The 922,746-nt window shown below is 30.4% G+C and carries 826 protein-coding genes, 6 tRNA genes, 1 other RNA gene, 1 pseudogene and 1 riboswitch (1 of these 835 only partly in view); of the genes and pseudogenes, 451 read left to right on the top strand and 383 right to left on the bottom strand.

The genetic code is table 11. The annotated features are described in order from the left end of the window. The 3 genes in view from rpoB to BT151_RS10725 are tightly spaced (at most 51 nt apart) and all read left to right on the top strand, a layout consistent with a single transcriptional unit that may run on beyond the window. Positions 1-965 carry the 3' portion of a DNA-directed RNA polymerase subunit beta gene (gene rpoB, locus BT151_RS10735; RefSeq protein WP_072402016.1) on the top strand. 2,848 nt of this gene lie to the left of the window's left edge, so 965 of the gene's 3,813 nt are visible here — the last part of the coding sequence; its start codon lies beyond the left edge, outside the window; the stop codon is at positions 963-965. A 32-nt stretch (positions 966-997) separates the two neighbouring features. Continuing rightward, positions 998-5,299 carry a DNA-directed RNA polymerase subunit beta' gene (rpoC, locus tag BT151_RS10730; RefSeq protein ID WP_072402014.1) on the top strand — a complete coding sequence of 1,434 codons (4,302 nt, stop codon included), beginning with the start codon at positions 998-1,000 and terminating at the stop codon, positions 5,297-5,299. A gap of 51 nt (positions 5,300-5,350) precedes the next feature. After that, positions 5,351-5,668, top strand: a complete 318-nt coding sequence (locus BT151_RS10725) for a DUF3467 domain-containing protein (RefSeq protein WP_072402012.1) — start codon at positions 5,351-5,353, stop codon at positions 5,666-5,668. A 39-nt stretch (positions 5,669-5,707) separates the two neighbouring features. Here BT151_RS10725 and BT151_RS10720 read toward each other — a convergent pair whose 3' ends face one another. Together BT151_RS10720 and BT151_RS10715 are read right to left on the bottom strand one after the other, a co-directional pair. Then, complete coding sequence (locus BT151_RS10720) at positions 5,708-5,935, bottom strand: (4Fe-4S)-binding protein (RefSeq protein ID WP_072402010.1); 228 nt, start codon at positions 5,933-5,935, stop codon at positions 5,708-5,710. Positions 5,936-6,066: 131 nt separating this feature from the next. Next, positions 6,067-7,656: a peptide chain release factor 3 gene (locus BT151_RS10715; RefSeq protein WP_072402008.1), complete on the bottom strand. Its 1,590-nt coding sequence runs from the start codon at positions 7,654-7,656 to the stop codon at positions 6,067-6,069. Positions 7,657-7,785: 129 nt separating this feature from the next. Between BT151_RS10715 and idi the strand changes: the two genes are divergently transcribed. The 5 genes from idi (at position 7,786) to BT151_RS10690 (ending at position 10,142) form a co-directional block, all read left to right on the top strand. Further along, positions 7,786-8,313 carry an isopentenyl-diphosphate Delta-isomerase gene (gene idi / locus BT151_RS10710; RefSeq protein WP_072402006.1) on the top strand — a complete coding sequence of 176 codons (528 nt, stop codon included), beginning with the start codon at positions 7,786-7,788 and terminating at the stop codon, positions 8,311-8,313. Next, entirely contained in the window at positions 8,310-8,720 is a 411-nt protein-coding gene (locus tag BT151_RS10705) for a 6-pyruvoyl trahydropterin synthase family protein (RefSeq protein WP_072402004.1), read from the top strand. The genes idi and BT151_RS10705 overlap by 4 nt, the downstream gene beginning before the upstream one ends. An 18-nt stretch (positions 8,721-8,738) precedes the next feature. Further along, entirely contained in the window at positions 8,739-9,710 is a 972-nt protein-coding gene (locus BT151_RS10700; protein ID WP_072402002.1) for a type I phosphomannose isomerase catalytic subunit, read from the top strand. Between the two features lie 27 nt (positions 9,711-9,737). Next, complete coding sequence (locus BT151_RS10695; protein WP_072402000.1) at positions 9,738-10,007, top strand: hypothetical protein; 270 nt, start codon at positions 9,738-9,740, stop codon at positions 10,005-10,007. Positions 10,008-10,068: 61 nt separating this feature from the next. Continuing rightward, positions 10,069-10,142 (top strand) — tRNA-Thr (locus BT151_RS10690). Positions 10,143-10,296: 154 nt separating this feature from the next. On the opposite strand, the gene BT151_RS10685 is transcribed toward BT151_RS10690, so the two are convergent. After that, a complete protein-coding gene (locus BT151_RS10685; protein WP_072401999.1) occupies positions 10,297-10,998 on the bottom strand; it encodes a DUF4369 domain-containing protein in 702 nt (233 codons plus the stop codon). A gap of 575 nt (positions 10,999-11,573) precedes the next feature. Then, positions 11,574-12,167: an alpha-ketoglutarate-dependent dioxygenase AlkB family protein gene (locus tag BT151_RS10680; protein WP_072401997.1), complete on the bottom strand. Its 594-nt coding sequence runs from the start codon at positions 12,165-12,167 to the stop codon at positions 11,574-11,576. Positions 12,168-12,206: 39 nt separating this feature from the next. Between BT151_RS10680 and BT151_RS10675 the strand changes: the two genes are divergently transcribed. Then, positions 12,207-12,872: a M15 family metallopeptidase gene (locus tag BT151_RS10675; protein WP_084647924.1), complete on the top strand. Its 666-nt coding sequence runs from the start codon at positions 12,207-12,209 to the stop codon at positions 12,870-12,872. A 61-nt stretch (positions 12,873-12,933) separates the two neighbouring features. Here BT151_RS10675 and BT151_RS10670 read toward each other — a convergent pair whose 3' ends face one another. Beyond that, a complete protein-coding gene (locus BT151_RS10670; protein WP_072401995.1) occupies positions 12,934-13,278 on the bottom strand; it encodes a DUF6249 domain-containing protein in 345 nt (114 codons plus the stop codon). A gap of 143 nt (positions 13,279-13,421) precedes the next feature. Here BT151_RS10670 and BT151_RS10665 point away from each other — a divergent pair, with 143 nt between their 5' ends. Together BT151_RS10665 and BT151_RS10660 are read left to right on the top strand one after the other, a co-directional pair. Next, the gene (locus tag BT151_RS10665; protein ID WP_072401993.1) at positions 13,422-14,009 is read left to right on the top strand and encodes an RNA polymerase sigma factor; all 588 of its coding nucleotides are present in this window, start codon (positions 13,422-13,424) and stop codon (positions 14,007-14,009) included. Continuing rightward, a complete protein-coding gene (locus tag BT151_RS10660) occupies positions 13,990-14,391 on the top strand; it encodes a hypothetical protein (protein ID WP_072401991.1) in 402 nt (133 codons plus the stop codon). The genes BT151_RS10665 and BT151_RS10660 overlap by 20 nt, the downstream gene beginning before the upstream one ends. 57 nt (positions 14,392-14,448) lie before the next feature. Here the strand turns inward: BT151_RS10660 and BT151_RS10655 are convergent, their stop codons facing one another. The 3 genes from BT151_RS10655 to BT151_RS10645 all read right to left on the bottom strand — a co-directional run bounded on the left by BT151_RS10655 (position 14,449) and on the right by BT151_RS10645 (position 18,127). Next, positions 14,449-16,080, bottom strand: a complete 1,632-nt coding sequence (locus BT151_RS10655) for a serine hydrolase (protein ID WP_072401989.1) — start codon at positions 16,078-16,080, stop codon at positions 14,449-14,451. Positions 16,081-16,204: 124 nt separating this feature from the next. Next, the gene (locus BT151_RS10650; protein ID WP_072401987.1) at positions 16,205-17,446 is read right to left on the bottom strand and encodes a DEAD/DEAH box helicase; all 1,242 of its coding nucleotides are present in this window, start codon (positions 17,444-17,446) and stop codon (positions 16,205-16,207) included. Between the two features lie 42 nt (positions 17,447-17,488). After that, positions 17,489-18,127 carry an MOSC domain-containing protein gene (locus BT151_RS10645; protein ID WP_072401985.1) on the bottom strand — a complete coding sequence of 213 codons (639 nt, stop codon included), beginning with the start codon at positions 18,125-18,127 and terminating at the stop codon, positions 17,489-17,491. Positions 18,128-18,367: 240 nt separating this feature from the next. Between BT151_RS10645 and BT151_RS10640 the strand changes: the two genes are divergently transcribed. From BT151_RS10640 to BT151_RS10605, 8 genes are all read left to right on the top strand, one after another. Continuing rightward, entirely contained in the window at positions 18,368-18,844 is a 477-nt protein-coding gene (locus BT151_RS10640; protein WP_072402640.1) for an Hsp20/alpha crystallin family protein, read from the top strand. Positions 18,845-19,030: 186 nt separating this feature from the next. After that, positions 19,031-19,762, top strand: coding sequence for an energy transducer TonB (locus BT151_RS10635; RefSeq protein WP_072401983.1), 732 nt, complete (start codon positions 19,031-19,033; stop codon positions 19,760-19,762). Positions 19,763-19,944: 182 nt separating this feature from the next. Next, positions 19,945-20,568, top strand: coding sequence for a tetratricopeptide repeat protein (locus tag BT151_RS10630; protein ID WP_072401981.1), 624 nt, complete (start codon positions 19,945-19,947; stop codon positions 20,566-20,568). Between the two features lie 5 nt (positions 20,569-20,573). Next, a complete protein-coding gene (locus BT151_RS10625) occupies positions 20,574-21,896 on the top strand; it encodes a 2TM domain-containing protein (protein ID WP_072401979.1) in 1,323 nt (440 codons plus the stop codon). A gap of 2 nt (positions 21,897-21,898) precedes the next feature. Continuing rightward, entirely contained in the window at positions 21,899-22,204 is a 306-nt protein-coding gene (locus BT151_RS10620; protein WP_072401977.1) for a 2TM domain-containing protein, read from the top strand. Between the two features lie 4 nt (positions 22,205-22,208). Next, positions 22,209-22,523 carry a 2TM domain-containing protein gene (locus tag BT151_RS10615; RefSeq protein WP_072401975.1) on the top strand — a complete coding sequence of 105 codons (315 nt, stop codon included), beginning with the start codon at positions 22,209-22,211 and terminating at the stop codon, positions 22,521-22,523. Continuing rightward, positions 22,504-22,809 carry a 2TM domain-containing protein gene (locus BT151_RS10610; RefSeq protein WP_072401973.1) on the top strand — a complete coding sequence of 102 codons (306 nt, stop codon included), beginning with the start codon at positions 22,504-22,506 and terminating at the stop codon, positions 22,807-22,809. Before BT151_RS10615 ends, BT151_RS10610 begins: the two co-directional genes overlap by 20 nt. Before the next feature lie 206 nt (positions 22,810-23,015). Beyond that, positions 23,016-23,771 carry a LytR/AlgR family response regulator transcription factor gene (locus BT151_RS10605; protein ID WP_072401971.1) on the top strand — a complete coding sequence of 252 codons (756 nt, stop codon included), beginning with the start codon at positions 23,016-23,018 and terminating at the stop codon, positions 23,769-23,771. A 27-nt stretch (positions 23,772-23,798) separates the two neighbouring features. Here BT151_RS10605 and BT151_RS10600 read toward each other — a convergent pair whose 3' ends face one another. The 3 genes from BT151_RS10600 to BT151_RS10590 form a co-directional block, all read right to left on the bottom strand. Then, positions 23,799-24,140 (bottom strand): hypothetical protein, encoded by a 342-nt coding sequence (locus BT151_RS10600; protein WP_072401969.1) that lies wholly within the window; start codon positions 24,138-24,140, stop codon positions 23,799-23,801. A 421-nt stretch (positions 24,141-24,561) separates the two neighbouring features. Further along, entirely contained in the window at positions 24,562-24,813 is a 252-nt protein-coding gene (locus tag BT151_RS10595) for a hypothetical protein (protein WP_072401967.1), read from the bottom strand. Positions 24,814-25,244: 431 nt separating this feature from the next. Further along, positions 25,245-25,952, bottom strand: coding sequence for a class I SAM-dependent methyltransferase (locus BT151_RS10590; protein WP_072401965.1), 708 nt, complete (start codon positions 25,950-25,952; stop codon positions 25,245-25,247). A gap of 97 nt (positions 25,953-26,049) precedes the next feature. Here BT151_RS10590 and BT151_RS10585 point away from each other — a divergent pair, with 97 nt between their 5' ends. Continuing rightward, the gene (locus BT151_RS10585; protein ID WP_072401963.1) at positions 26,050-26,919 is read left to right on the top strand and encodes a LysR family transcriptional regulator; all 870 of its coding nucleotides are present in this window, start codon (positions 26,050-26,052) and stop codon (positions 26,917-26,919) included. A gap of 96 nt (positions 26,920-27,015) precedes the next feature. Here the strand turns inward: BT151_RS10585 and lpxD (BT151_RS10580) are convergent, their stop codons facing one another. Both lpxD (BT151_RS10580) and BT151_RS10575 read right to left on the bottom strand, forming a co-directional pair. Next, entirely contained in the window at positions 27,016-28,008 is a 993-nt protein-coding gene (gene lpxD, locus BT151_RS10580; RefSeq protein WP_072401961.1) for a UDP-3-O-(3-hydroxymyristoyl)glucosamine N-acyltransferase, read from the bottom strand. 64 nt (positions 28,009-28,072) lie between these two features. Beyond that, positions 28,073-29,248 (bottom strand): LETM1-related biofilm-associated protein, encoded by a 1,176-nt coding sequence (locus tag BT151_RS10575; RefSeq protein WP_072401959.1) that lies wholly within the window; start codon positions 29,246-29,248, stop codon positions 28,073-28,075. A gap of 159 nt (positions 29,249-29,407) precedes the next feature. Here BT151_RS10575 and BT151_RS18905 point away from each other — a divergent pair, with 159 nt between their 5' ends. From BT151_RS18905 to BT151_RS10555, 4 genes are all read left to right on the top strand, one after another. Continuing rightward, a complete protein-coding gene (locus BT151_RS18905; RefSeq protein WP_072401957.1) occupies positions 29,408-30,058 on the top strand; it encodes a DUF4331 family protein in 651 nt (216 codons plus the stop codon). 23 nt (positions 30,059-30,081) lie between these two features. Continuing rightward, positions 30,082-30,633 (top strand): DUF4331 family protein, encoded by a 552-nt coding sequence (locus BT151_RS18900; protein ID WP_072401955.1) that lies wholly within the window; start codon positions 30,082-30,084, stop codon positions 30,631-30,633. Positions 30,634-30,726: 93 nt separating this feature from the next. After that, positions 30,727-32,019, top strand: a complete 1,293-nt coding sequence (locus tag BT151_RS10560; protein ID WP_072401953.1) for a tetratricopeptide repeat protein — start codon at positions 30,727-30,729, stop codon at positions 32,017-32,019. Between the two features lie 12 nt (positions 32,020-32,031). Next, the gene (locus BT151_RS10555) at positions 32,032-34,266 is read left to right on the top strand and encodes a TonB-dependent receptor (protein WP_084647923.1); all 2,235 of its coding nucleotides are present in this window, start codon (positions 32,032-32,034) and stop codon (positions 34,264-34,266) included. Between the two features lie 203 nt (positions 34,267-34,469). Here the strand turns inward: BT151_RS10555 and BT151_RS10550 are convergent, their stop codons facing one another. From BT151_RS10550 to BT151_RS10515, 8 genes are all read right to left on the bottom strand, one after another. Then, complete coding sequence (locus BT151_RS10550) at positions 34,470-34,835, bottom strand: DUF2200 domain-containing protein (protein ID WP_072401951.1); 366 nt, start codon at positions 34,833-34,835, stop codon at positions 34,470-34,472. Between the two features lie 37 nt (positions 34,836-34,872). After that, the gene (locus tag BT151_RS10545; protein ID WP_072401949.1) at positions 34,873-35,403 is read right to left on the bottom strand and encodes a GNAT family N-acetyltransferase; all 531 of its coding nucleotides are present in this window, start codon (positions 35,401-35,403) and stop codon (positions 34,873-34,875) included. A 77-nt stretch (positions 35,404-35,480) separates the two neighbouring features. After that, positions 35,481-35,864, bottom strand: coding sequence for a hypothetical protein (locus tag BT151_RS10540; protein WP_245794792.1), 384 nt, complete (start codon positions 35,862-35,864; stop codon positions 35,481-35,483). Positions 35,865-36,040: 176 nt separating this feature from the next. Beyond that, a complete protein-coding gene (locus BT151_RS10535; RefSeq protein WP_072401947.1) occupies positions 36,041-36,553 on the bottom strand; it encodes a hypothetical protein in 513 nt (170 codons plus the stop codon). A 161-nt stretch (positions 36,554-36,714) separates the two neighbouring features. Then, positions 36,715-37,257: a tetratricopeptide repeat protein gene (locus BT151_RS10530; protein WP_072401945.1), complete on the bottom strand. Its 543-nt coding sequence runs from the start codon at positions 37,255-37,257 to the stop codon at positions 36,715-36,717. 160 nt (positions 37,258-37,417) lie between these two features. Continuing rightward, entirely contained in the window at positions 37,418-38,224 is an 807-nt protein-coding gene (locus tag BT151_RS10525; RefSeq protein ID WP_072401943.1) for an anti-sigma factor, read from the bottom strand. Then, complete coding sequence (locus BT151_RS10520; RefSeq protein ID WP_072401941.1) at positions 38,225-38,755, bottom strand: RNA polymerase sigma factor; 531 nt, start codon at positions 38,753-38,755, stop codon at positions 38,225-38,227. A 93-nt stretch (positions 38,756-38,848) separates the two neighbouring features. Further along, entirely contained in the window at positions 38,849-39,418 is a 570-nt protein-coding gene (locus BT151_RS10515) for a superoxide dismutase family protein (protein ID WP_072401939.1), read from the bottom strand. A gap of 125 nt (positions 39,419-39,543) precedes the next feature. Between BT151_RS10515 and hemN the strand changes: the two genes are divergently transcribed. Together hemN and BT151_RS10505 are read left to right on the top strand one after the other, a co-directional pair. Further along, positions 39,544-40,908, top strand: coding sequence for an oxygen-independent coproporphyrinogen III oxidase (gene hemN, locus BT151_RS10510; protein WP_072402638.1), 1,365 nt, complete (start codon positions 39,544-39,546; stop codon positions 40,906-40,908). 62 nt (positions 40,909-40,970) lie between these two features. Further along, positions 40,971-41,804, top strand: coding sequence for a universal stress protein (locus tag BT151_RS10505; protein ID WP_072401937.1), 834 nt, complete (start codon positions 40,971-40,973; stop codon positions 41,802-41,804). Positions 41,805-41,862: 58 nt separating this feature from the next. On the opposite strand, the gene BT151_RS10500 is transcribed toward BT151_RS10505, so the two are convergent. The 8 genes from BT151_RS10500 to BT151_RS10465 form a co-directional block, all read right to left on the bottom strand. Further along, a complete protein-coding gene (locus BT151_RS10500; RefSeq protein ID WP_072401935.1) occupies positions 41,863-42,564 on the bottom strand; it encodes a sulfite exporter TauE/SafE family protein in 702 nt (233 codons plus the stop codon). Between the two features lies 1 nt (position 42,565). Continuing rightward, the gene (locus BT151_RS10495; RefSeq protein ID WP_072401933.1) at positions 42,566-43,012 is read right to left on the bottom strand and encodes a FixH family protein; all 447 of its coding nucleotides are present in this window, start codon (positions 43,010-43,012) and stop codon (positions 42,566-42,568) included. A gap of 248 nt (positions 43,013-43,260) precedes the next feature. Next, entirely contained in the window at positions 43,261-44,685 is a 1,425-nt protein-coding gene (gene ccoG / locus BT151_RS10490) for a cytochrome c oxidase accessory protein CcoG (protein ID WP_072401931.1), read from the bottom strand. 66 nt (positions 44,686-44,751) lie between these two features. Continuing rightward, positions 44,752-45,687, bottom strand: coding sequence for a cbb3-type cytochrome c oxidase N-terminal domain-containing protein (locus BT151_RS10485; protein WP_072401929.1), 936 nt, complete (start codon positions 45,685-45,687; stop codon positions 44,752-44,754). After that, on the bottom strand, positions 45,684-45,869 hold the full coding sequence (locus tag BT151_RS18815) for a cytochrome C oxidase subunit IV (RefSeq protein ID WP_072401927.1): 186 nt from the start codon (positions 45,867-45,869) through the stop codon (positions 45,684-45,686). Before BT151_RS18815 ends, BT151_RS10485 begins: the two co-directional genes overlap by 4 nt. A gap of 5 nt (positions 45,870-45,874) precedes the next feature. Beyond that, complete coding sequence (gene ccoN, locus BT151_RS10475; RefSeq protein ID WP_072401924.1) at positions 45,875-48,058, bottom strand: cytochrome-c oxidase, cbb3-type subunit I; 2,184 nt, start codon at positions 48,056-48,058, stop codon at positions 45,875-45,877. Positions 48,059-48,068: 10 nt separating this feature from the next. Further along, a complete protein-coding gene (gene ccoS, locus BT151_RS10470) occupies positions 48,069-48,254 on the bottom strand; it encodes a cbb3-type cytochrome oxidase assembly protein CcoS (RefSeq protein WP_072401922.1) in 186 nt (61 codons plus the stop codon). Positions 48,255-48,327: 73 nt separating this feature from the next. After that, positions 48,328-50,700 carry a heavy metal translocating P-type ATPase gene (locus BT151_RS10465; protein ID WP_072401920.1) on the bottom strand — a complete coding sequence of 791 codons (2,373 nt, stop codon included), beginning with the start codon at positions 50,698-50,700 and terminating at the stop codon, positions 48,328-48,330. 107 nt (positions 50,701-50,807) lie between these two features. Between BT151_RS10465 and BT151_RS10460 the strand changes: the two genes are divergently transcribed. From BT151_RS10460 to BT151_RS10440, 5 genes are all read left to right on the top strand, one after another. Continuing rightward, positions 50,808-51,485, top strand: coding sequence for a Crp/Fnr family transcriptional regulator (locus BT151_RS10460; RefSeq protein ID WP_072401918.1), 678 nt, complete (start codon positions 50,808-50,810; stop codon positions 51,483-51,485). A gap of 87 nt (positions 51,486-51,572) precedes the next feature. After that, a complete protein-coding gene (locus BT151_RS10455; protein ID WP_072401916.1) occupies positions 51,573-52,700 on the top strand; it encodes a vWA domain-containing protein in 1,128 nt (375 codons plus the stop codon). A 2-nt stretch (positions 52,701-52,702) separates the two neighbouring features. Continuing rightward, entirely contained in the window at positions 52,703-54,169 is a 1,467-nt protein-coding gene (locus BT151_RS10450) for a magnesium chelatase (protein ID WP_072401914.1), read from the top strand. Positions 54,170-54,463: 294 nt separating this feature from the next. Continuing rightward, positions 54,464-56,551 (top strand): HAD-IIB family hydrolase, encoded by a 2,088-nt coding sequence (locus tag BT151_RS10445; RefSeq protein ID WP_072401912.1) that lies wholly within the window; start codon positions 54,464-54,466, stop codon positions 56,549-56,551. Between the two features lie 15 nt (positions 56,552-56,566). Then, positions 56,567-57,847: a glycosyltransferase gene (locus BT151_RS10440; RefSeq protein ID WP_072401910.1), complete on the top strand. Its 1,281-nt coding sequence runs from the start codon at positions 56,567-56,569 to the stop codon at positions 57,845-57,847. Positions 57,848-57,871: 24 nt separating this feature from the next. Here the strand turns inward: BT151_RS10440 and BT151_RS10435 are convergent, their stop codons facing one another. From BT151_RS10435 to BT151_RS10400, 8 genes are all read right to left on the bottom strand, one after another. Beyond that, the gene (locus tag BT151_RS10435) at positions 57,872-58,444 is read right to left on the bottom strand and encodes a YdeI/OmpD-associated family protein (protein WP_072401908.1); all 573 of its coding nucleotides are present in this window, start codon (positions 58,442-58,444) and stop codon (positions 57,872-57,874) included. Positions 58,445-58,449: 5 nt separating this feature from the next. Next, entirely contained in the window at positions 58,450-60,096 is a 1,647-nt protein-coding gene (locus tag BT151_RS10430) for a M1 family metallopeptidase (protein ID WP_072401906.1), read from the bottom strand. A 56-nt stretch (positions 60,097-60,152) separates the two neighbouring features. Further along, positions 60,153-61,487 carry a M28 family peptidase gene (locus tag BT151_RS10425; protein WP_072401904.1) on the bottom strand — a complete coding sequence of 445 codons (1,335 nt, stop codon included), beginning with the start codon at positions 61,485-61,487 and terminating at the stop codon, positions 60,153-60,155. A 107-nt stretch (positions 61,488-61,594) separates the two neighbouring features. Further along, positions 61,595-63,403 carry an acyl-CoA dehydrogenase family protein gene (locus BT151_RS10420; protein WP_072401902.1) on the bottom strand — a complete coding sequence of 603 codons (1,809 nt, stop codon included), beginning with the start codon at positions 63,401-63,403 and terminating at the stop codon, positions 61,595-61,597. Between the two features lie 22 nt (positions 63,404-63,425). Then, the gene (locus tag BT151_RS10415; protein ID WP_072401900.1) at positions 63,426-64,616 is read right to left on the bottom strand and encodes an acetyl-CoA C-acyltransferase; all 1,191 of its coding nucleotides are present in this window, start codon (positions 64,614-64,616) and stop codon (positions 63,426-63,428) included. Positions 64,617-64,620: 4 nt separating this feature from the next. Further along, positions 64,621-67,029, bottom strand: a complete 2,409-nt coding sequence (locus tag BT151_RS10410) for a 3-hydroxyacyl-CoA dehydrogenase/enoyl-CoA hydratase family protein (protein WP_072401898.1) — start codon at positions 67,027-67,029, stop codon at positions 64,621-64,623. Positions 67,030-67,039: 10 nt separating this feature from the next. After that, positions 67,040-67,486 (bottom strand): MarR family winged helix-turn-helix transcriptional regulator, encoded by a 447-nt coding sequence (locus BT151_RS10405; protein ID WP_072401896.1) that lies wholly within the window; start codon positions 67,484-67,486, stop codon positions 67,040-67,042. A 122-nt stretch (positions 67,487-67,608) separates the two neighbouring features. Then, complete coding sequence (locus tag BT151_RS10400) at positions 67,609-69,381, bottom strand: AMP-dependent synthetase/ligase (protein WP_072401894.1); 1,773 nt, start codon at positions 69,379-69,381, stop codon at positions 67,609-67,611. 219 nt (positions 69,382-69,600) lie between these two features. Between BT151_RS10400 and ppdK the strand changes: the two genes are divergently transcribed. Continuing rightward, the gene (ppdK, locus tag BT151_RS10395) at positions 69,601-72,330 is read left to right on the top strand and encodes a pyruvate, phosphate dikinase (protein WP_072402637.1); all 2,730 of its coding nucleotides are present in this window, start codon (positions 69,601-69,603) and stop codon (positions 72,328-72,330) included. A gap of 90 nt (positions 72,331-72,420) precedes the next feature. On the opposite strand, the gene purL is transcribed toward ppdK, so the two are convergent. The 3 genes from purL to BT151_RS10380 form a co-directional block, all read right to left on the bottom strand. Beyond that, complete coding sequence (gene purL / locus BT151_RS10390; RefSeq protein ID WP_072401892.1) at positions 72,421-76,101, bottom strand: phosphoribosylformylglycinamidine synthase; 3,681 nt, start codon at positions 76,099-76,101, stop codon at positions 72,421-72,423. Positions 76,102-76,259: 158 nt separating this feature from the next. Continuing rightward, the gene (locus tag BT151_RS10385) at positions 76,260-78,452 is read right to left on the bottom strand and encodes an endonuclease (RefSeq protein ID WP_084647922.1); all 2,193 of its coding nucleotides are present in this window, start codon (positions 78,450-78,452) and stop codon (positions 76,260-76,262) included. Positions 78,453-78,458: 6 nt separating this feature from the next. Further along, positions 78,459-79,670 (bottom strand): RsmB/NOP family class I SAM-dependent RNA methyltransferase, encoded by a 1,212-nt coding sequence (locus BT151_RS10380; protein WP_072401888.1) that lies wholly within the window; start codon positions 79,668-79,670, stop codon positions 78,459-78,461. A 170-nt stretch (positions 79,671-79,840) separates the two neighbouring features. On the opposite strand from BT151_RS10380, the gene BT151_RS10375 reads away from it, so the two are divergent. Beyond that, entirely contained in the window at positions 79,841-80,791 is a 951-nt protein-coding gene (locus BT151_RS10375; protein ID WP_245794790.1) for a WD40/YVTN/BNR-like repeat-containing protein, read from the top strand. Between the two features lie 30 nt (positions 80,792-80,821). On the opposite strand, the gene BT151_RS10370 is transcribed toward BT151_RS10375, so the two are convergent. The 7 genes from BT151_RS10370 to BT151_RS10340 all read right to left on the bottom strand — a co-directional run bounded on the left by BT151_RS10370 (position 80,822) and on the right by BT151_RS10340 (position 87,810). Then, positions 80,822-81,268 (bottom strand): hypothetical protein, encoded by a 447-nt coding sequence (locus tag BT151_RS10370; RefSeq protein WP_072401885.1) that lies wholly within the window; start codon positions 81,266-81,268, stop codon positions 80,822-80,824. 9 nt (positions 81,269-81,277) lie between these two features. Beyond that, positions 81,278-81,772 (bottom strand): hypothetical protein, encoded by a 495-nt coding sequence (locus tag BT151_RS10365; RefSeq protein WP_072401883.1) that lies wholly within the window; start codon positions 81,770-81,772, stop codon positions 81,278-81,280. 33 nt (positions 81,773-81,805) lie between these two features. Continuing rightward, positions 81,806-82,348, bottom strand: coding sequence for an RNA polymerase sigma factor (locus BT151_RS10360; protein ID WP_072401881.1), 543 nt, complete (start codon positions 82,346-82,348; stop codon positions 81,806-81,808). A gap of 293 nt (positions 82,349-82,641) precedes the next feature. Continuing rightward, positions 82,642-84,468 carry an ABC transporter ATP-binding protein gene (locus BT151_RS10355; protein ID WP_072401879.1) on the bottom strand — a complete coding sequence of 609 codons (1,827 nt, stop codon included), beginning with the start codon at positions 84,466-84,468 and terminating at the stop codon, positions 82,642-82,644. Next, on the bottom strand, positions 84,468-86,198 hold the full coding sequence (locus tag BT151_RS10350) for a phospho-sugar mutase (RefSeq protein WP_171946627.1): 1,731 nt from the start codon (positions 86,196-86,198) through the stop codon (positions 84,468-84,470). Before BT151_RS10350 ends, BT151_RS10355 begins: the two co-directional genes overlap by 1 nt. Before the next feature lie 90 nt (positions 86,199-86,288). After that, positions 86,289-87,239 (bottom strand): glycosyltransferase family 2 protein, encoded by a 951-nt coding sequence (locus BT151_RS10345; RefSeq protein ID WP_072401877.1) that lies wholly within the window; start codon positions 87,237-87,239, stop codon positions 86,289-86,291. Positions 87,240-87,279: 40 nt separating this feature from the next. Next, complete coding sequence (locus BT151_RS10340; protein WP_072401875.1) at positions 87,280-87,810, bottom strand: DUF4199 domain-containing protein; 531 nt, start codon at positions 87,808-87,810, stop codon at positions 87,280-87,282. A gap of 159 nt (positions 87,811-87,969) precedes the next feature. Between BT151_RS10340 and BT151_RS10335 the strand changes: the two genes are divergently transcribed. The 3 genes from BT151_RS10335 to BT151_RS10325 all read left to right on the top strand — a co-directional run bounded on the left by BT151_RS10335 (position 87,970) and on the right by BT151_RS10325 (position 90,377). Further along, positions 87,970-88,221 carry a type B 50S ribosomal protein L31 gene (locus tag BT151_RS10335; protein ID WP_072401873.1) on the top strand — a complete coding sequence of 84 codons (252 nt, stop codon included), beginning with the start codon at positions 87,970-87,972 and terminating at the stop codon, positions 88,219-88,221. Positions 88,222-88,353: 132 nt separating this feature from the next. Then, on the top strand, positions 88,354-89,529 hold the full coding sequence (locus BT151_RS10330; protein ID WP_072401871.1) for a GlmU family protein: 1,176 nt from the start codon (positions 88,354-88,356) through the stop codon (positions 89,527-89,529). Between the two features lie 119 nt (positions 89,530-89,648). Then, entirely contained in the window at positions 89,649-90,377 is a 729-nt protein-coding gene (locus BT151_RS10325) for a lysoplasmalogenase family protein (RefSeq protein ID WP_072401869.1), read from the top strand. Here BT151_RS10325 and BT151_RS10320 read toward each other — a convergent pair. Continuing rightward, entirely contained in the window at positions 90,364-91,983 is a 1,620-nt protein-coding gene (locus BT151_RS10320; RefSeq protein WP_072401867.1) for an ABC transporter substrate-binding protein, read from the bottom strand. The genes BT151_RS10325 and BT151_RS10320 overlap by 14 nt on opposite strands. Positions 91,984-92,071: 88 nt before the next feature. Between BT151_RS10320 and mtaB the strand changes: the two genes are divergently transcribed. Beyond that, complete coding sequence (mtaB, locus tag BT151_RS10315; RefSeq protein ID WP_072401865.1) at positions 92,072-93,403, top strand: tRNA (N(6)-L-threonylcarbamoyladenosine(37)-C(2))-methylthiotransferase MtaB; 1,332 nt, start codon at positions 92,072-92,074, stop codon at positions 93,401-93,403. Positions 93,404-93,989: 586 nt separating this feature from the next. Here mtaB and BT151_RS10310 read toward each other — a convergent pair. Further along, positions 93,990-94,286 carry an N-acetyltransferase gene (locus BT151_RS10310; RefSeq protein ID WP_072401863.1) on the bottom strand — a complete coding sequence of 99 codons (297 nt, stop codon included), beginning with the start codon at positions 94,284-94,286 and terminating at the stop codon, positions 93,990-93,992. Between the two features lie 184 nt (positions 94,287-94,470). Between BT151_RS10310 and BT151_RS10305 the strand changes: the two genes are divergently transcribed. Genes BT151_RS10305 through cls form a run of 3 tightly spaced genes read left to right on the top strand, consistent with a single transcriptional unit; the run spans position 94,471 to position 97,574 of the window. Then, a complete protein-coding gene (locus tag BT151_RS10305; RefSeq protein WP_072401861.1) occupies positions 94,471-95,136 on the top strand; it encodes an alpha/beta hydrolase family protein in 666 nt (221 codons plus the stop codon). Between the two features lie 51 nt (positions 95,137-95,187). After that, positions 95,188-96,108, top strand: coding sequence for a lytic transglycosylase domain-containing protein (locus BT151_RS10300; protein ID WP_072401860.1), 921 nt, complete (start codon positions 95,188-95,190; stop codon positions 96,106-96,108). A gap of 8 nt (positions 96,109-96,116) precedes the next feature. Further along, complete coding sequence (cls, locus tag BT151_RS10295) at positions 96,117-97,574, top strand: cardiolipin synthase (protein WP_072401858.1); 1,458 nt, start codon at positions 96,117-96,119, stop codon at positions 97,572-97,574. Here the strand turns inward: cls and BT151_RS10290 are convergent. Beyond that, positions 97,571-98,146: a tetratricopeptide repeat protein gene (locus BT151_RS10290; protein ID WP_072401856.1), complete on the bottom strand. Its 576-nt coding sequence runs from the start codon at positions 98,144-98,146 to the stop codon at positions 97,571-97,573. The two genes, cls and BT151_RS10290, sit on opposite strands and share 4 nt — an antisense overlap. A gap of 298 nt (positions 98,147-98,444) precedes the next feature. Between BT151_RS10290 and rpmH the strand changes: the two genes are divergently transcribed. Next, positions 98,445-98,606 carry a 50S ribosomal protein L34 gene (gene rpmH / locus BT151_RS10285; protein ID WP_042495769.1) on the top strand — a complete coding sequence of 54 codons (162 nt, stop codon included), beginning with the start codon at positions 98,445-98,447 and terminating at the stop codon, positions 98,604-98,606. A gap of 112 nt (positions 98,607-98,718) precedes the next feature. Beyond that, positions 98,719-101,571 carry a carbamoyl-phosphate synthase large subunit gene (carB, locus tag BT151_RS10280; protein WP_072401854.1) on the top strand — a complete coding sequence of 951 codons (2,853 nt, stop codon included), beginning with the start codon at positions 98,719-98,721 and terminating at the stop codon, positions 101,569-101,571. Between the two features lie 30 nt (positions 101,572-101,601). Here the strand turns inward: carB and BT151_RS10275 are convergent, their stop codons facing one another. The 6 genes from BT151_RS10275 to BT151_RS10250 all read right to left on the bottom strand — a co-directional run bounded on the left by BT151_RS10275 (position 101,602) and on the right by BT151_RS10250 (position 106,958). Next, a complete protein-coding gene (locus tag BT151_RS10275; protein ID WP_072401852.1) occupies positions 101,602-102,141 on the bottom strand; it encodes an acyl-CoA thioesterase in 540 nt (179 codons plus the stop codon). 14 nt (positions 102,142-102,155) lie between these two features. Continuing rightward, positions 102,156-102,503 (bottom strand): 6-phosphogluconate dehydrogenase, encoded by a 348-nt coding sequence (locus BT151_RS10270; protein ID WP_072401851.1) that lies wholly within the window; start codon positions 102,501-102,503, stop codon positions 102,156-102,158. A 15-nt stretch (positions 102,504-102,518) separates the two neighbouring features. Then, positions 102,519-103,904: a DNA recombination protein RmuC gene (gene rmuC, locus BT151_RS10265; RefSeq protein ID WP_072401849.1), complete on the bottom strand. Its 1,386-nt coding sequence runs from the start codon at positions 103,902-103,904 to the stop codon at positions 102,519-102,521. 81 nt (positions 103,905-103,985) lie between these two features. Further along, positions 103,986-104,780, bottom strand: a complete 795-nt coding sequence (locus BT151_RS10260; RefSeq protein ID WP_072402635.1) for an ABC transporter ATP-binding protein — start codon at positions 104,778-104,780, stop codon at positions 103,986-103,988. Beyond that, positions 104,780-105,814 carry a FecCD family ABC transporter permease gene (locus BT151_RS10255; RefSeq protein WP_072401847.1) on the bottom strand — a complete coding sequence of 345 codons (1,035 nt, stop codon included), beginning with the start codon at positions 105,812-105,814 and terminating at the stop codon, positions 104,780-104,782. The genes BT151_RS10260 and BT151_RS10255 overlap by 1 nt, the downstream gene beginning before the upstream one ends. A gap of 1 nt (position 105,815) precedes the next feature. Then, positions 105,816-106,958: an ABC transporter substrate-binding protein gene (locus BT151_RS10250; protein WP_245794786.1), complete on the bottom strand. Its 1,143-nt coding sequence runs from the start codon at positions 106,956-106,958 to the stop codon at positions 105,816-105,818. A 70-nt stretch (positions 106,959-107,028) separates the two neighbouring features. Further along, positions 107,029-107,223: riboswitch (cobalamin riboswitch) on the top strand. Positions 107,224-107,291: 68 nt separating this feature from the next. Here BT151_RS10250 and BT151_RS10245 point away from each other — a divergent pair. After that, entirely contained in the window at positions 107,292-109,160 is a 1,869-nt protein-coding gene (locus tag BT151_RS10245) for a TonB-dependent receptor plug domain-containing protein (protein WP_072401845.1), read from the top strand. A 73-nt stretch (positions 109,161-109,233) separates the two neighbouring features. Here the strand turns inward: BT151_RS10245 and BT151_RS10240 are convergent, their stop codons facing one another. Continuing rightward, positions 109,234-110,694, bottom strand: a complete 1,461-nt coding sequence (locus BT151_RS10240) for a S41 family peptidase (protein WP_072401843.1) — start codon at positions 110,692-110,694, stop codon at positions 109,234-109,236. A 160-nt stretch (positions 110,695-110,854) separates the two neighbouring features. Here BT151_RS10240 and BT151_RS10235 point away from each other — a divergent pair, with 160 nt between their 5' ends. Genes BT151_RS10235 through BT151_RS10220 form a run of 4 tightly spaced genes read left to right on the top strand, consistent with a single transcriptional unit; the run spans position 110,855 to position 112,993 of the window. After that, positions 110,855-111,364: an RNA polymerase sigma factor gene (locus BT151_RS10235; RefSeq protein WP_072401841.1), complete on the top strand. Its 510-nt coding sequence runs from the start codon at positions 110,855-110,857 to the stop codon at positions 111,362-111,364. After that, the gene (locus BT151_RS10230) at positions 111,351-111,836 is read left to right on the top strand and encodes a hypothetical protein (protein ID WP_072401839.1); all 486 of its coding nucleotides are present in this window, start codon (positions 111,351-111,353) and stop codon (positions 111,834-111,836) included. The genes BT151_RS10235 and BT151_RS10230 overlap by 14 nt, the downstream gene beginning before the upstream one ends. 40 nt (positions 111,837-111,876) lie before the next feature. Continuing rightward, a complete protein-coding gene (locus BT151_RS10225) occupies positions 111,877-112,437 on the top strand; it encodes a DUF4252 domain-containing protein (RefSeq protein ID WP_072401837.1) in 561 nt (186 codons plus the stop codon). Positions 112,438-112,450: 13 nt separating this feature from the next. After that, on the top strand, positions 112,451-112,993 hold the full coding sequence (locus tag BT151_RS10220; RefSeq protein ID WP_072401835.1) for a DUF4252 domain-containing protein: 543 nt from the start codon (positions 112,451-112,453) through the stop codon (positions 112,991-112,993). Positions 112,994-113,040: 47 nt separating this feature from the next. Here the strand turns inward: BT151_RS10220 and BT151_RS10215 are convergent, their stop codons facing one another. The 3 genes from BT151_RS10215 to BT151_RS10205 all read right to left on the bottom strand — a co-directional run bounded on the left by BT151_RS10215 (position 113,041) and on the right by BT151_RS10205 (position 115,232). After that, positions 113,041-113,238: a hypothetical protein gene (locus BT151_RS10215; protein ID WP_072401833.1), complete on the bottom strand. Its 198-nt coding sequence runs from the start codon at positions 113,236-113,238 to the stop codon at positions 113,041-113,043. Positions 113,239-113,249: 11 nt separating this feature from the next. Continuing rightward, positions 113,250-114,593 carry an adenylosuccinate lyase gene (gene purB, locus BT151_RS10210; protein ID WP_072401831.1) on the bottom strand — a complete coding sequence of 448 codons (1,344 nt, stop codon included), beginning with the start codon at positions 114,591-114,593 and terminating at the stop codon, positions 113,250-113,252. Positions 114,594-114,659: 66 nt separating this feature from the next. After that, entirely contained in the window at positions 114,660-115,232 is a 573-nt protein-coding gene (locus tag BT151_RS10205; protein ID WP_072401829.1) for an adenylosuccinate lyase, read from the bottom strand. Between the two features lie 44 nt (positions 115,233-115,276). Between BT151_RS10205 and BT151_RS10200 the strand changes: the two genes are divergently transcribed. Together BT151_RS10200 and BT151_RS10195 are read left to right on the top strand one after the other, a co-directional pair. Further along, positions 115,277-115,750, top strand: a complete 474-nt coding sequence (locus BT151_RS10200) for a heme-binding domain-containing protein (protein ID WP_072401827.1) — start codon at positions 115,277-115,279, stop codon at positions 115,748-115,750. Positions 115,751-115,842: 92 nt separating this feature from the next. After that, a complete protein-coding gene (locus BT151_RS10195; protein WP_072401825.1) occupies positions 115,843-117,081 on the top strand; it encodes a glycosyltransferase in 1,239 nt (412 codons plus the stop codon). A gap of 13 nt (positions 117,082-117,094) precedes the next feature. Here the strand turns inward: BT151_RS10195 and BT151_RS10190 are convergent, their stop codons facing one another. After that, positions 117,095-117,883 carry a transglutaminase domain-containing protein gene (locus BT151_RS10190; RefSeq protein WP_072401823.1) on the bottom strand — a complete coding sequence of 263 codons (789 nt, stop codon included), beginning with the start codon at positions 117,881-117,883 and terminating at the stop codon, positions 117,095-117,097. Between the two features lie 144 nt (positions 117,884-118,027). Then, the gene (locus BT151_RS10185; protein WP_072401821.1) at positions 118,028-118,708 is read right to left on the bottom strand and encodes an SIR2 family NAD-dependent protein deacylase; all 681 of its coding nucleotides are present in this window, start codon (positions 118,706-118,708) and stop codon (positions 118,028-118,030) included. Positions 118,709-118,844: 136 nt separating this feature from the next. Here BT151_RS10185 and BT151_RS10180 point away from each other — a divergent pair, with 136 nt between their 5' ends. After that, the gene (locus BT151_RS10180; RefSeq protein WP_072401819.1) at positions 118,845-119,501 is read left to right on the top strand and encodes a TrmH family RNA methyltransferase; all 657 of its coding nucleotides are present in this window, start codon (positions 118,845-118,847) and stop codon (positions 119,499-119,501) included. Positions 119,502-119,507: 6 nt separating this feature from the next. Here BT151_RS10180 and BT151_RS10175 read toward each other — a convergent pair whose 3' ends face one another. The 5 genes from BT151_RS10175 to BT151_RS10155 form a co-directional block, all read right to left on the bottom strand. Next, positions 119,508-120,266, bottom strand: coding sequence for a carboxypeptidase-like regulatory domain-containing protein (locus BT151_RS10175; protein ID WP_072401817.1), 759 nt, complete (start codon positions 120,264-120,266; stop codon positions 119,508-119,510). A 192-nt stretch (positions 120,267-120,458) separates the two neighbouring features. Continuing rightward, entirely contained in the window at positions 120,459-121,235 is a 777-nt protein-coding gene (locus tag BT151_RS10170) for a carboxypeptidase-like regulatory domain-containing protein (RefSeq protein WP_072401816.1), read from the bottom strand. Positions 121,236-121,340: 105 nt separating this feature from the next. Next, complete coding sequence (locus BT151_RS10165; RefSeq protein WP_072401814.1) at positions 121,341-123,188, bottom strand: DEAD/DEAH box helicase; 1,848 nt, start codon at positions 123,186-123,188, stop codon at positions 121,341-121,343. Between the two features lie 404 nt (positions 123,189-123,592). After that, positions 123,593-124,825, bottom strand: a complete 1,233-nt coding sequence (locus BT151_RS10160) for a M48 family metallopeptidase (RefSeq protein WP_072401811.1) — start codon at positions 124,823-124,825, stop codon at positions 123,593-123,595. Positions 124,826-124,938: 113 nt separating this feature from the next. Then, complete coding sequence (locus BT151_RS10155; RefSeq protein ID WP_072401809.1) at positions 124,939-125,733, bottom strand: TrmH family RNA methyltransferase; 795 nt, start codon at positions 125,731-125,733, stop codon at positions 124,939-124,941. An 85-nt stretch (positions 125,734-125,818) separates the two neighbouring features. On the opposite strand from BT151_RS10155, the gene BT151_RS10150 reads away from it, so the two are divergent. Beyond that, positions 125,819-126,604: a DUF6503 family protein gene (locus BT151_RS10150; RefSeq protein ID WP_072401807.1), complete on the top strand. Its 786-nt coding sequence runs from the start codon at positions 125,819-125,821 to the stop codon at positions 126,602-126,604. A 34-nt stretch (positions 126,605-126,638) separates the two neighbouring features. Here BT151_RS10150 and BT151_RS10145 read toward each other — a convergent pair whose 3' ends face one another. The 3 genes from BT151_RS10145 to BT151_RS10135 all read right to left on the bottom strand — a co-directional run bounded on the left by BT151_RS10145 (position 126,639) and on the right by BT151_RS10135 (position 132,069). Continuing rightward, positions 126,639-127,937 (bottom strand): amidohydrolase family protein, encoded by a 1,299-nt coding sequence (locus tag BT151_RS10145; RefSeq protein WP_072401806.1) that lies wholly within the window; start codon positions 127,935-127,937, stop codon positions 126,639-126,641. 11 nt (positions 127,938-127,948) lie between these two features. Further along, positions 127,949-130,927, bottom strand: a complete 2,979-nt coding sequence (locus BT151_RS10140; protein ID WP_072401805.1) for an amidohydrolase family protein — start codon at positions 130,925-130,927, stop codon at positions 127,949-127,951. A 74-nt stretch (positions 130,928-131,001) separates the two neighbouring features. Then, entirely contained in the window at positions 131,002-132,069 is a 1,068-nt protein-coding gene (locus tag BT151_RS10135; RefSeq protein ID WP_072401803.1) for a DUF3810 domain-containing protein, read from the bottom strand. A gap of 72 nt (positions 132,070-132,141) precedes the next feature. Between BT151_RS10135 and BT151_RS10130 the strand changes: the two genes are divergently transcribed. Together BT151_RS10130 and BT151_RS10125 are read left to right on the top strand one after the other, a co-directional pair. Next, positions 132,142-133,602, top strand: a complete 1,461-nt coding sequence (locus BT151_RS10130; protein ID WP_072401801.1) for an aminoacyl-histidine dipeptidase — start codon at positions 132,142-132,144, stop codon at positions 133,600-133,602. 13 nt (positions 133,603-133,615) lie between these two features. Further along, on the top strand, positions 133,616-134,017 hold the full coding sequence (locus BT151_RS10125) for an ACT domain-containing protein (RefSeq protein WP_072401799.1): 402 nt from the start codon (positions 133,616-133,618) through the stop codon (positions 134,015-134,017). On the opposite strand, the gene yidD is transcribed toward BT151_RS10125, so the two are convergent. From yidD to BT151_RS10100, 5 genes are all read right to left on the bottom strand, one after another. Then, positions 134,014-134,235: a membrane protein insertion efficiency factor YidD gene (yidD, locus tag BT151_RS10120; protein WP_072401797.1), complete on the bottom strand. Its 222-nt coding sequence runs from the start codon at positions 134,233-134,235 to the stop codon at positions 134,014-134,016. The two genes, BT151_RS10125 and yidD, sit on opposite strands and share 4 nt — an antisense overlap. A gap of 105 nt (positions 134,236-134,340) precedes the next feature. Next, positions 134,341-135,822, bottom strand: a complete 1,482-nt coding sequence (cysS, locus tag BT151_RS10115; protein WP_072401795.1) for a cysteine--tRNA ligase — start codon at positions 135,820-135,822, stop codon at positions 134,341-134,343. Between the two features lie 27 nt (positions 135,823-135,849). Next, a complete protein-coding gene (folE, locus tag BT151_RS10110; RefSeq protein ID WP_072401793.1) occupies positions 135,850-136,527 on the bottom strand; it encodes a GTP cyclohydrolase I FolE in 678 nt (225 codons plus the stop codon). A gap of 266 nt (positions 136,528-136,793) precedes the next feature. Further along, entirely contained in the window at positions 136,794-138,317 is a 1,524-nt protein-coding gene (locus BT151_RS10105; protein WP_072401791.1) for an OmpP1/FadL family transporter, read from the bottom strand. A 27-nt stretch (positions 138,318-138,344) separates the two neighbouring features. Beyond that, a complete protein-coding gene (locus BT151_RS10100) occupies positions 138,345-139,427 on the bottom strand; it encodes a hypothetical protein (protein ID WP_072401788.1) in 1,083 nt (360 codons plus the stop codon). Positions 139,428-139,526: 99 nt separating this feature from the next. On the opposite strand from BT151_RS10100, the gene proS reads away from it, so the two are divergent. From proS to BT151_RS10065, 7 genes are all read left to right on the top strand, one after another. Continuing rightward, a complete protein-coding gene (gene proS, locus BT151_RS10095) occupies positions 139,527-141,005 on the top strand; it encodes a proline--tRNA ligase (RefSeq protein WP_072401786.1) in 1,479 nt (492 codons plus the stop codon). A gap of 147 nt (positions 141,006-141,152) precedes the next feature. Beyond that, a tRNA-Glu gene (locus tag BT151_RS10090) sits at positions 141,153-141,224 on the top strand. A 28-nt stretch (positions 141,225-141,252) separates the two neighbouring features. Then, positions 141,253-141,504 carry a 30S ribosomal protein S20 gene (gene rpsT, locus BT151_RS10085; protein ID WP_072401785.1) on the top strand — a complete coding sequence of 84 codons (252 nt, stop codon included), beginning with the start codon at positions 141,253-141,255 and terminating at the stop codon, positions 141,502-141,504. Between the two features lie 206 nt (positions 141,505-141,710). Further along, entirely contained in the window at positions 141,711-142,076 is a 366-nt protein-coding gene (locus tag BT151_RS10080; RefSeq protein WP_072401783.1) for a hypothetical protein, read from the top strand. Between the two features lie 223 nt (positions 142,077-142,299). Beyond that, complete coding sequence (locus BT151_RS10075) at positions 142,300-142,848, top strand: YceI family protein (protein WP_245794784.1); 549 nt, start codon at positions 142,300-142,302, stop codon at positions 142,846-142,848. A gap of 33 nt (positions 142,849-142,881) precedes the next feature. After that, the gene (locus tag BT151_RS10070) at positions 142,882-144,255 is read left to right on the top strand and encodes a hypothetical protein (RefSeq protein WP_072401779.1); all 1,374 of its coding nucleotides are present in this window, start codon (positions 142,882-142,884) and stop codon (positions 144,253-144,255) included. A 92-nt stretch (positions 144,256-144,347) separates the two neighbouring features. Next, on the top strand, positions 144,348-144,926 hold the full coding sequence (locus tag BT151_RS10065) for a YceI family protein (protein ID WP_072401777.1): 579 nt from the start codon (positions 144,348-144,350) through the stop codon (positions 144,924-144,926). A 93-nt stretch (positions 144,927-145,019) separates the two neighbouring features. On the opposite strand, the gene rho is transcribed toward BT151_RS10065, so the two are convergent. Continuing rightward, entirely contained in the window at positions 145,020-146,669 is a 1,650-nt protein-coding gene (gene rho, locus BT151_RS10060) for a transcription termination factor Rho (RefSeq protein ID WP_072401775.1), read from the bottom strand. Positions 146,670-146,851: 182 nt separating this feature from the next. Between rho and BT151_RS10055 the strand changes: the two genes are divergently transcribed. Continuing rightward, positions 146,852-147,262 (top strand): DUF4293 domain-containing protein, encoded by a 411-nt coding sequence (locus BT151_RS10055; RefSeq protein ID WP_072401774.1) that lies wholly within the window; start codon positions 146,852-146,854, stop codon positions 147,260-147,262. A gap of 133 nt (positions 147,263-147,395) precedes the next feature. Here BT151_RS10055 and BT151_RS10050 read toward each other — a convergent pair whose 3' ends face one another. The 3 genes from BT151_RS10050 to BT151_RS10040 form a co-directional block, all read right to left on the bottom strand. Continuing rightward, a complete protein-coding gene (locus BT151_RS10050; RefSeq protein ID WP_072401772.1) occupies positions 147,396-147,824 on the bottom strand; it encodes an FKBP-type peptidyl-prolyl cis-trans isomerase in 429 nt (142 codons plus the stop codon). A gap of 353 nt (positions 147,825-148,177) precedes the next feature. After that, positions 148,178-148,678, bottom strand: coding sequence for a metallophosphoesterase family protein (locus tag BT151_RS10045; RefSeq protein WP_072401770.1), 501 nt, complete (start codon positions 148,676-148,678; stop codon positions 148,178-148,180). A gap of 147 nt (positions 148,679-148,825) precedes the next feature. Then, complete coding sequence (locus BT151_RS10040; RefSeq protein ID WP_072401768.1) at positions 148,826-149,293, bottom strand: nuclear transport factor 2 family protein; 468 nt, start codon at positions 149,291-149,293, stop codon at positions 148,826-148,828. Positions 149,294-149,525: 232 nt separating this feature from the next. On the opposite strand from BT151_RS10040, the gene BT151_RS10035 reads away from it, so the two are divergent. The 4 genes from BT151_RS10035 to BT151_RS10020 all read left to right on the top strand — a co-directional run bounded on the left by BT151_RS10035 (position 149,526) and on the right by BT151_RS10020 (position 154,123). After that, positions 149,526-150,407, top strand: a complete 882-nt coding sequence (locus tag BT151_RS10035) for a hypothetical protein (RefSeq protein WP_072401763.1) — start codon at positions 149,526-149,528, stop codon at positions 150,405-150,407. A gap of 150 nt (positions 150,408-150,557) precedes the next feature. Further along, positions 150,558-151,250, top strand: a complete 693-nt coding sequence (locus BT151_RS10030) for a hypothetical protein (RefSeq protein ID WP_072401761.1) — start codon at positions 150,558-150,560, stop codon at positions 151,248-151,250. A 362-nt stretch (positions 151,251-151,612) separates the two neighbouring features. Beyond that, positions 151,613-152,356: a tRNA pseudouridine(38-40) synthase TruA gene (gene truA / locus BT151_RS10025; protein ID WP_072401759.1), complete on the top strand. Its 744-nt coding sequence runs from the start codon at positions 151,613-151,615 to the stop codon at positions 152,354-152,356. Then, complete coding sequence (locus BT151_RS10020; protein WP_072401757.1) at positions 152,357-154,123, top strand: ABC transporter ATP-binding protein; 1,767 nt, start codon at positions 152,357-152,359, stop codon at positions 154,121-154,123. Between the two features lie 26 nt (positions 154,124-154,149). Here BT151_RS10020 and BT151_RS10015 read toward each other — a convergent pair whose 3' ends face one another. From BT151_RS10015 to folP, 4 genes are read right to left on the bottom strand one after another with little or no spacing between them, the layout of a single operon-like run. Further along, positions 154,150-154,944 (bottom strand): DUF3667 domain-containing protein, encoded by a 795-nt coding sequence (locus BT151_RS10015; RefSeq protein ID WP_072401755.1) that lies wholly within the window; start codon positions 154,942-154,944, stop codon positions 154,150-154,152. After that, positions 154,944-155,729 (bottom strand): diadenylate cyclase, encoded by a 786-nt coding sequence (locus BT151_RS10010; RefSeq protein ID WP_072401753.1) that lies wholly within the window; start codon positions 155,727-155,729, stop codon positions 154,944-154,946. Before BT151_RS10010 ends, BT151_RS10015 begins: the two co-directional genes overlap by 1 nt. A gap of 35 nt (positions 155,730-155,764) precedes the next feature. Further along, positions 155,765-156,451, bottom strand: coding sequence for a hypothetical protein (locus BT151_RS10005; RefSeq protein WP_072401751.1), 687 nt, complete (start codon positions 156,449-156,451; stop codon positions 155,765-155,767). A gap of 1 nt (position 156,452) precedes the next feature. Beyond that, positions 156,453-157,277: a dihydropteroate synthase gene (folP, locus tag BT151_RS10000; RefSeq protein WP_072401749.1), complete on the bottom strand. Its 825-nt coding sequence runs from the start codon at positions 157,275-157,277 to the stop codon at positions 156,453-156,455. A 104-nt stretch (positions 157,278-157,381) separates the two neighbouring features. Between folP and BT151_RS09995 the strand changes: the two genes are divergently transcribed. The 7 genes from BT151_RS09995 to BT151_RS09965 all read left to right on the top strand — a co-directional run bounded on the left by BT151_RS09995 (position 157,382) and on the right by BT151_RS09965 (position 162,867). Beyond that, on the top strand, positions 157,382-157,918 hold the full coding sequence (locus tag BT151_RS09995) for a DUF1599 domain-containing protein (protein WP_072401747.1): 537 nt from the start codon (positions 157,382-157,384) through the stop codon (positions 157,916-157,918). A gap of 1 nt (position 157,919) precedes the next feature. After that, entirely contained in the window at positions 157,920-159,233 is a 1,314-nt protein-coding gene (locus BT151_RS09990) for a BT_3928 family protein (protein WP_072401745.1), read from the top strand. Further along, positions 159,230-160,306, top strand: a complete 1,077-nt coding sequence (locus tag BT151_RS09985) for an ABC transporter permease (protein ID WP_072401743.1) — start codon at positions 159,230-159,232, stop codon at positions 160,304-160,306. The genes BT151_RS09990 and BT151_RS09985 overlap by 4 nt, the downstream gene beginning before the upstream one ends. A gap of 14 nt (positions 160,307-160,320) precedes the next feature. Further along, entirely contained in the window at positions 160,321-160,797 is a 477-nt protein-coding gene (locus tag BT151_RS09980; RefSeq protein WP_072402633.1) for a TlpA family protein disulfide reductase, read from the top strand. A 41-nt stretch (positions 160,798-160,838) separates the two neighbouring features. After that, entirely contained in the window at positions 160,839-161,588 is a 750-nt protein-coding gene (gene tpiA / locus BT151_RS09975) for a triose-phosphate isomerase (protein ID WP_072401741.1), read from the top strand. 134 nt (positions 161,589-161,722) lie between these two features. Beyond that, positions 161,723-162,559: a 50S ribosomal protein L11 methyltransferase gene (prmA, locus tag BT151_RS09970; protein WP_072401739.1), complete on the top strand. Its 837-nt coding sequence runs from the start codon at positions 161,723-161,725 to the stop codon at positions 162,557-162,559. 32 nt (positions 162,560-162,591) lie between these two features. Further along, positions 162,592-162,867 carry an ATP-dependent Clp protease adaptor ClpS gene (locus BT151_RS09965; protein ID WP_072401737.1) on the top strand — a complete coding sequence of 92 codons (276 nt, stop codon included), beginning with the start codon at positions 162,592-162,594 and terminating at the stop codon, positions 162,865-162,867. Between the two features lie 5 nt (positions 162,868-162,872). Here BT151_RS09965 and BT151_RS09960 read toward each other — a convergent pair whose 3' ends face one another. From BT151_RS09960 to BT151_RS09935, 6 genes are all read right to left on the bottom strand, one after another. After that, positions 162,873-163,142, bottom strand: a complete 270-nt coding sequence (locus tag BT151_RS09960; protein WP_072401735.1) for a heavy-metal-associated domain-containing protein — start codon at positions 163,140-163,142, stop codon at positions 162,873-162,875. Between the two features lie 10 nt (positions 163,143-163,152). Beyond that, the gene (locus tag BT151_RS09955) at positions 163,153-164,565 is read right to left on the bottom strand and encodes an MBL fold metallo-hydrolase (RefSeq protein ID WP_072401733.1); all 1,413 of its coding nucleotides are present in this window, start codon (positions 164,563-164,565) and stop codon (positions 163,153-163,155) included. 68 nt (positions 164,566-164,633) lie between these two features. Further along, positions 164,634-165,425, bottom strand: a complete 792-nt coding sequence (locus BT151_RS09950; protein ID WP_072401731.1) for a sulfite exporter TauE/SafE family protein — start codon at positions 165,423-165,425, stop codon at positions 164,634-164,636. Position 165,426: 1 nt separating this feature from the next. Next, positions 165,427-165,840 carry a DUF6691 family protein gene (locus tag BT151_RS09945; protein WP_072401729.1) on the bottom strand — a complete coding sequence of 138 codons (414 nt, stop codon included), beginning with the start codon at positions 165,838-165,840 and terminating at the stop codon, positions 165,427-165,429. A gap of 2 nt (positions 165,841-165,842) precedes the next feature. Continuing rightward, positions 165,843-166,400 carry a YeeE/YedE family protein gene (locus BT151_RS09940; RefSeq protein WP_072401727.1) on the bottom strand — a complete coding sequence of 186 codons (558 nt, stop codon included), beginning with the start codon at positions 166,398-166,400 and terminating at the stop codon, positions 165,843-165,845. Positions 166,401-166,468: 68 nt separating this feature from the next. Next, the gene (locus tag BT151_RS09935; RefSeq protein WP_245794781.1) at positions 166,469-167,086 is read right to left on the bottom strand and encodes a Crp/Fnr family transcriptional regulator; all 618 of its coding nucleotides are present in this window, start codon (positions 167,084-167,086) and stop codon (positions 166,469-166,471) included. Between the two features lie 93 nt (positions 167,087-167,179). Here BT151_RS09935 and BT151_RS09930 point away from each other — a divergent pair. Beyond that, a tRNA-Arg gene (locus tag BT151_RS09930) sits at positions 167,180-167,253 on the top strand. 163 nt (positions 167,254-167,416) lie between these two features. Here BT151_RS09930 and BT151_RS09925 read toward each other — a convergent pair. Genes BT151_RS09925 through BT151_RS09915 form a run of 3 tightly spaced genes read right to left on the bottom strand, consistent with a single transcriptional unit; the run spans position 167,417 to position 170,612 of the window. After that, positions 167,417-168,436 (bottom strand): UDP-glucose--hexose-1-phosphate uridylyltransferase, encoded by a 1,020-nt coding sequence (locus BT151_RS09925; protein WP_072401725.1) that lies wholly within the window; start codon positions 168,434-168,436, stop codon positions 167,417-167,419. A 16-nt stretch (positions 168,437-168,452) separates the two neighbouring features. Then, positions 168,453-169,601, bottom strand: a complete 1,149-nt coding sequence (gene galK / locus BT151_RS09920; RefSeq protein ID WP_072401723.1) for a galactokinase — start codon at positions 169,599-169,601, stop codon at positions 168,453-168,455. 18 nt (positions 169,602-169,619) lie between these two features. Next, entirely contained in the window at positions 169,620-170,612 is a 993-nt protein-coding gene (locus tag BT151_RS09915) for a GntR family transcriptional regulator (protein WP_317041229.1), read from the bottom strand. A 132-nt stretch (positions 170,613-170,744) separates the two neighbouring features. Between BT151_RS09915 and BT151_RS09910 the strand changes: the two genes are divergently transcribed. Together BT151_RS09910 and galE are read left to right on the top strand one after the other, a co-directional pair. Next, positions 170,745-172,391, top strand: a complete 1,647-nt coding sequence (locus BT151_RS09910) for a sodium/sugar symporter (protein WP_072401720.1) — start codon at positions 170,745-170,747, stop codon at positions 172,389-172,391. A gap of 25 nt (positions 172,392-172,416) precedes the next feature. Beyond that, positions 172,417-173,436, top strand: a complete 1,020-nt coding sequence (galE, locus tag BT151_RS09905) for a UDP-glucose 4-epimerase GalE (RefSeq protein WP_072401718.1) — start codon at positions 172,417-172,419, stop codon at positions 173,434-173,436. A gap of 174 nt (positions 173,437-173,610) precedes the next feature. Here the strand turns inward: galE and BT151_RS09900 are convergent, their stop codons facing one another. Beyond that, complete coding sequence (locus BT151_RS09900) at positions 173,611-174,096, bottom strand: YciE/YciF ferroxidase family protein (protein ID WP_072401716.1); 486 nt, start codon at positions 174,094-174,096, stop codon at positions 173,611-173,613. 318 nt (positions 174,097-174,414) lie between these two features. On the opposite strand from BT151_RS09900, the gene BT151_RS09895 reads away from it, so the two are divergent. Continuing rightward, on the top strand, positions 174,415-175,779 hold the full coding sequence (locus tag BT151_RS09895; RefSeq protein WP_072401714.1) for an NAD-dependent succinate-semialdehyde dehydrogenase: 1,365 nt from the start codon (positions 174,415-174,417) through the stop codon (positions 175,777-175,779). A gap of 3 nt (positions 175,780-175,782) precedes the next feature. On the opposite strand, the gene BT151_RS09890 is transcribed toward BT151_RS09895, so the two are convergent. Beyond that, positions 175,783-176,151, bottom strand: coding sequence for a pyridoxamine 5'-phosphate oxidase family protein (locus BT151_RS09890; protein WP_072401712.1), 369 nt, complete (start codon positions 176,149-176,151; stop codon positions 175,783-175,785). Positions 176,152-176,684: 533 nt separating this feature from the next. Continuing rightward, positions 176,685-177,242, bottom strand: a complete 558-nt coding sequence (locus tag BT151_RS09880) for a type 1 glutamine amidotransferase domain-containing protein (RefSeq protein ID WP_072401708.1) — start codon at positions 177,240-177,242, stop codon at positions 176,685-176,687. Positions 177,243-177,539: 297 nt separating this feature from the next. On the opposite strand from BT151_RS09880, the gene BT151_RS09875 reads away from it, so the two are divergent. Further along, a complete protein-coding gene (locus BT151_RS09875; RefSeq protein ID WP_072401706.1) occupies positions 177,540-177,992 on the top strand; it encodes an arsenate reductase family protein in 453 nt (150 codons plus the stop codon). Positions 177,993-178,151: 159 nt separating this feature from the next. Here the strand turns inward: BT151_RS09875 and BT151_RS09870 are convergent, their stop codons facing one another. The 9 genes from BT151_RS09870 to BT151_RS09830 all read right to left on the bottom strand — a co-directional run bounded on the left by BT151_RS09870 (position 178,152) and on the right by BT151_RS09830 (position 186,553). Beyond that, a complete protein-coding gene (locus BT151_RS09870) occupies positions 178,152-179,174 on the bottom strand; it encodes a helix-turn-helix domain-containing protein (RefSeq protein WP_072401704.1) in 1,023 nt (340 codons plus the stop codon). 394 nt (positions 179,175-179,568) lie between these two features. Next, positions 179,569-182,163: an ATP-binding protein gene (locus BT151_RS09865; RefSeq protein ID WP_072401702.1), complete on the bottom strand. Its 2,595-nt coding sequence runs from the start codon at positions 182,161-182,163 to the stop codon at positions 179,569-179,571. 6 nt (positions 182,164-182,169) lie between these two features. After that, the gene (locus BT151_RS09860; RefSeq protein ID WP_072401700.1) at positions 182,170-182,616 is read right to left on the bottom strand and encodes a response regulator; all 447 of its coding nucleotides are present in this window, start codon (positions 182,614-182,616) and stop codon (positions 182,170-182,172) included. 14 nt (positions 182,617-182,630) lie between these two features. Next, positions 182,631-183,158: a helix-turn-helix domain-containing protein gene (locus BT151_RS09855; protein ID WP_245794779.1), complete on the bottom strand. Its 528-nt coding sequence runs from the start codon at positions 183,156-183,158 to the stop codon at positions 182,631-182,633. Between the two features lie 253 nt (positions 183,159-183,411). Next, positions 183,412-183,753, bottom strand: a complete 342-nt coding sequence (locus BT151_RS09850) for a hypothetical protein (protein WP_072401696.1) — start codon at positions 183,751-183,753, stop codon at positions 183,412-183,414. An 80-nt stretch (positions 183,754-183,833) separates the two neighbouring features. After that, positions 183,834-184,475, bottom strand: coding sequence for an NADPH-dependent F420 reductase (locus BT151_RS09845; RefSeq protein ID WP_072401694.1), 642 nt, complete (start codon positions 184,473-184,475; stop codon positions 183,834-183,836). Continuing rightward, complete coding sequence (locus BT151_RS09840; protein ID WP_072401692.1) at positions 184,472-185,092, bottom strand: nitroreductase family protein; 621 nt, start codon at positions 185,090-185,092, stop codon at positions 184,472-184,474. Before BT151_RS09840 ends, BT151_RS09845 begins: the two co-directional genes overlap by 4 nt. Before the next feature lie 174 nt (positions 185,093-185,266). After that, positions 185,267-186,283, bottom strand: coding sequence for an AI-2E family transporter (locus tag BT151_RS09835; protein WP_072401690.1), 1,017 nt, complete (start codon positions 186,281-186,283; stop codon positions 185,267-185,269). Positions 186,284-186,313: 30 nt separating this feature from the next. Continuing rightward, positions 186,314-186,553 (bottom strand): DUF7218 family protein, encoded by a 240-nt coding sequence (locus BT151_RS09830; protein ID WP_072402631.1) that lies wholly within the window; start codon positions 186,551-186,553, stop codon positions 186,314-186,316. 220 nt (positions 186,554-186,773) lie between these two features. Here BT151_RS09830 and BT151_RS09825 point away from each other — a divergent pair, with 220 nt between their 5' ends. After that, positions 186,774-186,959, top strand: coding sequence for a CsbD family protein (locus BT151_RS09825; RefSeq protein ID WP_072401688.1), 186 nt, complete (start codon positions 186,774-186,776; stop codon positions 186,957-186,959). Positions 186,960-187,124: 165 nt separating this feature from the next. Here BT151_RS09825 and BT151_RS09820 read toward each other — a convergent pair whose 3' ends face one another. The 11 genes from BT151_RS09820 to BT151_RS09770 form a co-directional block, all read right to left on the bottom strand. Further along, entirely contained in the window at positions 187,125-187,658 is a 534-nt protein-coding gene (locus BT151_RS09820) for a lipid-binding SYLF domain-containing protein (protein WP_072401686.1), read from the bottom strand. Positions 187,659-187,914: 256 nt separating this feature from the next. Continuing rightward, entirely contained in the window at positions 187,915-188,745 is an 831-nt protein-coding gene (locus BT151_RS09815) for a universal stress protein (protein ID WP_072401684.1), read from the bottom strand. A 396-nt stretch (positions 188,746-189,141) separates the two neighbouring features. Then, positions 189,142-189,744, bottom strand: coding sequence for a CDP-alcohol phosphatidyltransferase family protein (locus tag BT151_RS09810; RefSeq protein ID WP_072401682.1), 603 nt, complete (start codon positions 189,742-189,744; stop codon positions 189,142-189,144). 99 nt (positions 189,745-189,843) lie between these two features. Continuing rightward, positions 189,844-190,032 carry a YgaP family membrane protein gene (locus tag BT151_RS09805; protein ID WP_072402630.1) on the bottom strand — a complete coding sequence of 63 codons (189 nt, stop codon included), beginning with the start codon at positions 190,030-190,032 and terminating at the stop codon, positions 189,844-189,846. Positions 190,033-190,043: 11 nt separating this feature from the next. Further along, positions 190,044-190,349, bottom strand: coding sequence for a hypothetical protein (locus tag BT151_RS09800; protein WP_072401680.1), 306 nt, complete (start codon positions 190,347-190,349; stop codon positions 190,044-190,046). Next, complete coding sequence (locus tag BT151_RS09795; protein ID WP_072401678.1) at positions 190,349-193,543, bottom strand: efflux RND transporter permease subunit; 3,195 nt, start codon at positions 193,541-193,543, stop codon at positions 190,349-190,351. The genes BT151_RS09800 and BT151_RS09795 overlap by 1 nt, the downstream gene beginning before the upstream one ends. Positions 193,544-193,559: 16 nt before the next feature. Further along, positions 193,560-194,642, bottom strand: a complete 1,083-nt coding sequence (locus BT151_RS09790) for an efflux RND transporter periplasmic adaptor subunit (protein WP_072401675.1) — start codon at positions 194,640-194,642, stop codon at positions 193,560-193,562. 8 nt (positions 194,643-194,650) lie between these two features. Beyond that, on the bottom strand, positions 194,651-195,958 hold the full coding sequence (locus BT151_RS09785) for a TolC family protein (protein ID WP_072401673.1): 1,308 nt from the start codon (positions 195,956-195,958) through the stop codon (positions 194,651-194,653). Between the two features lie 314 nt (positions 195,959-196,272). Beyond that, positions 196,273-197,730, bottom strand: coding sequence for an NAD(P)/FAD-dependent oxidoreductase (locus BT151_RS09780; RefSeq protein WP_072401672.1), 1,458 nt, complete (start codon positions 197,728-197,730; stop codon positions 196,273-196,275). Between the two features lie 190 nt (positions 197,731-197,920). Then, on the bottom strand, positions 197,921-198,997 hold the full coding sequence (gene cydB / locus BT151_RS09775) for a cytochrome d ubiquinol oxidase subunit II (protein ID WP_072401671.1): 1,077 nt from the start codon (positions 198,995-198,997) through the stop codon (positions 197,921-197,923). Positions 198,998-198,999: 2 nt separating this feature from the next. After that, positions 199,000-200,331 (bottom strand): cytochrome ubiquinol oxidase subunit I, encoded by a 1,332-nt coding sequence (locus BT151_RS09770; RefSeq protein WP_072401669.1) that lies wholly within the window; start codon positions 200,329-200,331, stop codon positions 199,000-199,002. Between the two features lie 148 nt (positions 200,332-200,479). Here BT151_RS09770 and BT151_RS09765 point away from each other — a divergent pair, with 148 nt between their 5' ends. Next, a complete protein-coding gene (locus BT151_RS09765; protein ID WP_072401667.1) occupies positions 200,480-200,854 on the top strand; it encodes a hypothetical protein in 375 nt (124 codons plus the stop codon). Between the two features lie 77 nt (positions 200,855-200,931). Beyond that, positions 200,932-203,022 (top strand): TonB-dependent receptor, encoded by a 2,091-nt coding sequence (locus tag BT151_RS09760; RefSeq protein ID WP_072401665.1) that lies wholly within the window; start codon positions 200,932-200,934, stop codon positions 203,020-203,022. Positions 203,023-203,081: 59 nt separating this feature from the next. Here BT151_RS09760 and BT151_RS09755 read toward each other — a convergent pair whose 3' ends face one another. The 10 genes from BT151_RS09755 to BT151_RS09705 form a co-directional block, all read right to left on the bottom strand. After that, complete coding sequence (locus BT151_RS09755; RefSeq protein WP_072401663.1) at positions 203,082-203,801, bottom strand: peroxiredoxin; 720 nt, start codon at positions 203,799-203,801, stop codon at positions 203,082-203,084. A gap of 150 nt (positions 203,802-203,951) precedes the next feature. Continuing rightward, a complete protein-coding gene (locus BT151_RS09750) occupies positions 203,952-204,170 on the bottom strand; it encodes a heavy metal transporter (protein WP_072401661.1) in 219 nt (72 codons plus the stop codon). Positions 204,171-204,342: 172 nt separating this feature from the next. Further along, on the bottom strand, positions 204,343-205,260 hold the full coding sequence (locus tag BT151_RS09745; protein WP_072401659.1) for a mechanosensitive ion channel family protein: 918 nt from the start codon (positions 205,258-205,260) through the stop codon (positions 204,343-204,345). Between the two features lie 9 nt (positions 205,261-205,269). Continuing rightward, positions 205,270-205,566: a chaperone modulator CbpM gene (locus BT151_RS09740; RefSeq protein ID WP_084647919.1), complete on the bottom strand. Its 297-nt coding sequence runs from the start codon at positions 205,564-205,566 to the stop codon at positions 205,270-205,272. A gap of 2 nt (positions 205,567-205,568) precedes the next feature. After that, the gene (locus BT151_RS09735; RefSeq protein WP_072401655.1) at positions 205,569-206,453 is read right to left on the bottom strand and encodes a DnaJ C-terminal domain-containing protein; all 885 of its coding nucleotides are present in this window, start codon (positions 206,451-206,453) and stop codon (positions 205,569-205,571) included. Further along, on the bottom strand, positions 206,454-206,666 hold the full coding sequence (locus BT151_RS09730) for a hypothetical protein (protein ID WP_072401653.1): 213 nt from the start codon (positions 206,664-206,666) through the stop codon (positions 206,454-206,456). 348 nt (positions 206,667-207,014) lie between these two features. Further along, complete coding sequence (locus BT151_RS09720) at positions 207,015-208,100, bottom strand: site-2 protease family protein (RefSeq protein ID WP_072402629.1); 1,086 nt, start codon at positions 208,098-208,100, stop codon at positions 207,015-207,017. Next, positions 208,097-208,699 (bottom strand): WG repeat-containing protein, encoded by a 603-nt coding sequence (locus tag BT151_RS09715; protein WP_072401651.1) that lies wholly within the window; start codon positions 208,697-208,699, stop codon positions 208,097-208,099. Before BT151_RS09715 ends, BT151_RS09720 begins: the two co-directional genes overlap by 4 nt. Positions 208,700-208,778: 79 nt before the next feature. After that, positions 208,779-209,078, bottom strand: a complete 300-nt coding sequence (trxA, locus tag BT151_RS09710; RefSeq protein WP_072401649.1) for a thioredoxin — start codon at positions 209,076-209,078, stop codon at positions 208,779-208,781. Beyond that, the gene (locus tag BT151_RS09705) at positions 209,068-209,484 is read right to left on the bottom strand and encodes a hypothetical protein (protein ID WP_072401647.1); all 417 of its coding nucleotides are present in this window, start codon (positions 209,482-209,484) and stop codon (positions 209,068-209,070) included. The genes trxA and BT151_RS09705 overlap by 11 nt, the downstream gene beginning before the upstream one ends. 138 nt (positions 209,485-209,622) lie before the next feature. Between BT151_RS09705 and BT151_RS09700 the strand changes: the two genes are divergently transcribed. From BT151_RS09700 to BT151_RS09630, 14 genes are all read left to right on the top strand, one after another. After that, positions 209,623-210,867, top strand: a complete 1,245-nt coding sequence (locus tag BT151_RS09700) for a PAS domain-containing sensor histidine kinase (protein WP_072401645.1) — start codon at positions 209,623-209,625, stop codon at positions 210,865-210,867. 14 nt (positions 210,868-210,881) lie between these two features. Beyond that, on the top strand, positions 210,882-211,937 hold the full coding sequence (locus BT151_RS09695; RefSeq protein ID WP_072401643.1) for a response regulator: 1,056 nt from the start codon (positions 210,882-210,884) through the stop codon (positions 211,935-211,937). 86 nt (positions 211,938-212,023) lie between these two features. Then, complete coding sequence (locus BT151_RS09690; protein WP_072401641.1) at positions 212,024-212,863, top strand: universal stress protein; 840 nt, start codon at positions 212,024-212,026, stop codon at positions 212,861-212,863. A gap of 1,101 nt (positions 212,864-213,964) precedes the next feature. After that, entirely contained in the window at positions 213,965-214,819 is an 855-nt protein-coding gene (locus BT151_RS09680; RefSeq protein ID WP_072401640.1) for a universal stress protein, read from the top strand. A gap of 16 nt (positions 214,820-214,835) precedes the next feature. Next, positions 214,836-215,684, top strand: a complete 849-nt coding sequence (locus tag BT151_RS09675) for a universal stress protein (protein WP_072402628.1) — start codon at positions 214,836-214,838, stop codon at positions 215,682-215,684. A 6-nt stretch (positions 215,685-215,690) separates the two neighbouring features. Further along, positions 215,691-216,521, top strand: coding sequence for a universal stress protein (locus BT151_RS09670; RefSeq protein ID WP_072401638.1), 831 nt, complete (start codon positions 215,691-215,693; stop codon positions 216,519-216,521). A 70-nt stretch (positions 216,522-216,591) separates the two neighbouring features. After that, a complete protein-coding gene (locus tag BT151_RS09665; RefSeq protein WP_072401637.1) occupies positions 216,592-217,446 on the top strand; it encodes a universal stress protein in 855 nt (284 codons plus the stop codon). Positions 217,447-217,467: 21 nt separating this feature from the next. Then, positions 217,468-218,310: a restriction endonuclease gene (locus BT151_RS09660; protein WP_072401635.1), complete on the top strand. Its 843-nt coding sequence runs from the start codon at positions 217,468-217,470 to the stop codon at positions 218,308-218,310. A gap of 11 nt (positions 218,311-218,321) precedes the next feature. Further along, complete coding sequence (locus BT151_RS09655; RefSeq protein WP_072401633.1) at positions 218,322-219,695, top strand: MBL fold metallo-hydrolase RNA specificity domain-containing protein; 1,374 nt, start codon at positions 218,322-218,324, stop codon at positions 219,693-219,695. A gap of 18 nt (positions 219,696-219,713) precedes the next feature. Then, entirely contained in the window at positions 219,714-220,130 is a 417-nt protein-coding gene (locus BT151_RS09650) for a hypothetical protein (protein ID WP_072401631.1), read from the top strand. 108 nt (positions 220,131-220,238) lie between these two features. Continuing rightward, the gene (locus BT151_RS09645; RefSeq protein WP_245794777.1) at positions 220,239-220,769 is read left to right on the top strand and encodes an Hsp20/alpha crystallin family protein; all 531 of its coding nucleotides are present in this window, start codon (positions 220,239-220,241) and stop codon (positions 220,767-220,769) included. Between the two features lie 72 nt (positions 220,770-220,841). Beyond that, positions 220,842-221,285 carry a hypothetical protein gene (locus BT151_RS09640; RefSeq protein ID WP_072401630.1) on the top strand — a complete coding sequence of 148 codons (444 nt, stop codon included), beginning with the start codon at positions 220,842-220,844 and terminating at the stop codon, positions 221,283-221,285. Positions 221,286-221,297: 12 nt separating this feature from the next. Beyond that, the gene (locus BT151_RS09635; protein WP_072401629.1) at positions 221,298-221,966 is read left to right on the top strand and encodes a hypothetical protein; all 669 of its coding nucleotides are present in this window, start codon (positions 221,298-221,300) and stop codon (positions 221,964-221,966) included. 28 nt (positions 221,967-221,994) lie between these two features. Next, on the top strand, positions 221,995-222,723 hold the full coding sequence (locus tag BT151_RS09630) for a sulfite exporter TauE/SafE family protein (protein WP_072401628.1): 729 nt from the start codon (positions 221,995-221,997) through the stop codon (positions 222,721-222,723). 19 nt (positions 222,724-222,742) lie between these two features. Here the strand turns inward: BT151_RS09630 and BT151_RS09625 are convergent, their stop codons facing one another. The 6 genes from BT151_RS09625 to BT151_RS09600 all read right to left on the bottom strand — a co-directional run bounded on the left by BT151_RS09625 (position 222,743) and on the right by BT151_RS09600 (position 233,881). Beyond that, positions 222,743-222,895 (bottom strand): SsrA-binding protein, encoded by a 153-nt coding sequence (locus BT151_RS09625; protein WP_072401626.1) that lies wholly within the window; start codon positions 222,893-222,895, stop codon positions 222,743-222,745. An 864-nt stretch (positions 222,896-223,759) separates the two neighbouring features. After that, the gene (locus BT151_RS09620; RefSeq protein WP_072402626.1) at positions 223,760-225,946 is read right to left on the bottom strand and encodes an endo-1,4-beta-xylanase; all 2,187 of its coding nucleotides are present in this window, start codon (positions 225,944-225,946) and stop codon (positions 223,760-223,762) included. A 51-nt stretch (positions 225,947-225,997) separates the two neighbouring features. Continuing rightward, entirely contained in the window at positions 225,998-227,362 is a 1,365-nt protein-coding gene (locus tag BT151_RS09615; RefSeq protein ID WP_072401624.1) for a glycan-binding surface protein, read from the bottom strand. 34 nt (positions 227,363-227,396) lie between these two features. After that, on the bottom strand, positions 227,397-229,031 hold the full coding sequence (locus BT151_RS09610; RefSeq protein WP_072401622.1) for a RagB/SusD family nutrient uptake outer membrane protein: 1,635 nt from the start codon (positions 229,029-229,031) through the stop codon (positions 227,397-227,399). A gap of 12 nt (positions 229,032-229,043) precedes the next feature. Beyond that, a complete protein-coding gene (locus tag BT151_RS09605; RefSeq protein ID WP_245794775.1) occupies positions 229,044-232,544 on the bottom strand; it encodes a SusC/RagA family TonB-linked outer membrane protein in 3,501 nt (1,166 codons plus the stop codon). Between the two features lie 188 nt (positions 232,545-232,732). Beyond that, positions 232,733-233,881, bottom strand: coding sequence for a FecR family protein (locus BT151_RS09600; RefSeq protein ID WP_072401620.1), 1,149 nt, complete (start codon positions 233,879-233,881; stop codon positions 232,733-232,735). 104 nt (positions 233,882-233,985) lie between these two features. Here BT151_RS09600 and BT151_RS09595 point away from each other — a divergent pair, with 104 nt between their 5' ends. Next, on the top strand, positions 233,986-234,573 hold the full coding sequence (locus tag BT151_RS09595; protein ID WP_072401618.1) for an RNA polymerase sigma factor: 588 nt from the start codon (positions 233,986-233,988) through the stop codon (positions 234,571-234,573). A gap of 80 nt (positions 234,574-234,653) precedes the next feature. Here the strand turns inward: BT151_RS09595 and BT151_RS09590 are convergent, their stop codons facing one another. Further along, complete coding sequence (locus tag BT151_RS09590) at positions 234,654-236,456, bottom strand: M56 family metallopeptidase (RefSeq protein WP_072401616.1); 1,803 nt, start codon at positions 236,454-236,456, stop codon at positions 234,654-234,656. Between the two features lies 1 nt (position 236,457). Then, on the bottom strand, positions 236,458-236,817 hold the full coding sequence (locus BT151_RS09585; protein WP_072401614.1) for a BlaI/MecI/CopY family transcriptional regulator: 360 nt from the start codon (positions 236,815-236,817) through the stop codon (positions 236,458-236,460). Positions 236,818-236,983: 166 nt separating this feature from the next. Here BT151_RS09585 and BT151_RS09580 point away from each other — a divergent pair, with 166 nt between their 5' ends. After that, positions 236,984-237,934: a calcium/sodium antiporter gene (locus BT151_RS09580; protein WP_072401612.1), complete on the top strand. Its 951-nt coding sequence runs from the start codon at positions 236,984-236,986 to the stop codon at positions 237,932-237,934. 100 nt (positions 237,935-238,034) lie between these two features. Here BT151_RS09580 and BT151_RS09575 read toward each other — a convergent pair whose 3' ends face one another. Beyond that, on the bottom strand, positions 238,035-239,057 hold the full coding sequence (locus BT151_RS09575; RefSeq protein ID WP_072401610.1) for a glutamine synthetase beta-grasp domain-containing protein: 1,023 nt from the start codon (positions 239,055-239,057) through the stop codon (positions 238,035-238,037). A 250-nt stretch (positions 239,058-239,307) separates the two neighbouring features. Here BT151_RS09575 and BT151_RS09570 point away from each other — a divergent pair, with 250 nt between their 5' ends. From BT151_RS09570 to BT151_RS09560, 3 genes are all read left to right on the top strand, one after another. After that, on the top strand, positions 239,308-241,494 hold the full coding sequence (locus BT151_RS09570; protein WP_072401609.1) for a glutamine synthetase III family protein: 2,187 nt from the start codon (positions 239,308-239,310) through the stop codon (positions 241,492-241,494). A gap of 82 nt (positions 241,495-241,576) precedes the next feature. Next, positions 241,577-242,755 carry an AIR synthase related protein gene (locus BT151_RS09565; RefSeq protein ID WP_072401607.1) on the top strand — a complete coding sequence of 393 codons (1,179 nt, stop codon included), beginning with the start codon at positions 241,577-241,579 and terminating at the stop codon, positions 242,753-242,755. A gap of 74 nt (positions 242,756-242,829) precedes the next feature. After that, positions 242,830-243,792, top strand: coding sequence for a DUF3078 domain-containing protein (locus BT151_RS09560; protein ID WP_072401605.1), 963 nt, complete (start codon positions 242,830-242,832; stop codon positions 243,790-243,792). Here BT151_RS09560 and BT151_RS09555 read toward each other — a convergent pair. Then, positions 243,789-244,451 (bottom strand): ATP-binding cassette domain-containing protein, encoded by a 663-nt coding sequence (locus BT151_RS09555; RefSeq protein ID WP_072401603.1) that lies wholly within the window; start codon positions 244,449-244,451, stop codon positions 243,789-243,791. The genes BT151_RS09560 and BT151_RS09555 overlap by 4 nt on opposite strands. Before the next feature lie 403 nt (positions 244,452-244,854). On the opposite strand from BT151_RS09555, the gene prfA reads away from it, so the two are divergent. Together prfA and pyrF are read left to right on the top strand one after the other, a co-directional pair. Next, positions 244,855-245,931 (top strand): peptide chain release factor 1, encoded by a 1,077-nt coding sequence (gene prfA, locus BT151_RS09545; protein ID WP_072401599.1) that lies wholly within the window; start codon positions 244,855-244,857, stop codon positions 245,929-245,931. Between the two features lie 33 nt (positions 245,932-245,964). Next, complete coding sequence (gene pyrF, locus BT151_RS09540) at positions 245,965-246,777, top strand: orotidine-5'-phosphate decarboxylase (protein WP_072401597.1); 813 nt, start codon at positions 245,965-245,967, stop codon at positions 246,775-246,777. Here the strand turns inward: pyrF and BT151_RS18600 are convergent. From BT151_RS18600 to purU, 4 genes are all read right to left on the bottom strand, one after another. Further along, complete coding sequence (locus BT151_RS18600; RefSeq protein ID WP_171946626.1) at positions 246,774-246,923, bottom strand: hypothetical protein; 150 nt, start codon at positions 246,921-246,923, stop codon at positions 246,774-246,776. The two genes, pyrF and BT151_RS18600, sit on opposite strands and share 4 nt — an antisense overlap. Positions 246,924-247,001: 78 nt before the next feature. Next, a complete protein-coding gene (locus BT151_RS09535; protein WP_072401595.1) occupies positions 247,002-247,202 on the bottom strand; it encodes a Lacal_2735 family protein in 201 nt (66 codons plus the stop codon). Positions 247,203-247,324: 122 nt separating this feature from the next. Further along, complete coding sequence (locus BT151_RS09530; protein ID WP_072401593.1) at positions 247,325-248,029, bottom strand: DUF4197 domain-containing protein; 705 nt, start codon at positions 248,027-248,029, stop codon at positions 247,325-247,327. Between the two features lie 91 nt (positions 248,030-248,120). Then, positions 248,121-248,975, bottom strand: coding sequence for a formyltetrahydrofolate deformylase (gene purU, locus BT151_RS09525; protein ID WP_072401591.1), 855 nt, complete (start codon positions 248,973-248,975; stop codon positions 248,121-248,123). A 146-nt stretch (positions 248,976-249,121) separates the two neighbouring features. On the opposite strand from purU, the gene BT151_RS09520 reads away from it, so the two are divergent. Further along, on the top strand, positions 249,122-252,559 hold the full coding sequence (locus tag BT151_RS09520; RefSeq protein ID WP_072401589.1) for a methylmalonyl-CoA mutase family protein: 3,438 nt from the start codon (positions 249,122-249,124) through the stop codon (positions 252,557-252,559). Between the two features lie 181 nt (positions 252,560-252,740). Beyond that, the gene (locus BT151_RS09515; protein ID WP_072401587.1) at positions 252,741-254,531 is read left to right on the top strand and encodes a tetratricopeptide repeat protein; all 1,791 of its coding nucleotides are present in this window, start codon (positions 252,741-252,743) and stop codon (positions 254,529-254,531) included. Between the two features lie 10 nt (positions 254,532-254,541). Here the strand turns inward: BT151_RS09515 and BT151_RS09510 are convergent, their stop codons facing one another. After that, on the bottom strand, positions 254,542-254,937 hold the full coding sequence (locus BT151_RS09510; protein WP_072402624.1) for a hypothetical protein: 396 nt from the start codon (positions 254,935-254,937) through the stop codon (positions 254,542-254,544). 124 nt (positions 254,938-255,061) lie between these two features. Here BT151_RS09510 and BT151_RS09505 point away from each other — a divergent pair, with 124 nt between their 5' ends. The 7 genes from BT151_RS09505 to BT151_RS09475 all read left to right on the top strand — a co-directional run bounded on the left by BT151_RS09505 (position 255,062) and on the right by BT151_RS09475 (position 261,173). Next, positions 255,062-255,505, top strand: a complete 444-nt coding sequence (locus BT151_RS09505; RefSeq protein ID WP_072401585.1) for an Lrp/AsnC family transcriptional regulator — start codon at positions 255,062-255,064, stop codon at positions 255,503-255,505. Between the two features lie 157 nt (positions 255,506-255,662). Next, the gene (locus BT151_RS09500) at positions 255,663-256,673 is read left to right on the top strand and encodes a sensor histidine kinase (protein WP_072401583.1); all 1,011 of its coding nucleotides are present in this window, start codon (positions 255,663-255,665) and stop codon (positions 256,671-256,673) included. Positions 256,674-256,678: 5 nt separating this feature from the next. Continuing rightward, a complete protein-coding gene (locus BT151_RS09495; protein WP_072401581.1) occupies positions 256,679-257,443 on the top strand; it encodes a sterol desaturase family protein in 765 nt (254 codons plus the stop codon). Between the two features lie 5 nt (positions 257,444-257,448). Next, on the top strand, positions 257,449-258,219 hold the full coding sequence (locus BT151_RS09490) for a LytR/AlgR family response regulator transcription factor (RefSeq protein WP_216231098.1): 771 nt from the start codon (positions 257,449-257,451) through the stop codon (positions 258,217-258,219). 111 nt (positions 258,220-258,330) lie between these two features. Further along, positions 258,331-259,092, top strand: coding sequence for a hypothetical protein (locus BT151_RS09485; protein WP_072401579.1), 762 nt, complete (start codon positions 258,331-258,333; stop codon positions 259,090-259,092). A 12-nt stretch (positions 259,093-259,104) separates the two neighbouring features. After that, on the top strand, positions 259,105-259,476 hold the full coding sequence (locus BT151_RS09480) for a hypothetical protein (protein ID WP_072401577.1): 372 nt from the start codon (positions 259,105-259,107) through the stop codon (positions 259,474-259,476). Positions 259,477-259,601: 125 nt separating this feature from the next. Beyond that, positions 259,602-261,173, top strand: a complete 1,572-nt coding sequence (locus BT151_RS09475; protein ID WP_072401575.1) for a T9SS type A sorting domain-containing protein — start codon at positions 259,602-259,604, stop codon at positions 261,171-261,173. A 3-nt stretch (positions 261,174-261,176) separates the two neighbouring features. On the opposite strand, the gene BT151_RS09470 is transcribed toward BT151_RS09475, so the two are convergent. Further along, on the bottom strand, positions 261,177-262,145 hold the full coding sequence (locus BT151_RS09470) for a YpdA family putative bacillithiol disulfide reductase (protein ID WP_072401573.1): 969 nt from the start codon (positions 262,143-262,145) through the stop codon (positions 261,177-261,179). Continuing rightward, positions 262,121-263,356: an MFS transporter gene (locus BT151_RS09465; RefSeq protein WP_072401571.1), complete on the bottom strand. Its 1,236-nt coding sequence runs from the start codon at positions 263,354-263,356 to the stop codon at positions 262,121-262,123. Before BT151_RS09465 ends, BT151_RS09470 begins: the two co-directional genes overlap by 25 nt. Positions 263,357-263,623: 267 nt before the next feature. Between BT151_RS09465 and BT151_RS09460 the strand changes: the two genes are divergently transcribed. Together BT151_RS09460 and BT151_RS09455 are read left to right on the top strand one after the other, a co-directional pair. After that, positions 263,624-264,151, top strand: a complete 528-nt coding sequence (locus BT151_RS09460; RefSeq protein ID WP_072401569.1) for a DUF4252 domain-containing protein — start codon at positions 263,624-263,626, stop codon at positions 264,149-264,151. Next, positions 264,151-264,753 (top strand): DUF1684 domain-containing protein, encoded by a 603-nt coding sequence (locus BT151_RS09455; protein WP_072401567.1) that lies wholly within the window; start codon positions 264,151-264,153, stop codon positions 264,751-264,753. Before BT151_RS09460 ends, BT151_RS09455 begins: the two co-directional genes overlap by 1 nt. A gap of 839 nt (positions 264,754-265,592) precedes the next feature. Here BT151_RS09455 and BT151_RS09445 read toward each other — a convergent pair. From BT151_RS09445 to BT151_RS09435, 3 genes are all read right to left on the bottom strand, one after another. Then, positions 265,593-266,219, bottom strand: coding sequence for a tRNA (guanine-N1)-methyltransferase (locus BT151_RS09445; RefSeq protein ID WP_072401563.1), 627 nt, complete (start codon positions 266,217-266,219; stop codon positions 265,593-265,595). Positions 266,220-266,350: 131 nt separating this feature from the next. Continuing rightward, positions 266,351-267,799: a glyceraldehyde-3-phosphate dehydrogenase gene (locus BT151_RS09440; protein WP_072401561.1), complete on the bottom strand. Its 1,449-nt coding sequence runs from the start codon at positions 267,797-267,799 to the stop codon at positions 266,351-266,353. Between the two features lie 141 nt (positions 267,800-267,940). Then, positions 267,941-269,350 (bottom strand): trypsin-like peptidase domain-containing protein, encoded by a 1,410-nt coding sequence (locus BT151_RS09435; protein WP_072401559.1) that lies wholly within the window; start codon positions 269,348-269,350, stop codon positions 267,941-267,943. Positions 269,351-269,499: 149 nt separating this feature from the next. Between BT151_RS09435 and dapF the strand changes: the two genes are divergently transcribed. The 5 genes from dapF (at position 269,500) to BT151_RS09410 (ending at position 273,523) form a co-directional block, all read left to right on the top strand. Beyond that, positions 269,500-270,273, top strand: coding sequence for a diaminopimelate epimerase (dapF, locus tag BT151_RS09430; RefSeq protein WP_072401558.1), 774 nt, complete (start codon positions 269,500-269,502; stop codon positions 270,271-270,273). Further along, positions 270,270-270,794 (top strand): GNAT family N-acetyltransferase, encoded by a 525-nt coding sequence (locus BT151_RS09425; RefSeq protein ID WP_072401556.1) that lies wholly within the window; start codon positions 270,270-270,272, stop codon positions 270,792-270,794. Before dapF ends, BT151_RS09425 begins: the two co-directional genes overlap by 4 nt. After that, on the top strand, positions 270,795-271,838 hold the full coding sequence (mltG, locus tag BT151_RS09420) for an endolytic transglycosylase MltG (protein ID WP_072401554.1): 1,044 nt from the start codon (positions 270,795-270,797) through the stop codon (positions 271,836-271,838). Beyond that, on the top strand, positions 271,838-272,749 hold the full coding sequence (locus BT151_RS09415; RefSeq protein WP_072401552.1) for a DUF2279 domain-containing protein: 912 nt from the start codon (positions 271,838-271,840) through the stop codon (positions 272,747-272,749). Before mltG ends, BT151_RS09415 begins: the two co-directional genes overlap by 1 nt. Before the next feature lie 111 nt (positions 272,750-272,860). Continuing rightward, entirely contained in the window at positions 272,861-273,523 is a 663-nt protein-coding gene (locus tag BT151_RS09410) for a peptidoglycan-binding protein LysM (RefSeq protein ID WP_072401550.1), read from the top strand. A 6-nt stretch (positions 273,524-273,529) separates the two neighbouring features. Here BT151_RS09410 and BT151_RS09405 read toward each other — a convergent pair whose 3' ends face one another. Genes BT151_RS09405 through dnaA form a run of 4 tightly spaced genes read right to left on the bottom strand, consistent with a single transcriptional unit; the run spans position 273,530 to position 277,587 of the window. After that, positions 273,530-274,246 (bottom strand): SAM-dependent methyltransferase, encoded by a 717-nt coding sequence (locus BT151_RS09405; RefSeq protein WP_072401548.1) that lies wholly within the window; start codon positions 274,244-274,246, stop codon positions 273,530-273,532. Continuing rightward, positions 274,247-275,638: a PQQ-dependent sugar dehydrogenase gene (locus BT151_RS09400; RefSeq protein WP_072401546.1), complete on the bottom strand. Its 1,392-nt coding sequence runs from the start codon at positions 275,636-275,638 to the stop codon at positions 274,247-274,249. It abuts the gene before it with no gap. A gap of 53 nt (positions 275,639-275,691) precedes the next feature. Next, on the bottom strand, positions 275,692-276,147 hold the full coding sequence (locus BT151_RS09395) for a low molecular weight protein-tyrosine-phosphatase (RefSeq protein WP_072401544.1): 456 nt from the start codon (positions 276,145-276,147) through the stop codon (positions 275,692-275,694). 12 nt (positions 276,148-276,159) lie between these two features. After that, the gene (gene dnaA / locus BT151_RS09390; RefSeq protein WP_072401541.1) at positions 276,160-277,587 is read right to left on the bottom strand and encodes a chromosomal replication initiator protein DnaA; all 1,428 of its coding nucleotides are present in this window, start codon (positions 277,585-277,587) and stop codon (positions 276,160-276,162) included. A 194-nt stretch (positions 277,588-277,781) separates the two neighbouring features. On the opposite strand from dnaA, the gene BT151_RS09385 reads away from it, so the two are divergent. Continuing rightward, positions 277,782-278,180, top strand: coding sequence for an acyl-CoA thioesterase (locus tag BT151_RS09385; protein WP_072401538.1), 399 nt, complete (start codon positions 277,782-277,784; stop codon positions 278,178-278,180). 1 nt (position 278,181) lies between these two features. Here BT151_RS09385 and BT151_RS09380 read toward each other — a convergent pair whose 3' ends face one another. Genes BT151_RS09380 through BT151_RS09365 form a run of 4 tightly spaced genes read right to left on the bottom strand, consistent with a single transcriptional unit; the run spans position 278,182 to position 280,852 of the window. Then, the gene (locus BT151_RS09380) at positions 278,182-278,790 is read right to left on the bottom strand and encodes an IMPACT family protein (RefSeq protein ID WP_072401536.1); all 609 of its coding nucleotides are present in this window, start codon (positions 278,788-278,790) and stop codon (positions 278,182-278,184) included. Beyond that, on the bottom strand, positions 278,783-279,397 hold the full coding sequence (locus BT151_RS09375; RefSeq protein WP_072401534.1) for an HAD family hydrolase: 615 nt from the start codon (positions 279,395-279,397) through the stop codon (positions 278,783-278,785). Before BT151_RS09375 ends, BT151_RS09380 begins: the two co-directional genes overlap by 8 nt. After that, positions 279,390-280,394 (bottom strand): bifunctional diaminohydroxyphosphoribosylaminopyrimidine deaminase/5-amino-6-(5-phosphoribosylamino)uracil reductase RibD, encoded by a 1,005-nt coding sequence (gene ribD / locus BT151_RS09370; RefSeq protein ID WP_072401532.1) that lies wholly within the window; start codon positions 280,392-280,394, stop codon positions 279,390-279,392. Before ribD ends, BT151_RS09375 begins: the two co-directional genes overlap by 8 nt. A 2-nt stretch (positions 280,395-280,396) precedes the next feature. Next, the gene (locus BT151_RS09365; protein WP_072401531.1) at positions 280,397-280,852 is read right to left on the bottom strand and encodes an LEA type 2 family protein; all 456 of its coding nucleotides are present in this window, start codon (positions 280,850-280,852) and stop codon (positions 280,397-280,399) included. A gap of 52 nt (positions 280,853-280,904) precedes the next feature. Between BT151_RS09365 and BT151_RS09360 the strand changes: the two genes are divergently transcribed. The 4 genes from BT151_RS09360 (at position 280,905) to BT151_RS09345 (ending at position 285,051) form a co-directional block, all read left to right on the top strand. Then, complete coding sequence (locus tag BT151_RS09360; protein ID WP_072401530.1) at positions 280,905-281,402, top strand: GNAT family N-acetyltransferase; 498 nt, start codon at positions 280,905-280,907, stop codon at positions 281,400-281,402. Beyond that, positions 281,393-282,229 carry a peptide chain release factor N(5)-glutamine methyltransferase gene (gene prmC / locus BT151_RS09355; protein ID WP_072402622.1) on the top strand — a complete coding sequence of 279 codons (837 nt, stop codon included), beginning with the start codon at positions 281,393-281,395 and terminating at the stop codon, positions 282,227-282,229. The genes BT151_RS09360 and prmC overlap by 10 nt, the downstream gene beginning before the upstream one ends. Continuing rightward, positions 282,229-284,232, top strand: coding sequence for an NAD-dependent DNA ligase LigA (ligA, locus tag BT151_RS09350; protein ID WP_072401529.1), 2,004 nt, complete (start codon positions 282,229-282,231; stop codon positions 284,230-284,232). Before prmC ends, ligA begins: the two co-directional genes overlap by 1 nt. 81 nt (positions 284,233-284,313) lie before the next feature. Continuing rightward, complete coding sequence (locus tag BT151_RS09345) at positions 284,314-285,051, top strand: hypothetical protein (RefSeq protein WP_072401527.1); 738 nt, start codon at positions 284,314-284,316, stop codon at positions 285,049-285,051. Here the strand turns inward: BT151_RS09345 and BT151_RS09340 are convergent. Then, positions 285,048-285,437, bottom strand: coding sequence for a DoxX family membrane protein (locus BT151_RS09340; RefSeq protein ID WP_072401525.1), 390 nt, complete (start codon positions 285,435-285,437; stop codon positions 285,048-285,050). The genes BT151_RS09345 and BT151_RS09340 overlap by 4 nt on opposite strands. A 230-nt stretch (positions 285,438-285,667) precedes the next feature. Between BT151_RS09340 and BT151_RS09335 the strand changes: the two genes are divergently transcribed. Continuing rightward, positions 285,668-286,363, top strand: a complete 696-nt coding sequence (locus BT151_RS09335; RefSeq protein ID WP_143144281.1) for a hypothetical protein — start codon at positions 285,668-285,670, stop codon at positions 286,361-286,363. Here the strand turns inward: BT151_RS09335 and BT151_RS09330 are convergent. Together BT151_RS09330 and BT151_RS09325 are read right to left on the bottom strand one after the other, a co-directional pair. Next, positions 286,360-287,277, bottom strand: a complete 918-nt coding sequence (locus BT151_RS09330) for a bifunctional metallophosphatase/5'-nucleotidase (protein ID WP_072401521.1) — start codon at positions 287,275-287,277, stop codon at positions 286,360-286,362. The genes BT151_RS09335 and BT151_RS09330 overlap by 4 nt on opposite strands. A gap of 10 nt (positions 287,278-287,287) precedes the next feature. After that, positions 287,288-287,974: a 5'-nucleotidase C-terminal domain-containing protein gene (locus tag BT151_RS09325; protein WP_317041227.1), complete on the bottom strand. Its 687-nt coding sequence runs from the start codon at positions 287,972-287,974 to the stop codon at positions 287,288-287,290. Between the two features lie 130 nt (positions 287,975-288,104). Between BT151_RS09325 and BT151_RS09320 the strand changes: the two genes are divergently transcribed. The 13 genes from BT151_RS09320 to BT151_RS09260 all read left to right on the top strand — a co-directional run bounded on the left by BT151_RS09320 (position 288,105) and on the right by BT151_RS09260 (position 300,497). After that, positions 288,105-288,626, top strand: coding sequence for a DUF6913 domain-containing protein (locus BT151_RS09320; protein WP_072401519.1), 522 nt, complete (start codon positions 288,105-288,107; stop codon positions 288,624-288,626). Positions 288,627-288,632: 6 nt separating this feature from the next. Continuing rightward, positions 288,633-289,511: a 4-hydroxy-tetrahydrodipicolinate synthase gene (gene dapA, locus BT151_RS09315; RefSeq protein ID WP_072401518.1), complete on the top strand. Its 879-nt coding sequence runs from the start codon at positions 288,633-288,635 to the stop codon at positions 289,509-289,511. A gap of 118 nt (positions 289,512-289,629) precedes the next feature. Next, a complete protein-coding gene (locus BT151_RS09310) occupies positions 289,630-290,475 on the top strand; it encodes an outer membrane protein assembly factor BamD (protein WP_072401517.1) in 846 nt (281 codons plus the stop codon). Positions 290,476-290,487: 12 nt separating this feature from the next. Beyond that, a complete protein-coding gene (locus tag BT151_RS09305; RefSeq protein WP_072401516.1) occupies positions 290,488-290,817 on the top strand; it encodes a DNA-directed RNA polymerase subunit omega in 330 nt (109 codons plus the stop codon). 6 nt (positions 290,818-290,823) lie between these two features. Beyond that, positions 290,824-292,035 (top strand): bifunctional phosphopantothenoylcysteine decarboxylase/phosphopantothenate--cysteine ligase CoaBC, encoded by a 1,212-nt coding sequence (gene coaBC / locus BT151_RS09300; protein ID WP_072401515.1) that lies wholly within the window; start codon positions 290,824-290,826, stop codon positions 292,033-292,035. Then, positions 292,028-292,915: a type IX secretion system protein PorD gene (gene porD, locus BT151_RS09295; protein ID WP_072401514.1), complete on the top strand. Its 888-nt coding sequence runs from the start codon at positions 292,028-292,030 to the stop codon at positions 292,913-292,915. Before coaBC ends, porD begins: the two co-directional genes overlap by 8 nt. A 65-nt stretch (positions 292,916-292,980) precedes the next feature. Next, the gene (gene recN, locus BT151_RS09290) at positions 292,981-294,633 is read left to right on the top strand and encodes a DNA repair protein RecN (RefSeq protein ID WP_072401513.1); all 1,653 of its coding nucleotides are present in this window, start codon (positions 292,981-292,983) and stop codon (positions 294,631-294,633) included. 85 nt (positions 294,634-294,718) lie between these two features. Continuing rightward, on the top strand, positions 294,719-295,537 hold the full coding sequence (locus BT151_RS09285) for an enoyl-ACP reductase FabI (RefSeq protein WP_072401512.1): 819 nt from the start codon (positions 294,719-294,721) through the stop codon (positions 295,535-295,537). A 64-nt stretch (positions 295,538-295,601) separates the two neighbouring features. Further along, positions 295,602-296,606, top strand: coding sequence for a glycosyltransferase family 2 protein (locus tag BT151_RS09280; RefSeq protein WP_072401511.1), 1,005 nt, complete (start codon positions 295,602-295,604; stop codon positions 296,604-296,606). Continuing rightward, complete coding sequence (locus BT151_RS09275; protein ID WP_245794772.1) at positions 296,603-297,562, top strand: CdaR family protein; 960 nt, start codon at positions 296,603-296,605, stop codon at positions 297,560-297,562. Before BT151_RS09280 ends, BT151_RS09275 begins: the two co-directional genes overlap by 4 nt. Then, entirely contained in the window at positions 297,559-298,143 is a 585-nt protein-coding gene (gene coaE / locus BT151_RS09270) for a dephospho-CoA kinase (protein WP_072401510.1), read from the top strand. Before BT151_RS09275 ends, coaE begins: the two co-directional genes overlap by 4 nt. A 114-nt stretch (positions 298,144-298,257) precedes the next feature. Next, the gene (locus BT151_RS09265) at positions 298,258-299,790 is read left to right on the top strand and encodes a sensor histidine kinase (RefSeq protein WP_084647916.1); all 1,533 of its coding nucleotides are present in this window, start codon (positions 298,258-298,260) and stop codon (positions 299,788-299,790) included. A 2-nt stretch (positions 299,791-299,792) separates the two neighbouring features. Then, positions 299,793-300,497 (top strand): response regulator transcription factor, encoded by a 705-nt coding sequence (locus BT151_RS09260; RefSeq protein ID WP_072401508.1) that lies wholly within the window; start codon positions 299,793-299,795, stop codon positions 300,495-300,497. A gap of 105 nt (positions 300,498-300,602) precedes the next feature. Here BT151_RS09260 and BT151_RS09255 read toward each other — a convergent pair whose 3' ends face one another. From BT151_RS09255 to BT151_RS09235, 5 genes are read right to left on the bottom strand one after another with little or no spacing between them, the layout of a single operon-like run. Then, positions 300,603-301,262 carry an alpha/beta hydrolase gene (locus BT151_RS09255; protein ID WP_072401507.1) on the bottom strand — a complete coding sequence of 220 codons (660 nt, stop codon included), beginning with the start codon at positions 301,260-301,262 and terminating at the stop codon, positions 300,603-300,605. After that, complete coding sequence (locus tag BT151_RS09250) at positions 301,263-301,604, bottom strand: hypothetical protein (RefSeq protein WP_072401506.1); 342 nt, start codon at positions 301,602-301,604, stop codon at positions 301,263-301,265. Beyond that, on the bottom strand, positions 301,605-302,861 hold the full coding sequence (locus BT151_RS09245) for a dihydroorotase (protein ID WP_072401505.1): 1,257 nt from the start codon (positions 302,859-302,861) through the stop codon (positions 301,605-301,607). Beyond that, complete coding sequence (locus tag BT151_RS09240; protein ID WP_072401504.1) at positions 302,858-304,783, bottom strand: BatA domain-containing protein; 1,926 nt, start codon at positions 304,781-304,783, stop codon at positions 302,858-302,860. The genes BT151_RS09245 and BT151_RS09240 overlap by 4 nt, the downstream gene beginning before the upstream one ends. 38 nt (positions 304,784-304,821) lie before the next feature. After that, positions 304,822-305,829: a glycosyltransferase family 2 protein gene (locus BT151_RS09235; RefSeq protein ID WP_072401503.1), complete on the bottom strand. Its 1,008-nt coding sequence runs from the start codon at positions 305,827-305,829 to the stop codon at positions 304,822-304,824. 102 nt (positions 305,830-305,931) lie between these two features. On the opposite strand from BT151_RS09235, the gene BT151_RS09230 reads away from it, so the two are divergent. Beyond that, the gene (locus BT151_RS09230) at positions 305,932-307,827 is read left to right on the top strand and encodes a M61 family metallopeptidase (protein ID WP_072401502.1); all 1,896 of its coding nucleotides are present in this window, start codon (positions 305,932-305,934) and stop codon (positions 307,825-307,827) included. 89 nt (positions 307,828-307,916) lie between these two features. On the opposite strand, the gene BT151_RS09225 is transcribed toward BT151_RS09230, so the two are convergent. From BT151_RS09225 to BT151_RS09200, 6 genes are all read right to left on the bottom strand, one after another. After that, on the bottom strand, positions 307,917-309,413 hold the full coding sequence (locus tag BT151_RS09225; RefSeq protein WP_072401501.1) for a S10 family peptidase: 1,497 nt from the start codon (positions 309,411-309,413) through the stop codon (positions 307,917-307,919). Positions 309,414-309,497: 84 nt separating this feature from the next. After that, the gene (locus tag BT151_RS09220) at positions 309,498-310,694 is read right to left on the bottom strand and encodes a sensor histidine kinase (protein ID WP_072401500.1); all 1,197 of its coding nucleotides are present in this window, start codon (positions 310,692-310,694) and stop codon (positions 309,498-309,500) included. 64 nt (positions 310,695-310,758) lie between these two features. Then, positions 310,759-311,535 carry a TIGR02757 family protein gene (locus BT151_RS09215; protein ID WP_072401499.1) on the bottom strand — a complete coding sequence of 259 codons (777 nt, stop codon included), beginning with the start codon at positions 311,533-311,535 and terminating at the stop codon, positions 310,759-310,761. 62 nt (positions 311,536-311,597) lie between these two features. Then, the gene (locus BT151_RS09210) at positions 311,598-312,065 is read right to left on the bottom strand and encodes a hypothetical protein (protein ID WP_084647915.1); all 468 of its coding nucleotides are present in this window, start codon (positions 312,063-312,065) and stop codon (positions 311,598-311,600) included. A 124-nt stretch (positions 312,066-312,189) separates the two neighbouring features. Continuing rightward, positions 312,190-312,852 carry an ABC transporter ATP-binding protein gene (locus tag BT151_RS09205; protein ID WP_072401498.1) on the bottom strand — a complete coding sequence of 221 codons (663 nt, stop codon included), beginning with the start codon at positions 312,850-312,852 and terminating at the stop codon, positions 312,190-312,192. A 50-nt stretch (positions 312,853-312,902) separates the two neighbouring features. After that, positions 312,903-315,395, bottom strand: coding sequence for a DUF5916 domain-containing protein (locus BT151_RS09200; RefSeq protein ID WP_072402619.1), 2,493 nt, complete (start codon positions 315,393-315,395; stop codon positions 312,903-312,905). A 211-nt stretch (positions 315,396-315,606) separates the two neighbouring features. On the opposite strand from BT151_RS09200, the gene folE (BT151_RS09195) reads away from it, so the two are divergent. Together folE (BT151_RS09195) and BT151_RS09190 are read left to right on the top strand one after the other, a co-directional pair. Then, a complete protein-coding gene (gene folE, locus BT151_RS09195; RefSeq protein ID WP_072401497.1) occupies positions 315,607-316,194 on the top strand; it encodes a GTP cyclohydrolase I FolE in 588 nt (195 codons plus the stop codon). A gap of 56 nt (positions 316,195-316,250) precedes the next feature. Continuing rightward, the gene (locus BT151_RS09190; protein ID WP_072401496.1) at positions 316,251-316,517 is read left to right on the top strand and encodes a hypothetical protein; all 267 of its coding nucleotides are present in this window, start codon (positions 316,251-316,253) and stop codon (positions 316,515-316,517) included. 2 nt (positions 316,518-316,519) lie between these two features. Here BT151_RS09190 and BT151_RS09185 read toward each other — a convergent pair whose 3' ends face one another. Next, complete coding sequence (locus BT151_RS09185; RefSeq protein ID WP_072401495.1) at positions 316,520-316,756, bottom strand: hypothetical protein; 237 nt, start codon at positions 316,754-316,756, stop codon at positions 316,520-316,522. A 159-nt stretch (positions 316,757-316,915) separates the two neighbouring features. Between BT151_RS09185 and BT151_RS09180 the strand changes: the two genes are divergently transcribed. The 7 genes from BT151_RS09180 (at position 316,916) to BT151_RS09150 (ending at position 328,955) form a co-directional block, all read left to right on the top strand. Then, on the top strand, positions 316,916-318,868 hold the full coding sequence (locus BT151_RS09180; protein WP_072401494.1) for a peptidylprolyl isomerase: 1,953 nt from the start codon (positions 316,916-316,918) through the stop codon (positions 318,866-318,868). Between the two features lie 57 nt (positions 318,869-318,925). Beyond that, a complete protein-coding gene (locus BT151_RS09175; RefSeq protein ID WP_072401493.1) occupies positions 318,926-319,723 on the top strand; it encodes a peptidylprolyl isomerase in 798 nt (265 codons plus the stop codon). After that, positions 319,686-321,140, top strand: a complete 1,455-nt coding sequence (locus BT151_RS09170; RefSeq protein ID WP_072401492.1) for a peptidylprolyl isomerase — start codon at positions 319,686-319,688, stop codon at positions 321,138-321,140. Before BT151_RS09175 ends, BT151_RS09170 begins: the two co-directional genes overlap by 38 nt. 4 nt (positions 321,141-321,144) lie before the next feature. Further along, positions 321,145-322,098 (top strand): AAA family ATPase, encoded by a 954-nt coding sequence (locus BT151_RS09165; protein WP_072401491.1) that lies wholly within the window; start codon positions 321,145-321,147, stop codon positions 322,096-322,098. Between the two features lie 198 nt (positions 322,099-322,296). Beyond that, positions 322,297-324,567 carry an aconitate hydratase gene (locus BT151_RS09160; RefSeq protein ID WP_072401490.1) on the top strand — a complete coding sequence of 757 codons (2,271 nt, stop codon included), beginning with the start codon at positions 322,297-322,299 and terminating at the stop codon, positions 324,565-324,567. Between the two features lie 106 nt (positions 324,568-324,673). Next, the gene (gene mazG, locus BT151_RS09155) at positions 324,674-325,453 is read left to right on the top strand and encodes a nucleoside triphosphate pyrophosphohydrolase (protein ID WP_072401489.1); all 780 of its coding nucleotides are present in this window, start codon (positions 324,674-324,676) and stop codon (positions 325,451-325,453) included. A gap of 214 nt (positions 325,454-325,667) precedes the next feature. Beyond that, on the top strand, positions 325,668-328,955 hold the full coding sequence (locus BT151_RS09150) for an Ig-like domain-containing protein (RefSeq protein WP_072401488.1): 3,288 nt from the start codon (positions 325,668-325,670) through the stop codon (positions 328,953-328,955). A 62-nt stretch (positions 328,956-329,017) separates the two neighbouring features. On the opposite strand, the gene BT151_RS09145 is transcribed toward BT151_RS09150, so the two are convergent. From BT151_RS09145 to BT151_RS09095, 11 genes are all read right to left on the bottom strand, one after another. Next, positions 329,018-330,943: a DUF349 domain-containing protein gene (locus BT151_RS09145; RefSeq protein WP_072401487.1), complete on the bottom strand. Its 1,926-nt coding sequence runs from the start codon at positions 330,941-330,943 to the stop codon at positions 329,018-329,020. A gap of 109 nt (positions 330,944-331,052) precedes the next feature. Next, the gene (locus tag BT151_RS09140) at positions 331,053-331,790 is read right to left on the bottom strand and encodes a shikimate dehydrogenase family protein (RefSeq protein WP_072401486.1); all 738 of its coding nucleotides are present in this window, start codon (positions 331,788-331,790) and stop codon (positions 331,053-331,055) included. Continuing rightward, the gene (locus tag BT151_RS09135) at positions 331,787-332,803 is read right to left on the bottom strand and encodes a DUF368 domain-containing protein (protein WP_072401485.1); all 1,017 of its coding nucleotides are present in this window, start codon (positions 332,801-332,803) and stop codon (positions 331,787-331,789) included. Before BT151_RS09135 ends, BT151_RS09140 begins: the two co-directional genes overlap by 4 nt. 2 nt (positions 332,804-332,805) lie before the next feature. Continuing rightward, a complete protein-coding gene (locus tag BT151_RS09130) occupies positions 332,806-333,723 on the bottom strand; it encodes a polyprenyl-phosphate transporter (protein ID WP_072401484.1) in 918 nt (305 codons plus the stop codon). A gap of 51 nt (positions 333,724-333,774) precedes the next feature. Beyond that, positions 333,775-335,163 carry a tetratricopeptide repeat protein gene (locus tag BT151_RS09125; protein ID WP_072401483.1) on the bottom strand — a complete coding sequence of 463 codons (1,389 nt, stop codon included), beginning with the start codon at positions 335,161-335,163 and terminating at the stop codon, positions 333,775-333,777. A 157-nt stretch (positions 335,164-335,320) separates the two neighbouring features. Continuing rightward, positions 335,321-336,505 (bottom strand): aspartate aminotransferase family protein, encoded by a 1,185-nt coding sequence (locus BT151_RS09120; RefSeq protein WP_072401482.1) that lies wholly within the window; start codon positions 336,503-336,505, stop codon positions 335,321-335,323. Positions 336,506-336,513: 8 nt separating this feature from the next. Then, positions 336,514-338,652 carry an OstA-like protein gene (locus BT151_RS09115; protein ID WP_072401481.1) on the bottom strand — a complete coding sequence of 713 codons (2,139 nt, stop codon included), beginning with the start codon at positions 338,650-338,652 and terminating at the stop codon, positions 336,514-336,516. Between the two features lie 115 nt (positions 338,653-338,767). After that, complete coding sequence (locus BT151_RS09110; protein WP_072401480.1) at positions 338,768-340,051, bottom strand: adenylosuccinate synthase; 1,284 nt, start codon at positions 340,049-340,051, stop codon at positions 338,768-338,770. An 8-nt stretch (positions 340,052-340,059) separates the two neighbouring features. Beyond that, a complete protein-coding gene (locus BT151_RS09105) occupies positions 340,060-340,521 on the bottom strand; it encodes a Fur family transcriptional regulator (RefSeq protein ID WP_072401479.1) in 462 nt (153 codons plus the stop codon). A gap of 26 nt (positions 340,522-340,547) precedes the next feature. Continuing rightward, positions 340,548-342,773, bottom strand: coding sequence for a RelA/SpoT family protein (locus BT151_RS09100; RefSeq protein WP_072401478.1), 2,226 nt, complete (start codon positions 342,771-342,773; stop codon positions 340,548-340,550). 71 nt (positions 342,774-342,844) lie between these two features. Then, positions 342,845-343,417 carry a non-canonical purine NTP diphosphatase gene (locus BT151_RS09095; protein ID WP_072401477.1) on the bottom strand — a complete coding sequence of 191 codons (573 nt, stop codon included), beginning with the start codon at positions 343,415-343,417 and terminating at the stop codon, positions 342,845-342,847. 276 nt (positions 343,418-343,693) lie between these two features. Here BT151_RS09095 and BT151_RS09090 point away from each other — a divergent pair, with 276 nt between their 5' ends. The 3 genes from BT151_RS09090 to hpf all read left to right on the top strand — a co-directional run bounded on the left by BT151_RS09090 (position 343,694) and on the right by hpf (position 348,054). Beyond that, positions 343,694-347,050, top strand: a complete 3,357-nt coding sequence (locus tag BT151_RS09090; RefSeq protein ID WP_072401476.1) for a PAS domain-containing sensor histidine kinase — start codon at positions 343,694-343,696, stop codon at positions 347,048-347,050. A 9-nt stretch (positions 347,051-347,059) separates the two neighbouring features. Further along, positions 347,060-347,473 (top strand): response regulator, encoded by a 414-nt coding sequence (locus BT151_RS09085; RefSeq protein ID WP_072401475.1) that lies wholly within the window; start codon positions 347,060-347,062, stop codon positions 347,471-347,473. 281 nt (positions 347,474-347,754) lie between these two features. After that, a complete protein-coding gene (gene hpf, locus BT151_RS09080; RefSeq protein WP_072401474.1) occupies positions 347,755-348,054 on the top strand; it encodes a ribosome hibernation-promoting factor, HPF/YfiA family in 300 nt (99 codons plus the stop codon). On the opposite strand, the gene rlmH is transcribed toward hpf, so the two are convergent. After that, the gene (rlmH, locus tag BT151_RS09075) at positions 348,051-348,524 is read right to left on the bottom strand and encodes a 23S rRNA (pseudouridine(1915)-N(3))-methyltransferase RlmH (RefSeq protein WP_072401473.1); all 474 of its coding nucleotides are present in this window, start codon (positions 348,522-348,524) and stop codon (positions 348,051-348,053) included. The two genes, hpf and rlmH, sit on opposite strands and share 4 nt — an antisense overlap. 132 nt (positions 348,525-348,656) lie before the next feature. Here rlmH and nadC point away from each other — a divergent pair, with 132 nt between their 5' ends. The 3 genes from nadC (at position 348,657) to priA (ending at position 353,046) form a co-directional block, all read left to right on the top strand. Then, the gene (gene nadC / locus BT151_RS09070) at positions 348,657-349,517 is read left to right on the top strand and encodes a carboxylating nicotinate-nucleotide diphosphorylase (RefSeq protein ID WP_072401472.1); all 861 of its coding nucleotides are present in this window, start codon (positions 348,657-348,659) and stop codon (positions 349,515-349,517) included. A 92-nt stretch (positions 349,518-349,609) separates the two neighbouring features. Beyond that, the gene (locus BT151_RS09065; RefSeq protein ID WP_072401471.1) at positions 349,610-350,563 is read left to right on the top strand and encodes a YihY/virulence factor BrkB family protein; all 954 of its coding nucleotides are present in this window, start codon (positions 349,610-349,612) and stop codon (positions 350,561-350,563) included. A gap of 29 nt (positions 350,564-350,592) precedes the next feature. Continuing rightward, positions 350,593-353,046, top strand: a complete 2,454-nt coding sequence (gene priA, locus BT151_RS09060) for a replication restart helicase PriA (protein ID WP_072401470.1) — start codon at positions 350,593-350,595, stop codon at positions 353,044-353,046. Between the two features lie 18 nt (positions 353,047-353,064). Here the strand turns inward: priA and BT151_RS09055 are convergent, their stop codons facing one another. Beyond that, on the bottom strand, positions 353,065-353,760 hold the full coding sequence (locus BT151_RS09055; protein ID WP_072401469.1) for a LytR/AlgR family response regulator transcription factor: 696 nt from the start codon (positions 353,758-353,760) through the stop codon (positions 353,065-353,067). 208 nt (positions 353,761-353,968) lie between these two features. Here BT151_RS09055 and rpsF point away from each other — a divergent pair, with 208 nt between their 5' ends. The 6 genes from rpsF to hisS all read left to right on the top strand — a co-directional run bounded on the left by rpsF (position 353,969) and on the right by hisS (position 360,495). Then, a complete protein-coding gene (gene rpsF / locus BT151_RS09050; protein WP_072401468.1) occupies positions 353,969-354,307 on the top strand; it encodes a 30S ribosomal protein S6 in 339 nt (112 codons plus the stop codon). A 2-nt stretch (positions 354,308-354,309) separates the two neighbouring features. Beyond that, positions 354,310-354,609, top strand: a complete 300-nt coding sequence (rpsR, locus tag BT151_RS09045; protein ID WP_072401467.1) for a 30S ribosomal protein S18 — start codon at positions 354,310-354,312, stop codon at positions 354,607-354,609. Positions 354,610-354,622: 13 nt separating this feature from the next. Next, the gene (gene rplI, locus BT151_RS09040) at positions 354,623-355,084 is read left to right on the top strand and encodes a 50S ribosomal protein L9 (protein WP_072401466.1); all 462 of its coding nucleotides are present in this window, start codon (positions 354,623-354,625) and stop codon (positions 355,082-355,084) included. Between the two features lie 133 nt (positions 355,085-355,217). Further along, entirely contained in the window at positions 355,218-358,361 is a 3,144-nt protein-coding gene (locus BT151_RS09035; RefSeq protein WP_072401465.1) for a TonB-dependent receptor, read from the top strand. A 158-nt stretch (positions 358,362-358,519) separates the two neighbouring features. Beyond that, the gene (locus BT151_RS09030) at positions 358,520-358,987 is read left to right on the top strand and encodes a DUF6495 family protein (RefSeq protein ID WP_072401464.1); all 468 of its coding nucleotides are present in this window, start codon (positions 358,520-358,522) and stop codon (positions 358,985-358,987) included. Positions 358,988-359,124: 137 nt separating this feature from the next. Beyond that, positions 359,125-360,495: a histidine--tRNA ligase gene (gene hisS / locus BT151_RS09025; protein WP_072401463.1), complete on the top strand. Its 1,371-nt coding sequence runs from the start codon at positions 359,125-359,127 to the stop codon at positions 360,493-360,495. Between the two features lie 304 nt (positions 360,496-360,799). On the opposite strand, the gene BT151_RS09020 is transcribed toward hisS, so the two are convergent. Continuing rightward, positions 360,800-365,512: a LamG-like jellyroll fold domain-containing protein gene (locus BT151_RS09020; RefSeq protein ID WP_072401462.1), complete on the bottom strand. Its 4,713-nt coding sequence runs from the start codon at positions 365,510-365,512 to the stop codon at positions 360,800-360,802. A gap of 522 nt (positions 365,513-366,034) precedes the next feature. Between BT151_RS09020 and BT151_RS09015 the strand changes: the two genes are divergently transcribed. The 4 genes from BT151_RS09015 to BT151_RS08995 all read left to right on the top strand — a co-directional run bounded on the left by BT151_RS09015 (position 366,035) and on the right by BT151_RS08995 (position 376,109). After that, positions 366,035-369,109, top strand: coding sequence for a SusC/RagA family TonB-linked outer membrane protein (locus BT151_RS09015; protein ID WP_072401461.1), 3,075 nt, complete (start codon positions 366,035-366,037; stop codon positions 369,107-369,109). Positions 369,110-369,124: 15 nt separating this feature from the next. Then, positions 369,125-370,723, top strand: a complete 1,599-nt coding sequence (locus BT151_RS09010) for a RagB/SusD family nutrient uptake outer membrane protein (protein WP_072401460.1) — start codon at positions 369,125-369,127, stop codon at positions 370,721-370,723. 20 nt (positions 370,724-370,743) lie between these two features. Further along, complete coding sequence (locus BT151_RS09000; protein WP_084647914.1) at positions 370,744-372,699, top strand: carbohydrate binding domain-containing protein; 1,956 nt, start codon at positions 370,744-370,746, stop codon at positions 372,697-372,699. Between the two features lie 128 nt (positions 372,700-372,827). Continuing rightward, the gene (locus BT151_RS08995) at positions 372,828-376,109 is read left to right on the top strand and encodes a VCBS repeat-containing protein (RefSeq protein WP_072401459.1); all 3,282 of its coding nucleotides are present in this window, start codon (positions 372,828-372,830) and stop codon (positions 376,107-376,109) included. Between the two features lie 12 nt (positions 376,110-376,121). Here the strand turns inward: BT151_RS08995 and BT151_RS08990 are convergent, their stop codons facing one another. From BT151_RS08990 to BT151_RS08970, 5 genes are all read right to left on the bottom strand, one after another. Then, the gene (locus BT151_RS08990; RefSeq protein ID WP_143144280.1) at positions 376,122-376,691 is read right to left on the bottom strand and encodes a hypothetical protein; all 570 of its coding nucleotides are present in this window, start codon (positions 376,689-376,691) and stop codon (positions 376,122-376,124) included. 72 nt (positions 376,692-376,763) lie between these two features. After that, complete coding sequence (locus BT151_RS08985) at positions 376,764-377,909, bottom strand: endo-1,4-beta-xylanase (RefSeq protein WP_072401457.1); 1,146 nt, start codon at positions 377,907-377,909, stop codon at positions 376,764-376,766. A gap of 3 nt (positions 377,910-377,912) precedes the next feature. After that, entirely contained in the window at positions 377,913-379,085 is a 1,173-nt protein-coding gene (uxuA, locus tag BT151_RS08980) for a mannonate dehydratase (RefSeq protein WP_072401456.1), read from the bottom strand. Positions 379,086-379,095: 10 nt separating this feature from the next. Next, positions 379,096-379,830, bottom strand: a complete 735-nt coding sequence (locus BT151_RS08975) for an SDR family NAD(P)-dependent oxidoreductase (RefSeq protein WP_072401455.1) — start codon at positions 379,828-379,830, stop codon at positions 379,096-379,098. 11 nt (positions 379,831-379,841) lie between these two features. Continuing rightward, positions 379,842-382,010: an alpha-glucuronidase family glycosyl hydrolase gene (locus BT151_RS08970; protein WP_072401454.1), complete on the bottom strand. Its 2,169-nt coding sequence runs from the start codon at positions 382,008-382,010 to the stop codon at positions 379,842-379,844. Positions 382,011-382,205: 195 nt separating this feature from the next. Here BT151_RS08970 and BT151_RS08965 point away from each other — a divergent pair, with 195 nt between their 5' ends. The 3 genes from BT151_RS08965 (at position 382,206) to BT151_RS08955 (ending at position 387,699) form a co-directional block, all read left to right on the top strand. Beyond that, on the top strand, positions 382,206-384,485 hold the full coding sequence (locus tag BT151_RS08965) for a glycoside hydrolase family 3 N-terminal domain-containing protein (RefSeq protein WP_084647913.1): 2,280 nt from the start codon (positions 382,206-382,208) through the stop codon (positions 384,483-384,485). Between the two features lie 20 nt (positions 384,486-384,505). After that, entirely contained in the window at positions 384,506-385,951 is a 1,446-nt protein-coding gene (uxaC, locus tag BT151_RS08960) for a glucuronate isomerase (protein WP_072401453.1), read from the top strand. A 68-nt stretch (positions 385,952-386,019) separates the two neighbouring features. Continuing rightward, positions 386,020-387,699 (top strand): GH35 family beta-galactosidase, encoded by a 1,680-nt coding sequence (locus BT151_RS08955; RefSeq protein WP_084647912.1) that lies wholly within the window; start codon positions 386,020-386,022, stop codon positions 387,697-387,699. 17 nt (positions 387,700-387,716) lie between these two features. Here the strand turns inward: BT151_RS08955 and BT151_RS08950 are convergent, their stop codons facing one another. After that, a complete protein-coding gene (locus BT151_RS08950) occupies positions 387,717-388,745 on the bottom strand; it encodes a LacI family DNA-binding transcriptional regulator (RefSeq protein ID WP_072401452.1) in 1,029 nt (342 codons plus the stop codon). Between the two features lie 159 nt (positions 388,746-388,904). Between BT151_RS08950 and BT151_RS08945 the strand changes: the two genes are divergently transcribed. The 6 genes from BT151_RS08945 to BT151_RS08920 are packed head-to-tail and all read left to right on the top strand — an operon-like array spanning position 388,905 to position 396,831. Continuing rightward, a complete protein-coding gene (locus tag BT151_RS08945) occupies positions 388,905-390,080 on the top strand; it encodes an endo-1,4-beta-xylanase (protein WP_084647911.1) in 1,176 nt (391 codons plus the stop codon). After that, positions 390,073-391,794 (top strand): IlvD/Edd family dehydratase, encoded by a 1,722-nt coding sequence (locus BT151_RS08940; protein WP_072401451.1) that lies wholly within the window; start codon positions 390,073-390,075, stop codon positions 391,792-391,794. Before BT151_RS08945 ends, BT151_RS08940 begins: the two co-directional genes overlap by 8 nt. Positions 391,795-391,799: 5 nt before the next feature. Then, positions 391,800-393,149 (top strand): GntP family permease, encoded by a 1,350-nt coding sequence (locus BT151_RS08935; protein ID WP_072401450.1) that lies wholly within the window; start codon positions 391,800-391,802, stop codon positions 393,147-393,149. Next, positions 393,149-393,982 (top strand): fumarylacetoacetate hydrolase family protein, encoded by an 834-nt coding sequence (locus BT151_RS08930; protein WP_072401449.1) that lies wholly within the window; start codon positions 393,149-393,151, stop codon positions 393,980-393,982. The genes BT151_RS08935 and BT151_RS08930 overlap by 1 nt, the downstream gene beginning before the upstream one ends. Further along, complete coding sequence (locus tag BT151_RS08925; protein WP_245794770.1) at positions 393,972-395,555, top strand: aldehyde dehydrogenase (NADP(+)); 1,584 nt, start codon at positions 393,972-393,974, stop codon at positions 395,553-395,555. Before BT151_RS08930 ends, BT151_RS08925 begins: the two co-directional genes overlap by 11 nt. 4 nt (positions 395,556-395,559) lie before the next feature. Continuing rightward, complete coding sequence (locus BT151_RS08920; RefSeq protein WP_072401448.1) at positions 395,560-396,831, top strand: glycoside hydrolase; 1,272 nt, start codon at positions 395,560-395,562, stop codon at positions 396,829-396,831. 9 nt (positions 396,832-396,840) lie between these two features. Here the strand turns inward: BT151_RS08920 and BT151_RS08915 are convergent, their stop codons facing one another. Further along, a complete protein-coding gene (locus BT151_RS08915; RefSeq protein ID WP_072401447.1) occupies positions 396,841-397,827 on the bottom strand; it encodes an aldo/keto reductase in 987 nt (328 codons plus the stop codon). A gap of 184 nt (positions 397,828-398,011) precedes the next feature. Between BT151_RS08915 and BT151_RS08910 the strand changes: the two genes are divergently transcribed. The 12 genes from BT151_RS08910 to BT151_RS08855 all read left to right on the top strand — a co-directional run bounded on the left by BT151_RS08910 (position 398,012) and on the right by BT151_RS08855 (position 416,701). Next, positions 398,012-399,145, top strand: coding sequence for an endo-1,4-beta-xylanase (locus BT151_RS08910; protein WP_245794768.1), 1,134 nt, complete (start codon positions 398,012-398,014; stop codon positions 399,143-399,145). Continuing rightward, positions 399,142-401,082, top strand: a complete 1,941-nt coding sequence (locus BT151_RS08905) for a sialate O-acetylesterase (RefSeq protein WP_084647910.1) — start codon at positions 399,142-399,144, stop codon at positions 401,080-401,082. The genes BT151_RS08910 and BT151_RS08905 overlap by 4 nt, the downstream gene beginning before the upstream one ends. A gap of 17 nt (positions 401,083-401,099) precedes the next feature. Continuing rightward, positions 401,100-403,730, top strand: coding sequence for a glycosyl hydrolase 115 family protein (locus BT151_RS08900; RefSeq protein ID WP_072402612.1), 2,631 nt, complete (start codon positions 401,100-401,102; stop codon positions 403,728-403,730). A gap of 34 nt (positions 403,731-403,764) precedes the next feature. Further along, complete coding sequence (locus tag BT151_RS18480) at positions 403,765-405,198, top strand: MFS transporter (protein WP_072401445.1); 1,434 nt, start codon at positions 403,765-403,767, stop codon at positions 405,196-405,198. A gap of 27 nt (positions 405,199-405,225) precedes the next feature. Continuing rightward, positions 405,226-406,263, top strand: a complete 1,038-nt coding sequence (locus BT151_RS18475) for a glycoside hydrolase family 43 protein (RefSeq protein ID WP_072401444.1) — start codon at positions 405,226-405,228, stop codon at positions 406,261-406,263. A 6-nt stretch (positions 406,264-406,269) separates the two neighbouring features. After that, positions 406,270-408,039: a glycoside hydrolase family 43 protein gene (locus BT151_RS08885; RefSeq protein ID WP_072401443.1), complete on the top strand. Its 1,770-nt coding sequence runs from the start codon at positions 406,270-406,272 to the stop codon at positions 408,037-408,039. Positions 408,040-408,140: 101 nt separating this feature from the next. Next, positions 408,141-409,142 carry a GntR family transcriptional regulator gene (locus BT151_RS08880; protein WP_072401442.1) on the top strand — a complete coding sequence of 334 codons (1,002 nt, stop codon included), beginning with the start codon at positions 408,141-408,143 and terminating at the stop codon, positions 409,140-409,142. Between the two features lie 4 nt (positions 409,143-409,146). Beyond that, a complete protein-coding gene (locus tag BT151_RS08875; protein ID WP_072401441.1) occupies positions 409,147-410,631 on the top strand; it encodes a xylulokinase in 1,485 nt (494 codons plus the stop codon). A gap of 15 nt (positions 410,632-410,646) precedes the next feature. Next, positions 410,647-411,972, top strand: a complete 1,326-nt coding sequence (gene xylA / locus BT151_RS08870; RefSeq protein WP_072401440.1) for a xylose isomerase — start codon at positions 410,647-410,649, stop codon at positions 411,970-411,972. A 47-nt stretch (positions 411,973-412,019) separates the two neighbouring features. Beyond that, positions 412,020-413,672: a sodium:solute symporter gene (locus tag BT151_RS08865; protein WP_072401439.1), complete on the top strand. Its 1,653-nt coding sequence runs from the start codon at positions 412,020-412,022 to the stop codon at positions 413,670-413,672. A 292-nt stretch (positions 413,673-413,964) separates the two neighbouring features. Beyond that, positions 413,965-415,518 carry an alpha-N-arabinofuranosidase gene (locus BT151_RS08860; protein ID WP_072401438.1) on the top strand — a complete coding sequence of 518 codons (1,554 nt, stop codon included), beginning with the start codon at positions 413,965-413,967 and terminating at the stop codon, positions 415,516-415,518. An 88-nt stretch (positions 415,519-415,606) separates the two neighbouring features. Continuing rightward, positions 415,607-416,701: an aldose epimerase family protein gene (locus BT151_RS08855; protein WP_317041226.1), complete on the top strand. Its 1,095-nt coding sequence runs from the start codon at positions 415,607-415,609 to the stop codon at positions 416,699-416,701. Between the two features lie 92 nt (positions 416,702-416,793). On the opposite strand, the gene BT151_RS08850 is transcribed toward BT151_RS08855, so the two are convergent. The 10 genes from BT151_RS08850 to BT151_RS08810 form a co-directional block, all read right to left on the bottom strand. Further along, positions 416,794-417,264: a hypothetical protein gene (locus BT151_RS08850; RefSeq protein WP_072401437.1), complete on the bottom strand. Its 471-nt coding sequence runs from the start codon at positions 417,262-417,264 to the stop codon at positions 416,794-416,796. Further along, positions 417,265-417,528 carry a DUF202 domain-containing protein gene (locus BT151_RS08845; RefSeq protein WP_072401436.1) on the bottom strand — a complete coding sequence of 88 codons (264 nt, stop codon included), beginning with the start codon at positions 417,526-417,528 and terminating at the stop codon, positions 417,265-417,267. 76 nt (positions 417,529-417,604) lie between these two features. Next, the gene (locus BT151_RS08840; RefSeq protein ID WP_072401435.1) at positions 417,605-420,016 is read right to left on the bottom strand and encodes an alpha-ketoacid dehydrogenase subunit alpha/beta; all 2,412 of its coding nucleotides are present in this window, start codon (positions 420,014-420,016) and stop codon (positions 417,605-417,607) included. A gap of 167 nt (positions 420,017-420,183) precedes the next feature. Beyond that, positions 420,184-423,015 (bottom strand): gluzincin family metallopeptidase, encoded by a 2,832-nt coding sequence (locus BT151_RS08835; RefSeq protein WP_072401434.1) that lies wholly within the window; start codon positions 423,013-423,015, stop codon positions 420,184-420,186. Positions 423,016-423,147: 132 nt separating this feature from the next. Further along, entirely contained in the window at positions 423,148-423,837 is a 690-nt protein-coding gene (locus tag BT151_RS08830; RefSeq protein WP_072401433.1) for an LOG family protein, read from the bottom strand. 163 nt (positions 423,838-424,000) lie between these two features. Continuing rightward, positions 424,001-424,168, bottom strand: a complete 168-nt coding sequence (locus BT151_RS18470) for a lmo0937 family membrane protein (protein WP_143144279.1) — start codon at positions 424,166-424,168, stop codon at positions 424,001-424,003. A 135-nt stretch (positions 424,169-424,303) separates the two neighbouring features. Next, positions 424,304-427,132: an excinuclease ABC subunit UvrA gene (uvrA, locus tag BT151_RS08825; RefSeq protein WP_072401432.1), complete on the bottom strand. Its 2,829-nt coding sequence runs from the start codon at positions 427,130-427,132 to the stop codon at positions 424,304-424,306. Positions 427,133-427,215: 83 nt separating this feature from the next. After that, the gene (locus BT151_RS08820; protein ID WP_072401431.1) at positions 427,216-427,938 is read right to left on the bottom strand and encodes a hypothetical protein; all 723 of its coding nucleotides are present in this window, start codon (positions 427,936-427,938) and stop codon (positions 427,216-427,218) included. A gap of 71 nt (positions 427,939-428,009) precedes the next feature. Then, positions 428,010-429,692, bottom strand: a complete 1,683-nt coding sequence (gene ggt / locus BT151_RS08815) for a gamma-glutamyltransferase (RefSeq protein ID WP_072401430.1) — start codon at positions 429,690-429,692, stop codon at positions 428,010-428,012. Continuing rightward, complete coding sequence (locus BT151_RS08810; protein WP_072401429.1) at positions 429,689-430,288, bottom strand: acyl carrier protein phosphodiesterase; 600 nt, start codon at positions 430,286-430,288, stop codon at positions 429,689-429,691. Before BT151_RS08810 ends, ggt begins: the two co-directional genes overlap by 4 nt. A gap of 79 nt (positions 430,289-430,367) precedes the next feature. On the opposite strand from BT151_RS08810, the gene glmM reads away from it, so the two are divergent. Then, complete coding sequence (glmM, locus tag BT151_RS08805; RefSeq protein WP_072401428.1) at positions 430,368-431,756, top strand: phosphoglucosamine mutase; 1,389 nt, start codon at positions 430,368-430,370, stop codon at positions 431,754-431,756. 53 nt (positions 431,757-431,809) lie between these two features. Here the strand turns inward: glmM and BT151_RS08800 are convergent, their stop codons facing one another. After that, positions 431,810-432,688, bottom strand: a complete 879-nt coding sequence (locus tag BT151_RS08800) for a lysophospholipid acyltransferase family protein (protein WP_072401427.1) — start codon at positions 432,686-432,688, stop codon at positions 431,810-431,812. Between the two features lie 62 nt (positions 432,689-432,750). On the opposite strand from BT151_RS08800, the gene BT151_RS08795 reads away from it, so the two are divergent. The 4 genes from BT151_RS08795 to cmk all read left to right on the top strand — a co-directional run bounded on the left by BT151_RS08795 (position 432,751) and on the right by cmk (position 437,864). Continuing rightward, a complete protein-coding gene (locus tag BT151_RS08795) occupies positions 432,751-433,386 on the top strand; it encodes a rhomboid family intramembrane serine protease (protein WP_072401426.1) in 636 nt (211 codons plus the stop codon). A 173-nt stretch (positions 433,387-433,559) separates the two neighbouring features. After that, positions 433,560-436,010 carry an endopeptidase La gene (gene lon, locus BT151_RS08790; protein WP_072401425.1) on the top strand — a complete coding sequence of 817 codons (2,451 nt, stop codon included), beginning with the start codon at positions 433,560-433,562 and terminating at the stop codon, positions 436,008-436,010. Between the two features lie 108 nt (positions 436,011-436,118). Continuing rightward, positions 436,119-437,138: a type IX secretion system protein PorQ gene (gene porQ, locus BT151_RS08785; protein WP_072401424.1), complete on the top strand. Its 1,020-nt coding sequence runs from the start codon at positions 436,119-436,121 to the stop codon at positions 437,136-437,138. A gap of 30 nt (positions 437,139-437,168) precedes the next feature. Continuing rightward, positions 437,169-437,864 carry a (d)CMP kinase gene (gene cmk / locus BT151_RS08780; RefSeq protein WP_072401423.1) on the top strand — a complete coding sequence of 232 codons (696 nt, stop codon included), beginning with the start codon at positions 437,169-437,171 and terminating at the stop codon, positions 437,862-437,864. Between the two features lie 146 nt (positions 437,865-438,010). On the opposite strand, the gene BT151_RS08775 is transcribed toward cmk, so the two are convergent. Beyond that, a complete protein-coding gene (locus BT151_RS08775) occupies positions 438,011-438,388 on the bottom strand; it encodes a LysM peptidoglycan-binding domain-containing protein (protein WP_072401422.1) in 378 nt (125 codons plus the stop codon). 345 nt (positions 438,389-438,733) lie between these two features. Here BT151_RS08775 and rpsA point away from each other — a divergent pair, with 345 nt between their 5' ends. The 6 genes from rpsA (at position 438,734) to BT151_RS08745 (ending at position 444,109) form a co-directional block, all read left to right on the top strand. Further along, a complete protein-coding gene (gene rpsA / locus BT151_RS08770) occupies positions 438,734-440,581 on the top strand; it encodes a 30S ribosomal protein S1 (protein ID WP_072401421.1) in 1,848 nt (615 codons plus the stop codon). A 329-nt stretch (positions 440,582-440,910) separates the two neighbouring features. Next, positions 440,911-441,450: a bifunctional pyr operon transcriptional regulator/uracil phosphoribosyltransferase PyrR gene (pyrR, locus tag BT151_RS08765; RefSeq protein WP_072401420.1), complete on the top strand. Its 540-nt coding sequence runs from the start codon at positions 440,911-440,913 to the stop codon at positions 441,448-441,450. An 8-nt stretch (positions 441,451-441,458) separates the two neighbouring features. Then, positions 441,459-442,388: an aspartate carbamoyltransferase catalytic subunit gene (locus BT151_RS08760; RefSeq protein ID WP_072401419.1), complete on the top strand. Its 930-nt coding sequence runs from the start codon at positions 441,459-441,461 to the stop codon at positions 442,386-442,388. Positions 442,389-442,391: 3 nt separating this feature from the next. Beyond that, on the top strand, positions 442,392-442,724 hold the full coding sequence (locus BT151_RS08755) for a ribonuclease Z (protein WP_072401418.1): 333 nt from the start codon (positions 442,392-442,394) through the stop codon (positions 442,722-442,724). 1 nt (position 442,725) lies between these two features. After that, a complete protein-coding gene (locus BT151_RS08750; protein ID WP_072401417.1) occupies positions 442,726-443,199 on the top strand; it encodes a DUF3291 domain-containing protein in 474 nt (157 codons plus the stop codon). Between the two features lies 1 nt (position 443,200). Beyond that, positions 443,201-444,109 (top strand): ribonuclease Z, encoded by a 909-nt coding sequence (locus BT151_RS08745; RefSeq protein WP_072401416.1) that lies wholly within the window; start codon positions 443,201-443,203, stop codon positions 444,107-444,109. Here the strand turns inward: BT151_RS08745 and BT151_RS08740 are convergent. Beyond that, positions 444,102-444,515: a hypothetical protein gene (locus tag BT151_RS08740; RefSeq protein WP_072401415.1), complete on the bottom strand. Its 414-nt coding sequence runs from the start codon at positions 444,513-444,515 to the stop codon at positions 444,102-444,104. The genes BT151_RS08745 and BT151_RS08740 overlap by 8 nt on opposite strands. A 94-nt stretch (positions 444,516-444,609) precedes the next feature. Continuing rightward, a complete protein-coding gene (locus BT151_RS08735) occupies positions 444,610-445,038 on the bottom strand; it encodes a hypothetical protein (protein ID WP_072402611.1) in 429 nt (142 codons plus the stop codon). 88 nt (positions 445,039-445,126) lie between these two features. Between BT151_RS08735 and pdxH the strand changes: the two genes are divergently transcribed. Next, entirely contained in the window at positions 445,127-445,774 is a 648-nt protein-coding gene (gene pdxH, locus BT151_RS08730) for a pyridoxamine 5'-phosphate oxidase (RefSeq protein WP_072401414.1), read from the top strand. Positions 445,775-445,942: 168 nt separating this feature from the next. Further along, positions 445,943-446,440, top strand: coding sequence for a CAP domain-containing protein (locus BT151_RS08725; RefSeq protein WP_072401413.1), 498 nt, complete (start codon positions 445,943-445,945; stop codon positions 446,438-446,440). A gap of 211 nt (positions 446,441-446,651) precedes the next feature. Here BT151_RS08725 and BT151_RS08720 read toward each other — a convergent pair whose 3' ends face one another. After that, positions 446,652-447,740, bottom strand: a complete 1,089-nt coding sequence (locus BT151_RS08720; RefSeq protein ID WP_072401412.1) for a heparan-alpha-glucosaminide N-acetyltransferase domain-containing protein — start codon at positions 447,738-447,740, stop codon at positions 446,652-446,654. A 100-nt stretch (positions 447,741-447,840) separates the two neighbouring features. Here BT151_RS08720 and BT151_RS08715 point away from each other — a divergent pair, with 100 nt between their 5' ends. Continuing rightward, entirely contained in the window at positions 447,841-449,202 is a 1,362-nt protein-coding gene (locus tag BT151_RS08715) for an alanine/glycine:cation symporter family protein (protein WP_072401411.1), read from the top strand. 10 nt (positions 449,203-449,212) lie between these two features. Here the strand turns inward: BT151_RS08715 and BT151_RS08710 are convergent, their stop codons facing one another. Continuing rightward, positions 449,213-450,112, bottom strand: a complete 900-nt coding sequence (locus BT151_RS08710) for an AraC family transcriptional regulator (RefSeq protein ID WP_072401410.1) — start codon at positions 450,110-450,112, stop codon at positions 449,213-449,215. A 201-nt stretch (positions 450,113-450,313) separates the two neighbouring features. On the opposite strand from BT151_RS08710, the gene BT151_RS08705 reads away from it, so the two are divergent. Both BT151_RS08705 and BT151_RS08700 read left to right on the top strand, forming a co-directional pair. Then, the gene (locus BT151_RS08705) at positions 450,314-450,571 is read left to right on the top strand and encodes a DUF4212 domain-containing protein (RefSeq protein WP_072401409.1); all 258 of its coding nucleotides are present in this window, start codon (positions 450,314-450,316) and stop codon (positions 450,569-450,571) included. Then, the gene (locus BT151_RS08700; protein WP_394333406.1) at positions 450,564-452,285 is read left to right on the top strand and encodes a sodium:solute symporter family protein; all 1,722 of its coding nucleotides are present in this window, start codon (positions 450,564-450,566) and stop codon (positions 452,283-452,285) included. The genes BT151_RS08705 and BT151_RS08700 overlap by 8 nt, the downstream gene beginning before the upstream one ends. On the opposite strand, the gene BT151_RS08695 is transcribed toward BT151_RS08700, so the two are convergent. Beyond that, positions 452,286-453,203, bottom strand: a complete 918-nt coding sequence (locus tag BT151_RS08695; protein ID WP_072401408.1) for an AraC family transcriptional regulator — start codon at positions 453,201-453,203, stop codon at positions 452,286-452,288. It lies immediately after the preceding gene. A gap of 172 nt (positions 453,204-453,375) precedes the next feature. On the opposite strand from BT151_RS08695, the gene BT151_RS08690 reads away from it, so the two are divergent. From BT151_RS08690 to acs, 3 genes are all read left to right on the top strand, one after another. Continuing rightward, positions 453,376-454,875, top strand: a complete 1,500-nt coding sequence (locus BT151_RS08690) for an aldehyde dehydrogenase family protein (protein WP_072401407.1) — start codon at positions 453,376-453,378, stop codon at positions 454,873-454,875. Positions 454,876-454,942: 67 nt separating this feature from the next. Beyond that, entirely contained in the window at positions 454,943-455,299 is a 357-nt protein-coding gene (locus BT151_RS08685; protein ID WP_072401406.1) for a DUF779 domain-containing protein, read from the top strand. A 36-nt stretch (positions 455,300-455,335) separates the two neighbouring features. After that, positions 455,336-457,243 (top strand): acetate--CoA ligase, encoded by a 1,908-nt coding sequence (acs, locus tag BT151_RS08680; RefSeq protein ID WP_072401405.1) that lies wholly within the window; start codon positions 455,336-455,338, stop codon positions 457,241-457,243. A 266-nt stretch (positions 457,244-457,509) separates the two neighbouring features. Here acs and BT151_RS08675 read toward each other — a convergent pair whose 3' ends face one another. Genes BT151_RS08675 through BT151_RS08665 form a run of 3 tightly spaced genes read right to left on the bottom strand, consistent with a single transcriptional unit; the run spans position 457,510 to position 460,711 of the window. Beyond that, on the bottom strand, positions 457,510-458,178 hold the full coding sequence (locus BT151_RS08675) for a 3'-5' exonuclease (RefSeq protein WP_072401404.1): 669 nt from the start codon (positions 458,176-458,178) through the stop codon (positions 457,510-457,512). Between the two features lie 2 nt (positions 458,179-458,180). Next, complete coding sequence (locus BT151_RS08670; protein ID WP_072401403.1) at positions 458,181-460,097, bottom strand: DUF294 nucleotidyltransferase-like domain-containing protein; 1,917 nt, start codon at positions 460,095-460,097, stop codon at positions 458,181-458,183. After that, positions 460,097-460,711 (bottom strand): fumarylacetoacetate hydrolase family protein, encoded by a 615-nt coding sequence (locus BT151_RS08665; RefSeq protein WP_072401402.1) that lies wholly within the window; start codon positions 460,709-460,711, stop codon positions 460,097-460,099. The genes BT151_RS08670 and BT151_RS08665 overlap by 1 nt, the downstream gene beginning before the upstream one ends. Positions 460,712-461,079: 368 nt before the next feature. Here BT151_RS08665 and BT151_RS08660 point away from each other — a divergent pair, with 368 nt between their 5' ends. Next, positions 461,080-462,852, top strand: a complete 1,773-nt coding sequence (locus BT151_RS08660) for an ABC transporter ATP-binding protein (protein ID WP_072401401.1) — start codon at positions 461,080-461,082, stop codon at positions 462,850-462,852. A gap of 5 nt (positions 462,853-462,857) precedes the next feature. Then, on the top strand, positions 462,858-463,376 hold the full coding sequence (locus BT151_RS08655) for a DinB family protein (protein WP_072401400.1): 519 nt from the start codon (positions 462,858-462,860) through the stop codon (positions 463,374-463,376). Between the two features lie 7 nt (positions 463,377-463,383). Here the strand turns inward: BT151_RS08655 and BT151_RS08650 are convergent, their stop codons facing one another. After that, positions 463,384-464,589 carry a multidrug effflux MFS transporter gene (locus tag BT151_RS08650; RefSeq protein ID WP_072401399.1) on the bottom strand — a complete coding sequence of 402 codons (1,206 nt, stop codon included), beginning with the start codon at positions 464,587-464,589 and terminating at the stop codon, positions 463,384-463,386. A gap of 99 nt (positions 464,590-464,688) precedes the next feature. Here BT151_RS08650 and BT151_RS08645 point away from each other — a divergent pair, with 99 nt between their 5' ends. The 3 genes from BT151_RS08645 to BT151_RS08635 all read left to right on the top strand — a co-directional run bounded on the left by BT151_RS08645 (position 464,689) and on the right by BT151_RS08635 (position 467,088). After that, positions 464,689-465,279: a Crp/Fnr family transcriptional regulator gene (locus BT151_RS08645; protein WP_072401398.1), complete on the top strand. Its 591-nt coding sequence runs from the start codon at positions 464,689-464,691 to the stop codon at positions 465,277-465,279. 100 nt (positions 465,280-465,379) lie between these two features. After that, positions 465,380-465,958: a YceI family protein gene (locus BT151_RS08640; protein WP_072401397.1), complete on the top strand. Its 579-nt coding sequence runs from the start codon at positions 465,380-465,382 to the stop codon at positions 465,956-465,958. A 101-nt stretch (positions 465,959-466,059) separates the two neighbouring features. Beyond that, a complete protein-coding gene (locus BT151_RS08635; RefSeq protein WP_072401396.1) occupies positions 466,060-467,088 on the top strand; it encodes a zinc-binding metallopeptidase family protein in 1,029 nt (342 codons plus the stop codon). Here BT151_RS08635 and BT151_RS08630 read toward each other — a convergent pair. Continuing rightward, positions 467,083-467,583, bottom strand: a complete 501-nt coding sequence (locus BT151_RS08630) for a pyridoxamine 5'-phosphate oxidase family protein (protein ID WP_072401395.1) — start codon at positions 467,581-467,583, stop codon at positions 467,083-467,085. The two genes, BT151_RS08635 and BT151_RS08630, sit on opposite strands and share 6 nt — an antisense overlap. A 292-nt stretch (positions 467,584-467,875) precedes the next feature. Here BT151_RS08630 and BT151_RS18595 point away from each other — a divergent pair, with 292 nt between their 5' ends. The 3 genes from BT151_RS18595 (at position 467,876) to BT151_RS08620 (ending at position 469,853) form a co-directional block, all read left to right on the top strand. Continuing rightward, the gene (locus tag BT151_RS18595) at positions 467,876-468,013 is read left to right on the top strand and encodes a hypothetical protein (protein ID WP_171946624.1); all 138 of its coding nucleotides are present in this window, start codon (positions 467,876-467,878) and stop codon (positions 468,011-468,013) included. A 57-nt stretch (positions 468,014-468,070) separates the two neighbouring features. Then, on the top strand, positions 468,071-468,679 hold the full coding sequence (locus BT151_RS08625) for a DEAD/DEAH box helicase (RefSeq protein ID WP_072401394.1): 609 nt from the start codon (positions 468,071-468,073) through the stop codon (positions 468,677-468,679). An 82-nt stretch (positions 468,680-468,761) separates the two neighbouring features. Then, complete coding sequence (locus BT151_RS08620; RefSeq protein WP_072401393.1) at positions 468,762-469,853, top strand: amidohydrolase family protein; 1,092 nt, start codon at positions 468,762-468,764, stop codon at positions 469,851-469,853. Here BT151_RS08620 and BT151_RS08615 read toward each other — a convergent pair. Then, complete coding sequence (locus tag BT151_RS08615) at positions 469,850-471,202, bottom strand: AGE family epimerase/isomerase (RefSeq protein ID WP_072401392.1); 1,353 nt, start codon at positions 471,200-471,202, stop codon at positions 469,850-469,852. The two genes, BT151_RS08620 and BT151_RS08615, sit on opposite strands and share 4 nt — an antisense overlap. Positions 471,203-471,341: 139 nt before the next feature. Here BT151_RS08615 and BT151_RS08610 point away from each other — a divergent pair, with 139 nt between their 5' ends. From BT151_RS08610 to BT151_RS08585, 6 genes are all read left to right on the top strand, one after another. Continuing rightward, positions 471,342-473,840 carry a glycoside hydrolase family 9 protein gene (locus tag BT151_RS08610; RefSeq protein WP_072401391.1) on the top strand — a complete coding sequence of 833 codons (2,499 nt, stop codon included), beginning with the start codon at positions 471,342-471,344 and terminating at the stop codon, positions 473,838-473,840. Next, positions 473,827-474,849: a glycosyl hydrolase gene (locus BT151_RS08605; protein ID WP_084647908.1), complete on the top strand. Its 1,023-nt coding sequence runs from the start codon at positions 473,827-473,829 to the stop codon at positions 474,847-474,849. Before BT151_RS08610 ends, BT151_RS08605 begins: the two co-directional genes overlap by 14 nt. Then, a complete protein-coding gene (locus BT151_RS08600; RefSeq protein ID WP_072401390.1) occupies positions 474,827-476,779 on the top strand; it encodes a hypothetical protein in 1,953 nt (650 codons plus the stop codon). The genes BT151_RS08605 and BT151_RS08600 overlap by 23 nt, the downstream gene beginning before the upstream one ends. 85 nt (positions 476,780-476,864) lie before the next feature. Beyond that, the gene (locus BT151_RS08595; protein WP_072401389.1) at positions 476,865-479,765 is read left to right on the top strand and encodes a PEP/pyruvate-binding domain-containing protein; all 2,901 of its coding nucleotides are present in this window, start codon (positions 476,865-476,867) and stop codon (positions 479,763-479,765) included. Between the two features lie 6 nt (positions 479,766-479,771). Continuing rightward, the gene (locus BT151_RS08590) at positions 479,772-481,031 is read left to right on the top strand and encodes a serine hydrolase (protein WP_072401388.1); all 1,260 of its coding nucleotides are present in this window, start codon (positions 479,772-479,774) and stop codon (positions 481,029-481,031) included. Position 481,032: 1 nt separating this feature from the next. Then, positions 481,033-481,983 (top strand): TerC/Alx family metal homeostasis membrane protein, encoded by a 951-nt coding sequence (locus tag BT151_RS08585; protein WP_072402608.1) that lies wholly within the window; start codon positions 481,033-481,035, stop codon positions 481,981-481,983. Here BT151_RS08585 and BT151_RS08580 read toward each other — a convergent pair. The 8 genes from BT151_RS08580 to BT151_RS08545 form a co-directional block, all read right to left on the bottom strand. Then, positions 481,970-484,798 (bottom strand): Npt1/Npt2 family nucleotide transporter, encoded by a 2,829-nt coding sequence (locus BT151_RS08580; RefSeq protein ID WP_072401387.1) that lies wholly within the window; start codon positions 484,796-484,798, stop codon positions 481,970-481,972. The genes BT151_RS08585 and BT151_RS08580 overlap by 14 nt on opposite strands. A gap of 135 nt (positions 484,799-484,933) precedes the next feature. After that, positions 484,934-485,860, bottom strand: a complete 927-nt coding sequence (locus BT151_RS08575) for a serine hydrolase (RefSeq protein WP_072401386.1) — start codon at positions 485,858-485,860, stop codon at positions 484,934-484,936. A gap of 172 nt (positions 485,861-486,032) precedes the next feature. Further along, a complete protein-coding gene (locus tag BT151_RS08570; protein ID WP_072401385.1) occupies positions 486,033-487,583 on the bottom strand; it encodes an acyl-CoA carboxylase subunit beta in 1,551 nt (516 codons plus the stop codon). An 8-nt stretch (positions 487,584-487,591) separates the two neighbouring features. Further along, positions 487,592-489,031 carry an acetyl-CoA carboxylase biotin carboxylase subunit gene (accC, locus tag BT151_RS08565; protein WP_072401384.1) on the bottom strand — a complete coding sequence of 480 codons (1,440 nt, stop codon included), beginning with the start codon at positions 489,029-489,031 and terminating at the stop codon, positions 487,592-487,594. Between the two features lie 31 nt (positions 489,032-489,062). Continuing rightward, entirely contained in the window at positions 489,063-489,548 is a 486-nt protein-coding gene (locus BT151_RS08560) for an acyl-CoA carboxylase biotin carboxyl carrier protein subunit (protein WP_072401383.1), read from the bottom strand. A 146-nt stretch (positions 489,549-489,694) separates the two neighbouring features. Beyond that, complete coding sequence (locus tag BT151_RS08555) at positions 489,695-490,369, bottom strand: PrsW family intramembrane metalloprotease (RefSeq protein ID WP_072401382.1); 675 nt, start codon at positions 490,367-490,369, stop codon at positions 489,695-489,697. Beyond that, complete coding sequence (locus tag BT151_RS08550) at positions 490,370-490,924, bottom strand: NUDIX hydrolase (protein ID WP_072401381.1); 555 nt, start codon at positions 490,922-490,924, stop codon at positions 490,370-490,372. It abuts the gene before it with no gap. Between the two features lie 145 nt (positions 490,925-491,069). Further along, the gene (locus BT151_RS08545; protein ID WP_072401380.1) at positions 491,070-492,158 is read right to left on the bottom strand and encodes a M42 family metallopeptidase; all 1,089 of its coding nucleotides are present in this window, start codon (positions 492,156-492,158) and stop codon (positions 491,070-491,072) included. A 102-nt stretch (positions 492,159-492,260) separates the two neighbouring features. On the opposite strand from BT151_RS08545, the gene BT151_RS08540 reads away from it, so the two are divergent. The 4 genes from BT151_RS08540 to BT151_RS08525 all read left to right on the top strand — a co-directional run bounded on the left by BT151_RS08540 (position 492,261) and on the right by BT151_RS08525 (position 496,212). Further along, the gene (locus tag BT151_RS08540) at positions 492,261-492,944 is read left to right on the top strand and encodes a DUF4294 domain-containing protein (RefSeq protein ID WP_072401379.1); all 684 of its coding nucleotides are present in this window, start codon (positions 492,261-492,263) and stop codon (positions 492,942-492,944) included. Then, the gene (gene trhA, locus BT151_RS08535; RefSeq protein WP_072401378.1) at positions 492,944-493,570 is read left to right on the top strand and encodes a PAQR family membrane homeostasis protein TrhA; all 627 of its coding nucleotides are present in this window, start codon (positions 492,944-492,946) and stop codon (positions 493,568-493,570) included. The genes BT151_RS08540 and trhA overlap by 1 nt, the downstream gene beginning before the upstream one ends. 155 nt (positions 493,571-493,725) lie before the next feature. After that, complete coding sequence (locus tag BT151_RS08530) at positions 493,726-495,660, top strand: S9 family peptidase (protein WP_072401377.1); 1,935 nt, start codon at positions 493,726-493,728, stop codon at positions 495,658-495,660. Between the two features lie 60 nt (positions 495,661-495,720). Next, positions 495,721-496,212, top strand: coding sequence for a GNAT family N-acetyltransferase (locus BT151_RS08525; RefSeq protein WP_072401376.1), 492 nt, complete (start codon positions 495,721-495,723; stop codon positions 496,210-496,212). Between the two features lie 89 nt (positions 496,213-496,301). On the opposite strand, the gene BT151_RS08520 is transcribed toward BT151_RS08525, so the two are convergent. The 4 genes from BT151_RS08520 to BT151_RS08505 form a co-directional block, all read right to left on the bottom strand. After that, entirely contained in the window at positions 496,302-496,730 is a 429-nt protein-coding gene (locus BT151_RS08520; RefSeq protein WP_072401375.1) for a DUF4268 domain-containing protein, read from the bottom strand. Positions 496,731-496,832: 102 nt separating this feature from the next. Further along, a complete protein-coding gene (locus tag BT151_RS08515) occupies positions 496,833-497,036 on the bottom strand; it encodes a GIY-YIG nuclease family protein (RefSeq protein ID WP_084647907.1) in 204 nt (67 codons plus the stop codon). Between the two features lie 69 nt (positions 497,037-497,105). Then, the gene (locus BT151_RS08510) at positions 497,106-497,780 is read right to left on the bottom strand and encodes a ZIP family metal transporter (RefSeq protein WP_072401374.1); all 675 of its coding nucleotides are present in this window, start codon (positions 497,778-497,780) and stop codon (positions 497,106-497,108) included. Positions 497,781-497,915: 135 nt separating this feature from the next. Then, entirely contained in the window at positions 497,916-498,647 is a 732-nt protein-coding gene (locus BT151_RS08505) for a class I SAM-dependent methyltransferase (RefSeq protein WP_072401373.1), read from the bottom strand. 172 nt (positions 498,648-498,819) lie between these two features. On the opposite strand from BT151_RS08505, the gene BT151_RS08500 reads away from it, so the two are divergent. The 3 genes from BT151_RS08500 (at position 498,820) to BT151_RS08490 (ending at position 501,529) form a co-directional block, all read left to right on the top strand. Beyond that, the gene (locus BT151_RS08500; protein ID WP_072401372.1) at positions 498,820-499,977 is read left to right on the top strand and encodes a THUMP domain-containing class I SAM-dependent RNA methyltransferase; all 1,158 of its coding nucleotides are present in this window, start codon (positions 498,820-498,822) and stop codon (positions 499,975-499,977) included. Positions 499,978-500,046: 69 nt separating this feature from the next. Then, positions 500,047-500,574 (top strand): sigma-70 family RNA polymerase sigma factor, encoded by a 528-nt coding sequence (locus BT151_RS08495; protein WP_072401371.1) that lies wholly within the window; start codon positions 500,047-500,049, stop codon positions 500,572-500,574. Between the two features lie 67 nt (positions 500,575-500,641). Continuing rightward, on the top strand, positions 500,642-501,529 hold the full coding sequence (locus BT151_RS08490; protein WP_072401370.1) for a PhzF family phenazine biosynthesis protein: 888 nt from the start codon (positions 500,642-500,644) through the stop codon (positions 501,527-501,529). 30 nt (positions 501,530-501,559) lie between these two features. Here the strand turns inward: BT151_RS08490 and BT151_RS08485 are convergent, their stop codons facing one another. From BT151_RS08485 to BT151_RS08460, 6 genes are all read right to left on the bottom strand, one after another. Then, the gene (locus BT151_RS08485; protein WP_072401369.1) at positions 501,560-502,477 is read right to left on the bottom strand and encodes a hypothetical protein; all 918 of its coding nucleotides are present in this window, start codon (positions 502,475-502,477) and stop codon (positions 501,560-501,562) included. Position 502,478: 1 nt separating this feature from the next. Continuing rightward, positions 502,479-503,642, bottom strand: a complete 1,164-nt coding sequence (locus BT151_RS08480) for a serine hydrolase domain-containing protein (RefSeq protein WP_072401368.1) — start codon at positions 503,640-503,642, stop codon at positions 502,479-502,481. Positions 503,643-503,849: 207 nt separating this feature from the next. Beyond that, entirely contained in the window at positions 503,850-504,758 is a 909-nt protein-coding gene (locus BT151_RS08475; protein ID WP_072401367.1) for a 3-keto-disaccharide hydrolase, read from the bottom strand. A gap of 125 nt (positions 504,759-504,883) precedes the next feature. Next, positions 504,884-506,092, bottom strand: coding sequence for a hypothetical protein (locus BT151_RS08470; protein WP_072401366.1), 1,209 nt, complete (start codon positions 506,090-506,092; stop codon positions 504,884-504,886). 104 nt (positions 506,093-506,196) lie between these two features. Then, positions 506,197-507,441 carry an SGNH/GDSL hydrolase family protein gene (locus tag BT151_RS08465; protein ID WP_072401365.1) on the bottom strand — a complete coding sequence of 415 codons (1,245 nt, stop codon included), beginning with the start codon at positions 507,439-507,441 and terminating at the stop codon, positions 506,197-506,199. Between the two features lie 61 nt (positions 507,442-507,502). Further along, on the bottom strand, positions 507,503-509,068 hold the full coding sequence (locus BT151_RS08460) for a hypothetical protein (RefSeq protein ID WP_072401364.1): 1,566 nt from the start codon (positions 509,066-509,068) through the stop codon (positions 507,503-507,505). Positions 509,069-509,196: 128 nt separating this feature from the next. Here BT151_RS08460 and BT151_RS08455 point away from each other — a divergent pair, with 128 nt between their 5' ends. Further along, on the top strand, positions 509,197-510,846 hold the full coding sequence (locus BT151_RS08455) for a solute:sodium symporter family transporter (protein WP_072401363.1): 1,650 nt from the start codon (positions 509,197-509,199) through the stop codon (positions 510,844-510,846). A gap of 90 nt (positions 510,847-510,936) precedes the next feature. Here the strand turns inward: BT151_RS08455 and BT151_RS08450 are convergent, their stop codons facing one another. From BT151_RS08450 to BT151_RS08420, 7 genes are all read right to left on the bottom strand, one after another. Continuing rightward, the gene (locus tag BT151_RS08450) at positions 510,937-511,701 is read right to left on the bottom strand and encodes a glycoside hydrolase family 16 protein (protein WP_072401362.1); all 765 of its coding nucleotides are present in this window, start codon (positions 511,699-511,701) and stop codon (positions 510,937-510,939) included. Next, positions 511,701-513,995, bottom strand: a complete 2,295-nt coding sequence (gene bglX / locus BT151_RS08445; RefSeq protein ID WP_072401361.1) for a beta-glucosidase BglX — start codon at positions 513,993-513,995, stop codon at positions 511,701-511,703. Before bglX ends, BT151_RS08450 begins: the two co-directional genes overlap by 1 nt. Before the next feature lie 4 nt (positions 513,996-513,999). After that, positions 514,000-515,616: a glycoside hydrolase family 16 protein gene (locus BT151_RS08440; RefSeq protein ID WP_072402607.1), complete on the bottom strand. Its 1,617-nt coding sequence runs from the start codon at positions 515,614-515,616 to the stop codon at positions 514,000-514,002. Positions 515,617-515,626: 10 nt separating this feature from the next. Continuing rightward, complete coding sequence (locus BT151_RS08435) at positions 515,627-517,768, bottom strand: hypothetical protein (protein WP_072401360.1); 2,142 nt, start codon at positions 517,766-517,768, stop codon at positions 515,627-515,629. Between the two features lie 16 nt (positions 517,769-517,784). After that, the gene (locus BT151_RS08430; protein WP_072401359.1) at positions 517,785-519,317 is read right to left on the bottom strand and encodes a RagB/SusD family nutrient uptake outer membrane protein; all 1,533 of its coding nucleotides are present in this window, start codon (positions 519,315-519,317) and stop codon (positions 517,785-517,787) included. A 10-nt stretch (positions 519,318-519,327) separates the two neighbouring features. Beyond that, the gene (locus BT151_RS08425; RefSeq protein ID WP_072401358.1) at positions 519,328-522,345 is read right to left on the bottom strand and encodes a SusC/RagA family TonB-linked outer membrane protein; all 3,018 of its coding nucleotides are present in this window, start codon (positions 522,343-522,345) and stop codon (positions 519,328-519,330) included. A 229-nt stretch (positions 522,346-522,574) separates the two neighbouring features. Continuing rightward, positions 522,575-525,334: a helix-turn-helix and ligand-binding sensor domain-containing protein gene (locus BT151_RS08420; RefSeq protein ID WP_245794763.1), complete on the bottom strand. Its 2,760-nt coding sequence runs from the start codon at positions 525,332-525,334 to the stop codon at positions 522,575-522,577. 296 nt (positions 525,335-525,630) lie between these two features. Between BT151_RS08420 and BT151_RS08415 the strand changes: the two genes are divergently transcribed. Continuing rightward, a tRNA-Arg gene (locus BT151_RS08415) sits at positions 525,631-525,704 on the top strand. Between the two features lie 59 nt (positions 525,705-525,763). On the opposite strand, the gene BT151_RS08410 is transcribed toward BT151_RS08415, so the two are convergent. The 9 genes from BT151_RS08410 to tsaD form a co-directional block, all read right to left on the bottom strand. Next, a complete protein-coding gene (locus BT151_RS08410; protein ID WP_072401356.1) occupies positions 525,764-527,047 on the bottom strand; it encodes a hypothetical protein in 1,284 nt (427 codons plus the stop codon). Positions 527,048-527,122: 75 nt separating this feature from the next. Next, positions 527,123-528,301 (bottom strand): THUMP-like domain-containing protein, encoded by a 1,179-nt coding sequence (locus tag BT151_RS08405; protein WP_072401355.1) that lies wholly within the window; start codon positions 528,299-528,301, stop codon positions 527,123-527,125. An 8-nt stretch (positions 528,302-528,309) separates the two neighbouring features. Then, positions 528,310-529,398, bottom strand: coding sequence for an AI-2E family transporter (locus tag BT151_RS08400; RefSeq protein ID WP_072401354.1), 1,089 nt, complete (start codon positions 529,396-529,398; stop codon positions 528,310-528,312). 105 nt (positions 529,399-529,503) lie between these two features. Then, positions 529,504-530,001, bottom strand: a complete 498-nt coding sequence (locus BT151_RS08395; protein ID WP_072401353.1) for a TrmH family RNA methyltransferase — start codon at positions 529,999-530,001, stop codon at positions 529,504-529,506. 185 nt (positions 530,002-530,186) lie between these two features. Further along, positions 530,187-530,516, bottom strand: a complete 330-nt coding sequence (locus BT151_RS08390) for a hypothetical protein (RefSeq protein WP_072401352.1) — start codon at positions 530,514-530,516, stop codon at positions 530,187-530,189. A 5-nt stretch (positions 530,517-530,521) separates the two neighbouring features. Beyond that, on the bottom strand, positions 530,522-531,163 hold the full coding sequence (locus BT151_RS08385) for a DUF4159 domain-containing protein (protein ID WP_072401351.1): 642 nt from the start codon (positions 531,161-531,163) through the stop codon (positions 530,522-530,524). A gap of 5 nt (positions 531,164-531,168) precedes the next feature. Next, positions 531,169-531,873, bottom strand: a complete 705-nt coding sequence (locus BT151_RS08380; protein ID WP_072401350.1) for a 16S rRNA (uracil(1498)-N(3))-methyltransferase — start codon at positions 531,871-531,873, stop codon at positions 531,169-531,171. Then, positions 531,873-532,511 (bottom strand): peptidylprolyl isomerase, encoded by a 639-nt coding sequence (locus tag BT151_RS08375; RefSeq protein WP_072401349.1) that lies wholly within the window; start codon positions 532,509-532,511, stop codon positions 531,873-531,875. Before BT151_RS08375 ends, BT151_RS08380 begins: the two co-directional genes overlap by 1 nt. 545 nt (positions 532,512-533,056) lie before the next feature. Next, positions 533,057-534,079: a tRNA (adenosine(37)-N6)-threonylcarbamoyltransferase complex transferase subunit TsaD gene (gene tsaD, locus BT151_RS08370; protein ID WP_072401348.1), complete on the bottom strand. Its 1,023-nt coding sequence runs from the start codon at positions 534,077-534,079 to the stop codon at positions 533,057-533,059. A 165-nt stretch (positions 534,080-534,244) separates the two neighbouring features. Here tsaD and BT151_RS08365 point away from each other — a divergent pair, with 165 nt between their 5' ends. The 5 genes from BT151_RS08365 (at position 534,245) to BT151_RS08345 (ending at position 542,963) form a co-directional block, all read left to right on the top strand. Next, positions 534,245-538,633 (top strand): translocation/assembly module TamB domain-containing protein, encoded by a 4,389-nt coding sequence (locus BT151_RS08365; RefSeq protein ID WP_072401347.1) that lies wholly within the window; start codon positions 534,245-534,247, stop codon positions 538,631-538,633. Between the two features lie 142 nt (positions 538,634-538,775). Beyond that, entirely contained in the window at positions 538,776-539,762 is a 987-nt protein-coding gene (gene pfkA, locus BT151_RS08360; protein ID WP_072401346.1) for a 6-phosphofructokinase, read from the top strand. 17 nt (positions 539,763-539,779) lie between these two features. Further along, the gene (gene gap, locus BT151_RS08355) at positions 539,780-540,781 is read left to right on the top strand and encodes a type I glyceraldehyde-3-phosphate dehydrogenase (RefSeq protein WP_072401345.1); all 1,002 of its coding nucleotides are present in this window, start codon (positions 539,780-539,782) and stop codon (positions 540,779-540,781) included. A gap of 68 nt (positions 540,782-540,849) precedes the next feature. Further along, the gene (locus BT151_RS08350; protein WP_072401344.1) at positions 540,850-541,710 is read left to right on the top strand and encodes an N-acetylglucosamine kinase; all 861 of its coding nucleotides are present in this window, start codon (positions 540,850-540,852) and stop codon (positions 541,708-541,710) included. 26 nt (positions 541,711-541,736) lie between these two features. Beyond that, positions 541,737-542,963 carry an ATP-binding cassette domain-containing protein gene (locus BT151_RS08345; protein WP_072401343.1) on the top strand — a complete coding sequence of 409 codons (1,227 nt, stop codon included), beginning with the start codon at positions 541,737-541,739 and terminating at the stop codon, positions 542,961-542,963. Position 542,964: 1 nt separating this feature from the next. Here BT151_RS08345 and BT151_RS08340 read toward each other — a convergent pair whose 3' ends face one another. Continuing rightward, on the bottom strand, positions 542,965-543,888 hold the full coding sequence (locus BT151_RS08340; protein WP_072401342.1) for a LysR family transcriptional regulator: 924 nt from the start codon (positions 543,886-543,888) through the stop codon (positions 542,965-542,967). 91 nt (positions 543,889-543,979) lie between these two features. Here BT151_RS08340 and BT151_RS08335 point away from each other — a divergent pair, with 91 nt between their 5' ends. Together BT151_RS08335 and BT151_RS08330 are read left to right on the top strand one after the other, a co-directional pair. Further along, on the top strand, positions 543,980-544,579 hold the full coding sequence (locus BT151_RS08335) for an NAD(P)H-dependent oxidoreductase (protein ID WP_072401341.1): 600 nt from the start codon (positions 543,980-543,982) through the stop codon (positions 544,577-544,579). 217 nt (positions 544,580-544,796) lie between these two features. Then, complete coding sequence (locus BT151_RS08330; RefSeq protein WP_072401340.1) at positions 544,797-545,984, top strand: T9SS type B sorting domain-containing protein; 1,188 nt, start codon at positions 544,797-544,799, stop codon at positions 545,982-545,984. Between the two features lie 29 nt (positions 545,985-546,013). Here BT151_RS08330 and BT151_RS08325 read toward each other — a convergent pair whose 3' ends face one another. The 5 genes from BT151_RS08325 to BT151_RS08305 form a co-directional block, all read right to left on the bottom strand. Beyond that, the gene (locus BT151_RS08325; protein WP_072401339.1) at positions 546,014-547,171 is read right to left on the bottom strand and encodes an autotransporter outer membrane beta-barrel domain-containing protein; all 1,158 of its coding nucleotides are present in this window, start codon (positions 547,169-547,171) and stop codon (positions 546,014-546,016) included. 227 nt (positions 547,172-547,398) lie between these two features. Beyond that, complete coding sequence (locus BT151_RS08320) at positions 547,399-548,289, bottom strand: transglutaminase family protein (RefSeq protein ID WP_072401338.1); 891 nt, start codon at positions 548,287-548,289, stop codon at positions 547,399-547,401. A 3-nt stretch (positions 548,290-548,292) separates the two neighbouring features. Beyond that, positions 548,293-550,851, bottom strand: a complete 2,559-nt coding sequence (locus BT151_RS08315; RefSeq protein WP_072401337.1) for a circularly permuted type 2 ATP-grasp protein — start codon at positions 550,849-550,851, stop codon at positions 548,293-548,295. 6 nt (positions 550,852-550,857) lie between these two features. Next, entirely contained in the window at positions 550,858-554,187 is a 3,330-nt protein-coding gene (locus BT151_RS08310; RefSeq protein WP_072401336.1) for a transglutaminase family protein, read from the bottom strand. A 216-nt stretch (positions 554,188-554,403) separates the two neighbouring features. After that, positions 554,404-555,444, bottom strand: coding sequence for a GMP reductase (locus BT151_RS08305; protein WP_072401335.1), 1,041 nt, complete (start codon positions 555,442-555,444; stop codon positions 554,404-554,406). A 145-nt stretch (positions 555,445-555,589) separates the two neighbouring features. On the opposite strand from BT151_RS08305, the gene BT151_RS08300 reads away from it, so the two are divergent. Further along, complete coding sequence (locus BT151_RS08300; protein WP_072401334.1) at positions 555,590-557,005, top strand: response regulator; 1,416 nt, start codon at positions 555,590-555,592, stop codon at positions 557,003-557,005. Positions 557,006-557,008: 3 nt separating this feature from the next. Here the strand turns inward: BT151_RS08300 and BT151_RS08295 are convergent, their stop codons facing one another. Both BT151_RS08295 and BT151_RS08290 read right to left on the bottom strand, forming a co-directional pair. After that, positions 557,009-557,389: a RidA family protein gene (locus BT151_RS08295; RefSeq protein ID WP_072401333.1), complete on the bottom strand. Its 381-nt coding sequence runs from the start codon at positions 557,387-557,389 to the stop codon at positions 557,009-557,011. 31 nt (positions 557,390-557,420) lie between these two features. Continuing rightward, positions 557,421-560,177, bottom strand: coding sequence for a putative LPS assembly protein LptD (locus BT151_RS08290; protein WP_072401332.1), 2,757 nt, complete (start codon positions 560,175-560,177; stop codon positions 557,421-557,423). Positions 560,178-560,375: 198 nt separating this feature from the next. On the opposite strand from BT151_RS08290, the gene BT151_RS08285 reads away from it, so the two are divergent. From BT151_RS08285 to bshA, 13 genes are all read left to right on the top strand, one after another. Continuing rightward, positions 560,376-561,497, top strand: coding sequence for an N-acetylmuramoyl-L-alanine amidase family protein (locus BT151_RS08285; RefSeq protein ID WP_072402606.1), 1,122 nt, complete (start codon positions 560,376-560,378; stop codon positions 561,495-561,497). A 50-nt stretch (positions 561,498-561,547) separates the two neighbouring features. Further along, the gene (locus BT151_RS08280) at positions 561,548-562,495 is read left to right on the top strand and encodes an MlaD family protein (RefSeq protein WP_072401331.1); all 948 of its coding nucleotides are present in this window, start codon (positions 561,548-561,550) and stop codon (positions 562,493-562,495) included. Between the two features lie 18 nt (positions 562,496-562,513). Beyond that, complete coding sequence (locus BT151_RS08275) at positions 562,514-563,827, top strand: 4Fe-4S dicluster domain-containing protein (protein WP_072401330.1); 1,314 nt, start codon at positions 562,514-562,516, stop codon at positions 563,825-563,827. Between the two features lie 46 nt (positions 563,828-563,873). Next, positions 563,874-564,665, top strand: coding sequence for a (Fe-S)-binding protein (locus tag BT151_RS08270; RefSeq protein WP_072401329.1), 792 nt, complete (start codon positions 563,874-563,876; stop codon positions 564,663-564,665). 68 nt (positions 564,666-564,733) lie between these two features. Further along, on the top strand, positions 564,734-565,324 hold the full coding sequence (locus BT151_RS08265; RefSeq protein ID WP_072401328.1) for a hypothetical protein: 591 nt from the start codon (positions 564,734-564,736) through the stop codon (positions 565,322-565,324). Further along, on the top strand, positions 565,324-565,809 hold the full coding sequence (locus tag BT151_RS08260) for an ABC transporter ATPase (protein ID WP_072401327.1): 486 nt from the start codon (positions 565,324-565,326) through the stop codon (positions 565,807-565,809). Before BT151_RS08265 ends, BT151_RS08260 begins: the two co-directional genes overlap by 1 nt. A 94-nt stretch (positions 565,810-565,903) precedes the next feature. Beyond that, positions 565,904-567,127 (top strand): phosphoserine phosphatase SerB, encoded by a 1,224-nt coding sequence (gene serB / locus BT151_RS08255; RefSeq protein ID WP_072401326.1) that lies wholly within the window; start codon positions 565,904-565,906, stop codon positions 567,125-567,127. Positions 567,128-567,265: 138 nt separating this feature from the next. Next, complete coding sequence (locus BT151_RS08250; RefSeq protein WP_072401325.1) at positions 567,266-567,706, top strand: thioredoxin family protein; 441 nt, start codon at positions 567,266-567,268, stop codon at positions 567,704-567,706. Then, positions 567,696-568,694 carry an FAD:protein FMN transferase gene (locus BT151_RS08245; protein WP_245794761.1) on the top strand — a complete coding sequence of 333 codons (999 nt, stop codon included), beginning with the start codon at positions 567,696-567,698 and terminating at the stop codon, positions 568,692-568,694. Before BT151_RS08250 ends, BT151_RS08245 begins: the two co-directional genes overlap by 11 nt. After that, a complete protein-coding gene (locus tag BT151_RS08240; protein WP_072401323.1) occupies positions 568,691-568,900 on the top strand; it encodes a DUF4266 domain-containing protein in 210 nt (69 codons plus the stop codon). The genes BT151_RS08245 and BT151_RS08240 overlap by 4 nt, the downstream gene beginning before the upstream one ends. A 33-nt stretch (positions 568,901-568,933) precedes the next feature. Continuing rightward, positions 568,934-570,358: a DUF3570 domain-containing protein gene (locus BT151_RS08235; RefSeq protein ID WP_072401322.1), complete on the top strand. Its 1,425-nt coding sequence runs from the start codon at positions 568,934-568,936 to the stop codon at positions 570,356-570,358. A 125-nt stretch (positions 570,359-570,483) separates the two neighbouring features. Further along, positions 570,484-573,399, top strand: a complete 2,916-nt coding sequence (locus BT151_RS08230) for a serine hydrolase domain-containing protein (protein ID WP_072401321.1) — start codon at positions 570,484-570,486, stop codon at positions 573,397-573,399. A 17-nt stretch (positions 573,400-573,416) separates the two neighbouring features. Further along, positions 573,417-574,556 (top strand): N-acetyl-alpha-D-glucosaminyl L-malate synthase BshA, encoded by a 1,140-nt coding sequence (bshA, locus tag BT151_RS08225; RefSeq protein ID WP_072401320.1) that lies wholly within the window; start codon positions 573,417-573,419, stop codon positions 574,554-574,556. 251 nt (positions 574,557-574,807) lie between these two features. Here bshA and BT151_RS08220 read toward each other — a convergent pair whose 3' ends face one another. The 4 genes from BT151_RS08220 to BT151_RS08205 form a co-directional block, all read right to left on the bottom strand. Beyond that, positions 574,808-575,161: a hypothetical protein gene (locus tag BT151_RS08220; RefSeq protein ID WP_072401319.1), complete on the bottom strand. Its 354-nt coding sequence runs from the start codon at positions 575,159-575,161 to the stop codon at positions 574,808-574,810. Positions 575,162-575,409: 248 nt separating this feature from the next. After that, positions 575,410-575,787 (bottom strand): hypothetical protein, encoded by a 378-nt coding sequence (locus BT151_RS08215; RefSeq protein WP_072401318.1) that lies wholly within the window; start codon positions 575,785-575,787, stop codon positions 575,410-575,412. A gap of 20 nt (positions 575,788-575,807) precedes the next feature. After that, entirely contained in the window at positions 575,808-576,116 is a 309-nt protein-coding gene (locus tag BT151_RS08210; RefSeq protein WP_072401317.1) for a hypothetical protein, read from the bottom strand. 109 nt (positions 576,117-576,225) lie between these two features. Then, the gene (locus BT151_RS08205; RefSeq protein ID WP_072401316.1) at positions 576,226-577,419 is read right to left on the bottom strand and encodes an MFS transporter; all 1,194 of its coding nucleotides are present in this window, start codon (positions 577,417-577,419) and stop codon (positions 576,226-576,228) included. 276 nt (positions 577,420-577,695) lie between these two features. Here BT151_RS08205 and BT151_RS08200 point away from each other — a divergent pair, with 276 nt between their 5' ends. Then, a complete protein-coding gene (locus BT151_RS08200) occupies positions 577,696-579,222 on the top strand; it encodes a GH3 family acyl-acid amido synthetase (protein WP_072401315.1) in 1,527 nt (508 codons plus the stop codon). On the opposite strand, the gene BT151_RS08195 is transcribed toward BT151_RS08200, so the two are convergent. Together BT151_RS08195 and BT151_RS08190 are read right to left on the bottom strand one after the other, a co-directional pair. Next, positions 579,219-579,827, bottom strand: coding sequence for a hypothetical protein (locus BT151_RS08195; protein WP_072401314.1), 609 nt, complete (start codon positions 579,825-579,827; stop codon positions 579,219-579,221). The two genes, BT151_RS08200 and BT151_RS08195, sit on opposite strands and share 4 nt — an antisense overlap. Positions 579,828-579,944: 117 nt before the next feature. Further along, positions 579,945-580,436, bottom strand: coding sequence for a hypothetical protein (locus BT151_RS08190; RefSeq protein WP_072401313.1), 492 nt, complete (start codon positions 580,434-580,436; stop codon positions 579,945-579,947). Between the two features lie 138 nt (positions 580,437-580,574). On the opposite strand from BT151_RS08190, the gene BT151_RS08185 reads away from it, so the two are divergent. Further along, a complete protein-coding gene (locus tag BT151_RS08185) occupies positions 580,575-583,484 on the top strand; it encodes an FAD-binding and (Fe-S)-binding domain-containing protein (protein ID WP_072401312.1) in 2,910 nt (969 codons plus the stop codon). On the opposite strand, the gene BT151_RS08180 is transcribed toward BT151_RS08185, so the two are convergent. Then, complete coding sequence (locus tag BT151_RS08180) at positions 583,481-584,293, bottom strand: NIPSNAP family protein (protein ID WP_072401311.1); 813 nt, start codon at positions 584,291-584,293, stop codon at positions 583,481-583,483. The genes BT151_RS08185 and BT151_RS08180 overlap by 4 nt on opposite strands. Before the next feature lie 93 nt (positions 584,294-584,386). Beyond that, positions 584,387-585,247 (bottom strand): UDP-2,3-diacylglucosamine diphosphatase, encoded by an 861-nt coding sequence (locus BT151_RS08175; RefSeq protein WP_394333401.1) that lies wholly within the window; start codon positions 585,245-585,247, stop codon positions 584,387-584,389. A 403-nt stretch (positions 585,248-585,650) separates the two neighbouring features. On the opposite strand from BT151_RS08175, the gene aroC reads away from it, so the two are divergent. The 7 genes from aroC to BT151_RS08140 all read left to right on the top strand — a co-directional run bounded on the left by aroC (position 585,651) and on the right by BT151_RS08140 (position 593,605). Continuing rightward, positions 585,651-586,709 carry a chorismate synthase gene (gene aroC / locus BT151_RS08170; protein ID WP_072401309.1) on the top strand — a complete coding sequence of 353 codons (1,059 nt, stop codon included), beginning with the start codon at positions 585,651-585,653 and terminating at the stop codon, positions 586,707-586,709. A 184-nt stretch (positions 586,710-586,893) separates the two neighbouring features. Next, positions 586,894-587,832, top strand: coding sequence for a family 43 glycosylhydrolase (locus tag BT151_RS08165; protein ID WP_245794759.1), 939 nt, complete (start codon positions 586,894-586,896; stop codon positions 587,830-587,832). Positions 587,833-587,898: 66 nt separating this feature from the next. Beyond that, complete coding sequence (locus tag BT151_RS08160; RefSeq protein ID WP_072401308.1) at positions 587,899-589,224, top strand: dicarboxylate/amino acid:cation symporter; 1,326 nt, start codon at positions 587,899-587,901, stop codon at positions 589,222-589,224. Positions 589,225-589,368: 144 nt separating this feature from the next. Further along, positions 589,369-590,406, top strand: coding sequence for a glutathione synthase (gene gshB / locus BT151_RS08155; protein ID WP_072401307.1), 1,038 nt, complete (start codon positions 589,369-589,371; stop codon positions 590,404-590,406). 46 nt (positions 590,407-590,452) lie between these two features. Continuing rightward, positions 590,453-591,607 (top strand): sulfurtransferase, encoded by a 1,155-nt coding sequence (locus BT151_RS08150; RefSeq protein ID WP_072401306.1) that lies wholly within the window; start codon positions 590,453-590,455, stop codon positions 591,605-591,607. Between the two features lies 1 nt (position 591,608). Then, the gene (locus BT151_RS08145) at positions 591,609-592,439 is read left to right on the top strand and encodes an N-formylglutamate amidohydrolase (RefSeq protein WP_072401305.1); all 831 of its coding nucleotides are present in this window, start codon (positions 591,609-591,611) and stop codon (positions 592,437-592,439) included. Between the two features lie 5 nt (positions 592,440-592,444). Then, positions 592,445-593,605 (top strand): peptidase MATCAP family protein, encoded by a 1,161-nt coding sequence (locus BT151_RS08140; protein WP_072401304.1) that lies wholly within the window; start codon positions 592,445-592,447, stop codon positions 593,603-593,605. A gap of 117 nt (positions 593,606-593,722) precedes the next feature. On the opposite strand, the gene BT151_RS08135 is transcribed toward BT151_RS08140, so the two are convergent. The 8 genes from BT151_RS08135 to recG all read right to left on the bottom strand — a co-directional run bounded on the left by BT151_RS08135 (position 593,723) and on the right by recG (position 605,302). Further along, a complete protein-coding gene (locus BT151_RS08135; RefSeq protein ID WP_072401303.1) occupies positions 593,723-594,640 on the bottom strand; it encodes a helix-turn-helix domain-containing protein in 918 nt (305 codons plus the stop codon). Positions 594,641-594,655: 15 nt separating this feature from the next. Continuing rightward, entirely contained in the window at positions 594,656-595,519 is an 864-nt protein-coding gene (locus tag BT151_RS08130) for an SDR family oxidoreductase (RefSeq protein WP_072401302.1), read from the bottom strand. A 230-nt stretch (positions 595,520-595,749) separates the two neighbouring features. After that, on the bottom strand, positions 595,750-597,039 hold the full coding sequence (locus BT151_RS08125; protein WP_072401301.1) for an alkaline phosphatase family protein: 1,290 nt from the start codon (positions 597,037-597,039) through the stop codon (positions 595,750-595,752). A gap of 191 nt (positions 597,040-597,230) precedes the next feature. Then, the gene (locus tag BT151_RS08120) at positions 597,231-597,647 is read right to left on the bottom strand and encodes a thiol-disulfide oxidoreductase DCC family protein (protein ID WP_072401300.1); all 417 of its coding nucleotides are present in this window, start codon (positions 597,645-597,647) and stop codon (positions 597,231-597,233) included. 68 nt (positions 597,648-597,715) lie between these two features. Beyond that, the gene (locus BT151_RS08115; RefSeq protein ID WP_072401299.1) at positions 597,716-599,884 is read right to left on the bottom strand and encodes an endonuclease MutS2; all 2,169 of its coding nucleotides are present in this window, start codon (positions 599,882-599,884) and stop codon (positions 597,716-597,718) included. Positions 599,885-600,120: 236 nt separating this feature from the next. Further along, positions 600,121-600,702 (bottom strand): MiaE family protein, encoded by a 582-nt coding sequence (gene miaE, locus BT151_RS08110; RefSeq protein WP_072401298.1) that lies wholly within the window; start codon positions 600,700-600,702, stop codon positions 600,121-600,123. 293 nt (positions 600,703-600,995) lie between these two features. Beyond that, positions 600,996-603,074: a DUF5060 domain-containing protein gene (locus tag BT151_RS08105; protein ID WP_072401297.1), complete on the bottom strand. Its 2,079-nt coding sequence runs from the start codon at positions 603,072-603,074 to the stop codon at positions 600,996-600,998. Between the two features lie 125 nt (positions 603,075-603,199). Beyond that, positions 603,200-605,302: an ATP-dependent DNA helicase RecG gene (gene recG, locus BT151_RS08100; protein ID WP_072401296.1), complete on the bottom strand. Its 2,103-nt coding sequence runs from the start codon at positions 605,300-605,302 to the stop codon at positions 603,200-603,202. Positions 605,303-605,374: 72 nt separating this feature from the next. Here recG and BT151_RS08095 point away from each other — a divergent pair, with 72 nt between their 5' ends. From BT151_RS08095 to BT151_RS08085, 3 genes are all read left to right on the top strand, one after another. Next, positions 605,375-607,342, top strand: coding sequence for a M1 family metallopeptidase (locus BT151_RS08095; RefSeq protein WP_072401295.1), 1,968 nt, complete (start codon positions 605,375-605,377; stop codon positions 607,340-607,342). Then, positions 607,339-608,241, top strand: coding sequence for a patatin-like phospholipase family protein (locus BT151_RS08090; protein WP_072401294.1), 903 nt, complete (start codon positions 607,339-607,341; stop codon positions 608,239-608,241). Before BT151_RS08095 ends, BT151_RS08090 begins: the two co-directional genes overlap by 4 nt. 85 nt (positions 608,242-608,326) lie before the next feature. Further along, on the top strand, positions 608,327-609,238 hold the full coding sequence (locus BT151_RS08085) for a patatin-like phospholipase family protein (RefSeq protein WP_072401293.1): 912 nt from the start codon (positions 608,327-608,329) through the stop codon (positions 609,236-609,238). A 1-nt stretch (position 609,239) separates the two neighbouring features. Here the strand turns inward: BT151_RS08085 and BT151_RS08080 are convergent, their stop codons facing one another. From BT151_RS08080 to BT151_RS08070, 3 genes are all read right to left on the bottom strand, one after another. After that, positions 609,240-609,761, bottom strand: coding sequence for a DUF7935 family protein (locus BT151_RS08080; RefSeq protein ID WP_072401292.1), 522 nt, complete (start codon positions 609,759-609,761; stop codon positions 609,240-609,242). A gap of 201 nt (positions 609,762-609,962) precedes the next feature. After that, entirely contained in the window at positions 609,963-611,567 is a 1,605-nt protein-coding gene (locus BT151_RS08075; RefSeq protein WP_072401291.1) for an FMN-binding glutamate synthase family protein, read from the bottom strand. Position 611,568: 1 nt separating this feature from the next. Next, positions 611,569-612,840: a M20 family metallopeptidase gene (locus BT151_RS08070; protein WP_072401290.1), complete on the bottom strand. Its 1,272-nt coding sequence runs from the start codon at positions 612,838-612,840 to the stop codon at positions 611,569-611,571. A 77-nt stretch (positions 612,841-612,917) separates the two neighbouring features. Between BT151_RS08070 and BT151_RS08065 the strand changes: the two genes are divergently transcribed. Both BT151_RS08065 and BT151_RS08060 read left to right on the top strand, forming a co-directional pair. Further along, positions 612,918-614,489 carry a hypothetical protein gene (locus tag BT151_RS08065; protein WP_072401289.1) on the top strand — a complete coding sequence of 524 codons (1,572 nt, stop codon included), beginning with the start codon at positions 612,918-612,920 and terminating at the stop codon, positions 614,487-614,489. A gap of 89 nt (positions 614,490-614,578) precedes the next feature. Continuing rightward, on the top strand, positions 614,579-616,912 hold the full coding sequence (locus BT151_RS08060) for an ATP-dependent helicase (protein ID WP_072401288.1): 2,334 nt from the start codon (positions 614,579-614,581) through the stop codon (positions 616,910-616,912). Here BT151_RS08060 and BT151_RS08055 read toward each other — a convergent pair whose 3' ends face one another. Both BT151_RS08055 and BT151_RS08050 read right to left on the bottom strand, forming a co-directional pair. Beyond that, the gene (locus tag BT151_RS08055; protein WP_072401287.1) at positions 616,913-617,881 is read right to left on the bottom strand and encodes a glycogen-binding domain-containing protein; all 969 of its coding nucleotides are present in this window, start codon (positions 617,879-617,881) and stop codon (positions 616,913-616,915) included. After that, positions 617,878-618,846, bottom strand: a complete 969-nt coding sequence (locus BT151_RS08050; protein WP_072401286.1) for an aspartyl protease family protein — start codon at positions 618,844-618,846, stop codon at positions 617,878-617,880. The genes BT151_RS08055 and BT151_RS08050 overlap by 4 nt, the downstream gene beginning before the upstream one ends. A 143-nt stretch (positions 618,847-618,989) precedes the next feature. Between BT151_RS08050 and BT151_RS08045 the strand changes: the two genes are divergently transcribed. Together BT151_RS08045 and BT151_RS08040 are read left to right on the top strand one after the other, a co-directional pair. Further along, positions 618,990-619,610 carry an L-threonylcarbamoyladenylate synthase gene (locus tag BT151_RS08045; protein ID WP_072401285.1) on the top strand — a complete coding sequence of 207 codons (621 nt, stop codon included), beginning with the start codon at positions 618,990-618,992 and terminating at the stop codon, positions 619,608-619,610. Positions 619,611-619,617: 7 nt separating this feature from the next. Next, positions 619,618-619,959: a VOC family protein gene (locus tag BT151_RS08040; RefSeq protein ID WP_143144276.1), complete on the top strand. Its 342-nt coding sequence runs from the start codon at positions 619,618-619,620 to the stop codon at positions 619,957-619,959. A gap of 49 nt (positions 619,960-620,008) precedes the next feature. Here the strand turns inward: BT151_RS08040 and BT151_RS08035 are convergent, their stop codons facing one another. From BT151_RS08035 to BT151_RS08025, 3 genes are all read right to left on the bottom strand, one after another. Next, positions 620,009-620,848 carry an OmpA family protein gene (locus BT151_RS08035; RefSeq protein ID WP_072401284.1) on the bottom strand — a complete coding sequence of 280 codons (840 nt, stop codon included), beginning with the start codon at positions 620,846-620,848 and terminating at the stop codon, positions 620,009-620,011. Between the two features lie 92 nt (positions 620,849-620,940). Next, complete coding sequence (locus BT151_RS08030; protein ID WP_072401283.1) at positions 620,941-621,930, bottom strand: glycosyltransferase family 2 protein; 990 nt, start codon at positions 621,928-621,930, stop codon at positions 620,941-620,943. Beyond that, the gene (locus BT151_RS08025) at positions 621,927-622,373 is read right to left on the bottom strand and encodes a type I restriction enzyme HsdR N-terminal domain-containing protein (RefSeq protein ID WP_072401282.1); all 447 of its coding nucleotides are present in this window, start codon (positions 622,371-622,373) and stop codon (positions 621,927-621,929) included. Before BT151_RS08025 ends, BT151_RS08030 begins: the two co-directional genes overlap by 4 nt. Positions 622,374-622,399: 26 nt before the next feature. Between BT151_RS08025 and holA the strand changes: the two genes are divergently transcribed. The 10 genes from holA (at position 622,400) to BT151_RS07970 (ending at position 635,449) form a co-directional block, all read left to right on the top strand. Further along, a complete protein-coding gene (gene holA / locus BT151_RS08020) occupies positions 622,400-623,404 on the top strand; it encodes a DNA polymerase III subunit delta (RefSeq protein ID WP_072401281.1) in 1,005 nt (334 codons plus the stop codon). A gap of 7 nt (positions 623,405-623,411) precedes the next feature. Beyond that, positions 623,412-624,071, top strand: a complete 660-nt coding sequence (locus tag BT151_RS08015) for a uracil-DNA glycosylase (protein ID WP_072401280.1) — start codon at positions 623,412-623,414, stop codon at positions 624,069-624,071. A gap of 637 nt (positions 624,072-624,708) precedes the next feature. Beyond that, complete coding sequence (locus tag BT151_RS08005) at positions 624,709-625,548, top strand: 1,4-dihydroxy-2-naphthoyl-CoA synthase (RefSeq protein WP_072401278.1); 840 nt, start codon at positions 624,709-624,711, stop codon at positions 625,546-625,548. Next, positions 625,545-626,450 carry a 1,4-dihydroxy-2-naphthoate octaprenyltransferase gene (gene menA / locus BT151_RS08000; protein ID WP_394333398.1) on the top strand — a complete coding sequence of 302 codons (906 nt, stop codon included), beginning with the start codon at positions 625,545-625,547 and terminating at the stop codon, positions 626,448-626,450. Before BT151_RS08005 ends, menA begins: the two co-directional genes overlap by 4 nt. A 12-nt stretch (positions 626,451-626,462) precedes the next feature. Next, a complete protein-coding gene (locus BT151_RS07995) occupies positions 626,463-627,140 on the top strand; it encodes a metal-dependent hydrolase (protein WP_072401276.1) in 678 nt (225 codons plus the stop codon). Beyond that, the gene (locus tag BT151_RS07990; RefSeq protein ID WP_072401275.1) at positions 627,141-628,178 is read left to right on the top strand and encodes an o-succinylbenzoate synthase; all 1,038 of its coding nucleotides are present in this window, start codon (positions 627,141-627,143) and stop codon (positions 628,176-628,178) included. It begins immediately after the preceding gene. A gap of 1 nt (position 628,179) precedes the next feature. Continuing rightward, positions 628,180-629,112 (top strand): CPBP family intramembrane glutamic endopeptidase, encoded by a 933-nt coding sequence (locus BT151_RS07985; RefSeq protein WP_072401274.1) that lies wholly within the window; start codon positions 628,180-628,182, stop codon positions 629,110-629,112. Positions 629,113-629,117: 5 nt separating this feature from the next. Next, positions 629,118-630,188 (top strand): AMP-binding protein, encoded by a 1,071-nt coding sequence (locus tag BT151_RS07980; RefSeq protein WP_072401273.1) that lies wholly within the window; start codon positions 629,118-629,120, stop codon positions 630,186-630,188. Between the two features lie 43 nt (positions 630,189-630,231). Beyond that, positions 630,232-631,995 carry a signal peptide peptidase SppA gene (sppA, locus tag BT151_RS07975; RefSeq protein ID WP_072401272.1) on the top strand — a complete coding sequence of 588 codons (1,764 nt, stop codon included), beginning with the start codon at positions 630,232-630,234 and terminating at the stop codon, positions 631,993-631,995. Between the two features lie 145 nt (positions 631,996-632,140). Beyond that, positions 632,141-635,449 carry a VIT domain-containing protein gene (locus tag BT151_RS07970; protein WP_072401271.1) on the top strand — a complete coding sequence of 1,103 codons (3,309 nt, stop codon included), beginning with the start codon at positions 632,141-632,143 and terminating at the stop codon, positions 635,447-635,449. 31 nt (positions 635,450-635,480) lie between these two features. Here the strand turns inward: BT151_RS07970 and BT151_RS07965 are convergent, their stop codons facing one another. Beyond that, a complete protein-coding gene (locus tag BT151_RS07965; protein WP_072401270.1) occupies positions 635,481-637,109 on the bottom strand; it encodes an acyl-CoA carboxylase subunit beta in 1,629 nt (542 codons plus the stop codon). 146 nt (positions 637,110-637,255) lie between these two features. Between BT151_RS07965 and BT151_RS07960 the strand changes: the two genes are divergently transcribed. The 6 genes from BT151_RS07960 (at position 637,256) to ettA (ending at position 642,360) form a co-directional block, all read left to right on the top strand. Next, positions 637,256-637,786, top strand: coding sequence for an NADPH-dependent FMN reductase (locus tag BT151_RS07960; protein ID WP_072401269.1), 531 nt, complete (start codon positions 637,256-637,258; stop codon positions 637,784-637,786). Between the two features lie 10 nt (positions 637,787-637,796). Further along, on the top strand, positions 637,797-638,234 hold the full coding sequence (locus BT151_RS07955) for a MarR family winged helix-turn-helix transcriptional regulator (protein WP_072401268.1): 438 nt from the start codon (positions 637,797-637,799) through the stop codon (positions 638,232-638,234). A 12-nt stretch (positions 638,235-638,246) separates the two neighbouring features. Beyond that, positions 638,247-638,966: a pirin family protein gene (locus BT151_RS07950; protein WP_072401267.1), complete on the top strand. Its 720-nt coding sequence runs from the start codon at positions 638,247-638,249 to the stop codon at positions 638,964-638,966. Positions 638,967-639,143: 177 nt separating this feature from the next. Continuing rightward, the gene (locus BT151_RS07945; RefSeq protein ID WP_072401266.1) at positions 639,144-640,325 is read left to right on the top strand and encodes an OmpA family protein; all 1,182 of its coding nucleotides are present in this window, start codon (positions 639,144-639,146) and stop codon (positions 640,323-640,325) included. 160 nt (positions 640,326-640,485) lie between these two features. Then, complete coding sequence (locus BT151_RS07940; RefSeq protein ID WP_072401265.1) at positions 640,486-640,668, top strand: CAL67264 family membrane protein; 183 nt, start codon at positions 640,486-640,488, stop codon at positions 640,666-640,668. Beyond that, positions 640,669-642,360, top strand: a complete 1,692-nt coding sequence (gene ettA, locus BT151_RS07935; protein WP_072401264.1) for an energy-dependent translational throttle protein EttA — start codon at positions 640,669-640,671, stop codon at positions 642,358-642,360. A 130-nt stretch (positions 642,361-642,490) separates the two neighbouring features. On the opposite strand, the gene BT151_RS07930 is transcribed toward ettA, so the two are convergent. Together BT151_RS07930 and BT151_RS07925 are read right to left on the bottom strand one after the other, a co-directional pair. After that, positions 642,491-642,697, bottom strand: coding sequence for a hypothetical protein (locus BT151_RS07930; RefSeq protein WP_072401263.1), 207 nt, complete (start codon positions 642,695-642,697; stop codon positions 642,491-642,493). Next, a complete protein-coding gene (locus tag BT151_RS07925; protein WP_072401262.1) occupies positions 642,697-642,948 on the bottom strand; it encodes a hypothetical protein in 252 nt (83 codons plus the stop codon). The genes BT151_RS07930 and BT151_RS07925 overlap by 1 nt, the downstream gene beginning before the upstream one ends. 408 nt (positions 642,949-643,356) lie before the next feature. Between BT151_RS07925 and BT151_RS07920 the strand changes: the two genes are divergently transcribed. The 9 genes from BT151_RS07920 to BT151_RS07880 all read left to right on the top strand — a co-directional run bounded on the left by BT151_RS07920 (position 643,357) and on the right by BT151_RS07880 (position 654,811). Further along, the gene (locus BT151_RS07920; protein WP_072401261.1) at positions 643,357-644,703 is read left to right on the top strand and encodes a microtubule-binding protein; all 1,347 of its coding nucleotides are present in this window, start codon (positions 643,357-643,359) and stop codon (positions 644,701-644,703) included. A gap of 192 nt (positions 644,704-644,895) precedes the next feature. Continuing rightward, entirely contained in the window at positions 644,896-645,945 is a 1,050-nt protein-coding gene (locus tag BT151_RS07915) for a hypothetical protein (protein WP_072401260.1), read from the top strand. A 163-nt stretch (positions 645,946-646,108) separates the two neighbouring features. Further along, positions 646,109-646,357 carry a four helix bundle protein gene (locus BT151_RS07910; RefSeq protein ID WP_449401673.1) on the top strand — a complete coding sequence of 83 codons (249 nt, stop codon included), beginning with the start codon at positions 646,109-646,111 and terminating at the stop codon, positions 646,355-646,357. Between the two features lie 75 nt (positions 646,358-646,432). After that, positions 646,433-648,397, top strand: coding sequence for an AAA family ATPase (locus BT151_RS07905; RefSeq protein ID WP_072401259.1), 1,965 nt, complete (start codon positions 646,433-646,435; stop codon positions 648,395-648,397). Continuing rightward, positions 648,387-648,971: an NUDIX domain-containing protein gene (locus tag BT151_RS07900; protein ID WP_072401258.1), complete on the top strand. Its 585-nt coding sequence runs from the start codon at positions 648,387-648,389 to the stop codon at positions 648,969-648,971. The genes BT151_RS07905 and BT151_RS07900 overlap by 11 nt, the downstream gene beginning before the upstream one ends. A gap of 1 nt (position 648,972) precedes the next feature. After that, positions 648,973-650,208: a DUF6638 family protein gene (locus BT151_RS07895; RefSeq protein ID WP_072401257.1), complete on the top strand. Its 1,236-nt coding sequence runs from the start codon at positions 648,973-648,975 to the stop codon at positions 650,206-650,208. Between the two features lie 45 nt (positions 650,209-650,253). Then, on the top strand, positions 650,254-650,772 hold the full coding sequence (locus BT151_RS07890; protein ID WP_072401256.1) for a hypothetical protein: 519 nt from the start codon (positions 650,254-650,256) through the stop codon (positions 650,770-650,772). A gap of 108 nt (positions 650,773-650,880) precedes the next feature. Beyond that, positions 650,881-652,575 (top strand): UbiA prenyltransferase family protein, encoded by a 1,695-nt coding sequence (locus BT151_RS07885; RefSeq protein ID WP_072401255.1) that lies wholly within the window; start codon positions 650,881-650,883, stop codon positions 652,573-652,575. Positions 652,576-652,645: 70 nt separating this feature from the next. After that, complete coding sequence (locus BT151_RS07880; protein WP_072401254.1) at positions 652,646-654,811, top strand: S9 family peptidase; 2,166 nt, start codon at positions 652,646-652,648, stop codon at positions 654,809-654,811. A gap of 66 nt (positions 654,812-654,877) precedes the next feature. On the opposite strand, the gene BT151_RS18925 is transcribed toward BT151_RS07880, so the two are convergent. Further along, entirely contained in the window at positions 654,878-655,831 is a 954-nt protein-coding gene (locus tag BT151_RS18925; RefSeq protein WP_084647906.1) for a bifunctional helix-turn-helix transcriptional regulator/GNAT family N-acetyltransferase, read from the bottom strand. Between the two features lie 65 nt (positions 655,832-655,896). Beyond that, the gene (locus BT151_RS07865; protein WP_072401253.1) at positions 655,897-656,907 is read right to left on the bottom strand and encodes a formimidoylglutamase; all 1,011 of its coding nucleotides are present in this window, start codon (positions 656,905-656,907) and stop codon (positions 655,897-655,899) included. Between the two features lie 103 nt (positions 656,908-657,010). Here BT151_RS07865 and BT151_RS07860 point away from each other — a divergent pair, with 103 nt between their 5' ends. From BT151_RS07860 to BT151_RS07850, 3 genes are all read left to right on the top strand, one after another. Then, positions 657,011-657,895 (top strand): chromosome partitioning protein ParA, encoded by an 885-nt coding sequence (locus BT151_RS07860; RefSeq protein WP_072401252.1) that lies wholly within the window; start codon positions 657,011-657,013, stop codon positions 657,893-657,895. Positions 657,896-658,013: 118 nt separating this feature from the next. Then, the gene (locus BT151_RS07855) at positions 658,014-658,706 is read left to right on the top strand and encodes an aspartate/glutamate racemase family protein (protein WP_072401251.1); all 693 of its coding nucleotides are present in this window, start codon (positions 658,014-658,016) and stop codon (positions 658,704-658,706) included. Between the two features lie 6 nt (positions 658,707-658,712). After that, positions 658,713-659,294 carry a Crp/Fnr family transcriptional regulator gene (locus tag BT151_RS07850; RefSeq protein WP_072401250.1) on the top strand — a complete coding sequence of 194 codons (582 nt, stop codon included), beginning with the start codon at positions 658,713-658,715 and terminating at the stop codon, positions 659,292-659,294. A 144-nt stretch (positions 659,295-659,438) separates the two neighbouring features. Here the strand turns inward: BT151_RS07850 and fumC are convergent, their stop codons facing one another. Beyond that, positions 659,439-660,836 carry a class II fumarate hydratase gene (fumC, locus tag BT151_RS07845; protein ID WP_072401249.1) on the bottom strand — a complete coding sequence of 466 codons (1,398 nt, stop codon included), beginning with the start codon at positions 660,834-660,836 and terminating at the stop codon, positions 659,439-659,441. A gap of 174 nt (positions 660,837-661,010) precedes the next feature. On the opposite strand from fumC, the gene BT151_RS07840 reads away from it, so the two are divergent. Beyond that, a complete protein-coding gene (locus BT151_RS07840; protein WP_072401248.1) occupies positions 661,011-661,652 on the top strand; it encodes a peroxiredoxin in 642 nt (213 codons plus the stop codon). 92 nt (positions 661,653-661,744) lie between these two features. Then, positions 661,745-661,921 carry a hypothetical protein gene (locus tag BT151_RS18590; protein ID WP_171946623.1) on the top strand — a complete coding sequence of 59 codons (177 nt, stop codon included), beginning with the start codon at positions 661,745-661,747 and terminating at the stop codon, positions 661,919-661,921. 77 nt (positions 661,922-661,998) lie between these two features. On the opposite strand, the gene BT151_RS07835 is transcribed toward BT151_RS18590, so the two are convergent. The 7 genes from BT151_RS07835 to BT151_RS07805 form a co-directional block, all read right to left on the bottom strand. Beyond that, positions 661,999-664,569: a TonB-dependent receptor gene (locus tag BT151_RS07835; RefSeq protein ID WP_084647905.1), complete on the bottom strand. Its 2,571-nt coding sequence runs from the start codon at positions 664,567-664,569 to the stop codon at positions 661,999-662,001. Between the two features lie 78 nt (positions 664,570-664,647). After that, positions 664,648-664,989, bottom strand: a complete 342-nt coding sequence (gene arsC, locus BT151_RS07830) for an arsenate reductase (glutaredoxin) (RefSeq protein WP_072401247.1) — start codon at positions 664,987-664,989, stop codon at positions 664,648-664,650. Further along, positions 664,989-665,606: an HAD family hydrolase gene (locus tag BT151_RS07825; protein WP_072401246.1), complete on the bottom strand. Its 618-nt coding sequence runs from the start codon at positions 665,604-665,606 to the stop codon at positions 664,989-664,991. The genes arsC and BT151_RS07825 overlap by 1 nt, the downstream gene beginning before the upstream one ends. Then, positions 665,603-666,713 (bottom strand): peptide chain release factor 2 gene (prfB, locus tag BT151_RS07820; RefSeq protein ID WP_143144275.1). Its coding sequence is split into 2 segments (ribosomal slippage): positions 665,603-666,649 and positions 666,651-666,713, totalling 1,110 coding nucleotides; the frame shifts between segments, so codons are not numbered across the junction. The genes BT151_RS07825 and prfB overlap by 4 nt, the downstream gene beginning before the upstream one ends. A 62-nt stretch (positions 666,714-666,775) precedes the next feature. Beyond that, entirely contained in the window at positions 666,776-667,627 is an 852-nt protein-coding gene (locus BT151_RS07815; protein WP_072401245.1) for a transglutaminase-like domain-containing protein, read from the bottom strand. A 52-nt stretch (positions 667,628-667,679) separates the two neighbouring features. Then, positions 667,680-668,624: an alpha-E domain-containing protein gene (locus tag BT151_RS07810; protein ID WP_072401244.1), complete on the bottom strand. Its 945-nt coding sequence runs from the start codon at positions 668,622-668,624 to the stop codon at positions 667,680-667,682. A gap of 6 nt (positions 668,625-668,630) precedes the next feature. Continuing rightward, positions 668,631-670,097 (bottom strand): circularly permuted type 2 ATP-grasp protein, encoded by a 1,467-nt coding sequence (locus tag BT151_RS07805; protein ID WP_072401243.1) that lies wholly within the window; start codon positions 670,095-670,097, stop codon positions 668,631-668,633. A 211-nt stretch (positions 670,098-670,308) separates the two neighbouring features. On the opposite strand from BT151_RS07805, the gene BT151_RS07800 reads away from it, so the two are divergent. After that, entirely contained in the window at positions 670,309-671,331 is a 1,023-nt protein-coding gene (locus BT151_RS07800; RefSeq protein WP_072401242.1) for a threonine aldolase family protein, read from the top strand. 62 nt (positions 671,332-671,393) lie between these two features. On the opposite strand, the gene BT151_RS07795 is transcribed toward BT151_RS07800, so the two are convergent. Then, positions 671,394-671,717: a YbaB/EbfC family nucleoid-associated protein gene (locus BT151_RS07795; RefSeq protein ID WP_072401241.1), complete on the bottom strand. Its 324-nt coding sequence runs from the start codon at positions 671,715-671,717 to the stop codon at positions 671,394-671,396. Between the two features lie 90 nt (positions 671,718-671,807). On the opposite strand from BT151_RS07795, the gene BT151_RS07790 reads away from it, so the two are divergent. The 3 genes from BT151_RS07790 (at position 671,808) to BT151_RS07780 (ending at position 676,496) form a co-directional block, all read left to right on the top strand. After that, entirely contained in the window at positions 671,808-673,868 is a 2,061-nt protein-coding gene (locus BT151_RS07790) for a S9 family peptidase (RefSeq protein ID WP_072401240.1), read from the top strand. A gap of 78 nt (positions 673,869-673,946) precedes the next feature. Then, a complete protein-coding gene (locus BT151_RS07785; protein ID WP_072401239.1) occupies positions 673,947-674,987 on the top strand; it encodes a cysteate synthase in 1,041 nt (346 codons plus the stop codon). Between the two features lie 249 nt (positions 674,988-675,236). Beyond that, positions 675,237-676,496, top strand: a complete 1,260-nt coding sequence (locus BT151_RS07780) for a cysteate-C-fatty acyltransferase (RefSeq protein ID WP_072401238.1) — start codon at positions 675,237-675,239, stop codon at positions 676,494-676,496. Positions 676,497-676,545: 49 nt separating this feature from the next. Here BT151_RS07780 and BT151_RS07775 read toward each other — a convergent pair whose 3' ends face one another. Further along, positions 676,546-677,667 (bottom strand): GTP cyclohydrolase, encoded by a 1,122-nt coding sequence (locus BT151_RS07775; protein ID WP_072401237.1) that lies wholly within the window; start codon positions 677,665-677,667, stop codon positions 676,546-676,548. Positions 677,668-677,688: 21 nt separating this feature from the next. Then, positions 677,689-678,702 carry a transporter gene (locus tag BT151_RS07770; protein ID WP_072401236.1) on the bottom strand — a complete coding sequence of 338 codons (1,014 nt, stop codon included), beginning with the start codon at positions 678,700-678,702 and terminating at the stop codon, positions 677,689-677,691. Between the two features lie 134 nt (positions 678,703-678,836). Here BT151_RS07770 and BT151_RS07765 point away from each other — a divergent pair, with 134 nt between their 5' ends. The 4 genes from BT151_RS07765 to BT151_RS07750 are packed head-to-tail and all read left to right on the top strand — an operon-like array spanning position 678,837 to position 684,309. Continuing rightward, positions 678,837-679,121 carry a DUF4834 family protein gene (locus BT151_RS07765; protein WP_072401235.1) on the top strand — a complete coding sequence of 95 codons (285 nt, stop codon included), beginning with the start codon at positions 678,837-678,839 and terminating at the stop codon, positions 679,119-679,121. Positions 679,122-679,152: 31 nt separating this feature from the next. After that, positions 679,153-681,582: a YfhO family protein gene (locus BT151_RS07760; RefSeq protein WP_072401234.1), complete on the top strand. Its 2,430-nt coding sequence runs from the start codon at positions 679,153-679,155 to the stop codon at positions 681,580-681,582. Then, entirely contained in the window at positions 681,554-682,852 is a 1,299-nt protein-coding gene (locus BT151_RS07755; protein WP_072401233.1) for a glycosyltransferase family 4 protein, read from the top strand. The genes BT151_RS07760 and BT151_RS07755 overlap by 29 nt, the downstream gene beginning before the upstream one ends. Continuing rightward, positions 682,852-684,309: an oligosaccharide flippase family protein gene (locus BT151_RS07750; RefSeq protein WP_072401232.1), complete on the top strand. Its 1,458-nt coding sequence runs from the start codon at positions 682,852-682,854 to the stop codon at positions 684,307-684,309. Before BT151_RS07755 ends, BT151_RS07750 begins: the two co-directional genes overlap by 1 nt. A 106-nt stretch (positions 684,310-684,415) precedes the next feature. Here the strand turns inward: BT151_RS07750 and BT151_RS07745 are convergent, their stop codons facing one another. Beyond that, the gene (locus tag BT151_RS07745) at positions 684,416-685,630 is read right to left on the bottom strand and encodes a hypothetical protein (RefSeq protein WP_072401231.1); all 1,215 of its coding nucleotides are present in this window, start codon (positions 685,628-685,630) and stop codon (positions 684,416-684,418) included. Positions 685,631-685,836: 206 nt separating this feature from the next. On the opposite strand from BT151_RS07745, the gene BT151_RS07740 reads away from it, so the two are divergent. Both BT151_RS07740 and BT151_RS18895 read left to right on the top strand, forming a co-directional pair. Further along, complete coding sequence (locus BT151_RS07740; protein WP_072401230.1) at positions 685,837-686,820, top strand: DUF3800 domain-containing protein; 984 nt, start codon at positions 685,837-685,839, stop codon at positions 686,818-686,820. 51 nt (positions 686,821-686,871) lie between these two features. Continuing rightward, positions 686,872-686,997, top strand: coding sequence for a hypothetical protein (locus tag BT151_RS18895; protein WP_262494245.1), 126 nt, complete (start codon positions 686,872-686,874; stop codon positions 686,995-686,997). A 97-nt stretch (positions 686,998-687,094) separates the two neighbouring features. On the opposite strand, the gene BT151_RS07735 is transcribed toward BT151_RS18895, so the two are convergent. Continuing rightward, positions 687,095-687,784, bottom strand: coding sequence for a hypothetical protein (locus BT151_RS07735; RefSeq protein WP_072401229.1), 690 nt, complete (start codon positions 687,782-687,784; stop codon positions 687,095-687,097). Positions 687,785-687,861: 77 nt separating this feature from the next. Continuing rightward, positions 687,862-688,308, bottom strand: coding sequence for a hypothetical protein (locus tag BT151_RS07730; protein WP_072401228.1), 447 nt, complete (start codon positions 688,306-688,308; stop codon positions 687,862-687,864). 431 nt (positions 688,309-688,739) lie between these two features. On the opposite strand from BT151_RS07730, the gene BT151_RS07725 reads away from it, so the two are divergent. Next, positions 688,740-689,840, top strand: coding sequence for a DUF3667 domain-containing protein (locus tag BT151_RS07725; protein ID WP_072401227.1), 1,101 nt, complete (start codon positions 688,740-688,742; stop codon positions 689,838-689,840). A 14-nt stretch (positions 689,841-689,854) separates the two neighbouring features. Here BT151_RS07725 and uvrA (BT151_RS07720) read toward each other — a convergent pair whose 3' ends face one another. Continuing rightward, positions 689,855-692,650, bottom strand: a complete 2,796-nt coding sequence (gene uvrA, locus BT151_RS07720) for an excinuclease ABC subunit UvrA (RefSeq protein ID WP_072401226.1) — start codon at positions 692,648-692,650, stop codon at positions 689,855-689,857. A gap of 237 nt (positions 692,651-692,887) precedes the next feature. Between uvrA (BT151_RS07720) and BT151_RS07715 the strand changes: the two genes are divergently transcribed. Further along, complete coding sequence (locus BT151_RS07715) at positions 692,888-693,472, top strand: RNA polymerase sigma factor (protein WP_072401225.1); 585 nt, start codon at positions 692,888-692,890, stop codon at positions 693,470-693,472. A gap of 238 nt (positions 693,473-693,710) precedes the next feature. On the opposite strand, the gene BT151_RS07710 is transcribed toward BT151_RS07715, so the two are convergent. Next, positions 693,711-694,370: an endonuclease III domain-containing protein gene (locus BT151_RS07710; RefSeq protein WP_072401224.1), complete on the bottom strand. Its 660-nt coding sequence runs from the start codon at positions 694,368-694,370 to the stop codon at positions 693,711-693,713. Positions 694,371-694,405: 35 nt separating this feature from the next. On the opposite strand from BT151_RS07710, the gene bcp reads away from it, so the two are divergent. After that, positions 694,406-694,855, top strand: a complete 450-nt coding sequence (gene bcp, locus BT151_RS07705) for a thioredoxin-dependent thiol peroxidase (RefSeq protein ID WP_072401223.1) — start codon at positions 694,406-694,408, stop codon at positions 694,853-694,855. Positions 694,856-694,888: 33 nt separating this feature from the next. Here the strand turns inward: bcp and BT151_RS07700 are convergent, their stop codons facing one another. Beyond that, complete coding sequence (locus BT151_RS07700) at positions 694,889-696,364, bottom strand: nicotinate-nucleotide adenylyltransferase (RefSeq protein WP_072401222.1); 1,476 nt, start codon at positions 696,362-696,364, stop codon at positions 694,889-694,891. 95 nt (positions 696,365-696,459) lie between these two features. Between BT151_RS07700 and BT151_RS07695 the strand changes: the two genes are divergently transcribed. Continuing rightward, positions 696,460-697,221, top strand: coding sequence for an MBL fold metallo-hydrolase (locus BT151_RS07695; RefSeq protein WP_072401221.1), 762 nt, complete (start codon positions 696,460-696,462; stop codon positions 697,219-697,221). Between the two features lie 12 nt (positions 697,222-697,233). Beyond that, entirely contained in the window at positions 697,234-697,734 is a 501-nt protein-coding gene (locus BT151_RS07690) for a hydrolase (RefSeq protein ID WP_072401220.1), read from the top strand. Between the two features lie 3 nt (positions 697,735-697,737). Here the strand turns inward: BT151_RS07690 and BT151_RS07685 are convergent, their stop codons facing one another. After that, a complete protein-coding gene (locus tag BT151_RS07685; RefSeq protein ID WP_072401219.1) occupies positions 697,738-698,106 on the bottom strand; it encodes a DNA topoisomerase IV in 369 nt (122 codons plus the stop codon). 38 nt (positions 698,107-698,144) lie between these two features. Continuing rightward, entirely contained in the window at positions 698,145-698,513 is a 369-nt protein-coding gene (locus tag BT151_RS07680; RefSeq protein WP_072401218.1) for a helix-turn-helix domain-containing protein, read from the bottom strand. A gap of 291 nt (positions 698,514-698,804) precedes the next feature. Here BT151_RS07680 and BT151_RS07675 point away from each other — a divergent pair, with 291 nt between their 5' ends. Then, the gene (locus BT151_RS07675; protein WP_072401217.1) at positions 698,805-699,950 is read left to right on the top strand and encodes a M14 family metallopeptidase; all 1,146 of its coding nucleotides are present in this window, start codon (positions 698,805-698,807) and stop codon (positions 699,948-699,950) included. A gap of 70 nt (positions 699,951-700,020) precedes the next feature. Then, positions 700,021-700,500 carry an Lrp/AsnC family transcriptional regulator gene (locus tag BT151_RS07670; protein WP_072401216.1) on the top strand — a complete coding sequence of 160 codons (480 nt, stop codon included), beginning with the start codon at positions 700,021-700,023 and terminating at the stop codon, positions 700,498-700,500. Between the two features lie 92 nt (positions 700,501-700,592). Here BT151_RS07670 and BT151_RS07665 read toward each other — a convergent pair whose 3' ends face one another. After that, positions 700,593-701,876 carry a nucleotide sugar dehydrogenase gene (locus BT151_RS07665; protein WP_072401215.1) on the bottom strand — a complete coding sequence of 428 codons (1,284 nt, stop codon included), beginning with the start codon at positions 701,874-701,876 and terminating at the stop codon, positions 700,593-700,595. A gap of 16 nt (positions 701,877-701,892) precedes the next feature. Next, positions 701,893-702,891 carry an SDR family oxidoreductase gene (locus BT151_RS07660; RefSeq protein WP_072401214.1) on the bottom strand — a complete coding sequence of 333 codons (999 nt, stop codon included), beginning with the start codon at positions 702,889-702,891 and terminating at the stop codon, positions 701,893-701,895. 423 nt (positions 702,892-703,314) lie between these two features. On the opposite strand from BT151_RS07660, the gene BT151_RS07655 reads away from it, so the two are divergent. Then, a complete protein-coding gene (locus BT151_RS07655; RefSeq protein ID WP_245794758.1) occupies positions 703,315-704,031 on the top strand; it encodes a polysaccharide biosynthesis/export family protein in 717 nt (238 codons plus the stop codon). A gap of 62 nt (positions 704,032-704,093) precedes the next feature. Here the strand turns inward: BT151_RS07655 and aroB are convergent, their stop codons facing one another. Further along, complete coding sequence (gene aroB / locus BT151_RS07650; protein WP_072401212.1) at positions 704,094-705,161, bottom strand: 3-dehydroquinate synthase; 1,068 nt, start codon at positions 705,159-705,161, stop codon at positions 704,094-704,096. A gap of 92 nt (positions 705,162-705,253) precedes the next feature. Here aroB and BT151_RS07645 point away from each other — a divergent pair, with 92 nt between their 5' ends. Then, on the top strand, positions 705,254-706,429 hold the full coding sequence (locus BT151_RS07645) for a proline dehydrogenase family protein (protein WP_072401211.1): 1,176 nt from the start codon (positions 705,254-705,256) through the stop codon (positions 706,427-706,429). A gap of 15 nt (positions 706,430-706,444) precedes the next feature. Here the strand turns inward: BT151_RS07645 and BT151_RS07640 are convergent, their stop codons facing one another. Both BT151_RS07640 and BT151_RS07635 read right to left on the bottom strand, forming a co-directional pair. Further along, positions 706,445-706,816: a hypothetical protein gene (locus tag BT151_RS07640; protein WP_072401210.1), complete on the bottom strand. Its 372-nt coding sequence runs from the start codon at positions 706,814-706,816 to the stop codon at positions 706,445-706,447. Between the two features lie 37 nt (positions 706,817-706,853). After that, positions 706,854-708,053: an alanine dehydrogenase gene (locus BT151_RS07635; protein WP_072401209.1), complete on the bottom strand. Its 1,200-nt coding sequence runs from the start codon at positions 708,051-708,053 to the stop codon at positions 706,854-706,856. A 132-nt stretch (positions 708,054-708,185) separates the two neighbouring features. On the opposite strand from BT151_RS07635, the gene BT151_RS07630 reads away from it, so the two are divergent. Then, entirely contained in the window at positions 708,186-710,606 is a 2,421-nt protein-coding gene (locus BT151_RS07630; protein ID WP_072401208.1) for an outer membrane beta-barrel protein, read from the top strand. Here BT151_RS07630 and BT151_RS07625 read toward each other — a convergent pair. The 4 genes from BT151_RS07625 to porX form a co-directional block, all read right to left on the bottom strand. Further along, on the bottom strand, positions 710,603-711,133 hold the full coding sequence (locus BT151_RS07625) for a hypothetical protein (RefSeq protein ID WP_072401207.1): 531 nt from the start codon (positions 711,131-711,133) through the stop codon (positions 710,603-710,605). The two genes, BT151_RS07630 and BT151_RS07625, sit on opposite strands and share 4 nt — an antisense overlap. Beyond that, positions 711,096-711,239 (bottom strand): hypothetical protein, encoded by a 144-nt coding sequence (locus tag BT151_RS18585; protein WP_171946622.1) that lies wholly within the window; start codon positions 711,237-711,239, stop codon positions 711,096-711,098. The genes BT151_RS07625 and BT151_RS18585 overlap by 38 nt, the downstream gene beginning before the upstream one ends. Before the next feature lie 185 nt (positions 711,240-711,424). Next, positions 711,425-711,829 carry a tRNA (adenosine(37)-N6)-threonylcarbamoyltransferase complex ATPase subunit type 1 TsaE gene (tsaE, locus tag BT151_RS07620; protein WP_072401206.1) on the bottom strand — a complete coding sequence of 135 codons (405 nt, stop codon included), beginning with the start codon at positions 711,827-711,829 and terminating at the stop codon, positions 711,425-711,427. A gap of 93 nt (positions 711,830-711,922) precedes the next feature. After that, positions 711,923-713,476 (bottom strand): T9SS response regulator signal transducer PorX, encoded by a 1,554-nt coding sequence (gene porX, locus BT151_RS07615; protein ID WP_072401205.1) that lies wholly within the window; start codon positions 713,474-713,476, stop codon positions 711,923-711,925. Between the two features lie 40 nt (positions 713,477-713,516). Here porX and BT151_RS07610 point away from each other — a divergent pair, with 40 nt between their 5' ends. The 18 genes from BT151_RS07610 (at position 713,517) to hisIE (ending at position 731,592) form a co-directional block, all read left to right on the top strand. After that, positions 713,517-714,737, top strand: a complete 1,221-nt coding sequence (locus BT151_RS07610) for an HD domain-containing protein (protein WP_072401204.1) — start codon at positions 713,517-713,519, stop codon at positions 714,735-714,737. Positions 714,738-714,790: 53 nt separating this feature from the next. Continuing rightward, positions 714,791-715,813: a UDP-3-O-(3-hydroxymyristoyl)glucosamine N-acyltransferase gene (gene lpxD / locus BT151_RS07605; protein ID WP_072401203.1), complete on the top strand. Its 1,023-nt coding sequence runs from the start codon at positions 714,791-714,793 to the stop codon at positions 715,811-715,813. Next, complete coding sequence (locus BT151_RS07600) at positions 715,804-717,210, top strand: bifunctional UDP-3-O-[3-hydroxymyristoyl] N-acetylglucosamine deacetylase/3-hydroxyacyl-ACP dehydratase (protein WP_072401202.1); 1,407 nt, start codon at positions 715,804-715,806, stop codon at positions 717,208-717,210. The genes lpxD (BT151_RS07605) and BT151_RS07600 overlap by 10 nt, the downstream gene beginning before the upstream one ends. Positions 717,211-717,214: 4 nt before the next feature. Beyond that, a complete protein-coding gene (lpxA, locus tag BT151_RS07595) occupies positions 717,215-718,000 on the top strand; it encodes an acyl-ACP--UDP-N-acetylglucosamine O-acyltransferase (protein WP_072401201.1) in 786 nt (261 codons plus the stop codon). Between the two features lie 4 nt (positions 718,001-718,004). Further along, positions 718,005-718,571 (top strand): elongation factor P, encoded by a 567-nt coding sequence (efp, locus tag BT151_RS07590; RefSeq protein ID WP_072401200.1) that lies wholly within the window; start codon positions 718,005-718,007, stop codon positions 718,569-718,571. Between the two features lie 3 nt (positions 718,572-718,574). After that, the gene (locus tag BT151_RS07585) at positions 718,575-719,507 is read left to right on the top strand and encodes a UDP-3-O-(3-hydroxymyristoyl)glucosamine N-acyltransferase (protein ID WP_072401199.1); all 933 of its coding nucleotides are present in this window, start codon (positions 718,575-718,577) and stop codon (positions 719,505-719,507) included. Positions 719,508-719,618: 111 nt separating this feature from the next. Further along, complete coding sequence (gene sucD, locus BT151_RS07580; protein WP_072401198.1) at positions 719,619-720,491, top strand: succinate--CoA ligase subunit alpha; 873 nt, start codon at positions 719,619-719,621, stop codon at positions 720,489-720,491. Between the two features lie 116 nt (positions 720,492-720,607). After that, on the top strand, positions 720,608-721,354 hold the full coding sequence (fabG, locus tag BT151_RS07575; protein ID WP_072401197.1) for a 3-oxoacyl-[acyl-carrier-protein] reductase: 747 nt from the start codon (positions 720,608-720,610) through the stop codon (positions 721,352-721,354). A gap of 112 nt (positions 721,355-721,466) precedes the next feature. Continuing rightward, entirely contained in the window at positions 721,467-723,410 is a 1,944-nt protein-coding gene (locus tag BT151_RS07570) for a vWA domain-containing protein (protein ID WP_245794757.1), read from the top strand. Between the two features lie 13 nt (positions 723,411-723,423). Further along, positions 723,424-724,239, top strand: coding sequence for a prohibitin family protein (locus BT151_RS07565; RefSeq protein WP_072401195.1), 816 nt, complete (start codon positions 723,424-723,426; stop codon positions 724,237-724,239). A gap of 320 nt (positions 724,240-724,559) precedes the next feature. Then, positions 724,560-725,417, top strand: a complete 858-nt coding sequence (gene hisG, locus BT151_RS07560; protein ID WP_072401194.1) for an ATP phosphoribosyltransferase — start codon at positions 724,560-724,562, stop codon at positions 725,415-725,417. A 10-nt stretch (positions 725,418-725,427) separates the two neighbouring features. Next, positions 725,428-726,711, top strand: coding sequence for a histidinol dehydrogenase (gene hisD / locus BT151_RS07555; RefSeq protein ID WP_072401193.1), 1,284 nt, complete (start codon positions 725,428-725,430; stop codon positions 726,709-726,711). After that, entirely contained in the window at positions 726,711-727,745 is a 1,035-nt protein-coding gene (hisC, locus tag BT151_RS07550; protein WP_072401192.1) for a histidinol-phosphate transaminase, read from the top strand. Before hisD ends, hisC begins: the two co-directional genes overlap by 1 nt. After that, positions 727,745-728,878, top strand: coding sequence for a bifunctional histidinol-phosphatase/imidazoleglycerol-phosphate dehydratase HisB (gene hisB, locus BT151_RS07545; protein ID WP_072401191.1), 1,134 nt, complete (start codon positions 727,745-727,747; stop codon positions 728,876-728,878). The genes hisC and hisB overlap by 1 nt, the downstream gene beginning before the upstream one ends. Next, positions 728,878-729,459 (top strand): imidazole glycerol phosphate synthase subunit HisH, encoded by a 582-nt coding sequence (gene hisH, locus BT151_RS07540; protein ID WP_072401190.1) that lies wholly within the window; start codon positions 728,878-728,880, stop codon positions 729,457-729,459. The genes hisB and hisH overlap by 1 nt, the downstream gene beginning before the upstream one ends. Position 729,460: 1 nt before the next feature. Next, positions 729,461-730,195: a 1-(5-phosphoribosyl)-5-[(5-phosphoribosylamino)methylideneamino]imidazole-4-carboxamide isomerase gene (hisA, locus tag BT151_RS07535; RefSeq protein WP_072401189.1), complete on the top strand. Its 735-nt coding sequence runs from the start codon at positions 729,461-729,463 to the stop codon at positions 730,193-730,195. Beyond that, complete coding sequence (hisF, locus tag BT151_RS07530) at positions 730,196-730,951, top strand: imidazole glycerol phosphate synthase subunit HisF (RefSeq protein ID WP_072401188.1); 756 nt, start codon at positions 730,196-730,198, stop codon at positions 730,949-730,951. Between the two features lie 41 nt (positions 730,952-730,992). Further along, complete coding sequence (gene hisIE / locus BT151_RS07525; protein WP_317041236.1) at positions 730,993-731,592, top strand: bifunctional phosphoribosyl-AMP cyclohydrolase/phosphoribosyl-ATP diphosphatase HisIE; 600 nt, start codon at positions 730,993-730,995, stop codon at positions 731,590-731,592. Positions 731,593-731,600: 8 nt separating this feature from the next. Here hisIE and BT151_RS07520 read toward each other — a convergent pair whose 3' ends face one another. Further along, positions 731,601-732,104 carry a hypothetical protein gene (locus BT151_RS07520; protein WP_072401186.1) on the bottom strand — a complete coding sequence of 168 codons (504 nt, stop codon included), beginning with the start codon at positions 732,102-732,104 and terminating at the stop codon, positions 731,601-731,603. Positions 732,105-732,560: 456 nt separating this feature from the next. Between BT151_RS07520 and BT151_RS07515 the strand changes: the two genes are divergently transcribed. Continuing rightward, positions 732,561-733,514 (top strand): DUF6807 domain-containing protein, encoded by a 954-nt coding sequence (locus BT151_RS07515; protein ID WP_317041235.1) that lies wholly within the window; start codon positions 732,561-732,563, stop codon positions 733,512-733,514. A gap of 1 nt (position 733,515) precedes the next feature. Next, a complete protein-coding gene (locus BT151_RS07510) occupies positions 733,516-734,292 on the top strand; it encodes a cupin domain-containing protein (RefSeq protein WP_084647902.1) in 777 nt (258 codons plus the stop codon). 46 nt (positions 734,293-734,338) lie between these two features. Here BT151_RS07510 and BT151_RS07505 read toward each other — a convergent pair whose 3' ends face one another. Continuing rightward, entirely contained in the window at positions 734,339-734,758 is a 420-nt protein-coding gene (locus BT151_RS07505) for a hypothetical protein (protein WP_072401183.1), read from the bottom strand. A 94-nt stretch (positions 734,759-734,852) separates the two neighbouring features. Here BT151_RS07505 and BT151_RS07500 point away from each other — a divergent pair, with 94 nt between their 5' ends. From BT151_RS07500 to BT151_RS07485, 4 genes are all read left to right on the top strand, one after another. After that, positions 734,853-735,629 (top strand): tRNA pseudouridine synthase A, encoded by a 777-nt coding sequence (locus tag BT151_RS07500; RefSeq protein WP_072401182.1) that lies wholly within the window; start codon positions 734,853-734,855, stop codon positions 735,627-735,629. A gap of 165 nt (positions 735,630-735,794) precedes the next feature. Beyond that, entirely contained in the window at positions 735,795-736,031 is a 237-nt protein-coding gene (locus BT151_RS07495) for a YtxH domain-containing protein (protein WP_072401181.1), read from the top strand. Positions 736,032-736,081: 50 nt separating this feature from the next. Next, positions 736,082-736,645 (top strand): hypothetical protein, encoded by a 564-nt coding sequence (locus BT151_RS07490; RefSeq protein WP_072401180.1) that lies wholly within the window; start codon positions 736,082-736,084, stop codon positions 736,643-736,645. A gap of 76 nt (positions 736,646-736,721) precedes the next feature. Beyond that, positions 736,722-737,399, top strand: coding sequence for a DUF2461 domain-containing protein (locus tag BT151_RS07485; RefSeq protein WP_072401179.1), 678 nt, complete (start codon positions 736,722-736,724; stop codon positions 737,397-737,399). 2 nt (positions 737,400-737,401) lie between these two features. On the opposite strand, the gene BT151_RS07480 is transcribed toward BT151_RS07485, so the two are convergent. Next, on the bottom strand, positions 737,402-737,818 hold the full coding sequence (locus tag BT151_RS07480) for a glyoxalase (protein WP_072401178.1): 417 nt from the start codon (positions 737,816-737,818) through the stop codon (positions 737,402-737,404). A gap of 118 nt (positions 737,819-737,936) precedes the next feature. Here BT151_RS07480 and BT151_RS07475 point away from each other — a divergent pair, with 118 nt between their 5' ends. The 8 genes and pseudogenes from BT151_RS07475 to BT151_RS07440 all read left to right on the top strand — a co-directional run bounded on the left by BT151_RS07475 (position 737,937) and on the right by BT151_RS07440 (position 747,452). Beyond that, entirely contained in the window at positions 737,937-738,824 is an 888-nt protein-coding gene (locus BT151_RS07475) for a DUF72 domain-containing protein (RefSeq protein ID WP_072401177.1), read from the top strand. A 12-nt stretch (positions 738,825-738,836) separates the two neighbouring features. Continuing rightward, entirely contained in the window at positions 738,837-739,223 is a 387-nt protein-coding gene (locus tag BT151_RS07470; RefSeq protein WP_072401176.1) for an acyl-CoA thioesterase, read from the top strand. A gap of 197 nt (positions 739,224-739,420) precedes the next feature. Next, complete coding sequence (gene leuC / locus BT151_RS07465; protein ID WP_072401175.1) at positions 739,421-740,815, top strand: 3-isopropylmalate dehydratase large subunit; 1,395 nt, start codon at positions 739,421-739,423, stop codon at positions 740,813-740,815. A gap of 159 nt (positions 740,816-740,974) precedes the next feature. After that, positions 740,975-741,571 (top strand): 3-isopropylmalate dehydratase small subunit, encoded by a 597-nt coding sequence (gene leuD / locus BT151_RS07460; RefSeq protein WP_072401174.1) that lies wholly within the window; start codon positions 740,975-740,977, stop codon positions 741,569-741,571. Then, positions 741,572-743,095 (top strand): alpha-isopropylmalate synthase regulatory domain-containing protein, encoded by a 1,524-nt coding sequence (locus BT151_RS07455; RefSeq protein ID WP_072401173.1) that lies wholly within the window; start codon positions 741,572-741,574, stop codon positions 743,093-743,095. A 9-nt stretch (positions 743,096-743,104) separates the two neighbouring features. Continuing rightward, the gene (gene leuB, locus BT151_RS07450; RefSeq protein ID WP_072401172.1) at positions 743,105-744,163 is read left to right on the top strand and encodes a 3-isopropylmalate dehydrogenase; all 1,059 of its coding nucleotides are present in this window, start codon (positions 743,105-743,107) and stop codon (positions 744,161-744,163) included. A gap of 78 nt (positions 744,164-744,241) precedes the next feature. After that, positions 744,242-744,844 (top strand): DUF3575 domain-containing protein, encoded by a 603-nt coding sequence (locus BT151_RS07445; RefSeq protein ID WP_084647901.1) that lies wholly within the window; start codon positions 744,242-744,244, stop codon positions 744,842-744,844. 135 nt (positions 744,845-744,979) lie between these two features. Then, positions 744,980-747,452 (top strand): annotated as a pseudogene (locus tag BT151_RS07440) (zinc-dependent metalloprotease). 10 nt (positions 747,453-747,462) lie between these two features. On the opposite strand, the gene BT151_RS07435 reads toward BT151_RS07440, so the two are convergent. From BT151_RS07435 to BT151_RS07405, 7 genes are all read right to left on the bottom strand, one after another. After that, positions 747,463-748,704: a mechanosensitive ion channel family protein gene (locus BT151_RS07435; RefSeq protein ID WP_072401171.1), complete on the bottom strand. Its 1,242-nt coding sequence runs from the start codon at positions 748,702-748,704 to the stop codon at positions 747,463-747,465. A 1-nt stretch (position 748,705) separates the two neighbouring features. Beyond that, entirely contained in the window at positions 748,706-748,999 is a 294-nt protein-coding gene (locus BT151_RS07430) for a DUF3817 domain-containing protein (RefSeq protein WP_072401170.1), read from the bottom strand. A gap of 98 nt (positions 749,000-749,097) precedes the next feature. Beyond that, positions 749,098-749,511, bottom strand: coding sequence for a TonB-dependent receptor plug domain-containing protein (locus BT151_RS07425; protein ID WP_072401169.1), 414 nt, complete (start codon positions 749,509-749,511; stop codon positions 749,098-749,100). Between the two features lie 50 nt (positions 749,512-749,561). Further along, the gene (locus BT151_RS07420) at positions 749,562-750,173 is read right to left on the bottom strand and encodes a YqaA family protein (RefSeq protein WP_072401168.1); all 612 of its coding nucleotides are present in this window, start codon (positions 750,171-750,173) and stop codon (positions 749,562-749,564) included. A gap of 237 nt (positions 750,174-750,410) precedes the next feature. Then, the gene (locus BT151_RS07415; protein ID WP_072401167.1) at positions 750,411-750,701 is read right to left on the bottom strand and encodes a type II toxin-antitoxin system RelE/ParE family toxin; all 291 of its coding nucleotides are present in this window, start codon (positions 750,699-750,701) and stop codon (positions 750,411-750,413) included. Beyond that, a complete protein-coding gene (locus BT151_RS07410) occupies positions 750,688-750,945 on the bottom strand; it encodes a type II toxin-antitoxin system ParD family antitoxin (protein ID WP_072402600.1) in 258 nt (85 codons plus the stop codon). Before BT151_RS07410 ends, BT151_RS07415 begins: the two co-directional genes overlap by 14 nt. Before the next feature lie 310 nt (positions 750,946-751,255). Further along, positions 751,256-752,440: an acyl-CoA dehydrogenase family protein gene (locus tag BT151_RS07405; protein WP_072401166.1), complete on the bottom strand. Its 1,185-nt coding sequence runs from the start codon at positions 752,438-752,440 to the stop codon at positions 751,256-751,258. Between the two features lie 195 nt (positions 752,441-752,635). Here BT151_RS07405 and BT151_RS07400 point away from each other — a divergent pair, with 195 nt between their 5' ends. Next, the gene (locus tag BT151_RS07400; protein ID WP_072401165.1) at positions 752,636-753,280 is read left to right on the top strand and encodes a thiamine phosphate synthase; all 645 of its coding nucleotides are present in this window, start codon (positions 752,636-752,638) and stop codon (positions 753,278-753,280) included. A 140-nt stretch (positions 753,281-753,420) separates the two neighbouring features. Here the strand turns inward: BT151_RS07400 and BT151_RS07395 are convergent, their stop codons facing one another. Both BT151_RS07395 and BT151_RS07390 read right to left on the bottom strand, forming a co-directional pair. Continuing rightward, complete coding sequence (locus BT151_RS07395; RefSeq protein ID WP_072401164.1) at positions 753,421-753,927, bottom strand: YybH family protein; 507 nt, start codon at positions 753,925-753,927, stop codon at positions 753,421-753,423. Positions 753,928-754,059: 132 nt separating this feature from the next. After that, positions 754,060-755,148 (bottom strand): nickel-binding protein, encoded by a 1,089-nt coding sequence (locus tag BT151_RS07390; RefSeq protein ID WP_072402599.1) that lies wholly within the window; start codon positions 755,146-755,148, stop codon positions 754,060-754,062. A 228-nt stretch (positions 755,149-755,376) separates the two neighbouring features. Between BT151_RS07390 and BT151_RS07385 the strand changes: the two genes are divergently transcribed. From BT151_RS07385 to BT151_RS07370, 4 genes are read left to right on the top strand one after another with little or no spacing between them, the layout of a single operon-like run. Next, positions 755,377-755,961 (top strand): TetR/AcrR family transcriptional regulator, encoded by a 585-nt coding sequence (locus BT151_RS07385; RefSeq protein ID WP_072401163.1) that lies wholly within the window; start codon positions 755,377-755,379, stop codon positions 755,959-755,961. Position 755,962: 1 nt separating this feature from the next. Then, positions 755,963-756,628 carry a Rossmann-fold NAD(P)-binding domain-containing protein gene (locus BT151_RS07380; RefSeq protein WP_072401162.1) on the top strand — a complete coding sequence of 222 codons (666 nt, stop codon included), beginning with the start codon at positions 755,963-755,965 and terminating at the stop codon, positions 756,626-756,628. Positions 756,629-756,643: 15 nt separating this feature from the next. Next, complete coding sequence (locus BT151_RS07375; protein WP_072401161.1) at positions 756,644-757,276, top strand: NAD(P)H-dependent oxidoreductase; 633 nt, start codon at positions 756,644-756,646, stop codon at positions 757,274-757,276. Between the two features lie 46 nt (positions 757,277-757,322). Next, positions 757,323-758,483, top strand: coding sequence for an iron-containing alcohol dehydrogenase (locus BT151_RS07370; RefSeq protein ID WP_072401160.1), 1,161 nt, complete (start codon positions 757,323-757,325; stop codon positions 758,481-758,483). A gap of 213 nt (positions 758,484-758,696) precedes the next feature. On the opposite strand, the gene BT151_RS07365 is transcribed toward BT151_RS07370, so the two are convergent. From BT151_RS07365 to BT151_RS07350, 4 genes are all read right to left on the bottom strand, one after another. Further along, entirely contained in the window at positions 758,697-759,137 is a 441-nt protein-coding gene (locus tag BT151_RS07365) for a KTSC domain-containing protein (protein ID WP_072401159.1), read from the bottom strand. Between the two features lie 93 nt (positions 759,138-759,230). After that, positions 759,231-760,544, bottom strand: a complete 1,314-nt coding sequence (locus BT151_RS07360; protein WP_072401158.1) for a DEAD/DEAH box helicase — start codon at positions 760,542-760,544, stop codon at positions 759,231-759,233. Between the two features lie 12 nt (positions 760,545-760,556). Further along, on the bottom strand, positions 760,557-761,897 hold the full coding sequence (locus BT151_RS07355; RefSeq protein WP_072401157.1) for a DEAD/DEAH box helicase: 1,341 nt from the start codon (positions 761,895-761,897) through the stop codon (positions 760,557-760,559). A 158-nt stretch (positions 761,898-762,055) separates the two neighbouring features. Beyond that, positions 762,056-763,060, bottom strand: a complete 1,005-nt coding sequence (locus BT151_RS07350; RefSeq protein ID WP_072401156.1) for an LLM class flavin-dependent oxidoreductase — start codon at positions 763,058-763,060, stop codon at positions 762,056-762,058. Positions 763,061-763,628: 568 nt separating this feature from the next. On the opposite strand from BT151_RS07350, the gene BT151_RS07345 reads away from it, so the two are divergent. Both BT151_RS07345 and BT151_RS07340 read left to right on the top strand, forming a co-directional pair. Continuing rightward, positions 763,629-765,500 carry a DUF5060 domain-containing protein gene (locus BT151_RS07345; protein WP_216231095.1) on the top strand — a complete coding sequence of 624 codons (1,872 nt, stop codon included), beginning with the start codon at positions 763,629-763,631 and terminating at the stop codon, positions 765,498-765,500. Positions 765,501-765,511: 11 nt separating this feature from the next. Next, positions 765,512-766,699, top strand: coding sequence for a carbohydrate binding domain-containing protein (locus BT151_RS07340; RefSeq protein WP_072401154.1), 1,188 nt, complete (start codon positions 765,512-765,514; stop codon positions 766,697-766,699). A 108-nt stretch (positions 766,700-766,807) separates the two neighbouring features. Here BT151_RS07340 and BT151_RS07335 read toward each other — a convergent pair whose 3' ends face one another. Further along, entirely contained in the window at positions 766,808-766,999 is a 192-nt protein-coding gene (locus BT151_RS07335; RefSeq protein ID WP_072401153.1) for a cold-shock protein, read from the bottom strand. A 215-nt stretch (positions 767,000-767,214) separates the two neighbouring features. Here BT151_RS07335 and BT151_RS07330 point away from each other — a divergent pair, with 215 nt between their 5' ends. Next, positions 767,215-767,784 (top strand): Crp/Fnr family transcriptional regulator, encoded by a 570-nt coding sequence (locus BT151_RS07330; RefSeq protein ID WP_072402598.1) that lies wholly within the window; start codon positions 767,215-767,217, stop codon positions 767,782-767,784. Between the two features lie 68 nt (positions 767,785-767,852). Beyond that, positions 767,853-768,593, top strand: a complete 741-nt coding sequence (locus BT151_RS07325) for an acyl-CoA desaturase (RefSeq protein ID WP_072401152.1) — start codon at positions 767,853-767,855, stop codon at positions 768,591-768,593. Between the two features lie 193 nt (positions 768,594-768,786). On the opposite strand, the gene BT151_RS07320 is transcribed toward BT151_RS07325, so the two are convergent. Then, entirely contained in the window at positions 768,787-769,161 is a 375-nt protein-coding gene (locus BT151_RS07320; RefSeq protein WP_072401151.1) for a hypothetical protein, read from the bottom strand. Between the two features lie 274 nt (positions 769,162-769,435). On the opposite strand from BT151_RS07320, the gene BT151_RS07315 reads away from it, so the two are divergent. Both BT151_RS07315 and BT151_RS07310 read left to right on the top strand, forming a co-directional pair. Then, entirely contained in the window at positions 769,436-770,746 is a 1,311-nt protein-coding gene (locus BT151_RS07315) for an MFS transporter (protein WP_072401150.1), read from the top strand. Between the two features lie 242 nt (positions 770,747-770,988). Beyond that, entirely contained in the window at positions 770,989-773,313 is a 2,325-nt protein-coding gene (locus tag BT151_RS07310) for a patatin-like phospholipase family protein (protein WP_084647900.1), read from the top strand. A gap of 41 nt (positions 773,314-773,354) precedes the next feature. Here the strand turns inward: BT151_RS07310 and BT151_RS07305 are convergent, their stop codons facing one another. The 4 genes from BT151_RS07305 to BT151_RS07290 form a co-directional block, all read right to left on the bottom strand. Then, on the bottom strand, positions 773,355-774,383 hold the full coding sequence (locus BT151_RS07305) for an agmatine deiminase family protein (protein ID WP_072401149.1): 1,029 nt from the start codon (positions 774,381-774,383) through the stop codon (positions 773,355-773,357). Continuing rightward, positions 774,383-775,264, bottom strand: a complete 882-nt coding sequence (locus BT151_RS07300; protein ID WP_072401148.1) for a carbon-nitrogen hydrolase — start codon at positions 775,262-775,264, stop codon at positions 774,383-774,385. Before BT151_RS07300 ends, BT151_RS07305 begins: the two co-directional genes overlap by 1 nt. 182 nt (positions 775,265-775,446) lie before the next feature. Beyond that, positions 775,447-775,962 carry a hypothetical protein gene (locus tag BT151_RS07295; protein WP_072401147.1) on the bottom strand — a complete coding sequence of 172 codons (516 nt, stop codon included), beginning with the start codon at positions 775,960-775,962 and terminating at the stop codon, positions 775,447-775,449. A gap of 250 nt (positions 775,963-776,212) precedes the next feature. Then, positions 776,213-777,976 carry a transcriptional regulator gene (locus BT151_RS07290; protein WP_072401146.1) on the bottom strand — a complete coding sequence of 588 codons (1,764 nt, stop codon included), beginning with the start codon at positions 777,974-777,976 and terminating at the stop codon, positions 776,213-776,215. A 264-nt stretch (positions 777,977-778,240) separates the two neighbouring features. Between BT151_RS07290 and BT151_RS07285 the strand changes: the two genes are divergently transcribed. Then, positions 778,241-779,971: an APC family permease gene (locus BT151_RS07285; protein WP_072401145.1), complete on the top strand. Its 1,731-nt coding sequence runs from the start codon at positions 778,241-778,243 to the stop codon at positions 779,969-779,971. 58 nt (positions 779,972-780,029) lie between these two features. Here the strand turns inward: BT151_RS07285 and BT151_RS07280 are convergent, their stop codons facing one another. Then, a complete protein-coding gene (locus BT151_RS07280; RefSeq protein WP_072401144.1) occupies positions 780,030-780,656 on the bottom strand; it encodes a dioxygenase family protein in 627 nt (208 codons plus the stop codon). Positions 780,657-780,946: 290 nt separating this feature from the next. On the opposite strand from BT151_RS07280, the gene BT151_RS07275 reads away from it, so the two are divergent. Next, a complete protein-coding gene (locus BT151_RS07275; protein ID WP_072401143.1) occupies positions 780,947-782,140 on the top strand; it encodes a pyridoxal phosphate-dependent aminotransferase in 1,194 nt (397 codons plus the stop codon). Between the two features lie 3 nt (positions 782,141-782,143). After that, entirely contained in the window at positions 782,144-783,292 is a 1,149-nt protein-coding gene (locus tag BT151_RS07270; protein WP_216231093.1) for an AEC family transporter, read from the top strand. Between the two features lie 55 nt (positions 783,293-783,347). On the opposite strand, the gene BT151_RS07265 is transcribed toward BT151_RS07270, so the two are convergent. From BT151_RS07265 to BT151_RS07220, 10 genes are all read right to left on the bottom strand, one after another. After that, positions 783,348-783,893: a 2'-5' RNA ligase family protein gene (locus tag BT151_RS07265; RefSeq protein WP_072401142.1), complete on the bottom strand. Its 546-nt coding sequence runs from the start codon at positions 783,891-783,893 to the stop codon at positions 783,348-783,350. Between the two features lie 97 nt (positions 783,894-783,990). Continuing rightward, positions 783,991-784,416, bottom strand: a complete 426-nt coding sequence (locus BT151_RS07260) for an OsmC family protein (RefSeq protein WP_072401141.1) — start codon at positions 784,414-784,416, stop codon at positions 783,991-783,993. Positions 784,417-784,421: 5 nt separating this feature from the next. Beyond that, entirely contained in the window at positions 784,422-785,270 is an 849-nt protein-coding gene (locus BT151_RS07255) for a dienelactone hydrolase family protein (protein WP_072401140.1), read from the bottom strand. Positions 785,271-785,285: 15 nt separating this feature from the next. Continuing rightward, positions 785,286-786,395: an alkene reductase gene (locus BT151_RS07250; protein WP_072401139.1), complete on the bottom strand. Its 1,110-nt coding sequence runs from the start codon at positions 786,393-786,395 to the stop codon at positions 785,286-785,288. 91 nt (positions 786,396-786,486) lie between these two features. After that, positions 786,487-787,062 (bottom strand): Crp/Fnr family transcriptional regulator, encoded by a 576-nt coding sequence (locus BT151_RS07245; RefSeq protein WP_072401138.1) that lies wholly within the window; start codon positions 787,060-787,062, stop codon positions 786,487-786,489. 78 nt (positions 787,063-787,140) lie between these two features. Next, positions 787,141-788,187 carry a glycosyltransferase family 9 protein gene (locus BT151_RS07240; RefSeq protein WP_245794756.1) on the bottom strand — a complete coding sequence of 349 codons (1,047 nt, stop codon included), beginning with the start codon at positions 788,185-788,187 and terminating at the stop codon, positions 787,141-787,143. A gap of 6 nt (positions 788,188-788,193) precedes the next feature. Beyond that, positions 788,194-789,045 (bottom strand): DMT family transporter, encoded by an 852-nt coding sequence (locus tag BT151_RS07235; RefSeq protein ID WP_262494244.1) that lies wholly within the window; start codon positions 789,043-789,045, stop codon positions 788,194-788,196. Beyond that, positions 789,035-789,949, bottom strand: a complete 915-nt coding sequence (locus BT151_RS07230; protein WP_072401137.1) for an EamA family transporter — start codon at positions 789,947-789,949, stop codon at positions 789,035-789,037. The genes BT151_RS07235 and BT151_RS07230 overlap by 11 nt, the downstream gene beginning before the upstream one ends. 31 nt (positions 789,950-789,980) lie before the next feature. Next, positions 789,981-790,433, bottom strand: coding sequence for a cold-shock protein (locus BT151_RS07225; protein WP_072401136.1), 453 nt, complete (start codon positions 790,431-790,433; stop codon positions 789,981-789,983). Between the two features lie 96 nt (positions 790,434-790,529). Next, positions 790,530-792,083: a DEAD/DEAH box helicase gene (locus BT151_RS07220; RefSeq protein ID WP_072401135.1), complete on the bottom strand. Its 1,554-nt coding sequence runs from the start codon at positions 792,081-792,083 to the stop codon at positions 790,530-790,532. 274 nt (positions 792,084-792,357) lie between these two features. Here BT151_RS07220 and BT151_RS07215 point away from each other — a divergent pair, with 274 nt between their 5' ends. Together BT151_RS07215 and mgrA are read left to right on the top strand one after the other, a co-directional pair. Then, positions 792,358-794,664 (top strand): S9 family peptidase, encoded by a 2,307-nt coding sequence (locus BT151_RS07215; RefSeq protein ID WP_084647899.1) that lies wholly within the window; start codon positions 792,358-792,360, stop codon positions 794,662-794,664. A gap of 112 nt (positions 794,665-794,776) precedes the next feature. Continuing rightward, a complete protein-coding gene (mgrA, locus tag BT151_RS07210; RefSeq protein ID WP_072401134.1) occupies positions 794,777-795,790 on the top strand; it encodes an L-glyceraldehyde 3-phosphate reductase in 1,014 nt (337 codons plus the stop codon). Positions 795,791-796,083: 293 nt separating this feature from the next. Here mgrA and BT151_RS07205 read toward each other — a convergent pair whose 3' ends face one another. After that, a complete protein-coding gene (locus BT151_RS07205; protein WP_072401133.1) occupies positions 796,084-796,758 on the bottom strand; it encodes a hypothetical protein in 675 nt (224 codons plus the stop codon). Between the two features lie 566 nt (positions 796,759-797,324). Between BT151_RS07205 and BT151_RS18890 the strand changes: the two genes are divergently transcribed. Together BT151_RS18890 and BT151_RS07200 are read left to right on the top strand one after the other, a co-directional pair. Further along, positions 797,325-797,459, top strand: a complete 135-nt coding sequence (locus BT151_RS18890; protein WP_262494243.1) for a hypothetical protein — start codon at positions 797,325-797,327, stop codon at positions 797,457-797,459. A 68-nt stretch (positions 797,460-797,527) separates the two neighbouring features. Next, a complete protein-coding gene (locus BT151_RS07200; RefSeq protein ID WP_072401132.1) occupies positions 797,528-798,082 on the top strand; it encodes an ExbD/TolR family protein in 555 nt (184 codons plus the stop codon). A 1-nt stretch (position 798,083) separates the two neighbouring features. On the opposite strand, the gene BT151_RS07195 is transcribed toward BT151_RS07200, so the two are convergent. Continuing rightward, positions 798,084-798,491 carry a 3D domain-containing protein gene (locus BT151_RS07195; protein WP_072401131.1) on the bottom strand — a complete coding sequence of 136 codons (408 nt, stop codon included), beginning with the start codon at positions 798,489-798,491 and terminating at the stop codon, positions 798,084-798,086. A 43-nt stretch (positions 798,492-798,534) separates the two neighbouring features. Further along, positions 798,535-800,511: an alpha-ketoacid dehydrogenase subunit alpha/beta gene (locus BT151_RS07190; protein ID WP_072402592.1), complete on the bottom strand. Its 1,977-nt coding sequence runs from the start codon at positions 800,509-800,511 to the stop codon at positions 798,535-798,537. A 146-nt stretch (positions 800,512-800,657) separates the two neighbouring features. On the opposite strand from BT151_RS07190, the gene BT151_RS07185 reads away from it, so the two are divergent. The 6 genes from BT151_RS07185 to BT151_RS07160 all read left to right on the top strand — a co-directional run bounded on the left by BT151_RS07185 (position 800,658) and on the right by BT151_RS07160 (position 805,727). Then, positions 800,658-801,608 (top strand): isopenicillin N synthase family dioxygenase, encoded by a 951-nt coding sequence (locus BT151_RS07185; RefSeq protein WP_072401130.1) that lies wholly within the window; start codon positions 800,658-800,660, stop codon positions 801,606-801,608. A 7-nt stretch (positions 801,609-801,615) separates the two neighbouring features. Then, positions 801,616-801,939 carry a translation initiation factor gene (locus tag BT151_RS07180; protein WP_072402591.1) on the top strand — a complete coding sequence of 108 codons (324 nt, stop codon included), beginning with the start codon at positions 801,616-801,618 and terminating at the stop codon, positions 801,937-801,939. A 2-nt stretch (positions 801,940-801,941) separates the two neighbouring features. Next, positions 801,942-802,883: a DUF1835 domain-containing protein gene (locus tag BT151_RS07175; RefSeq protein ID WP_072401129.1), complete on the top strand. Its 942-nt coding sequence runs from the start codon at positions 801,942-801,944 to the stop codon at positions 802,881-802,883. Beyond that, positions 802,873-803,751: a nucleoside phosphorylase gene (locus BT151_RS07170; RefSeq protein WP_072401128.1), complete on the top strand. Its 879-nt coding sequence runs from the start codon at positions 802,873-802,875 to the stop codon at positions 803,749-803,751. Before BT151_RS07175 ends, BT151_RS07170 begins: the two co-directional genes overlap by 11 nt. A 4-nt stretch (positions 803,752-803,755) precedes the next feature. Beyond that, positions 803,756-804,610 carry a substrate-binding domain-containing protein gene (locus BT151_RS07165; protein WP_072402590.1) on the top strand — a complete coding sequence of 285 codons (855 nt, stop codon included), beginning with the start codon at positions 803,756-803,758 and terminating at the stop codon, positions 804,608-804,610. An 82-nt stretch (positions 804,611-804,692) separates the two neighbouring features. Beyond that, positions 804,693-805,727: a TlpA family protein disulfide reductase gene (locus BT151_RS07160; protein WP_072401127.1), complete on the top strand. Its 1,035-nt coding sequence runs from the start codon at positions 804,693-804,695 to the stop codon at positions 805,725-805,727. A 43-nt stretch (positions 805,728-805,770) separates the two neighbouring features. On the opposite strand, the gene BT151_RS07155 is transcribed toward BT151_RS07160, so the two are convergent. Next, positions 805,771-807,330, bottom strand: a complete 1,560-nt coding sequence (locus BT151_RS07155) for a bifunctional ADP-dependent NAD(P)H-hydrate dehydratase/NAD(P)H-hydrate epimerase (RefSeq protein ID WP_072401126.1) — start codon at positions 807,328-807,330, stop codon at positions 805,771-805,773. A 341-nt stretch (positions 807,331-807,671) separates the two neighbouring features. Here BT151_RS07155 and thrA point away from each other — a divergent pair, with 341 nt between their 5' ends. The 12 genes from thrA (at position 807,672) to BT151_RS07095 (ending at position 820,429) form a co-directional block, all read left to right on the top strand. After that, positions 807,672-810,116 carry a bifunctional aspartate kinase/homoserine dehydrogenase I gene (thrA, locus tag BT151_RS07150; RefSeq protein ID WP_072401125.1) on the top strand — a complete coding sequence of 815 codons (2,445 nt, stop codon included), beginning with the start codon at positions 807,672-807,674 and terminating at the stop codon, positions 810,114-810,116. Between the two features lie 3 nt (positions 810,117-810,119). After that, the gene (locus BT151_RS07145) at positions 810,120-811,040 is read left to right on the top strand and encodes a homoserine kinase (protein WP_072401124.1); all 921 of its coding nucleotides are present in this window, start codon (positions 810,120-810,122) and stop codon (positions 811,038-811,040) included. A gap of 6 nt (positions 811,041-811,046) precedes the next feature. After that, the gene (gene thrC, locus BT151_RS07140; protein WP_072401123.1) at positions 811,047-812,339 is read left to right on the top strand and encodes a threonine synthase; all 1,293 of its coding nucleotides are present in this window, start codon (positions 811,047-811,049) and stop codon (positions 812,337-812,339) included. A 47-nt stretch (positions 812,340-812,386) separates the two neighbouring features. Then, entirely contained in the window at positions 812,387-813,448 is a 1,062-nt protein-coding gene (locus BT151_RS07135; RefSeq protein WP_072401122.1) for a glycoside hydrolase family 5 protein, read from the top strand. Between the two features lie 18 nt (positions 813,449-813,466). Further along, positions 813,467-813,700 (top strand): CBU_0592 family membrane protein, encoded by a 234-nt coding sequence (locus tag BT151_RS07130; protein WP_072401121.1) that lies wholly within the window; start codon positions 813,467-813,469, stop codon positions 813,698-813,700. Positions 813,701-814,141: 441 nt separating this feature from the next. Further along, the gene (locus BT151_RS07125; protein ID WP_072401120.1) at positions 814,142-814,699 is read left to right on the top strand and encodes an AAA family ATPase; all 558 of its coding nucleotides are present in this window, start codon (positions 814,142-814,144) and stop codon (positions 814,697-814,699) included. A gap of 112 nt (positions 814,700-814,811) precedes the next feature. Then, the gene (locus BT151_RS07120; protein WP_072401119.1) at positions 814,812-816,062 is read left to right on the top strand and encodes an alpha/beta hydrolase family protein; all 1,251 of its coding nucleotides are present in this window, start codon (positions 814,812-814,814) and stop codon (positions 816,060-816,062) included. A 339-nt stretch (positions 816,063-816,401) separates the two neighbouring features. Then, a complete protein-coding gene (gcvT, locus tag BT151_RS07115; protein ID WP_072401118.1) occupies positions 816,402-817,481 on the top strand; it encodes a glycine cleavage system aminomethyltransferase GcvT in 1,080 nt (359 codons plus the stop codon). Positions 817,482-817,485: 4 nt separating this feature from the next. Next, positions 817,486-818,400 (top strand): glutaminase, encoded by a 915-nt coding sequence (locus BT151_RS07110; protein WP_072401117.1) that lies wholly within the window; start codon positions 817,486-817,488, stop codon positions 818,398-818,400. Positions 818,401-818,424: 24 nt separating this feature from the next. Next, positions 818,425-819,258 carry a sugar nucleotide-binding protein gene (locus BT151_RS07105; protein WP_072401116.1) on the top strand — a complete coding sequence of 278 codons (834 nt, stop codon included), beginning with the start codon at positions 818,425-818,427 and terminating at the stop codon, positions 819,256-819,258. 61 nt (positions 819,259-819,319) lie between these two features. Next, a complete protein-coding gene (locus BT151_RS07100) occupies positions 819,320-819,613 on the top strand; it encodes a 4a-hydroxytetrahydrobiopterin dehydratase (RefSeq protein ID WP_072401115.1) in 294 nt (97 codons plus the stop codon). Between the two features lie 96 nt (positions 819,614-819,709). Beyond that, positions 819,710-820,429: a YebC/PmpR family DNA-binding transcriptional regulator gene (locus BT151_RS07095; protein ID WP_072401114.1), complete on the top strand. Its 720-nt coding sequence runs from the start codon at positions 819,710-819,712 to the stop codon at positions 820,427-820,429. 97 nt (positions 820,430-820,526) lie between these two features. Here the strand turns inward: BT151_RS07095 and BT151_RS07090 are convergent, their stop codons facing one another. After that, positions 820,527-821,558, bottom strand: coding sequence for a hypothetical protein (locus BT151_RS07090; protein WP_072401113.1), 1,032 nt, complete (start codon positions 821,556-821,558; stop codon positions 820,527-820,529). A gap of 133 nt (positions 821,559-821,691) precedes the next feature. Between BT151_RS07090 and BT151_RS07085 the strand changes: the two genes are divergently transcribed. Continuing rightward, entirely contained in the window at positions 821,692-822,678 is a 987-nt protein-coding gene (locus BT151_RS07085; protein ID WP_072401112.1) for a Gfo/Idh/MocA family protein, read from the top strand. A 35-nt stretch (positions 822,679-822,713) separates the two neighbouring features. Here the strand turns inward: BT151_RS07085 and BT151_RS07080 are convergent, their stop codons facing one another. After that, a complete protein-coding gene (locus tag BT151_RS07080; RefSeq protein ID WP_072401111.1) occupies positions 822,714-823,448 on the bottom strand; it encodes an NYN domain-containing protein in 735 nt (244 codons plus the stop codon). 159 nt (positions 823,449-823,607) lie between these two features. Between BT151_RS07080 and BT151_RS07075 the strand changes: the two genes are divergently transcribed. Further along, positions 823,608-826,199: a zinc-dependent metalloprotease gene (locus BT151_RS07075; protein WP_084647898.1), complete on the top strand. Its 2,592-nt coding sequence runs from the start codon at positions 823,608-823,610 to the stop codon at positions 826,197-826,199. A gap of 171 nt (positions 826,200-826,370) precedes the next feature. Here BT151_RS07075 and BT151_RS07070 read toward each other — a convergent pair whose 3' ends face one another. Genes BT151_RS07070 through BT151_RS07040 form a run of 7 tightly spaced genes read right to left on the bottom strand, consistent with a single transcriptional unit; the run spans position 826,371 to position 832,154 of the window. Beyond that, on the bottom strand, positions 826,371-826,919 hold the full coding sequence (locus BT151_RS07070; RefSeq protein ID WP_072401110.1) for a 1-acyl-sn-glycerol-3-phosphate acyltransferase: 549 nt from the start codon (positions 826,917-826,919) through the stop codon (positions 826,371-826,373). 1 nt (position 826,920) lies between these two features. After that, positions 826,921-828,003, bottom strand: coding sequence for an iron-containing alcohol dehydrogenase family protein (locus BT151_RS07065; RefSeq protein ID WP_072401109.1), 1,083 nt, complete (start codon positions 828,001-828,003; stop codon positions 826,921-826,923). A 48-nt stretch (positions 828,004-828,051) separates the two neighbouring features. Beyond that, positions 828,052-828,669: a CatA-like O-acetyltransferase gene (locus BT151_RS07060; RefSeq protein WP_072401108.1), complete on the bottom strand. Its 618-nt coding sequence runs from the start codon at positions 828,667-828,669 to the stop codon at positions 828,052-828,054. A gap of 1 nt (position 828,670) precedes the next feature. Next, positions 828,671-829,375 carry an HAD family hydrolase gene (locus BT151_RS07055; protein ID WP_072401107.1) on the bottom strand — a complete coding sequence of 235 codons (705 nt, stop codon included), beginning with the start codon at positions 829,373-829,375 and terminating at the stop codon, positions 828,671-828,673. Continuing rightward, positions 829,366-830,094, bottom strand: coding sequence for a 3-deoxy-manno-octulosonate cytidylyltransferase (kdsB, locus tag BT151_RS07050; RefSeq protein WP_072401106.1), 729 nt, complete (start codon positions 830,092-830,094; stop codon positions 829,366-829,368). The genes BT151_RS07055 and kdsB overlap by 10 nt, the downstream gene beginning before the upstream one ends. 48 nt (positions 830,095-830,142) lie before the next feature. Continuing rightward, positions 830,143-830,709, bottom strand: a complete 567-nt coding sequence (locus tag BT151_RS07045) for a DUF4126 domain-containing protein (RefSeq protein ID WP_072401105.1) — start codon at positions 830,707-830,709, stop codon at positions 830,143-830,145. 20 nt (positions 830,710-830,729) lie between these two features. Continuing rightward, the gene (locus tag BT151_RS07040; protein WP_072401104.1) at positions 830,730-832,154 is read right to left on the bottom strand and encodes an ATP-dependent DNA helicase; all 1,425 of its coding nucleotides are present in this window, start codon (positions 832,152-832,154) and stop codon (positions 830,730-830,732) included. A gap of 127 nt (positions 832,155-832,281) precedes the next feature. Between BT151_RS07040 and BT151_RS07035 the strand changes: the two genes are divergently transcribed. Genes BT151_RS07035 through rsmD form a run of 3 tightly spaced genes read left to right on the top strand, consistent with a single transcriptional unit; the run spans position 832,282 to position 834,354 of the window. Further along, the gene (locus BT151_RS07035) at positions 832,282-833,016 is read left to right on the top strand and encodes a hypothetical protein (protein WP_171946621.1); all 735 of its coding nucleotides are present in this window, start codon (positions 832,282-832,284) and stop codon (positions 833,014-833,016) included. Between the two features lie 28 nt (positions 833,017-833,044). Further along, a complete protein-coding gene (locus BT151_RS07030) occupies positions 833,045-833,821 on the top strand; it encodes a DUF3822 family protein (protein WP_245794755.1) in 777 nt (258 codons plus the stop codon). Beyond that, positions 833,821-834,354 carry a 16S rRNA (guanine(966)-N(2))-methyltransferase RsmD gene (rsmD, locus tag BT151_RS07025; RefSeq protein ID WP_072401102.1) on the top strand — a complete coding sequence of 178 codons (534 nt, stop codon included), beginning with the start codon at positions 833,821-833,823 and terminating at the stop codon, positions 834,352-834,354. The genes BT151_RS07030 and rsmD overlap by 1 nt, the downstream gene beginning before the upstream one ends. A gap of 283 nt (positions 834,355-834,637) precedes the next feature. On the opposite strand, the gene rnpB is transcribed toward rsmD, so the two are convergent. After that, positions 834,638-834,945, bottom strand: an RNA gene (rnpB, locus tag BT151_RS07020) — RNase P RNA component class A. A 102-nt stretch (positions 834,946-835,047) separates the two neighbouring features. Between rnpB and dnaX the strand changes: the two genes are divergently transcribed. From dnaX to miaE (BT151_RS07005), 3 genes are read left to right on the top strand one after another with little or no spacing between them, the layout of a single operon-like run. Beyond that, on the top strand, positions 835,048-836,787 hold the full coding sequence (gene dnaX, locus BT151_RS07015; protein WP_072401101.1) for a DNA polymerase III subunit gamma/tau: 1,740 nt from the start codon (positions 835,048-835,050) through the stop codon (positions 836,785-836,787). Between the two features lie 10 nt (positions 836,788-836,797). Then, positions 836,798-837,364, top strand: coding sequence for a hypothetical protein (locus tag BT151_RS07010; RefSeq protein ID WP_143144273.1), 567 nt, complete (start codon positions 836,798-836,800; stop codon positions 837,362-837,364). 3 nt (positions 837,365-837,367) lie between these two features. Continuing rightward, positions 837,368-837,949 (top strand): MiaE family protein, encoded by a 582-nt coding sequence (miaE, locus tag BT151_RS07005; RefSeq protein ID WP_072401099.1) that lies wholly within the window; start codon positions 837,368-837,370, stop codon positions 837,947-837,949. Here the strand turns inward: miaE (BT151_RS07005) and BT151_RS07000 are convergent. The 4 genes from BT151_RS07000 to BT151_RS06985 form a co-directional block, all read right to left on the bottom strand. After that, on the bottom strand, positions 837,946-838,539 hold the full coding sequence (locus tag BT151_RS07000) for a porin family protein (RefSeq protein ID WP_072401098.1): 594 nt from the start codon (positions 838,537-838,539) through the stop codon (positions 837,946-837,948). The two genes, miaE (BT151_RS07005) and BT151_RS07000, sit on opposite strands and share 4 nt — an antisense overlap. Positions 838,540-838,634: 95 nt before the next feature. Continuing rightward, positions 838,635-839,540 (bottom strand): Ppx/GppA phosphatase family protein, encoded by a 906-nt coding sequence (locus tag BT151_RS06995; RefSeq protein ID WP_072401097.1) that lies wholly within the window; start codon positions 839,538-839,540, stop codon positions 838,635-838,637. Between the two features lies 1 nt (position 839,541). After that, positions 839,542-841,605 (bottom strand): polyphosphate kinase 1, encoded by a 2,064-nt coding sequence (ppk1, locus tag BT151_RS06990; protein WP_072401096.1) that lies wholly within the window; start codon positions 841,603-841,605, stop codon positions 839,542-839,544. A gap of 118 nt (positions 841,606-841,723) precedes the next feature. Further along, positions 841,724-842,209 (bottom strand): SixA phosphatase family protein, encoded by a 486-nt coding sequence (locus BT151_RS06985; RefSeq protein ID WP_072401095.1) that lies wholly within the window; start codon positions 842,207-842,209, stop codon positions 841,724-841,726. Positions 842,210-842,677: 468 nt separating this feature from the next. Between BT151_RS06985 and BT151_RS06980 the strand changes: the two genes are divergently transcribed. From BT151_RS06980 to BT151_RS06965, 4 genes are read left to right on the top strand one after another with little or no spacing between them, the layout of a single operon-like run. Further along, on the top strand, positions 842,678-848,170 hold the full coding sequence (locus BT151_RS06980; protein ID WP_072401094.1) for a T9SS type B sorting domain-containing protein: 5,493 nt from the start codon (positions 842,678-842,680) through the stop codon (positions 848,168-848,170). Between the two features lie 9 nt (positions 848,171-848,179). Next, complete coding sequence (locus BT151_RS06975; RefSeq protein WP_072401093.1) at positions 848,180-849,106, top strand: PorP/SprF family type IX secretion system membrane protein; 927 nt, start codon at positions 848,180-848,182, stop codon at positions 849,104-849,106. An 11-nt stretch (positions 849,107-849,117) separates the two neighbouring features. After that, positions 849,118-851,112 carry an OmpA family protein gene (locus BT151_RS06970; protein WP_072401092.1) on the top strand — a complete coding sequence of 665 codons (1,995 nt, stop codon included), beginning with the start codon at positions 849,118-849,120 and terminating at the stop codon, positions 851,110-851,112. Positions 851,113-851,141: 29 nt separating this feature from the next. Continuing rightward, on the top strand, positions 851,142-853,070 hold the full coding sequence (locus BT151_RS06965) for an OmpA family protein (protein WP_072401091.1): 1,929 nt from the start codon (positions 851,142-851,144) through the stop codon (positions 853,068-853,070). A gap of 82 nt (positions 853,071-853,152) precedes the next feature. Here the strand turns inward: BT151_RS06965 and BT151_RS06960 are convergent, their stop codons facing one another. Continuing rightward, the gene (locus BT151_RS06960) at positions 853,153-854,100 is read right to left on the bottom strand and encodes a phosphoribosylaminoimidazolesuccinocarboxamide synthase (protein ID WP_072401090.1); all 948 of its coding nucleotides are present in this window, start codon (positions 854,098-854,100) and stop codon (positions 853,153-853,155) included. Further along, the gene (locus tag BT151_RS06955; protein ID WP_072401089.1) at positions 854,100-855,053 is read right to left on the bottom strand and encodes a PhoH family protein; all 954 of its coding nucleotides are present in this window, start codon (positions 855,051-855,053) and stop codon (positions 854,100-854,102) included. Before BT151_RS06955 ends, BT151_RS06960 begins: the two co-directional genes overlap by 1 nt. 144 nt (positions 855,054-855,197) lie before the next feature. Between BT151_RS06955 and BT151_RS06950 the strand changes: the two genes are divergently transcribed. The 6 genes from BT151_RS06950 to dnaN all read left to right on the top strand — a co-directional run bounded on the left by BT151_RS06950 (position 855,198) and on the right by dnaN (position 860,573). Continuing rightward, on the top strand, positions 855,198-856,091 hold the full coding sequence (locus BT151_RS06950; RefSeq protein WP_072401088.1) for an SAM hydrolase/SAM-dependent halogenase family protein: 894 nt from the start codon (positions 855,198-855,200) through the stop codon (positions 856,089-856,091). 18 nt (positions 856,092-856,109) lie between these two features. After that, positions 856,110-856,406, top strand: coding sequence for a putative quinol monooxygenase (locus tag BT151_RS06945; protein ID WP_072401087.1), 297 nt, complete (start codon positions 856,110-856,112; stop codon positions 856,404-856,406). Between the two features lie 13 nt (positions 856,407-856,419). After that, positions 856,420-857,139, top strand: a complete 720-nt coding sequence (gene gldF / locus BT151_RS06940) for a gliding motility-associated ABC transporter permease subunit GldF (protein WP_072401086.1) — start codon at positions 856,420-856,422, stop codon at positions 857,137-857,139. Continuing rightward, entirely contained in the window at positions 857,136-857,621 is a 486-nt protein-coding gene (locus BT151_RS06935) for a hypothetical protein (protein ID WP_072401085.1), read from the top strand. Before gldF ends, BT151_RS06935 begins: the two co-directional genes overlap by 4 nt. Further along, the gene (gene gldG / locus BT151_RS06930) at positions 857,614-859,281 is read left to right on the top strand and encodes a gliding motility-associated ABC transporter substrate-binding protein GldG (protein WP_084647897.1); all 1,668 of its coding nucleotides are present in this window, start codon (positions 857,614-857,616) and stop codon (positions 859,279-859,281) included. Before BT151_RS06935 ends, gldG begins: the two co-directional genes overlap by 8 nt. 173 nt (positions 859,282-859,454) lie before the next feature. Then, positions 859,455-860,573: a DNA polymerase III subunit beta gene (gene dnaN / locus BT151_RS06925; protein WP_072401084.1), complete on the top strand. Its 1,119-nt coding sequence runs from the start codon at positions 859,455-859,457 to the stop codon at positions 860,571-860,573. Between the two features lie 178 nt (positions 860,574-860,751). Here dnaN and BT151_RS06920 read toward each other — a convergent pair whose 3' ends face one another. From BT151_RS06920 to BT151_RS06910, 3 genes are all read right to left on the bottom strand, one after another. Beyond that, entirely contained in the window at positions 860,752-861,090 is a 339-nt protein-coding gene (locus BT151_RS06920) for a DUF4870 domain-containing protein (RefSeq protein WP_072401083.1), read from the bottom strand. Positions 861,091-861,166: 76 nt separating this feature from the next. Then, positions 861,167-861,631, bottom strand: coding sequence for a cytochrome c family protein (locus BT151_RS06915; protein WP_072401082.1), 465 nt, complete (start codon positions 861,629-861,631; stop codon positions 861,167-861,169). A 10-nt stretch (positions 861,632-861,641) separates the two neighbouring features. Continuing rightward, positions 861,642-862,481 (bottom strand): universal stress protein, encoded by an 840-nt coding sequence (locus tag BT151_RS06910; protein WP_171946620.1) that lies wholly within the window; start codon positions 862,479-862,481, stop codon positions 861,642-861,644. Positions 862,482-862,665: 184 nt separating this feature from the next. Between BT151_RS06910 and BT151_RS06905 the strand changes: the two genes are divergently transcribed. From BT151_RS06905 to BT151_RS06890, 4 genes are all read left to right on the top strand, one after another. Next, positions 862,666-863,433, top strand: a complete 768-nt coding sequence (locus BT151_RS06905; RefSeq protein ID WP_072401080.1) for a DUF3108 domain-containing protein — start codon at positions 862,666-862,668, stop codon at positions 863,431-863,433. Between the two features lie 6 nt (positions 863,434-863,439). Then, on the top strand, positions 863,440-863,811 hold the full coding sequence (locus tag BT151_RS06900; RefSeq protein ID WP_072401079.1) for an FUSC family protein: 372 nt from the start codon (positions 863,440-863,442) through the stop codon (positions 863,809-863,811). A 127-nt stretch (positions 863,812-863,938) separates the two neighbouring features. Continuing rightward, positions 863,939-864,991 (top strand): M28 family peptidase, encoded by a 1,053-nt coding sequence (locus BT151_RS06895; RefSeq protein ID WP_072401078.1) that lies wholly within the window; start codon positions 863,939-863,941, stop codon positions 864,989-864,991. Between the two features lie 67 nt (positions 864,992-865,058). Further along, the gene (locus BT151_RS06890; protein ID WP_072401077.1) at positions 865,059-866,069 is read left to right on the top strand and encodes a M28 family metallopeptidase; all 1,011 of its coding nucleotides are present in this window, start codon (positions 865,059-865,061) and stop codon (positions 866,067-866,069) included. Between the two features lie 82 nt (positions 866,070-866,151). Here the strand turns inward: BT151_RS06890 and BT151_RS06885 are convergent. Together BT151_RS06885 and bshB1 are read right to left on the bottom strand one after the other, a co-directional pair. Continuing rightward, positions 866,152-866,227 (bottom strand) — tRNA-His (locus BT151_RS06885). A 114-nt stretch (positions 866,228-866,341) separates the two neighbouring features. Continuing rightward, positions 866,342-867,061, bottom strand: coding sequence for a bacillithiol biosynthesis deacetylase BshB1 (gene bshB1, locus BT151_RS06880; protein ID WP_171946619.1), 720 nt, complete (start codon positions 867,059-867,061; stop codon positions 866,342-866,344). A 275-nt stretch (positions 867,062-867,336) separates the two neighbouring features. On the opposite strand from bshB1, the gene BT151_RS06875 reads away from it, so the two are divergent. The 3 genes from BT151_RS06875 (at position 867,337) to BT151_RS06865 (ending at position 871,620) form a co-directional block, all read left to right on the top strand. Next, a complete protein-coding gene (locus BT151_RS06875) occupies positions 867,337-869,166 on the top strand; it encodes an SLC13 family permease (protein ID WP_072401075.1) in 1,830 nt (609 codons plus the stop codon). 35 nt (positions 869,167-869,201) lie between these two features. Beyond that, complete coding sequence (gene pckA, locus BT151_RS06870) at positions 869,202-870,827, top strand: phosphoenolpyruvate carboxykinase (ATP) (RefSeq protein WP_072401074.1); 1,626 nt, start codon at positions 869,202-869,204, stop codon at positions 870,825-870,827. A 121-nt stretch (positions 870,828-870,948) separates the two neighbouring features. After that, on the top strand, positions 870,949-871,620 hold the full coding sequence (locus tag BT151_RS06865; RefSeq protein ID WP_072401073.1) for a DUF2490 domain-containing protein: 672 nt from the start codon (positions 870,949-870,951) through the stop codon (positions 871,618-871,620). A gap of 50 nt (positions 871,621-871,670) precedes the next feature. Here the strand turns inward: BT151_RS06865 and rlmF are convergent, their stop codons facing one another. Continuing rightward, positions 871,671-872,555, bottom strand: coding sequence for a 23S rRNA (adenine(1618)-N(6))-methyltransferase RlmF (rlmF, locus tag BT151_RS06860; protein ID WP_245794754.1), 885 nt, complete (start codon positions 872,553-872,555; stop codon positions 871,671-871,673). 109 nt (positions 872,556-872,664) lie between these two features. Here rlmF and BT151_RS06855 point away from each other — a divergent pair, with 109 nt between their 5' ends. Further along, positions 872,665-873,324 (top strand): HAD family hydrolase, encoded by a 660-nt coding sequence (locus tag BT151_RS06855; protein ID WP_072401072.1) that lies wholly within the window; start codon positions 872,665-872,667, stop codon positions 873,322-873,324. Between the two features lie 37 nt (positions 873,325-873,361). On the opposite strand, the gene BT151_RS06850 is transcribed toward BT151_RS06855, so the two are convergent. From BT151_RS06850 to mscL, 3 genes are read right to left on the bottom strand one after another with little or no spacing between them, the layout of a single operon-like run. Next, positions 873,362-874,273: a DUF2167 domain-containing protein gene (locus tag BT151_RS06850; RefSeq protein WP_084647896.1), complete on the bottom strand. Its 912-nt coding sequence runs from the start codon at positions 874,271-874,273 to the stop codon at positions 873,362-873,364. Positions 874,274-874,302: 29 nt separating this feature from the next. Next, positions 874,303-874,458, bottom strand: a complete 156-nt coding sequence (locus BT151_RS18580) for a hypothetical protein (protein WP_171946618.1) — start codon at positions 874,456-874,458, stop codon at positions 874,303-874,305. A gap of 10 nt (positions 874,459-874,468) precedes the next feature. After that, positions 874,469-874,912 carry a large conductance mechanosensitive channel protein MscL gene (gene mscL / locus BT151_RS06845; protein ID WP_072401071.1) on the bottom strand — a complete coding sequence of 148 codons (444 nt, stop codon included), beginning with the start codon at positions 874,910-874,912 and terminating at the stop codon, positions 874,469-874,471. 177 nt (positions 874,913-875,089) lie between these two features. Here mscL and BT151_RS06840 point away from each other — a divergent pair, with 177 nt between their 5' ends. Together BT151_RS06840 and BT151_RS06835 are read left to right on the top strand one after the other, a co-directional pair. Next, positions 875,090-875,689 carry a SatD family protein gene (locus tag BT151_RS06840; protein WP_072401070.1) on the top strand — a complete coding sequence of 200 codons (600 nt, stop codon included), beginning with the start codon at positions 875,090-875,092 and terminating at the stop codon, positions 875,687-875,689. Next, entirely contained in the window at positions 875,686-876,402 is a 717-nt protein-coding gene (locus tag BT151_RS06835) for a DUF3307 domain-containing protein (RefSeq protein WP_072401069.1), read from the top strand. Before BT151_RS06840 ends, BT151_RS06835 begins: the two co-directional genes overlap by 4 nt. On the opposite strand, the gene BT151_RS06830 is transcribed toward BT151_RS06835, so the two are convergent. The 3 genes from BT151_RS06830 to BT151_RS06820 form a co-directional block, all read right to left on the bottom strand. After that, a complete protein-coding gene (locus BT151_RS06830) occupies positions 876,399-876,851 on the bottom strand; it encodes a DM13 domain-containing protein (RefSeq protein WP_072401068.1) in 453 nt (150 codons plus the stop codon). The genes BT151_RS06835 and BT151_RS06830 overlap by 4 nt on opposite strands. A 75-nt stretch (positions 876,852-876,926) precedes the next feature. After that, positions 876,927-880,112 carry a cytochrome c biogenesis protein CcsA gene (gene ccsA, locus BT151_RS06825; protein ID WP_072401067.1) on the bottom strand — a complete coding sequence of 1,062 codons (3,186 nt, stop codon included), beginning with the start codon at positions 880,110-880,112 and terminating at the stop codon, positions 876,927-876,929. Between the two features lie 85 nt (positions 880,113-880,197). After that, the gene (locus tag BT151_RS06820; RefSeq protein WP_072401066.1) at positions 880,198-880,587 is read right to left on the bottom strand and encodes a group III truncated hemoglobin; all 390 of its coding nucleotides are present in this window, start codon (positions 880,585-880,587) and stop codon (positions 880,198-880,200) included. Positions 880,588-880,645: 58 nt separating this feature from the next. Here BT151_RS06820 and BT151_RS06815 point away from each other — a divergent pair, with 58 nt between their 5' ends. The 12 genes from BT151_RS06815 (at position 880,646) to BT151_RS06760 (ending at position 892,419) form a co-directional block, all read left to right on the top strand. Continuing rightward, entirely contained in the window at positions 880,646-881,413 is a 768-nt protein-coding gene (locus BT151_RS06815) for a Rossmann-like and DUF2520 domain-containing protein (protein WP_072401065.1), read from the top strand. Then, positions 881,394-881,924: a KdsC family phosphatase gene (locus BT151_RS06810; protein ID WP_072401064.1), complete on the top strand. Its 531-nt coding sequence runs from the start codon at positions 881,394-881,396 to the stop codon at positions 881,922-881,924. Before BT151_RS06815 ends, BT151_RS06810 begins: the two co-directional genes overlap by 20 nt. A gap of 15 nt (positions 881,925-881,939) precedes the next feature. After that, positions 881,940-882,257 (top strand): hypothetical protein, encoded by a 318-nt coding sequence (locus BT151_RS06805; RefSeq protein ID WP_072401063.1) that lies wholly within the window; start codon positions 881,940-881,942, stop codon positions 882,255-882,257. 10 nt (positions 882,258-882,267) lie between these two features. Then, the gene (locus BT151_RS06800; RefSeq protein WP_072401062.1) at positions 882,268-883,185 is read left to right on the top strand and encodes a geranylgeranylglycerol-phosphate geranylgeranyltransferase; all 918 of its coding nucleotides are present in this window, start codon (positions 882,268-882,270) and stop codon (positions 883,183-883,185) included. Further along, positions 883,185-883,778, top strand: a complete 594-nt coding sequence (locus BT151_RS06795) for a Maf-like protein (protein ID WP_072401061.1) — start codon at positions 883,185-883,187, stop codon at positions 883,776-883,778. The genes BT151_RS06800 and BT151_RS06795 overlap by 1 nt, the downstream gene beginning before the upstream one ends. 27 nt (positions 883,779-883,805) lie before the next feature. Further along, complete coding sequence (locus BT151_RS06790) at positions 883,806-884,741, top strand: septum formation inhibitor Maf (RefSeq protein ID WP_072401060.1); 936 nt, start codon at positions 883,806-883,808, stop codon at positions 884,739-884,741. 52 nt (positions 884,742-884,793) lie between these two features. Further along, the gene (locus BT151_RS06785) at positions 884,794-885,336 is read left to right on the top strand and encodes a mechanosensitive ion channel domain-containing protein (protein WP_072401059.1); all 543 of its coding nucleotides are present in this window, start codon (positions 884,794-884,796) and stop codon (positions 885,334-885,336) included. A 33-nt stretch (positions 885,337-885,369) separates the two neighbouring features. Next, positions 885,370-886,434 (top strand): magnesium/cobalt transporter CorA, encoded by a 1,065-nt coding sequence (gene corA / locus BT151_RS06780; RefSeq protein WP_072401058.1) that lies wholly within the window; start codon positions 885,370-885,372, stop codon positions 886,432-886,434. A gap of 110 nt (positions 886,435-886,544) precedes the next feature. Then, positions 886,545-887,006, top strand: a complete 462-nt coding sequence (locus BT151_RS06775; RefSeq protein ID WP_072401057.1) for a hypothetical protein — start codon at positions 886,545-886,547, stop codon at positions 887,004-887,006. Positions 887,007-887,099: 93 nt separating this feature from the next. Continuing rightward, positions 887,100-889,625, top strand: a complete 2,526-nt coding sequence (locus BT151_RS06770) for a PIG-L family deacetylase (RefSeq protein WP_072401056.1) — start codon at positions 887,100-887,102, stop codon at positions 889,623-889,625. A 117-nt stretch (positions 889,626-889,742) separates the two neighbouring features. Beyond that, positions 889,743-891,458: a sodium:solute symporter family protein gene (locus BT151_RS06765; RefSeq protein WP_072401055.1), complete on the top strand. Its 1,716-nt coding sequence runs from the start codon at positions 889,743-889,745 to the stop codon at positions 891,456-891,458. Next, on the top strand, positions 891,436-892,419 hold the full coding sequence (locus tag BT151_RS06760) for a Gfo/Idh/MocA family protein (protein WP_072401054.1): 984 nt from the start codon (positions 891,436-891,438) through the stop codon (positions 892,417-892,419). Before BT151_RS06765 ends, BT151_RS06760 begins: the two co-directional genes overlap by 23 nt. Positions 892,420-892,504: 85 nt before the next feature. On the opposite strand, the gene BT151_RS06755 is transcribed toward BT151_RS06760, so the two are convergent. After that, positions 892,505-893,350 (bottom strand): DUF2911 domain-containing protein, encoded by an 846-nt coding sequence (locus tag BT151_RS06755; protein WP_072401053.1) that lies wholly within the window; start codon positions 893,348-893,350, stop codon positions 892,505-892,507. A gap of 210 nt (positions 893,351-893,560) precedes the next feature. Between BT151_RS06755 and BT151_RS06750 the strand changes: the two genes are divergently transcribed. The 19 genes from BT151_RS06750 (at position 893,561) to BT151_RS06665 (ending at position 908,669) form a co-directional block, all read left to right on the top strand. Further along, a complete protein-coding gene (locus BT151_RS06750) occupies positions 893,561-894,217 on the top strand; it encodes an MIP/aquaporin family protein (protein ID WP_072401052.1) in 657 nt (218 codons plus the stop codon). Between the two features lie 86 nt (positions 894,218-894,303). Beyond that, positions 894,304-894,960, top strand: coding sequence for a TetR family transcriptional regulator C-terminal domain-containing protein (locus BT151_RS06745; protein WP_072401051.1), 657 nt, complete (start codon positions 894,304-894,306; stop codon positions 894,958-894,960). 9 nt (positions 894,961-894,969) lie between these two features. Then, positions 894,970-896,280 carry an ABC1 kinase family protein gene (locus BT151_RS06740; protein WP_072401050.1) on the top strand — a complete coding sequence of 437 codons (1,311 nt, stop codon included), beginning with the start codon at positions 894,970-894,972 and terminating at the stop codon, positions 896,278-896,280. Beyond that, the gene (locus tag BT151_RS06735) at positions 896,280-896,915 is read left to right on the top strand and encodes a flavin reductase family protein (RefSeq protein ID WP_072401049.1); all 636 of its coding nucleotides are present in this window, start codon (positions 896,280-896,282) and stop codon (positions 896,913-896,915) included. The genes BT151_RS06740 and BT151_RS06735 overlap by 1 nt, the downstream gene beginning before the upstream one ends. A 35-nt stretch (positions 896,916-896,950) precedes the next feature. Beyond that, positions 896,951-898,372 carry an SDR family oxidoreductase gene (locus tag BT151_RS06730; RefSeq protein WP_072401048.1) on the top strand — a complete coding sequence of 474 codons (1,422 nt, stop codon included), beginning with the start codon at positions 896,951-896,953 and terminating at the stop codon, positions 898,370-898,372. Positions 898,373-898,464: 92 nt separating this feature from the next. Continuing rightward, positions 898,465-898,893, top strand: a complete 429-nt coding sequence (locus BT151_RS06725) for a hypothetical protein (protein WP_072401047.1) — start codon at positions 898,465-898,467, stop codon at positions 898,891-898,893. Continuing rightward, positions 898,890-899,162: a TIGR03643 family protein gene (locus BT151_RS06720; protein ID WP_072401046.1), complete on the top strand. Its 273-nt coding sequence runs from the start codon at positions 898,890-898,892 to the stop codon at positions 899,160-899,162. Before BT151_RS06725 ends, BT151_RS06720 begins: the two co-directional genes overlap by 4 nt. A 54-nt stretch (positions 899,163-899,216) precedes the next feature. Continuing rightward, positions 899,217-899,912, top strand: coding sequence for a GTP cyclohydrolase I FolE (folE, locus tag BT151_RS06715; protein WP_072401045.1), 696 nt, complete (start codon positions 899,217-899,219; stop codon positions 899,910-899,912). A gap of 4 nt (positions 899,913-899,916) precedes the next feature. Beyond that, the gene (locus BT151_RS06710) at positions 899,917-900,141 is read left to right on the top strand and encodes a hypothetical protein (RefSeq protein ID WP_072401044.1); all 225 of its coding nucleotides are present in this window, start codon (positions 899,917-899,919) and stop codon (positions 900,139-900,141) included. A 167-nt stretch (positions 900,142-900,308) separates the two neighbouring features. After that, positions 900,309-900,524 (top strand): hypothetical protein, encoded by a 216-nt coding sequence (locus BT151_RS06705; protein WP_072401043.1) that lies wholly within the window; start codon positions 900,309-900,311, stop codon positions 900,522-900,524. A gap of 23 nt (positions 900,525-900,547) precedes the next feature. Further along, on the top strand, positions 900,548-901,231 hold the full coding sequence (locus tag BT151_RS06700; RefSeq protein WP_072401042.1) for an SDR family NAD(P)-dependent oxidoreductase: 684 nt from the start codon (positions 900,548-900,550) through the stop codon (positions 901,229-901,231). A gap of 2 nt (positions 901,232-901,233) precedes the next feature. Next, positions 901,234-901,776 (top strand): glutathione peroxidase, encoded by a 543-nt coding sequence (locus BT151_RS06695; RefSeq protein WP_072401041.1) that lies wholly within the window; start codon positions 901,234-901,236, stop codon positions 901,774-901,776. A 5-nt stretch (positions 901,777-901,781) separates the two neighbouring features. Continuing rightward, positions 901,782-901,949: a Lacal_2735 family protein gene (locus BT151_RS18465; protein ID WP_143144272.1), complete on the top strand. Its 168-nt coding sequence runs from the start codon at positions 901,782-901,784 to the stop codon at positions 901,947-901,949. Next, positions 901,946-902,407, top strand: a complete 462-nt coding sequence (locus tag BT151_RS06690) for a TspO/MBR family protein (protein ID WP_072401040.1) — start codon at positions 901,946-901,948, stop codon at positions 902,405-902,407. The genes BT151_RS18465 and BT151_RS06690 overlap by 4 nt, the downstream gene beginning before the upstream one ends. Continuing rightward, a complete protein-coding gene (locus BT151_RS06685) occupies positions 902,407-902,868 on the top strand; it encodes an SRPBCC family protein (protein WP_072401039.1) in 462 nt (153 codons plus the stop codon). The genes BT151_RS06690 and BT151_RS06685 overlap by 1 nt, the downstream gene beginning before the upstream one ends. Next, complete coding sequence (locus BT151_RS06680) at positions 902,869-904,173, top strand: cryptochrome/photolyase family protein (protein ID WP_072401038.1); 1,305 nt, start codon at positions 902,869-902,871, stop codon at positions 904,171-904,173. 96 nt (positions 904,174-904,269) lie between these two features. Beyond that, entirely contained in the window at positions 904,270-906,102 is a 1,833-nt protein-coding gene (locus BT151_RS06675; protein ID WP_072401037.1) for a glycoside hydrolase family 2 protein, read from the top strand. 99 nt (positions 906,103-906,201) lie between these two features. Beyond that, positions 906,202-906,435 (top strand): hypothetical protein, encoded by a 234-nt coding sequence (locus tag BT151_RS06670; protein WP_072401036.1) that lies wholly within the window; start codon positions 906,202-906,204, stop codon positions 906,433-906,435. 281 nt (positions 906,436-906,716) lie between these two features. Next, positions 906,717-908,669: a vanadium-dependent haloperoxidase gene (locus BT151_RS06665; RefSeq protein WP_072401035.1), complete on the top strand. Its 1,953-nt coding sequence runs from the start codon at positions 906,717-906,719 to the stop codon at positions 908,667-908,669. Positions 908,670-908,757: 88 nt separating this feature from the next. On the opposite strand, the gene murA is transcribed toward BT151_RS06665, so the two are convergent. From murA to BT151_RS06650, 3 genes are all read right to left on the bottom strand, one after another. Then, on the bottom strand, positions 908,758-910,068 hold the full coding sequence (murA, locus tag BT151_RS06660) for a UDP-N-acetylglucosamine 1-carboxyvinyltransferase (RefSeq protein WP_072401034.1): 1,311 nt from the start codon (positions 910,066-910,068) through the stop codon (positions 908,758-908,760). A gap of 6 nt (positions 910,069-910,074) precedes the next feature. Continuing rightward, positions 910,075-910,728: a DUF4290 domain-containing protein gene (locus BT151_RS06655; RefSeq protein ID WP_072402581.1), complete on the bottom strand. Its 654-nt coding sequence runs from the start codon at positions 910,726-910,728 to the stop codon at positions 910,075-910,077. Between the two features lie 74 nt (positions 910,729-910,802). Next, the gene (locus BT151_RS06650) at positions 910,803-911,096 is read right to left on the bottom strand and encodes a DUF493 family protein (protein WP_072401033.1); all 294 of its coding nucleotides are present in this window, start codon (positions 911,094-911,096) and stop codon (positions 910,803-910,805) included. A gap of 177 nt (positions 911,097-911,273) precedes the next feature. Between BT151_RS06650 and BT151_RS06645 the strand changes: the two genes are divergently transcribed. The 5 genes from BT151_RS06645 (at position 911,274) to BT151_RS06625 (ending at position 915,808) form a co-directional block, all read left to right on the top strand. Continuing rightward, entirely contained in the window at positions 911,274-911,813 is a 540-nt protein-coding gene (locus BT151_RS06645) for an AAA family ATPase (protein WP_072402579.1), read from the top strand. After that, complete coding sequence (locus BT151_RS06640; RefSeq protein ID WP_072401032.1) at positions 911,814-913,718, top strand: RecQ family ATP-dependent DNA helicase; 1,905 nt, start codon at positions 911,814-911,816, stop codon at positions 913,716-913,718. After that, on the top strand, positions 913,715-914,662 hold the full coding sequence (gene fmt / locus BT151_RS06635; protein ID WP_171946617.1) for a methionyl-tRNA formyltransferase: 948 nt from the start codon (positions 913,715-913,717) through the stop codon (positions 914,660-914,662). The genes BT151_RS06640 and fmt overlap by 4 nt, the downstream gene beginning before the upstream one ends. Before the next feature lie 191 nt (positions 914,663-914,853). Further along, a complete protein-coding gene (locus BT151_RS06630) occupies positions 914,854-915,126 on the top strand; it encodes an HU family DNA-binding protein (RefSeq protein WP_072401030.1) in 273 nt (90 codons plus the stop codon). Between the two features lie 121 nt (positions 915,127-915,247). Further along, the gene (locus tag BT151_RS06625; protein ID WP_072401029.1) at positions 915,248-915,808 is read left to right on the top strand and encodes a YqgE/AlgH family protein; all 561 of its coding nucleotides are present in this window, start codon (positions 915,248-915,250) and stop codon (positions 915,806-915,808) included. Here the strand turns inward: BT151_RS06625 and BT151_RS06620 are convergent. Beyond that, on the bottom strand, positions 915,805-916,647 hold the full coding sequence (locus BT151_RS06620) for an aminotransferase class IV (RefSeq protein ID WP_072401028.1): 843 nt from the start codon (positions 916,645-916,647) through the stop codon (positions 915,805-915,807). The two genes, BT151_RS06625 and BT151_RS06620, sit on opposite strands and share 4 nt — an antisense overlap. Before the next feature lie 60 nt (positions 916,648-916,707). Continuing rightward, the gene (locus BT151_RS06615) at positions 916,708-917,100 is read right to left on the bottom strand and encodes an START-like domain-containing protein (protein WP_072401027.1); all 393 of its coding nucleotides are present in this window, start codon (positions 917,098-917,100) and stop codon (positions 916,708-916,710) included. A gap of 130 nt (positions 917,101-917,230) precedes the next feature. Here BT151_RS06615 and BT151_RS06610 point away from each other — a divergent pair. The 4 genes from BT151_RS06610 to BT151_RS06595 all read left to right on the top strand — a co-directional run bounded on the left by BT151_RS06610 (position 917,231) and on the right by BT151_RS06595 (position 919,890). Next, positions 917,231-917,304, top strand: a tRNA-Met gene (locus tag BT151_RS06610). 54 nt (positions 917,305-917,358) lie between these two features. Further along, positions 917,359-918,687 (top strand): tyrosine-type recombinase/integrase, encoded by a 1,329-nt coding sequence (locus BT151_RS06605; protein WP_072401026.1) that lies wholly within the window; start codon positions 917,359-917,361, stop codon positions 918,685-918,687. Next, a complete protein-coding gene (locus BT151_RS06600) occupies positions 918,684-919,412 on the top strand; it encodes a hypothetical protein (RefSeq protein WP_072401025.1) in 729 nt (242 codons plus the stop codon). Before BT151_RS06605 ends, BT151_RS06600 begins: the two co-directional genes overlap by 4 nt. Positions 919,413-919,452: 40 nt before the next feature. Further along, positions 919,453-919,890 carry a hypothetical protein gene (locus tag BT151_RS06595; RefSeq protein ID WP_072401024.1) on the top strand — a complete coding sequence of 146 codons (438 nt, stop codon included), beginning with the start codon at positions 919,453-919,455 and terminating at the stop codon, positions 919,888-919,890. A gap of 8 nt (positions 919,891-919,898) precedes the next feature. Here BT151_RS06595 and BT151_RS06590 read toward each other — a convergent pair whose 3' ends face one another. Further along, a complete protein-coding gene (locus tag BT151_RS06590) occupies positions 919,899-920,255 on the bottom strand; it encodes a hypothetical protein (RefSeq protein WP_317041225.1) in 357 nt (118 codons plus the stop codon). 109 nt (positions 920,256-920,364) lie between these two features. Between BT151_RS06590 and BT151_RS06585 the strand changes: the two genes are divergently transcribed. The 3 genes from BT151_RS06585 (at position 920,365) to BT151_RS06575 (ending at position 922,429) form a co-directional block, all read left to right on the top strand. Beyond that, positions 920,365-921,501 carry a tyrosine-type recombinase/integrase gene (locus BT151_RS06585; protein ID WP_072401022.1) on the top strand — a complete coding sequence of 379 codons (1,137 nt, stop codon included), beginning with the start codon at positions 920,365-920,367 and terminating at the stop codon, positions 921,499-921,501. Between the two features lie 160 nt (positions 921,502-921,661). Continuing rightward, entirely contained in the window at positions 921,662-921,895 is a 234-nt protein-coding gene (locus BT151_RS06580) for a hypothetical protein (RefSeq protein WP_072401021.1), read from the top strand. A 36-nt stretch (positions 921,896-921,931) separates the two neighbouring features. Beyond that, positions 921,932-922,429 carry a DUF3592 domain-containing protein gene (locus tag BT151_RS06575; RefSeq protein WP_072401020.1) on the top strand — a complete coding sequence of 166 codons (498 nt, stop codon included), beginning with the start codon at positions 921,932-921,934 and terminating at the stop codon, positions 922,427-922,429. Positions 922,430-922,746: the final 317 nt, after the last annotated feature.

Raw genomic sequence — 922,746 nt, 5'->3', positions numbered from 1 at the left:
TTTTTAATGATTTAGGTGAAGAAGTATTACCAAAAGGTAAAAAATTCACTTTAAAAATGTTAAATGCTGTTGATGATTATGCACACTTAGTTTCTGGAAAATGGACTACAGATGAGCATACAAATACATTAGTTGCAGATTTAATTCATAACTATAAAATTAAAGAAAACGATTTACAAGGTTCTTTAAGAAGAGAGAAGTTTACAATCTCAGTAGGTGATGAGTTACCAGCAGGTATTATTAAATTAGCTAAAGTTTACATCGCTAAGAAACGTAAACTTAAAGTAGGTGATAAAATGGCAGGACGTCACGGTAACAAAGGTATTGTTGCACGTATTGTTCGTCAAGAAGATATGCCATTCTTAGAAGATGGAACGCCTGTTGATATTGTATTAAATCCACTTGGTGTACCATCTCGTATGAATATTGGTCAGATTTATGAAACTGTTCTTGGTTGGGCAGGTCAAAAGTTAAACCGTACTTATGCAACACCAATTTTTGATGGTGCAACAATAGATCAAATTAACGAATTTACAGATGAAGCTGGAATTCCAAGATATGGTCATACGTATTTATACGATGGTGGTACTGGAGCGCGTTTTGATCAACCAGCAACAGTTGGAGTTATCTACATGTTGAAATTAGGACACATGGTAGACGATAAAATGCACGCACGTTCTATAGGACCTTACTCATTAATTACACAACAACCTCTTGGTGGTAAAGCACAATTTGGTGGTCAGCGTTTTGGTGAGATGGAAGTTTGGGCACTTGAAGCTTATGGAGCATCAAGCACCTTACGAGAGATTTTAACTGTAAAATCTGATGATGTAATTGGTAGAGCTAAAACATACGAAGCAATCGTAAAAGGTGAACCAATGCCAGATCCAGGATTACCAGAATCATTCAACGTACTTATGCACGAATTGAAAGGTTTAGGATTGGATATCAGATTAGAGGAGTAGGTTAATTAATAAATTCATTTCAACCATATATTATGGCAAGAAAACAAGATAAGAATACAGTAAGGAGATTTAATAAAATCTCAATTGGTTTAGCATCACCAGAGTCTATTTTAGCAGAGTCTAGAGGTGAAGTTTTAAAACCAGAAACTATCAATTATCGAACTCATAAACCAGAAAGAGATGGTTTGTTCTGTGAACGTATTTTTGGTCCTGTAAAGGATTACGAATGTGCTTGTGGAAAATATAAAAGAATTCGTTACAAAGGTATTGTTTGTGATCGTTGTGGTGTAGAAGTAACAGAAAAGAAAGTACGTCGTGATAGAGTAGGACACATCAACTTAGTTGTGCCTGTTGCTCACATTTGGTACTTTCGTTCTTTACCAAACAAAATTGGTTACTTATTAGGATTACCATCTAAGAAATTAGATATGATTATTTACTACGAACGTTATGTAGTAATTCAGCCAGGTAATGCTAAAAATGAAGAAGGAGAGCCATTACAAAAACTAGATTTCCTTACGGAAGAAGAATATTTAAATATTCTTGAAACACTTCCACAAGATAATCAGTACTTAGATGATACAGACCCAAATAAGTTTTTAGCTAAAATGGGTGCTGAATGTTTAATCGAACTATTATCAAGAATTGATTTAGAAGCGTTATCATATGAATTACGTCATAAAGCAAATACAGAAACGTCTAAACAACGTAAAACAGAAGCTTTAAAACGTTTACAAGTTGTTGAATCTTTACGTGAATCTAACAATAATAGAGAAAATCGTCCTGAGTGGATGATCATGAAAGTAATTCCTATTATTCCACCAGAATTGCGTCCTTTAGTGCCGTTAGATGGTGGTCGTTTTGCAACGTCCGATTTAAATGATTTATACCGTCGTGTAATTATTCGTAACAATCGTCTTAAAAGATTGGTTGAAATAAAAGCACCAGAAGTAATTTTACGTAATGAAAAACGTATGTTACAAGAATCGGTAGATTCATTATTTGATAACACACGTAAGTCATCTGCTGTAAAAACAGATTCTAATAGACCATTAAAATCTTTATCAGATTCACTTAAAGGTAAGCAAGGGCGTTTCCGTCAAAATTTACTTGGTAAGCGTGTTGATTATTCTGCACGTTCGGTAATTGTTGTTGGTCCAGAATTAAAATTACATGAGTGTGGATTGCCAAAAAATATGGCAGCTGAATTATATAAGCCTTTCGTAATTAGGAAATTAATTGAAAGAGGTATTGTTAAAACAGTAAAATCTGCAAAGAAAATTATAGATAAAAGAGAACCAGTTGTTTGGGATATCTTGGAAAATGTTCTTAAAGGACACCCAGTATTACTTAACCGTGCGCCTACTTTACACCGTTTAGGTATACAAGCTTTTCAACCAAAATTAATTGAAGGAAAAGCAATTCAGTTACACCCATTAGTATGTACAGCATTTAATGCGGATTTTGATGGTGACCAAATGGCAGTACATTTACCATTAGGACCAGAAGCTATTTTGGAATGTCAATTATTAATGTTGGCATCTCATAATATCTTAAATCCAGCAAATGGTTCACCAGTAACGGTACCTTCTCAAGATATGGTACTTGGTCTTTATTATATGACCAAGTTACGTACGTCTACTCCAGAAGTTAAAGTTAAAGGTGAAGGCTTAACATTTTATTCTCCAGAGGAAGTAGAAATTGCTTTTAACGAAGGTAAAGTAGAGTTAAATGCAAGTATTAAAGTAAGAACTATTGATATTAATGAAGATGGTAAATTAGCACCAATGATTGTTGATACTACTGTTGGTCGTGTATTATTTAATCAACATGTACCACAAGCAGCAGGTTATATCAATCAAGTACTTACTAAAAAATCATTAAGAGATATTATTGGTGATATTCTTAAAGCAACATCTGTTCCTGAAACGGCAGATTTCTTAGATGCAATTAGAACTTTAGGGTTTAAATTTGCTTTCCAAGGAGGATTGTCATTTAGTTTAGGAGATATTATCATTCCACCAGAAAAACAAGGAATGATCGATAAAGCTAACGCTTTAGTTGATGGTATTACAGGTAACTATAACATGGGACTTATTACTAACAACGAACGTTATAATCAAGTTATTGATATTTGGACATCTACAAATGCTGAATTGACTGAATTGTCAATGAAACGTATTCGTGAAGATCAACAAGGATTTAACTCGGTGTTTATGATGCTTGATTCTGGAGCTCGTGGATCTAAAGAACAGATTCGTCAGCTTACAGGTATGCGTGGATTAATGGCAAAACCTAAAAAATCTAATGCAGGTGGTGGAGAGATTATTGAAAACCCAATTCTTTCTAACTTTAAAGAAGGACTTTCAATTTTAGAATACTTTATATCAACTCACGGGGCTCGTAAAGGTCTTGCCGATACAGCACTTAAAACTGCCGATGCAGGTTACTTAACACGTCGTTTAGTTGATGTATCTCAGGATGTTATTATCAATACAGAAGATTGTGGTACATTAAGAGGTGTTGAAGTTGAGCCATTGAAGAAAAATGATGAAGTTGTTGAAACTTTAGAAGAAAGAATCGTTGGTCGTGTTTCGTTAAATGATGTTTACAATCCATTAACAGATGAGTTATTAGTTTCAGCTGGTCAATTAATAGAAGATCATATTGCTAAAGCTATTGAAGCATCACCAATTGAAAGTGTTGAAGCACGTTCAGCATTAACATGTGAAGCTTTACAAGGTATTTGCGCTAAATGTTACGGACGTAATTTAGCTACCGGTAAAATGGTACAACGTGGAGAAGCTGTTGGTGTAGTAGCTGCACAATCTATTGGAGAACCAGGTACACAGTTAACACTTCGTACGTTCCACGTAGGTGGTATTGCAGGTAACATTTCAGAGGAAAACAAATTAGTTGTTAAGTTTGATGGTATAGCAGAAATCGAAGATTTGAAAACTGTTAAAGGTAAAGATAATGAAGGTAATGATATTGATATTGTAATATCTAGAACTTCAGAGCTTAAATTAACAGATAAGAAAACAGGTATTGTTTTAAGTACTAATAATATTCCTTATGGTTCAACCATTTTTGTTAAAAATGGCCAACAATTAACTAAAGGAGATGTTGTTTGTACTTGGGATCCATATAACGGTGTTATTATTTCAGAATTTGCTGGTAAAGTAAAATATGAAAACATCGAACAAGGTATTACTTACCAAGTTGAGATTGATGAGCAAACAGGTTTCCAAGAGAAAGTAATTTCAGAATCTAGAAACAAAAAGCTTATTCCTACACTTCATATTGAAGATAGTAATGGAGAAACAATGCGTTCTTACAACTTACCAGTTGGGGCTCACTTAATGATTGATGATGGTGAAAAAATTATTGTTGGTAAGATATTAGTTAAAATACCACGTAAATCTGCAAAAGCGGGTGATATTACAGGAGGTTTACCACGTGTAACTGAGTTATTTGAAGCACGTAACCCTTCAAACCCAGCAGTTGTTAGTGCTATTGATGGTGTTGTTTCTTTTGGGAAAATTAAGAGAGGTAATCGTGAGATTATAGTAGAATCGAAATTAGGTGATGTTAAAAAGTACTTAGTAAAATTATCTAATCAAATTCTTGTACAAGAAAATGATTATGTTAAAGCTGGTATGCCTTTATCTGATGGTTCTATTACACCAAACGATATTTTAAATATTAAAGGACCTTCTGCTGTTCAACAATACTTAGTTAATGAAGTACAAGAAGTATATCGTTTACAAGGTGTGAAAATTAATGATAAACACTTTGAAGTTGTTGTAAGGCAAATGATGCGTAAAGTTAGAATTATAGATTCTGGTGATACTATCTTCTTAGAAGATCAATTAGCACATAAAGCAGATTTCATTAAAGAAAATGATGATATCTTTGGAATGAAAGTAATTGAAAACGCTGGAGATTCTACAAATCTTAAAGAGGGGCAAATTATTACACCTCGTGAATTAAGAGATGAAAATTCAATTTTACGTCGTGAAGATAAAGAACTTGTTGTAGCTAGAGATGCTAGACCAGCAACGGCTACACCAATACTACAAGGTATTACAAGAGCTTCACTTCAAACAAAATCGTTTATTTCTGCGGCATCGTTCCAGGAAACTACTAAAGTACTTAACGAAGCTGCTGTAGCAGGTAAAGTTGATTCTTTAGAAGGATTAAAAGAAAATGTAATTGTTGGGCATAGAATACCAGCAGGTACAGGAATGAGACGTTATAATGATATTATTGTTGGCTCTAAAGAAGAGTTTGACGAAATGATGCAAGTAAAGCAAGAATTAAATTATAATTAATTAGTAACATTCCCGCGAAAGCGGGAATGTTTTTTTAATAAGACATTTATTATGGCTAACGAAAGTGATAAACCAAAACAAGGACAAATAAACATTGAATTAGATGAAAAAGTAGCTGAAGGAATATATTCTAATTTGGCTATTATAAATCATTCTGTATCTGAGTTTGTTGTTGATTTTGTGAGTATTATGCCAGGAATTCCAAAAAGCAAAGTAAAGTCTAGAATTATCTTAACGCCTCAGCACGCTAAGCGATTACTAAAAGCGTTAAATGATAATGTTACCAGATTTGAAAATGCACATGGAGAAATTAAGGATTATGAACAACCCCCAATTCCATTAAATTTTGGACCAACTGGTCAAGCATAAATAAAAAAGCCTTTGAAATTTTCAAAGGCTTTTTTATTTTTAAGCAACTTTCTTATTAATATGAAATTGTAAAGCGCCAGAAGGACATTTTTTTACTTGATTTATAACTTTTTCAGTCGGGGCTCCATCTAAATCAATCCAAGGAATTACAGAATGTCTAAATACATTTGAAAGTTCCTTAGCACAACGCTCTGCATTAATACATTTACAAGGCTCGTAAGTTACAGTAATATCATTATTACTAAAAACATTGTCTATTGTTTCCATAGGTAGATCATTATTTGGGGTTATGATTCTATTTTAAATTTAGAAAAACTGTGAATCTAATATTAAAATTTTCGTTAAAAAGTTTTTAAATACCGATTAAAAATTAATAATCGACGAAATACATATTAGTTTTAATCAAATTCTGAAGTAAAATGAAGCTTAATATTTGGGTATTTTTGCTGTGTCATTTGTAAAGAAAAAGCAGAATCTGCTAAAAATACTAATTGATTTTGTTTGTCTTTTGCTAAAAAGCGCTGTTTAACTCTAACAAACTCTTTGTATTCATCTGATTTTGAGTTTTTAGGGTCAACCCAACAAGCTTTAAATACATTCAAGTTTTCGTAAGTACATTTTGCACCATATTCATGCTCTAATCTGTATTGAATAACTTCATATTGAAGCGCTCCAACGGTACCAATCACTTTTCGTCCATTAAGTTCTAAAGTGAATAATTGTGCTACACCTTCATCCATTAATTGATCAATACCTTTAAAAAGTTGTTTAGATTTTAAAGGATCGGCGTTATTAATATATCTAAAATGTTCTGGGGAGAAACTTGGTACACCTTTATAATTAATGTTTTCACCTTCAGTTAATGTGTCCCCAATTTTAAAATTTCCTGTATCATGTAAACCAACAATATCTCCAGGATATGAAACATCTACAATTTCTTTTTTCTCAGCAAAAAATGCATTTGGGCTAGAAAATTTCATTTTTTTATTATTCCTTACATGCAAGTAAGGTTTGTTTCTTTCAAATTTTCCAGAAACAATTTTAATAAATGCCAAACGGTCTCTGTGATTAGGATCCATATTAGCATGAATCTTAAATACAAACCCTGTAAATTTATTTTCTTTAGGTTCTACTAAGCGTTCCTCACTTTGTTTTGGTCTTGGTTTTGGTGCTATTTCAACAAAGCAATCTAATAATTCTCTTACTCCAAAATTGTTTAAAGCTGAACCAAAAAATACGGGTTGTAACTTTCCGTTTAAATATTTATCTTTATCAAATTCTGGATATATACCACTTACTAATTCTATTTCTTCTCTTAAAGTATTTGCCGCTTTTTCTCCTACTAATTTATCTAATTGCGAAGAAGCTAAATCTGATATTTCAATGGTTTCTTCAATATCTCTTCTACTATCACCACTAAAAAGATTAATGTTCTTTTCCCAAATGTTATAAATACCTTTAAAGTCGTAACCCATTCCAATAGGAAAGCTTAATGGCACAACTTTTAAGCCTAATTTTTGTTCAATTTCATCAAGTAAGTCAAAAGCATCTTTACCTTCTCTATCCATTTTGTTTATGAAAACAATCATAGGAATGTTTCGCATTCTACAAACTTCAACTAACTTTTCTGTTTGTTCCTCTACACCTTTTGCAACATCAATAACAACAATTACACTATCTACAGCAGTTAGGGTTCTAAAGGTGTCTTCAGCAAAATCTTTGTGTCCAGGAGTATCAAGAATATTAATTTTGATGCCATTGTATTCAAAAGCTAAAACAGAAGTTGCAACCGAAATACCACGCTGGCGTTCAATTTCCATAAAGTCACTAGTTGCTCCTTTTTTTATTTTATTACTTTTTACAGCACCAGCTTCTTGAATAGCGCCACCAAATAGAAGTAATTTTTCGGTTAAGGTAGTTTTACCAGCATCTGGGTGAGAAATGATACCAAAAGTTCGTCTGCGTTGTATTTCTTTTAAAAAGCTCATAGATGTTTATGCAAATGGGTTGCAAATATAATATTTATAACGCCAATAATAATAGAAGTTTAAAGCACTTTTTAAATTTCTAATTAGAATAATGATTTTTAAAAATTTACTTGGTATTTTTGTTTCGATATGGAAGAAGAAAAAGTAATTCTTGTTAATGAAAATGACGAGCAAATAGGTTTAATGCCTAAGTTAGAAGCTCACGAAAAAGCCTTGTTACATCGCGCATTTTCTGTGTTTGTTTTTAATGATGAAAATGAGTTAATGTTGCAACAACGTGCTTTAAATAAATATCATTCGCCAGGTTTATGGACCAATACGTGTTGTAGCCATCAAAGAGACGGAGAAACGAACCTAGAAGCTGGTAAAAGGCGTTTAATGGAAGAAATGGGTTTTGTTGTAGACTTACAAGAGTCTATATCCTTCATATATAAAGCCCCATTTGATAATGGTTTAACAGAGCACGAGTACGATCATGTTTTGCTAGGAAAATACAATGACACACCATTTATTAATCCTGATGAAGTTGCAAGTTGGAAATGGATGCTATTAGAAGATGTAAAGGTAGATATTTCACTTCATCCAGAATTATATACAGCTTGGTTTAAAGTTATTTTTGATAAGTTTTACGAACATATTAATATTACTAACTCATGAAAGTAACTGTAAGTAGGAAAGCTCATTTTAATGCAGCACACAGGTTATATAGAAAGGATTGGAGTTTTGAAAAGAATGATGAAATCTTCGGGAAATGCAATAACCCCAATTTTCATGGTCATAATTATGAACTTATTGTAAGTGTAAATGGTGAGATTGACCAAGAAACAGGTTATGTTATTGATATGAAAGTTTTAAAAGACATTATAAAAAGTGAAGTTGAAGATGCTTTTGATCATAAAAATTTAAACCTTGAAGTTCCAGAATTTCAAGATTTAAATCCAACTGCTGAAAATATTGCAGTTGTTATTTACAATAAAATGAAACCAAAACTTGATGCTAATTTAGATTTGGAAATAACGCTTTATGAAACACCTAGAAACTTTGTAACCTATTCAGGAAAATAAAAAATAAAAATATACAATATGTCAAACATTTTATATCCAATAAAATTTACACCTATATTAAAAGATAAAATTTGGGGTGGACAAAAATTGAAAAATATCCTAAATAAGGATAGTGATTTACCAAATATTGGTGAAAGCTGGGAAATTAGTGATGTAGAAGGAGATACATCAATAGTTTCTAACGGAAGTTTAAAAGGACAATCTTTGAAAGATCTTCTAAAAACTTACAAATCAGATTTAATAGGGCTTCAGAATTATAGAATATTTAAAGATAAATTCCCTCTTCTAATTAAATTTATAGATGCTAAAGAAGATTTATCTATTCAATTGCATCCTAATGATGAGTTGGCAGCAAAACGTCATAATTCCTTTGGAAAAACAGAAATGTGGTATGTTTTTCAAGCAGATGAAGACTCTAATCTTATTGTAGGGTTTAATCAAGAAATGACTCCAGAAACCTATTTGGAACATTTAAATAATAAAACCCTTACCAAAATTTTAAATTTTGATAAAGTTAAAACAGGGGATACTTATTTTATAGAAGTAGGACGTGTACATGCTATCGGCGCTGGTGTTATGGTAGCAGAAATTCAGCAAACAAGCGATATTACTTATAGAGTTTATGATTGGGATAGAGTAGATGATGAAGGTAACGAACGTGAGCTACATAACGATTTGGCTATTGATGCGTTTAATTTTGATATGCCTGATAATTTTAGAGTGACTTACGATAAAACAGAAAACCACTCTAATGAAATGGTTAGCTGCCCATATTTTACAACAAACTATTTGAAAATAAACAAGACACTTAAAAAAGAAAATGACCACAACTCATTTCTTATTTATATGTGTGTTGAAGGTGATGCTGAAATTACTGCTAATGGTTTTTCAGAAGTTATTAAAAAAGGAGAAACGATATTACTTCCTGCAGTGATTGATAACTATGAAATTAATTCTAAAAATGCTACCCTATTAGAAGTTTATGTGTAATTTTGCATTCAAATTAAATTAGAAATTATGGCAAATGTTAGAGACCTAAAAAAGGATATTAATTACGTTTTAGGAGATATTATAGAAGCAGTTTATGTTTGGGAATATGCAAATACAGACAAAGAGACTAAAAAGAGTGAGGCAATCATTGATGAAGCAATTGCAACTTTTGATGAATTAATTGCTAAAGTGAATGCAAAAAACATAGACAATGTTAAAGCTCATTATAAAGCTATTAATAACGAGTTAGAGATAAAAGGAAGAGCTTTAATTGAAAAAATTAATAAGCTTTCATAAATTTTTTTAACGGAGTGCTTGTAAATATCATTTTTGCGTTTATATTTGCACCCGTTAAAACGCCGATGTAGCTCAGCTGGCTAGAGCAGCTGATTTGTAATCAGCAGGTCGTGGGTTCGAGTCCCTCCATCGGCTCTAAAATGCCTCTCTTTTTGAGAGGCATTTCATTTTATATAAGTTGGATTTGAAGCTTAATGGATCTACTCATAGGCTTTTAAACAAAAAGACCTTTCATTATTATGAAAGGTCTTTTTGTTTTTATACTACTAAAGAGAGAACTACTAGTTTGTTAATTCTCGTTCTCTTTTATTTTTTTAATGAAAGATTCTAACTCTTCACCATATTTAGTTGCTTTAACTTCTGGTGTTAGTGAATTGTTTATAGTGTCTAAAAATTTTACATGCGCATTATATATTTCTGAGAGCGCTAAATAAGGTGCTACTTCACTATTTTTATTATTTAAAGCAAAATTTACAGTATATAAATATTTTCTTTTCAGCATATTATCTGCTTCTTTTCTAATAATATTTATTTTAGCTGTGTCTGCTTGTTTTTGAGCTTCAAATTGTTCTTTTATTAAATCTAAGTTTCTGTTATTCATTTTTGAAATCATAGATTGATATTGTTCTAAAATTTTCTGTTGTTCAGAGCCTATTATTTTAGCATCAAAAACAAAGTTTTTAAGGGTTGTATTAATTTCTGTAACACCTTTATCTGCAAAAAATCTAATTCTATCTTTATCAGTGCTCTTTTTATCTAAGTATAAGAAAAATACTTCTGGAGAATCTAAATCACTTTGTAATTCGAAATTGGAGTTACCATTAATAACTAATGAGTCTACAGTTATAAGAATAGTATCTTCTATCTTTTTTAGATATACTGTTCCTTTTTTTAATCCTTGGATATTACCTTTTACAATTAAATCTTTTTCTTTTTTACCACAAGCAATTAATATTAGGAGGGTAAGAATTAATAACGAAATTTTCTTCATGAATTGATTAGTTTTTTGATGAGCAAATATCTTATAATTAAATATGAAATACTAATAGCTAGTTATTATTTTAAAAATTGTAGAGAGAAGTAATTAATTGTTAAAAAAATCACAAAATAAAATTAGTAAATTTAGTTTGGCACGGGTATTGCTTTATAGATTGTAATTACATTCATATAAAAAGTTTATTGAGTGGTTACTTTAAACTTAAGATTGTAATTCATATTTTTGGTTAGTTAGTTAATAAAAAAGCATCTCTTTTCGGGATGCTTTTTTTAGTTTACAACTATTTATCCAGTATTAAATGATTTTAAAATAGTGCATTTCGTCGATTATTTTGTTTTTCTTGTCGATAAATGTTAAAATTAAGTGCATTTCATCGATTTTTAATGTATTTAATCGTTGAGTAATCTTTTATAATTATATATTTGGAGGGTACTAAATAACATACTTTTTAGTTCAATGGATTAATTAATTAATATTTGCATTATGTGTTGATATGGAAACCCAAATCTAACGTCATAATATAAAAAAGCAAATTGAGAAAAAACCGAGTTTGAGGGAACTCGGTTTTTTTATGCAATAATTCTAAAGGTTAAATTAATCCGATTTTCAATATTTTTTTGAGTTTTTGGTATTTGATGTAACCAATATTTTTGAGTTTCACCTTTCATCAATAATAGGCTACCGTGCTGTAGTATTAGTTTTAATTTTTGGTCTTTTTCGTGTCTATGCTTAAAATGAAATACTCTTTCTTCTCCAAATGAAACAGAGGCTATAATAGGCTTTTCTCCTAATTCTTTTTCATTATCTGCATGCCAACCGTTACTGTCTTTTCCATCACGATATAAATTTGCTAAGCAACTTGTAAATTTAATAGATAATTCCGTTTCAATAATATTTTTAATTTCTAGTAAATTGCCACTAAAAGGGTTTGGGCTCATTACAATATTGCTGTATTTATAGCTGTGGTTGTTATTTGCGAAAAAAGCAGTTAAACGAGGTTGTAAATGAGTTTTACCAAAAACGGTTATAGTATCTTGTTTCCAATTAATTGTTTCTAGTAAATTATTAAAATGAATATCGGAGTCAATTTTATTAAAAAAGTTGGGATAATAAACAACTTCTGCATCATTCATCTTTAAATTTATTGGACTTCCAAAGAGCATGTTCTTTTATTTTCTAAATTAGCATAATTAAGAAGATTTATGAAATATTTAGTTGTTGTTTTACTTAGTTTATTTTGTTTTAATGCTTTAGCTCAATTGCCTGGAGATTTTGTTTATGTGCATGACATTATTCCAGATTTGGAAGTGGAGCTGCGTTATAATACGTCAAATAACTTTTTGGGTAAGCCTGTTACTGGCTACCAAGCCAATAAACTTATATTGACTACTGAAACAGCCAAGGCTTTGAAATTAGTTCATGAAGCATTGCAACAACAAAATTTATGTTTAAAAATTTATGATGGTTACCGGCCACAGCAAGCCGTAAATCATTTTGTTAAATGGGCTAAAGATTTAAACGATACTATTAATAAACATATTTTTTACCCACATGTTAAAAAAAGTAACTTATTTAAAGCTGGTTATATTGCTTCAAAATCTGGACATAGTAGAGGTAGCACGGTCGATTTAACTATTATTGATGGTAATACAGGTAAGCCTTTAGATATGGGTAGCCCTTATGATTTTTTTGGAAAAGAATCTTGGGTTGATTATGAAAATATTACTGAAGAGCAAAAAGCTAATAGGCAGTTGCTTCAACGCATTATGATTAAATATGGTTTTAGAAATTACCCAAAAGAATGGTGGCACTTTACACTTCGTGGAGAACCTTTTCCAAATACTTTTTTTGATTTTGAAATTAAATAAAAAACTGCTTTCCATATAAAATAGAAAATAGTTTTGAATTTGATTGATGAATAGTTTGTTGTTATTCCTTATCTAAATTTTTAGTCATATTAAAACCAATAAATAAGGCAACACCAGATATAAAGAAAATAACAGCCGGATAAATGGCGTCGTCATCTAAAGTTGTGTATTCGGCTAAAAGCATGGCAATAAATACACCAACACCAATACCCATTAGTAATAATGCCAGATTTAAAATTAATACTTTCCAAATAGGAGCTGTATGAGTTCTACCTCTCATAAAAATACTGGCATCAACACCTTTTTCAATGAGTGCTAAACGCTCCTTGTTTCTAGTAGATAAATAAAGATAAGCCATACCGAAAACTGCTAGAAAAAAGCTGATTGGGATTAATATTTCTTCCATAATTGTTTGTTTTTAATTGATTATTTTTAATGTGTTCATAGCTTATGACGATGTGTTTTTCATTTTGGTTACACTTTTTAAAAAAAAAATATTTTCACATTATTATGTAACCTTAAATAATATAAAGGCGTCTTACTTTTAAAATGACCACTAACGATCAATATTATATCAACCTAATAATTGAAGGCGACACTAATGCATTTTCTGTATTGGTAGAACGCTACAAGGATTTGGTGTTTACTTTAACGCTTAAAATACTCAAGAATAGGGAAGAGGCAGAAGAAGTCGCTCAAGATACTTTTGTAAAGGCGTATAAATCGTTAAGTAAATTTAAAGGCGATTCTAAATTTTCAACCTGGATTTATAAAATAGCTTATAATACCAGTTTAGATAGACTTAAAAAGAATAAAAAGTACATTAACGATGTTGCAATTGATGAATTTACAGAACATCAAGTAAAAACTATCGATAACGCATTAGATAAATTAGAAGATAAAGAACGGGAACAAACCATTCAAGAATGTATAGCTTTATTACCAAATGAAGATAGTTTTTTGTTAACTTTATATTATTTTGAAGAATTATCTCTAGAAGAGATTTCTAAAACTATGGGAATAAAAACCAATAATGTAAAAGTGAAATTGTTTAGAAGTAGAAAAAAGTTGGCAACAATTTTAAAGCAACAATTAGAACCAGAATTAATTGAGTATTATGAAAGAGAAAGCAGATAAATATTTAGACGATTTAGCTAATAAAGTTATTAAAAGAACAACTGTTCAAAGTCCGTCTTTTAATTTCACTGCTGCTGTGATGTCTCAAGTTGAAGTTTTAAATAAAAAACAAACAATAGTTTATAAGCCATTAATATCTAAAACAATTTGGGTTTTAATTTCAGTTGGCTTTTTGGCAATAATTATTTATGCTTTATTTTCTGGAAATAAAGTTGAATCTACAAGTTGGTTAAATGAAATGGATTTTAGTGCATTAACAAATACATTATCAAGTTTTAAATTATCTAAAACAGTTATGTATGCTGTGGTGTTTTTTGGATTTATGATTTGCATTCAAATCCCACTTCTTAAAAATTATTTCGATAAGCGATTGGAGATGTAAATTATAGTTAAATAAAAAAAGCCATCACAAAATGATGGCTTTTTTTATTTACTAAACTTAATTCTTTTTAGCCTCCATTTCTTGTCCGCCTTGATAGAGTATTAAGCTTTTTACTTTGTCATTTTCATCTTTAATAAATTTAATACTTGCTACTACTACTTTAAAAAAGAACTTATCTGTGCCTTCACCAAAAATCTCAAATCTAGATTGTCCTGTAGCTTGTGCAAATATTTTGTTTTCTTCGGTTGTAATTTCAATATTAAAACCAGGTTGTAGTGTATATACACCAATGTATTGTTTTAATATAGCAGCATCAAACTCTATAGATTCTTTTTCTGATTGTACTTTTTTATCGGTTTCAAAACCTTTAGAGATATCAATTCTATTTTTAAAAACCACTTCTTTTTTATCATTGTTTATTGAAAAAACATATTTGGATAAACTATTATCAAAAGAAAATTCATTAGCAGATATAGGAAATATTTTAAACTTACTGCTTCCATCTCGCTGACTAAATAATTGGTCGTCTTCTAAAGTTACAGATCTTAAAGCACCATCTTCAAATTCATAATTTCCAACCCATTGTTGTAATTGGGAGTTAGTTAATGAAATTGTGTTTTCTGTTTCAGAGTATGGTTTTCCAATAGCTAATGCTGCTATTTTTATAGCAAGATCTGTAGGTGAGTTACAATCGCAATTGGTTAGTACAATAACATAAACATTCTTGCTAGGCACATTAACACCCATTGTTGTATAACCAAAAATACCACCACCATGTTCTATAGTAGGTATGTCGTTTATAGCGTTTAAACTCCAGCCATAACCATAATTTAATTTTTCGCCATTATTTAAAGTATAATTTGTGTAAGCTTTTTCTAGAGATGATTTTGAGATAAGTGTATTCGAGTTTACAGCTTGTTGCCATTTAAGCATATCGTCTACATTAGACATTAAAGAACCAGCGGCATATGGTAGTGTTAAACTAATATAATCTGCATTTGTGTATGTGTTGTTTTGGTTTTGGTAACCGTAAGCTCTATTTTTAATTATTGTTTTATTACTTCCATAATGAGATGAATACATGCCAAGTTTCTTGAAAATATTTTCATCTATAAAATCCGCATAGCTTTTTCCAGAAATTTTTTCAATTATATATCCTAAAAGAATATATCCTGAATTGTTATAACGATAACTTTCACCAGGATCAAAATCCATAGGTTCATTTTTAAAATAATCTATTAATTCAGTTGGAGACATATCTGTTCTTGCTATTTTCATCAAATTCATTGATGTGTAGCTTTTAATTCCAGAAGTATGTGTTAATAAATGGTGAATGGTTATGGTTTTCCCGTGTGTAGGATAATCAGGAATAAATTTAGTAATCTCATCATCTAAATTTAATTTTCCTTGCTCCACGAGCATTAAAATAGAAACCGAAGTAAATTGTTTGGTTATGGAGCCAATTTCAAATATATTTTCGGGTTTCATTGGGACATCTAATTCAAGATTAGAATTACCAAAAGCTTTTCGGTAAATTACTTTTCCGTTTTTATAAACTAAAGCAGTAGCACCAGGTTCATTTGGTTTGTATTTTGCTTCTAATAATTGATCTATTTTAGATTCTAAGTTTTGGGCTTGTACTAATGTGATTAAAAAAAAGAATAAAGAGGTAAACAGTAATTTTTTCATATTTGATTGGTTTTTGATTGATAATCTATATGACGTGTTTGTTTATGAGAAAGTTACAAAAAAACCACTTCATTTTAGTGAAGTGGTTTTAATCTTATTTATAAGTGAAGTGTTTTTATGTTTTTTAATACCAACGTTTCTTTTTCTTTTTTGAAGCTTCACTTTTTCTGCCTTTTTTATGTTTACTTCCTGTTTTTTTAGATTTATGAATAATAGGTTTTGCTTTAGGATCTAAAGGGTAAGGATGTTCTTCTTCAATAGGAATTTGAATATTTATTAATTGCTGAATTGTTTTTACATATGCTTTTTCATCTGCCGAACAAAACGAATACGAGTTTCCAAAATTACCAGCACGACCTGTTCTACCAATTCGGTGAACATAAGTTTCTGGTACATTTGGCATATCAAAATTTATAACAGCATCTAACTCGTTAATATCTATACCACGTGCAGCAACATCTGTAGCAATTAAAATATTAACATAGCCATTTTTAAATTTGTTTAGAGCTTCTTGTCTCAAGCTTTGTGGTTTATCTCCGTGGAAACTTTCAACTTTATAACCGTTTTTTATTAGTGTTTGCTCTAACTTATCGACACCAAATTTTGTGCGTCTAAAAATTAAAATATTTCCTTTAATAGTATTTCTTAATAAATGTAAACAGAGTTCAATTTTATTAAGTTTAGAAACATAATATAATACTTGGCTTACATTTTTTGCGGCAGATGAGGTTGGTGTAACTTCAACACGTTCTGGTGTTTTTAAAATAGTATTTGCAAGTTGTTCAACCTTATAAGGCATTGTTGCCGAAAACAATAAGATTTGCTTTTCTTGTGGACATAAACGTTCAATCTTTTTTACATCGTCTATAAAACCCATGTCTAGCATTAAATCGGCTTCATCTAAAACCAAAGTTTTAACATAATCTAAGTTTATAAGATCTTGTTTATGTAAATCTAGAAGGCGACCAGGAGTTGCAATTAAAATATCGACACCTTTTTTTAAAACATCAATTTGTGGTTCTATAGAAGCGCCACCAAAAATAACAGTAGTTCTTAAATTTGTATGCTTGCTATAGGTTTTAAAATTATCTTCAATTTGAATAGCTAATTCTCGTGTAGGACTAACAATTAAAGCTTTTATTTTTTTGCCTTTTTTGGGAGCATCTTGTTTATCAAATAATAATTGTAAAATTGGTAAAGCAAAAGCCGCTGTTTTACCTGTTCCTGTTTGCGCAGATGCTATGACATCTTTTCCTTCAAGAACTAACGGGATAGTTTGTTCTTGTACTAAAGTAGGATTATCGTAACCAGCTTCTGCTACAGCTCTTAAAAGTGGTTTGTTTAATTGTAAGTCTTTAAATGACATGTAAAATAATTTACTGCAAAGATATAACAAACCATATCAAAGTTAATTTATAATATAGCCACTTAATAACACTCTTTTTTTTGGAGGAATAGCAAGACTTTTTGAGGCTATTTTTAGTAAAGTTTGATCCTTTTCTTTGGCATGTACTAATTGAAATAATTGAGACACAGTTAAACTGCTTTCAGGTCTTTCAACTAAAGTAAATTCATCATTAATATTAACAAAACCATCTTCAAGAATGCTTAAGTAAGTACCACCAAAACCATGTTGTATAAATTGTTTAAGTACGGTTTGTGTGCCAAATTTATGGCCTAATTTATAACAAGGCTCTCTGTATTGTGAAATTCTGACTAAAGCTTCACCTACTTTATAAACATCTCCTAAAAAAACTTGTGTTTCATCAAAATCTGAAACTGTTAAATTCTCACCAAACATACCCCAATTCCAATCTAAATGAGGATAAAGATTTTCCCAATAAGGGTATTCTTCTGCCGAAAACATATAACAAGCTTTAAACTCACCGCCATGATGTATTCGGTCTGAAACTTCATCGTCTTTTACATCGTTTTTAGTTAAGTAAATAGGTTTGTTTGTTGGTGTTTTATAAATACCTGTAGTTTCTTCTTTACCATTCCAAATAAATGTAGTTGGTTTTGCTATGTTGGTTGAGATGATTTTCATGACTAGATTTGTTATGATATAGATAATTAATCGAATTTATAATTTTTTATGAGAAAGGCAAAATAAAATATTCCCGAATATTTGACATAAAATGAATTGTGAAAGTGAAAAAATGACAGAAATTTGTTAAAGAAAATCTAAAGAATAAGACACTTTATCACTAAATAAGATTTGGTATTTTTATTGCATTTAATGTATTGAATATTAATAGAGTAAATGTTTAACTTAAAATTTTTAACAATGAGCAATTTAGCAACATTACCGAAAAATGGGGGTTTAGCAAACAAAAATACAGCCTCAAACTTCCCATTATTATCAACTTGGTTTGACGATTTTTCTTTAAATGATTTTCCGTCACTATTTTCTTCAAACTTCAATACAGGTATTACCTTACCTAAGGTCAATATTAAGGAAGTTTCAGATGCATTTATAGTTGAAATGGCAGTTCCTGGATTAAAAAAATCCGATTTCAATATTAATTTAGAGAACAATATTTTATCAATTTCTGCAGAATTAAAAGAAGAGAATGAAGAAAAAAACAAAGGTTATACACGCCGAGAATTTGGATATTCTTCGTTTAAGAGAACTTTTACATTACCAGAAACGGTTAACGATAGCAAAATTAATGCAAACTATAGCGAGGGTATTTTACTTGTGCATCTTCCAAAAAAAGAAGAGGCAAAACAAAAACCATCTAGAACAATTCAAATTTCATAAGTGTTATAAATAGTTTGATTGAATTCCATTAAATTAAAAAGCTGTCTATAAAAAGACAGCTTTTTTTATACATAAAGTTACTATATATAATATAAACTACAAATAAAGTCTTATTTGTAACATGACAATTATCATACTTATTTAAAGACAATTCCAATAATTTTATAGTATTAAATTTTAATAGTCATGAAAGCTAAAAAGAACCCAAAATTAGAAATAGGCAGAAATAGCAGTATTTATTTTGCTATTGGACTCAATTTGATGTTGCTCTTATCTTGGCGGGCATTAGAGTATAAAAGTTATGAAAAAAGTGATTTTGTAATGGATATTGTTAATGTAGACCAAGAAATAGAAGAAGATATACCAATTATAAACGTAAACGTACCACCACCACCTCCACCACCTATAGCAATAAGTGAAAATGTTCTAATTGTTGAGGATGTTGTGGAAATTGAAGAAACAGTTATTGAAAGCACCGAATCAAGTCAAGATGATGCTATTAAAGATTTTGTTGCTGTAGATGTTTCTGATGTAAATGTTGAAGAAGTAGAAGAAGACGTAGAAGTTGCTTTTGCTATAATTGAAGACGTGCCAGTATTTCCAGGTTGCGAAGGATTAAACAAAAATGAAACTAAAAATTGTTTTCAAAAAAAGATACAAGAGCATGTAATGAGGAATTTCGAATATCCACAATCTGCTTTAGATCTAGGTATTCAAGGTCGTGTTTCGGTAGTATTTGTTATAGATTCTAAAGGTTATACTACCAATGTAAGATCTAGAGGCCCAGATAGAATTTTAGAAAAAGAGGCAGAGCGTATTATTGGTTTGCTACCAAGTATGAAACCAGGAAAACAAAGAGGTAAACCTGTAAAAGTAGCTTATGGAGTACCAATATTTTTTAAATACGCTGCACAATAATTTTTTATAAGTTGTTATATAATAAAAGTGGCAAAAGTTTTAAACTTTTGCCACTTTTATTATATAAGATATCGATTTAACATTTCATCATTAAAAAATAACAATTCGGTTAGTCTCTTTTTTATAAACTTGACTTCTGTTAGATATTTGTTTCATAATTAATAAATCAAAAAACGAATATTATGAAACATTTAATCATTATTGCAACACTAATAGTTTCTGGGCTTGTTAATGCTCAAACTAGCTATGAAAAAGGCATGGAAAAAGCCTTTGATTTTTGGAGAAGTAATAACCCAACCGAAGCTTCTAATTTATTTGAACGTATTGCAGCAGCAGAAACAGATAATTGGCTACCACCTTATTATGCAGCACAAATAAATGTTCTATACAGTTTTGGAGAGCAAGATGAGGAGAAACTATCTGCTCAACTTAAAAAAGCACAAGACTTAATTAATGATGCTACAGCAATTTCAAAAGAGAATCCAGAAATATTGGTGCTACAAGCTTTATTGCACACCGCTTGGGTAGCTTATGATGGTGCAACATATGGTATGACGTTGTCTGGAAAAGTAGTTGAATTGTATGCTAAGGCAGCAAAACTAGCGCCTAATAACCCAAGAGTGGTATTTTGTAAAGCCGAATGGGATATGGGCGGCGCTAAGTATTTTGGACAAGACACGACGCCATTTTGTAAAGATATAGAACGTGCCATAGAACTTTTTGCTAACTTTAAACCAGAAACACCTTTTCATCCAAATTGGGGAAAAGAACGAGCTGAACAAGTTTTAGCAACCTGTAAACAATAATAACAATGAGTAAATTGACTAAAAATATATTAATCACATTTTTTATTGGTGTAGTAATATTCTTGATGGATAATGGAGCCAGAGGAGGTTTTAGTAGTAAGAGCATCAATGAATTATTAGTCAATTTTGCTGTGTATCAATTATATTCTTTTGCTATTGGATTTTCAAATATGTATTTTTTTGAGTATTTGAATAAAAGACAATGGAATGAAGGCGATGGCATTAAAAGAATATTAATAGGCTTTATTGGGTCGGTAGTAGTAACTATTGGATGTTTGTTTTTCTTAAATATGTTTACTGATATGTATTTCGATGGCGAAACATTATCAGAGTTTTTAAAAGAAGAAAGTTTTAATAGGTATAAGTTTAGTCTTTGGATAACGCTTACCGTAGTTGCAGCATTTCATGTGTTTTATTTCTACAAAAAAGCACAAGAAAAGAAAGTAAAAGAATCTCAAATAGTAGCAAAAAACGAAACAGCAAAATTTGAATCTTTAAAAAATCAATTAGACCCACATTTTTTATTCAATAGCTTAAATGTATTAACATCTTTAATTGGAGAAAACCCAAATCAAGCCGAAAAATTCACAACTAAACTCTCTAAAGTATACAGGTATGTTTTAGAGCAAAAAGATAAAGATCTTATTCCGTTAGAAGAAGAATTAAAATTTGCCAAATCATATATGGAACTTCTAAAAATGAGATTTGAAGATGGTATCAATTTTAGTATACCAGAAATACTATCAAATTCAGATTTAAAAATAGTGCCATTATCACTACAGTTATTGTTAGAAAATGCAGTAAAACATAATGTTATAACATCAAGTAATCCTTTAGAAATTAACATTTACGAAGAAAAAGGATATTTGGTAGTAGAGAACAATATTAACCCAAAAGCATCGCTTGAAAAGAGTACTAAAGTAGGGTTAAAAAATATCAATCAACGTTATAGTTTAATTACTAAAAACAAAGTTGAAATAGAAAATAATAACAAAGTTTTTAAGGTAAAACTACCATTATTAACACAAGAAATTAAAATTATGAAAACCGATTATTTAAATAACGATAGTCAAAAATATATTAGAGCCAAAAAACGTGTAGACGATTTAAAAGGTTTCTATGGGAACTTAACATCATATTGCGTAGTAATCCCTTTTTTAATATTTATAAATTATCAAACGCATTGGGGATTTCAATGGTTTTGGTTTCCGCTTTTTGGTTGGGGATTAGGACTCGCAATTCACGCATTTACCCTGTTTGGCTATGGTCAAGATTGGGAAGACCGTAAAATTAGAGAGTTCATGGAAAAAGAAGATAAAAAATTCTAATTATGAATCATCAATTTCAAGACGAAGAACGCTATTTACGTGCTCAAAAAAGAGTGAAAGAAATTAAAGGATTTTATAGACACTTACTTTGGTATGTTATTGTAAACGTACTTATAATTTTAGGTGTTGTAGCAGCTTACGGTTGGGATTTTAGTAAAATATTTACTTTTAATGCATATTCAACAGCACTTTTTTGGGGAATTGGAATCGCATTTCATTGGATAGGGGTATTTGGAAAAAGCGTAGGTTTCTCAAAAAAATGGGAAGAACGCAAGATTAAAGAATTTATGGATAAAGATAAGTTTTAGTGTTATGAATAGAAAATTTGAAGAAAAAGACAGCTACTTAAAAGCAGAAAAAAAAGTTACCGAACTAAAAGCATTATACATACATATTGTAATTGCTATCATATTAATACCTACAGTAATATTTATAAATTATCAAATAGATAAATTTACTGGATTTGTATGGTTTTGGTTCCCCATTGGCGGCATCATAATAAGCCTAATTCTCCATGTAGTAACTGTTTTTAAAATAGGAACAGATTGGGAAGAACGTAAGATTAAAGAACTATTAGAAAAAGAAGAATTATCAAAAAAACAAACTAATGGAAACGAATCCTATTGAAAAAGAACGTTACACACGAGCAGCAAAACGCGTAAAACGTATTAGAGGTTTTTATACCCATGCTTTAGTGTATATTGTCATTAACATTTTAATTGTGACTATAAACATTCAAAATCTGGCGCCTAACGAAAGTTATTTTCAATGGCATAATTTCATTACTTTAATAGGCTGGGGTGTAGGCTTACTAGCCCATGGTTTATCTGTTTTTGCACCAAATATTATTTTAGGAAAAGACTGGGAAGAGCGTAAGATTAAAGAATTAATGAATAACGATAAAAAACCTTGATATTAAAATTAGTTAGGGCGTTACCACAAGGGTCGCGCTTTACACTATATCTTTTTAAAATGTTATTGTCAAGTACAAAGTTTTGTGGTAATCATCTTAAATTTAGTTCCAAAGTTATTAAGTACAAATAAATTTTAAAAAGGATGCCGTTTCAATCGCTAACGCAAAACACAACAAAGTTTAAAAATATAGTTAAAAAATAATCAATGAAAGTCATAATAATTGAAGACGAAAAACCATCAGCAAGACGTTTACAACGTATGCTTCAAAGTTTAGATTTACAAACAGAAGTTATGTTACATTCAGTAGAAGAGTCTTTAAATTGGTTTCAAAATAATGAACATCCAGATTTAATATTTTTAGATATTCAATTAAGTGATGGTTTATCGTTCGAAATTTTTGAAACTATAGAAATAAAATCGGCAATAATTTTCACCACAGCTTATGATGAATATGCACTTCAAGCTTTTAAACTAAATAGCATCGACTATTTATTAAAACCAATAGATGAGGACGATCTGGCAACAGCCGTAAAAAAATATCAAGAACGTGCACCACAAAAACAAGCTGTAACTTTAGATTTTAACGATATTAAAAAACTACTTGTAAACCCAATAGATCGTGAGTATAAAAAGCGTTTCTCTGTAAAAGTAGGGCAGCATTTAAAACTGATTAATATTGACGATATTGAATGTTTTTATAGCGAAAATAAAGGCACCTATTTACACACTTCAGAAGGCCGAAACTATTTACTAGATACTACTTTAGAGCAATTAGAGAACGAGTTAGAACCACAAACCTTTTTTCGTATAAACCGTAAGTTTTTTGTGAATATTAACGCCATAAAAGATATGCTAAGCTATACCAATTCGCGTTTGCAAATTAAGCTAAATTCTTATAATGATGATGAGGTAATTGTTGCTCGCGAACGTGTAAAGGATTTTAGAGATTGGTTGGAGTAGTTTGTTGGATTTAAAACTAAATTATATCTAGAAATTTCTACATTTCATTTTACCAACTAAATATTTTAATTTTGTATTCGGAATAGTTTCAATTCCCTCGAAATTAACATAATATTGCCTGTTATTATTACCTTTCAAAACTAGGGCTTTCATAAATATATTTGGTATACTAATTATTGAATATCTGTTTGGTTTTCTAATTGAAATAGACAAGTAAACCTTTTTGTCACAAAGGTCAAATGCTGATTTTATAGGCTTTTGAAAACTTAAATTGCCTGTTAGTTTATCAATATTTGTAAGGGATAATCTAAAATGTTCCTTTTCATCACTATTGGTGTCAATTTCATACAGAAAAATAATATTATCCATTGAAATTGTTGAATGAAAACCCCAAATTACTTCGGTATTCTTTTCAGTAGGTAAATCGTCATCATTAACTATACGAAGTTTAACGTTGACTTCTTCACCTTGTAACTCTTTGATAAGGTTAGAATTGTTATCACCTTTCCATTGCCTTTTTATTAAATCAAAGGCATATGAATAATTTTCATCTTTATTGGTTTGTGATAAATATGGAGTTGTTTTATATTTATTACGAAGATTAGTAATGTATTTATCAAATACATTGGGTTTTATATAAGACTCAAAACGTGTAAGTCTTAATTCTGTAGGATGAGGGAAATTGAGGTTTTTAAATTCTTCTTTAGCTACTTTTTTAAGATTGCTTACTTCTTTTGATACAATTGAAGTAGCAATATCTGATTGCTTTTTTAAATTTTCTAAGGCTTTATTAGCTTCTAAAGACTTTTCTTTCTGTTATTATATTTGCAGCTTCAATTTCTACTTTAGAGTTTAGAGAATCTTTATGTAAACGCATTTCCTCACTTGTCTTTTCAAACTTTATATTTAATTTATTTTTCAAATCACTTCTTTCATCTTTTACTTCATCAAAGGACTTGTCTGTGTTTTTATTCAAAAAATATGTGCCTAATGCGGTTATTATTAGGCCTAATACTATTATGTAATTTGGATTAATTATCATTTTTCTTTGGCTTCATTCTATGTTTTATATTGTTTTAATTTTTTTGAGTCGAATTGAAGTGAAATTGCTTTAATACATATATTTTATGTTTTTCTCCTAAAATACATTATAATTGCAAAAATGAAAATCGCGAATCCAATTATTCCAAATAGATAATACAAAGAATTGTTTTCTGATTTGAAATTAGTTGCTAAAGCGAAAAAACAGCCGGAAATTAGGTATAAATACACTGGTTTTATTTTGCTTATTATTGTTATTACTTTAAACGAATTTAACATAATTTTTTAATTAAAAAGTTGCGTTTCAAATACATCAGAACTACTTGATATAAAATCGTTTATATCTTAAGTTAAACGAATTTAGGCGAATTTTTTTACAAAGTTAACATAAACCTTAAAAGACTTATGTTTTTATACATTGTTATTGTAGGTTTACTTGATGCCACCAAAAGCTCCAAAACACATATTCTTATGTAGTATTTCAGTTTTTCTAAAACCTATTTTTTTCATTAATTCTAATTGATAAGTCATTGATCTTGGAGAATCTTCTTTTTCTACATAATCCAAAACTTTTTTTCTATAATTTTTCCCATCAATACTTTCCAAATAATCACCATAACGTTCCCAAGTATATTCGCTTACGGCTTTAGTTTCTTGAGTTATCAAGTCAGAAATCATCAAACAGCCTCCTGGTTTAAGTAAATTATATAATTTTTTGAATGTTGTTTCCCAATCTCTGTCATCTCTTAAATGATGTAATACAGCTCCAGCTAGTATAATATCAAAGTTATTTTCTTTTAAAACTACGTCTCTTATATCACCTTGTATAATCTGTACTGAATTATTAGTTTTCGGAGAAACTCTTTCATGTGCTTTGTCCAACATAGGTTTACTCAAATCAACTAATGTACAATTTAGATTAGCGATTTTAGATAACATTTTTAAACTGTAATTTCCTGCGCCACAACCAATATCTAATAAGTTTTTAGCATTAGGTCTAATTCTTTTAGAGGCTTCGGTTAAAAGTTCAAGGGAAATTTGCGCATCAATTGTAGCAACTTGACCTGTATCTAAATTTGAAAACCGTTCCACATCATTGTCAAACCGTTCTTTGATTTCTTGTACTGTTGATTTATTCATAATTAATTATTTAAAGACGTTATTTCAAAAGTAGCGTTTTGAAATGATACTTAAAAAGACTTATTTTGTTGTTTAATAATACTTTATAAGTATAACTATGGAATTACGACATTTAAGATATTTTTTAGTTGTAGCTAACGAATTGAATTTTACAAGAGCATCTGAAAAACTTTTTATTTCTCAACCTCCATTAAGCAGACAAATAAAGGAACTTGAAAATGAGATAGGAGTTAAGTTGTTTAATAGAAATAGTAAAAAAGTTGAACTAACAGAAGCAGGTAAGTTCTTTAGAAAAGAAGTCGTAAATCAATTGCAAAATTTAGAGTCTGTGATTTTAAAAACTAAAAAAATCTCAGAAAATATAAGTGGAGAATATAGGATTGGATATATCAGTTCCACATTTTCCGATACGATTACGAAACTTATTCAATTTTTAACAAAAAAGTATCCTTATCTAAATATAAAATTATATGAAGTTTCTACTGTAAAACAAATTCTAGCATTAGAACAAAGTAAGTTAGATTTAGGCATAGTAAGAGCTCCTTTGGTATCTACAAAAATTAATTCGAAATTATGGTTTAAAGATTCTTATTCTTTGGTTTTCAATAAAAATAAAACAAAAGTAAAAGAGATTGATGATATAAGTAAATTTAGAAATGAACTCTTTGTTTTTTTTAATAAAGATTATGCTCCTATCTATTATAATTCTTTAATTGAAATTTGTTCTAAATATGGATTTGTACCAAATATTGTTCACGAATCGAATAACATTAATTCCATAATTCAATTAGTAAGAAATGGTTTGGGTGTTTCAATTGTACCTACAAGTTTAAAAAAGAGTCATATTTATCCGGAATTATCATTTTTAGATTTAGATAATAACTTTTTAACCAATGTTCTACTTGCAACACCCAAAAATGATAAATCCCAAATTACAGATTCAGCTATTTCTTTTTTATTAGCATGATTTTGGATTTACATGTAACTTTAAGATATGGACTTTTTTAATTTTATATAAAGACTGTAAAAATGGTAAAGTGAATTTTTTAAGAAAAACAAGTCTCTACTTTTTAGCTAACTTTCGCATTACTACCCATTGTTTAAGCATATCTCTAGCATCTTGTGCGGGATAGCCTAAAACGGTTTTTCCAGCTGCAACATCGCCAACAACACCAGAACCTGCACCAACAGTTGCTCCAGAATGAATAGTTGTGTGATCTTTTATTGAAGCACTTCCGCCAATAATAACGCCATCACCTAAAGTTACAGAACCGGCAAGTCCACTATGTCCAGCCATAATACAAGAGCGTCCCATAATACTGTTATGTGCTATTTGTACTAGGTTATCAATTTTACAACCATCGCCTACAATGGTAGAACTAAATTTTGCTCTGTCTACACAAGAGTTTGCGCCTATTTCTACATAATGGCCAATAATAACATTCCCAATTTGTGGTATTTTTACTAATCCGCGACCATCATCACTTGGGCGATATCCAAACCCATCTGCACCAATACTTACGTTGGTATGGAAAATACAATGGCTTCCAATAATACAACGCTCTCTTATAACTGTTCCAGACCAAATGGTTGTGTTATTACCAATAATGGTTTCATCAAACACACAAACATTAGGATATAATATAACACCATCACCTAATTCAACGTCTTTGCCAACATAACAATTTGCCCCAATTTTACAACCTTTACCTATTGTGGATGTTTCATGTATTACTGCTGTTGGATGAATATCTGTATCAAAAACTGGAGCTGGTGGATTAAATAATTCTAAGATTTTAGCCATAGCTAAATCGGCATTTTTAACCTTAATTAATGCACGAGTATTGTCTGGCTCAATTATTAAATTATCATTTATAATGGCTGCACAAGCTTTAGAATCTGCCCAATGTTTAATGTATTTTGAGCTTCCAATAAAGGTAATATGATTGCATTCTGCACTTTGTAACTGCTCTGGGCCTTCAATTTTTTGTGTAGTATTACCTATTAATTCGCCTTTTAAAACATCATTAATTTCTTGTATGGTGTAAGATGCCATTTAATTTTTTATTTATTTAGTTGAATCGTAAATCTAATGGAAAAAAAATAGAAAACAATTTTTTTTAATCTTCTATCCTGTTTTCGTCAAAAGCGGAAGGTAATAATTTAGGTATAAACTTTACTACTAACGGCAATAATAATGCGCCACCTGGAAGCATGAATATAGCAAGGCTTGGAATGGATTTGAAAATATCTAAAAGTTGCTCTTGTACTTTTTTTTGCTCCTCTTTACTTAGGTCTCTAATTGTAGATTGGGTAAGTAGCACCATAAGTTCTTTACTATCCATTAACTCTTGGTAAAGACGTTTACTGTTTCTAGAAATAAGTTTATTAACCATTTTACTAGAGTTATTGTAAAAACTTTGCACAATGTTCTTGGAACTTAAAAGAGCTATATTATCCTTGTTTGTGGTATAAAATTGATTTACTGTTTGTATAGATTGATTTATTCTAGAAGCATTTAATTTTAAATCTTTCCCAAGTTTTTTTAAAAACTTTTGTTCTTCACTATCAATCTTTTCATCTGTCCATGTTGCCATACAAGCTAAATCCAGAATATAGTATTTTTCTTGTTCGGTTTCAATATGGTTTATAGACGTTTTATAATCAAGATCTGTATCATCATAATAACGTAAAGACGATTCAAATAGCTTAATTAAACTTTCATCATATTGGTTTTTTGTTGCTTTCGAGTTTAAAACATCTAATGAAATGGAAGCTATTGAACCTTCCATAGCTTTTAAATAATCAATTGAAATGGTATTCTGATTTTCTAAATATTTTTTATAAGCTAAAACATCAACAAACAATAAAGCATTTATAATAAAGTAATTGAAGTTTTTAGTGATGATATTATCATCTATTTGAATGCGTTTATGAAATATTTTTTCTAATTGCTCATTAGATTTTTTTCCACCTAACAACTCATTAAAAAACGATGTTTTAGTTTCATTAATACTTTTGTAAAAATTTATAACGCTATCTACAAAGGCAATTTCTGTATTAGAGTTTGTGTATGTATATAAGAAAGCTAAACATAAATTTACTTTACAAAGCTCTTCTTCTGTTAAATCTTTTTTTTCAATAATAGCAGCAACCACTTGTAAATTACTTCCATAAATAAAGCCGCTATGTCGCTGTGCATCATAAAACACATCATCTTCAACCTTTAATAAAGGGTTGTTTTCGCCTACTTCTTTAAGTAATTTTTTTATCCAACCAGATGCAGATGGGTTCATAAATTCTTCATCATATAATTATGGTATAAATGTAATGCATTTAGAAAATGTAGCCCACATTTTTTTCATTAACAAAACTTTAACAAAACCGCTATTTACATTTTTTCGTAGGTATGCATGAGAGTCAAAAATTAACAAATAACAAAAAATCTCAAAATGATGAAAAATTTAAAAACAGTTTTAGGAATTGGAGTAGTTGCAGCAGCAGCATTCTTCATTGTAGCAGCAGATCATATTGATGCTCCTGCAGTACAAGGTGGTAATAGTGATATTACCGATTTTTATGCCTTTCAAGGTGAAAACACAAGCAATTTAGTTTTTGCGACAAATCTTCAAGGGTTATTGAGTCCTGCAACAACAGGTTCTGCAATGTTTGATGAAAACGTATTAATTGAAATTAACATCGATAACACTGGAGACAATGTTGAAGATTTAGTAATTCAAGCTATACCAAGAGATGGTAAAATGTATTTCTTTGGTCCAATAGCACCTTCTCAAACAGGTCTAAATAGTACTATTGAAACATCGTCTACTGTAGGAGGTGTTGTAGATATTACTGCTTACGGTTCTAGTGCAAATATTGCTACTAATGGAGGTATGAGCTTTTTTGCTGGACCACGTGATGACCCATTCTTTTTCGACTTTGCACAGTATTCTGAAATTATTGCAGGAAACGAGTCAAGTTTCAACATGCCTGGTGCAGATACGTTTGCAGGTAGTAATGTACTATCTATTGTAGTAGAAGTTCCAAAATCGATGATTGGTGGATCAGGATCTATCAATACATGGGTAGAATCTAAAAGAAAATAATAATAACCATTAAGAACACAATTATGAAAACTATAAAAATATTAAGCCTAACATTACTTTCATTATTAGCATTTAATTGCTCAAATGATGATGATACTCAAATAACATATCCTGAAGGACCAGATTTTTCAGGTACTTACGCTCAAGAAGATCAAATGGGAAGACCAGCAGTAAATACAGTATTTACGTCTTCTGCTAGCAAAGATATGTTTAACGTAACAACGCCTTCAATGCAAAATGCTGCATTTCAAAGTATGTTTGAAACTAATTTACTAGCATTAAGTCCAGCTTATGCAGATGGTGGTTTAAACGCTTTAGGACAAGATGCAGCTGCATTTACAGGTCTTTTAGCAACAGATGTTTTAAATGTATCATTAGACGGTACAACAACATTTTATGATGGAACCAATTTATTAACAGGTAGAACATTATCTGATGATGTAATTACAGTAGAATTACTTTTAATTTTTGGTGGAGAAGATTTCTCTGAATATCCTGGATTATCTAACGATAATGTAGACGCCAACGATAAAACCTTTTTGACCTCATTTCCTTACCTAGCAACACCTTGGTAAAATCTATTACCTCTAAAACAGGAACTTTGGTTTCTGTTTTAGAGGTTTTATAAAACCTACACACCTACACAAAAAAACATAAAATCAAACACAATGAAATCTATAAATCAATTAGCGAGTATTTTACTATTACTTTTTATAGTAAGTTGTAATAATACACCAAAAACAATAACAAATTTAGAGGACTATAATAGCTATTTAGAAGTTGATGAGAAAGAGATGTTGTTATTAGCAGAAGAAGACTTAGAATTCTGGGAAAAAAAGCTAGAAAAAGAACCAAATCAGTTTCCTTATTTAGCTAAAACTGCAGCATCTCAATCTCTAATTTTTAGTAAAACAGGAAATATTGAAGCTTTAGCAGAAGCTGAAAAAAACTTAATTGAAGTTAATGAGAGAACAGGTTATAACAAACCAGGTTACTTAAGATCTTTAGCTAGAAATTATATTTCCCAACACAAATTCAAGGAAGCTTTAAAACTTTTAGAAAAAGCTGAAGCCATTGGCGAAAACTTAAAAAGCACAGAAAAAATGATATTTGATGTGTATTTAGAGTTAGGTAATTATGAATTAGCAAAATCTTACTTAGAAAAAGTTAGAAAGGAAGGTAATTTCGATTACTTAATTCGTTTGTCAAAATGGTCTGATCACCGTGGAGATTTAGATGCAGCCATAAAATATATGGAGCAAGCTATGGCAATTGCAGAATCTTCAAATATGCCATCAACAAAAAAATGGATTTACACAAATATAGCAGATTATTACGGGCATGCAGGTAACATAAAAGCTTCTTATAATCACTATTTAAAAGCTTTAGAATTAGACCCAACTGATGCTTATGCAAAAAAAGGAATTGCTTGGATTGTATATTCTCATGAAAAAAATGCAGATGAAGCGTTACGTATTTTAAACACTATAACTAAAACATATAATGCCCCAGACTACCATCTTTTAAAAGCTGAAATAGCAGAATTTATTGGTAATTCAGAATTAAAAGAAGAAGAATTAAAATCATATAATGAAGTTGTAAGTAATCCACTTTACGGTGATATGTACAATAAGTACAATGCACTGTTGTATGCAGAAATACCTAGTGATACAGCTAAAGCTTTAAGAATTTCAAATATTGAAATTGAAAATAGACCAACACCTCAATCTTACGATTTATTAGCATGGACTTATTATAACCATGGTGATGCAGAAGAAGCTTTAAGCGTTGTTGAAAAACATGTTGTTGGTAAAACTTTTGAACCCAAAGTGTTATTTCATTTAGCTAAAATTTACAAGGCTAATGGAAAAATTGATGAAGCTAAAAGCTTAAAAGAAGAATTACTAGAAAGCGGTTTTGAATTAGGACCTCTTATGCTTGAAAGCATTAAAAATATATAATAATTAATAGTTATGAATGCTCTAAAAAAGCTCACAGCATTTTTAATTATTGTATTTGCTAATATTCTTTATTCACAACAAGTAAAAGGTGTTGTAATAAATGAAATTGAACAACCTCTTGAAGCGGCTTATGTTTACAATTTAAACTCTAAAAGTCATTCACATACATCAGAAAATGGTGTGTTTATTTTGGATGATAGTAAAGTAGGCGATTCAATAAGAGTAGGGTTATTAGGCTATAGAAATAAAACTATAGTTCTAAATGAAATAAATATCGATTCAAAATTGATATTAACATTAGAAGAAAAATTATTTCAACTAGAAGAAATGGTAATTAGAGAACAACTTAATGCATTAAGTACTATTACAAGACTTGATTTAAATACAAGTCCTGTAAACTCGTCGCAAGAAGTTTTACGAAAAATACCAGGACTTATTATTGGTCAGCATGCTGGTGGAGGAAAAGCAGAACAACTTTTTTTAAGAGGTTTTGATATTGACCATGGTACAGATATTTCAATTTCTGTTGATGGAATGCCGGTAAATATGGTATCTCATGCACACGGACAAGGTTACAGCGATTTACATTTTTTAATACCAGAAACTGTAAATAAAATTGATTTTGGAAAAGGGTCATATTACGCTAAAGAAGGTGATTTTAACACAGCTGGATATGTGAATTTTTCGACTAAAGATTATTTAAAAGAAAGTGAAGTTACATTTTCAATAGGTCAATTTAATTCATTGAGAACTTTAGGGATGATTGATTTATTAGGAAATACAAAAAATCAAAATGCGTATATGGCAGTTGAATATTTATCAAATGATGGTCCTTTTGAGTCTCCTCAAAATTTTAATAGACTAAATCTTTTTGGAAAATATGTAATGTTTTCGCCAGAAAATGATAAGCTAACTTTAACCGCATCGCATTTTACAAGTAGATGGGATGCTTCAGGACAAATTCCGCAACGCGAAGTAGATAATGGCAACATAACACGCTTTGGAGCGATTGATGATACAGAAGGTGGAAATACAAAACGCACCAATTTTAATGTTGAATACAATAAATATGTATCAGATAATATCTCATTAAAAACTAATGCATTTTACTCACATTACGAGTTTGAGTTGTATTCAAATTTTACATTTTTTTTAGAAGATCCAATTAATGGCGATCAAATTAAACAGAAAGAAAACAGAGATATTTTTGGTTTAAACACCGCTTTAAAATATCAAACTTATTTAGGAAATACACCTGTAACTATAAAAACAGGACTGAGTTTTAGAAATGATATTGCAGATGATACTGAATTATCAAAAACATTAAATAGAAGAACAACGCTTGAGAATGTTCAATTAGGAGATATTAATCAAACTAATATGGATGCGTTTATAAATGCTGAGTTTGAATTAGGGAAATTTATTATAGTACCAGCATTACGTTTAGATTATTTTAAGTTTTTGTACAATGATAAATTACAAACTAATTATACATCATTATCAGAAAATAAAACCATTTTGAGTCCAAAACTAAATTTCTTTTACAATGCAAAAGATAATTTACAATGGTATTTAAAATCTGGTATTGGGTTTCATTCAAACGACGTTAGGGTGGTTGTAAGCAATCAAGGTAAAGATGTTTTGCCAAAAGCTTATGGTTTAGATTTTGGAAATATTTGGAAACCAACTTCAAAATTAGTGCTTAACAGTGCATTATGGTATTTGTTTTTAGAACAAGAGTTTGTTTATGTAGGCGATGCAGGAGTTGTAGAACCTAGTGGGAAAACAGAACGTTATGGTTTAGATTTAGGATTGCGTTATCAGTTTAATAATTGGTTATTTTTTGATAGCGATGCAACATTAACAAAAGCAAGAAGTACTGAAGATATAGATGGACAAAATTATATTCCTTTAGCTCCAGATTTCACCATGGCAGGTGGTTTTTCGGTTAACAATCTACATGGTTTTTCTGGAGGCTTAAGATATAGATATATTGATGATAGGCCAGCAAATGAAGATAATAGTATTGTGGCACAGGGTTATTTTGTAACCGATATAAATGCCAATTATAATATTGGAAATGTAACATTAGGATTAGTTATTGAAAATTTATTTGATGTGGCGTGGAATGAAACACAATTTGCAACAGAATCTCGTTTGCAAAACGAAGTACAATCTGTTGAAGAAATTCATTTTACACCAGGTGCGCCTTTTTACATAAAAGGATCAGTATCATATAAGTTTTAAGAGATATAAAATAAAGTTTGGTTAGTTGATTAATAACTTTTGAAAAAGAAAAGTTGTTTTAAGAAACCTAAATGAAGTGTTGATTTTTAGGTTTTTTTGTTAGGTGAAAGCGCTTGGTTATAGAAATATAATTGGGCGCTTTCTTATTTATATCATTTATAATTTTACTTGGATTTAAAGAGAAAGGAAGAACAAAATTTATTTTACGCTGTTCGTAAAATCTTTTCCATTTTGCGGCCTTTAGCTAATTCATCAATTAATTTATCTAAATATCTTACTTGTTTTGTTAACGTATTTTCAATTTCCTCTATGCGATAACCACAAATAACACCTTTAATAAATTGAGCATTAGAGTTTAGTGTTGCATCTTCGAAGAATTTTTCAAAAGTTACTTTGTTATTAATAAGTTCTTGTAGCTTTTTTTCATCATAACCTGTTAGCCATGTAATTACTTGATGCAATTCTTCTTTGGTTCTATCTTTCTTTTCAACTTTAGTCACATAATGAGGATATACTGAAGCGAATGTCATTTTTGCAATACGCTCATTGTGTTTTTGTGTGGTATTCATTATTTGTATTTTAAAATCTAAAATTATTTAAATTTTTCTAATTTGCCTTATTTATTTTAAGTTTCATCATTAGGTCTGTTTGTTCTTCATTTCCTAATTTGAAGATATGTTTGTCAAATTCTACAAATCCGTTTTTCTTATAAAACGAGATGGCTCTTAGGTTTTTCTCCCATACACCTAGCCAAATGTAGTTTACCATTTTTTGCTTAGCAATTTCTATTGCTTTTTCGTAAAGTATTTGGCCAATTTTTTTTCCGTGAAATTCTTTTAGAACATAAATTCGCTCGATTTCAAGTGTGTTTTCTGCTTTGATTTCCGTTTGTGAATGACCAAAATTAATTTTTAAATATCCAATTGTTTTGTTTTCAAGTTCTGCAAAATAAAATTGAGAATTTTTGTTAGCTAGTTCAATTTTTAGTTTTTCATTCGAAAATCCGTTATCCAAGTATTCCTTCAAATTCGCTTTGGTATTTTGGGAAGAAAAAGTTTCTGTAAAAGTTTGTATTCCAATTTCTTTTAACTGATTAATTTCTTTTATTGTTATTTTTCTAGTTATTATATTTTCCAATATTTTATAGTTTCTGTTTTTAGATTCTACTAAAGGTTAGTTATGAAATGTTTTAGTTTGTGAGAGCGTATTTTTATTTAATCATTTAATTTATTTCTTCTTTTTGTAATTTGTTTTCTTAAAAACTTCACCCAAAAATTCCAAGTACTTGATTTTTTATCTACAGAAAAATTATTCTCAAGTTTGTCAAAGCCATCTTCAATTAAAGCGTTATGTAATGGACGTATTGCAAAAGCCCAAATTAATGTTCCTTTTCCTGCTGTGTTCATATCAATTGTATGCTTAATTTCTGTCTTTTTTTTATCCAATTCTTTTATCTCAAACTTATGAATTCCATTAAATCCTTTTGGTTTTGAAAAACGAAATTGAATTATTTTATTAGGATTATATTCTTCTACAGAATATCTTATAGGTCCGTGTCCACCATTGGCTCCAACCTTAATTTCATTTTTAAATTTCATTTCTGGCTATTTCTCATTTGGCCAAATTTTGTCGTTTTCAGTTGATAACGTTTTTAGTGACTCTGCTACTTTGCTTTTAGGCTGATTTAATGTTCGTTTATGAATATTAAGGACTCTCAATTTGTTTCAATATTTAATATAGATAGAGTTTTTTATGCTGTGTTAGCAAAAGTTTTTTATTCCTTATTCAAAAATTCAGTTACTAAATTATTCTTTTCAGATTCCATTTCGCAAGTCCAACTGTCTATAAACCATCTTCCATTTTCATAATGAAGTTGAATGCTATTTAGTCCTCTAATATTGGATTCAGTTTTTAGTTCAGTTCGAATTTCAAATGCACTCCAAACTTGCGCAATATTTCCAAACTTGCTAACTATTCTTTTTAGTTCCTTTTCATAAAAATCCTCTTTTGGTGATAATCCAATTGGTATATATTCAGCTTCCAAAGAATGAGTTTCCGCTTTTCCATTTTCATCAATTCTTGTTATAAAAGCATTTTTTGAATGAATATAATTATCTCTTTCAAATTCCCAAGGTTCACTGCTCGAGCCAGAAACAACATCATAATATGCATTTATTATCGCATCTACTGATTTTACGTCTTTTCCGTATTTTTCATTATTAGTTTGTCCAAAAAGTGAATTACAAGCGAAAATTATGCTAATTGATGTAAGAATTATTTTATTCATATCTAATGATTTTTCAAATTTTTGCTAACGTTCTTGTGTATGATTAGTTGCGTGGTTAAGCACCTAATTTAGTAAATAAAAACCGAATAGATAATCCGCAAAGATTTCCGTAAGTATTATAAAACCAAGCAATTAATTATGCACGTTGTTGGCAACTGGTTTTAATACTCACAATATTTTTTTGACAAATCAGTTATATTTTTTACCTCATAGTTTAATTCTTTGAGTATTTGTAAGTCCTCACAAATCGATTTTTTATAGAGAGAAGATATTTCAGTTTGCTTATATATTCTTGTAGGAGGAGTTAAATATGTGTCGGCTTTAAAATCTGGAGTAGTTTTGGCAATTTTAGTATATAATCTTAAGATATAAGCTTCTTTAAGATTGTTGTCTTGTAATATTATTTGAGAAAAATCTTGGATAGCTTTATCATATTCTTTGTTTTTTTTAAACTCTTTCCCTCTTTCAAAGTAAGCAGGTATAAAATTAGGTTCTATTTTTATACATTTAGTAAATTTTTTCAATGAGGCTTTTGATTTTCCTTTTAGACTTAATTTTTTACCACGATAATATATTTCTATTAATTCCGTATTTATTTTATTTTTTTCTATATATGTAGAGTCACTAAAGACTTCATTATAATTTTGACTAAATGAAGAAAATGTTAAAGTTAATGTAGTAATAAAAATTAAAAATCTTTTCATGTTATTTTTTTATTTCAACTTATTGCCAACAACAAAATAAACACACTAGTGTGCTTATTATATTATATACACACCTCTAAAATAATCAAAAAAATCTTTCGATATTAAAAAAAGGGAGCCTGTTTATGAGGTTAAAAAAAAGAAATGAATGCTAGAAATATTAAGAAACACTTACAACACCTAATGTATATAATTGTTCCATAGTTGGTGTTTCGCTACCGCCTGCTGGCTCTAAAGTAATACCAAAGGCTTCACTTTCGTTAGCGTTTTCAATTTCAAAAATCTTATTAGCGTCTGTAGTAAAACTATCTATGGTTCCTAAACTGGTAGGAGTTAGCGGGCTCAATTTTAAAGACCATACTTGATACACTTTACCTTCTGGGGGCTCTGGTAAACCTTGTGCATCTAAAAATATACGTTGTGAGGTTTTATCCCAATACACTTTAGCATAAGTACTGGCAAAATTACCTTGCCCTGCTAATGGTATTTTGGTAATATTATCATCACGTAAAACAGTTATTAAAGTATTAGCTTCTTCTAAACTGCTTTTAGAATTTTCAATTTGAGTTTCTAATAATTCTTGTTGCGTTTCCGCTACTTGTATATCAGATTTTAATGTGTTATTTTTGTTAAGGGTCCATAATAATCCTGCAGCTAAAACAATAGAAGCTGCCCAACCTGTATAGGTTAGCCAATTGGATTTAGGTTGTGCAATAGAAATAACTTTTGTGTCATTATCATTAAAACCTAATTGATTTTTTATAGCTTGGAACGTATCAACGCCACTTGTTTTTTGTGATACTGAAGCAGTTAGTTTTACTATTGAAGATTCAATATCTAAAACCTCTTGAAGTATTTCAGAGTGTTGTAGCATCAATTCATAGACTTCCTTATTTTCTTTTTCAGAAAGCACTCCTGCTACGTATAGCTCTAAAATTCCGGATTCTATGTAGGCTTTAATATCCATTTAATTTAATACCAAGTTTCTTAATTCTTTTATACAATTTCTGTTTCTAGTTTTAATAGTACCAATTGGCATATCAAGCTTTTTAGATGCTTCAAGCTGAGTGTAACCTTTAAAGTATATTAGTTCTATGACTGCTTTACATTTTTCGGCAAGCTTTCCAACAAACTTTTTTATACCTATAGCATCAGTTGAATTATCTAAACTTTCACTAGTTTCAAGTATATCTACGAAAAAATCTGAATCAAGGTTTTGTTTTGATTTTTTAAAGGCTTTAGAGCGGGTTTTATCTATAGCTGCGTTTCTTGCAATGTTTAAAATCCAAGTAAAAAAACGTCCTTTTTGTGAAGAGTAAGTACTAGCGTTATGCCATGCTTTAATAAAAACGTCTTGCATAACTTCTTCAGCAATATCATTATCTCTTACAATGTTATAAATAACACCTTGCATACTATCACGATACATATTGTATAATGATTCGAAAGCTTTTTCATCTTTCTGTTTAAATTTTTCTACTAGTGTTTCTAATTGCATTTAAGAAATTTGAGTTTTCGAAAATAATAAATAAAAAAGATAAAAGCTACTTATTTAAGTAGCTTTTAAATAATTGAATTATGTTTAATGTGTTTATTCAATAATACCTGCGCAACTTACTCTTGCACCTGCAGCACCAGAAGGTTGTGATGTGAAATCATCTGTTCCAGCATGCACAATAACACCTTTACCTAAAATGTCTTTCGTTTCATCACCACAGCCAATACACCACTCGTCTGTAGAGAATGTAATAGTGCCATTTCCATTTTCATCAGCGGTAAAATTACCTATGTCACCTTTATGATATCCTGTTGCTGCTCCCCATTTACCATGTGGTGCATTGGTAGGATTCCAATGGCCTCCAGCTGATGATCCATCAGGTGCTGTACAATCAGACGATGCATGAATATGTATAGCATGTTCACCAGGTTCTAAACCACTAATTATAGCTGTCATGCTTACAGTTCCAGCTTCTTCAGTAAAAACAATGTTTCCACTTACATTGCTATCGCTTTTGGCAGATAGTGCAACTTTAACTTTTTTAGGAGTCATAACGACTTCTTTTTTCATTTCTGTTTCAGTAGTTTTAGTTTCTTTTTTTTCTTTTTTACATGCTACAACACTTAGTGTTAAAGCAATTAAAAGGAGACTTATTTTTTTCATTTTGTTTAAAATTAATGTTTATCCGAAAGTTAAGGGTTTAATCAACCAATTGCAAATATAACACATGACATATATCATATTTTAAAATTTTAGATTCTTATAATTTTGAAATATAAATGTTAGGTATGTTAAATTCGTTAGTAAATAAATACAATGTAGCGGGACCACGCTATACAAGTTATCCAACAGTTCCATATTGGAATCAAGAAACGTTTTCATTAAAAAACTGGAAATCGTCTTTAATAAAATCATATAATGAAAGTAATTTAAAAGAAGGTATAAGTATATACATTCACTTACCTTTTTGCGAAAGTATGTGTACGTTTTGCGGTTGTAATAAACGTATAACCAAGCAGCATCAAGTTGAAAATCCTTATATAAATGCTGTTTTAAAAGAATGGAGTTTGTATTTAGAGTTGTTTGATGAAAAACCAATAATTAAAGAATTACATCTTGGTGGGGGAACACCAACATTTTTTAGTCCAGATAATTTAACCAAACTAATAACAGGTATTTTAATGCAATCTAAACTTGCAGATAATTATGAGTTTAGTTTTGAAGGGCATCCTAATAATACAACGCGAGAACATTTGCAAGCGCTATACGATGTTGGTTTTAGACGTGTAAGTTATGGTGTGCAAGATTATAATGAAAACGTACAAAAAGCCATACATAGAATTCAGCCTTTTGAAAAAGTAAAACAGGCTACCGAAATTGCTAGAGAAATAGGTTACACCTCAGTTAGTCACGATATTATTTTTGGTTTACCATTTCAAACCCTAAATCACGTTAAAGAAACTATTTTAAAAACAAAAGAATTATTACCAGACCGTTTGGCTTTTTACAGTTATGCACATGTGCCGTGGCAAAAGGGAAATGGTCAACGTGGTTTTTATGATGAAGATTTGCCAAACCCTAAGCTTAAACGCCAACAATATGAGTTAGGAAAAAAACTATTAGTAGAAGTGGGTTATGTAGAAGTAGGAATGGATCATTTTGCATTACCAACAGATGCTCTGTATCAATCTATGGTAGAGGGTGATTTACATAGAAATTTTATGGGTTACACCGCTTCAAAAACACAGGTTATGATAGGTTTAGGAGTATCTGCAATTAGCGATAGTTGGTATGGTTTTTCACAAAATGAAAAAGGTATTGAAGCCTATTATCATTTATTAAACGAAAATATTTTCCCGGTTTACAGAGGGCATATATTAAATGAGGAAGATTTGGTTATTCGCGAACATATTCTTAATTTAATGTGCCGCTTTAAAACCTCTTGGCATAATAATTCACTTAAATTTAATGAACTTCCAGAAGTGCTAATTAAATTAAATGAAATGAAAAATGATGGTTTACTAAATATGACTTCTAATAGTATTGAGGTCACTAAAAAAGGACAGCCATTTATAAGAAACATTTGTATGGCCTTCGATTTGTTATTGCAACGAAAACAGCCAAATACACAATTGTTTTCAATGACTATTTAATTAAATAAAAAATACTTTGATGAAAGCCATCGAAGAATCTTTCAAATTAAAAAAATGAAATCATGAAAAAAATTATTGTACCCATAGATTTTTCTGAACATTCAGAATACGCATTAAAAACTGCTGCTAAATTTGCTAAAAAATATAAAGCGGAGATTTTAGCATTACATATGCTAGAAATGTCCGATTTAATGCTAACAGCATCAGATGGACTTCAATACGAAAAAGCAAACTTCTTTATTAAATTATCTGAGCAAAAATTTGAAAAATTTTTAAACAAAGACTATTTAGATGGCGTAAAAGTAACTCCAATTATTAAGCATTTTAAAGTGTTTAGTGAGGTTAATGATGTGGCTAAAGTACACGACGCAGACCTTATTATAATAGGATCTCATGGTGCTAGTGGTTTTAAAGAATTTTTTGTAGGCTCAAATACAGAACGTGTTGTAAGACATGCAGAAATACCTGTTTTGGTTGTTAAGAATAAAGAAACTAATATAAATTTTGAAACCGTAGTTTTTGCTTGCGATTTCTCTGAAGAAGCAATTAAACCTTATCTCAATACACTTAAAATGTTTGATGTAATAAATTCTAAAATCTATTTTGTTTATGTGAATTTGCCTAATGAACGTTTTAAAAGTTCTACACAAATAGAAAAGCAAGTGGCTAAATTTTTGAATAAAGCAGATGGTAATATAGATAGAATGAAAGATGTACATTATGTGTCTGATTATACTGTTGAAGATGGTATTTTAAACTTTTCATTAAAAACGGGAGCAGATATTATAGTTATTCCTACACACGGTAGAAAAGGTTTAGCACATTTTTTTGAAGGAAGTCTAGGTGAAGATGTTGCAAATCATGCTACTTTACCAGTTATGACATTTAAAATTTAATTTTTAACTAAACTAACTATAAAAGGGAGTAACTAATTTGGTTGCTTCCTTTTTTTATTTAATAACAAGTCATACTATTTGAAACTATATCATGCACAGGAGCAGGAGAGATGTATGGAATGCCTAAACCTAAACCACGAAGAATAAATAAAACACCTATAAGTACTACAAAAACAGGAATAGCTTTCTGTATTTTTTGTCTAATATTAGCTTTTAAAAAATGACTAAAATAAATAGCAGTTGTCATTAAAGGTATGGTGCCCAATCCAAAAACAGCCATATATAAACTACCATTTAAAGCATTACCACCAGCTATAGCGGCAAAAACAGCCATATAAACTAAACCACAAGGTAAAAACCCATTAAGAAAACCAATGGTTAAAAAGGTGTCAGTTGTTTTTTTCTTTAAAGCGCTACCTAAAGCCGATTTTACTTTAGAGATGAGTTTGTAAATAGGTTTTGAGAAGTTGTATTTGTTAAATATTTTTTGCGGAATTAAAACTACTAAAATCATTAAAACACCTATAAATATAGATAGTTGTTGCTGAAAACCAAAAAGGTAAAGGCTTTTGCCAATCAACCCGAAAGTTAATCCAATAATACTGTAAGCTAAAAGTCTACCAAAGTGGTAAATAAATATTTGAAAAAATTTTCTAAAAGAATTAGTTCTATCAACAGGAAGCATAAAAGCAATAGGTCCACACATACCAATACAGTGAAAACTTCCTAATAAACCTAAAACAAATGCAGAAATAAGCATCTTAATAATTTATAATTTCTTTGTATAAATATGATTGACTATCATATTGCCAATCAATTTTTATGTTCCAACGACCATCTACCAAACGATTGTCAGGTATGAGCAAATTTTGTTTAGATAATGAAATAACAGTATCAAAATCTAATTGTTTGTTAGATGGTCTGTAAAGGAACACATTCCCAGTAATTTTTTTAAAATCTAAATTGCTAGGAAAGTAAATAACCAGTCCCTCAACTGATTTTGTATAAGTAATATTTTCGCTTAAATTCTTCGAGTTTTTTAACTTGTCAATGTCGTTTTGGTATGCTAATTCCTCCGCGTAATAATCCTCTGTAACTAAATCATGGGCATATTTATCATTCACATTCATGGTAATAATAAAATACATAATAAAGCTTATAAAGGCTATAAATGCTATAACAATTCCGGTTCCCCAATTAATTTTCATAATTCTTATTTTTCTCATCCTGAATTTATTTCAGAAAATTATTATTTCTTTTTATGGCATTACCCTCGTTCCTCAGGTCGAGCTTTCACAACTCGCTTCCTCCTTCGTCGGCGAGCTCAAACAGATTGTTCAATCCCTAATGCACTTGTCAATAAACTAATTACACCATTACAAAGTGAGCTTTTATTTACTGTAGCCATCTTATTAATTTAATAGACATTAGCAGGTTACACTTCCTCGTAATAACATTATCTGTAACTTCTTGGACCTAAAAAATTAGCCGTAGTAGTTTCAATAAGTTTATCGCCTTGGTAAACACCAATTTTAATTTTATTTCTATCGCCAGATAATGCCGAATTATTAATTTCAATAAACAATGTGCCTTTTGCTATCCCTTGTTTGGGTACAACAAAAGTATTGTGTGTTGCAACCAATTTTAATGTGCCTTTATGTGATAATAATTTAAAACTCACATTATTAATATCTTTAGTAGTTTTGTTTACTAGTTTATAAGTAAACACATTACTAATTATGTTGTTTTCTTTGTGTTCATATAATTGGCCTGGTAATCTTAAAACATTAGCTTCAATATCGTTTCTTAGAAACAACATGCCTGTTAATAAACCAATTAAAATGGCTAGTACAGCTATATAACCTTTAATTCGTGCAGTTAGTTTAAAAGGTGTTTTCTTTTCAATATTATCTTCACTAGCATAACGAATTAATCCTTTTGGTAGATTAATACTTTCCATAATATGATCGCATTCATCAATACAAGCCGTACAGTTTACACACTCTAATTGTGTACCATTTCTAATGTCAATACCTGTTGGACAAACGTTAACACATTGAAAACAATCTATACAATCACCATGACCCAAAGCTTCGCGGTCTTCGTTTTTTCTAATTTTTTTCCTGCCATTTTCACTTTCTCCACGTTTATGGTCGTAAGCCACAACAATAGATTTGTTGTCTAATAATACACCTTGTAACCTTCCGTAAGGACAAGCAATAATGCAAACCTGCTCTCTAAACCATGCAAATACAAAGTAAAAAACAGCAGTAAAAATTAGTAAAGAAATTAAGTTGCTAATATGACTAAAAGGGCCATCAGTTATATATTGAATCAGTTTATCGCTACCAATTAAATAAGCCAAAAACACATTGGCAATTAAGAAGGAAATAATTAAAAAGATAAATAATTTTAATCCTTTTTTTCTAATTTTTTCAGCATTCCAAGGTTGTTTCGAAAGTCGGATTTGTTTTCCTCTATCACCTTCAATCCAATACTCAATGCGTCTAAAAACCATTTCCATAAAAATAGTTTGAGGGCAAATCCATCCACAAAAAATGCGTCCAAAAGCTACTGTGAAAAGCGTGATAAATACCACGCCAATAATCATAGAAATAACAAACAAATGAAAATCTTGAGGCCAAAACGGGAAACTGAAAATATTAAAACGACGTTCTAATACATTAAACATTAAAAACTGATTCCCGTTTATTTTAATAAATGGTGCTAAAAGTAAAAATGCTAACAAAAAGTAACTAACCCACTTACGATATTCATAGAATTTACCACTAGGTTTTTTAGGAAATACCCAAGCACGTTTACCTTCTTCTGTAATCGTTCCAATGGAGTCTCTAAATGTTTCGTTTTCTGGGGTTTCCATTACTTCTGTTTTAAATAAGAACCAAAAATTTGTTTTTTTAGTTTAAACCTTGGTTTTTATTAGTAACTAATTAGTTGTCGTTATTGAGTCTATTTGTGTGGTGTTTGTTTCAGTTGTTTGTTGTGTGCTTTCATCAACCCAAAGATTTCCTTGTGGTTCCTTAGGATTTGCTGGAGTTGTACCTTGAAATGTTAATACATAACTAGCAACTTGTGCTATTTCTAATGGTTTTAGCTGTTGTTTCCACGAAATCATACCTTTACCAGAACGACCTCCTTGACTAATGGTTTTAAATACGCTTTTAATATCGCCACCTAAAATCCAGTGTTTATCGGTTAGATTAGGACCAATACCACCGCCACCATCTGACATGTGACACGGAATACAATTTGTTTCAAATACAGTTTTACCAGCACTTAAATCGGATGCATCGGTTAATACAGTAACCGTATTAACATCTACTAAGTTTTTAGCTGTTTTTTTGTAGGCTTCAATAGCAATTTTAGCATCTGCTAGTTCGGTTTCTAATTCATCATATTGGTTTTCACCATTAAAAACATGAAATCTTATTAAGTAAATTGCAGCAAAAACAATAGAAGCATAAAACCCCCAAATCCACCAAGGTGGTAAGTTGTTGTCTAATTCTTTTATACCATCATAATTATGATCTAAAATAATTTCAGCTTCTTCTTCAATAGGTTTTCCACCAGCAAGTTTTTTATAGATGTTTTTAATCCAAGTGAATTTATATTTAGTCTCTTTTTCTGCTAAAAAGCGTGCTTTGGCCTCTTCATCTAGTTTAAGAAGCATCACGTTTTCTAACGCACCAATAATGGCTTCAATAGCTATTAGAATAAGCATAACCAGTAAAAGGAATAATGATACTACAGGGTATTCTATAAATGCTGGCTTTTCACCTGAATCAATGATGAATTCTGTGAGGCCGAAAATGATGAAGAAAATAACAATAACGCGTATCCAGGAAGGGATTAGTTTTCTCATAATATATCGTCGTTTTGGTTGTCTAATGGAAGGTTACTAACTGTTTTTATATAATCTTTTTTAGCGGTAAAAACCCACAAAAAAAGCACTACAAAAAAGATGAAAAAGATAAGCAACGATATTATTGGGTATATTTCTATCCCTGCGATGCTATCCATATAATTTTTTACAAATTTTAACATGATTATTAATTTTGAGTTGTTTCTACTTTAATATCGGTTCCCAAGCGTTGTAAATAAGCAATGACAGCTACAATTTCTCTGTTTTTCATATCTACAAAAGGGTCACTATTTTCAGCTGCGTATTTTTTGTCTGCTTCGTAAGTTTTTGCGAAGTCCGGATCGGTATAAAGATTTTCTTCAATGTAGGTGCCTTGAGCTAACATATTAGCTTGGGCATTAGTTATATCTTCTTCAGAATAAGGAACACCTAAAGTTACCATGGCTTTCATTTTGGTTTCTATTTGAGATTTGTCTAACTCATTTTTAATCAACCACGGGTATCGTGGCATAATAGAACCAGATGAGGTACTTTGTGGGTCGTACATATGATTGAAGTGCCAGTTGTCTGAATATTTACCGCCAATTCTATGTAAATCTGGTCCCGTACGTTTGCTTCCCCATAAGAAAGGGTGATCATAAACGTATTCGCCAGCTTTTGAATATTCGCCATAACGTTCAACCTCACTTCTAAAAGGGCGTATCATTTGTGAGTGACAGCTTACGCAACCTTCACGAATGTAAATATCACGACCTTCTAATTCTAAAGGTGAATAAGGCTTAACACTTGCTATGGTTGGAATATTAGATTTTACCATAATGGTTGGAACAATTTGCACAATACCTCCAATTAAAATAGCTACTGTAGCTAATAATGTTAATTGTACAGGTCTGCGCTCTAACCAAGTATGCCAACCTTCAGAAGATGTACGTTTTTTAGTAACACGTTCTAAAGCGGGAGCTTCTGCTAAATCATCTTCAACTTTACTACCCTGTTTAATTGTTATGATAACATTGTAAACCATGATTAGCATACCTGTAATAAACAAAGTACCACCAATGGCACGCATCCAATACATTGGTATGATTTCAGTAACTGTTTCTAAAAAGTTTCCGTAAGTTAAAGTACCATCAGGATTGAATTGTTTCCACATACTAGCTTGAGTAAAACCTGCAACATACATTGGTAAAGCATACATAATAATACCTAAGGTGCCTATCCAAAAGTGAAGATTAGCTAACCCAATAGAGTATAATTTTGTTTTGAATAACCTAGGAACTAAGAAATAAATCATACCAAAAGTTAGAAAACCATTCCACGCTAAAGCACCAACGTGTACGTGAGCGATAATCCAATCGGTAAAGTGGGCGATGGCATTAACGTTTTTAAGCGATAACATGGGGCCTTCAAAAGTTGCCATTCCATAACCAGTAATAGCAACAACCATAAATTTTAAAACAGGATCTGTTCGTACTTTATCCCAAGCCCCACGAAGAGTTAATAATCCGTTTATCATACCTCCCCAAGAAGGCATTAATAACATTATTGAAAATGCAACACCTAAATTTTGTGCCCATTCTGGTAAAGCTGTGTATAATAAGTGATGAGGTCCTGCCCAAATGTATATGAATATTAATGACCAAAAGTGAACAATCGAGAGTCTATATGAGTACACAGGTCTGTTAGCTGCTTTTGGGACAAAATAATACATCAACCCTAAAAAAGGTGTGGTTAAAAAGAAGGCTACAGCATTATGCCCATACCACCATTGTACTAATGCATCTTGCACGCCCGCATAAACAGAGTAACTTTTTAATGCACTTACTGGCAATTCTAAACTATTAAATATATGAAGTACAGCAACGGTAACGAATGTGGCTATGTAAAACCAAATAGCTACGTATAAATGACGTTGTCTTCTTTTTAAAATGGTACCTATTAAATTCCATCCAAATATTACCCAAACTATAGCAATAGCAATATCAAAAGGCCATTCTAATTCGGCGTATTCTTTTGAACTTGTATAACCTAATGGCAAGGTTATAGCCGCTCCAACAATAATAAGTTGCCAACCCCAAAAGTTAATTTTACTTAAAACATCATTAAACATTCTAGCTTTAAGTAAACGTTGGGTAGAATAGTACACACCTGCAAAAATAGCGTTCCCAACAAAGGCGAAAATTACCGCATTGGTATGCAGTGGACGTAATCTACCAAAACTTAGCCATGAAATGCCATCGGTTAAGTTTGGAAATAAAAACATAAAAGCCAGTAGCAACCCTACTGACATGCCCACAACGCCCCAAAACATGGTAGCATAAATAAAGTTTTTAACGATTTTATTATCGTAATGAAATTGTTGCATTTCCATATTATAGTTGTTAATCTTTTTTGGTTAGTATTGTTTTATTGGTTTTTTCTTTAACAAGTTCATCTTCAAACAACATGCGTACTGATGGTGTGTAACTATCATCATACTGTCCTTTTTTTACAGCCATTATAAAAGCGATAAAAAAACCAACAGCTACAGTAATGCTAATTGCTAATAAAATGTATATAACACTCATACCTATTTGAAGTTATGGTTCAAAAGTAGTTTCATACCTTTTGTTAAAAAATGACTTTTGTCATATTTCATTTTTAATCAAGTTTTCTACCTAAAATATTTGTTGTAATTGTTGTAAATACTACAATACTAATAGAACTTAATGGCATTAAAATAGCAGCAACAACAGGTGCTAATTGACCTGTGATAGCAAAATATAAACCGATACAATTGTAAATAAAGGAGAGTAAAAAACTCCATTTAATAATTTTTATAGCCGATTTAGAAATCTTTATATAATCGTATAATTGGTTAAATTTTGAGGCATCCAAAATAGCATCGCAAGCAGGGGAGAATACATTTACGTTTTCAGAAATCGCAATGCCAACATCACTTTGTGCTAGGGCTCCTGCATCATTTAATCCATCACCAATCATTAATACTTTAGCGCCTTCTGTTTGATGATATTTTATATACTCTAACTTGTCTTCTGGCTTTTGGTTAAATAGCAACTTTGTTTTAGTGGGAAGTAATTTTTTTAGATTGTTTTCTTCGCCTGCATTATCGCCAGAAAGAATAACCAAATCATATTCTTTTTTTAATGTGTTAAATAGTTGCGACAACCCTTTTCTATATTTATTATAAAAGGTAAACTTGCCTTTATACCTGTTATTGGTACTTACATGTACGGCTGTATTTAATGCTGCAGTATCTGACGAAAACCCCACAAAAGCTGCAGATCCAATTTTTATGTTTCTATTTTTATATTTAGCTTCAATACCTTTGCCTAAATGCTCTTCGTAAGCATCTAGAGTTAATATATTATGTTCGTTTAATAAGTTGTAAAGCGATCTACTTAGTGGATGATTGGAGCCTCTTAAAGTGCTTTTTAGTAAACTTTCTTCAGCATCAGATAATTGTAAACCTTCATAATTAATACGTGTTTCTTTGTTGGAGGTTATGGTGCCCGTTTTATCAAAAATGATGGTATTTATTTTTGCTAATTGTTCAATTATTGATGCGTTTTTTAGGTAGAATTTTTTCTTCCCTAATATTCTTAAAATATTTCCAAAAGTAAAAGGAGCAGAAAGCGCAATAGCACAAGGGCAAGCAATTATTAAAACCGATGTAAACACATTTAAAGCTTTGCTAACATCTGTAAATAGCCAAAATATAGTTGCTAAAAAGGCTATTAGTAAAATGGTAATAGTAAAGTGCTTACTTATGCTATTTGTAATATTAGTAAAAGCTAATTCTTTATCTTTTTTAAAAACATCATTACTCCAAAGTTGTGTTAAATAACTTTGTTCTACCGTTTTTAAAACATCCACTTCAATACTACCGTCTAATTGTTTTCCACCAGCAAATAGTTTATCGCCAGATTGTTTTGAAACGGTTTTAGATTCTCCAGTAACAAAACTGTAATCAATGCGGGCATGTCCTTTAATTAGAATACAATCTACAGGAATCAGCTCTTCATTTCTAATTAAAAGTCTGTCACCTTTTTCAATATCATAAACCTGAATAGATTCTTCTTTGTTATCGCTTATTTTGGTAATTCCAATAGGGAAATACGATTTGTAATCGCGTTCAAAAGATAAAAAGGTGTATGTTTTTTGCTGAAAGAATTTTCCAAGAAGTAAGAAAAAAATTAGTCCGGTTAAACTATCAAAAAAACCAGAACCTATATTTAATATAATTTCGGTGGTACTTCTTATAAATAAAACTGAAACCCCTAAAGCTATAGGAACATCAATATTTAAAATTTTTGAACGCAAACCTTTAAAAGCTGAAACAAAATAATCTTGTGCAGAATAAAAAACGACAGGCAATGAGAAGAAAAACATGAGCCATCTAAAAAGATGTTTATATTGTTCTAACCAAAATTCACCAACTTGAAAATACTCAGGAAACGATAAAAACATCACATTACCAAAAGCAAAACCAGCAATACCTAATTTGTAAATTAAAGATCTATTAATTTCTTTTTTCCCAATGCTATAATCGTCTAAACTAATAAATGGTTCGTAACCAATACTGCTTAATAATGTGACTATATTTTTTAATGAAATACCTTCATAATTAAAAGTAATTCGTACTGTCTTTTTTCCAAAATTGACAATAGACGAACTTATGTTACTATTTAATTTACTTAAGTTTTCAAGTATCCAAATACAAGAACTACAGTGAATATGCGGAATATAAAGCGTGATTATTTGAGTATTATCACTATTAAATTCGAGTAATTGCTCAATAATTTTGGGATTTTCTAAAAAATTGTATTTACCCTCAATATCTTTAGGTGTAGCTCCTGGAGCTTGTTGTAAATTGTAATAGCAAGTTAAATCGTTTGCAGAAAATATTTCGTAAACCGTTTTACAACCATTACAGCAGAATGACTTATCATCAAATGTTATTTTAGTATACGTTGTGTCTAAACCACAATGAAAGCAGGTGTCTTTGCTCATTATTATTTGCTCATTTTTACCTGTAGCAAAAGTCAAAAATCAAGTGTTCTTTAAATATGATATCTGTCATGTTTTTTCTATTTTTACAAATCAATGATTTATTGGTTATGTCAAAATGCGAACAATGTATTATTAAACAATTTAATGCCTTAAAGTCATTGACTAATGATGAATTGGTGCGAATATCAAAATGTAAAACATCAAGAATCATAAAAAAAGGCGAAGTTATTTTTGGAGAAGGAGATACCATAAATGGTGTTTATTGCGTTAAAGATGGTATTTGTAAACTGTCTAAATTAAGTGAAAACGGTAAAGACCAAATTGTTAAAATGGTTGTAAAAGGACAATTATTGGGACAACGATCTTTGGTTACAGATGAAACATCTAATTTACAAGCCACAGCTTTAAATGATATGGAAGTTTGTTTCATTCCTAAAAGTGAAATTATTGCAGATCTTCAAAAAAACCCAAAATTTTCATTTGATGTTTTAAAAAATATGGGGCATGATTTAAAAGAGGCCGATGATATAATAGTTAATATGGCTCAAAAATCTGTTCGTCACCGTTTGGCTGAAACCTTAATTTATATACACGAAAGTTTTGGAACCAATCCAGATGGAACATTAAGTGTATTACTATCTCGTGAAGATTTTGCAAACATAGTAGGAACAGCTACTGAATCTGCAATTCGTGTATTATCCCAATTTAAAAAGGAGGGATTAATTTCAACTGTAGGGAAGTTTATAAAAATTGAAGATTTTAATGAGCTCAAACGTATTGAATAATTAATATTTAATTTCCCTCTATTGCTATAGATAAATCTAATAGCTTTCAGTTATAAATTGTATAAAAATTAGTAATTTTATACAGCTATGATAAACAATAAAACTAATAGAAAAGGTTTTGTATTTAAAAAATATGAAGCACCAAATCAATCTCCTTTTGATAAGCTTTTTGAGATTTTCAAAGAATTAATTACACATACTTCTGGAGACTTTGATGAAGCAATAGATTGGCTACGCGAGTTAGATACAGAGTATAATCTAACAACTTCAGAATATACTATTGACGATTTTATTGAAGACCTTAAAAAGAAAGGTTATTTAAGAGAAGAAATTGATCCTGATGGAAATGGAGGTTTAGCAATTACCGCAAAAACCGAACGTGCTATACGTCAACAAGCATTAGATCAAATTTTTGGAAAAATAAAACGAAGCGGACAAGGAAATCATAAAAGTAAAAGCCCAGGTATTGGTGATGAGCACACAGGCGATTTTAGAAACTATCAATTTGGTGATGCTTTAGATAGAGTGTCGGTGACCGAAAGTTTAAAGAATGCACAAATAAATCATGGAATTTCAGATTTTACTTTATCTGAAGATGATTTAGTGGTTGAAGAAACACTTCATAAATCTCAAATGAGTACGGTGTTAATGATTGATATTAGTCACAGTATGATTCTATATGGAGAAGATAGAATAACACCAGCTAAAAAAGTAGCTATGGCTTTAGCCGAATTAATTACAACACGCTATCCTAAAGATACTTTAGATATTTTAGTTTTTGGTAATGATGCATGGCAAATAGAAATTAAAGATTTGCCGTATTTAAAAGTAGGGCCTTATCATACCAATACCGTAGCAGGTTTACAATTGGCTATGGATTTACTTCGAAGAAAACGTAATACAAACAAACAAATTTTTATGATTACCGATGGAAAACCAAGTTGTTTACGTTTACCAGACGGGCAGTATTACAAAAATAGTAATGGTTTAGACAAGCATATTGTAAATAAATGTTATGCTATGGCTCAACAAGCAAGAAGATTACACATACCAATCACTACCTTTATGATTGCACAAGATAATTACCTCATGCAATTTGTAAGAGAGTTTACATATGCTAATCAAGGAAAAGCTTTTTATACCGGACTTAAAGGTTTGGGTGAAATGATTTTTGAAGATTACGAAACAAACAGAAAAAAAAGAATTAGAGGATAAATATGAAACTAGAAAATATAAAAACCTTAGGCGGGTTAAAAAAAGTAGACTATAAAAGTAAATCTATAAAAGATGAACTTCGTGATAATTTAATTGAGAAAATAAAGAATAAAGAAACCACATTTGAAGGTGTGCATGGCTATGAAAATACAGTAATTCCTGAGTTGGAACGCGCTATTTTATCACGCCATAATATTAATTTGTTAGGTTTACGAGGGCAAGCGAAAACCCGTTTAGCACGTTTAATGTTAAATTTGTTAGATGAGTATATTCCAGTTGTTGAAGGCTCAGAAATTAATGATGATCCTTTAAACCCAATTTCAAGATATGCCAAAGAATTAATTATAGAAAAAGGTGATGATACACCAATAGTTTGGTTACACAGAAGCGAACGTTTTGCTGAAAAACTAGCAACACCAGATGTTACAGTTGCCGATATTATTGGTGATGTAGATCCTATTAAAGCAGCAAATTTAAAATTGAGTTATGCCGATGATAGAGTGATTCATTATGGTATGATTCCTAGAGCCAATCGTTGTATTTTTGTAATTAATGAATTACCAGATTTACAAGCAAGAATCCAAGTAGCACTATTTAACATATTGCAAGAAGGCGATATTCAAATACGTGGTTTTAAGTTGAGGTTGCCTTTAGATATTCAGTTTTTATTTACCGCAAATCCAGAAGATTATACGAATAGAGGAAGTATTGTAACGCCTTTAAAAGATAGAATTGGTTCGCAAATTTTAACACATTATCCAGTAGATATTGAAACTGCTAGATTAATTACAGAACAAGAAGCGAAAGTAGTAGAGTCTCAAAAAACATCGGTTATTGTTCCAGATTTAGCAAGAGATTTATTAGAACAGATTGTTTTTGAAGCAAGAGAAAGCGAATTCATTGATGCTAAAAGTGGTGTAAGTGCTCGTTTAAGTATTACCGCTTTAGAAAATTTATTAAGTACAGCAGAAAGGCGAGCTCTAATGTCTGGTGATGGGCAAACTATATTACGACTATCAGACTTTGTTGGTATAATTCCATCCATTACAGGAAAAGTAGAGTTAGTTTATGAAGGCGAACAAGAAGGCGCTGCGGTTGTAGCCTATAATTTAATAGGTGAAGCCATTAAAAGTTTGTTTCCAGAGTTTTTCCCTAAGGTTGAAAAACTTCAAAAGCAAGAAGATGATAGTCCATACGATGATATTGTATCATGGTTTTTCAATCAAAAAGAAGGTTTCGAATTGTTAGATGAATTACGAGACAAAGAATATAAAAACATGTTGAATGCTATTTCGCCTTTAGATGATTTGTTAGGCAAATATCAATCTAAATTATCAAAACAAGATAGTTATTTTGTTAAAGAGTTTGTGCTTTGGGCTTTAGTGGAATTTAAATTACTTAGTAAACAAAGGTTTACAGAAGGTATTCAATTTAAAGATCCATACGGAAGTTTTATAAGTGGTATATGAATAAAAAAAGGAAGCAATTTTGCTTCCTTTTTTTATTTTAATAATTTTCAAGCTATAAAGTTTTCAACAAATATTTATGTTGTTAAGGTTAATTACTAAAAATAAAGAAAAGATTTTAACATTATTAAATATGTAAAAGCCAAGGGGTGTAATTTTATGATTTCTTAGTCTATCAGTTTCAATTTATCACATTCCGAATAGCCAACAGATTAGTGGCGCTTTTCTTGGTTTTTATAGCTTAAAGCCTTAAATTTTGGAAAATCAATGGTTTAATTTGAAAAAATAGAATAAAATATGAGTAAAACTGAAGATAATATTCAACCCGATATAAAGCTTCTTTCTTTTGATATTGATAATACACTTATAGATTTCCATACACATAAAAGTAATTTTTATAAAATTTGGAAAAAATATAAACCTCAAAATGATATTCTACTTACATACAATACAGGTCGCTTAATTGATGATGTTCTAGGTTTAATAAAAAAGGGCGTTTTACCAGAACCAGATTATATTATTGGAGGAGTAGGAACCATAATATACGACTACAAAAGCAAATCTATTGTTAAAGAATTTAATGATGTATTAGATGATGGCTGGAATTTAAATTCTGTAGAGGATATTATACAAAGTATAGATCATCCCATTAGTGAGCAACCAAGTAAATATCAACATGCTTACAAGCGTAGTTACTATTTTTATAATGCCACTGAAAGTCTTATAACAAGCATTGAAAATGATTTTGCTAAGGCTAATATGGATATAAATGTTGTTTACTCAGGCGAACAATATCTAGATATTTTACCTAAGTGGGCAAATAAAGGTAATGCTTTACAATGGTTGTTAAAAAAACTTGACTTAAAACCATATAATACATTAGTAGCAGGCGATAGCGGTAACGACTCGGCAATGTTTGATATGGAAGACATTAAAGGAATAGTTGTAGCCAATGCACATGAAGAGCTATATAAATACACAAAATATCGCCAGATTTATCATGCCGAAGGCATACATGGCGATGGTGTTATTGAGGGGCTTATTTACTATGGTATTTTACCAGAAGAAGCTGTAGTTGAAAAAAATAAAGACCATGCTGATGATTATATAATCAAACAGGAATTAAGTAATATAGCGGAAGAAGATGAAGACGAAAAAATAGCTTTAATCCGAGAAGGATATGATAAAGCTATTGAAGCTTTGAAAAAAAATATTACACCGCTTGGTTTTTCAGCATGCTCTATTAAAGATAATATTACTAGTGGTACAGATGCAAATTACCATAGTGTTTGGGCAAGAGATGGAGCAATAACTATTATTGGTTCTTTGTCCCTTATTCATGATGAAGAAATTCACAAATGCCAACGCCAAACATTAATAACTTTGTTTGAACATATATCACGTAATGGTCAAATCCCTTCTAATGTACGTATTTTAGATAATGAGCCAGATTATTCTGGTGTTGGAGGCATTTGCTCAATAGATAGTGGTATATGGGTTGTAATTGCATTTTATGAATACGTTAATGTAACTAAAGATTTAGAATTCCTTAGAACATATTTTTCAGACATAAAGGAAACTATGCGTTGGTTAGGTGCTCATGATAGTAATAATGATGCCTTGTTAGAAATACCAGAAGCAGGAGATTGGACAGATTTGTTTGGCGGAAGTTATAATATACTTTATGATGAAATTTTATGGTATCGTGCCAATGTATGTTTTGGCAGAATGTTCGAAATGTTAGGAAACTACGAAGAAGCAGGAGAACATATTAGATGGTCTCAAGTAATTAAAAAAGAAATATTACAGAACTTTTGGCCTTCAACTCAGCAAAAGCTATTTCAATCGGTTTCATTTGCAGAACGCCAGTTTACTCTCGGAGATACTTCTTATTTAATTGCACAAACAACACCGTTTGATTTTAGTTGGCGTTGTGATGTTTTTGGAAATGTATTAGCCTTTTTACACGGAACAATTGATGCAGAAAAAGCACATCAAACGTTTAAATTTATGTTAGGTGTAGGAGTTAATGATCCTTTTCCAGTTTCGAATGTGTATCCAGTTGTTACACCAGGAGATCCAGATTGGAAACCATATTATACAGTTAATTTATTGAATTTACCTAATCATTATCACAATGGAGGAATTTGGCCTTTTGTGGGTGGTTTTTGGGTTAAGTTTATAAGTAAATTGGGACTTAAAGATGTAGCTATTCAGGAATTATATAAACTAGCCTTAATTAATAAAGAAGGTTTAACCGAAGAATGGGAATTTACAGAATGGGCTCATGGAATTACAGGAAAAGCCATGGGAAAATCATATCAAGCATGGTCTGCAGCACAATATATTTCTGCTTGTCATGACTTGAAAATTATTAAAAAATAACAAAAATTTAAAACGATGAAATCAATATTAATGATCTCTTTACACGGATATGTGGGAGCAAATGCAGAATTAGGAAAACCAGATACAGGAGGACAAGTGGTTTATGTTTTAGAACTAGCTGAACGTTTTAGTAGGCTTGGAAAAAAAGTAGATTTAGTAACTAGACAGTTTGAAGATCAACCAGAATATGACGTTGTAGATGAAAACTATAGTGTATGGCGTATACCTTTTGGAGGTAAAAAGTTTATCAGGAAAGAGGATATGCACGACCACTTAAAAAAGTTTGTTACCAATTGCTTGGCTGCGATTAAAAAAGAAGGTAAAAAATATGATGTAGTTTATTCTCATTACTGGGATGCAGGTTTTGCTGGACAGAAAATAGCAGAAGAACTTGGTATATCTCATGTGCATACACCACACTCTGTAGGTTGGTGGAAACGACGCACTATGGGAAGTGATATGGATGAAGTGGAGATGGAGAAAACCTATCGTTTTAAAGAGCGTATTCAAAAAGAATATTTTGTTTATCAAATGTGTAATTATGTTATAGCAACTACATTACCTCAAGTAGATTTACTAACAAAACAATACGATGTTTTACCTCGTAATTGTGGTATGATTCCTCCCGGTATAGATGAAAATCGTTTTTTTCCAGTACCGTCTAAGGAGAATGATAAAATGCGATCTAAATATGATATTCAACCAACAGATATTTTAACTTTAGGAAGAATGGCACATAATAAAGGCTATGATCTTTTAATACAAGCAATGCCAACAGTTCTCGAACTTTGTCCAGAGGCACGATTAGTTGCTGCTATTGGTAGTGACCAATCTGATCAAGATGATGAAGGTGTTGCAAAACTAAAACAGTTGGCAACTGACCTTGGTGTTATGGATAAAATAAAATGGAAAAGCTATATAGCCGATGATGATCTAGCAAATGTATATCGCTCAGCTAATATTTTCGCAATGCCTTCAAGGTATGAACCTTTTGGAATGGTAGCAATTGAAGCCATGGCTTGTGGTACACCAAGTGTTATTACGGTACATGGTGGATTATACGATTTAATTGATTTTGGAAATCAAGCTTTATTTGCAGATCCACATAGGCCTTTAGAGTTTGGTGCGATGATGTCTATGCCATTATTATACCCTAAAATGCGAAATGAACTTTCTGTTGAAGGTGCTCGTTTTGCACGCCGTAACTTTGGGTGGACAGGAATTGCAAAACGAATGATAGAAGTATTTAAAAGTTCAATTAATCAACAAACTATGGAGTCTAATCTTTTTTATTAATTGGATTTTTCTTAAATTCTAGTATTACCAATTACCTCTGTTTTTAATATTATTAGCGCATAATTGAATAATTTCAGTTATGCGTTTTTTTCTTGTTTCTTCGCGTTTTGCTTGATTTAACCAATACAAATAGCTTTTTCTGTATGATGGAGCAAAATTTTGGTAGTTATCAAAAGCATCAAGGTTTTTATTAAATTCTAATTGTAAATCTTGGGGTATAACCCCATTTTCAACATCGTCTAGAGCTGTCCAACTATCATTTTGTTTCGCAATTTCAATGGTTTTTAAACCACTTTCATGCATTAAATTTTCTGTAATTAAATCTTCAATGTATCTTTTATTTAAAGCACTCCAAACACTTTTTGGATTTCTTGGTGTGAAGTATTGACGGCGTTTCCCGTCTCCCAAGCTTTTAACGGTTGAATCAATCCAACCATAACATAAAGCAACTTTTACAGCTTCTTCCCAACGCATACTATCATTTTCATGTTCAACTTTGTAGAAGATAAGATAAATTCCTTTAGTAGTTAAATGATTTTTATGTAACCATTTACGCCATTCTTTGTCGGTTTTAAAATAATACTCAGTAATTTCCAAATAGATTAAAGTTCTTTTGATTCAACATAAAAATCTCTATCAATTAATAGGGAAGCTTTACTATTTTCTAGAGACATTGTTTTCCAATCTCCAGTAGGAAATAGCCATTGTTCTATACCGTCAATAGTTACTTGAACAGGCGTATCAAATTTATCAACAATATTTGCCCATCGGTACTTTAATTCTTTTCCTTTAATAGAATATTCAAGAGTTGGAATACGAGTATCTCTTAAATATTGATTGAAAAATTCTGTTAAATCTATACCAGTTTCTTCACTTAAAAAATCTTCAATTTGTTTTGTTGTTACTGTTTGATGATAAAAGACAATATTCATTTTGCGCAGTATTTGTCGCCATTTTTCATCATCTTCAATAAGTTGGCGTAAGGTGTGTAACATATTAGCACCTTTATAATACATATCGCCAGAACCTTCTTTATTTACATTATATGGTCCAATTATAGGTTTGTCGTTTACAATGTTTTTACGTGTCCCAATTACATAGTCGGCTGATGCTTCTTTTCCGTAATAATAATCTAAAAATAAATTTTCAGAATATGCTGTAAAACTCTCATGAATCCACATATCTGCAATATCTTTATAGGTGATATTGTTAGCAAACCATTCATGTCCTGATTCGTGTATAATAATAAAATCGAATTTTAGGCCCCAACCTGTACCCGATAAATCATTACCTAAATAGCCATTTTTATATTGGTTTCCATAAGTTACAGAACTCTGGTGCTCCATACCTAAATAAGGTACTTCAACAAGTTTAAAACTGTCTTTGTAAAATGGATATTGACCAAACCAATGCTCGAAAGCTTTCATCATTTTAGGAGCATCTTTAAAATGTTCTTTAGCAACTTCAAGATTGTCTTTTAAAACGTAATAATTCATGTCTAAATTTCCACCTTGACCATCATATACTTCAGAGAAGTTTGCATAATCTCCAATATTTATATTAACACCATAGTTATTTATAGGGTTGTTTACAAACCAAGAATATGTTTTTGTATCACCAACTTGCTCAACGCTTCGCAATCTTCCGTTAGAAACATCCATTAATTTAGAAGGGACGTTCACACTTATAAGCATACTATCTACTTCATCATACATGTGGTCTTTACATGGCCACCAAACACTTGCCCCTAAACCTTGACATGAAGAAGCTATAAAATGATTGCCATTGTTGTCTTTTTTCCATGAAATACCACCATCCCAAGGCGCTCTAACAGCCTCTTTGGGATTCCCTTCATAATAAACATCAATACTATTTAAATCATTTTTATTTTGAAAATCTTGAAGGGTGATAAAATGTGCATTTCCATCATCTATAAATTTTAATTCTTTTCCATTTTGAATCACTTTTGTTATTTTTAGAGGTGATTGTAAATCAATCTGCATCACAGAATCATTGTCTAAAACTTTGTATTGAATGGTGTTTTTACCTGAAATAAACTTTTCATCAGGGTTAACTTTTATATCTAAATGATAATACGTTAAATCCCACCAAGCACGTTCTGGAGTTATGCTGCCTCTTAAGGTATCTTGATGAGTAAAATTATCTTTTTCAGAAAGTAAACCTTGAGCTTCAATAGAAGTTATTGGAATAACTAAAAAAGTAATTAGTAAAAAATAGAAGTATTTCATTGTTTAAACTTTTGATCTGCTAAATTAATTAAAAGATTATTAATATGTTTTTAAGGTTAATCTCTAAAAACCTTATTCGGAAAAGTAACAACGCTTTCAAAGCAATTTTCTCCTACTGTTGTAATACCAAAAAAGAAGTTATCAATAACAATACCATCTAATGTAAATTCTGAAACATCACCTACATAGCGGCTGTAATCCCAAGTAGGAGAGGTTGTGTCACGCCAGTAAATTTTATAACCTTTTGCGCCATCAATTTTATCCCATTTAAACTTTACTGAGGCTTCAACAATACCACCAATGGCAACACTTTTTGGTTGAGGTGGGGCAGAAGCTAAACTTGCTAAGTTTATAGCGTTTACAGTGGTTAGTTTTTTTGCATAATCAAAATTAACATGCTCTATTACATCTCCATATTTTATACCTTCTTCTTCACGAATATCTTGATGTTGTTGTGTGTAATTTTCATGAGCTTCCATAATTCGTATTCCAGCATAACCTAAATCGTTAAATGGACGATGATGACCACCACGACCAAAACGATCCAACCTGTAAATCATCATAGGATTCATTTCGGGCATGTAAGTTTTTACGTTTTTGTGAATATAACGGGCTAATTGACGTGAAATTCCATCTACTTCACCGCCATAAAATCTGCGCATTGTTCTTTCTCTTTCAGTTTCATTTGGAGGAACGGGTTCTGAAAATATTCTAAAAGTACGGTTATCAATTACGCCATCAACTCCTTTAATATTTCCAATCATATCATTATTAAATATTCCAATAATATCCCAATTGTTGTCTTTAGCGTATTTAGCTAATCCTGCGCCTCCAAATAAACCTTGCTCTTCACCAGATAAGCCAACATAGATAATACTGTTTTCAAATTTATATTTTGAAAGTATACGAGCAGCCTCAATAGTTCCAGCCATTCCAGAAGCATTATCATTAGCACCAGGAGCATCAGTTGTAAAATCCATTGTATCGCTAGCACGAGAGTCAATATCACCACTCATAATAATATAACGATTTGGGTATTTTGTTCCTTTTTGTATGGCAACAACATTAACAACCCAAGCATCATGTGGTACGCGATTATTACCTTCTTTAGTCACAAAATCTTTTTGGTAAAATACATTTAAGCAATCATCACAGTTTTTTGAAATGGTCTCAAATTCAGATTTAATCCAACGTCTTGCTGCACCAATGCCTCTTGTGTTTGAAATTGTATCGCTAAAGGTGTTTCTTGTTCCAAAATTAACTAAAGTTTGTATGTCGTTTTCAATTCTATCTGCTGAAACTGCACCAATAATATCATATATCTGTTTATCTTTTTGACCAAAAATTAATAAGGTTGAGAATAAAATAACTGTAAAAAATAATTTTTTCATATTTCAAATTTTATCTAAAAATACTGAAAATAAAAAACGCTTCGAAATTTATTTCGAAGCGTTTCTAAAAATTGAGTTAGTCACTTTATATAATACGACTTATAATATTAAAAGCAGTATTTGTTTTCTGATTTTACTTTTTCTGCAATTTCGTTTCTTAAATCTACGATATCTGGATAGTTAGCGTATTTAGTAAAACGCTTAAGACCCATTAACATCATGCGTTGTTCGTCTCCTTCAGCAAAAGAAATAATACTTTCTTTTCCTTTTTCTTCTATAATATCAACGGCGTGATATAAATATAATTTTGCCATTGCTATTTGAACAGATTGTGCTTCTTCGCCAAAACGTTTTACACTTTTTTCTGTTCTTAAAATAGTAGACTCCGCCATATATATTTCAATTAATATATCTGCAGCAGCAATCAACAATTGTTGGTGCTTTTCTAGGTTTTGTCCATATTTTTGAACAGCTCCACCAGCAACCATTAAGAACGTCTTTTTAAGTTTCTTAATCATTTCTTTTTCTTCTGAAAATAATTCAGAATAATCAGGAGTATCAAATGAAGGAATACCCATTAATTCATTTTGAACTTCTTGAGCAGGTCCTAATAAATCTACATGACCTTTCATGGCTTTCTTAACTAACATACCAACTGAAAGCATTCTGTTAATTTCGTTTGTTCCTTCGTATATACGAGCAATACGAGCATCTCTCCAAGCTGCTTCCATAGGAGTTTCCTCAGAGAATCCCATACCACCAAAAATTTGGATTCCTTCATCTGCACAAGCTTGCACATCTTCTGAAACTGCTACTTTTAATATAGAACATTCTATAGCATATTCTTCTACACCTTTTAGTTCTGCTTCTTGGTGAGAATTACCTGCTGCAACTCTCATAGCAATTCTATCTTCTATGTTTTTAGCAGCTCTATAAGTTGCAGATTCGCCAGCGTATGCGTTAGTAGCCATTTCAGCTAATTTCACTTTAATAGCACCAAAATCTGAAATAGGCGTTTTAAATTGTTTACGTTCGTTAGCATAACTAACAGCAGTTGTTAAAATACGACGTTGAGAATCTAAACAAGCACCAGCTAATTTAATACGACCAACGTTAAGCGCATTCATGGCGATTTTAAAACCTTCACCACGACCAGCTAACATATTTTCTGCAGGAACAACAGTATCGTTAAAGAATACTTGACGTGTAGAAGAAGCACGAATACCTAATTTGTGTTCTTCCTCACCCATTGTAATTCCGTTTGGATTTGCAGAATCGTATTCTACTATAAATCCAGTAATATTTTTATCATCTTCAATACGAGCAAAAACAATCATTAAACGACAGAAACCTGCGTTTGAAATCCACATTTTTTGTCCGTTGATTTTATATGATTTTCCATCAGCTGATAATTCAGCAGTTGTTTTACCAGAGTTAGCATCAGAACCAGCACCTGGTTCTGTTAAACAATAAGAACCAAACCATTCTCCTGTAGCTAGTTGAGGAACGTATTTTTTCTTTTGTTCTTCAGTTCCGTATAAAGTAATTGGCATTGTTCCAATTCCTGTATGCGCTCCAAAAGCAGTACTAAAAGAACCAGTTCCACTAGAAATATAATCACAAGTTAATAGAGTAGAAACAAATCCCATTCCTAATCCACCATATTCTTCAGGAACAGCAACACCTAAAAATCCAAGTTCACCTGCTTTACGCATAGTTTCTTCAGTAAGTGCATAATCTTTTGCTTCAAATCTAGCTTTGTGAGGAATGATTTCACGATCATTAAATTCCATCACAGCTTCCTTCATCATTGTTTGCTCTTCAGAAAAATCTTCAGGAGTAAATATGTCTTCACAATTTGTTTCTTTTACAAGAAACTGACCTCCGCGTAAGATGTCTTTTTCAGTTGTTTCCATTTTAATTGTATTAAGTTCTTTTTTAGTTTAAAAATTCGAATATCCCACAAGCACCTTGACCTGTACCAACACACATGGTTACTGCTCCGTATTTACCTTTCATATCACGCTTACGCATTTCATCAAATAATTGAACAGAAAGTTTTGCTCCTGTACAACCTAGAGGATGACCAAGTGCAATGGCTCCACCATTTACATTGATAATGTCTGGGTTTAAGTTTAATTCACGAATAACGGCTAAGGATTGTGAAGCAAAAGCTTCATTTAATTCGATTAAACTTAAATCGTCTTGCTTTAATCCTGCTTGTTTTAATGCTTTTGGGATGGCTTTTACTGGGCCAATTCCCATAATGCGAGGCTCAACACCAGCAGCAGCATAGTTTACCATTCTAGCTATAGGTTGTAATCCTAATTCTTTAACCATATCTTCACTCATAACCATCACAAATGCAGCACCATCACTCATTTGTGATGAGTTACCAGCAGTAACACTACCACCAGCAGCGAATACTGCTCTTAGTTTTGCTAAGGCTTCTTTGCTCGTTCCAGCACGCGGGCCTTCATCTTTAGTTACTGTATAAGATTTTGTTGCTTTTTTTCCGTTGGCATCAATGTAAGTTTGTTCAACTTCTATTGGTACAATTTGATCTTGAAAACGATTTTCAGCTTGAGCTCGTAAGGCTTTCATGTGTGAATTATATGCAAATTCATCTTGGTCTTCACGAGATACGTTGAATTGTTTTGCAACAGCTTCAGCAGTATTTCCCATACCCCAATAATAATCTTCATGACCAGATTTTACAATATCGTAGTTTAGTTCTGGTTTAAAACCTGTCATTGGTACAGAACTCATGCTTTCTGCTCCACCTGCAATAATACAATCTGCCATTCCAGCTTGAATTTTTGCAGTAGCCATTCCAATAGTTTCAACTCCAGAAGAACAAAAACGGTTTACAGTAACCCCAGGAACATCAACAATATCTAATCCCATTAAAGAGATTAAACGTGCCATATTTAATCCTTGAGAACCTTCTGGCATCGCATTACCAACAATAACATCGTCAATACGTTTTGGATCTAATTCTGGCAATTCTTTCATCATATATTTGATGGTTTCTGCTGCCAATTCATCGGTTCTTTTAAAACGGAACACCCCTTTTGGAGCTTTACCAACTGCCGTTCTATATGCTTTTACTATATATGCTGTTTTCATTTTTCTAGTTTCTTAAAGGTTTTCCTTTGGTTAACATGTGTTGAATACGCTCTAAAGTTTTACGCTCTGTACATAAACTTAAAAAGGCTTCACGCTCTAAATCAAGTAAGTATTGCTCGCTTACTAAGGTTGGTTCAGATAAATCTCCACCAGACATAACGTAAGCTAATTTGTTAGCAATTTTCATATCATGTTCTGAAATGTATTTACTGTCTTTCATAGAGTCTGTTCCAACTAAAAACATTCCTAAGGCTTGTTTGCCAAGTACTTTAATATCTGTACGTTTAACAGGTTGTGTATAACCCATATCTGCCATTAGTTTGGCATGTTGTTTTGCAACAGCAATTTGTCTGTCTTTATTAACAACAACAATATCTTTTCCTTTTTGAAGAACACCCATATCAAAAGCTTCGTAAGCAGATGTTGCTACTTTTGCCATACCAATAGTTAAGAAGTATTCTTGTAATGTATTTAGCTCAACATCTCCTTTTTTGAAAGTATCTTGTGCTCTTAAAGCCATTTCTTTAGATCCACCTCCACCTGGGATAACACCTACACCAAACTCTACTAATCCAATATAAGTTTCAGCTGCTGCTACAACTTTATCGGCATGCATAGATAATTCACAACCACCACCTAAAGTCATACCATGAGGTGCTGAAACTGTTGGGATAGCAGAATAACGCATACGCATCATCGTGTCTTGGAAGTATTTAATAGCCATATTAAGCTCATCATACTCTTGTTCGGCAGCCATCATGAAAATCATTCCGATATTGGCACCAACTGAGAAATTAGCTCCTTGATTACCTACTACTAAACCTGCAAAATCTTTTTCAGCAATATCTATGGCTTTATTTAAACCAGCTAAAACATCTCCACCAATCGTGTTCATTTTAGATTGGAATTCTACATTAAGGATTCCATCTCCTAAATCTTCAACAACAACACCTGAGTTTTTAAATACTTCAGTTGTTTTTCTAATATTATCTAAAATGATAAAGCTATCTTGACCAGGTATTTTTTCTTGTGCTTTTTTAGGTATGTCGTAACTGTATGTTGCCCCATCTTTTACTGTGTAAAAAGAAGTGTTTCCTGAATCTAACATATCATTTACCCAAGCTGCTGGCTCTAAACCTTCAGCTTTCATCATTTCTATTCCTTTTTCAACACCAATGGCATCCCAAATTTGGAAAGGACCATGTTCCCAACCAAAACCAGCTTTCATAGCATCATCAATTTTATAAAGCTCATCTGTAATTTCTGGAATTCGATTTGAAACGTATGCGAATAATGCAGAGAAACTTTTACGATAAAATTCTCCTGCTTTATCTTTTCCTTTAATCAATACTTTAAAACGGTCTGCTACTTTATCAATAGTTTTTGTTAATTCTAAAGTTGCAAATTTTGCTCTTTTATTTGCTCTGTATTCTAGTGTATTTAAATCTAATGATAAAATATCTTTAGAGCCATCTGCTTTTCTTTCTAATTTATAGAAACCTTGACCTGTTTTACTTCCTAACCATTTATTTTCCATCATAGTGTTGATGAAATCTGGTAATTTAAAAAGTTCAAGACTTTCATCATTAGGACAGTTTTCTCTAATTCCATTTGCCACGTGAACTAAAGTATCTAGACCTACAACGTCTACCGTTCTAAAAGTTGCAGATTTTGGACGACCAATAACAGGACCAGATAATTTATCTACTTCTTCAATAGTTAAATCCATCTCTTTAACTGCGTGGAATAAACTCATAATACTGAAAATACCAATTCTATTTCCAATAAATGCAGGTGTATCTTTAGCAATAACAGACGTTTTTCCTAAGAATTTTTCGCCATATTCATTCAAGAATTCAAGAACAGAAGCATCTGTTTTAGGTCCAGGAATAATTTCGAATAATTTTAAGTAACGTGCAGGGTTAAAAAAGTGAGTTCCACAGAAATGTTTCTGGAAATCTTCACTTCGTCCTTCACTCATAAAGTGAATAGGAATACCAGAGGTATTTGATGTAATTAGGGTTCCTGGAGTTCTGTGTTTTTCTAGTTTTTCAAAAACGATTTTTTTGATATCTAGTCTTTCAACTACAACTTCCATGATCCAATCTACATCGGCTACTTTTGCAATATCGTCTTCAAGATTCCCTGTGGTGATTCTATTTACAAAGTTTTGATGGTAAATAGGAGAGGGTTTCGATTTTATTGAAGCTGTTAATGCATCGTTAACCAATCTGTTTCTTACAACTTTATCTTCTAAAGTTAAACCACTTGCTTTTTCTTTATCGTTAAGTTCTCTGGGTATAATGTCTAATAATAATACATCTACACCAATATTTGCAAAATGACATGCGATGCCACTTCCCATAATTCCAGAACCGATAATGGCTACTTTTTTAATTCTACGTTTGCTCATTTTATTTTAACTACTTATCTGTTTGGTTGTATATTTTTTTATTCAAAACCATATCATTTATGATTTCAGAAACTTCGAAAAAGTGTTTTAATTGTTCATCTGAAACATTGTCTTTAATTGTTTCATTAAAAGTGAGTACTTTTTCTTTTGAATAAGTCCTTTTTTCTCTACCAAAATCTGTTAGAGAAATAATAACACCACGACCATCATCAGGATTTGGATTTCGTTCTATTAAACCTTTTTTTTCCATAGTCTTTAATATTCTTGAAAGACTTGTGGCTTCCATTCCCATTTTTGGTCCTAAGGCTGTTGATGGTGTTCCTTTTTCAGGGTCAATACTTAATAAAGTAAAACCTGTGGCCATCGTACTTTCAAATTTAGCAGCCTCTTCATTGTACATTTTTTGAACCGTAAGCCACGTAGTTCTAAGTATATAATCGATGGTTTTATCTTTCATAAAATTTGATTGGTGAGTTCAAATATATGAAAAATTTATTATGCGTGCATAATAAATTTAAATAAAATATATTGATTCTATAGTAAACTAAAGTTTAGTAATAAGATTTTTAATAGTAACCCCTAAGGCCTATATATTTTTTCCACAAGATGATTGTACTTTTCTTTAATAACATCTCTTTTCATCTTAAGTGTAGGAGTAAGGTGCCCGGCATCAATAGACCATATTTCTGGAGTAAGTTCAAATCTTTTTATTTGCTCCCATTTACCAAACTTTTTATTGCATTTGTCTACTTCTTCTTGAATTCTAGATTTAACTTCTTCAGAATTTGAAATGTCTTCTAGTGAATTTCCTATGGAAAGTTTTTTTCTTTGAATCCATTCGTTTATAAACTCAAAATTTGGTTGTATTAGGGCAGCTGGCATTTTTTCGCCTTCGCCAATAACCATAATTTGTTCTATAAACCTTGATTGTTTTAAATCATTTTCTAGGAGCGTAGGAATAACATATTTCCCTCCAGAGGTTTTAAACATCTCTTTCTTACGTCCAGTAATTTTTAAAAATCCATCGGCATCAATTTCTCCTTTGTCGCCAGTGTGAAAATAATCATCTGTCATAACGCTTGCTGTTTTTTCATCATCTTTATAATAGCCTAACATTACGTTAGGTCCTTTTACAAGGATTTCACCATCATCAGCAATTTTTACTTCTACATTATCAATTGGCTTTCCTACAGATCCAACTTTAAACATTCTGTCATCATATTTTCCAACAGATATTACTGGGGAAGTTTCTGTTAAACCATAGCCTTCCATAACATGCATGCCTGCAGCACAAAAAATTCTAGTTAAACGAGGTTGTAAAGCGGCACTACCAGAAACCATTGTATATAATTGACTACCAAGTGCAGCTCGCCATTTACTAAAAACTAATTTGCTAGCTATACTTAATTTAAATTCGTACCAAGCTCCATTTTGCCCGTATGGTTCCCATTGTTCGCCTAAACCAACTGCCCAATGAAATAATATTTTTTTAATACCTGATAGTTCTTCGGCTTTGGCCATAATTTTATCATAGACTTTCTCAAGAAGCCTTGGTACGACACTCATTAAATTGGGGTTGATTTCTTTTGCGTTATCAGCAATTTTGTCAATCCCTTCTGCAAAATATATAGATGTACCAGCATATTGATAAACGTAAATAAGAACACGTTCAAAAATATGGCAGATAGGTAAAAAACTTAATACTCTGGTTTCATTGCCTTTTAAAGGAACTCTTGGAAAACTATCTAAAACATTACTAGTAATATTCCAGTGCGATAGCATAACGCCTTTAGGTTTTCCTGTGGTACCAGAAGTGTAAATAATAGTAGCTAAGTCATCAGATTTTACATCATCTTTACGGTTTTCAACTTCTGTTTGGTTACTTTCATCTTTACCTAGATTAAATAATTCAGAGTAGTGTTTACAGCCTTTAATATGATTAAATGAGTAGACTTCTTTTATTTTAGTGTTTTTCTTTACTTTGTTTACTTTTTCCAATACTTCTTCATCCGAAACAAAGCAATAAATAGCTTCGCTATGATTAAGTACATACTCATAATCTTCGGCACAAATAGTAGGATATATTGGAATATTTTGAGCTCCAATTTGCAACACTCCAATATCCATTATATTCCATTCGGTTCTATTTGTAGATGAAATAACAGCTATTTTATCGTCCTTTTTAACGCCTAATCTCAATAAAGCTCTACTAATACAATTAGCCTTGTTTATATACTCTTGAGTTGAGGTTTCAACCCATTTTCCATCATATTTTGTTACTAAGGCAGCTTTATTTGGTTTGTTTTCTAATTGGTAATAAGGAAAGTCAAAAAGTCTCTTTACTTCAGTCATTTGTTCTTCTATAAAATCTAGTGTCGCAAAGTATGAAAATAAAAGGGATTTTCAAATAAGGCTTAAAAAAAGGAGCATATTCTAATTATATTAATTTTTTTTTATGAATATGGCAATATAGTATCTGTAAATAAAAATAGAAATTATATGATTTAAGTCATTGAAATGAAATTTTTTAATGAATAATTTTACATGATAAGTTATACAAAATTTAATGTTATGGAGATGTTACAAGATGTTAAAAAAAGAGTATATAGATTTGGAAATAAAGCGACCGATGGCAATAGCAAAATGAAAAATCTATTAGGTGGTAAAGGTGCAAATTTAGCAGAAATGAGTTCTATAGGAATTCCAGTGCCACCGGGATTTACAATTACAACAGATGTTTGTACTGAATATAATTTATTAGGTCAAGAAACTGTAATAGAAATGATTAAAGAAGAGGTTGAAGAATCTATATCAAATATAGAATCTTTTATGGGGACTTCTTTTGGAGATAAAAACAATCCTTTATTGGTATCAGTTCGTTCGGGTGCTAGAGTTTCTATGCCTGGAATGATGGATACTGTTTTGAATTTAGGTATGAATGATGAGGTAGTTGAAGGATTAGCCAAAAAAACTAATAACGAACCATTTGCTTGGGATTCATATAGAAGATTTATTCAAATGTACGGTGGTGTAGTTTTAGGTATGAAACCAGCTTCAAAAGAAGATATTGATCCTTTTGAAGAAATTATGGAACACCTTAAGGAAAAAAGAGGAATTCATTTAGATACCGAATTTACCATTCAAGATTTAAAAGATTTGGTTTATGATTTTAAAGATACAGTTAAAAAAAGAACAGGTCATGATTTTCCAACAAACCCATGGGAGCAACTTTGGGGAGCTATTATAGCGGTATTTAATAGCTGGAATGGAGACAGAGCTGTTTACTATAGAAACATACATGGTTATCCCGCCAATTGGGGTACAGCTGTAAATGTGCAAGCTATGGTTTATGGTAATATGGGTGATAATTCTGGTACAGGAGTTTGTTTTACAAGGGATGCCGGTACCGGTGAAAATGTTTTTAATGGTGAATATTTAATTAATGCACAAGGGGAAGATGTTGTAGCAGGTGTTAGAACACCACAACAAATAACAAAATTAGGTTCAGAACGTTGGGCAGAACTAGCTAAAGTAGAAGAAGACGATAGAGCGGCAAATTACCCTTCTCTCCAAGAGTTAATGCCATCTATTTTTAAAGAACTTGATTATTATCAAGGTACTTTAGAAAAGCATTACCGAGATATGCAAGATATGGAGTTTACCATTCAAGACGGAAAGCTTTGGATATTGCAAACTAGAAATGGTAAGCGTACAGGAGCAGCCATGGTGAAGATAGCTGTGGATTTATTAAAAGAAAAAATGATTGATGAAAAAGAAGCGATTCTTTTATTAGAAGCTAATAAGCTAGATGAATTATTACATCCAATTTTCGACCCATCTGCACTTAAAAGATCTCATGTAATAGCTCAAGGCTTGCCAGCATCCCCAGGAGCTGCGACAGGTAAAATTGTATTTTTTGCAGATGAAGCCAATAAGTATAAAAATACTATTCTAGTTCGTATAGAAACTTCTCCTGAAGATTTAGAAGGTATGAATATAGCAAAAGGCATTTTAACTGCTCGCGGTGGTATGACGTCGCATGCGGCTGTTGTTGCCCGTGGCATGGGTAAATGCTGTATTTCAGGTGCAGGTGCGTTAAAAATAAACTATAAAAATAGAACTTTAACTGTAGATGACCATGAGTATCATGAAGGTGATTGGATTTCATTAAATGGTTCAACTGGTAATATTATAGAAGGAAAAGTAGCAACAATGGAACCAGAGTTAAGTGGTGAATTTGCAGAAGTTATGAAGCTTGCAGATAAATATGCTATTATGAAAGTGAGAACAAATGCCGATAGTCCAAAAGATGCTAAAGTAGCTCGTAGTTTTGGTGCTCAAGGTATTGGATTAACAAGAACAGAACATATGTTCTTTGAAGTTGATAGAATTAAAGCGATGCGTGAAATGATTTTAGCAGATACTGTAAAAGGAAGAAAACAAGCTTTAGAAGATTTATTACCAATGCAACGTGCAGATTTTGAGGGTATTTTTAAAGAAATGGAAGGTTTGTCAGTAACCATTCGTTTATTAGATCCACCATTACATGAATTTGTGCCTCATCAACTTGCTACTCAAAAAGAGTTGGCTGAAGATATGCATATCTCTTTACAAGCTGTTAAAAATAAAGTAGCTGAATTGGAAGAGTTTAATCCAATGTTGGGTCATAGAGGTTGTAGATTGGGTAATACCTATCCAGAGATTACAGAAATGCAAACTCGAGCTATTATTGAAGCAGCAATTAATTTAAAAGAAAGAGGTGTTGTTTGCAAACCAGAAATAATGGTGCCTCTAGTTGGAACGGTTAAAGAATTTGAAACTCAAGAGCAAATTATTAGAGCAACTGCCAACAAAATTTTTGAAGAACGAAATGATACTATTGAATTTTTAATAGGAACCATGATTGAAGTTCCAAGAGCTGCTTTAATGGCAGACTTAATTGCAGAAAAAGCTGATTTCTTCTCATTTGGTACAAACGATTTAACGCAAATGACTTTTGGATATTCTCGTGATGATGCGGGTAAATTTTTACCAATTTATTTAAAAAAAGGTATTTTAAAAGTAGATCCTTTTGAAGTATTAGATCAAGAAGGTGTTGGACAGTTAGTAAAAATGGGAACAGAAAGGGGTAGAAGTACAAAACCAAACCTAAAAGTAGGTATTTGTGGTGAACATGGTGGAGAACCAAGTTCTGTAGAGTTTTGTTATAAAACAGGAATGGATTACGTTAGCTGTTCACCTTATAGAGTGCCAATTGCTAGATTAGTATCTGCGCAAGCGGCTATAAAAGCAACCTTATAAAATTTTTCATTTTTTCATTTTTTTGAATTCAAAAACCCCGAAGTAAATATATTTACTTCGGGGTTTTATTATTAAATTTATTTAAGATTGTTATTTGTTGTTAAGCCAAAGTCTAGCATTTACAAAAGCCTCTAACCAAGGAGATACTTCATCTTTTCTGTCATCAGGATAATTAGCCCAATTCCATTGGAAAGTTGAACGTTCAATATGTGGCATAGTTACTAAATGACGCCCAGTTTTATCGCACATCATGGCTGTATTAAAATCTGATCCATTTGGGTTGTGTGGGTAACCTTCATAACCATATTTAGCAACGATATTGTATTGGTCTTCAGTGTAGGGTAAGTTAAATTTTCCTTCACCATGAGAAATCCATACACCTAAAGTACTTCCAGCTAATGTAGATAGCATTACAGAATTGTTTTCTTGAACTTTTACTGAAGTAAACCCACTTTCATGTTTATGTGAATCGTTATGAAGCATTTTACCATGAATTTCATGTTCTGGATTTATTTCTTCTAATTCCATAAATAATTGGCATCCATTACAAATTCCAACCGATAAAGTGTCTTCCCTTTTAAAGAAATTCTGTAAAGCGGTGTTGGCTTTTTCATTATATAAAAATGCTCCAGCCCAACCTTTTGCAGAGCCTAAAACGTCACTATTACTAAATCCACCAACAGCTCCAACAAACTGAATGTCTTCCAGCGTTTCACGACCAGAAATTAAATCGGTCATGTGTACATCTTTTACATCAAAACCCGCTAAATACATAGCATTCGCCATTTCTCGTTCAGAATTACTTCCTTTTTCACGAATAATAGCAGCTTTTGGTCTTGGTTTGCTTGTGTTAATTACTGGTAATTTTCCTGTAAAATGCTTAGGAAATGTATATTGAAGTGGTTGATTTTTATAATTATTAAAACGATCTTGTGCTAAACCATTTGCTGTTTGTTTTTGGTCTAGTAGGAAAGATGTTTTATACCAAACATCACGCATTTTAGCAATATCAAAACAGAAATTATCTTCATTGTTTTTGATGTTTAAAGTTGCAGTATTATTTACTGTTCCTATGTTAAAAAACTCAATATTATTCTCTAATAAAACAGCTTCTATTGAAGCATCACCTTGAAAAACAATTCCTGAATTTTCAGAGAATAAAACTTTTATGGAATCTTCTTCATTTAAAGCAGAAATATCAAAATCTGCACCTAAATTAATATCAGCAAAACACATTTCTAACAATGTGGTAATTAAACCACCAGAAGCCACATCATGTCCCGAAGAAATTTTATCGGTTTTAATTAAATTTTGAATGGTATTAAAAGTATTTTTTACAAAGGCTGAATTTTTTACATCTGGCGCTTCATTTCCAATGGTATTCAAAATTTGATTAAAAGAACTTCCTCCTAATTTATATTGATCTTGAGAGATATTAATATAGTAGATGTTTTCTCCATTTTGTTGTAAAACAGGTTCTACAACCTTAGAAATTTCATTGCAATTTCCCGCAGCAGAAATAATAACGGTTCCCGGAGAAATAACATCTTCATTTGGATATTTTTGCTTCATTGACAAGGAATCTTTTCCTGTAGGAACATTGATTCCTAAATCGATAGCAAATTCTGAAACCGCTTCAACAGCTTTATATAAACGTGCATCTTCACCTTCATTTTTACAAGGCCACATCCAGTTAGCTGATAGTGACACACTTTTTAAACCCTCTTTTAAAGGTGCCCAAATAATATTTGTAAGCGATTCTGAAATGGCATTTCTACTTCCGGCAGCAGGATTAATTAATCCTGAAATAGGTGCATGACCAATAGAAGTTGCAATACCTTCTTTTCCTTTATAATCTAAAGCCATAACGCCAACATTATTTAAAGGAATTTGTAAAGGTCCAACGCATTGTTGTTTTGCTACTTTACCTCCAACACAACGGTCTACTTTATTTGTTAACCAATCCTTACAAGCTACAGCTTCTAATTGTAAAACTTGCTCTAAATAGATTTGTAAATTCTTGGATTTATATCTTGAGTTTTTATAATTTCTTTCAATAGTTTTATCTGTTAAAACTGTTTTAGGAGAGCTGCCAAACATATCTTCCATCGCTAAATCCATGGGTTTATGTCCGTTAGTTTTAGACTCAAACGTAAAGCGGTCATCACCCGTAACCTCTCCAACAGTATACATTGGTGAACGTTCACGTTCTGCAATACGTTGTAAAGTATCAATATGTTTTTCTCCAATAACTAATCCCATACGTTCTTGAGATTCATTACCAATAATTTCTTTGTCTGAAAGTGTTGGGTCTCCAACAGGAAGAGCATCTAAATCTATTTTACCGCCAGTATCTTCAACGAGTTCAGATAAACAATTTAAGTGCCCGCCAGCACCATGATCGTGAATAGATACAATGAAATTCTCATTGCTTTCTACCATACCACGAATTGCATTGGCTGCACGTTTTTGCATTTCTGGGTTAGAACGTTGTACTGCATTTAATTCAATTCCCGAAGCAAATGCACCTGTATCAGCAGAAGATACGGCTGCACCACCCATTCCAATACGGTAATTTTCACCACCTAAAATAACTATTTTATCACCCTTTTTTGGTGTGTCTTTTAAAGCTTGCTCAATTTTACCATAACCAATACCTCCAGCTTGCATAATAACTTTGTCGAAACCAAGTTTTCTTGCTGCTGATGTACTTGAAGCTGAATTCTCATTATGTTCAAAAGTTAATACCGAACCGCAGATTAGCGGTTGTCCAAATTTGTTACCAAAATCTGATGCACCGTTAGAAGCTTTTATTAAAATATCCATTGGTGTTTGGTATAACCAATCTCTAGCTTCAAATTTTTGTTCCCAAGGTCTGTTTTCTTCTAAACGAGAATAAGAAGTCATATAAACTGCAGTTCCTGCTAATGGTAATGATCCTTTACCGCCAGCAAGTCTATCTCTAATTTCTCCTCCCGAACCTGTAGCAGCGCCATTAAAAGGCTCAACTGTAGTAGGAAAGTTATGGGTTTCTGCTTTAATCGAAATAACAGATTCAAAATCCTTTATTGTGTAAAAGTCAGGAACATCGGCACGCTGTGGTGCAAATTGTTCTACTTTTGGGCCTTCAATAAAAGCCACATTATCTTTATATGCTGAAACAATAGTATTTGGATGTGTTTCAGATGTTTTTCTAATTAATTTAAAAAGAGATGTCGGTTTTTCTTCGCCATCAATAATAAAAGTACCATTAAAGATTTTATGACGACAGTGTTCTGAGTTTACTTGTGAAAATCCAAACACTTCAGAGTCTGTTAATGGGCGACCAATTTTTTTAGAAACTCCTTCTAAGTAATCAACTTCTTCATCACTTAATGATAAACCTTCTTGTTTGTTATAAGTAGCAATATCTTCAATATTAAGAATTGGTTCAGGTTGAATATTTATGGTAAATGATTCTTGATTTAAACCTTTGGATTTCTCAGAAATCATAGGATCAAAATCTGTGAATTCTTCAGAGATTGCTTGAAATTCTTCAATTCTTATGATATTTGAAATCCCCATATTTTGAGTAATTTCAACAGCATTTGTGCTCCAAGGCGTTATCATTGCTTTTCTGGGACCAACAAAAAAAGCATCGAGAGATGCTTGTTCTATTTTTGGTTGGTTGCCAAATAACCATACTAATTTTGAGATGGTTTCAGTTGATAATTCTTTTGTTGTTTGAACAGCAAATACTTTACTGCTTACGTTTCCAAAGAAATGAATCATTAGGTCTTATGTTTGTTATGTTAAAGTAAAGCACAAATTTACTTTTTTTAAGTGTAAATTCATCTAAATATGACTTGGAAAATTTAGAGTTATTCAAGAGTTTTGAACATAAAAAAAGCGACTTAATTAAGTCGCTTTTTTTATGATGTCAATAAAATTTATTGAACTATTATTTTTTTAGTAATGCTTGATGAACCACTATCAATCTTTAAAAGGTAGATACCTTGTTTTAGATTATTTATTGTTAATTTTTGGTTTGTAATTTGTGGTGCATTGCTGTTATAAATTTCATTACCAATTATAGAGTATAATTTAACTTTGTCTATGCTTATATTATTAGGTACTTTTAATGTGATTTTACCAATATTAGTTGGATTAGGATATACTACGAAACTATTAAAAATGTTTTCTTTTATTCCTAAAGTAACAGTATGACTACCAATATCACTAAATGTGTTTCCAGCAAAGGAATCCCATTCACTTACAGTGTAAGTTGTATTAGGAGAAGTAATAGTGCTTTTTCTACGTAGCGTTACATCTGCTGCAAAATTTGAATTACCATTACCGAAGGTGCCTATTATATCAATTAAAACGCCGTTTTTAAATAAACCAATTGGGTCATTTCCGTTAAAGTTTATAGGAGAATTATAAGTATCTGGATTTGAATAAACCATATCTGCTTGGGCTATTAAGGTTGCATCTGCTGCATCTGCATTTATTATTACAAAAACGTCTCCAGGTACTATGTTTGTAACACTTCCACTTGCAAGATCTATTTCGTCAATCCATGCTCCACTACCATTTGATTGTTTTTTAATTGAGTAACCTACTAAACTTATAGTGCTGCTAGTTGCATTTACTATTTCTAAAGCTTTGTTATTTCCTCCAGCAGGCTCAATATATTCTGAGAAAAATAATTCTGAAACTCCATTAGAAGAACCATCTGTTGTTGTTGCATTTACCGAAGCACTTAACCCAGATTTATTATTAGCAGCATCTTTTGCTAAAACAGCAGCTGTATAATTAGTTGTTGGCGTTAATCCTGTAAAGGTATATGTTAAACTAGATGTAGTTGCTATATAAGTTCCATCTAAATAAGCTTCGTAACCAGTAACAGCAGTATTATCTGTTGATGCATTCCAGGTTATTGTAAAAGAAGAATCTGTTTCATTGCTAACAACTAAATTTATAGGTATTGAAGGCGCTTGTGAGTCTTGTAAAGTTGTAGCATTTACAGGTGTGCTTTCATCAGATTTATTGTTTACAAGATCTCTTGCAACAACAGTAATACTATACGTCGTATTTGAATTTAAATCTGAAATAGAAGCTGTAGTACTAGTAGTTGTTTGAGCAGTTAATACTCCATCTACATAAACATCATAACCAGTTACTTCAACATTATCTGTTGATGCTGTCCATGAAACATTAAATGAGGTAGTAGTGATACTATTTATACTAACATTAATTGGAACGGTTGGTGCCTCAGCATCACTGCTTGAGTAGATACCCCAAGTATCTTCAGCAGATTCTCCTCCCCAAATTCTAGTTGCTAAATAAGGGTTATCTACAAAAGGATTTCTGTTTCCCTGTGCATATGTTTCAGATCTACTTTCATGAAAAGTATTACGTTTTTTTTCAAAATCAGAAACTGGATCTTCAACATTCCATTTAAGAAAAAGGTCAATCATGTCGTCTGGAGTAAACTCATTAGTTCCAACTCCAACAGCAGTAGGAAGACACATATTTCCGTAACGCACATACATATACATTATTATTCTGGCAACATCGCCTTTCCATTCATCTCCTGGATACCAAGCGTTAGTATTTGGACCTCCTAATCCTTCAAATGTATCATTTGAGAAACCTGCATAACCAGAACCTGTTCCATATTTTCTGTTATTTCTTGTGGAATTTTCTTCACGATCTGCTGGTCTTAAGTTGAATGCATCTGTTCCCGGACCTGGATTTTCAGTACTAAGGTTAGGGTTAGCTAATGATTTAGCAAAAACATGTTCTCTATTCCAAACACCTTGTTGACCACTACCATTATCAGTTAAGTTTTTTTCGCGAAATCTGTCGTTTGTAGGATCAGAATCTCTACCATCTTCCCAACCATAAATAAGCAGGACTGTGTTATTATCTTGAGGGTTTTCATCTGTGGCCTTAGATGCTTCCCAAACACCAGGTGTATAGCTTAGCATATTTGTGTGGGTGTCAGTGATTTTTGTAGATAAGGCAGTTTTTAATTGTATGCCAGTTAATGTTAAATCAACATCTTGGTAATAGGCTTCTTGAGCAAAGGTTGCTGTAAAAGAAGTTAATAACAGTAGTAAAAGTAGTTTTTTCATCATATAATTTTATTTTCTTTCTAATAGCGCCATATAAAATCCATCAAAGCCAGATTTATGGGATAACACTTTTTTATCTTTTACAAATGTAAAATCTTTTCCGGATTCAGATGTTAAAAAAATGTCAATTTGTTTTTGGTTTTCAGAAGGTAATACCGAGCAAGTAGCATAAACTAATTGTCCACCAACTTTAACCATTTTGGAATATTGTTGTAAAATTTCTTGTTGTGTTTTTTTTATTTTTTCAATAAAATCTGGTTGTAATTTCCATTTTGCATCAGGATTTCTACGTAACACTCCAAAGCCAGAACAAGGTGCATCAATTAAAACGCGGTCTGCCTTATCATAAAGTTTTTTAATGACTTTAGTCGAATCAATAGTGCGATTTTCAATATTGTGAGCACCATTTCGTTTTGCACGACGTTTTAATTCATTTAATTTATTTTCATAAATATCTAAAGCAATAATTTGTCCTTTGTTTTCCATTAAGGATGCAATGTGTAGCGTTTTTCCTCCAGCACCTGCGCAAGTATCGATAACTCTCATGCCAGGTTGTACATTTAAAAATTCTGCAACTAATTGTGATGATGCATCTTGTACTTCAAAATATCCATTTTTAAAAGCTTCAGTAGAAAATACATTCGCGCGCTCTTTTAATTTTAAAGCGTTAGGATAGTCTTTTAAAAATTCGGTTTCAATATCTAAATCAAAAAGTTCGGCTTGTAGTTTTTCTTTAGTGGTTTTTAGAGTATTTACTCTTAAAATGACTTCAGCTTGTTCGTTTAAAGCTTCAATTTCTTTAGTCCAAACAGCTTTTCCTAATTCTTTTTCACCCAAAGTGTCCATCCAATCTGGAATAGATTCCTTAAATTTTCTAATTTTAGAAAGTTCATCAAAACGTCCTTTAATTTTACGTGTTGGTGTGCCTTCAAAATATTTCCAATCAGGTAGTTTAATACCTTTTAACGTTGCCCAAACGGCAAACATACGCCACAGGTTTTCTCTGTCAAAAGGTTCTTTAACTTCTGCTATTTCGGCATATAAACGTTTCCATCTAACAATATCGTAAGTGGTTTCAGCAACAAAACCTCTGTCACGAGCTCCCCAACGTTTGTCACGTTTTAAAAGTTGTTGAATTACTTTATCGGCATACTTTCCTTCATTAAAAATTAAAGTTAAACCATCAATAACCGCAAAGCATAAATTTCTGTGTAATCGCATGTAGTATAAATAAGGATGCAAAGTTACGTTAAATGCCACGAATTCACGAATGTTTTTATTATTTGAATGAATAGAATTATCTTTCTTGAAAATTCTTATTTATGAAACAGTTTTTTATGGCTTTTTGCAGTTTAGTTTTTTTGTGTTCCTGTGGAAAAAAGGAAACTTTTATGCCAAGAAATTTTGATAAAGTTGAAATTGAGACTTTAATACAAGATTCCTTATTGAATGTTAGAGCTATTGAACTTAACGATGAAATAGTTAACGGGTTTTCTTCGGTAGGAAAAAAATATACGATTTTTCACCAAGATAATGACACACTATTCAAATTAGAAACTATAGGAGAAGGTAATATTCGCTCATCGGCATTGATTAGTGGTATTGATTTTAGTTTATCCATAGGAAGTCCTGCTAAATTATATAAAGGAGGAATGTTAGTCTACCAAGAAGACCACCCAAAAGCTTTTTACGACTCCATGGATTTTTGGAATGATGAAGAAGGTATTGCTATAGGAGATTCAACAGATGATTGTTTGAGTGTTATTATAACGCGAGATGGAGGAGAGACCTGGAGAAAATTACCCTGTGATAATCTGCCAAAAGGAACTGAAAACGAAGGTGCTTTTGCTGCAAGCGATACCAATATTGCTATTGTTGGTGATAATACTTGGGTTGCAACTACTGCAGGGTGTGTTTATTATTCGCCAGATAAAGGAGATACTTGGGAGGTTTTTAATACACCAATAATTAAAGAAGAAGATACACAAGGTATTTATTCTATTGATTTTTACGATGAATTAAATGGTTTTGCCATTGGTGGAGATTATACTAAGCCAGATGATAACGCTGCAAATAAAATTAAAACGACTGATGGTGGCAAGACTTGGCAATTAGTTGCAGAAAATCAAAATCCTGGTTATAGAAGCTGCGTACAATACATTCCAAATAGAAAAGGTAAGGAGTTAGTTGCAATAGGTTTTAAAGGTATAGATTACAGCAATGATTCTGGTGAATCGTGGAAACATTTAAGCGGTGAAGGATTTTACACCATTAGGTTTTTAAATGATAGTATTGCTTATGCTGCTGGAGCTGGAAGAATATCAAAACTTACCTTTAGATAATAAAAAAGGAGCTATTTAGCTCCTTTTTTATTATGGTTTTTTACCATCGTGTTTCATTTTTTTCCACTGCTCAAAGAGCTTATGTTTAAAATCCTCTTCGGCTATCTTGAGTAGAATTATTTTTTTTGGAGAAATAATTTTTTTAAGTTTCTTGTTTAATATAACATCCTCTTCATGTAATTTATTTTCTGCTGTAGCTATTTGGTTTAAAAGCTCAGTCGATCTTTCGTCAGAAAGTGTATCTATATTTTCTTTTATTTCGTAACGAATTTTTTTAAGGTCTTCATGTTTAATTTGATTTGTGATATCATCATAAGCATTATAAACAGGCCAAAATTGTTGTGCTTCTTCTTGGGTTAATTCTAGTCTTTCTGTTAAAAAAGATACTTTTAGAGCTTTAATTTTATCTTTTTTACTTTGGGAAAAAGTATTAAAAGAGATAAATAATACTAATATGGGGATTATATATTTTTTCATCTTTTTGTTTTATTCAATAATATCGTCAATATCTAAATTATTTAGCAAATAGGTTTCAACATTTTCTTCATTAAGATTATAAGTAATAAAATTTTCTTCTTTTAAATCTTCATCAGATAATAATGATGCTATTTCGTAAGAGCTTATATCTTCATTTATCATATAGTTTTCAACGGTTTCAGTATCCAATTTGTTCCAATCTAAATCTTTATTAAAAATGGAAAGGTTAAATAATAATAAAACTGCTGCTGCAATACTAGAAACGTAGACCAAAGTTCTTTTATTAAATAATGAAATAACTTTTGGAGTTTCATTATCTGAAATTTGATTCATAACACGACTTTCGAAAGTATCAAAATAACTTTCGGGTATTTTAAAACCAGAATTATTGATGCTTTCTTTAAGTTTTATTTCACTTAAAATAGCATCTTCAAGATTATTAAAATAATCTTGAGGTGTTTTAAAACCGGTTTTATTAATGTTATGTATTCTATTTTTTTGCATCTTATTTATAAGACTCTTTTTTTTAATAAAGGTTTAATTTTTAGTTAAATATGATTCAATTTTTTTTACAGCCAAATGATATGAAGCTTTTAATGCGCCTTCACTAGTTCCTAATATATCGGACATGTCTGAGTATTTTATATTTTCAAAATATTTCATGTTAAATACTAACTGTTGTTTTTCTGGCAATGTTGCAATGGCTTGTTGTAACTTAAGTTGTATGGCATCACCTTCAAAATAAACATCTGAAGCTAAATTGTTTATTGCTAATTGGTGAACGTCATCATTGCTAACTTGTAATTGTTTTGCTCTATTATTAATAAATGTGATCGCTTCATTAGTTGCGATTCTATACATCCAAGAAAACAATTTACTATCACCTTTAAAGTTATGAATATTCTTAAAAATTTTTATAAAAGTGTTTTGAAGCACATCATCAGCATCATCATGCGACTTAACTATATTACGAATATGCCAATATAAACGCTCTTTGTAAAGCTTTAGTAGAGCTTTAAAGGCTTCATTTTTATGGGTTTCGGATTTTAATTGTTCTAACAGTTGTACTTCGTCTGTCACAAAAATTGTTTAATACTTAGACTTATAAATATACTAAAAGTTTAAGGGATTTTTTTTAGTTTTTTAATGATTTGAATAAATGCTTGATATACAGTTTATTGAATATTATTTTATCGATTAAGTGTATTTAAAATACGATTAAATACATTTTTTCTTGTGCAGTATGTTTTTATGATATATTTTTGTACCGAAACCTACTTATGTTGTTAGTCTTCCCCAAGTCTAACATAAACAAAAAAGGATAGAAGCCCAAGTCTCTATCCTTTTTTATATTTTATACAGTAGGTGTTTCTTTATTCAAAACTTTGCATGTCTACGAGTTTTTTATAAACACCGTTTTTAGTAATAAGATCATTGTGTTTTCCTTGTTCAACAATTTCACCTTTATTAAGTACTACTATTTCATCAGCATTTTGAATAGTTGATAATCTGTGCGCAATAACAATAGATGTTCTGTTTTTCATCATGTTCTCTAAAGCAACTTGTACTAAACGTTCACTTTCGGTATCTAATGCAGAGGTTGCTTCATCTAAAATCATAATAGGGGGACTTTTTAAAACAGCACGTGCAATACTTAAACGTTGTTTTTGTCCGCCAGAAAGTTTGTTTCCAGAATCACCAATATTAGTTTCTATAGTGTTAGGCAAATCCTTAACAAATTCCCATGCATTGGCTACTTTTAAAGCTTCAATAACGTCTTCATCTGTTGCTTTTTCGCTACCAAGTTTTATGTTATTTTTAATACTGTCATTAAATAAAATAGCATCTTGTGTAACAATTCCTAATTGATTACGTAATGAAGCTGTTGCTAAATCACGAATGTCTATTCCGTCAATTAAAATACTTCCTTTATTTACATCATAAAAACGTGTGATTAGGTTTGCAATGGTAGATTTACCACTACCAGATTGACCTACAAATGCTACTTTTTCTCCTTTTGGTATGATTAATGAGAAATCTTTTAAAACATAATCATTTTCATATTTAAATGAAATGTTTTTGAATTCTATTTCAGAATCAAAAGTATTTTTGGTTATAGCGTTTTCTTTATCCTTTAAAGGATTGTCGGTATCAATAATTTCTTGAATACGTTCTGCAGCCGCATTTCCTTGTTTGATATTATAAAGCCCTCTAGAAATAGCCTTTGCTGGAACCATAATATTATATGCTAACCCCATATAGGCTATAAAAGAACTGCCATCAAGTGATTTATCTACAAGGACTAATTGACCACCATACCACAGTAAAATAGAAATGACTAAAATTCCTAAAAATTCACTTGTTGGTGATGCCAAGTTTTGGCGATTTAAAAGCTTGTTTGAAAAGTTATAAAAACGATTTGAAGATTCTCTAAATTTATTGTCAAATTTTTCTTCAGCATTAAAACCTTTTATAATTCTTAAGCCCGTTAAGGTTTCTTCTAAAGTAGATAATATAACACCTTGTTCTTTTTGTACACGATCAGATTTTCTTTTTAAGCTTTTTCCTATTCTAGATATTATTAAACCGGATAAAGGGATAAAAATAAATACAAATAGAGTGAGTTTAGCACTGATGATTAGCATCATAAGTATGGTAATGATAATCATTAAAGGTTCTCTTGCAATAAGTTCTAAAACGGGTAGCATCGAGTATTGAAGTGTAGAAACATCATTTGTTACACGAGCCATGATATCTCCTTTCTTTTGTTCAGAAAAATAAGATAGTGGTAATTCAACAGTTTTTTTGTAAACAGCATTTCTTAAATCTCGAACCACTCCATTTCTTAAAAATACCATGAAGTAATTTGCTAAATACCCAAATATGTTTTTTAATAAAAATAATGATATTATAAGGCTAACGACTAGTAATAATGCTTTTTGAGGATCGTTTTCTGCAAATAAATTAACTTGATAAGCCAGATAGTCTTTGTAAAAGTCTTTTAAGTTTGAAATGCCAGTATAAACAGGTTTTACAATTGAGGCTACTTTATCTTTTTCGAATAAAATATCGAGCATTGGTATTAATGCAACAAAAGATAATGCACCAAATAAAGCAAAAAACACATTAGATATAATGTGTCCTATGGCATAACTTTTATAAGGTTTTGCGTACCTTAAAATATTTAAAAAGTGGTTCATTAAATTAGATTCATATCTTTTAAAATAGCATCAGCTTTATCATCAAGTTGAGTTTCAATATTTTTAAAATCTTCAACAGATTTTAAAGCTGTATTTACACTAACATAAAATTTTATTTTTGGCTCAGTTCCACTTGGTCTCAAGGCTACTTGGCTACCATCTTCTGTATAATAAATTAATACATTAGATTTTGGAACATCAATAGTGTTTTCTTTCCCAGTAAGTAAGTGTTTTGTTTTAGAAGATTGATAATCTTCAATTTTAACCACTTTAGAGTTGTTAATTACAGTAAATGGATTTTCGCGAGCATCAATCATCATTTGCTTAATTTCTTGTGCGCCTTCAATTCCTTTTTTAGTAATTGAAACTAATTTTTCTTTGTAGCAACCGTGTTCAAGATAAAGTTTGATAAGTTCATTGTAAAATGAGCTACCAGTCGATTTTGAAATAGCTGCAATTTCGCATGCTAAAAGGGTAGAGGTAACAGCATCCTTATCGCGAACAAAATCTCCAACCATAAAACCAAAACTTTCTTCACCACCACCAATAAAATCCAATTCTGGGAAATCATGGATAAGTTTTGCAATCCATTTAAAACCAGTTAAAACAATTTTACTATCAACACCATAAGCATTTGCTAATTTTGTTAGCATAGGCGTAGATACTATAGTAGATGCAATAAATTCTTTTCCTTTAATTTTATCTTCTGCTTTCCATTGTTTTAATAAGAAATCTGTCATCATTAACATGGTTTGATTTCCGTTTAAAAGTTGTAATTCATTTTCAGAATTACGAACGGCAACACCTAATCTATCACAATCTGGATCGGTTCCTATAACAATATCAGCATTTACTTTTTCAGCTAATTCTAAAGCCATTTTTAAAGCAGCTGGTTCTTCTGGATTTGGTGATTTAACTGTTGGAAAGTCACCATTTGGTACCTCTTGTTCTTTTACAATATGAACATTTTTATAACCAGCACGTTTTAATGTTTCAGGAACAGCTGTAATTGAAGTTCCGTGAAGTGATGTAAAAACAATTGTTAAATTATCTTTTGCAGTTTGAGTTGCGCCAACACTACCATTTTTAACAGAAGCATCAATAAAAACATTGTCTACATCTTTGCCTATGTAATGAATTAAACTGTTATTAGATTCAAACTTAATGTCGCTATATTTTAAGGCATTTATCATATTTACAACCGCATCATCATGCGGAGGCACTAATTGTCCGCCATCTTGCCAATATACTTTGTAACCATTATATTCTGGTGGATTATGAGATGCAGTTAAAACAATACCACAGTGGCAATTTAAATGTTTTACTGCGAATGATAATTCTGGAGTTGGTCTTAAATCTTCAAATAAGTATACTTCTATACCATTTGCAGAAAAGACATCGGCAACTACTTTTGCAAGCGTTTTACTATTATGTCTACAATCGTAAGCAATAACCGCTTTAGGTGTTTCATTTGGAAAAGATTTATGTAAATAATCACTTAAACCTTGTGTGCTTTTTCCAAGTGTATATTTATTTATTCTATTGGTTCCAACACCCATTACGCCACGCATACCACCTGTACCAAATTCTAAGTCTTTATAAAAACTTTCTTGAATATCTTTTGGGTTGTTAGCAATGCTTTCTTTGATTGTATTTTGTGTGTCTTCATCAAAAACAGATGTCAACCAGGAGTTTATTCTATCTAAAATTTTTGGTTCTATGTGTATCATAATGCTTTATTAGAAATATGTTTCAAAAGTAAACAATTGAGAAAGAATAATTTTCAAAAAAGTATGCATTTTGAAGAGAAAAAGGTTGTTTTAACCTAAATTTAATTCATCTTTAATTAAATAGCGCTTTTTGTCTTGTCTGTTTCTTAAAACAATTTCTCCTAAAAAACCTGCAATAAAAAACTGAGTACCAATAATCATTGTAGAAAGTGATAGATAGAATTGTGGACGTTGAGTTATTAGTCTTCCTGAAGGATTTAAAAATAATTTATCTATACCAAGATATAATGCAAATGCAAAACCAACAGCAAACATAATAAAGCCTAAAGCACCAAATAAATGCATAGGTCGCTTACCAAAACGAGACAAAAACCAAATGGTAATTAAATCTAAAAAACCATGAACAAAACGGTTCATGCCAAATTTAGTCTCACCATATTTTCTAGCTTGATGTTGTACTACTTTTTCACCTATTTTAGTAAAACCAGCATTTTTTGAAAGCACAGGTATGTAACGATGCATTTCTCCATTAATATCTATGTTTTTAACAACATCAATATGGTAAGCTTTAAGACCGCAATTAAAGTCATTTAGCTTAACACCTGATGTTTTTCTAGCTGCCCAATTGAATAATTTTGAAGGTAAGTTTTTAGAAATAACAGAGTCGTAACGTACTTTTTTCCAACCTGAAACCAAATCAAACCCCTCATTTTTAATCATGTTGTAAAGTTCGGGGATTTCGTCTGGATTATCCTGTAAGTCGGCATCCATCGTGATTACAACATCACCTTGGGTTTTTTCAAACCCAGCATGAAGTGCTTGCGATTTACCGAAGTTTTTTAAAAACCTAATGCCTTTAACATTACTGTCTTTTTGTGATAGCTGACTTATTATTTTCCATGAATCATCTATACTACCATCATCAATGAAGATAATTTCATATGAAAAATGATTGAATTGCATAACTTTTGCAATCCAATCATGTAATTCGGTTAAAGAGTCTTGTTCGTTAAGTAGTGGTATGACTACTGATATATTCATTTAAATATTTTCAAAATTTGATGTTTCAAAAATACTGAATTTATTCTGCGTCTGGATTATTTTTTTTCATTACAGCCGCAACTATTAATCCAATTATACTAAAAAAAACAAGATATCCTGCTAGGCCTTTAAATATATTACCTATAGAATATTGATTTTGAGATTCAATTTGCTCAACTGTTTGGGCAATAACATCAGAAGGAGTATTAAATCCTTCTAACATTTCAACGGTTTTTTCAATTGTCTTTTCTTTTAAAACTTCAGCCGCATCAGTATCAATAAAATTAAATAATAGAAAAGAGACTAATGTACTAATTAATAACCCTATAATTACTGTTATGAAGTATGATGTAAAAGCTTCTTTAAAAGAAGCAAATCCATTTTTTACTTGTTTGATTTTTGCAACTGAAATAATTCCAAATACAATTATAATAATAATTATTAGTATACCTACCCACATGTTGGTTAGTAGTTCGATGTTAACCGCGTAAGCGAGAACGGTTATTAATGCTAATAAAACTCCTAAATATAGGCCATAATTAACAGCAATAGACTTTAAAGGTTTTTCCATAAAATTTTGTTTAATTTGATTAGTTTCTTAGTTAGTATTCAAATATAACAAATCGTTACAAAATACTTAAAAATAAAAATTATTAAAAAGTATTGTGAATTTGTAAAAAATTCTTAAATTTGCACTTCCAAAATTGAAAAGAATAAAAAGCATTTAGCGATGAGAAAAGGTATACACCCAGAAAATTATAGAATGGTAGCATTTAAAGATATGTCTAACGAAGATGTGTTTTTAACAAAATCTACTGCAGATACTAACGAAACTCTTGAAGTTGATGGTGTTGAATATCCATTAGTTAAAATGGAGATTTCTAGAACATCTCATCCATACTACACTGGTAAATCTAAATTAGTAGATACAGCTGGTCGTATTGATAAGTTCAAAAACAAATACTCTAAATTCAAAAAATAATTTTAGAGTCATATCATATTTATTAAGCCTTTCAATTTTGAAAGGCTTTTTTATTTTATACAATTAAACTACTTTTGGATGTATATAAAGGTAGAATAAAGTAATTTAAAACTTTTAATTCCCAACTTTACTATGAATTACATTCTTTTTGATGGTCCTTCACGTAACAATTTATTGCCATTTACATTTACTCGTCCAGTGGCAGATATCCGCATTGGGATATTAACTATACGTGAAAAATGGGAAGCTTTTCTTGAAGCAACAACAACAACAATTACGGAAGATTATTTATCTGAAAAATATCCTATGGTAGAAATGGATGAAAATATAATGATTAATTCATCTTACCTTCCTAATTTAGAATTGGTTGAAATGGTTAAAGATTTAACAATTAACCAAGCAATTTTTAAAGATGAAGATGTTATTGCTTTTTTTACCAAAGAAGCTCAAGAAGACATAGATTTCAATACATATGAAGCTATTGAGTTTACTGAAGATATTATTAAAATAGAACACACTTGGGATATTTTTTCTAAAAATGGAGATGCGATTCAAGAAGATTTTAATTTATTAACCAATGGACAAAAATCAAAATCAATACCATCAAGTAATAATGTTATAGCTCCAGAAAATATTTTTATTGAAGAAGGTGCAAAATTAGAATTTACAACCCTTAACGCAACTAATGGTCCTATTTATATTGGTAGAAATGCTGAAATAATGGAAGGGTCTATAATTAGAGGTCCTTTTGCTTTATGTGAGAATGCAATTGTAAAGATGGGAGCTAAAATTTATGGGCCAACTACTGTGGGACCGTATAGTAAAGTGGGAGGTGAGGTGAATAATTCAGTTCTTTTTGCTTATTCGAATAAAGGACATGATGGGTTTTTAGGAAATTCCGTATTAGGTGAATGGTGTAATTTAGGAGCAGATACCAATACTTCTAACTTAAAAAATAATTATGCCGAAGTTCGTTTGTGGGATTATAAAACCGAGGGCTTCGCAAAAACAGGATTACAATTTTGTGGACTTATGATGGGGGATCATAGTAAATGTGGCATAAATACTATGTTTAATACAGGTACCGTTATAGGTGTAAGTACCAATATTTTTGGAAGTGGTTTTCCAAGAAATTTTGTGCCTAGTTTTAGTTGGGGCGGTAGTAGTGGTTTTACAACATATCAAACAAAAAAAGCTTTTGAAGTTGCTAAAGAGGTTATGTCTAGACGAGAAGTTGAATTTTCTAAAGATGATCAAGATATTTTAGAGCACGTTTTTGAGGAAACTCAAAAATATCGTCGCCAATAAAATTGTTTTTCATTAACAATAGATGAAGAAAAGCATTATAATATTAATTATTTTAAAGTAAAATAGCTTTTAAACGATATTTTTGTTAGTTTTATCGAGATTATCCCTAATCTTAAATAATGGTAAAATATGTTTTTACGAATCATAAACAGTTCGCGCTGCTTTATTTTTCAATACTTTTAATCGACATTTTTGTAAAAATACAACTTCCAATTTTTCCGTATAGATATATAACAAAACTTTGGTTATTGCCTCTTTTAATGAGTTATTTTTATTTCAATAAAATTGATAATGATAAAAAAAAGCATAGATGGTTGCTTTTTGCTTTATCATTCTTTTTTATTGGAGACATACTTGTTATTAATCACACGAATATTATTTCTTTAAGTTTGAGTTTATTGTTTTTTTCAGTTGGAAAAATATTTTTTTGTATAAAATTTTCACATAAGAAAGATTTTAATGTTTCCAGATTAATTCCTTTTACCATTATTATGTTTGGGTATGTTATCTTTATAATAGGATATCTTTATAAAGATCTTAAAGCTTTTTTAGTACCCGCATTATTCAGCTTTTTTTTAACATTATTAATGTTTCAATTTGCTTACTTAAGAAAAGACGTGTTTAACAAAAAGAGTTATCTCTACGTGTTTTTTGGTATTATATTGTTTATTATAAGTGAAGGTATTATGGCAATAAAAACATTTAAAACGGATATACCATATCAGGATTTTCTAATCATGCTGTTTTATGGTCTTTCAATATATTTAATAGTTTTTGGTGTTATAAATGAAAAAAAAGAAGAGCTTGAATTTGGTGAAATAAAAGAGAACGAAATCAGTTCTTTCTAATGTATTTTAAATCTAATAGATTAATAGGGTTAATTCCTAAGCCTGTTACATTTTTTCTTGTAAATCGAATCACTTCATCATAGAATAAAGGAACCATGAGTGCTTTTTGCATAGCCAAAGAGTCCATGGTTGTGTACAAATGTTTTCGTTCATCTATATTAGTTACTGTAAATGCTTTATTGTATAAACTATCAAACTGAGCACTTTTGTAATGAAAGTAATTTGAACCATTAGGAGCAAAATTTTTACTGTAAAATATTGATAAATAGTTTTCGGCATCTAAATAATCAGCAATCCAAGAACTCCTAAACATATCTACTTTTCCGTTTGATCTGGCTGATCTTAAAGAGGCTTCTGGCATGACATCAACATTAATTATTAATCCATTTTTTTCAAGTTCACGTTGTATAAACTCACAAAAACTTAGGTAATTACTGGTGGTTACTAAAGTGATTTCAGGGTTAGTTATACCACTTTCTTCTTTAAATTGTTCAATTAATTGTTTTGATTTTTCAGGTTGATAAGAAAAACCAATAGACTCATTGTAGCCAGGAAGTCCAATTGGTATAAAGCCACCATTTGCAGGATTGCCTATGCCATTGCGTAAGTAGATAATCATTTTTTTTCTGTCAAAACCATAATTTATGGCTTTCCTTATAAGTTCCGATTTTATTTCGGGTGTTTCAGAATCCAAGTAAAACCCTAAATATTCGGTATTTAAGTAAGGGCCACGAATCATATTAACATTTTTGGTATAAGTATCTCGAAGTTGTCCATCTGCCGTTAGTAGTTCGTCTTTATATGAGGTGTCTAAACTGTTTAAAAAGTCTAAGTTGCCTTGTATGAATTGTAAAAATTCACTTTGTTTATCTGGTAAAAAAGTTAAAGCTACAGCCTCTAAATATGGTAAAGCATTACCTAAACTATCTTTTTCAAAATAGAGCTCATTTTTTCTCAAAACAAGTTTTATGTTTTCTTCCCAACGTTTAAATTTAAATGGTCCTGTTCCTATAGGATTTGAACGAAATTCAGAACCATAATAATCAACTATTTCCTTTGGTACAACAGAGCAGTATTTCATAGTTAATAAACCTATAAAAGCAGGGAATGGCTGTTTTAATTTAATCTCAAAAAGCGTGTCGTTAATAGCTTTAAAGTCATCAACTTTATTTAAAACCCAACTACCAGGAGCTGCAATTTTATCATCTCTTAACCTATTTAAACTATATTCAAAATCATTAGCTTTAACCACACGTGTTGAATCTTTTCCAAATAATTTATGTTTGTGAAAAAAGACATCATCACGTAATGAAAATGTATAGGTTGTTCCATCATTTGAAACCGTCCAATTTTTTGCTATACATGGTAAGATGTTTAAATCACTATCTAATTGTACTAAACCGTTAAATAATTGATTAGAAACCGAATTGTCTTGCAAAGTTCTTGAAAAGGCAGGGTCTAGGGTGTTAATATTTGCATATTCGTTGTAACGAAAAACCAAATGGTCTTTGCTAGAGTTGGAATTACTTCCGCAGGAAAAAAATAAAAATGTAATACAACTAATTGATAAATAGTTAATTATTTGTTTTAAAATAGGTTTTATCATATAACTTAATAGTTGTAAATTTGCAGTCTTTTAACGGTAAAGATAAATTTTAAAAAATCTTGAAACAAGTTCAGGGTAACAAATTATAATGAGAAAGAAAGTCGCATTTTATACTTTAGGTTGTAAACTAAATTTTTCTGAAACGTCTACGATTGCTAGAAATTTTAAGGATGAAGGTTTTAATCGCGTAGATTTTTCTGAAAAAGCAGATATTTATGTTATTAATACTTGTTCGGTTACCGAAAATGCAGACAAGCGTTTTAAAACCATTGTAAAACAAGCACAAAAAGCGAATCCTGATGCTTTTGTTGCTGCCGTTGGTTGTTATGCACAACTTAAACCACAAGAATTAGCTGATGTAAATGGTGTGGATTTAGTACTTGGTGCAACTGAAAAATTTAAGATTACCGATTATATAAACGATCTTTCTAAAAATGATTTTGGCGAAGTGCATTCTTGTGAGATTGAAGAAGCAGATTTTTATGTAGGTTCTTACTCAATAGGAGATAGAACGCGTGCTTTTTTAAAAGTACAAGATGGTTGCGATTATAAATGTACATATTGCACAATTCCTTTAGCTCGTGGTATTTCACGTAGTGATACCATGGAAAGTGTTTTGAAAAATGCTAAAGAAATAGCAAAACAAAATATAAAAGAAATTGTTTTAACTGGTGTAAATATTGGTGATTATGGGAAAGGCGAATTTGGTAATAAAAAACATGAACATACGTTTTTGGACTTGGTTACAGAGTTAGATAAAGTTGACGGTATTGAGCGTTTAAGAATTTCTTCTATAGAGCCAAATTTGTTAAAAAACGAAACGATTGATTTAGTTTCAAAATCAAGAGCTTTTGTACCTCATTTTCATATTCCTTTACAATCTGGAAGTAACGATATTCTTAAAAAAATGAAACGTCGTTACATGCGAGAATTGTATGTTGATAGGGTTGCTAAAATAAAACAAGTGATGCCTCATGCTTGTATTGGTGTTGATGTTATTGTTGGTTTTCCTGGTGAAACTGATGAGCATTTTTTAGAGACATACAACTTTTTGAATGAACTAGATATTTCATACTTGCATGTGTTTACTTATTCTGAACGTGATAATACCGAAGCGGCAGAAATGGATAATGTTGTGCCAAAAAATATAAGAAGTAAACGTAGTAAAATGTTACGTGGTTTGTCAGTAAAAAAGCGTCGTGCATTTTATGAGAGCCAAACAGGAACAACTAGAACCGTTTTATTTGAAAGTGAAAACAAAGAAGGTTATATACAAGGTTTTACTGAAAATTATGTTAAAGTAAAAGCGCCATGGAATCCAGAATTAGTTAATACTTTGCATAAAGTTAAGCTAACAAAAATTGATGATGATGGTTTGGTAAGAATTGATATTGTAAACCACGTTATGGAAGTTAATTAAAAAAAACTTTATGCCTAAATTTCTTGATTTTAAACGACTTTTTTTGATTTAGTTTAAATACTGTTCTAGGTTTATTGAAAGTATTTATTTTATATTAAAGTAGCTTTATATTGTATATGAAAAGACACCTTCAATTATTTACAACTTTAGTTTTTATATCTATCTTTCTTTATATCTTGTTCTAAAGATAATATTGACCAAAATAATAAATTACTTGGCGTTTGGGAGAGAACCGTTTCTAGTTCAAATTTAACAGATACATATACACTAGTTTTTGGTTTAAATCATACAGGTTTAAAAATTTATAAAAATATTACATCTGAAGAAGAGAATTCAAGTGCACATTCTTTTGATTGGAAATATAAAGACAATAAAGTAATTGTATTAGAGAATAATTTAGAGGAAACTTATAAAATAAATTCTGATAACCAACTTGTTTTAAGTACCTCAAAAGATTTCTTTTTAGATAAAATATCAGATAATTATTCACAATATTACTAGCAAATAATAATTAAAAACATTTAATAAACAAAAAAACCGAAGCTTAAAAAGCTTCGGTTTTTTTGTTTATTGTTATAATTGAAAATTATATTCTTAGACCTACAGGTAACATACGTTTGTACTTTCTGTTGCTCCTCACAAATTTAGCTATTTCTGGACTAGTAGGTACAACGCTTAAGTTGCGTTCTTCAATTTGTTCAAAAACAAGGGCTAAAAAATCCTTTTTAAAATTTTCGTCTTTAATTTCTTCAGGGATTATAAGTTTTGTTAGAAAAATCTTTCGTTCTTGCAATGAGTATTCAATTTTTGCTAAATGGTCATCAATTTTTATTTCAAATTGTCGTAAAAAATCGTTGTCAATAAGTTCAGCTGCATCAACCATGGTGTAAATTTTTTAAATTATGCGGAATGTAAAATAGTGTAGACTATTTTATATAAGTTTGCGGTGCAAAAGTACAAAAAAAAACGTTAGTAATAGTTGGTTTATAAGTTAATATCTTCTAAAATAAACTATTAGCATTTAGTTTATTTAATTTTAAATTTGATTGGCTTAATTTTAGCAAATAATGAATAAGGAGATAATACACGTATATTTAATGCCAGGGATGGCAGCAAGCTCAAAAATATTTGAATATATAAAATTGCCAGAAAATCAATTTGAAATTCATTTATTAGAATGGATAATTCCTAATGATAATGAGTCTATTAGTGATTATGCTTTAAGAGTTTCTAAGCATATAAAACATGATAACATTGTTTTGCTAGGAGTATCCTTTGGAGGCGTTATTGTACAAGAAATAAGTAAGCATATTTCTGTTAGAAAACTCATTATTGTATCTAGTGTAAAAACAATGCACGAGCTTCCAAAACGAATGTTAATAGCAAAAGCGACTAAAGCCTATAAACTCGTGCCAACTCAATTAGCAAGTAATATTGAATTACTTGCTAAATATGCTTTTGGTAGTAATGTGACAAAACGTTTAGAGCTATATAAAAAATATCTATCTGTAAACGATACAAGGTATTTAAATTGGTCTATAAAAAATATGGTGAGTTGGAGTGATGAAAATCATAATCCAAATATTATTCACATTCATGGAGATAATGATGCTGTTTTTCCAATTAAAAATATTACAAATTGTATTACTGTAAAAAACGGTTCACATATCATGATTATTAATAAATACAAGTGGTTTAACGAACATTTACCCAATATTATTTTAAACGACTAAAACACAGTAATTCCAATTATTTTTTATAATTTTAAGCAAAACTTTTTAAAGATGGAGATAGTACAGAAAGCCTTAGCGTTTGTGGGATTATTAAGTTTATGTGCCTTATTTATTTATGCGCTACAAGATGCCCCAACAGATGAAAATTTTGAAAAAAAACTTATAAACGATTATAATGTTTATGCGCTACAAGTGCCAGAAAATTTAGATTTTGCTGGAGAATCCATGCCTCTTAAAAACCCAGACATTTTAGAGCGTATGGATAGAGAATTGTTGGTTAACACTTATTGGCAATCTAATGGGTTGTTAATGTTTAAACGATCTGAAAAATATTTTCCAATTATAGAACCTATTTTAGCCAAAAATGGTATTCCAGATGATTTCAAATATTTAGCAGTAATTGAAAGTGGTTTAACAAATGCAGTATCTCCTGCTGGTGCACGAGGTGTTTGGCAAATTATGCCCGCAACAGGTAGAGAGAACGGTTTAGAAGTAAACGATAATGTTGATGAGCGTTATCATTTAGAAAAAGCTACTGAAGTTGCTTGTAAATATTTATTAAAATCTAAGGAAGAATTAGGTTCTTGGACGTTAGCTGCAGCGGCTTATAATGCTGGTAATGCAGGCGTTTCTAAACGTTTAAAAGAGCAAGAAGTAACAGGTTATTATGATTTATTATTGGGAGAAGAAACAGGGCGTTACTTATTTAGAATTGTTGCCTTAAAAGAAATTTTATCACACCCAGCCAAATACGGTTTTAATTTTAGAGAAAAAGATTTGTATAAAAATGTACCAACATATACGGTAGAGGTTGATACAGCAGTAACAGATTTTTCTAAATTTGCACAAAATTTTAGGATTAATTATAAAATTTTAAAACTTCATAATCCTTGGTTGAGAGAGCCATATTTAAACAATAGATCAAGAAAGTTATACCATATAGAAATTCCTAAAGAAGGCTACTATCAATAAATATTGATATGCTTGAATTTATAAAGGAAAATTATTGGAACACACTTATTATTCTTAACTACTTAGTTGCAGCATCAGCTGTAATAACAGTTGTTCTTAAAAATATAAACCCAACAAAAACACTATCCTATATTATAGTTTTAGTGTTTTTTCCTTTTTTAGGTCTTGTGGTTTACTATTTGTTTGGTCAAGAGTATCGTAAAACAAAAATCTTCAGTAGAAAATATATCCTAAATAAAAATGTTGTTAAATCTATTAACGAAGAATTAGAGTTTAGTAAAAAAGAACTTGAAAAAGTAGATCGTTATTTAGATGAAAAAGTAAAGCTAGTTAAGTTGATTTACAGTAACGAAAACGAACCTTTAACTTTAAATAACAACATAGATATATTTAAAAATGGAGATGTTAAGTTTGAAAACTTAATAGAGGATATTAAGTCTGCAAAACATCATGTTCATCTTGAATATTATATTGTAAAAGATGATACTATAGGTACAAGAATTCTTGATTTATTATGTGAAAAAGCAAAAGAAGGTATAGAGGTTAGACTTATTTACGATGATGTTGGAAGTAGTATTTCTAACAAAATGAAATCTAAATTAACAAACTCTAATGTTCTTCATTTTCCATTTATGCCAGTTCTTTTTTCTAAGTTTACTGGTAAGATGAACTATAGAAACCATAGAAAAATAGCAGTTATTGATGGTGAAATAGGTTATGTAGGAGGAATAAATATAGGTGATGAATACCTCAATGAAAACAGAACACACAAATATTGGAGAGACACACATTTAAGAATAATAGGTGATGCCGTTAAGTCGTTACAGATTCATTTTTTATCTACTTGGAATTTTGTTTCTGAAGAGAAACCAACTATATATAAATCATATTTCCCTCATATTGAAGAGAAAAAAAATCAAGTAGCCATACAAATTGCAGCAAGCGGACCAGATACAGATTGGGCTAATATTATGGAAGTTACTTTAACTGCAATTATTACTGCAAACGAATATGTTTATATAACTACTCCTTATTTTGTGCCAAATGATGAAATGATAACAGCATTACAAATAGCCTCCAAAAGTGGAGTAGATGTCAGGTTAATTATTCCAGAAAAATCAGATTCTTGGATTGTCAAGCACGCTTCAAACTCTTATCTAGAAGCTTTATTAAAAGCTGACATTAAAGTTTATAAGTATAGCAAAGGATTTGTGCATGCAAAAACAATGGTTGTAGACGATATTTTTGCAACAGTAGGGACATCTAATATGGACTATAGAAGCTTCAATATAAACTTTGAAATTAACTCTTTAATTTACGATAAAGAAAATAGTAAATTGCTTAAACAGCATTTTTTAGAAGACATGAAAGATTGTAATCAAGTAGATTCTGCAACTTACTTAAACCGCACAAAATTCGATAAAATAAAGGAGTCTTATTGTAGGCTTTGGTCGCCTTTAATTTAACCTCGTCTTTTTTGAGCCCTTACAGAACCACCAGTACCATAATGTTGATTTGGCATTTGTGAACGCTTCATGTTGTCTTTCATCATCTTAATTTGATCCGTCAACATGCCTTGTTTGTCTAATTTCGTAGCCTCGGTAAGTAATTTTTGAGCCTCTTGCTTTCTTCGTTTTGAAAATGCAATACCAGCTAGATTAAGTTTAGCCATAGCTAAATCATGGTCCATAGATAAGCCTAAAGAAATCGCTTTCTTAAAATATTTTTCGGCATCATTCATATTGCTTTGAGACACCATAATACCATGTAAATAATTAAAATAACCTTGTTGTTTAGTTACTAAAGCAGTTTCAGGCTTTTTAATTTTGTTTAACCATTTTTTAGCACCTTCAAAATCTTGTTTTCTTAAGCGTAAAAAAGCCAATAAAATAAATTCATTTTTAAAATAAAGAAACACAAAAATTAGAGATAAAAAAATAAGCATGATACCATTACCAATATAACCTTCAGTAAATTGGTAAACCGCAAAAGCAATGATACCAGCAGCTATAATAAGTTTTATAATTTTATTGTACATGATGTTAAATTTGAAATAAAAAAGATGTTATTTTATGTAAAACGAACTCTTTTGTTGTTTTTACACTGCAAAGAAACTAAATTTTTATCAAAAAAAGCTTATAGATATTTGATAAAAAAATAAGATTAGCCCAAATAAATAAGGGTGTAACAAGGAATTAGTCTTAAAAGAAAAAATTAAAAAATATTTTTTCAAAAATGATTTGCAAAGTAATAAAGGCTTTGTATATTTGCCCTCGGTTTTGGAGAAAGCCTAAGAGTTACTAAAATTACAATTTCAGATTTAAAGATACAAGATAATGAGTAAAAGAACATTTCAGCCTTCTAAAAGAAAAAGAAGAAACAAACACGGTTTCAGAGAGAGAATGGCTTCTGCAAACGGTAGAAAGGTATTAGCACGTAGAAGAGCTAAAGGAAGAAAAAAATTATCTGTGTCAACTGAAACAAGACATAAGAAATAATGATTAACAATTGTTGATATTTTAAAGGTGTTACTTAAGTGTAACGCCTTTTTTTATATCTGCTGTTTACTATTTTTGTAATAAATTATAATACAACATATAACAATTTAAAATGCCAAAGAATTCAAAACTTAAATCGATACTAATTATTGGCTCAGGTCCTATTGTTATTGGACAAGCATGTGAATTTGATTACTCAGGAACTCAAGCATTAAGATCGCTTAGAGAAGATGGAATTGAAACTGTTCTTATCAATTCTAATCCTGCAACAATCATGACTGATCCTTCAATGGCAGACCATGTTTATTTACTTCCTTTAACAACAAAATCGATTATAAAAATTTTAAAAGACCACCCTCAAATTGATGCTGTTTTACCAACAATGGGAGGACAAACCGCATTAAATTTATGTATTGAGGCTGATGAAAAAGGAATTTGGAAAGATTTTGGTGTAGAAATTATAGGGGTTGATATTGATGCTATAAACATTACTGAAGATAGAGAAAAGTTTAGAGAATTGATGTTGAAAATTGGGATTCCAATGGCTCCTCAAGCTACAGCAACGTCATATTTAAAAGGTAAAGAAATTGCACAAGAGTTTGGTTTTCCTCTAATAATTAGAGCGTCATTTACTTTAGGTGGAGCAGGTGCTTCATTCGTTCATAAAGAAGAAGATTTTGATGAGTTATTAACTCGCGGATTAGAGATTTCTCCAATTCACGAAGTTATGATTGATAAAGCATTAATTGGCTGGAAAGAATATGAGTTAGAGTTGCTTAGAGATTCAAACGATAATGTAGTAATCATCTGCTCGATAGAAAATATGGATCCAATAGGAATCCACACTGGAGATTCTATTACAGTTGCTCCAGCTATGACTTTAAGTGATAGAACATATCAAAAAATGCGTGATATGGCTATTCATATGATGCGAAGTATTGGTGATTTTGCAGGTGGTTGTAATGTGCAATTCGCAGTTTCTCCAGATGAAAAAGAAGATATTATTGCTATTGAAATTAACCCACGTGTATCGCGTTCTTCTGCATTAGCAAGTAAAGCAACAGGATATCCTATTGCTAAAATAGCTGCTAAATTAGCATTGGGTTATCATTTAGATGAATTAAATAATCAAATTACAAAATCTACTTCGGCTTTATTTGAGCCAACTTTAGATTATGTAATTGTAAAAATACCACGTTGGAATTTTGATAAATTTGAAGGCTCAGATAGAACTTTAGGTCTCCAAATGAAATCTGTTGGAGAGGTAATGGGTATTGGCCGTTCGTTCCAAGAAGCATTGCATAAAGCGACGCAGTCATTAGAAATTAAGCGTAATGGATTAGGAGCTGATGGTAAAGAAAATAAGAACTACGAACAAATTATAGAGAAGTTAACATATGCTTCTTGGGATCGTGTTTTTATAATTTACGACGCCATTGCCATGGGAATTCCATTGAGTAGAATTCATGAAATCACTAAAATAGACATGTGGTTTTTAAAGCAATATGAAGAATTACATTTCCTTAGAAATGAAATCTCTACTTTTAAAATAGATACCATTCAAAAAGACTTATTGTTAGAAGCTAAACAAAAAGGATATGGTGACAGACAAATAGCGCATATGTTGGGTTGTTTAGAAAGTCAAGTTTATAACAAAAGAGAAGAGTTAGGTGTAAATAGAGTTTATAAACTAGTTGATACTTGTGCTGCAGAGTTTCAAGCAAAAACACCATATTATTATTCAACTTTTGAGAGCGATATGGAAACTGCAGATGGTAAACGATATGCAGATAATGAAAGTGTTGTAACCAATAGAAAAAAAGTTATTGTTTTAGGATCTGGACCAAATAGAATTGGCCAAGGAATTGAGTTTGATTACTGTTGTGTTCATGGTGTTTTAGCTGCGGCTGAATGTGATTATGAAACCATTATGATTAACTGTAATCCTGAAACAGTTTCTACCGATTTTGATACTGCTGATAAGTTATATTTTGAACCTGTTTTCTGGGAACATATTTACGATATCATTAAACACGAAAAACCAGAAGGTGTTATCGTGCAACTTGGTGGACAAACGGCTTTAAAACTTGCAGAAAAGTTAACTAAATATGGTATTAAAATATTAGGAACTAGTTACGAAGCATTAGACTTAGCTGAAGATAGAGGCTTGTTTTCAAACCTTTTAAAAGAGAATAATATTCCTTATCCAGAGTTTGATATCGCAACAACTGCAGATGAAGCTTCTGCAATTGCTGATGTTTTAGATTTTCCTATTCTAGTACGTCCTTCTTATGTGCTTGGTGGACAAGGCATGAAAATTGTGATTAATAAAGAAGAACTAGAAATGCATGTTGTTGATTTATTGAGCAGAATGCCAGGAAATAAATTGCTTTTAGATCATTATTTAGATGGTGCCATTGAGGCCGAAGCTGATGCTATTTGTGATGGTGAAGATGTTTACATTATAGGTATTATGGAACATATTGAACCTTGTGGAATACATTCTGGGGATAGCAATTCGGTGCTACCACCTTTCAATCTAGGGGATTTGGTAATGCAGCAAATTAAAGATCATACACAAACGATAGCTTTAGCATTAAAAACCGTTGGATTAATAAATATTCAATTTGCTATTAAAGATGATATCGTTTACATTATTGAAGCCAATCCAAGAGCTTCTAGAACGGTTCCATTTATTGCAAAAGCATACGGGGAACCTTATGTGAATTATGCTACTAAGGTAATGTTGGGAGAAAAGAAAGTGAAAGACTTTAATTTTAATCCACAATTAAACGGTTACGCCATTAAGCAACCTGTTTTCTCTTTTAATAAATTTCATAACGTAAATAAAAAACTAGGGCCAGAAATGAAAAGTACTGGTGAGAGCATTTTGTTTATTGATGGTTTAAAAGATGATGAATTCTACGATTTATATTCAAGACGAAAAATGTATTTGAGTAAATAAAAATAAAAAAGCCGCTTTAAAGCGGCTTTTTTATTTTAATTCTAGTTTTGCATTTTGTGATTTAATAGACTCTAAATGCTCTTCTATTTTAAATTCTGAAGATTTAAAACGATTGGAACGTTTTCTCGATTGCTCTTGTCTAGCTAAACTTCTTGCAAACCTCCTAACACTTTCTTCGGTATCTAAAATTAAACCAGGAACAGGAACGTTTTTACCGTTATCATCTTTAGCCACCATAGTGAAATAAGAAGAGTTACAATGTTTCTTTTTACCAGTTTGTACAACTTCAGATTCAACACGAACACCAACAACCATAGATGTTCTTCCTGTATAATTAACGGAAGCTTTTAAGGTTACTAACTCGCCTACGTCTATGGGGTTTAAAAAATCAACTTTATTTACAGAGGCTGTCACACAATAATTTCTAGAGTGTTTTGATGCACATGCAAAAGCAATTTGATCCATTAAATTTAAAATAAATCCACCATGAATTTTTCCACTAAAATTAGAGTGAGAAGGAAGCATAAGTTGCGTTATTGTTATTCTAGATTCTTTAGGGTGTTTAAACATATATTCTAAATTTGTTAGTCTTGTTCTTCTTCAATTTTGGTAATAAAGTATTTGGTGTCACCTAGCCAAAACAGCTTTTTGTAACGTTCAAAATAATTGAGTTTTACAAATTTACCTTGTAATCTGTTAAGATCTTCAATGACTTCTTTTTCACTGTCTTCAACAGAGAAAATAAATATTTGAGATTCTGAAACTCCTTGACTTATTTCGCCTTCCCATGTTTTGAAAAGCATGCCTTTACTACTAAACTTAACCAGTTTTCCTGCTCTAACACCTTCGCTATAATGCAAAAAGTAAACAAAACAGAAAAATCCCGCTACTATTATAAGTAACCCAATAAATATTTTAATTAATATTTTCATAGTATGTTTTAAAATTTAGTCGTCTTCTTGAGCACGTTTAATAATAGCTTCCGGAAGTGCTTTTTTAGCTTTAGCTCCCATTTTTTTAAGTTTTTCAACACTAGTAATTAGGTTTCCTTTACCTTCAACTAGTTTATTCATGGCGGCAGAATAGTCGCTTTTTGCACCATCAATCTTTTTTCCAACACCGGTTAAATCACTAACTAAACCTTCAAATTTATCATAAAGGGCACCAGCTTGTCGAGCTATTTCAATCGCATTTTGTTGTTGTTTTTCATTGTTCCACATACTGTCAATAGTGCGAAGTGTAGCTAATAGGGTAGAAGGAGTTACAATAACAATGTTTTTCTCAAATGCTCTATTGTAAATACTATTATCTTCATTTACAACTACAGCAAAAGCTGGTTCTATTGGGATGAACATTAATACAAAATCTGGTGACTCTATATCATATAAATCTTGATAATTTTTTTCTGAAAGTTGATCCACATGTTTTCTAATCGAATTGACATGGGCTTTTAAATGTTGAGGTTTATCATCATCATCTGCATTTACTAAACGTTCATAATCGGTTAAAGATACTTTACTATCTATAATCATTTTTTTGCCATCTGGAAGATGTAAAACGACATCGGGTAATACACGAGAACCATTTTCTAGACTAAAACTTTGTTGCACAAAGTACTCTCTATCTTTCTCTAAACCAGATTTTTCTAAAACACGCTCTAACACTAATTCGCCCCAATTACCTTGCATTTTACTATCACCTTTAAGAGCTCTAGTCAAGTTGGTAGTTTCTTTTGTCATTTGTTGGTTAAGGTCTTTTAAACCTAACAATTGTTCTTTTAAAGCAGAATGCATACTAATACTTTCTTTTTGTGTTAAATCTACTTTGTCTTCAAAAGTTTTAATTTTTTCTTGAAGCGGAGTTAAAATATTTTTAATGTTTTCTTTATTCTGAAGTGTGAATTTTTCTGATTTTTCATCAAGTATTCTGGTAGCTAAAAGTTCAAAATCTTTACGCAATTGCTCTTGGCGTTCCTCAATTTCAGCATCACGCTTTAAACTTTGTTGTTGTAAGTTTTCGTATTCAGTATTTTTTCTGGCTAATTCTGAGTTTAAAAATTCTTTTTCACGGCGTATTTCTTCACGTTCCTTTTCAATTTTAGAAACATTGTCTTTTAATTCAGTTAATTGCTGATTAAAATATAAATCTTGTTTTTTGTTTTCAGTTTCAGAAAACTGTTTGAATTCAATTAATTGTTGTTGCAAATTCGCATTACGTTCTTCTAATGTGCTTCTTTCGCTTTTACTTTTAAGTTTTGAAATTAGCATCCCTAAATAGGCGCCAATTAAAGCTGAAACAAGAATTGCAATGATAAGAATTAGGTTGTCGTTCATTTAAAATTGAAGTTTAACCAAAGATAAATTTTTAGTTTGAAGTAGGAAATAAGAACTAAGAAGATTTTAAATGTTTTATATCTATTTATTTACTCTGAAACTTCCTGTTTTTTCATCAAATGCAATTAAATCTTTTGGGAAAAGTGTATTAAAAACACCTTTTTCAATGAGTTTACAAGGTTCATCGCAAACCACCTTATTATTTGTTATCACTATTAAAGTGTCACATAGTTGAATGGCTAAATCAATTTCGTGCGATGAAAATAAAATGGTTTTGTTAGTTTCTTTAGCTAGTTTTTGAAGCAGTTTTAAAATGTATGCTTTATGATACATATCTAGATGCGTTGTAGGTTCATCTAAAATAATAAGATCTGTATCTTGAGCTAAAGCACGAGCAATCATTACTTTTTGTAGTTGACCGTCACTTAATTCAAAACATTTTTTGTATTTTAAATCATCAATATTGGTTTGATTTAATGCTTTGTTTATAATAGTTAAATCGTTTTGAGATAAATTTCCAATCCAATTCGTGTAGGGTTGTCTACCTAAAGCTACAAGCTCAAAAACTGACAAATTTTTCGCAGTAATTTGCTCAGTTAAAACTAAACTTAACACTTTGGCTAAATCTTCAGCTTGATAATTAGATAACGATTTTGAATTAATTAAAACATCGCCTTGTAGTGGTTTTTGAACTTTAGTTAATGTTCGTAACAGTGTAGACTTTCCAATACCATTTGCTCCAATTAAACCAATAAGTTCACCTTTTTTTAACTCAATATTTATGTTTGATACAATAACAGTTTGTGCTTTTTTTGAAGCATAACCTATTGAGAGATCTTTAGTTTTTATAATGATATGTTGATTTTTTGTATCCATTAAAAAACCATTTTTTGTTTTCTTACTAATAACCAAATGACAACTGGTGCGCCAACTAAAGATGTAATAGCATTAATTGGTAAAGTGTAATCGCTATTAGGAATTTGCGAAATACTATCGCAAACAAGCATCACAATAGCACCAAACAAAAATACGGCAGGCAATAATACTTTGTGACTTGCAGTATTAAAAACTTGACGTGTTAAATGTGGAATTGCTAAGCCAATAAACGCAATAGGGCCAGCAAAAGCTGTAATAGTTCCTGCTAATAAGCTGGTTGCAATAATAATGATTAGTCTGCTTTTTTTTATGTTTAAGCCTAAGCTTTTGGCATAATTTTCTCCTAAAAGTAAAGTGTTTAAAGGTTTAATGGAAAATATACTAAAAACAATTCCTAAGGCATAAATAAGAAATAGAATAAATAACTCATCCCAAGATAAATTACCAAGACTTCCAAAACCCCAAAAAATATATTGTTGTAATTGTTGAGCAGAACCAAAATACGAGAGTACACTTACTATTGCTGCTGTAATACTAGCGAACATGAGTCCAATAATAAGTATAGCCATAGTATCTCTTATTTTTAAAGACACCATCATAACAGATAATAATACTAAAAAACTACCTAAACTAGCAGCTAAAACAATACCCCATTTTGAAATAAAAAGTGTAGCAAAAATACCTCCAAATAATCCAGAACCTAAAATTACCAAAGCAACTCCTAAACTAGCGCCAGAACTTATTCCTAAAACAAAAGGACCTGCTAATGGGTTTCTAAATAAGGTTTGCATGAGTAGCCCAGAAATACCAAGCCCAGAACCGACAATAATAGCAGTAAAGGCTTTTGGGAGTCTGTAATTTTGAATAATATGTTGCCAAGCTTCTTGCGAAGTTTCATGCCCGATAAGGCTATTAAAAACTTCTTTTAAAGGAATGTAAACCGAGCCTAAACTAATATTAATAAAGAAGCATATTACAAGAATAGCGCTTAAAACTAAAAAAGGATTTGTATATGTTTTTTTTTGATTTTGCACTCTATTCTAAGGGTTTGAAAAAGTAAGGTGTGTAGTTTTTTAATAAATTAGGATGACATATTTTTACAATGTCTTTTAATACCAAATCTGGTCTAGACATGCCTAATTCATAATATAAAACACCACCAGTTTCTCCTGTTGTATTGGTAAATGTATATACTTTTTTATTTTTAAAAGCTTCAAACATGGCATGTTGAGAGCTACCGTTTTTAAGCGCTTCTAAACTCTTGTAATTAGAAGGACTCAACCAAATATCGGCATCTTTAGCTTTTACAAAAACAGACTCAAAACTTAATTGTAAACTTCCTGAACCTTCACTTTCTTTCCATAAATAATCTACATGAGCATCTTTTAAAAGTTGGGCTTCTGTACTTTTTCCATTTGGTAAATACCACACATCATTATGCATTGCGCCACTTAAAATGCTAGGTTTATTTTTAACGTATTTTGCTAAGTTTTTTGCTTCTAAGTAATTTTTTTCAATAGTATTAAAAATAGAGTCTGCTTGTTTTTCTTTGTTATATAAAGCACCAAAAAACTTTAACCATTCGGCTTTGGCTAAAGGTGAGTTTTCAACCCAATCTCCATTGTAAATCACCGGGATTCCAGATTTTTTTATGGTTTCGAAAGTTTTGTTATTACCATCTATACCAAAGCCAATTACTAAATCGGGTTTTAATTCTAATAAAACTTCGGTATTTATCCCTTCATTTTTACCTAACTCTCTTATGCTTTTATTGTTAATACGTTTTCTTGTTTTTTCTGAAGAAATGTAATCTGTTCCAGGGAATCCAACTAGTGTTTGCTCAACATTTAATAGTTCTAAAGCAGGAATATGAGTTGTAGAAGTCACCACTATTTTTTGAATAGGTTCTATAATAATACCATCATATTCATCTATCATAAAACTTGTTTTAGCAGCATTTTCTTTATTAATTAAAACATATTTATAATTTTTTTCGGCTTTTGGCCAAGGGTTTTTAATGGTTATAATTTTATAAGTTTTATAATCTGTTATTGAAAAACCTTTGGCATATTTTAATTCCATAGGGTTTTCAATAGTAACGTCTAATTTTGGTTTTTTGGTCTCGCTTTTACACGACACGACCATTATAAACATTAGAAATAAAATAGCTGTTCTCAAATTTTGAATTTTTACTTTTTCAAAAGTAATATTATTTAATGTTTTTAATGAAACATTAAACAAAATGTTTACTTTCGCAGCGAAATTTGGTTTGATTCAGTTTTACTGAATTAATTAAAAGGGAATCTGGTTAAAATCCAGAACTGTTCCCGCAACTGTAAGCTATAAAGCTTCGTGTTAAACTTCAATGTCACTGAAGAATATTCTTTGGGAAGACCAACACGAAGACGCAAGTCAGGAGACCTGCCATTTTCAAAACAAATAAGTTAAACTTTCGGGATAAAAGTTTGCGTATGATAAACCCATGCGATTCTCGATTAATTATTCATTAAAATGAAAAAATTAAATGTTTTTGGTGTACTATGTTTTGGTATATCAATGGTTGGTTTTGCACAACAGCAAATCGATTCAACAAAAGTAGAACAACTAGATGAAGTTGTTGTAACAGATTCTCGTTTTAAATTAAAGCGCGAAAATTCAGGAAAAACGGTTATTAAAATTTCAAAACAAGAGATTGAAAATAACCAAGGTAGAACCATTTCAGAGTTAATAAATACCAAAAGTGGTATTGAAATTAATGGAAGCCGTAGTGCAGAAGGTAATAATTTAGGTTACTATGTAAGAGGCGGAAATAATAGACAAGTGCTTGTCCTTATTGATGGTATTCAGGTAAACGATCCTTCTATTGTTGCTAACGATTTTGATTTGCGTTTATTAGATTTAAATACGGTAGAATCTATCGAAATTATAAAAGGAGCAGCAAGTACATTATACGGAAATGCAGCAGCTACGGCGGTAATAAACATTACGACTAAAAAAGCTTCAAATGAAACTATTTCGGGTAGTTTTTTAACGGTTGTTGGAACAAATCAAACACAAGACGATTTAAATTATAATGGTTCTAGTTTTACAAATAATGTATCTGTAAATGGTAGCTTAAATAAGTTTAGTTATTTAGCTAGTTTTGGTAATAGATATGTAGATGGTATATCGGCTGCAAAGTCTGAAAACCCAGAAAAGGATCCGTTTTCAAGATATAATTCCAATGTGAAATTAGGTTACGAATTAAGTGATGCTTTTGAAATTTCTGCATTTTTTAGCCATGATAAATTTAAAACAGATATTGACGGTTTTCCTGCGCCGACTTATACGTTTGCAGATACTAATGATAAATACATCTCTGAGCAATCAAGATTTGGATTAGCACCTAAGTTTGATTACAAAAACGGTAGTTTTCAAGTTAACGCAGCTTTTTCGAAAATAAATAGAGAAACTATTTCAGATTTTAGTACAACTAACGAAGCTGAAAGCATAGTTGTAGATGCTTTTAATAAGTATGTGTTTGACAATGAGTTTTATACTATAGTTGGTGTTAATTATGGTGATTATAAAAGTTTGTTTTCAACTGAAGAATCTTTTACAAATACCGACCCATATTTAAATGTGGTTTATGTTTCAGATTTTGGATTGAATTTGAATGCTGGAGGTAGATTAAATAACCATAGTGAATATGGATCTAACTTTGTTTATAGCTTAAATCCATCTTATAGTGTACCTTTAAATAATGGCTATGCGAAAGTGTTTGGTTCTTATGCAACATCGTTTATTGCACCTAATTTATCACAATTATTTGGCTTTTTTGGAGCAAATCCAGATTTAGAACCAGAGGAAAATAAAACTATTGAAGCAGGGTTAGAATTGAATAATAAAAATGGATTTAGAGTAAATGGTGTTTATTTTAATAGAAAAGAAGAAAACACTATTATTTATGCAGCAACCTACGAGAATGCAGCAACAAATGCGACAGTACATGGTTTCGAATTTGAAGCAGAAGCTAATGTAATTAAAAATTTAACTATTAATGCAAACTATACTTTTACAGAGGTAAAAGATGGGGAGCGTTTACGCGTTCCTAAGCATAAGGCAAATGCAAGTTTAGGGTATAATTTTAGTAAAACGACCTACGCTTCTGTAAATTATCAATTTGTTGGAAGTAGAACGGACACCGATTTTTCAAATTACCAAAACGTAGAGTTAGACTCTTTTTCATTATTTGATTTATACTTTAGCCATAAGTTAATAAAGAATAAAGTAAAGCTATTTACAAGTGTTACAAACATATTTAATGAAGATTATTTTGAGATTTTAGGTTATACAACTAAAGGTAGAAATGTAAATTTAGGATTGAATATTAATTTGTAAGAACAAATAAATTAAATAAAAAAACCTACAAGAATTTTAATTTTTGTAGGTTTTTTTTATTTAAAAAGATATTTTACTCTATAAGCATACCACCTTCTAACGGATTAAAATCATTACTATCTTTTAATAATTTAAATGACTTTTTAGGTTTAGATTTTATTGCAGAAAATTTACCGATTGAGTTTTCAATGTCAGCCAAAGCTAAAGCTAATAATGGCTCATTTACATCGCCTAAAACACCATAATTTAGTGGGTATTCCTGGTATTCAAATCCTAAAGAGGGTGTTAAACCAGTTCCTGGTACTTCTTCATTATTTTTGTTAACACCAGTAGCAATTAATGGTTGCATGGCATAAGTATGACTTGGATTAACACCTTCTCTTTGAAAATTAGGAGAATCATAAAGTGTTCTTGAAGCTTGAGTTTTACCAGTTGTGTTGGTTCCAATTTGTATTACTTCTATGTAAGGATACAAACCATTTATTAAACCTTCGCTTGCTGATGCAGATCTACTTGTTGTTAATACATAGATTTTATCAAGATTTAAGCTGTTTATAGGATTTCCATTTTGTAATTTATTCTGAAAGAGATAATTAGTGTTTTCAGATTGAAAATTACTATTAAAAATTAGTTTCTCAAAGATATCTCCAGTAAACTGACCTGTTATCATACTAGCCAAAAAAGCTGTAGTACTTACCGAGCCACCTGGATTGTATCGTAAATCTAATACTAAATGCTGTATATTATTTGATTTGAGTTCACCAAAAACTGTGTTTAATTCATTTTCAGAACCATCAGTAAAACCATTGTACATTACATAACCCACATTTTCTCCACCAACATTAATAACATTAGTTTTAAATACAGGATTTTCTGTGTATTGTACTTTACTTAGTGTTATATCTTCATCAATTGGGTCAATACTATCATCAGTTGTTTCTACGGTTCCCTTATCGTTGAAAAAACCAAGATTTAATGTATACGTTTCTTGGTTTAATAATGTTCCTAAATTATTATTGGTAAGTCTTTGTCCGTCTATAGCATAAAAAATATCACCACGTTTTAAATTAGTATTATCTGCAGGACTATTAGGTAGAACCAATCTAATAACACCAAAGCCTTCTGTATCACTATTAGGAGAAGCAAATAAACTAAACTCTATACCAGCAGTACCAGTAGTTCCTTCAAATTGTTGCTCTAATGCAATATAATCATCAACAATCCAGCTGAATCTGTCTACCGTTTCAGGTTGGTATATAAGGCTTTCAAACAAATCTTCTGGAGAAAAAAATGAGTTTAAGTAATTATTATATACATCATTTGTTCCATATCTATTCTCAATTGTATTAATTCCAAATTCATCATCAGATAGTTTTTGAATATTATCTTTATACAGATAAAAAGCATTCATGCCTTTCCAAACAAAATCATTTATTTGACTAGATGAAATTTGATTATCATCATTATCTTCGAAACAACTGGTAGCTAAAAAGGAAATAAAAAATAGTACTATTAGGGCTTTAAAAATTTTCATTGTAATGATTTTATTATAAGTAGTCTATGAAACCCTAAATTTACTTACATTATTGTATTATAAAAAATAAATTTATATGTATTGTAACAAATTAAATCTTAGTTCGTCGTAATATCAAATAGCGATAACTAAGCTGTTTTGCAAACTAAACCAAACCAAAATGACTCAGACAGAGTTTTTAAATATTGTAATGCCTTTTAAGGACAAAGTATTTCGTTTAGCAAAACGTTTACTAGTATCTACAGAAGAAGCAGAAGATGCAACGCAAGAAGTTCTGTTAAAATTGTGGAAAAATAAAAAGAAGATACAAGAGTATAAAAATGTTGAAGCTTTTTCTATGACAATGACAAAGAATTTTTGTTTCGATAAATTAAAATCTAAACAAGCACAAAACTTAAAAATTGTACATAGTAATTATGAAGACAAACAAACATCATTACAAAAACAAGTTGAGTTAAATGACAGTGTAGATTGGGTAGCAAAAATAATTGAAGATTTACCCGAGCAACAAAAAATGATAATTCAATTACGAGATATAGAAGAATACGATTATGATGAGATTGCAAAAATGCTAGATATGAATAACACAGCGGTACGTGTAAACTTATCAAGAGCGAGAAAAACAATAAGAGAAAAATTAACTAATACACATAATTATGGTATTAAATAATATAGAAAAATTACTAGAAAAGTACGAAAACGGAGAAACATCCCTTAAAGAAGAGCAAGTGTTGAAAAACTATTTTTCGAGCGACACTGTAGCGCCACATTTAGAAATGTATAAACCTATGTTTGAGTATTTTTTAGTAAATCAACAAGAACAATTTACTAAAGACGTTCCATTAAAAACTAAACGAACTTTTAATTACAAATGGATTTCTGTCGCAGCAGTAGCGGTTCTTATGTTGGGGTTTTATTTTAAACAACCAATAGAATCTTCTTATAAAGAATATGCTTATGGAACTTATGATAATCCCAAAGATGCGCTTAATGAACTTGAAACTTCGTTAGCAATGATTTCAAGTCATTTTAATAAAGGCGCTTCAACTGTTGGATATTTAGAAGAAGTAAATAAAGGAACTTCAGCACTAGGTTATCTTAACGAAATTGAAAAAACAACAAGTATAATTTTTAAAAATTAATTAATTAACAAGTCATTTAAATAATTTAAAAACAAGAACAATGAAAAATAAATTAATAGTATTCGTATTAGCCATTATGTTATTACCTTTAACAGGCATGGCACAAAGTAATATTTTTGATAAATACAGTGACAATTCAGATGTAACTTATGTAAATATTAAGCCAAAAATGTTTCAAATGATAGCTAAAATTGGTGTAAGTACAGATGATCCAGAAGCGCAAGCTTATATGGATATGGTAAAAAGTATTACCAGTTTTAGAACTATTGTAACAGATAATAAAACAATATCAGCAGATATTTCAAAATGGGTAAAATCTCGTTCTAGCTCTTTAGAAGAATTAATGGAAGTTAAAGATGATGGCACAAATGTGAACTTTTACATAAAAGAAGGAAAAGATGCAGACCATGTAAAAGAACTTTTAATTTTTGTAAATGGTATTGATAAAATGATGGATGATAAGATAGAAATTAATGGGCAGCAACGTCGTATAGAAACTGTTGTAGTATCTCTTACAGGCGATATCGATTTAAATGAAATTTCTAAGCTTACTTCTAAAATGAATATTCCAGGAGGGCAACATTTAGAAAAAAAGAAATAATAATTCATCAATCATGAAACGAACAATCCAATATATAATTTACACCTTTTTTGCCACAGTTATTTTAATAAGCTGTGGCGATGGGTTAAGTTTACAACGTTATTATGTAGACAACCAAGAGGTTAAAAATTTTATAACCCAAGATATACCACTCTCTATGATAGAGATTGATAAGGATAGTTTTACCGAAGAACAGAAAGAAGCTTATAAATCAGTCAATAAATTAAATTTTTTAGGATATAAATCTAATGAAACTAATCTTGAAGCTTTTAATGCAGAAATAGCTAAAGTTAAAATCATTTTAAGTGATAGTAAATATGTTGATTTAGTGGAGTTTAGTGATAAAGGAAATAAAGTTATTGTAAAATATATAGGTGATGATGACGAAGCAGATGAAATAGTTGTTTTTGGTAGTTCTAAAGAAATGGGCTTTGGTATTGTTAGAATTTTAGGAAATGATATGAACCCAGAAAAAATGGTAACGTTAATAGATGCTTTTCAAAAATCTAATATTGGAGAATCTCAAGTACAGGATATTATGAATTTTTTCAAGTAATTTATAGTCTGTTAAAATAAAAAAAGCTTCCTAAATGGAAGCTTTTTTTATTTTAAATCATCTTGTTCTTGTTTGTCTTCTTTTTGTTTTGAACTTACATAAAACAAGTTGATAATAATTGTAAAAAATATAAGAGTGAGAACAGTTAAAACAACAAAATTGTCAAGAAGGTCTATTATTCCAAATACAAAAACACTACCGGCCATGATGCCAGAAAGTATTAAAGATTGTTTGTTGTTTAGCATAAATTTAAGAATTAAATTCCTGTATAATTACTAGGTGTAATACGTTTTAACTCTTCCTTTATTGTATTAGAAACCTCTAAAGTATCAATAAAATTAGAAATTGATGCTTGGTTTATTTTTTCGTTAGTTCGTGTTAAACCTTTTAAGGCTTCATAAGGATTTGGATATCCCTCACGACGTAAAATAGTTTGAATAGCTTCTGCAACCACAGCCCAATTGTTTTCTAAATCTTCAGCAAATTTCTTTTTATTCAACAATAATTTTTCTAATCCTTTTAAAGTTGATTTAAAACCAATTAAAGTATGTCCAAAAGGGACACCTACATTACGTAACACAGTACTATCCGTTAAATCACGTTGTAATCTTGAAACTGGAAGTTTAGCAGAAAGATGCTCAAAAATAGCATTTGCAATGCCTAAATTACCTTCAGAGTTTTCAAAATCTATAGGATTTACTTTATGTGGCATTGCAGAACTTCCAACTTCACCAGCTTTAATTTTCTGCTTAAAATAATCCATAGATACGTATGTCCAAACATCTCTATCTAAATCAATTATTATAGTATTAATACGTTTTAAGGTATCAAACAATGCAGCCATATGGTCGTAATGTTCAATTTGAGTTGTTGGAAATGAGTGTTGCAAACCCAATTTTTCTTGTACAAATGTGCTTCCAAAGACTTTCCAATCTATGTTTGGATAGGCTACATGATGTGCATTAAAATTACCAGTTGCTCCACCAAATTTTGCTGCACTTGGTATATCATTTAGTAAATTAAATTGCTCTTCAAGGCGAACAGCAAAAACCTCAATTTCTTTACCAAGTCGGGTAGGAGATGCAGGTTGGCCGTGAGTTCTTGCAAGCATAGAAATCGCGCTCCAATCTTTTGATAAGGCTTTTAATTTATTTAAAACAATAAAATATTCGGGCACATAAACATCGTTCATAGCATCCTTAATACTTAAAGGAATTGCTGTATTGTTAATGTCTTGTGAAGTTAGTCCAAAGTGGATGAATTCTTTGAATTCAGATAAACCTAAACCATCAAATTTCTCTTTTATAAAATATTCTACGGCTTTAACATCATGGTTAGTAACGCTTTCAATTTTTTTAATAGCTAAAGCATCTTCAGTTGAAAAATCTTTATAGATCTTTCTTAAATCATCAAAAATAGTATTGTCAACACTTTTTAGTTGAGGCAAAGGAATTTCACAAAGTGCAATAAAATATTCAATTTCAACTAATACTCTGTATTTTATTAAGGCTTCTTCAGAAAAATAAGGTGCTAATTCGTTTACTTTATTTCTATATCGCCCATCAATAGGAGAAATGGCGTTAAGTGTTGATAATGACATGTGTTGTGTTGTTTTTTTGAAGTTTCAAAGATAGTTTTTTTCGATGGAAGACAGATACTAGAAGTTTTAAGTTTTTTTATTTTTTAACTTCTTAAGTATATGTTTTGCACGTGCTTTAAAACCAGAACTTTGCATTTGAAAATCGCGTTCTAGAATTAAAATTAATTCTGGACGAACCCAATCGTAATCTTTTCCAAACAAAAATAATGTATTCATTGAATAGGCTTTAGGAGCAATTTTTTCATCATTTATCATGTAGTCAAAACATGCTTCAATAATTTTTTTTTTATGTTTAGAAAGCAACACATGTTTAATTCTATTATCTGTTTTAGAATAATAGGCTTTTGCCAAATATTCGCAAATTTTTGCTACAGGGCGAACAGCAGAATCTAAATGAATTTTATGAATATTTTCTGTAAATACATCTAAATATGGAATAATTGTTTCTAAATTTTCGCCGCACATAAACTCAAAAACCCAAGCAGCACGAGGAGATACTTTATCATTAACCATAAATAGAATTTCCAAGAGTTTCGGAATTAAATCAGGATTATCTATAATTAGGTTAGCATAATGAAGCCGTTTTTCACGCGAGTGATTTACGTAATTTAATTCTTCATAAAGTTCTTTCGTAGTCAAAAGGTTTTCTTATTTTTAATTTTTTAAATATTAAAATTACTAAAATGAAAATAATAAAAAGGATATTGTGGGCATTGTTAATTGTGTTTATTGTTGCTCAGTTTTTCGGGCCAGAAAAAAATGAAGGTGAACTTGCTTCAATTCAGCCTTTTTTAGCAGAAACAAATCCGCCAGAAGATGTGAAAATTATTTTGGAAGAAACCTGCTATGATTGCCATAGTGACCATACACGATACCCTTGGTATAATAAAATTACGCCAGTAAATTACTGGTTGGCAGAACATGTAGAAGATGGAAAAAAGCATTTTAATTTATCTAATTGGGAAGGAAGTTCTGTGAAGCGTAAAGATCATAAATTTGATGAACTTATTGAAATGGTTGAGGATAAAGAGATGCCATTAGAATCTTATACATGGACACATTCTGAAGCTAAACTTAGCGATGCTCAAATTAAATCTGTAATCGATTGGGCAAAACAAGTACGTATAAAATATGCTTTACTACCAAAACCAGAATAAGAGTTTATGATATTCATTTACTGTTTATAGTCATTTAGAGATAAAGTTAGAAATTACATCACATTCTTTTTAGTTAAAATATTTATTAATTAGTGGTAAAAAAACTCCTTATTATAGGTATTGTTTGGCCAGAACCAAAAAGTTCTGCTGCTGGAAGCCGAATGATGCAATTAATAGAATTATTTATAAAACAAGAATATCAAATTACTTTTGGAACAACAACTTCCAAAACTACTAATGCCTATAATTTGGAAAGTTTAGGCATTATAGAGAAACAAATCGAGTTAAATAGCTCAAGTTTTGATGATTTTATAAAAGAATTTAACCCAGATATTGTTTTATTCGATCGGTTTATGACAGAGGAACAATTTGGTTGGCGTGTAGCTGAAAATTGCCCAAAAGCTTTACGAATTCTAGACACTGAAGATTTGCACAGTTTAAGAAAAGGTAGGCAACATGCTTTTAAAGAGAATAAACCATTCGATACCATTTATTTGTTTAATGATACTGCAAAACGAGAAATAGCAAGTATTTATAGAAGTGATATCAGTTTAATTATTTCAGAAGCTGAAATTGGTATTTTGAAAAATCAATTTAAAGTAGATGAATCGTTATTGCTTTATTTGCCTTTTATGCTTGATGAAATTGCAGAAGAAACTATTAAAAACCTACCTGAATTTAAAAGCAGACAGCATTTTGTAACTATTGGTAATTTTTTACATGAGCCTAATTACAATGCCGTTTTATATTTAAAAGAAACTATTTGGCCACTTATAAGAAAGCAACTTCCAAAAGCTGAATTATATATTTATGGAGCTTATGCATCACAAAAAGTAAATCAATTACATAATGTAAAAACTGGCTTTTTAATCAAGGGTTTTGTTGATGATGCTAATGAAGTGATGCAATACGCCAAAGTTTGTTTAGCACCCATAAGGTTTGGTGCAGGTTTAAAAGGTAAGTTGGTTGATGCGATGCAAAACGGAACACCATGTGTTACAACTACTATTGGAGCAGAAGGTATGTTTGGAGATATAAAACCTAATGGATTCATTGAGGATGAACCCCAAAATTTTGCCAATAAAGTAATTCAATTATATGAAGATGAAGAGCTTTGGAAAGAGAAACAACAAAACGGATATAAAATTATAAACACACGTTTTAGTAAATCTTATTTTCAAGATAGATTTATGTCAAAAATAACTGAAATAACACAACAACTTAATAAACATCGCCAAAATAATTTTACTGGTCAAATGTTACAACATCATGCATTACAAAGTACTAAGTATATGAGTAAATGGATAGAAGAGAAGAATCTAAAATCCTAATTAGTATTTTACCTCAATTTTTTATTTGTTCTACTTTAATAACTTGTTTTGTTGGATAAACAGCAGGTCCAAATTGATTAAATACAGCAACGTTGGCAGCGTCAAGTCCATAGCCAACAGCTACATAACCACCTTTTCGTCCAGTTTGAGTAGCATCAAAAGTATACCAACGTCCACCAACATAGGCTTCAAACCAAGCATGCATATCCATAGGATCTAACTTATGTAAATACCCAACTACCATTCGCGCAGGAATACTTAAACTTCTGCATAAAGCTATTCCTAAATGCGCTAAATCTCTACAAACTCCAGATTGCTTGTAGTTAACCTCTATGGCAGATATAGCATAGTCGCTACTACCAGGAATATAACTTATAGTATTTCGTAGCCAATTTTCAATTGCAGCTACTTGGTTATAACCTGGTAATTGGTTGTAAGTAATGTTATTGGCTAATTCACTAAAGCGATCAGATTCACAATAACGACTTGGTAATAAGTAGCTTAATACATTATCTGGTAAATTTTGAACATCTATAAAATTTGCTCCTGGAGCTTCATCAATATATTTAGATATTTTAACATCGGCTTGTGTAAATACAGAGAACGTCCCAATAGGAGCTATAATACGCTGGCATAAATTGCCAAAAAAATCTGTGAATTCGTAGGCCTGTAAATTAGGTTCAATATTATATGTTTCACGGGTTATCCACTGTTGTGCTCCACTACGGGGGCGTAGCATTAAAATAAAAGGCGTAGGGATTTCTATATTAAATACTAAATCGCAAGTAACTCGTAATAACATAAGTTAAAGTATTATAAAACCATATTTTAAGAAAGGAAGGTTCTTTCAAAAGTAGATGATTCAAACTGTTTTTGTGTTAAATTTTGTTTATTAATTGTTACTAGAATTTGCACTTACAATAATAAAAAGGACTTAAATTATTAATTATAAAGTTTTTAATAATTTAATTGTTATTCCAATCCCAATAGTCGCTTTTTCAGAAATAACAGTTAAATTTTTGTTGCTGGTAATATTAGGTTTTGGGTCAACAAAATAAATTGGTGTATTTTGTGGTATATAATGTATTAAACTTGCGGCTGGGTAAACCTGCATAGATGTACCAATAATAATTAAAATATCTGCAGTTTCGCAAATGCTAACTGCTTTTCCAATCATAGGGACGTCTTCTCCAAACCAAACAATATGTGGGCGTAATTGGTAGCCATTTTTGCAGGTGTTGCCTAAAACTAAATCAGCTTTCCATTCTTTTATATCGTTTTCTTGAAAAGTGCTTCTTACTTTAAATAATTCGCCATGTAAATGAATCACGTTAGTACTTCCTGCACGTTCATGTAAATCATCTATATTTTGAGTAATTACAGTTACTTTATAATCGTTTTCAAGTTGTGCTAAATCATAATGAGCTTGGTTAGGAGTAACTTCCAAAAGCTGTTTTCTACGTTGGTTATAAAAGTCTAAAACAAGTTCTGGATTTGCTCTAAACCCTTGTGGTGATGCTACTTCCATAACATCATAACCTTCCCATAAACCATCAGCATCTCTAAACGTTTTAATGCCACTCTCGGCACTCATTCCTGCTCCTGTAAGTACAACGATGTGTTTCATGTTATAAATATAATAACTTTTTCGTCATTGCGAATATCACTTTTGTATGATGCAATCTTTTAAATTTTACTCCATATAAAAGATTACCACGCTACTTTGTTCCTTGTAATGACATAAACTTTATTAAATTTGATTTATGATAGATTTAAAACTTTTAGAACATCTTGAAACATACCTAACAAATAATAGGCGAGAACGTTTTGATGCTGTTTTATCCCAACGAACTAAACATTTTACAGTTGCTACAGAAGATGTTTATCAACTTCATAATACGAGTGCTGTAATGCGTAGTTGTGATGTTTTTGGTATACAAGAAGTTAATATTATAGAAGAGAGAAACTCAAAGCGTATTGATAGAGAAATAGCTATGGGTGCTCAAAAATGGGTGGATTTAAATAGATACAATAATGTTAATGATTGCATTACAAGTTTAAAACAAAATGGATATCAAATTGTGGCAGCAACACCTCACACTAACGATTGCCAATTACACGATTTTGATGTTACAAAGAAGTCATGTTTTTTCTTTGGAAGAGAGGCAGAGGGGTTATCTAAAGAAGTTTTAGATGCCGCAGACTGTTATTTAAAAATTCCTATGGTAGGTTTTACAGAGAGTTTGAATATATCGGTTTCAGCTGCTATTATTTTGCAACATGTTACCACGAGATTGAAACAAACACAAATTAAATGGCAATTATCTGATGATGAAATAAATGAAAAACGTTTAGATTGGTGTAAAAAAACTATTAAAAGCTATGAAGACATTGTAGAGCGTTTTTATAATTTAAAATAACTGATTTTAATTTTTAATGAGAGAGTCATTATTTTTATAGTCATTTAAAATTACTAAAAAATCATTACTACAGTTAAGTAACTCATCAAGTAATAAAAACTGATTTTCCTTTAATATTAATTTCTTTTCAATTTGTTGAGCTTCACAATAATCAAAAAATAAGAGTTTATAGTCGTTTGGTATTTTTAAATCTTTATTTAGTAGTTTGTAATTAAAAAAGGTGTCGTTTGTAAATAACGAGTCAAACTGTTTAAATGAAATAGGAATTATAGAGCTCTCTTTTGGTTTTTTCTTTTTAAAAAGTTTACCAATTAATCCTGCTATAGCGATCAAATCTATAGAGCCATTAGGTTGTGTACCATATTTATAAGGGTTTGATTTAATATCATTTTTTATTTGTTCATTTAAAGTGATAGTTTGCTTTTTTTCATTAAAAGGTTTTGGTTTTGTATTGTTTAAAAGAACTTCATCTAATTCGTTAACAGTTTTTTTAAGCTCTATAACTAATACTTCTTTAAAATGATTTTTATTAACTACTAGTGTTTTTTGGCTGTGAAATAATGAGTAAAAAATTAAGGTGTCATTAATATTAGCATCAATTTCAAAAACACCATTTTCATCAGTATAATTAAGTTGCTCTTTTGTAGTGTTGTAAACCGTTGCACCTTTTACCGTAGTTTGGCTATCATATACTTTTCCAGTAATGTTTTGAGATACCATTATAATTGGAAAAAAGATAAGAATGATGCTTTTAAGTTTATACATTTTAAGTTTTAATATTATCAAATAAATACATTAAAAAAGATTAATAATCTCATATTATGATACTTTAACACTATTTTTAATTAAAAATTAACGTTTTATAAAATTTAAAATTTTGATAAAAAGTAGTTTTAAGGCATAAAAAAAGAGGAGACCAAATATGATTTCCTCTAATATAATTTTATATTTAAAGTTTTAAAGACGTTTACTTCTTCCGCGACTTAAAAGCTTATATTCTTCATAACATTCGCTAATAGCATCAAGTATTTGTAAATCGTTTGCCGATTGTATAAACCCTTTTGAATAATTACACTGACTCACAATTTCATCTAAATCTACACGATCTACTTGCAGTAAAACGGTTAACATTTCTCTATCAAAACGCGAGGCTAATAAGTTTCTAATTTCATCATCTTCCTTCATCTTTTTTAGCTTTCGCAGTTCATTTGGTTTTTTACCAAACATACGATATAAAAAATCTGCAGGATTAAAAATAGAACCAATAACATTGGTTAATCCCGATTTTTTACTAGCTTCATAACCTGTGCTTTCTAAGCCTGAAATGCTATATCTATAATTGTTATTAATAGCAGGTACTTGCTTAATATCAACTTCTAAAAACCCTGTTAATTTTAATTGATTTACTACAACTTCTTCAAGCGCTAGAGCTAATTCTGTTAGTTCAATTTTAGAACTTCCAAATTTTAACCAGTCGTTTGTCACTCTTACTTTTATAGATTTAAAACCTAAATAAGAAAAGTGTAATGTATCATTTACTTTAGCAGAGATTGTAAATTCTCCTTTGTTATTAGTAGTTGTACCAACAACTTGATTAAGATTAACAATATTTACACTTTCTAAAGGTGTGTCATCAGAAGAATTTACTATAACACCTAAAACCTTATCAGCTTCTTGTGCTATGCCCATAACTGAGGCAAATAAGAATATAAAAAGGAGTAGGTTATTCTTCATAAAATTTTCTTTATCAACGCTAATTTTGTTATAAAAGTACTAAACAAAAAAACAAAACAAGGGCTGTGAGTTTTATTTTGACTTAAAATTAACAAAAAAGTTTAACTATCGTCTAGAACGTCTTGCTACAGAAGGTCTAGAACCAGAATCTGATCGTCTAGATTTATCTGAGTTAGAATCACTTCCAGAACGTCTTGGTTTTGAAGAGCCTTCACTACGGCGTCTTTCACTTCTGTTTCCAGAACCACCGTTTTTGTCATCGCGTCTTCCGCCACCACGTTTATCATCACGTCTTCCGCCACTTCTTTTACCATCGCGTCTTCCGCCACCGCCACGGTTTTGAGATTCTTCAACATTTACAAAACGACCTTCATGTTTAAAGTCGGTAAAGAAAGCTAATACTTTCTCTTTTAATTCATTTTCAGTATTAAAAAATGAGAAGCTTTCTTTTACTTCTACTTTAAAGACATCATCTCTACCAAGTTCTAAAATTTCTTTTAAGAAATCTTTTAGTTTCATCCAATCAAAACCATCTTTACTACCTACGTTTATAAAATAACGAGTAGAATCAGATTTTCCACCAAAATCACGACCACCATCACGTCCGCTTTCTCTATCAAAAGAACCTTCGGCAATATTTAAGTTTTTAGATTTTTGGTAATAATTGTAAAAACGTGTAAACTCAACCGAGAAGAATTTTTTAATTAATTCATCTTTAGTAGAATCTGCAAATAACTCATTAATACTTGTTAAGTATTTATCAATTTCATGGTTTATTTCTGTATTGTGAATTTTGTTGGCAAGAGACATTAATTGCACTTCACAAATTTCCATTCCATCTGGAATTTCTTTTTTCTCAAAAGCTTTATTAATAATACGCTCAATACTTTTTATTTTACGCACTTCACTTTTTGAGACAATAACCATAGAAACACCTGTTTTCCCAGCACGACCAGTACGACCAGAGCGGTGTGTATAGGTTTCAATCTCATCAGGTAATTGGTAATTTATAACGTGTGTAATATCATCAACATCAATACCACGAGCAGCAACATCGGTTGCAACAAGCATTTGTATTTGTTGGTTTCTAAACGATTTCATAACTAAATCACGTTGATTCTGACTTAAATCACCGTGTAAAGCACCAGCGCTATAACCGTCTTCAATTAGTTGCTCAGCTACTTTTTGAGTATCTCTTTTTGTTCTACAGAAAATAACTGAAAATATATCAGGATTTGCATCTGCTAAACGTTTTAAAGCCGAATAACGGTCTCTAGAATTTACTAAGTAATATTCGTGAGATACGTTACTTGTACTTTCATTTTTATTTCCAACAGTAATTTCCTGTGGATTTTTCATGAATTTTTTAGCAATAGTAGCAACCTCTCTTGGCATAGTTGCAGAAAACAACCATGTGTTTTTATCTTCTGGAGTGTGTGATAATATATCTGTAATATCCTCTTTAAAACCCATGTTTAGCATTTCATCAGCTTCATCTAAAACACTGTATTGTATTTTAGAAATATCAACCAAACGTCTGCTAATCATATCCTTCATTCTACCTGGTGTAGCCACAATAATTTGTGCTCCACGCTTAATTTCACGTGCTTGGTCTGTAATGCTAGAACCACCGTAAACAGCAACTACATTAAGTCCTTTACAGTATTTACCATACAATTTCATTTCGTTGGTAATTTGCAAACAAAGTTCACGTGTTGGCGATAAAATTAAACCTTGAGTAGTTCTGCTATCAATATCAATTTTTTGAAGCATTGGGAAACCAAACGCGGCTGTTTTACCTGTTCCGGTTTGTGCTAAAGCCACTAAATCGGTTTCAGACTCTAATAAAATAGGGATTGCTTTTGCTTGAACTTCACTTGGTTTTGTAAAACCTAAATCTGTAATTGCTTGCAATAGGTCGTCATTAAGACCTAAATCTTGGAATGTGCTCATTCTTTTGTATAAGTATTCGATTATATTATGTGGTGTTACATAAGAAGCGAATCGACATACTTAAACCTAAACTTCCAGTAACACATCCTCACTCTGAGGAATTTAAACTCAATTTTTCTTGAGTTTCAAGCGGCAAAGATAGTCTTTTATTCTTGATTAACTAATGTTATTATAAATCTTTGGTTTTGGGCGTTTTAACACGCTTTCACTACTCAATCTTTTTAAAGCCTAGTTGCGAAAGGAGGCACGACTGTGGCAATCTGCCTAATTTTATTTCGAATCAAAATAAATACTAGTCGAGTTTTAAAAAGGATTTCAAACATGTCGTTCAATCGTTAACGCAGGTATCAGCTAAAACAAAAAACACACCTTACTTTTCGAGTCAGCTTCATTTCATGCTAATATTACTTCCTCAAATTCTCAATGCGTTCCAATAAAGTAGGATGTGAATAATGCATAAACACATAAGCAGGATGTGGTGTTAAATTACTCAAACTATTTTTAGATAGTTTTTTAAGTGAGGTTATAAGTGGTTCTGCTTTGTATGTGCTTTTCGCATAATCATCAGCTTGGTATTCAAATTTTCTAGAAAATAAGTTCATAATAAGCCCTGTGATTTCAGAAATTGGAGAGTATAATAATCCAAAAGCAATTAAGCCAATGTGAAAACTTGGTATCTCAACGCCTAATGCATTAGATAGTAATGGATTTGAAATAAATAATGATAAAATATAAAGTGTTAAACCTGTTAATAAAATAGAAGCGAATAAGTTAAATATAATATGCTTCTTTTTATAATGACCAACTTCGTGCGCTAAAACCGCAACAATTTCATCTTCATCTAAATCTTTAATTAATGTATCGTAAAGTGTTACTCGTTTTTCACTACCAAAGCCAGAAAAATAGGCATTGGCTTTTGTGCTTCTTTTCGAGCCATCAATCACAAATATTTTATCGAGTTTAAAGCCAACGGTTTTTGCGTATTTAGAAATATTATCGCGCAAGCTTCCAGATTCTAAAGGTGTTTGCTTGTTAAATAACGGAACAATAAGTTTTGAGTAAAACATATTCATAAATAAGGTGAAGACTGATACTAATGCCCAAGCGTATAGCCAAAAATATGTTCCAGTAACTTGATAAAACCAAATAATTAATGCTAAAATTCCACCGCCAACAATAGCCATCATTAACCAACCTTTAATTTTATCTAAAAAGAATGTTTTTAGAGTTGTTTTATTAAAACCAAACTTTTCTTCAATAACAAATGTACTGTAATACGAAAAAGGGGTTGTTAGTATGTCGCTACCAATCATAATAATTCCAAAGAAAATAAGGGCAATTATAATCGGGTTTTCACTGTAACTTCTGGCAATATTATCTACAAATTCAAACCCATCAAAAAGTAAAAAACCTAAAGTTAAAACAATAGAAAACGTTGAGGTTAGTAACCCGAATTTATAGTTAGTGGCTTTGTAGTTTTGAGATTTATTGTATTCTGTTTCATCATAAACATCTTTTAAATCTTCAGGCAGGTTATCATTATAATGTCTAGCATTTAAGGCATCTAAAACCTTGTCAACAATAAAATTGATGATAATTATAGCTATTATGATGTAGAAAAGGGTGTTTGCAGTCATATTGTATTTTTAGTGTCATTGCGAAAAGCGTTTCTAAGCGCCGCTGCAATCTGTTTTTATTTTAGTTTCGATTTAAAAGATTACTTAAGTCATTCCTCCTTCGTAATGACGAATTATTTAAAATCTCGTTGTCTTTTGGCTTCAAAAATAAGAATTCCTGCGGCAACAGATACATTCATGGAATCTATTTCACCTTGCATAGGAATAATAATATTTTGAGTTGAATTTTTTAACCATTCATCACTTAAACCTGTAGCTTCGGTTCCTACAATTATCGCAGTTGGTTTAGTGAAGTCTTGAGTATGATATTCTACCGAGGCTTGTAAAGCAGCGCAGTAAATATTAATGTTTTTAGACTTTAAAAATTCAATAATCTCATTAGTATTTCCCGTGGCAATTGTGTTTGTAAACACACAACCAACACTTGAGCGAATAATATTGGGATTATATAAATCGGTTTTTGGATTTGCAATTATAACAGCATCAACATTTGCAGCATCAGCAGTTCGTAAAATAGCACCAATATTTCCCGGTTTTTCAGGAGCTTCTGCGATTAAAACTAAAGGTATTTTTGTATTGAATTCTAAGTCGTTTATATCGTGATTTTTACTTTTAGCTACTGCAAGAATACCTTCGGTAGTTTCTCTATAAGCTAGTTTTTCGTAAACATCTTTTGAAATTTCTATAGTGCTAATATCACTAAGTGTTAGGTTGCTAAGTTGTTGCTCAGAAAATAATTCTGGGTAAAACAAAATCGTTTCTAACTCAAACCCACCTTTAATGGCTAGTGTAACTTCTCGAATCCCCTCAATTAAAAACAATCCGCTTTTTTTTCGTTCGCGAGATTTCTCTTTTAATTGAACAAGTTGTTTAATATATGTGTTTTGAGTACTTGTAATTTCTTTCATAATAATTTGAAGCAAAAGTAATTTATTTTAATGTAATTTTATTTAATAATTACCGACTTAAAAGCCTAATCTAATCAAAAGAAAAATGAAAAACGTACTTCTAATTGTTTTTGCTATTTTAATATTCTCCTGCAAAAGCAACACAAAAGAAACTACAAATTATTCCGAAGAAAATCTAGATGTTACAACAAGTATTTATCCAGAAAGTATATCAAAAGTATTCGATGCTCATGGAGGTTTAGATAAATGGAACTCTATGAAAAGCTTAGTGTTCGAAATGCAAATTCCTGAAGGAAAAGAAGTAACTACAACAGATTTAAAAAGTAGAAAATCATTAATTGAAACTGAAAAATTTAAAATTGGCTTTGATGGCAAAAACGTTTGGTTGAAACAAGATTCTTTAGTTTATAAAGGAAACCCAAAGTTTTATTATAATTTGATGTTCTATTTTTATGCTATGCCTTTTGTATTGGCAGATGATGGTATTAATTATGAAAATGTTGAACCTTTAGTTTTTGAAGGGAAAGAATACCCCGGAATTAAAATTTCATATGAGAGTGGTGTAGGAGAATCTTCAGATGATGAATATTTTTTATACTACAATTCTGAAACTCATAAAATGGAATGGTTGGGTTACACAGTAACGTATTTTACAAAAGAAAAAAGTAAAGAATTTCATTTTATAAAATATAGTAATTGGCAAATGGTAGATGGTTTGTTATTACCAGAAACTTTAACTTGGTATGATTATGAAAATAATTTGCCAACAACAAAACGAAATGATTTAAAGTTTACGAGCATTAAACTTTCTAAAGAAAAACCAGATGCTTCAGTTTTTGAAGCTCCTGAAGGTGCTGAAATTATTGAATAAAAAAAAGCGAGCTATTTAGCTCGCTTTTTTTTTATTATTGATTTTTATATTTTTCAGAGTAGCGTTTCCAAAGTTCGGTTTGATGTGTTTCTAAACTTACATCTCTACCATCAATAAATGCATGAGTTATAATATTTGTTCGCATATCTAAAGCATCACCGTCGCTTATAAATAGGGTCGCGCTTTTACCTTGACTTAGGCTTCCGTAATTATCATCTATTCCTAAAATTTTTGCAGGATTAAGTGTAATTAATTGTAAAGCTTGTTCTTTTGTTAAACCATGAGCTACGGTTGTACCTGCATAAAATGGCAGGTTTCTAGAATTCATACGTTCCATATCTCCACTAGCTTCTAAAGCGACTAAAACACCTTTTTCTACTAATAATTTAGCTGCTTTATATGGTAAATCATAATCATCATCATCAGAATTAGGTCTGGAGTGAACACGCATAAGTAAAACAGGAATATTATTTTCTTTTAAAACATCAGTTACTTTATAAGCTTCTCTACCACCCACAATCACCATGTTTTTGATGTCATTTTCTTTTGAAAAATTCACAGCATCAATAATGCCTTTTTCATCATCTACATGAACAAATAATTTTTTTGCCCCATTAAAAAGTCCATTCATACTTTCAAAAGGAAGATTGATTTTAGATTTATCACCTTTGTTATAAGCTTTACTATTAGTCATGTAGTTTGAAAGCTCAGTAACTTGTTCAGCATATTTATCATTTGCTTTAAGTGCAGGATCTTCACCTAACCACCAGCGGCCTCTACTAAAACTACTTGGCCAGTTTATATGAATACCATCATCAACTTTTATAGCAGCATCTTCCCAGTTCCAAGCATCAAATTGAACTATAGATGAAGTGCCCGAAACACGTCCGCCTCTTGGAGTAATTTGACCTAATAACACACCATTAGGTCGCATAGATTCTACCACTTTAGATTCCGCATTATAAGCAATTAAACTTCTTATATGAGGATTCCAAGTTCCTAATTCTGCTTCATCATCCGAAGCTTTTACGGCATCAATTTCAGTAAGACCTAATGTAGAATTCGGAATGATAAATCCAGGATATACATGTTTACCATTGGCGTCAATGACTTTAAATCCTGTTAAGTCCATTTTTACAACTTTACCATCTACTACAGACGAAATTTTTCCGTCTTTAATAATGATTAAGCTATTTTCAATTATTGATCCATCACCAATATGTGCTGTAGCGCCCATTATAGCAATATCTTGCGTTTGCTTTGATGCTGGAGTTTGTTGTGCTATTATTAAGAAAGAACACAACATTGAGATATATGTAAATATATTTTTCATCTTTTCAATTTTTAAAATTCATGATCTATTGAATCACAGTGTAATAGTTCATTTTCTTTCTTTTTAATAGGTTGCGTTTTCAATCCTTTATTCTTGGCTTGCAACATCATATTTATAAGTTCACTTTTTTCCTTTTGAATGGCTTCACGCATCATTTCGTCACGTTTTAAATCAAAATAAGTAACACCTTCAATAATTGTTTTTTCAGCTTTAGCATAAATTGAAAGCGGATGATCTGTCCATAAAACCACATCGGCATCTTTGCCAACTTTTAGGCTTCCAACTCGGTTATCAATATGAAGAAGTTTTGCAGGATTTAAGGTTACAAATTTCCAAGCTTCTTCTTCACTAATACCACCATACTTAACAGATTTTGCTGCTTCTTGGTTTAGTCTTCTAGACATTTCGGCATCATCACTATTAATCGCCACCGTTACGCCTGCATTATGCATAATTGCCGCATTGTAAGGAATGGCATCGTTTACTTCATATTTATAAGCCCACCAATCACTAAAAGTAGAACCCCCAATACCATTTGCAGCCATTTTATCAGCAACTTTATAGCCTTCTAAAATATGCGTAAAGGTGTTCACATTAAAGTCGAATTTTTCGGTAACTTTCATGAGCATATTAATTTCACTTTGAACATAAGAGTGACAAGAAATAAAACGTTCTTTATTTAAAATTTCAGATAAAACATCAAGTTCAATATCTTTTCTGTAAGGCTTACCGCTTTTCTTTAAAGCATCATATTCTTTTGCTCTTGTAAAATAATCCATATACACTTGCTCAACACCCATACGAGATTGCGGAAAGCGTACATTACTTTGAGCACGAGTTTGTTTTACATTTTCACCTAAAGCGAATTTTATAAACTTTGGAGAATTGTTATAAACCAGGTTATTTGCTGATTCTCCCCATTTTAATTTGATGATTGCAGAACGACCACCAATTGGATTTGCAGAACCATGAAGCACTTGTATAGAAGTAACGCCGCCAGCAAGATTTCTATAAACATTAATATCGCTATCGTCTAATACATCTTCAATGCTTACTTCGGCAGATGAATTTTGTCCGCCTTCATTAACAGATGCCGTTGCAATATGTGAATGTTCATCAATAATTCCAGCTGTTACATGCTTACCAGTGGCATCAATTATAGTCGCGCTAGAATCTGAAAGGTTTTGACCTATTTTGGCTATTTTACCGTTTTTAATAAGCACATCAGTATTTTCTAAAACACCTTCTTTTTCATTTGTCCAAACTGTTGCATTTTTAAAAAGAATGGTTTCAGCTTTTGGTAACTCAGTAAAACCATATGCCATATTTGGATAGGTAATAGGAAGGACTTCGTTTAATGTGTCGTCTTCCTTTTTCTCCGCATTTGCCTCAGTTTCTGCTTCGCTTTTGTTTTCTGATGTGGCATAAAAAGAAGATTCGTTTCCGTTAGGAAGAATAACTTTTCCTTTTAAATTATTTTTGGCATCAACATGAGCAACTATTCTAATAAATTCTTGTTTTGTAGAATCTATAGTCGTCATCGAGATATTTACCCAGTCTTCATCATATGCAATTTTAGAACCTAAGGTTTTTTCATTTGTTGTGATTTCTAATTTAGGTTTACTCATTTCTCCTTTAATAGACATCTTATATACCTCACCAGATAAGGTAAATTCATAATCACCACTAATATTTTTTTTAGTCATATCTTCAATGACTGTTTTTGCGCCTTGAACCCAGTTTTCGTAAAGGGTTGTTTTTTCTTCAAAAATATCACCAGATGTGATTAAAAAATTAGCTAAACTTCCATTTTTAAGAGATCCAATTAAATCAGATTTTCCAATAAGTTGAGCTGGAATAGTTGTTAACGCTTCTAAGGCTTTTTCTTTTGATAATCCAGCTTCAATAGCTTTTAAAATATTTGATTTAAACTCTTTTGGTGATTTTAAATCGTGAGTTGTAAAAGCAAAAGTGATGTTGTTGTCTGCTAATATTTTTGGATTAGATGGTTTTTGATTCCATGCACGCATATCGCTTAACGATACTGTAGAGACTAAAAAAGCATTCTCAACATCATAAGCATCCGGGAAATTTATGGGCAGAATAAGTTTGCTGTTCGTTGCTTTAATATCATTAATGCGTTCATATTCATCACCGCCACCTAGCATAACATATTGAATATTATAGGCGTCTCCAACTTTGTCTGCTCTTATAATATTGGCTCTACTGCCTGCATCAAAAAACTGAACCAATGATTTGTTTTTATTTAAAGCTTCTAAGGATAAATCTTTAGTTTTAACTTGTCCTTTAGCATACCAATCGGCATCAAGATACATTTGTCTTAACAAAGCCATACTTCCCATTATGGAAGATGGATAAGCTTGACCAGAAGTAACACTTTTACTAAAAGATAGGTATTGTCCAGAATTTTGGTCTAATATTCTATATTCGTTACCATTTTCATTGTTTAGAGCTACTAAAGTTCCGGTTCCTCTTACAATACCATCCTGTATATGTGTGTTAACAACTCCAAATCCGGCTTTTAATAATTCGGTAGCAGATTTAGAATCGTAATTAAATTTTTCAATGGCTTTGTTTTCTGGCATAACATGGTCATTCCAATAGTACCCAGTTCTAGACGCATCATACTGTGCTGTTCTACTTCTTGAACTTGGTCGTTTTGGTTTTTCAACTCCAAAATCTGAATATAAATCAATAAATGATGGGTAAATACTTTTCCCGTCAATATCAATAACAATAGAATTTTTAGGAATTTCAACAGAAGTTCCAGAAGCAACAACTTTACCTTCTTTAATTAGTAAAGTTCCCTTTTCAATAATTTGAGTAGGAGTAACATAAATTTTAGCATTTGTTATGGCAGTGTAGTTGCTAGTATTTGTATGAACACCGTCATTTTTGGGGAAATAATCTTGAGCGTTTATTACTATGGAAAATAGTAAAGCAATAAACAGGACCAGTTTTTTTGTCATAGTTTTAAGTTAATTTTCTTTAAAAGTAGAAAAATTAACTTTTGTTTAAAGAATTGTTAACGTTTTTTAACTTTTCATAAAGATTTTTCATCAAAATAGTTAGTCAGTAACGCTACAACATAACTATAACTTTCCATTCCTTTACTTTGTTTATTGGCTTTTAAGAAGTTGCTATAGAATATTTTAAAATAAGGCTCAGCAGGATTTTGATGTGTTTCCCAAAATAATCTAACTTCTTCGTAGTTTTTTTTTATACCTTTATTTACATCGGCTACCATATCTTCAAATAAACATTCATCACGATTATAAATTTCATTTAAACAAAAACGTAGCGCAAAAGCATAACCAGCATATTTAAAGTAAATATTATCATGATTTATAGCGGCTAAGCAACCTATAAAATTAGCTTCATTTTCGGCAGCATAACCTAATTGATGTGCGATTTCGTGCGATGATGTTGTTGGGAATTTATAAGATGGAATTAATCCATCAATTTGAGCTTCATTTGTCAACGGATTCAAATACCCGCTAAAACCCATATACGTTAAAGGATAACTAAATAGTGATTTTTTTATGCTTTTGGGATGATATTCCAAATGCGGAAAAATCTCTTTAAGGTTATCATAACCGTTAGGAGCAAGTTTTAAAATATCCCTTTTACTAAAAGGGATTTCAACTTTTAAGGTGTCATTGTTTGTAATTTCTAAGTGAATTTTATTGGTCTGTTCGATTAGCTTTTCTGTAACAAAAATCAATTGTTCTGTGGTGTAATCTGCATTTAAATTTAAATTTTTGTGTAATGGCATACGGTAATAGTTCAATCCCCAAAACAAGTGAAAAGCAAAATAAATAATGGAAAAGGCAGAAGTCACATCAATAAACCAGTTTTTTGTGTCTTGTCGAAGGCGTTTACGGTTTTTATAAAACCATCTTATAATGTAAATAATAGCAAAAGCGTAAACTAAATCGCCAAAAGAAAAAGGTAACCAGCCTAATGTGTATCTAAAAATTTTTGAAATAAACTGATAAAAACCATTGCTGTAATATTCTTCTACAAATTCAGGATAATTTGAAAGTAATTTTATTAAAAAATATTGAGGAATTAAAGATAGCGCAAGTATGGTTTTTTTGTTTTTCAGCATAGTCAAAAATAATGAAATGTTTATAATTCCTGTTTAGAATAACTACCTTTGTAAAATACTATTTTTATAATTATGAATTCAGAAATAAGAGCATTAAAACCACAAGCACTCTGGAATAAGTTTGCAGATTTAAACGCCGTACCACGACCATCAAAAAAAGAAGAACGTGTTATTGCTTTCATGAAAGATTTTGGAAAAAATCTGGGATTGGAAACCATTGAGGATGAAGTTGGAAATGTGATTATTAAAAAGCCTGCAACACCAGGAATGGAAAACAGAACCACTGTGGTTATGCAATCGCATTTAGATATGGTGCATCAAAAAAATGGAGATACTGTTTTTGATTTTGATACTCAAGGCATCGACATGTATATTGTAGGCGATTGGGTTAAAGCAGAAGGAACTACTTTGGGTGCCGATAATGGTTTAGGTGTTGCGACTATTATGGCTATTTTAGAAAGTACAGATATTCCACATCCAGCTATTGAAGCCTTATTTACCATTGATGAAGAAACAGGAATGACGGGTGCGATGGGGTTAAAAGGCGGTTTACTTTCTGGTGGTATTTTATTGAATTTAGATACCGAGGAAGATGATGAAATAGGAGTAGGCTGTGCAGGCGGAATAGATGTTACTGCAACAAGAACATATACTGAAGAAGAAACACCAGAGTTTAAGGTTGGTTATGAAATTTTGGTTAAAGGCTTACAAGGCGGACATTCTGGGATGCAAATTCACGAAGGTTTAGGTAATGCTAATAAAATAATGAACCGTTTGTTGTTTGATGGATTTGAAAATTTCGGATTAAGAATTTCTAAAATTGATGGAGGTAGTTTACGAAATGCTATTCCTCGCGAGAGTAATGCTATAGTTGCCATTGATGCGATTCATGAAGAGGCTTTTTTACTAGAAATGAAGCAACATACTGAAATTATAAAAGCCGAATTAAAAACTATGGAACCCGATTTAAAAATCAGTGTTTCCAAAGCAGAAACGCCTTTAAATATTATGGACTTAGGTATTCAAGAAGGACTAACAAGAGCTATTTATGCTGCATGTAATGGTGTTTATCGCATGAGCGCAGATATTCCTGAATTGGTTGAAACTTCTAATAATATAGCACGTGTTATTGTAAAAGATGGTCATATTAAAATAGGTTGTTTAACACGTTCATCGGTTGAGAGTTCTAAAATAGATTTAGCTAATATGCTTCGTGCCACTTTTGAACTTACTGGTTGTGAGGTTGAATTATCGGGAGATTATCCAGGTTGGACACCAAATATGGATTCTCCTATTTTAAAAGTGTTATCTAGTATTTATAAAGATATGAATGGTGAAGAAGCTCATGTTGCAGCTTGTCATGCTGGATTAGAATGTGGTATTCTTGGTCAGAATTATCCAGAAATGGATATGATTAGTTTTGGACCAAATATTAAAGGTGCGCATTCACCAGATGAACGCGCTCAAATTTCATCTGTTCAAAAATATTGGAAGTTTGTTTTAGCTATTTTGAAGAATATTCCTGAGAAATAAAATTTTTAAATTAATGTCTGTTGAAAATAATTTATATCAGTTAATTAAAGAAATGTCACCAGAATTAAATGATGGAGAATTTGTGTTTACCACTATTAATAGTTTTGATAAAATTGATAGAGATATAACACTTTTTGAGTTTAAGGAAAAGGAAGGTATTACTCTTGTTTTAAAAAGAGATATCGCTGATGGTTTAAATCTTTCTTATAATTACATAGCGTCCTGGATTACTTTAAAAGTACACTCATCATTGGATGCTGTTGGTTTAACAGCAGCATTTTCTAATGAATTATCTAAGTATAATATAAGTTGTAATGTTGTTGCGGGTTTTTATCATGATCATATATTTGTTGACAAAAATGATGGTGAAAAAGCTGTAAAGGTTTTGTTAGAAATGTCTAAAAATCACTTCTAAGGTACAGGATCATAACCAGAACCACCCCAAGGATGGCAACTAAAAATACGTTTTATTGCTAACCAACCGCCTTTAAATAAACCATGTTTTTGAAGTGCTTCTTTTGAGTAATGAGAGCATGTTGGTTGGTATCTACAAGTTGCAGGTGTTATTGGAGATATAAAAGTTTGATATACTTTTATTAACAATAAAAATGGTGTAATGAGTAGTTTTTTCATTTTTTAAATAAAGTGATGTCAACTTGAACTTGTTTCAGGTTCTCACTAGATTTGAAATATATTTTATGTAATTCTGAAATAAATTCAGAATAACGTTTTTGCAAATTAATTCACAGAAAACGTTGTACCGTCTTTACCATCTTTTAATTGAATACCAACTTCTAATAATTCATCACGAATTTTATCAGATAAAGCAAAGTCCTTATTGGCTCTCGCTTCTTGTCGTAATTTAATTAATACATCAACAGCTCCAGATAATTTGTCGGTTCCAGAATCATTTTTAGTTACATTTTCAAGTCCTAAAACATCAAAAGTAAATGTGTTTATGATTTCTTTTAAAATGGCTAAATCTTCTGCTGTTAAAGTTTCAGAACCTTCATTTATTTGATTAATGTATTTTACAGCTTCAAATAAATGCGCAATTAAAATAGGCGAATTAAAATCGTCATTCATAGCATCATAACATTTCTGTTTCAATGTATTTATATCTAGTGTAGATTTTTCAGATGCTTTTAATTGGTTTAATAAATTAACAGCGTCCATCAATCTATAAAATCCTTTTTCACTTGCTAACAAACCATCATCTGTTAAATCAAGAACACTTCTGTATGAAGATTGTGCTATAAAAAATCGAATAACACTTGGTGCATAAGCTTTGCTAAAGAATTTGTTGTTTCCAGATAATAATTCATCTGGATTAACCGTATTTCCTGTAGTTTTAGACATGCGTTGTCCGTTAAGCTCTAACATATTGGCATGCATCCAATAATTTACTGGCGATTTACCAACTGCTGCTTCGTTTTGAGCGATTTCACATTCGTGATGCGGAAATTTTAAATCCATACCGCCACCATGAATATCAAAATGCTCGCCCAAATACTTAGTACTCATTGCTGTACACTCTAAATGCCAACCTGGAAAACCATCGCTCCAAGGTGAAGGCCAACGCATAATGTGTTGAGGTTCTGCTTTTTTCCAAAGTGCAAAATCTTGCGGATTTTTTTTATCACTTTGTCCATCAAGTGTGCGCGTATTATGAATTAAATCTTCAAGTTTACGTTTGCTTAATTTTCCGTATTCGTTTGTTTCATTAAACTTATGTACATCAAAATAAACAGACCCGTTTACTTCATAAGCGTAACCATTATCTATAATAGTTTTAATAAGTTCTATTTGCTCAATAATATGGCCGGTTGCAGTAGGCTCAATACTTGGAGGCAAAAAATTGAATGTATTTAATATATTATGAAAATCGACCGTATAACGTTGTACGACTTCCATAGGTTCAATCTGTTCTAAACGTGCTTTTTTAGTGATTTTATCTTCACCAGCATCAGCATCATTTTCTAAATGACCAGCATCAGTAATATTACGAACATATCTTACTTTGTAACCTAAATGTTTTAAGTAACGAAAAATCATATCAAAAGACATAAAAGTTCGCACATTACCTAAGTGCACATTGCTGTAAACCGTTGGGCCACAAACATACATGCCTATATGACCTTTGTTAATAGGTTTGAATATTTCTTTTTTACCAGTAAGGGAATTGTATAGCTTTATTTGCTGATTTTCGTATAACTGCATTCTGATTGATTGGGATTGAATAATTGACTAGAATTTAGTTTCTAACTTAATGTAATCTAGAAATTCTCTTCTTACAGCTTTGTCTTTAAATTTACCACCAAATTCTGATGTTACTGTACTACTTTCAATATCTCTAATACCTCTTGAATTTACACATAAATGTTTTGCATCAATAACACAAGCTACATCTTGAGTGTTTAAAACCTCTTGAAGTTCTTTTACTATTTGAATAGTTAAACGCTCTTGAACTTGCGGGCGTTTTGCAAAGTAATCAACAATTCTATTCATTTTAGATAAACCAACTACTGTACCGTTTGAAATGTAAGCAATATGTGCTTTACCAACTATAGGCAATAAATGATGCTCGCAAGTTGAATACAATGTTATGTTTTTTTCAACCAGCATTTCACCATATTTATACTTGTTATCAAAGGTTGATGCACTTGGTTTTTTATTAGGATCTAAACCACCAAAAATTTCTTTTACAAACATTTTTGCAACTCTATTTGGTGTGCCGTTTAAACTATCGTCTGTTAAATCAAGACCTAAGGTTTCCATAATGTGACGCACATCATCCTTAATAATATCTATTTTTTCTTCATTTGAAAGTTTAAAAGCATCTAAACGAAGTGGGGTGTTTGATGAAGTTCCAACATGGTCTTCTCCTAAAGGGTCATATCCTTCTATATTATTGTCAATTTTCATCTGCAATTTTTAATTGTTTCTTAGATATTAGGTTTAATAGGCCTTTTTGCTATTATATTTGTATTAAAATTATGATTAAGGCTCATTTCACCAATCAAAAAAAATTCATTTTAGTCTGCAAAGATAAACAATTCAGTTTTCTTAATAATTTATCTTAACAAACAATTGTACTTGGATTTTGTCTCTACTTTGAATGAATTATTACAAAAAAAGAAAAGCTTGAATTTTTTAGGATTCAAGCTTTTTTTAAGTCGTGTGTTTTATTTTTAAATATTGAAGCTTAAAGATAAAGTTATGTTAGAGTTTTTTCTATCTATACTTGCCGTATCAATTAAGCCAACATTGTATAATGGCGTTTTATTTGTACGTTCAGATTGATCATAAGTTAAATCTAATTTAGTGTTACCAAAACTATAACCAAGACCTAGTGAGAAACCATTTAAATCTCCAACGGTTACACCATCAGCATAAGGGCTTTCTTCAAAACGATAACCACCTCTAAAACTAAGTTGTTTTACTTTATACTCTCCACCAATTCTATAAGTTGAAGCATCTGTAAGTACGTTGCTTATTACTTCGTTTTGATCGGCAAAAAAGACATCAGATTCTGGCTTAAATTTTGTTTTACTGTAATCTTTTCTAGAATAATCAAAACTAATTAAACCTTGATTTGCAAAAACGTATGCTAAACTTCCGCTAACTTTTGATGGTGTTTGAAGTCTATATCGAGGGTAAACATTTACAACATCAGGATAAATTTCTATAAATCCATTATCTCCATCTGAAGCTAAATATTGAGTTGTTTCCTCATCAATAGAGAACCAAGTAGGAGAGTCGTAAGTAAGACCTAATCTAAGTTCAGGACTTAATTTCATAATTCCTCCTAATTGAAATGAAAACCCGTTTCCTGTTGTAGATAAATTATTTTCAAATTCAATATAATTTACTGTTGAACCTGCATTTGCATTGTCTTCAAGCAATAAGGTAGAACGTTCGTAGTCTATAAAATGTGAGTTTAAGTTTATACCTAAATATAAATTATCTTCATATTGTGCAGCAAAGTTAAATGTTACTTTTCCATTATAACCTGTTGCAAAATAGGAGTAATCATGGTCAAAATTCCCAGGAGATACATTTGAAGAATAAAGAGTGTTTGCATCATCATCGGTATCTGGTTCAAGTATATAAGATTCATAACCTAAAAAAGCTTGTTGGTGAGAAAATCCGTAAAAATTTCCTATATCATTATAAGCTTCAGATAAAGTTTCGTCTGGGAATGCAGATATTTCATCTAATCTTTTACCATCTGCATAATCATAAAAATAACTAGCAATAGAATTGCTAAATTGTCCATCATCATTTGTATTGTTTCCAAAAGCAAACCAATTATCTTCATGGTTATTAGTTCTGTCGTATGCAATGGCAAGAGTGAATTTTCGCCAAGGAGAATTATTATTGCTTTCGAATACAAAAGCAGCACCTGCTTGGTTAATATCAAAGTTAGATTCGTTTGATGAACCAAGACCGTTAAAATATTGAGTATTGTTTTCGGTATCTAAATTTGAAACCGTAAACGATGCATGACTTTTACTAAATACAGCAGAACCTGCAGGATTTAGGCTTACAGCACTCATGTCGCCTCCTAATGCACCAAAAGCACCACTTAGCGCTCTAAAACGAGCAGTTCCTTGAATTTCACTTTGTGAATATCTTAATGCATCACTAATGTCTTGTGCGTAAATTGTAGACATAGATAGCAAACCTATGAACAGTAAATTTAACTTTTTCATATATAAATTTTTACACTTTTTTTAATATTAACCGCGTCTTCTTCCACCTCCTGATGATGATCTAGAACCAGAACTACTTGACCCACTACTTGATGACCTTGTAGTTGACCCAGAAGATGAATTAGAACTTCTATTTGGTGTGTATGTTGAGTTATTTGAAGATGATCTTCTGTTGTAATTATTGTTTCCAGAACTAGAGCTTCTAGTTGTGCTAGAACTTCTTCTCATTGTTGAAGATGATGATCTAGCTGTAGAGTTGCTAGAAGGCGTTCCTATTCTTGTGCTTCGTCTTACTACTCCTGTGTTGGCACGTGTGCCATTAGAATTGTAACTTCTTCTTACAGCTGTAGTAGCAGTATTGTTTGAATTTACACGACTACTTCTAGAAGTATTATATTTTGATGTTGCAGCTCTTGAACTTACAGAACTACGTCTGCCAGTATTTAAACCTGTTGAGTTGTTTGCATAATAACTACCTCTTCTACTAGCACTATATGACGCATTCCTACCATAATATCTATTACCATAATATCCATTATTGTAACCATAGTAACCGTAGTTTCTATAGTAAGGACGATAGCCATAGTAACCCCAAGGGTTATAAGCCCATCCGCCATAAAAGCTAGCTCCGTAGTAAGGGCTCCAAGAATTGTAATAGCCCCAATTATTCCATCCGTAGTTCCATCCCCAATTATAATAAGGGCTGTTCCACCAAAAGTTGTTAAATCCGTTATCAATGTAGTTTATAGTCACACTATTACTGTTTTGACCCCAACCAGCATAACCTTGGTAATCATTAACTAGGCTATCATTTTCTACATAATTGTCACTTTCATAAGCATCTATATCAGTAAAAACAGCATCATCTGCATAGAAATTCTCAGATTCTATAGACTTGGTTTTAAAATAGTTTTCGTAATAGTTACTGTTAGATTGGTTTGGGATTTCAACAATAGCTTCTTCATATTGGGTCTTATTTTCTGTGCTACCATAAATACCATCACTATCAGAGCCAACGTATTGATAAGAACCGCATGACACTAATCCTAATAGCAAACCAAATAAGGCTACTTTAGGAGCTTTTATTTTTATGTATTTCTTAAATTGCATATCTCTTGATTTTTATTGTTGAACATAACAAAAATAGTTAGTTTTGCTGAACTATTTTTTTATTTAACATAGGTACAATATTTGTGCCAAAACATAGATATGAGTAAAAAACTTACTAGTAGAGCAGAAGATTATTCTAAATGGTATAACGAATTGGTTGTCAAAGCAGATCTAGCGGAGAATTCGGCTGTTAGAGGATGTATGGTAATTAAGCCTTATGGGTATGCAATTTGGGAGAAAATGCAAGCAGAATTAGATAGAATGTTTAAAGAAACAGGACATCAAAATGCCTATTTTCCATTATTTGTACCAAAAAGTTTATTTGAAGCTGAGGAAAAAAATGCAGAAGGTTTTGCTAAAGAATGTGCCATTGTTACACATTATAGATTACAAAACGATCCAGATAACCCAGGAAAATTACGAGTAGATCCTAATGCAAAGTTAGAAGAAGAACTTATAGTTAGACCAACTAGTGAAGCTATTATTTGGAATACTTTTAAAGGTTGGGTTCAATCTTATCGAGATTTACCATTATTAATAAACCAATGGGCAAATGTAGTGCGTTGGGAAATGCGTACACGTTTATTTTTGCGTACTGCAGAATTTTTATGGCAAGAAGGGCATACAGCACACGAAACTAAAAAAGAAGCTTTGGCAGAAGCCGAATTAATGAATAATGTATATGCCACTTTTGTTGAAAAATTCATGGCAATTCCTGTAGTTCAAGGTTTAAAAACAGAAAGTGAACGTTTTGCTGGAGCAGAAGAAACTTATTGTATAGAAGCCTTAATGCAAGATGGAAAAGCTCTCCAAGCAGGAACTTCACATTTTCTTGGTCAGAATTTTGCTAAAGCATTTGATGTTAAGTTTGCTAATAAAGAAGGTAAGCAGGATTATGTTTGGGCAACTTCATGGGGTGTTTCTACAAGATTAGTAGGCGCTTTAATTATGACACATAGTGATGATAATGGTTTGGTATTACCTCCAAGTTTGGCACCAAATCAAGTGGTTATTATTCCTATTTATAAAAATGAAGAGCAACTAGAAGCTATTACAGAAGTTGTAAATAATATTATGAAGGATTTACGCAGTAAAAATATATCTGTAAAATTTGATAATAGAGATACTTTTAGACCAGGAGCTAAATTTGCACAACATGAATTACAAGGTGTTCCATTACGAATTGCTATTGGTGCTAGAGATTTAGAAAATGGAACAGTTGAACTAGCAAGACGAGATACACTTACAAAAGAGGTTGTGTCTTTAGATGGTTTAGTTGATAAAGTAGAAGGTTTAATGACCGAAATACAAGATTCATTATTTAATAAGGCTTTAGATTTTAGAAATAGTCATAATACCGAGGTTGATACTTTTGAGGACTTTAAAAAGGTTTTAGAAACAAAAACTGGCTTTATATCAGCGCATTGGGATGGCACTCCTGAGACAGAAGACAAAATAAAAGAGATAACAAAGGCCACTATTAGATGTATTCCTTTAGAAGGAAAAGAAGAAGAAGGCATTTGTGTGTATTCAGGAAACCCTTCAAAACGTAGAGTATTGTTCGCAAAAGCGTACTAATGCAAATTTTTTTAAAAAAAAATTAGCTAGTGCTTGCAACATTTAAAAATAGTTGTATTTTTGCATCCGCAATGGGAACATTGTTAGTTATTTGAAAAGTAATGTAAGTTTAGATTTTATAATTAAACTTAAATACTTAAAACAAATGGCCCGTTCGTCTATCGGCTAGGACGCCAGGTTTTCATCCTGGTAAGAGGGGTTCGACTCCCCTACGGGCTACAATATTTAAAAAAAATAAAAGGAACAAATGGCAAATCATAAGTCAGCATTAAAAAGAATAAGAAGTAGCGAAGCGAAGCGTTTGGTAAACAAATATAAACACAAAACAACTCGTAATGCTATTAAGAAATTACGTGAGTTAACTGATAAGAAAGAAGCTGAAGTATTATTTCCTTCTGTTATTTCTATGTTAGATAAATTGGCAAAGAAAAACATAATTCATGCTAACAAAGCTGCTAACCTTAAATCTGGTTTAGCAAAACACGTTGCAGCACTTTAATTAGGGATTTAAAGTTTATAATATTAAAAAAGCTTCTCAGAAATGAGAGGCTTTTTTTGTGAATTTATTAAATTGTTTTATTCATAAATAGAATTCTCAATATTATTGAATTTGAACATAACAAAAATTTAAAAAGTATAGCTTTTTGATTTTTAAAAATATAAATTTGCACCTTTAAGAAGTTAATTATTACATAATCTTACCCTTTGGAAAATAAACAAGCAATTAAATTAGTTGATAAAATTCTGGGAAATCTTGATAAAACAGGTATTAATACAGAAACGCTAGTAGACGACATTAAAGAATTAAGAACATATGCTTTAGAAGAACAAGTGCCTTTAGTAGTTAAGGTGTTGAGATATACTTATGAGCATATAGAAGAGAATAATACATTTCTTATTCCTATTCTTAATGATGAACCTTTAGAAGACGGCGACGATACTATTAAAGAAAATGAGAATGATACTCCGGTAGAAAGTCTTAAATATTTAATAGCTCTTACCAGAAACCTTAAAAACAAAGGTAATATTTCAGATCTAAAAGAATACAAAGAGCTTTTAATGAATTATTAATTTCAAGATTAGTATTTTTTAAAATAAGCTTAAAAAAGCCTTAACATTAATATGTTAAGGCTTTTTTAGTTTACAGCTTTTTGATTGGTTGTTTTTTTAGCATTTCCGCACATGACAAAAATCATATTTTAATAGATTCTTTCAGTAGAACTTTGCATAGTAATATTAATCTAAAAATACTATGTGGACTATTAAAATAAAAAATGATTTAAAACAGATTAGCTTGATTGCATTACTTCTTATAATGCCAAATTTATTTCAAGCACAAGAATTCAACTTAAATAATACAGAATCTTCATTAAAGGTTTTTGGTACTTCCAGTTTACACGATTGGCATATTGATGCTGAAAATAAAAATGGAAAGATTGTATTTAAAAACATTGAAACTGGAGAATTGGATAAATGCGATTTCACAGTTGTTGTAGAAAGCCTTAAGAGTGGAAAAAAATCCATGGATAAAAACACTTATAAAGCTTTAAATACAGATGATTATAAAACAATCACATTTAAACTTCAAGAGGTAAAAGAAATTGTAAAAAAAGGAACGGGTAAATTTTTAATTAAATCTGCTGGATACTTAACAATTACAAGTGTTAAGAAACTTATTCCTATTGAATTTAATATTGAAATTATAGAAGGTAAAATCATCTTATTGGGAGAAAAAACAATTAAAATGACCGATTTTAATGTAGAACCTCCAAAAGCTTTATTAGGAACAATAACTACCGGAGATGAAGTAACTATAAAATTCAAAACAATTTTTAATAAATAAAGAAACTTAATTAAACAACTAAAATTAACAATTATGAAAGCAATATTTAAAAACACAATATTATTTGCTACGTTACTTAGTATAGGAACTGTTGCAAATGCTCAATTATCTTTTGGACAAATACAGAATCAAATTCCAAGAGATCAAAGTGGAATTAATCAGTTTGATGTTAAAAAGGATAGTGTAGAGTTTAAAGGTGTAAGTGTAGATTTTGGAGCAGCTTTTGCTTTACAATTTCAAGCAATAGATCAATTTAATGATCAACCAGTTGCACAGCCTGCTCCAATTTCTGGCTACAGATTGAATAATTTGTCAAACAATCTCAATTTACCAACAGCAAACATGACTATTGGAGCTCAATTAGCTGATGGAGTTCGTGTGAATTTAGATTTATATTTAGCAGCAAGACACCACCATGAAACATGGGTAAAAGGTGGTTATTTGCAAATTGACAAACTAGACTTTATTAAAAAAGACTTCATGTCTGGTTTTATGAATTATGCTACCATTAAAATTGGTCAAATGGAGAATAACTACGGAGATGCCCATTTTAGAAGATCAGACAACGGTAGTGCATTAGTAAATCCATTCGTTGGAAATAACATTATGGATTCATTTATTACAGAGCCTGGTATTGAAGTATATTATAACAGAAGTGGTTTTGTAAGTATGTTAGGAGTTACTAACTCTAAATTGAATCAAAATGTAGCCGAAGTTAAAGCTTCTGCTCCAGGACAAAACTCTACTATAAGCCCTACTTTCTTAGCAAAACTTGGATATGATAAACAAATAAATGAAGATTTAAGAGTAAGATTTACAGGATCATATTATCATGTAGCAAACATGAGCAGTAGTTTATATAGCTCTGATAGAGCAGGTAGCCGTTTTTATAGTGTAATGACTCACGATGCTTATACAGGAGCAACTGCAGCTGTAGCTAGTAATTTTGATGCAGAATCTAATAAAGATACAGGTCGTTTTAACCCAAGATTTGGTAATTGGGCAACTTCTATTATGTTTAACCCATTTGTAAAATATCAAGGATTAGAAGTATTTGGTACAATAGAATTTGCTTCAGGTGGAGATAAAAAAGGTACAGACGATAAACGTACAGTAAATCAATTTGCAGGAGATGTGTTATATAGATTTGGAAATAATGAAAATTTATATGTTGGTGCTAAATATAATACTATAAGTGGAAAACTTTCAAATGCTGATGCAAATGAAATTTCAATAAATAGATTAGAAACTGGTATGGGTTGGTTTATGACAAAAAATATTCTAGCAAAATTAGTTTATGTGAACCAAAATTATAAAGATTTTAGCCAATATACTGGTGGAAACCCAGAAGATCTTTATGGAGGTAATTTTAAAGGATTAATGTTTGAAGCTGTAATAAGTTTCTAAAATAAAAAGATAAAAGTAAGTCTGAAGGTATTATAATATTATCCTCTTAGACTTACTTTTTTTATAAAAAGACATCATCTAATATTAACGTTATGAAAAAGATATTGTTTTTTGTTTCTATACTAGCAACATTAGCTTTTACCGTTGTAAGAATTGGGAGTACATCAGTATTAATAACTCCAAGTAGTAAATTACTTATTAAAGGAAAAACCAATATTAGCAATTTTAAATGTGAATTTAATGTCTTAAAATTAAAAAATCCAATTCCTGTTTTCTTTGAAAAAATAGATGATAGAATTGTTTTTCATAATACTACATTAATTTTAGATAATGTGTGTTTTGATTGTGGAGGAAAAGGAATAAACAACGATTTTCAGGACCTTTTAAAATCTGAAATATATCCACAAACACTTATTAAATTAAAAGAAATTAGTCAAGACTCTAGTAATGAAAATCAAATACTTGCCATGCTAGATATTAGTATTGCTGGAGTTACTAAATCTTATCAAATGCCTGTAGAATTAAAAGGCAATGAATCACTTCTTATTGAAGGTGTTTTAAATTTAGATATTTGTGATTTTAATTTAGAAGCACCAAAAAAAGCTTTAGGGCTAATAGTGGTAAAAGATATTATTGAAATAAATTTTCAGTTAGTAGTTAAGGAGTATTAAAGAATGTGTAATTAATATTGTCTCTAACTAATTAAAATAAAAAATCGCCTAAAATTTACTTTTAGGCGATTTGCTTTTTAAGATTATTTCTAATTATCCATTCATGGATATTAAAAACTCTTCATTATTTTTAGTTTGTTTAAAACGCTCGTTAATAAATTCCATAGCTTCAACAGGATTCATATCTGCAAGGTATTTACGCATAACCCACATACGTTGTAAAGTTGTAGCATCAAGTAGGATATCATCTCTACGTGTACTTGAAGAAGTAAGGTCGATAGCTGGGAAAATTCTTCGGTTAGAAATTTTTCTATCCAATTGAAGCTCCATGTTACCAGTTCCTTTAAATTCTTCAAAGATAACTTCATCCATTTTAGAACCTGTTTCAGTAAGTGCTGTTGCGATAATGGTTAACGAACCACCATTTTCAATATTTCTGGCAGCACCAAAGAAACGTTTTGGTTTGTGTAATGCATTAGCATCAACACCACCACTTAATATTTTACCAGATGCTGGTTGAACAGTATTATAGGCTCTTGCTAAACGTGTAATAGAGTCTAAAAGAATAACCACATCATGGCCACATTCTACTAAACGTTTTGCTTTTTCAAGAACAATATTAGCAATTTTTACGTGTTCGTGCGCTTCTTTATCAAATGTAGAAGCAATTACTTCACCACGTACATTACGTTGCATATCTGTTACCTCTTCTGGGCGTTCATCAATAAGTAAAATCATTTGATAAACTTCAGGATGGTTTGCTGCAATAGCATTGGCAACATCCTTTAATAACATTGTTTTACCCGTTTTTGGTTGTGATACAATCATACCACGTTGTCCTTTTCCAATAGGAGAAAATAAATCCATAATTCTAGTAGAAATCGTACTTTGACGTCCTGCTAAATTGAATTTTTCTTGAGGAAATAAAGGTGTTAAATGCTCAAAAGAAACGCGATCTCTAACCACATTAGGGCTTTGACCATTAATTTTACTAACCTTTATTAAAGGGAAATATTTTTCACCTTCTTTTGGCGGGCGAACATGCCCTAAAACAGTATCACCAGTTTTTAAACCAAACAATCTAATTTGAGATTGAGATACATAAATATCATCTGGTGATGATAAATAGTTGTAATCTGATGAGCGTAAGAAACCATAACCATCTTGCATGATGTCTAAAACACCTTCACTTTCTATAATCGCATCAAATTCAAAATCTGGTTCACGATAACGGTTTCTGTTATCTTTATTACCTGTATCAACATTACCGTTTTTCTGGTTTTTATGTTGGTTTTTATTTTGATTATTATTCCTCGGGTTTGGTTTTGGCTGGCTATCCTTTTGTGGCCTAGGTTTTGGCGTATGTACAGGTTTAGGAGCCGTTTTAGTTTCTTTTTGTGCTACTACCGCAGGCTCTTTTGTAGCTTCTGCTGTTTCTTCTGTAACAATTTTTTCTTCTGTAACTGCTTTTTCTTCAGTTTTTGCAGGAGCTGTATTTCTAACAGGTTTTTGAACACGTTGTCTAGGTTTTCTAGGCTCGGGTTTCGATTCTGTTTTTGTTTCTGTAGATTCTAAAGGAGCTACAACAGCTTTTACTGCTTTAGGATCTGCAGCTTGTTGATCTAGTATTTGGTAAACTAAATCTAATTTTTTTAATGAACGATATTTTGGGACGTTCAATTTTTTTGCAATCTCTTGTAAGTCAGAGAGTTTTTTTTCTTTTAGTTGTGAAATTTCAAACATTGATGTTTAATTGAATATTTTATTTTGAATACAAACTTGAGTTATTCTGAAAATAATGATTTTTATTCTGAAGATTAACCGCTTGTTCTTGCGATTGTTGAGAATTATTACTGCAATTATACAACTTTATTTTAATTTTTAGCATTAATTCTATTATTTTTGCGGTCTAGTTTTTAAATTTTATGCTACAACGTATACAAACTATCTACCTTTTATGTGCTGCTGGAGTGTCAGCAGGACTTATTTTTGTATTCCATTTATGGGTTACTAATGAAGGTGAAAATGTATTTGCAAAAGACGATATACTATACTTAAGTTTATTTTTAGGTTCGGCTTTATTATCTTTAGTGGCGATTTTTATGTATAAAAATAGGAAGGCTCAATTTGTTTTGGGACGACTTAACATCATATTAAACTTTTTTTTACTAGGATTTTTCGTGTATCAATCGCTAAATGTATCTGGAGAAACGGCGGTTTCTGAGAAAGGTATTGGGATGCTTCTCCCTATTGTTTCTATCGTGTTATTGGCATTAGCCAATAAGGCCATCAAGAAGGATGAAGATCTTGTAAAATCTGTTGATAGATTGCGGTAAACCTAACATCTTAGTAGTATTAGTGCGAGAAAAACCCAAAGTGAAAGCTTTGGGTTTTTTATTGTTTATTAAGGAAAATAAAAAAGCCTAGAGTTTATCTAGGCTTTTTTGTATTTAATAAAAATAATAATTTCTATTTTATTTCAACAAGTTCTAAATCAAAAGTTAAATCATGTCCTGCTAATGGGTGGTTAGCATCAACAATAATATGATCTTCCTTAACTTCTGCAATACGAAATTGTACTTCTCTTCCATCAGCGTCTTTCGAAGCTAGTCCCATACCAACCTCTGGAGCCATATCTTGCGGAAGCTGCTCTTTTTTTACATCATAAAATAATTCTTGTTGCACGTCACCATAGGCTTCAGCAACAGGAATATTAATTGTTTTTTTCTCGTTCAATTCCATAGTCATAATACCTTTTTCAAAACCAGGAATAAGCATCCCTTGACCTAGAGTAACTTCTAACGGCTCTCTGTCTACCGAGCTATCAAAAACTTGACCATTGCTTAATTTTCCTGTGTAATGAACTTTTACTGTATCATTCTCTTTTACTTGACTCATAAATAATAATGTTTACTGTTTTTTAATAAGGTGCAAATTTACAATTTATAAGGCAAAAAGCGGGTGCTTTTTTGTATCACTTCAATTGATTACGAATTTTTTAACAGAATTATAACAAGGTTTTGGGCGTTACCCAGAAAAAGGGTCGGGCTTTCCGCTATATCTTTTTTAAACGTTATCGCGACTACTAAGTAATTGGCTATCTGTTTATTATTTACTAGAAAACTAATTTAGTGTTAGTTAATTTTAAAAAAGGATGCCGCTACAATCCCTAACGCATCTGCCTACTATGTAAAGTAATAACTATAGGTAGCATAACTATTTATTTTGAAATTACCGTTAGGAAATTGTTTTTAGGGATGTCTTTCAGGAAACTCAATAACTTCCAAATTATCAATTTTACTACCATCAATAGTAAAGCGGAGCATAGTTCGGGTTTTATGAAAACCATGTTTACCAACAGCACCAGGATTCATGTGTAGTAAGTTCAATTTTTTATCTGGCATCACTTTTAATATGTGCGAATGCCCACAAATAAATAATCTAGGAGGGTTTTGTTTAATTTCATCTATCACTCTCATATTATATTTAGGAGGATAACCACCAATGTGGGTTATCCAAACATCAACACCTTCACACATAAAACGATTATGTTCTGGGAATTCTAACCGCACTTGTGCATCATCAATATTACCATAAACACCGCGTAAAGGTTTTAAAGCTTTTATAGCATCGGTAACGTTTAAATCGCCAATATCTCCAGCATGCCAAACTTCATCGGCTTGTTTTACGTACTTTAAAATGTCGTTGTCTATATAACTATGCGTATCAGAGAGGAGTAATATTTTTGTCATGTATTATATAACGGTTCGTTTAAGAATAGTGCGGTTTTGTGTGCGAGGATTTTTTGAAGGAAAATCGAGAAGCTAACAAAAGCGCAAAAAACTCTTGATTAAGCGCTAAACTAAGCATTATTTTATACAACTTAAGTTTGTATTTCATTACCAATATTCAAAGATTCGAGATATTTTTCCGCCCCTAAATTCAAAGAGTGTCATTTCCGGTTCTCCATCTTTGATTTTACTATCTTTTTTTTCTACAAAACTTTTTTGCACAACGACAGCGTTCAATCCTACAATTTTGTTTAGTATTTTAATATCCGTGATTTTTCCATCATAACCTCCGTTTTTTTGATTTCGGACATATCCGTTATACAAATCCTCTCTAGTGTATATTCCGCCATATTTTGGATGAACATATGTAAAGTCGTCCGTAAAAAGTTCAAAAGCGTTGTCGATGTCGTTTACTGTGGAATTTTCTTGAAATATTTTAAGGTTTAAATCATAATATTTATAGACAATCGTTTCCAAAGAATCCTTATGTGCTTTTGTGGCGTCCTGCGCAATAATTTTATTTGTTGTCAACAGAATTAAGAAAATAGAAACCAATATTTTCAGATGTGTTTTCATATGTGATTTTAGCGGTTTTAAATTGTACCTAAATGTAATGTAAGTTTGTAAAGTTAAGGTATGTTGGTAAAGTTATAGATAATTGTTTTAATCTGTTATAAATGGATGATGAACAATTCTTTCTTGATTTGTCAGAAAAATTGCTAACTTCGTTTAACAACCGATAAGTGCATTGAAACAGAACTTTATCTTTGCATTATAGGTAATTTAATTAAAAGCAATCAAATAACTAATGTTCACCTTTAATTTTAAAGTTTTTGCAAATCACTTAGACATTGAATTCCCAACACATAAAGGTATTCCAAATAAAAGCCCTGTTCATATATTCTATTCTGAAAAGTCAGATTTGAGTAAACATGAAATTCTTAAAAGATTCTATAAAATATTACAAAAAGCCGAAATATCTTATTTGCGACCAATAAGAAATATTACTGGAGAATGGATTTTTGACCTAAAAGAGTTTAGGCATAATTTTGATTGTCTAAAAGATGTTGATTATTTGAAAGGTGCTATTACTATTGAGCCTGAATATATTAGAAAAATACATAATATAGATTCTTATGATGAAAATTTAAGCGATGAAACCACAATTAAGTTTTCAGTTTATGAAGAGGATTTAAAATTCCTCAAAGGAAATCATGTAACAATATCTGACGAATTAACGCTGTCTTTAAAACGTTTTATTAAAGACTTTCCAGAACCTGAAAAATGTGGCTTTTTAATGATGAAGTTTGAAGATTCAAAAATGCAATTGGAAATTATTGATGTTCTAAAAAGTCATTTAATAGAAAAAGGAATAATGCTTCTTCGAGCAGATGACAAATGGTACGCAGATGATTTGTTTGAAAATATTAAAACGTATATGCAAGGTTGTTCTTTTGGAATTGCTCTATTCGATAGAATAAATACAGAAGAATTTAATCCCAATGTCTCTTTAGAAATAGGTTATATGATGGCATTAAGCAAACCTGTTTTACTTTTAAAAGACAAAAATTTAAAATCATTGCAAACTGATTTAGTAGGAAAGTTATATCATCAATTTGATTTTCAAAACCCTGAAAAAACCATTCCAATTGTTATAGATAAATGGTTAAACGATAAAGAAATCTATTAAAAACTAATGCCAATACAGTATATGAAAAAATTGCTAATTTTAGCTAAACCAATGTTAGTTGCTAGTTTTCTAGGTTCTGATTTTCCTACGGAAAATCCTCGCACACAAAACCGCACTATTCTTATAGATAAACGTTGTAGCTAATGTGAAATGATTAAATTAAGAGATGATAAATATTATATTAGTGTAGACTCAAGATTAGTTTTCAAAGAAAAACTTGATTATTTGCTCGATGTAATTAAAAATATATCAAATAATCATTTAGAAAGTGAAGAAGATTTAGAAACAAAATTTTGGATTGAAAACGGAATTGAAGATGCAACTGACTTAAGCTCTGAAGACTTTAAATATTACCAAGATAATCTATTAGCTTATCTAGAAAAACACAAACACTTCCCACAGATTCAGTTTAAATCTTTGATTGTGAGCATATATTCTGTGTTAGAAACATTTTTAAACGAATTAACAATATCAACAGAGAAAGAAATCCCAAGAAAAATTAAATATAAAAACTTAAGAACAGTAGGCTCTGAAATAGAAAATTATTTAAATTTTTTCTCTTTAGTTTATAGTATTAATTTCAGTGAAATGAAAGAAATTCTAGCCAAACTAAAGTCCTTTGCTGATATTCGGAATAACATTGTCCATAAAAACGGAAACATTATTGCTGATGAACAAGGAAGAAAAAACCGAATTAAAAAAAGTATCGAAAAAAACAAGAATATTAAAATTAAGGAAAACGGTCAATTGTTCATTATGAATGACAAATTTCTTATTCAACTAATAAACCTTGTTAATGAATTTGGTTTAAAATTTTATGAAATATTCGAAATAGAAAAATAAGTACTAGCTATACAAGGTGTGTAATTAATTGGTTATAAACTATTTACGAAAATATGTAAGGATTTTCTATTCGGTTTTTATTTGCTAAATTAGTTGCTTAACTATGCAACTTTCCACACACGTAATATTAAAAGCCCACTCCAAAAAGAAAACAACTTTCAATTTAAAAACAAAAGTTAGCAAACACCTGCGTTAGGGATTGCAGTGGCATCCTTTTTTGAGGCACGAGAAAAAGATATAACGCAAAGCCCGACCTTTAGGTAACGCCCAAATACATTTTTTAATATATAATTAAGATTATGGTGTTCGCATAAATACCAAAACTATCTATCTTTGTTGTTTCACAAAAGTATTAAAACAGATTGAGGTATTTTTTAGAACTTTCTTATAATGGCACTAGTTATCATGGTTGGCAAAATCAACCTAATGCGGTATCTGTTCAAGAAGTTATAGAAAGCGCATTGTCAACTTTATTGAATGAAAAAATAAGCATTATGGGAGCTGGACGTACCGATGCGGGTGTGCATGCTAAACAAATGTTTGCTCATTTTGATACCGATGTTACTTTTACTAATGTGGATTTAATTTTTAAACTCAATTCATTTTTACCAAAAGATATTGCTATTCATAATATTTTTAAAGTGAATCCAGAAGCACATACCCGTTTTAATGCTTTAAGCAGAACTTATTTATATAGGCTAACGTTAAAAAAGAATGTATTTACTTTTGATAATGCTTATTATGTAAAGCAAGATTTAGATTTGGTTAAGATGAATGAGGCTTCAAAAATATTATTTGAGTATAAAGATTTTCAATGCTTTTCAAAAAGTAAAACCGATGTAAAAACGTATAATTGTGATATTATGAAAGCGGAATGGTTTTTAGAAAATGATGAGCTTCATTTTGTTATAAAAGCAAATAGGTTTTTAAGAAACATGGTAAGAGCCATTGTTGGTACCATGATTAATATTGGATTAGGCAAATTGAGTATTGATGAATTACATACTATAATTCAATCTAAAAATAGGAGTGAAGCGGGCTTTTCTGTTCCTGCACATGCCTTATATTTAACTAACATAGAATATCCTGAGGATATAAAAATATAGATGAGTAAAACAAAAGAAAATAATTTCGATTTTAACCTTTTTAAGCGCCTTTTTCAATATATAAAGCCTTACAAAACTATTTTTTTTAGTCTTATAGCACTAGTTGTGTTATTGGCGGGATTAAGTGCTGCTACACCTTACTTAACACAATATGCTATTGATGATAGTATAACGAATAAAGAACAAAAAGGTTTTTTATTTTATGTGATACTTATGTTTGTGGTTTTAATTCTTCAAACCGTATTTCAGTTACTATTTACCTATTATGCGGCATGGTTAGGACAGAATTTAGTCATGGATATTCGTGTTAAATTATTTGACCATTTACTTCGTTTTAAAATGAAGTATTATGATAATTCATCGGTAGGTGTTTTAATTACACGAGCAGTAACCGATATGGAACGTATTGCTGATATTTTTGGTGAAGGTTTATTCATGATTTTTAAAGATTTACTTACCATGACGGTTGTTTTTGGCGTTATGTTTTTTACCAATGTAAAACTTAGCTTGATTGTATTATTAATGCTTCCATTGTTATTATACGCGACAAGAATTTTTCAAAAATATATGAAAAAGGCTTTTGAGGAAGTACGAACAGAAGTATCAAATTTAAACTCATTTGTTCAAGAGCGTTTAACAGGAATGAAAATATTGCAATTGTTTACTCGCGAAACTATTGAATATAAAAACTTTAAAAATATAAATGAACGCCATAAAAAAGGATGGCTTAAAACGGTTTGGTATAACTCTATTTTCTTTCCGCTAGCAGATTTAGTGTCATCAATAAGTATCGGTTTGGTAGCTTGGTATGGTGGTTTGCACGTGGTTTTAGATGATAATGTTACACAAGGTATTTTAGTAGCGTTTATTATGTATATTCCTATGTTATATAGGCCACTTCGCCAAATTGCAGATAGGTTTAATGCTCTACAAATGGGTATGGTTGCTGCAAATAGAGTTTTTAAGGTTTTAGATACGACGTCTCAAATTGATGATGCAGGTACAAATGTTGCTACTTCGTTTAAAGGCAGTATTAAATTTGATAATGTACACTTTAGTTATGTAGAAGATGAAGAGGTTTTAAGAGGTATTTCTTTTGATGTAAATGAAGGTGAAACTATTGCTATTGTTGGTGCTACAGGTGCAGGGAAATCTACTATTATTAATTTACTTAATCGTTTTTATGAAATTAAAGATGGTGTTATCTTGGTTGATGATATAAATATTAAAGATTTTACTTTAGCATCCTTAAGAACTCAAATTGCTGTTGTACTGCAAGATGTGTTTTTATTTGCCGATACCATTTTAAAAAATATTACGCTAGAACATCCTTCAATTACAGAAGAAGATGTAAAGCAAGCAGCAAAAGATATTGGTATACATGATTTTATAATGAGCTTACCAAATGGATATAATTATAACGTTAAAGAACGTGGTGTGATGCTGTCTTCTGGTCAGCGTCAACTTATTTCATTTTTAAGAGCTTATGTAACAAACCCAAGTATTTTAGTTTTAGATGAGGCGACATCTTCTATCGATTCGTATTCTGAACAACTTATTCAAAATGCAACAGATAAAATAACTAAAGGAAGAACTTCAATTGTAATTGCACATAGGTTAGCAACCATTAAAAAAGCAGATAAAATAATAGTTATGGATGCTGGTGAAATTGTAGAACAAGGCACTCATAAAGAATTACTCAAAAAAGAAAATGGGTATTATAAAAACTTATACGAAGTGCAGTTTTTACAGAATGAAGTTGCTTAAATTTCCTGTTTAGAAACCTTTTTAATCTATCCTTTTTTTATTGCTATTATTATACCAATAATAGCTACTAAAATTATGAGTGCTAAAAAAAAAGCAAGAATAATTAACATAACAAGTAAAAAAACACCAAGTGTATCTAAAAATTTTGTGTTAAAGATTCGTTTTAAAACATAAAAAAAATAAGCAAAAGTTAATAGTGTTATTATACTTGTAATTAACATGAAACTTACTCCAAAACATAAGAAAATAATAGTGAATACTGCAGAAATTATAATAATTTGAGCAGAATAGTAGAGGTTAAGTACAACATGCTCTGTAAAGTTAAACTTTCTGTAGCCAGTTATAAAATAAGCTATCCATGTTGCTATTGCCGAAAATGGAACAGTTAAAATATAAATTAAACTTTGGTAATTATTAATTTGTGCGTAATCGAAATTTGATGGCGAAAAAGGATTGTTTTCTTGATGCTCAAATTTTGAAAAAGCATCACCATAAATTTCGTCAAGACCTATAGCGTCATTAAAAAAATTATTCATTAAAAATATTTGAAAACCTACTAATGTTAGAGATATAGCAAAATATTGAATAACATTAATATACTTTTTTCTGGTTCCATTTATAAAGCTAAGTATTACTTCTTCAGGTTTGGTGAATAGAAATAAAAAGGTTTTAATAAATTTATTATCGTAGTTTAAAAACTGGTTGTTAATGTCTTCAAAAATGTTTTTAAGAGTAAGCCTGTTGTTTATCACTTTAGCACCACACTCAAAACAGTATTTTTGAGTGTTTTGTAAATCAGTATTACAATTTTTACATAGCATTAACTTAAATCTTTTTTAATCATTAAATTAAGTTGGTTTGAGTCTTCAAACACTACAAATTCCCCATCTTTAAAATAGGAAATATGACCAGTTTCCTCACTAACCACAAGTGCTAAAGCATCAGTTTTTTCACTTACACCAATGGCAGCTCTGTGTCTTAATCCAAAACGTTGTGGTATATTTTTTTCGTTATTTACAGGAAGAATAACTCGGGTTGCTTTTACTGTGTTGTTATTAATTATTATGGCGCCATCATGTAGCGGGCTATTTTTAAAAAAGATACTTTCTATAATAGGTTGCGTTACTTTTATATTCATTTCATCACCAGACGATGATAAAAAATCAAGATTGTTATTGCGCTCAAAAACAATTAATGCTCCGGTTTTAGACATGCTCATTTTATTACACGCCGAAATAATAGCATCAACATCTGTGTTATTAGTAGTTTCAGTTTTTAAAAAACTAAAAGGTTTTAAAAATTTACGACGTCTATTAAAATTGGTTGAGCCAACCATGAGTAGAAATTTCCTTATTTCTGGTTGAAAAACGACTATTAAAGCTATAATTCCCACTTTCATAAAACCACCAAAAATACCTGTAAGGAGTTCCATGTTAAGAAATTCTGTGAGTTTCCAAACAAGGTAAATAATAATAATTCCTATAAAAATGTTTATAGCTACGGTACCTTTAACAAGTTTGTATATGTAGTAGAGTAGGAGCGCTACTAGAATAACATCTATAACATCTACAACAGAGAATTTTAAAAGGTCTTTAAAAATTTCCAAAGGTTAGTGGTTTTGGTAAATTTAGTAAAATATGGTTAATTATAAATGAATTCGTCTTTTAGTATTGAAATACTTTCTGTAGGTATTTTTGATAACTGAGATTTTACTTTAATATATGTTTGGAACGTTGAGGTTTCTCTAAATTCTAAAATAATTTCAACTTCTTCGTTTATATCTTTCAAAATTTGTTTGATCGTATTTAACAATTCTGTTTCGCTTGTTGTTATTGAAGTTATATTATCAATAAAAAAGTGAATTTCTATTTTTTCTGAAGAGCTGCAAATAATATTTACTCTTTTCGTAGTTGGAATATGAGAAGTTTTTGAAAGATAATTAAAAGAAAACCCTTCATGATAAACAACATCTGTAAACTCAATAAATCCTAAATTACTTCTGCTAGTATCGTTACAAGTAAAATAGTTTTTAGCATTTTCGTTTTTATGACTAGAGTTTTTCTTTTTGTCTTGTAAAAATTTAATATGAGGAATCACTTGTTTTAGTGTTAGTCTTTTATCAACATTCACTAACCAATTGGTCGTACTAATTAGGTTTTTTCTATTGAGTTCGACACTATCTTTTTTGGTTTCATCATAAAATAAATAAGCAGCAGATACATCGTTTATTTCTGTAATTTCAGAATGATTTATTTCAGGCAGTTGAATAGTTTTTTCATTTCCACAAGAGAAAATAATGAGTAATAATCCTAATAATATAAATCTCATTTTAAGCATTTAAGGATTCAACTAACTTAATACATTCCATAGCTTCTTTAACATCATGAACTCGCAAAATACCGGCACCTTTTTGCAATGCTACAGTATTTAAAACTGATGTTCCATTTAACGCTTCTTTAGCTGAGGTTTCTAAAATTTTGTAAATCATAGATTTTCTTGAAACACCAACCAATAAAGGTTTTTCAATTATTTTAAATAGTTCAAGCTTGTTTAATAGTTCAAAATTCTGCTCCACAGTTTTTGCAAATCCAAAACCAGGGTCAATAATAATATCTATAATACCTAAGGCCTTTGCAGCTGCAATGCGTTCAGAAAAATAGAAGAGAATATCTTTTACTAAATTATCATAATTAGTTTGTTTTTGCATGGTTTTAGGGTTGCCACGCATATGCATCATAATATAAGGAACATGCAAATTAGCAATGGTTTGCAACATGTTATCATCTAATTTTCCAGCAGAAATATCATTTATTAAAGCAGCTCCAGCTTCAATACTTTGCTTTGCTACTTTACTTCTAAAAGTATCAATAGAAATTAATGCCTCAGGGAATTCGGTTAAAATTAAATTTACAATTGGTATTATGCGTTTTAATTCTTCTTCTTCACTTACGTAGTCTGCATTAGGACGCGAACTATAGGCGCCAACATCAATAAAAGTAGCACCTTCATTAAGCATTTGTTCAACATGAATAAGAATATCTTTTTCATTTTTATGAGTTCCGCCGTCGTAAAAAGAATCGGGAGTGATGTTTAAAATTCCCATTACTTTAGGTGATGATAAATCTATAAGATGTCCTTTACAATTAATAGTCATTCATACAGTTTTGAAAGGTGTTGGTACATAGTTTAAAACTTTAAACCATAAACCTTGAAGGTTTTAATTATTTATGCGAAATTTACGCAAAATTCAATTTATTCATGCAAGATACTTCAAAACAATACGATGCCGTAATAGATACATGCAAAAGTTTATTTGTTAAAAAAATGAGTGATTACGGTAGCGCTTGGAGAATATTGCGTTTACCATCTCTTACCGATCAAATTTTTATAAAAGCACAACGTATTCGAGGTCTTCAACAAAATGATGTTAGAAAAGTTGATGAAGGTGAAGTTAGCGAGTTTATTGGTATAATTAATTATTCTGTAATGGCTTTAATTCAGTTAGAAAAAGGTGTTGTAGAACAACCAGATTTATCTACAGAAGAAGCCACAGAGTTATACGAAAAACATGTAGCGATTACCAAAAAATTGATGGAAGATAAAAACCACGATTATGGAGAAGCGTGGCGCGATATGCGAGTAAGTAGCTTAACCGATTTAATTTTGCAAAAGTTACTGAGAGTTAAACAAATTGAAGATAATAAAGGCAAAACTTTAGTTAGCGAAGGTATAGATGCTAATTATCAAGACATGGTAAATTATGCGGTTTTTGCTTTAATTCATTTAAATAATTAGTATGAAGTTTTTAGTAGCTATATCAAGAATATTTGTAGGCGTTTTATTTATTATTTCAGGGTTAATTAAGCTAAACGATCCTTTAGGATTTTCGTATAAACTGCAAGAATATTTTAGTCAAGATGTATTAAATATCCCTTTTTTAGAACCCTATGCTTTAGGTATTTCGGTTTTAGTGGTTGTATTTGAAGTTGTTTTAGGCGTGTTTTTACTTATAGGTTACAAACCTAAATTTACTGTTTGGAGTTTATTAGCAATGATTGTGTTTTTTACGTTTTTAACTTTTTATTCTGCATATTTCGATAAAGTAAAAGATTGCGGTTGTTTTGGTGATGCTTTAAAATTAACACCTTGGGAAAGCTTTACAAAAGATGTCGTGTTGCTGTTTTTTATTCTTATTTTATTCATAGGAGTCAAACATATAAAACCACTTTTTAGCAAGTTGCCAATAACAATTTTAGCCTTATTAAGTTTTGTGTTTAGTTTATGGTTTGGTTATCATGTGCTTATGCATTTGCCATCAAAAGATTTTAGAGCTTATAAAATAGGAGCCAATATTTCTGAAGGAATGGCTATGCCTGAAGATGCACCAAAGGCAGTTATAGAATATTCTTGGAAGTTTAATGTAAACGGAGAAGAAAAAATTATTACAACAAATGGCTCATATCCTTCTGTAGATGGCGATTTTATAAGCGTTGATACCAAAGTTATTGAAGAAGGTTATCATCCACCTATTTACGATTTTTCTATAGAAACAGAAGATGATGATTTAACTGAGTATTATTTAAATGAAGAGAACCTAATTGTAGTTGTTTCTTATAGTTTAGAAAAAATTGAAAGAGATGGTGCTTTAAAATTAAAAGCATTACAAGATGAAGCTCAAAAAAATGGTTATAAAATTATTGGTTTAACAGCATCTGGTGAAGAAGCAAAAAAACGTATTAATAAAGCTTATAATTTAGACTTTAATTGGTATTTATGTGATGAAAAAGCTCTTAAAACAGTAGTGCGATCTAATCCTGGGGTTTTAGAATTAGATAAAGGTACAGTAAAACAAAAAGTACACTGGAATGATATTGATGATTTAGAGTTGCCAAAGGTTGAGCGTAAACCAGATTTAAAAAATGATTTAACAAACTCAGGGTATTTTATAAATGGAAAACCGTCATCAAAAATAGAAGTCGATACGCTAAACATTTTGAAGATTGCTGGAGTTAATATTGTAAAAGATTCTACTCAATTAAAAGCATTAAATAATAAATACAGTATCTCATTTAAGAATATTATAGAAGTTACCCTAAAACCAGAAAACTGATTAGTTACCTACTAAATAAAATCACTTACGCAATACTTACATTATTTGGAGTAGTAACTGTTATATTCTTATTATTTAACGTACTTCCCGGAGATCCTGCCCAAATGATGCTTGGGCAAAATGAAGATAGCGAACAATTAGCGCTTATTAAACAGAAATATGGATTTGATAAATCTGTTTCTACTCAGTATTTCTATTACATAAATGATTTGTCACCTATTTCATTTCATTCAAAAAACACAAAAGATTACACCTTTTTAAGGGAAGGGAAATATACTGCAGCAAAACTTTTTTCAGTAGGTAATACTACAGTTGTTTTAAAGTACCCATATTTACGTGAATCTTTTACCAAACAAGGTAAAAAAGTAAGTCAGGTTTTAAGTGAAACACTTCCAAATACTTTTGTATTGGCGGTTTCCGCTATATTTATTGCTATTGTTTTAGGAGTACTTTTGGGTATTGTTTCAGCATTATATAAAGATAGATGGTTAGATAAAGCTATTCAAATATTTAGCACTTTTGGTATGAGTATTCCATCCTTTTTTAGTGCTATTTTATTCGCGTGGTTCTTTGGTTTTGTATTGCATGAATATACCCATTTAGAAATGACGGGAAGCCTCTACGAACTTGACGATTTTGGAGAAGCCATGCATATTAAATGGAAAAACTTAATATTACCAGCCGTTGTTTTAGGTAGCCGTCCATTGGCAGTGGTTATTCAACTTATGCGAAATTCATTATTAGAAGTTTTTAATCAAGATTATATAAGAACAGCAAGAGCTAAAGGTTTAAGCGAGTTTCAAATAATTAAAAAACACGCTGTTAAAAATGCATTAAATCCTGTGGTAACTGCAATATCAGGCTGGTTCGCATCTATGCTAGCAGGAGCCGTTTTTGTAGAATATATTTTTGGTTGGAATGGATTAGGAAAAGAAATAGTAAATGCTTTAAATACCTTAGATTTACCAGTAATTATGGGTTCTGTTTTAATTATCGCCTTATTATTTATAATTATCAATATTTTTGTTGATGTTATCTATGTTTGGTTAGACCCTAAAGTGAAGCTTGAATAATTTACATGAAAAAAATGAATTACTTAATCATACTATTAATAAGTGTTTTTAGTTGCAATACTGAAACACCAACACAGTTTTCAGAAGACGCATTAAATGATACCTTTGTAACTTTAGAAGGTAATTCAGTTTCTTTTAAAGATATTTTAAAAGAAAATAAAGGTCAAACTTTAGTTATTGATATTTGGGCATCTTGGTGTAGTGATTGTATAAAAGGTATTCCAAAAGTAAAAGATTTACAAAATGAGTACAAGGATGTCAAGTATATTTTTTTATCATTAGATAAAAAACAAGAAGCTTGGAAAAAAGGCATCAAAAAATATAATGTAGAAGGAGAGCATTATTTTATGCAATCTGGTTGGGATGGAGCATTTGGGAAGTTTGTTAATTTAAACTGGATTCCTCGATACATGGTTGTAGACAAAGAAGGTACTATAAAACTATTTAAGGCTGTTAAAGCAGACGACAAAAGAATTAAAAAACATTTATAAATAATTAATAAAATCCCTTTTCCAAATAGGGTAAATCAAAAATGAGAAAAAACATCGTAGCCGGAAACTGGAAAATGAATAACGATTTAGCGCAAACTGAAACGTTAATTACAAGTTTAAAATCGCAAACTAAAACAACAGAAGCAGAAGTTATGATTGCTCCAACAGCAACAAACTTATGGCAAGCCTATAATAGCTTAAAAGATTCAGAAATCGAAGTAATAGCACAAAATATGCATTTTGCAGAAAGTGGTGCATATACAGGTGAAATAAGTGCAAGCATGTTAAAAAGTGTAGGTGTAACAACAGTTATTTTGGGACACAGTGAGCGTCGTGAATATTTTAATGAAACCGACGAATTACTTGCTAAAAAAGTTGATGCAGCTTTAGCTAATAAAATGCGCGTTATTTTTTGTTTTGGAGAAGAGTTAGCCGATAGAAAATCTGGTAACCATGAAAACATTGTTGAAAGTCAAATTAAAAATGCTTTATTTCATTTAAGTGCGTGGGATTATAAAAGTGTTGTGTTAGCTTATGAGCCTGTTTGGGCAATTGGTACAGGTGAAACAGCAAGTCCAGAGCAAGCACAAGAAATGCATGCGTTTATTAGAAAAACATTAGCAGACCAATACGGTTATGAAGTTGCTAACAGTGTATCTATCTTATATGGTGGAAGTGTAAAACCAGCCAATGCACAAGAAATTTTTTCAAAACCAGATGTAGATGGTGGTTTAATAGGTGGAGCAGCACTTAATGCAGAAGATTTCTTTGCAATTGTAAATGCGTTTTAATTTAAAATAAATATGGGCGTTACCCACGCTTTTACGTGGGTCGCGCTTTTCGCTATATCTTTTTATCGTACCTCAAAAAAGGATGTCGCTTCAATCGCTAACGCGGTATATCCGCTAAATTATTTTTTAAACAAATGTCTAATATTATTTATTTAGGTTATTATTTTAAAGTAGAGCCATTACAACCAGCAGTAGAAATTCTTATAGCAGAATTAGGTTATGCAGGCTTTGAAAGTTTTGTGGAAACAGATGAAGGTGTTACGGCGTACATTCAAAAGGAGGAGTGGAACGATGCTATTCTAGACGATATTTATATTTTAAATTCAGATGAATTTGAAATAACTTATACTTTTGATGAAATTGAGCAAGTCAATTGGAATGCCGAGTGGGAAAAGAATTTTAATCCAATAATTGTTGATGATGTGTGTGCTGTTAGAGCACCTTTTCATGAAAAATTTGATACTAAATATGATATCGTAATAGAACCAAAAATGAGTTTTGGTACAGGGCATCATGAAACAACACACATGATGATTCAGCATATTTTAAAGAACGATTTTACAAATAAATCTGTTTTAGATATGGGATGTGGTACCGGAGTTCTTGCAATTCTTACAGAAATGAAAGGCGCAAAACCTATTGATGCAGTAGATTATGATAATTGGTGTTACCTAAATAGTTTAGAGAATGTAGAGCGTAATAATTGTGGGCATATAACTGTTATTGAAGGAGATGCATCTGTTTTAAAAAACAAAAAATACGATGTAATTATAGCTAATATAAATCGTAATATTTTATTACAAGACATGAAAACCTATGTGTCATGTCTTAACAAAAATGGAATGTTGTTTTTAAGTGGGTTTTATAATGATGATGTTTCTATAATTCAAGCTGAATGTGAAAAGCATATGTTAAAGTTTGAAGAAAAGTTTGAAAGAAACAATTGGGTTTCGCTAAAATTTTTAAATTAGTACTATAATTAATCCTTCAAGATTATTAGAATATGAGTACAAAAGAAAAAGTATCAGAAGAATTATTGTTAGAAGAAAAGGTTTCAACACAAAATGAAATTGTATTACATAATGATGAAGTTAATACTTTTGATCATGTAATAGAAACTCTTATTTATGCATGCGATCACACTTCAGAACAAGCAGAACAATGCTCGCTAATCGTTCACTATAAGGGGAAATGTACTGTTAAAACAGGCTTGTATGACGATTTAAAACCACGCTGTTCTATGCTTCTAGAAGCTGGTTTAAGTGCAGAAATAGTATAATATAACTAATTATTTAATCTGCCTAAAGCACAACTTACAAGTGATTTCGCTTTAGTTGTTAAAGCATACTTATCTCCAATAACTGGATATCCTAATTTTGTTAAAGTAGTTTTTGTGTTTAACAAATCATCTTCATTTATGTAACTAAAAGAGACTGTATCATTTTCATTATCAACAGTAACATCACTAATGTTTTCTGAATCAGATAATTTATTAGTGATGATATTTGCACATCCACCACATTTTAGGTTTTGTATTTTTAAAATAGTTTTCATATTAACTTCTTTATAAAGTTGAAGGGCAAACAAAATCAGTAGTTGGTAAATCCGTATTTTTTATAGCTCCAAAACCACCAGCAATGTCTGTTAAATTGTTAAATCCGCGAGCTTTTAAAATAGAAGCAGCAATAATAGAACGATACCCACCAGCACAATGCACATAATAGTTTTTGTCTTTGCTAATCGCATTCATATTATCGTTAATATAATCTAAAGCAAAATGTTGCACATGATTACCTTGTAAATGTTCAGATTGGTATTCACCATCCTTTCTAACATCTAAAACATTAGTGGTTTCATTTTTATATTGTTTAGAAAATTCATCAACAGTTATAGAATCAATAGTTTCAATATCTTTACCAGAAGCTTTCCAAGATTCAATTCCGCCTTTTAAATAGCCAAGTGTATTATCATAACCAACGCGAGATAATCTGGTAACTGTTTCTTTTTCTTTACCTTCTGGAGTAACTAGTAAAATAGGTTGTTTTAAATCGGTAATTAAAGCGCCAACCCAAGGCGCAAAACCACCATGAATTCCTATAAAAATTGAATTTGGAATATGACCCTTTACAAAATCTTTTTCATGTCTAACATCTAAAACTAAAGCATCTTCTTGATTAGCAATAGCTTCAAATTCTTCAGGATTTAATGCGTTATCTCCTTTTTTTAATACAGTTTCAAATTCATCATAACCAGATTTATTCATCATGGCATTTTTAGCAAAATATTGTGGTGGTGGAGCTATGCCGTCTAATACCTCTTCAACAAATTCATCTCGAGTCATATCTGCTCTAAGTGCATAATTTGTTTTCTTTTGATCTCCTAAAACACCAATGGTTTCTTTACTTAAATTTTTTCCGCATGCAGAACCTGCTCCATGTGCAGGATACACAATAACATCATCTGGTAAAGGCATAATTTTATTACGTAAAGAGTCAAAAAGCATACTTGCTAAGTCTTCTTTTGTTAAATCGGATTTTATAGCTAAATCAGGTCTTCCAACGTCTCCCAAAAATAGGGTGTCACCAGAAAAAATAGCATGTTCTTTACCAGTTTCATCAAATAAAAGATAGGTTGAAGATTCTAACGTATGTCCAGGTGTGTGTAATACTTTAATAGTAACATGGCCTAATTTAAATACTTCATTATCTTTCGCAGAATGAATATCATAATTCGTTTCAGCTCCAGGACCATAAACAATAGTTGCGCCTGTTTTTTTTGCTAAATCTACATGACCAGAAACAAAATCTGCATGAAAATGTGTTTCGAAAATATATTTAATTTTTGCATTTTCTTTATTAGCCTTATCTACATATTGTTGTGTTTCGCGTAAAGGATCAATAATAGCAACTTCACCATTAGACTCTATATAATATGCACCTTGAGCTAAACAACCTGTATATATTTGTTCTATTTTCATTTTTCAATTATTTTTTCAAAAATACTAAACCTAAATGATTTGATTTGTGACTTTTGTCACATAAGACTTTACTTTAATTCTTTGTATATAATGTATACGGCCATAAGTAAAGTGAATATTCCAAAACTCTTTTTAAGTTTTTCTCCACTTATAAACTTTGATAGAAATACTCCCAAAATAATTCCAACGATAGAAATTAATGTAAAAGTTAATAAAAATACCCATTCAATTTCTAAAGTTTGAACATCTCCTGTAAAACCTATTAAAGAATTTATTGTTACTATAATTAATGACGTACCAACCGCCTTTTTCATTGGGATATTTGCCCAAAGAACAAGAGCGGGCACATATAAAAAGCCACCACCAGCACCTATAAGTCCTGTTATAGTTCCTATTGTTAAGCCTTGAATAAACGTTTTGTAATATGGTTGTATTTTAGATGTTGCTTCTTTTTCTTTACCTTTTTTAATCATTGAAAAAGATGCTAAAAGCATAATGATTGCAAAAAATATCATGATAGCCATCTCTTTGGTGAGCGTATAATTTCCAAAAGTAAAAATTGTATCTGGAATGTTAGGAACTAAATACCTTCGAGATAAATAAACAGCAATAAACGAAGGAAATGAAAAGGCTAATCCTGTTTTAAAATCAACTAAACCTTTTTTATATTTTTGAAAAGTTCCTACTAGAGAAGTGGTTCCAACTACAAATAAAGAATACGCAGTTGCTATTATAGGATTATAGCCTAATAAGTAAACTAATAGGGGTACAGTTAGTATGGAACCACCACCTCCTATGAGTCCTAAAACTAAACCTACAATAAGTGCACCAACATACCCTATTAATTGTGTGCTGTCCATATTAATGAGGGAGTTTGTTTTTTAAAACACCATAAATAAATGTGCCTAAAATAGCTGCAGCAATTACAATTAGCATACTATACACACCAGTGCCTAATAATATATACATAGGTCCGGGACAAGCACCAATAAGTGCCCAGCCTAAACCAAAAATAATTCCGCCAACAATGTATCTAATAATACCCCTATCTTTTTTTGGAACAAAAATATCTGCTCCTTTAATACTTTTAAGATGCCCTTTTTTAGAAACTTGTAAAAACAAAATTCCAGATAGTACAGCCGTTCCTATAATACCATACATATGAAAAGATTGAAACCTAAACATTTCGTATATACGATACCATGATACAGCTTCAGATTTTGTTAATACTATTCCAAAGAAAATACCAACTAATAAAAATTTGATATACTTCATATTTAAAAAATTAATGGTAAAATAAAATTAGTCATAATAAGTCCGCCAATAAAAAAACCAATAACAGCAATTAATGATGGTTTTTGCAAACTACTAAGCCCTGTAATAGCATGACCTGATGTGCAACCACCGGCGTAACGTGTCCCAAAACCAACTAGCAAGCCACCAATAATTAAAAGAAGTAATCCTTTTGTTGAGGTAATAGCTTCTAAATTATACATTTCATTAGGTACTAAAGAAGCTCCGGAATTCTCAAACCCCATGTTTTTAAGCTCTGTTACTGTAGCAGGATTTAAATCGGTTATACTATCGTTTGATAAGTATTGTGTAGCTATAAAACCGCCTATAATAGCTCCGAAGGCAACAATTAAATTCCATCTATAATCCTTAATTTTTATTTTGAAGAAATCTGAAAATTTATCGCCTCCAATAATGGTACACATGGTTCTCAAATTAGAAGACATACCAAATGTTTTACCAAAATAGAGAAGTAGTGCCATAACAATAGCAATTAGTGGACCAGACACATACCATGGCCACGGATTTAATAAGTATTCCATAAACAAATTTTTTAAAGTGCAAATGTAAAGGGAATCTAATGTAGACTTTGTAATAAATGTTACATAGATTATAAAACTTGAATTTTATTTCGACTAAGTTTTATTTTATGCTCATTTTCTAACTGCTTTAATAGTCTGGAGATAACAACTCTAGATGTGTGTAAATCTTCAGAAATATCTTGATGTTTAATATGTAGGGTTTTGGAATCGTGTAGTTTAGTTTTGTTTATTAGATATTTATATAAACGTTCATCCATTTTCATAAATGCTATGCTATCAATAGCATCAAGCATTTCATCAAAACGAGTTTGATAACTTTCTAAAATAAAATTTCTCCAACTTTCATTATTATTGAACCATTTTTGCATGTTTAGAACAGGAATCATAACTAGGCTTGAATCTTTTTCAGCAACTGCTCTAATTTTACTTTTAGTAGTTCCCATACAGCAGGTAAGTGACATAGTACAGGTTTCACCAGCTTCTAAAAAATAAATAAGTAACTCGTTGCCTTCGGCGTCCTCGCGAAGTATTTTAATATTACCTTCTAATAATAATGGAATATGATTTAAAGGTTGATTAATGTCTATAATAATATCGTCTTTTTTGAATGTTCTTATATTGCCAACTTTTTTAATTTCCTCGATAAGATTGCTATCAAAAATATGATTAAATTTTTCTTGTATCATGGTTGTAGTCATATTCAAAAGTAATGAATTAGAAATTTGAAATAAAATTTGGTAGAGTTTTAATAAAAATAGTATATTTGCAGCCACAAAAAAGGCCTCGTGGCGCAACTGAATAGCGCACTTGATTACGGCTCAAGAGGTTACTGGTTTGAATCCAGTCGAGGTCACTAGTAAAATTAAAGCTTTCAAGAAATTGAAAGCTTTTTTGTTTTATGATTTGCCTATGATTTACAAATTAAGGGTCAAAGTTTTCTTAATTAAATAATATAGAATTTCAAAAATGATATTTGTTATAAAATAAAATGGTAATTTATTTGCTATAACTTTAGCTTATATAAGCTCTTTTAACTTATTACAAGCAATTTCTGCTGTAATATCTCTTTGAGGAGATCCAAACATTTCATAACCTACCATAAATTTCTTTACGGTGGCGCTTCTTAATAATGGTGGATAAAAACTCATGTGCCAATGCCAGTGGCTATTATCTTCACCATTTGTTGGAGCTTGATGGATGCCACTAGAATAAGGAAAAGAGGTTTTAAATAATTTATCGTAAGCTTTTGTTATAGTAGAAATAGCTTCTCCAAAAAGTAATGATTCATTCTCTTTTAATTCTAATATATTTAATTGATGTCTTTTGGGAACAATCATTGTTTCAAATGGCCAAATGGCCCAATAAGGAACAAGTACAACAAAGGCATCGTTTTCAAAAATAATACGCTCTTTTTTATTTAGTTCTTGTTTAAGATAATCACCTAAAAGACTTTTTTTATTTTTAAGATAGTAATCTAATTGATGTTTGTCTTTTTTTTCAACCTCATTAGGTAAGCTTGTTTGACTCCAAATTTGACCATGCGGATGCGGATTGCTACAACCCATCACAGCGCCCTTGTTTTCAAATATTTGAACATAATTAATCAAATCATTATCAGCAAGTTCTTTATATTCTTGTTGCCATGCAAAAATGACTTTTTCAATTTCTTTTGGAGCCATATCTGCTAAACTTTTTGAATGGTCTGGGCTAAAGCAAATAACTTTACAAATTCCTTGTTCGCTTTGGGCAGAAAGTAAACCATCTTCAACTTTAAAAACTTTAGAATTAGTTTGTAACGCCGCAAAATCATTTGTAAACACAAATACATCTTTATATTTAGGGTTTATTTCACCATTAATTCTTGTGTTTCCTGCACATAAGTAACAGTTGGGGTCATGTGAAGGTCTTGTCTCATTTGAAACCGATTCGTTTTGTCCTTGCCAAGGTCGTTTAGCACGATGTGGTGATACTAAAACCCATTCTCCAGTGAGAATATTTAGACGTTTATGAGAATAATCTTGTAGATCTGTATTCATTTTTTAGTTTAATTTTTTAATTTATAATATGAGTTCCTTGGGATAGCTCAACAGAATAAATTGAACAAGTTGTGTTAAATGTTTTTTCATAAGCTTCAGAAATAAAAGTTTTAAAAGACTCTGTTTCTGTCTTCTCTATTAAATTAATAGTGCAACCTCCAAAACCACCACCCATCATTCTTGCTCCTAAAATATGACCGTTCAGTTTGGCTTGAGTTACTAAAAAATCTAATTCAACACAACTTACTTTGTATTGATTTTGTAGACCATCATGAGAAGCATAAATGAGCTCGCCTAAGGTTTTTAAATCTCCAAGTTCCATGGCTTTTGAGGCTTGAATAGCTCTATTATTCTCTTGTATAACATATAAGGCTTTTTGATAGTTTTCTGGTGTTACCTGATCTTTAATCGTTTCCAAATCGTATTCAGTAGCATCACGAAGTGCTTTTACATTAAGTAAACTAGCTATGGATTCACAAACCGAACGCCTGTCATTATATGCACTATCAGAAAGGCTATGTTTTACATTGGTATTGATTAAAATAAGTTCATGATTTTTAAAATCAATTATAAAAGGTTTTGATTTTATTGTTCTACAATCAAGTAGTAATGCATTGTTTTCTATACCAAACATACTAGCGTATTGGTCCATGATACCACACTTCACTCCAACATAATTGTGTTCTGCTTTTTGAGAAATTAAAATCATATCATGTTTTGATAATCCTAAATCAAAAAGTTCATTGAGGCCAAAAACGACACTGTTCTCTAATGCAGCGGATGAGGACATACCAGAACCAGCAGGTATATCTCCACTAAAAGCAATATTGAAATTGCCAACAACTTTATTTCTGTTCTGTATTTCGGCTACAACACCCAATACATAATTTTCCCAGCTACCTTCAGATGATGGTTTAAGTTTGTCCAATTCAAACTCTATGCTTTCGTCCATGTCAATGGCATAAGCTGTAGATTTTTGAGTCTCACTTTTATTAAATGCAGCTATGATACCTTTATTTACGGCTGCAGGAAATACAAAACCATCATTATAATCGGTATGTTCACCAATAATATTAATTCTTCCTGGAGAGAATATCATTAATGGGTTAGTGCTAAATTTATTTATAAAGCTTTCCTTTACTTTACTAATTAATGCTGTATTCATTTTAGTTGTTTGTGATTTTTATAATGAACTTCTTAGGATTAAACTATTTACATTTTCTATTTGCAATTGGTCTTTATTAAGTATCATTTTTGCTAATTGTTTTCCCATTTTGTTGAAATCTGTAGAAATTGTAGTAATACCGCCTTCAACTATTTCTTTAAGCAGAGTATCATTATAAGAAATAATTCCAATGTCTTTTGAAAGGACTAATGCTTCTTCCTTAATTTTTTTGATAATTCTTAACAAGTTTTTATCATCAGGTATGACGTAAACTTCACCTTTGTTTAGAGTTCTGTTTTGTAAAGTGTCAATAACCTCATTTTCTATATTGTTAGTTTTGCAAAATTGGCTAAACCCTTTAAGAAGTCCTTTAGGTTGACGATCTTCAGAAAAAAGTAGAATTAATTTTTTGTAGTTTTTTATTAATGGTAATGCCTTACTAAGGTTGCTATAAATATCTTTTTCAAAGTTTTGGTATATGCCCGAATATCCAGATAATTCTGGGTGTGTTTGGTCTAGTATATATACCTTTTCCTTAGGTAATTTTTCTATGGCTAAATTTGTGTTTTTTAAATTAGCAGGCATTATTACATAATAGTTGTAAAAACCAATATTTTCATGAATCAATTTTGTAAACATATTATCATTAAAATGATGGAAATAGGTGTCAACTCTTATGTTTTCATCAAGATGATTTATAAAAGAACTATATAAATCTTCTTTAAAAGAATTAAGCTCATCAAATAATAAAAATACTTTTTGTACTACTTCTATGTTTTCATTTATAATATAATAACCCTTGCCAACAATTGATTGGATTATACCTCTTGTTTTTAGCTCGTTAAATGCCATTAAAACGGTGTCTCGTGAAAGTTTATGGCTGTCTCGAATGCTGTTTAATGATGGTAGTTGATCCCCTTTTTTTAAGGCACCAGAAGTTATAGCATCTTCAATAGATGATATAATTTGTTTGTACTTTGGAGTGCCTGTTTTTTTCTTGATGCGAATCATACTCATAGTGCAAACATACAAAAAAAATTCAAAAACAACCGGTAGGTACTAGTAGGTTTTAAAATGTTTTTATATATTTGAAAAATCATTGTTTTCAATGAAGTAAAAACTAACTAACTAAACTATTACTAAATGACAAATGGATTTGAATTTTGGGATTATGCTGTTTTTATAGCATATGCCGTATTGATTTTAGGTGTTGGACTATGGGTGTCTAGAGATAAAGAAGGGCATGAGAAAAATGCTGAAGATTACTTTTTAGCCAGTAAATCCTTGCCATGGTGGGCTATTGGTACCTCGTTAATAGCAGCAAATATTTCTGCCGAACAATTTATTGGCATGTCTGGATCTGGATTTGCATTAGGATTAGCCATAGCTTCTTACGAATGGATGGCAGCCATAACTTTAATTATTGTTGGAAAATATTTTCTACCCATTTTTATTGAAAAAGGGCTTTATACGATCCCTGAATTTGTTGAAAAAAGATTCTCAACAAATCTTAAAACCATTCTAGCCATATTTTGGATTGCACTTTATGTGTTTGTGAATTTGGCATCTGTATTGTATTTGGGAGGGTTGGCGATTGAAACCATTATGGGAATAGATATGATTTATGCCATTATTGGTTTAGCTCTATTTGCCGCGGCGTACTCACTTTATGGAGGTTTATCTGCTGTTGCTTGGACAGATGTTATACAGGTTGTGTTTTTGGTTTTAGGAGGGCTAGCAACAACATATTTAGCTTTAAATACGGTGTCTGGAGGAGAAGGCATGTTAGCTGGTTTTTCAAAGGTTGTAGATGCAGCTCCAGAAAAATTTCATATGATATTAGATGAATTTAATAATGATGGAAGTACCAACGCTAATTATTTAAACTTACCTGGTATTTGGGTGCTTATTGGAGGTTTATGGGTTGCCAATATTTATTATTGGGGTTTTAATCAATATATTATTCAAAGAACACTAGCTGCAAAATCTTTAAAAGAATCTCAAAAAGGTATTTTATTGGCAGCAGGTTTAAAAATCATTATTCCTTTAATTGTTGTAATACCAGGAATTGCTGCTTATGTTATGGTTAATGATCCTTCTATTATGGCAGGTCTAGGTGAAGCAGGGCAATTAAGTTTACCTTCTGCAGAACAAGCAGATAAGGCATATCCTTGGTTGCTACAATTTTTACCAACAGGATTAAAAGGTGTTGCATTTGCAGCATTAGCAGCAGCTATTGTTTCTTCTTTAGCTTCAATGTTAAACTCTACATCGACCATTTTTACAATGGATATTTATAAACAATACATAAATAAAAATGCAAGTGATAAAGCGACAGTAAATGTTGGTCGTATTTCGGCAGCTGTAGCTCTATTAATTGCTGTTGTTATGGCACCACTTTTAGGAGGTATAGATCAAGCTTTTCAATTTATACAAGAATGGACAGGTGTTGTTAGTCCTGGAATATTGGCTGTATTTATCTTAGGTTTATTTTGGAAGAAAACGACTAATAATGCTGCCATTTGGGGCGCGCTTTTGTCTATTCCAATCGCTTTATTGTTAAAGTATATTCCAATAGCAGCATTAGAGCCATGGATGCATCAAATGGGATTAACAGCAGTACTTACTATGTTGGTAATAGTTATTATAAGTTACCTTCAAAATAAAGGAGAGAATGATGAAAAAGGAATTACTTTATCTAAAGAATTATTTAAAACATCTCCTTTATTCAATATAGGATCTTTTGTTGTGTGTATTGTAACAGCTGTGTTGTATTGTTTGTTTTGGTAAATACATAATTAAATTATTAAAAGGAATGAAAGATAAAATTTTAGTGACTGGCGGATTAGGATTCATAGGCTCACATGTTGTAGTAGAACTTCAAAATGAAGGATTTGAAGTTGTTATTATAGATAATCTTTCAAATTCATCGAAAGATGTTTTAAAAGGGATTACCGCTATAACAGGAAAAGAACCAGCGTTTGAAAAATTTGATTTAAGAGATAAATCTTTAGTTATAGATTTTTTTAAAAGACATCATGATGTTATTGGGGTAATTCATTTTGCAGCTTCTAAAGCAGTTGGCGAAAGTGTAAATCTTCCTTTGTTATATTATGAAAACAATTTAAATACATTAATTTATATTTTACAAGAATTACAGAAAAATAAAAAGTCTAATTTTATTTTCAGTTCTTCTTGTACGGTTTATGGGCAGGCAGATTCACTTCCAATTACAGAATCTGCACCAGTAAAAGTAGCGGAATCTCCTTATGGTAATACTAAGCAAATAGGAGAGGAAATTATAAAAGACACTTGTAAAGTGTCAGAAAATTTAAAGGCCATTGCTTTAAGATATTTTAATCCAATTGGCGCACACGAATCTGTTAAAATTGGTGAACTACCAATAGGGACACCACAAAATCTAGTACCATTTATTACTCAAACAGGTATTGGATTGAGAGAACAACTTTCTGTTTTTGGGGATGATTATCCTACAAAAGATGGAACATGTGTTCGTGATTATATTCATGTAGTCGATTTGGCTAAGGCACACGTAGCAGCTTTAAAACGACTTATAAATAATGATAATTCTAGCAATTATGAGGAGTTTAATATAGGTACAGGAAAAGGCTCTACTGTATTAGAGGTTATTACAGCATTTGAAGAAGTTTCAAACCAGAAACTTAATTATAAAATAGTAGATAGAAGGGCAGGAGATGTAGTTGCGGCTTATGCTGAAACAACTAAAGCAAATAATGTTTTAGGCTGGAAAGCGAAATTAAGCTTAAAAGATGCGCTTTTATCTGCGTGGAAATGGGAGCAGAGTCTCAAATAGTGTGCTATTAATTATTGAAACTAAATTTTTAAAATTTCAATGTTTTGTAACAAGTAGTTTAAATCTAGTAAATATGAATTAAACTACTTGTTATAAACTTTTTTTATATAGAAAATCATGATTAAGATTTATTATCTCAATCATGACCTCAATTATTTTAAGATTATTTTCTAATTAAACCTTAGCCTTTTCGTTTAATCTGCCTTCAGCTAGTTTATCTAATTTGTTATCAGCATTATATTCTTCATTTAACGTTTTTTGCAATTTTGAGGCTATATCATTATGACCTAATTCTTTTGCGAAACGCACTGCTGTTCCATAACCAGATATTTCATAATGTTCAACACGCTGTGCTTCTGCAATTAATCCGGCATTCATAACATCTTTATCTTCTGCTTCATCAATAAAACTTTCTGCTTCTTTTATAAGTCCTTCCATCGCTTTGCACTTTTCTCCAGTTGGTTTTATATTTAATTCTTTGCATATTTCCTCCAATCGAGATTTTTGATTCTTAGTTTCCTCAAGATGACTTTCAAATGCGTTTTTAAGCTTTGAATCTGATGCATTTTTTACCATTTTTGGCAGTGCTACTACTAATTGACTTTCTGCACTGTATAAATCTTTTAATTGGTGTTCAAATAATTCTTTTAAATTTTTCATGTTTTTTGATTTTTACGTTTATATATATAGTAAAATTATTAAACCCTTGTTGAAGGTTTTAATCCATTAAAATTCTATTTTAACTCAAATAATTTATATTGAAATCCAGCTCATGGAAGCAAATTATATCTACAGAGCCTTTAGCTATAAACGCAATTTGTTTTTTGTTTAAAAGAGATTTACCATTACTTTTAAAGTGCTTATTTTTTAACTTTTGTACTTTAATTCTGATTACGTTAATATTTAAGGTTTTAAAGTTAATTGATAAACATAAAATAGTATTAATTAGATATCATAATTTTAACTAAAGACATAAAAATGACTGAAAAAATGAAATCTGTAAATCCATATAATCAAAAAATAATTAAATCTTATAATTTACATACACCACTTGAAATTGAAAATAAAGTAAAATTAGCTGAAGAAATTTTTACTATATGGAGAGAAAAAGAAATTAAAGAAAGAACAAAGTTGTTATCTAATGTCAGCAATTTATTAGAAGAACGTATTGATAGTTTAAGTAAACTTATTACACAAGAAATGGGAAAACCCATTAATGAAAGTATAGCCGAAATTAATAAATGTATATTTCTATGTGATTTTTATACACTTAATGCTGAAGATTTTTTAGCTGATCAAATTATAGAGACTGATGCTAAAGAAAGTTTTATTAGTTATGATCCTTTAGGAGTAATTTTAGCAATTATGCCATGGAACTATCCCTTTTGGCAAGTTTTTAGGTTTGCCGTACCAACATTAACAGCTGGTAACACAGCACTACTAAAACACGCTTCAAATGTAAGTGGTTGTGCATTGGCAATTCAAGAAATTTTTGAAGATGCAGGCTATCCAAAAGGATGCTTTCAAACACTAATTACAAATCATGATATAATAGAAAATATTTTAAAAAATGATATTATTAAAGCTGTTTCTTTAACCGGTAGTGAAAAAGCTGGAAGGCATATTGCAAAGATAGCTGGAGAATATCTTAAAAAAAGTGTGCTTGAACTTGGTGGTAATAATGCATGTATAGTATTAGATGACGCCAATTTAGAAAAGTATTTAGATACTATGGTTAAGGCGAGAATGCAAAATACAGGACAAAGTTGTATTGCTGCCAAACGCTTTATAGTTACAAAGGGAATCTATGATGAATTTGTTGAAAAATTCACAAAAAAAGTGAAAGATTTAAAATTTGGAAACCCAATTGAACAAGACACTAAAATAGGTCCTTTAGCACGCATAGAACTTGCAGAAAATTTAGAAAAACAAGTTAATGATGCTCTATTAAAAGGCGCAAAAGTTATTATAGGTAATAAACGAAATAAGGCTTATTATTCACCTACTATCCTCACTGAAGTGACTGAAGATATGACGGTTTTTACAGAAGAAACCTTTGGTCCGGTTGCACCAATACTAAAAGTAGATAATTTAGAGGAGGCTATAAAGATGGCAACAAATTCAAAATTTGGATTAGGAACCATGCTATTTACTGAAAATGTAGAACTAGCTTTACATGCTATCTCTAAAATACCAGATGGCGCTTTTTTTATTAATGATATGGTAAAGTCAGATCCAAGATTACCTTTTGGTGGTACTAAAGCTTCTGGTTATGGTAGAGAATTATCTAAAGAAGGTATTCATGAATTTATAAATAAAAAAACAGTATATATTAAAAAATAATAATTAAGAAATTTTATAAAGTTTCTTATTACCTAAATTAGATTTTTTTATAATTTTAAAAAACGAAACTAATTTTTTCTTTTTATTATTCCAATAATAGGCATATTCCATATTAACGTTTAATCGAGCCAAATTTGGGTCGTCTTTATCTTCAAACCAATTATGTAATAAAGATGAATCCCATATTTCATCTATTTTTTGCTTATTTGTAATATGTGTAGCGTTGCCAAAAATTGACATGTAGTTATAGTTTTTATCATCAGAATAAATAATTTGTATTTTATTGTTGTAACATATATCTACAAAGTTTTCATTTTTTTTTGAAGTGAAAAGCCAAAGACTACCTTGTTTGTCCATTTGCTGAACTTCCATTGGACATAAATCTAATGGTGTTTTATCTAATCGAATAAGCCATCATCTCAATTTTTGGTTCACTATCAATTATACGCCTAATCTTTTCTAAACCTTTTTTGTTTTGTGCATAATTTATAGTGTTCATCTTTAAATTATTTTTTGGGTTAACAATAATTTGTTTTTTATACCATGTGAACACGGCACTCTTGTGCACAAGCAGTACAAGATGCTGCACATGCCTTACAATGTTCATTGTCATGTTGTTGGCATTGTAAAGCACACCAATCACATATCTCCGCACATATTCTACAATATTTTTTCACAAAAGCACTATCTGCTACCATAAATTTTATACAAATTAAGCAGGCATCAACGCATTGCATGCAACAATTTGGACAATCATTTTTACTTTCTTTTCCCATCATTTCAGCAAGACATTTTTGACAATCAATCAAACATTGCTGGCAGGCTTCTATACAACTTTCATAACTACGTACCATTTTGTTTTTTTAGAATTAATATAAAATAAAGATTGAACCTTTTTTAAATATTTAAGCATGCTGCTCTTCATGTTTACCTTCACTTACTTCTTCTATAAGTTTTTTACAAAAAGCAGGAAGATCATTAGGGTTTCTGCTTGTTACTAAGCCATTATCAACAACAACTTCTTCATCCATCCAATTTGCTCCAGCATTTACAAGATCATCTTTAATACTTTTATATGATGTTATCTTTCGATTCTCGACAACACCTGCACTAATTAATAACCAAGGAGCATGACATATGGCTGCAACTGGCTTTCCACTTTTAAAAAAGTCTTGAATAAATTTTAAAGCAGCGTCATTAATACGCAAAGTATCTGGATTCATTACACCACCAGGAAGCACTAAAGCATTATAATCGCTTTCATTTACATCTTTAATTTTTTTATCAACTTTTACAGTTTTTCCCCAATTGGTCTTGTCCCAACTTTTAATTTCTCCATCCTTATTTGAAATTATATGAACTGTGGCTCCTTCATTTTTTAAAGCTTCCAATGGTTTGAACAATTCTGATTTCTCAAAGCCATCAGTTGCTAGAATTGCAATTTTTTTACTTTCAAGTTTCATTTTTTCTGTTTTAAATAATTAATAATCTTTAGTAAAATTAATAGACTAGTAGATAATGTATTTGCTCTAAAACAGAATTTTTTAACGGTATTGAAGAAATAGCAAATTTTTTGATTTTGAAGTATTTACAGATGTAAGCGTCTATTTAGTATTAAATATGATTTGAGTTAATCAATTTTTTTTTAGCATTAATTCTTTCCCTAAAAGATATTTAATTTAAGCGTAGTTTATAGCAAGACATTGTAAACAGTACTTGTTAGATAGTTTAAAACCTTTAATTAATTTAAAAATAAAATCATGACAATATTAGCACGAGATAAAAAACAACTTACCTATATATACAGTTCATTTTCGCATCTAGGAAAACAAGTTTTAGGATATGTAGAAGGTATAGATAAAAAAGTAGAGGTTATAGATATTGCCAAGCAAAACTTAGGAGATACTATTTGGGTAGAAATTGCAGAAAATTTAGGTTTACCTATTTCAAATCTTATTACTACTGAAAATGATTATGTTTCTAGTATTGGAAATACTAATGATTTTAATACAGATGATTGGCTTAAAATTATAAATAAAAACCCCAAGCTTTTGCAAAAACCTATAGCAATAAAAGGAGAGGAAGCAATGTTGATAACTCATAGGTCTGATATTCTAAAGTTTTTTGGAGTAGATTCTGCTGGCCTGGAAAAGGGTTTAAATGGAGAACCTCCAACTATTTCTTCAACAACAAAGGATGAAAATTTCATATAAAAGTTAATACATATTCATTATATAAAAGTGAATTTTTAACTTTTAACTACATTAAAAAAAAAAATCTTATTAAAAACACAAAAAAACCACAATGAATTTTATATTCATTGTGGGTTTTGCTTATTGTACCTAATAGTGGTAATCAATAAAGCGTTTAGTTTATGCTGAAATTAAAGCTGTTTTTTGAGCACTCATGTATTTACTTGGACTACAATTATATTTTTCTCTAAAAATTTTAGAAAAGTAACTTCTGCTTGTAAATCCAATACTATAAACTACTTCAGAAATATTCATATCAGTTTCTTTTATAAACTCTTCAGCTTTTTGAATACGAAGTTCTCTAATATAATGTATAACTGTGCACCCATGCATCAATTTAAAACCTTCTTGGAGTTTTGATGGAGAAATACCAAATTCTGAGCACAATTGTGTAATTGATATTTGCGTATCGAATTTATTCTTTATAAATATAGTTACTTGTTTAATTATTTCTATTTCTCTTGATAATAATGAGCCTAATTGGTTATCACGATGTATTGCATCATTACCATGTTGTTGTATTTCTAATGCCAATATAACATGTACTAGGCCGTTTATTAAAAGGCTTCTTACAATACCAACTTCTTTAATGGTGTTTATTTGGTGTATTTTTTCAGCAATCTTTAAATTTTGTGAACCTATGTATATGAAATTTTCTAAAGCATCTTCTTTGAAAAAAGTTTTATTTAGTTTGTTTTTTAATCTGTTATTTTTAGATTTTATTTCTTCATTATGTACACTAATTATTGTTAGCTTAATGCTTTCGTCTTTTTTTAAATATAGAATATTTTCATCGTTGAGAGGACTAGTTAAAATGCCTGTTTGAAAACTTTTTAATGTATTTTTCTTTCCTTCAATTCCAAAACTATGTTCAAGACTTCCTTTAGAACAATAAGTAAAATATATAGGTTTTTTATCTGTTTTTTTAATTGATAACATAATATTCTCAAAAAAAGTCATGTCAAATTCTATATAAGATATTCCATCTGAAAGAGAAACACCTTGAATTTCACCTTTACCAATTTCATTTTCTATTTCTAAAATATATTCATTGTATTTTTTTGTAATTGAGCCTCCAAAACTTAGTCTTAACTGTTTAAACATGGCTTCGATAGTATCTGTGTTTAAATTTGTTGTTTTCATTTTTACTTTATTTAAGTTAATAGCTAGGTTATTTTATTCCTTTTATTTTTAATAAATAATCGTCCTTTGAGCAACAAAAACCACTAAAGTCAAAAAAAACAATGTAAATTTTTCCTGAGATTCAGCACAAACGCTTCACTACGATAGTTAATATTATTTTGAGGTTTTTTTGTTAAAAGAACATGTTTTAAGAATAATATAAATGTAGGTACAGATCGTATTAAGAATATTATACAACTTTTGGTTTATGTTATATAACTTTTAGTTTTTGGGGAAGGTTTTGTTAAAAAAAACACAAAACCCAAAAGCACAGTAGATTTTAAGTAAATTTAGGATATAAAATGAGTTAAAATAAGAGATTGAAAATTACTAGTTTTAAAGTTTTAAACTGTAATTAAGCGGGTAGATAAATAATGAATTCTGCACCAACACCAGCAGTTCCATCAGCTAGAATATAGCCATTATGATTTTCTGCAATTTTTTTACATATTGCTAAACCAATACCTGTTCCAGAATATTCTGTTTTTTGGTGGAGTCTTTGGAATACTTCGAAAATTTTTTCGGCATGTTCAGAGTCAAAACCAATACCATTGTCTATAAAAGAAATTTTATGATAGTATTTGGTAGATTTTAGAATGTCTTCTGGCATTTTAGATGCATGAACTTGTTCATACTTTATATGAATTTTAGGTGTTTTATTTGTGTCTGTGAATTTTAAAGCATTAGAAATTAAGTTGGTAAATAATTGTTCCATTTGAAAAATAACACCTTTGATTTTTGGAAGTTTATCTGCTAATATTTCTGCTTCTGCATCTTTAATACGGGTTGTTAAATCTTCTCTTACCTTATCTAGTACGTTATTTAAATCAACTTTTTCAAAATCTTTTTTACTACTGTCTATTCTTGAATAGGCTAATAAATTTTGAATGAGAGATTGCATGCGCTTTACCGCATTTGTTACTTTTTCAAAATATTCGCTACTCTTACTAGAAAGTTGTTTGCCCTCGCTATCTTCTATTCGTGAAATAAACAGCTGTATCTTTCGTAAAGGTTCTTGTAAATCATGACTAGCAACACGATTAAAAGATTCTAATTCGGCATTGGTATATTTTAATTCTAGATTACTTTTTAGTAACTCTTTCTCTGCTTCTATTGTGTGGGTTACATCTTGTGCCACAACAATCATAAAGGTTTTGTTATTTTCGTTTATAAATTTTCCGTTAGTTTTAAAATGCTTTACTTTTCCTTGTTTGGTTATAATACGATAGATGTACTCATTAGTTTTTAAAGTTTTAATAGACTCATTTGAATTTTTTTCAAAAAGATCAATATCCTCAGGATGTATAAAGTCTTTAAATTTTATGAGAGAAGGCTCAAAACCATTTGGTTCATAACCTAACATACGATATAAATTATCTGAAACTTCAGAAGTATTAGTATCCATAAACCAAAGAAAACTACCTATTTCTGCAATACGTTCGGCATCTGTTAAAATGGAATTCTGAATAATGAGGTCTTCGTTTAATTTTAATAATTGATGTGCTTTTTTCTTTTCTTCAGTTATTTCTCTGGTTGTTATAGTAACCCCGTTATTTAGTTTAATAGCTGTAGAATGAAACCATCGCTCTAAACCATTTTCATAATAAGGAATTTCATATTCTAAAGTTTTATCATTTTCTATAACATCTACCAAATATTCAAAAACTCCCGATTCAAATATTTCAGGGTACACCTTAGATGTTTTTTTGTTTTTTATTTCCTTTGGAAAATCTCCTGTAACAGGATTAACTCGGTCGTTAACAAATAGTATCTCGAAATCAATAATTTTCCCATCTTCTCCTCTAATACTCTTAAAATGCATGACTACATGTGAAATGCTTTTAAAAATATTTCCCAAAAAAGCACGGTTATCGAGTAATTCTAAATTTTGGTTTTCTAATCGTTTTTTAAATGCTAACTGTACTCTTTTGGCTTCTTCTTCTATAGTTGAGTTTCGGGTAGTTTGTAAAACACCTTCACCTAATGGAGTTGCAAAGGAATGAAACCACATTTTTTTATCTTCTACAGTTACTTGTCTATCAAAAATAACTTTTGTTTTTTCATTATAGCATTTTAGTAATTCTTCTAATTTACCATTAGCCAAAAGAAAAGGAAATGTTTTTGATACTGATTTTCCCATAATATCATTTGGTTCAAGCCCTAAATAATCACGATTACAGTCGTTTGCATACACAATATTGAAATCTATTATTTTATTATCGCTATCAAAAATTGGTTCGTAATAATTTATAATGTTATCTGTAGTTGCTAGTATGTTTCTTAAAAATGCTTCAGATTCTCGAATTCTTCGTTTATTCTGGTATATTTTTATAAATGAAAGAACAAATATAAATAGTGCGAAAAAGCCAAGTAATAATGATGTTAAAGGGGCTAGAAATTTATGTGAAGCATAATTTGCTTTTCTTTCTTGTAACAAGCCTTTTTCTTCTAAAAGCATTTTATTCCTAAGGATAAGAATATTATTTAAAGTGGCGTTTATTTTTGATTTATGTGATTCGCTAAGTTCAAAAGAGTCTTGATCTTTTTCCGGGACAATTGCATCTAAAACAAGGAGTTCACTATATAATTTTTTTAATAAACCCTTTAATGGTTTTAAACGTAATTGTTGTAAAGGATTATCAATGGTCAAAATATTTAGGCTATCCATTATGGCCTTTCCTTCTAATTTGTATTTTTCAAAAGCAACGCTAGAATTACCTTTCTTTAATAACATTTCTCTAAATTCTTCAGAATCAGCTTGAGAATAATGGTATGAAAGATTACCTATGGCATTATAAACTTCTAGCGTGTGTGTTATCATTTCTGCAGATTTCTGCATACGCATAATCTGCCTGTATGCTATAGTTGCTGTAAATAAAAGCAAGACAATAGCAGCAACCAATAATATGATATACTTCTTTGAAGAGGTATGAACACGTTTAAATTCCATAATAATTTAGATACGGAAGAGAAAGGTATCTTTATTCAAATTGGAAGTGTGATACTGCCAATTTAGTTGTAGAACTTTCTCTACCACTTCTCGCAATTTACTAAAGTTAGTGGGCTTATTTACATAAATATTTGCCCCATTTAAAAAAGTTTCTTCAATATCTCTTTCTGATGAGGATGTTGAATATATGGCCACACATAAATCTTGTAGCATAGGATTACTTCGTATTTCAATTAAACATTGTGTGCCATTTTTTATAGGCATATTAAGATCTAAAAATATAAGATTTGGAAGAATAATATTGGGTAATGTAAGATAATCCATGAGTTGTTGACCGTGATTAAAAATCGATAATTTTGTTCGAATATTAATTTCGTCTATGGCTTCCTTAAATAGCATTCTATCATCTTCATCATCATCAGCTAAAACAATATTCAACAGTTTATTAGTCATATTTTTATATTATTTTATTTGATGTTAGGAATTAAGTTTTTCTTCTTTTTCATAATATTTTGAAAGGAGCTAGGAGTAAGCCCAGTTGTTTTTTTAAATTGCCCAGATAAATGAGCGACGCTACTATAATTTAATTTAAAAGCAATTTCAGTTAAAGTTAAATTGGTATTGCACAAATAATCTTTTACTAAATCTACTTTTCTAAGAATTGTATAATTTTCAATAGATGTATAAGTGCTTTCTGAAAAAATAGACGATAAATGAGTATAAGAATAATTTAAAGTATCAGATAAATATGTTGAAAGTTTTAAGGGTTTATTTTCGTTATCTTTTAACATTTCATCAATAGCATTTTTAATGCGTTCAACTAAAGTTAATTTCTGGTTTGTTAAAATTTCTATGCCATATTTCTTTAAAGAATCTGACAATTTTTTTTTCTTTTCTTGCGACAATTTTTCTTTAATATAAACCTCTCCAACACCTGTTAGTGTATATGAGATGTCTAAAGCGTCAAGATGTTCTTTTAAAAAAGTCTTGCACATTAAATTTAAATTATATTTCACAAATAGGATCATTTAAATCAAGACTTTTATGAGATTAAATATATATATGTAATATATAAGAATTATTCTATAAAAAAATAATTTTATTCTTTTAAATTAAGTGAAATACAAGAATCTTTATTTTGAATTTAAAAAACCAAAACATCTAATAAATAATCTCATCTTACTTTTTATTAAAATGAAAAGTAAGATGAGATTATTGACATTTTACTAAGGCTTAACTTAGTTAATTTTAGCTATTTTGATTGATATTTTTATCATTAGAAATATTTGATTTAGGTATTTTTTTGAAGAATTCTGCTGTATTAAAATCTGCACTTGGTCCATATCCCAATAAAAAAGTGCCTTTTTCATTTTGATTAGTTTCAATTACGTATAGTATCGACATATCTGAAGGATTACTCATGCCTTCATACCTATGTTGTGCAACTATTCTAATATCTTCAGGTAAGTATTTATTTTTAGTTTCACTATTTATTAGTTTTTCATTTTCAAAGTGGAAGTTAGAAACATACCCCTGTTTTTCATAAATTCTTATATAATCCTTTTCGTGTTTTGCTAATTCGTCTTCCATGGTCTTATTTTTAATGATTTATATCTTTTGTTTTTAATTATTAATAGATAGTTAAATGAGAAATAAAATTCCTTACTCGCTTAATATCTTCTAATTGAATCTACTAATTCTTTTAAATTATTGCGTTTTAAAGACTTTCCATAAATTGCTTTATCTGGATCCATAATATTGGTATCACTTAGGTTGCCAATATATAAAGCATCAAAACCTATGTCTTCTATAAGTTGTTTACCAATTTCCATACTGTCTAAATCTTGTGTTGCATAAGGAATTGTTAATTTATTACTAGTTCGAAACGCATTGTTTTGTAAATGTTCTGCTTTTATGGTGTTGAAAGCTTTTATAGTTTTAGCTGTTCCAAATTTCATTGCTGTGTATTCTGAAGCATTATAATTTGCATCTCTAACATTCTTAGCTAGGTCTCCATCCCTTTCTGGATATGGATTAGTTGCATCTATTATAATTGTATTACTGTAATCATCTGCATAAAGTTCTGATATTTCATCAATTGCTTTAAATGGCATTGATAATAGGTATACATCTGCATTTTCCTTAAATGTATCTGAGATACTTAATGCTTTTGTGTTTTCTCCAGCTTCTTTAACTAATTTACTTAGCTTCTCTGGGTGTCTAGAACTAAACAATACTTTATGTCCAGCTTTAGCCCAAAGTTTTCCTAAATTGCCTCCTATTTTTCCACTTCCTATAATTCCTATTTTCATAATTTTTTATTTTCTTTATTCCATACTTCTTTGTAGGCAAAATGTTCATATGGCATTCTTTCTCGTTTTGCTGTTTCTTGTTCTTGTAAATCTTTTGATAAATCATCCAAAATGCCACCGTAATAACCTACCGCAATAGCTGTTGTTACATGAAACCCATCAGGCACTTCAAAAACATTTTGAGCACCTTTCCAGTCTACGCCAGCCATATGATGTAAGCCAATACCCATGTATTGTGCTTGAACCGTCATGCTTCCTAAACAGAGACCTAAATCATGTAAAGCATGAAAATTTTGTTTTCCATCATCTGTGTTTTCCTTGTAAGCTGTTAACATTAAAAGAGGAGCATTATTTGCCCACTTTTTATTGAAATCGCTTAAGCAATTAAAAATAGATTTATATGCATCTGTATCTTTTTCAGCATAAATAAAACGCCAGGGTTGTATGTTATTTGAACTTGCAGACCATCTAATAGCTTCAAAAAGCTGTTTTAAATGACCTTTTTCAATTTTCTTTTTTTTAAAAATTCTTGGACTATATCTTTGTTTTAAAAGCGCAAATATTTCGGTTTCAGTATCCGCAATATTTTCTAATCTTATTTGTTCTCCTTGATTCATAGGTCTTCATTATTTTTAATTTAACTAATACATTTTGAATTTATTAGCATTTTGTAGTTGTTTTTTTTTGATACAAATTACTTCTTTACATAAATAACGATTGACTTTATCCATAAAAACATTGATTCAAAAAAACTAAAACAACAGCACTTTAAAATAATACTGAATATTTTTTTAGAGCGTTTCTCCTGACTCTTTACCATATTCCGTTTTATAAATTCTAATAATTATTAAGAGTAAACTAATTAGTAAAGGCCCGAAAATTAACCCTATAAACCCAAATAAAGGAATACCTATTATAACCCCAATAAGAGTAATTAATGGATGTACATTATCTAGTTTTTTAAGAACAAATAATCTAATAATATTATCTGTAGCCCCAACAATAATAATTCCATATACTAAAATACCCCATGCTTGAAAGGTGCTGTCACTCGATAAGGTTAATATAAATACAGGTATAATTCCTAGCAGACTACCAACAAAAGGAATCATAGAACCGATTGTAACAATTACCATCCAAAAAAAAGGATTTTCTATACCAAAAATCAAGAACCCTATAAGAGCAACAATTCCTTGTGCAATTGCAACTAAAGGAATGCCCAAAGCATTAGCACGAACCATTTCTCGTGTTTTCTTGCCAATAATTTTTAAATTTTCTTGACTTATAGGTATATATTCAAATAATGATTCACGAAGTTCTTTACGGTTTGTTAACATATAAAAAAGCAAAAAATACATAATGGATATAGCTATGAAAGTAGTAAAAGTACCTCCTGCAAAACCTTGAAGATTTTCTGATAACCAACCAGAAACAGCTGATACATCTATTTGTGAAGTAAAATCATAATCAAAACGATTTTCAAGATTACTTAATTGAGTTTTAAAAGCGGTTACTACCTTTTCGGAATTATTAACAAACTCACCAATTTTATTTCCCAACATCCATATAAGACCAATAGTTGGAAGTAAAATCATGACAAAAGATAATAGCATCAAGAAACCCGCAGCTAAATTTGGATGCCAACCTTTATTTACGAGTTTAGTCATCATTTTTTTTAGTAATACATACAAGGTGATAGCACCTAAAATACCTGAAAAATAGGGAAGCATTTCTTTGAAGATTAAAACTCCAATTGAAATTATTAATACAAGAACAAAAATTTGACGTATTATTTTGGCATTTATCATAATTTATTGTCTAAAAAGTGCATTGAAAATTTAGTTATTACGTAAAGCATAAATAAGTTCTGATTTAGTCATTTTAGATCTCCCTTTAATACCTATTTCTTTGGCTTGTTCGTATAGATTGGCTTTTGTACGCTTTTCATAAGGTTTTGCTTTACCACCTTTTTTGCCAGAATCTGGTGTATTGGCTATTCTTGCAGCCTTTTGTTTGCTATAACCCTTGTCTCTAAGGGCTTCGTATTGCTCGTCGTTTTTTATACTTGGAATGTCCATAATATATGTTTTTATGTTTCTATTTAATTGGAAATAAATATTCATATAAAAAAGAGAGTTACTTAACTTAATTGAAAAAAATATTAACTTTATTAACATAGTTTAGACTATTATTTATTGCATTAATAAATAGTTTTTTTGAGTTAATCTAGTTGTAACTGTTTAAATAATTTAGTGTTAGAATTAAAAAGACAAAATTGTTTAATTAAAATTTAAAATTATGAACAGAGAACAATTGGAAGGTAAATGGAAACAGGTTAAAGGCAAATTCAAACAGAAATATGGTAACATTACTGATAATGATTTAACATATTCTGAAGGTAAATTTGACGAAATGTTGGGTAAACTTCAAGAAAAAACTGGAAAGAAAAAAGAAGAGTTAGAAAAGGAAATTTCAGAATGGTAACCCTCGATTAATTAATAAATGTTAATTAATTTATCCAGGACCCCTAATTATATAATTAGGGGTTTTTTTTAATGAAAATATGTTTGAAATATTTATTTATTAGTTTTAATATAAAAAAGGTTGACAAATTGCCAACCTTCCTCAAATTTAATTTTTTTTTGAATACTATTTAAATGCATCATATTCAAATTTTTGTCCACCAATAGATGCATCTGCCATTAAACCGGCCTTTGGTAGAGCAAAAACGATTACACCATCATTATAATTGGCATCTTCAGAAGCTCCTTTATCAGCTATAACAGCAGAGGCTTCAGCAGAAAATTCATAATTACCTTCTTTGAATTTCGCCAAGGCATCATCAGTTTCAAAAAAGACAACCTGTATAACTGCTTGTCCTCCAGCTTGAAGACCAATATTTATTTTTTTTAAACTTGCCATTCCTGTAGCGATTCCATTTTCATAAAGAACACCATTACCACTAGCACCACCAATAATTAGCCCGCCTTTTCCAACATTTGGGAAAATAGCGTAACCTGATGAGTTTTGGAAGAATTTATCTAGTCCAGCATCTTTAGCCATAAGAGTTGTTTTAGCTTTTTCTGCATCTTTCATTATTTTTTTGTCTTTGTCATTTTGTGCAGTTACTCCAACTGTAATAAGTAATAAGCAGGCTGCCACGATTGTTTTTAGAGTTTTCATAATATGTTTTTTTAATTGTTATAATCAAATTTATTGAAGGAGTCTTTTTTTTATGAACTCAATAAAATCAGTTATTATCTTTAAAAAAAACATTAACAATATTTAACTATTTAATAATCAATATCTAAGATGTTGTGTTGCTTGTTTTGAATAATGAGAAAAGCAGACTAAAAAAAATAATATTTTTTGCATGGAAATGGGAGCAGAGTCTTAAAAAAGAGTGTTATTAATTATTGAAACTAAATTTTTTAGACTTTTATGTGTAAGCAAGTATTGGAATGGAAACAGAAGTTTCCATTTTTTTTACTAAATCGTTATCTGATAATAGATTAAAAAAATTATTATGTTTACGTTCCAACATAACTAATAAATTAGCATTTTCTCTTTTCAAAATACTTAATAGTCCTGATTGAATTTTTCCTGAAGCAATTATTTTAAATGTTATTTCTGGGTAAGAAACATTTTTTAAAATAAGAGATTTGAATTTTTCCATGTTTTCGCGTGTAGAATCTTCGTCTGTTTCAAAAACATGTATAATTTCAATAAGTGCAGAAAATGGTTTAGCTATTTCTTCTAGTTTTTTAATTGATTGAATATCCTGTGTCTCAAAATCGGTAGCATAAACTATGGTTGAAAGATTATTGTAACCAACTCCATTAGGTACTATTAATAATGGGATTTCAATTTTATTCAATAAATCATTCGCTATATTATTAGAAAAATACCCTCTAGTACTATAACGATCTTTCATGCCTAAAATAACTAAATCGGGTAATATTATGTTAGATAAATTAAGAATACTATCAGTAATTGAATCTCCTTCAATAGCATGTATGGTAATTGGTTTTTTGCGAAACTCATTTTTTAGATGTATTTCACAATACTTTTTTATCATTTCTTTTTTTTCTTGTAGCACGCGGTTTTTTAATATTTCTTTAGGATGAATAGTTAAAAAGTTAATTGGAGGTAAATCATAAACATGTATAACATGTAAATCTGCTTTCATAATTGAGCTGAAACGATAGGCGTAGCACAATGCGGAAGATGTATTTGCACTACAATCTGTTGCATATATTATTCTTTTCATGTTTCCTGCTTTTAGACTAATAAATTTAGGATTATATATTGTTTCTTGAAATGATATATATCATAAATACAATGCTAATTCATATCTATTTAGTTAATAGATCTAGTATTTTCTTTCCTTTCCAGAGAGTTTTTCTATTACTATTTAAAAAACAATAGGTAATCCTTCTTTATATATTTTACTAGAAAATTCACTTATATATTTGTGGTGTTTTTTTTCTCTATTAATTATAGCCTCTTTAACGGCTTCAAACTCTTTATAAGTTTCTTATATTAGTATGTACTTCCATTGACTTACAGAATCAATTTCTGTTACTTCAAATGAGGCTGCATTATTAATATGTAAGGCTTTTTTTTGTGCCCATCACTTTAATAACAAATTATCCTATTAATCGATCTAAAGTATTTTTGTTTTATTGTTTTTTAACCGTCTTTTATCTCTCAAAGCCCAAAAAATACCTTTAACATCAGACACCCAATTTTTATACATGAAAATAAGTGTGATTTCTTCAAAAGTTTCAAGTAAACCTATTATAATCATGATGTAGAATAAAACATATTCTGGATTAAAGAATAATGACCATAGTATAAAAAGGCTTTGAAATACTGCTGAAAGTTTAGCTAAGTAGGTGTGAAATGCTGTTGCTTTACCATATTTAAAATATGCGATTAGCATTTGAATAATATAAGGCGTAAATGCAATAAGTATTAAAACTATATTAGTTTTAACAAAAATAGTTTCAAAATAAAACAATCCAATTAGTCCAACAATAAGTGTTATTTGGTCGCCAAAAGAGTCTAGTTGAGAGCCTCTAGAACTTGTTATTTTTAATTTTCTTGCTAAATAACCATCAATTGCATCTGTTGAATAACTTATTAATAAAAGATATGTGAAAATTAAACGTAAATCGAACAGAATTAAAATTAATAAAATAGGCGCAGCAAATATTCTGTAAAATGAAAACCAATCGGCTATATTGAAGTTTTTAAATGTAAGCATACACTTTTTTCATATTTTATAAAAATACGATGAGTATGTTATATTTAACATGAGAATTATCAGTTGAAAAATTCTTTGCTTTTAAAAAAGGAAGAATTACTAATCTTTTACTTTAAATACTTTTTCTAGTATAGTATCCATTAAACACCATTTTGTTAAAGAAGACTGCAGTAAATTAATGCCTACAAAAGCAGTAAGCCATAACCAATTTCGGTTAACATATATAGTAAGTAATAAGCTAATTAATATAAATATTCCTGCAATTCCTCTTACCATTCTATTTTTCATAATCATTATTTTTAAATGAATTTTTCTATTGGAACAACCGCTGCTTTTATTGGATTGTTTGTTTCTAAATTTTTATTAAAGGCTTCTATTAAAATAAACAAAGTGTCTATTTTTTCATTTTCTGTAAAAGAGAAGAACATGCTAGATTCTGCACTAGATTTTTTGCTTGGAAACCAACTTGAGTTCATTAAAAAAGAAGAAGCATTTTTATAACCATCAATATCAGAGGCACTAAAACTCTCAATATTTGCTTTTTTAAATAGCTGTAACACTTCTTTTTCAAACTGTTCTACAGCAGTCACAATTAATAATTTCATTATTTATAATTTTTACGTTCAATCATATAATATATCAATGGCACAACCAATAATGTTAATACTGTTGATACAATTGTTCCACCCATTAAAGAGATTGCTAAGCCTTGAAAAATTGGATCAAAAAGGATTACAAATGCTCCAATAACAACGGTTCCTGCTGTTAATAAAATTGGGGTAGTTCTCACTGCTCCTGCTTCTATTGCGGCTTGTTTTAAAGGAACACCTTCATCCAGTCGTAGATTTATAAAATCAATTAATAATACTGAGTTTCTTACCATAATTCCTGCCAAAGCAATCATTCCAATAAAAGAAGTTGCAGTAAAAAACGCGCCCATAATCCAGTGTCCTAATATGATTCCAATCAATGATAATGGAATAGCAACCATCATCACAATTGGAGCTTTAAAGTTTTGGAACCAACCTACAATTAATAAATAAATAATGATGATAGCTCCTAAAAAGGCGATACCTAAATCTCTAAAAACTTCCAAAGTGATTTGCCATTCCCCATCCCATTTTACCGTGTAGTTATCTTCAAATTCTGGTTGTCCTAAATACATTTCGTCCAGTTTGTAGCCTTTAGGAAGTTTTACATCTTTCAATTTATCTTCCATTCCTAAAATGGCATATACAGGACTTTCCAATTCTCCTGCCATATCTGCCGTAACATAAACCACACGTTTTTGGTTTTTTCTATAGATGCTTTTTTCTTTTGTTGTTGGTTTAATAGTTACCAAATCACCAATTGTAATCATAGTGCCTTGTTGCGACCTCACTTTTAATTGTGAAATATCACTTATGGTTGATTTTTCTTTTTCATCTAACGTTAAAATTAAACCGACTTGATTTGAGGCATTTTCATCATATAGTGTAGTAATCGCTCTATTGGATAAAGCTATATTCATCGTGTAAGCAATTTGCTGAGGTGTTACTCCGTATAACATTGCTTTTTCCTTGTCAATGTTGAATTCGTATTCTACCTGATCTGCTTCTACCATCCAATCGATATCCACAACATCATCTGTGTTTTTAAGAATATCTTGTATTTGGTTTGCTACATCAATTTGCTGGTCGTAATCTGGACCGTAAACCTCAGCCACAATTGTTGATAGTACTGGAGGTCCTGGTGGAACTTCAACTATTTTCACATTGGCATTATATTTTTGTCCTATTCTTTGAATTTCTAGACGTAATAATCTTGCGATATCGTGACTTTGAGCACTTCGTTCTTCTTTATCAATTAAATTCACCTGAATATCTGCCATATTACTTCCTCCACGTAAATCGTAATGGCGAACCAAACCGTTAAAGGTAATTGGAGCTGATGTTCCAACATAGCTTTGATAATTTACCACTTCTGGTCTTGTCGATAAATACTGTGCTATTTCTTGTGAAACGACAGCTGTACGTTCTAAAGTGGTGCCTTCAGACATATCGATAACCACTTGAAATTCATTCTTGTTATCAAAAGGCAACATTTTTACAGCGACCGACTTCGTAAAGAACAATACCATTGTTGCCATTAAAAGAATAAAAGTACAACCTAAAAACAACCAACGCTTGCTTTTGTTTTCTAGTAAAGGACGTTCAAACTTATCATACATTTTGTAGATAAACGTTTCTTCCATTGGTTTTTCATCCTTTTCCTCTTCTCCTTTTTTATCTTTTTCACGAAGGAAAATATACCCTAAATAAGGTGTAATTGTTAAAGCTACAAATAGTGATAAAATCATCGCGATAGATGCTCCAATTGGCATTGGGGACATATATGGTCCCATTAAACCGGACACGAAAGCCATTGGTAATACCGAAGCAATTACTGTAAATGTTGCTAAAATGGTTGGATTTCCAACTTCATTAATAGCATATAAAGCAGCTTGTTTAAATGGCAAACGTTTCATCTTGAAATGCCTATGCATATTTTCGGCTATAATAATGGAATCATCTACCACAATACCTGTTACAAACACTAATGCGAATAAGGTAATTCGGTTTAGTGTGTAATCAAGCATATAGTAACTTAACAACGTTAAAGCAAACGTAATTGGTACTGATAAAAATACCACCAATCCACCACGCCAACCCATTGCCAACATGACCACGAATGTTACTGCAATGATAGAACCTATAAGGTGTAATAATAATTCTGATACTTTTTTAGAAGCGGTTTCTCCGTAATTTCTAGTAATTTCTACGTGTACATCATCTGGAATTAAATTCGTTCTTAAATGTTCTACTTTATCTAAAATTACATCAGCAATTTTCATGGCATCAGCTCCTTTTCGCTTTGCGATAGAAATGGTAACGGCTGGATATTCCGATTTATAAGTTGTTCCTTTTTCACTGGCTTGACCAAATCCTAGACTTACATAATTGATTGGCACTTCTGGACCATCAACAATTTTTGCAACTTGCTTTAAATAAATTGGCTGATTTTGTTGTACACCAACTACTAAATTCTCAACATCTTCAACCGTTTCTAAGAATCTTCCTGTATTTACAAGAAATTCCGTGTCGCCTTTATCAAAACTTCCAGCACTTAATTGTGTATTATTGGCTTTAATCATTTCAGAAACAGCCAAGAAATCCAAACCACTTACAGCCAATTTATCTTTATCTAAAACCACTCGCATTTGACGATCTCTACCACCAATTTTATGAGTTACTGCAACATCATTTACTTTTTCAATTTCATCTGTCAATTCCTGAGCCATTTGCTTCAGTTGGTAATCGTCGTAATTTTCACTCCACAACGTTAAACCCAGCATTGGGACATCGTCAATCGCACGTGTTTTCACTAATGGAAACGTAACACCTTTTGGCATTTGGTCCATATGTTTGTTGATTTCGTTGTACATTTTCACAAACGAACGCTCAATATCTTCGCCAACATAAAACTGAACAATGACCATTCCTTGTTCCTTCATCGAGGTTGAATACACATACTCAACACCTTTTATATTGGAAATTAATTTTTCTAATGGCTTAATAACTCGCGATTCAACTTCCGTTGGACTTGCTCCAGGATACCCTACAAAAATATCAGCCATTGGCACATCAATTTGTGGTTCCTCTTCACGCGGAATTAAAAACGAGCTATACACTCCAATAACCATAAATACAACCATTAGAAGCACTGTAAGCTTAGAACCTATAAAAACTTTGGCTATTTTTCCTGCTAAACCTTCTTTCATTTTTAAGTTGTTATAATTATTGAATTGAAATTTTTGCTCCGTTGAACAGTTTACCTTCAGCTGAAACGATGTAGGATTCATCAGCAGATAATCCTGATAAAACTTCTACATTATCCCCAAAAGTTCTTCCTAGTCGTAACCAACGTAATACTACTGTGTTACTTTCGCTTGTGATGTAAACACCAGAAAGTTGACCTTTAGTTATAATAGCTTCCTTCGGAATTAAAACCATAGTTGATGCTGTTGCTTTTTTAGCAATTGGAAATTGCACTGTTGTAAACATTCCAGATAGAATATTTGTATCAGTTTTATCTAAAGCTACTTTTACCAAATATTGTCCGCCTGTATTCTTTGCCGATGTACTTACTTCTATTACTTTTCCATTTATGATTTTGTTGATGGATTTTACAACTACATCTACTTCAGTTCCTTTTTTAATTTGTGATATTTCACTTTCTGGAACCATAGCAATCACTTCAAATTTCCCTGGAGCTTCTAAAGAAATCAAAATAATTCCTGGGTTTGCCATATCACCAGCTTCAATGTTTTTGCTCGTAACCACTCCACTAAAAGGTGCTGTAATATTTGAATATGCGAATTGAGAGTTAACCTCATTCTTCATTTGGTTAGCCGCTTCTAAACGTGCTTTAGCCATTTCAAAATGTGCAGTCATATCATCCATTTCTTTTTGAGATGCACTGTTATCTGCAAACAGATTTTTAAAACGATTGTAATCTTTTTGGGCATTATTATAAGCAGCTGTTGCTTCGGTAATACCTGCGTTTACTTGAGCTCGTTTGGCTTGTAAATCGGCATTGTTTATAGAGACTAACAATTGTCCTTTTCTAACGTTATCACCAACATTTACGTGAACCTTATTTACAAAACCCATCATACGCGTACTTAAATCTGCGCTGTTTTCTGCTTGGATTTTTCCACTTGCTGTTAAAAACGGATTGTTTCCATCAGCTTGTACAGCACTCACTTTTACAGCAATTGGAGCCGAATTATCTGCGACTATTTTTTTCTTATCACTTCCACAACTCGTCATAAAAATTGATAGTGTGATTACAGCGATTATGTATGTGTATTTTTTCATCTTAATAATTATTCTTTAGTTAAAAATTGTAAATAAGCTTGAGCGTAATTGTACTCAAAAACAGTTTGATAATATTCTAATTGTTTTTGTGAGTATTGTGTTTCTGCCATTAAAAGATCAGACGTCTTTTCTAATCCTTCTTCGAATCTATTTGTTCTAATTCTTAAAGATTCCTTAGATTGTTCTAATGCTAATTCAGTTAATTTTAATCTGTTTTCAGCATCTAAAAGCATTCGTTTAGCTTTATTGAATTCTAACTGACTTTGAGAGACGTATTGTTCGTATTGTAGTTTCGATTTCTCGAATTCGGCTTTACTTTTTTGAGCTTTTCCAAAACGTTTATAACCTTGAAATAAATCCCAGCTTAATTGCGCTCCAAATAAATATCCATTTGCATCTGCCTCAAAAATTTGATCATCATATAACTCATAACTTCCAAAGGCATTTAAACGTGGTAAAAACGCCATTTTATCTGCTTTGTGCATTGTTTGATAAGCATCAGATGCTAATTGCATGGCTTTGATATCTGCTCTGTTTTCTGAAATTGTTTTAGTATTTAAAGTTAAAACTGTAACCATTAAGCTATCTGAAGGTTGATACACAACATCTTCTTTTTCATTCATTAAAAACGATAGATAGTTTGATGCATTCTGCACATTGCTTTTAGCGGTTTGCAATTGGTTTTTAACTTCGGTTACACGTACTTCAACAGACAATACATCTGCACGTTGTAAAAAGCCTTGTCTGAAACTGTTGTCGGCTAATTTCTTATTTGCTTCAGCAGCTTCCAATACTTTTTCTAAAACATCTACTGCTTTGTGTGCTAGTTGTAATTGCATATAAGCTTTATCAACTTCAAAAGCTAAATAATCTGAAGTACGTTCGGTTTGTAAAGCAATGGCATTCATCTTCGTTTTGGCAGCTTTTCGTTGATACATACCATCTACATTAATGAGAGGTTGCTGAATTTCAAACTTAGTTGCAAAATTTTGAGTTTGTGAAGGATCATTCAATAACGCTGGATTGAAATCGTTTTGTGTTAAAATTTCCTGATTCAATTTAGAACCAAAAGCCATCAACGGATTTGTAGTAGAAATCCCAGTATGCGACGCTGTGATATTTGGTAAAAACACAGCGTTTGTTTGTCTGTAATCTGCTCTGGCTTCGTTATACTCTTGTTCAGAAATCTTGATAGATCTGTTTTCTTCTGAAACTTTTATCAAGACTTCTGCTTTTGTAATCAGGATTACTTGCTGCGCTTGAAGTATCGCTGTAAACAGGAAAAAGCTAAAAATTAAAATATATCTGTTTTTCATTATTATAAATTTGATAGGACAAAAATACTTCACAAAAAAACTATAGTTAGCAACCTTTGTTACTTAGCAAAACAAAAAGACATTCCCAAATTGAATATCTTTTTTAACCAATCAAAAAAACTGACAACCAAGTCATTTTAATTTTCTAGTACCTCCGTGTCTTCCAGCGACAATAATTAAAACCTTAAGACTTAGGTATATAAATTTAAAAAACTGAATAATTGGATTCATCATTATAAATCGTTGGTATTTTGTTATTCTTTGTGTCATAATATTTTTATTCGATTAAGAAATCACTTTTTTAGGGTTGATTCCTATTCAGGAATCAACCACCAAAATGGTTTCATTTTAGCTTTATATAAAAAGGTGAAGTGTAAGGCTAATTTTAACCAATGTCCTGCTAATCCTATTTCGCCAAAGGTTTTTCCTAATTTACGACCGTGTGTGTTTGGGTACTTGTTATAATCTGGAACAATTGGAAAAGTAGTAATGCTTATTCCGCTACCTTTTATCATACCGTAGCCCGCTGATGCTATACAAGCAGCTCCCATATCTCCCATAGAACCTTTATGTTTTAAGCTGGAGTTTCCACTTTTTATGGTATCTATAATATTATCTGATACCAATTTTGCTGTAATTCCAGAAGGCATTCCTGTTCTTGGTGGTGATGGTGAAATTGTTGTTCCGTTTTTGCTTACTCTTGGTTTAGAAATAGCGTGCGGTGGTGCAAATGCAATTCCAGGAGCAAAAATGTTTGGATATGATGGGTTTTGATAGGTTTCTGGCCAATCTTGAACACTCCATTCTTCGTAAGGTTTTGGTGTGTAATCTGCATCTACAATCATAAAACCTTTAAAAATCTTGTCTGTGATGTCTTCGCTGTTTTTATTGAAAGCTTTAAATCCGTGTCCTGAAAAGGCAGGGATTAACATTGCAAAATCGTAAGTTTCAGATTTATATTCACCTTCTAAAGTTTCATAATATGCTATCCCATCTTCAATTTTATTAACTCCAGCACCAATAATCCATTTAATACCCCTGTCTTCAAAAATCATTTCCACCATTTCCTTGGATTTCAATGTCATACTTCCATAACTTAATAGCATACCATCCATTCCAAAATCTCCTAATTTATATTCATTTGAAATCCAAGTAATTTCAGCCATATCACGTACTTTATGTTGGCGTAATTCCTGTTCAACATTTAAAATATATTCGAAAGCAGCTCCTTGACAGGTTGATTTTGCGTGACCTGTACCTATAAGAATTTTAGCTTTTTTGCCTTGTTTCATCTCTTGGATTAATTTGCTTAATCCTTCCCAAGCATGGTAAGCGTGAGTATAATTACAAACAGAATACGTTTTGTTTTTTCCGGGAATTAACCCTTCAGTCGCTTCAAAATTTAATTTTGGACCTGTTCCATTAATTAAATAATCGTAAGTTACTTTTTCTTTTTTGCCTTTGTTTTCTTTATCAACATACTCTACAATTACATAGGGCTTATTCAACTCTAAATCTCCTTCAGGATAAAATGTTTGAACTTTAGCCTGTTTAAAAATAATGCCTTTCTTTTTATATAAAGGGGTTAATGGAAATAAAATGTCTTTGGGTTTCATTCTACCAATTCCTACCCAAATGTTAGATGGAATCCATTGATAATTACTATTTGGAGACACAACAATTACTTCGTGTTTTTTAGACAATTTTCTGCGTAAATGTGAAGCAGCTACATGTCCTGAAATTCCAGCGCCTAAAACAACAACTTTTGACATTTCAATTTATTTGATTTTAATAAAATTACTGTAAAAAGCTATTTAATAAAATGATATTCATCATATTAAACATATTAATGAAAAGGTCATTACATGATATGAGAATTTTGATTTTGAATGAATTATGCTGGAACTTTTGTTGCATAAAAAAAGCAACCCTAAAGTTGCTTTTAAAATATTTTACGATGCATTAATGTTCGCCATAACCAACATCGTCCATTTTTCCTTTAAATACTTTATATTGAATAACCATATATATAGCAACAAGAACAATGGCTATTGCAAACCAATATACACCAACAGATAAACCATATTCTTCTGCAGCAACATTGTATAATGTTAAAGAAGGATTTACCGTATTTGATGATGGTAATACTTTTGGGAAAATTGAAGCAACTGTAGAGGTTAATCCTCCAAATAAAAATAATGATGAAAACAAGAACCCCAAACCATCTTTTTTAAATGATTTCACTTTAAAAAGTCCGAATAAACCTGTAAAAGTGATTAGAGGAAAAATCCACAACAAAGGACTTTTAATGAAATTATGAAAAGGTTTTGGTTCTATTATATGCCAAACAAGTAAAGAAATTATTACTAATGCTAATAGCACAAAATTTAAATTAAAAATAACTTTTTTAAGTTTAGCATTTAAATCTGAATTGGTCTTAAAAATAATCCAATTGGCGCCATGAATTGATAAAGCAACAACACCAATAATTCCCAATAAAAGAGTAAACCAATCAATGATTCCTAAATGTTCGGTTTGTGGGCTAAAGGTTGGATTCCATAATGGTAAAAAGAAATAATGTGCTTCTTGTGTTGAGACTCCATTTGCAACCATACCTAAATTAACACCTCTTACTACGTTTCCTAAAGCTATACCAAAGAATAAAGCTAAAAGTAAACTTGCTAAGCCAAAGGCTTTATCCCAAACGGATTCCCACATTCTATTATGTATTTGCCCTCTTAATTCTAATCCAATGGCTCTAAAAATAAGTAACCATAAAATCATTATTAGTGGTAAGTAGAATCCGCTAAAAGAAGAGGCATATAACGTAGGAAAAGCAAAAAACAAAACACCTCCAGCAGCAATAAGCCAAACCTCGTTAGCATCCCAAAAAGGACCAATTGCATTGGTTATTGCTTTTTTATCTTTTTCAGTTTTCGCAAAGAACAAATGAATAATTCCTGCACCAAAATCATAACCATCTAAAATTACATAAACAGCTAACATTGTCATTAAAACTATATACCAGAATAATTCCATAATTAGTGTTTGATAATTTGAGGTCCTTTATTAATAATTTTGCCTACCAGCATTAAAAACAATAATCCTAGTAGTAAATACAAGCCTATAAATCCTAATAATGTGAAAAGTGTATTTCCAGACGAAACCGTTGGTGAAGCACCTGCTGTAGTTCGTAATAAATTATAAACTAACCAAGGTTGTCTGCCTAATTCTGCCGTGTACCAACCAGTTGTGTTAGCTATATATGGAAAAGGTAACATAAATAGGAGGGACCATAAAATCCATTTCGTTTTGTAAAGTTTTTTTCTAAATAATTGAACTGCAGCAATTAGCATTAAACCAATAAAAATTGTTCCTAAACCAACCATGATATGATATGCGTAATACAATCCTGGAATATTAGTTGGATAAATTTTTTCATCAAACTCGTTTAATCCTTTAATTTCTGCTTCCCATTTTTGATAGGTTAAAAAACTTAAAATATTAGGTACTGCAATTTTATTATCCAATTTCTTTTCTAACACATTTGGCTGACCAATTAATATAATTTCCGATCCACCTACTTCTGTTTCAAAAATGCCTTCCATGGCTGCAAATGTTACAGGTTGATGTTTTACTACATTTTTTGCAGCCATATCTCCTGTTGGAAACGCAACAATTACACTAGATATTAATCCGAAAACAACACCTGTTTTAACGAATAACTTTCCAAATTCACTATGTTTATTATTCAAGATATAAAAAGCTCCAATTGCAGCAACCACAAATGATGCTGTTACTAAAGAAGCTGCTTGATTATGTAAATAAGAAGGCCACAACCAAATATTGGAAAACAAGGCTCCGAAATTATTCAATACAAATTTTCCGTTTTCTAAAATTTCGTATCCAACAGGATGTTGCATCCAAGAATGTGTTGCGATAATTAAAAACCCGCTAGCCCAAGAACCTAAAAACACTAAAAAACCTGTTATAAAATGAAGTTTATGTCCCAATAGTTTTTCCCCAAATAAAAACAAGCCTAAAAAAGAAGATTCTAAGAAAAAGGAAAACATACCTTCCATTGCTAAAGTTTGCCCTATAATTCCTCCTGTAAGTTCTGAAAATTTTGCCCAATTAGTTCCAAATTGAAATTCCATTGGAATTCCTGTCACAACTCCCATGGCAAAGTTGAGTGCAAAAATGCGCATCCAGAATTTTGCAGCATCATTATATTTTTCAAGTTTAGTTCTTAAAAAATTACCTTTAAAGTAAACGATTATCAAAGATAATCCCATTGTGAGTTGTGGAAATAAGTAATGGAAAGTGATAGTAAATGCAAACTGCATTCTATCATAAAAGAGCATATCCTCCATTCTATTCTAGGTTGTATAGTTATTAATATTCATCAAAAATAAATATTAAAATTGGTTGAAAGCGTAACATAGGTTACACAGTATAAATTTAACCATAAATGTGACAAATGTCACACAAAACTTATACTAAAAGGACTATTTTTGGGTCGTGAAAATAAGCACAATTATAACATCAATTATTTTAGGGGTACTTATACTATTTAATAGTTTAAGAGTATCTTTAAACTATGCTTATTATGAAATAGATACAAAAGGATTTATTGAAAAGCTTTGTGAGAATAAGGATAAACCAGAACTACAATGTAATGGTAAATGTCATTTAAAAAAAGTGACCGAATCTAGTTCTAAAGAAAGCAAAGAACCAAATCGGTTAATTGATTTTAAAGAGATTTTACTTTATACAGAAAAACCTTTTGAATACAATTTTAAAAAGATTTATTATCAAAATAAAATTCCATCAGAATATCTAAATCTTTACACCTATATAGGTTTAGAGAACTGTTTTCATCCTCCACAAGTATAGTTTCCATTTTTAGACATATTGTTCAATTGCACAATTAATATTGAACAGATTTTTTAAATAACTATAAATATTACAAAATGAAAATATTTTATAGCGTGTTGTTATGCACGCTAATTTCTGCTATGTCTTTTTCTCAAGAAAAAAATGAAAAAGCAAAAGACTCGACAACCCAAAAAAAAATACAATTAGATGAAGTATTAATCACTGGAAATACAATTACAGATCCAGTACTTACAACGTTATCTAATAATTATGCTGAAAAAGTTGTTCAGCCAAAAAACGTTGCCGATTTATTCAACAATATTAATGGGTTTTCTGTTATAAAAAGAGGGAACTATGCAATCGATCCTTCGTTTAGAGCTTCGCAATATGAACAACTAAACATTCAGTATGATGGAGGAACTAAAGCCATGCATGCTTGTCCAAATAGAATGGACCCAATAACAACTCATATTATTCCTGAAGAAATTGAGAGAATTGAAATTATAAAAGGGCCTTATACGGTACGTTATGGAGCTACTTTTGGTGGTGTGATTAATATGGTTACACAAAAACCAAATTACCAAGACAGAGGTTTACACGGAAAAGCTACAGCAGGATATGAAAGTAACGGAAGTTCTTTTGTAAATATGGTTCAACTACAATACATTCAAGACAAATACGATGTTGTTGGAAATGTAGGCTACAGAGATTTTGGGAACTATGAAGATGGTAATAGAACTGAAATTCCATCCTCTTTTAGAAGTACAGATTATGGAGTAAAATTAGGTTACAATTTTACAAAAAACCAACGTTTACAAGCGCATTGGAGACAATCTTTTGGTAGAGATATATTGCACGCCGCTTTGCCAATGGATACAGACTATGACAATAGTAGTATTATATCTTTAGAGTATAAAATATCTAACCTAAGTGAAACAGTTAAAGGCTTTACAGCTAAAGCCTATTACAGTTATGTAAATCATTTAATGCATAACAGAAATAGACCAACATTTACGATGATGGAAGCAACATCTGATGTTAATGCTACAACTATTGGAGGAAAATTAGAATTAAATTGGAAACCTATATTGAAGCTGAATATTTTTAGTGGTTTTGATGCAATGCATATTGGAAGAGAAGGAGGAAGAACACGTTTAGTTAAAATTATGAATGGAAACCCTTTACCAATACCAATGACTTTTAATGATAAAGTTTGGCAAGATTCATCAATAGATGATTTTGGAGTATTTACAGAAGCTAAATGGTCGGTAAATAATTCTACTATTGTAACTGCTGGTTTACGTTATGATATGGTAATATCAGACATAAAAGACCCAGAAGATGATTTTGCTGCAATGTACAATTTAGAAAAACGTACAGAAAATAATGTAAGTGGAACTGTTTCTGTTAAAAAACTAGTTTCAAATAACTTAATTTTAGAAGCTGCTTATGGTCGTGGTGTACGTTCGGCTAATATGATTGAGCGTTATATTAATCACTTCACTGTAGGTCAAGATCCTTACGAATACATTGGAAATCCTAACTTAAAAGCAGAAGTTAATAATCAGTTTGAAATAGGGTTTAAAGGACATTCACCATTAAACACTTTTAAATATGCTACATCTTTTTATTACTCTTCATTTGAAAACTACATCGTGGCAGTTGTAGATAAAAGTTTAAATAGAAAGTATATGCCAATGGCAGAACCTAGAAACCCTAAAGTTTTTAGGAATTTAGATAAAGCTTATAAAACAGGCTTTGAAGCAATGGCTCAAATAGATTTCTTAAAGGACTTTTATTTTAAAACAGAATTAGCTTATGTTTATGCAAAAAATAAAGATTTAAACGAATCTTTACCACTTACAGCTCCATTCACAACGAAGTTATCACTTGGTTTAGAAAAGCCAACATACTGGGCAAATTTTCAATATAATGTAACTAGTAAGCAAGATCATATTTCAAGCAGTTTTGGAGAAACAGAAACTAATGGCTACCAAACTTTAGATATTAGTTTAGGCGTAAAGCCATATAAAAATTTAACTTTAGGTGTTGCGGCTTTAAATGTATTTGATGAAGCTTACAACAATCATTTAAACTTCTCTTTTACAAATCAAGCCGATTTTGGAAAAACTCCAATTACAGATCCAGGAAGAAATTTAACTGTATTTATTCAATATAAATTTTAATCATCTAAAAAAAAAGAGCCTTAAATTTAAGGCTCTTTTTTATCAAATTAAATAGTAGTTTACTTTTTAAGTATTTCCTTTAAAACTAAATCTTTATCCAGTTTTTTAGTACAAAAGAACCAATCTTTACAGTCTAATTCTTCTGTTGAGGTCATTCTTTCTTCTGCAACGCCACAAGAACCTGCTGGAGAAATAATAACATCATCTCCTGGGTTCCAATCTGCAGGGGTTGCAACATTAAAAGCATCAGAGGTTTGCATAGCGACTAAGGCTCTGTAAATTTCATCAAAATTTCTTCCTAAACTTAATGGATAATAAATGACGGCTCTAATAATAGATTTTTGATCCACAAAAAACACTGCTCTTACGGCTTGTGTTTTACTTTCTCCTGGTTGAATCATTCCATATTTTTTGGCTACATTCATTGTTATATCTTCAATTAAAGGGAATTTTACTTCAATGTTTTTCATTCCATTAAATTCAATTTTATCCTTAATTGTTCTTAACCAAGCAATGTGACTGTATAAACCATCTATGGATAATCCAATAAGTTTACAATTTGCCTTGGCAAATTTTTCTTCCATATAAGCAAATGTCATAAATTCTGAAGTGCATACTGGTGTAAAATCTGCTGGATGACTAAATAAAATAGACCACTCTCCAGCATAATCTTCAGGGTAATTAATTTCTCCTTGTGTTGTTACGGCCGTAAAAGAAGGAGCTTTATCTCCAATTCTTGGCATAGATACGACTTCTTGCTCTTGTTGTATTGTTTCCATTTTGTATGTTTTAATTTCAAGCTAAATTAATTTATGAGTTATATCATAAGTGTGATATTTGTTACACTAACCATGTTTTTTTATTATAAATGTATAGGCTTTCTTTATGAATTTTTTCATTTTTCGACCTGTATTGGGTTTTGCTTTTACCTATAATTTATTATCTGCTCCTAAAACAGGATAACCAATTATTGAAAGAATGTGTTTTGCCCTATCAAAATCATGATGTGTATAATAATCAAATGATACTGTTTCTTCATCTTGGTCAACTTCAACTCCAGAAATATTTTTTACTTCAGAAAGTTTATTAACTATAGTTACTTTGCAAGCATCATATTTTAGATTTTGTATATGTACTTTTGTTCTCATTGATTTATTTTTAAATTAAAGATATATGGTTATATAAAAAACCGCAATGATATTCATCAGTTGGAGTAACAAAAAAGTTTGCAGTTTACTAATTTTGAACAGGCTTTTTCTTAATGTTAATATATGCCTCATGAGCAGTGATATTGATAGATTAAAGTCTAATTAAATTTAACTAGATTTCGTTTTTAGTATTTCGTTTTATGTTAACTTTTAATTCTGGAATTTTAATAAGCTCTAAAGTTGTAGAGGCTAAAACTACTTTACCTTTTGATTTTTCAACTTCTGCATGAATTTTATCATTTAAACTATGCTTAGTAAAGCGTCTTTTCTTGTAATCAACAATATACCTTAAGTTAAACTGTATCCAGTTATCTGTTAATGTAATGGCTAGTGTTGGGTCTACCATGGCATCTTCTATGTAATATTTATTTACAACTTCTTTCCATTGCGATTTAGAGTTTGTAGTATATTCAGAGAGTGTTTCAGAAGCAATTTTAATGACTATGGATTTTGCTAATTCCATATCTGAACCATATTTAATAGGTAAATTAAACTCATCCCAAATAAAAGGGAAGTCTTGCGAGTAATTATAAATAGGACCCTTAAAAACAAAAGCATTGCTTAGTTTTACTATTCTACCAGAATAATTATCGCTGCTTACCCATTGACCAATTTCCATCATAGTAGTATAAATACTATCCACATCTATAACGTCTCCTTTAATACCATTAATTTCAATTCTATCTCCTGGTTTATATACCTTAACAATAAAAATATATAATGAGCCTGCAATACTTAAAATAAGCTCTTGAAGCGTAAAAGCAATTCCCGCTGTAAATAAGCCAATAGCAAGTGTGAAGTCTTTAATACTACCTGTGAAGTATGAGAGTGACAGCAGGATTAGAACTATATAGCCAATAATTTCTATACCTTTTTGAGATTTGTAGCGTAGGGAAGTATCTGTAACTTGTTTTCTTAAAAAACGTCTTATTAGTTGAATTAAAATTAGTACAAAAGCAACTAATAAAATATACTTAAAAACATTGTATAGTGTAGGGTTTTCTGAAAGCCATTTTTTTATTGGTTCCATTTTAATATATTATAAATCTTCGTAAAGTCTTAATCTGTTATGAAGCATTGTTATTTCTTGCTTTAAAGATTTAACTTGTTTAAGTAGATTGTAAATAGCGTCTACACCTTCTATATTAATATCTAAATCATAGTGTAAACGAATCATTTTTTCAACTTCCTTTATTTGTTTGTTATGTATATAAAAACCCTCGTTTTCAACTATAATTTCTATTAGCTGAAATTCTTGTAGTGTATTTATAAAGGAAACCGGAATTTTATATTGATTGCATAGTATTTGAATAGGTATTAAATCTTGTGTTTCCATTATTAACGTAGTTTTTGTAACTCTTTAATTAATGTTTTTTCTTTTTCAGAAAGGTCAGTAGGGATTTTTATTTGGTAGGTAATATATAAGTCACCAAATTGATCTTCTTTTTTATACTTAGTGAATCCTTTTCCTTTAAGTTTTACTTGAGTTCCGTTTTGAGTTTCTGGTTTTATATTTAGTTTTACCTTTCCATTAAAAGTATCAACCATAAATTCTCCTCCTAATAAGGCTTTATATAAATCTAAATCTATAGTTACATAAAGATTGTCTTTGTCTCTTTTAAATTTTGAATGGTTTAAAACAGAAAACTGGATATACAAATCACCATTTGGACCACCATTAACACCTTTTCCTCCGTGTCCTTTTATTTTTATTGTTTGTCCGTTTTCTATACCTGCAGGAATGGTTATTCTAATGTTTTTATTATTAACCGTTAAGGTGCGTTTATGTGATGTATAAACATCTTTTAGATCAAGCTGTAATTCGGCATTAAAATCTTGACCTCTAAATTTTACTTGTCTGCTACTACCTGTTGAAGCTCTACCACCAAACATATTTCCGAAAAAGTCTGAAAAGTCTTCTTCTGAATATCCACCTGAAGAGCCTTGATAATTTTGTTGATATTGTTCTTGCTGTTTTGCTTTTTCGTATTCTTCGGCATGTTGCCAATGCTCGCCATATTTGTCGTATTTTTTTCTGTTTTCAGGATTACTTAAAACTTCATTGGCTTCATTAATTTCTTTAAACTTCTTTTCCGCAAGCTTATCATTTGGATTTAAATCAGGATGGTGTTTTCTAGCTAATTTTCTATATGCTTTTTTTATATCAGCCTCTGATGCAGTTTTTGAAACACCTAATGTTTTATAATAATCTATATAAGCCATCTACTTATTTTTATGGATTTCAATATGATGTTCTAATAAATGGCGTAAGCTTTCTAAATAATCTTCCATTACTTGAGTATTAATATCTGGATGATTTATAGAGGGCATAGTTAAAGGCGTTTCTTCTAAAAATGTATACAACTCAGGGTACTGAGTTTCTATTAAAGTAGTTAACTTAGTTATTTTGTTTTCTATGATTTGTAATTTATTCATTACTTTTCTAATTATTAGAGGTTTAAAATTAAAAGTAACTTTGAAAGGGCTAATTATAAATGACGAATATTAGGTCTTATAAAACTTGATTCTTGTTACTAATTTACCTCATTTTTTTTTAAAAACGCATAAATGTTATGATATAATTTTACCATCTTCCATAGTAATAATTCTATCTGTTTTTTTGCTAAATCTTCGTCATGAGTAACAACTAGTAGAGATTAATCTTGTTTATTACTAAGTTGTTCGAAAATATTAAAAACATTTTCAGAGTTATGACTATTTAAATTGCCTTTAGGTTCGTCTCCCATAATTATTGAAGGGTTGTTAATTAAATTATCTTCATATTTAATAGGATAATTTAGCTTGTAATAAAATATACTCATTAAGGTTGGTAGCATCAATAACTCCAACAAGTTTTTCTTTATTAACTACAGGTATGAATGACTTTTCTTTGGTAAAAACAATATTATATATTTCTTTAAGATCATCTGTATGCTTAACTGTTTTAAAATCAGTATCCATAACATCTTTTACCAAAACATTTTTATTAGAGTTATCTATTATGTTTTTATGATATAAAATGCCTTTTATTTCATAGTCTTTTAAAACTATAAAGTTGGCTTCTGTACTTGAAATTATTTTATTTACTACTAAATCTATAGAATCTTCAGGACTAAAAGTTGTCATATTAATTATCATAGCATCTTCTACATTATGTCCTTTAAGTAAAGCCAAATGTTGTACTATTTGATTTTCGCCATAAGCACCTAAAAAAATAAAAAGCGCAATTAAAACTAAAAAAGGATTGTATAATAAGCCTAATAGTAGAAAAATAACTGCAATAAATTGACCAATGCTTGATGCTATTTGAGTTGCTTTAACACGATTCATTTTCATGGCTAAGATTGCTCTTAAAATTCGACCACCATCCATAGGGAAAGCAGGAATTATATTAAAGACAACCAAACCAATATTTACTATAAATAAAAAGAAAAGAAAATTTTTGAATGTAAGACTCATTAATACCTCAAAGGTTTCTGTGAAATTTAAATGCATAAATTCATTTACAGGAACAATAAAATAGATAATTAATGCAATAATAATATTAACCAAAGGACCAGCTAATGTTACTAATAATTCTTCTTTAGGCGATTCTGGAATTCGCTCCAAACTTGCCAGACCACCAATAGGTAGTAGGGTTATTTTTGTTGTGCTAATGCCAAAACGTTTAGCGGTTAAAGCATGTCCTAATTCATGTAATACAACACATGCAAAAACGGCGAAAATTAGTGCTATATTAAATAAAATACTATTTGTAGTACTACCACGTTTTAGCTCACTGAAAACTATCCATGCTATTAAAAAAAAGAATGTCCAATGCACTTTTATTTTAATTCCGAAAACTGTACCTAAATTTAAATTTGCTTTCATTTTATAGATTGAATAAACCATTTCTCATTTTTATTCATGGTAGACACTAAATTATTTGAAATAATTTTGGATATTATTTTTGGTGGTTTGTCAAGAAATTTTTTGTCTAAGAAGATATTAATACCTTCTGGATTTAAATATTTTTTTATGTTTCCCTCAGCATCAATTATTACTTCAAAGTATTTATTATACACTACTGGTTTTTCTAATATATCGTTATTGCCAACTGTTCTTTTTATTAACTCTAAAACCAAAGCTTGGTTGTTATTAAAATTTAAAGCATTAAGGAATTTAGGTTCTATTACAGTTTTACCTGTTTTATCAATATAACCAAAGTATATAATTCCTTGTTTAGTTTCAGAAATTAAACAACGATTATCTTTAAAAATAGGGTAGTGTTGTCCTTCTATTTTAGTTAAAACTAAATCATCTCTAAAAGCAATACTAACATCACCTTTATCATTTATAAAACCCCATGAATTATCTTTTTTAACAGCTGCTACATTATCATTAAAAGGAGCTACAAAATCTAATTCTTCTGTTGTTTGTGAAAACATAAAAACAGGAATTATTAACAGTATAATTAATAGTTTTTTCATGACATATATTTTTAATAATAGTCTAAAAATATAGTCTTTATTCTTATTATAAAATGATATTCCTCATGAGGAAGAGATTTTACAGATGCTGTTTTACTATAGAAATAATATCATTTTTTTGCAGTACACCAGATTGTCTCCATATTTGATTACCATTTTTAAAAAGTATCATGGTTGGTACACCACGTACTTGATATTTAGCAGCTAGAGTTTGATTTTTGTCAACATCAATTTTTATTATTTTTATTGAATCTGTGAGGTCTTTTTTTACTTCTTTTAAAATTGGAGCTAGCAGTTTACATGGTCCACACCAACCAGCAAAAAAGTCGACCAAAATTATTTTGTTAGTATCTAAAATGTTATCAAAACTACTTTTCATTTTTTTGTATTTGTTTTTTAAACTCTAAATTTAGTTTTGCTATCATTATGAGTTCAGATTTATTAATACTTGAAAAACTATAAGCAATAGCATTTACGGTTTTTAAAATAAGTGTTTTAATATTATTTGTAAATAGTTTTTCGTTGTTATTTTTATATATTAAAAAATCTTTAAACCATTTTTCAGGATTTAATTTTTTGTTCTTATTTAACCAATCAAAAACAATCTTAATTTGATAAACATCTTTAGGACCAAAATTATCAAGTAATACCCATTCTTTTTTTACAATATCTTTAAATTTATGATACTCTTCTTCTTCCACATTTTTATCTGCAGAAGCTATAGCATAAAACAATTTACCAATAGCTTGATAAAAATCAAAACTATATTTTTTAATAGTGGACATCTATTTTAATCTAAGATTAAGATTATAAATTTAAAAGTTTTAAAATTGTTTAATTATGATTTTAATCATGAATTGTATTATAATTCCTAATTAAAAGCACTATTTTTAATGCTTTTAAAAATATTTATAAAGAGGCTTATGTTTCAACAAGATCAAGAGATTTTTAATATTTTATTGGATGCAGTTTCTGAGGGAGTTTTGGTTGTTGATACAAATCAAAATATCATGGAAACTAATTCTGCTTTAGAAACTATTTTTGGTTACAAAAACAAGGAACTTATAGGGCAACCTTTACAAGTTTTGATACCACACCGATATCATGAAAATCATGGAAGTCATTTTGCTGGTTTTATGAAAAATCGTGAGCGTAGACAAATGGGAAAAGGAAGAGATCTTTATGGTGTACGTAAAGACGGTACAAATTTTTCAATAGAAATAGGACTTAACCCTTTTGAGGTTTATGGACACACATATGTTATGGCATTGGTAATTGATATTTCTGAACGTAAAAAACAAGAAATTCAAATTTATGAATTAAATGCTCGATTAGAAGAAAAGGTAGCTAACCGTACCAAGGTTTTAAATAATACATTAAGTGAATTGAAAGTGGCTAATAAGCACCTTAAAACTGAAAATGTAAAACGAATAGAAGCCGAAGAAGAAACAAAAAAGGCATTAAAGAAAGAGATAGAACTTAACGAGTTAAAAACAAAATTTTTATCATTAGTGTCGCATGAATTTAAAACACCCTTAACAGGTATTTTAACATCCGCAATGTTATTAGGTAAATATCAATTAACAGAACAACAGGAAAAAAGGGACAAGCATTTAAAAACAATTACAGATAAAGTGCAATACCTAAATAATATTTTAAATGATTTTCTATCAGTTGAGAAGTTAGAAACAGGAAAAGTAAATTATAATTTTAGCGAGTTTAAGCTTAGTAAAATAGTTAACGAAGTTGTTTATAATTGTAATATGTTGTTAAAGGAAGGGCAGCAAATTAAATACCCTGAAAATGTTGATGATATATCGTTATTTCAAGACGAAAAAATTATTGAATTAGCATTATCAAATTTAGTACATAATGCTATTAAATATTCGCCAGAAAATACCATTATACACTTAAAGGTAAACCAAAGTGGAGGTATAACCACACTTATAGTTAAAGATGAAGGGATGGGAATTCCAGAAAAAGATCAAAAGAATATATTTAATCGTTATTTTAGAGCAGGAAACGCTTTGCTTACTCAAGGAACCGGAATAGGATTAAATATTGTAAAATCTCATTTAGAAAACTTGCAAGGTTCTATAGAATTTGAAAGTAAAGAAGGTAAAGGAACTGAAGTTACAATTAAAGTACCTAATAAAGCTATTTTATAAAGAAGTCTAGACTTATGAAAAAAATTTTATTAATAGAAGATGATACCGTTTTAAGGGAAAACACAGCAGAACTTTTAGAATTATCTAACTACTCAGTAACAACAGCTCCAAATGGGAGAGAAGGATTTAATATAGCAAAAAGTAATTTGCCAGATATAATTGTTTGTGATATAATGATGCCAGAATTAGATGGTTATGGTGTATTGGAAGCTCTTGGTAAAAGTGAAGAAACAAAATATATTCCTTTTATATTTTTATCTGCAAAAACAGAGCGTAAAGATGTTAGGAAAGGCATGGATCTTGGGGCAGATGATTATATTACAAAACCATTTAACGAGGCAGAACTTATAAGTGCTATAGAAAGTAGATTAGCAAAAGCAGCTATTTTAAGAGATGAAAGAACTAGCCTTATTATTAAGCAAAGTGAAACTTCTCAAGATGATTTAAAAACACTAAACGATTTAAAAAACTTTTTTGATGACAATGGTAAAACATTTCATCATATTAAAGGTGATATTATTTATACAGAAGGACATAATTCTAACTACATATATTTAATTAGAGAAGGGATTGTTAAAAATCACAAAATTGATGAAGATGGTAAGGAATTAATAACAGCTTTGTATAAAGAAGATGACTTATTTGGGTACACCTCCTTCACTCAAAATTTGCCTTATCAAGAATCTGCTACTGCCATTAATGATGCAGAACTTGTAGGTATTTCAAAACATGAGTTAAAGGACATTTTAGAAAACAACCATAAAATAACATTAGAGCTCATTCAATTACTTACAGATAATCTTACTACGGTTAAAAATCAATTGTTAGAAATGGCTTATAGTTCGGTAAATAAAAAAACAGCAACAACCATACTTAGGTTTGCTGAAAAATTAAATAAAACACCAAATGATCCTATTAAGATTTCAAGAAATGATCTAGCAAGTGTTGCAGGAGTAGCATCTGAAACATTTATTAGAACTTTATCAAAATTCAAAAAAGAAGGACTTATTGAAGTAGAAGGTAGAAACATCAAAATTCTCAATCTTAATAAACTTAAGCAAATATACTAAGTATTTCGATTTGGTTTTCAACATGACCAAAATCATGTTATATAAAATTTCTTGAATATACTTTTGTTGTAATAAGTTATATTGCAATGAAAAATATTTTAATCCCTACAGATTTTTCTGAAAATTCATGGAATGCTATTGAGTATGCTCTCAATTTTTTTGAAAAACATTCCTGCAATTTCTATTTATTACATGTTACTACTGTTAGTAATTTAGTCTATTCAGAAAGTAGTTATATTCCATCTCAAAATCATATTGAAGATACCTTAATTAAACCATCAAAAGTAAAATTAAAAAAATTTTTAAAACGTATTAGTGGTTTACCATTAAAAGCAAATCACCGTTTTTTTACTCTAACAGATTATAACTTTTTTATTGAATCCATTAGAAATCATGTTGAAGAGAAAAGAATTGATCTTATTGTTATTGGAACAAAAGGAGCAACAGGTTTAAAAAAGTTAATAATAGGTAGTAATGCAGCAAGTGTTATAACTAGGGTAAAATGTACAACCCTAGTGGTTCCAGAAAACGCAAAGTTTGTAAAACCAAAAGAAATAGCATTCCCAACAGATTTTTCGGCTTTCTATTCTTCAGGGTTACTAAATCCAATACTTGAAATTTTAGATTTATTAAAAGCCTCTATAAGGGTGTTGCATATAAATAAACGTGATTATAAACTAAATAATGATCAGCAAAAAAATAAAGAATATTTAGAAGATTATTTTAACAAATACACAAGTAGCTTCCATTTTTTAACAAATAAACACATTGAATCAGCTATACAGTGTTTTGTTGAAAGTAGAGATATAAATTTAATAGTGATGGTTGCAAAAAACTTAAATTATTTTCAACGTATATTATTCAATCCTTTAGTTGAAGAGATAAGTTACCATACAGACATACCTTTTTTAGTACTACATGAATAAAAACTTAAGTTATGGAAAATACATCTGTTTTTTAGCAAAATTTTGGGGCTGGTATCTAATTGTGTTTTTTGTAATATTAAGTTTTAACCCTAAGCGTATAAGATAAATTTTTTTAGAATTAAAAGATGGAAAATTTCTTACAATTACTTCTTTTATTGCTATAATTGTTGGACTGCTAAATATTTTATTTCATAATGTATGGGAGCCAAACTGGAAACTTATTATTACGGTTATAGGTTGGGTAGCACTATTTATAGGATTATGTTTATTTGTTTTTCCAAAGCGAACAGTTTCTTTTTTAGAATTCATTAATATAAAATTTGTTCAAGTAATATATATATTGCTTTTTCTTACAGGGCTTTTTTTACTAAATATAGCATATGGTTTAGTGCCCTATTAAGTTAAAAAAGTTTTCCCTTTTTATATGTTTATAAAAAATATATTATTTGAAACTATATGGAAATGATAAGAATCAATTTTTAGATTTAAACCTATAATTTTAATATAAAAATGTTAAAAGAACCTAAGTTTAAATTTTTTTTTGTATAACTGATTAATGTCATAGTTTTTTTAATATTCCTAATATAAATTAGTACTATTATTTATTATACGTTCTTTAAGAGTTGGTTACAAAAATCTAAAAGGTCTATAAATTTTTTGTAGACGGCAAAAGAGTTTAAAATTATTATTTAGCTAAGTGTTTAACATTTTTTTGTTAGAAAGGAAATGTTTTTTATCAAGTTTGAATAATAGAATTAAATTCTTTGATGAAACAGGAAGTTTCGACTTCCTGTTTCTATTTAAAAAAAACAGACTTTGCTGCTGTAACTAGGTGAAATCTTGATAGAGTGTTTTTGAGGTTATTATAATGTAATTGTATTATCTTTTTTTTGGGGATATTTGTGTTATTATTAACAGAACAATATAATTATAGAATGATAAAATTAAAAATTCAAGAGAAACGGTAAAACTTTAAGTTTTGCCGTTTTTTGTTTTTAAAATCTATTTTATTAATAAAATAAGACAGATGTCTGATTAATATCATTTTTTTTCCATTATAGACTTACTACTTTTAAGTTGTTAGTTATAAATAGCTTAGAAATGAGAAAGATATTAATTCCAACAGATTTTTCGGTAAATGCAATGAATGCTATTAGCTATGCATTGCAACTTTTTAAGTATGAGGTTAGTATTATTTATTTCATGCATGCTTATCAAGATGATATTTATATTAATGAAACCTTATTAACAAGAGAAACATTAAGTGAGGTTACAAGAATAGTTGGTGAGCAGTCTAAAAAACAATTAGAAGATCTATTAAAACAGGTTAAAGAAAAGTATCCTAATCCCAGATTTACATATCGTATTATATGTTCTAATAATCTACTAGTAGATGAAGCAGATAATATTGTTAATGAAGAAAATATTGACATTATTGTCATGGGTACAAAAGGTAAAACCAATGAAAGGAAATTAACTTTTGGTAGCCATACATTGCAAGTATTAAAATATGTAGAATGCCCTATTTTGTCGATTCCTAGTAATTGTAATTATGCTAAGCCAAAACATGTATTGTTCCCTACAAATTATTTAATCCCTTTTAAAAGAAGAGAGTTGAAATTATTGTGTGAAATGACATCTCCTTTTAGAGCAAATATAGATGTGCTTTATGTATCAAAAAGCAATAAGTTATCCTTAAGACAAGAGGATAATAAGGCATTTTTAAAAGAAACACTTTGTAAAAATGATATTAACTTTTATACTATTAACAACAAACATATTACAGACACTATTAATACTTATATCTCAGAAAACAAAATTAATATGCTTGTTATGGTTAACACAAGACATTCACATTTAGAAAATATATTATTTCAATCACCCATTGATAAAATAAGTTTAAATATTAGCATTCCATTTTTGGCTTTGCAAAATATTAAGCGTGTTAGTTTATAATTTAAAAATTAAAGTCATGAAAAAAATACTCCTTCCCACAGATTTTTCAGAGAACTCATGGAATGCTATTAAATATGCTTTACAATTATATAAAGATGAGGTTTGCACGTTTTATTTACTTAATACTTATACACCTATAGTATACCATATTGAATATGTTTTAGTTAATCCATCTCAATTTGGATTAAACGATGCTGTTCGAGAAACTTCAATTAAAAATGTAAATAATATCTATAAAAAAATTCAAAGCAACTATAAAAATTCTAACCATAATTTCGAAAAAATATCTGTTTTTAATTCCTTAATTCCAGAAATTAAAGACCAAGTAAAAAATAATGATATAGACCTAATAGTTATGGGTACAAAAGGAGCTACAGGAGCAAAAGAGGTGCTTTTTGGGTCGAATACCGTTCATGTATTAAATCAAGTAAAATGCCCAGTTTTAGCAATTCCAGATGATTTTAATTATGAAAAACCACATGAACTACTATTTGCCACAGATTATGAAGTTAAGTTTAAAGATATACACTTAAAACCAATACTTGAAATTGCTAAAACACATACCTCTAGAGTTCATGTGCTTCATGCATCTTATGGCTATGATTTATCTGAAAACCAAGAAAAAAACAAACAGATTTTAGAAAAAAAATCACAAAAAAAAGCAATCCTTTTTCATAATATAAGTAATCAGAATGTTGAAGATGCCATTGAGAATTTTCAAATAAAAAATAAAATAAATATGTTGATTATGGTTAATAATAAACATTATTTTTTTGAGAATTTATTCTTTAAGAGGGTAATTAATCACATAGGATTTCATTTAAAAATTCCATTTTTAGTAATTCCATCAATAATTGATAAATAATAAATCATGAAAAAAATACTTCTCCCCACCGATTTTTCAGATAATGCCTGGAGTGCTATAGTTTATGCTTTAAAATTATATAAAGATGAATCATGTGTTTTTTATTTTTTGCACTCAACAAAATTGAAGGCAATGTCTTCTAGAACTTATATAACAAGCAGTTTTATAGAATCCATTAATGAAGAGGCAATGAAAGAAATTTTAGCTTTAAAAGAGTTGGTAGAAACATCTGATGCAAACACAAATCATGAATTTGAAATAATTATAAGTTCAAACGATTTAATAAGTGCTATTAAAAGAATTGTTAAAGAAAGTAATATAGATTTGGTTATTATGGGTACTAAAGGGGTAACTGGAGCTAATGAGTTTTTCTTTGGCACTAATACCATGCGTATTATAAAAAACGTTAAACTTTGTCCAGTTTTAATAATACCAGAAGAGTACGATTTTACTACACCATCTCAAATAGCTTTCCCTACAGATTATAATCGCTTTTATAGCAATAAAGAATTAAAACCATTAAAGGAATTAGCAGATTTATATGACTCTAAAATAAGAATTATGCACATTAATATTCAAAAGGAACTCAATGATGTTCAGGAATATAACTTAATGATGCTAAAAGGTTATTTAAATAATTATAATCATACGTTTCATTGGATACCAGATTACTCAAAAAAAGAAATAGAAATTAAAGATTTTATTGAAGAGCTAGAAATAAACATACTTGTTATGGTAAATTATAAACACAGTTTTATTGAAAATATTATAAATGAACCTGTGATTAAAAAGATTGGATTTCATCCAACAGTGCCTTTTTTAGTAGTACCTTGTTAAGTTGATTTTTATCATTTCATCAAGGTTTTATAGATATTACATTTAATAATAAATATTAAAAAGAAAAGTGATGAAACATAATGTATTATTACCCACAGATTTTTCGAAAAACGCATGGCATGCTTTACTTTATGCTTTAGAATTATATAAAAATGAACATTGTAATTTTTATGTACTTAACGTTTTTTCTGCCACATCCAATGTTATAGATAGTTTAATTAATATGGAGCCAGGAAGTGCTTTATATGAAGAATCCAAATTAAATTCTGAGAACGGATTGGCAAAAGTATTAGATACTATTGCTTTTAGAGATAATAAAAATTCTAAACATAATTTTATACCAATAACAACATTTAATAGTGCTTTAGAAGCTATAAAAAATATAGTTGAAGAAAAGGACATAGAAATTATTGTTATGGGAACTAGAGGTGAGACAAACTCTAGAAAAACTGTTTATGGAAGTACAGCTTTAAGTGTTATGGAAAAAGTGAGAAACTGTGCTGTAATTGTTGTACCAGAACAAGCAAACCACAATTTACCTAAAGAAATAGTATTTCCAACTAGCTATAAAACACATTTTAAAAGACGTGAATTAAAGTATTTGGTAGATGTTGCTAAAACGTGTAATGCCGCAATACGCATCTTACATATTTCAAAAGAGGGTAAGCTAGATAAAAAGCAGCTTGAAAACAAAAAACTTTTAGAAGCTATTTTTGAAAGTGTTGAGTACTCATTTCATACTTTAAGATATGTGGAAATACCTACGGGTATTAACTGTTTTGTAGAAAGTAGAGATAGTGATATGGTGGCTTTTATTAATAAAAAGCATAAGTTTTTTGGAAGCATATTAACACAGCCATTAGTAAAAGACATAACATATCATTCAGCTGTACCTATATTGGTTATGCACGATTTAAGAAACTAAAAAAAATATTATTTCTAAAACATGAATGCTAGCTCAGTTGATATTATTAAATCTTCTGGTGATTATGTTAAATTTTCATTAGAAAAACTCCGCAGTTCACTTAAACGAACAGGTGCAGATAACACCTTAGTTGAAACAATAATTGAAACTGTAGTAGGGGAGTTGTATCAAGGCATTTCAACAAAAGAAATTTATAATAGAGCATTTGCTTTACTTAAAAAAAAGAAAAGTTATTTGGCATCAAAATACAAGCTTAAAAATGCTATTTATGAATTAGGACCCACTGGTTTTCCTTTTGAACGTTTTGTAGGAGCAATTTTAAAATATTCAGGATATAATATAGAAGTTGGTAAAATTATACAAGGTAAATGTGTTAAACATGAAATAGATGTTATAGCAACCAAGAATAATGAAACTCATATAATAGAATGTAAATTTCATGGTGAGCAAGGATTAAATTGTAATGTTAAAATTCCATTATATATAAATTCAAGATATCAAGATGTAAAAGCAAATGGTGATTTTAATTTAGAAAATAACACAATACTGTCAAAAGGTTGGGTCGTAACAAATACAAGATTTACAGAAGATGCTTTAGTTTATGGTAACTGTGTTGGATTATACTTGTTAAGTTGGGATTGCCCAAAAAATAATGGTTTAAAAGATAGAATAGATAGGTTAAGATTGTATCCAATTACAGTATCTACTTTGTTAAGCAATCGAGAAAAACAATTTTTATTAAGTAGAGATGTAGTACTGTGTAGGGAATTAATTGGAGATGTTTTTTACCTAGATCATTTGGGGATTTCAGATACTAGAAAACAAAAAATTCTTAATGAAATAAAACAACTCTGTAATCAATAAAATTTAAAAAGATGATTGATTATGCAAAAGTTCATTTTTTAGGAGCAGCAGCTACCGTAACAGGTTCAAAATTTCTTATTGAAGCTTTTAATAAAAAAATTCTTATTGATTGTGGAATGTTTCAAGGGCTTAAAGAATTACGCGAACTTAATTGGAATAATTTGTCTGTAAATGTTGCAAGTATAGATATCGTCTTGCTCACGCATGGACATCTAGATCATGTTGGATATTTACCAAAATTATTAAAACAAGGTTTTGTTGGAAAAATTATTGGTACTGCACCTACATTAGCCATTGCTGAAATTATTCTTAAAGATAGTGCTAAAATACATGAGGAAGAAGCTGAAAAAGCTAATAAAGAAAAATACTCTAAGCACAATCCAGCTCTACCATTTTACACTTTAAAAGATGCAGAAAAAACAATACGATTGTTTCAAGTTGAGATAGAAGATAAATGGGTAAGCTTGTCTAACCAAATATCCTATCGTTTTCAATTTAACGGACATATAATTGGTTCAACATTTATAGAGTTAGATATAAACGGAAAACGTCTTGTGTTTTCAGGAGATATTGGAAGAAACAACGATTATTTATTAGACGACCCCAAAAAGCCAGAATGGGCAGATTATTTATTCATTGAAAGCACTTACGGAGATAAACTACATCCAAAAGAAGATTTAGAAATAATACTAGTTTCTTTAATAAAAGATATTATTAATAAAAAAGGGAATCTTATTATTCCAAGTTTCGCGGTAGAGCGGCTCCAAACACTTATGTATATTCTTTGGAAATTATATGAAAAAAATAAAATTCCTAATATTCCAATTTTTGTAGATAGCCCTATGGGAAATAATGTTTTACAAGTTTTTAAACGTTTCCCTAAATGGCATAAATTATCTAATGCAGATTATAATGCCATGTGTAATCATGTAAATATTATTCAATCTTATAAAGAAACTTGGGAAACTATTGATGATAAAAGATCTAAAATTATAATAGCAGGTAGCGGTATGGTTACGGGAGGTAGGGTATTAACATATTTACAACAATTTATAGATGAAACCTCTACAACTGTTTTGTTAGTGGGTTATCAGGCAGAAGGGACTAGAGGGCGTCAATTATTAGAAGGCACACACGAGATTAAGTTTTTTGGTAAGTATTATTCTGTAAAAGCTAGTATTAAAAGCATTGAAAGCTTATCGGCACATGCAGATCAAAATGACCTAATAAATTGGTTAAGTGCAATTAAAAATGTTCCAGAAAAAACATTTCTAATTCATGGAGAATCATCAGCTGCTAATGTCTTCAGAATAAAATTAAAAGATACGTTTGGTTGGCAAGTTAGTTGCCCTAAATTAAATGATGTAGAAAGATTAATTATATAATAATAAAAGAGAATAATCATGAAAACTATTCCAGATTTTAAAAGTTTTAATAGAGATAAAACAATGGAAGAATTGGAGTATAATACAAAAAAATGGAAAAACCAAATTGATTTTTTACAAATTGATTTTGTCTTTTTAAAAAGCTTAATAGATTCAGATATTTATAATTCGGGCATTATTAATTTATTTGAGACTTTGCAATTATATAAAACTGAAATTCAAAATGTAATTATAGACTGTAAAGAAGTTTTAAATAAATTAATATCTCACGAGGAACATATTAAAATATATCTGGAGTGTGACGATATAGATTGCGATTACTTTTTTATAGAAACACATGTAAAAATAGAATACAATGTAGAGCTTCTTGTAAAAAAGTCTAATAATTTAAAAACGCAAATATTTGAATACATTAAAAGTGTTATTATAAAATGATAGTAGGAAAAATTGTTTGCTAAACTGATTAATATCATTTCATAAGATATTACATATCATTAAGTTAGTGTTGCTATATAAATAAGTTTAACTTAAAATAATAATATTATGACAACATTAATGAAACGTAGAAAACGAAACCTGTCATCACCTTTTGATAACAGATTAGTAACTCCATGGAGTGGTAACAGTTTCCTAAGACCATGGGGAGAAAGATTATTTCCTTCTAATTTTGATAGTTTAAATAGTCTTACAAGATTTGATAATCTTTTTAACAATGATTTCTTTGAAAATGATAGTCTTTTACCAGCTATGAATGTAAAAGAACATGATAAAGATTTTGAAATAGAGTTTGCAGCTCCTGGTTTTAATAAAAAAGATTTTGAAGTTACCATCCAAGAAGAAGTACTTCGTGTTTGTGGTGAAAAAGAGGTAGAAGAAGAGCAAAAAGAAGATGATTATTCCCGTAAGGAATTTAGTTATAAATCTTTCAAAAGATCAATGATGCTTCCTCCATCTGTAGATTTAGAACAAGACATAAAAGCATCTTATAAAAATGGCATTTTAAATGTTAAGCTATTAAAAAAAGAAGAAATTATACAACAAGAGGCGCCTAAAAAAGTTATTCAAGTTAATTAATTTCTATTCAAGCAGAAAGCAATATATCTTCAAAATATTACTTTCTGCTTTTTAATTTTTTAAAATATTATTATGAAAACAAAACGAATTAAAGCAAAATACGAAGCTTGGTTAAGTACAGAAATCATACATAATGATTCACGTAAATGGTTGTCTGAATTAATGTTTGTAAAAGATGAGCAACTATTTTTTGATGATTTAGTTAAATCATATACACTACAACTTATAGACTCTAAATATTTTGCAAAGAGTAAAATAATTGTAGAACAATTGAGCGCATTACAAAAAGAAACCAATATGTTGATTGATACCATAATAATACATGAAAGAGGGCTTGAAGTCATGGTAGATGGTATAAATCAAATTGATGAAGAGAATGCCTATAAAGATGAACACGGAAAACTCATTATTGAGGTAAGTGAATTTTTAAAAAAGAACAGAACATTAAAGACTCAATTATTTTCACTTATAAAAGGTATTATAAAAGAAGGTAAACAGAAAAGGCTACTTCAATAGAAAAAAAATAAAATGAAATTTATAAAAATAATAGCGTTATGTTTTTTAATAATTAGTTGTTCAACAACAGAGTTGGTTGAAAACTGGAAAAATCCAGATATAGATGTTTATTATCCTAATAAAGTTTTATTAGTTGGTATGACCTCTAATCTACAAGCAAGACAAAAGTTTGAAATGCAATTAAAAGATGAATATGAATCTAGAGGAGTAGAAGCTATAATGAGCTTTGGTTTTTTTGAGACTTCATTTACTACTGAAAAGAAAACAGAAGAAGAGCTTAAAGCACTCGAAAACAATCTTATTAATGATGGATTTGATACTATTTTATTTACAAAAGTAATTGGTGTACAAGATAAAATTGCATACAGAAAAGACTATGATGGATATGATAGTACCCATAGAAGATTTAGAGAAGATTATTTAAAATATCAAGATGCATTTTACAATCCAGAATATTATGAAGAATATACTATCTATAAAACAGAAACATCGATGTACTGTATATGTCCGACTAAGGAACGAGAACTTATTTGGAAAGGATATATAGATATTACAGATCCGGAATCAATAAATGAAACTGTAAATGACTATGTTAGATTGGTTGTTGTTGTTTTAGAAGAGCAACAACTTATACAACCTGTTACAGTGGAAAATATAATAAATGAAGAGGCTATTAAATAATACTTATTTATAATTATCAAGACAAATTTTGCTAACTAGATATCTTCCTATTTTCATAATACTTTCTCTTATAGCAGAAATACTTGGTACTATAGGAGGCTTTGGTTCATCAGTGTTTTTTGTTCCCATTGCTAATTTTTTTTTCGATTTTCAGTCTGTTTTAGGTATAACAGCTTTGTATCATTTATCTAGTAATGTGTCTAAGATTGTTCTGTTTAAAAAAGGGCTAGATAAAAAAATTGTGGTTTCTTTAGGTATTCCTGCTATTCTATTTGTTTCGTTGGGCGCCTATTTTAGCCAATATTTTAATCCTAAAGTATTAACATATATTTTAGGATTATTTTTAATAATCTTAAGCTTATTGTTTTTGATTTTTAAACAATTAAAAATTCTTCCAAAAACAAAAAATGCAATTATTGGAGGGGCACTTTCTGGTTTAAGTGCTGGGCTTTTAGGAACTGGTGGTGCTATAAGAGGTATAACATTAGCTGCTTTTAAAATGGATAAAAACAAATTTATAGCAACATCAGCTGTTATAGATTTAGGTGTAGATTTTAGCAGAACTATTGTGTATTACTTTAATGGTTATATGCATAAACACGATTTGTATTTAGTCCCTATTTTAATTCTGGTAAGTGTTTTTGGAACTTGGATTGGAAAAAAAACACTTGATAATGTTTCTCAAGAACAGTTTAGAGGATTTGTTCTTTTTTTAATTTTAATAGTTGGTATTATAAGTGTAGTTTCTAACATTTAGCTTATTAAAATTGTAAATATTAATCCAAAGCATTTTTTGTTATGTACAAACGCCAACCAATAATGGCTAATTGTAGTTTGGTTGCTTTTGATAAATCTAATTGTTTTTTTGAGTAACTAGGTAAGATTGTTTTGTTAACCTTAGCTAAAAATTTGAAAACTTGTTTTTTCACTTTAATATGTTTCTTAATACAAAAATAGTAAAACTTATTCTAGACTAAGTTTTACTAGTAGTTAATTCATATTAATGAAATAATAAATAAAATTATATCAATTAAAAGTTTGGCAAGTGTTATCATAATTTTTGGTTTTATAGGGTTAAAAAAACAGACTGATTAGGTAATGTTTTTTGAAGATATATATTAACCAATATTCCTACCAAACGTTTTTATTAAAATCTATAATTTTGAATGCTAATTTGTAAGTAAAAAAATAGTATTGCTTTTAATATTTAAGTGAATCGCTTTATTGAAGTTTTAAATTTTAAATTAAAAGTTATATTTAATTTCATTTTGTAACAATTATAAGGCATTTTTTATGTATTTTTTTTAAACCAAGGGAGCTTTCATTTTCTAATTGTAGTTTTTTGTGTGTTTTATCTTTTTAATAGAAAGATTTTTAACTAATAATTTAAAGATATGAGTAAGCTATTAAATTGTTTTTTATGTATGTTTTTGAGAAAAAATATTAGAAAAGAATAAACTTAAGTATCTGTTATCTTATTTTACTACAATATCACACAATAGGATTTTATGACTAAGATTTTAATTTACCTTAAAGGTAAATATGAGTTTCTTTTAATTTGAAGTGGCTGAGTAAAGTTTTTATCAAAATAGTTAAAAAGAGAATAGAATTAAAAAATATAATAGAGACTGTAATTATTAGAGGAGAGGATAAAAATAATTCAGGTAAAAATATTAATGATGTTTCAAGATTTTCATCTATACTTTATTATAGAAAAATCCCTTACAGCTACTAATCATGAAAATGAAAATTAGCTGTAAGGGATTAAATATATAACTTTTAAAAGTTGGAGGTTAGTTAAGTTCTCCAGTGAAATCTTCACTCACATCACGACCTGCAAAACCATCTGCAGCACCTTTATATGCATGCTTACGGTTGTAATCTGCATCCCATAAACAAGGAGATTCGTCTGGTAGCCAAAATTCGTGTTCTTCTACACTATCAGAAATACCCCAAATGGTTATTCCGTATTGTTGAGATACAGGAATATGCTCTTTGTACATATCTATAACAAACTTGTACATGTCTGATTGTTCCGCTAATTGGTCATTTGTTGGTGCATTTGTTCCAAGTCTAACATCTAACTCAGAAATTTTAATTAGCTTTCCACTAGCAGCTAGTTTTTTAAACATCTCAACAATGTTATCTCTGTCACTAGTAGAAGAAATATGCATTTGAGTTCCTATTCCATCAACAGTGGCTCCTTGGCTCTCAATATAATTGGCATATTCTATTAATCCATCACATTTAGCTAAACTAGATTCTAAATTATAATCATTAATAAAAAGCACATCGTCCGGATTTCCATATTGTCTAGCTAGTTTAAAAGCGGTTACAGCATAATCTTGACCAAGATATTTAACCCAATAAAATTCATCATCTGCCAATTCAGCTATATTACCATCTCTTAATGATCCACCTTCTTTCATTGGCTCGTTAACCACATCCCAGGCATGCACATCATTTTTATAGTGACCAACCATTTGAGAAATCCAACTTTCCAAGGCATCACCTATAATTTCAGCTTTCTCCTCTTCTGTTTTTTCAACAATGGTAGGCTCCGATGCTGTTTCAACTTCTCCAGAAGATAATATTATATCATCGATGTAATAGGTTGTAGCCGATTCACCAAAATCAAAAATAAATCTAATTTTATCATCAGTAGAAGGCGTAATTGTTCTAGTTACTAGAGACCAAGTATTACCTACAACTATTCCACCTGAATAATCGCCACCATAGCTTTCATTTTGAAGTTCAACTTGTAGCGTTGCTGGAGAAGTAGATTTTACAAAGAAACTAAAAGTATATTCTGTTCCAGATTCTAAAGGAGCATCAAAAGCATATACTTGTTGTGCTTCATATGATTGAGCCTCAGTTGGGTTAGTTAATACCATAGCATAACCAGTGCCTCCATATCCTTCTCCATCTGCCGATATTGTTCTGGAAGAATCATTTCCATAACCAGACCAAGGATTTATAGTGCCATCTTCAAAATCTCCATTAGTGATAATATTTACGAATGAAGGTTCTGCATCCAAATCTACTACAGAAATAGTATTTACATCAATTAAATACGTTACACCAGATAAATAGCCTAAATCGAAATTAAACATGAAAGTTGTAGCGGTAGGTTGAAAATCTGCTGCAGCTAAAGTAAATTTAACTTGTTGCCATTCTGAAGTAGTAGCAAATGATTCTGTGCCACTCCCATTACTATACCAATCCACCCATGGATATTGATTTACTAAATTAGCATCAAAAGAAATACGTCCTTGTCCAGCTTGATCGGATTTGATATAAAAAGAAACTTCATAACTATGTTCACTTACAATTGGTATTGCTGGTGTTCCTAGTTGTAATTCCCATGGGTTTGCTGTTCCATCTGCAATCATTTGTATTGCTTGTGAAGTGTTAGATAAACCTTCTCCTTCTACTATAGAAATTGCCGTATTCCAATTTCCTGCCCAACCATCAAGAGAAGCATCTTTTAAACCAGACAGATCAAGAGAGTTTGAACCGCTGGATCCAGGAATTACTGTTGGAGCAATTAAGCCATTTAAATAACTAGCATTATTATTTTGATGCCAAGCTAAAGTATGTCCAAATACTGATAATCCAGCTTCTTTTGTTTTAGCGATAAAGGCATCTACATTTGTAAAGTTTAAGCTTCCATCTGCAGTAACCATAGGGCCATGTTTCATGGCGTAACCTGCTGTAACATCATCAAAATTTTCATTTGTTATATTACGATAGGCTTCATTGTTTAAATAGAAGTCTATACTTACTCCATCTCCCAGAATAAAGTCTGTGTAAGTGTTTAAAGCTTCATACCGTTCAATTTTTTCAGCTAGTTCTAAAGGTAATTCTGCCGTAGTTATTTTATTTTCATCGGCTGTTTCTTTCCATTCCATTATAGAATCATCGCACGAAAATAGTGCAGATGCGAGGGCAAATGTGAATATTAATTTTTTAAGTTTCATATCTTTTTTTTTAATTAATAATACTTCTGAAATTGTCAACATATCTCTAATTTATTCAGGAAAATCACTTAAAGTTGGTACTTCTAACGATACAATTCTCCAATTATCAGTATAAATACTAACAGAAGTTGCTGAAGATGGAAATTCTACATCACTAGGACCTCCAGTTACATTACTTAAAAGGACATCTGTATTATTAAAGAAAAAGCCAAAGTTTTTATATGTAGCGCCTTCTCTTAGGGCTAATACATCTTCAAAAGTGAACTCAGTATCACTATCAGAAAAACTATAAAAATCTGTGAAAGGGATTGTAACTGTTGTCCATCCTGTAGTTTGAAAAGCTTCCACTTCACCATCTACAATCCATGGGACATAGTTATAAGTTCCTCCAGTCCATTCTCCCCCATTAAAATTATTGATAAGAAGGATTTGTAAGAAACCTGATCCTTCCCAAGGTTCTGGTACAAAAACATCAAATTGAAAACCAACTTCATCTAACGGTGTAGTTGGAGGTATAGTTGTTGCAAATTGAGTTCTCCAACTTTCACCACCTGATGTAAATACTTCAGAATCACGGTTTGTACCTGCAGCAAAAGGTTCGCTATCTGTAGGTCCATGATACACGTAATTTCCTTGAGATACGTTTCCTTCACCAATAGAAGTAGATTGTAACTCATCTTGAGTGATCGTATCACCAAATTCTCCAAGCGTACCAGCACCATCAAAATTCAATAATAATCCTGGTTTAAAATTGAAATATGCTGGAGAGTATGCACCTCCATTTGGCGTTTCAATAAGTATGGATCCGCCATCATCAGAAACACCACTAGGTACAGTTACTGTGAAAAATTCACCATCTTCTTCATCAAAAGTAATCCCAGTAGTTACTTCTACATTACCCGGAAAGATAACCTTAGTTACTTCTAATAAGCCTGTACCATATACTGTTATTTCTTCTCCTGAGTTAGGTAATGTATTAGAAATGTTCGTTATAGTTGGTGCTGCTGCGCGAACTTCAAATGAAAAAATCGTTTCAAAATTATCATTTACGAAGCGGATAGTGTTTCTAACGCTTTCTTCGGCATCAGTAGTAGGTGTGTCGTCAGAAACACGAATAATCATTGAATTATCAGAAACATATGCAACGTTAAAAAAGGTGTCAAAACCATTAATATAAACCTTTTTAAGACCAGTAAAACCAGAGCCTTCAATGCGTATTAACTGAAATAAACGAACAAATGAAACTTCTCTATCTTGTACTGTTGAGTTAACATCTTCTAAAAACACTTTATTAATTGTTATTTCGCCACCTACAGATGTATCATCCTCACAACTCACAAATAGTATTGTTATAAACATGAAACTCAAAAGAGAAAAATATCTCCAAGAATTTTTATTTAATATATATTTTTTCATATTAATCTGTTATTTAAATTTTTTAATATTTGGATTATTGAAATAAGTCTGTTATTCTTTCCTCAGTAAATTCATATGATACAGGAGGTTGAGCTAAAAGCGGGTTTTGAACCACTTCTGATTCAGGATAAGGCAAAAGAAAGATACTTTCATCAATAGTTCCAAGTGCCTGCGAGGTAACATCGCGAGTTTCGTCGTTTGAAACTTCGTTAGTTTCCGCATTATACGTAAATGGTATAACCAAATCTCTGTCTTGTGCTATTATATAATTAATAGTTTCTTGCTGTTTATAATATGATCTACGAACCAAATCATACCAGAATTGCCCTTCCATACATAACTCTACTCTTCTTTCATGCAAAATATCTTGATAGGTTATGCTAGTCAATATATCTACACCAGCTCTTGTACGAAGCGCATTGATATAGGTTAGCGCAGTTGCATCAGAAGTGGTTGTGTTGTTTCCTAAAACAGCTTCAGCATAGTTTAAATAAACTTCACCTAGCCTTAGCATGTAAGTATTTAACCCTGAATTTTGTGTAGTAATTTTAGAATTATCTTTAGTTGAACCTACCACACCTTTTTTAACATTTACATAGGTGTTTTCATGATCTACGGTGTATCCTCCATTTAATTTACTTATTTCTGGGTAGAAATCACCATCTGCCATCCAAGTTGCTTTACGTCGTAAATCATTAGTTTCATATTCTTGTAAAACATCATAAGAGGCTCTTGTATAAAAGCCGTAAGCGGCATCATCTCCTGTGATTTCAGAACCTAAAGCAAAAAATGCTTGCTGTGAATTTCCAACTCCATAACCTCCATTAGGTACCCATTGAAGCGCAAACATTGATTCTGGGTTGTTATTCTGCTCAATAGTAAACAAATCGGCATAGTTGTCCATTAAAAGATAAGGACCTTCTGTAATGGCCTTATCTGCCGCTTTAATAGCTAAGTCTAGCAGGGCTTCATTTCTTGTTCCACTATTAGGATTATCACTTAAACCAGCATAGGATAAATATAGGCGAGATAACATACCAAAGGCACTATATTTAGTCACCCTTCCATCCTGTTTTGGTTCTTCGGGAAGATATTTAGCAGCATATTCAAGATCACGAATTGCAAATTCATAAACATCTTCTCTTGGACTTTTATTTACAATTGGGTTATTTATTAATTCTGAGGGATCTGTAGAAATGATAGCATCACCCCATAAAGAAGCTAAATACCAATAAGCAGTACCTCTCATAAATCGAGTTTCAGCTATATATTGCTTTTTAATCTCTTCATCAACCTCACTTTCAGTTATACCAATAATAGCTAAATTAGATTGCTGAATAGCAACATAAAAAGAACCCCATGCCTCTACTAAAGGCCCTGTTAACCCAGTTTCAGTTAAATCTGTGAAAGGGAAAATATAATCCGAAAAAGGAGCATATAAGTTGTTTGAACGTCCGTCTCCTAATCCAAAGTAAAACTTATCATTAAAAGAAAACCATACTCTATTGTATAAAGGTCCTGTTGCCGCTAGAAAGTCGTCTTCAGATTTAAAGAAATTTTCTTTTGCAATTTGATCTGAAGGAGCTATATCTAAATTGTCACTACAATTAAACAAGCTAATAAATAGCCCTACAAAAAGAAAATGATGTATATATTTTTTAGTTTTCATAAGATATTTTTTTTAAAATTTGGCGTTTATTCCTATTGTATATATTTGAGGAGATGGATACCTAGCATTGTCTATACCAGTTAGAAGGACATTTTGATTTATAGAGCCTACTTCTGGGTCGTAACCAGAATACTTAGTGAAAGTAAATACGTTTTGCATATTGCTATAAATCTTAATATTTTCCATTCCAAGTTTTGACACAAACGATTTAGGAAGGTTATAACCAAATGAAATATTTTGAATTCTTAAATAAGAGCCATCTTCAACAAACCTATCGCTATAACGGAAGTTAGATGTAGATGCAGTTGAAGAACGAGCAATTCTTGGCATATAAGGATCTCCTCCAACAATTTGAACATTTCTGTAATCATTTGGACCATTTGGATCAATTAATGCTAGTTGAGCATAACCAAGCGCAGATTTAAATAAGTTTGTGTTACCACGAGGGTTTTCTAAAAAGCGTCTTTGGTAATTAACAACTTCATTTCCATAAGATCCAGTTAGAAAAATATTTAAATCAAAACCTTGGTAAGTAAATGTATTTCCTATACCAAAAGTAAAATCTGCTGCAGGGTTACCTATATAAGTTCTATCTAGTGGAGAAATAACACCATCTTTATTAATGTCCTCAAAGATATAATCTCCTATCCACATCTCGTCTAATGTAATGTTGGTACCTTCTGGTATTGGTGTAGGTACTATGTCACCAGCTTCATTTTTATAATAAAAATCGGTTGCATCTTCAAAACGACCTATTACTTTATAACCGTAAAATTGACCAATTGGTTGTCCAATAGCTGTGCGAGTTACAATAGTTGTTTCAGACCCTTCTCTAAGGTCTTGATCATACACACCATTTTCAGAATTTAGTGATAATACTTTGTTTTTGTTAATAGAAAAAACAAAGTTAGAGCTCCAAGAGAAATCATCGCTTTCTGAATTTAACGTATTTAATGATAACTCAATACCTTTATTTTCAAGAGAACCAATATTTACGATAGGAGGAGACGTAGAACCAACTCCTGAAGTACCTGAATATGCAGGTAATGCCAAGTCTAATAAAAGATCCTCTGTTTTTTTGTAATAAAGATCTGCACTAAGTTTTATTCTATTGTTAAAAAGGCCTATATCAAAGCCTATATTGCTTGAGTAGGTAGTTTCCCATTTTAAATCTGGATTAGCTGTATTAGATGGTAGTAAGCCAGTTCCTTGGTTTGTAGCTGATGCTCCATAAAGCGAGGTATATGCATAATTTGGAACATCTTGATTACCAACAACACCCCAACCTAAACGGAGTTTTAAATCATTAATAGAGGCATTATCTTTTAAGAAATTTTCATTTGAAATTTTCCAAGCTAACGCGGCAGACGGAAACAATCCCCAACGATTTTCTTTAGTAAATTTAGACGATCCGTCATAGCGTAAAGTACCTGTTAATAAGTATTTGTCATCATAAGAATAAAACACTCTACCAAAATAAGAGCTTATAGCACTTGCTTGTCTGCCATTAGTTGTTCTAGCAGTAGCATCATCACCCAGTACTAAATCGTTAGCAGTATTTGTTAAAAAACCAGCTTTATAGCCATATAAATTCTCATAACTCTGTTCTTGATATTCTTGCCCTAGTAAAACATTAATATTGTGAACACCAAAATTATTATCATAAGACAAAAGGTTTGTTAAGTTATAGAATTTACTGTAGGCTTTTGTTCGACTTGATTCTCTTGGAATTCTATTTATCTGTCCAAAAGTATATGACGGGTTAAAAGTATAAGCATTTGAAAAACCATAATCTGCTGAGTATTGTGTTTTAAATTTAAAGCCTTTAAGAAAGGTTAGCTCTGCATAAATACTTGCTCTTATCCTAGCGTCTTCATTACGATTATCTTGAATACTAGCTAAGCCTATAGGATTATTTTGAACAAATTCATTTGTATCAGGACCATCAAAATTTCCGTCAGCATTTCTTACAGCAACATTAGGTGTTTGCCTTAAGGCTATTGGTATAAGTGCACCATCTGATACGGTTGTTATTTGCTTAGAATTATTAAAAGCTAGGTTTACTCCAGCCTTTAAATAATCTTTTACTTGAGAATCTATAACACTTCTTAAAGTTAATCTTTCAAAAGATGAACCAAAAGCGATACCTTCTTGATCTAAATAACCAATTCCCATAGAATAAGTGGTTTTGTCACTGCCTCCAGAAAAAGAAAGATTATAGTTCTGTATCATGGCTTTAACAAATAATTCATCTTGCCAATCTGTACCTTCTCCTAATAAATCTGGTCTAATGAAATTACCATTTTGATTAATTATATTTAACTCAGCACGAGTATTGCTATGAATAGCATATTCTTCAAGGTTGAGTAAGCTTAGCTTTTTTGGAATTTCCTGCCAACCTAAACTTGAGTCAAAATTTATAGTAGATTCTCCCTTTTTTCCACGTTTAGTAGTTATCATTATAACTCCGTTGGCAGCTCTAGAACCATAAATAGCTGTTGCAGATGCATCTTTTAATATATCTAAAGAAACTATATCTGATGGGTTTATGCCTGAAAGTGGACTTTGATTTCCTGTAGATTCGTTGCTAATAATTACTCCGTCAATCACAAAAATAGGTTCATTGGTTCCCGTTATAGATGATATACCCCTAATTCTAATAGAAGAGGTAGACCCTGGAGCACCACTATTTTGTTGAATTTGAACACCAGCAGCACGTCCTTGTAAAACTTGATCGATAGATGTAGGTATAGATTGCTCAATTGATTCAGCTGAAACAGAGGATACAGCACCTGTTAAATCTGTTCGTTTTAGAGAACCATAGCCTATTATAACAACTTCATCTAGAGTGGCTGTATCTTCAATAAGAGTAACGTTTAATGTGGTTTGCCCATCAATTAAAACTTCTTTGGTTGCGTACCCTAAATAAGAAATAATTAAAGTGGCATTTTTACTAGAAACATCTAGAGAAAAATTACCGTCAAAATCAGCTTGAGCCCCATTAGTAGTTCCTTTTTCAAGTATACTAGCTCCAGGTAAAGGAACAGCATTGCTATCTACAATGATTCCTTTTACAGACCAACCTTGTGATATGTTTTTAGAGTTTGAACCTACTTTTTTGGGTTCTTCTTCTGGTGTAGTAGATTCTTCCTTTTTTGTTAAAAACACTTGTTTATCTAATACATTGTATGATGTATTTGTGTTTAGAAAAACCTTATTTAAAACAGAAGTAATTAACTCTTTATCTGCTTTTAAAGTTATAAGCCGTTTTAGGTTTACATCTTTAATTTTGTAAACAAAACGAAAATCAGTTTTGTTTTCAATTTCGTCAATAAGCTGCTCTACGGTTACATTATCTAAATTCAAAGAAACTTTCGTTCGTTGAGAATAGGAATTGTTGGCATGTAATGTAAACAGAGTTACTAAAATAAATAATGCACTAAGCTTCATCTTTAAATCAAATCTTAATAATTGTTGATGAGGGCTTCTTTTTTTTATAAGAAGTTTTTTCATACTTTAGAAATGTTAATTGTGGTTAATTATGTTTAGTTTAATCACATCTTAATTGAATCGGAAAATGTTCCAGCATTTTTCGATTCTTTATTTATACTTAGATTAAATCTTTAATTAGAGAATAAATAGATGTGTGTTTAGTTGTTTTGTGGTGTTTTACTATGTCATGTGGTGAATGGTTTTTTATTTTAATAAATAGTTATGTTATTTTCGTTTATGGTATAATTTATATTGTAAGTAATTTTAAAATATTCAAGTATTTTTTCAATAGGAGCCTCTCTAAAACTAGCATTAAATTCTTCTTTACTTAGTTTTAGATTTTTATTAATTATGGTAACATTATAATGTCTCTCCAATTTTTTAAGAATATTTTCAAAAGTTGTATTTCTAAAAAACAGCTCTCCATAAATCCAAGATGTGTAAATATTTGTTAGCACTTGTTTCGTAGATATATTATCTTCTTCTTTTATAAAACTACCTTTATAGCCAGGTTTTAATATAATATCATCATTTGTATTGCTATTTTTTTCTAAGTGTAAGTTTACAGAACCTTCTACTAAAACAACATCTGTAACATCATCTTCAGGGTAACTAGATACGTTAAATTGAGTTCCTAGAACTTGAATGTCTAATGCATCAGAATCTACAATAAAAGGATGTTTTGCATCTTTAGCCACATTAAAAAAAGCTTCACCTATTAAAAACACTTTTCTTTTTTCTCCCTTAAGAAACTTAACAGGGTATTTTAAAGATGTGCCCGCATTTAGGTGAACTATTGTTCCGTCTGATAACTGAATTTTAAATCGTTTACCGTAAGGAACATTTAATGTGTTGTAGATTAAGGTTTCTTTTTCTACCTCATTATTATATACTAATTGTGTTCCGTTTTGAGAACCAACTATATTTCCTTCGGAATCTAAAACTTTAGAAGTGCCGTTTTCGTTAATAATTTCAACGTTACCGTTTTCTAATTGTAATGTAACACTTTCACTTTTTATAATATGATTGGGTTTATTAAATAAATAACCATTTTGGTATATATATCCTATACCTAAAAAGAATATGGCAATGGCAACATATTTAGCAATCTTTTTTACTTTACGTAATTTGTAGATTTTCTTTTCTTTATTAATTAATTCGATTAATTGTTTTTTCGAATTTATAGAATCAAATTTTTTCATATTAAAATCAATAGCATAGTTGATTTTTAGATAGTTAATAAATTCCTTTTCGTTTGAAGAGTTTTCAAGCCATAAGGATAACTCATCAAGCTCTAAAAAAGAGGCTTGCTTAGTTAAATACTTTACAATAAGTTCTTGTTCTTTCTTTGAAATCATAGTTCTATCTACTACAACGTTGTAATTTTAAAGAACCCTAACTTTTTTTAGTAATTTTTTTATATTTTCGCAATAATCAGCAGTAATTTTTATCACTTTAAGAAATGGATGTTACTTTTATTAATGATATTGCTTTTATAAAAGCTTTAAAGCAAGGAGAGTCTAAGGCTTATACATTTTTGGTTGATAGCTACCATCATAAACTTTGTATTTATGCTTATGGATTAACTAATGATCATGATTTGTCTGAAGACATTGTTCAAAACGTTTTTATTAAAGTATGGAAACATCGTTTAAAGTTAAAAGATGATTTTGCTGTAAAAGGATATTTATATAAATCTGTATACAATGAGTTTATAGACCAATATCGTAAACAAAAACCTGTTATTTCGTTAGAGAAAAAATATATTGATGCCTTGAGTATTATTGTTGAAGATGAGATGGATAACTCCTTAGTTAAACTTATTGCTATGGTGAAGCAGGAGATTGAAAAACTACCGCCTAAGTGTAAGCAAACATTTTTGTTGAGTAAAAAAGAAGGTCTTACAAATATTGAAATTGCAGAATATTTAAATGTTTCTATTAAATCTGTTGAGGCTCATATAACTAAAGCTTTTTCTATATTAAGAAAATCTACAGGAGATAAAATGAATGGAATTTTGTTTTTATTGTTTGATCAAAGGATGATTTAATATTGATATTTAACTCAATAAAAAAAGCTCAAACTAATTTAGTTTGAGCTTTTTTTTTAGCTATTTAATAGTGTTTATTTTTACTTTTTTGTTATAATTTCAACAACACCATTTTTACCTTTATCACCATATTTTTCTATAGCTCTTTCACCTTTTAAAATATTTATTTTTTCAATATCATTAGGGTTTATATCATCTAATTTGTTTTCAATTTCTTTTCCATCTAAAATAAATAATGGTTCTTTATTATCATCAGTAGTAATAAAAATTTTGCTTTCATCTTTATCATTGGAAATAGTTTTTACTTTATAATTTTTTTTAGTTTTACCTTTCTTAATTATTATATCTTCCCTTTTATTAACTGTATCACTTTCAATAATAACTTTTAATTCATTTTCGTCATCATCTGATATTATTTTAGATTTTTTAAGTTTTATTATTTTCTTATCAGAAGTTGTAATATAAGTAGAATCATTATTAATCTCATGTAGTTCACCATCTTTCGAAATCAAGATAGTATCATGCTCTTTGTCATAATTATGCACTTCGTATACTTTAATTTTATCATTATCAGATAAAAAGTAAGATACTCCATTGTTTTTTGTTGCTGTATTACCAATTGTTATAGAATTATCTTTTTTATTAAACATAATCGTTATTAGTTTTATTGCACTATCAGAACTTACATTAAAGTTCGCATTAGAACTCTTTGAGTTGGCATTTATTTTAATAGCAGTTATTTCTCCATTTTTATTACGTTTAATATCCTTAAATGATATGGCTACATCATATTCTTTAAATATGGATATTATATTATCTAGATCAGAATCTGTGCTTTTTTTATTAATTCCTACCATAATGAGATCATTTAAAATAGGTGATTTTTTTATATTTTGTTTTTTAGCTATTACACTAGTAGAAGTACTTTTGTCACCTTTTTTCTTATCAGATTCAGCAATAACATTGTCAACTTTTGTACTATTATCTATTTCTTCTAGAGTTTCAATATTAAATGTTTTATTTAATGGATTTTCTTTTGCAACATAAATTTTTTCTGTATTAAAACTCATAAGGAAAATTGCCAACAAAGGTAAAACTAGAGTAAGTTTAATTTGATTGATTTTTTTTGATTTTGATTTGTGTAACATAACGATTCGTTTTTTGATTAATGAATTATAAAAATTATTACTTAATGCCAATTGATGAGTTGGTAAACTTGTTTTAAGTAATGTGTATTGATACGCTTTTTTGCATTCTGAATAGTTTATTGCAGAACTGTCTGCTATAAACTCTAAATTTTGTTTTAAATCTTTGTTATAAAACCATATAAACGGATTAAACCAAAGTAATGTACAAGTAATCTGCGTGAGTAAAACATCTATTGAATGACATTGTTTTGCATGTACTTTTTCGTGAGTGATAATTTGGCTTAGTTCTTCTTTATTAAATTGATTAGGATTATATACTATCCAGTTAAAAAATGAAAAAGGAGAAACATCAGCATTTGTTTCTACAAAAATATAGGGGCTCTTTTTCTGTTTTTTATTCTTAAAAATTAGATTAGCCAATGATTTTATCTGCAATAAAAACCTAGCAGAAAAAACTATGACTCCCAATAAATAAATAATTGGTAAAAAATCTAAAACATTGAATGTGTTTTCGATATTTTGTTTAATATCAGCATTTAAGATATAATTTGGCAGTGCAGTAGGAGTGTACTCAATATATTCAGTAATTACATAAAGAGGGATTAGAAAAGCTGTAATTAAGCCAGCTAGTAAAAACCATCTGTTCGATTCAAAAAAAGTATCACGTTGTAAAAACAGTTTGTAGCAAAAATAAAAAATGGTAATAACTGCACTAACTTTAAATAAATATTCCATTTTATTTCTCTTTTTCTATTAAAGCAATAATTTCCTTTAGTTCGGCAACACTTATTTTTTCTTCTTTAGCAAAAAACGATACCATGTTTTTGTAAGAATTATTAAAATAGTTGTCTATGGCTACGTTCATAAAACGTTTTCTGTAATCTTCTTTACTTACTATAGGGAAGTATTGGTGTGTTTTTCCATAAGCATTATAAGCTACATATCCTTTGTCTTCCAAATTTCTAATAATTGTAGACAGCGTATTATAATGCGGTTTGTCATCTTTTATTTCTGCAAGTACATCTTTAACAAAAGCCTTTTCAAGCCTCCATAAAACATGCATTATTTCTTCTTCTTTATTTGTTAGCTTTTCCATGAATAAGTATTATAATTACATCATCAACAAAAACAAACTTATAACTATTTTTATAGTTATACAACTAAATATATAGTTATTTAACTAAATTTTAAGTTTTCAAAAAAAACTTTAGCATTTAGCTTTTCAATTTTTACTTTCAATTATCTTCGCAAAAAAATAATTTATGAGTTTACTTTGGGTAATTCTTGGTTTTATACTGTTAGTAATAGGAGGAGAGTTTTTAGTTCGATCATCAGTTGCTTTATCCTTTAAGTTTAATATCTCAAAAATGGTTATAGGGATGACTGTTGTTTCCTTTGCGACCTCGGCACCAGAATTATTGGTAAGTCTTCAGGCTGCATTATCGGGTTCTCCAGCTATTGCTATAAATAATGTTGTGGGTTCAAATATTGCAAATATTGGTCTGGTATTAGGTATTACTGCTATGGTGGGAGCTATTGCTGTTGATAAGTCTTTTTATAAACTCAATTGGCCAGTGATGATGGTGTTTTCAATTGTATTATATTATTTTTTGGAGAATGATAATGTGCTAACAGCCATTGAAGGTGGTATTTTATTTGCTGGATTAATAGCATTTTTAATTGTTCTTATTAGAAGTGCAAAAAAAGACAAAATAATTGAAGAAGTAGACGATTCATTATCTGTAGTTTCAAATTTTAAAATAGGTTTATGGTTGCTTATAGGTGCTGCAGCTTTGTATTTTGGTAGTGAATGGTTGGTAGATGGATCTAAAGAAATTGCACTCTCCATTGGTGTAAGTGAGGCTGTTATAGGGGTGTCTTTAATAGCTATAGGTACTAGTGTACCGGAATTAGCAGCTTCGGTAATTGCTGCTGCAAAACAAGAAAAAGCTATTTCATTGGGTAATTTAATAGGCTCAAATATTTTTAATATTGCTTCTGTTTTAGGTTTAACCGCTATGATAAAACCAATACCAGTTACAGAACCTCAAATATTATCTAACGATATTTTTTGGATGCTTGGTTTTTCAGCGGTATTAATTCCTTTAATATTTCTACCAAAGCAAATGCAAATTAGTAGAATTAAGGGATTCTTTTTAGTAATAGCTTACGGAGCCTTTATGTTTTTAGTCTTTACTAGAGGAAAGTTTTAAGAAGAATTTTTTAGAATAGCTCCTAACTTATAAATATAAAAAAAGCACTTACAATTTGTAAGTGCTTTTTTTATGAACAAAACTTAATATACTCTAATTATTAAACGTTAGCGGATTTAACAGTTTTAACAATTACAGCTGCAATTTTGTAAGGATCACCGTTAGAAGCAGGACGTCTGTCTTCTAACCATCCTTTATAACCTTTTTGAACAGCGATTAAAGGAATACGAATTGATGCACCTCTATCTGAAACTCCCCAAGAGAAATCTGTAATAGCAGCAGTTTCGTGTAAACCAGTTAAACGTTGGTCATTAAATTCACCGTAAACAGCAATGTGTTCCGCTACAACAGGACGGAAAGCTTCACAAATTTTTGCATAAACTTCTTTGTCTCCACAAGTTCTTAAAGTTGTGTTAGAGAAGTTTGCGTGCATACCAGAACCATTCCAGTCCATATCTTTTCCAAGTGGTTTTGGATGGTATTCTATATAGTAACCATATTTTTCTGTTAATCTGTCTAATAAGTATCTAGCAATCCATAATTCATCACCTGCTAGTTTAGCACCTTTTGCGAATAATTGGAATTCCCACTGTCCAGCAGCAACTTCTTGGTTAATACCTTCAAAGTTTAAACCAGCTTCTATACATAAATCAGCGTGTTCTTCTACTAAATCTCTACCATGTGTATTTTTTCCACCAACAGAGCAGTAATACATTCCTTGTGGAGCAGGATAACCACCTACTGGGAATCCTAATGGTAATTGTGTTTTAGTATCCATTATAAAATACTCTTGCTCAAAACCAAACCAGAAATCATCATTATCATCGTTAATTGTAGCTCTACCATTAGAAACATGAGGTGTTCCATCTGCGTTCATAACTTCAGTCATAACTAAATAACCGTTGATGCGATCTGGATCTGGATAAATAGCAACGGGTACTAATAAACAGTCAGACGATCCACCTTCAGCTTGTCTAGTAGATGAACCATCAAAAGACCAGTTACCTAATTCTTCTAATGTTCCTTTAAAGTTTTCATGCTCCTCAACCTTAGTTTTACTTCTCAAATTTTGAGTTGGAAAGTAACCATCTAACCAAAGGTATTCTAATTTAATTTTTGCCATAGTTGATATTTTATTAATGTAATATTGATAATTACACAAATATATATTTTTATGTTTTCACACTAAATTTAATAGGGGTGTTTTAATTAACAAGTAAGTTATTTTTATTTATACCCTATTTTTTTAGGGTTTATTTTAAAAAAAGATTATTAATTTATATGAAAACTGAAAAAATGTTAATAATAATTTTTTAGATTTTATCATTTTATTGGTTTTCGGGGTTATTTTTGCTGAATATATATTTTTTATAATGTCAACATTAAGATTTCATGCCATAAAAGAATCACTTGCTTATAAAGCAATTGTGGTTGAAGAGAAAGAAAGGCGATCGGATTTATTTGGTAAAAACGTTTTCAATGAAAACACAATGCGACAATACTTAACAAAAGATGCTTTTGTAAGTGTTATGAATGCGATTCAATTTGGAAAAAAAATAGACCGAAATATTGCAGATCAAGTGGCGTCTTCAATGAAAGATTGGGCATTATCAAAAGGTGTAACACATTATACGCACTGGTTCCAACCATTAACAGGTGCAACAGCAGAAAAACATGATGCTTTTTTTGAAACTATTGAAGGAGGAATGGCTGTTGAAAAATTTGGTGGAAGTCAATTAGTACAGCAAGAACCTGATGCTTCTAGCTTTCCAAACGGAGGAATTAGAAATACTTTTGAAGCACGAGGTTATACTGCTTGGGATCCAACATCGCCAGCTTTTGTATATGGTACAACCTTATGTATTCCAACTATTTTTGTGGCCTACACAGGTGAAGCTTTAGATTATAAAACACCATTATTAAGAGCTTTAAATGCGGTTGATAATGCTGCTACAGATGTTTGTAAATATTTTGATAAAAATGTAAAAAAGGTAAATTCTTCTTTAGGTTGGGAGCAAGAATATTTTTTAATAGATAAAATGTTGGCAGCAAGTCGTCCAGATATTACTTTAACAGGTAGAACTTTGTTGGGGCATTCTTCAGCAAAAGGACAACAACTAGACGATCATTATTTTGGTTCAATCCCAAGTAGAGCATTAAGTTTTATGCGAGAATTGGAAACCGAATGTATGCTTTTAGGAATTCCTGTAAAAACAAGACACAACGAAGTAGCTCCTAATCAGTTCGAGCTAGCTCCAATTTTTGAAGAAGCTAATTTAGCTGTAGATCATAATTCATTATTAATGGATATTATGGGGCGTGTGGCTTCTCGTCATAATTTAAAAGTATTATTACACGAAAAACCTTTTGCAGGTATAAACGGTTCTGGAAAACATAATAACTGGTCTTTATCTACAGATACAGGAATTAATTTGCTATCACCAGGGAAAACACCAATGAGTAATCTCCAATTTTTAACTTTTTTTATTAATACAATTAAAGCCGTTCATGAACATGAAGCACTTTTAAGAGCTGCTATAGCTTCGGCTAGTAATGATCATAGATTGGGTGCGAATGAAGCGCCACCAGCAATTATTTCGGTATTTATAGGAGAACAATTAACGAAAGTTTTAGAAGAACTAGAAGGAGTTACAAAAGGGAAATTATCACCTCAAGAAAAAACAGAATTAAAACTTAATGTGGTTGGGAAAATTCCAGATGTTTTACTCGATAATACAGATAGAAATAGAACATCTCCTTTTGCATTTACAGGTAATAAATTTGAATTTAGAGCCGTTGGATCATTAGCTAATTGCGGAAACCCTATGACGGTTTTAAACACTATAGTTGCTAAGCAATTAAAAGATTTTAAAGTGGAGGTTGATGCTTTAATTGATAAAAAAGGATTAAAGAAAGATGAAGCAGTTTTTAATGTTTTAAGAGAATATATTAAATCTTGTAAACCAATTTTATTTGAAGGAAATGGCTATGGTAAAGAATGGGAAGTTGAAGCTGAAAAACGAGGGTTAAGTAATAATAAAACCACACCAGAAGCTTTAAAAGCAAGAGTTTCAAAAGAGAGTATAGCACTTTTTGAAGAAATGAACGTGATGAGTAAAATTGAAACAGAAGCGCGTTACGAAATAGAAATTGAAGCCTATATTATGCATATTCAAATTGAAAGTCGTGTTTTAGGCGATATTGCTCGTAATCATATTGTTCCAACAGCTGTTAAGTATCAAAATATTTTAATTGAAAACGTAAAAGGTTTAAAGGAGATTTTTGATAAAAAATTCAATACAGTTTCCAAAGAACAAATTAAATTAATTGAAGAAATTTCTAGCCATATAGAAGCCATAAATGGTAAGGTTACGAATATGATTGATGAACGCAAAAAAGCAAATGCTATTGATAATATAGAAAAGAAGGCGCATGTTTATTGTAATAATGTTAAGTCTTTATTTGAGGATATACGTTATCATTGTGATAAATTAGAGCTTTTAGTTGATGATGAAATTTGGCCATTAACTAAGTACAGAGAATTGTTATTTACACGTTAGTGTTTAAAACTTCTAAAATCCCGTTTCAAAAAAGCGGGATTTTTTAATTCAAAAAAGTAAATTTGCAGCACAATACAACATTATGAGTCAAGAAGTTTCAAAACGTTATGCACAACGCGGTGTTTCTGCATCAAAAGAAGATGTGCACAATGCTATAAAAAATATCGACAAAGGATTATTTCCAAAAGCATTCTGTAAAATAGTACCAGATTATTTAACAAATGATGACGATTACTGCTTAATTATGCACGCAGATGGTGCAGGTACAAAATCATCTTTAGCATATATGTATTGGAAAGAAACAGGAGATATTTCTGTTTGGAAAGGGATTGCACAAGATGCCTTAATTATGAATATTGACGATTTATTATGTGTTGGAGCCACAGATAATATTATGCTTTCTTCAACTATTGGAAGAAATAAAAATTTAATTACAGGAGAAGTACTTTCAGCAATTATTAATGGCACTGAAGAATTAATTTCAGAATTGAAAAACTTTGGTGTTACTATTCATTCAACTGGAGGTGAAACGGCCGATGTTGGGGATTTAGTTAGAACTATTATTGTAGACTCTACAGTAACTGCAAGAATGAAACGCAATAATGTTATTGATAATGCTAATATAAAAGCAGGTGATGTAATTGTTGGTTTAGAAAGTTTTGGGCAAGCTACTTATGAAAAATCATACAACGGTGGTATGGGAAGTAATGGATTAACGTCTGCACGTCATGATGTGTTTAGTAAATACTTAGCTGAAAAATATCCAGAAAGTTTTGATGCTTCAGTGCCAGAGGAGTTAGTGTATTCTGGAGGTGTGAAATTAACCGATGCAGTTGAAAATTCACCAATTGATGCAGGCCAATTAGTATTATCGCCAACGCGAACTTATGCACCTATTATAAAAGCTATTTTATCAGAATATAATAGTGAAACCATTCACGGTATGGTACATTGCTCTGGTGGTGCACAAACTAAAATTCTTCATTTTGTAGACGAATTTCATATTGTAAAAGATAATATGTTTCCTATTCCGCCGCTATTTAAATTAATTCAAGAACAAAGTAAAACCGATTGGAAGGAAATGTATCAAGTATTTAATTGCGGACATAGAATGGAATTATATGTATCTCCAGAAATTGCTGAGAATATTATTGAAATTTCAAAATCTTTTAATGTCGATGCTAAAATAATTGGTAGAGTAGAAGCATCAAAAAACAAAAAGCTTACAATAAAATCGGAGTTTGGTGAGTTTAGTTACTAATTTCTCTTAATTTTCATTAAAACTGGAATAGTTATTGATGAAAAATATCATTTTTAAAACAACATAACACAACCATGAAGTACTCTTCTTTATTTTATCTAATTTGCCTCTTTTTTAATTTTTCCTATGCACAACCAGATTTTCTTTTCATAAAGGAAAAAGAAAATAAATACCAAGGACCTCTTTGGGAACAGGAGAATAAAGCTTCGGTGTATTTAAGTGAAGTTGCTTTTGTAAATTGGAATTCTGGTGGAACAAATTCAATTTCAGGTATTTTAGGATTTGAGTCTTCTGCTAATTATTCAGACAAGTATTTTACCTGGGATAATAATGCATTATTAAGGTTTGGGATTAATAAACAACAAGCTAAAGAGTTACAAAAGTCTGATGATTTAGTTGAGATAAATTCAAATATTGGTTATAGACCAGATGTAACATCAAATTGGTTTTATTCTTCAAGACTTAATTTTAGAACACAATTGCTAAATGGTTATAAATATCCAGACACAAGCGAACCTATTTCTAGATTTTTAGCTCCAGGTTATCTATTTTTTGGAGGTGGAATTGAATATGGTAAAAATATTGAAAAAATGTCTTTTTACTTATCACCTGTAACACTTAAAGCGACATTTGTGTTAGATGAAGATTTGGCCAATGCAGGTGCTTTTGGTGTTTCACCAGCTATTTATGATGATGAAGGTAATATTATTTTAGAGGGAGAAAGAATAAGAAAAGAGATTGGTTTATTAGTTACTAATAGTTATGAAACAGAAGTTGCTAGTAACATAAATGTGAAAAATGAAGTGAGCCTTTATTCTGATTATATAAACCATTTTGGTAATGTAGATGTAGATTGGAAACTAGATTTCGATTTTAAAGTGAATAGTTTTGTAAAAGCAACTTTAGGGTCTCATTTACGTTATGATAACGATGTAAAAACAGCAGTACCAACAGAAGTAGAAGGTGAGTTTGATGAAGCGGGGGCTAAAATACAATGGAAACAATTTTTAGGTGTTGGGTTTGCAGTAGATTTTTAATCTAGAGAATGGGTACTTAAGTATTTATGATCTTTTAGTTCATTAATATTATTAATGAGTTTTGTAGACCTATTTTTTATTAGATAAATGTCATCTGAAATATCAATAATATGCCGATACATGTGATCGGTGATAATAATAATTTTATGCTGTTTCATTTCGGAAATTAACATTTTAATTTTTTCAATATGTAAAGGCGCTAAATGAGAAAAAGGTTCGTCTAGCAAAACAATTTTTCTATCACTTTTTAAAATAATATAGGTTTCTATTAAGCGGCGTTCACCACCAGATAGTTTATTTATTTTAGAGTTTTTATAAATCCTAAAAGTTTCAAAAGTATTTATAAAATCATACCACGACACTTTAAAAAGTTTAAAAGCACTTTTTAATTTTACGGTATTAGGAATGAAGTTATATTGAGGTAAATAAGCAACTAGTTTTGTTTGAAATAAAGGCTTTAAAATGGGTTTATTGTTTACTCGAACAAGTTTGTATTTTGGTTTTAAGTTTCCAAATAAAATATTTAACAAACAGCTTTTACCGCAACCATTACTTCCTAGAATTCCTGTGGTTTTACCAGTTTCAGCTTTCAAATAGATGCCATTTAAAATACATTTCTCCTTAAAATATAGTTCAACATTATCTATTTCTATAATCATATAAATTCTTTCAAAATGATAAGAAAAGGTAGAGAAAAAATTAAATCGATAAAGTAAAGTAGTGAAAACAACTTTAATGTTGAAATGCCTAAGTTTTTATAAAATATCAATTTTCGTTTTGCTTGAGTTTCATTTAAAAAATACCACAAAAAAATAACTAATAAAAACTTTAAAATAAGAATTGGTATAATATCATATTTAAAAAAAGAAAGCATCATATTTATACCTATAGACCATAAAATAAATGGTCTATAAAAAGTGAATATGGAAAAAAATTGCTGCATAGTATCTATGATAACGTGATTTATTAAAGAATATTTTTAATATACAACTATTACAGTCGTTTGTAATTACATAAAATTCATAAATTATCGTATTTTTGATTCCCAATTAAAAAAGGCAGATGTTAGAGAAATTACAAATAGTAAAACAACGTTTTGATGAGGTTAGTGATTTAATTATTCAACCAGATATTATATCAGACCAAAAGCGCTATGTTGATTTAAATAGAGAGTATAAAGACTTGCGAATTCTTATGGATAAACGCGAGCAATATATTGAGTTTACCAATAATTTAACAGAAGCTGAAGAAATAATTGCAGACGCTAGTGATCCAGAAATGGTAGATATGGCAAAAATGCAATATGATGAAGCCAAAGAAGGAATTCCAAAATTAGAAGAAGAAATAAAAGTACTTTTAATTCCAAAAGACCCTGAAGATGCTAAAAATGCAGTTGTAGAATTACGTGCAGGAACCGGTGGTGATGAAGCTAGTATTTTTGCTGGAGATTTGTTTAGAATGTATACTAAATACTGTGAAAGTAAAGGCTGGAGAGTTGATACTGTAGATTTTAGTGAAGGAACAAATGGAGGTTTTAAAGAAATTCAATTTGAGGTTACTGGTGATGATGTTTATGGAACTTTAAAGTTTGAAGCTGGTGTACATCGAGTACAACGTGTACCACAAACCGAAACTCAAGGTCGTGTTCACACTAGTGCAGCAACGGTTATGGTATTTCCAGAAGCTGAAGAGTTTGATGTAGAGATAAACCCAAAAGAAGTAAGAATTGATTTTTTCTGTTCTTCTGGTCCAGGAGGTCAATCGGTAAATACAACTTATTCAGCAGTGCGTTTAACACATATACCAACAGGTTTGGTAGCGCAATGTCAAGATCAAAAGTCGCAGCATAAAAATAAAGAGAAAGCTTTTAAAGTATTGCGTTCACGTTTATACGAAATGGAGCTGGCAAAGAAAAATGCTGAAGATGCAGAAAAACGTGGTAGTATGGTTTCTTCTGGGGATAGAAGTGCTAAAATTAGAACTTATAATTATCCACAAGGACGTGTTACAGACCATAGAATTGGATTGACACTTTATGATTTATCTAATATTGTAAATGGAGATATTCAAAGAATAATAGACGAACTAATGTTAGCTGAAAACACCGAAAAGTTAAAAGCTAATAGTGATATGATTTAAAAATAACGGCCTCTTCTTGAGGCTTTTTTATATATGACAACAAACCAACTCATATCTCAAATTCGAAAAAAGAAATCCTTTCTATGTATAGGATTAGATGTAGATTTAAATAAAATTCCAAAACATTTATTAAAAGAGGAAGATCCTATTTTTGCCTTCAATAAATCTATTATTGATGCAACACATCATCTGTGTGTAGCTTATAAACCTAATACAGCGTTTTATGAAGCATACGGATTAAAGGGGTGGAAATCTTTAGAAAAAACAATTAATTACATAAACGATAAACATCCAGAAATTTTCACAATCGCAGATGCCAAACGTGGCGATATAGGAAATACTAGCAGTATGTATGCTAAAGCATTTTTTGAAGATTTAGCGTTCGATTCTGTTACTGTGGCACCTTATATGGGGAAAGATTCAGTTGAACCTTTTTTGGCCTTTGAAAATAAGCATACCATTCTTTTAGCCTTAACATCAAATCAAGGAGCGTTTGATTTTCAAACAAAAACAATTGAAGGAAAAGAACTTTATAAACACGTTTTAGAGACTTCTAAAACATGGGAGAATTCTCATAATTTAATGTATGTAGTTGGAGCAACAAAAGCTGAGTATTTTGCAGACATTAGAAAAATTATACCAGATAGTTTTTTATTAGTTCCTGGAGTAGGTGCACAAGGTGGGAATTTGCACGACGTTTGTAAATACGGCATGAGTGCTAATATAGGCTTGTTAATTAATTCTTCAAGAGGAATTATTTATGCCTCAAATAAAGAAGATTTTGCGCAAGCCGCAGCTGTAAAAGCAAGTGATATGCAGAAGGAAATGGAAGGCTTTATCAATTAAATAGAAACTGATTCAAAACCTTCGTCATATTCAACTTTACTAACATCTTCAACAAAATTTGCAATTATATTTTCTAATTCTTTTAAGCTAATTAGCTTATTTAGGTTTGGTTTAATTTTACCAACTTTACAAAAATGGGAATTCATATCGTTCTTTTTTATATATAAAGTACGTGTATATCTGAATTTTAGACGTAATGGAAAGGTTAAAGAATTACTAAAAAATTAAGAAGTAATATGTTGCTTAACTTCTCTTGAAAGATATTTTAATCTATTTAGCTTATTAAGTAGTTTAATAGCTCTGAATTCTGAAATATCACTTAAAGCAGAATCAGTTTGACGAAAATTATAAGCAAGTTCTATAAGTTGCTTATACCTTTGGTTAAGTTTGATTTCTTGGGTTTTTATATCGTCAGTTCTATTCATTGAAAAACTAATAAACAAGTACTTAAATATACATTTTTTTTATTGAAAAATTTTTTTTTTATGATTTAATTTAGTCAATTAAGCATTTGAATTTAATTTTTGCTAGCTGTAATATGAATATTTTAATCCTGAAGAGCAAAAACTTTTCTTAATAAATCTGTGGTTCTAGAAGATAGTTTTGTGCGTATTTCTTTTTCTTCAACGCCAATCATTGTATAAACACCTTTTAAAGCTTCTCCAGTAACATAATCTGTTAAGTCTGGGTTTACATTATTGGTAAAAGGAATTGTGTTGTATTTGTTTATTAAATTACTCCAAATTTCATCTGCTCCTACTTTACTAAAAGAGTTTTTTATAACCGGATTAAATTTATCATAAAGTGCCGTTTGTGTTTTAGAGGTTAAATATTGTGTTGCAGCATCGTCATTTCCTAACAAAATATTTTTAGCATCTGCAAAGGTTATTCCTTTTACAGCATCAATAAAAATGGGAGTTGCTTCTTTTACAGCATCCTCTGCAGCTCTATTTAATACTTTTAAACCTTCATCTGCTAATTTACTTAAACCAATATCTCTTAAAGCTTTGTCAACTTTCTGTAATTCTTCTGGTAATAAAATTTTTACCAATTCATTTTTAAAGAAACCATCTGTTTGTGTAAGTTTAGAAACCTGTTTATCTATTCCTAAATCTAAGGCTTGTCTTAAACCAGAAGCAATTTCATTATTTCCTATAGCTCCTCCTTGTGGTAATTGATTAACAACTTGCTGTAATTCTGCACATGCAGTAAGATTAAAAATCAATATAACGGCTAAAAATTTACGTATCATAGTTTGGGGTTTAGTGTGTTTACAAATATATATATATTTTAAACATGAAACTTTCTTAAACAACAAGCCTTATAGACTTTTAATCCAACAACTATGAAAAAATAACCGTTTTATTATTAAAAACCATGACTTTCCTGTTAGAATGAAGTTTAACAGCGTTAGACAAAACAATTTTTTCTAAATCACGACCTTTAGCAATTAAATCTTGAATAGAATGTGCGTGAGTGACACGAGTAACATCTTGATCTATAATTGGGCCTGCATCTAACTCTTCAGTTACATAATGACTTGTAGCTCCAATAATTTTAACACCACGTTTAAATGCGGAATGATATGGTTTTGCTCCAACAAAAGCAGGTAAGAAAGAATGATGAATATTAATTATCTTGTTTGGGTATTTGCTAATTAATTTGCTAGAAACAATTTGCATGTAACGAGCAAGTACTATAAAATCTATTTGGTGTTTTTCTAAAAGTTCCAATTGTTTGTTTTCCGCTTCTTCTTTAGTGTCTTTAGTAACTGGTATATGATAGAAAGGAATTTTAAAATTATCAGCAATAGGCTTTAAATCAATATGATTACTAATAATAAAAGGAATTTCTAAATTAAGTTCTCCAGAATTATAGCGTCCTAATAAATCATATAAACAATGGTCATATTTAGAAATAAATAAAGCCATTTTTGGTTTTATTTCAGAAGAATATATGCGCCATTTCATTTCAAATCTGTCGGCTAAAGTTTCTTTAAATGCAATTTTAAAAGCATCTGTAGATAATAATTCAGTAGAAAACTCGCTTTCTAATCTCATGAAAAAGATATTTTGCTCCCTATCAACATGTTGGTCTATATAGACAATATTTCCGCCTTTATTTGCAATAAAATTGGTAACCGATGCTATGATACCAGGTTGATCTTTACAGTGTATTAAAATGGTAATTTTATTCATGAGATTTGTAATCTTATGTCTTCAAAATTAGTTTAAAAATCATATACTGTAGAATTTACAATATGATTTTAGATAATTTTATGTAAACCCTTTATTTTTTTGAATATTTCGTAAATTGCGCTACTAAAATTCAATAATCTTTACGAATGAAACAACAAGCTTCTTATAAACCTAAACACAAAGTACGTATAGTTACCGCAGCATCACTTTTTGACGGACATGATGCTTCCATTAATATTATGCGTCGAATTATTCAAGCCACAGGTGTTGAAGTGATTCATTTAGGGCACGATAGAAGTGTTGAGGAAGTTGTAAATACAGCCATTCAAGAAGATGTAAATGCCATTTGTTTAACCTCATATCAAGGAGGACATAATGAATATTTTAAATATATGTACGACCTTTTAAAAGAAAGAGGAGCAGAGCATATTAAAATTTTTGGCGGCGGCGGCGGCGTTATTTTGCCTTCAGAAATTAAAGATTTGATGGATTATGGTATTTCTCGTATTTACTCGCCAGATGATGGTCGAGAAATGGGGTTGCAAGGTATGATTAATGATTTGGTTGAAAAATCTGATTATGCAATTGGTGATCAATTAAATGGTGAAATAGAAAATCTTTCAAAGAAAAATTCAAAAGCAATTGCAAGAGTAATTTCTTCAGCAGAAAACTATCCAGAAGTAGCGAAAGAAACCTTAGAAAAAATTCATGCAAAAAATAAGAATTCTAAAACACCAGTTTTAGGTATTACAGGAACTGGTGGCGCAGGTAAATCATCTTTAGTTGATGAATTGGTGCGTCGTTTTTTAATTGATTTTCCAGAAAAAACAGTTGGAATAGTTTCGGTTGATCCTTCAAAACGTAAAACAGGTGGTGCTTTACTTGGTGATCGTATTCGTATGAATGCTATTAATAATCCAAGAGTGTATATGCGTAGTTTGGCTACACGTCAATCTAATTTAGCATTATCAAAATATGTGAATGAAGCCGTTGAAGTTTTAAAAGCTGCCGAATACGATTTAATTATTTTGGAGACTTCAGGAATTGGGCAATCAGATACCGAAATTATAGAACATTCTGATGTATCTCTTTACGTAATGACTCCAGAATTTGGAGCAGCTACACAATTGGAAAAAATTGATATGCTTGATTTTGCAGATTTGGTTGCGATTAATAAATTCGATAAACGTGGTTCACTTGATGCATTACGCGATGTAAAAAAACAATACATGCGTAACAATAATCTTTGGGATATTCCTCAAGATGAATTGCCAGTTTACGGAACTATTGCGTCACAATTCAACGATCCAGGAATGAATACGCTTTACAAAGCGATTATAGATAAGTTGGTTGAAAAAACCGACTCAGAGTTGAAATCTACCTTTAAGATTTCAGAAGAAATGAGCGAGAAGATTTTCGTTATTCCTCCAAGTAGAACACGTTACTTATCTGAAATTTCTGAAAATAATAGAGCTTACGATAAAACTGCAAATGAGCAAGTTGAAGTAGCTCAGAAATTATACGGAATTTATAAAACAATTTGCTCTGTTGCTGTCATTTCGAACGAAAGTGAGAAATCTCATCTCAGTAAGTTTGGATTAGATGAAGAAGCGATTTTTCGACAAGCTAAGAATGACACTGATAAAGAATTTTTAAATCTTTTAATTCAAGAATTCAATCGTGTAAAACTAAACCTAGATCCTTACAATTGGGAAGTAATTACAGGTTGGAACGAAAAAGTAAATAAATACAAAAATCCTATCTATTCATTTAGAGTAAGAGGTAAGGAAATCAAAATAGAAACGCATACAGAGTCGTTATCACACTCACAAATACCAAAAGTAGCTTTACCAAAATATCAAGCTTGGGGAGATATTTTAAAATGGTGTTTGCAAGAAAATGTACCTGGTGAATTTCCTTATACATCAGGATTATATCCATTTAAACGTACAGGCGAAGATCCAGCCCGAATGTTTGCTGGTGAAGGAGGTCCAGAGCGTACAAACAGACGTTTTCATTATGTAAGTGCAGGTTTACCAGCAAAACGCTTATCTACAGCTTTCGATAGTGTAACGCTTTATGGTAACGATCCAGATTTACGTCCAGATATTTATGGCAAAATAGGTAATGCAGGCGTTTCAATTTGTTGTTTAGACGATGCGAAGAAATTGTATTCTGGTTTCGATTTAGCAAATGTTATGACATCTGTAAGTATGACTATTAATGGTCCCGCACCTATGTTATTAGGTTTCTTTATGAATGCTGCCATCGACCAACAATGTGAGTTTTACATTAAAGAAAACAGTTTAGAAAAAGAAGTACAAGCCAAAATTGCTAAAATCTATAAAGGCAAAACGCGTCCTTCTTATAATGGCGATTTACCAGAAGGAAACAATGGTTTAGGTTTAATGCTTTTGGGTGTTACTGGAGATCAAGTTTTACCTGCAGACGTTTATGCTGAAATTAAAAAGAACACTATTGCTCAAGTTAGAGGAACGGTTCAAGCTGATATTTTAAAAGAAGATCAAGCACAAAACACCTGTATTTTCTCTACAGAATTCGCATTGCGTTTAATGGGAGACGTGCAAGAATATTTTATCGAAAATAATGTACGTAACTTCTATTCAGTATCTATTTCTGGATATCATATTGCTGAAGCTGGTGCAAATCCAATTACACAATTAGCATTAACGTTATCTAATGGTTTCACTTACGTGGAGTATTACTTAAGCCGTGGCATGGACATCAATAAATTTGGTCCAAACTTATCATTCTTCTTTTCAAATGGAATCGATCCTGAATATGCTGTAATTGGTCGTGTTGCTCGTAAAATTTGGGCAAAAGCTATGAAAAATAAATATGGAGCAAATGCTAGAGCGCAAATGCTTAAATATCATATTCAAACTTCCGGGCGTAGTTTACACGCTCAGGAAATTGATTTTAACGATATTCGAACAACGCTTCAAGCTCTATACGCGATTTATGACAACTGTAATTCACTACACACCAATGCATATGATGAAGCGATTACAACACCAACAGAAGAATCTGTACGTCGTGCGATGGCGATTCAGTTAATCATCAATAAAGAATTAGGTTTAGCAAAGAATGAAAACCCAATTCAAGGTTCGTTTATCATTGAAGAGTTAACCGATTTGGTTGAAGAAGCTGTGTTATTGGAATTCGATAGAATTACAGAACGTGGCGGCGTTCTTGGTGCCATGGAAACAATGTATCAACGCAGTAAAATACAAGAAGAAAGTTTGTATTATGAAACGTTAAAGCATAATGGTGATTTCCCAATTATTGGTGTAAATACGTTTTTGAGTTCTAAAGGTTCACCAACGGTTATACCTGCGGAAGTGATTCGTGCAACAGAAGAAGAGAAACGATTCCAAATAAAAACTTTAGAAAATCTTCATAAAGCAAATGATACCAAAGATTTATTGAAGGATCTTCAAGTGAAAGCTATTCACAACGAGAATATTTTTGAAGCTTTAATGGATGTTTGTAAAGTGTGTTCTTTAGGTGAAATTACTTCGGCATTATTTGAAGTAGGAGGTCAGTATCGCAGAAATATGTAAGAAGAAAGTAATTTATACGAAAAGAATCCTGAAACAGTTGTTTCGGGGTTTTTTATAGCGAATTTTTAAGAATTATTTTTGAATACATTTTGATGAAATTGCATAAATAATTGAAATGCAACAGTAAACCACTTGTTTATTAAAACAAATTTTATATTTTTAATGAAGCTAACTTCTAATTATGAGCTTTAAAAATTATTACAATGAACTTAAACGTCGAAATGTTTTTAAAGGAGCTTTAGCTTATATCTTATTTTCTTGGATTCTTATTCAGGTTTTTTCTATCCTGTTATCTACTTTTGAAGCGCCTTCTTATATAATGAAAATTATAGTTGTTCTTCTTTTAGTTAGTTTCCCTGTTTGGATTATTTTTTCTTGGGTATATGAGATTACTCCAGAAGGCATCAAGAAAACCAAGAATGTACATCCAGAGTATTCTACCGTTAATAAAACCAACAATCGTCTTAATTATATAATTATAGGGGCTCTAATGATTGCCATAATATTATTAGGGGTTAATGCTTACGCTACCTATAATACTAATGGTGCAAGCTTAAAAGAAACTCAATTTCTTGAACAGGCGACAAGTATTTCTAAACCAGAATATGTAGTTAAATCTGTGGCAGTACTCGCTTTTTCAGATATGAGCCCGAAGAATGACCAAGAATACTTTAGCGATGGTATTAGTGAAGAGATTTTAAACTACTTAGCCAAAAACCCAGAACTTAAAGTATTGAGCCGTACTTCTTCTTTTTATTTTAAAGGTAAAGAAGCAACTACTACAGAAATAGGAGAAAAACTTAATGTAAATTATATACTGGAAGGCAGTGTGCGTAAGGCTGGAGAAGTGTTAAGAATTACGGCTCAACTTATCAACGTTAAAGATGGATTACATCTTTGGTCTGAAACTTATGACCGGAAAATGAACGATATTTTTGCTATACAAGATGAAATCGCACAAGAAGTAACCAAAAATTTGGAGGCTAATCTACTTAACGAAAAAATAAAGGAGGCTAATACTGAAGCCTATACCAAATATTTAGAGGCAAAAAATGTTTACGAGCGTTATACAAAAGAAGGGAATGTTAATGCTTTAAGGCTTGTTAAAGAATCGATTGCAATTGATGCGTCATATGCCCCAGCGTGGTTATTGCAAGCTAAAATTATAAGATATGGCTATGGCTATATTAATTCTAAGGAGTTATTTGATAAAGATAAGATTATGCCAGCCCTACAAATAGCATTAAAACTGGATTCTAGCTATGCAATTGCTTATGCTTATATGGGAGATTATTATGTTTCTTTAGAAACGGATTATGTTAAAGCACGGCAAAACTATCAACAGGCACTAACACTAGATTCAGAAAATGCCGAAGTATTGCGCAGGGTCTCTAATTATCCAACAATTTCTCAAGAGGACAGAATCAAATTATTGAAAAAGGCGATACAAATTGACCCTTTGGATGAATTGAATTTCCTTAGGCTTTCTTCTTTTTATATTTATTCAAGGGAATATAAAAAAGCTCTGGAAGCCATGGATAAATACTTGTTATTTTCCAATTATGTACCTTCAGACCATGCTTATAGAGCAGAGATTTTGGCTTTGTTGGGACAGCAAGAGGAGGCTATGGTAGAAATAGAGCAAGAAACTGATGACATTTCAAAACGCTATACAAGGGCGCTAATCGCCTTAATATTTAAGGAAAAAGACAGTGAAAAATATGTTAATAGCTATAAAGAAAAATTCGCTTCGGAATATCCATATACAGTTGCTCAGATGTATGCTTACCAAAACAAAAAAGATTCAGCATATGTTTGGTTGCAAAAGGCTTTTGACAAAAAGGACATAAATATATTAGCACAATTTAGAGAAGATCCTTATATGGATCCCTTACGTGAAGATGCCCAATTTAAGAAATTTATGAGCAAAGTCGATTTTCCAGAGCCTTTGGAACTTAATTTTATTAATTAAATATTAATATTTAAAGCGTCATCATCCAAGAACTTTGAAGTTTCTTGAATTTTCTTAATTCGCTACGTAAAATAGGTAAGAAGTCTTTACCGTTACTATTAGAACGCTCAAGTCTATATGAGCTTTTATATAATTTATTTGTAAGTCGTTTTAATGAAGCAATATGCCTGTGTTTTCTATCTGAATAACGCTCAAGTTCCGCATTTAAAATTTCTGGAGCTAAAGAGATAGATTGTTGTACAATATCTCCTGAAAAATAAATATTGTTATCTTCTGATCCATCGGGTTTTAAGTTCGATAAATCATGATTTAAGTACATTGAAATGTTTTGAGATAAGGCAAAAATTTCTAATGCTTTTTGATAAATCGGTAATTCCGATAGGTTTAGTGGGGTATTAGATAGCATAATATTTTTTCTCTTAGCAATTATACCAAAATTACTCACAAGAAATCATATTTATCTTTAGATATTAAAGTAAAACTGTATATTTGCTTTAAATATTAATTATTTATAGTTAAATTTCCTTCGAATGAGTTTAGATGCCCTTAATGGTAAGATTTTAAAGTGTTTACAGCAAAATGCAAGACTATCAAATGCCGAAATTGGTAGGCAGGTTGGTATAAGTTCTCCTGCTGTTTCAGAGCGTATTAAAAAGATGGAAGATTTAGGTATTATTGAAGGCTATAAAACTATTGTTTCTCCATTTGAGCTTGGTTATCAATTTAAAGCTATTATTACGTTAAGAGCCTTTATGGGGAAATTAAAGCCCTTTTTGGAAAAGGTTAAAACCTATGATGAGGTTATAAATTGTTATAGAATTACAGGCGACGAAAACATTGTTATGGAGGTAGTTTTAAAAAATCAAAAACACTTAGAGAATTTTATAGACCAACTAATAAGTTATGGTGAAACAAAAACACAAATTGTCTTATCTAGAGTTATAAAACAAAAGGAAGTTATACCAATAAAATAAAACGATAATGTTAAGCATATTTTAATATGCTTTTTTATTGATAAGTTTACTCATTAAGTAGTTTTAACCTTTCAAATTTAAATTTGTCCGCTTCATTTTAATAAATAGTTACATAAAGATTGTAACTATTATATTTGATATAAATGTATGTAGGTTAATGAAAAATTTCCCCATTAAAAAAGGACTTTTAATAAGTCTGGTAGTAAGTTGTTTAACAACGTCACCAAGAGTAATAAGACTTAGTGCAACAGATTTTAGTTATTTATTAAGCCATTTATTTTATTTATTTGTTTTATCTTTTGTGTATTGGTCGCTTACACAAGTTTTTTTACACCAAAAGAAAAATATTGTTTTAAAAATTATTCTTTACTTATTTATAAGTGGCTTAATTTCTATACTATATCATTTTTCAGTAAAATTCTTCTTTAATGATTATGCCTTTTTCTTTTCAGATCTACCAATAATTGAAGAATTAAAAGGAAACCATATTAGGTTGTTATTGTTTGTTAGAGGTGTGCTTTTTAGTGCAATAATCTATTTTATAGTGTATTATTTAAATCTTTTAGAAGATAAACAAAAAGCTTTGTTAGAAATAGAACAGTTAAAACAAGAAAAATTAGAAGCTCAATTAGATACATTGAAACAACAAATAAGTCCGCATTTTCTATTCAATTCATTAAGCACATTAAAAACTATTGTAGCAGAAGAGACTTCTAAAGAATATATTATCCAATTATCAAATGTATATCGTTATCTATTAAGTTATAACGAGCTTCATTTGACCACTTTAGAAGAAGAATTAGAATTTGTGAATTCCTATTTATATATTCAAAAAGAGCGTTTTGAAGATGCTTTAATAATCTCTATTATAATTGAAGATACTTTTTTAGAAAAACAAATTCCACCATTAGTATTACAATTACTTATTGAAAATTCAATAAAACACAACATTGTTTCTTTGGATGACCCTTTACTTATAAAGGTTTTTATAGAAGGTGAAAACACTTTGGTAGTTTCAAATAATTTACAGCCTAAAATGACCACAGAAACAACGACTAAAAAAGGATTGGAAAACATTAGAAATCGTTACTTAATATTATCTGGAAAAAATATTGAAGTTATAAAAAGTAAAGACAATTTTATAGTTAAAGTGCCTTTGTTAGATTAAATAAAATGGAAAATAAAAACTACATATTCTTTTTTTTAATAGCATACCTCAGGTATATTTTTATGGTAGGAATAGCTTTTGTCGTTTTTTATAAATTATTTAAAAAGAAGTTTCAAAAACTTAAAATCCAACACTTATTTCCTAAGTCTAAAGACTATTATAGAGAAATACGTTATTCCTTTTTTACAGTATTGATTTTTGCTTTTTATGCTTACTTATTAAAGCTTCCAGCAGTAAGAATACATACTAAAATTTATACTAATATTTCAGATTATGGTTGGTGGTATATATTGCTTAGCTTTGTATTGGCGGTAATTATACATGATACTTATTTTTATTGGTCGCATCGTATTATGCACCATTCAAAATTGTTTAATATTATGCATTTAGTACATCATAAATCAACCAATCCAAGTCCATGGGCCGCATATGCGTTTCATCCATTTGAAGCCCTAGTTGAAGGGGGAATAATTTGGGTTTTAGTATTTGTAATCCCACTACACCCATTAACAATTGGTTTATTTTTGTTGTTTATGTTCACTTATAATATTTATGGTCATTTAGGTTACGAAATTATTCCTAATTGGTTATTGTTCTCTAAAGTAGGTAAGTGGTTAAATACGTCTACAAATCATAATATGCATCATCATTATTTTAAAGGAAATTATGCATTATACTTTAGGTTTTGGGATATTGTAATGAAAACAACACATCCAAAATATGAAGCTGTTTTAAAAGCATTTAAAAAGAAGAAATACAATCTAGCGTAATAGAAATGATTACAATTTTAATTATTGAAGACGAAATTAAAACAGCAAAAGAGCTTAAAAAATATATTGAGCAATCGCCTTATAATGCTGTTGTTTTAGATGTAAAACAAAGCATAAAAGCTTCTGTAAAATGGCTAAAAGAAAATAATGCACCAGATTTAATTTTTTCAGATATTCAATTAGCAGATGGTTTGAGTTTTGAGATTTTTAAATTAGTAGAAATACAATCTCCAATAATATTCTGTACAGCCTTTGATGAGTATGCTATTGAAGCTTTTAAAACCCACAGTATTGATTATTTACTAAAACCTATAGATAACTCAAAACTCAATTTAAGCTTAAAAAAATATCAAGATATAAAAGCATTGTTTGAAGGTAATATTCAACAAACTCAAGAGAGTATAAAAAATGCAATCCAACAACTGGATGTTAATTATAAAAAAACTATTTTAGTACATTATCAAGATAAAATTATTCCTTTAAAAACTGAAGATTTAGCTTATATTAATTACGATTTGGGAAATGTGTATTTGGTTACTTTTCAAGGTAAAAAATATGTTATTAATCAAACATTAGATGAGTTAGAATCCATACTAAACCCTGGCAATTTTCACAGAGTAAACCGTCAATTTATAGTAAACCGAAAGGCCATAAATACTATCGAAAACTACTTTTCTAGACGATTACTTTTAAAACTTACGCTTCCAACAGAATCTGCAATTATAGTAAGTAAAACAAAATCACCATTACTTTTAAAATGGATTGAAAATTTTTAATCTGGCATTCGTGCTATTCATTTTTAGTTTTGTCCGTTTCACTTTAAAAATTTATAATTCAAAAGGGTTTCAGAATATATTTGAAGTAAAATAATTTAACCCCCTTTTATTATGAAAAAAACAATTAAATTCTTAAAAAGCAGTAATTTTAAATTAATGCTCAGTGCATTAAGCATTTTTGCTATTATGTCATGTTCTACTAATGATGACAATAATGCTAATAACAATACAGAAGCAATAGAAGAAGCCGATGTTGTAGATGTTGTAGAAACATCTTTAGCAAAAGAAACTGACGGCATGTCTAAATCTATGGAAACAGCTGTAGTGTATTCTGCAGAACAAAATGTATTTACAGAAACGCCAGATTTAGAATGCGGATACCTTTATAATGATGCGTTTAATGAAAGTCACAACTCAGATAATTTTTCTTATGATTTTTCAATAAACAGAGCGTATCAATTAAATTGTGATGATAATGGTAATGCATTAAGCTTAGCATATGATATGGCATATACCGGAGTTTATGATGCGCCACGAATGGCATCAGACGACGAAGGTGTTGTAGGTTATGTTTTATCAGGTTTATCTCAACAAGACGATAATGTTCTTTTTGAAGGGAATTACACAAGAAACGGTTCGCAAGAATCTAAAGTGAGACATATGAATATGTTTACGAGTACACTTGTTTTCGATATATCTAATATAGCAGTAAGCAAAACAACTTACCAAATTATGTCTGGAACGGCTTTAGTAAGTTTCACAGGAATTTCTTCAAATGGCAACGAATATCATTTTAATGGTACTTTAACTTTTAATGGTGATGCCACTGCAACTTTAGTTTTAAACGGGAACACATATATAATTAATCTTTAAAAGAATACAATCATGAAAATAACACGTCAATTTTTTCTCTTATTTTTTGGATTAATGCTAGTAAATACAGCTTTTTCACAAGAACAGTCTGCAGAAGATAAAGCCAAGGAAATGACTGAAACAATGCAGGGGCAAATAGGCTTTAATGAAGAAACGTCAGTAAAAGTATATGATATAAATTTAAGTTTTGTTGAAGATTTACAAGATGTTAAAGCGAGTGAAAACAGTAAGATTAAAAAATTTAAAGCTATAAAATCTTTACAAAAAGAAAGAGAAGATGCTTTGGAAAAAGTTTTAACAAAAACAGAGTTTGAGGCATTTAAAAAATATAAAAAGGAGAATTTTAAAGCCATAAAAGAAAAAGTAAAAAGCAATAGAACTTAATATTAATAGTAGTATTAGATGTGCTTTAGGACGAGTTTGACTTTTCAAAGTCGAATTTGTCCTTTTCATTTTATTTTTAATGCATTTTTACTTCAATTGAAGTTCTTTTGAGTAAATATTCAAATATGAAAAAAATTACTTCTCTAATTGTTTTTTTTATTTCGGTTGTAGGGTTTGCCCAAATAACTTACGATTCTACAGACTTTGCTTTATCAAGTGACACATATCTTGTAAGTAAATCTTCTTCAGGAATTAATGGTTTCGATTTTGTTCAAACTGGAACAAACTATACTTGGGATTATACCACATTGCCCGTTGCTATACAAAGTGATATAACTTGGATGGATCCAAATGATTCTTCATATAAAACCTCTTGGTGTTTATCTAATAGCTATGTATTTAATTGTAATACAGAATTTAATAATACTTTTAATTTAGCAAATCAAGTAGCAGAAGGTATAGAATTACAAGGCTTTGGTTTAACAGATGTAGTAAATCATTATGAGATAACCCCAACAGAAATTTCAAATAAAATGTTTGGAGCTGTTGTTAGTGCTGGAGGTATTAGTCTCCCAATGACTATAGATTATACAATGCCTGATGTTATTTATCATTTCCCAATTAATTACAATGATACTTATACTGGAAATAGTCAATTTCAAGTAGATTTAAATAGTTTAGGATTGCCTATAAACTACTCTTCTGAAACAACCAGAACAAATACAGTTGAAGGTTGGGGTATGCTTACAACTCCTTTTGGTGTTTTTAATAATGTTTTAAAAATGAAAACAGTTGAAGTTATTGAGACGACAATATTAACAGAGTCAGAAACCATTGAAACGACAAGAACTGTAATCTCATATAAGTGGTTTGGTAAAAATTATGGAATTCCTGTATTGGAAGCTGAAGGAGAAGAGGTAGCAGGCGTTTGGGCGGCAACTAATATTACTTATATTGATAATGAACAATGCTTAGAACCTAGGGCTCTATTTGGGTATTTTCCAATAGTGCCAGAATATGATTATGTAGAAAATTTTACAACGGTTTCATTTTTAAATCAAAGTTCAAATTATGATTCTGTTTTGTGGGATTTTGGAGATGGAAATACCACAGTAGAAGATGAACCTAATTATAATTTTTTATGTCCAGGAACACATTTGGTAATTCTTACAGTAACTAATGATTTTTGCGATCCAGACCAAACAGATAGTATTACATTCCCTGTTGTTATTAGTGATCCTAATGATGAGTTTACCACTAATGTGATGCTAACTTCAACAAGTTTAGTAGCAGACAGGGATTACGCAACTACAACCTACCAATGGTTAGATTGTGATAATGGAGATTCTCCAATCGCAGGAGAAACAAATCAAACTTTCATACCAACAGAAGAAGGTAATTATGCTGTTGAACTCATTACTAATGGATGCCAAAGTATTTCTGATTGTTATACTTTTAATGCTTTAGGTATTGATGAATTTAATGATAATAAGGTTTTAATTTATCCAAACCCAACTAAAGGATTGTTATATGTTTCAAACTCTAATTCCTTAGAAATTAAGAGTGTTGAAGTTTATAATACTTTAGGACAAATTATAACTGAAACTTTAGATATTACAACACAGCCAAAAGGAATTTATTATGTTAAGATAAAAACCGAAAAGGGAATGGTTTGGAAAAAAGTAATTAAAAAATAATAGCTAAAGTTCTTTTTCAATATGTGAAGCAATCATTTTAGCATGAATTCTTGAGTTTTCTATAAACCATTTGTGTGTTTCTTTACCGCCACAAATTACACCCGCTAAATACAGTCCTTTAATATTAGATTCCATAGTTTCAGGATTATAATTTGGGATTTTTTTACCATCACCAGATAATGTTATTTTACTGTTGTTTAAAAGATTAAAGTCTGGAAGATATCCTGTTAGAGCAACTACGAAATCATTAGGAATAGTAACAGATTCTTCAGGTGTTTTAATTTCAACATTATCTGTGTTTATTTGAGTAATTTCAGAATTAAAATAGGCTTTTATACTTCCTTCTTCAATACGATTTACAATATCTGGTCGTACCCAATATTTAACACGCTCTCCAATAGATTCGCCTCTAACTACCATAGTAACATGGCCTCCTTTTCGCCATATTTCTAAAGCAGCATCTACAGAGGAATTACTTGCACCTACAACAACAACATTTTGTAAAGCATAATTATGCGCTTCTTTGTAATAATGTGTCACTTTAGGCAAATCTTCTCCAGGAACATTTAATAATTTTGGAATATCATAAAAACCAGTTGAAATAATAACATAGCTAGATTTATATTCACCTTTATCTGTAGTTATAACAAATGTTTCATTGTCTTTATTGATGTTATTTACAGTTTCAAATAGTTTAATATTTAGTTTATTGGAAGTCACAACACGTCTGTAATACTCTAAAGCTTCATCTCTATTAGGTTTAGGGTTGTTACTTATAAACGGAATATCATCAATTTCTAGCTTTTCTGAAGTAGAAAAAAAGGTCATGTTTTTAGGGTAGTTAAATATAGAATTTGTTAATGCTCCTTTTTCTAAAACTAAATAACTCCAGCCTCTTTTTTTACATTCTAAAGCGCATGCAATGCCAATAGGTCCAGCTCCAATAATTATAATATCTTTTTTGTTTTCCAAACTTTTATGTTTTTTTGAGTATTTAATTTTTCATTTAAACTAAACAAAATTATTGCACAAATTACTGCAATACCAGTTATAATATACCACGTATTATCATAACCTAAATGCGCTGTCATTTGTAAACCAGCATTATGTCCAAAAATATGAGCAATGGAGAAAGAAATAGAATATAATGCCATGTATTCTCCTTGATTTCCTTTTTTAGCTCTATCAACAGCAAATGCATTAGAAAACGGAAAAGCAATCATTTCTCCAAAAGTCATTAATAACATACCTATTATTAATACACCAGACCAACTGGTTAAGTTTAATACAAATAAGCTCAAACCAGTTAATATAATTCCAAAAAACATGAGCCCAAGCTTGGTGTATTTCGTGTTTTCTAGCCATTTAATTAAAGGCATTTCAAAGATAAAAATAAGTAAACCGTTTAAGCCTAAAATTAAGCCAATTTGTAACTCTGTTAAGCTATGTATATCTTTATAATATATTGTTATTGTGGAAAAATATTGTAAGAATACAATGCCAAACAATATCATTGCTATTAAAAATGTTAAAAACACCTTGTCTTTATAGGCCGAAACAGGATTTTCGTTTTTTATTTCGTCTAGCACTTTTGCCTTTTTAGGATGTAATACTTGAATCATAACCAAAGTTGCGATAATACAAGTAATACCATCAACCCAAAATAAACCAGAATAGCCAAGTCCAGTTATAATAAGTCCGCCAACAGCAGGTCCTGCCGAAAAACCTAAATTTATTGCAAGACGTATTAATGTTAGAGAACGTATTTTATTTTCGGGTTTACTGTATGCATTTAACGCAACAAACATGGCAGGTCTAAATGTATCTGCAACGAGCATAACAATAAATATCCCTATGCAAATTGAAGCGAATGTATTTAAAAACTGCAAGGCTATAAATAGAACACCAGTAGCAATTAAACTTCTAACCATTACTTTGTAATACCCTAAAGTATCGGTTAGTTTACCACCAAGCCATGAGCCAGCAACAGAGCCCAAACCAAAAGCACTCATAATCCAACCAACATTGCTCACAGTAAAATGCAAATCTTCTTTAAGGTATAATGCCAAAAAAGGAATAACCATGGTTCCTGCTCTGTTTATAAGTGTTATTAAAGCAAGCCACCAAATTTCATTAGATAAGCCTTTAAAGGTGTTAAAGTAGTTTTTAAAAAGTGTTTTCATTAGTTTGATTTTTAACCATGATTGATTTTGATTAAAAGTCGATTATCGACTAAAAATAAAAAGTCCGACTGTGAAGTCGGACTTTTAGATATTGTAATATTTTATAATTATATCACCACAATATATAACAAGCCCAACTTCTTTCCTTTAAAGAGGTCCATTGCTTTCTACAAATTGTGACGTTACTACGCATTATTTTATCTTTTGATTCTTCAAATCTAGATAAAATAATTGTAAGTTGTATTTTTGAATTGAAAATTTTTTAAAATGAAGAATATATTTATAACATTGATTTTGTGTTTTTCACTCCTTTCTTGTGGTAGTAGCTTTCAAGGATTTTATAATAATCACAAAGCAGATATGGGTGCAACATCTTTTCAAGTACCCAATTTTATGAAAGCGGTATTGAGTAATATTTCACCAGAAGTAAAAAGCGCCATAGGAAACATTTCAGATTTTAAATTTATAAAGTTTGATAATTTAAATACGTTTAAACGCCAAAGTCTTATTGCAGAAATGAATGCGGTTACAAATAGTGGTTATACAGATGTTTTTAGGAAAAATGAAGTTGATAATACCAGAATTATATCGGTTAGAGAGTTTGGGGTAGTAGTTACCGATGCCATTATTTTTAATAGTAATGAAACCGAAACAACAGCCTATTATTTACAAGGTAATTTTGATCCTGAAAAGATTAGATCGTTTGCAGATGAAGATACTTTTAATACGTTTTCAAACAGTTTATTGCAGTCGTATCAATCTAATATCAATCCATCATTTAATCCAGAAAACTAATGAGGAAAATAGTTTTTTTACTTGCTGTTTTAGTTTCGTTTTTAAGTTGCTCGCAAAAGCGGGCTATTAAAGGCGATACAGAATTTCAAAGAGAACTAAATGCAGAATACAAAGATGCTTCCACATCACCTTTAAAAGATAAAGATAGAAAACATTTTGAAGGGTTAGATTTTTTTAAATTCGATTCTACTTATGTGGTTCAAGCTACATTAAAAAGAACTCCAGATTCTAAATGGTTTAAAATGAAAACAACAACAGATAGAGTTTCTAATGAACGTGTGTTTGGAGTTTTATCGTTTGAATTAAAAGGGAAATTTTATCAACTAAATGTATATCAAGGACAAGATTTAATGGAAAAAGAAGGCTTTGAAGATTACTTATTCCTACCTTTTTTAGATGAAACTAACGGATTAGAAAGTTATGGTGGAGGTCGTTACATTGATTTAAGAATTCCAAATATTGATACCATTGAAATAGACTTTAATAAAGCATATAACCCATATTGCGCTTATAACGACAAATACTCTTGCCCAATTGTACCTCGTGAAAATTATTTAAAAACTAGAATTGAAGTCGGTGTAAAGGCTTTTGGGAAGCATTAGTTTTTATCTAGTTTGTTTAGTGTGTTTGTGTATGGATTATGCGTTTTTGTACACGAAGATTTTCCGCAGGAAAACAAGATGAAACCAAATTGATACGACCTTTGGTTAAACACTAAAGTTGCAGTTATTTTTATAAATTGTTGTACTCAGTTATTTTATTTAGGTTTTCATGTTTAGTTTTTTCCGAGAACATAAGTTTTAAAAACATATTTCCAAGGAGTAAAAATTATTGGAATAATAATCAAAATAAAAATTTGAGCCCAATTTTCTGCCTCACTTCCTTTGAGAGTTCCATTTCTCCATAGAGGATAAGCAACAAAACATAACCAAAGTCCTTTATATAAGAACATAAAGAGCATTATTGGCAACATTTTAACGTGTAAAATATTCCTAAACCGGATAATGTAGTATAAGCATCTATCGAGCACCAAGCAACAGCAACTTCCACATTCCATTCACCTTTGTGTGTAATTAATTCAGTTCAAGCGTCTTTTGCAACAAATAGAAGTATAAGTAGAAAAAATAGTTTCAATACGTAAATTTTAATTGGCCAAATTCGATTGTATTTTTCGGAAGTAGGAAAAAGACTTTTAATTAAATTAAATAGTTGCATCTTGTAGTAATTTGATTTAATATATTTACGAATGTGATTCGTAAATGTTACTTTCAAAGATGATATAAATTAGGTACAATGAATTAGTATATAATAATTTAATGTTTTATATCTCATGCTAAACGAAGTTTTAGTTTTTTTCTGATAAAGTCAAACCAAGTCTTAGTACATAAAAAAATCTGTAATGAGAAATTACAGATTTTAATATTTTTGGAATAATTAATTACTAAGATTTTTTCTGTTTATTAATTTCGTCTTGCAATTGGCGTCTCACTTTTTGCTCACGTTCTAAAGCTGTTTTACGGTGCTCTTCAAACTCTTCTTCTGTTTCTTCTAGTGTTTTTTTAGCTTCTCGAGTTATAGAATTACTATTTTTAAATTTATAGATAAAGAATAGGAGTAGCGCTAATAAGCCTGCAATAATAGTCCACATTAAAACATTATAACCAGTTTTGCTCATTTGCATGCCAAATAATGCCATACTATTTTTTTCTGTATCGGTTTTTGTTAAATCGTTTTGAGTGTTTGAAAGATTTGCTTTTAAATCTGTTATTTCTTTTTTTTGAGTTTTAACAATGGCTTGAGTGTTTGCTAAATCTTTATAAACAGTTTTTAAAGAATCTATGGTATGCGCTCGCAAAGTAAGAAGCATGTTAAGTTTCACTGCTTCATACATTTGGCCATTTGTGCCTCTGAAATTTCCAGATTTTTTAAGAACATATTCAAATTGATTATCTATAGTTCCACTATTTAAAGATAATACATCTTCTTCTGTGTCGGTAATTTGAGAAAAAGTATTTGTTGTAAATAAGCAGATAAATAATATGAAAATTACAGATTTAATAGAATTCATTTTTTTGGATAGTTTTATTTGGTGCACTAATTTATAAAATATTGTTTATTATACTGTTAGAAATAATCAAAAAGCCTCATAAATGAGGCTAATTTATATACGATTAAAGTTTTAATTTAGATGTTAGTATATTAATAGTATGTATAACGTCTTACTTTGGCAATATATTTTGCAAGCCTAATAACTTGTTGGCTGTAACCATATTCATTATCATACCAAATATATAGAATAATATTTTTTCCATCTTTGCGTACAATAGTCGCTTTACTGTCATAAATGGAAGGTGCAGAACTACCAATAATATCGCTAGAAACTAACTCGTCGCTTAATTCATATTTTATTTGTTCAACCAAATCACCTTCTAAAGCATATTTTTTTAAAATAGTATTAACACCATCAAGTGATGTTTTATTTTTAAGTTCTAAATTAAGAATAGCTAACGATCCATTTGGTACAGGTACACGAATAGCGTTTGATGTTAATTTACCTTGTAAACTGGGTAAGGCTTTTGCAACAGCACTTCCAGCACCAGTTTCGGTTATTACCATATTTAATCCTGCAGCTCTACCACGACGGTATTTACTATGAAAATTATCTACTAAATTTTGATCGTTTGTGTAAGCATGTATGGTTTCTAAATGTCCGCTTTTCACTCCAAAAGAATCTTCTATAGCCTTTAAAACAGGCGTAATAGCGTTAGTTGTACAAGACGCTGCTGAAAAAATGTCAACTTCATCTGGGTTGTTTTCTTTATGATTAATACCATAAACAATATTAGGAATACCTTTTCCTGGAGCAGTTAGTAATACTTTATCAGTTCCTTTAGATTTTAAATGTCTTTTCAAAGCTTCTTCATCTCTAAAAACACCAGTATTATCAATAACTAAAGCATTATTTATATTGAATTTTGTATAGTCTATATCTTCTGGTGTATTGGCAGAAATTATATTTACAGTTGTGCCGTTAATAATTAAGGCATTATTTTTTTCATCTATCGAAACGGTTCCAGGAAAATCACCATGAACAGAATCGTTTCTTAATAAAGCAGCTCTTTTTTCGAGTATTTGAGCATCAATATTGCCTCGAGTAACAATAGCTCTTAAACGTAATTGACTACCTTTTCCAGTACGTGCCATAAGTTCACGTGCTACTAAACGGCCAATTCTTCCAAAACCATAAAGAATAACATCTTTGGGTTTTATATTGTTACTTTTACTAGCATCTTTTAATTTTGATACAACAAAAGCAGTGGCATTATTATGCGCATTATCTTCTAAATGATATTCGTAAGTAAGTTTTCCTATATCTAATTTAGCTGGTGGAATATCTAATGTTTTAATGGCTTGAGCAATTTCAACAGAATCAAAAATTGAAATTGGTTTTTGTACAAATTTACCAGCGTATTCGTGTAAGTTTAAAATTTGACTAACGTTTCTATCAATTAACTGATTTCTGAAAATAATCAATTCGATAGACTTGTCATACCAAAGGTCGCTTACAATTTTAATAAATTCTACAGTTGCTTTTCGGCGGTCTGCTTGAAAGGCTAATTCTTTTTCATAAGTTTTGTTAAAACTCATAGCTTAAATAGTTTAGTTTTTGTTTAAAATTTTCGCAAAAATACCATAATTCAAACGTTTTCGTAGCGTATTTTAGCAAAAAAATAACCCTTCAAAAAATAATGTTTTTTGAAGGGTTATTAACTTAAAAAGTGAAACTATTTATCTAAAATTATAACGTTCTTTATCGCCGTTGGAGTTAATAAGTTCAATTCTTAAAGGCTCATTAGGCGCTCTGTTTTTAACAGCTTCTTGTGCATCATCAACAGAATTAATTTTAGTATCATTTATAGAAGTAATAATGGCACCTTCATTTACACCGTTTTTGTTCCAATAAGATTCATATTGACCATCCAATTCAATTATTTTAATACCATTAGGAGCTTTTAATTTTTTTAAATCTTCTTTTTTAGCATTTTTAACTAAACCTACTAATGGTAATGTAAATGTTTCGTTTTTAGTTAGTGTTACAGATACAGTTTTTAAATCACCATTTTTTGAAACTATAAGATTTACAACATCACCTGCACGTCTTGCACCAAGATGTCCTGTTAAATCGGCGAATTTGGATACTTTAATATTATCAATTTCCTTAATAATATCTCCTTTTTCAATACCGGCTTTATCTGCACCAGAATCTTCAACAACACTTCCAACATAAATACCTTCAGTATCATTCACACCTAATTCTTCAGAATATTTACTATTAAGCGCACCTCCGCTAATACCTAAAATACCGTTTTGTACATTACCGTATTCCATGATATCCTCTATAACTCTTCGTGCAATGTTACTTGGTACTGCAAAAGAATAACCAATATATGAACCTGTTTGAGATGAAATAGCCGTATTAATACCAACTAATTCACCACTAGTATTAACAAGTGCGCCACCAGAATTTCCTGGATTTACAGCGGCATCGGTTTGAATAAATGATTGAGTATATGTTCCTGATGGGTCTAGATTTCTAGCTTTAGCACTAATAATACCTGCAGTTACCGTCGAGGTTAAATTGAAAGGATTACCAACTGCCAATACCCATTCGCCAATTTTAGCATTGTCAGAATCTGCGAAAGTTACAAAAGGTAAATCTTCATCGGTTTCAATTTTTAATAATGCGATATCAGTTTTTGGATCAGAACCTACAATTTCAGCCTTATATGTTTTGTTATTATTTAAAGTTACAGTTAGTTCATCAGAGTTATTAATAACATGATTATTTGTTATAATATATCCATCGGCATTAATAATAACACCAGAACCTGTGCCCATTTGTGCACGTTGCGAACTTCTACCAGAAAATAAATCTTGCAGTGTCATTTGTCCAGTGCTTATAGATACATTTTTTACGTGTACAACAGCATTCACCGTATTTTCTGCTGCTAAAGTGAAGTCTGGAGTTTCATTAGAATTAATTAAATTCCTGACATTATTGGTAGGTAAAAATGTTGGGTTTGCATCTGTTGTAGTAACAACCGCAGGTTTTTCTTGTTCTAAAAAAAGTTTGTAAGTTCCTAACGTGAAAATCCCACCTAATGCCGAAACCAATACTAATGTTAAAATCTTCTTCATAATTTTTCGAAATTTAAATTATTATATCAACGATTAAAATTAATTATTTATTGAGTTACTAATATTCTTTTAACGATTTTTAACTTCAACTTTAACGACTATTTAACAGTTATAAAAACGGTTTAATATTTATATATTTGTGCTTTATTATGCCACAGACTTTTTATAAATACCAAGGAACAGGAAATGACTTTGTGATGATAGATAATCGTCAACAAACTTTCGACAAGAGTAATACCAAGCAAATTGCATTTTTATGCGACAGACGTTTTGGTATAGGAGCAGACGGACTTATTTTATTAGAAAATCATCCTGATTTAGATTTTAAAATGGTGTATTATAACGCCGATGGAAATGAAAGTTCTATGTGTGGAAATGGTGGTAGATGTTTAGTTGCTTTTGCTAAACAGTTGGGTGTAATAAATGATAAAGCAGTTTTTGAAGCTATTGATGGTTTGCATCATGCAACTATTAAAAACGACGTTGTAAAACTACAAATGCAAGATGTTAACACCGTTGAAAAGCATGATAATCATGTTTTTTTAAATACAGGTTCACCTCACCATGTACAATTTGAAGATGCGATTGGTGATTTTGATATAAAAACAAAAGGAGCTTCAATTAGATATGGAGAGCCTTATAATGAAGCAGGAAGTAACGTTAATTTTGTAAAGAAAATATCCGATTCTGCATTTCAAGTTCGAACTTACGAGCGAGGGGTTGAAGATGAAACTTTATCTTGTGGAACTGGGGTTACTGCAGTTGCTTTAGCCATGCATTATATTGGTGAAACAAAAAAGAATCTAATAAACTTAAATGTTGAAGGCGGTAAGCTTCAAGTTTCTTTTGATGTGGAAAAGGGTTTATATAAAAATGTTTGGCTTATTGGGCCGGCTAATTTCGTTTACAAAGGAACTATATGATTACTTTAAAAGGAGAAAACATATATCTGCGCGCCTTAGAGCCAGAGGATTTAGAGTTTATACACAGTATTGAGAATGATGAAACTATTTGGGAAATTAGTAATACCCAAACACCATATTCTAAGTTTTTGATAAAACAATATTTAGAACATGCTCACAAAGATATTTTTGAGGTAAAACAATTACGATTAGTTATTTCTAGTTATGATGAAATTGCTTTGGGAATGATAGATTTGTTTGATTTTGATTTTAAAAACAGTAGAGCAGGAGTAGGTATTTTGGTAAAAGAACCTAATGATAGATTAAAGGGTTTTGGAAGTGAAGCTTTAAAATTACTAATAGATTATAGTTTTACACATTTGGGTTTACGTCAGTTATATTGCAATATTTCAGAAGAAAATGCAGCAAGTGTTAAACTTTTTTCTAACCAAGGATTTGTTGAGGTTGGACTTAAAAAAGATTGGAATCGCGTTAATGGTTCTTATGAAAACGAATATTTATTTCAGTTAATAAATAATTAAATGTACATAAAAAAGATACTTTTAGCGATACTTATAATTGGTTTAGTAGTAGCAGCTTTCTTCGCTAATTTTGTTTACAAGGCTATGTTAAAACCAAACACAGCTTTTAATAATGAAGAAGCATATGTTTATATTCCTACTAATGCAAGTTATAAGGATGTTCGAGATCAATTAGAACCTCTTTTAGATGATATTAATTCTTTTGATAATTTGGCTGAACGAAAAAAATATACAACCAATATAAAAGCTGGACGTTTTGCCATTAAAAAGGATATGAGTAATAATGATATTATTAATTCTATTCGAACCAAAAACCTACCTATAAAGCTGTCTTTTAATAATCAAGAAACTCTAGAAAAGTTAGCTGGTCGTATTGCCATTCAAATTGAAGCTGATAGTACTTCGCTTTTAAATGCTATGAAGGATACTTCCTTTTTAGGTAAAAATAAGTTTAAAGAAGCAACAGCTTTAGGAATGTATCTTCCTAATAGTTATGAGTTTTTTTGGAATACATCTGCAGAAAGTTTTAGAGAGAGAATGCTTAAGGAATACAATCGTTTTTGGACAGAAGCAAGAATACAAAAGGCCCAAAATATTGGTTTATCTCAGGAGCAAGTCATTGCATTAGCATCTATTGTTTATGAAGAGTCAAAACAAGCAAGTGAACAACCAAGAATTGCTGGTGTTTACATGAATAGATTGAAAATAGGGATGCCACTTCAAGCAGATCCTACATTAAAATTTGCAGCATATCAACTTCCTAAGTATAAAAACACCCTTATTAAGCGTGTTCTAAATATTCATAAAGAAATAGAATCACCTTATAATACTTATAAGAACAGAGGATTACCGCCAGGACTTATTGCCATGCCAGATATTTCGGCAATTGATGCTGTTTTAAATTTTGAAAAACATAAATACTTGTATTTTGCTGCTGATGCTAAACGTTTTGGGTTTCATAAGTTTGCTAAAACACTCTCACAGCATAACGTGAATGCTAGAGAATATCAACGATATTTATCATCGCAAGGTATTAATAGGTAGTGAAAGGCTCTTCCGTAAAGCATATTATTTTTTTTGTTTTATTACCCTTTCTCTCTTTCTCTCAATCTAAACTGAATGATTTTTTAACACCAAGCGATACGTTAAACAAATTAAGACGAAATGCAGTAATAATATCTGAAGCTTCAATTTCAGGGATAACTCTATTGGGTTTAAATCAGCTTTGGTACGCAGATTATGATCGTTCTAAATTCCATACAACAAATGATAATAATGAGTGGCTACAAATGGACAAAATGGGTCATGTCTTTTCATCCTATCAAATGGGGCGTTTTGGTGCAGATTTGTTCAATTGGAGTGGTGTAAGCAAAAAAGATCAATTATTATACGGTGCTACTTTAGGTTTTACCTTTCTAACTGCTGTAGAGGTGCTTGATGGTTATTCTAAAGAATGGGGTTTTTCATGGGGAGATGTTTTAGCAAATGCATCAGGTTCTGGGTTGTATATTGGACAAGAATTACTCTGGAAAGAGCAAAGAATTGCCTTAAAATACTCTTTTCATCATACAAATTACGCTTCTCAACGTCCAGATAAGCTTGGAGAATCGTATTTAGAACAGGTTTTGAAAGATTATAACGGGCAAACCTATTGGTTAAGTTTTAATTTACATTCATTTTTTAAAAATAGTAAAATACCAAAATGGCTAAATATTGCTTTCGGCTATGGTGCTGACGGAATGTTAACAGGTGTGAAAGATGTTGACAATCAAGTGTTAACAAGTAATTCGAGGTATCGGCAATACTATTTAAGTTTTGATGTAAATTTGAAAGCTATTAGTACAAATTCAAAATTATTGAGGTCTATTTTTGATGTTTTTAATATGATTAAGATACCATTTCCAACACTTGAATTTAATAAAAATGGGGGTGCTTTTCATCTATTCTACAATTAAAAATTGCACATAAACGATTAATTTTGATAGTATTAAAAAAATTCCTAATTTTGCACGCTCAAATTTCAAGGTATACTATATATTATTTTATGCCAAAAAAATTTAAAAATTATGGTAAAAAATATTGCAAGTTATATAACAATAGCACTTACAATATGTGTACTATTACATGTTTCGTTTAAAACGAATGAAACAATCGATTTAAGTAAGTACTCAACAAAAGGCTTAAACTTAAATTATACTGTAAGTAATGATGCGGATGATAGTGATAATCTTTTAGCGTCTAACACGGTTCCAGATTATGAATTCTCACCTTATTTAGGGAAATCATTTGTTGGTTTTAAAGAGGCTTTAGCTTTTAAAGAATCTGGAGGGAATTATTTTTCAGTAAACACTTATGGGTATTTAGGTAAATATCAATTTGGTGCTGAAACTTTAAAAATGATAGGTATACACAATCCTGCTAGTTTTTTAAAGAATCCTAGATTGCAAGAAAAAGCATTTATAGCAAACACTGCGCGTAACAAATGGATTTTAAGACGTGATATTAAAAACTTTGTTGGAAAACGAATTAATGGTATCATCATAACTGAATCTGGTATTTTGGCTGCTGCACATTTAGCAGGACCAGGTAGTGTAAAGAAATACTTAAGAAGTTATGGTTTAGATAACTTTGCTGATGGATACGGTACAACAGTGCATTATTACATGAAGCGTTTTTCAGGTTATGATACATCATTTGTTAAACCAAACAAATTGGCAAAAGCTATTTAGTATAAATTAACTTTTGTGAATAATAAATATGGTAGGTCTTTTATGTAGGTCTACCATATTTTTTTTCCACGCATTAGATGTTTGTGTTTTTATAAATTCTGTAGAAAGTGTAATATCACAAGCCACACAAACATCTGTATTATTATCAAGGTAATTTGATAAATCTTCAAGCATTTTATTATTTCTGTAAGGTGTTTCAATAAAAATTTGAGATTGATTGTGTTCAAATGATAAGCGTTCAAGCCGCTTCATTTCATTTTTTCGTTCTCCTTTATCAATAGGAAGGTAGCCGTTAAAAGCAAAACTCTGTCCGTTCATTCCAGAGCCCATTATGGCCATTAAAATAGAAGATGGACCAACTAAAGGCACAACTTTTATATTCTTTTGATGTGCTATTTTTACAACATCAGCACCAGGATCTGCAACACCTGGACATCCAGCTTCAGATAGAAGTCCAACATCAATACCATGTAAGCAAGATTCTAAAAAACTTGGTAAATCATTTTCATCTGTATGTTTATTCAATAAAAATAATTTTAATGATGGTTGTGATTTTTCAGGACAGATTCTTTTTATAAAACGTCGTGCTGTTTTTTCGTTTTCAACAATAAAAGTATCAATGTTTTCAATAGTATTTTTAACAGTTATGGGTAATACATCTAATGGTTCGTTATCGCCTAAAGTAGTAGGAATAAGAAGTAATTTACCAAGTTGGTTTTTCATTTAATTTATAATAAGTTTTTTTGTGATTTTTGAAGAGTTTTCAAGATTGACTTCTAGAAAATATAATCCACTTTTAAAATTTTTAGTTGAAAGATTAATTGTTTGTTTATTTGGTTTTGAAATATCTATAACTCTTTGTCCATGAATATTGTAAACTGAAATTAATTCAACATCATTAAACCTGTTTGATAAATCAATAAATATATTTTCTCTTGCTGGGTTTGGATATAATTTAAAGTTAAATAATTCACCTTCTTTTGTGCTTAAATTAGCATCAGTAATTTTATATATATTTGAACCTCCCGCAATATAAAGTTCTCCATTAAAATCCTCACCAAAAGTAGTCCAATTTTGTGAAATATTTGGGGTTTGTAATGTCATAGACCAATTAGACCCTGTATTAGTTAAAATTCCAATTTCTCTACTGCAATAATCAGCAAAAAAATATTTACCTATAAAACTCGAATATGTCGACCCTCTGTAAATATAACCACCAGTAATAGAACATTTCCCATTTGAATGATCGTATTCTGCAACTGGTGAAATAGTTGATGTAAATATTGGGCAATCACTAGAATTATTATAATCGTGATTTATCCCTTCATAACATCTCCAACCGTAATTGTCTCCTGGACTTCCTGGACCAGTTACTTTATTTATTTCTTCATAAGCACCTTGTCCCACATCTGCTATCCATAAATCGTTATTAGTTTTATCAAAAGAAAATTTCCAAGGATTTCTTAAGCCTATAGCATAAATTTCTGGACGAGCATCATTAGGACCATTAGCAGAATTTGAAAATGGGTTACTTGTTGGAATGCTATAAGTGGTTCCGCTAACATCAATTCGCAAAATTTTTCCTAGAAGGGTAGTGGTATTTTGAGCTCTATTTCCTGGATCTCCTCCATCGCCTCCATCTCCTGTTGCAATGTATAAAAAGCCATCCTGACCAAAAGCCAATTTACCACCATTGTGGTTGCCAAAAGGTTGGTTGATGCTCAATAATATAGTCTCTGTAGTGTTTGCTATGTTAGAATTGGCACTAACATTAAATCTTGAAATTACGGTATTTCCTGAATTATTAATATAATTTACATAAAAACGCCCTGTTGTATTGTAATTTGGAGCAAAAGCTAAACCTAATAAACCTGTTTCTCCACCAGAACCAACTATAGAATTAATATCTAAAAAAGGAGTTGGATTGATAGTTCCGTCGGTATTAAGTATTTTAATAATACCAGCTTGTTCAACAATAAAAAGTCTATCGTCTCCCGCATGAGCTATTTCTATAGGACTAGAAAAACCTGTTCCAAAACTTTGTAATTCAATAGTTTGCGAGAATCCTAAAAAGTTGAAGCTAAAAAAAACAATGAGAAAATTTTGTAGTTTCATAATGCAGCTTTTCATGTAAAGTTAATAAATAAGCGGCTATTTTTTGAAACAAATTAGGGATTTAGTTTTTTTGCAATATTATCGCAAGCTTCATTTAGCATTTTATAAATATTTTCAAAACCTTCATCACCTCCATAATATGGATCTGGAACATCATGGTTTTGATTTGGATAAACCTCGTTTAAAATAAATTTTACTTTGGCAATATCTTCATCATTTCTAGCTAACTTAATAACATTTTTGAAATTAGATTCATCCATAACATAAATCCAATCAAACATATCAAAATCGTAAACATGAAACTGTCTGCCTCTAAGATTTGAAATATCTAAACTGTTTTTTCTAGCAACAGCAATGGAACGTTTGTCAGGAGAATTTCCAGTATGATAATTAGCAGTTCCTGCAGAATCAATAGTAAAAGAATCTTTAGGGAGTTTTGATTTTAAAATACCTTCGGCTAGTGGAGAACGACAAATGTTTCCCAAGCATACCATCAGAATTTTAGTCATTTTAAGCGAATTTTAAACAGAAAGTTTTTTGGTGATATCTTCAACGTATTTTCTAAATTGCTTATCGGTTGAAGATAAATTATCTACTGTTTTACAAGCATGTAGTACGGTTGCATGATCACGTTTTCCAATTTGAGAACCAATACTTGCTAAAGAGGCTTTGGTGAACTTTTTGGCAAAAAACATAGCTAATTGTCTTGCTTGAACTATATGGCGTTTTCTTGTTTTAGATTGTAGAGTATCAATATCCATTTGGAAATAATCAGACACTACTTTTTGAATATAATCTATAGAAACTTCGCGTTTGGTGTTTTTTACAAACTTCTCTACAATAATTCTAGCTAAATCAATAGTGATTTCTTTTTTATTGAAAGACGATTGAGCAATTAACGAAATGATAGCACCTTCAAGTTCTCTAACATTCGTTTTAATGTTTTTAGCAACGTATTCAATAATATCTTCAGGCATTTCAACACCATCACGATATAATTTGTTTTTCAAGATAGAAACTCTGGTTTCAAAATCAGGGTTTTGTAATTCTGCCGATAATCCCCATTTAAAACGAGATAATAAACGTTGTTCAATATCTTGCATGTCTACAGGAGCCTTATCACTAGTTAAAACAACCTGTTTTCCATTTTGATGTAAATGATTGAAAATGTGAAAGAAAACATCTTGAGTTCCTGTTTTTCCAGAAAGGAATTGCACATCATCAATAATTAATACATCTATAATTTGATAAAAATGAATAAAATCATTTCTATTATTTTTCTTTACTGCATCTATATATTGTTGCGTGAATTTTTCAGCAGAAATATATAAAACCGTTTTTTCTGGATACTTATCTTTTATATCAACACCAATAGCGTGAGCTAAATGCGTTTTTCCTAAACCAACACCACCAAAAATTAATAAAGGGTTAAAAGATGTGCCACCTGGTTTTGCTGCAACAGCCAAACCTGCACTACGAGCCAGTCTATTAGAATCTCCTTCTAGAAAATTTTCAAAACTGTAATTAGGGTTAAGTTGAGATTCAATTTTTACATTTCTAATTCCAGGAATTACAAATGGGTTTCTTAATTCTGGACTCTTATTATTTAATGGAACATCAACATCTTGAGATTTTAATGCGCCTCTATTTGAACTTGGAATTTTTTCTGTAAAGGGTTGTTTGTTGCCATAAGTGTTTTCCATTTTAATAATGTAAACAAGCTTAGCCGTTTCTCCTAACTCTTTTGTGAGTGATACTTTAAGAATTTTCACATAATGTTCTTCAAGCCACTCATAAAAGAATTTACTAGGTACTTGAATACTTAATGCGTTATCCGTAAGTTTAACTGCACTTATGGGTTCAAACCATGTTTTGTATGCTTGCGGTTGAATATTATCCTTTATAAATTCGAGACAATTATTCCATACCGATTGCGCAGTTACACTCATTTTTTAGTTTTATTTTTGGTTTTTGTTTTAGTTAGAATGCGTATGAAAAATAGCTTTTCATATCCCCCTTTAATAGTGAGGCAAATATGTGAACAAAATTCTTAAAAAAAAAATCATTTACTATTGAATTTTTAGAATTTTTTCCTCATGTTTAGCCGTCAGCCGAAACTACAAAAAAATATTTAAACAAGCCTATGAAATTCGATGAAATACAAATTAGAGTGAGATATGGTGAAACAGACCAAATGGGAGTCGTATATCACGGGAATTACGCATTATATCTTGAAATGGGGCGTGTTGAGTGGTTAAGAAAAATGGGTATTTCTTACAAATATATGGAGGAGAATGGAATTATGTTACCTGTTGTTTCTCTCAGCTTAAACTATAAAAAACCAGCAGGTTATGATGATGTAATTAATGTAAAAACACAACTTAAAAACAAGCCTACAGCAAAGATTGAATTTGATTATGAAATCACAAATGAGAAAGGTGAAATTTTAACAACTGCTAGTACGACTTTAGTGTTTGTAGACATGGAAACTAACCGGCCAGTTAAAGCGCCAAAGTATATATTAGACCTACTTGAAGATTAATTTAAGCTTCTTTAATTTCGATTTCGAAAAGATTATTGAAAATGTTGAAAACAAATTCAGCTTCTTTTTTTCTTACCGAAATAGTAATCTGGCAATCCATTTCTAGTTTTTGATGGGTTATGTTTAATTGCTTTTCTTTAATAATACGCATTACCGTATTCATGTTTTTATAATCAAAGCTAATAAGAAAGTCAATATTTATTGTTTTTTCAACGATAGTTGAATTTTCAAGTATCATTTGTGAGGCCGTTTTGTAGGCGTTTATTAAACCTCCAACACCTAATTTAACGCCACCAAAATAACGGACTACTACAATTAAAATGTTTGTAACATCAAAAGATTGTATCTGCCCATAAATAGGCATGCCAGCAGAATTGTTTGGCTCACCATCGTCATTTGCACGGTAACTTATTGTTTCTGTTCCTATTTGATAAGCATAGCACCAATGTCTTGCAGAGTGATGTTCTTTTTTTAGTTGTTCTAAGTTTGACTTCACATCTTCTTCACTTAAAACAGGAAAGGCGTAACCAAAAAACTTACTGTTTTTATCTTTAAATAAAACAGGTTCTGGAGTGGTTAAAATGGTTTTGTATGTATCTTTTTCAAGCAAATAATTTATCTTTTGTTTTGAATAAATTGGTTATATCTTCTGTAGCAGGGTTTATATGCCAAGTTTTAACCTTTAGTTTATTGGCGGTATTTATATTGTCTTGGTTATCATCAATAAAAAAACATTCGTTGTTTTTTAGGTCGTTTTCATCTAAAACAAATTCAAAAATATCAGTATTGGGTTTCACTAAGTTAATTTCGTGTGATAAATAAAAAGCATCAAAACAATTTTTGAACTCTTCATAAAACAATATATTTTGCTTAATCCAATTGATGTGAAGTTCGTTGGTATTACTTAAAAGAATGAGTTTATATTTTGAAGAAGCTTTTAACTCTTTTAAAAACTCTAAACGATATTTTGGAAAATCTTTCAGTATGTAATTCCAAACATCAATTAATTCATCTTTTGAAAGTTTCGGAAAATTTTCAGAATAAAATTCAAGAAATTCGTCCGTAGAAATTAAACCTTGTTCGTAAAAGCTATTAAAAGCAAGCATTTCATCTGATAAAGCATTAACGTCAAACTTTTCTAAAGCATAATTTTTGGCACCTTCAATATCAAGGTTTATGAATACATTGCCAAAATCGAATATTATTGTTTTAATCATTCTTGTAAATTTTAAGAATATCTAGATTTATTTTTTCTTCAGAAATTAATTCACCTGAAAAATTTGGAGCCTTAATACCATTTTTAAATGAAACTGTACCTGTAAAAATTCTTGCTTCATCCCATAGATTTTCATTAATAAAAGTCTGTAATGTTTTTGCGCCACCTTCAATAATTATTGAATTGATATTATTTTCAAATAAAATAGTACAGGTTTGTTCAGCAATGTTTTTTGAAAAATCTATGTCTTTACTTGTTATTGTAATGGTTTTAGAGTTGTTATTAAAAACCGCATAATCTTTAGTTAATTTTTTTTCTCGGTCAATTACTATTCTTATTGGATTTTCTCCAAACCAATCTCGTGTTGTTAACGATGGATTATCTTCAGTAACAGTATTTGTGCCAACTAAAATAGCTTGTTCTTCAGCGCGCCATTTATGCACTAATTGTCTCGAATATTCGTTAGTAATCCAAACTGGTTTTTTTTCGTTTTTGGTTATTGGAGCAATAAAACCATCTGTTGTTTCAGCCCATTTTAAAATAATATAAGGTCTTTTTTTGTTGAAATAAGTAAAAAAGCGTTTATGATGGTTTTTACATTCATTTTCTAAAACACCTACAGTTACATTACAGCCTGCCTTTTTTAGTTTTTCAATTCCTTTTCCTGCTACCTTTTCATTATCATCAATGCAACCAATCACTACATTCGGAATTTGATGACTAATAATAAGGTCACTACAAGGTGGCGTTTTTCCATAGTGGGAACAAGGTTCTAGTGTGACATAAAGTGTGGCTTCTTTCAATAAATTTTTATTTACAACCGAGTTTATAGCATTTACCTCGGCATGATTTCCACCATATTTACTAGTGTAGCCCTCTCCAATAATTTTATTATTATGTACAATAACACTGCCAACCATTGGGTTTGGTCTTGTATTTCCCAATCCGTTTTTGGCAATTTCTATGCAACGTTTTATATAGGTTTCGTGAGTGTTCAAGACTAAAAGTTAATTTTCACATCTTCGGTTTTATCAATGTTATAAGAATATGAAAAACCAAATGTGCTATATTCAATAATGCCTTTATATTGGGCTTTTACTTTTTTGCTAAATAAACTACCTAATAAACCACTCAAATTTTTATTGCTAAAAAGGCTGTCTGTTGGTACTTTAGTTTTTAGTGGCATTGAGAATTTATTTTTTGCAGGTATTTTAAAGTTTTCGGCAGAAACGGTAGCCATTTCATTGTCATTAACAAACACTTTTATTTCATCTGTTTTCAAACTACCACCAATATCGTTTGGGTTTATAAACAAAGCATCTGCAGTTATAGTCACGTATTTAGGTGTGGATTCTAAAACTTTAATATTTTCTAAACCAATAAATTGTGGTTTCTCATTAACCGAACAGCCAAAAAGCAACATACATATTGTTGATAAGATTATGAGTCTTTTCATTTTAGTTTTTTTCTATTTAACGTATCTTCACTCATTAAAAAACACCAATTAAGTGAGTAAAGATACTATAGTTATTCGAGAAATTGAACCTCAAGACAATGCACAATTGGAGCAAGTTATTAGAGCGTGTTTTCATGAATTTAAAATTCCTTTAGAAGGCACGGCATATTCAGATGAAGAAACTCCAAGAATGTATGAGTCTTATCAAAACGATAATGATGTTTATTATGTTATTGAATTAAATGGCGAAATATTAGGAGGCGGTGGTGTTAAACCTTTAAAGGATTTTGAAAATGATGTTTGCGAAATTCAAAAAATGTACTTTTCGCCAAAAGTAAGAGGCAAAGGATATGGGAGAAAGCTATTTGAAAAATGTGTGCAGTCTGCAAAAAAATTAGGTTTTAAGCAATGTTATTTAGAGTCTGCTTCACAGTTAAAAGCAGCTATCCACATTTATGAAAGCAATGGTTTTAAACATTTAGAAGGTGCTTTAGGTAACACAGGACATTACTCATGTGGTGTTTGGATGATAAAAGATTTATGCGATTAAAAGATATTCAAAATACATTTCACCAAGAATTAGATGCTATTTATTTAAAAGAAGAAGTAGATAGTTTTTTTTACATCTTGATAGAATCATATTATAATGTGTCTAGAATTCAATTGGCCATGAATCCTGATTATGAGGTTGATGATTGCAATGTTATTTTAAATGCTTTAGACTCATTAAAACGGGAAAAACCATTACAATATATATTAGGTGAAACTGAGTTTTATGGTTTACCATTTAAAGTAAACGAACATGTTTTAATACCAAGACCAGAAACTGAAGAATTGGTAGAATGGATTATAAAACATAACGATAAACAAAGAAACATATTAGATATTGGTACAGGAAGTGGTTGTATTGCAATTTCTTTGGCTAAACATATTAAAAAGGCTAAAGTATATGCTTTAGATGTTTCTAGTGAAGCATTAAAAATCGCTAAAATAAATGCTCAATTAAATAATGTTAATATTGAATTTATAGAAGCTAGTATTTTAGAGCAGCCAATTATTAATGCAAAATTTGATATTATAGTTTCCAATCCGCCTTATGTAAGAGAGAAAGAAAAGGAATTAATAAAGTCTAATGTTTTAGATAATGAGCCACATTTGGCACTCTTTGTAAAAGATGAAAATCCATTACTTTTTTATGAGGCTATTTCTCAATTTGCGGTTAATAATTTATCAAAAAAAGGGGTGTTGTTTTTTGAAATCAATGAGTATCTTGGAAACGACATGATTGCTTTGCTAAACCATAATAATTTTTCAAACATACAATTAAAACAAGATATCTTTAAAAAAGATAGAATGATAAAAGGGGTTTTAAATTAATGAATACAGTAGAAAAACAAATTGAAACTTTGCGTAACGAATTGCGTGAACACAACTATAATTATTATGTGCTTGATAGTGCTGTAATTTCAGATTACGAATTTGATATTAAACTTCAAGAACTTCAAGAACTTGAAGCAAAACATCCAGAATTTTTTGATGCTAATTCACCATCACAACGCGTTGGGGGAGAAGTAACTAAAAACTTTGAGACAATTCCGCATGAGTATCGCATGTATTCTTTAGATAATTCATATTCAAAAGAAGATTTACTAGATTGGGAAAAGCGTATTAAAAAATTAGTTGATGGCGATGTTCAATATACTTGCGAGCTAAAATACGACGGCGCTTCAATAAGTCTAACCTACGAATCAGGTAAACTGGTTAAAGCGGTTACGCGTGGCGATGGATTTCAAGGTGATAATGTAACAGCAAATGTTAAAACAATTAAATCTGTACCACTTCAATTAAAGGGCGATTATCCGCCTAAATTTGATATACGAGGTGAAATTGTTTTACCTTTTGATGGCTTTAATAAAATGAATGAAGAACGTATTGAAATTGGAGAAGAACCTTATAGAAACCCAAGAAATACAGCGTCAGGAAGTTTGAAATTACAAGATAGTGCCGAAGTTGCTAAACGTCCGTTAGAGTGTTTACTTTATAATTTAACAGGAACCGACTTAGGTGTTAAAACACAATCTGAAAGTTTAGAAAAGGCAAGACAATGGGGATTTAAAGTTCCAGATGCTGCAAAATTAGTTAACTCTATTGATGATGTTTTAGAGTTTATTGATTACTGGAATACACATCGCCATAATTTGCCATATGAAACTGATGGTGTGGTAATAAAAGTAAACAGTTTACAACAACAAGAAGAATTGGGTTATACAGCCAAAGCACCACGTTGGGCAATGGCTTATAAATTTAAGGCGGAGCAAGTTTCAACAAAATTAAATAGTATTACTTATCAAGTTGGACGAACTGGCGCTATTACGCCTGTTGCAAATTTGGAGCCTGTTGAGTTGGCTGGTACAACTGTAAAAAGAGCATCATTACACAATGCAGATCAGATTGAAAAATTAGATATTAGAGTAGGAGACGAGGTTTATGTTGAAAAAGGCGGGGAGATTATCCCGAAAATTCTTGGAGTAGATTTAACAAAGCGACCTGTGGATTCTCTGCCTACACAATATATTACCCATTGTCCTGAATGCCAAACGGAACTTGTTAGGCAAGAAGGGGAAGCTCAGCATTACTGCCCAAATTATAATGGTTGTAATCCTCAAATTATTGGGAGAATTCAACATTTTATATCTAGAAAAGCTATGGATATAGAAGGTTTAGGAGGAGAAACAGTTGCGCTTTTAGTTAATGAAGGTTTGATTAGCAATTATTCAGATTTGTATGAATTAACAAAAGAGCAAGTTATTCCTTTAGAGCGAATGGCAGAAAAAAGTGCAGAAAATTTAATTCAGGGAGTTGAGAAATCAAAAAGTATTCCTTTTGAACGTGTTTTGTATGCTTTAGGGATTCGATATGTTGGGGAAACTGTAGCTAAAAAATTAGCTAGACATTATAAAAGCATTGAAGCAATTGAAAACGCCTCAGAAGAAGAATTGGTTAATGTAGATGAAATTGGGATCAAAATAGCTGAAAGTGTAAATGCTTTCTTTTCTTCAGAAGAAAACATCTTTATTGTTAATAGATTAAAGCAATTTGGCGTTCAATTAGAAATGTCTGCAGAAGAGCTTATAGGGAAAACTAATATATTAGAAGGACAATCAATTGTTATAACGGGAGTTTTTGAATCAATTTCCAGAAATGAGTTAAAAAAACTTATTGAAGATAATGGTGGTAAAGTTAGTAGCTCTATTTCATCAAAAACGAGTTATATTGTTGCGGGTGATAATATGGGGCCAAGTAAAAAAGATAAAGCAGAAAAACTTAATATTGAATTAATAAATGAGTATAATTTCTTACAAAAAATAATAAAAAAATAACTTTTAATCGATAAAACGCTTTTTTTTATCGATTATTTGTAAAAATATTTTATATTTGAGAATTAACCATTAATTACTGTTATGTACAAGTCGAAAGTCTTGGTAAGTTTTATTATTATTTGTTATGTGTTTTTTGCCATATTTGAATTAGTAGGCAACGACACTATGGCTTATAATTTAAACTCATTAATTGTGCCTTTAATAGCATTAAGTTACATGATATTTAATAAGAAAAAAGATATATTCTTCTCTCTTTTTTTTATATTATATTCCTTATCGGATTTGATGGGCTTAGTGACTAGTTATTTGTCTTTTGAAAGAGCTGAAATGTTTAATGAATACAAATATTATATTGGAAATTCATTATATATATTGGCTTATATGTTTTTGGTGGTAAAGATTGGTAAGTCTCTTAGTTTTAAATACTTGTTGAGGAATAATAAAATACACTTAGTAGTTTTAATTATTTTAAATATTTATCTAGTATATGTTTTACAAGTAATTATTCATCCAAGTTTATTAGCAGAAAGCGATTATTATTTAGAGTTAATTTATAATATTGTAGTGGTCTTATTACTAGCCATATCATTATTAAACTATTTTCATAAAGACAATAAAAAATCATTATACTTATTTTTAGGATCTTTGTGTATTGTTTTTTCTGAATTTATGGATGTCGCTTATATATATATAGAAAAAAGAAGTTTTTTAAATATTATAGCTACATCACTTACTGTTGGTGCCTTTTATTTCTTTTATCAACAATCTAGATTATTAAACGATAAAAAGAAAGAACAAGAGTATATGTTACTAGACTAGTTTAAATTATCCTTTTTTTTTAAAGGAATATCTTTTATATACATATAAAGTATAATTCCTGATAAAATAAATGTTATAATAGCTGTTGTAAATAATATTCCTCCATCATTATTAATTTCAATTCCTAGTTGTGTTAAGTGCATAAATATAGCTCCACTAATAATTCCTAAAGTTAGAGTTGCGCCAATCCAAACAGTTTTTGGTATAAGTATTAGTAAACCCGCAATTAATTCAAGAATACCAATACCTATCCTTCCAGATGGTTCTAATCCCACTTTTTCAAAAATATAAACACTATCTGGGTGCGCCGTAAATTTAAAACGCAATGTTTGAATTAATATAATAGCCACAATAATTCTTAAAGTTAACGGGATATGTTTCTTCATTTTATAAATTTTAATAAACACTTAGACGCTCTTTTCTCCATAACTTATCAAGTTGTTCTTTAAAAAATCAGATGAAATACTTTTTTTTGTTAAAAAATCGACGAAAAGTATGTTTTTAACGTTGAAATAAAAATATATATTTATCTTTGTCTCAACCTACTTATGATAATATTTTGAGAAATTTAAATAAATTTACTTACGGTAAAGTTTCTTTTTATACTTTACTTTTAATGATTACAGTTTATTTTTTTGGTGTTTTTTACCAAAAAGAATTGTTATTACAGTTTACAATACCATTATTGATTCCTGCTTTTTTAATTATCTTTTTATTAAAGAATAAATCTTTAAGCATTCCGTTTATTTCGTTTTTGTTTTTTTCCTTTTTAGGAGATATTTCTTCAGTTTTTATTAAAGGAGATATGTTTTTTTATGTATCAAATACCTTTTATTTTTTAAGCTTTATATACTTATTTCTTATTGCTTTACCAAAATTTAAATTATTTGAAGTAGATAAATTAATAGGTATCTATTTAGTGACTGTTTTTTTAATAAATACGTATCTATTATATGCTCTTTATGGCTTTCTGAAAAGTGTTATTGCAGATGGTTTAGAAGTAAATTTATTTGCTGTTAAGAGTTTTATGCTAATTATATTAACTTTTTTATCTTTTGGAATTTATTTAAACACACAAACTAAAAGATCTATTCTTTTTTTAGCGAGTTGTGTATGTTTTGGATTTTCTACAATTTTAGATTATATAAATGTGTATTATTTATATGAGTGGAATTTTATTATGCTACATAAAATATTATATGTAGTAGGACTTTACTTTTTGTTTAGTTATGCACTAATTGAAAACCATGTTAAAAAGCATAAAACTTCAGAGATTAAAGAATCCTATTCTTCAGAAAATATTTTAGCTTAAACTATTATAGAAGTACCATTAGCTGATTTATTCTTATCAACATCAAGATAAAAGTCTATTTTACCAAGGTAAAGGCCATAGCAGCCAACTTGGTTTACTAGCATATTTTTACCTTCAATATTTTTTACGACTGTTGGTTTTGGTAAAAATGTATGTGTGTGTCCACCAATAATTAAATCAATATCCTTTGTGGCGGCAGCAAGTTTTAAATCACTTATTTTAGTTTCATTATTTTTATAATGATACCCTAAATGAGAGAGACAAATTATTAAATCGCATTGTTCATCTTCTTTTAAAATACGAGTTATATCTTGTGTGATTTCAATGGGATCTAAATATTTAGTTTCTTTATACATAGCAGGATCTACCAAGCCATCTAATTCAATTCCTAAGCCAAAAACCCCGATTTTAATACCATCTTTTTTAAAGATTTTATAGGGTTTTGTATGTGTGTCCATTATAGTGTTAGAGAAATCGTAATTAGCAGAAAGGAATTCAAATTCAGCATGTGGTAATTGTGCATATAAACCATCAATACCATTATCAAAATCATGATTACCAATAGTTGAAGCATCATATTTTAGCTTACTCATTAGTTTGAATTCCAATTCGCCGCCATAATAATTAAAGTACGGTGTGCCTTGAAAAATATCACCAGCATCTAATAAAAGCGTATTGGGATTTTCGTTTCTAATAGATTCAATTAAAGTTGCTCTTCTTGCAACACCACCTTTATTCGCATTTTTTCCATCTTCAGGTCCAAAAGCATCAATATGACTATGTACATCGTTAGTATGTAATATAGTGATTTTTGATATTTTTGGTTTTGTTGTGAAAGACTGTAGACCTAAACTGCCAAGAGTTACTAATGCGGTTCCAGCTGATGCTTGTTGTAAAAAATCTCTACGTTTCATTTGTAGTAAATTAGTTTATTTGAATAAATCTATCGTCAATTACTGGGCTTATAGTATCGTTCTTTATAAAGTTATCAATTAAAGCATTTCTAATTTTATAATTTAGAACATAAAGGCTATCACTAGTTTTAAAAAAACTCATATTATCTCCACCATTATATAAATAATCATTTGTAGCTACATAATACGTTTTATTGGGTTCAATATTTTGTCCTTTTATTTTAGCTTCAACAACTTGGTAATCTTTATCTAAGGTTAACTTAAGTTTTGAAATAGGGTGCGCTCGTTTTCCTTTGCTTAAATAGCTAATCAAACTATCAATTTGAGCACTTTTTAAAGCTGCAACTACAACACTATTTTCAAAGGGCATTAATTCAAAAGCAGTTCTTTTAGTAACATTTCCTTTTGATAAAATTGAACGAATACCACCATAATTTAAAAGAACCATATCTATATCGTGACCAGTTCTACTTTTAAAAATAGGATTGCTTTCACTATATACAGCATCTGCCATAAAGTTTCCAATAGCAGTGTTTAAATCACCGTCAGATTTTGAATAGGTGTCAACTGAATAAGCTAAAACACTATCTAAATCTTTTTCAATATGTTCTCTAAAAGGTTTAATAAAGTCTTCAATTTCTTTGTTAGCAGACAGATTGTCGTTAATTTCAACTTGTTTACTATCAATTTTTGACACGTCTAACTTTTTTGCTTTACAACTTGAAAAAACAAAAAAATATAACAAAATAAATAAATATGTAATCCTCATATTTTAAACAAGATTTTTGAATGTACTTTTGCTACCTTTGCGCAAAGTATAAAGGTAAATGATTTTAAAGGTTTTTAAAGAAAAATCTAATAAAAAATATTTAAACAAATTGCTATCTGAAAGGCATGTAAATGTTAATGATAGCAAAGTTGAAAGTCTCGGTGTCATCATAAACATTGATGAAATTGATGATTTTGAGTTGTTTAAAAAATTAGCAGATTATATAAAAGTTCGTCCTAACAAATTAAAAATCATAGCGTTTTCTGAAAAGAAAAAAGATGATTTAAACTCTTGGGATTTGTGTTTTAATCCAAAAGATTTTGGCTGGAAAGGAACTATTAATAACATGGAATTACAATCTTTTTTAGATACTGAATTTGATGTTTTAATTAGTTACTACAAAAAAGAAATTTTAGAAATTAAGATGATTACTGCGTGCTCTAAAGCAAAATTTAAAATTGGAATTTTGCAAACAGATGAGCGTTTAAATGATTTAATTTTAAAAACCAACCTAAACCAATTTGACCTATTTAAAGCAGAGGTTGTTAAATACCTAACTATATTAAATAAAATTAATTAAATTAAAATGAATAGTAAGTTTCTTGGAACGGGAGTAGCTCTAGTTACACCATTTAAATCAGATTTAACTATAGACCATGATGCATTAACTAATATTGTAAATTTCAATATAGATAATGGTGTAGAATATCTTGTAATTTGTGGTACTACAGGAGAAAGTGTAACAATAACGAAACAAGAGAAGAAGGACGTTATAGAAACTATTTCTAAAGCTAATAATGGTCGTGTACCAATGGTTTTAGGTGTTGGTGGTAATAATACAACATTAGTAATTGAAGAAATAGAATCGACAGATTTAAGTAATATTGATGCTATTTTATCGGTAACTCCATATTATAGTAAGCCTACACAAGAAGGGCTTTATCAGCATTTTAAAGCAATTTCTAAAGTTTCACCAGTAGATGTTATTTTATATAATGTTCCAGGGCGAACTGCAAAAAACATGGAGCCAGCAACGACTCTAAGACTAGCAAACGATTTTGAAAACATTATTGCAGTTAAGGAAGCAGGAAACAATATGTCTCAATATCTTGAGTTGATTAAAAATAAACCTGAAGATTTTTTAATTATTTCGGGTGATGATGATTTAGCTTTAGGTGTTATTTTAGCAGGAGGTTCAGGTGTGATTTCTGTAATAGGACAAGGATTTCCTAAGGCATTTTCAGAAATGATTCGTTTAGGATTAAAAGGCGATGCTAAAGAAGCGTATAAGCTTCATTATAAACTTATGGATGTTATTAGTTATATTTTTGAAGAAAATAATCCAGCTGGAATAAAAGCTGTTTTTGAAGCCTTAAATTTATGTCAGGATACAGTAAGATTACCATTAGTCCCTGCATCAAATGACTTAAAAAAGAAAATACAAAATTTTGTAAATACGTTTTAGTATTGTTAAATATTACTTAAACCTTATTATTACTAGCTTTAAGCAATTATTTTAGCGTTAAAATAATATTTTTAAAATCCATATTAATAACTTAATTTTGCATTCTGTTTAAAATTCTATGAAGAACTTTTTTTACATATTAATAACACTCACTATTTTAACTAGTTGTAGCGAATATCAAAAAGCATTAAAGTCTGAAGATATTGCTGTTAAATTTAAATTAGGAGAAGACTTATACAACGAAGGTAAGTTTGCAAAAGCCAATAGGCTTTTTGCTCAAATTGTACCAAGTTATAGAGGTAAGCCACAAGCTGAAAAATTAATGTACTTGTATTCTAATTCATTTTATCAAATGAAAGATTACTACGTTGCAGGTTATCAGTTTGAGCGTTTTGCATCTAGTTACCCAAGTAGCGAAAAATTAGAAGAAGCTTCTTTTTTTAGTGCAAAGAGTTACTATATGCTGTCTCCAGTTTATTCCAAAGATCAAAAAGAGACTAAAGATGCTATAGAGAAGCTTCAAGAGTTTATCAATTTGTTTCCAGATTCTCAATATGCTGAAGAAGCTAATAAGCTAGTTCAAGAATTAGATTTTAAGTTGGAGAAAAAAGCTTTTGAAATAGCAAAACAATATAAAGAAATAGCTCCAGGTTATACTAAAGATTTTAATGCAGCTATAAAGTCATTTGATAATTTCCTTTTCGATTTTCCAGGTTCTTCATTACGTGAAGATGCCATGTTTTATAAGCTAGATGCGATGTATCAACAAGCTATGAATAGTGTTGAATATAAAAACACTATTCAAGAAGGTTTGTTATATTTAAAGAAAGATCGTTTAGAAAACGCAAAAGAATTCTCAAATACATTTAAAAAAACATTTACTAATTCTAAATATATAGAAACTGTTAATGAAATGAGTGGGACTATTGAAGAAGAATTACAAAATTATAGCACAAAAAGTTAAATAATAAAGACAATGGATTTAAAGAAAACCAATGCTCCAGTTAATACGGTAACGTACGACAGAAATCAAATAGATGAGCCAACAGAAAACATCTACGAGTCAATTTCTATCATCGCAAGACGTGCGGAACAAATTAATACTGAGATTAAAAAAGAACTTATTGATAAGTTAGAGGAATTTGCTACTTACAATGACAGTCTTGAAGAAATCTTTGAAAACAAAGAGCAAATTGAGGTATCTAAATTTTACGAAAAATTACCAAAACCTCATGCATTAGCTGTTCAAGAATGGTTAACAGATAAAATTTATTTTAGAAATACTGAGGAAGATTCTCAGGAATAATTTCTTATGAGCATATTAAGCGGCAAGAACATACTATTAGGAATTAGTGGTGGTATTGCCGCTTATAAATCGGCTTCATTAGTAAGGTTATTTGTAAAATCGGGCGCAAACGTAAAAGTAGTTTTGACGCCATCTGCAAAAGATTTTATCACACCTTTAACCTTATCAACACTTTCAAAACATCCTGTATATTCATCCTTTACAAATGAAGAGGATGACAATGCTGTTTGGAATAATCATGTAGATTTAGGCTTATGGGCAGATTTACTCATAATTGCTCCAGCTACAGCTAATACACTATCTAAAATGGCAAATGGCGTATGCGATAATTTATTATTAGCAACCTATTTATCGGCTAAATGCCCTGTGTATTTTGCACCAGCTATGGATTTAGATATGTACAAACACGAAAGTACTCGTCGTTCGTTTAAAGTCTTAAAAAGTTATGGAAACATAATGATTCCTGCTACAAGTGGTGAATTAGCAAGTGGATTAGTGGGAGAAGGAAGAATGGCAGAACCTGAAGATATTGTAACTTATATAGAAGATGATATTTTAGGCAAACTTCCACTTCGTGGGAAAAAAGTGCTAATTACAGCAGGACCAACATACGAGGCTATAGATCCTGTACGTTTTATAGGAAATCATTCTAGCGGTAAAATGGGGTTTGAAATTGCCAAAGCAGCAGCAAATAATGGTGCTGAAGTTATTTTAATCACAGGGCCAACACATCAAAAAGTATCACATAGTTTAATTGAAATTGTTCCAGTAACTAGTGCACAAGATATGTATGATGCTGCTCACGAGTATTTTAATAGTGTTGATGTGGCTATACTTTCTGCAGCCGTTGCCGATTATAAACCAAAAGATGTTGCTACACAGAAAATAAAGAAGAAAGATTCTACGTTAACTTTAGAGTTAGAGAAAACAAAAGATATTTTGGCATCATTAGGTGATATTAAAAAACAGCAATATTTAGTTGGTTTCGCTTTAGAAACCAATGATGAACTTGAAAATGCCAAAGGGAAATTAAAAAGAAAGAATTTAAATTTAATTGTTTTAAATTCGTTAAATGATAAAGGTGCAGGTTTTAAGGGAGACACTAATAAAGTAACCTTTATAGATGATAAAGAAATCATCACTGAGTTTAAATTAAAATCTAAAGCTGAAGTAGCAACCGATTTATTAAATAAAATTATATCACAAATTAATGCGTAACATCCTAGTTGTATTTATATTTTGCTTTGTAATTAAAGGTTTTTCACAAGAATTGAATTGCAATTTAGTTGTTAATGCGCAACAAACCGGTAATGAAAACTTTCCCATTTTTAAAACTTTAGAAAAGCAGCTTACAGAGTTTATTAACAATACAAAATGGACAAATAAAACATTTAAAAACCAAGAGCGCATAGATTGTAGTATGGTAATAAATGTAACTAGTTATAGTGGAGAAGCGTTTCAAGCATCTATACAAGTACAATCTTCACGTCCAGTTTATGGGTCTTCATTTAGTACACCTATTTATAATTTTAACGATAAAGATTTTAATTTTAGATATTTAGAATTTCAAAATTTAATTTTTAATCCAACACAATTTGAATCTAATTTAGTGTCGGTTTTAGCATTTCATGTTTACATGGTTTTAGCTTTAGATGCCGATTCTTTTTCAGAAAAAGGTGGAGATGCTTATTATAAGCAAGCACAAACAATAGTCAACTATTCACAACAAGGCAACTTTAAAGGTTGGAAACTAGAAGATGGTTTACAAAGCAGATTTGCATTAATAGATAATGTTTTATCACCAACATTTAAAGAATATAGAAGTGTTATGTATAACTATCACAGAAATGGTTTAGATGTTATGAGTGATAATACAAAAGAAGGCAAAGATGAAATTGGAAAATCTTTACAACAGTTTCAAACTATGAATAGTCGTAGACCTAACTCGTTTCTTCTTCGTACATTTTTTGATGCAAAAGCAGATGAAATTGAACAAATTTTTACAGATGGACCAAATGTGAATATTGCTAACGTTAAAGAAATGCTGCAAAAAGTAGCGCCAATGCATAGTAGTAAATGGCAAAATATTAAATATTAAATGATGCTTTTTTAAAAAGGCATTTCTTATATTTATTCTTCAAATTTTAATACTTTTAAAACACTTTGCTAACATCACTTTCTATAAAAAATTACGCTTTAATAGATAAACTTCATGTCGATTTTAATGATGGTTTTTCAATAATCACAGGAGAAACTGGTGCAGGAAAATCTATATTATTAGGAGGTTTATCATTAATCCTTGGTAAACGAGCCGATTTAAGTAGCTTAAAAGACGATTCTCAAAAATGTGTTATTGAAGCTGTTTTTAATGTGTCAAACTATAATTTAAAAGCACTTTTTAAAGCTGAAGATTTTGATTACGAAACCCAAACTATTATTCGTAGAGAAATTTTACCATCAGGAAAATCGAGAGCCTTTGTAAACGATTCACCAGTAAATCTTAGTAGTCTACAAGTTTTAGGAGAACGTTTAATAGATATACATTCACAACATCAAACATTAGAGCTTACTAGTAACGATTTTCAGTTTCAGGTTATTGATGCACTTGCAAATAATGATGAAAATTTACAGGTATATAAACAAGAGTTAAAAGTCTATAAAAGTCTTCAAAAAGAGTTAAAAGAGCTTTTAAATTTTCAAGCAGAAGCTATTAAAGAACATGATTACAATTTGTTTTTGTTAAATGAACTTATTGAAGCTAATTTAATTGAAGGTGAACTTGAAACGCTAGAAGAAGAGTATGAAACTTTAAATAATATTGAAAGTATTCAAGAGAAACTTTCTGAAGCATATCAACTATTAAATGAAGAGCAAATAGGTGTTTTATCATCACTTACATCATTAAAAAATGTGCTTCAAAAATTGACTACATACTCATCAAAATATGAAGATATATTTAATAGAACACAAAGTAGTTTAATTGAAATTGATGATGTTTTTAGTGAAGTAAACAGACTTCAAGAAGGTTTAGATGCAGATCCAAATAGACTTGAAACGGTCGATTCTAAACTAAAAATACTTCATAATTTAATGCAAAAGCATGTAGTTGATAATATTTCCGATTTAATCGAAATTAAAAATCAACTAGATGAAAAAGTTGCTGTTACCCAAAATCTTGATGAAACTATTAAGAAGAAGCAAGCAGAAATTACTTCAAAAGAAAATGATTTGAATACAGTTGCAAAAACTATTCATAAAAAAAGGACTGAAGTTATTCCGCAATTAAAAACAGAGCTTGAAACCATTTTAAGTAGTTTAGGGATGCCAAATGCACAGTTTAAAATGGATTTAACTTTTGCGAATACTTTTTATGCTAACGGAAAAGATGAATTATCCTTTTTGTTTTCAGCCAATAAAGGCGGGAGTTTTAATGAACTTAAAAAAGCAGCTTCAGGCGGTGAATTGTCTCGTATAATGCTTGCTATAAAATCGGTTTTAGCTAATTATATTCAATTACCAACGATTATGTTTGATGAAATTGATACTGGTGTTTCTGGTGAAATTTCAAATAAAATGGGCGACATTATGCTGCAAATGAGTAAAAATATGCAAGTATTTTCTATAACACATTTACCACAAATTGCTGCGAAAGGACATTCACATTTTAAAGTCTATAAAGAAGATGTAAATGATGTTACTCAAACTAACTTGGTAAAGTTAAATCATGACGAGCGTATTGTGGAAATTGCACAAATGCTAGGTGGTATTGAAATGTCTTCATCTGCTATTGCACATGCTAAAGAATTACTAAATTAAAAAAAGTTAAAAGTTTTAAGTTAAAAGTTTTTTACCTTTGAGCACTTTTAAGAACTAAACAACTAACGACTTAACAATAAAATATATGTCATACAATTTATTAAAAGGAAAAAAAGGAATCATTTTTGGAGCTTTAGATTCAAACTCAATTGCTTGGAAAACTGCAGAACGTGTTCATGAAGAAGGCGGAGAATTTGTATTAACAAATGCGCCTGTAGCAATGAGAATGGGGCAAATAAATGAGCTAGCTGAAAAAACAGGTTCACAAATTATTCCTGCAGATGCCACATCTCTTGAAGATTTACAAAACTTAGTTGATAAATCTACTGAGATTTTAGGAGGTAAAATTGATTTTGTTTTACACTCAATTGGTATGTCAATAAATGTTAGAAAAGGAAAGCATTATACAGATCAAAATTATGATTGGACTCAAAAAGGAACCGATGTTTCTGCGATGTCTTTTCATAAGTTAATGCAAACGCTTTACAAAAGTGATGCAATGAACGAGTGGGGAAGTATTGTGGCTCTAACTTATATGGCGGCACAACGTGTATTTCCAGATTATAATGATATGGCAGATAATAAAGCCTATTTAGAAAGTATTGCACGTAGTTTTGGGTATTTCTTCGGTCGTGATAAAAAAGTGCGTGTTAACACAATTTCACAATCACCAACGCCAACTACTGCAGGTAGTGGTGTAAAAGGGTTTGATGGTTTTATCGCTTACGCAGAAAAAATGTCTCCACTTGGTAATGCAACCGCTTTAGATTGTGCAAATTATACGGTATCATTATTTAGTGATTTAACTAAACGAGTAACATTACAAAACCTTTATCATGATGGAGGATTTAGTAATATGGGTGTTAGTGATGCTGTAATGAGTACATTTACAGGAGAAGAATAAAATATTTTAAAATATAGAAAACGAGCCATCTTTATTAAGATGGCTTTTTTGTTACTTTTGTGCTATGAAATTACAGTTTTCATTTATAATTCCTGTTTATAACCGTCCAGACGAAATACAGGAGCTTTTACAAAGTTTTGAAGCTTTGGAAACTGAAATACCTTTTGAAGTTGTAATTGTTGAAGATGGGTCAACAAAATCCTCAAAAGAAGTAGTTGATAGTTATAAAAGTAAACTTAATATATCTTATTTTTTTAAAGAAAACTCTGGACCTGGAGATTCAAGAAATTTTGGAATGCAGCATGCTAAAGGAAACTATTTTATAATATTAGATTCCGATTGTATTTTACCAGTAAACTATTTAAATGAAGTTGAAAAAAGCTTAAAAGAGAATTATGTAGATTGTTTTGGCGGACCAGATGCAGCCCATAAATCGTTTACAAATCTTCAAAAGGCAATAAATTTTTCAATGACATCGTTTATTACCACTGGAGGTATTCGTGGTAATAAAAATAGTGTAGATAAATTTCAACCTAGAAGTTTTAATATGGGTATTTCTAAAAATGCTTTTTTTGCTTCTAATGGTTTTGGCAAAATTCACCCAGGAGAAGATCCAGATTTATCTATTCGACTTTGGAATTTAGGGTTTAAAACAAAGCTAATTCCTCAGGCTTATGTATATCATAAACGTCGTATTTCATGGAGTAATTTCTATAAACAGGTATATAAGTTTGGTTTGGTAAGACCCATTTTGAATAAGTGGCATCCGCAAACAAAAAAAATAACATATTGGTTTCCTACAGTTTTCATTATAGGTTTTATTACATCAATATTGCTGTATTTTATGGGTTTTAAATGGCTAATATTAGCTTATATTTTGTATTTTATAGTTGCCTTTATTGTGGCTTTAGTTTCAACAAAAAACCTTGTTGTATCTATGCTTTCTTTAATTGCTATTATGACACAATTTTTTGGGTATGGATATGGGTTTTTGAAATCAACTTTTGTATCTATATTAAATAAAGAACCGGAAAAATATTTTCCACAATTATTTTTTAAACAGAAATGATAAAAAAGTTAAAATCTGAAATTGTTAAGTCCATAAAAAACAAAAGAATAAATGTGTTTTTTTTGTTTTTGTTTTCAGCTTTCATCATTTTAATATTTACTAAGCTCTCAAAGGAATATACAAATACACTTGCTTTCGAAATTGAAAAGATAAATGTGCCTCAGGAAAATATCATTTTGAACGACTCAGTAAAATTAAATATCACATTAAAAACCCATGGTTTTAAATGGCTTAAATACTATATATCTCAGCCAAAAATTAAAGTTGATTTTAGTAAAGATGTTTATAAAAAACAAGGTGTATTTATGTGGAGTAAATCTAAAGCCTATTTAAACAATACTCAGTTTAATAAGCAAGTAGAGTTACTTAATATTTCGCCAGATACGTTAATCTTTAGGTATGGTATAAATTTGGTTAAAAAGGTGCCTGTTAAAGTAAATGCAGATGTGAATTTTACACCAGGTTATAATATGTCAAGCAAATTGGTTTCAGAGCCAGATTCTATTGTTATAGTTGGACCAAATATTTTAGTCTCTAAAATACATTTTTTAGAGACAGAAGAAATTACTATTAATGATGTAAGATCAAACATATCTAAAAACACAAAACTGAAGTTACCAGAAAATAAATCTGATTTAAATTTTTCAAATAATGAGGTTACCATAAAAGCTAAAGTTGAGAAATTTACAGAAGGGACTTTAAATATTCCAATAACCATTATTAATAAACCTAAAGACATAACAATAAAATATTTTCCTAAAGCTGTAAATGTTTCATATTATGTTAGTTTAAGCGATTATAGTAGTATAACAAACAAAAATTTTAAAGTAGTTTGCGATTATAATAAAATTAGCGATAACCAATCATTTTTAATTCCAGAGTTTGCTAAAACTCCAGAAAAAGTAAGAAATGCTAAAATTAGCCAACAACGTATAGAATTTATCATAACAAAATGATTATTGTAGGACTAACAGGCGGTATAGGAAGCGGTAAAACAACCGTTGCAAAACAGTTTAATCTTTTAGGTGTTCCTGTTTATATAGCTGATGAAGAAGCTAAAAAATTGATGCATAAATCTAAAATTATTAAGCGAAAACTTAATCAGTTATTTGAAGATAAAGCCTATTTTGATGGTAAGCTTAACAAACCATTGATAGCCAATATTATTTTTAATGATGATACTTATTTAAAAAAGATGAATGCCATAATTCACCCCAGAGTTGCCAGACATTTTGAAAAATGGGTAATAAAACAAAAGGCACCTTACGTTATAAAAGAAGTTGCTATTTTATTTGAAAATGGAGGAGAAAAAGCCTGTGATTTTGTTATTACAGTTATTGCAGATAAAGAATTACGAGTAAAACGATTATTAGAGCGCGATAGTACTACAAAACAAAAAATTGAAGCCATAATGAAAAATCAATGGACTGATGACGAGAAAATAAAAAAATCAGACTTTGTAATTGATAATAGCAACCTTGAACACACCAAAAAGCAAGTTTTTAAAATACATAACAAAATTCTCAAAAAATGTTAAGCTATTAAAATATTAACATTTTTGTTAATGTAAGGTTAAAAATAAGACTAATAAATGTTAAAATGTTAATTTTGAATGATGAGCAAAAGAATATTTATCCTACTTATAATACTAATGAGCTTATCACTTGTGGGTATTATATCTATTCAAGCTTATTATATTAACGATTCGGTAAAAAACCAAAAGGAACGTTTTAAATCTAATGTAGTTACGGTGCTAAACAACGTGTCTAACACCATTGAGGAAAGCGAGTTTGAAAAGTACTATGCCGAGTACTTAAGCTTAGATAAAGAAAAAAAAGTTGATGAAGATGCCATTTCTCAATTGCTTATTTATCGAAAAAATAATAGCACAAAAGAAACGCTTATTTATAAAAGTAATGTTTTAGAAGAGAACTATAAACTATCTTCTTCGCTCTTTGACATTGGTTTAGATAGCCTTGATATTACAAATATTATAGGTAATTCTAGTACAGAAATATATAGTGATATTGAATCAACAGAAAAGGATTTAAAAAGTCCAATATTAAATATTATTAGAAGTGGTACCATTGATGAAGCTCAAAAGTTAACTTTTAAGAAAAATTTTAAAGAAGTTTTTAAAAGAAAACCAATTCATAAACGTGTTTCAGAAGAAGAAATAAGAGGATTGTTATCTGAAAAACTTAAAAAATATGGTGTTAATATAGATTTTGAATTTGCTATATATAGTAATGATTTAGCAACAAAAGTACGTAGTGAGAATTTTGAAAATTTGAAAAAATCTACGTTTAGTGTACCTGTTTTTTATGATGAAAATAACCAAAGTTTATATAAACTTTTAGTTAATTTTCCTGGTGACAGAAAGTTTATATTATCTGGAGTAATGGGCATGATTTTGCTCTCTATTATTTTTACATCAATTATAATATTGGCTTATTCAAGTGCATTATATCAATTGGTAAAACAACGTAAAATCTCTGAGATAAAAAGTGATTTTATAAATAACATGACGCATGAGTTTAAAACACCTATTGCTACAATAAATTTAGCTTTAGATGCCATTAGAAACCCTAAAGTTATAGATGAAAAAGATAAAGTGTTGCGTTATCTTACTATGATAAAGGAAGAAAATAAAAGAATGCATGCACAAGTTGAAAATGTATTAAGAATATCTAAATTAGAAAAAAACGAACTAAATATTAGTAAGGATAGAGTTAATTTGCACGACTTAGTTGAAGATGCTATAACACATGTAGAACTTATAGTTGAAGATAGACAAGGTTATATAAAAACATTTTTAGAAGCCGATAAATCTTCAATTTTAGCTAACGAAACACACCTTACTAATGTTATTGTAAACATTTTGGATAATGCCATAAAGTATTCTCCAAATGAACCAAAAATAGAAGTATATACAGAGAATGTGGGAACAAACATTTTCTTAAAAATAAAAGATCATGGTAGCGGAATGAGTAAAGCTGTTGCCAAAAGAGTGTTCGAAAAGTTTTATAGAGAACACACAGGAAATATTCATAACGTAAAAGGCCATGGTTTAGGTTTGGCATACGTTAAAAGAATGGTTGAAGACCATCAAGGTCATGTATCAGTAGAAAGTGAAAAAGACAAAGGAAGCACATTTATTATAAAGCTTCCGCTAATATCATAAATATGGAAGAGCACAAGAAAAGAATTTTATTAGTTGAGGACGATCCAAATTTTGGAACTGTTCTTAAAGATTATTTAATGATGAATGATTACGAAGTTACTCATGCTAAAAATGGTATGGAAGGCTTCGAGAAGTTTAAGAAAGACGATTTCGATTTGTGCATTTTAGATGTTATGATGCCTTATAAAGATGGGTTTACACTAGCTAAAGAAATAAGAGAAAAAAACACCGATGTACCAATTATCTTTTTAACTGCTAAAACGATGAAAGAAGACGTTTTAAAAGGTTATAAAGTTGGTGCAGACGACTATTTAAACAAACCTTTTGATAGTGAGGTTTTATTAATGAAAATTAAAGCTATCATACAACGTAAAGCAACAGAAACAATTTCTGATAGTAAACAATTTGAGTTTAAAATTGGAGGTTTTGATTTAAATTCAAAATTACGTTTCTTAAAATATAATGGGGGAGAGCCTGTTAAATTATCGCCTAAGGAAAACGAATTATTACGTTTATTAGCGTTACATGAAAACGATTTAATGCCTCGTGAGTTAGCACTAACAAAAATATGGAGAGATGATAATTACTTTACATCTCGTAGTATGGATGTTTACATTGCAAAACTACGTAAGTATTTAAAACTAGACGAAAAAGTAGAAATACTTAACATTCATGGTGAAGGTTTTAGATTGGTTGTTAATAGTTAAAAAAGATAAATTATATAATAAAAAATCCAGCTCTTATGCTGGATTTTTTTATGCATTATTTTTTTAAATATTAAAATTCAAAAATTTTAAATAAAAATCAGTGTATTAGTATATTCTTTTCATCAACCATTCCTTAAACTCGTAGAAATTTTGAGGAGCAACACCATGCCCAACAGGAAATTCTGAGTATTGGTGTTTAATACTTAAATTGTTCAAAAAAGGCGCATTTTGTCTTGCCCAATCAACAGGAATAACTTGGTCTACACTACCATGAGAACAATAAAAATCTAAATTAGAGTAATCTTTACTTTCAAGGTTCTCAGGTAAAATATCAGGATTTATGTAGCCACTTAAAGCAATAATGTTTTTAACTTTTTCTGGATATGTTAAAGCCACTGCATAGCTTAAAATACTACCTTGGCTAAAGCCTAAAAGCGTTACATTATCTTTAATAACTGGATAAGTTGAAGTTGCTTCATCAATAAATTTAGCAATTAAATCTCGAGATTGTTTTGCTTGTTCATTATCACTCCATTTACCTTTTTCGGCATCAAAATTAATAGCATACCAAGCATTACCATAAGGTTGCATAGGGTAAGGTGCTTTAACTGAAATTATAAAAAGTTCTTCTGGTAATTCGCTAGAAAATGAAAATAAGTCATTTTCATCACTGCCATAACCATGCATCATAATAAGCAATGGTGCATTTTCTTTTAAAGTAGATTTACGAATAATATGTTGTAAAGAAAGTGATGTATTAGTCATTTATTTTCCCAGATTTGCGAATATTTTTTGATAAAATGCTCCAACTAATGGAACGGCAATTGCTTTTCTTCCAAGAGCATTTACAAAGCCATAAATGAAAAGTACCGTGAAAAATAGATAAAAACTTGAAGAAACTAACCAACTATCAAAAATACCAATAATATAGCCTAATGCATAAAACGTAAGCCATAAGCCCAAAGATTGTCTAATATGAAAACTAGCAAAAGCACTTTTTTTATCATCTTCATTATTCAAAAAAAAAGCAATTATAACTCCAAAAATAGTTATGTAACTAATAATGGCATTTTTACGTCCTCTTTCAATATCTTGTTCTGTCATCATTTAATTATTTAAAGCTACTTTATTATTTGATATAATTCCGTAAACTTTTCCTTTTAGGGTTTCATTTTCAAAAATAGCATTTTTAGATTTTGAAATAATATCACTTTTAGAAAAGGTGTATTTTGTATCCGGATTAAAAAGCGTCATATTTAATTTTTCATCAATATTTATTGATGTGTTTTCTAGACCAAATCTAGTTTTTCCTTTTGTTAAAATATCTATAGTTTTCTTTAAAGTAAATATGGTTTGAAGCGCACCAAAGGCACTTTCTAAACCAATAGTACCATACTCAGCGTGGTCAAATTCTACTTTCTTTTGCTCAACATCAATTGGGTTGTGGTCACTAGTAACCATATCTATGGTACCATCTTTAACGCCTTCAATTAATGCATCCAAATCTGTTTGTGTTCGTAATGGTGGTAATACTTTAAAGTGCGTATTAAAGTCATTTAACATGCTGTCTGTAAAGTATAAATTATGAATGGCAACACTACAAGTTACGTCTAGCTTTTTCTTTTTGGCATCTCTTATTAATTCTACCGATTTTACTGATGATATAGTTGGTATATGTAATTTTCCACCTGTATATTCTAATAAAAATAAGTCGCGTGCAATTTGAAGCTCTTCAGCTAAAGCAGGAATTCCTTTTAAACCAAGTTTGGTGCTAGTTATGTTTTCGTTCATTACACCATGTCCAGAAATTTTATTTTCCTGCGGAAAAGAGCAAACCAATCCATTAAAATTACTTGCGTACTGCAAGGCTATTTTCATCAAATTTGGGTTTGAAATTGGCTTTTTATAATCATAAAAGGCAACAGCTCCAGCAGTATTCATGTCATAAAGTTCTGCTAAATCTTCCCCTTTACTATTCACTGTTAATGAACCAATAGGTAATAAGGTAACAGCCTTTTTATATGCTCTTGAATTTACGAACGTCACATCAGAATTAGAATCAATTACAGGGTTTGTGTTCGCATTTAAAGCTACTGCAGTAAAACCAGAAGAGGCGGCTGTTTTAAGTCCGTTTTCTATAGTATCACGTTCCTCAAAACCAGGTTCGCCAAAACTCACACTACTATCAAACCAGCCTTGAGATACATGCAGGTTATCCAATTTAATTTCTTGATAGTTTTTTGGGTTTTTAATGTTGTTGGCAATTTTAGTAATCTCACCATTTTCAATTAATAAATCCTGAGTGGTGTTATGAAATTCACTCTTTGAATCTATAATGGTAGCAGATTTTATAAGTATGTTCATTTAAAGAATTTTAAGATGAGCATTTCAATAATCAATAACGCTAGCGCAAAAATAACAAACCATTTCCATAGCGCGTTAACTTTTGTGTCACTTTTTATGGTATCGAAAATTTCAGTAATTGAATTGCTTATGGTTATTTGATTTGTTGTTGAAAGACTTGTGTAAACTAAATCACTTTCATTTCTGTTGTAATTATAACTTACGTTTTTTATAATATCATTCTTGTTTTTTATAGAATAAGTTCCTGCTATTGTTGGATTTTCGGAGGTGCTAATCACAACTTTATTATTAAAATATTGTTGTTTTGGGATAATGTTTATCTCATTATTTACAAGTGATAAAACAGCATCTTGTTGTAATTGTGTGTCTACATCAAAAGTATTTTCCTTCCCTACGGTATAATATAATTCTGGAATTTTAAAGCTTTGTTTCGCAATATTATAAAGTGTTGGGACTATTAATGGCGAATTTTTAAAACTTGAATTTTTATCATTTAAAGCAGAAGTAAATACATAAGCATTATTGCTTTGGCCTAAGAAAACTTTGCCATCTTCAAACTGTAAAACTGATGAAGCATTATTTGAAGTAAGGTTGTAAAAACTATTGACTTTTGGATATTGAAAATTGCTAACTTGTTTTTCAAAAACCCCATTACTATACAAAGGATGTGCGTAATTAATAGTTGTTATTCTTTTTTCTGAAGGAATTAAATCGCTAAAATTCGTTCTGTAATTAACCAAAAATTGATTGTATGAATTTGTGTTAATAGCATTAGAAGGTATAATTATTAAGTAACCACCTTGATTTGTAAATTGTTTTAATACAGATGATAAGGCTACAGGAATTGTATTTAATTCGTTTAAAATAATGAGGTTTTGTTTATCAATACTATTATAGTTTAGTTGATTTTCTGTGGTTGATGTATAATTGAATTCTGTATTGGTATAAATCCGTTTTAAAAAGGAATCATCATTTGCATTTATTGCTAAAACATTAATTTTGGAAGCACTATTAATGTTGAAATACAGTGTATTGTCAAACTGTAAATTTGCATCATCAATCGTTATTTTTCCATTTATTACTTGATTGGCAGGAAGTGAAAATATGGTTTCTGCTTCGTTCTCAATAGCTACAGATGTTTTTGCAATAAGCTTATCATTATTAAATAGTGAAATAGGTGAATTTTCAACAGCAATGCCACTGTTTTTTAAGCGGACTTTTATTTCTATAGAAGTCGCTGTGGTTTCAGAAATAAAAACACTATCTATAGCAATATTATTAGTGTTTACAGGCTGTAGTTTAACAAAATTTAAATTTGTAAGAGAATCTATTGATGGTTTAAAATCTGTATAATTATTTTGAAAATCACTTATAAAAACTAGGTTTTTTAATATGCCTTTTTTATTACTAAAAGCAGTTTTAGTTTTTAATAAAGCAGCATCAAGAGTTAATTCGTTTGATGAATAATCTAGCTGTAATAAATCATTTTTAATAGCCTTAATTGTGGTGTTTTTGTAAACATTATCGTTTGTAATTACAGATATATTTTCATCATCTGGTACATTGTTAATAATATCTTGCACAGCACGTTTTAAAAGTTCTCCTTTATTTCCTTTTATTTGCATGCTAAACGAATTATCTAAATAGATAGCTGTTTCTTTTTCTGTATTAAAAGTATTTGTTTTGGAAGTGAAAGGTTGTGCAAATGCTAGTACAATAGCTGCTAAAAGTAAAAGCCTTGTGCAAAGAATTAACCACTTTTTTATTTGTGAACTTTTACGAGTTTGTAGTGTTGCTTCTTTTAAAAAAGCCACATTTGTAAATTCTACCTTTTGAAATTTTCGTAATTGAAATAAATGAACAATAATGGGGATGAGCAGTAGTAATAGTGCGTAAAGAATTTCGGGGTGTTTAAACTGCATTCCTTTTTAGATTTGTCAAAGCTACATATTTTTTTTAATTAACAGAAGAAAATATAATCTTCTATTGGTTTCATATCCAATTTTAGCATGTAGTTTTTAATTTCCTTTTGCGAGCTTTTGTTTGCAACCGTAATTATACTTTGCGGATTACTAATTTTTTCTAAATCATCAAAAGGTTTTAATATTTTACCATAAATATCTCGTCCAATTTTATTTGGGTTATCACAAATCCACGTAAAAGACACATTCTTTTCAATAAGTATTTTGGCAATTGTTTTTCCTTTATTTCCAGCACCCCAAAGAACCAAAGTCTTACCTGTATTGTAATCTAACTCTAAAAAATAGTCAAGTTTTAAAGGAATAATATGGTTTTCTGTATAATGTACATGTGTTCGCGATGTTCTAGTGTTGTAATCACGCCAATTGTGTAAAACTTGATTACAAGGAATGCATTTATATTGGTGTTTGTAAAACCGAAATGCTAAATCGTAATCTTCAGGATATCTATTTGTATTGAATGCATCACAAGCAATTAAATCATCTCGATGAATCATCCAACAAGGTGAAGGAATAACACATTCTTTATAAATTTCTGAATAATTAGCTCCCGTTTGTGTTAAGTTATTCAGCCAAAATTCATAATTTTTATAACCGTTTTTTATTCCTTCTTCAGAGAAATAATTTACTAAACCAATAGAGATGTGTTTATTACCATGTGTTACTAAATTATTTACTAAAACCTTAAGTTTGTTTGGAGGCATAATATCATCACTATCCATTCTAGTAATGAGTTCACCCTTACTTTTTGAGAAAGCTAATTGTAAAGCCGTAATAATGCCTGTTCTAGAGTTTTTTAAAAGCTTTATTCTAGAGTCTTTATCCGCAAAAGCGTTAACAATATTGTGACTTTTATCAATTGAATTATTATCAACTATAATCAACTCCCAATTCTTGTAAGTTTGCTGTAAAATGGACTCAATACAATCGGCTATAAAAGCTTCTGTGTTTTTAAAAGGGATGAGTATACTAACCAATTTATTCTGCATCTAGCGAATATACATAATTACTGTTTTTAACAAAAAATTAAGATGATAACATGTCACATAATAGTATTTTCGACGTCACTTATTAAATTTAAAAAAAGGTACATGAATATTAGAATTTCTTCTGCATTACTAATGGGTAGTATTTTGTTGGCTAGCTGTGGTACAACAAAAAATAGTAGTAACGATTTAGCTACTAGTTTACCAATTGAAACTTCAATAAACTTAGCCAAGGTTGATAACGATAAAGCACCTGTTACGATAAACCCAGGTCGTTTTACAATTGAAACAGTAACCTATAGATTACCAAGAGTAGTACAGGGTACATACTCTGTAAGCGATTTTGGAAAGTATGTTGATGACTTTAAAGCCATTGATTATTCTGGTAATGAAATGCCAGTTGTTAAAACTGATGACAATACTTGGACTATTGCCAATGCAAAGCAATTAGATAAAATAACGTACTTAGTAAACGATACTTTTGATATCGAAAAACAAGGAGGAATAGGAGAGGAACAACCTTTTTCACCTTCGGGAACTAATATAGAACCTAATAATTATGTATTGAATTTACATGGATTTATTGGGTATTTTGATTCTTTAAAAAACAATCAATACAAGCTTGATGTTACTGCGGCGGCAGGTTTTGTTCGTACTTCTGCATTGCAAAATGTAAGCTCTAAAACTAGCGAAGATGGTAAAAACATTACCACAAGTTATTTCGCACCAAGATATTTTGATATTACCGATAACCCAATGATGTACGGTAACTTAGATGTTGAAGAGTTTCAAGTTGGAGATATTAAAATTGTTTTAAGTGTCTATTCTCCAAATAAATTACATTCGGCAAAGTCTTTAAAAGAAACGGTGCTTAAAATGATGCAAGCTCAAAAAGCATATTTGGGTGATGTTAATTCAACACCTCGTTATGATATTTATTTATACCTATCTGAAGGAAAAGAAGAGTCTCCTAAAGGTTTTGGTGCTTTAGAACACCATACATCTACAGTCGTTGTGCTGCCAGAAGAAATGGATGAAGAGGCTTTAGCAGAAAGTATGATTGATGTGGTTTCACATGAGTTTTTTCATATTGTCACACCTTTAAGTGTGCATTCTGAAGATGTACACTATTTTGATTATAACAACCCAACATTTTCAAAACATTTATGGATGTATGAAGGTGTTACAGAATATTTTGCAACCTTATTTCAAGTAAATCAAGGTTTGGTTGGTGAAGCTGAATTCTTCGATAAAATTATGGATAAAATTCAACGTTCAAAACGTTTAAACGATACTATGAGTTTTACTATAATGAGCGAAAACATATTAAAAGATCCTTATAAAGATCAATACTTAAATGTTTACCAAAAAGGTGCTTTAATAGGCATGTGTGTTGATATTTTAATGCGTGAAGAAAGTAATGGTAATAGAGGTATTTTATCTTTAATGAAAGAGTTATCAAATAAGTATGGAAAAAATAAACCATTTGAAGATGATAAACTTATTGAGGAAATTACAGCGATGACTTATCCATCAATAGGAGAATTTTTAAACACTCATGTTGTTGGTGACACACCAATAAACTACAACGAGTTTTTTGCTAAAGTAGGATTGGAAATAGGAGAAGGTGAAGTAGAAACTAATTACATATTTATGAATGGAGCTCCAATAGTTAGCGGAGATCCACAAAAAGGCATAATCTTCTTTACAGAAGCTGTGTTGAAAAACAGTTTTTGGGCAGATAATGGAGCGCAAGCAAATGATGTTATAAAAACTATTGATGGTACAGATGTTACTTTGCAAAATGCAAACCAAGTATTACAACAAGTATTTGGCTGGAAACCTGGTAAAGATGTTGAAGTTAAACTAGAAAGAAATGGTGAGGAAGTCGTTATAAAAACAACTACAACGCAATCTTATACAACAGGAGAAGCTATTATGGAAAAAGCTGATGCTACCGATGCTGAAAAAGCATTACGTGAAGCTTGGTTAAAAGGATAAAACTAATTGTTGTTTAAAAAGAAAACGATTGATAGAACTTGTGTTTATCAATCGTTTTTTATTGTGTTATATTTTGGTTTTTAACTCATCTAATTTTTCAAATACTTAGCAGCTTTCCCTTTAGATAATGAGTTGTTTATAAACTCACGTAAATCATCATTAGCAGATTTTAAATCGTCTTTTCTTAAGTACATCATGTGTCCGCTTCTGTAGCCTTTAAATGTGAATCTGTCTTTCATTTTTCCGCTAGGGTCAACTTGCCACATGGTATATTTAGCTCCAAAATAAGTTGTAGCACCGTCATAATAGCCAGATTGAATAAGCACTTTTAAATAAGGGTTTTGGGCCATGGCTTGACGTAAACCATCTCGAGTATTATCATTTTGTCTATCCCAAGGATGCACATCTCCAAACATATTATATTTTATATCTGTTTTAAAATTAAGATGTTCTCTAATGTAATAGTTTATAGCAGGTGTAAATGCATGATTCCACATGGTTAATTCTGGGCTGTAATCTGGTGAGTTGCCCGCCTCAGTTTTATCTAAGCCTAAGTATCTAGAATCTAAACGCCCAATGGTTTGTCCTGTTTCATCACGTAATAATTCTTTCCAAAAAAAGGAAGTAGGTACATCTAAGTTATGTTGTAAAATAGATTTTTCTGATAACCCAGAATAGTAAGCCATTTTTTTTGCGACGTCCATTTTCTCGCTTTCAGAAATAAAGCCACCTTTTGCTATAGCTGGTATAACGGTATTAATGGTGTAATTTTCTACTTCTGGTAAAATATCGAGTAAGTCTTTTTGTTGTAATTCTGATGGTAAAACGTTTTGATACCAAGCTGCAGCAGTAAAGTATGGTAAGTTTAAAGCTGAATAAAGAGGCTGTGAAGTACTATATTGTTTATAATCGGCTGGAGATACCATTATAACACCATTTAAATACATCCATTGGCTGTTTTGTAATTCGTTTGCTAAACCCATTACACGTGTTCCACCGTAACTTTCACCTATAATATATTTAGGAGATTCCCATCTGCTTTTTCTAGAAACAAACGTATTAATCCATTCTGCTAGATATTTAATATCTGCATTAATGCCAAAAAAGGTTTCACGTTTTGGTAAATTACCTTCTTTGTCTTCAATCATTCTTGAATAGCCCGTGTTTACAGGGTTTACATAAACAATATCTGCAATATCAAGTATAGAATTGGGATTGTCTTTTACGCCGTAAGGTTGTACAGGATAGCCTTCATCATCAATATTTAAAACAACAGGACCAGTGTAAGCAACATGCATCCAAACCGATGCAGAACCAGGACCTCCATTAAATGAAATGACTAAAGGTCTGTTAGCTTTGTCTTTAACATTATTACGTTCATAATATGTGTAATACAGTGTTGCTATAGGTTCATCTTTACTATTCCAAACAGGTTGTGTACCAGTGGTAGCTTTATAAGATATACTAACACCTTTTATTATTGTATTATGGTCTGTAACAACCATAGTGTCAGTTGGGATTTTTCTTTTTTGAGAAAAAACAATAAGTGTTGAAATGAATAAGAGAATAGTTAAAAAATACTTCATGATTGATGTTAGTTTGTTATTGTTAAAGGTAGCAAAAACAAATCTTTCAAAAAACTAAGTATAACTAACTAAAATAACATTGTTTTACTTAGCTAGCGTAAATTTAAAAGTTGTTTCTTTATTAATTACAGAGCTTACTTCTATAGTTCCACCCATTTTATTTATAAGTGTTTTTACAGTGTATAAACCAATACCAGTACCTTTATTTCCATTTTTATCTGCATCGTGAGCAGTATTAAATAAATCGAATAAAGTTGCTTGTTTATTTGGTTCTATACCAATACCATTATCTTTTACATAAAAAATATGATGTGTATCGTCTTCAGAATAATCAATGGTTACTACTGGTAATTCGTTTAAATTATATTTAAAACCATTATCTACTAAATTTAAAAGAATTTGTTCTAAAGCAGATTCGTTTACATTAAACAAAGAAGCTTTGTGAAGTAGTTTAAAATGATTAGGGCTAAGTGTTAAAATTGTTTTTATAGAATTAAATACATCTTCTAACTTAGTTTCTTTCTTTTCATTTTCAAGTAATTCTTCTGTTTTGTAATGTTTTAGAATTCCGTCGATATAAGCTCTTAGTGTATCTGCAGATTTTTCAATATAATTTAAATATTCTAAATCGATTTCTGGATGAGAAACTTTCAATTCATCTTTAAATAAATTAGATAAAGAAGTTATGTTTGCTAATGGCGATTTTAAATCGTGAGAAACTTTATTCGCAAAAGTTTTTAATGTATTATTTCGCTCATTTAAATTAGAAAGTGTTTCATTAAGCATTGTATTTCTAAATCTTAACTCAAAAAGATTAACTACTTGTTTGGCTAAAATTATTAAAGCTTCTTTTTGTTTTTCAGTTAATTCTCTTGGCTTATTATCATAAACACAAAGTGTGCCTAAGGGGAAGCCTTCTGGGTTAACTAATGGGACACCTGCATAAAAAGAAAGATTGTTTTCTCCTACAACTGGATTATCATGAAAACGCTCATCTTTTGTAGCGTCTTTTATAATGAATATGGGCTCGTCACTTAAAATTGCATGTCCACAAAATGAAACATCGCGAGGAGATTCTGTTAACGACAGACCATAATGAGATTTCAGAAAATTTCTGTCAGCATCTAAAAGAGTAATTAATGAAATAGGAACATCACAGATACTAGCAACTAAATTTGTAATGTTATCAAAATCAGATTCCGGTAAAGTGTCTAGTAAATTATATTGCTTTACTATTTCTAAACGTCTAGATTCATTATTAGGTAATTCCGGTTTAATCATTATAAGATAATTTTGAAGGCATGTAAGTATACGCAAAAAAAGAATAAAGAGTTTTAAAAATTACTTAAAAACTTTCAAAAACTCCTAAACCAAATAACGCGAAATCGTATTTAACAGGATCATTAACATCTAGCTTTCTTAAAGCTGTATCTAACTCTAATAAGGCTTTAGCATCATTTTGTTTTCGGGTTAACAGCCCTAGTTTTCTAGCAACATTTCCAGAATGTACATCTAAAGGACAGGAAAGTTGAGATGGAGCAATATTTTTCCAAATACCAAAGTCTACACCTGTATTGTTCTTTCTAACCATCCAACGTAAAAACATATTAATACGTTTTGCTGCCGAGTTTTTTAAAGGATCGCTTACATGTTTTTGTGTGCGTTGTAAATGTTCAATTTCAAAAAAGGTGGTTTTAAAGTTTGAAATTGATTTTTGAAGTGAGTCTTTTTCTGCATGTTTAACAAAAACAGATTCTAGGCCAGAGTGATTTTTATAGATATTTTGAAGTGATTTAGTAAACTGAATGCAATCATCGCCATTAAAAGTTCTATGTACAAAGGGTTGTAGTTTTTCTAAATCGCTTTCCTGATGATTTATTACAAAATCATATGGCGAGTTATCAAGTAAAAGCATGAGTTTATTTGCATTATTAATAATGCTTTTTCTGTTTCCCCATGCTATTGTTGCAGTTAAAAAACCTGCAATTTCAATATCTTCTTTTAAAGAAAAACGATGAGGGATTTGAATAGGATCGCTATCAATAAATAAAGGATTATTGTATTGTTCGACCTTACTGTCTAGAAAATCTTTTAGTTCTAATGAATTAAGTGAATTAGTCAATTATTGAGTTTTTACTCAACAAATGTAATAACTGTTTTTTTATTAAAGGTGTTAGTGTGAGTCTATTCTATTCTTATGTAGTTTTCAGATAGAATACGATCGCCATTTTCGTCAAGTTCAATTTGATTGTAAGTATCTTCGTTTAAAACTAGTTCAAAGTTAAACTCATTATTTTTTTCAATGGTTTTATTCATTGTGTTTGAGCCATAAACCAAATTTTCTGTTAATGTGTTATCTGTAATTTTATAGTTTCCAAAACCAAACCAATCGGTAGAATCTTGTTTATTTAATCTACTCCACATAACTTTTGTAGGAGTATAAATTTTAATTTGTTTATAAGTTTCACTACTCATAAAGGAGTCTACAATTTTGTTGTCATTATAGTTGTAATAACCTACCATTTGCCATACTCCAACAAGACTTGGCTGGTTGTCGTTATTTTCCATAACAGTTTTGTTATCGGACATTTTATCATTTTTACATGAAATTAAAAAAAAAGCTACTAAAAGAGTGGTGAAGTAAAATTTCATAACTAGGTGGTTTAGAAGTTGGTAAATATCTCTTCTAATTTACGAAAAAATTATAACATCTTCATTTTTAGTTGTGTTATAATTTTTTGTTTCCTAAGTAATAAAAGATTTAAAGAGTTATAAATTATCTTACAATATTTCCGTCAATCATTGTCAACTTTCTATCAGCCATATTGGCTAATTCTTCATTGTGGGTTACAATTACGAAAGTTTGCCCAAATTCATCACGGAGTTTAAAGAAGAGATTGTGTAAGTTTTCGGCAGATTCGCTATCTAAATTACCTGAAGGCTCATCGGCAAAAATTAAATCAGGATTATTTATAAGCGCCCTTGCAACAGCAACACGTTGTTGTTCGCCACCAGAAAGTTCACTGGGTTTATGATTATATCTATTTGCTAATCCTAAGAAATCTAAAAGTTCTTTTGCTCTTTTTTCAGCTTCAGTTTTTTTAGTACCTTTTATAAATGCAGGTAAACAAACATTTTCTAATGCAGTAAATTCTGGTAATAATTGATGAAATTGAAAGATAAATCCAATGTGTTCATTTCTAAATTTAGCTAATGCTTTATCACCTAAAGAATTTATGCTAGTATTATTTATATTTAGTTGAAAATCATCATTTGATGAGGCTTTATCTAAAGTGCCTAATATTTGTAATAATGTTGTTTTTCCTGCGCCAGATGCCCCAACTATGGAGACTATTTCTCCTTTTTTAATATGAATATCTACGCCTTTTAAAACTTGTAAATCGCCGTAATATTTATGAATATTTTTTGCTTGAATCATCAATAAAAATTAATAGCTGTGAATTTACTACTTTAAGATGTGATGTACAATTAAGAATTACTTTTCTTCTTAAATACATTTTTAACATCATTATAATCTATAAAATAAACAAGCCTTAAAGAAAACGTATTTTGTTTTTCTTGATTGAATAAGTTATTTAAACTTTTAAAGTAACTGTCTTGCGATGTATTTGTTAAATTAAATATTTGATTACGGTAGAGCGCTGTTAATTGGCTTCCAGGGGCAAACTGCCATGTGTAACTAAGGTCTAAATTCCATGTGTTAAAATTGGCATCCGGATTAAAATCTGAATCTTCTCCAATAGTATATTTTGTGTTTGTATCAGAGACTTGAAGTGTGCCGTTATCTTGCAAATTATAAACTTGATTATCGTAAGTAACTCGACTTAAATAATTTCTAAAACTTAAGGTTATTGCGTTAAACGAATTAAAGTTATAACTCCCCGATATACTAGCAGTTGTTTCAATTAATTCACGTTGACCAAATATGATTTCACCATCAACATCTTGCCCGTTTATATAGCCTCTTGCAGCGGTGTAATCATCATAAGAATAGCCAAAAACTAATAGGAATTTATCGTTAAATTTAAAACGAGGATTTATACTATACCAATAGTTATTAAAATTTTCCCTTTCATTATCAAAATACCTTGCATAGCCAAAATTGGAGTCTATGGCAAAAAAGTTATTATAATTTGACGAAATCCAAAGGTTTGTTTGTGCGTAGTCTTTACTTATAAAATAGCTATTAAAGCCATTTCTAGGTTCAAAATAATCGTACTGCTTTCCAATATTCCAATTAGCGTTTATGCCGAAAGCATGTAGTTTTTTTGTTGTAGCATTAAATTCAAATCCTGTATTTGCGCCTGTAATTGTATTAGGGTTTGCTAATTGATTGTAATTAAACCAAGCACCCATATACATATTGTTAAATGCTTTTGTTGGTTCAAAAATTCGGTAACTAATATCAGTACTAAAATTACTATAATTATTTCTGAATAAAATCCCTAAATCATTAATATCGTAATTCTCGTCTGCATAACTATATGTTGCACTATAGCGTATTTTGCCACTATTTTTGCCAACACCAAATTTAGCACTATAACCATTTTCTTTGTTGTCAATATCATTAAAAGAACTCATTTTTATTTCACCAATAGCTCCATAGGTGTTCTTTTTATTAACTAAGTCTAATAATAAACCAGTGACATTAGCATCTTTAAAATTTCCATTTCTTGTAACGTTTGTATTAATTAAAGTTACAGATGAGTTTTTGTTAAATTGTTGGTCTAGAACCATTATATTATAATTGGCAAGCGGCTCAATAATGGCTTGTCTATTTGTTTTTATATTTTCTTCACTAGGTGTATTCTCGTTTATTGTTTCTGTTTTTTCAATGTTTACTGAAGTTTTTTCGGTTATTGCATTAAAGAAACCTATGCCTAATCCTTTTTTTGTTCTACCAGAAATTTTTACGGCATTAAGAAGTTGTACTTTTTCGGGATAATTTAATATTTTTTCATCATCATCAATTTCTGGAACTCTTGATGGATTGTCGCCAATTCGTCTGGTGTAAAAAAGATTGCCTTTATTAAACAAGTCAACGCCTTCTGTAAAGAATTGACGTTGTTCTGTAAATTGTTGTTCAAAGGGACCTAGGTTTAGTTTAACATCATCAAAACCTGCTTGACTAAAATCGGGTATTAAAGTAGCATCCAAGGTAATATTTTCTGTTATACCATATTTAACATCTAAACCTGCAGCAAAATCGGTTTTAGTTTCACCATCAAAAGTACTAACCAATCCAGAAGCGTAAGGATAAAAGCTTAACCTTGTTGGTGGTGTTATGTTTTTTAATCCTTTAAGTTCGGCATTATATAACCCTATGTTCCCTTTAGTAACATCAACAGGATTCCATGTGTATTGCGAACGTGTTTTTCTGTAATGCCTATGAAATTGAATGCCCCAAGTTGGGTCTTCTTGTTGTGTGAAACGAAGAGCTCTGTATGGTATTTTTACTTCAACTACCCAACCATCTTCAACTATTTTAACAGCACTTTCCCAAACAGCATTCCATCCAAAATCTTCACCGTTATTTGGACTTTCAACAGCATCGGCTTGTGTGCCAGAGCTAAACACAAAAAATTCTGTGTTATTTTGTGCATCATTATTTGGGTTAAAAATAATGGCAAAAAAATCATTTTGACCAAAATTATCACGCTGTGTAAATTGACGCATCATATCGGTCGAAACTTCATATAAATGAGCTGCGATATATATAGCATTATCATCATAACTCATTTTAACTTCTGTTCTTTTATTTTCGGCTGGACTTTTACCAATTTCTGGTCTAAATTGTATAAAATCAGTGGCAACTTGTGCGTTTTGCCAAATAGTTTCATTTAAAATACCATCAATTGTTGGAGTTTTTTCGGTTCTAGTAATGTTGTAAGTTTTTTTGTTTTGTGCTTCAATTTGAGGTAAATACAAGAAAAGCAGAATGAAAACATAAGATAATTTCATTGATTTTGATTTGATTGATGAGTTTTTATTGTTTTTTAAAGACAATAAAGATTTTGTTTTGTTACAGTTTCTGACAAATTTAAATTTGATGAAGAGTTGTTTTCATAAATAAAAGTTAAAATAAAAAACAGATTGTTAATGTTTCTGAATCATTATAACTTTTCTTTAATAGGGTAATTATGCTTACTTTTAAATTATTAAAAATGATACTATGCCGTACAAAAGTTTTGAAGAGTATAACATGCAAGTTACAGATGATGTTAAAACAAGATATGAGAATATTATTAAAGATTTAGGTGAAGACACTAAAAGAGATGGGCTTTTAAAAACACCCGAACGCGCAGCAAAAGCGATGCAGTTTTTAACGCAAGGTTATAGTCAAGATCCTGTTGAAATACTTAAAGGAGCTATGTTTAAAGAGTCTTATAATGAAATGGTTATAGTAAAAGACATTGAACTCTATTCGCTTTGCGAACATCATATACTACCGTTTTTTGGAAAAGCACATATTGCATATATTCCTAATGGTCAAATTGTAGGGTTAAGTAAATTACCTAGAATTGTTGATGTTTTTGCGAGACGATTACAAGTACAAGAACGCTTAACAGAACAAATTCTAGATTGTATAAATGATACTTTAAAACCACAAGGTGTAGCTGTTGTTATTGAAGCATCTCATATGTGTATGATGATGCGCGGTGTACAAAAACAAAACTCCATAACTACAACTTCGGGTTTTAGAGGTCAGTTTGAAAAAATTGAAACCAGAAACGAGTTTTTAAAATTAATAGGGAAGTAATTTTTTACAAAATTTGGTATACTTCTTGTTTGTAAGTACTCAATAAATATTACTTAATGAATAACAAATACAAAAAACTATTAATAGGAATTGTTCTAGATGCTATAGGATATCTGTCTTTTATAATTCCTGGTATTGGAGAATTTTCAGATATTATTTGGGCGCCAGTTTCTGGTTGGTTAATGACTAAACTTTATAAGGGTAAAATTGGTAAAATAGCTGGTGTTGTAACTTTTGTAGAAGAAGCGCTGCCAGGTTTTGATGTTATACCTACATTTACTTTAATGTGGTTATATACGTATGTCTTTAAAAAAGGAAAATAGTTTTATTTAGAATAAACTTGTCCTCTGTGTGGTTTTAGAGCATCTCTTATAGGTTTCATTTCACTTTCATCAACCACTAAAAAAGCTATAGTGTGAACATCGCTTAAATTTTCGTAACCTGTAATAGAAATATTTAGTTGCTCTATTTTTATGTATTCCTTTAAATGAATTTCATGGTGTTGTGCTATTTTACTAGCATCTGGACCATGAAAATCCCATATTAATTTTAATTTCCGCATTTGTTTTTTGTTGTTTAAATTAAAAGAAGAACAACTTTATATAGCATTCAAAGGTAAATATAAATAGTATAATATTTATGTTCTTTAATCGTTTGTTAAACAACTTGTATTATAGGTTTATATTAGTATTTTTGTAACCGTTTAATAATTTTTAGCACTATGAAATTAAGAACTTTTCTTAGTTTATTCTTTATCATATTTTTTTTAAAAGTAAACGCTCAATCAAACTCTAAGGAGGTACTTTTTACAGTTGGTGATGAACCCGTTTACACATCAGAATTTTTAAGAGTTTACAATAAAAATTTAGATTTGGTTCAAGACGAATCTCAAAAAGATGTTGATGAATATTTAAAGCTTTTTACTAATTATAAGCTCAAGTTAAAAGAAGCTGAAGCATTAGGGCTTAATAAAAAACCATCTTACCTTAGAGAGTTGTCTAACTACAAAACACAGCTTGCTAAAAGTTTTATGAAAGATAGCAAGGTAACAGATGCATTGGTAGAAGAAGCTTATGAGCGTATATCTTATGATGTAAATGCGAATCATATTCTAGTTAAATTACCTTCAAATGCTAATCCAAAAGATACTCTTGTAGCATACAATAATATAATGAAGCTAAGAGAAAGAGCTTTAAAAGAAGGGTTTGAAAAAGTTAGAGCAGAAGTGCATAATGGACAAACCATTTATGGAGAAAAGTTAGGCTATTTTTCAGGATTTAAAATGGTTTATAATTTTGAAACAGCAGCTTTTAATACAGCTATAGGCGATATTTCTCAACCTTTTAGAACGCAGTTTGGTTATCATATTGTTAATGTTTTAGATAAACGAAAATCAAGAGGAGAACGCACTGTAGCGCATATCATGTTGGTAGATAAAAAAGGAGATACGACTTATAACCCAGAAGTTAGAATTCAAGAAATTTATAAAAAAATAAATCAAGGTGAAGATTTTGAGTCTTTAGCAAAACAATTTTCAGATGATAAAAGTTCAGCATCAAAAGGAGGTATGTTGTCGCCATTTTCGGGGGGGCAATTAAGCGCTCAAGAGTTTGAAGATGTTGCTTTTGGATTAAAAAATATAGGTGATGTTTCAGAACCTTTTAAAACAAATTATGGTTGGCATATTGTTAAGTTATATGATAAAAAACCTATTCCAGAATTTGAAGCGATTAAATCTGAATTAATTGAAAAAGTTAAGCGAGATGATAGGTCTAAACTTATAGACGAGGCTTTGGTTAATAAACTCAAAAAGCATTATGATATTATTGATAATCAAACAGCTTTAAGTTATTTTGAATCTATTCTTAATGATGATTATTTTAAAAGAACATGGCAACTACCTACTAATTTTGCGGCAGATAAACCTTTAGTTAAAATAGGAAATAAACAATTTTCTTATACAGATTTTGGAGATTACCTAATAAAAACACAGCGAAATCCAACACAAAAAGCACCATACGAATCAATCATTTCAGATAAATATGAATCGTTTTTAAATGATAATTTAATAAAATATCATGAAGATAATTTAGAAGACGAAAACGAAGAATTTGCTTATATAGTTGATGAATATAGAGATGGTTTGTTGCTATTTGAACTCATGGAAACTACTATTTGGAATGCAGCCAAAACAGACTCTATAGGTATTCAAGAATATTACAAAAATAATAAAGAGAATTATGTATTCCCTAAACGAGTTGATGCTGTGGTAGCATCTTCTCAAAAACAAAAAACACTTAAAAAGGTTTCGAAATTGTTAGAGAAGAATATGGCTTTAGATCAAATAAAATCACTTGTAAATAGCAATGATAAAATAGACGTTATATTTACATCTGGTATTATCGACGAAGAACACCAAACATTACCTAAGAATTTCGATTTCAAAAAAGGTATTTCAAAAATATACAAACATAACAATGCATTTGTAGTCGTACAGGTTAAAAATGTATTACCAGAAACTCAAAAAACATTTGATGAAGCTAAAGGAAGTGTAATTAGCGACTATCAAAATTTTAAAGAAGAAAATTGGATTAAAGAGTTAAGTGAAAAGTATAAAGTAGTGGTTAACCAAGAGGCTTTACAAAATGTAAAAGCTCAAATTAAAAATCAATAAGTGCGAATTAAAATCATAGTATTATTACTCTCAGTATTTGTTTTAACCTCGTGTAATATGTTTAAAACATCAAGTGATGGAGTTCCTGTCGCTAGAGTTAATGAATCTTATTTATATCTTGATGATATTATAGATTTAGTTCCAGAAGGTACACCAAAAGAAGACAGCACGCTTATTGTTCAAAATTTTATTAATCGCTGGGCCACACAACAATTATTTGTAGATGGCGCCATGTTAAATTTAAGTGATAAAAAACAACAGACTTTTGATAGATTGGTGGTTCAGTACAAGAACGATTTATACTCTAAAGCCTATATTGAAGCTTTGGTTAAGCGTAGTGTTGATACATTAGTTAATATAAAAGAAGCCGAAGTGTATTACAATAATAACAAAGAAGTTTTTAAATTAAATGAAGAGTTAATTAAGTTTAGATACATTCATGTAGACGAAAATATTATTGATTATAACAAGATTCAAGAACGTTTTAAACGTTATAATTCTAACGATAAAAAGATTTTAGATTCGATATCTATTCAATTTAAATCTTACTCATTTAACGACTCAATTTGGATAAAGCTAAGTCAAGTTATTGAAAAAATTCCAGCGGTTACACCAGAAAACAAAAATCAACTGTTAAAAAAATCTAATTTTGTACAACTCAAAGATTCATTAGGAGTATATTTGATGCAAATTAATGATGCCTTGTTACGAAATGACACAGCACCATTAGAATATGTTAAGCCAACTATAGATCAAATAGTGGTTAACAAACGCAAACTAGAACTTATTAGAGAATTAGAAAAGGATATCACAAAAGATGCTATTAAAAATAAACAATTTGAAATTTACGAATAATTTGAAACACTTATCACTTTTTTGCATAACGTTATTTGCTATAAATGTTATGTCTGCGCAAGAAATTATTGAAGATGAAATTAAAGAAGAAGTAACTAAAAAAGTAGATACAGTTGATACACAAAACGCTAGAAAAGTTGATGGTGTTGCAGCTGTAGTTGGAGACTATATTATTTTAGAATCTGATGTGGATAAAGCCTATTTACAATTACAAGCTCAAGGCGTAAATACTAGTAAAATTGGTAAATGCGAATTGTTTGGTAAGTTATTAGAAGATAAATTATATGCACACCATGCTATTCAAGATAGTATTCAGGTTTCAGATGCAGAAATAAGAAAACAGGTAGATTATCAAATCGAGCAGTTTTTACAGCAAGTTAATGGTTCTATGGATCGTCTTTTAGAATTTTATAAAAAAGATGATGAAAAGAGTTTTAGAGACGAAATGTTTGAAATTAATAAAGCAAATACTTTAGCTCAAAAAATGCAGGCAAAAATTGTTGAAGAAGTTGAAATAACACCAGAAGAGGTTAGAGCTTTTTTTAATAAAATTCCTAAAGATGAAAGACCAACTTTTGGAACAGAACTTAAAGTTGCACAAATTGTTGCAGAACCAAAAGTATCTGAAGAAGAAAAACAAAGAGTTATTGATCGCTTAAAGCAATTTAAAGCAGATGTTATTGAGAATGGAGCTAGTTTCCGTTCTAAAGCGGTATTGTATTCTGATGATCCAGGTTCGGCAAGTAAAGGAGGTAAATATACTTTAAATAAAAAGCAACCTCGAATGGTTAAGGAGTTTAGGCAAGCAGCATTTGCTTTGCAAGAAGGGGAAATATCAGAACCTTTTGAAACAGACTTTGGATATCATATTATAACCTTAGAAAAAATTAGAGGTCAAGAGTATGATGTAGCTCACATTTTGTTAACTCCTAAAGTGTCAACCGAAGCTGTAAATGAAGCAAGACAGCGCTTAGAAAAAGTTAGAGAACGTATTGCTAATGGCGATATATCTTTTGCAGATGCTGCTAAAGAAGCAAGTGATGAAAAGGAGACAAAAAATGATGGAGGACAATTAATAAACCCTACAACACAGGATTATAATTTTGAATTAACTAGAATGGATCCTGAGTTATATGCTCAAATTCAAGATTTAAAAGATGGTGAAGTTAGCTTAGTATTAAGCGAACAAGATAGAACAGGTAACACCAAGTTTAAAATTTTAATGGTTACTAATAGAATAGATGAGCATGAAGCAGATTACGCTCGTGATTATTTAAAAATTAAGCAACTAGCAGAAGAAGAAAAGAAAATTAGAGAAATTGAAAAGTGGCAAGAGGAAAAAATCTTAGATACTTATATTAAAATTAGTGGTGAGTATAGAGATTGCGAGTTTTCTGGTAACTGGTTAAAAAAGTAAGCCGATGTCTGATGTAGTTGCTATTGAAAAGTTTGTAAAACAATTTAAAGATTTAAAAACCGAAATAGCAAAAGTTATTGTTGGTCAAGATGAGGTTGTAACTCAAATTTTAATTTCTATATTTTCTGGTGGGCATTCATTACTTGTTGGTGTTCCAGGTTTAGCAAAAACCTTAATGGTAAATACAATTGCTCAAACGTTAGGGTTAGATTTTAAACGTATTCAATTCACTCCAGATTTAATGCCAAGTGATATTTTAGGAAGTGAAATTTTAGATGAAGACCGTCATTTTAAATTTATAAAAGGACCTATTTTTGCTAATATTATTTTAGCAGATGAGATTAATAGAACACCACCTAAAACACAAGCGGCTTTGTTGGAAGCTATGCAAGAACGTTCTGTTACAGTTGCAGGTCATCATTATAAATTAGAATTGCCATATTTTGTTTTGGCAACTCAAAATCCAATAGAGCAAGAAGGTACTTACCCTTTGCCGGAAGCTCAGTTAGACCGTTTTATGTTTGCTATTAATTTAGATTATCCTTCTTTTGAAGAAGAAGTGCAAGTTGTTAAAAAGACAACTACAGACAATAAAACAACGGTTAATGCTTTGTTTTCAGCAGAAGAAATTATAGATTTTCAACATTTAATTCGCCGTATTCCTGTTGCAGATAATGTTATTGAATATGCTGTATCGATGGTCGGGAAAACAAGACCAAATTCTAATACAGCTCCAGATTTAGTAAAAACATATATAGATTGGGGAGCAGGACCTAGAGCTTCACAAAATTTAATTCTAGCAGCTAAAACACATGCTGCAATAAATGGTAAATTTTCACCAGATATTGAAAATGTACAAGCAGTAGCTTATAGTATTTTAAGACACAGAATTATTAAAAACTATAAAGCTGAGGCTGAAGGTATTTCTGAAGAACAAATAATTAAAAGCTTATTTTAATTACTTTTCAATTTAAAAGTGATAAATCATCATTTTTAACCAAAAATCACTGATAAATAGTAAACCATATTAAATTTTAATATCACTATAATAATTTAATATGATACTGGGCAGTTATGCAAGTTTTATTTTTAAAACTTTGTATTTATTTCGTAATTTGCAATACTTTATAATAAACCAAAACTTAAAATATTTTTTATGGCATTTGACATAGACATGATAAAAGGTGTTTACACCAAAATGGCTGAGCGTGTTGATAAGGCACGTGAGATTGTAGGTAAACCTTTAACACTTTCTGAAAAGATTTTATATTCTCATTTATGGGATGGAAATCCTACTAAAGCATTTGTAAGAGGAAAAGATTATGTGGATTTTGCACCAGATAGAATTGCATGTCAAGATGCTACAGCACAAATGGCTTTATTGCAATTTATGCAAGCAGGAAAAACTCAAGTAGCAGTGCCAACTACGGTACATTGCGATCACTTAATTCAAGCAAAAGATGGCGCTACTGTAGATTTAAAGCACGCAAATACTGTAAGTAGTGAGGTTTTTAATTTCTTAGAATCGGTTTCAAATAAATATGGTATTGGTTTTTGGAAACCAGGAGCAGGTATTATTCACCAAGTTGTTTTAGAAAACTATGCATTTCCAGGAGGAATGATGATTGGTACAGATTCACATACAGTAAATGCTGGTGGATTAGGTATGGTTGCCATTGGTGTTGGTGGAGCAGATGCTGTTGATGTTATGGCAGGTATGGCTTGGGAACTTAAATTTCCTAAACTAATAGGTGTTAGATTAACTGGAAAACTTTCTGGTTGGACAGCACCAAAAGATGTGATTCTAAAAGTAGCAGATATTCTTACTGTAAAAGGAGGAACTGGTGCTATTGTTGAATATTTTGGACCTGGAGCGACTTCTATGTCATGTACAGGAAAAGGAACTATTTGTAATATGGGAGCTGAAATAGGCGCTACAACATCTACATTTGGTTATGATGAATCTATGGAACGTTATTTACGTTCAACTGATAGAGCAGATGTTGCTGATGCTGCAAATTCTGTAAAAGAACACCTTACTGCAGATGCTGAGGTTTATGCAAATCCAGAACAATTTTTTGATCAAGTTATTGATATTAATTTATCTGAATTAGGTCCACTTTTAAATGGACCTTTCACACCAGATTTATCTACTACAGTAGGTAAAGATATGTCTGAAAAAGCAAAAGCTAACGATTGGCCAATTGCTGTAGAATGGGGATTAATTGGTTCTTGTACCAATTCATCTTATGAAGATTTATCACGTGCTTCATCTATTGCTCAACAAGCTTTAGATAAGGGAATTAAAATGAAATCGGAATTAGGTATTAACCCAGGTTCGGAGCTTGTTAGATTTACAACTGAAAGAGATGGTATTCTTGATATCTTTGAAAAATTAGACGCTAAAATATTTACAAATGCTTGCGGACCATGTATTGGTCAATGGGCAAGATATAGCGATCCTAAAAATGCACCAAAAAATAGTATTGTACATTCTTTTAATAGAAACTTTGCTAAACGTGCAGATGGAAATCCAAATACGCATGCATTCGTAGCTTCACCAGAAGTTACTGCTGCTATTGCTATTGCAGGTCGTTTAGATTTCAACCCAATGACGGATAAGTTAATTAATGAAAATGGGGAAGAAGTGATGTTCGATGAGCCAACAGGATGGGAATTACCTCCAAAAGGTTTTGAAGTTCAAGATAATGGTTACTTAGCTCCAGAAGCAGACGGTAGTCATGTTCAAGTAAAAGTAGCTGATGATTCTGAAAGATTACAATTATTAACACCGTTTGAGCCTATTGGTAATTCTATTACAGGAGCTAAATTATTAATTAAAGCGTTTGGAAAATGTACAACAGACCATATTTCTATGGCTGGACCTTGGTTACGTTTCCGCGGACATTTAGATAATATTTCTAATAACTGTTTAATAGGAGCTGTTAACGCTTTTGGAAAGAAAACTAACTTTGTGAAAAATCAGTTAACAGGAGAATTTGGTGGTGTACCAGATACAGCAAGAGCTTATAAAGCTGCTGATATAAAAACTATTGTAGTTGGTGATCATAATTACGGAGAAGGTTCTTCAAGAGAACACGCAGCAATGGAGCCAAGACATTTAGGTGTTGCAGCTGTAATTGTAAAATCGTTTGCACGTATACATGAAACAAACCTTAAAAAACAAGGAATGTTAGGTTTAACATTTGCTAATGAAGCAGATTACGATTTAATTCAAGAAGATGATACTTTCAACTTTTTAGATTTAAATGAATTTGCTCCAGATAAGCCTTTAACTTTAGAAGCGGTTCATGCTGATGGTTCGAAAGATATTATTAAATTAAACCACACTTATAATGCCGCGCAAATTGCTTGGTATAATGAAGGTTCTGCATTAAACTTAATTAAAAAGCAAAATGTATCATAAAAATTTATGATTTTAAATATTAAAAATCCAGCTAATAAGCTGGATTTTTTTGTTTTATAGCTTTAAATGAAAAAGTTATAATTGTATTTTTACCAAAACACTTCTAATGAATACCAGAGAAAATCAACTTAAAGCTTTTGATAGATTATTAACTATAATGGATGAGTTGCGAGCTAAATGTCCATGGGATAAAAAGCAAACTATGGAAACGTTACGCCATTTAACTATTGAGGAAACTTACGAATTGGGTGATGCAATTTTGGATAATGATTTAGAGGAAATTAAAAAAGAATTAGGAGATGTTCTACTTCATATTGTGTTTTATTCCAAAATAGGAAGCGAAACAAACGATTTTGATATTACAGATGTTTGTAATAGTATCTGTGAAAAATTGATACACAGACATCCACATATTTATGGAGATGTTAAAGTTGAAAATGAAGAAGATGTTAAACGTAATTGGGAAAATTTAAAACTAAAAGAAGGTAAAACTAGTGTTTTGCAAGGCGTTCCAAAAAGTTTACCAGCTTTGGTAAAAGCCAATAGAATTCAAGAAAAAGTAGCAGGTGTTGGCTTTGATTGGGAAGAACCTAATCAAGTTTGGGAAAAAGTAGAGGAGGAGTTATATGAATTTAAAGCAGAAGTAGAAAAAGGAGATAGAGATGCTATGGAAAGCGAATTTGGAGATGTCATATTTTCTATGGTAAATTATGCTCGGTTTTTAAACATTAATCCTGAAAATGCTTTAGAACGTACTAATAAAAAATTTTCTAAACGCTTTCAATATTTAGAGAGTAAAGCAAAAAGTTTAAATAAACCTTTAAAAGAAATGACCTTGGCTGAAATGGATGTGTTTTGGGAAGAAGCAAAGCGGTTACCAAAATAAGAATTGGAAAATCTCTGATTTTCAAATTTCAAAACGGGAAGAAGCAAAACAATTAGTAAAATAAGGAATTAGAAAATTTCTGATTTTCAAATTCCAAAATTGAAGAAGTGAAAAAAAATTAACGTTTTATAGTGTTTTTTCTCTTAAACATCGGTTAGATTTATCAATTCAAAAAATATTCATTTTATTTAAAGTATATTTCAAGGTTAATTTAATGTATAAAAAAGTTAATTACACATATTTTATTGTTTTTCTACTACTAACATCTTCTTGTTGGTCACAAAATGAAGCACCTACTTTAACAGCTTCAGGAAATCAACCATATTGTCCAAAAACAAAAATCAATATTGTTACAGATTTTGATATAGTTGATACTGACGATACTCAAACAGAATCACTTTTTGTACAAATTTCTACTGGTTATGAACAAGGCGATGACAGCTTAATACTTCTTGGTTCTCACCCAAATATATCAACTTCTTGGAGTATAAATGAGGGTAAATTAATTTTAACAGGTGCCACTACTAACTTAGTTAGCTATGTTGATTTAATAGCTGCAACTAAAGATATTGTTTTCCAAAGCACAAGTGGAAATCCGTCTGATAAATCATTTTCTATTACTGTAGGTGATGCTAATTATTTGCCATCAACAGGACATTATTATGAATATGTTCCATCAATTGGAATTACTTGGACATCAGCTAGAACTGCATCAGAAAATAGAGAATATTTTGGTTTAAAAGGATACTTAGCTACCATTACTTCAGCTGAAGAAGCACAATTATCAGGAGAACAAGCCGCAGGAGCAGGATGGATTGGTGGTAGTGATGCTGAAACAGAAGGCATATGGAAATGGGTTACTGGGCCAGAGGCAGGTACTGTTTTTTGGAATGGAAATTTTAATGGAAGTACTCCTAATTTTGCTTTTTGGAATAGTGGAGAGCCAAATCAAGATGGAAATGAGGATTATACTCATGTTACTGCACCCGGTGTTGGAATAGCTGGTTCTTGGAATGATTTGAGTAATGTTGGTGGAGATTTTGGGGATTATCAACCTAAAGGATATATAGTTGAATATGGGGGCACACTTGGAGACCCAGATTTAAGTATATCTGCAAGTACAAGCATCTACACGACTTCTATTATAGAAACTACATCTGCTAGTATATGTGGTAATGGTAGCGAAGCCATAGAAGCTATAGCATCATTAGGAGACGTTTTATGGTTTGATGCTTCTACTGGTGGAACTCAACTAGGTAGTGGGCAAACTTTTACTACCCCAATTATAAATTCTACAACAATATATTATGCTTTGGCCTCAATAAACGGATGTTTAGAAGGACAAAGAGTTCCTGTTATGGTTACCGTTACTCCATTACCAACAATAAATTCTGTAAATGAAGATTTAGTTTGTGATTCTGGCTCAGCTACTTTAACTGCAACTACATCTGCTGGTATAATCAATTGGTATGATGTATCTTCAGGAGGAGTATCTTTGTATAGTGGTACATCTTTTACAACACCAATTGTAAATACAACAACAACTTATTATGTTGATGCCATAGTAAATGGATGTATTTCTTCAACAAGAACACCAGTATCTTTAACAGTGCAAAAAACAAGTATTCCAACAACTACAACTTCTAACCAAAGTTTTTGTGATGTAGAACAAGCAACCATTTCAAATATTGCTATAACGGGACAGAATATAACATGGTATGATTTAAGTGCAGGAGGATCCCCACTAAATACATCAGATTTATTAATTACTAAAACATATTATGCTACTCAAACAATAAATGGTTGTGAAAGTTTAGATAGGTTGTCTGTAAACATTATAATAAACGAAACAGTAGTTTTACCTGAAGCCTCTACAATACCAGACTTATATGAGTGTGATAGTATGTTAGATGGAGATGATACTAATGGTTACACTAATTTTGATTTAACAGCTAATGAAACAATTCTTTTAAATGGAAAAGAAGCATCAGGCTTTACTTTTTATTATTTTACAGAGTCAGTATATACTTCTCCTATTTTGACACCTGAAAATGCATTTATAAATACCACTCAAAACGGGCAAACTATATTTGTTAGAATTGTAAATAATACTAATAATTCATGTTTCACTGATACTTCATTTAATGTTCAAGTGAATGAATTACCAGAAATTCAAGCTTCTATAATATTTAAAAATTGTGATGAAGATGGAACTGTTGACGGTTTTACAGATTTTAATTTAACAGAAACAAACAGTGTTATATCTAATAGCGGTATTTCAAATTTAACTTTTACCTATTATAATTCATATAATGATGCAGATTCAAGCATCAATGAGATAGCTTCAATATTTAATAATCAAACAGCAAATACGGTATATGCTCGTGTTGAAAATGTAGATGGTTGCCATCGAGTTTCAACTATAAACTTACAAGTTTCAACAACATCATTTTCCCAAGGTTTTATTAAAGAATTAGAAGAGTGTGATGATGATAATGAAATTGATGGTTTACATATTTTTAATTTATCTCAAGCATCTAGCGAGTTTTTAGCTCAATTTCCTTCAGGTCAAAATTTAAGTGTTCACTATTTTGAGAGTTTGAATGATGCTCAGTTAGAGCAAAATGAAATAATCCAACAAGATAATTACATAAATACTAATACATTTTCGCAAATTTTATACGTGCGTGTAGAAAGTGATGATAATGGAGATTGTTTTGGTATTGGACCTCATTTGGTTTTAACCGTTCACCCAAGACCAGAATTTGAAGTCGATAATTCAGAAATATATTGCTTAGATAATAACCCAATTACATTAACCACTTTTAATCCAAAAGGGGATTATACTTATGAATGGAAAAATTCAAGCGGACAAATAGTTAGCGATTTGGATTATGCCGAAGTTATTTCTGGCGGTTCATATACTGTTATTGCTACGTCTAGTTTCGGTTGCGAATCTTTTCCTGTTGTTTTTACTGTGGTTGAATCTGCCATTGCAGATATTAATATTGATGATATTACAATTATTCAACTTTCTGACAATAATAGTATTACTATAAATAATGATAACAACAATTTAGGTATTGGTGATTATGAGTTTGCTTTAGATAAGATTGATGGACCTTATCGAAATGAACCTTATTTTGATAGTGTTGGAGCAGGAGAACATATTATTTATGTGAAAGATAAAAATGGTTGCGGTATTGCATCATTAGAAGTGTTTATTTTAGGTTTTCCTAAGTTTTTTACACCAAATGATGATGGAACAAATGATACTTGGCAAATAAAAGGTTTAGGTCTTGATTTTACAAATGCATCAAAAGTGAGTGTTTATAACCGATATGGGAAATTAGTTAAACAATTAAATGCTAAAAATGGAACTTGGGATGGCACTTTTAACGGACAAGAATTACCAGATTCAGATTATTGGTTTATTGCAGAATTAATTGAAACTACTGGAGATATTATAACTTATAAAGGGCATTTTAGTTTAATTAGATAGCAAAAAAGCAGTTTGAAATATTAATTTCAAACTGCTTTTTCTTACTAAGAAACTATATTAATTTAATATAGTTCTTTAATTTTACTAAGTTTCGTTTTCCAAAGCTTTAATGACTCTTTATGAGCTTTGATGTTATTTTTAACTTCTTTTACTACTGGATTATCATCTTCAACATTAGTAAAAAACTGCATGTTATTTTCTAATTGATTAATTTGACTTTTTACTTCATCAATTTTTTTACGAATAAAAGAACGCTCATTATCTAAATTTCTATTATCATCATCAGTATTGATGCTATCTAGTTTGTTTTCATATTTTATCATTTCTACTTCATTCTTATCCATTTTCAAACCAGTCAATAAATCATCAATTGTTTTTTGAAATTTACCTTCAATATAACGTTTGTCATTTGGTACTCTGCCTAATGCTTGCCATTGAGAAATATAGTCTTTTACAGTATTTATATTTTCTTCTTTAGTTCCTTTCAGTGTTAAATCTTTTAAAGTATTTAATAGCTCATTTTTTTTGTTAAAAGCTTCAATAAATTCTTTGTTTGCTGCATTTCTACTAGCATGTATTTTATCAAAATAGTAGTTGCAAGCCGATTTAAATTGTTTCCATATTTTATCGCTATCTTTTCTAGGTACATGCCCAATTTTTTTCCAATCATTTTGAATTTTTTTCATCAAAGGCGTGGTAACTTCAAAATCGTCACTGTCTTTATTGTCTTCTGCAATTTTTATTAAATCTAATTTTTGCTGAAGATTTTTGTATTGTTCTTTTTTTAGACCTTTATAAAAAGCATTTTTTTGTCTATTAAAAGTTCTTACAGATTCTTTAAATTTAGCCCAAGTACTTTCATTTAATTTTATTGGTACTTTACCTGCATTAAAAAAAGCTTCTCGCAATGCTTCAATATCTTTAATTTTTCTTTGCCATGCACTATGAGAATTAATTTCTTGAGTATTTAAAGCATTAATTTTTTCTATAATTTCAAGTTTGGTTTCTAAATTTTTCTCGTGAACTTTATCAATTTCTTTGTAATATACTTGGCGCTTATCGTTAATAATTTTTGTAGCAGTTTTAAAACGTTCCCAAATTTGTTCACGATGTTCTTTGCCAACAGGACCTAACTCTTCTTTCCACATTTTGTGTAATTCTTGTAGTTCCCTAAAAGCACGCATTGCATTATCATCTTTGGCAAGCTCTTCAGCGTGTTCAATAATTAATAATTTCTTTTCTAAATTATGTTTAAAATCTAAATCGCGTAAATCTCTATTTAAATGCAAAAAGTCGTAAAACATCTCTACATGATGATGGTAACTATTCCATGCATTGTTGTATTTGTCTCTAGGAATGGGACCAGTAGTACGCCAACGTTCTTGTAATTCTTTAAAGTGTTTGTAGGTTGTGTTTATGTTTTCTTCGACGTTTATTAACCCTTTTAATTCTTCAATAATTTCGAGTTTATCAACTAAATTTTGTTTTAAGTTTTTCTCTAAACTTTGGTAATGCTCGTTTAGTCTTTTACGATAATCATTATAGGCGTCTTTAAATCTTTTTTGTACAGGAGAAGTATAATAAAAATCTATTTCGTTGCCACCTTCGTTTAAGAAATCTTCTTTTTTCTCGTCTAGTAAAGCTTGAAATTTTGTTTTAAATTCTGAGTTTATACTATTTACATGAGATCGAATTGCCTGTATTTTTTCATTTTTTAAAAGCTTTTCTAACTCAATAGCTAAAGCTTCTAGGGACATACTGTCGTATTCCTTTACCTCAATGGTATGTCTGTCTTTATTGCCTTCATCTTCTGCATCTTCTGCATTAGATTCTTCAATTTCGTTTAAAACTTCATCATGATCTTCAGGTGTTTCTTCTTCATTTGAAGTTTCTTCAACTTGTTGATTTTCATTTAATTCTAATGAGTTTTCATTCGAATTATTTTCTTCTATTTCTTCCGTTTTAGAAGGTTTGTTTATTTCAGACATTTTAAAAAATGTTAGGGTTCATTAAATACTCTAGACTTTAAAGATACTAACAAGTCTAGTATTTACAAAGAGGTGTTGGTTGTTTTAACTATTTATGTAGAGATTCTATTTACAAATTCCAAATAGACCATGCTTTTTCGGCTTGTAATTTCAACATATTTAGGCCATTTATAGTTGTGGCTTGGTTTTTTTTTCCAAGTTTTAAAAAGGTAGTTTCTTCTGGATTGTATATTAAATCGAACAATATATGATTGTTATTTATGGCGCTGTAAGGAATATTTGGGCAGTCGTCAACATTTGGAAAAGTGCCCAAAGGCGTGCAGTTTATTATGATTTGATGATTTTTAATATCATTTTCGCTTAGCTTATCATAGGTAAAAGCTACATGTTTTGAAGGGTTTCTAGATACATATTTATATGAAATCCCCATTTTTTTTAAACTATAAGCAATGGCTTTACTTGCTCCACCAGTACCCAAAATTAAAGCCTTTTTATGGTGAGATTTTATATAAGGCTTAAGAGATTTTTTAAAGCCATAACAATCTGTATTATATCCAATTAAATTACCTTTTTTAGTTATTTTTATGGTATTAACTGCGCCAATTGCTTTGGCTTTTTTATTTACTTTATTTAAATAAGGAATCACAACTTCTTTGTAAGGAATAGTTACGTTTAAGCCTTTTAAATCTTTAGTGTTTTTTATTATTGAAGGAAATAAATCAATATTTTCAATATCAAAATTCTCGTAAGTGGTATCCTTAATATTTTCATCATCAAATTTATTTTTAAAATATGCTTTTGAAAATGAGTATGATATATTTTTACCTAAAAGCCCTAATTTATTCATTTAATTTTTCTAGTTTTTTGCCCGTACCATTCTAATGCTAAAACAATTATAATTCCAATAAAAATAAAGCCTATAGCATAATAAGTTTCAATATTTAGTTCTGGTATAAAACGTTTATAATTCTTTACTACTTTTGTTCCTGTTGAATCAAAAAGAAAACCGCCATCTTTATTTAATTTGTAAATGGTTTTTTTCCAAGGCCAAACAACACCTAACGATCCAATAATAAATCCTATTATTGTTGAAAGCGTGATACTTTTATAGTGTTTTAAAATATAGCTTAAAACATGAGAAAATGTAACTAAACCTGTTATAGAGCCTAATGTAAATGCTCCAAGAACTTTAAGCATTCTAACACGTTCAAGATTATTATAAAAACTAAAATCTCCACGAAAAATTTCTGCAAAAGAATCATATAAAGCATTTACAGAATCTACTAAAAGAAGCACATAGTTACCTAAAAGAATAAGAATAAATGAGCCAGAAAATCCAGGAAGTGTCATTCCAGAAACGCTAATTATACCGCAGAAAAAAACAAACCAAAGGTTGTCGTTTTCTTTTGCAGGGTTTAAAAAACTTATACCAATGCCTATTAAAATTCCTATTGATAATGATATGTATGTTTTATAATTCCAATCTTTAAAATCTTTGTTTATGTAATAAATTGAGCCAATAATCATTCCAAAGAAAACACTCCAAACATAAAGCTCATAGTAGCTAATTAAATAATCTAAAATTTTGGAAATACTGAAATAACTAACTATCATTCCAAAGAAAAGTAAACTCAAAAACCTACCATTTATATACCTGTAAAAACTTTTAAAACGACCATTAAATAGTAATTTAAAAGCTTTTCCGTTTACCTTTTTTAGTGAATAAATAAACTCTTCATAAAAGCCAGCAACAAAAGCGACAACACCACCAGAAACTCCAGGTACTTTATTGGCAGCACCCATACCTAATCCTTTTAGGATTAGAAAAATTTTATCGGGAAGTGTTCTTGTGCTTTCCATTGTTACTTTTTAGATCCTAATTTTTCAAGTATGAAAATAGTTAAAAAACCTAAAATTATTAAAATGATTGCATAAAGAAGTTGATGATCTCCTTCAAATGAGAAAGGTGAAACACTTTCTTGTAACAACGGCGATTTTATACCTTTTGAATTTGTGTGAAATGATAACGTTTTTTTCCATGGCCAAACTTTGTTTAAAGAGCCAAAAATAAAACCTGTTAATACGGCTAATGTTATGTTATGATAATGTTTAAAAAGCCATTTTAAAACATGGCTAAAACTTAATAGACCAATGATAGCTCCACTTATAAAAATCAATAATTTCTTTATATCAATATCATGAATAGCATCACTAAGGGTTTTATAAGCTCCCAAAATAATTAATATGAAAGAGCCCGAAATACCAGGCAATATCATAGCGCAAATAGCAATAGCCCCTGCTAGAAATAAAAACCAAGAATTTTCGTTTGTAGCTAAAGATGGTAATTTACTAATGTAAAAAGCTATAGCAGCTCCTATTATTAAGGCGATAATGGTGGCTATATTCCATTTTGTTATTTGTTTACCAACAAAATAAATACTAGCTATAATAAGTCCAAAAAAGAAAGACCAAATTAAAACCGGATGATACTCAAGTAAATATTTGGCAAGTTTCATGAAAGAAACAAAACTGATAATTATTCCAGATAATAGAGCTAAAATAAAATTACCATTTAATTCCTTCCAAAAAGCTTTAATTCCTTTATTAAAAAGTGTTTTAAATAGTGAGATATTAACGTTACTAATAGTATTAATTAACTCTTCATAAATACCAGAAATAAATGCAATAGTTCCACCAGAAACTCCTGGAACTGCATCTGCAGCTCCCATTGCTAATCCTTTAAAAGAAATGATTAAATAATCTTTAAGACGTCTATGCATATTTGATTTTTAAGCTAAAACCAAAGGTATACATTTTAATTAAACGTTTACTTATAGATTTGTTTTTAGTAAGTTTTTAACAAGTATTTTATTAGCTACTTCAGGGAAAAGTTCTTCAATGATAAATGAATATTCTTCGTTATGTTTGATGCCGTTTTTTAGATGAAAAGTACCTTTGTCATTTTCATTTAAGCAAAAGTATAAACCTGCTAAACGATATTCTAATTCAGCATTTTCTGGGTAGAATTCTACAGCTTGTTCAAAATTATAAATCGCAGCTTCAGGTTCACCAAGTTTAATTAATAAATCGCCACGAGATAACCAAGTGTTTAATTCATAATTACCCAATTCTAATGTTTTTTTGAAACCACGTTCAGCTTCCTCATAAAAATTAAGTCTTTGATTAATTTGAGAATATAATTTCCAATAAGTTACATTTTCTGAATCAATGTTAATGGCTTTATTTATAAAGTATAATGCTTTTTGGTAATCTCCTTTTCTATTATGAAACTTTGTAATAGCTATCCAGCCTTTATCTAATAAAGGGTCTTCATGAACAGTTCTATCAAAAAATTGAAGCGCTAAATCATCCCTTTTTAATTTTTCGTGGCAATTACCAATACGCAATAAAGCAAATGATGTTGGATCATCTAATGTTAAGGTAATTGTATAGTTTTCAATGGCATCTTCGAATCTTTTTAATTTTTCTAAAACTTTACCACGCTCAAGATAGGCGCCAACAAAAGTATCATCTGAAATAATAGCAAAGTCAAATGATGTTAAAGCTTTTTTGTAATCTTTTAAAGAAAAATATTGTTTACCTAATTGATGCCATGCGACTTCACAATATGGGTTTTTATCTAAAAACATATTTAAATACGAAATAGCCTCTTCATATTGATTTAGAAACTCAAAGCAATAAATAATATTATAAAGTGCAGAATAATCGTCCAAATCAGATTCTAAGCACTTCATAAAATACATTTTAGCATCTTCAAATTGATCTAGAAAGAGGTATTCCATACCAATTAAAGAGTATAAATCTACAACATCATCAGTAAGCTTTAATGCTTTTTTTAAAATATCAATAGCTTGGTAATGGTCATCTTTTTTAGAAAAAATATTAGCCTTTTGAATGTAAATTTCTTCATTCATTGGGTCTAATGTGTACAATTCATTTAGTAATTCGTCGGCCTCAATAAGTTTATCTTCAAAAACATAAACTTCTACTCTAAAAAGTCTTAAGTTAATAGAAGTTGGGTGTTGGTCTAAACCTAGTTTTATAGCTTTTTTTGCTAAGGCAATTTTACCTTGGTTTAAATAGTGATGAATGATGTTTTCAAATTCCTCTGAATCAAAGAATAAAACGTGATTAGTTTTCAACATTGATTCAAACTTTGTGAGAGACAGGTCTTGGTTGTCGTTATGACTAAACTCCATAGGCAAATTTGTAAGATTCTAGCTGATTAAATTTAAGCTTCTATTCTTCTTATTGTTAATTTTTGATTAAATGTTTTTAACAAAGTAATGAACATTTGCATTATTTGTAAATATTTTTTACTTATTAATTATTGATTATCAGTAGTTTATATGTTTTTTATTGTTGTTGTATTTCGTCTAACAAATCTATGATTATTTCACATCCTTTAATGATTTCATCATTTGAAATGGTTAAAGGTGGTGTAATTCTTACTGCTTTGGGCTCAAAAAGTAGCCAAAAAAGTATTAAACCAGCTTCTTGACATTTCAAAATTAATGAGTTTGCTGTATCAGAAGAAGGTGTAATTATGGCTAGCATGAGTCCTTTTCCTCGAATTTCTGTAATTAAAGGATGCACTAAAAGTTTTCTGAAAAGTTGTTCTTTTTCAAGTGCTTCTTGCATTAAATTGCTTTCAGTTACTTCTTTTAAAGTGGCTAAAGCAGAAGCAGCAATTACAGGATGTCCTCCAAAGGTAGTAATGTGTCCTAGTTTAGGATTATCTTGAAGTAAATCCATTAATTTACTTGATGCCGTGAAAGCACCAATAGGCATTCCGCCACCAAGTCCTTTGCCTGTTACTAAAATATCTGGTATACAATTGTAGTTTTCAAAACCAAAAAGTTTTCCTGTTCGCCCAATTCCCGGTTGAATTTCATCTAAAATAAAAAGCGCACCAACTTCATTGCAACGTTTTTGGACTTTTTGTAAGTAATTATTTGATGGTACAATAAAGCCTGCACCACCTTGTATAGTTTCTAAAATAACACAAGCTGTCTTTTTTGTAATATGTTTTAAATCACTTTCATTATTAAAAGAAATAAATTTTACATTTGGTAAAAGTGGTCTAAAAGCTTGTTTGCGTTCTTCAAAACCCATAATACTCATAGAGCCCATAGTGTTTCCATGGTATGCTTTATTTGCTGAAATAACCTCACTGCGTCCAGTAGCACGTTTAGCTAATTTTAATGCACCTTCAATAGCTTCAGTTCCAGAGTTGACTAAGTAAGTCTTTTCTAATGATGAAGGTAAGTTTTTAGCTAATAATTTAGTGAGTTCTACGGCTGGTTTTTGAATATATTCTCCATAAACCATAACATGCATGTACTTATCTAATTGCTTTTTAATTGCGCTTATAACTTTTGGGTGATTATGACCAAGAGGTGTTGCAGAAATGCCAGCAACAAAATCTAAGTAGGCTTTGTTATTAGAGTCATATATATATGAACCATTAGCATAAGAAATTTCCATAGCTAATGGATGTGGTGTTGTTTGTGCTTGATATTTGAGGAAATCTGAGTTCATTTCAAAATTTAATTTTCTGGAACTTCAATTAATTCTGCTCCCCAAATATAGAAGTTGTCCTCCGATTGTATATTAAAAATTGCAACTTTTAGCCTATTTCCATCTTCTTCTTTTTTACAATTAATATAATAGTTTTTCCACATTGAAGTAAGTTTGATTTCAGAAAATTCATATGTTGAATGACCTATGTGCTCTTGTAATCCTATTTTTATTATTCCACTTCCCTTTAACCATATAGAAAACTTGAAGTTCCCTTTTATATTTGGAACATGTTGGTATATATAACCATTTTTTTCTCCATTGCCGATAATATTATCAGCTGTTTGTTTTTTATTTGGAGATAATGTTACATTAGATTTTATTGTAATATTACTTTTTAACCAATTAATTGAGTTGAAATCTTCATTAGATTTTAATAAATTTCTTTGAATTTTATTTTTTTGAGAAGTATTTCTTAATAATTTATTTTGTTTAATTGATTCTAAACGCTCCATCATCTCGTCATCAAAAAAAGCTTCTTGAGGAACATAATCTTCCAATCCTTTTATAGTAGGTAACTCAAATGGTGGGTCATCTTTAAATAAATCTTCAACACTTAAAGGACGTTCTTCCTCACGCCAATCAAAACCTTTTAAAATTTTCTCCTTTTCAGGGTATTTAGATTCAGGATACAAATCACCATCAACTTGATTAAATCGTGTGTATTCTTCAATATCACCATCAGCGAATAACATAGAAATACTTCCTGATTTTGCTTTATCTATACCAATTAATTCTTGTTTATCATTTCTAGTGTAAAAAATAGATTCAGCGTTTTTTATTATGTTTACTTGACGTAATTGATTTTCTTCATTAAATAAACCAACCAATCTCATGCCGTAAATTTGATTGTATCCCTTTTCACTTATGGTGTCTTTACTAATTATAAATGCATTGTTAAAAACAAGTAAAGAATCTATTTTTTCCGTTTCTGTATTTGATATTAAATGAATAGTATCTCCTGTCATTTGGTTTTCAAAATTCCACATGATTGGTTTTCGTTTAGTTGAAAATTTATCACCAGGTGAAAAGCGAGGGATATTTATCAATTTAGTGATACCCGTTTTTTGATTGGAATGAATAGAATCTGCTTTTCCGCTAATATCAGATTTAAATATCTTAGCATTGTAATACGCATTTATAATACGGTTATCAGGTTTCCCTGTAACCATTATTTTATCGGCGTGTATATAAATCGAATCATTTTCTTGTATAGTTATAGCTAAAGCTCGTTTAGTTATAAAAACAGAATCTTTTTCTTTAAAAACCTCGGCATAATGTCCTTTTATAATGCTGTTGTTTATTGTATCTGTAACTTTAATATTATTAGTTGCAGACGCGAAGCTCGTGTTGTTGTCAAAGTAAAGACTATCTCCTTCTATAATTCGATTATCGTAATTAATTTTTGCTTTTTTTAGCGCATATCCAACTTTTTTTTCAGTATCATAAAATCCTTTTTCACAATAAGTTTTACTTTCTGGTGTAGTTATAGTTGAAGGTCCAAATAAATAGGCATAACCAGTATCAGAATAAAAGTCGAAGAAATTGGAATTTATTGTTGTACTGTCGTTTACCAATACAACATCTTCAACAAACTGATATTTTTTAATATCCATATAGTATCTACCAATTTTGCTAGTAATGGTTCCTGATGAATCTTTTACAACCGTGCCACCATTTTTGTAAAAAGATTGTTGCTTTAAACGATCAAAATATAAAGTATCTGAAGATATTGTAGAATTAGGGTCTTTTAAAACTACATCTCCACTCGCAAAAGCTAATTCGGTTATACCACTATATTCAATATACTTTGAAGTCATATTTATAGTGTCACCTTGAATTAATTTCACATTGCCATAAGCTTCTATGAAATTCTCCTTTCCATAATGAATAGCTTTGTCACACCACATATTTGTCCCTTGATGACTTATTTGTACTTGCTGAGAATCATCACGTGTTAGAATTTTTGCTCCAGGATAATTTTCTTCATCTATGGTTAGTTTACCAGCATATTCAATTTCAATTTTCTTTTTTGTTTGAGCTTGAATATTAATGGTTGAAACAAAACCTAATAAAAGTATAAAAAGTAAAATTTGCAGTTTGTTCAAAATGTAAATAGTTTGTCGCAAAAATAACGATTAATCTTATGTTTAAGTATATTGAAACAAAAAACGCTCCAAAAAAAATTGAAGCGTTTTAAGGATAAATATTTTGATGTGTTTATTATGCTAATTGTTGTCTGAAAATAGTCTGTTTTCTATCAGGACCAACTGAAACAATTGTAATTGGAATTTCTAATTCTTTTTCTAAAAATTCTATATAGTCATTTAATTCTTTTGGCATTTGAAAACCTTCAGACATTTGTGTTAAATCTTCTTTCCAACCAGCAACTTCTGTATAAATAGGTTGTACGTTTTCTGGCTCAATATTATATGGCAAATGAGAAATAGTTTCACCTTTATATTTGTAAGATGTACATACTTTTAAAGTTTTGAAACCAGAAAGTACATCCCCTTTCATCATCATTAATTGTGTAACGCCATTAACTTGACAAGCATATTTTAAAGCTACTAAATCTAACCAACCGCAACGTCTAGCCCTACCTGTAGTAGCTCCAAATTCATTACCTACACGTCCCATAGTTTCACCATCTTCATCAAATAATTCGGTAGGGAAAGGTCCAGAACCAACACGTGTTGTATAAGCCTTGAATATTCCAAATACCTCACCAATTTGATTAGGAGCAACACCTAAACCTGTGCAAGCTCCTGCAGCAGTGGTGTTACTTGAAGTTACAAAAGGATATGTTCCAAAATCGATATCTAAAAGAGAACCTTGAGCACCTTCTGCAAGAATAGTTTTTCCAGATTTTTGAGCTTGATAAATATATTCCTCAGAATCTATAAATTTTAATGATTTTAATACTTCAATGGCTTTAAAAAATTCAGCCTCTAATTCTGATAAATCATATTCAATTTCAGCGTTATAAAAAGCAATCATAGACTCATGTTTGTCTGCTAATGCTCTATATTTTTCTTTCCAGTCACTTAGTTCTAAATCACCTACACGAATACCATTTCTGCCAGTTTTGTCCATGTAAGTTGGACCAATTCCTTTTAAAGTAGAGCCTATTTTAGCCTTACCTTTAGAAGCTTCACTAGCTGCATCAAGTAACCTGTGAGTTGGTAATATAATGTGTGCTTTACGAGAAATAAGTAATGATTTTCTGTAATCTACACCTTGTTCTTCAAGTTTATCTAATTCTCCTTTGAAAATAACTGGATCTATAACTACACCATTTCCAACAAGATTTGTAGCATCATCATGAAAAATACCTGATGGAATTGTGTGTAATACATGTTTACGTCCGTTAAAAACCAAAGTGTGTCCTGCGTTAGGACCGCCTTGAAAACGTGCTATAATATTGTAGTTTGATGTAAGTACGTCAACAATTTTTCCTTTGCCTTCGTCTCCCCATTGTAATCCTAGTAGTAAATCTACTGCCATTGTAAAAATTAGTTTTTTGTGGTTGATTTTCTATTTCCGTAAAAATAGAGCGAGTGGTTATTAATTTCAATATCGAATACTTCTTCGATTGTTTTTTTAATAGACTGAATTCTAGGGTCACAAAACTCAATAACTTCACCTGTATCGGTAAGTATTACATGATCGTGCTGTCTATCAAAATATGATTTTTCGTATTGTGCTTGGTGATTTTGCCCAAATTGGTGTTTTCTTACTAAACCACACTCTAAAAGTAGCTCTATGGTATTGTAAAGTGTAGCACGAGATACTCTATATTTTTTGTTTTTCATATTAAGATATAGAGATTCTATATCAAAATGCTCGTTATTGTTGTAAATTTCTTGTAGTATAGCGTAACGTTCGGGGGTTTTTCTGTGCCCTTTGTTTTCTAAAAAGTTAGTAAATACACTTTTTACTATTTCTTGATTTTTTGTATCTGCTTTAGCATCCATAATTTCGTCGCAAATTTACACTTTTTTTACACTCTAGTAACTTTATCTATACCATTAATTTTTTTAAGTTTCTCTAAAAGCTTTTTTATAATGGTATTATTTTTTACTACTACATTTATTTTTCCAGAAAATAAGCCGTCATTACTTTGAAAACTAATGCTTTTCATATTAACATGCATGTTTTCTGAAATTATAGTTGTTATGTCATTTACCAATCCTATATGATCAATACCCGTAATTAGAATTTTCACTAAAAACTCTTGTTGTGTAGAATCTATCCATTTTGCAATCATGATTCTGTAAGCATAATTAGATTGTAGACTTACTGCATTTGGGCAATTATATTTATGAACTTTTAATCCTTCATTAACGGTTAAAAAACCAAAAACATTATCTCCTGGTATGGGATTACAACAATTGGATAATTTATAATCAAGTTTTTCTTCTTCTTTTCCAAAAACAAGAGAATCGAATTTTACTGTAACTTCATCTTTTTCTAACTCTTCCTTTTTAATAGGTGCTTTTCTAGAGATTTTACTTTTAATATAACTCATAAAAGCGTTGCTTCTTGACGAAGCGTAGCTTTTAAGCATTGTATTGTCTATAGAACCAACACCAATTCTATAAAATAAATCTAAACTTGTTTTTAATTTAAAAAACCGAACCATTTCGTTAATTGATTCTTCGTCTAAGTTTATTTTAAGTTGTTTTAATTTTCTACGTAAAATTTCTTTACCATCTTCACCAACACGTTTTTTATCTTCTTTTAATGCAGATTTTATTTTACTTCTAGACCTAGCAGTAGTGGCATAATCTAACCAGTTTGCATTAGGCTTAGCATTTTCTGAGGTTAATATATCTACTTGGTCACCACTTTTTAATTTATGACTTAGTGTTACTAGTTTCCCGTTTACTTTAGCACCACGTGTTTTCATACCTACTTCAGTATGAACATTAAAAGCAAAATCTAGTGCAGTAGCTCCTTTAGGGAGTGATTTTAATTCTCCTGTTGGGGTGAAAACAAATATTTCTTTAGAGTATAAATTAAGTTTGAACTGTTCTACAAAATCTACAGCATTTGTTTCTGGGTTTTCAAGAGCTTCTTGAAGACGATTAATCCAACTTTCTAAATTATCTTCTTTTTCACTGCCTTCTTTGTATTTATAATGTGCAGCATAACCTTTTTCTGCAATTTCATTCATGCGGTTACTGCGTATTTGTACTTCAACCCAACGCCCTTTTGGTCCCATGACAGTAATATGTAAAGCTTCATAACCAGTGCCTTTAGGTGATGAAATCCAGTCACGAAGTCTAATAGGGTTGGGTCTAAAATGATCTGTAACAATGGAATAAATTTTCCATGCTAAAAATTTTTCGGTTTTGGGATCTGCATCACATTGATATATAATACGTATGGCAAATTTATCGTAAACTTCATCAAAGGGAACACCTTGGTTTAGCATTTTTCGGCGAATAGAAAAAATGGATTTTGGACGTCCTTTTATAGTATAATCAAGATTTTCTTTATCTAAAGAGTTTTGTATAACTTCACTAAACTGGCTAATATAAAGATCTTGTTCTTCCTTGCTTTCCTTTATTTTACTTAAAATATCATTATAAACATCTGGTTCGGTATATTTTAATCCTAAATCTTCAAGTTCGGTTTTAATATTATAAAGCCCAATTCTATGAGCTAAAGGAGCGTAAATATAGAGTGTTTCTGATGCGATTTTAATTTGTTTATCGGCACGCATAGAATCCATAGTTTGCATATTATGGAGCCTGTCTGCGATTTTAATAATGATAACCCTGACATCATCATTTAGGGTTAATAACATTTTACGAAAATTCTCTGCTTGTAAAGACACATCCATGTCTTTTTCTTTGCTTAAAGAAGAAATTTTTGTTAGTCCATCAACAATTGTAGCAACAGTTTTACCAAATTCTTTTTCAATATCCTCAATTTCATAATCTGGGCTATCTTCAACAACATCATGTAGAAGCGCAGAAGCAATAGATGTAGCATCCAAGCCAATTTCTTGAGCTACTATTTTTGCAACAGCAATGGGGTGAAAAATATAGGCTTCGCCAGATTTTCTACGTTGATTTTTATGACCATCTAAAGCAACTTCAAAAGCTCTACGAATAAGCTTTTTATCATCATCAGTAAGTGTTGTGTAACTAACTTTTAGTAATTCTTTGTAGGCTTTGGTAATGGCTGCATTTTCTTTTTCTATGGCTTCCTCTGTCATAAATTAAAAGTAAGATAATCTATATTAATAACCAACATGTAATATGGTTTTTATAGCTAATTTTTAAAGTTTTACGAATTTAAAAAACTAATGAGTTTTGAAATGGCTTTTCCTCGATGCCCAATGCTATTTTTTAATTTTAAATCCATTTCTGCAAAAGTATTGTTGTAATCTTTGGGTTTAAAAATAGGGTCGTAACCAAAACCTTTTTCACCATATTTTTCTTTAGTAATTTCACCTTCACAAATACCTGTAAAAGTTTTAATTTCATTATTTAAATGTAAAGCTACAACGGTTTTAAATTGTGCTTTTCTATTAGTTTTATTATTTAATTTTTTTAATAATTTGTTCATGTTATCTTTAGCATCTCTTTGTAGACCAGCATATCTAGCAGAATAGACTCCTGGAGCGCCGTTTAGAATATCAACTTCTAAACCCGTATCATCTGCAAAACAATCATAACCATATTTGGTTTTAATATATTCAGCTTTTTGAATAGCATTACCTTCAATAGTGTTTTGGGTTTCAGGAACATCTTCAATACAACCAATATCTTTTAAACTTAATAGTTTTATGTGTTTGGGGATTAAAGCTTGTACTTCTTTGATTTTATTAGGGTTGTTAGTAGCGAAAACGAGTTGCATGATTTATTCTATTTTGGAATTCAAAAATACTACTGTATTCAATTTAAAAAAACAAATATTTTTTTTTTAAATTTATTTTTATAGATATTTGTTTGCCCGAATCAGAATTACTCTCTCTCACTTAATATGCTTTAGGCTTATTTTCAATGATATATATGATGCTTTGAAAATTTATAGTGTCTTAATTTTTAAAAATAAAGTACTTAGGACAATGAATAAATTTGTTTCAAATTAAGCAGTTTCAATTTGTATGGGTAACAATAGAAAAGCCTTTTAATGAAAAAACTAGAAAAGACAATTAAAAAAAGATACTATTTTTTCATGCTTACAATTGGAATAATAATTGTTTCAGGTGTAATAGTTATAGATAATAGTATTAATTCACAGAATGATGATGCACATATTTTAAATATATCAGGTAAACAGCGTTATTTAAGTCAGGGTATTGATAATCAGATTTTTATTATCGATCGTAATAAAAATAAACTATCTATTAGTGATGATTTAAATAAACTAAAAGGACTAACTAATGAATTTGAGTTATCAAAACGGTATTTGTTTACTAATAATTTAAAAAATGGGAAAAATAAAATTATTGATTCATTATTCAAAGTTTTAGAGCCCTTTCACAATAAAATAGTAAATTCTAGTAGAGCAATTCTTAATAATCCGGAGGAAGGAGTAATAAAAAAATCATTAGAAACTATTTCAGAAGCTAAAAATCCTTTTCTAATAACTATGGAAATTATAGTTAATACTTATGAAAAGGAAGCTGGTATAAAACAAAGAAAATTAAAAAATACAATATTATTTCTTGCAATTATTTCAGCTATTATATTAATTGGCGAGTTCCTGTTTGTTTTAATGCCTGCCTTTAAACAGTTGTTTCAAAAAAACGAAAAAATATTAGAGGCTAATAATGAATTATCCTTATCTCAAAATAAAATAAAAGCAAATATGTTAGAGTTAACAAAACTCAAAACAGATTTAGAAATTAAAGAGGCATATAACAAAATTTTTATTGAACAGGCACCAACAGCAATTGCAATGCTTGATAATAATATGTGTTATATGGCTGTTTCTCAAAGGTGGATAACAGATTATAAAATGGAAGGAAGAGAAATCATAGGAAGTTCTCATTATGATCTTTTTCCAGAAATAGGTAACGAATGGAAAGAAAACCATAAAAAGTGTCTTAATGGAGCTATTGATGTATGTGACGAAGCGCTTTTTCCTCGAGCAGATGGTTCTATTCAATGGATTTTTTGGGATGTACGTCCATGGTATATTTCTGAAGGTAATATAGGAGGTTTGATAATGTATACAGGCGATATTACTCATATAAAAGAAAAAGATCAAGAAAAGGCAAGGATAGAGAAAATTTTAGAAAGTACAAACAAAGTAGCAAGAATAGGAACTTGGGAATTAGATTTAGCTACAGATAAGTATACTTTAAGTAACATTACTTGTGAAATATTGAAAGTGCCTGAAGGTTTTGAGGCCTATAGTAAAGAAAGTTTATATTTTTATAAAGAAGGAAAAAGTAGAAATAAAATTATTAAATCAATTAAAGATTTAATAGAAGCAGGAACCTCTTTCGATATAGAATTAGAAATGATTACTTTAGAAGGTGATACTGTATGGGTTCGTAAAATAGGTCAGGCAGAGTACAATGAAGGTAAATGTGAAAGATTATTTGGTATATTTCAAGATATAACTTCCATAAAAAAAGCAGAACAGGAATTATATAAAGTAAATGCAGATTTAAAAGCCATATTCAATTCTGGGCCTATAGCAATCGTATCTACAGATAATAATGGGATAATTAAACATTTTAATCATGGTGCAGAGCTTTTATTAGGTTATTCTGCTTCAGAAATGGTAGGTTTAAAAGAGCCAGAAATTTATCATAGTGAAGAAGAGTTAGTTAATTTTAAAGATGACATTGCTAAAAAATATGGGAAAGATCCAAACGGATTTAATCCTTATTTGGAATTAGCCCAACATGATGAATACGATACACGAGAATGGACTTATAGCAGAAAAAATGGCTCTACATTTCCAGTTCAGTTGACATTAACTGCAATTAAAAATGATTTAGGTGACAAAATTGGATTTTTAGGAGTGTCTTATGATATTTCAGAAACAAAAAAGAATAGAGATGAACTTTTAAGAAAAAATCAACTATTAAATTTTGCTGAAGATATTACCATGATGGGACATTGGCAATGGGATACTGTTGCCGATAAAGTTATTTGGTCTAATAATTTATATAAAATTTTTGAACTTGATGAGGAAACTATTAACTTAAAATTTAATAGTTATTTTGATTTTGTTCATCCTGATGATAAACAAATTGTAACAGATTATTTTGAAAGAGCAGCAAATGATAAAAAGTTTCATCGATTTACACACCGTATTATAACTACAACTGGTAAAATAAAAACTGTTCAATTATTAGGAGAAGTTTTTACTAATGCTAAAGGTGAGGTTATAGAAATGATTGGTACAGGTCAAGATATTACTCAGCAAAAGATGGCGGAAAATAAATTTAGAGGCCTGTTAGAGTCAGCACCAGATGCAATGGTAATAGTTGATGGTAAAGGAAAAATACAGCTTATTAATAAACAAGCAGAAAAATTATTTGGATATTCAGCTAAAGAATTGCTTGAAAAGCCTGTAGAGATACTAATTCCAGAAAGATTCACAAGCAATCATAAGTATATGGCATTTCGTGATAATTTTTTATCTAATCCAGAAACAAGAGGAATGGGTCATGGGAAATTATTATTTGGAATAAATAAAAGTGGCAAAGAAATACCTACACAAATAAGTTTAAGTCCTTTGCAAACCGAAGAAGGATTATTAGTCTCTGCAGCAATACGTGATATTACTGAGCAAAAATTGGCAGAGCGTAAAATAATTGAGGCTAAAGAAAGGTTGGAAGTGTTAGCAAATAAATTAACAAACCAAAACACTCAACTGGCAGATTTTGCTCATATTACGTCTCATAATTTACGAGCCCCAGTAAGTAATCTTAATTCACTTTTAGATTTATATAATGTATCAGAAAGTGAAGAAGATAAAGTCATATTATTCGAGAAATTTGAAAAAGTTATTCATCATCTTACAGCTACATTAAATACTTTGGTTGAAGCCATAAAAACAAAAAAAGATGGCTCTCAAATTGAAGATGTTTCTTTTGATGAAACTCTAGATAAAACAAAAGAAATACTTGCAGCAAAAATTATTAAAACAGGAGCTATTATAACAAACGATTTCTCTAAAGTCAATAAAATTTCTTATAATAAAATTTATTTAGAAAGTATTTTTTTAAATTTATTGGAAAATGCTATAAAATATAGATCTGAAGAAAGAGTTCCTGAAATATTTATTGAATCTGAAATTGAAGATGGAAAAATAAAAATAAAATTTCAGGATAATGGTATGGGGATTGATTTAGAACGGCATGGACATAAATTATTTGGATTGAATAAAGTTTTTCATAGACACCCGGAAGCTAAAGGTGTAGGATTATTTATGGCTAAAGTGCAAATTGAAACAATGGGAGGTGCAATATCTGCATCTAGTGAAGTAAACAAAGGCACAATATTTAATATAAATTTTAATTAATAAAATAGTATGAGGAACCCTTTTAATATTTGTATTGTTGATGACGATGAGATTTACCAATTTACGGTAATAAAAACAATAGAGTCTCTTAAATTAGAAAAGAAAATACTTGTTTTTTCAGATGGAGAAGAAGCATTCAGTTTTATGTTGGACAATATTAAGAAAGAGCATGAACTTCCAGACATTATTTTATTAGATATTAATATGCCAATTATGGATGGATTTCAGTTTATGGACGAATATGTAAAAATAAAACCTAATTTAGATAAGAAAATAGTAATATATATGGTTTCCTCATCTGTAGATCCTATAGATATTCAAAGGGCAAAAAATATTTTTGATGTTTCCGATTATATCATAAAACCTATAAATCCTGGAGAATTAAAAACGATTATCCAAGAATTGCACGAGAATGTAAGATAATGAGTTTTAATCTTACTTTGCTTTTTGAATAGTATTATTTCAATAGTGTTTTTTTGTTCAAAGAATATTTCTAAAGTAAATAAAGTCATTTAAACTTAATAAGTTTATTGATGTTATTTGCAACAAAAGAGAGTTGTTTTTTTGAAAATTCAAATATTCAAAAATCATTATTTATATAATAAAAAAACATAACATTTATTATCATTTTATGATTTTAATCACCTTAAAATTGTCAAAAAACCTGTATATTTAGAATATATAAATATTAAAAATGAACGAATATGACAGTAAACATTCAGTATGTAGATGTAGATGTAAGTGAAACACTTTCAGCTTTTACAAAGGAGAAATTAGAAAAGTTATTTAACAGATATGAGTTTTTAATAAATGCGGTGGTATATTTTAAGCAGGATGAGAATCATCATGAAGCCGGTAAAATTTGTAATATAGAATTAAGTTTACCAGGTCCTAGAATTTTTGCTACTTCTAACGAGCGTAATTTTGAAGTATCGGTTAGAGAAACTATAAGCGATTTAGAACGCCAACTTAAAAAACGCAAACAAGTATATAAAACCTATTAACGATGGTGATAGGGTTCGTTTTTTAAAATAGTGAATCCTCTATAAAGTTGTTCGATAAAAAATAAGCGAATCATTTGATGGGAAAATGTCATTTTAGATAGTGCTATTTTCCCATTTGCTTTTTTATAAATTTCTTCAGAAAAACCATAAGGGCCACCAATAACAAAAACCAATTGTTTTATACCTGTATTCATGTGCTTTTGCAAGTAGGATGAAAACCCAACAGAATGTAATTGTTTTCCATTTTCATCTAATAAAATTAAAACATCAGTATTGTTTAATTTACTTAAAATAAGTTCTCCTTCCTTCTCTTTTTGTTGAAATTCACTTAAATTTTTAGAATTTTTAATATCAGGAATAATCTCTAAAATAAATTTAATGTAAAAACCTAAACGCTTTTTATAATCATCAATTAATGATATAAGTTGTTTATTATCAGTTTTCCCAATGGCAATAAGCTTAATAGTCATAAAAGCAAAATTACTATTTAGTATTTATGAATAATGTATTTAAATAACAAAAAATCAAAAAAATCATAAATGTAAAATTTAATATAGCAAATCAATTTCCTATTTTTGTTCAAAACTAACTAACAATACAATATGATTACACAGGAACAGTTCGATACAGAAGTGAAAATGATAATTGCCAATGCTATAAGAGAAGATGTTGGAGATGGTGACCATAGTTCGTTAGCTTGTATCCCTGAAAATGCGAGAGGAAAGGCAAAGCTTTTAGTTAAAGATAAAGGTGTTATTGGAGGCGTTAATTTTGCTAAAAAAGTTTTTGCTTACGTTGATAAAAATTTAAAGTTAGATGTAAGAATTGAAGATGGAGCTGAAGTTTCTTATGGAGATATAGTCATGTATGTTGAAGGACCATCGCAATCTATTTTAAAAGCAGAGCGAACCGTTTTAAATGCTATGCAACGTATGAGTGCTATTGCAACAAAGACTAGAATGTTTGTTGATTTACTTGAAGGGACTAAAACTAAAATTTTAGATACACGTAAAACTACTCCAGGGATTCGAGTTTTAGAAAAATGGGCTGTTAAAATTGGAGGTGGAGAAAATCATAGATTTGCTTTGTATGATATGATTATGCTTAAAGATAACCATATTGATTTTGCTGGAGGTATTACTAAAGCCATAGAAATGACCAAGGAATACTTAAAAGATACAGGTAGGAATTTAGACATAATGGTTGAAGCTAGAAATTTAATAGAAGTTGAAGAGATTTTGAAGAGTGACGGGATATTCAGAATTTTATTAGATAACTTTGATTATGAAGATACTAGAAAAGCAGTGAAGTTAATTGGTAATAAATGTTTAACCGAATCTTCTGGTAATATTAATGAAGCTACCATTAGGTATTATGCTGAATGTGGTGTAAATTATATTTCATCTGGCTCTTTAACACACTCGGTTCATAACATGGATTTAAGCTTGAAAGCTGTAAAATAAATTTTTTAAGTTTATAACTATGAATTGTTAATTAGTAATTCAAGCATAAGTCAATCTTAAATTTAATATCTTGTTATAAATTAAAAGTATAAATGACAAAACCTATTGAAGACAAGTTAGAAAAAATTCCAATAATTAATGTCTTTGTAAGGGTTTTTAAGCAAATAAAATTACCAGGACTTGAGGGTTTATCGTTTTACGATTTATTAGAACTTTATATTACAGGAATTGTAAAAGGTGCATTAACTACAAGAGCTAGTGCTATTGCTTTTAGTTTTTTCACAGCCTTGTTTCCTTTTCTTTTATTCGTTTTAATAATTATTCCTTATGTACCAATAGATGATTTTAAAATTGAATTTCAACAATTTTTAGAATCTTTTTTACCTCCAACAACGTCAGATTTCTTCTTTGAAAATATTTTTGAAAATATAGATCAAACCCAAAGAGGAGGGTTAATATCTTCTGTTTTTGTTCTATCACTATTATTAATGGCTAATGGCGTAAATGCTGTGTTTTCTGGTTTTGAAAATTCTTATCACGAACAGCTTACCCGAAATGTATTTAGACAATATTTATATGCTTTAGGTATAGCATTAATTTTAGCGTTTTTACTTATTATTACAATTGCTGTTTTAGGATATTTTCAAATTTTTGTTGTACAAGAATTATTAGATGCTCTAAAAAATAGAGGTTATCAAGTAGACAATAGTAGTGTCTTTTGGACAGATATTGTTAAGTACACCTTTTTTATTTTTATGGTATATATAGCAACTGCAACTTTGTATTATTTTGGCACAAAAGAAGGAAAACATTCTAAGTTTTTCTCAGTAGGAGCATTATTTACAACACTACTAATTATACTCACTTCATTTTTATTTGGCATTTATATTGAAAATTTCAGTCAGTATAATAAGCTTTATGGTTCTATTGGGGCATTATTAATTCTATTATTTTATTTATGGATGAATGCCAACATATTATTATTGGGTTATGAGTTAAATGCATCAATTCAGTTTTTAAGAAAATTTCCTAAAGGGGATAATTAGTTTTAAAGCAAACCTATTTACCTTTGAGTATGCCAAATTTTATAGACGTAATCATTCCTGTTCCATTACAAAAGCTATTTACATATAGTATAACAATAGCGGAATCAGATTTTTTAAAACCAGGTATGCGAGTTTCAGTTCCTTTCGGGAAATCTAAAATTTACACTGGTATAGTTTGTAAAGTTCATAATACAGCACCAACTGCTTATGAAGCCAAAGATATTCATCAAATTTTAGATGATTCACCTATTGTAAATGAAATGCAATTACAGCTATGGCAATGGATATCCAAATATTACATGTGTACCTTGGGAGATGTTATGCGGGCTGCTCTACCAAGTGCTTTTATTTTAGAAAGTGAAACGGTTATTACAAAAAATACGGCTAAAATTATTGACGAATCTATTTTAAAAGATGATGAGTTTTTAGTTTACGAAGCATTGCATCATCAATCCTCTTTAAAAATTCATGACATTTCGAATATTCTTGATAAAAAGAATGTGCTTCCTGTAATTAAAAGATTAATTGAAAAGGAAGCTGTTTCTGTTGAAGAAGAAGTTTATGAAAAATATAAGCCCAAATTAGTTCGATATGTGAAATTGCATACAAACTATTCATCTGAAACTGCGCTAAAAAATTTATTAGAAGAATTAGGCAGAGCGCATAAGCAAAAAGAAGTCGTTCTTACTTTATTTTCAATTTCAGCTAAAACAAAAAAGCCTGTAAAAGTTTCAGATTTAGCAAATGAAAGTGATGCATCATCAGCAATTATCAAGACATTAATTGATAAAGGCATTCTTGAAGAATATCATATTCAAACAGATCGTGTACAATATTCTGGTGATGAGAATGAGGATTCAAAACAACTCAATGATTATCAAAAAACAGCACTAATTGAAATAAAAGCGTCTTTTGAAACACATCAAGTTACGTTGCTTCACGGTGTAACATCATCAGGGAAAACAGAAGTCTATGTTAAGCTTATTGAAGAGGCACTAAATAACAAAAAGCAAGTATTGTATTTGCTTCCTGAGATTGCTTTAACTACACAATTAGTTTCTAGACTTCAAAATTATTTTGGAGAACAAGTCGCCATATTTCATTCTAAATATTCATCTCATGAGCGTGTTGAGGTTTGGAATAATGTTTTAAATAATTCCGCGAAAGCGCAAATAGTATTAGGAGCGCGTTCATCTATATTTTTACCATTTAATAATTTAGGATTAATAATTGTTGATGAAGAGCACGAACAATCTTTTAAACAATTTGATCCTGCACCTCGCTACCATGCAAGAGATACAGCAGTAGTTTTAGCTAATATGCATCAAGCAAAAATACTTTTAGGCTCGGCAACTCCAAGTTTAGAAAGTTATTTTAATGCAAAACAAAATAAGTATGGTTTTGTAGAATTAATGCATCGATATAATGATGTGTTAATGCCAGATGTTGAGTTGGTAGATATAAAAGATAAACTTAAAAAGAAACGCATGAAAGGTCATTTTAGCGATAGACTTATCGAGGAAATGACGGAAACGTTAAAAGATGGACATCAAATAATATTGTTTCAAAATAGGCGCGGATTTTCACCTATTGTAGAATGCAATACTTGCGGACATTCACCACAATGTCCAAATTGCGATGTGAGTTTAACATATCATCAATACAGAAATCAATTAAGATGTCATTATTGCGGATATAATATGGCAATGCAGCAAGATTGTAAGGCTTGTGGAAGCCAAGATTTAGATAATAAAGGTTTTGGAACAGAACAAATTGAAGAAGAAGTTAAAATGCTGTTTCCAGATTATAATGTGGCGCGAATGGATTTAGATACTACACGTGGAAAATATGGTTATGAAAAAATTATTACAGCTTTAGAACAACAGGAAATTGATATTTTGGTAGGAACGCAAATGTTAACTAAAGGTTTAGATTTTAGAAATGTGAAGTTGGTTGGTATAATGAATGCAGACAATATGCTAAACTTTCCAGATTTTAGAGCACATGAGCGTAGTTTTCAACTCATGTTACAAGTATCGGGTAGAGCTGGGCGTACTGAAGAGCGCGGAAAAGTATTGATACAAACGTATAATCCACATCACAACATTTTACAACAAGTATCTACTAATAATTATATAGATATGTTTAATGAACAAATGAACGATAGATATAATTTTAAATATCCTCCCGTTTATAAGCAGATAAAAATAACGTTAAAACATAAAGATTATAATAGAGTAGAAATAGCATCAAATTGGTATGCTAAATCTTTACGTCAAGTTTTTGATACAAATGTTTTAGGGCCAGAAACGCCACCAATTGCAAGAATAAGAAATCAGTTTTATAAAAACATATTAGTAAAAATTCCTAAGCAACAATCCTTATCAAAAACAAAAGAAGCTATTATTAAAATAAATAATAGCTTCTCTAGTGTAAAAGATTTTCGGTCGGTTAAAGTAATATTAAATGTCGATAACTTTTAAATTTAGTTGGTTAAGGTTTTAAATATTATTTAAAGCATCAACTAATTGGGTCTTTTTATTTCTACTTAAAGGAATTTCGTAAGCGCCAACTTCAACATTTTTACTATTAAACCTGTCTATTTTATCTAAATTGACAATGTAAGATTTATGAATTCTTAAAAATTTGCCTTCTGGTAATTCAGCTTCAAAAGATTTCATGGTAGATAATACTACCAAACTGTTTTCTTCTGTAACTAATTTCACATAATCACCAAGGGCTTCAATCCATTTAATATCTTTAATATAAACTTTACGTTTTTTAAGGTTACTTTTTACAAAAATATGTTCACCTTCTTCTTCGTTAAAGTCTAAAGTCAATCTATGTTGCTCTAAAGCTTTTTCTACAGAGACATTAAAACGTTCTCTTGTAATTGGTTTATGTAAGTAATCGGTAGCATCATAATTAAATGCTTTAAAAGCATACTCGGTTTTACCGGTTACAAAAATAATTTGAGGTTTGTTGTTTAATACGTCTAAAAGTTCAAATCCATTAAGCACTGGCATTTCAATGTCTAAAAAGATTAAATCAACTTGATGCGTATTTAATCCGTTTTTAGTTTCTAAAGCACTACTGTACTCTGCTATTAAGTTAAGAGAAGGGTGATTCTCGACTAACTTAACAATAGAGAGACGTTGTATCGCTGAATCGTCTACTACTACACAGTTTAAAGTCATAACATTTTAATTATTTCGGTTAAGATATCGACAATAGTACAAAAAATTCGGGTAAAAACCAAAAATCATCGATGAAACGTGTATTTTAACATAATTTTAACATTTTTTATTCTATTAATTTTATGTTTAATTTAGGGGAGTAATAGTTGTGTAATATACAAATATTTTTTATTTTTGCAGCCAATTTTTAACAATAAAATAGATTTTTATGAATCATTATGAAACTGTTTTCATCTTAAATCCCGTTTTATCTGAAGATCAGATAAAGGAAACAGTAAAGAAATACGAAGATTTTCTTGTTTCTAACGGCGCTAAGATGATAGCTAAAGAAGATTGGGGGCTTAAAAAATTAGCTTACCCAATACAAAACAAGAAAAGTGGTTTTTATCACTTATTTGAGTACACTGTACCTGGTGACATTATTAATACTTTAGAGGTAGAGTTTAGACGTGACGAACGTTTTATGCGTTATTTAACTGTTGCATTAGACAAACATGCCATTTCTTGGGCAGAGAGAAGAAGAGAAAAACTTAAAGTAAAAGCGTAATCATGGCAACATCTATAGAACAACAATCAAAAGGAAAAAAGGATGGTGAAATTAGGTATTTAACACCATTGAATATTGAAACAAACAAAACTAAAAAGTATTGTCGTTTCAAAAAATCAGGAATTAAATACATTGATTATAAGGATCCAGATTTCTTATTAAAGTTTGTAAACGAGCAAGGTAAAATTTTACCAAGACGTTTAACAGGAACATCGTTAAAGTATCAAAGAAAAGTGTCTGTGGCTGTAAAAAGAGCACGTCACTTAGCTTTAATGCCATACGTAGCAGATTTATTAAAATAAAATACCGATAACAATGGAACTTATATTAAAACAAGACGTTGAAAATTTAGGATTTAAAGACGATGTTGTAACAGTTAAGAACGGTTATGGTAGAAATTTTTTAATTCCTCAAAAACAAGCAGTTTTAGCTACAATATCAGCTAAAAAAGTATTGGCAGAGAATTTAAAGCAAAGAGCTTTTAAAGACAAAAAAGTAATTGATGATGCTAATGTAATGGCTGAAGCAATTAAAGGATTAGATATTAAAATTACTGCTAAAGCAACAGAAGGAGCTTCTGCTGGTGATAAATTATTTGGTTCTGTAACTAAAGCAGATTTAGTTGAAGCTTTTGAAAAAGCAGGACACACAATTGATAAAAAGTTTGTGACTATTACAGGTGGAAACATTAAACGTTTAGGACAGTATAACGCTGTTGTACGTTTACACCGTGAAGTAACTTTCGATTTCCCTTTTGAAGTTATTGCACAAGCATAATTAACAAATAGTTAATAAAACTTACAAATTAAATTAAGCCACTCTTTATGAGTGGCTTTTTTTGTACTATTTTTGTTACTTAATGTATTATGTATACATGATATATGTGACTAACTCAAATAATTTATTCAAAATGAAAAAAACAAGCCTTGTAATTTTCTTTGTATTTTTTGGTCTAATAGCTTTTTCACAAGTGACTACATCAAATATTAAAGGAATAATTTTAGATGAAACTTCTGTGCCACTTCCAGGTGCAAATATTGTTGCAATTCATACGCCAACGGGCACAAAATATGGAGCAGCAACAAACATTGACGGTCGATTTAATTTATTAAACTTAAGAGTAGGAGGTCCTTACTCTATCACAATTAGTTTTGTGGGTTATAAAGAGCAATCTTTTAACGATGTGTATTTAACTTTAGGGAAAACACAAAATCTTGATATTAGTTTGACAGAAGATAGCGAAACATTGGAAACCGTTATAATTCAAGGCGGACAAGGTACTGGTACTTTTGGTAGCGATCGTACAGGAGCTGAAACAAGTGTTGGAAGACGAGAATTAACTCGTTTACCAACCATTTCTAGATCTGCAGCAGATTTTACAAGATTAGAGCCTACAGCTAGTGGAAATTCATTTGGAGGTAGAAACGATCAATTTAATAATTTCTCATTAGATGGCGCTATTTTTAATAATCCTTTTGGGTTAGATGCGCCAACTCCAGGAGGTCAAACTGATGCACAACCCATATCGTTAGATGCTATTGATCAAATTTCTGTATCAACAGCACCTTATGATGTTACTCAATCTGGTTTTACAGGAGCTTCTGTAAATGCAGTAACTAAAAGTGGAACAAATGAATTTCACGGTACAGTTTACGGGTTTTATAGAGATGAAACCATGACTGGTAAGAAAATTAAAGGAGAAGATGTTACAAGACCAGACTTAAACCAAACACAATACGGTGTAAGTATTGGCGGACCAATTATTAAAAATAAATTATTCTTTTTCGCTAATTTTGAAAAAGATGAACGTGATGATTTAGGAACTAATGGCTGGACACCAAATACAGGTTCTGGCGCTATTAACGAATCTAGAGTATTAGAAAGCGATTTAATTGCTGTTAGAGATGCATTATTAGCAGTAGGCTATGATCCTGGAGCATACCAAGGTTTTACACATGCATCAGAATCTACTAAAGGAATTTTTAAAATTGACTGGAATATTAACGATAATAATCGTTTAGCAGTTATTTATAATTTCTTAAATGCTTCCAAAGAAAAACCAGCACACCCTACAGCTATTGGTTTTAGAGGACCAAGTGCTTCTACGCTGCAATTCCAGAATTCTGGTTACGAAATTACTAATGAGTTACGTTCAGTTCAAATAGAACTAAATTCTACACTTTCAGAAAACACAACAAATAAATTACAGATAGGTTATTCTCACTTCAATGATTTTAGAACACCATTTTCAACACCAGCTCCTTCTATAAATATATATAAAGATGGTTCTCCATATATTATTGCAGGTCACGAACCGTTTTCAGTTAATAATAAATTAGATCAGAAAGTATTACAATTTTCTGATAATCTTAATTTTTTCAAAGGAGACCACACATATACGGTTGGTTTTTCATTTGAAAAGTTTGAATTTGATAACTCGTTTAACTTAACTAGTTATGGTTTTGATCTTTTTGGAGGAGTAGATATTAATGATTTTGATGCTACTAGTTATGATTTTTCTGGACCACAAAATACTTTTGATACAAATAATGCACTTCCAGAAGGACAAGGTTGGGCTTTTGTTGAAACAAATGTTGGGCAATTGGCTTTTTATGTACAAGACGAATGGAATATTACAGATAAGCTTAAGTTAACTTATGGTGTACGTTTTGATAAACCATTGTTTTTTGATTCTGCTGAAAAAGCACAAAATGTTATTGATCGTGGGTTTGTTTTACCAGATTTTCAATATAACAACCCAAATACAGGACAACCTGTTACAATAGATAATACAAAAATGCCAAGCAACGATTGGTTAATATCACCTAGAATTGGCTTTAACTATGATGTTAATGGAGATGATACGTTCCAACTTCGTGGAGGTTCAGGGTTATTTACTGGCCGTTTTCCATTTGTTTGGTTAGGTAATCAAATTGCAGCTCCAGATGCTTTTTTCTTGCAAGCGGTAGATCCAGATTATAAATACCCACAAGTTTGGCGTACTAATATTGGAGCCGACAAAAAGCTTGAAAGTGGATTAATTTTAACGGCAGATTTATCTTACACTAAAGATATTAACGGACCACATGTTCAACATTGGGGGTTTTTAGATCCAACAGGTACATTACAAGGTGTAGATAATAGAGCCTTTTATACCGATGCAGATCTTTTAAGTTTTGATGGAGCAAAAGGTAATGGGCCATTTGTGTTCACAAATTCAGATAAAGGGCGTATTTGGAATGCATCATTTAAAGCCCAAAAGAACTTTGAAAACGGGTTATATACCATGTTAGCATACAGTTATTTAAATGCTAAAGATGTAAACTCAATTGAAGCAGAAATTACAAGTGATGCTTTTGCTGGTAACCCAATTGTTAATAATGTAAATACGGATGTATTGTCGTATTCTAAATATGGAGATACACATCGTTTTATTGGTGTAGCAAGTAAAAAATGGAATTACGGAAGCGATAAATGGGCAACTACATTATCTACATTTTTTGAATACGCCCAAGGAGGACGTTTCAACTACACTTACGGAGGCGATTTAAACGGTGATGGTTCTGGAATCAACGATTTAATTTACATTCCAACATCTGGAGAAATCGGGCAAATGCAATTTTCAAACGCAGGTGATGCAGCTGCTTTAGAGAGCTTTATTGCTCAAGATGATTATTTAACTGGAAGAAGAGGGCAATATGCAGAGCGTTATGGCGCTTTAGCGCCATGGAGAGGTAGATGGGATATTAAATTTTTACAAGATTATAATATTAAAATATCTGATGATAAAACAAATACGATTCAGTTTAGTATCGATATTTTAAACTTCGGAAACTTATTAAACTCAAACTGGGGTGTTATTCAGCAACCAAACAACGTACAACCAATTGGAGTCACTTTTCCTGATGCAAACCCAGATCCTGCTGTTTATGTTGCAGACAGAACCCAGGAACCTATATATTCATTTAATGCAAATCAAACCAACACTTTTGGTTTCGATTCTAGTTTAGCTTCTAGATGGCAAGCACAAGTAGGTTTACGCTATATTTTCTAAGAAAATAGCATATATATTCTTAAATTTGCGCTCCTAATAAAGGGGCGCATTTTTTTTAGTGAAAACTGAATTTTATAAGTTTGAAAACTTAATAAATTTTTTAGTTGAACTAATCCCGATTCAAATTGGGATTTCATAAAATTGATTTTACATAAATAATGAAGTATAGAAGACTTACAAAAGAACAATTTGAAGAATTACATCAAGAATTTATTAATTTTTTAGCAACACAGTCTGTAACTGCAGATGAGTGGACAAATTTAAAAGCTAATAAACCAGAAATGGCAGAGATGGAACTAGATGTATTTAGCGATTTAATTTGGGAAGGTGTTTTAAATAAAGCAGAATATTTAGAACATATTTCGCCACAGCATTTGTATTTATTTCATTTAGATGAAGATGAAATGCATGCCTTAGTTATTAATTTGAAGAATGATGTAGACATTACTACAGAAGAAGGTTATAATTGGCTGCGTGATAATTTAATGGATGAAAACGTTGAGTTTTTACAAGCTGATAAAGCCTATACTAAAGATAAAAACTTAGATAAATTTAAAATGATTGAACAAGGAGCTGTTATTACAAAAGGCGACTTATTTAAGTATTTTGATAAAATTATAAGTTAAATTTTGTCATTCCTGCGAAGGCAGGAATTCATTTCCAATTAAAACTATTATTTTTGTGATTCCGAATATAATACGGAATCCACTTTTAAACTATTTTACTAATCCTAAAAAATATTCCTGCCTTTACAGGAAACAATATGGCTCAAAAACCTAGCATACCAAAAGGAACCAGAGATTTTAATCCAGAACAAGTAGCAAAACGTAATTATATTTTTAATACAATTCGTGGTGCTTTTGAAACTTATGGATTTCAACCTATTGAAACCCCAAGCTTTGAAAACTCAGAAACCTTAATGGGAAAATATGGTGATGAAGGAGACCGTTTAATTTTTAAGATATTAAATAGTGGAGATTTTTTAAGTAAAGCAGATGAAAGTGCTTATACAGAAAAAGATTCAAATAAATTAACAACTAGTATTTCAGAAAAAGCACTTCGTTACGATTTAACAGTGCCTTTTGCACGTTACGTCGTACAACACCAAAATGAAATAGAGTTTCCGTTTAAGCGTTACCAAATACAACCTGTTTGGAGAGCCGATAGGCCACAAAAAGGACGTTTTAGAGAGTTTTATCAATGTGATGCCGATGTAGTTGGAAGTGATTCTTTATGGCAGGAAATCGAGTTTATTCAGTTATACGATTCAGTCTTTTCAACTTTAAAATTAGAAGGCGTTACCATTAAAATAAATAACCGTAAAATACTTTCTGGAATTGCAGAAGTAATTGGAGCTTCAGATAAATTAATTGATTTTACAGTAGCTTTAGATAAGCTTGACAAAATAGGCGAGGAGAAGGTGAAAGAAGAAATGTTAGGTAAAGGCATTTCAGAAGAAGGTATTTTAAAATTGCAACCTTTGTTTACTTTGTCGGGTTCTTTTGAATCTCAAATTGAAAGTTTAAAAGGTATACTTAATACCTCAGAAGAAGGAAAAAAAGGTATTGAAGAATTAGACTTTATTAATAACGCAATTACCGAATTAGGTTTAACATCAGCAACATTACAATTAGATGTAACACTTGCACGTGGATTAAACTACTATACAGGAGCTATTTTTGAAGTTGCTGCACCAAAAGGAGTACAAATGGGCTCTATTGGTGGCGGAGGAAGATACGACGATTTAACCGGTATTTTTGGAATGAACAATGTAAGTGGTATTGGCATTAGCTTTGGTTTAGACCGTATTTACTTAGTTTTAGAAGAATTAGGTTTATTCCCAGAAACCGTAAATAAAAATATTGAAGTATTATTCATAAATTTTGGAGATAAAGAAACGTTATTTAGTTTAAAAGCGATTAAACAAATACGTTTACAAGGTATTAATGCAGAATTATATCCTGATAATGCTAAAATGAAAAAGCAAATGAATCATGCTAATAAGCGAAATATTCCGTTTGTGGTTTTAGTAGGCGAGGAGGAAATGAATTCTAATATATACACCCTAAAGAATATGGTTTCGGGGGAGCAACATAAAGTTTCGCTTGAAGATTTAATAAACCATATAAAATAAAAAAGCCCTGAACGTCAATTCAGGACCTGTTTAGTATTGTAGATTTGGAGTAATTTATTCTAAAGTGACTAACTCAAATAATTAATTAATCTATCAATACCTGTTTCTTATTTATACCTTCAATATTTAGTTTATAACTAATTGTCAGTTGTTTACGCTGCTAATATATAATTAATTTTTGAATAATCACGATGAAATGCAAAAAAATACGATAAAACGCAAAAAGTCATCAAAAATTAATTGATGACTTTTTATAGTATAGTTAAGTATAACGTTTAATAAGTAATTGTTACTTGCCTAAATATTATTTAATTAATACTTTTTTAGATATAGTATTTTCTTCTGTTTTGAATTGTATTATGTAAGCACCAGCTTTAATTTGTTTTGTATTTAGTTCTGTATAATTATCACTAATATTCTTATTTGTTTCAAAAACATTTTGTCCTAATACATTATACATTTTTATTGATTGTACATTTTTAAATGTTGGATTGTTAACAATAATACTTTCTTTTTCATTTGAAAAATAGATTTCAAGATTTGAGTTTTCAAAATCATTATTTCCTAATGATGACTCATTATTCTCAAACGTTATTTCAAAACGATCTAAATATTCACCACCATTTAAATATATTTGGTAATTTCCTTGTAGTAAATCATGATAAATTCCAAGCTCTTTATCGTGCAAATAAATAACCAAATTACTTGGTATATTTTCTAATTTATCAATTGTGATAGAATTTAAACCAGTATTTTTTGTGTGAATTCCTAAAGGAAGTACTGTTTGGTTATTTACTTCATTTGTAGCTTGAATAGTATATTTATTATCATCAATCAACCAATACATATCATCCATTTGGTCATCATTATAAAGAGCATCGTAACCCCAATCATAATCAGGAGTACCATTTGTTTCATCTATTGTTGCTAAAAGTTGTCTATGGATTTTATTCACAGAATTAAAGCCAATTCTAATTTTAGTTCTTAAATCGGTTTCTTTATTAGATTCATCCGTTTTAGCATTTTTAGTATTTGATGATTTAATAAATAAAGAACTATCACCACCTTCTGCTTGAAATAAACGTTGACCATTATTGAATTGAATTTTACCAGTAGCTTTAGCGGTTACAAAAAATCCTTGTGCAACAGGGATATAACGTCCAGGTATTTTTGTAGGTGTACCACCAGTAGCTAAATCAGGATCATTTGTTCCCATTGAAGCTGCAGGGACACCACCCGCAAGAGAATATGTAGCATAACCGCCTTGATGCTCTCCTGAAGTATGTGAACCACCACCCCAATGTTCCCAGAAGTAAAGTGTTCCAGTAGTTGTGTCTGCTCCAGCAATAGTAGTACTATTATCTAGTATAAATTGATTGGCATCAATGGCAGATGGGTATGGATTGCCTATTAAATATTCATTGCCTGCGTAAACAGGTAAGTTAACATCACCATTGTTTGGCTTTCCTTCCATAATATAGTTTTGATCAGCTAGAATAGAACCAGTTCCTGGGCCTTTCATTGTGAATCCTTCACCAACTAGAATCCTGCCTGTGCTTCTAATATGTTGCCAAGATGAATAATTATTATTTGGTAGATTATTAAATTTCCATATCCAATAATCTGCAACGGCAACAGGAGAAGCAGTACCATTATAACCAGATGTTAAAAAGTTAACATTGTTTATTATATTAGGTAAAGTATAACTATTATTATTAGTTGTATTGTTTGAAAAGCCAACTGGTGAAGACCAGTAATTATAAGTATAAGTATCTGCAGTTCCTTGTTGATCTTTTTCTATAGTTCCCGAACTTGTTGGTTCTAATATGCTATTGTTGGTTTGGATTAACTGTGATTCCCCTTCTAAATCAATAAGCCCATTAAGCATTAAATACCAATTAACATATAACCCTTTGTTAGGTTCGATAGTAAATTTTTTTCCAGAATCAACAATTAGAGCTGTCAAACCTTGAGTATTATAATTTCCATTTAAATTAATATTATGTTTTATATGAACTATTGATGCATCAGTAGGATTATTTTGTTTAGTCATGATATCCCATTCGCTTCCATTAACCCAACTTGTAGCATCTGTCCAATCACCATCACTATTCGTAACATAAGGTAGGGGAGCTTTTTGAAAGTAAATATCTTTAAAATTGTACATTTTTGCACCAAGTACATCTAAGTCCCCTGTTTTTTTATCATCTAGAATATCATTTTGATATCCATCCATTTTATAGTATTTTACTAAATTACTTCCTATTGAAGCAGAAATATTAGTTGGGATAATTTTTCCGCTGTTAAAACTATTGGTTTCATCTAATTCTTGATATACCATTTTTTTAAGTTGATCATTAGTTAGAGCAACATCAAAAATTCTTATTTCGTCAATTTCACCTTTGAAATAGTTTTTTCCTTTTGAAGATCTACCAATATTAAAATTAGTATTATCAATGATACCTCCTGAAGTAGTTGAAGCTTCAGCAACACCGTTTATATATAATGTGGTTTGTCCTCCAGATGTTGATGTAGTAGTAACTGCTACATGAGCCCAAACACCATCTGTTAATGCTGTTTTAGAAGAAATTGTTACTCCTTCTACAACAACACTAGCTATATTGGTCACTTCATCAATTATAATATACAAATCGTCTTGTCCTGCTACTATTTGATTGTCTGTATTTGTATTAGATCCATTTGTTTTTACAAAAGCCATAAGAGTAGCATCTCCAGAAGCTATAATATTTGCATCTTCAATGTAGTCGTTTCTACCATCAAAGGACAAACTGTAGCTTGAATCTAAGTTTCTTGGTGAGCCAAAAATAGTATCATCACCATCTCTTGATGCCATAACACCATCTCCATCCATATCTATTGTGCTTGTTAAAACACCTGCTGAATTTGGTAAACTTGCATAAATTTCGACTGTATCAATATCATATGTCGATATTATGTCATTATAAGGATCTTTATAATCCGGAATACCATCATAATCAGAATCTAAAGTGTATAATGGTCCTATTCCTTGGTTATTATTACCATAAGAATCTGAGTAACTTGTATTGCCTTCATGAAAATCATAAATATCTAAAATGCCATCTCCATAGCCTTCTATTATTCCGTCTCCATTGGAGTCTTTTGCTCTAAAGGTTTCAGATTCTGAACCATCACCAATACCATTTCCTGTAATATCTCCATCACCATTTTGATAGCTGGTATCATTACTATTTATAGCACCAGATTCATCAACATCGAACAACCCATCATTATCACTATCTAAATCTAAATAATCAAATACGCCATCACCATCGGTATCTATAGCTACAAGAGCTTCTAAGCTATCCAACATACCATTTTCATTAGCATCTGTCCAGCTAGTTATATCTGTTAAAGTACCTCTGCCTTCACTCAAGCTTCCAGCGGTATTATTAGCTTCTATAACATCTGGTATACCATCATTATCACTATCCAAATCAAATATATTGGCAACTAAATCGTTATCCATATCGCAAAGAGATTGCCTAATTTGTATATCATCAATTGCGAGATTATTACCTTCACCACCAGGTGCATTATTAACAAATTGTACAACAAATGCTGTTTCTGTAGAACTAAATTGTTGCGTGAATTGTTGCCATACAGATGTTTCACAAGTATTATAGTTGGCATCTGCTATATGTGGATAAGTTCCAGTGTGATTTGTTGGAACAAAAGAGTCTCCACATCTAGTTATATCTCCAGTATTATAAGTTGCAATTACATTACTTCTATCAAGAGTTAAAAAATTTACAGTGATATTTGGTAAATTTCTGTGGTTATATGAACTTGCATTACCACTATGTTCTTCATCTATAAAATTTTGATCAGGTTCATCAATGTTAATCACCCAAAAACTATACGTAACTGGTATATTGGAAAGTGTTCCTGTAATTTCGGTTTCATAGAAAATACCAGGGTTTACATTTGCATTGAATATGGCCATTCTTCCATCAGAATCACCTGGCGTATGGTCTTCTATAGGTGCCCATGCATACCATGCCCAATTAGCAATATCTGTACCTGTTGGAGAAGTTCTAGTTGGATTTGTACCATCCTCATTGGTAATAAAACTAGCAATTGTATACTCACCATCTTCAACATCTGGGTTTGAACCAGAACAATTTGAACTAGATGAACCATCTTCAAGACAATATGCTGTATATACAGAATAAATAGAACTTATTCCAGTGCCTCTTGTTACTCCTGTTCCAAAAGTTTCGTTTAAAAATTTATAATCAACTAGTGAAGTTCCATTAGATGCTCTACAAGCATCTTCTTCTTCAGAATCTTTAATACCATCATTATCATCATCTACATCTATATCATCATAAATACCATCACCATCACTATCAAAAAACACTTGATTGCCTTTGGCTGTTAAATTGATTTTATAATAAGTTTCATCTGAATCATTAGAGGTTATAGTTAATACATCGGTTTGAATAGCTAAGGTTGATGTAGAAAATGATATAACAATATTAGCCTTGTTATTTGGAGCTATAATGCTTCCTGAGACAGGAGCATTTTTTATTTTAAATTCTGATGGACCAGTTAGTGAGATAGTTCCTAAAGTTAAATTGCTAGTACCTATATTATTTATAACAAATGTTTTTGTTATAGTTTGTGATTTAACTTGAACATGACCAAAATCTGTGTTATTTAATTGAGAGGGTATGTTAGAACCATTTCCTTTAATTGAATTATTGAGGCCTGTAACGTCTATTTCTGCTTCAGGTGTAGTCTTATTTTCTTTTATTAAAATATCATTTGATAATTTAATAAAAGGTTTATAACCTTTAGAATCAATAGGTATAAAATCAAAACCAGTATGTAAAAAGGTATAAGGAGTTAGGTTTATATTATTGGCATATCCTAAATATTTAGAATTTAGGTTAACTTTTGAAAAGGCATTTTTAGAAATTAGTATGCATATAAAGACAATAAAAATTTTAAATGAAATGAAAACATTATTCATGTGAGGCTAAATTTTGACTTGGGATCAATTAATTGGCGACAAATGTACATATATGTTCCATGAAACGCAAAAATATTCGACAAAATGCATTTTTTAGTTTTTACTAATCATTTGATTTATAATAAAAATGAAATATCATCAGAATAAATTTAGTGAAGAATTAACTTAAGGTTTTATCAAAACAATTTCTTAATATTTATTTTAATAAGAGAACTTAAATTATTGTAAGTGATATGTATATAAGTTTTTAACTATTGTAACCTTAGAGTAATGTGGTTAAGAAGTTTTTAGATTATTTAGATTTGTAAGGAAATAAATATAGTTTGCCTGTTTTTAATTAGAATCTAATATTTTCAATTAAAACTTTAAATAAAATTTACGCAACCGATTGCGTAATTGAAATTTTATTTATATTATTGTAAGATGCTAATTTAGTATATAAGGCTGCTAATTTAGTATATATCTAAAATTCTTGATAAATTAATAAGAATTGCTTTATATCAAACTAAACTAAACTTAATTATGACAAACAATTTACTATTAAAAACAAAACCAAAGACCCTATATCTTTATGGTTTTATGCTACTACTATTTGTGTTTTCAGTCAAGGCTAATGCTCAAAGCACTACTGTATCGGGAAAAGTTACAGATGAATCTGGAATACCTTTACCTGGAGTTAATGTAATTGTACAAAACACAAGTACAGGGACATCTACGGATTTTGATGGCTTATTCTCAATTAATGCATCTTCAAATGCGGTTTTAGAATTTAGTTATTTAGGTTACGTTAATCAATCAATCTCTGTAAATGGAAGAACTACTATAAATATTAGTTTAAAAGAAGATGTATCACAATTAGATGAAGTAGTTGTGGTAGGTTATGGTACAATGGAACGTTCTAATGTAACAGGAGCAATAACTACTGTTGATGTAGCAGCTATTGAAAAAACACCAGTACCTAATGTTGTTGAAGCTTTAAGAGGGCAAGTTGCAGGATTAAGGGTTACTAGAGGAAATGGGCAACCAGGTTCAGGTGTAAACTTCACAATTAGAGGTATTAATTCATTAGGTGAAGGTTCAGGTTCTGTTAGTGATGCTAATCAACCAATTATTGTTGTTGATGGTGTGCCTCTTCCTGGAGGTAATCTTTCTGAATTAAATCCTGATGATATTGAGTCTGTTAATGTTATAAAAGATGCTGGAGCAGGAGCTATTTATGGATCTAGTGCAGCTAATGGAGTCGTTTTAATTACTACTAAAAGTGGTAAGGCAGGAAAACCTACAATTTCCGTTAATGCTTCTACAGCATTTAATGATGTTACTAATAGAGTTAATATTATGAATGGGGATGAGTATGTGAAATTCCTTTTTGATTCAGGGCTAGGAACTACATTAAACGGAACTTTAAATGCAAACGAACTTACAAATTATGTTAATGGAAATTCTGTTGATTGGCAAGATGAACTTTTAAGACAAGGAATTTCTAAAAATGTAAGTTTATCTGTTTCAGGTGGTTCAGATCAACTTAGTTTTTATTTAAATGGAGACATGTACCAAGAAGGTGGTATTGTAACAGATTCAGACTATAATAGATACTCTTTAAGATTTAATGGAGAGTATAGACCATCTGATAAAGTTAAAATAGGAGCTAGAGTTCAATTAACAAAAAGTTTCGCAGATGAGACAAGTAATACCATTAGTGAATTTAATATAAACGGTGGATTTGCACCATTTATTCCAATTTTTAACAATACACCATTGGGAGATTTATATCTACCAGATGGTTCTTATGCTAAATTTGTAACGAACGATCAATTTCAAGTAAACCCTTTTCACAGATATAATGAATCTATCGTTGATAGAACAGTTACAAGATCATATGTGAATCCATATGTTGAAATTGGACTTGCTGATGGATTGAGTTATACATTAAATACTTTTGCAGAAGATCGTAGTCAATTTTATGGCAGATTTACTTCTAGCAACTATATTGATGGAGACCCAAGTACAGCTCAAGTACAACGACAAAATTCTGTTAATTATTTAGTTGATAATATTTTACACTACAAAAAAGATTTTGGAAAGCATGGTATAGATGCTACATTTGTTTATGGTTTTCAAAAGAATGAATTTGAACAATTTGATGCATTTTCAGATAAATTAGCCACAGATTTATTAGGTTATAATGCTATTGATGATTCAGCTACAGCAGATCAACGTTTTAGCTGGGATACAGATGAATCAGGTCGAGTTTATTATGTAGGTCGAGTTGGTTATGATTATGACAATAGATATGTAGTAACATTAACATTGCGTAGAGACGGATCATCAAGATTTACAGGAGACAATGTTTATGGTAATTTCCCATCAGTTTCATTAGCTTGGAATGCAAATAAAGAAAAGTTTTGGGATGCAGATGGACTATTAAATGCACTAAAATTTAGAGGAAGTTATGGTACTTTAGGTAATGACAGAATTGGAACTTATCGTTATTTAGCAAATCCCGTAGTAGTTAGATCTACAGTTTTAGACCCTATAGATGAGGATGATGATGGAACTCCAGATGGAGCTGTTGAGAGAAACATTGTTGGTTATGCTAAAGGAACATTAGCTAACCCATATCTAAAATGGGAAACAAGTAAACAATTAAATGTAGGTTTAGATTTTGGTTTATTAAATAATAGAATTAGTGGTACAGTAGATTACTACAATACAAAAACAACTGATTTGTTACTACCTGAGATAATACCAGTTATCAATGGTTATGAAAGTTATATCAACAATGTTGGTGAAACAAAAAATTCAGGTTTAGAAATTAGTTTAAAATCAAACGTAATTGAAAATGAAGATTTTACATGGAATTTAGCGCTTAACTGGGCTCAAGATAAAAACGAAATTGTTAGCTTAAGCAGAGGAAGTAAAGATGCAGATGGAAACCCAATTGATGATCCTGCAAATGGATGGTTCATTGGGCAACCAATAGGTGTTATTTACAATTACAAATATTTAGGAGTATGGCAAACAGAAGAAGTAACTGAAGCTGCAGCATTTGGTCAAGTTCCTGGAGATGCAAAATTCCAAGATGTAAATGGAGACGGAAGCATTACACCAGGAGAAGATAGATTGTTTTTAGGTAGTGGTAATCCTGATTGGTATGGAGGTATTACTAATACTTTTACTTATAAAGGTTTAGAATTATCTGTATTAGTAGAAGTAGTAGAAGGAGTAACAAGAGTAAATAATTTTATAGGTGGCTATACAGGTAGAAACAACCAAGTAGCTATCGATTATTGGACACCTGATAATCCAAGTAATAGCTTTCCAAGAGTTGGTGGTTCAGGTAATTATGATGGAGGTAGAGGAGACGCAGTTAAAACACAAGATGCCTCTTTCGTAGCTATTCGTAACGTATCATTAACTTATAATCTTCCAACTAGATTTTTAGAAAAAACGCCACTTAAAGCTTTATCAATGTATGTTCGAGGGAATAATTTAAAATATTTCACAGATTTTGATAATGCCTATTCTCCAGAAGCTGGAATTGGAGCATATCCAATTACCAGAACAATAACTTTTGGAACATCAATTACATTTTAAAAAAAAATAGAAATTATGAAAAAAATTAAATTTTATTTATCAGTTGTTTCAGCATTACTTGTGCTAGCAAGTTGTGATGATGATATAATTGATTTAACAGAACGTGACAGGCTACCAACAGACATTGCTGTGGCAAGTATTGGTGGATTAGAAACATCTATGATTGATGTATATGTGCAAGCACGATCATTACATGAGAATAATGAAATTTCACTCTATAAACAATGCGGTACTGATATTGTTACATCAGGCACAAATATGGTAGATGTGAATTCAGGAGGAATGTTAGGAATGATGGAATATGGAAATGCATTTGATGCATCAAGTGGGTCTTTACAAGATATTTTTAATGGATTGTATTTATCTCTTGATAGATGTAATGTAGTAATTACTTATGGAGGTAATTTTGAGGCAGAAACAGAAGCTGAAGAAGTTGCTAAAAATAGAATAATTGGAGAAGCATATACGCTTCGTGCATTCATTTATTTAGAGTTAGCTGAACGTTGGGATAATGCAGTTATCTCACAATTAGCAGAAACTGTTGATGATATTATTTTTACTGCAGAACTATCTCCTAAAGAAGTTCTTTTTCAAAAAGTTGTTGATGATGCCACCGCTGCAATACCTCTATTAAAAACAAGAATTCAAAATGGAGATGTAGGTAAACCATCAAAAGATATGGCATATTTATTATTAGCAAAAGCACAAATGTGGTTAGGAAATTGGGGAGAAGCAGCAGATGCAGCTGATGATGTTATTGCTCAAGGTGCTGAATTGCAACCTTTAGATGGTATTTTTGGTCTTGCAGGAGGTAAAACAGGAGAAGAAAATAATCAAGAAATAATTTTCTCATGGATATTTAACCCAGCAAATCAAAATAGACCACAACGTACAGTACAAATGTATGTGCCGCTTTATGATAGAGTTCCTGGAGTAGCAAGAACTTTAGAACAAGGAGGAAGACCTTGGTCTAGATTATCACCATCACCTTATTATTGGACACTTTTTGAAGATGAAGATGGACGTTTAGATGCATGGCATAAAACAGCTTGGGTAGTTGATGATCCAGACAATATAGATACTAGTCTAGAAGGAGGAGATACACTTCAAGAAGGAGATTTACTTACAGTAGACAGTCCATATTTTCAAGCATGGGCATCTACAGCTAATGAAGCTCGTTATTTAGAGCCTTCTACTACTAAATATTGGGAAGATGGTACTTATGGAAGATTAGCTTCAGAAGCTCAGGGTTTTAGTAATATAATTGTATACAGACTTGCCGAAGCATATATTATTGGAGCAGAAGCGCATTGGAGAAATAATAATGAAGGAAAAGCATTAACTTTAATAAATACAATTAGAGAGCGGGCTTTTGGTGATACTAGCCATAATTTCACAAGTTTAGATCAAGAAATTATTTTAGCAGAACAAGCTAGAGAATTAGGTCATGAAGGTCACCGTTGGGCTATGCTTAAAAGATTAGGTTTATTAGTAGAAAGAGTTAAAATGCACAATCCAAGTGCATCTGCTAACATTCAAGATAGACATGTAAGATGGCCAATACCTCAAAATTTTGTTGACCAACTTGGAGTAGAACAAAACGAAGGATACTAAAAATAAACTAAACTATTATTATGAAAATATTAAATAAATTATTAAAAGGACTGTTGGTTTTAGTTTTAACCTTTGGTTTTTTTAGTTGTAATGACGATGATTTCTCTGCAAAAGAGGTGTCTATTAGTGATTTAAGTGTAGCTAGTGCGTTTCCAAATGATCCTGTTTCTTTTTCTGGAATAAATTTAGAGACTGTACAATTCTTGTTTGTTGGTGAACAACAAGCAGAATTTCAATTAAATGGAGATGTTGTATCATTTATAGTCCCAGAAAGGGCGGTTGTTGGACAAAATTCTATAACACTTGCAATGGCAAATGGTTATAGAGTAAAAGTACCATTTGAAGTATTATTAAGACCAACACCAGTAATTAATTCTATTTCACCAAGTGCAGCAGAACCTGGAGAAAATATAACAATTATAGGAACTTCACTTCATAATCTTCAAAAAGTAAGTGTTAATGATATTGAAGCAACTGTTGTATCTTCTTCAGAATCAGAATTAGTATTTACTATTCCGGAAGGTCCACAAAATAATGCTTTAGCAATAATTAAGATTGTTACATCTGGTGGATCAACAGAATCAGATTCTGTTTTTTATGTTGGGGAAAATTTAGTGTTAAATGGAGAATTAGAAGAAGGAACAGGAGATGATTTTACAAATTGGAGTAAATTTAATGGAGGAGATGGTTTAATAGCATCTGATAAGCCATATGCAGGTAGATCTTTAAAAGTAATAGCAGCAGGAGGAGATGCTTGGAGAACACAATTTGTAAGCGATCCAACAGAAATTTCAGTTGGAGTTGATTACACTGCATTTATGTGGATAAAAGCAGAAGAAGCAGGTGGAAATATACGTTTTTCAACCAATTCTACAACAGGAGCATTATATTCAGGAGATTATGATATTGGAACAGAATGGCAACAAATTGAATGGACTTTTACTAATAACGATCCAGCTACACGATTAGTATTGGATATGGGAGTTTCGGCTGGTATGGTATACCATGTTGATAATATAACAATAGTAAGTACATTATCTGGACCACCACCACCACCAAATTTATTGTTAAATGGAGATCTTGAATTAGGTGGGGCAGATGATTTTACTAATTGGGGAGAATGGAATGCACCTGATTTATTAACTGTTGAAACTACTGAAACACATGGAGGTAGCAGAGCTCTAAAAGCAATTGGTGTTGGCGGAGATGCATGGAGAACCCAGTTTGCTAGTGATGCTGTAACTACAGAAGTAGGGCAAACATACATTGCTAGTATGTGGATAAAAGGAGAAGGAGCAGGAGACGGCGGAAATGTTCGCTTTTCAACATCTGCAACTGCTGGAGCACTTTATGGCCCTGATTTCGCTATTACTGGAGAATGGCAACAAGTGTCTTGGGAGTTTGAAGCAAATGATGTTGCAATTAACCTTGTATTAGATTTAGGGTTTGTGCAAGATGCCATCTATTATGTAGATGATATTAGTTTCTCTGAAACACCACCACCACCACCAAATGAAAATATATTATTAAACCCAGGATTAGAAGAAGGAGATGGTGATGACTTTACAAATTGGGGTAAATGGAATGCACCAGATTTATTAACTGCTACAACAGTTGCAGATGAAGTACATGGTGGAAGTAGAGCTTTAAAGGCTATTGGTGTTGGCGGAGATGCATGGAGAACACAATTTGCTAGTGACCCAGCTGCAACAACAGAAAATGGAGTTAATTATATTGCGAGTATGTGGATAAAAGCTGAAGCTGGTAGTCCAGGAGATGGAGGTACAGTTCGTTTTTCAACATCTGCAACAGCAGGAGCTCAATATGGGCCTGATTTCACTGTTACTACAGAATGGCAAGAATATACTTGGACTTTTGCAGCAAATGATGTTGCAACAAATCTTGTTTTAGATGTTGGTTTTGTTCAAGATGCAGTTTATTTTATTGATGATATTACGTTAACAGAAGAGAACTAAAATCAAAGTCTAGTTATTTTATAAGTAATAAGTAAAGAAAAGCCGGGTATAACCCGGTTTTTCTTTACTTATTACTTTCTTTCTTTCAAAGCTGTTTATTATATTTGGATGACTACTATTTTAAAGAAATGAAAATTAAAAAATTTATAAAGCCATTTCTGTTATTTTTTATAATTACAAGTTGTAATAATGAAAAAGTAACAAAAAAAACTTCTACCTCTGAATCATTATTTGTTGAAATTCCAAATACAAGTACACAAATTGATTTCAAAAATACTGTAAAACAAGATTTTAGCTTTAACTATATAGAATATCCATATGTGTTTACAGGTGGAGGTGTAGCTATTGGTGATATTAACAATGATGGGCTACAGGATATTTATTTTACTTCTAATCAATTATCAAATAAATTATATCTTAATAAAGGCGATTTTATATTTGAAGATATAACAGATAAAGCTGGTGTAAATGATGCAGAAGGTTGGACTACTGGCACCAATATGATTGATATTAATAATGATGGTTGGATGGATATTTATGTTTGCAAATCAGCTTCATTACAAAACGAAAATTTACGTAAAAATAAACTCTTTGTAAATCAAAAAAATGGAACATTTAAAGATGAGGCTAAAAAATGGGGGCTAGATCATAACGGTTTTTCAATTCAATCTTATTTTTTTGACTATGACAAGGATGGAGATTTAGATATGTATTTAGTTAATCATCGACCAGATTTTCAAAATGCTAATAAAATAGAACTACTTAACGATAAAGAATTCTTTTCTGAAACATCAGATCATTTATTTAGAAACGATGGTGATTCTTCTTTTACAAACGTTACGTTACAATCGAAAATAGTTAACAAAGAATGGGGTTTAAGTGCCTCAATAGGTGATTTTAATAATGATGGATGGATGGATGTTTATGTAGCTAATGATTACATAGGTCCAGATTTCTTGTATATCAATAATAAAAACGGGACATTTTCTAATCAAATAAACAAGCGATTTAATCATATTTCATATAATAGTATGGGATCAGATTATGCCGATATAAATAATGATATGTTACCAGATTTATTAACCTTAGATATGTCTGCTGATGATCATAAAAGAGGGAAACAGAATATGGCATCAATGAATACTAAGGGTTTTTGGATGATGGTAAATTCTGGATATCATAATGCTTATATGTCTAATGTATTGCAATTAAATAATGGTAATGGAAGCTTTAGTGACATAGGTCAACTTGGAGGAATATCTAAAACAGATTGGAGTTGGGCGCCTTTAATAGCTGATTTTGATAATGACGGATATAAAGATGTTTTTATAACTAATGGAATTGAACGTGAATTAGGAAATCAAGACTATAAGAAAAAGTTACAAGAAATGCAGTCTAAAAAAGGAGCTATGACTGTAAACGAAATGATGCAATTGATGCCCTCATCAAAATTGGCTAATTTTAGTTTTAAAAATAATGGTGATTTAACTTTTGAAAATACTTCTAAAATATGGGGTTTTGATAAAAAAATAAATTCTAACGGAGTAGCTTATGCAGATTTTGACAATGATGGCGATTTAGATTTGGTAATAAATAATATGGAAGATTATGCTACTGTTTATAAAAATAATTCCAATGCTAATTTTATCAATATTAAGCTTACAGGAGATAATAAAAATATAAATGCTATAGGCGCAAAAGTTAAAGTATACACTAATGATAAAGAGCAATACCAAGAATTGTATCCTTCACGAGGATATCAGTCATCTGTAAGTTATGTGCTGAATTTTGGTTTAGGTAACGAAGAGAAAATTAATAGAATTGAAGTTATTTGGAGTGATAATACTGTATTGGCAAAAGAAAATATAAAAGCAAATCAAACATTAACATTCAATAAAAAAGATTTTAAGTTTGATGGAGAAATTAAGCACGATATTGTTCAAAATTTTAATCAAATTAACCCTAATAATTTAGGACTAAACTATAAGCACTTTGAAAATGATTTTAATGATTTTTCTCGGCAAGTATTACTTCCTCAAAAGCAATCTCAACAAGGGCCAGCATTTGATATAGCAGATGTTAACAATGATGGATTAGAAGATATATTCTTAGGAGGAGCCCTTAATCAAGAAGCTAGTTTGTTTATTCAATTAACAAATGGAACTTTTGAGAAATCTAATAACATTATTTTTCAAAAAGATAAGCAATATGAGGATAATGGTGCTCATTTTTTTGATGCAGATAATGATGGAGATCTAGATTTATATGTAACTAGTGGAGGTTACGAATTGGATGAAAATAGCTTATTACTTCAAGATAGATTATATATAAATAACGGACAAGGCAACTTTAACAAATCTAATAAATTACCAAAAATGATTTCAAGCACAAAAGTTGTAAAATCATTTGATTTTGATAACGATGGCGATTTAGATTTAATTGTAGGAGGAAGAGTTGTGCCAGGTAAATATCCTTTAGCACCAAAATCTTATATTCTACAAAATAATAATGGAACTTTTGTAAACGTAACATTAGAAATTGCTCCTGAGTTTTCTGAAATTGGTCTTGTTAATGATTTTATTTTATCTGATTTTGATGGAGATAACGATAAGGATTTAATTGTAGTAGGAGAGTGGATGCCAATTACTGTTTTTAAAAATAATGAAGGAAAATTTTATAAAGAAAATATTTCTGCTTTTGAGAAAACTGAAGGATGGTGGAATACCATTGTGGAGATTGATTTTGATAATGATGGAGACTTAGATTATTTTGTTGGAAATTTAGGATCAAATAATAAATTTCATCCATCTATAGAAAAACCACTTCACATATATGGGAATAATTTTGACTCAGATGGAAATTATGATATGATTTTAAGTAAGGTTTATAATGGGAACTTGGTTCCTGTTCGTGGTAAAGAATGTTCAACAGAACAAAACCTATTTGTTAGCGAAAAAATACAAACCTATCAAGAATTTGCAAACTCAACTTTAGCTGATATTTATGGTGTTGATGTTTTAGAAAGCTCTTATCATAACCAAGTTTATGGGTTTGAATCGGTATATATTGAGAACAAAGGAAAGGGAAATTATGAATTAAAAGAACTTCCTACTTTATCACAAATAGGTCCAACAATGTCATTTGTGTTTGATGATATCAATAAGGATGGCCATATAGATGTATTAGGAATAGGCGCTTTGCATGAAGCTGAAGTTGAAACCGTTAGATACGATTCTAATGTTGGTTATGTTTTATTAGGAAACTCAAAAGGAGACATGAAACCTTTTAAAGATATAAGTTTCTACAATAACAATAATGCAAAAATTATAAAAAAGATAAATATTGATGGAGATACTTATTTTATTATAGCTAATAATAATGCATCGCTTTCAATTTTCAAAAAGAAGTGATTAACTATACTATTAATTGTCTTTTAATTTTTCGATTTCAGGAGAAATATCTTTAATCATTTCATTAATTGAATGTCTCTTATTCAATGGAAAAAAAGTAGCATGTTCTAAATAGTAAATTTTGGTTAGATAGCTTAAGTAGTTATATTTAGGTATAACACTATCCTGGTATAATTCTTTAAATAAATCTAAGTATTTGAGTTGTTCTTTTTTCTCAATATCGGAGTAAACACCATAGAAAATGGCTAATTTTTCATTATCATCAAAGTCAGTTTCTTTTGGATATTTAAATTTGTTTAAGTAGCTTTTAATTCGATATCTATTAATAAATATTAAGGAATCTTTTTTCTTTCTTAAAATGGTTATTTCCTTCCTGTTTTTAAAAAATGATTTTTCAAGTTCTTTAATCTTAGTATCTATTCCTTGTCCGTCTTCATAAATTTTAGATAAATAGCTTTTCTTATCATCTATAGACTTGATTGCTTTTATATCACTATCAATTGTCGTTTGATAATTTTTATTTTTAGCACACGAAATCATTATAAAACTTAACACAGCTATGTATAGAAAATATTTAATCATGTTTTAATTTATAAAGAATAAAAAATCTGCTATAATTAAATAGCAGATTTTAAAATAAAGAAATTTAATAACTTATGGATTGCCTTTTAAACCGTCTATAAAACTATCATAAGCTATTTTAGTGCTATAATCATTATTGTACAAAAGAGGCCAATCTCCACCACCATCGTACAACCAACTATCTTGATCTCTAACGCCCCAAATAGTAATACCATATTGTTGAGCAGTAGGTACAATATTGGTGTAATGATATGATGCATTTTGATATTGATCTGCTTGTTCTTGAGCTCTAGTTGCAGTTAATTCTGTCACATCATTACCGTAGTTAGCTTTAACATCAAGTTCTGAAATATGAACTAATAAACTAGTATCTGTAATTTGTTGAATGGCTAATGGCAAATCACTTGTTGGCCAATTATGATTTAAATGCATTTGCATACCAATCCCATCAATTGGAACACTATTAGAGATCATGCTATTTACTTTATTAATAATTAGATTTCTTTTATTAGGCTCTCCAGCTATATTATAATCATTATAAAAAAGTTTAACATCAGTATCCGCTTCACGTGCCCATTGGAATGCTTTATCAATAAAGTCATCACCTATTTTTTGTTGAAATATGGAAGACCTTATAGACCCCCCATCAAAATATTCATTAACAACATCCCAACTAGCTACAATAGAATTTCCATTAGCATCTTTCTCTATAGCAAAATGAGAAACAGTTGCTTTAACATAAGCTTCAATTAAAGCTTCAAACTCTTCATTTGTACCAGAAAAACTATTTAGCCATCCAGGAACTGATGAATGCCAAACTAAAGCATGACCATGAACTCTTAAACCATTAGCTTTTGCATAAGCTACTATGGCATCACCATCACTAAAATCATAATTTCCAGCAGATGTAAATATATTTGCCATTTTCATGTCGTTTTCAGCAGTAATACTATTGTAATCATTTAAAAGCACTTCTCTAAAGTCAACATTGGCAGAAGAAGTTGACGATAATTTAAAAGCAGATACAATATTTCCCATAGGAAAATTAGTGAAATCTTGTAAATATTCTGGTGTTGTACCACCTCCAGTACCATCACCATCGTCTCCACCATTAGTAGGACCTCCTACAATAATACCTCCATCAGAAGAGCTATCGCTACTACAGCCCATAAATAGTACTGCTATAATTAAAATACTTAAAATTTTTCTTGTTTTCATAATTTATTTAATTTTTAATTTATAACTAATCCCTAGTTCTAACCCTGTTATTTCTGCTAATCCTTTTAGTCTGCCTATTAATGAATATCCAGGATATAACTCTTTACCTTCAATGGAATGTAAAAACCCATGATCGGGTCTCATAGGTAGGCTTATTTTTCTTTTATGCATAATATCGATAATTTTCTCGACTATCTTTTCCATTTTATTGTCTCCATATAAATGGTCTGATTCCTTAAAATTACCATCAACATCTTTTATAACATTTCTTAAATGTAAAAAATGAACTCGTGAAGATGTTTTATTTAATATTTTTAGTAAATCATTAGATGGATGTGCACCTAAAGATCCTGTACAATAACATAAACCATTTGCTTCAACAGGAACTTCATTTAAAAGATACTCTAAATCTTTTTGTGTGCTAACTATTCTTGGTAAACCTAAAACCGAATAAGGTGGATCATCAGGATGAATAGCTAGTTTTAAACCAAGTTCTTGCGCAACAGGAGCAACTTCTTTTAGAAAATGTATTAAGTTTTCTCTTAATTTTTCTTCAGTTACATGAGCGTACTCATCAAGTAAAGTTAAAATCTTTGTTGATGTAAAATTCTCTTTACTTCCGGGTAAACCTAAAAGAATATTCTTAAATAATTTTCGTTTTTCTTCTTTCGAAAGTTGTTTCCCGTAAATAACAGCCTTGTTAATTTGTTCTGGTGTATAAGCCGCTTTTGCATTGGGTCTTTTTAATAAAAACACATCAAAATATACGAAAGCATCTTTATGAAAATATAGCGATTTGGTTCCATCTATATTTTTATAGTCATGATGTGTACGAACCCAATCTAAAATAGGCATAAAATTATATGTGATAACTTCAATACCGCATTGCGCTAAGTTTTTTAAACTTATTTTATAGTTTTCAATATATGTTTCAAAATTTCCTGCGCCCTTTTTTATATCTTCGTGTACAGGAAGACTTTCAACAACTTTCCATTCTAATCCGGCTTGTTCAATAATTTCTTTTCGCTCTTTAATAGCTTCTATAGTCCAAACATCTCCAACAGGAATTTCATGTAATGCTGTAACAATACCTGTAACACCACATTGTTTAATGTTTTCTAAAGAAGTTCTATCATGTAGTCCATACCAACGCATGGTTTTCGTCATAAAAATCATAGTATTCTATTTAAAATCCTATACTATTTCCTCCATCAACAGGAAGTACTGTTCCAGTTACAAAACTAGATTCGTTGGTTGCGAAAAAATATACAGCATCAGCGATATTTGAGGGGTCACCTAAAATACCCATTGGTGTTCTGGATAATACTTTATTTTTTCTTTCAGGGTCGTTATCTAATGCTTTTGCAGACATTTTTGTTTTTATGAACCCAGGAGCTACACAATTTACTCTAATACCAAACTCTGCTAATTCAACTGTCATAGCACGCGTCATAGTCTCGATAGCTCCTTTACTGGCAGAATATGCTATAACCTTTGGTAAGCCATATTGAGATGCCATCGAGCTTATATTAACAATGCTACCACCGTCATGTTTTTTCATTATTTTAACAACTTCTCTACTTATTGCAAAAACACTTAAAACGTTGGTTTGAATAATATTTGAAAATTCTTCGTTTGTGACCTCTGTAAACTCTTTCTTTTGGTTTATTCCGGCATTATTTACTAAAATATCAATGTTATCTCCATTAGAAATTTCTGCAATAATTGCAGGAATTTCATCTAAGTTATTTAAATCAAAAATTACAGGAATTGCATTTTCACCAATTTCAGCACATGCATTTTCTGTTTTATCTTTTGTTCTACCTATGATATAGGTTTTAATTCCGTTATCGCACAACTTTTTTGCTGTTGCATAACCTAAACCAGAGTTGCCTCCGGTAACAATTGCTTTTTTTGTCATTCTTATTTAGTTTATCTTCCGGGAGCAAAGGGAAATGTCATTGATTGAAACTCTTTTAAAGAGTTAGAGGATTTTTCAACTCCATTTGGTAAATCTTGTTTTGAAAATTGTTGAAAGTACAATAAACAAGCATCGCGCCACCATTTAGCTTCTTTGAGTTGAATATTCAACATCATTTTTACTTCTTTAAATCTCTGTGAATCTACATATTGTTCCATAGAATTCCAAAGCGATATCATATCTTCGACTTCATTAACACCTTCTTGGTATTTTAATGCCATACCATCCCAAAGTGTATATCCATTTTTTAATTTATGATTCCACGAAACATGATGAAACCAAAGTAAATCTTTTTCAGGAGTTGTTGAAATATCATTATACATTTTTGCAATTTCTGGTGCATATTGTGCAGTTGCATTACTTCCTGTTTTAGTTCTATTAAAACCTAGGCCAAAGCCATCTGCTTTATGATAATAGGTTGGGTTCCATTCTGGTCGTGGTAAACTTCCAACCCAAGGACCTGGACCATAATGATGTCCTGTATCGAAAATATGATGTAATCCGTAAGGATTCATATAATTCACAACAGTTTCCCGAGATTGAATCATCATTTTTTTTATTGGAATGATAAAATTTTCATCATTTGTAAAAGTTTGACGAATCCATTCATCTGCAATGTCTTCAGATTTTAAATGAGGATTCCATGCTAAACGCCCAAAGCCATACCAATTGGCTTGTAAAAAGTGATGCCCTGTCCAATTTATATCGTTACCAATGTTTGTTACGCCAGCAACACCAGTTATTTTTTTATTATGTAGTGAGCCATCAACAACTTTAGCAACTGTTGAGCCTTTACCTTCACGATAGGTGTCTGTTTCAAAAACTTCTTCATATAGTTTTGGTAAATACACTAAATGCGTGCTAAAGCCAAGGTATTCTTGAGTAATTTGAAACTCCATCATTAAAGGAGTTTTTGGCATTGCACCAAACATAGGATGAAAAGGTTCACGTGGTTGAAAATCGATTGCTCCATTTTTAACTTGAACAATAACATTGTCCTTAAATTTCCCATCATAAGGCACAAATTCAGAATAAGCTTGCTTTGCTCTATCAGTTGCATCATGTTCAGAATAGACAAACGCACGCCACATTACAATACCTCCAAAGGGTTCTAAAGCTTCAGCCATCATATTTGCCCCATCAACATGATTGCGACCATAATTTTGTGGTCCAGGTTGTCCTTCAGAATTTGCTTTTACTAGAAAACCACCAAAATCTGGAATGGTATTATAAATTTCAGCTGTTTTGTCTTTCCACCATTTAATTACATCGGCATCTAAAGGATCTGCTGTTTTCAATCCACCAATTTCAATAGGAGCAGAAAAACGAGCTGTGAGGTAAACTTTAATTCCATATGGTCTAAATACATCTGCTAATGCCTTTACCTTTTCTAAATATTGAGGCGTTAGTATTAATGCATTAGCATTTACGTTTGTTAATACTGTTCCATTAATGCCTATTGAAGCATTAGCTCTTGCGTAATCAATATATCTTTGGTCTATGTAATCTGGTAGTGTATGCCAATTCCAGAGCGAAAAACCTGCATAGCCACGCTCAACAGTTCTGTCTAAATTATCCCAATGGTTTAGTATTCTTACATCTATTTTTGGAGAATCAACAATATTTATGTCTTTTAAAGAATTATTGATTTGTAACTCTCTTAAAAATCTAAAAACACCATATAGAACACCTACATCTGTCTTTGCAGAAATAACTATTTGTGAATTCCCATTTAGTTGAATTTGTTTGATTACGAAACCATCTTTTTTAACTTTTGAAAGTTCGGTTTTTATAAGATTTAAATATGTAGTATCTAATTGAGATTCTGAACCAAAAACTAACAAATGGTTTTTTGGAGAATCATTTTCAAATAAATTTTGGTTATCAAATAATCCAGATAATCCTATATTTAACTCTTTTAAAGCAGTTTTTATGGTTTCGGAATTCCCAAAGAATTGAATGGCTTGTATGTTTTCAGTATATTCCTTTAATAATTGTTTGTTTTCAACTTTTTTATATTGAAGCCATAAATCATAACCATTATTTGCGAAAGAAATATTAGTAAATATGAAGGTGAAAAATAATATTAAACCAAAAATTCTATTTGAAATTAAAACCATGTATTTCTTTCTAAAATTAACGCTTAAAATACCCTAATAAACATAAAGCCTATTAGGGTTTCTAACAACAAAATAATTGTAAACTTAGTAAAATTTTTATAACTTCGCAACCGATTGCGTAAAAGATGCTTGTTAAAGTTATTAGAAAATAAATTTTGTTTACATTTAGGTAATCTAACCAACTAACTTCTAGATATGAAAATATTTTTAAAAACCTTTTCTCGGTTATTTCTTTTTATTACAATATTGATTTTTTCTTGTAAGAATGAAAATAAAGTTAATAATTTACAAGATGAACCTAGCTTAAATTTAGCAGAGGCTAAGTTTCCTTTTTATGATACATCATTAACTATAGATGATCGTATTCAAGATTTAATTTCAAGATTAACATTAGAAGAAAAGGCAGACCAAATGATGCACAATACAAGTGCGATTGAGCGTTTAGAAATACATCCTTATAGTTATTGGAATGAAGCCCTGCATGGAGTTGCCCGTTCTGGTGTAGCTACTGTTTTTCCGCAAGCTATAGGTTTAGGTGCAACTTTCGATAGCGATTTAGCTTTAAGAGTGTCGTCAGCTATTTCAGATGAAGCTCGTGCCATGCATAATGCAGCTAAAGCCAAAGGATATCATATGCAATACGGCGGACTAACTTTTTGGACACCTAATATCAATATTTTTAGAGATCCGCGATGGGGAAGAGGTCAAGAAACTTATGGAGAAGATCCATATTTAATGTCTTTAATGGGAAAAGCTTTTGTAAATGGATTGCAAGGCGATAATAATAAATACTTAAAAACAGCCGCTTGTGCAAAGCATTTTGCAGTGCATAGTGGCCCTGAAGAATTACGCCATGAGTTTGATGCTATTTCAAGTAAAAAAGATTTATGGGAAACGTATCTTCCTGCTTTTCAAGCATTAGTAACCGAAGCAAATGTAGAAGCTGTTATGTGCGCTTACAACAGTACTAATGGTGAGCCTTGTTGTGCTAATAAATATCTAATTGATGATGTATTACTTGGAGAATGGAATTTTAAAGGCCATATATTAAGTGATTGTTGGGCCATTGTAGATTTTTATACTCCAAAAGGAAAAGGTGGACATGGAACAACAAATACCATGGCAGAAGCTTCAGCTTTAGCGGTAAAAAGCGGTGTGAGTTTAAATTGTGGAAGCTCTTATTTAGAAGGTTTACCTGAAGCAGTAAAATTAGGTTTAATAACTGAGGCAGAAATTGATAATAAGTTAGCGACTTTACTACGCACAAGGTTTAAGTTAGGATTGTTTGATCCGCAAGGAAGTAATCCTTATGACGATATTTCTGTAGATGTTATAAACAGTGATGAACACAGAGCATTAGCAAGAGAAGTTGCTCAAAAAAGTATCGTGTTGCTAAAAAACAATGGCGTTCTTCCTTTAAAAAACGATTTACCAAAATATTTTATTACAGGTCCAATTGCTGGAGATTCTGAAGCACTTTTAGGAAATTATTATGGTGTTAATCCTAAAATGGTAAGTATTATGGAAGGAATAGCCGGAGCAATAAGTCCTGCTAGTCAATTACAATATAGAATGGGTGCTATGTTAACCGTTCCTAAAGAAAATCCTTTAGACTATGCCACAGGAAATGCTAGTAATTCTAATGTGACGTTTGCAGCATTAGGTATTTCTGGTTTAATTGAAGGAGAAGAAGGCGCATCAATTGCTTCAAAAACAAAAGGTGATAGATTAGATTATAACTTACCAAAATCTCAAATGGATTATTTAAGAGGTTTAAGAGTTGCAGCTGATAAAAATCCTGATGATAAAAAGCAAATTGTAGCTATAATTACAGGAGGAAGTCCTATGAATCTTGCAGAAGTTGAGAAATTAGCTGATGCTGTTCTTTTAGTATGGTACCCTGGTGAAGAAGGAGGAAATGCGATTGCAGATATTATATTTGGGAAAGTATCACCTTCGGGGAGATTACCAATTACGTTCCCTAAATCTTTAGATCAGTTACCAGATTATAAAGACTATTCAATGAAAGGAAGAACATACAAATACATGAATTTAGATCCACAATATCCTTTTGGATATGGGTTAAGTTATACTACTTTTAAGTATGATAATATTAAACTATCATCAAGTTCTATCTCAAAAATCGATACAGTAACATTAACAGTTGATGTTAGTAATACAGGTGAAGTTGATGCAGATGAGGTTGTTCAATTATACATTTCTGATGTTGAAGCCTCTTTTGATATTCCTAACTCGCAATTAAATAGTGTTAAACGCATTCATTTAAAAGCAGGTGAAACAAAAAATATTACTTTTGAATTAACACCAAAAATGTTCGAAATGGTAAATAACGATGGAAAACGTGTTATTGAACCAGGAGAATTTAAAATATATGTTGGAGGATCTAGCCCAATGAAACGTAGTTTTGAACTTGGAGTTCCTAAAATGGCGGAAGCGTCTGTTGAAATACAATAAATACTTTAAAATTAAAACGTATGAATAGTTTAATAACGGATAACTTCCTTCTAACTTCGTCTTATGCGGAAGAATTATACCATTCCTTTGCAAAAGATTTACCTATTATAGACTATCATAATCATTTACCGCCTAATGAAATAGCTACAAATAAGCAATTTAAAAATTTAACTAAAGTATGGTTAGATGGCGACCATTACAAATGGAGAGCCATGCGTAATTTAGGCATTGAGGAAAAGTATATAACTGGTAAAGCCTCAGATGAAGAAAAATTTAAAAAGTGGGGATATGCCGTGCCATATACCATGAGAAACCCTTTATATCATTGGTCTCATTTAGAGTTGAAAAGGTATTTTGGTATAGATTCACCAATTAATGAAAAGACTGCAGGTTCTATTTATAAAGACTGCAACACGCTTTTACAAAAGGAGGAATTTAGAACTCAAGGATTGTTAAAAATGATGAATGCAGAGGTTGTATGTTCTACAGACGATCCTATTGATGATTTGAAACATCATAAATCAATAGCGAATTCAAACTTTGATGTATTAACGTTACCAACTTTTAGACCCGATAATATAATTAATATCGATGCTATTGAATTCACAACTTATATAGAAACTTTATCGGATGTTTCAAATGTGAAAATTAAAGATTTAGAATCACTTTTAAAAGCCATAGAGAGTAGAATAGAATATTTTCATGAGAATGGATGCAGACTTTCAGACCATGGATTATCTCATGCTTATGCCGGAAAGTTCAGCAAGAAAAAAGTTGATGCTATATTAAAAGATCGTATTGAAGAAAAGAATCTGTCAACTAAAGAAATAAACATATATAAATCAGCAATTTTATTTTATTTAGGTAAATTTTATGCTTTAAAAGAATGGACTATGCAATTGCATTTAGGGCCAATTCGAGATACCAATAAACTACTTTTAAAGCAAATAGGAATTAATGCAGGTGTTGATAGTATTGGAGACTTTCAACAAGCCGAATCTTTAGCCAACTATTTAAATATGTTGAATGACGATGGTAGTTTACCTAAAACAATTATATATAATTCTAATCCTTCAGATAATGATTTGTTTGCAACAATGGCAGGTAATTTTAGTGAAGGTGGAGTAAAGGGGAAAGTCCAATTTGGAGCTGCTTGGTGGTTTTTAGATCAAAAAGACGGGATAGAAAAACAAATAAACTCATTATCAAATATGGGCTTGTTAAGTTGCGCTGTTGGTATGCTAACAGATAGCAGAAGCTTTTTGTCATTTACCAGACACGAATATTATAGACGAATATTATGTAATATTTTTGGAAATGATATTAAAAATGGAGACTTACCAAATGACATGCAGTGGATAGGAAAAATTGTAAGTGACATATGTTATAATAATGCTAAATCCTTTTTTGATTTTCAAGATATAAAATCAAAAACAAGAACACAGCAAACTTCAATTAACAAATAATTTTTAAAGTGAATCTTGAATTTTAAAGCATAGAATTTATTTATTAATTAAAATGAAATTAAGAAAGAATGATTAAAATAAAGTATAAATACCTTTTGTCAATAGTCATTCTTCTTTTTATATCATGCAATCAAAGTAAAACGTCTTCAATTTCAGAAGAAGAAAGTGAAAGTGCTAAAAGTATTCCTCATTTAAAAAAACAAGGAAACGCAACAGAATTAATTGTTGACGATCAACCTTATACAATTCTTGGTGGTGAACTTTCTAATTCCACATTTACAAGTATTGAAAGTATGGAACCAGTTTGGGAACGGCTAAAAACTTTAAATTTAAATACTGTTTTGGCTCCTGTTTATTGGGAATTAATAGAACCAACAGAAGGTGAATTTGATTTTAAATTATTAGATGATTTAATTATTAAAGCAAGAAATAATGATTTAAAATTGGTGTTGCTTTGGTTTGGCTCTTGGAAAAATAGTATGTCAAGTCATGTTCCATCTTGGGTGAAAAAAAATCAAGAAAAATATCCAAGAGTTAAGGATGATAGTGGAAAAAGTCACGAAATTTTAACACCGTTTAGCAATAATAATTTGCAAGCAGATTTAACTGCGTTTAAAACTTTAATGCAACATATTAAGGAATTTGATGGTAATAATCATACGGTAATTATGGTGCAACCTGAAAATGAAATAGGAATGTTACCAACCGCTCGAGATTATCATCCATTAGCAAATGAGAAATTTAAAGAAGATGTTCCAAAAGAATTGATGGATTATCTTCAGAAAAATGAAAGAGAATTAGTTCCTGAATTTTATACCATTTGGAATAAAAACGGACTTAAAATTAATGGAACTTGGGAAGAGGTTTTTGGAAAAGGTTTACATACAGACGAAATTTTTATGGCTTGGTATTTTGCACAATACACAAAGCAAATAATAGATTCGGGTAAAGAAATTTATCCTTTACCAATGTTTGTTAATGCAGCATTAAACAGGCCAAATAAGAATCCAGGAGAATATCCAAGCGCAGGACCTTTACCTCATTTAATGGATGTTTGGAAAGCAGGATGTTCTTCGGTTGATATGCTTTCACCAGATTTTTATTTCCCAAATATTAAATATTGGTGCGATTTATACGCAAGACAAAACAATACATTATTTATACCAGAACATCGTTTTGATAATACAGTTGCAGCTAAAGCACTTTTTACTATTGGTCATTATGAAAGTTTAGGGTTTTCGCCTTTTTCAATTGAACAAATCCCATCAAAACCATTGCAACCTAAAGAAGAAAAACTAGCCAAAGTTTATGATATTATCAATCAAATAAAACCAATTTTAGATATAAATAAAGGGCAAAATAAAATTGAAGGTGTATTATTAGATAAGGATGTTAAAGAAGTATTATTGGTTTTTGGCGATTATGAATTTAAAGTTTCCCATACATTTAATTTAGGCTGGGAACCAAATTCATCATCTGAAAATTGGGAACCATCTGGAGCTATTATTATTCAAAATGATGAAAACGAATTCTTTTATGCTGGTTTTGGTGTTTCATTAACTTTTAAAAACATTAAAAATCCAAACTTAAATACAGGAATTTTAAAAGCCGAAAAAGGATATTTTAAAAATGGAAATTGGAATGTTTATCAACATTTAAACGGAGATCAAACGCATCAAGGTAGACATATACGCTCATTTAACGATGATGTTACAATACAAAGGTTCACATTATACGATTACGAATAATTATTCTCTAATGATAATTATTTTCGTTTAGATGACCCTCTTACAATGACTTCGGTATTTAAAAAAGTAATTTCTGTAATACTATCTATTTTTGATCGTTTTAAATGTTTTAATATTTTCTTAGAGCATGTTTTTCCCATTTCAAATGCTGGATGAGATATGGTTGATAAACCTGGGTCGATAATATGTGAAATAGGATCATTATTAAAACCTATAACAGCAATGTCTTCAGGGATTTTTAACCCTCTATTTTTTGCCACTTGTATTGCTGCTACTGCTGTTGTATCATTAGAAGAAAATATACCATCTGGAGGAGTTTCTAAATCAAGTAATTTGTTTGTAGCTTTTTCTCCCTCTTCATAACTCATTGTTTTTACATGTACAATCAAATCTTCGTCAACCTCTAAATTATATTGTTTAAGTGCGTCTCTGTAACCTCTTTCACGTTCATTATAAATATTTCTAAACTTTAAACCTGCAATATGTGCTATACGTGTGCAACCTTGCTCAATTAAATGCTTTGTTGCTTTAAAAGCTGCGGAATAATTATCAATCATTACACGATAGGTGTTAAATTCCTTTGGAACCCTATCAACAAAAACTAAAGGAATACCCTTATCAATAAATTGCTGAAAATGATCTGTTTTTGTGGTTTCCATGGCTAATGAACAGATAATGCCACTAACTCTACTATTATATAGAGCTTGGGCCATATCGACTTCATCTTGATATGAATCATGAGACTGCGTAATAATAACATTATATCCAGCCTTTTGTGCAGTTTCTTCAATACCACTTATAAGAGAAGCCATAAAAGGTCTGTTAATTCGTGATATTAACACACCAATAGTTTTTGTTTTATTGCTTCGTAAACTGGATGCTAAAGTGTTAGGTGTATAACCCATTTCCTTTGCAGCATCGTTTACTTTTTTTGTTGTTTTTTTACTTATGCTACTATGGTTTTTTAAAGCTCTTGATACCGTAGAAGTTGATAAGTTTAATTTTTCGGCGATGTCATAAATTGTAACATCCTTGTTGTTAGTCATATAAGATTTTGGTCGTTATTCTGTAAATTTAATATTTTATTGCGAACATATTATAAAATGGTAAAACATATTTAGAAAAATGCAATTATATTTACATGAATTGAAGATAAATATAAATTTCTGTATATTTAAGCAATCGGTTGCGTAAAAACTAAACTAATGAAAAAACCACCACTTTTTTTAATAACAATACTGTTATTAATAATCTTCTTATCTAGTTGCTCATCAAATGAAACCAAAAAAGAAAAGCAAACTATATTAAAAGATGCTTATAAACATGCTTTTTTAATTGGTAATGCGCTTAATGAAGATATTATATCAGGTAAAGACAAACAGTCTCAAGATATTATTTTAGAGCAGTTTAATGCCATTACTCCAGAAAACATTATGAAAGCGGCACCAATAAACCCCGAACCTGGAGTTTACAATTTTAAGCCTGCTGATGATTTTGTTGAATTCGGACAGAAAAATAATTTTTTTATTATTGGTCATACTTTAGTTTGGCATAATCAAACGCCTGATTGGTTTTTTAAAGATAAAGAAGGAAATCCAAATACACATGAAGCTCAAATTGAGCGTATGCGAAATCATATTGAAACGGTTGCAGGCAGATATGCAGGTAAAGTTCACGCATGGGATGTTGTAAATGAAGTGATAGATAACGATGGCTCATACAGACCAACAACTTGGGTTAATGGCGTTGGAAATGGAGATACTTTGGTTAAAAATGCATTTAGGTTTGCAAGTAAATATGCACCAAATACTGAATTATACTATAATGATTTTAATGCGTGGCGACCTACAAAGAGAGATGGTATCATGCGTTTGGTTAGAATGCTTCAAAAGGAAAATATTCGAATTGATGGTGTTGGAATTCAAGGACATTGGGGACTTAATTATCCTAAAAATGAATACATAGAAGCTGCTATAGATTCATTTGCTTCATTAGGTGTAAAAGTCATGATTACCGAGTTGGATGTTGATGTTTTACCATTAACTAAAGAGGGACAAATTATAGGTTCTGGGTTGTTGCATCCTCAATATGAGTTAGAAGAATTTAAAGAATTTTTGGATCCTTATCAAGATGGTTTACCAGAAGCTCAACAACAAGAATTAGCTGATAGATATGCCGAACTTTTTGATATATTTTATAAAAAAAGAGATAAAATAGATCGCGTAACCTTCTGGGGATTACATGATGGCATGTCTTGGAAAAATGGTTATCCAATTCCTAATAGAACGAATTACACATTGCTTTACGATAGAAATAAAAAGCCAAAACCTGCTTTTAAGGCAGTTTTAAATGTTCCATCTAAAAACCACGAAAATGAGTAAAGACAAAAAACTTCGAAGTCAAGAGTGGTTTGGTGGTAATGATAAAATGGGTTTTGTACATCGTTCATGGTTGCGAAATCAAGGTTATCCAGATGATTATTTTGAAGGCAAACCTGTTATTGGAATTTGTAATACTTGGTCCGATTTAACACCATGTAATGGACATTTACGTGATGTTGCTGAGGTTGTAAAACGAGGTATTTTAGAAGCAGGTGGATTTCCGCTAGAATTTCCAGTAATGTCTTTAGGTGAAACGATTATGCGACCAACTACCATGCTGTTTCGAAACCTCGCAAGTATGGATACTGAAGAGTCTATCAGAGCAAACCCGCTTGACGGAATTGTACTTTTAACAGGTTGTGATAAAACAACACCTTCAACAATTATGGGAGCATGTAGTGTAGACTTACCAACTATTGTTGTTCCTGGTGGACCAATGCTGAATGGTCGTTTTAGAGGAGAAACTATTGGTTCTGGTTCATTCAACTGGATGATAAAAGAAAAACAAAAAACGGAAGCATTTGATGCTGAAGATATGCGTGAAGCCGAAATATGTGCAGCTCGAAGTATTGGGCATTGTAATACAATGGGAACAGCTTCAACAATGGCAACTATGAGCGAAGCTTTAGGATTAACACTTCCTGGATTTTCATCAATTCCAGCAGCAGATTCTCGCAAAAAAGTGATGCAGCAATTATCTGGAAGGCGTATTGTGGAAATGGTGAAAGAAGATTTAACCATGTCTAAAATCTTGACTCGAAAAGCTTTTGAGAATGCAATTGTTACCAATGCAGCCGTTGGGGGTTCTACCAATTTAATTATTCATTTAATTGCTATTGCACGACGTATTGGAGTCGATTTAAAACTCGAAGATTTTGATGCTGTTGGGAGTCATATTCCACTGTTAGTAAACCTAATGCCTTCAGGAAAATATTTAATGGAAGATTTCTTTTATGCTGGTGGTTTACCTGTTGTTATGAAAGAATTAGGTGATTTATTACACCAAGATATTATTACTGCAAATGGTAAAACATTTCGAGAAAACTATGTAAAAGCAAAATGCTATGACAATGAAATCATCGCTAAAATAGAAAAGCCTCTACAAGAACATGCAGGAATTGCTGTTTTAAAAGGCAATTTATGCGAAAATGGTTCTGTAATTAAACCTTCAGCAGCAACAAAACGATTGATGAAACACACAGGAAGAGCTGTCGTTTTTGAGTCTATGGAAGATTACCATAATCGTATTGATAATCCAGATTTAGATATTGATGAAGATTGTGTTATTGTATTAAAAGGTGTTGGACCAAAAGGATATCCTGGAATGCCAGAAGTTGGCAATGTAGATTTACCTGAAAAATTGATTTTGAAAGGCGTTAAAGATATGATTCGTATTTCCGACGGAAGAATGAGTGGTACAGCATATGGAACAGTCGTACTTCACATTTCACCAGAATCAACAATAGGAGGAACATTAGCTATTGTCCAAAACGGAGATATGATTACACTAGATGTTGAAAAAAGATTATTACAACTCAATATTTCTGATGAAGAATTAGCTAGAAGAAAAGCGAATTGGAAAGCACCAGAACCTATGGCAACAAGAGGTTATGTACGCATTTATTTAGACCATGTAGAAGGTGCAGATGTTGGAGCAGATTTAGATATTTTAGTTGGTGGTTCAGGCTCAAAAGTGGATAGAGATTTACACTAAATAATATGATAGTTCTTTACTTATTATTATCAGTTTTACTAATCATTTTACTGACAGCCAAACTCAAAGTGCATCCTTTTGTTGCGCTTTTATTGGTAGCCATTTTGTATGGAATAGTTGTAGGAATGCCATTAAATGAAATTATTACATCTGTAAATAAAGGCTTTGGAAATACTTTAGGAGGTATTGGAATGATTATAATTTTAGGTGTCATCATTGGTGCTTTTCTCGAAAATTCCGGAGGCGCTTATGCATTAGCAGAAAAAGTTTTAAAATTCACTGGAAAGAAAAAAATACCATTTGCCATGGGAATTATTGGTTGGTTTGTATCCATTCCTGTTTTTGCCGATAGCGGATTTATGTTGCTCGCGCCATTAAATAAAAGTTTATCTAAAAAGGCTAAAATAACTTTATCAGGTTCGGCTATCGCGTTGGCACTAGGTTTAACAGCAGCGCATACCATGGTGCCGCCAACTCCTGGGCCTATTGCTGCGGCTCATTATTTGAATGCAGATTTAGGTTTAGTCATGTTATTTGGGATTCCAATAAGCTTATTTGCTTTAACTATGGGATTAGTCTTTGTAAAAAAAGTTGTTTCAAAAACGTATATCGATCCAGATCCAGATATTACACAAGAAGAAATTACTCAACGTTTAAAAACAGCTCCAAGTGCGTTTAAATCTACCATTCCAATTTTTGTTCCTATTATTTTAATAGTTGTAAAATCATTATTAACTTCATTAGGAGGTTTTAAGGAAGTAGATTTTGAATCATTTAGCACATTAATAAAAATTTTATTCTTTTTAGGAACACCATTTATCGCATTATTAATAGGTTGTTTTTTATCGTTAACACTTCCAAAAAAGTTAAGCAGAGATATGTTTTCAACATCTGGATGGATTGGAAAAGCACTCGTTGGCGCATCATCAATTTTATTAATAACTGGTGCTGGCGGAATTTTTGGACAAGTTTTGAGAGATTCAGGAATTGCAGTAACTTTAGGTGAAACATTATCAAACATCAATATTAGCATTTGGTTACCGTTTTTATTAGCAGCAGCAATTAAAACAGCACAAGGATCATCAACCGTAGCATTGGTTACAACAGCATCTATTTTAGCACCCATGATGAGTACTTTAGGTTTTGAAACCGAAACACAAAAAGCCATGGTTGTAATTGCAATAGGAGCAGGGTCTGCAGTGGTTTCACACGCTAACGATAGTTTCTTTTGGGTTGTAACAAGGTTATCAGGAATGGATGTGAAAATGGGTTACCGTTTTCATACTTTAGGAACATTGATTTTAGGAAGTTCAGCAGCAATTTTATTATTCATTTTATATTTAATTTTAGCATAATGAAGGTTTATAATACTAAAAAGGGGATTTTAATTGAAATTCAAAATTCATTTTATTTAATTAATGAAAACTGGGATGATTTAATTAATGATGATAATTTATCAGATAAATTAAATCAACTTGTTAAAACATTAAAACCTATTAATAATGCAGAAGAAATAATAAGAAAAGATTTGCTAGTACCTATGCAAAGTCAGGAATTATGGGCAAGTGGTGTTACCTATTTTAACAGTAAATTAGGCAGACAAGAAGAAAGTAAAGATGCGGGCGGAGGTGATTATTACGAACGTGTTTACAATGCAGACAGACCAGAATTGTTTTTTAAAGCAACAGTAAACAGAACGGTTCCATCAAACGGGAAAGTAAATATTAGAAAAGATTCTTCTTGGGATGTTCCGGAGCCAGAATTAACACTTGTAATTACTTCTTCAGGTAAAATTATTGGTTATACCATTGGAAACGATATGAGTTCACGAAGTATTGAAGGCGAAAATCCACTGTATTTACCACAAGCCAAAACCTATGATGCTTGTGCAGGTTTAGGTCCGTGCGTGCTTGTTTCAAATGAAATGCTATCTGATGATTCTAAAATAAGCATGAAAATTATAAGAAATACTGAAATTGTTTTTGATGAAACCATAGAAATCAGTAAAATGAAGCGCAAACCAAAAGAATTGGTTGGTTATTTATATAAAGAATGCTCGTTTAAATATGGGAGTTTACTAATGACGGGAACAGGAATTGTACCAACAACAGCATTCACATTACAAAGTAAAGACGAAATAGAAATTTCTATAGATAATATAGGAACATTAATAAATTATGTACGATAACATGAATTTAACAGGACAAAACTTTATAGCAGGAAAATCATCGGGACAAGGAACAGAAACGTTTGTGGCAATTAATCCTTCTAGCGGAACAGAATTACAAACATATTTTCATGAAGCAACTAGTGAAGAAATAAATGAAGCCGTTACAAAAGCTAATGAAGCATTTTTAGTTTATGGTAAGAAAAGCGGTAAAGAAAAAGCCGATTTTTTAGATGCTATTGCTGAAGAAATTTTAAATTTAGGAGACTCTTTAATTGAAAGATGTTGTGCTGAAACAGGTTTGCCAGAAGGAAGAATTACTGGCGAACGCGGGCGAACAATGAATCAATTAAAATTATTTGCAAGTGTTTTAAGAGAAGGTTCTTGGGTAGATGCACGAATTGATACAGCAATTCCAGATCGGCAACCCCTTCCAAAACCAGACATTCGTTCCATGCAAAAACCTTTAGGTGTTGTTGGCGTTTTTGGCGCTAGTAATTTTCCTTTGGCATTTTCAGTAGCGGGAGGAGATACAGCTTCAGCTTTGGCTAGCGGTTGTTCTATTATAGTAAAAGCACATCCATCACATCCTGGAACTTGCGAATTGATTGCAATAGCCATTCAAAAAGCTGTAGAAAAAACAAATATGCCAAATGGTACTTTTTCAATGCTTCAAGGGAAATCTGTTGCTGTTGGTATGGCTATTGTAAATCATCCTTTGGTAAAAGCCATAGGATTTACCGGTTCAAACAAAGGAGGTGTGGCTATTTTTAATGCCGCTAATAAACGTGATGAACCCATACCTGTTTATGCTGAAATGGGAAGTACAAACCCTGTTTTTATTCTGCCAAATGCTTTGAAAGAAAGAGGAGATGAAATAGCGCAAGGTTTAACAAGCTCTGTTACTTTAGGAGTTGGACAGTTTTGTACTAACCCAGGAATTGTGTTTTTAAATAATGATGCTTCTGTTTCAGGGTTTCAGAAAAAGTTATCTGAGAATTTTCAACAAGTTGATGCAAATACGATGCTAAATAGCGGAATTAAATCTTCTTTTGATAGTGACGTTAAAAATTTATCCAATGAAATTGAATTACTGGCACAAGGAAAAGAAAATAATGAAGGTTTTAAAGGAAGTGCACATGTTTTTAAAACTTCAGCAAAAAACTTTTTAATTGAAGATTATTTAGAAGAAGAAGTTTTTGGCCCATCAACCATTACAATTACAGCAGATTCTAAAGAGGAGTTATTAGCATCAGCACAAAAGTTAAAAGGGCACTTAACTGCAACATTATTTGCGACTGAACAAGACTTAAAAAATCATACCGATTTAATTGAAATATTAGAGCAAAAAGTTGGTAGATTAATAATAAATAATTTTCCAACAGGAGTAGAGGTGTGTCATTCTATGGTTCATGGAGGACCATTTCCTGCAACAACGAATAGTCGTTCAACATCAGTTGGTACAGGAGCAATTACACGCTTTACACGTCCTGTTTGTTATCAAAATTTTCCTCAGGATTTATTGTCTGATGAGTTAAAGGATAAAAACTCACTAAATATTTTTAGAATGATTAATGGAGAAATAAAAAAATAGAATTATGAAAACAATTTATGTAAAAATTAAACTAGTTGCTTTATTATTTGCTTTAGGTCTATTAAGTAATTGTGGTGGCGGTGATGATAATCCAACTCCTAAACCGAACCCTACACCTACAATACTACCAGATGCTTCAATAATTAAAGTAAATAATACAAAACAAATTATTAGAGGTTTTGGTGCAGCAACAGTATTTGATCCTTCTGGAGTTTCGGAATTAAATGATTCTGATTTTAATAAACTATTTGGGACTAACAGTGAAGAAATAGGTTTATCTATTTTAAGAATTCGAGTAGCAACAGATAATACTTATAGAACCAAAGAATTAAATAGAGCTTTAAGTGCAAAGGCTAGAGGAGCACGAATTGTAGCATCACCATGGAGTCCTCCTTCAAGTATGAAAACCAATAATAATTTAACTGGAGGTTTTTTAAAAACTGAATCTTATGAAGATTATGCCAATTATTTAAATGATTTTGCAGAATATATGGCAACTAATAATGCTGATTTGTATGCCATAGGAATTCAAAACGAACCTGATATTCAAGTAGATTACGAATCGTGCGATTGGACTGCATTTCAAATTAGAGATTTCTTAAAAGATTATGGCTCATTAATAACAAATACTAAGGTTATTTCTCCTGAGTCTTTCAATTTTAATCATTCAACAACCGATGCCATGCTAAACGATGACATTGCAGCAAGTAATGTTGATATTGTTGGAGGACATATTTATGGTGGTGGATTAGCGGATTATCCTTTAGCAAGGAGTAAAAACAAAGAAGTTTGGATGACTGAACATTTAGATACAGAAATTACTTGGGATGCCGTTTTTGCAACTGGGAAAGAAATTCATGATTGTATGACTATCGGAAATTTTAACGCTTATATTTGGTGGTATGCTAAACGTTTTTATGGTCCACTTGGTGAAGATGGAGTCATTACAAAACGCGGCTATATCATGTCAAATTACACAAAATTTATTAGACCTGAATATGTTCGGGTTGATGCTACTGTTAGCCCTAAAGCTAATATTTATGTGAGTGCCTATAATGGCAATGGAAAAACCGTTATTGTAGCTATAAATTCTGGTTCTTCTGGCGTTGTTCAACAATTTGCTATTGAAGGCACTTCGGTAACTTCAGTAACTCCTTATGTTACTTCTGAAACCGAAAATCTAGTAGCAAAAACAGCAGTTACTTTGAATACAGATATAGACGCTTTTAATTTTACATTACCAGCTAAAAGTATCACAACTTTTGTAAGTAATTAATTTTTTATTTTAATATGGACCACGAATATGTTGGTGAATTTCGTTTTTATAAAAATCTTGTAACGCTTCATGAATACTAGAACTTAAAGGCTCTAAACTGGAAACACTACAGTTAGAATTAATTTGTGAAGCAGAACTAGCTCCAGGTATAATACAGCTTATAGCGTCGTGATCTAAAATCCATCTTTGAGAAAATTGAGCCATGGTTAAACCATTTGTTAAAAAGTTGTCTTTAATCTTATTAGAAAGTTCAACGCCTTTTTCAAATGGTAATCCAGCAAATGTTTCTCCAACATTAAAAGCGTCACCATCTTTGTTATAATTTCTGTGGTCAGATTCTGAGAACGTGCTCTCTTTTGTAAACTTTCCTGTTAACAATCCACTAGCCAATGGTAACCTTACTATAATTCCAACGTTTTTCGCTTTGGCTTTAGGTAAAAGTTCTTCTAGTGGTTTTTGTCTAAAAATGTTAAAAATTATTTGAAGAGAAGTTATACCTTCTTGCTCAATGCAAAAAAGTCCTTCTTCAACAGTTTCAATACTAGCACCAAAAGCTTTTATTTTACCTTCTTTTTTTAAAGTACGTAACCAATTAAAAATAGAACCTTCATATAAAACATCAGTAGGGATACAATGTAATTGTAATAAATCTAAAGCATCAATTCCTAAACGATTTAAAGAATCATCAATAGCTTTACGTAAAGCTTCTTCAGTATATTTATCTGGATAAACGCTTCCATCACGTCCAAACTTTGTTGCAATTTTTAGATTTGGTTTGTGTTGTTTTATAAACTTGCCAATAACACGTTCACTTTGTCCTGCTCCATAAACATCGGCAGTATCAAAAAAGGTAACACCTTGTTCTACAGCTTTAGTCATGATATTAAAAGCATTTTCTTCTGAAACACCATCACCCCAATCGCCACCTAATTGCCAGCATCCTAAACCTACTTCACTTACATTAAAACCACTATTTCCTAAAGATTTTGATTTCATAATTTTGATTAATTTTTTTTAACATTTATTGAATTTAATTTTTTTAAAAAAAAAAGTACTTTTATTTTTTGCATAATAATAGATTTACAGCTTTTTTTATAAAACATATGCAAGATAATAATTATTAATAGTTTTTTTATATATTTACGCAACCGATTGCATTAAACTAATTAAGTCTAAAATTATGATGAATAAAAAATATTTTTATAGTGCTTTAGTACTCATACTATTAATGGCTACTAGCTGTCAAAAAAAAGAAGAAAAAATTGTTAAGCCTGAAGGGTTGAGGGATGTGTTTAAAGATAATTTCTTAATAGGAGCTGCTTTAAATGTAAATCAAATATTAGAGAAGGATTCTGTTCAAAGTGCCTTAATTGCTTCAGAGTTTAACAGTGTTACGCCAGAAAACGTAATGAAATCGATGTTAATTCATCCACAAAAAGATACTTTCAATTTTGAAATTCCAGATAAGTTAGTGGCTTTAGCTGAAAAAAATGATATGCATGTTCAAGGGCATACATTAGTTTGGCATAGTCAATTATCACCATTTTTTAAAGAAATAACCGATAGTACCGAAATGGTTGAAGTATTAACAAACCATATTAATACAATAGTTGGTAGATATAAAGGAAAAATTGATGCTTGGGATGTTGTAAACGAAGCATTAAATGATGATGGTACATTAAGAAAAACAGTGTTTTTAGATGTGCTAGGTGAAGATTATTTATCATTAGTTTTCAAAATAGCAGAGAAAGTTGACCCAAATGTAGAGTTATATTATAACGATTATAGTATGACGAATCCTAGCAAGAGAGCTGGTGCTATAAAAATGATTAAAAGAATGCAAGAGCTAGGAACAAAGGTTAACGGTATAGGCATGCAAGGGCACTGGGATTTAGATACGCCTAGTTTAGAGGAGATTGAAAAAAGTATTGTAGACTATGCAGATTTAGGTATCAAAGTAGCTATTACAGAATTAGATGTTTCTGTAATTCCTATGCCATGGGATTTTACAGGTGCAGATGTAAATGTAAAGTTTGAAAGTGGTGATGCAACAATGAATCCTTATCCAAATAAACTTCCAGATTCTATACAAGTTAAATTAGCTAATAGATATGCCGATATTTTTAAATTATTTTTAAAACATCAAGATAAAATTAGTCGTGTAACACTTTGGGGTGTAAATGATGGTGAGTCATGGAAAAACGATTGGCCAATTAATGGTAGAACAAATTACCCATTATTGTTTGATAGAAATAATGGAAAAAAGAAGGCCTATTATAGTATAGTTAATTTGAAAGCGGATTCTAAAGAATGAAGTTGCACAAAATAATTGTACTTTTTTTAAACATTTTTTTTTGGTTTGTTAGTATTAATCTTGTAAGTGCAGAAGTTAAACTTCCTTCACTTATAAGTGATGGATTAGTATTACAACGAAACGCCGAAGTTAAAATTTGGGGTTGGTCATCACCAGAGGAAAATATAAATATTGATTTCAATAACACAGTTTATAAAACTAAAGCGAATGCCAATGGAAAATGGGTGTTCGCTTTAAACAATCTTAAAGCTGGTGGACCATATGTAATGACTATTTCTGGTACAAATACAATAACTATTAATAATGTTCTAGTAGGCGATGTTTGGTTATGTTCAGGTCAATCTAATATGGAAATATCAATGCAACGTGTAAAACCCTTGTATGAAGATGATATTAAATCTGCCAATAACCCAAAAATACATTACATAGAAATTCCAAAGAGGTATAATTTTAAAGAACCTCAAGAAGATATTGAAGCAGTAACATGGAAAGAAGTTAATCAAGATAATATTTTACAATTTTCGGCTGTTGCTTATTTTTTTGCTGAAGAATTAAACAAAACATATAACGTTCCCATTGGTATAATTAATTCCAGTTTAGGAGGTGCTCCAGCCGAATCTTGGTTAAGTGAAGATGCTTTAAAAGAGTTTCCGAATTATTATGAAGAATTGCAAAAATTCAAGAATGATGATTTAATAGGAGAAATTCAAAACTATGATAATCAAAATTGGAAGGATTGGCATTACGAACTTTTTAATAAAGATTTAGGGAATAAAAATAATCCTTGGTATAGTCAAAATATAGACACTACTAATTGGGATGGAATGGAAGTGCCTGGTTATTGGGATAAAGAAAAAATTGCAGGTAAAAATGGTGTAGTTTGGTTTAGAAAAGACATAGAAATCCCTAAATCTATGTTAAATAAAACATTAAAACTTAATTTAGGTAGGGTTGTCGATTCAGATTCCGTTTATGTAAATGGAACTTTTGTTGGCACAACAGGTTATAAATACCCACCAAGGCGTTATAACATTCCTTCTAATTTATTAGTTGAAGGAAAAAATAATATCACGGTTAGAGTTATTAATGAAAGTGGTGATGGAGGTTTTTATTTAGACAAACCTTATGAAATTAAATCTGATGATAAAACAATAGATTTGAAAGGAATCTGGAAGTATAAATTGGGTGCCGAAATGCCGCCAAAAGAAGGACAAACATTTATTAGATGGAAACCAACAGGCTTATTTAATGCCATGTTAAGTCCTTTATTAAATTATACTATTAAAGGAGCTGTTTGGTATCAAGGCGAAGCAAATACTAAAAATCCTAAAGAGTATGAAACACTATTTCCTGCATTAATTAAAAATTGGAGAGCGAAGTTTAATCAAGGTGATTTTCCTTTTTTGTTTGTTCAATTGCCAAATTATCAGGAATCAAATAGTCATCCAACAGAAAGTAGTTGGGCAGAATTAAGAGACGCACAACTTAAAACACTATCTCTACCAAATACAGCCATGGCAGTAGCTATAGATTTAGGTGAGTGGAATGACATTCATCCTTTAAATAAAAAAGATGTTGCAAAAAGATTGGTTTTGGCTGCTAGAAAATTAGCATATAAAGAAAAGAATATAGTTTCTTCAGGCCCTACTTTAAAAGGTAAAAAAATTAAAGGAAATAAAATCATTCTTAAATTTGATAATATAGGAAGTGGCTTAGTCGCTAAAGGTGGAGAATTAAAAGAATTCGCAATTGCTGGTTCAGACCAAAAATTTCTATGGGCTAAAGCTGTAATTAAAAAGAATAAAATAATCGTTTCTAGTGAAGCAGTTAAAAACCCAGTTGCAGTAAGATATGCATGGGCAGATAACCCAGATAAAGCTAATTTATACAATAAAGAAAACTTACCAGCTTCACCGTTTAGAACAGATAATTGGTAACTATAACTAAAGAAATTATGAAATTAACTAAAACACTTTTGTTTGTATTTAATCTATTATTGTTCATTTCTTGCCAATCGAATTCATCAATAAATTTAGAAGAACAACAATCTTACGTTAAAACAAATTCTGGTTTTGCAGTAGTAAATAATAAAATGGCAACAACAATTTATTTAAGTGATAATGAGTTTGTTGGTGTTCAAAAAATAGCAAAAAAGTTTCAAGAAGATATTAAGCGAGTTACCAATATAAAACCAGATATAATTATTGATGAATCTTCTTTAAGTAAATCAGCAATTATAGTTGGAACAATTGGTAGCAGTAAATTAATAGATAAGTTAATTGCCGATAAAAAACTTGATGTTTCATCAATTCAAGGAAAATGGGAAACTTTTTTAATTGAAACTATTAAAAATCCTTTTGAAGGAGTCGATGAAGCCCTTGTAATAGTTGGAAGTGACAAACGCGGAACCATTTTTGGAATGTTCGATATGTCTTCAGAAATGGGTGTTTCACCACTATATTACTGGTGTGATGTTCCTGTAAAAAAGAAGCAAAATGTTTTTATTGCTCGCGGTTCACACACAAAAGGAACTCCAAAAGTAAAATATCGAGGTATTTTTATTAATGATGAAGCACCATCGTTAACCAATTGGGTCTACCCAAAATTTGGTGGTTTTAATGCAAAGTTTTACGACCACGTTTTTGAGTTAATCCTTCGTATGAAAGGAAATTATTTATGGCCAGCTATGTGGCAACCAAGAATGTTTTATGTTGATGATGCTCAAAATTCCATTTTAGCAGATGAATATGGCGTTGTAATTGGTACAACACATCACGAGCCATTAACAAGAGCTCATGCAGAATGGGGGAAATTTGGTGAAGGAGAGTGGAATTATAATTCAAATCCAGAAAACTTAAAAAAATTCTGGACAGAAGCCATGGAACGTTTAGACGATAAAGAAGCGCTGGTAACAGTTGGCATGCGTGGTGATGGAGATGAAGCGATGAGTGAAGACACCGCAATAGAAACTTTAGAAAAAGTTGTAAAAGACCAACGCCAAATAATAGCCGATGTTACAGGAAAACCTGCCGAAGAAACACCACAACTTTGGGCGTTGTACAAAGAAGTTCAAGATTATTACGATAGAGGCATGCAAGTTCCAGATGATGTTACGCTTTTATTATGTGATGATAATTGGGGAAATATTAGAAAATTACCAGCCTTAGATGCAGAACCTAGAAAAGGTGGTTACGGTATTTATTATCATTTTGATTATGTTGGAGGACCACGAAATTATAAATGGATAAACACCACGCAAATTGAGCGTGTTTGGGAACAAATGCATTTAGCTTACGAGCATAATGTTAAGGATATTTGGATAGTAAATGTTGGCGATATTAAACCAATGGAATTTCCAATTAATTTCTTTTTAGACTATGCTTGGGATCCAGATAAATGGAATGCCGATAATTTGCAAGAGTATTATACAGAATGGTCAGAACAACAATTTGGAAAAGAATATGCTAAGGAAATTGGAGATTTGGTTAAAACCTACACCAAATACAACGCCCGCAGAAAACATGAATTGCTTAACATTCCAGTATATAGTTTAACAGATTTTAATGAAGCTGATAATATGCTTGCTGATTTTAAAACATTAGAGAAAAAAGCAATTGAATTTAAAGAAAAATTACCAAAAGAATATCTCGACGCATATTATCATTTAGTTGAATATCCAATTGTTGCCTCTGCAAATTTGAATGAATTATATATAGCTGCCGAAAAAAATAAATTATACGCTGAAAAAGGAAACCCAATAGCGAATGAATATGCTCAAAAAGTAAAAGACTTGTATGTAAAAGATTCTTTACTAACTAAATATTATCACGAAGAATTAGCTGGTGGAAAATGGAATGGCATTATGTCGCAAACCCATATTGGATACAATAACTGGCAGCAACCAAGATTTAATATTATTCCAGAAACTGTTGAGGTTGAGTTAGACAAGAATAATGATAAAGATAGTATAGTTGAAGACGTCAGTGTTTCAAACAGTATTATAAAACCAGTAATACCAGCAGGAACAAAGGGGTTTGTTGAAAGTAACAATTATATCTCAATTGAAGCAAATCATTTTTCAAGTAAAACAGAACCAGAACCTTTTCAATGGAAAGTAGTTGAGAATCTTGGTAAAACGGGTTCATCGGTCATTTCATTACCTATAAAAGAAGGTAGAGTAGCGTTAAATGAAAACTCACCTAAATTATCCTATAATGTTTATTTTCAGAATAAAGGAAAAGTAAAAGTATATGCGTATTTTTCTCCAACTATTAATTATTCAACTAGAGAAGGTATGTATTATGGTTTGTCTTTTGATGATGAAAAACCAACACAAGTAAATTATGATTCGGACCCTTTAATTTTTAATTATAATGGGAAAGTACCAAGCAATTGGGATAATAATGTATCTGATAATATTAAAATTGTTACCACAGATTTTGATATTAATGAAGCTGGAAACCATACTTTAAATTATTATAGAATGGATGAAGGCTTAGTACTTCAAAAAATAGTAATTGAAACCAACGAAAAAGGAATTCCTAAAAGTTATTTTGGACCACCAGAAAGTACTTTTTCTGAATAATAATAAAAACAACAACTAACTAAATAAAAATAAAATGAGTGTAGAATCACAAAAACTATCAATTAAAGAAAAAATTGGGTATAGCTTAGGCGACCTAGCAGCTAATCTGGTTTTTCAAACATTAATTACTTATTTAGCTTATTTCTATACTGATATTTACGGACTTGATACAAACCATGCATCTGCAATTATGCTTACCGTTGGTTTGGTTGCAGCATTTGGTTTTAATCCAATTATAGGAGCTCTTGCCGATAGAACAGTATCAAAATGGGGTAAATTTAGACCTTGGATTTTATTTACTGCAGTACCTCTTGGTGTTGTGGCATTATTGGCTTTTAGTACGCCAGATTTTAGTTATAAAGGAAAAGTAATATATGCTGCTGTAACTTACACTTTTTTATTAATGTTATATGCGGCTAATAATCTTCCCTATTCTGCTTTAAGTGGTGTAATTACCGGAGATATGAAAGAGCGTAATAGCATGTCTGCATATCGTTTTGTGGCGGTAATGTTTGCTCAATTCTTTGTACAGGTATTCATGTTACCAATTATAGAATCTGCTGGTGGTGGAGATAAAGCTATTGGTATTGAAAAAGTAATGACTTGGTTAGCAATTATAGGAACCGTTATGTTGATTATTACATTTTTAACTACAAAAGAACGTGTTATACCAACTGCTGCACAAAAATCTAGCCTAAAAGAGGATTTAGGAGATTTATCTAAAAACAAGCCTTGGGTTATTATGTTGGTATTAACAACATTAGTATTCATTACGTTAGCTATGAAAGGTGGTTCTTATGTATATTATTTTAAAAATTATGTTGATGCTAATGAATTGACCTCATTTATAAGTCCGTTTTTAGATTTTTTAAATAATATTGGAATTAATTTCTTTGGAGAAGACCCAGTATCTGCTGGTTTTGGACTCTTTAATGCTGGAGGTATTATTTTTATGATTGTTGGAATTGGATTATCAAAACGATTAGCCGATAAGTATGGGAAAAGAGATATTTTTAGACTGTTTTTATTCATATCAACATTATTCATCATTTTCTTTTATTTCTTCTCACCCAAGTCTGTAGAATTAATGTTTGCTTCACAAATTTTACATGGTTTCTTCTATGGAATTACTATTCCTATATTATGGGCTATGATTGCTGATGTTGCCGATTTTTCTGAATGGAAAAACAACCGTAGAGCAACAGGTATAATTTTCTCTGCGATGATGGTAGGTTTAAAATTAGGACTTACAATTGGAGGAGCACTTCTTACTTGGATTTTAGGATTGTACGATTATCATCCACAAGCAGAAATTCAAGTTGAAACTGCTATTCATGGGATAAAATTATTAGTAAGTATTTATCCTGCTATTCCATTTTTAATAGGTTGTGTATTGTTATTTTTCTATGAAATAAATAAAAATATGGAGAATGATATTGAAGCAGAATTAAAAATAAGAAGATTATAATAAAATAAAAAAAGTAAAAAAGACATTATGCCAGAAGATAGTATTGAACATATTGATTTTGATGTTTTAAACGAAAAAGCGATTTCAAAGCCCCTAGTAAAGAATATTTATACAGCAGATCCATCTGCACATTATTTTAATGGTAAAATTTACATTTACCCATCGCATGATGTTGATGCAGGAGAAGCATTTGATGATTTAGGAAGTCATTTCGCTATGGAAGATTACCATGTAATTTCTATGGATAACGTAAATAGTGAAGCTATAGATAATGGTGTAGCCTTACATGTTGATGATGTTGCTTGGGCAGAAAAACAAATGTGGGCACCAGATGCAGCACATAAAAACGGAAAATATTATTTGTATTTTCCAGCTAAAGGTTACGATGGTATTTTTAGAATAGGTGTTGCTGTTAGTGATTCACCAACAGGACCATTCACACCACAACCAGAAGCTATAAAAGACAGTTTTTCTATAGATCCTGCTGTTTTTGAAGATGAAGATGGGAGTTATTATATGTATTTTGGTGGTATTTGGGGCGGTCAACTTCAACGATGGAGAAAAGGCGTTTTTAATGCAGAACAACCTGAAAGCCCAACAGCACATTTACCAAATGATGATGAACCAGCTTTATTACCATTTGTAGCAAAAATGAGAGATGATTTATTGGAGTTTGCAGAGAAACCAAAAGCGATTGAGATTTTAGATAAAAATGGTGATTTATTATTAGAGGGAGATAAAGACAGACGTTTCTTTGAAGCGGCTTGGTTACATAAATATAATGGTAAATATTACTTTTCATACTCAACAGGAGACACACATTTTATCTGTTACGCTATTGGTGATAGTCCTTATGGACCTTTTACTTATGGTGGCCGTATTTTAAATCCTGTTGTTGGTTGGACATCTCATCACTCAGTTTGTGAAGTTGAAGGAAAATGGTATTTATTCTATCACGATTCTAGTTTATCAAAAGGGATAACACATTTACGTTCAATAAAAGTGGCAGAAATAAAGTATAATGATGATGGAAGTATTCAAACTTTAAATCCTTACAAAATATAGACAAAAATGAAAACAATATCCATCAATTGTTTAAATTTAAAAGGAAAGCAGTTTTTATACCTTTCTGTAATTATTGTGTTTTCTTTTTTCACATCTTGCAAAAATAAAGCTGAATTAGAACAGCACGAAAAAACTACAGAGAATAAAGAATATGCAGAGTTCGATTGGTTTAATTATAAAGGAAAGGACGATGTTTTCAATACAATTGAAAAATCAGAAAACGAATATTATAACCCAATACTAGCTGGCTTTTATCCAGATCCAAGTATTTGTAGAGTAGGGAATGACTATTATTTAATAACATCTTCATTTGCATATTTTCCTGGATTACCAATTTTTAAAAGCTCAGATTTAGTAAACTGGAAACAGATTGGGCATGTTATTACAAGAAAAGAACAAGCCGATTTTTCCAAAATGGGTGTTTCCAGAGGAATGTTTGCTCCAACAATTCGTTATAATAACGGGACGTTTTATGTGATTTGCACTAATGTAGAGCAAGGTGGTAATTTTATTGTGACTACAAAAGACCCAGCAGGAGAGTGGTCTAACCCAATTTGGCTATCAGAAATCGATGGTATAGATCCAGATATATTTTTTGATGATGATGGAAAAGTATACATCACGCATAACGGACCGCCACCTAATAATGAAACAAAACATGACGGGCATAGAGCGATTTATACTTGGGAATATGATTTAGAAAACCAAAAAATAGTATCTAAGCAAAAGTTATTAGTTAATGGTGGAACAGATATGGCTAAAAAGCCAGTTTGGATTGAAGCGCCTCATATATTAAAAAAAGATAATTATTATTATCTAATTTGCGCAGAAGGAGGAACGTCATACAACCATTCAGAAGTTGTATTTAGAAGTAAAAATGTACTAGGTCCTTATGTTAGTTATGAAAACAACCCTATTTTAACGCAACGTCATTTATCTAAAGAACGACCAAACCAAATTTCAACAACAGGACATGTCGATTTTGTTGAAACTCAAAACGGTGAATGGTGGGGTGTATATTTAGCGTGTCGCCCTTATGAAATTGATTATTATAATACGGGTCGCGAAACTTTTATGCTTCCTGTTACATGGAAAGATGGTTGGCCAACTTTTGAAAAAGGAAACGAAGCACATCCATTTACTCACCAAAAACCTAATTTGCCAGAGAGTTTAGAAGTAATTCCGTCAACTACAGGTAATTTTGAATGGAATGATGATTTTACATCAGATAAATTAGACTATAAATGGGTGTTTTTAAGAAATCCTAAGGATAGCATATATAAGTTACAGGATGATAATTTGTATTTAAAACTAGCAGAAGAAAATATAAAAGAAATAGCAAGTTCTTCGTTTATTGTAAGACGTCAACAACATCAAAAGTTTGAAGCATCTACCAAGGTGAATTTCTCATTAACTAATACATCACAAACTACCGGTTTAGTTGCTTTTCAAAATGAAAATCATTATATCTTCATTGGAGAAAGATTAAATAAAGATGGTGATGTAGAGATTTTTGTCGAAAGGAATGCTCTAAAACAAAATGAAGGAAAACCTGAAATAGTAGCCTCTAAAGTTATTAAATCCAAAACAGATGATTTATTCTTAAAAATTGAAGGTAATATTCGTTATTACGACTTTTATTTTAAACTTTCTAAAGATGAAAATTGGATCATACTAGCAAAAAATATTGATGCCATTAATTTAAGTACAGAAGAAGCAAAAGGATTTGTAGGAACAATGTTAGGTATGTATGCTTCTAATAGTCATTTTAATTAAATAATTATGACATTTTATTTTTTGAATTAAAAAAATTATTACTTTAGCAGACCGGAACAGAACAGCATGATTTGGTTAGAGTTTTGTGAAAGTTAATTTAGATGGAAAAAGGCGAATTTTTACTAACTATAAATCACGAAAGTGATGTTCCTAAATATTTACAAATAGTAAATGCAATTAGCAATGCTATCGCAGAAAATATTTTGCACCAAGGCGATGTGTTGCCATCAGTAAATGTTATTTGTAAAACAACACAATTATCTCGCGATACTGTTTTTAAAGCTTATTCTATTTTAAAAGATCAAAATGTAATTGAATCTGTACCAAATAAAGGGTATTATGTTGCAAATGAAACAAGAAAAGTTTTATTAGTTTTAGATACTTTTAAGGCTTATAAAGAAGTATTATATCATTCATTTATAAAAAATTTACCTGATAATTTTATAGCTGATATTCAATTTCATCATTACAATATTGATAACTTTAAAACAATAATTAACAATAGTGTAGGTAAGTATTATAAGTACATTGTTATGAATTTTGATGACGAAAACATTCCAGATATCTTAACAAATATTAGTAGTGATAAACTTTTATTAATAGATTGGAATATTCATTCTAATCCCAAAAATAATTATGTTTTTCAAGATTTTGGTAAAGCTTTTTATGACGCTTTAAAAGAATGTCTTTATCTATTAAAAAAATATAAAGAAATCGTTTTTGTTTATCCATCATATACAAATCATCCTACAGAGACCATATCATTCTTTATTAAATTTTGCAGTGAATATCATTTAAAACATAAAATAATTACTGATGTCAATGAATTTGAAATTAAAAAAGGCATCGCATATATTAGTACAAACGACCCAATATTAGGACGGTTTTTAGAGGAATGTAGAGAGAAAAATTTTGAGCCAGGAGAAGATGTTGGATTTTTATCTTACAATGAAACGCCTATGAAGAAGTTTATATACAAAGGGATTTCTGTAGTTTCTACAGATTTTAATGAATTAGGAACTAAAGCAGCGGAATTTGTTACAAGCGACAAACCAATGCAACATTATATACCAACAAAACTAATTTTAAGAGAATCATTATAAAACTATGTATTATATTGGATACGATTTAGGAAGTTCATCAGTTAAAGCAGCCTTAATTGATGCAAAAACAGGCCGTTCAGCAGGTGTTACAAATTACCCGGAAACCGAAATGGCAATTATATCTGTCGAAACCAGTTGGGCAGAACAAGAACCAGAAATTTGGTGGAAAAATATTGGTAAAGTAACACAAAAATTACTTTTAAAAGCGGGTGTAAATTCTAATCAAATTAAAGGAATTGGTATTGCTTACCAAATGCATGGACTTGTTGTTGTTGATAAAGAACACAATGTATTAAGACCATCAATAATATGGTGTGATAGTAGAGCCGTAAATATTGGAAATGAAACATTTAAAGGTGTAGGAGAAGAAAAATGTATTTCTAATTTATTAAACTCTCCAGGAAATTTCACTTTATCTAAACTTAAATGGGTAAAAGAAAATGAGCCTAAAGTTTATGAAAAAATTGATAAACTTTTATTACCAGGAGATTATATTGCTTTAAAACTTACAGGCGAAGCAACGACAACAATATCAGGTTTATCTGAAGGTATCATGTGGGATTTTAAACAAAATAAACCTGCAGATTGGTTGTTTAATTACTTAGGAATTAGCACAGATTTAATTCCAACCATTGTTCCAACGTTCTCAAACCAAGGAACTGTTACCAAAAAAGCATCAGAAGAAACAGGTTTGCCAGAAGGAATTCCAGTTTTATATAGAGCAGGAGATCAACCAAATAATGCATTATCGTTGAATGTTCTTCATCCGGGAGAAATTGCAGCAACAGGAGGTACAAGTGGTGTTGTGTATGCTGTAACAGATAATACAGATTCAAAAGAAAGTGTACGAATTAACAGTTTTGCACATGTAAATTATACCGAAGATTTACCAAGAATAGGAAAGCTTTTAAACATTAATGGTGCAGGAATTCAATACAGTTGGATGAAAAACCATATAGCTACAACCGATTCATACAATGATATGAATGAATTAGCATCACAAGTTCCTGTGGGTTCTGATGGTTTGAGAATTATTCCTTTCGGGAATGGAGCGGAACGTATGTTGAATAATTCAAACAATGGTTCTAGCATCATGAATTTGAATTTTAATAAACATCAAAGTCCACATTTATTTAGAGCAGCATTAGAAGGTATTGCTTTTGCGTTTGTTTATGGTCTTGAAATTTTAAAAAATGATGGCGTTAATTTATCTGGAATGCGAGCAGGTAATGATAATTTGTTCCGTTCAGAAATATTCTCAAAAACAATAGCGACTTTAGTAGAAACCGAAATAAATATTATTGATACAACTGGAGCTATTGGTGCTGCGCGAGCTGCTGGTGTTGCTTTTGGAGATTTTACAACTTTAGAAGATGCCTTTTCAGATAATGAGCAGGTATTAACATATCATCCATTAAATGATAAACAAATATATGTGGATGCATATAATTTATGGAAAAACGATTTAGAAAATAAATATAATAACTAATTAAATAAGTAAAAAATGACTTTTATAGGAAACAAAGAATACTTTAAAGGTATTGGCGAAATTAAGTTTGAAGGAAAAGAATCTGATAATCCTTTAGCATTCAAATACTATAACCCAGAGCAGGTTATAGCTGGAAAAAAAATGAAAGATTGGTTTAAATTTTCAGTAGCATACTGGCATACATTCTGTGGTCAAGGAGCAGATCCATTTGGTCCTGGAACTCAAAATTTTCCTTGGGATAAACCAACTGATGCTATTGATGCTGCAAAAGAAAAAGCAGATGCCGCTTTTGAATTTATTACCAAAATGGGATTTGATTACTACTGTTTTCATGATTACGATTTAGTACGTGAAGGTGCTACTTTTGCAGAATCTGAAAAAAGATTAGCAACTATTGTTGATGTTTTAAAAGAAAAACAAGCTGCAACAGGCGTTAAATTACTTTGGGGAACGGCTAACTGTTTTTCAAACCCACGTTATATGAATGGTGCTGCAACAAACCCTGATTTTAATGTGTTAGCACGTGCTGGCGGACAAATAAAATTAGCTTTAGATGCAACTATTGCATTAAATGGTGAAAACTATGTGTTTTGGGGAGGACGTGAAGGTTACATGTCTTTATTAAATACAGATATGAACCGTGAATTAGATCACATGGGACAGTTTTTAACTATGGCTCGCGATTACGCAAGAGCACAAGGTTTTAAAGGAAACTTCTTCATTGAGCCAAAACCAATGGAACCAATGAAGCATCAATATGATTTTGATTCTGCAACAGCAATTGGATTCTTAAACAAATATGGTTTACAAGATGATTTCAAAATGAATATTGAAGTAAATCATGCAACTTTAGCACAACATACATTCCAACATGAAATTGAAGTTGCTGCAGGAGCAGGAATGTTAGGTAGTTTAGATGCTAACCGTGGAGATTATCAAAACGGATGGGATACAGATCAATTCCCAAATAACATTCAAGAAACTACTGAAGCCATGTTAGTGTTTATGAAAGCAGGCGGACTTCAAGGTGGAGGTGTTAATTTTGATGCTAAAATAAGAAGGAACTCTACAGATATGGAAGATGTATTCTTAGCACATATTGGAGGAGCAGATACGTTTGCAAGAGCCTTAATTACTGCTGATGCTATTATTTCAAATTCTCAATATGATGCTTTAAGAACTAAAAGATACAGTTCTTTTGATGGAGGAAAAGGAAAAGATTTTGAAAATGGAAAATTAGGTCTTTCAGATTTGTATCAAATAGCTCAAGAAAATGGAGAATTAGAATTACAAAGTGGAAAACAAGAATTATTTGAAAATATTATTAATCAGTATATTTAAATATTTGAAATTAGAATAAACAATAACTAACTAAACCAATTTACATTATGGAATCAGTTTTAGAAAGCTTGGACTGGGTTGTTCTCGGTATTTATTTTTTAGCCTTAATAGCCATAGCAGTATGGGTTGTGCTTCAAAAAAACAAAAACACAGAAGATTACTTTCTTGCTGGTCGTAATGTAGGTTGGTTTGTTATAGGAGCATCAATTTTTGCTTCAAATATAGGTTCAGAGCATGTTGTTGGTCTTGCAGGAACAGGATTTGCTTCGGGAACACCAATGGCACATTATGAGTTGCATGCTTGGATTGTACTATTGTTAGGTTGGTTATTTCTTCCTTTTTATATGAGAAGTGGGGCATTTACTATGCCTGAGTTTTTAGAAAAACGTTTTGATAGTAGATCTAGATGGTTTTTATCTCTTTTCTCATTAGTAGCATATGTATTAACAAAAGTATCGGTAACTATTTATGCTGGTGGAATTGTAGTTTCAGAATTATTAGGCATTCCATTTTGGTATGGTGCAATTGGCATTGTAATTTTCACAGGTATTTATACCGTGGTTGGAGGAATGAAAGCTGTAATATATACAGAAACTTTACAAACTGTTATCTTAATTGCAGGATCTCTAATAATAACTTATTTGGGTTTACAAGAAGTAGGTGGTTGGGGACAGTTACAAGAAACTGTAAGGTCTGTTAGTCCAGATCATTTTAATATGTGGAGACCAATGAATGATCCAGATTTTCCTTGGACAGGGTTATTGTTTGGAGGAACTATAGTTGGTGTCTGGTATTGGTGTACAGATCAATATATTGTGCAGAGAACACTTGCTGCCAATAACATTAAAATTGGTAGAAGAGGAGCTATTTTTGGTGCTTATTTAAAATTATTACCGATTTTAATTTTTTTAATACCAGGTATTATTGCTTTTGCTTTAAGTATTCAAAATCCTGAAATTTTTGGTGTTGAAAAAGCAGATAGAGCTTTTCCTATGTTGGTTAAAACATTATTGCCAGTTGGTTTAAAAGGATTAGTTGCTGGTGGATTAATGGCTGCATTAATGAGTTCTTTAGCATCGGTATTTAATTCATGTTCTACTATTTTTACCATAGATATTTACAAAAAATTAAAACCTAAAAAAACCGAAAAAGAGTTATTAACTGTAGGTAAAATTGCTACAGGTATTATTGTGGTTTTAGGTATTTTATGGATTCCTATTATGGAAAAAATAGGTGGTGGCGTTATGTATCAATACCTGCAAAATGTACAATCATATATAGCACCTCCAGTTACGGCAGTATTTCTATTAGGAATAATTTGGAAACGTGTTAATTCCAAAGCTGCGATTACTACATTATTAGCAGGTTTAGTATTATTAATTTTAAGGTTAGGCTCCGAGATATATTATCAGCCACAAATTTCGGGTGGACAAGAAATTTCGGGAGCATTATATGCTTTTGCCACAATAAATTTTGCACATATGGCCATATTTATGTTTATTTTCTCAGTCATTTTATGTGTTTCAGTTAGTTTAGCTACGCGAGCTCCTAATTATGAAACTATAAAGGGATTAGCTTTTGGTACGCTTACCCCAGAGCAAAAATTAGAAAACAAAAACAGTTTTGATAAAATAGATGTTGTCCTTTCGGTTGTATTAATAATTTTAGTAATATTTGTGCTAACCTATTTCAGTAATTAAAGCAAAATTTATAATTACACTTATAAGCATATTACGGATTTTAAATAGTAGTTGCGAAATTTTGTTTTAAGCTGTAAAAAGTAAATAAAATGATTTACCTTTTTACAGCTTAAAACAATTTTTTAAAATATTTTTTGAACCTATAAAAGCATTAAAATCAAATATCTTGCAGTTTATAACTAAGATTATCTTGTCATCTTTGTTATAAATATATTGGCATATATTCTTTACTTTTTTTATAAAATAATTTAGTATTTTTACAAGTGTTAATTTTACACTTTAAAATATTGTTATGAAAATTTCTATTAAATTATTTTTTTTATCATTAAATATTCTAGTTCTTTTTTCTTGTAAAAATGAAGAGAAAACAGTCAATAATTCTAAAGTAGTTATTAATATTCAGACTCAAGGAACAGACACAATTAGTAAACATATTTATGGGCATTTTTCCGAACATTTAGGACGCTGTATTTATAATGGTTTATATGTAGGTGAAGAAAATAAGATTATTCCAAATACAGAAGGTGTTCGTAATGATATTATTGCAGCTTTAAAAGAGCTACAAATACCAAATTTAAGATGGCCTGGAGGTTGTTTTGCAGATACCTATCATTGGAAAGATGGTGTTGGACCAAAAGAAGAAAGACCAACAATTGTTAATAGATGGTGGGGCGGAACTACTGAGGATAATAGTTTTGGAACACACAATTTTTTAAATCTATGTGAGGTTTTAGGAGCAGAACCTTACCTTTCTGGAAATGTTGGTAGTGGTACTGTACAAGAACTAATAGATTGGGTGCAATACACAAACCATGCGGATAAAAGCCCTATGGCAGATTGGAGAAGAGAAAATGGAAGGGAAGAACCTTGGAATGTAAAATACTGGGGAGTTGGAAATGAGGCTTGGGGTTGCGGAGGAAATATGACTGCAGAGTATTATGCAGATTTATACAGAAAATATGCAACCTTTATGGCTGGTTGGTCTACAAATACTAAAATTTTTAGAATTGCATCCGGAGCTACAGATTCAGATTATCATTGGACAGAAACTTTAATGAAAAACGTTCCGCATGAACTTATGGAAGCTGTTGCTTTACATGATTATGCTGTTTTTGACTGGGTTGATAAAGGACCTTCAGTAAATTTTGATGAAGATGTCTATTTTAAAACCATGGACGAAGCTTTAAAAATGGAAGAATATGTTACAAAACATATTGAAATTATGGACAAATATGATCCTGAAAATAAAATAGCACTTTTTGTTGATGAATGGGGAGGTTGGTATGATGCAGAACCAAGTGTTGCTAATGGTGTGCTTTTTCAGCAAAATACAATGCGAGATGTCATGTTAGCAGGAACTGTTTTAAATACATTTAATAATCACGCAAGGCGAGTAAAAATGGCAAATTTAGCTCAGGTTGTTAATGTATTGCAAGCAGTTATTTTAACAGATGAAGAAAAGATGATTTTAACACCAACATATCATGTTATGAATATGTATAAAGTACATCAAGATGCTACATTATTACCTTCAGAAATAAATAATAACCCTGAATACAGAAAACTTCCAACCATTTCGGTTTCTGCTTCAAAAGATAAAAATGAAAACACTCATATATCCTTAGTTAATATTGATGCCACTAAAGCTCATGAGGTGATTATTAACATTGATAATATAAAAGATATTTCTGCATCCATATTAGCATCAGAAAAAATTCAAGACCATAACACTTTTGAAAATCCAGATAAAGTAAAACCTGAAAATTTTACAGATTTTAAAGTTGAAGATGGTAAAATTATTGTTACTATTCCTGCATTCTCATTAATTGTTTTTGAAGGGAAATAATAAAAAAATTAAATCTCTTTTGTTTTACTTTGTATTTATACTTTTGTTAAGTCTAAATATGCAGAGTAAGGAAATTAAAAAAGAATAAGTGACAGAAAAACAAACAAATATCTTGGAAGGAAAATTAAGTATTACAAACTCAGAATTTGGTAAAATGCCAGATAGTACTGTGGTTGAACAATATAAATTAGTAAACAATAATGGTGTTGAAGTAAATATCATTACTTACGGAGGTAGAATTACATCATTAAAAGTACCTAACAAAAAGGGGGATTTTGAAAACGTAGTTTTAGGTTTTGATAATTTAGATGATTATTTAAAAGAAAATCCATTTTTTGGTGCCTTAATTGGAAGATTTGGAAATAGAATAGCAAAAGGTAAATTTACTTTAGAAGGTAAAGATTATACTTTGGCAACTAATAATGGTGAAAATCATTTACATGGTGGCATAAAGGGATTTGATTCTGTAGTTTGGGAAGCAGAACCTATTGAAGAAAAAGAAAATTCAATTTTAAAGTTGACTTATTTAAGTAAGGATGGAGAAGAAGGTTATCCAGGTAATTTAAAAATTACAGTAATATATACTTTAACAAAAGATAATGCTTTAGAAGTGTCTTACGAAGCAACTACAGACAAAACAACAGTTGTAAATTTAACGCAACATGCTTATTTTAATCTATCAGGTGATTTTTCGAAAGATATTTTAAACCATGATGTCGTAATAAATTCAAATACTTATTTGCCAGTTGATGAAACACAAATTCCAACGGGAGAAATAAGAAACGTAAAAGGAACTCCTTTTGATTTTACTTCAGTAAAAAAAATAGGAAAAGAAATTGCTATAAATAATGAACAGCTTAAACTTGGTGGAGGTTATGATCATTGTTGGATTGTGAATGGTGAAAAAGGTAATATGAATTTTGTTGCTTCAGCTTACGATGAAACAAGTGGACGATTTATGGAAGTTTATTCAGAAGAACCAGGAATGCAGTTCTACACAGCAAACTTTTTGGATAACACATTACCAATACCAAATGGTGGTACTTATGCTAAAAGAACAGGTTTTTGTTTTGAAACACAACACTATCCTGATTCGCCAAATCAAAAAGATTTTCCTACAACAATATTAGAACCAGGAGAAATTTATTCTACAAAAACAACGTATAAATTTTCTACCAAATAAAAATTAATAACCTTTAAAGCTTTTTTTTTTTTGAATTAAAAGAGGCTTAACGGTTTGTAGTATTATCTAACTATTATTTAAGAGATAATAGTTTAAAACTCATCAAGCATTAAATTGTAATCATACTGTAAATCTTCATGCAGACTGCCAATTATTTTTTTAGAAAGTAAAATTTGCCTGTCATACATGTTTTGTAGTTGTGTACTTCGTTTTATACTGGGTTTAAAATTTTTTAATTTTTTACAAAAGTAGAGTAAGAGTTCAACTTCGGTTTCCTTTTTTAGAGAGTAACGAATATACTTTTTAACATTCCTTAAAATTTTACGAACACTTTTTCTAATATAGAAAAAGCTATCTGTATTTATTAATTCAAACTCTTCATCCATATAACTTTTTACGCTTTCTATATAACCACTTTCGTTATGTGATTCGAATAATAAATAGGTGAGTAGTTCTTTGTTTTCTTTTTTAAACCTTGATAAACGAAGGCATAACTCCATTAGCTCGTCAGATGAGCGATGCTTTAATTCTTTTTTTATTATAACTGCTGATACCGCTTTCATTTATATTTTATAGTGCTTTTTAATGGTTCGTTTCACTGAAAATAATCGGATTAAACCAATTAATAAAATCACAGGAGATATTGCTAACAATACAATACCAAATGATTTCATTTCAGAAAAAAACTCCAATTTTAGTAGTGTTATTCCTGTTCCTAAAAACACAATAAATGTTCTGAAATAGGCAAGAAAAGTCCTTTCGTTGGCCAGTTTTGTTCGTTCTATGGCTAACCAATCTCTAGTAATTAAAGGTGTTTCTTTATCCATAATTATGATTTGTTCATAAATATAAAAAAACCATCTTATAGAAGATGGTTATGATAAATATATATTATGTTTTAATTTATCTTAGTTTTGGAAAATTTGTTGGACTTACCTCGTGCATAACTCCATAAACTGCTTCAAAAATATCTTCGGCAGATGGTTTAGAAAAATAATCACCATCATTTCCATAAGCTGGTCTGTGTGCTTGAGCTGTTAGTGTTTTTGGAGAACTATCTAAATATTGATATCCGTTTTGAGTATTTAAAATTTCATTTAAAATATATGAAGAAGCTCCTCCAGGAGTATCTTCATCAATAATCATAACGCGATTAGTTTTTGCTATACTTTTAACAATATCATGATTTAAATCAAACGGAATTAAAGATTGTATATCTATAATTTCGGCATCAATACCAACTGCTAAAAGGTCTTTTGCAGTTTGTTCAACAATTCTTAAAGTAGAACCGTATGATACTAATGTAATATCTGTTCCTTCTTTTACTGTTTCAACAATGCCAATTGGTGTTTTAATTGCACTTAAGTTATTTGGCATTTTTTCTTTAAGTCTGTAGCCGTTTAAACATTCTACAACTATAGCAGGATCGTCTCCCTGCAAAAGAGTATTGTAAAAACCAGCTGCTTTAGTCATATTTCTAGGAACTAATAAATTTACGCCTTTAACTAAATTTAAAATGCCTCCCATTTGTGAACCAGAATGCCAAATACCTTCAAGTCTGTGACCACGTGTTCTTATTATTAAAGGCGATTTTTGCTTGCCTTTTGTTCTATAATGTGTAGTTGCTAAATCGTCGCTTATAATTTGTATGGCATAAAGGATATAATCTAAATACTGAATTTCGGCAATGGGTCTTAAACCACGTAATGCCATACCAATGCCTTGACCTATAATAGTTGCTTCTCTTATACCAGTATCTGCTACACGAAGTTCTCCGTATTTTTCTTGTAAACCTTCTAAACCTTGATTAACATCTCCAATTTTTCCTGTGTCTTCTCCAAAAACTAAAGCTTCAGGATAGTTAGTAAAAATGGCATCAAAGTTATCACGAAGAATAACACGACCATCTACTTGTTCAGCATCATCATCATAGGCTGGTTTTACTTCTTTTATCAGCGTATTAGATCTTGAGGTTTCTGAATATAAATGTGAACTAAATTTGGGTTGTGTGTTTTCAAAAATTGCATTAATCCAATTACCTAGTTGTTTCTTTTCTTCAAAAGATTCTCCAATTGTATACCTTAAAGCTTTTCTAGCGTTAGATAAAAGATCTTTTCTGGTAGGTTCATCAATATGTGTTAAACTATCTCTAAGTTTTGATATAAAAACACCATTTACACTATTTGTTTCTACTTGTTTTAAAAGTAAAATAAGGTCTTGTTGCTCTTTTTTAATAGGTTTTAAAAACGTATTCCATGCATTTTTTCGAGCTTCTCTAACTTCTCGTTTTGCAGCTCTTTCAATTTCGGTAAGTGCCTCATTTGTTGTAATGCCACTTTCTATTATCCATTCTCGCATTTTAAGGTTACAATCGTGATTAGCTTCCCAATCTAAACGTTCTTGATTTTTGTAACGTTCATGTGAACCAGATGTAGAGTGCCCTTGAGGTTGCGTAAGCTCAAAAACATGTATTAAAACAGGTACATGTTCTTCTCTAGCAATAGTGCTAGCTTCTTGATATGTTTCTATAAGGTTTGCGTAATCCCAACCTTTTACACGTAAAATTTCATAGCCGTTACTATTTTTATCTCTTTGAAAGCCTCTTAAAATTTCAGATATATTTTCTTTTGTAGTATGGTGTTTTGCGTGTACTGAAATGCCATATTCATCATCCCAAATACTAATTACCATAGGGACTTGCAACACTCCAGCTGCATTAATGGTTTCGAAAAACAAACCTTCACTAGTACTTGCATTTCCAATAGTTCCCCAAGCAACCTCATTTCCATTTATTGAAAAATTGGTTTTATTGATGCCTTCAACTTGTCTGAAAATTTTAGAAGCTTGTGCTAAACCTAATAAGCGAGGCATTTGAGAAGCTGTTGGAGAGATATCTGCACTAGAGTTATATTGTTTAGTTAAATCTTTCCAGCTACCATTATCATTTAAACTATGAGTAACAAAGTGCCCGCCCATTTGGCGTCCTGCAGACATGGGTTCTAATTCTATATCTGTATTGGCATATAATCCAGCAAAAAATTGCTCTTTAGTTAATTCACCTATAGCCATCATAAAGGTTTGGTCACGGTAGTAACCCGATCTCCAATCGCCTTTCAAAAAGGCTTTAGCCATAGCTAATTGCGGCACTTCTTTACCGTCACCAAAAATTCCAAATTTAGCTTTGCCAGTTAAAACTTCACGGCGACCTAGTAAACTACATTCTCTACTTTCAATGGCTATTTTATAGTCAGCTATAACTTCAGCCTTAAAATCTTCAAATGATAAGTCTTTTTCCAAATTGGTAATGGTTTGCATAGGGAAATGCTTTTGTTTCTGCAAAAATAGATAAATTACACCTTTTTTACAATTAAATGATGCTGTAATTTTTTAACAATTCAATAAAAAAATCAATATAAAGAAAGAAAAATTGTTATTTATTCAACAGAATTGATAATTACTGATAATTATTTAATAATTTTATTTTAATACCATCTTCTTCTAAAGAGACCTAAAAGAGCTTGTGGATCTACTGTGAATTTAAATCTAATTTTTTGTTCGTAATTCGTTTGTCCAATTTCCCAGCCAAGATTTGAGTATACAGGAAGGTATATTTCAAAGTAATCTGTTACTAAATTTATTCGTATACCAGAGTCATAAACAAATTTAGGCGTTTCAAACTTGTTTTTTAATAATCCTATATCGCCATATGCAAGTACATATTTCCAAAGTGTTGTACTCGTGTTAAAGGTTGTAATCCATTGATTTGCATATGGAGTTTCTAATTTTGATTTAAAACCACCTTCGGCATCTATGTATTGTTGGCTAAAAATACCAGTAGATTCAGAACGACCTAAATATGAGTAATCAAATAAATAATCGGTTGGTCTGTCTAATGCAAAACTAAAATAATTTGAAGTAGGATCTGAGTTGTTCTTTAAAAAGGTACCTGCAAATACACGTATGTTAAGCTGCCTGTTGCTTTCAAATAATTTTCTGTATTCGTAATTAAAAGAAAACTTGCTGAATTTTTCTCCTATTTGAAAGTCTGTATACCATTTGTTAAAATTGATAAGATTATCATTTGAATGAATATAACGTGCATTAAATATGCTATAATTTGGTTGATTATTAGTTAAAATATTATTGACATCTTCATCTCTTTTTATATCTATATATCTAAAAAGTAATGACTCACGTTTGTTTGAGCGAAAATCATCATCTTCTCTAAAGCTTAGCGTTAATGAAGGTGTAATTATTCTAACAAATAAATCCTCGGCGTATGACGTGTAACCGCCTACAATCCCATAATTTATAAAATAAAGATTACTGTTTTCTAAATAATGAGTTTTAGAAACTGATGCAGAACCTGTTAGAGATTTTGATTTAAGAGCGTATTGAGGCTCTATTTTATAATTAAAAAGTTTTCTTAAAACAGTTTTATTATAAGCTCTTAGTCCCAAAGTAAAACCGTCATAAATATTATTGAATTCTGCAATTGGCATAAAGAACACTTGATTGTAATTAGGGTCTTCAATGTCTTTAAAAAGCCTTAATTGTAAGGGTTTGTTGTTGAAAAAGAATCCTTTTAACGATTTCCAATTGTCTCTTGCATTAATTTCAGGAATTACACTATTATAATTTAAAACCAGTTTATTGGCATCATTTCTAGGAATCGTTAATGTTTTGCTATCACTTATATTTTCAACCCAGGTTTTCGATACAATACTATCGTTATTAAGGCTATATAGCGAAATAGGCATGCTATTATTTCGTTTGTTTTTTATAGTAACGGTAATTGAATCTTCAGTTTTTTTAACTTTTTTAATTTTGAAATCTATCTTTTTTCTTGTTTTTAAATAATCTTCAAAAAACCAATCAATATTCTTATTGGTTTTAGATTTAATATAGTTTTCAAATTTTTCTGTTGATGTTGGTTTTAACTTGTTTTCAATTAAAAATGTTTCAATACTATTTTCAACAATATCACTATTTACAAAATCATCTAAATATTTAAGTCCAATACCTGCTTTGTATTTATTAGCAATGTTTTTATTAAATTTTAACAAAGAATCCTTTTGCATTGTTAAAGGTTGATCTCTATTTGTTCGTGCCATAAGCATGAATGCTAACAAATATTTATCATTAAATTTCATGTCTGCTGCATGAAAGGATCGAACGCCCCAAAGATCTGAAATAGAACCCAAAAACTTCATATTTGGATAATGCTCATCAACATAATTCATTAAATAATAAATTTGAATACCATCCAGTAACCATTGTTCTTTTCTTGGATTGATTAAAAGTGTATTTTCTAAGTAATTATGTAATGCAATTTTTAAAAGTTTTAACTCATATTGAAAATTATCTGGATATGGTTGTATAAAACTTGGTAAAAAGTTTAAACCATAAATAGGATCTTTATCATAGTCAATTTGAGTAAGCAGAAGTTTTTTATGTGGATATTCGCCAAAATTATCAAAAATGAATTTTGTTATTTTTTCAGTAATTAAAACTTTATCAAGAACCTCTAGACCTTCATCATTTATATTTGAAATTAATGAAAAATGTTTATCCTGAATAGTTTTAAAATCTGAATTCTTTTTTAAGAATAATTTTGTGTTTATCCTATCTTTTCCTTCTAGCTTTACTATTTGCTTATCCTCTTTTTGTGATACGTTATTTATATCTAATTCTGAAGTTATTACATAACCATTAGGATACTCAATTTCTAAAGTAATATCTGCCTTTGGGATAAATAAATCGTCTAGATTTTTATTGCTATAATATTGCCATTCTCCATTATAAATCGCGGGTGTGATATACCAATATCTTAAATTATAATCTCCATTTTCTGTAATACCATAGTTTGTAAACTTTGCATTTGGAACTTGGACAATATATTCTAAGTGAATGGTGTAAGATTCATTTGGCTTTAAAGTCTCATTTAGTTCAACCTCAATAATATCTGATTGATTTTTAAGCCCTTTAAAAACTAAATCTTCGTTATTTTGTTTTATTGACGTTATTACTGAAAAGCCTCTATCTTCGCTTTTTGCTAAATGAAAATCATTTATATATTCATCGGCAATTCGAATTGCAAGAGGTGTTTTTTTTGTAGAAAAACTGTTAGCCCAATCGTTTAAGTAAATAGTTTTTAATTCGTCTTGCGAAGTATTTTGATACTCTATAGTTTGAGAAATTTTAATTTGTTTGTTCTCAATATCAAAAACGCCTTTTAAGTCAATTTTGTTTTGACTAAAGTTTTTAAAGCATATTAGTGCAAATAAAACAGAACTTAAAAGGCGGAATTTCAATTTATTATTTAAAACATTAAACGGTTAATAATTCATGTAAGGCGTTGCAATATAGTAAATACTAGATTAAATAATTGTAGTCAATTACTAGTACTCACTAGTATTAACGTAAAATTAAGACTATTGGTTTTACTAAAAGTTTGGACTTAAGCCAGATTCTTTATAAAAAGCCTCAAGTATGGCAATAACTTCATCTTCGGTATCTACTAAATGAACAAGATCTAAATCTTTAGTACTAATGCTAGCAAAAGAATCTAACAATGTTTTTTTTACCCAATCTATTAAGCCTTCCCAGAAATCTGTACCAACTAAAATAATTGGAAATTTTCCAATTTTATGTGTTTGTATAAGCGTAATAGCTTCAAAAAGTTCATCTAGAGTCCCAAAACCACCAGGCATAACTACAAAACCTTGAGAGTATTTTACAAACATGACTTTACGAACAAAAAAGTAATCAAAATCTAAGCTTTTGTCATGGTCTATATAAGGGTTGTCGTGCTGCTCAAAAGGTAATTCAATATTTAACCCAACAGAAGTTCCTCCACCTAAATGAGCACCTTTATTTCCAGCTTCCATAATTCCTGGTCCTCCACCCGTAATAACGCCATAACCAGCTTCAACAATTTTTTGAGCTATTTTTTCAGTAAGTTTATAATATTTATGATCTGGTTTTGTTCTTGCAGATCCAAAAATGGAAACACAAGGTCCAATTTTACTCATCTTTTCAAAACCACTTACAAATTCGCCCATAATTTTAAAAATGGCCCATGAATCGTTTGTTTTTATTTCATTCCAACCTTTATGGTGTTGCTCTTTTCTCATTTTAATAATAGTATATATTTATGTCTGCAAAATAATATTTATAAATTAGATTACTTAATTGTTGCTCATATAATTTATGAATCAAAAAATATAAATGGTTTTAAATAGCAAAAGGCAAATCTTAATAAGATTTGCCTTTATTATATAATTTAGTTATTTAAAATTAAAGTGGTTTTCTACCACTAATTATATTGTAAAGTATTACTATTATTGCAATGACTAAAAGGATGTGAATTAAACTATTTGTGCCTAATCCCGGAATAATACCAAGCATCCCAAGAAGCCAAGCTATAATACATATTACTGCTACTAACCATAAAATACTTTTCATAATGTTATAAATTTTTGGATTATATATCTAAAGATAGAAAAGTAAATGGTGCTTAACAAATTAAATATCAAATGAGATAATTTATTAATCTATTGAGTACATTGACGTTATGTGAATGATAAGCAGATTAATTATTTAAAGCTCCTTTTTAAGAAACTTAGCAGTGTAGCTTTTTTTATGTTTTGAAACTTCCTCTGGAGTGCCTTCAACAATAATTTTTCCGCCACCTTTTCCGCCTTCATATCCAATATCAATAATATGGTCAACGGTTTTAATAACGTCTAAATTATGCTCTATGATAAGCACTGTATTTCCTTTGTTAGCAAGTTTGTTTAAAACAATCATAAGTACACGAATATCTTCAAAATGTAAACCCGTAGTAGGTTCATCTAAAATATAAAAGGTATTTCCTGTATCTCTTTTAGAAAGTTCTGTAGCGAGTTTTATACGTTGTGCCTCACCACCAGAAAGTGTTGTGCTTTGTTGACCTAAAGTAATATAGCCTAAACCAACATCTTTAATGGTTTTTAACTTTTTATGAATTTTAGGAATATGTTCAAAAAACTCTACAGCTTCATTCATAGTCATGTTTAGAACATCACTAATATTTTTTCCTTTGTAACGAATTTCTAAGGTTTCACGATTAAAACGTTTTCCTTGACAGGTTTCACATTCCACATAAACATCTGGAAGAAAATTCATTTCAATAACTCGTAAACCACCACCTTGACAAGTTTCACAACGTCCGCCTTTTACATTAAAACTAAATCTACCTGCTTTATAACCACGAATCATAGCTTCAGGTATTTTTGCGAAAAGCGCTCTTACTTCACTAAATGTACCTGTATAAGTTGCAGGATTACTGCGTGGTGTTCTTCCAATAGGCGATTGATTGATGTCAATAACTTTATCAATGTGCTCTAAGCCTTTTATGCTTTTGTAAGGCATTGGTTTTTTTACGCCATTAAAATAATAAGCATTTAAAATAGGATAGAGTGTTTCGTTAATTAAAGTTGATTTTCCGCTACCAGAAACACCTGTAACCCCAATCATTTTTCCTAAAGGAAATTTAACGGATACATTTTTTAAATTATTACCTGTACATCCTTTAAGTTCTAAAAATTTGCCATTGCCTTCGCGACGTTTTTTAGGAACTTCAATTTGCTTATTACCGTTTAAATAATCGGCAGTAAGTGTATTATGTGTTTTTAATTCTTCAGGTGTACCTATGCTAATAATTTCACCACCATATTTTCCGGCTTTTGGGCCAATATCTATAACATAATCGGCACGTTCAATCATGTCTTTATCATGCTCAACAACAATAACAGAGTTACCAATATCACGAAGTGATACTAATGAGTTTATAAGTTTTTCGTTATCTCTCTGATGCAATCCAATACTAGGTTCATCTAAAATATATAAAACGCCAACCAATTGCGATCCAATTTGAGTAGCTAGACGAATACGTTGTGCTTCTCCACCAGAAAGGGTTTTTGAACCTCGATTTAATGCTAAATAATCTAAACCAACATCAAGTAAAAACTGTAATCTTGATTTGATTTCTTTAACAACTTCTTCAGCAATTTTTAATTGTTTGTCTGAAAGATGATTGTTTAAATCGCTAAACCATTTTGCTAATTCAGAAATATGTGTGTTTGCAAGTTCAGCTATATTCTTATTGTTTATTTTGAAATAAAGCGATTCTTTTTTTAAACGAGAACCTTCGCAAACAGGACAAGTCACTTTGTCCATGTAGTCTTTGGCCCAACGTTTTAAAGATGTGGATTCGGCAGTTTTGTATTGGTTATCTATAAAATTTGCAACACCTTCAAAGTCTATTTTATAATCACGTGTAACTCCTAAAGTTTTACTTTCGACTGAAAATTTTTCGTTTCCACCATACAAAATCATTTGTTTAGCATCTTGAGGTATATCTTTATAGGCATCGGTTAATTTAAAATTAAAACGTTGTGCAATTGTTTCAAACTGCTTAAAAATCCAACTGTTTTTTTCTGGACCATGAGGTGCTAATGCACCTGCTTTTATAGAAAGTTTATCGTCTGGAATAATTTTATTTTCGTTAACCTGATATAAGGTGCCAATACCATTACAATTGTCGCAAGCGCCTTTTGGGGAATTGAATGAAAAGTTATTTGGTTCTGGATTTGGGTATGAAATTCCGCTTGTAGGGCACATTAAATTTCTACTAAAATAACGTGTTTCTTGCGTGTCTTGATCTATTACTAAAAGCACATCTTCACCATGATACATAGCTGTATTTATGGTTTCAGTTAGGCGTTTATCATTATCAACCGAGTCATCAATTTTTAAACGATCAATTACAATTTCAATATCATGATTTTTGTAACGATCTAATTTCATGCCTTTAGCAATATCCCGAATTTCACCATCAGTTCTCACTTTTACAAAACCTTGTTTCGCAATTTGCTCAAATAACTCACGATAATGCCCTTTTCTAGAACGTACAACAGGTGCTAAAATATTAATACGCTTTCCTTTAAAATCACTTATGATGAGTTCTTTTATTTGTTCATCACTATAACTCACCATTTTTTCGCCTGTATTGTAACTGTATGCATCACTGGCACGTGCAAAAAGTAAGCGTAAAAAGTCGTAAATTTCTGTAATTGTACCAACTGTAGAGCGTGGCGATTTGCTAGTTGTTTTTTGTTCAATAGCAATTACAGGAGAAAGCCCATCAATTTTATCAACATCAGGACGTTCTAAGCCTCCTAAAAATTGTCTAGCATATGCCGAAAAAGTTTCAATGTAACGACGTTGTCCTTCGGCATAAATAGTGTCAAAAGCTAGAGATGATTTTCCACTTCCAGACAGACCTGTAATAACAACAAGTTTCTCACGAGGAATTGATACATCAATATTTTTAAGATTGTGTACTCGCGCTCCTTTTACTTCAATAAAATCATCAAATTGGCTCATAAATTGGCAAAGTTGCGAAGTTACGTTTTTTGAGATTAAAAATGAAGTGAGTTTTATTAGAGTTTTTTATAATAAATAAGAATTTATTTAATCCCTTTAATACCATCAATTTCTAAACCTAAAACCATAAGTTTATGGAATGTTGGTAATTGTGCGCCGCTTTCTGTGGTAGTCCAATCGCTCCAAGATGCTTCTAAGCCATCAATAGGTAAAATAGAAGCCCATATTTTAAATGCTATTGGCTTGCCTTTATCATCAAGTAACCATAAATAAGAATCTCCAGGTGTAGAACCACCAGAAGTATAAGTAACTAATAAAGCCTCTTCGTTATTTTCTGTTTTAACTAGTCTGCGTTCAACACCTTTGTCAAAAACTTTATAAGGTGCCACTAGCCAGAAGGAATCGTTATTAAAATAGGTTATGGCTTTGTCTATTAATCCTGGTGCCATATCGCTTTCATTCTTAAAACTGTGAATGTAAACGGTGCTTTTTGATAAATTATCTAAGTTTAAAATTACTTTATAATCTTTCCAATAAACATCGCAGGTATTTTTTTCTTTATCCCAACTATAATGGTGTCTCTTTTTAAATGTCCACTCAATAATCGAGGTGTTTTTAAAAGCTTCATAATTTAAGGCATCCAACATTTTATGAGCTAAGGCATCAGCTTTTTCTCCTTGAATACCTGTGGGTAACTCTTCATTATATTTAAAAAATAAAAAACCAAAAAGTATTAAACTAGGAAGGGTGAAAAATATAATTACCCCAGTTACTATTTTAAATATTTTTTTTGATTTAATAGCCATAAAACATCACGCAAATTATGTATAAAGTTCGCTAAATTATTAAATACTATTGTTTTAGAAAAAGAAAAATATTAAAAACCGACAGCAGTATCATCACCTCGACGATCTGCACCACCCTCATACGATTTGTCATCTAAAACAAGTATTCCATCGACTTTACCTATAACAGGAGCATCTTTTTCGTTTATGATATAACCAAGTTTCTTAAGTTCGTCTATTATAGATTGATCAAATGCATTTGGTTCCATTCGTATTTCGTCTGGTAACCATTGATGATGAAAACGAGGTGCATTAACAGCTTCTTGCATGGTCATGTTGAACTTATGAACATTTAAAATAGTTTGCATTACAGAAGTTATTATTGTTGATCCTCCTGGAGTTCCTAAGGTCATGTAAAGCTTTCCATTTTTCTCAATAATAGTTGGTGTCATAGAACTTAACATACGTTTTTGAGGTAAAATGCTATTTGCTTCAGCTCCAATTAATCCGTAAACATTTGGTTCTCCTGGTTTGCTAGAAAAATCATCCATTTCATTGTTTAAAAAGAAGCCAAGTTCAGAACAATATAACTTAGAGCCAAAACCACTATTTAAGGTTGTGGTTACTGCAATAGCATTTCCGAATGGATCTACAATAGAATAATGTGTGGTTTCGTCACTTTCAATTATTTGAACTTCACCATGTGAAACAGACAATGAGGGCGTTGCTTTTTCAAAAGAGAAATTAGCCATTCTATTTTTTAAGTATGCATCACTTATCAATTTATTTTGAGGAACTTTTACAAAATCTGGGTCGCCTAAATAAAAACTCCTGTCTGCATAAGCCCTACGTTCTGCTTCTGTAATGACTTGTATGGCTTTTACGGAATTATGTCCAAAATTTTCTAAATTGAAAGGTTCAATTTGTTTTAAAATTTGGGCTAATGCAATGCCACCGCTAGAAGGAGGAGACATTGATGTAATTGTTAATCCATCATATTTAAAAGTTATTGGTGTGCGCCATATTGCTTCGTAATTTGCCAAATCTTCTTCTGTAATTATACCTCCATTTTCCTGAATAAATTGTGCTAGTTTTTTTGCAGTTTCACCTTTATAAAATTCATCACGACCGTTTTCTAAAATCTTTTTTAAAGTATTAGCAAGGTTTGGATATTTTATGGTATCGTTTACTTTCCAATTTTTAGTAAAAAGAATGGTGTCTTTGTTGGCGAGTTTAAAATCTACTTGCTTTTCGGCAATTCTTAATGCTTGTTTCTTTGTTACAATAACACCTTTATTAGCTAGCGCTATTACAGGTTCTAAAATGGTTTCTATAGGGAGAGTTCCGAATTTTTTATGAACTTCAAAAACACCAGCAATAGTTCCTGGAATACCAACAGCCATGGCGCCTCTAGTACTTAAATTAGGAATAACATTACCTAAAGAATCTAAATACATGTTTTTTGTTGCTGCTTCGGGTGCTTTTTCTCTATAGTCTATAGCACCTGTTTCACCATTATTTAAACGGTAAACCATAAATCCTCCTCCTCCAATATTTCCCGCGTAAGGATAGGAAACAGCTAACGCTAACTCGGTTGCAACCATAGCATCAAAAACGTTTCCGCCTTGCTTCATAATATCGCTTCCTATTTTTGAAGCTTCTTCTCGAGCAGAAACTACCATAGCATTTTTAGTTATTAATCCGTTTGTTTTATTGTTTTTATTTTTACAAGACCAAATTGCTAGTAATAAGAGTGTTATTAGAATTTTTTTCATAAATAAGATTGTTGAATTTCTGTTAGTTTTGTGTTTGAAAAAGTAATCAATTCATTAAAAAAGAGTGTGAACTCATTCTCAAATTCTTTATAAAATTCTTCTAGTTCATTCACGGCTTCATGCATTCCAGAGCGGTTTTTAGTTCGTCTATTGACACCTTCTAAAACCCTTGAAATTCCATCAATAGAAGCATAACTTAATAACCAATTATCAGTCATCATATAAGGTATCATTTTTTGAATACGTAATGGTAATATCTCAAAATGTTCTTCTAAAGAATTATAAAAATGATTAACATATTCATCTAATGGAACATGGCTATAAATACTCCAGTTTTTAGCGAGAAAATGATCATATAAAATATCTACAATAACTCCAGAATAATGACCATATTTTTCATGTAAGCGTTTGGTGCTCTGCCTTACCGTTTTATGAGCATCAGTAAATGTGTCTATTTGTCTGTGTAGTAATATGCCAATTTGAATGTCTTTTTGGTGCTTTTTATAACTTTTTCCTTTAATACCATCGGCAATAAAATTACCAATAGTAACCAAGTCATTTTCGCCAGATAAATAAATATGTGCTAAGTAATTCATTTTTGAAATTTACGAATTCCGTTTTAAGAAAACCGATTTTGAAATACTATATTTGTTTTTTAATTTTTTAAAATTCACTATGACACTTATAAAATCTATTTCAGGAATTAGAGGAACCATTGGCGGGAAAGTTGGTGAGAATTTAACCCCAATTGATGCTGTAAAATTCGCAGCAGCTTATGGAATTTGGTTAAAACAACAACGAGAAAAAGAATACCATAAAGTAGTGGTTGGAAGGGATGCACGTATTTCTGGACAGATGATACAAAATTTGGTTATGAATACACTTATAGGTTTAGGAATTCATGTTGTTGATGTTGGATTATCTACAACGCCAACCGTAGAAGTAGCAGTGCCTTTAGAACATGCAGATGGTGGTATTATTTTAACGGCAAGTCATAATCCAAAACAATGGAATGCTTTAAAATTATTGAATGCTAAAGGTGAGTTTTTAGATGCTGTAGAAGGTGCCAAAATTTTAGAGATCGCAGAAAGTGATGATATGAATTTTGCTGAAGTAGATAACCTTGGTAAAATAACAAAAAATAAAGCCTACATAGATTTGCATATTATTGAGGTTTTAGATTTAGATCTTGTTAATGTAACGGCTATAGAAGAAGCGCGTTTTAAAGTAGTGGTTGATGGTGTAAATTCTACAGGAGGAATTGCTATTCCTTTGCTTTTAGAGCGTTTAGGAGTAGATGTAATTAAATTGTATTGTGAACCAAACGGACATTTTCCACACAATCCAGAACCACTTAAAGAACATTTAACAGATTTATCTGAAGCCGTGAAAAAGCATAAAGCCGATTTTGGTATTGTGGTAGATCCAGATGTAGATCGTTTAGCATTTGTGGATGAAAATGGTGATATGTTTGGTGAAGAATATACATTGGTAGCATGTGCAGATTATGTGTTGGGTATAACGCCTGGTAATACGGTTAGCAATATGAGTTCTACAAGAGCTTTACGAGATGTTACCGAAAAACATGGAGGTACTTATGAAGCTAGTGCAGTAGGTGAAGTGAATGTGGTTAAACTAATGAAGAAAAATAAAGTAGTTATTGGTGGCGAAGGTAATGGTGGTATTATTTATCCGGAGTCGCATTACGGACGTGATGCACTAGTTGGTGTTGCTTTGTTTTTAAGTTTGTTAGCTGATAAAACGATGAGTGTTAGCCAGCTTAGAAAAACCTATCCTAATTACTTTATGAGTAAAAAGAAGATTGAATTAACGCCAAGTTTAGATGTTGATGGCATTTTAAAAGAAATAGAAAGTCGATACAAAAACGAGCAATTAACTACAATTGATGGGGTTAAAATTGACTTTGCAGAAAGTTGGGTACACTTGCGTAAAAGTAACACCGAACCGATAATTAGAATTTATACCGAAGCAAAATCGCAAGAAGAAGCTGATGGGTTGGCAGATAAATTTATTGAAGAAATTGGAAATATAGCTAAAAGCTAAAGTAACGAAACATTAAAGTAATAGTTAAGCAATCTATGATAATTTAGTATTGCTTAACTATTTTTTTTAATATGCTTCCAACGTTTATGTGTCCAAAAATAATATTCAGGAGCTTCGTAAATTTGTTTTTCAACTTCACGTAAAAACATATCGGTTATATCGTAGTTTTTGTGATCTTTCGGGTTTTCAGCAAGTGTCATAATTTCACCTTCATAAAAACCACGCTTTATTTTAGTTACTTTTAAATAAGCAACGGAAAGATTTAATTTTTTTGCTAAACGTTCAGCACCAGTAAAACAAGGAGTTTCAATTCCCATAAAATTACCCCAATAAACCTCTTTGGTTAGCCTAGGAGATTGATCACTTATAAAAGCTGTAATACTCTTTTCTCCTTTTGCTTCATATTTATTAATTTCACTTATAGCTTCTTTTGTGCTAATTAATTTAGTATTAAATTTAGAACGAATATCTCTGGCTAATTTATCAAAATGTTTGTTTGCGAGTTTTTTATAAATCCCTAATCCCTTAATGTTTATATGGTTCTGTATTGCTATAGACCATTCCCAACTAGCATAATGTGCATACATTAAAATGATGCTTTTATTTAAGGATTCTAAACGTTTAAGTTCTTCAGGGTTTTTAAGTTTAAAACGCTTATCTAATGATGCTTTAGAAATTGTCATAGTCTTTGCCATTTCTAAAAACATATCACATAAATGTTTGTAGAATTTTTTTTGAATACTAGTTATTTCTTTTTCAGTCTTATCAGGAAAAACAAGCTTTAAATTACTAGTAACCACCTTTTTTCTGTAGCCAATAATATGGTAAAGTAAAATGTAAACCCCATCAGAAAACAGGTATAACAATCTAAAAGGTAATATAGAAATAATCCATAAAAAAGGATAAACAAGAATATAAATTAGAAATTGCATTAATTAATTTTAGATTTGTAGTGGCAAATATATGTTAATTTCATTTTAAACGTTTACACCGCATGGGCAAATTAGACTTAATAACCATTATTATAATAGCAGCAAATGTTATCATATCTTATAAAGGATTTGGTGATTATAGTTTTTTCGATAAATACAAGTTTCATGTAGGAGGTGTACAACGGGGTGAAAAGATAAGAATGTTTAGTTCTGGTTTTTTACATGTTGATATGCAGCATCTTTTGTTTAATATGATAACGCTTTATTTTTTTTCAGGTCAAGTTATTTATGAAGTAGGTACCACAGGTTTTTTATTAATATATGTAGGAAGTTTATTTGTGGGTAATTTATTATCACTTTATTTTCACAAAAGGGAATATCATTATAGTGCTGTGGGAGCTAGTGGAGCTGTTATGGGTGTGATTTACTCAGCTATATTATTTGACCCTTGGATGGAAATTAATTTCTTTATACCTGGATTTGTTTTTGGAATAGGGTATTTATTGTATTCTATTTACGGTATGAAAAACAAAATAGGAAACATTGGTCATGACGCGCATTTTGGTGGTGCTATTGGTGGTTACTTAATTACTTTAATACTTTCTCCATGGCTATTTGAAACTAATTTATTAATGATTGGTTTATTAGCAATTCCCATTATTTTATTATTTGCTTTGAGGAAATTTGGGAAGATGTAATATCTTAAAATAACATCTCAATTTTAATAATTGGCATAGCTATTGAAATTATGTAAGTGTTGAATATGTAGATTTTTATTTAAGTCTCTGGTATTCAATATTTTAAATTTTTGTTAATTAAATGAAATAAATGATCGATTTTGTTTTAATGACAGATTGACCTAAATATATATATGAAGAAATCTAATTTTATTAGTCTTGACAGTTTGTCATTACAGGATTTTGATGAAAACTCAGAATTAATTCCTTTAATGACCCCTGAAGATGAAGAAGCAATAAACAATGAAAAACTTCCTGAAACTTTACCAATATTATCTTTAAGAAATACGGTGTTGTTTCCAGGTGTAGTTATTCCAATTACAGCAGGTAGAGATAAATCTATTAAACTAATAAACGATGCCAATAAAGGTGGAAAAGTAATTGGTGTTGTAGCTCAAAAAGATGAATCGGTTGAAAATCCAACCTCTAAAGAAATACACGAAACAGGTACAGTTGCTAAAATTCTACGTGTTTTAAAAATGCCAGATGGTAATGTAACAGTTATTATCCAAGGGAAAAAACGATTTAAAGTAGCTGAGGTACTTACTGAAGAGCCTTATATGACTGCTACTATTAGAGATATTCCTGAAGCTAAACCAGCTGTAAAAAATAAAGAGTTTACAGCAATTATAGACTCTATTAAAGACTTAGCGTTAGAGATTATTAAAGAAAGTCCAAACATTCCTAGCGAAGCATCATTTGCTATAAAAAATATTGAAAGCAATTCGTTTTTAGTGAATTTTGTGTCTTCAAACATGAATTTAGCGGTAGCAGAAAAGCAAGCACTATTAGAAATTGATGACCTAAAAAAGCGTGCTTTAGCGACGTTAAAATTCATGAATGTTGAGTTTCAAAAGTTAGAACTTAAAAATGATATCCAGTCTAGAGTTCAAATGGATATGAGTCAGCAACAGCGTGAGTATTTCTTGCATCAACAAATGAAAACCATTCAAGAAGAATTGGGTGGTGTGAATCACGATGAGGAAATTGATGAAATGAGAACCAAAGCAAGCGAAAAACTTTGGGATGAAAAAATAGCGAAGCATTTTGATAAAGAGCTTTCTAAAATGCAACGTATGAATCCGCAGGTGGCAGAATATTCTATACAGCGTAACTATTTAGAGTTATTTTTAGATTTACCATGGAATGAATTTAGCAAAGATAAATTCGACTTAAAACGCGCCATGAAAATCTTAGATAGAGATCATTTTGGGTTAGAAGATGTAAAACGCAGAATTATAGAATATTTAGCCGTTTTAAAACTTCGTAACGATATGAAGTCGCCTATTTTATGTTTGTATGGACCTCCAGGAGTTGGTAAAACCTCTTTAGGAAAGTCAATAGCAGAAGCTTTAGGTAGAGAATATGTTCGTATTTCTTTAGGGGGATTAAGAGATGAAGCCGAAATACGCGGACATAGAAAAACTTACATTGGTGCTATGCCAGGGCGTATTATTCAAAGTCTAAAAAAGGCAGGAACATCAAATCCTGTTTTTGTTTTAGATGAAATTGATAAACTATCAAATTCACATCAAGGCGATCCATCATCTGCAATGTTAGAAGTTTTAGATCCAGAGCAAAATAGTGAGTTTTACGATAACTTCTTAGAAATGGGTTACGACCTTTCTAAAGTTATGTTTATAGCTACTTCAAATAGTTTATCAACCATACAACCTGCATTGTTAGACCGTATGGAAATTATTAATGTTACGGGTTATACGATTGAAGAAAAGGTAGAGATTGCAAAACGTCATTTACTACCAAAACAATTAAAAGAGCATGGTTTAACAGCTAAGCATTTAAAAATTGATAAACCACAATTAGAAAAAATAGTTGAAGGTTACACGCGTGAATCTGGTGTTCGTGGTCTTGAAAAGCAAATAGCGAAAATGGTGCGTTACGCAGCCAAAAATATAGCTATGGAAGAAGATTATAACATCAAAATATCTAATGAGAATATTATTGAAGTTTTAGGCGGACCAAAATTAGAGCGCGATAAATATGAAAATAACAATGTAGCTGGAGTAGTGACTGGTTTAGCTTGGACACGTGTTGGTGGAGATATTCTATTTATAGAGTCTATTCTTTCTAAAGGAAAAGGGGCAATGACAATTACTGGGAATCTTGGTAAGGTCATGAAGGAATCTGCTACAATTGCTATGGAGTATATTAAATCTAATGCTGATGAATTTGGTGTAAATCCTACCGTTTTTGATAATTATAATGTGCATATTCACGTGCCAGAAGGCGCAACACCTAAAGATGGACCAAGTGCAGGTGTAACCATGTTAACCTCTTTAGTATCTTTATTTACACAACGTAAAGTAAAGAAAAGTTTAGCCATGACTGGTGAAATTACACTCCGAGGAAAAGTGCTTCCTGTTGGTGGAATAAAAGAAAAGATTTTAGCAGCAAAACGTGCTAGAATAAAAGAGATTTTATTGTGTGAAGAGAATAGGAGAGATATTGAAGAAATTAAACCTGAATATTTAAAAGGTTTAACATTTCATTACGTTTCGGAGATGAGTGATGTTATTAAATTAGCACTTACAAATCAAAAGGTTAAAAATCCTAAAAAGATATAATTATTATAAACTTTTAAACCTCGATGCTAATCGAGGTTTTTTTATGATTTAAAATAAAAGATACATGCTATCGTTTTAAGATAGATTTACTTACTTTGTGTCGTAAATATGCTAAGGAAAATTATCTTATTTTTTTGTTTGTTTCTTACTGCTCTGTCCTTTGCTCAAGTAGGAGGTGAGACTACCTATCAGTTTTTAAACTTAGTGTCGTCACCTCGTCAAGCCGCTTTAGGAGGAAAGGTTTTTACAAATGTAGATTATGATGTTACACAAGCGCTCTTTAATCCAGCAACTATAAATGCTGAAATGGATAATCAGTTAGCCATAAATTATACAAGTTACTTAGGAGGCATAGGTTATGGTACAGCATCATATGCTTATACTATTGATAGGCACACTCAAACATTTCATGCAGGAGTTACGTATATAAATTATGGCTCATTTGATGGTTATGATGAGGCTGGTAATTCTACAGGATCTTTTACTGGAAATGAAACAGCATTGTCCTTTGGATATGCCACACAAATAGGATATTCAGATTTTTACTTTGGTGGTAATATCAAATTAATAACCTCTAAATTAGAACAATACAGTTCTTTTGGTGCTGCCACAGATTTAGGATTAATATACGTTAATGATTATTTAGATTTTAACGCGGCACTAGTAGTTAGAAATTTTGGAACCCAAATAACTACTTATGCAGGACTTAAAGAGCATTTGCCATTTGAAGTCGCTTTTGGAATGTCTCAACGCTTAGAAAATGTACCAATTCGCTGGCATGTTACTTTAGAGAATTTACAACAATGGCCAATTTCAAGACCAAATCCTGCGCGTAATACAAGTGACTTAAGTGGAAATCAATCCAACGAAAAAGTGGGTTTTCTGGGTCAAGTTATAAGACATACCATTGTTGGAGCAGAAATATTTCCAGAAGGTGGTTTTAATATCCGTTTGGGTTATAATTTCCGTAGGGGAGAAGAGTTAAGAATATTGGATCAGCGCAATTTTTCTGGACTTTCGGCAGGTATTTCAATTAAAATGAATAAAATGCGATTTAGCTATACTCATGCAAAATATACCAGTGCAGCCAATTCAAACTTCTTCGGTTTACAAATAGATTTACAATAAATACCTATTTTTGTTGCTTCAAAATATTTTATGAATAAAATTACTATTGCAATAGACGGATTCTCATCAACAGGTAAAAGTACTGTTGCAAAACAACTCGCAAAACATTTGGGTTATGTGTATGTAGATACTGGAGCTATGTATAGAGCTGTAACGTTTTATGCAATGCAAAATGGATTAATTAATAAGATTGATTTTAATGCTGAAGCACTAATTTACCAATTGTCAAATATTGAAATAAGTTTTAAGTTTAATGAATCTTTAGGGTTTGCTGAAGTGTATTTAAACGATGTAAATATTGAAAATGAAATTCGTACACTTGAGGTTTCTGGTTATGTTAGTCAAGTGGCCACAATTTCAGAAGTTCGCCATAAACTAGTTGAACAACAACAAAAAATGGGAAAAGATAAAGGTGTGGTAATGGATGGAAGAGACATTGGTACGGTTGTTTTTCCAGATGCAGAACTTAAATTATTTATGACTGCTTCTGCAGATACTAGAGCAGAAAGACGTTATCAAGAGCTTATTGAAAGAGGTGATGACGTAGATTATGATGCTGTTTTAAACAACGTAAAAGAACGTGACTTTATTGATTCAAATAGAGAAGACTCTCCTTTAGTTAAGGCAGATGATGCTATTGAAATTGATAATTCAAATATGACTTTAGATGAACAATTCAATAAAATTCTTCAACTAGTAAAAATGACTATTGAGGATTGTGAATAATGATATTGCATCATTGAGAACGTAGTGATACAATATGTTTAATTCTAATTCAAAATATTTTTAAGTAGCTGCGCAACTTAAAAAAAGTAATAAAAAAGCGAACCTTAATACGGGTTCGCTTTTTGGTTTTAAAATATTTTAAATTCCTACAAGTTAGGAATAATTAATTCTTGATCTTGATGTATAACATCAGGGTTTTTCAATATGTCAGAGTTTGCTTTAAATATGTCTTGATATTTAGAAGCTTTACCATAATATTGAATAGCAATTTTACCCAAAGTTTCTCCACTTTTAACGGTATGTCTTGCATAAACACTTTCATCTGCCACCGTAATATTTGCTTTAATATCAGCAGGATGATCACCACCTATTTCTTTTATTTTATCCCAAATAATATTTTTTTCATACTGTGTTTTGGCTGTACCTTTTACTTTTAGAACACCATTATCAACGCTTACTTCTCCATTTTGAATATTAAGCTTTTCACCTAAATCTAATACTGGTTGATATTTTTCTTTAACCATTTTGTTTAATTTTTATAATTAATTTATTGTTTACAATATAGTAAAATATTTAATTTCATTGAAAGAAAATAATTACTTTACATTTTTGATTTAAAACTCATTTAAAACTCATTAAAAACCAAGTAATTTATTCATTCATTTTTAGGTAATTATAGTAAAAATATGTATTTTTGCACTCCTTTTAGCGAATCGTCGGAAAGATAAAAGGAAATGAAACTAAAAAAAACAATAACACTTCTGTGTATTAATCGCTTAAGTCTTCCGAAGTATACAGAATACAAAACTTGATATAATTGATTTTTTCATTAATTATGGAATGTGAATTATATTAAATATTTATTTTAAATGGCTGAAAAAGCAAACCAAGCTGAAGTTGAAGCAACTGATGCTACAACAGTAGACGCTCCAGTAGTATCTGAAGCGAAAGCAAACCCTGAAAAATTCTTAAGTGATTTTAACTGGCACAATTACCAAGAAGGTATTGATGAGGTAGATGATCAACAACTTAAAGAATTTGAAAAATTAGTAGCTGAAAATTTCGTTGACACTCTTGATGATGAAGTAGTAACTGGTACTGTAGTACACATTTCTGATAGAGATGCTATTATAGATATCAACGCTAAATCTGAAGGTGTTATTTCTTTAAACGAATTTCGTTACAATCCAGACTTAAAAGTTGGAGACAAAGTAGAAGTATTAATTGATGTTCGTGAAGATGCAACAGGACAATTAGTATTATCTCACAGAAAAGCACGTGTAATTAAAGCATGGGATCGTGTTAATAAAGCACACGAAACTGGAGAAATCGTTAATGGTTTTGTAAAATGCAGAACTAAAGGTGGTATGATTGTAGATGTTTTTGGAATTGAAGCATTTTTACCAGGTTCTCAAATTGATGTTAAACCAATTAGAGATTACGACCAGTATGTAAATAAAACTATGGAATTTAAAGTTGTGAAAATCAACCACGAATTCAAAAACGTAGTAGTTTCTCATAAAGCTTTAATTGAAGCTGATATTGAAGAACAAAAGAAAGAAATTATTGGTCAATTAGAAAAAGGTCAAGTACTAGAAGGTGTTGTTAAAAACATTACTTCTTACGGTGTATTTATTGATCTTGGTGGCGTTGATGGATTAGTTCATATTACAGATTTATCTTGGTCTCGTATCAACCATCCAAATGAGATTGTTGAATTAGATCAAAAATTAAATGTTGTAATCCTTGATTTTGATGAAAACAAATCAAGAATCCAATTAGGTCTTAAACAATTAAGCAAACACCCATGGGAAGCTTTAGCTGATACTGTAAAAGTAGGAGATAAAGTAAAAGGTAAAGTAGTTGTAATCGCAGATTACGGTGCATTTATTGAAGTAGCTGATGGAGTTGAAGGTTTAATTCACGTTTCTGAAATGTCTTGGTCAACTCATTTACGTTCTGCTCAAGATTTCGTTTCTGTAGGAGATGAGGTTGAAGCAGTTATCTTAACTTTAGATAGAGAAGATCGTAAAATGTCTCTTGGTATCAAGCAATTAACTGCAGATCCATGGACAGATATTACAACTAAATATCCATTAGGTTCTAAGCACACAGGTGTTGTACGTAACTTTACAAACTTTGGTGTTTTTGTTGAATTAGAAGAAGGAATTGACGGATTAATTTATATCTCAGATTTATCTTGGACTAAGAAAATCAAACATCCATCTGAGTTTTGTGCAGTTGGAGATAAGTTAGATGTTATTGTATTAGAATTAGATGTTGAAGGACGTAAATTAAGTTTAGGTCACAAACAAACTACTGAAAATCCTTGGGATAAATATGAAACTGATTTCGCTTTAGAAACTGTTCATACTGCAGAAATTTCTGAAATAGTTGACAAAGGAGCTACGGTAGAATTTAACGAAGATATCGTTGCATTTGTACCTTCTCGTCACCTTGAAAAAGAAGACGGAAGCAAACTTAAAAAAGGAGATAGTGCAGAGTTTAAAATTATTGAATTCAATAAAGAATTTAAACGTGTAGTCGCTTCTCATACTGCGATATTTAAAGCAGAAGAAGTTGCCAATGTAAAAGCAGCTGTTAAAAAAGCAGCAACTGCAGCAGCAGAAGCAAAACCAACTTTAGGTGATGCTAATGATGCTTTACAAGCTCTTAAAGATAAAATGGACGGAAAAACTACTAAAGCTAAGAAATAGTAATTTTCTAATCATTAAATATTTAAAAGCCTTCCAATTTGGAAGGCTTTTTTTGTTATCTAAAACGAATAAATATTAAACTTAAAGAAACATATTGTTTATTCATCTACACTTTATTGGTATTCAACTAAAAACAGATTTCTTTTTTAAGATTTAAATTACTTTTATACCAATGAAAAAAACACAAAGACACAAAAAACAATAAAATATATAAGTATACAATTAACCTACAGTTATGTAAAAAAAGAAGCTTTCCCCAAGCTTCTTTTTTTTATTTATAAACAAACTATTTTACTTACCTTTGTACTCCAAATACGTTTGGATAGTATATGAGTCAAAAAGTTTTACTTAACGCAAAAGAGGTAAACATCATTCTTCACCGATTGGCTTGTCAACTTATTGAAAAACATAACGACTTTTCTAATACCGTTTTAATTGGTTTACAACCACGTGGTGTGTTTTTAGCAGATAGATTAGCTAAAATATTAAAAGAAGACTACAAGGTTAAAAACATTAAATTAGGACATTTAGATATCACTTTTTTTAGAGATGATTTTCGTCGAGGTGAAAAAACATTAGAAGCTAATACTACAAAAATCAACTTTTTAGTAGAAGATAAAAATATTGTATTTATTGATGATGTGTTACATACAGGACGTAGTATACGTGCTGCATTAACAGCTATACAATCTTTTGGAAGACCAAACGAGATAGAATTGCTAACCTTAATAGATAGACGTTTTAGTAGACATTTACCTATTCAGCCTAATTATAGAGGCAGACAAGTAGATGTTATAAATAACGAAAAAGTAAAAGTGAACTGGAAAGAACGCGATAATGAAGATTCAGTTTATTTAATTGAAAAATAAATAAAACAATGAGCGAATTAAGTGTCAATCACTTATTAGGAATAAAATATCTTAACAAAAAAGATATTCAACTTATTTTTGAAACTGCCGATCATTTTAAAGAAGTGATTAATAGACCAATTAAAAAAGTGCCTTCGCTTAGAGACATTACCATCGCAAACTTATTTTTTGAAAATTCTACCAGAACAAAACTATCGTTTGAGTTAGCTGAAAAGCGATTATCTGCCGATGTTATAAATTTTTCATCAGCACAATCTTCAGTAAAAAAAGGAGAGACTTTAATAGATACGGTAAACAATATCTTATCCATGAAGGTAGATATGGTAGTCATGCGACACCCAAATCCTGGTGCAGGCGTATTTTTATCAAAACACGTAAAAGCAAGTATTATTAATGCAGGAGATGGCGCGCATGAGCATCCTACACAAGCGCTTTTAGATTCTTATTCAATAAGAGAAAAACTAGGTGAAGTAGCAGGAAAGAAAGTCGTTATTGTTGGAGATATTTTGCACAGTAGGGTCGCTCTATCAAATATTTTTGCACTACAACTTCAAGGCGCTCAAGTTATGGTTTGTGGACCAAAAACTTTAATTCCAAAATATATTGATAAACTTGGAGTGAAAGTTGAAACAAACTTAAATAAAGCACTAAATTGGTGTGATGTAGCAAATATGTTACGAGTTCAAAACGAACGTATGGATATTAGTTATTTTCCTTCAACAAGAGAGTATACACAACAGTTTGGTGTGAATAGGGAATTACTAGATTCATTAGATAAAGAAATCACTATAATGCATCCAGGACCAATAAACAGAGGTGTGGAGATTACTAGTGATGTGGCCGATTCTAAACAATCCATAATTTTAGACCAAGTTCAAAACGGAGTAGCTATTAGAATGGCAGTTATATACTTATTAGCATCAAAAATTAAACAGTAGATTATGATTTTAGATCAAAACGGAAATATATCTATAATCACGCAAGAAAAAGCAACGGTTATAGAGTTAGTTAAAAAACTACAAACCTTATATCCTAAATTTAAGAATAATAACATTATAGTTGCCTTAACAACTTTAAAGAAATTAGTTCTAGAGGATATTATTGAGTTTTTAGAAATTTCAAATAATCACAGAGCTACAAAACATTCTTTTGTAATTGTAACAGATAAAATTGACTTAAATATTGTTCCAGATGAAGTTGTTGTAGTACCTACTATGCAAGAGGCCTACGATATTATTGAAATGGAAGAAATGGAACGTGATTTAGGATTTTAATATGAGTAAATTCTATCTTGCACAAGTAAATATTGCCAAAAGGTTAGCTCCAATGGATGATCCAATAATGCAAGACTTTGTTAATAATTTAGATAGAATAAATGGAATTGCTGATGTTAGTGAGGGGTTTATTTGGAGATTAAAAGACGAAGATAAGGATGAAGCTGTTAGTGTTTTTAAAGATGATACTTTAATTATAAATATGTCTATTTGGGCAGATTTAGATTCTCTTTTCAATTATACTTACAAATCTGATCATGTTGAAATTTTTAAACGTAAAAAGGAATGGTTTAGTAAAATAAAAATGATGCACATGGCATTTTGGTACGTGCCAGAAAGTTATGAGCCTACTTTCCAAGATGCTAAAAACCATTTAGATTATTTGAGTATTCATGGTGATACACCATATGCTTTTACATTTAAAAATAAATTCACAGTTAAGGATTCATTAAATTATAAACCGCTTAATAAATAATATGAAGCTCTCAATTTTAGGCTGTTATAGTGCAACTCCACGAACATTAAATAATACAACTTCGCAAGTATTAGAAATTAATAACCACATGTTTTTAATAGATTGTGGTGAGGGAACTCAAGTACAGTTACGCAAGCATAAAATTAAGTTTAATCGTATTAAACATATTTTTATATCTCATTTACATGGCGATCATTTTTTTGGTTTGGTTGGTTTAATTTCTACTTTTAGATTATTAACACGCGAAACAGATTTACATGTTTATGGTCCAAAAGGGATTAAAGAAGTTGTTACACTACAAATGAAATTAGCCGATTCATGGACAAATTATAATTTATTTTTTCATGAATTGACTTCAGATAAATCTGAATTAATTTTTGAAGATGATAAAGTAGAAGTTCATACTATTCCATTAAATCATAGAGTTTACACTAATGGGTATCTTTTCAAGGAAAAAGAAGGTGAGCGTAGTTTAAATGTTTTAGCAGCAGAAAAAGCAAATATAGATATAGCCTATTATAGAAAACTTAAACAAGGTTTTGATGTTGTTAATGAGAATGGGGAAACTATAAAAAATGCAACGGTTACCAAAGCGGGTAAAAAACCAAAAAGCTATGCGTTTTGTAGTGATACGATGTATAAAGAAGATATTATTCCTATTATAGAAAGTACCGATGTACTTTATCATGAATCTACTTTTTTAGACAAACACGCACATTTAGCTGTAAAAACTAAGCACTCTACAGCAAAAGAAGCTGCTTGTATCGCTAAAAAAGCTAATGCAGGCACATTACTGCTTGGACATTATTCTACACGTTATGACGATTTAAATGCTTTTAAAAAAGAAGCTCAAGAAGTTTTTAAAAACGTTGAGTTGTGCGACGATGGAAAAGTATTTGAATTTAACTAAGCTCTTTTAAACTTAAAATCCAATCAAAAGCATCTTCAAGACTGCTAGTTATTTTTATTTTTCTTTTTGAAAACTGCTTTTCTATGGTAGCATTCATAAGTGTCATTTTTGAATAATAAACAGAGGCGCTAGCAACTACAAAATTATATTTTTCAAAAAATTTACTCCAAATATCTGGCTCGAAAGAATATGAGTTTATTCTATTAGAAATATATCCAACTTTGCAATTTTTACCGTAGTGTTGCAAAATGCTATTAGTAATGATTTCGGTTTTATCCCAGTCAAAGTGTATTCCGTAGTTCATTTCTGCAACTATTATTTTTTCTAAAAAGAATAACTTTCCAAAACCAAACTTTTTTAGAGAATAAGTATATTTTTTACTTAAAGAGGAATTCTCAAACTGCATTTATCAATAACTAAAATATTACATAAATTTTATGTAATAAAAATATATGATGCAATATAAGAAATAACTTATATATTTAATAATTTGTTTAAATTTAGAAAACGCGCTCGCTTTTAAGTTCTTTTATATTAGAGATCCATGTAATAGCTTGTGTTAAGCTATCACAGCGTTTTAGACTTTTTTTAAAAAACCGCTTTTCAAGTGTCGCATTCATCAAAGTCATATGATTATAAATCACTATTGCACTTGCAATAATCATATTAAACTCTTTATCCACTTTGTTCCAATGATTGGGGTTTACCGAATAGGAATTAACTCGATTAGGGATGTAACCTAGTTGTGCATCTTTTCCGTAAAAGCTAATTAACTCTGCCATTACAGTTTCAATCATATTCCAATCAAAATGAATACCTTCATTTAGTTCGGAAATAAAAAACTTTTCACATAAGTAGAATTTACCAAAAGGCATTTGTAATTTGTAGTGCTTTATGCTATTAAAGAACTCAGAATCTTCAAACTTCATATTTATTTTCTTAGGGGGCGCAAACATATGAAAGTTATTATATAATTACTCTGAATAAAAATAATTAATTTTTGTTATTTTGTATATTATGGAAAAGGATTTAAGTAACTATAGAAAATCTTACGAAAAAGGTGAATTACTTTTAAATGAAGTATCACAAAACCCGATGGAACTATTCCAAAAATGGTTTTATGAGGTTGATACTTTTTTTGCTGAAGAAGAAACCAATGCTATGACAATTTCTACTTTAGGGCTAGATGGTTACCCAAAAAATAGAATTGTACTTTTAAAACGTTTCACTTATGAGGGGTTTATATTTTATACCAATTATAATAGTGAAAAGGGAAAAGCTATAGAAAATAACCCAAATGTATGTTTATCCTTTTTTTGGCATGGAGCAGAAAGACAAATTATAATTAAAGGAAAAGCAGAGAAAATTGCTGAGAATTTAAGTGATGGTTATTTTGAATCTAGACCTCGTGGAAGCCAATTAGGTGCTTTGGTTTCTAACCAAAGTGATGTTATAAAGGACAGACAATATATTGAAGATAAACTCTCAAAATTAGAAAAAGAATACGAAGGTAAAGAAATACCTAGACCATCACATTGGGGAGGTTACATTGTTAAGCCAATTCAAATTGAATTTTGGCAAGGTAGACCTAATAGATTACATGATAGAATTAGATATTCCTTACAAGAAGATTATAACTGGTTAATTAATCGATTATCTCCATAAAAAAACGTCAAAATGCATTTTTTATTTTATAAAACATGTATTTCAACGATTAAAAGCAATTGTTATCGATTAACGACATGTTCTTTATCGATTTTAACAAATCATTAACATTTACTTCAGGGTTGACCAATTAGATTTACAGAACCAAATCTAAATTTAACTTAACCTATGAAGTTATTTACCAAACTGCCATTAGTGGCACTGTTAGCTATTTTGATGCTTTCTTCTTGTTCTACGGACAGCATTGATGATAAAGTAGACGCTATTGAGTTAAACCTTGTAACTCTTGAAGCTAAAAACATTGAAGTAGAAATACTAAACCTTATTAATGATCATAGATTATCTGTAGGATTAAATTCATTAAATGATATGAGTATAGTGAAATCTGTTGCTTTTAGTCATACAGATTATATGGTTGATAATCATGAAGTATCTCATGCAAATTTTTATACACGTAGTAATTACCTTAAAGAAAATGCTGGAGCTAAAAAAGTATCTGAAAATGTCGCATTTGGTTATAGTTCAGCAGAAGGAGTTGTGAATGCTTGGTTAAAAAGTGAATCTCATAAAGCGAACTTAGAAGGCGATTATACAAATTTTGATATTTCTGCTGAAAAAAGCGAAGATGGAAGATGGTATTATACCAATATCTTTATAAAAAAATAATATTGCTTTTATTTAAAAGCAATACACAATATAACCTTTTTAATTTACTGATTTTTAGCGATTAAAAAATTAAACTGGTTATTTTAATAACTTTGTTATTAAATTTAGCTTTAGGTATAAAATCCTCTCAATTTTGAGGGGATTTTTTTGTTACTAATAGTCCTATAAAATAGTTGGACTAGCTTTAGGAAGAAGTGAGAACTGTACTATATTAGTTTTTAAATCTATCAGTCATTTTTCGTATTAAATTATAAACAAAAGCGTTTGTTTTGGCATAATAAAAAGATATAATACAAACTACAATCATAAATAAAATTGCTCCAATTATAGCTTCAGTAGGATCTAAAGATTGATTAAAAAAGCGTTTTAGTCCGTAGCCCGTAAAACTTCCGTAAAGTAAAATAAAATGTATAACATAAATGGATAATGTTTTCTCTCCAATTTTAACAATTAATGATTGCTTTAAAAACCGCTCAAAAGTATAAAACACTCCAAATAAAACAAGCACATTACCAAGTCTGGAAAATAGATAGTTAAATTTGGCACTCATTTCAAATAATTCAATATCAGTAATTTCATATAGTTTTATTAATAACCATGATGATTGATAAATGAGTAAACTTCCTAAAATAAAAAATGAAATAATTGTAAATACTTTAAAACGACTTTTGTGTGCATGCCTGAAAAAAACTGTAGATAATAAAGCGCCAAAAGCAGAATATCCAAACCAAGGCAGTATAGTGAAAACAGAGCCATTGGTTTTTGTCATATAATTTGCAATAAATTTTGGAATGTTTTCTAAAGTTAAAGTTCTGTATAGAGGTTCGGTTACAAAGCACAAACATCCAATACTAAAAAGAACTACCGAAAACAGATAACTATGTTTTCTAAACAATATATGAAGAAAAACAAGTAAGATTAAAGCCAAACCAATACATTGAAGCACATCAATAACTAAAATGTAGGGGCTAAAATAACCATCTATCCAACTTTTAAGATTAACACGTAAACTATACCCAATAACAAGGAGTAATAAGCCTCTAAATAATCCTTTTTTAATTCGGGGTTTATCATCGCCTTTAGCATAGGCACGTAATAGTAAATAAGCAAAAACTAACCCAGAAATTGTAAAAAAAACTGGGGCTGTTATCCCCCTAAAATAAGTCCAGATGTTGTAAATGGCATTGGTGTTATCTCTGTAAATAGGGTTTAATAATGTATCAATAAAATGACCTTGTAACATCATTAAAATGGCAAATGCTCTTAAAGCATCAATAAAGTATAAGCGGTTAGGTTGCAATATAAGTTAGTTTATCGGCGATAAATATACTTTTAAATAATTAAAAATTAATCTTGGTAAAGTGATATATTTATAAAAAATTACTACTATCAATTAGTTTATGAATCAAATTATTAAAGACTTTTCCGATTATGCTTGGGGATTACCTCTAGTAATTTTACTCATAGGAGGTGGTTTTTATCTCTTAATATTATCAAAATTTTTGCCGTTTCGTTTTTTAGGTCATGCTATTCAAGTGTTGCGTGGTAAGTTTGATAATCCAGATGATTCTGGTGAGATAAGTCATTTTAAAGCGCTAACAACAGCATTATCATCAACAATAGGTATGGGTAATATAGCAGGTGTTGCTGTAGCAATTTCAGTTGGAGGACCAGGTGCTATGTTTTGGATGTGGGTAAGTGCTATTGTAGGAATGTCCACAAAATTTTTCACTTGTACTTTAGCTGTAATGTATCGAGGTAAAGATAGTGCTGGCGAATTACAAGGCGGTCCTATGTATTTTATTACTGAGGGTTTAGGCAAATCCTGGAAACCATTAGCAATTATGTTTAGTATTTTTGGAATGATAGGTGCTTTACCAGTTGTAAATGTAAACCAACTAACTCAAGCCATAAACGATATTGTATTAATTCCTAACGGTGTGGAAGTAGGGTTGAAGTCTAATCTTGTTTTAGCTTTTGTATTAGTTGCCGCGACATCTATAATTATTTTAGGTGGATTAAAACGCATTAGTAATGCAGCTTCTAAAATGGTGCCTAGTATGGTTTTATTATATTTTGTTTTGGTTTTATTTATTTTGATTTCTAATTATGAAATGTTGCCAAAATATTTTTTAATGATTTTTACAGATGCCTTTTCAGCAGAAAACTTTAAAGGAGAACCTTTTTTAGGAGGTGTATTAGGGGCTTTAATATTATTAGGAATTCGTCGTGGCGCATTTTCAAACGAGGCAGGTATTGGTACAGCTCCAATGGCACATGGTGCAGCAAAAACAAACGAACCCATTCGAGAAGGTTTAGTAGCAATGCTTGGTCCAGCAATTGATACTTTAGTAGTATGTACATTAACTGCTTTAGCTATTTTAGTTACAGGTGTTTGGGAAACCACAAGTGATAATGGTGTTAGTTTAACAGCTTCAGCCTTTAGTCATACTATGCCAATTTATGGCAACTATTTACTAATGATTTGTGTGCTTATTTTTAGTGTCTCATCATTATTTTCTTATTCATATTATGGTACAAAATGTATGGCATTTTTAATTGGTGCAGATAAAAAGTATTTCTATAATTATATTTATATTATAAGTATTGTTTTGGCAGCAACAACACCATTTAGCATGATGTTGAATTTAATTGATGGTGTTTTTGCACTTATGGCAATTCCAACCATGCTAGCAACCCTTATTTTAGCACCAAAAGTGGTTAAAGAAATAAAAGCATATAAAAGTAGAATGAATTTATAAAAGAAAAGATTTAATTATTACCATGCACTTGTAAGTCTTGTGTAAAGTGTTTAATGTTTTTAAACGTATTTCTATATTCTGAAGGTGTTTGGTTTTTAGATTTTTTAAACACTCTATTAAAGTTAGCAATGTTGTTATACCCACATTTGTAGCTAATTTCACTTATAGTTAAATCGCTATCAATTAAAAATTTTGAAGCATAAATAAGTCGAACATCATTAGTATAATTAATAAAAGTCTTGCCTGTTCGGTCTTTAATAAATCTGTTAAATGAACTTTTACTCATATTTACAAGATTAGAAATCTCTGTTAACGAAATTTTATTATAATAATTTTTATGAACAAAATCATTCACTTTTTTTAGCTTTTTGCTATTTTCATATTTACCGCCTTCATGGTCATTATCAGATAGTAATTTAAAATCTTCAGCAAGAGCCAGTTCTTCTAAAATTGAAAGTAATTCGGCAAAATCACTTATTTTATTGTTATTTGAAAAAGCTTCAAGTTTTGGGATTAGTTTTAAAGCCGTTTCTTTTGAAAAATTGATACCTTCTTTAGCTTTATCAAGCAGGTTTTTTATAGGTTTAAATGTTTTTAAACGAAATAATTTATCATTAAATAACCATTCATGAAATAAAATAGTTATTTCATTTATCTCATTATTTTCACAGTGATATGTTTCCCAACCATGTTCTAAATTAGAGCCTATTAAAGTCAACTCCATATTATCCATCTCCTGCATGCTATTCCCTACAATTCTACGAATGCCTTTTCCATTACGAATAAAATTAAGCTCAAATTCTGGATGAAAATGAACAGGAAAATCAAATTCATTCTTTATTTTTTTAATTATAAAAAAAGAATCATCAGGTTTTAATTGTGTGATTTCTCTATTAATATTTTTGCTCATAATATTTTAAAATAGGATTAAAGTTAGTTAAAAAATTGGTTTCAAAAAAGAATGAAAAAAATACAAGTTTATAAAACTTGACTTATGAAGATTAAGTATGTCTTTTTGCTTTTTTTGTATTAATGTGGCAATCTAGCAAATGGTTTTTTGCGATTCATTAAAGTATATTTATATATTAGTAGCAAATTAACAATATTGAATATGACAAATCAAGAAAAGGCAAAGGCCTATTGGAAAGAAAACATAAGGTATGTTCTCATACTATTAGCAATTTGGTTTTTGGTCTCGTATGGTGCCGGGATATTATTTAAAGACACTCTTAATCAAGTAAAAGTAGGAGGTTTTAAACTAGGCTTCTGGTTTGCACAACAGGGATCCATGTATGTGTTTGTGGTGCTTATTTTTGTATACGTTCGCCTTATGAATAAACTTGATAAAAAATATGGATATGATGAATAGTATGTTTTTAGTTGAGTCATTAGGAGTCCAAAACTGGACATACATTTTAGTAGGAATTACATTTACAATATATATAGGAATTGCCATTTGGTCCAGAGCAGGCTCAACAAAAGAGTTTTATGTTGCTGGTGGAGGTGTGTCTCCATTAGCCAATGGTATGGCAACAGCAGCCGATTGGATGAGTGCTGCATCATTTATATCTATGGCAGGAATTATTTCGTTTGCAGGATATGATGGAGCTGTATATTTAATGGGTTGGACTGGTGGTTATGTGCTTTTAGCTTTATTACTTGCGCCTTATTTGCGTAAGTTTGGAAAGTTTACAGTACCCGATTTTATTGGAGATCGCTATTATTCCAAAACGGCACGTTTAGTAGGTGTGTTTTGTGCTCTTATAGTATCGTTTACATATGTTGCAGGACAAATGCGAGGTGTAGGATTAGTATTTTCACGTTTCTTAGAAGTTGATATTAATACGGGTGTTATTATAGGTATGATAATCGTGCTATTTTATGCGGTTCTTGGTGGTATGAAAGGTATTACCTATACACAAGTAGCTCAATATTGTGTATTGATTTTTGCTTTTATGGTACCTGCTATTTTTATATCTATTCAGATGACGGGAAATCCAATTCCACAATTAGGATTTGGAAGTACTTTATCTGATGGTTCTGGAACTTATTTATTAGATAAATTAGATGGATTAAGTACAGATCTTGGTTTTGCTGAATATACAGAAGGCTCAAAATCTATGATTGATGTTTTTGCAATTACTTTAGCATTAATGGTAGGAACGGCAGGTTTACCACATGTTATTGTACGTTTCTTTACAGTAAAACGTGTAAAAGATGCACGTAAATCGGCAGGATTAGCATTGTTACTTATTGTTATTTTATACACAACAGCACCAGCAGTTTCAGTTTTTGCAAGAACAAATTTAATTGAAACCGTTTCAAATAAACCATATGCAGGTGTTCCAGAGTGGTTTAAAAAATGGGAAACTACAGGCTTAATTACTTTTAATGATAAAAATAACGACGGACTTATTCAATATGTAGCCGATAAAGATAAAAATGAACTCGTTGTAGATAACGATATTATGGTTTTGGCAAATCCAGAAATAGCACAATTACCAGATTGGGTTATTGCTTTGGTAGCTGCAGGAGCATTAGCAGCAGCATTATCTACAGCAGCAGGATTGTTATTGGTGATTTCTTCTTCTGTTTCTCACGATTTAATCAAGAAAATGATAAATCCTAAGATTTCTGAAAAAGGTGAATTAATTGCAGCACGTTTATCTGCAGTTGTAGCTGTTTGTGTTGCTGGATATTTTGGAATTAATCCTCCAGGGTTTGTCGCCGCAACTGTTGCTTTAGCTTTTGGTTTAGCAGCAGCTTCATTTTTTCCTGCCATTATTTTAGGTATTTTCTATAAAAAAATGAATAAAGAAGGAGCTATAGCAGGTATGATAGTAGGTATTTGTACGATGTTATTTTACATGCTTAAATTTAAATTTGGCTGGTTTGGTGGCGGAGAAAAGGCCGATTGGTGGTTTGGAATATCTCCAGAAGGATTTGGAACAATAGCTATGATTTTAAACTTTATAGTTTCTGTAATTATCATGAGATTTACTCCAGAACCTCCGCAAGAGGTGCAAGAAATAGTTGAAAATATAAGAATACCAAGTGGTGCTGGAGAAGCAACAGACCATTAATTATTTAGTAACAGACACTTTAAATTGCTGGGGCGTCATTAACTCCATCTTTTTAAATTGTCTGTTAAAATAACTCGTGTTATTAAATCCAGATTTAAAAGCAATTTCAGACATTCTTAAGTTTTTGGTCTCTTTAATTAATTTTTTAGAAAATTTAATTTTTTCAGAATTAATATAATCAATAGGAGAGATGCCTAGTGTATTTTTAAACTGCTTATGGAAATGAGAAGAACTCATGTAAGCTTTCTTAGCAAGTATATCTACAGTAATATCCTTATTGGTTAAATTATCTTTTATATACTTAATAACAGTTCCTATTCTGGTATCGCTAAAAATATGGTTTTCATTACTAAGAATTAGAGACTTTGCTTTAGTCTGTAGTAGTCTAACAATAAGTTCTTGTATCATTAAATCTAGTAAAACATCCTTAGATTTATTATTGTTAGTAAAGGTGTATGTTAAACGTTCTACTAAGTGATTAACATCTGTATTGTTAATTAAATGAGATGCATTTGCATCTAAATCCCAGTTGTTATTTTCATTTTCAATAGCCACTATTCTATTAAAATTTTGAACCACTTCTTGAATTTTTGTAGCATCAATACCTAAAGCTAAGCATTGTGTTGGTGTGTTTTCAGTAGCCAAAGGAAAATCTATAACCATTTCTTTTTGGGTGGGCATAACAACGGATTCACCTGGAAAGAATTCAAAAGAAGGAATCCCATCAATATGCATCACTTTTTTTCCAGTAAGCATACTCGCTATAATTGGAAAATCAAAAACCAAAGACACCTTTTCAGCAAAAGCATGAGTTTCATAAATATTTAACTCGGCATATTCTGCACTATAAGTTGTTCTGTTTTCAACTAAAGTAGTAAGCTTTCTATGATTCTTATGGTGATTTAATAACTGATTCATAATCAATATTACAAAAAAATATTATTTAAAATCTTATATAAGAGATATGTGCAAGAATATAGTAAATATGTTCAACTTAATTAGGATTTGATAAAATAACTTTATAAAAATTATATTTTAAGTAATTTATTAAGTAAAAAAATAATTAATTAACAATTAAACTTAAGCAGGTATGAGTTATTCAAAACCAAAATTTAAAGAAAAATATTCAAATTTTATTAATGGAAAATTTGTTGCTCCCATAGGAGGTGAATATTTTGAAAATACATCACCAATAGATAATAGCTTAATTGCAAAGTATCCACGTTCACAAAAAGAAGATGTAGAATTAGCTGTTGATGCTGCAAATGCTGCAAAAGAAGCATGGGGAAATACATCGGCTACAGAACGCGCAAAGCTTTTAAATAAAGTAGCAGATATTATTGAAGCTAATTTAGAAGAATTTGCATTAGTAGAAACTTGCGATAATGGGAAACCAATACGAGAAACACTTAATGCAGATATTCCTTTATGTGTAGACCATTGGCGTTATTTTGCAGCATGTATTCGAGCAGAAGAAGGTAGTGCAACAGAGCTTGATGAAATGACTTTGTCTATGAACATTAAAGAGCCACTTGGTGTTGTTGGCCAAATTATACCATGGAATTTCCCATTATTAATGTTATCATGGAAAATGCCACCAGCTCTTGCTACAGGAAATTGTGTGGTTTTAAAACCGGCAGAACAAACACCATCTTCAGCGACATTATTAATGGAAAAAATTGCAGATGTTTTTCCTCCTGGAGTTGTAAATATAATTCATGGTTTTGGACCTGAAGCAGGTAAACCTTTAGCATCTAGCTCTAAAGTAGATAAAGTTGCTTTTACAGGAGAAACCACAACAGGACAGTTAATTATGCAATATGCGTCAAAAAACCTGAATCCTGTCACTATGGAACTTGGTGGTAAATCGCCAAATATTTTCTTTAATAGTGTGATGGATCATGATGATGCTTTTTTAGATAAAGCTATTGAAGGTGCTGTTTTATTTGCATTTAACCAAGGTGAAGTCTGTACATGTCCTTCAAGAATTTTAGTTCAGGAGGATATTTATGACAAATTTATGGAGCGTGTAATAGCACGAACAAATGGGATTATTCAAGATAATCCATATGATATAAATACCATGGTTGGTGCGCAAGCTTCGAACGATCAATACGAAAAAATACAATCGTATTTTAAAATTGGTAAAGAAGAAGGCGCTAAAGTTTTAGCAGGAGGTGAAGCCAATAAGTTAAGTGGCAATTTAGCAAACGGCTTTTATATTAAGCCAACACTTTTAGAAGGTCATAATAAAATGCGAGTATTTCAAGAGGAAATTTTTGGACCTGTAGCATGTGTTACCAAATTTAAAGATGAAGCGGAAGCTTTAGAAATTGCTAATGATACACTTTACGGTTTAGGTGCTGGTGTTTGGACTCGTGATGCACATCAATTATATCAAATACCAAGAGCCATTAAAGCCGGTCGTGTTTGGGTAAATTGTTATCATGCTTATCCAGCTCATGCACCATTTGGAGGTTATAAAAAATCTGGTTTTGGTCGTGAAAATCATTTAATGATGATGAATCATTACCGTCAAACTAAAAATATGCTAATCTCTTACGATAAGAATAAATTAGGGTTCTTTTAGAATTAATTAATAGTAATTATTAAGGCTGAATACATTATATGTTCAGCCTTTTTTATAAATTTAAAGTATGGAAAGAGTGACCATAACAAAAGAAGCAGCAGAAATTGTAAAACAATTACAATTAAAACATGGCGATCTAATTTTTCATCAAAGTGGAGGTTGTTGTGATGGTTCTGCACCCATGATTTTTGAAAAAGGCGATATGTATTTAGATGCAAGCGATATCCTTTTAGGCAAAATTGAAGGCGTTCCATTTTATATGAATCAAGACCAATTTGAATATTGGAAACACACCCATTTAACAGTAGATATAACTAAAGGAAGAGGAGCAAGTTTTTCATTAGAAATACCATTAGGACTCCGTTTTTTAATTCATTCAAGATTATTAACAGAAGAAGAAGCTACATTTTTTAAAACAAAATAGAATTGCTAAATTGCTACCTATTATTAAACCCAACAAATGAGTAATTACCACATAAAACACTTAGAAGAATACTACCAAGTTTATAGAAAATCAATAAGAGAACCAGAAAATTTTTGGGAAGAAGTCGCAGAAGAGCATTTTATGTGGCGAAAAAAATGGGATAATGTTTTAAGCTGGGATTTTAACAAGCCAGAAGTTAAGTGGTTTGAGGGCGCTAAATTAAATATTACCGAAAATTGTATTGATAGACATTTATCAACCCGAGGTGATAAAACAGCTATTTTATTTGAACCAAACGATTCTTCGGAACCAGCAGAACATATTACATATAAACAACTACACAAACGTGTAAATAAGTTTGCCAATGTTTTAAAAGATAAAGGCATACAAAAAGGTGATCGAGTTTGTATTTATTTACCAATGATTCCAGAATTAGCTATATCTGTCCTAGCTTGTGCAAGAATAGGGGCAATACATTCTGTAGTTTTTGCAGGATTTTCATCAACCGCATTAGCAACAAGAATAAATGATAGCGATTGCAAAATGGTAATCGCAAGTGATGGATCATTTAGAGGTTCTAAAACCATAGATTTAAAAGGTATTGTAGATGATGCTTTAGAAGATTGTCCAGGAGTAAATTCTGTTTTAGTGGCAAAAAGAATTCATTCAGATATCCCAATGAAAGAAGGTCGCGACCTATGGTTACAACCACTTTTAGATGCGGCTTCAGACGACTGTAAAGCAGAAATTATGGATGCAGAAGATCCTTTGTTTATTCTATATACATCAGGTTCTACTGGAAAACCAAAAGGCATGGTTCATACCACAGGTGGTTATATGGTTTATACCGCATATACTTTTAAAAATGTATTCCAATATACAGAAAATGATGTGTATTGGTGTACTGCAGACATTGGTTGGATCACGGGACATAGTTATATTGTTTACGGTCCGTTAGCAAACGGAGCAACCTCAGTGATGTTTGAAGGTGTGCCAAGTTATCCGGATTTTGGACGTTTTTGGGAGATTGTAGAAAAGCATAAAGTCACCCAGTTTTATACTGCACCAACAGCTATTCGTGCATTAGCAAAAGAAGGTGTTGGTCATTTAGAAAAATACGATTTATCTTCTCTAAAAGTACTTGGTACTGTTGGAGAACCAATTAATGAAGAAGCATGGCATTGGTATGATGATAACGTTGGAAAGAAAAAAGCACCAATTGTAGATACTTGGTGGCAAACCGAAACCGGTGGTATAATGATTACGCCTATTCCTTTTGTAACACCAACAAAACCTACCTATGCAACATTACCTTTTATTGGTATTCAACCTGCATTGATGGATGAAAACGGAAAAGAAATTAAAGGGAATCAAGTTGATGGGCGTTTGTGTATTAAATTTCCTTGGCCAAGTATGGCTCGAACTATTTGGGGAAATCATCAACGTTATAAAGAAACTTATTTTTCAGCTTTTAAAGATAAATATTTCACAGGTGATGGTGCGTTACGCGACGAAGTTGGATATTACAGAATTACGGGACGTGTAGATGATGTTATTATTGTTTCAGGACATAATCTTGGTACTGCACCAATTGAAGATGCTATTAACGAGCATCCAGCTGTTGCAGAATCTGCCATAGTAGGTTTTCCACATGATATTAAAGGAAATGCATTGTACGGTTATGTGATTTTAAAAGACGTAGGAGAAACTAGAGATCATAATAACTTACGTAAAGAGATAAATCAACTTATTACAGAACAAATAGGACCTATTGCTAAGTTGGACAAAATTCAATTTACAAGTGGCTTACCAAAAACACGTTCAGGAAAAATCATGCGTCGTATTTTGCGCAAAATTGCTTGTAAAGAAACTAGTAATTTAGGTGATACGAGTACACTTTTAAACCCAGAAGTGGTGCAGGATATTATGGATAATGCTTTGTGAACTTGATTTTAATAACAGCAACGAAATTATAAAGTATTCACTACTTAATGTTAAACGCAATCATTTTGATTGCGTTTTTTTTGTTTATAACTGTTTATTTTTTTGATTTTGAGTATATTATGATTTTTTTTTATTTGTGATGTAATGTTATAATTTTCAAATACTAGTTATTTCGCCTTTAGGGGAAATCACATAATTTGAAACATAGCAATACGATGTCTCAATCTTGCCTAATTTCGAGATGACAAAAAGTGTTGGATAAACTTTTACCTACTCAACAAATAACCCCATTCTAAGTGTTTTCGTTTATCTAAACGCGATAATATTTTCAAAAATACAAAGGCAGTAATTAGCGCATCTCCGCTAGCTGTGTGCCTATCTATTTTAGGTACGTTTAGTTCTTTACATAAATCGTCAAGTGAGTAATGTTCTTGTAAGCTTTCTTTATAAATAACATGTTTAGATTTATTAAACAAAACTCCAGTATCAATAAATTCATTTTTTAATTTATCTAAACCATGTCTTAACAGCATTTCATTTACCATGTTTCTATCAAAACTAGCATGGTGTGCTACTAAAATAGCATCTTTTATATAAAGTAAAAAGGCTTTTATAGCTTCTAATTCTGTGATTTTTTCTTCAGAACCTTTTTTCATTAAACCATGTATTTTTACGGTTTCTCCTTTGAAAATATCTTGTTCTACATAGATTTCAAAACTTTTATTTACTTCAATAGATTTTCCAACAAACGCCACTGCACCAATAGATAAAACTCTATCTTTTTTTCTGTCAAAACCTGTAGTTTCAGTATCAAAAGCTACAAATCTTGTGCTTTCTACACTTTCTTTTTTCTTTGTGTTAAAAGCATCGAGATACGCTAACCAAAAATCTGGATAGTCTTTTGTTTTCTCTTTATGAAACCATTTAAAAGCCATTTTTATATAAAGTTTTTTAAATCGAACCGAAATTTTAGTGTTTCTTGAATTTCATGAATAGGCTTAAAACAACGCTTTAGTTTTAATTTTTCTTCTTTAGTTAAAGTTTCTAATTCTATAAATTTCCCAGAATTGTTATGAAGTAAACCTTGTTTTGTTTTAAATTTTGAAAGCGCCTTAAATGCATAAGAACATGAATTGTAAAGCTCTTTATTATTGGGTTCTAATTCTGCCAGCTTTTCGAAACGTTCGTAAGTGTTGTTTACGCCTTTAATTTGCTTACTTAATATAAGCAAACGTGCTGAGTCGATTAAGGGCATTAATCCTCTACTTTTAATATTGAAAAGGTCTTTTTGGTCTCCATTTTCTTCAACTAAAAACTGTTTAAAAAAGCCTAATGGCGACGGACTTTTAATAGCATCACGACCCAAGAATTTAAAAAATAATGATGTTTCTTCTAATGTTTTATATATAGTATTAGATAACTCATCAACTAATTCTTCATCACCATAAATTCTAGAATAATCAAAAAATATGGAAGAAAGTAATATGGCTTTTTCATCTGGTTTTAAAATCCAATTTTTAAATTGATTTTTCCATTCGGTAAGAGATTTACACCATTCTGGGTTACTTGCCATCATATCGGCTTCACAATATTCAAAACCTATTTTATTTAAAGACTTGGTAACATATTTAGCCAATTCTATAAAGTAGGCTTGAGTTTCTTGATATTTTTCTTTAGGAACATCCTCAAAAACAAGCGCATTATCTTGGTCTGTATAAAGTAATTGCTCTTTTCTACCTTGACTGCCTAAGGCCAACCATGAAAATTTAACAGGTGGAGGCGTAGGCATTTTTAGTAAAGCAATTTCTATTGCTTGAAAGGTAACAGCATCATTAATTTGAGAAATTATTTTTATAATGTGTGAAAGCGGAATGTTTTGTTCTAAATAATTTTTTAGCAGTGTATTTGCTTTTAGGCGGGCTGTTCGTAATTTTTTTGTTCGGGTAGCACGATTTATTTCTTTTAATATTACCGATGGATTATTACCTAAAGTCACCAAAACATCGTGGTGTGATAATACGCCAATAAGTTTTGAATTTATTGTGCCATCTTTTGTAATACATAAATGCCCAATATTATGTTTTATCATTTGCAACTGTCCATCTGCAACTGTTAAGTCTTTTTTATTTGTAATAACAGGCGAACTCATAATGTTAGTTACAGCAGTTTCTATAGGATATTTTCCTGTTGCTATTTTGTTTTTAATATCACTATTTGTAATAATCCCTACAGGTTTTTTTTCTTGGTCTATAACAATAATACATCCAATTTTAAGAACACTCATTTTTATAGCAGCATCACGCAACGATGTTTTCTCACTACAAGTCACTGGGTTTTTAGTGTAATTTGCGGTTTGAAAATTGACTATATCATGTGAGTTATTTGGAAGGTAGTCAACAAAAATTTCGTTGTTCTCTTTTGTGGTATATGGATCGTAAGCATTGGTAGCAAAAGCAGTAACTAAGTATTTATAAACTTTAGAATTATTTTCTACAGCTAATTGAAAACCTTTTATTGGTATGGCATATACAATAGATTCTTCATGAGCTGTGGCAGTAAGTTTGTAGTTTTCTTGAGCTATAAGTGGTCTTACTCCAAATATATCTCCAGCATCACTCATTGAAACAATTTCTTGGGTGTCATTATGAGTATGAGTTAAACTAACAGAACCATTTCTAACCATATAAAAATGTTCATTAAAAGAATCACCTTCTTTAAATAAAACATCAGCTTTTTCTAAATATATTATAACAACTTCTTCTGCAATTTCAAGAAGTTTGTCATATTTTAATAAGTCGAATGGTGGATAGGCTTTTAGGAAATCACACACACGTTCTGCAATGGAGTTTTTCATTAAATAATTTTAAAATCTAGCATTAATTCATCTTCAATAAAAGCTTGAATATGGTCTCCTTTTAAATTTAGACCAGCACCTAAAGCAGGAGTTCCAGTAAAAATTAAATCACCAACTTCCAAAGTCATATATTTTGATACAAAAGCGATTATTTCACTAAAAGTATAAATCATAAAATTTGTGTTTCCAATTTGTTTTTTAGTGCCATTAATTAATAAATGAAAATTAATATTGTTTAAATCAGAAAAATTAGAAGCTAGCTTGAAACCAGAAATAGGAGAAGCGCCATCAAAACCTTTTGCTAATGCCCAAGGACCTTTATTTTCTCTACTAGCGGCAAGTACATCTTTAGCTGTGTAATCAATTCCAACGGCAATTTCAGAAATATATGAAGCTGCATTTTCTAAGGTAATGTCTTTTCCCTTTTTACCAATTTTAGTTACTAACTCTACCTCGTAAGCAAGCTCATTAGTTATAGATGGAAAAATAATGTCTTCATTATTAGTTACTAAAGTGCTTTCTGCTTTTAAAAAAATTAATTGATCTCCAGTTTTAATAGTATTAATTTCTGCTTTATCGCTTACATAGTTTTTGCCAATACCAATTATTTTCATTTAGGTTGATTTATTAAAAAATTAAGTAGTAAATTTAATGAATAACAGTGTAAAGCTTAATTATAAAACAATTTATTTTGGACATTAATTCATTAGATTTTGTTAGAAATAATTAATTACATTTATAAAAAAAACAATCATGGCAAAATCACAAGATGCAAAAAAGAATGTAAAAAAAGAAGCAGTTTTAACACCTAAAGAAAAGAAAGCTGCTAAACTTGCTAAAAAAGCAAAAAGAACATAACTAATTTGTATGTTTTTATAAGTTTAAAAGACCACTCATATTGAGTGGTCTTTTAATTTTATGTTTGTGTCTTTAATCCTGCTCAGAATACTTATTTTTACCAATTATTTTATTAAAATTATATATGCAACATCTAAAAGAATCCTCTAAAGATAAATCAAAAACAAAACCTAAAGTAACCATGGCTCAAGCCTTTAAAACTATAATTTGGCCTAGGCGAAATCTAGTTTTCATTGGCTTAATTTTAATAGTAATACGGAGTTTGTCTGGCTTAATTTTACCATGGCAAAGTAAGGTGTTATTAGATGATGTCGTACCAAATAAAGATTACACACAATTGTATTATTTAATAGGCATTGTTATAGCAGCCATTACAGTGCAAGCAGTAACGTCTTTTTTACTAACAAAAATATTAAGTGTACAAGCGCAATACCTAATTAGCGAATTACGAGCGCAAGTACAGAAAAAAGTATTGTCTTTACCAATTAGTTTTTTCGATAATTCTAAATCTGGGGCATTAGTATCTAGAATTATGACAGACGTTGAAGGTGTTAGAAACCTTATCGGTACAGGTTTAGTACAATTAGTAGGTGGTTCGTTTACAGCTATTGTGTCATTAATTATTTTAATAAAACTCAACCCATGGATGACGCTTTTTGTGTTTGTGCCGCTTTCAATATTTGGATACATTGCATTAAAAGCTTTTAAATACATTCGTCCAATTTTTAGAACAAGAGGAAAAATTAATGCAGAAGTCACAGGAAGACTTACAGAAACCTTGGCTGGTGTTCGTGTTATTAAAGCATTTAATGCTGAAGAACAAGAAAATATTGTTTTTGAAAAAGGGGTTGATAAATTATATCAAAATGTAAAAAAGAGTTTAACAGCCACAGCTTTTATGACTAGTGCTTCAACATTTTTAATTGGAGTTGCAACTACCGGTATTATGGGTATTGGTGGGTATTATATGATTTTAGGAGAAATGACTACTGGAGACTTTTTATTCTTCACATTAATACTAGGTTTTATGATTGCACCCATTGTACAAATGAGCAATATTGGAAGTCAGTTAACGGAAGCTTTAGCAGGTTTAGATAGAACCGAAGAATTAATGAATATGACTGCCGAAGAAGATAATGAAGACAGAAATATTGAATTAAACAATATTAAAGGAGATATTGAATTTGAAGATGTTTCGTTTTCTTATGAAGAAGGAAAAGAAGTGTTGCATAACATAAACTTTAAAGCTGCTGCAGGTTCTGTAACTGCATTAGTAGGGAGTTCTGGTTCTGGTAAATCTACCATTGCCGGTTTATCTGCTACTTTTTTAACACCTAAATCTGGTAAGGTGACTATTGATAATCAAGATTTATCAAAAGTTAAATTAAGCAGTTATCGTAAATATTTAGGTGTGGTTTTACAAGATGAATTTTTGTTTGAAGGGACAATTAAACAAAATATTATGTTCCCAAGACCAAATGCCACAGAAGCAGAGTTACAAAATGCTGTTAAGGCTGCTTATGTAAATGAATTTACAGATAGATTTGATGATGGTTTGGAAACATTAATAGGAGAAAGAGGTGTGAAACTTTCTGGAGGGCAACGTCAACGTTTAGCTATTGCAAGAGCTATTTTAGCAAATCCAAATATTATTATTTTAGATGAAGCCACATCAAGTTTAGATACCGAAAGTGAAGCTTTAATTCAAAAAAGTTTAGCAGAACTTATTAAAGATAGAACCACTATAGTTATTGCACACCGTTTAAGTACGATTAGAAAAGCAGATCAAATTTTAGTTATTGAAGCTGGAAATATAGTTGAGCGCGGTACACACGATGAGTTAATCTCTAAACAAGGCAGGTATTACGATTTATATACTTATCAAGCTAAAATTTAATAATTATGACAAGACAAGATTTAGTAACAGAAGAATACAATCCATTTTATAGTACGTATATAAATATGCTTCCTAAAGAGTTAGATTTAATTGAAGGTTTTGAAGTTGGTTTTAATAATGTGCTAGATTTTTTTAAATCAATTCCTAAGGAAAAATTAGAATACAAATATGCTGAAGACAAATGGACTATTAAAGAAGTTTTTCAGCATATAATTGATACAGAACGCATTTTTATGTACCGTTGTTTACGTGTTGCTAGGCAGGATAAAACACCCTTGTCTGGTTTTGAACAAAACGATTATATCATGCCATCAAAAGCAAATAGAAAAACCATAGCGTCTTTATTAGAGGAATACCAAGTTACACGACAAAGTTCAATAGTACTTTTAAAAAGTTTTACTAGTGAAGATTTAAAATGTATAGGTATATCTAGTGGTAATGTTATGTCTGCTCGTTCTGCTGCATTTTCTACAATTGGTCATGAAATATGGCATATGAACATTATTAGCGAGCGCTATTTATAAAAACATCTTATGCATTAATATAAGCTCTTTTTCTTATAACAATGGTAAAAACCAATACCGAAAGTATTCCAAAAATTGAAAATCCAATAAAAAGAGGTAAAACAGAAGTTTTTACAAAACTACCTATATAATTAGCAATAGGAACAGCTAAAACCGTTGAAAGAAACCCATTAATGGCAGCTCCAATTCCAGCTATATGGCCTAATGGTTGCAGTGCTAAAGCTCTTAAATTTCCAAACATAAAACCAACAGCAAAAAACTGTAAAGCGAAAAAACTAAGTAATATAAAAATATTGGGGTTTTGCCCAGATGAAAATAAAATTACATATAAAACAGAGATAACTGCATAAGCAATACAAGAAAAGTAGGCAATTTTCATCATGCCATATTTTACTACAAATCTGCTATTAAAAAAAGTAGCAAGACCTATAGAGATTGCTAAACTTGCAAAAATGTAAGGAAACATATCTGCGAGATTATACTGTTCTTGAAAAATTTGCTGCGAAGTACTTAGATAAACCATAAAAGAACCCGTTATAAAACCAGATACAAGCGTGAAAGCAATAGCCTCTTTATACTTAAAAAATTCTTTTGTACCATCAATAAATAAATGTGTTGAAAACTTAATACGTTTTTCTTTAGGCAGCGTTTCTGGTTGGCGTTTCCAAAACCAAATCATAACAAAAAGTCCAAATATTAAATTAAAATAGAAAATAGCTTCCCAATTAAATAAGTGTATTATAAATTGACCTAAAGTGGGTGCAATAACAGGAACCAAAATAAAAAACATAACAACTATAGAAACTATTTTAGCCATATAATCACCACTATAAGAGTCGCGTATCATAGATAATGTTAAGCTTCTTGGAGATGATAAACCAATACCTTGAAATATTCTAGCAACAATCATAACCTCAAAGCTTTTTGTGGTTACACAAGCTATACTCGCAATAATAAAAACTATAAAACCAATATAGACAATTGGCTTTCTCCCAAAACTATCAGATAAAGAACCAAAAATAAGTTGTCCAAAACCTAATCCTAAAAAAATCATTGTTATTAATAATTGATTATCATTTTTGTTAATAACGCCCAAAGATTCAGCAATTTCAGGTAATGCTGGTAATAAAGCATCTATAGATAAGGCCACTAAAGACATTAAAGAGGCCATTAAAGCTACGAATTCAAACTTAAAAGTGTTATTATTTTGCATGCGGCAAAAATAGAACAATTTAATTGGGTAAAAATTCTATTTCTATTTAATAAGACAATGTTATTATTACTAAATTTGATAACATAGAAATATCATTAAATGAAATCACAACCACTTTTAAATTACATAAAAAACTTTGTTACTTTAACTGTTGAAGAAGAAGCATTTTTAGAATCAAAAGTGTTATATAGGAAGTATTTAAAAGGCCAATATGTTTTGCAACAAGGCGATGTTTGTAAGTATCAATGTTTTGTTATTTCTGGTTGTACAAAAACGTTTCATTCAGATGATCAAGGACAAGAACATATAGTTATGTTTTCTATTCAAGATTGGTGGACTTCAGATATAGGAAGTTTTATTACTCAAACTCCAGCAGATTATAATATACAATGTATTGACAAAACGGAATTAATCATGTTTTCGCATGATGTTATGGAAGAGTTATATATAGAAATTCCAAAACTGGAGCGTTTTTTTAGAAAAATTATTGAACGCGGATTAGTAGCTTCACAAAAACGTATAGTAAGAAGTTTTAGTTTGTCTGCAAAAGATAGATATTTGTATTTTAGAAACCAATATCCTAAAATAGAACAGCTTATTCCTCAATACATGTTAGCCTCTTATCTAGGAATCACTAAAGAATTCCTGAGTAAAATTAAAAGCCAGTTACTTTTAGAAGACCAAAGTTAAACTAGATTAATATCATTTAATAAACTACTTCATTTTTTATGCACATATAGTTTTAGACTTTTGTACTTCAATTTAAACAAAAAATAAAACTATATTAAAAATGAAAAACACATTTAAAAATTTATCGGCATTAACTTTTGTGACAATACTTACAGTCTCTTTCACAAATGTTGAAAAAGAAAAAAAAGAAGTTAAAGCAGAAAATAGTAAAGTAGTTTGGAAAGGTTACAAAGTAACTGGATCTCATGAAGGAACTATAGCTATAAATTCAGGTTCTTTAATTTTTGAAAAAGATAAATTAACAGGAGGTGAGTTTGTAATAGATATGACTTCTATTAATACTACAGATTTAGAAGGAGAGTATAAAGGACAACTTGATGGTCATTTAAAATCTGATGATTTTTTTGGAATTGAAAAATACCCAACAGCAAAATTAGTATTTAATGATGTTAAATCTACCGGTAAAAATTCTTATGCAGTTACAGGAGATTTAACTATTAAAGGAAAAACAAATCCTGTAAATTTTACTATTTCAATTTACGGAAATAAAGCAACAGCATCTTTAAAAGTAGATAGAACTAAATATGATGTACGTTACGGTTCTACTAGCTTTTTTGATAATTTAAAAGACAAAGCTATTTATGATGATTTTGATTTAGTTGCAGATTTAGAGTTTTAATTAGAAATGACTAATAGTATTAAAAGGGCACTCAGAAATGAGTGCCTTTTTTAATTAAATAAGATAATAAAAGCTCATTTAATAATATATCTTTGTTAAAGATGAAAGTTTTTAAATGTCCCAACTGCGCTTCAACTGTATTCTTTGAGAATACACAATGTGTTAATTGCAACAATACTTTAGGGTACAATGTTTTAACCGATGAATTTGCTATTCCAAGTACGTATAATTCTAATTATAAAAATAACCTTAAGTTTTGTTATAACCATAAGTACTCTGTTTGTAATTGGTTAGTTGAAAACGATGAAAGCAATGTGTTTTGTAAAGCCTGTGAATTAAATAGAAAGGTGCCAAACGAGTCTGATGCTGAAAATTTCAAGAAATGGAAAAAGTTGGAAATTGCAAAGCATCGTTTAGTTTACCAGCTTATTAAGTTGAATTTGCCATTTCAATCTAAAATTAAAAATAATAACGCTATAGCTTTTGATTTTTTATCAGATACCAATAAAAACAATTTGGTAACAGGTCATTCAGATGGAGTTATTACTATTCTACTTTCTGAGGCAGATTCTGTAAATAGAGAACAACTTAGAAAACAAATGCAAGAGCCTTACAGAACTCTTGTAGGTCATTTTAGACATGAAATAGGACATTATTATTGGATGCTTCTATTTAATAATGATAGTGATTTAGAGGATTTTAGAAATATTTTTGGTGATGAGAAACAAGATTATAATCTGGCATTAAAAAAATATTATAATCAAGGTGCTCCAGCTAATTGGAATTTAAATTTTATAAGTAAATATGCTAGTTCACATCCATGGGAAGATTGGGCAGAGACTTGGGCTCATTATCTTCATATTATGGACACTCTAGAAACAGGAAATGCTATTGGAATTTCATTTTCGAAAAATCAAACTCAAATACAAGAATTTAATACATCTACAACACCAAATCCTTATAAAACAGATGATTTTAAGGTTATATTTGATGCGAGTATCGTATTAACATCGGCAGTAAATAGTTTAAATCGTTCTATGGGATTATCAGATATCTATCCTTTTGTTGTTCCAAATCTAGTATTTAAAAAACTAAGTTTTATTCATAACTTATTAAAGAAAAATTTATAGCGTAAACTTACCAGATTCTTCAATATCAGGTTCTTCTCCAGTAATAGCACCAAGTCCCATTTTAAATAAAGAAACAATTTTATTATGTTTTGGCTCCCAATATTCAGCTTCAATAGGTTTAAATTGAATTGCAGAAAGATTTGGATCATCTATTCCATTAAACCATGTATCATCGGTTTTGCCATATAACTCCTCAATAATAAGTTTATTGGTTCTTATGTATGCATCTCCATAGAGTTTTAAAAAACTCATGTCATTGGGGTGCGAATAGATAAGTATAATTTTATTGTCTTTTGCTATATTAGTATTATGATTGCTGTCTTGCCCGCTTAGAAACCAAATATTGCCATCATCATCTACTTTTTTTGTACTCATAGGAATGGCATGAAAAGGCTTTTCATCTAAATTGGTAGCCATCATAGCAAAATCTATAGCTTCAGCCATTTTTTTAATTTTTGCCTTAGCTTCATTATTGTATATATTTTCTTTTTTCATGGTATATTGTTTTAACCAAATATATTTTTAAAATAAAGAAGAAGATAACGCGATAACTATATTTATTGACGCATATAATTTGAAAGTGTTATTAAATTAGATAAATTGAATATATTTAGAAACAAGATTAAAACAAAAGCTATAATGTTATTTAAAAACTATGTTTTATTACTAATGTTTTAATTAAAAGATTAATTTAGAATACTTAAATTTTTAAAAATAAAAACAGATAGTTGTGTCAACTATTTTGCTTGAAAAAGGTTTAAGTTTTATTTAAAAAGAAACTATTTCTATGGAAAAATTATTAAGAATAATAGGAGCCGCTTGGGGAGCAAAAAAAATTGGCGGTGGAAAATGTGGGTGTATAGGAACTGTATTTGTTTTTATAATTCTTTATTGGCTATTAGGCTATGTTTTTAAAGTGTTTTAGCAATTTTAGTAAGAGATTATTAATGCTATATTTGCAATTCCTATTAAAAATTCCAATATGTCATTTAAAAAACTCATTCAACCTTTAAAAGATTCACTTAAAAGCAAAGGTTTTGATGCCCCTTTACCGTTGCAAAAAGAAATTCTATCTAAAATAAAAGGCGGATCGAGTTTATTTGTTACAGCTCCAAAAGATTCAGGAAAAACCACAAGTATAATAATAAGTGTTATTCAGAAATTAAAAACACCTTTTGAAGATGCACCAAGAGCTTTAATTTTTGTAAAAGATAAGCAAGCAGCATTAGATTTGGAATTGGAGTTTAATGCTTTTAAAAGAGGTACAGATTTAAGAGTATATTGTGCTTATGATGAGCATAATATTGATATACAGCGTGATGAAATTTATAATGGTGTAGATATTGTTATTGCGACTCCAAAGCGTTTAAATAAAATCTTTTTTCTTAACGGCATCAATTTAAATAAACTCCAAATGTGTATTGTTGAGGATGCCGAATTTTTATTTGGGAACAACAATCTTGCTGAGGTTACAAGAACTCCAGAAAGTATTGGTAAGTGTCAATATTTAGTGTTTTCTGATAAATTTGATGCACGTTTTGAGCGCTGGCAAGAGTCTTTTATGTACAATGCCCAAGTAATAAAACAATAGTTGGTGTTGTTAAACCCATCATAAAATTTTGGTTTAGAATATTATAGATGTTTATTTTATAAATGAATTAAACAACTATTTTATGTATTCTATAAAAATCTGTTTCATTGTAATTACTTTGCTTTTTTCATTTGATGTTTCGGCTCAAGACATGTCTTTTGAAGAGTACAATCCAAAATCTACTCTCGTAGTTCCTGGAAAGATTATAAAACGTGCTAAGTTTCCTTTTATAGATGTACATGGGCATCAATACCAAATGCCAACTCAAGATTTAGAACCTTTAATTACAGCTATGGACACACTTAACGAAGCCATTATGGTGAATTTAAGTGGACGCTCTGGAGATCAACTTCAGCAGTCTGTAAAAAATATAGCAGACCATTATCCAAATAGATTTGTAGTTTTTGCTAATGTAAATTTCGATGGAGCAGGAGCAGAAGGTTGGATTGAAAAAACAGTAAATCAATTAAAAGAAGATGTGAAAAGCGGTGCAAAAGGCTTAAAAGTTTATAAAAGTCTAGGCATGTATAATAAAGATGTTGATGGTAATAGATTAGCAATTGATGATGAACGACTAGACCCAATATGGAAAACCTGTGGCGATTTAGGTATTCCAGTTTTAATTCATGCTGCAGATCCAAAATCGTTTTGGGATGAATTTGATGGTGATAATGAACGTTGGTTAGAACTTAAAACACATCCAAGAAGAAAACGCGGTGCCGATAATCCAGCACCATGGGAACAAATAATAGCAGAACAACATAATATGTTTAAAAAACATCCCAACACAACCTTTATAAATGCACATATGGGTTGGTTTGCTAATAATTTAGGGAAGTTAGGCGAGCTTTTAGATGACATGCCAAATATGAATGTTGGTATTGGTGCTATTATAGCAGAGTTAGGACGCCAACCACGTTTTGCAAAAGCCTTTTTTATTAAATATCAAGACCGTATTTTGTTTGGCAAAGACAGTTGGGTGCCACAAGAATTTCCGACTTATTTTAGAGTACTTGAAAGTGATGATGAATATTTTCCATATCATAAAAAATACCACGCATTTTGGGCTATGTATGGCTTAGATTTACCAGATGATGTTTTAAAAAAGGTATACTATAAAAATGCGCTACGTATTGTTCCGGGTTTAGATAAAAGTTTGTTTCCTAAAGATTAATGACTGCTTTCTTTTTTTAGAGTTTTAATACAATTGGTTAAAGCTCTAAAATTATGGTAAGTGCTTTTCCAAATATGACCTTTTAAAGCCATTTTTGATTCTGGTGTTTTATCAATGCCCCATTCGTACCAACCACCAAATTCATCATCCATAAAATAGGTTTTTGTGTATTTCCATAGGTTGTCAAATTGTGCTTTATAATTCAATGTGTCTTCAGGAAAATAGTCATTCATAATTAAAAGGCTATTTAAACCTTCGGCTTGTGCCCACCAGTTTTTATTATCATTAATTATAGTAAGGCTGTCCTCATTTTCATAATAATAACCACCATCGTACAAACCACCAAGTTCTTTATCAATGCCATTTTTTATGGTATGGTCTACCAAAAGTTTTGCTTTTGCAAGTGTGATTGCATCATTTTTTAAACCTAAAGCATGAGATGCTTCAAGCATCAAATAAGCTATTTCAATATCATGTCCGAAGGATATATGGTTTAAATAATAATGCCTTTTTATGTTTTCTTTTGAGGTGTTTTTATAAGAAATGGGTGTCCAATCTGCTGTGAAAAATAGATTCATATACCCTTTATCTGTTACAATAGTATCGCGTATTAGCAATAGTAGTTCTTCTAAACGTTGTGCTAGTAATTTATCTGGCCATACTTCATATAAAGACGTAAATGCTTCCAGTAAGTGAATGGAGCTATTCTGGTCTTTATAACCAATATCTGATGTTGAAGGCTCATCGTCTGGTCTTATAATTGGGCTCCCATCTAAATTAAGATTTTGAAAATAGCCTTTTAATTCTGCATCATGGCTATGCGTTTCTAACCAATAAAAAGTCTTTTTAGCATATTCTAACGCTTCAGGATTTTGTGAAGCTTCGTAGTAAGCAGCAAGACCATAAATAGCAAACGAATTTCCATATGCCGTTTTTTCTTGACCTCTACTAAAAATAGGTTCACCATCTTTCTCAACCAGATTATAAAACCCACCATTAATACTATCCCACATTTTATTCTTTAAAAACTCAAAACCATGTTTGGCATATGTTAGATAAGTACTGTCTTTATAAATTAAAGATGCTTTTGCATTAACCCAAACGTGTCTTGCTTGTGTAACAATCATTTTATTGTGATTTTCACCTAATTTAAAATCATGGGTAACATCGCTATAATAACCACCATCTTCCTTGTCTAAAACTAAAGGATACCACTTATCTAATAGATTATCTTTTGCTGCAACTTCTAATTCTGCTAAAAGCTCGTTATTAGTTGTTTTTTCTTCTTCTTCTTTACAGCTTGAAAAGATTACGGATAACAGACAAAAAACCGAAAACACTTTATTCATAATTTTACTTATTTAATAAATAAAGATAGAATAATATCTTAATTTTAAAGACATTCTTAGATATAGTACAATGAATTAGCAAAATAATACTAATCTCCATTTTTCTTATTCTCTAATTTCGTAAAATTAAATTCTTTATATGAAGTCTTATTTATACTTTTTTTTATTTTTTACTTTCAGTTTTATAAATGCGCAAACTGTTACCGATGATGTTTTTAAAATAAACGATCAAGAGTATCTGGAAATGAGAGGTGCGAACGTTATGTTAGCACACGATTTTTATCCAGAGAGTCATCAAGGTGGTGTTGGTATTATTCAGAATGGTATTCGTGTTGCTACAAATGGCGATTTACGTTTAGAGGCAACACCAGGGCAATGGCAACCTGTACCTAAAGTTGGAAAGCGAGAAGTAGATTTAAATTCACAAACTATAAGTGTGAAAATGCAGTATCCAGATGATGATAAAAACGGAAAAGGATTCAATCCTATTTTTTATCCAGATTTGGAAATAAAATATATTTTAAAAGTTACAGCTGAAGGGAAATCTTTTAAAATTACTGTAGATTTAGAAGAACCATTACCAGCAGAATGGGTTGGTAAAGTAGGCATGAACATTGAATTGTTTCCAGGATATCTTTTTGGGAAATCATATTATATGGATGAAACCTTCGGGATTTTTAATCGTCAAGCTAATGGTCCTGGTTATAATGATGCAAATCAAGCCTTTCAATTAAAACCCATGGCAGTTGGTAAAGAGTTAGTAATTGTACCTGAAGACCAAAAACAAACCCTTAGTATAAAGAATTTAAAAAACAATGAGTTGCAATTATTAGATGGTAGAGCGCAACATAGTAATGGTTGGTTTATTGTACGCTCACTAGTGCCCGCTGGGGTTACTAAAAATGCTATTGAATGGATTGTAACACCAACTGTAGTTAAAGATTATACTTATAAATCTGTTGTGCAAGTATCTCAAGTTGGGTATCATACAAATCAGTCTAAAATTGCAGTTATAGAAACCGATAAAAATGATAATGTAAAAGGTGTAATAAGTTTGTTAAGAGTTGATAATAAAGGTGGATTTACTGAAATTTTAAATGAAACACCAAAACTTTGGGGAGATTTTTTACGTTATCGTTATTATCATTTTGATTTTTCTGGTATTACCAAATCTGGCATGTATGTGGTAAAATATAATAATGAAATTACGCATGCTTTTCAAATTTCAGACGATGTTTATGAACGTGAAGTTTGGCAACCTACACTAGAATATTTTTTACCTGTACAAATGTGCCACATGCGTGTAAATGATCGATATAAAGTATGGCATGGTCGCTGTCATATAGATGATGCGAGAATGGCTCCAATAAATCATAATCATTTTGATGGCTATTTACAAGGTCCAGAAACTTTGACAACATATAAGTCTGGCGAACATGTTCCGGGAATAAATGTTGGTGGTTGGCACGATGCTGGCGATTATGATTTACGTGTAGAATCGCAAGCTTCAACAGTTGGTGGGTTATCTCATATTTATGAATTGTTTGATGTACAGTATGATAATACAACTATAGACCAAATCACTAAAACTGTTGAGATTTTGCAACCTGATGGTAAAGCAGATATTTTACAACAAATAGAACATGGCGCATTATCGGTTGTTGGTGGATATAAATCTTTAGGGCGATTTTATAGAGGCATTATTGTTCCGCATAAACGTCAGTATATTTTATTAGGTGATGCTGTAAATCATAGTGATGGCGCTATTTATTCAAAAGAGATTAACGCATCAGATGTTGATACTTTAGCTATTGAAAAAGGAATTTCAGGTGCACCAGATGATCGTTGGGTGTTTACAGAGCAAAATCCAAGAAGAGAATTTGAAGCCGCAGCAGATTTAGCAGCAGCTTCAAGAAGTTTACGAGGTTATAATGATGCTTTAGCAGAGGATTGTTTAACCATAGCAAGAGAAATATGGGATATTACTAAAACTGAAAATCCTTTAATAAAAGTACGTTTAGCAGTTGAATTACTTAAAACTACAAAAGACAAAACCTATGCAGATTTTCTTGTTGCAAATGCGAATGTTATTTCAGAAAACATTAGCAATACAGGTTGGATTGTTGGTCCTGTATTAGAGTTAATTTCAAATAAAGGATTTAAATCGAGCATACACAAAGCCGTTAAAAATTACATGCAAGAAGTAAAAGTGTTAGGTAAAGAAACACCTTACGGAATGCCATACAAACCTAATATTTGGGGCGCTGGTTGGGGTATTCAAAGTTTTGGGGTGCAACAATACTATTTGCACACGAGTTTTCCAGATATATTTCCAGACACCTACATGATAAACGCTATGAATTTTATTTTAGGCGTTCATCCAGGCGTAAATACATCATCATTTGCATCAGGTGTTGGTTCTCGTTCATTAACTCAAGCATATGGTATAAATCGTGGTGAGCATTCATATATTCCTGGCGGTATAGGTTCCGGCACCGCATTAATTCGTCCAGATTTTCCGGAGTTATTAGAATGGCCATTTTTATGGCAACAAACCGAATATGTTTTAGGTGGCGGAACCACAGATTATATGTTTTTAATATTAGCGGCTAACAAACTATTAAATGAGAAGAATTAAAATGAAACAACTCTTAATAACTGGTATTGGATGTGTCTTTATAATTACGACTAGTTTTAGCCAAACAATTGATAATAAACTAGTCAATAAAAGCGCAAGTAAAGAAGCCATAGCGTTGTATAATTATATAAGCCATTTAGGAGATAATATATTATCTGGTCAACATAGTTATAATGGGGATTCGGAGCAATTTTATAATAAAGCTCAAAATATTTCGGGTAAATATCCAGCAGTTTGGGGAACCGATTTTTATTGGAGTAGCGGGGAAGATCCTGGAGATAGAGTCGTAGAAGCTGCTAAAAAAATGTATAAAAAAGGCGCTATTATAACTTTGATGTGGCACGTTGGCAGACCAATGGATGATGCACCTTTTGGTTGGAAAGAAAGTGTTCAAAATAAAATTACCGATGAAGAATGGAACGATTTAATTACTCCAGGAACCGCATTACATAAAAGATGGTTAGCTCAAATAGACCATATTGCTGGTTATTTAAAACAATTGCAAGAAGCTCATATTCCTATTCTTTGGAGGCCTTATCACGAAATGAATGGCGTTTGGTTTTGGTGGGGAAATAAAAGAGGAGCCCAAGGTTATTCCAAACTTTGGCAGTTATTGTATGATCGTTATACAAATCATCATATGTTAAATAACTTAATTTGGGTTTGGAATGCGAATGCACCAAGAGATATTCCTCAAGATGAAGGGTTTGATTATCATCTTTTTTATCCAGGACATGATTATGTTGACATTCTAGCGACTGATGTTTATCATTTTGATTATGAGCAAAACGAATACGAACAATTATTAAAACTCGCCGAAGGCAAACCTATTGCTTTAGGTGAAGTAGGACAGTTACCAAAAACTAATATTTTAGATGCGCAACCAAAATGGTCATGGTTTATGGTTTGGTCTAATTGGTTAGAAACAGCAAACACAGAAGAAGGGGTAAAAAGCATATATAATTACAAAAACACCATTACAAGAGATGAAGTTCAAATTAAAAATTAAGCAACTATTAATTACGTTTATAGCACTTTATTCTGTTAACAATTTTGCACAAACAGAATTTACCACTTGGGGAAATTTAACAGGTATTAGAATAGACAATCAACTTATGGAATTCAATTCTAGCTTAGTTGTTATTGATACTTTAAACGAGGAACGCGCTACAGTAAAAGAAGGGCAAAAAATCCTTTTTAAGCGTGTTGATGATGCAAAGATTTTTAGTTATGAAATAGATAGTTTAAGTTGGAATCAAACCATAAAAACACCAGAAAAAGGTAAAGCAGAAATAGCTATTGATTTCTCTTCAAAAGTTGATACCATTATAAATGGTGCTTTTTTTAGATTGAATTTACCTAAGAAATTTGATGAAACTACAATAATTAGTTTTAAAAGTTCAGAAAAGCCAGAATACATTAAACTTTCTGAAGAAGCCATGAAATCATCATTTTTGGTTAAAGCTAATAGTATAAAAATTGAAGCTGATACTAGACAACTGCATATTGATTTAAAAAATGAAACATTTATTTCAATAAAAGCAGATACCATAACAAAATCTGGTTTTGAAATCATGTTTTTAATGGCATCAAAAAGTGTTACAGCTAACCAGGTTTTTAGTAATATATTTAATATTACAGCAACAGGAGATATTGAAACAGAACCAGTAAATCTTAAAGTATTTCCTAAACAACAAGGACAACCTTTTGATGGTATTGGTGGAAACTTCAGATTACAAAACCCAAATGTAGATCCACAAGTTATTGATTATTGTTTAGAGAATTTACGAGTAGCTTGGTCTAGATTAGAAATGCCATGGCAATTATGGCATCCAGACTTAGATAAAAACCCTATAGAAGAAGCAAAAAAAGGAAATATTCATCCTAAAGTTAAAGCAGCCATGGAAATGGCTCAGCGTTTAGATAAAAAGGGAATTCCTGTTATACTTGCTGCTTGGTATGGACCAGATTGGGCAATTATTGGAGAAAGAGCAAGAGGAGAAAACCCAGATGGAACACGCGGGAATGCTTTAGATTTAACTAAAAAAGAAGCCATTTATAAATCTATTGCATCATATATAAAATATTTAAAAGAAGTGTATAGCGTTAAAACGGTTATGTTTTCTTTTAATGAAGCCGATTTGGGTATTGAAATTCGTCAAACACCAAAAGAGCATAACGAGTTTATAAAGGAAATGGGAATGTATTTAGAATCTCAAGGTTTAGATACTCAATTTTTTCTTGGCGATACTGCCGATGCTAATGGTTGGAATTTTACAACTTTAGGTTCTACAGATCCAGAAACTCAACCTTATATTGGCGGTGTTTCGTTCCATTCATGGCGCGGTTATACAAATGAAAACCTTTTAAAATGGCACGATATTTCCAACCGTGTCAATAAACCATTGTTTGTTGGAGAAGGCAGTATTGATGCAGGTGGATGGCGTTACCCTCAAATTTTTGAGGAACCAACTTACGCTTTAGATGAAATAGATGCTTATATAAAGATATTAAACATATCGCAACCAAAAACTATTTTACAGTGGCAATTAACATCAGATTATTCGGTGCTTTCTGGCGGTGGTGTTTTTGGTAATACAAAAGATGAATTACATCCTACACAGCGTTTTTTCAACTTAAAACAGTTAGGAGAAACACCAAAAGGTTTGTTTGCAATTCCAATAACTACAACACATGATGCTGTTACTTGTGCAGCTTTAGGAGATGCTTCAAAAGGGAATTATGTAATTCATTTGGTAAACAAAGGTGCTACAAGAATAGCAAATCTTACTGGTTTACCTCTTAAAATTAAATCTGCTGAGGTATATGTAACTAACATTCAGAAATCTTATCAGAAAGTAAAAACAGTTCCAGTTAAAAATGGTGAACTTTCAGTTGAATTAGAAGGCGCAAGCTTTATTTCTTTATTTGCTAAATAGTTTTTCATAAATAATTTAGAATCAAATTTTTTCAATTAAAATAGGTATTATCTTTGGTATAATAAATTGTACCTAAAATCTATAAATGAAAAATTTAATTTTACTTTTTTTTGTCTGTTTCATTACAAATGGTTTTTCTCAAAAAATAAGTAATGAGCAAATTGCTTCACAAATTAGTCAGTATAAAAATGACGTTCGCGGACCTTATAAAGATATCCGTTGGTTCTGTACTGATGGAAGTATTAGACAGCCTAAAGACCCATGTCCAGATAATATTGGACCAGGAGTTCAGCATGCGCGTTATAAAGACGACGTTGTAGCATTAGCTAAAAACAATCAAATTTACTTAGGTCAGATTTTGGCTTATACAGATAAAGACGAATTTTGGGATGCTAAAAACAATCATTCCAGATTAAAGCAATATCAATTAGATAAATATTTAAGAGCTGTTGATAATGGTTGGATAAATGAAAAAGGACAATTTTATAGAGGTGCTATTCAATCTGAAGATGAAGAAGCTTGGGGCATCGATTTTTATAAGTGGTTATTAGCTAATGATGCTAATATTGAAAAAAATTACTTCTTAATTCGCCAATCGTTAAAAGATATTCCTCATAGTGGAGATGATAATTTGTCTCAATTAATACGCAGTCAATCTAAAGTTATTTCAGATGAATTTCTTCCGTTTATGGATTTACGAGTTAAAATTCATAGTCAACCAGATTTTAAAGATATTTCTAAAGTAAAAGAGTTTAAAGAAAAGTTTAGTTCAAAATTATCAAAATCTCAAACAGATAAAGTCGATGAGCTAATAAAAACGATGACTAAGTTTTATAAACCAATTGATATTAAGACCTTGGCTAATAAAACATCATTATTTAAAAACACTGTAGTTGCTGAAAAAATTAATAGTTATATTCTAAGCAATTCATCAGAAACACAAGCGTCTGCATTAATTCCAGAAACAGCTCAATTAATAATAGATATAAGAGAATCTCTTTTAGAAGTAAAAAGTCCTCTAGGGCGTTTACAACTTCTAGATATATCTTTAAAATTAGAAGAAATTATTTTTAAAATGTCACCGGAATGGGAGCCAGATAATTTGCAAGGAATGCTTACTAAAATTTGTTATTTAGGTATGGCAACTGCTGGTTCTGGTTATATTGAAATGTCTGAATGGGATGCCATTAGTTTAAAATCTCCATTTCCTGATGAAAACAATATGACGTTAGATGCCTTAACTCATGTTTTGGAAAATGGAAGAAGTTTAGTAGAGTGGAGCTCATCTATGGTAAAAGCAAATTATCAAAATATTGTTGATGTTTATACCAATTTCGAGCCTAAAACTTACGGATTTATAGATGATAAAATTAGAGGTTCTGTAGCCTTGTATTTAGGAGAAAGTGTTGGGAAGTTAGGCGATTTTATAGCTTTAGAATCATCGTTAACCAATAAAGTATTGGATATTCCAAATCAAAGTGCTTTTAGAGGTTTAAATCCAGGTTATGCTTTTGGAGAGTTGGTTGTTGTTGATGGTTCTCCAGATGATATTGAAGTGGATTCAGATAAAATTTATATTTTTCAGCGTCCACCCGCAGATTTGAAGCCAATTGCAGGAATTGCTACCGTTTCCGAAGGTAATATGGTGTCACATGTTCAATTATTAGCAAGAAATTTAGGAATTCCAAATGCAGCACTTTCTGATGCAAATTTGAAGAGTTTAAAAAAGTATAATAGTCAAAACGTTTTTTATGCTGTTTCTAATAAAGGAAACATTATCATTAAGCTTGAAAAGGATATGACTGAGACCGAACGTTTACTTTTTACAAAAAAGGAGCGTAACGAAGAGAAAATAGAAGTACCCGTTGAAAATATACTTTTGAATGAAACTAATATTCTTAATTTGAGAAGTGTTGATGCTAGTGATTCTGGTAAACTTTGCGGGCCTAAAGCAGCAAATTTAGGACAGTTAAAAAAGATGTTTCCAGAGCAAGTTGTAGAAGGTTTGGTCATTCCTTTCGGAATTTTTAGAGAACACATGAATTTACCTATGCCAAATCAAACTGTGTCTTATTGGACGTTTTTAAACACAATGTTTAAAGAAGCAGAAGGTATGCGTTCTCAAGGAATAGCTGAGGCAGAGGTTGAAAATTACCAGTTAAAGGAATTAGAAACACTTAGGAATGCAATTAAAGAAATGACTTTAAATCCTAAGTTTGTTGCACAATTGGAGAAAGACTTTACATCTATTTTAGGTGCAGATTTGGGTAACATTCCAGTATTTTTAAGAAGTGATACCAATATGGAAGATCTTAAAGATTTTACAGGTGCAGGATTAAATCTAACCTTGTTTAATGTCTTGGATAAAAATAAGATTATTGATGGTATAAAAGATGTTTGGGCATCACCTTATACAGAGCGTAGTTTTAAATGGCGTCAAAAATATTTATTAAATCCAGAAAACGTATTTCCTTCTATTTTAGTGATTCCTAGTGTGGATGTTGATTATTCGGGAGTACTTATAACAAAGGGGATTAGTAACGGTAATGAAGATGATTTAACGGTTGCTTTTAGTCGAGGAGCAGGTGGTGCAGTTGATGGACAATCAGCAGAAACCTATTTGATAAAAATTGATGGTGGAACACGATTTTTAGCGCCAGCAAGAGAACAATATTATAATAGTTTACCAATATCTGGTGGCACCGAAAAGAAATTAGCAACGTTTGAAACTTCGGTTTTAAATCAGCAAAATATTAATGAAATTCGTGAGTTAGCAAAAACCATTAGAGAAACACTTCCTAAAGAAACGCATTCTGATTACAAGGGAGCTTATGATGTAGAACTTGGATTTAAGAACAATAAATTGTGGTTGTTTCAAATACGTCCGTTTGTAGAAAACAAAAAGGCTTTAAGTTCAGACTATTTAGAAACTATAACGCCAAAAATTGATAAAAACAAAGTGATTTCGCTTTCAGAAAAACTATAAGACATTATGAAAAAGGTTTTAATTATTACCCTAATATTTACTATTTGTTCTTCATTTACAATATTTACTTTTTATCCTATTGATGGTTATGAGCATACAGGAATTAAACGATTAAAACGTTTAGAACTTATTAAAAGTGGCGAGATTGTTGAGACTTCAAAATTACCAGTTGGTGCTATGAAGTCTTATCTGGATATTAAATTGAATTTACTATCAAAAAAAAATGATAGTGTTAAATGCTATTTAAAAGTAGATGAAGATTTTCAGAAAGAAATTAATGGGTTATTTAGAGGTTTAGATAGAAGTTATTCTTTAGCTGTTTTAGATATTTCAGATATTAACCATGTGCGTTTTGCACAACGTAATGAAACAGCAGGTTATCAACCAGGAAGCGTTGGTAAATTAGCTGTACTAACAGGTTTGTTTAATCAATTAGCTAAAATTTATCCAGATGATTTTGAAAAGCGTTTAGATTTATTAAGAAACAAATCAGTAAAAGCAGGTGTTTGGGGTTTAACCGATGAGCATACCATTCCTATTTATAATATAGAAACTAAAAAGCTAGTAAAGCGACAAGTAGTTGCTAGTGATGTGTTTACGCTTTTTGAATGGGCAGATCACATGTTATCTGTAAGTAATAATGGTGCTGCTAGTATTGTTTGGAGAGAGGTTTTATTAATGCAAGCTTTTGGTGAAAAATATCCAGAATTAACTCCAGAAGAAGCTGATACTTATTTTAAAACAACGCCAAAAAAGGAGCTTACCGATTTAGGAAATGATGTGGTTAATTTACCATTACGCGATTTAGGAATAACGCATGACGAATGGCGTTTAGGTAGTTTTTTTACAAGAGGAGCTAATACTTATGTTGGAGATAAAGGAGGTAGTATTGGGACCACTTTAGGCTTAATGAAATTTTTAGTTCAATTAGAACAAGGAAATGTTATTGATGAAGAGTCTAGTTTAGAAATGAAACGTTTAATGTATATGACAGATCGCCGTATCCGTTATGCACAATCACCAGCTTTAAAAGACGCTGCGGTATATTTTAAGTCGGGAAGTTTGTATAAATGTGATAGAAGTAACGGGCAAGTTTGCGGAAAATATATGGGAAATGTACAAAATTTTATGAATTCTGTAGCTATAGTTGAACATCCAGATAATTGCAATTATATGGTCGTTTTAATGACTAATGTACTTAGAAAAAATTCGGCAACAGACCACATGATGCTTGCAGCAAGCATTGATAAAATTATTAGGAAATAAAATGATAATATGGGTTATATTTATTTCGTTTATTTTATTATTTCTTGCTCTTGACTTAGGTGTTTTTAATAAAACTCCTCACATTATATCAACAAAAGAAGCTTCAATATGGACGCTTATTTGGATAAGTATTGCTCTATGCTTTTCATTGTTAATATTTATTATTTTTAAAAACGATTGGGTGGATAATCCCACTAATTTAACACCTGTTGATGCTTCATTAAAGTATATAACCGGTTATTTAATTGAATTATCTTTAAGTATAGATAATATTTTTGTTATTGCAGTTATTTTTTCATCCTTTAAAATCCCTCAAAAACACCAACATAGAGTACTGTTTTGGGGAATTATAGGGGCTATTGTTTTTAGGGCACTCATGATATTCTTTGGTGTTACCCTTTTTATAAAATTTGAATGGATAACCTATCTGTTTGGTATTTTCTTAATATTTACTGCAATTAAATTATTCTTTTCTAAAGAAGATAATGAGTTTAACCCTAAAAAAGGATTTTTATATAGAGTTTTAGGAAAAATTATACCTATATCATCAACTGTTGAGAGTGAATATTTTTTTATAAGGAAAAAACACTTACTTGTGGCAACACCATTATTTTTAGTGTTAATTTTAATAGAATTTACAGATGTGCTTTTTGCTTTTGATAGTATTCCAGCAATTTTAGCAATTACTACTAATCCTTTTATTGTATTTAGTTCTAATATTTTGGCCATATTAGGGTTGCGTTCTATGTATTTCTTTTTGAGTAATATGACAAGTAAATTTATTTATATAAAGTATAGTTTGGTTGCTATTTTAAGCTTTGTTGGTGTGAAATTATTATTATCACATAGTTATAAATTCCCTGAATGGGTTTCACTTACTTTTATTTTCTTTGCTTTATTTTTGGGTGTTTTAGTTTCCTTAAAATCAAAAAAAAACATTAAAGATGATTAAGTGTTTTACTTGCTTTTTGCCTTATTTTTTCATTAGAATCGGTCTCTATTACCATTTCTAAAAGTGAATTAAATTTTAGATTTTTAGATTTCTCTATAAGGTATAAAACTGCTAATTTAAGTTTTACGTCTTTTCGTTTTAATAATTCGTGATAACATTCTGTTTCACTTAAAATTTTTAAATTTAGCTTCTTTATTTTTTCTTCAGAATTGGTTTCATATAGTGCAGATTCTGCAACAGGGATTAGCTCTTTTTTAAGTTGTTTGTCTAAAAGGTTGTCCAAAAACTCGATAGCATGTATTCGTTGTTCTTCTTTACCATTTAAAATGGAATTTAAAATAGGATCAACATCATGTGGTGGGTATTTAATGCCTAAAAACCTAAATATGCGTTGTAATTGTCTGTCTAAACGTTGTTCTAGCAAGTTTATAAGCGATTTTCTTGCTTGATTTTCGTCTTTGGTTTCAGGATTTTCAGCATTCTTTTTGTATTGTATAACGATTTGCGAATGAATTACAGACAAAGTATTTTGATACAAATAACATTCATCAATAATTTTACTAACAATAAAATGGTCTTTTATAATGAGATTTGGGTATTTCCATTTTAAGCGTTTTAAAGCTTCAATAGCTTCAATTTTAATAGTATGTTCGGTATCGGTGGTTAATTTTATTAAAGTATTTATTGCTTTTTGTGATGCAAACTTTTCGATAACAGAAATCACATAAGGTGCATCTTCAATATCTATAAATTCAAACTTAACATTCTTATAAAGTATTTCTATTATAGGTTCTCCAAATAGGAAAAGAGCATCAACAGCATCTTTTCTGGTGTCTTTATCTGTTAAATGTGGGATGATTAAGTTTACAAATTGTTCATCTAAAGTTTTTGAAGCACTATAAATAGCTGTTTTAAGAATATTTAGATTTTTTGATTCCAAATTATTTTTTATAACATCATAGAATTTTTGAATACGTGCATTTCCTATACTCTCGAGGATAGCATGAATTTTATATGTTTTGTCTTCTTCATTTTGTAGCTGATTATATTCAGTCAAAGCACTTTCAATTCTTTGTTCTAAGCTAAACTTATTTTGAAGAGATACATTATTTCGTAATTCTAAAGACAACCCAATTAAAGCAGCATTTTTTATGGTTTTATCTTCAATATTTAAATAAGTATTAAAAAGCTCAACGGTATTTTTCTTATAATGTTTTGATAAGTATCTAAAAGCGGCAGTGGTTACTTCTTGGTCTACATTATAAACCATCGGTTCTATGGTGTCGCATAAATTTTCCGACTTTAAAAAGTATAGGTTTTCAATAGCTAAAAACTTAATTTTTGCAGAAGGGTGATTTAAGAGTTCTTTTATTGCGAAAAAAAAGCGCTCATCTTTTACTTCAAGAGTTTTTTGTAACATGTGTAAAACTTGTTTTTTATTACCATTTTGAAGTACATTAATAACGGTATTTACAATAGAAGTGACTTTAATTTCTTTCTTGTTTGTTTTCTCTTTTTTAACTGATGAATCTTCTAATAACCCTTTAAAAGCAATAATATATTCGTTTTTTAAATGATAAATAAAATATAGCCAAACACATATTAGGCTAATAATTATTAAACTAATATATGTTGAAGAAATATTTAATCCGTTAATAAAAAAGATAAGTATAAAGCCAGCTAATCCTGTTGCAATACTATCTATTACAACATCTGTAAATGTTTTTGTTTTCTTTTTAATTTCAATAGGAATAGGAATAGAAAGCAACTCTGTTGATGCTTTATTTACAGATTGTTTTAAACTACCATCTACAATTTTAATAAATACAATAACCCACAATTGAGGAATTAAAAGCAATAAAATTGAACCTACAAGAATTCCAGAAGGTAACCAAAGTAAGGACTTTCCAACACCAAAGGTACCAACTATTCGCTTAGTTAAAAATAACTGAATCAATAAAGAAATAACACTCAATGTAGAAAACCAAAACCCAAAAAAGGATGTTAATTCATCAGGATCATTTATAAGTCTTGAAGCGTAGTCACTATATTGATAATCAACTAATTTGGCGACTAAAACACTAATGCCAATTACAACAGCTATTAAACTTAATAACTTAGATTGTTTTATAAGTTTTATTGGGGACTCACTTTTTGGGCTAGTTCTTAAAGAAACTTGAAAAGGATTAAGCTTTTCAACTTCATATTTCCATATGTATCTAGTTATTGGAATACAAATAGCTAATAAAAGTGCGGCTATAAATAATAAATGTTCAGAGTTAAAAAAGCGTGTTAATAGTGATGTTAAATAGCCTCCAAAAATACCACCAGCAATGGCACCAGCTCCTATAAAACCAAAAACTCTTTTGGCCTCTCTTACATTGTAGACCAAGTTTGCTAAAATCCAGAATTGGGATGCTGTTAATAAACCAAATATAGCAACCCACACATAAGGAATGTATAAAAGAAAACCATTATTTAGTTTAAATGAAAAAGCAAAAGCAAATAGAATTAAAGAAATTATTGAACCAATAAGCGTGCGGTCTATAACAATATTTAAAGGGTATTTCTCTAAAGCTTTATCATAAAAATGATAACCTATTATAGCAACAATTGCTGTTAAAACATAACCTAGTGGTAAAGCATCTGATGTGAGTTCAGACAGAAATAAAGAATTTATAGTAGGTTTTATTATTAATAGACATGTAATAATAATAAAAATATTAAGCTGTAATAAAAGTGTTTTATTTAATTCCTCTTCCTTTAAATCGAAAGCCTTAAGAATGTATAATTTAAGCGTTTTAATAATTGACATTGGGAGGTTCAATTTTGCAGGATACTTTGTGATGCTTTTCTTTTAATTATATCACAAAGCTAATACATTGTATATTGATTTTAACTAAAAATAGTTAAATAACATACTTTTATAAAAGCTTAAGAATAAACTTATTTAATTTAAAGCTATTGAATTTGTAGACACTTTGTTTTTTAGAACTTTTTCAATAGGTTTTACAAGGTCTCTTATAATTTGTTCACCATTAGAATCATCTATTAATGCGACTAATATATAGCGTCTACTAGGATCATTTCCCCATACTAATATAGAATCTGAGTGGTACGTTTGCCAAGACCCAGATTTTCTAAATAAATGAGCATTTGGAGCGATTTTATCTAAAGTACTAACAAATTTATGATGTAAATCTGGGTTACCCATAATGTCTAACATTTGTTTGGATCTTTTTTGATTTACCAATTTACCATGAGCTAATAAATAATAATATCTACAAACTTGGTTTACGCTTGCTGCATGACTTAAATTTTTAATTGGTTCTCTATTAGTTTTACCGCCACCACCATAACGTTTTCCTACCCAAAGGCCTCCACCTTTGTTTTCATCATAAAACTTATATTTTGGATCTGTCATTACAGATTCAATTTTTTCATAACCAAGTCTATCAATCATTCTTGTTGCTGCATGATTATCAGATTTGCTAATCATAATTTTCATGTCATTTTTTACATCAGCAGTTTCTTTTAGTTCTCCTTTTTCTATAGCATCCATAGCCGATAGAAGTATAGCGATTTTAGGTAAGCTAGCAGCATACATCATATAATTGCCATTAATGCTAGCGTATCTTACTTTTTCAGGATTACTTAAATCTACTATTCCAACAGACATCTTTTTTTGAGATATCAAATTTTTCCATTCAGGATTAGCTTTTAATTCCTTTTCTAGACTTTTTTGAAGTGTTGCATTAGAAAATGATGATAAAGGCTTAATTTGTGAATCACTTACTTGAATGGGTAAACCTTTTTGTGCATGTAGAGTAAGGTTAAATACCATGAATAGTAATAAGGAAAAAGCATTTATTTTCATTTCTTAATTATAGTTATTAGAATATAGACAAAAGTATTTATAATGTGGATTGTTAAAGTGTTAAAGTTTCTAATTCTTTAAAAACTAAAACGTGAATAAATACGAGTTATTTCACCCTTTTAGATTTTAATAACTGTTAAAATTTTAAAAATAAAAAATTTAAACCTTCTAACTATAAAGGTATGTTTCCATGCTTGCGTTTTGGTCTATCAACTTTTTTATCTTCAAGCATTGAGAATGCCTTAATTAGTTTGCGTCTAGTGTTTTCTGGTAAGATTACTTCATCAATAAAACCACGGCTAGCAGCTCTATATGGATTAGCAAATTTTTCAGCATATTCAGCTTCTTTTTCAGCTAGTTTTTCTTCAGAATTGTCAGCAGCAGCTATTTCTCTTCTAAAAATAATTTCACTGGCACCTTTAGCTCCCATAACGGCGATTTCTGCACCAGGCCAAGCGTAATTTAAATCGGCTCCAATATGCTTGGAGTTCATAACATCATAAGCACCACCATAGGCTTTTCTGGTAATAACGGTAACTCTAGGTACTGTTGCTTCACTTAAAGCATATAAAAGTTTAGCGCCATGTACAATAATACCATTCCATTCTTGGTCTGTTCCTGGTAAAAAACCTGGGACATCAACCAAAACTAATATTGGAATATTAAAACAATCGCAAAAACGTGTAAAACGTGCAGCTTTTTTAGAACTATTTACATCTAAAACACCTGCTAAAAACATTGGTTGATTGGCAATAATACCAACACTTCTTCCTCCTAAACGCGCAAAACCAACAATAATGTTTTCTGCATAATCTTTATGGATTTCATAAAAGGAATGGTCATCAATAATACCTGCAATTACCTCATGCATATCATAAGGTTTATTAGCATTGTCTGGTACAATATCAGATAAAACAGTTCTTACTTCATCATTTAAATTATAATCTAATTTACTAGGTGTTTCTTTGTTATTTTGTGGTAAGTAGCTTAATAATTTTTTTAAGTCTTCTAAACATTCTACATCATTAGTAGAAGTTTTATGTGCTACTCCAGATTTTGATGCATGTGTATATGCACCACCTAATTCTTCACTAGTAACTTCTTCGTTTGTGACGGTTTTTACAACATTAGGTCCGGTTACAAACATGTAACTTGTATTTTCTACCATCATAGTAAAATCTGTCATTGCTGGAGAGTATACTGCTCCACCCGCACATGGACCCATAATTGCAGATATTTGCGGAACAACACCAGATGCTTGTACGTTTCTATAAAATATATCGGCATAACCACCAAGCGAGCGAACACCTTCTTGAATTCTTGCACCACCAGAATCATTCAATCCAACTATTGGTGCTCCAACTTTAACAGCCAAATCCATGATTTTGCATATTTTTTCGGCGTGAGTTTCAGATAAAGCACCACCAAAAACAGTAAAATCTTGAGCATAAACATAAACCAATCTGCCATTTATTGTACCATAACCAGTAATTACACCATCACCAAAATAGATTTCCTTTTCCATATCAAAATCGGTGGTTCTGTGAGTAACTAGAATGCCAATTTCTTCAAAAGAGCCTTCATCCATTAAATAATTAACACGTTCTCTTGCTGTTAATTTCTTTTTTGCATGTTGTTTACCAATACGTTTTTTTCCGCCACCTAAATGGGCTTTATTAATACGCTCGTTTAACTTGTTTATTTTATTTTCTTTTGAGTCCATCTATATTTTTAGTTAGGTAAACGCAATAATTTTTGATCTTCGATATATTGTTTTACTGCAATTAAAGCAGCAATTTTAGCTTCTTGCTCTGTTTGTTCTTTTAAAGCCTCTGGTGAATAATAATTTTTCACAAAATGAGTGTCAAAATTTCCAGATTTAAAGGCTTCATGCTCACAAACATATTTACCAAAAGGCAATGTAGTTTGAACGCCTTCAACATGATAATCTTCAATAGCTTTTACCATCAATTGAATAGCTTCTTCACGTGTTTTACCGTATGTAATTAATTTTGAAAGCATAGGATCATAATAAATAGGAATATCCATGCCTTCTTCAAAACCATTATCAACTCTTATCCCTTCTCCAACAGGAAGCTTATAAACATCTAAATGTCCCACACTAGGAAGAAAGTTATTTAAAGGATCTTCAGCATACACACGCAATTCTAGAGCATGACCATTAATTTTTAAATCGTCTTGCTTCATTTGAAGTGCTTCGCCTCGAGCCACACGAATTTGAAGTTCAACCAAATCGACACCCGAAATTAACTCGGTAACAGGGTGTTCAACCTGTAAACGCGTATTCATTTCTAAGAAGTAGAAATTATGTTTTTCATCCAATAAAAACTCCACAGTTCCTGCTCCCAGATAATCACAAGACTTTGCAACTTTTATAGCAGCTTCTCCCATTTTTTTTCTTAATTCTGGAGTTAATACAGATGAAGGCGCTTCTTCAACTACTTTTTGATGACGGCGTTGTATACTACATTCACGCTCGAAGAAGTGCAATACATGACCATGACTATCTGCCATAACCTGTATTTCTATATGACGAGGAGAGGTTACGTATTTTTCAATAAAGACAGAACCATCCCCAAAAGCTGAAGTAGCTTCACTAATAGCTCGGTTCATTTGAGATTCTAAATCACTTTCTTTCTCAACAACACGCATTCCTTTTCCACCTCCGCCAGCAGAGGCTTTTATTAAAATTGGAAATCCAATTTCTTTTGCAATAACCTTAGCTTTATTAGCATCTGTTATAGCTTCGTCAATGCCTGGAACCATAGGAATATTATATTGTTTTACAGCTTCTTTGGCTGCCAATTTACTTCCCATAATTTTTATGGCTTTAGAACGCGGACCTATAAAAATGATATTATTTTTTTCACATAACTCAGCAAAAGCGGCATTTTCACTTAAAAAACCATATCCAGGATGTATCGCATCTACATGCAATGCTTTAGCAACTTCTATAATTTTATCACCTCTTAAATACGATTGATTTGATGGCGGTTTACCAATACAAACGGCTTCATCAGCAAATTTTACATGCGGTGCATTTCTATCGGCGGTAGAAAAAACAGCAACGGTTTTAATGCCCATTTTTTGAGCGGTTTTCATTACTCTTATGGCAATTTCACCTCGATTTGCAATTAATATTTTTTTCATGAAAATGTGTTTTCCTTTGAAGAAGGAGGTTTTATTCGAATTCAACTAACAACTGATTTTTTTCAACAGCATCACCTTTATTTGCAGAAATAGATTTAATTACACCATCTCTTGGTGAGGTAAGAATGTTTTCCATTTTCATAGCTTCTAAAATTAATAACGAATCATTTTCTTTAACTTCTTGGCCTACTTTTATATTAATTTCTAAAATTAAACCAGGCATTGGTGCTTTAATTGAATTAACATGTTTGGCAGCACCAATTGTAAATCCCATATCTTTTATAAGTAAATCTAAGTTGTTAAATATGTTGATGTTATAAGTATTGTTGTTAACTTTTACTTGATATGATTTACTGTTGAAATTGGTTTTGGTGATTTCAGTTTTATAAGATTTATGGTTTTGAATAATGTGATATTTAGACTCTGAAACTTTTAATGCATCAAGCTTTGAAATATCACTTTCATTAATTTCAAAATCTATACTGTTATTTACTGTGGCTTTAAAAATCTTACTCATTTGCGTGTTAGATTAGTTGTTAGTAAATATAAGAATTTTATAAGGTAGGTTTTATTTTAAAAAAAAATCTAAGTATAAAACCAAATAAAAGTATTGAAAAATAAAGGTGTAATCTATGAGATTAATCATAGATTTAAAAATTGTGACTAAATATTAAAATTAGAATTCGCTTGATGTTTTTTAATGGCTTTTCTTGATAAAATAATGCCAATAAATAAGGACACAAATGCACCAACCCAAATACCAGGTACGAAGTCTATAAACAAGAAAAAGTCGTAAGCGCCATGAAAAATTATGGCTAGTAATAAACCAGCTAAATTTAAAACAATTCTATTGTTTGAAAATTTAGCTTTACCCATATAATAGCCCATCAAAATTCCAAAAGTAGCGTGTGCAGGAACAGCTGTGAAAGCTCTTAATAATGCGGTTTGATAACCACCTTCTAATACATAAAAAATGTTTTCGGTAGCAGCAAAACCCATCGATACCATAACGGCATACACAATCCCATCAAAAGGCTCATTAAATGCTTTATTGGGTTGAGCAAAATAACGTACAATTATGTATTTGCTAAATTCTTCAGTTAAACCAACTACAAAAAAAGCCTTTATGAATTGCTGAAAGATACTTGTATGGTTTGTAAGAGGTAGCACAATATCAAAAACATAATAAAGAACGGTCGTAACGATTATACTAAAAAAAGCACCTAATAAGAAATTATATATAATTAATTGCTTAGGCTCCTTTTCATATTTATCCTTGAAATAAATATATAACATGATTATGAATACTGGAGTAACTGCTGTAAGCAATAATGTCATCTAGCTCAATGTTTTTTGAATCATTTGTAAAATAAATTCGTAATAAGTTTTGTTTGAAGGCACAAAATGGTTATGGTTATTACCAATGTTATCAATCAGTTCATTAAACTTATCAAAAGTCACAAGTTTTAAAGCTTCAACTTCTTCTTCTTGAAGTATTAATTGCGAAATAGGAACTTTTAATTCTGCTATAAATGTATTATGAAACTCATTATCATGAATGTCGTTTTCATAAGATTGGAAACATTCAAAAACACCTATTTTTTTTAAATCCTTTTCAGAAATAGTTAATCCAATTTCTTCGCTAGTTTCCCTGGTTGCCGCTTCTTCTGCTGTTTCTCCTGCATCTATATGTCCAGCAACTGAGACATCCCACATTAACGGACAAATACTTTTTTTTGAAGAACGTTGTGATAGTAAAATTTGACTATCAACAGTATAAAACCAAATATGTGCTGTATGGTGGTAATATCCTTTTTGATGGATAATTGATTTAAGTTCAGACTTCCCAGTTGGTTTGCCTTCTTTAGTTACAATGTCTATGTATTCATCCATTTTTATAAAATAAGGTCATTGCGAAGAAATTATGACTGAAGTGATCTTTTTAATTAAATCTTTACAGTTAAAACTGGCTTATAAGTTAAGCAATAAAAAGATTACTGCGTTGTACCTCCTTCGCAATGACTTTAAATTTTAAATATTACTCAAAATAACTAAACGTTTCGCCGTCTTTAATGTTTAAAAGTGTTTCGTAAATTAGTTTAATTACGTTCTCAACATCATCTTTATGTACCATTTCTACTGTGGTATGCATGTAACGAAGTGGTAGCGAAATTAAAGCCGAGGCAACGCCACCATTACTGTAAGCAAAGGCATCGGTATCTGTCCCAGTAGCTCTTGATAGTGCAGAACGTTGGAACGGAATCTTTTTAGCTTCAGCAGTCTCAGTAATTAAATCACGAAGTTTTTGTTGTACAGCAGGCGCATAAGCGACTACAGGACCAAGTCCAATTTCTAAATGTCCTTCTTTTTTACGCTCAATCATTGGGGTAGTGGTATCATGTGTTACATCGGTAACAATAGCCACATTTGGTTTAATGGTTTGGCTAATCATTTCTGCACCACGTAAACCAATTTCTTCTTGAACGGAATTAGTGATGTAAAGTCCAAAAGGCAACGTTTTTTTATTTTCTTTAAGTAAACGAGCTACTTCTGCAATCATAAAACCACCCATACGGTTATCTAATGCACGACAAACAAATTTGTCTCCGTTTAGTATGTGAAATTCATCTGGGTATGTAATAACACATCCTACATGAATCCCCATTTTTTCTACTTCTTCTTTATCTTTTGCGCCAACATCAATAGTAATGTTATCAGGTTTTGGAGTTTCTTCTTTAGCTTTATCTCTTGTATGTATTGCTGGCCAACCAAAAACACCTTTTATAATACCATTTTTAGTATGGATATTTACAATTTTACTTGGTGCAATTTGGTGGTCACTACCTCCATTTCTAATCACATAAATTAGTCCGTTGTCTGAAATATAATTAACATACCAGGAAATTTCATCAGCATGCCCTTCAATAACAACTTTGTATTTTGCTTTTGGGTTTATAACACCAACTGCAGTTCCGTAAGTGTCTGTAATGAATTCATCAACATATGGTTTTAGGTAATCCATCCATATTTTTTGCCCCGTCCATTCATATCCTGTTGGTGCTGCATTATTTAAATATTTTTCTAAAAAGTCCATAGACTTTTTGTTAAGAATGCTCTTGTTTGCCATTTATAAAAGTTTTGCACTAAATTAATAATATAAATAGAAAAAAATGGTTTACACTGAGTAAATTAGTAATTTTGGCATGTTAAATGCTCCAGTGTTTTATAAATGAACTTTTTAAAATATTTATTCATATTATTTCCCTTTTTACTCACTGCTCAAATAATTGAAATTGAGCAAGATTCCATAGCAGTTGAGTATGTTATTATTGAGGGCGATTCAGTTCCACATACTTCAATTGATTTAGATGAAGTTATGCTTCTACACAAACTTAAGTTTGATAGTAGAGAAGACCGTATTCGTTACCTAATATTAAGGCGAAAAACCATAAAAGTATATCCATATGCTAAACTTGCTGCACAACGATTAGATTCTATGAATGCAAGAATGGCTACTTTAAAAAAGAATCGTGATAAAAAACGTTACACTAAGCGCGTTCAAAAATATATTGAAGGTGAGTTTTCTGCTGAATTAAAAAAGCTAACACGTACAGAAGGACAAATTTTAGTAAAACTAATTCACAGACAAACAGGAACTACAGCTTTTGATTTAATTAAAGAGCTTCGTAGCGGGTGGCGTGCCTTTTGGTATAATACAACAGCAAGTATGTTTGATATTTCATTAAAAAGAGAGTTTGATCCATTTAATGAAAAGGAAGATTATTTAATTGAAGATATTTTACAACGAAATTTCCAAAGTGGTATTTTAGAGCGTCAAGAATCTGCTATAAAATTCGATTTTTACGATTTAGCTAACAAATGGTTAAATAACGAAGAACCTAAAAAAGATTAATGCGCATTCAAACTCCTTTTGAAGAAAAGTTAAATGCCCTATCGCATGCTATTGGTGCTTTGTTTGGTATTATAGCTTTGGTACTTCTCATAACACATAACACAGATAAAACAGATTGGAGCCTGTTTAGTGTTATTGTATATGGTATTACTATAATTATACTGTTTAGTGCCTCAACATTTTATCATGCTGTAAAAGGTGAAAAGCGAAAGCATTATTTTAGAATTGTAGATCATATTAGTATCTATTTTTTAATTGCAGGTACTTATACACCAGTATGTTTAATTTCATTAGATCAAAGTTTAGGTTGGACATTATTTTGGTCCGTTTGGGGTATTGCTGCTTTTGGTGTGGTTTTAAAACTTTTTTTTACAGGACGGTTCGAAATTTTTTCTACTTTATTGTATTTAGTAATGGGTTGGCTAATAATTTTTGATTTTTCAAATTTATCTAACTCTATAGGTGATAACGGAATTTTATTCTTATTTGCAGGTGGTTTATCATATACGGTTGGTATTATATTTTATGCCATAGAAAAGATTCCTTATAACCACGTAATTTGGCATTTATTTGTTCTTGCAGGAGCCATTTTTCATTTCTTTATGATTTTCTTCTATGTAGTTTAAAAATAAAATCTTCAATAAACTGCTGTTTTTCAGTAGTATAATATTGTTTTTTTTGAATTTAAAAAGCTAACTTCGTTTATTGTTCAATTTAAATTACAGAAGAATAGATATAACGGCTGTTTTATATTTAACGTCTTACATAAAAATCTAGCATCATGAAAACCAAAATTTTAGGATTAGCAATTGTAGCGGTTTTATTTTCTTGTAAAAAAGAAACTAAAATTGTTAAAAAGGAAATCAAACAATACTCAATTGAACAATTTATGGATAATGAAGCTGTTGGTGGAGGAAGTTTTTCTTCAGACAATAGTAATCTATTAGTATCAAGCAATAGATCGGATATTTACAATGCATATACTATTCCTGTAAAAGGAGGTGAAATGACGGCTATAACAACTTCTGATAGTACGTCTGTTTTTGCAGAATCGTATTTTCCAAATGACAATAGAATCTTATTGAGTGCAGATGGAAATGGAGATGAAATTGATCATTTATTTGTAAGAGAATTAGATAGCACAATTAAAGACATCACTCCAGAAAAGGGAGCAAAATCTAGTTTCTATGGCTGGTCAAAAGATGATAATTATCTGTATTATGGTTCTAATAAAAGAGATGCTCGCTTCTTTGATGTTTATAAATTATCTATTTCAGACTATTCATCACAAATGATTTATCAAAATAATGATGGTTTAAATTTTAGTGGAATGTCTGATGACGAAAACTATTTTGCCCTATCAAAATCTCTTAATACTAATGATAGCGATTTATTTCTTTATGATGTAAAAACTAAAGAAATGACTAAAGTTAACGACAATAGAAGTGCTAATTCTGCTCAGGATTTTTCTAAAGATAATAATACATTGTATTATACAACAGATGATGGAGGAGAATTTTCATATTTAATGGCTTATGATTTAAGTACAAAAGAAAAGAAAAAGGTTATTGAAAAATCGTGGGATATTATGGGAAGTGGTTTTACTTCCAACGGAAAATATATGGTGGTTTATGTAAATGAAGATGGAAAAAATGCTATTGAAGTTTTAGAAGCAAAAACAATGAAACCAATAGATTTACCAGATTTTGGAGATAAAAGTATTACAAGTGTAAGTTTTAGCGATGATGAAAAATGGATGCGTATGTATGTTGGAGGTTCTAATTCACCATCAGATTTGTATACTTACAATATAGAAACTAAAGAACAATATAAGCTCACAGATGTATTAAATAGTGCTATTGATGTTGAAGATTTAGTGACAGCGAAAGTAATACGATTTAAATCATTTGATAGTACTGAGATCCCTGCAATTTACTACCTGCCTCATCAGGCTTCTATTGATAATAAGGTACCTGCAATGGTTTGGGTTCATGGTGGTCCTGGAGGACAAACACGCCAAGGCTTTAGCTCCTTAATTCAATATATGGTTAATCATGGTTATGCGGTTTTAGCAGTTAATAATCGTGGTAGCAGTGGCTACGGAAAAACTTTTTACAAGATGGACGATAAAAACCATGGAGAAAAAGATTTACAAGATTGTGTAGAAGGTAAAAATTGGTTAGCAGAACAACCTGAAATTGATGGTGATAAAATAGGAATAATTGGTGGGTCTTATGGAGGTTACATGACCATGGCAGCGTTAACATATACTCCAGAAGAGTTTGATGTTGGTGTAAATTTATTTGGTGTAACCAATTGGATGCGTACATTAAAGAGTATTCCACCTTATTGGGAATCGTTTAGAGAGTCACTTTATCTTGAATTAGGAGATCCTTTCTCTGCAGATTCTGTTCGTTTAAAAAGAATTTCGCCTTTATTTCATACAGATAAGGTTACAAAACCATTAATCGTTTTGCAAGGTTCTAAAGATCCTCGTGTATTACAAGTTGAATCTGATGAAATTGTAGCAGGTGTAAGAAAAAATGGAGTACCTGTAGAGTATGTGCTTTTTGAAGATGAAGGTCATGGTTTCGTAAAAAAGGAAAACCAAATAGAAGCTTACAGTAGAATATTGAAGTTTTTAGATGAGTATCTTAAAAATGAGGATACACCTGTAGATGGTGAAATGTCATCCACTGAAATTGAAGCCGAATAAGCTAATAAATTAGAAAGCCCTATTTTTTGTTTTAATTAAAAGTTTAACTTAGGGCGCTATATGACAGAAATAATTCCAGCGCAAACAGGTTCCGATTATTTGCTAATAGAAACTTTGGCAGACACGATTTGGAGAGAGCATTATCCTTCAATAATTAGTATTAAGCAAATTAATTATATGCTTAAAAAGTTTAATTCTGCATCTGCCATAGAAAATCAAATAAAGGAAGGATTCTTATTTTTTTATATCATTTATGATAATATTCCTGTGGGTTATTTATCAATAAAGATTGAAACAGATTATTTGTTTTTAAGCAAATTCTATGTTTTAAAAGATTTTAGAGGTAAAGGCATTGGACGCTATGCTTTTAATTTTATTTGTGAGCTGGCAGTAAAATTTGATTTATCATCTATTTCATTAAATGTTAATAAGTATAATATCGATTCTATTCGTGCTTATGAAAAGCTAGGTTTTCAAAAAGTAAGAGCAATGGTTACAGATATAGGAAAGGGTTTTATTATGGACGATTATGAAATGGAAAAAACGTTTTGAAGATTTTGGTCATCCTAAATTTGTTTAAGGAGTCACTTCAAGCATAGTTCATTAATTTTATAAGATTCTGAAACTAGTTCAGAATACGTTTAGCCTTCAATAACCTCTTTATACTCTTCAAAAAAGGCTTCAAACAAGCTCATTTTTTCATTAAAGAATTCCATAACATCGCGCCATGTGTTTTTATTATGAATAGATACTTTTTGTTCTAAAGGCACATAAACTCTAGAGATTTCCTTTTCGTTGTCTAAAAAATATTCTTCATTAAAAATGGCATCAGGCAGAAACTCATCTAAAAGAATCGATTTTAAAGCGAGTAGTTTTTCCCAGTATTTAATACGGTTTTCAAGGTCGTCTTCAAGATCTAGAGTTACTAAAGCCGTTTTGTTGTCAAAATGAAATTTAAAACTTAAGCCTTTTAGTTTGGTGTCGTATAAAGTCCATTTTCTAGGAAAGGACTTCCCAAAACTTGTCCAAAATTCTTGTCTTAATATGCGCGATTCTTCTTTACTAAACATTTTTTGTCCATTCTGCGCTTCGACGCAGAATCCATTTTAATTAAACCAATCTAATGATAGATCGTTCCATTCATTATTATCTTTTTCAATGATATCAATTTTCTATTGCCTATTCCAGTTTTTCAACTGCTTTTCTCTTTTAATAGCATCATTAACATATTGAAATTGTTCAAAGTAAATTAATTTGTCTAAACCATATTTTTCGGTAAAACCTTCAACTAATTTGTGTTTATGCTCAAACATTTTTCTTTCTAAATCATTTGTCATTCCAATATATAATGTTCCATTCTTTTTATTTGAAAGGATATAAACATAAAAATTATATTGATGATAATTCTTTTTTTATGGATTCCGCATCAAGTGCGGAATGACAAATCATATCATATAAGCAATTCCAACGCCTAAAATAATAGCGATGAATTTGGATAAATTAAATTTATGTCCTTCACCACTTTCAAATAAAATAGTAGTAGAAATATGAAAAAAGATACCAATTACAATAGCATTAATAATATGAATATAATCTGCAACAACGCCCCAAGAGTTTGAAATAAAAGTACCCAAAGGCGTCATACAAGCAAAAACAACTAAAAAGGCAGCAATTTTTAATTTGCTAAAACTAGATTGAAATAAAAACATACTAATTAAAATAGCAATGGGTATTTTATGTACCAAAACCCCATAAACCATGTCGTTGTGGTCATGTATTGGGAAACCCTCTAAAAAGCTATGAATGCATAAACTAATAAACAACAACCAAGGGAAATCGGTTTCATCTTTATGAATATGTACATGCCCATGTTCGGCACCTTTAGAAAATAACTCTAAAACAATTTGTAGCATAATACCGCACATAATAAACAGCCCAGTAAGTTTGGTGTCTAAATGCTCGTAAACCTCAGGTAATAATTCAAAAAGGGTTAAGGCTAACAAAAAAGCACCACTAAAAGAGAGTAGGAGTTTGGTGTTCCAGGATCTTTGTTTTTTTGTGAAAAAGGCCAAAACAAACCCTAAAACAACGGCTAATACAGGAAAAAGAAACTTATTCATTCAAAAAAATAATATTCAATTTTTAATTCTTAAAATCAATTCTCGATACATACCCGATAGATGGGAAGCACTAGAACAGACACTTTGTTAAAACTATTTCCGCAAGAGTGATAATAATTAAAAGCCAATTATTGGCTATTTAAAAATCATGACTAAACGTTCCGATGTTTTCGGGTTAAACTTATTCAGTTTATAATCACCAAAAACATCCAGTAAATATACATCAGCTTGCTCAAAAAGCGCTTCAAAATCATTTAAAGTAAAGGCACGTACACGTTCTTGAAAGTTATAATCCTCACCATCAGCAGTAAAAGTAATATCTTTTATAATATATCCATTCTCAACATAGCGCTTTAAATGGAAATCAATATCATCAACCGTTTTAACCTCTTCGGGAACTAAATTAGCAATAACAAACTCACTATTCATAAAATCAATCACAGCAAAACCTGTTTCGTTTAAATCGGTTTTAATCGCTTTAATCGTGTTTAAGTTATCTATTTCATGCTCAAAATACCCAAAACTAGTAAACAAATTAAAAACTGCATCAAACTGTTTATGGAACGGCTTACACATGTCATGAACTTTAAAATGCAAACGGTGGTTTTCAAACTGTTTAGCAAATTCAATACTGTTTTCACTTAAATCTGCACCCGTAACATCATAACCAATTTTATTTAAATAACGGGCATGTCGGCCTTTTCCGCAAGCCAAATCTAAAATAGTACCACCTTCTGGAATATTTAAATATTGAGTAAGCGTGTCCATAAAAGTCTGCGCTTCATTGGCATTTCTATCCTTATATAAAGTATGGTAAAATGGCGTATCAAACCACGAGGTAAACCATTTTGTAGTATGTTTTGTCATATATATTTTTGGTGGTTTCCTTGTGTTGTTAAGTCAACACAAGGTCAGGCTTTTCGCTGTATCTTTTGAAAAAAAGCAAAAGGATGCCGCTACAATCCTTAACCTAAATGTTAATAAACTTTAAGGTTTGCCACAAAATTACGTTATTTTTGCAAGGTATTTTACAAGAACAATGGAAGAAAATTTTAATATGGTTGCCAAAACCCTTTTTGGCTTTGAAGAATTATTAGCAAACGAACTTACACAACTAGGTGCAAAAGATGTAAAAGCAGGTGTGCGTAACGTTGCTTTTTCGGGCGATAAAGGCTTTATGTACAAATGTAATTTAGCATTGCGTACCGCAGTTAAAATTTTAAAACCCATCCATTCCTTTACTGTAAGTAGCGAAAAGGATTTATACGATAAAATTTACGCGATGGATTGGTCACAGTTTTTAAAACCTACTGGCACATTAGCGGTAGATGCGACTATACACTCCGATTTGTTTTCGCATTCGCTTTACATCGCACAAAAAACAAAAGATGCTATTGTAGATAAGTTTAGAGATACCGACGGACAGCGCCCTAACGTAGATTTAAAATTCCCAGATTTAAAAATAAATGTACATATAGATAGACACCAATGCACCATATCATTAGACTCATCTGGCGATTCCTTGCATAAACGTGGGTATAAAACTGCTACCAATATTGCACCTATAAACGAGGTATTAGCTGCCGGTTTAATTATGCTTTCTGGTTGGGATGGACAAACCGATTTTATGGACCCAATGTGTGGTTCTGGTACCATGCTTATTGAAGCAGCTATGATAGCTTGTAACATACCACCAAACTTAATGCGTAAAGAATTTGCTTTTGAGCGTTGGCAAGATTGGGATGTAGAGTTATTTGAGAAAATTGAAGAATCATTATTAGGTAAAACACGAGATTTTCATCATAAAATTATAGGTTATGATAAAGCACCAAGTGCGGTAACTAAAGCTAAAGAAAACGTAAAAAACGCCCAATTAGATGATTTTATTGAGATAAAACATGAAGACTTCTTTAAAACTCAAAAAGGAGGCGAGGAGAAGTTACACATGGTATTTAATCCGCCATATGGAGAGCGTTTAAATATTGATATGGAAGAGTTTTATGCTAATATTGGTGATACTTTAAAACAAAGTTATCCAGGTACCGATGCTTGGTTTATTACCTCTAACCTTGATGCACTTAAGCATGTGGGATTACGACCTTCTAGAAAAATACAGTTATTTAATGCAAAGCTAGAATCGCGTTTGGTTAAATATGTAATGTATGAAGGGAGTAAAAAAGGGAAGTATATGAAATAACAAATTCCTGCAAAAGCAGTATTTTTATTAATATTTAGTTAGCATTTTGTTATATGTAAATTTAAAAACATGAAAACTGAAATTAATACTATTTGGATTGACTTAAATGAAGAGTTATATAAGTTCATTTTAGGAAAAATAAAGGATGAACAAACATCGAAAGATATTCATCAAGAAGTTTTCCTAAAAATTCAAACTAAAATTCATCAACTAAAGCACACTTCAAAACTTACTTCTTGGGTTTATGAAATTACAAGGAATACAATTTTCGACTATTTCAGAAAAGTAAACACCAAAAATATTCCAATATATAATATAGATATTCCTGAAAAGGAAACTGATAATTTTGATTACTCAAAACTTACTAATTGTATTAATGAAAAAATAGAAAATTTATCTGCAGAACATAAAGAAGCCATTATTTTAACTTCATTTAAAAATTATTCTCAAAAGGAATTAGCAAAGCATTTAAAATTATCATATTCTGGAACAAAATCTAGAGTTCAAAAAGCTAGAGAGATTTTAAAGGAAAACATCCTAAACTGCCCTAATGTTGAATCTGATAATACTGGGAAGTTATTAGATTTCGAAAAATAATCAAATTTTACTACGTCTTTTTGCTAATAGTACCGTCCATTATATATAACTCATAAAAATAATTAAAATGGACTATTCAAAAATTATAACAGTACAAATTCTTAATGCCTTTGTTGATGGCGATAATGGTGGAAATCCTGCAGGTGTAGTTTTAAATGCTGATGATTTATCAGATAAAAATAAGCTAGAGATTGCTAAAAAAGTAGGTTTATCAGAAACTGCTTTTGTTTCAAAATCTAAAACTGAAGACTATAAATTAGATTTCTTTACTCCAAATAAGCAAATAGCACATTGCGGACACGCAACTGTAGCTACATTTTCATATTTAAAACAAATTGGTGATTTAAAAAAAGATTACTCATCTAAAGAAACCATAGAAGGAAAACGAAATATAAAGTTATCGGGAGATTTAGCTTTTATGGAACAATTAGCGCCAACATATATAGATGTGAGTCACAAGGGAAATATAATTCTAAAATCTTTAGGGTTAAAAAAAACCGACCTTTTTTTAAATGCTCCTATTACATTAGTAAATACAGGAAATTCATTTATTCTTGTTCCTGTTAAAAACACAAATATTTTAAAGAACATAATTCCTGATTTTAAATTAATAACAGAAATAAGTGAGGAATTTGATTTAATTGGATATTATGTGTTTACAACAGAGACAGAAAAGAACAATAGAGATGCAACTTCAAGAATGTTTGGTCCTCGTTATGGTATCTTAGAAGAGTCAGGAACAGGAATGGCAGCTGGACCTCTTGCTTGCTATTTATTTGATATTTTAAAAATTAAGAAAAAAAGTTTTCATATTCAACAAGGTGATTATATGAAGGATCCATCACCAAGTTTAATTGTTGTTGATTTATTAATTGAAAACGAGGAAATAAAAAGTTTAATGGCTGGTGGTAAAGGGCTACTTAAAACAAAATTAGAAATTGAAATAACCAATTAAAAGCCAACACATATTGTTAGCTATTAAATATTATTTTGACCAACCATCTATTATTTTCAAAAAATAAGGATCAACTTCAGTGGCAAGTTTCTTTTTTAAATCTTCGTCGTTCAATTTATCTTTCCAGGATTCATTGTACTTGATAATAAAATTGTTAAGCGGTTTTAAAATAGCATTACCAAGTTTGTCAATTATAATTTGTGCCGCATGAGTAAATTTCATTTGATAGAAACCGTAGTTTGATGCATCCATTTCATAGTAATGTGCATCAAAATCTTGGAGGCTTGTGTATTGTAAATATGGAGGAGGATTGTTAATACTAAAATCTACCAAACTGGTAATATATTTTAACTCTTTAGGATGTTTAGTCTTATAAAAAGCATATAATCCCATGTTAGCATGAATTTCCTCTAACCATCTACTTATGGAGTAGCCTTCTTGGTTTTCTGGATCTTGAAAATTATGAGTAAGCTCATGAATGGAGAGTTTATCAAAAAAAAGACTCATATCAAAAACCTCTAAATTATTGGTATATGTTTTTACTAAATTAGTAGTCATATCTTCAGGGAAACTATTAATCATTTCTTCATAACCAGAAGCTAAATCGTTTTTTTCTGCTCCAACAATAAGGTTTCCTTTGTAATATCCGGGCATTCCAGAAATTGGGGAATATGCATTTTTCTCCCAGTCTTTTGAGGCAATTACTAATAAGTAAAAATCCTTTTTTGGTCCCATAATTTTTGATAGAAACAAATATGCTTCATCAATTAAAGTGCTCTGTTTCTTAGCATGGTTTATTTGCCCGTCACTATACAATGTTTTAAAAGGATGTGTGGTTTCGAGCTCAATCAAGTCTGCATGCTTGGTTTGGTCAACCTTAATTTGCTTTTCTTGAGAATGAGAAGAAAATAAGATTAGGCTTATAAATATAAAATAGATGTGTTTCATATTAATTTAAAATTAATGGGTAAATCTCATTCCTTAAAAGGGCATATGCATCATTTTTAAGATCCCATTTATTATAATTTCCAGCTGTAGTGACTACAATAATATCATTTTTCAAGTCCCAATAAATATTTTGCCCGCCATTACCAATGGCAGCAATCATTTTAAAATTGTTATTTAAAATTGAATCTGGCCACATCCAGAATTGATAACCATAAGCATCATTTCCATCTGCTACACGACTAGGAAATTCAATTTTTTCAGAAAATGATTCTGTTATCCATTCAGAAGGTATAATTTGTTTGCCATTCCATTTCCCATTATTTCTATAAAGCAATCCGAATTTTAATAAATCACGGGATGTTAATCGCAAACCTGAAGCTGCAGCATAGGTGTCTGAACCTTTCCAAGCAGAAAATTTAGTCCATTCAAAAGTGGATATACCTAACGGATTGAATAGATGTTTCTCAACAAATTTATATAAAGGTGTTTTTGACGACCTCACAATAATATCTGCTAAAATTTGAGTGGCACCACCATTGTAATTAAATTTTATTCCAGGTTTTGTTTCTAATGGTTGGCTTAATACATATTTTATGGGATCCTCGCTAGAGGACATTTGTGTTTCGTTGTTTTTGGGATTATCGTAAGGCACATCTTCATTCCAAATCAAACCTGTGGACATGGTTAGGAAATTCTGGATGGTCCAATTTTCTTTATCTTCAGAGAAAATACTATCCATTTCGGGGAAAAAATCTGAAATCTTTTGATTTACATTTTTAATATATCCTTTTTCGATAGCGATTCCAATACAAGCCGACACGATACTTTTCGTAATACTACGAATATCATGCAGGGTTGAATCTGAAAATTGAACAGTTCCAATATGGCGTCCCCAAATTTGGTCTTGACCATTAAAGTAGTGTTCATAAAATAATTCGCCATTTTTAGCAATAAGAATGCTATGAATATTAGGGTATACTTGTTCTTCTATTTTAGTGGTTATATTGTTGAGAAGGAGAGAATCTATCCCAAGTTTTGAAGCCGATGTTGTTGGGATTTTAGATTCTGTGGCTTCTAAATTTTTTTTAATTGATTTAGATTGATTATGTCCTTTACAACTAAATAAAAAGAATATTATTAAGGTTATCCAAATTGAATTTTTCATAATATTTGGAATGATTTTAGATGAAACATAACAAACTAATTTACGCTTTTTATATCATTAAAAAAATACGTATTTGTACGTAATTAGCTTAATGTTAGTTTTTTAGAGGTTTTTTGAAGAGGTGTTAACTTAGTGTTTTTGTTAAATAATTAGTATATTATCAGGTTTTATCCGATAATTATCAGAACTCCTCACAATGGTGTTTAATTAGAAATAAGAATTCAATTTTTGTTCTAAAGAATCTATGGTTCTTATTCTAATATCTTTATAAAATACTTCTGCTGCTTCGCTTTGTATTTGTATTTTACCCTTAGTTAAAGGCACGAATTCTCCATTATCATTTAGGTATCTTGAGTTTTTTAATATCATAACCACTTTTCCATTTACCATATGTAAGCTTTTATTTTCAAAACAATATAAATCTAAAGTATTCCATTCATCATGTAGATTTTCATAATCATTACTTCGTAAACAATAGTTTTCATAAGGGCTTCCTTCACCAAGCGGGATATAATCTTGTGTTTCGTTTGCCATAGGGTTAATTTTGTATTCTGGTGTGTAAGCTCGTATATCTATGGCAGACGTTGCTTGACTCCAATAATCGCCGGTATGACCTTCCATAATTTGAAATTCTTGCGATAACATCCACGATCTCCAGTATTCTGCACCCATTGGGCCAATGGAATGATATAGAATTCCAGAATCTTTAAGTAAGTCCTTTCTAGGATCCCATTTTTTGTTTCCCCATTTATATTTTAATTGTAAATGGTAATTCTCATATTCTTTTTTTGATATTAATGCGCCATAGTATTCTCCAGTTACTTTAATATTCAATTCTTCTCCATCTTTAATAACATTAAAAACATGATAAGTTGAATCATTTAAGCCTACAGGAGCAATTAAATCGTCGTTTTCATTTTTAGGAGCAGTGCCATCATAACCCAATTGGTGTTTAAAACTTAAGTAAGTATCCCAATTAGTAAGATTATTATCAATTAGGTTTTCCCAATTATACTCTATAACAGTATTTTTGCTTTCTATCTCTTTTTTACATGAATTTATAAGGCAAACTAATAAAATAAGAGTAAGAATTAATGTGATTTTGGTAGTTTTCATTTGTAGTGGAATCTTTATGTTGTGAAAATAAGATTATTTCCTTTTAATATAAAATATGTAGTGGTATGTAAATTATATAACATTATTATGTACATTATTAATGTATTAAGATAACTGAGTTAATCTTAAAATAAATCATAAGAAAAAAAAAGACTTATAGTATTCATTTTAGTAAAGAAAGGGTAGTTATCCGCACTTTCACTTGTTTTATATTCACCTTCAAATTTTATTGGTAAATAATATTTTAATGTGGCACTCAATTTATTTATTTTATATCCTGTACTAAAAGCAAAAGATGCTTTATTAGATTTAAAAAAGTTATACGTATTGTTTGCTTGGAAAAATTCAGATTTTAAAGTTTCTGATGTTTTAAAAATAAATACAACACCACCATCAAGAAATATATATTGATCCTCTGTTGTATTAAAATAGTACCGAAGTCCCGGATTTAATTCAATTCCAGAATATTTAATGTCAAAATTAACAGATCTAATAGATTCATTAGTTTTATAAGCTCGATTAATAATTGAAATAAATGGACTAATATAATTTGTTTCATTACTAGGTATAAAACCTTCTATTTCAAACCCAAATTTTGGAAAAAATTTGTTTTCAAACTCAAGGGTATTCGAGTTAAATAAATAATTGTTATCTACAAGAATATTACTGTGATTTACACCCAATAAGGCTTTAAATTTAATGATAAATTTTTCTTTTTTAAAAGAAATAGAGTTGTTATCACCATTGCATTGATTATTTTTTAAAAAATATTTTATTAAACTATTTATTCTATACTGAACTTTTGGTAAGGTATTATTACAACTAACATTATTTTTGAGCTGAGATAAATAGGTTATATTATGTTTAATTTTAGTTGGGCTACTTAAGTATTTTTTATAAATAAGTTGTTCTACTTTTTGTTGTGGTGTTTCATAAAAGAATATAGGTTTTTCACCACCTGAATAAATATAAAGTTTTGCTTTTCCATTGACAATTTGTTTTAGAAAAACAGTTTTAGTATTTGAAGTGATTTTAGGCGTATTATCAAGTTTATTTAAGTTGTTTGAAGAGTTATCTATTTTTACGATTTTTTTTAAATACTTTGCACCACTATTTAGTGAAATAGAATTAATGTCAATACTTTTTATAGTTTGTACAATAGTATCTAATTGTGTTTTGTAATCTATTTGTTCTGGGAAAATTTGCCAATTATAAACACCTATAAAAGCATTTATAATTTCACCGTTTTCTTTTTCTATTTGGCCTTTTTCAAAATTATTTTGAGCATTTATATTAATAAATAATAATATAAATAGAAGTTTTAAGTATTTCATTGTTGATTTTTTGGTTGGTAAGCTAAGTTATATTTTTTTGCAAGAAAAAAAGTAAGTAGTTGCACAAATTAGTATAGTTACTTATTCATGAAAATATAAGGATATTACTCAAATAATTTTAAATTAATAGATTCACCCATCATAATATAACCTGCTTCATTTGGATGCAAATAATCTCCTGAATGTATAACAGGTAATAGTGTAGAAGGTTCTTCTGGATTTCGCATAGTCATATCAAAATCTATAACTGCATCAAATTTACCGCTATTGCGAATCCAATCGTTTACGGTATTTCGAGCAACTTCACGGTAGTCTTTGTAATAAAAGGACTTTGTAATAGGCAAAATGGTAGCGCCATAAACTTTAATATTTTTAGCATGCGCTTCATTTATCATTTTATCGTAGGCAGCAATTAAACCTTTTGCTACTTGATTTGCAGAATCGCTATCGCGAGTACCACCAAGGTCGTTTACACCTTCTAAAATAATTAACCATCTCACACCATGTTGTTTTAAAACATCTCGTTCAAACCTATTTAAAGCCGTAGGGCCTAAACCGCCATTTAGTACACAATTACCGCCAATTCCCATATTAAGTACGCTAATGTTTTTAGTGCTTGTATTTTTGAGCAAACGCTCTGATAGAATATCTGGCCAACGGTTTTGTTTATTGGTGCCAGAACCACGACCATCTGTAATTGAATTGCCAATTATAGCAACCGCAGAAGTTGATTTAGTAGACAAAACATCAATACCATTAATAACATACCAATGGTCTGTTTTTACAGCATCTTTAAAATCGTTGGATGCTGTTTGATTTCCTGTAAGTATGTAGGATGTTGTACGAGAACCAGGGTGACCAGTAACATCTGTAGAAGTTTCGCCAAAATAAATAGTGATGGCTAAATCCATTCTTGGTTTTAAATTGAAAGAAAAAACATCAGTAGTAATAGCTTCACCTGCATTTATTGTTACTTCTGGATTATTATTGAAAGTTAATTTATTAATTGTAGAGGCATCAATTGTACTACTTCCTGTTGAAGTAGCAACCTGTATGTTTTTTATTGTTATAGGACTTTTACTAAATTCATTTGATAATAGTAACCGTAAATTATCGCCACCAATAGAAACACGAACAACTTGTCTTATTGTGTTATTAGTTAAACCTGGTTTTGGCGGATTGTTATGTGGTTCTACAAGTTGTGGCGCTGTACTCCAAGTGCCAACCCATATTTTAGATTCTGCAAGATTTTGACTTTTAATAGATTTGGTATTTCCGCAGCCAAAAAGAATAAAAACAAAAAATAATATAGATAATAGACGGTAAAAATAATTTGGTTTATAAGGCATCTTAAAAGTGTTAGTTGCTTATAAAGGTAATAATTTTAATAGAGAGTTTCTTTGAGGGTTTCTAATCTTCCTCTGGAAAAGTGATGTGTTGGTAAGCTCCTAAATCTGGTGAAGTGGTTCTGTTTGTATTTAAGATATCATTAGGGACTTGGGTTGCAAAAGTTGATAATCCTTTGTTGATAGCCGCAGAATCATCTCCAATAATTAATTTATTTAATTCTGTATCTAGAAAATTTGGTTCTTCATTAAAAGTATTACCTTCATAATGATTGGTATCCTCTAAATCGTAATTAGGCCCAGTAAAGTTATTATTGTTGTCACGAAAACGGATTAAGCAATTGGTGAATTTAAAATTGAAAACGATGGCATCATCTTCAATTTCATCTAAAATAATTTCTGGATTATCATTCCCATAAATAATGCAGTTATTAAAATTAGCTTCGGCTAAATCTGTAATAGTCGCTACATTATCTTCATCTAAAATAAAGTTATTTAGTAAAACCGAAGGAAATTGTCTAAACCCATTATTCCAGTAATTTACAATAGTAGAATGTGTGAAATTGTATTTTCCACCTAAAGTTCCCGCAAAAGACGATTGCCCTGCATTATTAATAACCACATTTTCGCCAGCAATAGAGGTATTTCTGCCTAAAACACCAAAAGCACTAGAATTGTAAATTTGGGTGTTTGTTATGGTTAGTTTATTTGTCGCTTCATTTGGGTTACCATCGCTTAAAAGCGCAATTGTTGCATTTTTTATGGTCGCATAGTTAATGGTGTTATTTATGCTTCCATCTAAAAACCAAATGGTGTCCCATTGTCCTGGTACATCTGCGAAATTTGGTTCTAAACGATCACCTTCAAAAATCACTTCGTTTTCAAGCAAATCTTGGTCGGTGCTAAATTCACCATTCACATTTAACGAAGCACCATTAGAAACTATAATTCCAGAATTGTCATGAAAATGTAATCGTGCACCAGCATTAATAGTTAAAGTTTCGTTTGGAGGTACAGCTGCAAAACCATAAATAACATACGGTTTTGTATTAGTAAATGTAAGTTCTTCGGGAAGTAATTCGCGACCTTGTAAATTCGTTTCAACCAATTCGCCTCCTATATTAAGCGTTAAGGTTTCAATAACTTTTGTGGTATTCTCTCTATCTGGATAAATAAAAATAGCATCTTGAACCAGAGTTACTAATTCTACTTTTTGTTGATTTGTACCAGCATCAAATTCAATTTGATCGGTGTATAAATATGTGCCATTCGGGTTTGTGAAATTATTAATATCTATGGTTGATTCTATAAAAATATATAAACTATCTTTTGATAGTATTTCTATATTTTCAAAGCTTTTACCTGCCATACCATCAACATTTAATCTGTAATTAGAGGTTTCTCCTTGGGCTAACTTTACTGATGGAATTGAAATATCATCATCACTATTATTATATACTTTTAAATTATAAGTACTAGAGCCAATGTTTGTGAAAACAGTATCTAAATAAACGGTGTCTTTCGAAAATTGAAGACTTCCAGTACTTGGTGAAAATTCAAAATCTTTGCGGCAAGAACTCCAAAGTATTAAAAATCCTAATGTAAGGGTAAAGTATAAGTAGCGTTTCATTAAAGGCATGCGTTTATAATGGCTAAAAATATAACTTTTGAAGCTATGATTTAGTATGTAATAGTCTAAAATTTAAAAATTGAATCTTTATATTTGGTACTTAATAACTAACTAAACTAAATATTAGCATGATTGGATTAATTTCTTTTGTTGGCTTTACAGCATTAGTAGCCATAATTTCTTATTTCGCAACACGCTCGACAGATGAAAAATCATCAGACGGGTATTTTCTAGGAGGTAGGAGTTTAACAGCAGGCGTTATTGCAGGGTCTTTATTACTTACCAATTTATCTACAGAACAAATTGTAGGCTTAAATGGTAGTGCTTACACAGATGGCTTATCTGTTATGGCTTGGGAAACTCTGGCAGCAATTGCCATGGTAGTGACAGCCATATTTTTATTACCAAGATATTTAAAAGGAGGTTTAACAACCGTGCCACAATTCTTGTCAAAACGTTTTGACGTTGCTACAAAGACAATTACATCTGGTTTGTTTTTAACAGGCTATGTGGTTGTTTTATTACCTGTAATTTTATACTCAGGCTCTGTTGCTATTAGCGGGATGTTTAATGTTCCAGAAATGCTTAATGTATCAGATACTAAAGCCTTATGGTTGTGTATTTGGGGAATAGGTATTATTGGGTCAATTTATGCCGTTTTTGGCGGATTAAAAGCTGTAGCAGTTTCAGATAGTATAAATGCTGTTGGGCTTATAATTGGAGGTTTATTGATACCTGTTTTTGGTCTTATGGCTATAGGTGATGGGAGTGTAAGCGCTGGTATAGATATATTAATGGCAGCTAATCCAGATAAGTTTCATTCTATGGGGAAACCTGGGCAAGAAGTACCATTTAGTACTATTTTTACTGGAATGATGCTTGTTCAGCTATTTTATTGGGGAACAAACCAACAAATAATTCAAAGAGCTTTAGGAGCTAAAAATTTAGCTGAAGGACAAAAAGGACTTTTATTAGCATCTTTCTTAAAGATTTTAGGGCCATTAATTTTAGTATTACCAGGGATAATAGCTTACCATTATTTTAAAGGTGGATTAGATACTAGTGATCTTGCTTACCCAGAATTAGTGCGTGCTGTATTACCTAAATATTTAGTTGGCTTTTTTGCTGCAGTATTATTTGGTGCCATCTTAAGTTCTTTTAATAGTGTTTTAAATAGTTCTGTAACTCTTTTTGGTATTGATATTTATAAACAACATATTAATAAAGATGCAGACGAAATAACCGTAGTAAAATATGGTAAAATATTTGGGATTGTATTAGCTGTTTCAGCTATGTTTATTGCTCCGCTTATTGCTAATGCTGGAAGTTTGTTTGCTTATCTACAAGAAATTAATGGTATTTATAGTATTCCTATTTTTACAATTATTATTGTTGGGTATACTACAAAAAGAGTTCCTGCTATAGCTGCAAAAATTGGAGTTATTTCTGGTTCATTACTTTATATTTTAAGTCAATTTGTTTTAAAACCTCATTTTGTTGAAAGTGCTCTTGAAAAAGCTACGGCTTCAGGAGTAACGGATGAAGCTGCATTAAATTTAGTGGAAGCTAGTGCTTATCCACACTTTTTACATGTTATGGCTATATTATTTGTTCTAAATATTATAATCATGTTAATCATAGGAAAAATAAAACCAAGAGAGGAAGCATACGAGTTAGAATATACGCAACAAGTTGATATTGTGCCTTGGAAGTATACAAAAACAGTTGGAGCTATAATTGTTTTAATTGTAGTCTCTATTTATATTTACTTTGCGTAAACTATAAAATATATAAAAAGAAAAAAGGGCATCTAAATTATTTAGATGCCCTTTTTTTAGCTGATTAGATTAAACAATCATTTTATTTTATCATTTATAAACCTTTATGTAGTCTATAATAAATTCTTGAGGAAATATAGAATTATCAACTTCTGGTCCTCCAAAATTTCCTCCAATAGCCATATTTAAAATAACGTAAAATGGCTGGTTAAATGGCCAAATGTTTTCATCATCTAATTCTTGAGGAGAAAAAGTATAAAGCAATTTATCGTCTATAAAAAACTCTATTTTGTTTTCTGTCCAATTTGCAGCATAAACATGAAAACCATCTTCTATAGAATCTATTTGAGTTTTTTTGGTGTTTATAGTATCACCATTACTATCTTGTGTGTGTAATGATGTAAAAACCATATTAGGTTCTTTCCCTATATATTCTAAAATGTCTACTTCTCCACATTTTGGCCAACCTACTTGGTCTATATTTGAACCTAACATCCAAAATGCTGGCCACAAGCCTTTACCAATAGGTAATTTTGCTCTCGCTTCTATTTTACCATATTTAAATTCAAATTTATTGTGGGTTGTAATTCTTGTAGATGAATACACTGAGTCTTTTAAACGAGCAGTAATGGTAAGAAAGCCATCTTTAACTTCATGATTATTTTTAGTGTATAATTGAAGTTCATTATTACCCCAACCACAAAGGTTGGGACAGCCATTACCTAGTTCGAAATTCCAAGTTTCTTCATTTAATGAATTACCATCAAAATTTTCTTCCCATACGAGAGTTTGTCCTTCATTTTTACATGAAAAAACAAGAGTTCCTAATATTAATATTGAGATAATTTTCTTCATTATAATTCAAATTTTTGCTCAAGTACGGCATTAGAACTTCCTCCAACAAACACCATAAAATCTCCTGGTTCAACAACAAAATCACCTTCATTGTTATAAAAACCTAGTTCATTTTCTGTTAAAGTAAACTTGATGTTTTTAGTTTCGTTTGGTTCTAGCTCTACTAATTCAAAACCTTTTAACTCTTTTACGGGTCTTGTAATACTTGCAAATAAGTCTCTTATGTATAGTTGAGCGATTTCTTTTCCTTTGTACTTTCCAGTGTTTTTTAAGTCTACAGAAACTTCAATCTTATTCGTTGAAATTTTATTAACTTTTAAATTAGTATAAGAAAATTTGGTATAACTAAGTCCGTAGCCAAAAGGATATAAAGGGGTATTGCTTTCATCAGTATAATGCGACCAGAATACACTATTTGGTTCATTTGCTGATGGTCTTCCTGTGCTTTTGTAATTATAGTAAATTGGCAATTGTCCAATGCTTCTTGGGAAGGTCATTGGTAATTTACCGCTAGGGTTATAATCTCCATATAAAACTTGTGCTATGGCATTACCACTTTGCGTTCCTAACTGCCATGCTTCAACAATAGCTGGAATATGAGCATCTGCCCAAGTAATAGTTAAAGGTCTACCATTATTTAAAACTAAAACAATGTTTTTATTAACAGCATAAATAGCTTCTAAGAGTTCTTGCTGAACACCAGGTAATCCAATTTCTGCTCTAGTTCTTGCTTCACCACTTTGAAAACCATGTTCTCCTAAAACCATGACCACAACATCTGCACTTTTTGCAGTATTTATTGCTTGTTGAAATTCACTTTTATCAGTTGTATTTATTTTTAATTCAAATAAAAATGAAGTTTCTCCTGTAACTAAATCTGCACCTTTTGCATAATTTAATTGATTATTAGGATACTGCTGCATGCCTTCTAAGACTGATATCGCTGAATTATCTTCTGCTCCAATTCTCCAATTACCTAATGGGCTTGTTTTATCATTTGCTAAAGCTCCAATTAATGCAATTTTTTGACCACTTTTTTTAAGAGGTAAAATGTCTTTATCATTTTTTAAAAGCACAATTGATTTTTTTGCAACATCTAAAACAGCATCATTAATTTCTTTACTTCCGGTAATTTGTTTTTCGCGTTCTTCGTCACAATATTTATAAGGATCATCAAAAAGGCCCAATTCATATTTTACTTTTAATATGCGTTTCGCAGCATCATCAATATAAGCTTCAGATACCTTTCCTTCTTTAACCAAATTGGCTAATTCTGAAACATAAGCATAAGATTCCATATCCATATCTGAACCCGCATTAGCTGATAATTCTGCAACATGCTTTTTATCTTTTGCATAACCATGATTTATCATTTCTGACATAGAACCCCAATCTGATACTACAAACCCTTTAAAACCCCATTTATCTTTTAAGATATCTCGCTGTAAATATTTATTTCCTGTTGCAGGAACTCCATTTAATTCGTTAAACGAATTCATAAATGTTTTCACATCGGCATCAATAGTTGCTTGAAAGGGTGGGAAAATAATATTATATAAAGTTGAAGTCCCAATATCAACTGTATTATAATCCTTTCCAGATTCGGCAAAACCATAGCCAGCCCAATGTTTTGCACAAGCAGCGATTGTGTTGGGTTTTGATAAATCGTCTCCTTGAAAGCCTTTAACTCTAGCATAGGCAATTTTACTACCTAGATAGGAGTCTTCTCCAGCACCTTCCATGACACGACCCCAACGAGCATCTCTGGATATATCTACCATTGGTGCAAAAGTCCAATTAATACCTGCTGCAGAAGATTCTAATGCAGCAATTTCAGCAGATTTTTTTATGACTTCCAAATCCCAACTAGCAGCTTCTGCTAGTGGAATTGGACTTAAGGTTTTATAGCCATGAATAACATCAAAACCTATAATTAATGGGATGCCTAATCTGGTTTCTTCTACGGCAATTTTTTGAACCGCTCGTACTTCAGCAACACCTCTAACATTAAGCATAGAGCCAACATACCCTTTTCTTAAATGCTCATACTTTTTTGCTGCATCTCCAGTAGATGGTGTTGGTCCTGTAACATTCCAAAAACCATTATACTGGTTCATTTGACCAACCTTTTCTTCTAAAGTCATTTTAGAAAGTAATTGCTCAACTTTTGCGTCTATACTTAATTCACTTTCATTAGTATCAATAAGAGCCAAATCATTTTTATGATTCTTGTCACAGCTCAAAAAAATAACAGCCATAGCAAAAATGAAAACATACAATTTATTTTTCTTCATATTTTTACTGGTAAACTCTTACATAATCAATTTCCATAGTGTCTTCTGTAAAAGCAGGATCTACAGTTCCTCCTAAGCTTCCACCCATTGCAACATTTAATATCATAAAAAAGTCTGCATTAAATGGAGACTCTGGTGTATTTGTAAATGTTAGAAATACGCTATCGTCTACAAGTAATTGAATTGCGGTAGCAGTCCATTCAACGGTATAGTTATGAAATTCTGTAGTAGAAGTTGTATTTGTAGTTGCTCCAGTAATAGCATTACCTCCAGAATTTCCTGGTAAGTGTAATGCACCTGAGGTTACGCTTTTATCTTGCCCAGTTTGCTCCATAATATCAATTTCTCCAGAAGCAGGCCACCCAACAACATCGAAATTTGAACCCAGCATCCATATTGCTGGCCAAGTACCTTGTGCTGCCGGTAATTTTGCTCTTACCTCAACACGACCATAGGTAAACTCTTGTAAACCTTTAGATTTTAATCTAGCAGAAGTGTATCCTGTTCCATCAGCTTTGGCTGTTATTTTAAGAGAACCATCTTCAATTATAACATTTTCTGCATTATCGGTATACGTTTGTAACTCGCCGTTACCCCAACCGCCTGCACCTAAATCGTAGGTCCATTTTGTTACATCGGGTGCTCCAGCTGTGTCAAATTCATCAGACCAAGCAAGCGTGTTAAACTCAGATTCAAACTCACTATTAGCTCCTTCTTCCTCTGTAGTTAATGTAAACCACCACTCGAATTCACCATTACCATCAGCAGTACTTACTACCATTTCTGTTGCTGTTCTACTAAATATTTTATATTGATGGTTACCACCGGTGTAATACCCCAAAAAGCCAATGCCGCTTAAACTTAAAGTTTCAACATCACCTGGAGCAGTTAATGTCCAATTTTCTGAATAATCATTATATGGTAAATTTGAAACATCTGCACCATCTACCGTTCCTCCTGTTGATCCTAACTCATCAATTAAACCAACACGTCCAAAAATAGTACCTGTGTTATCTCCACTGTCAATATTAGTAATATGCGTAAATGTGCCATCTGCGCTAAAAATATACCGATCGTCATACATTCCTGCTGAAGCTTTTTCATTAGGCCCTGCAGAATACCATTCCGCAATTATTGAGCCACCTGGAGGTCCTAAACCAAAATGAGGTTTAGATTCTGCTTTAATTCTCCATGATTTTTCACCACCACCATGTAGCATATCTAATAAATCTGCAGGTGCTTCATAAAGTGCTAATACTTCAACTTCAATTGTTTTACTTGAAGAATTCCCTCCTGTACCATAAGCAATTGCAGTAACAGCATAGGTGTTTGTTCCTAGGGTTGTAAATGTATGGTTTACAGATCCGGATTTTTGAAGCTTTGTTTGTTTTTGTATTACAAAATGATATGCTGTAGCGTTATCTGCAGAAGCAGAAAACATTACCTCTCCACTTCCTAAGCCTGGAGCGGCAGATTCTCCGCCTTCATCTATATAAGTAACAGATATTTCAATATTTGAAGGAGCAAGAATGTCTCCTACAGGATATTCATCATCTTGACAGCTATTAAATAGTAATAAGAAAGAAAGAAAGGCTCCTATGATATACTTTATATTTTTCATTTTTTTAATTTTAATTATGATAATTGAAATCATCGATATAGGCTATAACTGTATCATTATTACCTTCTGAATTAACTTGTAAAACAACTCTGTTAAAATCGGTTCTACTAATTGGATCTGGTTGACCTGCAGTAGTATCATTAGCAAAATCGAATGTTATTTCTTGCCATGTATCTAGTGTAATAGTCTTAATAATTTCGGTTTGTAAAACCCATGGTTCCGCAGCTGTTCCGTCTTGAAGTTTTAAGGAAATTTGATTGGATTGAGTTCCAGATATACTAGATGAAGGCACATAAATTTTTAACGTAAACTTACTTTTTGCTTGCAAATCAAAATTTGGGCTAACATCAAAACGAATATTTGCATATTGACCTCCAGTATCATTGTACTCTAAAACTGTTGCCGAACCATTATTGGCATCAACAAATGGGTTTGCAAAATTATTGTCCATTCCTGCAGCGTCTCCAGCCCAAGTTGTAATTGTACCATTTCCTTCAAAATCATCTGTTGCAAATGGAGCTGTATCTCCAGAAACTCCATAAGAAATATCATCAATGTATGCTATAACTGTATCACTATTACCTTCTGAATTAACTTGTAAAACAACTCTGTTAAAATCGGTTCTACTAATTGGATCTGGTTGACCTGCTGTAACATCGTTAGCAAAATCGAATGTTAATTCTTGCCAAGTATCTAATGTTAGAGGTTTAACAATTTCGGTTTGTAAAACCCATGGTTCAGCAGCTGTTCCATCTTGAAGTTTTAAAGAAATTTGATTAGGTTGAGTTCCAGATATACTAGATGAAGGCACGTAAATTTTTAAAGTAAACGTACTATTTCCTCCAGTTAAATCAAAGTTTGATGCAGTATCAAAACGAACGTTAGCATATTGACCTCCAGTATCATTATATTCTAAAACTGTAGCTGAGTCATTATTGGCATCAACAAATGGGTTTGCAAAATTATTGTCCATTCCTGCAGCATCTCCAGCCCAAGTTGTAATGTTTCCATTGCCTTCAAAATCGTCAAATACAAGTGGTCCTCCTTGTGCAGGTTCTTTATAGAAATATAAATTATCTATAAATATAGTTCCTTCACCAGATGGCACCCCATCAAATTTGAATTGAATTATATTACTAAAATCAACTAACGGATTTTGATCTGTAAAGTCAGATAAAGGAATATCGAATGATGTCCATTGATTTGCAGTTAATGTTAAATCGTAAGCTGTTTCATTTGGTCCAGAACTTATTGGTGATAATTTTGCACTAAAATTATCATCTGCAGTCCATACATCAATATGTAAAAATTCCATTTCAGATGCATCCACAGGAGCGGTATTAAAATCAATACCTTGATATGTTAATCCGCCATATTGAATAAAATTATTTCCGTTAATATCTAATGGTGCAAAGGTGGTTGTTTGTCCCCAATTAGGATAAAAATCTATTGGGTCTGGGCTTGAATATGCATCACTATATATGGAAACAACATTATTTTGTGAACGGTATGGTGTTGGTGCCCCTGCTAATGGTTGTAATATTGCAGTAACCTCAAATTCTTCTGTATACTCTGTTGTTTCTATAGCTGCACTCATCGCCACAACTCTAATTGTATACGTTCCAGCATCTTGATAATTATACGATGCTACTTCTCCTATATTAGCTGTAACTGGATCATCATTTCCTGGTTCACCAAAATATACGTTGTAAGATACCGCATAATCTGCAGTGGAAGTTACATTAACTTGCTTAGAAATTGCTGCGTCATTTTCAATAGTAACCATCAAATTTTCTGGCGCATTAAACGATACCACTAACTCTTGAGTTATTGAAGTAGTCAACCCTGTAAGTCCTACAGCCTCGATACCAATTGTGTAAGCACCTTCATTATATGTATGTACTATATTTTCTCCACTCTCTATAACTACAGGCTCTGTTGTATCATCTCCTAAAGAGATATTGTAAGATACTGCCCCTTCAGAATTGGGTATTATGGTTACTGTACCCGTATTGTCTTGTGTTATTTGAAATAGTGCAGAAACATTTGTTGGTGCAGCAACTTCGTCAACAAAACTTAAATTGTTGTCGTCTTCAGCACAACTTATAAAGAAGACTAAAGCTAAACTAAATATATATTTTATTGTTTTCATATTTTATCTTTTAATTTTAATATCCTGGGTTTTGATCCCAAGTTCCACCAGCTAATTGTATTTCTTCAATTGGTATAGGGAATACTTCATGTTTTCCTACTTGAAAGGTTCTATTTTCATGAAAACGAACTACATCGCCATCTTCATTTTTAATGGCATCTATTCCGTTATTATTTTCCATTTCTACTTTAGCACGACCTGTTCTAACTAAATCGAAAAAACGATGGCCTTCTCCTACTAATTCTACCCGACGTTCTTTATAAATATCGTTCGTTAAATTAGAGCCTGTAGTTGTTACATCCTCTAACGTTGCTCTGTTTCTTACTTCATTTAAATAACCTTGAGCTCTTGTATCACTAATGTTACCTCTGTTTAAAGCTTCTGCTGCCATAAGTAAAACATCGGCATAACGTATCGCTCTAAAATTATTAGGATTTGTAAGTGCTGCATCTGGTTGATTTAAATCGCCTTGGCGAGCAATATATTTTCTATTAAAATATCCTGTATGTTCAAAACCTATTGTAAAAGTGGCGCCTGTTTCTTCAGCCCATGCATTAATGTCTAGTATAGAGTATTCTAAGCGAATGTCTCCATCTTCGAATGCATCTACAACCTCTTGTGTTGGAACATTAAAACTATAACCAAAATCGAAAAGAGGGCCATCATAACTTCTTATGCCATTAAATCCTACAGCATAATTCCCTTCAAGACAATAAAAGCAATCGTAACTGCCTCCATCAACATCAGAATATTGAATTTCGAATACTGATTCAATATTATTCTCATAGTCGTTTTCAAACATGAATTTGGCTTCTGAAGTAGGTAATAATTCATAAGGTCCTTTTTCAATTAAATTTTCTAAAACATTTGCTGATTCTTCAAATTTATCTTGATATAAATAAGCTTTTCCTAGTAAAGCTTCTGCTGCTCCTTTTGTTATTCTACCTGTTTCGTTTTGTGTATAAGGTAGGTTTGCTGCTGCAAAAATCAAATCTTGTTCAATTTGTGCATACACTTGTGCTTTTGGAGTTCTTTCAATTCCAAATTGATCCCCAAATTGAATTCGTTTATCTACAGCTAAAGGCACGTCTCCAAACCATTTTACCAATTCGAAATAATAAAAAGCTCTTAAAAAACGTGTTTGAGCGATTACACCTGTTTTGTTTGGAAAATCGATTTTGTCTTGAAACTCCATAATGTAGTTAGTTCTATTAACACCAGTGTACATCCAAGTCCAAATTTCTCTTAATTGTGCATTGTTTGACGTGTGAACCAAATCATCTATTTCTTGCATACCCGGTGAATCTGTTGCACTTTCGCCACCACAAAGGGAGTTGTCTGAAGCTATTTCTGCTAATTGGAAATTTCTAGCAGTTGCTTGTAAAAAATCGTAAGCGGCTATTAATGCTTCTTGATATTCTTCTTCAGTATTAAAAAAATCTCCTGAATTTTTATCTTGAGAATCAACATCAATAAAATTATCTGCACATGAAAATAGTGCGATGAAAATTAATGAAGCAAGGATATTTTTTATTTTTAAATTTTTCATAGTTCCTTAATTAAAATTTTAAGTTAATTCCTAATAAAAATGTTTTAGCACTAGGATAAAACCCTTGGTCAATTCCGCCTCCTATTGGAGCACCACTAGATGCTGTAGGATCGAAACCTTTATACTCTGTAAGTGTAAATAGGTTACTTGCAGAAACATAAAGACGTAATTTACTAATTCTAGAATCTTCTAAATTCTTGCTAGAAAAAGTGTAACCCAATTGTACGTTTTGTAAGCGAATGAATGACCCGTCTTCTACATAGAAGTCTGAGAACAAACCATTTGGTGTCGCTCCGTTTGATACTCTTGGAAAAGAATTCCCTGTGCCTTCTCCTGTCCAACGATCTAAATAAGAAATGGTTCTATTTGTTAATTGTTGACCACGTTCGTAATTCCTTACAATTTCGTTACCTATAGATGCAAATGCATAAGCAGCAAAATCGAAGTTTTTATAATCTAATGAAATATTAAGCCCCATTGTTGCATCTGGTATAGGATTGCCTATATCAACTTTATCGGCTAAGTCTATTACACCATCATTGTTTTGGTCTACATACTTAATATCTCCTGGTTCAGGAGCAAGATCTCCAACTGCAGATGCATCTATTTCGGCTTGATTTTGGTAAATACCATCGGTTTCATAACCATAAAAGTACCCTAGAGGAAATCCGGCTTCCATTCTTGAGGGTGCTGGTTGACTTATACCGAAAGAACCTCCTGTTAAAAAACCATCATCTGTATTTACAGAAACAACTTCATTTTTTAAGTAGGTAACATTATATTTTATGCTAAATTTTAAATTTTCACTAAAATTGTCAGAGTAACCAATTGCAAATTCAAGACCTTCATTTTCAACAACACCACCATTTACAACTGGCGCGCCTCCTGTTCCTAATAAACCTGATACTTGTGGTATAACTAATAAGTCTTCTGTTCTCTTTTTAAAATAATCGGCTGTGATATCAATTTTATTATTTAATATTCTCATATCTAAACCAATATCTAATGTTTTTTGTTTTTCCCATCTAATTTCTGGGTTGGCAATACCTCCTGTAGCTGTACCAATTAATTCTTTATCATTAAAAATATAAGTTCCTTCTCCATTTAAAAGAGATACATATCTATAATCAGGTATTCTATCATTACCTAGAATACCATATGAAGCTCTAACTTTTAAAAGATTTATAAAATTATTATCACTAAGGAAATCTTCATCAGATGCTATCCACCCAACAGAACCTGACGGGAAATATCCAAATCTATTTTCTGGACCAAATTTTGTTGAGCCATCTCTTCTTATAACTGCGGATAATAAGTATTTGCCTTTATAGTCATACTGTACTCTTCCAAAATAAGATAGCAATCTAGAATCGAAAGTTGCATTTCTACCTGTGTTTTGGTTAATGTTAACAATATCTGACGCTTGGTCTAAATTAGCATTTATAACATTATTATCAAGAATATCGTAACCTGTTGCTCCAGTATATTCTCCTGTTGTTTTAAATACAGATGTTCCCAAAAGGACATTTACATTATGTATATCATTAAACTTGTTTTCATATTTAACAAAAGCATCAAATGTGTAATCTCTAAAATAATTTAAACCTTCAAAAACACTACTTCTATCCACATTGCTATTCTTACCACTACCAAATTTAGCAATAGGGTTGAATACTTTTGAGCTAACCTCTGCATAGTTAAATTGAATATTAGATTGTGCTGTAAAATGATCTAAAAAATTATATGATAACCCTGCGTTACCACTCAGTTTCATGATTTTTCCTCTATCAAAAATATCTGCAATTTGAGCCAGTGGATTAATAACTTCTCCTCCCAATCCTTCTGCTAGTGTGTAATCTCCATTTTCATCATAAACTGTAAATGTAGGCGCCATATTTATAGCGTTAAAAAGTACTGATGAATTTGAGTTTTCTGGAAGGTTTCTTTTATTAGTTCTCATTAAAGTGATGCCCGAAGTAAATTTAAAATTCTCTAAAAAATCTAAATTATAACTAGCATTATTTGTAAAACGTGTAAAATTTGATTTACTACCACCCACAATACCGTCTTGTGTTAAAAAAGAGCCACTATATGAATATGAAGAATTTTTACCACCACCTTTAAAAAGAATGTTATGATTCTGTATTGGAGCACTTTCAAAAACCAAATCTTGCCAATCTGTTCCAATACCTAAATTAGAAATATCAGAAAATGGAGGCGTATTACCACCTGCAGCATAAGCTTCATTTACAATTATGCCATACTCTGATGCGTTTAAAACTGGAATTTTTCTAGTAGTTTGTTGAAAACCACCATAAGCATTATATTCTATTGTTAGAGGCATTTCTTTACGTCCCGTTTTTGTAGTTATAAGTATAACCCCATTTGCAGCCCTAACACCATAAATACCAGCAGTAGCATCTTTAAGTATGTTTATACTCTCAATATCGCTAGGGTTAATAACGCTTAAATCTTCAATAACATTACCATCTACTAATATTAAAGGTCTGCTATCTCCATTCGTAGATACACCCCTAATACTAATTGTAGAAGCACCACCAGGCGTACCAGATTGCGATGTTATATTAACACCAGCAACTTGCCCTTGTAAAGCTTGTTCAATTCGTGTTGGTTTTAGAGCGTCAATAGCCTCTGCAGATACCACACTAACAGCACCTGTAATTTCCTTTTTAGATTGAGTTCCATAACCAATAACTACTACTTCTTCTAGTTGTGCTAGATCTTCTTGTAATTTAATAGTAAGTTTGGTGTTGTCTGTAATCACTACTTCCTTTGTTATATATCCTAAATAACTAATGGAAATAGTAGAGCTAATTTTAACATCATTTAAAGTAAAGTTACCATCAAAATCTGTACTGGTACCATTACCTGTTCCTTTCACGATGACATTTGCTCCTGGTATAGGAATTCCTGTTTCGTCTTGTACAATTCCACTCACATTAATGTTTTGTGCGCCGGAATATGCTACAAAGAATAAGGTTAAAATTTTAAATAGCGTGTGTCTCATAAATTGTTTAGTTTTAGTTTGAATTAAAATTATACAAAGAGATTGAAGTATTGATAAATTTTACCGCAACAAAAAACATACATAGCAAAAAAACGCATGTTTTAATATCAAAATATCAATTACTACTAGTGTTATAAGCGTAAAAGGTATTCTGATTTTTAATCAAATAGATTTGTATTTGCTATAATGTTGTGGTGTTGTATAGGTAAAAAATGCTTTTGTAGTGCTATTATATTTCCAAAATATAATCTGTTAAGCTAGATTCATGTTCTAAATCCATTTTTTTTCTAAGCCTGTAGCGTTTAACTTCTACACTTCTAGAAGATATATTTAGTAGTGGTGCTATTTCTTTAGATGATAGATTTAATCTCAAATATGCACAGAGCCTTAAATCATTTGGAGTTAATTCTGGATGTAGGGATTTTACTCTTTTTAAAAAGTCTTTATCTGCATTATTGAATGCTTCCTCAAAAAGATGCCAATCATCTGTATTATTTAAATTTCTGTCTATTATTTTAATAACGTTACTTATATTTTTATTGTCCTTAGCATTTTGAAGCTCTTTTTTTATGCTATTTAGAAATTCGTTTTTCTTTATTAAACTCATTGTAGAAATTCCAAGCTCTCTATTTTTGTTATCTATATCTTGTCTTAATTTATCATTGTTAAAACGTGTAAGTTGCTCCTTGTTTTCAAGTTCTTTTAACTCTAATTGGCGTTGTTTTTTTAGCAATACTGTTTCTTGTTGTTTTCTATAATAGCGCTTATAAATATTATGCATAATTAGTGAGAATAATAAAATTAGCGCAATATATGTAGCAATCATGCTATTTGATAAATACCAAGGTCTTCCAATTGTAAAATTATAACTCTCAACATTACTAGAGTTTGCATCACCAATTTGGGCTCTTACTTTAAAAGTGTAATCTCCATATGGCAAGTTTTCAAATAACTCTTGAGAATTGGTAGATAATTGACTCCAATTATCATAAATTCCTTCTAATTTATATTGATATTCTGGTATCGCATATTTTTCGTATTCTGGAACACTAAAGCTAAACTCTACGTTGTTTTTTGTGTATACAAAATCTCCTTTTATAGATTTATCAAGGAGAACAATTGAATCTTGATTTTTAAACTTACTATTGGTTATTTGTGTTAAAACAATATTAAATGGTTTTTGAATAATTTTGTCTAAATCTATTTTTATATAACCTTTTGAATTACCATATAAATAATTATTATTATCGAGATAGGTTATATTTTCATATCCTGAAACATCATTTCTAGAATTGCTAGGTATTGATATTCTACTAACTTTAGGTACATTACTTAACTTTCTGGGTGATAAATAACTTAAACCATGTAATGATGTTGCCCAAACCTTGTTAGTTTCTTCATCTACAATAAGCTTTCCGGAGGAATATTCGTCTTTACTAAATAATTTGCTATACACGGAATCTCTTACAAAAGTATTTTTTAAGTTATCATATTTATAAACACCGGTCTTGTGAGAATACAAAATATTATTTTGATATTTAACTAAACTTGTTTTTAAACCTTTTTCAACTGATGTTTCTTTTTCTACAACGATGGCTTTAGTAAATTCATCATTTAAGGTTATTTTAAAAACACCTTTATATTCATGACTTACAAATACATCATTTTTTGAAAGCATCTCAAAGTAACGACTAGAAATATCAAAGCCTTGAATTTTATTTCTTAATTGCCAATTTCCATTTTTGTTTTCTAAAACATGTAATCCTGAATAATTACCCTGAAGTAATAAATTATCATTACCCTCAATAGTTTTAATATTCCAAGTTCCTTGAACATCAACAATTAAATCAGCGTTGCCTTTATTTATTAAAAAAGTTCCTGAGTTATGTCCGCAAAACAACTCATTATTTATTTTATTTAGGCACCATACCGCACCTTCTGTTCCTTCAATAAAAGTATAGCTATTTTCAGTATTATATTTTTTATAAAATAAGCCTTGGTTTGTGCCAATATATAAAATGCCTTCATGTAAAATGGAAGTATTTACAGCGCCTACTTTGCCTTCTTTATCATTAAAAATACTTAAAGGCGATTTTATATTTATGCAGTTAATTCCATTTTCTAAACCTAACCATATGTTATTCTCAACATCTTCAAAAACAGATAATACCGTATTATTACTAAGTCCTGTGTTTTGATTTAGCTTATGGATAATTTCACCTGTAGAAGAAAGTTGTAAAACACCATCAGATATACTACCTAGTAAAAAACTTTCATCTTTTAAACGCTTGCTACTATAAATTCTAAGTTTAGAAAGTTCTTTGTCTGCTGGAATATTCCATTTTTCTAATTTTTGATTATTGAAGATATAGAACCCGTTGTCCTCCGTAAGAAAAAGTAATTTATTATCTCGAATAAATGTATTTACTAATAAATTTTCTTTTAGTATTTTATCATTAGAAACTAGTTGCGCTTTACCATTAATAATTTCGTAAACACCATCATTTATTTTTTGAAAATAAATACTTTCATTTACCTTGAAAATCTTATATATAATAGTTTTTGAATCTATAATAGAATAACTTTCGTTACTTATATTGTAAATGTAGATTCTATTTAAAGATTGAAACAAAACCCAATCATCTATAGCAACAATATTCCATAATTCTTCGTCTTCTAAAAAGGGAATATTTAGTTTTTGTGATAAAGAGTAATAATTAAGTATACCTAAATTATTACTAGACCAATAACCAAATTCTCTAAAACTACCAGTATATATTAAATTACCAATTACTTTTACAGATCTTATAATTGTTTTATTGGGAGAAGGATATACTGTCCATTTTGCACCATTAAATTCTAATAAGCCCTTATTATTTGCTACATAAATATTTTTATCTTCAGATTGGGAAATAGACCAATTTTGGTTCTCTGCACCATATTCGTTAGGTAAATAATCCTGAATTGGTGGTCTCTCTTGAGCTTGCAATTTTGATATCACACAAAAAAGAGCAAATAGAAATATTAATTTTATTAGTTTCAATGCATTTATAATTAGTTGTAGTGTTGTTAAATATAATAAAAATAACTATTCAGAGAGGTTTTGTATAGTTTTTGTGTGGTTAATAACTTGTGTTTATTGAGGTTGTTTGTGATTATAAATCATTAAATATAAATTTGTTAGGATTAATAAATAAAACTAATGAAATTTATTAAAGATTTCTTTTGGTTAGATATATAGTTAATTTTATATTTGCACACCGGAAAACGAAAATGTTTTCTTGAGGGCTCTTAGCTCAGCTGGATAGAGCACCTCCCTTCTAAGGAGGCGGTCGAAGGTTCGAATCCTTCAGGGCTCACTTAAAGCTTCACTAGAAATAGTGAGGCTTTTTTGTTTTTAGATAATTTTTGCTTGTATTTATTGCTGTTCTAAGCATTCAAAACAAATCTTTAGGCTTTCTTGTAATTCAAGATCCTCACAACCTTTAAGTGGCCATTCTTTAAGATACCCTTCTTTATCTATAGTTTTTTTGAAGTTTTTAGCATATGCCACTATATTATTTCTTCTGTTAATCATTTTATTTTTTATTTCCTTACCATCTAATTCTAGAATATTTTTAGGCCATGTATTTAATGCTTCATCAATAAGTTTATCTGATAATTGCGTTTTTAAAAGGTAAGCTTGTTTTATAAAAAGATCTTCATTTGTGTTAATTAAAAAATACCTATCAAAAGGTTGTACCAAACCAGACATATTATTGATATCTTTTTCAAAAGAACGTAACTCTTTAACCATATTTGGATTAGATATTATTGAAGGAATAATGCCTTCCATATTAAAATAAGCATTATCTCTATCTCCAGCTAAGGGTATTGCCTTTAGTTTACTGTCTTCATCTATTATTACCCAACCCCATTGTTTAGCATGTCTATCCCAATCTCCAATAATTAAATCAAAAAGCCTATTTTTTATTAGTAATTCTTTATCTATAGTCAATCGGGTTTTTTCTTTGTTTTTAAGCTCTATTAATCCATCGGTATCTAGAATTTTAAGAACATTTGAGTACTTTGTCCAATTAACTTTACCCTTAGTTTCATATTCAAGCAAAAATATTTTATTACCAAACACATCATTATACTTACCTAATGACGATTGCTTAGGAAGAAAAACTATTTTTGGATGTGTATGCAATAGCCCAACAGATTGTGCTAAATGAGCAACAGGAATTGCTGCATAAGGATGTTGAGCAGAAATGCCATCAATAATTATGTTTTCAAGACCTAGAGATTTAACAGCGCTTGGAATTAACGGATTTGGATTTTTATTTATACTTCTTAAGGTATAAATGGTTCCATTTTCTGTTTCTAATTTTAAGGATTTTGTTTGTTTACCACCTCCAATATCAATAATTTTTGAGCCACCAAAAAGTGTGTCTAAAAAAACAATAGGCACTTTTATAGGTGCAGCCCATGCTTTTCTATAATGCTCTCCTTGCATAATATTTTTGAAATCATTTGAATTATAGAGAAAACTAGCAGCAACTAGAACAGAATCATGCTTTTTAAAGTTGAAACTGTCAACATTATCAATATTAATTAAGATAGAAAGAGCCTTTTCCTTTTCGCTATTATTTAATGATATATATGTTGCTATTAGAAAGGCTAATAGTAAGATTATTGCAAAGTAGATAACTTTCTTCATAAGAGAAGTTAAAGTTAAATAAAGCTTATAATAAATGTGTGCTTATTTAAAACGAATTGAAACTCTAATGAAATTTTAAAGCTTATTTGTTTGTATTATAATTTTTTGATTCTGATGATTAGTAGTAAAAAACAAATAAGTGTTTCCACCATCTTTTATATTTAGTTTTTTTCTAATTTGTTGAACGGTTTCAGGGAAATTACGTGTGGTAATATTGGCTTTATTAATAGCAGATTTTTTTAGCTCTTTTTTATTATAAGGAATTACTTTCTCAATTTTAAAACACCTTCCTGGGAAATCTATTAAATTGTTGCTAGTATATAAATGAGAATGTTTGTGAAGTTTAAAAATATCTAGTTGATTACTTATTGAATTGAATCCACCAGCTTTTAAAATAGTAGCATTTGGTTCATACAGATAGGTGAGTGGTTGACTATATTTTGATTCGCAGGTTTTTTCGCTTTTTAAAGAAAAAGTAAAACTCTCTTTATCCTCCTTTTTTAGATTTACAGTTTCTATTTGTACATTACCTGTAAATTCATGTTCTAGAACCCAAAGCAATTCTTTAACTTCATTATTTACAGCAACTACATGTATGGTTTTAACTTGTTTTAATTCGCCAATACCAACAGATATATCAAGTAGAGGTGATGTTTTTATTATGATATTTTTAGAATGCTTAAAAAGTAGTTCTAAATTTTCTGGAACATTTGGCAAACAATCATTTAGAAAAAAGACTTTACCCTTACTATCATGACGCCTTGAAGGATCTATATAAATCCAATCGTATTTCTTTTCAATATCTTTTAAGTATTCAATACCATCAGTTTTTAAAGTGATTATGTTTTTAACATTTAGCTGATTGTAATTATGGTTAACAATGTTTGATAATACTTCATTTATCTCACAATGTTTAACTGTTTTAAAGTGTTTAGAAAAGTAATAACAATCGACACCAAAACCACCAGTTAAGTCTATAATTGATTCACCATTAATTAATTGTGATTTATGTTCAGCAGTAATTTCTGAAGATGTTTGCTCAATATTTAATTTATTGGGGTAGTATATTTTTTTACTTGTAAACCAAGTTGGTAATTTTTTTTCGCAACGTTTTTTGGCTTCAATTTGTTCAATAATATCTTTAGTTTCAACAGTAGAAAAAGAGGTTCCTTTTAGTAGCAAGGAAGTGATATTAGCGTTTAAGTTATCATTAATAAACGCTTGAATTTCAGTATTTAGAATATTTGTATTCAAGTTGAAAACTATAAGTCTTTGGTAAGTTTTTTTACAATTTTATTTTCAGATAAAAACTCTTTTAAAATCACTTTTATAGCCGTGTAAGCTGGCACTGCAATGATTAATCCAACAACTCCAAATAAAATACCAGTGATTAAAATAATTAAGAAAATTTCAAGAGGATGCGATTTAACGCTTTTTGAAAATATAATAGGTTGACTTCCAAAATTATCAATTAATTGACCAATTAAAAATACAATAAATACCCAGAATGTTTTTGGTAAAATAACATCGCTAAAACTTTCCCCTAAATTACTTGTCATAGTTAGTGTTAACATTAGAAAAGCACCAACTAAAGGACCAACGTATGGAATAAGATTTAGTAAAGCACATAAAAAGGCAATTACAATAGCGTTATCAACACCAATTATGAGTAAGCCAATGGTGTAGATTATAAAAAGAATTAAGATTTGAACAATGAGCCCAACAAAATAACGTGATAGTAAATCTTTAATTTTTGTTGATGACTTTTTCCAACGAGATTCTTTGTTTTCTGGAATGAAAGTCATTAAGCCGCTTTCAAATAATCTGCTGTCCTTTAAAAAGAAAAAGGATATAAAAAGCACAGAAAATAAGCCAATACTAAAACTACCTAAACCGCTAATTATTGAATTTAAAAAATCAGGAATTAAAGAGAAATCTATTTTTGAAAGCAGCTTAGAGTCTTTTAAAGATTGCTCTACATCTATTTGATGTAAATCAAAATAGGTTAAAATTTCACTGTATAAGTTTTCAACATTTCCTTGTAATTCGTCAATGTTAAGCAATGATAAGTTTTGACCTTGTTTTATTACTAAAGGAACAAATAAACCCATTAAGCCTGTAAATAAGCCTAAAAGCAATACCATGGTGACTATAACAGCTATAGTATTATTGAATTTTAATCGTCGTTCAAGAAACAAAACAACAGGTCTTCCTATTAAAGAAATTACGGCAGCAATAGCTATGTATACAATAACAGATTGTATTTGGTATAAAAACCATAAAACTAAAGCTATACCCAAAATAATAGCTATAGCTCTTAAAATACCTTTTGAAATAGTGTTGGAATTCATTTAGTAAATATAATATTATTTATCGTCATTGCGAACTTGGTGAACCAATCTCATAAACAATAATAAAACATTAATAGATTGTAAAGTTCCTTCTCAAAAATAACGTTATAAAAGTTGTTTTGTCATTTCATATAAGGCAATATTGGTCGCTTGTACTACATTCATACTACTATTTTGACCAAACATATCAATATGAATAATGGTATCAGATATTTTTAAAATAGCTTCTTTAACTCCAAAATTTTCATCACCAATGACTAATACAATAGGTTTTTCTTTTGAAAATTTTATAGTATGAATTGGTTTGCTTGTATCTGTAATTTCTAATGAAATAATTTGATAGTCTTCATTTTTAAGATTTTCAACTACGCTTAAAGCAGATTCTAGTATTTCATAATCCACAAATTTTTCAGTCGCTCTTGACGTTTTTGTGATTTTTCTACCTAGAGAAACATCTCCACAGAGAATTAATTTTTCAATGCCAAAAGCGTCACAAATTCTAAATAAACTACCAATGTTAGGGGTGTTAGTTACATTATCGCAAACCAATATAATTGGAAATTTTTGTTTTTTGAAATGGGAAGTATAGTGTGTAAGTTGCAATTGATTTAAGGTTTATTGCTAAGAACTATGTATAGTATTAATGTTGAAAAACATAATATAAATAATAAAGTTCCAATTAAAATTCTTTTTATCTTTTTAGAAATTTTTTCTTTTGGAGATTTAAACTCAAAAAAACCTTCAACTAGAGAGAAAATAATGTTAATAATTTCGTCCAAATCAATCTCTTAATAATACTTTATTAAAAGTACTTGCTTTTTTTTTTCCTTCACCAATAAAGCTATAGGAGCAGTACCACTAAGTGTAGTTATAAAACCTAAATCCCAAAACAAGATAGTAAATATTATAGCAAGAATTACACCTGTTACTATAATTAAATAGTTTGGTCCAGCATGTAATCTATTAATATGCCTTTTAGTATGATTTCCACAATGTTTACATCTTTCATTTATTTCATCTCCAATTTCTTCTTTTAAATCATACCTATTATTGGACTTAACTTTTATATAATTTAATTTTTTACATGAGTGTGAACTACAATAATAGGATAACTTCATAATGATTAGTTTTCAAAAGCATATTTAACAATATTAGCTCCCATTTTAAGTGCTTTTTCTCTAACATCAGCAGAATCGTTATGTACTTCGGGGTCTTCCCAACCATCACCTAAATCACTTTCGTATGTAAATAATAATATTAATCTATCGTCTTGAAAAAGACCAAAAGCTTGTGGGCGTTTACCATCATGTTCATGTATTTTTGGTAAACCATCAGGAAAATTATAAGCAATATTAAATATTTTATGACTAGAAGGAAGTTCCACTAAATCCTTATCAGGAAATACTTTTTTAAGTTCTTTGGTAATGTATGGTTGCATTCCGTAGTTATCATCAATATGTAAAAACCCACCAGAAAGCAAATAATTACGGAGGTTTTCGGCATCAGATTCGCTAAAAAAAACATTTCCGTGACCAGTCATGTGTAACATTGGATATTGAAAAATATCTGTGCTACCAACTTCTACACTCTCTGGTTTAGGATTTATTTTAGTATGTATATTTTGATTACAAAATTTGATAAGATTGGGTAAAGAAGTAGGGTTTCCATACCAATCACCACCACCTTTATACTTTAAAATCGCTAAATCTTGAGCAAACAATGTGAAAGTTAATATTGAAAAGATAAAAGTTAAAAATAATTTCATATTAATTACTCATTTATAAATGCAACCGAATGGCAAGCTACTATAGCTGCGGTTTCGGTACGTAATCTGGTTTCTCCCAAAGTTACGGGAATAAAATTATTTTCTAAAGCTTCTTTAATTTCTTTAACAGAAAAATCGCCTTCTGGTCCAATTAAAATGGTAATATCTGTTTTTGATTTTAGTTGACTTTTTAAAGATTTTCTATCGGTTTCTTCGCAATGGGCAATGAATAAATCGCCAATAAACGCTTGTTTTATAAAGTCTTTAAACGTTATCGCATCATTTAATTTTGGTAAATAACAACTTAAAGATTGCTTCATTGCCGATTGTAAAATACGCTCAAAACGTTCTGGTTTTATGAATTTACGTTCGCTGTGCTCGCAAATAATAGGTGTAATACTATCTATTCCAATTTCGGTAGCTTTTTCTAAAAACCATTCGTAACGGTCATTCATTTTTGTTGGTGCTACAGCTAAATGTAAATTGTAATTATGTTTTGTTTGAAATGTTTTTGAAACAATATTAGCGGTACATTTATTAATATTTGGTAACGTAACTTCGGCAGTAAATAGCCAACCTTCACCGTTGGTTATATGTAATGTATCTCCAGTAGTTTTACGTAAAACTTTTACAATGTGTTTGCTTTCTTCCTTTGGAAAAGAAAATTGATTGGTATTTTCGTTTATATTTGGATTATAAAAAAGTTGCATTAATTTCTGTTTTCAACAATTTTTAAAACTTCTATTTCTGAAATTTCTTTTGGTTCGTGGGTTTTTAAAACGACATAATACCAATTTTTTGAAGGAATGTCAATAGTAAATACATCATTTAAACCGTAGTTATTATTAAGTACTTTACTTTCAAATTCTGGATGCATTTCTCCTTTTGTAAACCAGCCTAAATCACCGCCTTTATTAGCGCTACCATCCATAGAATATTGTTTTGCTAAAAAATCAAAAGCTATTCCTTTTTTACATTTACTAATTATCTCATCTCTTGTAGCTTTTATATTAGCTTTATCATATTTAGAGCCATCTAAATAAATGTAGGCGACTCTGTAATAGGTTTTAGTCGTTTTATTTACAACTTTATAAAAGGTCTTTTCAAATTCGTTTTCACTCGTTTCCGTACCACCAACATGAAGTTTAAAAAGGGCTTTGGCTAGTTTCGTTTTATGTTTTTCTTCATTAAAAGTAACGAGTTTATTTTTTTTAGATTTTTTAGAGTCTAAATAAGTCTTAATTTGTTCGGGTGTTTCAATAATAGCTAATTCTTTTTCTGTTGAAGTTTGGGCATTTAGAAAAGATGTGATACTAATAAAGATTAAAAAAAGTAATTGTTTTTGCATAATGTAGGTTTTGAATTCTGTTTCAAATTTAAAGGTAATGATAAGATATATGAATACTTAAAAAATAAGTTTTTAAGAAGGTGTTGTTTATAACTTATTTATTCTTTTTAGTATAATATAGAATAATACTAAAAAGAGAATTAAAAATAAAAATTAATTGAATGCATATGAAAGTAATTAAAATTGAAACGATAAAATGATTTAAGTAATTATCTTGATTAAATAATGGAAAATCATTTTTCTTCTTAAATTTCAAAAAAGAGCTTAAATAGAAAAGAAATATACATGAAATGGACACAAGAGTATGTATTCTTGATAAGAATTTAAAAAGAGGAATTTCAAACTTTGAATGTAAAAAATATATTAGTCCAATAAATGCTAATAGAAATGTTATGAAAATTGTTAAATGAAAAGAAGGAATTATAAAGTAAGTGTCATAGATGTTAATAACAATAGTTTCTTCTAAATTGTAATAAAATAAGCCAATAATCAATACCGTTAAAGCTGTAAACCAAAAATAAATATACAATTTATATAATTTCATATTAGATTTTCAACCTTGCTGAAGCCACAATATCCTGCTCAGCAAAATCCCCTTCTAAATATTTTAAATATCCAACAATAGCTATCATAGCAGCGTTATCTGTAGTGAATTCAAATTTAGGAACATAAGTTGTCCAACCAAATTTTTGTTCACCATCTTTTAAAGCTTGTCGTATTCCTGAATTTGCCGAAACACCACCGCCAATAGCAATATGTTTTATACTTGTTTGTTTTGAGGCGAGTTTTAATTTATCAATTAAAATACCAATAATAGTGTATTGAATAGAGGCACAAATATCATTTAAGTTTTCAGTAATAAAATCTGGATTTGCTTTTACTTCACGTTGAATAAAATAAAGTACGGCAGTTTTAAAACCAGAAAAACTAAAGTTTAAACCATCAACACTTGGTTTGGTGAATTTATAGGCTTTTGGGTTTCCTAATTTAGCACGTTTATCAATTTCTGGTCCAGCGGGATAACCCAAACCTAAAATTTTCCCGCTTTTGTCAAAGGCTTCACCAACAGCATCATCAATGGTTTCACCAATAACGGTCATTTCAAAATAATTATCCACTTTAACAATTTGTGTATGTCCGCCAGAAATGGTCATGGCAATAAACGGGAAAGGTGGTTTATTAAATCCTTCCTCATCAATAAAATGTGCTAAAATATGACCTTGCATATGGTTTACATCAATTAAAGGAATATTTAACCCGAAAGCTAAAGATTTAGCAAAAGAGGTTCCAACTAATAAGCTTCCCATTAAACCAGGACCTCTTGTAAAGGCAATGGCATTAAGCTGTTCTTTAGTAATATTTGCTTTTTTTAAAGCTTGATGGACTACAGGAACTATGTTTTGTTGATGCGCTCTAGAAGCTAATTCTGGTACAACACCACCAAATTCTTCGTGTATTTTTTGACTAGCAACAACATTGCTTAAAATACGTCCGTTATAGATTACCGAAGCAGCAGTATCATCGCACGAAGACTCAATTCCTAGGATATAAATATTTTGTGAAGACATTAATAAAAATTAGGCACAATAATTGTTAATTTTGAAAACAAATAAACATCTTAAATGTTATTTTTACTCGTAATTACAAAAGTAGTTTATTCTTAATAAAGTTATAACTTTAAGCGTATCAAAAAAATTTTCAAAATACTATATAAAATAGTAGGTATACTACTAATGCTATTCATCATTTTGGTGCTAATTCTCTCTGTGCCTGCGGTTCAAACTAAACTGGGGAAATACGCTACTAAACAATTGAACGAAACATTTAAAACTAACATAAATATTAATAAAGTTAGTTTACAGTTTAATGGCGATGTAGAGCTTAAAGAAATTTATATTCAAGATTATAAAAAAGATACCTTAATTAGCATAAAAGAGTTAAATACTTCTATTTTAAGCTTTACAAATTTATACAACGGAAATTTAATTTTTGGCGATATTGATATTGAAAATCTTTTTTTTAATGTTGTAACATACCAAGGAGAAACAGAAACAAATTTAGATGTTTTTGTGAATAAATTTGAAGATGATAACCCTAGAAAAGAAAAGAGTAGTTTTCTTTTATCATCTAGTGATGTTTCAATTTACAATAGTATTTTTAAATTATCTGATGAAAATAGAGAAACTACAAAATTGCTTCATTTTGAAGATTTAAATATTAATGCAACGAATTTTTTGATAAATGGGAGTGATGTAAGTGCCAGAATAAACACTCTAGCATTTAAAGATAGCAGAGGAGTGGTTGTAAAAAATATGATGACAGATTTTAGTTATACATTAACAGATATGACTTTAGCAAATCTTCAAATAAAAACACCCAATTCGATTTTAAATGGAGATTTAAAATTCTCTTATAAAAGAGAAGATTTTCAATATTTTACAGACAAAGTTTTAGTAAGCGCAAGTTTTAGAGACTCAAATGTACTTTTAGACGAACTAAATACTTTTTATAACGAGTTTGGAGTAAATCAATCGGCAAAATTTAGTGTAGATATATCTGGTACTTTAAATGATTTACAAACAAATAATTTAAAATTAAATACAAGTACAAATACCAGGGTTTATGGTAATATTAACTTTAAAAATCTTTTTAATAAAGAAGCCGATAACTTTTATATGAATGGTAGTTTTAGTAATTTATCTTCGACATATTCAGATTTAAAAGACTTGTTACCAAACGTTTTAGGAGAAGCCATACCAACATCTTTTGATAGGTTAGGTAAGTTTACTATTGTAGGGAATTCTCAAATTACATCATCTACCATTATTGCAGATCTTGAAATTAATACAGATCTGGGTTTTGTGGATTCAAACTTAGAAATAAGTAAAATAAATGATATCGATAATGCCGATTATAAAGGTAATGTCATTTTTAAAAATTTTGATTTTGGAGCTTTTTTAAAGGATCCTAATATTGGAATGGGCTCTTTAAATTTTGATGTAAACGGAAGAGGTTTTGTTACCGAAACTCTAAACACACAAGTAAAAGGAGATGTTTTTGAAGTTGAATATAATAACTACAATTATAAAGGAACTAAAGTAGCAGGAACCATTAAAAACAAAATTTTTGATGGTAATCTTATTGTTAACGATCCAAACTTGCAATTAAACTTTACTGGATTAGTAGATTTTTCAGAAAAAATAAAAAAATATGATTTTGAAGCAGTAGTTGATTATGCGAATCTAAATACTCTAAATTTTGTAAAAAGCGATAGTATTTCCATTTTTAAGAGTAGTGTAAAAATGAATATGAACAGTAGCACTTTTGATGATGCTTATGGTAAAATCGCATTTCAAAATACCGTTTATCAAAATGAAAATGACACCTATTATTTCGATAAGTTTGATGTGTCATCACGATTTGAAGATGATATTCGATTTGTAGAATTCAATTCCCCAGATATTGTTGAAGGTGAATTAAAAGGACGATTTTTATTTAAAGATCTTCAAAAGCTATTCGAAAATTCTATAGGACATATTTACACCAATTATATTCCGCATAAAGTAGCAACCAATCAAAGTATAGATTTCAATTTTAAAATTTATAATAAAATTGTTGAAGTTTTTCTTCCTAATATTGAGCTTGGTAAAAACACCTACATACGTGGTCGAGTAGAAAGTGAAGAAGAGAATTTTAAACTCACATTTAGATCGCCTCAAATTAAACTATTAGACTATTTTGCTAATAATATTGAATTGCAAGTAGATAATAGTAATCCTGTTTTTAATACATACGTAGAGATAGATAGCTTAAACACAAAATACTACAGTATTTCTAAGTTCAATTTAATTAATGTAACGGTAAATGATACGTTGTTTATGCGCTCTGAATTTAATGGTGGAAAGAAAAATAACGATATTTATAATTTAAGTTTTTACCATACTATAAACGAAAAAAATGAATCTGTAATAGGTTTTAAAGAATCTGATGTTACCATAAAAAACAACACTTGGCATATTAATGAAGATAAGGATAAGTTCCATAAAATTTCATTTAATAAAGAGCTAACAAAGTTTAATATTGATAAGTTTAAAATAAACCATAACAATGAAGAAATAAGGCTCTCTGGTTTTATTAAAGATTCCACACAAAAAGATATTAAGCTAAATTTTACCAATGTAGATCTAGCAAAAATAACACCAGATATAGATAGTTTATCCTTAGCAGGAAACGTTAATGGAAAACTAGATGTTTTACAAAAGAACGGAAGTTATTTACCAAACTCAACAATAGTTATTGACGATTTTACGGTTAATAATTTTCTATTAGGCTCATTTGATGCAACCATATCAGGTAACGAATCACTTACCAATTATAAAGTAAATGCGACTATTAAAGATGATGCTTCAAAATCTTTTAGTGCTAGAGGCGATATTTATGTATCTGGAAGGGAGTCTTCAATTGATGTTGTATTAGATTTTAATAAGTTTAGTTTATATCCTTTAAATCCATTGCTAGATGGAGTTTTAAGTAATATTAGAGGTAATGTAACAGGTGATGTTAAAGTCGTTGGTAATTTAAGATTGCCCGATATTAACGGAAACCTAGTATTAAATAATGGAGGCTTGGGTATTCCATATCTTAATGTAGATTACGACTTTAATAATAAAGCATCAGTAACACTAAAAAATCAAAGTTTTGTTTTCAATAATATTAATTTAACCGATACTAAATTTAATTCTAAAGGACTGTTAAATGGCTCATTAAGTCATGTGAATTTTTCAAAGTGGAGTTTAGATTTAGATTTATCAACATCTAGATTATTGATTTTAGACACTAAAGAAAGCGAAGAATCGCCATATTATGGTACAGGTTTTATGGGTGGTCGGGCTAGTATAAAAGGCCCAACAGACGAGTTAGTTATAAGTGTAGTAGGTGAAACTAAACGCGGTACGGCTTTTAAAATCCCATTAAGTGATGCTCAATCCTTTGGTGATAATTCCTTTATCCATTTTATAACTAAGGAAGAAAAAGAGGCTAGAAAGGAAGGTAGAGATGTTGTTTTTCAAGAAATAAAAGGACTCGAACTAGATTTTGATTTAGATGTAACTGAAGATGCAGAGGTAGAAATTATTATCGATAAAAATACAGGGCATTCTCTAAAAGGTCGAGGTAGTGGTGGTTTATTAATTGAAATTAATACCAATGGCAAGTTTGATATGTGGGGGGATTTTGCTGTATTTGAAGGGGTTTATAATTTCGCATTTGGTGGTTTAGTACAAAAACAATTTACCGTACAACCTGGTGGTACGATTGCGTGGGAAGGAGATCCTTTAGCTCCAACAATAGATATGCTAGCTATTTATAAAACGCAGGCAAATCCATCACCATTACTAGATAATCCTATAAATAGAAGTATTCCAGTAGAACTTAATATAGAATTGATAGGTAATTTAGAACAATTTGATCCAGAGTTTACGTTTGAATTTCCAAATGTAAATTCAGCTATTAAATCAGAGCTTAATTATCGTTTAGAATCAAAAGACGAACGAGACACTCAAGCTCTATTTTTAGTATCAACAGGATCATTCTCAAGTGGTCTAAATAATATAAGTGCATCTGGAACAATTGCCGAACGACTTAATGGAATTATTGGAGGTATTTTTAGCTCAGCAGATGGGAAATTTAATTTGAATCCATATTATGAAGCAGGAGATAATAGACTAGATTATGAAACTGGAGACAGGTTTGGTGTTACTCTTGAAACTCAAATAACAAATGGTGTTTCAATTAATGGTAAAGTTGGAGTTCCTGTTGGGGGTGCTACAGAAACCGTTATTGCAGGTGATGTAGAAATAAATTTTCTTTTAAATGAAGAAGGTACACTTACCGCCAAAGTATTTAATAGAGAAAACAGTATTCAAAATTTTGGAGAGCAAATTGGTTACACACAAGGTGTAGGTATTTCATATAATGTAGATTTCGATACTTTTAAAGAACTTCTTCAAAAACTCTTCAATAAAACTGCAAAAATAGAAGAGGTAATAGAAGAAAAAACAGAAGAGGAAAACACCAATGCTTTACCAGATTATATTTCAATAAAATCATCTTCAGAGAAATAATTAAAAAAAGTGCTCATTTTTTACAGATTAAGTTTTTTTCACTAACTAAAACGTTATAGTTTTTTTTTTACATAAAATACTATGAATGCAATAGATATATGCTATTTGTTTAGTAATTTTACTTTTCAAATTAAATAATTTAATGCCAAAAACAATAAAAAAACTAGCTGTTTTAACTTCAGGGGGAGATTCTCCAGGAATGAATGCAGCCATTCGTTCTGTAGTTAGAACTTGTGCTTATCATAATATTGAATGTTTTGGAGTATATCGTGGTTACGAAGGTCTTATTGAAGGAGACTTTAGTCCAATGGATGCTAGAAGCGTAAGAGGAATAATAAATAAAGGTGGTACAATACTTAAATCTGCCCGCTCAAAAGAATTTAGAACTAAAGAAGGCAGACAAAAAGCCTTTGATAAATTGGTGGAAGCCGAGATAGACAGTTTAGTTGTAATAGGAGGTGATGGTTCATTTACAGGAGCACTTATTTTTAATCAAGAGTTTGGTTTTCCAGTAATGGGAATTCCAGGAACTATAGATAATGATATTGTAGGAACATCACATACTTTAGGTTTCGATACAGCACTTAATACTGTTGTAGATGCTATTGATAAAATTAGAGATACAGCAAGTTCTCACAACAGATTATTCTTTATTGAAGTTATGGGTCGCGATGTTGGTCATATAGCTTTAAATGCAGGAATTGCCGGTGGTGCAGAAGAAATTTTAATCCCAGAAGAAGATTTAGGATTAGATAGACTTGTGGAATCTTTAAACAGAAGTAAAAAATCTGGAAAAACATCAAGCATCGTTATTGTTGCTGAAGGTGATAAAATAGGAAAAAACATTTTCCAACTTAAAGATTACATTGATGAGAATATGGAAGGTTACGACGTAAGAGTTTCTGTGCTAGGGCACATGCAACGTGGTGGACCGCCTTCATGTTTTGATCGTGTTTTAGCAAGTAGAATGGGTGTAAAAGCAGTTGAGTCTTTATTAGAAGGACAAACCAATTATATGGTTGGTTTAATTAACGGCAAAATGGAATTAACACCTTTAGATAATGCCATTAAAGGAAAAACAAAAATAAATTTAGAATTATTGCGTGTGTCAGATATCATGAGCACTTAACATTTATAATCAAGAATATGTCAAAATTAAAAATTGGAATTAACGGATTTGGAAGAATAGGTAGAATTGCTTTTAGAGTAGCAGCAGGAAGACCAGATATCGAAATAGTAGGAATTAATGATTTGTTAGATGTAGAACATTTAGCATATTTATTAAAGTACGATTCTGTTCACGGACAGTTTAATGGTACTATTGAAACTAAAAACGGAAACTTAGTTGTTAACGGTAATGAAATTAGAATTACTGCAGAGCGCAATCCAGAAGATTTAAAATGGGATGCTGTTGGAGCAGAAGTTGTTTTAGATTGTACAGGTATTTTTACAAACCTTGAAGGCGCTCAAAAGCATATTACTGCTGGAGCTAAAAAAGTAGCTATTTCTGCACCATCTGCAGATGCTCCAATGTTTGTAATGGGTGTAAACCACAAAGATATTACTGCAGAACATACCATTGTATCTAATGCATCTTGTACTACAAACTGTTTAGCACCACTTGCTAAAGTAATTAACGATAAATTTGGAATCGTAGAAGGTTTAATGACAACTGTTCATGCTGCAACTGCAACACAAATGGTAGTAGATGGACCATCAAGAAAAGATTACAGATTAGGTCGTGCATCTTTAAACAATATTGTACCAGCTTCAACAGGAGCTGCAAAAGCAGTTGGTAAAGTAATTCCAGAATTAAACGGAAAATTAACAGGGATGGCTTTTAGAGTACCAACTGTAGATGTTTCTGTTGTAGATTTAACTTGTCGTTTAGAAAAAAGCGCATCTTGGGATGAAATTAAAGCAGCTTTAAAAGATGCTTCAGAAAACGAATTAAAAGGTATTTTAGGATACACTGAAGAAGGTGTTGTATCACAAGATTTCGTGTCAGAACCTAAAACAAGTACATTTGATGCTAACGCAAGTATGGCTTTAAATGACAACTTTGTGAAATTAGTATCTTGGTATGATAATGAGTTTGGTTATTCAACTAAATTAGTTGATTTAGCTCAACATATCGGTTCTTTATAATAAATTAATTATTACTCCACAGAGTTATTGTAATACAATATTCTGTGGAGTTTTTTTATCTTTAAATCATGGTTTTAATTGTTGATAGTGGTTCTACTAAATCCGACTGGATTGCTGTAGATAATAATGGTAATAAATTACTGGAAAAGATTCGTACTAAAGGTCTTAATCCAGCAATTCTTTCAGAAAAAAAATTAAAGAAAATAATTAAAAGCAGTGAAGATTTAAAGAGCAACAAAGAAAAAGTAACACATGTGTTTTTTTATGGCGCAGGATGTGGTACTGATAATGCGAAAAATCTTTTAAAAGGTGTTTTAGAAAGTATATTCGTAAATGCTCAAATAGAAGTTAATGAAGATACTTTGGCAGCAGTTTATTCAACCATTAATGAACCTACTGAAGCTGCAGTTGTTTGTATTTTAGGTACAGGATCTAATTGTAGTTATTTTGATGGCGAAAAGTTACACCAGCGTGTTAAATCTCTTGGTTATACGCTTATGGATGATGCTTCTGGTAATTATTATGGGAAACAACTTATTAGAGATTATTACTATAATCACATGCCTGTAAATGTTAAAATAGCTTTTGGTAGCAAATTTAATATGGATGCAGACTTTATAAAGTATAATTTATATAAGCAACCTAGTCCAAATGCATATTTAGCAAATTTTGCTGAGTTTATGTTTTTACAAAAAGATTCAGAATATACTATAGAGCTTATAAAAAAAGGTATCAGATTGTTTGCAACAAATATGATTATGCAATACAAAGAAGAACTTAAAACTGTTCCTGTACATTTTGCAGGTTCAATAGCGTATTTTGCTCAAAAAGAAATCACTGAAGTTGCTGAGGAAATGGGCTTTAAGGTCGGTAATTTTCAACGCAGACCTATTGATGGTTTAATACCATTCCATACTAAAGATTTATAGTATTTATAAATATTTTTAAACCATATATGTACAAACACATAGCGGTTTACATATCAAATAAAGACAATAAGGGTAAACTTATAGAACGCCTTATGTCTGGTAAACTTATTAGTGCAATTTCCAATTTGGAAGGTGCACTTTTTTCTGAAATAACTTTAAATAAGTTTATTGCTGAAGAAATTCGTCATGGAAGTTTTAATGTTAAAACAGAAACGAATAATAGTTTACAATATTCTTCTGAAGGTGAACGTAAAAAGGCCTTGTTAACACATATAATTTCTCGAAATCCAGAATTTATTGTTGTCGATAATGTGTTTGGCAATTTAGATGTTAATGCACAAATTGAAATAGAAAAAACTCTTAGGGATTTAAGTCAAAAAATACCTGTTATACAAATTACAAATAGGAAAAATGAAATCCTTTCATTTATAAAAAATAACTTTCAACTTCAAGGTGAGAATCTTGTAGCATTTGAAAACATTCCAGAATCACAAGATAAAAGCAAAAACGAAAGTTTTATTCATGCTTTACCCAAACCAGAAAATCCAGTAAAGGAACGTTATAACTCTATTGTTGAGTTTAATAATGTTTCTGTGACTTACGGAGGCAGAAACATTATAAATAACATAAATTGGAAAATTAAACCAGCAGAATTTTGGCATTTAAAAGGACCAAATGGTTCTGGGAAAAGTACCATTTTAAGTATGATTTTTGGAGATAATCCCAAGGCTTACGGACAAAATATCACCTTGTTTGGTGTTAAAAAAGGAAGTGGTGAAAGTGTTTGGGAAATTAAGCGTAAAATAGGTTATTTCTCATCAGATATGTTGAGAGGTTTCTCGCGTTTAGATGCCATAGGGAACATGATTGTTTCTGGTTTTGCCGATACTATTGGGTTGTATAAAACACCAACAAACGAGCAAATTAAAATAGCACAACAGTGGTTACATGTTTTAGATATGTTTGATATTAGAAAACAACCTTTTTTGTCGTTATCAAAAGGGCATCAACGTTTGGTTTTAATAGCCAGAGCTATGGTTAAAAACCCACCGTTACTTATTTTAGATGAACCTACAAATGGACTAGATGATGCCGATGCTAAATTGTTTACTAAGCTAATAAACAAAATAGCAGCGGAAAGTAACACTGCTATATTATATGTTTCTCATAGAAAGGAAGAAAATTTAAAACCTCATTTTATTTTTGAATTAGTACCAGAAAACACAGGCTCAATTGGTAAACAAATTCAATAAGCTATAAAGCGTGCTGTACTTCGCTTTTCATTTTTGCTTTAAATATGCTTTGAACCACATTTAGTTCCTTTTTGTATTTTAAGTCGGTTCTAGATGCAAAATACAAGGTGTTTTCGGTTTTAATTTTTCCATCCCAAACCAACTTGATTTCATTTTTTGCAATCGCATCTTCACATAAAAAATCAGGAACCAAAGCCAATCCTGTTCCATTACTTAAACATCTAATAATCGAACTTATATTTGGTAATATATAATTAGGCTTAAAAACGGGTCGTTTGCCAAAATTCTCAAACCAAAAGCGTCTAAAATGTTCCATTTCATTAGAAGCGCTGTACCAAGTATTTAGCTGAAATTCATTTTCCAAGGCTTTCCAATTGCTATCATTCAACTGCTTATCTATTTGTGTGGTATCTGTTTTAATTCCTGCAATTAAAATGATTCTTTCTTTCGAAAAAGCAGTGTAATCAACCAACGATTTTTTGTCAATTTGCTTTCTAGGTGTAATCACTAAATCTAAAATACCGTTATTTAAATCTTTAATTAAATCGGTGTGAACTCCAAATTTGGCTACTAAATCAAAATTTAGCTTAGAGATTTCAGGCTCAATAATTAGTTGAAACATTTCAGAACACATCCCTATATGTAAAGATGGATTCTTCTCTTGAGTCGTTTTTTTAAAATGCTGTTCTGCTATTTCTAATTTATTAATCGATTCAATAATATATTCATATAAAAACTTTCCGTCTTCGGTTGGAATCATTTTTCTAGAAGTGCGTTCAAATAATTTTTTACCAACATAAGCCTCTAAAGCATTTAAATGCACGCTTACTCCTGGTTGTGATGCGTATAAAGCAATAGAGGCTTTGGTTAAGGTTCCATTTTCATAAATTTCTTTAAATGTTCTATACCATTCTAAATTCACCATGTTATTAATATTTTAATACAAAGGTATGATTTGTATTATTTTTATAATGTAAATAAGCGTCTTATTTTTGCTAAAAATTAATAAGAAATAAATGAAAAACATTTTTATAATAAATGGAAGCCATCCTTTTGCGCATTCTGGAGGAAAGTTTAACGAAACACTTTTTAATACTACAAGTAAATATTTTGAATCTTTAAATGGGTTTGCGGTTAAATCTACACAAGTAGGCGATGTATATGACCCGAAAGAAGAAGTAGAAAAATTTAAATGGGCAGATATTGTTATTTACCATACGCCAATTTGGTGGTTTCAATTGCCTTTTGGTTTTAAAAATTATATAGATGTTGTATTTACAGAAGGTCATCAAAATGGTATTTATAGTAGCGATGGAAGAAGCAGAAAAAATCCTGAAATAAATTACGGAACAGGTGGATTGATGCAAGGAAAAAAATACATTTTAACAACAAGTTGGAATGCACCCAAAACAGCATTTACTTTAGAAAACGAATTTTTTGAACAAAAAAATGTAGATGAAGGAGTTATGTTTGGGTTTCACAAAATGAATACTTTTACTGGTATGGAATTATTAGCAACCCATCATTTTCATGATATGGAAAAAAATGCTGATGTGCCTTTAGAGTTAAAAGAATACAATGATTTTTTGGATGGAGTGATTGATAATACTAAATAAAAGATATTCAGTAGTTAAACGGATTAAATAAATTTAAGTGTTTTTTTGAAAGGCTCGTTTTAGGGTTTGTGTATGGCTTATTAGGTTGGTAAGAACTAAATAAGTAAAAGAAAGGAAAGAAAAGTAAAAACAGTTTGTTCTTTAGTAGAGATACTTAGTGTAACTCTTTTTTCACTATTTTTGATTTGTACTATATATTTATGAGGCAAAAAAAATAATGAAAAAAAGCATAATAATAAATCTGTTAATTTCATTTTTTATAGAAATTGCTATAGGACAAACTACTAACATCGGAGAGGTATATGTAAGTTTAAATACAGATGTAAGTTTTGTTGATGACTTTAATAATACAACTACTGGTGAATTTTGGAACAATGGAAGTGTTTATTCGTATCGTAATTGGAATAATGACGGCATAGTTGATTTTTCGATTTTTAATCTAGACAGCGGTTTAACAAGTTTTGTTGGAAATGAGAGTCAAATTATTTCTGGAACTAATTTCAATTACTTATATAATACTCTATTTGATAACTCATTAGGAGAAATGTCATTTAATTTACTTGGAGATATAAGTGTTTCTAATGAATCTGATTTCACATTTGGTATTGTGGATAACAAATTATCAAGCGGAATGTTTGTTTTTGAACAAAATGCATATCACATCAGTGTTAGTAATGATAGTCATATAAATGGGGATGTTATTAAGGTAGGTGATAATTCTTTTGATTATCCTATTGGTGATAGTAATTATTATAGAAGCGCCAGTATTTCTGCTCCTTCTTTAAATAATGATATTTTTATAGGAGAATATTTTTATGAAAATACTAATAATGAATATACTGTTAATAATTTAGGTACAAACTTGACTCTTGTAGATAATGCTGAATATTGGGTTATAGAACGTTTTACAGGAACAAGTCAAGTATTAGTGACTCTTTCCTGGAGCAATGAAACAACTCCCAGTGAAATTTTAGTTGAACCATTAGAGGCGATTCATATTGCTCGTTGGGATAGTACTTTACAATTATGGATCGATCAAGGAGGTGTTCAAGATATAATTAATCAATCTGTAAGTGCATTGGTGGAAAATTATGGGGTGTTTACTTTAGCGAGGGTAAAAGACAATGTTGAAATAGATTTCCCTTTATTTTTTACTCCTAATTACGATGGACACAATGATACTTGGAATGTTAATCAATCTGAGAATATAGAAGTTATTTCAATTCATATTTTTGATAGATATGGTAAATTACTAAAACAAATAAGTCCTAATGGTATAGGTTGGGATGGCACTTATAATGGAAAACGATTAACAGCAACAGATTATTGGTTTATGGCTAGTTATAAAGATTTAAATGATAACACCATAAAACAGTTTCGATCTCATTTTTCTCTTAAATATTAAAGATTTTAGTTGATAAGCGTCTCCCTCTATTAATACTGGAATACTGTTACCCTGAAAGTTGCAGGTGGAGCGTCTGAGTCTGAAGGATTATAGCTGCTGTTTCTTTGTTTGATAGTTATAACATTTGGAGAACTTACCCAAGCTATATAGTAAGCAAATGTAATCATAGCAGCTGGAGGAACACCCAAACAAAGTACATCTCCAATATTAGCTCCAGCTAATGTTATAGTTAATTCAGGTTGATTAATAACTCTACGATCAGGAAAATCTAAGACAGCGGTTGTACTTAAAGATCTTCTTATTGCTGTTCCTCCATTACCAATAATCACATTACCATTTACTTCTAATGTAGCAGATGGTGTGTTAGTTCCTATACCTACATCACCTAATGTGTAAATATCTTCAGTATTGTCTGTAGCAGGACCATTATCATCAACTCCGTTCCAAGGTTCTATGGCTAAGCCTGTTGAGGCTAAAATGGTAGTGTTGATTCCTGTTGCGTCTGTAAATGTGTAAGAGCCGTCCCCATTATTGGTTAATGATCCAGAAGTTAAAGTCGTTTGTGTATTATCTTCAGACGTATAGGTAAACGTGCCATCATTATTATCAACTAAAGTAGTTGTTGTTTCCGTTGCTCCTCCAATAGTAATTGATATTCCAAAATCATCAGTAATAGTATACGTTCCATCAGAATTATCTATAACAGACGTTAGCTTAGCATCAAATGTTGTTACTGTATTTGCTGCATTTGTATAAGTAAATGTGCCATTATTATTATCTATTAAATCTCCATCCGCATCAAAAGTAGTTTGTGTATTGTTTTCTGAAGTATATGTGAAAGTACCATCATTATTATCAACTAAAGTAGTTACAACTCCATTTGAATCATCCGAATTAATTAGTCTTAACCATTTTGAACCATTCCAATAATGATAACCTTCTATTAAATCACCAGAAGCTTTTGTATTATAAACTAATAGGCTAATGGGGTTGCTTAATAAATCTGAGCTAATGGTAGTGGTATCAGTAGAATTTTGAAGTGTTACTCTGGGAATAAGTATTCCTTTATCATTAGAAACAACATCTAATTGTGCAGATTCATCAGGAAATGTTGTACCAACTCCCATCTGCGCGTAACTCATTATAGTTATTAATAAAGCTAATAAAATCAAGTAATATTTTCTCATTTATATGTGTTTTTTAATGCTTTTTAAGTAAATATAATATTTATTAAAAACTGAATGGACAAATTTATAATTTTAGTAAATTTTTTCGAAATGTGAAAATTCACATCTGTTTTTGTCTAATAATTAATTGTTTTACAAATGATTGATATGAAATAATTTTAATGTTAAACGAAGTTAGCTATTTTTTCTGACAATTTTAGATTTGGTAAAATGTATCAAAAAAAACACTAAAGTGCAGGCCTTATATCAACAGCAACTTTCATTTTATTTTTACCTGTGCTATAAATAACGCCTTTAAGAGGTGGAACATCATAATAATCTCGCCCGTAAGACACGACAATATGTTGGTTTTTGGGTATTTGATTGTTTGTAGGATCGAAATCTACCCAACCAAAATTTGGGATATAAACAGAAAACCAAGCATGAGAAGCATCGGTTCCTATTAGTTTTACTTTTCCTGGAGGTGGTAGTGTTTCAATATAACCACTTACATATCTTGCTGGTAAACCTACAGAGCGCACGCAAGCAATAGCAATTTGAGCAAAATCTTGACAAACGCCTTTTTTCTCCTTTATAACATCATGAATAGGTGTGGCTACATTGGTAACTTTGGTATTAAACTCAAATTCGTTGTAAATGCGTTGCATTAACTCGTAAGCTGCTTCAAAAATAGAACGATTTGGTTTAAAAGACACTTCGGCGTAAGCTTTAATTTCTGGTGTTATTTTAGCTATAAGTATAGATTCTAATACAAACTGTTTAATGTCTAATAACTCTGGGTTTATTTGTTTTAAAGCTATTACAGCTTGATTTAAGGTGATTCTTTGTCCGTCGAAATTGTCGTAAATATCTGGTACTAAACTAGAGTCTCTTATAATTTTGCTATGTGCGGTAACTTTTAATTTTTTATGATATTTCTGTATTGAAAAACGAGTAACTGTATTTCCGAAAAAATCTAATTTATCCGAAATTTCAGTGGGTTTAGGGCTTATTTCTAGATTATATTCCACTAAAGTTTGACCTAACATATGCTTAGGCTTTAACGTGGCAATGTTATGACAAAAAGTAACCCCACTTTGGTAATTATAACTTGTTGTATGTGATAATTGATAGATCATTTTTTAAGCCAGTGGGAAATTTTGATTTACCAACTGTTTTTGTTGGTAAGAGTGATTAAAATAAGTATCTGAAATTGCTAAAGATGTTTTGTGAAGTAGCTTACTTAAACTAGCCAATGCTTCATCAAGATTTTCTCTTAAAGTGCCATCATCATTTACTTGTAACAACGAAGTAATGGATAAACTTTCTATTTTATTATTTGCCTCAGCAATATATTTTTGACATGTTGAAAAATTAAGTGTTGTTTCAGAATGTGGTAACCTGTTTATATCCTTTTGAATACGTTTTATTTGATAGGATAGAGATTTTCCATATTCCTTATCTAATAATATTAGATTAATAACATTATCTAAACTTAAATGCGAGCGGTAGCTATATCTGTAAATATTTAAACTTTCATGGCTTGTTAGTAATGATTCTAAAATATCATATTGAAGATTTTCTTCGTAGTTAAAAACGATAAGCGATCTGCATTTAGCAACAGTCATGGTAGCTTGTTCTGTTTGTAAACCAATAAAATATAAAAGTAAGCCTTGATTAACTAAAATACTTTCTTCTATAAGTCCCATAAAAGCAATTAACCGCGTAATAATACGATCTAATAGTTTTATTAGTTCTGCAATAGAATAATCATCATCTTCTTTAAATTTACGCCATAATTTTTTAATGCCATCAAAAACACGCCACATGTCTTTAGACCATAAACTTCGTAAGGAGTAATAAGAATTGTTGAAGCTACTCATAGTTTGCGCAAAACTTCCAGATCGCTTCTCATCCATCATTAAAGAAATAATTTCTTTTAATGGGTTCCTTAAAATATCTTCTGAACCTTCTCCAACAAAACCAGGAAATGTGGAGGTTATATTAGTTATAGATTGATATAGGAAGACTAAGCTTTTAGATTCCGATTTTCTATTATTATATTGCCCTTGATTCATTCTATTAAGAACCATTCGTAAATACCTTGCGGTTACTAATGCACGACCTAAATAGCGTCCAGACCAATATAAATTTTCGGCTGTATTACTAGGTAAATCGTTTATATCTGAAATGGAAATTCTACACGTACTATCCCATGAATAATTTTGAATATTCGTTTGAGGATCATCTGTAACAATCCAAAAATCTTTACTTACGCCACCGCGCTGGTTTGAAACAAATAAATTTTCACGTTCTGCAGCAACACGTACTAAACCACCAGGCATAACACTGTAAGTATCATTTCTAGCAATGGCAAAAGTTCTGCACATGACTTTTCTAGGTTCTAAAGCACCTTCTATAAAATCTGGTGCGGTAGAAAATGATATTTTTTCTTGAGCTACAAATTTATAAGGTGTTGCTAGAATTTCTTTTTTTAAAGTTTCTATAGCTTTTGCGTCTAAAAACTCACAGAAAAATATGTTTTCTCTGTTAGATCGGTCAATACGTTTTACAACTAAATCATTTAAATGATTTAGAACATAATCGCACTCTTTTTCTTGTCCGCACCACCATGATGCTATTTGTGGTAAGATTAAATCTTCCTTTAAAAAATAATTACAAATGGCGTTCATAAAAGGAATAAGCCCAGAGTTTTCTAAAACACCGCTACCAATTGGGTTTATAATAGCCACTTTTTGTTCTCTAATAACATCTAATAAACCCGCAACACCTAAATAAGAATCTTCTCTTAGTTCCAACGGATCCATAAAAACATCATCAACTCTCCTTAAAACAACATCAACTTGTTTGAGTTCTTTTAAGGTTTTCATCCAAAGCTTTCCATTTCTAACCACTAAATCGTTACCAGTAACTAAAGGATATCCTAAAAAAGAAGCCATATAAGCATGCTCAAAATAGGTTTCGTTTAAAGGCCCAGGCGTTAATATAACAATGTTAGGATTGTTTTTGTTTTGCGGAGCAGCCTCAATAAGCATCTGGTTAAACTCATAGAAAAACTTAGAGGGTTGCTTAACATTAATATCTTGAAAAACATTTGGTAAAACACGACTTAAAGAGTATCTGTTTTCTAAGGCATAACCCATACCAGAAGGTGCTTGTGTACGGTCGTTTACAACCCACATACGACCATCTGGACCTCTTGCTAAATCTGCCGAATGGATAAGTAAATTTTTAGCCGTTTTATATTGAATTTGGTCGCATTGTCTTAAAAAACCACGATGTGCAAAAATAACTTCTTGCGGTATGATGCCGTTTTTTATAAGCTCTCGCTTTCCATAAATATCTTTTAAAATTAAGTCTAATAATTCTGCCCTTTGGGTGATACCTTTTTTTACAGTTTCCCATTCTTTTTGATGAATAAGAAAGGGTACAATGTTTAAATTCCAAGAGCGTTGCATGCCTTTTGGATCGTTATAAACATTATAAGTCACACCATTTTCGTCCATTAACCAATTAATCTCGTTTTGTTTGGCTAACAAATTATCGGTACCCATTTGAGTTAGATTGCTAAGCAACTTTTCCCAATTGGGATTAATAGACATATTAGATTTTAATACTTCATCATAATTTTTGAAATCGGAAAAATAATTTTGAAATAATGTATTTGAACCTATGGGCATAGAGTATTATTTTTTTCTTAAATCGAGCGTATTTGGAAACTCGAAATTAATTGGCAGCTCTTTATACATAAATTGTTTGGAGCTTGTTTGTTGTTTTATTTGCTCAAATTCTTCTGTGCTAATGGTATCATCTTTATCTGGAACAATATCACCTTGTGTATGACCAAGACTCCAAAAACGATTGATTCTTCTTGATTCAGCCTCAAAACTATTTACAGGATAGGTTTCATACGATCGACCACCAGGATGTGCTACAAAATAAGTGCAACCACCAATGGAGTGTTTGTTCCAAGTATCTACAATATCAAAAACTAAAGGCGCATCAACACCAACTGATGGATGCAAAGAAGAGTAAGGATTCCAAGCTTTATAACGTATGCCTGCAACATATTCTCCTTTTACGCCTGTGCTTTTTAATGGCACTTTAACACCGTTGCAAGTTACAACATATCTTTCATTAATAAAGTTAGACACTTTTATTTGAATGCGTTCTAGCGACGAATCTACATATCTAGCTGTACCACCTCCAGTCATTTCTTCACCCAACACATTCCAAGGCTCAATAGCTGCACGTAATTCTATATGAACATTATTAATAGTTGTCATGCCATGAAGTGGAAATCTAAACTCAAAAAATGGATCAAACCAATCTTCTTTAAAGGCGTAACCCGCTTTATTAAGTTGATTAACAATATCTTTAATATCTTCTCTTACAAAATGTTCAATTAGAAATTTATCATGTAGTTCTGTTCCCCAACGCACTAAATCATGTTCATAAGGTGTTTTCCAAAACCAAGCGACAAGTGTTCTAACCAATAAGTTTTGCATTAAACTCATTTGAGGATGCGGTGGCATATCAAAAGCACGAAGCTCAAGAATACCTAAACGACCTGATGAAGAATCTGGTGAATATAATTTGTCAATACAAAATTCTGCACGGTGTGTATTTCCTGTTAAATCTGTTAATAAGTGGCGAAACAATCTATCGGTTAACCAAAAAGGAACTTCACCATATTTTGGAATTTGACTGAAAGCAATTTCTAACTCGTATAAGTTTTCCATACGCGCTTCGTCAATACGTGGCGCTTGACTAGTGGCACCAATAAAAGCACCCGAAAATAAATATGATAAACCAGGATGATGTTGCCAAAAAGTTAATAAACTTCGTAATAAACTCGGTTTACGTAATAAAGGACTATCTGCAGGCGAAACACCACCAAGCGTTACGTGATTACCACCACCAGTACCTGTGTGTTTACCATCAAGCATGAATTTTTCTGTGCCTAATCGAGATTGTTTTGCGTGTTCGTATAATGTAAGCGTATTATGCGTGAGTTCTTTCCAATTTTTTGCAGGATGTACATTAATTTCAATAACACCAGGATCTGGAGTTATTTTCATAGACTCTAATCTATTATCTTTTGGAGGATCGTAGCCTTCTAAAACAACAGGAATATTAAGTTCTTTTGAAGTTGCTTCGATTGCTGTAATTAAGTCCAAATAAAATTCAGCAGCATCTAAAGGCGGTAAAAACAAATGTAATTTTTCATCTCTAATTTCAGCACATATTGCAGTACGAATAAAATAATCTGTTTTGTTTTTATCTGGACCTTTAAACTTTGTTTGTTTATAACGCCTAGAAACATGGTTATCATAATTTGTAAACGCTTCAGGTTCTGAAAACAAGTCCGGTTCAAATTTTGGAAATTCTTTTTGTTTAGGTTCTTGTATGAGTGAATTAAGAGGTAAGCGTAATCCAATTGGTGAATTTCCAGGAATTAAGAATATGTTTTTTCTTCTAAATTGCCAATCGCAAGTATACCAATCACCTTCCGAATTATTTAAAGGCAACACATAACCAATGGGTTTTGAAGTGCCTTCTTTTAGTATTTCTTTTAATTTATCCTTAACTAATAAATTCCCGTTTTCTTTTGTTGGATCAATATCAATAGGCATTTGTTCTTCTTGCCAAAGAAAATAAAAGCTATCTTCATAAGCAGGATTAATAAGCCAATCTGAAACTCCTAAATATAGCGATAAGGTACTTAAGAATTTTTTATCGGCGTCTTTTGGTAATTTAGGATTATCTGAAAAAAGGGATAATAACTTCTTGTTTTTCCAGATAGCTTTTCCATCTTTTCTCCAACATATTTCAATAGACCAACGTGGAAGTGGCTCACCAGGATACCATTTACCTTGCGCTTGATGCAAAACACCACCTTTACCAAATTCATCATACAATCTAGCAGATAGATTTTTTGCTAATTCACGTTTATGTTCGCCATCGGCATCGGTATTCCATTCAGGCGATTCCATATCATCAATAGAAACAAAAGTAGGTTCGCCACCCATAGTTAGGCGTACATCTCCTTGTTCTAATTCTTCTTCTACTTTAAAACCTAAATCGTAAATAGCTTTCCATTGGTCCTCGGTATACGGTTTGGTAACTCTTGGAGATTCAAAAATTCGTTTTACTGAATTTTCATAAAAGAATTCCGTTTCACAAACATCAGTCATTCCTGTTACTGGAGCAGCACTTTCAAATGATGGTGTACAGGCTAGAGGAATATGCCCTTCGCCAGCTAATAGGCCAGAAGTGGCATCAAAACCAATCCATCCAGCACCTGGGATATAAACTTCTGCCCAAGCATGTAAATCGGTAAAATCTTCTTCTGGACCAGAAGGGCCATCTAATGATTTTTCATCAGATTTTAATTGTACTAAATAACCAGAAACAAAACGTGCACCAAAACCTAAATGACGAAGTACTTGCACAAATAACCAAGCATAATCTCTACAAGATCCATTTTTTTGTCCTAGAGTTTCTTCGCAGGTTTGCACACCCGGATCCATTCTAATATTATACTTTAAGAACTCGTATATTTTTTTATTTATATCTATTAAAAAATAGATGGTTTTTCTTGGAGTTAAATCAATTGTTTTAAGAAACTCTTTTAATAACGGACCATCATCAGTAACTTCTAAATAGGGAAGAAGCTCTTTTTGTGTGGTTTCTAAATATGTAAAAGGAAACTCTTCGGCATATTCTTCAACAAAAAAATCGAAAGGATTTATGGTTTTTAAATCGGCTATAATTTCAATATCTACAGAAAGTTCTTTTGTTTTATCTGGAAAGGTTAAACGTGCCAAATAATTCCCGAAAGGATCTTGTTGCCAATTGAAAAAATGATTTTCAGGTTTTATTTTTATTGAATAAGCTTCTATGGGTGTTCTGCTGTGTGGTGCAGGGCGTAATCTAAAAATATGTGGCGATAATGAAACTGAACGATCGTACTTGTATAATGTTTTATGAGAAATTACAATTTTTAACGCCATAAATGTTTTGGGTTTTAAGGACTGTTTATTTGAAAATATGTTAAACTAAAAATACACTATTTTTTTAGCTTAAAGTCATGTAAATTTCAAAAGTGACTATTATTAATAAGATTGTAAATATTAACCATTTAAAATGATGATATGATGAGTTTAAGGTTCAATTATTTTAGTATCATTAAAAAAATAATACTAAACAAGTTTGTTTTGGATTAAATATTATAGGTTATAGATTCTGTTTTCTTGCTCGTTAACCCTAATAAACGTAGTACGTTTTGTAAGCTCTTTTAGTCTAGATGCTCCAACATAAGTGCAGGTGCTTCTTAAACCGCCTAAAATATCTTGTAAAGTGTTTTCAACAGAACCTTTGTACGGAACTTCAACAGTTTTACCTTCACTAGCTCTATATTCTGCTACTCCACCAACATGTTTTTCCATAGCGGTAGATGAGCTCATGCCGTAAAATTTTCTAAAAGGCTTCCCTTGTTTTTCAATCATTTCACCACCACTTTCATCATGTCCAGCTAGCATGCCACCAAGCATAACAAAATCGGCTCCAGCACCAAAGGCTTTTGCTATATCGCCAGGTATTGTGCAACCTCCGTCACTAATTATTTGTCCGCCTAAACCATGTGCAGCATCTGCACATTCAATAATAGCAGACAGTTGCGGATAGCCAACACCTGTTTTTACTCGTGTTGTACAAACAGAACCCGGACCAATACCAACTTTAACAATATCTGCTCCAGAAAGCAATAATTCTTCAACCATTTCGCCTGTAACGACATTACCAGCAATAATGACTTTATTTGGATATAATTCTCTTGTGCGTTTTACAAAATCTGCAAAATATTCCGAGTACCCATTCGCAACGTCAATACAAATAAATTTTATGTAAGGATTAAACTTAAAAATGTTTGAAAGCTTTTCATAATCTTGTTTTCCTATACCTGTACTTACTGCAATATTTGAAGCTGTTTCTTCAGATATGGTAGACGAAAATATATTCCAATCATTTATTGAATAATGTTTGTGTATGGCAGTGAATAATTTTTTTTCAGATAATGCTTTTGCCATTTCAAAAGTGCCTACAGTATCCATATTTGCTGCCATTATTGGTATGCCAGACCAACTATAAGGACTATGTAGAAATTTAAATTCTCGTTCTAAATTTACTTCCGATCTGCTTTTTAAAGTGGAGCGTTTTGGACGAATCATGACGTCTTTAAAGCCCAGTTTTATATCATTTTCTATTCGCATGTATAATTGATTATAGGTGGGCTAAAAATACAATTTTTTCAACTTTAAAATTATAAAAAATTAGATGAATTGTAAAGTTTAATTGCCAATAATACTTTTGCGAGTTAATATATTTATAGATATGTTTGTTAAAACGTACTTATAAATGAGTTTTTTTCCTAAGTCTTTTAAATCCATTAAAATAAAAAATAAACTATCGTTTTTTATTTTGTTTTCAATAGTTACTATTCTTTTTGTAGGATACTTATTTCTTGAAAAGAAGATTTATATAGAAAGTGTTGCAGTATTTCTATTTGTTCTTTCTATTGTTCAAGTTCTTGCTCTACAGTATTTCTTTAAAAATCAGTTAAAAAATGATGTTATTAAGGATAATCTTAAACTAAGAATAGATGAGTTTAAAGAAGATTTAGAGATTTTTGATAACGAATCAGACCATACATATTTATCAAATATGAGCTATGAAGTCCGAACGCCTTTAAACACCGTTTTAGGTATGTTGGATATGCTAAAACAAACAGATTTAAACAGTGATCAAAGTTTGAAATTAGAAATTGCAGAATACTCTTCAAAACATCTGCTGCAATTATTTAATATGGTGATAAATAATGCTGAAATAGGAGCTAAGGAGTTCAAACTAAACTTATCGACTGTAGATTTAAAATTGGACTTAACAAAACTTTTTAAAGTTTTTGAATATCAAGCTTGGGAAAGAGATTTGGACTTTGAGTATGAATTTTTATCAGAAGAAAAGAAAGACAGGTTTTTGGTTTTGACAGATTCAGAAAGAATACAACTCATATTAATAAATTTAGTTAATAACGCTATTAAGTTTACCGAGTCAGGGAAAATATCAATTATTGTAGATCAAACCATAGAAATTGATGATCATCAAATAATAACTTTTTACATAAAAGATACTGGTTTGGGTATGACACCAGAAGAAATCATACACTTTTTTGATAATTCTGTGAAAGCCACCTCTAATAAATTTAGTTTAAACGAGCATAGAGGTTGGGGTGTTGGCTTGTCTATTTCATATCAGTTAGTTAAACTCATGGGAGGTGAGCTAAAACTAGAAAGTAAAGAAAGCGAAGGGTCTACTTTTTATTTTAGTTTGCAGTTGAAGAAAACATTGAATATTAAAACTCAAGAAGAGGTTTTTAGTCCTGTTTTATTTGAGAAGTTTAATGTTTTGGTAGCTGAAGATAATAGAACAAATCAAAAAGTAATTAAATTCTTATTAGAACGTGAAGGCGCTCAATGTACATTCGCAAAAAATGGGCTGGAAGCATTACAACTTTATAAGATATTAGATTTTGATATGATTTTTATGGATATATACATGCCTGATATGGATGGCTATGAAGCAACTAAATTCATTAAAGAAACAGATAAGTATGCTCTTAAAACAACACCTATAATTGCAGTTTCTGCTAGCGCTTTTGATGAAGATATTGAAAAAGCAAAACTATCTGGAATTGATGATTTTTTAGCAAAACCTATAGAGGTTAAAAAACTAAAAGAACTACTTATTAAATACTCAAAAAAGTCTTCTGTTTAATATTTATTTAACAGCAATCATGCTAATTTCAACATTAACATTTTTTGGTAGTCTTGCTACTTGTACAGTTTCGCGTGCTGGAGCATTTGCCTCATCAAAATAGCTTCCATACACTTCATTAATTAATGCGAAATCATCCATATTACTAATAAAAATAGAGGATTTCACAACATTGCTAAAAGTCATACTCGCAGCATCTAAAACAGCTTTAAGATTTTCCATAACTTGTTTAGTCTCTGTTTTTATATCATCTAAAACCAGTTCATTTGTTTTAGGGTTGAATGCAATTTGACCAGAAGTATAAAGTGTATTTCCAGATAAAACAGCTTGGTTATAAGGACCAATTGGAGCTGGTGCATTTGGAGTTGTTATAATTTTTTTCATTTTATTAATGTTTAAATGTAAGATTGAAATTTTACAATCGAATATCTGGTTGTCTTCTTTTTTCGTATTTAAGATCTTTTAAAATACTAGATTTTATACCTATGAAGAAATTCCAAGACGTTCTTGTACTAAAAGGAATCCAACTAAAATTCATTCTCCAACTTAATAAATCACGTTCAAAACGTAATTGTGTATAGGTGAATCCTGCGTTTTTTAAATCGTAACCAGATGAAGCACCAATAGACCATTTTTCTGATAATTCAAGATCACCAGAAAACATAAGTGAGTGAGAAGAAATTTCATTTTGTCGCCTTGAATTCGAATAATTAACAGCATAGGCTATTCTTAGGTTCCACGGAATTTTGTAATTATAAAACTCGCTAGGTACATCATCCTCATCTTTTTTATCACTTTTTATTTGCTGATCTGCAAAATCTTCAGATATACCAAATAAGTCATCATCACGACCACCACTTCTAACGTTTTCATCAATACCTTTTTGTTTGCCTTTATCATTAGCACCATCACCTTTTTTACTAGAAAGTGACCAACTAGCTGTAAGGTTTGCACTTGTAAGCCTGAAAAGACTACCACCATTATCAATATTGAATTTGTCAATTCTATTATTGTTATTGTCTAAGGCATAAGGATCTAGAGTTGCACCAAAGTTAACACTCATTTTGTTTTTAAAAAGTTGCGTACCACCACTCATTCTTACAGGGCTCCATTGTAAAGAATCACCAGCAAAATTATATGAAGTAGAGAAGTTTAAGTTGTTTAATAAAATGATTTTTTTAGGCTCTGTAGCGGTACTGTCTTTATCTCTAACTTTTGCTTCAAGATTATTAGAAACGGAAATACCCATGGAACTTGAGAAATTCTTGTTCGGACTCCCAAAAATACCTTGTTCAAAACGAGAATAATCTACTTCGCTAGTTGTTAGCCCATCTGCACTAATAACCTCATAAGAATCATAATATTTATCAAAAGCTGGATTAATATTATAACTAATTGAAGGCCTCATAACATGCCTAATCTTTTGTATTTTAGGATCTTTTCCTTCTTTTTCAAAGTCAAACATACCGTAAATGGTAGTTCCAATACTTGTACTAAAGTTATAAGTTCTAAACGTATCAAACCCATTTACTGTTGTTGTTACAGCTTTTCTATCAACGGGATCAAAAGTTTTATCTATAGTTTTAAAAGTCCAAACTTCATTATAATTAGTACTCGCACTCATACTAAAATATTTAAATACTTTAAAGTTAGTACTTAACGGAATAGTGTGTTGAAAACCAGCTTTAGCATCATCAAACATTTCTTTTTTGAAGAATAAAGAATCGGTTGTTTGAATTCTATTTTCGGCACGTAAATTATATTGCAAATTAATGTTTTGAATAATCCCTTTTTTAGAACCTTCTTTTGATGCTAAAGGGTATATTCTGCCAACACTCCCTTGAAATGTAGGAAGCGTCATGTTTATGGTTTCCGTATTCGTATTTTGAGAATGTGTAGCAGTTAAACTTACATTAACTTGGGGTTCACCTTCAAATGACTTAGAATAAGAAACTGAAGATGATAAGGTGTTATTTAAAAAGGCACCAGAATTTACTTGATTTACAGAACTACGATAATAAGTGCTACTTCCTAAGTTTACCGAAGCAGAAAAACGAGAACTTGGATTTGCTTTTGAATCTTGACTATGCGACCAGCGTAAATTATATATAGTATTTCTCGCATAATCTGGGAAACCACGTTCGCTAGTAATTAGATTTTCGTATCTAAAACCTACATTACCTCTAAAGCGATAACGTTTTGCATAAGTACTTTCTAATCGGGTTCCATAACTACCATTGGTGTAATAATCACCTAAAACGGCTAAATCAACATAATCGCTTATAGCAAAATAATAACCACCGTTTTGTAAAAAGAAGCCACGGTCGTTTTGTTCACCAAAACTTGGTATAATGACTCCAGAAGTTTGTTTTTCACTTTGTGGAAAAAAGCCAAAAGGTAATCCTAATGGAGTTGGCACATCATATATAAATAGATTAGCTAAGCCAGTTACAATTTTTTTGCCTGGTACAATTTTAGCTTTTCTAAGTTTTATGTAATATTCTGGGTCTTCTAGATTTTCTGAAGTGGTATATTTTGCATTCTTTAAAAAGTAAACCGAATCGTTTTCTTTTTTAGTTATTGATGCTATAACAGTACCTTCTCCTTGTTCTGTTTTAGAATTATAAATAAGTGCTTTTTTGCTTTCAGTATTAAAAACAATAGAATCTGGTTCAACTACATTACTTCCTTGAGTAAAAACAGGTTTTTGCGTGTAACCTTCAATGGAGTCTGTAATCCCTTTAGCGTAAACCGTATTTTTTGTATAATCAATGGTTATGTTACCAGCCTTTATATTCATATCGCCGTAATCTATAGTGGCTTCATTGTATAAATATAGCTTTTGGTTTTTTTGACTGAATCTTGTATAATCTTTGGCGTGGTATTTAACAATATGTTCTAAAAGATCTTTCTTTGGCTTTACAGAATCTGTTAAAGTTGAATCTTGACTCTTTTCTGATATTTCGGGAATAGAAAGACTATCAGAGCTAATCACTAAGCTGTCTTTTACACTTGGAGCAATCGTTTTTCCTTTTTTAGGAATATCTTGCGCGAAGCTTAACGTGTTAATAAACACTGTAAAACTTAATGCAAAAAGTATTTTAAAGTTGTTTGTACGCAACGCTTTTAAATGTATTTTTGTAAAAGTATGGCTCGGTTTTTGAAAAGCCAAAATTACATATATTTTTTTGGGATTGATTTAATATTTAATTAAAAATTTTAAATTAAAACTCTAGTCAATTTCAAAGGGTAATAAACTAAGTTTTTTAATCGTTAAACCCTTATCAAACACGTATGTTTAAAAAATTTTCATTAAAATGATGTATCTGGATATTATATGAGATTGATTAAAAAAAACAATATTTACGAAATGAAAACGAAAGGACTATTACTTTTCGTATGTGCAATACTAGTATTAATATTTTCTTCATTTATAAACAAAAGCGAAATTAAGCATTCAAAAGAGTTTGTTGTTGTTTTAGATGCTGGGCATGGCGGTAAAGATCCTGGGAATTTAGGAAATGGGTACAGAGAAAAAGATATTGCTCTTAAAGTAGTTTTAGCAATAGGGAAGGAATTAGAAAAGAACCCAAACATTAAGGTTCTTTACACACGTAAAAGTGATGTTTTTGTAGATTTATTTGTAAGAGGGAAAATTGCAAACAAAGCAAATGCAGACTTATTTGTCTCTGTTCATTGTGATTCGCATACAAGTCAAGCCTATGGAGCGGGAACATTTGTTTTAGGAACACATAGAAACCAAACAAATTTTGAGGTTGCTAAAAAAGAAAATTCCGTAATTTTCCTTGAGGATGATTATGAAAAAAATTATGCCGGTTTCGATCCTAATTCACCAGAATCTGTAATGAGTATTCTTGTGAGTTTAGAGGAGTATCTAGACCAGAGCATACAATTAGCAAGCTTAATTCAAAATAATTTTTCTAATAAATTAAATCGAAAAAATCGAAAAGTTAAGCAGGCAGGTTTTATAGTATTACATCAAACAGTAATGCCAAGTGTTTTAATAGAGTTAGGATTTTTAACTAATAAAAATGAAGGCGCTTATTTGAATTCTAAAAATGGACAAAATGAAATGTCTACTGCCATTGTTAATGCTATTCTTGAATATAAAAAGCGTTTAGATGAAAATATAGGGAATGATTACAGTGTTGATGATGATATTGAGGAAATAAATGAATTTGAAGATGATACAACTCAAAGTATAAGTGATGTTGTGTTTAAAATTCAAATAGCAGCCAGTTCAAAAGCACTTGAAACAAAACCTTATAATTTTAAAGGATTAGAAACTATTTCTAGATTAAAAGAAGGTAATCTTTATAAATATTTTTATGGTAATACAACTAATTATCAAGAAACTAAAACACTAGAAGACGAAGCTAGAAAAAAAGGTTATACCTCCTGTTTTATAGTCGCTTATAAAGATGGAAAAAAAATAGCATTAATTGATGCCATAAAATCAACTGCTAATTAGACCAGTTCTTTTTAAATTTATATTAAATTTGTTTTTCAAACACATTTATTTTGAAGATATCAAAAGAAGTTAAAACAGGCATACTGGTATTATTAGGAATCATCCTTTTTATTTTTGGTTTTAGTTATTTAAAAGGTAAAAACCTTTTAGAATCCACCAATATTTATTACACAGAGTTTAATTATAATGCGTTAAGTAAATCATCTCTAGTTACTGTTAAAGGTAATTCGGTAGGTAAGATTACAGACATTATATACGACTATAAAACAGGAAAGACTAGAGTTGCTTTTTTTGTAAACGAACAACTAAAGTTTTCAAAAAATAGTATTGTTAGAATGTACGAAACCGGCTTAATGGGCGGTAATGGTTTGGCTATTATTGTAAGTGATGAAGGTGAAATGGCTAAACCTGGTGATATTCTACAATCTGAGGTTGAAGTAGGTCTTGTAACAAGTCTATCAAAAAATTTCTCTGGATTAAGTACCGATTTAAATTCAACATTAAAATCAACAGATACATTAATGTCTAGTTTAAATAAATTGGTAACAGACGAATCTTCAAAAGGACTTAAAGCCACAATTAAAGAACTAAACGAAACACTTAAGTCATTTAAAAATACTTCAAATTCTGTTAATGGTTTAATTGCTCAAAATGATGATAAAATTGCTGAAATTCTTGAAAAATTTAAAACTACTAGTAATGATTTAGCATTAATGACAGATGAATTAAAAGATGCTAACATTGGCAATACTGTTGAAACTTTAAAAACAACATTAACAAATTTAAACGGTTTGTTAGAGAAAGTTAATAATGGTGAGGGCTCAATAGGAAAGTTGCTTAAAGATGAAGGTTTGTACAATAATTTAGAAGGTGCAACTTTACAGTTAGAGCAATTACTAGAGGATATGAAGCTAAATCCAAAACGTTACGTGCATTTTTCTTTGTTTGGTAAAAAAGCAAAGCAGTATGATGCAGAAGGTAACGAAATTAAAAACTAAGCTAAACTAAAATATAGTATGAATTACATCGCGAATATAATCTTCATTGTTATACTAACTTTTGGTATTGGTTTTTTTGTAAAAAATGTAAAAAAACTATTCCGTAATATAAAGTTAGGACAAGATGTAGATGTTAGTGATAATAAATCACAGCGTTTAAAAAACATGGCTTTGATAGCCTTAGGACAAAGTAAAATGGTACGCCGCCCTATTGCTGGATTTTTACATGTTATCGTTTATGTTGGTTTTATAATTATAAATATTGAAGTTTTAGAAATTATAATAGATGGTGTTTTTGGTACACATAGAATTGGCTTAACAGTTTTACCTATTTCCTTATATAGTTTTTTAATTGGAAGTTTCGAAGTTTTGGCTGCTTTAGTGTTTATATCGGTAATTCTATTTTGGATTCGTAGAAACATTATGAAATTAAAACGTTTTTGGAAAAGCGAAATGACAAGTTGGCCAAAAAACGATGCTAATTATATTTTGTACTTCGAAATGGTTTTAATGACACTGTTTTTGGTAATGAATGCAACAGATATTCATTTTCAAGACATGAATTCGGGTAATATAGTCAGTCAATATATAGCGCCATTATTTTCTGGTTTATCAGAAAACGCAATACATATTATAGAAAGAGGAGCTTGGTGGGCACATATAGTTGGTATTTTAATATTCTTAAACTATTTGTACTACTCAAAACATCTTCACATATTATTAGCGTTTCCAAACACGTATTATGGTAAATTAACTCCAAAAGGGCAGTTTAATAATGTTGAAGCTGTTACTAAAGAAGTAAAAATGATGATGGATCCAAACATCGATCCATTTGCTGCACCAGCAGAAGGAACCGAAGGCGAAATGCCAGCAAAGTTTGGAGCTAGCGATGTTCAAGATTTAAGTTGGGTTAGTTTACTAAACGCCTATACTTGTACTGAGTGTGGACGTTGCACTAGCGAATGTCCTGCAAATCAAACTGGCAAAAAGCTATCGCCTAGAAAAATAATGATGGATACTAGAGATCGTCTAGAAGAAGTTGGTAAAAATATAGATGCTAATAAAGGTGAGTTTAAAGAAGATGGAAAACAACTTCTAGATAATTATATAACTCGGGAAGAATTATGGGCATGTACCTCATGTAATGCATGCGTTGAAGCTTGTCCAGTAAGTATCGATCCGTTATCAATCATTATGGAAATGCGTCGTTATTTAGTTATGGAGCAGTCTGCTGCACCAGTAGAATTAAATAACATGATGACCAATATTGAAAATAATGGTGCGCCATGGCCTTACAACCAAATGGATAGATTAAACTGGAAAAACGAATAGTTTATAATGTGTTTAAATTTTATAAATCAAAAAATCAAGATAGAAAATGAGCGAAACAATTAAAGTGCCAACAATGGCAGAATATATGGCTCAAGGCAAGCAACCCGAGGTGTTATTTTGGGTTGGATGTGCTGGAAGTTTTGATGATAGAGCAAAAAAAATCACAAAAGCATTTGTGAAACTTTTAAATAGAGCTAACGTAGAATTTGCTGTTCTTGGTACAGAAGAAAGTTGTACAGGTGATCCGGCAAAACGATCTGGAAATGAATTTTTATTTCAAATGCAGGCAGTAACTAATATAGAAGTTCTTAATGCTTACGAAGTTAAAAAGATTGTAACTGCTTGTCCGCATTGTTTTAATACCATTAAAAATGAATACCCAGAACTTGGTGGTAATTATGAAGTCATGCATCATACACAGTTTTTAAAAACGTTGCTAGATGAAGGTCGATTAACCATTGAAGGAGGTAAATTTAAAGGTAAGCGTATTACGTTTCACGATCCGTGTTATTTAGGAAGAGCTAATAATGTTTATGAGGCACCACGAGAACTCATTCAGAAATTAGAAGCTGAATTAGTTGAAATGAAAAACTGCAGACGTAATGGGCTTTGTTGTGGAGCAGGAGGTGCACAAATGTTTAAAGAGCCTGAAAAAGGTGATAAAGATGTTAACGTAGAGCGAACAGAACAAGCTTTAGATGTTAAACCAGAAATAATTGCTGCAGGTTGCCCGTTTTGTAATACGATGATGACTGATGGTGTAAAAGCCAAAGAAAAAGAAAGCGATGTTGCTGTTATGGATATTGCCGAATTAATAGCCAATGCTCAAGATTTATAATATAGTGATGTTTACTGCATAAAAAATCATAAATATTGTTTCATGCTAACCAATAAATAAAAAGACCTATGAGAAAAATTGTTTTATTTTTTCTATTCATAAGTGCTCATGCATTTTCCCAAGATGTTAAAGAAATAATAGCAAAAGAAACTTGTGAATGTACTTCAAAATTAGATTTAGATGCCTTAAATAGTTCAGATTTGGAATTAAAATTTGGTTTATGTATGCTTGAAAGTTATAATAAACACATTGGTGAGTTTCCAGAAAACCAAAGGTTAGATTTTCAAGACAATGCCCAAATGGAGAAATTTGGTGAAGAAATTGCGTTGAAAATGCTTGAATTTTGCACTGAAATTATTTCAAAGTTAGGTGAAAACCATGATGATTCAGACGAGGTGGAAAAAAATGATAGCTCAGTAAAAGGTATTTATAATGGATTTTTAATAGATGCTTTTTATACTATTTTTATTAAAGATTCTAATGATAAAACATTTGAATTGGTAGTTTTAGATTACTTTAAAAATGTCAATTTAATTACAAATAAATTAATAGAAAATTCTCAAGAAATAGAGGTTTATTATTATGAAGCAGATTTATTTTATCCTAAATCAAACAAATTTATTTCTACAAAAATTATAACAGATATTATTAAAAAATAATGATAGTACCTTTTAATACATTACCAGAAGAATCACGAGTTTGGATATATCAAGCAAATCGTTCATTTACAGAACAAGAACTTGAAGAAATCCAAGCTAAACTTGACACCTTTATAGAAAATTGGACAGCTCATGGTAGTGATTTGCAATCAGGTTACATTATAAAATATAAACGATTTATTGTTATTGCATTAAATCAAAAAATGAATACAGCTACAGGTTGTTCTATCGATGCTTCTGTGCATTTTATTCAGCAATTAGAAAAAGAATACAATGTTGATTTAATGGATAAAATGAACGTGTCTTATAAACAAGGCGAGTATGTCGCTTACAAAACACTTACCGATTTTAGAAAAATGGCAAAAGATAAAGCCGTCTCCAAAAACACCATAGTATTTAATAATTTAGTTAATAATATTGCAGAATTTAACGAAAATTGGGAAGTACCTGCAAGCGAGAGCTGGCATAATAGGTTTGTTAAATAGACTGTTTATAATTTTGGTGTTATAGAACTAAAAAAAATCATATTTTAAATAGAATATTCAATTTTACCGCTTTTCAAGGCGTAAGTATAAAATTATGGCTAACGATATTTTCTTATTAAATATTTCAGGACAAGATAAACCAGGATTAACTTCAGGATTAACAAGTGTTTTAGCAGAATATGATGCTAAAGTACTAGATATAGGACAAGCAAACATTCATGATACATTATCATTAGGAATGTTGTTTGAAATTCAGTCAGGAGAAAAATCATCAGCTGTACAAAAAGATTTACTTTTTAAGGCTTACGAGTTAGGAATTACTGCAAAATTTACACCAATTACACTTGAAGATTATGAACATTGGGTAAGCTTGCAAGGTAAAGATAGATACATTGTAACCATTTTAGGTGATAAGCTTTCTGCTTATCAAATATCTGAAGTTACTAAAGTAATTTCAGAAAAAAATTTAAATATTGATGCTATTAAAAGACTAACAGGACGTTTGTCTCTTGTAAAAGAAGATGAATATCCTAGAGCATCAATAGAATTATCAATTAGAGGTAAACTTGATGATAAAGTAGATCTTACTGAAAAATTCATGAAAATTTCTCACGATTTAAATGTTGATATAGCATTTCAAGAAGACAATATTTATAGAAGAAACAGACGCTTGGTTTGTTTTGATATGGATTCTACTTTAATTCAAGCAGAAGTTATTGATGAATTAGCAGAATTAGCAGGAGTTGGAGCAGAAGTAAAAGCTATTACAGAAGCAGCCATGCAAGGTGAAATAGACTTTAATGAAAGTTTTAAAAGACGCATGAAACTTTTAAAAGGTTTAAGTGAAGACGTCCTTCATGACGTTGCTATTAACTTACCAATAACAAAAGGCGCAAGAAGACTTATTGATACTTTAAAAAGTTACGGATTTAAAACGGCTATTTTATCTGGTGGATTTACTTATTTTGGACATTACTTACAAAAGGAATTAGGTATTGATTATGTGTATGCTAATCAATTAGAGATAAAAGATGGTGTCTTAACAGGTAATTATTTAGGTGATATTGTTAATGGTGCTAAAAAAGCAGAATATCTTAAAGAAATTGCTCAAAAAGAAGGTATAGATATTAATCAAACTATTGCTGTTGGTGATGGTGCTAACGATTTACAAATGCTTAATCTTGCTGGTTTAGGAATTGCTTTTCATGCAAAACCAACAGTAAAAGACAATGCTCAAAGCTCTATTTCTAGTATTGGGTTAGATGGTGTTTTATATTTATTAGGATATCACGATAGACATATCGATTTACTTGAATAATATAGAAAATCAGTTATAATAAAATATCTTATTAAAAATCACGTTAAACATAAACATTAATTTGTGGTTGTGTAATACTTGTTACATGGTAAATAAAATTAGCTAATTACATTTGTTGTCTTATAAATTATTTCTTGCATGAAAAATGTGTGCTTTTTTAGTGTTTTCTTTTTAGTTTTTGGATTTAATACTTTTAGTCAAACTTGGCATACCGATTTTGAAAAAGCAAAAGAAGTTGCTTCAAGTAAAAATGAAAATATTGTTTTGGTTTTTCAAGGGTCAGATTGGTGTGCCCCTTGTATAAAATTAGACAAAGAAATTTGGAGTACTCAAGAATTTCAAAAATTATCAAAAGACCATTTTGTCATGCTTAAAGCAGATTTCCCTAGAAGAAAAGCAAATAAATTATCAGAATCTGTGAGTTTACAAAATGCTAAACTTGCCGAAACTTATAACAACCAAGGCTATTTCCCATTAGTTGTTGTTTTAGATAATAAAGGAAAGGTGCTTGGTAAAATAGGTTACGAAAAATCAAATCCATCTACGTATTTTAAAAAATTAACTGCTTTTGAAAACTAAAGTTAGTATTAGTTTATTGCTTATTTTTTTAACAAGTACTTTTTGTTTTTCACAAGAAGTATATCAAAAAACATTAAAGTTAATGGGTAGTCGTTTTGATATTTCTGTGGTTGCAGATAGTCAAAATGAAGGAAATGAGTATATTGATTTAGCTGTAAATGAAATTTCAAGGATAGAGAAATTAATATCATCTTGGGATGCTAATTCACAAACATCTCTAATCAATAGAAACTCAGGAATAAAGCCGGTTAAAGTTGATGAAGAACTATTTTTACTTATTCAAAGAGCCATTAAAATTTCAAAATTAACTAATGGTGCTTTTGATATTAGTTATGCTTCAATGGATAAAATTTGGAAGTTTGATGGTAGCATGACCGAAATGCCTTCAGTTGAAGAAATTAAAAAATCTGTTAAAAAAGTAGGGTACAGTAATATCCTTTTAGATGAAGAAAATCATACTGTTTTTCTAAAACTAGAAGGAATGAAAATTGGTTTTGGTGCTATAGGAAAAGGTTATGCTGCAGATAAAGCAAAGGCATTACTTAAGCAAAAAGGAGTAATAGCGGGCATAATAAACGCTTCGGGCGATTTAAATGCTTGGGGAAAACAGCCAGACGGTAAAGATTGGATGGTTGCCATTGTAAATCCTTTAAATAAAAACAAAGTATTTTCTTGGCTGCCTATTAGTAATAGTGCTGTGGTTACCTCGGGGAATTATGAGAAATACGTTGAATTTAATTGTATTTTATATTCGCATATTATAGATCCTAGAACAGGTTACCCAAGTACAGGAATTTTAAGTGCAAGTATTTTTACTGAAAATGCAGAATTAGCTGATGCTTTAGCTACCTCTGTATTTGTTATGGGCGTAGATGTTGGTTTAGATTTTATAAATCAACTTAAAGGTGTAGAATGTATTATTGTTGATAAGGATAATAAATTGCATACCTCGAACAATATAAATTTAGACAAACTCATTAAGTTATGAAAAAGCTTTTATTAGTGTTTATTGTGATTATTTCTTTTACATCATGTATTGCTGTTAAAGAATACGAAAAAATAAACCTTAACGATCCAGATATGGTCTTAGCCAAAAAAAGTTCTGATAGATTTATAACAAACTTTCATGTTTATAGAGAAGCTGCTTCTGGTGCCAATGGTGGTAAATCTGGTGGTGGTTGTGGTTGTAATTAACACTTTTTTAATTCCGCATAACGGAAAATTTATATGAAAAATTATTTATTAGTTTTAGTTGTATTCGTAAGTTTTGTGCAATCATTTTTTGCTCAGGAACAAGATTCTACTACAGTATATAAAAAACGAGTTTTAGAAACTACAGAAGTAGATTTTTTAACTAGTTATTATTCTCAGAAAGGTAATAATGCATCTGTTACAGGAGGTGTTGGAGATGAGAAATTAACTGATTTTACACCAACTATTGTAGTGAGTTTGCCTTTAAATGAAGATGATGTTTTAACTGTTGACGCAGGTATTTCTGCATATACCTCGGCTTCTTCTAGTAATTTAGATCCTTTTGATGGCTCACCAAAAGTAGGAGGAAATCCTATTGGAAGTCCTTGGGTAGCTTCATCTGGTGCATCTTCACAAGATGTTTGGAGTAATATAAATGTAGCTTATGCACATAGCTCTGATGATAGAAATAATATTTGGAATGCCAATGTATCTTTTGCCGCAGAATATGATTATACCTCTATTGGATTTGGAGGTGGTTTTGCAAAATTATTTAATGAGAAAAATACCGAATTATCTGTTAACGCAAAGGTTTATTTAGATACTTGGAATCCAAAATATCCTATTGAGTTAGATTCTTATCTCAAGTCTGATAGTAACTTAAATAGTGGTTTTTTTAGTGGTATTGATATTTTTGACCAAAATGGTAATGCTATTGATAAGAGTGGAAATAGTGGTAGCATTTGGTCACCAAAATCGGCCTCAGGTTTGATAAATGATAAAGGGCGAAATTCATATTCAGTTTCATTTACATTATCTCAAATAATAAATAAAAACGCACAATTTTCGTTATTTTTTGATTTGGTACAGCAAGATGGCTGGTTAGCAAACCCTATGCAAAGAGTTTATTTTGGAGATGTTGATAATTTCTATATGGGTAATCCATCAAGTATTAATAATTATACATCACCAACAAATAGAGATGTGTTTCAATTAGCTGATGATATTGAGCGTTTACCAAGTACAAGATTTAAGATTCCTGTTGGATTTCGTTTTAATCAATATATAAATGAAATTTTAACTCTTAGAACTTATTACCGTTACTATTTTGATGATTGGGGTATTAATTCACATACAGCAGAAATAGAGTTGCCAATAAAGATTTCAAGCAAGTTTACTTTATATCCTTCATATCGTTATTACAATCAAACGGAAGCAGATTATTTTTCTCCTTATGAAGAAAACCTTTCTACAAGCGAGTTTTATACTTCAGATTATGATTTATCGGAATTTAATGCAAATCAATATGGTTTAGGTTTAAGTTATACTGATATTTTTGCTAAAGCACATATTTGGAAGTTGGGTTTAAAAAGTATTGATTTAAAATATAACAACTACAAGAGAAATACAGGGTTGAGTGCAAATATTATTTCGGCTGGTTTTAAGTTTATAATGGATTAAATTTGTTTATAATCTAATTATAAATCTATCATAAAGTCTTTTTATCTTACTTTTAAAAGTATTATTTTGGCATGATTATTAATATGACCTATGTATAAGTATTAATAAGCCTAATAAATCGTTTTATGCGTCCAGTCTTTTTTGTAATAGTTTCATTTTTTTCAATCCTTCCAATTTTTAGTCAATCTGCAAGTAATCCTTTAATTACATCAGATTCTGAGGCTCAAAAAAAGTGGGTTGATAGCGTTTATAATTCAATGACTTTATCTGAGAAAGTAGGGCAATTATATATGGTTCAAGTCATGTCTAATCAAGATAATGCAACCAAAAACAAAGTTGTAGAACTAATTAAAGACCATCATATAGGAGGTTTAATTTACTCCAATGGTGGACCAATGCGTCAAGCAAGATTAAATAATGAGCTACAATCATTATCAAAAACACCTCTTTTAATTGGAATGGATGCAGAATGGGGATTAAGTATGCGCTTGGATTCTACATACGCATTTCCATGGAATATGACGCTTGGTGCAATAAAAGACAACAAACTTGTCGAGCAAACAGGCAGGCAAATAGGCGAGCATTGCAAACGTTTGGGAGTTCATTTTAATTTTGCTCCTGTTGTAGATATAAATACCAATCCTTTAAACCCTATTATTGGAAATCGTTCTTTTGGAGAAGATAGAGATAATGTAACAGAAAAGGCTTTGGCATTCATGAAAGGTATGCAAAGTGCTGGTGTTTTGGCAAATGCAAAACATTTTCCAGGACATGGCGATACCGATCAAGATTCGCACGAAACATTACCATCTGTTAGCTTTAGCGAAAAACGTATTGATTCAATCGAATTATATCCTTATAGAAAATTAATAAAAGAAGGCCTTTCTAGCGCTATGGTTGCACACTTAAATGTGCCAAGTTTGGATTCAACAGGTTATCCTTCATCTTTGTCAAAACATATAGTAACAGATATATTAAAAGAAAAATTAGGCTTTCAAGGACTTATTTTTACAGATGCACTTACCATGAAAGGTGCAGCAAATTTTAGCGAAACCGGTGATATTGATTTGGCTGCTTTTATGGCTGGAAATGATGTTATGTTAATGTCTGCAGATGTTGGTATTGGAATTTCTAAAATTGTTGAAGCTTATAATAAAGGAAACATAACAGAAGCGCGTTTATCACATTCTGTTAAAAAAATTCTTCAAGCAAAATATAAAGTAGGATTAAATAATTACGAGCCTATTGGTTTATTTAACTTATCTAAAGATTTAAATAGAATTAAAGATGATGCTTTATACGAAGAGCTAATTGAAAATGCATTAACAGTTTTAAAAAACATGAGGGCTATATTGCCTTTACGACAATTAGAAACTAAAACAATAGCTTATGTGAATCTGGGTGATGATTCTGGAGCTACTTTTTTTAATGAACTAAAAAAGTATGCTAAAGTTCATGAAGTATCAGATGAAAAGCTAGAAAATTTATCAGATAAATTACAACCATATAATACGGTTATAATTGGCTTACATCGCTCGAATGAAAGTCCTTGGAAAAGTTATAAGTTTAGTGAAAACGAAATAACTTGGTTAGAAGAAATAGCAAAAACACATACTGTAATTTTAGACATTTTTGTGAAGCCTTATGCATTAATGGATTTAAAAAATATTGATGACATTGAAGGTATTATTGTAAGTTATCAAAATAGTAAGATTGCTCAAGAAAAATCGGCTCAACTTATTTTTGGAGCTATTGCAGCAAAAGGAACATTACCAGTTTCAGCAGGAGATCATTTTGTAGTTGGTGAAGGCATTCCATCATTTTCAATTAAACGTTTGGGGTATTCAATACCAGAGCGTGTTGGTATGGATTCAGAAAAATTAAATAAAATAGATTCTATAGCTCAACGTGCTGTAGATTTAAAAATGACTCCTGGCATACAACTTCTAGTGGCAAGAGAAGGCAAGGTTATTTATAATAAAAATTTTGGAAAACATACTTATAAAGGCGACGAGCAAGTAGAGTTTGATGATATATATGATGTAGCTTCACTTACTAAAATATTAGCAACATTACCATTATTAATGGAGTTGGTAGAGGAAGGAATTGTATCATTAGACACCAAACTTTCAGAAATATTACCAGAATACAAAGGCTCAAATAAGGCAAATATAACTTTAAAAAGTATGTTGTCTCATTATGCGCGGTTAAGACCATGGGAACCTTTTTATTATCACACTTTAGATACAGTAACTAAGCATCCAAGCAGTAAATATTACAGAACAAAGCAAAGTGCTAAGTTTAATGTAGAAGTAGCTAAAAATCTATATTTACGTACTGATTATCAAGATTCTATTCCTAAAATAATAAAAGATTCAGAACTGTTAGAACGCTTACGATATCGATACAGTGATTTTCCTTATTATATTTTAAAGAAATTTATAGAAAAACATTACGACAAACCTCTTGATGAGTTGGTTCAAGATCATTTTTACCAATCATTAGGAGCAAATTATACTACTTACAACCCGTATCATAAAATAAGTAGTAAAAAAATTGTTCCGACTGAGATTGATGATTATTATAGATATCAAGAAATTCATGGTTATGTGCATGATATGGGAGCAGCAATGCAAAATGGAGTAGGAGGTCATGCAGGTATTTTTAGTAATGCCAATGATGTTGCAAAAATTATGCAGATGTATTTGCAGAAGGGTTTTTATGGTGGACAGCGCTATTTAAAACCAGAAACTATAGATAAGTTTAATACCTGTTATTATTGCGATGATAATAATAGAAGAGGTATTGGTTTCGATAAACCTCAATTAGGAGAAGAAGGTCCAACTTGTGGTTGTATATCTATGACAAGTTTTGGACATTCTGGTTTTACGGGTACTTATGCATGGGCAGATCCAGATAAAGAAATTGTATATGTGTTTTTAGCTAATAGAACATATCCAACAGCAGGTAAGAATTTGTTGCTAAGAGAAAATGTTAGAACTGAAATACAGCGTTTAATTTACGAAGCAATAGAAGAATAATAAAAAATTAGATTTTAATGAAAATAGGTATTGTTTGTTATCCAACATTTGGTGGCAGTGGAGTAGTAGCAACAGAATTAGGTATAGAGCTTTCTAAACGTGGTCATGAAATTCATTTTATAACCTATAATCAACCTGTTCGTTTAGAGTTATTAAGTAATAATGTACACTATCATGAAGTAAATGTTCCAGAATATCCTTTATTTCATTATCAACCTTACGAGCTAGCTTTATCAAGTAAATTGGTAGACATGGTGAAGCTCCATAAAATAGAAATATTGCACGTTCATTATGCAATTCCTCATGCTTACGCAGCATATATGGCTAAAAAGATGCTTCAAGAAGAAGGTGTTTATATTCCTATTGTAACCACATTACATGGCACGGATATTACACTTGTTGGAAGTCATCCATTTTACAAACCTGCTGTAACATTTAGTATTAACAAATCTGATGCAGTTACTGCAGTTTCACAAAGCTTAAAAGACGATACGCTTCGCTTATTTGATATTAAGAATGATATAAATGTCGTTCCAAATTTTATAGATTTAGATAAGTATAAACATAATGGTTTTCCTGATTGTCAAAGAGGCATGATGGCTAAAGAAGATGAAAAAATAATTACCCATATTAGTAATTTAAGACCTGTAAAACGTGTTCAAGATGTTATAAGTGTATTTAATAACATTCAAAAAGAAATGCCAGCAAAATTAATGTTAGTTGGTGAAGGACCCGAAAGAGAACATATAGAATCGCAATGTCAGGAATTAGGGATTTTAGATAAAGTTATTTTCTTTGGAAAAAGTAACGAGATAGATAAAATTTTATGTTTTAGCGACTTATTTTTACTACCATCACAAACCGAAAGTTTTGGATTAGCAGCATTAGAAGCTATGGCATCTGGAGTCCCTGTTATTTCTAGTAATACAGGTGGTATTCCAGAGGTAAATATTCATGGAGTTTCTGGGTTTTTAAGTAATGTTGGTGATGTTGATGATATGACCAAAAACGCATTGCACATTTTGAGGGATAATAGCCGATTAAAAATGTTTAAACAAAATGCTAGAAAGGAATCCTTAAAATATGATTTACACGAAATAGTTCCTAAATATGAAGCTATTTATGAGGATACTTTAGCTAAATACTTAGTTTTATAAATTAAGGTTTGTTTTACGTGTTTGCATAGCTTAGTGTTAGTTATTTGTAAAAAAAAGTTATAAAAACTCAGTTAATTTTTTAACAGTAAAACGTGTTGTTCTGTTAAATCATTTTTGGCATTTTTATCTATCAATAATTTTTCTAAGCAACCAAATTGATAATGATAATTCTCTTTGATTTTTCGAAGGAAAATCAGAATCAAGTAAACAGGCAATTATCTGATTTGTAGTATATTTTTCTTTTTTTTTATTTATTCGCAAATATTTTTTTTTCCAAAAGTTAAAAAATATAATGGATAGAAAAATAATATAATTCCAAAAACCCTTAAAAATCTTAAATTAGTATTAAGCTGCGTTTTGGCAAAAACATAGATTAATAAAATAGTTAATAGTAGTGGTAAAATTAGAGTTCCATATTTGAGTCCAGATAATTCTATTGTCTTTGTTTCGTTTTCTTTGATATCAAATTCAATAGTTCTACTTCCACACCAATCAATTTTAGAGCTTAATCTATGTTTTCCTGGTTCTAATTGATATTCAATAGTTTTTCCGTTAGCAATAGTCCCAATTTTTTTATCGTCTTGATAAAATCCGAAATTTCTCATTATATTATTCTACTCTCAATTTCTTTTTATAATTAATTTTGTCATTTTTATACATAATTGTGTTAAATTATGTAACCTTTATTCAGGACGCCTCAAAATGTACTACAACGTTTATGTGTAAGGATAGTTGCATGTGCAAGTAACTAACTTACTAAAAACGCAACAAACCAGAGGAAAATTCGTAGGATTTTCAGAATAGGCGAGAACCAAGTAGTTATTTTTACACGGTGTTAGTATTGATTAGTTTTTTAATTTTCATAAAAATATTCTCTAACTTGGACAAACCCCCCTATATCAGTGTAAGTCGATTTTATTGGTAAATCCTCCGAATTGTATTCATAAACAATATTTCTCTCGCCATCCATTCTATAAGTCATATTATGTTTTCCTTCAAATATTATTTTATTATAATTCTCTGGTCCCAGTAGGATAAATGGATTTATTTTACCGTCATATTCAAATGAATCTATAATTTGAGAATCAAAAAATTTCTCTATCAAATTACCGTCATTATCATAATTAAACGTTAAGACATCACCACCAGATTCAAGACTGGTTAGTAGATTTTCTGAGTTGTAAGAATAGTTTGTTATATTCCCATTACTATATATTTCGCTTACAATCAAATTATTTACATATCTATAATCTATAATCTATAATCTATAAAGTAGGAATCACTGTTGTCTTGAAATGTAATCTTGATAATTTGGTTATTAGAATTATAGGTGTAATTTTTAGTGTAACCACTAGAAGCAATTAGTTGGCTTATATATCCATTTTCTCCATAGCTATATTCAATGTATCCTTCAGCAATAACATTTGTTTCTTGAGTTGTAATTTCCGTTATTTTTATAAATTTCTGTTGGTTATCATATTGACTGTTTATTTCATTCTCATTTGAACAAGAATACAATGCTAAAGTGAAAACTGTCAAAATCATTATTAATTTATTCATAATATTGGGTTTTAATTAATGCTAACAAAAGTATAGAGACATTTGTTTTTATCCACACTATATCACTAAGATGGTAAATCTTATTTTTAAATAAATAATCAATTAGCTATTAGACTTTCAATCTATATTGTTTTCCTTTCCTTTCCTTTCTTAACGCAATCAAACCAAAAATAGGACCTATTGCTAAAATTGTATAAATGCTATTTGAATCCGTTAATTCTATAATTCCATTGATTATTTGAATACTGATTATCGTTATGGAAAAACCAATGCAATTAACAATTGTAAGTGCCGTTCCTTTTATTTCTGCTGATGCATTTTGAGCCACTAATGTTGAGAAAAGAGGAGAATCTACAATAACAACAATTCCCCAAAAAATAAGAAAACCAATGAATAAGTTTTCAAATTCTATAGTAAATATAAAAGGAGAAATGAGGCAACATAAACACGATAAAAGAAGTGATATAAATGCTATTTGTTTGGTTCCCCATTTTTGTGCTAAATAACCGCTAAATATGCAACCAATGGCACCTATTCCAATAATTAAAAATGATAAAACGGGAATATTAAATACAGATTGAGAATACTGAAGACTATAAGTTTTTAGTATATTGGGTACAAATGCCCAAAAAGCATATAACTCCCACATATGCCCGAAATAACCGAAAGCAGCAGAACGAAATTTATGATTTTTAAATACACTAAAAAAAGCTGACAAATCTGTTTTCTGGCTGGGTTTTCGATATGGTCCATCAGGTACAATAGTTATCATCAATAAACCACCAAATAAAGCTAGAGAAGAAGTTGCTATCAATATAGATTTCCATGGGAATGTTTCAGTCATTTCCTTTAGCAAGTGAGGGAATGCTGTTCCAATCACCAATGCGCCAACTAAAAATCCAAGTGATTTACCAAGCCCTTTTTCATAATAATCTGCAGCAATTTTTATGCCTACAGGATAGATTCCAGCAAGAAAAAAACCAGTAAAAAAGCGAAGTAAAAGTAAACTTGTTAAAGTATTACCATCCCATATTACACCTAAATTGAATAATGCACCAAGTATAGCGCAAATTAAAAATACTTTAGAAGGCGAAAATCGGTCAGCTATAGTTAAAATAGCAAAAGTAAGAGTCCCTATTATAAATCCAAATTGTACAGCAGAGATTAAGTGACCGAGCGAATTATCTGTAAGATTGAAATTTATGATAAGATCGTTCATTACTGCATTACCAGCAAACCAAAGTGATGTACAGCAAAACTGGGAGATTACGATTACAGGAAGTATTAACTTGGAATGTTTCACTTTAATCGTTTTTTTTCAATAGTACAATACTTATATAAAAAGCTTTTAATGTTTATCCATCAATTGTTTAACGAATGTAGTTAAATTTTCTGCAAAGTTAAGTTTAACTATAATCCTCAAGAAATAATCAATGTGGAACTTGTCTTTTTGTTTAATAATAAATTTGTTTGCATGATAAAGTTCGCATTCAAATGCGATATATATTTATTTAAATAGGTTAAAAGAAGCTTTTCAATAATTATATATTTATTAATGATAAAACAAAAGATATAATTCATGGCTATTTTAGGAAATATTATAAAAGGTGTAATTAATTTAAAAGATAAGTTTTCTTCAGAAATCATTCACACTGAAGCTCAAGAAAAAGTCTTAAAGGAATTATTAGAAAAAGCTAAGGACACACAATTTGGTAAGTTTTACAATTTTAATGACATACTTAATTCTGACAATATTAGCTCAACTTATTCTAAAATGATTCCTTATTTTGATTACAATAAAATAAATAAAGAATGGTGGTATAAGTTGCATGATGGTGAAGAAAATATTACCTGGCCAGGAAATCCATCTTATTTTGCATTAAGTTCAGGCACAACAGGAAAATCAAGTAAAAGAATTCCTGTTACCGATGATATGATTGATGCTATTAGGCAATCTGGCATAAAGCAAGTGTTTTCGCTTAGTAATTTTAATTTACCGGCAGATTTTTTTGAAAAAGAAATTATGATGTTAGGGAGTTCTATAGATTTAAAAGAACGAAACAATCATTTAGAAGGAGAAATTAGCGGGATTAGCGCAAGTAATATTCCGTTTTGGTTTAAAGGATATTATAAACCAGGAGAAGAAATTGCAAAAATTGACGATTGGGATGAGCGTGTAAATCATATTGCAAAGAATGCTAAAAATTGGTATATAGGCGCATTAAGTGGTATTCCTGCTTGGATAGAGCTTATGCTACAAAAAGTTATTGAGCATCATAATTTAGAAAATATACATGAAATTTGGCCAAATTTACAGGTTTATACCTCTGGTGGAGTAGCTTTTGGGCCTTATGAAAAAAGTTTTAATTCCTTAATGGGAAAACCCGTAACAGTAATTGATACTTATTTAGCTTCAGAAGGTTATATAGCTACTCAAGTGCGGCCAGAAACCGATGCTATGCAACTAAATACAGATAGCGGTATTTATTTTGAGTTTGTTCCTTTTAATCCAGATTATATTAACGAAGAAGGGTCATTAAAAAATGAAGCTCCTTCATTAGGTTTAAAAGATGTTGAACTAAATCAAGATTATATTTTAATTATAAGTACAGTAAGTGGTGCATGGCGATATTTAATTGGTGACACAATCGAATTTACTGATGTTGAAAAGGCTGAAATAAAAATTACAGGTAGAACAAAATTCTTTTTGAATACTGTCGGTTCTCAACTTTCAGTTAACAAAATGGATGATGCTATGAAGCATTTGGAAGAAAAGTTTAAAACTAAAATTCCAGAATATACAATTTGCGCTAAGAGGTTAGAAGATGGAGAGTTTTATCATTGTTGGTACTTGGGATCGGAAATTAAAAATAGCAATGAAGAAGAAATTGCAAATGAGCTTGATAGTTTTCTCAAAGAGGCAAACAAAAACTATAAAGTAGCTAGAAGTAAAGCACTAAAAGGCGTTAAAGTTTCTGTTATTTCTCCTGATAAATTTTATAATTGGAGTGAAAGAAATAAGAAAAAAGGTGGACAAGTAAAAATGGAACGTGTTATGAAAGAAGATAAATTTATAGATTGGGAAAATTTTGTAAACAAATCTTAATTTGTTTCTAAAATAACATCACGACTATTTACAATTCCCATGATTTCTTCGGGCGATAGATAAAACCTTTTTATTCTATTTTTATAAGTTGTAGAAATATCAGCATGGTTCAATATAAAACTCTTTGTTTTTAGAATATAATCTTCCATACCTTGGTTTACTGCAAAGGTATCGGCAGCACGTTCAGCTTCTACAATATGAGAATCAGATAATAAATACTTAATACCAAACCAAATTAAATTTAAATTACTACGGGTTTGATAATCCATAACATGACCTAATTCGTGACCAATCCACCCAATTAAAATATCTGACGGAATATCTTTTGTTGAAAATTCTTGGTTTGTAATTTTGAATTTTTCACTAATTAAAATAATATAACTTCTATGTTTTCTATTTCTAAAAAAACTTTTAAAAGTAGGTTGAGCCTGCATTGTAGACTTTTTGATATTCTTTTTAAACTTAAATTCTATTTTAGTTTCATTTAATTCAGGGAAGTAGGATAGGGCAGTATGTACTTCATTTTTAATTGAATTAGGAATTGTTTTTTGTGCAAACATTTGATAAGGTATTGTTATAATTAATATTTGTAATAGTAACTTCATAATTAGCTACATAATAAATTAAAAAAGCAAATTAGCTTTCTGTTATTCATTAAAATATTAGCACAATCAAAAAAAGCACTCCATTGAGTGCTTTTTGTATTTTATTTATAGGTTTATTTAAAACTGATATCTTATACCTAAAGCAATATCAAAATCTAAATCATTATTATTATATGTATCATCTCCAAAACCAATTTCAGGTCTAAAATCTAATGATATTAATAATGGAATATCAAAATTGTATTCTATACCTATATCTCCAGCTGCAAAAACAAAAGTATCAGAAATATCTTTTCCTCCTGGGTTATCAAAACTGAAAGAACCTAATCCTCCACCTACACCAGCATACCAGTTAAAACTTCCGTCTAAATCCCAAACCCATTGGTATAAACCAGCTAATTTAAAGCCATCATAATCACTACCATCTCTCCAACCTAAATCAACTTCTAAACGATTGTTGCTACCTAAAGCGCGTTGATAAGATACTTCGGCTCCAAAGCCATCACTGTCACCTAATCGTAAACCAATAGCGTTATCTGAAATTTCTTGAGCACTTGATGCAAATGTAAAGCCTATTAAGGCAAACGATAATAAAAATAATTTTTTCATAAATTTTTAAAGTTTTAGTTCATTAATATATACGGTCACTTCTGTTAAAAAGACCATTTAAGAATATTCAAAATACTTTTACAAAAATAACGCCAAAATTGTATTTATATTTATGCAATCAATAGATTTTTTAACTCAATGCCTTTAGAAAACTTAAAATCAACCTTATCGGGTGAACTATATTTTGACGATTTAATTAAATCTATATATGCCACAGATGCATCTGTATATAGAATATTGCCATTAGCTGTCGCTTACCCTAAAAATATAGAAGATATTAAACAGCTTATTAAATATGCTGAAGTAAATAAAACATCTTTAATACCTAGGACTGCAGGAACCTCTTTAGCAGGACAATGTGTTGGTGAAGGTATAGTAGTTGATGTTTCCAAATACTTTACTAGAATTTTAAAGCTTGATGAGAAAGCACAAACCATTACTGTACAACCTGGTGTTGTGCGTGATGAGCTCAATAATTATTTAAAACCATTCGGGTTGTTTTTTGGCCCAAATACATCCACCTCAAATAGATGTATGATTGGTGGTATGGTTGGTAATAATTCATCAGGTACAACATCAATTCAATATGGTGTAACTCGAGATAAGGTGTTGGAAATGCATACCATTTTAAGTGATGGAAGTGAGGTTGTTTTTGGCAAATTATCAGTTGAAGAATTTATAGAAAAAACAAAGTTAGAAACCTTAGAAGGACATATTTATAAAACGATTTACAATGAGTTGAAACCTGAAATAGTTCAAAATCAAATTATTGAAAATTTCCCAAAGCCAGAAATACACCGTAGAAATACTGGATATGCTATTGATGAATTAATTAAAAGCGAAGTATTTTCAAATTCATCAGAAAAATTTAACATGTGTAAATTGCTTTCGGGTAGTGAAGGTACGTTAGCATTTACAACACAAATCACCTTAAAATTAGATAAGTTGCCACCACAAGAAAGTATTATGGTTGCAGCACATTTTGATAGTATTGAAAGCTGTTTAGGTACAGTTGAAACTACTATGAGACATAACTTGTATAATTGTGAAATGATGGATAAAACCATTTTAGATTGTACAAAACACAACAAAACTCAGCAAGAAAATAGATATTTTATAGAAGGAGATCCCAAAGCTATTTTAATGTGTGAGGTTAGGGCAAACACTTTTGAAGAAGTTGAAATTTTGGCTGTAAACTTGTTAACAGATATTAAAAACACTGGATTAAGTTATGCATTCCCCATTCTAATAGGGAACGATATTAATAAAGCCAATAATTTACGAAGTGCTGGATTGGGCTTATTAGGAAATATAATTGGCGATAAAAAATCGGCAGCTTGTATTGAAGACACCGCAGTTTCACTACCAGATTTGTCTCATTATATTTCTGAATTTTCTGCATTAATGAAAAGCTATAAACAAGAAGCTATTTATTATGCACACGCTGGTGCTGGAGAGTTACATTTGCGCCCAGTTTTAAATTTAAAGAAAGCAGAAGATGTTGTTTTGTTCAGAAAAATAACAACCGATGTTGCTCATCTTGTTAAGAAATATAAAGGCTCTATGAGTGGCGAACATGGTGATGGTATTGTGCGTTCGGAGTTTCTTTCTTTAATGATTGGTAAGGAAAACTATGAGATTTTAAAACGCATAAAAACTGTTTTTGATTCGCATAATATTTTTAATCCAGGGAAAATTATTAATCCATTACCTATGGATAAAAGCCTGCGTTACGAAGTAGATAGAAAAGAACCAGAAATTGAGACATTATTAGATTTTTCAAAATCACTAGGTATTTTACGTGAAGCTGAAAAGTGTAATGGTTCTGGTGATTGCAGAAAACTTCCTGAATTTGGAGGAACTATGTGCCCGAGTTATAGAGCAACTCGAAATGAAAAAGATACCACAAGAGCTAGAGCAAATGCTTTGCGTGAGTTTTTAACCAATTCTGATAAAGCCAATAAATTCAATCACGAAGAATTAAAAGACGTTTTCGATTTATGTTTAAGTTGTAAAGCGTGTGCGAGCGAATGCCCAAGTAGTGTGGATGTGGCAAGTTTAAAAGCAGAGTTTCAATACCAATATCAAAAAGCGAATGGTGTGCCTTTGCGTACTAAATTATTTGCTTATAATAACAAATTAAATAACATTGGAAGTAACATTCCAAGACTTACAAATTTTGTATTTTCAAATAGATTTACATCATCAGTTTTAAAGAAATTTTTAGGTATTGCCAAAGAAAGAAGCTTGCCTTTAATTTCAAATAAAACTTTAATTAAAGAGTTTAAAAATATTAAAAATCAAATAGTTGGTAAAAATTATATTAAAATAATTTATTTGTTTAATGATGAATTCTCAAATCATTTAGATACTGAAATTGGTGTTGATGCTATTCAGCTTTTAACTGCGTTAAATTACAAAGTAGAAGTGATAAAAAGCGAAGAATCTGGTCGTGCATTTTTATCAAAAGGCTTGTTAGAACAAGCAAAAGGTTTAGCCAATAAAAACGTATCAATCTTCAAAAATAAAATATCAAATGAAACACCTTTAATTGGTATTGAACCTTCAGCTATTTATACTTTTAAAGATGAGTATTTAAAATTAGCAGATGATAAAACTTCCGCGGAAGCGATTGCAAAAAACACGTTTTTAATAGAAGAATTTATTCAGCAAGAAATTGAATTAGGAAATATTAAACCAGAACAATTTACATTAGAAGCAAAAACGATTAAGTTTCATGGGCATTGCCATCAAAAATCCATGAGCAATCAGCTCTCTAGTTTTTCGGTTTTAAATCTTCCTAAAAATTATAAAGTCACCATCATTCCTAGTGGTTGTTGTGGTATGGCAGGTAGTTTTGGCTACGAAAAAGAACATTATGAGGTGAGCATGCAAATAGGAGAACAAACGTTGTTCCCAGCTGTTAGAAAAGCTTCAAAAGATGTGATTATTTCAGCAAATGGAACAAGTTGTAGGCACCAAATAAAAGATGGTACACAACGTGAAGCAAAACATCCAATAACTATTTTAAGAGAGGCTTTAGTTTAATAATCAGAATAATCAGTTGGATAAAGAAACACAATATCTATATGTGATACATTATTCTGGTATTTTTCAATAGTTTTTAACTCTGTCCATTCAGGAGAATCTCCAAACGCTTGCCAATGTTCGTCACGACTTGTTTGATTATCAAACGGCGTCATATACATAAGGTTTGGCATTTTAGATCCAGAAATAACTTCGGCATAAAAAACAGCATTAAATTCTAATTTCTCAAAAAGTTTAACTTCACCACCAGCGTTAAACATATCAACTTTATTTTTAAAATACTGTTCTGTAGCAGATTGATAGCTTCGTAATTCATAAACGCGTTCTGCTCTTGGGCTTTCTAATTTTGAAGGACGCATTTGTGGCATATCTGTGAAAGCCATCATTAAAGTAGACTCAATGCGTTGATACGGTTGTTTATCGTAATTAACATTTATATAGCTGTTTCCTGTTAATAAATAGGTTGAATCTTTGTGGATATTATCTTCAAGTGTTAAAAATTGTTCCATTGAAGTAAACGGAATAAGCACATAGATACTTTTAATAGAATCTGTTTCACTCATTATAGGTTTGAATACACCAATATTGTTAATTCCTAGCTTTTTTAGTGCCGGTAAATAAGCTTCCTTAAGGTATTTGTCTGTAGTTGTTACTTGACTATCTGTGTCGAAAGTGTAAACTTTTAGTTGATAATATTCTCTGCTTTCCATTTTAGGGATAACATCACTATTATTTGATGTTTTAGTTTTATTACAGTTACTAAATGATAAGGCGATAATTGTTAGAAGAAGACACTTTATTATTCTCATTTGTTATATTTCTTATATAGAATCAAATATAAACAAATACTTAGCAATGTTTAACAGTAATAAAGGAATTAGATAAATATAGAAAATGAAAAGTTAGTTTTTTTCTTTTTTTTTCTTCTTTTCACTTTGCTCAACAATGGTGATGGCAGCAATTAAATTACTGATGTCCATATCTTCAAAATCTTCATCAACTATAAAAGGAGCAAGTTTATCTTTGTTATAATTGTAAATCTTCCAACGTTTAAATTGATATTCTAAAGCCGTAAAGTTTTCAACCCAATCACCAGAATTTAAATACATGGTTTTACCATGTTTATTTTCTATATATTCCATTTTTGGTTGATGTATGTGTCCGCAAACAACGTAATCATAACCATTTTCAATAGCTAAATCAGAAATAACTTTCTCGTAATCATTAATATATTTAATAGCGCCTTTAACACCATTTTTTACTTTTTTAGATAATGAATACCGCTCTTTCCCGCGTTTTTCTAAATACCAATTTACAGCCCTGTTTAGCAACGTTAAAAAATCATAACCATAGCCACCTAGTTTTGCAAGCCATTTGGCATTTTGTATAGACACATCAAACACATCTCCGTGAAAAAACCATGCTTTTTTGCCATCTAATTTTAAAACCAGTTTGTCAACAATGGAAATTTTGCCAATGGTAGTACCACTAAATTTACGGAGCATTTCATCATGGTTTCCTGTTATATAAATTATATCTACACCATCAGAAGCCATATCCATAATTTTCTTGATGACTTTTAAATGCGATTTTGGGAAGTACCGTTTGCTAAACTGCCAAATATCAATAATATCACCATTTAAAATAAGTTTTTTAGGCTCAATGCTATTTAAATAAGTTAATAAATGTTTGGCATGACACCCGTAAGTTCCTAAATGAACATCAGATATAACGGCGATTTCTATTTTTCTTTTTATTTTCAATTGGGGTAAATATGATAGGTACAAATAACAACTTTTCATATTACGTAATCATTATCCTATAATTATATATATATAAGCATATTGTTAACTAAAGGTTATGCTGGTATTAGAAATTACTAGGCTTAATGGAATATCAATACTTCATTTATTAGAGATAATTTACCTAAAAACTCAATAAGTTAAAACTTTGAAAGTTATGGGGTTTGTTTTGGATATCTAAAGCTTTAAGAAGTTAACTTTGATTATCAGTGTCTTAAGATATATTTATAGGTTTTGGACAATTAGAAAAGATGTTTTTTTTAGCTTTTAACAGATAAAATAAATTAGTGAAATATCATTATAAGTGCTGTTTTTAGGATAGTTGAATTGGAAAAAAGCTTTATTTTAGCAACAAAAATATATTATGGCTGGAAATTCCTTTGGAAAACTATTTAATCTAACAACTTATGGAGAATCTCACGGACCTGCTTTAGGAGGTGTTATTGATGGATGCCCACCGGGGATTGAGTTAGATTTAGAAGCTATACAAGAAGAACTTGATAGACGTAAACCTGGTCAATCTGCTATTGTTACCCAACGTAAAGAACCAGACACCGTAAAATTTCATTCAGGTATTTTTGAAGGTAAAACAACCGGAACACCAATTGGGTTTGTTATTGAAAACACCAATCAAAAATCTCACGATTACACACATATAAAAGATAGTTATAGACCAAGTCATGCCGATTATACTTACGATGTAAAGTATGGCTTTAGAGATTATAGAGGTGGCGGGCGAAGTTCGGCACGAGAAACAGCATGTCGTGTTGTTGCAGGTGCTGTAGCAAAACAAATGTTAAGTGGTGTTGAAATAATTGCTTACGTTTCTGGTGTAGGTAACATGAAATTAGACAAACCATATAACAAATTAGACCTTACAAAAGTAGAATCTAATATTGTACGTTGTCCAGATCAAGAAATCGCTTCTAAAATGGAAACTTACATTAAAGAAGTTCGTGGTAAAGGCGATACTGTTGGTGGTATTGTAAGCTGTGTGATTAAAAATGTTCCTGCTGGTTTAGGCGAGCCTGTATTCGATAAATTACATGCCGAGTTGGGTAAAGCCATGCTTTCAATAAATGCAGTAAAAGGTTTTGAATATGGTAGTGGTTTTCATGGAAGTACGATGTATGGTAGTGACCATAATGATGCTTTTAATACTGATGGTTCTACAAAAACCAACTATTCTGGAGGTATTCAAGGCGGTATAAGCAACGGTATGGATATTTATTTTAATGTCGCTTTTAAACCTGTAGCAACGCTTATTCAAGAATACGAAACTATAGATAAAGAAGGTAAGGTTGTTCAGATGCATGGAAAAGGGCGTCACGATCCTTGTGTGGTTCCACGTGCAGTACCTATAGTTGAGGCAATGGCAGCATTGGTAATAGCGGATTTTTATCTAATTAATAAAATTTATTAGAAGCTATATCTGGCTTTTTTTACCATTTCTAAATAGATAGAAATCTATTTTAAAATATCATTAAAAGGAGGAGACGAGAGTTAATCTGTTAATTGTTAGTTTTAAAAAAGATGCCACTTTAATGGGTGATGAAAAACACTTATCTTGTTATCTTCTTAAAAAAGAATTTCAACAATAAATAAGTATGACTAAAATTCAACTCACATTTATTCTATTACTATTCTCAATAATCTGTTTAGCACAAAATCCATTTGTACAACATATGTACACTGCAGATCCTTCTGCAAGAGTATTTAACGATACGTTGTATGTATATCCATCACATGATGAAGACGATGCAGTTAAATTCACGATGAAAGACTGGCACGTATTTTCTACCACAAACATGAAAGATTGGACAGACCATGGTGTTGCTTTTTCTTTAGATAGTTTAAGATGGGCATCAACAAGAGCTTGGGCTCCTGACTGTATTAAACGTAATGGGAAATACTATTTCTATTATCCTGTTGAGGCAAGTAAAATAGGCGTGGCAATAAGCGATTCTCCAACTGGCTATTTTAAAGATCCTTTAAATAAACCTTTAATTGATATTAATACAGAAGGTGTTGTTTGTAACCGAGATTTCATTGACCCAGCTGCTTTTATTGATGACGACGGACAAGCATACCTTTATATGGGGCAATTGGTAGTTAATGCTATAAAACTTAATGAAGACATGACATCTTATGATGGTAAAGTATATTTACTTGAGGGAACAGACGACTTTTTTGAAGCCGTTTGGATGCATAAATACAAAGGTGTTTACTACCTGTCTTATGTTGGAGAAAGCGGAGAGATTAAATATTGTACAAGCGATAATCCTTTAGGACCATTTGAATATAAAGGTGTTATTTTAGAAAAAATGAATAGTGGAACAAACCATCATTCTATAGTTGAGTACAAAGGAGAATGGTATATGTTTTACCATAATTCCGATTTGTATTATAAAAACCATCCAGAAGTAGAGGAGAAGTTTGGTTGGGGGCACAAAGGAAGTCCGCATCCGTTCCGAAGATCTATTTGTTTTGATAAGTTGTATTATAACGAAGATGGAACCATACAAAAAGTAATACCTACAAAATAGCAATAATACTTACGAGAACACATAAAAATTTTTATATTGTTCTCCACTTAGATAGATAAATAGCACATGAAGAAACTAGCATTACACTGGAAGATTATTATAGGAATGGTTCTTGGAATCATTTTTGGTTTTATTATGAATACCGTTGACGGCGGAAAAGGATTTGTATCCGATTGGATTGCACCCTTTGGAACCATTTTTATTAATCTTCTTAAACTTATTGCCGTACCGTTAATTCTAGCCTCTTTAATAAAAGGAATATCAGATTTAAAAGATATTTCTAAAATTAAATCCATGGGTTTACGTACCATAGGTATTTATGTGGCCACTACTTTGGTTGCCATTATTATTGGTTTAACCATTGTAAATACAATTAAACCAGGTAATGGAATGCCACAGGATACTATTGAGAAAATTAAATTAAAATATGAAAATGATGCAGGCGTAACCGATAAATTAGTGAAAGCATCTGCTCAAAAAGATGCAGGCCCATTACAAGCTTTAGTAGATATTTTTCCGAGTAATATTTTTGAGTCTTTTGTAGAAGCTTCTATGCTTCAAGTTATCTTTTTTGCATTATTTGTTGGTATTTGTTTATTACTAATTGGAGAAAAGAAAGCAAAACCATTAATTGATTTCTTCGATTCGTTAAATGAAGTGGTAATGAAAATGGTAGATTTAATTATGCTTTTTGCTCCTTACGCCGTATTTGCATTATTAGCAAACGTAATTATAGCTTTTGATGATCCAGATATTCTTGTAAAACTACTATGGTATGCGCTTTGTGTTGTTGGTGGACTTATTATAATGATTGGTTTTTATATGTTATTAATTAAAGTTTACGCAAAAAAATCACCAATGTGGTTTTTACAACAAATAAGCCCTGCACAACTTTTAGCTTTTTCAACAAGTAGTAGTGCAGCAACATTACCAGTAACTATGGAACGTGTTGAGGAACATTTAGGTGTAGATAAAGAAGTTTCTGGTTTTGTGTTACCAGTTGGTGCTACTGTAAATATGGATGGAACAAGTTTATACCAAGGTATAGCCGCCGTATTTATCATGCAGGTTATTTGGCCAGAAGGATTAACATTTACCAATCAACTTGTTATTATCGCTACAGCGTTACTTGCATCTATTGGTAGTGCAGCAGTACCAAGTGCAGGTATGGTAATGTTGGTTATTGTATTAGAATCTATTGGGTTTCCAGCAGAATTACTACCAATTGGGTTAGCACTTATTTTTGCAGTAGATAGACCTTTAGATATGTGTAGAACCGTTGTAAATGTTACTGGAGATGCCACAGTGTCTATGCTAGTAGCAAAATCATTAGGTAAATTACACGATCCAAAGCCAAAAGAGTGGGATGATAATTACGATGAAGTGAAATAAAATATCTAACTTTAACTACAAAGTAAAGCAGTTCTCTTAAAAGTATAAATCAAGTTTAACAGGACTTTTTTTAATTTTTTTTTAAGAAAGCTTCTTATAATAAATCATCATTCTCGTAGATAAGAGAACTAAAAAGAATAGAAAATGAACGTTTGTTTTATAATGTATCCTTGGAAGGATATAGATCCTGAAAACGATACTACTTTAGCCTTAATTAAAGAATGTGTTAAAAGAGGACATGGAGTTGCGATGTGTACACCTGCAAATTTAACCATTAGAAATAGTGTAACTACTGCTAATTGTACGGTTATAGGTAGAATGGAAAAAACGCCTGCATCTTTAAAGTCGTTTTATAGTAAGGCTAAATTACGAGAAGAAATGTTACCGCTTGCTGGTTTTGATGTGATTTTCTTTAGAGCAAACCCTCCATTAGATCCTATTATGCTAAACTTTTTAGATTCTGTAAAAGACGATGTTTTTATCATGAATTCTTTAGAAGGTATGCGAGAAGCAAACAATAAATTATATACTGCAGCTTTTGGAGATGCACATAGTAATATTATTCCAGCAACTCACGTATCAAAAAGTAAAAACTATTTAATCAATCAGATTAAAGAATCTAAAGCAGATAAAATGATATTGAAACCACTTAATGGTTTTGGTGGTTCTGGTGTTATTTTAATTGAAAAATCGGCGATGAGTAATATTAATTCTTTGCTCGATTTTTATATAACAAGTGGAGATGGTTCTTCAAATTATGTTATTCTTCAAGATTATATTGAGGGAGCAGATCAAGGAGATGTGCGTATTTTAATGCTAAATGGCGAAGCTGTAGGTGCTATGAAACGTGTGCCAGGAAATGATGATCACCGTTCTAATGTATCTGCTGGTGGAAGTGTACAAAGGCACACCTTAACCAAAGATGAAAAAGCATTGTGTAAGCAAATTGGTCCTAAATTAGTAAACGACGGACTTTATTTTGTTGGTATTGATGTTATTGGTGGCAAGTTAGTTGAGGTTAATGTTATGTCTCCAGGCGGAATCACTTACATCAATAAAGTGTATAAGCTTAAAGTTAAAATTGAAGAAAAAGTAATCGACTTCTTAGAAATGAAAGTTCTCGATAAACTTCAAGCTTTTGATAGACGTACAAGACTTAGAAAAACAGTGCAAGACGCTTAAATAAGTCTCCAGTTTTCAGTTGTATTAATCAGTAAAACCTTTTTTAATGAATTCTGATATTTCTTTAAAAGAACCTATAGTTTCAGTAGAATGGCTTCATGAACATTTGAGTACTGAAAACCTTGTTGTTTTAGATGGAACCATAAATAAAGTTTTTGATGCTTCACAAAAACAAATTCCAAATACAAGACTTTTCGATATAAAAAATAAGTTTAGCGATGCATCAAATCCGTTTCCTAGTGCGTTTCCTTCTATTGAACAATTTCAAAAAGAAGCTAGAAATTTAGGAATAAATAAAAATAGCACTATCGTAATCTCAGACGATAAAGGCATTTACTCAAGTGCTAGAGTTTGGTGGTTGTTTAAATCTTTTGGATATAATAACGTAGCGGTTTTAAATGGCGGATTCCCCGCTTGGTTAAAAGCAGATTACCAAACAGAACCTATGAAACTTTATAATGGAGAAGTTGGTGATTTTACAGCAAAACTTCAACCAGATTACATGAAGTTTTTTAATGATATAGTCGTAGCTTCAAAAAATAAAACACATACAATTGTTGATGCACGCTCAGCAAACAGATTCAAAAGTTTAGAACCAGAACCAAGAGCAGGTTTACGTATGGGAACCATTCCAAACTCCGTTAATTTGCCTTTTGAAGATTTATTAGATAATGGTATTTTAAAACCAAAAGTAGACTTAGAAAAGGCTTTTTACATGGTTGCCGATAAAAATGATGATGTTATATTTTCATGTGGTTCGGGTATTACGGCTTGTGTTTTGGCTTTGGGCGCAGAAATTTCAGGATATAAAAATATTTCGGTGTATGATGGTTCTTGGACAGAATGGGGAAGTTTAGTAACCTCAAATATGGAAACTCCAAGCACATGGACAAAAGATGAATTACTAGCTTATATTCTGTTATTTGTAGCACATTCAGATTTAAATGAAACTCAAAATGAAAAAGAATATATTTTATCCAGAGTTGATAAAAATGTATTTGAACGCGTACATAAACAATTTGAAAATGATAACGATTACCAAAGCATTCAAAATATAATAGAAGCTGTAAAAACTCATGATTATTATAGAAATGATTTAGCAGATTTATTTGCAGATATTAAGCTCATGGCTTTTGCAGATGGCGGAATGGATAATATGGAGAAAATGGCATATAGTCACTTAAAAAAGATTTTAAAATAAAATGGAGTGTTTGTCGATTTCTGAAATTTTAAAGAAAATTGAAGCAGGCGAAATCTTTGAAGCCGTGTCTTCAGATTATTCATTTACCATAAAAATAGATGATTACGTTCCATATGCCTGCGCAGCAGTGCATGATGGGCATCAGTTTAGAAAAGAACTTTGGGATAATTGCATACATACAGAATACGACCGTTGGTATGAAGAGGATCCTGAAACAAAAAACATGATTAAATCGCACCCTATAGTTATTGCTGGATGCGATTCTCGTTTTGAATATGATTTAAACCGAGTACCAGAAGAAGCTGTTTTTGAAACCGCTTGGGGTAAAAAATTATGGAAAACACCACTTTCTGAAGCGATGAAAAATAAAAGCCTGCAAAAACACATCAATTTTTATAAAGTAGTATATGCATTAATAGAAGCATTGGAGTCTAAATTTGGATTTTGTACCGTTTACGATATGCATAGCTACAATTGGAAACGTTGGGATAGGGAAGTGCCTACTTGGAATTTAGGAACTAGTAATATTGATAACACTCGTTTTGGAGATTTTGTTGAGAATTGGAGACAAAGCTTATCCGAAATTGAGTTTCCTCACAATATAAAATCCACTTCTTTAATAAATGATACGTTTCAAGGCAATGGATATTTCTTAAAATATATTACACAGAACTTTAAAAATACTTTAGTTTTGGCAACCGAAATCGCAAAAGTATATGGCGATGAATATGAGCAAATTATATACCCAGAAGTAGTAAGTACTGTTGAAAAGGAACTTGTTAAAAGAATCCCAGAACATGCTTTAAGTGTATATAGCGCCTTTAAAAGTTAGATTTTATGAAGATTGAAAATAATGTAGCTACAAAAGCACTTTTAGAAATAGATAAAAGCATTGATGCGCTAGTTAAGCAAATTGAGTTGCTTAGTTATGTGAATCCTATAAATATAGAAGAAGAAAAAGCACGTTTTTTTTCTTCTAAATATTTAACAGATCCTGTCTTTAAATATCCAAGCATCAATTTTGATAAGTTTAAACTACATCGAAAATTATTTATTCAACCTTTAGAACTTATTGAAGATGCTGAGATTAAAGATTTTTATGAAGATATTATTTATGCATATTCTGGCTTAATTCAATGTGTTGAAACCATAGGAAAAGGAAAAAAGTTTTATTATAACTGTTTACGTTGTTTTGGAACACCAACAGAAAACGATGTTGAAAATGCTAAGTTTATTCTTCATTTTGAAGATGAAAACAAAGATGTTCCAGCATTTCAACCTAAATATAATGCGACTGAAGCTGAGGTGTTTTTTGAAACATTCTCAGAGAAATACGATTTTAATTATAGTATAAAACATTCAGATAAAATGTCTGCCATTGCTATGGTTTTAAATAATATTAAAACACTGGTTTTAAATTCACATCATACCTATTCTGATAACGAAATAGCGGTTTTAACAAATCATGAAATTGGTGTACACATGGTAACAACCATGAATGGTATGTTGCACCCTTTAAAGATTTTCTCTCATGGTTTTCCTAATAACGAAGAAACACAAGAAGGTTTAGCTGTTTTTAGTGAGTATATGAGTAATAATTTAACGGTTACACGTTTAAAGGAATTAGCATATCGGGTTATTGCGGTAGATAGTTTAGCAAAAGGCTATTCGTTTTCTAGAACATTTAGGATGCTACATAATCAATACGATTTAGAGCGTGAAGAAGCATTTTATATTACGGTAAGAGCGCATAGAGGTGGCGGTTTTACAAAAGATTATTTGTATTTAACGGGACTTAAAAAGATTTACGATTACTACCATTCTGGTAAAGATTTAAGTTTACTACTTACAGGAAAAGTATCATTGGAATACGCTCATGAAATTGAGTCTTTAATTAAAAAAGGATTAGCAGTTCCGGCAAAACATGTCACAGATTCTTATTCTGAAAATAAAAACACGAATAAAAAAGTAGATTTTATTTTGAGGAGTTTGAAGTAGAAGAGTAATTTTTATGAGCTGCAATTACTATATAGTTTAGTAAAAATGTGGCTAAAAGCTGTAATATTTATTTCCTAAATAATCATAACTACTTATTTATAGCTTAAGTTTGACTTTTTAGTTAAATGATTCTCGAAATTCCAAAGGCGTATAAGATGTTTTAGTTTTAAATAATTTACTAAAAGATTGTATATGCTCAAACCCTAATTCGTAAGCGATTTCACTTACGGATAAATTAGTTGTTGATAGCTTTTCTTTTGCCAAATCAATTATTTTATCTTGTATGAAATGTTTGGTGCTTTGTCCTGTCAGTGTTTTTAATAACTTACTTAAATAATTAGCAGATAGATTTAATTTGCTTGCAAAATAGTTGACGTTAGGTATTCCTTTATCTATTAAATTTTCTTTAATATAATATGATGACAGCAATTCTTCAAATTGATTTAAAACATGATGGTTTGTAATCTTTCGAGTAATAAACTGACGTTGATAAAAACGCTCAGAATATGTTAGCAATAAATCCAATTGTGCAATAATTACATTTTGACTAAAATTATCGATTTTAGCCTCATATTCTTGTCTGATATATTGAAAGATACTCACAATCATTTTTTCTTCTTTATTAGATAAATGTAGTGCTTCACTCAATTTATAATCAAAAAAATCATAATATTTTAACTTTTTTGCAAGATTTGTATTCCAAAAAAAGTCGGTATGAACAAGCAATAGCCAACCCTTATGATTTAGTTCTTCATCTGCTCTATATTCAAAAGAGAGTACCTGTTTTGGAGACATAAAATGTAGTATACCTTCATCAAAATCATATTCTTGTTGTCCGTACTTTAATTTTGCATTAAAGTCTTTTTTTAAGGCTATTGAATAGAAATTATGAGTAATGCTTTTGGGACTATTGTCCTGTCGCTTTATGTCTTCAAATTTTAAAACACTAATTAATGGATGTTCTGGTTTTGGCAAATCCATTAAATTGTGGTATTCTGCAATAGTTTTTATATGATAAGGTGTTGATTTAGCCATACAATAAAGGTGGTTTTATAATCCAAAGAGAATTTTTAATCCGTCTTTTAATGTTGTTGGTTTACGACCTAATTTCTCCTCAAGATTGTTGGTGATTTCGTCCTCTTGTCCATTTTTAATATCGGTATTAAACTCAATTACTTTTTGAAGCATCGATTCAGGTATACCTGTTGGTCTCATTTTTTCTTGAAAAGTTAGTTTGTCAACAGGGGTATAATTTACTTTTATACCCGAAAGTTCTGTCAAAAGTGTAGCAATGTCATAAAAAGAATAGGCTTCATTATTTGTAAATTTGTATGTTTTGTTTTTAAAGCCTTCTTTTACCAATACATTTGCCATTGCCTCTCCCATTTCTTTTCTTAAGGCATATGTTACTTTACCATGTCCAGCTGGTTGAAAAATCCCTGATTCAAAAACATGTTTACCTATAAAAATTGGTAGTACATCCATATACAAGGTGTTTCTGAAAATTACATAATTTAATCCACATGATTTAATATAATCTTCTGTTAGAAAGTGTTCTTCCATAAGTTGATGAGCTAGTGTTTCCCTATTTCTCATTGCTCTACTTGTATAAGCAATATTTTTCACGCCTACTTTTTTAGCGGAATCAATTACATTACGGTGTTGTTTTATACGGTTGCCCTCATCACTTGCTGAAATGAGCAAAACAGAATCTACATTTATCATAGCTTTTTCAAGAGAAATTACATCATCATAATTTCCTTTAAAAACGTTTATTTTTTTAGATTCTAATTGTGAAATATCATCAACTGTCCTTACCAACGCTGAAATTTCTGTTGGTTTAAGGTATTTTAATAATGTTTCAATCACTGAACTGCCTAGATTTCCAGTTGCTCCTGTTACTAAAATTCGCATAATTATATATTTTTGTTTATGCAAATTTGGTAACAACTCAAGAAATTTATTTAGTCAAATCTTGCTTCGTTGTAGTTAGAAGAGGTTTTTTTGTAATGATTAGATGAAACCGTTTTGTACTGAAATAAATTAGCTTTTTTAACGAAAAGGAAAAATTAAAAAAAAGCTATGTATTTAGGTTTTAAAATATTATCTGTTAGAGTTTTATGAAATGGTTTAAATAAGTTTAGCTAGTCATCATTTTTTAAAACACTTTTTATTTTATTTAAATCACCATCAATATCATCTGGGATGTCTAAACCTAATATCTCACACATTAAAGGGTAAATATTAATATTTTTTATGGACGGTAATACGAATCCCTTTTTAAAAGCAGGACCTTTGGCATAAAATATACCATGCATGTCTTTATATTCGGGATTATAACCATGTACACCAACAGTTGTGATGGCGTTTTTTTTCATGTATTCAATACGCTGGTTTGAGCTAAAATAATAACCTAAATCTGGAATTATTTGTACGGTTCCCCAATCTCTGTTTTTGGGAGTATATTCAAAACCAGGGGTGTTTTCTGTTTTATAAACTTTAAAATGATTTTCCTTAGGTTTTAAATATTGTATTATAGAATCGGTAGAAATATTGTTTTTAGGGTGAATGTTTAAAATAGCTCCATTATCGATTAATGTAAATAAGTTTTTATTATCTATATTTTCAATAGATATAAAATTAGACGCTTTTTGAGTTGCCATTCCATGATCTGAAACTATGATAATGTTTACTGGTAAATTTGTTGCTTTTACTCCTTTAAACAAATCACCTAGATTCTTATCCAAATCGAATAAGGTTTTTTTTAGTTTTTCGTCATTATCTGGTCCATATGTATGTCCAACATTGTCCATATCAGAAAAATACAGGGTAATTATATGTGGTCTTTGTTTTTTAGGCAATGCTAGCCACTTTAGTGTTTCTTTAACGCGAGCATTATTTTTAATTTCACCATCATAATGATGATAGTAAGTAGGCCTTAAACCTTGAATATTAGCTTCAGAACCTACAAAAAAATAACTAGCAGATACCATATTTGCTTTGTCTGCTTGCACCCAAATAGGAGAACCTCCATAAAAAGTGCCATCTTCAACCATTTCACGATTTCCCATTTTATAGATTGTATTTTTTTTATAACTATAAAATGAATTGCCAATAATACCTTGTTTATCAGGGTACATACCTGTTGCAATGGTGTAATGATTGGGGAATGTTTTAGAAGGAAATGAAGAAATTAAAGACTCCGATTTTACACCACTATTTATAAAGTTAGTAAGATTTTGTGGCTTATACTTATCTACATAATCCCAACGAAAACCATCCAGAGAAATTAAAATAACATAGGGTTTTTGAATTGATGCATTTGAATTTTCAGTTAGTGTTGATTCGGTTAGACTAGAACCACTCTTGCATGAAGATAAAGTAATGGCACTTACTATTAAAATAAGTACATAAATGAAATTCTTTTTAAACATTTTATGCTTTTAAAACAAAGGCTCGGGTTAATGAACTTAAATTGATTTAAAACGAAATTAGTTTTTTTAAAACACAAAGCCAATAAGCAATGTAATAGATTGCATTGAAGTTATAAACAATTGCTTTTGTCGGTATTTTATAGTCATTTCGACCGTTAAAGCGTATTTTTTTAAATATATTTGATGAAGTGTTATTCTAAAAATTTACTTTTTAACTCTGGAGTAGGAATCATACAAGCATCTTTTTTACCGTACCATTTATATCTGTTTTTTGCAATATAATCGTAAACCCAATTGCGAATAAAAGGCGGAACAATAAAAAACACACTCATTAAACTATAAGGAAAACCTAAGTAGTAAGCAATTTTTAAAGCTGCTTTAGATTTGTATTCTAACCCTTTTTCTGGCGTGTAAAGTAAAATAGAGTCTGTTTTTTTAGTGTCAATTTTAAATTCTTCAATAATTTGTTTACCAACTGTGCTTTGTAAAGCGGTAAACATAAATATGTCCTTCTTGTCGTGCTTTATAACATATTGCACTGAGGTATTGCATAAATTGCAAACACCGTCAAACAAGATGAGTTTTTTATGTTTAGGGATATATTTCATAATAATTTCTCGCAAAGACTATACAAAGATAAGATTTGTATAGTCTTTAAAAACGAACCTACTTACCGTTATTTTTTAATAGCTTCAACCAATTCTAATTGATCCATACTTACATTAGTCGTAAATATCCCGTAGTTAACAACAGCTTTGTTTTTTTCTATTTTATCTATACTACCTATAGCACGACCATCTTCCATTCTTACGCGGTCACCAACTTTTAAAATGGCTTTTGGTTTTGGGGTTTCAATAGCTTTTTGTTTAGCTACTTTTTTCTTCTCACGAATAACTTCTACTTTCTTCTCGGCTTCTTGTTTTACTTGAGTTTCTTTAGCTTTAATTGCTTTTTTCTGTTTTACTGAAACTTTTTTGCGTTTTGAATTCTCAATTTGAACTACTTTAAAAAGTTCGTCCATTAATTCACGCTTTTGCTTGTTTTCAAAATACTTTTCGGCAATATCATTTACTTTTTGTCCTAAGTAAATTAAACGTTGGTTGCTATCATATAATTCTTGATAGTTTTCTAATTTCTTTTGAATTTTAGCATTTATTTCTTCAAGTTTATCGGCTTCTTCAATTTTTTTCTTTTCGTTGAGTTTTAGAGATTGCCCAGTTTTTTCCAATTTAGAGCGTTCTTTTTGAAGTTTAGCAATGGTAGCATCAAATCTTACTTTACTGCGTTCAATCTTCTTTTTAGCGCGGTTTATTAAGCTATAAGGGATTCCATTCTTTTGTGCAACCTCAAAGGTAAAACTACTTCCTGCTTGACCAATTATCAATTTAAAAAGTGGTTCTAAAGTTTTTTCATCAAACAACATATTAGCGTTAAGCATAAATGGTAACTCGTTAGCTAATATTTTTAAGTTGGAGTAGTGGGTTGTAATAATACCAAAAGCGTCACGATGATAAAACTCTTCTAAAAAGGTTTCAGCTAAAGCACCACCAAGTTCTGGATCACTTCCTGTACCAAATTCATCAATTAAGAAGAGCGTATTTTTATTACATTTCTTCAAGAAATAATTCATTTGTTTTAAACGGTAGCTGTAAGTACTTAAATGGTTTTCAATAGATTGATTGTCGCCAATATCGCTTAAAATCCTATCAAATAAACATACTTTACTACGCTCATGCACTGGAATTAATATGCCACTTTGTAGCATAACTTGGAGTAAACCAACCGTTTTTAAAGTGATACTTTTTCCTCCAGCATTAGGACCTGAGATGACTATAATTCGGCTATTCTGCTTTAATTCTATTGTTTGCGGAAAGGTTTTTTCTTGCTTGTTTAAATTATTTAAATAGAGCAGTGGGTGATAAGCATCTCGTAAATACATGCTTCTATCTTCGGTAAACTCTGGAAGAATGGCATTCATAGGTCGTGCATATTTCGCTTTCGCGGAAATAACATCTAAGTCTATCAAAAAAGATTGATAGTCATGCAACAACGGTAAAAACGGACGAATAAAATTAGTCACTTCTTTTAAAATACGAATGACTTCCTCATGTTCTTCATATTCTAAATTATTTAATTCTCTAGAGTGTTGAAGTGTTGTTTCTGGCTCTATATAAACAATACTTCCTGTTTTGCTGCCACCCATAATAGCTCCCTTTACTTTACGACGATACATTGCTTTTACAGCTAAAACACGCTTGTTGTCTACTACAGATTCTCGAATATCATCCAAATACTCAAGATTATGATACATATTTAAAGCTGTTGTAAAACTCGCATTAATTTTACCTTTTATTTTGTTTATCGATTGACGAAGTTCAAATAAAAGGGTAGAGGCATTATCTTTAATATCACTAAAGCGATCAACAATACTGTCTATTTTTTCAATAATTATTTTGGTAACTTCTATATGAGAAGCAAATTCACTTAAACCAGGATAGTATTCTTGAAACTTTTTTAAATACGTTACAATATCATTAACAGTTAGCGATATGGAAACTATTTTCTTTAAAGCATGAACTTCTAAGTAAGTGTTTTCGATACGTAGTAACTTTAATTCTTTAGTTATCGTATCAAAACCATGGTTTGGGATTCTGTTATCATTATAAAACGAAGAAAGATATTCATTGGTTAGTTTTAATGAAATTAGCAGTTCTTCCTTAGTTTTATGAGGAGAGATTTGTAATGCTTTTTCATTTCCTAGAGGTGTTACACAATGTTCGCTAACTTGTTGTAAAACCGTTTGAAACTCTAAATCTTGTAATGTTTTCTCGTGAATATTAATCATTCTTTAAATAGCATCTTTACATAAGAAACGCAAAGTTAAACAATCTGTTTGAGATGATTTACACAGCGAATTGATTCTTGTTAATATGTTAATTAACAGTGCAATGCAATTAATTAACAAAACACTAACAATGTGGTACTTAATTAGTGATTATTTTAGGCTAGCATATTAAACATCAATCAAACTATTAAGAGTTATGTAAAAGCTCAGTCATTAATTTGATTGAGCTAATTTTTTTAACCATGAATAGTCTCATGTTTGCCATAATTTTTAATGAGTTCACTTTCAAATTTCACTAATTCTTTCCAGCGTTTATCAACATCAATATCTTTTCCGTATTTACGTGCAAAGGTTATAAATGTGGTATAATGTCCAGCTTCGCTAATCATTAACTCATGATAAAATTTTGAAAGTTCAGGATCGTTTATTTCTTTAGAGAGTAATTTAAAACGTTCGCAGCTTCTGGCTTCAATCATAGCTGAAAATAAGAGTCTATCTACCATGCATTGTAGCCTGTTTCCGCCTTTATTCATGAATTTATAAAGTTCATTTACATAGCTGTCTTTACGTTCACGCCCTAATTTAAAGCCTCTTTTTTTAATTATTTCGTGAACCATTTCAAAATGCTCTAACTCTTCCTTAGCAAGTTCCAGCAATTCGGTTACTAAATCTGGATATTCTGAATTTAATGTGATGATAGTTATGGCATTAGTAGCTGCTTTTTGCTCACACCATGCATGATCTGTTAATATTTCTTCAATATTCGATTCTACTATATTTACCCAACGCGGGTCTGTTTCTAACTTTAAATGAAGCATTTTTTTGTTTTTGTAAAGATAAATATCTTTTACAGCTGTTTTAAATTTTTTATGATCTAGAAAATATCTTAATGTTAATTATTTATTGGTTTACACAAAAGCTTACCAAATAATAAAAAAGGTTTATTAATAGTTACTGTTTTTGGTTCATAAATACTTCTGATAATTTTGCTTATTCTGAATCTTTATTGCTTAAAAGGTGTTTAATTTTCCTAGTCATTATGACATGTAATACCAAATCATATGTTTCTGTTTTTAGTTAACATCGAAGTATTAGCATTAAAAAAATCAAATTAATCTATTATTAATTTTGCAGAATATGATTTATTTAAACTATTATTTAAGGTAAAAATATAAATACCAGACTTTAAACCTCCTATTTTGAATTCTTCGACATCATTTGTGAATTCTACGTTTTTTTTATTCATAATTCTTCCTCTAATATCATAGATTATAGCTGTATGGTGACCTTTTTCAATACCAGAAATAAATATTTTACCAAATGAAGTTACAGGATTTGGAAAAATTTTAACGTTAAGATCAGCATCGTTTATATCTTTAACTAATAAAGTTTTGCTATTTCTTAATAATAAAGTTTTATTATTTCTTACTAAAACGACCCAACTTGCAGATGAGTTGTTAGGAGGGTTGCCAATAAATACATTTGTATCAGAATTTATAGTTGTTACAGAACCATCTTTTAAATCGCCCCCGTTTCTAGGGTCAAACCACTTAACACTATATGTATTAGAACCTGGTAAATCTAATGTAGCAGTTCCACCATCTGCTAAAAAGGCAATATAATTTTCTAAATTATCCGATAATAAATACCCTTTACTAATAGAAGCATCATCATTACTCATATTCCAAAAAGGGATATTATTATCTTCAAAGAAATTTTTTGCGTATTTCATTCTTTCTAGATAAGGCTGATATTGTGCTAAATTATCATTACTTACATCACCACCAGCACCATCTATATGATGAATGCCCACAGAACCAGCTGTAATACTGGGCCATAGCGATTTTTCTGTCCATGTTTCAATATTAGGATTTAAAACAGATGTATATGGCTCTGTGAATCTTACAACCCATTCTGTACCATCCGCAATTGCCAAATTTTTAATATTGATAACTTGGTCGTGTGTAAGTTTTAAATCATTATAATTACCTTGAATTGATATGGCTGTTAAAGCGGAAGTGCCTGATAAAGCTGTTAATTCTGGATAAATACTAAAATTACTCGCAGAACCATTGTGTGCGGAAATTAGATCGGAATAAGGGCTTAATGCTTGAATATAAACAGCTATTTCTTCTATTTGCGCAGCTGTGAATTGGTCTCCATTAGTATTCCAATTAGCTTCTTCACCGGTATTATAAACGATATTTAAATACCCAAATCGAGCAATTAACTCTCTATAGTATAATTTTCTACTATTTGAAAAATTCGATCTATTTATACCTTCTTGATCTTCAAACCAATTGCTGTTTTCTGTTTCACCTAACACCATTTCTAAGGCTATGCCTTTATTATACATGTGGTCAAAAACTATTTGCCACTGGTCTAGCTTAGACACATCATAAGTAGTATAATCTGTTTTGTTTGGGAATGGATAAGTTCTATCACCATCACCTGTAATGTTATTAAAAATAATGTACTGAATATTAGCCTCTTGACTAGCTAAGTAATTTACTGCACCAATAATTCCTGTGCCTTTTCCGCCTTTCCAAGTAGGGTCACCACTAAGATAATTCGATGCCATTTCACTATAATCATGTCTAGGAGTTGTGGCATCAAAGTCTGCGTATTCTAAAAATGTTTCTGGACTATCAGAACCCATTTCAAAATAGTAATCACCATTATCAAATTGTGCAGTACTTTTCCCAATATATTGTAGTTTTCCTTTTGCTCTAAAATCAACACCTGTTTTATTGGTTGCTTCAATATCAAAAGTACCAGTATCACCATCTATGGAAGTCGGTGTGCCATCTGTAGGATTTAAACTTACGGCAATATTAGTTCCTGTTCTAAAAGAAACCGAATAACTCCATATGCCTGTTTCATCTGGATTAAAATGGCAGCGCCATTTGTTACCACTTGTAGCTGAAGTTTCAGAAGCATTTCCATCGGCTGCAAAATAAGCAGGCACCGTGTAAGTCGCAGATGAAGGTGCTGTAAAAGTCACATTCATTCTGTAATTTAAATATGTTGCAGGAACTTCAGATAAACTAAGCGCATCAAATGTTAGTGTAGTTTTGTGATATTGATTTAAATCTCCTGTTATAGTCTGTGAATATAAATGGCTTTGTATACATATTAAAAGGAAAATTGTCCTTAATACGTTTCTAAAATAAATAGCGCTAAATTTCATAAGTAGGCAAGTTTTTAATTTCAATACGAGTAAAAAAGCAAATTCAGACTTTTTAATCGCCCAAAAATACAAAAAAAACCGTTAAAATGTAATAAAAATCGATGAAATGGCTAAATTTAACATTTTTAACTAATATAATTCCAAATATTTTTGTATTTAGTTAACTGTTTATATGTATTTAAAATCACTTGATTTTCTGAATTAGAAAGAGTTTTGTCGATTTTTAGAATGTTTTTTGCATGAAATCGAGCCAATTGTAAAATATCATTATCTCTAATAATATCGGCTATTTTTAAGTTTAAAACACCACTTTGTTGTGTACCCATAATATCTCCAGGACCGCGTAAGCGTAAATCTACTTCGGCAATTTCAAAGCCATCGTTAGTGCGAACCATGGTTTCTAAGCGGGTTTTGCTATCGCTGCTAAGTTTGTGACTTGTCATTAAAATACAATAGCTCTGTTCTGCTCCACGACCTACACGACCACGTAATTGATGTAATTGAGACAGGCCAAAGCGTTCTGCACTTTCAATAATCATAACTGATGCATTGGGTACGTTTACTCCAACCTCTATAACAGTAGTTGCTACCATAATTTGTGTTTCGCCTTTAACAAAACGTTGCATTTCGAATTCTTTATCGGCTGGTTTCATTTTTCCATGTACAATGGATATTTGATATTCCGGCATTGAAAAATCTCTAGATATACTTTCGTAGCCATCCATTAAATCTTTATAATCCATAGATTCACTTTCTTGAATTAACGGATATACAATATAAATTTGTCGGCCTTTTGCTATTTCATCACGAATAAATCGGAATACATTTAATCTGTTTTTATCATAGCGATGAACTGTTTTTATAGACTTTCTTCCAGGAGGTAATTCGTCAATTATAGAGATGTCTAAATCGCCATAAACAGACATTGCTAAAGTTCTTGGAATTGGTGTTGCCGTCATGACTAAAACGTGTGGAGGCGAGGTGTTTTTATGCCATAATTTACTACGTTGTGCCACTCCAAAACGGTGTTGCTCGTCTATAACAGCGAGTCCTAAATTCTTAAATTTCACCTTATCTTCAAGTAGTGCATGCGTACCAATTAATATCTGTAATTCGCCATTTTCTAAAGAATTATGAATTTTTTTTCTTTCTGAAGTTTTACTTGAACCTGTTAGTATTGAAATACTGATATTCAAATTATTACACATTTCAAGTAAACCATTATAGTGCTGTACTGACAAAATTTCAGTCGGAGCCATTAAGCATGCTTGAAAATCATTGTCAAGTGCTATTAACATTGACATTAATGCAACTATAGTCTTTCCAGAACCTACATCGCCTTGTAAAAGACGATTCATTTGCGCATTGCTACCCAAATCTGCACGAATTTCTTTTAAAACGCGCTTCTGTGCATTAGTTAATTCAAACGGTAATTGCTCTTTAAAAAAGGTGTTAAAATAGTTGCCTACTTTTTCAAAAGGAAAGCCTTTAATTTTCGATTTATGTACTAAATTTTTAATAATTAATTGTAATTGGATATAAAATAATTCTTCAAATTTTAATCGAAATTGTGCTCTTGAAAGTAGCTCTTGACTCTTTGGAAAATGGATATTAAATAGCGCAGAACTTTTGTTTATTAATTTTAATTCTGAGCGTAAATTATCTGATAAAGTTTCTACATAATTACCATTAGTTTCAATAAATAATTGTTGCATGATTTTAATAATCACTTTATTTGAAATACCACTATTTGACAATTTTTCGGTAGAAGGATAAACTGGTTGCATTGCAGAACGTAAATTTTTTTCATGTTCTTCTTGTAATTCTAATTCTGGATGTGGCATGCTATATTTACCACTAAACCAATTGGTTTTTCCGAATGCAACATAAGATTTGTTGAGTTTTAAATTCTCTCTAATCCATTTTTGTCCACGAAACCAAACCAATTCCATCGTTCCTGTTTCATCTTGAAACGTTGCAACCAAGCGTTTTCCTCGTTTTTGTGCAACTTCTTTAAATTCAATTATTTTACCAATAACCTGCACATCTGCATTGTTGCGTTGTAATTTGCTTATTTTATAGTATTGTGTTCTATCTATATATCTATTTGGAAATAAGTTAATTAAATCTTGATAGGTGTGAATACCTAACTCCTTACGTAGCAAATCGGCGCGGTTTGGACCAACGCCTTTTAAATAATCTATGGGAGTTTGAAGGTTAACAGACATAAAAGCGAATTTAAGTTATTTCGATTAAGATTAAAAGTGCTATTTTGGTCTAATCCTTGTTATTATTTTAATATGAAGCATTTAGTATCTCTTTTCTTTTTGTTAATTACTTTTTTAGGGTTTTCACAACAAACAGAAAACGTTGATTTTAAAAAAGTTAATAGCGTAATTGTTTTTAATCAGATAGCAGTAGATAGCACGATTTTTAATTCTTATGAAATTAAATTTGATATTTTAAAAAAAACAGATTCTATTTTTTTAGATGCTGTAAACATGCAATTTCAAAATGTTGCATTGGATGAAAAGTGCATAAAATACAGGAATGATGGTAAAAAACTTATTATATACGATGATTTTGAAGCATCAAAAAGTTATAAACTGAATTTTCTCTTCTTTGCATCGCCTAAAAAAGCCATGTATTTTATTGATTGGGATAATGCTGATGGAAATAAACAAATCTGGACGCAAGGCCAAGGAAAATACACAAGCAATTGGTTACCATCAATTGATGATATGAATGATAAAATAGAATTCGATTTAACCTATGTTGCTCCAAAAGAATATCAGGTTATTTCTAATGGTAAAATGGTATCAAAAACAGAGAATCCTACTTATAATTTATGGGAATTTGATATGCAAAAACCTATGTCTAGCTATTTGGTGGCTTTGGTTATTGGTAAATATGATAAAAAAGTGGAATACTCAAAAAGTGGCATTCCATTAGAAATGTATTATTACCCAAAAGATTCATTGAAATTTGAACCTACATACCGTTATACCAAACAAATGTTTGATTTTCTTGAAGAAGAAATAGGAGTTCCGTATCCGTGGCAAAATTACAAACAAGTACCAGTGAAAGACTTTTTGTATGCAGGTATGGAAAATACAAGCACCACTATTTTTGCAGATAGTTATGTAATCGATTCTATAGCATTTATAGATAAAAACTATGTAAACGTAAATGCACATGAATTAGCACACCAATGGTTTGGAGATTTGGTTACTGAAACTTCAGGAACACACCATTGGCTCCAAGAAGGTTTTGCTACTTATTATGCCTTATTAGCAGAAAGAAACGTATTTGGTGATGATTTTTACTATTGGCGTTTGTATGAATACGCACAAGAACTTTTAGAACAAGATAAAGCAGGAGGAAGCACCTCTTTATTAAATGCAAAATCAAGTAGTACGACGTTTTATAAAAAAGGTGCTTGGGTTTTACACATATTAAGAGAAAAAGTTGGTGATAAGGCTTTTAAAAACGCAGTTAAAAACTATTTAGAAAAACATCAGTTTAAAAATGTAGAGACTAATGATTTCATAAGTGAAGTTGAAAATGCTAGTGGAGAGGATTTGAGCCAGTTTGTAAATGATTGGTTAAAATCAAAAGAACTATTATATAATGAGATGGAAAAAAATTTAAAATCAAATTCAGCTTCCATTATGCAATATCTTAATTATGATTGTAAAAAAACTCCTGAAGCGTGTAGATTATTTTTATTAAACCAAAGTGATTCATTTTGTAAAGAAAAAATTGTTGAAAGTTTAGGGGCTAATATTTCTAAATCTACATTTTTTACTGATGATGTTAAAGTCCGTCAGGTAATTGCTAAATCGTTATCAAATATTCCTTCAGAATTAAAAGAAGATTATGAATCGCTTTTAAATGATAAATCATACATAACCATTGAAGTTGCATTATTCAATTTATGGAAAAACTTTCCGCAAGAGCGAAATAAATATCTGAATAAAACAAAAGATGCTCAAGGGTTTAATGATAAAAATGTGCGTACACTTTGGCTAACTCTAGCTTTAATTACTGAAGATTTCGAACCAATTAATAAACAGAAATATTTTGATGAACTAACAAGTTATACAAGTCCTAAATATGGTTTTGAAATCCGTCAGAACGCTTTTCAATATTTAAATCAAATACAAGCTTGTAATGATGTTTGTAAAGAGAATTTACAAAAAGCAACAAAGCACCACAACTGGCGATTTTCTAAATTTGCTAAAGATTTATTAAAAGTAATACAATGAGAGCATTGGTAATTTCAGGAGGAGGAAGTAAAGGGGCATTTGCAGGCGGTGTTGCTCAACATCTTATTGAAGATTTAAAGCGAGAATATCAAATATATATAGGCACTTCTACGGGAAGTCTTTTAGTTTCTCATTTAGCTTTAAATAAAATTGAAAAAATAAAAGCGGTTTACACCAGTGTGAATAACGATAGTATTTTTAATGTTTGTCCGTTTGTTATAACCAAAAAACATGGTACACAAAATATAGCTATAAACCACTTTAATGTGCTCTTAAATATCTTTCGAGGTAGTAAGACATTTGGAGAAAGTTATAATTTAAAGCGCTTAATTAAAGAAACATTATCTGAAGAAGAGTTTTTGGAATTAAAAAAATCACCAATAGATGTTGCGGTTACAGTTTCTAATTTATCACTAAATCAAGTTGAGTATAAATCTTTAAATGAATATACATATCAGGAATTTTGCGACTGGATTTGGATATCTTGTAACTACACACCGTTTATGACTTTAGCCAAAAGAAATGGCTGCGAATATGCAGATGGTGGAATGGGGAATATGGTACCAATTGAAGAAGCGATCCAGCGAGGTGCAACAGAGGTTGATGCTATTATTTTGCAAACTGAAATTAATCAATTAAATAGAATGCCTTCTAAGAATCCTTTTTCTTTACTAACTAATATGTTTGGGTTTATGCTGGATCGCATTGAATCTCAAAATATTAAAATAGGAAAATTTGTGGCTTCACATAATAATGCCATTATTAATTTTTATTATGCACCAACCGTTTTAACTACTAATTCTTTAATTTTTGATAAAGAAAAGATGACAAAATGGTGGAAAGGTGGATATAATTTTGCTAAATTAAAAAATCAGGAAGTTAGTCAATTAGAAAATTAATTATGAATTTTATAAATAAAGCAGGAAACTATGAATGATTTATATGATATTGCAACTAATTTATAAAAAAAGAAATTTCAAATAGATGAAAGCATTAGTGATTTCAGGTGGTGGTAGCAAAGGTGCATATGCAGGAGGTGTTGCGGAATACTTAATTAAAGAAGAAGGCCGGAATTATGATATGTTTTTAGGAACATCTACAGGCAGTTTATTAGTGCCACATTTGGCAGCAGGTCAAATTGATAAAATTCATCAAGTATTCACTAACGTAAACCAAAACGACATATTTAGTATTAACCCATTTGTTATGCGCAAAAAGGATGATAGAGAGTATGTATCTATAGATTTCATAAATACACTTTGGCAATTTATTAAAATGAAGCGAACTTTTGGTGAGAGTAAATCACTAAGAAGACACATAAGAAAGCATTTTACTTATGAAGAGTATAATTTAATTAGAGCAACCAAAGATGATGTTGTGGTAACTGTTGCGAATTTGTCTAAAAATGGGGTGGAGTATAAGTCTATAAAAGATTTTAGTTATGATGAATTTTGCGATTGGATTTGGATTTCATGTAATTATATTCCTTTTATGTCTTTGGTAAAGAAGAATGGTTTTGAATACGGTGATGGTGGTTTAGGTTGTGTTGTTCCTATTCGAGAAGCTATTTTAAGAGGTGCTACAGAAGTTGATGCGGTTATTTTAGAGTCTGAAAACATGGCTTATAATAAAGTACTTGGAAAAAATCCATTTTCATTAATGATTAACTTATTTGGACATTTATTAGATCAAGTAGAACGCAGTGATATTATTATTGGTAAGTTGGCAGCGAAAAACAGAGATGTTAAGCTAAATTTATTTTATACACCATCAAAACTAACAGAGAACTCATTAATATTTAATAAAAAATTAATGACAGAGTGGTGGCAACAAGGCTATTATTATGCTAAAAAGAAATGTGAAGAAGCTAGTTCTAACGAGTTACGTGTAGGTTAGTTTACCATAAATCTGAAACTTCATCTTTTATAAAAGAAAGAGCAGCATCACTAGGCGATCTGCGTTCCATCATTTCGGTTAAAACAACTTCACGAAGTTTGTTTGCTGTATCAGTTTTTTCTAGCATACTCGCTTTTCTAATAAGTTGAATAGTGGCGTTTTTTGCAGTAGCTACTATACTCCAACATTTATCGCTAATATAAATTTGTTGCGATAAATTATGTTCGAATTCCTGTTCTATACTTTGTATGAGTAAAGACTCGTAACTTTCTTTATTTGAATCTGTTGGATGAATTCTTATTAATAATTTTGAAGGCGAAATACGTTCAAGAAAAAGAGCCATACGCTCATAAGCTTGAAGACGCAAAGGCATGGAATTTACTTGCATATCTTTTTTAAGTAAAAAGCGTCTTCGTCCATCTTCATTCCTAGTATGTTCTCTAAAAAAATAATAGGCTATAACGCCTGTTATTAATGAAGGTATAGCGAATAAAAAAAGGTCTATAATTCTGTTCAGATCCATATGTTTTAAATTTCAGTTTACAAAACTAAGTGGTTTAAGTCAATTCTACAAATTACAGATTTAATGGGTGTTTTATTGAATAAATTTCATCATTAAATACTATATAATTAATCTTTATTTTATGTAAACAATTAAAATTAAAGTGTTTATGTTTTTTGACGTCTTTAGATAAATTACTTTTTAAATATAAATTTAAAAATATTAATTTGTTAGAGTGTTTGTTTCATCACTAGATTGAGATTTTAATTTAACGCCTTGTCCTCCTAAATACTTACAGTCTTTTAAAGCCTGCATGCCATTAAATGGTAAATATGTTTTTTTATAACCATAAGTGCTCTCCAATTCTTTTGAAAGATAATGATCGTCTACATTTACATCAATATCGCTCATTTTGAATTGACAAGGATGTTCGTAACCAGTTGCATGAGTTATTTCAATAAATTCTTTTCTAAAAGTTTTAAAATATTGAGCTAATCGCACCGATTTTAAAGTAGGATCTATACCATTTTGTAGCCATTTACTTTGTGTTGCAACACCACTAGGGCAACGGTTGGTATGGCAAACTTGTGCTTGAATACAACCAATACTCATCATAGCTTCTCGAGCTACATTAATACAATCTGCACCCATAGCAAAGGCCATTGCAGCTTTAGCAGGAAAACCAAGTTTTCCACTACCAATAAATACAATGCGTTCGCTTAATCCTTTAGATTGAAATAGTTTGTATAAATCGCTAAAACCATAAACCCAAGGTAAGGATACGTGGTCTGCAAAACTAGGTGGAGCAGCACCAGTACCACCTTCACCACCATCAACGGTTATGAAATCTGGTCCTTTACCTGTTTTAGCCATAATATCTGCTAATTCTTCCCATTGTTCTAACTTTCCAATAGCAGCTTTAATGCCTACAGGTAAGCCCGTTGCTTCTGCAATTTTTTCAATAAAATCAACCATTTCTGGCACGTTAGAAAACGCTTTATGGTTTGGAGGCGATAATACATCTTTTCCTATTTCTACGTGACGGATATCTGCTATTTCTTTAGTTATTTTAGCTCCAGGTAAAACACCACCTTTTCCTGGTTTTGCTCCTTGAGACAATTTCACTTCAATGGCGCGAATAAACGGATTGTCTTCAACTAGTTTTATCAACTTTTTCATTGAAAAATCACCATTTTTATCTCTTACTCCAAAATAACCTGTTCCGAAATGAAAAATAACATCACCACCGTTGCTATGATAAGGAGATAAACCACCTTCACCAGTATTATGATAAGCTCCTGCAATTTTGACGCCTTTGTTTAATGATTCTATGGCTTTCGCGGAAAGTGAGCCAAAACTCATCGCAGAGACATTAATTATAGATGCTGGTCGAAATGGTTTTTTACGTTTACTGAATTCTCCCATAACTTTAGCACAGGGTAAAAATGTTTTGTCAATTTTATTGGGATGATTTTCTGGTAATTCAAAAGGCATCATTGCATTATTTATAAAAATATGTTGATGCGCATAAATATCTCTATCAGTACCAAAACCTTCATAATTATTTTCATGCTTTGCAGAGGCATAAATCCATCCACGTTCAATTCTATTAAATGGTAATTCTTCTCTGTTGTTAGCAACAAAATATTGGCGCATTTCTGGACCTATACTTTCCAACATATATCTTATGTGTCCTACAATAGGGAAGTTATGACTAATAGTATGTGCTTTTTGGAAGAAAATGTCACGTATTGCAACTATTGCTAAAGCAATTAAAATCCAGATCCACCAGGAGATGTTAGATAAAAAATTTAGTACTGTATCCATTCTAGTTCTTTAAATAATCTAATGTCATTTGAGTTAATGTTTTTACGCCTAAAAGGAGACCGCTTTCATCAATTTTGAAATCTGGTGTGTGGTGTGGGAAAGCTTCTGTATTTCCTGGTGTCATGCCACCTAGGTAGAAGAAAAAACCTGGAACTACTTCTTGAAAAAATGAAAAATCTTCACCACCTGTGGTTGCTTTCATAATTTGAACATTACTTTCACCAGCAACTTTTTTCATAGTTGGTAGCATTTGTTCTACTAAAGCCACGTTATTAAATGTAATAGCGGTGTTATTTTGAAACTCAATAGTTGCTTTACCACCATAAGCTTTTGCTATAGTCTCAGTCATTTCGGTCATACGTCTTATAATTAACTTCTTCATGTCTGGATTTAAGGTTCTTAAAGTCCCAATCATTTCAGCAGTTTCTGGTATAATATTAAATCTAACACCACTAGTTATTTTCCCAACAGTGATTACAGCAGCTTCATCAGTTAATTTAGCTTCTCTACTTATAATAGTTTGTAAACCATCAATTATTTTAGCTGAAATTAAAATAGGATCAACGCCAGACCAAGGTTGTGATCCATGAGTTTGTTTTCCCTTCACGTTAATAACAAAACGCTCTACAGCAGCCATCATGCCTTCTGTTTTATATTTTATAGTGTTTACAGGAATTCCAGAGCCAATATGTAATCCGAAAATTGCATCTACTTTGGGATTTTCTAAAACACCTTCTTTTATCATTAAAGCGGCACCACCTTTTTCTCCTGGTGGAGGACCTTCTTCAGCAGGTTGAAAAATAAACTTTACAGTACCATTAATTTTATTTTTATTTTTTGATAAAATTTCCGCTACACCCATTAAAATTGCAGTGTGTGTATCATGCCCGCAAGCATGCATGACACCAGTTTCTGTATTTAAAAATGTTGATTTCACTTCAGATTTAAATGGTAAATCGTTGCGTTCGGTAACAGGAAGGGCATCAATATCTGCTCTTAAAGCAATTACCTTTCCAGGATTATTTCCTTTTAAAAGTCCTACAACACCAGTATGAGCAACACCTGTTTGTACTTCAATACCCAAAGATTTTAAGTGTTTTGCTATTTTTTCAGCAGTTTTAAATTCTCTATTTGATAACTCTGGATTTTGGTGAAAATCACGTCGCCATTCTATAATCTTATGTTCAATATCAATAAATTGTTGATCTAAATTATCTTGGCCAAAAACTGGAATTATTGTTAGGAAGGAAAATATTAAAAAAAGCTGTTTCATAAGTAATATAAATTTACAATAAGTAAAGATATTTAAAATAAGTTGTAATGAAGCTTTTGAATATATATCTTTAAGATATGAACAAAAGGTTAAAAAAAACACTGGTTATAATAGTTGGATTAATAGTTTTTTTATTTTTTGGTGTTCTTATAATTAATAATGTAATTGAAAATAAACTTCAAAACCAATTAGAGAACATAAGTGAGAATGTAGAAATAAAGTATGAAAATATTAAAGTCAATTCATTAAAAGGGAGCGTAAATATAAGTAAACCATTGATTTCAGTTTACGGAAAAACAACTCATAAAAAAAATGCACTAGTTGAACTAGAATATTTTTTAGTTGGTAGTTTTAGTTATTGGGATTATTTTTTTAATGATAAAATTACAATAGGTAATGTTATTTTTGATGAACCAAATATCACCTATCATCATAATGATTCAGTGAGTTCTAAGTCTTACAATGAAGTTTTAAAAAATAAGTTAAACCAAATAATTCAAATAGAATCCATTCAAATTAATAATGGAAATGTGGAGGTTTACAACGTTTCAAATGATTCTTTAATATTGAAATCTGAAAACCTGAATTTTAATATTAATGCAATTGAAGTCAATCAAAAAAAAGAAAAAAATCAAATTATTTATAAAGATTTTAAAGCCACATCTAATAATTTAATTTATAAATTAAATGCTTATGAAAATCTGTATTTGGATCATGTGGATTTTAGAACAGATTTATCTAAACTTAAAGGTGTTCGTTTAAAAACCAAATACGCGAAAGAAGAATTATCTAATATAATAAAAGTACAACGAGATCATTTTGATTTAACCATAGATTCGATTGAGGTAAAAAAACAAGATTTTGGATTTCAACAAGACTCGTTGTTTTATTTCAAAAGTCAACGTATTGATTTTTATCATCCTAACTTTAAAATATATAGAGATAAACTGATTGCAGATGATTTAAGTTATAAGCCATTATACAGTAAAATGTTAAGAGATTTAATCTTTAATATGAATTTAAATTCTGTTTTTATAAATAACGGTTCCATAATTTATTCAGAAAAAGTACAGCCAAATACTCAAGGAGGTAGACTTTTGTTTTCAAAATTAAACGCAAAAATCAACAATTTAAGTAATACTTATAACACTAGTGAGACGGTCACTTCTGTTAATATTGAGTCAGTTTTTATGGATGATACCAACATTAATGTGCAATGGGATTTTGATGTTAATAATACGACTGATGAATTTATTTATAAAGCTGAAATTGGAAAACTGAGAGCGGATAGCATGAACCAGTTTATGGAACCAAACCTTAATATTAGATTAAAAGGTGAAATTATTAAAACATATTTTACCATTAATGGTAATGACGAAACTTCACAAGTCGATTTAAAGTTAAAATATGATGATTTTGATATTATTGTTTTAAAAGAAAATGGAAAAGAAAAGAATAAATTTTTATCAGGTTTAGTAAATCTTCTTATATCTAATGATAGTCATGATAATTCTGGCTTATTTAGATATGGTTCTGGATTTGATATTGAAAGAAATAAAAACAAATCAATATTTAACTATTTATGGATCAATATAAAAGACGGGTTGTTGGGTGCTATGCTTGGAAATGGTAAAAAAGACAATAATTAATTTAAGCATAATGTTTATAATTAATAATAAAACGGAAGGTTTAAAACTCAGACAATACTTATTTTTACCTTTTTAAAAATGTAACCAATTTGGAGAAGTATTTAAGTCAGTTAAATGAAGCACAATTAGCGCCAACTATACAAAAAGATGGTCCTATGATTGTGATTGCAGGTGCAGGATCTGGTAAAACAAGAGTGTTAACTTATAGAATTGCATATTTAATGAGTCAAGGTGTAGATTCATTTAATATTTTGGCTTTAACATTTACTAATAAGGCTGCCAAAGAAATGAAAGGCAGAATTGCAGATATTGTTGGAGATGGTGAAGCAAAGAATTTATGGATGGGAACTTTTCACTCTGTTTTTGCTAAAATTTTACGTTTTGAAGGACACCATTTAGGGTTTCCTAGTAATTTTACTATTTACGATACACAAGATTCTCAGAAATTAATGGGGTCTATTATTAAGGAAAAAGGTTTAGATAAAGACATTTATAAAACCAAGCAGGTTTATTCTAGAATTTCATCATACAAAAACAGTCTAATTACTGTTAAAGCTTATTTTAATAATCCAGAATTGATGGAGGCTGATGCTATGGCGCGTCGTCCTAGAATGGGAGAAATATATCAAGAATATGTAGATCGTTGTTTTAAAGCAGGAGCAATGGATTTTGATGATTTATTACTAAGAACCAATGAGTTGTTAACTCGTTTCCCTAATGTTTTAGCTCAATATCAAAATAAATTTAGGTATATATTGGTAGATGAGTATCAAGATACGAACCATTCACAGTATTTAATAGTACGAGCTCTTGCAGATCGTTTTCAAAACATATGTGTTGTAGGTGATGATGCGCAAAGTATTTACGCCTTTCGTGGTGCTAATATTAATAACATTCTTAATTTTCAAAAAGATTATGATGATGTAAAACTTTATAGATTAGAGCAAAATTACCGTTCTACTCAAAATATTGTAAATGCAGCCAATTCTGTAATAGAACATAATCAAACTAAATTAGATAAAGAAGTTTGGACAGCAAATGATGAAGGCGAAAAAATAAAAGTACACCGCTCATTAACTGATGGTGATGAAGGACGTTTTGTTGCTAGTACTATTTGGGAAGGTAAAATGCAAAATCAATTAAAAAATAGTGATTTTGCAATTTTATACCGTACAAATGCACAATCCAGATCAATAGAAGATGCCTTACGTAAACGAGATATTCCATATAGAATTTATGGTGGTTTATCGTTTTACCAGCGTAAAGAGATTAAAGATGTTACGGCGTATTTAAGATTAATACTTAATCCTGCTGATGAAGAAGCTTTAAAAAGAGTTATTAATTATCCAGGGAGAGGAATTGGTCAAACTACAATAGATCGCTTAGTTGTAGCAGCAAATGGTTATGGGAAAACTATTTTTGAAGTGCTTGAAAATATTGATAAAGTAGATATAAATATTAATGGAGGAGCGAAGAACAAACTTAAAGATTTTGTAACATTAATTAAAAGTTACCAAGTCATGAATCAAACAGCTAATGCCTTTGATTTAGCTGAACATGTTACCAAAACAAGTGGTTTAATTCGAGAATTTAATAAAGATGGAACACCAGAAGGGGTTACAAGATTAGAAAATGTTGAAGAATTATTAAACGGTATAAAAGATTTTGTTGAAGGTCAACTTGAATTGGCTGATGCTTCCGATTCTTTAGCCGAATTCTTAGAAGACGTTGCTTTAGCAACAGATTTAGATGCCGATAAAGGTGATGAAGACCATGTGGCATTAATGACTATTCACTTAGCAAAAGGATTAGAATTTAACAACGTGTTTATAGTTGGTTTGGAGGAGGATTTATTTCCAAGTGCCATGAGTATGAATACACGCAGTGAACTAGAGGAGGAGCGTCGCTTATTTTATGTGGCATTAACAAGAGCCGAAAAGAAAGCGTATTTAACTTATGCCTTATCTAGATACCGTTGGGGAAAATTAGTAGATTCTGAACCAAGCCGATTTATAGAGGAAATAGACGATGAGTATTTAGATATTATAACACCAATTGAAGAACGTAGAATAAACCCAATGCTTTCTGCCGATATTTTTGGAGATGTAAATCCAAATAAAATTCGTTATAAGCCAGCCAAACAAGTGGTGTTAAAAAAAGGAAATACTGCTAAAAAAGAAGTAGAAAAATTTCAAGTAACAACACCAAAGAATTTAAAAAAAGTTACAAATACCAACGGAAACACTAATCTGTTTGATAGTAAATTAGTAGTTGGAAATGTTGTAAAGCATATCCGTTTTGGTACAGGAGAAGTTTTAAAAATTGAAGGCGCAGGAGCCGATATAAAAGCTGAAATTAACTTTCAACATGGTGGTGTTAAAAAATTGTTGTTGCGTTTTGCTAAGTTGGAAGTAGTAGGCTAATTATTTTACCATACAAACGGAATTTACATTGCCATCACCGTCGTATTCTTTTATGCTGTTATTAGGGTCTACAATCCATTGTCCATCAACAATAAACTTGTAGTGGTGTTTGCCTCCAGTTAGTGGAATAACATATTTCCATCCATAATCCGTTTTTTCCATGACGAGTTTGTTTTCATTCCAGTTGTTAAATGAACCAGAAAGAATTACTTTATGTGCATTGGTATATCCTCTTAGTTTAAAAGCAGTATATTCTTTTATGTCTATAACAGAATTATATTCGTCAAACTCATTTCTTGTTTTATGTGAATTGTCTGGGTCTTCCATCCAATGTCCATCAACAATAAAACGATATTGATACACATCGGGCTTCATTTGTAAGGTTAATTCCCAACCGCTTTCCGTTTTATTCATTTTAAAAAGAGTTTCATCCCATTTATTAAAAGAACCTGCTAGAACAACTTTTTTCGCATCTTTATAACCTTTTAATTTAAAACTTGCATTACCATTTTTATCAGGGTAAGCTGTGTACATTTTTAAATTATATACACCACGAAGTTTTTGTCCGTTGTTAATAGCCTTCGAAACATTTGGGTCGTTTTTCGAAGGTTCAGCCCAAAAGGAGTTGTTTATTACAAATTTAAATTCCCATGAAAACTCATCGGTAAAATCGTTGATGCTTTTTCTAAGTTCATAAATAAACTCATCTATTCTTTTCATCTTCCAATTATCTCTAGACCAAAGATTAAACTCACCAGAAACCACCACATTTTCAATATCAAAATCATTAAAATCGAGTGTTTGTCCGGTAAATTCTTTTGTAAATTTAGAATAGTCTCTAGCATCAAAAGTAAATACTACAGTATCGTTTTCAATTTTATAACCCTTAAATGCATTCTTTTGCGCGAATGTGTTTAAACTTATAAAAATGAAAAATAAATATATAATATGTGGAATTATATGCTTCACTGATGGTTAAAAGGGTAATTTATAAAGTATAACTTTTCTTTTTGATAATTTATAATTGTTCTTTTTTGTGCGAAAAACTCATAGCCTAAAATACCATCTAAATTGGTTCCAAAGGCTTCATTCATTTTATTTAAATTTGTTAAAACTGTAAGCATTGGTCCAAAATAAGTGTTTTCACTCAATTTAACACGATGCAATTTTCCTGCCAAAACTTCTATTTTTCTATTATTAACTCCAGTTAAAAGTGTTCGCTTTTTTGGAATAAAATACTTTAAAACTTTTTTGTTTATATTTTTATTAATTTGGTTAAATTCCGCAGCGGTATCTAAACCAAATTTAACTTTTTGATTATTAACAGTAGCATTTACAACTATAGTGTGATTTTTTAGTTTAAAACTAACACTATCAATAATTTTTTCTAAATATACATGATTATCTAATTTTTCACCAAAAGGATCCACTTTAGTTAGTGTTATTTGATTCAAGTGCATATCTATAAAAATTTCATAATCTTTTAAAATACTATAGCCAATAACACCTAGTATTTTGATTTTTTTACTTTTTTCAATGTGTGATAAATCAATAACATCAGAATTTCTATTCTGTAGCTTAAAATTCTCTAATACAAATTCCTTTATTTGTCTTTCATAAGAATTCTCAACAGAATGCATTACACCAGATGTAGATTCATTTTTTCTTTGATGTTCGTAAAAATTTGAAAAATGTACTTTGTTAAGAATCATAGTTTCCGAGCCTGTGTCAATTATAAAGTTTCCTTCTTTATTTAAAATTTTGGCTTTAACTACAATTAAATGATCTACTAATTTAAAAGGAATTCGAGTTGTATATTCGTTTAAAACTTCAGCTTGAGAAAAGAGTATCGAATTTTTTATAGGATTATCTTTTGCATTAACTTTTGTTATGCTTATTGCAAAAAATAATAATATATAAAAAAGTCTTTGCATATACATAAGACTGGTTTAAAAAGGAATTGTTACATAATATAAGAAATTTTTAAGGACTATTTTGCTTTGTCATTTTTTAAGTGTAATATAGTTCTAAACTTAGAGTTTTTACTAATTGAAATACGATTTACCTTGCTGTTATTATGGCTGAATTTATAAGAATTTACGAAGAAAATCCTAATCCAAAAGAGATTGAAAGGGTAGTGAAAGTTTTAAAAAGAGGGGGGCTTATTATTTATCCAACCGATACGGTTTATGGCTTAGGATGCGATATTACGAACTTAAAAGCTTTGGAACGCATTGCAAGAATTAAGCAAATTAAGTTAGAAAAAGCAAATTTTTCATTTATTTGTCATGACCTTAGTAATTTAAGTGATTATGTAAAGCAAATTGATACCTCGGTTTTTAAAGTTTTAAAACGTGCGCTTCCAGGACCATATACTTTTATCCTTCCAGGATCTAAAAATTTGCCAAATCCATTTAAAAAAAGAAAAACTGTTGGTATTCGTGTACCAGCAAATAACATAGCTTTAGATATTGTAAAAAAACTGGGAAACCCAATAATATCGACGTCCATTCATGATGAAGATACTGTTATTGAGTATACTACAGATCCTGAACTTATTTTAGAAAAATGGGACAATTTAGTAGATTTGGTTATTGATGGTGGTTATGGAGATAACGAACCATCTACAGTTATTGATTTGTCTGAAGGAGAACCTGTTATTGTTAGACAAGGTAAAGGGAGTTTAGAAATTTTTTAATTAAAATATGATCGATAATCATATAAATTATATTGAATTTAAAGCAAATAATCTTGAAGCTGTTAAAGTGTTTTATAATAAATGTTTTAACTGGGAATTCACAGATTATGGGCCAACTTATATTGCTTTTTCGGAAAGTGGAGTCGCTGGTGGATTTGAAAAATCAGATTCAAAAATAATAAATGGTGTTTTAGTTGTTCTATATCATAAGGATTTAGATTTAGTAAAAACCAATGTTATTCAAAATGGAGGGGAAATATCAAAAGATATCTTTTCTTTTCCTGGAGGAAGAAGATTTCAGTTTTTAGATCCAGCTGGTAATGAGCTTGCTGTTTGGTCTGATAAATAAAAAAAGCCCAATCTTTCGATTGAGCTTTTTCTAATATTTTTAAAACTGATTATTTACCACCAGCTGCAAGGTTTTTCATTTCTTTTTCAATCATGTCATAAAACTGATCGATTTTAGGCAATACAACAATACGAGTACGTCTGTTTGTAGCTCTGTTTTCAGCAGTATCATTATCTACTAGAGGCACATAAGAACTACGACCAGCAGCAATTAACTGAGAAGGATTTACATTTAAATCTTGTAAAACTCTAATGATAGAAGTTGAACGTTTAACACTTAAATCCCAGTTGTCTAACAATGGCTCTTTTCTATAAGGTACATTATCTGTATGTCCTTCAACCATACATTCGAAATCAGGCTTGCTATTAACAACTTTAGCAACTTTAGCAAGAACTTCTTTAGCTCTAGCTGTTACGTTATAGCTTCCGCTTTGGAAAAGTAATTTATCTGCGATAGATATAAACACAACACCTTTTTCAACATTAACTTCTATATCTGGATCGTTTATACCAACTTCACGTTTTAAACTTGTTACTAAAGCTAGTGTTACACTATCCTTTTGAGTAAGCGCATCTTGTAAACGTGTGATTTTTAATTCTTTTTCTTTAATACTTTCTAAAGTTTTTTCAACGTTTGAAGCTCCTTTTGAAGATAAAATTGTTAGGTTATCATTGCTTTTTCTTAAATCTGCTATTTGTTCTTCTAAAGCAGTAGCTCTAGCTGTTACTGAAGCTCTATCTTCTAAACAAGAGTTTAGCTTCACGGTTGCAGAATTTAGCAAATCTTGAGTTTCCTTTTGTTTTGCTTGAAGATCTGTAAATTGTTTTTTTGATACACATGAACTTAATAAAATCATTGCTGAAGCACTAAGTAATAAAATTTTTCTCATAATTATTTAAAGGATTAATTTCTTGTTTGTTTTAACAAAAATATATAAAAATCAGTAGGTTTTAACATTTTAACAAAACTTTTACAAACTACTTATAAACTTTTAAAATTCTTATTATTATTTACGAAATAATTGAATACTATGGATGTTATTTGGTAGTATTTTATTTTGTTTTTTATTGATTTCCGTTGTTTTAATAAACGATTCAAATGACTATAATAACTAAAATGAGCTCTTAAAATGGCAAAGGCATGTTTAGGTTTTAATTCAAATAAAAATTTGGCAGCAGCAATACCATCTAGTGTTAAACGAATTATTATAAGTGAAAATAAGTTGCCTTTTGCGTTTTTAGTAAGTGTGAATAAGCTATTCCTGAAATTTAGAAATGTTTTTTTAGGATTAATAGCATTTAAAGTAGCACCACCAACATGATAAATTTTAGAATCTCCTACATATTTTATAGAGTAACCTAAATTCTTTGCTCTCCAACATAAATCTATTTCTTCCATGTGAGCAAAAAAATGCTCATCAAATCCCCCTAATATCCTAAAAACAGGACTTCTAATAAATAAGCATGCGCCAGAAGCCCAAAATATTTCGGTAGTATCATTATATTGATTAGTGTCTTTTTCTAATGTATTAAAAATTCTACCTCTACAATATGGGTAACCATATTTATCAATAAAACCCCCGGCAGCTCCAGCATATTCGAAGTAATCCTTTTTTTTGTAATCTAATAATTTGGGTTGAATAATTGATGTATTGGGATAATCTTCAAAAGCACTAATAATAGGAGGTAACCAATTTTCAATAACTTCAACATCGCTATTTAAAAGGCAAAAAACATCGGCTTCTATCACTTGTAAGGCATCATTATAACCTTTAGAATAACCACCATTACTTTTATTTTGAATGATTTTTACAGTTGGATATTTAGCTTTCACAAAAGAAACTGAATCGTCTGTAGAGGCATTATCGGCTAAATAAATAGTAGCTTCTTTTGAATTTTCTAAAACTGAAGGTAAAAACTGTTCTAAAAGCTTTTTTCCATTCCAGTTTAGTATGACGATTGCTAATTTCATTTTTTAAAATTTGGAATATCTTTTAAGAAATTATAACATTCATTTTTAAAATCCATTTGGCAATAATAGTGATTTAATCCATTTGTAACCATTAAATAAGTAGCGTTTAGTTCTAAATTATAACGTGCTATTTGGTCAAAAGTATCTTGCTTAATAGAGATTTTTGGGGCTTTACATTCAACAATTAAATAAATACTTCCATCTGGATTGAAAATAACAATATCGTATCGTTTTTTTAAAGAATTGATAGTCAGTTCTTTTTCAATATTTATTAAAGATTTTGGGAAACCTTTTTCATTAATCAAAAATTGAATACAATGTTGACGTACCCATTCTTCGGGCTGTAAAATCACGAATTTTTTACGAATACTATCGAAAATAGAAATTTTATTTTCGCTATTTTTGAATCGAAACGTATATGTAGGGAAATTTAATTTTTGCACTACACAAATTTGGTGATTTTTTTTTAATGGACGAAGTAAAACAATTAGTTACAGATATAAAAAATGGTAATTTAAAACCTATTTATTTTTTAATGGGTGAGGAACCATATTATATAGATAAAATATCTGATTTTATTGAAACAAATGTTTTAGCGGAAGAGGAGCGTGGATTTAACCAAATGGTTTTATACGGGCGAGATGTAACGATTGAAGATATTGTTGGTAACGCAAAACGTTATCCAATGATGGCAGAGTACCAAGTTGTTATTGTAAAAGAAGCTCAGGATTTATCGCGTACCATTGAAAAATTAATATCTTATTCTGAAAACCCTCAGCCTACAACGGTATTAGTTTTAAACTACAAATATAAAAAACTAGATAAGCGAAAAGCACTTTATAAATCCATAAAAAAAATTGGCGTAATTTATGAAAGTAAAAAATTATACGAAAACCAAGTAGCCGATTGGATTAGAAGAGTATTATCATCTAAAAACTATACCATATCACCAAAAGCAGGACAAATGCTTGTTGAGTTTTTAGGAACAGATTTAAGTAAAATAAACAATGAATTAGAGAAACTTCAAATTATTTTACCAAAAGGCACGCAAATTACCCCAGAGCATATTGAAAAAAATATAGGTATTAGTAAAGATTATAATAATTTTGAACTACGTAAAGCCATTGGAGATAAAAACATAATTAAAGCTCATAAAATAGTTAATTATTTTGCGGAAAACCCTAAAGATAATCCCATGGTAGTCACGGTAGCTTTGTTATTTAATTTTTTCTCACAATTGCTTCATTTTCATGGATTAAAAGACAAATCACCAAGAAATGTAGCTTCGGCATTAAAGATTAATCCGTATTTTGTTAATGAGTATATTTCTGCTGCTCGAAACTATCCAATGCGCAAAGTAAGTGCTGTTGTTTCTACTTTACGCGAATTTGATGTTAAAAGTAAAGGTGTTGGATCCAATTCTGTCCCACAAGGTGATTTATTAAAAGAACTGTTAGTACGAATTTTAAATTAATTTTTTAATGAATATTCATGAAAGCTGGAAACACCATTTAATAGAGGAATTTAATAAAACTTATTTTAAAGACTTAATAACTTTTGTTGAGTCTGAGTACAGAACCCAAACTTGCTTTCCTCCAGAAAATCAAATATTTAATGCTTTTAATCATTGTCATTTCGATGATGTTAAAGTAGTTATTATTGGTCAAGATCCGTATCATGATTTTGGTCAAGCTAATGGACTATGTTTTTCAGTTAATGATAGTATTAAACATCCACCTTCATTAATAAATATATTTAAAGAAATCGAGAGTGATTTAGGAATAAAATATCCTGAAAGTGGTAATTTAATGCGTTGGGCAGAACAAGGCGTATTATTATTGAATGCTACTTTAACTGTAAGAGCTCACCAAGCTGGAAGTCATCAAAAAAGAGGCTGGGAAGTTTTTACAGATTCAGTTATAAAAATAATTAGTAACAAAAAGGAGAATATTGTTTTTATGCTTTGGGGTGGTTTTGCAAAACAAAAAGTTAAGTTAATTGATGGACAGAAACACCATGTTTTAATGTCTGGTCATCCATCACCCTTAAGTGCAAACAGGGGTTATTGGTTTGGTAATAAACATTTTAGTAAAACTAATTACATTGTAGAAAAAACATATAAAAAAGGGATTATTTGGTGATTATTTTAAATAATCCTTAATTTATTATTATATCTAAAGTTGATAGAAATCTTGATATAGTAAAATATACCATATTATATTTATACTTATTTGATACACTAATAAGAAATACTGTTAAATAAAAGTTTCGATAAACTAACTGCCAGTTGCTGCAAGAAGAATCTCTGAAGTCTCAGAAATATTCATTTCTGGTCTTAATATAACTGTATTTTTATTAACTTTTAAAGGCTTAATAATTTTATTACAACTAAATTTTAATAGTAATAAATTGATTACTACAAGAGCAAAAATAGTAAGAGTAATTGTTGTTAACATAGGCATTTGGGATTTAATGTGTTAATCAATATAAATATATTTTAAATAAAATGTTAATTTTATCAAAAAAAATATATAAAACAAAAGTATATAATAATGTATTGTAAAGCAATACGTACTTATACCTATTTTATAATTTTTATCATATATCTAAATGAGGTTTAATGAAATTATTAATTTGTTAACATTTTAATATTAATTTTATGAGTAATGTAACTTAATATATAAGTTTACTTCTTCTTAAACTTAGTTATTGCAAATAATTTTATTGGTATTTAAGTGTTTTAGAAAAATAAAATTTATTTTTGAATAAAATAAAAAGATGAACCAATTAGAGTGGTTAATAGTTAAAGAATATCAAGATATCACTTATAAAAAGTGTAATGGAGTGGCAAGAATTGCCTTTAATAGACCAGATGTTCGGAATGCTTTTAGACCAAAAACAACAAGCGAATTATACGATGCATTATATGATGCTAATGAGGATGTAAATATTGGTGTTGTATTATTATCAGCCGAAGGTCCTTCCAGTAAAGATGGAGTATATTCATTTTGCAGTGGTGGTGACCAAAAAGCTAGAGGGCATCAAGGTTATGTTGGGGAAGATGGCTATCATCGTTTAAATATTTTAGAAGTGCAACGTTTAATTCGTTTCATGCCGAAAGCAGTAATTGCAGTTGTTCCAGGTTGGGCCGTAGGAGGCGGACATAGTTTACACGTGGTTTGCGACCTAACTCTTGCAAGCAGAGAACATGCTATTTTTAAGCAAACTGATGCCGATGTTACTAGTTTTGACGGGGGTTACGGTTCTGCTTATTTAGCTAAAATGGTAGGACAGAAAAGGGCTAGAGAAATATTTTTCTTAGGCAGAAATTACTCAGCACAAGAAGCTTTTGATATGGGAATGGTTAATGCCGTAGTTCCTCATGATGAGTTAGAAAATACAGCTTATGAATGGGCACAAGAAATATTAGCTAAATCACCAACATCAATAAAAATGTTAAAATTCGCAATGAATTTAACAGATGATGGTATGGTTGGACAACAGGTATTTGCAGGTGAAGCAACTCGTTTGGCTTACATGACAGACGAAGCTAAAGAGGGTAGAAATGCTTTCCTTGAAAAACGTAAGCCTAATTTTGATAAAAAATGGATTCCATGATAAATAAAATTTCAATATGGATTTCAACTATGCGTTTAAGAACGCTACCATTATCAATATCTGGTATTATTTTAGCATCATGTTTAGCGCATTATAATGGAGTTTTTAATTTGGGCATTTGTGTTTTGGCAATTTTAACAACATTAAGTTTTCAAATACTTTCAAATTTAGCTAATGATTATGGTGATGGAATAAAAGGTACTGATAATAATGATAGAATTGGCCCTGAGCGTGCAATTCAGTCTGGTAAAATATTACCAGAAGACCTCTTTAATGGTATAAAAATAAACATTTTAATATCTATTGTTTTAGCATGTACTCTTGTTTTTAAAGCCTTCGGAGTTAAGTATTTTTTTCTAACCTTAATTTTCTCTTTATTAGGTATAGCATCAATAATTGCAGCTATGCGTTATACCGTTGGTAAGAATGCATATGGTTATAGAGGTTTAGGAGATGTTTTTGTTTTTGTTTTTTTTGGATTAGTTAGTGTTATAGGTTGTTATGTTTTATTTGCTAAAAAAATAGATCACGTTGCTTTTTTGCCTGCTTGTACAATAGGTCTTTTAAGTGCGGCAGTACTAAATCTTAATAATATGAGGGATAGAATTTCCGATAAAAAATCAAATAAAATCACTTTAGCTGTCAAGTTAGGAGAAAAAAACATTAAAGTATATCATAATACACTAATTATTCTGGCAATTGTTTTATCAGGATTGTTTGGTATACTATATTATACATCACCTTATAATTTAATATATATCATTGCATATATACCGTTGTTAATTCATCTTAAAATGGTTAATAATAATAAAGATCCAAAATTGTTAGATCCAGAATTAAAAAAACTAGCATTAACTACAGTTTTATTAGCAGTACTTATGGGAGTAGGCCATTTATTTTAAAAGTTAAAACACATGAAAATCACATTCTACGGTCATGCGAGTTTAGGCATTCATGTTAATGATGTTAATATTCTTGTAGATCCTTTTATATCGGCCAACCCTAAGGCTTCAGATATAGATATAAATGCGCTTAAAGCAGATTATATTTTAGTTACACATGCGCATCAAGATCATATTATAGATGTGGAAACTATTGCAAAAAGAACTGGGGCAGTAGTGATTTCAAATTTTGAAATTGCTAAATATTATGAAAAACTTGGTATTGAAGTTCACCCAATGAATCATGGAGGTAAATGGGATTTTGAATTTGGTACCGTAAAATATGTTAATGCAATACATACATCGTCTTTTCCAGATGGTAGTTATGGTGGGCAACCAGGAGGTTTTGTTATTGAAGGAGAGCATAAAAATATTTACATTGCTGGAGATACCGCTTTAACTTTTGATATGAAATTAATTCCCTTACAAACAAAATTGGATTTGGCCATTCTGCCAATTGGCGATAATTTTACTATGGGAATTGATGATGCTATTTTAGCTAGTAATTTTGTTGAATGTGATAAGGTTTTAGGATATCACTACGATACTTTTGGATATATAGAGATAGACCATGAAACTGCAAAGCGAAAATTTTTTGAAAAAAACAAAGATTTAATGCTGTTAGGAATCGGTGATTTTATTGAACTATAGATGATAAAAGCATCTTATAAACATTACATTTTAAACTTTAAACAAGCCAGCGGAACTTCTCGTGGCATATTAAAAACAAAGGAAACTTGGTTTATTGTTTTAAAATCTGAAAACAAACAAGGTATTGGTGAATGTGGCTTATTTAGAGGGCTTTCTATTGATGATAGACCAGATTATGAGGAAAAATTAAAATGGACGTGTCAAAATATTCACTTAGGGTTAAATGTTTTATTAAATCAATTAATTGAATTTCCAAGCATACAGTTTGGTTTAGAAACGGCTTTTAAATCTTTAGAAGGTCAAGATTCATTCAACTTATTTTCAACAGAATTTACAAAAGGAAATGATTCAATTCCCATAAACGGATTAATTTGGATGGGAACTAAAGCCTTTATGAAAAAACAAATACAAGATAAAATCAAAGCGGGTTTTAATTGTATTAAAATGAAAATTGGAGCTATTGATTTTCATCAAGAAATTAATCTTTTAAAATCTATTAGAAAAGAATTTACTTCAAAAGATATAGAATTACGTGTTGATGCAAATGGTGCATTTTCTACTTCCGAAGCATTAGAAAAATTAAAAATATTATCAGATTTAGATTTACACTCTATAGAACAACCTATAAAACAAGGACAAATTGAAGACATAGCTAAACTATGTGCAAATACGCCATTGCCTATTGCTTTAGATGAAGAATTAATTGGAGTATTTTCTGTAACAAAAAAACAAGAATTGCTACAAATTATAAATCCTCAATACATTATATTGAAGCCTAGTTTGGTTGGAGGTTTTGCAGGAAGTGATGAATGGATTAAATTGGCAGAAAAGCATAATATTAGCTGGTGGATTACAAGTGCATTAGAGAGTAATATTGGTCTAAATGCTATTGCTCAATACACGTACACAAAAAATAATAAGTTACCTCAAGGCTTAGGCACAGGTAGTTTATTTACTAATAATTTTGATAGTCCATTACAAGTAAAAAATGGTACATTGCAGTACAATAATAAAATGAACTGGAACTTTAATTTATAAAATGAATTATATACAACAAGCCTATAAAGGAAAAAAAGAAATTTGGATGTTTTTACTAACAGCCTTTTTAATTTCTGGGATTTTTATAATAAATTTTATCATTTATTTATTCACTTCAAAAGAAGACATGGATGCTGCTTATGAAATGATGAAATCTATTCCTGCTAATTTATCTTTAATTGTAAATCTTCTACCTTTTGCTTTTTTACTGGGGTTATTGTTTGTTTTAGTACGTTATCTGCATCAAAGGAGTATATTATCATTAACTACAGCTAGAGAAAAAGTAGATTGGAAACGAATCGTATTCTCTTTTAGTTTAATAGTTGTAATTACTGTAGTATCGTTTGCTGTATCTTATTTCTCAGATTCTAGCCAAATTGAATTACAATTCAATCCTATTAAATTTGCGATACTTTTCTTAATAAGTATCGTATTATTTCCATTTCAAATAGGTTTAGAAGAGTATCTTTTTAGAGGGTATTTAATGCAACATATTGGCATTATAGTAAAAAACAAATGGTTTCCATTAATTTTTACCTCAATATTGTTTGGAGTAGCGCATAGTGCGAATCCAGAAGTAGCAGAAATGGGGTTTATAACTATGGTATTTTATATTGGTACAGGTTTACTACTAGGTATTATGACTTTAATGGATGATGGACTAGAACTAGCTTTAGGCTTTCATTTAGGAAATAATTTGCTAGCAGCACTTTTAGTAACAAGCGATTGGTCTGCCTTACAGACAGATGCAATTTTTAAATATACCGCCGAAGAAGCTACTACAACAGCCATGGAAATTATAATTCCTGTTTTAGTTTTTTATCCTATAATACTTTTTGTTTTTTCCAAAGTTTATAAATGGACAAACTGGAAAGATAAATTATTTGGAAAAGTTGTGGAGCCGTTAAAAGAAGATTATAAAATTTTAGAATAAAAATTATGATGCCAAATTATACCAATGTTCATTTAAAATTTAAACTAGATGGTTTAAATTATAAGTATGATGACCTTATGGAGGTTGCCTATAGTTATGTAAAAGAAGGTTTAAGTTACCAACAAGAACTTGGTAATTTTTTACTTGATTGGTTAGATAACAAAGATTATGTTAAGGTGCAAACTTCAGGATCTACAGGTAAGCCAAAAAGTCTTGAAATAAAGAAAGAAGCTATGGTTAATTCCGCCATTGCCACAGGAGATTTTTTTAATTTAAAACCAGGAGATAAAGTTTTACATTGTTTGCCATCAAATTTTATTGCAGGTAAAATGATGATTGTTAGAGCCATTATCTTGGGGCTTGAATTAGATATGGTAGAGCCTAAAGCACTTCCATTAATTGATTATGAAAAGGATTATGCTTTTTGTGCTTTTACACCAATGCAACTTAAACACTTTGCTAAATACTTAAAAAGTATTAAAACAGTAATTGTTGGTGGTGGGCAAGTTTCAGAACCAATAATTGAATCGATAAAAGACAAAAAACCACATGTTTATGAAACATATGGTATGACAGAAACGGTATCTCATATTGCAATAAAAAAGCTAAATAATTTTAATGATTCAGAGGCTGATAAATATTTTAAAACATTACCAGATATTACAGTTTCAGTGGATGATAGAGGTTGTTTAGTCATAGACGCACCGCATCTTTCTAAAGATAAAATTATTACAAATGATATTGTAAAAGTTCACTCAGAAAAAAGCTTTGAATGGTTAGGGCGTTTCGATAATGTTATAAATTCTGGAGGCATTAAATTATTTCCAGAACAAATAGAAAAAAAGCTTAAAAATAAAATAAAAGAAGAGTTTTTTGTTGCATCCAAACCAGATGATACTTTAGGTGAAAAACTAGTTTTAGTTATCGAAAAAAAAGATCCTGATTTTGATACATCGGTTTTTGATGTTTTAGATAAATACGAAAAACCTAAAGAAGTCATAACTATAGCAAAATTTATTGAAACTGCTTCAGGGAAGATTCACAGGGAAAAAACATTAGCATTAAAAAACATATAAGTTTTTAAGAGTTAAATTTTAGCTTTCATATATAAATAAAATCATGAATTTTATAAAACGTGTTTTATCAACAGTAACAGGAATCTTTGTATTCTTAATTATCTGTTTTTTTGGTCTAATATTATTAGGTGCTTTATTTGGAGGGAGTTCAGATGATGTTGTTAAAGTAAAACCTAATTCTGTTTTAGAATTAACTTTAGATTTCCCTATAAAGGATTATGCCGGAAAAACAGTCTTTGAAGATTATCCTTTTTTAAATGAAGATAAAAAAAATGGTCTTTTCAATATCATTGACGCCATAAATTATGCCGCCACAGATGATAAAATAAAAGGGATTTCGATAACTAATAGCTTTATTAATGCTGGGATTTCTCAAACAAAAGCATTAAGAGGTGCTTTATTAAAGTTTAAGGAATCGGGTAAATTCGTAATGGCTTATTCAGATATTTATACGCAGAAAGACTATTATTTAAGTTCTGTAGCAGATACCATTTATATTAATCCAGCAGGCATGATGGAATTTAAAGGGTTATATTCTGAGCAATTATATTTTAAAGATTTTCAAGAAAAAACAGGACTTAAAATGGAGGTTGTTCGCTTTGGTAAATACAAAAGTGCTGTAGAACCTTTTTTAGAAAATAAAATGAGTGATGATAACAGGGAACAAATTTCTGTGTATCTAAATTCACTTTGGAATGAAATAAAACAAGACATTTCTAACAGCAGAAATATTCCTGTAGATAGATTAAATATTATTGCAGACAGTTTGTTAGCTAGAAATCCAATTTTAGCAAAATCTTCTCTACTTGTAGATAAAATAGGCTATTATGATGAGTACCTAAACGGAATGAAACAAGCCGTTGGAACAGACTCTAAAACGGATTTAAAATTCATATCTGTTAAAGATTATGCAAAATATACTGCAACCAAAGTGAAAAACTATTCAGCAAAAAATAAAATAGCAATTATTTATGCAGAAGGAGATATTATTTATGGTGAAGGCGACGTGAATACTGTTGGTCAAGGCGCTATGAATAGATCTTTAAAAGAGGCTAGAGAAGATGATAAAATAAAAGCTGTTGTACTACGCATAAACTCACCTGGTGGAAGTGCATTAGCTAGTGAACTTATTTGGAGAGAAATAGAACTTACTAAAAAAGTAAAACCAGTAATAGTCTCTATGGGAGATTTAGCAGCTTCAGGAGGTTACTATATAGCTTGTAATGCCGATAAAATTATAGCAGAACCAACAACTATAACAGGTAGTATTGGTGTTTTTGGTGTGTTACCAAATGGAAAACAGTTAGCCGATAATATGGGTATTAATGCAGAGCAAGTTATTACAAACAAAAATGCTGTAACCTATAGTTTTTTCGAACCGTTAAATGATGAGCAAAGAGCGTTCATAAAAGAAGGTATTGTAGATATTTATGAATTGTTTACAGGTAGAGTGGCAAATGGCCGAAATATGAAGCAAGATGACGTTAAAGCGATTGCTCAAGGGCGAGTTTGGACGGGTACAGATGCTTTGAAAAACGGTTTAGTTGATGAATTAGGTGGATTAGATTTAGCATTGCAACGTGCAGCCGAAGCAGCAGACATTCAAGATTATAGAACAAAAGAATTTCCTGTTTTCGAAAAGGATCTAGAAAAAATGCTTGAAAATTTTGGTTTAGTAAAAGCTAAAGAAACTATTCTAAAAGAAGAGTTAGGAGAGGAAAGTTATAAAATATATAAAGAGATTAAAGCTTTAAAACAGAAAAAAGGAATCCAATTATTATTTCCATACAGTACAGATATAAAATAATAAGTACATAGTATTTAAAAAAGGGCTAAACGAAAGTTTAGCCCTTTTTTTAACTTCCCTCATTCAAAAGTATACTTCCCTCATTGTTGGTTTTATATCATATCGTTTGATAGTAGTTTTATGTAAAACTTAAAAACTAACTATTATGAAAACGCTATTTAAATTCCTTTTTTTGCTTCTAGCAATTAATACATTTTCACAAGAAATGCCATCTATTAAAGTTGGAGAAGATAAATTAGGTATTACATCGTTAGACATTAAAGTAGAAGTTGTTGGCAATATAGCTACTACAACTTATGATATGTTATTTTATAATCCAACCAATGCTATTTTAGAAGGAGAATTAGCTTTTCCTTTAGGTGAAGGACAAAATGTTTCTCGATTGGCACTAGAAGTAAACGGAAAACTTCGTGAAGCTGTAGTTGTAGAAAAAGAGCAAGGTCGCGTTGCTTTTGAAGCCGTGGTAAGACGTCGTGTAGATCCAGTTTTGTTGGAAAAAGGTACAGGAAATAATTATAAAGCTAGAATTTATCCTATTCCAGCAAAAGGTCATAAAAGAGTTGTTTTAGCACACGAACAAGAATTAATTTTAAGTGAAGATGCACATTATTTTCATTTACCACTTGGATTTAAGAAGAATTTAGATCATTATGTTCTAGAAATGAACATATTCAATCAACCACTAAAACCAGAAGTTGCAAAAGGGAAAATTGAAAATTTCAGTTTTAAATCAGTAAACAATAACTATTATGCAAAATTTGAAAAGAAAAATTACACGCCTAGTGAGTCTTTAATTATTAAAATTCCTCAGAATTATGATAAAAATAAAGTAATAGTTTTTGATGATTATTTTTATGTGTATAAAACTTTAAATACAGAAAAAAGATTACGGAAAAAATCCAAATCCATTACACTTTATTGGGATGCATCATTATCAATGCAAGCTAGAGACTTAAATAAAGAACTAGCATTTTTAGATGAGTATTTAAGACACTTGAATAATGTAAAAGTAGAGTTGATAAAGTTTAGCAATGATATATTATTAAACAAAATCTATAAAATTAATAATGGAAATTGGGCAATTCTTAAAAACGAATTAACAACTACAATTTATGATGGTGGAACATCATACGCTAACTTATTTTTAAATAATTCTTCAGATGAAATTTTAATGTTTTCTGATGGTATGAAGAATTTAAGTGATGTATCTATAAATACTAGTCAGCCAATTTTTGTTATCAATAGTATTGTTAAAGCAAACCATAGTGAGTTAAATAGTATTTGTGAATATACAAATGGAAAGTATATCAATTTAAAAAATGGTAGTATTGATGAATCGATAAATAAAGTCAAATATCAATCTTTAAAATTTTTAAGCTTTGAGTCTTCAAATGATAAAGTTGAAGCTTATCCAAAAGCTCCATTAACGGTTTCAGAAGATTTTTCATTTTCTGGTAAAAATTTCAATTATAACGATTCTGTTGTATTACACTTTGGTTATGGAAAAGATGTGACGCAAACAATATCTTTTAATTTGAATTCTGATATTTCAAATTCTTTAGTTAAAAGAATTTGGGCTCAAAAAAAGCTAAATGAACTACAAGTAGAAAGTGATTTAAATAAGGAAGATATTGTAAAACATAGTATGTTATATAATTTAGTAAGTAATCATACATCATTAATTGTATTAGAAACAGTTTGGGATTATGTTCGATATAAAATTACACCTCCAGAAGAATTACTAGAAGAATATAACAGAATTATTGATAGAAATAAAGGTAAAAAGGTTGTGTCAGTTCACACAGAAATAGAAGAAGATGAACAAGTTCCAACTAGAATTACAAGTTCGGGAGGTAATATTTCAGGAATTATTACAGATAGTTCGGGTTTGCCATTGCCAGGAGCCAATATAGTCTTACTAGGGTCTAATATAGGAACAACAACAGATTTTGATGGTAATTATAGAATTGATGCTATTCCTGGTTCTGTGCTTTCATTTAGTTTTATAGGTTATCAAACTTTAGAAACTACTGTTGGTTCATCTAATACAATAAATATATCTATGCAGGAAGATGCTTCAGCCTTAGACGAAGTTGTTGTTGTAGGTTATGGAACGGTTTCAAGAAGTAATGTAACAGGTTCAGTAACTGAAGTTAAAACAGAAGAGATAAGTAATAGTGGATATACAAGTATAGCTCAAGCTTTACAAGGTAGAGTTGCTGGACTAAACATAACAAACAATAATGGTAGACTAGGTTCTAGCCCAAATGTTATTATTCGTGGTAGTTCATCAATTCGTAATAATGGTCAACCCTTATATGTTATTGATGGCATACCAGTTAATGACAACATTGATGACGTAATTAATGTTAATGATATTGAAAGTATAAATGTAATTAAAGATATTTCTGGTTCAGCTATATATGGTAGTAGAGCTTCAAATGGTGTAATTGTAATTACGACTAAATCTAATAATAGAGCACGAAGTAGAGATTATAGAAGTATAAATAGAAAAAGTAAAAAGAATAAATATAAAGGTAGTTTAAAAGTAAAAGAAAATATTATAAACCAGCCTTATTTAACTGAGTTGAATAAATCTAAAACCTTAGAAAAAGCTTATGAAACGTATTTAAAACAAAGAGATATTTATGGGCATTTACCAGCATATTATATTGATGTTTGTGATTATTTTAGAACATGGAAAAACAATGATTATGAACTTAGAATATTAACTAATGTTGCGGAATTAGATTTTGATAATTATGAATTATTAAGAGTCCTTGGTTATAAACTAGAAGAAACAAATAATTATGGATTAGCAAGTTACATTTACGCACAGGTTTTAAAATTGCGTCCTGAAGATTCACAATCTTATAGAGATTTAGCTTTAGTATATCAAGAAATTGGTTTAGCACAAGAATCCTTTAATCTTTTAAATAGTATTATTAGTGAAGATATATATATAGATAATAATAGAAGAAAATTTGATGGAATACAAAAAATCACAAAAAATGAAATAAATAAACTTATTCAAAATAATTTAAAAATTAATAAAGAAAATCTTAATGAAAGGAAAGAGGTTAATACAACTTTCGATGTTAGAATTTTGATAGATTGGAATCATAATGATACTGATATAGACTTACATATTATTGACCCTAATTTAGAAGAATGCTTTTACAGTCATTCAAAAACAAAAATTGGTGGCGAACTTTCACAAGACATGACACAAGGTTTTGGACCAGAAGAGTTTACTTTAAAGTATGCTAAAGAAGGAACTTACTTTGTTAAAGTAAATTATTACGGAGATAGATATCAAAAAATTGAAAACCCTACTTTTATGAAAGTAACCATGTTTAGAAATTTTGGTAAGCCTAATGAAACTAAAGAATTGAAAATAATAAGGTTAACAAAATCAAAGGATAAACAAATAGTAGCGAAACTAGAAGTATAATAAAAAAGAGCGACTAAATAGTTGCTCTTTTTTATACCTGTAAAACTCCCAAGTTAAATTTCTTTTCAATAGGAGCGTGGTTAGCTGCTTCAATGCCCATACTAATCCAAGTTCTAGTATCTAATGGGTTAATAATAGCATCTGTCCAAATACGTGCAGCAGCATAATATGGAGACACTTGATTGTCATATCTATCTTTTATTTTATTGTAAAGTTCTTCTTCTTTTTCTTTTGTGAATTTTTCACCTTGCTTTTCAAGAGATGCTTTTTCAATTTGTAATAATACTTTTGCAGCAGAGTTTCCACTCATAACAGCAAGTTCTGCACTTGGCCATGCTACAATCAATCTTGGATCATAAGCTTTTCCGCACATAGCGTAATTACCTGCTCCGTAGCTATTTCCAATAATAATGGTGAATTTGGGTACTACCGAATTACTAACCGCATTTACCATTTTAGCACCATCTTTTATTATGCCACCATGCTCACTTTTACTACCAACCATAAAACCAGTAACATCTTGTAAAAATACCAACGGAATTTTCTTCTGGTTGCAGTTTGCTATAAACCGTGTGGCTTTATCAGCACTATCATTATAAATAACACCTCCAAATTGCATTTCACCTTTTGCGTTTTTCACCAATTTACGTTGGTTGGCAACAATACCAACTGCCCAACCATCAATTCTAGCATAGCATGTAATAATTGTTTTTCCGTACCCAGCTTTGTATTCATCAAACTCCGAGTTATCAACTAATCGTTTAATGATCTCATACATATCGTATTGGTCTGCTCTAGATTTTGGGATAATTCCATAAATATCTTCAGGATTTTCCTTTGGCTTTATAGCATCATTTCTATTAAAACCAGCTTTATCATAATCTCCAATTTTATCTATTAATCGCTTTATAGTATCAAGAGCATCAGCATCATCTTTAGCTTTATAATCTGTTACTCCCGAAATTTCACAATGTGTAGTTGCGCCACCTAAAGTTTCATTGTCAATAGTTTCTCCAATAGCAGCTTTTACTAAATAACTGCCAGCAAGAAAAATACTCCCTGTTTTATCAACAATTAAAGCTTCATCACTCATAATAGGTAAATAAGCACCTCCAGCAACACAGCTCCCCATTACAGCAGCAATTTGAGTAATTCCCATGCTACTCATTATAGCATTATTTCTAAAAATACGCCCAAAATGTTCTTTATCTGGAAAAATTTCATCTTGCATTGGAAGATATACACCAGCAGAATCAACAAGATAAATTATTGGTAGTTTATTTTCTATGGCAATTTCTTGTGCTCTCAAGTTCTTTTTTCCTGTAATAGGAAACCAAGCTCCAGCCTTTACGGTGGCATCATTAGCAACAACAATACATTGTTTGCCTTTTATATATCCTATTTTTATAACTACACCACCAGAAGGACAACCACCATGTTCTTCATACATGTCTTCACCAGCAAATACTGCAATTTCAATAGATTTAGCTTTATCATCCAATAAATAATTAACACGCTCTCTGGCAGTCATTTTACCTTTTGAATGATGTTTTTCAATTTTACTTTTTCCGCCACCAAGCTTAACTATAGCAAGGTGCTTATTGAGTTCTGATAGTAAGAGTTTATTATGATCTTCGTTTTTATTGAAGTTAATGTCCATTGATATTTAGTTTGTGCTAATGTACAAAAGTTTCAAAAATTTATAATTGAGTTTCTTAATGAAATCATAAATTATATAACATGGAAATAGTTTCCTTGGAAAATAAATATTTTCTACTTATATTTGCATAACAATAAATAAAAACTATGAAAAATATAATTGCCTTTGCAGGTTCAAATAGTAAAGAATCAATTAATAAACATTTAGCAACTTATGCTTCAAGTTTAGTAGAAGATGTTAATGTAACTATTTTAGATTTAAACGATTATGATTTACCTTTATATGGTATAGATTTAGAAAATGATAAGGGAATCCCAGATGATGCACATAAATTTTTAGAAATTTTAAAAGGAACAGATGGTATTGTTTTATCTCTTGCAGAGCACAACGGTACATATGCAACGGTTTTTAAAAACCTTTTTGATTGGTTAACAAGAATTGAAGGTAAAATGTTTTTTGATAAACCAATGTTATTAATGGCAACTTCACCTGGAGGTAGAGGAGGAGAAACTGCTTTAGAAATTGCAAAAGGTAGATTCCCATTTCATGATGGTAATATTATTGAAACGTTTTCATTACCATTTTTTGGAGATAATTTTAAAGATGGAAAAATTGTAAACGAAGATTTAGATACACAATTAAAAAACTCTGTAAAACAATATCAAAAAAGTCTTTAATTATTATAAAATGGGAGACATAAGTAAAGATATCAATTCTAAATTTCCAAATAACAGAGTTAAGGCATTACTAAATATCTTATACACTGCTAATTGGATTTCTAGTAGCCAGAATGAATTTTTTAAAGTTTATGGAATTTCTCCTCAACAATACAATATTTTAAGAATTTTAAATGGTGCTAAAGAGCCTTTAAACGTTCAAGTAATTAAAGATAGAATGATCGAGCGTTCACCAAATGCTACTAGATTAATGGATAAATTGTATTCTAAAGAATATATAGAGCGCTTACCATGTAAACATGATAGGCGAGTGGTAAAAATATCTATTACAACTAAAGGTAAAGATTTATTAGAGTCTATTCCTAATAGTTTAAATAACGAATTATTTAAAAATTTAAATGAACAAGAAGCAGAACAATTAAGCAATCTGCTAGATAAAATGAGATAAAATAAAATAAAAATGAAAATAGTAATTCATAAAGCAGAAGACAGAGGATATGCAAATCATGGTTGGTTGCAAGCAAACCATTCATTTAGTTTTGCAAACTTTTATGATAAAGATAAAATTCAATTTGGAGCTCTACGTGTATTTAATGATGATGTAATTGCACCTAAAATGGGTTTTGGTACACATCCACATGATAATATGGAAATTATAACTATTCCATTAAAAGGTGTTTTAAAACATCGTGATAATATGGGAGATGAGTGGATTCCTGTTGTTCCTGGTGAAGTACAGATTATGAGTGCCGGAACAGGTGTACAACATTCAGAGATTAATGGTTCATCTGATGAGCATTTAAGCTTGTTTCAAATTTGGATTGTTCCAAATAAGAGAAATGTTGAACCACGATATGGACAAAAAACTTTTGATGCTTCTGAAAGGAAAAATAAACTTCAAACATTAGTTACTTCTATTGATGAAAGTCATGAAGGAAGTTTGAAAATTCATCAAGATGCTAAGATTTCAAGAATTGATTTAGATAAAGGTGAACCTTTTGAATATAAATTAATGAGCGAAAACCATGGCGTATATGTTATGACTATTTATGGAAATAATACAATAAATGGTAATACTTTAAAAACAAGAGATGCTGTTGGAGTTTATGAAACTAATAGTTTTAGTATCACTACAAATGAAGATGCTGGGTTTTTATTTGTTGAAGTCCCATTAAATTAAAACCTAAATTTGATTAATAGCTTAAAAGCATCCGTAAATGGATGCTTTTTTTATTTATAAAACCAAAAAATAAGACAATTCACCTCCTTGTCGGCAAAATGTACTCTTTGAAGTTTTTATTTTATATATAGGTTTTTTTGAGTAAAATTTGAGTGAGAAACCCAAATCTTAATTAAAATGCTACTTAAAAAAATACTACTATTGGTATTTGTATTTGCTTATTTTTCCTCAATTAATGCTCAAATACCACCATTAACAGAAAAGGATTCTACAATTGTAAGTTCTTGGATTTTTGGAATTGGTTACAACATTATAGATGACTCTGGTGATGTTTTTGATAAATTATTTGATATTAAAAAATCTTGGAATGCTTTACCTTACCCATCGCGTATTAGTATAGGGAAATATTTTAAGAACGGATTGGGAGTTGAAGCTATAGCTGCATATACTAAGTATAGTAAAGGTAAAAGAGTAGATCGAATGAATATTACTGAAAATGAGGAGTTTCTTTCTTTTGACACCAGATTGAGCTATGATTTAAATAAAGTAATTGGAGAAACAGGTTGGTTCGACCCTTACATAGGTTTAGGATTGGGGTATACAGATGCAAATAATGTATCTAGGGGAACTTTTAATGGTGTTTTAGGTTTCAGAACTTGGTTTTCAGATAATCTTGGACTAGATATAAATTCATCAGGTAAATGGTCTTTCGATGCAACTGCAACAAATTATATTCAACACGTGGTAGGGGTTGTTTATAGATTTGATATAAAAAAGGAATTAACAAAACAAGGAGAAGAAAAATTAGCTTTAATTAATGAATTAGAAAAGGAAAACATTAGATTTAATGATTCTATTGCTATGGTTGCCGAAGTTAAAGAAAAAGCTATACAATTAGAAAACCAATTGGCTCAAGAAAAAGAAGTAGCTAGATTAGCACAGATTGAAAAACAAAAACTAGAAGAAAAAAACAAAAAGTTTGATGAGATACAAACTGCAATAAATGCTTTAGATAAAGTTAATTTTAATTTTAATTCGTCAAATTTAAATACAGAATCTAAAAAAATACTTTTAAAATTAGTATCTATTTTAAATAATAACCCTGAATTAATTGTAGAAATTAGTTCTCATACAGATTCAAGAGGTTCTAAATTATATAATCAAATACTTTCCGAACAAAGACTTAAATCTACAATTCAATATCTGTCAGAAAATAAAGTTTCAAATGATAAACTTATAGGAAAGGCTTTTGGAGAAGAAAAACTCTTAAATGAATGTGATGATAATACTAAATGTTCTGAAAGCAAACATAAAGAAAACAGAAGGTCTGAAATTAAAATAATTGATTTTAAAAATTAATATTGCTTATTTTAAATAACTTGTATCATTACAATAAAAGTGTCATTTTTGATAAATTAAAAACATAGAATAAAAAAAGCATCCAATATCGGATGTTTTTTTTATTGAAAAATCCGATATTTGTCTTTCTACTAATAAAGAAGTAATTAATATATACAGTATGGCAATGAATAAAAATACGGTGTTAGCCTGGGCAACCACCATTATGATAATAGTTGGAATTAGTTTAATAGCTATGGGAGCATTTAGATATGATGATGTTGCTGGATGGGGATTTGCAGCTGTAGGTATTGGTTTTTTTGCAATAGCTTGGGTGTTTAACGCTTTAAAAGGACGAGTATAAATGAGCGATGATAAAAAAGTAATTTTTTCAATGTCTGGTTTAACCAAGACATTTCAAGGTGCAAATACACCAGTATTAAAGAATATTTATTTAAGTTTCTTTTATGGAGCTAAAATTGGTATTTTAGGTTTAAATGGTTCAGGTAAATCTACATTATTAAAAATTATTGCTGGTGTAGATAAAAATTTTCAAGGAGATGTCACATTTCTTCAAAATTATTCAGTTGGGTATTTAGAGCAAGAGCCTAAATTAGATGAAGATAAAACGGTTATGGAAATTGTGCGTGAAGGAGCAGCAGAGACAGTTGCTATTCTTGATGAATACAATAAAATAAACGATATGTTTGGTTTGGAAGAAGTCTATTCTGATGCTGATAAGATGGAAAAATTAATGAACCGTCAAGCAGTACTTCAAGATCAAATAGATGCTGCAAATGCTTGGGAGTTAGACACTAAATTAGAAATAGCCATGGATGCGCTTCGTACTCCAGATGGCGATAAAAAAATTGGTGTACTTTCTGGTGGAGAGCGTCGTCGTGTAGCTTTATGTAGATTATTATTACAAGAGCCAGATGTTCTATTATTAGATGAGCCAACCAATCACTTAGATGCAGAATCGGTACATTGGTTAGAGCACCATTTAGCGCAATATAAAGGAACTGTAATTGCAGTAACTCACGATAGATACTTTTTAGATAATGTAGCTGGTTGGATTTTAGAACTCGATAGAGGTGAAGGTATTCCTTGGAAAGGAAATTACTCATCTTGGTTAGATCAAAAATCAAAGCGTATGGCTCAAGAAAGTAAAACAGCTTCTAAGCGTCAAAAAACTTTAGAACGTGAGTTGGAATGGGTGAGACAGGGAGCAAAAGGAAGACAGACTAAGCAAAAAGCGCGTTTAAACAATTATGATAAGTTAATGAGTCAAGACCAAAAGCAACTTGATGAAAAACTGGAAATTTATATTCCTAATGGACCACGTTTAGGAACAAATGTTATAGAGGCTATTGGAGTAGCCAAAGGCTATGATGATAAATTACTTTATGATGATTTAAATTTTAAATTACCACAAGCAGGTATTGTTGGTGTTATTGGCCCCAATGGAGCAGGTAAAACAACTATCTTCAGAATGATAATGGGTGAAGAAACACCAAATAAAGGTGAGTTTAAAGTTGGAGACACAGCCAAATTGGCTTATGTCGATCAAAAACATTCTAATATTGATTCAGAAAAAACAATTTGGCAAAATTTTAGTGATGAACAAGAATTGGTGATGATGGGCGGAAAAGAAGTAAATTCTAGAGCTTATTTAAGTCGATTTAATTTTTCTGGTGGTGAACAAAATAAAAAAGTAAAATTACTATCTGGTGGTGAACGTAACCGTTTGCATTTAGCCATGACACTTAAAGAAGAGGGTAACGTTTTGCTTTTAGATGAGCCGACTAATGATCTTGATGTTAATACATTAAGAGCATTGGAAGAAGGTTTAGAAAACTTTGCAGGTTGTGCTGTAGTAATAAGTCACGACCGCTGGTTTTTAGATAGAATTTGTACACATATATTAGCTTTTGAAGGTGATTCGCAAGTATACTTTTTTGAAGGAAGTTTTAGTGAATATGAAGAAAATAAGAAGAAGCGATTAGGTGGCGATTTAATGCCGAAACGTATTAAGTATAAAAAGTTAGTGAGATAAAAACCAATATTAAATAAATAAAAAAAGCCTGCAATTTGCAGGCTTTTTTTATTTATTATTTACAACTATTTTTTTAATTGATTTTCTAAGAAATTTATTCTCTTTTTCTGCTTGTATAATTTAAACAAAACTAATCATTTGAGTATATATGCCCATAACCTAATTTAAAATCAGGTATTTTATCTATACTTTCCATAGCTTTGAAATTATCATCAAAAGTTTTTAATTCACTTTCAATAGATAGAACATGTTCATTCGCATATAATATCTTTTTAGAAATAACACCTATAATAAAAACAGTTATCACAAAAATTATTGTAAAAATAGATTCAATCATTATTTATCATTTTTTTGTTGATACATATGTCCTTCAGTAAAATCTTTATATGGCTTAGTATCATCTTCATCAAAATTATTATTTAATGTATCTAATTGATCATTTTCCTTTTTAAGTAGATAAGATTTTCTAACTCCTAAAAGCAATAAAACAGTAAAAAAAACAACGACAATACTTAGTAGTATGACTATGTTTGATTGCTCAATAAGAAAAGTTCCTAAAGAAAAAGAGTTTAGTTTAGTGATAAGCATGATGTATGCAAAAATTTGATTTAATAGCTGTTCAAAGATAGTGTATTTTGGTCACTAAGCAATTATAAATGAAATTATTATAGCATAAATCATAGGATATGTATTACAAATTCAACAAGCTTAAATATCTTTATTTTAATACTTTTCAATGATATAATTGAATGAAATAGATGAATTTAGAAGTAATTTTATTTAAAGAAACACAATCAATTTTTATAAGCATGAATATTTAATTAAAAAACCTTATTTATAAAATGTAACAATTTGAAAATTTTATATACCAATATATTGAGTGATAAAAATTGAAAATTATAATATAAAGTAAACATTTATTTACTTTTAGAAATGATTTTTTTTAACGAAATTGCTTGTCTCTAATATTGTTTAACTTAAAAACACAACCATACCATGTCTGATGATTTCGATTTATTAGAAACCAATTCAAATGAAAAAACAGAAAAAGTAGATGTTAATTGGGGAAAAGCCATTGACACTATGAAATCTAAATTGTCTCAAGCGGATGATCCAGAAGTACGTCAAAAAATATTAAATGCAACGTTAGATGATGTTGTGCATATGGCAGAAAAGGATAGAACCTCACTTTTGGATGCTATTAAAGATTTAACAGATTATCAAGACGAAGTTGGTATTATGTTCGAGAAGTTCTCGTCGCTAAATCCTACCGAACAAAAAGTAATTGATGATGCACAAAAAGCTTTAGAGCGTGCTAGAATTGAGTTAGAAGATGCGACAAACAAGCCAGATACTTGGTGGAATAATCTTTGGGGACGTAAAAGCAAAATAAAAAAGGAGCAAGAAGAATTTAAAGCTGCCGAAAAAGTAAGAGCTGGAGCAGATAATAAGGCAAAAGCGATGTTTCAAGAACGTATTGAAAGTGCCGATGTACAAACGCTTTTAAGTGAATTATCATATAAATCTCAAGCTGCCGTTACGCGTTTAAAAAATCGTGAGGTAGAAATTAAAGAAGTAGAGGAAAAACTAAAAGATGCTATTGTAGAGGCTTCAAAAAATCACACAAAAGCTTTAGAAAAGAAAAAAGAAGTTGAAGATAAACTTGAAGAACACTATGCTTTATTAAAACAGGCTAGACAAGAACTAGAGGATATTGCAGATAAACAATCTACCGAATATTCTGAAGCTATTGGTAAAATGACGTCTTTAGAGCAAAAAGTTGAAGAGCTTGAAGGTCTTAAAAACGCTTACACAACTTTGGCTGCTAGTAAAGATAGTTTTGTACACAAGCATAATTTAACTATAAAAGTACTAACCTCATTACGTAGTAATTTACAAACACATCGTGCTAAATTAAAGTCTGATACAGAAGAACGTCTTAAATATTACGATGGTTATGTAGTTGCTTTAAAAGCAAGAACCGATCAAGAATTCGCGGCTATTTTAGAACATTTAGGTGTTAAAACCGATGAGCATATTGGGGAAACATTAGCATCTATGCATACTGCAAGTGCAAAAGCACGTCAAGATATGATGGATAATATTCCTGTGCACGAAAAAGTGATGCAAGGTGTTTATAGTAGTTATGCAGAAGCTTTACAAGAAATTCGTGCAAAAGATGGGGAAATTCAAAAGAATTTTGCAGAGCGTTATGGTATTGATATGAAAGAGATTTTTGAAGATTATTATAAAGCCGATGCTAATGCACCAACAAGTGGAGGTGATGGAGAACCAGTAGGAAAACCAAAACCAGAAGCTAGCGAAGACGATTTGTTATCTTAACGTTATTGCGAGAAGGAACGCACGTGGCAGTCGTTTTATAATGTATTGCCACCTTTAAAATTTGTTCTAGATTGTGCGTTAAGGATTGAAGCGGCATCCTTTTTTGAGCATCCGAGAAAAAGATATAGTAGAAAGCCTGACCTTTAGGTAACGCCAAAATTAATTAACAATTGTCAATTATCAATTGAAAAAATGTCCATAAACCATATAGTGACACCATTAGATTCAGCAATTCTCGATTCTAAGGAGCAATATGTTTTTTATCATAAAATGATAGATTTTGCTTTTAAGGAATTGATTGTAGCAGTACAAAGACAACAACTTTGTAATGAGCAAGAAGTATTGCTATTTAAACAATACTGCGATTTACTACTATATTCTATTGAGGCCATGCGTATTAAATATATGTATGATGAAGAGGATAATATGAAAGTAGATTTAACAGATTCTGGTTTTCCTAATTATTTAGAATTCAGGTATTTGTTTAACGATTTAGAGTTGCGTGATGAGTATTTAGGAAAACTTACGCCAATAGCGATTTTAAAAGAAGAGTTTTTGGAAACCTTGATGCATAAAAAAGAATCCATAAACAAAAGCAAACTTTTTCAAGCAGCATCAATAGTTTATTATACTTCGGTTAACAAACAATACATATTTAACAGATTTGTACAAGGGAAAATTATAAATGCTCCAAAAGATTCAAAAGCAGATTTATTAATAAGCTGGAGTTTTTTCGATGTTTCGCATAATCGTCCTTTTATATGTTTCATGTATTTTAATTATGATGGAAACAATATAAACGATTATAAGGATGAAATTTACGAGGTTTTAAAAACCACCTCAGATAGAGAAATGTCTTTAGATACGATGGCTTATACCATTGATAGACGGTTACCAAAAGTATCACCAAAACTTATAAAGCGAATAGATTTAGGTCCTATACACAATGTGTTTGCAAAAGATGAAAATGAGATTACGCATGCCATTTTACAAGCTATTGGAAAAAAAGAAATCGCCTTAGAATCTTATGCCATTTCTCTTAAAATAAATGAAGTAAAATCGAATAGTGAATTTAAAGAAGGTGGGTTTTTTAGTAAACAGATTTTTCAAAAATGGGATAATGTATTTAATCAAAACTATGTGTTTGCACCACACCGTATTATTCAATTATTATACAACAAAACACCAGATATTATGAATAGGCTAGCAAAAGCTCCAATAGAGGTTAGCAGTTTGCAGTAATCAGTAAGCAGTCAAAATAGATATTAGTAAGGATTAATTAAGTACAAACTAAATGAGTTTTAAAACTTTATTAGCATACCAAAAAGAGTTTGATTTAGCTATGGAAATATTTCTTATTACAAAAGATTTTCCAAAATCTGAAATGTTTGGACTTACATCTTAAATGGTACGTTCTAATAGATCGGTTTGTTCAAATATAGCTGAAGGGTATCGTAAAAGGCAATATGAAAAGCATTTTAAAAGTAAAATGTCTGATGCTGACAGTGAAAAGTCTGAGACTCAACTTTGGTTAGATTTTGCAACAGCTTGTAAATATATTTCTGAAGAGAAAAAATTAGAGTTACAATACAAAAGTGAAGAAATTGGAAAATTAATTAATTATATGATTAACAATCCAAATAAATTTAATTAATAAAATAATAGTCAAAGTTTCAAAGCACAAGAGTCGTGACTGAAGACTGAAGGCTGTTAACTGTAGACTGAAAAAATGGAACACAACTCAACTTTCCCAATAAAACTTAGTGAACTCGATATGCTTCGTGATGAAGCAGCATCTTATTTAAAAAGTGTACAATGGGAGCAAGGTGCTCGCGCCAAAAACAAAGATAAGGATGCTAAAGATGAATCAATTTTATTGTATTTATCCAGAGCAAATAATGGTACAAATTCAGCTGAAATTACATCAGTTTCTAAAACTATATTAGCATTAAAAAAGCGCCTGTTGCCAGATTCTGTGGCGATTCCTATTTATTTAAACCAAACGTTATTTGCGGTACAAGAAGGATTAACTTTAGGTATTTGGATTAAAGATAGCTATTATGACGCTTCAGGGTTATCAGCTTTAAACGAAAACAAATCTGCTTTAGACAACAACGGAAAACGAGAGTTTGAAAGTAAAATGCATACCGCAACAGCATTTATGTTATTTGCTTCAGCTTATAAAATATTAAACGATTTAAAGCCACATGCATCTGACGACTTAAGTGTGATGAAGCAGAAGTTTGCAGGAATTCCAGAGGTTTCTTTATTATCGCCTTTAAAAGGAATTTCTTGTAGCTTATTTTATTATGATAAATATTTAGGCCATCCAGAAATTGTTAAGTCAGATAAAGATGTTATTGATTTTACTGTCGTTTATTTTGAAGCTTTAATAGATGAAATTCAACTCCGTAAAAGTAGTTTAGAATACATAGAAACGATTGAGGATAGAACATATAAACTTGAAAAATCAGAATTTGCAGTTTCGGGCTGGAATAATGTTTTTCAAGGTACTGCAAAAAGTATTGAATTCAATAAAGTTAAGTTTGAGCAAATTGTTGGTAATCGAGATGCAAAACATTTTGCGCGTCGTTTAACCGAGCGCATGTTGAGTTACGATTTTACCGCAAAAAAGAATCCGTTTCAAGAACTTGGTGGTTTTATGCCAGTATTTATGGGCTATGGAATTCCAGGAACAGGAAAAAGTATGCTTATTGCTGCTATTGCAACCCGATTAAAAGAACATTGCGATACTTTAGATATTCCGTTTTTATTCCACCCAATGCCAGATACTTTAATTAGTACATTTCAAGGTGGTTCTGCCGAAAAAATGGTAGAATGGATGAAGCCTTTACAAGATCCTACTAAACTTATTTTCGCACCTATTGATGATGCAGAAAATAATTTACAGGAACGTACTGCACAAGGTGTTTCAGCGGGTGTAAAAGAAGTTATAGGTGTGTTTTTAAGATATACCGAAGGTGCTTATGCGGTAAATTATGGAAATAGTTCCATTGGGTTATTTACTAACCTTCCAGAAATGTTAGATAAGGCTGTTATTTCTCGTGTTCAAGGGCGATTTAAAATTGATGGAGCTAGAACTGAGCATGATTTTTTAGATCAAGATCATCTATGGTGGCGAAAACTTGATGAAACCATGCCCGATTTTGTAAATATGCAAGGGCCTGAAAACTATGCCTATTTGCAAGATCAAGGATTAGCCAAAAATATGGGTGAAATATTTAATGTTACCGATAAGCCCACAGAAGAGCGTGTTCATGATGTTTATGATAAAGTAGAAAAGCAATTTAAAACAAATCAACACTTGTTTTATGCGAATTTGTATAAAGATATGCAAAAGGCATTTCCTTTCTTTTCTTCGCGTGATGTTAGAAACATACAAAGTGCGGTATCATTACGTTTAACAGATTTCGATTTAGAAGAAGATTGGTTTGAAAACCCAGACATTTATTTTAAACAAGATTACGATACCAAGTTTAATATGCTACAAGAATTGATGCGTAGTAATATGAAAGGCTTAGATTTTTCTGAAATTAGAAGGCAAGAAGTCGTTCGTTATTTAGATAACGTAGCAACCATTGCAGATACTGATTTTAAACGTAAAGTAGATGCTCGAGTAAACCAACTAAATATAGAGACAGAAGCTAGAAAAACTTTTGAGAATGGAAGATAAGCTAAGAAACATTAAGTATAATGTTCTTTCTAAAGAATGGGCAACATTATACCAAATAGATTACGATTATAAATTTGAAAATAATAATTGGAAGCGATTATCTAGAGAAAGCTACGATCGTGGAAACGGCACAGGTATTTTACTTTATAACAAAGAAAAACAAATGGTTATTTTAACCAAACAGTTTAGAATGCCCGCTTATGCCAATACACCTAAAGATGGTATGTCTATTGAGGTTTGTGCAGGCGCAATTGATAAAAATGAAAATCCAGAAGTTTGCATCATTAGAGAAGTAGAAGAAGAAGTCGGATATAAAATTACAAGCGCAAAAAAAGTAATAGAATGTTATACCTCTCCTGGTGCTGTAACGGAAAAAATGTATCTGTTTGTTGCTGAATATAATGATGCGATGAAAATAAACGCAGGAGGTGGTTTAGATATTGAAGATGAGGAAATTGAAGTGTTAGAAATGCCTTTTTCACAAGCTTTAAGTATGATTGAAACCTTCGAAATTATTGATGCTAAAACTATTATGTTGTTACAATATGCTCAAATCCATAAGTTGTTAGAATAAAATGGACAAACTAAAACAGGCCAATTTATATAGAAGTGAGCTTATTCCGGTAAGTGGAAAACTTGTTGAGCGTTATAATAAATGCTTAGTAAAACTTGGTTTTATAGAAACAAAGCTAAAAACATTTTCAATAGACGGTATTGGTTGGAGTCCTGAAATTGCAGAAGAAAAGGAAAATAATAGTTATTTAAATAACGGAGAAGCTAACCCACACGGCATAATTATTTCACCTCTACAAAAAGGAAAACCTGTCTATTTACCATTTCATACTTTTGATAGAGATATTATGAAGTTTGTCTTTAAAATTCATGGTGAAAAGATAAAAGATATTACCCGAGATAGCGCTATTTGTTTAGATTTCGACCAAGGCATAGATGCTTTTTATGAACCTTTAGATGTTTTAAAATATAATAATATTGCTATTCATTTTCACCTCATTGATAATTTAGATAAAATTAAAGATGAGCAATTAAAATTGGTTGAAACTTTTAATAGAGATAACAATTTTATTGATGAAACCATACATAAAAAGTTGCTTGATTCAGCAAAATCATATGGAGATTTACGAAACAGAGATTTAAATTTACACGAACTCCAATTTACCACAGATTCTTTTTATACAAGAGCATTTGGAGGCGTTTATATATTGCGTGATTTTATAACACCTATCGTCGTATTTGAAGATGAAAAATGGTATAAAGAAGCCATAAAAGACACTAATTATGAGGTGTTAATTTATCATATTCAGCAACCTGAACTTATGGATAAATTACGTGATCATGTTATTATAGAATACGATTTAGAAAAAGTTGTAAAAACAAAAAGGTATGAGCGCATCAAAAAATTTGAAATGGCTCAATATTTAAATAAGCCACAACATCCTATTAAAGACATTTTAAATGATCCTATTTTATATAAAAGCTACCTTAATAAATTAGATATAGAATCGCGAAAAAAGGTAATGAGTGTTGAGCGTTATCTAGAAAAATTAGAAACCAGCAACCAATTTAAAATAGCAGATATTGTAGATTTAAAACTCTTTGAAGCTTTACATCAACCACACTCATCTTTAGATGCTAAACATCAAGATTTAATATGGAAATTGCTGGTTAATGTCTCTGCAAAAGATGTATTATTCTGGTATTGGTATGATAAAGAAGCATTTTACTCTAGTTTCAAAACTTGGGATGATTCGTTTAAAGATTGGGTTATAGAAACCATTAGTAACAATATTTAATAATAATAGACTAATTTTATAAAGAGCAACTATACACTTAAAATTATGACACTAGAACTTATTGTTTTTATTGCATCCATAATATTTGGAGCCTTAATATACTGGAGAGAATCACACGGAAACGGTTTGTATAGATTTTTTAATAAACTAATGTATTCCAAAGAATTACAAATGAAATCTACTGATAAAACAGGTTTTGTTTATCAACAAAAATTTATTGTAAGATTAGTTTTTATTGGGTTTTTGTTTTTATTAGGTATTGTTGTTACACGGTTTTTAATCCCTATAGATTTAGCAACAATTTCCATTTTTGCGTCTATGATTGTAGGAGCATTAGCCGGAACATATCTAGCAAATCTTATATTTAAATCTAGTGAAGTCATTGATAAAAAAAGCGATTCTATTGAGGATATGGTTCAAAATACCATAGAAAAAGGAAAAGACTTCATAGAAGATTTAAAAACAAAAGATGCTGAAATTATTGAAAAAGAGTTAAATGAAGAGGCTCCAAAAGTTGAAGAAAAAAGTGCACGGGATCGCTTAAAAGATAAGGGATTGTTATAAATCGTCATTACAAGAAGTTCTTAATAAATAATAAACATATTGCCACTAACTTTCATATGTTCAATTTATTTCTGCATTTAAAAGTTTCTCAATAACAAAACATACAAGATGATTAAAAACTATTGGAATAGAGGGAAAAAGCAAAAAACAATAACCATAATTGTTTCTTTAATTTTACTTATTGCTTTATTTGTTTTACGAGACGATTATCAACCAGCGTTGTTGTTTTTTAGAAAATATATTTTCATAATTCTACTTAGTGCCATTGTATTATTTTTTGGTCTTCGAAAGTTTAGAAGCTCAGCAACTACAGGAGGAAGACTAGGGATGTTAGCTCTTTTACTTGTCTTCTTCGGAATTTTATACGTTGTAGGTTGGCACTATAAAATGTACGATTATATGAGAACATATAATGTGTTTAATCATTTAAATCGTGTTGAAATTAACGAACTCCCATTAACTCAAAACGAGCGTATTCAACCTTTAAGAAACGTGTTTTCTATGGCTAACGAAAGTGTAGGTGAAACCAAAGATGTATCCCTACCGCATTTAGTTAGAATTGGTAATGAAAACAAATGGACGATGGCAATTCAACCAACTGAAAAGTACATGTGGCAAGGAATGACTGATAATACTGAAGAAGTTTTTGCAGTTTCAAGTACGACACCATTTCCAAGATTTTCAAGTGAAAATAGGATTCCTGTAACTTTTTCTATAGGTGAATCTTTAAAATTTAGTAGAAATACCTACAATGCCGTTGTTCAGCGTTTTAATATTTTCCAATTATTCACTATGGAACCTAGTGATACGTATTATATGAAAAATGATACAGGACAATGGGTAGAAGTGGTGAGCTTAATTAAATGGAAGGGATTTTTATTTCCGTATCCAACTTTTGGAGGCGTTATGGTTATAGATAGTGGTGAGCACGATTTTAACGATTATATAGAGCGAATTTTAATAGGAAAGGGCAAATATATAAGTCCGAGTGAAATGAAGAATTATCCCTATTTAATTGGACAAAATACATTAGCCGAAAAAGTATCGCGCTTACAAGCCGAATCTTTGAAGTTTTTAGGTGGTTTTAGCGATCCATTACCATGGAATATGAAGACAGCAGTTAAAATACCTAATTTACCAGATGACCAAAATCAACAACCATTTGTAACCGATTTTGATTTTTCAGACACAAATACAGGAGCTTATAGTGGACTATACCATTGGTTTGGATTAGAACCAGTAGGAGACGAGCGAACTAGTTTAACATATAGTGTATTTATACCTGCAGATGGAAGTGATACCTTTTATTATTACGATCATGCTTCAAAAAAACAAGGTTATGCAGGCGTTTCAGCAATGCCATTAAAAGTGATTGAATCTCGCAAAGAGTTTGATTGGTCTGTTAATAAACCTGTAGAATTCAGACCTTACATTAAAGATATTGCTGGTAGAAAACGTTTGTTTTTCTTAGGGACAATCTCAGCCATTCGAGAAGGGTCAGATAATTTTGATGGTTCTGCAACTCCAGATTTAGCATTAATTGACAGTGAATATCGTGATGTGGTTTGGATTGATGTTAAACACCCAAGTCAATGGGATAAAACGGTTTACGATCAATTAAATGAAGCTTGGAGAGCGAGCGAAGGCATTGGTTATTATTTTGCTGTAGACACTAAAAATATTGAATTAGGAGAAAAATTGCAAGATTCACTAAATAAAGTAATTCCCATTATAGATGATAAAACAGTGTTACTTGAAAAACTTCAAAAACAGATTGATTCTTTGAAGGCTTCGAGTAACTAAAAACTAATTCGAACTTTAACAAGCCTTAAGATTTTTTTTGTTACTTTATAATTCTAAAAACCAATCCATTATGAAAACTAATCTTCTTGCTGTTTTTACACTTTCCGTTCTGGCAATATCTTGTAAATCAAATGAAAAGAATAAATCTTATGCTGCGTTTGAAGCTCCTTTAGCAAAAAAAGTTGCTAAAGAGCTAACTATTCATGATGATGCACGTATTGATAATTATTTTTGGATGCGCTTAAGCGATGAGCAAAAAAATGCGGAAACACCAGATTCTCAAACGCAAGATGTTTTAGATTATTTAAATGCTGAAAATGCGTATTTAGATAAAGCGATGGCTCATACAGACTCTCTTCAAGATAAATTATATAATGAAATTGTAGGTCGAATAAAAAAAGATGATCAATCTGTTCCTGTAAACGACAATGGATATTCATATTACACTCGTTTTGAAGAAGGAGGAGATTATGCTTTATATTGTAGAAAAAAACTTGAAAAAAATACTAAAGAAGAGATCATGCTTAATGGTCCAGAAATGGCTAAAGGCTATTCATACTATGGAATAGGAGGTCAGTCTGTAAGTCCAAATAATAATATGTTAGCTTTTGGAATTGATACTATTTCTAGACGCCAATATACCATTTACTTTAAAAATTTAGAAACAGGAAAATTATTAGATGAAAAACTAAGAAATACCGGTGGTAATGCAACGTGGGCTAATGATAACAAGACCATTTTTTACACAACTAAGGATCCTCAGACGCTTCGTCAAAATAAAATTTTAAAACATATTATTGGTACTAATCAATCTGAAGATGAAGTCGTTTATGAAGAAAAAGACGACACGTTTTTATGTTATGTAGGCAAAACAAAATCTGAAGCTTATTTAATAATAGGAAGTTTTCAAACACTATCTACAGAATTCAGATATTTAGATGCAAATACCCCAAATGATGAATGGAAAATTATTCAGCCTAGAGAAAAAGACTTGGAATACTCTATAGACCATTATGGCGATTATTTTTATATAAGAACAAATAAAGATGCAAAAAACTTTAAATTGGTTAAAACTCCAGTAAATAAAACTGAAAAGGGAAATTGGATAGATGTTATACCACACAGAGAGGATGTCTATTTTCAAGGTATGGATATTTTTAAAAATTATTTAGTAGCAGAAGAAAGAAAAAATGGATTAAGTACCATAAGAGTTATGACTTGGGATAAATCAAAGGACTATTATGTACCATTTAACGATCCCGCTTATGTCGTTTATACAACATCTAATTTAGATTTTGATACTGATGTTTTACGCTATGGTTACACATCTTTAACAACACCTAATAGTACTTTTGAGTATAATATGGAAACAAAAGAGCAGGTGTTATTAAAACAAGAAGAGGTTTTGGATGATTCTTTTTCAATTGAAAATTATACTTCAGAACGCTTATATGCTACAGCCCAAGACGGTACTAAAGTTCCAGTTTCACTAGTTTATAAAAAAGGTGTTGAGAAGAATGGGAAAAATCCATTATTGTTATATGCTTATGGGTCTTATGGAAGTAATTCTGAACCTTCATTTAGTTCGTCACGTTTAAGTTTATTAGATAGAGGTTTTATTTATGCTATTGCACATATTAGAGGCGGACAAGAAATGGGAAGAGATTGGTATGAAAACGGAAAATTATTAAAAAAGAAAAATACGTTTACAGATTTCATTGATGTTGGTCAATTTTTAATAGATGAAAAGTTTACAAACAATAATCATTTATATGCTTATGGAGGATCTGCAGGAGGACTATTAATGGGAGCTATTTTAAATATGGAACCAGATTTATGGAATGGAGTTGTTGCAGCAGTGCCTTTTGTAGATATTGTTTCTACGATGTTAGATGAATCTATTCCACTAACTACATTTGAGTTTGATGAATGGGGAAATCCTAAGAATAAAGAATATTATGATTATATGTTATCATATTCGCCTTATGATAATATTGAAGCTAAAAACTATCCTAATATTTTAATAACTACAGGTTATTGGGATAGCCAAGTGCAATATTGGGAACCAGCAAAATGGGTAGCTAAGTTACGAGAATTAAAAACGGATGACAATTTATTGATAATGGATTGTAACATGGAAACAGGACACGGTGGAGCGTCTGGGCGTTTTGAACGTTACAAAAGATTAGCTTTAACTTATGCTTTTATATTTGATTTAGAAGGTATAACGGAATAACTTTTACTATTAAGTAAATAGATTAAAAAACTTGTTAGACTATTAAATCTAACAAGTTTTTATTTTTTAAAACACCAACTCCATTTTTATATCACTTCGTTTATATGGCGAATTTTCTTGAATGGGAATTTCAATAAAACCATATTTTCTATAAATATAAATAGCATTTTCTAGTTTGGTGTTGGAGTAGAGTATGAGTTTTGGTAGTTTCATTTCATTTTTAGCAAAGTCTATACAATATTGCATAAGTTTTTGCCCAATCTTAAATCCGCGATGGTTAGGAGAAACTGCCATTTTAGTTAGCTCAAATAAGCCTTCATTACCAATAGGCATTAAAGCTACAGTACCAACAATTTCGTTGTTAAGTTTGGCAAAAAATATATGTCCGCCTTTGTTAACAATATAAGTTTCGGGTTTGCTTAAAACTTCTTCATCATAAGGTTCAACAACAAAGAATGTTTTCAACCATTCTACATTCAATTTATAAAAATCTTTTGCATATTCATTTTTATAATTGATAATTTTTATTTCTTGTACGACTTCCATTTTAATATTATCTATAATTGTTTTACTAAAACTTTTTTTATTTAATTTGTTTTCTAGAGCATTTAAATGCTCTATTAAAGACGAAGAACTTTCTAAAGTATATTCTTTTATAACTTTGTCAATATTTATCCAAAGTGGCTTTAGTGTTTCTAAAGTTATTTGTCCTTTATTCGATAAGTATATTATTTTTTTGCGCTTATCTTCTTTGTCTGTTTTGTATATTATTAGGCCTTTGTTGTTTAGTTTATTTAGAGCCTGTGTTATAGCTGGTTGAGAAAACTGTAATGAGTTTTGTATTTCAGAATTTGTAACTCCATCTTTATTAGATATGATTTTAAATATTGGAAATAAATAAGGATCGAAGTCTATATTAAAATGGTCGTAAACAATTTGGGTTTCCTTCATTACAAATTCACTAACTCTTTTTAGTCTAGAACCTAAGCCTAATTCTCCAAACCCTCTTAATGCATCCATAATATTTGTATTTATATAAGCACTTATGTAAATGTAATAATTTATTTTAAAATATTGTGTAAAATTTATTGTTTAATAAAATCGGTTATTAAATAGGTGATTAGTTTTCCAACTTGATTTGCTGTTTTTTTAGTTGGAGCAGCTTCACAAATATGCAAATAAGTAGCGTTTTTATGCTTTGCAAAATAATTTAAGAAATTTCGGGTTTTATTTACACTAAAACCACTTGGCGTCATAGCACTACTTGGTATATTTTGAATAGCATCACAGTCTATTTCAATACCAAATTCATTATCAGATATATGTTTTAAAGCTATTTCTAACTCAAGTTTATATTTTAGTTCTTTTCTAATTTCTAAAGCTTCAAATGTATTGTATTTTATGTTTTTAGATTTATCTAGTGTTTTAAAAATTTTGTCTGAAGTATAATTTTCATGAAGTCCAAAAACAAAGTAATTGCCTAAAAATCCTTCCGCGAAAGCGTAGCTAAAACCATTACCACTATGGCGGCCTTCTTCTGGTCTAAAATCGGAATGTGCATCAAAATTAATAACATTAATAGGTTTATTGAGAGCTAAACTTGCACCTTTAATGTTTCCGTAGGCATTGTTGTGTCCGCCACCAATAATAATTGGCTTTTTACCAGCTAAAACAATTTGATGAACTATATTAGAAACCGATACATCAATGCCCTCAACTAATTTTCTGGCTTTTAAAATATCCTTTTTTTTTGATGAATTAAGTTTTGAGACTTGTAATAATTCATCAGAAAAATCTAAATGCCCTAAGATTAAAACTTTATTTGCTTTTGTAAACTGGTTACTTTGAATGTTTAACAAAATTTTAAGAGTAGCTTGCCAAGCCTTTGAAGTACCAGTTTTTCCTAGGTTAGCAAACACCCCAACATCTTCAGGTAATCCTAAAATTACATGTGAGACATCTAAATTTTTAAGTTGTTCGTATATATTGGAAATGCTGGTTAATATTTGAACATGTTGGCCAAATTTGGATTCACCAGAGCGTTTGTTTAATAATTTATTGAGAATAGTATTGTTAAATAAAACCAGTTTATCCATAAAAAAAATAAATTTTGAAAGTTAAAAATACATCATTATTTACTTATAGCATTAAAAAAAGAAAAACAACATTTGACTATTAAAACACTAAAAACAAGTAATTATGGAAAACAACAAAAGTAGTATGGGACTTAAAGTGGCATTAGGTATTGCCGTAGTTTTATTTTTGGCAACTGGATTTTATACCATGAACCTTTATAAAAAAACTAATGATGACAAGAAAGAATTAACTGAACAAAAACAGTTAGTGATGAATGATTTAAATGCAATGGCAAAACAATATGATGAAGCTATTGGTGAAAATGAAGTTGCAAACAGTAATTTAATTGAAGCTAGAGGACGTATTCAAGGATTAATAGATTCTTTAAAAATTTCTGAAACTAACGTAAAAAGTTTATGGAGATACAAACAAAAATATGCATCACTTCAAAAAGAAATGGATGTATTGTTAGCTCAAAATGATTCTTTAAGAGTAGAGAATTCTTATTTAGCGACATCTTTAGATAGCACACGTGTTCGTTTAGAAGAGCGTACAATATTTACAGATTCTTTACTAGTACAAAACAATGCATTAGCAGAAGTTGTATCGGATGCATCAGTACTTTCTGCAGTAGATTTAAAAGCATCTGGTGTTATAGTTAGAACATCTGGTAAAGTAATACCAACAGAAAGAGCAAGTAGAAGTGATAAAATTAGAGTATGTTTTATAGTTGCAAAAAATAAATTAATTCAAGCAGGTGAGCAAGAATTATATGTTCAAGTAATCGATCCTAAAAACAATACTTTAGGCTTAAATGAACAAGTTGTATTTGGTGAAAAAACTTTAAATTACAGTTTAATTAGCAAATTTAATTATGAAAATACTAACCTAAATATTTGTGAGTTTGTAACTCCAAATGGAGATAAAGAATTTGAAAAAGGACGTTACATGGTTAATGTTTTTAATGAAAAAGATTTAGTATCAACATCAGAATTTACTTTAAAGTAAATTATATATAACACTTAAGCTTAAAACCTCAAACATTATGTTTGAGGTTTTTTTTTGTTATTATAGCCAGCTTATTTTTCTAGTTATTTTGTTACATTAGTTTTAAAAACACAGTATTATGCAAACTATAGGATTAATAGGAGGCATCACGCCTCAATCAACCATCATGTATTATGAAGTTTTAAATAATTTGGCAAGCGAACATTTTGGCGAAGATCATTCTTGTAAAGTGATTATTAATTCGGTAGATTTTGCTGAAATTTCGAAACTTCAAAAAGAAGACAAATGGGATTTGTTGGATATTATTATGGCTAATGCAGGAAAGAGTTTAGAGTTAGCTGGAGCAAAATGTATTTTAATTTGCGCAAACACCATGCATTTATCTATTAATGCCGTTAAAGAGGCTGTAAATATTCCTGTAATTCATATAGCTGAAGTAACAGCAGAAAAAATATTAGAAAAAAAATTAAAAACGGTAGCCCTTTTAGGCACAAAATATACCATGGAAAAAGACTTTTATATTAAAGTTTTAGAAGCATTTGGTATAAAGGCTATAGTACCAAATCTTGAAGATAGAAATATAATTAATGATGTTATTTATAAAGAATTATCTAAAGGCGTATTAAATGACGCATCTAAACAAATTTATTTGCAAATTATAGAGAAATTAATTGCAAATGGGGCAGAAGGTGTAATTTTAGGCTGTACAGAAATACCTTTGTTAATAAAACAAAAAGATGTCTCTATACCTACTTTTGATACAACCAGTATTCATGCTAATAAAGCATTTATAATGGCAGCAAATTTATAGATTTTTATGGATGCCAATCTTGGATTAGAATTTTTAAATTCTTTTAGTAACGTTCCTGCAGAAACGATTAATCAGCTTATGAGTATCTCTAAACTTAAAGAGGTAAAACCGGGTAAGCAAATAGTTAAATTAAATGAAGTGCCAACTAAAATATATATGCTTGCTTCTGGAGTAGCAAGATGTTATTTAACTACAGAAAATGGAAAAGAGTTTAATAAAAATTTCTTTTTACCATATAGTTTTATTGCTCCTCTAACAGCATTAGTAAAAAATAAACCTTCATTATTTGTTTTTGAAACATTAACAGGTTGTCAAATCTATGAAGTAGATTACTATAAAATTTCAGATTTATGTAAAAAGAACATGTCTGTTAATACATTATATTCTAAAGTTTTAGAATCTGTTTATATGACTTATGAAAAGCGCCTTGTAGAATTGATTTCTTTAGATGCAAAAGAAAGATATTTAGAGTTAAGAAAACAGATTCCAAATGTTGATGAGTTAATACCTCAGTATCATATTGCATCATATTTAGGCATAACATCGGTACAATTAAGTAGAATAAGAAAAAAAATAGACGATGATTAACATTTGTTAACTATTAATAATATGTTAAATTATATATTTGACTTGATTTCCTTGATAATAAACAAGAAGGATTGATAGCTAACTAACCAAAAAAAGGCAGGTAATTTATTTACCTGCCTTTTTATTTATAAATATTTTATTAATTTATTTTAAACCACCTACCATATCTTCTGGTTTTACCCAAGCATCATAATCTTCAGCAGTAACATAACCTAAATTAATAGCCTCTTCTTTTAAGGTTGTTCCGTTTTTATGGGCAGTATTAGCAATTTCGGCAGCTTTATAGTAACCAATTTTTGTGTTAAGCGCAGTCACTAACATTAATGAATTGTTAAGTAATTTTGTGATTACTTCATGATTAGGCTCAATACCTGCTGCACAATTAATATCAAAACTTACACAAGCATCTCCAATTAATTGAGCAGATTGTAAAACATTAGCAGCCATAACAGGTTTAAACACATTCAACTCATAATGTCCTTGCATACCACCTACAGCAATTGCTACATCGTTACCTATAACTTGAGCACAAACCATAGTTAATGCTTCACACTGTGTTGGATTAACTTTACCAGGCATAATAGAACTACCAGGTTCATTTGCTGGAATAATAATTTCTCCAATGCCACTTCGTGGTCCAGAAGCCATCATTCTCACATCATTTGCAATTTTATTTAGAGAAACAGCTAATTGCTTTAAAGCGCCATGTGTTTCGACTAAAGCATCATGTGCTGCTAAAGCTTCAAATTTGTTTGGAGCAGTTACAAAAGGTAATCCTGTAAATTTTGCTATATATTCTGAAACACGTTTACTATAACCTTTTGGGGTATTTAATCCTGTGCCAACCGCAGTTCCACCCAAAGCTAATTCACTTAAATGAGATAGTGTATTCTCTAAAGCTTTAATACCATGGTCTAATTGTGCAACATAACCAGAAAGTTCTTGACCTAAAGTTAACGGTGTAGCATCCATAAGGTGCGTTCTACCAATTTTAACTACATTTTTAAAAGCTTCAGATTTTTTATGAAGTGTATCACGTAATTGTTTTACACCAGGAATCGTGTTTTCTACAACTTTTTTATATGCAGCAATATGCATTCCAGTAGGGAAGGTGTCGTTTGAAGATTGCGATTTATTTACATCATCATTTGGTTGAATAACTTTTTCGCCTTCTCCAACTACTTTTCCTGCTAATTGTTGAGCTCTGTTTGCAATAACTTCGTTAACATTCATGTTACTTTGTGTACCAGAACCTGTTTGCCAAATAACTAACGGAAATTGATTATCATGTTTCCCTTCTAAAATTTCATCACAAACTTGTGCAATTAAATCACGTTTTTCAATAGGTAAAGCACCTAACTCACAATTGGTATATGCTGCCGCTTTTTTTAAATAAGCAAAACCATAAATTATTTCTAATGGCATAGATGCAGGAGCACCTATTTTAAAATTATTTCTAGAGCGTTCTGTTTGTGCTCCCCAAAGTTTATCGGCAGGCACTTTAACCTCGCCCATAGTATCTTTTTCTATTCTAAAACTCATTTTGGTAATGATTTAATTTAAGTTACAAAGTTAATTGTTTTATAGCTTTTATTAATATGATATCTGTTAGTTTTATAAGTTTTTTTAACACATAAATAACATAGTTTATTTTATTAATCCTATTAAATATATTAATTTAGTAGGAATTAAATTTAACATAAAAATATTAAAGATATGTCAACAATTAGATTAGGAGATGAAGCTCCAAATTTTACAGCAAAATCCACAGAAGGAGATATTAATTTTCATGAATGGCTAGGCGATAGTTGGGGGATTTTATTTTCACATCCCGCAGATTATACCCCAGTTTGTACTACAGAATTAGGAACAGTAGCTAAGTATAAGGCAGAATTTGATAAACGTAATGTAAAAGTTGTGGCATTAAGTGTTGATGGTCTTGAATCTCATCATGCTTGGATTAATGACATTAATGATACACAAGCAACTACAGTGAATTTCCCAATAATTGCAGATGAAGATAGGAAAGTATCTGAATTATATGATATGATTCATCCTAACGCTAATGACAAATTAACTGTTAGATCTGTATTTGTTATAGGTTCTGATAAAAAGATAAAACTCATCATTGTATATCCAGCATCTACAGGAAGAAATTTTGATGAATTATTAAGAGTTATAGATTCTTTACAATTAACTGCTTATCATAAAGTAGCAACGCCAGCAAATTGGAAGCATGGAGAAGATGTTGTAATAAGTCCTTCTATTTCAACTGAAGATGCTAAAGGAATTTTTACAAAAGGCGTTAATGAAATTAGACCATATTTAAGAATGACACCACAGCCTAATTTAAATTAGTGAAAACTCTGTTAATAAATTTTAATTTGATATTGTGTAACACATCACTTTGCATTATCTTTGCATAAGATTTTTAATAGAGACTTATAATTATGTTTGATTTTGATCAATATTTAGGCTTTTTAGCATTTTTAACCATATTAACTATAGGATTTTGGTTAATGATATTTTTGTTAACTTTTGTAATCCCTTATTGGATTGGTGGTTCTTTAATTGAAAGATTTAAAGAAATTAGAGAAGAAAAGAAAGCGAAGCGTAATGCTCAATAAAACATTTTAAATTCATAATAAAAAAAGGAAACTGATTTTTAGCTTCCTTTTTTTATTTCTATCTATGTAATAAATAACTATCCACCATAGTCAAAATCATCATCTCCACCATTACCATTCTCATTTTGTCTACGCTCATTACGTCTTTTCTGTTGGTTAAAACGATATCTAAAAGATAAATTTACTTGTCGTTGTCTCCATTGAAATTCACTATCTCTTGAAAAGAATTCTGTTGTTGTTAAAGAGTTCCATTTATTAGAATTTAGTAAATCTCTAACGTTTAATGAAATGGTAGCATTATCATTAAATATTTCTTTACTAAAAGCTAAATCTAAAGAAAATACACCTTTACTTTCGCTTTGTGCATTTTCACTAGCAGCTCTATAGTTAGCATTTGTTTGCCAATCTATTTTTGCAGGCAAAGTTACTTTACTACTAAAACGAGCAAACCAACTGGTGTTTTTTGCACCATAATCTACGCCATTAAATTCACCATCGGTTTCAAATTGAAAAAAGTTAAAGCTGGTATTTAATCGTAACCATTTTTCAGGATTATAAAGAACACCAAATTCTGCTCCAGTTCTTTTATTAGTTGATAAATTTATAGGCACTGTTCTTATTATATCAATCCCATCTGATGTTTGTTCGCCTGTATTTTCTTGTACACGTTCAAAAGAATCTGTTTCATATTGATAATAAATTGATGATGTTAAAGTTAGTTTTTCCCAACGTTTCAAATAACCTATATCAAAAGCACTTGCAAATGCGGGACTTATATTAGGATTCCCTTGAAATACATTTGTACGGCTAGAACGTGATGGAAATGGATTAACAAACCAACCACGAGGTCTATTAATTCTTCTGTTGTAACCTAATGTAATACTTTCTTCTACATCTTTATTTTTACCTAAGTTATAAATTAGGTTTAAAGTAGGGAAGAGCCCTAGGTAATTGTTATTAAAGTCTACATCAATAGGAAATCCAAAAGATTCTTCTAATTCTTCATCAGTTAGTCTAGAGTCAATGTTTCCTTTTAATTGGGTATTTTCTAATCGTAAACCTAAAAGAAATGAAAACTCACCAAATTTAGTTCCATATTGTGTGTAAAATGCATTTACATTTTCGGTATAGTCAAAAATATTTGATACTGTATCGTTTACAATTAAATTGCCAGTATCAATATCTTCTTGCTCTAGTGTATAATCTTTTATTGAATTTTCGAAGTTTCCTCTATAACCCGCTTCAAATCTAGCATTTTCACCAATTGGTAATACATAATCTATTTGAAATAAAGATTCCTTTTTGTCCTCTGTCTCAATGACGTTTTCTATTTGAAAAGGCTCAGGATCTGTTTGATTTGTTACTAAATAGTTTTCATCGATATAGGTAAGCTGATTTTCATAGCCATTTTCAAATTGAACATCGGCGGTTAATTGATGTCCATCATCATTAAATTTTGTAATATAGTTTAATGCAAATTGATAGTTGTCACCATCTTCACTTTGTCTTTCAGTTCTTAATGTTTGTTCAACTAAACTTCCGTCATTAAAACGGTCACTATTGTTAAGCGATTTGTCTCTATCTTCTCCATATCTATAAAAAACACTACCAGTTAATGATGTTTTTTTAGATAGAAAATATTCCATTCCTAAGCTAGCATTGTAATTTCTATTTAAACGTTCTACTTCTTGGTTTTCACGTATTCTTTCATATTCTGGCTCTACAGTAACACCATCAACAAGTCTGTCGAAATACCTAGTATCATTAAAACTATTTCTAGGAGAATTAAAATATCTAAAACCAAGAGTTGAAAATAAGTTGAATTTTTCGGTTCTATAATTGATATTAGCTGATACACCTACATTATCTGGATTACCTAAAGTTAAATTTACTGAGCCATTAAAACCTAAAGTTTCTTTTTGACGAAGAATAATATTTAATATTCCTGCAGTACCTTCGGCATCATATCTTGCAGAAGGCGAGGTAATAACTTCAACACGTTCTATAGCTTCTGCAGGTAATTGACTTAATACATTTGTATCTCCAAAACCAGCCATAGCGGATGGTTTTCCGTTAATTAAAATCTTTACATTTTCGTTTCCTCTTAAACTAATAGCGCCTTCAACATCTACAGATACAGAAGGTACGTTGTTTAAAGCATCACTTACAGTTCCTCCAGCAGTGGTAAGATCTTTACCTATATTGTATATTTTTTTATCGAGTTTTATTTCAACAGTAGTACGTTCTGCAATCACTTCAACTGCATCTAAGGTACCATAATCAATTTCCATAGAAATGGTGCCTAGGTTTTCGTTTTTATCTAAATTTTTATCAGAAAATGTGATTTTTTTATAAGAAATATATTCTATTGAAATATCGTAAACTCCTTTTGGAAGAGTAATGCTAAATAGACCATTAATATCTGTAATTCCACCATCAACAATTTTATTTTCACTTTTGCTAAAGAAAGCTATTGAAGCATACTCTAAAGGTAGTTGATTGTCTTTGTCAATAACTTTACCTGTGATTGTAATGTCTTTTAAATCTTCAAATTTTGTGGTATTTACTGTTTCTTTTTTTTGTGGTTGTGCATTTGCAAATAATATAAAACTAAAAAATGCAAGAAAGATAATTGTTCTTTTGGTCATGATTATTTTTTACCCTTTAGACAGGCAAAATTAAGCATGGTTTAATGCATTTTTGTTAAATATAAGTTAATTAAAACCTTAAATTATGTCTAATATTTTTTCTGAAGGCCTACCAATAACCGCTTTGTTTCCATTAATAATTATTGGGCGTTCTATTAATTTAGGGTTAATAATCATGGCCTCAATTATTTGTTCATCAGTTAAATCTTTATTTTTAAAATCAGATTTCCAAATAGCTTCGTTTTTCCTTACTAGCTCAATGGGTTTTATTCCTAAAAGTTTAATAATATCTTTCAATTCTTTTTTGCTTGGAACATCTTCAAGATACTTAACAATTTTAAAGTCTTTTCCTGAATTTTTAAGAATTTCTAATCCGTTACGCGATTTACTACAGCGATTATTATGATATATTTTTATCATTATAAATGAATGTTATATGTTTTTAATTGCTCTATAAGTTTTTCAGGTGATTGAAAATGAATACCGTTTATACCTAATTTATTTGAGGCTTCAATATTTCTTAAATTATCATCAATAAAAATAGAATTTTCAGCCTTAATATTAAAACGTTTTAAAGTTATGTTATAAATATGATCAAAAGGTTTTCTTGTTTTTTCTACTCCCGAAACTACAATACCATCAAACCAATGTAAAAACTCAAAACGCTTTAAGGCGATAGGAAAGGTTTCTGCGCTCCAATTGGTTAGAGCTACAACTTTATAATTATTGTTTTTAATAAAAGCTTCTAGAATTTTTACCGTTCCTTCAATTGAACCACCAAGCATTTCAACCCATCTGCCATAAAACAGTTTTATTTCTTTTTCGTATTCTGGGAATTGAGCAATAAGATCTTTATTTGCATCTTCAATAAGATATCCTGCATCTTGATTTTCGTTCCAATCGCTTGTGCAAATATTATCAAGAAACCAACGCATTTTTTCTCGGTTGCCATCAAAAACATCTAAAAAAACATATTCGGGATTCCAATCAATTAAAACACCACCAAGATCGAAAATTACCGTGTCTATTTTATTCATAATTGATTATCGTCTTCAATTTTTTGTCCCATCATCATTAAATAGGCTTTTAAGAACTCATCAATATTTCCATCCATTACAGCATCAACATTCCCTGTTTCATGAGCTGTTCTAACATCCTTAACTAGTTTGTATGGCTGCATTACGTAGTTACGAATTTGACTTCCCCATTCAATTTTCATTTTTCCAGCTTCAATATCTTCTCGTTGAGAAAGTTGTTTTTGAAGTTCAATTTCGTATAGTTGAGATTTAAGCATTTGCATTGCTCTAGAACGGTTATCATGTTGAGAACGAGTTTCTGAGCATTGAATTTGAATACCTGTTGGCTTGTGTGTAAGTTGCACTTTTGTTTCAACTTTATTTACATTTTGCCCTCCAGCACCGCTTGAACGCGCTGTGACTATTTCAATATCGGCAGGATTTATTTCAATTTCAATAGTATCATCAACAAGCGGATAAACATAAACCGATGCAAAACTTGTATGGCGTTTGGCATTACTATCAAAAGGTGATATTCTTACTAATCTATGTACGCCGTTTTCTCCTTTTAACCAACCAAAAGCAAAGTCGCCTTCAATTTCTAAAGTTACAGTTTTTATACCAGCAACATCACCTTCTTGAAAGTTAAGTTCTTTTACTTTAAAACCACTTTTTTCTGCGTACATTAAATACATACGCATAAGCATACTTGCCCAATCGCAACTTTCGGTTCCACCAGCGCCTGCAGTTATTTGTAATACAGCACTTAGCGAGTCTCCTTCTTCAGAAAGCATATTCTTAAACTCTAATTTTTCAATAAGATTTATAGCTTTATCGAATCTGTTTTGAACATCTTCAGCAGTAGCTTCATCTTCTTTAAAAAATTCGTAGATAACTTCTAAATCTTCAATAAAAGTTTTGGAGGTTTTGTAATCTTGAACCCAACTTTTTTTCTCCCTTAGTGATTTCATCACCAATTCGGCTTGTTTGGAATTGTTCCAGAAATTAGGGTCGAAAGTTTGTTCTTCTTCGTTTTGTATTTCTATGAGTTTGGCATCTATGTCAAAGATAGTGCCTAAGTTTGTCAAGGCGGGTATTAAGATCTTTAATTTGATCTGATGTAATCATGGTTTATAATTTTGAGATAAAACTAATATACTTTTTTTAAATGAAAAGTCTTTAGTTGTATTTTATTGTTGATATGAAACTTCAACAGAATATTTGGTTTCGTTTTTGCCGGATGAGTAAATAACGCCTTTTAAAGGAGCACAATCATTATAATCTTTTCCGTGAGAAATTTTTATGTGATTATGGTTTACAAGGAAATTATTTGTTGGGTCAAAACCAATCCATCCAATATTAGGAATAAAAGCTTCTACCCAAGCATGCATTTGTGAATCTCCAAAAAAACCTTCACCTTGGTGCAAGTAACCAGACACATACCTTGTTGGTATTTTATTTCGCCTTGCTATAGCACAAAACAAATGTGAAAAATCTTGACAAACACCATGTCTGTTTTCAATAATTTCATCAAGTAATGTGCCTACATCCGTAACACCTGTTTTAAAATAAAGCTGAATGTAAACCCATTTATTTAGAGCATCTAAGTTCTCAAAAATTGATAAATCTTTATTGAAAAGATAAATATCTTTATTCTTTTCTGTAAGCTTAGTAAGATCTGTTTCTTTTAAAAATGATTCAAATTCTACTTTAAACAATAGACTCTCAATTAAATCGTAATCTAAATGATTATCTAGAGTAGGAGTGAATTCAAATGGGTTCATTTCCTTTTTTAGAAGCCTAAATTCTGCTTCAAAATTTATTTTTTCAAATGGTTTTTTGCAGTGAATACGTGCTGTTTCAAAATCATAACCATTTATAGAGTTTTCAATTCTAGCATCTACCGAAGTATTAAAATTACTAGATAAAAGTTCTTGAGAATCGTTGTTTTCTGGGGTTACTAAAAATTGCCAATACGCTTCATGTACTGGGTTTTCATAGTTGTTTTCAGACTTGTATTTTATAGTGTAATCAAATGCCATTAGCTAAAAAATTAATCGCGCTAAGATAGGTTAAATTTAATTTTCTTTATTATTAATAATTAAAATATTCTTCCTCAAGTTTTGAACTAATCTTAACAAGATTGTTTAAAGTGTCTTCAACAAATTTTTTGACACTTTCTTGAATTTCCTCAATGGTTTTGAATTCGTATTCCGATCTCATTTTTCCAATAAAAAAAGCAGAAGAATTTGTGCTGTGTAGTTTTAATGAGTCTAATTGATTAATATGTGTATATGTTTGGTTTATACTATTCATTACAGAGCGCGGACAATCTGGATTTAAAATTAAAAACTCAAGTGTTGTTAATTGTGTTGGTGTTTTTCTGTACAAGCGGCGCATCATATCATAAGACTCGGCACACTTTAAAAGAGTTGTCCACTCATAACTATTTTTTATAGGGTTAGTATAACCACCTATAGCTCTTTCGGCATCATCAAACTTGGTTTTTATTATTCTTGTAATTTGTGTTGCTCTTTCAATATTCATGCCTAGCATAATAAGCGCATAAACCTCGTTGTGTAAAAGTGTACTTCTAATTTTTGCTCTTAAAATTGCTGTATGCTCAGAAACTGTAGTTGTAAAATCATAAAGACCATTTTTTACAAAAGTGTCTTTAGGATAACTCATTATGTAATGATAAAACTTGTTTATGGATTCATAAAATTCTGTTGAAATTAAATCTCTTGAACTATTTGCATTTTCTCTTGCTATTTTTATACAACTAATTATGGAATATATTTTATCTGGATTTAATCCGATATTAAATAAAACATCTTCTTCAATAAGTTCAGATTCATCCTCAACACGCTCATTTACCATGGCGTACATTGAATTTAGTACAAATGGTCTGGATTGTGATAATTTATTTGGTGCATCTAATGAAGAAAAATAATTAACATTTACGAATCTTGCAGTATGTTCGGCTCTTTCAATATAACGTCCCATCCAAAAGAGATCATTGGCAACTCTTGCTAGCATATAATTTTATTTTTTTAATACCCAAGTATCTTTTGAGCCACCTCCTTGAGATGAATTAACAATTAAATTTCCTTTTTGCAATGCAACTCTGGTAAGCCCACCTTTTAATACAAATTCTTTGTCTTGGCCTAATAATGTATATGTACGAAGATCTACATGGCGTTGCTCGAAAGAATTTGTTTCATCAATATATGTTGCATGTACAGAAAGTGACATGATTGGTTGTGCAATATATTTTCTAGGATTCTCTTTTATTACCATTTTCACCTTTTCTATTTCCTCTTTTGTAAGTCTGTTTCCTATAGAGATACCATAGCCTCCAGCTTCATCAACCGGCTTTATAACCAAATTAGCTATGTTTTCTAAAATGTACTTTAAATCGTCAGGATTGCTACAGTGGTAAGTATGTACGTTATTTAAAATAGGTTCTTCATTAAGGTAGTATTTAATAATTTGTGGCATATAAGTGTAAATAGCTTTGTCATCTGCAACACCAGTACCCGGAGCATTTGCTAAAGTCACATTACCTTTTTTATAAGCTGCAAATAAGCCAGGAACACCCAAAACAGAATCTTTTCTAAATTCCATAGGATCAATAAAAAGATCGTCAATTCGTCTGTAAATAACATCAACACGTTTAGGACCGTTAATGGTTTTCATGTAAACGAAATCTTTTTCAACAAACAAATCTCTACCTTCAACTAGCTCAATACCACTAGTTTTAGCTAAATAACAATGTTCGTAATATGCAGAGTTATAAACACCAGGAGTAATAAGAACACATGTTGGAGAATCTACACCCTTTGGTTTGACAGATTCTAACATTTCGAGCAAATTTTCGGAATAATCTGTAACTGTTTGAATTTCGTAATGGTTAAAAACCCCAAATAAAGCTCGTTTAAGTGCATTTCTATTACAAATTACATAACTCACACCAGAAGGACAACGAATATTATCTTCTAAAACATAATATTTACCATCAGAATGTTTAATTAGGTCTGTTCCAGAAATATGATTATAAATGCCTCCTGGCGGATTAAAATCAATCATTTGCCTAAGGTAGTTCCCCGAAGTGCTGATTAAATCCATTGGTACAATACCTTCTTTTATTATGTTTTTTTTATGATAGACATCCCATAAAAAAAGATTAAGCGCTTTACTGCGTTGAATAACACCTTTTTCTATGGTTTCCCATTCTTTAGCTTCAATTATTCTTGGAAACAAATCAAAAGGGAATATTTTTTCTTGAGCTTTTTTATCACTATAAACTTGAAATGTTATGCCTTGATTAAAAAAAGAAGCTTTAGCTTTTTCATTTAGATTTGCAAAATCTTGAATGGAGTGATCACTATAAAGTTCAAGAATTTTTTTATAAGTGGGCCTAACATTTTCATTTTTATCAAAAATTTCATCAAATAAATTGGTGTTATTTTGATATGAAGAAAAAATAGGATTCGATTTGTTGTACTTCATATAATTAATTTTTAGCAAATTACACAATTAATACTTCAATGTAAATGATAATTATTGATTTATAGGGCTATAATATTGTTAAAATACAAATAATTATTATGCTAAATTGTCATTATATTAAATATCTTAACAACCGTTTTATTCGCATTTTATTAAATATTTTTGTTTAGTTAAATAAAATGCTCCCTTAATTAATGATAATCAGTTATATATGATAATAGACTTAAGAAGTGATACAGTAACAAAGCCATCAAAAGACATGTTAAGCGCTATGATGCAAGCAAAAGTTGGAGATGATGTGTTTAGAGAAGACCCAACAGTAAATGAATTAGAAAATCGTCTTGCAAAAATGTTTGGCAAAGAGCAAGCTTTGTTTTTTCCAAGTGGTACAATGGCAAATCAAACGGCTTTAAAATTGCATACAAACCCTGGAGATCAAGTTATTTGTGATACGTATGCGCATATTTATAATTACGAATCTGGTGGAGCCTCTTTTAATAGTGGTATATCTTGTAAGCTAATTGATGGTAAAGATGGTATGTTTACAGCAAAACAAGTTGTTGAAGCTATTAACCCTGATGCTTATTATTATAGTAAAACAAGTTTAGTAGAAGTTGAAAACACAGCAAATAGGCGAGGAGGAACATGTTGGAATTATAATGAAATTTTAAAAATTAAAACCGTTTGTGATGAGCATGATTTAGGTTTTCATTTAGATGGTGCCCGTATTTGGAACGCTTTAGTTGCTAAAAATGAAACAGCACAACAATACGGTGAGGTTTTTGATACAATATCTGTGTGCTTAAGTAAAGGTTTAGGTTGCCCAATTGGATCTGTTTTATTAGGCGATTCTAAAATCATGGAAAACGCCATTAGAATAAGAAAAATATTTGGAGGTAACATGCGACAAGCTGGCTATTTAGCTGCTGCAGGTCTTTATGCTTTAGATAATAATATTGAAAGACTAAGAGAAGATCACCAAAGGGCTAAAGAAATAGGTAAGGAGCTAACAAAACTATCAATAATAAAAACAGTAGAACCTATTGAAACAAACATTATTATTTTTGAACTTAATAATGATGTAAGTGAAAAAGACTTTATTAAAAAGCTAGCTGATAAAAATATTCATATTATAGGTATGGGAAGTGGTAAGCTGCGTATAGTTACTCATTTAGATTATACTAATGATATGCATGAAAAGTTACTAAGCATTCTAAAAACATTTGCGCTATAAGAAGATGTTTTTTAATATAAGAATATTGTGAGTCTCTACTTATCCTCACAATATTCTTTATTTTACTTAAACATATCCATTCCTGGAATATTAGGCATACCTTCTTTTGCTACTGCAGCAAGTTCAGCTTCGTTTACTTTAGTTGCTTTTTCAATAGCTTTGTTAAGTGTTAAAATTAAGTAATCCTCAAGTTGTTCTTTGTCTTCAAGTAATTCGTTGTCAATTTCAATAGATTTTATAGTTCTATTGGCAGTTAAAGTAATTTTGAGTTTGTTATCATTACTTGCCTCGTCAATTAAAACCGTATCTAAACGTTTTTTAGTTTCTTCAACTTTCTTTTGGGTTTCTTTTAGTTTACCCATCATATTCATCATATCTCCAAACATAATTTTATAATTTTCAATTTACATTACAAAACTATTTAATTTTTCTATTTTTGAGCCCTTAAATTTAAAGAATAAAAACACCCCATTTTTTTGAAAAAAGAATTGCAAATTCCTGTAGCTAAAAAAATATCAAAAGAATTAAAAATTCATAATGATATTAGAATTGATAACTATTATTGGTTAAATGATAGAGAAAACCCAGAAGTAATAGATTATTTAAATGCTGAAAATGAGTATACAGATGAAGTTATGAAGCATACCGAGGCTTTTCAAAAGAATTTATTTGAAGAGATGAAAGGTAGAATTAAGGAAGATGATACTACAGTACCTTATAAGTTAAATGGTTATTGGTACATTACTCGCTACGAAACAGGAAAGGATTACCCTATTTATCTTCGAAAAAAAGAATCTTTAGAAGCAGAAGAAGAAATTTTATTTGATTGCAATGAAATGGCTAAAGAACATTCTTATTTTAATTTAGGAGGAATTTCTATAAGCCCAGACAATAAACTTGCCGCCTTTTCAACCGATACGGTTAGTAGAAGACAATATACCATTCAAATTAAAAACCTTGAAACTGGTGAAATTCTAAACGATAAAATTTTAAACACTACCGGAAGAGCAACTTGGGCAAACGATAAAAAAACGTTGTTTTATGCTATGAAGGATGAAGTAACATTACGTTCTCATAAAATTTTCAAGCATAAATTGCATACAGACACCAACGAAGATTCTGTGGTTTATTATGAGGAAGACGAAACGTTCAATACCTTTATTTATAAAACAAAGTCAAAAAAATATTTAGTTATTGGTTCTTCAAGTACTTTATCTTCAGAGTATCGTATTTTAAATGCTGATATGCCAGATGGTGATTTTAAAATATTTCAGGAAAGAACAAAAGATTTAGAGTATAGCATAGCGCATTATAATGATTCGTTTTATGTTATTTCAAATGCTGATAATTCTACAAACTTTAAGGTTTCAAAAGTTAATGAAGAAGCTACTAAGTTAAAAAACTGGAAAGATATAATTCCGCACAGAAAAGAAGTGCTTATTGAAGATATTGAAATATTCAAAGAGTATTTAGTAGTAAACGAGCGAGAAAATGGGCTTAACAAACTCCGAATTATAAGTTGGAATGGAAAAGAAGACTATTATTTACCCTTTAACTCCGAAACTTATACAACTTATATAGGTAATAATCCAGATTTTGATAGTGACGATTTACGTTACGGTTATAACTCATTAACCTCACCAACATCTGTAATAGACTATAATTTTTTAACTAAAGAAAGTAATATAAAGAAAGAACAAGAGGTTTTAGGTGGTCAATTTAAAAAAGAAAATTACGAGTCTAAACGTATTTGGGCAACCGCCAGAGATGGTGTGAAAGTGCCAATTTCTTTAGTTTATAAAAAAGGTATTAAGCTAGATGGATCAAACCCGTTACTTCAATATGCTTACGGTTCTTATGGTTCAACCATAGACCCTTCGTTTTCAACCATTCGTTTAAGTTTGTTAGATAGAGGTTTTATTTATGCAATTTCACATATTAGAGGAGGCGAATATCTTGGTAGAGATTGGTACGAAAACGGGAAATTACTAACTAAAAACAACACGTTTACAGATTTTATTGATTGTTCAAAATATTTAATTGAACAAAATTACACTTCAAATAAGCATTTATATGCTTACGGAGGTTCTGCTGGTGGTTTATTAATGGGTGCAATAATTAATATGAATCCAGAACTTTATAACGGTATTTTAGCAGCTGTACCTTTTGTAGATGTAGTTACAACTATGCTTGATGATACGATTCCGCTTACAACAGGAGAGTATGATGAATGGGGTAATCCTAACGATGTAGAGTATTATGATTATATGAAGTCATATTCGCCGTATGATAACGTAGAAGCGAAAAATTATCCAAATATGTTAGTAACCACAGGTTTACACGATTCACAGGTTCAATATTGGGAACCAGCAAAATGGGTAGCAAAACTTAGAGAGTTAAAAACTGATACTAATAAATTATTATTACATACAGACATGGATTCCGGTCATGGCGGGGCTTCAGGGCGTTTTGAGAGCTTAAAAGAAGTAGCTTTAGAATATGTCTTTTTGTTAGATTTAGAAGGAATCCATGGTTAATAAAAAAAAATGTTTTATTTTTGTTCGGTTTTAGACGGTATTTTCTTCATTAAAATGCTTAGTCTATAAATAGCTTTTATGAAACACAGAAATCAAGTATTTGATAATGTATTAGATTTAGTGGGCAATACACCGCTTATTAAACTTAATAAAATGGCTTCCAAGTTTAAAGGTAACTTTTATGCAAAAGTTGAATCTTTTAATCCAGGCCAATCTTCCAAAGACAGAATTGCACTTTACATCATTGAAGAAGCTGAAAAGAAAGGTATTCTTTCTCCAGGTGACACTATTATAGAAACTACCTCTGGTAATACAGGTTTTAGTATTGCTATGGTAAGTATTATAAAAGGATATGATTGTGTTTTAGCAGTAAGTTCTAAATCTTCAGCAGATAAGATTGATATGTTGAAGACAATGGGAGCTAAAGTTTATGTTTGTCCAGCACACGTTAGTGCAGATGATCCTAGGTCTTATTATCAAGTTGCAAAACGTTTGCACGAAGAAATGAAAGGTTCGGTTTATATTAATCAGTATTTTAATGAATTGAATATTGATGCACATTATAAATCAACTGGTCCAGAAATCTGGAAACAAACAGAAGGTAAAATTACACACTTAGTTGCATGTAGTGGAACTGGAGGAACTATTTCAGGTACTGCAAAATACCTAAAAGAGCAAAATCCAAACATAAAAGTTATTGGTGTTGATGCTTATGGTTCGGTAATTAAAAAATATCATGAAACCAGAGAATTTGATGAAAAGGAAATCTATCCATATAGAATAGAAGGTTTAGGTAAGAATTTAATACCAGGAGCTACAGATTTTGACGTTATAGATGAGTTTGTCAAAGTAACAGACGAAGATAGCGCTCACACAGCTCGATTAATTGCAAGAACAGAAGGTATGTTTGTAGGATACACTTCTGGTGCTGCTACACAGGCAATTTTGCAATTAGGTGAAAAGGGGAGATTCAAAAAAGACGATTACGTTGTAGTTATTTATCCAGATCATGGATCTCGCTACATGAGTAAGGTATATAGTGACAAATGGATGAGTGAACAAGGCTTTTTTGACAGTCTTAATGAGGCTGCGGCGCAAAATATTGAATACATTAAATAGTTATATATAATAAATTGATAAAGAGATAATATTTTACCTTAATAGTAAAGTGTTATCTCTTTTTTTATTTTATAAATAATTGAGCATTAAAAATTATGTTCAAACCATATAAATATTTAATTTTGCACTTGCTAACTAAGAACTAAAGATTTTCTTAAAATTTAAACATTTTTATGTTTATGTTCCATATTGAAGCAATCTCCTAGTTATAGTTATGTCTTAATTTTAATAGCAAAAGATTTATAATAGATGAAAGATTTATTTGAAAAGATTTATAAAGACAAAGGACCATTAGGAAAATGGGCTTCTCAAGCAGAAGGGTATTTTGTGTTTCCTAAATTAGAAGGGGAAATTTCTAATCGTATGAAGTTTCAAGGAAAGGATGTAATTACTTGGAGTATTAATGACTATTTAGGATTAGCAAATCATCCAGAAGTTAGGAAAGTGGATGCCGAAGCTGCTGCACAATATGGTTCTGCTTACCCAATGGGAGCAAGAATGATGTCTGGTCATACAGATTTACATGAAAAACTTCAAAAAGAATTAGCCGCTTTTGTCAAAAAAGAAGCAGCATATCTTTTAAATTTTGGTTATCAAGGTATTTTGTCTACTATAGATGCTTTGGTTGGAAAAGATGATATTATTGTTTATGATGTTGATGCACATGCATGTATTATTGACGGTGTACGTTTACACATGGGCAAACGATTTACTTATAAGCATAATGATGTTGAAAGTTTAGAGAAAAACTTAGAGCGTGCTACTAAGATGGCAGAACAAACAGGAGGAGGTATTTTAGTGATTTCTGAGGGTGTTTTTGGAATGCGTGGAGAACAAGGACGTTTAAAAGAAATTGTTGCTTTAAAGAAAAAATATAATTTTAGGTTTTTAGTTGATGATGCTCATGGTTTTGGAACATTAGGAGCAACTGGAGCAGGAGCAGGTGAGGAACAAGGCGTTCAAGATGATATTGATGTGTATTTTGCAACATTTGCAAAATCTATGGCTAGTACAGGTGCTTTTATTGCTGCAGATCAAGAGATTATTGATTATTTGAAATATAATTTACGCTCGCAAATGTTTGCAAAATCGTTACAAATGCAGCTTGTTGTTGGTGCATTAAAACGTTTAGAAATGTTAAAAACAATGCCAGAGTTGAAACAAAATCTTTGGACTATTGTTGATGCATTACAATCTGGATTAAAATCTCGCGGATTTGATATTGGTACAACACAAAGTTGTGTTACTCCTGTTTATCTAAAAGGAAGTATTCCAGAAGCCATGGCTTTAGTTAGGGACCTACGTGAAAATTATGGAATATTCTGTTCTATAGTCGTTTATCCTGTAATACCTAAAGGGTTAATTTTATTAAGAATGATTCCTACAGCAACACATACACTACAAGATGTTGAAAAAACCTTAGATGCTTTTGATGCAATTAGAGCGCGTTTAGATAATGGAACTTACAAACGCTTATCTGCTGCCGTAATGGCTGCAATGGGTGAATAATACTCAAAATAAATAACAAAAAAACCGGTTCAATTTGAACCGGTTTTTTTTATGCTATGTTTTTTCTAAATGTTTTTCTGCGCTTATAGACTACTGGAAAAAAATGCTTCCATATTTTATGAATGGCTTCATTATCTTCAAGTTCTGGTGTTCTAAAACATGTTTCAATACCTTTTTCTCTAAACGTATTGTAATATTCATTAAAAATAACGGCATGAACACCTTTGTTTTGGTAATCTGGATGAATACCAATTAAATAAAAAATAACATCTTTACTATGCTTTTTTGCATGTAAAATATGTTTAAATCCAAACGGAAACAATCTACCTTTAGTTTTTTGTAACGCTTTAGCAAAAGCGGGCATAACAATAGCAAAACCAACCATGTTATCATCTTTGTCAACAACAAATTTGATGTATTCTGGATTTACAAAACTTATAAATTTCTTTTTAAAGTATTCTTTTTGAACATCATTAATAGCAACGAATGAGGATAAAGAAGCGTAACTTTCATTAAATAAGTCAAACATCTTATCTGCATAAGGCATAACTTCTTCTGTTTTAGTAAGTTTTAACGCTCTAAGTTGATAACGTCTTTTAATGAGCTCCTGAGCTTTATAAAAGAATTCTGGTTTAACATTTTCAAAAGGGAATTTACTTTCAGAATAAGATTTTTCAACCTTATAGTTAGCAGCTTCGTAATGCTTTACATAATAAGGGTGATTGTACCAAGTTATCATTGGTGCAATAGAATCAAAACCTTCTGTCATTACTCCAACCTTGTCTAAATTTGAAAAACCTACAGGACCTTCAGTATAATCTAGATTATGTTCTTTGCCAATTTTTTCAACTTCATTTAGAAGTGTTTGAGAGACTTCTATATCATCTATAAAATCAAACCATCCAAAACGCATTTTTTTTTGATTTTGACTTTTTACTTCCAACCAATTAATTATCGCTGCAATTCTACCTACTATTTCATTGTTTTTATAGGCTAAAAATAATTTAGCTTCAGCATCATCAAAAACAGGGTTTTCTTTTTTGCTAAATGTTTTAATTTCTTGACTAATAATAGGAGGAACCCAATATTCTGAATCTTTATATAATTTAAAAGGGAATTTTACAAAAGCCTTTAAATCTTTTTTAGTTTTTACTTCTTTTAGTGTAATCATATTAAATTTTAACCACAATATTTAATTACCAAAATCTATATCGTCTTTTTTTCCTTTTTTGATAACATCATCTGTATCTTGATCGTCTTTTTTCTTTTTCTTACCTTTTTTATTAGAGCGTCTTTTCCCTTCATCTTCAGCAGAAGTCCCATTATCAACTTCCTTGTCTTTATGGAAATCAAGCCTGTATGATGCTCCTAAGGTTACATTAAAAACGGATGGTGTATCTTTAGTGTTAAAGGTTAGTGCTGTATCTAACTGAAAATCTTTTCCTAATAGATAAGCGCCTCCAAATCTAAAAAGATTATCGGCATAAAAATCGCTTTGAATACCTTGGGCTTCGCCAAATATAACCCATTTAGGATTGAATGAATGTGTTAATGTTAATATGTATTGAAAGTCAGATTGATCTGTTCCAATTCGGTCTTTTATTAAATTTAAAACAAAAACCCAGCCTCCTGAAAAATTATTTTGAGTCGCTATCATAATTTTAGGACTAAAGCCTTCAATTTCTGGCGCTATATAAGGATTGTCTTTAGTATCAAAATTTGCTCCTGCATATACAGATATTGCTGGTATTAGTGACTTCCATTTAAAACGATGGTTCGCTTTCCAGCTATAAAGGTTTGGTTTTTCATCTTCAGCATTTTTATAAGGGTCGAAAACCAAATATTTTGCTCCTAGAGTTACATATTTAAAATTTGCTCGTTTATCTTCATTAGCAAAAGTTGAATTAAATGTTTTTTTATCGTTTTGAAAAGCGCCTTCAATATTTAATTCTAATTGCTCAAAGAGTAACCCATAGCGTGCTGCAAAGTCAATTCCAAATCCGGATACTTCGTAAGCAGGAGCAGGTGTTCTTTTTTCGTTTACAATATATGGTCCAACTTCAATTTGCGCAACGTTGGTTCCAACAGAGAAGGCACTTCTAGAAACTCCTGGTCTGTTAGAATTTATAACATCAGTATATTGGCAAAAGCCTTGTGTTGTTATAAATACTAGTAAAAAAAACAAGATAGATTTATGTGGGCTCATTATAATTAGGTTTAATTGTAACTTTAATAACTATTTATTAAAAGCTCTTCAAATATAGATATTTTATACTTTTTTTATCATTCTTGGGGCTTTTTTAAATAATTAGAATTGTATTTTTGTGTAAAATTATAGTTATGTTACAATTTGCATCTGCAACTGGGTTTGTTAGAATGATACTTATTATTGCTTTGATTTATTTTGGAATCAAAATTCTAACCCGCTTATTTGCACCCTTTTTAATAAAGTTTGTTGCCAAAAAAGCAGAACAACGTTTTGGTGAGCAATTTGGTGGGTTTCAAGGAAAACCAAAACAAGAAGCACCTAAAAAGGAAGGTGAAGTTACCATCGATAAAATACCAAAAACTAAAACTTCAAATAAAAATGTTGGGGATTATGTGGATTACGAAGAAATTGATTAATTTTCAAAATCATTTTTCTTAAAACCATTTCATGCAATTTTCAATAAAAAGATTACTTCCACACATATTAATTTTAGTCGGTTTTGTAATACTTGCTTTAGCATATTTTAATCCTGTTTTACAAGGGAAAGAAATATATCAAAACGATATCGTGCAGTACATTGGCATGAGCAAGCAGCAAAAGGATTTTAAGGAAAAAACGGGAAAAGAAACCTATTGGACAAATAGTGCCTTTGGTGGTATGCCAACGTATCAATTAGGTGCTAAATACCCACATAATTACATTAAAAAATTAGATTTAGCACTTCGGTTTTTACCACGACCTGCAGATTATTTATTTCTTTATTTACTAAGTTTTTATGTGTTATTGCTTGTTTTAAAAGTAGATTTTAAACTGGCAGCTCTTGGAGCAATAGCCTTTGGTTTTTCAACTTATTTAATCATTATCTTGGGTGTTGGTCATAATAGTAAAGCACATGCTATTGCTTATATGCCATTGGTTTTAAGTGGTATTTTGTTAGTTTTTCAAAAGAAATATATTGGTGGTTTTTTATTAACGGCAATTGCTATGGGTTTAGAATTGGTGGCAAACCATTTTCAAATGACATACTATTTAATGTTTTTAGTTATAATATTAGGTATTGCTTATTTGGTAGATGCTTTTAAAAAGAAAATGTTACCACATTATTTTAAATCGGTTGGTATTTTAGTTGCAGCCGTAGTACTTTCAATAGCTTTAAATGCGACTAATATACTAGCAACCAATGAGTATGTTAAAGAAAGTAAACGTAGTAAAAGTGAACTCACAATAAATCCTGATGGCTCTCCTAAGGAAGTCACTTCTGGTTTAGACAGAAACTACATCACCCAATTTAGTTATGGTATAGCTGAAACTTTTAATTTATTTATACCTCGTTTTATGGGCGGTGGTAACGGTGAAGATATTGGCAAAGATTCAGCGACTTATGAAGCTTTTAGAAAACTAGGAGCTACTACAAGTCAAGCTTTGCAAGAATCTAAGCATGCGCCCATGTATTGGGGAGATCAACCCATTGTTGAAGCACCAGCTTACGTAGGTGCAGTTGTTTTATTCCTATTTGTTTTCGGTTTATTTTTAGTAAAAGGACGATTAAAATGGTGGCTTGTTGGTGGAACATTAGTCTCTTTATTATTATCCTATGGAAAAAATTTAGGCTTTTTAACCGATTTTTTTATTGATTTTGTGCCACTTTACAATAAGTTTAGAGCCGTAAGTTCTATTCAAGTTATTTTGGAATTATGTATTCCGGTTTTGGCAATTTTTGGATTAGTAAGGTTGTTCAATGATTTTGAAAAGAAAGAAGATAAGCTTAAAGCGTTAAAATACACAACAATTATAACTGGAGGTCTTGCTCTTGTTTTCTTGATGTTTAAATCGTCTCTATTTGATTTTGTTAGTGTTAATGATGGGTTTTACCGTCAGAATTATGGACCAGATTTTGTTGACGCTATAAAGCAAGATAGAAAATCGATTTTCACTCAAGACACTATACGTACGCTTGTTTTAGTATTACTTTCTGCAGGTGCTATTTTTATGTTTTTAAAAGACAAACTCAAAGAAAAATGGGTAATTATGGCATTTTGTGCTTTAATCCTTTTTGATTTAGTTGGTGTTGATAGACGTTATGTTAATAATGATGATTTTGTTTCAGGTTTAGCAATGAATAAACCTTTTCAAGCAAATGAAGTTGATAAAGGTATTTTAAAAGATACGTCGCACTTTAGAGTTTATGATTTGGTTTCTGGTCCTTCAAAACCATCCTATTATCATAACTCACTAAATGGTTATAATGCTGCGGAATTAAGACGTTATAGTGAGGTTTTCGACTTCTACATACGTCAGAATAATATAAATGTGTTGAATATGCTTAATACCAAGTATATTATTGCTCAAGATAAAGAAGGGAACACTTTTCCTTACAAAAATGAAGAGGCTAATGGAAATGCTTGGTTTGTTGAATCTTTACAAAAAGTAGAGTCGGCAAATGAAGAAATTAAGCTTTTAGATTCTTTAGATAATAAACATAAAGCTATTTATTCTGTTCATCCTTTGTTAAAACAAAAAAAATATGCTAATCAATTTAAAGTCGATTCTTTAGCATCAATAAATTTACTTGAAGTAAAACCAAATCACTTAAAATACCAATCTAATAACACAAACGATGGTTTTGCTGTGTTTTCTGAGGTTTATTATCCAGATGGTTGGAAAACATTTATCGATGGAAAAGAAACAACACATATACGTGTAGATTATATTTTACGTGGTATGGAAATTCCTTCCGGCAAACACACTATAGAGTTTAAGTTTGATCCTGATGTTGTAAAAACGGGTAGCAGTATTGCGCTTGCAAGTTCTGTTTTACTAGGGCTGCTTTTACTTGGTGGATTGTTTTATGAGTTTAAGAAAAATAAAAGTGCCTAAAAAAGTACTCATTATAACATATTATTGGCCACCAGCAGGTGGTCCTGGTGTTCAGCGTTGGTTAAAATTTGTAAAATATTTACCAGAGTTTAATATTGAACCCATTGTATATATTCCTGAAAACCCAAATTACCCTATAGTTGATGATAGCTTAGTTTCTGAAGTTTCAAAAGGTGTTACCGTACTAAAACAGCCTATAAAAGAACCTTATAGACTAGCTAGTGTGTTTTCAAAAAAATCATCAAAAACCATAAGTAAAGGCATTATTTCGGAACAGAAGAAGCAGAGTTTTATCGAAAAAGCCATGCTTTACATTCGTGGCAACTATTTTATTCCTGATGCTCGTAAAAGTTGGGTAAAACCTTCAGTTGCATTCCTTAGCGATTATATTTCAAAAGAAAAAATTGATACTATTATCACAACTGGTCCGCCACATAGTTTGCATCTTATTGGTTTAAAATTAAAAGAAAGTTTAGGAGTGAAGTGGTTGGCAGATTTTAGAGATCCATGGACAACTATTGGCTACCATAAACAATTAAAACTCACAGAAGCATCAAAATTGAAGCACAAAGCTTTAGAAAAGCAAGTTTTAAATACAGCTAATCAAATTATTGTAACTAGTTTTACAACTAAAACCGAGTTTCAGCAAATAACAAATAAACCTATTGCTGTTATTACAAATGGCTATGATAATGAAAAGCATGTCAATTTTACAATGGATAATAAATTCACTTTGTCGCATATTGGGTCGTTATTATCCAAGCGTAATCCAGTAATTTTATGGAAAGTGTTACGTGATTTAGTGAAAGAAAATGTTGGTTTTTCAAAAGATTTTCAGCTTAATTTTATAGGCTCGGTAAGTGAAAATGTATTAAATTCCATTAAAACATGTGGCTTAAGTGATTGTATTAATAATACAGGCTATGTTTCACACAAAGAAGCAGTTGTATTTCAAAAAAAATCGCAAATACTATTACTTATTGAAATAAATTCTGAAGACACTAAATGCATTATTCCTGGAAAGCTATTTGAATACATGATTTCTAATAGACCTATTATTGCTATTGGACCGAAAGATTCAGATGTTGAAAAAATTATCAAAGAAACCAACACAGGTAACTACTTTAATTATACAGATTACGAGTCGTTAAAAAGAATTATATTAGAGCATTACATAGCTTTTCAAAATAAAACTTTACAATCGCATCCAATTGGTTTGCAAAAGTATCATAGAAAGGCACTTACAGAATCTTTGTCAAAATTACTCTAATGGGAATAGTAGCTTCACAATCCTTTAAAAATGTTATTTCTACCTATTTAGGGTTTTTTATAGGCGCTATAAATACCTTATTTCTGTATACTAAATTTTTAAGTACCGAGCATTATGGTATGGTAGGCTTTATGCTTTCTTTGGCGTTTGTAATTATGCCATTAATGGCATTTGGTGTGCATAACACTATAGTTAAATTTTATTCAACATTTAAAACACGAGTATCGTTAAATAGTTTTTTAACGCTTATGCTGTTTTTGCCTGTAATTATTATAATTCCTTTAAGTTTAATTACTTATGTGTGTTATGGTACTATTACAGACTTTCTTTCAAACAAAAATGATATTATTAAAAACTACTTGTGGCATACCATAGTTATAGCTATTGCATTGGCTTATTTTGAAGTGTTTTTTGCTTGGGCTAAAGTGCAAATGCAAACTGTTTTTGGGAATTTTATGAAAGAAGTTTTTCATAGAGTAGGAACCATGATTTTGTTGTTTTTATTTCATTTTGAAGTGATAAACCTAGAACAATTCATGGTAGGTTTGGTTTTGGTATATGTTTTAAGAATGCTTGTTATGATGGTTAATGCATTTACTATTAAATTACCCATTATAACTTTTAAGCGTGTTAATAATTTAAGTAGTATTCTAAAATATTCATTTTTAATAATTATAGCAGGTTCTATAGCTACAGTTATTTTAGATGTAGATAAAGTAATGCTTGGATATTATATTGATATTAAAGAAATAGCATATTACAATGTCGCCATTTTTATAGCTGCAGTTATAGCGGTGCCACAACGCTCTATGCATCAAATATTGTTACCGTTGTCTGCTAAATATTTGAATGAAAAAAATAGGGTTGCTTTAGAGGATTTGTACAAAAAAAGCTCATTAAATTTATTTATAATAAGCGGATTTATTTTTTTGCTGATTGTTTTAAATATAAATGAATTGTACCATATTATACCAGAAGAATTTAGTGGTGGGTTATTTGTGGTATTTATAATAAGTATTTCTAAACTTTATGATGCTGTTTTAGGCAGTAACAATGCTATTTTGTTTAACAGTGATTATTACAGAATGGTTTTAGTTTTTGGCGTTATTCTAGTTATTTTAATGGTGATTTTAAACATCGTTTTTATTCCTATGTTTGGGATTAACGGCGCTGCCATTGCAACTTTTTTGGCCATTTTTGTCTATAATACAATTAAGCTGTTTTTTGTTTATAAGAAATTTAAAATTTTTCCTTTTAGTGTTTATACCTTAAAAATAGGAGGGTTAATTTTAATTAGTATTCTGCTATTTTATTTTTGGGAGTTTCCTTTTAATCCGTTTATTAATATTGCTTTAAAATCAATATTAATTACAGTTTTGTATGCTTTTGTGGTTTATAGGTTTAATTTTTCTGAAGATATAACCTTACTTATAAAGCGTTACTTGAAATTGAAATAAACTGTTATTCCTACCACCTAAGCAGGAATATAAAAACAGAAAACCCTACGATGTTGCTTTGAGGCAAACTACTCGAAGGGCTTTCCAAACTAACCAACCAAAATTTTTATGATCGTCTTCTTGTTGTCGATCTTGTATTGTTGCTAGAATTACCTCTACTTTTTGTAGCTGTTGGTTTGCTACTTTGGGTAGATCTTGTAACTGTACGTTGTGTTTTAACCGCTCTTGGCTTGTTTACTGTACGTTGTGCTACTTCTGGTTTTCTAGTTGTATTTGTGTTTCTATTATATGTACGTGTATTTGTACTTTTTGGATTTTGAGTAACCGTATTATTTGTGCTACGAGTTACCGTTCTTGTACTTTTATTATTTGTACTAGGTTTTGTTGTTCTAGTAACCGTTCTGTTTCTATTAATTTCTGTATTACTTCTGTTAGGAGAATTTATAACCGTGTTATTCTGTCTTGTAACATTTCTGTTAATAGTAGTACTTCTATTAATATTAGTATTATCGCGTTTTGCTGCATTTCTATTTATAGTTGTACTAGTGTTTCTATTTACAGTTGTATTGTTTTGAGCAACAGTTCTTCTAGAATTAACACTTCTATTTATTTTAGTTACATTCCTATTACTTCTATTTACAGTAGCATAACTTCTGTTTCTTGCAACAACATTTCCACGTCTGCTAGCAATAGATGTTCTAGGTCTGTAATTGTTATAAAAAGGCCTGTTATAAACATAACGCACTGGTTTGTAGTATTGTCTGTAAGGTCTGTTGTAAACTACACAGTAATCATAAGCAGGAATGCTATAATATCTGTGCCAAGGTCTGTAAACATAAGCTCTGTTAAATACATTTATGTAACCAGAACAGTATGAAAACTCATTGTAGGTATTGTAATGTACATATAAACCACCCACACGAGATACATAACCAAAGTTATTATAGTAAATATTTACGTTACCTACTTGATTTACACGACCATAATAATCGTAATAAATAGGCGTGTTTTCTATTTGAATAATTGCTCCATATTCATCATACTGTACATAAGCATTATAATCGTAACCCGAGTTAAAGCTAATATTTACATTAGGAGTTCCAACCGAAACATTTAAGCGAGAATTACCTCTTAGTATATTAAAATCGAATTGTCCATCACGAAATACCGAAAACTCAATACCATCTTCCACAAATATGAAAGAGTTACCATAACCTCCAATATAAGTTGCTGCAGTATTTGCATTCGTGTTAGGTGTGTCTGCATTAACAGTAAATCCTGTAAGGACTAAACCTGCTAATAAAAATATAAATTTTTTCATAATTGTGTGTTTTAATTGTGATACGTTTATGTAATTACAAACAGCGTGCCAAAAATTGAGAGCGATATTTAAGTTGCTGTAAATCAAGTATTATTGTTAATAACTCGTTTAAAACTAAAAATGAGAATTTATCTTTTGTGGGAAAAATTAGCTTACTTCGTTTAACATTGGGTATTAAACCGTAACCAATATGCTAACAAGATAAATTGAGTAAGAAAATAGGATATATAGATGAATCTGGTGATAAAAGTATACACTTTGAAAAAGAGGGGGTAACAACTTATTTTATTGTCAGCGCAGTTATAATTGATAAAAATTCAGTAAACAAAGTTCGAGAGCAATTCATAAAAATAGCAATTAAACATACTCAAGCACCAGAAATAAAATCTAGTTCTAGAGCATTTAGAAATATCGAAAATAGAATTGAATTTTTAAAAGATATTTCAGAACTTGATTTCAGAATCTACAGTGTAATTGTTGATAAAAGAAAAGTTTTTGAGGATAGCGGCTTACAATTTAGAGATGTTTTCTATAAATATGTGAATGGATTATTAGATCACGAACTCTATGACTATTATCCTTATTTAGAATTAGTTTCCGACAATCATGGGACAGAAAAATTTATGGATGAATTCATTGGTTATGTTGAAAAAAATCATAATCAAACAGAATTATTTAGAGGTCCAGAATTCAAATTTTGTGATAGCAAAGAAGAACCGTTGATTCAATTAGCAGATTTCATTGCAGGAAGTATAGCTAAATGTTACGAACCTGACAAAGTAAATTACAGAAGTAAAGAAATTACAAAGATTTTAAATAGACAAATTCTACATTTAAGAGAATGGCCAGAAAATCCACCAAAATTAGTCCGAAAATTAGAAGATGGAGATGAAAAATATGATCAAGAATTAGTCGATTTTATATTTTTCAGAATAAACGAATTTGTAAATGCAAATGAAAATCGTACAGAAATTGAAATTAAAAATCAGTTAATTTGTTTAAACTATTTAATTTATAGATTTAAAAAAGATCCCTATGAATATATCTTTTCAGACGAAATAATTGATAGAATTAAGATTCGAAATATTCACTTAACCAAAAGACTATTTAGTAAAGAGGTGATTGGAAATTTAAGAGATAATAAAATTTTAATTGCAAGCTCTCAAAGCGGATATAAAATCCCTTGTTGAAAAGGAGATTTAATTCGTTTTTATAACAATTATAGTTCAAAGATAATTCCTATGATTGAAACTTTAGGTAAAGCAGATGTTATTATAAAAAGTGCTACATCCGGAAGTATCAATTTACTTGAGGATGAGGAATTTAAGCTTTTAAAAGAATTGATAGGAACAGCAGCTAATAATTAGTTATTTTTATATAACCATGTTAAATAATAAAAAAACCTCGAAGCCAACAAACTTCGAGGTTTTCATCTCAAACTAATAAATAATTAATCTCAAAAAATTATCTTTTGTTCTTTTTTTGTGTTTTTACTTTACCATTTTGTTTGTAATAGTAGTAGTTGTCATCATTATCATAATGGTTATTATCTCTATCGTAATTTGGTCTAACATCATAATGCGTATTACGGTTATTCCAGTTTACATAACCTCTGGTACTAACAATTTCACCCCAACGGTTGTAATTAACTTTTAATCCTCCTATTTGGGTTACTACAGCGTTCTTACCTCTACTATAGTTTATAAATACAGAACCTGCACGAGTAATGTTTCCGTATCTGTCGTAATTTAAAAACACGTTACCAATACGTCTTACTTTACCATCTCTATCGCGAATAATAGAAACACCTCTATCAGCACGATTGCTACTAAATTGGATGTTCACGTTTGGTCCACGATATGTGGCGTTTACACTTCCTCTTTTAGAGTTGTTTTTATAGAATACATCATCGTCATAATATCCAGAATCTGTATTAAATGCATTTGAAGTATTGTTATTGGTGTTAAAATCAAAACTTCCATCGGGGAAAATTAAAAACTCAATACCGCGCTCCATAAATGTAATGGGTTGTGCATAACGGTAGCGTTTTGTAATATCTAAATGATTGTCTTGTTTTTGGTTGTTTTGTTCTGTTGCTGATGCAGCTGTTAATCCTATTAACAAACCTGCAAATAAAAGTAATGTTCTTTTCATAATTAAAGGATTTTACATTTTGCCTACTCTTTAGCTTTTCGGCTTTCGCTATAACTGTTAAGATTTATTCTATTATACTAGTTATACTCATTGTAAACATGAAGGGATTTCATTATCTCTTCATAAAATAAAATGGCTCTTGTCAAGTTATTGGTATCAGAATAGGGTAGTATTGTTTTTTGAAACTCAATAGTATTTTCTACGTAAGTGTCTGTATTTTCATGTTGGTTTTCAAGTGCCTTTCTGTTTTCTTTGCTGTTTGGTATTCCTAAGGTAGTCATCGTTATTCCAGGTTTCGTAGCAAAGGCTATGTAAGGCATTGTATTAGTAAGAACTGTTATTCTTTCTATATATAAATCTAACAATTCACCTTTTTGCATTTTTTCTAGTTCATCACTATCATAATACTTTTTTATAGTGACTTTGTTGTTTATAATATTTTTTGCATCATCTTTTTTTTGAGCAAAACTTAGAGATGTAATTAAAATAAAGCAAATACTAAGCAGAGTAATTTTTGTTTTCATGATTCGGGTTTTTATATTTTGCCTACTCTTTAGCTTTTCGGCTTTCGCTATTGCTTAATGGTTTTCAATTTGCGTGCCAAAAATTTAAATACTTGATTTTTAGTTGTTTAATTTGTTTTATTGTTTTGAATACAGAAAAAAATGCAAAGATTGAACTGATAATATATTTTTTAAATGTAATGAGATGTCTCAATCGTTCCTTTTTCGACATGACACTAGAGAATGTTATTTCAACATGATTAAGAGTGTAATTTTGTGTTTTGTAGTCATTTCGAACGCAGGAAGAAATCACATAAAGAAAAGAAGAAGCTATCAATTATTGTTTTGATATAACGATACTTCAACTACGCTAAGCATAAACGGTTTCTCTAAATAATGACTTTTAGGTTATTTATAAAAAATTACTACTTTTATAGAAACCAATCAACTTAATGGAAAATCAATTAGAAACTTGTAAAAATTGTGAACAACAATTTGAGGAAGACTTTAAGTTTTGTCCACATTGTGGGCAACAAGCAAAAGACAAACTAACAGTTAAAGTGCTGTTTTATAATACTATTAGTAACTATTTTTCTTTTGATGCACGCTTTTTTAAAAGCTTTTTCCCTTTATTATTTAAACCAGGTTATTTAGCAGGCAAATTTGTACAAGGTAAACGCTTGTTATATTTACATCCTGCACAAATGTATTTGTTTATTACCGTTGTGTTTTTCTTTTTGTTTTCTTTTATACAGCGTAAGCAAGTACAAAGCTTAGATGAAAGTCTTGCAAGAACCTTAAAACACGAAAAAATAGCCGATACGATTACAAATGATTTTGTTAAAGATTCCATTAATGCTGTTAAGTTAGCAAAGCGAAAAAAAGAAGATTCTATAGCTAGGACCGAAGTTCGAAAAGCTTTAGAGAATAATAAGTTTATTCATGGTTTTAATGATGCTAAAATTGATTCGTTAGTTAATGCTGAGGATTTTAGAAAAAATGATGGAATGGATTTTGATTTTAATGAAGAGTCAATAGATTCTTTAATAGCCGCAGATGCTCCAGATAAAGTTATTTATAAAGAAATGGGAATGGATACTGATGCTGGAGCTTTTAAAAGACGTTTATATGCTCAAGCATTAAAATTTTATAAATCTAGAAGTGGAGGAAGTATTTTACAAGCATTTTATGATACGATACCTATTGCTATGTTTTTCTTGTTACCAATATTTGCATTACTATTAAAGTTATTTTATAGAAAACGAGGCAGTTTTGCTAATCATTTAGTGTTTAGCTTTTATTATTTTTCGTTTTTATTTACTGTATTTAGTATTGTAATTGGTATTAATTTTATTTGGGATATTCCAGGTTGGATTAATTTACTTATAACGCTTTCTACTTTTGTCTATTTGCTATTAGCATTAAAGCGTTTTTACCAACAAGGTATGTTTAAAAGTTTTTTTAAGGGAAGTATAATTACCTTTTTGTTTCTATCTTTTGTAGCGCCTTTAACAGCTACAATTCTAGGTGTATTTGCCTTTTTGTTTTATTAAGATTGAAGTGTATATTATAATTTATCTTTTAAATACTTTCCAGTTTCAGATGCTTCAATTTTAATAATATCTTCTGGTGTTCCAACTGCGACTAGATTTCCTCCAGTTTCACCGCCCGTTGGACCTAAATCTATAATATAATCGGCACATTTAATAAGCTCTAAATTGTGCTCTACTACTATAATAGAATGCCCGTTTTCAATTAACGCATTAAACGATTTTAATAGCTTTTGAATATCATGAAAGTGTAAACCTGTAGTAGGTTCATCAAAAATAAATAGAGCTTTATCTTTATTGTTTCCTTTTCCTAAAAAAGAAGCTAGTTTAATACGTTGCGCTTCACCACCGGAAAGGGTAGAAGAGCTTTGACCTAAAGTCACATAACCTAAACCAACATCTTGAAGTGGTTGTAGTTTTGTTTTTATTTTAGTTTGTTTATTAGTTTCAAAAAAAGCAATAGCATCATCAATGGTAAGGTTTAGTATATCATCAATGTTTTTATCTGCAAACGTTACTTCTAAAACCTCTTTTTTAAAGCGTTTTCCTTTACAAGTTTCGCATTCTAAATGCACATCTGCCATAAATTGCATTTCAATGGTTACTTCACCTTCACCTTTGCAAGTCTCACAACGTCCGCCATCTACATTAAAACTAAAATGCTTTGGTTGATAATTTCTTATGGCACTCAGTTTTTGCTTAGAAAAGAGCGCACGAATATCATCATAAGCTTTAATATAAGTCACCGGATTAGAACGCGATGAACGCCCAATTGGGTTTTGATCCACAAATTCAATATGCTTTACGTTGCTATAGTCACCCTCTAAAGATGTGAATTGACCGGGTTTATCTCCAAAATCTGTTAGCTTTTTTTGTAATGCAGGATGTAATATTTTTTTAACTAATGTACTTTTTCCACTACCAGAAACACCTGTTATAACGGTTAGCATACCTAAAGGAAAACGAACATCAATATTTTTAAGATTGTTTTCGCGTGCACCTAAAACATCAACATAATATTTTGATGTTCTACGTTTTTTAGGTATTTCTATCTTTAATTTTTCATTAAGATATTGAGCTGTTAAGGAATCTGAAGCCAAAATATCATTATAATCACCTTGTGCTACAACATGTCCGCCAAATGTTCCTGCTTCTGGTCCAATATCAATAATGCTGTCGGCAGCTTTCATAATATCTTCATCATGCTCAACAACAATAACCGTATTTCCTAAATCGCGTAATTGTTTTAAAACCAAAATTAAACGTTCGGTATCTTTTGGGTGCAAACCAATGCTAGGTTCGTCTAAAATATACATAGAGCCTACCAAGCTACTACCTAAAGAAGTTGCGAGGTTAATTCGCTGACTTTCTCCACCAGATAAGGTATTAGACTTCCTGTTTAAGGTTAAATAATCTAAACCAACATTTGCTAAAAATGATAAACGGTTATTAATTTCTTTTAATAATCTATTAGCAATTTGTGTGTCGTAATCGTTTAATTCTAATTGTATAAAAAAGTTTGCCAATTTATTAAGAGGCATTTCTACCAAATCGGTAATAGTTGCTCCAGCAATTTTAACGTAATTAGCTTCAACACGTAATCGTTTACCATTACAAGCTTTACATTTTGTTTTTCCGCGATAACGAGAAAGCATTACACGGTTTTGAATTTTATACGCTTTAGCTTCTAACTCTGCAAAAAATGAATTTAGACCTTCAAAATATTGATTACCGTCCCAAATAAGTTGTTTTTGAGCCTCACTTAATTCAAAATAAGGTTTATGAACAGGAAAATCGAATTTATGAGAGTTATTAATCAGTTGATCTTTGTACCAGCTCATGCTTTCACCTCGCCAAGGAAAAATGGCGCTTTCATAAACAGATAGTGCTGTATTTGGAATAACTAAATCGTCGTCAATACCAATAATATCTCCATATCCTTCACATTTTGGACAAGCACCATAAGGATTGTTAAAGCTGAATAAATGAACGTTTGGCTCTAGAAAATTAATACCATCTAATTCAAATTTATTACTAAAATGCCTTGGCTTATGAGTTGAAGAATCATTACCTAATGATTCGATAATACATTCGCCTTTACCTTCAAAAAAAGCGGTTTGTACCGCATCAGCTAAACGATTGAAAAAATCTTCTTCATCTTTAATAATAATTCTATCTACAACTAATAGAATAGTATCTTTTTTGTTGATATTGCTAACTTCATCAATTCTTACAACATCATTATTCAATTTTATTCTAGCATAACCTTGCTGTTGTAATGTTTGAATTTTATCTTCAATAGTTCGTCCTTCTTCTAAATAAATAGGAGCGAGTAGTAGTAGTTTTTCTCTTTCAAGAAATGTTTTTAAGTAATTTAAAACATCGGTTACAGTATCTTTTTTTACTTCATTATTAGAAACAGGCGAGTAGGTTCTACCAATTCTTGCAAAAAGAAGTTTTAAATAATCATAAATCTCGGTAGTTGTACCAACAGTAGAACGAGGATTAGTTGAATTCACTTTTTGCTCAATAGCAATTGCTGGAGCAATACCTTTTATATAATCTACTTTGGGTTTATTTAATCGTCCTAAAAATTGGCGTGCGTAACTTGATAAGCTTTCAACATAGCGTCTTTGCCCTTCAGCGTAAAGTGTATCAAAAGCTAAGCTAGACTTGCCAGAGCCCGATAAACCTGTAATAACCACTAATTTATTTCGTGGTATAACAACATCAATATTTTTTAAATTATGCAGTTTTGCACCTTTAATAATGATGTTTTCTTTTGGATTTACGTCAGAAATACTAGTGTTCATAGGCTTTTAAGGGAAATAAAGAAACAAAGATACTATAAGTAGTTCAGCTTAAAAAATACTTAATTGTTTTAATACTAGATAAAAAAAAGGACTATTTTTTGTTTTTTAGGAATGATTGTTGTTATATTTGAATCCATAAACAACTATTAATTAAACTCTCGCCTATAGCAGAACATTACTTTTAAACATTTAACCCCAAGCAAAGAAGCCCTCTTCTATGCATTAAAAGTAATTATTATGCAAAACGAAATTATTTCAGATGCTACTCTAGTTAGCAACTACATTAAAGGAGATGAAGGTGCTTTAGAAACACTTATTATTAGGCACAAACAAAAAATTTACAGTTTTATTTATTCAAAAGTATATGATAGAGATCTTGCAGAAGATATTTTTCAAGATACTTTTATTAAAGTTATACGTACCTTAAAACGTGGTGCTTATAATGAAGAAGGTAAATTTTTACCATGGGTTATGCGTATTTCGCATAATTTGGTGATTGATTACTTTAGGAAAAATAATAGAATGCCAAAATTTGATAATGCTGGCGAGTTTAGTATTTTTTCTGTATTGAGTGACACGAGTTTAAATGCTGAAAAAAGCATTATTAAAGAACAAGTTGAAAATGATGTAAGGCGCCTAGTTGATGAGTTACCTGAAGATCAAAAAGAAGTATTATTAATGCGTATTTATAATGACATGAGTTTTAAAGAAATATCAGATAGAACAGGTGTTAGTATTAATACAGCATTAGGACGTATGCGTTATGCATTAATTAATTTGCGAAAAATAATTGATAAGCACAATATAGTTTTAACAAATTAATATACAATAAAGTAATTTTTGCTGCGTTATTGATTTAAATAAATCCTTAACATTATATAATGGCAAAACTTTACTCTGAGAAAAAATCTTTAAAAAATTTAAACGAACTAGAACCGAGAGAAGAAACGGTTAATTTTCTTCTAAGTTATTCAAAGGCTTTAAGTGTTATAAATTGTAATAAATTGAAGTTTGAAGCGCTTCTAAATTAAGTTTCAGAAAGTCCTAATATATTAAAGTATTAGGACTTTTTTATTTTTTGATAATCATTTAAAACAGATTGTCTTCCTATTGTACTAGTTATAACATCTTTCTCTAAACTCCAACCTCTTGCAGGAGAGTATTCTCTACCATACCAAATAATTTGAAGATGTAAATCATTCCATAATTCTTTTGGGAATAATCTTTTAGCATCTTTTTCAGTTTGTACCACATTTTTACCATTGCTTAAATTCCATCTATACATTAATCTTTGTATATGTGTGTCTACAGGAAATGCCGGAACACCAAAAGCCTGAGACATCACAACACTTGCTGTTTTGTGTCCTACTGCAGGAAGTTCTTCTAAAGCTTCAAAACTTTGCGGAACTTCTCCATTATGCTTTTCAATTAGTATTTTTGATAAACCATAAATGCCTTTGCTTTTCATAGGAGATAATCCACAAGGTCTAATTATTTCTTTAATTTCTTCTACTGTTAGTTTAACCATATCATATGGATTGTTAGCTTTAGCAAATAACAGCGGTGTGATTTTATTTACCCGAACATCTGTACATTGTGCGGAAAGTAAAACAGCAACTAATAATGTGTATGGGTCTTTATGATCTAACGGAATTGGAATTTCTGGATATAATTTATTTAAGGTATTTATAACAAAGTTTACCTTCTCTTTTTTAGTCATTAATCGTATTTTTGTTAAAAATCAAAGTTAAGACTATGAACACATTAAAACAAGGTGATACAGTTCCTAATTTTTCTGTAAAAGACGAACAAGGAAACACTGTTTCTTTAAGCGATTATAAAGGCAAAAAATTAATCGTATTTTTTTATCCAAAAGCAAGTACACCAGGTTGTACAGCTGAAGCCTGTAATTTAAGAGATAATTATAAAGCTTTGCAAGAGCAAGGCTATGAGTTATTGGGAGTAAGTGCAGATTCTGAAAAAAGACAAGCTAATTTTAAAAGTAAATATGAATTTCCTTTTCCGTTATTGGCAGATGAAGACAAAACGGTTATAAATGCTTTTGGTGTTTGGGGACCAAAAAAGTTTATGGGTAGAGAATATGATGGTATTCATAGAATGACTTTTTTAATAGATGGAAACGGTGTTGTTGAACGTGTTATTGATAAGGTGAAAACGAAAGATCACGCTGCGCAAATATTATAAAAAAAAGAGGCTATTTAAAATAGCCTCTTTTTTTTATCCTTTAGGAATATTTCTTTTCCTACTTAATGTTAAAGGTTTTCTAGTGTAACCAAACAACCTATAATCTTTAATTAAATCTGCGGTGCCTTCTGGAACCATATCTTCCCAGCCACGTTCTCCTTCAGAAATCATTTTAAGTATTTCTCTAGAAAAAATATTCATGATACTTTTGTCGTAATCTTCAATATCTATAACTTTTCCATTGTATTTAAAGAATTTGTATAATTCTTTCATACGCGGATAGACTTTTAGATTTTCGCTAGTCATTAATTCTCCTGTATTAGGATCCAGCATTGGATATAAGTAAACTTTTAAGTCTTTGAAGAATAATTTTCCAAAGGCTTCAAGAATACCACCACTTATATGACGGTAATATTTTTCATCAAAAATATCAACCAAATTGTTAACGCCCATTGCTAATCCCATTCTAGCCTTAGTATATTTAGAAAAATACTCTACAACTTTAAAATATTCTTGAAAATTAGAAATCATTACAGATTGCCCTAGTGAGCATAATAAATCTGCTCTATCAATAAAATCTTGTTCGTCAATTTCTCCTTCGGCTCTTAAATTAGATAAGGTAATTTCAAAAACAACAACGGTTTTATCTTTATCAACCTTATTTTCTTTAATAAACATATCGTATGATTTCTCATACATAGCCATGTTTACTTTAGTAACTGGTCTAAAACTTCCACGAAGCGCTAAGATATTTTTCTTATAAAACACTTTAGCAGGAAGTACATTTGTTCCGTCAGGTCCAAACATTACGGCATCCGTCATACCATTTTTAACCAATTGCAAACTCATTAATCGGTTGTCTATGTTTTTAAAAACAGGTCCCGAAAAATTTATAGTATCAATTTCTACTTGGTCTTTATCTAAATGATCGTAGAGGTAACGAAGTAGTTTTTTTGGTTCGTTGTATTTATAAAACGCTCCATAAATTAAATTAGTTCCTAAAATACCAAGTGTTTCTTGTTGTAAACGTGCATCGGTTTCTTTAAAACGAACGTGTAAAATAATTTCGTTATAGTCTCCTTTTGCTTCAACTTGATATTTAATTCCAACCCAACCATGACCTTTAAATTGTTTAGCAAAGTCAATGGTAGCAACAGTATTAGCGTAAGTAAAAAATATTTTATTTGGATTTTTTTCGCGAGTTAACCTATTTTCCATGAGGTTCATTTCATGAGTAAGCATCTTGCGTAAACGTGCTTCAGTCACATAACGGCCATCATCTTCGGCACCATAAATAGCATCACTAAAATCTTTATCGTAAGCAGACATTGCTTTCGCAATAGTACCAGAAGCACCACCAGCTCTAAAAAAATGTCGGCAAGTTTCTTGTCCTGCACCAATTTCAGCAAATGACCCGTAAATATTTTCGTTTAAATTTATGCGGAGTGCTTTTGATTTTAAGGATGGGATATCATCAAATTCTTTATCTCCCTTTATGGTAATTTCCATACATATATAGGTTATAGCTTATATGCACAAAGGTATTAAATAAGTAAAGCAAACAAAAAAATAAGCTTATTTTTGTACTAAACTTTACTAATAAATTGAAAATCACTTTTCTTGGCACTGGCACTTCACAAGGTATTCCAATTATTGGAAGCCAACATCCTGTTTGTTTGAGTAAAAACCCAAAAGATAAACGCTTGCGTGTCTCTGTTTTAGTTGAATGGGAGGATTACACTTATGTGATAGATTGTGGTCCAGATTTTAGATACCAAATGCTAAGAGCAGAGTGTAATAAAATTGATGGGATTTTATTTACGCACGAACATTCTGATCATGTTTTAGGGTTTGATGATATTAGACCTTTTTATTATAAACAAGGTGATATTCCAATTTATGCTCACAAAAGGGTTTTGAAGGAATTACGTAAAAGGTTTGATTATGTTTTTGAAACTGAAAACAAATATCCAGGAGCTCCTACAGTTATTACAAATAAAATTAAAAATAAGCCATTTAAGTTAAAAAACTTGGAAGTAATTCCTGTAAGTGGAAAACATGCCGAATTGCAAGTTTTTGGTTTTAGATTTAATGACTTTGCTTATTTAACTGATATGAAAACTCTTAAAGAGAAAGAAGTTGATAAAATTAAAAATGTAAAAGTATTGGTGGTTAATGCACTGCGAGTAGAACCGCATCGGTCGCATTTTAATTTGGAAGAAGCCTTAAAATTCATAAAAAAAGTAAATCCTGAAATCGCCTACTTAACTCACATAAGTCATTTATTAGGCTTTCATGAAGAAGTAGAAAAAACATTGCCAGAAAATGTATTTTTGGCCTATGATGGTTTGCAAATAACAATTTAAATTTTAGAAAAAATGAAACAAAGAATTTTTATGTACCTGTTTGTGTTTTCAATACTGCTAGTTATATTTCAGTATGTAAATTCAAAACGTGTGTTTGAAGACATGGATAACAAATTAAATGGATATAAAGAGCAGGTAGTAAAATATAAAGATTCTGTATTGGTTTTGCAAAAAGATATTGCTGATGTGTCTCACTTTAATCTAGAACGAAATGAAGATGCGATTAGTTACTTTGAAAGAGATGGTTATAATGTTGATGAGTTAATTCCGTTTATAAAAGATGAACTTTATAAATTAAACGAGGTAAAAGGACAACATCCAATTGTACCTTATGCTGCATGTGAAGGAAGAAAAATACTTATTAATACCGTGAAAATGTTAAACCACAAATGGATAATTGCCGATTTTTCTGATGGTGAATTTTGGGGAGAGATTTTTTTAACTTATCAAATTACAGAAGACAAACAGCTTAAATTCAATTTAGTTGAATCCTTTTTATATCCTTTTGATTAGTTTTTATTTTACTCTGTAAGCAATACCTTTTTGTTTTTTTATTTCGCCCACATATGAGTATTCGTAAGTATATGATGAATCTGTTGTAGTTAAAATTTTTAAATGAATATCTTTTTGTTCAGCCATGTTTTTTGGGTTGATTGTTTTGAAAACAACTTCACAATCATTTATCCATCTTAATTGCGATGAATCCGTTTTTTTATTATAAATCTCTACCTGTAAATTTTTACTTCTAGAAAATGTGGATTTATATAAAACATCACCAATAATAACTTCACTATAAAATTCACCTGTTTTAAAGTCTTTACAGTTTCTTGTGGTTGAATAACAACTTAAAAGTGTTAGAAGTAATAATAAATAAAAAAATCTCATAGAATAATATTATGTAGCAAAGCTACTAAAGAAAATATTTAATTATTGAAATTTTTAAAACTTCCATCAGAATAAAAAATAACAATTCGTTCAATAGTCTTGTCTTTCGTTTCTTCAGTTCTAATTATTTCTTTTTCAAGAGGAGGAATGATTTCTTTTTTAACTTCCTCTGTTTTGTTAATGGAAGGAAATTCTCCCTTACCATTAAATAACCAATACAAATCAACTTCTGGAAAAGCAGATAATGTTTTTAAAATAAAATCCAAACTGGGTTTATTTCTACCAGATAAAATATGTGAAATACTTGAGCGCTGAACACCAATTTTTTCAGCAAAAGAAGAGGCAGATTCACCGTAGTAATCTATTACTGTTTGTAGTCTTTTAATAAAATCTTCAGTGTTTATCATTGTAAATAACTATTGTAGTCCTTAATTGTTACAAATGTAACAATTTAACTATAAATACAATACTTTATTATGCGTAAATCATTATTATAGCTAAATAAAAACTTTAAATATATGTATTTAAATCATTGAATATGTGTATTTAGTAATTGTTTTTATAGGTATTGGTTTTTTTATGTATCAAAAAGGGCTTTTTGATATTGTTTCTGTATAACATTGTAAACAAATTTGAATTATTTCTTGTTTACAATTGTAAATTAGTAATTGTTTACATTTGTGACATAACTAAATAACATGCAAATAGAAGAAATTAAATCACTGTTTTTAAAGCATAAGGAAACCAGCTTATTTCATCGGTATATTACCAATAACCATATTGAACCTTTATTAAACAACTTTAAAAATTATTTAAGTTTAGAAACAATTGGAGCTTCAGTTTTGAAAAAACCTATCTATGGTTTAAAAATTGGGAACGGAAAAAAAAGAATTTTAATGTGGTCTCAAATGCATGGAAACGAATCAACCACAACTAAAGCTTTATTTGACCTATTAAACACCTTTTTAGATGAGAATGAAGAAGTAAAAAACATATTGGATGCTTGTACTTTGTATATTATTCCAATACTAAGTCCAGATGGCGCTGAAGCTTATACACGAATTAACGCAAATCAAGTTGATTTAAATAGAGATGCACAAGACTTAACGCAGCCTGAAAGTAAGGTTTTGAAAAAGGTTTTTGAAACGTTTAAACCTCATTTTTGTTATAACCTTCATGGACAACGAACTATTTTTAGCGCCGGTAAAACTAATAAACCAGCTACAGTATCATTTTTGGCTCCTGCTCAAGATTTAGCCTGCGCTATAACGCCTAATAGAAAGGTTGCTATGGAAGTTATTGGAGTCATGAATGAAGCATTACAATCAATCATTCCTAATCAAGTAGGGGTGTATGATGATGCATTTAATTTAAATTGCGTTGGAGATACTTTTCAAAGCGAAAATGTGCCAACTATATTATTTGAAGCTGGTCATTTTAGTAATGATTACGGTCGTGAGAAAACACGTGAGCTTATTTATGCGTCATACATTACTTCATTAAATTATATATCAAGTAAAGATGTAACTGGCGATAATTATGAGACATACTTTAAAATACCAGAAAATGACAAGTGCTTTTTAGATATAATTATTAGAAATACAAGAATAAATGATGATTTTTTGGATATAGGAATTCAATACCAAGAGAAGTTAATTGATAATAAAATAGAATTCATCCCAAAAGTTGATAGAATTGAAAAATTAGACGCGTTTTTTGGACATAAGGAAATAGAAGCTAATGGTTTTGAAGTGTTTAATAATGAGGGGCGTTTGTTGGAAGTTAATAACGAAAACGTTTTCGTAATAATAAATAATGAAAAAATATCATTATTATCGAAATAAAACGTATCATTTATGAGTTATTTTTAATAAAAATGTATTAATTTTGCTTTATATTTAAGAATAGTTAATTATGGGGAAAATTAAATTAGACGAAATAGATCATCAAATTCTTGACATGTTAATTGATAACACAAGAATTCCATTTACTGATATTGCTAAAAAATTATTGATATCTGCAGGTACAGTGCATGTGCGTGTTAAAAAAATGGAGGAATCAGGTATTATTAAAGGTTCTTCATTGATGTTAGATTATAAAAAACTTGGGTATTCATTTATTGCTTATGTTGGTGTGTATTTAAATAACACTTCTCAAACTAAATTTGTTTTAGAGCGCATAAATGAAATAGCTTTTGTTACTGTAGCTCATATAACTACAGGGAAATTTAATATTTTCTGTAAAATTAGAGCTAGAAGCACAGAGCACGCTAAAGAGGTTATTTTTATGCTTGATGATATCGAAGGTGTTTATAGAACAGAAACTATGATTTCTTTAGAAGAGAGCATTAATGATAAAAAACGATTGATGCATTCTATTTTTAATGATATGTAAATTTTTAAAGAAGATACAATATTAAAAAATCCCTTATAATTAAGGGATTTTTTCTTTTTAATATGTTTTGTTTGCGACAATTCATTTAATGTTTAAAGTCTACCATCTACTTTTTCCTTAAGTACACCTTTAACATCATATAAAATACCATTTGGTTTTATAAGTGTTGTTTTATAATTATTTTTCAGAAAATCTTTATGTGCAACAGCTAAAACAACTGCATCATATTTGTCTTTAGGCAATTCTTTTGTTGTTTTTAGGTTGTATTCTTGATTTACTTCCTCAGGATTTGCCCAAGGATCATATATAGTTACATTGGTGCCATAAGTTTTTAGCTGATTAATAACATCTACAACTTTCGTGTTTCTAACATCTGGACAGTTTTCTTTAAATGTTATACCTAAAACCAAAATTTCTGCACCATTTATAGGAATATCTTTTTGTGCCATTAGTTTAATAACTTCAGAAGCAACATATAATCCCATTCCATCATTTACACGCCGACCAGCTAAAATAATTTCTGGGTGATAACCAACTTCTAGTGCTTTTTGAGCTAAGTAATAAGGGTCTACACCAATGCAATGTCCGCCTACTAATCCAGGTTTAAAAGGAAGGAAATTCCATTTTGTTCCTGCAGCTTCTAAAACAGAATATATATCAATATTCATTAGATTAAATATTTTGGCTAGTTCATTAACGAAGGCAATATTGATGTCGCGTTGTGAGTTTTCAATAACTTTTGCTGCTTCTGCTACTTTAATTGTAGGAGCTAAGTATGTACCTGCTGTTATTACACTAGCATACAAATCATCAACTTTTTTACCTGTTTCAGGAGTTGAACCTGCTGTAACTTTTAATATTTTATCAATGGTATGTAGTTTGTCACCTGGATTGATTCGCTCAGGAGAATAACCTGCAAAAAAATCCTCATTGAATATTAATCCACTAATTTTTTCTAATATAGGAACACATTCATCTTCAGTTACTCCAGGGTAAACTGTAGATTCATAGATTACAATATCACCCTTTTTTAAAACCTTTGCTACAGTTTCGCTAGATTTATAAAGAGGAGTTAAATTTGGTTTATTATTTTTATCAATAGGAGTAGGGACGGTAACAATGTAATAGTTACAACCTCGAATATCTTCTATTGATGAAGAACAAAATAATCCTAAATCCTCATTAGTGTTGTTTTTTAAAACAGCTTGTAAAACCTTTGATTCGACTTCTAAAGTTGAATCGTTACCTTTTAATAACTCATTTATTCTTTTCGTATTAATATCAAAACCAACAACAGGATATTTAGTTGCAAAAAGCCTTGCTAACGGTAAACCTACATAACCTAAGCCTATAATAGCAATTTTAATGTTTTTCATTGTTTTATTATGTAGCTTATTTTAAATTTTCCCAATACCATTTTATAGCTTCATTTAATCCGCTACTAATATCATACTTTGGATTATAATTTAATAATTTTTTTGCTTTAGCTATAGAAGCTAAAGAGTGGGGAATATCTCCAATTCTATTTTCTTTGTGTTTTATTTCAATATTTTTTATAGAACTATCAAATTCTGATAAATATTCTTTTAATAAATTAGTTAATTCAATTAAAGTAGTTCTTTTTCCGTAAGCTACGTTATACACTGTATTTAATGCTTCTTTATTATCTATTGTTAATGCATTAATATTCATTTGAACAACATTATCAATGTATGTGAAATCTCTTGAATAACTTCCGTCACCATTAATTATAGGCGATTCATGATTTATAAATTGCTGTACAAATTTAGGTATTACTGCTGCGTAAGCACCATCAGGATCTTGTCGTTTACCAAAAACATTGAAATATCTTAATCCAATGGTATCTAAATTATAAGTTGAATGAAAAATATCTGCGTATAATTCATTTACATATTTTGTAATGGCGTAAGGAGATAGAGGTTTTCCAATAGTATCCTCTACTTTAGGTAGGGCTTGATGGTCTCCATAAGTTGAAGAGCTTGCTGCATATATGAAACGTTCTACTTTAGCATCTCTAGCTGCTACTAGCATATTTAAAAAACCAGTTACATTAACTTCACTTGTTGTAATAGGATCAATTATAGATCTTGGTACCGATCCTAAAGCTGCTTCGTGTAACACATAATCTGAATTAGAGCATGCTTTTTTACAATCTTCAAGGTTTCTGATATCTCCTTTTATTAATTTGAAATTCGATTTTTCTAGAAAAGGTTCTATGTTATTAAGCTTTCCAGTTGAAAAATTATCTAAACAAACAACAGATATGCCATGATTTAGTAATTCTTCACATAGATTAGACCCTATAAATCCTGCGCCACCAGTTATTAAAACTCTTTTTCCCTTTAATATGCTTAATTGTTGCTTGTTCATTTGAATTTAGAAGCTATTTAACTAATAGCAAATATCAAAAAATAATTTATAAATGATGAGATTGTGTTCTATTTTAAAAAAATAACATAGAATTTTTATTGACCTATTTCAACTAGACCTGAAAAAGTAATGTAAATGCTAGTATTTTGAATAGCTTAATTATTCAAAATTAGGTTAATGTAGTTAACCGATTTTAACTACTCTTTTAGCGAAATAAATATGCAGTATCATCGTTACTTCAAAACAATTGTTAAATTTACCTTGAAGAAAGCGTGAATTAATTATATGGTTATATAATGTTGTTAAAACATATATTATATAGAAAACCCCAAACCTATGTTAAATAATTATTTAAAATCTAATTTTACTTTTATTAATATACAAGTATTTAAATCTCTTTTTGTATTTATATTACTTAGCATTATGATAACCTCCTGTGTATCTAAACAAGAAGTAGTCTATTTTCAAAATGCTAAAGATTTTGAAACAATTGTTGATACTGATACTTTTAAAGCTAAATTGAAAGTTGGTGATGTTTTAAGTATATATGTTTCCACTATAGATCCTTTAGTAACAAAGCCTTATAATTTGGTCATGGATACTGGTGCACAAGGTCAGTTGGTAGATTACCTAATTGATGTTGATGGAAATATTGACTATCCTGTATTAGGAAAAATTAAATTAATTGGATTAACAGTTGATGAAGCTAAAGAGCTATTTAAAAATAAATTCGAGGATGGTAACCTTTTAAAAAAACCAGTTATAATTATTAGAATCACGAATTTTAGAGTAACAGTTGAAGGGGCTGTATCAAGTCCAGGAGTCTATCAAGTTTCAGGTGAAAGAATATCTATATTAGAAGCGCTTGCTATGGCAGGAGGATTAACAATTAAAGGCAGAAGAGATAATGTGCTAATCGTTAGAGATTTCAATGGAACAAAAACGTATTCGAGAGTAGATTTAACTAATAAAGAGATTTTTAATTCCCCAGTATATTACTTAACTCAGAATGATTATGTTTATGTTGAACCAAATAATTCTGCAATTAGTGGTGCTTCAGGAGATTCAAGAATTAATACGATTATAACTATAACCTCTTTCCTTTTAACTACAGCTCTTATATTTGTAACAAGAAATTAAAATACTAGTGCTTCTAAATAGATATTATATTTTAATAAGTTTAATATAGGAATTGAATAAAACTAATTCTCATAAAACTTAAATGCATTAATTATAATATTCTCTTCAACTATACAGTCAATTTTTGGTTTACCGATTTCTTCTAGTAAAACAAAATTTACATTTCCATGATTATTCTTCTTGTCGTACTTAAGTAATTCAATTATGGTTGAATATTCACTTTCATCTATATTTACTTTTCCATAATAATTAATTAATAAATCTTTAATATCTAATGTTGTTTGCTTTGGAAAGGCAAGTAATTCAGTAGAAATATAACTAGCTAAAATCATTCCAATTGCAATGGCTTCACCATGTAGTAATACAGTTTTGTTTTCACTGCTTAAGAAATATGATTCTATTGCATGTCCAAGCGTATGTCCAAAATTTAATGTTTTTCGCAAACCATTTTCATAGGGATCCTCTTCAACAACATGTTTTTTTATCATAACGGATTCATGAATCAATTCATCTAAATCATTTAATGATAATTGAGATAAATCTTTAAAATTACTCCAATAGCTTTCACCGGTTATTAAACCATGTTTAAGCATTTCTGCTAATCCAGAACGCATTTGGTTTTTAGGTAATGTTTCTAAAAAATTTGTATCTATTAAAACAAGATTGGGATTACTTATAACACCAATTTGGTTTTTTAAACTACCTAAATCTACTCCTGTTTTTCCTCCAACAGATGCATCAACCATAGATAGTAGAGAGGTAGGAACATTAATGTAAGCAATACCACGCTTAAAGGTACAAGCTACAAAGCCTCCCATATCTGTTATTACACCTCCACCTATGTTTATCATCAAACTCTTTCTGTCTGCATCCAATTCAGAAAGCGTATTCCAAATTCCAACACAGGTATCAATAGTTTTGTTAATTTCACCAGATTCTATTTCTATAATTTCTATGGTAATAGTAGTTTCTAGCTTTTCTAAAAACTGAGCTAAACAATATTGATGTGTGTTTTCATCTACTAAAATAAATATTTTAGAAAAATTATGTTCACTAACATGCTTATTTAAAGAGTTATAGCAGTTTTCATTGAAATGAATGATACTATCATTTGCTGTAATAGAATCCATAAGATAATTGTTGTTTTTGAGTGTGTGAAATTAAGGAGATTTTATATAAAATGATAACTTAGCTATAATTATATTTACCAAAATTTTTTTGAATGAATACCGATTTAATATTTGATAATACAGAAATTGCTTTTTCACTTAAAAGCGATTCTGAATTAGAACGTGCTTATTTTTTATTTAAAATGATTTCTATTGAGCCTTTGGTTAAAATAGGAACAGCGGCTACAAATTTTGCTATTAAGGCACACTTACCTATTGAAGGACTTATTAGATCAACTGTTTTTGATCACTTCTGTGGCGGTGTTAATGAAGAAGATTGTTTACCTGTCATTGAAAAAGTTTACAGTAAAGGTGTAAGTTCTGTTTTAGATTATTCAGTTGAAGGTAAGGCGAATGAAAAAGAATTTGATTCAGCTAGAAATATGATTGTAAAAATCATTGCATTTGCCAAAGATAATGATGCAATACCTATTGCTGTTTTTAAACCTACAGCTTTTGGACGATCCTATTTATACAAAAAACTAGGAAAAAGCGAAGTGCTGACAACCGAAGAACAAGATGAATGGAGTAGAGTAGTGCAACGATTTGATGACGTTTGTGTTAAAGCAAAAAAATATGATGTTGCAGTTTTAATTGATGCCGAAGAAAGCTGGACACAAGATGCAGCTGATGAACTTGTTACTGATTTGATGGCAAAGTATAACACTGAAAAAGCAATAGTATTTAATACTTTGCAGATGTATAGGCATGATAGGCAAGCTTTTTTAGAAGAAGAACACAAAAAAGCAAAAGAAGGTAATTATTTTCTTGGCTATAAATTAGTGCGCGGAGCTTATATGGAGAAAGAAAATGATAGAGCAGAAGAAAAAGGGTACGCTTCACCAATTTGTGAAAGTAAATTTGCTACAGATCAAAACTTCAATAATTCTTTACATTACATTATGAATAATTTAGATTGTATATCATTGTTTGCGGGTACTCACAATGAAGATAGTTCTTATTTGCTAATGCGCTTAATGAATGAAAAAGGACTAGAAAACAACGATTCACGAATTTGGTTTGGTCAATTATACGGTATGAGCGATCACATAAGTTTTAACTTAGCTCATAAAGGATATAATGTTGCAAAATATATGCCTTTTGGCCCTGTTAGAGATGTTATGCCTTATTTAATAAGGAGAGCTGAAGAAAACACATCAGTTGCGGGACAAACTGGAAGAGAATTAGCACTTTTAACTAAGGAAAAAAAACGAAGAAAACATTTATAAAATTGTGGAATTATATTATTCTATTTTTAAATTAAGAATAGTGGCAATACTATCACAGTTTTCAATAGTTAGTATAATTTCTTTTTCATCAAGTGAGCCTTCAACAATATAAACTCCACATGGTTTTTTTCTAGTTTCACTATTAGAAAAATTTATATCCCCTTTTTTTAAAACAGTTTGTATTTCTAAAGAATCTATAGTTTTATTTGATAAATAATCATTTACGATATCACTGTAAATAATTTTTTTAGAATTGATGTTTTTTAAAACCCTAGCATCAGGGCCATAACTACAAGATGTTTTTTTTCCGTTTAAGAAAAAGGCTAATATTATTAATCCAAGAGAAAAACCGCCGAGATAATAACCGATACGTTGTATAAGTTTCATTTAAAAAATTTGGATGTAATTAGAAGGTATTATTCAATTAAAATATTAGCAAATTTACATCACTATAATTTAAGTCGAACCATTCACCAACAGATTTACTAGTTAAAATTCCGTGGTAAAAATACAATCCATTTTTTAAACCTCTATCAAATCTAAGAGAATTTTCTATACCACCATCTTCAGCAATTTTTAGTAAATATGGTGTAAAAATATTACTTATTGAAACTGAAGACGTTCGAGGATATCTAGCTGGGATATTAGGCACACAATAATGCACTACATCATGTTTTATAAAAGTTGGTTGTTTGTGTGTAGTAACTTCGCTAGTTTCAAAACAACCACCCATATCTATACTTACATCTATAATTATAGCTCCTTTTTTCATGAATTCCACCATGGTTTCGGAAACTACAATAGGAGATCGATTAGCGCCTCTTACAGCACCAATAACTACATCACAACGTTTTAAGGCCTTATTTAAGTTTTTTGGTTGAATAGTAGATGTAAAAATTGGACGCCCCAAATGTGTTTGTATAGACCTTAATTTTGTGATTGAATTATCAAAAACTTTAACATTTGCACCTAGCCCAATAGCGCTTCTTGCTGCAAATTCACCAACAGTTCCAGCACCTAATATTACGACTTCTATAGGAGGAACACCACTAATGTTACCAAACATTAATCCATTTCCGTTTTTAGTATCAGATAATAATTCAGAGGCAATTAAAACGGATGCTGTTCCTGCTATTTCACTTAAAGACTTAACCGCTGGGTAAGACCCGTCTGTATCTCTAATAAATTCAAAAGCCAATGCAGTTATTCGTTTTGAAGCTAATGCCTCAAAATATTTTTTTGTTTGTGTTTTTATTTGAAGAGCTGAAATTAATATGGTTTGTGGATTAATAAGTTTAATTTGTTCTAAACTTGGTGGTTCAACCTTAAGAATCATTGGGCAAGAAAATACTTTAGCAGTATCTTTTGTTATTTCTGCTCCAGCTTCACTATAATCTTTATCACTAAAATTTGCACCATCACCAGCTCCAGATTCAAGTAATACTCTATGTCCATTACTAACTAAAGCATATACAGCATCTGGTGTTAAACAAACGCGCTTTTCTTGAAAGGCTGTTTCTTTTGGTATACCTATAAATAATTCTCCTTTTTTCTTAAATATTTCAAGAGTTTCCTCTTGTGGCAGTAGTTGTTGCTTAGTAAAAGGTGAAAGCGATTTGGACATAGTTGGTTTAATTTATAAAAATCAAATTACAAATAAATTTTCTAATCATAATATAAACTAAAAAAAATAATTATTTTAGTTTTTTATAAAGTCCCAAATTAATTATTTTAAGTTTGTACTATAATATTTTGTATGATTAAACAATCAACCACCTACTTTTTATTTTTATTTTCATTAGTTAGTTTTTCTCAAGAGTACAGTATTTCTGGGAATTTAAAAGATATTGACAAGAAATCAATAGCTTTTGCCAATGTAGTTTTATTAGAACCTGAAAACGCTTCTCTTATTCAAGGAACAACAACGGATGATTCAGGTAATTTTTTATTGAAAAATATAAAGAAAGGGACTTATATTTTAAAAATTAGTTTTCTTGGATTTAATGATTATTCTTCTGAAATTGAACTTAATAAAGATTTAGATTTAAACACCATTATTCTTAAAGAAAATTTACAACAGCTTGACGGCATTACAATAGTAAGTAAGCGACCAACTATAAAGCGAATGGTTGACAGATTGGTTTTTAATGTTGAAAACTCTACTTTATCTAACAATAATGTATTAGACCTTTTAAAGCATACACCAGGAGTATTGGTTTATGATGGTTCAATTACAATTAAACAATCCACACCAACTATTTATATAAATGACAGAAAAGTACATCTTTCTACAAGTGAAGTGCAACAGTTATTAGAAGGTACATCGGCAAATAATATAAAATCTATTGAAGTTATAACAAATCCTCCAGCTAAGTATGAAGCAGAAGGAGGATCTGTTTTAAACATTATAACTAGTAAAAATATTATATCAGGTTATAATGGAAGCGTTTTTGGTAATTACAAACAAGGATCTGAATTTCCAAAATACTCTTTTGGTACGAGTCATTTTTTTAAAACAAAAAAGCTTAACACATATGTTAATTATAGCATTAGTCCTAGAAAAGATTATAGGCATAATGATGAGTTTATCAACTTTATAGATGATAATGAAATAACAACAAGTTGGGAAACAGATTTTAAAAGAGTAAGAAGGTCTGAAAACCAAAATATAAATGCAAATATTGATTATGAAATAAATGAGAATAATAATCTTGGTTTTTCTACAAACATGTTAATTTCTCCAAGAAAAGGCACTAAAACAGGTATTAATTCTCTAACACAGGTTTTTGACACTAATAAAAATTTAGATTCAACATTTCATACTACAAATATGGCTGTAGATGAAACCTTTAACTTAGCTTTCACTTTAGATTATGCTCATAAATTTAAAAAAGAAGGCGAGAAGCTTTCAGCTAGTTTACATCATACTTATTACGATTCTTCAAATTTTCAAGATGTAATTACAGGTTATTTTCTGCCAAATGATGAAGATTCATTTAGGGATAATAGATTTCAAACATTTTCTAGTCAAAATATAAAATTATATACCGGTCAAATTGATTATGAACTACCAATAAATGAATCATCTCATTTTGAATCTGGAATTAAAATTTCAAAGATTAAATCTGAAAGTATATTAAATCAGTTCACTTTCGAAAGTGATATAAAAAATGAAGATTTGCAAAATTCTGATGTTTTTTTATATGATGAAATGAACTATGCTGCTTATGCAAGTTATTCTAAAGATTGGGATAAATGGAGTTTAAAGTTAGGGTTAAGAAGTGAGTATACTAATATTAAGGGAAATTCTTTATCTACTAACCAAATTAATAATAGTGACTACTTAAAGTTTTTTCCTTCTTTCTATTTACTTAACAGAATTAATAATGAAAATGAGATTTATTTTAATTATAATAAAAGAATTTACAGACCTAGGTATGCAAAGCTAAATCCATTTAAGTACTTTTTAAATAATAACTCATATATAACAGGAGATCCAAATTTAAAACCAGAAATTGATGATAATTTTATTTTAGGATATACTTTTAACAAGGATTATACTTTTGAATTATATTATATGTTTGAGAATGATCCTACTATTCAAATTACTTATCAAAATAATAACGATAAATTGTTAAAATATGTAAATACAAATATCAACCAAAGCATTTCTTATGGTTTAGAGTTTACAACATATACATCCATTTCAAAAAATTGGAACTTATATTTATATTCATCAATTTACTACTATGAACAGCAGTTTTATGCTAAAGAAAGTAATAATGAGCTGTTGTCTAATGAAAAATGGTCAACATATTTGCAAATAATTAATTATTTTACATTTTTAAAAGATAAAAGTTTAATTGCTGATATTTCATTACTATATATTTCTCCGTTTATAACAGGACCAATAAATATAAATAGTAGTACTGGATTGGATATTAATCTTAGAAAAACATTATGGAACAATAAGGCATCATTAAGTATAGGTTTAACTGATGTTTTTAATGGAATGAACTCTACTCAAGTCACAAAGTATTTAAATCAAGATATTCTTTTAAAATCAAGATTAGAAAATAGATTGTTTGTTTTTGGATTTAATTATAAATTCGGTAATTTTAGGCTAAACAGCAATAAAAAAGAAATTGATTTAATTGAAAGAGAAAGATTAAACTAAAAATACTCTTTTATTCTTCTCCAAAAGTTTTTTGGTGTTATTTTAAATTCTTCTTCTAATTCTTCTAAAGACTTATCAACGGTATTTATTTTATTGAATATTTGAGCTCTAATCAAGTATATAGAAGGAATAATAAGAGCCATTATTGGCACCATATAAATTAATTGAAATTCGTCTATATAGTTTAAATCTTCAAAAAAGAAAGTAACTATTTGATAAGAATACATTGCTATTGGTACAAGTAACACATGATACCACCAATGTCTGCAAGTAAAAAACCATATGAGTAATAAAAGCAAAGGTATTGCTTTACTTGTTAAAATCCACATGGAATAGTTTGCGTCTTTCCAAAACGCACTATCATAAGTAAATAAAAAAGTGTTCCAGATTTTTGTATCTGGAACACTTTCATATAAATAAAATAAATATGGAGTAATAGCTATTAGAGTAGCTATTATGCTTCCACTAATTAAAGATTTGTTGAGTTTATTACCCGTGTGTTGGTACAGGTCTTGGTTTTTTCTCAATCTTTGCTGTTTGTTGTCCATCTAGGTTATATTGATTAGCAGCTTGTGCTAAAAACAACATTCCTCCGAAAATTGCAAATGCAATTAAGTACTTTTTTGTTTTCATGTTTTAAGGGATTTAATTAATTAATTACTCAAACATAATAAAAGTACATCTTGAAGGATTTGCTAAAATGTTAAAATTATGTTAAAAACAATAAAATTTTAAATTTTTGCTGTGGGTTTCCCGTAAAACTTCAAAATAAGAAGATGTTATGCTGTTTTTGTTACATTTACTGAACTGTTTAAGGGTTAATTTAGTTTTAAAATTCTATTCATATCTATATTTAATTCTAGATATATTTTGTCAAAATCACCAAATAAAATAGGCTCTATTTTTTCTGGCCATTCTATTAATTTCCAATTTTCAGAATCTAAATAATCTTCAATGCCAAAATTATATAATTCTTCTATATTATTGATTCTATATAAATCAAAATGATATATTTTTTTATCATCTAATATGTACTCGTTTACTATTGAAAAAGTTGGACTGCTAACTTCATCTAAACTACCTATTGCTTTAACTATAGTTTTTATAAGTGTTGTTTTACCAACACCCATATCACCATAAAATAATAATGTCTTCGTTTTTATATTCGCAAGAAGTTGATTTGCAACTTGATCGACTTCTTTTAAACCATAACTTATTTTCAATACAAATAATATTTATTGACAATAATAGTAAATATTTTTCAAAAATCCAATATAAAATCGCATTTCATCGATGTTTTTTAGCATTTCATAGAATTATTTTGGATTAAATACTACAAAAGGAATAATCATTTCTTCAAGTGAAACACCACCATGTTGATATGAATTTCTATAATAACTAACATAATGATTGTAATTGTTTGGATATGCAAAAAATAAGTCACTCTTAGCAAATATATAAGAACTACTCATTGTAATAGAAGGTAAGTGTAATTCTTTTGGATTTTTTGTTACTAAAACATCCTTATCTTCATAAGTTAAGCTTCTTCCCGTTTTATAACGTAAGTTTAAACTTGTATCTCTGTCTCCAATTACTTTAGAGGGGTTTTTTACATTAATGGTTCCATGATCTGTAGTTAATATTAGTTTAAATCCCATTTGTTGAGCCTGTTGTATCATCTCTAATAGAGGAGAGTTTTTAAACCAACTTAAAGCTAAAGATCTATACGCTTTATCGTTTGAAGCTAATTCTTTAACAACTTCCATTTCAGTTTTTGAATGAGAAAGCATATCAACAAAATTATATACAACAACAGTTAAATCATTATTTTTAACGGATTTAAAATTATCGGCTAGCTTTTTTCCCGCTTTTAAATTAGTTATTTTATGATATTCGTAGTTTAAGTGTGTCAAGCTTAATCGCTTCATTTGCGTGTCGAGAAAATCTGCTTCATGTAAATTCTTGCCTCCTTCATCTGTATCATTCTTCCAATATTGAGGAAACAACTTCTCCATATCACTTGGCATTAACCCAGAAAAAATCGCATTTCGAGCATATTGCGTTGCGGTGGGTAGGATACTAAAAAACGCATCCTCTTTTTCTTTTTTATAGTAATTATTAATAATGGGTTCAAAAACCTTCCATTGGTCATATCTTAAATTATCAATAACAATAAGCAATGTTGGCTGTTCTTTGCTTATTTCTGGAACAATTTTTTCTTTAAATAGTGTATGCGACATAATTGGAGAATCTGTATTTGGTTCAAACCAATCTGCATAATTTTTCTCTATAAATTTACCAAACTGAATGTTAGCTTCATTTTTTTGAGATTCTAAAATCTCAAACATCCCAACATCTTCAATGTCTTCTAATTGAATTTCCCAATAAATTAATTTTTGGTATAAAGCAACCCATTCTTCATAACTATTTACCATGGATAAATCCATCGCAATTTTTCTGAATTCTTGCTGATAATTAGAAGTTGTTTTCTCTGAAACTAATCTTGAATGATCTAAATTCTTTTTTAAACTTAAAAGAATTTGGTTAGGATTTACAGGCTTAATTAAATAATCGGCTATTTTATTACCAATAGCTTCTTCCATAATATACTCTTCTTCACTTTTAGTAATCATTACAACAGGAAGATTGTCCTTTTTTTCTTTAATTTCATTTAAAGTTTCTAGTCCTGTAAGTCCAGGCATGTTTTCATCTAAAAATACAATGTCGAAATTTTCATCATCTAAAACATCAATTGCCTCTGTACCGCTTTTACAAGTTGTAACCTTGTAGTTTTTCTTTTCTAGAAATAAAATATGAGGTTTTAATAAATCAATTTCATCATCAACCCAAAGTATTTTTATTGTATTCATATAGTTATATTTGTAAATATTTATTGTAAAAAGTTAAAGCTTGAATAAACTCAAAATATTAAACGACCCAATTTACGGATTTATTACTATTCCAAATTCGCTTATTTTCGATTTAATACAGCATAAATACTTTCAACGCTTACGCAGGATTACACAAATGGGCATGTCTTATTTAGTATATCCTGGAGCGCACCATACAAGATTTCATCACGCCATTGGTTGTGTGCATTTAATGCAGCAAGCCGTTAATGTACTTCGTTTTAAAGGGATTGCTATTTCTAAGGAAGAAGAAACGGGGTTATATGTTGCAATTTTATTACACGATATTGGTCATGGTCCATTCTCCCATGCTATGGAAAATAGTATTGTTAATAATGTTTCTCATGAGGAAATTTCGTTACTTTTTATGGAGCGTTTAAATGAAGAATTTAACGGAAATTTAACGCTTGCTATTGAAATTTTTAAGGGAAACTATAACAGGAATTTTATGTGTCAGCTTATTTCTGGTCAAATAGATATGGATAGAGCCGATTATTTAAAGCGAGATAGTTTTTATACCGGGGTTGCAGAAGGAAATATAAATAGTGAGCGTTTAATAACTATGCTTAATGTTATAGATGATAATTTAGTTGTTGAAGAAAAAGGCATTTACAGCGTTGAAAAGTTTATTATTGCTAGACGCCTTATGTATTGGCAAGTTTATTTACATAAAACAAGTTTAGTTGCAGAGCAATTATTAATAAGAGTTTTAAAAAGAGCTAAAGAATTAAATGATTTAGGAGTAAATTTATATGCAAGTGATGCTGTTTTATTCTTTTTGAAGAATAAAATTACAATTGAAAATTTCAACAATGAAACTTTAGAGGTTTTTTCTCAATTAGATGATTACGATATTGTGTCTGCCATGAAACATTGGCAACATCATAATGATTTTGTGCTTAGTAATTTAAGTGATATGATCATAAATAGAGACTTGTTAAAAATTAAAATTAAGAACAAAGTAATTAACACGAGTAGTTTAAAAAAACAAACTGTTTCATTGATGAATAAATATCAAATTTCTGAAAAAGAAGCGCAGTATTTTGTGTTTACAGGAAGTATTTCAAATCAAGCTTATCAATTAAATACCAAGCAAATAAACATATTACATAAATCCGGAAAAATTCAAGATATAGTAAAAGCATCAGATCAACTAAATCTTAAAGCATTATCAAAACCTGTTACTAAATATTATATATGTTATCCTAAAGACAAAGTTTAGTACATTTTTCCTATTTTTGCGTCAATCAAATAAAAAAATCAAACTTTTAAAGTGTGAAATTTACAGCACAACAAATAGCAGGAATTTTAGAAGGCGATGTAGTTGGGAATCCTGATATTGAAGTATCGAAATTATCTAAAATTGAAGAAGGCTTTGAAGGTTCTTTAACTTTTTTGGCAAACCCTAAATATACACCTCATATATATTCAACAAATGCCTCAGTTACTATAGTAAACAAAACATTTGTACCTGAAAATAAAATAAAAACCACTTTAATAAAGGTTGAAGACGCTTATTTAGCATTTTCAAAAATACTAGAATATTATAATTCTGTAAAGCTTCAAAAAGTAGGAGTAGAGCAACCCTCTTTTATTTCAGATTCATCAAAACAAGGAAATGATGTCTATATAGGAGCATTTAGTTACATTGGCGAGAATGTTGTAATGGGTGATAATGTTAAGGTTTTTCCTAACGCTTACATTGGTGATAATGTTATATTAGGTGATAATACAATTATTTTTTCTGGTGCTAAAATTTATTCTGAGACCATTATTGGTGAAAATTGTGTTATAAATTCTGGAGTTATAATAGGAGCTGATGGTTTTGGTTTTGCACCGAATGAAGATGGTGGATATAGTAAAATACCACAGATAGGCAATGTTATTATTGAAGATTTTGTTGATATTGGTGCTGCAACAACTATAGATAGAGCTACATTAGGTTCTACAATAATAAGAGCTGGTGTTAAGTTAGATAATCAAATTCAAATAGCACATAATGTAGAAATTGGCAAAAACACTGTAATTGCGGCGCAATCTGGTATTGCAGGATCAACTAAAATTGGTGAAAATTGCCAGATAGGTGGGCAAGTTGGTATAGCAGGACATATTACTATTGGTAATAATGTTAGAATACAGGCGCAATCTGGTATTGCAAGAAATGTAAAAGATAATGAGATTCTTCAAGGGTCTCCAGCAATAAATCTAAGCGATTATAATAAGGCGTATGTTCATTTTAAAAACTTACCCAAGATTGTTAAAAATATAAATGATTTAGAAAAAAATAAATGGGAATAGTTAATACTGAAACAAAACAAAAAACCATTAAAGATGCAATTTCTTTAACAGGTGTTGGTCTTCATACAGGTAAAGATGTTACATTAACCTTCAAACAAGCTCCTGCAAATTTTGGTCTCGCTTTTAAACGTATCGATTTAGAAGGAGAACCCGTTATAGAAGCCGATGCTAATTATGTAACAAATACGCAACGTGGTACTTGTTTAGAGAAAAATGGAGTTTCAATACAAACATCAGAGCATGTACTTGCTGCATTTGTAGGATTAGATGTAGATAATGCTATTATAGAGCTTAATTCGTCAGAGCCACCAATAATGGATGGGTCTTCTAAGTTTTTTGTTGAAGCTATTGAAAAAGCTGGAATTATAGAACTTGATGCTTGTAGAGAAGAGTTTGTAATTACAGATATTGTTTCTTATACCGATGAAGAATCTGGAAGCGAAATTCTTGTAATGCCTGCAAAAGAATATCAAATAACTACTATGGTAGACTTTGGTACTAAGGTTTTAGGAACTCAAAATGCAACATTAAATCAAATTTCAGATTTCAAAAAAGATATTTCAAATTCACGAACATTTAGTTTTCTACATGAAATTGAAATGCTTTTAGAACATGGTTTAATAAAAGGAGGCGATTTAAATAATGCTATCGTTTATGTTGATAAAGCATTATCTCCAGAAACTATGGAGAAATTAAAGGTCGCTTTTAATAAAGAAAGTATAGCAGTGAAACCAAACGGTATTTTAGATAATTTAACATTACATTATCCAAATGAAGCAGCAAGACATAAATTGTTAGATGTTTTAGGAGATTTAGCATTGGTTGGAACAAGAATTCGCGGAAAAGTTATAGCTAATAAGCCAGGGCATTTTATAAATACTCAGTTTGCAAAAAAACTATCTAAACTTATAAAAAACGAAAGACGCAATAATGTTCCAAATATAGATTTGAATCAACAGCCTTTAATGGATGTGACTCAAATTATGGCTATGCTTCCTCACAGGCAACCTTTCTTATTAATAGATAAAGTATTTGAACTTACAGATAATCATGTTATAGCACAAAAAAATGTGACTATGAATGAAGAGTTTTTTAAAGGGCACTTTCCTGGAGCTCCTGTAATGCCAGGAGTGTTAATTGTAGAAGCTATGGCGCAAACTGGTGGTGTTTTAGTTTTAAACACAGTACCAGATCCTGAGAATTACCTAACATTTTTCATGAAAATGGATAACGTTAAATTCAAACAAAAAGTAGTGCCAGGAGATACATTAATTTTTAAATGCTCATTAATTACACCTATTCGTCGCGGTATATGTCACATGCAAGGTTATGCTTATGCAAACGGAAAACTTTGTGCAGAAGCTGAACTAATGGCCCAAATTACTAAAGTAAAATAAACACATGAACCAACCACTAGCATATGTGCACCCGGGTGCAAAAATCGCAAAAAATGTAGTTATTGAACCATTTGCAACCATACATAACAATGTTATTATTGGTGAAGGTACTTGGATTGGTAGCAACGTTACCATTATGGAAGGTGCCAGAATAGGTAAAAATTGTAATATTTTCCCAGGTTCTGTGATTTCAGCAGTTCCTCAAGATTTAAAATATAATGATGAAGATACTACTGTTGAAATTGGTAATAACGTTACTATAAGAGAATGTGTTACTATAAATAGAGGTACAATAGATAAAATGAAAACTGTTGTTGGAGATAATTGTTTAATAATGGCATATTGCCATATTGCTCACGATTGTATTGTTGGTAACAACTGTATTTTTTCAAATAATAGTACACTTGCAGGACATATTACTATTGGTGATTATGTTGTTTTAGCTGGTATGACAGCTGTTCATCAGTTTGTTTCAATAGGAAACCATGCATTTGTAACTGGAGGTTCTCTAGTTAGAAAAGATGTGCCTCCTTTTGTAAAAGCTGCAAGAGAACCATTATCTTATGTTGGAATAAACTCTGTTGGACTTAGAAGAAGAGGTTATACAACCGAAAAAATAAGAGAAATTCAGAATATTTTCAGAATTCTTTATCAAAAAAACTACAATAATACTCAAGCTTCAGAAATTATAGAAGCAGAAATGGAAGCAACTCCAGAACGTGATGAAATTCTTCAGTTTATTAAAAATTCACATCGCGGAATTATGAAAGGATATTTTAAATCAAATTAATTATATGGCAACGACAAGTGATATTAGAAACGGGTTATGTATTCGTTACAACAATGATATTTACAAAATAATAGAATTTTTACACGTAAAACCTGGTAAAGGTCCTGCATTTGTAAGAACAAAAATGAAAAGTGTTACTAGTGGAAAAGTATTAGATAATACATTTTCAGCAGGACATAAATTAGAAGATGTTCGTGTTGAAACACATAAATTTCAGTACTTATATAATGATGGTGAGTTTTATCATTTTATGAATGAAGCAGATTACACTCAAATTCGCTTACTTGAAGCTGCATTAGATAATCCAGGTTTAATGAAAGAGGGTGAAGTAGTAACTGTTTTAATTAATACAGAGGATAATATGCCTTTATCTGTAGATTTACCTGCTAGTGTTATTCTAGAAGTTACACATACAGAGCCTGGTGTTAAAGGAAATACAGCTACTAATGCGACTAAACCAGCTACTGTTGAAACTGGAGCAGAAGTTAATGTGCCTTTATTCATAAACGAAGGTGATAAAATTAAAGTAGAGACAGAAAAAGGGACTTACAAAGAACGTGTTAAAGAATAGCTTTTGAAGTTTCCTAAACCATATACCTTAAAACAAATAGCAGATTTAATTGATTCTAAATTTGTTGGAGAAGATAATTTTTTAGTTTTAGGGATGAACGAAATCCACGTAGTTGAGTCTGGAGATATCGTTTTTGTAGATCATCCTAAATATTATGATAAAGCTTTAAACTCAGCAGCTACAATCATTTTAATTAATAAAGAAGTAGATTGTCCAGAAGGCAAGGCTTTACTAATTAGTGATGATCCTTTTAGAGATTTCAATAAACTTACAAGTCATTTTAAACCTTTTCAAGCATCGAGCGCTTCAATTGCTTCATCTGCAAAAATCGGAAATAACACCATTATTCAGCCTAATTGTTTTATTGGAAATAATGTAGTTATTGGTAATGATTGTATTATCCACTCAAATGTTAGTATATACGATGATGCTGTTATAGGTAACAATGTAACTATTCATGCAGGAACTGTTTTAGGTGCTAATGCTTTTTATTATAAAAATAGAGCAGAGGGTTATGATAGATTAAAATCTTGTGGACGTGTTGTTATTGAAGACAATGTAGATATTGGTGCTAGTTGTACTATAGATAGAGGTGTAACTGGAGATACTATAATTGGTAAAGGTTCAAAATTAGATAATCAAATTCAAATAGGTCACGATACAGTAATAGGTAAAAAATGTTTAATAGCATCTCAAGCAGGAATTGCAGGCTGTGTTGTTATTGAAGATGAAGTTACCATTTGGGGACAAGTAGGAATGACAAGTGGAATAACCATTGGTAAAAAAGCAGTTATTCATGCTCAGTCAGGTATTAGTAAATCTCTAGAAGGGAATAAGACCTATTGGGGAACTCCTGCACAAGAAGCCAGAGCAGAGATGAAGGAAATGGCGAATATTAAAAGAATTCCAGAAATATTAGAAAAATTAAAGGGTTAGAATAAAATCAGGGCTTATAATTTATGAAAATAAAAGTCTAGTTTTGCTTTAGAATTTTAATTCAAAAAATTACATTTGCTTTATATAATAAATAACGAAAAATAATCACTTATGAGTGTTTTAGTAAATAAAGATTCAAAAATTATAGTTCAAGGATTTACAGGTAGTGAAGGTACATTTCACGCTAGCCAAATGATTGAGTATGGCACCAATGTAGTTGGTGGTGTAACACCAGGAAAAGGTGGTCAAACCCATTTAGATAGACCTGTATTTAACACTGTTTTAGATGCTGTTAATGAAGTTGGAGCAGATACAACTATTATTTTTGTACCACCAGCTTTTGCAGCTGATGCTATTATGGAAGCTGCTGATGCAGGTATTAAAGTGATTATTACAATTACAGAAGGTATTCCTGTAGCAGATATGATTACTGCTTCGAGTTATATCAAGAATAAAGATTGTAGATTAATAGGACCTAATTGCCCAGGAGTTATTACTCCAGGTGAAGCAAAAGTTGGTATTATGCCTGGTTTTGTTTTCAAAAAAGGAACAGTTGGTATTGTTTCAAAATCTGGAACATTAACTTATGAAGCTGCAGATCAAGTTGTAAAACAAGGATTAGGAATTACTACAGCTATTGGTATTGGTGGTGATCCAATTATTGGAACAACAACAAAAGAAGCTGTTGAGTTATTAATTAACGATCCAGAAACGGAAGCTGTTGTTATGATTGGTGAAATAGGAGGACAATTAGAAGCTGATGCTGCAAATTGGTATAAAGCAAGTGGTAGTAAAAAGCCTGTAGTAGGATTTATTGCTGGTGAAACTGCACCTGCAGGACGTACAATGGGACACGCTGGAGCAATTGTTGGAGGTAGTGATGATACAGCGCAAGCCAAAAAGGAAATCATGAGAGCTTGTGGAATTCATGTTGTTGATTCTCCAGCTGAAATTGGTAAAAAAATAGCTGAGGTTTTAGCTTAAAATATACATTTCAAATTCTAAAACCTTACAATTCTTGTGAGGTTTTTTTATTTGAAGTTATTGTATTTCTTATATTTGAATATATCAAGATTAATAATAAACTAACTGAACAATAAATGAAATTATTAGAAGGTAAAACAGCCATAGTTACAGGTGCAAGCCGTGGAATAGGTAAAGGTATTGCTCAAATATTTGCACAACAAGGAGCAAATGTTGCATTTACTTATAGTACTTCTGTTGAAGCTGCAAATGAATTAGAAAAAGAATTGAATGCTTTAGGTGTTAAGGCAAAAGGATATAAAAGTAATGCTGCAAGTTTTGATGAAGCTCAAAAATTAGCTGATGATGTTGTAACTGAATTTGGAAGTATTGATATTTTAGTTAATAACGCAGGAATTACAAAAGATAATTTGCTAATGCGTATTTCCGAAGAAGATTTTGATACTGTTATTGAAGTCAATTTAAAGTCGGTTTTCAATATGACTAAAGCGGTACAGCGTACTATGTTAAAACAACGTAAAGGTTCAATTATCAATATGAGTTCTGTAGTTGGCGTAAAAGGTAATGCAGGACAGACTAATTATGCTGCTTCTAAAGCAGGAATTATAGGCTTTTCAAAATCTGTTGCATTAGAGTTAGGCTCAAGAAATATTAGAAGTAATGTGGTTGCACCTGGTTTTATTGAAACAGAAATGACTGCTAAACTTGATGAAGAAGTTGTAAAAGGTTGGCGTGCTGCGATTCCTTTAAAAAGAGGAGGTACTCCTGAAGATATTGCAAATGTTTGTGTGTTTTTAGCAAGTGACATGAGTGCCTATGTAACAGGACAAACACTTAATGTTGATGGCGGAATGCTAACCTAAAATTTAATAATTAAATTAAAAATTGCAAACAGAAACTCTATTATATATTATACTTGCTGGAATTGTAGCGCTTTTATTTGCACTTTTTCAGTACTATAAAAAAGAAAAAAGCATGTCTAAATTAAACATGCTTTTTTCTTTTTTAAGGTTTATTAGTGTGTTTTCGGTTTTATTATTATTAATTAATCCTCGCTTTGAAAAAATAAGTTTATCTGTTGAAAAACCAAATTTAGTTATAGCTGTAGATAATTCAAGTTCGATAAAACATCTTAAACAAGATAAGAAAACTACTGAATTCATTCAAAAACTTTCTAATAACAACGATTTAAAAAATAAGTTTAATTTAGAATTTTACACGTTTGGAGAATCTCTAAAAGCCTTAGATTCTTTAACATTTATAGAGAAACAAACGAATATTTATTCCGCTTTTAGTCAGCTTACTCAAGTCTTTAAACAAACAACATCTCCAACACTTTTAATAACAGATGGAAACCAAACTTATGGAAATGATTATCAGTTTATTACAAGCACATACAATCAACCTATCTATCCAATAGTTTTAGGAGATACAATCACGCATACCGATTTAAAAATTGAACAGTTAAATGTTAATAAGTATGCTTATTTAAAGAATAAATTTCCCGTTGAAGCTATTTTAGTTTATAATGGAAGTGATAATATAAACACAAATTTTGTTGTTACTAAAGGAAATACAACTGTTTATTCGAAGGCTGTAAATTTTACAAAAAGTATCAACTCGAAGGTTATTAACTTTACATTGCCAGCAAACTCAATAGGTGTTAGCAATTTTAAAGCGACACTTATGCCTTTGGAAAATGAAAAAAACACAATAAATAATTCTAAAAATTTTGCTGTTGAAGTTATAAATCAGAAAACAAAAATTGCTATTGTTAGTAATTTTGCTCATCCAGACTTAGGTGCTTTAAAGAAAGGTATTGAAAGTAATGAGCAACGCTCAGTGTTTTTCTTGAATCCAAAAGAATCTATTAATCAAATAAATGATTTTCAATTATTTGTGTTGTATCAGCCAAATGATTCATTTAAGAGTTTGTTCAAGATTTTGGAAGAGCAAAACAGAAATAAATTTGTTGTAATTGGTGCAAAAACAGATTTATATTTTATAAATAGCCTTAATACAAGCTATGATTTTGAGATAACAAATCAAACAGAAAACTATCAAGCAGAATTAAACATAAATTATTCTCCTTTTTTAATTGATGATATAAACTTTGAATCCTTTCCTCCTTTAGAATCAAATTATGGTTCAGTAATTTTTTCAGTTCCTTTTCAAACTATTTTAAATAAAACTATAAACAGAATTTCAACAAACGAGCCTTTATTAGCAACGTTTGAAAAAAATAGGAATAGAGAAGCTGTTTTATTTGGTGAAAATATATGGAAATGGCGGGCTCAAAGCTTTATAAATTCAAAATCTTTTAATGAGTTTGATAATTTTATTGGAAAATTGATTCAATATTTAGCTTCAAACAAACAGAAAAGCAGATTGAATATTGATTATGAATCATTTTATAATGGCAGTAGTAATATTGTAATTAAAGCTGAGTTTTTAGATAAGAACTATGTTTTTGATACGCGAGAAACTCTTAATATCACTGTGGTTGATAATATTTCTAAAGAACAGAAAACGTTTCCATTAATTTTGAAAAATAATAACTATCAAGTCGATTTAAGTAGTTTGCCACCTTCAGAATATAGTTTTATCATAAAAGCAACTAACGAAAACCTTTCAAAATCTGGTAGTTTTCAAATTTTAGAATATAATGTGGAGCAACAATTTTTGAGTGCTAATGTAACAAAGTTGCAAAAACTAGCTACTAATAGCCAAGGAGATACTTATTTTATTGATCATACAGATGAGTTAGTAAACACCCTATTAAATGATAATAGGTATACACCAATTCAAAAAAGCAGTAAAAATACCATACCTTTGATAGATTGGAAATACCTACTCGCTATTATAGCTTTAAGCTTAGGAATTGAGTGGTTTTTAAGAAAATATAACGGATTAATTTAAACTAAATATAGAAATGGAAAAATTACCAAAAGTCGCATTACCAATTATAATAGTAGCTATCATACTTGTTGTTGTATTAGCAAAATCGGCAGTTACAATAGGATCTGGTGAAGCGGGAGTACTTTACAAAACATTTGATAATGGTGTTGTTACAGATGCACCTCCTTTAGGGGAAGGATTTCATGTTGTAGCACCTTGGAATAAAGTGATTGTTTATGAAGTGCGTCAACAAGAACTTTTTGAAAAAATGAGAGTGTTATCATCAAATGGGTTAGAAATTCAAATAGACGCTTCAGTATGGTATCAACCTGTTTATAAAGATTTAGGAAATTTACATCAATCGCTAGGAGAAGGTTATTTACAACGTGTTATTCAGCCAGCTATTAGAAGTGCTGCACGTAGTGTTGTTGGTCGTTACACACCAGAACAATTATATTCTAGTAAACGTGATGCCATTCAAGATGAGATTTTTGTAGAAACAAAAAAAATTCTTGAGAAACAATATGTTCAATTAAATGAAATATTAGTTAGAGATGTAACCTTACCTAATACGATTAAAGATGCTATTGAACGTAAATTAAAACAAGAGCAAGAATCTTTAGAATATGAATTTAGATTAGTTACAGCTGCTAAAGAAGCTGAAAAAGTAATTATTGAGGCTCAAGGTAAAGCAGAGTCAAACAGAATTTTAAGTGCTTCTTTAACTGATAAAATTTTACAAGATAAGGGGATAGATGCCACAATGAAACTAGCAGAATCACCAAACAGTAAAGTGGTTGTTATTGGCTCTGGTGATAGTGGATTACCAATTATTCTTGGAAATCAATAATATTCAGAATTAAATAATTCAGCTAATTATTAATTCTTTTGAATTTTAAACAATTAATTGAACTAAAAGTATATTATATTTAATAGTTATAATAAATGTAATTTAATTTGGAATAATAAATATAAATTTTAGATATTTGTATAAACAAAACAAAAACATGAGTATTATTCAATTTCATCATCATTTTCATATTTGCTCTCAAGCGAAGTGAAAATGTATTGAATAAATTCAACATATATTTTTAAACCCGTTTGAGATAATCAAGCGGGTTTTTTAATTTAATTCCAGCAAGATTGTTTCAAACTCATAAAAACAACAAAATGAGTAAATTAAGAATTGCAGTGCAAAAATCAGGTCGTTTAAATGAAGATTCGATGCAGATTTTAAAAGACATTGGTATTTATATCGATAATGGTAAAGATCAATTAAAAGCTTCAGCAAAAGGATTTCCAGTAGAAGTTTTCTATTTAAGAAATGGAGATATTCCTCAATATTTAAAAGATGGCGTTGTAGATGCTGCTATTATTGGAGAAAACGTTTTAATTGAAAAAGGAAATGGTATTACAATTGTTGAAAAACTAGGGTTTTCAACTTGTAGAGTTTGCATTGCTGTACCAAAAGCAGCAAAATATTCTAAAATACAAGATTTAGAAGGTAAACGAATTGCTACATCTTATCCTAATACTGTTAAAAGTTATCTCGAAGAAAATGGAGTAAAAGCTAATTTACACATTATTAACGGTTCTGTTGAAATCGCACCAAATATTGGTTTGGCAGATGCTATTTGTGATATTGTTTCAAGTGGAAGTACTTTATTTAAAAACAATTTAAAAGAAGTTGAAACTATTTTGAAATCTGAAGCTGTTTTGGCTGTTTCACCTATTTTAAGTGCAGAAAAACAAGCTATTCTAGATAAAATTCAATTTAGAATTCAATCTGTATTAAAAGGAAGACAATCAAAATACATTCTACTTAATGCTCCTAATGATAAGTTAGAAAAAATAATTAACGTTTTACCAGGAATGAAGAGTCCTACGGTATTGCCATTAGCAGAAAAAGGTTGGAGTTCTGTTCATTCTGTAATTAGCAAAAATGAATTTTGGGATGTTATTGATGAATTGAAAGCTAATGGTGCTCAAGGCATTTTAGTTTGCCCAATTGAAAAAATGGTGCTTTAATTAAACGATTATGCAAATAATAGATAATCCAGACAGAAGCAAATGGTCAGAAATTTTAAAACGACCAACCCAAACAGTTGATGATATTGAAAATACTGTAAATCAAATTTTTGAAGAGGTAAAACAAAAAGGTGATGATGCTATAAAAAAATACACTGTAAAGTTTGATGTTGTTGATTTAGAATCAAATTTAGTATCAACTAATGAGATAGAAGAAGCTATTAAAAAAGTACCAAAAAACCTTCAAAATGCTATAAAACAAGCAAAACAAAATATTGAAGCTTTTCATAGTGCACAAAAAACATCAAAAATTGAAATTGAAACAACAAATGGTGTTAAATGTTGGCAAGAAAAAAGACCTATTCAAAAAGTAGGTTTGTATATTCCGGGTGGGACTGCGCCTTTATTTTCAACAGTTTTAATGCTAGCTGTTCCTGCTCAAATAGCAGGTTGTAAAGATATAGTTTTGTGTTCTCCTCCAAATAAAAATGGAGAATTAGCACCTGAAATTCTATATGCAGCTCAACTTTGTGGGGTTACTAAAATTATAAAAGTTGGAGGTATTCAAGCTATTGCAGGATTAACTTTTGGTACAAAAACAATCCCACAAGTTTATAAAATATTCGGACCAGGAAATCAATTTGTAACAGTAGCAAAACAATTAGCTACAAAATTTGGAGTTGCTATTGATATGCCTGCTGGACCAAGTGAGTTATTGGTTGTGGCTGATGATACAGCAAACGCCTCGTATATTGCTTCAGATTTATTAAGTCAAGCAGAACACGGTATCGATAGTCAGGTAATTTTAGTTTCAACTTCAAAAGCTTTAGTTGATGAAGTTTCCAAAGAAATTGAAAAACAATTAGATGTACTTCCGCGTAAAGCGATTGCAGAAAAGTCAATTGCAAATTCAAAGTTAATTTATGTAGAAAACGATGAAATTGCATTAGAATTAATTAATGAATATGGTCCAGAACATTTTATTATTTGTTCTAAAAATGAAGATTATTATATTGATGGTGTCACTAATGCAGGTTCTATTTTTATTGGAGATTACACACCAGAAAGTGCTGGTGATTATGCTTCAGGAACAAATCACACGTTGCCTACAAATGGATTTAGCAAAGCTTATTCTGGCGTTAATTTAGATAGCTTCTTAAAGAGTATGACTTTTCAAAAAATATCAAAAGAAGGTCTTTTAAATATTGGTGAAACGATAGAGTTGATGGCAGAGGCAGAAGGATTACAAGCTCATAAAAATGCTGTATCAATTCGATTAAAGGATTTAAAATAATGAATATTCAAGATTTAATAAGGCCCACAATAAAAGCACTAAAACCTTATTCATCAGCGAGAGATGAATTTCAAGGGAATAGTAGTGATATGGTGTTTTTGGATGCCAATGAAAATCCGTTTGAGAATGGTGTAAATCGTTATCCAGATCCGCAACAGCGAAATCTTAAAGCCATTTTATCAGAAATAAAAGGAATTTCAACAAAAAACATCCTTTTAGGAAATGGTAGCGACGAAGTTTTAGACTTAATTTTTAGAGCCTTTTGTGAGCCAAATGAAGATAATATCATCATATTACCGCCAACTTATGGCATGTACAGTGTATTGGCTAATATTAATGCTATTGGTATTAAAAAGGTTAATTTAACAGAAGATTTCCAAATTGATGTTGATGGTGTATTAAATATGGCTGATGCAAATAGTAAGGTTCTATTTTTGTGCTCACCAAATAATCCAACTGGAAATAGTTTAATAAGTAAAGACATAGAAAAACTTTTAATAAAATTTAAAGGCATTGTAGCTATTGACGAGGCTTATATAGATTTTTCAAATGATAAAAGTTGGTTAAATAGACTAAAAGAATTTCCTAATTTAATTGTTACTCAAACGCTATCAAAAGCTTTTGGCATGGCAGGAATTCGTTTAGGAATTTGTTATGCTTCCGAAGAAATTATATCAGTATTAAATCGCATCAAACCACCCTATAATGTTAATGAATTGACGCAAAAAAAAGCCGTTGAGTTGTTAACAGATAAGAGTATTGCTGTAAATGAAATTAAAAGTATTTTAGTAGAACGAGATGTTTTAAAATCTGAATTAGAAACTATTAGTTTTATTTCAAAAATATATCCATCAGATTCTAATTTTATTCTAGCAAAAGTTGATGACGCCACAAAGCGTTATAATCAACTTATCGATAAAGGTATTGTTATTAGAAATAGAACCACACAACCAGGCTGTGAGAACTGTTTGAGATTTACGGTTGGCACTTCAAAAGAAAATAAAATATTAATAGATACCTTAAAATCTATATAATGAAAAAAGTATTATTTATAGACCGTGACGGAACGATAATTAGAGAACCTGCTGACGAGCAAATTGACTCTTTTGAAAAACTTGAGTTTTACCCTAAAGTGTTTCAATATTTAAGTAGAATAGCCAAAGAGTTAGATTATGAAATCGTTATGATTACCAATCAAGACGGTTTAGGAACTGATGCTTTTCCTGAAGATACATTTTGGCCAACTCACAATTTTATTATTAAATGTTTCGAAGACGAAGGTATTGTGTTTAAAAAACAATTTATTGATAGAACCTTTGCTAAAGATAATGCACCAACAAGAAAGCCAAATACAGGATTATTAACTAAGTATTTTTCAGATAAATATGATTTAGATAATTCCTTTGTAATAGGAGATAGATTAACAGATATTGAATTAGCTAAGAATCTAGGAGCAAAAGGTATATTTATAAATGATGAAACACATTTAGGAACTAATGAAATTACTGTAAAACGTGATGAATTAGATAAGTACATTGCGCTAGAAACTAATGATTGGGCAAAAATTTACGCATTTTTAAAAGCAGACGAACGCTCTGGCGGAATTATTAGAAATACTAATGAAACCAAAATTGCTATTCAATTAAATCTTGATGGTACAGGAAAAAGTAAAATAGAAACTGGTATTGCTTTTTTTGACCATATGTTAGATCAAATTGCACGTCACGGACAATTAGATTTAAAAATTAAGGTTGATGGCGATTTAGAAGTTGATGAACATCATACTATTGAAGATACTGCAATTGCTTTAGGCGAGTTATTTAATAAAGTTTTAGGAAATAAACTAGGCATAGAACGTTATGGTTTTTGTTTACCAATGGATGATTGTTATGCACAAGCAGCTATAGATTTTGGTGGAAGAAACTGGTTAGTTTGGGAAGCCGAATTTAAAAGAGAAATGATTGGTAAAATGCCAACTGAGATGTTTTATCATTTCTTTAAATCCTTTACCGATGGCGCTAAATGTAATTTAAATATAAAAGCTGAAGGTACTAACGAGCATCATAAAATTGAAGCTATTTTTAAAGCCTTTGCAAAAGCTATTAAAATGGCTGTTAAGCGAGACATTGAAAAAATGATTTTACCAAGTACAAAAGGAATGCTTTAATGAAATTAGTTATTATAAATTACGGAGCTGGAAATATAAAAAGCATCCAATTTGCTTTTAAAAGATTGGGTGTTGATGCTATTCTATCAAATGATCCTGATGAAATTTTAGCAGCAGATAAAATTATTTTTCCAGGTGTAGGTGAGGCAGGTAGTGCAATGAAAATGTTAAAAGAAAGTGGTTTAGATAAATTAATACCTAGTTTAAAACAACCCGTTTTAGGAATTTGTTTAGGTATGCAATTGCTTTGTGAGTTTACCGAAGAAAGTAATACTAAAGGCATTGGGATTTTTAATACTCAGGTAAAACGCTTTTCTAGTAATGTTAAAGTGCCACAAATGGGCTGGAATGTGATAAAAGATTTAAAGTCCGATTTATTTAAAGGTATAAAAGAAAACGAATATATGTATTTGGTTCACAGCTATTACGCTGAACATTGTGAACAAAGCATTGCAAAAACAGATTATGGAATTAATTATGCTTCTGCGCTTCAACATGATAATTTTTATGGTGTTCAATTTCATCCAGAAAAGAGTAGTTTAGCAGGAGAAAAAATATTGAAAAATTTTATAGAATTATAACATGAGAATCATACCAGCCATAGATATCATAGACGGAAAATGCGTTCGCTTAACAAAAGGAGATTACGGAACAAAAAAAATATACAGTGAAAGTCCTTTAGAAATAGCTAAAGCATTTGAAGCTTCCGGTATTGAATACTTACATTTGGTAGATTTAGATGGCGCTAAAGCACAGCATATAGTAAATTATAAGGTTTTAGAACAAATTGCTTCCAAAACAAGTTTAAAAATCGACTTTGGAGGTGGATTAAAAGCAAATGAAGACTTACATATTGCTTTTAATTCTGGTGCTAAACAAATAACAGGCGGAAGTATTGCCGTTAAAGATCCTAAAACTTTTGAAAGTTGGATTTCTAAATATGGCTCAGCAAAAATTATATTAGGTGCAGATAGTGACAACGGAAAAGTATCTATTAGTGGTTGGACAGAAAAAAGTAAAGAAGATGTCATTCCATTTATAAAATCCTATCAAAAGAAAAGCATTCAATATGTAATTTGTACCGATATCTCGAAAGACGGCATGCTTGAAGGCCCATCAATAGATTTATACAAGCAAATTATTTCGGAATGTAGCAATAGTAGCAGTGATCAATCTATTAAATTAATTGCTTCTGGTGGCATTTCAAATATTTCAGAAATTCCTATTTTAAAAGAAATGGGATGCGAAGGAGTTATTATAGGAAAAGCCATTTACGAAAATAAGATTACGTTAAAAGAATTAGAAAAGTTTGTATAAATGTTAACAAAACGAATCATACCGTGTTTAGATATCAAAAATGGACGTACCGTAAAAGGTGTGAACTTTGTTGATTTACGTGATGCTGGAGATCCTGTAGAACTAGCAAAACAATATGCAAATGTTGGTGCAGACGAGCTAGTGTTTTTAGACATTTCGGCAACTTTAGAAGGTCGCGCTACGACTTTAGATATGGTTTTACGTGTTGCAGAGCAAGTTAATATTCCGTTTACAGTTGGTGGCGGCATTTCTTCAATTGAAGATGTTGATGCTCTTTTAAAATGTGGTGCAGATAAAGTATCTATTAATTCTTCTGCTGTTAAAAGACCTGAATTAGTAAATGAGTTATCAAATAAATTTGGAAGCCAATGTGTGGTTGTTGCTATTGATGCAAAACAAATTGGTGATGATTGGAAAGTTCATTTGGCAGGAGGAAGCATTCCAACAGATATCGATTTATTTGAATGGGCAAAAGAAGTTGAAGAACGTGGAGCAGGTGAAATTCTATTCACTTCAATGAATCATGATGGTACTAAAAATGGTTTTGCTAACGAAGCTTTAGCAAGATTATCTAATGAATTAAATATTCCAATAATTGCATCTGGTGGTGCTGGAAATGTGCAACATTTTATTGATACATTTAATATAGGTAAATCTGATGCAGCTTTGGCAGCAAGTGTTTTTCATTTTGGTGAAATTTCTATACCAGAATTAAAAAAAGAATTAAAAGAAAATAATATAGTAGTGCGTCTGTAAATGGCGTCATGCTGAACTTGTTTCAGTAACTCAAAAGAAGAATTAAAATGGAAATAAAATACGACTCAAACGGACTTGTTCCAGCTATCATTCAAGACGCAATAACAAAAAACGTTTTAATGTTGGGTTATATGAATGAAGAAGCTTATCTAAAAACCATAGAAACCAAAAAGGTTACTTTTTTTAGTAGAAGTAAAAAACGTTTATGGACAAAAGGTGAAGAAAGTGGGAATTTTTTAAATCTAATTGATATTAAAAATGATTGTGATAATGACACACTTCTTATTCAAGTAAATCCCGTTGGACCAACTTGCCATAAAGGAACTGATAACTGTTGGGGTGAAGAAAACAAATCTAATTATGGTTTCTTCACTACCTTAGAAAATGTTATTACAGAACGTATTGAAAATAAAGACACCAATAAATCTTACGTGGCTAGTTTATTTGCTAAAGGCATAAATAAAGTGGCGCAAAAAGTTGGAGAGGAGGCTGTAGAAACGGTTATTGAGGCTATGGATAATAATGACGAATTATTTCTTTACGAATCGGCAGATTTATTATTTCATTATCTAATGCTTCTACAGGCAAAAGGGTTCACTTTAAAAGATATAGAAGAAGAATTAAAAGGAAGACATAAATAAGAAAAAAATTAATTTTTCTTAGAAACAAAAACTAACGTTTTCCCGTAATTACCTTTTTCACCACTAGAAAAAACCATTTTAGTATCGCTCAATTCTTCTAATTCAAGAAGAAAAAATAATGTTTTAAAATTAGTTCCGTTAGTTTCAGATCTAGTAACATTTATAAAAACTTCACCTGTATTTTCATAAAAATTATAGGTAATAGTAGCAATCTCTTGATTACCTATTATTGAAACACAAGGCATGTCTCCTAATTGTGTTTCAATAATATTAGTGTCTTTAAAAAAGTTAAAAGTATCATCTTTATAGCAGTCATTAAAATCACTTAATATATTTTGCTCATAATCATCATAAAAATTATCTATTCTCCATGATTTAGAAGAGTTACTATGCATTTTTTGTAAATCTTCAGCAGAATAACTAATTTCTACGACTGTATCATCAGAATTACTACAGCTAATAGCTATTAACAAAATAGTTGTTAATAATAAAAGGAATTTTATTTTTATCATGACTTTTAATAATTAAATTATTTTTAACTTAAAGTTCTTTTTTCAATAAAATGTATGCCGAAATTTTAGATATTTTATTATTATAAATTATTTTTTTAGCATAAGTCCATATTATATGAAAACATATATTTATACAATCAATATTCAGTGTTTTAATGAATTAATTTTAGATGATGTTTTAACAATTATAACACAAGTAGGTGAATATTTTGCTGTTAAATCTATCCGACATGTTGAAATTTATAAAGCTGAAAAATTACTAGTGAATCTACTTTGTGTTTAATTGATGCTAAAATACATAAGCCTAAACGTATAGAAGACGATATTTTAAACATTGGTTTAAAGTATAAATTTCTTTTATAAAATGTTAAATACTTATGCAATCGGTTGCGTTTTTTAAAAAAAGTTTAATTTAGTTTAAATAACAAAACTAATGCAACTTAAAAAAATTACTTTATTACTGTTTTTAGTAATTTTTATTTTTCTTGTAAATCTATCAAAGAAAAAGAATCGCTATTATCAATTTCAAAAGAAAATGGTATTCTGTCTGTAATTCATAATGATAATGCACTATTAGGCTATCAATATGATATTATGTATCCTCCAAAAGGTGTTGATTTAGCTTATCAAAGAAGTGGTTTTTTTCATCCTATTAATACATTAAAAGGACATCAATTAACGCGCATTCATCCCAAAGACCATTATCATCATTTTGGAATGTGGAACCCTTGGACAAAAACCTTGTTTGAAGGTGATACTCTTGATTTTTGGAATATTAAAGAAAAACAAGCAACTGTTAGACATGCTGGTTTTAAGAAAATTAAAACAACAAAAGAATATGTTGAATATAAAGCTTTACATGAACATCTTGTTTTGAAAAATAACAAAAACAAAATCGCTTTAAACGAGATACAAACGGTAAGAGTTTACAATCCTAATGAAAATTATTATGTAATCGATTTGCAATTTGATTATAGTTGTGCTACAAAAAGCGAGTTTAAAATTTTAGCATATCGGTATCAAGGTTTAGGTTGGAGAGGTACTGAAGCATGGAATGATGAAAATAGTAATGTAATAACTTCTGAAGGTAAAACTAGAAAAGATGCCGATAATACTACAGCACGTTGGATGATGTATCAAGGTGAACTTAAAAATGAATATGGTGGTATAATTATGTTATCTCATACTCAAAACTACAATCATCCTGAACCTATAAGAGTTTGGCCTATAGGAAACCATGGAGGCAGTACTTTTGTTAATTTCAACCCAACAAAATATAAGGATTGGCTTTTTAAACCTGGAAAAACGTATACCTTAAAATATAGATTAATTGTTTTCGATGAGAAGAAATCATCAGCTCAAGCCGAATCATTTTGGGGAAAATATGTGAAAAATTCAAAATCAAATTAAAATGATAAAAAATATAATCACACTTTGTGCATGTTTATTAATAACATCAATGTTTTCACAAGAAGATGCTTCAAGGCAAGAGGATAATATTCTTAAAAAGGAAAAAATAGCTTCGGGTGTCTACAAATTTGAAACAAATAAATTGTTAATGAATGGGGAAACTACTCACTTTTCTAATATGGAATTAATTGTAATTCAGTTAAATACAAACGATTCTATTCATAACTTCAATGATAACATTAAAGAACAAATTTTCATTGTAAAAGACGGTGAAATTGAAGTAACAATTGGTGAAAATACTAAAACTATAGGGCCAAATAGTGTTGCTTTTGTATTGCCTAATGATAAAATTCAAATAATAAACACATCAAATAATCCCGCTATTTTTTATCATATGAATTATAGTCCAAAAGCATTATTAAACTTAGATAGAGGAAAAAATAATGCAGGTTCTTTTATTATGGATTTTGATAAATTAGCATATAATGAACACGACAAAGGTGGTATCAGGAATTATTTTCATACTAAAACTGCAGCAGTCGAATATTATGAAATGCATCTTACAAACTTAAATGCAGGTATTAAAAGTCATGAGCCACATACGCATCACGCTGCCGAAATTGTATTAATGATTGATGGTAATACACAAATGGAAATTGGAGATGGTATTTACCAAGCTAATAAAGGAGATGTTTACTTCTTGGCATCTGATATTCCACATGCTATTGAAAATATAGGAAATAAGCAATGCATGTATTTTGCTTTCCAATGGGATTAAAATAAATAAGCACTAGAAAATCTAATGCTTTTTTATTTGTTTTACATCAAGAAAGCCAACCTTTCAAAATTGTTTTTTTAGAAAACCAAGCTAAAAATATTGCAAAAACTACAATTAAAATAGTCATTCCTATATTGTCTGACTGTCCTTGAATTAAAATGTATCCCATTTGGATTATTACTGCTAATAAAGATAATACTAGCAAATAATAAGACCATTTTTTTCTTAACAAAAGCCCTAAACTACCTAATAAACCTGTAAATACAGCAACTGCAAAAGCACCTGTTAACCAGCTGGGTAAGTTGGAAATAATTTCAAATTGTTCGTCTGTTAATGATGAACGCCAGCTTTCAGTTTTATAAGCTTGTCCTAAATATTGGGCTACACCCATTCCGTTCCAAATAAGTGCAATTACACTTATAACCCAAAACCAAATTGGCGGTTTTTTTGTTGATTGATTTGTCATAATAAATTAGCTTAGTTAGTAAAAAGTGATACAATTTATAAAATTTTTGCCAGAAATTAATAAATAGCCTACTTTCCGACCTCTTTAAAAAAAAATGAAAAAATATTTTTACGTTATAAGTATCCAATATTTAGGGTATAGATTTCATGGTTGGCAAAAACAACCAAATGTTAAAACCTTGCATTTAATGGTTGATAGAACCTTGAATTTTATCCTTGAAGGTAAAACATTCAAAAGTTTAAGCTCTGGAAGAACAGATGCTATGGTTTCTGCGGAGAGTGCTGCTTTCGAATTATTTTTACAAGAACCTATTGATGATTCAAAAGCTTTTTTAGAGCTATTCAATTACAATTTGCCACAAGACATACGAGCATTAAGCATTAGAGAAGTAGATTCTAAATTCAATATTATTAACAATTCTAAAATAAAGGAATATATCTATCTTTTTACATATGGTGAAAAGTGCCATCCATTTTGTGCACCTATAATGACAACTATTCTTGATGATTTAGATATAAACTTAATGAAAGAAGGTGCTAAGCTTTTTGAAGGCGAACGTTATATTAAATCATATTGCTACAAACCAACAGATAATGGTATTTATAATCGCAAAATAATGCTTTGTGAACTTATTGAAAACACATTATATACTGCGAATTACTTTCCTGAAAAATCATACATACTTCGTGTAAAAGGAAAGGGGTTTATGCGTAATCAAATTAGGTTAATGATGGGGGCGTTAATTGATTTAGGAAAGGGTAAACTCACCTTAGAGGATATTAAAACGAGTTTACTTCCAGATAGTAACATAAAAATGGATTATATAGCACCAGCTTCTGGTTTAATTCTAAAAAATATAGATTTCTTATAGCTTATAATCATTCTTTTTTCTACATACTTTTATTATTCTGTGTAATTTAAGTTAAATAATGTTATTATTTTATTTGAGCTAACATCAATATGATATGAGTTAGACAACTCTAAACTATCATAGTAATTTAGCAGTATTAAAGTATTAACCATTAAAATTAAAATCATGAAAAAAGTAATATTAGCATTAGTCTTTTTATTGACATTATCAATGGCTTTTACAAGTTGTAGAGATGAAAAGAAAACACCTGAAGAAAAAATTGAAGCAGCTATTGATGAAGTTAAAAAAGATGCCAAAGAAAATTCTGAAGAATTATCGGACGACGTACAAGATGCAATAGAAGATGTTGAAGATGAAATAAACGAAGTTAAAGAGGAAGCTAAAAAAGATGACTCTTTATAGTTGTTTTTAAGTCTTTATTGAAAGAAAGAGTTTAACTTAAAATTAAAAAAATGAAATATTTAATATATACATGTGCATTTTTATTGTGTACAAGTGCTTTATTAGCACAGGAAAAGCCAAAAGAGGCAAAAGAAGAAACAGAAGTAAAAGTTGTGAAAATTAAAGATGGTGATAAAACAACTGAAAAAAAAGTGAAAGTTGTTACCAGAGAAACTGGTACTGTTAAATTGGATGCAAAAGACAAAGATAAAGTAAATCAAGGCCGTGTAAATTCAGTATCTAAAGTTGAAAAAATGATAATGGTAGATAACGATATTGATGGTGATTATGATTATTTAACTAAAGAAACATCTTATAAATTAGGTGAAAAAGAATATTTATTCAAGCCAAACAATAGAGGTTTTGATATTGCATTTAATAATAATGAATCAAAATTTGTGACTACAGAACAAGCCCTTACTACAAAAGCTAATGGTCATTATTTAGTTAATGGAGAAACGTATGCTGGAGTTGGTTATTTTGATAAAAATGGAGATTTTGTAATTCAATATTACAATAAAGAAAGTGATAGTATAGAAACAAAAACTTATGTTTTAGCAGATGTTAAAAGCTAAATTATATTTTAAATAAATATAAAAAGTCCTATGTTAAATAGGACTTTTTGTATTTTTAAACAAAAAATAATTGTAAATGAGTACAGTTTTGCCAAAGTCCGTTTTTCCATTTTTTAAAAAGTTAGAAGAGAATAATAATAGAGATTGGTTTAATGAAAACAAACCAGAATTTAAAGCTATTGAAGTTGAAGTAAAAAAATTCTATAATAGTGTTCTTGAAAATCTAAACAAGCATGACGATATAGATAAGCTTAAAATTTTTAGAATTTATAGAGATGTGCGTTTTTCAAAAAACAAATTACCTTATAAAACGCATTTTGGAGGTTCTTTTATCCGTACAAAGCCTAAGTTAAGAGGTGGTTATTATTTGCAAATTCAACCAAACAACGAAAGTTTTATAGCCACAGGATTTTGGGAACCTGCACCAGCAGATTTACTTCGTATGCGTAAAGAATTTGAAATGGATGATAGTGAAATTAGAGAGATTCTTAATAATAAAAAATTAAAAAGTATTTGGGGAGCTTTTGTGGGTGATGAAGTTAAAACCGCTCCAAAAGGATTTAGTAAAGACCACAAAGCCATAGATTTAATAAAGAAGAAGCAATACATTTTCACCAAAAAATATACGGACAAAGAGGTTTTAGATGCCAATTTTATAAATGATATAGACATAGCATTTAAAGCAATTCGCCCGTATTTTGATTATATGAGTGATGTACTAACTACAGATTTAAATGGCGTTTCTCTAATATAAAACTAAACGGCAGTTAATAATTCTGGTCTCTCAAAAAGTTGAATATTACTTAGTAATCGTTCTTTAACAATATTCATCATGCGTTTATTTAAAGCTGAAGAGTTTTTAATGTAAAGCAAATATTCTTCAGTTGTAAATTGCCCGATGACCATTCCTTTCAATGAGTTTCTAAATTTCATGTCTTTTTGAATGGCATTTTCTAAGTATTCCATACGCTTTTCAAGAGATAAACCATAAAAAACAGATTTATGCTTAACAATGTAATTTCTAAAAACCTCTACAAATAAATCGTTTTGCAATTTAATAATAGGACGCAAAACCAAGTTTTGAAAACGTTCATCAGAACTCATGTTGTCGTTAATTGTAGCTGTTTTAATTTCTGGTCTAATACTCTTTAAATCGAAATCTCTAGTATTCATGTTTAGGAGTTTTGTCTAAATTATATATTATTAAAACCTTAAATAGACAATCCAAACTATAATTATTAACTACCTTATTAACAATAAAGATTTTTTATCTTTAAATAAAAATATTTTAATGAAATTTGGAAGCGTAGATAACCCACAAGATATAGATTTTACTTTACCAAAAGATCACCCAGAAACAAAGCGAGTGCTTAATAATGTAAAGGATGATAATATCCCTGATATTTATGTGGGCTGTGCAAAATGGAATAGGGCAGACTTAAAAGGTTTTTACCCAAGAGGTACAAAAGATGAGTTAGCTTATTATTCTTCACAATTTAATTCTATAGAATTAAATGCTACTTTTTACAGAATTTTTCCTGCCGAACAATTTTCAACTTGGTATGATAAAACCCTAAAAGGATTCAAGTTTTTCCCAAAATTAAACCAAGAAATTAGTCATTGGAAAAGATTAAACGAAACTAAAGAAGTTGTAGAAAACTATTTGTATAATGCTTCAAACTTAAAAGAAAAATTAGGCACTATTTTTTTGCAAATGCACAATAATTTTGCTCCAAAAGATTTTGATAGAGTTGTTGGTTTTGTTCAAAGTTGGCCAAAAGAAATTCCTTTAGCTATAGAATTTAGGCATACAAACTGGTATAATGACGAAACAATTGCTAAAGATTTATATCAACTTTTAGAAGAAAATAATATCTCTAATATTATTGTAGATACTGCTGGAAGGCGTGATATTATGCATATGCGTTTAACTAATGCTACTGCATTTGTGCGTTATGTTGGTGCTAATCATCAAAGCGATTATTCTCGTTTAGATGATTGGGTAGAGCGTTTAAAAAATTGGAAAGAACAAGGTGTAAAAGAAATAGATTTTTTTATTCATCAAAACATTGAAAAGGAATCACCTTTGCTTTCTGCATATTTTGTAAATAAAATAAATTCTGAGTTAGGATATTCTCTTAAAATTCCTAATGATAATGAACAACAACAACTTTTTTAATTAAAATATAACATGAGATTTCATACCAGAAAATGGATAAAACCAGAAGATTTAAATGCCAATGGAACTCTTTTTGGTGGTCGTTTATTAGAGTGGATAGATGAGGAAGCAGCGCTTTATACCATCATTCAATTAGAGAACCCTAAAGTTGTTACTAAATACATAAGCGAAATAGATTTTAGAGCTTCGGCAAAACAAGGAGATATTATAGAAATAGGTATCGCCGTTGTAAAATTTGGAATAGCTTCTTTAACCCTAAGCTGCGAGGTAAGAAATAAAATGACAAGAGAAACTATCATAACCATTTCTAATATCGTTATGGTCAATTTAGGAGTTGATGGTAAAGCCTTACCTCACGGCAAAACAGAAGTTGAATTTGTAGCCGATAGACTGGATTAAGGAGGTGGTTTTTTGTTTTAAAAATTGTAAACAAACTTACACTTCTATTGAATAAAATTCAGTTTATATTATATCTATTGGCAATTTTATAAAAATTCAATAACAAAGACCTATAAAGTTTTAAATAACTGCAATAAAGTCTAAATTTGTCAACCTTTTTAAGGTTAGAAAGGGGTAATACAAAATTTAAAATTTTTATGAGTAATACATTATTTGACAAGGTTTGGGATTCGCATGTTGTAAGAAAGATTGAAGGCGGACCTGATGTGTTTTTTATAGATCGTCATTTCATTCATGAAGTAACAAGTCCTGTAGCGTTTTTAGGACTAAAAACAAGAGGTTTAAAAGTGTTATATCCAGAGCGCACATTTGCTACTGCCGATCATAATACGCCAACAATAAATCAACATTTACCAGTTGAGGATTCTTTATCTGCTAACCAATTAAAAGCTTTAGAAGACAATTCTAACGAATATGGTATTAGTCACTGGGGTTTAGGTCATCAAAAAAATGGTATTGTACACGTTGTAGGACCAGAAAACGGAATAACATTTCCTGGTGCAACAATTGTTTGTGGTGATTCACATACATCTACACACGGCGCATTTGGAGCTATTGCTTTTGGAATTGGTACATCGGAGGTTGAAATGGTTTTATCTACACAATGTATTATGCAGCCAAAACCTAAAAAAATGCGTATTAACATCAATGGAACTCTTGGTAAAGCAGTAACTCCAAAAGATGTTGCATTATTTATCATCTCTAAATTAACAACTTCTGGCGCAACAGGTTATTTTGTTGAATACGCAGGTGATGTTTTTGAAAACATGACTATGGAAGGTCGTATGACGGTTTGTAACCTATCTATTGAAATGGGTGCTCGTGGTGGTATGATTGCTCCAGACGAAACAACTTTTGCTTATTTAAAAGGAAAACCATTATCTCTTAAAGGAGACAAATGGGATGAAGCTGTTGCAAACTGGAAAACTTTAAAAACAGATGAAGGTGCTACATTTGATAAAGAATTAACGTTCAATGCAAGTGATATTGAACCTATGATTACCTACGGAACTAATCCAGGAATGGGTATGGGAATTTCTAAACATATTCCAAATGCTGAAGCTGTTGAAGGTGGTGTTGCTACTTACAAAAAGTCTTTAGAATATATGGGTTATGGTGAAAACGATTCCATGATTGGTAAAAAAGTAGACTATGTATTTTTAGGAAGTTGTACTAATGGTAGAATTGAAGATTTTAGAGCCTTTGCATCTATTATAAAAGGAAAGAAAAAAGCAGATAATATTACAGCTTGGTTAGTACCTGGTTCGCATGAAGTTGAAGCTTTAATTAAAGAAGAAGGTATTTTAGATATTATTACTGAAGCTGGATTTGTATTGAGACAACCAGGTTGTTCTGCTTGTTTAGCTATGAATGATGATAAAGTTCCTGCAGGAAAATATGCGGTAAGTACATCTAACAGAAACTTTGAAGGTAGACAAGGGCCAGGTTCAAGAACTTTACTTGCTAGTCCTTTAGTTGCAGCAGCAGCAGCAGTTACAGGTGTCGTTACAGACCCAAGAGAACTTTTATAAGTTTGCAGTAAACAGTAGCAGTTTTCAGTCAGTTAACACAAAAATTTACTACTGAATAAAAAATATTAAATGAATTACTAATTTGCCAAAGAAAGAATGGCTAATCAATATTAAAAAATTACTGCCAACTTATTACTGGCAGACTGAATACTAAAAAATATGGCTTACGATAAATTTAATATATTAACAAGTACAGCGGTTCCATTACCATTAGAGAATGTCGATACCGATCAAATTATACCAGCACGTTTTTTAAAAGCAACAGAACGTAAAGGTTTTGGCGATAACTTATTTAGAGATTGGAGATATAATGGTGACAATTCTCCTAAAGAAAGTTTTGTACTAAATAATCCTATTTACTCAGGAAAAATTTTAGTTGGAGGTAAAAACTTTGGTTCTGGTTCTTCAAGAGAGCATGCTGCTTGGGCAGTATACGATTATGGATTTCGTTGTGTAGTTTCAAGTTTCTTTGCAGATATTTTTAGAAACAATTGCTTGAATGTAGGTGTTTTACCTGTTCAAGTAAGTCCAGAGTTTGCTGAACAAATTTTTGAAGAAATATATAAAGATCCAAATACAGAAATTGAAGTCAATCTTTCTGAGCAAACAATAACTATCAAATCTACAGGAGTTCAAGAATCCTTTGAAATTAATAGTTACAAAAAAGAAAACATGCTTAATGGTTTTGATGATATTGACTATTTACAAAACATAAAAGGCGATATAGAAACATTTGCTAACGGTCTTTTAATGTAAATGAGTACCAAGAGACGATTAGAAATAATGGATACGACATTGCGCGATGGTGAACAAACCTCGGGAGTGTCGTTTTCTGCTTCTGAAAAATTAACTATTGCAAAGCTTTTATTAGAAGAATTAAAAGTTGATCGTATTGAAATAGCTTCAGCCAGAGTATCTGAAGGTGAATTTCAAGCGGTTAAAGATGTTACTAATTGGGCAGCTAATAACAATTATATTGATGCTGTTGAAGTATTAACTTTTGTTGATAATGGTGTCTCTATAAATTGGATGATTGAAGCAGGAGCAAAGGTTCAAAATCTGCTTACAAAAGGCTCATTAAATCATTTAACTTATCAACTTAAAAAAACACCTAATCAGCATTTTAAAGAAATATTAGAAAATATTTCTCTTGCAAAACAAAAAGGCATTGTAACCAATGTATATTTAGAAGATTGGAGTAATGGTATGCGTAATTCTAAAGACTATGTTTTTGAGTTTTTAGAGTTTTTATCAACCCAACCTGTTAAACGCATTATGCTTCCAGATACTTTAGGGATTTTGACTCCAAGAGAATCTTACGAATTTGTAAAAGAAATAAAAGACAAATATCCTCACTTACACTTCGATTTTCATGCACATAACGATTATGATTTAGGTGTTTCTAATGCTATTGAAGGCGTTAGAGCTGGTGCAGATGCTTTACATTTAACAATAAATGGTATGGGTGAACGTGCAGGAAATGCGCCTATGGCTAGTACTATTGCTGTTATTAATGATTTTATGCCTCAAATAGAAATAGGTGTAAATGAAAAAGTATTATACACGGTAAGCAAATTAGTGGAAAACTTTTCAGGTGTTATGATTCCTGCAAATAAACCTGTAATTGGCGCTAATGTTTTTACTCAAACAGCTGGAATTCATGCAGATGGTGATAATAAAAAGAACTTATATTTCAGTGATTTATTACCAGAACGATTTGGTAGAAAACGTCAATATGCTCTTGGGAAATCTTCAGGAAAAGCTAATATTCAAAAGAATTTACAAGAATTAGGACTTCAGCTTAATGATGAAGATTTAAAAAAGGTTACCCAACGTATCATTGAATTAGGTGATAAAAAACAAGTAGTTACCAAAGAAGATTTGCCATATATTATTTCGGATGTTTTAGATAGAACTTACGATGAAAAAGTAAAAGTTAATTCGTATGTATTAACACATTCAAAAGGATTAAAGCCTTCTACAACAGTTTCCATTACTATTAATAATGAGGAGTTTGAGGAACATGCGCAAGGTGATGGACAATTTGATGCATTTATGAATGCTATTCGAAATGTATTCAAAATTAAAAAAATGATCTTACCAGATTTAATTGATTATGCAGTTAGAATTCCACCTGGTAGTCGTTCTGATGCTTTATGTGAAACCATTATCACATGGAAAAATACTGAAAAAGAATTTAAAACACGTGGTTTAGATTCCGACCAAACAGTTTCGGCTATTAAAGCCACAGAAAAAATGCTAAATATTATTACTAATTAAAATATAAAGATGAAATTTAATATTGCCCTTTTAGCCGGAGACGGTATAGGACCAGAAGTTATAGACCAAGCAGTAAAAGTAAGTGATGCTGTTGCAAAGAAATTTGGACACGAAATTACTTGGAAACCAGCCTTAACTGGTGCAGCTGCTATTGATGAAGTAGGAGAACCTTATCCAGATTCAACACATGAAATTTGTTTGGCATCAGATGCGGTTTTATTTGGAGCTATTGGTCATCCTCGTTTTGATAATGATCCCTCAGCAAAAGTACGTCCTGAGCAGGGCTTGTTAAAAATGCGTAAAAAATTAGGCTTATTTGCAAATGTACGTCCAACATTTACATTTCCTTCTTTAATTGATAAATCACCATTAAAAAGAGAACGTATAGAAGGCACAGATTTAGTATTTTTACGTGAATTAACTGGAGGTATTTACTTTGGAGAAAAAGGAAGAAGAGATAATGGTGAAACAGCATACGATAACTGTGTTTACACTAGGGCAGAAGTACAACGTTTAGCAAAAAAAGGTTTTGAATTAGCTATGACGCGTTCCAAAAAATTATGTTGTGTTGATAAAGCAAATGTTTTAGAAACTTCACGTTTATGGCGTGAAACTGTTCAAGCTATGGAAAAAGATTATCCAGAAGTTGAAGTAAGTTATGAGTTTGTTGATGCTGTAGCAATGCGTTTGGTACAATGGCCAAATAGTTATGATGTTTTAATTACTGAAAACCTTTTTGGAGATATTTTAACTGATGAAGCGTCAGTTATTTCAGGATCGATGGGGTTAATGCCATCGGCTTCTATGGGAAGTGATATTGCTTTGTTTGAACCAATTCACGGTTCTTACCCACAAGCTACTGGTTTGAACATCGCTAACCCTTTAGCAACTGTATTATCTGCAGCAATGATGTTTGAAACAGCTTTTAACTTACCAGAAGAAGGTAAAGCAATTAGAGATGTTGTAAACAAATCTTTGGCTGAAGGTATTGTAACTGAAGATTTAGCAGACGGTGCAAAAGCGTACGGAACTAAAGAAGTAGGAGACTGGTTAGCCGCTAATATTTAGAGATTAACGATTTAATAGTCAATATAAAAAAGGATTTAATATTTTTAATATTGAATCCTTTTTTTATTTAACCAATATATGTTTATCCCTCACCAATTAAAACATATCCAAAAAGCAATAATAACACTATTGCTTTTTGCATCTTCATATTTAATTAATAGTCAAACTAGTATAAAAGGTAATGCCTTAACAGCTTTAATTGGAGTACCAAATTTTGGTGCAGAATTTAATTTAAGTAAAAAAACAACTTTTCAAATTGATGCGGCAGCTTCATTTTGGACCATTGATGGTATACCTTATAAATTTGCTTTAGTTTTTCCTGAATTTAGATATTACCCAAAAGAAAGTGGACGAGGATTTTTTGTGGGAGCTCACATAGGTGGAGGAAAATATAAATTACAAAAGTGGAATCATACTAATGATTATCAAGACGGCTATAGTGTTTTTTATGGTTTAACAACTGGATATCAATTTTGGTTGAGTGATAGATTAAATTTAGAAGTATTCTTAGGAGGTGGTAGTCAACAAGGCTATTATAAAGGTTATTCCTTAGAAACAGGAGAGCGAACCGATATAGGTGCAAAAAAATATAATAAAAGCGGAGAATTAATACCATACAGAGGTGGTCTTATGCTAGTTTATAAACTAAACTCAAAAACAAAAAATAAAGGTATAAATTAATAATTTAGTTAGGATTAAGATTAAAAAACAATTCCTGTTTTCATCAAAAAAACTACTTAAATTTTTGTGAAAATTGATTAATAAGAGTCGTTATTAACTATTTTTAACGAATAATTTAATCAAAACCCTTTTTTTATGAAAAAAGTATTACTCTTTACATTCTCATTACTAGTGTGTTTGGTTTCAATTTCAACTGAAGCACAATCCAAACGAAAAAAGAAAAAAGATGCTCAAATTGAAGTTTCTAAACCGGAACCAAAGAAAAAAGAAGGGAAAATTAAGCCTTATGATAAAGTTATTACTAATGATGCTATTTCTGATGATGGTCTATTTAAAACTCATCAAGTAGATGATAAGTACTATTTTGAGATACCTAACGAGTATTTAGGAAAAGATATGCTCTTAGTTAGCCGTATTGCCAAATTACCTGCTAATTTAGGAAATGGTTATGTCAATGCAGGAACTAAAACTAATACAAGTCTAGTCATTTGGGAACGATTTCAAGATAAAATTTTAATAAAAGAAAAATCTTATAACGCTGTAGCAGATGAGGAATTACCAATTAGTATTTCAGTAAAATCAAATAACTACGAACCAACATTATATGCTTTTGATATTGCTGCTTTTAGTAAAGATTCTACAGCAATTGTTATTGATGTTACAAAATTTTATTCAAGCGATGTAAAAGCCATAAGTGGTTTACCGGTACGTTTACGTAAAACCTATAAAGTTAAAAATTTAGATGCTTCACGTAGTTTTATAAATTCAGTTAAAAGTTTTCCTCAAAATATAGAAGTTGTTCAAGATATGACTTACAATGCTTCAGAACCACCATCTTTTGGAAGTACAGAGTCTATTAGTCTTCAAATGAATCAATCTATGATTTTATTACCGGAAAACCCAATGCAACCTCGATTTGCTGATGAAAGAGTAGGGTGGTTTACTATGAGTCAAATTGATTATGGTAGCCCAGAATTAAAAGCTGATACGAAAACATATATTCGTAAATGGCGTATGGAACCTAAAGATCCGGAAGCTTATGCAAGAGGTGAATTAGTAGAACCAGTAAAACCTATTATATATTATTTAGATCCAGCAACACCAGAAAATTTACGTAAGTATATGAAAGAAGGTGTAGAATTATGGCAAAAACCGTTTGAAAAAGCAGGATTTAAAAATGCTATTATTGCTAAATACGCACCAAGTAAAGAAGAAGACCCAGACTTTAGTCCAGAAGATATTCGTTATTCGGTAATTAGATATGTGGCTAGTACAACAAGAAATGCTGTTGGACCAAGTGTTTCAGACCCTAGAACTGGGGAAATTATTGAAAGTGACATTATTTGGTATCATAACCATTTACGCTCTTACAGAAATCGTTATTTATTAGAAACAGGCGCCGCTAACCCATCTGCAAGAACACTAAATACCTCTTCTGAAGACATTGGAGAGATGATGAAAATGGTTATTGCACATGAAGTTGGACATGCATTAGGTTTACCTCATAATATGAGTGCTAGTAAAGCTTACGATGTAGAAAGTTATAGAGATGGTGCTTTCACTCAAAAAAATGGAATTGCAGCTACTATTATGGATTATGCACGCTATAATTATATTGCACAGCCAGGAGATGAAAATATTCGTTTTATTCGACAAATAGGACCTTATGATGATTATGCTATTAATTGGGGATATCGATTTATTCCTGAAGCAGATTCTCCAGAAAAAGAGCTAAAAAAATTAGATGCTTGGATTATTGAAAAAGCAGGAGATCCTAGATATGTTTTTGGAAAGCAAAGTAGTCGTTTTGATCCTACTTCTCAAACAGAAGATATTGGAAACGATGCATTAAAAGCTGGAGATTACGCCCTTAAAAACTTAAAATATGTTGCAGAACATTTACCAGAATGGACAAGTGATGCTACAAACAATTATGAAGATTTAGAGGAATTATATGGCGAGTTATTAGGATGTTGGAATCGTTATATTAATCACGTTTTAACAAATGTTGGTGGTGTTTATGAAAACCTAATCAATCCTAATCAAGAAGGTGTTGCATATCAAGCAGTATCTAAAGAGCTGCAAAAAGCATCCATTAAATGGTTACATAAAAATGCTTTTGAAACCCCAAATTGGCTAGTAGATAAAGACTTAATAACGAATATTGATTATGCAGGATATACAGCACGTTTAGGAAATATACAAAACAGATTTTTAAGTAGTTTATTAAGTTTTGATCGTTTAGGTCGTTTATTAGATCATGAAACAATAGATGTAAAAAATTACTCAGCGTTAGAAATGCTTCAAGATGTTCGTACTGGAATTTGGAGTGAAGCAAATATGACTAAGAATGTAGATATGTATCGCCGTAATTTACAACGTGCATATATAGATAGAATGGCATATTTAATGACTGAAGAATTAAACCCAAGAGAAAATAAATTATTTAGTGTTTCGCAATCGGATATTAGACCTTTGGTAAGAGGTGAACTAAATGTTTTAAAACGTAGTTTAATTAATGCATCTACTCGTGCTACAAATACGGTTACTAAATTATCACTATAAAGATTGTATAGAACGTATCAAGCTCATTTTAGATCCTAAATAGTATATAAGACCTATCTAAAATCTGTAGTACTAGGCAATTCAAAAATTTCTAAACCGAAATAAGGTAATGACGCTATGAGATGATCGAATATATCAGACATGATATATTCGTAATTCTCCCAGCGTTTATCGCTACTAAAAGCATAAATTTCTAAAGGAATTCCTTGATTTGTTGGTGCTAATTGACGTGCCATAATCATCATATCCTTATTAATTGCAGAATGATTATTTAAATAGGTATCTATATACTTTCTAAAAACGCCTAAATTAGTCAGGTTTCTACCATTTAATAAGAGGTCTTTATTAATTTCATTCGATTGGTTATAAGTTTTAATATCAGCTTGTCTTGTTTCTAAATAGGAGCTTATCAACTGAATATTTTTAAGATCTTCTACATCTTCATCACTCAAGTACTTCACGCCACTTTGTTTAATAAATAAAGCACGTTTAATACGTCTACCATCAGAATTTGTCATGCCTCTCCAGTTTTTAAAAGAATCTGAAATAAGAGCATAAGTTGGAATAGTGGTAATGGTTTTATCGAAATTTTGAACTTTTACCGTGGCTAAATTTATTTCAATAACATCACCATCAGCGCCATATTTTTCAAACGTTATCCAATCTCCAATACGAACCATATCGTTTATAGATACTTGAATACTAGCTACAAAACCTAAAATTGTATCTTTAAAAACTAATATAATAACGGCTGAAATAGCACCTAAACCTGTAGCAAATTTTAAAAACGGAATACCAGTAATAATTGCTATTGCCGACATGAAACCAGCCACCCAAGCAAAAATCATAAAGACTTGTATGTAACTGTCTATAGGTTTGTCTTTTAAACGAGGTAGGGTTTTTAAATAGTCTTTTAATGTGCTTAAAAGGCTTCTAACTATCCATAATGTTAATACAATGGCGAATACTTGCAAGCCTTTTTCAACAAAACTTTCAAAACCTTTAAAATCATAAAATACAATAGGAAAAAACTCTAAAGCAATTAATAAAGGTATAATATGAGCAATATTTCTTGGGACTTTATTAGAAATTAATAAATCATCAAAATTTGTTTTAGATCTGGCTGCAAATTGAATAAAAGCACCAATTAATAGTTTTCTAATTATAAAATCAATAATAAAAACAACGAGCATTAATGCTATAATTAATGCGGCCATATTTAAATACTTTGCAGCAATTTCTGAAAGACCTATTGATAATAAATAATCGTAAAGTAAATGTTTTAACGAGCCCATCTTATTTTGTTTCGACTTTTAAATATTTTCTATCAATATAAAATGTTCCAAATGGAATGATAGATGCTAAAAGTATTATAATGAACTGTTTTGTGCTCCAGCTAAAACCTTTTTTAAACATAAATGCAAATGCTATATAGGCTATAAATAAAATACCATGTGGCATTCCTAACAATTTAACATATTGCGGATCATTCGCTAAATATTTTATAGGAGTAGCTATAAAAAGCAATAATAAATAAGAAACACCCTCTAAAAGGGCTATAATTCTAAATAGATTGAAAAAAGAAAACATACTGATTTATTTTGAAGTGCAAAAGTAACGATAAGGGATATGAATAAAAAAAATCCTGAGTTATAATACACAGGATAAATAGCTATAACTTAATCGTGTTATTTTAATTTTATATTTATAACACCATTTGCACCACGAACACCATAAAAAGAAGTTTCTGAAGCATCTTTATAGACTTGAATAGACTTTATATCTGCTACAGAAATAATATTTGAAAGATTACGAAAATCGCCATTATAAGCGTTTCCATTAATTAAAAACAAAGGTTCTGAACTATTTAATATAGAATTTCCTCCAGAACGCACAAGTACTATGGAATCATCACCAGAACCTTTTACAACAACGCCAGAAATGCGACGTAAATAATCGGCTAAAGAAATTTCGGCTTGTGTAACCATAACTTCGTTTGAAGGTTGTGCTGCTGTACGTAAAACTAAATCATCTGTTTTTTGAGTTTTACAACTAAATAAGGTAATGATGCAAAACAATACTATGGAAGCTATATTTTTCATAACGTTTATTCTAATTCCAATAAAGATAAAAAATATAATTCTATTCTGCTTTAAAGAACATTAAAAATAATAAGTCCGTAAATAGCAAAGCGTAACAACCTTAAAGAGCCATAAAGCATCACACTTTTAAAAGGAAACTTAATTATACCCGCAGCGATACAAGATATTGAAAAGGGTAGTGGCAATACAGCACCAACAACTATTAAAAAACCACCCCATTTTTTAGAATTTTTGAGTTGTTTTTCCATTTTTACCTCTAAATAATTATGAATAGAAGGAATATTAGTAATAGAACGACCCATCCAATAAGATAAAAGTCCGCCGGCATAAGATAAAATAGCTAAAAGACTTAAATAAAACCAAGGGCTATACATTTTACCCGCCCAAGCAATAAATATTTCTGGAGGAATGATGCCCAAAAGTGTCTCTGAAACAAAAAAGAAACTTAACACACCATAAGCTGGTAATACTTCAGTAAGATGAGTTAAAGCCTTATTAATATCAAAAAAGTGATTTATTAAATAAACAATACCCACAATAAGAATAATATATGGAGAAGCTTTTTTAATAGCATTCCATACAAATGTGTAAAACCCCGTATAACTATAATATTGGTGAAGTAGCTGTAAACGAGTTTTTTCTATCTTAGATTTAGGCTTCATGAGAGTAATATCCTTTAAAACTTACAAATATAATACATGAAAATTTGTTACATTAATTAATTTAGAACTTTAATATTTTAATAACATTTGTTGAAGAGGAAGAATAGGTATTAAAAAAATCTATTTGACATAATATAAATTATAATTCAGATTTGAAATTATAATCCGACATTATATAAAATGTCTTTGTAACATTAAAAACTTCAGTTTTATTGTATTGGGGAGAAAAAAATCTAGCTATAAATTGTTTTCATAGTCCATACTTTGATTCAGTACACGAACAATCAAAATATCAATATCTGTAGCTAAATAAAAAATAGTATGAGATTTATAAGAAAATCTTTTTAATGAGAATACAAATTCTGAGGCATCGCGTCCAAGATTGATGTTATCTGATAAAACTTGAAAGATATCGTGTATTCCAAATAAATATTCTTGCGCCAGTTTTAATCCAAACCTTTCAATTCCATATTCGTACATTTTTGTAAGATCACTTTCGGCCTTTCCAGATACTTTATAAACGCCCATCTGCTCTCATACGTTCTTCAACTTCTTTCATAATATCTGGAACAGATTTATTGCTAATGCCGCTTTCCATACCTTCTGTTATGGCTGCTTTTAGTGCGGAAAATTTAGCATTTTTTGCCTGATCCTGTCTTACTAAATCACGAAGATATTCACTATCATTAGTGAATTCACCAATTGTAATTCGTGATTTTATCCATTTATCTTGTTTTTCAGTAAATGTTATTGTTTTTCTAATTGTAGACATGTGTATTTTTGTTTTAATAATCATACTATTGGTGAAATTTAATGTATTTGATTGAATATTACAAAAAAATAGAGTTCTAATTTCATGTATTTAGTAACTATTCCCATTCCATACACATTACCACTTCGCTCCTATCGTCGCTTGGGTAAAAAGTATTCCATTAACATTATAGAGAAACATTTGAGAAGAAAAAAATAAGAAAAAGTAGTAATTCAAACTTCGCTTTTAACCAAAGCTCAAGTTACATAACGCGGTACATTATAGTACAAATACTATCATTTGATATTTATGAGAAAGGTCACTATTTTTACTATTTTTTCATTTGCTGAAACAATTCTTTAAACAAACCACGAGCAATTAATAATTTCATTATTTCATTGGTTCCAGCATAAATTCTGGCTACTCTATTATCCGCATACATGCGTGCAATTGGATAATCCCACATATAACCATAGCCTCCAAACAATTGTAGGCATTCATCGACTACTTTACTGTGCATTTCTGTTGCTGAATACTTTGCCATTGAAGCGTTTTCGGCTGTTAGCTGATGATTTGATAATAATAATGTACAGCGATCTAAAAAAGTTTGATGAATTTGTAATTGTGTAGCACATTCGGCTAGTTTAAATTGTGTGTTTTGGAATCCGGCAATTGGTTGATTAAAAGCAGTTCTTGTAGATGTATATTCGATTGTTTTTTCTATAGCTCCTTGAGCGCCACCTATAGCATTGATCGCTACTGATAAACGCTCTCTAGCCAATTCTGTCATCATAATTTTGAAACCTAATCCTTCTTCTCCTAATAAATTTTCTTTAGGAACTTTTACATTATCAAAAAATAATTCGCAGGTATCCTGAGCTTTCATGCCTATTTTCTTAAAAGGGATTCCTTTTTCAAAACCTTCAGACTTACTTTCCATAATTAACAAAGAGACCCCTTCTTTTTCTGTTCCAGAATTAGTTTTTACAGCGACTATAGACATATCACTCATATAACCATTTGTAATAAAGGTTTTTTGTCCAGTTACCAAATAATAATCTCCTTTATCTACGGCATTTGTTTTGATAGCTTTAAGATCACTACCACAGTTTGGCTCTGTCATACCAAGGGATGTAATCATTTTACCCATAGCCATTATTGGTAAATATTTTTGTTTTTGAGCTTCGGTTCCATACTTTAAGAGATATGGAGCAATAATATCTGAATGTAATGAAAAACCTAGTCCAGTAATTCCTTCTTTTGCCAATTCTTCAATAAATAAAGCGCTAAAACTGAAGTCTAAACCACTTCCACCATATTGTTCCGGCATATCCATACACAGCAAACCCAATTCTCCAGCACGTTCCCAGATTTCACGGCTAACCATACCATTTTTTTCCCATTCATCTATATGATCAATAACATCATTATTGATAAAATCTCGAATCATTTCTTGCATCATTTTATGTTCTTCTGATGCGTATATTTCGCGTTCTAATAAAACATTTTTTAACATATCACTTGATCTTTTGATTAATTTACTATTGAAAATAATAAAGGTAACTATATATACTTGAAGGTTTTTAGTTTTATTTAAATACGCAATACATGGGTCATTAAACATTCGTATTTTTGCCTCTCGTTTAATTTTTATATTCTATACTTATTTTTAACGAGTAATCTTTTATAATAAAGAACAAGAAACTAAAACATGATTATACCTAAATTACATTATATTTCTCAAGGAAACTCTCCAAAGGAGCATTTAGAAAACATCCAAAAAGCGTGTACCTCTGGTGCCGAATTAGTGCAATTACGTTTAAAAAATATTTCAGAAAAAAAACTTTTAAAGTTAGCCAAAGAAGCTAGAGAAATTACATCTCATTTTCAAACTAGATTAATTATTAACGATCATTATAAAATAGCAAAAGAGGTAAAGGCTGATGGTGTTCATTTAGGAAAAACTGATGCTAGCCCAACTATAGCAAGAAAGCATTTATCTACTTGGCAAATTATTGGTGGAACGGCAAATACACTGCAAGATTGCGAAACATTAATTGGAAAAGAAGTTGATTATATTAGTTTAAGCCCTTTTAGAGTTACAAAAAACAAAGACAATTTAAATTCGGCTTTAGGTTTAAGTGGTTATACTTCAATTATAGAAGCCTTAAAAACTGAAACACCCATTATTGGTTTTGGAGACATAACTATAGAAGATGTTAAAGATATATTAGAAACAGGTGTTTCCGGAATTGCTGTATCTGAAGAAATTACCAAAAATTTTAATTCGATAAGAACATTTAACCAATTACTAAACGCATCTTCAACAGAAGAACAACGACACACATTTGAATAAATAAAGGTGAAAGTGAAAGGATATCTAATAAAAAAATAAGCTTCCTGCATTTATTAACGTGTTTGAGAATAAGTGCAGAAAGCAATAGCTAGCTGAGAGCTTTTTGTATATTGATGTGGTATTGTATTCCTTTTTTAGCTTTATTCTATTGTTAAAGGAGAATGATGTTCATGAACCATTTTCCAACCATCATTTGTATTTACAAATAATAAAGTTATTTGATCATTAACTACAACGAGATCTTCCCCGAATTTTAATTGAAAATCTGAATGAAAAGTTAAATTAGCAACATCACCATAAACAGCAATTTTTAAATCTTCAGCATTGAAAGCGACTACTTCGGTTACAGCACCAAAAACACTACGTTCGTGAGCTTCGTTTGCTTCACCACCATTTCTAGGTTGTCCATTTTTAAATTCGGTAAACTTTGGACTATAAGCATGAAAGGAAATTAGTTTGTTTAAATCGCCATCTTTAATACTTTGTGCAATGGCAACAAAAGTTTCCAATACTTCTTGTTTAGCCTCTGGAAACTCTGGATTTATTAAATCAAGTTTAGTGTCTTTTTCTTCTAATTCATTTTCTCCGCAGCCTATGCTTATTATTCCTAAAAGCATAAGGCATACTAATGTCAATTTTGTTTTCATAATTTTATATTTTATTGGTTTTGAACAAAAGTAGAATGTAATAATTTCCTATAATTCTACGTTTAGACCAAATAAATATATTTTTAGACCAGAGTTAATTTTAATGTAAATAACTGAAAAAGAACTTATTATTTAGATTCTATAAAAAACTGAAGGTAAAATTCCATATTTGTTATGGAAACATTTTGAAAAGTAAGCAGGACTACTAAACCCTGTTTGATAAGCAATTTCTGAAACATTAGAATTTTGTTTTTCTAGTAATTCTAATGCTTTATTTAGACGATAATCTCTTAAAAATGTGTTTGGAGATTTCCCAACCAAATTCATCATTGTACGGTATAATTTAGATTTACTATATCCTAAATTCTCTTCAAAATCATTAACATTTGTTATTGTATGTGACCAAATATTTTCAGTATAATTCATTAATTTCATCAAAAAATCTTCTTCTTTATTATTTAAAACACGAATAGTTTTTTTAGATAATGGCTTGTTTTGGTTTTCACCTTCATAAAGATCTTTAACTTCTGTTGTTATTGAAAAATCGCCTTTAACTGCGTCGCTTAAATAATCTGAAGTTTTTATAGTGTCCTCAAAAATACTTTCTTTTTCAGTAACCGGAATACCGGCGCTTACCCCTATTTTAAACTCTAAACATGGAGTAATAACACTATTATAAGTATTTTTAATTTCCATTCCACAATGTATAGCATCAGTAACAGTATCAAAAGATATTAGGAAAGTATTTGCTTCTTGTTTTACTATACGTCCATTATATTGAGATGTTAAAGTTTTTATAGATGTTATGTAGCTTCTAATAGCTTCTTTTAAAGGACTTATATTGTTTTCTCTTAAAGTTTTATGCTTTATTTTAACCACCAGAATAGTTCTAAAAGCCGGATCGTTAATAATATTAAGACTTAATTTTTTAGCTTTTTCTGGGTCTTCAATACGTCCTAAAAAAGATTCGACTATGGTACCATTAACCTCAATAATTTGTGTTGGAACAGCACCGTGAGCGTTTTCGTGCAATTCTATAAGGGCTTCTTTACTTGGTGCATCTATTAAACAAAAAGCTGTTTTTCTTTTTTCATCACACCAATAGGTTAATCCTCGACAATTGTATTTATGTTCAATATCTAAATCGGCTTGATGCATTTCTGCAACATGCTGTGCAGTAATGCCGTCAGGAAGGTTGTGTAAATCTAAAAATAATGGCATAGTATTGATTTTGAATGTAATATACATTTTTTAGTATATTATAACAAAAACTAAAAAGCTGTTTTTATAAAAATATTTAGTTATTGCATTTATGGCTTTCTCATACATCTTCAATAAATTGTAATTATTATACCCTTATAAACAACATAAAATACTTTTATAAATCTTTGTTAAAAAAAAGAATGAACGTTCATTTTTATATACATTTGTATCTTAATAATAAAAGAAATGGCTAAACTTCAAAAAAGCATCGACAAACGTAACCAACTTATTAAGGCGACTATTGAGTTAGTAAACAACAATGGTTTTCATGCCACACCAATGAGTAAAATTGCTAAAATGGCAAATGTTTCTCCTGCTACTATTTATTTATATTTTGAAAATAAGCAGGATTTAGCTAACAAAACCTATATAGAAGTAAAAGCCGCATACACCAAATATGCATTTGCTACTTATAATGAAGAAATGCCTGTAGAAGAAGGCTTTGAGATTATATGGAAACGGATTGCTGATTTTAAATTAAAGGAATGCGAAAACGCAATGTTCTTAGCACAATGTGATAATACGCCAATGATTGATGAAGCTAGTAGACAAGAAGGTATTAAACATTTACAACCCCTACTCGACCTTTGGGAACGAGGTAAAAAAGAAGGCATTATCAAGCCATTATCCGATTACTTGTTGTATGCATACGCCATAAACCCATTGTCTTTTTTAATGATTATGCAAAAACGAGGTGCTTTTCAGTTAGATAAAACACATTTAGAAGAAGCATATCAATCGGCTTGGAGCAGTATAAAAGTTTGTAAATAGCATGAAAAAAACTGCCATAATATTAGGAGCTACTGGCTTAACTGGTAATATTTTGCTTCAAAAATTAATTGAAGATGATAGATATGATACTATAAAACTGTTTTCGCGTTCAAGAATTGAGGGGTTACCAAATAAAGTTGTTCAGTTTGTGGGTAATCTTTTAGAATTAGACAAGTTTAAAGCAGATTTTACAGCAAATGAAGTGTTTTGTTGCATCGGTACAACTGCTAAAAAAACACCAAATAAAACGCTTTATAAACAAATAGATTATGGAATTCCGGTGATGGCTGCAAAACTATCAAAAGAAAATAATATAGATACATTTTTAGTGATTTCTGCAATGGGAGCAAATAAAAATAGTAGTGTGTTTTACAACAAAACTAAAGGAGAAATGGAACACGATGTATTGCAACAAAACATAAAAAATACTTTCGTTTTAAGACCTTCTATAATTGGTGGTGAACGTAACGAAAGTAGAATATTAGAAAAAATAGGATTAATTGCTTTTAAAATATTACAACCATTATTTATTGGAAAATTACAGAGTTACAAAATAATTAATGCAGAAACAATTGCACAGGCCATGCTTAATCTGGCAAATAATAAAAGTAATGCCGAAGTTATAATAACTTCAAACGAGATAAAAAAACTAGTGGAAAATAGCTAAAATAGAATTGATTATATGGAATTATTAGACAAATTAAATTGGAGATATGCTACAAAAGCAATGAATGGTGAAAAAGTAGCTGAAGATAAAGTTAAAAGAATTTTAGAAGCAGCACGTTTAGCGCCAACATCAAGTGGATTACAACCTTTTGAGATTATTGTAGTGAAAAATCAAGACATAAAAGAAAAAATTAAACCAATTGCTTGGAACCAATCTGTAATTACAGACTGCTCTCACCTACTCGTTTTTGCGGCTTGGGACACTTATACGGCAGATAGAATTAATTACATGTTTGATTTAACAAATGATATTCGTGGTTTTGAAAACGAAGGCTTTGAAAATTACCGTCAAATGTTACTAAGTACTTATCCGCAAAAAGATGCTGAAGTAAACTTTAATCATGCAGCAAAACAAGCTTACATCGCTTTTTCCCAAGCTATAACTGCTGCTGCTTTTGAAAGTGTTGATGCCACACCAATTGAAGGTTTTGATCCTGCTGCTGTAGACCAAATTTTAGGATTACGCGAAAAAGGATTGCGTAGCGCTGTATTATTACCAATAGGTTATAGACAAGAAAATGAAGATTGGTTAGCTAATCTTGTAAAAGTGAGAAAACCATTGGAAGATTTAGTAACCGTAATTGAATAATTAAAGTGTTACAAAAAAATATTAAACAATTAAAAAGAAAAGAAAAATGAACAATTTTGAATTAAAAAACCCAACCAAAATTATTTTTGGAAAGGATACTATAGAAAAACTAGAAAATGAAATTCCTAAAGATGCTAAAGTACTACTACTTTATGGTGGAGGAAGTATCAAAAAAAATGGCATTTACGACCAAGTAAAAATAGCTTTAGCTAAAGTAGACGTTATTGAGTTTGGAGGTATTCCTGCAAATCCAGAATACGCGATATTAATGGAAGCTTTAAAAATTATTAAAGACGAAAACATTACTTATTTATTAGCTGTTGGTGGTGGGTCTGTAATAGATGGAACTAAGTTTTTATCTGCTGCTGCTTTATTTGAAGGCGATAACCCTTGGGACATTTTAACCCAAAATATTAGAAGTGAAAAAGGGATGCCTTTTGCTACTGTTTTAACCTTACCTGCCACAGGATCTGAAATGAATTCTGGAGCTGTAATTACAAGAGCAGAAACCAAAGAAAAACTGGCTATGGGCGGACCTGGTTTATTTCCTGTTTTCTCAATATTAGATCCGCAGGTAATTACTTCTATTCCAGAACGTCAATTAGCAAATGGCATAACAGATGCTTTTACGCATGTTTTAGAGCAATATATGACTTACCCAATAGGCGCTTTATTACAAGATCGTTTTGCAGAAAGCATTTTACAAACTTTAATAGAAGTTGCTCCTAAAGTATTAAAGGATCCATCAGATTATAAAGCGGCTTCAGACTTTATGTGGAGTTGTACTATGGCTTTAAATGGATTAATCCAAAAAGGTGTTCCTGGAGATTGGGCTGTTCATATGATGGGTCACGAGTTAACGGCTTTATTTGGTATTGATCACGCACGTACTTTAGCTGTAATTGCGCCAAGTCATTACAAATTTAATTTTGAAGCTAAAAAAGAAAAATTAGCTCAATATGGTGAACGTGTTTGGAATATAGCAGAAGGCAATACAGATGATAAAGCTTATGCTGCCATTAAAAAAACTGAAGCTTTTTTCCAAAAATTAGGAATTGATACCAAATTATCAGATTATACTAAAGATTACGAAGGTACTGCCGAAGAAATTGGAAAGCGTTTTACAGATCGTGGTTGGTTAGGACTAGGAGAGCATCAGTCATTATCACCAGATAAAGTTGAGAAAATTGTAAAAATGGCTTACTAAAAGCAACTATGAAATTATTTGAATTATTAGCACTTTTTTCAGAATCATTATAGGGTTTGGTTGCAAAGAAGCTGATAGAAAATACTTCTGAAATTCTGTTTAACAATAAGTTGTTAGTGAGTTTAAAATAATTAATAATCATTTAAATAAAAAGGCTGTCTTTACAGAGACAGCCTTTTTTATATTTTATAATGTTAAGCCAATTTAAATATTTTAAACTGTACGTTTAGACATTCTATAAGTATAATTAGGATATATAGTACGTTTAGCAAAACGATTAAGATTATGGCTGTTTACCATTTTAATATACACTTGTTTTGTAACGCCAAAGTATTCGTAAGTTGATCCGTCTACAAACGTAATTTCTAACAATAACCCTTTATGGTTAAAATCTGCAATACCAGAATTAGTTGTAGTTTCTGTATAAGCGCCTAAATTTGCTTCTTTAGTTTCTGGTGCCATACTTACAAGAAAGTGGTAACCGTCTATAATTTTTCGGCTAATTACCTCAGCTTCTTCCTGTAATGCATCTCCATTTTGAAATTTGTCTGGATGCCATTCTTTAACCAAATTGCGGTAACTCTTTTTTAAAGTCTTTAATTCAACTTCGTTTTCTACTCCAAAGAGTTTTTTATATTCATTTATGCGCTTCATAATCAAATTTTATTTGAAGGCGCAAAAGTACGTGTTAATATCTAATGAATTACGATAGTTTGTAACTAATATTTTTATATTATAAATAACTGATTACAATGTAGTTACACGTACTTTTTTCTTTTTTAATCGAGTGTTATTTAATTTTTTAACCAATTCATCCGCCATAGTTAGAGGAATAGCAACAAATGCACAGTCTGGTTTTAACTCAATTGTTCCTAATTGGTCTTTAGTAATACCACCTTGTTTTAAAAATAATCCTGCTATATCACCTTTAGAAATTTTGTCTTTTCTTCCACCAGAAATAAATAAAGTTTCCCAAAATTGAGGCTTATGTGGTGCTTTTTTAGAAATATTTATACCTTTTATATCCTTAATAAATTCGGGTAATAATTGGTTTTCCCATTTTAATATATAAGCTGTTCCAGATTCATTAACTCTAGCTGTTCTTCCATTTCTATGAATAAAATCTTCCTCATGTCGAGGTAATTCATAATGAATAATGTATTTCAATTCTGGAATATCAATACCCCGAGCTGCCAAATCTGTAGAAATTAATAGTTGGCTGGTTCCGTTTCTAAATTTAATTAAAGCCCGTTCTCTATCTTGTTGTTCCATACCACCCGAAAAGCAAGCATGACTAACTCTTTTTTTATCTAAAAAACGGCTTACTTCATCAATACTATCTCTTAAATTACAGAAAATAATCCCCTGTTCATTGCCAATATGTTGAACCAATTCAAACAACGTTTTTAATTTATTTTTGTCTGGAGAAACCACTGTTTTAATCGCTAATTTCGAGCCTTTCTTTTCCTTTAAGTAATTAATGATGGTTGGCTTGTCTAACCGCACAAAACCAGGTACTTTAACAGCTTGAGTTGCAGAAGTTAATATGCGCTTATTTATACTAGGCAATTCACCTATAATAGCTTTCATTTCTTCCTCAAAACCATCCTCTAAAGACTTATCAAACTCATCTAATATGAGCGTTTTAATACTTGCTTTAGAAAAGCGATCACTATTAAAATGATCCAATATTCTACCTGGCGTGCCTATTAAAATAGCAGGCGTATGTTTAATTTCAATTTTGTCTTTAGACATAGGTCTGCCTCCATAAACGGCATTGACTTTATAACCAGAACCCATAGAACGAATAACTTGCTCAATTTGAATGGCTAATTCTCGTGATGGCACCAATATTAAGGCTTGAACTTCATCAGATTCTGGATTTAATACCTTTAGTAATGGTAATGAAAAAGCCAATGTTTTTCCTGTTCCTGTTGGCGATAATATAATGGTATTTGTTGTTGTTTCAATTACAGAAACAGCTTCCTCTTGCATGGGATTCAAGGCTTGAATATTTAGTTTTTCTAAAATATCCTGCTGATTTTTAATGCTATTTGCCATAATGATTATTTCTTATTTCTTTTTAGTCTTTTTAGACGACTCAACTTTCAGGTTTTCTGTACCAGATTGGGCTAAGTAATTTGCTAATATTTTATCTACGAGTTCCTCTTTTGTTAAATGATGAAAAATCGTTTTCACCTTAGCTTTAAAATCTTCTGAAACATCACGATTAGGTTTGGTCTTAAATATTTTTTTAGCCCATAATAATCCATTATTTTCTTCAATGCTTTGTGCATCTGCTTTTTTAAATTCATTAAAAACAACACCTAATTCCTTTTCAAAATCGGCAATATCTTCAACTTCTTCTTTTTGCAAGATGGTTAACGAAAGCCCCTTTGCTCCTGCTCTTGCTGTACGTCCGCTTCTATGCACATAAGCATCATAAGTATCTGGCAGATGATAATTAACAACATAAGACACTTCTTTTACATCAATACCACGTGCTGCCAAATCTGTAGCAACTAAAATATCGATATAATCTTCTCTAAATTGTCCCATAATACGGTCACGAATACCTTGCGTTAAACTACCATGAATGGCTCCTGATGAGAATTTATTAATGGCTAAGTTTTTTGCCAATTTATTAACCGCCGCTTTGGTTTTACAAAAAATAATACCGCGCTCACCTTCTTTAGAATTTAAAAAATGAAGTAGTACTTCTAGTTTTTCAATAGGTTCTACAACTACATATTGATGGTCTATACCTTTGTGACCAATAGTTTCCATGTCTGCTTCAATTTGTATAACATGTTTAGACATGTAATTTTGAACCAATTGTTTTATAGCACCAGGCATAGTTGCCGTAAATAATAACGTTCTCCTAGATTTAGGAATGTCTTTAATAATACTATCTAAATCTTCTTTTAAAGCACTCACCATTTCATCGGCTTCATCCAACACTAAATACTTTAAGTTTTTAATGCTAATGGCTCCTCGTTTTATTAAATCTACCAAACGCCCTGGTGTTGCCACAACAATATGCGTTGTGCTTTCTAAACGTTCTATTTGAGGTTTTATGGGAATACCACCACATAAAGATGCGATGGATATGTTTGGACTGTTGGTCGCAAAGGCTACTAAATTATTATAAATCTGTTGTCCTAATTCTCTTGTTGGGGCTAATATTAAAGCCTGTACACTAGTGTCTTCAATGTTAATTAACTGCAATAAAGGCAAGCCAAAAGTTGCTGTTTTTCCAGTTCCCGTTTTTGCTAAAACAACCACATCTTCTTTTTGATTAAGAACAATAGGAATCGTCTTTACTTGAATATCTGTTGGAACAGAAATTTCTAAGCCAACTAAGCTCTTTTGTAATTGTTCATTAATTCCTAAATCTGAAAACTGTTTTAACATAAAATATTTTTGTGCAAAGATAACCACACTTTTACAGGGAATACAACCAATTTAGTTTGTTATTTTATTTATTAGCTTGATACCAAAAACACCTGCTGAATTAGTAGGAGTTTTTATTTTGCAAATTGTCTTCGTTTTACACGCAATAAAAACACATATTAATTCAATTCCTTCATAATTTCTGCAAACAATTCATAAGATCGTATTCTATCTTTCACATCATAAATATTAGTAACAGCAATAAGTTCGTCTGCTTTAGTTTGCTCCATAAATTCTTTTACTTGAGCTTTAACTTTGGCTTTACTACCAATAAAAGAATACTTTAACATTTGGTATATTTGTGGATGTTGCAGCATCTCCCTAAACTCATCAGTCATAGCTGTTGGCGGTTGCACATAATCTCGTTTACCTGTAAATATGCCAACAATCATGCGGATTAAAGATGTTGATAAACGTTCGGCTTCCTCATCCGTTTCTGCAATAATAATATTTATTCCAGCCATGACATACGGTTTTTCTAAGTCCTTTGATGGCTTAAACTCATCACGGTAAATATCTATCGCTTCCCATAAATGAGTTGTCGCAAAGTGGCTAGCAAATGCATAAGGCAAACCTTTTTTTGCCGCCAAATGGGCACTGTCTGTACTAGAACCCAAAATGTAGATGGGTACTTCAACACCTTCTGCCACAGTAGCGCGCACTTTAGAACTTGCATTGTTTGTAGAAAAGTATGTTTCTATTTTTTCCAATTCATTAGGAAATGAATGTGCAGCTTGCATAAAATCTGAGCGTATGGCTTGTGCGGTTTCTCTGTCTGTTCCAGGAGCTCTTCCTAAACCTAAATCAATTCGGTTTGGATATAAGGATGCTAATGTTCCAAATTGTTCGGCAATAATTAATGGCGAGTGGTTTGGTAACATAATACCTCCAGAACCAATATGAAGCGTGTTTGTACCTTCGGCAACATAGCCAATTAATACAGAGGTAGCACTACTTCCTATATTAGGCGCATTATGGTGTTCTGCCAACCAATAGCGTGTGTAACCAAAAGCTTCTGCATTTTGCGCCAATTCAAGAGCATTATTAAAAGTTTGTTTAAGTGTATGACCTTCTGAAACTAATGCAAGGTCTAATATGGAATAAGCTGTATATTGAGTTTTCATAAATATGTAAAATAAGTTGTAAACCTTGTGTTTAAAAATGAACCTAAACACAAGATTAATGGGTAATATTAATTAGTTTTTTGATTGCAAATTAAGAATGTACTTTGTCGGTATCTTCAATCTTTCCTAACTCAAAATATTAATTAACGAACCATTATTATAAATTAATAAATTAGAAAAGGGTTTTGAAATGAATATTTTTTATGCAAAGATAAACACACTTTTATAAGATGTTGTTTCAATTGAATTTATTAACAAAACATTACCCTTTGTCAGCTTTTTTCTTGAAGTTGTTTTAAAATAGTGTTGTTTACACTTTGTTTTTAAAAAATAAAATAAAATATACTTTGTTTAAATATTTAAGCTAATTCGAAATGAACAAATTAAAATTTTATTCGAAAACACAATTATTCTATTAGTAAATGGCGAATTCTGCGAATGGGTAATGATTTAATCTTTAGTATATTTATGCATGATTTAAAGATGTTTTTAAATATTTATGAATAGTAAATTTATAACCTCACGCTTTTTTTTGATCACATTTCTAATGGTTTGCAATGTGTTTATTGTGAAAGCTAAAAATAATGGTAATCCAGAAATTCACACATGGGAAATGCAAGAAATTGTACTTGAAGCTAAAAATGAATATGAAAATTTTTATACAGATGTTACGTGCTGGGTAGATTTAGAAGGTCCAGATTTTTCAAAACGAATTTATGGTTTCTGGAATGGTGATAATGTTTATATAGTTCGTATTGTCGCTACAAAAGCAGGATTATGGACATGGAAAAGTGGCTCAAACCAACCTACTGACAATGGATTAAACAACAATACAGGAGCGTTTAATGCCATTGATTGGACTGAAAACGAAAAAGAGCAAAATCCAAATCGACGTGGTTTTGTTAAACAAACTGAAAATGGACATGCATTAGAATATACAGATGGTACTCCTTTTTTTATGATTGGTGATACGTGGCTTGCTGGTTCTACCTGGCGATTACCATTTAGAAATGCCACTACTCAAAAAGATTATGTGCCAGGACCAGGAATTGGGTTTGAAGATGCCATTAATTATAGAGATAATCAGGGATATAATTCTGTAAGTATGATTGCAACTTTTCCTAATTGGGAAGCAGATAATTACCCAAGTACCTATGCAGATTCCAGTGGTATATTTTTAAGAAATGCTTGGGAAAAATTTGGGTATGATGTTTCTAATATGAAGGGCACCGATGCTTCTGGCGGATTGAGTTATTGGGGCACTTTTACTTCAAAAAATATGAGAGATGAATATGGAAACCTACCTTTTAATATGTCTGATAAACATAAAGGCGTTTCCAATTTTGATTACATTAATCCAGAATATTTTAAAAGTCTAGATAAAAAAATGGCTTTTCTGTCTGAACAAGGATTTGTAACTTTACTTGAAACTGTAAGAAGAGATGCAGGACCTTCTTGGAATGCCTATTTTGATTTTAATGAAAGTTTTGCACGTTACGTTCAATATCTTATTTCACGATATGGCGCTTACAATTTTATATTTAGTGGGATTCATTTGGATTGGATACCTAAAGAATTTAGTCTTACAGCCAATCAATTTAACGAAGCATTGACCTACCATTTAGAAAAATATGGTCCAATGCCATTTGGACAAATTCACACAACTTTAATAGATCGTTCTACATACAAAGCATTCGGACATGATAAAGATTGTCCTTGGTTAACAATGCATAGTGTTGGTAATAAGCCTCGAGACCATCGAGTTTCTTCAGCTATAGATACCCTTTTTAATCTCAACCCACCTTACCCAGCAATTAATTTTGAGCCTTATTATACAGGATGGAACCATTCTATTAATAAACCAAATGGAGAACGTCCTCCGGCTAACTCAGCTCGAGACAACTATTTTGCACGTGCACAAATGTATGGTTCGGTACTTTCTGGTGCGCTCTCAGGTCATGTACATGGTACAGCAGCATACGATATAACAACTATTGGAGAACCTGAAGGTGTGCGTCCTCATTTTTGGGAAGCATTAAAATATGATTCTGGAAGTGTTATGCAGCATCTAAATACGTTTATGCTTTCCGAAGGGAAAAAATACCAGAATTTGGAACCTGCGAGAAAATATGTTAATCCTAATAAATCCTCTGGTAGTCCTGAAATGGGATTAGATGGTTGGTCTTATATGATGCGAACTCCTAAAAAAGATTTTGCTTTATTGTATTTTGAAAACCAATCGGTTTTACCAGAATTGATTGATTTCACACCTAATGTATTTTATTCTTTAACTTGGTTCAATCCTCTTAGTGGAATATGGGGAAATTCAATAAGCATTAAAACTAATAAAAAAGGAGTGCTAAAGCTTCTTGAATTTCCCGATAAACAAAATCCATCTATTACAGATTGGGCACTCAAAATAATGCAAACAACTAAATAAAATCATATCTAATGAAAAAAATAATTTTAGTATTAATTATAATGAATTCTGGTATTTGCCAGTCTCAATTTTATGATTCTTTTGATAACAAACCCATCGATGGATGGTTCACATTAACAGGCGATGGCGATGCTACCATGGATTTTATTCAAAAAGATGGATATGCACGTATTTTGGTGGATGCCACAAAAGATAAGCATAATGTATGGTGGGCATTAATAAAACGAGATATTACCTCTTCGCTTGACTTAAGTAAATTAAGTGATCCTGATTTTGAATTAAGAGTTGAAGCCAAAATACGTGTTAGTCATGCGCCTAAACGCGTTAATTTTATGATAAACACACAAAGAACTACAAATTATCACAAACAATTAAGGGAGTTTGATATACCTGATACACAGGGTTGGCATACCATAAGCATGACAACAAAAGATTTGGATGCTGTTCCAGGAGACACACTTTATGTTCAGTTAGCAGCGACAGATTGGGGATTAGACACATTTTATGTTGATGTAGATTATTATCGTGCAGATATCATAAATATTAATGAAGCAGAATCAGACAAAGGAGAACCATTAATCTATCATCCAGAGGTTGCCGATTTGAAAACATTTTCTAATCATCTTGAAGTTACTCATGATGGTTTAATAAATTCAGATTTTCCTAATATAAATTTCAACGATTGGCATGTTAAAGAATCTACAGGAGATGCTAGAACATTAGCGGTAAATGCTAATCAATGGGCTATTCTTCGTTGGGATTTTGAAAATTTCAAAGATTTAAAGGCTAATGGTGCTGGTGTATTAGAATTTACAACACAGTCTGTTTCCAAAGGTGGAGATTATATTGAAAAATATGGTGAAGATCTTGGGGTTGAATTTGGTAAAGTTAGAGTCATAGAAATTTTTGGAGGCGATCCTTTTTGGGATCAAAAAACAGTAACTTATAATAATTTTATTGAGAAAAAAGTGTATTCTGATGTTTTTAATACACAAATGATTTTCGATATTGAACTTTCAGATGCACCAGGTAGTAAAAATTTTATTACGATTTCAAGACCCGTTTTACAACGATTGTTAGATGGAACTACTAAAGGATTACTTATTCGTCCGTTAGGTGCTGTTGATGCTTCTTTTTATGCCTCTGAAAACCAAATAGAAAATAATACACCAAAGCTACATTTTAATATTAAAAAATAAATCCAAATATTCATTTCTCATGAATTTAGATATCATGAAAAAATAATAGACATAAAAAAAGCCCATCAATATTGATGGGCTTTTTTACTAAACTTGAAAGTATATGTATTAGATAACTTTTACGTTCACTGCGTTTAATCCTTTGTTACCTTCTTGTAGATCAAATTCAACTTCGTCGCCTTCGCGAACTTCGTCAACTAATCCAGAAATGTGTACAAAGTGATCTCTTTCAACTCCTTCTTCTGTTATGAATCCAAATCCTTTTGCATCGTTGAAAAATTTTACTGTTCCTTTACTCATTGTAATATAATTTATTTTATTAATACTTTTTATAATGCAAAGATGGTGCCATTAAATAAGATAATAGCACTTTTATTATTTATTTTTCTTTTCCTCGCTCCTATTCTTCAAATAAAATGTATGGTTTTAATATAAAAAATCAAAACAAAGACTACGTAATAATAGCGTATTTGAATCCGTATCTTTGTACTTTCAATAATATTATAACTAAACATTTGCAACAGATAAAAGCGTACTTAGATCAAATAGCTATCATATCTAACTCAGATTGGGAATTTTTCACTTCAAAATTACAGCCTCGTGTAATTCCGAAGAAATCTGTTTTTTTAAAACTGAACGATATAGAAAATCATATTTCTTTTATTGAATCTGGTGTTGTACGCTTATATATTCCTAAGGACAATCCAGATAAAGAAATCACCTTTGGTTTTAGTTTTAAAGACCAGTTTATTAGTGCTTATGATTCCTTTTTAACACAAACACCTTCCGCTTACGAGTTACAAGCACTTACAGAAACAACGCTTTTAAGTATTACTTATGATGATTTACAAGCCGTTTATAAAAATACCCAAATAGGAAATCTTATAGGTAGATTAACAGCAGAGCGTCTCTTTTTATTAAAATCTAAGCGTGAACAAAACTTATTAAATCTTACAGCAGAAGAACGCTATATGAAGCTATTTAAAGAACGCCCAGAACTTTTAAAAGTTATTCCATTAAAATACATTAGTTCTTATATCGGAATTACTGCACAAGCTTTAAGCAGAATTAGAAAACGATTATAATAAACGTTTAATTGATTTAGGTTCATTGTTTGGCACGAATTCTGCAATTATCTTTGCAAAAAAAAGTTATGATTATAGTTATTTTCGTTTTAGTACTTTGGTATGGAGGCTTGTTTTTTCAGTCCTTCTTTTTGCACCGTTATGCCGCACATCAAGTATTTACCATGTCTAAAATTATGGAGCGTATTACCTTTATTTTAACTTGGATTTTTCAAGGCTCAAGTTATTTAAGTGCTTATGGTTACGGGATTATGCACCGTATGCACCATGCTTATACAGATACCGAAAACGATCCTCATTCGCCATCTCATGATGCTAATTTATTTGCGATGATGTGGAAAACAAAAACAATTTATCAAGATATTAATATGCAACGCATTGCAATAGATAAGCGTTTTACTAAAAATGTACCGCAATGGAAAGGATTCGACACATTTGCAAGTTCTCGCTTTTCTAGAATACTTTGGATTAGCGGTTATATTCTATTCTTTGCGTTTTTTGCAACTGCTTGGTGGCAATGGCTATTATTACCTATAACCTTTTTAATGGCACCTATACATGGTGTGATTATTAACTGGTTTGGTCATATTTATGGCTATGTTAATTATAAAATGAAAAACACGAGTAAAAATCTTTTCCGTTTTGATTTTTTAATGATGGGTGAAGGCTATCATAATAATCATCACAGACATGCAAGTCGTGCTAATTTTGGTGTAAAATGGTACGAGATTGATGTTACTTATTTAATTATAAAACTATTGGATGCCTTTGGTTTTATTAAGTTGAAACCTATTAGAGTTAAGAGTTAATAGGTTTACCCTCTTCTTCTAAAAGGTGTTTTTAAAGATAGACCTGTATCGCCTCCAGAAGTGAATATGCATTTGTTTTTTATTTGTAGCGTGTGGAGAACTCAAGAGATATTAAAGCCTTCGTCATCAGCCTTATATTATACAGCATGACATTTAAGCTTTTACTCTGGCACTAAAATGATTATTTATGTGTTTAATGGTCTTCTTTAACATGTAAAACATGTAATAAACGATGTGCAATTGGGGCAAAAATTACGGCTACGGTACTTAAAAAAGCAATGCCGCTAAAAAGCGCATAAAATGAAGCAAAAAGTTTGGCACCATCAGTTGGCATTTGATCCACCGGTCCCATTCCTGTTAAAATTAAGGACGCGTTATAAAAGGCATCTACCCAAGATATATTAGCATAATGATAATACCCAATGGTGCCAATACCTAATGAAAATACTATTAAAACAACTGAAAATAAAAAATACTTAATCACCCTTAAAATGAACTTTTTAAAAGGTAGAATTTGATGATTTTTATGTTCAAAGAAATGAGTTACTATTTTCTGTTTTTCAACCATTTATACATAGTTTTTAAAAATTAAACAACAGATAAGGAGTTTTATAAAATCTGTAATTATTAAGTTATAGTATTAATCTAATAAAGATAAATTATTAATTCCATTCTACATACTTTATGCTTGACTCCTAAGCTATCAGCCTAAAAATTTATTTCATTATAATATATAAGAGCTATTAAAGCCAAATAAAGTTCCATTTCTATAAGCAATTGGAACTCGTTTGAGTACTAATTTTTCAATGTTTAAAATCGCTCTTTTTTATTACCTTAGTTTTATGAATAAACAGCTTTCGACTAAAAAAATATATAACTACCTCAATAATGAAGAGGACGAACGGTCATCCAAGGGCATTAATGATGATGCTAGCGAGTACACACCAAAAAATTACTTTTTAATAATGCTTAGTAGTACCTTAACTAAACTTGGTGATACTTTAAGTAATCCTAAAACGGTATTAACTTGGGTTATGAGCTATGTAAATGCGCCTGTATACTTAATTAGTTTTATTGTTCCTATTCGCGAGTCTGGTTCCATGTTGCCTCAAATAGTGATTGCAGGATATATTAAAACGAAAAAAAAGCGCAAATGGATTTATGTTATTGGAAGCGTATTGCAATGTTTTAGTGTTATGGCTATTGGTTTTACAACGCTTTATACCACTGGTAGTAAAGCAGGTTGGTTCATTATGCTGTTTCTTGTTCTTTTTAGCTTATCACGAGGCTTATGTTCTGTTGCTTCTAAAGATGTTTTAGGAAAAACAATTCCTAAACAGAAAAGAGGCAAATTAAAAGGTTACACAGATTCTGTTGCTGGCGTATTGGTTTTACTAGCTGGACTTTATTTAATGTATCAATCTAAAAATGGAGCTGATGTTACTTTTTATAGTTACACCATATTTTTTGCAGGTAGCATGTGGTTGCTTTCAGCTTTAGTTTATGCTATGATAAGGGAATTTCCGGGTGAAACTTCTAATGAAAAAAATGGATGGAAAGAAGCTTTAGAAAGCATAAAAATAGTAAAGTCAGACACTCATTTTAGAAACTTTATTATAGCTAGATCGCTTTTGTTATGTTCTGCACTTACAGCTCCGTTTTATGTTTTATTAGCACAGAACTATTTAGGTAAAGAAGGATTTTTATTAGGATTGTTTATTCTCGTAAACGGACTAGCATCTATATTAAGTGCACCTGTTTGGGGAAGAATGGCCGATGTAAATAGTAAAAATGTAATGGTTATAGCGGCTATTATTGCATCTCTTTTAGGAATAATCATGTTTGTGCTTATTTCTTATGTTCCCAATTTAAAAAATGCATATTGGTTGTATCCTTTGGCTTTCTTTTTACTAGGTATTGCGCATAGCGGTGTGCGTTTGGGAAGAAAAACATATATAGTTGATATGGCTGAAGGAAATAAACGCACCGATTATGTCTCTATTAGTAATACCATTATTGGGTTAATTCTTTTAATCACTGGTGGTATTAGTGCTTTAGCATCTATGATTTCTACCGAAGGTATTATTTTGGTTCTTTCACTATTAGGTGTGTTAGGCGCTTACAAAAGCTATAAACTCCCAAATGTAGAATAGATTAAAAAGGAATTTGAAGGTTTAAATAATGTAAAGGGCAAATCCTCAAATAAGATGTGTTTTAAGACAATGTTTCTTTTCTATTAAACTTGTTTAGTGTTTCTAAGCCCTTTAAGGAAACTAAGTATTAGTTCATCTTTTTGTATATAGAAAATCTATTTTATGTGTGTCTAATAAAATGTTTTAGCACTAAAAATGGTTATTAATTTGAGAAATGAAATAAATTGAATTAATTTTCAAGAATGAAAAATTTTATATTTCTGCTCCTTTTTTTTAGCTTATTTTCTCAATTTATAGATGGTCAAAATGAAACAAAAACACTTAAACCTAAAGTAGCATTGGTTTTAAGTGGCGGTGGTGCAAAAGGCTTAGCTCACATCCCTACGCTACAACTTCTTGACTCATTAGGTATTGTGCCAGATCTTTTAGTAGGAAACAGTATGGGAAGTATTGTTGGCGGATTGTATGCTATGGGATATTCTGGAGATAGTATCGCAAATATTGCCAAAAATGCAAATTGGGATAAACTTATTGGTGGTGGCGTTTCTTTAAGGAATGTAAGTGTAGAAGAAAAAAGTGAATTTAATAGATACTTAATAGGAATGGATGTTGTTGAAGGAAAAATTAAATCGACATCCTTTATTTTAAATGATCAAAACTTAAGAGCTTTCATCTCTAACTTAACATATCCTGCTTATAACATTACAGATTTTGATAAACTATCTATTCCTTTTCGCGCCATAGCAACAGATATTGTAAATGGAAAAGAAGTTATTCTAGATCATGGAAGTTTGGCTTTTGCCATGAGAGCTAGTATGTCAATACCTGGTGCTTTTTCCCCCGTTCAATACGATAATACGCTTTTAATTGATGGTGGTGTACTCAATAATTTTCCTGTTGATGTTGCCAAAAATATGGGTGCAGATATTATTATTGGAAGTGATGTTGGTGGTGGTATGGAACCTAAAGAAAAACTAAACAATATTGCTACTTTACTTTTCCAAACAGGAATGCTTCACAGTAACCTTAAAAACCCTGAAAATAAAGCTTTATGTGATATATTGATTGAGCATACGCCTCATATTACATATACTACCGGCGATTTTGATAATAGTGTTGCTATATATGAAGAAGGGAAAATTGCTCTAGCTGAAAATAAAGATGCTTTAGTGAATTTATCTATAAAATTGAAAAAATTCAAACAACTATCTCACACTTTACCTTATGTAAAAGATGAAATTATTTTAGATACTATTGTTTATAATAACATAAGCAAATCCAACCTTGCTTTAGTAAAAGCTCGAACAAATATTAAACTTCATAAAAAATACACAAAACAAGAAATACTAGAGGGTATTAATCGTGCCATGGGAACCACAATTTTTAGCCATATCACTTTTAATCCTCCTGTGAAAGAAAATGAAAAAGGATTAGAATTAAATGGCTTTGAAAGATCTAAAGATGTATTAAAAGGCGCATTACATTTTGATAGTTACTATGGAGTTGGAGTTATTGTGAACTTTACTAGAAGAAATTTTATAGGTAGAGCTTCTAGATCGCTAGTTACTTTAGATATTGCAGAGAAACCTAGACTAAGAATTCAACACCAGAAAAATTTTGGTTCAGACAGAAATTGGTGGTGGCGATCCGAATTATATGGTCAGCAATTAGAACAAGATATTTTTATTAGTGGTGAGAATGTAGATAATTTAAGGTTTAGGTACTTTGATTTTGATAATCAAATTAATAGAAATATTAACTCCTTAAAAAGCTATGTAGGAATAGGGTTAAAATATCAAAACAACCACTTAAAACCTAAAATTGATCCTGAATTTAATAATAATGTTTATGACTTAATTAAGTACAATTACAATACTATTGAGTTGAATGCTCACTATAATCATAATAGTTTTGACAAAGTTTTTTATGCAACTGAAGGCACGTCTTTAAAAGCCTATTTAGGCAGATCAATACACAATAAACTTGATGTAGATTTTTATAATTCAACTTTTTCTAATATTAAAGGTTCTACAAATAACTACAGCAAATTAAGTCTGGATTTTGAAAAAAGATTTCAAGTATACAATAAAGCTACGGCAATTATTGGTGCTACAAGCGGTTTTATATTTCAGGATAATTTAAAAAATGATGACATTTCCTTTACGGAATACGGTATGGGATCTAAATATTACTTAGGTGGTGTTTTACTAGAGCCAAGACATGATAACTACATGTTACCAGGATTAAATGAAGGAGAAGTGCTAGCAAATCAATTTATAAAACTGAATCTTGGAATGCAATTCAATACCGCTAATAAAGTTTATATAACACCACATTTTAATATCGCCTCAATTGGTTTTGATGATTTTAGTGATTATATAGACAATGCCTTTTCTGCCAAAGGCAATTGGGAAGATGCTATTAAGCCTAGCATCCTAATTTCATCTGGTGCAATGCTATCTTATTCTTCATTATTAGGTCCTATTAATTTTGACGTATCGTGGGTTAATAGCACTAATAAAGTTCGGTTTTTTATTGGTATAGGTTTTAACCTTAGCAAATCTTAATAAACACCGATAATAAAATAAGTAAACAATAAACTTTTAAATTATACTGGAATTTGCTGGCTTAAACAATGCAAAGTACCAAAGCCCCAAATAAGATCGATAGCACTAATACCTATAATTTCTCTATCTGGAAAACATCCTGATAATATATTTAAGGCAATATGATCGTTGGCATCATTAAAAGTTGGTACTAAAACACAATTGTTTAAAATTAGAAAATTAGCATAACTTGCAGGTAAACTTAAACCATCAAATTTAATTTCACTTGGCATTGGCAAGGTTACAATCGTTGGTTTTTCACCATTTTCTAAAGAAGCTTGTTGTAATATTTTTAAATTATCTTGAAGTGGTTTGTAATTTGGGATTTTAGTATCAAATTCAACAACTGTAACAATAGTGTTTTCATTTACAAATCGGCATAAATCATCAATATGACCATGAGTGTCATCACCCAGAATACCATCACCTACCCAAATAACATTAGTGATGCCTAAATATTCTTTAAAAACAGCTTCGTAATCTGCTTTTGTAAAGCCTTCATTTCTTACTTGAATGCTTGAATGCAATAAACATTCTTCTGATGTTATTAAGGTTCCTTGGCCGTTAACTTCCAAAGCACCGCCTTCTAAAACTACAGGTTTTCCTTTGTAGGTCGCCTGTGTTAAAGGTATTTTTAAAAACTCTGATATTTTTTGAGGAACGTGCTTATCTAATTGATAATTAGAATATTTTGCCCAACCATTAAAATTGAAATTCAAGGCTTCTCTTTTTGTTCCATTCTTTACAATAATTGGTCCGGAATCGCGCATCCAACTTCTGTTGGTTTTATGAATAATAAAGGAAACCTTCTCAAGATTTACATGAGCGGTAGTTAACAATTCTTCTACTTTGACTTTTAAGTCTTTATTAGCAACAACTAAAAAAACAGACTCATATGTTGTTACTTTTTTAATAAATTCAACAAAAGCCCATTGAATCGCTTGATATTTCCCCGGCCAATCGTTTCCGTTATGAGGAAAACATAATAAAATGCCTTGTTGTTTCTCCCATTCTGCTGGAAACCTTCTCATTAATCTATAGCTCTTTTAGTAATGTCGCCAAAGGCATCTATACGTCTATCTCTAAAGAAAGGCCAATTTTGACGTACGTTTTCTTGTAAATCTAAATCTACTTTAGCCATTATAATTTCTTCTTGATCGTGGGATGCTTGTGCTAATATTTCTCCTTGTGGTCCTGCAATAAATGAAGCGCCCCAAAACTGTATACCTGCTGTTCCAGGAATGTATTGCTCCAACCCTATTCTATTGGCTGCTGCTACATAAACACCGTTTGCTACAGCATGACCTTTCATCACATTCATCCATGCGCCATATTGGTTTTCACCGTATTGCTCTTTTTCTTGTGGATGCCATCCAATTGCTGTTGGGTAGAATAAAACTTCTGATCCCTTTAACGCTGTTAATCGAGCCGCTTCTGGATACCATTGGTCCCAACAAATTAAAGTTCCAATATTCCCTTTTTTGGTCTTGTTGTTTTTAAACCCTAAATCACCTGGTGTGAAGTAAAATTTTTCATAAAAATGAGGATCGTCTGGAATATGCATTTTACGATATAAACCAGCTTCTGTTCCATCAGTATCAATAATATAGGCACTGTTATGGTAAATGCCAGCCATACGTTTCTCAAAAAATGGTACAACAATTACAACGCCTAATTCTTTTGCTAATTTGCTAAATGCAATAAAAGAGGTGCTGTATAAAGGTTCTGCTAATGCAAAATTATCTGTGTCCTCACTCTGGCAAAAATAGTGGCTGCTATAAAGTTCTGGTAAACAAATAACTTCTGCGCCTTGATTTGCAGCTTTTCTAACCCAATTAAGGCACTTTTTTAAATTATTTTCAGCGATATCATTGAGATTCAGCTGTATTACGGCTATAGTATAATTTTTCATCTGTGAATAAAAAAATGAGGTATAAAAGTACTTATTTTTTATAAAAACAAATGGTTATTTTTTTGAATTAGTATTTTAATTCTATTTACACTATTGTTTAGAGTTTATAACAAAAAAAGATAGTGTCATTTTATAATTACGACACTATCTTATACAAATACTAAAAATTTAAAAGGGATAAACTATTTTATAATTTTTAAGGTTTTGGTTTTGCTTCCATTTTTAAGTTTTACTTTATAAAAGATGTTGGTGTTTTCTCCTAGTTCGTAAGCGATAGTACAAGATACATTTTTAATAGACCAACCTGGATGTTCTAAAGCCACTTTTGAGCTCAACCTATAAGGTAATCTTATATTAGAAAAAGCTTGATTACTGCTTAAAATCTCTCCGTCTTTATTGTATATATTTTCAATTTCGTTAGTAGCTTCTTTAAAAGTTACGGTGTAAGTTGTTTTATTGTTTTTAATATAAACAGGATCTGCTTTAATATTATAATCTGCAACCACTTTTTGAAATGATATTATACGCTTAGAAATATCTGATGAAGTTAAACTCTTTATAAAATCTAAGTTACTAGAACTCTTTTTTGAAACATCAAATTTAATTGCCGGATTTACATTGACATAAGCCATGTCGTTTTGAGAGAAAGTAAGGTTGGTAAATCCTAAAAATAATAGACCAATCACTAAATTTTTCATGTGTTTTTAAATTTAAAAAATTATACATTTAGTTTTTGCTATTATTTCTATAGGAAACAAAAAAATAAAGTCTTAATTAAATAAAGTCTTAATTAGTAGAGTTATATTTTTGCTGTAATAAAAGTATTGTAAAACTTAATAGCTAGCTAATATTTTAAATAGACAAACAATAGACTGTTTTAAGATATTCAATAGACTACCTAAATAAAATATTTTTTAAATAACTGATTATCAATATTTTAATTTATTTTTATAAAAATTGAATAAATTCGTCTAAATTATCATCTTCAGAAAGATTTAGTTTTTTTCTAAGACGATAACGACTTGTATTTAACGATGATAATGTTATATTTTGAAGATTTGCAATAGCATGACTATCAATTTTTAAGCGAATTAAAGAACACAAACGAATTTCGGTTTTAGTGAGATTTGGATATTTGTTATGTAACACACTATAAAAGGAATCGCTTAATTTATCAAGACGCTCGTAAAAATCTTTAGTATCATGGTCAAACTTAATTTTGTTAAGTACATCTTGTTCAAAATCATCCAATAGCATTTTGCGTTCTCTACCATTAGTGGTTTTTAAATAATCTAATTTATTAGCCAGCGCTTTAGCCCATTCTTGATTTTGAGATAGATTTATAGCAAAGTCTGATAAATCTCTTTTTTTAGATTTTATTTCGGCTTGCAACTGTTGATTGTTTATAGATATTAATGCTTTAGATTGTTCTGCTAATTGTTGTTTGTTTTTAGCAATTATAAGGTTTTGATACCTGCGTACAAATAGTGATAACAATACTAATAGAACCAATATAGCAGAAAGCGTTATAATCCATAATTTTAAGCGTTGGCTTTTTATTTTACTTTCTTTCTGGACACGATCCATCGTAAAATTAAGTTTCACTTGGTCTAGTACAATACTATTTACAACCGATAGCCATTTTTGGTCTGTAGCTGCGCTTAGCTCATTTAAGCTATCTGCAAGATTTTTAACTTCTTTAGAAATTTTGTAGGTCTCTTCTAATTTATTCTGTTTAAAATATAAGAGTTCTTTCACTTTTAAAACCTCTAACCTAGAGGTAGATTGCACTTCTGAACTATAGTTTGGATGGTTAAGAATGTATTCTAACTCATTAAACGACTTATTAGCTTCATCAATATTATTTAAAGTAAGTGATGTAGAAACATATTGAGAACCAGCACTTATTAAGCGCGTTATATCTAGAGATTTAAAATCATCGATTATGGTATACTTATAAAACTCAAAATTATCATAATATAACTTATTAGCTTCTTTTATTTTGTTTTGCTCAACATAGATGTCGGCTATATTATCTCTAATACTTCCTAAAAGATAATGTTTGGGGAATTTACGTTGCGTGATTTCATAGGCTTTCTTAAATTGAATCAAAGCAGTTTCCAAATCATTCTTTGTTAAATAAAAAAAGAGTCCGTAATTATTTATTGAAGAAGGATAAGAAATTTTATCAAACTGTTTTGCGAATTTAATATTAAATTTATGTTGAATGGCCGCACTATCTGTATAAGAAACTTTAGCATAGTTATCGGCTAGCATATCATAACCAAAGGTTCTCATTTTTAAATACTCAATTTTTTCAGCTTCAGTTAAATTTTGTTCATTATCTCCATAATAATTAAAGAATGCTTTATATGAATTAATAGATTCTTTTGGCAAGCCAATAAGTCTAAACCAATTAGCTGAATGGAGATAAGCATTCAATTTTAAGGTATCATGTCCTTTTATATATGGAATGAGATCCAATTGCTGAAAATGTTGAGATAGATAAGTTTTAAGTTGTTCTTCGGAAAATGATTCTCTTCTAAAGGTTCTTATTTCACTTTGAGGAAATGAAGCTTCAATAGCTATATGCAATTCATTAAACTTCTTAAGCGCGGCTTCACTTGAGATTTGTGTTTGAGCATAATTGAAATTTGACGAAATTAGAACAATTACAAAAAGTAAACTTCGTAATAATTTTAAAAATCTCATTAATGTCTTGGTTAATGGTAATGAACAAATATACAACAAATCAACTGGTTTTGAGTGTGTTAGATTTTTTCTTTTTTTTGGTAATTCATATTTCGAATAAAACTTTCACTTCATTTTGAATAATTTTTATATCATCTTGTTATAAACTAAACACTTAACTATTCTTTTTTTTATATACTGCTTATAAATGTTTTCAAGACCTTTTAATTGATTAAATTTGGCGCATATTATCGAGTATAAAATTCACAACAAAATTATAATAAAGTGAAAAAAAAACTTAACGAATTAGCTGCAACAGCTATTTGCGGAAATGATATAAGTTCTTCTTGTTTATATGTATCAGCTCTAGCCATTGTTTACGCAGGTCAATACGCCTGGATATCTTTACTTATAGTATCTGTCATTCTTTTTTTATTTAGGAAAATTTACGGAGAAGTTGTAGGTGCTTTGCCTTTAAATGGTGGTGCTTATAATGCTTTATTAAATACAACTAAAAAATCTACAGCATCATTTGCAGCAACACTAACAGTATTATCTTATATGGCAACTGCTGTAATATCTGCAAGCGAAGCCATTAAATATGCACATAGTTTATGGAATGGAATCCCTATTGTTTCTGCAACCATCTTTTTGCTTTTACTTTTTATGGGATTGGTAATTTTAGGTATTGGAGAATCTTCTAAAGTCGCTATCGTTATTTTTATTTTTCATTTGAGTTCATTAGTTATTCTATGTCTTTTTAGCATTTATTTTTTGTTTAATAATGGATTTGATATACTTATCGAAAACTTTAACAAGCCTGTTGAAGGCGGTATTGTTTCCGCATTATTCTTTGGTTTTGCTGCAGCCATGCTTGGTATTAGTGGTTTTGAAAGCTCCGCTAATTATGTAGAAGAACAAAAGGATGGAGTTTTCCCTAAAACATTAAAAAACATGTGGATTATAATCACTGTTTTTAATCCGTTATTAGCCTTTTTAGCATTGGCAATTATTCCTTTATCCACAATTGATGCAAACGAAGAAACCTTGCTATCCTTTATGGGGAATTTAACAGGTGGAAATTGGCTTTTATATATCGTTTCTATTGATGCCACTTTAGTTTTAAGCGGTGCGGTTTTAACATCCTATGTTGGTGTTGGCGGTTTGGTAGAGCGTATGGCGTTAGACCGTATTTTACCAAGGGAATTACTTAAAAAAAATAAAAATGGAAGTTCATATTTCATTTTTATTATATTTTTCTTGTTATCAACCTCAATTCTAATATTAACACAAGGCGATTTAGAATCGTTGGCAGGAGTTTATACTGTAGCTTTTTTATGTGTTATGATTTTATTTGGTTTTGGGAATATGTTATTAAAAATTAATAGAAAAAAATTACCAAGACCAGAAGTTGCAAGTTGGTTATCCCTTTTTATTGCCATTTTAGGTATCGCGATTGCTTTAGTAGGAAATATTATGCTTAATCCTGAAGATGTAAGTATCTTTTTAGAATACCTCATTCCAGCTATTTTAGTTACTGGTTTCATGCTTTATAGGATTCCAATTTTAAGAGGTATTTTATTTTTTCTTGATTATATAACGCCAGAAAAAAATACTTTTTTTGGAAAAATTAGCCGATTTATTAAAATGGCGATTTATAAAATTAACTCTCAGCAGTTTGTTTTTTTTACAAACCACGATGATGTATCTGTTTTAAACAAAGTATTACAATACATTGAGGCGAATGAAAACACAAGACGTTTAAAAATTGTTGCTGTATTAAATGAAGATGAACATATTGCTCAAAATCTAAAAACGGATGTTAAGGTATTAGATAGAGCTTATCCAAAAATAGTTATTGAGTTTGTTGAAGAAGAAGGGGTTTTTGGACCAGAAAAAATTAAAGAACTCTCTAAACGATGGGATATCCCTATTAACTTTATGTTTATAGGTTCACCAGGAAAAAAATTCCTATATCGTGTAGAAGAATTAGGAGATGTTAGGTTGATAATTTAGCTTAAAATATCTCTCATTAACATTAAGCTTCTGTTTTTACAAAAAAAATAGATTTCATTTAATAAGAAGCATTATCTTCTTTACCTAGTATAATATCTCTTTTAGCAACAAATAGACCTTCTTCTTTATCAAGGTGAAGAATTCTATTAGGATTAGTTTGTTCTATTTGATCACGACATGAAGCTTTTAATAAAGGATCGTCATCAAAAACAAAAGTCTCAATTTTATGTTCTGGTTTTCCTGGTTCTTTAATAATAGGAAGTATTTGCTTTAATTCATTACCATATATATAAGATCCTGGAACAAATGTGTAAAATGTATAACGTCCATCAGCATCCGTTTTAATCCAACCTCTATGATGTACATAACGCTTTTTGTTTTCTCTTTTCAATTCAAAGTTTCCATCCTCATCAGTTTGGTGTATAAAAAGCAATACGTTTTTAGCAGGAGTAACACCATCACTTTCATAAATAGTACCTGTTATCTTCAATTTATTTGATTTTGAAGTGAAATCTGGAATAGTATCTACGTTGTTTAATTGTTTTTCTGAATAATCATAAATAGGACTACGTTTCTTGAAATTTTGAGGAATTTCATCAGATAGACTAGCTGTTTCTTGAGCATTTACAATATTAAAAGTACTTATAAAACAAGTTAAGCAAGTAAGAATAATTAGATTTTTCATGGGGTATTACTTTTTAATTTACTCAAAACTAAATAACTAAACCTTTGGTACATAAAAAAATCGTTTGAACTATAAAATTTCACGATGAACAGATAAAATGCAATTTTTATTAACAAATTCCCTCTTAGCTAAAAACTAACGAAATAACATTTTATATAATAATCATATAAAATATAGTACACATAATTATGTATTAATTATTTTACTACATATATTTTTGAGTTATTATCATAGTTTATTAAGTCTAATATTTTTAATTTAGAAATAACTAAAAAAAAGAAGTTTAAATTATGAAAACATCAACTATTAGCAGACGTAATTGGTTAAAATCCGGTCCTTTAACCTTAGCAGGTATAGCTATGTTGCCATCTGATATTTGGGCAAGTACAGTACATAATGCACAGATAAATAATAGGCCATTTTTGTTTGATGGACGTTATAAATTTAACGAATTCACACCTCCTATAACCGCCAAAGAAGAAGAATTAAAAGCTATTTTAAGAGCTAATGAAAATCCTTATGGTCCACCACCAAAATCGGCAGAAGCCTTTCAAAAAGAAGTGTTTACTGGAAATAGATATGCTTGGAAAACTTTAAACGATTTAGTTGATAAAATTGCTAAAAAAGAAGGTGTTAAACCGGAGCAAATTATGATGGGTCCTGGGTCATCAGACTTATTAGAAAAAACGGCAATGGTACTTTTTCAAAATGGTGGAAATGTGGTAAGTGCAGACCCAAGTTATATGTCGCTTATTGTTGTTGCAAAGTCTGTTGGAGGTTCATGGAAATCTTATAAACTATTAGAAGATTCACAACACGATTTAGATGCTATGGAGGCTGGTGTAGATGAAAACACAAAACTTGTTTATATATGTAACCCTAACAATCCTACAGGCTCAATAACAGACGCAAAGAAATTGTATGATTTTTGTAGTCGAGTTTCTGAAAAAGTCCCTGTTTTTGTTGATGAAGCCTATTTAGATCTTTCAGAAAACGGACTTAAAGATAGTATGGTTTCATTAGTAACAGAAGGTAAAGATGTTATTATAGCTCGTACTTTTTCTAAAATTCATGGAATGGCAGGTTTACGAGTTGGATATATTTTGGGTAAAGAATCTACATTAAATAAAATTAGTGAAGTTACCAGAGGTGGCATGGGTATTACGGGGCCATCTATAGCAGCAGCTACTACTAGTTTAGATGGGCATGATTTTTTGGAGTCTTGTAAAACAAAAATTGCTGATGCTAGAGCTTATACAATAGATTATTTAAAAGACAACAATTTTTCCTATTTACCATCAGAAACTAATTTTGTGATTTTTGAAATTCCTATGGAAGGAAAAGATTTTTTAGAAAAGATTTATGCTAAAAAAGTAGCAGTTAGGGCATTTAAATTTTGGGATAAAAACTGGTGTAGAGTTAGTATAGGTACTTTAGATGAAATGAAAATTTTCACTCAAGCTGTTAGTGAAATTTTTGTTTAGTATATGATGTATGAAGCGCTAGAAAAATCATTATCCTTTCTTATATTTATTTTTATTGGAATCCTTCTAAAATGGAGATTTTCTAATAAAGAAGAAGTTAATGGTATAAAAACCTTAATATTAACTCTAGCTTTACCTGCAACTATTTTTATTGCGCTTTTAAAGATTAAAATAGATAGTAATTTAATTATTCTACCTCTTTTTGCTATTCTATTTAACACGATACTTTTTTCTGTAAGTCCTATTTTCTTGTCTTTTTTAGGCTTTTCAAAAAACACTTCTGTATCTAATACAGCTAAACTATTACTACCATCATTAGCTCCTGGACTCTCTTGCTTTCCATTTATATTAGAATTTTTAGGTGATGATTATTTAGCAAAGGCAGCTATGGCAGATTTAGGAAACAAATTTTTTGTTTTATTTCTACTTTATTTAGTTGCTATTAGATGGCATTATGCAAACGTTCTATTTAAAAAAGCATCTATTTCTAATAAATTAAAATCACTTTTAAAAGCGTTAGTCACAGAGCCTGTTAATATTTTTATTTTTGCAGCTTTAATTTTAGTGTCATTTGGTATTACTCTAGAAAACCTTCCAAATTATATTAGTACCACATTAAACAGATTAAGTCTTATAATGACTCCGCTTGTTTTATTATTTATAGGGCTTGCAGTAAAAATTAAGCGTAAACAATTCTTTCAAATTTTCTCTTTATTAATGCTTAGAGCATCAATTGCTATTTTTGCTGTGCTTGCTATAATTAGTCTGTTAGATATTTCTATAGCTAAAGACATTTTATTTATGTTAGCTTTTTCATTAAGTGCCTGTAGTTTTTGGCCTTTTGCTCATATTTCAAGTATTTCATCAATGGAGAAAGACATAAATATTGAAAAAAGAACTTTTGATATTGATACAGCGTTATCAATATTAGCATTATCGTTGCCTATTTCGGTGCTATTAATTCTTGGAATTTTATCTGCTCATGACACCTTTACAAATTCAACAAACATTTTTATAATTGCTTTTTCATTACTTATACTAGGAAGCATTTACCCTATTACTAGGCTTTTAAAAAAAACTTTAGTGAGTAAATTTGATACAAGTTTTATAAAATCAAACCAAGATTCTGGACAAGAAGTTAAAGCAAATTAGTTTCAAACTTTTTAAAGAGTTATCTAATTAAAAAAATGGATGTAAAAAAAGCTTACTAGGAAAGATTGATGTGATGTTCCCAATCCCAAGTTTTTCCTTCATATCTTGACACAAGTGTTAATTTATTAACTTGAATCTGTCTATAATAATCTATTTCTTGAAATAAATCTAAGCTCTTATACAACATTTCTTTTCCTTTTGCATTAGAAATAGTCATGTGTAATAAATTAGGAATATTTAATGAGCTATATTTTCTATGTAAATCTCTAATCCATAAAATTTTAAGATTTTGTAATATTTGATTAATAATTTCATTCTCTGCTAACTTTAGAAATAATACCTCCGTTTTATTTTCAAACACATCAAAACCATTTATTTCTAATTGAAACTGTTTCATGTTTGACAGTTGATTAAAAGCTTTTAGCAAAAACTCTTGATAGCCGTAATCCATTTCAAAAGTAGCTAAAGTAATATGAGGAATTGATTTTGAAAATTTCTGATTGCCAAAAGTCTCTATAAACATCCTTTTTAAAGCAACAATCTCGTTGTAAATAGGGTTAAGTGGTACAATTCTAAGGCTATATATTTTTATTGGAAACATTTTAAATAATGTTTAACTATAACACTTAAAGATAAAAAAAAAACCAGCAAAAAATCATTTTGCTGGTCTTATTATTATTGAAGTTTTATATAGCTAACTAACTGCTAGTCAAACTAACTTTTAATTCAATTTTCGTGTTTAATAATTTTGAAATAGGACAAACTTCTTTTGCTTTATTAGCTATTTGTTGAAATTGTTCTGCATCAATATTTGGAACATCTCCTTCTAAGTTTAAAACAACTTGTGTAATGCTTCCATCTTCAAAAGTAACAGTAGCATCAACATCTAAAGTTGTCGCTGTAAATTCAGCTTCGTTTAATAAAAAACTTAATTGCATAGCAAAACAACCTGCGTGTGCTGCTCCAATAAGTTCTTCTGGATTTGTACCTTTTTCTCCATCTTCAAAACGCGTATGAAATGAATATTGAGTATTTTCAAGTACTTTACTTCCTGTTGTTAATGATCCTTTTCCTTCTTTGCCACTACCCTTCCATTGGGCATTAGCTTTTCTTGTAAATTTCATAATCTTTATTTACTAAATGTTTTGTTTAATAAGTCTTGTAATGCTACCCATGATTTTGCATCGGCTTCTGCATTATATTCTAAAGGTAATTCAAACTTTTTACCTAAAGCATCTGCACCTTTACTGGTATAAGCATGTTTTGCACCAGGATATGATACATACTCATAATCTGCATGAACACTATCCATAGCATGTTTAAAGTTTGTAACCGATTCTGGTGAAACAAAAGGATCATCTGCTCCATTTGCAACTAATACTTTTGCTTTTAGCTTATCGTTTGGCATGATTGGTAATTGCACACCACTATGAAATGCTGCAACAGCATCTAAATCTTCGCCTGCATTTGCCATAGTTAGTACAACACTACCACCAAAGCAATATCCAACAGCAGCTATTTTTGTACTATCCACCGATGGATTATTTTTTAAAACCTCTAAGGCTGCATCAAAACGTGCCTTAGCGACATCTATGTTTTGCATCACCATTCCAGAAAATTTTCCTGCATCTTGTGGATGTGCTGCTTGTTTGCCATCGCCATACATATCAATTGCAATAGCTGTATAACCTAAATCTGCTAGCATATCTGCACGTTCGCGTGTATAATCATTATGTCCCCACCATTCGTGAACGACAATAATTCCCGGACGTTTACCTTCAATGTTTTTATCGTAAACAATATAACCTTTCATTTCAGTGCTATCTGCACTATATGTTACTTCAGAACCTTCTAGTTTAACCTCTTTTGTAACAACATCTTCAACTTTCTCTTTTGGCTTTTCCTTACATGATGTAAAAGCACCTAATGCAAGTGTAGCAATAAGTAGTGTGTTTTTAATTTTAAATTGTTTTTTCATAAGTTTTATTTTTAATTAAGCAAGTTGTTCTTTTGTTACAGCTGGATAATCGGTATACCCCTTTTCTCCAGGTGTATAAAAAGTATCTTCATCCCATTCAGCTAATTTAATATTATTTTCAAAGCGTTCTACCAAATCTGGATTAGAGATATATAGTTTACCAAAAGCTACTAAATCGGCATTTTCAGAGTCTATTATTTCATTTCCTGTTTCTTGTGTAAATCCTGCATTAATCATTAAAGTTCCGTTGTAAAGCGGTCTAAAATGTTTAGCAATTTCTGTAACTGCATAAGGAATATCTGAAACATCATTAAATGGCTCTGATAAATGAACGTAAGCCAAATTATAATCGTTTAACTTTTTAATAATATATTCGAAAGTAGGAATAGTTTCTTCATCCATAGTCATTCCAAAAATACCATTTAATGAAGGATTAAATCTCGCTCCTATTTTTTCTTCTGGAATGACTTCTTTAACAGCATCTAAAACCTCAAAGAAGAAACGTGCCTTGTTTTCTATACTTCCTCCATATTCATCCATTCTATGATTTGAAGTTCCGTTGAAGAATTGGTGAAATAAATAACCATTTGAAGAATGAATTTCTACACCATCAAAACCAGCATCAATAGCATTTTTTGCTGCATTTTGAAAATCGGTGATAGTTTGTTCTATATCAGATTTGGTCATAGCCTTTGGTGCTACAGTATCTTTAAAACCACTTGGTGTATACGATTTTGAATCTGGATTTATGTCTGAGGCCGATAAAGGTAAATCACCATCATGAAAATCGGGATGAGACATACGACCAACATGCCATAATTGAATAAATATTTTACCACCTTTATCATGCACACGCTTGGTTACTTTTTTCCAGCCTTCAACTTGTTCTTCAGAATATATTCCTGGTGTATTAATGTAACCTACAGCTTTTTTAGATACTTGTGATCCTTCTGTAATAATTAAGCCTGCAGATGCGCGTTGTTCGTAATAAATACCTTGTAAATCATCTGTTGGTTTATGGTCATCATTAACGGCTCTACTTCGCGTCATTGGTGCCATTACCACTCTGTTTTTAAGGTTTAAGTTTTTACTTATATACGGTTTTAATAAAGATTGATTGCTCATTGTTTGTGATATTTATTTTAAAATTTATTCTTTAAACAAATTTAATCAATGAGTTAGTTAATTTAATTGACCTATATCAATTATGAAAATATTAACTTTTAAGTTTACGCCTTATGCGACTTAAACTTTCGGGCGACACACCTAAGTAATTAGCAATATGATAATCTGGAACACGATCTTCAATACTGGGATACGTTTCACAAAATTCTAAATAGCGTTCTTTAGTATCTTTTACTAATGACGATAATATCCTTTTACGCTGCGATATGAATGCGCCATTTACCAACAATCTAAAATATCTTTCAAAAATGGGTGCTTTTGTAAACAATTCTTGAAGGTCGTCATAATTAATACCTAATAAAGTAGAATCCTCAATGGCTTCAATATATAATTTTGAAGGGATGAGATTATAAAAAGCATCAAAATCTCCAATCCACCAGTTTTCTATAGCAAATTGAACAATATGATTACTTCCTTTATCATCTGCATAATACGCTTTTAAACAGCCTTTAATAACAAAATACTCATGTTTAACATGTGTACCTGGTTGTAGTAAAAATTTTCGTTTAGATAACTTTACTTGATTTAACATGGATGTAAATAATTGCAAATCTTTTTCTGAAGGATTCACATATTTTTTTACATGATTGCTTATAGTTTCATGCATATTCTAATTATTCTAGCTACTTTTTTAGATATATAAAGATAGAGAAAGAATAAATTATGACTTACTGATTTATTGGAATTATTTTAGAATTTTATTAATAGATTGTATCCAATCCTCAATATTAGATTCATTAGTGTTTAGTGCTATACTCCCATTACCATAAGGCTCATAAATATTTGTATCTGTAATAGAAAAGAAACCAATTGTAGGTGTTAATGATGCACTAGCTAAATGCATAACGCCATTATCGGCAGCAATAAATATGGCTGTGTTATTAATAATAGCTCCCATTTCGCGAATATCCTTACTGTAGAAATGAGGTGCTTTAAAGTTAATTTTTGAAATGTTCTCAATAGGCAACATTTCAATGATATTATATTCTGGATATTCAATTTTTAATCTTGAGTAAAAGGTTTCCCACCAATCTTCAGAATAACATTTATCACCTGTAGCATTAGTGTAAATACAGATGGTTTTTTTGTTGTTTTTAATAATATCGTCTAATATTATTTTTCCTTGAGTTATTTCTTCGGTATTAAGTTTAATATTTAATAGTGGTAAAGGACTTGTGTTTTCATTAAAACCTAATTTTACTAAATAACGTCTTAAATTATAAATTGGATATTTAGAAATGTGTTTATAATCTGGAAACGTAGCTTGTATGTCTTCATGAACATCTCCAAAAACTTTAAATGTTGCTTTACTAATTTGAGTAAGTAATCTTCCTGAAGACGAGTCTTTATCTCCATTAATAACTAAATCGTAATGCGTGCTTTTAATTGAAATCCAATCCTTAGCATATTTAAATAAATTATTAAAGGGCTTTTTAGGAAGTTGAATAATTTTATTAATTTCCTTATAATTTTGAAAAACAGGATTTGCAACACCGCCTTTTACAAACAAATCTATTTTACAATCTGGAAATGTATTGATAACTTCTTGCACTATTGGTGTAAGTAATAATTGATTACCTAAGCGGTGATTAGGGCGAATAATTAGTACTTTTTTAATATCTAATTTTTTAGATGCATCAACTATTGGGTCTGTATAGGATTTTCCAATATTTTTAGTAATGCTGTGCATTACACGTCTTCTAATTTTATTTACTACTTTAGGTACTTTCACAAATTCTTATTTTTTGTTTTGAAGTTTTGATTTATAAAGCACATTTAAAACCAATCCTAATATGATTAATGCAATACCTAGTAAACTCCAAATGGTATAAATTTCTGCAAATATAAAAATGCCAAATAACACAGTGAAAATAACTTCTATATATTTAAGTGGTGCTACTTGGGTTGTAGATGCCGTTTGGAAAGCTTTGGTCATATAAACTTGACCAAAATAGCCAAATACACCTAAACTAAACAATAAATACCATTCTTTACCAACAGGGTTCACCCAATGATTAATTGATAAAACACCACCAACTATAGTCGCTATAACCATGAAATAATTTACAACTACTACTGGATGATCTCCTTTTCCTATTTTACTTAACAAAACATACACCATGCCACTAAAAATTGCTGCTCCAAAAATTAGTAATAAGCCATAATTATTAATTTGTGTATCAAATCCTTTTAGGATAATAACTCCTGCGAAAGCAATAGCAAAAAAGAACCATTGCCATATTTTTACTTTTTCTTTCAATAAGAATACAGCAAAAATTGCAGCAAAAATTGGAGCCATGTATCGTAATGAAATAGCTGTCCCTATTGGTAAGTATTTAGTAGACATAAAGTATAATGTCATTGAGGTAACACCTACTAACCCTCTAAATATCATTAATTTTTTATTGTTTCCTAAAAGCGGAATCTTATTTTTTAAAAGATATGGGAATGTAAAAAATAAGGAACTTATGGATCTAAAAAACACAATTTGATAAGCACTAATATTAACTAAATACTTAACAATACTATTCATGCAAGCAAATGCCAATGTGCTAATAAGCATAAATTTTATGGCAGATTTAACGTCCAAAAGGTCTTATTCTAATTTTTCGTTTAGTAGTGATAAAATAAACGCCAGTTAATAAAATAATGGCTGCAATAAAGGTTTGCACACTAATAATTTCATCAAGAATATACCAACCCATAAAAATTGCTACTACCGGATTTACGTAAGCTGAAGTTGAAACTTTTTCTGTAGAAACTACTTTTAATAAATAATTAAACGCTGTAAATGCAACAACACTACCAAATACTATTAAAAGAAGCATAGACCATTTTACTGGTGTAGACCAAGATATAGGAGACACCCAAGATTCGTTTAAGGAAAAACTTAGTATTATAAGCATTAATCCAGCAGAAATCATTTGGTAAGCCGTACTAACAAAATAATTGGCTGGTAAATTGGCGTTCGAAACAAAAATGCTTCCATAGCTCCAACTAAGTACACAAGTTAAAATCATGAATATACCTAACAAAGTACCTTCCTGAGTAACAAATGTTTTTTGACTAACTAAAACATACATACCAACAATACCTAATACCACCCCTATTATAGCATTTGTTTGCATTTTTTTACCGTCAATTAACTTCATTAACAATAACACAAACAAGGGTTGTGTTGCAGCTATAAGTGCTCCAAAGCCACTGTCAACATATTTTAAGGCCCAAACAAAAACACCATTACCATAAACTAAAAACAAAAAACTTGATATGATTGCGTTTATAAGCTGTTTTCTAGTTATAGATAAGTTCATCTTCATAAACTTTGCTATAGAAAATATAATAGCTCCAGCTGAAAGAAACCTAACTGAAGCTAAAAAAAAAGGTGATAATTCTGAAACTGCTATTTTATTAAGAAGGTAGGTAGAACCCCAAATGACGTAAATTGCAAAAAAAGCTAATACAATGGTGATTGTTTTACGAGGTACACCCATAAGTTTTTATAATAAACTCAATAAAAAAACACTATATTTTTTTTACTCTAACGGCGTTCATTCCTTTTTGACCACGCTCTAACTCATAAGTAACTTTGTCGTTTTCTTGAATTTCATCAATTAAGCCACTAACATGAACAAAATATTTCTCTTGGTTAATGCTATCTAAAATAAAACCAAAACCTTTTGAATGATCAAAGAAAGATACTTTACCTTCTTTGTTTGCAGGCTCCTCTTCTTCTCTGTCTTCTTTCTTAGGAATACCTAATTCAATGCTTTCTGCTTCAACTTTTTCTCGCATTGCAGGATCTGGAGGTGTATCTGTTAAGTTACCATTAAAGTCTACATAAGCAAATTGAATACCTTGTGGGTTTTCTTTAGCTTCAGCCTTTCGAGCGTCTTTCTTTTTTTGCTTTTCTTCTCTCTTCTTTAAGCGTTTTTTTTCTTTTTCTATTTTGTTAAATGTTACTTGCGATTTTGCCATAGTTTACCTAGAATGTTTTTTGGATTTTTAGAACGTAAAGATACGCCTTATTTTTAATGTTGTTAAATTAAATGATAGTAAAAAATTATACTAGTATTAATCTTCTGGTGGGTAGCCATAAATTTCTTCAAAAACTTCATCAAAATTCGAACGTAAATAAGCATTTAGTTTTTTTCTGTAATCTCCTTTTAACCATTCAACAAAATTAAAAGTGCTTTTGCTAATGCATTTTGTATAGCGTTGTATTCTAAAATCAATATCGTCACCCAACATTTTTGCTAATGCTAATGCATCATAAACATCTTCGCTATTTTCAGTGCAAATTTTTGCATGTTGTTCAATCGAGCGTTCTAAAACCACTTTTGAAGATTCACCATTTCTAATAGAATCTACATAGGTTTTTTGTATATCGAAATACACATTTTTGGATTTTGAAAATTCAGCACGTAATTCGTCTGGCATTTCATATCTAAAATTGCTTTCTAAATCATCATCACTTAAAATAGAATCCAGATAATAGTTAGGCGATTTAAATATGCGTTGCCAATCTAAATCATCTCCCCAAGGTCCAAAGCGATGGAAATTATTTCCTAAATCTATAACACTAAATGTTTTCTTATCTTTTAAAATACGAGAACCACGACCAATCATTTGGTAATAAAGTGTTAATGATTTGGTTGCTCTATTTAAAATAATACTTTCTACAGTTGGCTCATCAAAACCAGTAGTTAAAATACTTACAGATGTTAAAATAGCATCTGGTGTCTTTTTAAACCATTTTAGTATAAGAGCACGCTCTTTTTTGGTATTGGTATTGTCTAAATGTGCTACAGGATAACCTGCTCTTCTAAACGTATCGTAAACGTGTAAAGAAGTATTTATACCATTGTTGAAAATTAGAGTTTTCTTTCCTTTTGCTCTTTCTTCATAAGCCTGTAAAAGCTTAGTTAGCATGTCGTTATCTGTGTATAGGTCTTCTGATGATTTAACTGTGTAATCACCATTAGCACCAACCACTAAAGAGGTTAAACCAACATTGTAACTAAACATTTCAGCACGAGATAAAAAACCATTTTCTATAAGTGATTCTATACTTTCACCAACAATTAATTCATCATAATTATCAGTCATTGGTAACTCAATACTAGAACTTAAAGGTGTTGCTGTAACGCCTAAAATAAACGACTGACTAAAGAACTTAAATAGTTTTGTAAAAGAGTTATAATGAGCTTCATCAATAATAACTAAACCAATATCAGAAATATCTAATTTATCATCATTCAACCTATTATTTAAGGTTTCAACCATAGCTACAAAACAACTATAATTTGATTGATCACTTAAATCTGCTTTACTATCTACAACCTTATTAACAACACCAAATTCTGTAAGCACATTAGATGTTTGCTTACATAATTCTATACGATGCGTCATTACTAATACCTTTTTTTTGTGATGCTTAAGGTATTGTCTAACAATTTCAGAAAAAATAACTGTTTTACCACCTCCTGTAGGCAATTGATACAATAAATGGTAGTCGTCTGGGGATTCTTCAAAAGCTGTAAAAATTTTATCAATAGCACCTTTTTGGTAACTATATAAATCTTTTCCTTCTTTCCTATCTTCTAATTCTGTTTTTGAAATGGACATATTTGCAATTTACTAACGTGCAAAAATAACATCTTTAAAGGGTTTTTAATGTATGATTGTTATGAAAATTATTAAGGAATATTAACAGATGTGAATAAGCTTAGAATTTTTAAGTCTTTTAATGATAAATAAAAGTATTAATTGCCTGTTTTTAAGCAAAATAGAATCAAATCAAGTGAAAAATGGCTTTTTTTTAATTATCTTGTAACGTATACTAAATATTAGCTTCTAATAGAAATAAACTTACAATACTAACATCTTTTAATCAATTCAAATGAAAACAAAAATTTTAAAATTAAGCAGTACATTATTCCTTTTCATAGGAATGGTTACTCAAACTAATGCTCAAGACATAGTTGGTTCTTGGGAAGGAAAACTATCTGTTCAAGGCACAGAAATGTCCATTATGTTTAATGTTGAAAATGAAGAAGGTGTATTCTATTCTACTATGGATAGTCCATCGCAAGGAGCAACAGGTATTCCTATGGACGAAACAAGTTTTGTAAATGACACGCTTAGCATCAAATTTAATCAAGCTGGTATTAAGTATGTTGGAACTTTACAAGAAAACAAAATTACAGGAACATTTTTTCAAGGTGGTATGGAGTTACCTTTGTTGTTGTCAAAAACAGTAAAAACACTTCCTGGCAATACAGCTTTACCTACTTCTGATGAAGATTTAGAAAAATTAGCCAATTGGAATCCTGCAAATTACAAATATGCTGTTGAAGATTATTTTGCTAGACCAAAAGCAAGAACGTTTAGCTTTTCCCCTAACGGCACCTATATGTCTTATCGAGAGAAAGATGATAATTCAAAAAATCATGTGTATGTAAAAAATCTTGAAACTAACGAAGTTAAAAAAGTTATAGAAGAAAAAGAGGAATTAATTCGCGGGTTTGGTTGGGCAAATGATGAAAGATTGGTTTATATAATGGATAAAGGCGGTAATGAAGATTACCACTTATTTGCTGTAAATATTGATGGTACAAATCAAAAAGAATTAACTCCTTTTGATGGTGTAAAAGTAAATATAATGAATGGCTTAAAGGAAGATAAAGATCATATGATCATTTCTATGAACCAAAATAACCCACAAATTTTTGAGCCTTATAAAATTAATATTGTTACAGGTGAATTAGTACAACTATATAAAAATGATGATGCAGCAAATCCAATAGATGGCTATGAATTTGATAAGGATGGAAACCTTAGAGGATTTGCAAAATTGAGAGACGGTGTAAACATCGATTTATATTACACTTTAGATGGTGAAAATTATGAAGTAAAAAAACAACTTAGTTGGAAAGATAGCTTCAGTATTGCATCATTTAATTATGCGACAGATTATGCTCATGATGCTTATGTAATATCAAATTTAGATAGCGATAAAACGCAAGTTTACTTGTATGATTTAAAAGAAGATAAAATAATTAAAAAAATATTTTCTAATGATAACTATGATGTTTCAGGACTTAGTTTATCAAGAAATAGAAACTATGAATTAGATTACTTCACATTTGAGGGTGAAAAAAGAGAAATTGTTCCTGTAAGTGATTATTATAAAAAGCTACATAAAAGAATTACCAATAAATTCCCAGATTACAGCTATTCAATAGCCGATGTTACAGATGATGAAAGCAAATATTTAATTTTTCTTCAAAGTGATAAATTATATGGCACCTATTACGCTTACGATGCTATAAAAGATAAATTTAAATTGCTCTATAATTTAATGCCTAATCTTATTGAAAAAGATATGGCAGAAATGAGACCAATTACTTTTAAAAGTAGAGATGGTAAAACATTACATGGTTATATTACATTGCCAAAAGAAGCAATAAATGGTGAAAAAGTCCCTGTAATTGTTAACCCTCATGGCGGACCACAAGGTGTTAGAGATTCTTGGGGTTTTAATCCTGAAGCACAACTTTATGCAAGTCGAGGCTATGCGACTTTACAAGTTAACTTTAGAATTTCTGGTGGTTATGGCAAAGCATTTTTAGAATCTGGTTTTAAGCAAATTGGAAGAAAAGCTATGGACGATGTTGAAGATGGTTTACAATACGTTATAGATAAAGGTTGGGTAGATAAAGATAATGCAGCTATTTATGGTGGTAGTCATGGTGGTTATGCTGTTCTTCGTGGACTAACAAAAACACCAGATTTATATGCATGTGGAGTTGACTATGTTGGCGTTTCTAATATTTTTACCTTTTTTGAATCATTTCCAGAATACTGGAAACCATACACAAAAATTGTAAAAGAAATTTGGTATGATTCTGATATTCCAGAAGAGAAAGCAATAATGGAAGAAGTCTCTCCAGTATTTCAAATAGACAAGATAAAAAAACCTCTTTTTGTTATTCAAGGAGCAAATGACCCTAGAGTGAATATAAACGAATCAGATCAAATTGTTGAGGCTTTAAGAGCTAAAGGATACGATGTACCTTATATGGTAAAATATGATGAAGGGCATGGATTTGCAAAAGAAGAAAACTCGATAGCACTTTACAAAGCAATGATGGGCTTTTATGCAAAACATTTAAAACAAGAATTTAAACAACCCATAAAAGATTAAATATATTTTGTCTTTTAAAAAAGCCTTTTGAAAAAAAATTCAAAAGGCTTTTTTCGTTTCTATAAAATGTAAAAACTAATTAATACATTTACACTTATAAATAATCCTTACAATGCAAATTAACGATAAATCAGGAGTAAAAAGCTATTTAGCAGATTCAAAACGATACGATTCAATGACTTACAAAAGAACAGGAAACAGCGGTGTTATGTTACCTGCTATTTCTTTAGGTTTGTGGCATAACTTTGGGTTTGTAGATAGTATTCAAAATGGAAGAGATATTATAAGAACAGCTTTCGATTTAGGAATTACACATTTTGATTTAGCAAATAATTATGGACCTCCGTTTGGTTCTGCTGAAGAAAATTTTGGAACCATCTTAAAAAATGATTTCAAGGCATACAGAGATGAGTTATTTATTGCAACAAAAGCTGGTTACGATATGTGGCCTGGACCTTATGGTAATTTAGGCTCTCGAAAATATTTAATCTCTAGTTTAGACCAAAGTTTAAAACGTATGGGACTAGATTATGTTGATGTTTTTTATCACCATAGACCAGATCCAGACACGCCTTTAGAGGAAACCATGGGAGCTTTGGCAGATATTGTTCGTCAAGGAAAAGCATTATATGCGGGTATATCCAATTACGAACCTAAAGAAACCCAACAAGCTGCTGCAATTTTAAAGCGTTTAAATGTTCCTTTTATTTTACATCAAGCGAGATATTCTATGCTTGATCGTTGGGTTGAAGATGGACTTCTTAATACTTTAGAAGAAAATGGTGTAGGCTGTATCGCTTTTTCACCTTTAGCACAAGGCATGTTAACAGACAAATATTTAAATGGTATTCCAGAGAATTCTAGAGCTGCAAAAAATGCAACGTATTTAGATACTGAAACCGTTTCTAGTAATATAGAAAAAGTACAGAAATTAAATGAAATCGCAGAGAAACGCGGACAAAAACTATCGCAAATGGCAATAGCTTGGATTTTAAGACAAAAACAAGTAGCGTCTGTATTAGTTGGAGCGAGTTCTTCTAATCAATTAAAAGATAACGTACAAGCTTTAGATAATTTGAGTTTTAGTAATGAAGAATTGAATGCTATTGAAAAGATTATTTCTTAATCTCTTTAAAAGTATTTTATATTCCTTTTCTAAGTTTAATAATCCATAATCTATGGATTATTAAACTTGCTATCGTTCCAAAAAACCACAATCCAAATAAGACACCTAAAACTGGCATTCCACATTTTGTGTCTACAGGAATTAAAATTTTTAATGAGTACTGAGGAATAACAGTACAATATGCAATTAAGGTAAAAATTAAAATTAAATCCTTTGAGAATTTAAGTTTGTATTAATCTAATAAATAATATAATGCAAATTGAATTAAGGATATAAAATGATAAATAATAGAATCATTCTTTAACCACAATAATAGTCGCTTTAACTCCAGTGGCAAGATTCCATTGGTTGTGAGAGACAATAATTCCATTATCGTCTATTACTTTAAATTCTGCTGTATTAGGTCCAGATTCTCCTTGATTCAAGGCTAAAAAATCAATTTTATTAAAACCTGTTTTTAAATCTAGCTTAAAGCCTTTAAAACCTCCCGTTAAATAAACTCTTGGATAAATAATATCATCATTAATTAAAACCTGAATTACATCACCATCAACATATCCATGATCACGATAAACCACATTTACAAACTTAGCCTTACTTTTAAAATCTCCTAAAAACTGGTCTGTTGTATTACCATTTAATTTTTCAACCTCTTCTGGTGTTAATTTTAAATTAGCTAAATTTTTATCAACTTGTTTTTCATAAAGTTCACCAGGATTTCCAAATTTTTCTTTTGGAAACATAGAAAACTCTTCTTTAGGTTGCTCAAGATTAGGAGATACTTTTGGCATATTCATGCCAAAAGTGTTGTTTTTTATAGGTTTTGATGGTGTTAACGGACTTATATCTGCCGAGTCTTTTTTACTTTTAATAGCAGGTATAGCAATATATTTTTTTTTACTATCTATTTGTGCATTAATAGAAAGAGTAAAGAAAATTAATAAAATTTGTACAATATAAGTTTTCATCAATCTTATATATTTAATCCGTTTAATTATAACTTAGATGTTTCAAAGATATTTTATTATCTGAAAATACACCTAATGACTATTCAATATTTAGTATGGGTTTAACAATAATCATTCCTAAAACTTAAACTCCTACTTAAATTATACGATTAAATAGCTACTACTCTACTAAAAATAGTTAAAATTTGTTAATTTATTACTTTGTTATACATAGTACTGTAACATTTTTAATTTATGGTCGTCTATCTATTATAAATCAATTAATCAAAAACAAAACAATTATGAGAACTCTAAACAACAATCAATTAACAGGAACTTTAAATGGTACAAAAAGTAACCAGTGGAACTGTAAAAGACGTTACAGATAAGTATTAACTTATTAAATAAAATTTTTCATCAATCAATTTAAATCAATCAAAAATCATGAGAACTTTAAACAACAATCAATTAACTGGAACTTTCAACGGTTCAAAAAGTAAAGAATGGAATAGCAAAAGACGTTACAGATAAGTAACGTCTTTTAAAACCAACCAACTTTCATCAATCAATTTTTATTCAATCAAAAAATGAACTCAATCAATAAAATATCAAGACGTTTAAATAGTATAGTTCAAGAAAATTTATTTACTAATAATCGAATTATAGATTTTCACACTTCAAATAACTACATTTGGAAAGGTTCTAAGCGTTATGCACATTAATCTGATAATAAATTAGTTATGGTATTGTTTTTGTGATTTAAGTTTTTATTAACATTTAAACTATAATCATGAGACATTCAAAACTAGTACCCGAAGTTAACGCAGGATCTATGGCAGACATTGCGTTTTTATTGCTTATCTTTTTTCTTGTAACAGCAACAATTTCTTCAGATGAAGGTATTAACAGAATACTTCCTAAAGATTGTCCCACAGGAGATTGTAATGCTACTATTGCTGAACATAATATTTTGCGAATCATAATCAACAACAATGATGAGGTTATGATAGAAGACGAAATTATTTCTATAAACGAATTAAAAGACATCACTAAAAACTTTATAGATAATAACGGTAAAAATACTTGTGACTATTGTAATGGATTAAAAGCTTCAGATGCATCAGATAATCCAAAACAAGCTGTAGTTTCTTTACAAAATGGCAAAAATACCACTTATAAACAGTTTGTTGCAGTTCAAAATGAATTAACAAAAGCCTATTATGAATTGCGAAATAATTACAGTTTAAAGGTGTTTAATAAATTGCCTGAAAAATTATCAAAAGAGGAATTGATGCAAGTTAAAGAAGCTTATCCGTTTATACTATCAGAGGCTGAAACCAAATAAATTATTTATGTTTAATTGGTATACCGTAATCGATACAAACCCTTTTTCTACCCCACTCTTTTGCTGCTTCAACATTTAAACCCATGTAAATATCGATGCGATTTTTCCAACGAGAATGCATTTTATCTTTAACAATATATATCCCTTCAAGTCCTTCAATCTTGACAGGGATATTATGTTTTAAGCCTCTTTTTAATAAATCTCTAGATACAGCAATATATTTTAACCCTGGAAATAAACTGTCTCCAAAAGCTGTAATATGTGGATTGGAATTTGTTTGATAAGCAAGTGAGTTGTAAGCTGTGGCAGTAACCATTGCAGAATTCCAAGAAAAACTATCTTCAAAAGACTTTTTATGCTCTTTACAACTTAAGAATACTAATAGAAAAAGGAAGACAATAATTCTCAAAAACGCTTAATTTAAATCTTTTTAAATATAAGCAATAAAATTATTAGTAGGCCAAAATTGCTTTTAAATCAGCTTCAAATCTACCTTTTGGTAAATATTGATCTTCAAGCTGTTTAGCAAAAGGAATAGGAGTTTCCATACTTGCAACTCGTTTTACAGGTGCATCCAAATATTCAAAACAATTTTCCATAATTAATGCCGAAATATCGCTTGCAATACCACCAAACAAGGAATCTTCATGTAGAATAATAGCACGACCTGTCTTTTTAATTGAGCTGTATATCGCTTCAATATCTAAAGGTTGAAGCGTTCTTAAATCAATTAAATCTGCTGATATTTCAAGGTTATTATTTAAAGTTTCTAATGCCCAATGTACCGCAGCTCCATAACTTATAATAGTAACATCATGACCTTTTTTTATTAACGAGGCTTTACCAAAAGGAAGTGTATAATAATCCGTAGGAACATCTTGACGAATACTTCTGTACAAGCCTTTATGTTCAAAAAACAATACAGGATTAGGGTCGTTAATTGCAGTTGCCAATAATCCTTTTGCATCATAAGGAAATGCAGGGTAAACTACTTTTAAACCTGGTGTTTTAGTAAACCACGCTTCGTTTGTTTGTGAATGAAACGGTCCTGCTGCTACGCCTCCACCACATGGCATTCTTATTACAATATCTGCATTTTGACTCCATCTGTAATACGATTTTGCTAAATAATTAACTAAAGGGTTAAAACCAGAAGAAACAAAATCTGCAAACTGCATCTCAACAATACTCTTTATACCAACAATAGATAATCCCATAGCTGTTTCAATAATAGCCGATTCACAAATGGGTGTATTTCTCACACGTTCTGTTCCAAATTGATCAACAAAACCATCGGTTATTTTAAAAGCTCCGCCATATTCTGCTATATCTTGCCCCATGATTACTAAATCTTCATGCTGCTCCATACTCTGTTTTAGACCATCAGAAATAGCATCAATAAATCGAATTTCTTTATTATTTGAATTATTTTTAACTTCTTGATAATCAAAATCTTGAAAAACATCATCTAATTCATTAATTTCAATAGATTTAATATCATCTTCGTTAAAAGCAACTTCTAAATGTTCGTTTATTTCCTTTGTTATTTCTTCTTTAAACTGTGAATTATTAGTTTCATTTAAAATACTTTGATTAAATAAAAATGATTCAAAATTTAAAATAGGATCTTTTTCTCCCCAAGCAGTCATTAACTCTTGTGGAACATATTTTGTACCACTTGCCTCTTCATGTCCTCGCATTCTAAACGTTTTAAATTCTAATAAAACAGGTCTAGGTTCTTTTCTAATACTTTCAGCAATATCACTTACTTTTTTATAAACTTCTATAATATTATTTCCATCAATAATGTGTGATTCCATACCATAGCCAACACCTTTATCGGCTATGTTTTCGCAATAATATTGTTCACTAGTAGGTGTTGATAAACCGTAGCCATTATTTTCGACACAAAACATAACTGGTAATTGCCATACAGACGCAACGTTTAATGCTTCATGAAAATCGCCTTCGCTTGTGCCTCCTTCTCCTGTAAAAACTGCTGTGACTTGATTTTTATTTTTCAATTTTGAAGCTAGAGCAATACCATCTGCAACACCTAACTGCGGACCCAAATGCGAAATCATTCCAACAATTTTATATTGTTGTGTACCAAAATGAAAAGATCGGTCTCTGCCTTTTGTGAAACCTGAAGCTTTTCCTTGCCATTGTGCAAACAATCTATATAAAGGAATTTTTCTAGTGGTAAAAACCCCCAGATTTCTGTGCATGGGTAAAATATATTCATCTTTATTCAAAGCCATAGTAATTCCAACCGAGATGGCTTCTTGTCCAATACCAGAAAACCATTTGCTTATTTTACCTTGACGCAATAACACTAACATTTTCTCTTCTATCAACCTTGGTTTTAGCATGTTTTTGTACAATTCTAATAAAATAGTAGTGTCAAGATTGTCAATGTTATACTTCATAATAATTGAAACTGTTTGATTTATAGATGCATAATAACACCTTATCAAATATACCATAAAAAGAGAATATCAATAAAAAAGTAATCCCTGAAAATTTACAATGTTTTTGTACATTTGTATTTCGCATATTTTAAAATATCATCCTTATGAATACGATACCAAGTGTCAATTTAAAAGACTTCACGTCTAATGACCCTAATAGAAAACAGAATTTTGTGAATGCTATAGGAAAGGCTTACGAAGAGATAGGTTTTGTGGCATTAAAAGGTCATTTTTTAGATGATGTTTTAGTTGAAAACTTATATAAAGAGGTTAAGAATTTTTTCACTTTACCGACGGAAACAAAACGGAAATATGAAATACCTGGTATAGGCGGACAACGTGGTTATGTGTCCTTTGGTAAAGAAAGTGCAAAAGGTAAAAAAGAAGGCGATTTAAAAGAGTTTTGGCATTTTGGACAATATGTAGATGATGATGAAAAACTAAAAGAAGAATACCCTGAAAATGTTTCAGTTGAAGAACTTCCGGAATTTAATGAAGTTGGTAAAGAAACTTATAAAATGCTTGAAAAAACAGCAAAATATGTTTTAAGAGCATTGGCATTACATTTAGGTTTAGAAGAAACCTATTTTGATAACTATATACACAACGGAAACTCTATTTTAAGACCTATACATTATCCTCCAATAAAAGAAGAACCAAAAGAAGCTGTTCGTGCAGCAGCACATGGAGACATTAACTTAATCACCCTTTTAATGGGTGCTCAAGGTAGAGGTTTACAGGTTCAAAACCATACAGGCGAATGGATTGATGCCATTGCAGAACCAGATGAGTTAATGATTAATGTAGGTGATATGTTATCAAGACATACTAATAATAAATTAAAATCTACAATACACCGTGTAATTAATCCGCCTAAAGAACTTTGGGGAACTTCACGCTATTCTATTCCATTTTTTATGCACCCTGTAAGCAGCATGAAACTTGATGTTTTAGATGGCTGTATTGATGAAAATAATCCTAAAGCATTTGATGACACTACTGCTGGCGAATTTTTAACAGAACGCCTAATAGAGCTTGGTCTTATTAAAAAGTAAGAACATCATGGACTTAGAAGACCAGTTAAAAAACTTGTTCCCAGATCATGTTCAAGAAGACACTCCAAAAGAAGAAGATTCAGATATTTGGCTTCAAGATGATCCTATTATTTGCAAATATGAAAAGCGAAAAGGCAAGCCCATAACAATTCTTGAAGGCTATACAGGTGCCACAGAAGATTTTAAAATCCTTGCAAAAGAAATTAAAACTACGCTAAGTGTTGGTGGTAGTTTTAAAGATGATAAAATCATAATTCAAGGAGATTACCGTGACAAAATAATGAAAATCCTTAAAGACAAAGGGTTTAATGTAAAACGTGTAGGCGGATAATAATGGACAAAAAACAGCTTCATATTACTAACGGTAATGCTTTAACTACCGTACTTAACGAATTAGGAGTTGAAGGCGAAAAACTTACATGGCAGGAAATGTTATGCGAAGGTCCAACAAAAGAGGCTGTATATTCTGAAGAATTCTTAAATCTTAGAAAGGCATTTTTTAGTGAATTTTATGATATCGACTTAGATATTAAAATGATTAAAAAAGAGTTAGACAAATTAGATGATATTAAGAATTACTCTGAAATTATACTTTGGTTTGAATATGATTTGTTCTGTCACATAAATATGGTTGCCGTTATTAGTCTTATTCAGCAAAAAAAAATAAATTTACCTTTATATTTAGTTTGTAGTGGCAGAATTGAAGGCAGCAAAAGCTTAAAAGGTTTATCTGAATTATCATCAGGCCAATTACTAAAACACTATAAAAATAAAGTTTTATTAAACCCCGATGATATCGATATAGCAACTACCGTTTGGGGAATTTACTGCGGAATTGATCATAATTTAATAAAACCTTATATTGTAAAACCATCATCATTTCAATACTTAAGCAATTGCTTAAAAGCACATTTAGAACGTTTCCCCGATTCTATTGATGGATTAAATGTTATAGAGAAAAATTTGCTCAAAATAATTGAAAAACATGCTATTACCTCAAAAAACCACTTATTAGGTTATGCACTTAATTATCAAGGTTTTTACGGGTATGGAGACATGCAATTATCAAGAATAATAGACCAATTAAGTGTTTTTTATACGATTAAGGATGATAGCCTAATATTAAATAGAAAAGGACATGAAGCATTATTAAGTCAGTATAATTTTTCATCAGAAATTGATAACGGTATGACATATGGTGGTGTTAAAAAAATCAACTTTCAATTCAGTAAATCAAAAAATCAACTAATAAATTCTGTGTTAAATGCTCATTAAAGAATCTGAACTCATACTAAACTCTGATGGTAGCGTTTATCATTTAAATTTAAAACCTGAAAATGTTTCAAGTACAATTATATTTGTTGGAGACCAAGATCGTGTTGAAAAAGTAACAAAAGATTTTGATACTATCGAGTTTACCACTCAAAAGCGGGAATTTAAAACTCAAACAGGACTTTATAAAGGAAAACGTATTACAGTTATTTCAACAGGTATTGGTCCGGATAATATTGATATTGTTTTAAATGAATTAGATGCACTATTTAATATAGATTTAAAAACCCGAAAACCTAAAGAAACTCTTACTAGTCTTAATATTATTAGAATTGGAACATCTGGTTCTTTACAAAAAGATATCCCTGTAGATTCTTTTGTTATGAGTCAATATGGTTTAGACCTTAACGGCATGCTTCATTCTTATAAAATAGAATCTATTAGTAATCCAGATATTGAAAATGCTTTTATTACTCAAACAAAATGGCATCAAAACAAATCTAAACCCATTGTTGTACAAGGTAGTGAGAAACTAGAAAAAATATTTGGAAGTGCTAAAACACATAAAGGTTTAACAGCAACTGCAGGAGGTTTTTACGGGCCTCAAGGTCGTGTTTTAAGATTAGCCATTCAAGATCCAGACTTAAACACACACATGGATGCCTTTAATTATAATGGTATTCGTGTTACAAATCTTGAAATGGAAACATCTGCTATTTATGGATTATCAAAACTATTAGGGCATCACGCCATATCTTTAAATGCTATTATTGCAAACAGAGCATCTGGAACCTTTAGTGAAAACCCATCAAAAGTTATTGAAGATTTAATTACTTATACACTTAATAGAATTATAGAAAAAATTGATTGATTTAATGAAGAAAGTTAATATTGGTGGTGTACCAGAGCATTTTAACTTAGCATGGTATTTAACGCTAAAAGAAGGCGAATATAAAGACGAGGGCATTAATTTACGCTGGCATGACTATTATGGTGGCACTGGTGCTATGTGTAAAGCATTACGTAATAAAGACATTGATTTAGCAGTGATTCTTACCGAGGGTATTATTAAAGATATTATTGATGGAAACCCAAGTAAAATTGTGCAAACTTTTGTGCAAACACCTTTAATTTGGGGTATTCATGTAGGTAATGATTCTCCATATAAAACTGTTGAAGATTTAAAAGGAACAAAGGCTGCTATTAGCAGATATGGTTCTGGCTCTCATTTAATGGCTTATATTAATGCAGAAAATAATAATTGGGATTTAGAAAAAGATCTAGACTTTGAAGTTATAAAAGATTTAGATGGTGCTGTTAAAGGCTTAACCGAAGGAACTGCAGATTATTTTATGTGGGAAAAATTTACCACAAAACCTTTGGTAGATGATGGTACGTTTCGTCGTATTGATAATTGTCCTTCACCATGGCCTTGCTTTGTTATAGCAGTAAGAGAAGATTTTATCGAATCAAATCGTGAAGATTTAGAAACTATTTTAAGAATAATTAATAATACTACTTCCGAGTTTAAAGACATCCCAAGTATTGATAAAACCATTGCAAATCGTTACAAACAACAATTGGATGATGTTCAAGAATGGCTAGGTATTACAGAATGGTCTCAGTCTTTAATTAATAAGGAAACCGTCATGAAAGCTCAAAAAGAATTATTTGCACTAAATATTATCCCTGAAATTGTTGATTATGAAAAGTTAACTTTTGAACTGTAACCGTTTTCAATATTAATTTTTAACAAAAACTTATTACAAAACACTTTTGAAGTTTTTATTTTTGAAGAAACAAACTCATTATATGAAAAAATTACTTTTATTATCACTTGCAATTGCAACAATAGCTTGTCAAGAAGAACCTAAAAATTATGTTACTCTAACAGGAAAAATAATAAACCAAAATAGCGATTCTCTAGTTGTTAGAAATCAAAATTACTCAAAAACTATTAAAGTTAATCAAGATGGTACTTTTAGTGACACATTGAATGTTAAAGCAGATTTTTTTAATTTCTACGATGGAAATGAAGCTACTTTAATCTTTCTTAAAAATGGTTATGATTTAAATGTAACTTTAGACACCAAGGAGTTTGACGAAACAATTAAATATACAGGATCAGGATCAGAAACAAATAACTACTTAGCAAAAAAATCTTTATTGCAAGAAAGCAGATTCTCACCTGCTTTATTTGATATGGAAGAAAATGATTTTAAAACAGAAGTTAATGAAATTCAAAGTGAATTCTTAGGATTAATAGAAAACACTAAAAATCTTGACTCTATAGTTTATGCAAATGATAAAAATGCTGTTGAAAAATTACCAGAAGGTCTTTTAAATGCATATTCACAACAACAAGCAAGAGCTAATAAATTTGTAGATTTTGTTGGAAAACCATCTCCTAATTTTGAAAACTATGAAAATTATAAAGGTGGAAATACTTCGTTGTCAGATTTAAAAGGAAAATACGTTTACGTTGATGTTTGGGCTACTTGGTGCGGACCTTGTATTGCAGAAATTCCTTCACTTAAAAAATTAGAAAAACAATTTGAAGATAAAAATATAGCGTTTGTAAGTATTTCTGTTGATGATGGAAGAGGCTATAGAGGTGATGCTGGTGCAGCTCACGAAGGTTGGAAAAAAATGATTGCTGAAAAAGAAATGGGAGGCATTCAATTATTCTCTGGTGAAGGATGGAAATCTGAATTTATTCAAGGTTATAGAATAAATGGAATCCCTCGATTTATATTGATTGATCCAGCAGGTAATATTGTTAATGCTGATGCTTCAAGACCATCAAGTCCTAAACTTACAGAATTGCTTAATTCTTTAAACATATAAAATTTATAATTAAAATAAAAAATGCCGCTATTAGCGGCATTTTTTATTCCTTAGTACTTTCTTCAGTACTTTCTTCTTGCTGTATAGGTTCTGGTTGTTTAAACAAGTCTAAATACGCTTCACCTAAATATTCAATAACATGAGTTGCAATTAAACTTTGATAGCCAAAGTCTTCAACAGCAATATCTGCAGACTTTCCATGTAAATACACACCAAATATAGCTGCAACTACAGGATGATATCCTTGTGAAATTAAACCTGTAATTATTCCCGTTAATACATCACCACTACCTGCTGTAGATAAACCAGGATTTCCTGTTGTATTTACATAAAGTTTATCTTCAAAAAGTGTTATGGTATTTGCTCCTTTAATAAGCAAAATAACGTTATACTTTTTTGAAAAGGCTTTGGCTTTTTTTAATTTGTCAAAGTCATTTTTCCACTTACCAATTAATCGTTCTAATTCTTTTGGATGAGGCGTTAATACTGTTTCTACAGGTAACAATTTTAGTAAGGCTTTCTTTTTTGAAAGTAAATTAATACCATCTGCATCAATAACTAAAGGTGTTTTATTCGTTTTCAAAAAGGCTTCAAAAGCATTTAAGGTTTTTGCATCTGTCCCTACTCCTATTCCAAAAGCAATGACGGTAGGTTTTATTTCAAAAGAAATTGAGGTTATTTTTTCCTCATCAGCGTCAGTAATAACCATCGCTTCTGGAAATGCCGATTGTAAAACAGTATATCCACATTTAGGAATATATGCAGAAACTAAGCCCGCGCCAGCAGATAAAGTAGCTCTACTTGCTAAAGTAACAGCACCCATTTTCCCATAACTTCCACCAATAATTAAAGCGTGTCCAAATTGACCTTTATGCGAAAATTTATCTCTTGGTATGTAATTAGGCAACACTTCATGCTTACCAATTAATTCAACTTCTGTTTGGGTTGTTTGTAAAAATTCTTGATCTAAACCAATATCTAAAACTTCCCATTGCACAGTATACTTAGCAGTTTCTGGCAAGAAGAATACTAGTTTTGGTGAAGCAAAACTTAATGTGTAACCTGCCCATACAACAGCATCTTCATCTTCAACAGCCTTATCTGGAAACAAACCAGAAGGAATATCTATAGATAAGGTAAACGCTTTACTTGCTCTAAAATGCATAAATAAACCCTTTACCCAATCATCTATTGGTCTATTTAAACCAATTCCAAAAACAGCATCAACAATAATATCATTTGGATTTATTTCTGGAAAATCTTCTGCACATTTTAAAAGCGTTGGCCACTCTTTTGTAACATTCTTAATACGATCGTAGTTGATTAAAAAATCTTTAGAACGCTTATCACTACAATTAACCACATAGGTTTTTACATTATAGCCATCTAAAATTAAATGTCTTGCTAATACCAAACCATCACCGCCATTATTACCAATACCACAAAAAACATGTATAGGAACTTGAGCGCCTTGCATGCGCATGTGTATCCAATTAAAAATTTGAGTTGCTGCGCGTTCCATTAAATCTGTTGATGAAATTTGCTGTCTTTCAGTAGTTATCTTGTCTCCTTCGTAAATCTGTTCCTTAGAAAAAATTTTCATTTATATAATTATTGATTTTTCAATTCTTTTTTATATTCGTTGGAATTCTTAAAAGAAAATTACTTCAATATAAGAATACGTCAAAAAAAAATATTTTGTTTTTTTATCAAGTTAAAAGTAATACTTTTGATTAGTTTTACATTAAATATAAATGAATCATTTAAGCCAAAATACAAGTTTTACTCATACTTTTTTTGTAAAAGGTTCAACTTCTATTTTAGCTACTACAACAAATATTACAACCCTTTGGGGTTGCTAATAACATATTCTTCAGGCTATATTTGTAATTTAAAAAATTACAACAATTCAAGTATTATTTTTAATTATCAATTCATTAAAAAATGAAGGTTTTAAAATTTGGAGGAACTTCTGTTGGTTCTTCAAAAAACATAAATAACGTTATTAAGATTTTAGAAGATTATTCTAAAACTGATTCTGTTGTATGCGTCGTTTCTGCTGTTGGAGGTATAACAGACAAACTCTTATTAGCAGGCAAAGAAGCTCAAAATAAAAATAAAAATTATTCAGACTCTTTCAATATCATAAAAGATATTCATTTTAATATTATAAATGAATTGAACTTAGGTGAAAGCTCAAATATTATAGCGTTTGCAGACGAAAAATTAAATGAGCTTAAGAGTTTACTAGATGGTATTTATTTAATAAATGAATTATCACCAAAAACATCTGATAAATTAGTGAGTTTTGGAGAAATTTTGTCATCATACATTATTGCAGAAACCATGAAAATTCGTGGTTTATCTGCAGAGTGTAAAAACTCTCAAGAACTAATTATTACTAATTCAAACTTTACAAAAGCTGAAGTAAATTATAGTATTAGTAATAAAAATATTCAAGACTATTTTAAATCGGCTTCTCAAAAAACAACAATTCTTCCTGGTTTTGTTTCAAAATCTAATATTGGAGAACAAACCACTTTGGGTCGTGGAGGGTCAGATTTTACTGCGGCTATTGTTGCTGCTGCTTTAAACGTGACACAGCTAGAAATTTGGACAGACGTAAGTGGTATGTTTACAACAAATCCGAAATTAGTAAAACAAGCCTATCCTATTGATAAAATATCATATCAAGAGGCTATGGAATTATCACATTTTGGAGCAAAAGTATTGTATCCACCAACGGTTCAACCTGTTTTAGATTTAAATATTCCTATTCATATAAAAAACACTTTAGAGCCAGAAGCAGTTGGAACAATAATTTCTAATGATGAAACAAATTCTACTTCACCCGTAAAAGGAATTAGTAACATATCCAATATCGCGCTTTTAACTTTACAAGGTAGTGGTATGATTGGTATTCCTGGGTTTTCTAAGCGTTTGTTTGAAACGTTATCACAAGAAAAAATTAATGTGATATTAATTACTCAAGCATCGTCTGAACATTCTATTTGTTTAGGTATTGATGAAAATGATGCTGAAAGAGCAAAAACAGCTGTTGACACTACATTTGAAAACGAGATTGCTTTACATAAAATAGATCCAATTATTGTTGAAACCGAACTTTCCATTATTGCTTTAGTTGGCGATAACATGAAAAATCATCAAGGTATTAGTGGTAAAATGTTTAGCACCTTAGGTAAAAATAATATTAATATAAGAGCGATTGCTCAAGGTGCTTCAGAAAAGAATATCTCAGCGGTAATTGCAGAAAAAGATGTAAAAAAAGCATTAAACACACTACATGAACAGTTTTTTGAATCTAAAACTAAACAACTAAATGTATTTATTACAGGTGTTGGAAATGTTGGAGAAAAATTAGTTGAGCAAATAAAACAGCAACGTAAATATTTAAAAGAAAATTTAAAAATAAGTTTACGTGTTGCTGGATTATCTAACTCTAGAAAAATGATTTTTAATGAAGATGGGATCAATTTAAGTAACTGGAAAGAGCAACTACAAGATGGTGAACACGCTACGCTTGACGGCTTTTTCGATAGAACTAAATCATTAAACTTGCGCAATAGCATTTTTGTTGATGTTACAGCAAATAAAGATGTTGCTAATTTATATGCAGATTATTTAAGACAAAGTATTGGAGTTGTTGCTTGTAATAAAATTGCGTGTTCTAGCACTTTTGAAAATTATAAATTACTTAAAAGACTTTCACTAAAATACAATGCCCCTTATTTATTCGAAACCAATGTGGGAGCAGGATTGCCAATAATTGACACATTAAACAATTTAATTGCATCTGGAGATAAAGTAACATCTATACAGGCTGTTTTATCAGGTAGTTTAAATTTTGTTTTCAACAATTTTAATGATACTACAAAATTTTATGATGTTGTAAAACAAGCTGCTGCTGAAGGCTACACAGAACCTGACCCAAGAATTGATTTAAGTGGTGTAGATGTCGCTAGAAAAATCCTAATTTTAGCTAGAGAAAGTGGTGTTGAAATGAATCTAGAAGATATTCAAAACACACCTTTCCTATCTGAATCTGGTATAAAAAGCGATACTGTTGATGATTTTTACCAAACATTAATTTCAGATGAAGCACATTACCAAAGTTTGTATACTTCAGCGAAAGCAAAGGATTGTCAATTAAAATATGTGGCAAAATTTGATAATGGAAAAGCGAGTGTTGGATTAGAGGAAATTCCAGAAGGTCATCCATTTTATAATTTAGAAGGAAAAGATAATATTGTTATGTTTTACACGCAACGTTACCCAGAACAACCTATGATTATTAAAGGTGCTGGTGCTGGAGCAGATGTTACTGCTTCTGGCTTATTTGCAGACATTATTAGAATTGGAAATGATTAAGGTATGAACGAAATAAGAATATTTTCTCCAGCAACTGTAGCCAACGTATCCTGTGGTTTTGATGTTTTAGGCTTTTGTTTAGACAGTGTTGGTGATGAAATGGTGATTAGGAAAACCGATAAAAAAGGGATTTACATTACTAAAATAGAAGGTTTCGATTTACCATACGAAGCAGAACTTAACGTCGCTGGTGTTTCTGCTTTAGCTATGTACGAGGCTGCAAAACCAGATTGTGGTTTTGAAATAGAAATTTATAAAAACATAAAACCTGGTAGTGGTATTGGAAGTAGTGCTGCAAGTGCTGTTGGTAGTGTTTTTGGTATGAACGAGCTTCTTGGAAGACCATATAATAAAATACAATTAACTGAATTTGCTATTAAAGGTGAAGCTGTGGCAAGTAAATGCGAACATGCCGATAACCTAGCTCCTGCCCTTTTTGGTGGCTTTACTTTGGTTAAAAGCATTTCGCCTGTAGAAATTTTACAAATCCCAACACCAGAGAATTTGTATGCAACAATTATTCATCCTCAAATTGAAATAAAAACATCTGAATCTCGGGCGATTTTACCTAAAGAAGTCCCTTTGCAAAATGCTATTACACAATGGGCAAATGTTGGAAGTTTAATACATAGCTTGCACACTAGTGATTATGAATTATTAAAAAGTTCATTACACGATGTTATTGTAGAACCATATAGAAGTCAATTGATTCCTCATTTTAATGAAGTAAAAAAAGCAGCATTACAAAATGGCGCTTTAGGTACAGGAATTTCTGGATCTGGACCTTCAATATTCTCTTTATGTAAAGGGTTAGAAAGTGCTATAAATGTGAAAGATGCGATTGAAAAAATATACTCTAAAACTGGAATTGAGTTCGACATACATGTGTCAAAAATTAATACTGAAGGAGTCAAAATATTATAATATAAAATGAACTATTACTCATTAAACCATAAAGCACCAAACACATCATTTAAAGATGCTGTTATAAAAGGATTAGCGCCAGATAAAGGATTATATTTTCCAGAAAGCATAACCCCTTTATCAAAAGATTTTTTTGATAATATTGATGATTTAACCTATTCAGAAATAGCTTTTGAAGCGATAAAACAATTTGTTTCTCCAGAAATTCCTGAAGATGTTTTAAAAACTATTGTAAAGGAAACCTTATCATTTGAATTTCCTGTTGTAAAACTTAACGATAACATTTCTACTTTAGAGTTATTTCACGGTCCAACTATGGCATTTAAAGATGTTGGCGCACGTTTTATGGCACGTTGTTTAGGGTATTTCAATCAAAATAATAGTGAAGAGATAACTGTTTTAGTTGCAACGTCTGGAGATACTGGCGGTGCTGTAGCCAATGGATTTCTTGGTGTTAAAGGAGTTAACGTCGTTATACTCTACCCTAGCGGAAAAGTGAGCGATATCCAAGAAATGCAACTAACTAGTTTAGGTCAAAACATAAAAGCTTTAGAAGTTAATGGCACGTTCGACGATTGTCAAGCTATGGTTAAAACTGCTTTTCTTGATGATGAATTGACAAGTAAAATGCAATTAACATCAGCAAACTCTATTAATGTAGCACGTTGGTTACCGCAATTGTTCTATTTTATGTTTGCTTACAAGCAATTGCATAATAAATATGAAAACATAGTGTTTTCTGTACCAAGTGGGAACTTCGGTAATGTTTGCGCAGGTATGATGGCACAACAATTAGGTTTGCCAATTCATCATTTTATAGCATCAAACAACGCAAATAATGTGGTTACACGATATTTAACATCTCAAACTTACGAGCCAAAACCATCAGTTCAAACCATTTCTAACGCTATGGATGTTGGTGCACCAAGTAATTTTATTCGTATTCAAGAAATTTACAAAAATAAATTTGACACTTTAAAAGATAATTTATCTTCCTATAGCTATTCTGATGATGAAACCAAAGAAGCTATGTTAGAAATCTATAACAATTACAATTATGTTGCAGATCCTCATGGAGCTGTTGGTTATTTAGGTTGCAAAGAATTTTTAGTAAAAAATCCTGATTCACATTGTGTGTTTTTAGAAACAGCCCATCCTACTAAATTTTTATATGTAGTTGAAGATGTTATTAAGGAAAAACAACCATTACCAAAGCAAATACAAGCTGTAATGGGTAAAGAAAAAGAATCGATTGTAATTTCTACTTACGAGGATTTAAAAAGTTTTCTATTAAATTAAAGAACAGCCAATAATTAGTTACTTTTAGAAGTAAAAAAATAAAAATCATGATATTAAAAACTATTCATAATTATAAATTACTTTTCTTACTTGCCTTTTTGCCTTTATTTTTGCATTGCAATAATTCTGACGAAATAAAAGACACACCTGTTGATGAGGAAATTGTAGATGAAACTGAAATAGATAATGTACCTGAAACGTTTGCAAATACAGTTGAAGAACATGGACAATTAAGTATTTCTGGCAATAAAATAGTTGATAAAAACGGAGAACCTTTACAATTAAGAGGAATGTCTTTCTTTTGGAGTCAATGGATTGGTAAATATTACACTAAAGAAACTGTTAAGTGGCTAAAGGAAGACTGGAATTGCAATATTGTTAGAGCAGCAATGGCAGTAGACCATGATGGTTATTTAGCTAATCCGGAAGTTGAAAAAACAAAAATAAAAACCATTATCGATGCTGCTATTGAAGAAGGTATTTATGTGCTAATTGATTGGCACGATCATGAAGCTGAAAAACACCTAGAAGAAGCCAAAACATTCTTTTCTGATATAGCCGAAACTTATGGGAATGTCCCAAATATTATTTATGAAACTTATAATGAACCATTAAATGTGTCGTGGAAAGATGTTTTAAAACCTTATCATGAAGCTGTTATTGCAGAAATTCGTAAGCATGACCCAGATAATATAATAGTTTGTGGCACAAGAAATTGGTCTCAAAATGTTGATGATGTTATTGGTAATAAAATTAACGATGCAAATATTGCTTATACATTACATTATTATGCAGCAACTCATAAACAAGAACTCAGAGATATTGCAATTCAAGCTTTAAATAATGATATTACTCTTTTTGTTACAGAATTTGGTACCACCCAAGCTTCAGGTGATGTTGAAATTAATGAAGCTGAATCTAAATTATGGTGGGATTTCTTAGATGAACACAACATATCTTGGTGCAACTGGTCTATTGCCGATAAAGAAGAATTAGCAGCCGCTTTAAAACCAGGCGCAAGTGCTACTGGCGGATGGCAAGAGTCTGAAATAACTACATCTGGTAAGCTAGTAAGAAACGAATTAAAAGCTAAAAACAAAAGCTATTAAAAATAAGATTATAAATCTATGACTTCAACAGATTGGATTGGTTTCTTGGGTGTTTTTCAAATACTTCTAGCCTATGTTTTAAATGTTAGTGGCAAAGTTTCAAATAAGCATTTAGTTTTTATTTTGCTAAACCTTATTGGAGCTTCAATGGCTTGTTTGGCATCAATATTTTTAAACTATTGGCCTTTTATTGTTTTAGAAAGTGTTTGGGCCCTAGTGTCATTATTTGCGCTTATAAAGTATAAGAAATAAATTCTATTTCTTTTTATAATAAACTACTTCGGCATTTTTTTAGATAATTGTTGTTTGTTTTATAAGTAATTCATCAAAATGCATCTCTATTTAGATAAATTCATTGAATGACGAAATATAAAAAAACACCTTCTTAGAATATTATATACTTATTGATAATATTCTCGACAAAACATTGTGAGTTATCCATACAATTTGTCAAAATTTAAAGCAGATAAAAATCATACAATAAATATAAATTTCGGATAAATTGAACTTAATTTAAGAATAAGTACATTTAATGAACCATATATTGATTTTATATGAGAGCAAGTATGCTAATAAACTTAATAGTAGCCTTTATTTATATGCATATTTAAAAGTTATATGATGAAATGCGTAACTATTATCATGCATAAATATTAGAAGTAATCTTCTAGAGTAAAAAAATATTTATTTGAAATGAAAATTTTAATATTTGGAGCATCGGGTTCCGGAACAACAACATTAGGAAAAGAAGTTGGAAAAATGACAGATTTCATTCATTTGGATGTTGATAACTATTATTGGAAACAAACTGATCCTCCTTTTCAAGAAAAAATATCATTTGTAGAAAGAAATAAAAACTTAAAAACTGATTTTGAAAAGTTCAAAAATATTATAGTTACCGGTTCTTTGGTAAGTTGGGGGAAAGAATGGGAAACAGTATTCGATTTAGCTGTATTTATTCGTTTAAACAATAATAAAAGAATAAAACGTCTTAAAAAACGAGAAATTGAACGTTACGGTGATAAACTATTAACAGACAAAAAAATAATGCATGACTCAAATGCTTTTTTAGAATGGGCCAACCAATATGAAAACCCAAACTTTGATGGCAGGTCTCTAAATATACATAACAATTGGATTGAATTACTCAATTGTAAGGTTTTGAAAATAGATGGAGAAATGGAATTGAAAAATAAAACAGACAAAGTAATAGCAGAAATTAAAGCTATTAATATTAATAGCTATAATTAATTACTTAAAACCTTTTAGAAAAATCCTCAAGTTTTTTATTTACTTCATTCCTTTTTGCTAATTTAGTTATTAAACATAAAATATCCTTAAAACCAACCAATTAAACCAAAACATGACAACCAAACTAAATATTAAACCAACAGTGCTATTTCTTTTATTATCTATTTTTTTTGTGGTCACATCTTCTGCTCAAAACATTCCTTTAGTTTATAATTTAGAGAATACAGGTATAAATTGCTCTGAACCTATTTTATCAAATATTGAGGAACTTCCTATAATTAATCCTTTAACAGATCCGTTTGAGTGGTCTAATAAAAGTGGTCGCTCAACTAAATTTGAAGATTGGAAATGCAGACGATTAGAAATTAAAGCAGAAATTGAGTATTATGAAATTGGTGAAAAACCAAATCGACCTGAAAACATTACTGCTAGTTTTTCAAATGACACACTTACCGTAAATGTAACCGTAAATGGAAATACACTTACACTAACATCTCATATTCTTCTTCCTAATGGAAACGGTCCTTTTCCTGCTGTTATAGGTGTTGGTCGTGGTTCGGGAAGTTTACCAGAAGATATTTTCTCTAGTCGAAATATAGCACAAATTACCTTTAACTTTACTCAGGTAATGTCTCACACGCAAACACGAGGCAACGAGCCTATTAACAAACTTTACCCAGAACTTGAATATTTTGGAGCTTATAGTGCTTGGTCCTGGGGTGTTAGCAGAATAATAGATGGTTTAGAACTCGTTTCTAATGATTTGAATATAGACCTAAAACATATAGCTGTAACCGGTTGTTCGTTTGCTGGAAAAATGGCACTTTTTGCTGGTGCTTTTGATGAACGTATTGCGCTTACAATAGCTCAAGAATCTGGTGGCGGTGGTGCTGCTTCATGGCGTGTCTCAGAAACTTTAGGTAATGTCGAAACATTAGGTCGAACAAGTCATGCTTGGTTTATTGAAGATTTATTTAAATTCTCCAATTCTGTTCCAAAATTACCATTCGACCATCATGAACTCATGGCAATGGTAGCACCACGTGCATTGTTAATTCTAGGAAACCCAGATTATGAATGGTTAGCTGATGAATCTGGTTATGTATCATCAAGAGCAGCACATGAAGTTTGGAAAACTTTTGGTATTGGAGATAGATTTGGGTTTTCAATAGTTGCAGGACATAATCACTGCGCTTTACCAGACAGTCAAAAACCAGAAGTAGAAGCTTTTGTAGCAAAGTTTCTACTTGGCAATAAAGATGTAAATACAAATGTTCAAATACACCCGTTTGAAGATGTAGATTATGCACAATGGTATAATTGGTGGGGAACTGGGAACCCTATTTTCATAAAACAAAATTAAAAGCAGAGAACATTAATTAATTATAATTCACAGAATTGCAGGTAATTGTATTTATGAAAAAATCTATTAACTGCTTTTAACTATTAACACAATTACAAAAAGAAAAACATATCGATTTATTAAATAAAAATAAGCTGGATATAACATGCAAGTTTTAGCCTAAACAAACCTTTTTACTCGTTTTCTAGCTTCAACTTAAAAAAAACAAATACATTAATTAAAACCTAAAATTTAACTCTACAATCAACAAAAAGTTTAACAAACCTTTTAAACTTTCAGTAAAAGCATTTTCTATAAAATTTCAATACATTTGCTATTCAAATTTTGAATATTTAGTACATGAAAAATACTGCTTTAACAACAACTCACAAAGCTCTTGGAGCAAAAATAGTCCCTTTTGCAGGCTACAATATGCCTGTACAATATGAAGGTGTAAATATCGAGCACGAAACTGTTAGAAAAGCTGTTGGTATGTTTGATGTATCTCACATGGGTGAATTTTTAATTGAAGGAGAACATGCTTTAGAGTTAATACAAAAAATATCAAGTAATGATGCTTCAAAATTAACCATTGGGAAAGCACAATATAGTTGCTTACCTAATGATGATGGTGGTATTGTAGACGATTTAATTATTTATAAATTAAAAGAAGAACAATATTTATTAGTTGTTAATGCTGGTAACATAGAAAAAGATTGGAATTGGATAACATCTAAAAATGATGTTGGTGCAAACATGCGTGATTTAAGTGAAGATTATTCACTACTTGCCATTCAAGGTCCTAAAGCCATTGAAGCGATGCAAAGTTTAACAAGTCATGATTTATCAGAAATTAAATTCTACAATTTTGTTGTTGGCGATTTTGCGGGTATAGATTATGTGATCATTTCTGCAACTGGATATACTGGTAGTGGTGGTTTTGAAATTTATTGTAAAAACAGCGAAGTCAAACAAATTTGGGACAAGGTTTTAGAAGCTGGTGCAGATTTTGGTATTAAACCTATTGGTTTAGCAGCTCGCGATACATTACGTTTAGAAATGGGATATTGCCTTTACGGAAACGATATTGATGACACCACCTCGCCTATTGAAGCTGGTTTAGGTTGGATAACAAAATTTACTAAAGATTTCACGAATTCTGAAGCTTTAAAAGCTGAAAAAGAACATGGTTCTCAACGTAAACTTATTGCTTTTGAATTAGACGAACGTGGTATTCCGCGTCATGGTTATGATATTGTTGATGGTAACGGAAAAACAATTGGTGTAGTTACATCGGGTACTATGTCTCCTAGCTTAGGAAAAGGGATCGGTTTAGGTTATGTTCCTACTGTTTTTGCAGAAGTAAATAGTAAAATCAATATTCAAATACGTAAAAATGCAGTTCCTGCTACGGTAATAAAATTACCTTTTTATAAATAATTATATGCATAATTTTCAAGCTGTACTAGAAACTATTTATCACGATGCGATAAATGCTGATGATAAAGGTAAAGTAGCTACTTACATTCCGGAATTGGCCCATATTGATAAAGGTAATTTAGGAATTCATTTAAGAACATCCGATGGGAAAGAATACGGTGTTGGCGATTATAATAAACCATTTTCTATTCAAAGTATTTCAAAAGTTTTAGCACTCTCAAAAGCGATGTCACTTATAGGTGAAGATATCTGGGAACGCATTGATGTTGAACCTAGCGGAAACCCATTTAATTTTCTATCGTTATTAGAAATTGAAAACGGTATTCCTAGAAATCCATTAATTAACTCTGGAGCAATTGTAATTGCAGATGTGCTTATTTCAAATTTAAAAAATCCTAAAGAAGATTTCTTAAACTACGTTAGAGAGCTTACAGGTGATAATACTATAAACTTTAACAAAGCCGTAGCACATTCAGAAAAAGTAACCGGTTTTAAAAATTATGCAGCAGCTAATCTTTTAAAATCCTTCAAAAATTTAAATAACCCAGTAGAAGATGTTTTAGATTTTTACTTTCATCAATGCTCAATAGAAATGACTTGTAGCCAACTTTCTAAAGCTTTTTACTTATTTGCTAATAAAGGAAAATGTTTAAAAAACAAATTACATATTACAGAACAGCAAGTTAAACGTATTAATGCATTAATGTTAACTTGTGGCTTTTATGATGAAGCTGGAGAATTTGCATTTGAAGTTGGTTTACCAGGAAAAAGTGGTGTTGGCGGTGGTATTGTAGCGCTTTTACCAGAAAAATTTGTGATTTCTACATGGTCGCCAGGTTTAAATATAAAAGGGAATTCTAAATTAGGCATGCTGGCATTAGAACAGTTTACAACAAAAACAAAACTTTCTATTTTTTAGTGTCTTTAGTTTAAAAAATAATTTATGATTAAGCGAGAAGACAAACATAGCATATTAATTTTAGGAGCCAGTGGTTTTCTAGGCAGTGCTATTTATAAAGAACTCTGCTCCTATTTTAGAACATTTGGAACCTATAATATTAGTAATAAAGCTCTAGAAAAAAATAAACACTTTTTTCAGTTTAACTTTGAAGAAGATGATGTTTTTGAAATTCTAGATATTGTAAAACCAACTATTATAATTTCGACACTTCGTGGAGATTTTTCAAAACAAGTACTCCTTCATCAACATCTAGCAGAATATTTACTATCAAATAAAACAAAGCTTATTTTTCTTTCATCTGCCAATGTTTTTGATGCTTATAGCAAATACCCAAGTTACGAGCAAGACAAAACATACAGTAATAGTGTTTATGGACATTTCAAAATAAAAATAGAAAATATGCTATTGCGCTTGCCTAAAAAACAAGTGGCTATTTTAAGACTTCCTATGGTTTTTGGAACACAATCTCCTCGAATTTTAGAAATTCTTCAAAATGTAAAAGAAAAAACGCCTACCGAAGTTTTTCCTAATTTAATAATGAATGTGACTACAGATAGTAAAGTAACACAGCAAATTCATTACATTATTAATCGAAATAAATCAGGTATATTTCATTTAGGAAGTAGTGATTTGGTGCATCATGACGATTTTGTTAAAGAAATAATCAAAGCTCTAAATTTAGAAGATAAGGTTCTATTAAAACAAGTTTACACAACAAACGATGATAGATACTTAGCAGTTTTGCCAAAATATAATCTACTACCAAAGAATTTAAATTTAGTAAGCGAAGAAATTTTAAATGAGTTAAAAATATAATTGCCGTTAATACTTGAAATTGTTAAATTAGTAAAAATTACATCCTATAAAACCACATATTATGAGTAAATTATCTGAACAAGACATAGAAGCAAAATTACTTCACTTTCCTGATTGGGAATATTATGACAACGCTATACACGCAGAATTTGAATTTGAAAATTTTAAAGACTGTTTTAGTGCTATGAGTAGAATCGCTTTTGAGTGTGAAGCCTTAAACCATCATCCAGATTGGTCTAATGTTTACAATATACTAACTATCTCTTTATCTACGCATGATGCCAATGGCGTTACAAACAAAGATTTTAAACTTGCAGAAGCTATAGAAACTATTGTAGAACCAGATGAGGAATAATTTGTTTTTCACTGCTAGGTTTTTAACTTTGCGCAAATAATAAATTTTAGTTTAATTTAATAAAATTCCTGTTTTTTCAGGAAAACATATATTATTATGGGAAGAGCTTTTGAGTTTAGAAAAGCAAGGAAAATGAAACGTTGGTCTGCAATGAGTAAAGCCTTTACTAGAATTGGTAAAGACATTGTTATGGCTGTTAAAGAAGGTGGTCCAGACCCAGACAGTAATTCACGTTTAAGAGCGGTTATACAAAATGCCAAGGCAGTAAACATGCCTAAAGACAATGTTGAGCGTGCTATAAAGAAAGCAAGTGAAAAAGGTCAAGGTGATTATAAAGAAGTGATTTTTGAAGGTTACGCACCTCATGGAATTGCTGTTTTAGTTGAAACTGCAACCGATAATAATACAAGAACTGTAGCCAATGTGCGTAGTTATTTTAATAAATGCGATGGCAGTTTAGGTACTTCCGGTTCTGTCGTTTTTATGTTTGATCATACTTGTAATTTTAGAATTAATGCAGAAGGTTTAGATCCTGAAGAATTAGAATTAGAATTTATAGATTTTGGTGCTGAAGAAGTTTTTGCCGATGATGATGGTATATTAATTTACGCCCCTTTTGAAAGTTTTGGAGCTATTCAAGCAGAATTAGAATCTAGAGAAATTGAAATATTATCTTCTGGTTTTGAACGTATTCCACAAGTTACTAAGCAACTTACTGCTGAAGAAGCAGAAGATGTAGAAAAACTTTTAGAAAAACTTGAAGAAGATGATGATGTACAAAATGTATATCATACTATGGAAGAGAGTGAAGATTAATAAATCAGCAACATTAAAACATAAAAAAAAGCTATCAAAAAATTGATAGCTTTTTTTTATACTTTTCTGTTTGGGGCAAAAAAGGCGATTAATTCGATTAATATTTAGATAAAAATACTGATGATGCTGAGGCTAAGTCATTATTAACAACTGGTGCGATATTACCACCACTACCAATGTTGTTAAAGGCTAATATTCTCCCTCCGCCATTACCGGCTTCAGCAATAAATACAGTTTTTGTAGCACTATCATAAGCAACATCTACAGGGTTTCCTAAAAGTGTAGAACTTCCTGCAACCCGTGTTTGTTGAGATAAAGCTAAAGTTCCACCATTTGCAGTATTGTTAAATTTTGATGTAAAGCCTTCAATAATATGAAAACCGCCATCATCTTGTCCATTCATTGCAGAAGCAATATCTGTTAAAACCATAGTGTCAGACATGGCATCGTAGGTTAAGCCATGAGTTCTAACAATGCCTTCAACAACTATAGTCTTAGACGCAGATAACGTAGCGTCTGCCATATTAGATAAAAAGTTTGTGTAAACTGCTAATTGATTAGTTGTATCTACAATCGCATATAAATCTTCTCCATCAAAAGTAATTCCCCATAATTTAAAATCTGTTGTAATTACATTTCTTAAAGTAAAACTGTTTCCACTTTTAGAGTAAATAAATAATCTTCCATCTGGTGTATTGGTATCTCCATCGGGATCAGAGTTATCTACTACTACATAAAAATTACCATTTACAGCTAATTCTCGTGGGCTAGTCATATCTGTACTTCCAGAAACTCCAACAGAAATTGAAGAACCTGCCATACTTAATGCTACATTAGAGTAACCTTCTAAACTAAAATTAGATCTAGAGGCTTGTACAACAACATCATTATTTTTATCATAATAAATACCATCTGCAGCAGTAGATGGTGTTATTAAAGTTTTAGAAGTCACATTACTTATACTGCTAACATTATAAGTTGTTACGTTTCCATCAGAATTATTTGATGCAAACAAGTAAGTTGATAAAGATGCATCCATACCAGTACTATCATCATCACTACATGATGTGAAAGCTAGGTTAATTAGTGCTAATAGGGCTAAACTTTTAATTAGGTTTAATCGTTTCATTTTGTCAAATTTTTAAGGTTCAATCATACCTACGTAATTTTTTAAAAGAGGGTTTTAAAAAATTAAAAAAATATTAGCTGTTTTTTATATTTAGAAATTATAATTTTGAGATAAAACTTAGAGATACATAAATATGGAGAAAACTAACAAAGTAATTAATTGGGGAATTATTGGTTGTGGTGATGTTACTGAGGTAAAAAGTGGACCTCCATATAGTCTAGTTGAAAACTTTAAACTTAAAGCGGTAATGCGACGTGACATAACAAAACTTAAAGACTACGCTTTAAGACATAATGTAGACACTTATTTTACAAATGCTGATGAGTTAATTCAAAGTAAAGATATTGATGCGGTTTACATCGCAACACCACCAGATACTCACAAACATTATGCTTTAAAAGTTGCTGAAGCAGGTAAACCTTGTTGTATTGAAAAACCTATTACACCAACTTATAATGAAGCTTTAGAAATTCATGAAGCTTTCAACAACAAAAATATACCGCTATTTGTTGCATATTACAGACGCTCTTTACCTCGTTTTTTAAAAGTAAAAGAATGGCTTGATAAAAATTATATTGGTGATGTAAGACATATTAATTCTCATTTAAGCAAACCACCAAGTGAAATAGATTTATCAAAAACAGATAATTGGCGAACAGATGCTAACATAGCTCCGGCTGGTTATTTTGATGATTTAGCAAGTCACGGTATCGATTTATTCACTTATCTATTAGGAAATATTAAAGAAGCCTATGGTGTTAATACAAACCAACAAAACCTTTATACAGCAAAAGATGCTGTAACAGGATGTTGGATTCATAAAAAAGGTATTACAGGTTCTGGTACATGGAATTTTGGTTGTAATGAACATCTAGATCAAGTCATCATTTATGGAAGCAAGGGAACCATAGAGTTTTCCGTATTCCATGATAATGCTGTGATTTTAAAAAGTGATTCGAAAAATGAAGAATTATTCATAGAACATCCAAAACACATTCAAATTCATCATGTAGAGAACATGAGAGATTATTTAACAGGAGTTAAAGATTCGCATCCATCTACAGGGTTAACCGCATTGCATACAAGTTGGGTTATGGATAAAATTTTAGGTACTATATAAAGTTGAAAATCAATATATATATATATATATCAAAGCTATTTATTCTTAACAAAAATCAATTTAAAACGTCCATTAGTTTGGTCTCTTTGTTCCATTTCAAATTGAGGCAACGATTTAAAAAGTGGTGTTAGCTTTTGAAACCCGAAATTACGAGAATCAAAATTGGGTTGTTTTTTAAGTATTAGTGAACCAACATCTCCTAAAAAAGCCCAACCGTCATCGTCTGCTGAATCATCCACAGAATTCTGAAGAAGTTTAATTACTTTAGGTGTAATATTATATAAATTTTCTTTTTTAGCTTTTCTACCCTTATCATCTTTTTCATGCTCATCATCAGAAGCAAGAATTTCTAAATAAATAAACTTATCGCAGGCTACAATAAACGGATTTGGTGTTTTCTTCTCTCCCATTCCATAAACTACCATGGCAGCTTCACGCAACCGTGTAGCAAGTTTTGTAAAATCACTATCTGATGATACTAAACAAAATCCGTTCACTTTTTCAGAATATAAAATATCCATCGCATCAATTATCATTGCAGAATCTGTTGCGTTTTTTCCAGTAGTATAGCCGTACTGTTGTATTGGTGTTATAGCATTTTCAAGCAAAACATTTTTCCATTTAGATAAATGGGGTTTTGTCCAATCTCCATAAATTCTTTTAATTGTTGGTGTTCCGTATTTGGTTATTTCTTCCATCATTTCAGAAATATACTTTGATGGGATATTATCTCCATCTATTAATACGGCAATTTTAGTGTCTTTTATCATAATTGATAAAGATAAAGAAATATATAAAGCCGAGGTTTAATAGTACATCAATTAAATATTTTAACTTTTATTTAGATATTTTAACTTTAGTTTATCATTATTTTTACTCTGACTAATTCAAATAACAAGGTGAATTCCTTATAATCGTATGTTCTTATTATGAAAATTCAAAAAACTACAATCAAAATTGCATCCTTAATGTTTGCAGCAATTTTCTTCTTAGCTTCTTATAATACTGAAGCTCAAAATAAAAAGAAGAAGAAAAAGAAAGATGAAACAGAAACCCCTGTTAAACCTGAGGAAAAAACAAAAGAAAAAACTATTGAAGAACTTGTTAAATCGAGTAAAGAAATAGATGGTCTATTTAAAATTTATCAAGATACTATTACGGGTACTTTACAAATGGTTGTTTCTGAAAACCAAATAGGTAAAGAGTATATTCATTTTACTCAAGTTGCTGATGGTGTTTTAGATGCAGGTAGATTTAGAGGTGCTTATGGAGACTCAAAAGTATTTAAAATTGAAAAGTATTTTAATAAAATTGAGTTTATTACGCAAAACTCATCCTTTTATTTCGATCCTGAAAGTCCGCTTTCAAAATCTAAAAGTGCTAATGTTAGTGAAGGAAATATGGCCAGCTTAAAGATAGAAGCTCAGGATAAGGAAAAAGGTTTGTATTTAATTAAAGTGGATGATTTATTTTTAAAAGAGACTTTTTCTCAAATAAAAAATCCGAGTTATCCAGGCCAATCTCCTACAGATTTTAAACTTGGAAATTTGGATAAGGATAAGACTAAAATAAATTCTATCAAAAATTATGAAGAAAATACTGATTTATCTGTGGAATATGTGTATTCCACCCCTTCAGTATTAAATGGAGGTTCTGATGCCGTTTCAGATGGAAGAAATGTAAGTATAAAAGTATTTCATAGCCTTATAGCTATGCCAGACAACGATTATGAAATTAGACTTGACGACCCTCGTGTTGGTTATTTTTTAACACAAGTAGACGACCAAACATCAACAAGTTCTACGCCTTATCGTGATTTAGTACATAGATGGAATTTGAAAAAGAAAAACCCTGAATTAGCACTATCTGAGCCTGTTGAACCTATTACTTGGTGGATAGAAAACTCTACACCTTTAGAATGGAGAGAAACCATAAAAGATGCTGTTTTACAATGGAATGTCGCTTTTGAAAAAGCTGGATTTGAAAATGCTATGGCAGTTAAAATCCAACCTGATAATGCCGATTGGGATGCTGGTGATATTAGATACAATGTGTTAAGATGGACATCTTCTCCACAGCCTCCTTTTGGTGGTTACGGACCTAGTTTTGTAAACCCAAAAACAGGGCAGATTTTAGGAGCAGATATTATGCTTGAATATGTACATTTTACAAACAGAGTGTTATACGATAAAGTTTATGAATTAGCTACTTTAGAAGAGCCTTTTGAAGCTTCAGATTTTAAGAAGAATGATGTGGCATATTGCTCTTTGGGTCACCAAATACACCAAGATGTTATGTTTGCTAGTGCTGTAGCCTCGGCAAGTGGAGCTTCAGACCTAGAAATGGAACGTGTTAAAAGAGAATCTATGATTGCTTTAATTATGCATGAAGTAGGACATACATTAGGTCTTAATCATAACATGAAAGCGAGTCAGTTATATTCTCCAGAACAATTAGCTGATGCTGAATTTATTAAAGGAAAATGTTTAACTGCATCTGTTATGGATTATGCTACTTTAAACATTACAAGAGACAGAAGTAAACAAGGTCAATATGATGATGTTGCTGTTGGTCCTTATGATATTTGGGCAATTCAATTTGGTTACACCCCTTTTAAAACAGGAAAAGAGAAAGATGATTTATTAAATAAGTCCACAAATCCTGAACTTATTTTTGGTAATGATGCAGATGATATGCGTTCTCCTGGAAAAGCTATAGATCCTAGAATAATGACCGGGGATCAATCAAACGATCAAATCACTTATTCAATAGATAGAATTGAACTATCTAATGATTTGATGAAAAACGCTAAAGATAAGTTTACCAAAAGTGGAGAATCTTATCAAGAATTAAGACGTGTTTATTACTTATTAAGTGGTCAAAAAGCAGGTGCCGCTAATGTTATTTCAAGATTTATTGGTGGTGTTTATGTAGATAGAGCTATGGCAGGTCAAGAAGGAGAAACTCAACCGTATACCCCTGTAAGTTTGGAAGATCAAAAAAGAGCAATGAGTGCATTAAGTAAATATGTTTTTGCACCAGATGCTTTTGATGCTCCAAACAATTTATATAATTATTTGGCAATGCAACGTAGAGGTTACAACTTTAGAACTCCAGAAGATCCTAAAATTCACGAGCAAGTATTAACTTATCAAATAAATGTATTACGTCATATTTTACATTATAATACTTTACAACGAATTACAGATTCTGAGTTATATGGTAACAAGTATACTTTATCTTCTTTTATGACTGATTTAAATAATGCTATTTTTAAAACAGATATTTATAGTAATGTAAATTCTTTTAGACAGAATCTTCAATTAGAATATACAAATATGTTAATTGATATGCTTACAGGTAAACAAAGTGATAGATATACTAACAATGCCAAATCAATGGCTTTATATAATTTAAAAAATATAAGAAGTATGGCAGCGTCATCAGGAAACATATCGTCAAAAGCTCATAAACAACATTTAAGAACACTTATTGATAATGCAATAAAAGAGATTAAATAAGAAGCAATACATATCACTCAATAAAAAAAGCTACTTCTTAATGGAGTAGCTTTTGTTTTTTGAGATAGCTGATGTTTCTTTTTAGGAACAAGGAATTGTTTACTTTATGTTTCATGTGCTATACCATACATACGACAATTTTTGTGCCACGGTTTTTATACAATGCAAAAATTATGAATAATCAGGCTTTTTCCCTTTTACACCTTTAAAAAAATCATGCATATAATTAAAATCTGCTTCTACATTATTTGTTGGGTAAAAAGGTTCTGAAATTTTATTTTGCTTGTTTTCAAAATCCAAAGTAAACATAATGATTGGTACTTTAGCTTGCTTAGCAATGTAATAGAATCCTGTTCGCCATTCTTTTACTTTTTTTCTAGTACCTTCAGGCGCTAATGTTATTCTAAACTCATTTCTTTCTTGAAATAACTTAGCTATACTTTCAACTTTATTTTCATTAGATATTCTATTAATTGGAGTACCTCCCAAAGCTCTGAAAAACCAACCTATAGGAAATACAAATAATTCTTTTTTACCAATAAAATTTGTTTTTAAATTAGCAACAGAACGTAATAAAACACCAATATGAAAATCATGCCAGCTTGTGTGGGGAACAGCAATAATAACTGCTTTTTTAACACTGTCTTTTGAGAAATTAGTGTTACCAACAACCTGCCAGCCTAAAACTTTAAAATAAATAATCTTGGCTAGCCACTGCATATTACATTTTTTTGTAAAGATCTTTTAACTTTTGTGGAGTCATTATTTTTTTCCAATTTTTGCCCAAAGCATTTTCCCAAAGAGGTTCTAGACCTAAAGAAATATTTATCATAATATCAAACTCTCTATCACTTAAATCTGAACAAATACCTTGAGGTAATGTTATATTATGTTTCTCTTTCATTCGCTTAAAAAGCTTAACACCTTCTGGATAAAACTCTTCTAAATGATCAAAAACAATACAATTCCCTATACCGTGTTTTGTTCCTAATAAATATGACAAACCATAACTCATAGCATGTGCTACACCTACTTGAGAATAAGCAATACTCATACCTCCATGCCAAGAAGCCATCATAAGTTTTTCTTGAGATTCAAGATCCGAAAGGTTGTCTTCTAAAAATATTTGTTTACACAAATCTAGAGCCATGTTACCATAGCTTTCACTAAATGCGTTAAGATAAGTACCTGTTAGCGATTCTATACAGTGAATATAGCAATCCATACCTGTATAAAACCATTGGGCTTTAGGCACATCTTTTGTTAGTTCAGAATCTAAAATTACCTGATCAAAAGGTGTGTAATCTGAATTAATACCTAATTTTTTTTCTGGTCCAGTAAGTACCGTAGTTCTAGAAACTTCTGCACCCGTACCAGATATAGTTGGTATACCAACATGATATAGTGCTGGGTTTTTTACCAAATCCCAACCTTGATAATCTTTAGCTTCCCCATTATTAGTTAACATAATAGAAACCGCTTTTGCTAAGTCTAATAAGGTTCCTCCTCCTATTCCTATAATTCCAGATGGCCTTTCTTTAGACATTAAAATAATGTCTTCAACAAGTGCATCTACTTGTGAAGTTTTAGGTTCTTCTTTAGAGGATACAAAAATAATTTTATCGTCGTAAGACAATTCTATTCTAGATTTTAGCCAAGAATTGTTTTTAAAAACATCATCGATTAAAAAAATAAACGGAGCATTAATGCCTAAGCGTTTTGGGGCTAAAACTTCATTTAATTGATTAAAACTACCTCTACCAAAAATAACTCTTGGTACCATTGGAAAGTTCTTATAACTCATTTAATTTATTTTCTTTTACAAAAGGTAAAAATACCATTAATTTAAATTCTATTGGTTTAAATACTGCTGAAATTTGTCGGAAAAAAGTCCTAGATGATAACCATCAACCAACGCATGATTAACATTAATAGAAACATTCATTATTAATTCATTGCCTATTTTACTAGCTTTACTAAAAGCTAATTTAGGAACAGAATCTAATTTACCTGAAACAGGTTCTTTATGTCCTGAAAAATTTAACCATGGCATGGCGGAGCAATGAATACAATCTAATCCATTTTTTGGTGGATATAAATCACTAGAATTAATAATGCGCGTTTTTTCGCTCTCAATATTCTTTATAAAAACATTTAAATCTTCATTGTAATCGATAAATGAAAACCCAAATGTATTATTTTTTCTCATGATTGTAGAAGATGCATGTATAACCTCATACTCCACTACATTATTATCTTCAATTCTATATTTTAAATTCTCTATACTGTTTATAACCCTCATAGAGTCGTGTAAATACTTAGCAAAAAAACTAATGTTATTTTCTTTTGAAAAGTTATACGCCTTTGTGACATTAAATGGTATAGTAACAGCAAAATAAGGGTCTACTAAGGTAGAAAAATGCTCATAATGCTGTTTTCTTTTCCAAGTATTTATATCTAAAATTCTCAAATTAACTTAATATTTTTAAAATTTGAATTAATGAGCTTAGTGTTTTATAAGCCTTTCCATTAGTTTCTTTCTCTGTTACTTGCTCGTGTGCCCAGGTTGTATGAAAAGGGACATGAATAGCATGTGCTTTAATATTTACTAATGGTAAAATATCAGATTTTAACGAGTTTCCAATCATTAAAAACTCTGAAGGTTTAATATCTAAATGATTTAATAATTTAGAATAATTAGCTTCTTTTTTATCACTTAAAACTTCTATGTGATGAAAATAATTAGTTAAGCCAGATTTTTCTAATTTACGTTCTTGATCTAATAAATCACCTTTAGTAGCAAGTATTAATTTGTATTTTTTTGATAAAGTTTTTAAAACTTCTTCAACGCCATCAAGCAATTCAACAGGTTTGTTTAACATTTCTTTACCTATATTTAAAATAGACTCAATAGTTTTACTTGATACATTATAATTTGATATTTCTAAAGCAGACTCAACCATTGATAATGTAAAAGCCTTAACGCCATATCCATATAAATCAAGATTACCTATTTCTTTTTTAAAAAGTTCTTGGTCTATTTTGTTTATTGTTTCGTATTCTGATAAAAGTTTACCAAATTCTATCTCGGCATCTCTAAAATAGGTTTCATTTACCCAAAGGGTATCATCGGCATCAAAACCTATTACTTTTATGTTTTTATAATCTACTTCCATAATTTTTTAGCGCGTTCTAAATCTTCAGGAGTATCAATCTCTACACCTTGAACATCGGTTTCTACCATTTTAATGCGTTTACCATATTCTAAATAACGCAATTGTTCTAGCTTCTCAGAGGCTTCTAAGGTTAGCATTGGCAAACGATAAAAATCTAATATAGCTTGTTTTCTAAAAGCATAAACGCCTTTGTGTTTGTAATATTTTACAGCCACACTTTTATCTCTAGGATAAGGAATTGGGCTACGCGAAAAGTATAAAGCAAAGTCGGACTGATCTACAATTACTTTTACTGTATTTGGGTTATTAATTTCTTCTTCATCAGTAATATGTACCATTAATGATGCTAAATCTACTTCCTTTTTAGGATCATTTTTAAAAACCTCTATAAGTTTTACTAACGATTCTTTATCTGTAAAAGGTTCATCTCCTTGAACATTTATAACAACATCAATATCAAGATCTTCAACAGCTTCGGCAATTCTATCACTACCACAATCATGTTCTTTTTTACTCATAATTGCCTTACCACCATTATTTACAATTTCATCATAAATAATAGCACTATCTGTAACCACAAACACATCATCAAATAGTTTTGTAGCTACTGTAGCTTCGTAAGTTCTAACAATTACTGTTTTACCTCTTAAATCTTGCATAAGTTTAGCAGGAAAACGTGATGCACTGTAACGTGCAGGAATCATAGAAATTATTTTCATCTGTTATAAATCAATTCTAATTCAAAAATAAAATAATTATTGATGGTTTTATGTTTTTGGAGACTTAAACTTTTTATACAAGCGAAAAATGATGGCTAATATTATAATAACCAAAACAATAGCTAAAATTGGTAGAAAAATTGAAACAATAGACATCACAAGAGATGTTCCCGTTTCTAAAGTAGAGACTATAGGATTTGCAAACCCGCCTGTTGTAGCTGTAGATGTTAAGCGTGTAGCACTAGATGTTCCTGCTATTGCCGCCGCAGTTCCACCACCAGCTATAATAGCTAAGGACCATGTAATAACGGGACTTAAATCTGCTACAGTAGAAAGCATTATTGCGGTTCCAGCTAATGCTGCTAGAGGAACAGATATCATGTCTAATAGATTATCTATATAAGGTATGAAATAAGCAGCTATTTCTACAATAGTTGCAGCGCCTAGTGTAATTAATGCTGCTGTACTTCCTATCCATTGCCAAGATTCATTAAGTTGCCATACATCAAAATAGGAAGCTAAACTTAAAGCGAATAATGGTAAAAACACCCTAAATCCTACGGATGCTGATAAACCAACACCAAGACAAATACTTATAATGGTTTCAAATGTCATATTTAATAATTTATAAAAAATTATTCCTCAAAAAAATCGTCTTTAAAACCAATAAGATACAATTTTTCTTTAGCTCTTGTTACTGCTGTATAAAGCCAACGTAAATATTCTTTATCTATACCATTTGGTAAATAAGGTTGTTCTACAAAAACAGTTTGCCACTGCCCTCCTTGAGACTTATGACAAGTAATAGCATAAGAAAACTTAACTTGAAGTGCGTTGAAATGCTTGCTTCCTTTTACTTTTAAAAATTTTTTATAGTTACTTGTTTCGCTCTCAAAATCCTTCATAACTTCTTGATATAATCTGTTTGAATCATCATACGTTAATGAAGGAGATTCGGCATCGATAGTATCTAAAAGTAAAACAGTTTCAAAAGGTGTCATTTTTGGATAATCTACCATGCGTACTTTCACTTCCGCGAAGCGAAATCCATAAAGTTCGGTAATACTAAAAATTTCAAGCACTTCAATAATATCACCGTTTGCAATAAAACCAGCTTCAGTTGTAGGTTTAATCCAGAAATAATTATTTTTAACTACCATTAAATAATCGCCAGCAGTTAATTCATTTTCATTAAATAGAATACGGTTTCTAATTTGTTGATTATATAAATTGGCTCGTTTGTTACTTCTTACAATAATAGCGGTTTCTTCCTTTCCTAAATCGCTATAGGAATCATTAATAGCGTCCATAATTTCATATCCATCAACAAGTCTAACAATATCTTTAAAATCTGCTAAATCAAATTTAAAATTATCGTGAATGGAATTTGATAAAGCTTCCCGTAAAACGGTTGCGTTAGCAAGTATACCAGAATCTTGTTCTTGACGAACCACTTCATCTAACTCCATTTTAGTAACCTCCTTATTGTAGTTTAACGCTAAAGTTCTTTCATCTAAAGCCGGACTTAAATCTAACTTAACAGGCGGTAATTGTGCGGTATCTCCAATTAAAAGAAGTTTGCATTGATGTCCAGAATATACATATTGCATTAAATCGTCCAGTAAAGAACCATTTTCGAATAATTTTGATTCTCCAGGAGTATCTGGTATCATGGAAGCTTCATCTACTATAAAAATGGTGTTTTTGTGCTTATTGGGTTGCAAAACAAATTTTACACCACCGTTCTTTTCTTTCTTCGGAAAATATATTTTTTTATGAATTGTAAACGCCTCTTTATTTGAATAATTTGATATTACTTTTGCGGCTCTACCCGTTGGCGCCATTAAAACAGCACTTTTTTTAGCTTTCCATAAATTAGTTACTATAGTACCAACAATTGTTGTTTTACCAGTACCTGCGTATCCTTTAAGTAAATAAAGTGCATTTTCGTCTTTACTAAAAATAAATTCGGATAACTGTTGTAGAACAATATTTTGTTTTAAGGTTGGATTAAACGGAAACTGTTGTTTTATAAGAGAATAGAATTCGGATGCAGTCATTTATTGGGGTTACTTTAATAAATTATTCAAAGATAGAAATGATTTTTACTCTCTTTGGTTTTTACGATTAAAAAAAAATTGTAGATTTGCTAAATACCATTAATAACTTTTTAATTAAAAACATACTATGTTAACATTCATTCTTATTGCAGTTGCAGTGATATTAGTAACAATTGGCTTGGTTAAGTTAGTTGATAAATTTATACCTTCTAAGTTTAAACCTATTTTAAACATAGTCTTATGGTTATTAATTGCCTTTTTAGGTTATCAAACTTATATGTCTATTTACGAACCAATACAATTTAACAAAGTAAAAAATAAACGTTACGCAGAAGTTATTAAAAGTTTAATTGATATTAGAGATGCCGAACTTGCTCATAAACAAGTAACAGGAAAATTCACTGATAATTTCGATAACTTAATTAAATTTATTGATACCGCTAAATATACTATTACACAACGTCGTGATTCTAGTATTATTGATGTGGAATTAACAAAACGATATGGTGTGGATACCACAAAAGATATTGTAATTATTGATACATTAGGTTTTGAGTCTGTAAAAGATTCATTATTTAAAACCTCAAGTCGTTATAAAACTATGATGAATGTACCAGGTGCAGAAGGTGAAAAATTTAAACTGCAAGCTGGATTTATAGAGCAAAATGATATAAAAATACCTGTATTTGAAGCTTCAGTTTTAAAAAATGTTATTCTAGCTGATCAAAATAAAGATCTTGTTGCACAAGAAAACCAAGTAGTATCGGTAGACGGTGTTAATGGTGACAAATTAAAAGTAGGTTCAATGGACGAAGTTAAAACTATCGGAAACTGGCCAATAACATATGGCTCTGCAGAATAAAAATTATAATAAACTAAATAATATAGAATTGTCCATTCAAATAAGCTTGAGTGGACTTTCTTTTTGTATACTAAATCGTGATTTAAACACAATCACTTTTCTAAAAGAGGTCCATTTTGATAAAAAACTAAATCCTTTAGAACTTTTAGATGCATTAAAAGAACAGTTTAATACAGAAAATGTTTTAAATGATACATTTTCGAATACCTACGTTATACACGATAACGATTTATCTTCACTAGTACCAAGACCATTGTTTAATGAAGATTTTTTAGCAGACTATTTAAAATTTAACTCTAAAATACTTAAGTCTGATTTTATAACTTTTGATGAGCTTTTAATAAATGACAGTATTAATGTATATGTGCCCTACATTAATGTAAATAACTTTATTTATGAAAAATTTGGGACATTTACTTACAAACATATTTCTACTATTTTAATTAGTGATATTTTGCTAATCGAAAAAAACATAGAAGCAACAAAAGTTTATATTAATGTTAGCAAAAATCATTTTGAAATAATTATAGTTTCCCAAGGAAAACTTTTGCTTTACAATACTTTTAAACACAATACCAAAGAAGATTTTATTTATTTTATACTCTTTACTGCCGAACAATTAAAACTTAACCCAGAAACACTAAATTTGGTTTTAATTGGTAATATTAAAAAAGATGATGATTTATATAACATAGCTTATAAATACATTAGAAATATTAGTTTTGGTAATCGTAAAGATTCTTATACATATAATATCGAACCTGAAGCTGAATATTCAAATTTTGCTTTAATAAAAAGTTTTTAATGCGCATTATATCAGGAATATACAAAAGCAGAAAAATAGTTGCACCAAAAAATCTACCTGTGCGACCAACCACAGATATGGCCAAAGAATCCTTATTTAATATTATCAATAATCTTTATTATTTTGATGATATTTCTGTGCTAGATTTATTTGCTGGAACAGGTAATATAAGCTACGAATTTGCTTCAAGAGGTACAGAGCAAATAACTTGTGTAGATCAAGATTTTGGTTGTATTAAATTCATAAACCAAACCGCAGAATCTTTTGAAATGCCAATTCAAACTATTAAAAGTGATGTATTTAAATTTTTAGAAAAATCTAAAATACAAGCCAATATTATTTTTGCAGATCCACCTTATAGTTTTTCTGAGGAGCAATTTGCTAAAATTCCAGAATTAATTTTTCAAAATAACCTGCTATTAGAGGATGGTTTACTTATAGTTGAGCATTCAAAACATACAGATTTGTCAAAACTAAGCAACTATAGCTATTCTAAAAGCTATGGAGGTAATATGTTTAGCTTCTTTGAATGAGCTAATATAATTTTATTTTTATAATTACTTTTTTTTCAATACATTAGACATCTCCTTAAGAGTCCCTTACTCTATACATAATTTACTCTCAACAAAAAAAGCAACCTTTTCTTGTGTTTATTTATGGCTTAGTTTGAAAATAAATTTCAAACTTTAAAGTAAATAGAATTTTTCTATTAATATTTTTCTAAATAACAAAAAACTTTTACCAACTAAAAGCATTATTAACCAACCTTTTTTTAACCAAAAACCCTTCTTAAATAATTTAAGAAGGGTTTTTTTATGGTAAAGTAAATCTATAAGCCGAATTCTGTACTCAAAAAGAGCCCTTATCATTTATCTGAGTGTATTGTTACCAATACACTTTAGCTGCCTACCCTCCAACAATCGAGCGTGCAGCCCTCAAACGTTGGTATACATGACATTGCACCACATAGAGTTTACCTGGTTTCACTACAGCATGACCTGTACATACTTTCTGTTGCACTTTTCCTAGCCTCACGACTGGTGGTTATTAGCCACTATGTTGCACTTTGGTGTCCGGACTTTCCTCCACTTATTTTAATAAGCAGCGATAAGGCGATTTACTTGAACGCAAAAGTACATAAATTGTTAATAACTCCTATCAAATTCTGTGTTCTGAATTCTAAATTATGGATTGAATTTTTAACTTTGTTATCTCAAGAATTATCAATGGAACACTTTGTAGTATCGGCAAGAAAATACAGACCGCAAACGTTTAAAGACGTTGTTGGCCAGCAAGCTATTACAAACACTTTATTGAATGCTATTGAAAACAATCATTTAGCTCAAGCCTTGTTATTTACAGGACCACGTGGTGTTGGAAAAACAACCTGTGCACGTATTTTAGCTAAAATGATTAACAGTGATGGATCTGAAACTGGTGATGAAGACTTTGCTTTTAATATTTTTGAATTAGACGCCGCATCAAACAATTCTGTTGATGATATTAGAAATTTAACAGATCAAGTTAGAATACCACCACAAGTTGGAAAGTATAAAGTCTATATTATTGATGAGGTACATATGTTATCTCAAGCGGCTTTTAATGCCTTTTTAAAGACTTTAGAAGAACCACCAAAACATTGTATTTTTATACTTGCAACTACAGAAAAACATAAAATTATTCCAACCATCTTATCACGTTGTCAAATTTTTGACTTTAAACGTATTACTGTTAAAGATGCAAAAGAATATCTTAAATACATTGCCGAAGAACAAGCTATAAAGGCTGATGATGATGCATTGCATATTATTGCACAAAAAGCAGATGGCGCTATGCGTGATGCACTTTCTATATTTGATAGAGTTGTAAGTTTTTCAGGGAAAAATTTAACTAGACAAGCTGTTACCGAGAATTTAAACGTGCTTGACTATGAAACTTACTTTGAAAGTACAGACCTTATTTTAGAAAATAAAATTCCAGATTTACTTCTTCAATTTAACAATACACTATCTAAAGGTTTTGATGGTCATCATTACATTGCAGGTTTAGCATCACATTTTAGAGATTTATTAGTAAGTAAAACGCCCGAAACTATAGAATTGCTTGAAGTTGGTGATCAAACCAAAGAAAAGTACCTAAAACAGTCTAAAAAGACTTCGCAGGAATTTTTAATGCAAGGTATAAATCTAGCAAACGATTGCGATCTCAAATACAAAACTAGTAAAAATCAACGCTTACTTGTTGAATTATGTTTAATGCAGCTTGCCTCTATCACTTTTGATGGAGAAAAAAAAAATAGCAAACATTACATAATACCTGCTTCTTACTTTAAAAATAAAGGTATTACCCCTATTCCTGTAAACATACCTAAACCTAAAGAAAATAGTAATGTCGCTTCCGCGGAATTAAAAGAAGAAAAACTAAAAATATCTACAGCTTCCAAAACATCCAATATAGAAGCTTTTCAAGTAAAAGAGCCACCAAAAATTGTTTTAAAACAAGAAACTAAAAGAACATCTGGGCTTTCGTTAAGCAGTATAAGAGCCAAAAAAGAGCATCTTATAAAACAAATGGATGTTGTTATTGATGAAGAAGATTTACCAAAAGAGGCATTTACAGAAAACGAACTTATTTCAACTTGGAATAATTATATTGAAGAAATAAGAAAAAAAGGAAAACATAACTTAGCCTCAATTTTATCTATTGATACTCCAAAAGTTACTAAAACTACAATAAACTTAGTGTTTCCAAATGAAACCAATAAAATTGAAGTTGAACGCCAGCAATATGATCTTTTATCTTATATTAGAAAATCTTTAAATAATTATGAAATAAGTTTATCCATTACTATAAACGAGGTTATGGAAAAACAATATGCTTATTCTACCATTGAAAAATTTGAAAAATTAAAGGAGAAAAACGCCAATATTGACCTTTTAAGAAAAGCTTTCGATTTAGATGTTTAAAAAACTATATATGAGTAAGTTATTAATTTTAGTTTTGTTAACTATTGCATTTGTAAGTTGCGATGGTAGAGATAGAAAATATAAAAGTAATGTACAAGTTTTACAAGAAACTAACTTGTTAAGTTCTTTTAAAGAAAAGGTTGAATTTATTCCTAAACAGCATATTCAAATTGTAACTGATACCATTTTAAATAATGGTTTTGAAATTAAAATAAAATATAATTCTGTTGAGAATAATTCCATTGTAAAGACCATAAAAACTAAAAATGACACAGTAACTCAAGTTCATTATAAAAACTTTGAAGCCAAACTACAAGTTATTAGAAATGGGGAAATTATAAATGAAAGTATTATTGATAAAAACCTTTTTAATCAATTTGAAACTAACTTGTTTTGGGAGAATTCTATTATGCAATATGTTTGGATAGATTACAATGCTTCAACAGAAAGTGAAATTTATTTAAACACATCTTTCAACATTCCTGAAACCGAAACTTATAAGGATTTTATTATAAAAATTGATAAATACGGGTCAATTCAAATTAAAGAAAAAACTATTTCTGCAAATATTATATAAATCATGCTAGGACTTAAACTTCCCACAGACCCTAGATGGGTAAATATTGTTGAGAAAAATATTGAAGAAATATTAACAGATCATGCGTTTTGTGAGCAAAAAGCAACTAGTACAGCTATTTCGCTTATTGTTAGTTTTCCTGAATATTCTGAGTTGGTACAAGAAATGACAGCTTTAGTAAAAGAGGAAATAAGTCATTTTAAAATGGTGCATGATATAATTTTAAAGCGTGGATGGGTTTTAGGAAGAGACAGAAGAGATGATTATGTTATTGAACTTCTAAAGTTTTTCCCAAAAGGTGGTAGCAGAACAACGCAATTGGTGCATAGATTGCTTTACGCAGCTTTAATTGAAGCTAGAAGCTGTGAACGTTTTAGACTCCTTTCTGAAGAATTACAAGATAAAGAATTGGCTACATTTTACAGAAATTTGATGGTAAGTGAAGCTAACCATTATACAATGTTTTTAGGCTTTGCCCGTAAATATGGAAATAAAAAAGAAGTTGATGTAAAATGGCAAGAACTTCTTGTATATGAAAGTGAAATTATGAGTAATCTAGGAAAAAACGAAACTATACACGGTTAAAATTTATAACCAACACCTAATTGAAGGTTCGTGTTTTTAGCTTTAATTCCTAATTTATTATCAAAAATATTACTAAATCCGTAAGTGTATCTAGCATCTAAAAATATGGCGTAATTGATTTTATAATCAATACCTGCAACACCCGAATAAGCAAAGTTTCTTATACCATCTTCATATTTATGTACTTTCAATCCTACTTGTGGTCCAAAACCAGCATGTATTTTTTCACTTAATCTAAATCTTAAAAAAATTGGTGCTTGTATATAATCTAAGTTTAAAACTTCTTCATTAGCACCTTCAGCAGAAAATTGAATTTCTGGTACGACTGATATAGTTCTTGATAAGCCTATGTTAGCAAAAAAACCAATATAAATACTGTTTCTATGTTTGTTTTCAGCATTAGAAGCTCCATCAAAATCTAAATTAGAAATATTGTAACCACCTCTAACACCATATTTTACACCTTGAAAAGTTGTTGATTTTGGTGATTCCTTATAGTTGGTTTTTTTTACTTTTATAGAATCTTTATCTTGAGTAAATCCATGTAGTGAAAATCCAAATAGTATTGCTAATAGTAATATTTTATTCATAATTAATAGGTTTGGGTATAATTTTAAATTATGTAGTTACGAATATATATGATAATATTAAAAATGTACAATTTTAAAAGGTGAAGTGCACAATTTTACTGTGTATTACTAGAAACAGTATCGTAATAGATGCTTTTAATTATACCATCTGCTAATCCAATTTTAGGAACATATATATTTTTTGCACCACTCCATTTCATAGCAGAAAGATAAATACGCATAGCAGGAATAATAACATCGGCTCTATCTTGGTTTAAGTCTAACTCGGTAATACGCTCTTCGTATGAGTAGGTTTGTAACATATTATAATAAGATGTCATGTAAAAAAATGTAAGAGGCTTTCCTATTGGTTTTCCTGATATTTTGAATATTTTGTTAATATTCCCCCCAGAACCTAATACATCTATTTTTTCGTAGCCAAAAACATTAGATCTTATCCAAACTTCTAATTCTTGCCAGGTTTCTTTTTTAACCATATCGTTAAGAAGCCTAACTGTTCCTATTTTAAAAGATTTTGAAGTTACTTGATTTCCTTGATGAATTACAGTAAACTCGGTACTACCACCACCTACATCAACATACAAATACGTTTTATTTGCGTCAATAAATTTATTTAAATCGGTTGCAGCAATTATTGCAGCTTCTTCTTCACCTCCAATAACGTCAATACTAATACCTGAATGCTCTAAAACTAAATCTACAATTTGCTTACCGTTTTGAGATTCACGCATTGCTGAAGTTGCACAAGCTTTATATTTAACAACTTTATGCGATTTCATTATTAACTTAAATGCTAGCATGGTATCTAACATACGTTGTGTGTTTTCTTTAGAAATTTTGTTTTTTATAAAAACATCTGCTCCTAAACGAATTGGCACACGAACTAAAGAGTTTTTTTTAAATTGAACAGGTTTCCCTTTTTGTTCTATTATGTTTGATATAAGTAGTCTTACAGCATTTGAACCTATATCTATAGCTGCATATTTTTTTATTGAAAGCATACTAGTTTTCTAATTTTTTAATGTAATAATCGTAAATAGCAAACTGAGATCTTACTTTATCTTTATTATCAATTCTGTATTTGTTTTCTTGAGAATCGTTTAATAATCTAGCTTTTACATTATCATTCCAACTAATGTTAAATGTATCTATAATTTCTTTTTTAATATCATCATCATAAATAGGACAACTTACCTCTACTCTATTCTCAATATTTCTTGTCATCCAATCTGCAGAAGAAATATATAATTTCGCATCAGCGTCCTGACCAAAAATATAAACTCTAGAGTGTTCTAAAAATTTATCAATGACACTAATGACTTCAATATTCTCACTCATGCCTTCTACTCCTGGAATTAAACAGCAAATACCTCTAACAATCATTTGAATTTTAACTCCTGCTCTACTAGCTTCGTAAAGTTTATCAACCATTGTGTAGCTAGAAACACTATTCATTTTCAATCTAACAAGTCCTTCTTTTCCGTTTTTTACATTTTCTATTTCTTTATCTATTAGTCTAAAAACAGATTTTTGAGTGTAATGTGGAGAAACAATTAAATGTTTATATCGATAAATTTTATAATTGGTTTCAAAAAAACTGAATATTTTATTTACATCTTTTAATATTTTTTGACATGATGTGAATAATGTATAATCTGTATAAAGTTTTGCTGTAGATTCGTTAAAATTACCTGTACTTATAAAACCATATCTTTTAATTTTTCTATCTTCTTCTCGCTCAATAACACACATTTTGCTATGTACTTTTAGTCCTGCAACACCAAAGATTAAATTAATACCTTCATCTTCCATTTGTTGAGCATAATCAATATTTGCTTGCTCATCAAACCTAGCACGGAGCTCTATAGATACAGTAACAGATTTACCATTTATAGCAGCATTTATAAGTGAACTTGCAATATGAGAGATTTCTGCAAGACGATAAATAGTTATTTTTATTGTTTTTACCTCTGGGTCTAATGCTGCTTCTCGCAAAAACTTAACAACATATGAAAAAGTTTGATAAGGCGCGTGAAGTAAATAATCCTTTTTTGCAATGGCTTCAAAAATACTGTCTTGTAAACTAAGTCCTTTTATAGGTAAAGCTTCAATTTTATCATACATTAAATCTGTTCTTCCTAAGCTTGGAAAACCCATGTAATCTCTTCTGTTATGATAACGACCACCAGGTATTATGCTATCTGTATTATCAATACCCATTTTAGACATTAAATATTGTAGCGTTTCTTGGTCTATTTTTTTGTCGTAAACAAATCTTACTGGCTCTCCTATTTGCCTATGTTTTACGCTATCAGATATTTTTTCAATAAAACTTTTACTTAAATCACTTTCAAAATCTAACTCACCATCTCTGGTTATTTTAACCATGTGAGCTGATATACTTTTATAATCAAAAATGTTAAAAATATCACCTAAACAATGACGAAGTAAATCGTCTATCATTATTATATAACTCTTATCCCCTTCTTTAGGTAATTCTACAAATCTATCTATTGATTTTGGAATTTCTATTAAAGCAAATTGCTTTTTATCATCTGCCATTTGCATCCTAACAGCCAAATAAGCAGCGCTATCTTTTAAATTTGGAAGTATAACAGAATCATTAAGAATGATTGTCACCAAAGCGGGACTTATTGTTCGTAAAAAATAGTTTTTTATAAAATCATGCTGCACATTATTAATATGTGTTTCATTGATTATATATATGTTTTCTTTTTCTAATCTTTTATGAATAGTTTTTAAAATTTTTAAACTCTCACTTTGTTGTTCAATTACAATTTGAGTAATAATTTCAAGTAATTCCTTCGCTCTAATGCCACCAAGCTCGCTTTTCCCTCCTTTACCTGCTTCAACAATACGTTTTACTGTGGCATATCTTACTTTAAAAAATTCATCTAAATTATTTGAAAAAATACCTATAAACCTTAGTCTTTCTATTAAAGGAACTGTTTCATCTGAACCTTCTTGCAAAACTCTTGCATTAAACTGAAGCCAACTTATTTCTCTGTTTACATAACTATTACTTATAGTTTCTGTTTTTATCATTTAGATGCTTTTAAATTTTAATTACCAAACAAATATATTCTATTTGAGCTTAATTATAGGTTAAAAAATTGATATGAATTTGCCAATTGATTACAAAAACTTCAAAATAAAAAAATTATTACTTTAAATCTCTTGGGAACAAAGTTTTTATTGTTTCCCCTTGTTTTAAATCACTCCAACTTTCAATATCAAAATCAATAATAGTTACACCACATGTTGGTACATTATCTATATAAAGGTCTCCAAAAGTATTTACAAAAGCTGTTATAGCATGATTATGTCCAAAAATCATGAGATTATTAATTGAATCATCACATGCTTTGATAACCATTGTAAGATTACTTCCAGAAAAATCATACAAATCATGGTTTAAATAAAAAATATCTTTATCAATATTTAAATTAGAAACAAAAATATTAGCCGTAGTCTTAGCTCGCATAGCATCACTAGATAAAACTAAGTCTAAATCTAATTTATCTTCTAGTAATTTACTAGAAATCAAATTAGTGTCATTTAGCCCCCTATTATTAAGAGGTCTTTCATGATCAATCACATTATGTTCCCATGAAGATTTTGCATGTCGAACTAAAATTATTTTTTTCATATTCCATCGATTAAACGTTTAAATTTATCGATTAAACGTATTTTTAATCGATAAATTTCATTTTATTTGTTATTAAATTTAATTAAAAAAATGTAATTATTATTCTAAAACAATATTCATATTGATTAAGAATACATTATATAATTACCGCTATAAAGTTTATAATAACGATAAATTTATACAAAACAGCTTTTAATCGAATATATAAGTGATTTACCATTTATTTTTGAACAAGTAATATGATATGTTTTTTTTTGCTGTACCTACAATATTTAAATTATGACCCTAAATCAAAAGTTAACATTTAACCGTAGCATTATAAAACAATGCTTATCCCTCCTGTTTTTTCCCTCAAAAAACTGTTCATGTCTTTTAATTAAAAATCGTAATGCTAGTTCAATATAGTTTTTACTAATACTGCGACTTTAATATTTATAAAGTTTTATTAAAATTTAATTTTGCCATAAAATGAAAAATAAATACGATTGTATTTCATTAATAACTATAACAAAAACAATTATTATAGTTGTTTTTGCTACTTTTTCGAATTTGATAACTGCTCAACTTGGTGTTCAGGCTCCCTCAATTCGAACCGGAGTAGAATTTCAATGGGCAGATACCCAAGCTAACAATAGTAATCCTGCGACAATTCAATCTATCACAATTGATGATAAATTATATAATACTTTTGTGGTTCCATCGAGTTATGAAATGACAAGATTGGGTCCTGATGGTAATGGAGCTAACCAAATTAAAGAAAATAGTGCTACCCCAGCTGGTAATAGTGGTGTTTCTAACTGGAATAGTTTAGCTTTATCTGCTTTCCAAGATCAAAACTTAAATCATTATTTTACAGCAAATCCAAATGGCTGGGATTTTTGTGGCAATTTTAATGCTGCAAATGATCCACTTAGTACAGCACAATTAGCACAAAAACAAACAATCTTTTATAATCCTTCAATTCCTTCAAATACGGGTGGTGTATTAGCCGTTACTGAAAGAGGGGGAAACAACTGCTTTTATATTGAAGTATGGGGTATTCCTTTAGGTGGTGGATCTGAACAAAAACTAGGTGATACTTTTGTTAGAACTAGTGGTAATTATTATGATACTACTCCTGGTGCTCCAAATCTTGGCTCTGATTATTGGAAATCAGGACGTAAAAATGAAAACGGGCAAACTATATCTATAGGTTTGTTTTATTTAAATGACTTAGCGCCAACTGGTTCTAGCATTACAAGAATTGTATTTGTTGGATCATCAAGAGATCATGGTGACGGGAAGTTTTTTTTACTACAAAAATATGCTGTTGATCAACAATTAATAGAGTGTTTAGATGAAGCTTATAATGGTGATTTAACTATTCAAAATAATGCTCCAGAGAATTCAGCATATACACTAATTGATCCTCCTTCTAATGTTGGAGAATCTTTTATTTTAAATACTGATGGAACTTATACTTATACCCCATCTCCTGGTTTTACAGGTGATGTAACATTTAGCTATCAATTATGTCTACCTTTTCCTAATGAATCTGTATGCGATTCAGGAAAAGCTACTTTATCATATGTAGATTACCCTCCTACACCGACCTTTAATATAGGTTGTAATTCAACTAATGATAATTTTTCAATTACAGTTACTAGTCCTTTAAATACTAATTCTAATCAATATGAATATTCAATAGATAATGGACTTAATTATCAAACAGATACCACATTTACAGGTCTAACTGAAACTTCATTTTCATTAACAGTAAAAAACACATATACAAATTGCGACAGAACATCAACAACTAGCGTAATTATTCCAGATAATTTAGAACTTACTGGAACCATAATGGATGATAATGTTGTGTGTAAATCTGACCCTAATGGATCCATTAATATAAGTGTTTCTGGTGGAACACCTCCTTATTCTTATTTATGGAGTAATTCTGCAGTTTCAGAAGATTTAGAAAATTTAACTGCTAATACATACACAGTAGTAGTAACGGATTCAAATGGATGTTCAATATCAGATGACTTTGAAATTACTTCAACTTCTGATAATACTGATCCATCAATAACAGTTCCAAATGCCTTAGATGTTGTGGGATGTGATGAAAATAGCATTACGTCAGCAAATTCAAGATACCCATTTAACACAACTCAATCAAACAATATAAAAGATACATTTACAAGTACTGGTTACAGTGCAAATGATGATAGTGAAAGTACCATTTTAAGTATAACTTATATTGATATTGTTACACCAAATACAAGTTGTCCTTTAGTAGTAACTAGACGTTATACAATAGAGGATATTTGCGGAAATTCAACAGATGCTACACAAACTATTTCTGTTTTAGATAACATTGATCCTACAATTAATACAGTAGCTAGTAACAAAACTGTAGAATGTGATGGAGATAATTCAGCTGAGTTAATTGCTTGGTTAAGTTCAAATGGTGGCGCAACTGCTTCTGATAATTGTTCGTCTATTACTTGGTTAAATGACTTTACAGATTTTGTTTCAACTTGTGGTGCGGCTGGATCTGGTTTAGTGACTTTTATAGCTACAGATGAATGTGGTAATGAATCATCTACATCAGCTAGTTTTATTGTAGTAGATACAACTCCTCCTACATTAGTTGGTGTACCTGATAATATTGATGTTGAATGTACAAATATACCACCTGCTACTGAAGTAACAGCCACAGATAATTGTAGTAGAAATACTTTAAATGTTGCTTTTACAGAAACTAGAGAAGACGGAAGTTGTGCTGGTAATTATAAATTAATAAGAACTTGGACAGCTACTGATGATTGTAATAATTCTGCTAGTAAATCACAAACTATTAATGTTACTACTCCTTCCTTAGTGATTAGCGATGTCCAAAATCTAACAGTAAACGCTTGTGATTATTCAGATCAAGCTGCTTTAAATACGGCCTTTGAATCTTGGATTGCTGGCTTTACTGTCTCTGGAGGGTGTAACCCACAAGCTACAGGTATTAGTGGATTAACAGCTCCTGATTTATGTGATGGTGGAGCTACTGTTGTAACCTATAATGTCACTGACTTATGTGAGTCTGGGCAAGATACTGCGACCTTTACGGTAACTAAGCCTGCTGCCTTAGTGATTAGCGATGTGCAAAATCTAACAGTAAATGCTTGTGATTATTCAGATCAAGCTGCTTTAAATATGGCCTTTGCATCTTGGATTGCTGGCTTTACTGTCTCTGGAGGATGTAACCCACAAGCTACAGATATTAGTGGATTAACAGCTCCTGATTTATGTGATGGTGGAGCTACAGCGGTAACCTATAATGTCACTGATTTATGTGAGTCTGGTCAGGATACTGCAACCTTTACAGTAACAAAGCCTACAACCTTAGTAATTAGCGATGTATCTAATGAAACCATAGTCGCTGGAACTTATACCACTCAAAATGATTTAGATGCTGCTTTTGCAACTTGGTTAACGAATTTCACTGTAAGGGGTGGTTGTAACCCACTAGGGCAATTTGCAACAACATATACTGCTCCTGCTTTATGTGGTGGATATGTTGATATTCAATATAATGTTACCGACTTATGTGAGTCTGGTCTAGACATAGCAACCTTCACTGTAGAAGGCGCTGATGCATTAGTCATTAGTGATGTACAAAATCTAACAGTAAACGCTTGTGATTATTCAGATCAAGCTGCTTTAAATACGGCCTTTGAATCTTGGATTGCTGGCTTTACTGTCTCTGGTGGGGTAACACCTAACGGTCAATTTGCTGCAACTTACACTGCTCCTGCTTTATGTGATGGTGGAGCTACTGTTGTAACCTATAATGTCACTGACTTATGTGAGTCTGGGCAAGATACTGCGACCTTTACGGTAATTCCACCTACCCCCATTGTTTTTGATCAACAAAACCTTCCTATTGATGTAATAGATATTGAATGTAATGAGGTGCCAGAAGCTGAAGTTCTTACTGCTTCAACAAGTTGTGGAAATGTTAATGTTATCTATGCGGAAATTAGAATTAATGGAAAATGCCCTTCTTATTATGAATTAAAAAGAACATGGACAGCAATTGATGAGTGTGGATTAAAAGCAATACATACACAATCAATTACAGTTCAAGATACAACGCCTCCAGTACTTGATTTACCTGTAAATCTAACTGCTCAATGTAGTGATGATTTATCACCTATAATTTTTGGTACAGCTACAGCTACAGATAATTGTGATTCTAGCCCAATTGTAGCATTTAATGATGTTAGAACAGATGGTGCTTGTTCTGGAACTTATACTATAACACGTACTTGGACAGCTACAGATGCTTGTGGGAATATTGCCACTGCGAATCAGATAATTTCAACATCAGATACAACTGCACCAGATTTTGACCAAACTACACTTCCTGAAGATATTGTTGTTGAATGTAATGCTATTCCAACTGCAGAAATATTAACAGCTACCGATAATTGTGGAAATGCAGTAGTAACAGTTGAAGATGTTAGAACAGACGGAAATTGTGATTACAACTATACAATTAAACGAACTTATACTGCTACTGATGATTGTGGGTTAACAAAAACACATATTCAAACTATAACAGTACAAGATACTATACCTCCTACTTTTATTGAAACAACACTTCCTGCGGCTAACTTAGTTGTTGAATGTGATAGTATTCCAGCCCCTGAAACTTTAACAGCAACAGATAGTTGTAGTTCGGCTTCAGTAACTGTAAGCGATACTAAAACTGATGAAAGTTGCCCAAATAGTTATAAATTAATTCGTACTTGGACAGCAACGGATGAATGTGGTCTAACAACTACTCATACACAAACTATAACTGTTAAGGATACAACTCCTCCTACATTTGATCAAACCCCTCCAAGAGATGTAACAGTTGAATGTGATAATATTCCTGATGTTACCACAGTAACAGCTTCTGATAACTGCGGTAATTCTGTAGTAAGTGTAAGTGATGTTAAAACAAATGGAAACTGTCCTTCAAATTACTTTATTGCACGTACTTGGACGGCTACTGATGAATGTGGGTTAACAACAAAACATACACAAATTATAACAGTACAAGATACTAAGGCACCAACGCCTAAAACAACTTATGATGAAACATTAGATGTAAGTTGTACAAACATCCCTGATGCGCTTGAGTTAGAATTTGAAGATAATTGTTCATCAAATATTACTGTAATATTTAATGAAACAAACTTATTTAATGAAAATGTATTTGAAGACTATCAAATAATAAGAACTTGGACTGTTAGCGATGAATGTAATAATGAAGCTATTTATACACAAACGCTAAATGTAACTCTAGATGAAATATACTCAGAAATAGTCGCTGAAGATAGATGTTATGATGAAGGCATTGTAAATCTAAACAACTTAATATCTGATACACTAAATACCACCGGTACTTGGGAATTATTAGAGGGTAATCCAACTGCAGTTCTTAATGGTAGTATTTTTGATCCTACTACACTTGAATTAAGTGAAGATTTCTTACCGGGTAGTGGTGGAATAAATTATAGATTTAGGTACACAACAACAAATGATGGTTGTATAAGCATCACAGAAGTTACTATGAATGTACATGCAGATTGTGTGGTACTACCGTGTGGTGAAAATGATATAGTAATTTCTAAAGCAATAACACCTAACGGAGATGGCTATAATGAAACATTTGACATTGAAGGAATTGATTTATGTGGTTTTGTTGCCGAGTTAAAAATATTTAACCGCTGGGGAGCTTTAGTATACGAATCTAATAACTATACATTAGGTAGTATTAAAACTTCTGGTGCAAAAGGAGATTGGGATGGATCTTCACCATCATCATCAATTGGTGCTTCTGGTAAATTACCAAACGGAACATATTATTACATAATTAAATTACGAAATAGTGGATTAAGTCCTTTAACTGGACCAATTTACTTAGGAACCAAATAATATTAACCTATGAAATTTATAAAACATAACATAATTGCTATTGCATTGTTTAGCTGTACAGTTGGAATTGCGCAACAATTACCGCAATTCACACAGTATATGTATAATACAATCTCTGTAAACCCTGCATATGCTGGGAGCCGAGAAGCTTTAAGCATTGTTGCTCTGCATAGAAGCCAGTGGGTTGGTTTTAAAGGTGGTCCTATAACACAGACACTTTCTATACACACACCTTTAAGAAATGATAGAATTGGTTTAGGTTTATCTTTTATTGAAGACGATTTGGGACCTCAAAATTTCACATATTTATACGGTGACTTTTCATATTCATTACCAACAGGTACAGATGGTAAATTGGCCTTTGGTTTAAAAGCAGGATTTACACAATTTAGTTTTGATACTGATTTTCGTTCAGATCAATCTAATATAAACGATCCATTAATTTACGGTACAGAAGATAGATGGACACCAAATATAGGTGCTGGTATTTATTGGAGTACCAATAGAATATATGCCGGTTTATCAACTCCAAGAATATTAAATAATGATACAAGCAATAAAAGTGATTTTAAAGCATTAGAACGTATTAGTTATTATTTTACAGCTGGAGGTGTTATAGATTTGAGTAAGTCAGTTAAATTTAAACCTGCTGCATTAATAAAAGCAACTAATGGTGCTCCTATTTCATATGATCTAACTGCAAATTTCTTATTTAATGAAAAGTTTTGGTTAGGTGGATCATATAGAATTAATGAGCAAACAGCCGCTATTGGAGGTATTGCAGATTTTCAAGTGTCCAGACAATTACGTATAGGTTATGCTTATGAAAAACCAATTTCAGAAATTGCAGATTACACAACCGGTACTCACGAAATATTACTTATTTACGAGTTTAAATTCTTAAGTTCTAAATTAAAATCGCCAAGATATTTCTAATATAGTTTTCAATGAAAAATAAAAATTACATATTAGTTTGTATTGCATTAATGCTAAGTTTTTCAGTGTTTTCTCAACAAGGAAAACAAAAAAGAGCCGATACTTTATTCAATAAATTTTCATTTATAAAAGCTGCCAAAGTTTATAGAGAGCTTATAGATAATAATTACAATAAGGATTATGCAACACGGCAACTTGCAGATTGTTATGCTTTTTTAAGAGACCCAAGAAACGCTTCTAGGTATTATAAAAATGTAGTTAATCAAAAAAATGTTCCTGTAGAATATTATTACAAGTATGCGCAATCGCTGCGTGGTATTAAAAAATATGAAGATTCTCAAGTTTGGCTTCAACGTTATAAAGATTCTGGAGGTGTTGTAAATGCTAATGATTTTTCAAAAGACATCAATTTTATAACTAGTGTTTTTGGGGCAAAACAGCAATATTTTTTAGATAGGGTTCGCTTTAACTCAAAGTACAGTGATTTTGGAGCTTTTGAACAAAATGGCAAAGTCTATTTTGCCTCTTCTAGAGATGAAGGTGTTGCCATAAAACGAGTATATGGCTGGAATGAACAACCTTTTTTAGATGTTTACGTTACTGATGTTAACTCCAAAAAAAATGCAGATCATACCGATAAAGTAAAAGGTGAAGTCAATTCAATTTATCATGATGGACCAGTAACCATTACTAAAGATGGTAAAACCATGTATTTTTCAAGAAATAACTTTAATGAAGATATTGAGGTTAAAGACAAAAAAGGATTAACCAATATGAAAATTTACCGTGCTACTTTAGTAGATGGTGAATGGACAAATATTGAAGATTTACCAATTAATGGAGATAACTTTTCAACTCAACATCCTGCTTTAAATATTGATGATACAAAGTTATATTTTGCGTCAGATAGACCTGGAACTAAAGGAGGTTCAGATATTTGGGTTATAAATATTTATCCAAACGGCACGCTTTTAGATATTGAAAACCTTGGAGATGTTGTAAATACAGAAAGTGCAGAAGGTTTTCCATTTATAAATAATGAAGGTGTTTTATTCTTTTCTTCAGATGGTCATACAGGTTTAGGCTTATTAGATATTTTTGCCACTATAAAAGGTGAAGAAGATGAAGAAAGTATTGTTGATGTTATAAACCTTGGTACTCCAGTAAACTCTAATGCAGACGATTTTTCTTTTTCTATGAATCCAAATGGAATTACAGGCTATTTTGCCTCAAATCGTCAAGGTGGTCGTGGTAGTGACGATATTTATGCATTTCATAGAGTTTCTATATTAAATGTTGAAGGCGTTGTAACAGATGCTATTAATTCAAATCCAGTACCTAATGCCAAAATCACTTTGTATGACAAAGACAACAACCAAGTTGCTTACATGGAAACAGATGAAAATGGGTATTATCAAATAAATATTGATAGAAATCAAGATTATAAAATTGTTGCAAGTCAAGATAAATATATAGATGATTACCGCACATTTACATCAAAAAATATTCAAACAGAACTTATAACAATTAATGCTAACCTGTTATTAAATCCAGAGCCTGATGTGGTTAAGCTAGCCAATTTAAATACGGAGAATTTTGATTATGAAAAAAATCAAGTTGATGGCGATTCCACAAACGTAAAAAATTCGCAACTCAACCCTATTTATTTTGATTTTGAAAAGTATAATATACGTAAAGAATATGCTTTAGAATTGGATAAAATAGTGAAACTAATGACGGTTGATTATTCTGAAATGGTTATTAGAATTGAAGCTCACACAGATTCTCGTGGAACTACAGAATATAATGATAGACTATCATACAATAGAGCCAAATCAACCTATAACTATTTAATTTCAAAAGGTATAAACCCATCAAACATTGAATCATATATAGGTTATGGAGAACGTAAATTAATTAATGAATGTGCAGATGGCGTAGTCTGTAAAGAAGAACAACATCAATTAAACAGACGTACCCAATTTATTGTGGTTAAAATGGAATAGTACAAGATTTTTTAATTAAAAAAGACCCCATGAAATTAAAAAACTATATCATAACAAGTATCATACTAATCATTAGTTTTATTACCTCTGCTCAAAATGGTGCACTAAAAAAGGCCGATAATCTATTTAATAAATTTGCTTTTGTTAATGCTGCAGAAGCTTATCATAATCTTATAGATAAAAACTATAACGCAGACTATGCTACTAGACAGTTAGCCGATAGTTATGCTTTTATGAGAAACCCTGATAGTGCTGTAATATATTATGAAAAAGCAGTAAAACAACAACATGTACCTGTTGAATATTATTATAATTACGCACAGGCATTAAGAGGGGTTAAAGATTATCAAGCGTATCGTGTTTGGATGAAGCGCTTTAAAAATGAAGGTGGCAAAATTAATGACGAAGCTTTTTTAAAAGATTCCGATTTTATCAATTCTATCTTCAATGCTAAACAACAGTATTTTTTAAACGATGTAAACTTCAATTCAAAATATAGTGATTTTGGAGCCTATGAGCATAATGGAAATATTTATTTTGCGTCTTCACGAGATAATGGTGTTTCAACAAAACATGTTTATGGTTGGAATAATGAACCTTTTCTTGATATTTATGTAACAAACAAAAGTGCTAATGATACTATTGTAGATCATAAATCTAAATTAAAAGGCAATATTAATTCGGTTTACCACGAAGGACCTCTTACCATTACTAAAGATGGTAAAACCATGTACTTTACTCGAACCAATTTCACTAAAAATATTTTAGGAAATGATGAAGAAGGTATTACTAATCTTAAAATATATAAGGCATCTTTAGTTGAAGATAAATGGAAAAACATTGAAGAGCTTCCTTTTAATGGTAACGATTTTTCAAATGGACATCCTGCATTAAACGAAGATGAAACCAAATTATATTTTGCTTCAAACAAGTTTGGAGGTTATGGCGGATCTGATATTTATTACGTAGATATTAATAATGATGGTTCTTTTGGAACACCACAAAACTTAGGAAATGTTGTAAATACAGATAAAAATGAAAAATTCCCATTTGTAAATAGTGAAGGGGTTCTCTTTTTTGCTTCAGATGGACATCCAGGATTAGGCTTATTAGATATTTTCGGAACCGTTGCGGATAAAAACAACAAAATTATAAATGTTTTAAATCTTGGAGTGCCAGTAAATTCTAGTAAAGATGATTTTTCATTCTTTATGAATTCTGATGGGTTATCGGGTTATTTCGCTTCAAATAGAAATGGTGGTATTGGTAGCGACGATATTTATGCATATGATAGAATTCCACAATTAAAAGTAGAAGGTACAGCAACAGATATTATAACAAATGAGCCAATACAAAATGCCGTGGTAACTTTATTAAGCACAGATGGTAACGACATTGCCTTTGTTGAAACAGACGAAAATGGTTATTATGAAATGATTATTGATAGAGATGCTGACTATAATCTTAACATTAAAAAAGATAATTATATAGAGAGTAGCAAACCTGTAACATCAAAAAATATTGAAAGGCATACTAAAAGTATTATTGCAGATTTTGAACTGAATGAAGATGTGAAGAAAAAAGAAGTCATTCAAATTGCAGAGTTTTATCCTATATATTTTGACTTTAATAAATCTGATATAAGAAAAGATGGAACTTCAGAACTAGATAGAATTGTTGGCCTTATGGTGAATAAATATCCAAATATGACTATTAAAATTGAGTCTTACACCGATTCTAGAGGACCATCAGAATACAACGAAAAATTATCTAAGGAAAGAGCTATTGTTGCTTATAAATATCTAGTTGATCATGGTGTTAATCCTGAAAGGATTACTGAATATAAAGGTTTCGGTGAACAGAATTTAGTAAATAAATGTGATGGCACCATAAGATGTACCGAAAAAGAACATCAACAAAATAGACGTACTCAGTTTATTGTTATCAAAATGGAATAATAACGTCGTAAAATTTTAAAATTTCTGCAAACAAAAAAGACCTTTTATAAAGGTCTTTTTTGTTTATTATATTAAGATAAAATTACTTCAAATACTCAAAAACATTGTCTTCAATACGTTGTTGTATATTACTAACATCGCCTTTAACAAATTCTTCTCCAGTAATATTTTCGTAAAGTTCAATATAACGTTCACTAACTGTTGCGATATATTCATCACTCATAAAAGGTACGGTTTGTCCTTCTAGACCTTGAAAATTGTTTGCTATTAACCATTGGCGTACAAACTCTTTACTTAATTGTTTTTGTGACTCTCCATTTTCTTGGCGTTGTTTATAACCTTCTGCATAAAAATAACGCGAAGAGTCTGGTGTGTGAATTTCATCAATTAACACTATTTTACCATCTTTAGTTTTACCAAATTCATATTTAGTATCCACTAAAATTAATCCTCTACTTGCTGCGATTTCGCTTCCACGTTTAAAAAGTTTACGAGTATAATCTTCTAAAACTAAATAATCTGTTTCACTAACAATACCTCTTTTTAAAATATCCTCACGTGAAATATCTTCATCATGGTCTCCCATTTCTGCTTTTGTGGCAGGCGTAATTATTGGATCTGGAAACTTATCGTTTTCTTTCATACCTTCTGGCATAGGTACGCCACAAAGTAAACGTTTACCTGCTTTGTACTCGCGTGCAGCATGACCAGACATATAACCACGAATTACCATTTCAACTTTAAACGGTTCACATAAATGCCCAACTGCTACATTAGGATCTGGTGTGGCGGTTAACCAATTAGGCACTAAATCTTGAGTTGCTGCCATCATTTTTGTGGCAATCTGATTTAATATTTGACCTTTGTATGGAATACCTTTTGGCATTACCACATCAAAAGCTGAAAGTCTGTCTGTAGCAATCATTACTAATTGCTCATCGTTAATATTATATACTTCTCTTACTTTTCCTTTGTAAACACTTTTTTGGTTTGGAAAATTGAAATTTGTGTCTATTATGGTACTACTCATTACTCTCTATTTTCAATGCTTTTATAAGCTTCAATAACACTTTTAACCAATTTGTGACGTATCACATCTTTATCGTCTAAAAATATCATTCCAACACCTTCTACATTCTTTAAAATCAATAAGGCTTCTTTTAATCCGGAAATGGTTCTGCGTGGTAAATCTATTTGACCAGGATCTCCTGTTAATAAAAACTTCGCATTTTTACCCATACGTGTTAAAAACATTTTCATTTGGGCATGTGTTGTATTTTGGCCTTCATCTAATATAACAAAAGCATTATCCAATGTACGACCACGCATAAAAGCTAAAGGTGCTATTTGTATGGTGCCATTTTCAATATAAAGTGCTAATTTTTCTGGAGCAATCATATCACGTAACGCATCATAAAGTGGTTGCATATACGGATCTAACTTTTCTTTTAAATCACCTGGTAAAAAACCTAAATTCTCCCCTGCTTCAACTGCTGGTCGTGTTAAAATAATACGCTTAACCTCTTTGTTCTTTAAAGCTTGTACCGCTAAAGCCACACCTGTATAAGTTTTTCCTGTTCCTGCGGGACCTATAGCAAAAACCATATCGTTTTTTCGCATAAGCTCAACCATTTTGCGTTGGTTTGCCGTTTGCGCTTTAATAAGTTTTCCGCCAACACCATGCACAATAACTTCTCCACTTTGTTTTGAAGTGGTATAATCATCGCTACTTTGGCTTGTTAAAACACGCTCAATAGTATTTTCATCAAGTTTGTTGTACTTAGCATAATGTTTTAATAACATGGTGATACGTCGATCAAATTCTTCAAGTAATTCTTCATCACCAAAGGCTTTAATCTTATTACCTCTTGCTACAATTTTAAGTTTTGGAAAGTATTTTTTTAGTAGTTCAATGTTGGTGTTTTGTTCTCCAAAAAACTCTTTTGGAGTAATCTCTTCAAGTTCAATTATGATTTCGTTCAAAGGCGTAAGTTTTATTTTAAAGTTTCATTTGATTAATTGAAATTTATACTTATTCAGACCAAATGATTTATTAGTTTTGTGTGAAACTCAAAAATACATAAATTTGGGTGACCTTTTACTAAAAACATATCAACAATTTTGCCAATGGCGATAATAACATTAACCACCGATTTTGGTGAAAAAGATTACTTTGCTGGTGCAACTAAAGGTGCTATTCACAGTGAACTACCTGATGTTCGAATTGTTGATATCTCACATTTAGTATCGCCTTTTAATATTCCTGAAGCAGCATATATTATTCAAAATGCCTATAGTAGTTTTCCAAAAGGTACTATTCATATTATTGGTATAGATTCTGAAATAAATGCAGAAAATAAACATATTGCTGTTAAATTAGATGATCATTATTTTATTTGTGCAAATAATGGAATTATGAGTATGATTTGCTCTGAAATTGCTCCAGAAAAAATTGTTGAAATTAATATCCACGATAAAATACAAACCAGTTTTCCTGTATTGGATGTGTTTGTAAAAGTAGCTTGCCATATTGCTCGTGGTGGTACATTGGAAGTAATTGGTAAAAACATACCAGAAATAAAACCAATAAAAAACATAGTGCCATATGTAAATGATGATAAAACTCAAATTATTGGCAGTATTATATACATTGATAATTACGGAAATGTAGTAACTAATATTAAGCGTAACTTTTTTGAAGCCATACAAAAAGGACGTAATTTTGAAATTTCTGCACGTAACTATACGTTTAAAAAAATACATCAAAAATACAGTGATATTGTAAACTTTGAAATTCCTGAAAATAAACGACACGATGAAGGTAGAAAATTGGTAGTTTTTAATTCGGGTAATTTTTTAGAAATTGCAGTTTATAAAAGTAATAGCGATACTGTGGGTAGTGCATCTACACTATTAGGCTTAGGTTTAATGGATTCTGTTAGTGTTCACTTCATACCATCTTCCATCATTCCTAAAGGAATGGAGATACCTCAGGATTATTCAAAAGCTAGTGACTATTAATTAAAAAGACATCAATTTATGATAGTAAGAATAGTTAAAATGGGATTTTACAAACAGAATATAGAAGCCTTTCTTTCTAATTTTGATGTAACTAAACAAAAAATTAGAAATTTTGAAGGCTGCCTGTTTTTAGAATTATATAGAGATGTAAATGATCCTACGGTTTTTTTTACTTATAGCTATTGGGAATCTGAAGAAGCTTTAGAAGGTTATAGAAAATCTGAACTATTTAAAATGGTCTGGTCTAACATTAAACCTCTTTTTAGTAAAACAGCAAAAGCCTGGAGTGTTGAAAAATTTGAGACTTTAGATTAATTAAAAACAACAAATGCTAGCAATTTTAAAAAAAGAAATAAACTCATTTTTTGCATCACCAATTGGCTATTTAGTCATTGCTATTTTTTTAGTTTTAAATGGTTTGTTTTTATGGTTATTTAAAGGCGAATTTAATATTCTTGATTATGGTTTTTCCGATTTATCATCTTTCTTTTTATTAGCGCCTTGGATACTAATTTTCCTTATTCCTGCGGTAACCATGCGAAGTTTTTCTGATGAAAAAAAACAAGGGACTTTAGAGCTTTTACTTACTAAACCCATATCGCATTTAAACATTGTTTTAGGTAAATATTTTGGTGCTTTTATCTTAATACTTATAGCGCTCTTACCAACATTGATTTATGTTTACACCGTTTATCAATTAGGAAATCCTGTTGGGAATTTAGATATTGGTAGTACAATTGGATCTTATTTTGGGTTACTTTTTTTAATTGCTGCTTATACCGCTATAGGTATTTTTGCTTCAACATTATCAGATAATCAAATTGTAGCTTTCATCATTGCCGTTTTTATTTGCTTCCTGTTTTATATTGGTTTTGAAGGTATATCTGAATTTACTTCTAGTAATTTTATAGATCAATTAGGTATGAGTAATCATTATAAAAGTATGAGTCGGGGTATTATTGATACAAGAGATATTTTATACTTTTTAAGCATCACCATTTTCTTTTTAATATTAACAAAACTAAATATTAACAAAGAAGCAAAATGATTTACACACCTCTATTTATTGTTTTATTATCTGTAGTATTTATACTCGTTTGGCTATTTACTAACACTATAGATAAACGTAAATGGCTTAGTTTTTTAATTAGTTTAGTACTAACTCCTATTGTTTACTTTTACTTATTCTACCCCTTTTTAAACATATTTAGTAGTTACCATCATGAAAAGTATTTTAATGCTGAAACATGGTTAAAAAAACCATCTTTACGTTACGAAATGAGTAATAATATTATCGATGAAAATTTATTTGCTGGTAAAACAAAAAAAGATATCAAGAATCTTTTAGGTGAAAGTGAATGGTTTGGTTGGGACGATTCACTCAAAGCAAATTCGCCACAAAAATGGAATTATAACTTAGGTTTTAAACCCGGTGCTTTAAATAATATGCAGGAATGTATTGAAATTGTATTTAATACAAATAGAGTAAAAACAATTAAACAATATCAATTAGAAAAAACTTTTGAATAAAAATTTAAAACACATACTAATCCTTATAATAGGTATAATTGCTATAAATTATATAAGCAGTAAAATTTACAAGCGCTTTGATTTAACAACAGATAAACGTTATACACTAAATGAATCTGCTATTAATATTATAAAGGATATTGAATCTCCAATTGTAATAGATGTCTTTTTAGAAGGAGATGATTTTCCATCGGAATTTAGACGTCTTCAAAATGAAACAAAACAATTACTTGAAGAATTTTTAGCAAAAAATAAAAACATTGTTTTTAATTTTATTAATCCTTTAGAAGATGAATCAAAACGTGAGTTAAGAATACAACAGCTCACTCAAAGTGGCTTAACACCTATGCAATTAAGTGTACAAGAAAATGGTAAATCTTCGCAAGCCATTATTTTCCCCTGGGCACTAGCTAGTTATAACGAACAGACTGTCATTATTCCGCTAGTAAAAAATAAAATTGGCGCATCTCAACAAGATTTGGTTAGTAATTCTGTGCAACATTTAGAATATGCATTTGCAGATGGGTTTAATAAACTCACCAGACCAAAACAACATAAAATTGCTATTTTAAAAGGCAACAAACAACTTGAAGATAAATACATTGCAGATTTTGTTAAAAAAATTGGAGAATATTATTTTATTGCACCTTTTACATTAGATAGTGTTTCTACGAATCCACAAAAAACATTAAAAGATTTAAATAGTTTCGATTTAATTATATCTGCCAAACCAACTGAAACATTCACTGAAGAAGAAAAATTTGTTTTAGACCAGTATACTATGAATGGTGGTAAAAGCCTTTGGCTAATTGATGCTGTAGCTATAGAAAAAGATAGTCTTTATAATGACACAGGTATAAATTTCGCAATAACTAGAGACTTAAACTTAACCGATTTCTTTTTTAAATATGGTGTTCGAGTAAACCCTGTTATGGTAAGTTCGCTCTACTCTGCTCCTATTACACTAGCTATGGGCAGTGGTAGTGAATCTCAGTTTCAAAATTTAAGGTGGCCATATTCGCCATTAGCCTCATCAAGTAATAATCATCCCATTGTCAATAATTTAAACTTAGTTAAGTTTGATTTTGCCAATCAAATTGATACCCTTAAAAATAGTATTAAAAAGACTATTCTACTTGAATCTGCACCACTTACAAAACTAGAAGGTACACCACGAGAAGTTAGTTTAAACGTAGTTACTCAAGAGCAAGATCCTACAAGTTTCAATAAGGGAAATCAAACACTTGCTGTGTTGTTGGAAGGCGAATTCAATTCTGTTTATAGTAATCGCGTAAAACCTTTTAAACTATTAGAAGACAAGAACAAAAGCGTCCCAACAAAAATGGTAGTTATAGCCGATGGAGATGTTATAAAGAATGATGTGATTAGAAATGCGCCACAAGAATTAGGTTTTGATAGATGGACCGGACAAACCTATGGCAACAAAGAATTCTTATTGAATACCGTTAATTACCTATTAGACGATGGTGGACTTATAAACATTCGGTCAAAAGAAATAGCCGTTGCCTTTTTAGATCAGCAAAAAATAGCATCGCAAAAAACCAAGTGGCAGCTTATAAACATCGCATTACCACTAATATTATTGGGTGTTTTTGGATTTGTATTTAATTACCTAAGGAAGAAAAAACACACCTCCTAAATGTTAATAAGTTTGTTTCCAAATATAGACTGTATGGGATATATTTGTAAGTAGTATATTTACAATTAAAACTAAGTAAATTATATGAAACATTTATACCTAAATACATTTATTGCATTTAGAATTACCATATAAATGTTACATGTAACCTCTAAAAAAATATAATTCAACAAATGAAATTTATAGTATCAAGTACTTATTTATTAAAACAATTACAGGTTTTAGGTGGTGTTATTAACAGCTCAAATACCTTACCTATTTTAGATAATTTTTTATTTGAATTAGACCACACAAAACTCACAGTTTCAGCTAGTGATTTAGAAACCACAATGGCATCTACTTTAGATGTAGAAAGTGATAGTAAAGGAAGCGTTGCAATACCTGCGCGTTTACTTTTAGACACTTTAAAAACATTTCCTGAGCAACCTTTAACTTTTGTTATAGAGGATAACAATACTGTTGAAATTAGCTCTAACCATGGTAAATATGCTTTAGCTTACGCTGATGGAAATGAATTTCCTAAAGCTGTTGAACTTGAAGACCCAAGTAAAACAGTTGTTACTGGAGATGTATTGGCTACAGCTATAAGTAAAACTATTTTTGCTGCTGGAAATGACGATTTACGCCCGGTAATGAGTGGTGTGTTTTTTCAGTTTTCAACTGAAGGATTGACCTTTGTTGCAACCGATGCTCATAAATTAGTAAAATATACTCGAGAAGATATAAAAGCCAATCAAGTTGCCGAATTTATTATGCCTAAAAAACCTTTAAATCTTTTAAAAGGAATTTTAGCAACTAATGAAGATGATGTAACTATTGAATATAATGAATCTAATGCGAAATTTACTTTTGACAATTCAGAATTAATTTGTCGTTTAATAGATGGGAAATACCCTAATTACGAAGCGGTAATTCCTAAAGAAAACCCTAACAAATTGGTAATTGATAGAAATCAATTTTTAAACTCTGTACGTCGTGTTAGTATTTTCTCAAACAAAACAACTCACCAAATACGCTTAAAAATTGCAGGTGCCGAATTAAACATTTCAGCAGAAGATATCGATTACAGTAACAAAGCAGAAGAACGTTTAACTTGTGATTATCAAGGTGATGATATGCAAATAGGTTTTAACTCACGCTTTTTAACTGAAATGCTAAATAACTTAAGTTCTGATAATGTACAATTAGAAATGAGTATGCCAAATAGAGCAGGTATTTTAACACCTATTGATGGTCTTGACGAAGGTGAACATATTACAATGCTAGTAATGCCTGTAATGTTAAACAGTTAATTATTATTTTTATGCTATTGCAAAATCTTAACACCACAATTTTTACCAACTAAACCAAAACAAAGATTTACAGCTTTAGCAATATTAAAAAAGCTCACCAATAATGGTGAGCTTTTTTTGTTTATCTCATCTAACTAAACTAACTAATAAAATTAAGAGATAAAGAGTTTAATATATTCTAACTAATAAAATTAATAGTAAAAGGATATGTAGGAGTCTCTCCTCTACTCGCTTTTATAGCATTTACTATAGGAAAAATTATAGAAACTACTCCTAATACTAAAAAGCCTAATAAACCTAAGCCAAATAGCAATATTAATGGTATGCAAATAATAAAGTAAATGATTAAGCTCAATTGGAAGTTAACTATATTTTTACCGTGTATATCCATCTGGTATACTTTTTCTTTTTGAGTAAGCCAAAGTACTAATGGTAACAATAAACTACCAAAACCGGTTACTAAGGTTATTAACTGACTTAAATGGGTGATAACTAAAAGTTGATTGTCTTGTCTCATGATGGTGATTTTTTGATTGATACTTATTTGACGTAGGAAATCAAAAAATGTTACAAAACTTTGAAAAAGAGTTAAATTATTTTTTAAATCTCTGACCTCTATTTTCCTTATAATGTTCCTCGAACCATTCTGGTTGCTCGATTTCATTATCATACATATAATCAGCTATTTTTTCAATAATATTTTCTGGATAGTACATTTTAGACATAATGCCAAAGCGTTTTACGGCACCGTACATTTTTGCATTTTCTTCAGTTGGGTTTTTTATCCATTGTTGCATATCATTTATAAACTCTTCTTTAGAAGTGTCTTTAAAAATATAACGTTTTTTAATAGCTATCATTGGAGGTGCTACCCTATTCTCTTCACTTGTTGTAGCATTATGGCATGCATAACAATGAGCTTTCATTAGTTTTTCTCCCGGGTGAGTTTGAGTTTTTTCAACCAGAAAGTTAATAGATGTGGTATAATTTTCTTTTTCAGAATTTTTACAACCAACAAAAATTAATATCAGTAATGTAAAATACAAAATGGTTTTCATAATATATCAATTAAGAATTATGCATGACTAAAAACGGAATATCAATTTTAAATGCAAATGTTTCCACAGAATGTTTGGAAAATAAACGAATTAAAAAGGGATGTTTTTTACTTAACATTGCAATCATTTTTATATTGTTTTCAATAACATAATCATGAATACTGTTATAAATATTTTTTTCTTCTGTAACTATTCTATCAAAAATAACATCAGTGAAATTTTCTTCAAAAAAACCTATGTTCTCATTAAGTTTTTCTTCATAATTATAATCTTCAATAACATGCAATATTTTTAATTTTGATTTATACGCCGTAACTAAATCTTTTAATGGTTTTAAATTTCTTAAAAAATATGAAGTTCTAAAACTACTAGTAAAAGCTATAGTATCTAATTTTTTAAATTTACATCCTTCGGGAATAGCTAAAACTGGTACATCACAACGTTGCATAACACGAACAGTATTGCTCCCAAAAATCACTTTATCTAAACCTGAAGCTCCTTTTGTTCCCATAACAATTAAGTCCACATTATGGTTTGAAGAAGTTTGATTAATGGCATCTACAAAATTGTCATAATCTACAATAGAATAAAATGTATGATTACTATTTGCTGAGTGATTTTCAATTTGGCTTATAATATTTGTAATAGACTTCTTTGCCGCGTCTATTAATGTATTATAAATTGTTGCAGATGATGAAACAGACATCATATCATCAGAAATAAATGAAGATGCTTTTTGTACATTAAGAATATAAAAATGACACGTAATATGCTCAAATAATTTTACTGCATAGTTTATGGCATTAATAGAATTCTTAGAAAAATCTGTGGGTAGCAAAATAGTTTTCATCAAAAAAACAATATTGGTTCTCAAGTAAAAATAATATGGTAAATCACTAAAAACTATGACAATTATCATTTATTAAAAATGCTATGCTTTTAGAAAATAAAAAAATTAGTATAATAATTTAAAGCATTGTATTTTCGGCACAATAAATGCTTAATAGCACGTTATAACCTAAAACTAATACTACATGCTACGAATATCTATTTTATTAATTTTTTTATTTTCAATTTCAATAAATGCACAAAATAATGCAGTAGCTGCAGGTGAAAAACTAGTATACACTGCTTCTTATAACATGTCTGGAATTTTAAACGATTTGGCAGAAGTTACCATGGAAACTAGCGCTGTAAAAACATCAAAAACGACACTTTTAAAGTTAAAATGTACAGCTACAACTTATAGCAAATGGGACAATTTTTTTAAAATAAGAGATTTGTATGAAAGTTATGTAAGTCCTAAAAGCTTAACACCTTATTTGTATAATAGAGATATTAATGAAGGTAGCTATTACAAAAACATGAAGTACACTTTTAGTCATAAAACTAAAACGGTAAAATCTGTACAGAAAAAAAAGAAAAACCAAGTAGAAAACAAAACCGTAAACATAGGTTCTGGCACAAAAGATATTGTCTCAACTATGTATTATATTAGGCTATACGACTTCGCAAATATGTCTATTGGAACAAGCAAAACACTTCCTATAATATTTGACAGAGAACAAATTCTTGGAAAGATAACCTATTTAGGTAAAGAAACCATATCAACAGCAATTGGGAAGAAAGAATGCTACAAATTAGCTATTGGTTCTAGTGAATCTAATGTTCTTCAAGGAAAAAATAATAATTTTTTATGGCTTACTGCCGATGAGAACAAAATCCCTGTTTATGGTAAATTTAAAATTCCTGTTGGTAATGGTGAGTTAAAAATAAAATCTGCTACAGGTTTAAAAAATTAAAATATTATGAAAAAGATTTTTACAATTCTAGCAATAATAGCATCAATATTTGCCGTTTTACTTGCCGTTTTACCAGTTTCAAATTTAGCTGTGTTTCCTGCTATACTGGCTCTTATATTTGGTTTAATAGCGTTTTATCTATCTAAAAAAACCGGTGAAGTAAAAAAAATAATTCAGTTTAGTTTTTTTTTAACAATTATAGCATTAGTCATAACAACTTACAAAGCCATATTTGCAGAAACGCAAGTATCTAGTACTGAAGTTTTAGAGGCTACAGAAACAAAACTTGAAGAAGAATCTATAGATGAGTTAGAAAATTTAGATATTGAAGAAATAGAAATTAATAATGAAGAATTGGAAAATTTAGAAATTGAATAGTAAGTATTTTCTTCATTTTTTATATATTTGTTTTTTAATTAAGTGAAACGGACATACTTAAAGTTTTCTTGCCCCAGAGAATGATTTGATTGTAAGTTACATGGGATAAAACCTATTTAATACACACATGAAAAGCCCATTTATTCTCTCTCTATTTGTACTTGTAGGTACTTGTGCCACACAAAAATACACTGTTAAAATTCAAAATTTAAAAGACAGTATTAAGTTATCAGACAGCACTTTAGTTATAAGCTTTGCAAATACTATAACTGCCAAAGAATTAAAAACACATCTTTACAAATTTTCTTCTAAAGAATTTCAAGGTAGAGAAGTTGGTGAAATAGGACAAAAATTAGCTTCAGAATTTTTAAAATCTTATTACCAAAACCAAAATATTATATCTCCTTTTTCAGATAATAATTATTATCAAATAATTCCAGCTAAGTTTTTACCAGAAAACACAAAAAGTTCAGAAAATGTTTTAGCATTTATTGAAGGAAGTGAAAAACCAAATGAGATAATTATTATTTCTGCACATTTAGATCATTTAGGAATTTCTGAAGACGGAAAAATATATCAAGGAGCTGATGATGATGGTTCTGGCACAGTAGCTCTAATGGAAATGGCTCAGGCATTTAAACTAGCTAAAAATGAAGGTTATGGCCCAAAAAGAAGTATTTTATTTATTCATTTAACGGCAGAAGAAATAGGAAAACAAGGCTCTGATTTTTATATAAAACATCCTGCTTTTCCCTTAGAAAACACATTAGCTAACCTTAATATTGACATGATAGGACGGGTAGATGAGTTGCATAAAAAAAACAAAGATTATATATACTTAATAGGATCTGATAGATTAAGTAAGGAGTTGCATTACCTTTCTGAAAAAGTAAATAACACCTATTTTAACATTAACCTTGATTATAGGTTTAATGCAGAAAATGACAGTAATCACTACTATTCAAGATCTGATCAGTATAACTTTGCACTTCAAGGTATTCCTGTTATATTTTATTTCAATGGTGAACATCAAGATTATCATAAAACTACAGATACTCCTGATAAAATAGACTACCCTTTATTGGAAAAACGGACAAAACTTATCTTTGCTACGGCATGGCAAATAGCCAATCAAGAGCATAGTGTTACTACAGATAAAAATAGCGAACTGTTAAATTAGAAATAAAAACATCTGTTCTGTCAATACATTTTTGTAATATCGTATTCAAATATTTAAACTTATAAACTTGAAAAATTTAGCAATTCTTTTATGTGCTACGCTTTTATTATCATCATGTAGTTCGTCACAAAATAAAAACAAATCTCAAAAGCCTGCTAACCCAGAAACTTACGCAAAAACTATTACTGCAAACGAGCTTAAAGATATGCTTTATACTTATGCTTCGGATGAATTTGAAGGAAGAAAAACTGGAGAACCTGGTCAAAAAAAAGCAATAGAATTCTTAAAAAGCAAATATGTTGCTGCGGGTATTCCATCTCCCATAGCAGAAGGAGACTACTTTCAAGAAATTCCTGAGTCTTTTTTTAAAGGAGATATAAAAGCCTCAGAAAATGTTTTAGCTTATATAGAAGGTTCTGAAAAACCAGATGAAATTATTATTATTTCCGCACATTTAGATCATATAGGAATATCAAAAAATGGTGATATTAATAATGGTGCAGATGATGATGGTTCTGGAACGATTGCTGTTTTAGAAATTGCCGAAGCTTTTAAAGCAGCTGAAAAAGATGGTCATGGTCCAAAACGTTCAATTCTATTCTTGCATGTTACTGGCGAGGAAGTTGGTCTTTATGGATCACGTTATTATGCTGATGAAGATCCTATTTTTCCATTAAAAAATACGGTAGTAGATTTAAATATCGATATGATTGGTCGTGTAGACCCAAAACATGAAGGTGGTAAAAATTATTTGTATTTAATTGGTTCTGATAAACTAAGTAAAGAGCTGCATAATATTTCTGAAGAAATAAATAAGAAACACTCTAATTTAGAATTTGACTATACTTATAATGACGATAACGATCCAAACCGTTTTTATTACAGATCTGACCATTACAACTTTGCCAAAAACAACATACCTGTAATTTTCTATTTTAATGGTACACACGCAGATTATCACAGACCAAGCGATACACCAGATAAAATTAATTATGAGTTTTTAGAAACTCGTACACGCTTAATATTTTACACGGCTTGGGAATTAGCTAATCGAGATGAACGCATTAAACTTGATTAGTTATAATTATAATAAAGAGTAGTTCCTTTAAAAAAAATCAACAAAAAAAGCCTTTCAATTTCTTGAAAGGCTTTTACTTTTTGGGTGGAAGACCGGATTCGAACCGGCGACCCTTGGTACCACAAACCAATGCTCTAACCAACTGAGCTACAACCACCGTGTAACTGCATTTTGTAATGCGTGTGCAAATGTAATTGTTTTCATTCTTTTCTACAAAGACTTTTTTAAAATTTTATTAGAGATTTTTAAAATAAAATTTCTAATCGTCATAACTACTTTAAATCGAACAAACTATCTACTGCCGGATAGCGCTCCACATTAAAACCTTCTGCATGCTCTACTCCTATTAGTCTTCCTAAATCTTTAGCTCGGTATATAATACTGTCTGTAAAGTTTTTACTAGAAATAGGTGTTTCAGGCTCTTTACTGTTTGCATCGTAAAACTGTGTTTTATAGGCTAATACAGAAGCCATTTTTTTATCTATAAACCCAGAAATATCAACAACAAAATCTGGTTCTAAATTTTTCCATTGTATATAATGGTATACTAATTTTGGTCTCCAAGGTTTTTGTAATGTACCTGTTTCATCTTTTGTTTCAATTTTAATTAAACCACTTAAAAAACAAGCATCACTAACTAATTTGCTTCCTTTTCCGTGGTCTATATGTCTATCATCAATAGCATTGCAAATTAAAATTTCTGGTTGATATTTACGAATCATTCTTATTACCTCCAATTGGTGCTCTTTATCATTAACAAAAAAACCATCAGCAAACCTTAAATTTTCTCTAATTGAAACTCCTAATATTTTAGCAGATTCTGCGGCTTCATTATGCCTTGTTTCAATAGTTCCTCTAGTTCCTAACTCACCTCTTGTTAAATCTATAATACCAACTTTTTTTCCGTTGGTAACTTCTTTTGCTATAGTACCACCACAACCTAATTCAACATCATCTGGATGGGCTCCAAAAGCAAGAATATCTAATTTCATATAAATTTTTTAATAATTAAATTTCAATAATATGTTCATTTACAACAATATATTAAGAATACTTAAAATCTCTCTATAGCTATCACGTTTTCGTTTTCAGAATTGGTAATTAATAGCGTCTAATTTTCATAATTCATTAAAAGTAGAACACATATATAAAGCATGACATTAGTCATATTTATTAGTGATTATGCCCTGTAATTTTACATCAAAATAGATAAGTAATCTAAATAAGTGCTAAAGCTAATAAACAATTATAAAATATGATCTATTTAATGCTCCTCATTTTAGTTATAACAATTGGTCTCTTTGTTTGGGGAAAGTTTACACCAGATATTGTTGCATTAATTTCAATGTTAAGTTTATACTTAACGGGCCTTTTAAATACCACCGAAACTTTAAGTGGCTTTAGCAATCCAACAGTTATTATGATTGCTGCCTTGTTTATAATTGGAGAAGGTATTGCACAAACAGGTTGGACAGCCTTAGCTGGTAAGAAATTTGTTGAATGGGCAGGAAAAAGTGTTCCAAAACTATTAGTTATTATAACCTTAGGAGCTGGTATTTTATCTGGGTTTGTTAGTAATACAGGAACTGTAGCTACTTTAACTCCGCTTACTATTTCTTCTGCTTGGAGCATTGGTACATTACCTTCAAAAATGCTGATGCCAGTCGCATTTGGGTCTAACACAGGTGGTTTATTAACCTTAACTGGAACGCCTCCAAATATTATAGCTAGTAATGCCTTAATTGATGCTGGTTTTGACGGGTTTTCTTTTTTTGAATTTGGATTAATCGGTGTTCCGTTATTAATTGTAGCCCTACTATATTTTAGATATATAGGATATAAACTATTACCAAAAAACAAAACAAACAATAAACCTATAAATATTGAATCTACATTACACAATTGGATAGAAGCTTATAAAATTGATAATGGTTATTACAGATTACGTATAAGATCTATTTCTCCTTTAATCAATACCAAAATTGAAGATTGGCAATTCGAAAAAACATATAATGTATCTATTATTCGTATAAAAAGAAGACATCCAAATGTTTTAAAAGGAGTGCCTGCTTTTGAAGAATTCCCTAGTCCTATTACAGATTTGCTTTATCATGACATTATTACTGTAAAAGGAGATACCGAAGCCATCAATAAGTTGATGATTACTTTTAGATTAGGGCTTTTACCACTAGAACCTATTACAGACGAACTTAAACACAATTTAATAAATCAAGAGGTTGGTATGACTGAGGTTATTGTTAATCCAAACTCCATATTAGTAGGTAGAAAATATAAATTAGGAGATTATTTTAAACGTTATGGCATACAACTTTTAGCGGCATCAAGAAACAATAAACCTTTACAAGAAAAAGAAATTATTGTGAAAGCTGGGGATGCCTTTTTAATTCGTGGTACTTGGGAAAGTATAGACGATTTAAAAAAACAACATGAAAACCTAGTTATTATAGGAAGTCCTGAAGGGATGGCTAAAAACGTCGAATCTCTAAATGGTAAATCTTACATCGCTTTAGGTGCTTTAATACTGATGATTATTTTTATGGTATTTGAAATTGTACCAGGATCTATAGCTGCATTAATTTCAGCTGGTATTGTTTTACTAACAGGATGTCTACCAATATCAAAAGCATATAAAGGCATTAGCTGGACAAGTGTTGTTATGATTGCTGCTATGATTCCAATGGGAATAGCATTACAAAAAACAGGTACTGCACAAATTATTGCTAATAGTTTAGTCGATTATTTAGGAGCAATACATCCTATTTTACTATTAGCAGGTGTATTCTTATTAACTACAACGTTTAGTCAAGTCATTAATAACTCTGCAACAGCAGTACTAATGGCGCCTATAGCAATACTAGCTGCTACCTCATTAAACCTGTCACCAGCACCATTTATGATTGTGGTTGCTATAAGTGCATCAACCGCATTTTTAACACCAATAGGAACAACAACAAATGCGATGGTAATGACTCCTGGTGGGTATAAATTTATGGATTATTTAAAAGTAGGTGCTCCTCTACTCTTTCTGTTTTTCATTATAACTCTAATATTAGTGCCAATAATATGGCCATTTTAAATAAATATTAATAGGAACCTTAAAATTAAGTAAACATGGAAACAACTATGACAAAACAATCCGATTTAAAAAAATATGGAATAAAAGATGCCAAAGTAAGCTGGAATTTATCTCCTGAAGCACTTCAACAAATTACAGTTGAAAAAGGAATGGGAAAAGAAACAGCAAATGGAACTCTTGCCATTAATACTGGAAAATTTACAGGTCGTTCCCCTCAAGATCGTTTTCTTGTAAAGGATGACTATACTACAGATAAAGTTTGGTGGGGTAAAACGAACAAACCTATATCTCCTGAAAATTTTGACAAACTTAAAAGTGAAATCACTAAATATCTTTCTGGAAAAGAAATTTATGCTAGAGATGGATATGTTTGTGCTGAGCCTGAGTACAGAACAAATATAAGAACGGTAACAGAATTGCCATGGTCAAGCATGTTTGTATACAATATGTTTTTAAGACCTAGCGAAAAAGAGTTAGAGACCTTTAAAGAAGACTGGGTAGTACTTTGTGCTCCTGGATATGTTTGCCCAGATCCCAAAGCCTATGGTATTCGTCAAGGTAATTTTTCAATCATCAACTTCACTCAAAAAATAGCTTTAGTAGGAGGATCTGCTTACACTGGTGAAATTAAAAAAGGTATTTTCTCTGCATTAAATATGATTTTACCGGTTGAAAAAAATGTATTACCAATGCACTGTTCTGCTAATGTTGGAAAATATGGAGATACTGCTATTTTCTTTGGATTATCAGGTACAGGAAAAACAACGTTATCTGCAGACCCAGATAGAAAATTAATTGGTGATGATGAACACGGTTGGACAGCAGATAACACAATTTTCAACTTTGAAGGTGGTTGTTATGCAAAAGTAATTGACCTTACAGAAGAAAAAGAACCAGATATTTTTAGAGCCATTAAACCAGGAGCATTACTTGAAAACGTCGTGTTTAAAGATAATGGCGAGCCAGATTATATGGATAGTAGTATAACACAAAATACTCGTGTAAGCTACCCTATTTACCATATTGATAATATTCAAGAAACACTTTATGCAAACAACCCTAAAAACATCTTCTTTTTAACTTGTGATGCGTTTGGTGTATTGCCCCCAGTATCTAAATTAACTCCAGGTCAAGCGGCATATCACTTTATTTCTGGATATACAGCAAAAGTTGCGGGAACAGAAGCTGGAATTACAGAACCAGTACCATCTTTCTCTGCTTGTTTTGGAGAACCTTTTATGCCTTTGCATCCAACTGTTTATGGTGAAATGTTAAGCAAAAAAATGACAGAAGCTGGTGTAAATGTATGGTTAATAAATACAGGATGGAGCGCAGGACCTTATGGTGTTGGATCACGTATTAAACTAAAATATACTAGAGCTATGATTACTGCAATCCTTAATGGAGATTTAGATGAAGTAGATTTCCAACAAAACTTTATTTTCGGTTTGCATATGCCAAAATACTGTCCAGGTGTACCATCAGAGATTTTAGACCCGATGAATACTTGGTTACAAAAAGGTGCTTATGTTGGAAAAGCTATTCAATTAGCACATTCTTTCCACTTAAACTTTGAGAAATTTGCTCAACAAGCATCAGATCAAATTATTGAAGGTGGACCTTTAATTGATGAGCATCATCATTTAAACGAACACTTTTAATAGGGTTCTTATTTAAGCAAAAGGAGCTCAAATTGGGCTCCTTTTATCTTTTCTTTCTTTATAAAAAAGCAAGTTTAGATTGACCAAAAAACTTTATTTCCAAATCTTGATATTTTAAATTATGAAGTACTTATTATCTTTCATAGTACTTATTCTTACTACCATAAATAGTCATTCTCAATCAACTCCTGAAGACAAATTTGGGGCTTGGTATATGATTGATGGTAATCATGTAATTTCAGATAAAATCAGTATTAAAACTGGTTTTCAACTTCGCTCATTTGAAGTTCTTGATAACATGAACCTCCTATTCTATTACACAGGAGTAAACTATCATTTAAACAAAAAAGCAACTTTATCACTTGTGTATTGTTATTTAGATATTGATAAGAGTTATTCTATTTCAGGAGAAACTCATTTATATGAAAATAGACCTTACGAACAAATAAGCTATAAACAAGAAGCCTTTAATTTACCCATATTACACAGATTAAGACTTGAGCATCGGTTTTTAAACTTTAAACATAATCATACAGATTTACATAGATTGCGTTATAGATTAGGAACAAAAATTGACTTAAATAAAAGCTTGTTTTTCACAATTAATAATGAATTTTTTGCGAATTTAAAAGATGAAGTTTTTACTGAAAATCGATTTTATGCTGCTATAGGCATTAATATTTCAAAATCAAATAACATACAAATAGGTTACTTAAACCATGAGATTAATAAACAAAACTTAAACCGCTTGCAAGTTGGGTTATTTTTTAAAACAGATTTTAGAAAGAAGTAAAATTAATTTAACCGTCTTTGCGAAGAGTATTTATCGACTTAGCAATAACGTTAATCACTATAAGTCCAAGCTACAATACGCGATATTTTATTGCCTTGTCCCATATTAATCGTTTTAATATTTGTTGCTCCTAATTTTTTTAAAGAAGCATACATACCTTTTACTAAGTCTTTTTTAGATACTAAAGTTGTAAACCAAACACATTGTTCTTTAAACAATGAACTTTCATATAAATAATTATGTATAAAAGCCTTTTCACCGCCTTTGTACCACAATTCATTTTTTGTACCAGAAAAATTCCTAACAACTTTGTCTTCTGCTTTATTTAAACCTTTTAATTTTCTTGTGGTCGCTTCTAAAGCTTCTTCTTCCGATTTATAAAATGGCGGGTTACATATTGACACTGAAAACTTATCTTCCTCAACTAAAACACCTTTAAAAATTTGTGAAGAATCTTTTTGATGTCTTAATTTTATATAGTCGCTCAAGTTATTTTTATTAATAATATTTTGGGCGTATTTCAGTGAATTTTTATCAACATCTGTGGCAACAAAATTCCAGTTATATTCAGCATATCCTAAAATAGGATAAATGCAACTTGCTCCAGTTCCAATATCTAAAACACTGATTTTATTAGTAATGTTTGATGCTTTTAGCAACTCTGAAATATGATGAATATAATCTGCACGTCCAGGAATTGGCGGACATAAATTACTATCTGGAAAATCCCAAAAAGTAATATTATAATATTTAAATAATAAAGCTGTATTCAAAGCTTTTACTGCTTTGGGGTTAGCAAAATCTATAGTTTTTGTTTCATATTTGTTTACAAATACAAATGGCAATAAATCTGGGTATATTTTACATAAAGCCTCTAAATCGTATCCCGATTTATGCTTGTTTTTTGGATGAAAATTTGAGTTTGTTTTAATCACTTTTGAGTTATTAACATACTATTTATGTGTACAAACTTAATCATTTGAAACTTTTAAAATAGATTTAAGTATCTAAAATGAATCTTTTATCTTCGTAAAAAAATTGAAGATGTTAAAAGCAGTTATTTTTGATATGGATGGTGTAATTATTGATAGCGAACCTATGCATAATAAAGCTTATCATGATATGTTTGATGAAGTTGGCATAAATGTATCAAACGAACTTTACGAATCGTTTACAGGACAATCTACCATAAATATTTGTAAACGATTATGCGATTATTTTAATCTTGAAGAATCTCCAGAAACATTAGTAGCGTTAAAACGTAAACACTACAAACAATTTTTTGAAAGCAACTCAGACCTTGGTCTTATTGATGGGGTTTTAGATTTAATAAAAGATTATCACAGTAATGGTTTAAAATTAGTTTTAGCGTCTTCGGCTGCTATGACTAGTATTAATCAAATTTTTGACCGGTTTGAGTTAAACCCATATTTTATTGCAAAATTTAGTGGAGGTGATTTAAAACAATCTAAACCGCATCCTGAAATTTTTATTAAAGCTGCTAAAGCAACTGGTTTTAGTAATAAAGCATGTATAGTTATTGAAGATTCTACCAATGGTATTGAAGCTGCCAAGGCTGCCAATATTTTTTGTGTTGGTTATGATAGTTTTCATTCTAAAAACCAAGATTATACAAAAGCAGATATGGTTATTAAAGATTTTAAGGAGATAGAATTTAACAAAATAAATAATATTATAAATTAAAAAAGAGGGCTTCCACCCTCTTTTAAATTATTTAATATTAAGCATCTTTTTTACCTCCAAACAATTTTTTTCGGAAACCGCCAAACATGGCTACTGCTCCAATTGCAATAAACTTCCAGAATTTTAATATTACCGCAAAAAAACCAACTTTTGCTAATATTTTACCTGCAATAAGTCCGCCAATACCATAGGCTGCTACTTTATCAATATCTGGATTAAAATCTGAATATCTATTTCCTGGAGAAAACTCAACACTTTGTAAAATATTATCTCTGTCTTTATTAAAAGTATCCAACATGGTAATATCTCCAATAGCATTTAAATTAAGATAGCCTTTACGCCCTAAAACTCTAATATTATAGTTTAAAGTATTTACATCATAATCTTCAAACTTTAATTCTTTGGCCCAATGTAATTTTTTGTTTTCTTGGTCGTAATATGGTGGTGATGCCCAACCAACTAATTCAATTGTTGGATAACCTAACTCTGTACGTTCAGGATTACCTGTTATAGCATCTTCTTGCATTTCTTCTAGCAAATCATCATAATCTAAATCTTCAGCTTCATCATCTTCAATATAACCTTCTTCGGCATATTCAATTTCTACAGCATAAGTAAAATCATCATGCATAGGCGTCATATCTTCAGGAAATAGTAATCCTATTGGTTCACTTGGTGGATTACCCCATAAATCGCTTAATACACGTTTACTCTGTTCACCATCTAAAAACTTAAATCCTTCTGGTACATTAAGAATCGCTAAACCATCGCCAAGTACTACTTCGCCTCGTTGATAGGTAAATGTTTTGTTAATACTATCTAAAGCTTTTTGGTATTGTTCTAAATCAAAACTTAAAGAATCTGTTTCTTGTTGAGCATGAATTTGCATTGAAATAAACATTAATAATACTGCGGTAATTTTTCTCATAATATTGGTTAATTTAGTCATGGTTTAAGTTTTAAAATTAACTTTTTTATTTAATTACCCGAATTTTCCTGCTTTTTTTTAATGATATTTTTTAATCGTTCTTTTCGTAATGTCTCTTCTGCTTTCTTTTTATTTTTCTTTTGAGACATTAATTTTGAATGTTTCGCTTTGTTTTTAGTGTTTTTATCACGTCCTGTTTTTGCCATAATATTGCGATTATTGTTTGCCTTTTAATAATGTGTTTTGCTCTTCCATAAGTTCTGTTAATTTTGATAACAACTCAATATCCTTTGGAGTTGCTACAGTATCATCTTTTGTATCCTGTGCTCGGTTTCTTAATCTGTTCATAAACTTAACCACAATAAAAACAGTAAAGCCTATTATTAAAAAGTCCAGCGTAGCTTCTCCTAAAGCACCATAACCAATAGCAACTTCTTCAGTTTTTATTGTTCCGTCTATATTTTGAACTGCTTCTTTTAAAATAATTTTTTTATTATGAAAATTAACTCCTTCTGTAAGTAATGATAGTGGTGGCAACATAACCTTTTTTACTAATACATCTATAACTTTATTAAATGCAGCACCAATAATAATACCTATTGCCATATCCATCATATTACCTTTTACAGCAAACTCTTTAAACTCTTTAAATAATTTCATATTTATTACTGTTTTTAATATCAACTGTAAATATAATTAGATTGATTTTTAATCATAGTTTTATGATGTTTTTTTTATCTGCTTAAAATAAGATATTCTATATTATCTGTTAAAAAGGATATATTTTTTATTATCTGCTAAAAAAAGTATATATTTGATATATAATTATATGAATAAATGACAAGTATCATAACGGGAGATATTATCAATTCAAGAAAAAGCGAGCCAAAAAAATGGTTAGACGCACTTAAAAACACATTAATTAAATTTGGTGACGAGCCTAAAATTTGGGAAGTTTTTAGAGGGGATAGTTTTCAATTGGAAGTAAAACCAGAAGATGCTTTGTATGCTTGTGTTTTAATAAAAGCCACAATAAAGGAATTTAAAAATATTGATGTTAGGCTTGCTATTGGCTTAGGTGAAAAAACATATAATTCGGAAAAAATAACAGAATCTAACGGTAGTGCTTTTGTTAATTCTGGAGAATGTTTTGAAAGTATGAAAAAAAATACGCTTTCAATTAAATCTAATTTTGAAGATTTTGATATTAAGCTAAACATCATGTTAGAACTCGCGCAATTAACTATGAATAGTTGGACTAGCACATCTTCATCCATCATAAAAAAGTCGTTAGAAAACCCCGAATTAAATCAAAAGCAAATTGCAAAATTATTAAGCAAATCTCAAAGCAATATTAGCGAAGGTCTTAAACGCGGTGGCTTTGATGAAATATCAAAATTATTAAACTATTATAAAACCCAAATACAAACGCTATGATAGCTTTAGCCATTAAATTAATATTAGCACATTTTATTGGTGATTTTTTATTACAACCAGAAAAATGGGTACTTCACAAAGAAACACATAAGCATAAATCTAAGTTTTTATACTGGCATATTTTAGTGCATTTAGGCGCTTTAATATTGGTATTACAGGCCGATTTTAATTATTGGTTAGGCATCTTAATTATTATTATAACGCATTATATTTTTGATGTTATAAAATTGCATCTTAAACCTAAAGTAAATAATAGACTTTTATTTGCTTTAGACCAACTAACGCATCTATTTATAATTGCTTTGGTAGTGAGCATTTACGAACCTTATGTGTTTCATATTGATATGCTTTACAAACCGTCAATTTTATTATTAGTTACAAGCATATTAGGTGTTACGGTGGTATCCTCAATAATAATGAAAACTATTATCTCAAAATGGTTTTTAAAAGAAGATAATAATGAAGAATCATTAGAAAATGCTGGTGCTTACATTGGTATGCTAGAACGCCTGTTTGTTTTTGCGTTTATAATTACGCAACATTGGGAAGGTATCGGGTTTTTAATAGCAGCAAAATCCGTTTTTAGATTTGGAGATTTATCTAAAGCTAAAGACAGGAAGTTAACTGAATATATATTAATTGGTACCTTATTAAGCTTTGGTTTAGCTATTGTATTTGGTGTTTTCTACGAGTATGTTAAAAGCCTAATTTAGGTTTTTGATAAAATGGCATGGCCAAAATTTATACTATATTCTACACACCAAACCATAACATATTTGTAGATATCAAAATCTACATTATCTGGTAATGTGTATTCATAATCACCATCAAGGCCTTTTAGAACACCTAAACTTATAAAAGTGTTGGCATTCGTACTTGTCGCTAAATACATTTCTAAAACCGGTCCAGAATCCGTTTTAAAACCTTTTATATTTAAAATGGTTTTTTCTGGGTTAACACTAACCATACCCATAGTTGGATGTGCTGCAGAAACAAAATCACCTCCATAAATCGCATTTGTAGTCATCTCTTCACCCATCATTTCATCATCCATCATTTCCTCTTCTTCCATGACTTCTTCATCCATTTTCATTGGTGAATTATCAGATGAACATGCGCTAAAAAACATTGATGACACAAAAAATAATAAAAACAGTCTCATAATAAGAAATATTAAAGTTGGTTTACTTTCTGTCGCAAGAAAATTAAAACATTACACTTTTTATATTATTTTATGCTATTTACTGTAATATTTAGAATAACCTCTATAAGCGAAAAAGCCTAAAATAGTGACAATAGCACATGCAAAACCTATAAATTTAAGACTTACAATTTGGTCACCACTAGCATAACTATGCAATCCTGCTAAGTAAAAATTTACTCCAAAATACGTCATCATTATACTTGCAAAAGCAATTATTGAGCATAAATTAAAAAACCAACGTCCGCGAAGTCCAGGAACTAATCGCATATGTATTACAAAAGCATAAACCATAATACTAATAAGCGCCCAAGTTTCTTTTGGATCCCAACCCCAATAACGTCCCCAACTTTCGTTTGCCCACATACCTCCTAAAAAGTTACCTATAGTAAGCATTACCAAACCTACTGTTAAAGACATTTCGTTTATAATGGTAAGTTCTTTTATATTCAAATCCATTTTTAACTTATTCTTTTTGGTGGTAAATATCATTAAGAATAACGATACCACACCTAAAATCATACCTAAAGTAAACGGACCATAACTTGCCACAATAACAGCAACATGAATCATTAACCAATAACTATTTAAAACGGGTTGAAGGTTTGCAATTGCAGGATCCATCCAATTCCAATGTGCAATCATTAAAATCATAGAGGTTACAAAAGCTGTTGAAGCGATAGTTAAATCACTTTTTCTTCCAAAAGCTAATCCAAAAAACATAGTTGCCCAAGCTACATAAATCATAGACTCATAGGCATCACTCCACGGCGCATGACCAGAAATATACCAACGCACTATTAAACCTGCTGTATGTAATATAAACAAACCTAAAATGATGAATTTAAATACTGTTACTGCAACGTTTACTGGTTTTCTTTTGTCATTAAAAATTTGAACAATAAGCAAAATAAAAAGCAAGGTACCAGCATACATATACCAACTAAACAACTTTTTAAAAATGTCGTATTTATTATAAAGCACTTCGGTTTTTATTTTTTTGTCACTTAACATTACAGAACCACCATATTTATGCTGTGTTTTTTTGAATGATTCTAATAATTTTGAAGCTTCAGAAAAATCGCCTGTTTGTTTTGATTTATTTAGAGTATATAAATACACTCCAAAACCATTTTTTATGAAGTTGCTATATAATGAATCTTCTATTTTATGGTTATCTTTTCTATAATCATAAGTTGAAATCCACTTGTTATTTTCATCATTAGGTATTGGGAATATTTTTAAAGACATTCCCTGTATTGTATTGTATAACAAACTAATGCGCTGATCTGTTTCTTTAATCTTTTTTTGATAACCGTTTGGAACCGTTACACTATACGCATCATCTAAATATGGCGTTAGTTTATAAGAACCATCATCATTTAAAAAATCACTTAAAGCAAAAAGTTTACCTTCTTTACCTAAACCCACAATAGTTCTTAAGGAGTCTGTTTCCAATGGTCTTAAATAAATAATTGGTACATTATACCAAAGCATAGGGCTTTCTTGTATAGACAAGAATACTTGGTTAGCATCAAACCCCTCGTAAGTATCACTTTTACTTAACTTCCGAAGCATTTCTGATGCATAAGTATTTACAGGCATCATACGTCCGCTAAGGTCTTGTATTACTAAATTCCCAAATTCATCAGCATGCTTTTTGGGTGTAATATTAGCTTTTAAAATAGAATCAATTTGAGCCTTCCTTGGTTTTGAATGATTATGACCATCATTTGCAGAATGTGTTTGCGAAAATCCATGTAACCCGAAACACAATAATATAATTGTTAGCGCTTTTACTTTTTTAGTTTTAACTTTTTCTAGCTGATTTTTTAAATCTCCAAAACGAGAATATTTACTAAATAGAATGGCCATTAATCCAAAATAGAGCATAAAATAACCCAAATAGGTAATTAAAGATCCCCAATAATCGTGATTAACAGATAGAATAGTTCCTTTTTCATCAGGATCAAAACTAGATTGAAAAAAGCGGTAGCCACCGTGATCGAGAATATTATTCATAAAAATCTTATAATCATAGTTTTCACTTTTGTCATCTAAAACAGTAACCTCACTTGAATAAGCTGAGTAACCACGTTCTGTTCCAGGATAACGTTCTGCTTCAAAATCATTAAGTTTTAAAGAAAAAGGTAACTCTAGTACTTTAGATCCATATTTAAAAGCAAAGTCTAACCCGCCAACTTTAATTTGTTCAAAATTACCATTAATTCCTTTTCCTCCTAGTAAACCTATTTTTTGGGTTTCACCATTTGTAGTGACTTTTAATACTAATCCGTTTTCGTCATTTTTTAATAATTTCGATTTTTGAACAATATCAAAAACACCTTTTACAACAGGTTTTGGAAAAACCATTTGCATATTACCAATCACATATCTAGATCGCAAGTATAATGGTTGTAAGCTATCTTTTATCAACTTACCTTGAGCCATCGTTGCCATAGTCATGTACTCACCTTCAAAAGGTGAATTTATACTTAGTGAATCGCCTTGGTAAGTTAAATTTATAGCGCCATCTGTTGGTTTATTAAGTGCGATAAGTACATTATGAATACTTTGCACCTGCCCTACTTTTAAAAAATGATTATGTGGACCATTTTGTCCAGCTTCAACAATTTTTAAGTACTCCTCACCATCTTCATTAGGAATAATATCTTGTTCTGCACCAACTATAAACTTTTCTAATTCAATAGAAACTGGTTGCTTATTGTATTTGGTATCTATTTTAAAATCATTCTTTAAACGTCCAGAAAAATCTACTTTCTTTTCTATTGGTAACCGTTGCGGAACGCCATCAATTTCATAATCTCCGTCAATATATGTAGTTATATAAGTATTACTTGATAAAAACGTGTTTTCGGTAGCACCTTCACGAATAGCCATCATACCTTCAAAACTTGCATAACGCGTAATAAAAGCACCTAGCAAAATAAAAATAAACGCTAAATGCAAAATAAAAGTTGCCCATTTTTCTTTTTTATACAGTCTAAACCTAAAAACATTACCAACAAAATTAATAACAAAAAACACCATAATGGCTTCAAACCACCAAGCGTTATAAATAAGATTTCTTGTGTAAGGTGTTGGAGATGTGTCTTGTCCTGCATCCAAAAAAGTACCTGTAGCCATTGCAGCAGCAAATACAATAAATAAAGTAGCAGTTAGTCGGGTTGAGAAAAGAATTTTTCCGAGTTTTTCTAGCATAATTTTAGCCCTTTTAAAAGGTCGTGCAAATTTAAGGATTTAAGTTTATTTTTAAGTGTTAAAGTATTTAAAAAAAGAGCAAAAGTTACTCTTGTCTAGCCACAAAAATTTTTAGATAAAGAAATGTTCCCATTTTTCTGGCTCGTCTTTTCGCGTTTTCCGCATAATCTCCTTCAAAAAGCTCATCTATTGTTTGATACCAAAGGTTTAGCCACAATCCAAAATGTAATTCTGTAATTTTATTACTGTTTTCTTTATCAACTTTTATATGTGCTTCTAAGGGGTTTCCTAAATACTTTGTTTTTAAAAACAAACTTGATTCCCAAAACGTTGTAAGTTGCTGTAAATGTGCATCCCAATCTTTAATAGTATTATTAAAAAAAGGTCCTAAAATAGTATCTTTTCTAACTTTATTATAAAATGAAGATACTAATAGAAATACATCTTCTCGCGTTTTAACATCTTTTTTGACCATCCTAAACAAAGATAAATTATAGGTTTATAAATATACTATTATTAACTATTTTAGCAATATGATTTCAGTAGTAATTCTTGGCGCAGGCAATGTTGCAACACATTTATTTAAAGCTTTTAATAAAGCAGAAAACGTATCTGTTATTCAATGGTTTAATAGAAGTTTAGATACTATAAATCAATACAAAAACAAAGTTGATATCACTAACGATTTAAACAATCTAAAAAATGCAGATGTTTATATTTTAGCCGTAAGCGATGATGTTATTGAGGAGCTTTCCTCAAAATTACCTTTTGAAAACAGACTCGTAGTTCACACATCTGGTAGTGTTAGTGTTTATGATATTGATAAAAAGCAAAAACGTGGGGTTTTGTACCCTTTACAAACTTTTAGTAAAAATGCTAAAATCGATTTTGCTAACGTACCTATTTGTATAGAAACCATAGATAAAAAAAACTTTCCGCTTTTAAAAGAATTAGCATTAAGTATTGGTAGTCCTATTAAAAAAGTTAATAGTGACCAGCGTAGAGTATTACATTTAGCAGCTGTTTTTGTGAATAATTTTACAAATCAGTTATATAGAATTGGGCATGAAATTACAGAAAGTGAAGGTGCAGAATTTGATTTATTAAAACCTCTTATTTTAGAAACTGCAAAAAAAGTTCAAGAAATATCGCCATATATGGCGCAAACTGGTCCCGCAAAGCGCAATGATAAAAAAACGATAAAAAAACATTTAAAGATTTTAAAAAGCGAACATCACAAGGATATCTATAAACTCCTAACGACCTCAATACAACTAACCCATGGAAGAAAAAAGCTATAAAGAATACTTAGAACATATTACTACATTTATTTTTGATGTAGATGGCGTGTTAACCGATGGTACTGTAACTGTAACTACAGAAGGAGAGTTACTTCGTAGTATGAACATGAAAGATGGTTATGGCATTAAAACCGCTATAAATATGGGATTTAATGTGTGTGTTATTTCTGGAGGTACAAATGAAGGGGTGAAAATTCGATTAGAAGGATTAGGTGTTTCTGATATTTATTTAGGAGCACACAACAAAATAGAGCAACTAAATGATTATTTTAATAAAAAGAATATTAAATCTGAAAACGTATTATATATGGGTGATGATATTCCAGATTACCCTGTTATGAAAGTTGTTGGTTTGCCAAGTTGCCCACAAGATGCAGTGCCAGAAATAAAAGGCATTTCTAAATATATCTCACATAAAAAAGGAGGCAAAGGTGCTGCGCGCGATGTTATTGAGCAAGTCCTAAAAGTACAAGGAAAATGGAATGGTAATTTTGATGCTATGTATGATTAGTGAAAAACACTAAAATTGGAAAGAAAAAGCAGAAGACATAGTACAGGTTTTGGATACATTGGTTTTGGTAATAATCAAAATGTATTTAACCAATATACAACAAAAGCTTTTTCTAGTTTAAAAGAGAAACTCAACAAAGAAACACACTTACATTTTCAATTAGACTTTCTTCATAAAACACTCTCAAAAGAAGAAAAAAACATCATAAAAAATAAAATTAGAAAACAAGAAAAACAAAAAACATTAAAGGCACTAGTATTCTCTTTTATCTTATTAATTATTGTGCTGTTTTTCATTAAATTATTAATAAGCAATATCATGGCAAGATTTTAAATTTAACCGAATGTACGCAATTTTAAATCTCATCCGCTGGAAAAACTTATTAATGATTGCCCTTGCGCAATTACTTGTTAAATATGCACTTTTAGAACCTTTTGGAGTTCAAACAAGTTTAGATAGTTTTGGGATTTTGCTATTAATTCTTGCTACTATTTGCATTGCAGCAGCAGGAAATATAATAAATGATATTAATGATGTTGAAACCGATTTTATAAACAAGCCTAATAAAATTATTATTGGAAAATCTGTTTCAGAAAAAACGGCTTATAATCTTTTTATAATCCTTAATTTAATTGGCGTTGGTATTGGTTTTTACTTGTCACATTCTGTAAATAGATCACCTTTTTTCTCAATATTTGTGGTTATATCGGCTTTACTTTATGTGTATGCAACGTATTTAAAACGAACACTATTAATTGGCAATATTATAGTTTCCATATTAGTTGCATTGAGTCTTATTATTGTTGGTATTTTTGAATTATTTCCGGCTATAACTTCTCTAAACCAGCAAATTCAATTTACCTTTTTTAAAATCATTTTTGATTATGCTGTGTTTGCATTCATCATTAATTTGCTTAGAGAAATAGCTAAAGATATAGAGGATATTAATGGTGACTATAAAGCAGAAATGAATACATTACCAATAGTAATTGGAAGAGTACGTGCTAAAAATGTTTTAGCAGTATTAAATTTTATTCCGCTATTAGGTATCACTTTTTATATCGTTTCAAACCTTTACAAACAACCCGTAGCCGTTGGCTATTTTTTATTATTTGTTATTGCACCGCTACTCTACACAAGTATTAAAACATTTAGTGCAGAAACTAAAAAGGAATTTAATCATATAAGTAATATGTACAAATTGGTTATGCTTTTCGGGATGCTTTCATTACTTTTATACAAGTATGTAATTCTTAATTAATGCTAAACGACAAACTTAAAAACTATCATCTTATTTTAGCTTCAGGTTCACCTAGAAGACAAGAGTTTTTTAAACATTTAGAGTTAGATTTTGAAATTAGATTAAAGCCTGTAAAAGAAGAATATCCGCCTCGCTTAACACATTTTGAAATTACTAATTACCTCGCGCAATTAAAAGCTTTACCATATAAAAAAGAACTAAAACCTAAAGATATTTTAATTACTAGCGACACCATAGTGTGGCATGAAAATGAAGCTTTAGGAAAACCAAGAGATGAAGATAAAGCCTTCAATATTTTAAAATCGTTAAGTAACAAAACGCATGAAGTGATTACATCAGTTTGTTTTACAACAACAAATTTTGAAAAGACATTACACAACATCACAAAAGTGACTTTTAAAGATTTATCTGATGAAGAAATTTTATATTATATAAAATCATGTAAACCTTACGATAAAGCTGGTGCTTATGGCATTCAAGAATGGATTGGATTAATAGGTGTTACCAAATTAGAAGGCTCGTATTTTAACGTTATGGGGTTACCTGTTCACCTCGTTTATAAAACGTTAAATACCATTGTAGAAGGTTACTAAGTTTGTAATTTTATAACAAAACACAACATGTTTAAAAGAATTATAAAAGCTGAAATATTATTTTGGGGTATTCTTGGTGTAATAATATTACTTACGTCTTGCAAGAAACAAAGCAATGATGTTTCATATAATTCGGCAATTAAAGTAAAAACTACTCAAGCAAAAGAAAAGCTTTCTTCAGAATTTAAAAACTATTGGTATTCAAGTGAAGCTGAAATTTCATCATATAAATTAGAACAAGCTCGGTATGGTGAAATACGAGAAGGTAAAGCTGTTTTAGTTTATGTAACAGAAGATTTCTTAGCAAACAAACAAGTAAAAGCAGATTATAAAAACCCTGAAAACATACCTGTTTTAAAATTAAATGCCACAAAAAACTTTATTACTGGTATTTACCCGTATTCAATAATGCAGAGTACTTTCTACCCTGTTTCAAATAATCAACATGCTGTAAAAGTATCTGCTTCTGTTCAAGAATGGTGTGGTCATGTTTACACACAACTTAACAATAGAGAACAGTTTCAAATCACTTCTCACTCCTATTTTGAAAGTGAAGCTGATGAACATTTTAATTTAGAAAAATCTATTCTAGAAAATGAATTATGGACGCAATTACGCATCAATCCAAAATCTTTACCAATTGGAGAGTTAGAAGTAATTCCTTCGTTTGAATATACACGATTACGTCATGTTCCAATTAAAGCTTATAAAGCATCTGCTAAATTATCAAACAATATATACTCAATTAATTATCCAGATTTAAATAGATCGCTTACCATAAAATTCAACCCAAATTTCCCTTACGATATTATAGAATGGGAAGAAACCTTTAAAAGCGGCTTTGGTAGTAATGCCAAAGTTTTAACAACTAAAGCAACCAAGTTAAAAACTTTAAAATCTGCTTACTGGGAAAAGAATAAGAATAAAGATGAAATTCTTAGAGAAACACTTCAACTAAACTAAAGCTTTTTCATTTTGTAATGTATCTTTGTATTAAATTTTAATACGCATATTTATGTTTAAAAACACTTATCAAGATGAATTTATTATAACTGGAATTGTGCTTATTTCATTACTAATAATACGATTCATTACTAATTTCACTATAACAAAAATTGCAAAAAAAAATGACATTAATGATGCTAGAATAAGGCTTATTAGAAGGTATGTAACTGTAACTATTTTTTTAATTGCTTTATTAATTGAAGCCTTTGTTTTTGGTGCTGAATTTAAAGAATTAGCATTTTTATTTTCTTCAATATTTGCAGTTATAGGTATTGGTTTATTTGCTATTTGGTCCATTTTAAGTAATATTACCTCTGGCATTATTATGTTTTTTAACTTTCCATATAAAGTGGGAGATAAAATTGAAATTCACGACAAAGATTTTCCTGTAAGAGCCATTATTGAAGATATTAGAGCCTTTCAACTTCATTTAAGAACTGAAGAGGGTGATTTAGTAACATACCCAAATAATTTAATGTTACAAAAAGCAGTTACTTTAATAGAAAAAGACGCAATAGTCGAGATGTTTGAAGATGATGCCGAAGCGGTATAAATATTACCTATATTTATAATATTAATTTTTAAAATGGCTAAAAAAAGAATCCAACATTCTAAAAAAAAGATAGGACAAATACCTGGAAGTATTATATACACTGGAGAAAAGTCAAATCAAAAATTATTTATTGAAGCTTTTGATTACAATAAAGACAAATGTATAGTAAAAGAACTTCTAAATGTTGAAGAGTGTTTTAACTTTGAAGAAGGCTCAATTACATGGATTAATATTAACGGTTTAAATCATGTAAATGCTATTGAAAAAATTGGAGAGCATTACGAATTACATCCTTTAGTACTTGAAGATATTGTTAATATATCTCAACGACCTAAAATAGATGAATATGATGATTATATGTTCGTAGTGTTAAAAATGCTTTATTACGATGCAAACGAAAAAATAATTTCTGAACAAGTAAGCTTTATTCTTGGCAAAGATTATGTACTATCGTTTCAAGAATCTGAAGGTGATGTTTTTGATGAAGTTCGAGAACGCATTAAACAAGCCAAAGGAAGAGTTCGAAGCATGGAAGCCGATTATTTACTTTACATTTTAATTGATGCCATTGTAGATCATTATTTTAGTGTCATTGAAGTTTTAGGTGATAAAATTGAAGATTTTGAAACCGCTATCTTTTCAGGTGATGTTGCAGATGATGTTAGCCAGAATATTCAAAACTTAAAAAGAGAAATTTTAAGAGTTCGTCGTGCTATATTTCCGCTTCGCGACATCATAAATCGCATTGAGAAAAACGAGAACCCATTAATCCAACAGAAAACAATCACCTACTATAGAGATGTTTACGACCACTTAATTCAAGTGTCAGAAAACATTGATATTTACCGTGAAATGATTTGGAGTTTAATGGATATGTACATGACTAGTATTAGTAATAAAATGAATGAAGTTATGAAAGTACTTACCATAATGGCTTCTATCTTTATTCCTCTAACATTTATAGCGGGTATATATGGTATGAATTTCGAATATATTCCTGAGCTTAATTATAAATATTCATACTTCGTCCTTTGGGGAGTTATGATTGCTATTTTTATTAGTATGATAATCTATTTCAAGCGTAAAAAGTGGCTTTAATTTATGTCATTTTGACATTTAAAAATGTGATTACTCTAAAATAATCGCATGGTATATTTTTTGAATTAAACAAACAAGTAACAAATTGTTTAATTTAAAATGTATTAAAGATGAAAACACTAAAGTTAATCCCTTTCTTTTGTCTTTTATTTTTTAATTGTTCAGGACAAGACAAACAAAAAAATGAGGCAAACACTATTAAACCTGATGAAAATATTCATGTAAATAAAGAATATGATAATCAAGGTCATTTAATAAAGTATGATTCTATCTATACTTATAGTTATTCTTCAAACAACAAATTAAATGATAGTCTTAAAATGCAATTTCAACAGCACTTTAACAATCATTCTTTTTTTAACGATTCCTTTTTCGATGATTTTTTTAAAAAAGATTCCATTACAGGTAACTTTAACCACAAAAATTTTTTCTTTGATGGTTTTATAAATCAGGATGAAGAAGTAAAAAGGATGATGAAGCGCATGGATTCTATTCAGCAATTATTTTTCAATCAAAACCAAACAAGTATTATTCCTGCAGTACCAGAAAAAGCAGAGCATAAAAGAATTTAAGCTAAGTGTTAGCAAAGCGTTAAATAAAAATTAAAACCAGCACTAATGCTGGTTTCTTTTTTATATTTGAGAGTTAGTTAACCAATCAAACTTATGCTAAAGTCAATATTTTTAAGTATTCTTTTACTATTTACAAGCCTTTTTCTACACGCTCAAAAACCCAAAACACCTTCTTCATCAGAGATATACGAATCCATACAGAAGCTTAATTTTCTTGGTTCTGTACTTTACATTGCAGCACATCCAGATGATGAAAATACGCGCTTAATTGCTTATATGTCTAACCATGAAAAAGCAAGAACAGCATATTTATCATTAACACGTGGTGATGGTGGTCAAAATCTTATTGGCCCTGAAATTAGAGAACTTTTAGGGGTAATTAGAACTCAAGAATTATTGGCTGCAAGACGTATTGATGGTGGTGAACAAATGTTTACTAGAGCTAACGATTTTGGTTACTCTAAGCACCCAGATGAAACTTTAGAAATTTGGAATAAAGATCAAGTTTTAAGCGATGTCGTTTTAGCTATTAGAAAGTTTAAGCCGGATGTTATCATAAATAGGTTTGACCATAGAACTCCAGGTTCTACACACGGTCACCATACAAGCTCTGCGATGTTAAGCGTTGAAGCTTTCGATCTTGCTAACAATAATACGGCATATTCAAATCAATTAGAAATGGCTAGCCTTTGGCAACCTAAGCGCTTATTTTTTAATACAGGTTGGTGGTTTTATGGAAGTCAAGAGAATTTTGAAAAAGCCGATAAAGGTAACTTAGTAAGCTTTGATGTTGGCACGTATTACCCATTAAAAGGCATGTCAAACAACGAGTTAGCGTCATTAGCAAGCAGTCAACATTTATGCCAAGGTTTTGGACGTTTAGCACAACGTGGATCTGAAAATGAATATATCGAGTTTTTAAAAGGAGAACCTCTATCTGATAATAAAAATATTTTTGATGGCATTGATACGTCCTGGAATCGCATAAAAGGAGGAAAAGCCATTGGAGATATTTTATATGAAGTAGAAAATAATTTCAATTTTAAAAATCCTTCAACACATATCCCACAACTTCTTGAAGCATACAAATTACTTGATAAAATAGAAGACCTGCATTGGAAAACTCAAAAAACAAAAGAGTTAAAATCCATTATTGAAATGTGTGCTGGTTTGTATTTAGAAGCTTCAGCAGAAACAAATTGGGCAACTCAAAATGAGGAAGTCAATTTAAATATTGAAGTTTTAAAAAGAAGTGAGATTCCTATAACGCTAGTAAGCCTCAAAATTGTCAACGACATAAATATTAATAAAAACATGTCGCTTGAGAATAATAATAAATATGATTTTAAAGAAGTTATTAAAATTAAAAGTGATGCACAACCTACAACACCATATTGGCTTACCAAAAAAGGAAATTTGGGTATGTATCAGGTTGATGATTTAAATTTAATAGGACTACCTGAAACACCAAGAACACATAAAATAGATTTCAATGTTTTAATAAATAACGTGCCTCTAACTTTCACCAAAAGCATTGTACAACGATATTCTAAACCAGATAAAGGTGAATTGTATCGTCCGTTTGAAATTATCCCAGAAGCTTCTGCAAAAATCACTGAAAAAGTTATTATTTTCGAAAGCGATAAACAACATGATATTACAGTAGTTGTTAAAGCTGGAAGAAATAATTTAGAAGGATTTGCACAAATAGCACACCCAAAGGATTGGAGTGTTTACCCTGAAAAACAAAAAATAAACATCATCAATAAAGGTGAAGAACAAACACTCATTTTTACGGTAATTCCATCAAAAAATCAAAGTGAAGGTTATATAAGTCCAATTATTCATATTGGAGATAAACAATACACCAAAGAGCTTATTGAAATTGATTATGAGCATATTCCATTTCAAACCGTTTTATTACCTAGTGAAAGTAAAATTGTACGTCTTGATATTAAAAAGAAAGGTGAAAACATTGGTTATATACAAGGTGCTGGTGATGTAGTTCCAGAAAGTTTACAACAAATAGGTTATAATGTTTTAGTTATTAAACCTCAAGATATAAATGCTGAAACATTAAGTAGATTTGATGCTATTGTTGTTGGCATTAGAGCATACAATATATTGGATGAGCTAAAATTTAAACAACAACAATTGTTTGATTTTGTTGAAAATGGCGGTAATATGATTGTACAGTACAATACCAATCATAGATTAAAAGTTGATAATTTAGCACCTTATGATTTAAAATTATCACGAGATAGAGTAACTGATGAAAATGCTGAAGTCCGTTTTTTAAATCCAGATCATGAAATACTAAACTCACCAAATAAAATCACACAACAAGATTTTAAAGGCTGGACACAAGAACGCGGATTGTATTTTCCAAATGAATGGTCGCAAGAGTTCACGCCTATTTTATCTATGAACGATAAAGGTGAAACACCAAAAGATGGTAGTTTATTAGTTGCAAAACACGGTAAAGGCTATTACATATATACTGGTTTAAGCTTTTTTAGAGAATTTCCAGAAGGTGTTTCTGGTGCTTACCGATTATTTGCAAACATGCTTTCTATTGGTAAAGAAGATTTAAAAACTAAAGACAAATTAAACGATTAAAGATGCCTGAAGATAAAGAAACAAAACAACCTTGGTTAAAACTTTACTCTATAGTCTTAATTGCCAATGCCATTTATTTTATTCTTTTTTATTTCATAACCAAAGCCTTTTAATACTATGCAAATATTAAGTTGGATAGATTGGACAGTGCTTTGCGTAACTTTATTTGCTATAGTAGCTTATGGCACCTATCAAACCCGTGGTAGTAAAAATGTTCAAGATTATTTAAAAGGTGGCAATACATCAAAATGGTGGACTATTGGGTTATCTGTAATGGCAACACAAGCCAGTGCTATTACGTTTTTATCTACTCCAGGTCAAGCATTTAATGATGGTATGGGCTTTGTACAGTTTTACTTTGGCTTACCTATAGCCATGGTAGTTATTTGCATGGTTTTCATCCCATTATACCACCGTTTAAAAGTTTATACCGCATACGAGTTTTTAGAAAATAGATTCGATTTAAAAACCAGAACATTAGCCGCCATATTATTTTTAATACAACGTGGTTTAGCTGCAGGAATAACCATTTTTGCACCAGCCATAATTTTATCGGTAGTTTTAGGTTGGGATTTATTAACGCTAAACATTATTATAGGCTTTCTTGTAATTATCTATACAGTTTCAGGTGGAACACGTGCTGTAAACGTTACCCAAAAACATCAAATGGTCGTTATTTTTATAGGTATGTTAGTAGCGTTCTTCTTAATTGTGAATAAACTTCCGCAGGATATAACTTTTACTAAAGCTTTAGAAATTGCTGGAGCTAGTGGAAAAATGGAAGTTTTAGATTTCTCCTTCAATTTAAATAATCGTTATACCTTTTGGAGTGGAATTATTGGAGGAACCTTTTTAATGCTATCTTATTTTGGAACCGACCAAAGCCAAGTACAGCGTTACTTATCTGGTAAATCGGTTAAAGAAATGCAACTAGGTTTAATTTTTAATGGCCTGTTAAAAGTACCTATGCAATTCTTTATTTTATTAGTTGGTGTTATGGTTTTTGTTTTTTATCAATTTAATGAAGCGCCTGTAAACTTTAATCCTACGGCTACAGAAGTTGTTTTGAATTCTGAATATGCTGAAGATTATATAAAACTTCAAGACGAGCAACACGATATTTTTAATGATAAGCAGAAAATTATTCAGGCCTATGTTAATTCTGAAAATCCTGAAGAAATTTCAAAATATATAACCATCGCTAATGAAGCAAACAATGAGATTAGAAATGAAGCGAGAGTATTAATTGATAAAGCATCCGAAAACCAAAGTATAAAAGTTGAAAGCAATGATAAAGATTATGTTTTTATTCATTTTATATTAAATAATTTACCACGCGGACTTATAGGATTGCTTTTAGCAGTTATATTAAGTGCAGCCATGTCTAGTACTGCTAGTGAATTAAATGCTTTAGGTTCTACAACTACAATGGATTTATACAAACGAAACACAACAGAGAAAACTGAAGAACAAATGGTAAAAGCTTCTAAATGGTTTACTCTTATTTGGGGTATTTTAGCCATTGGCGTTGCTTGTGTTGCAAATCTTGCTGAAAATTTAATTCAGTTGGTAAACATTATCGGTTCTATTTTTTATGGTAATGTTTTGGGTATTTTCCTATTAGCTTTTTTCTTCAAATTTGTAAAGGGAAATGCTGTTTTTATTGCGGCCTTAATAACTCAAGTTATGGTTATTGGTTTGTATCTTTTAGATTTGTATGAAATGATAAATCTTCCTTTTTTATGGTTAAACTTTGTAGGCTGCATTATTGTTATTACTATTGCGTGCTTACTTCAAATAATTAATCCAAATGACAAAACAATCAGAACATAAAACTATTAACTGGGGTATAATTGGCCTTGGTAATATCGCCAATAAATTTGCCAAAGATTTATTAACTATTAAAGATGCAAAACTATATGCTGTAGCCTCTCGTACTCAAGAAAAAGCAGATGAATTTGCAAAAAAATACGATGCAATAAAAGCATATGATAGTTATGAAGCTTTAGCCAACGACCCAAATATTGATGCAGTTTACATAGCTACACCTCATGTTTATCATAAAGAAAACACCATTTTGTGTTTAAAAAAAGGAATCGCAGTTTTATGCGAAAAGCCTTTTGCAATGAATATTGAAGAAGTAGAAGAAATGATAGCTTGTGCAAAAGAAAACAATACCCTTTTAATGGAAGCGTTATGGACATACTTTTTGCCTCACTATCAATATGTTTTGGAGCTTATTGAAAACAAAACTTACGGTAAAATTTTAAAAGTTGAAAGTGATTTTGGTTTTCACAGAGAATTTGATGATTCTTCAAGAACCTATAACAAATCACTAGGTGGTGGTAGCTTATTAGATATAGGCATCTACCCTATTTTCACAGCACTTTCTACTTTAGGCGTACCAAATAACATTGATGCTACGGCTACTTTTTTTGAGAATGGTGCAGATTCAACATGTGATATGGTTTTTCATTATGACAATTGTGATGCTCATTTAGAAAGTTCATTTATTTCAAATAATCCTACTGAAGCTATTTTTTATTGTGAAAAAGCCATAATAAAAATTAACACCATGTTTCATATGCCAACAACAGTTTCAATAATTATTGATGGAAAGGAAGAAATAAAAGATTTTGGTTACAATACTATTGGTTATAATTATGAAGCCATTCATTTTAATAAATTGATTCGAGAAGGTAAAAAGGAAAGTGATATTATGACTTTTGATTTTAGCAGAAATCTCATAAAAATTTTAGATGACGTTAGAAACATTATTAATCTTAGTTATTAAAACAATAAAAAAAGCGCAACTTTAAAAGTTGCGCTTTTTTTATAAAATTGAAGTTTGTTTTTTCAATCTTCCTAGAAGTCTGGATTTACATAGCTCCCCATTCTTTAAGAGAATCATTATTCATTTTTACATAATCTGTATTACCAGCTTTTTCAGCAGCAGCTAAAGATTTTTTAGCAGCAGAAATTGCTCCTTTTTTATCACCAGCTTTTGCATAAATTAGAGATTGTTGTCTTAATTGCCAAAACTGTGGATTATCAGTCATACTCATAGATTTATCCATCCATTCTTTTGCTTTAGCTATATCTTTTCCTTCACTTAAATAATAAGTTGCAGCAGCGTAATAATCATTTGCACTTGGTCCACTTAAAGCACTTTCAATAGCAGCTGTTACAGCTTTATCTGTAGGTACAGTAAAAGGAACTGCTACATATGTTTTCTCCCAAATAAACTCTAAAGTGGCACTAGAATTTGTTAAGTTATTAATATCAATAGTAAAAGACTCTACATTAAAAGGTAGAGGATAAACTTCAGCAGTAACTCTTGCTGCTACTTTAGTTTCGTCTAACTCAGCAGGTGCTCCACCACCAGCATATTCAGTATAAAAAACAACTTCCCAAGAATTAGCTTGTGGAATAGCAAATATGGCATAAGTACCAGCTTTAAGCTCTTTACCATCTACAGCAACATCGTTGCTAAACGTAATTTTAGTTCTAGCATTTGCGCCAGCTCTCCAAACTTTACCGTAAGGCACTAAATCTCCAAAAACAGTTCTTCCCTTTACACTAGGTCGCGAGTAATCTAAATTTACAGTTGTTAAACCAACCATTTGTTCCACTTTACTAGATGGGCTCGGTGCAGGTGTTTCAATTTGTGCATTTACAGAGTAAACTGTTGTAAATGCTAATAATAGTAATAGTAGTTTTTTCATTTTAATATGTATTAGATAATTTAGGTTATAATTGTAGGCATAAATTTACGTATCAAAAATCCTTTTAATGTTAACAAAACCTTAAAATAAGTCATCGTATATTTACATATTAATAAATCTTGAGATACAAGAAAAAGATTAAAAGCAATAAGATTTTCAAGTAAAATTAACTCCAATATTAATCTCTAGTCGAAAAAAAAGGAAGCTTAAATGAAAAAATTTTACTCCGAAATAATAGGCACTTTTGCGATGGTTTTTTGTGGTTGTGGAGCCATGACTATTAACGAAATAACAAACGGAAGTATTTCACACGCTGGTGTTGCTGCTACTTGGGGGCTAATTGTTATGACTATGATATATGCTTTTGGAGAAATATCTGGAGCACATTTTAACCCAGCAGTAACTATAGGATTTGCATTTGCTAAAAAATTTGCTTGGAAAGATGTCCCTAAGTATATTCTAGCACAAGCTATAGGTGCTGTTTTTGCAGCATTTTTATTGTGGTTTTTATTTCCCGAAAGTCAATTTTTAGGAGAAACGACACCTGCCAATGGTTTTCCTGCATACAAAGCTGCTATTTTAGAATTCCTACTTACTTTCTTTTTAATGATTGTAATTATTAACGTTTCAACTGGTAGCAAAGAAATTGGAAATATGGCTGCCATAGCTGTTGGTAGTGTCATACTTTTAGAAGCTATGTTTGCTGGCCCTATGACTAAAGCCTCAATGAACCCCATACGCTCAATTGCTCCTGCCCTCTTCACAGGTAATTTTCAATATTTATGGCTTTATATTTCAGCTCCTATTTTGGGTGCTATAACTGCTGTTTCAAGTTGTAAATTAACAAAAAACGATAATTGCTGTTAAATTTTGAATTGGTGGTTTTAATATTTTGTTCAACTTATTACAAAAATTGTTAAACATTTTGTATCTTTGTTGTAAATCAATTTGTTATGGCAAAGAAAAAAACAATTTCAAAAAACGATATTATAACATATTATATGGATTATGTTTTAGAGCATAATCAAAATCCAAAATCAGTTTTTGCATTCGCGAAGATTAATAATTTTGAAGAATCTAAATTCTATGAATTTTTCGCATCATTTGAAGTTATTGAAAAAGCCATATTTGAAGCCTTTTTCAATAACTCAGTAAATGCATTAAATGCAAGTGAAGATTATAAAATATTTGACGCTAGAAACAAACTACTAAGTTTTTACTTCACCTTTTTTGAAAACTTAACTGCGAATAGAAGTTACGTTAAACTTGTTCTTTACAAATACAAAAACAGTTTAAAAGGCTTAAAAGTACTTTCTGGATTAAAACATCATTTTACAGATTATATATATCACTTAGAAATACAAATGCTGGATGTTAAGCAAGAACAAATAGAAAAAATTCAACAAAGAACATTAAAAGAATCGGCTTGGTTACAATTATTATTAACCATGAAATTTTGGTTAGACGACACTTCTCCTTCTTTTGAAAAAACAGATATTTTTATTGAAAAATCTGTTAACACAAGTTTTGATGTTTTGGATGTTGCTCCTCTAAAAAGCGTTATAGATCTTGGTAAATTTCTATTTAAAGAAAAATTCCAAATGAACTAATATTATCTTATGAAAACCATAGACAAAATACCTACTAGTAAAATTCAACGTGCTACAAAATTAGTTACAACAGGTGCCAAAGTTGGTGTTAATTACTTAAAATACTACGGAGATAAAATTGTAAATTCTGAAGAAGATGCTAAAGAGCGTTTAAATAAAAACAATGCTTCAGATATTTATGATGGCTTAAAACAATTAAAAGGAAGTGCACTTAAAGTGGCACAAATGCTAAGTATGGAAAAGAGTATTTTACCGCAAGCTTATGTTGAAAAGTTTTCGCTAGCACAATTTTCGGTGCCGCCATTATCGCCTCCTTTGGTAATAAAAACTTTTAAAAAATATTTTGGAAAACATCCAAATGACATATTCGATACTTTTAACGCAACTTCTGTAAACGCTGCTAGCATTGGGCAAGTGCATATTGCAGAAAAGAATGGGAAAAAACTTGCTGTGAAAATCCAATATCCAGGAGTTGCAGAAAGTATCGCATCAGATTTAGCTATGGTTAAACCTGTTGCCATGAGTATGTTTAACATAAAAGGAAAAGATTCTGACAAATACTTCAAGGAAGTAGAAAACAAACTTGTTGAAGAAACTAATTATATTCTTGAATTAAAACAAAGCAAAGAGATTGCAAAGGCTTGTAATCACATTCAAAATCTAGTTTTCCCAAATTATTATGAGGAATTTTCATCTGAAAGAATTATAACTATGGATTATATGCATGGTGAACATCTTTCAGAATTTACAGCATATAATACAAATCAAGAAAACTCTAATAAACTTGGGCAAGCACTTTGGGATTTCTACATGTTTCAAATTCATAACCTAAAAAAAGTACATGCAGATCCACACCCAGGAAATTTTTTAATTTCTAAAGAAAACGAATTGGTTGCTTTAGATTTTGGTTGTATGAAAACTATTCCTGACGATTTTTACGTGCCTTATTTTGAATTAGCAAAAAAAGAAAACATAAATAACAAAGAGTATTTTGTATCAAAACTATATGAATTAGAAATTCTTAAAGAAGATGATACTAAAGATGAGCTAGAGTTTTTTACAGCTATGTTTCATGAAATGCTAAGTTTATTCACGCAGCCATTTCACGCTGAAACTTTTGATTTTTCTGACGCCAATTTCTTTGGTAAAATTGCCGAATTGGGAGAACGCTATTCTAAAAGTACAGATTTAAAAAAGATGAATGGTAACCGTGGCTCAAAACACTTTATTTATATAAACAGAACCTTTTTTGGGCTTTATAATTTAATGTTCGATTTAAAAGCTCAAAACATAAAAATTAATAATTATTTAGAATTGTAATGGGCTACTTTAGTAAAAGTGACATAGATAATCTAGAACATATTTATAAAATAAACCTTATAAATAGTTGTTCTGGTTATAAATCGGCAAATCTTATTGGTACAAAATCTAAAGAAGGTTATGAAAATGTTGCTGTATTCAGCTCCATAACTCATATTGGTTCTAGTCCAGCTATGTTTGGCTTTTTTTCACGTCCAACAACCGTTTCTAGAAATACTTACGATAACATAAAATCTACAGGTTTTTACACCATAAATCATATTCATGAAAACATTATTGAAGATGCTCATCATACATCAGCAAAATATGATGCTTCAATTTCTGAATTTGATTTAACTAACTTAAATTCAGAATATAAAAATAACTTTCATGCACCATTTGTTCAAGATGCTCCGTTACAATTAGCAATGCAATTTGTTGAAGAATATCATATTAAAGAAAATGACACTATTCTAGTTATTGGAAAAATTATCGGCTTACACATTAATGATGGTTTAATTGAAAAAGATGGGTTTGTAAATTTATCTAAAGCAAAAGTTGCAGCCATAAATGGCTTAGATGCTTATGCAATTCCAGAAACAAATAAGCGTTTTGGTTACCAAAGACCAAAAACATTTGAGTCTGTAAATAATTAATAAAACTTATTTAAGTTTTAAAATAATCAGTAAAAATGAAAATTCTTGTTACAGGAGCAACTGGCTATATAGGCAAACGCCTTATTCCTCTTTTACTTAGTGAAGGACATACAGTTTTTTGTGTAGTTAGAGATAAATTAAGAGCTGACAAAAGTTATTCAGAAGAAGAAAACGTTAATATAATTGAGGCCGATTTTTTAAAGCCTGAAACACTTCATAACATCCCTAAAGAAATAGACGTAGCTTATTATCTTATACATTCTATGTCTAATTCTTCAAAAGATTTCGAATCACTTGAAGAGCAATGTGCGGTCAATTTTAAAAATTGTTTAGAAACCACAAACGTTAAGCAGGTTATTTATTTAAGTGGGATTACCAATGAAAAAGAACTTTCAAAACATTTACGTTCTAGAAAAAATGTAGAAGATTTGCTAGCGTCTAAAAAATACGCTACAACTATATTTAAAGCTGGAATTATTGTTGGTTCTGGTAGTTCTTCTTTTGAAATTATAAGAGATTTAGTTGAAAAACTTCCTTTCATGATTGCCCCAAAGTGGTTGCACACAAAAACTCAACCTCTAGCTGTTAGAGACGTTATGTCTTTTTTACTTAAAGCTGCTGGTAATACAGAATTATACAACAAATCTTATGATGTTTTTGGTCCTGAAATATTAAATTATAAGCAATTACTACTTCAATTTGCAGAAGTAAGAAATCTTAAACGCTATATTTTAACCGTTCCGGTAATGACGCCAAAATTATCTTCTTATTGGTTATATTTTGTAACCTCTACCTCTTACAAACTAGCTTCATCGTTGGTGGATAGTATGGGTGTGCAAATTATTGGTAAACCTAGTAATATTAACAAATTACTTAATGTAAACCCTTTAACATACAAACAAGCTGTTGAATTAGCTTTTGAAAAAATTGAGCAAAATAGTATTGTTTCCAGTTGGAAAGACTCTATGATTAGTAGTGGTAGATTACGTAATAATTTACACAAATATATTAACGTGCCTAAGTACGGTTGCTTTAAAGATTATAAAGAACGGCCAGTAATAAATTCAAAAACAACCATTGATAAAATTTGGTCTATTGGTGGTAAAACAGGTTGGTATTATGGCAATATTTTATGGCGTATTCGTGGTTATATAGATAAACTTTTTGGTGGCATAGGTTTACGTCGCGGTCGCACAAGTCCAACAGATTTAGACGCTGGAGATTCTTTAGATTTCTGGCGAGTAATATTTGCAGATAAAGAACAGCAAAAACTTTTACTTTATGCAGAAATGCGTCTTCCAGGGGAAGCATGGCTAGAATTTAAAATTGAAAATGGCTTACTCAAACAAACTGCAACGTTTAGACCACGAGGCCTTTGGGGACGTTTATATTGGTATAGCGTACTTCCTTTTCATGGATTTATATTTAAAGGCATGATTAATGCATTAGTTAAATAATAAGCAAAAGTTATTACTGTATAGAAAATAGTTTTGTTTAACTTATATATAAATATTTTAAACATTTATATATTTGATATAATCAATAAATTATGATTTTAGATTCAACAAATACTAACAAAGAAAATAAGGTAATCATAGAAGATTTAGTAGGTAGATCTTTTACCCTTTTTGAATCTTTTAAAATGAAAGGTATTGGTTCTAAAAGAATGATTATAGAAGAGGTTAGTCCTAACCTAAAATCATACTTAAATGTAGTTTCAGACATCAATTATGCAAATATAGAATTACGTCCTGGCGGTATTCTTATTTATATTAATAAAGGTTTAAAAAACTTTACTTGGGCTATTCCATATTACCATTTAGTTTTATACAAAATAAATGGAGCAAGTATTCATGCACAAGGACGCTTTATTCGTTTTAAAAACAATAAAACATTTAAAGAAAACAAATCTTTTTTAAGCAAAATGTTAGATCAGAAAATAAAATACGACTTGCAATATAATTTTCAACGTATATGAATTTAACAATTGTAGATATTGATAGAATAATAGAAATGGCTTGGGAAGACCGAACAACTTTTGAAGCTATTAATTTTCAATTTGGATTAAAAGAACAAGAAGTAATTGAACTGATGCGAACTGAAATGAAACCTAGTAGTTTTAAAATGTGGCGCAAACGAGTTCAAGGAAGAAAAACAAAACATGAAAAACTTAGAGCTTTTGAAAAGGGCCGTTTTAAATGTTCTAGACAAAAACAAATTACCCATAATACAATATCTAAACGTTAACGTGCTTTGGTTAAAGAAAAATTTTCTTTAAGACAGCACACTAAAAAGACAAACATGAGTATAGAGACTTTAAAAAGCAACAAAAACAATCATAAATTAAATGGATTTTCTATTGATGATATTGGAGACGACCATCTATTTACAGGTTTAGAAACTCCCATGAAAAAAGACGCTTTCAAATTAAATGATACCGAAAAAAAAGAGCGTATTGCCATTTTATTTGAAGAGATTATGGACGTTATGGGGTTAGATTTAACAGACGATTCTTTAAAAGGAACACCACAACGCGTTGCCAAAATGTATATAGATGAAATATTTTCTGGATTAAATCCTCAAAACAAACCAAAAATTGCATTGTTTGATAATAAATACCAATACAATCAAATGTTGGTAGAAAAAAACATAACATTTTATTCAAACTGCGAGCATCATTTTGTGCCTATTATTGGCAAAGCACATGTAGCATATATCTCATCTGGTAAGGTAATTGGTTTATCTAAACTAAATCGTATTGTACAGTATTATGCAAAACGCCCGCAAGTTCAAGAACGATTAACCAATCAAATCGCCAATGAGTTAAAAAATATTTTAGAAACTGATGATGTTGCTATTATCATAGATGCAAAACATTTATGTGTATCTTCTAGAGGTATTAAAGATGATACTTCTGCTACAGTAACATCATATTATGGTGGACAATTTAATACACCAGAAAAAATAAGAGAATTACAAAATTATTTAAACAATTAAAATTATGGATTTAATAGAAAGAGCCTTAGAATTTGAAAAAACAAAAATGCGGTCTTTATCTACTAGCGACCGTGTTAAAATTTCCCGAGAAGCTAAACAATTAATACTAGATTTAAATCAAGTATATAAGCGTAAAAAAGATGAAAAAATTATGGACATCATGAAGCGTTTAACTGCAATAAAAAGAAAAGTTGAAAAACGATTAAAAGGAGCACCTTTAACCGCTTAAATTTTAAAGAAACTTGAAATTATATTGTTCAATGAATTAAAATATTAAATTTTACATAAATTATCCCCATAAAAATCGTATATATCATAGATTTTACTATATTGTGAAATTGTGGAAATACATCATTATCCGCACCTAATAAAAATTAGATTAAAGATTAAAAAATTATGGAGATTATTGATAAAGCTCTAGAATTCGAACAACGCAAACACACTTTTAAAACAACAAGTGAACGCATCGAGTCGTCTAGAGAGGTTAAAGACCTAATATTAAGTTTAAATTCTATTTATAAAGAGGAAAAAGATCCTAAAATAATGGATCTTATGAAGCGCTTAACTGCAATAAAACAGAAAATTGAAAAAAGGCTAAAGGGCAGGCCATAAATTTAAAAATGCCCTGAAACCATATGAAAACAATTATTGTTATAGGTGGAAGTAAGGGCATTGGAAATGCCATAATAAAAAAGCTCCTCAATCACTCCAAAGTAATAAATATAAGCAGAACTTCACCTGAAGAAACTCATGCTAATTTAATTCATTATTCTTGTGATATTACCAAAGAGGATTTACCTGAAATTGAATCTGCAGACGGATTAATTTACTGCCCAGGTAGTATTAATTTAAAGCCTATTTCTAGACTTACCATAGACGATTTTAAAAACGACTTTGAAATCAATGTTATTGGGGCTGTAAAATCTATTCAAAAATATTTACCAATTCTTAAAAAAGGTAACAATCCTGCTATTGTTCTATTTAGTACTGTAGCTGCTAAATTAGGCATGCCTTTTCATGCGAGTATAGCAACATCAAAAGCTGGTGTTGAAGGTTTAGTAAAATCGTTAGGAGCAGAATTAGCTCCAACTATTCGTATTAATGCTATTGCTCCAACAGTTACAAACACACAATTAGCATCTAAACTTTTACGTAATGACAAAATGATTGAAAATATCACGGAACGTCATCCTCTAAAAAAGTTTTTAAATCCTGATGAAGTTGCAGATATGGCAGAGTTTTTAATTTCTGAGAAAACGGCTTCTTTGTCTGGTCAAATATTCGAGATGGATTGTGGTATAGTAAGTTTTAAAATTTAAATATGAACCCATTTATAGCTTTTCTAGCAACACTCTTTTCTTTAAACAGTAATCAACAACAGGCAATGAATATAGAATCAATTTATGATATTTCCATTAATGCTTTAAACGGGAAACCAATAAATCTAGCAGATTTTAAAGGCAAACATTTACTATTTGTAAACGTAGCTTCAAAATGTGGTTTTACATCACAATACAAAGAATTGCAAGAGTTACATGAAACATATAAAGACAAACTTCAAATTATAGGTTTACCATGTAATCAATTTGGCGGTCAAGAACCTGGTGATGCAAAAGCTATCGAATCTTTTTGCGAAGTAAATTACGGTGTAACTTTTTTAATTACTGAAAAAATTGATGTTAAAGGCAAAAACCAACACCCATTATACACTTGGTTAACTCAAAAGGTTAATAATGGAAAAATAGATTCTTCAGTAAAGTGGAATTTTCAAAAATACTTAGTTAATGACCAAGGCAAACTTGTAGATTATTATTTATCTGCTACAAATCCATTAAATTCAAAAATAACAAAACACTTAAAGTAAAACTGATGTTCGGATTATTTAAAAAGAAATCTGAAGTTGAAAAACTTCAAGATAAATTCAAATCACTTATGAAAGAATGGCATGAACTATCTAGCATTAATAGATCAGAAAGCGATAAAAAATATGCTGAAGCTGAAGCTATTGCTAAACAAATTGAAGAACTAAAAGCATGAAACTGTTTAAATACATCAGTATATTTCTTGTTATAAACTTTGTTGCTTTAGCTATTGGTACTTGGTTAATGAATGATGGCCCTAAAACAGATTGGTATCAGAATTTAAACAAAGCACCTTGGACGCCTGCTGGTTGGGTTTTTGGAGTCGCTTGGACAAGTATAATGATTTGTTTTTCAGTTTATATGGCCTATTTATACAAAGTCACACCAAGTAAAAAAATTTTAACCTTATTTAGTATTCAGTTTGTATTTAATGTGATTTGGAATTATGTGTTTTTCAATCAGCATTTAATAGGTTTAGGATTATTAGTTATTTTAATTTTAACAATTATAGTAGCGACCTTCATATTTTTATTTAAAAATACATTGAAAACTAAAAGTATTTTAATACTCCCTTATTTTTTATGGCTATGTATTGCAACTTCGCTAAATGCTTATATTTTAATTTATAATTAATGAAAATTTACAGATTACATAAAAAGCAAAATTTACCAATATCTATAGAACAAGCTTGGGATTTTCTATCAGATCCAAAAAACCTAAAAACCATAACACCAGATTACATGGGGTTTCATATATTATCTGGAGCAGACAGACCTATGTTTGCAGGACAAATTATTCAATATATTGTAACACCTGTTTTGGGTATAAAAACAAAATGGGTAACAGAAATTACACATATTAAGGATAAACAATATTTTGTTGATGAACAACGCTTTGGACCTTATGCTTTATGGCATCACAAGCATTTTATAAATAAAATTGAAGGAGGTGTAGAAATGGAAGATATTATTGATTACAAAGTTCCTTTTGGGATTTTAGGGCAATTAGCGCATCCTATTTTAGTTAAACCTAAACTTGAAGAAATTTTTAATTACAGAACAAAAAAACTAGAAGAATTATTCGGCAAGTATTAAATGAAAGAAACTATAAACATATTCTGGTTTCGTCGTGATTTAAGATTAGATGATAATATAGCTTTATACCAAGCACTAAATAGTGAATTTCCTGTATTGCCTATTTTTATTTTTGACTCTGAAATTTTAGAAAACTTACCTAAAGATGATGCTAGAGTCACATTCATATTCAATACATTACAAAAAATGCGTTCAACGCTTCAAGATGAACACAATAGTAGTATTGCTATGTTTTACGATAAACCAATTCATGTTTACAAGCAATTAATAAAAGATTATACTATAAATACTGTTTATACAAATCATGATTATGAACCTTACGCAAAAAAAAGAGATGAAGAAATAAAGTTGTTTTTGCAGAAAAATGAAATTGATTTTAATAGTTTTAAAGACCAAGTTATTTTTGAAAAGAATGACGTTGTAAAAAGTGATGGTACTCCATACTTAGTTTACACCCCTTACATGAAAACTTGGAAACAAAAATTCAAATCTCATAATCTAGAAATTTTTAATTTAGATAGTTCGCTTAAAAACCTTCTAAAACAAACTGGTTTACCAAACCTTACTTTAGAAGCTATTGGATTTATAAAATCTAAACAAACTATAGCAGACTATACAGTAAATGCAACAGTAATTCAAACCTACGAAGCGACAAGAAATTTCCCTTCTAAAGATAGTACGTCCAGATTAGGGCCTCATTTACGTTTTGGGACTGTTAGTATTCGTAAAATGATTAAAAAAGCAATTGCAGAAAAAAACGAAATATTCTGGCAAGAGTTAATTTGGAGAGAGTTTTTTATGCAAATATTATGGCATTTTCCACACACAGTCAATAAATCTTTTAAACCAAAATACGACAGAATAGAATGGCGTAATAATGAAGAAGAGTTTAAATTATGGTGCGAAGGAAAAACAGGTTATCCTTTAGTTGATGCTGGAATGAGACAACTCAATCAAACAGGGTTTATGCATAACCGAGTGCGCATGTTAGTAGGTAGTTTTTTATGCAAACATTTACTTATAGATTGGCGTTGGGGAGAAGCCTATTTTGCCGAGAAATTACACGATTACGATATGGCAAGTAATATTGGAAACTGGCAATGGGTTGCTGGTTCTGGTGTTGATGCAGCACCGTATTTCCGTATTTTTAACCCAACAACTCAAATTGAAAAATTTGATAAAAAACTAGAATACATAAAAAAATGGGTACCAGATTTTCAAGAACTCACCTACCCTTCTGAAATGGTTGATCATAAATTTGCAAGAGAACGTTGTTTACAAATTTACAAAGGCGCTTTAAATTAATTCAATTTTTACAATAACTTGACAATCAAGTAAATTATAAATTAGTATTTTTACTTTTATACTACCAAAACCCAACACAACTAAGTATAAAATTATATGAAAAGTAAAATACTATTACTCCTATTCTTGTTATCAAATGTTTTAATATACTCACAAGAAAAACTATTACATAATAATTATTTACGCGAAGGATTATCACTAAACGGTCAATGGAATTACATAGTTGACATGTATGAAACCGGATATTATAATTACCGTTGGGAACCGCATGATGGTTCTGAAAACCCAGGTGCTGGTGCTTTTTTTACTAATAAAAAGCCAGAAAACAAAATGGATTTAGTTGAGTTTGATTTTGATACAGCTCCAACATTAAATGTTCCTGGCGATTGGAATTCGCAAAAAGAAAATCTTTATTTCTATGAAGGTTCTTTATGGTATAAAAAATCATTTAACATTAAAAACTACAATTCATCAAAACGTTATTACATCCATTTTGGGGCTGTAAATTATCGTGCAGATGTTTATGTAAATGGCAAAAAATTAGGAACCCATAAAGGCGGTTTTACACCATTTAATTTTGACATGTCTCATTTAGTTAATGCTAAAGATAATTTTGTGATTGTAAAAGTTGATAACAAAAGAGCTGCAGATGAAGTTCCAACATTAAATACAGATTGGTGGAATTATGGAGGAATTACTCGCGATGTTACCATATATGAATTAAATGAAACATTTATTGAAGATTATAGTCTTCAATTAGATAAAAATAACAACAAACTTTTAAGAGGTTATATTCAATTAAATGGAGAAGCAAAAGCTAATAAAGAAGTATCTATTAGTATTCCTGAGCTCAAATTGATTAAAATTTTTAAAACTGATAATACAGGCGTTGCTAAAGTGGAATTTTCAGTAAAAAAATTAGAATATTGGAGTGATATCAATCCTAAACTATATGATGTAATACTTTCATTAAATGATGATGATATTTCAGATAAAATAGGATTTCGCCAAATAACAACACAAGGCTCAGATATTTTATTAAATGGCAAAAAAATATTTTTAAAAGGGATTAGCATTCATGAAGAAAATCCAATACGTGGCGGACGAGCATATTCTATGGAAGATGCAAAATTACTACTTTCATGGGCTAAAGATTTAGGTTGTAACTTTATGCGTTTAGCACATTATCCTCATAACGAAAATATGGCGCGTCTTGCTGATGAATGGGGTATTATGGTTTGGGAAGAAATTCCTGTGTATTGGACTATTGATTGGAAAAACCAAGAAACCTACAAAAAAGCAGAACAACAACTTACAGAAGTAATTAGTAGAGATAAAAACCGTGCTTCAGTCATCATTTGGTCTATGGCAAATGAAACTCCTCAATCAGAGCCTCGCTTTAACTTTTTATCAAATCTGGCTAAAACAACACGTACTTTAGATAATACGCGTTTAATTAGTGCTGCTCTAGAAGATCATGGTAAAGTGGGCGATGAAAACACAATGATTGTTGAAGATAAATTTGCCGAAGTGGTAGATATTTTAAGCTTTAATCAATACTATGGCTGGTATGGCGGTGATGTAGACAATATTAAAAATATTAAATGGGATGTTAATTATAACAAACCAATAATAATCTCAGAATTTGGAGCTGGTGCAAAACAAGGTTATCATGCAGATAACTTAACTAGGTGGAGCGAAGAGTTTCAAGATTTACTTTATAAAGAAACTTTACCAACTTTGGCTAAAATACCGCAGTTAAGTGGGATAACACCTTGGATATTAGTAGATTTTCGTTCTCCTCGTCGTATGTTAATTCCGCAACAAGAAGGATGGAACAGAAAAGGTCTTATTTCTGAAGAAGGAAACCGAAAAAAAGCATTCTATACTCTACAAAAATTTTACAAAGAACTTAAAATTGATGATTAATTAGGTATATACTTAATATCAAAAATACGTATAACTGCTTATTTTATTTAAAATTTACAAGTATTACATTTGGTTTATAATATTAAAAACCAATAAGTTATGATACGCCTACATTTAAATCCATCCATTTTAAAAAGTTTAAATTTTAATAAAAAAAATGAATCTTTAGAAATTGAATTCAAAAAGAATGTAAAAACCGCACAGCATATTGAGATTCCACTATCAATTATAAACGATTATATAAATTCAATTAAAGAAAACATACTTTCTGAAGATAAAGATGATATTAAATCTAATTTAAGAGTTGTCTATTCTAATTTTAAAACCTGCTAAAATTATAGTCTCTCAATTTTCTCTATAAATCAAAATATTTTACTCATAAGATGAATCCTTTTCTTTTATTAAATTTATCTTTTACCTATCTAAAACAAACCTAACTCATTGGTTTTTAAAAAAATACGTATAATCACGTATTTTATTTTTCTTATTTAAAACCTAAATTTGTTCTTCAACAGGTTAAAATAATTAGACTTACTTTATTAAGCTGTTTTCTCTCTCTCCAGACAGTAAAATGTGGGTTTAAAAATCCATTTTAACTATTAAAAATCTACATTATGAATAATTTTAGAAAAAATGAAGCTTGGAGAAAGCGTAATGAAGCGAACCAAATGGCTAACCAAAGACTTACGGTTAGTCATAAAAGCAATGGAGACGAATTAAAATTTAGACATGAGGACGACGGTAAACCCTCATATCTTGTTAGCTTCTCAAAGGGTTTACCTCACAATTTTGATACAGGATTAGTAAAAAATCCTGAGCACTTTACAAATTTTGTTAGAGCTATAGACAGCGGTGATTATAGGGATTTTAGAGACACACCATTGGGACCAGAAGAACATACCATACATGAAGGAGATCATTGTCTTCAACCAGATGCTGATGATTGGAAATCTATAATCGCAAAAAAAAGTAAATTAGATGCAACTAATGTAGACCCAGATAATCCAGCAAAATTAAGGGCTTGGGAAAGTCAAAGTGCAGGATTAGCATATGAACTTGAAGGTCCAGATGCACAATCTGTTACTATGCCTCCAGCTCCAAAATTAGGAAGTCCAGAATTAATCGCAGAAATAGCCGAAGTATATTCACAAGCATTAATGAGAGATGTACCATTAAATGCTTTAAGTGCTGGACTTATAGAAAAAGAATTTTTAGGAGAAAACAAATGTAATCTTATACCAAAAAGAGGAATAGTAAATAAACCAGAATTAGATGATCTATGTACAGAAAAATCTGATGTACTAAAATTTCTTGATATTACAGAAGAACTAAAAAAATTGGATTGGTTCTCTAATAAAGAATTAAAATTGAATCCTAATGAAGAAGCCAGAAGATGCTATAGACAATGTCCTAATCCTTCAACAGCATTTCGAGGTATAACAAAAGGAGATGATATTGGTCCTTATGTATCACAATTTCTACTAATTGGAAATAAAGGAATTGGTTTTGCAGATAACAACGCAAAAGATAGAATAGAAGAGGGTAAAATATCTTATGGAGCTATTTCTGTGGAACAAAAAGTAAGAATTGCAAACCCAAGAAATTATATGACTAAGTGGGAAGAATGGTTTGATGTTCAAAATGCAGCTAAAGTTTCTGGATTAGAAAGTTACACTCAAAATGGAGAACCTTTAAGAAGATTTATTTATACGCCTAGAGATTTAGCAACTTACGTGCATTTTGATGCGCTTTATGAAGCTTATCTAAATGCTTGCCTCATACTATTAGGAAATAATACACCTTATGATCCTGGAATACCATTTCAAGAGGATGATAAAAGAGACCACCAACAAGGTTTTGCTCATTTTGGGGGACCACATATTCTAACCTTGGTCACAGAAGTTGCTACTAGAGCTTTAAAAGCAGTAAGATTTCAAAAATATAATATTCATAGAAGATGCAGACCAGAAGTTTTAGCTGCTAGAATTACAAAAGCTGATACTATGAATATTGAAGAACTAATAGAAATGAGAGATATATTAGATTCTGGAGAGAATAGTATTTTAAAACAAGTTAATGCTTCAAATGGCAAACTATATGAATCTGATCCTGCTAATAATTCTAGTAATTATTTATTGCCAATGGCTTTTTCAGAAGGTTCTCCTATGCATCCGGCATATGGAGCAGGACATGCTACAGTGGCAGGTGCTTGTATTACGGTTTTGAAAGGTTTTTTTGATTGTACTAGTGTCTTTAAAGCAGATGGAACAAATTCTGATATGGCATATGTATCGGTAAATGAAGGAACCCAACTAAAATCAGTTCCTGTTTTTGATAAAAAAGGTAACAGATCACGTTTAACAGTTGAGGGAGAACTGAATAAACTAGCATCAAATATCTCTATTGCAAGAAATTGGGCAGGTGTGCATTATTTTACAGATTATTATGAGTCTTTATTAATGGGAGAAAGAATTGCTATTGGAATTTTAGAAGAACAAAAATTAATGTTCAATGAAAATTTTTCTATGTCAATTCCTTTATTTGGAGGAGATAGTATTCGGATTTAATTAAAAAGGAAAAAGGTTAAAAGTTCTCAAGTAAGAATTTTTAACCTTTTTTATAATTGTAACGTTGTCTATATCAAATATTATAAGTCTACTCGACCCTCTCAATCTTAGCTCCAATAGCACGTAAACGTTCATCAATGTTTTCGTAACCTCTGTCAATTTGCTCAATATTTTGAATTGTAGAAGTCCCTTTTGCAGATAATGCTGCAATAAGTAAAGATACACCAGCACGAATATCTGGAGAAGTCATCGTAGTTGCTTTTAAAGTCGATTTATAATCATGGCCAATAACTGTAGCTCTATGTGGATCGCATAAAATAATTTTTGCTCCCATATCGATTAACTTATCTACAAAGAATAAGCGGCTTTCAAACATTTTTTGATGTATTAAAACACTACCTCTTGCTTGTGTAGCTACTACTAAAATAATACTCAACAAATCTGGAGTAAATCCAGGCCAAGGTGCATCAGAAATGGTTAGTATAGAACCATCAATAAAACTTTGTATTTCGTAACCATCAGTATGCGCTGGGATATGAATATCGTCACCACGCTTTTCAACAGTAATACCTAATTTTCTAAATACATTAGGGATAACTCCTAAATCATTCCATGATACATTGGTAATGGTTAGTTCACTTTTAGTCATCGCTGCTAAACCAATCCAACTTCCAATTTCAATCATATCTGGAAGCATTGTATGGTCTGTTCCGCCTAAACTATCTACACCATCAATAATCAACATATTAGAACCAACACCACTAATTTTTGCTCCCATTCTATTCAGCATTTTACATAATTGCTGTAAATATGGTTCACACGCTGCATTATATATTGTTGTTTGTCCTTCGGCTAAAACTGCAGCCATTACAATATTTGCTGTCCCGGTAACTGAAGCCTCTTCAAGAAGCATGTACGTACCTTTTAATTTATCTGCTTCTACACCGTAAAATTGATCTTCTTTACTGTATCTAAATTTAGCACCCAGTTTTATTAAGCCTTCAAAATGTGTGTCTAAACGACGACGTCCTATTTTATCACCTCCTGGTTTAGGAATATAGCCTTTTCCAAAACGTGCTAATAACGGACCTACAATCATGATAGAACCACGTAAACCGCGACCATCAACTTTAAATTCGTCTGATTCTAAGTATTTTAAATTAACTTCATCTGCTTGAAATGTATAAGTACCTTTTGATAGTTTTTCAATTTTAACCCCAAGCTTTTTAAGTAAGTTTATAAGCTTATTAACATCAACAATATCTGGAATGTTATGTATTGTAATTAGCTTTGGAGTTAATAAAACAGCACATAAAATTTGTAATGCTTCGTTTTTTGCACCTTGTGGCTGTATACTTCCTTTTAGTTGGTGACCACCTTCAATTTTAAATGTTCCCATGCAGGTTTAGTAGCGTTTTCTTTGACGGTTATTAGTACTCTTTTTGTGATGAGTTTTCTTAGTATTATTATTACTAGAAAATTTATTTTTAGATCGCATTAAGCTTGTTGCATCTGTTAAATCTTCATCAGAATTCTTTAAATTAATTTTTCCATCAGAAAGCTCATATAAATGCTTATAAATAACATCATCTTCCACGGTGTCTTTATTCCAATTTAAAAAACACTTTTTCATGTGGTTTGCAATAGTAAAAGTAAGTGCTTCTTTAAGCTCGCCTTCTTCCCATGTATTAGCAACGTCTATCATGGTTTTAATATTGTTTCCGTAAAAACGATATTTAGGGAAATTTTGTGGGTATTTTAAAGGTTGTGGACGTTCCTCTAAAAGTTCTTTAGTAGGTTTCTCATAAGGAGAATCTACATCCAACTCGAAATTAGCCATAATAAAAAGCTGATCCCAAAGTTTATGTTGAAAATCTGGAACATCTCTTAAATGCGGTTGCATGTTTCCCATAACCGCAATAATGCCTTTTGCAACTTTATTACGTTCTTCTTTTGTTTCTAATGTTTTAGCGTAATTAATCATTTTCTGCATGTGGCGTCCGTATTCCGGAATGATTAAATGTTCACGCTCTGTGTTGTATTCTAAATCATCTATAATCAAAATAATATCTTGTGTAGAGTTAAATATTGTTGCATTGTAGTTGTTATGCTTGCGCAAAATACAAAAAAAAACTAAAGACTTATAACACCTTCTATTTTTTCTGCAACTTCTTTGTATTTTTCAACGACTGCATCAGGATTTCTCATAAGTAAATTTATAGAAACACTGGTGTATTTTCCGTTTTTAGATTCAGTAGTATTAATAACTGCTCCCATGTTATCAAAAATGGCTTCTAATTTTGCTATTTTAATAACATCAGATTTTATTATAAACTTATATAAATATTCTGCTGGCCAACTTGTAGTATCGTGTAATTGTACTTTTAATTTTTCGTAAAACTCGTCTGAATTTGGAGGTGTGCTCATAATGTTTTTATCTGCTACAAATATACAGTTTCATATGATATTTTATATTTTTTTAATAATCATATATAACATCTAATCAATAATTATGCTATTCTAATATATATTAAGTTGAGGATGTTTTTACTTCTATTTTTTTTATCGCAGTTAAATTCCGATTTTTACAGCAAAATTGCAACATTGAGCACAAAAAAAATTGTTATTACTGGAGGTCCAGGAACCGGAAAATCTACCCTAATTAATGAATTGATTAAAAGAGGATACATTTGTCTGGAAGAAATTTCGCGTCAAGTAACCTTAGACGCAAAAAAAGAAGGCATAGATCAGTTGTTTTTAACCAAACCCTTATTATTTAGTGAGTTACTTTTAAAAGGAAGACAAAAACAATTTATAGAAGCTGATATTTATGGAGAGAAAAATATTTTTTTTGATAGAGGTATTCCTGATGTTTTAGCTTATATGGATTTTATAGGAGATGAATATCCAAAAGATTTTGCTGATGCTTGTAATAATGCCGTTTATAACACTGTTTTTATTTTAAAACCTTGGGAAGCCATTTATACTAGTGATAATGAGCGCTATGAAAGTTTCGAGCAAGCCTTACAAATTCATGACAACTTAGTAAACACCTACAAAAATTATAATTACACACTTATTGATGTGCCTTTTGATACGGTTGAAAAAAGAACCAACTTCATTCTAAAAGTATTAGGGATGTAAATGGAACACCCAATAAACATACTTGAACGCTATTGGGGTTTTACAACTTTTAGGCCTGAACAAGAAGCTATTATAAATGCTGTTCTTGATGGCGAAGACACTTTTGTGTTACTACCAACAGGTGGTGGAAAATCATTATGTTTTCAAATCCCTGCACTAGTAAAAGAAGGCATTTGCATTGTTGTCTCGCCTTTAATTGCGCTTATGAAAGACCAAGTACAGCAATTAAATAATAAAGGCATAAAAGCCATGGCTATTACAAGTGGTATAAGCTATAGCGAACTAGACACGCTTTTAGATAATTGTATTTATGGGAATTATAAATTTTTATATCTCTCGCCAGAGCGTTTACAACAGGAGTTAGTACAAGACCGTATTAAGCAAATGAATGTGAACTTAATTGCGGTTGATGAAGCGCATTGCATTTCGCAATGGGGAAGCGATTTTAGACCTGCTTATAAAAACATTACACTCTTACGTCAATTACAACCAAGCATAAATGTTGTGGCATTGACAGCTTCTGCTAAACCTGAAGTTGTAAATGATATTATTAAAGAACTAGATTTTATTCAACCAAAAATATTTAAACAATCCTTTTTAAGAGCCAATTTAGCTTATATGGTATTTCATGAAAATGACAAATACTACAGGCTAGAAACCATCTTAAAAAAACATAAAAAGCCTTCCATTATTTATGTTAGAAATCGAAAATCAACTTTAGAAGTAAGTGCTTTTTTAAAATCTAAAAAAATAACAGCGACATATTATCATGGCGGACTATCAAACCCCGAAAAAGATGCTAATATGACGGCTTGGATAAACAACCAAAAACAAGTTATGGTTGCCACAAATGCCTTTGGTATGGGTATTGATAAACCTGATGTAAAAACGGTTATTCATTTAAATTTACCAGAAAGCATAGAAAGTTATTTTCAAGAAGCTGGTCGCGTTGGGAGAAATGGTGAAAAAGCTTTTGCTGTTATTTTAAAAAATAATAGTGATGAAGTATTGGTTAAAAATCAGTTTTTAAACGTTTTACCAACTGTAGATTTTGTTAAACAAGTGTACCGAAAATTGTGTAATTATTTTCAAATATCTTATGGCGAAGGTGAATACCTCACTTTTGATTTTGATTTTAACACCTTCTGTAAAACCTATAATTTTAGTACTGTTTTATGTTACAATGCCTTATTGTTATTAGATAGAAATAGCATTATTACTTTATCAAAACAATTTAAAAACAATATAACTGCTCAGTTTATTATATCAAATAAAGCTCTTTTTAATTATTTAGAAACACACTTAGATTTTAACATTATTGTAAAGTCTATTTTAAGAATGTATGGTGGTATTTTTGATCATGTAACCAAAATTAATTTAGGAAAAATTGCTGAAAGAGCTTCTGCTAATGAAAGTAAACTTATAAACATATTACAGCAGTTAGAAAGTGATGGGATTATTACTCTAAATTTAGCTAAAACAGATGCTCAAGTTACATTTATTGAACCCAGAGAAGATGATAAAACCATCAATAGAATTGCATCAATAATAGAACAACAAAACAAATTAAAGCAACAACAAGTAAATGCAATGCTTGATTATGTTGAAAACGATTCGGTCTGTAAAAGCATGCAACTACTCGCCTATTTTGGCGAAAAAGACATAAAACCTTGTGGTATTTGTTCGGTTTGTATAAATTCTAAAAAGGATGAGAAACCACAAGATATTAAAACCATTAAAAACAGAGTTATAGAATTATTAGAAAACGGTGATCAATCATCTAGAAACATGATGGCTATATTAAACTGTTCTGAAACCCATTTAAAAACGGTTTTAAAACTACTTTTAGAGCATAACATTATAACAATAACTCCAACAAACACATATAAATTAAGTCATTTATGAACAATTTAAAAATTGTATTTATGGGCACACCAGACTTTGCTGTAGCCACATTAAAAACACTTGTAGAAAACAACTATAATATTGTTGGTGTTATTACTGCACCAGACAAACCAGCAGGTCGCGGACGTAAGCTTAACGAAAGTGCTGTAAAAGAATATGCTAAATCGCAAAACTTAACTATTTTACAACCTACTAATTTAAAAAATGAGGATTTTTTAAATGAATTAAAAGCCCTAAATGCCAATCTTCAAATTGTAGTTGCTTTTAGAATGCTACCAAAAGCTGTATGGCAAATGCCAAAATATGGCACTTTTAACCTACATGCATCTTTATTACCAAACTACCGTGGAGCAGCACCAATAAATTGGGCAATAATAAATGGAGAAACAAAAACAGGCGTTTCAACATTTTTTATTGATGAAAAAATTGATACTGGAGATATGATTCTTCAAGAAGAAATAAAAATTGAACAAGATGAGAATGCTGGAAATTTGCACGACAAATTAATGACTATTGGAAGTAAGTTGGTTTTAACTACTGTTTCTTCTATAGAAAAAGGAGATGTTAAAACCATTCCTCAAAAAGAAACCAAAAACATAAAGACGGCTTACAAACTAAATAAGGATAACTGTAAAATTGATTGGAATAATCCTATAGACCATATATATAATATGGTAAGAGGATTAAGTCCTTATCCTGCTGCTTGGTGTACATTAATTAATGGTGATGAAAATTTAGATGTAAAAATATATAGCGTTGAAAAAGAGTTAATAGATCATCCATTAGAAAATGGAGCTATTGTTTCAACTAAAAAAGAATTAAAAGTTGCTGTAGAAAAAGGATTCATCATTATAAAGGAAATGAAACTTCCAGGTAAACGCACCATGGATATAAAATCACTTTTAAATGGGTATAGTTTTGAAACAAATGCAAAAATGCTGTAAACCCTTATTCTCATTGAGATTTAAAAATAATCGATGAAATGCATTACCTTTATTAACAAAATTATGAAGTTATCAACAATAGCGGGTATTTCCCTTGCTATTACTTGCATGATTGCATAATCCGTATAAATTTGTAAAGGATTTAACAAAAAATGTTTAACCACTTTATTAATTATTAAATTTTTTATATTATGAACAAAACAGATTTAATTGACGCAATGGCAGAACATGCTGGAATTACTAAAGCTGCTGCTAAAAAAGCTTTAGAATGTGCTATCATTGAAATTGAAGGAGCTTTACAAAAAGGAAACAGAGTTTCTTTAGTAGGTTTTGGTTCTTGGTCAGTTTCTAAAAGAGCTGCTAGAGAAGGAAGAAACCCACAAACTGGACAAACTATAAAAATCAAAGCTAAAAACGTTGTAAAGTTTAAAGCTGGATCTGATTTATCAAGTGCAGTAAACTAATTATTATTAGCTAAATAAAAAAAAATGTCTTCATTTTATGAAGGCATTTTTTTTTTATATACTCAAAACAGTTGCTTTTTTAATAAATAAATATTAGATTTAGTTATTAATATTTCAAAACATGGTAACAATTAATCCAAAAAAAGGAGATTTATTAATAGCAGAACCAGCAATAATTGGAGATGTTTCTTTCAACCGTTCCATTGTTTTATTAGCTGACCATACTCATGAAGGCTCAATAGGTTTTATTCTTAACAAACCACTCGAATATACCATTAACGAATTAATACCAGAAGTAGAAGCTACTTTTAAAGTTTACAATGGAGGTCCTGTAGAACAGGATAACTTATACTTTATTCATAAGATACCAGCATTAATCCCAGATAGTATTGAAATATCTTTGGGTATTTATTGGGGAGGCGATTTTACTAAAGTTGCAGAACTTATTAAAAACAATACTATAAAAGAAAATGATATTAAGTTTTTTCTTGGGTATTCTGGTTGGGAATCTAGTCAGTTAGAAAATGAATTAAAAGCAAGTTCTTGGGTAGTTACCGAAAATGTTTACAAAAAAAGTATCATCGAAAAAGATTATCAGTCTTTCTGGAAAGAAAAAATGTTAGAATTTGGTGGTGAATACAGTATTTGGTCAAACGCGCCAGAAAATCCTAGTTACAATTAACTAATTCTAATTTTAACATTTAATTTTTGAAGAAGCATTTTTGAAACCTCATTAGTAAATGTTTTTTTTCTATACTTACTTACTGGTTGTATTCCAGTTATCACATTTGTAATGAACATTTCATCTGCTTTTTGTAACTCAAAAGGAGAAATTGATTCTTCAAGTAATTCATATTCTGGTAATACTTTTACAATATCTATAATTTGCTTTCGCATAATGCCTTTTAAGCAACCATCTAATATTGGAGCGGTTTTAATGGTGTTTCCTTTAACTAAAAACAGATTTCCATTAAGAGCCTCAACTACATGTTTATTCGTATTTAAAAGCAAACAATTATTTAAGCTATTTTCTTTTGCATAAATACTCCCAACTACGTTTAGTGCTTTATTATTGGTTTTTAGCGTAGATAATAAACTAGGAGAAACATAGTAATCTTTAAACAAATCAACTTCATAAAAATCATCATTCAATATGTAAAAATCATCTTCAACTATTTTTACAGAAATAATAAAAGATACATCATTAGCATCAGGTGTATATAAACCTCCTTCATTTCTATGAACCATTAGTTTTACTCGTGCAGATGTTTTTAAAAATTGGTTTGCTTCTAAAGTTTTATGAATTTGCTCTTCTAAAAATTCCATAGTAAAATTCATGGGTATTTCCATGCGCATAATTCGCATTGAAGCCATTAGTCTAAAATAATGATCTTCCCAAAAAAGTATTTTACCGTAACTTGTTTTTATTGTCTCGAAAAGCGCATCACCATAAGCATATCCCCTATTTTGCGTTGATAAAATAGTATTTTCTTCTAAAAGAGTTCCGTTAAAATTTGTCATAAAAAAATCCCGCTAATAATAAAAAACGGGACAAATATAATTTAAATATGTTAGTTATAATTAAGCTGAACCTAATACTTGTTTTAAACTAGATATTTGATTCTCCCATAGCATCTTAGCCTCATCAATTTCATCTTCCTCAGCAAAATCTGTAACCATTAATGAAACATCTTTGGTAATTTCATCAACTTGAATTCTAATTTCAAAATAACATGTTAAATCATCTTCTTCATCTTCAAGCCATCTAAATTTAACGCGTTCTCCACTTTTTTTATTTAATAATTTTGCTTGTTCTTGACTATCGTCCCATATAAAAGTAAATAATTCTCCACGTAAATTTACATTATCAGAAAACCATTCAGATAAACCTGAAGGCGTTGATATGTATTGATATAATAATTGTGGTGATGCATGTATTGGAAATTCAATATCAAATTTTACTTTGTCGTCCATAAGTACTTTTAAAATTTATATCGCCAATATATACATAAATTGATAAGTACAACAAGTATTTTTAATAATATTTTCTTTTACTTCTGTTTGCTTACTTCAATATTGTTTCTATATTTGCAGCCTCAAATTAGGCGAGGTAGCTCAGTTGGTTAGAGCGTCGGATTCATAACCCGGAGGTCGGGGGATCGTGCCCCCCTCTCGCTACAAATCAGAATTGGTTCAAAATTAACGGTTTAGTTCACTCTAAACCGTTTTTTTATGTCTACATTTAAACAAATTCTTACTTTTGCATACGAAAGTGAATACGAAAGTGCATACGATTTGTCAACAAAGAAACTTTTTTCCAGTCCAAAAATCTATACAGCCAACGGAAATTTATCCAAGCGATGGTATGTGTATTTTTCCTTTCGAGACCCCAATACAGGTAAACTAAAGCGTCTCACCCCGTTTTATGGGACAGCAAACACTTATAAAACCAAGGAAGAGCGCATGGAAGTACTTACAGTATATCGTAAAGTATTACTCAAGCTCTTAAAACAAGGTTATAATCCTTTTAAAGATAACACTGCGTTATATCAAAAATTACAAGGAAAAACTATAACCACACCTTCAACAACTGAAGAAAGCACCCAACAAAAAGAAGCGAAACAGAGCTTAAATCAACCCCGAGAAGTGCCCAATCTATCATTGAGGGCTGCGTTTGATTATGGTTTAAAACTCAAAGAAAAATTAGTAGGTGTACGTACTTTAAAAGCTTATAGAAATAAAATAGATCTGTTGTTAAAATGGTTGGATAAAAACCATCCAAATATTAAAACAATTGACGCTTTAAATAAACAGTTGGTTCTTCAGTTTTTAAACCATGTTTTAGATAAAACCTCTCCACGTAATAGAAATAATTATCGAGCCGATTTAGGTAGCATTATGCAAGTGTTGGAAGATAATGAAGTTATTGGACAGAACTATGTAAAAAACATACCCATATTAAAATCAAAACCAGAACGCAATAAAACCTATACGTTAGAAACTCAAGAAGCCATCTTCAAGCATCTAAAAGAAAAAGACCCTATCTTATTGTTGTACATAAAATTCATTTCATATGGTTTTATGAGACCTATTGAAGTCTGTCGATTGAAAGTAGGAAATATTAATTTACAAAGCAAAACTCTTCAGTTTAAAGCAAAGAATAGTCAGTTTAAGACCAAAATTATTCCTCAAATATTATTGGATGATTTGCCAGATTTGTCAAAGCTAAATCCTGAACACACCTTGTTTACTCCGAACAAAATTGGTGGTGAATGGGAAACAAATGAAACCAATAAAAGAGATTATTTTAGTAAGCGTTTCAAAAAGGTAGTCAAAGATCATTTTAAATTAGGAAAAGACTATGGCTTATACAGTTTTAGACATACCTATATAACTAAAGTGTATAGAGCACTCGTTATGGAGTACGCACCTTTCGAGGCAAAAAGTAAACTCATGCTTATCACAGGTCATACATCGATGAACGCCCTAGAGAAATACCTAAGAGATATTGACGCTGAGTTACCACCAGATTTTTCAGAAATGCTAAAGAAAAAACAATGAGTGAGCAAACATTACATCAGTTTCATCTAAGCTTGATTCCAAATCTTATTAAAGAGTTATATTTCTTTATCCCAGAGAAAGAGATCCGACCAGATATTATTGAAACCCTGGATGCTCTGAAAAAATATAATTTTTTAAACACAGTTTTAGTTTTTGATGAATATGAAGGTCCAATCCATTATGTAGCGGGAAGAAGCAATAAGCAAATTATATTAAAGGAGGGTGATTTAGAAAAGAACATTTTCAAACTATTAGAAAAGAAAAGTGAAGGTAATGCGCATGAATTTAATTATGTATTAAACAAATATTTTGAATTTGTTGAAACCATGTTCTATATAGTTAAATGGATGTATCACAACCCCATTGAAATGATACAAACCGATAGCAACTTATCTGGGATATTCTATGTTCAATATGAAAGTCATAAAAAGCATTTCGAGGTATTAGTAAAAACCTTTTATGATAGTAAAGAAACCATTCCAAAAGGAAACTTTAATGCTCACGATATCATCGATACTTATTTCCCTCATGTTGTCAATAATTTTAAAAAGAAAGGACCAAGTTTAAACCTTGAAAATTGGATAAATAAATTTAAAACTAACACACCTGAAAAAACAACTACACCACCACTACCTACCAATAAAAAAGACAAAAAACCACTTATAACGGAAGCTAAAGCAGAAAAAATATTGTTGCAAACATTTTTTAATATTGGTAAAAAATAGTAAATTATACGTAAATTAAACGTTTAATTTACGTATAATAATGAAAAAGACAACCATTTGCAACCATTGTAGTAGTGAGTACACCCCAAGACGTAGAGGTGTACAAAAGTTTTGCAGCAACTCTTGTAGAAGTCGGAGTTGGTTACTAAAACAGAACAAAACAAAACCCAATAAAATAACTCTAGAGCAGCATAAAATTCAAGTTCCTACGGTTCAAAGTGTTCCAAAAAAGGAAGAAAAGATGTCCTTAGGTGGTGTTGGAAATGCGGCAGCAGGATCTGCACTTGCACAACTAGGTATAAGACTTATAACTCCCACTCAAAATAAACCAGCAACAAAAAAGGATATACAAGAACTTAAGTCTATACTGACTGGTGCTAGATATTTACCTATTAATAATTTTCAAAATGATGCATTGGGCAGAAAACCGTTTTATGATGTTGATACTGGGTTCGTGGTTTTTTTGAACATAAGTTAGGGTAAAATTCATAGCATATAATCTTGCCATTGGATTAGGATGTATTTTTCAGTTTTATTCTGAGTTCGTTTTATAAATCCATATTCATAAACAAACGTGTAAATGTCACCTTTTCTATTTTTCCAATAATGAGTAAAATAATTGGGATTAAAACCCTCAGATTCAAGTTGGTCTTTTCTGATTGTTGCTTTACCAGCCTTATTAAAATTCTTTAGTAACCTTCTGTTCAATTTCAATTGATTGTCTACAATATTATAAAATCGCTCTGGTTGTTCCTGTGATTGTTGATATTGGTAGGCACTTTTACACTGTGGGTCACAAAACTTCTTATCACTCCTACCCTTTAATTCCTTATCACAGTACAAACATTCTTTATAAAATCTCATTAGCTTAAAATTAAGTGTATGTTATGCGTATGCTATTCGAATAACATACGGCAATATAAAAACTATTTATTATTATTGGAAAAAATATATGGAAAACAAGACCCTTATTACCTTAAAACCTCTTTGGCACAATCAAATTCTTTATGTTGCCGTTCATTTTCGATATGACGAGAACGTAAAAAATTATGTGAAAGCTTTTCCTGATATTAAATGGAGTAAAACTTACAAAACATTCTATACGTCTCATTATAAAGAGCGTATAAATGAACTCTTTACATACTTCAGAAAACAAGGGTGGTATGTCAATTATAACGCTTTTAAAACCGTTCAAAAACAAGTACAAAAACCTGTTTTGAGGAATCCTATAATAAATAAATTACCAGTTTTAATAGATGAACAAAAAAATCAAATGAAGCAATTTACAAAATGGCTTGAACAAAAGCGTTTTAGTAAAAACACGGTCAATACTTACGTTGAAGTAACCGCATTATTTTTAAGATATATAAATTTGAAAAGGATAGATACTATTACCTCTAGAAGCATTGAACAATTTAATTATGATTTTATTTTTAATGCTAAAAAATCTATTTCATACCAAAATCAGTGCATAAGCGGTATTAAACACTATTTCGACTTTAAAAATATTACCGTAGAAACATTTGAAATCAAGCGTCCTAATAAGGATAAAAAACTGCCTAACGTTTTGAGTAAAGAAGAAGTGAAAGCAATTTTTGATGCAACAAAAAACCTAAAACACAAAACGTTATTAAGTTTGGTATATTCTGCAGGTCTTCGTATTGGTGAAGCACTTAATTTAAAAATTAATGACATTGATTTTGAGCGTGGATTAATACATATTAAGGCTGCTAAAGGGAAAAAAGACAGATACACTTTATTATCACATGGAATAATTCCATTGCTACAAACCTATATTAATCATTATAAGCCCAAAATATTATTGTTTGAAGGTCGTTTTGACAAACCTTATACACAAGTAAGCGCAAGACAAGTATTAAAAAAATCATTACTATTGGCAGGCATAAAAAAATATGCCACACTGCATACTCTGCGTCATAGCTTTGCTACACATTTGTTAGAAAGTGGTACTGATATAAGATATATTCAAGAATTATTGGGGCATAATGATCCAAAGACCACTATGATTTACACTCATGTTTCAACAACAAGTTTAAAAGATATTCGAAATCCTTTCGATAATTTGTAAGAAAGTTTTTAAATTAGCATAAATACTTTATGATGCTGTTGGATATCAATTATAAATTTGTGCAAAAACCATCCATATCCCCCTTGATCGGCATATTATAAGGTATTCAATAAACCATATAACCAAGTTGCCATTCATTATACAGAAACGAAGAAAACCAATGACAATTAACGAATTTAACATATTGTCTTTTGAGAATAAATATGAAATTGCAACATATAAAGGTCTCTTTTTATACAATTATGTCACTAAAGAGGAAGTATATGATTGTTATTCATTTGACACTTTTTCTGTTGAAATTGTTTATGATGATGAAAGTGCAATTATTGAAATTAGAAGTTTTGAAAACGGGGAAATGATAAATAATTTTTCTGGCAGAATAGAGCTTATGTAATATTTGTTGTTAATCATTAAAACCAACGCTTAATCAATGAAAAAAATCAATAATTTCTTTTTAATAATTTATTCAATTTCTTTTGTGATAGTTTGGCTATTCTATATTTTTTGGTTGGACAAGAAGGAATTTGATTTAGAATTTAGAGAGAAAGAAACAACTTCCGCAATAATATTTAATTTAGGAACTGATGAAATTGTTGAGGAATTATATGAAGGAAGACAAACAAATGTTCATCAGGTAAAGTATATAGAATATTCATACTTCGTAGATGGTAAAAAATATGAATATGGAAGTGAGTATTATGGAAATAATTATTCTGTTTCTGATGAAATACAAATAGAGTATGTGAAAAGCAATCCGAGCAATAGCAAAGTCAGAGGATTAAAAAATTATTCGTTTAATTATTTTATACGCAATTTAATAATGGTAAGTATTTTTTCTTTGTTGTTGTCGATTGGAATTATAAGCATTATAGATTCTTTAGGAAAATCAGAAATATTTAATCGTTTACTTTATAAAATAAGAAAATAAAATTTACGCAATTTAACAAGTTTCCGGAGTAAATCGCTAACTGAATTCACTCACACGATGAAAAAGCAAAAAAATGAATTAAGCTCAATAAAAATAACGAAATGGCAACACCGTGTATAATTAATGGCTAGTTCGAGCTTGCTTACGAAAATCCTCGCGGATTTTCTATTCTGTTTTTATTTGCTAAATTAGGTGCTTACACACGCCACTAATCATACACAAAACCGTTGTGTTTCATTGCGAAACGCACTCGAAATCAAAAAAACTTAGTTTGATTTTCGAATTTTTTTTTGAATTTTAAGAAAGAAAAAACAGAA

The organism is Flaviramulus basaltis, assembly GCF_900114265.1.
Lineage (GTDB): Bacteria > Bacteroidota > Bacteroidia > Flavobacteriales > Flavobacteriaceae > Flaviramulus > Flaviramulus basaltis.
The sequence above is the reverse complement of the archived record's forward strand: the minus strand, read 5'-3'. Positions and strand labels throughout refer to the sequence as shown.

What these genes read in the sequence shown, in the direction of transcription:
- gshB (WP_072401307.1), top strand. Translation starts at nt 589,369, where the DNA reads ATGAACGTTTGTTTTATAATGTATCCTTGGAAGGATATAGATCCTGAA.
- BT151_RS06935 (WP_072401085.1), top strand. Translation starts at nt 857,136, where the DNA reads ATGATTTACACACCTCTATTTATTGTTTTATTATCTGTAGTATTTATA.
- BT151_RS08525 (WP_072401376.1), top strand. Translation starts at nt 495,721, where the DNA reads ATGACAGAAATAATTCCAGCGCAAACAGGTTCCGATTATTTGCTAATA.
- BT151_RS08035 (WP_072401284.1), bottom strand. Translation starts at nt 620,848, where the DNA reads ATGAGAAAAATTTTATTACTTAGTGCTTCAGCAATGATTTTATTAAGT.
- BT151_RS08545 (WP_072401380.1), bottom strand. Translation starts at nt 492,158, where the DNA reads ATGGCAAACAAGAGCATTCTTAACAAAAAGTCTATGGACTTTTTAGAA.
- BT151_RS06875 (WP_072401075.1), top strand. Translation starts at nt 867,337, where the DNA reads ATGCTCCTCATTTTAGTTATAACAATTGGTCTCTTTGTTTGGGGAAAG.
- BT151_RS06865 (WP_072401073.1), top strand. Translation starts at nt 870,949, where the DNA reads ATGAAGTACTTATTATCTTTCATAGTACTTATTCTTACTACCATAAAT.
- BT151_RS08190 (WP_072401313.1), bottom strand. Translation starts at nt 580,436, where the DNA reads ATGAAAAAATTATTTTTATTATCGTTTGCCTTAATAGGCTTTACATTT.
- BT151_RS09170 (WP_072401492.1), top strand. Translation starts at nt 319,686, where the DNA reads ATGCTATTAAAAATAAACAATTTGAAATTTACGAATAATTTGAAACAC.
- hisH (WP_072401190.1), top strand. Translation starts at nt 728,878, where the DNA reads ATGAAATTAGTTATTATAAATTACGGAGCTGGAAATATAAAAAGCATC.
- BT151_RS06620 (WP_072401028.1), bottom strand. Translation starts at nt 916,647, where the DNA reads ATGACAAATTTTAACGGAACTCTTTTAGAAGAAAATACTATTTTATCA.
- BT151_RS07960 (WP_072401269.1), top strand. Translation starts at nt 637,256, where the DNA reads ATGAAAAATATAATTGCCTTTGCAGGTTCAAATAGTAAAGAATCAATT.
- BT151_RS08745 (WP_072401416.1), top strand. Translation starts at nt 443,201, where the DNA reads ATGAAGCTCTCAATTTTAGGCTGTTATAGTGCAACTCCACGAACATTA.
- BT151_RS09130 (WP_072401484.1), bottom strand. Translation starts at nt 333,723, where the DNA reads ATGCATAGACGTCTTAAAGATTATTTAATCATTTCTTTTAAAGGATTA.
- BT151_RS10330 (WP_072401871.1), top strand. Translation starts at nt 88,354, where the DNA reads ATGAATTACATTCTTTTTGATGGTCCTTCACGTAACAATTTATTGCCA.
- BT151_RS06745 (WP_072401051.1), top strand. Translation starts at nt 894,304, where the DNA reads ATGGCAAAGAAAAAAACAATTTCAAAAAACGATATTATAACATATTAT.
- BT151_RS10340 (WP_072401875.1), bottom strand. Translation starts at nt 87,810, where the DNA reads ATGGAAAAACCTTTAAAGTCTATTGCTGTTAATTATGGCCTATATTTA.
- BT151_RS10200 (WP_072401827.1), top strand. Translation starts at nt 115,277, where the DNA reads ATGAAAATAATAAAAAGGATATTGTGGGCATTGTTAATTGTGTTTATT.
- BT151_RS08185 (WP_072401312.1), top strand. Translation starts at nt 580,575, where the DNA reads ATGCCTTTAGAAAACTTAAAATCAACCTTATCGGGTGAACTATATTTT.
- BT151_RS08685 (WP_072401406.1), top strand. Translation starts at nt 454,943, where the DNA reads ATGGAAAGAGTGACCATAACAAAAGAAGCAGCAGAAATTGTAAAACAA.
- BT151_RS07570 (WP_245794757.1), top strand. Translation starts at nt 721,467, where the DNA reads ATGTCTAAATTAAACATGCTTTTTTCTTTTTTAAGGTTTATTAGTGTG.
- BT151_RS07155 (WP_072401126.1), bottom strand. Translation starts at nt 807,330, where the DNA reads ATGAAAATTTTTTCTAAGGAACAGATTTACGAAGGAGACAAGATAACT.
- BT151_RS08760 (WP_072401419.1), top strand. Translation starts at nt 441,459, where the DNA reads ATGAGCGAATTAAGTGTCAATCACTTATTAGGAATAAAATATCTTAAC.
- BT151_RS07660 (WP_072401214.1), bottom strand. Translation starts at nt 702,891, where the DNA reads ATGAACAAGCAACAATTAAGCATATTAAAGGGAAAAAGAGTTTTAATA.
- BT151_RS09650 (WP_072401631.1), top strand. Translation starts at nt 219,714, where the DNA reads ATGAAAACTATTCCAGATTTTAAAAGTTTTAATAGAGATAAAACAATG.
- BT151_RS08300 (WP_072401334.1), top strand. Translation starts at nt 555,590, where the DNA reads ATGAGTTTTTTTCCTAAGTCTTTTAAATCCATTAAAATAAAAAATAAA.
- BT151_RS06900 (WP_072401079.1), top strand. Translation starts at nt 863,440, where the DNA reads ATGAAAAAGATTTTTACAATTCTAGCAATAATAGCATCAATATTTGCC.
- BT151_RS09015 (WP_072401461.1), top strand. Translation starts at nt 366,035, where the DNA reads ATGACAAACAATTTACTATTAAAAACAAAACCAAAGACCCTATATCTT.
- BT151_RS07200 (WP_072401132.1), top strand. Translation starts at nt 797,528, where the DNA reads ATGAGACATTCAAAACTAGTACCCGAAGTTAACGCAGGATCTATGGCA.
- BT151_RS10420 (WP_072401902.1), bottom strand. Translation starts at nt 63,403, where the DNA reads ATGGAAACAACTGAAAAAGACATCTTACGCGGAGGTCAGTTTCTTGTA.
- BT151_RS07435 (WP_072401171.1), bottom strand. Translation starts at nt 748,704, where the DNA reads ATGGGCTCGTTAAAACATTTACTTTACGATTATTTATTATCAATAGGT.
- BT151_RS10535 (WP_072401947.1), bottom strand. Translation starts at nt 36,553, where the DNA reads ATGAATAAAATAATTCTTACATCAATTAGCATAATTTTCGCTTGTAAT.
- BT151_RS07940 (WP_072401265.1), top strand. Translation starts at nt 640,486, where the DNA reads ATGGCAATGAATAAAAATACGGTGTTAGCCTGGGCAACCACCATTATG.
- BT151_RS08380 (WP_072401350.1), bottom strand. Translation starts at nt 531,873, where the DNA reads ATGCAACTTTTTTATAATCCAAATATAAACGAAAATACCAATCAATTT.
- BT151_RS06685 (WP_072401039.1), top strand. Translation starts at nt 902,407, where the DNA reads ATGAAAATTTACAGATTACATAAAAAGCAAAATTTACCAATATCTATA.
- ettA (WP_072401264.1), top strand. Translation starts at nt 640,669, where the DNA reads ATGAGCGATGATAAAAAAGTAATTTTTTCAATGTCTGGTTTAACCAAG.
- BT151_RS10325 (WP_072401869.1), top strand. Translation starts at nt 89,649, where the DNA reads ATGGTAAAATATGTTTTTACGAATCATAAACAGTTCGCGCTGCTTTAT.
- BT151_RS06850 (WP_084647896.1), bottom strand. Translation starts at nt 874,273, where the DNA reads ATGACTAAATTAACCAATATTATGAGAAAAATTACCGCAGTATTATTA.
- rpsF (WP_072401468.1), top strand. Translation starts at nt 353,969, where the DNA reads ATGAATCATTATGAAACTGTTTTCATCTTAAATCCCGTTTTATCTGAA.
- purB (WP_072401831.1), bottom strand. Translation starts at nt 114,593, where the DNA reads ATGTCATTATCAACACTTAACGCCATTTCTCCTATTGATGGGCGATAT.
- BT151_RS07070 (WP_072401110.1), bottom strand. Translation starts at nt 826,919, where the DNA reads ATGCAGTGGCTAGCCAAGATTATTTATTTTAAAGTTTTAGGCTGGCAG.
- BT151_RS06730 (WP_072401048.1), top strand. Translation starts at nt 896,951, where the DNA reads ATGAAAATTCTTGTTACAGGAGCAACTGGCTATATAGGCAAACGCCTT.
- ccoN (WP_072401924.1), bottom strand. Translation starts at nt 48,058, where the DNA reads ATGGAAATGCAACAATTTCATTACGATAATAAAATCGTTAAAAACTTT.
- BT151_RS08455 (WP_072401363.1), top strand. Translation starts at nt 509,197, where the DNA reads ATGATTGGATTAATTTCTTTTGTTGGCTTTACAGCATTAGTAGCCATA.
- BT151_RS10605 (WP_072401971.1), top strand. Translation starts at nt 23,016, where the DNA reads ATGAAAGTCATAATAATTGAAGACGAAAAACCATCAGCAAGACGTTTA.
- BT151_RS07500 (WP_072401182.1), top strand. Translation starts at nt 734,853, where the DNA reads ATGAAAAAATATTTTTACGTTATAAGTATCCAATATTTAGGGTATAGA.
- BT151_RS08560 (WP_072401383.1), bottom strand. Translation starts at nt 489,548, where the DNA reads ATGAGTAAGATTTTTAAAGCCACAGTAAATAACAGTATAGATTTTGAA.
- BT151_RS09690 (WP_072401641.1), top strand. Translation starts at nt 212,024, where the DNA reads ATGAAAAATATTTTAATCCCTACAGATTTTTCTGAAAATTCATGGAAT.
- BT151_RS10175 (WP_072401817.1), bottom strand. Translation starts at nt 120,266, where the DNA reads ATGTATAAACTTAAAAGCATCATTCTTATCTTTTTTCCAATTATAATG.
- BT151_RS07425 (WP_072401169.1), bottom strand. Translation starts at nt 749,511, where the DNA reads ATGAAAAATATAGCTTCCATAGTATTGTTTTGCATCATTACCTTATTT.
- BT151_RS08470 (WP_072401366.1), bottom strand. Translation starts at nt 506,092, where the DNA reads ATGAAATACTTAAAACTTCTATTTATATTATTATTTATTAATATAAAT.
- BT151_RS09860 (WP_072401700.1), bottom strand. Translation starts at nt 182,616, where the DNA reads ATGACTAATAAACTGTTGAATATTGTTTTAGCTGATGATGATGAAGAT.
- BT151_RS09935 (WP_245794781.1), bottom strand. Translation starts at nt 167,086, where the DNA reads ATGATACAAGAAAAATTTAATCATATTTTTGATAGCAATCTTATCGAG.
- BT151_RS10355 (WP_072401879.1), bottom strand. Translation starts at nt 84,468, where the DNA reads ATGAACCACTTTTTAAATATTTTAAGGTACGCAAAACCTTATAAAAGT.
- BT151_RS09515 (WP_072401587.1), top strand. Translation starts at nt 252,741, where the DNA reads ATGAGCTTTAAAAATTATTACAATGAACTTAAACGTCGAAATGTTTTT.
- BT151_RS09510 (WP_072402624.1), bottom strand. Translation starts at nt 254,937, where the DNA reads ATGCTATCTAATACCCCACTAAACCTATCGGAATTACCGATTTATCAA.
- BT151_RS09575 (WP_072401610.1), bottom strand. Translation starts at nt 239,057, where the DNA reads ATGGCAAAAATTAAATTAGAATACCTTTGGTTAGATGGTTACTTTCCA.
- hisS (WP_072401463.1), top strand. Translation starts at nt 359,125, where the DNA reads ATGGCTCAAAAACCTAGCATACCAAAAGGAACCAGAGATTTTAATCCA.
- BT151_RS09275 (WP_245794772.1), top strand. Translation starts at nt 296,603, where the DNA reads ATGATAAAAAAGTTAAAATCTGAAATTGTTAAGTCCATAAAAAACAAA.
- BT151_RS09035 (WP_072401465.1), top strand. Translation starts at nt 355,218, where the DNA reads ATGAAAAAAACAAGCCTTGTAATTTTCTTTGTATTTTTTGGTCTAATA.
- BT151_RS10695 (WP_072402000.1), top strand. Translation starts at nt 9,738, where the DNA reads ATGGCAAATGTTAGAGACCTAAAAAAGGATATTAATTACGTTTTAGGA.
- BT151_RS06640 (WP_072401032.1), top strand. Translation starts at nt 911,814, where the DNA reads ATGGAACACCCAATAAACATACTTGAACGCTATTGGGGTTTTACAACT.
- BT151_RS07880 (WP_072401254.1), top strand. Translation starts at nt 652,646, where the DNA reads ATGAAAACTAATCTTCTTGCTGTTTTTACACTTTCCGTTCTGGCAATA.
- BT151_RS08600 (WP_072401390.1), top strand. Translation starts at nt 474,827, where the DNA reads ATGAAGTTCAAATTAAAAATTAAGCAACTATTAATTACGTTTATAGCA.
- cysS (WP_072401795.1), bottom strand. Translation starts at nt 135,822, where the DNA reads ATGCAGTTATACGAAAATCAGCAAATAAAGCTATACAATTCCCTTACT.
- thrA (WP_072401125.1), top strand. Translation starts at nt 807,672, where the DNA reads ATGAAGGTTTTAAAATTTGGAGGAACTTCTGTTGGTTCTTCAAAAAAC.
- BT151_RS09310 (WP_072401517.1), top strand. Translation starts at nt 289,630, where the DNA reads ATGAAGAACTTTTTTTACATATTAATAACACTCACTATTTTAACTAGT.
- BT151_RS10610 (WP_072401973.1), top strand. Translation starts at nt 22,504, where the DNA reads ATGGAAACGAATCCTATTGAAAAAGAACGTTACACACGAGCAGCAAAA.
- BT151_RS08160 (WP_072401308.1), top strand. Translation starts at nt 587,899, where the DNA reads ATGAAGAAACTAGCATTACACTGGAAGATTATTATAGGAATGGTTCTT.
- BT151_RS07455 (WP_072401173.1), top strand. Translation starts at nt 741,572, where the DNA reads ATGAGTACCAAGAGACGATTAGAAATAATGGATACGACATTGCGCGAT.
- BT151_RS07265 (WP_072401142.1), bottom strand. Translation starts at nt 783,893, where the DNA reads ATGTTTCCAATAAAAATATATAGCCTTAGAATTGTACCACTTAACCCT.
- BT151_RS18925 (WP_084647906.1), bottom strand. Translation starts at nt 655,831, where the DNA reads ATGGATGCATTAAGAGGGTTTGGAGAATTAGGCTTAGGTTCTAGACTA.
- BT151_RS08005 (WP_072401278.1), top strand. Translation starts at nt 624,709, where the DNA reads ATGAACCAATTAGAGTGGTTAATAGTTAAAGAATATCAAGATATCACT.
- BT151_RS07010 (WP_143144273.1), top strand. Translation starts at nt 836,798, where the DNA reads ATGAGTAAGTTATTAATTTTAGTTTTGTTAACTATTGCATTTGTAAGT.
- BT151_RS07075 (WP_084647898.1), top strand. Translation starts at nt 823,608, where the DNA reads ATGAAAATTCAAAAAACTACAATCAAAATTGCATCCTTAATGTTTGCA.
- BT151_RS07630 (WP_072401208.1), top strand. Translation starts at nt 708,186, where the DNA reads ATGATTAAACAATCAACCACCTACTTTTTATTTTTATTTTCATTAGTT.
- BT151_RS09260 (WP_072401508.1), top strand. Translation starts at nt 299,793, where the DNA reads ATGGAAGAGCACAAGAAAAGAATTTTATTAGTTGAGGACGATCCAAAT.
- BT151_RS07485 (WP_072401179.1), top strand. Translation starts at nt 736,722, where the DNA reads ATGAGTACAGTTTTGCCAAAGTCCGTTTTTCCATTTTTTAAAAAGTTA.
- BT151_RS10220 (WP_072401835.1), top strand. Translation starts at nt 112,451, where the DNA reads ATGAAACGAACAATCCAATATATAATTTACACCTTTTTTGCCACAGTT.
- BT151_RS09605 (WP_245794775.1), bottom strand. Translation starts at nt 232,544, where the DNA reads ATGAAAAAACTTCTTATAAAAAAAAGAAGCCCTCATCAACAATTATTA.
- BT151_RS07655 (WP_245794758.1), top strand. Translation starts at nt 703,315, where the DNA reads ATGATAACCTCCTGTGTATCTAAACAAGAAGTAGTCTATTTTCAAAAT.
- BT151_RS08700 (WP_394333406.1), top strand. Translation starts at nt 450,564, where the DNA reads ATGAATAGTATGTTTTTAGTTGAGTCATTAGGAGTCCAAAACTGGACA.
- BT151_RS08970 (WP_072401454.1), bottom strand. Translation starts at nt 382,010, where the DNA reads ATGGTTTTAATTTCAAATAGAATTTTTGGTTTAATATTATTTTTCACC.
- BT151_RS07120 (WP_072401119.1), top strand. Translation starts at nt 814,812, where the DNA reads ATGACAACCAAACTAAATATTAAACCAACAGTGCTATTTCTTTTATTA.
- BT151_RS07385 (WP_072401163.1), top strand. Translation starts at nt 755,377, where the DNA reads ATGGCTAAACTTCAAAAAAGCATCGACAAACGTAACCAACTTATTAAG.
- dnaX (WP_072401101.1), top strand. Translation starts at nt 835,048, where the DNA reads ATGGAACACTTTGTAGTATCGGCAAGAAAATACAGACCGCAAACGTTT.
- BT151_RS10705 (WP_072402004.1), top strand. Translation starts at nt 8,310, where the DNA reads ATGAAAGTAACTGTAAGTAGGAAAGCTCATTTTAATGCAGCACACAGG.
- BT151_RS10660 (WP_072401991.1), top strand. Translation starts at nt 13,990, where the DNA reads ATGAAAGAGAAAGCAGATAAATATTTAGACGATTTAGCTAATAAAGTT.
- BT151_RS10640 (WP_072402640.1), top strand. Translation starts at nt 18,368, where the DNA reads ATGAGCAATTTAGCAACATTACCGAAAAATGGGGGTTTAGCAAACAAA.
- BT151_RS10465 (WP_072401920.1), bottom strand. Translation starts at nt 50,700, where the DNA reads ATGAGCAAAGACACCTGCTTTCATTGTGGTTTAGACACAACGTATACT.
- BT151_RS08865 (WP_072401439.1), top strand. Translation starts at nt 412,020, where the DNA reads ATGGAATCAGTTTTAGAAAGCTTGGACTGGGTTGTTCTCGGTATTTAT.
- BT151_RS06675 (WP_072401037.1), top strand. Translation starts at nt 904,270, where the DNA reads ATGAAAAGTAAAATACTATTACTCCTATTCTTGTTATCAAATGTTTTA.
- leuB (WP_072401172.1), top strand. Translation starts at nt 743,105, where the DNA reads ATGAAATTTAATATTGCCCTTTTAGCCGGAGACGGTATAGGACCAGAA.
- BT151_RS09345 (WP_072401527.1), top strand. Translation starts at nt 284,314, where the DNA reads ATGTACAAGTCGAAAGTCTTGGTAAGTTTTATTATTATTTGTTATGTG.
- BT151_RS09800 (WP_072401680.1), bottom strand. Translation starts at nt 190,349, where the DNA reads ATGAAATTATTAATTGTGACTGCTGTAGAACAGTTTGAAAAAGAAGTG.
- BT151_RS09305 (WP_072401516.1), top strand. Translation starts at nt 290,488, where the DNA reads ATGGATTTAAAGAAAACCAATGCTCCAGTTAATACGGTAACGTACGAC.
- BT151_RS08040 (WP_143144276.1), top strand. Translation starts at nt 619,618, where the DNA reads ATGATCGATAATCATATAAATTATATTGAATTTAAAGCAAATAATCTT.
- BT151_RS07690 (WP_072401220.1), top strand. Translation starts at nt 697,234, where the DNA reads ATGAAACAAAGAATTTTTATGTACCTGTTTGTGTTTTCAATACTGCTA.
- BT151_RS08315 (WP_072401337.1), bottom strand. Translation starts at nt 550,851, where the DNA reads ATGCCCATAGGTTCAAATACATTATTTCAAAATTATTTTTCCGATTTC.
- BT151_RS07280 (WP_072401144.1), bottom strand. Translation starts at nt 780,656, where the DNA reads ATGAAAAATCTAATTATTCTTACTTGCTTAACTTGTTTTATAAGTACT.
- bshB1 (WP_171946619.1), bottom strand. Translation starts at nt 867,061, where the DNA reads ATGAAATTAGATATTCTTGCTTTTGGAGCCCATCCAGATGATGTTGAA.
- BT151_RS07325 (WP_072401152.1), top strand. Translation starts at nt 767,853, where the DNA reads ATGATTATAGTTATTTTCGTTTTAGTACTTTGGTATGGAGGCTTGTTT.
- BT151_RS10145 (WP_072401806.1), bottom strand. Translation starts at nt 127,937, where the DNA reads ATGAAAAATATATTTACATATATCTCAATGTTGTGTTCTTTCTTAATA.
- BT151_RS07350 (WP_072401156.1), bottom strand. Translation starts at nt 763,060, where the DNA reads ATGAAAACTCAATATACAGCTTATTCCATATTAGACCTTGCATTAGTT.
- BT151_RS07085 (WP_072401112.1), top strand. Translation starts at nt 821,692, where the DNA reads ATGGAGAAAACTAACAAAGTAATTAATTGGGGAATTATTGGTTGTGGT.
- yidD (WP_072401797.1), bottom strand. Translation starts at nt 134,235, where the DNA reads ATGAAAAAACTACTCATTACACCATTTTTATTGTTAATAAAAGTATAT.
- BT151_RS06755 (WP_072401053.1), bottom strand. Translation starts at nt 893,350, where the DNA reads ATGAAAAAACTACTATTACTATTATTAGCATTTACAACAGTTTACTCT.
- BT151_RS07785 (WP_072401239.1), top strand. Translation starts at nt 673,947, where the DNA reads ATGAAACACAGAAATCAAGTATTTGATAATGTATTAGATTTAGTGGGC.
- BT151_RS09150 (WP_072401488.1), top strand. Translation starts at nt 325,668, where the DNA reads ATGTATAAAAAAGTTAATTACACATATTTTATTGTTTTTCTACTACTA.
- lon (WP_072401425.1), top strand. Translation starts at nt 433,560, where the DNA reads ATGAAGAAATCTAATTTTATTAGTCTTGACAGTTTGTCATTACAGGAT.
- BT151_RS18895 (WP_262494245.1), top strand. Translation starts at nt 686,872, where the DNA reads ATGATTGAAACTTTAGGTAAAGCAGATGTTATTATAAAAAGTGCTACA.
- BT151_RS08950 (WP_072401452.1), bottom strand. Translation starts at nt 388,745, where the DNA reads ATGACTAACAACAAGGATGTTACAATTTATGACATCGCCGAAAAATTA.
- BT151_RS10350 (WP_171946627.1), bottom strand. Translation starts at nt 86,198, where the DNA reads ATGATACACATAGAACCAAAAATTTTAGATAGAATAAACTCCTGGTTG.
- BT151_RS18900 (WP_072401955.1), top strand. Translation starts at nt 30,082, where the DNA reads ATGAAAACTATAAAAATATTAAGCCTAACATTACTTTCATTATTAGCA.
- BT151_RS09225 (WP_072401501.1), bottom strand. Translation starts at nt 309,413, where the DNA reads ATGAAGTATTTTTTAACTATTCTCTTATTCATTTCAACACTTATTGTT.
- BT151_RS07255 (WP_072401140.1), bottom strand. Translation starts at nt 785,270, where the DNA reads ATGAAAAAACAATTTAAAATTAAAAACACACTACTTATTGCTACACTT.
- BT151_RS06605 (WP_072401026.1), top strand. Translation starts at nt 917,359, where the DNA reads ATGTCTACATTTAAACAAATTCTTACTTTTGCATACGAAAGTGAATAC.
- BT151_RS10035 (WP_072401763.1), top strand. Translation starts at nt 149,526, where the DNA reads ATGTTCACCTTTAATTTTAAAGTTTTTGCAAATCACTTAGACATTGAA.
- BT151_RS08830 (WP_072401433.1), bottom strand. Translation starts at nt 423,837, where the DNA reads ATGAGAAAAGAGCAACACCATAAAGGTTGGAATGAAATAAAAACAAAC.
- BT151_RS06680 (WP_072401038.1), top strand. Translation starts at nt 902,869, where the DNA reads ATGAAAGAAACTATAAACATATTCTGGTTTCGTCGTGATTTAAGATTA.
- BT151_RS09950 (WP_072401731.1), bottom strand. Translation starts at nt 165,425, where the DNA reads ATGGACAGCACACAATTAATAGGGTATGTTGGTGCACTTATTGTAGGT.
- BT151_RS06980 (WP_072401094.1), top strand. Translation starts at nt 842,678, where the DNA reads ATGAAAAATAAATACGATTGTATTTCATTAATAACTATAACAAAAACA.
- BT151_RS08665 (WP_072401402.1), bottom strand. Translation starts at nt 460,711, where the DNA reads ATGAAAATAATTGGTATTGGCAAAAACTATGTAAGCGATAAAGCAGAA.
- BT151_RS09055 (WP_072401469.1), bottom strand. Translation starts at nt 353,760, where the DNA reads ATGACTTTAAACTGTGTAGTAGTAGACGATTCAGCGATACAACGTCTC.
- BT151_RS08030 (WP_072401283.1), bottom strand. Translation starts at nt 621,930, where the DNA reads ATGAAATTAGCAATCGTCATACTAAACTGGAATGGAAAAAAGCTTTTA.
- BT151_RS10485 (WP_072401929.1), bottom strand. Translation starts at nt 45,687, where the DNA reads ATGAGAAAACTAATCCCTTCCTGGATACGCGTTATTGTTATTTTCTTC.
- BT151_RS08690 (WP_072401407.1), top strand. Translation starts at nt 453,376, where the DNA reads ATGAGTTATTCAAAACCAAAATTTAAAGAAAAATATTCAAATTTTATT.
- BT151_RS07305 (WP_072401149.1), bottom strand. Translation starts at nt 774,383, where the DNA reads ATGAGAAGGTTTCCAGCAGAATGGGAGAAACAACAAGGCATTTTATTA.
- BT151_RS08150 (WP_072401306.1), top strand. Translation starts at nt 590,453, where the DNA reads ATGAATTCTGATATTTCTTTAAAAGAACCTATAGTTTCAGTAGAATGG.
- BT151_RS10065 (WP_072401777.1), top strand. Translation starts at nt 144,348, where the DNA reads ATGAAAAAGATATTGTTTTTTGTTTCTATACTAGCAACATTAGCTTTT.
- BT151_RS08555 (WP_072401382.1), bottom strand. Translation starts at nt 490,369, where the DNA reads ATGACATTATTGCTTACAGCAGTTACTCCAGTATTCATAATCATGTTA.
- BT151_RS06785 (WP_072401059.1), top strand. Translation starts at nt 884,794, where the DNA reads ATGTTTAAAAACACTTATCAAGATGAATTTATTATAACTGGAATTGTG.
- gap (WP_072401345.1), top strand. Translation starts at nt 539,780, where the DNA reads ATGTCAAAATTAAAAATTGGAATTAACGGATTTGGAAGAATAGGTAGA.
- BT151_RS18480 (WP_072401445.1), top strand. Translation starts at nt 403,765, where the DNA reads ATGAGTGTAGAATCACAAAAACTATCAATTAAAGAAAAAATTGGGTAT.
- BT151_RS07945 (WP_072401266.1), top strand. Translation starts at nt 639,144, where the DNA reads ATGCTACTTAAAAAAATACTACTATTGGTATTTGTATTTGCTTATTTT.
- BT151_RS09720 (WP_072402629.1), bottom strand. Translation starts at nt 208,100, where the DNA reads ATGAAAGCAAATTTAAATTTAGGTACAGTTTTCGGAATTAAAATAAAA.
- BT151_RS09030 (WP_072401464.1), top strand. Translation starts at nt 358,520, where the DNA reads ATGAAGTATAGAAGACTTACAAAAGAACAATTTGAAGAATTACATCAA.
- cls (WP_072401858.1), top strand. Translation starts at nt 96,117, where the DNA reads ATGCTTGAATTTATAAAGGAAAATTATTGGAACACACTTATTATTCTT.
- murA (WP_072401034.1), bottom strand. Translation starts at nt 910,068, where the DNA reads ATGGGAACATTTAAAATTGAAGGTGGTCACCAACTAAAAGGAAGTATA.
- arsC (WP_072401247.1), bottom strand. Translation starts at nt 664,989, where the DNA reads ATGATAAAAATATATCATAATAATCGCTGTAGTAAATCGCGTAACGGA.
- BT151_RS10520 (WP_072401941.1), bottom strand. Translation starts at nt 38,755, where the DNA reads ATGCAATTAGAAACACTAGTAGAAAAATTTAAACAGAAAGATGAAAAA.
- BT151_RS09200 (WP_072402619.1), bottom strand. Translation starts at nt 315,395, where the DNA reads ATGAAATTATCTTATGTTTTCATTCTGCTTTTCTTGTATTTACCTCAA.
- fabG (WP_072401197.1), top strand. Translation starts at nt 720,608, where the DNA reads ATGAAATTATTAGAAGGTAAAACAGCCATAGTTACAGGTGCAAGCCGT.
- BT151_RS08090 (WP_072401294.1), top strand. Translation starts at nt 607,339, where the DNA reads ATGAGAGCATTGGTAATTTCAGGAGGAGGAAGTAAAGGGGCATTTGCA.
- BT151_RS09700 (WP_072401645.1), top strand. Translation starts at nt 209,623, where the DNA reads ATGTTTCAACAAGATCAAGAGATTTTTAATATTTTATTGGATGCAGTT.
- BT151_RS08410 (WP_072401356.1), bottom strand. Translation starts at nt 527,047, where the DNA reads ATGAAGAAAGTTATCTACTTTGCAATAATCTTACTATTAGCCTTTCTA.
- recG (WP_072401296.1), bottom strand. Translation starts at nt 605,302, where the DNA reads ATGTCTGTTAACCTTCAAACTCCCATAGATTATTTAAAAGGCGTTGGT.
- hisB (WP_072401191.1), top strand. Translation starts at nt 727,745, where the DNA reads ATGAAAAAAGTATTATTTATAGACCGTGACGGAACGATAATTAGAGAA.
- thrC (WP_072401123.1), top strand. Translation starts at nt 811,047, where the DNA reads ATGAACTATTACTCATTAAACCATAAAGCACCAAACACATCATTTAAA.
- BT151_RS09340 (WP_072401525.1), bottom strand. Translation starts at nt 285,437, where the DNA reads ATGAAGAAACATATCCCGTTAACTTTAAGAATTATTGTGGCTATTATA.
- BT151_RS10040 (WP_072401768.1), bottom strand. Translation starts at nt 149,293, where the DNA reads ATGAAAACACATCTGAAAATATTGGTTTCTATTTTCTTAATTCTGTTG.
- BT151_RS08735 (WP_072402611.1), bottom strand. Translation starts at nt 445,038, where the DNA reads ATGAAGTTTGAAGATTCTGAGTTCTTTAATAGCATAAAGCACTACAAA.
- BT151_RS08240 (WP_072401323.1), top strand. Translation starts at nt 568,691, where the DNA reads ATGAAAAAGCTTTTATTAGTGTTTATTGTGATTATTTCTTTTACATCA.
- BT151_RS09805 (WP_072402630.1), bottom strand. Translation starts at nt 190,032, where the DNA reads ATGAAAAATAGAATGGTAAGAGGAATTGCAGGAATATTTATATTAATT.
- BT151_RS08530 (WP_072401377.1), top strand. Translation starts at nt 493,726, where the DNA reads ATGAAAACCAAAATTTTAGGATTAGCAATTGTAGCGGTTTTATTTTCT.
- rpmH (WP_042495769.1), top strand. Translation starts at nt 98,445, where the DNA reads ATGAGTAAAAGAACATTTCAGCCTTCTAAAAGAAAAAGAAGAAACAAA.
- porX (WP_072401205.1), bottom strand. Translation starts at nt 713,476, where the DNA reads ATGAATACAATAAAAATACTTTGGGTTGATGATGAAATTGATTTATTA.
- BT151_RS07110 (WP_072401117.1), top strand. Translation starts at nt 817,486, where the DNA reads ATGCATAATTTTCAAGCTGTACTAGAAACTATTTATCACGATGCGATA.
- BT151_RS07055 (WP_072401107.1), bottom strand. Translation starts at nt 829,375, where the DNA reads ATGGAAGTAGATTATAAAAACATAAAAGTAATAGGTTTTGATGCCGAT.
- BT151_RS07900 (WP_072401258.1), top strand. Translation starts at nt 648,387, where the DNA reads ATGGAAGATAAGCTAAGAAACATTAAGTATAATGTTCTTTCTAAAGAA.
- BT151_RS08490 (WP_072401370.1), top strand. Translation starts at nt 500,642, where the DNA reads ATGGACTATTCAAAAATTATAACAGTACAAATTCTTAATGCCTTTGTT.
- BT151_RS08965 (WP_084647913.1), top strand. Translation starts at nt 382,206, where the DNA reads ATGAAAATATTTTTAAAAACCTTTTCTCGGTTATTTCTTTTTATTACA.
- BT151_RS10430 (WP_072401906.1), bottom strand. Translation starts at nt 60,096, where the DNA reads ATGAAATACTTCTATTTTTTACTAATTACTTTTTTAGTTATTCCAATA.
- BT151_RS08080 (WP_072401292.1), bottom strand. Translation starts at nt 609,761, where the DNA reads ATGGATCTGAACAGAATTATAGACCTTTTTTTATTCGCTATACCTTCA.
- BT151_RS08975 (WP_072401455.1), bottom strand. Translation starts at nt 379,830, where the DNA reads ATGACAAAAAAAGCAATTGTTACCGGAGGCAACTCTGGTTTAGGTTAT.
- BT151_RS09790 (WP_072401675.1), bottom strand. Translation starts at nt 194,642, where the DNA reads ATGAAAAAATACACATACATAATCGCTGTAATCACACTATCAATTTTT.
- BT151_RS09990 (WP_072401745.1), top strand. Translation starts at nt 157,920, where the DNA reads ATGAAGTTTTTAGTAGCTATATCAAGAATATTTGTAGGCGTTTTATTT.
- BT151_RS06690 (WP_072401040.1), top strand. Translation starts at nt 901,946, where the DNA reads ATGAAACTGTTTAAATACATCAGTATATTTCTTGTTATAAACTTTGTT.
- BT151_RS08570 (WP_072401385.1), bottom strand. Translation starts at nt 487,583, where the DNA reads ATGGACTCAAAAGAAAATAAAATAAACAAGTTAAACGAGCGTATTAAT.
- BT151_RS07275 (WP_072401143.1), top strand. Translation starts at nt 780,947, where the DNA reads ATGAAAACATCAACTATTAGCAGACGTAATTGGTTAAAATCCGGTCCT.
- BT151_RS08385 (WP_072401351.1), bottom strand. Translation starts at nt 531,163, where the DNA reads ATGAAATTATTTTTAACTTTTATCTTTTCAATATTAACTTTCACATTG.
- pfkA (WP_072401346.1), top strand. Translation starts at nt 538,776, where the DNA reads ATGCCAAAAACAATAAAAAAACTAGCTGTTTTAACTTCAGGGGGAGAT.
- BT151_RS07405 (WP_072401166.1), bottom strand. Translation starts at nt 752,440, where the DNA reads ATGTTAAAAAATGTTTTATTAGAACGCGAAATATACGCATCAGAAGAA.
- BT151_RS08460 (WP_072401364.1), bottom strand. Translation starts at nt 509,068, where the DNA reads ATGAAACGCTACTTATACTTTACCCTTACATTAGGATTTTTAATACTT.
- BT151_RS09375 (WP_072401534.1), bottom strand. Translation starts at nt 279,397, where the DNA reads ATGATTAAAACAATAATATTCGATTTTGGCAATGTATTCATAAACCTT.
- BT151_RS10720 (WP_072402010.1), bottom strand. Translation starts at nt 5,935, where the DNA reads ATGGAAACAATAGACAATGTTTTTAGTAATAATGATATTACTGTAACT.
- sucD (WP_072401198.1), top strand. Translation starts at nt 719,619, where the DNA reads ATGAGTGTTTTAGTAAATAAAGATTCAAAAATTATAGTTCAAGGATTT.
- BT151_RS09120 (WP_072401482.1), bottom strand. Translation starts at nt 336,505, where the DNA reads ATGAACTCAGATTTCCTCAAATATCAAGCACAAACAACACCACATCCA.
- BT151_RS10540 (WP_245794792.1), bottom strand. Translation starts at nt 35,864, where the DNA reads ATGAAATTTAAAAATGAAATTAAGGTTGGAGCCAATGGTGGACACGGA.
- BT151_RS08045 (WP_072401285.1), top strand. Translation starts at nt 618,990, where the DNA reads ATGGCTGAATTTATAAGAATTTACGAAGAAAATCCTAATCCAAAAGAG.
- BT151_RS08845 (WP_072401436.1), bottom strand. Translation starts at nt 417,528, where the DNA reads ATGGATAAAGAAACACCTTTAATTACTAGAGATTGGTTAGCCATAGAA.
- BT151_RS10160 (WP_072401811.1), bottom strand. Translation starts at nt 124,825, where the DNA reads ATGACTGCAAACACCCTTTTCTACATCATAATAGCTATAATTATCATC.
- BT151_RS07760 (WP_072401234.1), top strand. Translation starts at nt 679,153, where the DNA reads ATGCAATTTTCAATAAAAAGATTACTTCCACACATATTAATTTTAGTC.
- BT151_RS09445 (WP_072401563.1), bottom strand. Translation starts at nt 266,219, where the DNA reads ATGAATTCTATTAAATCTGTAATTTTCATATTATTTATCTGCTTATTT.
- BT151_RS08590 (WP_072401388.1), top strand. Translation starts at nt 479,772, where the DNA reads ATGAAAAAGGTTTTAATTATTACCCTAATATTTACTATTTGTTCTTCA.
- sppA (WP_072401272.1), top strand. Translation starts at nt 630,232, where the DNA reads ATGAATTTTATAAAACGTGTTTTATCAACAGTAACAGGAATCTTTGTA.
- BT151_RS06800 (WP_072401062.1), top strand. Translation starts at nt 882,268, where the DNA reads ATGTACGCAATTTTAAATCTCATCCGCTGGAAAAACTTATTAATGATT.
- BT151_RS08580 (WP_072401387.1), bottom strand. Translation starts at nt 484,798, where the DNA reads ATGTCAATTATTAAAACGCTTAAATTATACATTCTTAAGGCTTTCGAT.
- BT151_RS10225 (WP_072401837.1), top strand. Translation starts at nt 111,877, where the DNA reads ATGAAAAATAAATTAATAGTATTCGTATTAGCCATTATGTTATTACCT.
- BT151_RS10070 (WP_072401779.1), top strand. Translation starts at nt 142,882, where the DNA reads ATGAAAGCAATATTTAAAAACACAATATTATTTGCTACGTTACTTAGT.
- BT151_RS09740 (WP_084647919.1), bottom strand. Translation starts at nt 205,566, where the DNA reads ATGGAAACACAAGATTTAATACCTATTCAAATACTATGCAATCAATAT.
- folE (WP_072401045.1), top strand. Translation starts at nt 899,217, where the DNA reads ATGAGTATAGAGACTTTAAAAAGCAACAAAAACAATCATAAATTAAAT.
- BT151_RS10165 (WP_072401814.1), bottom strand. Translation starts at nt 123,188, where the DNA reads ATGAGCACATTCCAAGATTTAGGTCTTAATGACGACCTATTGCAAGCA.
- BT151_RS07765 (WP_072401235.1), top strand. Translation starts at nt 678,837, where the DNA reads ATGTTACAATTTGCATCTGCAACTGGGTTTGTTAGAATGATACTTATT.
- BT151_RS06720 (WP_072401046.1), top strand. Translation starts at nt 898,890, where the DNA reads ATGAATTTAACAATTGTAGATATTGATAGAATAATAGAAATGGCTTGG.
- serB (WP_072401326.1), top strand. Translation starts at nt 565,904, where the DNA reads ATGGCTAACGATATTTTCTTATTAAATATTTCAGGACAAGATAAACCA.
- BT151_RS07505 (WP_072401183.1), bottom strand. Translation starts at nt 734,758, where the DNA reads ATGACAAATCAATCAACAAAAAAACCGCCAATTTGGTTTTGGGTTATA.
- BT151_RS08990 (WP_143144280.1), bottom strand. Translation starts at nt 376,691, where the DNA reads ATGATTAAATATTTTCTATACATAGCTGTGTTAAGTTTTATAATGATT.
- BT151_RS07205 (WP_072401133.1), bottom strand. Translation starts at nt 796,758, where the DNA reads ATGAAAACTTATATTGTACAAATTTTATTAATTTTCTTTACTCTTTCT.
- BT151_RS18465 (WP_143144272.1), top strand. Translation starts at nt 901,782, where the DNA reads ATGTTCGGATTATTTAAAAAGAAATCTGAAGTTGAAAAACTTCAAGAT.
- BT151_RS09530 (WP_072401593.1), bottom strand. Translation starts at nt 248,029, where the DNA reads ATGATACGTAAATTTTTAGCCGTTATATTGATTTTTAATCTTACTGCA.
- BT151_RS09435 (WP_072401559.1), bottom strand. Translation starts at nt 269,350, where the DNA reads ATGAAGAAGATTTTAACATTAGTATTGGTTTCGGCATTAGGTGGGATT.
- dapA (WP_072401518.1), top strand. Translation starts at nt 288,633, where the DNA reads ATGAATAGTAAGTTTCTTGGAACGGGAGTAGCTCTAGTTACACCATTT.
- BT151_RS09330 (WP_072401521.1), bottom strand. Translation starts at nt 287,277, where the DNA reads ATGAAACGTAGAGATTTTTTACAACAAGCATCAGCTGGAACCGCATTA.
- BT151_RS18600 (WP_171946626.1), bottom strand. Translation starts at nt 246,923, where the DNA reads ATGAATTCCCATTTTTGTAAAGTTGGTAAAATTAAACCAAACCTAAAT.
- BT151_RS09255 (WP_072401507.1), bottom strand. Translation starts at nt 301,262, where the DNA reads ATGACTAATACATCACTTTCTTTACAACATATTATTCGTAAATCTACT.
- rpsT (WP_072401785.1), top strand. Translation starts at nt 141,253, where the DNA reads ATGGCAAATCATAAGTCAGCATTAAAAAGAATAAGAAGTAGCGAAGCG.
- BT151_RS08365 (WP_072401347.1), top strand. Translation starts at nt 534,245, where the DNA reads ATGCTATTCATCATTTTGGTGCTAATTCTCTCTGTGCCTGCGGTTCAA.
- BT151_RS06705 (WP_072401043.1), top strand. Translation starts at nt 900,309, where the DNA reads ATGGAGATTATTGATAAAGCTCTAGAATTCGAACAACGCAAACACACT.
- BT151_RS07190 (WP_072402592.1), bottom strand. Translation starts at nt 800,511, where the DNA reads ATGAAGTATAACATTGACAATCTTGACACTACTATTTTATTAGAATTG.
- BT151_RS07915 (WP_072401260.1), top strand. Translation starts at nt 644,896, where the DNA reads ATGTCCATAAACCATATAGTGACACCATTAGATTCAGCAATTCTCGAT.
- BT151_RS07365 (WP_072401159.1), bottom strand. Translation starts at nt 759,137, where the DNA reads ATGAAGCGCATAAATGAATATAAAAAACTCTTTGGAGTAGAAAACGAA.
- BT151_RS06575 (WP_072401020.1), top strand. Translation starts at nt 921,932, where the DNA reads ATGAAAAAAATCAATAATTTCTTTTTAATAATTTATTCAATTTCTTTT.
- BT151_RS10300 (WP_072401860.1), top strand. Translation starts at nt 95,188, where the DNA reads ATGGAGATAGTACAGAAAGCCTTAGCGTTTGTGGGATTATTAAGTTTA.
- BT151_RS06625 (WP_072401029.1), top strand. Translation starts at nt 915,248, where the DNA reads ATGGTAACAATTAATCCAAAAAAAGGAGATTTATTAATAGCAGAACCA.
- BT151_RS10590 (WP_072401965.1), bottom strand. Translation starts at nt 25,952, where the DNA reads ATGAATAAATCAACAGTACAAGAAATCAAAGAACGGTTTGACAATGAT.
- BT151_RS06630 (WP_072401030.1), top strand. Translation starts at nt 914,854, where the DNA reads ATGAACAAAACAGATTTAATTGACGCAATGGCAGAACATGCTGGAATT.
- BT151_RS10515 (WP_072401939.1), bottom strand. Translation starts at nt 39,418, where the DNA reads ATGAAAAAAATAAGTCTCCTTTTAATTGCTTTAACACTAAGTGTTGTA.
- BT151_RS06665 (WP_072401035.1), top strand. Translation starts at nt 906,717, where the DNA reads ATGAATAATTTTAGAAAAAATGAAGCTTGGAGAAAGCGTAATGAAGCG.
- BT151_RS07160 (WP_072401127.1), top strand. Translation starts at nt 804,693, where the DNA reads ATGAAAAAATTACTTTTATTATCACTTGCAATTGCAACAATAGCTTGT.
- BT151_RS09090 (WP_072401476.1), top strand. Translation starts at nt 343,694, where the DNA reads ATGAAAAAACTAGAAAAGACAATTAAAAAAAGATACTATTTTTTCATG.
- BT151_RS09660 (WP_072401635.1), top strand. Translation starts at nt 217,468, where the DNA reads ATGAATGCTAGCTCAGTTGATATTATTAAATCTTCTGGTGATTATGTT.
- BT151_RS07215 (WP_084647899.1), top strand. Translation starts at nt 792,358, where the DNA reads ATGAAAACAAAAATTTTAAAATTAAGCAGTACATTATTCCTTTTCATA.
- BT151_RS10150 (WP_072401807.1), top strand. Translation starts at nt 125,819, where the DNA reads ATGAAAAACGTACTTCTAATTGTTTTTGCTATTTTAATATTCTCCTGC.
- BT151_RS09675 (WP_072402628.1), top strand. Translation starts at nt 214,836, where the DNA reads ATGAAAAAAATACTCCTTCCCACAGATTTTTCAGAGAACTCATGGAAT.
- BT151_RS07220 (WP_072401135.1), bottom strand. Translation starts at nt 792,083, where the DNA reads ATGTCCATTTCAAAAACAGAATTAGAAGATAGGAAAGAAGGAAAAGAT.
- hisF (WP_072401188.1), top strand. Translation starts at nt 730,196, where the DNA reads ATGTTAACAAAACGAATCATACCGTGTTTAGATATCAAAAATGGACGT.
- BT151_RS10665 (WP_072401993.1), top strand. Translation starts at nt 13,422, where the DNA reads ATGACCACTAACGATCAATATTATATCAACCTAATAATTGAAGGCGAC.
- rlmH (WP_072401473.1), bottom strand. Translation starts at nt 348,524, where the DNA reads ATGACTATTAAGCTTATTGCCATTGGGAAAACTGATAATAAACAACTT.
- BT151_RS07415 (WP_072401167.1), bottom strand. Translation starts at nt 750,701, where the DNA reads ATGGGCGTTTATAAAGTATCTGGAAAGGCCGAAAGTGATCTTACAAAA.
- BT151_RS08070 (WP_072401290.1), bottom strand. Translation starts at nt 612,840, where the DNA reads ATGAAACAGCTTTTTTTAATATTTTCCTTCCTAACAATAATTCCAGTT.
- kdsB (WP_072401106.1), bottom strand. Translation starts at nt 830,094, where the DNA reads ATGAAAATAATTTCTATGATTCCTGCACGTTACAGTGCATCACGTTTT.
- BT151_RS06765 (WP_072401055.1), top strand. Translation starts at nt 889,743, where the DNA reads ATGCAAATATTAAGTTGGATAGATTGGACAGTGCTTTGCGTAACTTTA.
- BT151_RS09145 (WP_072401487.1), bottom strand. Translation starts at nt 330,943, where the DNA reads ATGTCTGAAATAAACAAACCTTCTAAAACGGAAGAAATAGAAGAAAAT.
- BT151_RS08145 (WP_072401305.1), top strand. Translation starts at nt 591,609, where the DNA reads ATGGAGTGTTTGTCGATTTCTGAAATTTTAAAGAAAATTGAAGCAGGC.
- BT151_RS10425 (WP_072401904.1), bottom strand. Translation starts at nt 61,487, where the DNA reads ATGAAAAAATTATTTTTTACAGTTATTTTATTCTCAACCTTATTAATT.
- BT151_RS08440 (WP_072402607.1), bottom strand. Translation starts at nt 515,616, where the DNA reads ATGAAAAATATAAAGTATATCATAGGAGCCTTTCTTTCTTTCTTATTA.
- BT151_RS07770 (WP_072401236.1), bottom strand. Translation starts at nt 678,702, where the DNA reads ATGAGCCCACATAAATCTATCTTGTTTTTTTTACTAGTATTTATAACA.
- BT151_RS07380 (WP_072401162.1), top strand. Translation starts at nt 755,963, where the DNA reads ATGAAAAAAACTGCCATAATATTAGGAGCTACTGGCTTAACTGGTAAT.
- BT151_RS08620 (WP_072401393.1), top strand. Translation starts at nt 468,762, where the DNA reads ATGTATTCTATAAAAATCTGTTTCATTGTAATTACTTTGCTTTTTTCA.
- BT151_RS07725 (WP_072401227.1), top strand. Translation starts at nt 688,740, where the DNA reads ATGGAAAATCAATTAGAAACTTGTAAAAATTGTGAACAACAATTTGAG.
- BT151_RS06695 (WP_072401041.1), top strand. Translation starts at nt 901,234, where the DNA reads ATGAACCCATTTATAGCTTTTCTAGCAACACTCTTTTCTTTAAACAGT.
- BT151_RS09855 (WP_245794779.1), bottom strand. Translation starts at nt 183,158, where the DNA reads ATGTGCAAGACTTTTTTAAAAGAACATCTTGACGCTTTAGACATCTCA.
- BT151_RS06945 (WP_072401087.1), top strand. Translation starts at nt 856,110, where the DNA reads ATGATAGTAAGAATAGTTAAAATGGGATTTTACAAACAGAATATAGAA.
- BT151_RS08985 (WP_072401457.1), bottom strand. Translation starts at nt 377,909, where the DNA reads ATGAAAACAAGAAAAATTTTAAGTATTTTAATTATAGCAGTACTATTT.
- BT151_RS09175 (WP_072401493.1), top strand. Translation starts at nt 318,926, where the DNA reads ATGTTTAAAACATCAAGTGATGGAGTTCCTGTCGCTAGAGTTAATGAA.
- BT151_RS08305 (WP_072401335.1), bottom strand. Translation starts at nt 555,444, where the DNA reads ATGCGAATAGAAAATGATATAAAACTGGGCTTTAAAGACGTCATGATT.
- BT151_RS08230 (WP_072401321.1), top strand. Translation starts at nt 570,484, where the DNA reads ATGCGTCCAGTCTTTTTTGTAATAGTTTCATTTTTTTCAATCCTTCCA.
- BT151_RS09735 (WP_072401655.1), bottom strand. Translation starts at nt 206,453, where the DNA reads ATGGCTTATATAGATTATTATAAAACATTAGGTGTTTCAAAAACTGCA.
- BT151_RS07710 (WP_072401224.1), bottom strand. Translation starts at nt 694,370, where the DNA reads ATGACTAAAAAAGAGAAGGTAAACTTTGTTATAAATACCTTAAATAAA.
- BT151_RS07645 (WP_072401211.1), top strand. Translation starts at nt 705,254, where the DNA reads ATGAATACCGATTTAATATTTGATAATACAGAAATTGCTTTTTCACTT.
- BT151_RS07675 (WP_072401217.1), top strand. Translation starts at nt 698,805, where the DNA reads ATGCAAATAGAAGAAATTAAATCACTGTTTTTAAAGCATAAGGAAACC.
- BT151_RS09940 (WP_072401727.1), bottom strand. Translation starts at nt 166,400, where the DNA reads ATGGAATACTTATTAAATCCGTGGCCATGGTATGTGTCTGGTCCACTA.
- BT151_RS09365 (WP_072401531.1), bottom strand. Translation starts at nt 280,852, where the DNA reads ATGAAAAGACTCATAATCTTATCAACAATATGTATGTTGCTTTTTGGC.
- bshA (WP_072401320.1), top strand. Translation starts at nt 573,417, where the DNA reads ATGAAAATAGGTATTGTTTGTTATCCAACATTTGGTGGCAGTGGAGTA.
- BT151_RS08210 (WP_072401317.1), bottom strand. Translation starts at nt 576,116, where the DNA reads ATGAATAAATTAATAATGATTTTGACAGTTTTCACTTTAGCATTGTAT.
- BT151_RS08375 (WP_072401349.1), bottom strand. Translation starts at nt 532,511, where the DNA reads ATGCAAAAACAATTACTTTTTTTAATCTTTATTAGTATCACATCTTTT.
- BT151_RS10260 (WP_072402635.1), bottom strand. Translation starts at nt 104,780, where the DNA reads ATGGATACAAAAAATCAACATATCATTATAAAAACTAAAGATCTCTCA.
- BT151_RS07755 (WP_072401233.1), top strand. Translation starts at nt 681,554, where the DNA reads ATGAGTTTAAGAAAAATAAAAGTGCCTAAAAAAGTACTCATTATAACA.
- BT151_RS08480 (WP_072401368.1), bottom strand. Translation starts at nt 503,642, where the DNA reads ATGAAAAATTCAATTTGGATAACCTTAATAATATTCTTTTTATTTAGT.
- BT151_RS07495 (WP_072401181.1), top strand. Translation starts at nt 735,795, where the DNA reads ATGAAAAAAGTAATATTAGCATTAGTCTTTTTATTGACATTATCAATG.
- BT151_RS07635 (WP_072401209.1), bottom strand. Translation starts at nt 708,053, where the DNA reads ATGTCCAAATCGCTTTCACCTTTTACTAAGCAACAACTACTGCCACAA.
- BT151_RS08930 (WP_072401449.1), top strand. Translation starts at nt 393,149, where the DNA reads ATGAAGGTTTATAATACTAAAAAGGGGATTTTAATTGAAATTCAAAAT.
- BT151_RS09705 (WP_072401647.1), bottom strand. Translation starts at nt 209,484, where the DNA reads ATGTCCACTATTAAAAAATATAGTTTTGATTTTTATCAAGCTATTGGT.
- BT151_RS09810 (WP_072401682.1), bottom strand. Translation starts at nt 189,744, where the DNA reads ATGCTTACATTTAAAAACTTCAATATAGCCGATTGGTTTTCATTTTAC.
- BT151_RS08345 (WP_072401343.1), top strand. Translation starts at nt 541,737, where the DNA reads ATGTACAAACACATAGCGGTTTACATATCAAATAAAGACAATAAGGGT.
- ppk1 (WP_072401096.1), bottom strand. Translation starts at nt 841,605, where the DNA reads ATGATAAAAACAGAAACTATAAGTAATAGTTATGTAAACAGAGAAATA.
- BT151_RS09210 (WP_084647915.1), bottom strand. Translation starts at nt 312,065, where the DNA reads ATGAAATTTTACTTCACCACTCTTTTAGTAGCTTTTTTTTTAATTTCA.
- BT151_RS09815 (WP_072401684.1), bottom strand. Translation starts at nt 188,745, where the DNA reads ATGAAAAGAATAATATATGCAACAGATTGTAGTGCAAATACATCTTCC.
- BT151_RS10055 (WP_072401774.1), top strand. Translation starts at nt 146,852, where the DNA reads ATGCTACAACGTATACAAACTATCTACCTTTTATGTGCTGCTGGAGTG.
- BT151_RS18890 (WP_262494243.1), top strand. Translation starts at nt 797,325, where the DNA reads ATGAACTCAATCAATAAAATATCAAGACGTTTAAATAGTATAGTTCAA.
- purU (WP_072401591.1), bottom strand. Translation starts at nt 248,975, where the DNA reads ATGAATAAAATTACCATTTTAATACACTGTAAAGATCAACCTGGTATC.
- BT151_RS07745 (WP_072401231.1), bottom strand. Translation starts at nt 685,630, where the DNA reads ATGAAAAAATTTATATTTTTATTAGCAGGTTTAGTCCTTACAGGATTT.
- folE (WP_072401497.1), top strand. Translation starts at nt 315,607, where the DNA reads ATGCCGTACAAAAGTTTTGAAGAGTATAACATGCAAGTTACAGATGAT.
- BT151_RS09555 (WP_072401603.1), bottom strand. Translation starts at nt 244,451, where the DNA reads ATGATTATAGAAATAGATAATGTTGAACTATATTTTAAGGAGAAATGT.
- BT151_RS06910 (WP_171946620.1), bottom strand. Translation starts at nt 862,481, where the DNA reads ATGAAAACTATTTTGCTACCCACAGATTTTTCTAAGAATTCTATTAAT.
- BT151_RS07320 (WP_072401151.1), bottom strand. Translation starts at nt 769,161, where the DNA reads ATGGTTGAAAAACAGAAAATAGTAACTCATTTCTTTGAACATAAAAAT.
- BT151_RS09085 (WP_072401475.1), top strand. Translation starts at nt 347,060, where the DNA reads ATGAGGAACCCTTTTAATATTTGTATTGTTGATGACGATGAGATTTAC.
- BT151_RS09535 (WP_072401595.1), bottom strand. Translation starts at nt 247,202, where the DNA reads ATGAATAGAACTGACGATATAAAAACCCAAGAAATCAAACTTAACCAA.
- BT151_RS07840 (WP_072401248.1), top strand. Translation starts at nt 661,011, where the DNA reads ATGTCAACAATTAGATTAGGAGATGAAGCTCCAAATTTTACAGCAAAA.
- prmC (WP_072402622.1), top strand. Translation starts at nt 281,393, where the DNA reads ATGCGATTAAAAGATATTCAAAATACATTTCACCAAGAATTAGATGCT.
- BT151_RS07665 (WP_072401215.1), bottom strand. Translation starts at nt 701,876, where the DNA reads ATGAAAAACATTAAAATTGCTATTATAGGCTTAGGTTATGTAGGTTTA.
- BT151_RS08130 (WP_072401302.1), bottom strand. Translation starts at nt 595,519, where the DNA reads ATGCGAATTTTAGTAACAGGAGCAACTGGAAATCTAGGCAGTTCAGTG.
- BT151_RS07800 (WP_072401242.1), top strand. Translation starts at nt 670,309, where the DNA reads ATGATAATAGACTTAAGAAGTGATACAGTAACAAAGCCATCAAAAGAC.
- BT151_RS07180 (WP_072402591.1), top strand. Translation starts at nt 801,616, where the DNA reads ATGGACTTAGAAGACCAGTTAAAAAACTTGTTCCCAGATCATGTTCAA.
- rho (WP_072401775.1), bottom strand. Translation starts at nt 146,669, where the DNA reads ATGTTTGAAATTTCACAACTAAAAGAAAAAAAACTCTCTGACTTACAA.
- BT151_RS06920 (WP_072401083.1), bottom strand. Translation starts at nt 861,090, where the DNA reads ATGAGACAAGACAATCAACTTTTAGTTATCACCCATTTAAGTCAGTTA.
- pckA (WP_072401074.1), top strand. Translation starts at nt 869,202, where the DNA reads ATGGAAACAACTATGACAAAACAATCCGATTTAAAAAAATATGGAATA.
- BT151_RS08500 (WP_072401372.1), top strand. Translation starts at nt 498,820, where the DNA reads ATGGAAGAAAATTTTAATATGGTTGCCAAAACCCTTTTTGGCTTTGAA.
- hemN (WP_072402638.1), top strand. Translation starts at nt 39,544, where the DNA reads ATGTTAAATTCGTTAGTAAATAAATACAATGTAGCGGGACCACGCTAT.
- BT151_RS07145 (WP_072401124.1), top strand. Translation starts at nt 810,120, where the DNA reads ATGAACGAAATAAGAATATTTTCTCCAGCAACTGTAGCCAACGTATCC.
- uvrA (WP_072401226.1), bottom strand. Translation starts at nt 692,650, where the DNA reads ATGAACACTAGTATTTCTGACGTAAATCCAAAAGAAAACATCATTATT.
- BT151_RS07355 (WP_072401157.1), bottom strand. Translation starts at nt 761,897, where the DNA reads ATGTTAAAACAGTTTTCAGATTTAGGAATTAATGAACAATTACAAAAG.
- BT151_RS07095 (WP_072401114.1), top strand. Translation starts at nt 819,710, where the DNA reads ATGGGAAGAGCTTTTGAGTTTAGAAAAGCAAGGAAAATGAAACGTTGG.
- BT151_RS08995 (WP_072401459.1), top strand. Translation starts at nt 372,828, where the DNA reads ATGAAAATTAAAAAATTTATAAAGCCATTTCTGTTATTTTTTATAATT.
- BT151_RS09235 (WP_072401503.1), bottom strand. Translation starts at nt 305,829, where the DNA reads ATGCAGAATAAATTGGTTAGTATACTCATCCCTTTTAAAAACACAGAA.
- BT151_RS08940 (WP_072401451.1), top strand. Translation starts at nt 390,073, where the DNA reads ATGAGTAAAGACAAAAAACTTCGAAGTCAAGAGTGGTTTGGTGGTAAT.
- uxaC (WP_072401453.1), top strand. Translation starts at nt 384,506, where the DNA reads ATGAATAGTTTAATAACGGATAACTTCCTTCTAACTTCGTCTTATGCG.
- BT151_RS07270 (WP_216231093.1), top strand. Translation starts at nt 782,144, where the DNA reads ATGATGTATGAAGCGCTAGAAAAATCATTATCCTTTCTTATATTTATT.
- BT151_RS06585 (WP_072401022.1), top strand. Translation starts at nt 920,365, where the DNA reads ATGGAAAACAAGACCCTTATTACCTTAAAACCTCTTTGGCACAATCAA.
- BT151_RS09475 (WP_072401575.1), top strand. Translation starts at nt 259,602, where the DNA reads ATGAAAAAAATTACTTCTCTAATTGTTTTTTTTATTTCGGTTGTAGGG.
- BT151_RS08820 (WP_072401431.1), bottom strand. Translation starts at nt 427,938, where the DNA reads ATGGCTATTAAATCAAAAAAAATATTTAAAATAGTAACTGGGGTAATT.
- BT151_RS10235 (WP_072401841.1), top strand. Translation starts at nt 110,855, where the DNA reads ATGACTCAGACAGAGTTTTTAAATATTGTAATGCCTTTTAAGGACAAA.
- BT151_RS09245 (WP_072401505.1), bottom strand. Translation starts at nt 302,861, where the DNA reads ATGAACATACTTATAAAATCTGCTACCATTATAGATTCAAAGAGTGAA.
- BT151_RS06595 (WP_072401024.1), top strand. Translation starts at nt 919,453, where the DNA reads ATGAAAAAGACAACCATTTGCAACCATTGTAGTAGTGAGTACACCCCA.
- BT151_RS06970 (WP_072401092.1), top strand. Translation starts at nt 849,118, where the DNA reads ATGAAAAATAAAAATTACATATTAGTTTGTATTGCATTAATGCTAAGT.
- BT151_RS09020 (WP_072401462.1), bottom strand. Translation starts at nt 365,512, where the DNA reads ATGAATAATGTTTTCATTTCATTTAAAATTTTTATTGTCTTTATATGC.
- BT151_RS08260 (WP_072401327.1), top strand. Translation starts at nt 565,324, where the DNA reads ATGATAGTACCTTTTAATACATTACCAGAAGAATCACGAGTTTGGATA.
- BT151_RS08195 (WP_072401314.1), bottom strand. Translation starts at nt 579,827, where the DNA reads ATGAAGTTACTATTACAAATATTAATTATAACAATACCTTATCAAATG.
- BT151_RS10500 (WP_072401935.1), bottom strand. Translation starts at nt 42,564, where the DNA reads ATGCTTATTTCTGCATTTGTTTTAGGTTTATTAGGAAGTTTTCACTGT.
- BT151_RS08800 (WP_072401427.1), bottom strand. Translation starts at nt 432,688, where the DNA reads ATGCAATTTCTAATTTATATTCTTGTTTATCCTTTTTTATGGATTATT.
- cydB (WP_072401671.1), bottom strand. Translation starts at nt 198,997, where the DNA reads ATGGAATTATTCTGGTATATAGTTTTAATGACAATGTTAGCTGTTTAT.
- BT151_RS06790 (WP_072401060.1), top strand. Translation starts at nt 883,806, where the DNA reads ATGTTTAAAAGAATTATAAAAGCTGAAATATTATTTTGGGGTATTCTT.
- BT151_RS09335 (WP_143144281.1), top strand. Translation starts at nt 285,668, where the DNA reads ATGATTACAGTTTATTTTTTTGGTGTTTTTTACCAAAAAGAATTGTTA.
- BT151_RS07170 (WP_072401128.1), top strand. Translation starts at nt 802,873, where the DNA reads ATGCTCATTAAAGAATCTGAACTCATACTAAACTCTGATGGTAGCGTT.
- BT151_RS10125 (WP_072401799.1), top strand. Translation starts at nt 133,616, where the DNA reads ATGTCTGTTGAAAATAATTTATATCAGTTAATTAAAGAAATGTCACCA.
- BT151_RS08075 (WP_072401291.1), bottom strand. Translation starts at nt 611,567, where the DNA reads ATGGATACAGTACTAAATTTTTTATCTAACATCTCCTGGTGGATCTGG.
- BT151_RS07430 (WP_072401170.1), bottom strand. Translation starts at nt 748,999, where the DNA reads ATGTTTTCTTTTTTCAATCTATTTAGAATTATAGCCCTTTTAGAGGGT.
- BT151_RS07335 (WP_072401153.1), bottom strand. Translation starts at nt 766,999, where the DNA reads ATGAGTAAAGGAACAGTAAAATTTTTCAACGATGCAAAAGGATTTGGA.
- BT151_RS10345 (WP_072401877.1), bottom strand. Translation starts at nt 87,239, where the DNA reads ATGAATATATCAGTAGTCATACCACTACTTAACGAACAAGACTCTTTA.
- BT151_RS10495 (WP_072401933.1), bottom strand. Translation starts at nt 43,012, where the DNA reads ATGAAAATTAATTGGGGAACCGGAATTGTTATAGCATTTATAGCCTTT.
- porD (WP_072401514.1), top strand. Translation starts at nt 292,028, where the DNA reads ATGCGTAACATCCTAGTTGTATTTATATTTTGCTTTGTAATTAAAGGT.
- BT151_RS10105 (WP_072401791.1), bottom strand. Translation starts at nt 138,317, where the DNA reads ATGAAAAAGTTAAATTTACTGTTCATAGGTTTGCTATCTATGTCTACA.
- BT151_RS10170 (WP_072401816.1), bottom strand. Translation starts at nt 121,235, where the DNA reads ATGAAGAATAACCTACTCCTTTTTATATTCTTATTTGCCTCAGTTATG.
- BT151_RS10405 (WP_072401896.1), bottom strand. Translation starts at nt 67,486, where the DNA reads ATGAAAGATAAAACCATCGATTATATACTTAGAACTACGTGGCTTACG.
- BT151_RS08125 (WP_072401301.1), bottom strand. Translation starts at nt 597,039, where the DNA reads ATGTTTAAAAAGAATTTCATTTATGTACTTATTTTAATAGTAAGTGCC.
- BT151_RS18475 (WP_072401444.1), top strand. Translation starts at nt 405,226, where the DNA reads ATGCCAGAAGATAGTATTGAACATATTGATTTTGATGTTTTAAACGAA.
- BT151_RS10365 (WP_072401883.1), bottom strand. Translation starts at nt 81,772, where the DNA reads ATGCAAAAAAATAGAATACATAACATTAATAAAACCGGTTTTAAAACA.
- BT151_RS10685 (WP_072401999.1), bottom strand. Translation starts at nt 10,998, where the DNA reads ATGAAGAAAATTTCGTTATTAATTCTTACCCTCCTAATATTAATTGCT.
- BT151_RS08640 (WP_072401397.1), top strand. Translation starts at nt 465,380, where the DNA reads ATGAAAAACACATTTAAAAATTTATCGGCATTAACTTTTGTGACAATA.
- BT151_RS07135 (WP_072401122.1), top strand. Translation starts at nt 812,387, where the DNA reads ATGATATTAAAAACTATTCATAATTATAAATTACTTTTCTTACTTGCC.
- BT151_RS10385 (WP_084647922.1), bottom strand. Translation starts at nt 78,452, where the DNA reads ATGATGAAAAAACTACTTTTACTACTGTTATTAACTTCTTTTACAGCA.
- BT151_RS07315 (WP_072401150.1), top strand. Translation starts at nt 769,436, where the DNA reads ATGAATAAACAGCTTTCGACTAAAAAAATATATAACTACCTCAATAAT.
- BT151_RS09440 (WP_072401561.1), bottom strand. Translation starts at nt 267,799, where the DNA reads ATGAGTTTTAACAAAACTTATGAAAAAGAATTAGCCTTTCAAGCAGAC.
- BT151_RS08435 (WP_072401360.1), bottom strand. Translation starts at nt 517,768, where the DNA reads ATGAAAACAATAAAATATATATTTAGTTTAGCTTTAGTCTTCTTTATA.
- trhA (WP_072401378.1), top strand. Translation starts at nt 492,944, where the DNA reads ATGCGCATTCAAACTCCTTTTGAAGAAAAGTTAAATGCCCTATCGCAT.
- BT151_RS08310 (WP_072401336.1), bottom strand. Translation starts at nt 554,187, where the DNA reads ATGGCGTTAAAAATTGTAATTTCTCATAAAACATTATACAAGTACGAT.
- BT151_RS10310 (WP_072401863.1), bottom strand. Translation starts at nt 94,286, where the DNA reads ATGGTTGATGCAGCTGAACTTATTGACAACGATTTTTTACGACAATTT.
- BT151_RS09320 (WP_072401519.1), top strand. Translation starts at nt 288,105, where the DNA reads ATGATTTTAAAGGTTTTTAAAGAAAAATCTAATAAAAAATATTTAAAC.
- BT151_RS08065 (WP_072401289.1), top strand. Translation starts at nt 612,918, where the DNA reads ATGAACAAAAGGTTAAAAAAAACACTGGTTATAATAGTTGGATTAATA.
- BT151_RS08575 (WP_072401386.1), bottom strand. Translation starts at nt 485,860, where the DNA reads ATGAAAATAAATGCTTTTTCCTTATTACTATTCATGGTATTTAACCTT.
- uxuA (WP_072401456.1), bottom strand. Translation starts at nt 379,085, where the DNA reads ATGATTTTTATGACGAAAACCATGCGTTGGTATGGACTACATGATAGA.
- BT151_RS07860 (WP_072401252.1), top strand. Translation starts at nt 657,011, where the DNA reads ATGGAAAACAACAAAAGTAGTATGGGACTTAAAGTGGCATTAGGTATT.
- BT151_RS07130 (WP_072401121.1), top strand. Translation starts at nt 813,467, where the DNA reads ATGACTTCAACAGATTGGATTGGTTTCTTGGGTGTTTTTCAAATACTT.
- BT151_RS09465 (WP_072401571.1), bottom strand. Translation starts at nt 263,356, where the DNA reads ATGAAAACACTTTTTAAAAACTACTTTAACACCTTTAAAGGCTTATCT.
- priA (WP_072401470.1), top strand. Translation starts at nt 350,593, where the DNA reads ATGCCAAATTTTATAGACGTAATCATTCCTGTTCCATTACAAAAGCTA.
- BT151_RS07995 (WP_072401276.1), top strand. Translation starts at nt 626,463, where the DNA reads ATGAAAATCACATTCTACGGTCATGCGAGTTTAGGCATTCATGTTAAT.
- BT151_RS10635 (WP_072401983.1), top strand. Translation starts at nt 19,031, where the DNA reads ATGAAAGCTAAAAAGAACCCAAAATTAGAAATAGGCAGAAATAGCAGT.
- BT151_RS08390 (WP_072401352.1), bottom strand. Translation starts at nt 530,516, where the DNA reads ATGAAGTTATCCTATTATTGTAGTTCACACTCATGTAAAAAATTAAAT.
- BT151_RS08285 (WP_072402606.1), top strand. Translation starts at nt 560,376, where the DNA reads ATGAAAACGAAAGGACTATTACTTTTCGTATGTGCAATACTAGTATTA.
- BT151_RS06775 (WP_072401057.1), top strand. Translation starts at nt 886,545, where the DNA reads ATGAAAACACTAAAGTTAATCCCTTTCTTTTGTCTTTTATTTTTTAAT.
- BT151_RS06960 (WP_072401090.1), bottom strand. Translation starts at nt 854,100, where the DNA reads ATGAGTAGTACCATAATAGACACAAATTTCAATTTTCCAAACCAAAAA.
- prmA (WP_072401739.1), top strand. Translation starts at nt 161,723, where the DNA reads ATGTCTAATATTATTTATTTAGGTTATTATTTTAAAGTAGAGCCATTA.
- BT151_RS10180 (WP_072401819.1), top strand. Translation starts at nt 118,845, where the DNA reads ATGATAGATTTAAAACTTTTAGAACATCTTGAAACATACCTAACAAAT.
- accC (WP_072401384.1), bottom strand. Translation starts at nt 489,031, where the DNA reads ATGAAAAAAATATTAATTGCAAATCGAGGTGAAATTGCCATAAGAGTA.
- BT151_RS09850 (WP_072401696.1), bottom strand. Translation starts at nt 183,753, where the DNA reads ATGGAAGACGAATTAGCAAAACACGAAAAGGATTATATAAGAATTTAT.
- BT151_RS08585 (WP_072402608.1), top strand. Translation starts at nt 481,033, where the DNA reads ATGATAATATGGGTTATATTTATTTCGTTTATTTTATTATTTCTTGCT.
- BT151_RS10555 (WP_084647923.1), top strand. Translation starts at nt 32,032, where the DNA reads ATGAATGCTCTAAAAAAGCTCACAGCATTTTTAATTATTGTATTTGCT.
- BT151_RS18470 (WP_143144279.1), bottom strand. Translation starts at nt 424,168, where the DNA reads ATGAAAAGTATTTTATGGTTAGTAGCAGTAATATGTATTATAGCTTGG.
- BT151_RS07910 (WP_449401673.1), top strand. Translation starts at nt 646,109, where the DNA reads ATGGTACGTTCTAATAGATCGGTTTGTTCAAATATAGCTGAAGGGTAT.
- BT151_RS09770 (WP_072401669.1), bottom strand. Translation starts at nt 200,331, where the DNA reads ATGGAGGATATGCTCTTTTATGATAGAATGCAGTTTGCATTTACTATC.
- BT151_RS07470 (WP_072401176.1), top strand. Translation starts at nt 738,837, where the DNA reads ATGAGATTTCATACCAGAAAATGGATAAAACCAGAAGATTTAAATGCC.
- hisA (WP_072401189.1), top strand. Translation starts at nt 729,461, where the DNA reads ATGAGAATCATACCAGCCATAGATATCATAGACGGAAAATGCGTTCGC.
- BT151_RS07805 (WP_072401243.1), bottom strand. Translation starts at nt 670,097, where the DNA reads ATGAAGTACAACAAATCGAATCCTATTTTTTCTTCATATCAAAATAAC.
- BT151_RS08335 (WP_072401341.1), top strand. Translation starts at nt 543,980, where the DNA reads ATGAAAAACATTTTTATAATAAATGGAAGCCATCCTTTTGCGCATTCT.
- holA (WP_072401281.1), top strand. Translation starts at nt 622,400, where the DNA reads ATGGACGAAGTAAAACAATTAGTTACAGATATAAAAAATGGTAATTTA.
- BT151_RS07850 (WP_072401250.1), top strand. Translation starts at nt 658,713, where the DNA reads ATGGATGCCAATCTTGGATTAGAATTTTTAAATTCTTTTAGTAACGTT.
- BT151_RS09165 (WP_072401491.1), top strand. Translation starts at nt 321,145, where the DNA reads ATGTCTGATGTAGTTGCTATTGAAAAGTTTGTAAAACAATTTAAAGAT.
- BT151_RS18580 (WP_171946618.1), bottom strand. Translation starts at nt 874,458, where the DNA reads ATGGCAAAAACAGGACGTGATAAAAACACTAAAAACAAAGCGAAACAT.
- BT151_RS09405 (WP_072401548.1), bottom strand. Translation starts at nt 274,246, where the DNA reads ATGAAAAACCAACTTGGTAAATTACTTCTTATTCCTACTACTTTAGGC.
- BT151_RS09160 (WP_072401490.1), top strand. Translation starts at nt 322,297, where the DNA reads ATGGCATTTGACATAGACATGATAAAAGGTGTTTACACCAAAATGGCT.
- BT151_RS07410 (WP_072402600.1), bottom strand. Translation starts at nt 750,945, where the DNA reads ATGTCTACAATTAGAAAAACAATAACATTTACTGAAAAACAAGATAAA.
- BT151_RS07260 (WP_072401141.1), bottom strand. Translation starts at nt 784,416, where the DNA reads ATGAAATTTACAAGAAAAGCTAATGCCCAATGGAAGGGTAGTGGCAAA.
- coaBC (WP_072401515.1), top strand. Translation starts at nt 290,824, where the DNA reads ATGAGCATATTAAGCGGCAAGAACATACTATTAGGAATTAGTGGTGGT.
- BT151_RS07750 (WP_072401232.1), top strand. Translation starts at nt 682,852, where the DNA reads ATGGGAATAGTAGCTTCACAATCCTTTAAAAATGTTATTTCTACCTAT.
- ppdK (WP_072402637.1), top strand. Translation starts at nt 69,601, where the DNA reads ATGGAGATGTTACAAGATGTTAAAAAAAGAGTATATAGATTTGGAAAT.
- efp (WP_072401200.1), top strand. Translation starts at nt 718,005, where the DNA reads ATGGCAACGACAAGTGATATTAGAAACGGGTTATGTATTCGTTACAAC.
- BT151_RS08105 (WP_072401297.1), bottom strand. Translation starts at nt 603,074, where the DNA reads ATGAAATTTAGCGCTATTTATTTTAGAAACGTATTAAGGACAATTTTC.
- pyrR (WP_072401420.1), top strand. Translation starts at nt 440,911, where the DNA reads ATGAGTCAAAAAGTTTTACTTAACGCAAAAGAGGTAAACATCATTCTT.
- BT151_RS07990 (WP_072401275.1), top strand. Translation starts at nt 627,141, where the DNA reads ATGATAAAAGCATCTTATAAACATTACATTTTAAACTTTAAACAAGCC.
- BT151_RS18905 (WP_072401957.1), top strand. Translation starts at nt 29,408, where the DNA reads ATGAAAAATTTAAAAACAGTTTTAGGAATTGGAGTAGTTGCAGCAGCA.
- BT151_RS06735 (WP_072401049.1), top strand. Translation starts at nt 896,280, where the DNA reads ATGGGCTACTTTAGTAAAAGTGACATAGATAATCTAGAACATATTTAT.
- porQ (WP_072401424.1), top strand. Translation starts at nt 436,119, where the DNA reads ATGCTAAGGAAAATTATCTTATTTTTTTGTTTGTTTCTTACTGCTCTG.
- BT151_RS09185 (WP_072401495.1), bottom strand. Translation starts at nt 316,756, where the DNA reads ATGCGGAAATTAAAATTAATATGGGATTTTCATGGTCCAGATGCTAGT.
- BT151_RS08655 (WP_072401400.1), top strand. Translation starts at nt 462,858, where the DNA reads ATGACAAGACAAGATTTAGTAACAGAAGAATACAATCCATTTTATAGT.
- BT151_RS08885 (WP_072401443.1), top strand. Translation starts at nt 406,270, where the DNA reads ATGAAAACAATATCCATCAATTGTTTAAATTTAAAAGGAAAGCAGTTT.
- dnaN (WP_072401084.1), top strand. Translation starts at nt 859,455, where the DNA reads ATGAAATTTATAGTATCAAGTACTTATTTATTAAAACAATTACAGGTT.
- BT151_RS10725 (WP_072402012.1), top strand. Translation starts at nt 5,351, where the DNA reads ATGGCTAACGAAAGTGATAAACCAAAACAAGGACAAATAAACATTGAA.
- BT151_RS09140 (WP_072401486.1), bottom strand. Translation starts at nt 331,790, where the DNA reads ATGAATAAATTAGGGCTTTTAGGTAAAAATATATCATACTCATTTTCA.
- BT151_RS08430 (WP_072401359.1), bottom strand. Translation starts at nt 519,317, where the DNA reads ATGAAAAATTTAAAAATAAAAAATATCCTTGCTTCATTAATTTTCATC.
- BT151_RS08955 (WP_084647912.1), top strand. Translation starts at nt 386,020, where the DNA reads ATGATTAAAATAAAGTATAAATACCTTTTGTCAATAGTCATTCTTCTT.
- BT151_RS07230 (WP_072401137.1), bottom strand. Translation starts at nt 789,949, where the DNA reads ATGGGTGTACCTCGTAAAACAATCACCATTGTATTAGCTTTTTTTGCA.
- BT151_RS08810 (WP_072401429.1), bottom strand. Translation starts at nt 430,288, where the DNA reads ATGAATTACTTAGCACATATTTATTTATCTGGCGAAAATGACTTGGTT.
- acs (WP_072401405.1), top strand. Translation starts at nt 455,336, where the DNA reads ATGAGTAATTACCACATAAAACACTTAGAAGAATACTACCAAGTTTAT.
- BT151_RS06855 (WP_072401072.1), top strand. Translation starts at nt 872,665, where the DNA reads ATGTTAAAAGCAGTTATTTTTGATATGGATGGTGTAATTATTGATAGC.
- BT151_RS09455 (WP_072401567.1), top strand. Translation starts at nt 264,151, where the DNA reads ATGAGGAAAATAGTTTTTTTACTTGCTGTTTTAGTTTCGTTTTTAAGT.
- BT151_RS09980 (WP_072402633.1), top strand. Translation starts at nt 160,321, where the DNA reads ATGAATTACTTAATCATACTATTAATAAGTGTTTTTAGTTGCAATACT.
- BT151_RS10575 (WP_072401959.1), bottom strand. Translation starts at nt 29,248, where the DNA reads ATGAACCCATCTGCATCTGGTTGGATAAAAAAATTACTTAAAGAAGTA.
- fumC (WP_072401249.1), bottom strand. Translation starts at nt 660,836, where the DNA reads ATGAGTTTTAGAATAGAAAAAGATACTATGGGCGAGGTTAAAGTGCCT.
- BT151_RS09820 (WP_072401686.1), bottom strand. Translation starts at nt 187,658, where the DNA reads ATGAAAACTCTAAAAACAATCGTGGCAGCCTGCTTATTACTTATTACA.
- ligA (WP_072401529.1), top strand. Translation starts at nt 282,229, where the DNA reads ATGAATACAGTAGAAAAACAAATTGAAACTTTGCGTAACGAATTGCGT.
- ggt (WP_072401430.1), bottom strand. Translation starts at nt 429,692, where the DNA reads ATGAAAAAAATTCTAATAACACTCTTATTACTAGCAATTTGGTCTTGT.
- BT151_RS07810 (WP_072401244.1), bottom strand. Translation starts at nt 668,624, where the DNA reads ATGCTAGCAAGAGTTGCCAATGATCTCTTTTGGATGGGACGTTATATT.
- BT151_RS10240 (WP_072401843.1), bottom strand. Translation starts at nt 110,694, where the DNA reads ATGAAAATTTTTAAAGCCCTAATAGTACTATTTTTTATTTCCTTTTTA.
- gldF (WP_072401086.1), top strand. Translation starts at nt 856,420, where the DNA reads ATGCTAGCAATTTTAAAAAAAGAAATAAACTCATTTTTTGCATCACCA.
- BT151_RS09400 (WP_072401546.1), bottom strand. Translation starts at nt 275,638, where the DNA reads ATGAAACTACAAAATTTTCTCATTGTTTTTTTTAGCTTCAACTTTTTA.
- BT151_RS10415 (WP_072401900.1), bottom strand. Translation starts at nt 64,616, where the DNA reads ATGAAAACAGCATATATAGTAAAAGCATATAGAACGGCAGTTGGTAAA.
- BT151_RS08705 (WP_072401409.1), top strand. Translation starts at nt 450,314, where the DNA reads ATGACAAATCAAGAAAAGGCAAAGGCCTATTGGAAAGAAAACATAAGG.
- BT151_RS09745 (WP_072401659.1), bottom strand. Translation starts at nt 205,260, where the DNA reads ATGGAACCAATAAAAAAATGGCTTTCAGAAAACCCTACACTATACAAT.
- BT151_RS08875 (WP_072401441.1), top strand. Translation starts at nt 409,147, where the DNA reads ATGTATTATATTGGATACGATTTAGGAAGTTCATCAGTTAAAGCAGCC.
- galE (WP_072401718.1), top strand. Translation starts at nt 172,417, where the DNA reads ATGAAAGATAAAATTTTAGTGACTGGCGGATTAGGATTCATAGGCTCA.
- BT151_RS10455 (WP_072401916.1), top strand. Translation starts at nt 51,573, where the DNA reads ATGATAAACAATAAAACTAATAGAAAAGGTTTTGTATTTAAAAAATAT.
- BT151_RS08660 (WP_072401401.1), top strand. Translation starts at nt 461,080, where the DNA reads ATGCAACATCTAAAAGAATCCTCTAAAGATAAATCAAAAACAAAACCT.
- BT151_RS07105 (WP_072401116.1), top strand. Translation starts at nt 818,425, where the DNA reads ATGATTAAGCGAGAAGACAAACATAGCATATTAATTTTAGGAGCCAGT.
- BT151_RS09825 (WP_072401688.1), top strand. Translation starts at nt 186,774, where the DNA reads ATGAACAGAGAACAATTGGAAGGTAAATGGAAACAGGTTAAAGGCAAA.
- BT151_RS09570 (WP_072401609.1), top strand. Translation starts at nt 239,308, where the DNA reads ATGTCAACATTAAGATTTCATGCCATAAAAGAATCACTTGCTTATAAA.
- BT151_RS09655 (WP_072401633.1), top strand. Translation starts at nt 218,322, where the DNA reads ATGATTGATTATGCAAAAGTTCATTTTTTAGGAGCAGCAGCTACCGTA.
- ccoS (WP_072401922.1), bottom strand. Translation starts at nt 48,254, where the DNA reads ATGAGTGTTATATACATTTTATTAGCAATTAGCATTACTGTAGCTGTT.
- BT151_RS06795 (WP_072401061.1), top strand. Translation starts at nt 883,185, where the DNA reads ATGCTAAACGACAAACTTAAAAACTATCATCTTATTTTAGCTTCAGGT.
- BT151_RS08925 (WP_245794770.1), top strand. Translation starts at nt 393,972, where the DNA reads ATGTACGATAACATGAATTTAACAGGACAAAACTTTATAGCAGGAAAA.
- BT151_RS08635 (WP_072401396.1), top strand. Translation starts at nt 466,060, where the DNA reads ATGAAAGTTTTTAAATGTCCCAACTGCGCTTCAACTGTATTCTTTGAG.
- BT151_RS09600 (WP_072401620.1), bottom strand. Translation starts at nt 233,881, where the DNA reads ATGATTTCAAAGAAAGAACAAGAACTTATTGTAAAGTATTTAACTAAG.
- BT151_RS09995 (WP_072401747.1), top strand. Translation starts at nt 157,382, where the DNA reads ATGCAAGATACTTCAAAACAATACGATGCCGTAATAGATACATGCAAA.
- miaE (WP_072401298.1), bottom strand. Translation starts at nt 600,702, where the DNA reads ATGCTTCATTTAAAGTTAGAAACAGACCCGCGTTGGGTAAATATAGTA.
- BT151_RS10680 (WP_072401997.1), bottom strand. Translation starts at nt 12,167, where the DNA reads ATGCTCTTTGGAAGTCCAATAAATTTAAAGATGAATGATGCAGAAGTT.
- BT151_RS06965 (WP_072401091.1), top strand. Translation starts at nt 851,142, where the DNA reads ATGAAATTAAAAAACTATATCATAACAAGTATCATACTAATCATTAGT.
- BT151_RS07400 (WP_072401165.1), top strand. Translation starts at nt 752,636, where the DNA reads ATGATTATACCTAAATTACATTATATTTCTCAAGGAAACTCTCCAAAG.
- BT151_RS06615 (WP_072401027.1), bottom strand. Translation starts at nt 917,100, where the DNA reads ATGGACGACAAAGTAAAATTTGATATTGAATTTCCAATACATGCATCA.
- BT151_RS07640 (WP_072401210.1), bottom strand. Translation starts at nt 706,816, where the DNA reads ATGAAACTTATACAACGTATCGGTTATTATCTCGGCGGTTTTTCTCTT.
- mtaB (WP_072401865.1), top strand. Translation starts at nt 92,072, where the DNA reads ATGAGAAAGAAAGTCGCATTTTATACTTTAGGTTGTAAACTAAATTTT.
- BT151_RS08675 (WP_072401404.1), bottom strand. Translation starts at nt 458,178, where the DNA reads ATGGCTTTTAAATGGTTTCATAAAGAGAAAACAAAAGACTATCCAGAT.
- BT151_RS07490 (WP_072401180.1), top strand. Translation starts at nt 736,082, where the DNA reads ATGAAATATTTAATATATACATGTGCATTTTTATTGTGTACAAGTGCT.
- BT151_RS08880 (WP_072401442.1), top strand. Translation starts at nt 408,141, where the DNA reads ATGGAAAAAGGCGAATTTTTACTAACTATAAATCACGAAAGTGATGTT.
- BT151_RS08670 (WP_072401403.1), bottom strand. Translation starts at nt 460,097, where the DNA reads ATGAAAAACTCCATTGCAGAACGTGTGTGTGATTTCCTAAAAGCCTAT.
- BT151_RS07375 (WP_072401161.1), top strand. Translation starts at nt 756,644, where the DNA reads ATGGAATTATTAGACAAATTAAATTGGAGATATGCTACAAAAGCAATG.
- BT151_RS10305 (WP_072401861.1), top strand. Translation starts at nt 94,471, where the DNA reads ATGAATAAGGAGATAATACACGTATATTTAATGCCAGGGATGGCAGCA.
- mgrA (WP_072401134.1), top strand. Translation starts at nt 794,777, where the DNA reads ATGCAAATTAACGATAAATCAGGAGTAAAAAGCTATTTAGCAGATTCA.
- BT151_RS07340 (WP_072401154.1), top strand. Translation starts at nt 765,512, where the DNA reads ATGAAAAAAATAATTTTAGTATTAATTATAATGAATTCTGGTATTTGC.
- BT151_RS07565 (WP_072401195.1), top strand. Translation starts at nt 723,424, where the DNA reads ATGGAAAAATTACCAAAAGTCGCATTACCAATTATAATAGTAGCTATC.
- BT151_RS09645 (WP_245794777.1), top strand. Translation starts at nt 220,239, where the DNA reads ATGACAACATTAATGAAACGTAGAAAACGAAACCTGTCATCACCTTTT.
- BT151_RS10275 (WP_072401852.1), bottom strand. Translation starts at nt 102,141, where the DNA reads ATGTTTAAACACCCTAAAGAATCTAGAATAACAATAACGCAACTTATG.
- BT151_RS07390 (WP_072402599.1), bottom strand. Translation starts at nt 755,148, where the DNA reads ATGCCATTATTTTTAGATTTACACAACCTTCCTGACGGCATTACTGCA.
- BT151_RS07780 (WP_072401238.1), top strand. Translation starts at nt 675,237, where the DNA reads ATGAAAGATTTATTTGAAAAGATTTATAAAGACAAAGGACCATTAGGA.
- BT151_RS10625 (WP_072401979.1), top strand. Translation starts at nt 20,574, where the DNA reads ATGAGTAAATTGACTAAAAATATATTAATCACATTTTTTATTGGTGTA.
- BT151_RS07165 (WP_072402590.1), top strand. Translation starts at nt 803,756, where the DNA reads ATGAAGAAAGTTAATATTGGTGGTGTACCAGAGCATTTTAACTTAGCA.
- BT151_RS07885 (WP_072401255.1), top strand. Translation starts at nt 650,881, where the DNA reads ATGATTAAAAACTATTGGAATAGAGGGAAAAAGCAAAAAACAATAACC.
- BT151_RS06670 (WP_072401036.1), top strand. Translation starts at nt 906,202, where the DNA reads ATGATACGCCTACATTTAAATCCATCCATTTTAAAAAGTTTAAATTTT.
- BT151_RS08270 (WP_072401329.1), top strand. Translation starts at nt 563,874, where the DNA reads ATGAGCGAAACAATTAAAGTGCCAACAATGGCAGAATATATGGCTCAA.
- BT151_RS09910 (WP_072401720.1), top strand. Translation starts at nt 170,745, where the DNA reads ATGACAAATGGATTTGAATTTTGGGATTATGCTGTTTTTATAGCATAT.
- BT151_RS10130 (WP_072401801.1), top strand. Translation starts at nt 132,142, where the DNA reads ATGAATTCAGAAATAAGAGCATTAAAACCACAAGCACTCTGGAATAAG.
- BT151_RS06895 (WP_072401078.1), top strand. Translation starts at nt 863,939, where the DNA reads ATGAAAAGCCCATTTATTCTCTCTCTATTTGTACTTGTAGGTACTTGT.
- BT151_RS10230 (WP_072401839.1), top strand. Translation starts at nt 111,351, where the DNA reads ATGGTATTAAATAATATAGAAAAATTACTAGAAAAGTACGAAAACGGA.
- BT151_RS07890 (WP_072401256.1), top strand. Translation starts at nt 650,254, where the DNA reads ATGACACTAGAACTTATTGTTTTTATTGCATCCATAATATTTGGAGCC.
- BT151_RS08180 (WP_072401311.1), bottom strand. Translation starts at nt 584,293, where the DNA reads ATGAGAATAATAAAGTGTCTTCTTCTAACAATTATCGCCTTATCATTT.
- BT151_RS10630 (WP_072401981.1), top strand. Translation starts at nt 19,945, where the DNA reads ATGAAACATTTAATCATTATTGCAACACTAATAGTTTCTGGGCTTGTT.
- BT151_RS07920 (WP_072401261.1), top strand. Translation starts at nt 643,357, where the DNA reads ATGTCTGATGATTTCGATTTATTAGAAACCAATTCAAATGAAAAAACA.
- BT151_RS07250 (WP_072401139.1), bottom strand. Translation starts at nt 786,395, where the DNA reads ATGAGCAATCAATCTTTATTAAAACCGTATATAAGTAAAAACTTAAAC.
- BT151_RS08740 (WP_072401415.1), bottom strand. Translation starts at nt 444,515, where the DNA reads ATGCAGTTTGAGAATTCCTCTTTAAGTAAAAAATATACTTATTCTCTA.
- BT151_RS09965 (WP_072401737.1), top strand. Translation starts at nt 162,592, where the DNA reads ATGAGTACAAAAGAAAAAGTATCAGAAGAATTATTGTTAGAAGAAAAG.
- BT151_RS07045 (WP_072401105.1), bottom strand. Translation starts at nt 830,709, where the DNA reads ATGACATTTGAAACCATTATAAGTATTTGTCTTGGTGTTGGTTTATCA.
- BT151_RS08200 (WP_072401315.1), top strand. Translation starts at nt 577,696, where the DNA reads ATGGCTATTTTAGGAAATATTATAAAAGGTGTAATTAATTTAAAAGAT.
- BT151_RS08400 (WP_072401354.1), bottom strand. Translation starts at nt 529,398, where the DNA reads ATGAATTCCAACACTATTTCAAAAGGTATTTTAAGAGCTATAGCTATT.
- BT151_RS10550 (WP_072401951.1), bottom strand. Translation starts at nt 34,835, where the DNA reads ATGAATACCACACAAAAACACAATGAGCGTATTGCAAAAATGACATTC.
- BT151_RS09665 (WP_072401637.1), top strand. Translation starts at nt 216,592, where the DNA reads ATGAAACATAATGTATTATTACCCACAGATTTTTCGAAAAACGCATGG.
- rpsR (WP_072401467.1), top strand. Translation starts at nt 354,310, where the DNA reads ATGGCAACATCTATAGAACAACAATCAAAAGGAAAAAAGGATGGTGAA.
- folP (WP_072401749.1), bottom strand. Translation starts at nt 157,277, where the DNA reads ATGACTATTAATTGTAAAGGACATCTTATAGATTTATCATCACCTAAA.
- cmk (WP_072401423.1), top strand. Translation starts at nt 437,169, where the DNA reads ATGAATAAAATTACTATTGCAATAGACGGATTCTCATCAACAGGTAAA.
- folE (WP_072401793.1), bottom strand. Translation starts at nt 136,527, where the DNA reads ATGAAAATTGACAATAATATAGAAGGATATGACCCTTTAGGAGAAGAC.
- BT151_RS07100 (WP_072401115.1), top strand. Translation starts at nt 819,320, where the DNA reads ATGAGTAAATTATCTGAACAAGACATAGAAGCAAAATTACTTCACTTT.
- rsmD (WP_072401102.1), top strand. Translation starts at nt 833,821, where the DNA reads ATGCGCATTATATCAGGAATATACAAAAGCAGAAAAATAGTTGCACCA.
- BT151_RS07715 (WP_072401225.1), top strand. Translation starts at nt 692,888, where the DNA reads ATGCAAAACGAAATTATTTCAGATGCTACTCTAGTTAGCAACTACATT.
- mscL (WP_072401071.1), bottom strand. Translation starts at nt 874,912, where the DNA reads ATGAAATTATTTAAAGAGTTTAAAGAGTTTGCTGTAAAAGGTAATATG.
- BT151_RS09285 (WP_072401512.1), top strand. Translation starts at nt 294,719, where the DNA reads ATGTCATACAATTTATTAAAAGGAAAAAAAGGAATCATTTTTGGAGCT.
- BT151_RS08265 (WP_072401328.1), top strand. Translation starts at nt 564,734, where the DNA reads ATGAGAAAAATTGTTTTATTTTTTCTATTCATAAGTGCTCATGCATTT.
- purL (WP_072401892.1), bottom strand. Translation starts at nt 76,101, where the DNA reads ATGATTCATTTCTTTGGAAACGTAAGCAGTAAAGTATTTGCTGTTCAA.
- BT151_RS08330 (WP_072401340.1), top strand. Translation starts at nt 544,797, where the DNA reads ATGAAAAAAAGCATAATAATAAATCTGTTAATTTCATTTTTTATAGAA.
- BT151_RS07905 (WP_072401259.1), top strand. Translation starts at nt 646,433, where the DNA reads ATGGAACACAACTCAACTTTCCCAATAAAACTTAGTGAACTCGATATG.
- fmt (WP_171946617.1), top strand. Translation starts at nt 913,715, where the DNA reads ATGAACAATTTAAAAATTGTATTTATGGGCACACCAGACTTTGCTGTA.
- proS (WP_072401786.1), top strand. Translation starts at nt 139,527, where the DNA reads ATGAGTAAAAAACTTACTAGTAGAGCAGAAGATTATTCTAAATGGTAT.
- BT151_RS10445 (WP_072401912.1), top strand. Translation starts at nt 54,464, where the DNA reads ATGAGTAAAACTGAAGATAATATTCAACCCGATATAAAGCTTCTTTCT.
- BT151_RS08475 (WP_072401367.1), bottom strand. Translation starts at nt 504,758, where the DNA reads ATGAAAACTACCAAAATCACATTAATTCTTACTCTTATTTTATTAGTT.
- BT151_RS08050 (WP_072401286.1), bottom strand. Translation starts at nt 618,846, where the DNA reads ATGCAAAGACTTTTTTATATATTATTATTTTTTGCAATAAGCATAACA.
- BT151_RS07700 (WP_072401222.1), bottom strand. Translation starts at nt 696,364, where the DNA reads ATGGAAATTACCATAAAGGGAGATAAAGAATTTGATGATATCCCATCC.
- BT151_RS10380 (WP_072401888.1), bottom strand. Translation starts at nt 79,670, where the DNA reads ATGCGATTACACAGAAATTTATGCTTTGCGGTTATTGATGGTTTAACT.
- bglX (WP_072401361.1), bottom strand. Translation starts at nt 513,995, where the DNA reads ATGAAGAAAAATAAATTGTATGTTTTCATTTTTGCTATGGCTGTTATT.
- BT151_RS09125 (WP_072401483.1), bottom strand. Translation starts at nt 335,163, where the DNA reads ATGGAGTTTAGTCATAACGACAACCAAGACCTGTCTCTCACAAAGTTT.
- galK (WP_072401723.1), bottom strand. Translation starts at nt 169,601, where the DNA reads ATGAATACAGCATTAATTAGTAAAGTAAAGGAAAGCTTTATAAATAAA.
- BT151_RS08755 (WP_072401418.1), top strand. Translation starts at nt 442,392, where the DNA reads ATGATTTTAGATCAAAACGGAAATATATCTATAATCACGCAAGAAAAA.
- rmuC (WP_072401849.1), bottom strand. Translation starts at nt 103,904, where the DNA reads ATGAACGACAACCTAATTCTTATCATTGCAATTCTTGTTTCAGCTTTA.
- BT151_RS10020 (WP_072401757.1), top strand. Translation starts at nt 152,357, where the DNA reads ATGAGTAAAACAAAAGAAAATAATTTCGATTTTAACCTTTTTAAGCGC.
- BT151_RS07520 (WP_072401186.1), bottom strand. Translation starts at nt 732,104, where the DNA reads ATGATAAAAATAAAATTCCTTTTATTATTAACAACTATTTTGTTAATA.
- BT151_RS09190 (WP_072401496.1), top strand. Translation starts at nt 316,251, where the DNA reads ATGAATAACAAATACAAAAAACTATTAATAGGAATTGTTCTAGATGCT.
- BT151_RS07080 (WP_072401111.1), bottom strand. Translation starts at nt 823,448, where the DNA reads ATGATAAAAGACACTAAAATTGCCGTATTAATAGATGGAGATAATATC.
- menA (WP_394333398.1), top strand. Translation starts at nt 625,545, where the DNA reads ATGATAAATAAAATTTCAATATGGATTTCAACTATGCGTTTAAGAACG.
- BT151_RS07970 (WP_072401271.1), top strand. Translation starts at nt 632,141, where the DNA reads ATGAAAACGCTATTTAAATTCCTTTTTTTGCTTCTAGCAATTAATACA.
- BT151_RS07925 (WP_072401262.1), bottom strand. Translation starts at nt 642,948, where the DNA reads ATGCTTATCACTAAACTAAACTCTTTTTCTTTAGGAACTTTTCTTATT.
- BT151_RS08905 (WP_084647910.1), top strand. Translation starts at nt 399,142, where the DNA reads ATGAAGTTGCACAAAATAATTGTACTTTTTTTAAACATTTTTTTTTGG.
- prfA (WP_072401599.1), top strand. Translation starts at nt 244,855, where the DNA reads ATGTTAGAGAAATTACAAATAGTAAAACAACGTTTTGATGAGGTTAGT.
- BT151_RS07125 (WP_072401120.1), top strand. Translation starts at nt 814,142, where the DNA reads ATGAAAATTTTAATATTTGGAGCATCGGGTTCCGGAACAACAACATTA.
- BT151_RS10525 (WP_072401943.1), bottom strand. Translation starts at nt 38,224, where the DNA reads ATGGATATTAAAGCCTACATAGAATCCGGAATTTTAGAGCTATACGTA.
- mazG (WP_072401489.1), top strand. Translation starts at nt 324,674, where the DNA reads ATGAATACCAGAGAAAATCAACTTAAAGCTTTTGATAGATTATTAACT.
- BT151_RS08350 (WP_072401344.1), top strand. Translation starts at nt 540,850, where the DNA reads ATGGTTTTAATTGTTGATAGTGGTTCTACTAAATCCGACTGGATTGCT.
- BT151_RS06995 (WP_072401097.1), bottom strand. Translation starts at nt 839,540, where the DNA reads ATGCTTTCAATAAAAAAATATGCAGCTATAGATATAGGTTCAAATGCT.
- BT151_RS09220 (WP_072401500.1), bottom strand. Translation starts at nt 310,694, where the DNA reads ATGATTAAACCGGAATTACCTAATAATGAATCTAGACGTTTAGAAATA.
- BT151_RS08320 (WP_072401338.1), bottom strand. Translation starts at nt 548,289, where the DNA reads ATGATCTATCAATTATCACATACAACAAGTTATAATTACCAAAGTGGG.
- BT151_RS08750 (WP_072401417.1), top strand. Translation starts at nt 442,726, where the DNA reads ATGAGTAAATTCTATCTTGCACAAGTAAATATTGCCAAAAGGTTAGCT.
- BT151_RS10215 (WP_072401833.1), bottom strand. Translation starts at nt 113,238, where the DNA reads ATGCTAAACAACAAACAATCTTTAATACTTTCTGGCATCATGGCCGGT.
- idi (WP_072402006.1), top strand. Translation starts at nt 7,786, where the DNA reads ATGGAAGAAGAAAAAGTAATTCTTGTTAATGAAAATGACGAGCAAATA.
- BT151_RS07090 (WP_072401113.1), bottom strand. Translation starts at nt 821,558, where the DNA reads ATGAAACGATTAAACCTAATTAAAAGTTTAGCCCTATTAGCACTAATT.
- BT151_RS07950 (WP_072401267.1), top strand. Translation starts at nt 638,247, where the DNA reads ATGAAAATAGTAATTCATAAAGCAGAAGACAGAGGATATGCAAATCAT.
- BT151_RS10135 (WP_072401803.1), bottom strand. Translation starts at nt 132,069, where the DNA reads ATGCTGAAAAACAAAAAAACCATACTTGCGCTATCTTTAATTCCTCAA.
- BT151_RS09620 (WP_072402626.1), bottom strand. Translation starts at nt 225,946, where the DNA reads ATGAAACTTAAAAAATTAATATTCACATTTGCCCTCGCATCTGCACTA.
- BT151_RS08850 (WP_072401437.1), bottom strand. Translation starts at nt 417,264, where the DNA reads ATGAAAGCGGTATCAGCAGTTATAATAAAAAAAGAATTAAAGCATCGC.
- BT151_RS07680 (WP_072401218.1), bottom strand. Translation starts at nt 698,513, where the DNA reads ATGATAAACACTGAAGATTTTATTAAAAGACTACAAACAGTAATAGAT.
- lpxD (WP_072401961.1), bottom strand. Translation starts at nt 28,008, where the DNA reads ATGGCATCTTACACCATACAAGAAATTAATGATGTTTTAAAAGGCGAA.
- BT151_RS10675 (WP_084647924.1), top strand. Translation starts at nt 12,207, where the DNA reads ATGAAATATTTAGTTGTTGTTTTACTTAGTTTATTTTGTTTTAATGCT.
- BT151_RS09870 (WP_072401704.1), bottom strand. Translation starts at nt 179,174, where the DNA reads ATGAAAACAACAAATTTAAACACAGATACTATCGAAGCCATGTTTAAA.
- BT151_RS18815 (WP_072401927.1), bottom strand. Translation starts at nt 45,869, where the DNA reads ATGTTAAAATTTGTAAAAAATTATATGGATAGCATCGCAGGGATAGAA.
- aroB (WP_072401212.1), bottom strand. Translation starts at nt 705,161, where the DNA reads ATGGATTCTATTACAGCAAATGATAGTATCATTCATTTCAATGAAAAC.
- BT151_RS09485 (WP_072401579.1), top strand. Translation starts at nt 258,331, where the DNA reads ATGAAAAAAACAATTAAATTCTTAAAAAGCAGTAATTTTAAATTAATG.
- carB (WP_072401854.1), top strand. Translation starts at nt 98,719, where the DNA reads ATGCCAAAGAATTCAAAACTTAAATCGATACTAATTATTGGCTCAGGT.
- BT151_RS18595 (WP_171946624.1), top strand. Translation starts at nt 467,876, where the DNA reads ATGGAAAAATTATTAAGAATAATAGGAGCCGCTTGGGGAGCAAAAAAA.
- BT151_RS07980 (WP_072401273.1), top strand. Translation starts at nt 629,118, where the DNA reads ATGATGCCAAATTATACCAATGTTCATTTAAAATTTAAACTAGATGGT.
- BT151_RS06700 (WP_072401042.1), top strand. Translation starts at nt 900,548, where the DNA reads ATGAAAACAATTATTGTTATAGGTGGAAGTAAGGGCATTGGAAATGCC.
- BT151_RS09900 (WP_072401716.1), bottom strand. Translation starts at nt 174,096, where the DNA reads ATGAAAAATTTAAAAGAATTATTTGAACACCAATTAAAAGATTTATAC.
- BT151_RS10560 (WP_072401953.1), top strand. Translation starts at nt 30,727, where the DNA reads ATGAAATCTATAAATCAATTAGCGAGTATTTTACTATTACTTTTTATA.
- BT151_RS10655 (WP_072401989.1), bottom strand. Translation starts at nt 16,080, where the DNA reads ATGAAAAAATTACTGTTTACCTCTTTATTCTTTTTTTTAATCACATTA.
- BT151_RS08465 (WP_072401365.1), bottom strand. Translation starts at nt 507,441, where the DNA reads ATGCCTTATAAACCAAATTATTTTTACCGTCTATTATCTATATTATTT.
- BT151_RS07185 (WP_072401130.1), top strand. Translation starts at nt 800,658, where the DNA reads ATGAATACGATACCAAGTGTCAATTTAAAAGACTTCACGTCTAATGAC.
- BT151_RS09265 (WP_084647916.1), top strand. Translation starts at nt 298,258, where the DNA reads ATGAGCTTATCACTTGTGGGTATTATATCTATTCAAGCTTATTATATT.
- BT151_RS08085 (WP_072401293.1), top strand. Translation starts at nt 608,327, where the DNA reads ATGAAAGCATTAGTGATTTCAGGTGGTGGTAGCAAAGGTGCATATGCA.
- mltG (WP_072401554.1), top strand. Translation starts at nt 270,795, where the DNA reads ATGTACATAAAAAAGATACTTTTAGCGATACTTATAATTGGTTTAGTA.
- BT151_RS08910 (WP_245794768.1), top strand. Translation starts at nt 398,012, where the DNA reads ATGATGAATAAAAAATATTTTTATAGTGCTTTAGTACTCATACTATTA.
- BT151_RS08520 (WP_072401375.1), bottom strand. Translation starts at nt 496,730, where the DNA reads ATGTTTAGTAAAGAAGAATCGCGCATATTAAGACAAGAATTTTGGACA.
- BT151_RS09110 (WP_072401480.1), bottom strand. Translation starts at nt 340,051, where the DNA reads ATGGCAGTAGATTTACTACTAGGATTACAATGGGGAGACGAAGGCAAA.
- BT151_RS06905 (WP_072401080.1), top strand. Translation starts at nt 862,666, where the DNA reads ATGCTACGAATATCTATTTTATTAATTTTTTTATTTTCAATTTCAATA.
- BT151_RS10615 (WP_072401975.1), top strand. Translation starts at nt 22,209, where the DNA reads ATGAATAGAAAATTTGAAGAAAAAGACAGCTACTTAAAAGCAGAAAAA.
- BT151_RS07065 (WP_072401109.1), bottom strand. Translation starts at nt 828,003, where the DNA reads ATGAGTTATAAGAACTTTCCAATGGTACCAAGAGTTATTTTTGGTAGA.
- rpsA (WP_072401421.1), top strand. Translation starts at nt 438,734, where the DNA reads ATGGCTGAAAAAGCAAACCAAGCTGAAGTTGAAGCAACTGATGCTACA.
- BT151_RS07930 (WP_072401263.1), bottom strand. Translation starts at nt 642,697, where the DNA reads ATGATTGAATCTATTTTTACAATAATTTTTGTGATAACTGTTTTTATT.
- BT151_RS10715 (WP_072402008.1), bottom strand. Translation starts at nt 7,656, where the DNA reads ATGAGCTTTTTAAAAGAAATACAACGCAGACGAACTTTTGGTATCATT.
- BT151_RS06600 (WP_072401025.1), top strand. Translation starts at nt 918,684, where the DNA reads ATGAGTGAGCAAACATTACATCAGTTTCATCTAAGCTTGATTCCAAAT.
- BT151_RS06750 (WP_072401052.1), top strand. Translation starts at nt 893,561, where the DNA reads ATGAAAAAATTTTACTCCGAAATAATAGGCACTTTTGCGATGGTTTTT.
- BT151_RS09495 (WP_072401581.1), top strand. Translation starts at nt 256,679, where the DNA reads ATGGAAAATAAAAACTACATATTCTTTTTTTTAATAGCATACCTCAGG.
- BT151_RS06810 (WP_072401064.1), top strand. Translation starts at nt 881,394, where the DNA reads ATGGAAGAAAAAAGCTATAAAGAATACTTAGAACATATTACTACATTT.
- BT151_RS08795 (WP_072401426.1), top strand. Translation starts at nt 432,751, where the DNA reads ATGGGCAAATTAGACTTAATAACCATTATTATAATAGCAGCAAATGTT.
- BT151_RS09595 (WP_072401618.1), top strand. Translation starts at nt 233,986, where the DNA reads ATGGATGTTACTTTTATTAATGATATTGCTTTTATAAAAGCTTTAAAG.
- BT151_RS08775 (WP_072401422.1), bottom strand. Translation starts at nt 438,388, where the DNA reads ATGGTTAAAGAAAAATATCAACCAGTATTAGATTTAGGTGAAAAGCTT.
- BT151_RS10140 (WP_072401805.1), bottom strand. Translation starts at nt 130,927, where the DNA reads ATGACAAAAAAACTGGTCCTGTTTATTGCTTTACTATTTTCCATAGTA.
- BT151_RS08615 (WP_072401392.1), bottom strand. Translation starts at nt 471,202, where the DNA reads ATGAATAAAGTGTTTTCGGTTTTTTGTCTGTTATCCGTAATCTTTTCA.
- BT151_RS07985 (WP_072401274.1), top strand. Translation starts at nt 628,180, where the DNA reads ATGAATTATATACAACAAGCCTATAAAGGAAAAAAAGAAATTTGGATG.
- BT151_RS09955 (WP_072401733.1), bottom strand. Translation starts at nt 164,565, where the DNA reads ATGAAAATAGAACAAATATATACAGGTTGTTTAGCTCAAGGTGCATAT.
- BT151_RS09230 (WP_072401502.1), top strand. Translation starts at nt 305,932, where the DNA reads ATGAATATTAGAATTTCTTCTGCATTACTAATGGGTAGTATTTTGTTG.
- BT151_RS10005 (WP_072401751.1), bottom strand. Translation starts at nt 156,451, where the DNA reads ATGAGATTTATATTATTAGGATTATTACTCATTATTTTCTCTTGTGGA.
- BT151_RS06820 (WP_072401066.1), bottom strand. Translation starts at nt 880,587, where the DNA reads ATGGTCAAAAAAGATGTTAAAACGCGAGAAGATGTATTTCTATTAGTA.
- BT151_RS10190 (WP_072401823.1), bottom strand. Translation starts at nt 117,883, where the DNA reads ATGTTATTACGAGTTACTTGCGATTTAGTATTTAATATAGAAATCCCT.
- BT151_RS09135 (WP_072401485.1), bottom strand. Translation starts at nt 332,803, where the DNA reads ATGGAAAGCACAAGAACACTTCCCGATAAAATTTTTCTAATCCTAAAA.
- corA (WP_072401058.1), top strand. Translation starts at nt 885,370, where the DNA reads ATGGCTAAAAAAAGAATCCAACATTCTAAAAAAAAGATAGGACAAATA.
- BT151_RS08115 (WP_072401299.1), bottom strand. Translation starts at nt 599,884, where the DNA reads ATGATTAATATTCACGAGAAAACATTACAAGATTTAGAGTTTCAAACG.
- BT151_RS09730 (WP_072401653.1), bottom strand. Translation starts at nt 206,666, where the DNA reads ATGAATAAATTACAAATCATAGAAAACAAAATAACTAAGTTAACTACT.
- BT151_RS18590 (WP_171946623.1), top strand. Translation starts at nt 661,745, where the DNA reads ATGTTTGATTTTGATCAATATTTAGGCTTTTTAGCATTTTTAACCATA.
- BT151_RS07815 (WP_072401245.1), bottom strand. Translation starts at nt 667,627, where the DNA reads ATGGCATTTGATTACACTATAAAATACAAGTCTGAAAACAACTATGAA.
- nadC (WP_072401472.1), top strand. Translation starts at nt 348,657, where the DNA reads ATGATTACACAGGAACAGTTCGATACAGAAGTGAAAATGATAATTGCC.
- BT151_RS09065 (WP_072401471.1), top strand. Translation starts at nt 349,610, where the DNA reads ATGACAAAACCTATTGAAGACAAGTTAGAAAAAATTCCAATAATTAAT.
- BT151_RS10595 (WP_072401967.1), bottom strand. Translation starts at nt 24,813, where the DNA reads ATGATAATTAATCCAAATTACATAATAGTATTAGGCCTAATAATAACC.
- pdxH (WP_072401414.1), top strand. Translation starts at nt 445,127, where the DNA reads ATGGAAAAGGATTTAAGTAACTATAGAAAATCTTACGAAAAAGGTGAA.
- BT151_RS08120 (WP_072401300.1), bottom strand. Translation starts at nt 597,647, where the DNA reads ATGAAATATATCCCTAAACATAAAAAACTCATCTTGTTTGACGGTGTT.
- BT151_RS07480 (WP_072401178.1), bottom strand. Translation starts at nt 737,818, where the DNA reads ATGAATACTAGAGATTTCGATTTAAAGAGTATTAGACCAGAAATTAAA.
- BT151_RS10670 (WP_072401995.1), bottom strand. Translation starts at nt 13,278, where the DNA reads ATGGAAGAAATATTAATCCCAATCAGCTTTTTTCTAGCAGTTTTCGGT.
- BT151_RS08325 (WP_072401339.1), bottom strand. Translation starts at nt 547,171, where the DNA reads ATGAGAAAATATTACTTGATTTTATTAGCTTTATTAATAACTATAATG.
- rpoC (WP_072402014.1), top strand. Translation starts at nt 998, where the DNA reads ATGGCAAGAAAACAAGATAAGAATACAGTAAGGAGATTTAATAAAATC.
- BT151_RS09095 (WP_072401477.1), bottom strand. Translation starts at nt 343,417, where the DNA reads ATGCAACTCGTTTTCGCTACTAACAACCCTAATAAAATCAAAGAAGTA.
- BT151_RS07300 (WP_072401148.1), bottom strand. Translation starts at nt 775,264, where the DNA reads ATGAAAAATTATACTATAGCCGTAATACAGCTGAATCTCAATGATATC.
- BT151_RS06915 (WP_072401082.1), bottom strand. Translation starts at nt 861,631, where the DNA reads ATGAAAACCATTTTGTATTTTACATTACTGATATTAATTTTTGTTGGT.
- BT151_RS09865 (WP_072401702.1), bottom strand. Translation starts at nt 182,163, where the DNA reads ATGGAATTTAAACGTGTTCATACCTCTTCAAAGAAGTATATCATATTA.
- BT151_RS10400 (WP_072401894.1), bottom strand. Translation starts at nt 69,381, where the DNA reads ATGACTGAAGTAAAGAGACTTTTTGACTTTCCTTATTACCAATTAGAA.
- BT151_RS10050 (WP_072401772.1), bottom strand. Translation starts at nt 147,824, where the DNA reads ATGAGTCAAGTAAAAGAGAATGATACAGTAAAAGTTCATTACACAGGA.
- lpxA (WP_072401201.1), top strand. Translation starts at nt 717,215, where the DNA reads ATGAACCAACCACTAGCATATGTGCACCCGGGTGCAAAAATCGCAAAA.
- BT151_RS08425 (WP_072401358.1), bottom strand. Translation starts at nt 522,345, where the DNA reads ATGAGACACACGCTATTTAAAATTTTAACCTTATTCTTTGTAGCATAT.
- BT151_RS10645 (WP_072401985.1), bottom strand. Translation starts at nt 18,127, where the DNA reads ATGAAAATCATCTCAACCAACATAGCAAAACCAACTACATTTATTTGG.
- BT151_RS10030 (WP_072401761.1), top strand. Translation starts at nt 150,558, where the DNA reads ATGATTAAATTAAGAGATGATAAATATTATATTAGTGTAGACTCAAGA.
- BT151_RS06740 (WP_072401050.1), top strand. Translation starts at nt 894,970, where the DNA reads ATGAAAACCATAGACAAAATACCTACTAGTAAAATTCAACGTGCTACA.
- BT151_RS09715 (WP_072401651.1), bottom strand. Translation starts at nt 208,699, where the DNA reads ATGAAAAAACTATTAATTATACTGTTAATAATTCCTGTTTTTATGTTT.
- BT151_RS09500 (WP_072401583.1), top strand. Translation starts at nt 255,663, where the DNA reads ATGAAAAATTTCCCCATTAAAAAAGGACTTTTAATAAGTCTGGTAGTA.
- tpiA (WP_072401741.1), top strand. Translation starts at nt 160,839, where the DNA reads ATGAGAAAAAACATCGTAGCCGGAAACTGGAAAATGAATAACGATTTA.
- BT151_RS09760 (WP_072401665.1), top strand. Translation starts at nt 200,932, where the DNA reads ATGAAAATATTTTATAGCGTGTTGTTATGCACGCTAATTTCTGCTATG.
- BT151_RS06835 (WP_072401069.1), top strand. Translation starts at nt 875,686, where the DNA reads ATGATAGCTTTAGCCATTAAATTAATATTAGCACATTTTATTGGTGAT.
- BT151_RS10245 (WP_072401845.1), top strand. Translation starts at nt 107,292, where the DNA reads ATGAAAAAATTAAATGTTTTTGGTGTACTATGTTTTGGTATATCAATG.
- BT151_RS08450 (WP_072401362.1), bottom strand. Translation starts at nt 511,701, where the DNA reads ATGAAGAAAATTATCTCAATATTAATATTAGGAACTCTTGTTTTTTCA.
- BT151_RS07290 (WP_072401146.1), bottom strand. Translation starts at nt 777,976, where the DNA reads ATGAGATTTTTAAAATTATTACGAAGTTTACTTTTTGTAATTGTTCTA.
- hisC (WP_072401192.1), top strand. Translation starts at nt 726,711, where the DNA reads ATGAATATTCAAGATTTAATAAGGCCCACAATAAAAGCACTAAAACCT.
- BT151_RS06950 (WP_072401088.1), top strand. Translation starts at nt 855,198, where the DNA reads ATGGCGATAATAACATTAACCACCGATTTTGGTGAAAAAGATTACTTT.
- BT151_RS10375 (WP_245794790.1), top strand. Translation starts at nt 79,841, where the DNA reads ATGCCAAGAAATTTTGATAAAGTTGAAATTGAGACTTTAATACAAGAT.
- BT151_RS08840 (WP_072401435.1), bottom strand. Translation starts at nt 420,016, where the DNA reads ATGCAAACCATTACCAATTTGGAAAAAGACTTATCATTTGAAGATTTT.
- gcvT (WP_072401118.1), top strand. Translation starts at nt 816,402, where the DNA reads ATGAAAAATACTGCTTTAACAACAACTCACAAAGCTCTTGGAGCAAAA.
- BT151_RS07685 (WP_072401219.1), bottom strand. Translation starts at nt 698,106, where the DNA reads ATGAGATTTTTTTATTTATTATTACTTCTAACACTTTTAAGTTGTTAT.
- BT151_RS06770 (WP_072401056.1), top strand. Translation starts at nt 887,100, where the DNA reads ATGCTAAAGTCAATATTTTTAAGTATTCTTTTACTATTTACAAGCCTT.
- BT151_RS09610 (WP_072401622.1), bottom strand. Translation starts at nt 229,031, where the DNA reads ATGAAAACTAAAAAATATATACATCATTTTCTTTTTGTAGGGCTATTT.
- BT151_RS07855 (WP_072401251.1), top strand. Translation starts at nt 658,014, where the DNA reads ATGCAAACTATAGGATTAATAGGAGGCATCACGCCTCAATCAACCATC.
- BT151_RS08135 (WP_072401303.1), bottom strand. Translation starts at nt 594,640, where the DNA reads ATGGCTAAATCAACACCTTATCATATAAAAACTATTGCAGAATACCAC.
- BT151_RS18585 (WP_171946622.1), bottom strand. Translation starts at nt 711,239, where the DNA reads ATGAAAACAAAAAAGTACTTAATTGCATTTGCAATTTTCGGAGGAATG.
- BT151_RS09205 (WP_072401498.1), bottom strand. Translation starts at nt 312,852, where the DNA reads ATGATTCAAGCAAAAAATATTCATAAATATTACGGCGATTTACAAGTT.
- BT151_RS10700 (WP_072402002.1), top strand. Translation starts at nt 8,739, where the DNA reads ATGTCAAACATTTTATATCCAATAAAATTTACACCTATATTAAAAGAT.
- BT151_RS10320 (WP_072401867.1), bottom strand. Translation starts at nt 91,983, where the DNA reads ATGATAAAACCTATTTTAAAACAAATAATTAACTATTTATCAATTAGT.
- BT151_RS07245 (WP_072401138.1), bottom strand. Translation starts at nt 787,062, where the DNA reads ATGCATGAAACTATAAGCAATCATGTAAAAAAATATGTGAATCCTTCA.
- BT151_RS08715 (WP_072401411.1), top strand. Translation starts at nt 447,841, where the DNA reads ATGAATCAAATTATTAAAGACTTTTCCGATTATGCTTGGGGATTACCT.
- dnaA (WP_072401541.1), bottom strand. Translation starts at nt 277,587, where the DNA reads ATGAGTGTAACTGCGCAATCGGTATGGAATAATTGTCTCGAATTTATA.
- BT151_RS09480 (WP_072401577.1), top strand. Translation starts at nt 259,105, where the DNA reads ATGAAAATAACACGTCAATTTTTTCTCTTATTTTTTGGATTAATGCTA.
- BT151_RS10650 (WP_072401987.1), bottom strand. Translation starts at nt 17,446, where the DNA reads ATGTCATTTAAAGACTTACAATTAAACAAACCACTTTTAAGAGCTGTA.
- BT151_RS09105 (WP_072401479.1), bottom strand. Translation starts at nt 340,521, where the DNA reads ATGGATGCTAAAGCAGATACAAAAAATCAAGAAATAGTAAAAAGTGTA.
- BT151_RS08165 (WP_245794759.1), top strand. Translation starts at nt 586,894, where the DNA reads ATGACTAAAATTCAACTCACATTTATTCTATTACTATTCTCAATAATC.
- BT151_RS07865 (WP_072401253.1), bottom strand. Translation starts at nt 656,907, where the DNA reads ATGGATAAACTGGTTTTATTTAACAATACTATTCTCAATAAATTATTA.
- BT151_RS07035 (WP_171946621.1), top strand. Translation starts at nt 832,282, where the DNA reads ATGTTAACATTCATTCTTATTGCAGTTGCAGTGATATTAGTAACAATT.
- BT151_RS09960 (WP_072401735.1), bottom strand. Translation starts at nt 163,142, where the DNA reads ATGAAAACTATTTTAAAAATACAAAACCTAAAATGTGGTGGATGTGCA.
- ccoG (WP_072401931.1), bottom strand. Translation starts at nt 44,685, where the DNA reads ATGGAAACCCCAGAAAACGAAACATTTAGAGACTCCATTGGAACGATT.
- BT151_RS09755 (WP_072401663.1), bottom strand. Translation starts at nt 203,801, where the DNA reads ATGGAAACAATACAACAAGAGCAAGAAGTCGTATCTATGCCAAGAATT.
- BT151_RS08510 (WP_072401374.1), bottom strand. Translation starts at nt 497,780, where the DNA reads ATGAATAAGTTTCTTTTTCCTGTATTAGCCGTTGTTTTAGGGTTTGTT.
- BT151_RS09505 (WP_072401585.1), top strand. Translation starts at nt 255,062, where the DNA reads ATGAGTTTAGATGCCCTTAATGGTAAGATTTTAAAGTGTTTACAGCAA.
- BT151_RS09490 (WP_216231098.1), top strand. Translation starts at nt 257,449, where the DNA reads ATGATTACAATTTTAATTATTGAAGACGAAATTAAAACAGCAAAAGAG.
- BT151_RS09250 (WP_072401506.1), bottom strand. Translation starts at nt 301,604, where the DNA reads ATGATGACAGAACAAGATATTGAAAGAGGACGTAAAAATGCCATTATT.
- BT151_RS08945 (WP_084647911.1), top strand. Translation starts at nt 388,905, where the DNA reads ATGAAAAAACCACCACTTTTTTTAATAACAATACTGTTATTAATAATC.
- BT151_RS07965 (WP_072401270.1), bottom strand. Translation starts at nt 637,109, where the DNA reads ATGGACATTAACTTCAATAAAAACGAAGATCATAATAAACTCTTACTA.
- BT151_RS08860 (WP_072401438.1), top strand. Translation starts at nt 413,965, where the DNA reads ATGAAAATTTCTATTAAATTATTTTTTTTATCATTAAATATTCTAGTT.
- BT151_RS08710 (WP_072401410.1), bottom strand. Translation starts at nt 450,112, where the DNA reads ATGAGCAAAAATATTAATAGAGAAATCACACAATTAAAACCTGATGAT.
- BT151_RS10530 (WP_072401945.1), bottom strand. Translation starts at nt 37,257, where the DNA reads ATGAAAAGATTTTTAATTTTTATTACTACATTAACTTTAACATTTTCT.
- BT151_RS08485 (WP_072401369.1), bottom strand. Translation starts at nt 502,477, where the DNA reads ATGAAACACATCTATTTTATATTTATAAGCCTAATCTTATTTTCTTCT.
- hisG (WP_072401194.1), top strand. Translation starts at nt 724,560, where the DNA reads ATGAGTAAATTAAGAATTGCAGTGCAAAAATCAGGTCGTTTAAATGAA.
- BT151_RS10600 (WP_072401969.1), bottom strand. Translation starts at nt 24,140, where the DNA reads ATGGATAATATTATTTTTCTGTATGAAATTGACACCAATAGTGATGAA.
- BT151_RS09395 (WP_072401544.1), bottom strand. Translation starts at nt 276,147, where the DNA reads ATGACTAAAATTCTGATGGTATGCTTGGGAAACATTTGTCGTTCTCCA.
- BT151_RS07895 (WP_072401257.1), top strand. Translation starts at nt 648,973, where the DNA reads ATGGACAAACTAAAACAGGCCAATTTATATAGAAGTGAGCTTATTCCG.
- BT151_RS09895 (WP_072401714.1), top strand. Translation starts at nt 174,415, where the DNA reads ATGACTGAAAAAATGAAATCTGTAAATCCATATAATCAAAAAATAATT.
- BT151_RS10100 (WP_072401788.1), bottom strand. Translation starts at nt 139,427, where the DNA reads ATGCAATTTAAGAAATACATAAAAATAAAAGCTCCTAAAGTAGCCTTA.
- BT151_RS06580 (WP_072401021.1), top strand. Translation starts at nt 921,662, where the DNA reads ATGACAATTAACGAATTTAACATATTGTCTTTTGAGAATAAATATGAA.
- BT151_RS09945 (WP_072401729.1), bottom strand. Translation starts at nt 165,840, where the DNA reads ATGAAGTATATCAAATTTTTATTAGTTGGTATTTTCTTTGGAATAGTA.
- BT151_RS06975 (WP_072401093.1), top strand. Translation starts at nt 848,180, where the DNA reads ATGAAATTTATAAAACATAACATAATTGCTATTGCATTGTTTAGCTGT.
- BT151_RS07225 (WP_072401136.1), bottom strand. Translation starts at nt 790,433, where the DNA reads ATGGCAAAATCGCAAGTAACATTTAACAAAATAGAAAAAGAAAAAAAA.
- BT151_RS09695 (WP_072401643.1), top strand. Translation starts at nt 210,882, where the DNA reads ATGAAAAAAATTTTATTAATAGAAGATGATACCGTTTTAAGGGAAAAC.
- BT151_RS10460 (WP_072401918.1), top strand. Translation starts at nt 50,808, where the DNA reads ATGTCAAAATGCGAACAATGTATTATTAAACAATTTAATGCCTTAAAG.
- hpf (WP_072401474.1), top strand. Translation starts at nt 347,755, where the DNA reads ATGACAGTAAACATTCAGTATGTAGATGTAGATGTAAGTGAAACACTT.
- BT151_RS08295 (WP_072401333.1), bottom strand. Translation starts at nt 557,389, where the DNA reads ATGAAAAAAATTATAACAACTCCAAATGCACCAGCTCCAATTGGTCCT.
- BT151_RS06815 (WP_072401065.1), top strand. Translation starts at nt 880,646, where the DNA reads ATGATTTCAGTAGTAATTCTTGGCGCAGGCAATGTTGCAACACATTTA.
- BT151_RS08645 (WP_072401398.1), top strand. Translation starts at nt 464,689, where the DNA reads ATGAAATCACAACCACTTTTAAATTACATAAAAAACTTTGTTACTTTA.
- xylA (WP_072401440.1), top strand. Translation starts at nt 410,647, where the DNA reads ATGACTTTTATAGGAAACAAAGAATACTTTAAAGGTATTGGCGAAATT.
- BT151_RS09635 (WP_072401629.1), top strand. Translation starts at nt 221,298, where the DNA reads ATGAAATTTATAAAAATAATAGCGTTATGTTTTTTAATAATTAGTTGT.
- BT151_RS08650 (WP_072401399.1), bottom strand. Translation starts at nt 464,589, where the DNA reads ATGCAAAATAATAACACTTTTAAGTTTGAATTCGTAGCTTTAATGGCC.
- bcp (WP_072401223.1), top strand. Translation starts at nt 694,406, where the DNA reads ATGAACACATTAAAACAAGGTGATACAGTTCCTAATTTTTCTGTAAAA.
- BT151_RS10335 (WP_072401873.1), top strand. Translation starts at nt 87,970, where the DNA reads ATGAGAAAAGGTATACACCCAGAAAATTATAGAATGGTAGCATTTAAA.
- BT151_RS07445 (WP_084647901.1), top strand. Translation starts at nt 744,242, where the DNA reads ATGTTTATCCCTCACCAATTAAAACATATCCAAAAAGCAATAATAACA.
- BT151_RS07775 (WP_072401237.1), bottom strand. Translation starts at nt 677,667, where the DNA reads ATGATTACACTAAAAGAAGTAAAAACTAAAAAAGATTTAAAGGCTTTT.
- BT151_RS09845 (WP_072401694.1), bottom strand. Translation starts at nt 184,475, where the DNA reads ATGAAAATAGGAATTATAGGAAGTGGAAAAATAGGAGGCAATTTAGGA.
- BT151_RS10410 (WP_072401898.1), bottom strand. Translation starts at nt 67,029, where the DNA reads ATGAGCAAACGTAGAATTAAAAAAGTAGCCATTATCGGTTCTGGAATT.
- BT151_RS08095 (WP_072401295.1), top strand. Translation starts at nt 605,375, where the DNA reads ATGAAGCATTTAGTATCTCTTTTCTTTTTGTTAATTACTTTTTTAGGG.
- BT151_RS09640 (WP_072401630.1), top strand. Translation starts at nt 220,842, where the DNA reads ATGAAAACAAAACGAATTAAAGCAAAATACGAAGCTTGGTTAAGTACA.
- BT151_RS08630 (WP_072401395.1), bottom strand. Translation starts at nt 467,583, where the DNA reads ATGAAAAAAGAAAATATATACAATAATGAAGCTAAGGCAAAAATTAAA.
- BT151_RS09565 (WP_072401607.1), top strand. Translation starts at nt 241,577, where the DNA reads ATGAGTCAAGAAGTTTCAAAACGTTATGCACAACGCGGTGTTTCTGCA.
- BT151_RS09580 (WP_072401612.1), top strand. Translation starts at nt 236,984, where the DNA reads ATGAGTTTACTTTGGGTAATTCTTGGTTTTATACTGTTAGTAATAGGA.
- BT151_RS10585 (WP_072401963.1), top strand. Translation starts at nt 26,050, where the DNA reads ATGGAATTACGACATTTAAGATATTTTTTAGTTGTAGCTAACGAATTG.
- BT151_RS06830 (WP_072401068.1), bottom strand. Translation starts at nt 876,851, where the DNA reads ATGAGACTGTTTTTATTATTTTTTGTGTCATCAATGTTTTTTAGCGCA.
- BT151_RS08915 (WP_072401447.1), bottom strand. Translation starts at nt 397,827, where the DNA reads ATGAAATCAAAATCTTTAGGAAATAGTGGTTTTAATGTAAGTGAAGTA.
- BT151_RS09795 (WP_072401678.1), bottom strand. Translation starts at nt 193,543, where the DNA reads ATGAAAGAAGGTTTAGCAGGAAAAATAGCCAAAGTTTTTATAGGTTCT.
- BT151_RS09750 (WP_072401661.1), bottom strand. Translation starts at nt 204,170, where the DNA reads ATGAGAACAAAAGTACATATACAAAATCTAAAATATGATGCTTGCAAA.
- glmM (WP_072401428.1), top strand. Translation starts at nt 430,368, where the DNA reads ATGACACTTATAAAATCTATTTCAGGAATTAGAGGAACCATTGGCGGG.
- BT151_RS09915 (WP_317041229.1), bottom strand. Translation starts at nt 170,612, where the DNA reads ATGATTCGCATCAAGAAAAAAACAGGCACTCCAAAGTACAAACAAATT.
- BT151_RS10450 (WP_072401914.1), top strand. Translation starts at nt 52,703, where the DNA reads ATGAAACTAGAAAATATAAAAACCTTAGGCGGGTTAAAAAAAGTAGAC.
- BT151_RS08220 (WP_072401319.1), bottom strand. Translation starts at nt 575,161, where the DNA reads ATGAGAAATTTCGGATTTTATCAAGACGATAAAAAAATTGGGACTATT.
- BT151_RS09180 (WP_072401494.1), top strand. Translation starts at nt 316,916, where the DNA reads ATGAAATTAAGAACTTTTCTTAGTTTATTCTTTATCATATTTTTTTTA.
- BT151_RS10620 (WP_072401977.1), top strand. Translation starts at nt 21,899, where the DNA reads ATGAATCATCAATTTCAAGACGAAGAACGCTATTTACGTGCTCAAAAA.
- hisD (WP_072401193.1), top strand. Translation starts at nt 725,428, where the DNA reads ATGCAAATAATAGATAATCCAGACAGAAGCAAATGGTCAGAAATTTTA.
- BT151_RS07370 (WP_072401160.1), top strand. Translation starts at nt 757,323, where the DNA reads ATGAACAATTTTGAATTAAAAAACCCAACCAAAATTATTTTTGGAAAG.
- BT151_RS07310 (WP_084647900.1), top strand. Translation starts at nt 770,989, where the DNA reads ATGAAAAATTTTATATTTCTGCTCCTTTTTTTTAGCTTATTTTCTCAA.
- BT151_RS08140 (WP_072401304.1), top strand. Translation starts at nt 592,445, where the DNA reads ATGAAGATTGAAAATAATGTAGCTACAAAAGCACTTTTAGAAATAGAT.
- BT151_RS09460 (WP_072401569.1), top strand. Translation starts at nt 263,624, where the DNA reads ATGAAGAATATATTTATAACATTGATTTTGTGTTTTTCACTCCTTTCT.
- BT151_RS08250 (WP_072401325.1), top strand. Translation starts at nt 567,266, where the DNA reads ATGAAAAATGTGTGCTTTTTTAGTGTTTTCTTTTTAGTTTTTGGATTT.
- BT151_RS07000 (WP_072401098.1), bottom strand. Translation starts at nt 838,539, where the DNA reads ATGAATAAAATATTACTATTAGCAATACTATTTGGATTTTCACTACAT.
- trxA (WP_072401649.1), bottom strand. Translation starts at nt 209,078, where the DNA reads ATGAAAAGTAGTTTTGATAACATTTTAGATACTAACAAAATAATTTTG.
- BT151_RS07825 (WP_072401246.1), bottom strand. Translation starts at nt 665,606, where the DNA reads ATGAATAAAATAGACACGGTAATTTTCGATCTTGGTGGTGTTTTAATT.
- aroC (WP_072401309.1), top strand. Translation starts at nt 585,651, where the DNA reads ATGGCTGGAAATTCCTTTGGAAAACTATTTAATCTAACAACTTATGGA.
- BT151_RS06840 (WP_072401070.1), top strand. Translation starts at nt 875,090, where the DNA reads ATGACAAGTATCATAACGGGAGATATTATCAATTCAAGAAAAAGCGAG.
- BT151_RS10505 (WP_072401937.1), top strand. Translation starts at nt 40,971, where the DNA reads ATGAAAAAAATTATTGTACCCATAGATTTTTCTGAACATTCAGAATAC.
- BT151_RS09240 (WP_072401504.1), bottom strand. Translation starts at nt 304,783, where the DNA reads ATGCAGTTTAAACACCCCGAAATTCTTTACGCACTATTACTACTGCTC.
- BT151_RS10440 (WP_072401910.1), top strand. Translation starts at nt 56,567, where the DNA reads ATGAAATCAATATTAATGATCTCTTTACACGGATATGTGGGAGCAAAT.
- BT151_RS09385 (WP_072401538.1), top strand. Translation starts at nt 277,782, where the DNA reads ATGAAATTCGATGAAATACAAATTAGAGTGAGATATGGTGAAACAGAC.
- BT151_RS07295 (WP_072401147.1), bottom strand. Translation starts at nt 775,962, where the DNA reads ATGAAAAATTTAGTGATTGGTCTATTATTTTTAGGATTTACCAACCTT.
- BT151_RS06710 (WP_072401044.1), top strand. Translation starts at nt 899,917, where the DNA reads ATGGATTTAATAGAAAGAGCCTTAGAATTTGAAAAAACAAAAATGCGG.
- BT151_RS07835 (WP_084647905.1), bottom strand. Translation starts at nt 664,569, where the DNA reads ATGACCAAAAGAACAATTATCTTTCTTGCATTTTTTAGTTTTATATTA.
- BT151_RS09830 (WP_072402631.1), bottom strand. Translation starts at nt 186,553, where the DNA reads ATGGACATTCCAAGTATAAAAAACGACGAGCAATACGAAGCCCTTAGA.
- BT151_RS07730 (WP_072401228.1), bottom strand. Translation starts at nt 688,308, where the DNA reads ATGAAAACAAAAATTACTCTGCTTAGTATTTGCTTTATTTTAATTACA.
- BT151_RS07175 (WP_072401129.1), top strand. Translation starts at nt 801,942, where the DNA reads ATGGACAAAAAACAGCTTCATATTACTAACGGTAATGCTTTAACTACC.
- BT151_RS09925 (WP_072401725.1), bottom strand. Translation starts at nt 168,436, where the DNA reads ATGAATACAGATCTACAAGATTATTCTCATAAACGTCTAAATATTCTC.
- BT151_RS06760 (WP_072401054.1), top strand. Translation starts at nt 891,436, where the DNA reads ATGACAAAACAATCAGAACATAAAACTATTAACTGGGGTATAATTGGC.
- BT151_RS10185 (WP_072401821.1), bottom strand. Translation starts at nt 118,708, where the DNA reads ATGAAACACATCGTTGTACTTACAGGAGCAGGAATGAGTGCCGAGAGT.
- BT151_RS10270 (WP_072401851.1), bottom strand. Translation starts at nt 102,503, where the DNA reads ATGAAAATATTAATTAAAATATTTATTGGGTTACTTATAATAGTAGCG.
- BT151_RS08505 (WP_072401373.1), bottom strand. Translation starts at nt 498,647, where the DNA reads ATGACAAAACATACTACAAAATGGTTTACCTCGTGGTTTGATACGCCA.
- BT151_RS08540 (WP_072401379.1), top strand. Translation starts at nt 492,261, where the DNA reads ATGAACTTTTTAAAATATTTATTCATATTATTTCCCTTTTTACTCACT.
- BT151_RS06650 (WP_072401033.1), bottom strand. Translation starts at nt 911,096, where the DNA reads ATGAGCACACCTCCAAATTCAGACGAGTTTTACGAAAAATTAAAAGTA.
- BT151_RS08015 (WP_072401280.1), top strand. Translation starts at nt 623,412, where the DNA reads ATGAATATTCATGAAAGCTGGAAACACCATTTAATAGAGGAATTTAAT.
- leuC (WP_072401175.1), top strand. Translation starts at nt 739,421, where the DNA reads ATGAGTAATACATTATTTGACAAGGTTTGGGATTCGCATGTTGTAAGA.
- BT151_RS09615 (WP_072401624.1), bottom strand. Translation starts at nt 227,362, where the DNA reads ATGAAAAAATATATATTAAATAAAAATTCTTGGAGATATTTTTCTCTT.
- BT151_RS09585 (WP_072401614.1), bottom strand. Translation starts at nt 236,817, where the DNA reads ATGGAAAAGCTAACAAATAAAGAAGAAGAAATAATGCATGTTTTATGG.
- rplI (WP_072401466.1), top strand. Translation starts at nt 354,623, where the DNA reads ATGGAACTTATATTAAAACAAGACGTTGAAAATTTAGGATTTAAAGAC.
- BT151_RS08935 (WP_072401450.1), top strand. Translation starts at nt 391,800, where the DNA reads ATGATAGTTCTTTACTTATTATTATCAGTTTTACTAATCATTTTACTG.
- tsaD (WP_072401348.1), bottom strand. Translation starts at nt 534,079, where the DNA reads ATGTCTTCACAAAATATTTATATCCTAGGAATTGAGTCTTCGTGCGAT.
- BT151_RS07360 (WP_072401158.1), bottom strand. Translation starts at nt 760,544, where the DNA reads ATGGCAAATAGCATTAAAAATCAGCAGGATATTTTAGAAAAACTAAAT.
- uvrA (WP_072401432.1), bottom strand. Translation starts at nt 427,132, where the DNA reads ATGAGCCAATTTGATGATTTTATTGAAGTAAAAGGAGCGCGAGTACAC.
- BT151_RS10370 (WP_072401885.1), bottom strand. Translation starts at nt 81,268, where the DNA reads ATGAAAAAATATATAATCCCCATATTAGTATTATTTATCTCTTTTAAT.
- BT151_RS07600 (WP_072401202.1), top strand. Translation starts at nt 715,804, where the DNA reads ATGGGAATAGTTAATACTGAAACAAAACAAAAAACCATTAAAGATGCA.
- BT151_RS07395 (WP_072401164.1), bottom strand. Translation starts at nt 753,927, where the DNA reads ATGAAAACAAAATTGACATTAGTATGCCTTATGCTTTTAGGAATAATA.
- miaE (WP_072401099.1), top strand. Translation starts at nt 837,368, where the DNA reads ATGCTAGGACTTAAACTTCCCACAGACCCTAGATGGGTAAATATTGTT.
- BT151_RS09670 (WP_072401638.1), top strand. Translation starts at nt 215,691, where the DNA reads ATGAAAAAAATACTTCTCCCCACCGATTTTTCAGATAATGCCTGGAGT.
- BT151_RS10045 (WP_072401770.1), bottom strand. Translation starts at nt 148,678, where the DNA reads ATGACAAAAATATTACTCCTCTCTGATACGCATAGTTATATAGACAAC.
- BT151_RS08495 (WP_072401371.1), top strand. Translation starts at nt 500,047, where the DNA reads ATGAAAACTGAAATTAATACTATTTGGATTGACTTAAATGAAGAGTTA.
- coaE (WP_072401510.1), top strand. Translation starts at nt 297,559, where the DNA reads ATGATTATTGTAGGACTAACAGGCGGTATAGGAAGCGGTAAAACAACC.
- BT151_RS08340 (WP_072401342.1), bottom strand. Translation starts at nt 543,888, where the DNA reads ATGGTGAATTTAGAATGGTATAGAACATTTAAAGAAATTTATGAAAAT.
- BT151_RS06725 (WP_072401047.1), top strand. Translation starts at nt 898,465, where the DNA reads ATGATTTTAGATTCAACAAATACTAACAAAGAAAATAAGGTAATCATA.
- BT151_RS09560 (WP_072401605.1), top strand. Translation starts at nt 242,830, where the DNA reads ATGAAGTACTCTTCTTTATTTTATCTAATTTGCCTCTTTTTTAATTTT.
- BT151_RS08610 (WP_072401391.1), top strand. Translation starts at nt 471,342, where the DNA reads ATGAAGTCTTATTTATACTTTTTTTTATTTTTTACTTTCAGTTTTATA.
- BT151_RS09590 (WP_072401616.1), bottom strand. Translation starts at nt 236,456, where the DNA reads ATGGAATATTTATTTAAAGTTAGTGCAGTTATTACCATTTTTTATTTT.
- dapF (WP_072401558.1), top strand. Translation starts at nt 269,500, where the DNA reads ATGCCACAGACTTTTTATAAATACCAAGGAACAGGAAATGACTTTGTG.
- BT151_RS08725 (WP_072401413.1), top strand. Translation starts at nt 445,943, where the DNA reads ATGAAGTTATTTACCAAACTGCCATTAGTGGCACTGTTAGCTATTTTG.
- pyrF (WP_072401597.1), top strand. Translation starts at nt 245,965, where the DNA reads ATGACAACAAACCAACTCATATCTCAAATTCGAAAAAAGAAATCCTTT.
- ccsA (WP_072401067.1), bottom strand. Translation starts at nt 880,112, where the DNA reads ATGCTAGAAAAACTCGGAAAAATTCTTTTCTCAACCCGACTAACTGCT.
- BT151_RS09425 (WP_072401556.1), top strand. Translation starts at nt 270,270, where the DNA reads ATGATTACTTTAAAAGGAGAAAACATATATCTGCGCGCCTTAGAGCCA.
- BT151_RS07795 (WP_072401241.1), bottom strand. Translation starts at nt 671,717, where the DNA reads ATGTTTGGAGATATGATGAATATGATGGGTAAACTAAAAGAAACCCAA.
- BT151_RS08920 (WP_072401448.1), top strand. Translation starts at nt 395,560, where the DNA reads ATGAAAACAATTTATGTAAAAATTAAACTAGTTGCTTTATTATTTGCT.
- BT151_RS08900 (WP_072402612.1), top strand. Translation starts at nt 401,100, where the DNA reads ATGAAATTAACTAAAACACTTTTGTTTGTATTTAATCTATTATTGTTC.
- BT151_RS09000 (WP_084647914.1), top strand. Translation starts at nt 370,744, where the DNA reads ATGAAAATATTAAATAAATTATTAAAAGGACTGTTGGTTTTAGTTTTA.
- BT151_RS08275 (WP_072401330.1), top strand. Translation starts at nt 562,514, where the DNA reads ATGAATTACATCGCGAATATAATCTTCATTGTTATACTAACTTTTGGT.
- BT151_RS09100 (WP_072401478.1), bottom strand. Translation starts at nt 342,773, where the DNA reads ATGACAGAGGAAGCCATAGAAAAAGAAAATGCAGCCATTACCAAAGCC.
- BT151_RS08550 (WP_072401381.1), bottom strand. Translation starts at nt 490,924, where the DNA reads ATGGATGAATACATAGACATTGTAACTAAAGAAGGCAAACCAACTGGG.
- BT151_RS07475 (WP_072401177.1), top strand. Translation starts at nt 737,937, where the DNA reads ATGAAATTTGGAAGCGTAGATAACCCACAAGATATAGATTTTACTTTA.
- BT151_RS09010 (WP_072401460.1), top strand. Translation starts at nt 369,125, where the DNA reads ATGAAAAAAATTAAATTTTATTTATCAGTTGTTTCAGCATTACTTGTG.
- BT151_RS07735 (WP_072401229.1), bottom strand. Translation starts at nt 687,784, where the DNA reads ATGAAAAGAACATTACTTTTATTTGCAGGTTTGTTAATAGGATTAACA.
- BT151_RS07510 (WP_084647902.1), top strand. Translation starts at nt 733,516, where the DNA reads ATGATAAAAAATATAATCACACTTTGTGCATGTTTATTAATAACATCA.
- BT151_RS09520 (WP_072401589.1), top strand. Translation starts at nt 249,122, where the DNA reads ATGAAACAACAAGCTTCTTATAAACCTAAACACAAAGTACGTATAGTT.
- BT151_RS10015 (WP_072401755.1), bottom strand. Translation starts at nt 154,944, where the DNA reads ATGCTATGTAAAAATTGTAATACTGATTTACAAAACACTCAAAAATAC.
- BT151_RS08595 (WP_072401389.1), top strand. Translation starts at nt 476,865, where the DNA reads ATGAAAAATTTAATTTTACTTTTTTTTGTCTGTTTCATTACAAATGGT.
- BT151_RS09280 (WP_072401511.1), top strand. Translation starts at nt 295,602, where the DNA reads ATGAAATTACAGTTTTCATTTATAATTCCTGTTTATAACCGTCCAGAC.
- BT151_RS09890 (WP_072401712.1), bottom strand. Translation starts at nt 176,151, where the DNA reads ATGGAAGTTCAGCAAATGGACAAACAAGGTAGTCTTTGGCTTTTCACT.
- BT151_RS07040 (WP_072401104.1), bottom strand. Translation starts at nt 832,154, where the DNA reads ATGACTGCATCCGAATTCTATTCTCTTATAAAACAACAGTTTCCGTTT.
- BT151_RS09780 (WP_072401672.1), bottom strand. Translation starts at nt 197,730, where the DNA reads ATGTCAAAAGTTGTTGTTTTAGGCGCTGGAATTTCAGGACATGTAGCT.
- leuD (WP_072401174.1), top strand. Translation starts at nt 740,975, where the DNA reads ATGGCTTACGATAAATTTAATATATTAACAAGTACAGCGGTTCCATTA.
- BT151_RS08605 (WP_084647908.1), top strand. Translation starts at nt 473,827, where the DNA reads ATGAGAAGAATTAAAATGAAACAACTCTTAATAACTGGTATTGGATGT.
- BT151_RS09875 (WP_072401706.1), top strand. Translation starts at nt 177,540, where the DNA reads ATGACAATATTAGCACGAGATAAAAAACAACTTACCTATATATACAGT.
- BT151_RS08625 (WP_072401394.1), top strand. Translation starts at nt 468,071, where the DNA reads ATGTCATTTAAAAAACTCATTCAACCTTTAAAAGATTCACTTAAAAGC.
- BT151_RS10155 (WP_072401809.1), bottom strand. Translation starts at nt 125,733, where the DNA reads ATGAAAGAAATTACAAGTACTCAAAACACATATATTAAACAACTTGTT.
- BT151_RS07420 (WP_072401168.1), bottom strand. Translation starts at nt 750,173, where the DNA reads ATGAAGCCTAAATCTAAGATAGAAAAAACTCGTTTACAGCTACTTCAC.
- BT151_RS06985 (WP_072401095.1), bottom strand. Translation starts at nt 842,209, where the DNA reads ATGAAAAAAATAATTTTAGTTCGACATGCAAAATCTTCATGGGAACAT.
- BT151_RS08695 (WP_072401408.1), bottom strand. Translation starts at nt 453,203, where the DNA reads ATGAATCAGTTATTAAATCACCATAAGAATCATAGAAAGCTTACTACT.
- BT151_RS09410 (WP_072401550.1), top strand. Translation starts at nt 272,861, where the DNA reads ATGGTAAAAAATATTGCAAGTTATATAACAATAGCACTTACAATATGT.
- BT151_RS09880 (WP_072401708.1), bottom strand. Translation starts at nt 177,242, where the DNA reads ATGAAACTTGAAAGTAAAAAAATTGCAATTCTAGCAACTGATGGCTTT.
- BT151_RS07955 (WP_072401268.1), top strand. Translation starts at nt 637,797, where the DNA reads ATGGGAGACATAAGTAAAGATATCAATTCTAAATTTCCAAATAACAGA.
- BT151_RS07670 (WP_072401216.1), top strand. Translation starts at nt 700,021, where the DNA reads ATGGGGAAAATTAAATTAGACGAAATAGATCATCAAATTCTTGACATG.
- BT151_RS08235 (WP_072401322.1), top strand. Translation starts at nt 568,934, where the DNA reads ATGAAAAATTATTTATTAGTTTTAGTTGTATTCGTAAGTTTTGTGCAA.
- BT151_RS10290 (WP_072401856.1), bottom strand. Translation starts at nt 98,146, where the DNA reads ATGTACAATAAAATTATAAAACTTATTATAGCTGCTGGTATCATTGCT.
- BT151_RS09785 (WP_072401673.1), bottom strand. Translation starts at nt 195,958, where the DNA reads ATGAAAAACAGATATATTTTAATTTTTAGCTTTTTCCTGTTTACAGCG.
- BT151_RS09835 (WP_072401690.1), bottom strand. Translation starts at nt 186,283, where the DNA reads ATGATAAATGCCAAAATAATACGTCAAATTTTTGTTCTTGTATTAATA.
- BT151_RS09680 (WP_072401640.1), top strand. Translation starts at nt 213,965, where the DNA reads ATGAGAAAGATATTAATTCCAACAGATTTTTCGGTAAATGCAATGAAT.
- BT151_RS09840 (WP_072401692.1), bottom strand. Translation starts at nt 185,092, where the DNA reads ATGAATCAAGGAGAACAAATAAGATTAGAAAATATTGCGGATACTGAA.